The 922,746-nt window shown below is 49.5% G+C and carries 847 protein-coding genes, 20 tRNA genes, 6 pseudogenes and 1 CRISPR repeat array (2 of these 874 cut by a window edge); of the genes and pseudogenes, 327 read left to right on the top strand and 546 right to left on the bottom strand.

Annotated features, from left to right (window positions below):
• The 8 genes in view from tkt to F5I99_RS09395 are tightly spaced (at most 35 nt apart) and all read right to left on the bottom strand, a layout consistent with a single transcriptional unit that may run on beyond the window.
• Positions 1–837 carry the start of a transketolase gene (gene tkt / locus F5I99_RS09430; RefSeq protein ID WP_151055408.1) on the bottom strand. Its footprint begins 1,164 nt before the window's first position, so only the first 837 of its 2,001 coding nucleotides appear in the window; the start codon lies at positions 835–837; its stop codon lies beyond the left edge, outside the window.
• Positions 838–865: 28 nt separating this feature from the next.
• Positions 866–2,311 (bottom strand): NAD(P)(+) transhydrogenase (Re/Si-specific) subunit beta, encoded by a 1,446-nt coding sequence (locus F5I99_RS09425; RefSeq protein WP_151055405.1) that lies wholly within the window; start codon positions 2,309–2,311, stop codon positions 866–868.
• A gap of 13 nt (positions 2,312–2,324) precedes the next feature.
• On the bottom strand, positions 2,325–3,878 hold the full coding sequence (locus tag F5I99_RS09420; RefSeq protein WP_151055403.1) for a Re/Si-specific NAD(P)(+) transhydrogenase subunit alpha: 1,554 nt from the start codon (positions 3,876–3,878) through the stop codon (positions 2,325–2,327).
• 20 nt (positions 3,879–3,898) lie between these two features.
• The gene (gene gap / locus F5I99_RS09415; protein ID WP_151055401.1) at positions 3,899–4,900 is read right to left on the bottom strand and encodes a type I glyceraldehyde-3-phosphate dehydrogenase; all 1,002 of its coding nucleotides are present in this window, start codon (positions 4,898–4,900) and stop codon (positions 3,899–3,901) included.
• Positions 4,901–4,935: 35 nt separating this feature from the next.
• A complete protein-coding gene (locus tag F5I99_RS09410; protein ID WP_151055399.1) occupies positions 4,936–5,589 on the bottom strand; it encodes an HAD-IIIA family hydrolase in 654 nt (217 codons plus the stop codon).
• A 26-nt stretch (positions 5,590–5,615) separates the two neighbouring features.
• Entirely contained in the window at positions 5,616–6,491 is an 876-nt protein-coding gene (locus tag F5I99_RS09405; protein ID WP_151055396.1) for a phosphoribulokinase, read from the bottom strand.
• Between the two features lie 19 nt (positions 6,492–6,510).
• Complete coding sequence (locus F5I99_RS09400) at positions 6,511–7,602, bottom strand: class 1 fructose-bisphosphatase (RefSeq protein WP_151055394.1); 1,092 nt, start codon at positions 7,600–7,602, stop codon at positions 6,511–6,513.
• Positions 7,563–8,336 carry an HAD-IA family hydrolase gene (locus F5I99_RS09395; protein ID WP_191905996.1) on the bottom strand — a complete coding sequence of 258 codons (774 nt, stop codon included), beginning with the start codon at positions 8,334–8,336 and terminating at the stop codon, positions 7,563–7,565. The genes F5I99_RS09400 and F5I99_RS09395 overlap by 40 nt, the downstream gene beginning before the upstream one ends.
• A 148-nt stretch (positions 8,337–8,484) precedes the next feature.
• Here F5I99_RS09395 and F5I99_RS09390 point away from each other — a divergent pair, with 148 nt between their 5' ends.
• From F5I99_RS09390 to fba, 5 genes are all read left to right on the top strand, one after another.
• The gene (locus tag F5I99_RS09390; RefSeq protein WP_225307620.1) at positions 8,485–9,423 is read left to right on the top strand and encodes a LysR family transcriptional regulator; all 939 of its coding nucleotides are present in this window, start codon (positions 8,485–8,487) and stop codon (positions 9,421–9,423) included.
• Positions 9,424–9,519: 96 nt separating this feature from the next.
• Positions 9,520–10,899, top strand: a complete 1,380-nt coding sequence (locus tag F5I99_RS09385) for a ribulose-bisphosphate carboxylase (protein ID WP_151055388.1) — start codon at positions 9,520–9,522, stop codon at positions 10,897–10,899.
• A gap of 55 nt (positions 10,900–10,954) precedes the next feature.
• A complete protein-coding gene (locus F5I99_RS09380; RefSeq protein ID WP_151055386.1) occupies positions 10,955–11,758 on the top strand; it encodes a CbbQ/NirQ/NorQ/GpvN family protein in 804 nt (267 codons plus the stop codon).
• A gap of 2 nt (positions 11,759–11,760) precedes the next feature.
• Positions 11,761–14,031: a nitric oxide reductase activation protein NorD gene (locus F5I99_RS09375; RefSeq protein ID WP_151055384.1), complete on the top strand. Its 2,271-nt coding sequence runs from the start codon at positions 11,761–11,763 to the stop codon at positions 14,029–14,031.
• 19 nt (positions 14,032–14,050) lie between these two features.
• Positions 14,051–15,100 carry a class II fructose-bisphosphate aldolase gene (gene fba / locus F5I99_RS09370; RefSeq protein WP_151055382.1) on the top strand — a complete coding sequence of 350 codons (1,050 nt, stop codon included), beginning with the start codon at positions 14,051–14,053 and terminating at the stop codon, positions 15,098–15,100.
• A 19-nt stretch (positions 15,101–15,119) separates the two neighbouring features.
• Here fba and F5I99_RS09365 read toward each other — a convergent pair whose 3' ends face one another.
• The 3 genes from F5I99_RS09365 to F5I99_RS09355 are packed head-to-tail and all read right to left on the bottom strand — an operon-like array spanning position 15,120 to position 16,981.
• The gene (locus tag F5I99_RS09365; protein ID WP_225307619.1) at positions 15,120–15,773 is read right to left on the bottom strand and encodes a response regulator; all 654 of its coding nucleotides are present in this window, start codon (positions 15,771–15,773) and stop codon (positions 15,120–15,122) included.
• A gap of 2 nt (positions 15,774–15,775) precedes the next feature.
• Positions 15,776–16,219 carry a response regulator gene (locus F5I99_RS09360; protein ID WP_225307618.1) on the bottom strand — a complete coding sequence of 148 codons (444 nt, stop codon included), beginning with the start codon at positions 16,217–16,219 and terminating at the stop codon, positions 15,776–15,778.
• Between the two features lie 36 nt (positions 16,220–16,255).
• Positions 16,256–16,981 (bottom strand): DNA-binding protein, encoded by a 726-nt coding sequence (locus tag F5I99_RS09355; protein ID WP_151055378.1) that lies wholly within the window; start codon positions 16,979–16,981, stop codon positions 16,256–16,258.
• Between the two features lie 148 nt (positions 16,982–17,129).
• Between F5I99_RS09355 and rimO the strand changes: the two genes are divergently transcribed.
• Positions 17,130–18,446 carry a 30S ribosomal protein S12 methylthiotransferase RimO gene (rimO, locus tag F5I99_RS09350; protein WP_151055377.1) on the top strand — a complete coding sequence of 439 codons (1,317 nt, stop codon included), beginning with the start codon at positions 17,130–17,132 and terminating at the stop codon, positions 18,444–18,446.
• Here rimO and F5I99_RS09345 read toward each other — a convergent pair whose 3' ends face one another.
• The gene (locus F5I99_RS09345) at positions 18,447–19,082 is read right to left on the bottom strand and encodes a hypothetical protein (RefSeq protein WP_151055375.1); all 636 of its coding nucleotides are present in this window, start codon (positions 19,080–19,082) and stop codon (positions 18,447–18,449) included.
• Positions 19,083–19,148: 66 nt separating this feature from the next.
• Between F5I99_RS09345 and F5I99_RS09340 the strand changes: the two genes are divergently transcribed.
• Entirely contained in the window at positions 19,149–19,481 is a 333-nt protein-coding gene (locus F5I99_RS09340) for a DUF1904 family protein (protein WP_151055373.1), read from the top strand.
• Positions 19,453–20,331, top strand: a complete 879-nt coding sequence (locus F5I99_RS09335; protein ID WP_225307617.1) for an NAD-dependent protein deacetylase — start codon at positions 19,453–19,455, stop codon at positions 20,329–20,331. The genes F5I99_RS09340 and F5I99_RS09335 overlap by 29 nt, the downstream gene beginning before the upstream one ends.
• A 6-nt stretch (positions 20,332–20,337) precedes the next feature.
• Here F5I99_RS09335 and folM read toward each other — a convergent pair whose 3' ends face one another.
• The 4 genes from folM to F5I99_RS09315 all read right to left on the bottom strand — a co-directional run bounded on the left by folM (position 20,338) and on the right by F5I99_RS09315 (position 23,782).
• Positions 20,338–21,042, bottom strand: a complete 705-nt coding sequence (gene folM, locus F5I99_RS09330; protein ID WP_151055369.1) for a dihydromonapterin reductase — start codon at positions 21,040–21,042, stop codon at positions 20,338–20,340.
• 40 nt (positions 21,043–21,082) lie between these two features.
• The gene (gene folE / locus F5I99_RS09325) at positions 21,083–21,721 is read right to left on the bottom strand and encodes a GTP cyclohydrolase I FolE (RefSeq protein ID WP_151055367.1); all 639 of its coding nucleotides are present in this window, start codon (positions 21,719–21,721) and stop codon (positions 21,083–21,085) included.
• 31 nt (positions 21,722–21,752) lie between these two features.
• On the bottom strand, positions 21,753–22,118 hold the full coding sequence (gene folX, locus F5I99_RS09320) for a dihydroneopterin triphosphate 2'-epimerase (RefSeq protein ID WP_151055365.1): 366 nt from the start codon (positions 22,116–22,118) through the stop codon (positions 21,753–21,755).
• 122 nt (positions 22,119–22,240) lie between these two features.
• Positions 22,241–23,782 (bottom strand): bifunctional GNAT family N-acetyltransferase/carbon-nitrogen hydrolase family protein, encoded by a 1,542-nt coding sequence (locus F5I99_RS09315; protein ID WP_151055363.1) that lies wholly within the window; start codon positions 23,780–23,782, stop codon positions 22,241–22,243.
• 750 nt (positions 23,783–24,532) lie between these two features.
• Between F5I99_RS09315 and alaC the strand changes: the two genes are divergently transcribed.
• The 6 genes from alaC (at position 24,533) to efpL (ending at position 30,249) form a co-directional block, all read left to right on the top strand.
• Positions 24,533–25,750, top strand: a complete 1,218-nt coding sequence (gene alaC, locus F5I99_RS09310; RefSeq protein ID WP_151055361.1) for an alanine transaminase — start codon at positions 24,533–24,535, stop codon at positions 25,748–25,750.
• Positions 25,751–25,817: 67 nt separating this feature from the next.
• The gene (gene osmF, locus F5I99_RS09305; protein WP_151055358.1) at positions 25,818–26,732 is read left to right on the top strand and encodes a glycine betaine ABC transporter substrate-binding protein OsmF; all 915 of its coding nucleotides are present in this window, start codon (positions 25,818–25,820) and stop codon (positions 26,730–26,732) included.
• A 17-nt stretch (positions 26,733–26,749) separates the two neighbouring features.
• On the top strand, positions 26,750–27,913 hold the full coding sequence (locus F5I99_RS09300) for an ABC transporter permease (protein ID WP_225307616.1): 1,164 nt from the start codon (positions 26,750–26,752) through the stop codon (positions 27,911–27,913).
• Complete coding sequence (locus F5I99_RS09295) at positions 27,910–28,860, top strand: ABC transporter ATP-binding protein (RefSeq protein WP_151055355.1); 951 nt, start codon at positions 27,910–27,912, stop codon at positions 28,858–28,860. The genes F5I99_RS09300 and F5I99_RS09295 overlap by 4 nt, the downstream gene beginning before the upstream one ends.
• A complete protein-coding gene (locus F5I99_RS09290) occupies positions 28,853–29,611 on the top strand; it encodes an ABC transporter permease (protein WP_151055352.1) in 759 nt (252 codons plus the stop codon). The genes F5I99_RS09295 and F5I99_RS09290 overlap by 8 nt, the downstream gene beginning before the upstream one ends.
• 71 nt (positions 29,612–29,682) lie before the next feature.
• Positions 29,683–30,249 carry an elongation factor P-like protein EfpL gene (efpL, locus tag F5I99_RS09285; RefSeq protein WP_151055349.1) on the top strand — a complete coding sequence of 189 codons (567 nt, stop codon included), beginning with the start codon at positions 29,683–29,685 and terminating at the stop codon, positions 30,247–30,249.
• Positions 30,250–30,303: 54 nt separating this feature from the next.
• Here efpL and F5I99_RS09280 read toward each other — a convergent pair whose 3' ends face one another.
• Entirely contained in the window at positions 30,304–32,073 is a 1,770-nt protein-coding gene (locus tag F5I99_RS09280) for a SulP family inorganic anion transporter (RefSeq protein WP_151055346.1), read from the bottom strand.
• Positions 32,074–32,277: 204 nt separating this feature from the next.
• Between F5I99_RS09280 and F5I99_RS09275 the strand changes: the two genes are divergently transcribed.
• A complete protein-coding gene (locus F5I99_RS09275; protein ID WP_151055343.1) occupies positions 32,278–32,700 on the top strand; it encodes a SulA-like leucine-rich domain-containing protein in 423 nt (140 codons plus the stop codon).
• A gap of 34 nt (positions 32,701–32,734) precedes the next feature.
• Here the strand turns inward: F5I99_RS09275 and F5I99_RS09270 are convergent, their stop codons facing one another.
• Positions 32,735–34,903, bottom strand: a complete 2,169-nt coding sequence (locus F5I99_RS09270) for a methyl-accepting chemotaxis protein (protein WP_151055340.1) — start codon at positions 34,901–34,903, stop codon at positions 32,735–32,737.
• A gap of 163 nt (positions 34,904–35,066) precedes the next feature.
• Between F5I99_RS09270 and F5I99_RS09265 the strand changes: the two genes are divergently transcribed.
• Both F5I99_RS09265 and F5I99_RS09260 read left to right on the top strand, forming a co-directional pair.
• Entirely contained in the window at positions 35,067–36,119 is a 1,053-nt protein-coding gene (locus F5I99_RS09265) for a YcjF family protein (RefSeq protein ID WP_151055337.1), read from the top strand.
• Positions 36,100–37,677: a GTPase family protein gene (locus F5I99_RS09260; protein WP_191905995.1), complete on the top strand. Its 1,578-nt coding sequence runs from the start codon at positions 36,100–36,102 to the stop codon at positions 37,675–37,677. The genes F5I99_RS09265 and F5I99_RS09260 overlap by 20 nt, the downstream gene beginning before the upstream one ends.
• A gap of 5 nt (positions 37,678–37,682) precedes the next feature.
• On the opposite strand, the gene F5I99_RS09255 is transcribed toward F5I99_RS09260, so the two are convergent.
• Entirely contained in the window at positions 37,683–38,735 is a 1,053-nt protein-coding gene (locus tag F5I99_RS09255; protein ID WP_151055332.1) for a patatin-like phospholipase family protein, read from the bottom strand.
• A gap of 88 nt (positions 38,736–38,823) precedes the next feature.
• Between F5I99_RS09255 and F5I99_RS09250 the strand changes: the two genes are divergently transcribed.
• The 4 genes from F5I99_RS09250 (at position 38,824) to F5I99_RS09235 (ending at position 42,297) form a co-directional block, all read left to right on the top strand.
• Positions 38,824–39,702, top strand: a complete 879-nt coding sequence (locus F5I99_RS09250; protein ID WP_151055329.1) for a DMT family transporter — start codon at positions 38,824–38,826, stop codon at positions 39,700–39,702.
• Positions 39,703–39,823: 121 nt separating this feature from the next.
• The gene (locus F5I99_RS09245) at positions 39,824–40,834 is read left to right on the top strand and encodes a methionine ABC transporter ATP-binding protein (RefSeq protein WP_151055326.1); all 1,011 of its coding nucleotides are present in this window, start codon (positions 39,824–39,826) and stop codon (positions 40,832–40,834) included.
• Positions 40,831–41,496, top strand: coding sequence for a methionine ABC transporter permease (locus tag F5I99_RS09240; protein ID WP_151055323.1), 666 nt, complete (start codon positions 40,831–40,833; stop codon positions 41,494–41,496). Before F5I99_RS09245 ends, F5I99_RS09240 begins: the two co-directional genes overlap by 4 nt.
• A 30-nt stretch (positions 41,497–41,526) precedes the next feature.
• A complete protein-coding gene (locus tag F5I99_RS09235) occupies positions 41,527–42,297 on the top strand; it encodes a MetQ/NlpA family ABC transporter substrate-binding protein (RefSeq protein WP_151055320.1) in 771 nt (256 codons plus the stop codon).
• A gap of 106 nt (positions 42,298–42,403) precedes the next feature.
• Here the strand turns inward: F5I99_RS09235 and F5I99_RS09230 are convergent, their stop codons facing one another.
• The 26 genes from F5I99_RS09230 to F5I99_RS09100 form a co-directional block, all read right to left on the bottom strand.
• On the bottom strand, positions 42,404–43,381 hold the full coding sequence (locus F5I99_RS09230; RefSeq protein ID WP_151055317.1) for an NADPH:quinone reductase: 978 nt from the start codon (positions 43,379–43,381) through the stop codon (positions 42,404–42,406).
• Positions 43,382–43,411: 30 nt separating this feature from the next.
• Positions 43,412–44,536, bottom strand: a complete 1,125-nt coding sequence (gene msrB / locus F5I99_RS09225; protein ID WP_151055314.1) for a peptide-methionine (R)-S-oxide reductase MsrB — start codon at positions 44,534–44,536, stop codon at positions 43,412–43,414.
• A gap of 82 nt (positions 44,537–44,618) precedes the next feature.
• The gene (locus tag F5I99_RS09220) at positions 44,619–46,106 is read right to left on the bottom strand and encodes a sensor histidine kinase (protein ID WP_151055311.1); all 1,488 of its coding nucleotides are present in this window, start codon (positions 46,104–46,106) and stop codon (positions 44,619–44,621) included.
• A 3-nt stretch (positions 46,107–46,109) separates the two neighbouring features.
• Positions 46,110–46,811, bottom strand: a complete 702-nt coding sequence (locus tag F5I99_RS09215) for a response regulator transcription factor (RefSeq protein ID WP_151055308.1) — start codon at positions 46,809–46,811, stop codon at positions 46,110–46,112.
• 35 nt (positions 46,812–46,846) lie between these two features.
• Complete coding sequence (locus tag F5I99_RS09210; protein ID WP_151055305.1) at positions 46,847–47,113, bottom strand: hypothetical protein; 267 nt, start codon at positions 47,111–47,113, stop codon at positions 46,847–46,849.
• A gap of 233 nt (positions 47,114–47,346) precedes the next feature.
• Positions 47,347–48,186: a methylated-DNA--[protein]-cysteine S-methyltransferase gene (locus F5I99_RS09200; RefSeq protein WP_151055299.1), complete on the bottom strand. Its 840-nt coding sequence runs from the start codon at positions 48,184–48,186 to the stop codon at positions 47,347–47,349.
• Positions 48,187–48,203: 17 nt separating this feature from the next.
• Positions 48,204–49,136, bottom strand: coding sequence for a DMT family transporter (locus tag F5I99_RS09195; RefSeq protein WP_151055296.1), 933 nt, complete (start codon positions 49,134–49,136; stop codon positions 48,204–48,206).
• A 98-nt stretch (positions 49,137–49,234) separates the two neighbouring features.
• The gene (locus F5I99_RS09190; protein WP_225307615.1) at positions 49,235–49,837 is read right to left on the bottom strand and encodes a pentapeptide repeat-containing protein; all 603 of its coding nucleotides are present in this window, start codon (positions 49,835–49,837) and stop codon (positions 49,235–49,237) included.
• 297 nt (positions 49,838–50,134) lie between these two features.
• Entirely contained in the window at positions 50,135–52,846 is a 2,712-nt protein-coding gene (gene acnA / locus F5I99_RS09185; protein ID WP_151055293.1) for an aconitate hydratase AcnA, read from the bottom strand.
• Positions 52,847–52,972: 126 nt separating this feature from the next.
• The gene (locus F5I99_RS09180; RefSeq protein WP_151055290.1) at positions 52,973–53,581 is read right to left on the bottom strand and encodes an HD-GYP domain-containing protein; all 609 of its coding nucleotides are present in this window, start codon (positions 53,579–53,581) and stop codon (positions 52,973–52,975) included.
• Positions 53,582–53,694: 113 nt separating this feature from the next.
• The gene (locus tag F5I99_RS09175) at positions 53,695–54,858 is read right to left on the bottom strand and encodes a DUF3179 domain-containing (seleno)protein (protein WP_151055287.1); all 1,164 of its coding nucleotides are present in this window, start codon (positions 54,856–54,858) and stop codon (positions 53,695–53,697) included.
• Positions 54,859–54,909: 51 nt separating this feature from the next.
• Complete coding sequence (locus F5I99_RS09170; RefSeq protein WP_225307614.1) at positions 54,910–55,539, bottom strand: penicillin-insensitive murein endopeptidase; 630 nt, start codon at positions 55,537–55,539, stop codon at positions 54,910–54,912.
• 48 nt (positions 55,540–55,587) lie between these two features.
• Positions 55,588–55,953 carry an MmcQ/YjbR family DNA-binding protein gene (locus F5I99_RS09165; protein WP_151055281.1) on the bottom strand — a complete coding sequence of 122 codons (366 nt, stop codon included), beginning with the start codon at positions 55,951–55,953 and terminating at the stop codon, positions 55,588–55,590.
• 64 nt (positions 55,954–56,017) lie between these two features.
• Complete coding sequence (locus F5I99_RS09160) at positions 56,018–58,015, bottom strand: methyl-accepting chemotaxis protein (RefSeq protein WP_151055278.1); 1,998 nt, start codon at positions 58,013–58,015, stop codon at positions 56,018–56,020.
• A gap of 33 nt (positions 58,016–58,048) precedes the next feature.
• Positions 58,049–58,975, bottom strand: a complete 927-nt coding sequence (locus F5I99_RS09155) for a substrate-binding domain-containing protein (RefSeq protein ID WP_151055275.1) — start codon at positions 58,973–58,975, stop codon at positions 58,049–58,051.
• 204 nt (positions 58,976–59,179) lie between these two features.
• Positions 59,180–59,869 carry an aquaporin Z gene (aqpZ, locus tag F5I99_RS09150; protein ID WP_151055272.1) on the bottom strand — a complete coding sequence of 230 codons (690 nt, stop codon included), beginning with the start codon at positions 59,867–59,869 and terminating at the stop codon, positions 59,180–59,182.
• Positions 59,870–60,193: 324 nt separating this feature from the next.
• Entirely contained in the window at positions 60,194–60,628 is a 435-nt protein-coding gene (locus F5I99_RS09145; protein WP_151055270.1) for a DUF3465 domain-containing protein, read from the bottom strand.
• Positions 60,629–60,794: 166 nt separating this feature from the next.
• The gene (locus F5I99_RS09140; protein WP_151055267.1) at positions 60,795–61,301 is read right to left on the bottom strand and encodes a GNAT family N-acetyltransferase; all 507 of its coding nucleotides are present in this window, start codon (positions 61,299–61,301) and stop codon (positions 60,795–60,797) included.
• 67 nt (positions 61,302–61,368) lie between these two features.
• Positions 61,369–61,782: a GFA family protein gene (locus F5I99_RS09135; protein WP_151055264.1), complete on the bottom strand. Its 414-nt coding sequence runs from the start codon at positions 61,780–61,782 to the stop codon at positions 61,369–61,371.
• A gap of 66 nt (positions 61,783–61,848) precedes the next feature.
• Positions 61,849–62,622 (bottom strand): metallophosphoesterase, encoded by a 774-nt coding sequence (locus F5I99_RS09130; protein WP_151055261.1) that lies wholly within the window; start codon positions 62,620–62,622, stop codon positions 61,849–61,851.
• Positions 62,623–62,674: 52 nt separating this feature from the next.
• On the bottom strand, positions 62,675–63,184 hold the full coding sequence (locus tag F5I99_RS09125) for a DinB family protein (protein WP_151055259.1): 510 nt from the start codon (positions 63,182–63,184) through the stop codon (positions 62,675–62,677).
• A gap of 130 nt (positions 63,185–63,314) precedes the next feature.
• Complete coding sequence (locus tag F5I99_RS09120) at positions 63,315–64,007, bottom strand: HAD family hydrolase (RefSeq protein WP_151055256.1); 693 nt, start codon at positions 64,005–64,007, stop codon at positions 63,315–63,317.
• 76 nt (positions 64,008–64,083) lie between these two features.
• Positions 64,084–64,815, bottom strand: a complete 732-nt coding sequence (locus tag F5I99_RS09115) for an SDR family oxidoreductase (protein ID WP_151055253.1) — start codon at positions 64,813–64,815, stop codon at positions 64,084–64,086.
• 53 nt (positions 64,816–64,868) lie between these two features.
• Positions 64,869–65,483, bottom strand: coding sequence for a LysE family translocator (locus F5I99_RS09110; RefSeq protein ID WP_151055250.1), 615 nt, complete (start codon positions 65,481–65,483; stop codon positions 64,869–64,871).
• A gap of 23 nt (positions 65,484–65,506) precedes the next feature.
• Positions 65,507–66,349 (bottom strand): isocitrate lyase/PEP mutase family protein, encoded by an 843-nt coding sequence (locus F5I99_RS09105; protein WP_225307613.1) that lies wholly within the window; start codon positions 66,347–66,349, stop codon positions 65,507–65,509.
• Positions 66,350–66,489: 140 nt separating this feature from the next.
• Positions 66,490–67,227 carry a helix-turn-helix domain-containing protein gene (locus tag F5I99_RS09100; RefSeq protein WP_151055247.1) on the bottom strand — a complete coding sequence of 246 codons (738 nt, stop codon included), beginning with the start codon at positions 67,225–67,227 and terminating at the stop codon, positions 66,490–66,492.
• Positions 67,228–67,346: 119 nt separating this feature from the next.
• Between F5I99_RS09100 and F5I99_RS09095 the strand changes: the two genes are divergently transcribed.
• Positions 67,347–68,207: an SMP-30/gluconolactonase/LRE family protein gene (locus tag F5I99_RS09095; RefSeq protein ID WP_151055245.1), complete on the top strand. Its 861-nt coding sequence runs from the start codon at positions 67,347–67,349 to the stop codon at positions 68,205–68,207.
• Between the two features lie 42 nt (positions 68,208–68,249).
• Here the strand turns inward: F5I99_RS09095 and F5I99_RS09090 are convergent, their stop codons facing one another.
• The 5 genes from F5I99_RS09090 to F5I99_RS09065 form a co-directional block, all read right to left on the bottom strand.
• Positions 68,250–68,780: an RBBP9/YdeN family alpha/beta hydrolase gene (locus tag F5I99_RS09090; protein ID WP_191905994.1), complete on the bottom strand. Its 531-nt coding sequence runs from the start codon at positions 68,778–68,780 to the stop codon at positions 68,250–68,252.
• A 512-nt stretch (positions 68,781–69,292) separates the two neighbouring features.
• Complete coding sequence (trhA, locus tag F5I99_RS09080) at positions 69,293–69,949, bottom strand: PAQR family membrane homeostasis protein TrhA (RefSeq protein ID WP_151055242.1); 657 nt, start codon at positions 69,947–69,949, stop codon at positions 69,293–69,295.
• A 115-nt stretch (positions 69,950–70,064) separates the two neighbouring features.
• Positions 70,065–70,316, bottom strand: a complete 252-nt coding sequence (locus F5I99_RS09075) for a DUF1272 domain-containing protein (protein ID WP_151055239.1) — start codon at positions 70,314–70,316, stop codon at positions 70,065–70,067.
• 202 nt (positions 70,317–70,518) lie between these two features.
• The gene (locus F5I99_RS09070; protein WP_191905993.1) at positions 70,519–71,307 is read right to left on the bottom strand and encodes a DUF2628 domain-containing protein; all 789 of its coding nucleotides are present in this window, start codon (positions 71,305–71,307) and stop codon (positions 70,519–70,521) included.
• Between the two features lie 303 nt (positions 71,308–71,610).
• A protein-coding gene (locus tag F5I99_RS09065) for an IS3 family transposase (RefSeq protein WP_151053352.1) occupies positions 71,611–72,791 on the bottom strand; the annotation gives its coding sequence in 2 pieces (ribosomal slippage) (positions 71,611–72,524 and positions 72,524–72,791; 1,182 coding nt in all).
• A gap of 795 nt (positions 72,792–73,586) precedes the next feature.
• Here F5I99_RS09065 and F5I99_RS09055 point away from each other — a divergent pair.
• From F5I99_RS09055 to F5I99_RS09045, 3 genes are read left to right on the top strand one after another with little or no spacing between them, the layout of a single operon-like run.
• Positions 73,587–73,976, top strand: coding sequence for a PepSY domain-containing protein (locus F5I99_RS09055; protein ID WP_151055234.1), 390 nt, complete (start codon positions 73,587–73,589; stop codon positions 73,974–73,976).
• A gap of 41 nt (positions 73,977–74,017) precedes the next feature.
• Positions 74,018–74,488 carry a DUF2271 domain-containing protein gene (locus F5I99_RS09050; RefSeq protein WP_151055231.1) on the top strand — a complete coding sequence of 157 codons (471 nt, stop codon included), beginning with the start codon at positions 74,018–74,020 and terminating at the stop codon, positions 74,486–74,488.
• A 22-nt stretch (positions 74,489–74,510) separates the two neighbouring features.
• The gene (locus F5I99_RS09045; protein ID WP_151055228.1) at positions 74,511–76,733 is read left to right on the top strand and encodes a PepSY domain-containing protein; all 2,223 of its coding nucleotides are present in this window, start codon (positions 74,511–74,513) and stop codon (positions 76,731–76,733) included.
• A 119-nt stretch (positions 76,734–76,852) separates the two neighbouring features.
• On the opposite strand, the gene F5I99_RS09040 is transcribed toward F5I99_RS09045, so the two are convergent.
• From F5I99_RS09040 to F5I99_RS09030, 3 genes are all read right to left on the bottom strand, one after another.
• Positions 76,853–77,569 (bottom strand): ZIP family metal transporter, encoded by a 717-nt coding sequence (locus F5I99_RS09040; RefSeq protein ID WP_151055225.1) that lies wholly within the window; start codon positions 77,567–77,569, stop codon positions 76,853–76,855.
• A 129-nt stretch (positions 77,570–77,698) separates the two neighbouring features.
• Positions 77,699–78,346, bottom strand: a complete 648-nt coding sequence (locus F5I99_RS09035) for a DUF7379 domain-containing protein (RefSeq protein WP_151055222.1) — start codon at positions 78,344–78,346, stop codon at positions 77,699–77,701.
• A 50-nt stretch (positions 78,347–78,396) separates the two neighbouring features.
• On the bottom strand, positions 78,397–81,852 hold the full coding sequence (locus F5I99_RS09030) for an acyl-[ACP]--phospholipid O-acyltransferase (protein ID WP_151055219.1): 3,456 nt from the start codon (positions 81,850–81,852) through the stop codon (positions 78,397–78,399).
• 157 nt (positions 81,853–82,009) lie between these two features.
• Here F5I99_RS09030 and F5I99_RS09025 point away from each other — a divergent pair, with 157 nt between their 5' ends.
• Positions 82,010–82,750 (top strand): helix-turn-helix domain-containing protein, encoded by a 741-nt coding sequence (locus tag F5I99_RS09025; protein ID WP_151055216.1) that lies wholly within the window; start codon positions 82,010–82,012, stop codon positions 82,748–82,750.
• 136 nt (positions 82,751–82,886) lie between these two features.
• On the opposite strand, the gene F5I99_RS09020 is transcribed toward F5I99_RS09025, so the two are convergent.
• The 22 genes and pseudogenes from F5I99_RS09020 to F5I99_RS08925 form a co-directional block, all read right to left on the bottom strand.
• A complete protein-coding gene (locus tag F5I99_RS09020; RefSeq protein ID WP_225307612.1) occupies positions 82,887–83,468 on the bottom strand; it encodes a DUF6151 family protein in 582 nt (193 codons plus the stop codon).
• 120 nt (positions 83,469–83,588) lie between these two features.
• On the bottom strand, positions 83,589–84,362 hold the full coding sequence (gene map, locus F5I99_RS09015; RefSeq protein WP_151055211.1) for a type I methionyl aminopeptidase: 774 nt from the start codon (positions 84,360–84,362) through the stop codon (positions 83,589–83,591).
• Positions 84,355–84,561: a ParD-like family protein gene (locus tag F5I99_RS09010; protein WP_151059054.1), complete on the bottom strand. Its 207-nt coding sequence runs from the start codon at positions 84,559–84,561 to the stop codon at positions 84,355–84,357. The genes map and F5I99_RS09010 overlap by 8 nt, the downstream gene beginning before the upstream one ends.
• A 129-nt stretch (positions 84,562–84,690) precedes the next feature.
• Positions 84,691–85,224: a 2'-5' RNA ligase family protein gene (locus tag F5I99_RS09005; protein WP_151055208.1), complete on the bottom strand. Its 534-nt coding sequence runs from the start codon at positions 85,222–85,224 to the stop codon at positions 84,691–84,693.
• A gap of 117 nt (positions 85,225–85,341) precedes the next feature.
• Positions 85,342–85,761, bottom strand: coding sequence for a hypothetical protein (locus F5I99_RS09000; protein ID WP_225307611.1), 420 nt, complete (start codon positions 85,759–85,761; stop codon positions 85,342–85,344).
• Positions 85,762–85,946: 185 nt separating this feature from the next.
• Positions 85,947–86,531, bottom strand: a complete 585-nt coding sequence (locus F5I99_RS08995) for an Lcl C-terminal domain-containing protein (protein WP_151055202.1) — start codon at positions 86,529–86,531, stop codon at positions 85,947–85,949.
• A gap of 174 nt (positions 86,532–86,705) precedes the next feature.
• On the bottom strand, positions 86,706–87,260 hold the full coding sequence (locus tag F5I99_RS08990) for a hypothetical protein (RefSeq protein WP_151055199.1): 555 nt from the start codon (positions 87,258–87,260) through the stop codon (positions 86,706–86,708).
• A gap of 128 nt (positions 87,261–87,388) precedes the next feature.
• Positions 87,389–87,736, bottom strand: a complete 348-nt coding sequence (locus F5I99_RS19835; protein ID WP_267903009.1) for a LysE family transporter — start codon at positions 87,734–87,736, stop codon at positions 87,389–87,391.
• Positions 87,717–88,046 (bottom strand): LysE family translocator, encoded by a 330-nt coding sequence (locus tag F5I99_RS19830; protein ID WP_267903008.1) that lies wholly within the window; start codon positions 88,044–88,046, stop codon positions 87,717–87,719. The genes F5I99_RS19835 and F5I99_RS19830 overlap by 20 nt, the downstream gene beginning before the upstream one ends.
• A 279-nt stretch (positions 88,047–88,325) precedes the next feature.
• Positions 88,326–89,165, bottom strand: a complete 840-nt coding sequence (locus F5I99_RS08980; RefSeq protein WP_151055196.1) for an AraC family transcriptional regulator — start codon at positions 89,163–89,165, stop codon at positions 88,326–88,328.
• 86 nt (positions 89,166–89,251) lie between these two features.
• Positions 89,252–90,055 (bottom strand): glucose 1-dehydrogenase, encoded by an 804-nt coding sequence (locus F5I99_RS08975; protein WP_151055193.1) that lies wholly within the window; start codon positions 90,053–90,055, stop codon positions 89,252–89,254.
• A gap of 11 nt (positions 90,056–90,066) precedes the next feature.
• On the bottom strand, positions 90,067–90,900 hold the full coding sequence (locus F5I99_RS08970; RefSeq protein ID WP_151055190.1) for an alpha/beta fold hydrolase: 834 nt from the start codon (positions 90,898–90,900) through the stop codon (positions 90,067–90,069).
• Positions 90,897–91,319 (bottom strand): MarR family winged helix-turn-helix transcriptional regulator, encoded by a 423-nt coding sequence (locus F5I99_RS08965; RefSeq protein ID WP_225307610.1) that lies wholly within the window; start codon positions 91,317–91,319, stop codon positions 90,897–90,899. The genes F5I99_RS08970 and F5I99_RS08965 overlap by 4 nt, the downstream gene beginning before the upstream one ends.
• A gap of 168 nt (positions 91,320–91,487) precedes the next feature.
• Positions 91,488–92,126 carry a transglycosylase domain-containing protein gene (locus F5I99_RS08960; protein WP_151055186.1) on the bottom strand — a complete coding sequence of 213 codons (639 nt, stop codon included), beginning with the start codon at positions 92,124–92,126 and terminating at the stop codon, positions 91,488–91,490.
• Positions 92,127–92,391: 265 nt separating this feature from the next.
• Positions 92,392–92,643, bottom strand: a complete 252-nt coding sequence (locus tag F5I99_RS08955) for a hypothetical protein (protein WP_151055183.1) — start codon at positions 92,641–92,643, stop codon at positions 92,392–92,394.
• A complete protein-coding gene (locus tag F5I99_RS08950; protein WP_151055180.1) occupies positions 92,610–93,821 on the bottom strand; it encodes an NADH:flavin oxidoreductase/NADH oxidase family protein in 1,212 nt (403 codons plus the stop codon). The genes F5I99_RS08955 and F5I99_RS08950 overlap by 34 nt, the downstream gene beginning before the upstream one ends.
• A 307-nt stretch (positions 93,822–94,128) precedes the next feature.
• A pseudogene (locus F5I99_RS20010) lies at positions 94,129–94,480 on the bottom strand (transposase); the annotation flags it as partial.
• Between the two features lie 89 nt (positions 94,481–94,569).
• Positions 94,570–95,106: a DUF924 family protein gene (locus tag F5I99_RS08940; RefSeq protein ID WP_151055177.1), complete on the bottom strand. Its 537-nt coding sequence runs from the start codon at positions 95,104–95,106 to the stop codon at positions 94,570–94,572.
• Between the two features lie 103 nt (positions 95,107–95,209).
• Positions 95,210–95,530 carry a hypothetical protein gene (locus F5I99_RS08935; RefSeq protein WP_151055174.1) on the bottom strand — a complete coding sequence of 107 codons (321 nt, stop codon included), beginning with the start codon at positions 95,528–95,530 and terminating at the stop codon, positions 95,210–95,212.
• A 61-nt stretch (positions 95,531–95,591) separates the two neighbouring features.
• Positions 95,592–95,882 (bottom strand): helix-turn-helix transcriptional regulator, encoded by a 291-nt coding sequence (locus F5I99_RS08930; protein WP_225307648.1) that lies wholly within the window; start codon positions 95,880–95,882, stop codon positions 95,592–95,594.
• Between the two features lie 28 nt (positions 95,883–95,910).
• Positions 95,911–96,102, bottom strand: a complete 192-nt coding sequence (locus F5I99_RS19620) for a helix-turn-helix transcriptional regulator (protein ID WP_225307609.1) — start codon at positions 96,100–96,102, stop codon at positions 95,911–95,913.
• A gap of 112 nt (positions 96,103–96,214) precedes the next feature.
• Positions 96,215–97,105 carry a LysR family transcriptional regulator gene (locus tag F5I99_RS08925; RefSeq protein ID WP_151055171.1) on the bottom strand — a complete coding sequence of 297 codons (891 nt, stop codon included), beginning with the start codon at positions 97,103–97,105 and terminating at the stop codon, positions 96,215–96,217.
• A gap of 101 nt (positions 97,106–97,206) precedes the next feature.
• Between F5I99_RS08925 and F5I99_RS08920 the strand changes: the two genes are divergently transcribed.
• Positions 97,207–97,968 carry an SDR family NAD(P)-dependent oxidoreductase gene (locus tag F5I99_RS08920; RefSeq protein ID WP_151055168.1) on the top strand — a complete coding sequence of 254 codons (762 nt, stop codon included), beginning with the start codon at positions 97,207–97,209 and terminating at the stop codon, positions 97,966–97,968.
• Between the two features lie 515 nt (positions 97,969–98,483).
• Entirely contained in the window at positions 98,484–100,121 is a 1,638-nt protein-coding gene (locus tag F5I99_RS08910; RefSeq protein ID WP_151055165.1) for a methyl-accepting chemotaxis protein, read from the top strand.
• Between the two features lie 143 nt (positions 100,122–100,264).
• On the opposite strand, the gene F5I99_RS08905 is transcribed toward F5I99_RS08910, so the two are convergent.
• From F5I99_RS08905 to F5I99_RS08895, 3 genes are all read right to left on the bottom strand, one after another.
• Positions 100,265–101,068: a substrate-binding periplasmic protein gene (locus tag F5I99_RS08905; RefSeq protein WP_225307608.1), complete on the bottom strand. Its 804-nt coding sequence runs from the start codon at positions 101,066–101,068 to the stop codon at positions 100,265–100,267.
• Positions 101,055–102,335 carry a diguanylate cyclase gene (locus F5I99_RS08900; RefSeq protein ID WP_191905992.1) on the bottom strand — a complete coding sequence of 427 codons (1,281 nt, stop codon included), beginning with the start codon at positions 102,333–102,335 and terminating at the stop codon, positions 101,055–101,057. Before F5I99_RS08900 ends, F5I99_RS08905 begins: the two co-directional genes overlap by 14 nt.
• A 110-nt stretch (positions 102,336–102,445) precedes the next feature.
• On the bottom strand, positions 102,446–103,132 hold the full coding sequence (locus F5I99_RS08895; protein WP_151055161.1) for a glutathione S-transferase: 687 nt from the start codon (positions 103,130–103,132) through the stop codon (positions 102,446–102,448).
• A gap of 378 nt (positions 103,133–103,510) precedes the next feature.
• Between F5I99_RS08895 and F5I99_RS08890 the strand changes: the two genes are divergently transcribed.
• The gene (locus tag F5I99_RS08890; protein WP_151055159.1) at positions 103,511–104,707 is read left to right on the top strand and encodes an MFS transporter; all 1,197 of its coding nucleotides are present in this window, start codon (positions 103,511–103,513) and stop codon (positions 104,705–104,707) included.
• Positions 104,708–105,344: 637 nt separating this feature from the next.
• Here the strand turns inward: F5I99_RS08890 and F5I99_RS08885 are convergent.
• Positions 105,345–105,953, bottom strand: coding sequence for a TetR/AcrR family transcriptional regulator (locus tag F5I99_RS08885; RefSeq protein WP_151055157.1), 609 nt, complete (start codon positions 105,951–105,953; stop codon positions 105,345–105,347).
• 93 nt (positions 105,954–106,046) lie between these two features.
• Here F5I99_RS08885 and F5I99_RS08880 point away from each other — a divergent pair, with 93 nt between their 5' ends.
• A complete protein-coding gene (locus tag F5I99_RS08880) occupies positions 106,047–106,928 on the top strand; it encodes an SDR family oxidoreductase (RefSeq protein WP_151055155.1) in 882 nt (293 codons plus the stop codon).
• 95 nt (positions 106,929–107,023) lie between these two features.
• Here F5I99_RS08880 and F5I99_RS19615 read toward each other — a convergent pair whose 3' ends face one another.
• The 5 genes from F5I99_RS19615 to F5I99_RS08860 form a co-directional block, all read right to left on the bottom strand.
• Positions 107,024–107,221, bottom strand: coding sequence for a transposase (locus F5I99_RS19615; protein ID WP_225307607.1), 198 nt, complete (start codon positions 107,219–107,221; stop codon positions 107,024–107,026).
• Entirely contained in the window at positions 107,202–107,402 is a 201-nt protein-coding gene (locus tag F5I99_RS19610) for a hypothetical protein (RefSeq protein ID WP_225307606.1), read from the bottom strand. The genes F5I99_RS19615 and F5I99_RS19610 overlap by 20 nt, the downstream gene beginning before the upstream one ends.
• The gene (locus tag F5I99_RS19605) at positions 107,383–107,625 is read right to left on the bottom strand and encodes a transposase (protein WP_225307605.1); all 243 of its coding nucleotides are present in this window, start codon (positions 107,623–107,625) and stop codon (positions 107,383–107,385) included. The genes F5I99_RS19610 and F5I99_RS19605 overlap by 20 nt, the downstream gene beginning before the upstream one ends.
• 284 nt (positions 107,626–107,909) lie before the next feature.
• On the bottom strand, positions 107,910–108,584 hold the full coding sequence (locus tag F5I99_RS08865; RefSeq protein ID WP_151055151.1) for a GNAT family N-acetyltransferase: 675 nt from the start codon (positions 108,582–108,584) through the stop codon (positions 107,910–107,912).
• 133 nt (positions 108,585–108,717) lie between these two features.
• A complete protein-coding gene (locus tag F5I99_RS08860) occupies positions 108,718–109,536 on the bottom strand; it encodes an AraC family transcriptional regulator (RefSeq protein WP_151055149.1) in 819 nt (272 codons plus the stop codon).
• Between the two features lie 69 nt (positions 109,537–109,605).
• Between F5I99_RS08860 and F5I99_RS08855 the strand changes: the two genes are divergently transcribed.
• Positions 109,606–110,016 (top strand): cupin domain-containing protein, encoded by a 411-nt coding sequence (locus F5I99_RS08855; protein ID WP_151055148.1) that lies wholly within the window; start codon positions 109,606–109,608, stop codon positions 110,014–110,016.
• Between the two features lie 25 nt (positions 110,017–110,041).
• Here the strand turns inward: F5I99_RS08855 and F5I99_RS19965 are convergent, their stop codons facing one another.
• The 5 genes and pseudogenes from F5I99_RS19965 to F5I99_RS08835 all read right to left on the bottom strand — a co-directional run bounded on the left by F5I99_RS19965 (position 110,042) and on the right by F5I99_RS08835 (position 112,409).
• A complete protein-coding gene (locus F5I99_RS19965) occupies positions 110,042–110,293 on the bottom strand; it encodes a pPIWI-associating nuclease domain-containing protein (protein ID WP_225307604.1) in 252 nt (83 codons plus the stop codon).
• Positions 110,294–110,449: 156 nt separating this feature from the next.
• A complete protein-coding gene (locus tag F5I99_RS08850) occupies positions 110,450–110,851 on the bottom strand; it encodes a GFA family protein (protein WP_151055146.1) in 402 nt (133 codons plus the stop codon).
• Between the two features lie 322 nt (positions 110,852–111,173).
• Positions 111,174–111,542, bottom strand: a pseudogene (locus tag F5I99_RS08845) (transposase); the annotation flags it as partial.
• 165 nt (positions 111,543–111,707) lie between these two features.
• Entirely contained in the window at positions 111,708–111,938 is a 231-nt protein-coding gene (locus F5I99_RS08840; protein ID WP_151055144.1) for a DUF6429 family protein, read from the bottom strand.
• Positions 111,939–112,052: 114 nt separating this feature from the next.
• On the bottom strand, positions 112,053–112,409 hold the full coding sequence (locus F5I99_RS08835) for a hypothetical protein (protein WP_151055141.1): 357 nt from the start codon (positions 112,407–112,409) through the stop codon (positions 112,053–112,055).
• 107 nt (positions 112,410–112,516) lie between these two features.
• Here F5I99_RS08835 and F5I99_RS08830 point away from each other — a divergent pair.
• Positions 112,517–113,697, top strand: a protein-coding gene (locus F5I99_RS08830) for an IS3 family transposase (RefSeq protein WP_151053352.1) whose coding sequence is annotated in 2 segments (ribosomal slippage) — positions 112,517–112,784 and positions 112,784–113,697 — 1,182 coding nt in all. Because the reading frame shifts where the segments join, the coding sequence is not laid out codon by codon here.
• Between the two features lie 181 nt (positions 113,698–113,878).
• Here the strand turns inward: F5I99_RS08830 and F5I99_RS08825 are convergent.
• Positions 113,879–114,241 carry a hypothetical protein gene (locus F5I99_RS08825; protein WP_151055138.1) on the bottom strand — a complete coding sequence of 121 codons (363 nt, stop codon included), beginning with the start codon at positions 114,239–114,241 and terminating at the stop codon, positions 113,879–113,881.
• Positions 114,242–114,460: 219 nt separating this feature from the next.
• Positions 114,461–114,757 (bottom strand): hypothetical protein, encoded by a 297-nt coding sequence (locus F5I99_RS08820; protein ID WP_151055136.1) that lies wholly within the window; start codon positions 114,755–114,757, stop codon positions 114,461–114,463.
• A 365-nt stretch (positions 114,758–115,122) separates the two neighbouring features.
• On the opposite strand from F5I99_RS08820, the gene F5I99_RS08815 reads away from it, so the two are divergent.
• Positions 115,123–115,644, top strand: a complete 522-nt coding sequence (locus F5I99_RS08815) for a phage integrase N-terminal SAM-like domain-containing protein (protein ID WP_151055133.1) — start codon at positions 115,123–115,125, stop codon at positions 115,642–115,644.
• A 101-nt stretch (positions 115,645–115,745) separates the two neighbouring features.
• Here the strand turns inward: F5I99_RS08815 and F5I99_RS08810 are convergent.
• The 10 genes from F5I99_RS08810 to F5I99_RS08770 form a co-directional block, all read right to left on the bottom strand.
• A tRNA-Leu gene (locus F5I99_RS08810) sits at positions 115,746–115,832 on the bottom strand.
• Positions 115,833–115,890: 58 nt separating this feature from the next.
• Positions 115,891–115,964 (bottom strand) — tRNA-Cys (locus tag F5I99_RS08805).
• Positions 115,965–116,013: 49 nt separating this feature from the next.
• Positions 116,014–116,089 (bottom strand) — tRNA-Gly (locus tag F5I99_RS08800).
• Between the two features lie 86 nt (positions 116,090–116,175).
• Positions 116,176–116,724, bottom strand: a complete 549-nt coding sequence (gene pgsA / locus F5I99_RS08795; RefSeq protein WP_151059048.1) for a CDP-diacylglycerol--glycerol-3-phosphate 3-phosphatidyltransferase — start codon at positions 116,722–116,724, stop codon at positions 116,176–116,178.
• A 27-nt stretch (positions 116,725–116,751) separates the two neighbouring features.
• Entirely contained in the window at positions 116,752–118,602 is a 1,851-nt protein-coding gene (uvrC, locus tag F5I99_RS08790; RefSeq protein ID WP_151055131.1) for an excinuclease ABC subunit UvrC, read from the bottom strand.
• A 4-nt stretch (positions 118,603–118,606) separates the two neighbouring features.
• The gene (locus F5I99_RS08785; RefSeq protein WP_151055129.1) at positions 118,607–118,918 is read right to left on the bottom strand and encodes an excinuclease ABC subunit C; all 312 of its coding nucleotides are present in this window, start codon (positions 118,916–118,918) and stop codon (positions 118,607–118,609) included.
• A gap of 68 nt (positions 118,919–118,986) precedes the next feature.
• Positions 118,987–119,130, bottom strand: coding sequence for a hypothetical protein (locus tag F5I99_RS19440; RefSeq protein WP_191905991.1), 144 nt, complete (start codon positions 119,128–119,130; stop codon positions 118,987–118,989).
• Positions 119,131–119,200: 70 nt separating this feature from the next.
• Entirely contained in the window at positions 119,201–120,073 is an 873-nt protein-coding gene (locus F5I99_RS08780) for an NAD(P)-dependent oxidoreductase (RefSeq protein ID WP_151055126.1), read from the bottom strand.
• A gap of 27 nt (positions 120,074–120,100) precedes the next feature.
• Positions 120,101–120,883: a 5'-methylthioadenosine/S-adenosylhomocysteine nucleosidase gene (gene mtnN, locus F5I99_RS08775; protein ID WP_151055123.1), complete on the bottom strand. Its 783-nt coding sequence runs from the start codon at positions 120,881–120,883 to the stop codon at positions 120,101–120,103.
• 70 nt (positions 120,884–120,953) lie between these two features.
• Complete coding sequence (locus tag F5I99_RS08770) at positions 120,954–121,736, bottom strand: pseudouridine synthase (RefSeq protein WP_225307602.1); 783 nt, start codon at positions 121,734–121,736, stop codon at positions 120,954–120,956.
• A gap of 131 nt (positions 121,737–121,867) precedes the next feature.
• Here F5I99_RS08770 and F5I99_RS08765 point away from each other — a divergent pair, with 131 nt between their 5' ends.
• The 6 genes from F5I99_RS08765 (at position 121,868) to F5I99_RS08740 (ending at position 124,698) form a co-directional block, all read left to right on the top strand.
• Positions 121,868–122,548 (top strand): Bax inhibitor-1/YccA family protein, encoded by a 681-nt coding sequence (locus F5I99_RS08765; RefSeq protein WP_151055120.1) that lies wholly within the window; start codon positions 121,868–121,870, stop codon positions 122,546–122,548.
• An 86-nt stretch (positions 122,549–122,634) separates the two neighbouring features.
• Positions 122,635–123,033: a sulfurtransferase complex subunit TusD gene (gene tusD, locus F5I99_RS08760; protein ID WP_151055117.1), complete on the top strand. Its 399-nt coding sequence runs from the start codon at positions 122,635–122,637 to the stop codon at positions 123,031–123,033.
• Complete coding sequence (gene tusC / locus F5I99_RS08755; RefSeq protein ID WP_151055114.1) at positions 123,030–123,401, top strand: sulfurtransferase complex subunit TusC; 372 nt, start codon at positions 123,030–123,032, stop codon at positions 123,399–123,401. Before tusD ends, tusC begins: the two co-directional genes overlap by 4 nt.
• A gap of 8 nt (positions 123,402–123,409) precedes the next feature.
• On the top strand, positions 123,410–123,697 hold the full coding sequence (tusB, locus tag F5I99_RS08750) for a sulfurtransferase complex subunit TusB (protein ID WP_151055112.1): 288 nt from the start codon (positions 123,410–123,412) through the stop codon (positions 123,695–123,697).
• On the top strand, positions 123,697–124,020 hold the full coding sequence (locus tag F5I99_RS08745) for a TusE/DsrC/DsvC family sulfur relay protein (protein ID WP_151055109.1): 324 nt from the start codon (positions 123,697–123,699) through the stop codon (positions 124,018–124,020). Before tusB ends, F5I99_RS08745 begins: the two co-directional genes overlap by 1 nt.
• Before the next feature lie 114 nt (positions 124,021–124,134).
• Positions 124,135–124,698, top strand: coding sequence for a chemotaxis protein CheW (locus tag F5I99_RS08740; RefSeq protein WP_151055106.1), 564 nt, complete (start codon positions 124,135–124,137; stop codon positions 124,696–124,698).
• A 45-nt stretch (positions 124,699–124,743) separates the two neighbouring features.
• On the opposite strand, the gene F5I99_RS08735 is transcribed toward F5I99_RS08740, so the two are convergent.
• From F5I99_RS08735 to F5I99_RS08675, 13 genes are all read right to left on the bottom strand, one after another.
• Positions 124,744–125,523 carry a TatD family hydrolase gene (locus F5I99_RS08735; RefSeq protein ID WP_151055104.1) on the bottom strand — a complete coding sequence of 260 codons (780 nt, stop codon included), beginning with the start codon at positions 125,521–125,523 and terminating at the stop codon, positions 124,744–124,746.
• 26 nt (positions 125,524–125,549) lie between these two features.
• The gene (locus F5I99_RS08730) at positions 125,550–125,900 is read right to left on the bottom strand and encodes a PilZ domain-containing protein (protein ID WP_151055101.1); all 351 of its coding nucleotides are present in this window, start codon (positions 125,898–125,900) and stop codon (positions 125,550–125,552) included.
• A 17-nt stretch (positions 125,901–125,917) separates the two neighbouring features.
• Entirely contained in the window at positions 125,918–126,913 is a 996-nt protein-coding gene (locus F5I99_RS08725) for a DNA polymerase III subunit delta' (protein ID WP_151055099.1), read from the bottom strand.
• Entirely contained in the window at positions 126,910–127,542 is a 633-nt protein-coding gene (gene tmk / locus F5I99_RS08720) for a dTMP kinase (protein ID WP_151055096.1), read from the bottom strand. Before tmk ends, F5I99_RS08725 begins: the two co-directional genes overlap by 4 nt.
• Positions 127,539–128,588, bottom strand: a complete 1,050-nt coding sequence (gene mltG, locus F5I99_RS08715; protein WP_151055093.1) for an endolytic transglycosylase MltG — start codon at positions 128,586–128,588, stop codon at positions 127,539–127,541. The genes tmk and mltG overlap by 4 nt, the downstream gene beginning before the upstream one ends.
• Entirely contained in the window at positions 128,588–129,415 is an 828-nt protein-coding gene (gene pabC / locus F5I99_RS08710) for an aminodeoxychorismate lyase (RefSeq protein WP_225307601.1), read from the bottom strand. The genes mltG and pabC overlap by 1 nt, the downstream gene beginning before the upstream one ends.
• Positions 129,416–129,513: 98 nt before the next feature.
• Positions 129,514–130,752: a beta-ketoacyl-ACP synthase II gene (gene fabF / locus F5I99_RS08705; protein WP_151055090.1), complete on the bottom strand. Its 1,239-nt coding sequence runs from the start codon at positions 130,750–130,752 to the stop codon at positions 129,514–129,516.
• A 96-nt stretch (positions 130,753–130,848) separates the two neighbouring features.
• Complete coding sequence (acpP, locus tag F5I99_RS08700; RefSeq protein ID WP_010323864.1) at positions 130,849–131,082, bottom strand: acyl carrier protein; 234 nt, start codon at positions 131,080–131,082, stop codon at positions 130,849–130,851.
• Positions 131,083–131,249: 167 nt separating this feature from the next.
• A complete protein-coding gene (fabG, locus tag F5I99_RS08695) occupies positions 131,250–131,993 on the bottom strand; it encodes a 3-oxoacyl-ACP reductase FabG (RefSeq protein ID WP_151055089.1) in 744 nt (247 codons plus the stop codon).
• 21 nt (positions 131,994–132,014) lie between these two features.
• On the bottom strand, positions 132,015–132,950 hold the full coding sequence (fabD, locus tag F5I99_RS08690) for an ACP S-malonyltransferase (RefSeq protein WP_151055086.1): 936 nt from the start codon (positions 132,948–132,950) through the stop codon (positions 132,015–132,017).
• Positions 132,951–133,045: 95 nt separating this feature from the next.
• Positions 133,046–134,074, bottom strand: coding sequence for a phosphate acyltransferase PlsX (gene plsX / locus F5I99_RS08685; RefSeq protein WP_151055083.1), 1,029 nt, complete (start codon positions 134,072–134,074; stop codon positions 133,046–133,048).
• Between the two features lie 2 nt (positions 134,075–134,076).
• Positions 134,077–134,259: a 50S ribosomal protein L32 gene (gene rpmF, locus F5I99_RS08680; RefSeq protein WP_036521416.1), complete on the bottom strand. Its 183-nt coding sequence runs from the start codon at positions 134,257–134,259 to the stop codon at positions 134,077–134,079.
• Between the two features lie 16 nt (positions 134,260–134,275).
• Entirely contained in the window at positions 134,276–134,800 is a 525-nt protein-coding gene (locus F5I99_RS08675) for a YceD family protein (RefSeq protein ID WP_151055081.1), read from the bottom strand.
• A 117-nt stretch (positions 134,801–134,917) separates the two neighbouring features.
• On the opposite strand from F5I99_RS08675, the gene F5I99_RS08670 reads away from it, so the two are divergent.
• The gene (locus F5I99_RS08670) at positions 134,918–135,499 is read left to right on the top strand and encodes a Maf family protein (protein WP_151055078.1); all 582 of its coding nucleotides are present in this window, start codon (positions 134,918–134,920) and stop codon (positions 135,497–135,499) included.
• 10 nt (positions 135,500–135,509) lie between these two features.
• Here F5I99_RS08670 and F5I99_RS08665 read toward each other — a convergent pair whose 3' ends face one another.
• The 6 genes from F5I99_RS08665 to ydiJ all read right to left on the bottom strand — a co-directional run bounded on the left by F5I99_RS08665 (position 135,510) and on the right by ydiJ (position 142,223).
• Positions 135,510–136,577, bottom strand: coding sequence for a S49 family peptidase (locus F5I99_RS08665; RefSeq protein ID WP_151055076.1), 1,068 nt, complete (start codon positions 136,575–136,577; stop codon positions 135,510–135,512).
• Positions 136,578–136,599: 22 nt separating this feature from the next.
• Entirely contained in the window at positions 136,600–137,256 is a 657-nt protein-coding gene (locus F5I99_RS08660) for an HAD-IIIA family hydrolase (protein WP_151055073.1), read from the bottom strand.
• A gap of 10 nt (positions 137,257–137,266) precedes the next feature.
• The gene (gene rnk / locus F5I99_RS08655; RefSeq protein WP_191905990.1) at positions 137,267–137,665 is read right to left on the bottom strand and encodes a nucleoside diphosphate kinase regulator; all 399 of its coding nucleotides are present in this window, start codon (positions 137,663–137,665) and stop codon (positions 137,267–137,269) included.
• 339 nt (positions 137,666–138,004) lie between these two features.
• Complete coding sequence (locus F5I99_RS08650) at positions 138,005–138,595, bottom strand: DNA-J related domain-containing protein (RefSeq protein WP_151055067.1); 591 nt, start codon at positions 138,593–138,595, stop codon at positions 138,005–138,007.
• Entirely contained in the window at positions 138,595–139,086 is a 492-nt protein-coding gene (locus F5I99_RS08645) for a putative 4-hydroxy-4-methyl-2-oxoglutarate aldolase (protein WP_151055064.1), read from the bottom strand. Before F5I99_RS08645 ends, F5I99_RS08650 begins: the two co-directional genes overlap by 1 nt.
• A gap of 80 nt (positions 139,087–139,166) precedes the next feature.
• Positions 139,167–142,223 (bottom strand): D-2-hydroxyglutarate dehydrogenase YdiJ, encoded by a 3,057-nt coding sequence (gene ydiJ, locus F5I99_RS08640; RefSeq protein WP_151055061.1) that lies wholly within the window; start codon positions 142,221–142,223, stop codon positions 139,167–139,169.
• A 202-nt stretch (positions 142,224–142,425) separates the two neighbouring features.
• Here ydiJ and F5I99_RS08635 point away from each other — a divergent pair, with 202 nt between their 5' ends.
• Positions 142,426–143,553: an MltA domain-containing protein gene (locus F5I99_RS08635; RefSeq protein WP_151055058.1), complete on the top strand. Its 1,128-nt coding sequence runs from the start codon at positions 142,426–142,428 to the stop codon at positions 143,551–143,553.
• A gap of 22 nt (positions 143,554–143,575) precedes the next feature.
• On the opposite strand, the gene F5I99_RS08630 is transcribed toward F5I99_RS08635, so the two are convergent.
• From F5I99_RS08630 to F5I99_RS08545, 18 genes are all read right to left on the bottom strand, one after another.
• On the bottom strand, positions 143,576–145,201 hold the full coding sequence (locus F5I99_RS08630) for a methyl-accepting chemotaxis protein (protein WP_151055056.1): 1,626 nt from the start codon (positions 145,199–145,201) through the stop codon (positions 143,576–143,578).
• A 140-nt stretch (positions 145,202–145,341) separates the two neighbouring features.
• Positions 145,342–146,580 (bottom strand): saccharopine dehydrogenase family protein, encoded by a 1,239-nt coding sequence (locus F5I99_RS08625; RefSeq protein ID WP_151055052.1) that lies wholly within the window; start codon positions 146,578–146,580, stop codon positions 145,342–145,344.
• A 43-nt stretch (positions 146,581–146,623) separates the two neighbouring features.
• The gene (locus F5I99_RS08620) at positions 146,624–147,721 is read right to left on the bottom strand and encodes a carboxynorspermidine decarboxylase (protein ID WP_151055049.1); all 1,098 of its coding nucleotides are present in this window, start codon (positions 147,719–147,721) and stop codon (positions 146,624–146,626) included.
• Between the two features lie 107 nt (positions 147,722–147,828).
• Positions 147,829–148,401, bottom strand: a complete 573-nt coding sequence (locus tag F5I99_RS08615; protein WP_151055046.1) for a PH domain-containing protein — start codon at positions 148,399–148,401, stop codon at positions 147,829–147,831.
• A 56-nt stretch (positions 148,402–148,457) separates the two neighbouring features.
• Complete coding sequence (locus F5I99_RS08610) at positions 148,458–149,522, bottom strand: carotenoid 1,2-hydratase (protein ID WP_151055043.1); 1,065 nt, start codon at positions 149,520–149,522, stop codon at positions 148,458–148,460.
• 28 nt (positions 149,523–149,550) lie between these two features.
• Positions 149,551–150,780 (bottom strand): FAD-dependent oxidoreductase, encoded by a 1,230-nt coding sequence (locus F5I99_RS08605; protein WP_151055041.1) that lies wholly within the window; start codon positions 150,778–150,780, stop codon positions 149,551–149,553.
• A gap of 83 nt (positions 150,781–150,863) precedes the next feature.
• Positions 150,864–151,559: an aspartate/glutamate racemase family protein gene (locus tag F5I99_RS08600; protein WP_151055039.1), complete on the bottom strand. Its 696-nt coding sequence runs from the start codon at positions 151,557–151,559 to the stop codon at positions 150,864–150,866.
• On the bottom strand, positions 151,556–152,647 hold the full coding sequence (locus F5I99_RS08595) for a toxic anion resistance protein (protein WP_151055036.1): 1,092 nt from the start codon (positions 152,645–152,647) through the stop codon (positions 151,556–151,558). Before F5I99_RS08595 ends, F5I99_RS08600 begins: the two co-directional genes overlap by 4 nt.
• Entirely contained in the window at positions 152,644–153,567 is a 924-nt protein-coding gene (locus tag F5I99_RS08590; protein ID WP_151055033.1) for a cobyrinic acid a,c-diamide synthase, read from the bottom strand. The genes F5I99_RS08595 and F5I99_RS08590 overlap by 4 nt, the downstream gene beginning before the upstream one ends.
• Positions 153,568–153,646: 79 nt before the next feature.
• Entirely contained in the window at positions 153,647–154,486 is an 840-nt protein-coding gene (locus F5I99_RS08585) for a sulfurtransferase (protein ID WP_151055030.1), read from the bottom strand.
• A gap of 98 nt (positions 154,487–154,584) precedes the next feature.
• A complete protein-coding gene (gene ggt / locus F5I99_RS08580) occupies positions 154,585–156,411 on the bottom strand; it encodes a gamma-glutamyltransferase (RefSeq protein WP_325063017.1) in 1,827 nt (608 codons plus the stop codon).
• 119 nt (positions 156,412–156,530) lie between these two features.
• Positions 156,531–157,805, bottom strand: coding sequence for an ATP-dependent Clp protease ATP-binding subunit ClpX (clpX, locus tag F5I99_RS08575; RefSeq protein ID WP_151055028.1), 1,275 nt, complete (start codon positions 157,803–157,805; stop codon positions 156,531–156,533).
• Between the two features lie 71 nt (positions 157,806–157,876).
• Complete coding sequence (gene clpP / locus F5I99_RS08570; RefSeq protein ID WP_151055025.1) at positions 157,877–158,512, bottom strand: ATP-dependent Clp endopeptidase proteolytic subunit ClpP; 636 nt, start codon at positions 158,510–158,512, stop codon at positions 157,877–157,879.
• 114 nt (positions 158,513–158,626) lie between these two features.
• Complete coding sequence (tig, locus tag F5I99_RS08565) at positions 158,627–159,949, bottom strand: trigger factor (RefSeq protein ID WP_151055022.1); 1,323 nt, start codon at positions 159,947–159,949, stop codon at positions 158,627–158,629.
• Positions 159,950–160,192: 243 nt separating this feature from the next.
• A tRNA-His gene (locus F5I99_RS08560) sits at positions 160,193–160,268 on the bottom strand.
• A gap of 28 nt (positions 160,269–160,296) precedes the next feature.
• Positions 160,297–160,381 (bottom strand) — tRNA-Leu (locus tag F5I99_RS08555).
• Between the two features lie 16 nt (positions 160,382–160,397).
• A tRNA-His gene (locus F5I99_RS08550) sits at positions 160,398–160,473 on the bottom strand.
• 33 nt (positions 160,474–160,506) lie between these two features.
• Positions 160,507–160,583 (bottom strand) — tRNA-Arg (locus F5I99_RS08545).
• 227 nt (positions 160,584–160,810) lie between these two features.
• On the opposite strand from F5I99_RS08545, the gene folD reads away from it, so the two are divergent.
• From folD to F5I99_RS08520, 5 genes are all read left to right on the top strand, one after another.
• Entirely contained in the window at positions 160,811–161,665 is an 855-nt protein-coding gene (folD, locus tag F5I99_RS08540; RefSeq protein ID WP_151055019.1) for a bifunctional methylenetetrahydrofolate dehydrogenase/methenyltetrahydrofolate cyclohydrolase FolD, read from the top strand.
• 167 nt (positions 161,666–161,832) lie between these two features.
• The gene (locus tag F5I99_RS08535; RefSeq protein WP_225307600.1) at positions 161,833–162,705 is read left to right on the top strand and encodes a MotA/TolQ/ExbB proton channel family protein; all 873 of its coding nucleotides are present in this window, start codon (positions 161,833–161,835) and stop codon (positions 162,703–162,705) included.
• Positions 162,695–163,096: an ExbD/TolR family protein gene (locus F5I99_RS08530; protein ID WP_191905989.1), complete on the top strand. Its 402-nt coding sequence runs from the start codon at positions 162,695–162,697 to the stop codon at positions 163,094–163,096. Before F5I99_RS08535 ends, F5I99_RS08530 begins: the two co-directional genes overlap by 11 nt.
• A 2-nt stretch (positions 163,097–163,098) precedes the next feature.
• Positions 163,099–163,515, top strand: a complete 417-nt coding sequence (locus tag F5I99_RS08525) for an ExbD/TolR family protein (protein ID WP_151055014.1) — start codon at positions 163,099–163,101, stop codon at positions 163,513–163,515.
• The gene (locus tag F5I99_RS08520; RefSeq protein ID WP_151055012.1) at positions 163,512–164,450 is read left to right on the top strand and encodes an energy transducer TonB; all 939 of its coding nucleotides are present in this window, start codon (positions 163,512–163,514) and stop codon (positions 164,448–164,450) included. Before F5I99_RS08525 ends, F5I99_RS08520 begins: the two co-directional genes overlap by 4 nt.
• 68 nt (positions 164,451–164,518) lie before the next feature.
• On the opposite strand, the gene F5I99_RS08515 is transcribed toward F5I99_RS08520, so the two are convergent.
• The 23 genes from F5I99_RS08515 to hemP form a co-directional block, all read right to left on the bottom strand.
• On the bottom strand, positions 164,519–165,610 hold the full coding sequence (locus tag F5I99_RS08515) for a CobW family GTP-binding protein (RefSeq protein ID WP_151055009.1): 1,092 nt from the start codon (positions 165,608–165,610) through the stop codon (positions 164,519–164,521).
• A 483-nt stretch (positions 165,611–166,093) separates the two neighbouring features.
• Positions 166,094–167,965, bottom strand: coding sequence for a flavodoxin domain-containing protein (locus tag F5I99_RS08510; RefSeq protein WP_151055007.1), 1,872 nt, complete (start codon positions 167,963–167,965; stop codon positions 166,094–166,096).
• 2 nt (positions 167,966–167,967) lie between these two features.
• Complete coding sequence (locus F5I99_RS08505; protein ID WP_191905988.1) at positions 167,968–168,591, bottom strand: PepSY-associated TM helix domain-containing protein; 624 nt, start codon at positions 168,589–168,591, stop codon at positions 167,968–167,970.
• Between the two features lie 8 nt (positions 168,592–168,599).
• Positions 168,600–169,367, bottom strand: coding sequence for a hypothetical protein (locus tag F5I99_RS08500; protein WP_151055001.1), 768 nt, complete (start codon positions 169,365–169,367; stop codon positions 168,600–168,602).
• A complete protein-coding gene (locus tag F5I99_RS08495) occupies positions 169,364–170,242 on the bottom strand; it encodes a metal ABC transporter permease (RefSeq protein WP_151054998.1) in 879 nt (292 codons plus the stop codon). Before F5I99_RS08495 ends, F5I99_RS08500 begins: the two co-directional genes overlap by 4 nt.
• Positions 170,242–170,955, bottom strand: a complete 714-nt coding sequence (locus tag F5I99_RS08490) for a metal ABC transporter ATP-binding protein (RefSeq protein ID WP_151054995.1) — start codon at positions 170,953–170,955, stop codon at positions 170,242–170,244. The genes F5I99_RS08495 and F5I99_RS08490 overlap by 1 nt, the downstream gene beginning before the upstream one ends.
• The gene (locus tag F5I99_RS08485) at positions 170,952–171,833 is read right to left on the bottom strand and encodes a metal ABC transporter solute-binding protein, Zn/Mn family (protein ID WP_151054993.1); all 882 of its coding nucleotides are present in this window, start codon (positions 171,831–171,833) and stop codon (positions 170,952–170,954) included. The genes F5I99_RS08490 and F5I99_RS08485 overlap by 4 nt, the downstream gene beginning before the upstream one ends.
• Positions 171,834–171,837: 4 nt before the next feature.
• Positions 171,838–172,305 (bottom strand): hypothetical protein, encoded by a 468-nt coding sequence (locus tag F5I99_RS08480; protein ID WP_151054990.1) that lies wholly within the window; start codon positions 172,303–172,305, stop codon positions 171,838–171,840.
• Entirely contained in the window at positions 172,305–172,610 is a 306-nt protein-coding gene (locus F5I99_RS08475; protein WP_151054987.1) for a hypothetical protein, read from the bottom strand. The genes F5I99_RS08480 and F5I99_RS08475 overlap by 1 nt, the downstream gene beginning before the upstream one ends.
• Positions 172,611–172,624: 14 nt before the next feature.
• Positions 172,625–173,446, bottom strand: a complete 822-nt coding sequence (locus tag F5I99_RS08470; RefSeq protein ID WP_151054984.1) for a DUF4198 domain-containing protein — start codon at positions 173,444–173,446, stop codon at positions 172,625–172,627.
• Positions 173,443–173,946, bottom strand: a complete 504-nt coding sequence (locus F5I99_RS08465; RefSeq protein ID WP_151054982.1) for a DUF2271 domain-containing protein — start codon at positions 173,944–173,946, stop codon at positions 173,443–173,445. Before F5I99_RS08465 ends, F5I99_RS08470 begins: the two co-directional genes overlap by 4 nt.
• A gap of 136 nt (positions 173,947–174,082) precedes the next feature.
• Positions 174,083–176,029 (bottom strand): MacB family efflux pump subunit, encoded by a 1,947-nt coding sequence (locus tag F5I99_RS08460; RefSeq protein ID WP_151054979.1) that lies wholly within the window; start codon positions 176,027–176,029, stop codon positions 174,083–174,085.
• A complete protein-coding gene (locus F5I99_RS08455; protein WP_151054977.1) occupies positions 176,026–177,219 on the bottom strand; it encodes an efflux RND transporter periplasmic adaptor subunit in 1,194 nt (397 codons plus the stop codon). The genes F5I99_RS08460 and F5I99_RS08455 overlap by 4 nt, the downstream gene beginning before the upstream one ends.
• 297 nt (positions 177,220–177,516) lie before the next feature.
• Entirely contained in the window at positions 177,517–179,811 is a 2,295-nt protein-coding gene (locus tag F5I99_RS08450) for a TonB-dependent receptor domain-containing protein (RefSeq protein WP_151054975.1), read from the bottom strand.
• Positions 179,812–180,025: 214 nt separating this feature from the next.
• On the bottom strand, positions 180,026–181,111 hold the full coding sequence (locus F5I99_RS08445) for a cytochrome-c peroxidase (RefSeq protein ID WP_151054972.1): 1,086 nt from the start codon (positions 181,109–181,111) through the stop codon (positions 180,026–180,028).
• On the bottom strand, positions 181,111–183,678 hold the full coding sequence (locus tag F5I99_RS08440; RefSeq protein ID WP_151054970.1) for a TonB-dependent receptor plug domain-containing protein: 2,568 nt from the start codon (positions 183,676–183,678) through the stop codon (positions 181,111–181,113). The genes F5I99_RS08445 and F5I99_RS08440 overlap by 1 nt, the downstream gene beginning before the upstream one ends.
• 120 nt (positions 183,679–183,798) lie before the next feature.
• Positions 183,799–184,323: a heme utilization protein HutZ gene (gene hutZ, locus F5I99_RS08435; RefSeq protein WP_151054968.1), complete on the bottom strand. Its 525-nt coding sequence runs from the start codon at positions 184,321–184,323 to the stop codon at positions 183,799–183,801.
• A gap of 33 nt (positions 184,324–184,356) precedes the next feature.
• On the bottom strand, positions 184,357–185,145 hold the full coding sequence (locus F5I99_RS08430; protein WP_151054966.1) for a heme ABC transporter ATP-binding protein: 789 nt from the start codon (positions 185,143–185,145) through the stop codon (positions 184,357–184,359).
• Positions 185,146–186,180: a FecCD family ABC transporter permease gene (locus F5I99_RS08425; RefSeq protein ID WP_151054964.1), complete on the bottom strand. Its 1,035-nt coding sequence runs from the start codon at positions 186,178–186,180 to the stop codon at positions 185,146–185,148.
• Positions 186,180–187,076, bottom strand: coding sequence for a heme/hemin ABC transporter substrate-binding protein (locus F5I99_RS08420; protein WP_191905987.1), 897 nt, complete (start codon positions 187,074–187,076; stop codon positions 186,180–186,182). The genes F5I99_RS08425 and F5I99_RS08420 overlap by 1 nt, the downstream gene beginning before the upstream one ends.
• A complete protein-coding gene (gene hutX, locus F5I99_RS08415) occupies positions 187,066–187,608 on the bottom strand; it encodes a heme utilization cystosolic carrier protein HutX (RefSeq protein WP_225307599.1) in 543 nt (180 codons plus the stop codon). Before hutX ends, F5I99_RS08420 begins: the two co-directional genes overlap by 11 nt.
• 49 nt (positions 187,609–187,657) lie before the next feature.
• Positions 187,658–189,835: a TonB-dependent hemoglobin/transferrin/lactoferrin family receptor gene (locus F5I99_RS08410; protein ID WP_191905986.1), complete on the bottom strand. Its 2,178-nt coding sequence runs from the start codon at positions 189,833–189,835 to the stop codon at positions 187,658–187,660.
• A 260-nt stretch (positions 189,836–190,095) separates the two neighbouring features.
• Complete coding sequence (gene hemP / locus F5I99_RS08405) at positions 190,096–190,290, bottom strand: hemin uptake protein HemP (RefSeq protein ID WP_225307598.1); 195 nt, start codon at positions 190,288–190,290, stop codon at positions 190,096–190,098.
• Between the two features lie 116 nt (positions 190,291–190,406).
• On the opposite strand from hemP, the gene bfr (F5I99_RS08400) reads away from it, so the two are divergent.
• Positions 190,407–190,871 carry a bacterioferritin gene (gene bfr / locus F5I99_RS08400; protein ID WP_151054958.1) on the top strand — a complete coding sequence of 155 codons (465 nt, stop codon included), beginning with the start codon at positions 190,407–190,409 and terminating at the stop codon, positions 190,869–190,871.
• 25 nt (positions 190,872–190,896) lie between these two features.
• Entirely contained in the window at positions 190,897–191,364 is a 468-nt protein-coding gene (gene bfr / locus F5I99_RS08395) for a bacterioferritin (protein ID WP_151054956.1), read from the top strand.
• Positions 191,365–191,682: 318 nt separating this feature from the next.
• Here the strand turns inward: bfr (F5I99_RS08395) and F5I99_RS08390 are convergent, their stop codons facing one another.
• Positions 191,683–191,886 (bottom strand): (2Fe-2S)-binding protein, encoded by a 204-nt coding sequence (locus F5I99_RS08390; RefSeq protein ID WP_151054954.1) that lies wholly within the window; start codon positions 191,884–191,886, stop codon positions 191,683–191,685.
• A gap of 218 nt (positions 191,887–192,104) precedes the next feature.
• Here F5I99_RS08390 and F5I99_RS08385 point away from each other — a divergent pair, with 218 nt between their 5' ends.
• Positions 192,105–192,392, top strand: a complete 288-nt coding sequence (locus tag F5I99_RS08385) for a hypothetical protein (protein WP_151054952.1) — start codon at positions 192,105–192,107, stop codon at positions 192,390–192,392.
• An 18-nt stretch (positions 192,393–192,410) separates the two neighbouring features.
• Complete coding sequence (locus F5I99_RS19435) at positions 192,411–192,575, top strand: hypothetical protein (RefSeq protein ID WP_191905985.1); 165 nt, start codon at positions 192,411–192,413, stop codon at positions 192,573–192,575.
• A gap of 40 nt (positions 192,576–192,615) precedes the next feature.
• Here the strand turns inward: F5I99_RS19435 and mgtE are convergent, their stop codons facing one another.
• The 4 genes from mgtE to F5I99_RS08365 all read right to left on the bottom strand — a co-directional run bounded on the left by mgtE (position 192,616) and on the right by F5I99_RS08365 (position 198,207).
• Entirely contained in the window at positions 192,616–193,974 is a 1,359-nt protein-coding gene (gene mgtE / locus F5I99_RS08380) for a magnesium transporter (protein ID WP_151054950.1), read from the bottom strand.
• An 87-nt stretch (positions 193,975–194,061) separates the two neighbouring features.
• Positions 194,062–195,459 carry a cysteine--tRNA ligase gene (gene cysS / locus F5I99_RS08375; protein ID WP_151054948.1) on the bottom strand — a complete coding sequence of 466 codons (1,398 nt, stop codon included), beginning with the start codon at positions 195,457–195,459 and terminating at the stop codon, positions 194,062–194,064.
• 82 nt (positions 195,460–195,541) lie between these two features.
• Positions 195,542–196,528 (bottom strand): hypothetical protein, encoded by a 987-nt coding sequence (locus F5I99_RS08370; RefSeq protein WP_151054946.1) that lies wholly within the window; start codon positions 196,526–196,528, stop codon positions 195,542–195,544.
• Positions 196,528–198,207 (bottom strand): glutamine--tRNA ligase/YqeY domain fusion protein, encoded by a 1,680-nt coding sequence (locus F5I99_RS08365; RefSeq protein ID WP_151054944.1) that lies wholly within the window; start codon positions 198,205–198,207, stop codon positions 196,528–196,530. Before F5I99_RS08365 ends, F5I99_RS08370 begins: the two co-directional genes overlap by 1 nt.
• 209 nt (positions 198,208–198,416) lie before the next feature.
• Between F5I99_RS08365 and F5I99_RS08360 the strand changes: the two genes are divergently transcribed.
• Positions 198,417–198,926, top strand: a complete 510-nt coding sequence (locus F5I99_RS08360; protein ID WP_151054942.1) for a peptidylprolyl isomerase — start codon at positions 198,417–198,419, stop codon at positions 198,924–198,926.
• Between the two features lie 11 nt (positions 198,927–198,937).
• Positions 198,938–199,663: a UDP-2,3-diacylglucosamine diphosphatase gene (locus F5I99_RS08355; RefSeq protein WP_151054940.1), complete on the top strand. Its 726-nt coding sequence runs from the start codon at positions 198,938–198,940 to the stop codon at positions 199,661–199,663.
• A gap of 19 nt (positions 199,664–199,682) precedes the next feature.
• Here F5I99_RS08355 and miaE read toward each other — a convergent pair whose 3' ends face one another.
• Together miaE and rluC are read right to left on the bottom strand one after the other, a co-directional pair.
• Positions 199,683–200,291: a tRNA-(ms[2]io[6]A)-hydroxylase gene (miaE, locus tag F5I99_RS08350; protein WP_151054938.1), complete on the bottom strand. Its 609-nt coding sequence runs from the start codon at positions 200,289–200,291 to the stop codon at positions 199,683–199,685.
• 143 nt (positions 200,292–200,434) lie between these two features.
• Positions 200,435–201,403, bottom strand: coding sequence for a 23S rRNA pseudouridine(955/2504/2580) synthase RluC (gene rluC / locus F5I99_RS08345; RefSeq protein WP_151054936.1), 969 nt, complete (start codon positions 201,401–201,403; stop codon positions 200,435–200,437).
• Between the two features lie 468 nt (positions 201,404–201,871).
• On the opposite strand from rluC, the gene rne reads away from it, so the two are divergent.
• Positions 201,872–204,865 carry a ribonuclease E gene (gene rne, locus F5I99_RS08340; RefSeq protein ID WP_325063016.1) on the top strand — a complete coding sequence of 998 codons (2,994 nt, stop codon included), beginning with the start codon at positions 201,872–201,874 and terminating at the stop codon, positions 204,863–204,865.
• An 82-nt stretch (positions 204,866–204,947) separates the two neighbouring features.
• Here rne and murB read toward each other — a convergent pair whose 3' ends face one another.
• From murB to F5I99_RS08305, 7 genes are read right to left on the bottom strand one after another with little or no spacing between them, the layout of a single operon-like run.
• Positions 204,948–205,973, bottom strand: a complete 1,026-nt coding sequence (gene murB, locus F5I99_RS08335) for a UDP-N-acetylmuramate dehydrogenase (RefSeq protein ID WP_151054932.1) — start codon at positions 205,971–205,973, stop codon at positions 204,948–204,950.
• Positions 205,973–206,746 (bottom strand): 3-deoxy-manno-octulosonate cytidylyltransferase, encoded by a 774-nt coding sequence (kdsB, locus tag F5I99_RS08330; protein WP_151054930.1) that lies wholly within the window; start codon positions 206,744–206,746, stop codon positions 205,973–205,975. The genes murB and kdsB overlap by 1 nt, the downstream gene beginning before the upstream one ends.
• A gap of 4 nt (positions 206,747–206,750) precedes the next feature.
• Positions 206,751–206,939, bottom strand: coding sequence for a Trm112 family protein (locus F5I99_RS08325; RefSeq protein ID WP_036519173.1), 189 nt, complete (start codon positions 206,937–206,939; stop codon positions 206,751–206,753).
• Complete coding sequence (lpxK, locus tag F5I99_RS08320; RefSeq protein WP_151054928.1) at positions 206,932–207,954, bottom strand: tetraacyldisaccharide 4'-kinase; 1,023 nt, start codon at positions 207,952–207,954, stop codon at positions 206,932–206,934. Before lpxK ends, F5I99_RS08325 begins: the two co-directional genes overlap by 8 nt.
• The gene (locus F5I99_RS08315) at positions 207,951–208,403 is read right to left on the bottom strand and encodes an ExbD/TolR family protein (protein ID WP_151054926.1); all 453 of its coding nucleotides are present in this window, start codon (positions 208,401–208,403) and stop codon (positions 207,951–207,953) included. Before F5I99_RS08315 ends, lpxK begins: the two co-directional genes overlap by 4 nt.
• 12 nt (positions 208,404–208,415) lie before the next feature.
• Positions 208,416–209,036, bottom strand: coding sequence for a MotA/TolQ/ExbB proton channel family protein (locus F5I99_RS08310; RefSeq protein ID WP_151054924.1), 621 nt, complete (start codon positions 209,034–209,036; stop codon positions 208,416–208,418).
• A 57-nt stretch (positions 209,037–209,093) separates the two neighbouring features.
• Positions 209,094–211,343, bottom strand: a complete 2,250-nt coding sequence (locus F5I99_RS08305) for a DNA internalization-related competence protein ComEC/Rec2 (protein WP_151054922.1) — start codon at positions 211,341–211,343, stop codon at positions 209,094–209,096.
• Positions 211,344–211,418: 75 nt separating this feature from the next.
• Here F5I99_RS08305 and F5I99_RS08300 point away from each other — a divergent pair, with 75 nt between their 5' ends.
• Positions 211,419–211,970, top strand: coding sequence for a DUF2062 domain-containing protein (locus tag F5I99_RS08300; protein ID WP_151054920.1), 552 nt, complete (start codon positions 211,419–211,421; stop codon positions 211,968–211,970).
• On the opposite strand, the gene F5I99_RS08295 is transcribed toward F5I99_RS08300, so the two are convergent.
• Both F5I99_RS08295 and F5I99_RS08290 read right to left on the bottom strand, forming a co-directional pair.
• Complete coding sequence (locus tag F5I99_RS08295; protein WP_151054918.1) at positions 211,967–212,659, bottom strand: ABC transporter ATP-binding protein; 693 nt, start codon at positions 212,657–212,659, stop codon at positions 211,967–211,969. The genes F5I99_RS08300 and F5I99_RS08295 overlap by 4 nt on opposite strands.
• Positions 212,652–213,899 (bottom strand): lipoprotein-releasing ABC transporter permease subunit, encoded by a 1,248-nt coding sequence (locus F5I99_RS08290; protein WP_151054916.1) that lies wholly within the window; start codon positions 213,897–213,899, stop codon positions 212,652–212,654. Before F5I99_RS08290 ends, F5I99_RS08295 begins: the two co-directional genes overlap by 8 nt.
• A 104-nt stretch (positions 213,900–214,003) precedes the next feature.
• On the opposite strand from F5I99_RS08290, the gene F5I99_RS08285 reads away from it, so the two are divergent.
• Together F5I99_RS08285 and F5I99_RS08280 are read left to right on the top strand one after the other, a co-directional pair.
• A complete protein-coding gene (locus tag F5I99_RS08285; RefSeq protein WP_151054914.1) occupies positions 214,004–214,585 on the top strand; it encodes a PilZ domain-containing protein in 582 nt (193 codons plus the stop codon).
• Positions 214,578–214,859: a hypothetical protein gene (locus F5I99_RS08280; protein ID WP_151054912.1), complete on the top strand. Its 282-nt coding sequence runs from the start codon at positions 214,578–214,580 to the stop codon at positions 214,857–214,859. Before F5I99_RS08285 ends, F5I99_RS08280 begins: the two co-directional genes overlap by 8 nt.
• A gap of 12 nt (positions 214,860–214,871) precedes the next feature.
• On the opposite strand, the gene F5I99_RS19825 is transcribed toward F5I99_RS08280, so the two are convergent.
• From F5I99_RS19825 to F5I99_RS08235, 10 genes are all read right to left on the bottom strand, one after another.
• Positions 214,872–214,997 (bottom strand): hypothetical protein, encoded by a 126-nt coding sequence (locus F5I99_RS19825; protein WP_267903007.1) that lies wholly within the window; start codon positions 214,995–214,997, stop codon positions 214,872–214,874.
• Between the two features lie 369 nt (positions 214,998–215,366).
• Positions 215,367–216,767 carry a Si-specific NAD(P)(+) transhydrogenase gene (gene sthA, locus F5I99_RS08275; protein ID WP_151054910.1) on the bottom strand — a complete coding sequence of 467 codons (1,401 nt, stop codon included), beginning with the start codon at positions 216,765–216,767 and terminating at the stop codon, positions 215,367–215,369.
• Between the two features lie 101 nt (positions 216,768–216,868).
• Positions 216,869–217,120, bottom strand: coding sequence for a (Na+)-NQR maturation NqrM (gene nqrM / locus F5I99_RS08270; RefSeq protein ID WP_151054908.1), 252 nt, complete (start codon positions 217,118–217,120; stop codon positions 216,869–216,871).
• Positions 217,121–217,245: 125 nt separating this feature from the next.
• Positions 217,246–218,472, bottom strand: a complete 1,227-nt coding sequence (gene nqrF / locus F5I99_RS08265; protein WP_151054906.1) for an NADH:ubiquinone reductase (Na(+)-transporting) subunit F — start codon at positions 218,470–218,472, stop codon at positions 217,246–217,248.
• A gap of 36 nt (positions 218,473–218,508) precedes the next feature.
• Positions 218,509–219,117: an NADH:ubiquinone reductase (Na(+)-transporting) subunit E gene (nqrE, locus tag F5I99_RS08260; protein ID WP_036518690.1), complete on the bottom strand. Its 609-nt coding sequence runs from the start codon at positions 219,115–219,117 to the stop codon at positions 218,509–218,511.
• 3 nt (positions 219,118–219,120) lie between these two features.
• Complete coding sequence (locus F5I99_RS08255; protein ID WP_151054904.1) at positions 219,121–219,780, bottom strand: NADH:ubiquinone reductase (Na(+)-transporting) subunit D; 660 nt, start codon at positions 219,778–219,780, stop codon at positions 219,121–219,123.
• 2 nt (positions 219,781–219,782) lie between these two features.
• On the bottom strand, positions 219,783–220,631 hold the full coding sequence (locus F5I99_RS08250; RefSeq protein ID WP_151054902.1) for a Na(+)-translocating NADH-quinone reductase subunit C: 849 nt from the start codon (positions 220,629–220,631) through the stop codon (positions 219,783–219,785).
• A complete protein-coding gene (locus F5I99_RS08245) occupies positions 220,621–221,829 on the bottom strand; it encodes an NADH:ubiquinone reductase (Na(+)-transporting) subunit B (RefSeq protein ID WP_151054900.1) in 1,209 nt (402 codons plus the stop codon). Before F5I99_RS08245 ends, F5I99_RS08250 begins: the two co-directional genes overlap by 11 nt.
• 9 nt (positions 221,830–221,838) lie before the next feature.
• Positions 221,839–223,179: a Na(+)-translocating NADH-quinone reductase subunit A gene (locus F5I99_RS08240; RefSeq protein WP_151054898.1), complete on the bottom strand. Its 1,341-nt coding sequence runs from the start codon at positions 223,177–223,179 to the stop codon at positions 221,839–221,841.
• Positions 223,180–223,577: 398 nt separating this feature from the next.
• Positions 223,578–225,017, bottom strand: coding sequence for a glyceraldehyde-3-phosphate dehydrogenase (locus tag F5I99_RS08235; protein ID WP_191905984.1), 1,440 nt, complete (start codon positions 225,015–225,017; stop codon positions 223,578–223,580).
• Positions 225,018–225,234: 217 nt separating this feature from the next.
• On the opposite strand from F5I99_RS08235, the gene mfd reads away from it, so the two are divergent.
• Positions 225,235–228,678 carry a transcription-repair coupling factor gene (mfd, locus tag F5I99_RS08230; protein WP_407670350.1) on the top strand — a complete coding sequence of 1,148 codons (3,444 nt, stop codon included), beginning with the start codon at positions 225,235–225,237 and terminating at the stop codon, positions 228,676–228,678.
• 21 nt (positions 228,679–228,699) lie between these two features.
• On the opposite strand, the gene recD is transcribed toward mfd, so the two are convergent.
• From recD to F5I99_RS08210, 4 genes are read right to left on the bottom strand one after another with little or no spacing between them, the layout of a single operon-like run.
• On the bottom strand, positions 228,700–230,727 hold the full coding sequence (gene recD, locus F5I99_RS08225) for an exodeoxyribonuclease V subunit alpha (protein ID WP_151054894.1): 2,028 nt from the start codon (positions 230,725–230,727) through the stop codon (positions 228,700–228,702).
• On the bottom strand, positions 230,724–234,428 hold the full coding sequence (recB, locus tag F5I99_RS08220; RefSeq protein WP_151054892.1) for an exodeoxyribonuclease V subunit beta: 3,705 nt from the start codon (positions 234,426–234,428) through the stop codon (positions 230,724–230,726). The genes recD and recB overlap by 4 nt, the downstream gene beginning before the upstream one ends.
• The gene (gene recC / locus F5I99_RS08215) at positions 234,425–237,958 is read right to left on the bottom strand and encodes an exodeoxyribonuclease V subunit gamma (protein WP_225307596.1); all 3,534 of its coding nucleotides are present in this window, start codon (positions 237,956–237,958) and stop codon (positions 234,425–234,427) included. Before recC ends, recB begins: the two co-directional genes overlap by 4 nt.
• Complete coding sequence (locus tag F5I99_RS08210; RefSeq protein ID WP_151054888.1) at positions 237,930–238,640, bottom strand: transposase; 711 nt, start codon at positions 238,638–238,640, stop codon at positions 237,930–237,932. Before F5I99_RS08210 ends, recC begins: the two co-directional genes overlap by 29 nt.
• Before the next feature lie 143 nt (positions 238,641–238,783).
• Between F5I99_RS08210 and F5I99_RS08205 the strand changes: the two genes are divergently transcribed.
• Entirely contained in the window at positions 238,784–241,366 is a 2,583-nt protein-coding gene (locus F5I99_RS08205) for an EAL domain-containing protein (RefSeq protein ID WP_225307595.1), read from the top strand.
• An 82-nt stretch (positions 241,367–241,448) separates the two neighbouring features.
• Positions 241,449–242,063 carry an alternative oxidase gene (locus F5I99_RS08200; RefSeq protein WP_151054886.1) on the top strand — a complete coding sequence of 205 codons (615 nt, stop codon included), beginning with the start codon at positions 241,449–241,451 and terminating at the stop codon, positions 242,061–242,063.
• A gap of 29 nt (positions 242,064–242,092) precedes the next feature.
• On the opposite strand, the gene F5I99_RS08195 is transcribed toward F5I99_RS08200, so the two are convergent.
• From F5I99_RS08195 to F5I99_RS08165, 7 genes are all read right to left on the bottom strand, one after another.
• Positions 242,093–242,383 (bottom strand): acylphosphatase, encoded by a 291-nt coding sequence (locus F5I99_RS08195; RefSeq protein ID WP_151054885.1) that lies wholly within the window; start codon positions 242,381–242,383, stop codon positions 242,093–242,095.
• A 55-nt stretch (positions 242,384–242,438) separates the two neighbouring features.
• Positions 242,439–243,686 (bottom strand): glycosyltransferase, encoded by a 1,248-nt coding sequence (locus F5I99_RS08190; protein WP_225307594.1) that lies wholly within the window; start codon positions 243,684–243,686, stop codon positions 242,439–242,441.
• Complete coding sequence (locus F5I99_RS08185; RefSeq protein WP_151054883.1) at positions 243,683–244,996, bottom strand: NAD(P)/FAD-dependent oxidoreductase; 1,314 nt, start codon at positions 244,994–244,996, stop codon at positions 243,683–243,685. Before F5I99_RS08185 ends, F5I99_RS08190 begins: the two co-directional genes overlap by 4 nt.
• 29 nt (positions 244,997–245,025) lie before the next feature.
• Positions 245,026–246,390, bottom strand: a complete 1,365-nt coding sequence (locus tag F5I99_RS08180; RefSeq protein ID WP_151054881.1) for a glutamine synthetase family protein — start codon at positions 246,388–246,390, stop codon at positions 245,026–245,028.
• Between the two features lie 110 nt (positions 246,391–246,500).
• Positions 246,501–247,538, bottom strand: coding sequence for a proline racemase family protein (locus F5I99_RS08175; protein ID WP_151054879.1), 1,038 nt, complete (start codon positions 247,536–247,538; stop codon positions 246,501–246,503).
• Positions 247,535–248,689 carry a zinc-binding dehydrogenase gene (locus F5I99_RS08170; protein ID WP_191905983.1) on the bottom strand — a complete coding sequence of 385 codons (1,155 nt, stop codon included), beginning with the start codon at positions 248,687–248,689 and terminating at the stop codon, positions 247,535–247,537. The genes F5I99_RS08175 and F5I99_RS08170 overlap by 4 nt, the downstream gene beginning before the upstream one ends.
• A gap of 68 nt (positions 248,690–248,757) precedes the next feature.
• Positions 248,758–249,453 carry an SDR family NAD(P)-dependent oxidoreductase gene (locus F5I99_RS08165; RefSeq protein WP_151054876.1) on the bottom strand — a complete coding sequence of 232 codons (696 nt, stop codon included), beginning with the start codon at positions 249,451–249,453 and terminating at the stop codon, positions 248,758–248,760.
• A 147-nt stretch (positions 249,454–249,600) separates the two neighbouring features.
• Here F5I99_RS08165 and F5I99_RS08160 point away from each other — a divergent pair, with 147 nt between their 5' ends.
• Both F5I99_RS08160 and F5I99_RS08155 read left to right on the top strand, forming a co-directional pair.
• Complete coding sequence (locus F5I99_RS08160) at positions 249,601–250,014, top strand: DUF4399 domain-containing protein (RefSeq protein WP_151054874.1); 414 nt, start codon at positions 249,601–249,603, stop codon at positions 250,012–250,014.
• 118 nt (positions 250,015–250,132) lie between these two features.
• Positions 250,133–251,248 carry a tRNA-queuosine alpha-mannosyltransferase domain-containing protein gene (locus F5I99_RS08155; RefSeq protein WP_151054872.1) on the top strand — a complete coding sequence of 372 codons (1,116 nt, stop codon included), beginning with the start codon at positions 250,133–250,135 and terminating at the stop codon, positions 251,246–251,248.
• Here the strand turns inward: F5I99_RS08155 and cobB are convergent.
• Genes cobB through F5I99_RS08140 form a run of 3 tightly spaced genes read right to left on the bottom strand, consistent with a single transcriptional unit; the run spans position 251,236 to position 254,714 of the window.
• The gene (gene cobB, locus F5I99_RS08150) at positions 251,236–251,952 is read right to left on the bottom strand and encodes a Sir2 family NAD+-dependent deacetylase (RefSeq protein WP_151054870.1); all 717 of its coding nucleotides are present in this window, start codon (positions 251,950–251,952) and stop codon (positions 251,236–251,238) included. The two genes, F5I99_RS08155 and cobB, sit on opposite strands and share 13 nt — an antisense overlap.
• Positions 251,949–253,742, bottom strand: a complete 1,794-nt coding sequence (locus F5I99_RS08145) for an ABC transporter transmembrane domain-containing protein (protein WP_151054868.1) — start codon at positions 253,740–253,742, stop codon at positions 251,949–251,951. Before F5I99_RS08145 ends, cobB begins: the two co-directional genes overlap by 4 nt.
• Before the next feature lie 30 nt (positions 253,743–253,772).
• A complete protein-coding gene (locus F5I99_RS08140) occupies positions 253,773–254,714 on the bottom strand; it encodes a sodium-dependent bicarbonate transport family permease (protein WP_151054866.1) in 942 nt (313 codons plus the stop codon).
• A gap of 122 nt (positions 254,715–254,836) precedes the next feature.
• On the opposite strand from F5I99_RS08140, the gene F5I99_RS08135 reads away from it, so the two are divergent.
• The 4 genes from F5I99_RS08135 to eutC all read left to right on the top strand — a co-directional run bounded on the left by F5I99_RS08135 (position 254,837) and on the right by eutC (position 258,761).
• Positions 254,837–255,802, top strand: coding sequence for a LysR family transcriptional regulator (locus F5I99_RS08135; protein WP_151054864.1), 966 nt, complete (start codon positions 254,837–254,839; stop codon positions 255,800–255,802).
• 239 nt (positions 255,803–256,041) lie between these two features.
• On the top strand, positions 256,042–256,359 hold the full coding sequence (locus F5I99_RS08130) for a HigA family addiction module antitoxin (protein WP_151054862.1): 318 nt from the start codon (positions 256,042–256,044) through the stop codon (positions 256,357–256,359).
• A 171-nt stretch (positions 256,360–256,530) separates the two neighbouring features.
• The gene (locus F5I99_RS08125; RefSeq protein WP_151054860.1) at positions 256,531–257,925 is read left to right on the top strand and encodes an ethanolamine ammonia-lyase subunit EutB; all 1,395 of its coding nucleotides are present in this window, start codon (positions 256,531–256,533) and stop codon (positions 257,923–257,925) included.
• A complete protein-coding gene (eutC, locus tag F5I99_RS08120; protein WP_151054858.1) occupies positions 257,925–258,761 on the top strand; it encodes an ethanolamine ammonia-lyase subunit EutC in 837 nt (278 codons plus the stop codon). Before F5I99_RS08125 ends, eutC begins: the two co-directional genes overlap by 1 nt.
• Here the strand turns inward: eutC and F5I99_RS08115 are convergent, their stop codons facing one another.
• Positions 258,762–260,201, bottom strand: a complete 1,440-nt coding sequence (locus F5I99_RS08115) for an aminotransferase-like domain-containing protein (protein WP_151054856.1) — start codon at positions 260,199–260,201, stop codon at positions 258,762–258,764.
• 164 nt (positions 260,202–260,365) lie between these two features.
• Between F5I99_RS08115 and F5I99_RS08110 the strand changes: the two genes are divergently transcribed.
• On the top strand, positions 260,366–260,566 hold the full coding sequence (locus tag F5I99_RS08110; protein WP_151054855.1) for a DUF1127 domain-containing protein: 201 nt from the start codon (positions 260,366–260,368) through the stop codon (positions 260,564–260,566).
• A complete protein-coding gene (locus F5I99_RS08105) occupies positions 260,553–261,437 on the top strand; it encodes a PhzF family phenazine biosynthesis protein (protein ID WP_151054853.1) in 885 nt (294 codons plus the stop codon). The genes F5I99_RS08110 and F5I99_RS08105 overlap by 14 nt, the downstream gene beginning before the upstream one ends.
• On the opposite strand, the gene F5I99_RS08100 is transcribed toward F5I99_RS08105, so the two are convergent.
• Positions 261,422–262,798 carry a DUF3482 domain-containing protein gene (locus F5I99_RS08100; RefSeq protein ID WP_191905982.1) on the bottom strand — a complete coding sequence of 459 codons (1,377 nt, stop codon included), beginning with the start codon at positions 262,796–262,798 and terminating at the stop codon, positions 261,422–261,424. The two genes, F5I99_RS08105 and F5I99_RS08100, sit on opposite strands and share 16 nt — an antisense overlap.
• Positions 262,795–263,811 carry a DUF2868 domain-containing protein gene (locus F5I99_RS08095; RefSeq protein WP_151054849.1) on the bottom strand — a complete coding sequence of 339 codons (1,017 nt, stop codon included), beginning with the start codon at positions 263,809–263,811 and terminating at the stop codon, positions 262,795–262,797. Before F5I99_RS08095 ends, F5I99_RS08100 begins: the two co-directional genes overlap by 4 nt.
• A gap of 168 nt (positions 263,812–263,979) precedes the next feature.
• Between F5I99_RS08095 and F5I99_RS08090 the strand changes: the two genes are divergently transcribed.
• From F5I99_RS08090 to ppnP, 4 genes are all read left to right on the top strand, one after another.
• A complete protein-coding gene (locus F5I99_RS08090) occupies positions 263,980–265,719 on the top strand; it encodes a methyl-accepting chemotaxis protein (RefSeq protein WP_151054847.1) in 1,740 nt (579 codons plus the stop codon).
• Positions 265,720–265,910: 191 nt separating this feature from the next.
• Complete coding sequence (locus tag F5I99_RS08085) at positions 265,911–266,627, top strand: AzlC family ABC transporter permease (protein WP_151054845.1); 717 nt, start codon at positions 265,911–265,913, stop codon at positions 266,625–266,627.
• Positions 266,617–266,934 carry an AzlD family protein gene (locus tag F5I99_RS08080; protein WP_151054843.1) on the top strand — a complete coding sequence of 106 codons (318 nt, stop codon included), beginning with the start codon at positions 266,617–266,619 and terminating at the stop codon, positions 266,932–266,934. The genes F5I99_RS08085 and F5I99_RS08080 overlap by 11 nt, the downstream gene beginning before the upstream one ends.
• A gap of 79 nt (positions 266,935–267,013) precedes the next feature.
• A complete protein-coding gene (ppnP, locus tag F5I99_RS08075) occupies positions 267,014–267,295 on the top strand; it encodes a pyrimidine/purine nucleoside phosphorylase (protein WP_151054841.1) in 282 nt (93 codons plus the stop codon).
• 59 nt (positions 267,296–267,354) lie between these two features.
• Here the strand turns inward: ppnP and F5I99_RS08070 are convergent, their stop codons facing one another.
• Together F5I99_RS08070 and F5I99_RS08065 are read right to left on the bottom strand one after the other, a co-directional pair.
• Positions 267,355–267,534, bottom strand: coding sequence for a PLDc N-terminal domain-containing protein (locus F5I99_RS08070; protein ID WP_151054839.1), 180 nt, complete (start codon positions 267,532–267,534; stop codon positions 267,355–267,357).
• A 75-nt stretch (positions 267,535–267,609) separates the two neighbouring features.
• Positions 267,610–268,404: a DUF3750 domain-containing protein gene (locus tag F5I99_RS08065; protein ID WP_151054837.1), complete on the bottom strand. Its 795-nt coding sequence runs from the start codon at positions 268,402–268,404 to the stop codon at positions 267,610–267,612.
• Positions 268,405–268,561: 157 nt separating this feature from the next.
• Between F5I99_RS08065 and F5I99_RS08060 the strand changes: the two genes are divergently transcribed.
• From F5I99_RS08060 to F5I99_RS08045, 3 genes are all read left to right on the top strand, one after another.
• Positions 268,562–268,891 (top strand): hypothetical protein, encoded by a 330-nt coding sequence (locus F5I99_RS08060; RefSeq protein ID WP_151054835.1) that lies wholly within the window; start codon positions 268,562–268,564, stop codon positions 268,889–268,891.
• Positions 268,878–270,362 carry a dGTPase gene (gene dgt, locus F5I99_RS08055; RefSeq protein ID WP_151054833.1) on the top strand — a complete coding sequence of 495 codons (1,485 nt, stop codon included), beginning with the start codon at positions 268,878–268,880 and terminating at the stop codon, positions 270,360–270,362. The genes F5I99_RS08060 and dgt overlap by 14 nt, the downstream gene beginning before the upstream one ends.
• 787 nt (positions 270,363–271,149) lie before the next feature.
• Positions 271,150–271,929, top strand: coding sequence for an acetoin reductase (locus tag F5I99_RS08045; RefSeq protein ID WP_151054831.1), 780 nt, complete (start codon positions 271,150–271,152; stop codon positions 271,927–271,929).
• A gap of 148 nt (positions 271,930–272,077) precedes the next feature.
• Here the strand turns inward: F5I99_RS08045 and F5I99_RS08040 are convergent, their stop codons facing one another.
• Positions 272,078–272,917 carry a DeoR/GlpR family DNA-binding transcription regulator gene (locus F5I99_RS08040; RefSeq protein ID WP_325063015.1) on the bottom strand — a complete coding sequence of 280 codons (840 nt, stop codon included), beginning with the start codon at positions 272,915–272,917 and terminating at the stop codon, positions 272,078–272,080.
• Positions 272,918–272,978: 61 nt separating this feature from the next.
• Here F5I99_RS08040 and F5I99_RS08035 point away from each other — a divergent pair, with 61 nt between their 5' ends.
• The 6 genes from F5I99_RS08035 to F5I99_RS08010 are packed head-to-tail and all read left to right on the top strand — an operon-like array spanning position 272,979 to position 278,844.
• Entirely contained in the window at positions 272,979–273,959 is a 981-nt protein-coding gene (locus F5I99_RS08035; protein WP_151054830.1) for an ABC transporter substrate-binding protein, read from the top strand.
• Between the two features lie 6 nt (positions 273,960–273,965).
• Positions 273,966–275,669, top strand: a complete 1,704-nt coding sequence (locus tag F5I99_RS08030; protein WP_151054828.1) for an ABC transporter permease — start codon at positions 273,966–273,968, stop codon at positions 275,667–275,669.
• On the top strand, positions 275,657–276,733 hold the full coding sequence (locus F5I99_RS08025; protein ID WP_151054826.1) for an ABC transporter ATP-binding protein: 1,077 nt from the start codon (positions 275,657–275,659) through the stop codon (positions 276,731–276,733). The genes F5I99_RS08030 and F5I99_RS08025 overlap by 13 nt, the downstream gene beginning before the upstream one ends.
• On the top strand, positions 276,730–277,788 hold the full coding sequence (locus F5I99_RS08020; RefSeq protein WP_151054824.1) for an MBL fold metallo-hydrolase: 1,059 nt from the start codon (positions 276,730–276,732) through the stop codon (positions 277,786–277,788). The genes F5I99_RS08025 and F5I99_RS08020 overlap by 4 nt, the downstream gene beginning before the upstream one ends.
• A 38-nt stretch (positions 277,789–277,826) precedes the next feature.
• Positions 277,827–278,399 carry a histidine phosphatase family protein gene (locus F5I99_RS08015; RefSeq protein WP_151054822.1) on the top strand — a complete coding sequence of 191 codons (573 nt, stop codon included), beginning with the start codon at positions 277,827–277,829 and terminating at the stop codon, positions 278,397–278,399.
• Positions 278,392–278,844, top strand: a complete 453-nt coding sequence (locus F5I99_RS08010) for a phosphatase domain-containing protein (RefSeq protein ID WP_151054820.1) — start codon at positions 278,392–278,394, stop codon at positions 278,842–278,844. The genes F5I99_RS08015 and F5I99_RS08010 overlap by 8 nt, the downstream gene beginning before the upstream one ends.
• Before the next feature lie 37 nt (positions 278,845–278,881).
• Here F5I99_RS08010 and F5I99_RS08005 read toward each other — a convergent pair whose 3' ends face one another.
• The gene (locus tag F5I99_RS08005; protein ID WP_151054818.1) at positions 278,882–279,268 is read right to left on the bottom strand and encodes a thiol-disulfide oxidoreductase DCC family protein; all 387 of its coding nucleotides are present in this window, start codon (positions 279,266–279,268) and stop codon (positions 278,882–278,884) included.
• A gap of 386 nt (positions 279,269–279,654) precedes the next feature.
• Here F5I99_RS08005 and F5I99_RS08000 point away from each other — a divergent pair, with 386 nt between their 5' ends.
• The 10 genes from F5I99_RS08000 to F5I99_RS07955 all read left to right on the top strand — a co-directional run bounded on the left by F5I99_RS08000 (position 279,655) and on the right by F5I99_RS07955 (position 293,046).
• Positions 279,655–280,635, top strand: coding sequence for a DUF4123 domain-containing protein (locus F5I99_RS08000; RefSeq protein WP_151054816.1), 981 nt, complete (start codon positions 279,655–279,657; stop codon positions 280,633–280,635).
• Positions 280,636–280,658: 23 nt separating this feature from the next.
• Positions 280,659–282,698, top strand: coding sequence for a hypothetical protein (locus F5I99_RS07995; protein WP_151054814.1), 2,040 nt, complete (start codon positions 280,659–280,661; stop codon positions 282,696–282,698).
• Positions 282,688–283,734, top strand: coding sequence for a hypothetical protein (locus F5I99_RS07990; protein ID WP_151054812.1), 1,047 nt, complete (start codon positions 282,688–282,690; stop codon positions 283,732–283,734). Before F5I99_RS07995 ends, F5I99_RS07990 begins: the two co-directional genes overlap by 11 nt.
• 237 nt (positions 283,735–283,971) lie before the next feature.
• The gene (locus tag F5I99_RS07985; RefSeq protein ID WP_151054810.1) at positions 283,972–285,039 is read left to right on the top strand and encodes a hypothetical protein; all 1,068 of its coding nucleotides are present in this window, start codon (positions 283,972–283,974) and stop codon (positions 285,037–285,039) included.
• 261 nt (positions 285,040–285,300) lie between these two features.
• Positions 285,301–286,362 carry a hypothetical protein gene (locus F5I99_RS07980; RefSeq protein ID WP_151054808.1) on the top strand — a complete coding sequence of 354 codons (1,062 nt, stop codon included), beginning with the start codon at positions 285,301–285,303 and terminating at the stop codon, positions 286,360–286,362.
• Positions 286,363–286,628: 266 nt separating this feature from the next.
• The gene (locus F5I99_RS07975; RefSeq protein WP_151054806.1) at positions 286,629–287,819 is read left to right on the top strand and encodes a thiamine pyrophosphate-dependent dehydrogenase E1 component subunit alpha; all 1,191 of its coding nucleotides are present in this window, start codon (positions 286,629–286,631) and stop codon (positions 287,817–287,819) included.
• Positions 287,812–288,789, top strand: coding sequence for an alpha-ketoacid dehydrogenase subunit beta (locus F5I99_RS07970; RefSeq protein ID WP_151054804.1), 978 nt, complete (start codon positions 287,812–287,814; stop codon positions 288,787–288,789). Before F5I99_RS07975 ends, F5I99_RS07970 begins: the two co-directional genes overlap by 8 nt.
• Positions 288,790–288,815: 26 nt before the next feature.
• Positions 288,816–290,033 carry a 2-oxo acid dehydrogenase subunit E2 gene (locus F5I99_RS07965; protein WP_151054802.1) on the top strand — a complete coding sequence of 406 codons (1,218 nt, stop codon included), beginning with the start codon at positions 288,816–288,818 and terminating at the stop codon, positions 290,031–290,033.
• 1 nt (position 290,034) lies between these two features.
• Positions 290,035–291,846, top strand: coding sequence for a protein kinase domain-containing protein (locus tag F5I99_RS07960; RefSeq protein ID WP_151054800.1), 1,812 nt, complete (start codon positions 290,035–290,037; stop codon positions 291,844–291,846).
• A 417-nt stretch (positions 291,847–292,263) separates the two neighbouring features.
• A complete protein-coding gene (locus F5I99_RS07955; protein ID WP_151054798.1) occupies positions 292,264–293,046 on the top strand; it encodes a M48 family metalloprotease in 783 nt (260 codons plus the stop codon).
• Positions 293,047–293,166: 120 nt separating this feature from the next.
• On the opposite strand, the gene F5I99_RS07950 is transcribed toward F5I99_RS07955, so the two are convergent.
• From F5I99_RS07950 to F5I99_RS07910, 9 genes are all read right to left on the bottom strand, one after another.
• Positions 293,167–293,979 (bottom strand): alpha/beta fold hydrolase, encoded by an 813-nt coding sequence (locus F5I99_RS07950; protein ID WP_151054796.1) that lies wholly within the window; start codon positions 293,977–293,979, stop codon positions 293,167–293,169.
• A gap of 18 nt (positions 293,980–293,997) precedes the next feature.
• On the bottom strand, positions 293,998–294,597 hold the full coding sequence (paaY, locus tag F5I99_RS07945; protein WP_151054794.1) for a phenylacetic acid degradation protein PaaY: 600 nt from the start codon (positions 294,595–294,597) through the stop codon (positions 293,998–294,000).
• 47 nt (positions 294,598–294,644) lie between these two features.
• Positions 294,645–295,406 carry an SDR family oxidoreductase gene (locus F5I99_RS07940; RefSeq protein WP_151054792.1) on the bottom strand — a complete coding sequence of 254 codons (762 nt, stop codon included), beginning with the start codon at positions 295,404–295,406 and terminating at the stop codon, positions 294,645–294,647.
• A 38-nt stretch (positions 295,407–295,444) separates the two neighbouring features.
• Positions 295,445–297,358: an AMP-binding protein gene (locus F5I99_RS07935; protein ID WP_151054790.1), complete on the bottom strand. Its 1,914-nt coding sequence runs from the start codon at positions 297,356–297,358 to the stop codon at positions 295,445–295,447.
• A 77-nt stretch (positions 297,359–297,435) separates the two neighbouring features.
• Positions 297,436–298,320 (bottom strand): 3-hydroxyisobutyrate dehydrogenase, encoded by an 885-nt coding sequence (gene mmsB / locus F5I99_RS07930; protein WP_151054788.1) that lies wholly within the window; start codon positions 298,318–298,320, stop codon positions 297,436–297,438.
• Between the two features lie 52 nt (positions 298,321–298,372).
• A complete protein-coding gene (locus F5I99_RS07925; RefSeq protein WP_151054786.1) occupies positions 298,373–299,476 on the bottom strand; it encodes an enoyl-CoA hydratase/isomerase family protein in 1,104 nt (367 codons plus the stop codon).
• A gap of 24 nt (positions 299,477–299,500) precedes the next feature.
• Positions 299,501–300,277 carry an enoyl-CoA hydratase gene (locus F5I99_RS07920; RefSeq protein WP_151054784.1) on the bottom strand — a complete coding sequence of 259 codons (777 nt, stop codon included), beginning with the start codon at positions 300,275–300,277 and terminating at the stop codon, positions 299,501–299,503.
• 9 nt (positions 300,278–300,286) lie between these two features.
• A complete protein-coding gene (locus F5I99_RS07915; RefSeq protein WP_151054782.1) occupies positions 300,287–301,441 on the bottom strand; it encodes an acyl-CoA dehydrogenase family protein in 1,155 nt (384 codons plus the stop codon).
• Between the two features lie 43 nt (positions 301,442–301,484).
• Positions 301,485–302,978 (bottom strand): CoA-acylating methylmalonate-semialdehyde dehydrogenase, encoded by a 1,494-nt coding sequence (locus F5I99_RS07910; protein WP_151054780.1) that lies wholly within the window; start codon positions 302,976–302,978, stop codon positions 301,485–301,487.
• A 229-nt stretch (positions 302,979–303,207) separates the two neighbouring features.
• Here F5I99_RS07910 and F5I99_RS07905 point away from each other — a divergent pair, with 229 nt between their 5' ends.
• Complete coding sequence (locus F5I99_RS07905; protein ID WP_151054778.1) at positions 303,208–304,107, top strand: AraC family transcriptional regulator; 900 nt, start codon at positions 303,208–303,210, stop codon at positions 304,105–304,107.
• Between the two features lie 10 nt (positions 304,108–304,117).
• Here F5I99_RS07905 and F5I99_RS07900 read toward each other — a convergent pair whose 3' ends face one another.
• The 7 genes from F5I99_RS07900 to F5I99_RS07870 form a co-directional block, all read right to left on the bottom strand.
• A complete protein-coding gene (locus F5I99_RS07900; protein WP_151054776.1) occupies positions 304,118–305,299 on the bottom strand; it encodes an acetyl-CoA C-acyltransferase in 1,182 nt (393 codons plus the stop codon).
• A gap of 47 nt (positions 305,300–305,346) precedes the next feature.
• Entirely contained in the window at positions 305,347–306,342 is a 996-nt protein-coding gene (locus tag F5I99_RS07895; protein ID WP_151054774.1) for a branched-chain amino acid ABC transporter permease, read from the bottom strand.
• Between the two features lie 2 nt (positions 306,343–306,344).
• Positions 306,345–307,232: a branched-chain amino acid ABC transporter permease gene (locus F5I99_RS07890; RefSeq protein WP_151054772.1), complete on the bottom strand. Its 888-nt coding sequence runs from the start codon at positions 307,230–307,232 to the stop codon at positions 306,345–306,347.
• 84 nt (positions 307,233–307,316) lie between these two features.
• Entirely contained in the window at positions 307,317–308,528 is a 1,212-nt protein-coding gene (locus tag F5I99_RS07885) for an ABC transporter substrate-binding protein (protein WP_151054770.1), read from the bottom strand.
• Positions 308,529–308,638: 110 nt separating this feature from the next.
• The gene (locus F5I99_RS07880) at positions 308,639–309,361 is read right to left on the bottom strand and encodes an ABC transporter ATP-binding protein (RefSeq protein WP_151054769.1); all 723 of its coding nucleotides are present in this window, start codon (positions 309,359–309,361) and stop codon (positions 308,639–308,641) included.
• Entirely contained in the window at positions 309,361–310,134 is a 774-nt protein-coding gene (locus F5I99_RS07875) for an ABC transporter ATP-binding protein (RefSeq protein ID WP_151054767.1), read from the bottom strand. Before F5I99_RS07875 ends, F5I99_RS07880 begins: the two co-directional genes overlap by 1 nt.
• Before the next feature lie 66 nt (positions 310,135–310,200).
• Positions 310,201–311,841, bottom strand: coding sequence for an AMP-binding protein (locus F5I99_RS07870; RefSeq protein ID WP_151054765.1), 1,641 nt, complete (start codon positions 311,839–311,841; stop codon positions 310,201–310,203).
• Positions 311,842–312,122: 281 nt separating this feature from the next.
• Between F5I99_RS07870 and F5I99_RS07865 the strand changes: the two genes are divergently transcribed.
• From F5I99_RS07865 to F5I99_RS07830, 8 genes are read left to right on the top strand one after another with little or no spacing between them, the layout of a single operon-like run.
• A complete protein-coding gene (locus tag F5I99_RS07865; RefSeq protein ID WP_151054763.1) occupies positions 312,123–312,584 on the top strand; it encodes a MerR family transcriptional regulator in 462 nt (153 codons plus the stop codon).
• A gap of 22 nt (positions 312,585–312,606) precedes the next feature.
• Positions 312,607–313,773: an isovaleryl-CoA dehydrogenase gene (locus F5I99_RS07860; protein WP_151054761.1), complete on the top strand. Its 1,167-nt coding sequence runs from the start codon at positions 312,607–312,609 to the stop codon at positions 313,771–313,773.
• 24 nt (positions 313,774–313,797) lie between these two features.
• A complete protein-coding gene (locus F5I99_RS07855; RefSeq protein WP_151054759.1) occupies positions 313,798–315,405 on the top strand; it encodes a carboxyl transferase domain-containing protein in 1,608 nt (535 codons plus the stop codon).
• Positions 315,406–315,414: 9 nt separating this feature from the next.
• Complete coding sequence (locus tag F5I99_RS07850) at positions 315,415–316,275, top strand: enoyl-CoA hydratase-related protein (RefSeq protein WP_225307593.1); 861 nt, start codon at positions 315,415–315,417, stop codon at positions 316,273–316,275.
• Complete coding sequence (locus F5I99_RS07845) at positions 316,275–318,278, top strand: acetyl/propionyl/methylcrotonyl-CoA carboxylase subunit alpha (protein WP_151054757.1); 2,004 nt, start codon at positions 316,275–316,277, stop codon at positions 318,276–318,278. The genes F5I99_RS07850 and F5I99_RS07845 overlap by 1 nt, the downstream gene beginning before the upstream one ends.
• Entirely contained in the window at positions 318,275–319,189 is a 915-nt protein-coding gene (locus tag F5I99_RS07840) for a hydroxymethylglutaryl-CoA lyase (protein ID WP_151054755.1), read from the top strand. The genes F5I99_RS07845 and F5I99_RS07840 overlap by 4 nt, the downstream gene beginning before the upstream one ends.
• On the top strand, positions 319,176–319,751 hold the full coding sequence (locus tag F5I99_RS07835) for a peroxidase-related enzyme (RefSeq protein WP_151054753.1): 576 nt from the start codon (positions 319,176–319,178) through the stop codon (positions 319,749–319,751). The genes F5I99_RS07840 and F5I99_RS07835 overlap by 14 nt, the downstream gene beginning before the upstream one ends.
• A gap of 58 nt (positions 319,752–319,809) precedes the next feature.
• Positions 319,810–321,498: an AMP-binding protein gene (locus F5I99_RS07830; RefSeq protein ID WP_151054751.1), complete on the top strand. Its 1,689-nt coding sequence runs from the start codon at positions 319,810–319,812 to the stop codon at positions 321,496–321,498.
• Between the two features lie 83 nt (positions 321,499–321,581).
• Here F5I99_RS07830 and F5I99_RS07825 read toward each other — a convergent pair whose 3' ends face one another.
• On the bottom strand, positions 321,582–323,261 hold the full coding sequence (locus F5I99_RS07825; RefSeq protein WP_225307592.1) for a GGDEF domain-containing protein: 1,680 nt from the start codon (positions 323,259–323,261) through the stop codon (positions 321,582–321,584).
• 144 nt (positions 323,262–323,405) lie between these two features.
• Positions 323,406–323,927 (bottom strand): EAL domain-containing protein, encoded by a 522-nt coding sequence (locus F5I99_RS07820; protein ID WP_151054747.1) that lies wholly within the window; start codon positions 323,925–323,927, stop codon positions 323,406–323,408.
• A gap of 52 nt (positions 323,928–323,979) precedes the next feature.
• On the opposite strand from F5I99_RS07820, the gene F5I99_RS07815 reads away from it, so the two are divergent.
• From F5I99_RS07815 to F5I99_RS07785, 7 genes are all read left to right on the top strand, one after another.
• The gene (locus tag F5I99_RS07815) at positions 323,980–324,267 is read left to right on the top strand and encodes a sll1863 family stress response protein (RefSeq protein ID WP_151054745.1); all 288 of its coding nucleotides are present in this window, start codon (positions 323,980–323,982) and stop codon (positions 324,265–324,267) included.
• 54 nt (positions 324,268–324,321) lie between these two features.
• Entirely contained in the window at positions 324,322–324,795 is a 474-nt protein-coding gene (locus F5I99_RS07810; protein ID WP_151054743.1) for a sll1863 family stress response protein, read from the top strand.
• Between the two features lie 33 nt (positions 324,796–324,828).
• The gene (locus F5I99_RS07805; protein WP_151054741.1) at positions 324,829–326,244 is read left to right on the top strand and encodes a dihydrolipoyl dehydrogenase; all 1,416 of its coding nucleotides are present in this window, start codon (positions 324,829–324,831) and stop codon (positions 326,242–326,244) included.
• Positions 326,245–326,537: 293 nt separating this feature from the next.
• Positions 326,538–327,536, top strand: a complete 999-nt coding sequence (locus tag F5I99_RS07800; protein ID WP_151054739.1) for a TRAP transporter substrate-binding protein — start codon at positions 326,538–326,540, stop codon at positions 327,534–327,536.
• Positions 327,537–328,040, top strand: a complete 504-nt coding sequence (locus F5I99_RS07795) for a TRAP transporter small permease (protein WP_225307591.1) — start codon at positions 327,537–327,539, stop codon at positions 328,038–328,040.
• Positions 328,037–329,296 carry a TRAP transporter large permease gene (locus F5I99_RS07790; protein ID WP_151054737.1) on the top strand — a complete coding sequence of 420 codons (1,260 nt, stop codon included), beginning with the start codon at positions 328,037–328,039 and terminating at the stop codon, positions 329,294–329,296. Before F5I99_RS07795 ends, F5I99_RS07790 begins: the two co-directional genes overlap by 4 nt.
• Before the next feature lie 33 nt (positions 329,297–329,329).
• Positions 329,330–331,816 (top strand): cation:proton antiporter, encoded by a 2,487-nt coding sequence (locus F5I99_RS07785; protein ID WP_151054735.1) that lies wholly within the window; start codon positions 329,330–329,332, stop codon positions 331,814–331,816.
• A gap of 107 nt (positions 331,817–331,923) precedes the next feature.
• Here the strand turns inward: F5I99_RS07785 and F5I99_RS07780 are convergent, their stop codons facing one another.
• The 16 genes from F5I99_RS07780 to glnH all read right to left on the bottom strand — a co-directional run bounded on the left by F5I99_RS07780 (position 331,924) and on the right by glnH (position 345,764).
• Positions 331,924–333,072: a TerD family protein gene (locus F5I99_RS07780; RefSeq protein WP_151054733.1), complete on the bottom strand. Its 1,149-nt coding sequence runs from the start codon at positions 333,070–333,072 to the stop codon at positions 331,924–331,926.
• A 62-nt stretch (positions 333,073–333,134) separates the two neighbouring features.
• Positions 333,135–333,713 (bottom strand): TerD family protein, encoded by a 579-nt coding sequence (locus tag F5I99_RS07775; RefSeq protein WP_151054731.1) that lies wholly within the window; start codon positions 333,711–333,713, stop codon positions 333,135–333,137.
• A gap of 75 nt (positions 333,714–333,788) precedes the next feature.
• Positions 333,789–334,370, bottom strand: a complete 582-nt coding sequence (locus F5I99_RS07770; protein WP_151054729.1) for a TerD family protein — start codon at positions 334,368–334,370, stop codon at positions 333,789–333,791.
• A gap of 38 nt (positions 334,371–334,408) precedes the next feature.
• Positions 334,409–335,386: a calcium/sodium antiporter gene (locus tag F5I99_RS07765; protein WP_151054727.1), complete on the bottom strand. Its 978-nt coding sequence runs from the start codon at positions 335,384–335,386 to the stop codon at positions 334,409–334,411.
• Positions 335,387–335,451: 65 nt separating this feature from the next.
• Positions 335,452–335,904 (bottom strand): tellurite resistance TerB family protein, encoded by a 453-nt coding sequence (locus F5I99_RS07760; protein ID WP_151054725.1) that lies wholly within the window; start codon positions 335,902–335,904, stop codon positions 335,452–335,454.
• 47 nt (positions 335,905–335,951) lie between these two features.
• Positions 335,952–336,545: a TerD family protein gene (locus tag F5I99_RS07755; RefSeq protein ID WP_151054723.1), complete on the bottom strand. Its 594-nt coding sequence runs from the start codon at positions 336,543–336,545 to the stop codon at positions 335,952–335,954.
• A gap of 121 nt (positions 336,546–336,666) precedes the next feature.
• Positions 336,667–337,632, bottom strand: a complete 966-nt coding sequence (locus F5I99_RS07750; RefSeq protein ID WP_151054721.1) for an HpcH/HpaI aldolase/citrate lyase family protein — start codon at positions 337,630–337,632, stop codon at positions 336,667–336,669.
• Positions 337,633–338,736 carry a cysteine protease StiP domain-containing protein gene (locus F5I99_RS07745; protein ID WP_151054720.1) on the bottom strand — a complete coding sequence of 368 codons (1,104 nt, stop codon included), beginning with the start codon at positions 338,734–338,736 and terminating at the stop codon, positions 337,633–337,635.
• A 2-nt stretch (positions 338,737–338,738) separates the two neighbouring features.
• Positions 338,739–339,509 (bottom strand): HAD family hydrolase, encoded by a 771-nt coding sequence (locus tag F5I99_RS07740; RefSeq protein ID WP_151054718.1) that lies wholly within the window; start codon positions 339,507–339,509, stop codon positions 338,739–338,741.
• Complete coding sequence (locus F5I99_RS07735) at positions 339,506–340,717, bottom strand: phosphoribosyltransferase domain-containing protein (protein ID WP_151054716.1); 1,212 nt, start codon at positions 340,715–340,717, stop codon at positions 339,506–339,508. The genes F5I99_RS07740 and F5I99_RS07735 overlap by 4 nt, the downstream gene beginning before the upstream one ends.
• Before the next feature lie 73 nt (positions 340,718–340,790).
• On the bottom strand, positions 340,791–341,402 hold the full coding sequence (locus F5I99_RS07730) for a DUF1523 family protein (RefSeq protein ID WP_151054714.1): 612 nt from the start codon (positions 341,400–341,402) through the stop codon (positions 340,791–340,793).
• A 280-nt stretch (positions 341,403–341,682) separates the two neighbouring features.
• Positions 341,683–342,402 (bottom strand): MurR/RpiR family transcriptional regulator, encoded by a 720-nt coding sequence (locus F5I99_RS07725; protein ID WP_225307590.1) that lies wholly within the window; start codon positions 342,400–342,402, stop codon positions 341,683–341,685.
• A gap of 124 nt (positions 342,403–342,526) precedes the next feature.
• Positions 342,527–343,591: a C45 family autoproteolytic acyltransferase/hydolase gene (locus tag F5I99_RS07720; protein ID WP_191905979.1), complete on the bottom strand. Its 1,065-nt coding sequence runs from the start codon at positions 343,589–343,591 to the stop codon at positions 342,527–342,529.
• Positions 343,581–344,309 carry a glutamine ABC transporter ATP-binding protein GlnQ gene (glnQ, locus tag F5I99_RS07715; RefSeq protein WP_151054708.1) on the bottom strand — a complete coding sequence of 243 codons (729 nt, stop codon included), beginning with the start codon at positions 344,307–344,309 and terminating at the stop codon, positions 343,581–343,583. Before glnQ ends, F5I99_RS07720 begins: the two co-directional genes overlap by 11 nt.
• A complete protein-coding gene (gene glnP, locus F5I99_RS07710; RefSeq protein WP_151054706.1) occupies positions 344,306–344,962 on the bottom strand; it encodes a glutamine ABC transporter permease GlnP in 657 nt (218 codons plus the stop codon). Before glnP ends, glnQ begins: the two co-directional genes overlap by 4 nt.
• A 64-nt stretch (positions 344,963–345,026) precedes the next feature.
• The gene (glnH, locus tag F5I99_RS07705) at positions 345,027–345,764 is read right to left on the bottom strand and encodes a glutamine ABC transporter substrate-binding protein GlnH (RefSeq protein ID WP_151054704.1); all 738 of its coding nucleotides are present in this window, start codon (positions 345,762–345,764) and stop codon (positions 345,027–345,029) included.
• 347 nt (positions 345,765–346,111) lie between these two features.
• Here glnH and F5I99_RS07700 point away from each other — a divergent pair, with 347 nt between their 5' ends.
• The 4 genes from F5I99_RS07700 (at position 346,112) to F5I99_RS07685 (ending at position 349,500) form a co-directional block, all read left to right on the top strand.
• A complete protein-coding gene (locus F5I99_RS07700) occupies positions 346,112–346,813 on the top strand; it encodes a pseudouridine synthase (RefSeq protein ID WP_151054702.1) in 702 nt (233 codons plus the stop codon).
• 27 nt (positions 346,814–346,840) lie between these two features.
• The gene (locus tag F5I99_RS07695; protein ID WP_151054700.1) at positions 346,841–347,122 is read left to right on the top strand and encodes a peptidylprolyl isomerase; all 282 of its coding nucleotides are present in this window, start codon (positions 346,841–346,843) and stop codon (positions 347,120–347,122) included.
• A 62-nt stretch (positions 347,123–347,184) separates the two neighbouring features.
• The gene (locus F5I99_RS07690; RefSeq protein ID WP_151054698.1) at positions 347,185–348,906 is read left to right on the top strand and encodes a protein adenylyltransferase SelO; all 1,722 of its coding nucleotides are present in this window, start codon (positions 347,185–347,187) and stop codon (positions 348,904–348,906) included.
• A 15-nt stretch (positions 348,907–348,921) separates the two neighbouring features.
• Positions 348,922–349,500 (top strand): HAD family hydrolase, encoded by a 579-nt coding sequence (locus F5I99_RS07685; RefSeq protein ID WP_151054696.1) that lies wholly within the window; start codon positions 348,922–348,924, stop codon positions 349,498–349,500.
• A 44-nt stretch (positions 349,501–349,544) separates the two neighbouring features.
• Here the strand turns inward: F5I99_RS07685 and F5I99_RS07680 are convergent, their stop codons facing one another.
• The 7 genes from F5I99_RS07680 to F5I99_RS07650 all read right to left on the bottom strand — a co-directional run bounded on the left by F5I99_RS07680 (position 349,545) and on the right by F5I99_RS07650 (position 356,431).
• Complete coding sequence (locus tag F5I99_RS07680) at positions 349,545–350,330, bottom strand: DUF2189 domain-containing protein (RefSeq protein WP_151054694.1); 786 nt, start codon at positions 350,328–350,330, stop codon at positions 349,545–349,547.
• 241 nt (positions 350,331–350,571) lie between these two features.
• A complete protein-coding gene (locus tag F5I99_RS07675) occupies positions 350,572–351,594 on the bottom strand; it encodes a serine hydrolase domain-containing protein (protein WP_151054692.1) in 1,023 nt (340 codons plus the stop codon).
• Entirely contained in the window at positions 351,566–352,276 is a 711-nt protein-coding gene (locus F5I99_RS07670) for a hypothetical protein (RefSeq protein ID WP_151054690.1), read from the bottom strand. Before F5I99_RS07670 ends, F5I99_RS07675 begins: the two co-directional genes overlap by 29 nt.
• Before the next feature lie 330 nt (positions 352,277–352,606).
• Positions 352,607–352,682, bottom strand: a tRNA-Ala gene (locus tag F5I99_RS07665).
• 98 nt (positions 352,683–352,780) lie between these two features.
• Positions 352,781–354,286, bottom strand: a complete 1,506-nt coding sequence (gene gltX, locus F5I99_RS07660) for a glutamate--tRNA ligase (RefSeq protein WP_151054688.1) — start codon at positions 354,284–354,286, stop codon at positions 352,781–352,783.
• Positions 354,287–354,628: 342 nt separating this feature from the next.
• On the bottom strand, positions 354,629–355,591 hold the full coding sequence (locus F5I99_RS07655; RefSeq protein ID WP_151054686.1) for an SLAC1 anion channel family protein: 963 nt from the start codon (positions 355,589–355,591) through the stop codon (positions 354,629–354,631).
• 138 nt (positions 355,592–355,729) lie between these two features.
• Positions 355,730–356,431: a tellurite resistance TerB family protein gene (locus F5I99_RS07650; protein ID WP_151054684.1), complete on the bottom strand. Its 702-nt coding sequence runs from the start codon at positions 356,429–356,431 to the stop codon at positions 355,730–355,732.
• Between the two features lie 189 nt (positions 356,432–356,620).
• On the opposite strand from F5I99_RS07650, the gene F5I99_RS07645 reads away from it, so the two are divergent.
• Positions 356,621–357,658 (top strand): NADP(H)-dependent aldo-keto reductase, encoded by a 1,038-nt coding sequence (locus F5I99_RS07645; RefSeq protein WP_151054682.1) that lies wholly within the window; start codon positions 356,621–356,623, stop codon positions 357,656–357,658.
• 80 nt (positions 357,659–357,738) lie between these two features.
• Here the strand turns inward: F5I99_RS07645 and F5I99_RS07640 are convergent, their stop codons facing one another.
• The gene (locus F5I99_RS07640; RefSeq protein ID WP_151054680.1) at positions 357,739–358,614 is read right to left on the bottom strand and encodes a DMT family transporter; all 876 of its coding nucleotides are present in this window, start codon (positions 358,612–358,614) and stop codon (positions 357,739–357,741) included.
• A gap of 136 nt (positions 358,615–358,750) precedes the next feature.
• Between F5I99_RS07640 and F5I99_RS07635 the strand changes: the two genes are divergently transcribed.
• Together F5I99_RS07635 and F5I99_RS07630 are read left to right on the top strand one after the other, a co-directional pair.
• Positions 358,751–359,407 carry a potassium channel family protein gene (locus tag F5I99_RS07635; protein ID WP_151054678.1) on the top strand — a complete coding sequence of 219 codons (657 nt, stop codon included), beginning with the start codon at positions 358,751–358,753 and terminating at the stop codon, positions 359,405–359,407.
• On the top strand, positions 359,389–360,714 hold the full coding sequence (locus tag F5I99_RS07630) for a TrkH family potassium uptake protein (protein ID WP_151054676.1): 1,326 nt from the start codon (positions 359,389–359,391) through the stop codon (positions 360,712–360,714). Before F5I99_RS07635 ends, F5I99_RS07630 begins: the two co-directional genes overlap by 19 nt.
• On the opposite strand, the gene F5I99_RS07625 is transcribed toward F5I99_RS07630, so the two are convergent.
• The 4 genes from F5I99_RS07625 to F5I99_RS07610 all read right to left on the bottom strand — a co-directional run bounded on the left by F5I99_RS07625 (position 360,711) and on the right by F5I99_RS07610 (position 363,728).
• Entirely contained in the window at positions 360,711–361,385 is a 675-nt protein-coding gene (locus F5I99_RS07625) for a response regulator transcription factor (protein WP_151054674.1), read from the bottom strand. The genes F5I99_RS07630 and F5I99_RS07625 overlap by 4 nt on opposite strands.
• Positions 361,378–362,427: a sensor histidine kinase gene (locus F5I99_RS07620; RefSeq protein WP_151054671.1), complete on the bottom strand. Its 1,050-nt coding sequence runs from the start codon at positions 362,425–362,427 to the stop codon at positions 361,378–361,380. The genes F5I99_RS07625 and F5I99_RS07620 overlap by 8 nt, the downstream gene beginning before the upstream one ends.
• A 28-nt stretch (positions 362,428–362,455) precedes the next feature.
• A tRNA-Pro gene (locus F5I99_RS07615) sits at positions 362,456–362,532 on the bottom strand.
• A 56-nt stretch (positions 362,533–362,588) separates the two neighbouring features.
• Positions 362,589–363,728, bottom strand: a complete 1,140-nt coding sequence (locus F5I99_RS07610) for a PQQ-dependent sugar dehydrogenase (RefSeq protein ID WP_151054669.1) — start codon at positions 363,726–363,728, stop codon at positions 362,589–362,591.
• A 153-nt stretch (positions 363,729–363,881) separates the two neighbouring features.
• Here F5I99_RS07610 and F5I99_RS07605 point away from each other — a divergent pair, with 153 nt between their 5' ends.
• From F5I99_RS07605 to F5I99_RS07585, 5 genes are all read left to right on the top strand, one after another.
• On the top strand, positions 363,882–364,889 hold the full coding sequence (locus F5I99_RS07605; RefSeq protein WP_151054667.1) for a DctP family TRAP transporter solute-binding subunit: 1,008 nt from the start codon (positions 363,882–363,884) through the stop codon (positions 364,887–364,889).
• A gap of 90 nt (positions 364,890–364,979) precedes the next feature.
• On the top strand, positions 364,980–365,465 hold the full coding sequence (locus F5I99_RS07600; protein ID WP_151054665.1) for a TRAP transporter small permease: 486 nt from the start codon (positions 364,980–364,982) through the stop codon (positions 365,463–365,465).
• On the top strand, positions 365,462–366,766 hold the full coding sequence (locus F5I99_RS07595; protein WP_151054663.1) for a TRAP transporter large permease: 1,305 nt from the start codon (positions 365,462–365,464) through the stop codon (positions 366,764–366,766). The genes F5I99_RS07600 and F5I99_RS07595 overlap by 4 nt, the downstream gene beginning before the upstream one ends.
• A 3-nt stretch (positions 366,767–366,769) precedes the next feature.
• The gene (locus F5I99_RS07590; protein ID WP_151054661.1) at positions 366,770–367,717 is read left to right on the top strand and encodes a DMT family transporter; all 948 of its coding nucleotides are present in this window, start codon (positions 366,770–366,772) and stop codon (positions 367,715–367,717) included.
• Positions 367,718–367,866: 149 nt separating this feature from the next.
• The gene (locus F5I99_RS07585; protein ID WP_151054659.1) at positions 367,867–369,471 is read left to right on the top strand and encodes a sensor domain-containing diguanylate cyclase; all 1,605 of its coding nucleotides are present in this window, start codon (positions 367,867–367,869) and stop codon (positions 369,469–369,471) included.
• A gap of 36 nt (positions 369,472–369,507) precedes the next feature.
• On the opposite strand, the gene F5I99_RS07580 is transcribed toward F5I99_RS07585, so the two are convergent.
• The gene (locus tag F5I99_RS07580) at positions 369,508–371,631 is read right to left on the bottom strand and encodes a methyl-accepting chemotaxis protein (RefSeq protein ID WP_191905978.1); all 2,124 of its coding nucleotides are present in this window, start codon (positions 371,629–371,631) and stop codon (positions 369,508–369,510) included.
• Between the two features lie 187 nt (positions 371,632–371,818).
• Here F5I99_RS07580 and F5I99_RS07575 point away from each other — a divergent pair, with 187 nt between their 5' ends.
• A complete protein-coding gene (locus tag F5I99_RS07575) occupies positions 371,819–372,673 on the top strand; it encodes an urea carboxylase-associated family protein (RefSeq protein ID WP_151054655.1) in 855 nt (284 codons plus the stop codon).
• On the opposite strand, the gene F5I99_RS07570 is transcribed toward F5I99_RS07575, so the two are convergent.
• Genes F5I99_RS07570 through ybaK form a run of 3 tightly spaced genes read right to left on the bottom strand, consistent with a single transcriptional unit; the run spans position 372,661 to position 374,576 of the window.
• Positions 372,661–373,599, bottom strand: a complete 939-nt coding sequence (locus F5I99_RS07570; protein ID WP_151054653.1) for a ketopantoate reductase family protein — start codon at positions 373,597–373,599, stop codon at positions 372,661–372,663. The genes F5I99_RS07575 and F5I99_RS07570 overlap by 13 nt on opposite strands.
• Positions 373,600–373,610: 11 nt before the next feature.
• Positions 373,611–374,075, bottom strand: coding sequence for a YaiI/YqxD family protein (locus F5I99_RS07565; protein WP_151059020.1), 465 nt, complete (start codon positions 374,073–374,075; stop codon positions 373,611–373,613).
• 27 nt (positions 374,076–374,102) lie between these two features.
• The gene (gene ybaK, locus F5I99_RS07560) at positions 374,103–374,576 is read right to left on the bottom strand and encodes a Cys-tRNA(Pro) deacylase (RefSeq protein WP_151054651.1); all 474 of its coding nucleotides are present in this window, start codon (positions 374,574–374,576) and stop codon (positions 374,103–374,105) included.
• A gap of 174 nt (positions 374,577–374,750) precedes the next feature.
• Between ybaK and F5I99_RS07555 the strand changes: the two genes are divergently transcribed.
• Positions 374,751–374,827, top strand: a tRNA-Val gene (locus F5I99_RS07555).
• A gap of 774 nt (positions 374,828–375,601) precedes the next feature.
• Entirely contained in the window at positions 375,602–375,838 is a 237-nt protein-coding gene (locus F5I99_RS07550; RefSeq protein ID WP_151054649.1) for a hypothetical protein, read from the top strand.
• Between the two features lie 90 nt (positions 375,839–375,928).
• On the opposite strand, the gene F5I99_RS07545 is transcribed toward F5I99_RS07550, so the two are convergent.
• Together F5I99_RS07545 and F5I99_RS07540 are read right to left on the bottom strand one after the other, a co-directional pair.
• On the bottom strand, positions 375,929–376,948 hold the full coding sequence (locus F5I99_RS07545; RefSeq protein ID WP_151054647.1) for a phage portal protein: 1,020 nt from the start codon (positions 376,946–376,948) through the stop codon (positions 375,929–375,931).
• Positions 376,948–378,720 carry a terminase ATPase subunit family protein gene (locus F5I99_RS07540; RefSeq protein ID WP_151054645.1) on the bottom strand — a complete coding sequence of 591 codons (1,773 nt, stop codon included), beginning with the start codon at positions 378,718–378,720 and terminating at the stop codon, positions 376,948–376,950. The genes F5I99_RS07545 and F5I99_RS07540 overlap by 1 nt, the downstream gene beginning before the upstream one ends.
• Before the next feature lie 166 nt (positions 378,721–378,886).
• Here F5I99_RS07540 and F5I99_RS07535 point away from each other — a divergent pair, with 166 nt between their 5' ends.
• The 30 genes and pseudogenes from F5I99_RS07535 to F5I99_RS07395 all read left to right on the top strand — a co-directional run bounded on the left by F5I99_RS07535 (position 378,887) and on the right by F5I99_RS07395 (position 397,427).
• Positions 378,887–379,717, top strand: a complete 831-nt coding sequence (locus F5I99_RS07535) for a GPO family capsid scaffolding protein (protein WP_151054643.1) — start codon at positions 378,887–378,889, stop codon at positions 379,715–379,717.
• Between the two features lie 54 nt (positions 379,718–379,771).
• On the top strand, positions 379,772–380,788 hold the full coding sequence (locus F5I99_RS07530) for a phage major capsid protein, P2 family (protein ID WP_151054641.1): 1,017 nt from the start codon (positions 379,772–379,774) through the stop codon (positions 380,786–380,788).
• A 38-nt stretch (positions 380,789–380,826) separates the two neighbouring features.
• Entirely contained in the window at positions 380,827–381,498 is a 672-nt protein-coding gene (gpM, locus tag F5I99_RS07525) for a phage terminase small subunit (RefSeq protein ID WP_151054639.1), read from the top strand.
• Between the two features lie 94 nt (positions 381,499–381,592).
• The gene (locus tag F5I99_RS07520) at positions 381,593–382,057 is read left to right on the top strand and encodes a head completion/stabilization protein (protein ID WP_151054637.1); all 465 of its coding nucleotides are present in this window, start codon (positions 381,593–381,595) and stop codon (positions 382,055–382,057) included.
• Positions 382,057–382,269, top strand: coding sequence for a tail protein X (locus F5I99_RS07515; RefSeq protein ID WP_151054635.1), 213 nt, complete (start codon positions 382,057–382,059; stop codon positions 382,267–382,269). The genes F5I99_RS07520 and F5I99_RS07515 overlap by 1 nt, the downstream gene beginning before the upstream one ends.
• Before the next feature lie 10 nt (positions 382,270–382,279).
• Positions 382,280–382,630, top strand: coding sequence for a putative holin (locus F5I99_RS07510; RefSeq protein WP_151054633.1), 351 nt, complete (start codon positions 382,280–382,282; stop codon positions 382,628–382,630).
• A gap of 5 nt (positions 382,631–382,635) precedes the next feature.
• Positions 382,636–382,926, top strand: coding sequence for a phage holin family protein (locus F5I99_RS07505; RefSeq protein WP_191905977.1), 291 nt, complete (start codon positions 382,636–382,638; stop codon positions 382,924–382,926).
• Positions 382,917–383,735 carry an N-acetylmuramidase domain-containing protein gene (locus tag F5I99_RS07500; protein WP_191905976.1) on the top strand — a complete coding sequence of 273 codons (819 nt, stop codon included), beginning with the start codon at positions 382,917–382,919 and terminating at the stop codon, positions 383,733–383,735. The genes F5I99_RS07505 and F5I99_RS07500 overlap by 10 nt, the downstream gene beginning before the upstream one ends.
• Positions 383,732–384,112: pseudogene (gene lysB / locus F5I99_RS07495) on the top strand (Rz-like lysis system protein LysB); the annotation flags it as partial. The gene F5I99_RS07500 and the pseudogene lysB, both read left to right, overlap by 4 nt.
• Entirely contained in the window at positions 383,994–384,260 is a 267-nt protein-coding gene (gene lysC / locus F5I99_RS19960) for an Rz1-like lysis system protein LysC (protein ID WP_407670338.1), read from the top strand. The pseudogene lysB and the gene lysC, both read left to right, overlap by 119 nt.
• A complete protein-coding gene (locus F5I99_RS07490) occupies positions 384,244–384,681 on the top strand; it encodes a phage tail protein (protein WP_151054625.1) in 438 nt (145 codons plus the stop codon). The genes lysC and F5I99_RS07490 overlap by 17 nt, the downstream gene beginning before the upstream one ends.
• On the top strand, positions 384,674–385,117 hold the full coding sequence (locus F5I99_RS07485) for a phage virion morphogenesis protein (protein WP_151054623.1): 444 nt from the start codon (positions 384,674–384,676) through the stop codon (positions 385,115–385,117). Before F5I99_RS07490 ends, F5I99_RS07485 begins: the two co-directional genes overlap by 8 nt.
• 198 nt (positions 385,118–385,315) lie before the next feature.
• Entirely contained in the window at positions 385,316–385,498 is a 183-nt protein-coding gene (locus F5I99_RS07480; RefSeq protein ID WP_151054621.1) for a Com family DNA-binding transcriptional regulator, read from the top strand.
• Positions 385,458–386,216 carry a DNA adenine methylase gene (locus tag F5I99_RS07475; RefSeq protein ID WP_151054619.1) on the top strand — a complete coding sequence of 253 codons (759 nt, stop codon included), beginning with the start codon at positions 385,458–385,460 and terminating at the stop codon, positions 386,214–386,216. Before F5I99_RS07480 ends, F5I99_RS07475 begins: the two co-directional genes overlap by 41 nt.
• A 71-nt stretch (positions 386,217–386,287) precedes the next feature.
• A complete protein-coding gene (locus tag F5I99_RS07470) occupies positions 386,288–386,797 on the top strand; it encodes a phage baseplate assembly protein V (RefSeq protein WP_151054617.1) in 510 nt (169 codons plus the stop codon).
• The gene (locus tag F5I99_RS07465; protein ID WP_151054615.1) at positions 386,794–387,141 is read left to right on the top strand and encodes a GPW/gp25 family protein; all 348 of its coding nucleotides are present in this window, start codon (positions 386,794–386,796) and stop codon (positions 387,139–387,141) included. The genes F5I99_RS07470 and F5I99_RS07465 overlap by 4 nt, the downstream gene beginning before the upstream one ends.
• Positions 387,138–388,043 carry a baseplate assembly protein gene (locus F5I99_RS07460; protein WP_151054612.1) on the top strand — a complete coding sequence of 302 codons (906 nt, stop codon included), beginning with the start codon at positions 387,138–387,140 and terminating at the stop codon, positions 388,041–388,043. The genes F5I99_RS07465 and F5I99_RS07460 overlap by 4 nt, the downstream gene beginning before the upstream one ends.
• A complete protein-coding gene (locus tag F5I99_RS07455) occupies positions 388,036–388,647 on the top strand; it encodes a phage tail protein I (RefSeq protein WP_151054610.1) in 612 nt (203 codons plus the stop codon). Before F5I99_RS07460 ends, F5I99_RS07455 begins: the two co-directional genes overlap by 8 nt.
• Position 388,648: 1 nt before the next feature.
• Positions 388,649–389,581, top strand: a complete 933-nt coding sequence (locus F5I99_RS07450) for a gp53-like domain-containing protein (RefSeq protein WP_151054608.1) — start codon at positions 388,649–388,651, stop codon at positions 389,579–389,581.
• 10 nt (positions 389,582–389,591) lie between these two features.
• The gene (locus F5I99_RS07445; protein WP_151054606.1) at positions 389,592–390,056 is read left to right on the top strand and encodes a hypothetical protein; all 465 of its coding nucleotides are present in this window, start codon (positions 389,592–389,594) and stop codon (positions 390,054–390,056) included.
• Positions 390,044–390,286, top strand: a complete 243-nt coding sequence (locus F5I99_RS07440) for a hypothetical protein (RefSeq protein WP_151054604.1) — start codon at positions 390,044–390,046, stop codon at positions 390,284–390,286. The genes F5I99_RS07445 and F5I99_RS07440 overlap by 13 nt, the downstream gene beginning before the upstream one ends.
• 84 nt (positions 390,287–390,370) lie before the next feature.
• Positions 390,371–390,970: a hypothetical protein gene (locus F5I99_RS07435; RefSeq protein ID WP_151054602.1), complete on the top strand. Its 600-nt coding sequence runs from the start codon at positions 390,371–390,373 to the stop codon at positions 390,968–390,970.
• Positions 390,971–391,085: 115 nt separating this feature from the next.
• Complete coding sequence (locus tag F5I99_RS07430) at positions 391,086–392,258, top strand: phage tail sheath protein (protein WP_151054600.1); 1,173 nt, start codon at positions 391,086–391,088, stop codon at positions 392,256–392,258.
• Between the two features lie 14 nt (positions 392,259–392,272).
• Positions 392,273–392,782 carry a phage major tail tube protein gene (locus tag F5I99_RS07425; protein ID WP_151054599.1) on the top strand — a complete coding sequence of 170 codons (510 nt, stop codon included), beginning with the start codon at positions 392,273–392,275 and terminating at the stop codon, positions 392,780–392,782.
• 71 nt (positions 392,783–392,853) lie between these two features.
• Positions 392,854–393,219, top strand: coding sequence for a phage tail assembly protein (locus F5I99_RS07420; protein ID WP_151054597.1), 366 nt, complete (start codon positions 392,854–392,856; stop codon positions 393,217–393,219).
• 8 nt (positions 393,220–393,227) lie between these two features.
• Complete coding sequence (locus tag F5I99_RS19820) at positions 393,228–393,347, top strand: GpE family phage tail protein (protein ID WP_151059018.1); 120 nt, start codon at positions 393,228–393,230, stop codon at positions 393,345–393,347.
• Positions 393,344–396,013, top strand: a complete 2,670-nt coding sequence (locus tag F5I99_RS07410) for a phage tail tape measure protein (RefSeq protein ID WP_151054595.1) — start codon at positions 393,344–393,346, stop codon at positions 396,011–396,013. The genes F5I99_RS19820 and F5I99_RS07410 overlap by 4 nt, the downstream gene beginning before the upstream one ends.
• A gap of 2 nt (positions 396,014–396,015) precedes the next feature.
• Positions 396,016–396,444 carry a phage tail protein gene (locus tag F5I99_RS07405; RefSeq protein WP_151054593.1) on the top strand — a complete coding sequence of 143 codons (429 nt, stop codon included), beginning with the start codon at positions 396,016–396,018 and terminating at the stop codon, positions 396,442–396,444.
• Positions 396,437–396,628, top strand: coding sequence for a hypothetical protein (locus F5I99_RS07400; RefSeq protein ID WP_151054591.1), 192 nt, complete (start codon positions 396,437–396,439; stop codon positions 396,626–396,628). Before F5I99_RS07405 ends, F5I99_RS07400 begins: the two co-directional genes overlap by 8 nt.
• A gap of 85 nt (positions 396,629–396,713) precedes the next feature.
• Entirely contained in the window at positions 396,714–397,427 is a 714-nt protein-coding gene (locus tag F5I99_RS07395) for a contractile injection system protein, VgrG/Pvc8 family (protein ID WP_191905975.1), read from the top strand.
• A 36-nt stretch (positions 397,428–397,463) separates the two neighbouring features.
• Here the strand turns inward: F5I99_RS07395 and F5I99_RS07390 are convergent, their stop codons facing one another.
• The 4 genes from F5I99_RS07390 to F5I99_RS07375 form a co-directional block, all read right to left on the bottom strand.
• Positions 397,464–398,285 (bottom strand): hypothetical protein, encoded by an 822-nt coding sequence (locus F5I99_RS07390; protein ID WP_151054587.1) that lies wholly within the window; start codon positions 398,283–398,285, stop codon positions 397,464–397,466.
• A complete protein-coding gene (locus tag F5I99_RS07385; RefSeq protein ID WP_151054585.1) occupies positions 398,278–398,790 on the bottom strand; it encodes a BRCT domain-containing protein in 513 nt (170 codons plus the stop codon). The genes F5I99_RS07390 and F5I99_RS07385 overlap by 8 nt, the downstream gene beginning before the upstream one ends.
• Before the next feature lie 4 nt (positions 398,791–398,794).
• Positions 398,795–399,157, bottom strand: a complete 363-nt coding sequence (locus tag F5I99_RS07380; protein WP_151054583.1) for a hypothetical protein — start codon at positions 399,155–399,157, stop codon at positions 398,795–398,797.
• Between the two features lie 67 nt (positions 399,158–399,224).
• On the bottom strand, positions 399,225–399,617 hold the full coding sequence (locus tag F5I99_RS07375; protein ID WP_225307588.1) for a helix-turn-helix domain-containing protein: 393 nt from the start codon (positions 399,615–399,617) through the stop codon (positions 399,225–399,227).
• A 95-nt stretch (positions 399,618–399,712) separates the two neighbouring features.
• Between F5I99_RS07375 and F5I99_RS07370 the strand changes: the two genes are divergently transcribed.
• The 27 genes from F5I99_RS07370 to F5I99_RS07245 all read left to right on the top strand — a co-directional run bounded on the left by F5I99_RS07370 (position 399,713) and on the right by F5I99_RS07245 (position 416,246).
• Positions 399,713–399,895: a ribbon-helix-helix domain-containing protein gene (locus F5I99_RS07370; RefSeq protein WP_151054579.1), complete on the top strand. Its 183-nt coding sequence runs from the start codon at positions 399,713–399,715 to the stop codon at positions 399,893–399,895.
• A gap of 62 nt (positions 399,896–399,957) precedes the next feature.
• On the top strand, positions 399,958–400,461 hold the full coding sequence (locus F5I99_RS07365; RefSeq protein WP_151054577.1) for a phage regulatory CII family protein: 504 nt from the start codon (positions 399,958–399,960) through the stop codon (positions 400,459–400,461).
• Positions 400,458–400,769, top strand: coding sequence for an ogr/Delta-like zinc finger family protein (locus tag F5I99_RS07360; RefSeq protein WP_151054575.1), 312 nt, complete (start codon positions 400,458–400,460; stop codon positions 400,767–400,769). Before F5I99_RS07365 ends, F5I99_RS07360 begins: the two co-directional genes overlap by 4 nt.
• Complete coding sequence (locus tag F5I99_RS07355; protein ID WP_225307587.1) at positions 400,766–403,447, top strand: toprim domain-containing protein; 2,682 nt, start codon at positions 400,766–400,768, stop codon at positions 403,445–403,447. The genes F5I99_RS07360 and F5I99_RS07355 overlap by 4 nt, the downstream gene beginning before the upstream one ends.
• Positions 403,448–403,521: 74 nt before the next feature.
• Complete coding sequence (locus F5I99_RS19430) at positions 403,522–403,686, top strand: hypothetical protein (protein ID WP_191905974.1); 165 nt, start codon at positions 403,522–403,524, stop codon at positions 403,684–403,686.
• Positions 403,683–404,345: a hypothetical protein gene (locus tag F5I99_RS07350; protein ID WP_151054573.1), complete on the top strand. Its 663-nt coding sequence runs from the start codon at positions 403,683–403,685 to the stop codon at positions 404,343–404,345. The genes F5I99_RS19430 and F5I99_RS07350 overlap by 4 nt, the downstream gene beginning before the upstream one ends.
• Entirely contained in the window at positions 404,342–404,737 is a 396-nt protein-coding gene (locus F5I99_RS07345) for a hypothetical protein (protein WP_151054571.1), read from the top strand. The genes F5I99_RS07350 and F5I99_RS07345 overlap by 4 nt, the downstream gene beginning before the upstream one ends.
• Complete coding sequence (gene csrA / locus F5I99_RS07340; RefSeq protein WP_151054569.1) at positions 404,731–404,937, top strand: carbon storage regulator CsrA; 207 nt, start codon at positions 404,731–404,733, stop codon at positions 404,935–404,937. The genes F5I99_RS07345 and csrA overlap by 7 nt, the downstream gene beginning before the upstream one ends.
• The gene (locus F5I99_RS07335; protein WP_151054567.1) at positions 404,937–405,173 is read left to right on the top strand and encodes a hypothetical protein; all 237 of its coding nucleotides are present in this window, start codon (positions 404,937–404,939) and stop codon (positions 405,171–405,173) included. The genes csrA and F5I99_RS07335 overlap by 1 nt, the downstream gene beginning before the upstream one ends.
• A complete protein-coding gene (locus F5I99_RS07330) occupies positions 405,163–405,783 on the top strand; it encodes an HNH endonuclease signature motif containing protein (protein ID WP_151054565.1) in 621 nt (206 codons plus the stop codon). The genes F5I99_RS07335 and F5I99_RS07330 overlap by 11 nt, the downstream gene beginning before the upstream one ends.
• The gene (locus tag F5I99_RS07325) at positions 405,776–406,102 is read left to right on the top strand and encodes a hypothetical protein (protein ID WP_151054563.1); all 327 of its coding nucleotides are present in this window, start codon (positions 405,776–405,778) and stop codon (positions 406,100–406,102) included. Before F5I99_RS07330 ends, F5I99_RS07325 begins: the two co-directional genes overlap by 8 nt.
• The gene (locus tag F5I99_RS07320; RefSeq protein ID WP_151054561.1) at positions 406,095–406,475 is read left to right on the top strand and encodes a DUF7673 family protein; all 381 of its coding nucleotides are present in this window, start codon (positions 406,095–406,097) and stop codon (positions 406,473–406,475) included. Before F5I99_RS07325 ends, F5I99_RS07320 begins: the two co-directional genes overlap by 8 nt.
• On the top strand, positions 406,475–406,732 hold the full coding sequence (locus tag F5I99_RS07315) for a hypothetical protein (protein ID WP_151054559.1): 258 nt from the start codon (positions 406,475–406,477) through the stop codon (positions 406,730–406,732). The genes F5I99_RS07320 and F5I99_RS07315 overlap by 1 nt, the downstream gene beginning before the upstream one ends.
• Positions 406,725–407,096, top strand: coding sequence for a hypothetical protein (locus F5I99_RS07310; RefSeq protein ID WP_151054557.1), 372 nt, complete (start codon positions 406,725–406,727; stop codon positions 407,094–407,096). Before F5I99_RS07315 ends, F5I99_RS07310 begins: the two co-directional genes overlap by 8 nt.
• Entirely contained in the window at positions 407,093–407,437 is a 345-nt protein-coding gene (locus F5I99_RS07305) for a hypothetical protein (protein WP_151054555.1), read from the top strand. Before F5I99_RS07310 ends, F5I99_RS07305 begins: the two co-directional genes overlap by 4 nt.
• 2 nt (positions 407,438–407,439) lie before the next feature.
• A complete protein-coding gene (locus F5I99_RS07300) occupies positions 407,440–407,706 on the top strand; it encodes a hypothetical protein (RefSeq protein ID WP_151054553.1) in 267 nt (88 codons plus the stop codon).
• Positions 407,630–407,917 (top strand): excisionase, encoded by a 288-nt coding sequence (locus F5I99_RS07295; RefSeq protein WP_325063014.1) that lies wholly within the window; start codon positions 407,630–407,632, stop codon positions 407,915–407,917. The genes F5I99_RS07300 and F5I99_RS07295 overlap by 77 nt, the downstream gene beginning before the upstream one ends.
• Positions 407,829–408,992, top strand: a complete 1,164-nt coding sequence (locus F5I99_RS07290) for a tyrosine-type recombinase/integrase (RefSeq protein ID WP_225307586.1) — start codon at positions 407,829–407,831, stop codon at positions 408,990–408,992. The genes F5I99_RS07295 and F5I99_RS07290 overlap by 89 nt, the downstream gene beginning before the upstream one ends.
• 385 nt (positions 408,993–409,377) lie before the next feature.
• Positions 409,378–409,929, top strand: a complete 552-nt coding sequence (locus F5I99_RS07285; RefSeq protein WP_151054547.1) for a pyridoxamine 5'-phosphate oxidase family protein — start codon at positions 409,378–409,380, stop codon at positions 409,927–409,929.
• Positions 409,930–410,051: 122 nt separating this feature from the next.
• Entirely contained in the window at positions 410,052–410,318 is a 267-nt protein-coding gene (locus tag F5I99_RS07280; RefSeq protein ID WP_151054545.1) for a type II toxin-antitoxin system TacA family antitoxin, read from the top strand.
• Positions 410,309–410,845: a GNAT family N-acetyltransferase gene (locus tag F5I99_RS07275; RefSeq protein ID WP_151054543.1), complete on the top strand. Its 537-nt coding sequence runs from the start codon at positions 410,309–410,311 to the stop codon at positions 410,843–410,845. The genes F5I99_RS07280 and F5I99_RS07275 overlap by 10 nt, the downstream gene beginning before the upstream one ends.
• 35 nt (positions 410,846–410,880) lie before the next feature.
• Positions 410,881–412,428, top strand: coding sequence for a plasmid pRiA4b ORF-3 family protein (locus tag F5I99_RS07270; protein WP_151054541.1), 1,548 nt, complete (start codon positions 410,881–410,883; stop codon positions 412,426–412,428).
• A gap of 140 nt (positions 412,429–412,568) precedes the next feature.
• The gene (locus F5I99_RS07265; RefSeq protein ID WP_151054539.1) at positions 412,569–412,847 is read left to right on the top strand and encodes a type II toxin-antitoxin system TacA family antitoxin; all 279 of its coding nucleotides are present in this window, start codon (positions 412,569–412,571) and stop codon (positions 412,845–412,847) included.
• A complete protein-coding gene (locus tag F5I99_RS07260) occupies positions 412,844–413,371 on the top strand; it encodes a GNAT family N-acetyltransferase (protein WP_151054537.1) in 528 nt (175 codons plus the stop codon). The genes F5I99_RS07265 and F5I99_RS07260 overlap by 4 nt, the downstream gene beginning before the upstream one ends.
• Positions 413,372–413,605: 234 nt before the next feature.
• The gene (locus F5I99_RS07255) at positions 413,606–414,406 is read left to right on the top strand and encodes a transglutaminase domain-containing protein (protein ID WP_151054536.1); all 801 of its coding nucleotides are present in this window, start codon (positions 413,606–413,608) and stop codon (positions 414,404–414,406) included.
• Between the two features lie 206 nt (positions 414,407–414,612).
• The gene (locus F5I99_RS07250; protein ID WP_151054534.1) at positions 414,613–414,936 is read left to right on the top strand and encodes a helix-turn-helix transcriptional regulator; all 324 of its coding nucleotides are present in this window, start codon (positions 414,613–414,615) and stop codon (positions 414,934–414,936) included.
• Positions 414,930–416,246: a type II toxin-antitoxin system HipA family toxin gene (locus F5I99_RS07245; protein WP_151054532.1), complete on the top strand. Its 1,317-nt coding sequence runs from the start codon at positions 414,930–414,932 to the stop codon at positions 416,244–416,246. The genes F5I99_RS07250 and F5I99_RS07245 overlap by 7 nt, the downstream gene beginning before the upstream one ends.
• 79 nt (positions 416,247–416,325) lie before the next feature.
• Here the strand turns inward: F5I99_RS07245 and F5I99_RS07240 are convergent, their stop codons facing one another.
• On the bottom strand, positions 416,326–417,921 hold the full coding sequence (locus F5I99_RS07240) for a sensor domain-containing diguanylate cyclase (protein ID WP_151054530.1): 1,596 nt from the start codon (positions 417,919–417,921) through the stop codon (positions 416,326–416,328).
• A 195-nt stretch (positions 417,922–418,116) separates the two neighbouring features.
• Positions 418,117–418,287, bottom strand: a complete 171-nt coding sequence (locus F5I99_RS07235) for an RES family NAD+ phosphorylase (protein WP_151054528.1) — start codon at positions 418,285–418,287, stop codon at positions 418,117–418,119.
• 148 nt (positions 418,288–418,435) lie between these two features.
• Between F5I99_RS07235 and F5I99_RS07230 the strand changes: the two genes are divergently transcribed.
• On the top strand, positions 418,436–418,939 hold the full coding sequence (locus tag F5I99_RS07230; protein WP_151054526.1) for a helix-turn-helix domain-containing protein: 504 nt from the start codon (positions 418,436–418,438) through the stop codon (positions 418,937–418,939).
• Positions 418,936–420,180 (top strand): type II toxin-antitoxin system HipA family toxin, encoded by a 1,245-nt coding sequence (locus F5I99_RS07225; RefSeq protein ID WP_151054524.1) that lies wholly within the window; start codon positions 418,936–418,938, stop codon positions 420,178–420,180. Before F5I99_RS07230 ends, F5I99_RS07225 begins: the two co-directional genes overlap by 4 nt.
• A gap of 36 nt (positions 420,181–420,216) precedes the next feature.
• On the opposite strand, the gene F5I99_RS07220 is transcribed toward F5I99_RS07225, so the two are convergent.
• Together F5I99_RS07220 and F5I99_RS07215 are read right to left on the bottom strand one after the other, a co-directional pair.
• Positions 420,217–420,888, bottom strand: coding sequence for an RES family NAD+ phosphorylase (locus tag F5I99_RS07220; protein ID WP_151054522.1), 672 nt, complete (start codon positions 420,886–420,888; stop codon positions 420,217–420,219).
• A gap of 4 nt (positions 420,889–420,892) precedes the next feature.
• Positions 420,893–421,282 carry an MbcA/ParS/Xre antitoxin family protein gene (locus tag F5I99_RS07215; protein WP_151054520.1) on the bottom strand — a complete coding sequence of 130 codons (390 nt, stop codon included), beginning with the start codon at positions 421,280–421,282 and terminating at the stop codon, positions 420,893–420,895.
• A 259-nt stretch (positions 421,283–421,541) separates the two neighbouring features.
• Here F5I99_RS07215 and F5I99_RS07210 point away from each other — a divergent pair, with 259 nt between their 5' ends.
• Entirely contained in the window at positions 421,542–422,330 is a 789-nt protein-coding gene (locus tag F5I99_RS07210; protein WP_225307585.1) for an enoyl-CoA hydratase, read from the top strand.
• A gap of 252 nt (positions 422,331–422,582) precedes the next feature.
• Here the strand turns inward: F5I99_RS07210 and F5I99_RS07205 are convergent, their stop codons facing one another.
• The gene (locus F5I99_RS07205) at positions 422,583–423,764 is read right to left on the bottom strand and encodes an acetyl-CoA C-acyltransferase family protein (RefSeq protein ID WP_151054516.1); all 1,182 of its coding nucleotides are present in this window, start codon (positions 423,762–423,764) and stop codon (positions 422,583–422,585) included.
• Positions 423,765–423,924: 160 nt separating this feature from the next.
• A complete protein-coding gene (locus F5I99_RS07200; RefSeq protein WP_151054514.1) occupies positions 423,925–424,677 on the bottom strand; it encodes a YdcF family protein in 753 nt (250 codons plus the stop codon).
• 347 nt (positions 424,678–425,024) lie between these two features.
• On the opposite strand from F5I99_RS07200, the gene F5I99_RS07195 reads away from it, so the two are divergent.
• Positions 425,025–426,239 carry an MFS transporter gene (locus tag F5I99_RS07195; RefSeq protein ID WP_151054512.1) on the top strand — a complete coding sequence of 405 codons (1,215 nt, stop codon included), beginning with the start codon at positions 425,025–425,027 and terminating at the stop codon, positions 426,237–426,239.
• Positions 426,240–426,433: 194 nt separating this feature from the next.
• Here the strand turns inward: F5I99_RS07195 and F5I99_RS07190 are convergent, their stop codons facing one another.
• Positions 426,434–427,840: a DUF4236 domain-containing protein gene (locus F5I99_RS07190; RefSeq protein WP_191905973.1), complete on the bottom strand. Its 1,407-nt coding sequence runs from the start codon at positions 427,838–427,840 to the stop codon at positions 426,434–426,436.
• A gap of 203 nt (positions 427,841–428,043) precedes the next feature.
• Here F5I99_RS07190 and F5I99_RS07185 point away from each other — a divergent pair, with 203 nt between their 5' ends.
• Positions 428,044–428,943 (top strand): sulfurtransferase, encoded by a 900-nt coding sequence (locus F5I99_RS07185; RefSeq protein ID WP_151054508.1) that lies wholly within the window; start codon positions 428,044–428,046, stop codon positions 428,941–428,943.
• 38 nt (positions 428,944–428,981) lie between these two features.
• The gene (locus F5I99_RS07180) at positions 428,982–431,402 is read left to right on the top strand and encodes a putative bifunctional diguanylate cyclase/phosphodiesterase (RefSeq protein WP_151054506.1); all 2,421 of its coding nucleotides are present in this window, start codon (positions 428,982–428,984) and stop codon (positions 431,400–431,402) included.
• Here the strand turns inward: F5I99_RS07180 and F5I99_RS07175 are convergent.
• Complete coding sequence (locus F5I99_RS07175) at positions 431,399–431,782, bottom strand: diacylglycerol kinase (protein ID WP_151054505.1); 384 nt, start codon at positions 431,780–431,782, stop codon at positions 431,399–431,401. The genes F5I99_RS07180 and F5I99_RS07175 overlap by 4 nt on opposite strands.
• A gap of 9 nt (positions 431,783–431,791) precedes the next feature.
• The gene (uvrB, locus tag F5I99_RS07170) at positions 431,792–433,813 is read right to left on the bottom strand and encodes an excinuclease ABC subunit UvrB (RefSeq protein WP_151054503.1); all 2,022 of its coding nucleotides are present in this window, start codon (positions 433,811–433,813) and stop codon (positions 431,792–431,794) included.
• A 113-nt stretch (positions 433,814–433,926) separates the two neighbouring features.
• Between uvrB and F5I99_RS07165 the strand changes: the two genes are divergently transcribed.
• The 6 genes from F5I99_RS07165 to F5I99_RS07140 all read left to right on the top strand — a co-directional run bounded on the left by F5I99_RS07165 (position 433,927) and on the right by F5I99_RS07140 (position 442,698).
• Positions 433,927–435,111: a pyridoxal phosphate-dependent aminotransferase gene (locus tag F5I99_RS07165; protein WP_151054501.1), complete on the top strand. Its 1,185-nt coding sequence runs from the start codon at positions 433,927–433,929 to the stop codon at positions 435,109–435,111.
• Positions 435,112–435,340: 229 nt separating this feature from the next.
• On the top strand, positions 435,341–436,537 hold the full coding sequence (locus F5I99_RS07160; RefSeq protein ID WP_151054499.1) for a GGDEF domain-containing protein: 1,197 nt from the start codon (positions 435,341–435,343) through the stop codon (positions 436,535–436,537).
• A 111-nt stretch (positions 436,538–436,648) separates the two neighbouring features.
• Entirely contained in the window at positions 436,649–437,290 is a 642-nt protein-coding gene (locus F5I99_RS07155; protein ID WP_151054497.1) for a TetR/AcrR family transcriptional regulator, read from the top strand.
• Positions 437,287–438,345, top strand: coding sequence for an efflux RND transporter periplasmic adaptor subunit (locus F5I99_RS07150; RefSeq protein WP_151054495.1), 1,059 nt, complete (start codon positions 437,287–437,289; stop codon positions 438,343–438,345). The genes F5I99_RS07155 and F5I99_RS07150 overlap by 4 nt, the downstream gene beginning before the upstream one ends.
• Positions 438,342–441,395 (top strand): efflux RND transporter permease subunit, encoded by a 3,054-nt coding sequence (locus tag F5I99_RS07145; RefSeq protein WP_151054493.1) that lies wholly within the window; start codon positions 438,342–438,344, stop codon positions 441,393–441,395. The genes F5I99_RS07150 and F5I99_RS07145 overlap by 4 nt, the downstream gene beginning before the upstream one ends.
• Before the next feature lie 10 nt (positions 441,396–441,405).
• Positions 441,406–442,698: a TolC family outer membrane protein gene (locus F5I99_RS07140; protein WP_225307584.1), complete on the top strand. Its 1,293-nt coding sequence runs from the start codon at positions 441,406–441,408 to the stop codon at positions 442,696–442,698.
• 353 nt (positions 442,699–443,051) lie between these two features.
• Here the strand turns inward: F5I99_RS07140 and F5I99_RS07135 are convergent, their stop codons facing one another.
• From F5I99_RS07135 to F5I99_RS07115, 5 genes are all read right to left on the bottom strand, one after another.
• The gene (locus F5I99_RS07135) at positions 443,052–443,693 is read right to left on the bottom strand and encodes a hypothetical protein (RefSeq protein ID WP_151054489.1); all 642 of its coding nucleotides are present in this window, start codon (positions 443,691–443,693) and stop codon (positions 443,052–443,054) included.
• 30 nt (positions 443,694–443,723) lie between these two features.
• Positions 443,724–444,290, bottom strand: a complete 567-nt coding sequence (gene dcd / locus F5I99_RS07130) for a dCTP deaminase (protein WP_151054487.1) — start codon at positions 444,288–444,290, stop codon at positions 443,724–443,726.
• Between the two features lie 137 nt (positions 444,291–444,427).
• Entirely contained in the window at positions 444,428–445,276 is an 849-nt protein-coding gene (apbC, locus tag F5I99_RS07125; RefSeq protein ID WP_151054485.1) for an iron-sulfur cluster carrier protein ApbC, read from the bottom strand.
• 214 nt (positions 445,277–445,490) lie between these two features.
• Positions 445,491–446,585 (bottom strand): tRNA (uridine(54)-C5)-methyltransferase TrmA, encoded by a 1,095-nt coding sequence (gene trmA / locus F5I99_RS07120; protein ID WP_151054484.1) that lies wholly within the window; start codon positions 446,583–446,585, stop codon positions 445,491–445,493.
• A gap of 70 nt (positions 446,586–446,655) precedes the next feature.
• Positions 446,656–447,876, bottom strand: coding sequence for an HDOD domain-containing protein (locus F5I99_RS07115; RefSeq protein ID WP_151054482.1), 1,221 nt, complete (start codon positions 447,874–447,876; stop codon positions 446,656–446,658).
• Positions 447,877–448,036: 160 nt separating this feature from the next.
• Here F5I99_RS07115 and metG point away from each other — a divergent pair, with 160 nt between their 5' ends.
• Genes metG through F5I99_RS07100 form a run of 3 tightly spaced genes read left to right on the top strand, consistent with a single transcriptional unit; the run spans position 448,037 to position 451,541 of the window.
• The gene (metG, locus tag F5I99_RS07110) at positions 448,037–450,076 is read left to right on the top strand and encodes a methionine--tRNA ligase (protein ID WP_151054480.1); all 2,040 of its coding nucleotides are present in this window, start codon (positions 448,037–448,039) and stop codon (positions 450,074–450,076) included.
• A gap of 19 nt (positions 450,077–450,095) precedes the next feature.
• The gene (locus F5I99_RS07105) at positions 450,096–450,800 is read left to right on the top strand and encodes a VWA domain-containing protein (protein ID WP_151054478.1); all 705 of its coding nucleotides are present in this window, start codon (positions 450,096–450,098) and stop codon (positions 450,798–450,800) included.
• Positions 450,801–450,803: 3 nt separating this feature from the next.
• Positions 450,804–451,541, top strand: a complete 738-nt coding sequence (locus F5I99_RS07100; RefSeq protein WP_225307583.1) for a J domain-containing protein — start codon at positions 450,804–450,806, stop codon at positions 451,539–451,541.
• Between the two features lie 6 nt (positions 451,542–451,547).
• Here F5I99_RS07100 and F5I99_RS07095 read toward each other — a convergent pair whose 3' ends face one another.
• Genes F5I99_RS07095 through F5I99_RS07085 form a run of 3 tightly spaced genes read right to left on the bottom strand, consistent with a single transcriptional unit; the run spans position 451,548 to position 455,291 of the window.
• A complete protein-coding gene (locus tag F5I99_RS07095; protein WP_151054476.1) occupies positions 451,548–452,558 on the bottom strand; it encodes a hypothetical protein in 1,011 nt (336 codons plus the stop codon).
• Positions 452,548–454,662, bottom strand: coding sequence for a tRNA(Met) cytidine acetyltransferase TmcA (locus F5I99_RS07090; protein WP_151054474.1), 2,115 nt, complete (start codon positions 454,660–454,662; stop codon positions 452,548–452,550). The genes F5I99_RS07095 and F5I99_RS07090 overlap by 11 nt, the downstream gene beginning before the upstream one ends.
• A complete protein-coding gene (locus tag F5I99_RS07085) occupies positions 454,662–455,291 on the bottom strand; it encodes a nucleotidyl cyclase domain-containing protein (protein WP_151054472.1) in 630 nt (209 codons plus the stop codon). The genes F5I99_RS07090 and F5I99_RS07085 overlap by 1 nt, the downstream gene beginning before the upstream one ends.
• Positions 455,292–455,396: 105 nt before the next feature.
• Here F5I99_RS07085 and F5I99_RS07080 point away from each other — a divergent pair, with 105 nt between their 5' ends.
• From F5I99_RS07080 to F5I99_RS07070, 3 genes are read left to right on the top strand one after another with little or no spacing between them, the layout of a single operon-like run.
• Positions 455,397–456,011: a glutathione S-transferase N-terminal domain-containing protein gene (locus F5I99_RS07080; RefSeq protein WP_151054470.1), complete on the top strand. Its 615-nt coding sequence runs from the start codon at positions 455,397–455,399 to the stop codon at positions 456,009–456,011.
• Between the two features lie 20 nt (positions 456,012–456,031).
• Positions 456,032–457,123, top strand: a complete 1,092-nt coding sequence (locus F5I99_RS07075; protein WP_191905972.1) for an FAD-dependent oxidoreductase — start codon at positions 456,032–456,034, stop codon at positions 457,121–457,123.
• A gap of 1 nt (position 457,124) precedes the next feature.
• A complete protein-coding gene (locus F5I99_RS07070) occupies positions 457,125–457,670 on the top strand; it encodes a hydrolase (protein ID WP_151054466.1) in 546 nt (181 codons plus the stop codon).
• 342 nt (positions 457,671–458,012) lie between these two features.
• Here F5I99_RS07070 and F5I99_RS07065 read toward each other — a convergent pair whose 3' ends face one another.
• Together F5I99_RS07065 and dsbD are read right to left on the bottom strand one after the other, a co-directional pair.
• Positions 458,013–458,459 carry an REP-associated tyrosine transposase gene (locus F5I99_RS07065; RefSeq protein ID WP_151054464.1) on the bottom strand — a complete coding sequence of 149 codons (447 nt, stop codon included), beginning with the start codon at positions 458,457–458,459 and terminating at the stop codon, positions 458,013–458,015.
• Positions 458,460–458,645: 186 nt separating this feature from the next.
• Positions 458,646–460,658: a protein-disulfide reductase DsbD gene (gene dsbD, locus F5I99_RS07060; RefSeq protein WP_191905971.1), complete on the bottom strand. Its 2,013-nt coding sequence runs from the start codon at positions 460,656–460,658 to the stop codon at positions 458,646–458,648.
• Positions 460,659–460,819: 161 nt separating this feature from the next.
• Between dsbD and F5I99_RS07055 the strand changes: the two genes are divergently transcribed.
• A complete protein-coding gene (locus F5I99_RS07055; RefSeq protein WP_151054459.1) occupies positions 460,820–461,887 on the top strand; it encodes a 3-deoxy-7-phosphoheptulonate synthase in 1,068 nt (355 codons plus the stop codon).
• Positions 461,888–462,058: 171 nt separating this feature from the next.
• On the opposite strand, the gene F5I99_RS07050 is transcribed toward F5I99_RS07055, so the two are convergent.
• Positions 462,059–467,491 (bottom strand): retention module-containing protein, encoded by a 5,433-nt coding sequence (locus F5I99_RS07050; protein WP_151054457.1) that lies wholly within the window; start codon positions 467,489–467,491, stop codon positions 462,059–462,061.
• Positions 467,492–467,712: 221 nt separating this feature from the next.
• On the bottom strand, positions 467,713–469,314 hold the full coding sequence (pgm, locus tag F5I99_RS07045; protein ID WP_151054455.1) for a phosphoglucomutase (alpha-D-glucose-1,6-bisphosphate-dependent): 1,602 nt from the start codon (positions 469,312–469,314) through the stop codon (positions 467,713–467,715).
• A gap of 261 nt (positions 469,315–469,575) precedes the next feature.
• Between pgm and F5I99_RS07040 the strand changes: the two genes are divergently transcribed.
• Entirely contained in the window at positions 469,576–471,015 is a 1,440-nt protein-coding gene (locus F5I99_RS07040; RefSeq protein ID WP_151054453.1) for a diguanylate cyclase domain-containing protein, read from the top strand.
• A 96-nt stretch (positions 471,016–471,111) separates the two neighbouring features.
• On the opposite strand, the gene F5I99_RS07035 is transcribed toward F5I99_RS07040, so the two are convergent.
• The 5 genes from F5I99_RS07035 to xdp1 form a co-directional block, all read right to left on the bottom strand.
• The gene (locus F5I99_RS07035) at positions 471,112–471,639 is read right to left on the bottom strand and encodes a VPLPA-CTERM sorting domain-containing protein (protein WP_151054451.1); all 528 of its coding nucleotides are present in this window, start codon (positions 471,637–471,639) and stop codon (positions 471,112–471,114) included.
• A gap of 463 nt (positions 471,640–472,102) precedes the next feature.
• Positions 472,103–472,465 (bottom strand): transposase, encoded by a 363-nt coding sequence (locus F5I99_RS07030; RefSeq protein ID WP_151054449.1) that lies wholly within the window; start codon positions 472,463–472,465, stop codon positions 472,103–472,105.
• 169 nt (positions 472,466–472,634) lie between these two features.
• Complete coding sequence (locus F5I99_RS07025) at positions 472,635–474,206, bottom strand: IS1182 family transposase (protein ID WP_151054447.1); 1,572 nt, start codon at positions 474,204–474,206, stop codon at positions 472,635–472,637.
• A gap of 54 nt (positions 474,207–474,260) precedes the next feature.
• Positions 474,261–474,953 carry an IS110 family RNA-guided transposase gene (locus tag F5I99_RS07020; protein ID WP_151054445.1) on the bottom strand — a complete coding sequence of 231 codons (693 nt, stop codon included), beginning with the start codon at positions 474,951–474,953 and terminating at the stop codon, positions 474,261–474,263.
• A gap of 150 nt (positions 474,954–475,103) precedes the next feature.
• Positions 475,104–475,910 (bottom strand): exosortase-dependent surface protein XDP1, encoded by an 807-nt coding sequence (gene xdp1 / locus F5I99_RS07015; RefSeq protein ID WP_151054443.1) that lies wholly within the window; start codon positions 475,908–475,910, stop codon positions 475,104–475,106.
• Positions 475,911–476,387: 477 nt separating this feature from the next.
• On the opposite strand from xdp1, the gene F5I99_RS07010 reads away from it, so the two are divergent.
• Together F5I99_RS07010 and F5I99_RS07005 are read left to right on the top strand one after the other, a co-directional pair.
• Positions 476,388–476,978 carry a VPLPA-CTERM sorting domain-containing protein gene (locus F5I99_RS07010; protein WP_151054441.1) on the top strand — a complete coding sequence of 197 codons (591 nt, stop codon included), beginning with the start codon at positions 476,388–476,390 and terminating at the stop codon, positions 476,976–476,978.
• 145 nt (positions 476,979–477,123) lie between these two features.
• Positions 477,124–477,705 (top strand): isopropylmalate isomerase, encoded by a 582-nt coding sequence (locus F5I99_RS07005; RefSeq protein WP_151054439.1) that lies wholly within the window; start codon positions 477,124–477,126, stop codon positions 477,703–477,705.
• Positions 477,706–478,006: 301 nt separating this feature from the next.
• On the opposite strand, the gene F5I99_RS07000 is transcribed toward F5I99_RS07005, so the two are convergent.
• Positions 478,007–480,034, bottom strand: coding sequence for a hypothetical protein (locus F5I99_RS07000; protein ID WP_151054437.1), 2,028 nt, complete (start codon positions 480,032–480,034; stop codon positions 478,007–478,009).
• Between the two features lie 163 nt (positions 480,035–480,197).
• On the opposite strand from F5I99_RS07000, the gene F5I99_RS06995 reads away from it, so the two are divergent.
• The 7 genes from F5I99_RS06995 to F5I99_RS06965 all read left to right on the top strand — a co-directional run bounded on the left by F5I99_RS06995 (position 480,198) and on the right by F5I99_RS06965 (position 490,992).
• The gene (locus F5I99_RS06995) at positions 480,198–481,220 is read left to right on the top strand and encodes an IS110 family RNA-guided transposase (RefSeq protein ID WP_151054435.1); all 1,023 of its coding nucleotides are present in this window, start codon (positions 480,198–480,200) and stop codon (positions 481,218–481,220) included.
• Positions 481,221–481,684: 464 nt separating this feature from the next.
• Entirely contained in the window at positions 481,685–482,704 is a 1,020-nt protein-coding gene (gene galE / locus F5I99_RS06990; protein ID WP_151054433.1) for a UDP-glucose 4-epimerase GalE, read from the top strand.
• A gap of 111 nt (positions 482,705–482,815) precedes the next feature.
• A complete protein-coding gene (gene pgi / locus F5I99_RS06985; protein WP_151054431.1) occupies positions 482,816–484,453 on the top strand; it encodes a glucose-6-phosphate isomerase in 1,638 nt (545 codons plus the stop codon).
• Between the two features lie 28 nt (positions 484,454–484,481).
• Positions 484,482–485,762 carry a nucleotide sugar dehydrogenase gene (locus tag F5I99_RS06980; RefSeq protein ID WP_151054429.1) on the top strand — a complete coding sequence of 427 codons (1,281 nt, stop codon included), beginning with the start codon at positions 484,482–484,484 and terminating at the stop codon, positions 485,760–485,762.
• Entirely contained in the window at positions 485,759–486,826 is a 1,068-nt protein-coding gene (locus F5I99_RS06975) for an acyltransferase family protein (RefSeq protein ID WP_151054427.1), read from the top strand. Before F5I99_RS06980 ends, F5I99_RS06975 begins: the two co-directional genes overlap by 4 nt.
• 435 nt (positions 486,827–487,261) lie before the next feature.
• The gene (locus F5I99_RS06970) at positions 487,262–488,062 is read left to right on the top strand and encodes a glycosyltransferase family 4 protein (RefSeq protein ID WP_191905969.1); all 801 of its coding nucleotides are present in this window, start codon (positions 487,262–487,264) and stop codon (positions 488,060–488,062) included.
• 80 nt (positions 488,063–488,142) lie between these two features.
• Positions 488,143–490,992: a glycoside hydrolase family 5 protein gene (locus F5I99_RS06965; RefSeq protein WP_151054422.1), complete on the top strand. Its 2,850-nt coding sequence runs from the start codon at positions 488,143–488,145 to the stop codon at positions 490,990–490,992.
• A gap of 72 nt (positions 490,993–491,064) precedes the next feature.
• On the opposite strand, the gene F5I99_RS06960 is transcribed toward F5I99_RS06965, so the two are convergent.
• The 30 genes from F5I99_RS06960 to F5I99_RS06815 all read right to left on the bottom strand — a co-directional run bounded on the left by F5I99_RS06960 (position 491,065) and on the right by F5I99_RS06815 (position 526,042).
• A complete protein-coding gene (locus tag F5I99_RS06960) occupies positions 491,065–492,456 on the bottom strand; it encodes a hypothetical protein (protein WP_151054420.1) in 1,392 nt (463 codons plus the stop codon).
• Positions 492,457–492,477: 21 nt separating this feature from the next.
• On the bottom strand, positions 492,478–493,581 hold the full coding sequence (locus F5I99_RS06955) for a polysaccharide pyruvyl transferase family protein (protein WP_151054418.1): 1,104 nt from the start codon (positions 493,579–493,581) through the stop codon (positions 492,478–492,480).
• Between the two features lie 9 nt (positions 493,582–493,590).
• The gene (locus F5I99_RS06950) at positions 493,591–494,958 is read right to left on the bottom strand and encodes an oligosaccharide flippase family protein (protein WP_191905968.1); all 1,368 of its coding nucleotides are present in this window, start codon (positions 494,956–494,958) and stop codon (positions 493,591–493,593) included.
• A 14-nt stretch (positions 494,959–494,972) separates the two neighbouring features.
• On the bottom strand, positions 494,973–495,989 hold the full coding sequence (locus F5I99_RS06945; protein WP_191905967.1) for a glycosyltransferase family 4 protein: 1,017 nt from the start codon (positions 495,987–495,989) through the stop codon (positions 494,973–494,975).
• A gap of 30 nt (positions 495,990–496,019) precedes the next feature.
• A complete protein-coding gene (locus F5I99_RS06940; RefSeq protein WP_151054412.1) occupies positions 496,020–496,511 on the bottom strand; it encodes a serine acetyltransferase in 492 nt (163 codons plus the stop codon).
• Positions 496,489–497,910: a mannose-1-phosphate guanylyltransferase/mannose-6-phosphate isomerase gene (locus tag F5I99_RS06935; protein ID WP_151054410.1), complete on the bottom strand. Its 1,422-nt coding sequence runs from the start codon at positions 497,908–497,910 to the stop codon at positions 496,489–496,491. The genes F5I99_RS06940 and F5I99_RS06935 overlap by 23 nt, the downstream gene beginning before the upstream one ends.
• 13 nt (positions 497,911–497,923) lie before the next feature.
• Positions 497,924–499,021, bottom strand: a complete 1,098-nt coding sequence (gene rfbB / locus F5I99_RS06930; RefSeq protein ID WP_151054407.1) for a dTDP-glucose 4,6-dehydratase — start codon at positions 499,019–499,021, stop codon at positions 497,924–497,926.
• Positions 499,018–499,914 carry a dTDP-4-dehydrorhamnose reductase gene (gene rfbD, locus F5I99_RS06925; RefSeq protein ID WP_151054405.1) on the bottom strand — a complete coding sequence of 299 codons (897 nt, stop codon included), beginning with the start codon at positions 499,912–499,914 and terminating at the stop codon, positions 499,018–499,020. Before rfbD ends, rfbB begins: the two co-directional genes overlap by 4 nt.
• Complete coding sequence (gene rfbC, locus F5I99_RS06920) at positions 499,907–500,455, bottom strand: dTDP-4-dehydrorhamnose 3,5-epimerase (protein ID WP_151054403.1); 549 nt, start codon at positions 500,453–500,455, stop codon at positions 499,907–499,909. The genes rfbD and rfbC overlap by 8 nt, the downstream gene beginning before the upstream one ends.
• The gene (rfbA, locus tag F5I99_RS06915; protein WP_151054401.1) at positions 500,452–501,339 is read right to left on the bottom strand and encodes a glucose-1-phosphate thymidylyltransferase RfbA; all 888 of its coding nucleotides are present in this window, start codon (positions 501,337–501,339) and stop codon (positions 500,452–500,454) included. The genes rfbC and rfbA overlap by 4 nt, the downstream gene beginning before the upstream one ends.
• Complete coding sequence (locus F5I99_RS06910; RefSeq protein ID WP_151054399.1) at positions 501,336–503,753, bottom strand: tetratricopeptide repeat protein; 2,418 nt, start codon at positions 503,751–503,753, stop codon at positions 501,336–501,338. Before F5I99_RS06910 ends, rfbA begins: the two co-directional genes overlap by 4 nt.
• A complete protein-coding gene (xrtD, locus tag F5I99_RS06905; RefSeq protein ID WP_225307582.1) occupies positions 503,750–505,345 on the bottom strand; it encodes a VPLPA-CTERM-specific exosortase XrtD in 1,596 nt (531 codons plus the stop codon). The genes F5I99_RS06910 and xrtD overlap by 4 nt, the downstream gene beginning before the upstream one ends.
• 54 nt (positions 505,346–505,399) lie before the next feature.
• Complete coding sequence (locus F5I99_RS06900; protein WP_151054397.1) at positions 505,400–508,021, bottom strand: AMP-binding protein; 2,622 nt, start codon at positions 508,019–508,021, stop codon at positions 505,400–505,402.
• Positions 508,018–509,070 carry a WecB/TagA/CpsF family glycosyltransferase gene (locus F5I99_RS06895; RefSeq protein WP_225307581.1) on the bottom strand — a complete coding sequence of 351 codons (1,053 nt, stop codon included), beginning with the start codon at positions 509,068–509,070 and terminating at the stop codon, positions 508,018–508,020. Before F5I99_RS06895 ends, F5I99_RS06900 begins: the two co-directional genes overlap by 4 nt.
• Positions 509,063–509,974: a glycosyltransferase family 2 protein gene (locus F5I99_RS06890; protein WP_151054395.1), complete on the bottom strand. Its 912-nt coding sequence runs from the start codon at positions 509,972–509,974 to the stop codon at positions 509,063–509,065. The genes F5I99_RS06895 and F5I99_RS06890 overlap by 8 nt, the downstream gene beginning before the upstream one ends.
• A complete protein-coding gene (locus F5I99_RS06885; protein ID WP_151054393.1) occupies positions 509,974–511,206 on the bottom strand; it encodes a glycosyltransferase family 4 protein in 1,233 nt (410 codons plus the stop codon). Before F5I99_RS06885 ends, F5I99_RS06890 begins: the two co-directional genes overlap by 1 nt.
• A 6-nt stretch (positions 511,207–511,212) precedes the next feature.
• Entirely contained in the window at positions 511,213–512,193 is a 981-nt protein-coding gene (locus tag F5I99_RS06880; RefSeq protein WP_151054391.1) for a glycosyltransferase, read from the bottom strand.
• Positions 512,183–512,782, bottom strand: a complete 600-nt coding sequence (locus tag F5I99_RS06875; protein WP_151054389.1) for a serine O-acetyltransferase — start codon at positions 512,780–512,782, stop codon at positions 512,183–512,185. Before F5I99_RS06875 ends, F5I99_RS06880 begins: the two co-directional genes overlap by 11 nt.
• Positions 512,782–513,756 (bottom strand): glycosyltransferase family 2 protein, encoded by a 975-nt coding sequence (locus tag F5I99_RS06870; protein WP_151054387.1) that lies wholly within the window; start codon positions 513,754–513,756, stop codon positions 512,782–512,784. Before F5I99_RS06870 ends, F5I99_RS06875 begins: the two co-directional genes overlap by 1 nt.
• A 49-nt stretch (positions 513,757–513,805) precedes the next feature.
• Complete coding sequence (locus F5I99_RS06865; RefSeq protein ID WP_151054385.1) at positions 513,806–514,699, bottom strand: ExeA family protein; 894 nt, start codon at positions 514,697–514,699, stop codon at positions 513,806–513,808.
• Between the two features lie 8 nt (positions 514,700–514,707).
• On the bottom strand, positions 514,708–515,502 hold the full coding sequence (locus tag F5I99_RS06860) for a CpsD/CapB family tyrosine-protein kinase (protein WP_151054383.1): 795 nt from the start codon (positions 515,500–515,502) through the stop codon (positions 514,708–514,710).
• A gap of 28 nt (positions 515,503–515,530) precedes the next feature.
• Complete coding sequence (locus tag F5I99_RS06855) at positions 515,531–517,108, bottom strand: GumC family protein (RefSeq protein WP_191905966.1); 1,578 nt, start codon at positions 517,106–517,108, stop codon at positions 515,531–515,533.
• A 29-nt stretch (positions 517,109–517,137) separates the two neighbouring features.
• Positions 517,138–518,262, bottom strand: coding sequence for a porin family protein (locus F5I99_RS06850; RefSeq protein ID WP_151054379.1), 1,125 nt, complete (start codon positions 518,260–518,262; stop codon positions 517,138–517,140).
• 17 nt (positions 518,263–518,279) lie between these two features.
• Complete coding sequence (locus tag F5I99_RS06845) at positions 518,280–518,831, bottom strand: polysaccharide biosynthesis/export family protein (RefSeq protein ID WP_151054377.1); 552 nt, start codon at positions 518,829–518,831, stop codon at positions 518,280–518,282.
• Between the two features lie 126 nt (positions 518,832–518,957).
• Complete coding sequence (locus F5I99_RS06840) at positions 518,958–519,497, bottom strand: hypothetical protein (protein WP_151054375.1); 540 nt, start codon at positions 519,495–519,497, stop codon at positions 518,958–518,960.
• A 354-nt stretch (positions 519,498–519,851) separates the two neighbouring features.
• The gene (locus F5I99_RS19595) at positions 519,852–520,385 is read right to left on the bottom strand and encodes a hypothetical protein (RefSeq protein WP_225307580.1); all 534 of its coding nucleotides are present in this window, start codon (positions 520,383–520,385) and stop codon (positions 519,852–519,854) included.
• 354 nt (positions 520,386–520,739) lie between these two features.
• Positions 520,740–521,315: a hypothetical protein gene (locus F5I99_RS06830; protein ID WP_151054373.1), complete on the bottom strand. Its 576-nt coding sequence runs from the start codon at positions 521,313–521,315 to the stop codon at positions 520,740–520,742.
• 677 nt (positions 521,316–521,992) lie between these two features.
• Positions 521,993–523,393 carry an undecaprenyl-phosphate glucose phosphotransferase gene (locus F5I99_RS06825; protein WP_151054371.1) on the bottom strand — a complete coding sequence of 467 codons (1,401 nt, stop codon included), beginning with the start codon at positions 523,391–523,393 and terminating at the stop codon, positions 521,993–521,995.
• Positions 523,394–523,559: 166 nt separating this feature from the next.
• Positions 523,560–524,123 carry a VPLPA-CTERM sorting domain-containing protein gene (locus F5I99_RS06820; protein WP_151054369.1) on the bottom strand — a complete coding sequence of 188 codons (564 nt, stop codon included), beginning with the start codon at positions 524,121–524,123 and terminating at the stop codon, positions 523,560–523,562.
• A gap of 29 nt (positions 524,124–524,152) precedes the next feature.
• Positions 524,153–526,042 carry a retention module-containing protein gene (locus F5I99_RS06815; RefSeq protein ID WP_151054367.1) on the bottom strand — a complete coding sequence of 630 codons (1,890 nt, stop codon included), beginning with the start codon at positions 526,040–526,042 and terminating at the stop codon, positions 524,153–524,155.
• A gap of 436 nt (positions 526,043–526,478) precedes the next feature.
• Between F5I99_RS06815 and F5I99_RS06810 the strand changes: the two genes are divergently transcribed.
• The 6 genes from F5I99_RS06810 (at position 526,479) to F5I99_RS06785 (ending at position 536,142) form a co-directional block, all read left to right on the top strand.
• Positions 526,479–529,979 carry an AAA family ATPase gene (locus F5I99_RS06810; RefSeq protein WP_151054365.1) on the top strand — a complete coding sequence of 1,167 codons (3,501 nt, stop codon included), beginning with the start codon at positions 526,479–526,481 and terminating at the stop codon, positions 529,977–529,979.
• A 94-nt stretch (positions 529,980–530,073) separates the two neighbouring features.
• Positions 530,074–531,501, top strand: coding sequence for a TolC family outer membrane protein (locus tag F5I99_RS06805; RefSeq protein WP_151054363.1), 1,428 nt, complete (start codon positions 530,074–530,076; stop codon positions 531,499–531,501).
• Positions 531,502–531,584: 83 nt separating this feature from the next.
• On the top strand, positions 531,585–533,720 hold the full coding sequence (locus F5I99_RS06800; RefSeq protein WP_151054361.1) for a type I secretion system permease/ATPase: 2,136 nt from the start codon (positions 531,585–531,587) through the stop codon (positions 533,718–533,720).
• A complete protein-coding gene (locus F5I99_RS06795) occupies positions 533,720–535,144 on the top strand; it encodes an HlyD family type I secretion periplasmic adaptor subunit (RefSeq protein ID WP_151054359.1) in 1,425 nt (474 codons plus the stop codon). The genes F5I99_RS06800 and F5I99_RS06795 overlap by 1 nt, the downstream gene beginning before the upstream one ends.
• On the top strand, positions 535,141–535,740 hold the full coding sequence (locus F5I99_RS06790; protein WP_151054357.1) for a LuxR C-terminal-related transcriptional regulator: 600 nt from the start codon (positions 535,141–535,143) through the stop codon (positions 535,738–535,740). Before F5I99_RS06795 ends, F5I99_RS06790 begins: the two co-directional genes overlap by 4 nt.
• Positions 535,741–535,788: 48 nt before the next feature.
• Positions 535,789–536,142, top strand: a complete 354-nt coding sequence (locus F5I99_RS06785) for a tryptophan synthase subunit beta like protein (RefSeq protein ID WP_151054355.1) — start codon at positions 535,789–535,791, stop codon at positions 536,140–536,142.
• On the opposite strand, the gene F5I99_RS06780 is transcribed toward F5I99_RS06785, so the two are convergent.
• Positions 536,129–538,054: a bifunctional diguanylate cyclase/phosphodiesterase gene (locus F5I99_RS06780; RefSeq protein WP_151054353.1), complete on the bottom strand. Its 1,926-nt coding sequence runs from the start codon at positions 538,052–538,054 to the stop codon at positions 536,129–536,131. The two genes, F5I99_RS06785 and F5I99_RS06780, sit on opposite strands and share 14 nt — an antisense overlap.
• 37 nt (positions 538,055–538,091) lie before the next feature.
• Positions 538,092–538,793 (bottom strand): transglutaminase-like cysteine peptidase, encoded by a 702-nt coding sequence (locus F5I99_RS06775; protein WP_151054351.1) that lies wholly within the window; start codon positions 538,791–538,793, stop codon positions 538,092–538,094.
• Between the two features lie 215 nt (positions 538,794–539,008).
• Between F5I99_RS06775 and F5I99_RS06770 the strand changes: the two genes are divergently transcribed.
• Positions 539,009–539,317, top strand: coding sequence for an ArsR/SmtB family transcription factor (locus F5I99_RS06770; protein ID WP_151054349.1), 309 nt, complete (start codon positions 539,009–539,011; stop codon positions 539,315–539,317).
• Between the two features lie 12 nt (positions 539,318–539,329).
• Here F5I99_RS06770 and F5I99_RS06765 read toward each other — a convergent pair whose 3' ends face one another.
• Positions 539,330–542,071 carry a bifunctional acetate--CoA ligase family protein/GNAT family N-acetyltransferase gene (locus tag F5I99_RS06765; RefSeq protein WP_151054347.1) on the bottom strand — a complete coding sequence of 914 codons (2,742 nt, stop codon included), beginning with the start codon at positions 542,069–542,071 and terminating at the stop codon, positions 539,330–539,332.
• Between the two features lie 175 nt (positions 542,072–542,246).
• Here F5I99_RS06765 and F5I99_RS06760 point away from each other — a divergent pair, with 175 nt between their 5' ends.
• Both F5I99_RS06760 and F5I99_RS06755 read left to right on the top strand, forming a co-directional pair.
• Positions 542,247–543,992, top strand: coding sequence for a PHA/PHB synthase family protein (locus tag F5I99_RS06760; protein ID WP_225307579.1), 1,746 nt, complete (start codon positions 542,247–542,249; stop codon positions 543,990–543,992).
• A 164-nt stretch (positions 543,993–544,156) separates the two neighbouring features.
• Positions 544,157–544,351 (top strand): PA3496 family putative envelope integrity protein, encoded by a 195-nt coding sequence (locus tag F5I99_RS06755; protein WP_151054345.1) that lies wholly within the window; start codon positions 544,157–544,159, stop codon positions 544,349–544,351.
• Positions 544,352–544,497: 146 nt separating this feature from the next.
• On the opposite strand, the gene F5I99_RS06750 is transcribed toward F5I99_RS06755, so the two are convergent.
• From F5I99_RS06750 to ectA, 4 genes are read right to left on the bottom strand one after another with little or no spacing between them, the layout of a single operon-like run.
• Positions 544,498–545,925: an aspartate kinase gene (locus F5I99_RS06750; RefSeq protein WP_151054343.1), complete on the bottom strand. Its 1,428-nt coding sequence runs from the start codon at positions 545,923–545,925 to the stop codon at positions 544,498–544,500.
• Between the two features lie 23 nt (positions 545,926–545,948).
• The gene (locus F5I99_RS06745; protein ID WP_151054341.1) at positions 545,949–546,335 is read right to left on the bottom strand and encodes an ectoine synthase; all 387 of its coding nucleotides are present in this window, start codon (positions 546,333–546,335) and stop codon (positions 545,949–545,951) included.
• A 24-nt stretch (positions 546,336–546,359) separates the two neighbouring features.
• On the bottom strand, positions 546,360–547,634 hold the full coding sequence (ectB, locus tag F5I99_RS06740; RefSeq protein ID WP_151054339.1) for a diaminobutyrate--2-oxoglutarate transaminase: 1,275 nt from the start codon (positions 547,632–547,634) through the stop codon (positions 546,360–546,362).
• A 47-nt stretch (positions 547,635–547,681) separates the two neighbouring features.
• The gene (ectA, locus tag F5I99_RS06735) at positions 547,682–548,191 is read right to left on the bottom strand and encodes a diaminobutyrate acetyltransferase (RefSeq protein ID WP_151054337.1); all 510 of its coding nucleotides are present in this window, start codon (positions 548,189–548,191) and stop codon (positions 547,682–547,684) included.
• Between the two features lie 260 nt (positions 548,192–548,451).
• Between ectA and F5I99_RS06730 the strand changes: the two genes are divergently transcribed.
• On the top strand, positions 548,452–548,922 hold the full coding sequence (locus F5I99_RS06730) for a MarR family winged helix-turn-helix transcriptional regulator (protein WP_151054335.1): 471 nt from the start codon (positions 548,452–548,454) through the stop codon (positions 548,920–548,922).
• Between the two features lie 93 nt (positions 548,923–549,015).
• Entirely contained in the window at positions 549,016–550,059 is a 1,044-nt protein-coding gene (gene hisC / locus F5I99_RS06725; protein ID WP_151054333.1) for a histidinol-phosphate transaminase, read from the top strand.
• A gap of 335 nt (positions 550,060–550,394) precedes the next feature.
• Here the strand turns inward: hisC and F5I99_RS06720 are convergent, their stop codons facing one another.
• From F5I99_RS06720 to F5I99_RS06700, 5 genes are all read right to left on the bottom strand, one after another.
• Positions 550,395–551,294 carry a GGDEF domain-containing protein gene (locus tag F5I99_RS06720; protein ID WP_151054331.1) on the bottom strand — a complete coding sequence of 300 codons (900 nt, stop codon included), beginning with the start codon at positions 551,292–551,294 and terminating at the stop codon, positions 550,395–550,397.
• Between the two features lie 36 nt (positions 551,295–551,330).
• Positions 551,331–551,636, bottom strand: coding sequence for a c-type cytochrome (locus F5I99_RS06715; protein WP_151054329.1), 306 nt, complete (start codon positions 551,634–551,636; stop codon positions 551,331–551,333).
• A 319-nt stretch (positions 551,637–551,955) separates the two neighbouring features.
• Positions 551,956–553,872, bottom strand: coding sequence for a molecular chaperone HtpG (gene htpG, locus F5I99_RS06710; protein ID WP_151054327.1), 1,917 nt, complete (start codon positions 553,870–553,872; stop codon positions 551,956–551,958).
• Positions 553,873–553,963: 91 nt separating this feature from the next.
• Positions 553,964–554,716 carry a DUF599 domain-containing protein gene (locus tag F5I99_RS06705; protein WP_151054325.1) on the bottom strand — a complete coding sequence of 251 codons (753 nt, stop codon included), beginning with the start codon at positions 554,714–554,716 and terminating at the stop codon, positions 553,964–553,966.
• Positions 554,717–554,806: 90 nt separating this feature from the next.
• Positions 554,807–556,285, bottom strand: a complete 1,479-nt coding sequence (locus F5I99_RS06700; RefSeq protein ID WP_225307578.1) for a protein adenylyltransferase SelO — start codon at positions 556,283–556,285, stop codon at positions 554,807–554,809.
• 146 nt (positions 556,286–556,431) lie between these two features.
• Between F5I99_RS06700 and F5I99_RS06695 the strand changes: the two genes are divergently transcribed.
• Positions 556,432–556,755, top strand: a complete 324-nt coding sequence (locus tag F5I99_RS06695; RefSeq protein WP_151054323.1) for a DUF3301 domain-containing protein — start codon at positions 556,432–556,434, stop codon at positions 556,753–556,755.
• 3 nt (positions 556,756–556,758) lie between these two features.
• Here F5I99_RS06695 and F5I99_RS06690 read toward each other — a convergent pair whose 3' ends face one another.
• The 10 genes from F5I99_RS06690 to sdhC form a co-directional block, all read right to left on the bottom strand.
• Positions 556,759–557,979 (bottom strand): sensor domain-containing diguanylate cyclase, encoded by a 1,221-nt coding sequence (locus F5I99_RS06690; RefSeq protein WP_151054321.1) that lies wholly within the window; start codon positions 557,977–557,979, stop codon positions 556,759–556,761.
• Between the two features lie 156 nt (positions 557,980–558,135).
• A complete protein-coding gene (gene sucD / locus F5I99_RS06685) occupies positions 558,136–559,017 on the bottom strand; it encodes a succinate--CoA ligase subunit alpha (RefSeq protein ID WP_151054319.1) in 882 nt (293 codons plus the stop codon).
• A gap of 2 nt (positions 559,018–559,019) precedes the next feature.
• Positions 559,020–560,186, bottom strand: a complete 1,167-nt coding sequence (gene sucC / locus F5I99_RS06680) for an ADP-forming succinate--CoA ligase subunit beta (RefSeq protein WP_151054317.1) — start codon at positions 560,184–560,186, stop codon at positions 559,020–559,022.
• Positions 560,187–560,315: 129 nt separating this feature from the next.
• The gene (gene lpdA / locus F5I99_RS06675) at positions 560,316–561,752 is read right to left on the bottom strand and encodes a dihydrolipoyl dehydrogenase (protein ID WP_151054315.1); all 1,437 of its coding nucleotides are present in this window, start codon (positions 561,750–561,752) and stop codon (positions 560,316–560,318) included.
• Positions 561,753–561,789: 37 nt separating this feature from the next.
• The gene (odhB, locus tag F5I99_RS06670; RefSeq protein ID WP_151054313.1) at positions 561,790–563,001 is read right to left on the bottom strand and encodes a 2-oxoglutarate dehydrogenase complex dihydrolipoyllysine-residue succinyltransferase; all 1,212 of its coding nucleotides are present in this window, start codon (positions 562,999–563,001) and stop codon (positions 561,790–561,792) included.
• 47 nt (positions 563,002–563,048) lie between these two features.
• Positions 563,049–565,880: a 2-oxoglutarate dehydrogenase E1 component gene (locus F5I99_RS06665; protein WP_151054311.1), complete on the bottom strand. Its 2,832-nt coding sequence runs from the start codon at positions 565,878–565,880 to the stop codon at positions 563,049–563,051.
• 274 nt (positions 565,881–566,154) lie between these two features.
• Positions 566,155–566,859: a succinate dehydrogenase iron-sulfur subunit gene (locus F5I99_RS06660; RefSeq protein WP_151054309.1), complete on the bottom strand. Its 705-nt coding sequence runs from the start codon at positions 566,857–566,859 to the stop codon at positions 566,155–566,157.
• 12 nt (positions 566,860–566,871) lie between these two features.
• On the bottom strand, positions 566,872–568,644 hold the full coding sequence (gene sdhA, locus F5I99_RS06655; protein WP_151054307.1) for a succinate dehydrogenase flavoprotein subunit: 1,773 nt from the start codon (positions 568,642–568,644) through the stop codon (positions 566,872–566,874).
• A 3-nt stretch (positions 568,645–568,647) separates the two neighbouring features.
• Positions 568,648–568,995 (bottom strand): succinate dehydrogenase, hydrophobic membrane anchor protein, encoded by a 348-nt coding sequence (sdhD, locus tag F5I99_RS06650; RefSeq protein ID WP_151054305.1) that lies wholly within the window; start codon positions 568,993–568,995, stop codon positions 568,648–568,650.
• Positions 568,989–569,366, bottom strand: a complete 378-nt coding sequence (gene sdhC, locus F5I99_RS06645) for a succinate dehydrogenase, cytochrome b556 subunit (protein WP_151054303.1) — start codon at positions 569,364–569,366, stop codon at positions 568,989–568,991. The genes sdhD and sdhC overlap by 7 nt, the downstream gene beginning before the upstream one ends.
• Before the next feature lie 444 nt (positions 569,367–569,810).
• Between sdhC and gltA the strand changes: the two genes are divergently transcribed.
• Positions 569,811–571,085: a citrate synthase gene (gltA, locus tag F5I99_RS06640; protein ID WP_151054301.1), complete on the top strand. Its 1,275-nt coding sequence runs from the start codon at positions 569,811–569,813 to the stop codon at positions 571,083–571,085.
• Positions 571,086–571,419: 334 nt separating this feature from the next.
• On the opposite strand, the gene rlmKL is transcribed toward gltA, so the two are convergent.
• Positions 571,420–573,588 (bottom strand): bifunctional 23S rRNA (guanine(2069)-N(7))-methyltransferase RlmK/23S rRNA (guanine(2445)-N(2))-methyltransferase RlmL, encoded by a 2,169-nt coding sequence (gene rlmKL, locus F5I99_RS06635; RefSeq protein WP_151054299.1) that lies wholly within the window; start codon positions 573,586–573,588, stop codon positions 571,420–571,422.
• Positions 573,589–573,874: 286 nt separating this feature from the next.
• Here rlmKL and rmf point away from each other — a divergent pair, with 286 nt between their 5' ends.
• Positions 573,875–574,081, top strand: a complete 207-nt coding sequence (gene rmf / locus F5I99_RS06630; RefSeq protein WP_151054297.1) for a ribosome modulation factor — start codon at positions 573,875–573,877, stop codon at positions 574,079–574,081.
• A 64-nt stretch (positions 574,082–574,145) separates the two neighbouring features.
• Here rmf and F5I99_RS06625 read toward each other — a convergent pair whose 3' ends face one another.
• The 4 genes from F5I99_RS06625 to F5I99_RS06610 form a co-directional block, all read right to left on the bottom strand.
• Positions 574,146–575,174 carry a quinone-dependent dihydroorotate dehydrogenase gene (locus F5I99_RS06625; RefSeq protein WP_151054295.1) on the bottom strand — a complete coding sequence of 343 codons (1,029 nt, stop codon included), beginning with the start codon at positions 575,172–575,174 and terminating at the stop codon, positions 574,146–574,148.
• Between the two features lie 68 nt (positions 575,175–575,242).
• Positions 575,243–575,464: a DUF2835 family protein gene (locus F5I99_RS06620; protein WP_151054293.1), complete on the bottom strand. Its 222-nt coding sequence runs from the start codon at positions 575,462–575,464 to the stop codon at positions 575,243–575,245.
• A 49-nt stretch (positions 575,465–575,513) separates the two neighbouring features.
• Positions 575,514–580,343, bottom strand: coding sequence for an NAD-glutamate dehydrogenase (locus F5I99_RS06615; RefSeq protein WP_151054291.1), 4,830 nt, complete (start codon positions 580,341–580,343; stop codon positions 575,514–575,516).
• A 241-nt stretch (positions 580,344–580,584) separates the two neighbouring features.
• A complete protein-coding gene (locus F5I99_RS06610) occupies positions 580,585–581,451 on the bottom strand; it encodes a TIGR01777 family oxidoreductase (protein WP_151054289.1) in 867 nt (288 codons plus the stop codon).
• A 114-nt stretch (positions 581,452–581,565) separates the two neighbouring features.
• Between F5I99_RS06610 and F5I99_RS06605 the strand changes: the two genes are divergently transcribed.
• On the top strand, positions 581,566–582,687 hold the full coding sequence (locus tag F5I99_RS06605; RefSeq protein ID WP_151054287.1) for a sensor domain-containing diguanylate cyclase: 1,122 nt from the start codon (positions 581,566–581,568) through the stop codon (positions 582,685–582,687).
• On the opposite strand, the gene F5I99_RS06600 is transcribed toward F5I99_RS06605, so the two are convergent.
• The 13 genes from F5I99_RS06600 to F5I99_RS06540 form a co-directional block, all read right to left on the bottom strand.
• Positions 582,671–583,225 carry a hemerythrin domain-containing protein gene (locus F5I99_RS06600; RefSeq protein WP_151054285.1) on the bottom strand — a complete coding sequence of 185 codons (555 nt, stop codon included), beginning with the start codon at positions 583,223–583,225 and terminating at the stop codon, positions 582,671–582,673. The genes F5I99_RS06605 and F5I99_RS06600 overlap by 17 nt on opposite strands.
• Positions 583,226–583,348: 123 nt before the next feature.
• Entirely contained in the window at positions 583,349–583,735 is a 387-nt protein-coding gene (locus tag F5I99_RS06595) for a hypothetical protein (RefSeq protein WP_151054283.1), read from the bottom strand.
• 100 nt (positions 583,736–583,835) lie between these two features.
• Positions 583,836–586,460 (bottom strand): aminopeptidase N, encoded by a 2,625-nt coding sequence (pepN, locus tag F5I99_RS06590; RefSeq protein ID WP_151054281.1) that lies wholly within the window; start codon positions 586,458–586,460, stop codon positions 583,836–583,838.
• 14 nt (positions 586,461–586,474) lie between these two features.
• Positions 586,475–586,741: a DUF1315 family protein gene (locus F5I99_RS06585; protein ID WP_151054279.1), complete on the bottom strand. Its 267-nt coding sequence runs from the start codon at positions 586,739–586,741 to the stop codon at positions 586,475–586,477.
• Positions 586,742–586,784: 43 nt separating this feature from the next.
• Positions 586,785–587,402 carry a rhomboid family intramembrane serine protease gene (locus F5I99_RS06580; RefSeq protein ID WP_151054277.1) on the bottom strand — a complete coding sequence of 206 codons (618 nt, stop codon included), beginning with the start codon at positions 587,400–587,402 and terminating at the stop codon, positions 586,785–586,787.
• A gap of 12 nt (positions 587,403–587,414) precedes the next feature.
• Positions 587,415–588,392: a metallophosphoesterase gene (locus F5I99_RS06575; protein ID WP_151054275.1), complete on the bottom strand. Its 978-nt coding sequence runs from the start codon at positions 588,390–588,392 to the stop codon at positions 587,415–587,417.
• A gap of 446 nt (positions 588,393–588,838) precedes the next feature.
• On the bottom strand, positions 588,839–589,720 hold the full coding sequence (locus F5I99_RS06570; RefSeq protein WP_151054273.1) for an NAD(+) kinase: 882 nt from the start codon (positions 589,718–589,720) through the stop codon (positions 588,839–588,841).
• A 32-nt stretch (positions 589,721–589,752) separates the two neighbouring features.
• Positions 589,753–590,715 carry a 1-aminocyclopropane-1-carboxylate deaminase/D-cysteine desulfhydrase gene (locus tag F5I99_RS06565; RefSeq protein WP_151054271.1) on the bottom strand — a complete coding sequence of 321 codons (963 nt, stop codon included), beginning with the start codon at positions 590,713–590,715 and terminating at the stop codon, positions 589,753–589,755.
• Between the two features lie 39 nt (positions 590,716–590,754).
• Positions 590,755–590,831, bottom strand: a tRNA-Asp gene (locus F5I99_RS06560).
• Between the two features lie 4 nt (positions 590,832–590,835).
• Positions 590,836–590,911: transfer RNA gene (locus F5I99_RS06555), tRNA-Val, on the bottom strand.
• A 20-nt stretch (positions 590,912–590,931) separates the two neighbouring features.
• Positions 590,932–591,008 (bottom strand) — tRNA-Asp (locus tag F5I99_RS06550).
• A 4-nt stretch (positions 591,009–591,012) separates the two neighbouring features.
• Positions 591,013–591,088 (bottom strand) — tRNA-Val (locus tag F5I99_RS06545).
• 28 nt (positions 591,089–591,116) lie between these two features.
• A tRNA-Asp gene (locus F5I99_RS06540) sits at positions 591,117–591,193 on the bottom strand.
• Positions 591,194–591,454: 261 nt separating this feature from the next.
• On the opposite strand from F5I99_RS06540, the gene syd reads away from it, so the two are divergent.
• The 5 genes from syd (at position 591,455) to htpX (ending at position 595,404) form a co-directional block, all read left to right on the top strand.
• On the top strand, positions 591,455–592,021 hold the full coding sequence (gene syd, locus F5I99_RS06535; RefSeq protein WP_151054269.1) for a SecY-interacting protein: 567 nt from the start codon (positions 591,455–591,457) through the stop codon (positions 592,019–592,021).
• Between the two features lie 12 nt (positions 592,022–592,033).
• Positions 592,034–592,621, top strand: coding sequence for a YajG family lipoprotein (locus F5I99_RS06530; RefSeq protein WP_151054267.1), 588 nt, complete (start codon positions 592,034–592,036; stop codon positions 592,619–592,621).
• Positions 592,622–592,734: 113 nt separating this feature from the next.
• A complete protein-coding gene (locus tag F5I99_RS06525; protein ID WP_151054265.1) occupies positions 592,735–593,949 on the top strand; it encodes a pyridoxal phosphate-dependent aminotransferase in 1,215 nt (404 codons plus the stop codon).
• Between the two features lie 65 nt (positions 593,950–594,014).
• Positions 594,015–594,383, top strand: coding sequence for a hypothetical protein (locus F5I99_RS06520; RefSeq protein WP_151054263.1), 369 nt, complete (start codon positions 594,015–594,017; stop codon positions 594,381–594,383).
• A 142-nt stretch (positions 594,384–594,525) separates the two neighbouring features.
• Positions 594,526–595,404, top strand: coding sequence for a protease HtpX (gene htpX, locus F5I99_RS06515; RefSeq protein WP_151054261.1), 879 nt, complete (start codon positions 594,526–594,528; stop codon positions 595,402–595,404).
• Positions 595,405–595,413: 9 nt separating this feature from the next.
• On the opposite strand, the gene F5I99_RS06510 is transcribed toward htpX, so the two are convergent.
• On the bottom strand, positions 595,414–596,238 hold the full coding sequence (locus F5I99_RS06510; protein ID WP_151054259.1) for an ATP-grasp domain-containing protein: 825 nt from the start codon (positions 596,236–596,238) through the stop codon (positions 595,414–595,416).
• 203 nt (positions 596,239–596,441) lie between these two features.
• Here F5I99_RS06510 and F5I99_RS06505 point away from each other — a divergent pair, with 203 nt between their 5' ends.
• The gene (locus F5I99_RS06505) at positions 596,442–598,694 is read left to right on the top strand and encodes an arginine/lysine/ornithine decarboxylase (RefSeq protein ID WP_151054258.1); all 2,253 of its coding nucleotides are present in this window, start codon (positions 596,442–596,444) and stop codon (positions 598,692–598,694) included.
• Positions 598,695–598,725: 31 nt separating this feature from the next.
• On the opposite strand, the gene F5I99_RS06500 is transcribed toward F5I99_RS06505, so the two are convergent.
• Entirely contained in the window at positions 598,726–599,865 is a 1,140-nt protein-coding gene (locus F5I99_RS06500; protein WP_151054256.1) for a DUF5610 domain-containing protein, read from the bottom strand.
• A 52-nt stretch (positions 599,866–599,917) separates the two neighbouring features.
• Positions 599,918–600,472, bottom strand: a complete 555-nt coding sequence (locus tag F5I99_RS06495; protein WP_151054254.1) for a DUF1285 domain-containing protein — start codon at positions 600,470–600,472, stop codon at positions 599,918–599,920.
• Here F5I99_RS06495 and F5I99_RS06490 point away from each other — a divergent pair.
• Both F5I99_RS06490 and F5I99_RS06485 read left to right on the top strand, forming a co-directional pair.
• Positions 600,466–600,879 (top strand): hypothetical protein, encoded by a 414-nt coding sequence (locus F5I99_RS06490; RefSeq protein WP_191905965.1) that lies wholly within the window; start codon positions 600,466–600,468, stop codon positions 600,877–600,879. The two genes, F5I99_RS06495 and F5I99_RS06490, sit on opposite strands and share 7 nt — an antisense overlap.
• 368 nt (positions 600,880–601,247) lie before the next feature.
• Positions 601,248–602,204 carry a hypothetical protein gene (locus F5I99_RS06485; protein WP_151054250.1) on the top strand — a complete coding sequence of 319 codons (957 nt, stop codon included), beginning with the start codon at positions 601,248–601,250 and terminating at the stop codon, positions 602,202–602,204.
• On the opposite strand, the gene F5I99_RS06480 is transcribed toward F5I99_RS06485, so the two are convergent.
• Positions 602,164–602,925, bottom strand: coding sequence for a retropepsin-like aspartic protease family protein (locus tag F5I99_RS06480; protein WP_151054248.1), 762 nt, complete (start codon positions 602,923–602,925; stop codon positions 602,164–602,166). The two genes, F5I99_RS06485 and F5I99_RS06480, sit on opposite strands and share 41 nt — an antisense overlap.
• 74 nt (positions 602,926–602,999) lie before the next feature.
• Complete coding sequence (locus tag F5I99_RS06475; protein WP_151054246.1) at positions 603,000–603,617, bottom strand: LysE family translocator; 618 nt, start codon at positions 603,615–603,617, stop codon at positions 603,000–603,002.
• Between the two features lie 165 nt (positions 603,618–603,782).
• Between F5I99_RS06475 and F5I99_RS06470 the strand changes: the two genes are divergently transcribed.
• Both F5I99_RS06470 and F5I99_RS06465 read left to right on the top strand, forming a co-directional pair.
• Positions 603,783–605,204, top strand: a complete 1,422-nt coding sequence (locus F5I99_RS06470) for an aminotransferase-like domain-containing protein (RefSeq protein ID WP_151054244.1) — start codon at positions 603,783–603,785, stop codon at positions 605,202–605,204.
• Between the two features lie 70 nt (positions 605,205–605,274).
• Positions 605,275–606,372 carry a lipid A deacylase LpxR family protein gene (locus F5I99_RS06465; protein ID WP_151054242.1) on the top strand — a complete coding sequence of 366 codons (1,098 nt, stop codon included), beginning with the start codon at positions 605,275–605,277 and terminating at the stop codon, positions 606,370–606,372.
• Between the two features lie 82 nt (positions 606,373–606,454).
• Here the strand turns inward: F5I99_RS06465 and F5I99_RS06460 are convergent, their stop codons facing one another.
• Positions 606,455–607,345 (bottom strand): LysR family transcriptional regulator, encoded by an 891-nt coding sequence (locus F5I99_RS06460; protein ID WP_151054239.1) that lies wholly within the window; start codon positions 607,343–607,345, stop codon positions 606,455–606,457.
• Between the two features lie 117 nt (positions 607,346–607,462).
• Between F5I99_RS06460 and F5I99_RS19955 the strand changes: the two are divergent.
• The 8 genes and pseudogenes from F5I99_RS19955 to F5I99_RS06425 all read left to right on the top strand — a co-directional run.
• A pseudogene (locus F5I99_RS19955) lies at positions 607,463–607,885 on the top strand (TonB-dependent receptor plug domain-containing protein); the annotation flags it as partial.
• Between the two features lie 21 nt (positions 607,886–607,906).
• A complete protein-coding gene (locus F5I99_RS06455; RefSeq protein ID WP_225307642.1) occupies positions 607,907–609,484 on the top strand; it encodes a TonB-dependent receptor domain-containing protein in 1,578 nt (525 codons plus the stop codon).
• 22 nt (positions 609,485–609,506) lie between these two features.
• The gene (locus F5I99_RS06450) at positions 609,507–610,244 is read left to right on the top strand and encodes an SAM-dependent methyltransferase (RefSeq protein ID WP_151054235.1); all 738 of its coding nucleotides are present in this window, start codon (positions 609,507–609,509) and stop codon (positions 610,242–610,244) included.
• Entirely contained in the window at positions 610,234–611,790 is a 1,557-nt protein-coding gene (locus F5I99_RS06445; protein WP_191905963.1) for an ABC transporter substrate-binding protein, read from the top strand. The genes F5I99_RS06450 and F5I99_RS06445 overlap by 11 nt, the downstream gene beginning before the upstream one ends.
• A complete protein-coding gene (locus F5I99_RS06440; protein WP_151054231.1) occupies positions 611,787–612,782 on the top strand; it encodes an ABC transporter permease in 996 nt (331 codons plus the stop codon). Before F5I99_RS06445 ends, F5I99_RS06440 begins: the two co-directional genes overlap by 4 nt.
• A gap of 91 nt (positions 612,783–612,873) precedes the next feature.
• On the top strand, positions 612,874–613,551 hold the full coding sequence (locus F5I99_RS06435) for an ABC transporter permease (protein WP_191905962.1): 678 nt from the start codon (positions 612,874–612,876) through the stop codon (positions 613,549–613,551).
• Positions 613,551–614,954 carry an ABC transporter ATP-binding protein gene (locus tag F5I99_RS06430; RefSeq protein WP_151054227.1) on the top strand — a complete coding sequence of 468 codons (1,404 nt, stop codon included), beginning with the start codon at positions 613,551–613,553 and terminating at the stop codon, positions 614,952–614,954. Before F5I99_RS06435 ends, F5I99_RS06430 begins: the two co-directional genes overlap by 1 nt.
• A gap of 225 nt (positions 614,955–615,179) precedes the next feature.
• A complete protein-coding gene (locus tag F5I99_RS06425) occupies positions 615,180–617,474 on the top strand; it encodes a bifunctional diguanylate cyclase/phosphodiesterase (protein ID WP_151054225.1) in 2,295 nt (764 codons plus the stop codon).
• Here F5I99_RS06425 and F5I99_RS06420 read toward each other — a convergent pair.
• The 7 genes from F5I99_RS06420 to F5I99_RS06390 are packed head-to-tail and all read right to left on the bottom strand — an operon-like array spanning position 617,455 to position 622,795.
• Positions 617,455–617,829, bottom strand: coding sequence for a translation initiation factor Sui1 (locus F5I99_RS06420; RefSeq protein ID WP_151054223.1), 375 nt, complete (start codon positions 617,827–617,829; stop codon positions 617,455–617,457). The genes F5I99_RS06425 and F5I99_RS06420 overlap by 20 nt on opposite strands.
• A 27-nt stretch (positions 617,830–617,856) precedes the next feature.
• Entirely contained in the window at positions 617,857–619,185 is a 1,329-nt protein-coding gene (locus F5I99_RS06415) for a deoxyguanosinetriphosphate triphosphohydrolase (RefSeq protein WP_151054221.1), read from the bottom strand.
• A gap of 5 nt (positions 619,186–619,190) precedes the next feature.
• Positions 619,191–619,550 carry a HopJ type III effector protein gene (locus F5I99_RS06410; protein WP_407670331.1) on the bottom strand — a complete coding sequence of 120 codons (360 nt, stop codon included), beginning with the start codon at positions 619,548–619,550 and terminating at the stop codon, positions 619,191–619,193.
• A gap of 14 nt (positions 619,551–619,564) precedes the next feature.
• Positions 619,565–620,083 carry a retropepsin-like aspartic protease family protein gene (locus tag F5I99_RS06405; RefSeq protein WP_151054219.1) on the bottom strand — a complete coding sequence of 173 codons (519 nt, stop codon included), beginning with the start codon at positions 620,081–620,083 and terminating at the stop codon, positions 619,565–619,567.
• 44 nt (positions 620,084–620,127) lie between these two features.
• Entirely contained in the window at positions 620,128–621,531 is a 1,404-nt protein-coding gene (gene phrB / locus F5I99_RS06400; protein ID WP_151059002.1) for a deoxyribodipyrimidine photo-lyase, read from the bottom strand.
• Between the two features lie 8 nt (positions 621,532–621,539).
• Positions 621,540–622,193, bottom strand: a complete 654-nt coding sequence (locus tag F5I99_RS06395) for a ChrR family anti-sigma-E factor (protein WP_151054217.1) — start codon at positions 622,191–622,193, stop codon at positions 621,540–621,542.
• The gene (locus F5I99_RS06390; RefSeq protein ID WP_151054215.1) at positions 622,190–622,795 is read right to left on the bottom strand and encodes a sigma-70 family RNA polymerase sigma factor; all 606 of its coding nucleotides are present in this window, start codon (positions 622,793–622,795) and stop codon (positions 622,190–622,192) included. The genes F5I99_RS06395 and F5I99_RS06390 overlap by 4 nt, the downstream gene beginning before the upstream one ends.
• Positions 622,796–622,927: 132 nt before the next feature.
• On the opposite strand from F5I99_RS06390, the gene F5I99_RS06385 reads away from it, so the two are divergent.
• From F5I99_RS06385 to F5I99_RS06365, 5 genes are read left to right on the top strand one after another with little or no spacing between them, the layout of a single operon-like run.
• Positions 622,928–624,298, top strand: coding sequence for an NAD(P)/FAD-dependent oxidoreductase (locus F5I99_RS06385; protein WP_151054213.1), 1,371 nt, complete (start codon positions 622,928–622,930; stop codon positions 624,296–624,298).
• The gene (locus tag F5I99_RS06380; RefSeq protein ID WP_151054211.1) at positions 624,295–625,089 is read left to right on the top strand and encodes a DUF1365 domain-containing protein; all 795 of its coding nucleotides are present in this window, start codon (positions 624,295–624,297) and stop codon (positions 625,087–625,089) included. Before F5I99_RS06385 ends, F5I99_RS06380 begins: the two co-directional genes overlap by 4 nt.
• A complete protein-coding gene (locus F5I99_RS06375) occupies positions 625,086–626,324 on the top strand; it encodes an SAM-dependent methyltransferase (protein WP_151054209.1) in 1,239 nt (412 codons plus the stop codon). Before F5I99_RS06380 ends, F5I99_RS06375 begins: the two co-directional genes overlap by 4 nt.
• A complete protein-coding gene (locus tag F5I99_RS06370) occupies positions 626,321–627,682 on the top strand; it encodes an MFS transporter (RefSeq protein ID WP_151054207.1) in 1,362 nt (453 codons plus the stop codon). Before F5I99_RS06375 ends, F5I99_RS06370 begins: the two co-directional genes overlap by 4 nt.
• 4 nt (positions 627,683–627,686) lie before the next feature.
• On the top strand, positions 627,687–628,193 hold the full coding sequence (locus tag F5I99_RS06365) for a DUF3833 domain-containing protein (RefSeq protein ID WP_233282116.1): 507 nt from the start codon (positions 627,687–627,689) through the stop codon (positions 628,191–628,193).
• Here F5I99_RS06365 and F5I99_RS06360 read toward each other — a convergent pair whose 3' ends face one another.
• The 3 genes from F5I99_RS06360 to F5I99_RS06350 all read right to left on the bottom strand — a co-directional run bounded on the left by F5I99_RS06360 (position 628,194) and on the right by F5I99_RS06350 (position 631,197).
• Positions 628,194–628,631 carry a nuclear transport factor 2 family protein gene (locus tag F5I99_RS06360; RefSeq protein ID WP_151054203.1) on the bottom strand — a complete coding sequence of 146 codons (438 nt, stop codon included), beginning with the start codon at positions 628,629–628,631 and terminating at the stop codon, positions 628,194–628,196.
• Between the two features lie 9 nt (positions 628,632–628,640).
• Complete coding sequence (locus tag F5I99_RS06355; RefSeq protein WP_151054201.1) at positions 628,641–629,441, bottom strand: SDR family NAD(P)-dependent oxidoreductase; 801 nt, start codon at positions 629,439–629,441, stop codon at positions 628,641–628,643.
• A 76-nt stretch (positions 629,442–629,517) separates the two neighbouring features.
• The gene (locus tag F5I99_RS06350; RefSeq protein ID WP_151054199.1) at positions 629,518–631,197 is read right to left on the bottom strand and encodes a methyl-accepting chemotaxis protein; all 1,680 of its coding nucleotides are present in this window, start codon (positions 631,195–631,197) and stop codon (positions 629,518–629,520) included.
• Between the two features lie 124 nt (positions 631,198–631,321).
• Here F5I99_RS06350 and F5I99_RS06345 point away from each other — a divergent pair, with 124 nt between their 5' ends.
• Complete coding sequence (locus F5I99_RS06345) at positions 631,322–631,894, top strand: peptidylprolyl isomerase (RefSeq protein WP_151054197.1); 573 nt, start codon at positions 631,322–631,324, stop codon at positions 631,892–631,894.
• A gap of 24 nt (positions 631,895–631,918) precedes the next feature.
• Here F5I99_RS06345 and F5I99_RS06340 read toward each other — a convergent pair whose 3' ends face one another.
• The 6 genes from F5I99_RS06340 to F5I99_RS06315 form a co-directional block, all read right to left on the bottom strand.
• Positions 631,919–632,362 (bottom strand): YiiD C-terminal domain-containing protein, encoded by a 444-nt coding sequence (locus tag F5I99_RS06340; protein ID WP_151054195.1) that lies wholly within the window; start codon positions 632,360–632,362, stop codon positions 631,919–631,921.
• Positions 632,359–632,919, bottom strand: a complete 561-nt coding sequence (locus F5I99_RS06335; RefSeq protein ID WP_151054193.1) for a nitroreductase family protein — start codon at positions 632,917–632,919, stop codon at positions 632,359–632,361. Before F5I99_RS06335 ends, F5I99_RS06340 begins: the two co-directional genes overlap by 4 nt.
• Positions 632,920–632,934: 15 nt before the next feature.
• The gene (queF, locus tag F5I99_RS06330; protein ID WP_151054191.1) at positions 632,935–633,759 is read right to left on the bottom strand and encodes an NADPH-dependent 7-cyano-7-deazaguanine reductase QueF; all 825 of its coding nucleotides are present in this window, start codon (positions 633,757–633,759) and stop codon (positions 632,935–632,937) included.
• Positions 633,759–634,532: an ABC transporter permease gene (locus tag F5I99_RS06325; RefSeq protein WP_151054189.1), complete on the bottom strand. Its 774-nt coding sequence runs from the start codon at positions 634,530–634,532 to the stop codon at positions 633,759–633,761. The genes queF and F5I99_RS06325 overlap by 1 nt, the downstream gene beginning before the upstream one ends.
• Positions 634,529–635,464: an ABC transporter ATP-binding protein gene (locus F5I99_RS06320; RefSeq protein ID WP_151054187.1), complete on the bottom strand. Its 936-nt coding sequence runs from the start codon at positions 635,462–635,464 to the stop codon at positions 634,529–634,531. Before F5I99_RS06320 ends, F5I99_RS06325 begins: the two co-directional genes overlap by 4 nt.
• 70 nt (positions 635,465–635,534) lie before the next feature.
• The gene (locus F5I99_RS06315) at positions 635,535–636,590 is read right to left on the bottom strand and encodes an SO_0444 family Cu/Zn efflux transporter (RefSeq protein ID WP_151054185.1); all 1,056 of its coding nucleotides are present in this window, start codon (positions 636,588–636,590) and stop codon (positions 635,535–635,537) included.
• Positions 636,591–636,667: 77 nt separating this feature from the next.
• On the opposite strand from F5I99_RS06315, the gene F5I99_RS06310 reads away from it, so the two are divergent.
• A complete protein-coding gene (locus F5I99_RS06310; RefSeq protein ID WP_151054183.1) occupies positions 636,668–637,123 on the top strand; it encodes a MerR family transcriptional regulator in 456 nt (151 codons plus the stop codon).
• A 28-nt stretch (positions 637,124–637,151) separates the two neighbouring features.
• On the opposite strand, the gene F5I99_RS06305 is transcribed toward F5I99_RS06310, so the two are convergent.
• From F5I99_RS06305 to F5I99_RS06285, 5 genes are all read right to left on the bottom strand, one after another.
• A tRNA-Glu gene (locus F5I99_RS06305) sits at positions 637,152–637,227 on the bottom strand.
• Positions 637,228–637,251: 24 nt separating this feature from the next.
• Positions 637,252–637,327: transfer RNA gene (locus F5I99_RS06300), tRNA-Gly, on the bottom strand.
• 31 nt (positions 637,328–637,358) lie between these two features.
• A tRNA-Glu gene (locus F5I99_RS06295) sits at positions 637,359–637,434 on the bottom strand.
• Between the two features lie 24 nt (positions 637,435–637,458).
• A tRNA-Gly gene (locus F5I99_RS06290) sits at positions 637,459–637,534 on the bottom strand.
• Between the two features lie 31 nt (positions 637,535–637,565).
• A tRNA-Glu gene (locus tag F5I99_RS06285) sits at positions 637,566–637,641 on the bottom strand.
• A 217-nt stretch (positions 637,642–637,858) separates the two neighbouring features.
• On the opposite strand from F5I99_RS06285, the gene F5I99_RS06280 reads away from it, so the two are divergent.
• The gene (locus F5I99_RS06280) at positions 637,859–638,584 is read left to right on the top strand and encodes a kinetochore Spc7 family protein (RefSeq protein ID WP_225307577.1); all 726 of its coding nucleotides are present in this window, start codon (positions 637,859–637,861) and stop codon (positions 638,582–638,584) included.
• Between the two features lie 10 nt (positions 638,585–638,594).
• Here the strand turns inward: F5I99_RS06280 and F5I99_RS06275 are convergent, their stop codons facing one another.
• Positions 638,595–639,440, bottom strand: a complete 846-nt coding sequence (locus F5I99_RS06275; protein WP_151054179.1) for a pirin family protein — start codon at positions 639,438–639,440, stop codon at positions 638,595–638,597.
• A 15-nt stretch (positions 639,441–639,455) separates the two neighbouring features.
• Positions 639,456–640,055, bottom strand: coding sequence for an FMN-dependent NADH-azoreductase (locus F5I99_RS06270; protein ID WP_151054177.1), 600 nt, complete (start codon positions 640,053–640,055; stop codon positions 639,456–639,458).
• Positions 640,056–640,163: 108 nt separating this feature from the next.
• Here F5I99_RS06270 and F5I99_RS06265 point away from each other — a divergent pair, with 108 nt between their 5' ends.
• Entirely contained in the window at positions 640,164–641,060 is an 897-nt protein-coding gene (locus F5I99_RS06265; RefSeq protein WP_151054175.1) for a LysR family transcriptional regulator, read from the top strand.
• Positions 641,061–641,129: 69 nt separating this feature from the next.
• Here F5I99_RS06265 and F5I99_RS06260 read toward each other — a convergent pair whose 3' ends face one another.
• Positions 641,130–641,444 carry an HPF/RaiA family ribosome-associated protein gene (locus F5I99_RS06260; RefSeq protein ID WP_151054173.1) on the bottom strand — a complete coding sequence of 105 codons (315 nt, stop codon included), beginning with the start codon at positions 641,442–641,444 and terminating at the stop codon, positions 641,130–641,132.
• Between the two features lie 224 nt (positions 641,445–641,668).
• Between F5I99_RS06260 and F5I99_RS06255 the strand changes: the two genes are divergently transcribed.
• From F5I99_RS06255 to F5I99_RS06245, 3 genes are read left to right on the top strand one after another with little or no spacing between them, the layout of a single operon-like run.
• On the top strand, positions 641,669–642,418 hold the full coding sequence (locus tag F5I99_RS06255; RefSeq protein WP_151054171.1) for an ATP-dependent zinc protease family protein: 750 nt from the start codon (positions 641,669–641,671) through the stop codon (positions 642,416–642,418).
• Between the two features lie 32 nt (positions 642,419–642,450).
• On the top strand, positions 642,451–643,962 hold the full coding sequence (locus F5I99_RS06250) for an inactive transglutaminase family protein (protein WP_151054169.1): 1,512 nt from the start codon (positions 642,451–642,453) through the stop codon (positions 643,960–643,962).
• Positions 643,962–644,915 (top strand): alpha-L-glutamate ligase-like protein, encoded by a 954-nt coding sequence (locus F5I99_RS06245; RefSeq protein ID WP_151054167.1) that lies wholly within the window; start codon positions 643,962–643,964, stop codon positions 644,913–644,915. Before F5I99_RS06250 ends, F5I99_RS06245 begins: the two co-directional genes overlap by 1 nt.
• On the opposite strand, the gene F5I99_RS06240 is transcribed toward F5I99_RS06245, so the two are convergent.
• From F5I99_RS06240 to F5I99_RS06170, 15 genes are all read right to left on the bottom strand, one after another.
• Positions 644,898–645,359 (bottom strand): ATP-dependent zinc protease family protein, encoded by a 462-nt coding sequence (locus F5I99_RS06240; RefSeq protein ID WP_151054165.1) that lies wholly within the window; start codon positions 645,357–645,359, stop codon positions 644,898–644,900. The two genes, F5I99_RS06245 and F5I99_RS06240, sit on opposite strands and share 18 nt — an antisense overlap.
• Before the next feature lie 33 nt (positions 645,360–645,392).
• Positions 645,393–645,998 (bottom strand): chemoreceptor glutamine deamidase CheD, encoded by a 606-nt coding sequence (cheD, locus tag F5I99_RS06235; RefSeq protein WP_151054163.1) that lies wholly within the window; start codon positions 645,996–645,998, stop codon positions 645,393–645,395.
• Positions 645,999–646,017: 19 nt separating this feature from the next.
• Positions 646,018–647,739, bottom strand: a complete 1,722-nt coding sequence (locus F5I99_RS06230; protein ID WP_151054161.1) for a fused response regulator/phosphatase — start codon at positions 647,737–647,739, stop codon at positions 646,018–646,020.
• Positions 647,736–648,023, bottom strand: coding sequence for an STAS domain-containing protein (locus F5I99_RS06225; protein ID WP_151054159.1), 288 nt, complete (start codon positions 648,021–648,023; stop codon positions 647,736–647,738). The genes F5I99_RS06230 and F5I99_RS06225 overlap by 4 nt, the downstream gene beginning before the upstream one ends.
• A 12-nt stretch (positions 648,024–648,035) precedes the next feature.
• Positions 648,036–649,178 (bottom strand): methyl-accepting chemotaxis protein, encoded by a 1,143-nt coding sequence (locus F5I99_RS06220; RefSeq protein WP_151054157.1) that lies wholly within the window; start codon positions 649,176–649,178, stop codon positions 648,036–648,038.
• Positions 649,179–649,189: 11 nt separating this feature from the next.
• Positions 649,190–650,245 (bottom strand): protein-glutamate methylesterase/protein-glutamine glutaminase, encoded by a 1,056-nt coding sequence (locus F5I99_RS06215; protein ID WP_225307641.1) that lies wholly within the window; start codon positions 650,243–650,245, stop codon positions 649,190–649,192.
• Positions 650,245–650,859 carry a chemoreceptor glutamine deamidase CheD gene (gene cheD / locus F5I99_RS06210; RefSeq protein WP_151054155.1) on the bottom strand — a complete coding sequence of 205 codons (615 nt, stop codon included), beginning with the start codon at positions 650,857–650,859 and terminating at the stop codon, positions 650,245–650,247. Before cheD (F5I99_RS06210) ends, F5I99_RS06215 begins: the two co-directional genes overlap by 1 nt.
• Complete coding sequence (locus F5I99_RS06205) at positions 650,856–651,701, bottom strand: CheR family methyltransferase (RefSeq protein WP_151054154.1); 846 nt, start codon at positions 651,699–651,701, stop codon at positions 650,856–650,858. Before F5I99_RS06205 ends, cheD (F5I99_RS06210) begins: the two co-directional genes overlap by 4 nt.
• A 53-nt stretch (positions 651,702–651,754) precedes the next feature.
• Complete coding sequence (locus tag F5I99_RS19880; RefSeq protein WP_151054153.1) at positions 651,755–653,995, bottom strand: methyl-accepting chemotaxis protein; 2,241 nt, start codon at positions 653,993–653,995, stop codon at positions 651,755–651,757.
• 30 nt (positions 653,996–654,025) lie between these two features.
• Positions 654,026–656,407, bottom strand: coding sequence for a methyl-accepting chemotaxis protein (locus F5I99_RS19875; RefSeq protein WP_151054152.1), 2,382 nt, complete (start codon positions 656,405–656,407; stop codon positions 654,026–654,028).
• Between the two features lie 16 nt (positions 656,408–656,423).
• Positions 656,424–656,915: a chemotaxis protein CheW gene (locus F5I99_RS06190; protein ID WP_151054151.1), complete on the bottom strand. Its 492-nt coding sequence runs from the start codon at positions 656,913–656,915 to the stop codon at positions 656,424–656,426.
• A 9-nt stretch (positions 656,916–656,924) separates the two neighbouring features.
• Complete coding sequence (locus F5I99_RS06185) at positions 656,925–659,090, bottom strand: chemotaxis protein CheW (RefSeq protein ID WP_151054150.1); 2,166 nt, start codon at positions 659,088–659,090, stop codon at positions 656,925–656,927.
• 22 nt (positions 659,091–659,112) lie between these two features.
• A complete protein-coding gene (locus F5I99_RS06180) occupies positions 659,113–659,478 on the bottom strand; it encodes a response regulator (protein ID WP_151054149.1) in 366 nt (121 codons plus the stop codon).
• 129 nt (positions 659,479–659,607) lie between these two features.
• Positions 659,608–660,105, bottom strand: a complete 498-nt coding sequence (locus tag F5I99_RS06175; protein WP_151054148.1) for an FKBP-type peptidyl-prolyl cis-trans isomerase — start codon at positions 660,103–660,105, stop codon at positions 659,608–659,610.
• 22 nt (positions 660,106–660,127) lie between these two features.
• On the bottom strand, positions 660,128–661,168 hold the full coding sequence (locus F5I99_RS06170) for a GGDEF domain-containing protein (RefSeq protein WP_151054147.1): 1,041 nt from the start codon (positions 661,166–661,168) through the stop codon (positions 660,128–660,130).
• Positions 661,169–661,303: 135 nt separating this feature from the next.
• On the opposite strand from F5I99_RS06170, the gene F5I99_RS06165 reads away from it, so the two are divergent.
• The 6 genes from F5I99_RS06165 to F5I99_RS06140 all read left to right on the top strand — a co-directional run bounded on the left by F5I99_RS06165 (position 661,304) and on the right by F5I99_RS06140 (position 667,642).
• Positions 661,304–661,798 carry a 3'-5' exonuclease gene (locus F5I99_RS06165; RefSeq protein ID WP_151054146.1) on the top strand — a complete coding sequence of 165 codons (495 nt, stop codon included), beginning with the start codon at positions 661,304–661,306 and terminating at the stop codon, positions 661,796–661,798.
• 136 nt (positions 661,799–661,934) lie between these two features.
• On the top strand, positions 661,935–663,701 hold the full coding sequence (locus F5I99_RS06160; RefSeq protein ID WP_151054145.1) for a DEAD/DEAH box helicase: 1,767 nt from the start codon (positions 661,935–661,937) through the stop codon (positions 663,699–663,701).
• Positions 663,702–663,798: 97 nt separating this feature from the next.
• Positions 663,799–664,734 carry a M23 family metallopeptidase gene (locus F5I99_RS06155; protein ID WP_151054144.1) on the top strand — a complete coding sequence of 312 codons (936 nt, stop codon included), beginning with the start codon at positions 663,799–663,801 and terminating at the stop codon, positions 664,732–664,734.
• Positions 664,683–665,147 (top strand): bactofilin family protein, encoded by a 465-nt coding sequence (locus F5I99_RS06150; RefSeq protein ID WP_225307576.1) that lies wholly within the window; start codon positions 664,683–664,685, stop codon positions 665,145–665,147. Before F5I99_RS06155 ends, F5I99_RS06150 begins: the two co-directional genes overlap by 52 nt.
• Entirely contained in the window at positions 665,147–665,935 is a 789-nt protein-coding gene (locus tag F5I99_RS06145) for a class II glutamine amidotransferase (protein ID WP_151054143.1), read from the top strand. Before F5I99_RS06150 ends, F5I99_RS06145 begins: the two co-directional genes overlap by 1 nt.
• A gap of 33 nt (positions 665,936–665,968) precedes the next feature.
• Complete coding sequence (locus F5I99_RS06140) at positions 665,969–667,642, top strand: AMP-binding protein (protein ID WP_151054142.1); 1,674 nt, start codon at positions 665,969–665,971, stop codon at positions 667,640–667,642.
• Here the strand turns inward: F5I99_RS06140 and ppnN are convergent.
• Positions 667,630–669,006, bottom strand: coding sequence for a nucleotide 5'-monophosphate nucleosidase PpnN (ppnN, locus tag F5I99_RS06135; protein ID WP_151054141.1), 1,377 nt, complete (start codon positions 669,004–669,006; stop codon positions 667,630–667,632). The genes F5I99_RS06140 and ppnN overlap by 13 nt on opposite strands.
• 172 nt (positions 669,007–669,178) lie before the next feature.
• Here ppnN and F5I99_RS06130 point away from each other — a divergent pair, with 172 nt between their 5' ends.
• Positions 669,179–670,402, top strand: a complete 1,224-nt coding sequence (locus tag F5I99_RS06130; RefSeq protein WP_151054140.1) for a TraB/GumN family protein — start codon at positions 669,179–669,181, stop codon at positions 670,400–670,402.
• An 18-nt stretch (positions 670,403–670,420) separates the two neighbouring features.
• Here F5I99_RS06130 and F5I99_RS06125 read toward each other — a convergent pair whose 3' ends face one another.
• From F5I99_RS06125 to F5I99_RS06065, 13 genes and pseudogenes are all read right to left on the bottom strand, one after another.
• Positions 670,421–671,656, bottom strand: a complete 1,236-nt coding sequence (locus tag F5I99_RS06125; RefSeq protein WP_151054139.1) for an EAL and HDOD domain-containing protein — start codon at positions 671,654–671,656, stop codon at positions 670,421–670,423.
• Positions 671,657–671,759: 103 nt separating this feature from the next.
• A pseudogene (locus tag F5I99_RS19565) lies at positions 671,760–671,867 on the bottom strand (GTP 3',8-cyclase MoaA); the annotation flags it as partial.
• A 22-nt stretch (positions 671,868–671,889) separates the two neighbouring features.
• Positions 671,890–672,897 carry a hypothetical protein gene (locus F5I99_RS06115; RefSeq protein WP_151054138.1) on the bottom strand — a complete coding sequence of 336 codons (1,008 nt, stop codon included), beginning with the start codon at positions 672,895–672,897 and terminating at the stop codon, positions 671,890–671,892.
• Positions 672,894–673,358 (bottom strand): DUF5675 family protein, encoded by a 465-nt coding sequence (locus tag F5I99_RS06110; RefSeq protein ID WP_151054137.1) that lies wholly within the window; start codon positions 673,356–673,358, stop codon positions 672,894–672,896. Before F5I99_RS06110 ends, F5I99_RS06115 begins: the two co-directional genes overlap by 4 nt.
• 173 nt (positions 673,359–673,531) lie before the next feature.
• The gene (gene moaA, locus F5I99_RS06105) at positions 673,532–674,536 is read right to left on the bottom strand and encodes a GTP 3',8-cyclase MoaA (protein ID WP_151054136.1); all 1,005 of its coding nucleotides are present in this window, start codon (positions 674,534–674,536) and stop codon (positions 673,532–673,534) included.
• Positions 674,529–674,993, bottom strand: a complete 465-nt coding sequence (moaE, locus tag F5I99_RS06100; RefSeq protein ID WP_151054135.1) for a molybdopterin synthase catalytic subunit MoaE — start codon at positions 674,991–674,993, stop codon at positions 674,529–674,531. Before moaE ends, moaA begins: the two co-directional genes overlap by 8 nt.
• Before the next feature lies 1 nt (position 674,994).
• A complete protein-coding gene (moaC, locus tag F5I99_RS06095) occupies positions 674,995–675,807 on the bottom strand; it encodes a cyclic pyranopterin monophosphate synthase MoaC (RefSeq protein ID WP_151054134.1) in 813 nt (270 codons plus the stop codon).
• Between the two features lie 26 nt (positions 675,808–675,833).
• A complete protein-coding gene (moeA, locus tag F5I99_RS06090; protein WP_151054133.1) occupies positions 675,834–677,135 on the bottom strand; it encodes a molybdopterin molybdotransferase MoeA in 1,302 nt (433 codons plus the stop codon).
• Complete coding sequence (gene mobB / locus F5I99_RS06085; RefSeq protein WP_151054132.1) at positions 677,132–677,671, bottom strand: molybdopterin-guanine dinucleotide biosynthesis protein MobB; 540 nt, start codon at positions 677,669–677,671, stop codon at positions 677,132–677,134. The genes moeA and mobB overlap by 4 nt, the downstream gene beginning before the upstream one ends.
• A 94-nt stretch (positions 677,672–677,765) precedes the next feature.
• Positions 677,766–678,341 carry a molybdenum cofactor guanylyltransferase MobA gene (gene mobA / locus F5I99_RS06080; RefSeq protein ID WP_151054131.1) on the bottom strand — a complete coding sequence of 192 codons (576 nt, stop codon included), beginning with the start codon at positions 678,339–678,341 and terminating at the stop codon, positions 677,766–677,768.
• Entirely contained in the window at positions 678,338–678,982 is a 645-nt protein-coding gene (locus tag F5I99_RS06075) for an ABC transporter ATP-binding protein (RefSeq protein WP_151054130.1), read from the bottom strand. Before F5I99_RS06075 ends, mobA begins: the two co-directional genes overlap by 4 nt.
• Positions 678,979–679,686 (bottom strand): ABC transporter permease, encoded by a 708-nt coding sequence (locus F5I99_RS06070; protein ID WP_151054129.1) that lies wholly within the window; start codon positions 679,684–679,686, stop codon positions 678,979–678,981. The genes F5I99_RS06075 and F5I99_RS06070 overlap by 4 nt, the downstream gene beginning before the upstream one ends.
• A gap of 24 nt (positions 679,687–679,710) precedes the next feature.
• A complete protein-coding gene (locus F5I99_RS06065; RefSeq protein ID WP_151054128.1) occupies positions 679,711–680,511 on the bottom strand; it encodes a substrate-binding domain-containing protein in 801 nt (266 codons plus the stop codon).
• A gap of 243 nt (positions 680,512–680,754) precedes the next feature.
• On the opposite strand from F5I99_RS06065, the gene F5I99_RS06060 reads away from it, so the two are divergent.
• Both F5I99_RS06060 and F5I99_RS06055 read left to right on the top strand, forming a co-directional pair.
• Positions 680,755–682,137, top strand: a complete 1,383-nt coding sequence (locus F5I99_RS06060; protein WP_151054127.1) for a sigma-54-dependent transcriptional regulator — start codon at positions 680,755–680,757, stop codon at positions 682,135–682,137.
• Positions 682,137–684,224, top strand: a complete 2,088-nt coding sequence (locus F5I99_RS06055; protein ID WP_151054126.1) for a sensor histidine kinase — start codon at positions 682,137–682,139, stop codon at positions 684,222–684,224. The genes F5I99_RS06060 and F5I99_RS06055 overlap by 1 nt, the downstream gene beginning before the upstream one ends.
• Here the strand turns inward: F5I99_RS06055 and F5I99_RS06050 are convergent.
• The 11 genes from F5I99_RS06050 to F5I99_RS06000 all read right to left on the bottom strand — a co-directional run bounded on the left by F5I99_RS06050 (position 684,194) and on the right by F5I99_RS06000 (position 694,795).
• Positions 684,194–685,423, bottom strand: coding sequence for a molybdopterin molybdotransferase MoeA (locus F5I99_RS06050; RefSeq protein WP_225307575.1), 1,230 nt, complete (start codon positions 685,421–685,423; stop codon positions 684,194–684,196). The genes F5I99_RS06055 and F5I99_RS06050 overlap by 31 nt on opposite strands.
• Positions 685,424–685,447: 24 nt before the next feature.
• Positions 685,448–685,966: a molybdenum cofactor biosynthesis protein B gene (gene moaB / locus F5I99_RS06045; RefSeq protein ID WP_151054125.1), complete on the bottom strand. Its 519-nt coding sequence runs from the start codon at positions 685,964–685,966 to the stop codon at positions 685,448–685,450.
• Positions 685,966–686,283, bottom strand: a complete 318-nt coding sequence (locus tag F5I99_RS06040) for a DUF1244 domain-containing protein (protein ID WP_151054124.1) — start codon at positions 686,281–686,283, stop codon at positions 685,966–685,968. Before F5I99_RS06040 ends, moaB begins: the two co-directional genes overlap by 1 nt.
• Positions 686,284–686,413: 130 nt before the next feature.
• Positions 686,414–687,400: a formate dehydrogenase subunit gamma gene (locus tag F5I99_RS06035; protein ID WP_151054123.1), complete on the bottom strand. Its 987-nt coding sequence runs from the start codon at positions 687,398–687,400 to the stop codon at positions 686,414–686,416.
• Positions 687,401–687,402: 2 nt separating this feature from the next.
• Positions 687,403–688,047, bottom strand: coding sequence for a formate dehydrogenase FDH3 subunit beta (fdh3B, locus tag F5I99_RS06030; RefSeq protein ID WP_151054122.1), 645 nt, complete (start codon positions 688,045–688,047; stop codon positions 687,403–687,405).
• A 61-nt stretch (positions 688,048–688,108) separates the two neighbouring features.
• On the bottom strand, positions 688,109–690,970 hold the full coding sequence (locus F5I99_RS06025; RefSeq protein WP_151054121.1) for a molybdopterin-dependent oxidoreductase: 2,862 nt from the start codon (positions 690,968–690,970) through the stop codon (positions 688,109–688,111).
• 39 nt (positions 690,971–691,009) lie between these two features.
• On the bottom strand, positions 691,010–691,222 hold the full coding sequence (locus F5I99_RS06020; RefSeq protein WP_151054120.1) for a formate dehydrogenase: 213 nt from the start codon (positions 691,220–691,222) through the stop codon (positions 691,010–691,012).
• Between the two features lie 11 nt (positions 691,223–691,233).
• Complete coding sequence (locus F5I99_RS06015) at positions 691,234–691,881, bottom strand: TorD/DmsD family molecular chaperone (protein ID WP_151054119.1); 648 nt, start codon at positions 691,879–691,881, stop codon at positions 691,234–691,236.
• Positions 691,882–691,890: 9 nt separating this feature from the next.
• Complete coding sequence (locus tag F5I99_RS06010; RefSeq protein WP_151054118.1) at positions 691,891–693,618, bottom strand: 4Fe-4S dicluster domain-containing protein; 1,728 nt, start codon at positions 693,616–693,618, stop codon at positions 691,891–691,893.
• 161 nt (positions 693,619–693,779) lie between these two features.
• Positions 693,780–694,334, bottom strand: a complete 555-nt coding sequence (locus F5I99_RS06005) for a DUF3306 domain-containing protein (protein WP_151054117.1) — start codon at positions 694,332–694,334, stop codon at positions 693,780–693,782.
• Complete coding sequence (locus F5I99_RS06000; protein WP_191905961.1) at positions 694,331–694,795, bottom strand: DUF3305 domain-containing protein; 465 nt, start codon at positions 694,793–694,795, stop codon at positions 694,331–694,333. The genes F5I99_RS06005 and F5I99_RS06000 overlap by 4 nt, the downstream gene beginning before the upstream one ends.
• A 283-nt stretch (positions 694,796–695,078) precedes the next feature.
• Here F5I99_RS06000 and fdhD point away from each other — a divergent pair, with 283 nt between their 5' ends.
• From fdhD to F5I99_RS05985, 3 genes are all read left to right on the top strand, one after another.
• The gene (fdhD, locus tag F5I99_RS05995) at positions 695,079–695,945 is read left to right on the top strand and encodes a formate dehydrogenase accessory sulfurtransferase FdhD (protein WP_151054115.1); all 867 of its coding nucleotides are present in this window, start codon (positions 695,079–695,081) and stop codon (positions 695,943–695,945) included.
• A complete protein-coding gene (locus tag F5I99_RS05990) occupies positions 695,938–696,852 on the top strand; it encodes a helix-turn-helix transcriptional regulator (RefSeq protein WP_151054114.1) in 915 nt (304 codons plus the stop codon). Before fdhD ends, F5I99_RS05990 begins: the two co-directional genes overlap by 8 nt.
• A gap of 120 nt (positions 696,853–696,972) precedes the next feature.
• Positions 696,973–697,278, top strand: a complete 306-nt coding sequence (locus F5I99_RS05985) for a hypothetical protein (RefSeq protein ID WP_151054113.1) — start codon at positions 696,973–696,975, stop codon at positions 697,276–697,278.
• A 93-nt stretch (positions 697,279–697,371) separates the two neighbouring features.
• Here the strand turns inward: F5I99_RS05985 and F5I99_RS05980 are convergent, their stop codons facing one another.
• Together F5I99_RS05980 and pdxB are read right to left on the bottom strand one after the other, a co-directional pair.
• A complete protein-coding gene (locus F5I99_RS05980) occupies positions 697,372–698,112 on the bottom strand; it encodes a flagellar brake protein (protein WP_191905960.1) in 741 nt (246 codons plus the stop codon).
• A 4-nt stretch (positions 698,113–698,116) separates the two neighbouring features.
• A complete protein-coding gene (gene pdxB, locus F5I99_RS05975; protein ID WP_151054111.1) occupies positions 698,117–699,277 on the bottom strand; it encodes a 4-phosphoerythronate dehydrogenase PdxB in 1,161 nt (386 codons plus the stop codon).
• Between the two features lie 124 nt (positions 699,278–699,401).
• On the opposite strand from pdxB, the gene F5I99_RS05970 reads away from it, so the two are divergent.
• From F5I99_RS05970 to F5I99_RS05950, 5 genes are all read left to right on the top strand, one after another.
• Complete coding sequence (locus F5I99_RS05970; RefSeq protein ID WP_151054110.1) at positions 699,402–699,644, top strand: hypothetical protein; 243 nt, start codon at positions 699,402–699,404, stop codon at positions 699,642–699,644.
• Positions 699,641–700,843 carry a tryptophan synthase subunit beta gene (gene trpB, locus F5I99_RS05965; protein ID WP_151054109.1) on the top strand — a complete coding sequence of 401 codons (1,203 nt, stop codon included), beginning with the start codon at positions 699,641–699,643 and terminating at the stop codon, positions 700,841–700,843. The genes F5I99_RS05970 and trpB overlap by 4 nt, the downstream gene beginning before the upstream one ends.
• 86 nt (positions 700,844–700,929) lie before the next feature.
• The gene (locus F5I99_RS05960) at positions 700,930–701,421 is read left to right on the top strand and encodes a hypothetical protein (protein ID WP_151054108.1); all 492 of its coding nucleotides are present in this window, start codon (positions 700,930–700,932) and stop codon (positions 701,419–701,421) included.
• Between the two features lie 18 nt (positions 701,422–701,439).
• Positions 701,440–702,036 (top strand): SCO family protein, encoded by a 597-nt coding sequence (locus F5I99_RS05955; RefSeq protein ID WP_151054107.1) that lies wholly within the window; start codon positions 701,440–701,442, stop codon positions 702,034–702,036.
• A gap of 19 nt (positions 702,037–702,055) precedes the next feature.
• Complete coding sequence (locus F5I99_RS05950; RefSeq protein WP_151054106.1) at positions 702,056–702,496, top strand: copper chaperone PCu(A)C; 441 nt, start codon at positions 702,056–702,058, stop codon at positions 702,494–702,496.
• Positions 702,497–702,628: 132 nt separating this feature from the next.
• Here F5I99_RS05950 and F5I99_RS05945 read toward each other — a convergent pair whose 3' ends face one another.
• From F5I99_RS05945 to F5I99_RS05915, 7 genes are all read right to left on the bottom strand, one after another.
• Positions 702,629–707,710 (bottom strand): diguanylate cyclase domain-containing protein, encoded by a 5,082-nt coding sequence (locus F5I99_RS05945; RefSeq protein ID WP_151054105.1) that lies wholly within the window; start codon positions 707,708–707,710, stop codon positions 702,629–702,631.
• A gap of 21 nt (positions 707,711–707,731) precedes the next feature.
• Complete coding sequence (locus F5I99_RS05940; protein WP_151054104.1) at positions 707,732–708,448, bottom strand: hypothetical protein; 717 nt, start codon at positions 708,446–708,448, stop codon at positions 707,732–707,734.
• 11 nt (positions 708,449–708,459) lie between these two features.
• Positions 708,460–709,266 carry a gamma-glutamylcyclotransferase family protein gene (locus F5I99_RS05935; protein ID WP_151054103.1) on the bottom strand — a complete coding sequence of 269 codons (807 nt, stop codon included), beginning with the start codon at positions 709,264–709,266 and terminating at the stop codon, positions 708,460–708,462.
• Between the two features lie 38 nt (positions 709,267–709,304).
• The gene (locus F5I99_RS05930) at positions 709,305–709,856 is read right to left on the bottom strand and encodes a hypothetical protein (protein WP_151054102.1); all 552 of its coding nucleotides are present in this window, start codon (positions 709,854–709,856) and stop codon (positions 709,305–709,307) included.
• A gap of 24 nt (positions 709,857–709,880) precedes the next feature.
• The gene (locus F5I99_RS05925) at positions 709,881–710,420 is read right to left on the bottom strand and encodes an elongation factor P hydroxylase (RefSeq protein ID WP_151054101.1); all 540 of its coding nucleotides are present in this window, start codon (positions 710,418–710,420) and stop codon (positions 709,881–709,883) included.
• Positions 710,420–711,175 (bottom strand): hypothetical protein, encoded by a 756-nt coding sequence (locus F5I99_RS05920; protein WP_151054100.1) that lies wholly within the window; start codon positions 711,173–711,175, stop codon positions 710,420–710,422. The genes F5I99_RS05925 and F5I99_RS05920 overlap by 1 nt, the downstream gene beginning before the upstream one ends.
• A 157-nt stretch (positions 711,176–711,332) precedes the next feature.
• A complete protein-coding gene (locus F5I99_RS05915) occupies positions 711,333–712,673 on the bottom strand; it encodes a sigma-54 interaction domain-containing protein (RefSeq protein ID WP_225307573.1) in 1,341 nt (446 codons plus the stop codon).
• A gap of 223 nt (positions 712,674–712,896) precedes the next feature.
• Here F5I99_RS05915 and F5I99_RS05910 point away from each other — a divergent pair, with 223 nt between their 5' ends.
• From F5I99_RS05910 to F5I99_RS05895, 4 genes are all read left to right on the top strand, one after another.
• Positions 712,897–714,483, top strand: coding sequence for a cytochrome ubiquinol oxidase subunit I (locus F5I99_RS05910; protein WP_151054099.1), 1,587 nt, complete (start codon positions 712,897–712,899; stop codon positions 714,481–714,483).
• A 21-nt stretch (positions 714,484–714,504) separates the two neighbouring features.
• Positions 714,505–715,647, top strand: coding sequence for a cytochrome d ubiquinol oxidase subunit II (gene cydB / locus F5I99_RS05905; protein ID WP_151054098.1), 1,143 nt, complete (start codon positions 714,505–714,507; stop codon positions 715,645–715,647).
• A 12-nt stretch (positions 715,648–715,659) separates the two neighbouring features.
• Positions 715,660–715,761: a cytochrome bd-I oxidase subunit CydX gene (gene cydX / locus F5I99_RS05900; RefSeq protein ID WP_036521337.1), complete on the top strand. Its 102-nt coding sequence runs from the start codon at positions 715,660–715,662 to the stop codon at positions 715,759–715,761.
• 294 nt (positions 715,762–716,055) lie between these two features.
• Complete coding sequence (locus F5I99_RS05895; RefSeq protein WP_151054097.1) at positions 716,056–717,306, top strand: NAD(P)/FAD-dependent oxidoreductase; 1,251 nt, start codon at positions 716,056–716,058, stop codon at positions 717,304–717,306.
• Between the two features lie 24 nt (positions 717,307–717,330).
• Here F5I99_RS05895 and F5I99_RS05890 read toward each other — a convergent pair whose 3' ends face one another.
• The 4 genes from F5I99_RS05890 to F5I99_RS05875 form a co-directional block, all read right to left on the bottom strand.
• Positions 717,331–718,740 carry a hypothetical protein gene (locus tag F5I99_RS05890; protein ID WP_151054096.1) on the bottom strand — a complete coding sequence of 470 codons (1,410 nt, stop codon included), beginning with the start codon at positions 718,738–718,740 and terminating at the stop codon, positions 717,331–717,333.
• Positions 718,741–718,786: 46 nt separating this feature from the next.
• Positions 718,787–723,772, bottom strand: a complete 4,986-nt coding sequence (locus F5I99_RS05885) for a diguanylate cyclase (RefSeq protein ID WP_151054095.1) — start codon at positions 723,770–723,772, stop codon at positions 718,787–718,789.
• Between the two features lie 103 nt (positions 723,773–723,875).
• Entirely contained in the window at positions 723,876–724,196 is a 321-nt protein-coding gene (locus F5I99_RS05880) for an AzlD domain-containing protein (protein WP_151054094.1), read from the bottom strand.
• On the bottom strand, positions 724,196–724,921 hold the full coding sequence (locus F5I99_RS05875) for an AzlC family ABC transporter permease (protein ID WP_151054093.1): 726 nt from the start codon (positions 724,919–724,921) through the stop codon (positions 724,196–724,198). Before F5I99_RS05875 ends, F5I99_RS05880 begins: the two co-directional genes overlap by 1 nt.
• Before the next feature lie 135 nt (positions 724,922–725,056).
• On the opposite strand from F5I99_RS05875, the gene F5I99_RS05870 reads away from it, so the two are divergent.
• The 5 genes from F5I99_RS05870 (at position 725,057) to F5I99_RS05850 (ending at position 729,672) form a co-directional block, all read left to right on the top strand.
• Positions 725,057–725,260 (top strand): YgaP family membrane protein, encoded by a 204-nt coding sequence (locus F5I99_RS05870; RefSeq protein WP_151054092.1) that lies wholly within the window; start codon positions 725,057–725,059, stop codon positions 725,258–725,260.
• A gap of 131 nt (positions 725,261–725,391) precedes the next feature.
• Complete coding sequence (locus tag F5I99_RS05865) at positions 725,392–726,240, top strand: hypothetical protein (protein WP_225307572.1); 849 nt, start codon at positions 725,392–725,394, stop codon at positions 726,238–726,240.
• Positions 726,240–727,391, top strand: a complete 1,152-nt coding sequence (locus F5I99_RS05860; RefSeq protein ID WP_151054091.1) for a peptidoglycan -binding protein — start codon at positions 726,240–726,242, stop codon at positions 727,389–727,391. Before F5I99_RS05865 ends, F5I99_RS05860 begins: the two co-directional genes overlap by 1 nt.
• Positions 727,392–727,622: 231 nt before the next feature.
• Entirely contained in the window at positions 727,623–728,867 is a 1,245-nt protein-coding gene (locus F5I99_RS05855; protein WP_151054090.1) for an NAD(P)/FAD-dependent oxidoreductase, read from the top strand.
• A gap of 91 nt (positions 728,868–728,958) precedes the next feature.
• Positions 728,959–729,672: a YebC/PmpR family DNA-binding transcriptional regulator gene (locus tag F5I99_RS05850; protein WP_151054089.1), complete on the top strand. Its 714-nt coding sequence runs from the start codon at positions 728,959–728,961 to the stop codon at positions 729,670–729,672.
• A 4-nt stretch (positions 729,673–729,676) separates the two neighbouring features.
• On the opposite strand, the gene ttcA is transcribed toward F5I99_RS05850, so the two are convergent.
• From ttcA to F5I99_RS05835, 3 genes are all read right to left on the bottom strand, one after another.
• A complete protein-coding gene (ttcA, locus tag F5I99_RS05845; RefSeq protein ID WP_151054088.1) occupies positions 729,677–730,588 on the bottom strand; it encodes a tRNA 2-thiocytidine(32) synthetase TtcA in 912 nt (303 codons plus the stop codon).
• 95 nt (positions 730,589–730,683) lie between these two features.
• On the bottom strand, positions 730,684–732,324 hold the full coding sequence (locus F5I99_RS05840; protein WP_151054087.1) for a methyl-accepting chemotaxis protein: 1,641 nt from the start codon (positions 732,322–732,324) through the stop codon (positions 730,684–730,686).
• A gap of 38 nt (positions 732,325–732,362) precedes the next feature.
• Complete coding sequence (locus F5I99_RS05835; RefSeq protein ID WP_151054086.1) at positions 732,363–733,331, bottom strand: IS30 family transposase; 969 nt, start codon at positions 733,329–733,331, stop codon at positions 732,363–732,365.
• 396 nt (positions 733,332–733,727) lie between these two features.
• Between F5I99_RS05835 and F5I99_RS05830 the strand changes: the two genes are divergently transcribed.
• From F5I99_RS05830 to F5I99_RS05815, 4 genes are all read left to right on the top strand, one after another.
• Positions 733,728–738,047: an RHS repeat-associated core domain-containing protein gene (locus tag F5I99_RS05830; RefSeq protein ID WP_151054085.1), complete on the top strand. Its 4,320-nt coding sequence runs from the start codon at positions 733,728–733,730 to the stop codon at positions 738,045–738,047.
• On the top strand, positions 738,044–738,439 hold the full coding sequence (locus F5I99_RS05825) for a hypothetical protein (RefSeq protein WP_151054084.1): 396 nt from the start codon (positions 738,044–738,046) through the stop codon (positions 738,437–738,439). Before F5I99_RS05830 ends, F5I99_RS05825 begins: the two co-directional genes overlap by 4 nt.
• A gap of 158 nt (positions 738,440–738,597) precedes the next feature.
• Positions 738,598–738,909, top strand: coding sequence for a transposase (locus F5I99_RS05820; RefSeq protein ID WP_151053310.1), 312 nt, complete (start codon positions 738,598–738,600; stop codon positions 738,907–738,909).
• On the top strand, positions 738,906–739,766 hold the full coding sequence (locus F5I99_RS05815) for an IS3 family transposase (RefSeq protein WP_191905919.1): 861 nt from the start codon (positions 738,906–738,908) through the stop codon (positions 739,764–739,766). The genes F5I99_RS05820 and F5I99_RS05815 overlap by 4 nt, the downstream gene beginning before the upstream one ends.
• Before the next feature lie 339 nt (positions 739,767–740,105).
• Here the strand turns inward: F5I99_RS05815 and F5I99_RS05810 are convergent, their stop codons facing one another.
• From F5I99_RS05810 to F5I99_RS05780, 7 genes are all read right to left on the bottom strand, one after another.
• Positions 740,106–740,834 carry an ankyrin repeat domain-containing protein gene (locus tag F5I99_RS05810; protein ID WP_191905947.1) on the bottom strand — a complete coding sequence of 243 codons (729 nt, stop codon included), beginning with the start codon at positions 740,832–740,834 and terminating at the stop codon, positions 740,106–740,108.
• Positions 740,835–740,923: 89 nt separating this feature from the next.
• Positions 740,924–744,049 (bottom strand): type VI secretion system tip protein TssI/VgrG, encoded by a 3,126-nt coding sequence (gene tssI, locus F5I99_RS19775; RefSeq protein WP_151054082.1) that lies wholly within the window; start codon positions 744,047–744,049, stop codon positions 740,924–740,926.
• Positions 744,050–744,360: 311 nt separating this feature from the next.
• Positions 744,361–745,668, bottom strand: a complete 1,308-nt coding sequence (locus tag F5I99_RS05800; protein ID WP_151054081.1) for a short-chain fatty acid transporter — start codon at positions 745,666–745,668, stop codon at positions 744,361–744,363.
• A 104-nt stretch (positions 745,669–745,772) separates the two neighbouring features.
• Positions 745,773–746,567: a hypothetical protein gene (locus F5I99_RS05795; RefSeq protein WP_151054080.1), complete on the bottom strand. Its 795-nt coding sequence runs from the start codon at positions 746,565–746,567 to the stop codon at positions 745,773–745,775.
• A gap of 27 nt (positions 746,568–746,594) precedes the next feature.
• A complete protein-coding gene (locus F5I99_RS05790) occupies positions 746,595–747,011 on the bottom strand; it encodes a YqaA family protein (RefSeq protein WP_151054079.1) in 417 nt (138 codons plus the stop codon).
• Positions 747,012–747,026: 15 nt separating this feature from the next.
• On the bottom strand, positions 747,027–748,907 hold the full coding sequence (recQ, locus tag F5I99_RS05785) for a DNA helicase RecQ (RefSeq protein WP_151054078.1): 1,881 nt from the start codon (positions 748,905–748,907) through the stop codon (positions 747,027–747,029).
• Positions 748,908–748,965: 58 nt separating this feature from the next.
• On the bottom strand, positions 748,966–749,400 hold the full coding sequence (locus F5I99_RS05780) for a hypothetical protein (RefSeq protein WP_151054077.1): 435 nt from the start codon (positions 749,398–749,400) through the stop codon (positions 748,966–748,968).
• 203 nt (positions 749,401–749,603) lie between these two features.
• Between F5I99_RS05780 and F5I99_RS05775 the strand changes: the two genes are divergently transcribed.
• The 4 genes from F5I99_RS05775 to F5I99_RS05760 all read left to right on the top strand — a co-directional run bounded on the left by F5I99_RS05775 (position 749,604) and on the right by F5I99_RS05760 (position 752,042).
• Complete coding sequence (locus F5I99_RS05775; RefSeq protein WP_151054076.1) at positions 749,604–750,104, top strand: GNAT family N-acetyltransferase; 501 nt, start codon at positions 749,604–749,606, stop codon at positions 750,102–750,104.
• A 75-nt stretch (positions 750,105–750,179) separates the two neighbouring features.
• On the top strand, positions 750,180–750,503 hold the full coding sequence (locus F5I99_RS05770; RefSeq protein WP_151054075.1) for a putative quinol monooxygenase: 324 nt from the start codon (positions 750,180–750,182) through the stop codon (positions 750,501–750,503).
• Between the two features lie 370 nt (positions 750,504–750,873).
• Positions 750,874–751,185 (top strand): transposase, encoded by a 312-nt coding sequence (locus F5I99_RS05765; RefSeq protein WP_151053310.1) that lies wholly within the window; start codon positions 750,874–750,876, stop codon positions 751,183–751,185.
• Complete coding sequence (locus F5I99_RS05760; RefSeq protein ID WP_191905919.1) at positions 751,182–752,042, top strand: IS3 family transposase; 861 nt, start codon at positions 751,182–751,184, stop codon at positions 752,040–752,042. The genes F5I99_RS05765 and F5I99_RS05760 overlap by 4 nt, the downstream gene beginning before the upstream one ends.
• A gap of 248 nt (positions 752,043–752,290) precedes the next feature.
• Positions 752,291–757,058: a CRISPR direct-repeat array (repeat unit 28 nt; unit sequence TTTCTAAGCCGCCTGCGTGGCGGTGAGC).
• A 138-nt stretch (positions 757,059–757,196) separates the two neighbouring features.
• Here the strand turns inward: F5I99_RS05760 and cas6f are convergent.
• The 7 genes from cas6f to F5I99_RS05725 form a co-directional block, all read right to left on the bottom strand.
• Complete coding sequence (cas6f, locus tag F5I99_RS05755; RefSeq protein ID WP_151054074.1) at positions 757,197–757,826, bottom strand: type I-F CRISPR-associated endoribonuclease Cas6/Csy4; 630 nt, start codon at positions 757,824–757,826, stop codon at positions 757,197–757,199.
• A gap of 8 nt (positions 757,827–757,834) precedes the next feature.
• Entirely contained in the window at positions 757,835–758,860 is a 1,026-nt protein-coding gene (gene csy3 / locus F5I99_RS05750; protein ID WP_151054073.1) for a type I-F CRISPR-associated protein Csy3, read from the bottom strand.
• A gap of 30 nt (positions 758,861–758,890) precedes the next feature.
• Complete coding sequence (csy2, locus tag F5I99_RS05745) at positions 758,891–759,838, bottom strand: type I-F CRISPR-associated protein Csy2 (protein WP_151054072.1); 948 nt, start codon at positions 759,836–759,838, stop codon at positions 758,891–758,893.
• Positions 759,835–761,109, bottom strand: coding sequence for a type I-F CRISPR-associated protein Csy1 (locus tag F5I99_RS05740; protein WP_151054071.1), 1,275 nt, complete (start codon positions 761,107–761,109; stop codon positions 759,835–759,837). Before F5I99_RS05740 ends, csy2 begins: the two co-directional genes overlap by 4 nt.
• Before the next feature lie 223 nt (positions 761,110–761,332).
• The gene (cas3f, locus tag F5I99_RS05735; protein WP_151054070.1) at positions 761,333–764,728 is read right to left on the bottom strand and encodes a type I-F CRISPR-associated helicase Cas3f; all 3,396 of its coding nucleotides are present in this window, start codon (positions 764,726–764,728) and stop codon (positions 761,333–761,335) included.
• Positions 764,725–765,702: a type I-F CRISPR-associated endonuclease Cas1f gene (gene cas1f, locus F5I99_RS05730; protein WP_151054069.1), complete on the bottom strand. Its 978-nt coding sequence runs from the start codon at positions 765,700–765,702 to the stop codon at positions 764,725–764,727. Before cas1f ends, cas3f begins: the two co-directional genes overlap by 4 nt.
• Before the next feature lie 169 nt (positions 765,703–765,871).
• Entirely contained in the window at positions 765,872–766,696 is an 825-nt protein-coding gene (locus tag F5I99_RS05725; RefSeq protein WP_225307571.1) for a helix-turn-helix transcriptional regulator, read from the bottom strand.
• 147 nt (positions 766,697–766,843) lie between these two features.
• On the opposite strand from F5I99_RS05725, the gene F5I99_RS05720 reads away from it, so the two are divergent.
• Together F5I99_RS05720 and F5I99_RS05715 are read left to right on the top strand one after the other, a co-directional pair.
• Positions 766,844–767,542, top strand: a complete 699-nt coding sequence (locus tag F5I99_RS05720) for a class I SAM-dependent methyltransferase (protein WP_191905959.1) — start codon at positions 766,844–766,846, stop codon at positions 767,540–767,542.
• Between the two features lie 75 nt (positions 767,543–767,617).
• The gene (locus F5I99_RS05715; protein ID WP_151054066.1) at positions 767,618–768,205 is read left to right on the top strand and encodes a YecA/YgfB family protein; all 588 of its coding nucleotides are present in this window, start codon (positions 767,618–767,620) and stop codon (positions 768,203–768,205) included.
• A gap of 273 nt (positions 768,206–768,478) precedes the next feature.
• Here the strand turns inward: F5I99_RS05715 and F5I99_RS05710 are convergent, their stop codons facing one another.
• Both F5I99_RS05710 and F5I99_RS05705 read right to left on the bottom strand, forming a co-directional pair.
• Positions 768,479–768,952, bottom strand: coding sequence for an outer membrane lipoprotein (locus F5I99_RS05710; RefSeq protein ID WP_151054065.1), 474 nt, complete (start codon positions 768,950–768,952; stop codon positions 768,479–768,481).
• Positions 768,953–769,057: 105 nt separating this feature from the next.
• Positions 769,058–770,857: an ABC transporter ATP-binding protein gene (locus F5I99_RS05705; RefSeq protein WP_325063013.1), complete on the bottom strand. Its 1,800-nt coding sequence runs from the start codon at positions 770,855–770,857 to the stop codon at positions 769,058–769,060.
• 124 nt (positions 770,858–770,981) lie between these two features.
• Between F5I99_RS05705 and aroA the strand changes: the two genes are divergently transcribed.
• Positions 770,982–772,274, top strand: a complete 1,293-nt coding sequence (gene aroA / locus F5I99_RS05700; RefSeq protein ID WP_151054063.1) for a 3-phosphoshikimate 1-carboxyvinyltransferase — start codon at positions 770,982–770,984, stop codon at positions 772,272–772,274.
• Here the strand turns inward: aroA and F5I99_RS19950 are convergent.
• From F5I99_RS19950 to F5I99_RS05670, 6 genes are all read right to left on the bottom strand, one after another.
• Positions 772,255–772,449 carry a carbon storage regulator gene (locus F5I99_RS19950; RefSeq protein ID WP_151058994.1) on the bottom strand — a complete coding sequence of 65 codons (195 nt, stop codon included), beginning with the start codon at positions 772,447–772,449 and terminating at the stop codon, positions 772,255–772,257. The genes aroA and F5I99_RS19950 overlap by 20 nt on opposite strands.
• A 67-nt stretch (positions 772,450–772,516) precedes the next feature.
• On the bottom strand, positions 772,517–773,098 hold the full coding sequence (locus tag F5I99_RS05690) for a hypothetical protein (protein ID WP_151054062.1): 582 nt from the start codon (positions 773,096–773,098) through the stop codon (positions 772,517–772,519).
• Positions 773,095–773,961 (bottom strand): CHAP domain-containing protein, encoded by an 867-nt coding sequence (locus F5I99_RS05685; RefSeq protein ID WP_151054061.1) that lies wholly within the window; start codon positions 773,959–773,961, stop codon positions 773,095–773,097. Before F5I99_RS05685 ends, F5I99_RS05690 begins: the two co-directional genes overlap by 4 nt.
• Complete coding sequence (locus F5I99_RS05680; protein ID WP_151054060.1) at positions 773,958–775,241, bottom strand: DUF4123 domain-containing protein; 1,284 nt, start codon at positions 775,239–775,241, stop codon at positions 773,958–773,960. Before F5I99_RS05680 ends, F5I99_RS05685 begins: the two co-directional genes overlap by 4 nt.
• Positions 775,242–775,966: 725 nt before the next feature.
• Entirely contained in the window at positions 775,967–776,896 is a 930-nt protein-coding gene (locus tag F5I99_RS05675) for an electron transfer flavoprotein subunit alpha/FixB family protein (RefSeq protein WP_151054059.1), read from the bottom strand.
• A complete protein-coding gene (locus F5I99_RS05670; protein ID WP_151054058.1) occupies positions 776,896–777,645 on the bottom strand; it encodes an electron transfer flavoprotein subunit beta/FixA family protein in 750 nt (249 codons plus the stop codon). The genes F5I99_RS05675 and F5I99_RS05670 overlap by 1 nt, the downstream gene beginning before the upstream one ends.
• A gap of 356 nt (positions 777,646–778,001) precedes the next feature.
• On the opposite strand from F5I99_RS05670, the gene F5I99_RS05665 reads away from it, so the two are divergent.
• The gene (locus F5I99_RS05665) at positions 778,002–779,636 is read left to right on the top strand and encodes an electron transfer flavoprotein-ubiquinone oxidoreductase (protein ID WP_191906003.1); all 1,635 of its coding nucleotides are present in this window, start codon (positions 778,002–778,004) and stop codon (positions 779,634–779,636) included.
• 74 nt (positions 779,637–779,710) lie between these two features.
• Here the strand turns inward: F5I99_RS05665 and F5I99_RS05660 are convergent, their stop codons facing one another.
• Positions 779,711–781,180 (bottom strand): CYTH and CHAD domain-containing protein, encoded by a 1,470-nt coding sequence (locus F5I99_RS05660; protein WP_151054056.1) that lies wholly within the window; start codon positions 781,178–781,180, stop codon positions 779,711–779,713.
• 160 nt (positions 781,181–781,340) lie between these two features.
• Between F5I99_RS05660 and F5I99_RS05655 the strand changes: the two genes are divergently transcribed.
• Positions 781,341–781,811, top strand: a complete 471-nt coding sequence (locus tag F5I99_RS05655) for a Dps family protein (protein WP_151054055.1) — start codon at positions 781,341–781,343, stop codon at positions 781,809–781,811.
• 883 nt (positions 781,812–782,694) lie between these two features.
• On the opposite strand, the gene F5I99_RS05650 is transcribed toward F5I99_RS05655, so the two are convergent.
• The 7 genes from F5I99_RS05650 to F5I99_RS05620 form a co-directional block, all read right to left on the bottom strand.
• Positions 782,695–784,368, bottom strand: coding sequence for an ABC transporter permease (locus F5I99_RS05650; protein ID WP_151054054.1), 1,674 nt, complete (start codon positions 784,366–784,368; stop codon positions 782,695–782,697).
• Positions 784,369–784,376: 8 nt separating this feature from the next.
• Positions 784,377–785,345 carry an ABC transporter substrate-binding protein gene (locus tag F5I99_RS05645; RefSeq protein WP_151054053.1) on the bottom strand — a complete coding sequence of 323 codons (969 nt, stop codon included), beginning with the start codon at positions 785,343–785,345 and terminating at the stop codon, positions 784,377–784,379.
• Positions 785,346–785,385: 40 nt separating this feature from the next.
• Complete coding sequence (locus F5I99_RS05640; protein ID WP_151054052.1) at positions 785,386–786,504, bottom strand: ABC transporter ATP-binding protein; 1,119 nt, start codon at positions 786,502–786,504, stop codon at positions 785,386–785,388.
• A gap of 547 nt (positions 786,505–787,051) precedes the next feature.
• Entirely contained in the window at positions 787,052–788,050 is a 999-nt protein-coding gene (locus F5I99_RS05635; protein ID WP_151054051.1) for a porin, read from the bottom strand.
• 444 nt (positions 788,051–788,494) lie between these two features.
• The gene (gene hrpA / locus F5I99_RS05630; protein ID WP_225307570.1) at positions 788,495–792,241 is read right to left on the bottom strand and encodes an ATP-dependent RNA helicase HrpA; all 3,747 of its coding nucleotides are present in this window, start codon (positions 792,239–792,241) and stop codon (positions 788,495–788,497) included.
• A 142-nt stretch (positions 792,242–792,383) separates the two neighbouring features.
• Entirely contained in the window at positions 792,384–793,106 is a 723-nt protein-coding gene (locus tag F5I99_RS05625) for a transmembrane anchor protein (RefSeq protein WP_151054049.1), read from the bottom strand.
• A 27-nt stretch (positions 793,107–793,133) separates the two neighbouring features.
• Positions 793,134–793,838, bottom strand: coding sequence for a HupE/UreJ family protein (locus F5I99_RS05620; RefSeq protein ID WP_225307637.1), 705 nt, complete (start codon positions 793,836–793,838; stop codon positions 793,134–793,136).
• Positions 793,839–794,376: 538 nt separating this feature from the next.
• Between F5I99_RS05620 and F5I99_RS05615 the strand changes: the two genes are divergently transcribed.
• Positions 794,377–795,684, top strand: a complete 1,308-nt coding sequence (locus tag F5I99_RS05615) for an MFS transporter (RefSeq protein ID WP_151054047.1) — start codon at positions 794,377–794,379, stop codon at positions 795,682–795,684.
• Positions 795,685–795,709: 25 nt separating this feature from the next.
• Here F5I99_RS05615 and F5I99_RS05610 read toward each other — a convergent pair whose 3' ends face one another.
• Both F5I99_RS05610 and F5I99_RS05605 read right to left on the bottom strand, forming a co-directional pair.
• On the bottom strand, positions 795,710–796,213 hold the full coding sequence (locus F5I99_RS05610; RefSeq protein ID WP_151054046.1) for a cytochrome b: 504 nt from the start codon (positions 796,211–796,213) through the stop codon (positions 795,710–795,712).
• A 76-nt stretch (positions 796,214–796,289) separates the two neighbouring features.
• The gene (locus F5I99_RS05605) at positions 796,290–796,796 is read right to left on the bottom strand and encodes an EF-hand domain-containing protein (RefSeq protein ID WP_151054045.1); all 507 of its coding nucleotides are present in this window, start codon (positions 796,794–796,796) and stop codon (positions 796,290–796,292) included.
• A gap of 168 nt (positions 796,797–796,964) precedes the next feature.
• Here F5I99_RS05605 and F5I99_RS05600 point away from each other — a divergent pair, with 168 nt between their 5' ends.
• Together F5I99_RS05600 and F5I99_RS05595 are read left to right on the top strand one after the other, a co-directional pair.
• A complete protein-coding gene (locus F5I99_RS05600) occupies positions 796,965–797,699 on the top strand; it encodes a response regulator (RefSeq protein ID WP_151054044.1) in 735 nt (244 codons plus the stop codon).
• A complete protein-coding gene (locus F5I99_RS05595; RefSeq protein ID WP_151054043.1) occupies positions 797,699–799,045 on the top strand; it encodes an ATP-binding protein in 1,347 nt (448 codons plus the stop codon). Before F5I99_RS05600 ends, F5I99_RS05595 begins: the two co-directional genes overlap by 1 nt.
• A 56-nt stretch (positions 799,046–799,101) precedes the next feature.
• Here the strand turns inward: F5I99_RS05595 and F5I99_RS05590 are convergent.
• Positions 799,102–799,971: pseudogene (locus F5I99_RS05590) on the bottom strand (DEAD/DEAH box helicase); the annotation flags it as partial.
• Positions 799,972–800,078: 107 nt separating this feature from the next.
• Positions 800,079–802,040, bottom strand: a complete 1,962-nt coding sequence (locus tag F5I99_RS05585; protein ID WP_151054042.1) for a sensor domain-containing diguanylate cyclase — start codon at positions 802,038–802,040, stop codon at positions 800,079–800,081.
• Positions 802,041–802,299: 259 nt separating this feature from the next.
• Here F5I99_RS05585 and F5I99_RS05580 point away from each other — a divergent pair, with 259 nt between their 5' ends.
• Positions 802,300–803,079 carry an FkbM family methyltransferase gene (locus F5I99_RS05580; protein ID WP_151054041.1) on the top strand — a complete coding sequence of 260 codons (780 nt, stop codon included), beginning with the start codon at positions 802,300–802,302 and terminating at the stop codon, positions 803,077–803,079.
• 37 nt (positions 803,080–803,116) lie between these two features.
• Here the strand turns inward: F5I99_RS05580 and speA are convergent, their stop codons facing one another.
• The 4 genes from speA to yidD form a co-directional block, all read right to left on the bottom strand.
• Positions 803,117–805,021 carry a biosynthetic arginine decarboxylase gene (gene speA, locus F5I99_RS05575; RefSeq protein WP_151054040.1) on the bottom strand — a complete coding sequence of 635 codons (1,905 nt, stop codon included), beginning with the start codon at positions 805,019–805,021 and terminating at the stop codon, positions 803,117–803,119.
• A 46-nt stretch (positions 805,022–805,067) separates the two neighbouring features.
• Positions 805,068–807,293 (bottom strand): sodium:solute symporter family protein, encoded by a 2,226-nt coding sequence (locus tag F5I99_RS05570; protein WP_151054039.1) that lies wholly within the window; start codon positions 807,291–807,293, stop codon positions 805,068–805,070.
• Positions 807,294–807,372: 79 nt separating this feature from the next.
• A complete protein-coding gene (locus tag F5I99_RS05565) occupies positions 807,373–808,770 on the bottom strand; it encodes a PhoH family protein (protein WP_151054038.1) in 1,398 nt (465 codons plus the stop codon).
• Positions 808,771–808,841: 71 nt separating this feature from the next.
• Positions 808,842–809,135: a membrane protein insertion efficiency factor YidD gene (gene yidD / locus F5I99_RS05560; protein WP_151054037.1), complete on the bottom strand. Its 294-nt coding sequence runs from the start codon at positions 809,133–809,135 to the stop codon at positions 808,842–808,844.
• Between the two features lie 126 nt (positions 809,136–809,261).
• Between yidD and F5I99_RS05555 the strand changes: the two genes are divergently transcribed.
• Positions 809,262–809,834 carry a TIGR04211 family SH3 domain-containing protein gene (locus tag F5I99_RS05555; RefSeq protein WP_225307569.1) on the top strand — a complete coding sequence of 191 codons (573 nt, stop codon included), beginning with the start codon at positions 809,262–809,264 and terminating at the stop codon, positions 809,832–809,834.
• 13 nt (positions 809,835–809,847) lie between these two features.
• Here the strand turns inward: F5I99_RS05555 and F5I99_RS05550 are convergent, their stop codons facing one another.
• Positions 809,848–812,370 (bottom strand): EAL domain-containing protein, encoded by a 2,523-nt coding sequence (locus tag F5I99_RS05550; RefSeq protein WP_151054036.1) that lies wholly within the window; start codon positions 812,368–812,370, stop codon positions 809,848–809,850.
• Between the two features lie 244 nt (positions 812,371–812,614).
• Here F5I99_RS05550 and ptsP point away from each other — a divergent pair, with 244 nt between their 5' ends.
• Both ptsP and F5I99_RS05540 read left to right on the top strand, forming a co-directional pair.
• Complete coding sequence (gene ptsP / locus F5I99_RS05545) at positions 812,615–814,873, top strand: phosphoenolpyruvate--protein phosphotransferase (protein WP_151054035.1); 2,259 nt, start codon at positions 812,615–812,617, stop codon at positions 814,871–814,873.
• Between the two features lie 232 nt (positions 814,874–815,105).
• On the top strand, positions 815,106–815,909 hold the full coding sequence (locus F5I99_RS05540; RefSeq protein ID WP_151054034.1) for a response regulator: 804 nt from the start codon (positions 815,106–815,108) through the stop codon (positions 815,907–815,909).
• Between the two features lie 59 nt (positions 815,910–815,968).
• Here F5I99_RS05540 and F5I99_RS05535 read toward each other — a convergent pair whose 3' ends face one another.
• The 5 genes from F5I99_RS05535 to F5I99_RS05515 form a co-directional block, all read right to left on the bottom strand.
• The gene (locus tag F5I99_RS05535; RefSeq protein WP_151054033.1) at positions 815,969–817,765 is read right to left on the bottom strand and encodes a methyl-accepting chemotaxis protein; all 1,797 of its coding nucleotides are present in this window, start codon (positions 817,763–817,765) and stop codon (positions 815,969–815,971) included.
• A gap of 93 nt (positions 817,766–817,858) precedes the next feature.
• A complete protein-coding gene (locus F5I99_RS05530; protein WP_151054032.1) occupies positions 817,859–819,850 on the bottom strand; it encodes a transglutaminase TgpA family protein in 1,992 nt (663 codons plus the stop codon).
• Positions 819,847–820,764 (bottom strand): DUF58 domain-containing protein, encoded by a 918-nt coding sequence (locus tag F5I99_RS05525; RefSeq protein WP_151054031.1) that lies wholly within the window; start codon positions 820,762–820,764, stop codon positions 819,847–819,849. The genes F5I99_RS05530 and F5I99_RS05525 overlap by 4 nt, the downstream gene beginning before the upstream one ends.
• Positions 820,764–821,699: an AAA family ATPase gene (locus F5I99_RS05520; RefSeq protein WP_225307568.1), complete on the bottom strand. Its 936-nt coding sequence runs from the start codon at positions 821,697–821,699 to the stop codon at positions 820,764–820,766. The genes F5I99_RS05525 and F5I99_RS05520 overlap by 1 nt, the downstream gene beginning before the upstream one ends.
• 26 nt (positions 821,700–821,725) lie before the next feature.
• Positions 821,726–822,718, bottom strand: a complete 993-nt coding sequence (locus tag F5I99_RS05515) for an NAD(P)/FAD-dependent oxidoreductase (protein WP_151054030.1) — start codon at positions 822,716–822,718, stop codon at positions 821,726–821,728.
• 287 nt (positions 822,719–823,005) lie between these two features.
• On the opposite strand from F5I99_RS05515, the gene F5I99_RS05510 reads away from it, so the two are divergent.
• Positions 823,006–823,467 carry an FKBP-type peptidyl-prolyl cis-trans isomerase gene (locus F5I99_RS05510; RefSeq protein ID WP_151054029.1) on the top strand — a complete coding sequence of 154 codons (462 nt, stop codon included), beginning with the start codon at positions 823,006–823,008 and terminating at the stop codon, positions 823,465–823,467.
• A 263-nt stretch (positions 823,468–823,730) separates the two neighbouring features.
• On the opposite strand, the gene F5I99_RS05505 is transcribed toward F5I99_RS05510, so the two are convergent.
• From F5I99_RS05505 to F5I99_RS05485, 5 genes are all read right to left on the bottom strand, one after another.
• Complete coding sequence (locus F5I99_RS05505) at positions 823,731–823,916, bottom strand: hypothetical protein (protein ID WP_151054028.1); 186 nt, start codon at positions 823,914–823,916, stop codon at positions 823,731–823,733.
• Positions 823,917–823,947: 31 nt separating this feature from the next.
• Complete coding sequence (locus F5I99_RS05500; protein ID WP_151054027.1) at positions 823,948–825,048, bottom strand: enoyl-CoA hydratase/isomerase family protein; 1,101 nt, start codon at positions 825,046–825,048, stop codon at positions 823,948–823,950.
• Positions 825,049–825,070: 22 nt separating this feature from the next.
• Complete coding sequence (gene hemH, locus F5I99_RS05495; RefSeq protein ID WP_151054026.1) at positions 825,071–826,156, bottom strand: ferrochelatase; 1,086 nt, start codon at positions 826,154–826,156, stop codon at positions 825,071–825,073.
• Positions 826,157–826,186: 30 nt separating this feature from the next.
• On the bottom strand, positions 826,187–827,383 hold the full coding sequence (gene fabV, locus F5I99_RS05490) for an enoyl-ACP reductase FabV (RefSeq protein WP_151054025.1): 1,197 nt from the start codon (positions 827,381–827,383) through the stop codon (positions 826,187–826,189).
• A 152-nt stretch (positions 827,384–827,535) separates the two neighbouring features.
• On the bottom strand, positions 827,536–829,308 hold the full coding sequence (locus F5I99_RS05485; RefSeq protein WP_151054024.1) for an acyl-CoA dehydrogenase C-terminal domain-containing protein: 1,773 nt from the start codon (positions 829,306–829,308) through the stop codon (positions 827,536–827,538).
• Positions 829,309–829,492: 184 nt separating this feature from the next.
• Here F5I99_RS05485 and F5I99_RS05480 point away from each other — a divergent pair, with 184 nt between their 5' ends.
• The gene (locus tag F5I99_RS05480; protein WP_151054023.1) at positions 829,493–829,924 is read left to right on the top strand and encodes a MaoC family dehydratase; all 432 of its coding nucleotides are present in this window, start codon (positions 829,493–829,495) and stop codon (positions 829,922–829,924) included.
• A 68-nt stretch (positions 829,925–829,992) separates the two neighbouring features.
• Here F5I99_RS05480 and F5I99_RS05475 read toward each other — a convergent pair whose 3' ends face one another.
• The 5 genes from F5I99_RS05475 to F5I99_RS05455 all read right to left on the bottom strand — a co-directional run bounded on the left by F5I99_RS05475 (position 829,993) and on the right by F5I99_RS05455 (position 835,260).
• A complete protein-coding gene (locus F5I99_RS05475; RefSeq protein ID WP_151054022.1) occupies positions 829,993–830,982 on the bottom strand; it encodes a c-type cytochrome in 990 nt (329 codons plus the stop codon).
• 10 nt (positions 830,983–830,992) lie between these two features.
• On the bottom strand, positions 830,993–831,637 hold the full coding sequence (locus F5I99_RS05470) for a c-type cytochrome (RefSeq protein WP_151054021.1): 645 nt from the start codon (positions 831,635–831,637) through the stop codon (positions 830,993–830,995).
• Positions 831,638–831,786: 149 nt separating this feature from the next.
• The gene (locus tag F5I99_RS05465; protein WP_191905958.1) at positions 831,787–832,242 is read right to left on the bottom strand and encodes a HipA domain-containing protein; all 456 of its coding nucleotides are present in this window, start codon (positions 832,240–832,242) and stop codon (positions 831,787–831,789) included.
• 176 nt (positions 832,243–832,418) lie between these two features.
• On the bottom strand, positions 832,419–833,813 hold the full coding sequence (locus F5I99_RS05460) for a sigma-54-dependent transcriptional regulator (protein WP_151054019.1): 1,395 nt from the start codon (positions 833,811–833,813) through the stop codon (positions 832,419–832,421).
• Entirely contained in the window at positions 833,806–835,260 is a 1,455-nt protein-coding gene (locus F5I99_RS05455; RefSeq protein ID WP_225307567.1) for a sensor histidine kinase, read from the bottom strand. Before F5I99_RS05455 ends, F5I99_RS05460 begins: the two co-directional genes overlap by 8 nt.
• A 210-nt stretch (positions 835,261–835,470) precedes the next feature.
• On the opposite strand from F5I99_RS05455, the gene F5I99_RS05450 reads away from it, so the two are divergent.
• A complete protein-coding gene (locus F5I99_RS05450) occupies positions 835,471–835,851 on the top strand; it encodes a DUF4168 domain-containing protein (RefSeq protein WP_151054017.1) in 381 nt (126 codons plus the stop codon).
• A 136-nt stretch (positions 835,852–835,987) separates the two neighbouring features.
• On the opposite strand, the gene F5I99_RS05445 is transcribed toward F5I99_RS05450, so the two are convergent.
• From F5I99_RS05445 to F5I99_RS05430, 4 genes are read right to left on the bottom strand one after another with little or no spacing between them, the layout of a single operon-like run.
• Positions 835,988–836,839: an alpha/beta fold hydrolase gene (locus F5I99_RS05445; RefSeq protein ID WP_151054016.1), complete on the bottom strand. Its 852-nt coding sequence runs from the start codon at positions 836,837–836,839 to the stop codon at positions 835,988–835,990.
• 27 nt (positions 836,840–836,866) lie between these two features.
• On the bottom strand, positions 836,867–837,865 hold the full coding sequence (locus F5I99_RS05440) for an amidoligase family protein (protein WP_151054015.1): 999 nt from the start codon (positions 837,863–837,865) through the stop codon (positions 836,867–836,869).
• Positions 837,866–837,883: 18 nt separating this feature from the next.
• Positions 837,884–838,351 (bottom strand): gamma-glutamylcyclotransferase family protein, encoded by a 468-nt coding sequence (locus F5I99_RS05435; protein ID WP_151054014.1) that lies wholly within the window; start codon positions 838,349–838,351, stop codon positions 837,884–837,886.
• Positions 838,352–838,386: 35 nt separating this feature from the next.
• Positions 838,387–838,956 carry a cupin domain-containing protein gene (locus F5I99_RS05430; protein WP_151054013.1) on the bottom strand — a complete coding sequence of 190 codons (570 nt, stop codon included), beginning with the start codon at positions 838,954–838,956 and terminating at the stop codon, positions 838,387–838,389.
• A gap of 340 nt (positions 838,957–839,296) precedes the next feature.
• Here F5I99_RS05430 and F5I99_RS05425 point away from each other — a divergent pair, with 340 nt between their 5' ends.
• From F5I99_RS05425 to F5I99_RS05395, 7 genes are all read left to right on the top strand, one after another.
• Entirely contained in the window at positions 839,297–840,397 is a 1,101-nt protein-coding gene (locus tag F5I99_RS05425; RefSeq protein ID WP_151054012.1) for an ABC transporter ATP-binding protein, read from the top strand.
• A 53-nt stretch (positions 840,398–840,450) separates the two neighbouring features.
• Positions 840,451–841,500, top strand: a complete 1,050-nt coding sequence (locus F5I99_RS05420; protein WP_151054011.1) for an ABC transporter substrate-binding protein — start codon at positions 840,451–840,453, stop codon at positions 841,498–841,500.
• Between the two features lie 71 nt (positions 841,501–841,571).
• Positions 841,572–842,828 (top strand): ABC transporter permease, encoded by a 1,257-nt coding sequence (locus tag F5I99_RS05415; RefSeq protein WP_151054010.1) that lies wholly within the window; start codon positions 841,572–841,574, stop codon positions 842,826–842,828.
• Positions 842,829–842,832: 4 nt separating this feature from the next.
• Positions 842,833–843,657: an ABC transporter permease gene (locus F5I99_RS05410; RefSeq protein ID WP_151054009.1), complete on the top strand. Its 825-nt coding sequence runs from the start codon at positions 842,833–842,835 to the stop codon at positions 843,655–843,657.
• Between the two features lie 47 nt (positions 843,658–843,704).
• Positions 843,705–845,159 (top strand): NADP-dependent succinate-semialdehyde dehydrogenase, encoded by a 1,455-nt coding sequence (gene gabD, locus F5I99_RS05405; protein WP_151054008.1) that lies wholly within the window; start codon positions 843,705–843,707, stop codon positions 845,157–845,159.
• Positions 845,160–845,184: 25 nt separating this feature from the next.
• Positions 845,185–846,459: a 4-aminobutyrate--2-oxoglutarate transaminase gene (gene gabT, locus F5I99_RS05400; RefSeq protein ID WP_151054007.1), complete on the top strand. Its 1,275-nt coding sequence runs from the start codon at positions 845,185–845,187 to the stop codon at positions 846,457–846,459.
• A gap of 186 nt (positions 846,460–846,645) precedes the next feature.
• The gene (locus F5I99_RS05395; protein WP_151054006.1) at positions 846,646–847,035 is read left to right on the top strand and encodes a DUF3461 family protein; all 390 of its coding nucleotides are present in this window, start codon (positions 846,646–846,648) and stop codon (positions 847,033–847,035) included.
• Between the two features lie 210 nt (positions 847,036–847,245).
• Here the strand turns inward: F5I99_RS05395 and F5I99_RS05390 are convergent, their stop codons facing one another.
• Together F5I99_RS05390 and F5I99_RS05385 are read right to left on the bottom strand one after the other, a co-directional pair.
• Positions 847,246–848,457 (bottom strand): CaiB/BaiF CoA transferase family protein, encoded by a 1,212-nt coding sequence (locus F5I99_RS05390; protein ID WP_151054005.1) that lies wholly within the window; start codon positions 848,455–848,457, stop codon positions 847,246–847,248.
• Between the two features lie 25 nt (positions 848,458–848,482).
• Complete coding sequence (locus tag F5I99_RS05385; protein ID WP_151054004.1) at positions 848,483–849,661, bottom strand: acyl-CoA dehydrogenase; 1,179 nt, start codon at positions 849,659–849,661, stop codon at positions 848,483–848,485.
• A gap of 244 nt (positions 849,662–849,905) precedes the next feature.
• On the opposite strand from F5I99_RS05385, the gene F5I99_RS05380 reads away from it, so the two are divergent.
• The 14 genes from F5I99_RS05380 to F5I99_RS05315 all read left to right on the top strand — a co-directional run bounded on the left by F5I99_RS05380 (position 849,906) and on the right by F5I99_RS05315 (position 866,484).
• Positions 849,906–851,699, top strand: coding sequence for a sensor histidine kinase (locus F5I99_RS05380; protein WP_151054003.1), 1,794 nt, complete (start codon positions 849,906–849,908; stop codon positions 851,697–851,699).
• Entirely contained in the window at positions 851,696–853,054 is a 1,359-nt protein-coding gene (locus tag F5I99_RS05375; RefSeq protein ID WP_151054002.1) for a sigma-54-dependent transcriptional regulator, read from the top strand. The genes F5I99_RS05380 and F5I99_RS05375 overlap by 4 nt, the downstream gene beginning before the upstream one ends.
• 14 nt (positions 853,055–853,068) lie before the next feature.
• Entirely contained in the window at positions 853,069–853,566 is a 498-nt protein-coding gene (locus F5I99_RS05370; RefSeq protein WP_151054001.1) for a YqhA family protein, read from the top strand.
• Positions 853,567–853,710: 144 nt separating this feature from the next.
• Positions 853,711–854,031: a DUF7352 domain-containing protein gene (locus F5I99_RS05365; RefSeq protein WP_151054000.1), complete on the top strand. Its 321-nt coding sequence runs from the start codon at positions 853,711–853,713 to the stop codon at positions 854,029–854,031.
• A gap of 22 nt (positions 854,032–854,053) precedes the next feature.
• Positions 854,054–854,929, top strand: a complete 876-nt coding sequence (locus F5I99_RS05360) for a LysR substrate-binding domain-containing protein (RefSeq protein WP_151053999.1) — start codon at positions 854,054–854,056, stop codon at positions 854,927–854,929.
• Positions 854,930–855,236: 307 nt separating this feature from the next.
• A complete protein-coding gene (locus tag F5I99_RS05355) occupies positions 855,237–856,199 on the top strand; it encodes a TAXI family TRAP transporter solute-binding subunit (RefSeq protein WP_151053998.1) in 963 nt (320 codons plus the stop codon).
• 9 nt (positions 856,200–856,208) lie between these two features.
• Positions 856,209–856,694 (top strand): DUF1850 domain-containing protein, encoded by a 486-nt coding sequence (locus F5I99_RS05350; protein WP_151053997.1) that lies wholly within the window; start codon positions 856,209–856,211, stop codon positions 856,692–856,694.
• A 45-nt stretch (positions 856,695–856,739) separates the two neighbouring features.
• Positions 856,740–858,761 carry a TRAP transporter permease gene (locus F5I99_RS05345; RefSeq protein ID WP_151053996.1) on the top strand — a complete coding sequence of 674 codons (2,022 nt, stop codon included), beginning with the start codon at positions 856,740–856,742 and terminating at the stop codon, positions 858,759–858,761.
• On the top strand, positions 858,727–859,545 hold the full coding sequence (locus tag F5I99_RS05340) for a FadR/GntR family transcriptional regulator (protein ID WP_225307566.1): 819 nt from the start codon (positions 858,727–858,729) through the stop codon (positions 859,543–859,545). The genes F5I99_RS05345 and F5I99_RS05340 overlap by 35 nt, the downstream gene beginning before the upstream one ends.
• A 133-nt stretch (positions 859,546–859,678) precedes the next feature.
• A complete protein-coding gene (locus F5I99_RS05335; protein ID WP_151053995.1) occupies positions 859,679–860,596 on the top strand; it encodes a DMT family transporter in 918 nt (305 codons plus the stop codon).
• Between the two features lie 508 nt (positions 860,597–861,104).
• Positions 861,105–864,704 carry a pyruvate:ferredoxin (flavodoxin) oxidoreductase gene (gene nifJ, locus F5I99_RS05330; RefSeq protein WP_151053994.1) on the top strand — a complete coding sequence of 1,200 codons (3,600 nt, stop codon included), beginning with the start codon at positions 861,105–861,107 and terminating at the stop codon, positions 864,702–864,704.
• A gap of 3 nt (positions 864,705–864,707) precedes the next feature.
• The gene (locus F5I99_RS05325; protein WP_151053993.1) at positions 864,708–865,703 is read left to right on the top strand and encodes a dihydroorotate dehydrogenase-like protein; all 996 of its coding nucleotides are present in this window, start codon (positions 864,708–864,710) and stop codon (positions 865,701–865,703) included.
• A 119-nt stretch (positions 865,704–865,822) separates the two neighbouring features.
• The gene (locus F5I99_RS05320; protein ID WP_151053992.1) at positions 865,823–866,113 is read left to right on the top strand and encodes a nucleotidyltransferase family protein; all 291 of its coding nucleotides are present in this window, start codon (positions 865,823–865,825) and stop codon (positions 866,111–866,113) included.
• On the top strand, positions 866,110–866,484 hold the full coding sequence (locus tag F5I99_RS05315; RefSeq protein ID WP_151053991.1) for a HepT-like ribonuclease domain-containing protein: 375 nt from the start codon (positions 866,110–866,112) through the stop codon (positions 866,482–866,484). The genes F5I99_RS05320 and F5I99_RS05315 overlap by 4 nt, the downstream gene beginning before the upstream one ends.
• Before the next feature lie 82 nt (positions 866,485–866,566).
• Here F5I99_RS05315 and F5I99_RS05310 read toward each other — a convergent pair whose 3' ends face one another.
• Positions 866,567–867,349, bottom strand: a complete 783-nt coding sequence (locus F5I99_RS05310; RefSeq protein ID WP_191905957.1) for a DUF4197 domain-containing protein — start codon at positions 867,347–867,349, stop codon at positions 866,567–866,569.
• 242 nt (positions 867,350–867,591) lie between these two features.
• On the opposite strand from F5I99_RS05310, the gene F5I99_RS05305 reads away from it, so the two are divergent.
• Positions 867,592–867,852, top strand: coding sequence for a type II toxin-antitoxin system Phd/YefM family antitoxin (locus tag F5I99_RS05305; protein WP_151053989.1), 261 nt, complete (start codon positions 867,592–867,594; stop codon positions 867,850–867,852).
• Positions 867,852–868,160, top strand: coding sequence for a type II toxin-antitoxin system RelE/ParE family toxin (locus F5I99_RS05300; RefSeq protein WP_151053988.1), 309 nt, complete (start codon positions 867,852–867,854; stop codon positions 868,158–868,160). The genes F5I99_RS05305 and F5I99_RS05300 overlap by 1 nt, the downstream gene beginning before the upstream one ends.
• Before the next feature lie 52 nt (positions 868,161–868,212).
• Here F5I99_RS05300 and F5I99_RS05295 read toward each other — a convergent pair whose 3' ends face one another.
• From F5I99_RS05295 to F5I99_RS05225, 15 genes are all read right to left on the bottom strand, one after another.
• Positions 868,213–868,947 (bottom strand): spermidine synthase, encoded by a 735-nt coding sequence (locus F5I99_RS05295; protein WP_151053987.1) that lies wholly within the window; start codon positions 868,945–868,947, stop codon positions 868,213–868,215.
• A 184-nt stretch (positions 868,948–869,131) separates the two neighbouring features.
• Positions 869,132–870,223 carry a pyridoxal phosphate-dependent aminotransferase gene (locus F5I99_RS05290; protein ID WP_151053986.1) on the bottom strand — a complete coding sequence of 364 codons (1,092 nt, stop codon included), beginning with the start codon at positions 870,221–870,223 and terminating at the stop codon, positions 869,132–869,134.
• Between the two features lie 54 nt (positions 870,224–870,277).
• The gene (locus F5I99_RS05285; RefSeq protein ID WP_151053985.1) at positions 870,278–871,588 is read right to left on the bottom strand and encodes an NAD(P)/FAD-dependent oxidoreductase; all 1,311 of its coding nucleotides are present in this window, start codon (positions 871,586–871,588) and stop codon (positions 870,278–870,280) included.
• Positions 871,589–871,747: 159 nt separating this feature from the next.
• The gene (locus tag F5I99_RS05280) at positions 871,748–872,089 is read right to left on the bottom strand and encodes a hypothetical protein (RefSeq protein WP_151053984.1); all 342 of its coding nucleotides are present in this window, start codon (positions 872,087–872,089) and stop codon (positions 871,748–871,750) included.
• A 162-nt stretch (positions 872,090–872,251) separates the two neighbouring features.
• Positions 872,252–873,241: an Rpn family recombination-promoting nuclease/putative transposase gene (locus F5I99_RS05275; RefSeq protein ID WP_151053983.1), complete on the bottom strand. Its 990-nt coding sequence runs from the start codon at positions 873,239–873,241 to the stop codon at positions 872,252–872,254.
• Between the two features lie 170 nt (positions 873,242–873,411).
• Positions 873,412–874,578, bottom strand: a complete 1,167-nt coding sequence (locus tag F5I99_RS05270; protein WP_151053982.1) for a nucleotide sugar dehydrogenase — start codon at positions 874,576–874,578, stop codon at positions 873,412–873,414.
• Between the two features lie 64 nt (positions 874,579–874,642).
• Entirely contained in the window at positions 874,643–876,049 is a 1,407-nt protein-coding gene (locus F5I99_RS05265; protein WP_151053981.1) for a coiled-coil domain-containing protein, read from the bottom strand.
• Between the two features lie 25 nt (positions 876,050–876,074).
• Positions 876,075–876,566, bottom strand: a complete 492-nt coding sequence (gene rfaH, locus F5I99_RS05260) for a transcription/translation regulatory transformer protein RfaH (protein WP_151053980.1) — start codon at positions 876,564–876,566, stop codon at positions 876,075–876,077.
• A gap of 341 nt (positions 876,567–876,907) precedes the next feature.
• A complete protein-coding gene (locus F5I99_RS05255) occupies positions 876,908–877,768 on the bottom strand; it encodes an IS3 family transposase (RefSeq protein WP_191905919.1) in 861 nt (286 codons plus the stop codon).
• A complete protein-coding gene (locus tag F5I99_RS05250; RefSeq protein ID WP_151053310.1) occupies positions 877,765–878,076 on the bottom strand; it encodes a transposase in 312 nt (103 codons plus the stop codon). The genes F5I99_RS05255 and F5I99_RS05250 overlap by 4 nt, the downstream gene beginning before the upstream one ends.
• 95 nt (positions 878,077–878,171) lie before the next feature.
• Complete coding sequence (locus F5I99_RS05245) at positions 878,172–879,851, bottom strand: PglL family O-oligosaccharyltransferase (RefSeq protein ID WP_151053979.1); 1,680 nt, start codon at positions 879,849–879,851, stop codon at positions 878,172–878,174.
• Between the two features lie 87 nt (positions 879,852–879,938).
• Positions 879,939–880,430, bottom strand: a complete 492-nt coding sequence (locus tag F5I99_RS05240; RefSeq protein WP_151053978.1) for a pilin — start codon at positions 880,428–880,430, stop codon at positions 879,939–879,941.
• Positions 880,431–880,706: 276 nt separating this feature from the next.
• A complete protein-coding gene (locus tag F5I99_RS19770) occupies positions 880,707–882,785 on the bottom strand; it encodes a polysaccharide biosynthesis protein (protein ID WP_407670322.1) in 2,079 nt (692 codons plus the stop codon).
• Entirely contained in the window at positions 882,782–883,390 is a 609-nt protein-coding gene (locus F5I99_RS05230; protein WP_325063012.1) for a sugar transferase, read from the bottom strand. Before F5I99_RS05230 ends, F5I99_RS19770 begins: the two co-directional genes overlap by 4 nt.
• Complete coding sequence (locus F5I99_RS05225; protein WP_151053976.1) at positions 883,327–884,310, bottom strand: UDP-glucose 4-epimerase family protein; 984 nt, start codon at positions 884,308–884,310, stop codon at positions 883,327–883,329. The genes F5I99_RS05230 and F5I99_RS05225 overlap by 64 nt, the downstream gene beginning before the upstream one ends.
• Before the next feature lie 153 nt (positions 884,311–884,463).
• On the opposite strand from F5I99_RS05225, the gene F5I99_RS05220 reads away from it, so the two are divergent.
• Complete coding sequence (locus tag F5I99_RS05220) at positions 884,464–885,432, top strand: IS30 family transposase (protein WP_151053975.1); 969 nt, start codon at positions 884,464–884,466, stop codon at positions 885,430–885,432.
• A gap of 28 nt (positions 885,433–885,460) precedes the next feature.
• Here F5I99_RS05220 and F5I99_RS05215 read toward each other — a convergent pair whose 3' ends face one another.
• From F5I99_RS05215 to F5I99_RS05110, 22 genes are all read right to left on the bottom strand, one after another.
• Positions 885,461–886,621 carry a glycosyltransferase gene (locus F5I99_RS05215; RefSeq protein WP_151053974.1) on the bottom strand — a complete coding sequence of 387 codons (1,161 nt, stop codon included), beginning with the start codon at positions 886,619–886,621 and terminating at the stop codon, positions 885,461–885,463.
• Positions 886,621–887,763 carry a non-hydrolyzing UDP-N-acetylglucosamine 2-epimerase gene (gene wecB / locus F5I99_RS05210; protein ID WP_225307565.1) on the bottom strand — a complete coding sequence of 381 codons (1,143 nt, stop codon included), beginning with the start codon at positions 887,761–887,763 and terminating at the stop codon, positions 886,621–886,623. Before wecB ends, F5I99_RS05215 begins: the two co-directional genes overlap by 1 nt.
• Positions 887,764–887,795: 32 nt before the next feature.
• The gene (gene wbjC / locus F5I99_RS05205; RefSeq protein WP_151053973.1) at positions 887,796–888,917 is read right to left on the bottom strand and encodes a UDP-2-acetamido-2,6-beta-L-arabino-hexul-4-ose reductase; all 1,122 of its coding nucleotides are present in this window, start codon (positions 888,915–888,917) and stop codon (positions 887,796–887,798) included.
• Positions 888,918–888,920: 3 nt separating this feature from the next.
• On the bottom strand, positions 888,921–889,955 hold the full coding sequence (locus tag F5I99_RS05200; RefSeq protein WP_151053972.1) for a polysaccharide biosynthesis protein: 1,035 nt from the start codon (positions 889,953–889,955) through the stop codon (positions 888,921–888,923).
• Between the two features lie 17 nt (positions 889,956–889,972).
• Complete coding sequence (locus tag F5I99_RS05195; protein ID WP_151053971.1) at positions 889,973–890,758, bottom strand: AglZ/HisF2 family acetamidino modification protein; 786 nt, start codon at positions 890,756–890,758, stop codon at positions 889,973–889,975.
• A complete protein-coding gene (gene hisH, locus F5I99_RS05190; protein WP_151053970.1) occupies positions 890,759–891,379 on the bottom strand; it encodes an imidazole glycerol phosphate synthase subunit HisH in 621 nt (206 codons plus the stop codon).
• Complete coding sequence (locus tag F5I99_RS05185) at positions 891,376–892,509, bottom strand: N-acetyl sugar amidotransferase (RefSeq protein ID WP_225307564.1); 1,134 nt, start codon at positions 892,507–892,509, stop codon at positions 891,376–891,378. The genes hisH and F5I99_RS05185 overlap by 4 nt, the downstream gene beginning before the upstream one ends.
• The gene (locus F5I99_RS05180) at positions 892,499–893,677 is read right to left on the bottom strand and encodes an oligosaccharide repeat unit polymerase (RefSeq protein ID WP_151053968.1); all 1,179 of its coding nucleotides are present in this window, start codon (positions 893,675–893,677) and stop codon (positions 892,499–892,501) included. Before F5I99_RS05180 ends, F5I99_RS05185 begins: the two co-directional genes overlap by 11 nt.
• Before the next feature lie 98 nt (positions 893,678–893,775).
• Entirely contained in the window at positions 893,776–895,014 is a 1,239-nt protein-coding gene (locus F5I99_RS05175; protein WP_191905956.1) for an oligosaccharide flippase family protein, read from the bottom strand.
• 12 nt (positions 895,015–895,026) lie between these two features.
• Positions 895,027–896,367 carry a capsular polysaccharide export protein, LipB/KpsS family gene (locus F5I99_RS05170; RefSeq protein ID WP_151053966.1) on the bottom strand — a complete coding sequence of 447 codons (1,341 nt, stop codon included), beginning with the start codon at positions 896,365–896,367 and terminating at the stop codon, positions 895,027–895,029.
• Positions 896,368–896,394: 27 nt separating this feature from the next.
• Positions 896,395–897,579, bottom strand: coding sequence for an acyltransferase family protein (locus tag F5I99_RS05165; RefSeq protein ID WP_151053965.1), 1,185 nt, complete (start codon positions 897,577–897,579; stop codon positions 896,395–896,397).
• 47 nt (positions 897,580–897,626) lie between these two features.
• Positions 897,627–898,682, bottom strand: a complete 1,056-nt coding sequence (gene pseI, locus F5I99_RS05160; protein WP_151053964.1) for a pseudaminic acid synthase — start codon at positions 898,680–898,682, stop codon at positions 897,627–897,629.
• Entirely contained in the window at positions 898,679–899,194 is a 516-nt protein-coding gene (pseH, locus tag F5I99_RS05155; RefSeq protein ID WP_225307563.1) for a UDP-4-amino-4,6-dideoxy-N-acetyl-beta-L-altrosamine N-acetyltransferase, read from the bottom strand. Before pseH ends, pseI begins: the two co-directional genes overlap by 4 nt.
• Positions 899,191–900,279: a UDP-2,4-diacetamido-2,4,6-trideoxy-beta-L-altropyranose hydrolase gene (gene pseG / locus F5I99_RS05150; protein WP_151053963.1), complete on the bottom strand. Its 1,089-nt coding sequence runs from the start codon at positions 900,277–900,279 to the stop codon at positions 899,191–899,193. Before pseG ends, pseH begins: the two co-directional genes overlap by 4 nt.
• On the bottom strand, positions 900,276–900,995 hold the full coding sequence (locus F5I99_RS05145; protein ID WP_225307562.1) for an acylneuraminate cytidylyltransferase family protein: 720 nt from the start codon (positions 900,993–900,995) through the stop codon (positions 900,276–900,278). The genes pseG and F5I99_RS05145 overlap by 4 nt, the downstream gene beginning before the upstream one ends.
• Positions 900,989–901,744: an SDR family oxidoreductase gene (locus F5I99_RS05140; RefSeq protein WP_151053961.1), complete on the bottom strand. Its 756-nt coding sequence runs from the start codon at positions 901,742–901,744 to the stop codon at positions 900,989–900,991. The genes F5I99_RS05145 and F5I99_RS05140 overlap by 7 nt, the downstream gene beginning before the upstream one ends.
• Positions 901,741–902,649: a Gfo/Idh/MocA family protein gene (locus F5I99_RS05135; protein WP_151053960.1), complete on the bottom strand. Its 909-nt coding sequence runs from the start codon at positions 902,647–902,649 to the stop codon at positions 901,741–901,743. The genes F5I99_RS05140 and F5I99_RS05135 overlap by 4 nt, the downstream gene beginning before the upstream one ends.
• On the bottom strand, positions 902,646–903,509 hold the full coding sequence (locus F5I99_RS05130) for an aldo/keto reductase (protein WP_151053959.1): 864 nt from the start codon (positions 903,507–903,509) through the stop codon (positions 902,646–902,648). Before F5I99_RS05130 ends, F5I99_RS05135 begins: the two co-directional genes overlap by 4 nt.
• Entirely contained in the window at positions 903,506–904,666 is a 1,161-nt protein-coding gene (gene pseC / locus F5I99_RS05125; RefSeq protein ID WP_151053958.1) for a UDP-4-amino-4,6-dideoxy-N-acetyl-beta-L-altrosamine transaminase, read from the bottom strand. The genes F5I99_RS05130 and pseC overlap by 4 nt, the downstream gene beginning before the upstream one ends.
• A 380-nt stretch (positions 904,667–905,046) precedes the next feature.
• Positions 905,047–906,696, bottom strand: a complete 1,650-nt coding sequence (locus tag F5I99_RS05120) for an MBL fold metallo-hydrolase RNA specificity domain-containing protein (protein WP_225307561.1) — start codon at positions 906,694–906,696, stop codon at positions 905,047–905,049.
• A 501-nt stretch (positions 906,697–907,197) separates the two neighbouring features.
• Positions 907,198–911,286 (bottom strand): OmpA family protein, encoded by a 4,089-nt coding sequence (locus F5I99_RS05115; protein ID WP_151053957.1) that lies wholly within the window; start codon positions 911,284–911,286, stop codon positions 907,198–907,200.
• Complete coding sequence (locus F5I99_RS05110; RefSeq protein WP_151053956.1) at positions 911,283–918,983, bottom strand: DUF7933 domain-containing protein; 7,701 nt, start codon at positions 918,981–918,983, stop codon at positions 911,283–911,285. The genes F5I99_RS05115 and F5I99_RS05110 overlap by 4 nt, the downstream gene beginning before the upstream one ends.
• A 273-nt stretch (positions 918,984–919,256) precedes the next feature.
• Between F5I99_RS05110 and F5I99_RS05105 the strand changes: the two genes are divergently transcribed.
• On the top strand, positions 919,257–921,626 hold the full coding sequence (locus F5I99_RS05105; RefSeq protein ID WP_151053955.1) for an ABC transporter substrate-binding protein: 2,370 nt from the start codon (positions 919,257–919,259) through the stop codon (positions 921,624–921,626).
• Between the two features lies 1 nt (position 921,627).
• The gene (locus F5I99_RS05100) at positions 921,628–922,371 is read left to right on the top strand and encodes a response regulator transcription factor (RefSeq protein ID WP_191905954.1); all 744 of its coding nucleotides are present in this window, start codon (positions 921,628–921,630) and stop codon (positions 922,369–922,371) included.
• 250 nt (positions 922,372–922,621) lie between these two features.
• On the opposite strand, the gene F5I99_RS05095 is transcribed toward F5I99_RS05100, so the two are convergent.
• On the bottom strand, positions 922,622–922,746 hold the 3' end of the coding sequence (locus F5I99_RS05095; RefSeq protein ID WP_151053953.1) for a response regulator transcription factor. Its footprint extends 670 nt past the window's final position; the window shows 125 of its 795 coding nt (coding positions 671–795); its start codon lies beyond the right edge, outside the window — the gene reads right to left on this strand; its stop codon occupies positions 922,622–922,624.

Here is a 922,746-nt window from a genome sequence, read left to right as displayed (position 1 = left end):
CCAATCCAGGCTTTCGCGTGTTAATGCGACTTCTTCATCGCCTAGCGGTGCGCCGTGACATTCTTCTTTACCGGATTTATTTGGCGAGCCAAAGCCGATAATCGTTTTGCAGATAATCAGACTGGGCTGCTCGGTATGCAGGCGTGCGGCCTCAATTGACTGGTGGATCTGTTCCGGGTCATGGCCATCTATCGGCCCGATGACCTGCCAGTCATAGGCTTTGAAGCGCTGCGCGGTATCATCACGGAACCAGCCTTCTACCTCACCATCAATCGAGATGCCGTTGTCGTCATAAAATGCAATCAGTTTACCCAGCTTAAGCGTACCGGCCAGCGAGGCAACCTCATGTGAAACACCCTCCATCATGCAGCCATCACCGAGAAAGGTGTAGGTAAAATGATCGATAATGCTATGTTCAGGTTGATTGAAATGAGTGCCCAGTATTTTTTCAGCCAGCGCCATACCTACCGCATTGGCTAAGCCTTGCCCCAAGGGACCGGTGGTGGTTTCTACGCCGGGTGTATAACCGTATTCAGGGTGTCCTGGGGTTTTACTGTGTAATTGGCGGAAATTCATCAACTCATCGATTGGAAGATCGTAGCCACTCAGGTGCAGTAAGCCATAAACCAACATGGAGCCATGGCCATTGGACATCACAAAACGGTCGCGATCTGGCCAGTAGGGATTTTCAGGGTTGTGACGCAGGTAGTCATTCCATAATACTTCGGCGATATCGGCCATCCCCATGGGGGCACCCGGATGTCCTGATTTGGCTTTTTGAACAGCATCAACCGCCAGCATTCTCAAGGCATTGGCACGCAGCGTTCGGGTTGTCATTATTATTCTCCTTGTATCGCCGAGAGGTTTAGCCTTTCAGCAGCGGGATTAATTGCTCGATTGAGCTTTTCGCATCGCCATACAACATTCGGGTATTTTCTTTATAAAACAGTGGGTTTTCGATACCAGAATAGCCAGTACCCTGCCCTCGTTTAGACACAAACACCTGTTTGGCATGCCAGACTTCCAGCACCGGCATGCCGGCAATGGGGCTGTCCGGATCATCCTCGGCTGATGGATTGACAATGTCATTGGAGCCGATAACAATCACGACATCGGTGTTTGGAAAATAGGCATTGATTTCATCCATTTCCAGTACCAGATCATAGGGCACCTTGGCTTCGGCCAGCAGTACGTTCATATGACCAGGTAAACGTCCGGCGACCGGATGAATGGCAAAGCGCACCTGTTTACCCTGGGCACGCAGTTTACGGGTTAATTCTGATACGGATGTCTGGGCTTGAGCCACCGCCATACCATAGCCAGGTACCAGGATGACACTGTCGGCAGCATTCAGGGCCGCGGCCACGCCCGCCGCATCTATGGCAAGCTGTTCGCCCTCGATGTGTGTAACTGTTTGAGGTTTAGCACCAAAACCGCCCAGTATCACATTGATAAACTTACGGTTCATCGCCTTACACATCATGTAACTGAGGATGGCACCTGACGACCCCACCAGCGCACCCGTCACTATCAACAAGTCATTGGATAGAGTAAAACCTATGGCAGCGGCGGCCCAGCCGGAATAGCTGTTTAGCATCGACACCACCACGGGCATATCGGCACCGCCTATCCCCATGATCAGGTGATAGCCGATAAAGAACGCCAGCAGCGCAATCAATAGCAAGGTCCAGATTCCAGCACCCTGAAGATACATGATGGCGAATACCAGTGACGCCACCAGTGCGGCCGCATTCAGCCTATGCCCACCGGGAAGCTGCCTGGCTTTTCCGTCTACTTTGCCCGCAAGTTTGCCATAGGCAATGATGGATCCGGTAAAGGTGACAGCGCCAATAAAGACGCCCAGCACCACTTCGATCTGCAGAAATAACAGCTCGTCAGGTGTTTTGGTGGCCACCAGCGCGGCAAAGGCTGAAAACTGTGCCATTGATTCCTGTGCATGTCGGGCAGCCATCACGCTGGCCCGTTCCATTTCAGCATTAAGCCCAACAAAAACAGCCGCAAGACCCACAAAACTGTGTAACGCTGCTATGAGTTGAGGCATTTGAGTCATGACGACGCTGCGAGCCAGTTTGACACCGATAACGGCACCAATGACCATCATGGGCAGCATAATCCAGTAGTGACCGATTCCCGGTCCTGCGGCGGTGAAAAACACGGCAAACAGCATGCCGAAAATACCGTACCAGACCGCCCGCTTGGCCTTCTCCTGGTTACTTAAACCGCCGAGTGACAGAACGAACAACACACTGGCAGCCACCACGGCGGCTGAAACAAATCCCTGACCTAACATAGCACTCTCCCCTTCAGGACTTCTGGAACATTGCCAGCATGCGGCGGGTAACCATAAAGCCACCGACTATATTGATGGTGGCAATCAGTACGGATATTGCAGCAAGGGTTACAACCAGCCAGTTACCTGATCCAATCTGCAAAATAGCGCCGAGTACAATGATGCCGCTAATGGCATTGGTGACTGCCATGAGTGGGGTATGCAGAGCATGATTAACACTCCAGATCACCTGAAAACCAACAAAACAGGCCAGAGCAAACACGATTAAGTGCTGCATAAAACTCACGGGTGCGACCTGACCCAACAGCAGCATTAACGCGCCACCCACACCAAGTAGCTTTAACTGCAGCCGGTTTTTTGATGCCAGATCCATAGTAGGATTTTCAGGCTGTTTTTTGACACGCGCTTTTTTGGCCGGTGCGATGGCGGCCCTTTTCAACGGTGGTGGCGGGAAGGTGATTTCACCCTGATTCACAACGGTGGCGCTGCGAATCACATCATCGTCCATATTATGCACCAGCACACCATCTCTGGCGGGTGTCAGATCGGTCAATAGATGACGCAGGTTATTGCTGTACAACATGGAGCTTTGTGTCGCCATGCGACTGGGATAGTCCGTGTAGCCCAGTACAATCACTCCTTCTTCGGTAATGATTTTTTCATTCATGACCGTCAGGTCACAATTGCCACCACGTTCGGCTGCCAGATCGACTATGACCGAGCCTGGGCGCATTGCACGGACCATGTCCTCAAGCCACAATCGCGGAGCCTTGTGGCCAGGAATCAAGGCGGTACAAATGACTATATCGATCTCCGGTGCAATCTGGCGGAAACACGCCATCTGTTTTTCAATAAACTCAGGGCTTGAGGGCGCGGCATAACCACCGGTTTTAGAACTGTCCTGGGCTTCGTCGAAATCCAGCCGTAAAAACCCGGCACCCATGCTTTCAACCTGCTCAGCTGCTTCAGCACGCACATCAAAGGCACGAACTACAGCGCCGAGTGCTACTGAGGCGCCAATCGCTGCCAAGCCACCTACGCCAGCCCCGATCACCAACACCTGTGCCGGTGGTATTTTCCCTGCCGCTGTTATCTGGCCGGTAAAAAAACGGCCAAAATTATGACCCGCCTCAATCACCGCCCGGTAGCCTGCAATATTAGCCATAGAAGACAACGCATCCATTTTCTGGGCACGCGAGATGCGGGGAATCATATCCATGGCAATCAGCGCCGCGCCCTGCTGTCTGATGGCATTCAACAGCGCATCATTCTCATTCGGCCAGACAAAACTGATCAGGGTTTGCCCCGGGCGCAGGTGGGCACAATCCTCCAGGGTAACGGGCCTGACACTGATAATGATATCAGCCTGCTCAAATACCGCCTGACGCGTACGAAGTAAGCTGACACCAGACTCAATATATTGAGCGTCAGGAAGACCGGCCGGGTCTCCGGCACCCGCTTCCAGTAGACAGGCATGCCCCAGTTTTTGAATCGCTACAGCAGATTCGGGTGTCATGGCGACCCGGGTTTCACCTGGAAAGGTTTCTTTAATTGCAGCGACTTTCATGCTAGAGCTCCTTGATAGAGTTAGTGAGCCTGAATCACCCGGGCCATTTCCAGACATTTATTGGAATAACCCCACTCATTGTCATACCAGGCAATCAGCTTGACGAAGTTGTCATCCAGTGCGATACCGGCCAGGGCGTCGAACACGCTGGTGCAGGTCTCTCCCCGGAAGTCGGTAGATACGACCTTTTCATCGGTGTAACCGAGAACACCCTTGAGTTGGTTTTCACTGGCGTGCTTGATCGTGTCACACAGGGTTTCATAGCTAACCGCTTGCTCCAGCTCTACAGTCAGATCAACAACCGATACATTAGACGTAGGCACACGCATTGCCATGCCGGTGAGCTTGCCATTCAGCGCCGGAATCACTTTGCCGACGGCCTTCGCTGCTCCCGTGGATGATGGAATAATGTTTTCCAATATCCCGCGCCCTCCCCGCCAGTCTTTATGAGAGGGACCATCGACTGTTTTTTGAGTCGCAGTAGCAGCATGAATAGTAGTCATTAAACCGCGTTTTATGGTGAAATTTTCATGCAGAACCTTGGCCAAGGGTGCCAGGCAATTGGTGGTGCAGGAGGCGTTAGAAATGATGGACTGATCCGCATAATCCAGATGATTGACGCCATACACAAACATGGGTGTGTCATCCTGGCTGGGTGCCGAAAGAATGACTTTTTTAGCTCCAGCACGAAGGTGGGCAGAAGCGGCTTCGGTTGTCAGAAACAACCCAGTAGATTCGATAACCACATCGACATCTTTGGCACCCCAGTTGAGTGCTTCCGGATCGTGCTCTGCCGTCAGTCTGATGGTCCTGCCGTTCACAATTAGCTGGCCATTTTTAACAGCCACATCACCTTTAAACCGGCCCTGTACACTGTCAAATTTGAGCATATAAGCGAGATAATCCGGTTCAAGTAAGTCATTAATCGCAACGATTTCGACACTATCCCGGAACTCGGAAATAGCCGCCCGAAATACCATACGCCCAATGCGTCCAAATCCATTAATGCCAATTTTAATCATGGGGCTTTCCTCGGTTATTTTTATATTGAAAACGGTTAACTCAGACAGGATAAGTTCTGAATAATCCGGTCAGGTTTGGCCTCTCTGATATCATCACCGTGATTATAGCCATAAGGTACGACCCAAACATCGACACCAGCATTACGGGCTGTTTGTACATCGGTTGATGAATCACCGATATAGAGTATTTGCTCAGCAGAGAGGTTGTATTTATTCATTAAGAAATGGAGGCCAACCGGGTCAGGTTTTTTCTGCGGGAAGCTGTCACCGGCCAGTATGTCATCAAACAGATGATGTAGCTGATGGGCTTTCAGCACCAGTTGCGTGCCTACCATGAATTTGTTTGTCAGCAGGGCTACTTTAGAGCCGCTTTGATGCAGTTCGTTGAGCACTTCAGCCACATGCGGAAAAATCTGACTATTGGTGCCAGAGCGTTTCTCATAGTGGCGGTAAAATATCGTCAGGAGCTGATCAAATTCTTGTTGCGTTTGTAACTTCACGTCACAAAACTCCAGCGCCTTTTCCAGAAAATTAGGAGCGCCCTTGCCCACCCAGTTGCGCGTTTGCTCAAGGGTGATGGCCGCTAGCCCTACTTCATTGAATGTATCATTGATCGCATCTGTGACCTCACCGGCTGTATCAAGCAAGGTACCATCCAGATCGAATACTATCAGAGCGTATTTATTCATTAACGTCCCTTATAACTGGCTGCAGGTTAAAAAGTTTGTTTACGGGTTTCCATCATCCGCCACACAAAGGGAGTGAAAATTAATTGCATGGCCAGATCCAGTTTACCACCAGGTATAACCAGCGTATTTGGTCGTGACATGAATGAGTCGTTGATCATGCTTAATAAATAGGGGAAATCTATGCCTTTTGGCTTGGCAAAGCGGATGACCACCATACTTTCATCAGCGGTGGGGATCTCTCTGGCAATAAATGGATTACTGGTATCCACCATGGGAACGCGCTGAAAATTCACATGGGTGTAGGAAAACTGTGAGCAGATGTAGTGCACATAGTCCGGCATGCGTCTGAGAATGGTGTCGGTGACGGCTTCTGCAGAATAGCCACGCATATTTTTATCCCGATACAGCTTTTGGATCCATTCAAGGTTGATAACAGGTACAACCCCTATGAGAAGATCCGGGTATTGTGCAATATTAATTTCTTCGGTTTTAACCGCGCCATGCAGTCCTTCGTAAAATAACAATTCAGTGTCATCCGGCAGGCTTTCCCAGGGAGTAAACGTACCGGGAGTTTGTTGATACGGGGCGGCTTCCGATTCATTATGCAGGTATTTACGATACTGCCCTTGACCTGTTTCACTAAAACTACAGAACAGACCTTCTAGCTCATTAAGTAGATTCGTTTCTAAACCGAAGTGACTGAAATTACGATTACCTTGCACCTCGGCTTCTAACTGCATGGCTTTCATTTCCTGACGGTTATAACGATGAAAACTATCACCCTCGACTGTGGCGGCATTCACGGACTCACGTCTGAAAATAGCTTCAAAGGTTTTGGTGATCGAGCTGGTACCTGCACCGGATGACCCGGTAATAGCAATAATAGGATGTTTAGCCGACATAGTATGACCCCCTGACTTATTATTCCCTGAATAGTCCACGCTCACCAAACAGAGGGCTATGGAAGACTTCTGTTCTGGGTGCTTTATGATAAGACTCGATGCGCCGTACTTCATTGGCCGAGCCAAAAACCACACCGATACGTTGATGTAACGAAGTGGGCGTGACTTCCAGTAATGCCTCGTGTCCAGTGCTCACACGACCGCCCGCCTGTTCAATAATAAAGCCGATGGGATTGGCTTCATACAGCAAACGTAATCGTCCCGGCTTGGAAGGATCCTTGGTATCCCGCGGATACATAAACACCCCGCCCCGGATTAATATACGGTGTGCTTCAGCTACCATACTGGCGATCCAGCGCATATTAAACTCTTTTTCTCTTGGGCCGGTTTTACCCGCTAGGCACTCAGCAATATAACGCTTAATAGGCGGTTCCCAAAAGCGGCTATTCGAGGCATTAATAGCGAATTCCTGGGTGTCCGCTGGAATCTGTATATCTTCATGTGTCAGCATAAACTCACCCAAAACCGGGTCCAGCGTGAAGCCCACCACCCCTCTGCCCACAGTCAGAATCAACATGGTTGTGGGTCCATAGAGCGCATAGCCTGCGGCAACTTGTTTACTACCCGGCTGCAGAAAATCAGCCTCTTTAACATCCGCATTTTGCGTACCGGTGCATCTTAAAATAGAAAAAATACTGCCGACTGAGACGTTAACGTCGATATTGGAAGAGCCATCCAGTGGATCAAACACCAGCAGATACTTACCGCGTGGATACTGACTGGGTATCTGGTAGGGATGCTCCATTTCTTCGCTGGCCATGCCGGCAAGCGTGCCGCTCCACTCATTCGTGCGAATAAAGTAATCATTGGATAAGACATCGAGTTTTTTTTGCGTTTCACCCTGGATGTTAGTGCTACTGGTATCGGTTGTTGCTTCGACATAATCGCCATGCAGTCCCGCCAACTCGCCTTGCGCCACCGCATTGGAGATTGCTTTGCAGGCTAATGCCACATCCAGAACCAGCGAGTTAAATTCCCCGTCTGCTCCAGGATAGCGACGTCGTTCTTCAATCAGATACTGGGTGAGCGTACTGCGCTTGGTAATGGGCATGACATATTCCTTGTTATTATAGGGCTGTTGTTTGCCCTCCAGGTGTTGAGAAGTTCGCTGGCCGGGTGCAAGTTGTCATAGCGCATAAACGCACCATCAAACACTTGATGGTTTGTAAATGCGGTGGGGGTGATGACAACCCGCAGTCCTGCAGCCGCCGCGGCTTTTAAGCCATTTTCAGAATCCTCAATCGCAATACACTGTTCAGGGTGCTCACCCAAGCGCTCAAGTGCCTGACGATAAACTAATGGGTCAGGCTTTTTGCGTGATGCGGTGGATGCATCTTCTATGATCGGAAAGAATGTCTGCCATTCCGGACCAAGTGTTGTTTCAAGCAGTGCCTGCACATTCTGGGGTGTGGTAGTGGTTGCAATCGCCAGTTTAATTCCCTGCTGATGTGCCGTTTCGATCAGCTCACGAATGCCTGGTCTGAGCGGAATTCCTTCATTTCGAATCAGTCGGGTATAAAACTGCGTTTTTTTGGCATGAATCAGGTTCAAGCGGGTAGTGATAACGTCTGGATTATGCCGCTCGAAATCAGCGGTCTCATACACTTTCCAGTAATGATGCAGGCGCTCCCTGCCGCCGGTAATAGCCAACAACTCGATATACAGTGCTTCACTCCAGCGCCAAAGCAGGTTTAACGCTGAAAACGCCGAATTAAACGCCTGAAGATGCGCTTTTTCTGTGTCGGCGAGCGTGCCGTCAACATCAAAAATTATCGCTTTAAGCATCTGCATCTCCCTAGATTTGTTAAGGATGTTGTAGCAAGCCTAGCCATACAGATAGATAAGAACAATTAATTTATTCTTGTTATCGCATAAGATTTTACTTATGTTTAATGAAGAAATTGAGAGAACCTCTGACCTGAGAAGAGCAATCATGAATCCGCATTACACGCTTAAACAGCTGAAAACCTTTATTGAAGTGGCTCAGCACAGTTCGGTTTCGCTGGCCGCTGAGCATGTGCATGTTACTCAACCGGCGATTTCAATGCAGTTAAAGCAGTTGGAGGACAGCTTTGGGGTTTCCCTGTTCCAGCCTCAGGGTCGAAACATCGAGCTAACCCCTGCGGGTGAAGATTTTTATGCCTACTGCCTTAAAGTGATGGCGACCCTGAAAGACCTGGAATCGGTAATGTCGGAGCATGCTGGCGCCAAACGGGGACGGATTAATCTGGCGATTGTCAGCACGGCAAAATATTTCACTCCAAAGCTGTTGGCGGCTTTTAATCGTGAGTTCCCGGATATTCACATCAATCTGTTTATCGATAATAAAGAAACCGTTTTCCGTGAGCTGGAACGTTCAGCGGTAGATATGGTTATTTCGGGTCGTGTGCCAGAGCACCTGAACTGTACCTCTTTGGTGTTTGCTGACAATCCGCAAAGTTTTGTAGCCCACCCCGCTCACCCTTTGGCTCACCAGCGTGCCATTAGTTATAACCAACTGGCCAAATACCCATTTGTCATACGTGAGCAGGGCTCCGGCACCCGCTCAGCAGTCGAAAAACTCTTCGCAGCACATGGCGTGGACTTGCAAGTGACGATGGAGTTTCCCAGCAATGAAGTGATCAAGCAGGCAGTATTAGCGGATATGGGTATCTCATTCTTGTCACACCGTACGATGGTGAAAGAACTGAAACACGGGTATCTGAAAACGCTGGATATAGAAGGTGAGCCCTATATCAGTGAATGGCAGGTTGCGCATCTTAAAACCAAGAAACTGTCTCCGGCTCTAACTTGCTTTAAGCAGTTTCTCAGTCAGCAGGGGCAGCAACTACTGGACAGTGACGACCTTGAGCTATTAGTCGGTTTAAAATAACATAAGATAATATTTATATATTTTAAAATAAATATTAATTTACCTTATATGTCTGCTGTATCTACACTGCTCCTATAACGAATTAAGGAGCGCATCATGGATCAATCAAAACGCTATGCCCGCTTGGACCTGCTTGAAGACGAATTGATGAAGGGTGGCAAGCATGTACTTGCCGCCTACAAAATGAAGCCCAAAACTGGTTATGGCTATCTTGAATCTGCTGCTCACTTTGCGGCTGAGTCTTCCACAGGCACCAACGTAGAAATCAGTACCACCGATGATTTCACCCGAGGCGTGGATGCATTGGTTTATCACATAGATGAAGCCACAGAGGATATGCGTATTGCCTATCCCATCGATTTGTTTGACCGCAATATGCTGGATGGAAAAACCATGCTGGTGTCTTTCCTGACACTGGCCATAGGCAACAACCAGGGCATGGGTGACATAGAATATGCCAAGATGATCGATTTTTATGTACCCCCCGAGATGTTGGATCTGTATGACGGTCCGCAGGTCAATATAGAAGACTTGTGGCGCATCCTGGGACGGCCGGAAAAAGATGGCGGTTATATCGCCGGTACGATTATCAAGCCTAAATTGGGCTTACGACCCGAACCCTTTGCCAAAGCCGCCTATCAATTCTGGTTGGGTGGGGATTTCATCAAAAACGATGAGCCACAAGGCAATCAGGTTTTTGCGCCGATGAAGCAGGTGATTCCGCTGGTGGTGGATGCCATGCGCCGGGCGATGGATGAAACCGGTCAGGCCAAAATATTCTCGGCCAACATTACCGCTGACTGGCATGATGAAATGATCGCCCGAGGTGAGTTTATCCTGGACGCCTTTGGTACCGATGCCGATAAAGTCGCCTTTCTGGTAGATGGTTATGTCGGTGGTCCTGGTATGGTCACCACAGCTCGACGCTATTTTCCCAATCAGTTTCTGCACTACCATCGTGCCGGTCATGGTGCGGTAACTTCCCCGTCGGCTAAGCGCGGTTACAGTGCCTATGTGCTGGCGAAAATGTCCCGTTTACAAGGGGCCTCGGGTATCCATGTTGGTACCATGGGCTATGGCAAGATGGAAGGCGAAAAGGATGATCGTGCTATCGCCTATATCATCGAACGTGACAGCTTTCAGGGCCCGGTCTATTTCCAGGACTGGAATGGAATGAAGGCTACCACACCGATTATTTCCGGTGGTATGAATGCGCTGCGCTTACCCGGATTTTTTGAAAATCTCGGGCATGGCAATGTTATTAATACCGCAGGCGGTGGTGCTTACGGCCATATTGACAGCCCGGCGGCTGGAGCGCTGTCCTTGCGTCAAGCCTATGAATGTTGGAAAGCCGGTGCGGACCCCATCGAATGGGCCAAAGAACATCCTGAGTTTGCGCGGGCCTTTGAGTCCTTCCCGAACGATGCCGATGCGATATTCCCTGGCTGGCGCGACAAAATCAGCTCTCACCGTTAAACCAGTTCAGGCTGGTAAAATCCCCTTACCTGCCTGACTACTCAGCGAGGTATTTATGAGTCATCCACTGCAGGCCTTTATGCTCTCGTCCGAGCCCTTCTACCAATCCAAGGGTGATGAAGTTGAGCAATACCGTGCCGCCTATCAGCAAAAGCTGCCAGTATTGCTCAAAGGCCCCACCGGCTGTGGCAAAACACGCTTTGTGGAGCATATGGCCTATACACTGGGTAAACCCCTGATTTCCGTTGCCTGTAATGAAGATATGGCCGCCAGCGATCTGATGGGGCGATTTTTACTCAATGAACAAGGAACCCAATGGATAGATGGCCCACTGACACTGGCGGCTCGTCATGGTGGCATCTGTTATCTGGATGAAGTGGTTGAAGCGCGACAAGATACCACCGTGGTGATTCATGCGCTGACTGATTATCGTCGCCGTATCCTGCTGGAAAAAATTAACGAAGTGGTTGAAGCCCACCCAGATTTTCAACTGGTTGTATCCTATAACCCTGGTTATCAAAGCCTGGTAAAAGATCTGAAGCCCTCCACACGTCAGCGGTTCATCTCGTTTGAGTTTGATTTCCCGGACGCAGAAACAGAAGCCACTATCCTGATACGGGAAACCCAGCTCAACCTGGACAGCTGCCGCTTGTTGGTTGAGATAGCCCAGGTAGGACGGCGCCTGAAAGGCCATGGCTTAACCGAAGGCATTTCAACACGCCTGCTGGTCAATGCCGCCCATCTAATCAATCAAGGCATAGGTTTTAGCGACGCTTGTCAGTTGGCACTCATATCACCGGTCACAGATGATGCTGAGATTGCCGATACCCTTCGTCATGCAGTTCAGGCAATGAGTTGATTATGGCCAAGGATCCGATTCAGCCATCCAGCTTCACTGATCCGCTGATGCAACAGGCCTGGCAAAGCCTGGATTGTGCCTTGCCGGACGTAGCTGAGTGTTTTGAGTTTTGTTGGCCTGCTGTTGAAGCTCAGCTGGATGACAAAGCACGTGCTGAGTATCTTGAGCTGGCGGGTTTTATTGGCAAGATGGGCTATGGCAGCGAACCGGTGGTAGCGTTTTTATCACAATGGCCAGATGCCTACCCTTGCCTCGGTAACACGGGGCTTGAACAGCTTAATGGATTTTTGCAGCATTTCTGGTGCTCTGCAAACGCTAAAGCGATAACGCTGTTATTGCGAAAACTCAGCCTGACAGCCAAAGCCACGGGGTCTGCCGAGGCATTTAATCGCTGGCTGAAGTGCTGCTATACACTGGCAGAACAAACCACACCGCGGATCCATGGGCAGGAATCACTGGGACCGAGCCAGGCACTGCTGACACTGCTGGAGCATAGTGGCGAATTGCTGCAGTTGGCCGATTTGTCAGCACTGAATACCTGGGTGGATTTTGGTATTCGTTTAAATGACGGCAATCCTGAGCAGGAAAAAGCCTATTTTTCGCTGACAAGCCCCGAGAGCCAAGCGGTGTTGTTAACTGGCTGTGACGGCGATCAGTTCAGACTGCATGAAAAGGGTTTGCAAGCCTACCTGACAGGCCTATGGCAAACGGATCAAGTATTAATCCCCTACTCCACACTGACAAGCAGCGCCCTGGATTGGCTGCCTTATTATGATGAAGAGGGTATCCGCTTACCGGATATCATCGCACCCCGTTCAGGTGTTCGAGGGTTGGACCAATACCGTTTGATGATTGGGCATCTACTCATGCATCAGCAATACAGTCGCCCACGCTATGCGGACAATCTTAGTCCGTTGCAGCGACTCACGATTGAATGGTTTGAAGACATCCGCATGGATCGCTTATTTTTACAACGCTTCCCCGGATTGCTGGCGATGCTGCGGCAATTACACCCTAAACCGGATGCCCAGACCAGCTTACCGAATCAGTCGGCGGTGATTGTCAGACTGTGTCGTTTTTCACGCGTGCTGATTGATGCGGATTATGTTGATGAGGAGCCGATCATCCGGCAGTTTGCCGCCAGATTTGAACAGCAACTCCAGGCCGCGCCGCTGAATGATGATGCGTTTGTGGAACTGGCTCTGGAGTTTGTAACACGGACCCGCCAGGGAAAAGATCAGTTTGCCAAGGTAACCTTTACCGAGACACAGGTCCCCTGGCGCGATGATAACCGGCATCTGTGGGCCTATATTGAAGCCGGGGATGAAGAGGAGCTATTTGATCTGCCCAAAGCCGACGAACCAACAGAGCCTGAACATTTACCCGCCCGGGTCTATGCCGAATGGGACTATCAGCTGCAAAACTATCGCCCGGATTGGTGTCAGGTGTATGAGGCCTTAGCACCCACTGGTTCGGCCCAGTCCATAGAGCTGATGCTGAATCGCAATCAGGCATTGATTAAACAGATTCGGCAACTGGCCGAGCACCTTAAGCCGCAAAATCCGCAGCGGTTACGCTATCAGGAAAAAGGCAACGAGCTGGATACCGACGAGCTGATTCGTGCCTGGCTGGATATGAAAACAGCCAACACCCCAACCGATAAAATCTACTTCAGGCATTTTCATCAAGGCCGCAGTATCGCCTTGCTGTTACTGCTTGATCTGTCCCACTCCCTGAATGACCCACTCATTGATGGCAGCAGTAGCTTACTGGAGTTGAGCCAGGAGGCGGTAGCCGTACTGGCAACCGCCGTCGATACATTGGGTGATGATATGGCCGTAGCCGGGTTTAACTCCAATACCCGTGAAGCGGTACATTACCAGCACATCAAAGGCTTCAGTGAACCCTGGGATGACACAGTTAAAGGACGCCTTGCAGCCGTAGAGGCACGTTACTCTACCCGCATGGGGGCGGCCTTACGTCATGCCGGCCAGTATCTGACGAAACAAAAGGCCGATAAGAAACTGCTGTGGGTTCTGAGTGATGGAGAACCCTCAGATATTGATGTAAAGGATAAAGCCTATTTGATTCAGGATGCCGCCAAGGCTGTACAGGAGCTTCAAGCTGATGGCATTCACAGCTACTGCATCAACCTCGATCCCAGGGCTGATGAGTATGTTGCCACCATTTTCGGCCAGAGATACTGCGTCATAGATAAGGTAAAACGTCTGCCGCAAACCCTGCCTACATTATTTCTTTCGCTGACACATTGATAACAATAAGGAGTCACCCATGGCATTAGTTTCACTTAGACAATTACTCGATCATGCCGCTGAACAGGGGTACGGTTTACCGGCTTTTAATGTCAACAACATGGAGCAGGTGCATGCGATTATGCAGGCGGCAGATGCCACCAACAGCCCGGTTATTTTGCAGGGTTCAGCCGGGGCGCGCAGTTATGCCGGTGAAGTGTTTTTGCGTAAACTGATTGAAGCAGCGGTAGAGACCTACCCTCACCTGCCGGTGTGTATGCACCAGGATCACGGCGCCTCACCCGCTGTTTGCTTCCGTTCCATTCAATCAGGTTTTAGCTCTGTGATGATGGATGGCTCATTACTGGAAGATGGTAAAACCCCTTCAAGCTATGACTACAACATGAAAGTTACCCGGCAAGTTGTAGAGCTTGCGCATGCCTGCGGTGTATCCGTTGAAGGTGAACTGGGATGTCTTGGCAGCCTGGAGACCGGCGAAGCGGGAGAAGAAGATGGTCACGGTGCCGTTGGCACGCTGAGCCAGGATCAACTCCTGACTGATCCGGATGAAGCAGCGGACTTTGTGGCCAAAACAGGTGTTGATGCACTGGCTATTGCCATAGGTACCAGCCATGGTGCCTATAAATTCACCCAGCAACCCACGGGTAACGTGCTCAGAATTGACCGTATAGCCGAAATTCACCAGCGCATTCCCAATGTCCATCTGGTTATGCATGGTTCATCCAGCGTACCCCAGGAGTGGTTGGCCATTATTAACCAGCATGGCGGTGATATGGGGCAAACTTACGGCGTTCCCGTAGAGGAAATTGTCCAGGGTATTAAGCATGGTGTGCGTAAAGTTAACATAGATACAGATTTGCGCATGGCATCCACCGGAGCCATCAGACGTTTCCTAAGTGAAGAAAGGCAAAACTTTGACCCCAGAAAATTTCTTAAACAAGCTACTCAGGCGATGAGTGACATTTGTATGGCTCGCTATCAGGCCTTTGGCTGTGAAGGCATGGCAAGTCGCATGGGCAAGGTCTATCGGCTGGAGGAGATGCAGCAACGCTACATCAACACTGACTGAAATCTGGAATCACTCAAGCTCAACTGGCGGTAAAGCCGGAGCGCACTGCCAGCTTGACCAGATCGGCGTTATTTTTGAGCTTGAGTTTGCGCAGAATGTTGGCACGATGCGCATGCACCGTTTTCGGACTGAGAGACATAGCATCTGCGATCTTACCGGCTGAGTAGCTTTCAGCCAACATGCTAAACACTTCAAGTTCGCGTTTGCTCAAGCAAGATGCAGGTGATTGGGCATCCGCTCCATCCATCTCATTTTGTATGGCAGCAGAAAAATAAGGTATACCGTTCGCTACAGATTCAACTGCCCGAATCAGCTCATCTGGTGCACAGTGCTTGGTCAGATACCCCATCGCCCCAGCCGTAACAGCCTGGCTTGGATAGGGCTCACCACTCATGGCGGTCAGCACCAGAAGCTTGGCTTTTTTGTCCATGGCAATGATTTTGCGAATGGTTTCAAGCCCGCATGCTGAAGACACTTCCTCTGATTCTTTTTTGAAAGGAATGGATAAGTCCAAAACCACGACATCAGGCTTGTGATCTTTACAAGCCTTGATTGCGCAGTAGCCGGTTTCTGCCTCGGCTACAACCTCTATGTCAGGGTTTTTCTGTAATATCTGCTGGTAACCGGCACGGATGATGGAGTGATCATCGACCAGTAGTAAACGGATTGTCATATTCAAACGCCCTTTTTCAAACTATCTGCACCTCGGTATACGTCATGTATATCCAGGTCAAGCGCATAAGGCGATATTCCCTCCGCTGGGTCCAGATGAGCCGGTTGTGCCACCAGCTCATCACTAAATCCTATCAGTTGTACGCCCTCCTTGCGACAATGTTGTAAAACTTTTTCCAGTGCGCGAATAACCGCCAGCTGTCTGTCATTGAGTTGATCGCTTTTTTTCTGGTCTGCACGACGCTTGGATGATACCTGTCTGACAACATAATCACCCTCATCAATCAGTTGTACCGTAATGCCGGCAACCTTTTCGGCAACCAGCGCCACCTTGGCCGTCTCGAACAACTCCAAATTCCGGCAACAAAAAATCTCACCGGTAGTGGCGTTACGAATCATGTCGCGAATGCTTTGAACAGAACTACCTTCAGGTATAAATTTTTCCATAAATTCAGCTGATTAAACTCATGATTTTAAAAGATATCATACAGAATATCGCGCTTTAATCAGCTCCATCTGATGCCGCTGTTCCAATGTTTGTTTTTCTGCCTCATTTAACTGGCGACGTAACCCGGCATTATCCGACTGCAAATCGGTATTTTGCTTTTTCAGCCGAGCTATTTCCTCTTCCTGAATGCGGATTTTAACACGATATTCAATGACTTCATCATTTTGTGGTTTTCCCGGTGAAATTTGGCTGGTCTGCTGAAGTTCGCGCTCAGCGGCATCCAATTTAGCAGAGGCACGAAACAGCTTCTCTTCTAGTTCACGATAGTCCTGGCCATGTTGCCGGAACTCTTCAAGCAAGGATGCGTGACGTTGCAATAACGTCTGGTGTTCCTGCTGAAGGGCTGCAAGCGCTTGCCCCCCTCCCTGCTCAGCCTGCTTAAGGGCTTGTTCCAGGGCGTTGATCTTATCGGAATATTGTGCGGCTTGTTCATGAAAGCGCTTCTCGGCATAAGCTAGTGCCCGATCCCAGGTCTGACTGGCTAACTTTAGCACGGGCTCTGGTAGTTCCGGGTGCGCCTGACGTCGGTTCAGTCGTTCACTAAGCGACCCCCACCAATCGCCAAGCGCCCTATTGATGGTAGTAATGCTGCCGGTGCCGATAAGTTCACGCACATTTTGCTGCGTCGGGCGAATGCCCTGTTCTAACAGCGTATCAGCTGCCTTGAACACGGATTGATGGGTATTGCTGGATCTAGCCATATTATTAGTACACGATACGTATTGAATGGTATGTATTATTAGTCGATATTACCATGCCATACGCTGCACGCAAGCGAGTTTTCTCGCTAGTGACATCAGTTTTAGTTAAAATCGCGCTTTGATTTTTTCATTGAGGTTTTTGGATTACATGAATGCACCCAAGATAGGTTTCGTCAGTCTGGGCTGCCCCAAGGCACTGGTCGATTCTGAACGCATCCTTACACAGCTACGTACTGAAGGTTATGAGATCTCCCCTTCCTATGATAATGCCGACATAGTGGTGGTAAACACCTGCGGCTTTATCGACAGCGCTAAAGCTGAGTCTTTGGATGCCATTGGCGAAGCGATCAAAGAAAATGGTCGCGTTATCGTCACCGGCTGCCTGGGTGTTAATGAACAAGAGATCCGCAACCTGCATCCACAGGTTCTTACGGTAACGGGGCCGCAAGCTTATGAGTCGGTTGTTAGTGCAGTACATGAGCACGCACCACATCAAGCCGAGCATGATCCATTCATTAGTCTGGTACCACCTCAGGGTATCAAGCTGACGCCAAGGCATTATGCTTATGTCAAAATCAGTGAAGGCTGTAATCATCGTTGCACCTTCTGCATCATCCCCTCATTGCGTGGTGATCTGGTTTCTCGCAAAGCGGATGAAGTAATGCGTGAGGCCGAAGGGCTGGTCAAAGCTGGCGTAAAAGAGCTGTTGATAGTTTCACAGGATACAAGCGCTTACGGCGTAGATTTAAAGTATCCGTTAAGTATTTGGAATGGCCGACCCGTCAAGACCCGCCTGCTCGAACTCTGCCAGGCACTGGGTGATCTGGGGGTTTGGGTACGTTTGCACTATGTTTACCCTTACCCATCCGTGGACAAAGTGATCCCGTTGATGGCCGAAGGCAAGATCCTCCCCTATCTTGATATTCCGTTTCAGCATGCCAGCCCACGCGTGTTAAGCATGATGAAGCGCCCTGCGCATGCAGAGAATACCCTGGAGCGTATTCGCACCTGGCGTGCCATCTGCCCTGAACTGGTTATTCGCAGTACCTTTATAGTCGGATTTCCTGGTGAAACCGAAGAAGACTTTCAGCTGTTGTTGGAGTTTCTTGAAGAAGCACAGCTGGATCGTGTTGGCTGCTTCCAATACTCCCCTGTCGAAGGTGCTACAGCAAATGATCTGGCGGAAGCCGTTCCTGATGAGATCAAGCAGGATCGCTGGGAACGCTTTATGGCGGTTCAGGCACGCATCAGCTCCGCCAGACTGCAGCAGCGCATCGGCACGGAAATCGATGTCATCATTGATGAAGTGGTAGAAGAAGGTGCGGTAGGACGCAGTAAAGCCGATGCCCCTGAAATTGATGGTCAGGTATTCCTCGATAACGCCACCCACCTCAAACCCGGAACTATAGTCCGGGCACGGGTAGTGGATGCTGATGAGTACGATCTCTGGGCTGAGCCTGTCTGATTAGCGGATTATCAGGCGCCGCCCTGGCGGCGCTTGAGGCACAAGATCACAATAGAGCGATCCACGCAGGAAGCGTTCCTGTTCCAAGTGATGGCTGACACCACGCTGCAGTTGCTGGCGCGTCGCGGCCATCTCGACACACTCATTTGTCGCTGATCCGTGTAGTGCACGAGGCGAACGACACAAGCGCACCACCTGACCATCAAACCCTGCGTATACGTCTTGTTGATAGCGACTACGTGTATCGGACAGGGTAAGTTCAACCGGATATCCACTGACAAGATCCATCGCCAATGGGTGCACAGGTTGCCAGCGGCCTCGGATATAGCCTTCGGCTGATTCCAGTATGCATTGCACCCGCTCACCGTAACCCGCATCACGGCGACGCTGCTCCAGCTCAGCGGCCTGTTTGATTGCCTCAGCTTCGCGTGCTCGCGCTTCTGCCTCGCGGCGAGCCTGAGAGGCTTGATCCAGCGTCGCTTGCTGACTGCGCGCATCCAACTGTTGCTGCGGTGTGAGTAATACCCATTGCTCTTCGGGTATACCCAGTGGGTAGCGAGCCGCACAGCCACTTAAACCACCAAGCAACAGAACCAGGCAAACCAGTTTGAACGTAATAGAATTGATATTTAACATAGTGCTACTTTATTCAGTGTAAAATGACTAACAGCTTAACCATCCGGTATTTAAGGAAATATATTCATGCCACAGCTTCAATTTCACGGTATCGATACCCAGGCCATTCAACACTGTTCGCAGCAACTAGTCGATGAGCTTTGTCAGGCTATGGACACTACACCAGACAACTTTCTATTGGAGGTCATGCACTCCACCCAGATCCTATCGGGTGAAATTGTGACCCCCTTCCCGTTTGTGGATGTGCGCTGGTTCGAACGCGGCCAGGCGGCCAGAGATCGAAGTGCAGCTGTGATTGCACAACATCTCAATGCTCAGGGTTATAATCCGGTGGAAATTATTTTCACCGCATTAGAGGCGAATGCTTATTATGAGAACGCTAACCACTTCGGTGACTAAGGTGGCCTCTGCCCCACCACTGACAGCAGATGCTGATGAAAAATTGCTGCATTTTATCCAGCAGCATCCTCGATTAGTGGTGCTTACAGGTGCGGGGGTTAGCACCGACTCGGGCATTCCGGATTACCGTGACGCACGTGGCGAGTGGAAGCAAAAGCAACCGGTCCAGCACCAGGCCTTTATGACCCAGCCAGCTGTTCGGCAACGTTACTGGGCCCGCAGCCTTCCTGGTTGGCCAGTGATTCGTGATGCACAACCCAACGGCGCACATTTCAGTCTTGCAGAAATGGAGCGTAACGGTCATTTGCAACTGCTAGTGACACAGAATGTCGATCGATTGCATCAGAAAGCCGGCTCTGATCGAGTGACTGATCTGCATGGGCGCTCTGATCAGGTTGTTTGCATGGCCTGCCATTATCGTACTGAGCGGGATGCAGTGCACCAACGTGCGACTGAGATCAATCCTGAGTTTACTGCGATCAAGGCCATAGCGGCCCCTGATGGCGATGCACATGTGGAAATGGACTTCTCTCAATTTAGAGTGCCTGATTGTTCGAAGTGCGGCGGTATTTTGAAACCGGATGTGGTATTTTTCGGCGATAATGTGCCCAAACAACGGGTTGAAAGCAGCCTGAAGGCACTCAGAGCCAGTGATGGACTGCTAGTGATTGGCTCATCATTGATGGTTTTCTCGGGGTTCCGTTTCTGTCGCCGCGCGGCTGAATGGGGTATACCGATAGCTACTCTCAGTCTGGGATGCACACGGGCTGATGAACTGTCACAACTGCAGATCAATGCGCCGATTCGGGAAACCTTGGAGCAGGTCTGTAGTGTGCTGGGTACCAATTGACCTTGTTTATTTCAAATGACGTCCACCATCAACGGCCAGACTGCGACCGGTGACATAGCGACTCTGTAGCAGGTAATCCACGGCCTGTAATATTTCATCTGCACCAGCTTCTTTGTTCATCAATGACTTGGCGCGGACTTTTTGCTTGTATTCTTCACTGTCACCGTCATTGAACAGGATTAGCGCCGGAGCAATACTGTTGACCTTTACCTTAGGCGCCAGCAGTTGGGCAAAAGACAGGGTCATATTGGCCAGGGCGGCTTTGCTGGCCGCATAGGCAATATGTTTTCGACTGCCCTTTTCTGCCACATAGTCGGTCAGATGAATAATATCAGCCATCTCGGAGGCCATGAGTTGATCCTGCAGCGCCAGATTTAGCTGATAAGGCACGGCAACATGTACCTGCATCATGGCGTGCAGCGTGGCCACGGCTGACTCGGCACTGCTATCCGGTAACCAGTCGGAGGCATTATGGATAATGCCACGTAATGCTGGGGCCTGGCGCTGGACTTCTGCTATCAATTCAGCGACTTGAACAGGCTGATTGAAATCACACTTAATCAGTTGAACGCCCTGCTCGCTTAACCCTGTCAATGAGGGCCTGTCGGTTCGATAGGTCCCTATAACTTGATAGCCTTGTGCTTGCAAGTGCTCAGCAAGGTGCTGACCAATACGCTGACCAACACCGGTAATCAGTAGCGCTCCACTCAACACCCTTCTCCTTATGTAAACAGCATCTATCGCTAGTGACTTACTTTAGAAATTCTGCACGGGTATGAATGTTCGCTTTAAAAACCCCACCCAGCGCCGTGGTTGAAGTGCGCGAGTTAACGTCCATAACCCCTCTCGATTTGACACAATAATGTGTCGCCTCTATCGAAACAGCAACATTTTCAGTTTCAAGTAAGGTTTGTAGTGCTATCAAAATCTGCTGTGTCAGGCGTTCCTGAACCTGAGGTCTTTGTGCAAAAAACCTGACCAACCTATTGATTTTAGATAGACCAATGATCTTATCACCGGGTATATAGGCTACTTTGGCTGAACCATCGATGGTAATGAAATGGTGCTCGCAAGTGCTGGTAAGATCTATGTCAGATACCTTTACCATTTCATCTACTTGCATCTTGTTTTCGATCAACGACATGGTTGGAAAGTTGCTATAGTCGAGACCGGAGAAAATCTCATATACATACATCTTGGCAATGCGATGAGGGGTTTCGGCCAGGCTATCATCACCCATATCCAATCCTAGCGTTTGTACCACATCCGTCATAGATTGCTTAATCTTTTGGTACTTTTCGTCAGCTGTTAAACGCTGCTCTGTAAGCGGTGTTTCCAGTCCTCGATCAATAAGAACCTGACGAACGCGTGCGGCTTCCGTTGATATCATCCTAAGTGCTCCTGTGTGCTGTCGTTGTGCTTTAGCACTTATCGTAATGAAGGGTTAAGGAGACTGAGTCGGCAAATCTCAACGCATGAGGCTTGTCGATTCGTACCTGAGCATGGGTCACCACATCCGGTTCCGCACAGATATTGAGCACATCGGATACCAGTTTTTCCAGCAGAAGAAACTGGCCGTCTTCGACATGTGCTATGATCTGTTTGGTAATACCCTTATAGTCCAATGCCGCATCCACCTGGTCAGTCAAGCAACCGCGATTGACGGGATAATGTATCTCCGCATTAATCACGACATCTTGTTTTTTCTCACGCTCTTCCGGATTGAAACCGATAAAAGTTCGAAGTCGCAGGTTGGTAATTTTGATGATGGCATTACTAAAGGGCATTAAATTAGTCTCCGGCCTGTGTTGTCTCAATTTACGCACTAGGGTATGAAAATGGAGCACAACAGACCATAAAAAACCTAGTATTTTACTACAGTATCTATCTGTGTCACATCAAAGTAACACTATTCTGCATCGTCGAACCATTTCAGTCGGTAGAGATCATGACGACGATCGCGCAAATTGTTGACTGAACCTTCAAAATGTAATTGCTGTAGTTTATCGATATCCAGATCCGCAAACAGCAATTGCTCGGAATTAGCTACAGCTTCACTTTGTATGGCATCGTGCGGAAAGAACAGGTCTGACGGTGTGAACACAGCACTTTGAGCATATTGAATATCAACATTGTCGACACGGGGCAAATTGCCACAAGAGCCGCCGATCACCACATAGCACTCGTTTTCGATGGCCCGCGCCTGGGCACAATGTCGAACCCGTAAGTAGCCATTCTTGGTATCTGTCCAGAAAGGCACAAACAAGATATCGATTTTCTGTTCAGCAAGAATGCGGCCCAGTTCCGGAAACTCAACATCGTAACAGATCAGTATTCCTACCCTGCCAGCATCCGTTTCAAAGGTTTGGATACGGTCGCCACCGCTGATAATCCAGTCACGCCGCTCTGAGGGCGTAATATGAATTTTACGCTGCTCTTCCACACTGCCATCTCGACGACAAAGATAGGCTACGTTGTAGACCTGGTCGTTGTCGATCAGGGGTAAAGAGCCAGCGATGATATTGATGTTATAACTGACCGCCATCTGTGAGATGCGATAACAGATCTCTTTAGTAAAGCCAGCCAGAAAGCGCATGGCCTCTACAGCCGACAAATCTGGCGCCAGACCCATCAACGGCGCGCTGAAAAACTCAGGAAAGAGTGCAAAATCTGAGCGGTAATCAGACATGGCATCGACAAAAAACTCAACCTGATTCAACAGGTCATCCACTGAATGGGTATGTTGCATCTGCCATTGCACCACCCCGACCCGTACCTGAGATTTGATACTTTCATAAGCAATGCTGTTATCGTCACGCTCGTAAAAAATATTGTCCCATTCGAGCAGAGTGGCAAAACCGGCTGAATTGGTGTCTTCTGGCAGGTAGCCACGCATCAATCGCTTAACAGTGAAGTCATTTGATAGCTGAAAAGACAGTATGGGATCATGGATACTTTTACGCCCAACCGCCTCGATATAGTCTGTGACCTCCATTTGATCAGCTACCTTATGGTAACCAGGCAAACGTCCACCGGCCAAAATCGCGCGCAAGTTCAAATCACGACAGAGTTCTTTACGCGCTTCATACAAACGCCGCCCCAGCCTTGCACCTCGGTAGTTAGGATCGACAAATACATCTAACCCATAGAGCGCATCTCCCTTGGCGTTGTGGCCAGGGATGCGCTTTTCATTGATCACCTCATCATAGCGATGAGGTATGGAATACTTGTCATACTTAACACACAATGTTAACGCCACGGCAACAACATGATCATGGTCAACTATGGCGATCTGACCCGCAGGAAACAGTCTGATAAGCTTGGCCAGCGTTGCTTCCGACCAGGCACCACCAAGATCTGGATAGACTTTCGCCATAATATCAGCCAACTGAGGGTAGTCAGCCAGTGTAATGGGACGTATATTAAGGCGAGTACCTTGAGGTTCAGTCATCGACAGTTTCCTTGCGCTACATCATTATTAAGCGCGTTATTCTAACATAGAAAGCCGCTCACCCCTTCAATCTATCCACTCAGTGCTTTTTCCATGGTGGAATGTGGGGTGGTGCCATGCTGGGGTGGTGGTATCGCTTTGGTGTGACACGCTTTTCGTCATCCTGACCGCTCCACTGCCGCCATCCCTGGCGGCAGACGGTCACTCCAAAGCGACTCCACCACCCCGCCGAAATCCTGTGCCGATCCCATTAGCTCAGCGCCACGTTGAACGAATAGCAAGCCAGACGTCTGAGATGAACAGTTTGACAGTGCGCCGTCCATGGCATTCAGGGCGCACAGGGTCAGTCAGATCCGATCCCATCAGCCCTTCCCAAACTTGGGTGCCGCATCAGCATTTGCAAAAATTCTTGCCATGCTATCGAATCCTCAACTTAATTCGCAGATTGATGCCATGACCACACTATTTATCCTGAAAGCTGGCAGAGGACTTTGGGCGGGATGGTGGTATCACTTTGGTGAGACCGTCTGCCGCCCGGACGGCGGCAGTCGAGCGGTCAGGGATGACGAAAAGCGTGTCACACCAAAGTGATACCACCATCCAGCATGGCACTACCCAAAATTAAGCATGGCACTACCCAAAATTAAGCATGGCACTCTGGAAAAATTCTGCTAGGATGCGTTTTAATGGCTGCAGATGGCAGTCAGCGTCGCTCGGACGGTTCCGGGCGCTTACGTAATCGAGAAAACTATGACTGAGAAAGCACCGCTTCGTTTCGAGCGTATCGAACGCCTGCCCCCCTACGTATTCAACATCACCGCTGAACTAAAAATGGCTGCACGCCGTCGTGGCGAAGATATTATTGATCTGAGCATGGGCAACCCGGATGGAGCCACCCCGGCACATATCGTCGAAAAACTCTGCAGTGTAGCCCAACGGCCTGATACCCACGGCTATTCTACCTCACGCGGCATTCCTCGCCTGCGCCGGGCCATCAGCCATTGGTACCAATCGCGCTTTGATGTTGAGATTGATCCGGAAACCGAAGCCATCGTCACCATCGGCTCAAAAGAAGGCCTGGCCCACCTGATGCTGGCCACACTGGATCGTGGTGATGGCGTGCTGGTTCCAAATCCCAGCTATCCGATTCATATCTACGGCGCGGTTATAGCCGGGGCACAGGTGCGCTCTGTGCCGCTGATTCCTGGGGTCGATTTTTTTGCTGAGCTGGAACGTGCCATCAAAGAAAGCATTCCTAAGCCTAAAATGATGATTCTGGGTTTCCCCTCAAACCCCACAGCGCAATGTGTGGAAATGGATTTTTTTGAGCGGGTCATAGCGCTGGCCAAAGAACACAATATCTTGGTGGTGCATGATCTGGCCTACGCCGATATTGTCTTTGATGACTGGAAAGCCCCTTCAATTATGCAGGTTCCGGGGGCTAAAGAGGTCGCCGTGGAGTTCTTCACTCTTTCCAAAAGCTACAACATGGCGGGTTGGCGTATCGGCTTTATGGTGGGTAATCCTGAACTGGTTAACGCACTTTCGCGGATTAAGAGCTATCATGATTATGGGACCTTTACCCCCTTGCAAGTAGCCGCCATCGCCGCTCTGGAAGGTGACCAGCAGTGCGTGAAGGATATTGCAGCCACTTATCAGAAGCGACGCGATGTATTGGTTAAAGGCCTGCATGAGGTCGGCTGGATGGTTGAGAAGCCTAAAGCTTCGATGTACGTCTGGGCTAAAATCCCTGAGGCTTATGCCGACATGGGGTCGCTGGAATTTGCTAAAAAGATGCTGGCAGATGCCAAGGTTTCTGTCTCGCCCGGTATCGGCTTTGGCGATTATGGTGATGATCATGTACGTTTTGCTCTGATTGAGAATCAGGACCGTATACGTCAAGCGTTGCGGGGGATTAAATCAATGTTCCGTGCAGACGGGTTACTGCCAGGTAAATCGGCACAGTAACAATCACACGCCAGGCGCCCTCTGATAGGGGTGCCTGGCTGATAAACTCAGGAAAACAGGATTTTTTATGCATTTATCAGGCTTATTCCGGACACTGCTTCTAACCAGCGCTGTGGCGCTATCCACCTCAGCCCTGGCACAGCAGGCTGTCGTGGTTTCCTCCAAGATTGATACCGAAGGCTCTGTACTGGGTCATTTGATCTATCAGGTACTGGATGATGCCGGTATTCCAGTGACCAGCCGGATTCAACTGGGTGGCACCAGTATTGTGCGTAACGCATTGATCAGCGGTGAAATAGATATCTACCCGGAGTATACCGGCAATGGTGCCTTCTTCTTTGATCGTGCTGACAGCCCGGTCTGGAAAGATGCCCAAGCCGGCTATGAACTGGTTAAAGAACTGGATTATGAGCAAAACCAACTGGTGTGGTTAAAGCCGGCTGACGCCAACAATACCTGGGCGATGAGTGTCCGTGGCGATCTGTCACGTAACGAAAGTCTAACTACACTGGATGATCTGGCTGACTACCTGAATAACGGCGGTGCATTCAAATTTGCCGCCAGCGCTGAATTTGTTGACTCCCCTAGCGCACTCCCGGCATTTCAAGATGCTTATGGTTTTAGTCTGGATTCAGAGCAATTGCTGATCCTGTCTGGTGGCAACACCGCTGCAACCTTGAGGGCTGCAGCTTTGCAAACCAGTGGTGTGAACGCTGCCATGACCTATGGTACCGATGGTGGCTTGCAGGCACTGGATTTGATTGTATTGGAAGACACCCGTGGTGTTCAGCCAGTCTATCAACCGGCACCAATTATCCGTGAAAGTGTTCTGGAAGCCTATCCACAAATCGCTGAGTTGTTGGAGCCGGTATTTGCCGCTCTGGATCTGCAGACCCTGCAGAAACTCAACGGTGATGTGGCTGTGAATGGTGAAGATCCGGCACAGGTTGCACGAGCTTTTCTGGATTCACTTGCGCCCTGAGGATTACCCAAGCGCTTATGATGATTATGCAAACCGACAGAGTGATGCCAGTGTTGAGCTGCGCTTCACTCTTGGCGTTTTGGTTACTCGATTTTCTGACATTACAACCTAACCGGATTGTCCCTGGTACTGGCTACAGTCCTGATGCAGCCCTCGGTTGGCCTTGGGCGCTTGGGGTTTCAGCCTTGCTGCTGTTAAGTCTTGTCACTTCGTTTCCAAGACTGCGCGCCAAACACGCCTTACAACTCCTGTGTGTCATTCTATTATTGATACAGCTACCACTTAGTCTGGCTGACTTTAACACAGCGCATATCCCGGATACCCTGCCCCACGCACGCACGGGTATCGCTTCGGGCTTTTGGTTACTACTGTTTTTTGCAGCACTCATGCTGATTGAGCTACAGCAAAAAATGCACCTCAGTCGCTTAAGTATCACAGCTTTACTCATGCTGCCACTGAGTTGTCTAATCTGGGTCACCTACACAGGTCAGATTGAATCTCTCGCTTTGGTGCGCGAATACGCGTCGCGCTCGTCACAATTTCAAGATGCGCTGCAGGTCCATTTGCTATTGGTTTGTGGCGCTGTGGGTTTCAGTCTGTTATTAGGCTTTTTGCTGGTGTTGTTAATGCGTCATTGGCCCGTTGTGCAGAAATTCACCTTCGGGTTGTTAAATTTTATTCAGACCATTCCCAGCCTGGCGTTGTTTGGTTTACTGATTGCCCCGCTCGGCTACCTGGCTTCTCATAGCGATTTTCTGCAGTCCATCAATGTCAGTGGTATAGGCTGGGCGCCGGCATTAATTGCCTTGATTGCCTATAGCCTCCTACCCATAGTTCGTAATATTTTCATAGCATTGGAAGAGGTTTCTGATGCTGTACTTGAATCAGCAAAAGGCATGGGCATGAGCCGGATACAGGTATTTTTACAGGTACGACTTCCCTTGGCTATGCCGGTGATATTGGAAGGTATACGCATCACTAGCATTCAGGCAATAGGCTTGACCGCCGTCGCCGCATTGATTGGCGCAGGTGGTCTTGGCAGCTTTATTTTTCAGGGGCTGGGGCAAGCGGCCATGGATATGATTTTACTCGGTGCTTTACCGATTCTGGTGATGGCACTGCTGGCTGATCTACTCTTCTCAGGTCTGGCCGGGTTATTCCGTAATGGAGCCAAACAATGATTGAATTGCATCAGGTCACCAAACGCTTTGGTGATACGCTAGCAGTGGATGCGATAGACCTGTGCATTAACCAGGGTGAGCTGTGTGTCCTGGTCGGTACATCCGGTTGTGGCAAGTCCACCACATTACGCATGATCAACCGCTTAATCCCTCACACATCCGGTCGACTGACGATCGAAGGTGAAGAGATCAGTCAACTGGATGAGCAGCAATTGCGCCGCCGCATTGGTTATGCCATTCAGAGCACGGGTCTTTTTCCTCACTGGCCGGTTGCCCGCAACATTTCCCTGGTGCCGCAGTTACTGGGCTGGCCGGAAGCAAGAGTGGCTGAGCGGGTTAAGGAGTTGCTCGAACTACTGAACTTACCCTTTGCTGAGTTTGCGCATAAATACCCGTCTGAATTATCCGGTGGGCAGGCGCAGCGCGTAGGCGTAGCCCGGGCGCTGGCAGGTGATCCGGACATTCTGCTGATGGATGAGCCTTTCGGTGCGCTTGATCCGATCACCCGTGAGTCGTTACAAAATGAGCTCTTACGTATTCAACGTCAGATCCATAAAACCCTGGTATTTGTTACCCATGATATGGATGAAGCGCTGAAACTGGCTAGCCAGATCGTAGTGATGGATCAGGGTAAAATCATCCAGCAGGCCAGCCCTACAGAGCTGCTGCTCAATCCCGCCAATGATTTTGTTGCCCAGTTACTGGGGGGCGAAGATCGTGGCCTGAAACAAGCCGGACTTCTGCGTGTTGCTGAACGCATGTTACCCATTTCCAGTAATAACCCCTCGTTAGATCAAGCCCCTGTGATTCAGTTGCAGGACAGCCTGCGCCAGGCGTTATCCATGATGCTTTGGCACCAGTGCCTGCAATTGCGAGTGTATGAAGGCGAATCGCTGGTCGGTTACCTGCCATTGGATCGCATCATCCAGGCTAACCGCCATGCCTAGCCGGAAACGTCTATTCTTCTGGGGGTTACCGCTGTTTTGGGCGGCCTGTCTGTTATTAGCCATTCTGGGTCTACCCTGGCTTGAGGAGCTGTTTAAGCAGGTTGCACCCGGACACAGACAAGTGATCTATACTCGCGACAGCTTTGCCTTGTTGTTGGGAAATCATCTGCTGCTGGTGGGTCTGGCAGCGTTGATTTCTATCAGCCTGGGTCTGGCAGGTGCTATATTTGTTACCCGTCCTTATGGGCGTGATTTTCTGCCACTGGTCAGCCAGGTGGCGTCGATGGGGCAGACTTTCCCACCCGTAGCGGTGCTGGCCTTATCGGTCCCCTTACTGGGTTTTGGCGCCCTGCCAACGATTATGGCGCTGGCCCTCTATGGCTTGCTACCGGTTGTGCGCAACACCCTGGTCGGCCTGAACAGTGTTGACCCGGCTATACTCGAATCCGCACGCGGCATGGGCATGTCACCCTTTCAGGTGTTATGGCAGGTGGAACTCCCCCTCGCAGCCAATGTTATTCTGGGCGGCATCAGAACCTCCGTCACCATCAATATCGCCACCGCCGCCATCGGCTCGACCATAGGTGCCACCACGCTAGGTGACCCGGTTATATCAGGGCTGGTCAATGGCAATACCGCCTATGTGCTTCAGGGGGCCATATTGATCGGTTTTCTGGCGGTAACAGCCGACAGCTGTCTGGATCGGCTGCAGCAGTCAGTGAGTCCACGTATTGATAGCCGAGCCCTATAACGAAAGATATTTCTCGAATGCGCCACGCGGCTCAGTTAAAATCAGTCAACATTTATCTTTGAGAATTTTATATGCCAAAAGCTTCAGAAATTAAACGCGGCCATGTTGTTGAAATTAATGGCGCCTTGTATATCGCTAACCAGGTCGATGTCAAAAGCCCATCGGCTCGTGGGGCGGCCACCCTGTATAAAATTCGCTTTAATCAGGTGCCTGGCGGGCGCAAGCACGAAGAAACCTACGTGGGTGACGACTTCGTCCAAGATGTACAACTGGAGCGCCGCAAGGTGTCTTTTCTGTACAAGGAAGATGACCAGTACACCTTTATGGACCTGGAAGACTATAGCCAATACAGCATAAATGCAGACGCGATTGAAGCACAACTGCCCTACCTGATGGATGGCATGGAAGGCATCACAGCACTACTGGTCGACGGTTTGCTGATCACCGTAGAGCTACCAGGTACCGTAGTGATGGAGATTATCGAAACCGTACCCGGTATGAAAGCCGCCAGTGCCACCGGGCGTAACAAGCCGGCACGCTTTGCCACCGGTCTGGAAATCCCTGTGCCTGAGTACCTCGAAGCAGGCCAAAAAGTCAAAATTAATACCGAAACCGGTAAGTTTTTATCACGCGCCTGATTTTAATCTCGCGATAGCCAACTCTAAACTCCTGGCGTTTTGAGTTGGCTGTGATTATCTGGGCGCCTCTGGTTTTAATTCAGCTTCCGGCTTATCTTCGGCCTCTTCTGCTCGCTCATGCAGCACCTTCCAGGCATCATAGGTGCTCATGTAAACCACGCCACTCATCTCATCCAGAAAGTCAGTTTTACGTAGCCGGTCCATGACCGGTCCTTTGACTTCAGCCAGATGCATCTGCACGCCGGAATCCTTCAGGCGACTATTAATGGTGCGCAGACTATCAAGGGCAGAGGCATCGATTAGATTCACCGCCTGACAGGTCAGGACCAAATGATTCAACTTAGGCTGACTAATCACCAACCCCATGACAATGTCTTCAAGATAGCGTGAATTGGCAAAGTATAAGCTTTCATCAATGCGCAATAAGGCAATTTTATCGTCGGTTTCGACCTCATGACGCTCAGCATTACGAAAGTGCTCGCTATTGGGTAACCGCCCTATTACCGCATAATGCGGTCTACTGGTACGATACAGGTAAAGCAGTAGCGACAGTCCAACCCCAGCCATAATGCCAATTTCAATACCCTGGATCAGCGTTGCCAGGATCGTGGCCAGCATAGCTGCAAAATCGCTTTTGGAATATACGAAGGTGTGTTTTATAGCGGGTAAGTCAATCAACGACAGCACTGCCACGATAATAGTAGCCCCCAGCGTGGCAACCGGCAGAAAGGCAATTAATGGCGTTAAAAATAGTGCAGCCACCAGTATACCTATGGCCGTAAAAGTACCGGCGGCAGGCGTTGCCGCACCAACATCATAATTGACAATCGAACGTGCAAATCCACCACTAACCGGCATCCCCCCACTGAAGGCTGAACTGAGATTAGCGGTTCCCAGAGCAATCAACTCCTGATCAGGGTCGATGCGCTGGCGCTGCTTGGCAGCCAGAGTCTGGCCTAGAGAAACAGATTCTACAAATCCGACAATGCTGATCAGCAAGGCAGCCAGAAACAAATCACGCCACAACCCCGGAATAAACGCCGGTAAAGTAAAAGGTGGCAAACCTGCGGGGATATCCCCTACCACTTTGACACCCGCCTGATCTAGCTGCCAATGCCAAGTAACCAGTGTCGTAACAGCAACGGCAAGCACTGGTGCGGCCTTGCTGAATATATCAGCCGTATATGGGTTTAACCCGATGAGGCTTAAAAGTGAACGCCCCCAGCGTCGGTTGGCATAGAGGAAAACCAAAGTGCCAGAACCTATGCATAACGTTAGCAAATGCGCCTCAGGGATACGAGCTATCAGGCCATACAACACCATGATAACGTTTAGCCCTTCTGCTTCCAGTCCCAAAAGATGACGAGCCTGACTGGCGGCAATAATCAAACCCGATGCAGTAATAAATCCGGAAATAACCGGGTGACTGAGAAAATTAGCCAAAAACCCAAGCCGTACCAGGCCCATCAACGTCAGCATCAGACCGGACATCAACGTCAATATGAGTACCACTGTGATGTACTCGGGTGAGCCCTCCAACGCATGATTACCCGCTGCTGCCGCTGTCATCAGTGAAATAACTGCAACGGGGCCAATGGCCAAACTACGGCTGGTTCCAAAAATAGTGTACAGAAATAGAGGGGCAATACTGGCATAGAGCCCAACTTCTGGTGGCATGCCCGCCAACATAGCATAGGCCAGAGACTGAGGGATCAGCATAATGGTAACAATCAAGGCGGCCAGCAAGTCACTGATCAATGTTTCTTTGCCATAGAGAGGCAGCCATTGCAGTATGGGAAAATAGCGCTTGAGTTTTAAGGACACAACCTATTCCTTTGTAGCATCAACACGACGTAGATTTGTATAAAGGTTATAAGTATATACCAATACAGGATGACTTAGATTTGTCTCTTAGCGTATTTTTCTGTTGCAGTCATCAATAACGAGCCGCAAAAATATTTGACACAGATATCATTACTGTATATAAATACAGATACTGTATAAATAAACAGTTATAGAGGTGCTGTCATGTATCAAGCGCATACCGCTGTTGAGTCGATTGTTCGTGATCCTGAGCAAATTCTGCCATTACTGGCCGAGGCCAGCGGGCAATCACGCTGGATCACCCTGATTAATCCTCCAGCCCTACCAAACCGACAGGTATTGCTACAAGCTGGCATAGAGATGCACAAAATTCGCATCATTCATACACAAAATCGCCATCAATGGTTAAAGACCCTGAGCACCTGTGTCTGCAATGGACTGAATAGTCTGGTGGTCGCCTGGCCAGAGCCATCCGTCAGTGCAGCCACCGTCAAGGCTTTAGCCGATGCCTGTCGTCATGGTAAAAGCTTTTGCCTGCTGTTGGGTAATCGCCAGGTCAATCTGCCAATGCAGCAGGCCATCATGGCGGGTCCACGCCAGGAAGAACAGCTGCAATTGGCGCTTTAAACTAGCATACAGTCACTAACCACCCATCGGGTGGTTAGATAGAGAAGCGCTTGACCAGATCACCGAGAGTGCTGGCTGTACGGTTTAGGTTCTCACTAGCCCTGACATTATCCAGCACGGCTGCGCTGGCTTGTTCCGACTGACGACGTACGCTGTCAACACCCGCATCAATACTATCCAGTTGCTGCAATTGCTGACGGGTATGCTCCCCAATTTCCAGATTCAGACGACTGATGGTAGCCACTTGCTGAATGACTGACTCCAGCGACAGCGCAACAGACTCAGTCGCCTGGGTATTTCTGGCAACCTGCGCCAGCCCCTCTGCCATGGACTCGGCCCCCAGGTCTGAGCCAGCCTGAATTTGCTCAATTAAATCACGTATTTCAATGGTGGCATCACTGGTCCGCTGAGCTAACTGTCTGACTTCATCTGCGACAACGGCAAAGCCACGGCCATGTTCACCGGCCCGAGCGGCTTCTATGGCCGCATTCAAAGCCAACAAATTAGTCTGACCAGATACATTTTGAATGACATTGATTACCTGACCGATATTGTCACTCTGCTGCTTGAGTGACTGAATTACTTCATTTGAGCGGTTAACTGTTCCAGCCAGACTTGCCATCTCTCGCTTGGCATTTTCTATGTCCTGCTGACTCTGTTTGATCACTTCATCGGCAGCACGCGCTTGCTCTCCGGCTGCGGCACCACTGTTCGCCACCTGTCGCACCATATCAGCTAAAGCGCCGGTTGAATCAACAATCGCCTGTTCGCCTTGCTTCTGCTGCTCCAGTGCATCACGGGTTGTGGTTGATGTATTCGCCATCAACCGGGCGCTTTCACTGATATTTTGGCCAGATTGTTTCATATCCAGCACATTTTGACGTAGCCCATCTATCATCGCATTTACCGAGCCGATTACTGCTTTCAGCTCACCAATAGCGCCTTCATCAGTAACCTGCGTACGCAAATCATTGTCGGTTACACGGCGTACACCGCTGACAAAGTTAGCCAAGGGTTTCACAATCAGTCGCTGTAGATACACGGCAACCACCGCACTGATAGCGAAAGCGATGAGGATAAACACTAATAAGACAATCGGTATAGTTTGTGCGTTTTTCTGCGCTTGGAGCGCACGGTTGCCGGCTTCATCTATGCGCTCAACCTGATCAGAGGCAACAGCCCGCTGCACCGCATTGAGTGACGTTTCTATCTGGCGCTCAACTTCAGGGATACTTTGCAGAGACAGAGTTAGCTGCTCTACAGAGGATGTCAGATCACTGACGACAGAATGAGTGCTTTCATTGGACTGGTTAATGAGTCTCAGCGCGTTATCCAACACCTCAGCCGAGGTTTGGCTGGCGGCTATCTGCTCGGCCGTAGCTGCCTGGGTCTGCTGAGCAAGCGCATTGGCTTCTGCGGCAGTACGGTTAGCCAGTTCCAGACTGCCGCTTTGAATTTGAATTGAAAGTTCAATCATCTCCTCGATAGCCGTTACGATTTCCTGTCGAAGGGCTGTACGTTCCGGCGAGTATTCCATAGCGGCAAACTGACGTATTTGCCCACGGAAAGGGCGCAGATCGCGACGCAGATCTACTAGTAATGAACGGGTATTATCGCTCTGGTCCACATTAAACATGGCACTGGTCATTGCCGAGGTGCCTCGATAAACCTGTTGTAGATTCGCTTCCACCGACTCCAGTGCTCCGGGTTCACCCTGGCTAAGTTTGTAAAAGTCGATGAGTGCATGTAATGAATGCTGGTTGATTTGTTGAGCTGCCGTGATCATGGAGTGCAACGGGCCAGAAACCATCTCCAGATTGGTGGCAATTTGACGGGTCACCTCACTGATTTTATTCATGTTTTCATTCTGTTGCGCTGATACATCTCGCAACTGAGTCAACCCGGCATCGATTTCACCACTGGCCGCTTCAGTTTCATCCAGACGCAACTGCAATGCTTGGAGGGTAGACAGCGAATCCTGCGCTTTCGAGAGCTGCTTAACTTGCCCTTCCATCTGCGTCAGCGCATCCACTGATTGCACCAGACTGTCTGCAACACTGGCTGTTTCTGATTGCAAAAAGGTCAAATCATCACTAAGTTGATTAGCACTGAAAATGGCAAAACCGCCAATCAATAGTAAAATAGCCAACATCAAGCCAAACATGGCATTTATGATGAAACGTACTGTCAAAATCCCCGTCATATTCAAGCACCTTTAGACCAAAGTTTACGCAAATATAACAGATTGACTGCAAAAGGCTTACCCTTATGAACATTTTCGAGAAGAATAAACGACATGACATCATAACTTTCTGTTATCTATGATCTAATGAAATGAATACACCCAATAACGTCAGGTTAGCTAAATGAATTCTGAGTGTACTATTAACAGCACATTACCTACTCTCTGGCTACTGGGCAAAACTGGCGCTGGAAAGTCATCTCTGATTCGTTTTTTAACAGGGAACCCTGATGTGACTCTAGGGTCAGGCTTTCGCCCCTGCACACAATCGTCTGATGCATATGATTTTCCCACCGAAGCGCCTTTGTTGCGATTTCTGGATACGCGAGGGCTTGGAGAATTCAGCTATGACCCAACCGAAGATATTCATGCCTGCATGTCTCAGAGCCATGCCTTACTGGTATGCATGCGCGTGGATGATCCAGAGCAGAGTGAGCTGATCAAAGCACTCAAAACCATAAAAAAATCCAATCATATCAAATCAGTAATTCTGATACATAGCGCAATAGATCAGATAACTGATCGGCGTGATCGTCAAGCGGCTCAGGCATTTAATCAGCAACAGGCCGAAAAAGCCTGGGGTGATTCCTTGCCGACAGTGGTGATGGAGTTGGCTGACCCGCACAACCCAACAGGGGGGGAAGCCCTATTACACTGTCTACTTGAACATTTACCCGAAGTAGCCCGCTGCAGCCAACGCGCCTCGATGGCGGCAGCCGAGCATCAAGTGTTCAAACAACACAAACAAAAGCTGCGTCATTATGCCTCTGCAGCAGCGGCCACAGATACACTGCCGATCATCGGCCTGGTGTCTGTGCCTGCACTGCAGGCCGCCCTGTTACGCACTCTCGCACAAAAGTACGGTATAGACTGGGACCGACGCGCCATTTCCTCGTTCATCGCCACTCTGGGCACTGGTTTTGGTATTCAATACGCCTCGCATTTGGGGCTGCGTCAACTGGTTAAACTTATCCCGGTGTACGGACAGACAGTGGGCAGTCTAGGTGCCGCCGCCATCAGTTTTGCAACAACCTATGCGATTGGACGCATTGCCTGTAAATACCTGTATTATCAGAGTCAGGGTGAATCCCTGTCTGAAGCGGAGGTCCAACAACTTTATCGCCAAGCCTTTGAGTCTATCCGGGAGGTTGCCGGACGTGAAACGACTACTAAATAGTTATCGCATCAGCCACAAACTGTTTACCAACTTGATTCCACTGCTGTTGATATTGATCGCCTTCCCGCTGCTGCTGTTAGCCGGATTTGGTCTAATCGCCTTATACCAGTTTGGCTATCTACTGCATTTTGTCGTCCTCCTGTCACTGCTTAGCCTGGTCTTTGCACTGGTTGTCCGGGTGGGTCGAAAGTCTATAACTAAACAGAGCACTAACAATCTACCTCCCGATGAAGCACTGGTTGTCGCCAATACAGATTGGAGCGACTTTGACCTGCAGGTTTGGCAACAGCTGAATACGCAAATGGACAGCCTGATGGATAAAAATGATCAATGGGAGGTATTACGGGAACACGCTCTGGCATTGATCAGCGCCACGGCCAGCGCCTATCGAGCTGGCAAGACAGGAGGTGAGCTTGCCTTTACTTTACCAGAGCTTCTGAGCATGACCGAAGAGATCAGTCGGCGATACTATTTGATCGTGATGGAACACCTGCCCTTTGCCGAGCAACTGAAACTTTCAACCGTCAAGCGCCTTTACAGTCACAGAGACAAAGCTGACAAGGTACAAAAAATCTGGGCGGTATACCGTGCTTACCGATTATTTACGCCTACTGGATTGATTTCAGAAGCCCGCTCACAGCTAGCCGGGTATATGCTGGATGATGTACAAGCCGAGGTCAGCTACAAACTCAAAAAAGCATTTTTGCAGGAAGTGGTCAGCGTGGCCATTGACCTGTATTCAGGCCGTTTCCGGATCAAGGGAGCATTAAATTCAAGTGCAGCTCAGGCTAGCGATAGGCAGAACAGGGTCAGCCAACCGGATCCTTTAAGGATCTGTCTGATTGGTCAATTGAAATCAGGGAAGTCGAGTGTAATTAATGCATTAACACAAGAATCTAATGCTGAAGTTGATCATCTGCCTGCCACTGACAGCGTACAGGTTCATCAATTAAAAGCCGAAGGTGTGCCGCTGATTCACCTGGTTGATTTACCCGGACTGGATGGCAACCCCAAAACGGAAAAGCGGCTACTTGAGCAAGCCAGTCAGGCTGATCTACTGCTGTGGGTATTGAAGGCTAATCAACCGGCTCGCGCACTGGATGTTAACTTCAAAGCTAAATTGGACACTTTCTATCAACAACCGGACAAGCTATCGCGCAAGCGCCCGGCGATAATTGCCCTGGTGAATCAGGTTGATCGGCTGGCACCCCTGTCTGAATGGTCGCCCCCATATGATCTGGATGATAGCACCACAGCTAAGGCCGATAGTATTCGTGATGCCCTGGCTTATAATCAGTCACTGTTACAGCCAGATCATTTGCTACCCCTTAGTCTGGCTCCGGATAAACCCCACTATAACCTCACAAGCCTGTTGCAACTGCTTGATCAACACTATGATCAAGCTCTGCAAACACAGCTCAACCGGCGGCGGCTGGAAATGGGGATGGAGTTTTCCACCACAGAACAATTTCGTCGGGTATATCACTTAGGTAAGTCACTATTCAGGGCTGTTAAAGGTTCAGAAAAAACTGACCATAGACCCAGGAATAATCAGTAAAATCATTACTGCGTTCCTTTACCACAATCGGGATCGCGAATACTTTCTTTAAGCAGCCACTGTGGATCAAACGTGGAGCGCTCGCCTAAATCTTTCCAGTGCTCCTTCAGCCAAAGCTCCGTGCGTTGGCGTCCCATATCCCGTAAGAAACAAAGGTATTCCCACTCCGTATTCAGTTTACTGGAGGCTTTCAGACTCTGAAGATCCTCCTCTCCATGAATACGGTGCAGACGCATATCCCGATAACGCTCATGTTCCAAACCTTCAGATTCGATAAGCTCACGCAAGAGTGTCACACTACGCAACTCTTTGATTAGAATAGAGTTGAATGTAATTTCATTAATTCGATCAATGATTTCACGCGCTGTTTTGGGCACATCGGGTCGTTCAAACGGGTTGATTTGAACCAGCACCATATCTCTGGCATCGCACTCATCCACCAGCGGAAAAAGCGCCGGATTACCGCTGTAGCCTCCGTCCCAATAAAACTCGCCATCAACCTCAACGGCTTGAAACATGAAGGGTAAGGCCGCCGATGCCATCAGTGCGTCTGCAGAGAGGTTCGGCTGAGTGAAAATTTTGGGACGACCATTTCGAACCTGCGTGGCTGTGACAAAAATTTTGACCGCTTTGCATCGATTTACCGCCTTAAAGTCAATCAGCTCAACCACCAGATCACGTAAAGGATTCAGGTTGAGTGGATTGAATTCATAGGGAGAAAATACACGAGTCAAATGGTCAAACAGCAGGTAGTTGGGTGAGCTTTCCATACTCCAGTCACCCGTAATTTTTGCCCATAAATTACGCTGAATCGGACTGAATCTGCCCGCATCACTAACAGACTTCCAGAAGGTTTCCAGAGCGTCACGAGCCCCTTGTCGAGACCCCGACTCCAAGCCGTCAGCAAGCACTACCGCATTCATGGCACCGGCACTGGTGCCACTCACCCCTTCAATACACAGATTGCTTTCTTCCAGTAAACGGTCCAACACTCCCCAAGTCAGGGCGCCATGCGATCCCCCACCCTGAAGTGCCAGTTCAATGGTTTTAACAGTCATTAGTTAAACTCCCTATTAAATCACCGCACTGCAGCATTACAATAGACCAAACTAGAGCAGTATTCATCGGATTACAAGGCAGTACTTTATGCAACACAGTGCATTAAAATCAGATTTTCTGTTGGTCCTGGTCACATTATTGGCAGCAACCAGTTGGGTATTCTCACGTGAAGCCTTGACAGGTATGGCTCCACTGCAATTTATTGGCGGACGCTTTTTGTGTGCCGGATTGATTCTGGGTGCTTTTGGTTATAGTGCTCTGAAGCAACTAGCGGGTGAGTCTTGGCTTCGTGCACTGATGACCGGCGTGGTAATGGGGATGGCGATGTGCTTCTGGATCATGGGGCTCTACCATTCTGATAATATGGGCATTGGAGCGTTTATCACCAGCCTGAGCGTGGTATTTGTCCCTATTGTCGGGCGATTTTTATTCGCTACACGGACTCCGGTAAGTACCTGGATTGCAATGCTCATAGCTCTGATTGGGCTGGCTTGTCTTCGCCTTGAAGGTGGCTTTGCCCTGTCAGTATCTGATCTGTTTTTTCTAGCTGCTGCACTGATGTTGTCGCTGCATTTTAACTTAAACAGTCGTTATGCTGTACGGATAGCTCCGCTGCCATTGACAGCCATACAGTTAAGTATGACTGGCTTGGTGGCCCTGACCATGTCAGCGCTTTTAGAAGCGGAAGCGCTGAATCTCAACAGCTCGCTACTCGGCTGGCTGATTGCCAGTATTGTGATTGGCACCTGTATGCGTTTTTTCCTGCAGGTCAAAGCTCAGGGCATGGTCAGCGCCAGCCATGCGGCGGTTATCATGACGCTTGAGCCGGTATGGGCCAGCCTGATTGGTGTTCTGCTTTATGCAGAGCATATGACCCGGTTACAGTTGATTGGCTGTTGCCTTATATTCAGTGCGTTGTTGGTGAGTCGCTGGCGTTTTCTGTTACGACGCCCTGCACGTAGCTAGTGCTTGCCGCATGCTATTTTTTCCGCAGGGCTTGTTTCTAATAGCCATTAACGTGCTATAATTGCATATTAATTTAGTTTCTTATTACTTAAAAGCATACAGCCCACAAGGTTAACTCTCTGTGATCCAATTTGAAGGTGTGCACAAGACTTACAAGGTCAGTGGACGCGAGGTTACGGCGCTGGAGACTTGCAACCTGCATATCCCGCAGGGGCAGATCTTCGGCCTTATCGGTCATTCTGGTGCCGGTAAAAGTACTCTGTTGCGTCTGATAAACCGCCTGGAAGAGCCCAGCGGCGGTCGTATTCTCGTGGCTGACGAAGATGTGACCGCACTGAATGCAAAAGACCTCAGGCGCTTTCGCCAGGGGCTGGGGATGATCTTCCAGCACTTCAACCTGCTGGCATCAAAAACAGTGGCTGATAATGTCGCCATGCCATTAAAACTGGCTGGCGAACATTCTACGGCACAGATTCGTGAACGTGTTGCAATGCTGCTGGACCGAGTGGGTCTGAGTGATCATGCGCTGAAATACCCGGCGCAGTTATCCGGTGGACAAAAGCAACGCGTTGGCATCGCCAGAGCCCTGGCCACGGAACCCAAAATTCTGCTGTGTGATGAGGCTACCAGTGCGCTGGACCCTCAGACTACCGCTCAGGTTTTGCAACTGCTGAATGAACTTAATCGTGAGCTCAATCTGACCATTGTCCTGATCACCCATGAAATGGATGTCATCCGTCGTGTGTGTGATCAGGTTGCGGTTATGGATGCGGGTCTCATTGTGGAACAAGGCCAGGTAGCTGACGTATTCCTGCACCCTAAACACCCAACTACACGGCGCTTTGTCTATGAGGCCGAACAGCTGGATGAGCAGGAAATGGCTAATGATTTTTCCCGAGTTGAAGGGCGAATTGTGCGCCTGACCTTTCAGGGTGAAGCCACCTATGCCCCCCTGCTCGGGCAAATTGCGCGTCAGACTGGCGTTGATTACAGCATACTGTCAGGGCGTATTGACCATATACGCGACACACCTTACGGACAATTAACCCTGTCGCTGGTCGGCGGCGATGCCAGTGCGGCCATCAAACAACTGCAAGCCGCCCAGGTTACGGTTGAGGTACTGCGGACATGAATCAGTTTTTCAGCAATGTCGATTGGTATGATATCTGGATGGCAACCCTGGATACCCTGCTGATGCTGGGTGGTTCCATGCTGTTCACACTGCTGCTGGGCTTGCCGCTGGGTATTCTGCTGTTTATGACTGGCCCAAAACAGATGTTTGAACAGAAAGGGCTTTATGCGCTGTTATCTTTTTTCGTTAACATTTTACGCTCCCTGCCCTTCATCATTCTATTGATTGTGATGATTCCGTTAACACTGATGATTACCGGTACCTCACTGGGTGTTGCAGGTGCTATTCCACCCTTGGTGGTAGGCGCAACGCCCTTCTTCGCCCGACTGGTTGAAACGGCGCTGCGTGAAGTGGATCGCGGCATCATTGAAGCTACTCAAGCGATGGGTGCCAATACCCGTCAGATTATTATCAATGCACTTTTGCCCGAGGCTCGCCCCGGCATTATTGCGGCGACGACCGTAACCGCTATTACACTGGTTTCCTACACTGCCATGGCGGGCGTTGTCGGTGCAGGGGGTCTGGGTGATCTGGCGATACGCTATGGCTACCAGCGCTTTCAGACCGATGTCATGGTAGTCACGGTGGTACTGTTATTGATACTGGTACAGATCTTACAAATGCTTGGAGATCGACTGGTTGTTCATTATTCACGCAAGTGAATGCATTTTATTGCCCAATGGAGAGAAACAATGAAAAAACTAATAGTAGCCTTTGCTGCTCTGGCGGCTTTCTCAGTACAAGCCGAAACCTTGAGTGTTGCAGCTACCGCTGTGCCTCATGCTGAAATCCTGGAATTCGTTAAGCCGGGTCTCGCCGAACAGGGCGTAGATCTGCAGATTAGCGTTTTCACTGATTATGTGCAGCCCAACGTACAGGTCGCTGAAAAGCGCATTGATGCCAACTTTTTCCAGCATCAGCCCTATCTGGATGAGTTTAATGCCAGTCGCGGCACAGAGCTGGTCACTGTGGCCGGTATCCATGTTGAACCGTTTGGCGCCTACTCAGCCAAACACACCCAGCTTGATGAACTGCCACGTCGCGCAGAAGTTGCTATTCCTAATGATGCAACCAATGGTGGTCGCGCCCTATTGCTATTGCAGAGTGCGGGTCTGATCACGCTAAAACCAGAAGCCGGTATCACTGCAACACCACGTGATATTGCCGACAACCCGCTGCAGCTGCGTATTCGTGAAATTGAAGCGGCCACACTGCCACGCGTAATGAACCAAGTGGACCTGGCGTTGATCAATACCAACTATGCCCTGGAAGCAGGCCTATCACCACAAGATGATGCTCTGGTGATTGAAGGCAGTGAATCGCCCTACGTCAACATTCTGGTGACGCATGCAGACAGCACTGATAACGCTGCACTCCAGGCGCTGATTGAAGCCCTGAAAACAGATAGCGTGCGTGAGTTTATCCTTGAGAAGTATGAAGGTGCCGTCGTACCGGCTTTCTGAGTAGCCGCTAAAGACACGGAGGGCACCAAGTTAAGGTGCCCTTTCGTACATGCCGCGGGGGCGTATGGATGCGCAGGAGCGACACATAAGCTGTACTTTAAAACTACTAAGGTAATAAAATCGTTGACCCAGTGGTCTTCCGGCTTTGCAGGGCATCCTGAGCCTTGCCTGCATCAGCCAACGCATAGCGATTCGCGATATCTATGTGGATTTTGCCACTGCCAATCATGCCGAAAAACTCTTCACACATCATCTCCAGTCGCTCACGGGTATCAGCATAGCCGTTGAGGCTTGGCCGGGTGACAAACAACGCACCCTTCTGGTTCAGTATAGCCAGATTAACCCCATCCACCGGACCGGATGAGTTGCCAAAACTGACCATCAAGGAGCGGGGTTTGAGGCAATCCAGTGAAGTGATCCAGGTATCCTTGCCCACAGAGTCATAAACCACATCACACATAGCCCCCTGAGTCAGCTCACGAACCCGCTCAACCACTGACTCTTCAGAATAATTGATCGTGGCCCAGGCTCCGTTTTGGACCGCCAGTGCCGCCTTTTCCGCTGAACTGACCGTACCGATCAGTTTAACTCCCAGCGCACGGGCCCATTGACAGGCAATCGATCCAACCCCACCCGCTGCAGCATGAAACAGGATCGTTTCGCCACCTTGCAGGGCGCGTGTCTGACGTAATAAATACTGCACTGTCAGTCCCTTGAGCATACTGGCTGCCGCTGTTTCGAAGTCGATAAAGTCTGGCAAGCGGATCACCTTGTCAGCCGGTAAGGTGTGTTGCTGGGCATAAGCACCCAGAGGAGCTTGCGCATAGGCAACCCTGTCGCCCTCTTTCAGATAGCTCACGCCCTCACCTACGGCCTCTACATAGCCTGCTCCTTCAGTACCCAGTCCGGAAGGCATGGAAGGTGCAGGATATAGGCCAGTCCGAAAATAGATATCGATAAAGTTAAGACCAATCGCCTGGTTACGAACCCGGACTTCACCGGGTCCCGGATCTTGTGCGTCAATATCCACCAACTCCAGTACGCTGGAATCACCGGTTTTGGAAAACTGGATACGCTGACTCATGATTATTCTCCGTTAACAGGCTATAAATTCTTATTCTACTTCACTGATCAATGCACCATAGCCCTGTGCTTCCATCTCTTCCAGCGGAATGAACCTCATCGCCGCCGAGTTCATGCAATAGCGCAAGCCTGTGGGGGCCGGACCATCGTTGAACACATGCCCCAGATGCGAGTCAGCATAGCGACTACGAATTTCAGTACGAACAGTAAAGAAGCTTCTATCCTCTTTCTCTACCACCGAATCTGATTTGATAGGTTGAGTGAAGCTGGGCCAGCCCGTACCGGAGTCATACTTGTCACGCGATGAGAACAATGGCTCGCCCGATACAATATCTACATAGATACCGGGTCGCTTCTCATCATTGTATTCGTTATTGAAGGCGCGTTCAGTGCCGTCTTCCTGAGTGACATAATACTGCTTCTCAGTCAATTGGGTCTTGAGTAGACTGTCGCTCGGTTTCTCGAAAGTAACAGGATTGAATCCATCGTCATTTTGTGGACGATACTGGGAATAATCTACAGCCTGATCTTCTCCCCAGACGGACTCAATGAACTGATAACGCCCTGAGTTGAAGGTATAATATTTATAGCGCAGCGGGTTCTTGTCATAGTAATCCTGGTGATAATCCTCAGCATCGTAGAATGCTTTGAAGGGCACGATCTCGATCACTACAGGGTTATCATAGCGACCAGATTCTTCCAGTGCCATGACCGAGGCTTCAGCCGCTTGCTTCTCTGCGTCGTTGTGGTAAAACACCGCCGGACGATATTGTTCACCTCGATCGACATACTGACCTTCAGCATCTGTCGGGTTGGCAGTCCGCCATAGCGCCTGCAACAGCCCTTCATAGGTAATCACTTCTGAGTCATAATAAACCTGTACGGCCTCGGTGTGACCTGTAAGGCCAGCGGAAACCTGCTGATAGTTAGGATTGACCTCATCACCTCCGCTGTAACCGGATACGGCCTCTACCACACCGGGGACTTTTTCGAAGGATTCTTCTACACACCAGAAACACCCGCCAGCAAAGGTGGCAATGGCCAGATCCGGGTCATCTGGGGCGTATTTCGAATCCATATCACTGGAAGCATTCAGTTGAAATCCCGCCAATCCAATGATAGCTGCAGCAGTCATCGGCAACAGATAGCGTTTCATAATTTTAACCTCTTTGGCCTGTGAATATTGTAATCAGTTTGCATGAGATTCATCACAGGCAGTTCTCCTGTTTATTACTTTTTTATAACGATGGTTCATTTGGAGTGTACACAGGTAAACGTATGCAGAAAGAAGCCCCCCCAGTGGCACGGTTTTCAACCCGGATATCACCACCCTGAAGCGCCATAATACGGCGGGCGATCGCCAGTCCGAGCCCGGCATGGCCAGTTCCAGAAGAATCCCCTCGATAGAAAGGATCAAAAATATGTGGCAGATCCTTCTCAGGAATACCCGGACCAGTATCTCGCACGCATACCTCTGGTACGCCACTTTCCTGACCAAGGATCACTTCTATGTGTCCTCCTGCAGGGCTGTAAGCTATGGCATTACCGATCAAGTTATCCAGCACACGTTCAGTCATGGCTAGATCCGCGTAGGCGGTTGGCAGCTCCGGATCTCCGCTGAGGGTAAGCTCCAGTTGATTGTCTTGAGCGATCTGGCCGTGTTTCTGCACCACGTCATGTACCAGTTCTGCAAGCGGAAAAGGCTCCGGAACAGGCTGTTTCTCCCGGGCTTCAAGTGCAGCCAGCTCAAACAATTCATCAACCAGGCGGCTTAAGCGCTGACCTTCCTTAAGGGCTATATCGAGAAAGCGGTCCTGCTCTTCCTGACTAAGACGATCACGCCTTAATTTCAGGCTTTCGATATAGCCCTGCATGGAAGCCAGTGGGGTACGTAGGTCATGAGACACCTGGGCAACCAACTGACGGCGCTGAGCATCCTTTTCGGTTAGCTGCTCAATCTGGGAAGCAATCCGGCAAGCCATATCGTCAAAAGTAACACCCAGATAGTCGATCTCATCACATACCACGGGCCGCTTGTCGCGCCAGGTAATGAGTGGTTTATGACTCATGTTGCTATTTTCAAATGCCTCTACTAGCCTCGTCAAGGCTGTCAGACGGCGGGTCAGCAATCGAAAAATAGCCAGCCCCGCCACCATCACTACCGCCAGACTGATCAGCAAAGCCCAGACGCTCAATTCCAGCACCTGACCACCACGAGCCATGGTTTCGGCGGCATCGTATTCTTCACCCCGTAGCACCACGTAAAGATAGCCATCCGGATTCTCTACTGATGGCACAGGGGTTACGGAAAATATTTTCTGTCGATCATGGCTACGGGGGTCGTCGCCCAGCACGGGATAACGGCTCTTGTCTTCCATTAGCTGCCGAAGCGGTTCCAGAGAGACCTGTTTACGTTTGATTTTTGCTGGATCAGCCGAGTAGGAAAGAATGCTTCCATCCCGGTCCAACAGATAAATTTCGATGCTGGGGTTGATGGTCATGTAGAGTGCAAACAGCTCCTCCAGGGCACTTCTATCAAGCTGTCCTTCACTGACCAGATTCCTGTCTGATACCAGATTCTTTGCCAGGTCCCGGTGCAACTCCTGGTTTACTGACGCACTGTATTCACGCAACGAATAGAGGCTGATAAAGGTATACAACAGGCCAACGGCGAGTAACAACAAAAACAGCCCCAAGGCCAGCCGTGTGTAGAGTGTTTTCAGCATGTGTTATTCCCGAAAGCGATAGCCCACCCCCCAGACCGTCTGGATAAACTCCGGCTGAGCCGGATTGGTTTCGATCTTGCCACGCAAGCGATTGATGTGAGTATTCACGGTATGCTCGTAACCTTCGTGGTTGTAACCCCAGACTGTATCCAGCAATTGGACACGACTAAATACTCGGCCCGGATGGCTGGCAAAGTGCCACAGCAGATCAAACTCTCGTGCCGTGAGTTCCACCTCCTGGTCTGTTACAAACACGCGGCGGCTCACTGGATCAATACGTAGCCCATCGACTATTAACTCGTCACGGCTGGTTTCTACCGCTGGCGCAGAAGCCATGGCATCCACCCGCCGAAACAGGGCTTTCACCCTGGCAGCAAGTTCGGCTACGCTGAAGGGCTTGGTGAGGTAATCATCAGCCCCCATTTCCAAACCCAGAACCCGGTCTAACTCGGTGCTTTTAGCGGTAAGCATCAGTACTGGCACATAGCCTGAGCCAGAACGTATCTCACGACACACCGATAATCCATCCATTCCGGGCAACATCAGGTCAAGAATCACAAGATCAATATCACCTTCACGAAACCGTTCAAGACCCGTATCCCCTCGATCACAAAGCACGGGGGTCATACCTAGTTCGGCTACATGCATACGCACGAGCTCACCTATACCCGGGTTATCTTCAACTATCAGTACGTTTCGAGTCATAGTTTCCTGGCTCAGGGGTCCTTTAAGGCTTCTGGTTAATTCATGCTGTCGTCGTTCATTTCCATGTCATCCATCATCTCCATATCGTCTTCCATCTCCATGTTATCCATTGGCATTTCCACTGCATCCATGTTTTGTTCCATGGAATCCGACATATCATCCTTCGTCATGTCATTATGATCCATTGACTCCAGCACCTCATCTTTCATCATCCCGTCTTCGGGCATCATTTCATCCGCATGGCTGACACTAACCATCAAGGCGAACAGACACATTGCAGCGATTGTAGTGAGCTTATTCATAGTTATCTCTCCCTAAGAGTTCCAACCTGCCGATCTGGCAGGCTGCAAACACATCATCCTTCTAGAGCATCACAGGAGAGTCACGGAGTGTTAAACAGTGTATCGCGGAAAGATAACAAATGTATCACAGGCGATCAGAATTTCAGCATGCTCGTCATCACCAGACTTATGTTAATGGGCTGAATATGGCTGTGGCGGGGAGCATGTGAAGACAACAGAAAACAATAAAGGTGTCATCCCTTGTTGTCTTTCTCATGCCGAAGTAGCGCCCGTTTGCGCTCCACACCCCATCGATAGCCGCTTAAATTACCATCACTGCGAACCACGCGATGACAAGGTATGACGACCGCAAGTTTATTGGCCGCACAGGCTTGTGCTACGGCACGTACAGCTTTAGGGGAGCCAATCTGACAAGCTATATCAGTATAGCTTACGGTACTACCCGCTGGGACTGAGCGCAGCGCATTCCAGACACGTTCCTGGAATGCAGTGCCCTGAATGTCCAGGGGCAGTTCAATTGCACTGTCCGGCGCTTCTATAAAAGAGATAACTGATTCAATTACAGCCGTGAGCTCTGACCCGCCCTCTTGCAGAAACGCTTTGCTGAAACGCGCTTGTACCAGCGCAGGCAAACTTTTCGGGTCGTCGCCAAACTCGATGGCACAAATGCCGCGCTCAGTCACGGCCACAATGATCCAGCCCAGAAAGCACGCTGCCGTAGCGTAACGAATCGTCAAACCCTCGGCTGCTTTTCGATAGTCGGATGGGGTCATGGCAAGACGATCTCGTGATTTATCGTAAGCACGGCTGCTTGAACTAAAGCCAGCATTGTAGATTGCCTCAGTGACTGTCTGTTCACTGTTCAGGCTGTCCCGAAAGCGCTGCGTCTGTTGCCTGGTGGCATATTGTTTTGGAGTCACTCCAACGATCTCCTTGAACAGGCGGTGGAAGTACCAGGGACTCAAGTTAGCCTCTGCGGCAAGCTGCTCCAGCGTCGGAGCTGTCTCCGCCTGTTCTATATGACGACAGGCTTGAACAATAAGTGCCACCGACGCCTTAGTATTATTTGTCATCCCTAAAGCCTCCGATTTTATTCGCTACGAGCCAGTTTGCGTCGCAAGCAAGCCAAGGGTCGTCCATCAATCGCTGCCAGTCCAAGTCCGATAAGCCCCATCCCGATAAGGTGTTTCGGCTCGAACTGCTCACCGAGAATTGCAGTACCGAGCAGAATGGCGCTAATTGGGATAAGGAAGGTTACGAGTAATAAATTGGTCGCACCAGCTGTCGCCAAAATGCGGAAATAAAGGATATAGGCGAGTGCTGTGGAAAACAAGGCGAGTCCGATAACCGCCCCCCAAACTTCTACGCCGGGCAAAGGCTGCCCCCAAGGCTGCTCAACCACAAGTGCTAAAGGAAACAGCACGAGCGCTGAAGCTGTCACCTGGCCCGTGGCCGTCACCAAAGGAGAGCAACCCAGTGTGCGAAAGCGCCGACCGAAGATACCAGCGCAAGCGTAGGAGATCGCCGCACCGAGCACAGCAAGCTGAGCGAGAGTGTGAGTGTTGATGCCCGCAAGCGCATCGGCACCCACCATTGCTGCAACACCTGCGATACCGAGCATGACGCCTAAAAGACGCCCCCCAGTCAGCTTTTCATCACAGGTTAAATAGTGCGCGGCGATCACGGTAAAGAAAGGGGTTGAGGCGTTAAGAATTGATGCGTGGCCGCTGGTGATATGTACTTGACCCCAAACAATCAGGCTAAAGGGTACCATGTTATTGAGAAACCCCATGCCCAGAAAGGCTGTCCACACTTGCCGATTTATCGGCATCCTTAACCCCATTGCCACAACAATCAAGTTGAGCGCTACCGCCGCTAACCCGACCCGTAGCGCAACGATAGTCAGTGGTCCAAGGGCCTCAACGGCCACCTCGACGAAAAAGAATGATCCTCCCCAGAGCACTGACAAGGCGATCAGCAGAAACCACTCTAGCGGCCCCATGGAACGATTTACGGCTTTCATGTGCATTCTTCCTTCCGTTGCTTGAATGCACTTAATTTAGGCGGATTTGCAAGCGGCAACACTCCGATTCTTGCGGTGTGATTTAACCCGCCTGGAAGTTAATCGACTAGCTCTATTCCCAATAACTCCAACAAACTTGATGCCTCATAACGTGAAAACCTGGCACCTTTAACTTTGTTCTCTAACACATTGATTGCAAAGTCAGTTGATTCACTGAAATCAACGTTTTCCAAGTTCGTATTCATAAACAAGCTATGGGTAAAGTCGCAACCACTCAGGGTTGATTTTCTGAAATCCCCTTCCCGAAAATCCACCTCATGTAGTTTGCACGCATCTGCAATCAGTTCGTTTAACGTCAGTCCGAAAAATGATGAGTCATTCAAAATGCAACGTTGGAATTTCAACTCAAAATCAAGGTGGTACACAGGCCAGGTGGCTTTGGTCCAGTCAACACCTATCAGCTTGCTCTCTTGAAATGTAGCTCCGAAAAGCTTGCTGCCAGTTAAATCTATCAAGCTCAGATTACAACGGATAAAGTCGCAATTAATGAATTTGCACTGCTTAAATTTTGCCCGAGAAAAGTCACAGTCTTCAAACAAACACTCTTCAAACTCTATATCTGTGTAATGTGTATCTGGCAATTCAAGTTTTTTGAATTGAGCATCTAAATACTGCATACCATCGGTAAAACTTTTCATCATTTAATCAGTTCTCATTTGAAATAATATCAACCCTGTTCCACCAGAGTGAGCCGACTTTCTGAAAGTCTAAATCATTGGCTGTGTGCCAGCTAGCCTGAGGGTTTTGCGGGGCCGGTATTCTGATTTTTCCACTTGAATACTCTGAATTTTCAATATCATATGCAACTTTAAAAATCCCAACCTACATCTAAGTTTTACTTTTTTCAATAATGATAATCATCATCTATACAAGCATGCTCGAATGACAATACAGCTCAGAGCCACAGATCAAACGTATGGCTCTGAGCATTTTCTTAGCTACTGAGCCAGCTTACGCAGTACAAAGTGCAGTATGCCGCCATGCAAGTAGTACTGGAACTCATTGGGCGTATCTATGCGCACTTTGGCCTCGAAGCTCACCTCTTCACCGTTCTCTTTTCTGGCTGTTACCGTCACCCGCTTGCTGTCCTGGTCCACTGCAGGCACAGTGAAATACTCACTGCCATCAAGATCCAGAGAGTCGGCACTTTGTCCATCGACAAACTCCAGCGGCAGAATACCCATCCCCACCAGATTGGAGCGGTGTATACGCTCGTAGCTTTGGGCAATCACCAGTTTCACTCCTAGTAAAGCCGGCCCCTTGGCTGCCCAATCCCTTGAGGAGCCGGTACCGTATTCCTTACCTGCCAGTATCACCAGCGGCGTACCCTGCTCCTTATACTTCATTGCTGCCGCGTAGATCGACATTGGCTTGTCATCAGGAAAATAATGGGTGGCACTGCCTTCAGTGCCCGGTGCCAGCTGGTTCTTCAGTCTGACATTGGCGAAGGTACCACGCATCATCACTTCATGATTACCGCGTCTGGAACCATAGGAGTTAAAGTCTTTGGGCGCTATCCCCTGCTGTTGCAGATACTCACCTGCCGGGCTATCAGACTTGATCGCACCTGCCGGAGAAATATGGTCGGTGGTAATACTGTCAGCTACTTTGACAAGGCAACGGGCATCATGTATCACCGGCACCTCATCAGGCTCGGCCTTAATCCCGTCAAAGAAAGGCGGTTTACGTATATAGCTGGAATCTGGCCACTGATAGCGATCCGAGTCGTTGACCTCCAGATTGCGCCAGTTGGCATCGCCTTTAAAGACATCGGCATAACTCTCGGTAAAGTCCTTGGCATGAATATTGGCATGGATACATTGCTGAATTTCTTTGCTGTTGGGCCAGATGTCTTTAAGGTACACATCCTTGCCTTGGGTATCTTGCCCCAGGGGATCATTATAAAAATCGATATTCATGCTGCCAGCCAGGGCATAAGCCACCACCAACGGAGGCGAAGCCAGGTAGTTGGCATGTACATCCTGATGAATGCGCCCTTCGAAGTTACGGTTGCCGGAGAGTACTGCAGCAACCAACAGATTTTTCTGTTTAATGGCTTTACTGACAGGTTCGGGCAAAGGACCGGCATTACCGATACAGGTGGTACAGCCGTAACCCACCAGATAAAAGCCCAGCGCTTCGAGATCATCCATCAGGCCAGCTTGTTCCAGATAGCCGGTTACAACCTGTGAGCCAGGCGCCAGACTCGTCTTTACCCAAGGCTTGGTTTTCAGCCCCAGTTCCCTGGCCTTTCTTGCCAGCAGGCCGGCGGCCATCAGCACAGCCGGATTAGAGGTGTTGGTGCAACTGGTTATAGCCGCAATCACTACATCACCATGGCTCAGGGTGAAGGCTTCTCCCCCATGTTTGATGGTGTTGTTATCCGTCTCACTGGCATCTTCATTCCCTACCGCGGTGCTGCCACCTTCATTTTCAAACCGGCCAATCAGTTGCTTTTGCGCTTCCTGATGATTGCTGGCCAATGTGGCAAATTCGGTTTTGGTATCGGTCAAACTGATTCTGTCTTGTGGCCGTTTTGGCCCGGCGATGGATGGTACCAGTGCAGATAAATCCAGCACTAATAAATCTGAATATTCTGCTTCAGGCGAGCTGTCATCGTGCCACATACCCATGTGCTGCATATAGCGGCGCACCAGCTCTATGTGTTCATCATTACGGCCAGTCAGGCGCATATAATTCAATGTTTCTTCATCAACCGGGAAGATACCGCAGGTAGCGCCGTATTCCGGGGCCATATTGGCGATGGTGGCACGATCAGCCAGGCTGAGCTGCTTTAGGCCCGGGCCGAAGAACTCCACAAACTTACCCACCACGCCCAATTTGCGCAGCTGTTCAGTCACAGTCAGCACCAGATCGGTCGCGGTAACCCCTTCGGGCATAGAGCCACTGAGTTTCACACCGACCACCTGGGGGATCAGCATACTGATGGGCTGGCCTAACATGGCCGCTTCGGCTTCGATGCCGCCTACTCCCCAGCCGAGAATTCCGAGGCCATTGATCATCGTGGTATGGGAATCAGTGCCCACTAACGAATCAGGATAAAGCACACCGTCGCGCTCGAAGGTCACTCTGGCCAGATATTCCAGATTGACCTGATGAACGATGCCGGTACCTGGCGGCACTACCTTGAAATTATCAAAGGCCTGCTGGCCCCAACGCAGGAACTGATAGCGTTCCTTGTTACGCTGCATCTCTATGTCAGTATTTTTTCTGAAAGAATCAGCGGCACCGTATTCGTCCACCATCACCGAGTGATCGATCACCAGTTCGACGGGGGTAAGCGGGTTAATTCTATCCGCTGGCTTGCCAAGCTGCTGCATGGCATCGCGCATGACAGCAAGATCCACAATGGCGGGTACACCGGTAAAGTCCTGTAGCAACACGCGCGCAGGCACAAAGGCAATTTCCTTGTCCGGCTCGGCCTTTGGCTGCCAGTTAACCAGCGCTTCGATATCTTCATCGGTGACAAAGTCCTGATTAGCATGACGAAGCATGTTCTCCAGCAGGATTTTCAAACTGTAAGGTAGGCGCTGTGGGTTGAACTTGTCAGTCAGGGCATTAAAAGGATAGTACTGATATGAACGCCCTTGATGCTCTAGCGTTGCTGATTTTGCATAAGCTGATGACATGATGTTGCCTCCTTGGTCCCAAGTAAACTGATGAGATCAGTATAGCTGACCAGACGGATTGTACCTGTTTGATGGCACTCTGAAGGTAACATGTTTCTATAACCGAGGTCCGTGTTGATGAATGAATTAAGTTTTTGCCGCCCTGAACTGGCTGGATTCTATAATTTCAGCAAACACTCGCATAAGGTCCGGGTCATACTTTTCTCCGGTTTCTTGATGCAATATATCCATGATTTTCGAGTGCGTTCGTACGTGATGATAGGACCTTTTCACGGCTATGGCGTCATAGCTGTCGGCAATGCTGATAATGCGCGAACAAATCGGAATTTTTTCTCCAGATAGGTTATCTGGATAGCCCATACCGTTGTAATGCTCGTGGTGATGACGAATCAACAGCGCCGCCTGTTGCGAGCCCTCGAGTTCAGTGGCGCGCATTATCTCCTCTCCGATTTCGGAGTGCTGTTTCATCGTTTCCCACTCAGTTTTATCAAGTTTAGAAGGCTTGAGCAGGATGTGGTCGGGTATGCCTATTTTACCTATGTCGTGGAACGAAGCGGCAACAATAAGCGTATTAATCTCATTATGTGACAGACCACACGATTTCCCAAGACTCACAGAAAGACCTTGCACCCGCTCTGAATGGAGTTGGGTTGAAAGATCGCGGTAACCCAATGCAACAGACAAGGCTTTGGTGTACTTGAGCAGGGAGTTAAATGCCTGATCTTCCAGTTTCATGTGATCTCCTCGGGAACCTAAAGCGAGTCCATCTATTAAATACTGAACTCAGTATAGGTCAAACTCTCACGGTGAGATCGATGAAAGCAATTGCTACCCAGGCCGTTTGGAAATTACAGCCGAATGAGTGTGCTGCCGGAATGAAATAGCTTCCAGGAAAACCAATACTCATCAGAGATGGCTATCGGCATCAGATCTGCTGTTACCTCACCGGCCATATACTTACCCCGAATATCCCATACTGTTCCGCTGGAGATATCAGCAAGGGTGTTATCGGCATTCAGGGTAATATTTACAGGTGCTCCGGCTACTGAGCGTTTAAAGCCAAGTACGGTGTTGCTTACGGCAACAAGAACAACATCCAGCTCATCGTTTGTGATCACGCCTTGCGTTAGCAATTCTTCTTTAAGATACGCCACCTGAGGTTGAGCAATGTTATCGATAATGCCCACTACACGCGTTCTGGCGGGAAAGGTAGTATCTCGCTGTGTTGCAGACAGTCCCGGTGTAAATTCACTGGCTAAGATGTTTTTCCAGACTCCAGGAACAGGCAGCTGAAATTCCTTAAAGTCCTGTTTCGTTACCTTGACCAGTTGAGGGCAAGGACTCAGCTGTTTCACTTCAGCCCAGGGTAAAATCTGAAAAGGAATCATCGTCAATGTACGAGGATGTAGCCTGCCTATGATGGATTCGAAGGTAGCTTGCTGAAAAAATGTCTTAGTCTTTCTATCAGCCACAATCATATTGGCATTTTTGAACGATCCAACAAACAGTGGCCCTATGTCGCTCACATCAAAAGGGATAATACTGTGACACATGGCACAATAGGTTAATGCAACAAGACGATCGCCAAAGCGATCATTAATGATGTGGTGATGTATCACATAGTCCAACGGATATGCCTTTGTAACCCCGTTGTATTCAATCACCCCCAACTGCATATCGTCCTGAAGCGGCAGGTTTAATGGGTCATTGGCCATCACTGGGAAATCTACGGCTTTAAAGGCGCTTTCCTGATGCATTCGGTAGGCTAAAACCACGGCCAACCCCATCAGCATGAGAGGCAACAGTGTCCACAGAGGAAACTCACCGGTTTTCCAGGTTATCAGAACCGTAGCGACTCCACCGCCAACAAGAATGCTCCAGGTAATAGGTTTTCTGATGAAATAGTGATAATACAGCCACTGCACCGGAAATGACTGAATGAGGGTCATGTAAATGGCTGCAGTGCCCACCACCAATGACAGAATTGCAAACCCATAGAATATAAATATCATTTTTCAGTCCATGACTCTTACATGAGTTTTAATAAATGCCAGGGCCCACAGCTACAGTTGATCACAAGGTACATCAAAGTCGATGTGATAATGCTCATCATGGCGCACCCAGGATCGCCTGGTGGAAAACTCAATATTACTACGCAGGTACTCTGCATACTGAGTGCTGAACAGGTTGGGCTGCAACTCAGGATCAAATATCACCCGCCACAGATCATACCCTCGTGATTTAGATTGCTGATGCAACGCCACGATATGGGCAGCCATCGCCTCATAATCGATCTGCAATCCGTCGTAATGACTATTTTCGTCAAACTCTATGTTGTAACCAAACTTGTTGAGAGAATGAGTGGGCAGATGAACAGAGCGACCATCCGAATTGATGACTGGAACCATAAAGTCTACAGAAAGACCATTCATGTGGGTCTTATGCGGACTGAACGGTCCTCCCTCTCTAAAACCCGTCTCCGCATATTTGTAGACTTTATCCGGCTGCTCACTCTCAAGATCCTTGTAGGCAGACACCACAATATCTCTTACTGCAGAATGAACATAGGTTCTTCCTGCCAAGCGAGCAATTGAACTGTAACCTTCATAGTTAGTCCCGCTAGACGGCAATTGCGCAGCATTCTCTAACCTGCCATTGGAAGTCGTGCCGTAACAGGTACTGTCTTGTGCCATTGCCAACACAGGAAAGAATATAAATAAAGCCAGGATTAATCGCATAGGTTACCGAGGGTTTAACCCCAATTCTTTTTGTTTACGCTTACTTAAACCGAGTGACACAATGCGATAAGATTCTGATAAATAATATATTAGCTCTTCATCCAACTCACTGGATGTGCCTATTTGCTGTATCCATTTCATACCACGGTTTGCAAAGTAAGGTGCAGGAATATAGCCATCCAGATCGCTTAGAAAATCAAAGTTCAAATCTGAAACTTTAAATGTGAATGCCGGTTGTTTGTTCTTTCCCCAACCACCAATAGCAAATACCTTACCACCCACTTTCCATACATGAGAATCTCCCCATTGCACAACGTGGGTTGTCGCTGGAAAAGAACCACAAAAGTGATTGAACTCATCATAGTTCATGTTTGGAATCCCTTAACTTTGCTCGTCAGGCCGCATTGTAGCCCGAAAAATAGCTGTAAACAGCTTATAGCTTAAAGTGAGCTATGAGGGAGCGCTGACGCTCGGCCATACCTTTTAGCTCATCAGCAATCTGTGTACTAGATCTAGCATCTGATGCATTGCTCTCCGCCGCCTCATTGATCGAGACAATACTTTCACTGATTTCACGTGCGGTATAGCTCTGTTCCTCGGTAGCACTGGCGATCTGCACGTTCATTTCTACAATATCGGATATAGCGGTATTCATCTCGACCAAACCACTTTCGGCAGACGCAGCCGCTTCGAGACTAACCTGGCTCTGCGACTGACTTTTCTCCATAACATTAACAACGGCACTGATCAGTTTCTGCATCAACTCGACCATAGATTGGATTTCGCTGGTGGATTGCTGGGTGCGTGCGGCCAGGGTTCTAACTTCATCAGCGACCACCGAAAAACCACGACCATTATCGCCAGCACGAGCCGCCTCTATCGCAGCGTTGAGCGCCAGAAGATTAGTCTGATCAGCGATGTTATGGATGGTATCGACGATGCTGTCGATCTTCGTACCATACTCATTCAGTTCAGCCGTTTTCTCCGAGGCATCATTTATCTGCACCGCCTGACTGCGAATACTCTCTGAGGAGGTATTAATCCTTAATTTGACATTATCCATCAGACACTTGGAGCGCTCAGCAACCTCCAGAGTATGCTGACTTCTATTGGCAATTTCCTGAACAGCACTTTCCATTTCCGTCATTGCCGAGGCCGTTGTTTCTAGTAAGGCCTGCTGTTTATCCACGCCACTGGTTGTGGAAGCACTGTAGTCAGCATTGTTCTGTGATTTTTCCTCCAGCAGCTCGGAAATCTGCGCTATTTCCTTTAGAGTCTTGTGCAGTGTTGCACTCAGTTCATTCAGATAGCCGCCAAGCTCACCAAACTCATCCTTGCGGGCAGCATCAAAGCTGACCGTCATATCACCATCAGTCATTTTTACCAATTGTGATCTGAAAGCATGAAGACTGCTTTTAATCGAGCGGGCTATCAGAACCGCTATTACCAAGGTCAATAAAACAGCAACCCCAGCTGCAACCCAAAGCCATAATAAGCTACGTTCAAGTGTTTCATCTGACACCGACTGAGACCGGAGCAACAGCCTGTCACTGGTTGCAGACAAAACAGACAAATCTTCTAACGCATGATCAACCTCGTTGACGGCATCATTCCAACGCGCATCAATCGCGCTGTTAATTTCAACCTGAGCCCGATAACTCTGCAGCAATCCCTGCTCTGATTCCAGGTCATGTAGCAACTGCGGAATCATCAAACTAAAAAGTTTACCCAGGTCCTCATTGAATCCAACTAGTGCATCATAGTTTTCTCGAATGATCAGTTCCTGTCCTTCGACGGCAAGATTCAGGGCCTCCAGATCATGGTCTGCAAGATAGTTGGTCATTCCATTCAAAACACTGCGCGTTGAACGGCTCAGGGTTTCGAGTACCAGTTTCAAATCTGGATTGCGGCGACTAAGGGAGCTGTTGAGATATTTATCCAGGTATTTGCTCAGTTGACGGTCAAGTTTGCCGACACGATTAATACCGTTGAAGACCCTCTGATCGTTTTCCAGCTTATCAACTTGAAGACCCATCAGGGTGTTTGCAAATTCCGCATAAGCTGCCGCTGCCGCCTTAGCCTCCAATACTTTTTCAGCAATCTCGGGTTCTTTCGCCAGTACCGGCGCGGGAATGGAATCCAGCGCGGCAAGCACATTAGAAAAATTACCCTTGAACTGTTCAGACTGCTGGTTAACTTTTTCAGTATTTTGAGATCTCAGTGCGAGATTCAGGGTCTGGTCCGCACGCAACAAAGAGCTCTCTGTTTCTCCGGCTGCGCGGGAAAGAGGAACGGCTTCGCCATTCAGATTCCCTATCTCTGCATTGATTGCGAGCATGGAAAACAAACTCGAACCGGCAATAACAACGAGCAATAGCAGGAGCACAAAAAAACCCAGCGAAATTTTCCGAACCAGAGAAAAAGAGTTCATATTAAAACCTTCTCTAAAGCGATGATATTTATATTATTCCACGAACTGCTGTATATTCTCCGGCGTCACCAGACGAAATGGCACCCATATCTTCTCCGGTACCTCACGGCCATTTATCATTGCCAGTGCCGCATCGATTGCCCCTTTGCCCTGACTGGCTGCATCCTGAAGAACCGTTACATCAAGAAGGTCTTTCTGCATGGAAGCCAGCGCATCCCGGGTTGCATCGATACCGCCAACAAGATAGTGGTTTGGATCGATACCAGCCTGCTCAAACGCCATGATCGCCCCAAGTGCCATTTCATCGTTATTAGCTGCAATAATGGAAAATTGCTCTGGAGACTCATCAAGCCAGCGCTTAACGATTGTCAGCGCCTGATTCCTAGCCCAATTACCACGCTCTTGAAGCGTAACACTCATTCCAGGGTATTTGTCGACCACTTCACGCACATAATCGGTACGAACGGTGGATGCCGGATTACCTTCAGCGCCCTGAAGGATGGCAACTTGACCCTCGTAGGCAGCCAGGCGTGCCAGCTCTTCCATTTGCATGCTTCCTGATTCAGTTTCATCAGAACCCAGATACACTACCTTCTCAGGGTAAGTGTCAATTTCGGGAAGCCTTTGCAGGAACACCATCGGTATATCGCTGTTCCCTCGTGCCTCCAGCATTTGATTGATTGCGTCTGGAGTTGTGAGTACGGGCAACACAATAATTGCATCCGCTTCAGCCTCAACAAAGTGCCTGATCTGTTCCAATTGCTGCTCCAGCTGATCCTCTGCATTGCCCACATATACAATGAGATTAAGCTGATCCGCTCGTGCCTCGATATTCTCACGAAGGACTGTCTGGAAGTTATCATCGAATTTAGGCATCGACACAGCCACGAAATTGGCGCTGACCGTTTCTACAAAAAAAACCGACAACACCACAGATAATACCAGTAAGAATTTTTTCACCGGTGCACCATATTTTTAAATATTATTAAATTATCCCATTTATCTCAGATTAGCCTATATTAGAATAGCTTGCATATCCAGCTTCAGTATTTTCTTATACGATCAATAGGATCTGATTTTTCTGGGTGATGGGATTATCTGACTCTATGAGCCAGATAATCAAAGGGGAAGGAAAACAGAGACTTCTGCCGGGGATTTTTCCGACTAGTTTTTTTCGCTACCGATAAAGCGATAGATTACTGCACCCAGCATACCGCCAAGGATCGGAGCCACCCAGAAAAGCCAAAGCTGCGCAATCGCCCAATCGCCGACGAATAGAGCAACACCTGTACTACGTGCAGGATTCACCGATGTGTTGGTAACCGGAATGCTAATCAAGTGAATCAGCGTTAGGCATAAACCAATTGCAATCGGTGCGAAACCTTGTGGTGCACGCTTGTCAGTGGCGCCAAGAATCACCAGGAGAAACATCATGGTCATGACCATTTCGGTGATCAGTGCAGCAAACAAACTGTATTCACCCGGTGAATGCGCACCATACCCGTTTGAAGCAAACCCTGCTGAGACATCAAAGCCAGCTTTACCAGTGGCAATCAGGTACAGGACACCACCCGCAACTATGCCACCCAAAACTTGTGCAACAATGTAAGGTAAAAGCTCTTTTGCTGGAAAACGACCACCAGCCCAGAGCCCAATAGATACGGCCGGGTTGAGGTGGCAACCAGATATATGTCCGATAGCGTATGCCATTGTAAGGACAGTCAAACCAAATGCCAGAGATACGCCAAGCAGTCCGATACCAACGTCTGGAAAAGTTGCTGCTAAAACCGCACTGCCACAACCACCGAGCACCAGCCAGAACGTCCCAAAAAACTCTGCACCATACTTATTCATACAGCTTTCCTTTCCTATGATGATATCCATCGGGGGGTTAGAAAACCCCTATGTTTATAACTCAATATAATAACCAGCCGAAAGCGGCCTTAAAACTCGATGGTAAGTATAATATGGAAAGGATGAATGGTTGAATAACTAAAATGCTAAACGTAATGAATATTAATTTCAATTTATTACATTTAGTTTCAGTTATCAGTTTTGCGGAGGCATAATACTCTCGGCCTTTTGTTTTTGAAGTCTAATAATCAATGCGTAATAGCCAGCCACAGGAAAGCCAGTGCGACAGTTACTACATCCACTGGTGTAGAGCTAGTCATATTGCTACTGATATATTCTACCCTTGTGCTTTAACCAACCACCGATGTGGCGATTATTCGGATCATGATGTGTCCAGTGAATAACACCACCTTTGGCGTTCCACTCATACTCACCATAAAATTCAACGGTATCACCTGAGGCTAAGCCGCTTATCCTAGGTGCCAAATCGATATTGTGCGCTATCAACAGTGTCTGCCCAGTTTCCAGCTTTAATATGAATTTCTGGTGCTGTGAACCTTCACGGTCATCAGGTAAAACTGTTGTTACAATACCTTCACCCTGAACCTGAAGATCGCTTTGTCTGTTGTTGTAGGCTGTCTGAATACTACTGTCATTACCGCTACGCAATGATGAACTATTCGGTAAATCAACACCGTTTTCTTGGATGTATTCATATCCCAGAAACACGACAATAATTAAAATGATTATTTTTTTCATATCATTACTGGTCCGAACACTCTGTTAAACACAACCCCTACCAACGCTAGACTTCGAAAGTGCCACACCCTATCTGCTCATAAGTGTCCCTGGGCTCGCTCAATCCGCTTGAGGCCGGCGGCTTTGGCGGAATAAAGAGCCTTGAACTGCCGAGCGTCACACTAGGTCAGCCTTTAAATAACAACGCGTTAGCTGTCAAATTCTCTGGTGATAAGCGATAGATGCGCATCGTATCAACACAGTAAGCGCCTAATTTTTGGTAAAATTCGATAGCAGGGGTATTCCAATCCAAACAACCCCATTCAAGCATTTCACATCCACGATCAAGTGCATGTTTTGACAAAAACTGCATCATAATATTGCCCAATCTTTTTCCGCGCATAGACTCATCAATAAAGAATCCATCAATGTATAACCCTAAGCGCCCAGTAAAAGCCGAGCTTTTCTGATGGAAGTAGGCAAAGCCAACTGTTGTTCCATCGTAAACGCCAAATACAGCTTCGCCCTGCTTAGCTGCAAGCAGCCGCTCTATTCGCTCAGGTGTAGCGGTAATTTTATCGGACATTTTCTGAAACGCTCCCAGCTTTTTCATGAAGCTAACCACTAATGCCGCGTCTTCAGGGGTAGCCATTTGCAGAAAAAATTTCGGGTCTTGAGTCTGTATGTTTGGCATCAATAATTCTCTTGCTACGTCACTATCATCGACTCATCTAGTGAAACACAGAGTCAGTCGCTTTATATCACTTATGGGGTAATTCGTCATACTCAGGTAATACGCCTGGAGATATATACCATTCAGCCTTTGATGCACAGAATATGTTTTGGACTGGCTCTATACCAGGGTGTTCATCAAGAGTGCCTGCAGGTATAACGACCACTTTCCCGCTTTTAGCGCGCCAGGGCAATGATGAACCACACTGTTTACAAAATGCAGTGGCGAAGTGCTTGGTATTTTCGGGCGAATAATAACCCACCAGAGAATCGCCTTTAAGCCACGTAAACTGCTCAGGAGAGACCAACAGATTTGACGCATGAGTGCTGCCAGTGAACTTACGGCAACGTGAACAATGGCAGTATTGAAAAATCCCAATATTTCCGGTGATCTTGTAGGCAACCTCCCCACATAAGCAACTCCCCTTCGAACTGACATTCATACACGTTACTCCTAATATATAACCCTGCCATTACTGATGATTAGCTTAGAAAAAACATCTGGTAAATCAGCAAGTCGTCGCTATTTCCACAACCAGATCAGGTACAAAGCTAGGCGATTCAAACTCATATGGATAACCACCTGGATTAGCTATGATCCGTGTCCCCATGCACTCAAAATCAACAGCTTCATGAACATGACCATGCACCCATAGTTCCGCTTTCCCCATTAACCAGGCAAGATCCGATGCAAAGGCTGGCGAGAGGGCATCACCTCTATAATAAACAGGAATACAATTTGCTAACGGTGCATGGTGGCTGATGACAACTTTAGGGCCAGCATAAGGAGAAGCCAACTCTTTTTCCAACCACTTAATAGCTCGATTATGCAGCCGTTGGCTTTCTTCAGGTGTATAAATCATCCCATCAGGCTGTTCAATGATGCGAAAGTCTGGCATGACAGATACAGCTTTCTTATAGGTAAAAGCCGCATTGTTATCGGGACGGTTCGCATAGAGTTCAAAATCTGTCCAGAGTGTACTGCCTAAAAATTTTACACCACCAATATTTACACTGGCATTATCGAGTAAATGGATGCCGAACCTTTTGGCTTCAAAACTTAAGTCAGCACGCAGTGCAGACATGGAATGATTGTAATATTCATGATTTCCAGGCACATAGATAATCGGCACCCCAGAAAAACGACTGGCTGCCCAATGAAGTCCTTGCGTTCCTGTATGGATATCACCAGCCAATATAACCACATCGGCTGTTACATCTGGCAGGTAGAGCCCTTCATCGAAGTGCTCCAGATGCAGATCAGAAAAAATTCTCAGCCGCACGGTACAATCCCCTTATCGAGCTTATTTATCTCGGATCACATGTTCGTCCAGGCTAGGCGTTTCGCTCCACTACGTCAGGGAGCCATATGATGTCAGTAACACCTATATCCTGCCCACACTGACTTAGCAGTGTTGTGATTTGACCGCGATGATGGGTTTGATGATTGAAGAAATGGGCAACCACCAGCCACATCTCATATTTGCGGGTGGAGGGATTAACAAGGCTTGTATATTCCAGTTTGCTAGCCAACTCAGAATCCGTCAGCGCGGCGGCCCATGAAACGATGATTTCATCGGTTGCAACACGGTCCTCCCATAGCGCTTCAAAGTCACTATGCAACTCCTCACCAAGATCTGCTGCCTGAAATGGTTTGCCCAAGAAGCGCCCTAACCAGATTTTATCGCCAAGCAGAATATGATTGAGCGTGCCATGAATTGTTTTAAAAAAAGCCCCCATGTCTTTTTTACGTTCGCTATCAGAGAGCTCTGCACACACGGCATACATCCGCTGATTCATCCAGCGATTATAGGCCGCCATATCTCTAGCCTGAACTGCAAGCATGTAATAGTCTCCTTTTCTATGATGGCGTAGGGACGCCCGGACCAGCTCAGGTTGGGACAGAGGTTTACTGTCCTCACTTACCCGCTAAAACTCCCTAGGGTTAATATTAGGTTATGGAGTAGGCTTTAGACTATCCCAAGTGAGTAAACTGCTTAAGTTTCTCGACTTTAAGCAATTGTTGCACATGCTCCGTAACCTGTGGCATGCCTTCAAGTACGGCCTGGGCAACACCAAAATCGTGATGCATTGACATGGTCGTAGGTACGGCTAAACAACCAATACCGGCGGCATGCGATGCTTTCAAACCATGTTGTGTATCTTCAACAGCAAGGCATTCAGATGCTTGCAAGCCTAGCCGCCGTAGAGCCAGTAGATAGCAGTCCGGCGCTGGTTTACTTGCGCGAACATCATCCCCTGATACAACGGTAACAAAGCTATCACCGAGATTATTTGCCTTAAGGGTTGCATAGACGCTTTCTGAGCCCGCTCCTGTAACTATGGCGAGATCTAGACCACAAAGACGAAATTCCCTGATAGTTTCAAGTACACCATTCATGAGTGGAAAGGCGTTTCGACGTAGGTACTCGCTGGTAGCGGCATCTTTCGCTGCTACCAGCGTTTCGGGGAGCTCATCAAGCTCAAACCTATGCACTATATCAACGGCATTGGCCTTGGTGGGCACACCGGCATAGTCTTGTCTGTACAGTTGCTCGGACAACGAGACGCCATACTGAGCCAAGACAGTTTGCCATAACGCATAGTGAACTGGTTCGGAGTCAACTAAGGTTCCATCGTGGTCAAAAAGAATGGCTCTAAGTGGCATAACTTGGTATTTCCCTTGGATTTTAATATAAGGCCACTGAAGGCCAACGGCGTTGCATTTTTCTGGTTAACCCCAGCTATTTCCCGCCGGCCAGATCGATGAATGATCCAGTAACATAGGATGCTTCATCTGATAATAACCAAGCAATAGCATTTGCTACTTCATCAGGTGTACCACCACGTTGCAACGGGATCTGAGGCGCTAAGCGTTCAACTCGGTTAGGCTCACCGCCATCCGCATGCATATCCGTATAAATGAAACCGGGTCTTACCGAGTTCACACGAATACCCTTAGAAGCGACCTCCAGTGACAAGCCTTTTGTTAATGAATCCATCGCCCCTTTAGAGGCGGCATAATCGATATATTCAAACGGCGCGCCGCTTCGTGAAGCCGCTGATGACACATTCACGATAGCGCCTGTCGATTTACTTCGATTGATAAATTCACGTGAGCAAAGAAAACAGCTAGTTACATTAGATAACAGAACTTTGTTAAACCGCTCAACCTCTATGTCAGCAAGACACGACTGAGGATACAAAATGCCTGCGTTATTGACTAAATGTGTAACATGGCCATAGGTTTTTTCGGTTACATCGAATAAAGCTACAACGTCAGTATCTTTGGAAACATCAGCTTGGAACGAAAACGCTCTACCACCAAGCGCCGTAATTTCAGCAACGACAGCATCGGCACTTTTGGCATCTGAACGGTAATTGACACAGACAGCATACCCTCTTGATGCTAACAACTTCGACGTTGCCGCACCAATTCCTCGACCACCGCCAGTAACGATAACAACTTTATTCATCGTATTTCCCTGATAACACGTGATTCGATATCACCTACCACACCACATTGCAGTTATCTATCCGACATAGCGAGTTGCACACCAAGACCCGCAAAGGCTGCAGCGAAGCTTCTACGCAACCACTCCTGAACCTGAGGGGATTCTATAACAGCGGCTCGGAACCTATGAGCGAGCTGACCATAGAGAACGAAAACAGCGAAGGTCATAGCCATGAAGATAGCACTCAGACCGAGCAATTGACTCAAGGGTGACTGCGCATCAGTTGTAACGAATTGCGGTAAAAAGGCCAGGAAGAAGATGGTTAGCTTCGGGTTGAGAATATTTAGCAAGAAGGCCTTAATCACCAATGAACCAGCCCCTTCTTTGCGCGATAACTCTTGAATAGAGAAAGCAGTTCGATCACGCCATGTAACAACAGCAAGGTAAAGGAGATACGCAACACCCGCATACTTGAGTATCTGAAACGCTACCGCGCTTGTATGCATAATAGCAGCCAGGCCCAGAATAGTGGCCAATAGATGCGGAAGGATACCAAGCGTGCAACCCAGCGAAGCGTAAAGGCTTGCACGACGCCCGTGCATTAGCCCTGTGGAGATGGTAAATACAACACCTGTGCCAGGAATGAGCACAACAACCAACGAGGTAAGGAAGAACTCAGCAGTGAACATAAACAGAACTCCTCTGTCATTGTTTAGGTGTTACGATGACCGGCGAAAAACGCACTAAGTTCGGCATCCGGAACTTGATCATTCGAATAGTTAAACGTGCCATCTACAACCATTTCTTGTGCGGCCCTTCGCATGAGTCCGTATGTAGCACGAGCGAGACTCCCTCCGATACTAATACGCCGCACACCCAGATCTTCAAGCTGAGAAACCGTTAACGGCTGCCCCTTGAGGCCCATGACAACATTTAGTGGCGCGTCGATCTCTTTAACCAGCTCAGCAATCACTTTCGGATCCGACACACCAGGAACAAACAGGCAATCTGCACCCGCTTCCCTATAGCTATTTGCCCTGTGAACAGCTTCCGAAAAGGGGTTTTTCACGCCAGTAAGGTAGCAATCCGTGCGGGCAGTCAACGTGAACGGAATGTCGCTTTTATCGGCCACTTTGCGCGCCATATGAATTCGCTCTATGGCGAGTGGCAGGTCGAACAGGGGCGTGGTTAGATCGCCGGTGAAGTCTTCTATGTTTCCACCAATAGCTCCAGAGATAATTGCGAGTTCTATCGTCTCGGCTACCTGCTCAGGCTCAGCACCATAACCCGCTTCAAGATCGGCGCTCACTGGGACATTAACGGCTTCGGCTATTTCTCGTACTCTATTGAGCATGTCCGTTCGCGTAACGGCTCCCTCATAGTCCGGAAGTCCGAGCGAGTATGCAATACCTGCGCTCGTCGTCGCGATAGCGGAAAATCCAGCCGCTGCAAGCATTCGGGCGCTACCACCATCCCAAGCATTGGGCATCAGAAAGACCTTCGATTGTGCATGAAGATCACGGAATGTTTTGGCCTTGTTAAGATGCATGTGCATACAGGTTGCTACTCATACCGGATAAGTTTAGAAAGTTCATTTTCTGCCATCGATAACAGCTACGTTGTATAGGATGCCCAGACAAATTGCCATACAAGATAATAAGTAATCCCCTCCTCTATATTAATAGAGTATTCGTGTCAGCGCTTTTGTACCTGCAATAATCGGTCAAATGGAACCGGTCCAAAGACACCGATGAACTTGACCCCGTGAAGCTGATGCCGCGGCGCCAAGAGTGCGTCTCGGTGTGCCAGCCTGCGAAACCTGGCCCCGAGCTCTCGCAGTTCATCTCGCATAATAGCGATGCTTTCATCGGTCAAATGACGGGAGCTGGTTTCGAACAGATAACCAGGCTCATCCTTTCGCTGGAACACCCAGTCAAGAAAATCGAGGTTAAGCTGTTTAACCTGCTTGGCCAGTGCCGGATGACCAAGAAAGTCCACCGGTGGCGTTACTCGCAGTTGCACCTCCATGCCGGCTCCTAGCTTGAGCAACTCCAGTTCCTCAAGTTCACGCAGGTACAGATAAAGCTCTGAAGAACTTAGGTTGTAGATATCACTCAAGTGTTCGGGACTGTAGCCATTCAGCAATAAAATAAACACCGATAACAGTGAACGATCCACCGCCAGGGCTTCAGCTGCAGGAAGGGGCAGTAGCTTGGCCACCGCTATAGCTTCCGACTCTGCTTCCAGCAATCCATGTAAGTCCAGATCCAACGCGCGACAGATGGCCTTGAGGCGACTTAATTTGCAATCGCCTGAGGCAAAGGTGCGCTTGATACTGACTTCAGACAAATTCAGACGTAGAGCCAGATCAGCATAAGTCAGACCACGGCTTCTTAATATTTGCTTCAAACGGGAAAACACGGCTGCTGACATGTTACGACGCTCCTCTGGATCGTAAAGTATCTATAAATGATACCAAATAAATATCTAGTATCAATAAATATAGTGCTTTTGTAGTCTCAAGGCACACTCACTAAACAAGGAATCACCCCATGAAGGCATTATTCACGATCACACTACTGACCTGCTGCGTGGCCACTTATGTTGCCGCAAGTCAGCCTACACCCATCTGGGAGCAAACAGGATTTGAACAACCGGAATCGGCGCTGGTAGACCCTATGACCGGCCTGGTTTACATTAGCAACATAGCTGGCCAACCCATGGAAAAGAATGCTCAGGGCTATATCAGCCAATTAAATGCCGATGGTACTGTCCGAGAAAAGCACTGGGCAAGCGACATGAATGCCCCCAAAGGCATGGCAATTGTCGATAATCACTTGTTGGTTGCTGATATCGACCGGCTCCGGGTATTTAATCTCGATACAGGTATCCAAACGCAGGAGCTAATGGCTGATGCCGGTATGCTGAACGACATAGCCGCCGACTCGGCAGGCAATGCCTATATCTCCGATATGCTCGGCACCCAGCTGTTCCGCTACCACGATGGCGAACTCGAACTTTGGCTTAACTCCGAAGAGCTACAGCATCCCAACGGCGTTTTCGTCGATGGTGAAGATTTAATTGTTGCTACTTGGGGACACCCGATTGCGGATGACTTCACCACCCAAACTCCTGGAAGCCTGATGCGCATATCCCTGGCAGATAAAAACCTGCAACCCATCACTGGTGGGGAGCAACTGGGCAACCTGGACGGCGTAGTTAAGATTGGCGATGCCTTCTGGGTGAATGACTGGATAAACGGCGCCCTTTATAGAGTAACCGATGGACGCGCCGAAAAGATCGCTCAGTACCCTGCAGGATTGGCTGATATCAATATCGGCGGCGGCCTGTTGTTTCTGCCACTGATGTTGGACGGTGAGGTTAGTGCAGTAGATATCACATCGCTTCCGTAGTTACTTCATCAGCACCCAGCAAACCATCAAATGAGCCTTACCTCAAATAAGCCCCTCAAGTTGTCGCAGCAACGTTTGACCCTCAGGCCAATCACCCAAACCACTATCGCCATTGATATGACCCGCCTCGCCTATGTTGACCAGGTCGCTCCCCCAGTTTGACGCACATTCTTCAGAGTAGATGATTCCGCCATAGGGATCGTTGGTACTTGCGACAACAATAGATTTAAAAGGTAACCTATCCACTGGCAATGGCTCAAACCCAAAGGCTTGGGTAGGGAATGCAGGACTTTGGGGGTTTGGAACAGCGACGAGTAAAGCTGCATTTATTTTCAGATTCGTCTTGGCTGCCCAGTGAGCAACAAGTAAGCACCCTAAGCTATGCGCTACAAGCGTGGTCCTTGGACCGGAAGATTTAACAGCGTCTTCAAGTGAGGCAACCCAGTCTGAGCAGATAGGGCTTTCCCAACGCTCTTGGTTAACACGCATACAGTTTTTATTGAGTTGTTCCCAGCGACTTTGCCAGTGATCTGGCCCTGAATTTCCGAAACCGGGTAGAATGAGAATTTTCATGTTGGCGCAACTCCTACGGTAGTGTTCAGAATTCTGTGCCATTTCGATAAACTAAGCAAAAACGAGATGACACATGACCAAGCCAAACTTCGATATGGAAGCCGCCTTAGCCCAACTGCGTGAAGGCAAAGGCCGTCAAGAGCCCTGCTGGTCTGCTACAACGCCTGATTAGCAATTTTATATCACATATTGGGGAATTACTCATATCCAGGTAATTGGCTTGGTATCTATTTGCAGCCCTCATGGTTGATAATCACGCTGACACTCTTGCCTTGGTGCCCATGCTAGTGTCGGCAGGTTGGTATGTACTGCACTATGTAGAACGGATTATAGGCTATCGGTTTGACACCATAACGCGCATTCATTGCCCTGTTCTGCTGATGCATGTCGACAGCGATACAACCATCCCGACAGGGTTAATGTTGTTCTTATCAGTGTACGGACTGTATGGCGGCAACGTGGCAAATTCTGCCGTGGAGCACACGGACACACAGAATAATCAAAAATCGCTGTCAGCCTTTATACCCAAGCACGGCAAAATAATGGCAGGTAGTACCGCCAATAACGAACAAATGCCAGACAAAGTGGCCGTATTTCAATGCTGAGTCAGTGGCAAAGAAGATCACGCCGACTGTGTAGGACAGGCCTCCTGCCACTAACAAAAATAAGCCAGTCTGAGAGATATTGGCCATCAACGGCTCGATTGCAATCACGATTGTCCAACCCATCAGCAGGTAAAGACTGGTGAACAGAATGTGGTGATGTGACTTGAGAAGGATCTTTAAGGTGATCCCGATAAAGGCGAGCCCCCAAACAATTCCCAGCAACAACCAACCCCAAGGGCCGTACAAAACACCCAGTGTTAACGGCGTGTAAGTACCGGCAATCAACAGAAATATGCCCGAATGCTCAATCACCAGAAACACCGCCTTGTTACTACCAGGCGGCAAAGCATGGTAGAGGGAGGATGCCATATAGAGCATCACCATGGTGGCTGCGAAAACGCTGCAGCCCACGATAAATGCAGGGTCTCCAAGCATCACAGCATGTTTGATAAGAAAGAAAGCACCAATCAGCGCCGCAAACATCCCTATGCCATGACTGACCGAGTTAGCGACCTCCTCTCGCGGTGTCTGTTCACGTCCTGCTATTGAGTAATGCCTATTCATTCATATGAGCGGCGCGGCGCGTCGAAGTGCTGGGCCTCACCTAAGTAGTATCCGGTGTGGCCAATTGAAGAGCCCTTATACTGTAGTCAAGGCGGAGCCGCAACGAAAGGCCTAGTTATGAATTTACGGTGACACATCCTTCTTGTTTTAGGATGCGCTTAGTTGCAGCCGGATTTTTCGCTAACAGCGATTCCGGCCTTATAGGACGCTGAACCAGGTTCCCGCCGCAGTTTGGGCACTGATGCTTCAAGACATTTTCTGCGCAACTTGAACAGAAAGTGCATTCAAAAGTACAGATGACCGCTTCGCTTGAATTCGGCGGCAAGTCTTTGTCGCAGCACTCACAGTTTGGTCTAAGTTCTAGCATAAAGTCTCCTTTTCTGTACCTGCATAACGCCTTGCTTACAAGATTAGAACACTATTCTACGATTTCATTTGTCAGCAAGTTAAAGCCAACCACTCCAAAAAATACTGCAAACACAGCTTCAAATGCCACTTTGGATTTTAGATAATGTCGGCGAAGCCAAAATGAAGTAGCCACCAACGTGACTGGCATTGCCAAGCCACTTTCATAGGCCCAACACACTGACGTAAAATTCCTTCCCATTATCGGCCATTTCAACAGTATAGGTGATTGGAATTTCGTTCGCTTGCCCAGTATTACTAGTGATAATGCTCAATTCGGCGGCGCACTCGTAGGCCCCAGTTTGTTCATTTGTATTTGTTGTTCTTATTGCACCAATCGTATAGGAAAACATTTTTGTGGCTTCAGCGCCTAATTGGTTACCCATTTCACGGTCTGCAATTTGTTTGATCAGGTTTGTTGTTTCTGTATCGCTACATTTAGGAACTGGGACGGGACCCAACATTACTATGCCAAACAATAAAACCAATGCCAGCAGCGGAAAGCCTATTGCACCCACTGGCTTTGAAAGCATGCTGGGCCAGCCGCCCCACATGTTTTCACCATACATTACTTTTCGAAAGTAATCATAATTGGCTAGCTGAGCACAAAAAACAGATGATGGAATCCAATAGGCAACAGCAGGAAACTCAAACCCAATAATGAATTCCACAAGCGTTAACAAAGTAGCCAGCGCCCATGTTACACCTAGGATTGCGGCGCCTTTTGCCCACATTTTTTTGCTAAAGTAGTAAAGAGAACCAAACAGAAACGCTAAGATGTTGAAGGAAATCTTATTTCTCTCTCTGAAACTAAGCCCTTTGTATTCAGCAGAGCCCATGGCTTTGTACAAAAATTGCTCACCCGCCCCCATCTTTTGGAGGATATCGAACTTCACCTTCCAAGCTTCGCTCACACTTGGTGTGCTGCTTTCAGTAGATAGTGTTTCACTCATTTTGGCTCTCCATTCATTTCGTTGCTGCTCCCGTGGTATGTCTATAAGTGGCGCAGGTGAGATGCGCCTAATGCCGCTCAGCATGCGCGGCTTTTTATTTTCCGTGTTTGAAATATCCATTCCGGAACGAATACATCCGAGTAACTCTTTTCAATGAGATCGGATAATTCCTTCCAAAACTTATATGGCTTACTTCCAAGCCATAGCCTCGCAGACTCACCTCCCCTTTTTTGATCAGAACAATTACTTTCAGCTGAATTTCCCGAACCAGCATCTTGTGATGTGGCTAATCATCTGTAGTGGTCAAGTAAAACTGGCCACCGGTTTATAGTTAATCCAGTACTGTTCCTCTGCCTGATTCGGACTCATTCCATTGTTATGCCGGTGTGGTCGAAGCTGACTATAATACCCGATTAAATACTTCACTACGTGATGCTGCGCCTGAACGAGTGAGTGGTAGCCGTAGGTAGGCACCCATTCAACCTTCAAGCTTCTAAAAAAACGCTCCATTGGTGCATTATCCCAGCAGTTACCACGTCGGCTAAGGCTCTGCTTTATTTGACACTTCCAGAGCGTCTGACGGAATTTACGACTCGTATAATGGCTACCCTGGTCACTATGGAACATCACGCCTTTCGGTCGACCACGGCTCTCATACGCCATTTTTAGTGCATTGCTGGTAAGCTCACTGTCTGGCGATAGCGACATCGCCCAGCCCACTGGCTTACGTGCAAATAAATCAATGACAACCGCTAAATAAGCCCAGCGATTGCCAGTCCAGATGTACGTGACATCGCCACACCAGATGCAGTTTGGCGCATCAACGTTAAACTGGCGGTCTAAATGATTCGGTATCTGAACATGTTCATCACCTGTTTTCTTATATGTGTGACCAGGTACCTGGCAACTGATAAGTCCAAGCTTTTCCATCAAGCGTCCGGCTCGATAGCGGCTCAATGGCACGTTCTGATTGGTAGCCATTTCCGCAATGCTTCGTGCACCCGCAGAGCCCTCGCTCGCGCGAAAGAGCTCCCTAACGACTGCCTGTTCTACGGTCTTTTTCGCACATACAGGCTTTTTTGAACGTTGTTTCCAGTACCTGAAGCTGCTGCGGTGCACGCCAAACACCTCACACAGCTTCGTTACCGGGTAGCTCGTCTTGAGTTTCTCGATTATCGAGAATTGTTCAGAGAGTCCGACATCAAGAGAGCGGTAGCCTTTTTTAATATATCTTTTTCCATTTCAACTTCGCGGATACGTTTCTCAAGCTCGCGTATTCTAAGTTGATCTGGTGTCATTGGTGTTGCTTTTGGACTTTCACCACCACGCTCTTTTCGTAGCTGGCGAACCCATTTATCCATGGTCGAATGTCCGACATTCATGGCTTCAGCCGCATCTCGAATAGAGTAATTTTGGTCGACTACCAGCTGTGCTGCTTCGAGTCTGAATTCAGGGCTGAAATTTCGGTTTGGTCTTCTGGTCATATTGTCACCTAATTATCTCTTGGTGCATGATAGCACCTCTAATTAGATGGCCAAATTAACTATGCCACTACAAAGATGATATCCGAATGACGTGTAGAGCATGTATGGAATTACAGATGGGAGTAGCCAGATCCACTGCTGACTATACACAGCCCACGCCCAACACCCCCACGCCCATATAATTACAGCATATTTTATTAAACTAATCATTGAGTAACCCCAACTATGGAAGAATAATGTAGTGATCTGTTTCGTGGTAAGCAACTTCCCGAATGCCGTCTTCCTCAAACTGATACAGAGTGGCACCCGGATAGGCTAGTAGAATCGATGCTGAAATAACGCCAGGAACGACTCACCATGAGACTGATGATGAAGTGATTTGCCGCCATAAGCCAAGAAGTTGGAAACACTGTCGAGGTAAGAAGCAAAATTGTAGAAACTTTCCGCACGCATAAAAAAACCTTCCGTCATTTTAGGCATCCACGAGAGGCGCAGTGCCTGCGCTAACTCTGAACGATCTTCTCTCGCTTCCCGATAATGGTCTCGGTTCCCACCATCTGGATTAAAACCACAGATTTCGGCAAGCACTTCGAGAAGGGTAGATTTTCCGCTGCCACTCTATCCAACCAAGAATGTCGCTGGAGTTGTTAGATCAAGATCAATTCCATGACGAAATGCTGGGATGTTAAAGGGGAAATCGTCACCGATACATCTTTAATGTACACGCTCATCCCCTTCAGGCTGGTGTCAGAAATCCGGTATAGAGTGACGACATTACCAAGAAGGAGAACGAGCATGAACACTAAACCTATTGTACTGGGCCTATCGATTCTGCTGTTAAGCGGGGCATCGCTTGCCGATGATGACTGTGACGACCCTATTTCCCATTGGCAGCCTCAGGAAACCTTGCGACAACAGCTGGAAGCCGATGGGTGGACCGTTTTCCGAATCAAAGTTGACGATGGCTGTTACGAAGTCAAAGCAAACGACGCTAACGGTAACCGGGTAGAAGCCAGCTTTGCGCCAGCCTCGTTTGATCTGATGGAACTGGAACGTGAGGACGATGATGACGACGACGACCATGACGATGACGAATATCGCAGTAACAATCAAACACCTGCAGCTAATCCAGTGATGCCGAGCAATGGCATTGTGAAGGGTCGTCCTAGTGTCACCGTTGAGTAAACCCTATGACTGCAGTGGCCTGAATTATCGGAGATAACATCATGAAAAAGAAACTATTTATTGCAGGACTGACAGCTGCACTGGCATTCCCGGCCGTCGCACTGGCCAAGGAAGTGACCCTGACTACCGAGTTGACCAACTACCGGGGTGATGGTGCATATATAGCGATCTACCTGACAGATTCAGATGGAGCCTATCAGGGCACACTCTGGGTCGCTGGAGGTAAAAGCAAATATTACAAACACCTGCGAGACTGGGCCAGAGGCAGCGGCCTGAATAGTGCCGAATACGATGGTTTAACCGGCGCCAGCGTTTCCAGTGGCCGAACCCTGAATATCACCCTGGACCTGGACGAAGCGCTGATCGACAACGGCTATCAGATTCGCGTGGATACCGCCGTGGAAGATATGCGAGACAACCGTGCCGATATTATCGCACCGCTGACCACCGATGGCGTTGGTCAACCCGTTAGCGGACGAGGCTATGTGCAGTCGTTCACCTACAATTTTTGAATCATTAACGGGAGGTAACACTATGTGGCGCAAGCTTCACTCACTTCCAGGTCTTTTGACAGCTGTGTTTTTGATCGTGCTGGCCGTCACCGGAACAATTTTGTCGATTTCACCGGCACTAGAACGTTCGGGTGCCATTGTTCCGGCAGTGGGCGAAGTAACCGTAGCTCAGCTTGCTGAACGCGTGACGGCACATTACCCGGGCACGGAACAAATTAAACGTTTGCCTTCAGGTGGCGTTGTCGTCTACTACATGAATGACGGTAATCCAGGAGCCGATCGGGTGAATCCGATCACGGGTCAGGGCATCGCCCCATACCAACCGTCTGCTTTTTTTCGCTGGATTAAAGACTTGCACCGCGCCTTTCTTATGGATAATGGAGGGCGTTTAATAGCCGGTGTATCAGCGTTCCTGATGGTACTGATGTGTATTTCAGGTGCTTTCATGTTGTCTCGGCGTGCAGGTGGCTGGGGAGCATTGTTAAGGCCATTCAAAGGGGCCGGCGATCATCGCATTCACTCCGAGTTGGCGCGGTTTGCCGTCATTGGACTTTTGCTCTCAGCCCTGACCGGAAGTTACATGTCAGCGGTGCGCTTTGGTTTACTGCCACAAGTTGTTGGTAGCGAACCCGATTTCCCGGCAGAGGTTTCAGGGGGCACACCGGCCGTCATCGGTTCACTCAAAGCGCTCAAAAACACAGACCTTAGCAACCTGCATGACCTGGTGTTCCCCTACCCGAATGATCCGCAGGATGTGTTCTCGCTGAGCACCCGTCAGGGGGCTGGATTCATCGATCAATCCACTGGCGAAATGTTGCAATACGAAGCGACACCCGTTAATAGCCAGCTCTATGACTGGATGATGCGCCTGCATACGGGTGAAGGTTTATGGTGGCTGGGACTGATACTGGGAGCGACCGCATTGACGGTGCCAGTGCTCTCGATCAGCGGCACCCGAATCTGGTGGAAACGCCGTCGTGCAACAGGCCGTGTTCTGGATAATGCAGATATCGCAACAGCCGATACAATCATTCTGGTAGGTACGGAAAATAACACCACCTGGGGCTTTGCCAGGGATCTCCATGAACAAATGGCCGCTGCAGGACGCAGGGTACTCTCTGTTGACATGAACCAGCTTGCTGATACCTACCCACAGGCCACGACGCTGCTAGTACTGACCTCTACTTACGGTGATGGCGGAGCACCCACATCAGCTAACAAATTTATGGAAAAACTGCACCATTTCCACGCGCCAAACGGCCTACAGTTCGCGGTTCTGGGGTTTGGAGATAAACAGTTCGCAAGCTTCTGCAAATTTGCCATCCAGGTGGACAAGGGTCTGGCTTTCATAGGGCTCGAAAGGCTTGCAGCAGTTGGCTTCGTTGATCGAAAATCGACCGAGCAGTTTACTGAATGGGGCAATAGGATAGCCGTCGTAACCGGAGTACCGCTGGCACTTAGCCATAATCCAGTCCCCACCACCCGGTTTGAACTGGCACTGGTGGACAGAGCCGACTTTGGCGTGGCGGTTCAAGCACCCACCAGCATCCTGCGCTTCGGACCGGCTTCCGGCAAAAAAATATTGTGGGGACTATTCCGGAAAAAAGCCAACCAATTGCCTGGTTTCGATGCCGGTGATTTAATCGGCATTCTCCCGCCAGGTGGCAAAGCCCCCCGTTACTACTCGTTGGCTTCGTCGAACGAAGATGGATTGCTGGAAATCTGTGTACGTAAACAACCTGATGGCCTGTGCTCCGGGTTTCTCCACAACCTAACACCGGGTGATCGCATCCAAGGATTTATTCAACACAACCCGAATTTTCGACCCGCTGCAGGCCATCATCCCACTATTCTAATTGGGGCGGGAGCTGGTATCGGCCCACTGACCGGTTTTATCCGAAAAAACAACGCGAAGCACCCCATGTACCTTTACTGGGGTGGCCGGAATCCGCAATCGGACTTTCTTTATGAACCCGAGCTGAGCCGCTACCTTGAAGACAGTCGGCTGAGCGGTTTGAATACCGCTTTTTCCCGCGCTCCAGAAAGCGCCTATGTACAAGATAAAATTAGCGAAGATGCATCGAATGTGTGCCACATGATAGAAACCGGTGCGCAAATCCTTGTTTGTGGTGGGCGCGACATGGCCTCGAGCGTGAAACAGGTAATCAATGAGATCCTGTTGCCCCTGAACCTGGATGTCGACACACTCGAGCGTGACGGGCGATACCTTGAGGACGTCTATTAACACTGAAAGACGTAACGGAATGAACATTGGGCAAGCCAACCCTATTCCGGGTTGGTTATACCCTGTCGCTTATTCTTTGAGCAGGCACGTTAATATCTTTAATTTCTACCGCTATCTCTTTATGCGCCAACTGCAACTTTACCTATAACGCCGAGTAAAAAGCCTGCTACCGCTCCAAGTGGGGGAGCCCAGTGCTTTTTCAGCTTGGCCTGCGGCGCAATATCCTGAAAGATCAGGTACAGGATGCCACCAGCGGCAAATAGAGAGATAGCCGAAACCACTGCCGGAAATCCAGACAAGACAAAATATCCGGTTAGCCCCGCTATTGGACCTAGCAAGGCCATCAGAGTGAATGCGCCAACCACTTGTGAAATACGATAATGAGTTGATTTTGTAACTTCCCTGCAGGCATTAAAACCCTCTGGAAGATTCTGTAGCGCGATAATTCCTGCAAGCAACAATCCCGAAGCCTTTGAGACAGCGAAAGTTGCACCAAGTGCCAGTGCTTCGGGGACAAAATCAGATAACATCGCTACTAATTGGCTTGCTGGGGTAGCCTTGGCAGCCAGGAGAACATCAAGCAACATTAATGCCACGGCTCCACTCATAAAACAGATCACTATCAGCAGAAGATCCAGGTTTTTTATCCCTTCCGGAACAAGAACCAGCGCGACCGCTGCCAAAAGCGCCCCTCCACCAAAGGCGATTACGCTATGGCGAACTTCAGTTTCAAGCCAGCGTGGTCGGATATGCTCAAACCCGGCAAAGACTGCTCCGATCGGCATCGCGATTCCTGGTAACAGCGTCAATACAATAATGAGAATCCAGTCGTTCAATGTACTAATAGCTCCTTTTCTGAAGCATTTATGCAGAATCTACCACTTCCCGACCCATAGTTAAAAGCGTGAACGATTCCTGCGGCTACCCACCAACTTGCTAACGTTGAATAGACCTGAAAAATCATCTCAACTTGAACCTGAACTATCAGATGTAAAATTACTGTGTTTTATGAAACAAAGTGCTTTCTCGTACACTTCGGCAACCATAATAAGCTGAATATGGCTGTAGTGCAGAACTATGTGGTCAGTCTCACCCTGTATGTGAGTTTCGCTGACGGATACGGTGCCATCAGAGGGTTCTGCATTTCCTTTGATCAGCGGCAGGAAACCAATACCTCCGTCTCCGGCAATACTCCCAAGAGGAATGTCCAGATCCCAGTCTGATCTGTTTTTTATCAATCCTTTCTCCATGCTATGACCCAGGAGGCTCCCAAGTTTTTTTGACTTCATCCACCGGGCAATAGCCGCACCTTGATGCGGCGTACCAATAGTAACCACCTTGCGAATAGTATGATCTTCACCCACAGACGCCACATAGGCGCGCGCCAGTAATCCACCCAGTGAATGGCAGACAAGGAAAACCTCATTGGCATTGATACTACTAAGGTGCGTGGACAGGTTCTCTACATTGAGCTCCAGTGATTCGGAAGTCGTCTTATAGCCAAAAGAGCTAGTCGAATAGCCTTGCGCTTCAAACCAACGCGCCATGGGTCGCATCACCAAGGGGCGCATGTAAAGGCCATGTATCAAAACAATATGTGCTTGATCAGACACAGGTAAACCTCCAGAAATACTCTATGGTTATTCACATCTACCTTCGCAGATCAGGTCAGCAATAGCCGACTTGCCACCTGCTTCAGCCCTTTGTAATCCACCTTGCCACTACCGAGTTTGGGCAGCTCGTCCACGGCAACAACCTGTGCCGGAATCATTAGCGGATTCACCCCCGCCTTGACCATTTTCTGGCGGATATCCTCAGCGCCCTCGGTGATCAGCAGCACTACTTTTTCACCTTTTTTATCGTCCTTGATATTGGTAGCGCCAAATTCGGTGGTTTCACTGTCTACCACCCCGGCGACGGCCGCCTCCACCGCACCCAGACTGATCATCTCACCGCCAATCTTGGCAAAGCGGGAGTAACGGTCGACGATACTCAGGAAACCGTCGCTATCGATATGCCCTTTATCACCCGTGCAGTACCAGCGCCGACCGTCCAGTTCAACAATGGCATCGTCGGTTTTCTCAGGGTCATTCAAATAACCCTGCATGACCTGCCCACCGGAAACCAGAATCAAACCATCGTCGCCACCGGGCAGTGATTCCAGCGATTCTGGATCCACAATACGGAAGCAGCTGCCGGGCAGCGGCATACCTACCGTACCCGGCTTGTTACCCGTCTGAACCTTCCAACTGCTCGGGTCCATGGAATCAGGCACGTTAACACTGGCCACCGGCGCGGTCTCGGTGGCACCATAGCCTTCGAAAATCGTTTTTTTGAACTTCAGCTCGAAACTGTTACGCACCTCTGGCGATAGCTTTTCGGCACCGGCGACAATCACACGCAAAGAATCCAGCATGCTCGGCACGACATTGCGGTTGCGGCTATAAAGCCGCAGGAAGGTGGCTGTACCACACAGAATACTCACCTTGTGGCGATAAATCGCCTTGCCTATATTGAGCGCATCGGTAGGGTCCGGGTGGCATACCGCAGGAATCCCTTCCACCATCGGCAGCAAGCTGTTTACCGTCAGGCCGAATGAATGAAACAACGGCAGGCAAGCCATCATGGCATCGTCTTCATCGGTGTTGAGCACATCGCTGATCTGCTTGATATTGCCCATTAGGTTGCGGTGGGTCAGCACCACCCCCTTGGGTGTACCCTCACTGCCGCTAGAGAAAAGAATCTGCGCCGGGCTCTCCAATGTGGTGCTGCGCCCATACAGGTGACACAACCAAGAGGCAGGCAACAGATAGGCACTGATCAAATGCGTCAGTAAACGGATTTTGGTCATGCGTTTACGCACGTCCTCCAGATATACCACCCGGGTACCGGCCAACATCGCATCCAGATCAAGCCCACGACTCAAGAGCTTTTTGGCAAACCGCTCAGAGGTATACACGGTATCGATTCCGGCGCTACGAATCGCCGCTTTCACTGAATCCACGCCTGCGGTGAAATTTAGATTCACGGCGGTCTGACCGTTCAGCATCACGGCCAAATTCGCCATCACACCCGCGGCACTGGCAGGCAGCATAAGGCCCACGTTCTGCTCGCGGCAGATTTTCTTCATGCTGCGCGCCATCGCGGTTGTACCGGCGATTACCCGGGCATTGCTGTAACGCACATCACCGAGCGTATCGATCAGACTGACAGAATTCGGGCGACGCTTGGCCTGCTTCATCCAGGCCTGCGGCAGAGGCTCCAGCGTCGCTGTATAGTCTTCCCAACCATCTACCGACAGTTCGAACACCTTCTGTTTAAGCGCCTCGGCTTTGGTACTCAACGGCAAAGGTTTACCCAGCGCTACAATCACATTGCGCTTGAAGCCATCAGTGGTGTTCTCACGCAGCTTTTCGCTATGCGAGCGGGACAGACGGCTACCCCACAGGCCACGCAGGTAGAACGGCACGATCACCCCCTGCTCGATATCTTCCACCGCTTTCTCATAACCACGGCGGAACATGCCCAAATGCCCTGTGCGACTGATCGCCCCTTCCGGGAACAGGCACACGACTTCACCCTTTTTAAGACACTGGTTGACACTCTCCAACGCGTCCTTGCTGTTACCGGCACTAATTGGAATCGCACCAAAGAGCTTCAGAAAAGGCTTTAGATACCAGCTTTCGTAGATGCTGCGCAGCATGACGAAACGCACCGGGCGCGGGCAGGCGATCTGTACCATGGCCCAGTCGATCCAGCTGATATGATTACCCAGCAACAGTACTCCACCCTCTTTCGGCAGATGCTCCAGCCCCGATACACTCACCCGGTAACGACGTTTGAGAAGCACACCGGCGAAGATGCGTACCAGCGAATGAGGCAGACAGTACAGTGTGTAAGCGGCACCCGCGACGGCCACAACTGCCAACAGGTAGAACAGCCCGGCACTGCTGAAACCAAGCAGCGAAAACAGTACCGTCAGCCCGAGAAAGCCGATCATCGCCAGGTTCTGAATCCAGTTGTTGCCAGCCAGCACCGTGCCCAGCTTCTCTTCGCGGGCAGTGTACTGAATAAGAGCGTTCAGCGGCACGATAAACAGCCCACCGCAGACACCGATCAACAGCAGCAACGCCGCCAGAGAATACAATCCGTTGAACAACGGCATGACCCCCAGACAGAAGGCAATACCTATAGCACCCAGCGGCACCAGGCCAAGTTCAATATGTGCACGAGAGGCACGGCCAGCAACAATTGAACCGATCAGAATACCGATACCACTAACGCCCAGAAGCCCCTGAATCACCAGCGTATTGGTCTCGGCCAGCACCTCTTTGGCATAGGCTGGAAATGCCGCCAGTAGTACCTGGGAGATCGCCCAGAACATCGCCAAACCGACAATCGATAACCAGATAGCTCGGCTACCCCGAATCGCACGGATATTGCCGCGTAGATAACCGCCCTTCACATAGGTGCTAACACTGAACGTCTTGGTAGGTTCGCCCGCTTCACTACTGGGCAATTGTCCGGCAAGAGTCCACTCGACAACAGACAACACCACCAGCACCAGTCCCAGCGGCGCGATCGCGTACATCACCTCAGAGGTATCACTGAAGTCCGGCTGGTAGAAATGCTCGAACAGCCCGGAAAATACAAACGTACCCGCCAAAATCGACACAATAGTGGTCGCCTGCACCAGCGCGTTACCCTGGGCGAGACGCTCATCGCCGAGCAATTCGCGGATAAAGCCATACTTGGCCGGTGAGTAGATCGCACTCTGAATCGACAGCAGTAACGTCAACCCGAAGGATACCCAGAACCAGCCAGCCAGATAACTGAGGGCAATCAGCCCTGTGCCGGCAACAGCGGCCAGCGCACCGTAGCGAATCACGGTCGGCTTGGGGAAACGGTCGGAGATAAACCCGGCAGGAGAAAATAGCAGGATGAACGGCAGCAGAATCAGACCGTTGATCAGTGCTGTGAGAATCACCTGCAGGTCGCCATCCCAGGTCTTGAAGATGGTGTTCTGAATAACAATCTTGTGGCCAAGATCCACAAAGGCGTTAAGAAACACCACGAGAATATAGGCGAGAAATCCTTTAACTTTGAAAAGTTGGTTCATAATCGGCGTCCTATTGCGATGCATTTATTCCTCACCATCCTGATCAGAATTAAGGCGAGGTACAACTTCCCTGTTAATAGTTGCGTAAAAGCCACCATAAAGTATCATCTAGTGATACTTTATTCCCGATTGGCTCAAACGAAATAGCAGGAACCCCATGGCGAGACAGACTAAAGCACTGATCACCACGCTGAAACGAGCGCTGAAAGCCCACGGCAGGACCTATGCCGATGTAGCCACAGCGCTGGACTTATCCGAAGCTAGTGTAAAACGGCTGCTATCCACAAACCAGTTATCATTGGAGCGGCTGGAAGCCATTGGCCAGTTGATCGGCCTGGAGATCACCGATCTGGTCAAACAGATGGAAGAGGAAACAGGCCGTATCGAGCGCCTTACCGTCGAGCAGGAGCGCGAAATCGCAGGCGATCTGACTCTGCTGCTGATCACCGTGTGCGTACTCAACCGCTGGACTCTGGACGATATCCTGCAGGTCCATCAGCTCGACCCGCACACCTGCACCCGGAAACTGGCACGCCTGGACAAACTTCAGCTTATCGATCTGCTGCCCCGAAACCGGGTCAAGCTGAAGGTAGCTGCCAACTTCAACTGGATTGAAAATGGCCCTATCCAGCAGTTCTTCCAGCAGCGTATCGCCAGCGAATACTTCAACTCCCGTTTTCAGGCCGAGGATGAGAACCTGATCGTGCTGAACGGTATGCTGTCGAAATCATCCAATCAGGCGTTCCAGCGGCGCATGCAACGCCTGGCGCGGGAGTTTGAAGAGTTTAACCGGGAGGATGTATCGCTGGATTTTGATACGCGCCACGGAACGACCGTGATCATTGCCATCCGCGGCTGGCGCTATGGGCTGTTCAAAACCGATGTGGATAAGGCATAGCTTGTATATCCTGCCCACTATCATGTGCCCACTTCCGTGATTTACCCGAAAGAACAGACTTGCTTGGGCTTGAGCAGCACAGCATCAAGCTGCTCGATATAGGCACTGGAGCCAATGGAATCTACCCGCTATGTTGTTAGGCACTTTTCAAATCTTTGAGTTCCTCTGCAGTAAGTATCAATGGGGTCACGATTAGATCGCCAGTCTCATTAAATAGTTGAGATCCTCTATACTTACCACCAATACGCATTGATAAAACAATCCAGAAGAATCGTAAAATAGTGCCTAGAAGGCCTCTCTGTTTTGGCCTTGACTCTTCAGTAGCAGAACCAACATTAACTATTGCAATGTTTGTTCCGAAGTTTTCCTCCATCATAGAATGGTCAAGCGATGAGTGAATTAGACCTATAAAAGAAACTTTGGGATTAGCTAAAGTATTTCCAATCGGGGTTTTGCAACAAGCAGCATACCACCGAACCAGCCCGTTCTCGCTAAGCCGCACCGCAGCAAGGTGATCCTTACCATGCGAAAAGACTACGCGTGGTTGAGCCAACTGTACGATCTCGGTTCCACCCTGTGCGTCCAACACGTCATTGGAACAACCCAAGAATTTTGTAAAGGCCTTGCAATCGGAGCAGTAACACACAATTCGGCTGCAAGTTCCAACACCTCGAATATGACCGCGTAAAGATCCGCATTTACATTGAATTTTATGCATTATTTTTCCCTTACTAAAAAGTACCGCCAGTGCTCATATGCCTTATAACGCCAACAGCATCCGAGGCTTTATAGTGGAGACTAAGCGGCAACGAGAACCCCGCTGCTATGCCTGCGATTGTTAAGTAAGCTCTGAAGTTCTGAGTGTAAGCACCTCATAACCAGTCGATGTGACCGCAATAGTATGCTCCCACTGCGCGGATAATTTCTTGTCACTAGTGACAACGGTCCACCCGTCTTTCTTCAACTTAACCTTGGCCTTACCCTGATTAATCATCGGTTCTATTGTAAACACCATCCCTTCTTGCAGGACCAGACCTCTCCCTCGCTCACCATAATGCAGAACCTGCGGTTCTTCGTGCATTTCCCGGCCAATCCCATGACCACAATACTCGCGAACAACGGAATAGCCATGCTTTTCGGCATGCCTCTGAATAGCGTAACCAATATCACCAAGTGTCGCGCCAGGCCTTACGCTGCGTATCCCTTCCCACATCGCCTCATACGTTTTATCGACCAACTGTCTAGCAATTGGAGTTACCTCACCGACCATATACATCTTGCTGGAATCTGCGATAAATCCCCCCTGCTCCAACGTAATATCAATATTGACTATATCACCAGATTTCAATTTCTGGGTGGGTGAAGGAATTCCGTGGCATACAACATGATTTACAGAGCTGTTCAGAACGTATTGATAACCATATTGCCCCTTACTGGCAGGGCGGGCATTCAATTGGTCGGTGATGTATCTCTCTGCCAAATTGTTTATATCCATCGTGGATACACCGGCCTTGACGAAATCGTCAAGATAGTCGAAAACGGTTGCAAGTAGACGTCCAGATTCCCGCATCACATTTAATTCTTCGACACTTTTGTATTTTACGTTAGCCACCGACAGCCTTCCTTATGTCAACATTGGCTCGCTTCATTTGTTCGACCATAATTTCAGAAAACGACATGTTTGGATTAGCCTCAGCAAGCATGCCAATTTTTATCCAATACTCAGCCTGTGCATTTATAGAACGAACCATAACTGCGCTTGCTTTGCGAATCTCGCAATGCAGTTCCTCATCTATTTTTACAATCCCCATAACCCCGCCTTTAGCATACGATTCATATACAGTTAATATATGAATCATATATTCCAGATAGCAGCCATGCAAGGATAAGTGCAACACAAACAGAAAAACCGGCTGTTAGCTGACCGCTCGATGGAGGGGTTAGGCGGCAAGTTCAAATGTTTGCACATGACAGAACTTGCCGTCCTTTAAGAAACCTGTCGTGATGGAAGCAAGCTGGCCATGGACGTGAACTCCTCGGCTGTTCAACTCATCACACAGTCGCTTGGCCCGCTTGAAATCCTTCATGCCAGCGATACTGATGTGAGGGATGTACGGAAATTCAAGTCTGTGGAACGGCTCAAGTACACCCCGATACAGCCTGTCGTGGAGCAAGGAGAGATCGGAGTATCCTTCATCGGGCACCAGGAATACATACGCTGTGTCGTCAATGTTGTCGGCCCCGAGCATCGCGTACTTGCAGTGAAACGAAATTGGCCTCGTTTCACTCGCAATGGTTGCGATGTGGTCAAGATAGACGCCTTGCTCAACTCCGCGAACGGCGAATGCCAGGGTAAAATGCGGATCCACTACCGTGTAGTGCGGATCATGCTTACGCCGCAATTCCTGCATCCAGTTCATCTGCATCTCAGAAACTTCGAGGTACGCAACGGTGTAGAGGGAATGCAATGACATCGTTGTTGACTCCTAATGAGCTGTAGAAAAACCAATATATAGCGTATAAATATGCCGCCAGCCAAGGGCTACGAAAATGCTGCCTGTAGTGAAAAAGCCTTCAACGCCTTGTTAATTTTAACCACTACCAAGGGTGCCTATTACTGAAATTACTAAAAACACAAACAGAATCGCCATTACGTACATTGCGATAAACTGGAATGCTATTGCGCTAAGCCCTAGTGCAGCGGCACCGCCTGTAATTCGAGAAGGCTCTTTCTGTGTAAAAGAAACAACAGCAAGTATTACTGCCAAACCACCCAGCAATGGAATGATCACATCGATAACCTTGTCGATCGTCCACTGAGTTTTATACGTTTCTGAAACTACTTCCTTACCAGACAATGCATCCAATGCGGCTGATCTAATAGAGGCAGCTTTTTCAGCAACGAGAGTTTCAAGAGTAGGTTGCGGGGAGATCGGCCCAGCCCAAAAACTTACAAGTGCAAGCAGTAATGCAATTGAACCTAATGCAATCCCTATGTATCCAAACTTCAAGTTCTTACTCCCTATAGAAAATTAATCCCTAATTTTGGGGCCGAAGCTACGGCAGCAGAGGCCCCGGCCCGCTTGTGGGTACGGAATATCATAAACCCTTACATATCGCAATGATTTACGATAGATACTCTCAGTTCGTCGTGGCCTTCTTTCGTTTACGCTGTATACCTGCCTTAAACATTTTTTCACTCTTCAAGAAGTTCATCGTGATATGCCTGATGGCGGCCAGGTTCACCGCCACATCGTCTCGACGTATCCGACAAACATCCACTACGCACCAAACGCACTGCCAGTGGAAACCCTTTGGTGTGACCATCTACAGCTCCGTCGAGAAAATCAATGAAATAAATTAGTGATGGTATTTCCTCAACGTTGCTGTCACTCCAATAAGGCGCACCTTCTCCAAAATTTGTCACTGTTGGGAACACCCTGGAGTTAATCGTTGGATTGAAGCATTTCTGTTCGACAATACTATAAAGCTCTTCAATCGTTGGAATACGCCAACCGTCACCGAGATTCTGTGCGAATTGTTTTGCTTTATCTAGTCCCAATAGCTTTACTTCCCCAACGCAACCGGCGTCACTCGTCCAAGTGGTACCTACACTGCAACGGTTCCACGTCAAGTTCGTTTGTTGGTCATATGCCTCACTGTCGTTAAGAACAAAGCGTGACAAAGGTGTACTTTCGGCAATGTTCTCATCACAAACAGCCAAAACGACATTTGAGGTCAACCATGAAGCAAGTATCAAAAATGTGATAATTCTTTTCATAATATGGCACCTAACACCATCCGCACAGACTGAGCAAAGCGAGATCCAGTGCAGTGCAGTGCATAAAACGATAGGTTCTTGGCTTCGAATCTATTTTTTCTGACCTTAATATATAGGTCCGCTGTAAACATTTTTTTAGTCATATCTCGATTTTTTAGGCCGCATAACACTCCGCTAATCAGCCGTGCGGTTTTTTGTGTCCGCTGAATTAGCTTTTTTAGGCGATTGCCGCATTGCTGATTTTGTAGCAAATATTACTATTCCAACACCCAGAACAATCATAACAGCCAACACTAGGATCATAGCACTTGATGTAACTCCAGAGGTATTGACACTACCTTTTGACATAAATACATTGGCAAGGGATAGGAATGTTAGTGGTATCGATAGGATAAGCCCAACAACCTCAATCCAGAACAATGCACGTGGCATCCTATCTGGAGACACAGGGAATATCTTTCCTAAATCTAGGGCATACACTAGGAAATACGATATTCCACAAAGCGCTGCTGCGAGAAATGCAGGCTTGGCTCCTACAATTGAAAAATAGACTAACGTAAAACTACCAATTCCCAAAACAGTTAGGAATACATTGAACATCCCCAGTTTTAAGGGGGATATATGTGAAAAATTCCTATTTTCAATCGGTCCGCCTGGAATCAAGGCTCCAAGTAATGCCGCTGATAGTGCAAGTAAGCCCGCCACAGCATATCCGATGTAATATTCCATAAAATCCCCTCTCACCTAGCGCCCGCTTAGGGGCAATACACGTGGGCTAAAATCAGGAGCGAAGCGGATCTGCCCATGCGTTATTATATCAGTGAACTTGCACCCGACTAAAGCAGATCATTATATTTTTACTGCTTAGCCCAAACAGAATTAACAATGCTAAACCCAATAGCACCTAAAATAAAGCCAGTAATCTTGTCTATATAAAAAGCCATTTTAGTGAATTTCTTGCGTACGCTATTTTTAGACAAAAAATAGATAATGGTTACATCCCATAAAAACACGATGGCAGTCATCCAAGTGCCGAGTATCATTTTAAACTGTAGACTTATATCTGGTGTAAGTGCGACGGTAAAAAGACTGAGATAAAACAACAGGTTTTTAGGATTTAAAATACCAGATAAAAAACCAGTGACGAATTCTTTTGAAAAAGAGAGTAATGAAAACTCAGTCGAATTAGCTGATATTGCGGTCATATTCTGGTAAGAATTTTTGGGGGGTTTTTAATGCGTTAAACGCAATGTACATAAGAAACAACCCACCAATAAATTTAAGTGCAATCATCAACGACACTGAGGTTGAAAGAATTGCCCCTACACCAATAAGACATAAACCAATGTAGACTGCATTTGCAGTGGCAATACCAAGCGCGACCCCAACAGCATTTTTACGGTTTCCTTTAAATGCGCTTTTTACTACCAATACAAAGTCAGGACCTGGACTAAGAAGTGCTAGAAAATGAGCAACTGCTACGGTAATAAAGATGCTTATTAAATTAAGCTCCATGATTCCCCCTCTTTGTATATAAAATAAGTTATTTCGACAAAAATTTAAAGTCGAGCTAAAGGACTGGCGACGCATTAATACTAAATATAAACAAAATAGCTGTAACTATATCGGGGCCTTGGGACTGGAAATACCACGATTTGACTGTCACACTTAAGTAGCTCTTAAGCTTAAATTTCAACACCTTAGATTAGCCAAACCAGAGGTTAATCTGATTTAGAACGTGACATCAACAGTTACCTATAGCCAAAATTGTGTTCTAATTATAAGTGTTACAACTTAGGATTTATTGTCAAAAATTGACGTTACCTGCTGGTATTGCCGTGGTGTTGAAGCTGTATAGTTAACAAATGTACGATGAAATTGACTTTGATCAGAGAAACCCAATTCAGCCGCCACATCAACGATACTCATTCCGTGCTTCAAAAGAATCTTAGCCTTCTCAATGCGGCTATTATTTAAAAATGACTTTGGCGTAATACCATAGTGTTTTTTAAAAACACGAATTAAGGTCTCTTTTGGTCTTCCGAACTCTTTTGAAACAGTTTCAAGAGATGGTGCATAAGCTAAGTCTTGTAAAAATCGATTCTTTAATTTACAAACCAATTCACTTTCCTCTTCATGCTCACTTTGAGGAGAGCAGTAGCGGCTTACTAAATTTAATAAATAACGCTCTACCTCTATGACATCATTATGAAATCCATGATGTAGAAGTGAAAAAATTAAATCTGATAATTTTATATCATTTTCCGATACAGGAAGTAAATTTAAGTCACAACTGTATTTTTTGACCTCATATCCATAGAGCTTAGATAGCACATTACAACACCATTCATTGTCGATATATAGCATGTGATAACTGCGAGGCATACCTTCTACTGGATTACAGGCATGTACAATATTAGGTTCAATGAGAATAATGTCTTCTTTTTTGAGGATAACCGTTCCATCTGACATCGATAACTGTGTTATTCCCGACTCAATAAGTCCGACTGATAATTCAGGATGACAGTGAGCTTTATAGCTTTGTGTACTATTTTGGGTCGTACGGATCGTCAGATATGGAATAAACTTACTACTCCAAAAATGCTGATCAACGTCACGAACAGTATCTGTCATAGAACTAAACTCCAAGCTAATTACTAATCATCGTATTGCACAAAATAGTTTCACACAATAATTGAGACGCAGCTGATCGTTAGACATCATTTGCCTGGTGGTGAGGCGGTGCTACCCGCCAGGATTCCACCATCAACATTGAGCTCAATTCCCGTGACATATTTGGATTCGTCAGAAGCCAGGTATAGCGCGGCATATGCAACGTCCTTAGGTTCTCCCATAACCCCAAGAGGAATCTCAGAAGAAATTGCTTTTACCATGCTATCTCTTTGCTCTCCATCTCCAAGCATCACATCCCATAAGGGCGTATATATGGCACCGGGGTGAATAGAGTTACATCTAATGCGGTATTTCTTTTCAGCACAGTAAAGAGCTACAGATTTCGTATGGTTGCGAACAGCTGCTTTACTGGATGCATATGCAGCAGCAAAAGGAATACCAATAATACCTGATCTCGAAGAGATATTTACGATACTTCCTGATGTAGAGTTCTTCATGAGCCGAATACCATATTTGCATCCAAGCGCAACACCATCAAGATTCGTTTCATGAACTTTGTGCCAGCTTTTAATGTTCAGATTTTCTGGGTCATGGGGTCCTTGAGTTTCAAGAATGCCAGCTATTCCTGCATTATTAACCATAATGTCCAAGCCACCATATTTATTCTTTACAAACTCACTCGCTGCAATCCAATCATCTTCCTTCCCCACATCAAGGTGAAGATAACAGGAAGATTCGCCAATTCCAGCGGCTACATTATTACCCGATTCATCATCTATATCAGTAACAATAACATTCGCACCTTCCTCAGAAAATAGTTCAGCAATCGCTTTACCTATACCTCTGGAAGCTCCAGTTATCAATACATTTTTATTTTCAAGCCTTAGCATATAACCTCCAGCTAATTCAAAAAATCTACAACAGCTTCATTAAACGTATCCGTCTGATCCATTAGCGGAAGATGTCCCGCATCTTTTATTTTTAAAAACTTGGCGTTAGCTATCTCCGAAGTCGAACTAACGCCATATTCAACTGGAAATAACCGATCACTCTCCCCCCAAATTACTAATGTTTTATTTTGTATCTTGCGGAGCGAGGCTTTCGGAATTTCCGAAACTGCCGAACCTCGACCTTGCTTAAAGGCATTTTTACCACCTTTACGCTTTAAAACATCAATAGAATACCATCCGTGATTTGGATCCCTGTTTTCAGGGTCAAACAGTAGATAGCGAGAAAAAAATCGATTGGCCAGAGAAGACGGGAAACTGTTCAGCCAAATCATACCCAAAAAAGCAGCAAGCGTAGGCTGAGCACCAAGCCCTCCAGAATCAACCAAGACGAGTTTATCGACCATTTCTGGGTTGTCCAGAACGAACTGGAGAGCAACTGCTCCTCCCTGAGACAAGCCCACGATATGCACTTTGGGGATATTTAATGCCGACAGGAAGTCCTTTAGCCACTTCGAAAAGTAAGCCCTATCATAGGAAGCTTCAGGCTTATCGGATTCCCCATAGCCAACTATGTCGGGGGCAATTACGTGAAAGTGCTTTGATATAGCGCCAATGGACGGATACCAAGTTACCGCCCCTGCCCCGGCTCCATGTAGCAAAATCAGCGGTTGACCAGCGCCTGACGACAAGTAGGCTGTTTCAATCGAACCCGCCTTAATATGGCTTTGAGTAACAGACGTTTCAATTTTATCTATCAGAGCTTGGCGGTAATTTGTGGTAGTCATTTCGTTACAACCTTTAGCATATCTGAAAGCAAACTCAATCGTTTTTTGTCGAGTGACTCAAACAACGTACTTGAAGCGTACGCAAACGAAACTTTTGCCTCTTCAGTAATTTTCTTTCCAGCCTCTGAAAGAATAACCAAACTGACTCTCGCATCACGAGGGTTACCTTCCTTTTCAATAAGCCCTATTTTCTCCATTGGATTGAGAAGACGGGTGACGCCGGACGGGCTCAATCCCACTTTTTCTGCAAGGTCGCTGCGCCGCATTTTCTGATTTGTAGCGATATATAACTGATTTAGAACAAGATACTCTGATAGGCCAATACCATGCGCAGTAAGGGCTGCGCCAACACTTTTCTGAATTTTGCTTTGCATATTGATGATGCTTATCACCAATTCAGCTTCTAAATTTTTCGACACAAGCACCTCTTTGCGCAATAGTTGATCTCGCAACTATATACCCAAATAATTGCGAGATCAACTATTACGCAAGCACCTTGAGCTGAGCCGCGCTGCCTAATGCCACGCTCACAGGAAAAATTGCCAGTGCTAGCAAGTAATTTTGTCCTTGTGTTGTAGATTGCCTAGTCACCTCTCAGAACATTGCTCTAAGAATATTTGAGACACATGCTCGTAGATACACTCACCATTTAATACCTGCTTGATACGACGTACCCTTTCTCTCGACGCCACTGTATTTGGCTTGAACATATTCGGCCCCGGCAGCATAGCAAGTAATGATAAGTATTCGTCATCATCTAATTCCGATAGCGATTTATTAAACCAGGAACGCGCCCCTTGTTCAAAACCAAACAGTTGTATTCCATCTTTCTCGCCTAAATATACAGTAGACATAAAGGCTGTAAGTTGGATTTCTTTTGATATGTTTGGATTTACAACAAACCGGGCAATTAATGTTTGCTCTATTTTCTTAAAGCCTTTCGTAAATTTTTTGAAGAAAAGCTTCTTTACCAGACTCTGGGTGATTGTTGTGGTGGTTATCGGGCTCGGCCATTCAATTCCAGAATGCTCAAAAAAAGTAGGATCTTGAATTGTAACCAATATGTCCTGACGCTTTTTACTTAAACCAATATCCTTTGGTGATACTGAAGCATAGGGTGCGAATTGATGGGGAAGCTTTTGATATGCAATTACTACTGCATATACTTCATATATAGCCAATGCCCCGCATAAAAGTGCCACTAAATATATAAGTTTTCGTTTCATGATATTTTTATGCTGAACGAGCCTGTCGGATTAGACATTTTGAAATCCCCCCCAGCATCGACAGCCCACCACCTCATTCTGTTAATTGTTATCTGCTCAATGCCTTTGTTGTCCCTGTGTCGCAATTTTCTCAAGGTGCAGCACATCAACCACTTGGCATTGATCTTGGACTTGCCCTGCAGTGTAAACCAATTTAATCCTTTGTTGCTTTCCAGGTTGCCGAACAGCGATTCTACCCTGCCCAACTTGCCATCTATCTTGTTGATTAGCCCGGCGCAGCGTTGACATCATTGCGATAGTGGGATTCAAACACGCTGAGATCATTATCCACTACATGGTTCAGACTATATTCAAAGATGCCAAGTTGTATCTGATCCACTGTGCCACCAGCCAAGGGCTGAGCGGACTTATCCGACCGCTGCGTTGCACCGGATGAGCCGTTGCAACGCTTTGTTTCCGCATTATGTAAATCGATATTCAGTACTATGTGTATAGATGAGAAAAGATGTTTTGCCATTTGATACAACGTTGCGCATCACGCTCTTCATATTTTCGAATAGCAGTTGGAAGGTCCAGCTTGAACTCATTTTCCCGATCCTCCCCTAAAGCTGTTAACAGCATGGTGTACCAAGCAGTTATCCCACCCAGAGGTGCAGATTCAAATCTCGGAAATTCAGGATCTCCCCCTCCCTTGCTTAACCAGGCATTCGCAAGTTGGGGGTTAAGAGTCATGGCACGTGCCAAACCCACCATATCGGCAGCACCACTAGCTACCGCATCAATTGCTTGATCACGTCTCTTGATCCCCCCTGTTAACATCAAGGGCACATTGGTTACTTTTCTTGCAAGCCGGGAAAAGTCAATAAAGTATGGCCCTCGACTTGAACCTTCGGAACTCCCCTTTGCTCCGGGGAAATACGTTCCACCACTAATATCAATCAGATCGATTGAGGTTTGATCAAGAAGGCGTACTACCTCCAATGCATCGACCTCAGTCAATCCACCTTCTAATTGGTCCGTCGCATTGATCCTAATTCCGACAGGAAACGATGGACCAACAGCACGCCTTACTTCACTTATTACTTCCAGTACTATGCGATATCGTGCTTCGATTGAACCACCGTAACCATCGTTGCGATGGTTAAACAACGGGGACAGGAACTGGCTGAGTAAAAATCCGTGTCCTGCGTGAATATGAACACCACTAAAGCCCGCAGTCTTAGCATGTAATGCGGTTTTTGCATACATGTCGGGTAGTTCGTGAATATCATTAATAGACATTTCTGCACATTGAAGTCCCTCAACGTCAATAGCTGATGGTCCCTTTGGCTGACTGATCGGTAAGTGTGAAAGGGCTCCGGCATGACCAACTTGTGCCCATAAATGAGCGCCATCAATCACTGCCCGGCTGGTTAATGACTCTAGCAAGTTTTTTTTGGAGTTTGCTCCGAGCACCAAATTTCCTGGCTTCTCGGGAAAGCGCGGATCCCCTTGTACTTCTCCGACGAAAGAGACAGCGGCTCCACCTTCCGCCCACCTTTCATAAAGTCGATTCTGTGCCTTTGTGGGATTACCTTCACCGTCTGCAAGTGAATCGGACATTGGCGACTTTGCAAGTCTATTCTTAAAAATCGCACCGCAAGGAAGCTCCAGTGTGCGTTGAAGGATACACATAGAATCTGAATCTTTCATCATATATAGCCCTAATTAGCTAACGAGCCTGTAGAAAAACCATTTTATAGCGCATCAATCTTTCCTCGGTGCTCGATCTGTTCCATTAATATTACCACTTCCTTCTCTGCCCGTTTCGGCGTTCTCCGGACCGGCATTTGTCTTCTTTGCGATGGTCAGCTGACGTCGGATTTTTCATGCAACTCATTTTTTTGAGCAATGACGACACTGGAGCAACCGACCTTCAAAGTAGGCTGTAAGTTAGTCGTGTTCATTAGTTCTGATACCTCGATGACTTATCTGCTCACCCGCTGGCTACCGGGTGTGGTTGCTCCTGTTCTTCACCGAAGGCTTGAGCATCAATGACAATCTGATGCTTTTTATCGACGGCTGCCACACCGTTGTAACCTTGAATGGTGCCTTTTCCTGATGCTCACTGAGGTGATGCTGAATCAGACGTCTGAGCTTCTGACGTTTTTGTTCCAGTTCCTTAAACGTACCAGACCATTCCTTAGACGCATTAGAGCGCATCTTACAGCCATCGATGGCAAAGAGTTCATGACCCACAGCAACCCTTGTTGATCACAGATCAGCAGCACCTGTTCAAATAAGGCTTCAATCGCCAGGCCACGGCTACTGACAAAGTGAGCAATCGTGGTGAAGTGCGGCACGGTATCGCAGGATTTTCTACAGCCTGAACGCCTATTAGGGGCAGGAGCTGCGTAGCAGCGGAGGTTCCAGCCCGATTACAATTACTTGTTATGTTGCACTCTTAGAACCCTGAGTTTGGCTGTTTAAGGAACGCCTTTTCTTCCTCTGTCGAGTTACGCCCCAGAATTTTATTTCTATGGGGGTAACGGCCAAATCTATCGATGATTGCTTTGTGCTTGTACTCAAAATCCAAGCTATTTTGAATGCCTAACGCTTCATACAATTTTACTGCTTCCACGTGGATTAATTTTGACTCACTGTGCATAAATGGCATATACAAAAAAGAACACTGAATATCAGATAGCTGTTTTTCTAAATTTTTTGAGATTGCAAATTGCGCTAAAGCAAGAGCCATAGGATCACAAGCAAATGAATCTGGTGTATCACGGTAGATATTGCGTGAGAACTGATCAAGAACGATAACCTCGGCAAGGCTGCCAAGCGCTGTTTTACGCCATGTAAAAAGCTCTCCGGCCTTAGCTTGACTATGAAGATATCCAAAACGCTTTTGGATCATGGAATCAAGCCTGTCATCCTTTTGCCACCACTGCTTTGGCTCAAGTTCATTAAACCAAAAGTCTATGACTTCCTGAAACATTCTGACTCTCCTTTTCTAACCCAAACTCTAGAGCACATAATACACGGCTGCACAGTAAGCAAAAGCGAAGCTTTTGGCTTACTGTGAGCCTGGCATTAGGCTATTAGTTGATTCTCGTCCAGAACGTCATGTTCACAGACTCTTTTTCAAGAAGCTCGAGATACTCCAGTGCAACGGTATTATCTAACCATTGCTGGCAATATTCTTCAGCTTTTTCCTGCGAACTGGCAATAGCCACATCAGCATAGGTACCATCTGCGCCACGAACTAGAAAATGGAGAATTAGCTCCCCTTGCTCTCTAAGAAACTCTGTCTCTACGTTATTAGATAACTCTATTAATCTGGCTTCTGTCACGCCTTCTTTAAGTCTGAAGATCGCGAACTCCATGCCGCCAATGCTATCAATCTTGCCATTCTTTATCATGTTAGTGCCTCAGTTATTGGTTGAATGCCAACTGTAAGGCTTTGCTACTGACACCGTTGTGTCAGTAGACTTTCGTGTTCTTGAGTTCAATGTATGCTGGCAGAGAAACGTGCACAGGCAAAGAGCCAGCATGCTCACTAAGCTCCAATTTGGTTATGCAGTCTACTCTAAGGTCTCTGTAGTCGCCGCGAAGCTCGCACCAACAGCCTAGTGTCCATTTTCCTCCCCAATAGAATAGCCCCAAAGGAAATACGGTTCTGATCGTCACAACCTCTGAAAGCGAGTTATAATCTATATTCAGCCAACGCCTAGCCTCTATAGCTGAATGAATCCTTCCCCACAGCAGATACACCTTGGATTCACGGTGACTTGCCGGCACCCTAACCACTCGTCAAACGATATCCAACGCCAGGCTCTCCATAAACAGGGATTCCAGATATAGACAAATCATCAACATAACGATAGATGGTTCTTTCAGACACCATCAACTTTTCAGCCAACTGCTTTGCAGTAAGCGGTTGGTGTCTACGCAGAATATTGGTTAACTGAAAAAGCCGGTCTGATTTTTGCACGCTCTACCCTTGACAATTCTTCGGCCTAACGCCTTGCTCACCGGAAAATCGGGAGCGAAGCATGTGGTTTTCTACGTGTAGCAATTTGTTATGATTTTTGTGTTTCACCTAATTATCTTCTCTGTTCACAAAATTCATTTATCGCAAAATCTATAAAGCTTCTTACCTTTGGCGTCATATTTCTATGCCGATAATACAGCATAGATATCTGGCGCTCACCTAAATGCCATTCAGGTAAAATCCGAGCGAGTTTTCCAGCTTTAAGGTCATTTACCAGTAGTATTTCTGGCTGAACAATAATACCTAAACCGGATTTAGCCGCATTGAGCAAAGCATGGCCACTGTTAACAGTGATCATACTTTGAGGTTTGACTTCTATAGTCTGGTCATCGTTATAAAATTTTAATGGTATATCGAAAGTTCTCGTAAAAATGACAAGTTCGTGTGCTGCAAGCTCTGTTGGGTGAGCAGGCGTGCCATGCCTGGCTAAATACTCCGGCGAAGCGCAAACGATCATTTTATAGGGCATTAAAACTCGCTGGATCATGCGGCTATCAGGAATGTACCCAATGCGAAATGCGATATCAACACCTTCTTCAACTATGTCTAAGCTCTTATCTGTTAACATCAAATCCAGCCTAACTAAGGGTGATAGTTGTCGATACTGCTTTAATGCGGGTACCAGTAATGTTGCGCCGAATGTAACCGGCGCAGTAATTCGCAACACACCTTGCGCTTCACTCGACTGAGCTTCAGCTTCCATTTCAGCAATGGCGACTCGCTCAAGAATATCCTTGCATTGCTCCAGATAAGCCTTACCGAAGTCAGTTAAACTCTGGCGACGTGTTGTTCTATTCAATAACCGGGTTCCAAGCCTGAGCTCTAACGCAGCAATGTGCTGGCCGACCATTGCTGGTGTTAACTTCAGCTCTGCCGCGGCAGAGCTCATAGACCCTGCATTCACCGTTGCTACGAACGCTTTCATAGATTGAAAAAGATCCATTAGATAGTAACTCTTTAAAGTGATCATAGAAAATCGATAATTATAAGTATTTATGGATCAATTATCATGGAGACTCTATAACTTTCCTTATCGAGGTCATTATGATTAATTCACGGTTCAACAATAAAAACATCCTTATCACTGGCGCTGGTACAGGTATGGGCAAGGCGGCCGCCCTAAGGTTGGCAACAGAAGGTGCCCAACTAGCGCTAATAGGCCGCAGCGAAGAGCCGCTGCAACAAGTCGTATCAGAAGTGGAATCACTGGGCACACATGCCATTTCCCTGCCTTGTGACATTACTGATACGGCAGCGCTTTCCAATGCGATACAACTCATTCTTAAATCATTTGGTAGACTTGATGGCGTATTTGCGAACGCAGGTACTCTAGGGGAGTTTTGCCCAGTTTCAGATACGGCACTCAGCCAGCTTGATAGCCTAATTGATACTAACTTGAAAGGTACGTTAGCAACCATACAACAATCGTTACCACTAATGGACACTGGAGCAATTGTCATAAACGCTTCATGGACAGCCTCTGCAGTAATGCCGGGAGCCGGCGCTTATGCTGCAACTAAGGGCGCTCTATTAAGTTTGATGAAGACACTTGCTGTAGAAAAAGGGCAACAAAATATACGAGTCAATGCAGTTAGCCCCGGTATCATTTTAACGCCAATGGCTAGTGAAGTACTTGCCCCTGAGTTATCGCGAAAATTGGCTGATCACACAGCACTGAAGCGTAATGGCACACCAAGTGATGTTTCTGGAACAATTGCATGGTTATTGTCTGATGATGCTGCTTTTGTCACCGGTCAAGAAATAATAATTGATGGTGGTTATACGATTGGAGGTGTAAGACTATAGCTATTTTATCAATACCCTGCCTAAGGTGGATGCTACCAGCTGCTTTAGGCAGGGTATGCTCTCTATAAATCATAACGCGGAAGGCGGCGGAGCGCGTTATGACTCGTATGCCTCAAGTAACTCTTGCTCTTCTGGATCTAATTCGAATGAAACTCCGCGCTCGCTCATCAACTGCTGGTTCTTTTCAGCATTCCAGTTAACTTGTTTCATGAGTGAAGTCTAGCAGAGCGTGTGCCTATTGGCATCTGGCTAACGCAGACAACACGCGCGGCTTTTAGCCGCAACGAAAAGACCCTCGCCGTGACTGGCATGGTTATGAATACTTACATGCTGTACCAATGGCAGCACTCAACAGTTCTGGCCAGCTTACGAATTTCACCAGTAACTTCCAATAGAAGATTGAATTACCTCGCCTTTTCATCACTTCAATACTAAAAAATATTCTGTTTAAGAAAATTCATAAAATGCTACTATTAATATAAATATAAATATTACGTGGTTACGGGGAATATTAGATGAATATGAAGAATCAGCTTGGTTTTCGAGTCAAAGTCGCGCTGCCATTCGTTATTGCAGCGTTGGCAATGATTGTTATTGTTTTTTTCGCCGTCAATACCGTTCGGAATCTTGTGTCTGACACTGACCGGGTAGCTGAAGTTTATCTGCCGTCGATCAGTGAGGTTCTTAACGGTGATCGTGACCTTTACCAGGCGCTGGTGGCCCAGAACAACTTCGTCGAAGTTCTTGGCCAAGGTGATGAGGCCGACGAGTATTTAGCTAGCTATGAAGAAAACGCTCAGCAGGCCTACAACCGGTTCAATCAGGCCGTGGATCGCCTTCAGGATACCAATGTGGCTGAAATTGTCGAAGGCTTTAAGCCAGCCTTCGATAGCTGGAAGGCTTCTGCGGATCGGGTGCTCAACCTGGCTCGCAACGGCAATATTTCAGAAGCGCAGGAAATCGCAAAGTCACAAACCAGAGAGCTCTTCGAGCGTCTACGAAACTATTTCGATGACGTGGGCGCTTACGCTGACGAGCAAGCCCAAATCCGAGCTACGGAAGCTTCCGCAGAAGGTCAATCAAGCTCAATCACGATTATTGTGGTAACAGTGATTGCACTATTGATGAGCTCCGCATTGTTTATGTTTTTCCTCAAGCTGATCACCCATTCAATATCCGACATTCGCGGCCAACTGGATAACATTGCTCAAGGCGAAGGAGATCTCACACAACGCATTGTAGTTGAGCAAGACGATGATATCGGTAAGCTGGCGCACAGCTTTAACCTGGTACTTGATAATCTGCAGTCTATGATCGCATCCATACAGCAGCTGACGACCGAGCTTGGAGGTGAGGCAACCGGTCTATCACGTACGGCCGCCGAGAATATGGATGGAGTAACCCGCCAGACCGATTCCATTTCAATGGTGGCAACTGCCATTAACGAAATGCAAAGTGCCATCGAGGAAGTCGCTGGCAATGCCTCACGGGCATCCGAAATTACCCGCGAAGCCGAGGAAAAAGGACAAAACGGCGGGCGGATCATTCGCCAGACCTCCACGCAGGTGCAGCAGCTGTCGGCGCAAATCGCGAAAGCGGTAGAGGTAATCCGCCAGCTGTCCGAGGACTCCAACAATATCACGTCCGTTCTCGACGTCATTCGAGGCATTGCTGATCAGACTAACCTTCTTGCACTGAACGCGGCGATCGAAGCGGCCCGCGCCGGCGAGCAGGGTCGGGGCTTTGCCGTCGTTGCCGATGAGGTACGGACTCTTGCCCAGCGCACGCAGACATCAACTGAGGACATCCAGAAGATGATTTGCGCACTACAAACCGGTGTCTCGAACATTGTGTCTGTGATGGAAACTGGAAGCGATCAGGCCTCGCAAACCGAGGAGTTGGCATTAAGCGCTGAAACCGAGATCCAGGGCATTCTCGAAGCAATGGCGAATATTGCCGACATGAACGTCAGTGTGGCATCTGCAACAGAGGAACAAACCCAAGTGGTTGAGGAGATCAACCAGAACATAACCCGAATTAATGATCTAGCCGGAGAGAGTGCGGAGCACTCCAGAGCCATTGATGGTATCAGCAACTCATTGGAAGGATATGCCCGAAAACTTGAGGATCAAACCGGTAAGTTCAAGGTCTGACAATTACAGGCGTTTTTACCCAGCCAGTACGTTGGGTTGCGCCTGAGGTCCAAGGTGTAACAAGGTATAAGCTACCTACCCTCTGCCTTTCCGGTGGAGGGCCTTCAGACCCTGAACAGACGGAAGAAACACACAAGTAGATATCATTGAATAGTGACATTATATTTTTTTAGTAATAACGTCTCCTTTTCACCTCTCATTGCTACGCGACCTTCATTCCAGATTCGAATCAGTTCCAGTCGTTTTGCCTCCGGTATTGTTGTAGAGAATATCGGCATTTCAACCAGTTTCTTGTCTAAACCGGGACGAATAATTTGAAGGTCATTCTGTAGATTAAGTCTATTTAAGGTATGTTGAAGCACCAGATCATTATCGGCGTACAAGTCGACTCTGTTGGCTTTAATCATTTGAAAGATTCGTTCAACAACATCATCCGTACCGGCAATGACTTCAACCAAGCCTGAGTGCTCTTGTGCATCGATGTAGTGTTGGTAATCGACGCTGACCGAACTGTAATCCCAGCCTGCTCCTGTTGCGATACGCTTGCCTTCAATAGAATGAATCCCATTATATCGCCAGGGGTCATCACGCCTGATAACAAAAGCCGTTGAATAGGAAAAAGTTGGCTCAGAAGCATAAACAAAATCATTTTCAGAACTGGGAGAAAGTAAGTATTCCGGTAACATATCGCACAGGCCCTCTGCGACCATATCAAGGCCTCTCGCTAAAGGAACTTCATAGTATTCAATGTCATATCCTTTTTCAGTAAAAATATTTTCCAGCATATCGATGACAACACCTCGATTAGGCGAGGCTTCAGTTGGGAAAATGGTCATTGGCGCCCATTGGTCATAACATACTTTTAATGTCTCAGCCTGACTCATATTTGCTTTTATCAAGGGCAGTATCAGCAATACAAGTAGGGCAATATTTTTATATTTCAACACAATCGCGGCCCTTATCTTTTGCTTGATATAGTTTAACATCAGCACGTTTGTATAATTGAACAATGCTGTGATCCTCAGGCCCAATGGCCTCAATACCTTGGCTGACCGTGTAAGTCACTTTCTTGCCATCAATTTCCACCGTGGATGCTTTAATGGCCTGTCTTATTTTGTTGGCAATCTCATAGGCTTCATCTATACCGGCATTCGGTAGAAATAGTGCAAATTCTTCCCCACCGACACGTCCGATCAGGTCAGATTTTCGCAATAAACCTTGAATAGTCTGCATGAAGTGAATCAAAACGTGATCGCCAATGAAATGACCATACGTATCATTGATGCGTTTAAAGTGATCTAAATCCATCAAAATGAATGAAGCAGGAGACTGCTGTCGTTGGGAAAGCAAAAAAAGGTGCTGTGCAGTTTCAAAAAAATTACCGCGATTTAGAACCCCAGTCAACGAATCTTTTGCTGCAATATCTTTGAGTTTTTCATTCAACATTTGTAATTCAGCCGTACGTTCTGTTACCGCTTTCTCTAACCATTCGCGTTTGGTTTTTTCATCATTTAATAGACGTTGCCTATCTTTTTCCATGCGGGTGAGCATGGTATTCATGTGCTCTTGAAGTTGATTAAGTTCATTATTCTCAAAATTAGATAGTGTGATTCGTTTATTTAGCGTGTGACTGAGTTGCACTTCATCTACTTGCGACATAAGCTCCTTAAGTGGCAGAGCGAGATAGCGATTAAAAGCCCAGATAAATAGCCCAAATAAAACCGATAACTTTATAATTGCGGTGATCGCGATCAATACAAAGCCAAACCATACGCGATCTAAAACAACTTTTGATGATGAATATAGGGTCATTGTCCCAAGCGCAATATTTTTACCATTAAGTGTCCAGCTTAAGTCTGCTGTGGTATCAAACATCGAGAAGGGTTCAGAATCTAGTCTATAAAGACGTTTATAAACGATGGTGTTGCCTTGGGTATCCTTAATGTCGACACCTTCAATAATGGGCATAGTGACTAAGCCATCAATTAGCACATCCAATTGCTTGTCGTCGTACTGCCATAAACTTGTTGAAACAGGGCCTCTAACAGTCTCTTCCAGTTGTTTTAGTTCAGTTAATATCGAATCCTGAGTTTTTAAATATTCTGTCAGAAACTGTATACCTGTAATTAAGCACGCTACACAAAAGTAGATGACAAAAATAACACGTATCATTTTTTGGGAGAGATTTTTCGGTCGAAAAAAATTTGAAAACACTGAAAATCAACCTTTAAGAGAGCGAGTAACTAGGTTACTGATAATATTGTATTAACGCACTCAATGGAACAAAATGAAGCATCTAACCAAGACGCCTCCGAGCTTGCTCATCAATTACCGCCTGAATCAGATGCGCTATAAGCATCGCCTGGAAATATCACTATTTCATCGCCTTCCTGCCAAGGTTGAAACTTGAGCATAACCTGCTGGAACACAGGGTGTTCCAGCCAATCCCTGAGCCATTGCTGAAGGTTCGGATAGGGCAAGCTGTAAAATACCTCCCGATCTACGTGGGCGAACTGACGTACAAAAGGCATGATACCGATATCCGCCATGCTGATGTTGTTCCCCAGTAGATACCGATTCTTGCCGAGTAAATTCTCCAACTCCTGCAAAAACACCTCGCCCTGTTGCCGATACTCCAGCTGGCTTAGTTCAGGATGGCGATCGGCGTACTTATAGCGATCTAGCCAGTGTTTAAATTCGTTATCATTTCGATCGAGCAGGGCCTGAGCGCTTACCCGGTCGACGTTGAGCAAACCTTGAGGATCTTTTTGTTGCAGCGCCCAGTTCAGTATTTCCCTGCTTTCCTCGATAACACGCCTCTTAGCGCTATCACCCTCGGCCAGCTCCAGAACGGGAACCGTGCCTTTAGGACTGATAGCCAGCATCTGCGCTGGCTTGTTTTTTAGCACTATCTCACGCAGCTGCACTTGCTGCTCGGCAAACAAAATACCGAGCCGAGCACGCATAGCGTATGGACAACGCCGGAAGGAGTACAAACGAGGCAGATGCATTGCTCTTCCCTACTCTACTGGTGCGTCAGCGCGTAGTCGATCCCTGCACACAGCGCTACAGCCTGCGCGATATTGCATTGCTCGGGGATGACACGGGGAACGCCGGGGCGTACTGATTGGATAAGGTGCGGGAGCCGTGTTCATATCGCTTTTCTCCAGTGATAGCCAATGCTGGTGGGTATTCTAGCATCCGCGCCTAAAGCCGCAATGAAGAAGCCGCCACTGATCCTGCAATCACTGTGCATTTGGCTCTGACCAGACGCCTGAAAGGCCTGCGAATAGACACATGCCCCCGTTTGTTATCAGAATATTTCGATTCCGCCCAACGCATCTGATAACGTAAACTATCTTTTAATAACCGCTTATCGGAACTCACGCATGGCCTCCTCCAAGCAACACCCGTGGTATCCGTTACTCATTTTCCTGGGCGCGGCACTTACCTTCAGTGTCACGATGATCGGCACCACCATGCCGACCCCTCTCTACCCCATCTATCAGGACCGATTCGGGTTTTCTGATCTGATGATCACCATCATCTTTGCAGCCTATGCCGGTGGCGTGATTACCGCACTGGTGCTTACGGGACGCTGGTCTGACCAAGTGGGTCGCCGGCCATTACTGTTCGCGGGGCTGGCTTGCTCCATCATCAGTGACCTGGTGTTTTTGCAGGCCAACGGCCTGGCGATGATCCTGACCGGCCGGGTGTTGTCAGGGCTGTCCGCCGGGATCTTTACCGGCACGGCCACTGTGGCCGTCCTTGAACTGGCCCCGCCCCACTGGCGGGATAAAGCCACATTCTTTGCCACGGCGGCGAATATGGGCGGGCTGGGCCTTGGGCCCATGCTTGCCGGCGCCCTCTCCCAGTATCTGCCCTGGCCATTACATCTGACCTTTCTGGTGCACATCTCCCTGGCCGTGCTGGCAGTGTGTTGCATCTGGGTAGCTCCGGAGACTGTCTCAAAGCCTGCTCACCCGAAACTGTCTATCCAGCGTTTGAGTGTGCCACCGGAAGTCCGTGGCGTATTCATTCCCGCGGCCATTGCCGGGTTTGCCGGCTTCGCCATGTGCGGCTTCTTCACATCCATCGCCCCGGCGATGATGGGCAGGGTCCTGGGCTATGACAATCGGTTGCTGGTCGGCGTCGTGGCTGGCAGCATCTTTATCGCCTCAACCCTGGGCCAGCTTCTGCAGGGCACCCTGCCAATCAGACTGCGCCTTCCTCTGGGCTGCATGTCTCTGATGCTCGGGGTGATTCCGATAGCGCTGGGCATCTATACCCAGTCTCTAGCCCTATTCGTAGTCGGTGCCGTTATTGCCGGTATGGGCCAGGGTATTGTCTTCCGGGCTGGCATGGGCGCGATCACCTCAGCCAGCCCGACTGCAGAGAAGGCCGCCGTGACGTCCTCCTTTTTTGTGGTAGCCTATGTCGCTATCTCGGTGCCAGTGATCGGCCTGGGTTTGATGGCAAGCGTGACCAGCCTGACGACAACCGGAATCAGTTTCGCCGCTGTTATGGGCTCTCTGGCGGCGCTGGCATTGATACTGCTGATTCGGCGGGATCGGGCAGAGGCGTGATGAGGGTACCGGCCTTCCTTCCTCTGCCCGGTTACGGCAACGTGCTGCGGTTATTATCTGAATTCAGGGACTTCAATTCCGCGCTGCTGATTAATCTCTTGTATTCCTTCCAGTTACCACTTGTGCGTCTTCCTTATCATCAGAGCAACAGGTTCTCATGTTCCATACTAAAGCCTGTTCAGAATTCATGCCGCCTCTATGCCGGTTGCCACACAGCCCGTTTCCAGCTCACGTCCGTACTCGTCCTGGGAAGACGCTCATTTCCCAGTTTCGACAACATTTTTACATGTCGACACTTCATCGACGGTTCACTTTCGTTCATCTCTTCCGAACTTACCTGACAGTTAATCATACTGCCTTCCCTATTGCTCACGACATGCACTCTTAATGCATACCGCATAGGGCGGTTTGATTCCTGCATCTGGCTACCGGAATCGAGGGGCCTACCCTCATCTTTAATACAGCAAGAAAGGTGTTAACCTTTCGCCATTACACACGAGCGAAACGAGTAAAATTCCGTGTGCAGTGGATTGTTATGCATTGCTCTGTGCCCACCAAACAGATTTAAATAAGCTCTCTTTCACCCCAAATGAGCAAATGCCTGCTTCTTGCAGAAATACCGAACTGACAGGCATGCTCATCCCAGCATAGAAAAAGCGACTGACAGTATCTTCTTCACAATTTCCGGATCCTCACCACGAGTGAGCTGTGACGAAGCATAGCTTATCTGTGCGTCGATATAGGTGGCTGCAAACTCTGGTGACATGTCTGCAGAAAACTCACCTTTGGCCTTTGAACGCTCCACCCATTTCCTGAAAGCAGCTAATCCTTGCTCCTCAAGGAAATCAACTTGCGCTCGTGTTGCTTCACCCAAGTGCGCACGTGATTCACGCATTTTAATAAAAAGACATCCCATTGGAGTCTCATGATGACAACTAGCTGAGGTGGCAAATGATACGAGGCTATCAAGCGTCTCTCGAAACGAAGTTTTACTGTTCAACATCTGCTGTACAGGATTTAGTACTTGTTCCTGATACCTAATAAGTACTGCTTTCATCAAGCCATCTTCATTCGAAAATTCACGATAAAGCCCTGGCTTCGATACACCAGATCTCCTGCAGATTTCATTCAGGGATAAATTGCCGATGTCCTCTTTCCAATAGGCTTCCATTGCCACATCCAAAACACGGTCTCGATTTAGGGTCTTGGGTCGCCCCCTTGAAGGTTTTGTTGGATTTGAACTCATTTTTATACCACCCGGTACTTTAATTTGACATGCGATGCATCGGACATTATTGTACCAGTCGGTATTTAATTGACAACCTGGCAGGAAAGAAAAATGAGTGACGCAAAAACAAACATAGTTATCACCGGAAGCAGCAGTGGATTTGGCCAAAAATCAGTAAAGGACTTTGCAGATAAAGGCTATCAAGTGTTCGCCACCATGCGTGGCCCGGAAGGTAAGAATGCCGCAGTGAAGGCCGAGCTGGAAGCGTATAGCGATTCCATCCATGTTGTTGATATGGATGTCACCAATGACGAATCTGTCAAAACTGCCATTGCAAGTGTACTGGCTAAAGCGGGCAAAATTGATATTTTGCTTAACAATGCAGGCGTGATGTATCTTGGCATTACGGAGGCTTTTAGCATTGCCCAAGCCAGAGAGCAGATGGAAACCAATTACTATGGTGCTATTCGCACTATACAGGCTGTTTTACCCGCTATGCGTGAGGCCAAGTCCGGTCTGATCCTTAACACCTCATCCATGGTTGGACAGATTTCAGCACCGTACTTTTCTACCTACGCCGCTACCAAACATGCTTTGGAAGGCTACCTTCAAGGCTTACGCTACGAAGTGGCACCCTTCGGTATTGATATTGCCATAGTGCAGCCAGGCCCGTTCCCGACAGGTCTTAGTGCAGCAGGGCAACAACCTAAACGCACAGACATACTGGACAGCTATGGTGAATTGGCAAATATTCCTGCCGCCATATTCGAGGAATTCGGTAAATTTATGCAGAGTGATCAAGCACCTGATCCACAGATGGTCGTGGATACTTATTTGGCGCTTGCAGATATGCCTGCTGGTAAACGCCCTACACGCACGGCGGTCGGTTTGGTTTGGGGGGTTGATGAAATTAACGCTGCCAAACAACCCATCCAAGACCGTGTTTTGAAAGAAATGCAACTAGACAATGTACTAGGCGGCGCTGACGCGTAATTTTAGGTAACAGGGGCAAACTATTTTTTGTCCCTGTTACAGTCATATTACAATCGCATCCTTCGCTGAGAGGTGTCCAGTAGTAATTCGTTGCTTCAACTACTTATCGCCAGTTTTTCAACATTATGCACCAAGCAGTACAACTGCCACTGGCCCTGAACCTTGCTTTTGCCGCGCAAGCTAAAGCGGTTTAGCCTTTTGTTGGTCCCAATGTTGCCGAATACCGGTTCCACCACCGACATTCGGTGAATATAAATCTGCTTACCCTTCGGACTATCCACACGGTATTTCATCCAGTCGGTGTAGGTGGGTGCTCTTGCCCATCCTTGGCTGGCTGCGCTTTAAAAAATCACCGATCTTGTTGGCCGCCGCATCCAGTGTCTGGATGGTCTTGGCCTTGCGAATATCACGCTCCAGCGCTTCTTCGCTTTCATGGGTATCCTTTTCCTGATGCTCACTGAGGTGATTGTTCAAATAAGGTTTCAATCGCCAGGCCTTGGCTACTGACAAAGTGAGCTATCGTGGTGAAGTGCGGCACGGTATCGCAGGATAACACTTTGAAGATGATATTGGTTTCGCAGCACCACTGAATTTCACGGCTGGAGGTAATGCCCTTTGAGTAAGCAAATAAAATAATCTTGAGCAGTATAGCCGGATCATAGGTTGGGCGGACTTCAGCATCATTTGAAAATCTCATCAGACCATAGATGAAAAGGTTTTTCTACAGCCTGAACGTAAAAGTAAGGGGCTGCACACTTTTGCGCAGTCCCGACCCCAGTTCCCCTGCAGTAGGCGTGACTCCCATGCGGTAGTAGTACCTATTGTCGAGCTTTTAGAAGCGCCGGCAGATGCCGACCACCTATTGCCCGCCTGCCGCTGGCCGAATGAGTTTTGCAGGTCAAATGGCTCCGAGACCAACCGGGACTGTCCATTACGTCTGCCGACCAATGACAACACCGAGGGGTTGGCAACCTGACTATGTTATGACCGAGTGGCGGCGGTTCCCAGTTTGGAACGCTGCTGTCCGTTTGAATCGAAATTCTCCGGATCTAGCCAGGCCAGGTAGGCAGGCTTTACCAATTTCCAATCCTCTTCCGTCATTGCAAACCAGGCTGTGTCACGATTTTTGCCCTTCACCACCAGGTGATTGCGGAAAATCCCCTCGAAGACGAAGCCGAACCGCTCTGCAGCGCGTTTCGACGGTAGGTTTTGGTTGTCACATTTCCATTCGAAGCGGCGGTAACCGAGTTCGTCGAAGATATACTGCGCCATCAGAAAAATCGCCTCGGTCGGCACCCTTGAACGTGCGATTCCAGGACACCAGAGAATATGACCAACCTCGGCAACCCCGTTGTCCGCATCAATGCGCATCAGTGCCTGGCGCCCTTCGGCCCGGCCGGTCCGCATGTCGATAACCGCAAAAAACATCGGGTCGATCGATGCTTCCGATTTTTGCAGCCAGTCGGCGAAGGTCGGATAGTCTGGAGGGGTCGTGTTAGGCAGATAACGAAACCGGTCATCCGCGCCGGGCTCGACCGCAGCAGAAAACAGGTCCGCCCCGTGCGTTGCTTCGCTGAGCGGTTCCAGCCGTACATATTTTCCTTGTAGGGTCACCCGCTCAGGTCGGGGGGCACCACGCCAATTCGATAAATCCATAGGAGTCTCCTCTGCAATAGTTCTGGCTGAGATTAACGGATGGGGGTCACCGTAGTCTTCTGCCTAAAGACACTCTAATTGACGGGACGGATAGAAACCTGACAATTTCTATCGCCAATCGGACAATACCTGTTTATTTGTCGTGAGCACCGAAATAGTGGCCCCGCGCCTGACCCGGTGTGATTCCGAACAGCCCACGGAACGCAGCACCAAAAGCAGGGACAGAATCAAAGCCCGCGATAGCAGCGGCCCGAGTTGGAGTAGCGCCGGTGGACAGGGCACTGAGTGCCGCCGCCAGACGCGCCTGCTGACGCCATTGTCGAAAGCTCATTCCCGTTTCCGTCCGGAACAATCGGGCAAGCGTACGGCTCGACGTATTGGCAACATCCGCCCACTCTTCAAGATTGCGTCTGTCGTACGGACACTTTGACAGTTCCTCCAATACTTGTCGGAGGCGTGAGTCAGTTGACCGCCGCAGACCGAGAGGAAGCGGCTCCGCCTTGCCGATCTCATCCAACACCAACGCTGCCAGATGATCTCCCCTGCCTTCGCGCGCCCACTCCACCCCCTCGGCACAGACCGCAAGGATGAGTTCACGCAGCAGACCCGATATCGCAATGACCTTGGTCACCTTTGCCACGCGCTGAGCAACCTCCTCCAACATGAACAGCGCACGCATCGCAACCGGACCGTCCATTTTGACGGTGTGCTCCACAGAGGCGGGGAGAAACAGTGCGGTTGTCGGTGGCACAAGAAAGCTGGAGTCCTGTGTATCCACTCGCATGACGCCTGAGGTCGCGTAGAGCAACTGCGCTCTTGGGTGACTGTGCATGCCTGAAGACAGGCCCGTCGGGTAGTCACGGGCGAATCCGACGATCGGACGCGAAGCGGTCTCGAAAGGAAGAATTTCAGTTTGTCTGTTTGGCGACAAAAAATGTCCAGTTATCTTCATAAAACCATAATACTCTGAAATTCGAGGCTATCAAAGCAGCGAGCAACCCTACTAATGAGAGGAATAGACATGAGCAGAGGAATATTTGAACAGATCGGCGTCATCAAGGCGGAGCAGCTTACTCAAGGTCCGCAGACTCCAGGGCAGAATCGCAAGAAGGCTCTGGAGGCAGGCCCGCTTTGGGTTGGCGAGTGCCACGTCACGGCACTCGATGCGCCAAGCCAGTGGCATCATCATAAGGAGTTCGACAGCGTGATGTATATGCTCTCGGGCCGAATTCGTGTCGACTATGGTGAAAACGGCGAGCACTCCTTCGAGATCGGCAAAGGCGACTATGCCTATTTCCCGCGGCGGGTGATCCATCGGGCCCAGATAGTCGAAGGGGGCGATGATGTTCACTACGTCTTTGTGCGTCTCGGCGAAGGAGAAACCCTTGTCAATGTCGATGGTCCCGGAGGGGTGGCCCCGCTAGAGGAATGAAGTGCAACCCCGACTTTTCTATGGTTCATCGCGCTTTAGCGGGAAATGCTACTTTGATCTTCAGGGAGGAGTCGGCTAGATGATTATCAGGTCTTGAATTTTGCATAAGAGCTAAGCCCTGTTTCCTTACCTTGCAAAACGCAAGAAGTGACCCCAAAAACTCATGCCTCAGCAATTCTCGCATTGCAAATGCAAAGTTGTTGAACCTCAGTGGGTTCAGATATGAGCAAAAGTTCCTTAGTGCACCAACAAACAACTTATCTTCAAATTCTGTCACCAAGTGTGATCTGGATTCGATGACAAAATCATGTTGAAGTAATTTTTTAGCTTCATGCTTGTGCCATGTTGATAAATTTAACGCCTTGGCTTTGCGACGTGCCGGAGCGCCAGCGAAGGTGCATCCGCCAACAGCCGCTGGTTATGAGATCTTAGCTTACTCTGGCATGCCTTCGAACTCTGGCACGTCACCAATCGCCCTGTCCCAAACCGCTTTGCTTGATGTGAAGATGTGCGCAGTTGGCAACGCCGAGACTTCAGTATCCAAACACCCTGCGGGAACGACGAGCAGATCTGTAAATTGGGTGCTTGGTAATGCTGAACCACACGATCTACAAAAGCTTTTGTTGTGGCGAGTACTTGGAAGCGTAAAGGAAGTCACAGCATCTTCACCCGCCAGCCAGGTCAGTTTAGCTGACTGCGAAAATAAATTTGCCGCATGAGCAGATCCCGTATCTTTTTGGCAATACTCACAATGGCACAGGTAAAAGCTGTCGAAGCCCCCATGGACCTCAAATCTCACTGTGCCACACAGGCAAGAACCAACATGCTTAGTCATAGGATTCCCCTCTATAGCCTGCAGATGACGCACACATAACGAGCCTGTAGAAAAATCAATTTATAGCGCATCAACCTTTCCTCGGTGCTCGTTTTGTTCATTTATATTGCCACTCCCTTCAATGCCTGTTTCGACATTATCGGGAATGGCATTTGTTTTACTGCCACATCAGTCGACAGTGGCCTGATTGATAAGGCTTTCAGCTGGGCTTCCACCTTTGTTGCTTCAACTATGTAACTGGATGGTCTTGGCCTTGCGAATATCACGCTCCAGCGCTTCTTCGCTTTCATAGGTATCCTTTTCCTGATGCTCACTGAGGTGATTGTTCAAATAAGGCTTCACTCGCCAGGCCACGGCTACTGACAAAGTGAGCTATCGTGGTGAAGTGCGACACGGTATCGCAGGATAACGCTTTGAAGATGATATTGGTTTCGCAGCACCACTGGATTTCACGGCTGGAGGTAATGCCCTTTGAGTAAGCAAATAAAATAATCTTGAGCAGTATAGCCGGATCATAGGCTGGGCGGCCTTCAGCATCATTTTTATAGGGCTGATGAAAAGCAGACAGGTCGAGTTTTTCAGAGATCAGGTAGTGCAACGCAAATTCAAAGGTACCCGGTTGGATCTGTTCCAAGTAGTTGATGACCACCATCGACATCTGGTTGTAGTCGTAATGTTTGAATCGAACCATCCCAGAGCCTCCGTCTCCTGAATATCTAATCAGACCATAGATAAAGAGGTTTTTCTACAGCCTGAACGCTGATGGTAACCGGCGCCGGAGCGCCAGAGGAGGAAACCAAAAGCCCCCGCTTTTGGCGTCCGGTTGAGCGCTTGGTTAAAAGGTCGGCACCCATGTTCACGAGTCCTTGGAGAAAAGCTTCTGGAACAGCCGCTCTGACTCTTTGAGGCCTTCCTCAGTGAACAGGATAGACTTGGCTTTACCAACTGGATTCTCAATAAGCTCCTTTTCGTGAAGCCTATTCATGGCATCCCAATCAAAGGATTTCCACGCCCGACCACTATCATGCAAAGTCAGATACAGCAAAGCCAGTACAGCCTCGTCAATTTTCTCTTCATCAATCTCCATAGATCATCCTCTAGTGATGCGCCCTTTAAACGCCGTTGTTCAGTAGCGCAGTGAAAAGGGCATCCGGTGGAGGGCCTTCAGGCCCGGAACGAACTGGAACTATTTGTTAAATGGTTATTCGACATGGTTCCGCTCCAAGTTGGAGATTACACGGGCCACAAGTTCTGAATCGATAGAGTAGTTTATTTCAGGATTTGCTAACCAAAAAATCATCTCATCCAGAACTTCTTGGTGACCAAAAAGCATGCCGATATCTTCCCTCTGTTCGATAGCGTTCGCCCACTCTCTTAGGTGGCTCGCGTTCAGGCGGCCGGACTGAAATGCATGAAGAACATAGAGAATATGCCTTGGTCTCAAAGTAATCAACTCATCTTCAGAGTCCCAGCCATAGGTGCGGAGCTCGCCCAACAGAGAGCCAACGCTCTCTCTATGCTCAATTAGCGCTTCGACAAGCTCTGCTCTTCTACGCAACTGGTTCACCATTAACGCCCGGCTTTGGGGCGGAGTGTAGTGGCATAGTTAATTTGGCCATCTAATTAGAGGTGCTATCATGCACCAAGAGATAATTAGGTGACAATATGACCAGAAGACCAAACCGAAATTTCAGCCCTGAATTCAGACTCGAAGCAGCACAGCTGGTAGTCGACCAAAATTACTCTATTCGAGATGCGGCTGAAGCCATGAATGTCGGACATTCGACCATGGATAAATGGGTTCGCCAGCTACGAAAAGAGCGTGGTGGTGAAAGTCCAAAAGCAACACCAATGACACCAGATCAACTTAGAATACGCGAGCTTGAGAAACGTATCCGCGAAGTTGAAATGGAAAAAGATATATTAAAAAAGGCTACCGCTCTCTTGATGTCGGACTCTCTGAACAATTCTCGATAATCGAGAAACTCAAGACGAGCTACCCGGTAACGAAGCTGTGTGAGGTGTTTGGCGTGCACCGCAGCAGCTTCAGGTACTGGAAACAACGTTCAAAAAAGCCTGTATGTGCGAAAAAGACCGTAGAACAGGCAGTCGTTAGGGAGCTCTTTCGCGCGAGCGAGGGCTCTGCGGGTGCACGAAGCATTGCGGAAATGGCTACCAATCAGAACGTGCCATTGAGCCGCTATCGAGCCGGACGCTTGATGGAAAAGCTTGGACTTATCAGTTGCCAGGTACCTGGTCACACATATAAGAAAACAGGTGATGAACATGTTCAGATACCGAATCATTTAGACCGCCAGTTTAACGTTGATGCGCCAAACTGCATCTGGTGTGGCGATGTCACGTACATCTGGACTGGCAATCGCTGGGCTTATTTAGCGGTTGTCATTGATTTATTTGCACGTAAGCCAGTGGGCTGGGCGATGTCGCTATCGCCAGACAGTGAGCTTACCAGCAATGCACTAAAAATGGCGTATGAGAGCCGTGGTCGACCGAAAGGCGTGATGTTCCATAGTGACCAGGGTAGCCATTATACGAGTCGTAAATTCCGTCAGACGCTCTGGAAGTGTCAAATAAAGCAGAGCCTTAGCCGACGTGGTAACTGCTGGGATAATGCACCAATGGAGCGTTTTTTTAGAAGCTTGAAGGTTGAATGGGTGCCTACCTACGGCTACCACTCACTCGTTCAGGCGCAGCATCACGTAGTGAAGTATTTAATCGGGTATTATAGTCAGCTTCGACCACACCGGCATAACAATGGAATGAGTCCGAATCAGGCAGAGGAACAGTACTGGATTAACTATAAACCGGTGGCCAGTTTTACTTGACCACTACAGACAACACAAAGTTGAATAGATCTCTGAGAGAATTTTCTGCGCTTTTCAGAGATTCGGAAATATCCACCAATACTCTCCAGGTGCTAACGCAAAGCACACGGGCGATGAGCCGCGCAGCGGGTTGGCGTCCCAGCGACCGCAGGGAGCGAGTGATGCGCCTTGTTAGCGCCGATTAAACAGGGCATGACTGCCTCAAATCATTCAGCCGAGAGCGTAAATCCCGCATGGTAAACAATAGATCCTGAAGCTGGGGGATTGAATAGCGAGTCTCAGCTTGCTCTGGTGAAGTTGGCAACCCAACAACATTTGCTACCTGTTGCTGTTGCGGGATAAAGCCCCAACGACCATGAAAGAGTTCATTGCGAAGCGAACGGACTGCATGAGCATCGGATAACCAAGCTTGGTAAATATCTGCTGCTGGGGTGTCCATATATTTTTCATTTACCAGCTTTCCCAGTAGATGCAATCTCTTATTGAAATTTGAGTCGTTAAGCTTTTTAGTCAGCCTATCTAGGTTTTGACCATCATTGGACAAACCAAAAACAAACCAAGTTCCATGTCTAAGCGAGAGTACTCAAATAGCATGTAGCCAAGAGTGGTCGCAGCTTCTTTTTCAATTTCATCTTTCAGAACCATAGGCTCAAATTTCCCTCAGACTTGCATCCGCGCTAACGCCGCTCAGCACGCGCGGTTACGGAATGGAGGCGAAGCCGCAATGTAGTAGCCGTCGCTGTGACTGGCTTGGTTATGTGATCTAGCACTTGACCGCCCTAAGCTTTCGTGTTGCTTCCGTAAGCTCCGCCTTGGTTAAACCAATGATTGTTTGGAAGTCATTGTCATCCAGGCCGAAGCCCAGTTTGTGAGCATTGAGCGCACTGATAATGCCACTAAGCTCAGCAGCCGATAGCAAATTCGGAGAGACTGCTTGCACCGCATCAAACAGTTTATTCACTACCGCGTTTTCAATAGGGTTCACGACGACAAGGTCACCTGATTCCTCAAGCTCCTTTATCGTTCTCGCGATAGCCTCTTTGACAATGAATTCAGCCATGCATCATCTTCACATAACATTTATATCGTGGCCTCAAATATATCGTGGCTTCAAAGGCCACTTTGCCAAGACTACTATCCCAGCCGATTAGTTGAACCCAAGCTAATTCAAAACCCAGGACTGGTCAATCATCTCTGGCATTCATGGTATTCATCCCAGAAAGTCAAACCGATCATGCAGACTACTATCACGATTTCACTATATGACAGCAACAGTATGACTTTATTAAAATTAATACAAATAAAATACTATCATCCAGGATATGAGCCTCTAGAATCACTTTGCCAGTCACTCTGACTTGACAATATCATTACTACTGTATATAAAAACAGTACCATAAATTAATTCATGACAAGGAGCTGTTGATGGATGATATACCACCACCCTTGCCTGCTAATCCCACCCGCTTCATGGATCAGCTTCGTGCCTCTATGCGCTCACGCCATCTCGCCTATCGTACAGAGAAAACCTATTGCGGCTGGATCAAGGATTTCATTTATTTTCATCAGAAACGCCATCCACTAGACATGGGTGCCATCGAGGTGGATGCTTGGTTAAGCTATCTTGCTAACCAACGTCATGTTGCTATCAATACGCAAAAAACAGCGCTGAATGCGGTTGTGTTTCTTTATAAACACTTTCTGAACAAGGATCTTGGCCAGCTGGCATTTACTCGAACCAATAAAGGCAGGCGGCTACCGACTGTTTTCACCCATGAAGAAGCTATGCGTGTACTTGGCTTTATGGAGGGTGATCATAAACTGGTCGCCAGTTTGATGTATGGCTCTGGGCTTCGCGTAATGGAAGCGGTTCGATTGCGTGTACAGGATGTTTTTTCTAACCCTCAGGCAGGCTACCGCAGGGCCGGTGCTCCATCACAGCTGTAGAATTTGTCTAGATTGTCTATAGGAATTAAAACAAGCAAAGTGGAATATTGCAAGAGTTGCAGAGAGGTGTGGGATGTTTGAATTTTCACGGGTTGTGATGATGGTGCCCCGAACCGGACTCGAACCGGTACAGCCTTTCAGCCGAGGGATTTTAAGTCCCTTGTGTCTACCAATTTCACCATCGGGGCTGGATCATCGCTGGAACTGTGCCGGCGATTTTGTGTGACATGGCGCTTTAAAGAGAGATGGAGGCTGGAGTCGGAATCGAACCGGCGTACACGGAGTTGCAGTCCGCTGCATGACCACTCTGCCATCCAGCCTTTAAAACTCTCTTTGCTTTATTACTTTAAATCAGACAAGTGTCTGATTTGGAGCGGGAAACGAGACTCGAACTCGCGACCCCGACCTTGGCAAGGTCGTGCTCTACCAACTGAGCTATTCCCGCAACGCAATCAAGTGGGGCGTATTATAGAGATGTGAGCCTGGGTGTCAACTGATTTTAATAAATGATACTGCTTAAAGATTAACCACTTATATATCATCACTCAACAATGGCCAGGCGGCTCGCAAATACACATACATCGACCAGAGTGTTAACAACGCGGCGCCATAGAGGGTCAAAATGCCCACCCAGGCCAGAATTGAAAACGGTGGTACCGCGATCAATACCAGGATGGCAATCATCTGCAGGGTGGTTTTTACCTTGCCGATCATCGACACCGCAACGCGGGTGCGCTCACCGATTTCGGCCATCCACTCTCGCAGAGCTGAAATAACAATTTCGCGACCAATAATCACTACCGCCGGAATGGTGACCAGCGGTGTGGAGTAGGTTTCAACCAGCATGACCAGTGCCACGGCGACCATGAGTTTGTCTGCAACCGGGTCCAGGAACGCCCCAAAGGGTGAATGCTGGTCCAGTCGGCGGGCCAGATAGCCATCTAGCCAATCAGTCAGTGCCGCTAAGCCGAAGATAGCCGCGGCTATCCAGGGTGACCAGAAGCCTGGAATGTAATAAATCACTACAAACACCGGTATCAGACAAATTCTGAGCAGTGTCAGCAGATTAGGGATTTTCATGGAAAACAGCATAGATGCTGGTCCTGTTCAGCTGTCGGGATGCAGGCACAACCAGATTTCCTGTGCCAACTTAGCACTTATGGTAGAGACTTTTGCAATTTCTTCAATACTTGCATTCTCTATCTCCTTGATACTGCCGAAATATTTTAGCAATTCGCGGCGACGTTTCTGTCCAATACCGGGAATATCCTCTAAAAGGGAGCGTTTTCGGACTTTGGCGCGTCGCGCGCGATGGCCAGTGATGGCAAATCGGTGGGCTTCATCGCGGATATGCTGAAGCAAATGCAACGCGCCAGAATCCGATGGTATCACCGACTCTTCGCCGGTTTGGCCATTAACCAGAAATTCAAACCCCGCTTTGCGGGTAGTGCCCTTGGCGATGCCGATCACGGTCACTTCGGTGATCTGTAAGGATTCGAGTACTGTCATCGCCTGAGAGACCTGACCTTTGCCACCATCGATAATCAGAAGGTCCGGTAGTTTGCCCTCGCCTTTTTTCAGTCGGGTGTAGCGACGCTCCAGTGCCTGCTGCATGGCCGCATAGTCATCACCCGCGGTAATGCCTTCGATATTGAAATGGCGGTAATCGGACTTCAGTGGGCCGTTCTCATCAAACACCACGCAGGAAGCCACAGTAGCCTCGCCTGAGCTGTGGCTGATATCAAAACACTCCATACGGCGGATGGCTGTATCAAAATCAAGCAAGTCCTGCAGGGCCAGAAAACGGTTACTGATATTCTGTTTGCTTGCCAGGTGACTGACCAGTTGCTGGTTGGCATTGGTCTGGGCCAGACGCTGCCAGCCGGCACGATCACCACGCACATTATGGGTAATTTGAACCCGCTTGGTGGTTTTTTCGGTGATTGCCTGACCGATAACCTCAGCATCATCCAGGGCGAAAGGCAGAATGATGCTGGTGGGTACTTCCCGTGCACCGCTCAGATAGAACTGGGCAATAAAAGATGACAGCAGTTCACTTTCCGACCCTTCCAGTGACAGTTTGGGATGATAAGCTTTACTGCCAATAATGCGGCCCCCACGAACAAACAGGGCATGGATGGAGATGCTGCCGGAATTAATTGCACAACCGAATACATCCGCCTCGCCGCCGCTGCCGGATACATACTGCTGCTCCTGTACCTGTCGCAGTGCCGAGATCTGATCACGCAGTTCAGCGGCCAATTCAAAATTGAGATGACTGGATGCAGCATCCATACGTTCGGCCAACTCAGCAGTTACCGCCTGGTTCTTACCTTCCAGAAACATGCTGGCATGGCGCAGGTCTTCGGCATAACGCTCCTTATCAATCAGCCCCACGCAGGGTGCGGTGCAGCGTTTAATCTGATGTTGCAGACAGGGGCGCGAGCGGTTGCGGAAAAAGCTGTCTTCACACTGGCGGATTTTGAACAGTTTTTGCAACAGGTTCAGACTTTCACGTACCGCACCACCACTGGGGAACGGGCCAAAGTATTGGCCTTTAGCTTTTTTGGCGCCACGGTGAAACCGTACAGCGGGAAAGTCATCCGTGGCGGAAATGAAAATATAAGGGTAGGACTTATCATCGCGCAGCAGAATATTGTAGGGGGGACGCTGTGCCTTGATCAGGTTTTGCTCTAACAGCAGGGCTTCAGTTTCACTGTGGGTCAGGGTGACTTCGATGCGACGGATATGTGAAACCAGCGCGCGGGTTTTGGTGCCCTGCCAGGAACCGCGAAAATAACTGCTAACGCGATTTTTAAGGTTGCGTGCTTTGCCAACATAGAGGATTTTATCGTGTTTATCATACATCTGATAAACACCGGGTCGGCTGCTCAGGTTTGCCAGAAAGGCTTTACTATCAAAACTGTTCTGTTCCTGTTCCTGATCGGTAGCGCTCATCTGTTCAGGATTTTAACGCCAGACGCTTGTTGGCATTCATGTGCACGTGCGTGGCTTCCTTGTGGATTTCCTGCAACTGTTCACGGGTTTCATCGGTAATACCGGCTCCTCTGGACAACGACACTTCCAGATAAACCCCGATTTCGGCGTAATAGTAAATACGCGCATTAAATGAACGCGCCCGCTTCAATTTACTCAGTGACATCTGCGCCCCATTCACCAAAATGGTGTTGATATCATTATCCGACAGTAACGGATGACGTTGTGCATCAATGGGTGGGGTTTCGGTATGACTGAGGTTTTTAGATCGATGCATGGACGGAATCCTGGGGTTGTGTTTGTCACAGACAGCTAGCATAACACTGCCTGTGACCTTTTTAGCAGTTACTTTTCACCCGCTGCTGCCGCATCTTTGGCAATCGCCTTTTTCAGAAACAGGCTACCAAAAACAGTAATGGCCACCACGCCGACAATAACGGCGATGCTGGGTGCAAGCGAAATCATGCTGTATTTATCAATGAACGACATAGAACGTACCTTTGCTTTTTTAATGAAATGAGTCGGGTCTTGTTGCCCGTTGGCTCGCGATTATAGAGTATTATTGACCTGTCTCAAATCTTTTCAGCAAACTGGAGGTATCCCAGCGTCCGCCACCGCGCTGCTGTACATCGGCATAAAACTGATCTACCAATGCAGTTACTGGCAACTGCGCGCCATTGCGCCGCGCTTCATTCAGGGTAATGCTCAAATCTTTACGCATCCAATCGACGGCAAAACCAAAATCAAATTCACCTTGCAGCATGGTTTTATGACGATTGCTCATCTGCCAGGAGCCTGCGGCGCCGTGTTGAATAACATCGAATACTTTTTCGCCATCCAGTCCAGACTTTTCAATAAAATGTACAGCCTCAGCCAGACCCTGTACCAGACCGGCAATACAGATCTGATTGACCATTTTAGCCAACTGCCCAGCTCCCGGGCCACCAATCAGCTTTTGTGATTTGGCATAGCTGGCAATAACTGCTTCGGCCTGCTGATACACCGCTTCATCGCCACCGATCATCACGCTCAGCACGCCATTTTCTGCACCAGCCTGACCACCGGATACAGGCGCATCCAGAAAACCTATGCCTTGTTCAGTTGCCACCTGGTAGAGCTCTCGCGCCACTTCGGCCGAGGCAGTGGTATGATCTACCAATACAGCGCCGGATTTCATTCCTGCAAACACGCCAGTTTCAGTCAGCGTGACTGAGCGCAGATCATCATCATTACCGACACAGACAAACACCAACTCAGCACCTTCAGCTGCTGCTGCCGGGGTTGCTGCAAAGCGACCGCCGTGTTGCTTAACCCAGCTTTCCGCTTTGGCGCTACTGCGGTTATAGACACACACATCGTGCCCCTTGGCAGCCAGATGCCCTGCCATTGGAAAGCCCATGGTGCCCAGACCAATAAATGCTACGTTTGCCATGTTTCACCCCTATTCAATGTGTGGCGTCTAAGCTGACGGTGTTGTTGTATGGCCGGCAACGATACCGCGGATAATAGCGCTGACCATATTGGCCGAATTGGTAGCGGCCGTTTCCAGAAACTCCTTAAAGGAGATATTGGATTCTTTACCGGCGATATCAGACAGTGCCCTGATGACGATAAACGGGATATCAAAGCGATGACAAGTCTGAGCTATCGCTGCAGCTTCCATTTCTACTGCTTTGATTTCCGGGAAAGTTTTACGCGTAGCCTTGACACGTTCCGGTTCATCCATAAAGCTGTCGCCAGTGGCAATCAGACCATGCACGGTGGTCACACCGACAAATTCATTAATGCACTTTTCCGCAATAGCTGACAGGTCAGCATCCGGAATAAATGCTGGCGGCATACCAGGTAACTGACCGGGTTTGTAACCAAAGATTGTTAGGTCGGCATCATGATGCAGCACCCGATCAGAGATCACCACATCACCGACTTTTAGCAACGGATCAAAGCCGCCGGCAGATCCGGTATTAATGACGCAGTCAGGGTTGAATTCATGCAGCAAAATAGTCGTGCCGATAGCGGCGTTGACTTTACCTATGCCGGATTTTAATAGAATGACTTCCGCTCCATGGAGTTTTCCTTTGTGAAAATCATAACCGGCCTGATTAAAAGACTGCAGGTCCTGCATGGCACTTTTCAGCAATTCTATTTCCTGATCCATAGCACCTATAAGGGCGATGCGGAGGGGTTTGCCAGACTTGAGCCGGTTGGTCAACGTACGGGTGGTGCTTGGCTGATTTGTCATGTTGTATGCAAGATAAATTGTAGTTAATTATGCTCTCATGCTACCACGCACGGCAGAATTCGCAATGAATTCAGTACAGCAGCTGTGGGTTTTCGGCTAATTCAGATAAACGCCCCCACCCCAGCTTTTCAAACAGGCTCAAAACCTCCTCATCCAAGGGGGCTGAAATATGAACCTTACGCAACGCCTTAGGGTGGACGACCGTGAGTTCAGTGGCCATCAGCAACAGTCGGTGTATGGAAAAATGATCGCGAAATAGCCGGTTATGCCGTCCTTCACCATGATTGGTGTCACCCACCAGTGGATGCATAATGTGCTTCATGTGCCGACGTATCTGATGCTTACGTCCAGTTTCAGGCTTGACCTCCAGCAGTGAATAGCGTGCCACCGGGTAGCGTCCGACTGCAATTGGCAACTCTACCTGCGCCAGGGTTCGGTAGTGCGTCACGGCCTCGCGCGGGGCTTTGTCTTCATTGGCAAAAGGTTCCGAATAACGATCTTTTTCGTAGCGTAGCGCGTAATCAATGGTGCCCTCGACTTCAGTCCAGCCACGCACGACACAAAGGTAGGTTTTGCTGACCTGTCGATCGAGAAACTGCTGATGCATCACCTTGGCCGCTTCTTTATCATTGCGTACGAATAAAATCACGCCAGACGTGCCCCGATCGAGCCGATGAATCGTATGAAAGGTATCACCTGGAAACTGCTGTTTTAACAAACTGATCAAGTTAGGGGTGCTGGCCGGCGATATCCAGCTCGGGTGGACCAGCAGGCCAGCAGGCTTATGTAGTGCAATTAAGCTATCATCTTCATAGAGGATATCGGGAAAGCGAGTGAAGGTATCAATACACACATTAAAACTTCTTGGACAGGGTTTGCGACAAAATGGAATTATTGCACATCAATCAGGTCAAAAGCTTGAACTCGGGGTAATTTACCCTGATTATTAACCTTGTTCCAGATTCAACACTAATGAGGATTACTATGGATAAAGTACAAGAACTGGGTTACAGCTCACAAGAGTCGGTAATCCGGACCAATAAGATGATCCGCAACACCTATATGTTGCTGGGTATGACGCTCGGCTTCAGTGCCGTGACAGCCGTCATCTCCATGATGATCAATCCACCTTTCATTGTCTACATCGGAAGTGTGCTGGTCAGCTTCGGTTTGATCTTTGTCCTGAACCGTAAACAGAATTCTGCCGCTGCCCTGCCGCTGATCTTTGCCTTTACCGGCTTGATGGGCTTCGGTCTTGGACCGTTGCTGAACCACTACCTGGCCATGGCTGGCGGTGGTCAGATTGTCATGACCGCACTGGGCATGACCGCCCTGACCTTTGTTGGCTTGTCAGCTTATGTCATGACCAGCAAAAAAGACTTCAGCTTTATGGGCGGCTTCCTGGCTACAGGCGCTATCGTGATGCTGATTGCCATGGTTGCGCTGCTGGTACTACCGTTGTTTGGCGTATACATCCCGGCGCTGCACCTGGCCTTCTCGGCTCTGGTGGTACTGCTGATGGCCGGTTTCATCCTGTATGACACCAGCAACATCGTTAATGGGCACTACCAGAACTACATTATGGCAACGGTTGGTCTCTACCTGAGCATCTACAACCTGTTTGTACATTTGTTGCATCTGGTGGGTGTACTTAGCAGCGACTAGTTAGCAACAACTAGGCGCCATGCACTTCTGAAAACCCCGCCCTCTTTGCTAAGATGGCGGGGTTTTTATTTTAAGGCGAGGTCAACATGATATTTACGCTGATCGTTCATGCATCACCGGTGCAGCATCAGGCACCTGAAACAGCGTTACGTTTCGCCAAAGCCTTACTGGATGCCGGACATACGCTGCACCGGGTGTTTTTTTACCGAGATGGCGTTATGAATGCTAATGGCCTGTCCAGCAGCCCACCAGATGAACCCTGTATCCCCACAGCCTGGCAGGCACTGGCAGAACAGCACCAACTGGATCTGGTGGCGTGTATTGCGGCGGCCATTCGTCGTGGTCTGCTCGATGACAACGAAGCCAAACGCTATGACAAACCCCACGGCAATCTTGCCGAAGGTTTTGAACTCTCTGGTCTGGGCCAACTCACTGAAGCCGCTATACTGTCTGACAGAGTGATTACCTTTGGAGGTCGTGGATGAGCGATAAGCCCTGCAAACGCTTTCTGCTAATTAGCCGAGCAGCCCCTTATGGCTCGTCAGCGGCTCGAGACTTGCTGGATGTGGCACTGACCTGCTCTGTATTCGAACAGCCCGTCAGCCTGCTGCTGCTGGGTGATGCCCTGCTGCAACTGCTACCAGCACAAAACCCCACAGCTATCGGCCAGAAAAACCTCAATGCGCTGCAAGCCTCACTGGAGCTTTATGATATAGATGCCATCTACACTGATGCAGCCTCTCTGGCATTTCATGGACTGGACGCGCAGCAACTGATGCTGGTACCTGAGGTTCTGCAGCCAGCACAACTGGCTGAGCTGATACAAAATCATGATGTCGTGCTGAGCATCTAAGGAGCACCATGAGTAAAACACTACATACGCTGAATACCAGCCCTTCAGACAGCTCAACGCTGGCTCAGTGCCTTGCCACCCTGTCGGATGATGACGTATTGCTGCTGATCGAAGACGGTGTCTATCTGACACTGCCAGCACACCGGGATAAACTGCCCGACACAGTTAAACTACATGCACTGGCTGTGGACCTGGAAGCCCGGGGTATTCAAGAGACAGGCAAGATTATCGCCATCACCGATCCTGAATTTGTTAACCTGACACTGTCTTGTGATCGCGTGGTGAGCTGGTTTTGATGACAACAGAAATCCGTGCCTTGCTGGATGATGAAGGCTACCTGCTGCAACTAGAAGACTGGTCTGAAGCGCTGGCCTGTGCCCTGGCTGAAGATAAAGGTGTTCAGCTAACCGATGAGCACTGGGAGATCATTTGGGTTCTGCGTGATTTTTACCACCGATATCAGCACTCACCGGCCATGCGTCCATTATGTAAAGCCATCAGTCGTGAACTGGGACCGGACAAGGGCCGTAGTATTCACTTGATGAAGCTGTTTCCAGGTAGTCCAGCCAAACTCGCCGCATGCCTGGCTGGTTTACCAAAGCCGGACAACTGCCTATAAATCAAGGATGCCCTATGATTAGCATGGCTACATACTGCTATTGAAGCTATAATCCTTAATAATCAAATTCTGAATTGACAGCCAATTAACCGGTAGCTGAAAGGATCCTTAATCATGAGTTTAGATGGCGCCGCCGAGCAACTGAAAATGATCCAAGAAAGTTCTAATAACAAAAAGCAGCGGGATGAAAACGCACGTCGCGCCAAAGAGGAAGAAGTTGTCTATCATCAGTGGGCCACTTTTCGTGTTAATCAGGAACTCTATGGCATCGACGTGATGCAGGTTAAAGAAGTTCTGCGCTATGTTGAAATCACGCCAGTACCTGGAGCTGACTATTCGGTACTGGGCATCATTAACGTGCGTGGTAACGTGGTCACCGTGATAGACACCCGCCGTCTGTTCCACATGGCCGATGTGCCCTATGATGACGATACGCGTATCATCGTAGTAGAACTGAATGACAAGGAAGTAATCGGCCTGGTAGTTGATAGTGTTGACGAAGTGATCAACCTGCCTACCAATCGCGTGGATCGCGCACCGAACTTAAGCGGTGACGAATCGGCGAAACGCTTTGTACAGGGTGTGTGCTACCACAATAACATTTTGATCATTCTGTTGGATCTGACCAAAATGCTACTGAGTATTACCCCGATGACCGACGAAGACATGGGCTATTGAGGTTCCTTGCCCAAGGACCGGGCAAGCCCTCCCCCTTCCAGAGGCTTAACCCTGAGCCCGTGAAAATAACCGGTAAAAGTTATTGCGTGTCACTTCTGCCACCTCCTCTACAGACACACCTTTCAAATCTGCTACACACTGCGCTACTTCGACCACGTAGGCTGGCTGATTCTGCTTGCCGCGATAGGGTACTGGCGCAAGGTAAGGTGAATCGGTTTCGATCAGAAGCTTGTCCAGCGGTACCGCACGAACAACATCTCTGAGTTCTTCAGCATTTTTGAAAGTGATAATGCCGGAGAAGGAAATCATATAATTCATTTCCAGTGCTGCCTGAGCCATCTGCAGCGATTCGGTAAAGCAATGCAACACACCGGCAGACTCAGTGTTGCCATATTGATCAATCAGCTTCAGCGTGTCTTCGCGGGCATCGCGAGTATGCACAATAACCGGCAGTCCCAGCTCACCCGCCAGGCGCAGATGACCAGCAAAACTCTCATGCTGCGCATCGATGTGCTCTTTGGAATAATAATAATCCAGCCCGGTTTCGCCTATAGCCACCACTCTGTTACGACTGGCCGCCAAGCGTAAGCGCTGCTCATCATAGGGTTGCTCATCCACATGCAAGGGATGTACACCGGCTGAAAGATAAACCTGTGGAAATGGCGCTACCGAGGTTGCCATCTGCTCAAACTGCTCCAGATCGATAGAAACACAGAGTATTTTGTGCACACCCCGCTCCACCGCCGCATCAACCAGCCCAGTCAGTGAGGTATTGAGTTTTTCGATATTGATACGATCCAGATGGCAGTGCGAGTCCACATACATAACGGCGGTTTATAATCCTGTCAGGTTTAAATGGTGTAAGTTCGCCGTGAGCTGTTCAGCGCCCCGGCAAGATAGTTTTCAATTTTACGCACCAACGGCGCATCATCAGCTGTCAATTGTATGCCGATACCAGGCACCCGGCCTCCCTGGGCTGCCTTGGGTGTTACCCAGATGACCTTTCCGGTAACCGGAATTTTTTCCTGTTCTTCCATCACGGTCAGCAACATAAATACCTCTTCACCCAATTGATAGGAACGTGAAGTGGGAATAAACAAGCCACTGTGCGTTACGAACGGCATAAACGATTTATACAGATCTTCTTTGTTCTCTATGGCCAGAGAAAGAATACCGTGACTAATTCTGGGTACGATTGACATTTTCAGGTTCCTTTACATTATCGAACCAGCCCAACCCATCCAAGCAGCAGCGTTTCAAGCAACAACTGACGATTCGGGTTGTGACGTTCCATTAAACTGATCCGTTCAGCTTGTAACTGATCAATCAATGAATAAAGTTTAACGGCTGTGGTCTTTTTAGCAACGGCATTCAGCATTTTAAACATATCGGCGTTGCTGATTTTCAGTGTTTCACTATCGGCCTGTAACCGGGCGATGTCCACCAATAGACTGTACATCCACTCCAGAAGTTGCAATAAATCTTCCTTGTATAGCTTTTCTGCTAGTGTTACTGCCGTTGTACGCGCCTTGAGCAGATCCGCCAGACCGGTGACGAAACCCGCTCTAAAGCTGACCCGATCAGTCTGGTAAAGCAGGCGTGCCTTGAGTGGTGCCCCTCGAGTAATACGTAACAACTGCCCGGCCCGCTCAGCCTCTATACCCAGTTGCTGAGTCAACCAGGGTGCAGCCTGATCAGCACTCGGCATGGGAAAGCCAACCTGTTGGCAACGACTACGGATAGTCGGCATTAGCTGACCCGGTTGATGCGATACCAGCAACAACAAGGTGTTATTGCCTGGCTCTTCGAGTGACTTAAGCAAGGCGTTGGCTGCATTGATATTCATATTTTCAGCCGGCTCCATGACCACCACACGGTAGCCACCCTGTTGTGCAGTATTATGCAGAAACTGCAGCAACTCACGCACCTGATCAACCTTGATCGCCTTACCCGCTTCAGTCGGATGCAGATAGACCAGATCGGGATGGTTACCACTGCTCAGCAGTTCACAACTTCGGCAGTGGCCACAAGGTTGATGATTGTGTGGCTGATGACAAAGCAACAGATGCGCAAAGGCTTGAGCAAATTCAATCTTACCGATACCGGTATGGCCTGTAAGCAAAATAGCGTGCGGCAAGCGGGATTCGGCATGCTGCCTGGCCAGCTTATTCCATAGCGTTTCAGCCCAGGGGACGACAAGCGGCTTGTCGATCATACCGGGGTAACGCCTAAACGCTGCTGCAGTTGAACACGTATCTGTTGCTGCACTTGTTCAAGATCCAGTGATGCGTCTATAACGGCAAAGCGCTCAGGCTCTGCCATAGCCCGGTCCAAATAGACTTCTCTGACGGCTTCAAAAAAACGCTGTTTCTCGGCTTCAAACCTGTCCGGTGTACTGCGATTGCGGGCACGCTCCAACCCTTGCTCAACCGGTAGATCCAACAGCAAGGTCAGGTCTGGACGAAGTGATGCCTGCACCATGGACTCCAATGTACTGATCAGTGACAGCGGAACACCGCGGCCGCCGCCCTGGTAAGCATAAGTGGCATCGGTAAAGCGGTCACACAACACCCAATGCCCCTGCTCCAGCGACGGAGTGATCAATGCGTGCAAGTGCTGAGCACGTGCGGCAAACATCAACAACAACTCAGCCATTTCGGCTACGGATTCTGTGCGCTGTCGTAGCAGCAATTCACGAATCTCTTCAGCCATGGCAGTACCGCCCGGTTCCCGTGTGACCACAACAGTTATACCAGCGGCCTGCAGGCGCTGATGGATATACTCAAGATTAGTGGTTTTACCCACCCCCTCAACACCTTCCAGGGTAATAAAACAACCTCTCATTGTTCGCTCCCTGTAGCGGGTGATGAACGATAATCACTGCGACGATTACGTTGATAGCGGTTAACGGCATTATTATGTTCACGCAACGTCGCTGAAAAATGATGGGTACCATCACCCCGCGCAACAAAGTACAGCTCATTACCCTCCAGCGGATTCAATGCCGCGACAATGGCTTCACGTCCTACCATAGCAATGGGCGTAGGTGGTAATCCATCGATGGTATAGGTATTCCAGGGTGTGGGCTGTTGCAGATCTGAGCGACGGATACGGCCAGTATAATTTTCACCCATACCATAAATGACGGTTGGGTCTGTCTGTAAACGCATCCCCTGGTTCAGTCGACGCACAAAGACCCCGGCAATACGGCTGCGTTCATCCGGTACACCGGTTTCCTTTTCAATAATAGACGCCATAATCAGTGCTTCGTAAGCATTGTTATAAGGTAGTGATTCATCACGCGCCTGCCACTGCTGCTCAAGAAACGCCTTTAGATCATTATGCGCCCGGCGCAGTAAATCAATATCTTTTGCGCCACGCTGGAACTGATAGGTTTCAGCCAGAAACAGCCCCTCTGCTGACTGATCGGCATCTGCGCCAAGCATGGCCATAATATCTGCTTCACTGCTGTCAGACAGAGTAGATTCGATACGCTCATCGGCTTCCAGCCCCGCGCGAATCTGTTTGAACGTATAGCCTTCGATCAGGGTGAAATAATAACGCACTACATCGCCACGATTTATTTGATCAATAACGTCCAGCAGGCTACTACCAGGCTCTATGGCATACTCGCCCGCACGAATGGCGGTAATTTCCGGATGCAACCGGGTATAGAGACGCATCAGATCGGCATTTCTAATCCAACCGTCCGTCTCAAAACGACGCATCAACTGCTGAAAACTACTGCCAGATGGCACAGTGATCACCTGCTCTGCATCCAGGGATAATGGTTGCTGCAGGCTCTTTTCGAAATCATTATAAACGTACCACGCAGCGCCCAGAACCAGGGCTACCGATATAAATATAAGCAACAAAAGTTTTTTTAACATTAACAATAATTCTCTTTCAGCAAACCCTGGAGCCTTCGGGTCACCGGTCCGGGTATAAAAGTCTGATCATCAAGTTGTGCCAAAGGCCAGATGCCGATTAGGCTGTTGCAGAAAAACACCTCATCAGCAGCCAGAAGTTCAGCGCGGGTATACTGGCCTGTTTCGGTTTTGATTCCCACACTGGCGGCCAACTCAATCAGATAATTACGCATAATACCGGCAATACCATACAGAGAAAGATCCGGCGTCATCAAGCGGCCATCATACACCAAAAACAGATTACTCATGGTCCCCTCAGCCAGGTAGCCGTCGGCACCACATACAATACCCTCTTGCACCGATGGATCATTCCACTCGGCACGTGCGAGTACCTGCTCGAGACGATTTAGATGCTTAATACCGGCAAGTGCTGGAGCACAGGCCAGTTGCAAGTTGCACCAGCGTGCCTGAATGCCTCGCAAGCCCGGATTGTCGCTATAGTCTGGGAATGGTAGTTGTTGAAGGATTCGAGTGGACTGGATGTCGGTAGGCAGGGTGTAACCTCGCCCGCCACAGCCAGCAGTGACAAGGATTTTCAGAACGGCCTGATCTACGACAGGCAATTGTTCAAGATCCTCCTGCAGGGCGGTTTGCAGCCCCTCAGCAGGTATGTGCAAACGCTGACAGCCACGTAACAGTCGTTGCAGGTGTGCTTCCCACAACAAAGGTTTACCACCGGCAATGCGTAGGGTCTCGAAAAGCCCCTGGCCGTAGCTGAGCCCTCGATCCTGAAACGATAGCGTTACCGCGGGCTTGCCATTAACCAAAGCGATGTTATTTTCTGCCATAGGTATCTGCGTTGCTTAAGACCATGCCCGCTCGCGCATCCATGCGCCTGCGGCATATAGCGCCAAGGATGGAGCTCGCGCCCCCCTCAGATCAACTTTCAGAGTCGACTGAAAATCAGTGTACCGTTGGTACCACCAAAGCCAAACGAGTTGGACATAGCCGTATCAATTTTACAGGGTTGTGCCTGATGCGCGACATAGTTCAGATCGCATCCCTCAGACGGATTATCCAGATTGATCGTCGGCGGAGCCACCTGGTCACGTATCGCCAGCACACAAAATGCGGCTTCAACTGCACCTGCGGCGCCAAGTAAATGACCGATCATCGACTTGGTGGAGCTCATACGCACCTGCTTGGCTGTATCACCTAACACCAGTTTGGCAGCATTGGATTCAGCAATATCACCCGCCGGAGTCGATGTTCCATGCGCATTAATATAATGCAACTCCTCCGGATTCATGCTGGCATCACGCATGGCATTCGTCATCGATAAAGCGGCGCCGGCACCATTTTCAGGTGGCGCGGTCATATGAAATGCATCATCGCTCATGCCAAATCCGGACAGCTCACAATAAATATGCGCACCGCGCGCCTTGGCACTTTCGTAGGATTCCAGTACCAGAATACCAGCACCATCACCCAGTACAAAACCATCACGGTCTTTATCCCAGGGGCGACTGGCCGCCTGCGGATCATCATTATGCGTTGATAACGCACGTGCGGCCGAGAAACCGGCAATCCCCAACGGGGTCGTTGCCATTTCAGCACCACCGGCAATCATGATATCGGCATCACCATACTGAATCATACGCATGGCATGGCCAATATTGTGCGTGCCTGAAGTACAGGCCGTGGTAATCGCTATATTCGGACCGCGAAAGCCGTATTTGATCGCCAGGTTACCAGCAATCATATTAATGATGCTGCCAGGCACAAAAAAAGGCGACACTTTGCGTGGTCCTGATGTATTCAGAATATTGTGCGTATTTTCAATCATTGGCAGACCGCCAATGCCTGAACCTATAGCACAGCCGATACGAGGCGCGTTCTCTTCAGTAACTACCAGTCCGGCATCTTGCACCGCCTGGATAGCTGCCACCATGCCATACTGAATGAACAGGTCCATTTTGCGTGCTTCCTTGACGCTCATGTAGGGTTCCAGATCAAGCGCTTTAACAGGTGCAGAGAATCGAGTAGCAAACGCAGACGCATCAAAATGCTCGATATTCTGAGCTCCACTTTTACCGGCTAGAATACTGTCCCACGCCTCTTTTACGGTGTTACCAACCGGTGTTAACAGACCCAAGCCGGTTACAACCACTTTTTTGCGAGACATCTGTTCCTCCAGAAATTCAGGCCATTAATAGAAAAGCCGCACTATATAAGGATTATATAGGTGCGGCTTTTCAACTAAACCTCAGAGACTGACTGATTACTGGTGTGCGTTGATGTAATCGATCGCCAGCTGAACGGTAGTGATTTTTTCAGCTTCCTCGTCGGGGATTTCAGTTTCGAATTCTTCTTCCAGTGCCATCACCAGCTCAACGGTGTCGAGCGAGTCAGCACCCAGGTCTTCAACGAAGGAGGCACTGTTGACCACCTCTTCTTCTTTAACACCCAGTTGCTCAGCGATGATTTTCTTAACGCGCTCTTCAATATTACTCATATCTCTTCCTATTTACTTGTAGACACCATCACATCCCAGGATGCGAGACGCAATTTTATTAGAACCAATGACACACTAGCAAGTATGTCGACCGATTTAGTTATTGCTGACGGACAATTATCAACATATCAGCACAAAAAACAATTCTTTGTTGCCAATTTACTGATTCAGGCCATATACATGCCACCATTGACATGAATAGTTTCACCTGTTACATAGCTTCCACCCTCACTGGCGAGGAAGCCGACAACAGCGGCAACTTCTTCAGGCTCGCCCAAACGCGCCATTGGAATCTGCCCCTGTAAAACAGTTTTGTGCTCTTCGGCCAGGCCAGAGGTCATATCCGTATCGATAAAACCCGGAGCAACACAATTCACAGTAATATTGCGCGTAGCTATTTCACGCGCCAGTGCCCGGGAAAAACCTTCCAGGCCAGCTTTTGCCGCCGCATAGTTAGCCTGACCTGCATTACCCATTGAGGCGACCACTGAGCTAATGCTAATGATACGTCCCCAGCGCGCTTTAGTCATCCCGCGCAGGCAGCTTTTTGCCAAACGGAAGTTAGCGCTGAGATTAGTATTGATAACAGCATCCCACTCATCGTCTTTCATCCGCATCATAAGATTGTCTCGAGTGATGCCAGCATTGTTGACCAGGATTTCCACAGCACCGAAGCGAGTGGTGACCTCTTTTAATACAGCATCAATGGATTCGGGACTAGCGACATCCAGCACCAGACCACACCCAGGATTTTCGGCTGCGAGCAGATAGCTGCTGATTGCTGCAGCCCCGTTTTCACTGGTTGCCGTACCCACCACCACCACACCCTGTGCGGCCAGGTTTTCAGCAATGGCCTTGCCGATTCCACGTGTTGCGCCAGTCACCAGCGCCACTTTACCTTCAATACTCATAAGACTCCCTGAATCCATTGTTTAGATTAGGCTCAATGCTTTCTCAAAACTCACTACATCGGCCAAAGAGACGACTTCAAGTGATTTATTGATCTTTTTATTCAGTCCGGACAATACCTTACCAGGACCGCACTCGATGGTGACCTGCACCCCTTTATCAGCCATCGCCAACACCGAATCCGTCCACAAAACCGGGCTGTACAGCTGCTCAACGAGATTCTGACGCAGGCTTTCAACTGAACCGACGACTTCGGCCGTCACATTCTGCACTACCGGTACAGCTGGCATAACCAGCGCCACCGATGACAACGCCGCAGCCATGTCTTCTGCTACAGGCTTCATCAGGCTGCAGTGGGATGGAACACTGACTGGCAAAGCGATAGCGCGCTTGGCTCCTGCAGCCTTACAGGCCGCCATGGCACGCTCTACGGCGGCTTTTTCACCCGCGATAACCACTTGTCCAGGACAATTGTAGTTAACCGGTGCGACCACATCACCCTCAGCGGCCAGCTCGCAGGCCGCTTTGACCGATGCATCATCCAGTCCCAGTATTGCCGCCATAGCACCTGTGCCGAATGGAACCGCCTGCTGCATCAATTCACCGCGCCGCCTAACCAACTGCACGCCAGCTTCAAGAGACATGGCGCCGGCACAAACCAGTGCCGAATATTCGCCCAGACTATGTCCAGCCATCATTGCCGGAGTAGCACCGCCCTGCTGCACCCAGAGACGCCAGAGCGCAACACTGGCTGTTAGCAGCGCAGGCTGGGTTATCTCTGTAGAATTAAGTTGCTCTTCCGGTCCAGACTGAACCAACTCCCACAAATCATAGCCCAACGCCGTTGAAGCCTCTGCAAAAGTCTCTTCTATAACAGGGTGAGCAGCCGCCAGTTCAGACAACATACCCACCTGTTGAGAGCCTTGCCCGGGAAACACAAAAGCCAGTGCTTGCGACATAGAATCCTCATAACAACAGATCAGAGATGAACAGCCGATTATAGCTCCGGCTTTAAAAACACATAGTGTACAACATTGTGAGCCGAGTTAAACGCTCAGGTAGGCTGTTGCTGCAACTGTTGCTCCAGTTGCTCAACAATTCGCGAGGGTATATTCAACCGCGCATCTGTAACTGCCTGCGACAGAGCTGCTTCAAAATGACGCCGCCCGGCACCACCATGACTCTTAACAACCACACCCTGAAGCCCCAGCAAACTTGCACCATTGCGGCGACCCGGATCTATCTGCTGCTGCAATTCTTTAAGCACAGGCTGGGCCAGCACTCCCAGCAAACGTCTATATAAATTACGGGTAAAACTCTTGCGCAGCTTGCCCGCAATAAGACGCGCCAGGCCCTCACTACTCTTGAGTGCTATATTGCCGGTAAACCCATCACAAACGATCACATCAGCACGATCACTGAACACCTGATCACCCTCGATAAAGCCAATATAGTTCAGACTACCATGTTCCTGAATCAGGCGTGAAGCCAGCTTGACCTGCTCGTTACCCTTAATCTCTTCGCTACCGATATTCAGCAAGGCAATACGCGGAGATGGCTTACCCTCAACGGCGGACACCATGGCTGAGCCCATCAGAGCGAACTGTAACAAATGCTCCGCATTGCAATTCACATTCGCCCCCAGATCCAGCAGGTAACAATGATCCTGCTGTGTAGGAATGGCACTGATAATAGCCGGACGATCTATACCCGGAAGGGTACGCAATAAACTGCAACCCAAAACCATCAAAGCACCGGTATTGCCAGCACTGACACAAGCCGATGCCTTACCATCACGCACCAGACCCAGCGCCAGGTACATAGACGAATCCTGAAGATTGCGTAAGGCATAGGAAGGCTTGTCATTCATAGTAATGACCGAAGTGGTATGAACCAAAGTAATACGACTAGACAGATAAGCAGGACAGCGTGACAATAATGGCTCTATCTGAGCTTTATCACCCACCAGCAGAATGGTGAGCTGGCGCTGTTGTTTTAGCAGGTTGATACAGGCAGGAACAGTAACACGGGGACCGAAGTCCCCGCCCATCGCATCTACGGCAATGCTAAGGTGTTCAGACAAGCTTACTCTTCGTCTTGCTTGTTGATAACCTGACGACCACGGTAGAAACCATCTTCAGTCACATGGTGACGACGGTGTGTTTCACCGGTAGTTGCATCAACTGCCAGAGTTGGACCGCTCAGCGCATCATGCGAACGACGCATATCACGTCTTGAACGGGATTTTTTGTTCTGCTGTACTGCCATGGTATATAGCTCCTGATTAACGCTTGCTGGTCTTGTCTTTTAGCGAGGCCAGCACACTGAAAGGGTTAGGTTTTTCTTGCTGAAGACGAACTGTTCCACTATCGCCCCAGGATGTTTTGACTGAACAGTCCTCGTGCATAGGCACGGAGGGCAAGCTCAGAATCAATTCATCCTCTACGATCGGCAACAACTCCACATCGTCGTCTTCAACGAGTAGCGGGTCGTAGTACCGCGGCAGGTTTCTGGCCTGCTCATCATTGAGAACCACGGCCAGATTTACATCGGCCCTGACATCAATGCTCACTGGCTCGAGGCAACGCTGACAGGTCATCAATACCTGACCTCTGGCTTTGCCTGATACAGTGCGCAGATGTTGTTCATCTACTGCAAAACTCAACGTTACGTTTACTGTGCCCTGCTCGCTACATAAAAAAGAAGCAAGGCGAGGCATCGCTGAAACTTCAGCGATACCAGTAATCTGCGCTTCCCGCTCAGCAAGTTTGCGCGGATCAGCTTTTTTCGGTAATGGACCGTTCGACATAAGCGCGCAATTCTAGGCATTGCGATGGCGTCTGTCAAAGGGATTCAGGGGTTTCATTCAAGAAAAATGTCGATATTATAGCCTGAACCCTGAATACCCTCTGTAAAAGGCCAAAAAATGGACAAAGCCCTCGTTTTAGCATCCAGCTCTCCTTATCGTCGCGAAATCCTGGATAAGCTCGGTTTTGCTTATCGCAGCAAAAAACCCGATGTCGATGAAACACCCCTACCCACTGAATCGCCCGAAGCACTGGTTGCTCGACTGGCTGAAAGCAAGGCTCGCTCTCTGGCAAATTACTTCCACAATGCATTGATTATAGGTTCTGATCAGGTTGCCGTGCTTGACGGCCAGATTATCGGCAAACCCGGCACTAAAGCCAAAGCCATGGAACAGTTACAAAATGCCTCGGGCCGCTGTGTAACCTTCCTGACCGGATTGAGCTTATACAATACTGAAACCCGGCAAGCTCAGACTGAAGTCGTTCCCTATAAAGTATATTTTCGTCAACTCAACAGCGGAATGATAGATCGCTATCTTGAGCGTGAACAGCCCTTCAATTGCGCAGGCAGCTTCAAGTCAGAGGCGTTGGGTATTGTGTTGTTTGACAAACTCGAGGGAGAAGACCCCAATACCCTGATTGGCCTGCCACTGATACGCCTGGTGCGTATGCTGGAACAGGAGGGTATTGAGGTTTTGTAACATCAGCAGGTCACTGCAAGCGCGGTGACCAGTACTCTACCATTTGTGTAGACATATGCTTGGCGAAAGACACACCTAAACGATCGACCAGCCTGTCAAAGGAGGATGGCTGATAGGTATAATCCACCAGACGATCGATTTTAACCAGCTCGCGAGCAACATAACTGGAGCTGCCCAGACCATCAATCAAGCCCAGTTCCAGCGCTTGCTCGCCACTCCAGATCAGACCGGTAAACAGTCGATCCGTATCCGTCAGACGCTCGCCTCGCCCCTCCTTAACTTCGCGAATAAACTGCTGGTGCGTCGTTTCCAACACAGACTCCCAAAACTCGGTCTCATCGTCTCGCTGAGGACTGAAGGGATCCAGAAAAGCTTTATTTTCCCCGGACGTCATGATCCGGCGCTCAACGCCCACTTTTTCCATCAGATCAACAAATCCGAAACCGGAAGCCGTTACCCCAATAGAGCCGACTAAACTGGCTTTATCAGCATAAATTTCATCCGCGGCGACCGCCACGTAATAACCGCCGGAAGCACCTATATCGGTAATGACTGCATAGACTTTTTTATCTGGGTGCAGCGCCCTTAGACGTGCGATTTCATCATTGATGTAACCCGACTGCACAGGGCTGCCACCTGGACTATTGATGCGCAGAATAATTGCCCGACTCTGACTTGCTGCAAAGGCTTTGCGTAGCGCTGTAATAATATTATCTGCACTGGCATCAGCGCCGTCGGCGATGATGCCACGTAACTCAATAAGCGCAACATGTGGCTGTGGATCAACCGCCTCTTTAGCGCCACTAAGATCACGCCCCATAATAAAGATTGCCAGTAGCGCAAACAGGTAAATAAATGTCAGCGACTTGAAAAAAATTCCCCAGCGCCTTGAACGACGCTGCTCCACATTCAGACTGGAGACAATTTTTTCAATCAGTCGCCACTCTTTACTCTTCTCAGTCTGCTCAGACGCTTTGTCCAGCGCCTGCTTAACTTTGGCGTCGGCGCTGGGTTCTTCAGACAGCCACTCGGGTGGCGTGTCTTTTTTTTCCGGATCATCCCAATGATTATTACTCACGTATCGCTCCTTAAACGGTTAATCAACTGGCTTTATGACGCAGCAACCAGCTTCCAAGTTCCGTAAACTGATGCACTTCCAGTACCGGATTCCAGCGTGACAGGCGATCAATATGATGCGCCCCATAACTGACAGCAACCGTATCGACTCCGGCACGCTGTCCCATTTCAAGATCATACTCGGTATCGCCAATCATCAATGCACGCCGAGGATCAATATCGGTGACCAACAGTATTTCTTCAAGCATATAGGGGTCCGGCTTGGATGCCGTCTCATCGGCGCACTTAGTAATCTCGAACAGCGGTGCCAGACCAGTATCGGACAGCACACGGTCCAAACCTCTGCGGCTCTTGCCAGTGGCAACAGCCAGACGAAACCCCTGCCCATGTAGATTTTCAAGCGTATCTCTAACACCCGGAAACAAATTTGACCGGGTAGGATCAGCTGACAAAAAATGATGTACATAACGATCACGCATGGCCAGCACAAAAGCATCATCCTGGTCTGGAAACAGCATACGAATAGCTTCGGGCAACCCCAGTCCGATAATGTTTCTTACTGCCGCATGATCGGGCACGCCGATACTCAGATCCAGCGCAGCCGACTGCATACTGCCGATAATACTGGCTTCAGAATCAATAATTGTACCGTCCCAGTCAAAGATCAGTAAATCGTACACACCGGTTTCCTCAATTGCCTTGCTGCGGATTTTCTACCTTGATGATTTTAACATGACGGTGCTTAGTATCCGGTAGTTCCCAGTCAATACGCTGGCCAACAGACAAGCCCAGCAGTGCGCTGCCTATAGGTGCAAAGATTGACAGAGTTTCAGGTTGCCCTTTTATTTCATGCGGATAACAAAGTGTCAGATGAAACTGACGACCACTCTCCTCCACTTCAAAGGTGACCGTCGAATTCATCCGTACCACATCATCGGACATCTCTTCCGCTTTAACCACAACAGCCCGAGCCAACTCTTCACGCAAACTGTCATAGCGGGCATCACCCCGGTAGGGCATTTTATCAAGCATCCCCTCCAGCCTGTCGATATCCAGCTCGGTTACTTTGATCGGGGGAAGTTCTGACATTTTCATCTCCGTTAAAAAAACAAGGCCACCCACTTTGGATGGCCATGCTGATAAATATTTACATAAAAGAAACAGGCTTGAGTTGAATAAGATGGTCTAGTCTTGGACCCCAAGCAAAATAATACAACTACAATTACTGATGATTATGATCCATCTCAACAGGTTCAGCAACTACCACATGCAATGCCTAACGCAAGCCTGCTAACTCGCTGCGCCGTACAAACCTATCACCGCCCTGGGTACCCGGATGAGCCACTAGACTAGCGTGATAATCATCTTAACCCGTTTTGGCATGTATGTTCCTGCGGTGTAGGGTGGTTGCAGTGCGTGAGCAACTCATTACCGTCCCGGCAAAAGTAGCGATACTGCCTGATTCAGTTGTTTGATGGTTTCATCGTCCCCCCCACGATCAGGATGATGACGCATCGCCAAACGCCGCCAGGCCTGCTTGATTTCCCTGTCTGATGCATTGGCATCTAACTCCAACAACTGCAAGGCTTGCTGCTGAGCGCTTTCGTCTGCAGGGGGTTTCAGGGCTGACCAGAATCCGGCCAGCATGGATTCCAGCATCGACTCACTGGCGTCGTTTTCGAGATTCTGTAAATCCAGATAATAACGACGTAACGGATCGTCTGTCACCAACCCTTGCTGACTCGCCGCATAGGGCAGCAAACGAATTGACAGGGCCTGGACGCTCAATGATCCGCACCCTTGAGCATGCAGTTCATCGCGCAGCAGGTACAGACGATGAAACAGCAAAAAGTGCATACGAAACAGTTTCACCAGATCACGAAAGCTATCCGCCTCCAGCTTGATATGCCCATCTTGGTGCAACTGCTTTATCAAGGCATGTTCGCTGATTCCCTCTGGCCTTTCTTTGAGCTGGCTCAGCAAATACTCTGAACTGAGCCAGTGTTCAGCTTGACTCATCACACATCCGACAGTTCAAGTTTCTCCGGTGATATTAACACGCCATTGTTATCGGCGTAGACATACTGCCCTGGGGTAAAGGTCACGCCACCAAAGGTCAGGGGGACGTTCAGGTCACCCAGGCCGCGCTTATCGGTTTTCATCGGATGAGACCCCAGTGCCTGAACCCCCAGATCGAGCTGACTGATCGCATTCACATCACGAATACAGCCATAAATGATGATGCCTTCCCAACCGTTTTTTTCCGCTTTTTCGGCCAGCATGTCACCCAGCATGGCACGACGCATAGACGCCCCACCATCAACGACAAGCACTTTACCCTGCCCTGGCTGTGCTACCTGCTCACGCACCAGCGAGTTATCTTCGTAGGCTTTAATGGTGACAATCTCACCACCAAAGGTTTCACGTCCACCAAAGTTGGCGAACATCGGCTCTACAACCTGGACTAACTCTGGAAACTGATCACATAACTCTGGCAATAAATCTTCCACGGTTTATCTCCCTTGCAGTTTTGAATAAATAGTTGCATATAGGCTTGTTCAAAGTCTCGCTGATTTAGCCTACAGATGCATTACAACTTTTGCACAACGCTTAACAACGCCTGCACTGGATGCAGTAATTCCTGATTATCCAGCCGTTTTACCTGGGAGCGGCAAGAATAGCCCGTCGCCAGCAACTGTCCTTTATGTGCCGGACTGTTAACGATCTCACTCCAACTCAGGGCATAGATCTCTTTGGATAGTTTGTAATTTTGTGCTTCATGGCCGAAAGTTCCGGACATGCCACAGCAACCGGTTGAAAGCACTTCCAGCTCCTGACCCAGATAACCGAACAGGGTTTGCCATTGACGAATGGACGGCGCCGCTGAAGTTTTCTCGGTACAGTGCGCCAGCAGTTTAAAGCTGTGCTGCGGCACGCTGCCCGTCAGAGGGCGCTGCTGAATCGCTTCCACCAACCACTCCTGAATCAACATAACATTGGGCAGGTCGTCACTGACATCCTTGTATTCCGAACGATAAGTCAGGGTCATTGATGGATCGATACCCACCAGTGGCAGCCCCGTTGCATCCAATGTGCGCAGCAGAGTGAGATTTCTCTCAGCCGCTTTATTGAATGCCTGCATAAATCCATGCACATGCAAGGGTTTGCCATTGGGCATAAACGGAGCGACCAGCACGTTGAACCCCAGCAGGCTGAGCAGGTCAACCAGATCCAGAACCAACTGGGTTTCAAAATAGCTGGTAAAGGCATCCTGAACGATCACCACGCTACGGTCACGCTGTGCAGGCGTCAGCGCCAGGATAGAGGCTTCAGTGGCCCAGTCGATAGAGCGTTCACGTAAGCCTTGACGCAAACCATGGCGGCAAATCACCGGGCTATCGACCATACCGACCAGGCTCTTCATAACCGCGCGCATAAATGTGTTACGCATCGCCCAGTTATAGGGCGCCGGAAAGCGAGACAGGGTTGGAATCATAAACTCCAGACTCCCCACCAGGTAATCCTTCATCGGCCGTAGGTAACGACCGTAATAGACCTCTAAAAAACGCGCTCTGAAATCCGGTACATTCACTTTGATCGGGCATTGTGAGACGCAAGACTTGCACGCCAGACACCCCATCATCGCTTCATGTACTTCATTGGAGAAATCATATTCGCCACGATTACGCCGAAAGGTGTTGTTAATCCGTGTAGCTAAACCGGAAAAAACCGAGGCACTACGAATCCTGTCAGCTTCCTGATTGAGATCACTGCCCTGCTGACTCAGCAAACGCAACCATTCCCTGACCAGGGACGAGCGCCCTTTGGGTGAATGGATACGCTCACGGGTGCCCTTCCAGGACGGGCACATGGCATCATTGGGATCGTAGTTATAGCAGGCGCCATTGCCATTGCAGTTCATGGCGGATTCATAAGTATCACGGACTTCAACCGGAATTTGCCGGTCTTGCTGTCCACGCGTAGGAACACCATCAATCTTCAGCAACTCAGCGCCCGGCTGGGTGGCGGGTGTGGCGATTTTACCTGGATTCATCTGATTACGCGGATCGAACAGGGCTTTAATCCGCTGTAGCTCAGGGTAAAGCGCGCCGAAAAATTCCGGCGCATATTCAGACCTGATGCCTTTACCATGCTCACCCCAGAGCAAACCCTTATACTGCTGAGTCAGGCGCACCACTTCATCAGTAATACGACGAATCATGACTTCCTGCTCAGGGTCTTTCATATCCAGGGCCGGGCGTACATGCAACACGCCAGCATCAACATGACCGAACATGCCATATTCCAGCTCGTGCTCATCCAGCACGCGGCGAAAATCCATAATGAAGTCAGCCAGATTTTCAGGTGGCACGGCCGTGTCTTCAACAAAAGGCACCGGACGCTTCGGCCCTTCGGCGTTGCCCAGTAAACCAACGGCCTTTTTACGCATCGCCCAAACCTTGTTGATTTCGGCAGCACCGTAAACCACAGAGTAACCAAAGCTTTTGCCTGCTTCGCCACTGACGGAAGCCAGGTGCTGACACAACGCATCAACCTTCTGTTTCAGTTCAGCTTCATCATCCCCAGTATACTCAATCAAGTTAATACCACGGATAGCGGGTTCATCATCACGTTGCGGAAAGTAAGCCCGCACGGTATCCCAGACGATGTCGCCCATGGCCAGATTCAGGACTTTTGAGTCAATGGTTTCAATCGAGGTCGGCTGCCAGTCCATCAGCGACTTGGCATCGCGCAGCGAGGATTCAAAGCTGGTGTATTTTACATTTACCAGTGCGGCATATTTGGGGATAGGTAATACACTGAGCTTGGCTTCAGCGATAAAGGCGAGCGAGCCTTCAGCGCCACAGAGGATGGAGTTGAGATTAAAACGCCCCGACTCATCACGGATATGCGCCAGATCATAACCAGTCAAGCAACGGTTAAGCTTGGGAAAACTGGACTCTATCAACGCCAGGTTTTGTTGATAAAGATCATCCAGTTCACGGTGTATCTCACCAATTCGATCAGGCTGCTGCTTGATTTCAGCCAGTCGCTCTTCGCTCAAAGCCCCAGAAAGCCAACGTTCACCACCCAGCCAGATACTGTCCAGTTCCAGTACGTGATCACGGGTTTTGCCATATAACACCGATCCCTGGCCACTGGCATCGGTATTGATCATGCCTCCGATCGTGGCGCGGTTGCTGGTAGACAATTCCGGAGCAAAGAAGAGCCCATAGGGTTTTAGCGCGGCATTGAGTTGATCCTTGACCACTCCAGCCTGAACCCGCACCCAACGTTCATGTGGATTAATTTCCAGAATGCGGTTCATGTATTTTGAACAATCTACAATCAAACCATCAGTCAGAGACTGTCCATTGGTTCCAGTGCCACCGCCACGTGCACTCAGCACTATCGAGTGGAAGCGTGGCTGATCAACCAACCGGGAAATTTTTTCCAGATCAGTGACTTTCTTCGGATAAAGCACACCCTGAGGCAGAATCTGATAAATACTGTTATCCGTTGCCAGAACCACTCGGTTGGCATAATCCGGATTAAGATCGCCCTCAAAGCCCTGATGACGCAGTGTGTCGATAAAATCCATATACAGTGTCTGGACTGGATTGAGTTCAGCTAAGCGTGGAATCATGTAGCAGTGCCCCGTTAAAAACTATAGCTCATCATACTGGTACGCTATGATCCTGCATTGGAGCTTAAGGTTCAAATCAATTAAGGGTGTGTTTGAATAGATTTTGTATATGTTAGAACTCAGTCCCATCACTCCACTGAACCCTTGTTCCGGATTTTGCTACACTAGCTATTCAACTTAACTTCTGAGACATCACCCGCTCATGGCAACTTCCAAGCACCTGGCTCTAACCCTATCGTTACTGTTAAGCGGCAGTGTATTGGCCAGCCCGACATTTACGCCAACGACTCAACTTCCCGACGGTGAATGGATCGATTTAAGTGAAGACCTGTGTGACGTAGCCCAGCAAACACATAGCTATCTTGCTCAAGGTAACGCCTATGATCCTGCTGCGATTCATGGTGGCACTACAGTCTGGCTGAACACACCAACTGAGCGTATCCAGGAAACGCTGGCCTATATTTGTGAGGTCGTTCACGAAGACCAACAAATGGGGCGCACCTCACGCTTAACCGATCCAGACTTTATTGCCGAGCATTTCGAGTTATTGCGCTGGTCTCCGGATCAGCAACGGGCCAGTCAGCTCAGTGATGACAAACCCTTGCTGCAACGCCTGCCATCTGATCGTCTTTTATTAACTAAATACTATGTTCGTCTGACAAACGGACAACCACAACAAACCCCTGAAACACCCCACGCTCTGTATGGCTTACCCTTTGATGAAGCCCACTTAAGCCTGGACGAAGCCGATGCCAAGCGGGATCATATCACTCGCTACCGCTATGGCAAACAAACGATAGTAGCCAATGAAAGCTCAAAAGACCAAGCCGCTCACATGAGAAACCTTGCTCCGCCGCTTATCTGGTTGAGTAGAGACGATCTAGAAGGTGCATTACTGCAAGGAACGGCCGTGGTCAATGAGCCGAGTGGGGATCGTCGCTACTTCAATGTTCATCGAAACAATGGCATTGCCTATGATCGTACCCAGCGCCCTGAACAGCAGCAGCGCTACTGGTACTTCAAAGAGGTTCAGGGGGTGCTGGGCTATGGTAAAGATGCCAACTACAAGATCCCTATTCTTCCTAAAGTCACTGTAGCTGGCGATATATTCCAACTGGGCTTAGGCCGCTTGATTCTACTCAGAACAGAGGAGCAGGGTCAGCCGGTATTTCGCTTAACGGTACTGGCTGATACTGGTGGCGCCTTTCATGACAACCTGTATCAGCTGGATTGGTTAAGTGGCTACTACCGGGACTGGGATGATTACTACCAGGCCAACCGGCATATTAGTGACTATGCCGACGCCTGGTTGCTACTAAAAAAACAATAGGTTATTTTAAAATATCGTCCAATTAAGACTTTATACTGACCGCTATATTGTCTTCCAGTTGGTTAAGCAAATCGACGATACTGGCTGAGATTTCGGATACCTGATCATAACAGCGTTCGGCGGCGGCGAAGTCGCGGGCATCTTTGTAGCTGATTGCTTCACGCACCTGGGCGTGTAACTGCTCATGGGGTTTTTCGATGGCTTTTAGTTCTGCAAGATGGCCATATTTTTCCAGTCCGGCTGAGTAGTACCACTTACCAAAGGCACAGTCATGATGTGAGACCGCTTCTTTCAAGGACAGAGTGGCTTTCCCATCGAGAAAAGCACGCAGACGGGTTTTCCAGGATAAGTGTGCAGATTTGGCCGCGCTGAGATCAACCCCTTTAACCAGGGTTTTAAAATGCCCCAACTCATCATTGAGCTGCTGTACATGCTTGCTGATCTGACCCGTGGCTGAGACTGTCTGGTCGGCAAAGCTGTTGGTACGACGGGCCTGATCCGCCACCAGATTGATATTGTGATCCATATCTTGAGCAACCTGACTCTGCTCTTCGGCGGCCGTGGCAATCTGTGTGTTCATATCCGAAATCACACTGACCGAATCAACAATTTCAGCCAGTGCTTTACCGGCATGATCGGCATTACTGACACAATTGGCGACTTCATCATGACTGCGCTGAATCACCTTAACGGCAGATTCAGATTGTGTTTGCAGCTGATCGATAATCACAGCGATGCTTTGAGTGGATTCCTGGGTACGCAGCGCCAGCGTACGAACTTCGTCTGCCACGACGGCAAAACCGCGCCCCTGATCACCCGCGCGCGCCGCTTCGATGGCCGCATTCAAGGCGAGCAGATTAGTCTGTTCGGCAATCTCCTTGATGACATCCAGAATCTGGCTGACTTTCTGGCTGCCTGCAGCCAATTCTGCAATGACTTCACCTGATTCAGTGACCCGATCAGCAACTATGCGAATACTGTCAACGGTCTGATTTAACAGGGTATGTCCACGGCCTGCGGATTTATCTGCCTGATCAGCTGACTGGGCAGCCAGTGATGCACTCTGGGCAACCTCCTGAACGGTGGCCGCCATCTCAGTAATGGCAGCTGCCAGTTGCTCGATCTCCTGCAACTGAACACTTGTACCACGACTGGTGTCATACAACGTGGTTGATACCTGATCAGCCCCCACACTGACACGGCTGGAAGTTTGCGTCACCTTCTGCAGCAGATCGCCAATCCCCAGAATGATTTCGTTATAGGCTGTATAATTCTGGCCTATTTCATTGCGCATATTATCTACTTCAATTGGTACGGAAAAGTTACCTTCAGCAAGAACCCGAAGATGGTCACGCAGATTTTTAACCTGACGCATCATCACCGTCAGGCCGAACATGCGACCAAAGATCACCATAACCAATACTAGGGCAGAGGAAATCATGGAGGCCTTCAACCAGTGAACCTGGGTCGGATCCTGCAGGGCCATGTAGACACACAGGAGGCTAAAACCAGTGAGCGAAAACATAATGATATAAGAAAACAGGAACTGGGAATCCAGCGTACGCATGCCCAAAGCAGAGAGCATATTTTCAATCAGTTTACCTGTACGGTAGCGAAAGGAGTGCTTTTGTTCATTGTACTTAAACATAGAATATCAGTTGACCAAATAATTTTAGATTCAATCTGCAAATTCTACCCTAAGCAATTGAATTAATACAGACTATAGAAACTAATAACCCGGCAAACGCCGGGTTATTAAAAGAAAAACACTTCTATTTCAAACGCTATTTAAAACACCAAAGGTCTATCACCCTGCTCGTCCCGAATGCGACTGGGCAGCCCCATTTCGTTCAGCAGCCCAAGGAAAGGCTGAGGCGGGAGCTGCTCCACGTTGACCATGGATCCGACATCCCAATCACCCCTGGCAATCAACAAAGCTGCGGCGACTGGCGGCACACCAGCGGTGTAAGAGATGCCCTGGCTGCCCACTTCATTGTAAGCGTCTTTATGATCCGCCACATTGTAGATAAACACTTCTTTGTCCTTACTGTCTTTTTTCCCTTTGACCACATCACCTATACAGGTTTTACCTGCATAGCCCGGCGCCAGTGAGGACGGATCAGGCAATACGGCTTTGACCACCTTAAGTGGGACCACTTCCTGACCTTCAGCTGTTTTCACCGGCTGCTCCGACAACAGTCCGAGATTATTCAGCACCGTGAATACATTAATGTAATGTTCGCCAAAGCCCATCCAAAAACGCACATTCGGCACATTCAGATTTTGCGACAATGAGTGCACTTCATCATGACCCGTCATGTAGGTGGTTTGCTCACCCACTACCGGCAGATCATCGGTGCGCTTGATCTCGAACATTTTGTTACTGGTCCATTGACCGCTTTGCCAGGACCAGACCTGTCCGGTGAATTCACGAAAGTTGATTTCCGGATCAAAGTTGGTGGCAAAATAACGACCATGGCTACCCGCATTCACATCAAGAATATCGATCGAGTCGATGGAGTCAAAATACTCAGATGCAGCCAAGGCAGCATAGGCATTGACAACACCCGGATCAAAACCCACACCCAGAATAGCAGTAACCCCTTTCTCCTTACACAATTCACGACGTTTCCACTCGTAGTTGTTATACCAGGGTGGCGTTTCACAGATTTTGTCTGGCTCCTCATGAATCGCCGTATCCAGATAGGCTGCACCGGTATCGATACAAGCACTGAGCACAGACATATTGATGAAGGCAGAGCCTACATTGATGACGATCTGAGAGTCGGTTTCTCTGATCAAGGCCTTGGTGGCTTCTACATCCAGTGCATCCAGTGTAAAAGCGCTCAGTTTACCTGGGACTTTCAGACTGTTTTTTTGTTTGACACTGGCAAGGATCTGTTCGCACTTAGCAACATTTCGGGATGCAATTGCAATATCACCGAGTATGTCATTATGTTGCGCACATTTATGAGCCACTACCCGGGCCACACCTCCAGCACCGATTATCAGAACGTTTTTCTTCATTTTTTTCCTCAACTCCACTTTTCACATGGGCCGAACACAAACCTCAAGAGAGGCTATGGACAAAATCGTCGAAGCTAAATTCCTTCACCAGTTCGACACGGCCATCCTCATGGCGCACTGCAATGGCTGGCATTTGCACACCATTAAACCAATTTTTCTTTACCATGGTATAACCGGCAACATCCTGAATTGACAGGTGATCACCTGCTTTCAGTTCATGATCAAAATTAAATTCACCAAAGATATCTCCAGCAAGACATGACTTTCCACAAATCATGTATCTGTGTAGACCCTCATTCGGCAGCATCCGCGCACTTTGCTGATAGATTAGCAGATCCAGCATGTGTGCTTCGATGGAGCTGTCCACCACGGCCAAGTGTTTGCCGTTAAACAGGGTATCCAGCACGGTCACCTCCAGCGTTGCTGTATCAGTGATTGCAGCCTCACCCGGCTCCAGATAGACCTGAACAGCAAACCTTTCCGAGAAGCGCTTCAAGCGGGCACAGAAGGCATCGACCGGATAATCTTCACCAGTAAAGTGAATGCCGCCTCCCAAACTGACCCAATCCACCTGATTCAGCAGATGGCCGAAGTCGGTTTCAATACGGGTGAGCATCTGATCAAACAGGTCAAAATCACTGTTTTCGCAGTTGTTATGAAACATAAAGCCGGAAATTTTATCGATCACAGCTTCAATACGGACGGGATCCCACTCACCCAGGCGACTGTAAGGGCGTGCCGGATCAGCAATAATAAAGTCGGAACTGCTGACACGGGGGTTAACTCGCAGGCCTCTTACAGCATCAGCTGATGCTGTAGAAAAACGCTCTAACTGACTAATTGAATTGAATATTATCTTGTCTGAATGAGCCAGGACTTCAGCTATTTCATGATCGGCATAAGCAACACTGTAGGCGTGGGTTTCACCGGAAAATTTGAGCTTACCCAGCTTCACTTCATTTAATGAAGAGGACGTGGTGCCATCCATGTAGCGGCTCATCAGATCAAACACCGACCAGGTTGCAAAGCATTTCAGTGCCAGCAAGGCTTTCGCACCTGATTGCTCGCGCACATAGGCAATTTTTTCCATGTTACGCAACAGTTTACTTCTATCAATCAGGTAGTAGGGTGTTTGGATCATGTGTAGCTATCCCCGCCTTCGCAAAGCCGTGGCTTTGCTCGGTATAAATTAAAAGGCGCGATTATAATTTAATCAAAGCGGGGGTTCGAGGAAAAAACGTTAATATTTTATGAATCCGCACTGTTTTCAAGTGTAGGAATTTGACTCGATTGGGCTAGCAGACGCTTTTCAATCATCTCTTTCACCTCGATTACCCGGCTGACAGAGTGCATGATCAGCTCATGACTTCCCCGGCCGGCAATTTTCAATGTCCCGTAGCCCAACAGACGCCCCAGTAAGGACTGCTGTAACGAAACACCATCAGCGGAGCGCAACAACAACTCATGCGTTGATACCCCCAGCACACCGGATTTACTCATGATACGCACATTAGTCAGCGTGTAGCGTGTACTTAACTGTAAAATATAACGCCTGACACCATGAAACAGGAAATAGAGTCCAATCAACAATAATAAATAGCCGGTCCACTGGGCAGGTACCGCAAATACCTGATCAAACAGCTCATTCATCATCGAACGGTAGAGTTCTACCAACTGCCAATCATCCCAAAAAGGAATCGTTGATATAGCACTGCGGTACAGGGTATACAGCCATAACGCGATTAACAGATCCACACTCCCCCTAAGGAGATAAAGTGGATTACGGCCGATTCTCAATACCAGCTTTTCATTCGTCAACATTGGTTCTCTTATTTCCTGTCACATGGTCTATAACACTAGCTTGTGTATTAAGCGACTCAGTTCACTGGTGTCAGCGTTAACTGATAACCGCCCTGTGCAGTTTCGTCATAACTTTTAGCAATAACGCGGTACTCACCTGCCTCCATGTAGGATTGAATACGTGCATTCAGGTCACCACCACCATCGTCATCACTCAAGTAAAACCCATTGCCTTCCAGTTCAAGATAGGTATCGATATCATCTGAGACCATATCAATCTGGTAATCTCCGGCTTCTACAAGAGTCACTTGATAGACATCTTCTTTATCACTGGCCAACCGAGCATTTACAGTCTGCCCAAGCTCCAGTGTCCCTGCCTGATTTTGGTGTTCCATATCAGCTGCATCACGAGAAACAACCGTCAGAGTATAAAAACCGGCCTCTTCGCTATATGAGCTCACAGTCAGCTGGTACTCGCCTGCCTCAAGATACTCACGGATACGTGCATTAAGGTTGTCACCACCATCATCATCTTCAGTGCTATAGCCGTTCGGTCCCTGCAACACCAGGAAAGAATCCATTTCATCAGATTGCATATCTATCTGATAAAAACCACTTTCTTCAATGGTCAGCACATAATGACCGGTATCATCTTGTTGTAACCAATTGCGAATATCAGCAGGCACTGCAAGCTGGTCAGTATCGCTCAACTCTACTTCGCGTGAGTTCAGATTAAACGGACCATAACTGTCTGCATCCTGACCACTGACAACCAGCACATAGTCTCCTGGCTGGTCTACGCGATAGCGCAGCACAGGTGCACTGGTGAGTAACTCATCACTGCTGTTGTACAAAGACAACATACCATCAAGGCTACCTTTCAATTCCACTTCAACCAGTTTATCGGTATCAAGCGGGAGCAAAAATTCACTGAAACGGCTTCCATCCTTACGGTTAAGGGCACTCTGCGAAGTCAACTCACCGCGCTGAGATTCACCTAACAGCAAAGTCGGGATAACGGGTGTATCGGGCACGGACTCCTCAACCACAGGAGCTGACGAGTTGACTTGCCAGCCAATCAAAACACCTACGGCCAGACTGCCCAGGCTGGTTAAAACGAGGGGTGTACTTAACTTGCTCATAATTTATCCTTAAAGATCAGCAAACGCCTTAATGGCAGAGAGCAACAACAGCATGAGCTGAGCTGACAGCAGACTCCAGTAACGGTACGCCTTCATGCGCCCATGAACCACAGAAAAACACACGGCGGTCCGGTTGCTGATGCAATTGTTGCAGTTTTTTCTGAGCCAATTCGGTACCGGCATGTACCACAGCACGCTGCAGCGGAATTTGTGCCAATACAGTCTTGGGATCTGGATTATATAACGGATTCCATGTTTGGAACACCGGGGAAGCATCGACTAATGTTGGTTCTATAGCATTTACCCAGACGGTAAACATCGGTTTACGTAATTGGTAATCCATCTGAAAATTCAGTGCTGTCCAGTCACTGCGCCGCTCTGGCATAAATCGCTGGTCCTGATGTACCCAGAGCACACCAGAATCAAAACGTATCGCCTGAAGTATTTCCAATTCTGCGGCAAAAACCTCTGGATCGAGAAAGTGTGTCTGATTAGCTTGAGTAGCAACGATAACGCGATCATACACTCCGCCTTCGCCTCGCTTATTGACTACCTGCACCTTGTCATCCAAATAATTCACGGCGGTAACCGGGCTACCGGCAATTAACTCCACACCATCTGACAGCGCATTAACCAACGTGGTTGAACCACCTTTCAGACGGTAGAGACACTTATCGCGCAATATATGATCCAGCAACTGCAATAGCTGCACCGCAGGCCATTCAAGCAGATGTTTTTCATCACAGGTGCAAATGGTAGTCAGTATCGGTAACATCAGTCCACGCCAGAACTTCGGAGAAAAGGTCTGTTGCTCGAGCACCTGTCCGAGGGTCGAGGTGGACTTCTGCCGCTCCAGTCGACGTGTCAGCTGTGCGAGTTGTCGTAATCCTAGCCCTATCTGTAACGCACTTATATTCAGGTAGCGCCATGAGCCGACAAATGCTTGGTTTAACACAGGGAACTTACCACTTCGAAACCAAGTACTCTGATCGAGCCAGCTACAGGAAGTGAAGGTTTCTACCGGAAAGCAATCAACACCAACTGCTTTTGCCAACGCAATGGCGCTGGGCCAGGCTTCAGGACTCACCACACGCAAGGGAACATCTATGACGCCCTGCTCAAACTCCAGGGTATGAGCAGCCATACCAAAGCCTTTTTCCGCTTCAAAAACAGTGACACTATGGCCACTCTTCCTGCAACCGTACGCGGCTGCCAGCCCCGCCATGCCACTGCCAATAACTGCAATACGATAGGTCATTACATATCCTTGCTAAGCACACTAGTCGCAGCTGCATCAACCCAGACGCTAACGCTACACCTGGCTGTTTTTTTCAATGCACATCATGTTTGATTAAGCGCCCAGACCACTGCCTGCTGTGCATGTATCAGTGTTGTATCATACAAAGGCGTGGCTGTATCAGCTTGACGCACCAGCAGACCTATTTCAGTACACCCCAGAATAACGGCTTCAGCCCCTTCCCCGGCAAGGCGATTGATAATATCCAGATAAGCCTCACGGGACGATGACTTGATCACTCCACGGCAAAGCTCTGTATAAATCACGTCATGGACACGCTGCCGATCGGTCATGCCTGGCACAACTACGCTGATACCTCGTGCTTCCAGGCGCTCTCTATAAAATGACTCCTCCATAGTGAATCTAGTTCCCAACAGACCCACACGAGTCACACCATCAGCTTTTAATGTAGCTGCCGTCGCATCCGCAAGATGCAAAATCGGAATACCTACATCCTGCGCTACCCTAGGTGCAACCTTATGCATAGTGTTGGTACAAATCACCAGAAAATCAGCACCGCCCGCTTCCAGACAACGTGCCGCTTCTGTCAATATTTCAGCCAGCCTATCCCAGTCACCCTGCTGCTGCAGCGCTTCTATTTCGGCAAAATCAACACTATATAAAAGCACTCTAGCGGAATGTAAACCACCCAAAGCCTGCTTCATGCCCTCATTAACAGCCCGGTAATAAGTCTGGGTTGATTCCCAACTCATACCACCGAGCATGCCAATCATTTTCATATTGATCGCCCTTTAGTATTCAGCGCCTGCATCCGCTGGATTTGTTCCTGCATGACTGGCAGCGCTTGTTGACGGTAGTTAGACAGATCATCCAATGCGCCCTGCATCTCTACAAACGCCTGCTCTAATACTTGCATATCCAGTTGAGCAGAAGCTGCACGCTGTTGAATGGTGACACCCTGCTGCCGTAACGCCTGTGCCGTACCCGCAATCATTTCATTGGTGGTGTCATTAAGCGCATCGATATGATCAAGCACCAATTTCTGATTTGACAGCGCCAGTGCCACGGTAACGGCAACCCGTAATGCAGACAGCGTAACATTTAACCCACGATCAACTCCACGAATCAGCTCGCGGTTATTGCGAATAACCACTTCTACAGCCAATATCCCCTGCTGACAAACGGCCTGTTGCTGCTGCAAATCCAGGATGCGTTGGCGGAGTGGAAACAACAACTCTTCTTCAATAAACACCTTATCATTATCATTTAACTCATTGTTTTGTAGCTTATTATTAAGCTCATCATCTACCAGTTGGCCGAGCAATGCAAAGCGTGTCAGTGATTCCAGAGCAGTACGCATATCCTGCTGATCATGACCCAGAGTAACATTATCCCGATGCAATCTATCCCGACCTGCCTCCAAACCCTGAATCAGCGAATTCAAGGTATCCTGTGCGGTCTCAAAGCGCTTGAAGTAGCGCTTTACCGGTGACTGCAGCACCGAGATTCGGCTGAGAAATCGACTCATCGCCGTCGTTTCAAGCGCTTTAGGGTCAGGCTTCAATTCCTGCATTAACCTACGCAATTGGTCAAGTGACGCAACGACAACCTCACTCCCTGCTCCCTGTGCACCGAGCTGTTCCAGTGGGGTATTTAGCAGATGAGTCAGTCGAGAGGCTTCTATCTGAACCTCCAGACCCAGATGATCAATCTGTTCACGCTGCCTATCAATAGCCTCATCAAGCAGAGCACTAACAAAACCCTGTGCTTCAGTTTTGAGGTCATCTGTATTGCGCTGCACAGACGACTGATCCAATTCCTGAGCTAACTGTTCCGGTGAAGCAAGTGACAAGGGCTTTTCAGTCATGATGGTTTCCGTGAGTTAGGCGTATATTCATATCGAGACACACGCTGATTGAACAGTTCAAGTGCTTGCATGACTTTATCAGCGTCACTGACACCTGGATCCTGGGTTTGCAACTGCATTAACGCCATACTGGTTGTATCCAGAGCTGTTAGGGTCTTCTCATTTTCTGCGTGCAACTGTGATTGCTGCTGATAGATGTTATCCACCAACACCCAGCGTGCTTGCAGAGCATCACGTTCCGACGGGGCTGTTGCCGGATTATCAAGCTTACGACGAATGAATTCAGGATCCAGCGACAAGCATTGCTGCTGCAAATCAGCTTGATGTTGCAGCCGACGAATGACACTTTGATAGACATCCTGAATCAGGGATTGAGCCCGCTGTATCGCTAGCTCGCCTGGTTCAAAACGCTGTTCAAGCAAGCTCTGCAGTTTGATGTATCGGGTGTAGAAACGATCGGGCTGTGATGCATCCAACTGCACCTGCTTGAGTTTCCGCTTCATAGCCTGAAGCTTAGCCACAAGAGGATCGGCCTGGGCTGCAGCCGCATCCAAATCCAGACTGGTTGTTGCACGCTCCTGCTGCCAGACTTTCTGCTCAGCTTTTACCCGCTTTGCATGTTGTCGTTGCTTAAATCTTTCAATATAACCTCTTATACCACGCTCTACCGGCACCCAGACAAACAAAATACCCAACCCTGATAACCAGCCAGGGAGACTTGGACCAAAGCCCCCCCACAGGGAAGTAAGCCCAAGCAGAAAACACAAAAATGGCAACACGAAGGCATAACGCTTGATCACTCGAATACGTTCAGCACGCCCACCAGGCAACACCAGCCCGGGATTCAGCAAACCTGTCAACAGCCAAGGTCCGCACATAAGCGCCAAGCCAATTGAAAAACCCTGTAAAAATGACAGCATCGCGCTTCCTTTTTTGTTTAAGAACAGGGGCGGAATAGGCGATATATCAACGCCATTCTCATCAACCCCGAGTAGCTGCTCAGTCTATCGGAAGTTGGTGATTTGCACCCCACTCACTCCAGGAACCATCATACAGACCAAGAGATTGATACCCGACAACCGCTGCAGCCAAGAGTACGATACAAGCCGTAATACCTGATCCACAAGAGAAAATTAGTCGATCCTCCGAACTAACCCCGCAGGCGGCGAACCTCTCCGCAAGCATTGATCGAGGTAAAAACCTAAAGCCTTGCATCAAGTCAAGAAAGGGTAGATTGACCGATCCTGGTATATGACCGCCACGCAAACCGGGACGCGGCTCAGGAGCTTGACCATAAAAGCGTGCCTCTGAACGGGCATCGATAATCTCGGTATGGGGTGCTCCCAGTGAATTCAGTAACTGGGCACAGGAACAGACCCGCTGCGGCTGAAAAACACCTTGAATATCACCTGGCCTGGAAGCCTGAGCAAACTCCGACCCTGTCGCATGCCCCTGACGCTGCCACTCCGGCAAGCCACCATCAACAACATAGACCTGCTCATGCCCCATGATACGAAACATCCACCAGGCTCGCGGTGCAGCATAAATCCCCTGGTTATCATAAATCACGATGATACTGTCAGCATTAATACCCAACCTCTGTGCCTGTTGGGTAAATACGGTTTCTGACGGCAAGGTATGTGGCAGTGGACTGTCTTTGTCAATGAATCGATTTTCCAGGTCGCATTGGCGTGCCCCAGGAATACAACAGCACTGCTCGTACACCAGCGGCGCCGTGCCTACAACCTGGTCCATACTGGCATCCAGCAACAGTAGTTTTGGGTTATCCAGATTTTGGACTAGCCATTCAACAGATACCAGAGGTGAATCAGAATGCATACTTGTCTCCTATGGCGGCACAGCCAAACAGTGGACATCCATTCCGATCAATTCCTTTATACTCTAAAATTATAAAATCTGTTATCTATAGAATGCAATCAATCGCCGAGTACCACACCCTCTCGGCGAGGGTCGGCCCCACCACTGAACCCTGTAGGTATCACCTTAATCACCTGTAAACCACTGGTTAATTCACGTTCACTGACATCATGACCACGTGACCGCAAGGCTTCCAACAAGACGGCAGAAAAGCGTCCCTGCTCAAGATAAACAGGGCCACCCAGGGTAATAGCATGAGGCAAACTGATGGCGGCCTGCGCATCTAACCGCCAATCCAGCATCGCAACCAGGGTTTTCGCGGTATAGTGAATAATCGCCGCGCCCCCTGGCGACCCCAGACTGGCGACCAATTCACCGGACTCAGCATCAAATACCAGGGTCGGGCTCATACTGGAGCGTGGGCGCTTGCCAGGCTCTACCCGATTAGCAATCGGGCGGCCCTGTGCATCCTGGGATTGAAACGAAAAGTCGGTCAATTCATTGTTAAGCAGGTAACCACCATCCAGTCCCGTCCCCCCATCAGCCAAAATACGTGCGCCAAATGCTGACTCTATCGTTGTTGTCATAGCCAGCGCTCGCCCGTCTGCATCGACGATGCTGATATGACTGGTGCCATACTCTGGTTGCTCAGGTTGAGGCGCATAGGCTGTGGTGATCACGAAAGGCTCACCCGCCCGGGCTCCACCACTTCCCATACTGGCTGATCCGATCAGGGCAGCACGTGACTTCAGATAGCTTGGCTGTAACAAGTGCTGCCAGCTCCCGCCGGGCGCTTCAACAAAATCCGGATCAGCAATATACATCGCCCGGTCAGCAAAGCTCAGCCGCGACGCTTCCAGAAACTGATGCAACCAGGCCTCTGATGGCAATCCCGTGTCATCCAGACCTGGCTGCTGAGGCAAATGCTCGAGAATCCCCAGAATCTGCATAAGCGTCAGATGCCCGGAAGACGGTGGCGGAAAACCGCAGATACGGTAGCGCTGCCAGAGGGTGCAGATAGGCTCTCGACGCAAGGGTAGATAGGCGGCCAGGTCTTCTTCACTCAGCCTACCAGGGTGCCTCGAATGCTGGCGCACGCGCGCAACCAGGTCCGCAGCAACATCCCCCTGGTAAAAAGCTTCACTGCCCTCGCTCGCTATACGTTTCAGGATGTTGGCAAGTGCCGGGTTCCTTAGCAAATAGCCAACTGGGTGGGGCTCACCCTGGTCATCATAGTAAAAAGCAGCCGCCAGCGGATCCTGTTGCAAATGCTGTTCACTGCTAAGCAACTGATGCAGTCTCGGGCTAACAGCAAACCCTTGCTCCGCTAAACGAATAGCTGGCTGAAATAACACTTCCCAATCAAGCTGACCCTGCTCACGGTGAGCCTGCTCCAGCATTTTCAACACACCCGGCACACCGACGGACAACCCACTGGCTACGGCATCCATAAACTCCAGCGGGTTGCCCTGATCATCCAGAAACAGAGTTTCGTCAACAGCAGCAGGTGCTGTTTCACGGCCATCATAGGCGATTATCTGCTGGCCATCTGAATACATAAGGAACGCCCCACCCCCTATGCCACTGGACTGAGGCTCCACCAGTGTCAGCACAGCTTGTATTGCTACAGCCGCATCTATCGCCGAGCCTCCAGCCTGTATTATCTGATAGCCCGCTTCTGTTGCCAGCGGATTGGCGGCAGCGACAGCAAAGCGCTGGGTTTCAACCGGAGATTTAACGGTAAATCCACTCGCCCTTTCCGGTGCGATAGCCGCCGTATCCTGTACCGGCACAGCGGAAGCCGCAGAAACACTGAAACTCAACATGATCAAAGCCGTACCCAACCACTGCAAGGGACGCTCTTTACAAGAAATAGACAACCACATGGACATGCCCTCGTTAAAAAGCTTGCATCCAGTGTAACTGACCTATGGGTTGATGGGTAATCTACAGATAAAACAAACCCGGCAACTTGGCCGGGTTTGTCAGAGAACTAGCGTCAGCATCAATTATCCGGTGACACCTTGGCATGCTCCTGATTTTCGTAAATCAGGATTGGCTCTGAAGTGCCTTCAATCACGCCTTCATCAATAACTACCTTAGACACGTTTTTCATTGCAGGCAGTTGATACATGATATCCAGCAAGGTGGCTTCCAGAATGGAGCGCAAACCACGCGCACCGGTACGACGCTCCAGTGCCTTCTTAGCGACCGAACGCAGCGCTTCTTTGCGGAAGTCAATTTCAGCACCTTCCATCTCAAACAGAGCAGCATATTGCTTGGTTAAGCTGTTTTTAGGCTCAGTCAGAATCGAAATAAGTGCTTCCTCATCCAACTCAGATAGAGTGGCAATCATCGGCAGACGACCGACAAACTCGGGGATCAGGCCAAACTTGACCAGATCTTCCGATTCAACGTTGTGCAGCACTTCGGTGAGGTTTTTCTCATCTTTGCTCTTAACGATAGCATTGAAACCAATAGAGCTGCGTTCACTACGATCACGAATGATTTTTTCCAGCCCGGCAAATGCACCACCAACAATAAAGAGAATATTGGAGGTATCCACCTGCAGAAACTCTTGCTGCGGATGTTTGCGTCCACCCTGTGGCGGCACAGACGCGACGGTACCTTCGATCAGCTTGAGCAATGCCTGCTGAACCCCTTCACCAGATACATCACGGGTGATGGACGGATTGTCTGACTTGCGAGAAATCTTGTCAATTTCGTCAATATAGACAATACCTATCTGTGCCCGCTCAACATCATAATCACACTTCTGCAGTAGCTTTTGGATAATGTTTTCAACATCTTCACCGACATAACCGGCTTCAGTCAGCGTGGTCGCATCAGCAATGGTAAAGGGTACATTGAGCAAACGTGCCAGAGTCTGAGCCAGCAGCGTTTTACCACTACCGGTTGGACCGATGAGCAGAATATTACTTTTGTTAAGCTCGATTTCCGGTTTCTTCTCTTTCAGCTTCAGACGCTTGTAGTGGTTGTATACCGCCACAGCCAATACTTTCTTAGCGCGCTCCTGCCCAATCACATATTCGTCCAGAGCGTGTTTAAGCTCAGCTGGCAACGGCAGCTTTTCAGACACCTCACCTTCGACTGTATCCTGTATTTCTTCACGAATGATGTCGTTACACAGATCTACGCACTCGTCACAGATAAAGACAGAAGGTCCAGCTATCAGCTTGCGTACTTCGTCCTGACTTTTACCGCAGAAGGAACAAAACAGCTTGCTGCTTTCACCTTTTCCGCTTGTCTCATCCGACATTGTGATACCTCAAAACTATTCGATTACAGCACTGGCTTTAAACCAGTGCGCTTTACAACTCAGGCCGCTACTTAAGGAGTAACCACGCGTTTTTCCAGCACCTGATCTATTAAACCATAAGCCTTGGCGGTCTCTGGGTCCATAAAATTATCACGTTCCGTATCACGTGAGATGGTTTCTATGTCCTGTCCGGTATGTTGCGCCAGATGACGGTTCAGTTTTTCACGGATTTTAAGAATTTCACGGGTATGAATTTCTATATCCGTAGCCTGGCCTTGGTAACCACCCAGTGGCTGATGAATCATGACGCGGGCGTTGGGCAGTGCAAACCGCTTACCCTGGGTTCCACCGGCGAGCAGAAAAGCTCCCATACTGGCAGCCTGCCCGATACACATGGTACTGACATTCGGCTGAATAAAATTCATGGTATCGTAAATAGCCATACCGGCTGAAACCGAACCACCCGGGGAATTGATATAAAGGTGGATATCTTTTTCAGGGTTTTCAGCTTCCAGAAACAACAACTGCGCCACGATCAGGTTGGCCATATGGTCTTCAACCTGCCCCACCAGAAAAATAACACGCTCTTTCAGAAGACGGGAATAAATATCGTAGGCCCGCTCGCCTCGTGCACTCTGCTCAACAACCATTGGCACCAAGCCGCCGGCATTACTGATTTCACTGCGTCCGGTGAAAATCTCTGACATGTAATATTCTCCTGATAACCAGTGCAAAAATATAGTCTATATAAAGTGAAAAAACGACAGCCGGCAACCCGCTGTCGTTTTTCAGAGCAACTTCACACCCACTGAAAGTGGTGTTTACTCAGCTGCTTCACCACGCTGCGCTGGTTTGATAGCTTCTTCGTAACTAACCTGCTTTTCGATCACTTTAGCAGTTTCAAGCAGATGTTCAACAACCTGCTCTTCCAGAACCAGCCCTTTAATCTGGTTCAGGATTTCTTGATTACCATAATAGTAATCAATAACTTCCTGAGGATCCTGGTAGGTTTCTGCCATTTCTTCAACAGTTGCACGTACCTTCTCATCAGAAGGCTCTATCTTATTGACTTTGATGAGTTCTTGCATCAGAAGACCCACAGAAACGCGGCGCTTAGCCTGGTCTGTAAACATGTCTTTAGGCAGCATGTTCGGATCGATCTTAGCATCTGGACCGCCAAACTGCTGTACAGCCTGACGACGCAATACATCAATTTCACGATCAATCAACGCAGCAGGAATATCAATCTGATTCAGTTCAGTCAGTTGAGAAAAAACCTGATCTTTCAGCTTGGTCTTAAGGGCATGCTTCAGTTCGCGTGCCATATTTTTCTTCACTTCACTGCGGAAACCGTCAACGCTCGTTTCTTCAATACCGAAACGGGCAAAGAACTCTTCATTCAGCTCAGGCAACTTCTGTGCAGAAACACTATTTACCTTCACTTTGAAGACAGTGGCTTTACCTTTCAGGTTCTCAGCGTGGTAATCTTCCGGGAACGTGACGTTCAGCTCAGTTTCATCACCGCTGGAAACACCCACCAGGCCGGTTTCAAAACCTGGAATCATGCTGCCAGAGCCCAGCACAAGATCCATGGCTTCAGCTTTACCACCGTCGAATGCTTCACCATCGATAAAGCCTTCAAAATCGATATTCAGGCGATCACCTTCAACTGCAGCGCGCTCAACGGCTTCCCAGTCGCCCTGCTGCTTACGCAGCGTGTTGATCATCTCATCCAGATCGGCGTCAGTGATATCAGCTGACAGCTTCTCAATTTCAGCGCCAGAGAAATCAGCCAGTGCGATTTCTGGATACACCTCAAAGGTTGCAACATATTCCAGATCTTCACCTTCTACGTCTTTGTTGAACTGAATATTAGGCGTGCCAGCAGGCATTAGCTTTTCTTGATCAACGGCCTGATAGAAAGTTTCCTGAACAACCTGGCTGAGGACGTCGGAACGAATAGATTTACCAAACATACGCTTGATAACAGAGGTCGGTACTTTGCCCGGACGAAAGCCATCCAGACGACGGCTACGCGCCTGCTGCTGAACCTGCTTATTAACATCCTGATCAATACGTGCAGCCGGAACAGTGATAGTAACCTGACGCTCAAGGCCGGAAGTCGTTTCAACAGAAACTTGCATGGAATTCCTCACAAAAATACATTGCCGCAAAAAAGATGGTCTGCCTGTAAAATCCAATCGCCAACATACATAATTGCTGGCAAGAAGGCCGTACGTCAAACCCGAATTCTAAAGCGCGAAATTTTCCGCGAACTCCGACAGATAGTCAAGTAAATACGGCAATTTGGCAAATAAGAGTCGGTATTATAACAAAACAGACGACAGGGAAATAGAAGGAGAATAGTAGCGAAAACTAACAAGATATGGGGTGGACGATGGGGCTTGAACCCACGACCGCCGGAATCACAATCCGGAGCTCTGCCAACTGAGCTACGCCCACCATAACATTGCTTGTTTGACTTTTAAAATGGTGCGGACGGAGAGACTCGAACTCTCACACCTTACGGCACCAGAACCTAAATCTGGCGTGTCTACCAATTCCACCACGTCCGCTAACTGCAAGAGAGATTGGGGTGGACGATGGGGCTTGAACCCACGACCGCCGGAATCACAATCCGGAGCTCTGCCAACTGAGCTACGCCCACCATAATATCTCTTTTTTTGCTCGGTCAGGTTACTGGCGCGCCCGGCAGGACTCGAACCTGCAACCTACGGCTTAGAAGGCCGTTGCTCTATCCGATTGAGCTACGGGCGCATTTTAAGCCTGACCACTTCTGCCCAAGGCGAGTAACCCGTTTCAGAAGAGGTGCGTATCCTAAGTTAGAGATTAGAATGCGTCAAGACTAAATTTAAATTTAGCGTAAAAAGCGTTATTAGTCAGTGTGTCGTTTACACATAAGTAGAGTTCGTATTTATGCCGTGCTGCTTTTATGAGAAACTATCCGCTATTTTATGATTCAACTCTGGGGCCCTTTTCCGACAATGAGCGCGCAAATTATCGATGGTAAACAAATTGCACAACAAGTACGTCACCAGGTCAAAGCGGATATAGACAAACGCAATGCCGAAGGCAAACGTCCGCCCTGCCTTGCTGTGGTACTGGTAGGAGCAGACCCCGCCTCACACATCTACGTCAAGCATAAAAAACAGGCCTGTAAAGATGTAGGCATTGAGTCAACGGCCTACGAATTATCCTCAGACATCACCCAACAAGCACTGATAGAGCTGATTGACACGCTAAACGCAGACCCTGGTACCGATGGTATTCTGGTACAACTCCCCCTACCTGAACAGCTCGACACTACCGCCATCATTGAACGTATTCGCCCGGATAAAGACGTTGATGGCTTTCATGCTTTCAACCTGGGCCGGTTGGCACAGCGCATCCCGGCACTACGCCCCTGCACACCCAAGGGTATTATGACGTTACTGAAGTCTACTGGTGTTGACCTGTACGGACAGGAAGCCGTTATTGTAGGCGCGTCTAACATTGTCGGACGCCCTATGACGCTTGAACTACTGCTGGCAGGTTGTACCACAACTACTACACACCGCTTTACCCGCGATTTGGAAGCCCACGTAAGACGTGCCGATATAGTCGTCGTCGGTGTTGGTAAACCAGGCATAGTCAAGGGTGACTGGATTAAGCCGGGTGCAATCGTTATTGATGTGGGTATCAACAGACTGGAAGATGGCAGTGTTGTCGGCGATATTGAGTATACGCCAGCTGCTGAACGCGCCGCATGGATCACCCCCGTTCCCGGTGGCGTTGGCCCCATGACTGTGGCAAGTCTGATGGAAAATACACTGGAAGCTGCCGCTCAACTTAACCCTTAATTTCCTTTCATATTCTCATGGCCGATAGCCTCCTTTAGATCTATCGGCCCTAACTCATCCCCGTTCACATTTCCTATTATGCATAAATACCCTTACTCTGGGTTTGAAAATTGTAATGGTAACGTTTATCATTCGTATGACACTAATGACCAAGATTGCGAGTGACTATGGAAACCACAGAATTACCACTGGAAACATCTGAGACTCTGGCAACCCCGGACATGGATCCTTTGACAACGCAAATCCTCGATCCCCTGACAACGCCGGATCTATTGAGTGCTCCAGAGTTGCTGGATAGCACTCTGCTCCCCTCTGTGGCTGAACCCGCACCCAGTCAGTTGGATACACTCGTCAATCTTCTAGATGTAGGCGGACCCGTTGTCTGGATACTCTGTGTTTTCTCTGTATTCGCACTGACACTGATATTATTGAAATTCTGGCAACTGTCAGTCACTGGCGCAGGTGGCAAGCGAAAAACACTCAATGCACTAACGAGCTGGAACCAGGGGAAACAATCCTTAGCTATTGAGCAGTTGAATTCCAGCCGCCAGGCACTTCCTCGCCTGATCGGTACAGCCATGCGCGGGGTACATCAAAAAGGTGATACACCACAGCTACGCGAAGAACTTAGTCGATTAGCTTCTATAGAGATGGAAAACCTGCGTTCATTTCTGCGCCCGCTCGAAGTCATTGCCAACCTAAGCCCACTGCTAGGTCTTCTGGGAACAGTATTGGGTATGATCGTAGCGTTTCAGCAAATGGAACTAGCAGGCAACCAGGTCGATCCCAGCGTACTATCTGGCGGTATCTGGCAAGCACTGCTGACCACGGCTGCTGGCCTTATCGTAGCCATTCCCGTGTTTCTGGCTCACAGCACATTAGAGCGCAAAACAGAACGTATTGCACATGATATGGAAATTCTGATTACCAGTGTGTTCACTCGCAACTGCTTAGATCCGTACATTCCCGGCGCGACTCAACAGTCACAGAAATCCGGCGAAGACTGGAAAACTGCAGATGGAGCCATTAATGCAGCTTAATCTTCAATCGGGGAAACGGCGCAAACCCTTAAGCCTGACCCCCTTGATCGATGTGGTTTTCATTCTGCTGCTGTTTTTTATGCTGACATCCAGTTTTATTAAATGGCACAACATGGAACTGGCTGTTTCAGCCCCGTCCCAGTCCAGCAGCCGCAGCAATGATACGCCGCCCCTACTGATCAAATTGAATGCGGAAGGAGAGCTGAGTGCACTGCAACAGACATTTACTGCAGATGAAGATGCATCACTCAAACTGCTTCTGGCTGATCACACCGATGCCGCTGTCATTCTGTTCACTGCCGATGAGGCCGACGTGCAACAGATAGTTTCAACCCTTGACCGTCTCAAGCGCCTGGGTGCCGAGGGCGTCTCACTGAATACGGACCGTTAGTGATGAAACTGTTCCCTGCAAAGCCGTCTAGTAGCGGTAATGAAGATAATGTCATTCCGCTGATTAACATTGTGTTTCTGATGCTGATTTTTTTTATGCTTGCCGGTCAGATTACGGCAACGGATGCTCTTCAGGTCATGCCTCCCAGTTCAGAAGTGCAGGCCCCCACCGTAACGCTCGAATATGAATTGCTGATGGATGCGGATGGCGCCCTTGCGCTCAATAATCAGTTGATTACCCCCGAAGCGCTCAGAGAGGAACTTAGCTCTCTTGCTGAGGAAAGCGCTCAGGTTCAGTTAGCCCTGAAAATTGATGCACAGGCTACCGCCTCGCGTCTTAAACCCTTACTGCAATTGCTGACTGAAACCGGCATGAAACAGATTACCCTCTATACCCGCCAGACAAGCACAGCCTCATGACTTTGACAAAACGCCACGGCATTATCGCGTTTATAATTGCGCTACTCCTGCATTTGAGCCTGGTATTGGCCTGGATACTCAACCGCGAGCCTCCTGCTGACAACGCCATACAGCCTGGGTTGGCTGGTGTGAGTGTCAGCCTTGCCGCTGCCGGTGACCTTATGGATGCCGCCGAATCCGAAGCTGCATCAGCGGCCACCACTGATGAGTTTGAAGAGCCGTTGGAAACCCCAGATCCCCAAGCTGACACACCGGTTGAACCCGAGCCCGATCCTATTCCGGAACCTGAACCCATTCCTGAACCCGAGCCAGAACCTATACCGGAGCCAGAACCCATTCCAGAACCTGAGCCGGAACCCATTCCTGAACCAGAACCTGAGACTATTCCCGAGCCTGAGCCAGAACCAGTTCCTGAGCCAGAACCAGTTCCTGAGCCAAAGCCAGAACCTGTGCCACAGCCCAGACCTCAACCGGCACCACAACCCAACCCGGTACAGGCCGATAGAGTTGCAGAGGTTGCATCGGACCAGTCAGGTGATAGTGACAACGAGGCTGACGAAAACACCAGCCAGGCGAGCACAGCCGGTGCGCATACACAAGGTAGTGATGAAGTCATCGATACCGGTGGCGATCCGGCCGCAGAAGCAAATTATTTTATCCAACTAAGTCATTACCTTGGACAGCATAAACGCTACCCCATGATGGCACGGCGTCAACGTCGGGAAGGTGTTGCAGAAGTTGAATTTACGCTGAATCGCAGCGGAGAGATACTGAATGCGCGTATAGTTAATAGCAGCGGCCATAACTTACTGGATCGTGAAGTTCTGGAGATGTTGGAACGGGCAGCCCCTTTACCAGCCTTTCCATCCAGCATCAGTGCTAATCAACTGGTAATCACCTTACCCGTTAGCTTCAGTTTAAGTGATCGCCGATAATCGGGGGGGGGGGGGGGGCAGATGCATTCATCTGGCCCTTTCACCTTTCAGATATATAGTTAAAAACCTCAGCCCTCAATACCCGTCAAGGCCTTCAAAGCCCCTTCCACTGTCTCACGCCCTATATCCCGGGTAATAAACACCAACCGGGAACGACGATCCTCAGTTGGCCAGGCTGGAAGCGGCACGGGTGGATGAAAAATATGTTGTACGCCATGAATAACCAGCGGCCTGTCCTGATCCTTAATATTCAGTATGCCTTTAACCCGCAGGATGTTTTCACCCATAAAGCTCATCAGCACTTCTAACCAGGTGGTTAACTGCTGTTCGGTTAACGGCGTCTCAATAGCAAAGCAGAAAGCGCGAATATGATCATCATGGCGATTCACATCATGATGATGGTCATGGTCATGGCCGTGATGGTGTTCGTGGCCACAGTGGGAAGGTGTTTTATCAACGTGAGGTGTATCAGCAAACGCCTCTTCACGCAGCCAACGCTCGACATCAGCTGTTTTTCCAGAGGATGAGAAAAGTCCCAGATCCAGTAATTTTTCAGCACTCGCCTCCCCCTGACTCACCGACCACTGAGGTGCAGCGGGATTGATTTTACGCAGACGTTGTTGCAGTAACTGATAGTCCTGATCCGTAACCAGGTCCTGCTTTGACAGCAGCAACACATCAGCCACAGCCGCTTGCTTAATGGCTTCGGGGTGCTGATCGAGTGTATGTTGCCCGGCGCAGGCGTCCACTAAGGTCACCACACCATCCAAGCGGTACCGCGACGCAATTTGCGGGTGGGTCATCAAGGTATGCAGAATAGGTGCTGGATCTGCCAATCCGGTAGTTTCAATTAACACACGACTGAAATGACGCTCTCCCCCACGCGAAAAACGCCAGGTAATATCTCGAAGTGTCTTCACCAGATCACCACGAATGGTACAGCAGAGACAGCCGTTACCCATTTCCATGATTACATTCTCAGTGGAATGTGCTACCAGCATATGATCGAGCGACATCTCACCAAACTCGTTAATGATGATCAACGCATCGGAAAACTCAGGCTGCTGTACTAGTTGGTTCAGTAAGGTGGTTTTTCCACTGCCGAGAAAACCGGTCAGCAGGGTTACAGGTATAAGTGTTTTTTTGGGGCTGGCAGTCATAAGATGTCTCGGTTAAAAAGCGTGTCGGTTCATCAGAACATCAGGGAATATGGCGAATGTTACACTATAACAAACAACCTTTCACCTAACATGATGTGCCTAGGGTCGAGGGCTAATGGGCTAATGGGCTAATGGGCTAATGGGATCGGATCTGGCTGACACGCCGTGAACCCATCCCTGGGGGCTCCAGTGCGCCGTCCCTGGCGCACAGGGTCAGCCAGCTCCGATCCCATCAGCCCTCACCAACTTGGGTGCCAGCATAAAGTCGGCTTAAAACTGGCACAGGGTTTCAGCGGGGGTGGTGGTATCGCTTTGGTGGGACCGCCTGCCGCCAGGGAAGGCGGCAGCCGAGCGGTCAGGATGACGAAAAGCGTGTCCCACCAAAGCGATACCACCACCCCAGCAAGGTACAAGCCCAGCCCAACGCATCACACCAAAGCAATACCACTACCCTGTGTGGCACCAACATTTCTCAGTCTTGCATCAATACAAATCTGTATGCAACCGCCCCGCCAGCTCCTCATCCGGAAAAATCTCCTCTAACACCCGCAAAACCGACTCGCCAAAACCTGACTGACTGCCACAAACAAACACATGTGCGCCTTTCTGCACCACCCATTCATGCAATGCCAGATGATGCAGACGCAACCTGTCCTGTACATACTCCCCTGCTTCGCGTGACCAGGCGCAATCAAGGCGTGTCAGTATTCGTGCTTCCTGGAAGCGGGTCAGTTCATCGGCAAAATAGGCATCCTGCTGGGAGAACTGCTCGCCAAAAAACAGCCAATTGCCCGTTTTGGATTGCCATTGCTGCTTTTGAGCCAGAAAACCGATAAACGGAGCAATCCCGGTGCCGGCACCAATCAAAATCAAAGGTACATCGCCGGGTAAACGAAACCCGGGATGTGCCCGAACACTGGCTTCTACCTGGTCCCCTGTTGCCAAGCTACAGAGATAGCCAGATGCATTGCCAACACTGGCGTCAGCCCTGATATGCTGGCGCACCAGCAGGTCTACTTGTCCCTGCTCACAGGAGGCTATGGAATAGAGGCGTTCATGGATCGGCTTGAGTTGATCGATCAACTGCTGCGGGTCTTCAGCCACCTGGTCGGTCCAGTCGAGTCGTTGTAAAAGATCCAGCAATAACACTGGTTCTCCCTGATAGATCACCTGTGTATCTGCGGCCCAGCCTTGTTTCGATAGGCGTGATAGCAATGTCGCTTGTTGTATGCGTGGTTTTACTGCCAATACATCACCTGGCTGATACGCCAGACCCTGTTTAGCCAAGCGCAGATGGTGTACGTGACGGTATGACTGCGCCGGATTCAAGCAGTGATTCTGCAGCACATCAAACTGTTCATAATCTATCTCTATGGACTGGGACTCCTGACCCAGATAGACAGATATGCTTTCCCACCAGCTATTTACTGCCGTCAGGTCCATTTGATCCACTGCAACCAAGGGGGCAATGCAGCGCATCCCTTTTTCCGTCAGAAGTTGCTCTAGCCGGTAGCCGAATGCGCAAAAATCAGCATAGTGCCGATCCCCCAAAGCCAGCACACTGAAATCGGCTAGCCGAGTGTGAGGTGACAGCGACTGCATTGAATGCATAAAGGAAATCGCTGAATCCGGCGCTTCACCCTTGCCACAGGTGCTGACCACAAAGCCTATCGCATCATATTGACTCAGACACTGAGGCGTCAGTTTTGACAAGCAGCGCAGGTCGGCCTGACTGCATATAGATTGATGCAATTGAGTTGCCAGTTGCTTGGCACTGCCGGTCTGGCTGGCATAGGCAATCAGGAATGGCTTGCTGGCCGAATCATGTAACTGCAGATAAGGCCGAGCCCAAAGACTGAGCAACAGCACGAGTGATAATTTAGTGACATCCATCACCGGTGTTGTGGTACCTGAGCCCAGCAGAAAAAACAGCTGGGTGGTCTGCATGACGATCAGAAACACCACCATCAGCAGTATATGGCGCCAATAGCGGCGATAATCAGCCATACACAGCAACAGTAAGACCAGCGACAAAAACACCACGCCCAGGCGGAACAGTTGCTGCAGGATGTTCAATACCCGCATTTCCGTGACGGTGAACAGATGGGTAATGTGCCCCTCAAGTCCGACGATAGACAGGGTGTGCAAGTGCCCCAACCAATGCCTACCCAGGACACCGAAGGTTTCTATCTGTAGTGTGGGGTTTACCTCAAGATTCAGCCGCCCTTCCAATCTGAGTTGCAATAGCACACCCAGCAGCAGTACTGCGACTCCTAATACCAGCCAAAGTAGGCGTGCCAGATGGCTGGCTAGCCAGAAGGCTGTTTTTTGCATCAGCGCGGCAGTCATCGTCATCGTTAATGCATTAAATAAATGATAGTCATGAATACACCACTACCCAGCGTCACCCAGGTCACAGAGGCAACACGCTGAAGTTTGTTTACAAACAACAGCCAGAGCCCCGTCAGGCAGAAAATCAGCATAAGAATCGCAGAAATATCCGAAAACAAACGCCAGCTTTCGCTGACACTTTTTACTCGATGCAGATTGTTGAGCATATGCATCACAGGCAAGGACAGTGTGAAAACATCCACCAGGCCTTCTTCCGGAAATACCTCAATCGTTTGGCTGGCGTTTGGACCTTCCAAAACGATCATCAACAGATCATCTGACTCTTCCCATTCGATCTCTATTTTGACGCCTCGAATAGCGTGCGACTCATCCAACCAGCCAAGAATGCTGAGGCTATAGAGTGTTTTGTTAGCCTGCCAGTCCTGCGCGGCGATGGCGGCAGGTATTTCAAGTTCGAGCTGCTTGGTACGCGTTTCACCCAGCGGCAAGTCTGGATGATTCAGAAAAAAACCGGTAATGGCAAAAAACAGCATCGACAATAATACCGGTGCCGCACTGTATATATGCAGCCAGCGTACCCAGCGATTGACCTTGGGTAAGGTCGTTGAAACAGAAGTTGAAGCAGACATCCTCATCTCTAGTCAGCCTGAAGCCCTGTTTCCAGCGTGATCAGCCAATCCTTGATAGAATCAGCACCCACACGATGCAGTGGATCAATCAGCCATTCAGGATGCTGATCTTCGCCTGCAGCCATACTCAAACGCAGGTTATTGCCAGTCTCACTGATAGGCATACCCAGAGACTGGGCCAAGGGCATCAATCGTTCATCAGCCAGGCTGAGAGTCTCAAACTCACGCGCTAGCAGGTAGCCGTCAATGCGTATCTGGGTGCGCTGAATAGCGCGCTGAAGGTCAAAACGGTTACGCTCAATAGTACCTGACTCTTCCGGCCAGACACGCGCCAGATCCTTGGCTGCCACATTAATCATTTGGGTCAGGTTATTTAAATCCAACCAGAAATATTCACTCTCCCCCGCATCCGGATGCATCAACACGCGCGCACCCCCTGGAGCCAGCTCGGTTGCCAGATCAATGGGTACGACCTGAATAGAGACAGAGCGCATTAAGGGGTAAAGCTGCAACGACGGCCATACCGACTCAATCGTCAGTACCACATCGGCTGATTCCAGTTCGCTAGCATCGACCTGGCGAAGCCAGCCAGGAATGCGGTTAATCGGTAAACGCGCGGGAGCCAGAAACTCTGTATCTATGCCGGTTTCCTGCAACAGTTCAGCAGCAATCAAGTGTGCAACCGGTGCAACACTGACCACCCGACCTTCGGCTGCTTGCACAGAAAAAGGTATCAGCAAGGTTATCAGCGTGATCAGTGACCAGAAAGATTTCATTGTATACTTCTCCATCGACGTATTCCCAAAGCAATAATAAAACAGGCAGAGGCAATCATCACGATTGCGGCACCGGAAGGAATCGGCAAGGTGCCTGCCATGGGTAACAAAATACCCAGCAGGCAACTGAAGGTTGAAAACACGACTGAATACCAGAAAAACTCTCGGCCATTACGGCTGATCAGGCGTGCAGCCGTTGCCGGTATGAGTAACAGCGCTCCTACCAATATCGCGCCGACAACTTTGACCGAGGCGACGGTAACTAAGGCAATCAGTAATACAAAGGCATAATCATAGAGGCGGACAGGCACACCACGGGTACGCGCCAGATCAGGTGACAAACTGGCGAGCAACGCCCGGTTACCTGAATACAACAGCAAACCGATAGAAAACGCCGCGATGACCAACAGTACCAGTATATCCATATCCCGTACCGTCAGGATGGAGCCGAACAACACATTTTCGAGAATATGTACGTTCACACGCTTGGCTACATAAAGCAGTAAAGCGGCACCGAGTGCGATGGCAAACGACAGAAACACCCCCACCAAGGCATCATAAGGGATTTGTGTTCGGCTTTTAATCCAATGCAGCAGCAAGGCAAACAGGGTGCAAAAACAAAACAGTGCCACCAGTGGTTGAGTAACTGGCTCGCCCAGCAAAATGCCGATAGCGACACCTGTCAGCGCACCATGCCCTACCGCTTCAGAAAAAAACGCCAGGCGTTTAACCACCACCAGCGGTCCTAGAGCTCCCAGCAACGGGCCCATGATACAGGCCGCCACCAAGGCATTGGTCAGAAAGCTATACTGGAACATTTCCGGCAGATAGCCGGATTCATACAGGGTAAAAGTCAATTGACGAAGTGCTTCCATTAGGCAAACACCTCTTCAATGTCAGCCGACTCAACGGCCTGAAGTCGGCTGGGCTGACACAGCAACTCATGATGCTTAAGACCGTCTTCAATGACCCATAGCTCATCAGCATGACGTTTGATCCAGTCCATATCATGATGCACCACGAAAAGCGTTGCGCCCTGATCACGCAACCTGATCATTTCAGCAGTCATCAGCGATTGACCTGACTGGTCCAGGCCGGTCATAGGTTCATCGATACACCATAGATGACTGTCTCGCTCCAAGGCCTGCGCAAACAAAAGCCGCTGACGCTCACCACCCGAGAGCTGCCCGAGACGTAAATGCTGCTTGTTTTCCAGACCGACCCGCTGCAATAACCGACTAATACGTTGCTGTTCAGCGACTTTACGCTTGAAAAACATCGGCCAGCGCGTCACTGATGTCAACATAAACTCTTCAATTGTTACCGGTAATGAGGGTTCAAAGGCCGTTTGCTGGGGCACATAGGCAATGTTTCCGGGACGACCTGGCCAATGTCGCCGAATCTGCCCTGAATGTGGCATCAACCCCAACAGACACTTGATCAGTGACGACTTGCCAGCTCCATTGGGTCCGGTTATTGCATGCATCCGACCGGGTTTGAAATGTGCACTGAGTGGCTCAAGCAGTATCACCCGATTGAGTTGCAGCGACAGGTTGATCAGTTCAACAGCGGGTCCTTTGATTTTCATGGCGCGGACACAGCTATTTTCAGAGCCTTAGCCAGCGTGGACAGGTTATGCTCCATCTCTCTGGATACCATGTCCACATCATAGTCGCCATAGGTCATGTGCGAGAAATGGTAAATACCGATACCGGTCACCTCTTCAATCACGGTTACATAACGGTTTTCCATATCCAGCTCGGTGAAGAGCACGCGGATATTGGCCGTACGAATCCGGTCAATGGTATCCTGTAACTGGGTGGCATTGGGCTCGACACCATGCGCTGGCTCAATCACGGTATCAATACCGATACCAAATTCCTGCAACAGGTATCCATACGCATTGTGGGTGCTGGCGATACGCACCCCGGTCAGATCCAGTTCCAGAATTTCACTTAGATAGCGGTTTTTCATTGCCCTTAATTCGCGCGCATAGCTCAGCGCATTCGCCTGAAAGTAATCAGCATTGTCCGGATCCAGATTCCCAAGTTCACGGGCAATGGTGTAAATCTGGCGTATGGCGGCATCAATGGAAACAAAGGTGTGAGGGTTGTAACTGTTACTTCCCCCACCGGAAGACAGCAAGGGCAAATCCTTGTTGGCTTGAATCACTGTCAGCCTGGGTAACTCCAAACCTTCCAAGGCATGCATAACAAACTCATCATGCCCTATACCGTTAACCACCAACGCATCCATACGTAATAGCCTAGTCAGGTCAGCGGGTTGCAATTCATAACTGTGCGGATTAAAACCACCGGCGATAAGCGGCATCACCTCAGCTCGGTCACCCGCCACTTTACTGACATAACTGTAATAAGGATGCAGAGTGACTCCCACCACTAATTTTTCAGCAGACGCCAGCGTAGAAATAAACAGCAAAACACACAACAAAAGGGATTTTTTCATAAGATCAATTTTCCATTAACGTCCAATGCTCATCCGGAGTACAACTTGATAGCAGCCCTGCCTCTCCAGGATGATAGAAAATCACACCGTCCGAAATACGTAACAAAAAGTCACCATCATGCTGTCGGGAGATCCATTGGTAACAGTCATCGCCAGGCTGATGCCAGTCCTGGCTAGCAGATGATGCAAACAGGTCGAGACCAAGTTGCTCCAGACTTTCCGGAGCAGGCCAGGGTTTTTCAGCCAGAAACAGTATTTCCTCTCTGGCGATAGATAAGGCCATTAGCTGTTGAGACTGTACCGGGTTTAGAGACACATGAGTCCGCTCTGGTACGACTTCCTGGCGCAACCAAATCCCCAGCGCCCCAAGTAGTAACATCGCCGATATCAACAGCCAGACCCACAGGGACTCACGCTTTCCATCGTCCGGCAACACCGTTTCTATAACTGAAGCAACGGACACATCAGACATTACTGCAGTTCCACATAATCAAATTCGGCTGGGTCTTCATGCCCAGCATCAAACTGAATAAAAAACTCCCCTTCCGGCAAGTCAAAATAGACACTGGAGTGCTCATCGGACGTGACCCTGTCGAGCTCTTGTTCATCATAGTCATAGATAACAACATCGCTTCCTGTGGCAAAACTTCCATCGCTGTAACCAATATCACAGCGTATCCCTTCACCTTCACGGACGCAGTCCATATAAGGATAGTGCGCCCATGCCGACTGTGAACTCAGCAGAAGCAGTCCCAAACTCAAGGCTAACTTGTTCATTCGATCTCCCTGTATCATTCCGGAATCGCTTCAAATGAAAACAGGAAGTTCACCCCCACTTCATCGGCAAGGACACCATCACCGTCAAAACGCACATTGGCAGATAACAGGTGTGGACCCGCCATTTCGGGAGCAAAGCTAACTCGCCCTTCGGCATCGGTGACAAGATCAATTTGCTGACGTGAAGAACGATAAGCGGTACCGTGAGGCACGACTTCAACCGGTGCGTCGACTAAAGGTTCACCATTAAAGGTAAAACGGAAAGTGGCTGATTCTCCCACAACAATATCACTTGGGTGGGTGATCGCATCCATTTCAAACCCCTGGCCAGTAACGGCAAGCACTTCCTGGGTTGGGGCTTTCTGAGACACGTAGAACACACTAACGTTTTGCATTGCCATGGTGACTACATCACGCGCATCATCAGGTAACTGAGCAGCCGCTTGCTGTTTATTGGCCATAATGCGGCGTTGCGTATCACGACCCCCTACGACGTAACGAGTCATGTAACGTTCAGGTGTACGCAGCTCAACCTTGTAGGTCCCTAGATCGTTTAACTGCAGATCAAAAACGCTACGACGCTGTCCCTTGTAATAAGAACCCATGCGCTGGCGCTCGCCACTCGGAAGATAGATGGTCACATTATTCAAACTGACCGGCTTATCAAAGCTGAAAACACCATGTGACGCGGTAGCATCAACAGTGATCCAATGCCCTTCATCAGTTGAGAGGTTAAATTCGCTCGGTAGCATCCATAGCGGATGCGCTACAGCACCGGCACTTGCCAAAGCCAATGTAATTGCGGCCGCTCCGGCCATCTTTTTTACCGCTTTCATTGCGTAACTCCTGTGGTGATCTGAATAGTTCCTAACTCTTCACTGGCTTCAATAGTGTAATTTTTTTGCCCCTGACCCAGCTCTATCTCTGTATGCACCCAACTGCGACTACCATGTTCACGAGCCGCTTCCAAATGAACGCTGTAACGTCCTGCGGGAACGGCATTCCCTTCGGCATTCTTGCCATCCCAGGTCAGCTCGTAGGTACCAGGGCGTCTGGTTGCACCGGAAACCGCATCGATGTCACTACCGCCATAGCGACCGCTTTTACGCCACCAGCGGCGCATATCCTTTAACCAATCCGGTTCTTTACTCCAAAGCGCCAGGTTTTTAATCGCTTCACCCTGGTCATTTTCAATCCAAACAGCCACGTAAGGACGGTAGTACATCGGCCCTTCAACTGCCGGTAGCGTAACTTCAATTGTTACGTTTTCTTCGGCTATTACCGGAAGGCTGCAACTTAATAAAAAGCCAAGGCCAAACAACCAGCGTTTATTCATATGCGAAGCATCTCCTGAGAACTCAATTCAGCTGAATACATATCGATTAATAATCAACAATTTAATGTTAATGATAATTATTGTCAACAATGTTATTAATCAATTGCTGTAAAGTTTTGTAAAAATGACTTATAGATCACTCGGATGCGAGTGCAACCACCGGATCAAGATGCGCGGCCTTGCGCGCAGGAAGATAACCAAAGACCAACCCAGTCATAAATGCACAGCCAAATGCCAACATCACCGGCATGGCGCTAAATGCAACATCGGTGCCCAGCTTTTCCAGCATCAGCGTCACTGATAGCCCGATCAAGACACCCAACACACCACCCAGCGCAGACACCAATACCGCCTCAGTCAAAAACTGCTGCATAATATTGCCGGTTCTGGCCCCCGTAGCCATGCGCACACCGATTTCCCGCGTACGCTCGGTGACGGATACCAACATGATATTCATGACCCCTATCCCGCCGACCAACAACGAAATCGCGGCAATCGAACCTAACAACAGGGTCATGGTATTCTGAGTTTCTGTGACAGACTCGATAATCGATTCCATATTACGTATCTGAAAATCTTCCACGCCGTGACGCCTTAACAACAGGTCTTGCACCGCCTGCTGCGCGGCATAAATGTCAGCATCACTGGCAACGGCAACCGTCATGGTACGTAAATAACGACGGCCCAATAGCCTCACGCCACCGCTTTCAAACGGTACGATGATCACGTCATCTTCATCACGCCCCATGGGAGAAGCGCCTCGGGAACTTATCACACCGATCACCAGAAACAACACATTGTCGACCATGACATACTGCCCAAGCGGATCCTGGTCTGGAAAAACTGCCTTAGCCGCCGTTTGTCCCAGCACCGCCACACTGGCGAAATCCAGTTCATCTTCACGAGTAAAAAAACTGCCATACTCCACTGGCCAACTTCGCACAGCAGAAAAAGCCGACGAAGTTGCCATCACTTCGGAGCTATGATCCCGCCCCCCTGCTCGCAGCGTCACCGTACCGCTTTGCTCCGGAATAGCAGCGACAATACCGGGCAGCTCGCTCACAGCATAAGCATCTTCAGGAATCAGGGTAGTGGTGCCCCAGCCGCGCTGATTGGGCGCCCCCGGACGCACCAATAACAAGTTACTCCCCATCGAGCTGATCCGGTCGACAATGGACTGGCGCGCGCCATCACCAATCGCCAGCATTGTGATAACGGAGGCGACACCTATTACGATACCTAGCAGGGTCAACACTGTACGAAACAAATTCCCGGTCAATGCACTTAATGACATACGTAGCGCTTCACCCAGATTGGTGAAAAAATTACCAGGACGGGTGTTCAAAGATGTCGCCGTAATCGGTGTTCGTTGCTCATACTGGGAAAGTGATGGCCCCTGATCCGCCATAATTACCCCATCACTGATTTCGATTACCCGATCGGCATGTGCGGCCACCTTGGCATCATGGGTAATCAAAATTAGTGTATGCCCCTGTGCGGCCAGTTCCGCAAACAGCGCCATAACCTCTTCACCGGTATGGCTATCTAATGCACCGGTCGGTTCATCAGCCAGAATGACCTGTCCGCCATTCATCAAGGCGCGGGCAATTGACACCCGTTGCTGCTGGCCACCGGACAACTGCCCTGGTTGATGTCCCAAACGGTCTGCCAGCCCCAGGCGTGTCAACAGCGCCTCGGCTCGCCGGTGACGCTCGAGCCTGGAGACTCCGGCATAGACCGCCGGCACTTCAACATTTTCGCGCGCCGTTCCACCTGGCAGAAGGTTATAGCTCTGAAACACGAACCCAAATGCATCGCGTCGTAACGCGGCCAATTCATCCTTGCTAAGTGCCGACACATCCTGACCATTGAAAAGGTACTGCCCCCTGGTTGGCCTATCCAGACACCCCAACAAATTCATTAGCGTCGATTTACCGGAACCGGATGCACCCACAATAGCCACGAACTCACCCGGCAGAATAGTGAGGCTCACGCCTTTAAGGACATCCACATCCTCATCACCATTACGGAAGGTCCGATAAATGTCGCGCAGTTCAATAACAGGAGTAACTGGCGCTGTCATCTGGGCATCCTCATCGGACCCTCAGCAGGCCGTGGACGATTGGTAGCGGCCATAACAGCGCCTGGCATTTCAACCCGGTCCCCCAGCTCCAGCCCTTCAACAATTTCAATCTGTACACGATTGGATAGCCCGGTAGTTACCTCGCGACGTTGGCTTTCGCCTGTAGCCGTCACCAGCATAACTTCAGCACGGCGATCACCCTGTCGAGAACCTGGCGAAGGCATAGAAGAACGGTTATTCAGTGCGCCAACTGGCAGTACCCTGACCTCTTCAGCCCGATCAATAATGAAAAAAACCTGTGCTGTCATTTGCGGGAATAAGGCACCTTGATCATTTTCAACATCAAACAAGGCGTTATAGAGCACCACATTATTTTCAACCTGGGGCGTCGGTTCAATACGGCGCAGTTGCCCGGACCAACGGCGGTTTTGATCCCCGAGCGTTGTAAAGTAAGCATCCATTCCCTTTTTGAGACGGTTTACATCCGCTTCTGATACCTGAGCCTGCACAGTCATCACCGAAAGATCAGCAATCTGTAAAATAGTGGGTGTCTGTTGAGTCGCGTTGAGCGTTTGTCCTTTGCGTGCAACCACCTCAACAACTGTGCCAGACATAGGTGCATAGATCTGTGAGTAGTTTAACCGCGCTTCTTCAGCCCGTAATGAGGAGGCCGTCTGCTCAATTTGCGCCGTAAGTGCCTGCACCTGGGCAGCAGCTGAACGTTGGGTAGCCTCAGCAATCTGTAAAGACTCTTCCGAGGTCATGCGTGTCTCGACCAACCGTTTCTGACGACGGAACTGTATATCCGCCAATTCCAGCTGCGCCCGCTTATCGATCATCTGCGCTTGTAAATTACGCAACTGAGCGCGCGTTCCTTCAACATTGGCCAGGTAAACTGTGGAGTCAATTTCGGCCAGCAACTGACCTTCCTCAACCTGATCGCCGACATTGACATGAATTTCAACCAGTTGCCCTGAGACCTGAGCCCCAACATCGACATATTCTCTAGGTTGTAACCGTCCTGTAGCCGTCACGATATTTTCTATCGTACCGCTGGATACGGTTGCATAAGCCACCGGCGTATCAGCCGAGGTGTGATACAACAGGTAATAACCTGTAGTACCGCCTGCAATTACCGCAGCCAACAACAGCCAACGCCAGACAGATAAAGATGATTTAGCTTGAGACATAGTTTACTTCCCTTGAGACACCAGGCGCATTATCCGGAAAAACTCATCAATGCAGCAATGCGTAATGATAATATTTACAATAATTTACAGTTTTAACCCCATGCGCCCGCGGCATATAGCGCCAAGGATGGCGTGTATGCAGAAAACGCAGGAGCAGTTTTCTGCCCGTACGTCCTGTACATGCGCCGCTCCTGCGCATCCATGCGCCCGCGGCATACCGTACGTCCTGTACATAAAAAAGCCACTCCGGTTGGAGTGGCTAAAAGACTAGTAGGTTTACGCCGTTGACGTGGCGGATCAAAAACTCAGGTTAGCTGACAACCAGAAGTTTCTTGATTTTGCCTTTATGTTGTAATCATCCCTGTAAGTTGGCGTATAGGTTCCATCGCCATTATCGGCAAAGCTGGTTTGGTAAGTAGTGAAATCTTCATTTAGCAAGTTGTTTACACGCGCCTGGATCGTCAGGTTTTTGCCGACACGGTAGGAACCACCCAAATGAAAAATTTCATAGTCTTCGTAATGAAGTGCTGAATCCGTATCCTCATCCCAGCCGCGGTAACGCTTGGAACGGGCCTCCATCGACAAGTAAAGATTCAAGTCGGGGTTCACCTTCCAGTCCAACGTCGCATTCAGCATGTGCCTGGCCGTGCCTGTTAACGGCTGCCCAGCCTGATCGCCACTCTTCTGCTCTGAGTCTGTCAGGGTGTAATTGCCCCGAATCGACCAGGAAGGGGTTATCCAATAGCGTCCGGCAAGCTCCAGACCGGTAATATCCGCTCGGTCAATATTTTGCTTCTGAGAGAACTCAGTAAAGCCCAGGTCAGCCCAACCACCCCCTATATCGACACAGCCGGGAACGGCTGATACTTCACAGTTTGGAACGCTGTCACCACTGGATATTTTATCTTTGAACTTATTACTGAACACGGTGGCATTAAAATTATGCCCTTGCGGATGGGTATAATAGACAGCCAGTTCGGTATTCACGCTGGTTTCAGGCTGCAGATCCGGCGTGCCGACAAACGGCATAGTGCCCTGACGACCAAAACCGGTAATGCCGGGAAACAAGTCACTGGTTTTCGGTGTTTTGTAACCAGTGCTTACACCGCCTTTGATGGTCCAATCACGACTTGCTTGCCAGACACTGTAGAGGCGTGGGCTGACATTGCTGCCAAATACCTCGTGATTGTCATAGCGAACACCACCGGTCAGAACCAGGTCTTGCAAAGGCTCCCAGTTATCCTCAAGGAACAGCGCCCACTGCTTGTGAGGCTGCACTGTACCTGATTGGAAGCCATCGCCATCCATACCAAATACACCATCTTCCATTTCCGCATCGATATACTGACCACCAAACACCAGCAAATGCTCGCCCAGCAACGCATCAAACTTAGCGTCATAGGTTGTTTGCCGTGTTTCCATCACCCGCTTGGGACGCGGAAGAAATGTCGCTTCGACTAAGTCTTCAATGCCGGCCCAGCTGGACCCGTTATCATCATACATCTGCTGCAACTGGTCACGTTCTTGTACTGTAAAAGGCAGGGTACGACCATTATTGTTGGTTTCGACATAATGTACGCTGAGATCGCTGTTACCAAAGCGCCATTGTCCTTCATGACGGAGAGAAAACTGCTCACGAGTAAACTCCTGATCGGCTGCATAGCCTACACGCGGCTGCACCGCTCCACCAGAGACTCGCATAATAGAGCCCACTTCATCTTTAGTACCCAGCGGGTAAGAACCATCTTCTCGTGGTGTATTGTCATACACTTGGGTAGAGGTTTCATAATCGAAGGTAATATCCTGGCGCTCATCAATACGAAAATTCAACTTCATGCCGAGGTTCTCATTTTCATTATCAACTGTACGCCCCCCGCCACCAAAACCCAGGCTGCGATTATGAACAGTACCTGCCGGATCCGTCACCGAAGCATACTGAGGATTGGACTCATCACGGTTATACAGACTACCTCGCAGACCAATCCCCAGGCGCCCTTCGATCAACGGACCGGATACGCTGAAGTCTGTCGTCCGGTCATTACCAAAATCATCATTTTCTTCAAATGTTTGGCTTTGAGTAATCGAACCAGACCACTCATCAGAGATTTTTTTAGTAATTATGTTAATTACACCGCCCAGTGCATCCGCGCCATAGAGCGTTGACATAGGACCACGAATCACTTCAATTTGCTCAATCGTGTCCAGTGGCGGAATATGATTAAACTGGTTACCACCAAAGTTATTCGGGTAGAGGTCTCCAACATTGTTTTGTCGCCGACCATCAATCAACACCAGCGTATAGTCAGCACCCATACCGCGTATACTGATACCTCCCTGCCCTGTTTTGTCAGTGGTTTCACCAACATCAACCCCTTCGACATCACGCACAGCATCCAGTAAGGTCATATAGGGTTTTGTTGCCAACTCCTCTTGTGTGATCACAGTAATACTAGCCGGTGCATCAACAATTTTCTGTTCAAAGCCTGAGGCGCTGATAACCATGTTATCAAGCCGAACGGCCTCTTCAGCAACAGCCATACCGGTCACAGAAGCGATTGAAGCCGCCAATAGCTTTAATCGTAGTCGTTTCATTCACCACTCCAAATTTATTAGTTACCAAAGACAAAGCTGTACCCGGAGCATCTATTGCCAACGTGTACAATGCATGTTGTGACTGGCTAACTGATTTACAGAGTCAGGTGGCTGGCTAAACATGATAAAGCCTTAATATATATACGTAAGACTAATGAGAACAATTATCACTCTAGTTAATATTTATTGCAACATTGAATTTTCAAAAACAAACTTAGAGCTGGTCAAGGAAATGCTTTAGTGCCTGGATCTCTGTGTCAGACAATCCTAGCGGCTGCAATAAATGCGAGGTTTCTGGAAACAGCGGATCTTGCTGTTGAGTCTCACTGGGTTGAGATCTGGGCATACCAGCATTGTACATTCGCAATATGCCTTCCAGTGACGAAAACAAACCGTTATGCATCCACGGACCGGTCTGACTGACCCCCCTGAGGCTCGGTGTTCGGAAAGCACCAACATCTTTCACCTGCCCAGTTACAGCATAGCGACCAAGATCTTCATAAAGACGACCATAATATGTGAGTCCCAGATTATGGTACTGCTGATCTGACATCAACGCGCCATAATGGCAATTCATACAACGAGCTTTGGTTCTAAATAAATGCAGTCCTTGGAGGGCCACATCATCCAGTGCCTGCGAGTCGCCCTGCATAAAGCGGTCAAATGCTGTTGATCGCCAACGCAGGCTACGGATATAGGCACTGAGCGCCTGAGAGACCACTTCCAGAGAAATAGTGGTTTCGCCCGACACCTGGGCGAACACAGCAGGATAAGTAGCATGAGTTTGCAAACGTTGTTGCAAGGCTGGCAAGGTAAAAGCCATTTCAACCGGATCTTGAACAGGCATCAGCACCTGTGCTTCAAGGCTAGCAGCCCTTCCATCCCAGAACTGCGCCTGAAAATGGCCACTAAGTAATATAGAAGGAGCATTGCGTCGACCCGCCTGACGCTCATGCCCAAAGGACACCTTACGTGCGTCAGCAAAAGCAAGTTCGGGTTCATGACAGGATGCACAGGCAATCTGTCCAGATTCAGACAGCAAGGGATCAAAAAAAAGCTGCTCACCCAAGGCTATTAAGTGTTCATCACCAGGCGCTAGTGCAGGTATTTCAGCCAATGCTTGCCACTCTATCCCAGCATCCACCCAAGGTGCAGGCCAACTGTCAACTGCTCCAGAGTATGCCTGACGCAGCGACAGCTCCGCATCCTGGCTTGAGGTTTGATAACGGCTTTTGATCAACATAATCAAAAACACCACTGCAATTAGCAGTGGTGTTTTCCAATTTAACGGCTTAATCATCAGAAGCGGTACCCCACCTCCAGCCAGACCTGCCGACCTGTCTCATAGGTCGGTACATCACTGTTACTCATAGCCACCAAATTCACCTCGTCAAGCAGGTTGTACACGTCCAGGTTAGCAAACACAGCCGACGCTCCTGATAAGTGCTTTTCCCAACCCAGACGTATATCCCAGTTAACTGACGCTTTATGTTGATACTCTTCCCAGACATCAACCAGCCCACCCAGATATTCGACCTGATCACCAGTTGTCCCCATGGCACGATACCCGGCACGATAACGCAGGAAGTTGGTCAGGGTCAGACCACTTGCTGGATGGCTGGACACTGTCGTTAACCTGGCTGTCCAGGGGCGGTTAAAATTATCAGCAGGCCGTTCCGAGTAGCGCATAAAGCGGCCGTCATAACGAATGAAGGGATCATCATACTCAGTAGAACTCATAGTCGTACTGTAATCCTGATGAGAGCGAGTCACATCCGTCCAATCCAAAGCCAGTTGAAAATGGTGTTCAGTATCACGAAAATGGAATGACTCCATCGGCGAAAGCGTAAAGGTTAGCGTATCACTGGTACTGCTGCCCTGATTGCTGTAGGTATAGTAGTTTGCTAGCAGGTCACCAGAGCCTGGCTCAAGGCCAAGCGTTCCACTGCGTACGCGCACTATCTGATCCTTGCCATCCCGGTGAACATACTTCAGCGCCAACTGATAACCCGCAACCTGCTGATCCAATCCCAGCATCAACTCATCATCATAGGGCAACTTCAATTCATTCAAGCGAGTATTATTCAGGGTGCGTACTGGATCACCCCATTCCTGGGAGCCATTGGAACGGTTCAGAACGTACTTTAATGCTGACCGGCCTTCATTAAGACGATAGGCATGCATATTACGACCATAATAACGGTTGGCACCCACGCTCAAACGAGTACGCTTATCTCCCCAGAGATCCAATTCAGCAGCAAAGCGCGGCGACCAAGTCGCATCATCCATAAAACTGTCGGAATCAAAGCGAACACCGGGGCGTAACTGTAAACGTCCAAATGTCAGCGCATCCTCCAGATAAGCAGACCATTGCGTGGTTTCATATTCAATTTCTCCGGCCTCATAGACATTCAGGCGTCGGAATGCCTGCCCGCTGCCACTGTAGCGGGGGGTTGGACTCATGGAGCACCAGACTGTTTCTATGCAGCTTGAAGTAGCCGCCAGCAAAGATCCATAGGTCATATCCTCAGAACGCTGATAATTAGCCTGCTGCCAACCCAGCTCTACACCGGTTTTGATGCGATGTTCAACATCCCCTGTATACAGGGTATTCCAGTCCATATTCGCTTTATAACTGAAACTGCGCTGACTCTGTTCTATATCGCCCCAACTGCCTTCTGAACTGGTATGTGTTGCATCCGTTGCCAGTGGATTACTCCAGTTTTTTTCCGGTGACCAGCGCCAACCTCGATAATAATCCGTAAGTGTTTCACGCGAGTTTTCCAGGTCACTAAAACCAAGGGTCTGAGAAAGTAGACCCGGCTGCAGTGTCCAGTCCACTTTAATACTCCCGCTATAGCCGCCGGATATTATGCGCGTGTCGGTATCTTTTCCGTTTGCGATAAAGTACAAACTATCCTGCGGCGCATGCGTAAGCGAGGCATCTATAAGCAGGTTTTCTGTTGGTGTCCAGTGAGTTTTAACAAAAAAATTATCGATCTGACGTTCTTGGTCTTTCCGCCCCCCACCCATAGGGGTTGCATAAGTATCAGGATCATAGAGGTTCAGAGGTATGGTTGATTGCTTGCGCGAAAAGCTGAATAGTAATCCCAGTTCATCATTTACCGGGCCCTCCAGAGTTGCACGTGTTATCCACTTACTAAACTCAGGCTGAAGTGAAGCGGAAGTCGAGGACTCCATATCAGCCTGCTGACTTGTGTCGATATGGTATTGTGTCCAGGCATCACTGGTGTGTTGTATGGAAATTTTTCCGGAAAAGCGCTTTGCTGGTATTCGAGACGTCACATTGACGACCCCGCCATTGAAACCACCAAATTCAGCACTGACGTTACTGTCAAGCACTTCAATACTGTCTACTATATCCGTGTCCAGAGCTACCCCCTGACTACGGCCTGGCACATCGGTCATACTCAATGGATTATCACTGACTGGATCCAGATCATTATTGATGGAAATTCCATCCAACAAAAATAGATTCTGCCAATAGACAGCTCCATTGATACTGATATTAGCGGGATCTATCTCCCCAGGCGTCTTACTGCTGAGTTGTGTGTCATCAAACTGTACACTGGGGTTCAGCTTAAGTACGCTGGTTATATCACCATTACCATTGGGTAACGCCTGTATCAAAGATCGTTCATAGGTTTGCGTTCCTTGATTCAGAGAATTAAAGCTTCCAGCTTCAACCTGTATAGAGGGTAATTTGTGCGAATCTGTTGCAAGGGATGAATCAACTACTCGCGCCTCATCCACTGTTTCTTCTGTAGCCCCTACTGTGGAGCTAACTAATACCGTGCCTGCCGTAACGACAAGCAACAGATTGCGGCGTGTATAACCAGCACACATGCTTCAACTTCCTGAAAACGCCCTAACGGGTTGATGTAAATGAATCTGGCTGGCTCAAGAAAGTGACTCTTTGGCTGGCTGGTTATGCAAACCTGACAGATCATATAGCTTATTTGAAAGTCAGGATGCTTTTAGCTTTCTATGCCCTTCTGTCAGATGTACAAAATCAATCAAATCATCACCTGACACTGTGAATGCTTTACCAAATCCTTTGACGTATAAGCCTTTATCAGGAATAAGCCTAAATAGATGGAAATCTCCGAGCTGAGATAAATTGTCAATAATATCTCCCTGACGAGTTCGCAAAGCGTCAATGCCCCGCTGCCAATCCAGACTGTCTCTGGGTACTTCATTCGCCTGGGCATCAAATGTGAGGCGCTGACGCGCATATATTTGCCGGGATTCACCCTCATCTTCTATCAACATGATGGATATGCGTTTGCACTGTTGCAAATTCTGACCATGCCGGGCTATTTCACTTACCAGCACATAATATCCATCCTCCTGTAACGCAAAAGGGGCATAGCTGACATTAGGGTTTGCATCCTGATCCAGCGTGGCCATCACCAGGGTTTTGCGGCTATCTCTAAAGGCCCTGACCTCTGGCAAAAGACGCTCTTGCAAACGGTTCTGATCTTCATTCATTGTGTCTCTCCAATAACAGTTAAGGGTTCTGTATCACGCAACCTCGGCGGATGGTGCGGTAATCACCAAAGGCCAACCGCCGGGGTGTTCCATTACATCGATAGGATAACGGTACACCTCACTGAGCAGGTCTGACCGCAAAACCTCTCGTACGCTGCCTTGACAGGCAACTTTACCAGCGTTCATCAACAGGATCTTATCGGCATACTGAGCGGCCAGATTTAAATCGTGTAACACCACCAATACACCCATGCCCTGTTGACGAGCCCTTTGTTGCAGCACTGAAAACACCTGATGCTGATGGCTCAGATCCAGGCTCGCGGTGCATTCATCCAACAGCAGGTAGCGGGGCTCAGCTGCTGGCATCGCCTCAAGTTGAGACAGTACTCGCGCCAACTGTACTCGCTGTTGTTCTCCACCTGACAGCGTCAGATAGTTTCGTGTGATCAAATGCGCGGCGTCAAACAAGGACAACATCTGCATAATATGCGCCTGACGCTCAAGCCGGGGCATAGGATGACGTATCCCGGTTTCAATCACTTCTTCTACGGTGAAAGCGAAGTTCAGCTGCACGCTTTGTGGCATAACGGCTCGGTATTGCGCCAGCGCACCGGTCGTCCAGTGGCTTAAACGTCGTCCATGCAGCGCCACCTGATCCGTTAAACTGGCAATATCGCCACTCATCACCTTGAGCAATGTGGATTTACCCGCCCCATTGGGTCCCAGAACGGCCAGCATCTCGCCTGCAGGTATATTCAGCGATATACTGTCCAGCAGCTTTTTGCCGTCTAGCGTCAACGTTAGTTCATGTCCGGATAACATTCAAAAACCCACCCTTGCGCGCTGCTGTAGTAACAGCCATAGAAAAAACGGGCCACCAATGGATGCCATCATAAGCCCTATAGGCAATTCGGCTGGCGCTATGAGCAGCCGGGCAAAAATATCTGATGCCACCACCAATAAAGCCCCCATCACCGCACTCAGTGGTAACACCCAGCGATGATCCGGTCCGGTCAGTAAGCGCACAAGATGCGGCGCTACCAGTCCTACAAACCCTATCACTCCACTGACGGCAACAGCCGCACCCACGGCCAGTGCTGTCAGTGCAATCACTATAAGTTTCATACGCTTCACATCGAAGCCCATATGGGTACTAACACTTTCACCCATCAGAAACGCATTAAGCGTCCGTGAGTATAAGGGCAAGAGTACACACGCCAGTAAAATGGGAATGCCTGCCATGCCAACATCAACCCAGGAAGCACTGGCCAAAGAACCCATTGACCAGAAGGTTAGCGTGCGCAGTTCCTCATCAGTTGCATAGTAGGTCATGATACCAGTGGCCGCACCAGCGATTGCATTGATGGCAACACCGGCCAACAGCATGATGGCAACATCGGTTCGCCCATCGCGGGTAGCCACCCGATAGATCAGTGCGGTTACCAATATCCCACCAATAAAGGCGGCTATCGGCAGGGCAAAGTAGCCCCACAAGACTACCCATTGCTTCAGATAGGTCCCACCCAGCACTATCACCATAACGGCGGCCAACGCCGCGCCACTGGAAACACCCACCAGCCCCGGATCGGCAAGTGGGTTTCGGAAAAGCCCTTGCATAGCCGCGCCAGCAATGGCAAGCCCCGCTCCGACAATGCAACCCAATACCACCCGTGGCAGACGAATATCCATCACCACCAGCGCTGCCTGCGCATCATCCAACAGCCCACCAAGTACGCCATAGACTTGCCAGACGCTGAGTGTCATCGCTCCCTGCGTCAAGGCAACACTCAACGTCATCAACAACGCCAGTATCAACAGACCAGCCGCCAGTCGCGGTGATGATACAACTCGCTGCATCAATGACCTCCTTCAGAACCTGCCAGATCGACCGTACTTTCCGGCAAATTCAGGCTATTCACCAAGGCGTTAAGGCTATGGGGCAAGTCCGGACCAAAATTAAGCCAACGCGGCTCTATGGCTATGACCTTGCCAGCCTGGCCTGCAGACGTACGACTGATCGCCGGGTCGGCTAACACTCTGTCTCTACCGCCCCCCATCGCCTCTGCATTTTCAAGAGTCAGAATCAAATCGGGATTGGCCTGTATGAGAGCTTCGGCCGATACGGTCTGATAGTTATCAACACTGTCACTAAAAGGATTAGTCAAACCGGCCAATGCCAGAAATGCATCAGCCCGGCTACCTTTTCCAGCTACCATCATGCTGCTGTTACGGACGCCCATCACAAAGATTGCGCGGATGGCATCTGCATTACGAGCAGTCAACTGCGAAATCACCTGATCGGATTCCTCAGCAAAGGCTTGAATCAATACATCACCTTCTGGAGCCACCCCGAGCGCATCAGCTACTTCAGCGATCTTATTTTCCACACCCGCTAAGGTATAGACATTGGGAATCACTCTGATATTCACACCTGTCTGCTGCAATTGATCCAGTACCGACTGCGGCTTTGCATCTGCTGTCACAAGAATAAGATCCGGTCTCAAAGACAACAAACCTTCAGCGGATAGCTGTCGCATATAACCGACATCGGGCAAATCATTGACCTCTTCAGGCCAGGTGCTGGTGGTGTCTCGCCCCACCAATCTATGCTCCTGCTCCAGGGCATAGATAATTTCGGTAATGGAACCATCTATTGAAACCACACGCTGCGGCTCTGCAAATGCAGGAAGGGTTACGCCAGTGAGCAGAAACACAACAACTAAATACAAGACTCCTGATAATTTAACGGGCATAACCAAGCCCCTTGAGTCGGTTAAATGCCTGTAACTGGTGTGCATAAATTACGCCTTGCGGGTCGCGCCCCAGATAGATTTTAAATACACAGGCACCGGCCCTGTTGTAGAACACTATGGCATGAGCTTCTTTGCCTCGCAGCGGTTTACTAAGCAATGCAATATGGGTGATAGCATCCAACTTCAGATGCCCATGCAACTGCCCAGCCTCACCCATCAGGTTATAGTAGCCAAAGCCTGGTTTCCCTTCGGGTAAACTCCCCTTGAACTCAAATATTGAGCCGTCTCGTTCAACGATTGTTGTCACCGCACCCCAGTGCGCAACATCCTGAAGAATCGCCTCAGCGAGATTCCCTTCGATCAAGTGCACCAGCTCGCCCGGCAATGCCGATACCACCGCCCACTCAGTAACCTTTAGCTCATCAGCCATTTCGACGGGACGCAACTGGGGTTTTTCGCGCAACAGGGTTTCAACCTGCTGAATAAGATTTTCCTGCATAATCATTTCCAGATTGTGATTCATCATATTCATAGAGCTAACCTCATACCTCAAATGGCACAGTCAAGCGGTGCCATCCGATTCAGAATTGATAGTTAAAACTGACCCTAACGTTACGTCCTGGCTGCGTATAGGCATCTATTACCTGTGAATCTGCACTCAGATCTCGAACATCGGCCCAATGGGTGTAACGCTCATCTGTCAGATTAAACACACCTGCCTGAAGCGAAGCATTCCGGCTAATCTGCCAACCAGCCATCAGATCAGCCGTGGTAAAACTGCCAGGTGAATAACCGTCTGCGTCAGGATTACGCTTTTTTGCTTGCTCATGAGTCAACATCAAATCAGCATAGTATTCCCCCTGGTCATAATGAAGGCCGGCCAATAATCTGGCTGGATCAATGCTGGCCAAGGGTGTTTTACCCTCATCATCACGCCGGTCACCCCGGTGCCAGGAAAACCCGGCGGAAATTGCCCAGACAGGATCAAGTTGCCACCTAGCGTCGCCTTCTATACCCGTCACAGTAACTTTGTCACGGTTGATACTCTGGTAGGTCATCGGATCGGCTGGTGTACCCGCACCACTGACGGCAACATTTTCTATAAAGTTTTTATAGTCAGCACGGAACACACTAACGCTATAGCGCAGTTGATTGTCACGACCACGCAACCCCACTTCATACATACGACTGGTTTCAGCCTTCAAATCAGGATTGGCAATGGTCTGATAGGAAAAAAACGGACTGCTCAGGTTAGTAAAGCCACTGTTTACATCCTGCGGCGTAGGGGCACGGAAACCCTCGGCATATTGGGCAAACCAATTCAATAAGGGTGCCTGTTGCCATACCACACCCAACTTGGCTGACACAGCACTGTCAGACAAGGACTCTGGCGGTAGCCCACGATAAAATTGGTCACCTGTAGCGGGATCAAGTTTGTAGCTATCGTAACGAAGCCCTGGAATGATACGCCATTGACCCAGAGCGATCTCATCCTGAACAAACAAGCCGAGTAGTTGATAGTCGGTATCAGGAAAAGGTTTATCCGGGAAGCTGGTGCCTGCCGGTGTCCCCTCCCGCAACGCCTGAACATCGGTCTGAGAGTAATCGACACCATAATGAAAGGTCTGCGTGACTGTCTCTCCCAACTGACTTTCAAATACAGCATTCACGCCCTGAACCAGCTCACTGTATTCATTATCACGAGTACGATCACCTATAGTGCGTCGCTCATCGCTAAATTGCCGTTCACGGCTATCTTGCTGATACAGACTAATACGCGCCATACGCAGAAGCCCATTACTGGACGTAGGCTGATACAGATAATCCATCTTGTATAGATCACGACGTACACGATCATCAGCATTCAATGCCGTTACCGTACTACTTAATCCACTTAACACCTCAGTATCGGTATTACGATCAATCGATTCGACGGTAAATTTCAGGCGATGTTCGTCATTCACATCCCACACCAGCTTTCCAAGCCAGTAATCACTGTCAATCTGCTGCGGGTTTGACTGCGTTCGTGTATCACCCACACCAGCTACCCCACCCTGATTACGCAACTGCTCAGCATCACGCTGGGTATAGAGCAGCATGGCAGATACCTGTTCATTTCTGGCTGCCACGGCTGGCGTGGTAAACCAGCTCTTATTCTCTGAGGCATAGCCAGTTCTGATATTAAATTGTACATCCTTGCCGAGCGTCAGCAGATCTTCAGGATCCTTGGTGACAAAACTCACGGCACCCGCCAGGCCTTCACTGCCATATAAAGTTGAACTTGGCCCCCGAAGAATTTCGGCACGGCGATAGCCTTCTGGTTCAAGATAGTTACCGCGACCCGTCACAATCGGACCGAAGCTATAAAGCGCAGGAAGACGAACGCCATCGGTTTGGATTGTTACCTGATTTCCTTCCAGGCCACGTATGTTGACCCCCTCATTACCCCCCCGGCCAACACTACTGAACGTCGCACCGGCTCGCATTGGCTGAGCACGTACCGACACGCCGGTTTCATAACGCAGCATATCCTGTATATCTGCAGCCTGCTGCTTCTGAACATCATCTTCCGTAATTACACTGACTGTATTGGCCACATTCAGAACATCCTGCTCGGTATGCGAAGCCGTAACAGTTAACTCCTTAAGTATTGCTTTCGAGACTACTGGCGTGGATATATCAGCCAAAGAATAGCCTGAAATACTAAGGCCAACTGCCAATGCCAGCAGATGGCGTGGAAAATAAACTATGTAATTCATAACTCTGTCACCCATAATATTAGTCAGCCCAACTGAAAGAGAGATAAGAAAACATCAGATAGGAATCTGCACAGGCAATAAAAACATTGAAGCGCACAAGGCACTTACGCCGATGCAAACAAATTCAAACCAGTAATTATTCATCTATGACTCCGTGGACAGCATCACTATGATGTCATCCGCGCGAGCTGGCTGCCTGAGGGCACTGGGTGGCTGGCGTTACGCGTTTTAGTTGATTGGGAAAGTTAGTGTCAAAGCACTTACTTGGTCAGTATCAGCTTTCCATTTTTCGTCCGTGACAAACGATAGACTTCATTGTCATGAACTATCTCAAGACGTCCATTTCCTGCAAGTAATTCCTCACTGGATACTCTTTGTGAACGTCCCTGACTGCCAATGAGTGGAGCAGCCTGTTTCTGTTCAGCATTCATCTGTGCTGATGGTTGATTTTTCATATAAGCTCCTTAACACTAACGATAATTATTATCGTTACGGTTTGTGCATTTGTCAACACAGATTTGTCATTAAGTGCTATTATTTACCCGATTAAACAATTGACCGGACAGATATTATGAAAGGTGAAAAATCCGTAATACAACAGCTCAACAAGGTACTTACGTACGAGCTGACCTCAATTAACCAGTTCTTTCTGCACGCACGTATGTTTGGCAACTGGGGCTTTGCTGCACTGAATGAAAAAGCCTATAAAAAATCCATCAAAGACATGAAGCAAGCCGACAAACTCATCGAGCGCGTACTGCTTCTGGAAGGCCTCCCCAACCTGCAACACCTTGATCGGCTGCGCATTGGTGAGACACCTGCAGAGATGCTGAAAGCAGATCAGGGCTTTGTATCAGATCAGTTAATCCTGCTTAAAACAGCCATAGCGGTTTGTGAAACCGAACAGGACTACGTTAGCCGCGAACTGCTTGAAGATATTCTGGAATATGAAGAAGATTATCTGGACTGGCTGGAAACCCAGCTACAACTGATCAACAGTATCAGCATAGAAAACTACCTGCAGTCCATGACCTGAACAGCAAACCGAATGGAGAAATACTATGATAGGCAACCCTGACGTAATTGTAGCCCTGAACAAATTAATGGGTGGCGAACTCGCTGCTATGGACCAGTACTTTGTGCACTCGAAGATGTACGAAGACTGGGGACTGTCGAAACTTCACGAACGCATTGCACACGAGTTTGATGATGAAAAAGGTCATGCCAGCCTGCTGATCGACCGCATTCTTCTCCTGGGAGGCAAGCCTGACCTGTCAACTCGCGGCCCTGCCAACATAGGCTCTACCGTACCTGAAATGCTGCAATTTGATCTGGACCTGGAATATGAAGTGACCCGTCAGCTCAAATCGGCTATCGCACTGTGCGAAACCACTCAGGATTACCAAAGCCGTGACATGCTACTGACACTGCTTAAGGATACTGAAGAAGATCATGCACACTGGCTAGAGCAGCAGTTGGGGCTAATAGAAAAACTGGGGCTACAAAACTATTTGCAGTCACAAATCTGAATCTGAATCTGAAAAAATTCTGTTTTTTTCTTCAAAACAATTGCAAACGATAATGCTTTGCATTAACATGAAGATTCATTGACAGGTTGAACTCGTGCTTAACCGCACTACAGTTCATGTGCTCTCAGCACGTTAGGCCGTAACACAGGTAAACTGTGTTACGGTTTTTTTTGCCCAGCGCTAAACCAAACGAGGTCTAGCTTTGGTTTCAACAACGCCTATTTAATCAATAAAGAAGGTTTGGCAGAAAGGAAATTAAGCAGGAAGAAAAATAAGCGCTCATCCATGAGCATTCATGAGTATTATGAGGCAAGAAGACTAACAGGCGGTCGCATCTACATAGCTGCAGTTGGCATTGGATTTTGACTGCGTACGCAGCAAGTCGCGGGCCAGACAGACACACTTCCCACAACAACTACCCACCTGAAGCGAACGATTCAAATCACGAATATTTGACGCTCCACCATCAATTGCCTGGCGTACATCGCGTTCAGTTACACCATTACAGATACAAATATACATCAGCCAGCCCCCCTAATCTATTTCAATACAAATGATAACGCTTATCATAGATATTACAAGACATTTTTATCTTCCTTATTGCTCTTATTCAGGATGAACTAAACGAGCGCTATAGGTGCTTTGATATGACGTATAAAAAAATCTATAGATACTATTGATAATAGTTATCATTATGATTAATGTATTGGATATTGAACTGAAATGTCCGGGAGGATGAGATGATCGATGAACAAGCCACTGACCTGTCTGAGTACCTGTCTCAGCATCATGAGGAGTTGAATGCCTATCTTTCCGGGTTATTCGGATCAGCCAGCTTTGCTAATGAGATCACTCAGGATCTGTTGTTTTACCTCTGGAACTCACCGGTGAAGCTGTGTGTAGGCAATCCGATGGCTCAACTGCTATCCATGGCAAACCGGTTGGGGCAATACAGAAGAAGACAGCGCCTTAGCCGAAGCGTGCATATGCCAAGGCATGAGTCTGCCACTACCCCTTTGTATATTTAAGCAATAAGGATAGAGCTAATGAAAACACAACAACGCTGGTCTCAGGGCACCACAGATGATGACCTACTGACTCCGGAAACACGTTTGACTGAGTTACTCCAGCAAAGACAACATACACTGATAATTTGGGCGGGTTTATCCGGTATTGTACTGCTAGGTTCCACTATTTTGTGGCTGATTTGATCAATCAGGCTTCAGCCGATCAGGTCAACATCAGCTTAGCTCAATGCAAGATAATGAGTGTCGCCAACCCCAGGAAGGATAGGAAGCCAGCAACATCAGTGACCGTTGTTAAAATCACAGCGCCAGATAGAGCCGGATCGATTTTCAGTTTTTTCAACATCAAAGGAATAGCAATACCGGCCAGATTGGCAAGCGTCATATTGACTAGTATCGCAATTGAAATCACCAGTGAGATCTTTGGATCACCAAACCAGAGGTGAGAGATCAGACCAACGACCAAGGCCCAGATAACCCCATTGGTCAACCCTACCCATAACTCTTTATTGAATAGCCAGACCCTGTTATTACCGGCTATTTGCCCCAGCGCCATACCGCGTATGACCACCGTCAACGTCTGACTTCCGGCAATTCCGCCCATACTGGCTACAACAGGCATCAACACGGCCAAGGCGACTACCTGTTCCAGTACAGCCTCAAACTGACCAATAACGGCCGCAGCAAGAAACGCTGTAGCCAGGTTAATACCCAGCCAGATACCACGACTTTTTGCACTCTGAAGAATGGGAGAAAATAGCTCTTCTTCATCACTGACACCGGACATGTGCTTTAAAGTCATGTCGGAATCATCCTGGGTAATTTCGATAATATCGGCAATATTCAACTGCCCGACCAAAACGCCCTCAACATTGGTCACCGGTGCGAAATAAAGCTCTCTGGCTCTGAGTACTGAGGCAGCCTCACTGACTTTCATATTGTCATTCAGGGTAAAGGCCTTGTACATGAACTCATCAACCAACGCATCCTGATTCTGTTTTACCAGATCAATCAGGGTAATCGTACCCAACAGATGCTTATCCTTGTCAGTCACCATAATTTCCTGTGACTCATCATCCAGCAGCTTATGAATCCGCACAAAACGCTGCACAGCTTCCAGGCTGACCCCCTGCTTTACATTAACGGTTTCCGGGTCCATGTAGCGACCAACGGTATCTTCGTCATAGGCCTGGAGCACCTCAACCTGTGAACGGATAATCTCGTCCAGTGACTCATACACTTCCGTCTTGAGATGGTCTTCAACCACATCAAGGACTTCGGCGACTTCCTGCGCATCCAGTCCTTTAACTATCTCGGTGACATCCGCTACCGACATATCGGTCATATACTCAGTACGGATATCCTCGGCCACTTCGGCTAATACTTCACCGAGTTGACTATCTGGTACGGCCAGCCAGATCTGATGGCGCTGGTTGGCAGGAAAGGATTCCAGCCAACGAGCAAGATCGGCAGATTCCTTATCGGCCAAGGCATGATAAAGTCCTGAATGATCTTCAGCCTCAATCAATGCCTGCAAATAAACCAGCTGCTCTTCAGCTGATGAAAACTGCGCTTCTTCGTGCATGAAAACCCTCTAATTACTCAAAACCGGTTGACCTAAACCCTATCACTACTGGGATTCAGCCAGAAGCTCAGATGCCCTGCCTACACCTCAAGAGGTCGTGTCACGATACCAGCTGGTACCTTCACGACTGTCTTTCAATACCACACCCTGATCCAGAAGCTGCTGCCTGATCCGGTCAGCGCCAGCATAATCTTTGTTGTCCCTGGCCTGTTTACGTGCATCTATTAAGGTTTCGATCTCAGTTGCACTGATTTCACCGGCTTTATCTTCACCCTTGAGGAACTGGTCCGGACTCTGCTGTAATAACCCCAGCACACCCGCAAGGCGCTTAAGCTCCCCTGCCAGGTGTGGCAGTAATGGCGAGTTGTCACGCTTGGCACTATTCAGCTCATTGACCAGCTCGAATAACACCGCCAGCGCTTTGGGGGTATTAAAATCATCATCCATTGCCTCACAGAAGCGCTGCTGATACGCCGGATTAACGCCTTGGGGTTCAACAGCAAACTCAACGCCTTGCAATGCCTGGTAGAAGCGCTCCAAGGCCGAGCGCGCCTCAGTCAGACTGGATTCCGAGTAATCGATATAGCTGCGGTAGTGGGCGCTGGTAAGAAAATAGCGCACGACTTCAGGGTTATAGGCTTTCAAGACATCACGAATAGTAAAAAAATTATTCAACGACTTGGACATCTTTTCCTGATTAACTCTGACCGCACCCGCATGCATCCAGTAATTGGCATAGGTACAGTCATTGGCCGCTTCAGACTGAGCTATCTCATTTTCATGGTGTGGAAACGGCAAATCCGGACCGCCTCCATGAATATCCAGAGTGGTACCTATGCAGCAACGCGACATGGCTGAACATTCAATATGCCAGCCAGGACGACCGTCACCCCAGGCGGAGGGCCAACTGATCTCGCCAGCTTTGGCCGCTTTCCACAGCACAAAATCCAACGGGCTCTCTTTCAGCGCATCAACTTCAACACGCGCTCCGGAGCGCAACTCTTCGATCTGCTGGCCACTGAGCTTGCCATAGCCGTCAAATTTCTCGACACGGTAATACACATCACCGTTGTCAGCCCGGTAGGCAAAGCCCCTGTCGATCAGATCAGTGATAAACGCAATGATATTGTCCATATATGCAGTGACACGCGGCTCATGGTCCGGGCGCAACACCGACAGAGCCTGCTCATCTTCATGCATCGCCGCAATCATACGCTGAGTCAGATGTTCAACTGTTTCGCCATTTTCAGCGGCCCGGCGCATGATTTTATCATCTACATCGGTGATATTACGGACATAGTTGACCTCCCAGCCAGACCAGCGCAAATAACGAGTAATCACGTCAAACGATACCATTACCCGTGCATGACCTATATGACAATAATCGTAAACCGTAACACCACACACATACATGCCGATTTTTCCGGCCTGTAATGGCTCAAAGGGTATTTTGGATCGCGTCAGGGTATTGTATATCTGTAACATGCTATGCACTCTTGATCTTGAAATGTCCTCTGACTGCGGCACAGTCAGAGCAGAATTATATAGGATAAAAGTTAACCCGATGTTAATGCAGTCGGATAATGCCGAGCTGTGCCCGACCTAATTGACTGGTTTCACGCGTGACAACAAGATTGCCCTCATGCCAAAGGACGGCCTCCCACTGTCCCAGCGGATGAATCTGATGGTAGCTGGCCTGAGTCCGGTCTGGCAGATCGTTAGCAACCGGTATCAACCAGATAAACGCGGATAAATTCAAAAAACCCAACCGATAACCGATTAATGCCAGTTGCTGTGTTTGCGGATTATAATCTGCACCGGTAATCATGCCTCTAACTGGAAACTCGGTGTCACTGATAACCTGCTGAGCCTTCGCCTGCTTATCCAGTCGATACAAGCGGGTGTGCTTGTCCTGCCAGTTTTTGGTAAACAACCAGAGCTCATCACCTACCACCGTCAGCGCTTCACAGTCATTATCATGTGCGCGAAGATTACGTTCTGGCTGAGTATCGGCTAAACGGATATTAAGTCGCTGCGAAGCCACCACACCACGATCCCGGGCAACATCCAGTTCGTCCCAGGCCACTTTATAGATCTGGATCCAAATCCGGTCGCCAAAGTTATTGCCGCAATCAGCGATATAGAGGTAATCGTCATCCTGAGCCAAAGCTTCCCAGTCATGATTGTCTGATTCAAGCGGATGTACTCGGCGCTTAACTTGCTCACCCGATACGTTCAACTCAAACAACATGGCATCCTGGCCACTATCATTATGAGTCCAGAAATGTCCGTTACGGTAGGCCAGCCCCGATGTTTCATTAACATCATCCGGCAACCCGGCCAACGCCTCGACTGCTATTCGATCCGGCAACTCTGGATAGGCTTGCTTGACCACGGCATCGAACGGATCAGGCTCAGCACTTGCCTCAATCTGATCAGCAACAAGCGCATCATCTAAATCACCGGAATCAACCGGATCAGGCTTAACCGCCAGTTCTGCACAAGCCATCAAACCCAGCAGTACACCGGCAAGCAGAATCAGTCGCCAGATCATCAGCCTTTCTGAATCTTAGCCCAGGAATCACGCAAGGTAACAGTGCGATTGAACATCAGGCGCTCGGACGTTGAGGCCTTATCGACACAGAAATAGCCCAAACGCTCAAACTGTAAATTGGTTTCGGCTACTGCCTCGGCAAGTCCAGGCTCAACACGACAGTCAGTCAACACCACCAGGGACTCAGGGTTGATGCAATCCAGGAATGAGGCGTTTTTATCAGCTTCCGGGTTGGCTTCTGTAAACAGTCGATCATACAGACGCACCTCACAAGCCACCGAGTTATCGGCATTCACCCAATGAATCACACCATTAGCTTTGTAACCCTCAGGATTAGCACCTCGGGTCGCTGGATCGTAGCTGCACTTAAGCTCAATCACCTCCCCGGCGGCATCCTTAATCACTTCTTCACAACGAATCACGTAAGCACCGCGCAAGCGCACCGCTTCGCCGGCGGCCAAGCGCTTCCATTTACGCGGTGCCACCTCTTCAAAGTCTTCCTGCTCAATGAGCAAATTACGCCCAAAGCTGACTTTGCGGCTACCCATCGTGTCGTTTTTCGGGTGTGCCGGTAACTCAAACCACTCCTCGTCTCCTTCCGGAAAGTTGGTGATGGTGACTTTTAACGGCTGGGTCACACACATGGCACGCGGGGCATTGGCATCCAGATCATCACGAATGGCCGATTCCAGCATCGCCATATCCACCACGCCATTGGAACGGGTAACACCAATCATATCGCAGAAATTACGTATAGCTACCGGTGTATAACCGCGACGACGTAAACCGGAAATTGTTGGCATACGCGGATCATCCCAGCCACTGACATGCTGCTCATCAACCAGTTGCTTCAGCTTGCGCTTACTGGTGATGGTGTAATTAAGATTCAACCGGGCAAATTCATACTGGCGAGGCACCACCGGCACCGGCAGGTTGGCAATCAACCAGTCATATAATGGACGATGATCTTCAAACTCCAACGTACAGATGGAATGGGTTACACCTTCTAACGCATCAGACTGTCCATGGGCAAAATCATAGGAAGGATAAATTTTCCAGCTATCACCGCTCTGGTGATGATGCGCATGACGAATACGGTAGATCACCGGATCACGCAGATTGATATTGGCTGCCGCCATATCAATTTTAGCCCGTAAAACACAACTGCCTTCAGGCAACTCGCCGGATTTCATCTGTGCAAATAGTGCCAGGTTTTCTTCGACACTACGATCCCGATAGGGGCTATTACGCCCGGGTTCAGTCAATGTACCACGGTATTCACGCATCTGTTCTGCATTCAAGTGATCCACATAGGCTTTGCCTGCGTTGATCAGGTGTACCGCCCAGTCATGCAACTGCTGAAAATAATCCGAGGTGTAACGTATCTTGCCAGCCCACTCAAAACCCAGCCAGCGCACATCCTCAATAATTGAGTCGATATACTCCTGACTTTCCTTCTCCGGGTTAGTGTCATCAAAGCGCAGATTACACTCCCCGCCAAACTTTAATGCTGTACCAAAGTTCAGGCAGATGGATTTGGCGTGACCTATATGCAGATAACCGTTCGGTTCTGGCGGAAAACGGGTGATGACTTTGCCATCATTAAGGTTGTTCTGCAGATCCTGTTCAATAATCTGATGAATAAAATTAGTGGGCTTTACGCTGTCATGCTTGGTCATAGGGGCAACTTATACTGGCTGATGAAACGGATAGCAGTTCGGCTATCACTGACATTAACCGCCTATTATAAACTGACTGCGGCAGGTAAAGCACGGCCCAGTACGGGTGATTACTATATTAAAACTGACGAAAATTGCTTTAGTTAAGATGCAGCAAAGGCAGACTTGCGTATAATAACGGCCTTATTCAGCACAGCAGGATTTACATAATGATTATTTTGCACACTAACCACGGCGACATCACCCTTGAACTGAATTATGAAAAAGCGCCTAAAACAGCCGCTAATTTTGAAGCCTATGTAAAAGATGGTTTTTATGATGGCGTCATTTTTCATCGTGTCATCGATGGTTTTATGATCCAGGGCGGTGGTTTTGAACCAGACATGCTGCAAAAAGACACCAAAGACAGCATCGAAAATGAAGCTGATAACGGCCTGACTAATGATACCGGTACGATCGCCATGGCCCGCACCATGGATCCTCACTCAGCATCTGCACAGTTCTTTATCAACCTGTCAGACAACAGCTTCCTTAACCACACTGCCAAAACCTCTCAGGGTTGGGGTTATGCGGTGTTTGGCAAAGTTACCGAGGGCATGGAAGTAGTCAATAAAATCAAACAGGTAAAGACCACTTCTCGCGCGGGGCATCAAGATGTGCCAGTTGAAGATGTTATCATCGTCTCCGCTGAGATCGTGGACGTCTCCGACGCTGAATAACCAATCAATTTATGTCGCTGATACTGATCTCTGATATTCACTTGCAGCCTGGCCGACCGGATTTGTCGGCCGGGTTAAGTCGCTTCCTCGACAACCTCGATCGCGATTGTCAGCAACTGTATCTGCTGGGTGATCTGTTTGAGTACTGGATAGGTGATGATGCCCCTCTGCCTGGAGCTGAGCAGCTGGCAGAGCAACTGCATGGTTTAAGTGATCGTGGTATACAGCTGTTTTTCCAGGCCGGTAACCGGGATTTTCTGGTGGGCCAGCAATGGCTCAAACAGGCGGGCACGCAACTGCTACCGGAAGCCTTCAAGCTACGCTTTCCTGACGGCGTGATGACGCTACTGATGCATGGCGACCAGCTCTGCACCGATGACACGGCCTATCAGGCGTTTCGTCAACAGGTTAGAGACCCGGACTGGCAACAGGCCTTTTTACACAAATCCGTTGATGAACGTATTGCCATTGCCGAGCAACTACGGACGGAAAGTAAAAAACAGGGCGCTGCAAAAACTGATGCGATCATGGATGTCAGTCCCGCTACGGTACAACAGGTCATGGAAAAAGCTGCTGTCAGCCGCCTGATCCACGGCCACACCCACCGCCCGGCAGTTCATCAACTGGAGCTCACCAGTGGAATGGCCGAGCGCATGGTTCTCGGTGACTGGGGTAAGAAAGGCTGGTATATCAAGGCCGATACCACCGGCACCCGACTGCTCTCCTTCGCTATCTGATCCAGTTTATTGGGTGTATCTATACAGGGGTGCCGCTATGAAAGCGGAACTCCTCATCCTCTGCTTCGATCAATTCTCGCTCAACTTCACAGAAGAAATCGATGCGCCCGTCAATCGGTTCACCTGCATACTCACGCGCCAGGTGCAGATAGTCCTGATAATGTCGTGATTCGGACTTCAACAATGAACGATAGAATTTTGCCAATTGTTCATCCAGAAACGGTGCCAGCTTGGCAAAACGCTCACAGGAGCGCGCTTCTATCAAAGCACCGATGATCAACACATCAATCAGCCGCCCCGGCTCCGAGGTTCTGACGTGCTTTCTTAGACCTGCCGCATAGCGTGATGAGGATAAATGATCATATACCATCCCCCGCTCCTGCATGATCGCCAGCACCTGCTCAAAATGAATCAACTCCTCGCGAGCCAGTCTGGACATTTTATTCAGCAGATCAGGGCGATCTACGTAGCGGAACATCAGGGTCATGGCAGTTGACGCTGCTTTCTTTTCGCAGTGGGCATGATCGGTCAGTAGCAAGCAAAGATTTTCAGGCTTAACTGCTTCATCTATCCAACGATCAGGGGTTACACAGGGAAGGAACTGGTGAATTTCATCAAGTGCGGTCATTGTAATCCCGTGGTTGGCATTTCCGAAAGGCGGCTATTATAACCTTGCGGAAATACGCAATCCAACCAGGAGACCAAATTAACCTTGTTTTTTGCAAGACATATAGTCATAGCTACCCACACGACTTTGAGTGCCCCCAATACTTAAGCTGTTGCATTAACCAGTGTATCGATTGCCTGAGCCATTTCCGCATCATAATCCGCCTGAACCCTCAACAACTCACCATCGGGTAAAGTCAGCCTGAGTTCTGCGGCATGCAACATCAACCGTTTCAGCCCCATTGAGCGCATTTGGGCATTGGCTGTATCCACACCGTATTTCGCATCGCCAATAATAGGAAAACCGCTAAACTGGCTATGCACCCGAATCTGATGAGTACGACCGGTTAAAGGACAGGCCTCAACCAGGGTAGCCAGGTCACCAAAACGGCGCAAAACCTGGAAATCGGTAATTGACTCTTTACCTTCTGGCTGCACCCGCACAATCCGCTCACCGGACTTCAATTCATCCCGCAACAAGGGTGCATTAATGCGCTGGCGTCGGTTAGGCCACTTACCACTAACCAGCGCGTGATAGACTTTATGAATACGTTTTTCACGCAACCCCTCATGCAGGTAACGCAACATGCTGCGTTTTTTTGCCACCATAATGCAGCCAGAGGTATCTCTGTCCAGCCGATGCACCAGCTCAAGAAAGCGCGCCTGGGGACGTATCTGCCGCAACGCTTCGATCAAACCATTATTGATACCACTGCCCCCATGCACAGCCAACCCGGAGGGCTTGTTCATAACAATCAGTGCATCAGTTTCATAAAGCACCGCCGACTCAAGATGTTCGGCCAGGCTGCGACCCACAGGCACAGGCTCATTCTGCTCCGGAATTCGGATAGGTGGAATACGCAACTCATCACCAGCCTTGAGCTTATAATCTGGCTTGACGCGTTTCTTGTTTACCCGGATTTCACCCTTACGCAAGATTCTGTATAACAGCGTCTTGGGCACGCCTTTGAGTTCCGTGCGTAAAAAATTATCGATGCGCTGTCCGTCTCTGTCATCTGCAACTGTAATGAAGCGTACACTTGGGCGCGGGGCTTGATCTTTGCTATCTGGCATATCCTGATTCGATCTCACTGATTGATGCAATGTTGCTTTACTGATATATTCTACCGATGCTGCTGGCCGTTGGCTTTAGCTATTTTCGAATCAGGGCAACCGGTGACGTTTATATCTGAACTTTTTCAATCCATCGTTGCCTGTGTGCAAGTAGCATTAACTGATTTCATTTGAAATTAAAACAGAATTTGAAGTAACGCTTTCACCACCTTTGCAAGAGCGAGGGTCCGGTTGGAGGTGAAGATGCACGTTAACCCGGAAACTGCTTAAACGCAGACACAAGGCATACAGAATAACCACATTGGTTAACGTTTCCTTCACCGCCGACATGTTTGGCAGACACTGTCTGCCCTGCGGCTGCATTCGCCGATAGCGACAGCCGGTCACAAAGACTGGACTTTACTTTCACCTGCTCGGCTCAACGCGAACGGGGTGCAATGCGTTACGTTTTTGAGAACGCATAACAACATGAAAAGAATGCTGATTAACGCAACTCAGTCGGAAGAGGTGCGTGTTGCGCTTGTTGATGGCCAACGCCTATATGATCTGGACATGGAATCTGATAGCCGTGAACAGAAGAAAGCCAACATCTATAAAGGTCGCATCACCCGGGTTGAACCCAGCCTTGAAGCCGCTTTCGTCGATTATGGCGCCGACCGCCATGGTTTCCTGCCATTAAAAGAGATCTCCCGCGAATACTTCAGTAAATCTCCGGAACGCGGACAACGTCCGAATATCCGTGAAGTCGTCAAGGAAGGTACTGAAGTTTTTGTGCAGGTCGACAAAGAAGAGCGTGGCAATAAAGGTGCGGCATTAACCACCTTTATCAGCCTGGCGGGTCGTTACCTGGTACTGATGCCGAACAACCCACGGGCGGGTGGTATTTCCCGCCGTATCGAAGGTGATGATCGCGCTCAGCTCAAAGAGGCCCTGTCCGGTGTTAAAGTTCCTGACAATATGGGTGTCATCATCCGCACCGCCGGTATCGGTCGCAGCAGTGAAGAGCTGCAGTGGGACCTGGATTACCTCACCACCCTTTGGGATGCCATCCTCGAAGTTAACCAACGCAGAGCACCCTTCCTGGTATACCAGGAAAGTGGCGTAGTAATCCGCGCGATTCGTGACTACCTTCGCGCTGACATTGGCGAAGTCCTGATCGATAGCCCGGAAGTCTATGAACAGGCATTGCAGTTTGTGCGCCAGGTTATCCCGACCTTCGAAAGCCGCATTAAGCTGTATAAAGAAGAAACGCCGCTGTTTAACCGTTTCCAGATCGAAAGTCAGATCGAAACGGCGTTTGAGCGCGAAGTACAATTACCTTCCGGTGGCTCTATCGTTATAGACCCGACTGAAGCCCTGGTATCTATCGATATCAACTCAGCCCGTGCAACACGCGGCAGTGATATTGAAGAAACCGCGCTGAACACTAATCTGGAAGCGGCAGATGAAATTGCCCGCCAGCTACGCCTGCGCGATATCGGCGGCCTGATCGTTATCGACTTTATCGATATGACCCCGATCAAGAACCAGCGCGAAGTGGAAAACCGCTTACGTGATGCGTTGAAAGTGGATCGTGCCCGTGTCCAGATGGGTCGTATTTCACGTTTCGGCCTGCTGGAAATGTCGCGTCAGCGTCTACGCCCCTCTCTCAGCGAAACGCGCGGCAGTGTTTGCCCACGCTGTAACGGCACTGGAGTTATTCGCGATACCGGCTCACTGGCTCTGTCCATCATGCGACTGATCGAGGAAGAATCCTCTAAAGATCGCACCGCACAGATCCGCGCGATTCTGCCAGTCAGTGTGGCTACATTCCTGCTGAATGAAAAGCGTGCCGAAGTCCATGCGATAGAACGCCGCCACGACGTTCAGGTTGTTATCGTACCCAATCCAAACATGGAAACGCCTCACTATGAAGTCGTGAGACTTCGCGATGATCATACGATTGCGACAACTGAAAACACCAGCTTCAGCAAGCCTGAACCGCAACAGGATGCAGATGACAACAGCCGCAAACCGATAAAACGTGAGGAAGCGGCAGTTAAAACCATCGTGCCACCTGAGCGCAAGCAGTCTGTTACCACAGAAGCTCCGGCACAGGCGATAAGCACACCTAGTAGCACTCCGGCTACAAAAGCCCCGGTCAGCAGCGGCAGCTCTTTTGCCAGCCGCGTGATGTCGACGCTGAAAACCCTGTTCTTACCCTCCCCTGCAAAGGATACGGCACCCAAACAGGCGACCCCTCAGAAATCCGCAGAAGAGCGCAGCAAACGCTCTGAACCCGATAGTCGCCGACAGAGTTCCCGCCAGACTCAACAGGGTGACAAGCGTCGTCGTCGTCCTAAAGATAACGACAAACGCCGTGATCGCAGTCGTGATGAACGCCAGGAAGAAGTCATCACCATTGAACCGGAGCAGAATCTACCACCGATTGGTGAAAAACCGACTCAGGATGAAACCACGCCACGTCCGCGTCGTCGCCGTCGTAACAACGACAAGCGCCGCCAGGATAAACCTGAATCATCCGAGCAAACAGTTGTTGAGACGGAACTGACCACCGAGCAGCCACAGGATGCTACTGCCGACAAGCAGGAGAGCAGCGCAGATAAAGACCGTTCAGACGCAGATAATAGCCGCAGTCGTCAACGTGGGCGTCGTCGTCGTACTGGCGAGCGGACCGCTAAACGCACACTGGCTGTTACAGATACTGAAACTGAGGCAGTCACATCGAATCCACAGACTCCAGAGCAGGATACGACACTCAGCACAGCAAACATCTCTGCCGATACAGCTGAACAGGTAGAAAGCACGGATTTGCAGGAATCTACGACAGAACAGCCCATTACTCAGCAAGCAAGCGAAGAGCAGACGGACTCAACTCAGGTGAGTGAAGCAGAAAGCGATGTAACAGCCACTACTGAAAACATCGAACCCGCTGTTTCTGTAGAAACTACAGAAACACAACAGACCACTGAGACTGACGAATCTGTTAAGGAATCTGCTGCCCCCCCTGTTGGGACTGATGCTACCGAGGAACAAAGCACTCAGGAAGCTGACACAACAGAAACAACTGCAATTACTAAAACTGAAGAAGTTGCAGTAGCAGATAAAGCCACCGAAGCTGATACTCCAACAGCGGAGGTCGAGCCAACAGCGGAGGTCGAGCCAACAGCGGAGGTCGAGCCAACAGCGGATGTGGAGCCAACACCTGACGTAGAAATTGCCAAAGAGGTTGCAGAGCCCCCCGCTACAGAAACACCAGTCAGCCTGGACACAGAAGCCGCACCTCAGAGTGACGAGGTAAATACTGAGTCAGACTCCAAAGCACCGGAAACACAGGAAACGGAGCCAGTAACTGAAGCCGAAAAGCCTCAGACACGTCGCCCCAGCCGCCGAGCTCCCAATGATCCTCGCTTGAAGCGTCAAACTCAGCCTTCAGAAGAAGGCAGCGATAGTAGCTCTTGATGAGCTTAAAGGGCGGGTTTTATACCCGTCCTTCTTATATACAGAGAGAGCGGACAGATAACTCCGTCCGGTATAACCTGGATTAAGGATAGTAACGCGGTTCAGGTTCCAGCCAAACACCGAAAATGCTATAAACTGCATCCTGTATCTGTAGCGCCAGGGCTTCAATCTGCGAACGATCTCCCCCGCCATAATTTACCAGAACCAGAGACTGCCTGGCATACACACCGACTTGCCCAAACTGCTTACCCTTCCAGCCACAGGACTCAATGAGCCAACCGGCTGCCAGCTTATAACCTGCTCCCTCTGGATAGGCGACCAGGCTAGAGAAAGTCTGCTTAAGCGCCTGAAACTTAACTTCATTTACGTGTGGATTTTTAAAAAAACTGCCTGCATTACCTAATGTTGCCGGATCAGGCAATTTACTCCGGCGCAGCTGACACACAGCGTCAAATAGATGCCTTGGCGTTATGGCCAGAGAGCCCGCTAAGGTTGTGCAGGTTTCCTGCAGTGCCTGATAATTTAACACTAAATGATCAGGCGTAAGAAACAGCTCAAATTCAACCGAGGTAATGATATAGCGCCCAGGCTCAACTGATTTGAACAGGCTGTCACGATAACTGAACTGACACTCGGATGGCGACAGTTGTGTAAATTGCCTTTGTAGCGTGTCATATACGTTAACGGCGGTGACACGATCTTTGAGCTCAACCCCGTAGGCACCAATATTTTGTACCGGGGAAGCACCCACGGTACCGGGTATCAACGCCAGATTTTCTAGCCCATAGAACCCCTGGTCCAGCAGCCAGGACACAGTTTCATGCCAAGGCTCTCCAGCTGCAACGCGCACACGAACAGTTTGCTGACTCCTAGAAATGACTTCGATACCCTGAAGCCTGATCCGCGCAACCACGCCGGGTACGTGTGCAGATAGTACCAGATTACTGCCACCACCCAGGAGCAAACAAGGCAAGGCATGCTCCTGACAGTAATCGATAAGCGCCGGTATTTGTGCCTTTTGCGTAATTTCAGTGTAGCGTTCAGCCACACTATCGAAACCAAAACTGTTTAACGCCCGAAGTGATATCTGCTTTTGTAAACCAAGCATTAGTGAGCTGCCTGCTGCACCAACCATTCGCGAACCCTTTCAAGATCTTCCGGCGTGTCCACTCCGGTGGGAGGTGCCTCATCGGCTGGTGCTACATGAATACGGACACCGTTCCAGAGTGCGCGTAACTGCTCAAGACACTCAACCTCTTCCAGAGCAGCCGGTGGCCAGGTCACAAAATCATTCAGCAGGCGTACTCTATAAGCATATAGACCGATATGGCGTTGCCAGGAGAAGCCTTCAGGCATCACTGAGTGATCACCAGACTGGAACGCATTGCGTGGCCAGGGTAACGTGGCACGGCTGAAATAAAGTGCCATACCCTGACGATCACTGATCACCTTGACGACATTGGGATTCATCAACGCACCAATCGATTCGATAGGTTCAGACAGCGTAGCAATACCGGCTTCCGGCATCGCCATTAAATTATGCGCCACCTGATTAATAATGCGTGGTGGAATCAACGGCTCATCACCCTGAACATTTACTACAATGTCATCGGCATAAAACCCCAGTGACTGCACCACCTCTTGCAAGCGATCAGTACCGGATGGATGGTCAGAGGAGGTCATGCAGACCTCAGCACCAAAGGCTTTCGCTGCATCAGCAATGCGCTGATCATCGGTGGCTATGATGACCCTTAGCGCCTCACTTTCACAGGCACGTTCATAGACATGCTGAAGCATTGGCTTACCCAGCAGATCGGCGAGCGGCTTACCAGGAAAACGACTGGAGGCAAAGCGCGCCGGTATCACCACAGAAAATCCCATCGTATTACTTCTCTTTCAGTCGTTCTTCTGTTGTCAGCGTACGTGCTTCTGTTTCCAGCAATACCGGAATATCATCACGAATCGGATAAGCCAGTCCACTGGCACGACAGATCAGCTCATTAGAATCTTTATTGTACTCAAGCGGTGCTTTGGACACTGGGCAAACCAGTATATCCAGCAATTTCTTATCCATGCTGTTTACCTTTTTCACGTTGGACGACTGCAAGCTGTTGCTGCAGTGACTGTTTAAAGCTATCCGGTAAAATAGCGCTGACTTGCAGCACCCAGCAACCGGGACAATCAAACTGACGACATTTTACCGCATCTTTTTCTGTCATGACGACTGCAGTGCTGACTAATTGCGACAAATCTTCGGCAACGAAGGGATGATGATCCGGAAAAGGATGCTCCTCAACCAGCAACCCTAACTCACGCAAGGTTGTAAAAAAGCGTCCAGGATTACCGATGCCCGCTACGGCAGCAACAGGCGTCGTTCCATGAGTGGCAACCCATGCATCCACCGGTATGGATTCCCGGGAATTCAAATTCAGCATAGCCGTTGCCGACAGATGAAACACCTGCGCATCCGTATACTGCGGTACTTCAGCATTACCATTTTGAAGAATAAAATCCACGTCAGACAAGCGCTCCGGCGGCTCGCGTAACGCTCCCTCTGGTAAACAGCGTCGATTGCCCAATCCTCGAGCCCCATCAATAACGGCAATTTCAATATCGCGTGCCAGAGCATAATGCTGTAATCCATCATCACTGATCACCACATCACAATCAAAATGGGAGAGCAAATGACGCACAGCCGCAGGGCGATCTGGATCAATAACTACAGGGACCTGCCCGCGTATAGCAATTAGCAGTGGCTCATCGCCCGCCTGCTTTGCGCTCTGTTCAGGCTCGACCAACCAGGGAAACCGAGGCGGATTGGCGCCATAGCCACGACTGACAACCCCCGGTTTATAACCTTGGCTTTGCAATAGCTCAATGAGCGCTAAGACAATGGGTGTTTTGCCAGTTCCACCAACGCTGATGTTACCTACTACCACCACTGGTACAGGGGCAATCCAACTTTTTTTGGAATCTCTAAACGCTTTCCGGCGGCGCCGAGCCAGGTAAGTAAAGCCTGCAGATAGTGGCCGCAACACACTTAACCAAGCGGCTTGTTGATACCAGGCCTGCTCCAGCAATGACTTCATTCGCTGTTTTCATCGGTAACTGGCAGTGATTGCTCAGCACTCTCTTGCGTAGTAATACGCAATTGAGAGAAGCCCAACTGACCAGCTACATCCATAGCCGATACGACAGCTTGATGGGGAGTCTGCGCATCGGCGGTGATGACAAACGGAATAGCACGCTGCTCACCTACCAATTCCGTGATGGCACGGCGAAGCGTCAGGGCCTGCGCATTAACCAGCGCCTGCCCATTGACGGAATATAATCCCTCAGCATTAATCACGACATCGATACGTTCTTGCTCCTGCGCAACGGCTTGCGCTGATTCGGCCTCTGGCAGACTCACCTCTAATTGGGTTTCACGCGTGAACGTGGTGGTCACCATAAAGAAAATCAATAACAGAAACACAACATCAATCAAGGGCGTCAGATTAATACTGAGGTCCTCTTGTCGCTGACGAGAAAATTTCACCGGGCGCTCCTGCTATGAAAGACTGTCATCGCGCTCGCCATGTAACACTTCAACCAGCTTAACGGCTTCCTGCTCCATGGTGATGACCAGGGTGTCAATGCGGCGTTGAAAATACCGATGCATCACCAGCGCGGGTATGGCAACCGATAAACCCGCAGCCGTGGTAATCAGCGCTTCCGAGATTCCACCAGCCAGCACATTAGCATTACCTGTACCCTGAATCATGATAGCGGTAAACACCTTGATCATACCGATAACAGTTCCCAATAGCCCCAGCAAAGGCGTGACCGCTGCAATGGTACCGAGTGGATTTAGATACCGCTCCAGTTCATGAATGACATGACTGGCAGACTCTTCAATACTGTCTTTCATGATCTCACGACCATAACGCGCATTGCGTACACCGGAAACAATAACACTACCCAGCGGACTGCCTTCAGAAATTACTCTCAGGCGTTCCGGTGTCATTTCACCGCTACGAATCAATTCCCAGACCTCAGCCAGCAATCCCTGGGGAATCACTCGGCCAGTTTTTAAAAACCACAAGCGTTCAAAACAGATCGCCATGGCTGCAACAGAACAAGCGATGATCGGCAACATCAGCCAACCACCCGATTTAATCAGTTCAAACACTCTGCAAGCCTCCCTATATCAGCCTAACTCTACCATGAAACACATAAAAACAGCAGATCAACCACTTGTCCAATAACGTCTTTTTTGTTGCCTTTGCACAGATTCCCGACACTGCCCCGCTTTTGCATCCAGGGTAATTGCGCCCATTTCAGCCGTATTATAAGCCTCGATACCACGACGTCTAAATCGTTCTGTAACCTCAGCAACCGGGTGGTTATAACGATTATTAAAGCCAGCGGCATAAATGACTGCTTTTGGTAGTAAGCTGTCGATAAAAGCTATGCTAGAAGAACTGCTACTGCCATGGTGTGCTGCAACCAGCCATGTAACAGGCTCAAGACGCTTACTGCGAATCAAATCATACTCGGTTGTAACCCGGATATCTCCCGGTAAGAACAAAGCACAGTCCGCATTGCGCACCTCAAGCACACAAGAATGATCATTCTCATTAGTCGTGACTGGCGGCATATCGGTCAAATAACGAAAGCTGACGCCATCATATTCCCAACTCTGGTGTTGATGACAAGACAAAAAGTTCTGCTGCTGTATCGGACTACCCGACTCCAGTCGCCTAATTTCTAAGCGGGTTTTCAAAGCACTCAAGCCACCAGCGTGATCAAGATCGTTATGACTCACCACCAAGTGATCCAAATAATCTATATTTCGGGCTTTAAACCAGGGCTCAACAGCATAAGACCAAGCACTACCACCGCCATAATAACCTGGCCCAGTATCATACATGAGCAGATGCTCCTGTGTTTCTATGAGCACGGCAAGTCCCTGTCCGGCATCGAACACTATTGCGCGAAAATCGCCAGTTGATGGCTTATCTGATGGCGGCCAGATCAAGGGGATAAACAGTAGTAGCGCCGTCCATTTCCAGCGCCAAGGCAAAGGGGCCAGCAAGCTAATTAGTAGAGGAACAAGCAATAACACCACCACTACCGAAGGCTTAACAAGGGCATGATATCCGCCAGGTATTTGTGACAGATGTTGCAAGAGCAGCCAAAAACCATCTATAAACAACACCAGAACCTCTATCACCCAAGTCCATTCTAAAAACACGCCCAATAGAAAAGCTGGCAATAGCATTATAAATAATGAAAATATGGGAACGGTAAAAATATTAATCACCGGGGCGGCCAAACCCAACTGCTGAAACACCACCGCCATAACCGGTAGCATGCCAATAAAAATAAACCACTGCGCTCTGAACAACTGGCCCAACCACTCTTTATGCCTGGATCGATGACAATCTGACAAGAACAGTAACAATGCCACAGCCGCAAAGGACATCCAGGCTCCAGGTTGTATTACAGCCAAGGGCTGCAACGTTACTATTGCTATCAATGCGATACGCCAGCGCATCCAACCGGAAAACTGCAGCAGCCGCCACTCCCCAGCCAGAAATACGCAAACCATCAACCAGGCACGCTGAACTGGCAAATTAAATCCGGCTAGAGCTGCATAACCCGTAGCCATTATCAATGCCAGCAATAATGGCAATGTGCGCAGGTAGCTATGCCGTATCCCAGCCAGCAGCATCAAACTCGTAAACACGCGCCCGGACAACAACCCGACCCCCGTCATCACGGCTATATGCAAACCGCTCACTACCAGCAGATGCGCTGTACCGGTACGTTGCAGTATCAGCCAGTGTTCATCTGTCATGGCTGAACGATCACCCAATAAGATCGCAGGCAACAACCAGTGAGCATCAGAAGCTGCAAACTCGCGTTTCAAATAGGTTCGAAAATGCTCTCGTACTGACTGGAATTTATTATGGCCTGGTTGGTGTTCAATTACCTCCAGTAGCGTAGCGCTGGCATCCCAACCCGAACGCAGAAAGTGCAATTCCAGATCAAAAGCATCTGGATTTTGCATAAAATGTGGAGTATGCAGCTTCAGCAACAGGGTCAACTTATCGCCAGCGGCTATCGGCTTGGCTTGTTCATCTTGCAGATGATACTGATTAACCCGAATCCTGCGCAGCCGCTGTAATGCCGGATCCACACTCTCGCCAGCCTCAACAGACAAGATAAAACGCGTACGCTGCTCATTATTTTCAGGTAAGTCGGCGACAATGCCGGTAAACACAGAGTCAGTACGATCCAAGGCAGCTGGTAAACGATGCTGTAATTGCCAAGCACCATAAATACTGGCCACCAGCACACCCGCAAAAAAATACAATATTAACCGGCGTAGCCTGTGGTACCAGCTCAGAGGCAGTAGCAACACAAACAGCCAGACAAGGGAAAGTCGGGGTAAAAAAGTGACGACGAACAGGCCGGAGAGATAAGCGATCATCCTTGATCCTTGCTATTGGTTTGACAGGTCTAAAACGGCATAATACTCGGATCACCCATCCTTGATTAGTTGATCATGCCGCGTAAAACCCTGAAAAAATACATGCCAGACCCACACTGGGTCAAGAATCACCCACACCTTAGTTGGTTAGGTGAACATATCAAAAATCCGGGGCTCTGGCACCTCTCTCATCGTTCTGTCTCCCTGGCATTTCTGGTGGGGATTTTTTGTGCTTTTATTCCCATGCCTTTTCAAATGGTTGTCGCCGCTATACTGGCCGTGCTAATGAGTTCGAACCTACCGATTTCCATTACCTTGGTATGGATTTCAAATCCAATAACCATGCCGGCAATGCTCTATTTTTCTTACCGTATTGGACAGTTGATTCTGGGGGTTGACGATCATGCTGATGTCATGGTCTGGCACCTGGATACCCTTTACGATAATTTCAAACACATTTGGCGCCCTCTGGTGCTGGGTTCCCTGATTTCAGGACTGGTTGCCGGAATCATAGGATTTATAGGCATTCGAGTCCTCTGGACTATCCAGGTACGCCGCAGCTGGATAAAGCGGGGACGAGAACGCCTGAAACGCCAGCAGCTTGATCAGAATAACAACCCCAACTAATCCCCGGCTTGCTCTACCAAGCGCCCGTCTTGCAGTAAAAATACCTGATCCATACGCGCCGCTAAATTCAGATCGTGGGTGACCACGACAAAGGCAATCCCCAGCTCCTGATTCAGATGATCCAGATAACGCTGGACTTCATCAGCAGTGTGCCGGTCCAGATTGCCAGTTGGCTCATCCATCAGTACACAGGCTGGATGTGTCACCAGCGCACGGGCAATTGCAACACGCTGACGCTCACCGCCACTGAGTTGTCCTGGTTTATGACTGGCTCTGTGGCTTAAACCAACCTGCTGCAACAACAGTTCAGCTGCCTCGCTGGCAACTGTCGCAGACTCACCCCGAATCAATAAGGGCATAGCAATATTTTCCAGCGCGCTAAACTCATGCAACAAATGATGAAACTGATAAACGAACCCCAGCTTTTCATTGCGAATACGGCAACGTCGGTTTTCAGAAACACTGTAAAGTGAGTCGCCCTGCAAAATAACATCACCGGTATCCGGCTTCTCCAACCCTCCGAGGATGTTTAACAGCGTGCTCTTACCACTACCGGAACTACCGACTATAGCCAGGCGCTGCCCTTTATTAACACTGAAATCCAATTGATCCAGAATTTGCAATGTTTGCCCAGCTTCCTGATAACAACGACTGATCTGCGTTGCATTTAGTACCTTGGAGTTATTCATAACGCAATGCCTCGGCTGGCTGAGTTCTTGAGGCTTTCCAGGCTGGGTAGAGAGTAGCAAAGAAACTGATCGACAAGGCAGTCGTGACGATCGTAACCAGATCACTCACTTTAACCTGAGACGGCAGATAATTGATAAAATAGACCTCGGCCGACAGAAACTCTATTCCCATCAGGCGCTCAAAGCCAGATACCAAATCACTGACCGTCAGGGCCAGTATTACCCCCAAAATCAAACCCAGTGTAGTGCCGATAAAACCTATCACCGCCCCCTGTATCATAAAAATCCGCAGTATCATCGCTGGAGTGGCGCCCATAGTACGCAAAATGGCAATATCAGCCCGCTTGTCTGTCACCACCATGACCAGCGTGGAGACAATATTAAACGCTGCAACAAACACGATCAGAAACAGTAACAAGCCAATCATGCGTTTTTCCATCTGAATGGCCTGAAACAGATTGCCATGAGTACGTGTCCAATCAGAGACCTGCATGGGTCGAGCCAGTTCCGAAGCCAACTCTCTGACTAGAAGCGGCGCCTGGAACAGATCTGTAAACGCAATACGCAGCCCATCCACACTCCCCTCAGGCATGCGTTTAATGCGAGCGGCATCATCAATATGGATATAGGCCATGCTGGCATCCAGCTCAGCTCCTACCGAGAAAATACCCGCGACTGTAAAGCGTTTCATCCGCGGCACAATACCAGCAATGCTGACAGAGGCTTCAGGCAATACCAGGGTAATAAGATCTCCAGGACGTGCACCCAAGTGCCTGGCCAGGAGTTCACCGAGTATGATGTTAAAATCACCAGCGACTAACGAATCCAGTGAGCCGGACATAAAATGATCTTCAATGATAGAAACATCGGCTTCCAACTCAGGGCTAATACCATTGACCAACACACCCTGAACCTGACCGGCGTGAGTAAGCATGCCTTGAGCATGGATATAAGGTGCTGATGCAATCACCTGGGATGAGCGTTTAACGCGCTCGCTAACCGCCTGCCAGTCATACATTTCACTTTGATAATCGCTCAACGTGGCATGTGGCACCATACCCAGAATACGCTGACGAAGCTCACGGTCAAAACCATTCATAACCGACAGTACAACGATCAACGCCGCTACCCCCAAGGTTAATCCAAGCATCGAAACCAATGAAATAAATGAGATAAAATGGTTGCCACGTTTGGCGGCGGTGTAGCGGAGACCGACAAAAAGCGAAAAAGGTCTGAACATAGCTGGGTTAAACCAATATCAGCTGAAGCTGCCTATAACAGATTGATGGGATTATTCGTTATACTCGACCGATAAACCGGCAAACAACACAACGGAGAAACGTTTTGGAACAGGATCGCCGACAATTCTATCGCATTGACAAGTGGGTTGCACTGGAGTTTCAACTTCTGGAAACAGATACTCAGCCACAGGATTACCCCTTACCAGGAACCTTTAAAGTTTCGCCGCATTTTATGTTGCACGCGGAACTGCAACATCTGAATCTAGCTATCGAACAACACCTTTCCAGTGTTGATGATGCATCAGACAAGTTGCTGCAACTGTTTCAGCTTCTGAACCAGAAAACTGATGTCATTGCCAACTCCCTGACCGCCAGCGATGAACCCGGATTCAATATTCGTGCAGATCTGGTGAATTTGAGTGAAGGCGGCCTGTCTTTAAGCTATCCAATCTCTCTTGCTATCGGTGAGAAAGCCTCTATACGCCTGTTCATGCCAGAATCTGAAACAGGACTCAGGCTAATGACGGAAGTTAAGCGCTGCGAGTCTCAGGAAGGGGGTGGATATGATATAGGACTGGAATTCCTGCGCATGCCAGAAGCCTGTCGCATGGAGCTAGCCAGACTGATTTTGCGCTCACAGATTGATCAGCATAAAGCCCAGCCGATAGAGTCGACAGATGACTGATTCCCAAAAAAAACTGTTACATCATCTAGGTGTCGCTGGCGGCTTTGTTTTTTTAATTCTATGGTTTTACCTGGGACGGAAAACCGGCTTTCTGGATTGGGCCATCAGCCTGTCACCCACCAGTCATGGAGGAGCCGCGCTGACGCTGGCCATCATGATTATGATGACACCAGCTTTTTTCATCTGGAAATATCTGAACAGATTGATTGAAAAGAAGCTCGAAATCAGTGGCCGCTATTACGAAGATGATGTATACAAAAAACCGGGTGAGTAATTCTCTCTACCATTACGTGTAGTCTTGTGGCTGATCCAGGGCTGATGGGATCGGATCTGTCTGACTCGCCGTGAAATCATCCCTGATGGCTCCAGTGCGCCTTCCCTGGCGCACAGGGTCAGCCATATCCGATCCCATCAACCCTCCCAAACTTGGGTGCCAGCGGAAAGTCTGCTTAAAATCGGTATTTGCGGAAAATCCCTAGCATGCTGTCGAACTCGAAACTGAATACCGAGATCTAAGCAGTGATCATGCTTTTTATATGCAAGCTGGCACTGGGTTTCGGCAGGGTGGTGTATCGCTTTGGGGTGACCGTCTGGCGCCATGGATGGCGACAGCCGAGCGGTCATGGATGACGAAAAGCGTGTCACACCAAAGCGATATCACCACCCCAGCATGGCACCAACCCGCGCACCACACCAAAGCGACACCACCCCAGTGCGGCACCAACCCACAAGCCATACCAGAGCGACACCCCCCCAGCATGGCACTCACCCCTCAATCCAATCAAAGATTGTCGACGCGATTAATACCTGCAATTGCAGCCACCCGATAGGCTTCTGCCATGGTCGGATAGTTAAAGGTGGTATTAACGAAATACTTCAATGTATTCGCCTTACCTTCCTGGCTCATGATCGCCTGACCGATATGGATAATCTCTGAGGCCTGATCACCAAAGCAGTGAATACCCAGAATCTGAAAGGTTTCCCGATGGAAAAGAATTTTTAACATTCCCACAGGCTCACCGGAAATCTGCGCACGCGCGGTATCCTTGAAAAAGGCCTGTCCGACTTCATAGGGTACACAATCCTGAGTCAACTCTTCTTCAGTTTTACCCACTGAACTGATTTCAGGAATGGTATAAATACCTGTTGGTACATCATTGATATAACGGAAATCATCCGCTTGCAACAAGTCAGAGGAAGCGGCACGTCCCTGGTCCAGCGCAGCGGATGCCAGACTCGGCCAGCCAATTACATCACCGACGGCATACACACCTTCACAGGCCGTTTTATAATGCTCATCGACTTCAATCTGCCCACGGCTATTGGCTTTCAGGCCAATAGCATCCAGGCCGAGACCTTTGGTGTTTCCGGAGCGTCCCGCACACCAGAGAAATGCATCCGCACGCAGGCGCTTGCCTGATTTGAATTCGACAGTAACGCCTCGCTCATCGCCGACAATGCTTTGATATTCTTCATTATGGCGAATTTTGACGGCATTATTACGCAGATGATAGCTAAGCGAGTCGGATATCTCCGCATCCAGGAAGGAGAGTAAGCGATCGCGGTTATCAATCAGATCTACCTTGACACCCAAACCACTGAAAATTGATGCATACTCACAACCTATGACGCCCGCGCCATAGATCACCATGGTGCGTGGTGTATGGTTCAGCTTCAAAATAGAGTCAGAGTTGTATATGCGCGGATGGTTGAAGTCGACATCGGCAGGACACCAAGGACTGGAACCTGTAGCTATGATAAAGTTTTTCGCCCGCAGTATTTCTTCATCATGTCCGGTACTTTTAACCTTCAACTGCCCTTTATCTACAAAAGTTGCAAAGCCAAAAAAAACGTCAATACGATTACGTGCATAAAAATTGGTGCGCAGCATCACCTGATTGGAAATAACTTTTTCGGCACGTCGCAGCACCTTGGGAAAAGAGAACCAGCGAGGCTCACCGATATCACGAAACATCGGGTTGGTATTAAACTCAATAATCTGTTTAACCGAGTGACGCAAGGCTTTGGAGGGGATAGTGCCTTTATGGGTACAGTTACCACCAACGGTGTCCTGTTCTTCAATTACAGCAACACGCAGCCCTTTTTTAGCCGCGTTCATGGCAGCGCCTTCACCTGCCGGCCCAGAACCTATGACTACGACATCGTAGTTATACTCAGCCATTCACTATCCCCTTTTATGGTTATTGAATACTATACAAGTATTGAAAGCATTCAGATATAACGCGAACCATCAAGCCTAGCCTGCATGGCCCTTAATGCCAATTAACCTTTAGAATTAACCTCATAGGCAAGGTCGGTATCACCCTGCTTTTTTGCACTGATAATACGCTGCTTTTCATCTTCATCATCACAGATTTCTTTATCGCCACCACAAATATCACAGGCTGTTTCCATGCCCAGCGAGCTCATACCACCGCAGGAACCCGCAATCGGCTTGCGCCCCATGATTACTCCCACCGACATTCCCAAGGTGAGCAATAACAGAATCACTAGCGTAATAACAAATACTTCCATAACGGACTCCAAATAATGAGCAAGCAATTAATACACTGAATAAAGACAGGGCGGCCAGCCAAAAAAAATGGCCGGAACTTGCGTTACCGACCATTTTAACGAACTTAGGGGTGAGTTGGCTAGGATCAGCCGCCGAAATCATCCAGAAGGATATTTTCAGGCTCAACACCCATATCTTCCAGCAGCTTGATCACGGCCGAGTTCATCATGGGTGGCCCACACATGTAGTACTCACAATCTTCCGGGGCTTCATGCTCTTTTAGATAGTTTTCATACAGCACATTGTGAATAAAGCCCGTCGGGCCTTCCCAGTTATCTTCCGGTAGCGGATCAGACAACGCCAAATGCCAGGTGAAATTGGGATTTTCTGCAGCTAGCTTGTCAAACTCTTCGACATAGAAGGCTTCACGTAATGAACGCGCACCATACCAGAAGGTTATCTTGCGTTTGGACTTCAAGCGCAACAACTGATCAAAGATGTGTGAACGCATTGGCGCCATACCGGCACCACCACCAACAAACACCATTTCGTTTTCGGTTTCCTTGGCAAAAAACTCACCAAAGGGTCCGTACACATCAATGGTATCGCCTGGCTTTAACGAAAACACATAGGACGACATAATCCCTGGTGGTAAATCAGTGCCCGGTGGTGGAGACGCAATACGAATATTGAATTTCACCACGCCACGCTCTTCCGGATAGTTCGCCATAGAATAAGCACGTATTGTTGGCTCAGTCACTTTAGAGACATACCGCCACATATTGAACTTATCCCAATCACCTCGATACTCTTCTTCTATATCAAAGTCTTTATAGTTCACTACGTGTGGCGGACATTCCAACTGCACATAACCACCGGCGCGAAAATCAACGCTTTGATCGTCTGGCAAACGTAGCGTCAACTCCTTGATAAACGTGGCCAGGTTAGGGTTGGACTCAACCGTACAGGTCCACTTTTTGACACCGAAAACGTCATCCTCGACTTCAATTTTCATGTTCTGTTTAACTGGCACCTGACAAGAAAGCCTCCAGCCCTCTTTGGCTTCGCGCAGCGTAAAGTGTGACTCTTCAGTTGGCAGCATAGCGCCGCCACCTTCATGTACTTCACATTTACACTGTGCGCAGGTACCGCCACCACCACAGGCAGACGCCAGGAACACACCCTGATCAGACAAGGCATTCAACAGCTTTCCACCTGCTGGCACGGTAATTGTTTTTTCCGGATCACCATTGATTTCAATAGTGACATTACCGGTACTCACCAGTTTTGAGCGTGCGACCAGAATGATGGCAACCATTGCCAGCACCAACGCCGTAAACATAACCACGCCCAGAATAATTTCTGCATTCATCAGCTTATTCCACCCTTCTATTGTTGTCCCAGTGGATTAAAGCGATACGCCGGAGAACGACATAAAGCCAAGAGACATCAATCCCACAATAATGAAAGTGATACCTAAACCACGCAGACCTGCAGGTACATCGCTGTACTTAAGCTTCTCGCGTATACCCGCCAGCGCTGTAATCGCCAGAGCCCAACCGATACCCGCGCCCGCACCATAAACGATGCTTTCGCCAAAAGTGTAATCACGCTCCACCATAAACAATGCCGCACCCAGAATGGCACAGTTCACCGTAATCAACGGCAGGAAAACACCCAGCGCGTTGTACAGAACCGGTACATATTTATCCAGGAACATCTCCAGTATTTGCACCACCGCAGCGATGATGCCGATATAAGAGATAAAACCCAGGAAACTCAGGTCGACATCAGGGTAACCGGCCCAGCTCAAAGCGCCTTCACGCAAGAGATAGTTGTAGATCAGGTTATTAATCGGCGTGGTGATAACCAATACCACCACCACCGCAATACCTAAACCAAGCGCGGTCTGTACCTTTTTGGAAATAGCCAGAAAGGTACACATCCCCAGAAAGAAAGCCAATGCCATGTTTTCGACAAATATGGCCCGAATAGCAAGACTGATATATTGTTCCATGACTTACACAGCCTCCTTACTGGTGTTAGGGGCAATAACAAAATCAGGCTGTTCAACCTGCTCTGGTTTCCAGGTACGTATCACCCAGATCAGGATACCAATCAGGAAAAATGCACTGGGAGGTAACAGGAACAAGCCATTGCTGTTATACCAGCCGCCATTGGTAACCAATGGCAGAATTTCAAAGCCAAACAAGCTGCCAGCACCGAGCAGTTCACGGAAGAAAGCTACAAACAGCAAGACAAAGCCATAGCCCAAACCATTACCCAGACCATCAATGAAGCTTGGTAAAGGTGGGTTTTTCATTGCAAAGGCTTCAGCACGACCCAACACGATACAGTTCGTGATAATCAGACCCACAAACACCGACAACTGCTTTGAAACATCATAAGCAACTGCTTTTAGCACCTGATCCACAACGATTACCAGAGACGCGATAATCGTCATCTGCACGATGATACGGATATTGCTGGGTATCTGTGATCTGATCAGCGAAATGAACAAGTTAGAAAACGCTGTTACCATCATAACAGCCAGCGTCATAACCACTGCATTATTCATATTAGTGGTTACCGCCAATGCAGAACAAACCCCCAACACCTGAAGTGCAATAGGGTTATTCTTGAAAATTGGCGTTAAAATAATCTCTTTAGTATTTGACATGATTACACCTCATCCACTTCAAGCGCATCAGCATCGGCTTCAGGCTCAACCAACTCGGCTGTACCTGAAGCATGGGCTTCACGCAGATTGGCAATAAACGGACCGAAACCCGTTTCACCCATCCAGAAACGGATCATATTGGTGACACCGTTGGATGTCAGGGTTGCACCTGCCAAACCATCGATACGATGCTCAGATCCAGACTGTGAAGGATCCACAGACCCCTTGATCACTCGCAACGCAGGTTCAGCTGTTGATTCGCCCGCATAAATCTCTTTTCCGACCCAGGAAGCTTTCCAGTCCGGATTATCGACTTCGCCACCCAACCCAGGGGTTTCCGCATGCTCATAATAGCCCAGTCCGGCAACCGTATTCAGATCACCTTCCAGCGCCAGAAAGCCGTACAGAGTAGACCACAAACCATAACCATAAATCGGTAAGATTAAGGTATCGATAGAGCCATCATCAGCTTCTACTATATACACCGGCATGATATTGGGTTGACGTTTGATAGAAGCAATATCCTCACGACGATCAAGCGACTCGGACAAGGCAGGATCACCGGCAGCACGACGGAAATCTTCCGCCGCAGGAACAAATTCATCCGTAAACTCCCCGGTTTCCAGATCAACCGTGCGAGTTGTAATCTGTGAAAACAACTCATCAACAGTTTTACTCGGATCGGTAATGCCTGCAGCACGAAGTATATTGGATTTACGATCCTGATCCATATTGTACTGCTGCATGGGCTTAAGCATGACAGCCGCCGCCGATACAACAACAGAACAGACTACACACAGCACCAAGGCTACGGTAACTGTTTTTCCGATAGAATCTTTATTAGACGACATTACGTGACATCCTCCGTTTGATATTCGCCTGAACAACAAAGTTGTCAATTAACGGCGCAAACAGGTTGGCGAACAGAATCGCCAGCATGATACCTTCCGGGAAGGCAGGGTTAACGACACGGATCAGAATGGTCATCACACCGATCAACGCACCGAATATCCACTTACCCGTATTGGTCATCGAAGCCGATACCGGATCCGTTGCCATAAAGAACATACCAAATGCCAAACCACCAATGACGAAGTGCCACCAGAAAGGTACCGCAAACATCGGGTTGGTTTCAGAACCTATGATATTGAATAGCAAGGTTGTACCGATAACACCGACTGTCACACCCGCGACAATACGCCAGGCCGCGATCTTGGCATACATTATAATGGCACCGCCAATGATTATCGCCAGAGTCGACACCTCACCGACCGATCCTTGAATCGTGCCGATAAATGCACTGGTCCAGGTGACACCTGCACCAATAATTTCCTGCACACCGCCCATCGCTGCCAAACCCAGTGGCGTAGCACCGGAAAAGCCATCAACAGCAGTCCAGATCGCATCCCCGGATATCTGGGCCGGGTAGGCAAAGTAAAGGAAAGCACGACCAGTCAAGGCAGGATTCAGGAAGTTCTTACCGGTACCACCAAACACTTCTTTACCGATCACAACACCAAAGGTAATACCCAGTGCAACCTGCCACAACGGAATTGTAGCCGGTAAAATCAGTGAGAAGAGGATCGATGTGACAAAGAAGCCTTCGTTGACTTCATGGCCACGCTTCATGGCGAACAGGACTTCCCAGAAGCCACCGACAATAAAGGTCACAGCATAGATGGGTAACCAGTATACCGCACCGTGGATAATATTATCCCACAGGCTGCTGGCGTTATAACTGGTCAAAGCGCTCAGAATAGAGCCTCTCCAGCCCTCAGCTTCGGTTAGCCCCAGTTGCGCCATAGCCGTATTAGCTTGCAGGCCGACGCTGTACAAACCAAAGAAAACGGCAGGAAAGGTACACATCCACACCAGTATCATCATACGCTTCAGGTCAACACCATCACGCACATGTGCACCGGCACGGGTGACCTTACCCGGCGTATAGAAAATAGTATCCACAGCTTCAAACAGAGCATACCAGTTTTCATATTTGCCGCCTTTGTGGAAATGCGGCTCCATTTTATCTAAAACAGCTCTAATACTCATGCCTGTCTCCTACGCCTCTTTTTCAATGCGCGTCAGATTGTCACGGAGAATCGGGCCGTACTCATACTTACCTACACAGGCAAAAGAACAGAGTGCAACATCCTCTTCATCCAACTCAAGACAACCCAGCTGCATAGCCAGCACAATATCGCCAGTGACGAGTGCTCGCATCAGCTGCGTCGGCAGAATATCCAGAGGCATCAGCTCCTCGAATTGCCCTACCGGTACCATGGCTCGTTCAGAACCATTGGTAGTGGTGGTAAAGGCAAAACGCTTACCTGGTGCAAACTTGGAAATAAACATGTTCAGTACCGAGAACTTGTCTTTGCCCGGAGCAATCCAGCCCATGAACTCACGTTCATCACCTTCCAGTAACACAGAGAGCTGATTGGTATAACGAGTCAAATAACCCAGCGGGCCAGAGGCTGTCATACCATTCCAAACGGAACCGCTGATAATTCTGTTCTTACCACTACGCAGTTTACCGGCAGTCAGCTCAGTCAGACAGGCGCCGACACGGGTACGGATCAGCACCGGTTTTTCAACCTGTGGGCCTGCCAAAGCGACGACTCGATCCAGATGCAAACGTCCTGTGGTAAAGAGCTTAGCGAAGGCAATGACATCCTGATAACCGATCTGCCAGACAGTTTTCTGCTGAGATACCGGGTCCAGGAAGTGAATATGCGTACTGGGATTACCTGCAGGGTGCGGGCCGTCAAACTCTTCAGTGACCACACCATCAACCGATGGAATGGCTGCACCCGGTGCTTTACACAAATACACCTTGCCATCAGTTAGCTTGGTCAGTAACGCCAAGCCTTGTTTGAAAGCCTCTTCCTGCTCAGCAATAATTACCTGCGGATCAGCTGCAAGAGGATTGGTATCCATGGCAGTGACGAAGATGGAGTGAGGCACTGTTCCCGCTGCAGGTACTTTACTGAAAGGTCTGGTACGCAAAGCTGTCCAGAGACCTGACTGAACCAGGTTCTCCTGCACCTGTTCACGTGTCAATGTAGCCAACTGGTCGGCTGCATATTGGCTGAATTCGATAGCCTCTTCTTCAGCATCCAGTTCAATGACGACAGACTGTAATACACGGCGCTCACCCCGGTTGATCGTTTTGACCACACCTGCACCAGGAGCTGTATATTGAACGCCTTCGGTTTTTTTATCGGTAAAGATCACTTGCCCGAGCTTAACACGGTCACCTTCTTTAACGGCCATGGTTGGTTTCATGCCAACATAATCATAACCAATAAGTGCGACCGAACTTACTTTTGCAGCCTCTTCAATTGTCTGCGCCGGTTCGCCCGTTATCGGTAGATCCAGACCTTTCTTGATCCTGATCATTCGCCTCACCCAATCTAACTAAAAAATCCGAAACCTTGTTTTCTGCTCACTAAGTCAGCCAGCCTTCAGCACCACTGAAATACGACTGATTATTGTTATTGAACAGAGCAAAATTCCACCTAAAAACTTTGCCATTATAGCTGATATTCTTGTAATTTTTCTACCAGCTACTGCAGCTAACCGCTCATCCTAAAGTTGCAGAAATGTTTAAAGCATAGACATTATCGCTATAAACTTAGATCCAACAAGAACATACAGAATATCTATAGAGCCGCAGCACTCTAACAGCATGCGTGGCATATTTGCAGAAATTTCAGGGGCTGCTTTATGCTGGCACAAACAAAAAAGGGTGCCACATTTTCAATGTGGCACCCTTTTTTAACTAACACTAACTATTATTACTTATCTTCAAGCGGATAAGGCTTCAAGGTAGTATTACAAATCTGTTGCGCCATACGAATAACCTGACAGCTATAGCCATACTCATTATCGTACCAGACATACAGCACACAACGGTTGCCTTCAGCAATCGTTGCCAGCGCATCAACAACACCCGCCGCCCGGGAACCTACGAAATCAGAAGACACAGCTTCAGGTGAGTTACTGTAATCCACCTGTTTCTGCAAATCTGAATGCAACGCAATAAAGCGCAGGTAGTCATTCAACTCTTCTTTAGTGGTTCCGGTTTTCAGGTTCAGGTTCAAAATCGCCATAGATACGTTCGGTGTTGGCACACGAATCGCATTACCGGTCAATTTACCTTCCAGCTCAGGTAGCGCCTTGGCAACTGCCTTGGCCGCACCGGTTTCAGTAATAACCATATTCAGCGCCGCTGCACGGCCACGGCGACTACCCTTATGGTAGTTATCGATCAGGTTCTGGTCATTAGTATAAGAATGCACCGTTTCTACATGACCATTCTCTATACCAAACTTATCCTGCAACGCCTTCAGAACTGGCACAATTGCATTCGTGGTACAAGATGCGGCTGAAAGGATGGTGTCTTCAGCGGTAATATCCAGATGATTAACACCCATGACGATGTTTTTCATATTTTTACCCGGGGCTGTCAACATCACTCTTGCCGCACCCTTGGCTTTCAAGTGACGAGACATAGCCTCAGCATCACGGAACATACCGGTGTTATCGATAACCAAAGCGTTATTGATACCGTACTGGGTGTAGTCAACATCTTCAGGCTGACTGGCAAAGATCACTTGAATAGCCACACCATTGGCAATGATAGATTGATTTTCTTCATCTACCTGGATCGTACCTTTGAATGAGCCATGCACAGAATCACGGCGCAACAGGCTGGCGCGTTTTTCCAGATCGTTGTCTGCATTCCCCTTACGCACAACAACCGCACGTAAACGCATGCTATGCCCGATACCCGCACGATCTACCAACTGACGCGCCAGTATACGACCGATACGACCAAAACCATAAAGCACAACATCTACCGGTTTACGATCATCAATCGGGCCTACCGCATCCACCATTTCATCAGCGACGAACTGCTCCAGCGAGCGCCCTTTGGCTTCAGTACGGAATTTAACTGCCAGTTTGGCAATATCCACATGTGCATTATGAAGATCCAGGCCACTGATCACTTCGAGTACCGGAAAGGTATCGATCACTGACAACTCTTCATCCTCTACCTGTCTTACAAAGCGGTGTGCCTTGATGACGTCGATCACCGAACGTTTCACGATGACGCGACCATAGATAGAGATCTCGACGTTACGTTCACGGTAAAGTCGACCGACCAACGGAATCATTGCTTCAGCAATCGACTCACGCGCATTCCAGTCCGCTAAAATCAGTTCTTGGCTCACAGCTTGCTCCGAAATTGTAATGGCTCCATTTGCGTGCGCGCATTATCCCTGTTTACGCCATCCGGATCAAATTCGATTCAATAGACTTTGGTCCGAACCAACAATAAAGGTTAATTTAAACCTAAATTGACTGAATCACTGTGTTTTTTTACAGCTTTAGTTAAAATAACCCCCTTTGAGATTCTTTGTAATCGAATAATTATAGGAGCTTACCTTGCTGGCCCCATTTAGCTTTGCGCTGCCGCACTCAGCCGGCGACATCAAACGTGTTGGACATGTCACCGGGTGTAGCACGGGTTTAGTACTGCAACAACTACTAACCCGTCAGCAACAAGGGCTGGTGGTACTGGTATGCAAAGATAATGAAACTGCACTACGTATCCGTCAGGAAGCCCTTTTTTTCAGTCAGGATGACAATGAAATACTGCTGGTGCCTGATTGGGAAACCCTGCCATACGATACCTTTTCACCCCATCAGGATATTATTTCTCAGCGTATAGAAACCCTCTATCGCTTACCCGCCATGAAGCGTGGCATTTTAATTGTCTCGGCATCCACGCTGATGCAGCGCATAGCGCCCACCACCTTTATTACCGGCAACAGCCTGAGTCTGGATAAGGGACAGGAGTTCAATCCGGATGCCATACGCCAACAACTGGTTCATGCCGGTTACCAGGCGGTTAATACTGTGTATGAGCATGGTGAGTTTGCCGTGCGTGGCGCAATTATCGATATTTTCCCGATGGGTAGTGACCTGCCCTTTCGTATCGATCTGTTTGATGATGAAATCGAAACCCTGCGTACCTTTGATCCTGAAACACAACGCTCCATCGATCAACTGGAGCGGATTCGTCTTCTACCTGCACGTGAATTTCCGTTTAACCAGGATTCTATACGTCATTTCAAGCAGCGTTGGCGCGAAGTCTTTGAAGTCGATTTTAACCGCTGCCCGGTGTACCGCGACGTTTCCGAGGGCATCGCGCCCGCCGGTATCGAATACTACCTGCCGCTGTTTTTCGATCAGCTCGCTACGCTGTTTGACTATCTGCCCGAGCAAACGCTGTTTGTTGAACAAGCGGGTGTCAGTGAAGCCGCCAGACATTTTGCGGAAGAAGTCGAAAACCGCTATCAGGAACGCAACTTTGATATTCAGCGCCCCCTACTGAGCCCCCAGGCACTTTACCTTTCGGCTGATGAACTGCTTGGACAACTCAAGCACTACCCACGCATTCGCGTCACAACCGAAACAGAACAACGCAAACCCGGACGCGACAACCTGCCTTGCAGTGTGCCTGCCGACCTGACGGCGGAACCCGGCAGTGATGAGCCACTGCATAAACTCAAGCAGTTAATGGAGCGCGACACCGATGCACATTTCCTGATCTGTGCAGAATCGCCCGGTCGTCGCGAAGCCTTGCAAGAACTGTTGCGGCGCACCCATCTAAAAGCCACAGACATTGACAGCTGGCAAGCCTTCCAGGCGAACCCGGTAAGACTGGGTATCAGCGTATTTGCGCTGGACCAGGGCATTTCCATTCCGGGTGAGTTACACCTGGTCACGGAGACACAGCTGTTTGGTCGACAGATTTTTCAGCGCCGTCGTCGCCAACGCGAGAAGGAACAGTCTGACCAGGTTATCCGCCACCTGTCTGAACTGACCACGAATGCACCGGTGGTGCATATTGACCATGGTGTCGGCCGCTACCGTGGCCTGCAAAGCATCACGGTTGACGGGCAGATCAATGAATTTTTAATGTTGGAATACGCCAACGAAGCGAAACTCTATGTGCCGGTTTCTTCACTACACTTGATCAGTCGCTACTCAGGCGCTACCGATGAGCTCGCCCCGCTGCACCGCCTGGGTACCGAACAATGGAGTAAGGCGCGCCGCAAGGCGGCTGAAAAAGTCCGAGATACAGCCGCCGAGCTGTTGGATATTTATGCCCGCCGTAATGCCCGCGAAGGCTTTTCTTTTGACTTTCCTGAAACCGATTTCGAACGTTTTGCCGCGACTTTTCCGTTTGAAGAAACCCCGGATCAGGCCAGTGCCATAGACGCGGTCATCCGTGATATGCGCTCAGCCAAACCCATGGACCGACTGGTGTGTGGTGATGTGGGCTTTGGTAAAACCGAAGTAGCCATGCGAGCGGCATTTATTGCCGCGCAAGCGGGTAAACAAGTAGCGGTGTTGGTGCCTACCACTCTGCTGGCACAACAGCATTTCGATAATTTCCGCGACCGTTTTGCCGACTGGCCAATCAATGTAGAGCTCATCTCGCGTTTTCGCAGCGCCAAACAGCAGCAAGTCATTGCCCAACAACTGAGTGACGGTCAGGTGGATATTCTGATTGGTACACACAAGCTGCTGCAAGGTAGTCTGACTTACAAAAACCTGGGCCTGCTGATTATCGATGAAGAGCACCGTTTCGGTGTTCAGCAGAAGGAAAAGATCAAAGCATTGCGCGCAGAAGTCGATATTCTGACCATGACGGCCACACCGATTCCACGTACCCTGAATATGGCCATGTCCGGCATGCGCGACCTTTCCATCATCGCCACCCCGCCGGCTCGCCGTCTATCGGTGAAAACCTTTGTCCGCCAATCAGATCCTGCGCTGCTTAAAGAAGCCATACTGCGTGAGCTGTTACGCGGTGGACAGGTCTACTTCCTGCACAACGAAGTCAAAACCATCGACAAAGTGGTTACTGAAATTGACGCCCTGGTGCCAGAAGCCCGTGTCGCAGCGGGTCATGGACAGATGCGTGAGCGCGAACTGGAACAGGTGATGAGCGACTTTTACCACAAGCGCTTTAATGTTCTGGTGTGTACCACCATCATCGAAACCGGTATCGACATTCCCAACGCCAATACCATTATCATTGAGCGTGCAGATAAATTCGGCCTGGCGCAGTTGCATCAGTTGCGTGGCCGTGTCGGTCGCTCCCACCATCAGGCCTACGCTTATCTGTTAACGCCTGACAAGCGCAATATGACCGATGATGCGCAGAAGCGTCTCGAAGCCATTTCCGAAGCCTCTACACTGGGCGCAGGCTTTACCCTCGCCACGCATGATCTGGAAATCCGTGGTGCTGGTGAATTGCTGGGTGAAGATCAAAGCGGTCAGATGCAGACGATAGGCTTTGGCCTGTATATGGAAATGCTCGAGCAAGCCGTTGAAGCCATCCGTGACGGCAAAACACCGAATCTGGACAAACCGCTGAACCACGGCTGTGAAGTCAATCTGCACCTGTCTGCACTGATTCCGGATGATTACCTGCCGGACGTACATAATCGCTTGATGCTGTACAAACGCATCTCTAATGCACGCGATGCCAATGCCTTGCGCGAGATCCAGGTGGAAATGATCGACCGCTTCGGCCTGCTACCCGAAGCCACTAAAAACCTGCTACGTCTTACAGAGCTGAAACTGCAAGCCGAAGTGCTGGGAATACAGAAACTGGATGTCGGCAATAAAGGCGGGAAAATCGAATTTGACGCTGAACCCAAAGTTGAACCGATCAAACTCATCCAGATGATCCAGCGCCAACCGCGCATCTTCAAACTGGACGGCCCCTCCGGACTCCGCTTCACCCTGCCCATGGAAAGCATCGAAGAGCGCTTCAAACAAGTCGAAGCCCTCCTGACAGCCCTGGCCTCCTGAAAGGAGGCCGCGCCTTTCTTCTTAGAGGTGGAGGCCGCTGAGGCGGGTTACGCGTTTTTCCAGGGCGTGCCGGAGTACGCTATCGCGGCTGTGGATCAGGGTGAAGCGTTCGCGAGAGCGAGTGATGCCGGTGTAGATCAGCTCCTGGGTGAGTACGGGGTTGGGCTGGTCCGGTAACACCAGCGCGGTGTGGCTGAATTCGGAGCCCTGGGATTTGTGTACGGTCATGGCAAACACGCTTTCCAACGCCTGTAAACGACTTGGCATGACCCAGCGTACGCTCCCATCGACGGCGGGGAAAACCACCCGCAATGCGGAGGTGATCGAACCGTCGGAATTTTCTACAGGGCGCATTAAGGCAATGCCGATATCCCCGTTCATCAGACGCAAGCTGTAATCGTTGCGGGTAATCAGCACCGGTCGCCCTTCGTACCAGAGTGCATCACTGCCTTCCAGTAATCCGGCCCCGGCCAGCGTGCGAGTGATCCATTGATTCAACTGCTCAACACCCCAGGGGCCTTCGCGCACCGCGCACAACAACTGAAAGCCAGTATGAGTTTCAAGTACCTGAGCAGCCCAAAGGTCATGGGCTGCCAGCCCGGCCGCCAAAGCCGGTCGACTTTGTTGAAGCTGTTGCAGATAGGTTTGATAGCCCTTAATAATCAACTGAGCCAGGGATGCATCTGAGGCATGACTGACGCTGAGTCTATCTATCTGATCCTGCTGTTCGGTAAAGAGTTGATCCAACGCCTGCAGACGATCTTCAACTGGCTGGTCATAGAGCTGTCCATCATTGACCAGACGTGCCAGGGCGCCTATGCCGCCCTGTTCACTGAAGCGATGGCTCTGGCGCAACATGGTAATCACCTGATCCAGTGGTCGCCCGGTCTCACTAAGATAGCGCGCATCGAGTGAATACCCGGTGACGCCTGCCAACCATTGCGCGGTTTCATCCTGATAGCGGCCCAGTGATGCCTGCTGACACAAATCACCGAGGATGGCACCGGCTTCAACCGAGGCCAACTGGTCCTTGTCTCCCAGCAGAATCAAACGTGCGCCGGGTTTGAGGGCATCGACCAGCGCGGCCAGCATCTCCAGATCAACCATGGAGGCTTCATCAACCACCACCAGATCGACCGGCAACTGCTGGCTGCGGTGATGACGAAAGCGACGGCTGTCCGGTATCGGCCCTAACAGCCGGTGCAGTGTGGTCACTTCAGTCGGAATCGCGGCTTCCAGCTGCTCGGGTGTTTTACTCAAAGCAGCCAAGGGCAAATTAGCTACCTGAGCCGCTATCGACGCATTCAGGCGTGCCGCGGCCTTACCCGTCGGTGCAGCCAGGGCTATGCGCAATACGGGTTGCGCCTGCTGAAGCGCCAGGGCCTGCAACAGCGCCAGTAGCCTGACCACCGTAGTGGTTTTCCCGGTTCCGGGACCACCGGTAATCACGGCAAAGCCACGCCGTGCTGACAAGGCACAGGCAATTTTCTGCCAATCCGGCTGCGCTGTTTCAGCCGATGGTGGAAACAAGCTGTTCAACAAGGCCGCCATCGGCGCTTCCGGTAAGTCATAACAGTGATCGATGCGCTGCATCAGCGCAGTGCGAACCTGTTGTTCATAGTTCCAGTAACGGCGCAGGTAGAGTATCGGGCGCTCCGATGATCCGGATAACACCAGGGGCGCCGTGGCTTTTTCCGGCTGGTCACTCTGTCCATCCGATGCAAGCCGCTGAATTGCCGCAGACTGACTCAAACGCGCCCACCAACTCTCCGGACTCACCGACTGAAGCATCTGCAGGATACTGGCCAATGCCGGCGCATCGGGTCCAGCGGCTAACTCCAGATGGGTCAGGGCACCGATCAGATCCAGACATACATCACCATGACCGTTGCGCTCGCTGGTCAGGGCAATCGCCAGCAACACACAGGGATCTGACTCAGGCGCGGCCTCGGCTATATAACGACTCAATGCCAGATCCAGTGCACGGAGCTTTCCTTGCTGATGTAACAGATTCAGCCAGTTCAATGACGCTTCGCTATCCGCTTTCATGCCAGCACCTCATCCGTCAATGTCTGACCGGCAAACAACCGATCCAGCCCCTCAATCACCTGACGATCCGGCTTGTCAAAGAACACCCCCTGAGAGGCGGCACGATAGCCGCGCAAAAACACATAGGCAGCCCCCCCGATATGCCGGTCATAATCATAATCCGGCAAGCGCAAGCGCAACTGCCGATGCAGTGCTAGCAGGTACAGGAGGTATTGCAGATCATAGCGTTTTGCCAGTAGAGTCTGACGCATTACATCTTCAGAATAAGCTTGATCATTCACGCCTAACCAATTGGATTTCCAGTCTATTACATAGTAACGCCCCTGGTGTTCAACCACCAGATCAATAAAACCTTTGAGCATGCCATTTAAACGATTGGCGGCCAGTGGCGGTCGCGCCTGCCCTGCCAGCGTGCGCTGCTGCACCCATTGATCCAGTTTCAAGGTACTTACCTGATGGCTGGCAAACCAGAACTCCAGCTCGACACTGAACTGCTGGGGCGACAGAGCAGCCAGGTTGAATGGCGCCGCTCCCGGCTCCGACTGCTGTGGAAACTGCCAGTCCTGACGGATGAACTGCTGTAACCACTGCAGCAGCGGCTCGCTCCAGGATTGCAGTTGGCGCTGCTGACAGCGCTGGGTCAGATAGTCCAAACAGCTTGCCTGTAATGTCGGCTCCAACACGCCCGCAAACCCTTGCTGGCGTACGCCCTGACTGTCGACCCAAGTCAGCGCCGCAGCCCACTCCAGCAGACTGTGCAAGAACGTACCTATCTGACTGCCTTTAGGTAAGCCGTGCAGATCCAGTGCTGCCAAGGGATCGAGCCGGTCTGTCGCGTCGGTCTCTGCATCCTGGGTTTCCAGCAGCGTTTCCTGCCAGGCGGTTTCACTGACCTGCGTGGTGCCATGTTTCAATGCAGAATAACTGGCAATCCACCAGGGCTCATGGCTGAGTCGCGGTGCTGCTCTGGCGCTTAGTTCCACTTCAGGGCTGTCCGGTTGCCAGACCTCCGGCGGCTGTTCTGTCGACTCTTCTGACAGGACCTGCAGACTAAGATGTTTCAGTTGTTTTAACGGTTCAGCCAGATTGCCTGAGTTGGCGTCCAGCACATAGGCCAGCGCAGATGCGGCAAAGCTATCGGTTTCAGCCAGGCCTATCCAGTTGACAAAACGTGCCCGCGTCAAGCCTACATAGAGCTTGCGTAAATCCTCTGCCAGACGCTCAGTATCAGCCTGCGCCAGGTTTTCAGAATTAGCACGCAGATGCACTTCAACCTGCTGATCGGCGTTATGGGTGACCAGCAGGGTATCCTGTGCTTTGGCTTGTCGGCTATCGCTGATAAAGGGCAAAAACACCAAGGGATATTCCAGACCTTTGGATTTGTGGATGGTGACTACCCGCACCAGTTGCTCATCCGTTTCCAGACGCAACTGCTGCGCTTCACTCTGTTCATCCGGTTCCTGAATCGACTCTTCCAGATAACGTATCAATGCCTGCTCACCATCCAGCGTATCGGCCGCCTGGTGCAACAGTTCACCCAGGTGCAGCAGATCGGTTAACTCGCGCTCACCCTGCGGCCGCTGACCGGCACTCTGGGCAATATTGAAATCCTTTATCAGGCGATAGATCAACGGCAGAATACCCTGACGCTGCCAGATCTGGTGGTAGGTTATAAATTGACCTGAGTGACTTTCCCAGTACAACTCATCCTGATTCAGTCGCTCCAATGAGGCAATATCAGGGCGTAACAACGGACTGGCCAGCGCGGTACGAATGCGCTTCTCATTCAAGGGGTCAGACACCGCACGCAGCAGTTGTAACAGTTCGCTGGCAATCCAGGTCTGAAACACACTGGATCGGTCCGAAAGATAGACACTGGCGACCCCCAGTTGCTGCAACGCCTGCCGGATACGCGTGGCTTCACCGAGATTATTCACCAACACCGCGCAATCCGCTGGTTGCACCGCGCGCCAGCCACCCTGTTCTGCCAGGGGCAGCGTGGCGTTTCCCTGCTGCCCCTGTATCAGTAACTCGGTAATCTTGGCGGCAGTCAGTTGTGCCAGTCGCTCACGTGCATCACCCTTATTGAGCTTGTCATCTGTTTGCTCAACCAGCCAGCCTTGCAGTGCAGGGGCTTGCTCCCCGTCCAGCATCATTCCCGGCAAGTCGGCCTTTCCGGCCTTCACCGGCAAAAAGGGTACCGGATTACGCTCCCCGGTTTTGAACAGGAAAGCGCCTTGGGCACGTTGATCGGCCAGACTGAACACCTCATTGACCGAATCGATCAACGCAGACGAGGAGCGGTAGTTGGTATCGAGGGTGTAATGCTGCCCTTCACTGTCCTGACGTGCTTGCAGATAGGTATGAATATCTGCGCCTCGAAAGGCATAGATCGCCTGCTTGGGATCACCGATCATAAAGAAGCCGACCGGCATGTTATCAGGGCTTTGCTGATAAATTCGACGGAAAATACGGTACTGCACCGGGTCGGTATCCTGAAACTCATCGACCAGGGCCACTGGAAATTGTCTGCGAATCGCCGCGGCCAGCGCCTCTCCCTGGGTGGAAGCCAGTGCCTTGTCGAGACGCAATAGCAGATCGTTCTGGCTCAGACTGTTGGCCTGTTGCTTAACCTTCTCGATCCGTGCAGCAATCCAGTGCGCCGCATGACATAGCAGCTCAGGCTGAAGATCCGGCAAATCGGCCAGCACCTGCTTTAACTGGGACAAGGCCAGGCAGGCTGGGTGATCAACCGGGGCCTGTTGCGCATCTACCCAGATGTCACTGATCCCCTCGGATGACATAACGCGCCAGCTTTTACCCCCGAAAATACCCGGATCTTCCAGTGAGGCCTGCGCCAGCCAGTCGCTCAGTTTGTTCAACACGCCAGAACGGTGACCACTGTTGAGTTTTTTCGCCTGAAAGGCTTTCTGCTTAGCTGCCTGATCGAACAATTGCTGTAACTGGCCGATATAATCCTGCGCCCGCCACTCGGCCTTCAATGCATCCAGTTGCGCCGTGCGCTGTTGCCGATAACGCTGAATCAACTGCAAGGCTGACCCCGATGGATTGGCCAGATACGCCAGCTTATCCAGACAGGGCTTCACCTGTTTCAACAGGGCATCGGGTGATGCCCAACAATCGACCACCAGGGCCAACTGCTCCACTGGCAACTGACTGTAGGCACAACGCCAGTAATCTTCACTGGCCTGCTGTTGCCAGGCTTGCTCGCTGGTTTCCAGTTGCTGATCAAAGGCACTGCCGCTATCGAAGGCATGCTCTTTCAGCATGCGATAACACCATGCATGGATGGTGGAGATGGCTGACTCATCCATCCACTGCGCCGCCAGCGTTAATTGGCGTGCTGCCCGCGGGTGTTGATCATCTTGCAGTTGTTGCAGCAACGCCAGCAGCAGGGCATCGCTGGTGGTCGCTCCCTGAAATACCCCCGCCGCTTCCACCAGCCTTGCACGAATACGCTCACGCAGCTCCGCTGTCGCCGCATTGGTAAAGGTCACCACCAGTATTTCCGGTGGCAGCAGTGGTCGTATAAACGCCTGATCGCCGCCATGCTGAATTACCAGTCGCAGATACAGCAGTGCCAGGGTAAAGGTCTTGCCGGTCCCTGCGCTGGCTTCGATCAAAGCCTTGCCCTGCAATGGAAAGGTTAAGGGATCCAGACGATTAATGCTGTCACTCATGAGCGGGTTTCCTTCTGCGCTGTTACAGCCTGATGAAAGTCACCGTAGAGCGCCTGTGCATGCTGGACAAATGCACCTTCGGCCCAAAGCTGTTCAAGACCAGTACAGTGCTGATGAAAGAAACGGCTTTGCTGAAGGCTCTTATCCAGCGCCTCCAGCAGTTTGGTCTGGAGCTTACCCTCTGGAAACTCAGGTACAGCCGCGTCATCCCGGTTGGCCAGCCAGGCGATGGCAGTATCCAGGCTTAAAGGCGTGGGCGCCTGCAGTGTTGCATGTGCAGCTTGTAGCAGACGATCCAGACAGGCACGGGCCTGCTCCGCAGACGCCAGTGGTGCAAAGCGAATTTTGCCTTCAGGGGTCATAATCCAGGTGGTCAGTTTCAGGCCGCTCTGGTGAGCCAGCAGGTGCATCAGCCAGCCGCGCAAGTGATTGTGCCATTTGCGCGTCCGACCCTGTTTGATCAAGCCACTGCTTTGCAACAACAGCAACGCGACCTCCCCTGTTTCAGGGTTCTGATACAGGGGCTCAAGCATGGCTTCTACAGACAACACACCCCATTCGCTATGCGCTGAATACATCACTGGCTGGCTCTCCAGCGCGTCACTGAACTCAGTGCGTTCGGCCAACCAGTCGCTATAGACCGCATCCAGTCCCTGACACAACTGCTGCCCCTGCAACTGACCGAGACTGCCTTCAACCAGCAAGCCCTCCTGCTGAATACGCTGTACTTCATCACCGACGCGCTGCAAAAAGTCATCTTCATCCACGGCAGGCAGGATGGCGGATTGCAGCAGCCGGTCACGCAGTTGCCAAACTTCCAACCCATCCAGCGCAAAGCTTTCGGTATCGCGTAACACCTGAATAGATTCCGTTCGCGGCACTTGCAGACGCAGGGCGTAAAAGCTGTCGATCGGCTGCTTCATCAACTGCACCAACTGTGACAGAGACAAGGCGGTTTCCGGCTGCCAGGGCTCCAGCGATAGCGGTGATTGCGCCTGGCTGATCGGCTGATGTACCGCTAACCACTCGGAGGCATAACTGAACGGCGCGTGCGCAGCGGCGTCCTGATCAAAATAGCGGCGACTGAAAGGCTGTAACGGGTGCTCGATGGTCAGTTCATTGAGCAGATCGTCGGTCTGTCCTTGCCAACCCGACTGCAGGTGATCACGCAGTTGCCCGACCAGTACAGACGGTGGTCGCACGGAGTTATCGCGGGCACTGCGGCCCACCCAGCTGACCACCAGCTTCTCGCGCGCGGCCAGCAAGGCTTCCAGAAACAGATAGCGATCATCTTCTCGTCGGGAACGGTCACCGGGTCGATAGTCCTGTGCCATCAGATCAAAATCCACCGGTCTGACAGCGCGCGGATAAGCACCATCATTCATCCCCAGCAACCAGACTTGCCGAAACGGAATGGCACGCATCGGCATCAGCGTAGCAAAGTTTACCGACCCGGCCAGGAATGTCTGACTCAAACCCGGCTGATCCAGACCGGACAGCAGCTCTTCACGCACCACGTCGAGTGTTAAGGGTAGATCACTGGCTTCAGCCAACTCGATAGCCTCTAGCCACTGTGTTAACTGCTGCTCAAACTTGAGCAGCAACGCCTGATCCAGCTCTGACTGGGGCACAAAGAAATCCTGCAACAACTGCTGCAAACGGGCAGCCCATTCACCAGCATGGGTAGCTTGCTGCAGCGTGTGCCAGGCAGTTTCCAGTTGATCCAGCAACAGCACCAGCGGTCCTAACCTGGCAGCTTCGAGGCCAGCCACTTCAGCATAGGGTACGGTTCCCTGCCAGGCAGACGTTTCACCACTGGCATAGCCCAGCAGCATTCGCTTCAAGCCAAAACGCCAGGTATTAGCCGATACCCCTTCAGGCAGGTCCAGCGCTTCACGCTGCTCAGCATCCAGTCCCCAGCGAATATTGGCTCCCTGTATCCAGCGCTTCAGGCTGAGCAGATCGACCTCATCCAGTTCAAAACAGGCGCGCAAAGCGGGTACATCCAGCAGATCCAGCAGTTCGGTGACACTGAAGCGGGACTCAGGCAGATGCAGCAGACTTTCCAGTGCAATCAGCAAGGGCGCTTTGTGGCGTTGGCCCTGATCGGCAATATGAAATGGCAGATAACGCGGATCATCTCGATCCAGTTTACCGAACACAGCATCGATATGTGCGGCATACACCTGGATATCCGGCACCATCACCAGAATATCGCGGGGGTTCAAGGGTTCACCTGAGTGTTGCGCCGCCTCAAACTCGGCTAATAGTTGATCCTGAAGGATCTCCACCTCACGCTGCGGACTATGTGCTAGCATAAAGCTCAGGCTGCGATCTTGCACATCCACCTGGATCTGCATCGCCTGGCGCTCACTCAGGGTGCGCAGTTCCAGAATATCATCCTGCAGTTGTTGCAGCAGTGTTTCGTTCCCTGGCGATGAAAACAGATCTATGCGTTCAAAGTGCTGCTGATAGCTCTGCGGCTGATCACGCTCATCCAGCAGCCTCAGATAGTCACGTCCCTGACGCCCCCAGGCTGCCAGTAAGGGATGGCCGTGCAGATGCAGTTGATCTTCATCCAGATTATCCGGCACGCGGCGTTCAGAATTGCGCTGATAAGCCTTTTTGAACAGCTCCCGCCCTTCGATCAGATCGCCCCAATAGTGCTGACTGGGATTACACACAAACAGCATCACCTGGGAAAACTGCGACAGCACTTCGAGCACTTCCAGTGTTTGCCGGGGTAAGGAGGAGATACCGAACACGATGATTCGGCGTGGAAAGCCAGTCGGTGGTTGGTTAGCATCTGCCTCGCCAAGCTGCTGACAAAACACCTGATGCACGCTGGAACGGCTGGCATAACTGAGAAAATCAGCCTCCGAGTGAGCCTGACGAATATCCGCATTCAGCCACTGCCAGAGCAACGGCTGCCAGGCCTGCTCCGCCTTCAATGGCTGCCGTTCACCCGCTGCGGTGATCAACACCGATTCACCCTGCAGCCAGGCCTCCAGCCAATCGGCCCGGTAGACCTGATATTGATCATAAAGATCCGCCAGGCGCGCCGCCAACTGCCAAGTTCGTGACACGGAGGGGTCCTGATCGAGAAAATGTTGCAGCGGCTGTAGCACCTGAGGATCAGGCGCTCTGGCAGCCAGGGCTGGCAGATCACTGAGCAATCGCAGCAGCCGCCAGGTCAGGGGGGCTTTATCAAAGGGGGAAGCACTGGGTAGCTGGGGAAACTCCTGACGATAAGCCTGCCAGATAAACCGCCCCGGCAGCATCACCTGCAACCCCGCCGCAATACCCAGCCCGGATTCCGCTCCATCCCCCGAGTTCGCCGCCAGTGCCAGTTTCAGCCACTGCGCAATACCGTTGCTTTGCACCAGAATCACTTCATTTTCCAACGGCTTAAGCGGGTAATGCTGAGTCCAGCTCACCATCAAATGACGCAGCTCTTCAAGATGATTCCCCTGAATCACCATAAACCCTGGAATCAAGGGGTCAGCCAGCTTGGTTTTTATATTCGGCACTCTTTCTATCGCCCCCATGAGATGTTAGCTTTGCTGGCCTTCCAGTTTGTAGGCTTACCCAATTGTTGAAGTTTACATCACCCAGTGCTTCGCCACGAATAGTTGCCTCGGTTATGTTTTGATTCTCTTCACTTAGGTTCACATTACTCATCATCGACTGGTAATGAGCCGCTCTTTCATCTTTTGTAGTCGCTAAATCCAGATAGAGAGGATGCTCTGAAATCAGCGGGTCCACTACTCCAAGCGCATTGTGGTGATAGCTTGACCAAGGGTATTCTTTGGGATCAATGACCAAACCGGCTTTTACCGGGTTCATTTCGATATACTTGTATAAGGTGAAAAGGTAATGATCGCTGTCTACAAGACATGATTTAAACCGCCCTTCCCAAATGGTGCCTGTCCGTTCCCGACTGGAATTAAAATATCGGACATAGCGATTGGTCAGAGACTGCATAAACACGGCCAAATGGTGTTTGTCTTTTGGCGTAATCAGTAGATGCAAATGATTTGTCATGATGACGTAGGCATGCAACTGGCAATCTGCTTTTATGAGTGACTTCGCGATATCGGCAAGGATACGTGACATATCCTCTTTGTTTTCAAATACTTTTTGACGATTGTTACCTCGATGCATGATATGCAGAGGCTGATTGGGCAATACCAATCTAGGCAGTCTAGCCATGAGGTTACATCCTTGTAGTAATCAGACTGAATCCAGTTTACTCAATGAATCGATGATATCAACTTTTTAATCAAGCTGGCTGACCCCTTGAAGATTTCGTGTCTATACTGCGACTATAAACTTTTATAGGAATATATGGTTTTATGACACGGATATCGACAGGTATCAGGCTTTACTGCCTGCTGCTGGCTTTGATGCTCACTTTCAACGCTCAGGCTGACATGCAAAGCGTTCGTATTGGTGTGTATGAAAATCCACCTAAAATCATGCTGGGGCCTGATGGCAGGCCTTCTGGCATTTTAGGGGAACTGATTCAGGAAATCGCCCTGCGTGAAGACTGGCAACTCCAGGCAGTTCCGTGTAATTGGGATGTCTGTCTGCAACTGCTGCAAGAAGGTAAAATTGAATTAATGCCGGATGTGGCCTTCAGTGAGCAACGACAAACCCTGATGTCATTTCATCACCAGCCCGCCTTGCACAGTTGGTCACAGGTGTTTCGTCATGCTGATGTAGAAATCGACTCTGTACTGGATCTGGATCAAAAGCGTGTTGCCATTCTTGCCGGTTCAATTCAACAGGATTTTTTAAAGCAGATTAATCAAGAATTCGGCATACAGATGGAGCTAGTACGCGTTAGTGATCTGCAATCAGCTCTCAACCTGCTAGCCGAAGGCAAGGCCGATGCACTGGCTACCAACAATCTGTTTGGTGGTTATCATGGCAACGGCTATGACCTCAAACAAACCTCCATTTTATTTCAACCGGCACGACTGTTTTTTGCCACATCACTTAATCAACACCCCGAATTGTTGGAAAAAATTGATTATTGGCTGGAACAGTGGGGCGCTGAACAGGACTCCCCCTACAACCGTATTCTGCAAAACTGGCAATCATCTGTTGAAGTACAGGTTATTCCCAGGTTTGTATGGGTCGGTTTGATTACGCTGCTTGGCCTGCTACTACTGGCTTTGTTAACTATGCGATACCTCAGGCAAAAAGTGCAGCGCACCCAGCATGAATTAAAAATGAGTGATGATAAGCTCATAACGATTCTCAACAACCTGCAAGCCTATGTTTACATCAAGGATCCACAACACCGTTACTTATATGTTAGTCCCAAAGTCTGCGAATTATTCAATTGCACTGAAGAAGAAATTTTAAACAAAACCGATGAAGCTTTTTTTGATAGTGAATCTGTAGCTGAGATTTTCCGTCTGGATGACCGTGCACTTATGAGTGGCGACAGCATTGTCAAAGAAGAAGTAAACAAGCTTCCTGGTGAAAATGAGCCACGCACCTTTCTCTCAGTAAAGGTGCCTATGCGCGACTCAAAAGGACAGATCTACGCCCTGTGTGGGCTGGCAACGGATATATCAGAACAAAAACGTCATAAAAAAGAAGTCCATCAACTGATTTTTTATGATGTGCTTACCGGACTGCCTAACCGAAGATTACTCATGGACCGTTTGCAGCATAGCCTGGCAAGTCGCCATAACCAACAGGGTAATGGTGCCGTCATTCTTATCGATCTGGACAATTTTCGTACCCTGAATGACACCCTGGGACATCAGGCAGGCGATCAACTGCTCACAGGCATCGCCACGCGGCTGAGCGAACATATACGTGCCAGCGATACGTTAGCGCGCTTTGGCGGTGACGAATTTATGTTATTACTGGAAGACCTGTCCACTGATGATACTTTACTGCTGAACCAGGTCGAGCAGGTACTGGATAAGATTATTGCGGCTCTTGAGCACCCATTTCGAATACAGAATCAGGAATACACCACCTCGGCCAGCCTGGGTGTTGCGCTTTATTCAGATAGTAAACATAACCCGGAAGAGCTGATCAAACGGGCTGAACTGGCCATTTATGATGCCAAGAAAGTCGGACGAAATCAGATACGCTTTTTTGATACCAGCATGCAACAAAAAGCCGAACACCGGGCTGAACTGGAGTTTGGTCTGCGTCGAGCACTTAAAAATCAGGAATTTATTCTTTACTACCAGCCACAGTACCATGCTGAAGGCGAAATGACCGGCGTAGAAGCCCTGATACGCTGGCAACCACCGGAACAGCCGCTGGTATCACCGGGTGATTTTATCCCGGTTGCTGAGACAACTGGCCTGATACTTCCGTTGGGACAGTGGATTTTGCGTACCGCCTGTCAGCAACTGGTTAGCTGGTCGGAGCATCCCGATACCGCTCATTTGACCATTGCGGTCAATATCAGTGCCGCGCAGATGCACCACAATAGTTTTGTTGATGACGTATTGAGTATTCTGCAAGAAACCGGTGCACCAGCTAATCGGCTGGAACTGGAATTAACCGAAAGTCTGCTGATAGATAATATTGAACAAACTATTGAGAAAATGTTGTTACTAAAAGCAGAAGGTATCCGTTTCTCACTGGATGATTTTGGCACAGGCTTTTCATCGCTGAGTCTGCTGATCAGCCTGCCTCTGGATACCTTGAAAGTTGACCAGGCGTTTGTGCGCGATATGCACAGGGATGCGCGTGATCTTGCCGTAGTCAGAACCATTATCGATCTGGGGCGCAGCCTGGCATTAAATGTGATTGCGGAAGGCGTTGAAAACCTTGACCAGCGCGATGCACTACAGCGCTTCGGTTGCCGTTCTTTTCAGGGTTTTTTATATGCCCGGCCTATGCCCATAGATGCCTTTGCTTCACACAAAAATACCATCCCTCCATATCAAGGCCTGTAAGGATTAACTTGTTTGTCAGGAACCTATTCAATGCTGGATAGCCATACCTAGTGAGTTTTGCAAAAACAACATGGAGTAATAGATGTCCGAGCAACGTCTGCAGACACATTTCAAACCCAAGACAGGGTCTGACCGGGTGGCCTATTACATGACCCGCTTGCTGCGTTTTTTTGCCGATAAATTTTTTGCCCAGCGCTATGGTCATCGTGCTGTCGTGCTAGAAACCGTCGCTGCGGTACCTGGAATGGTGGGTGGAGCCCTACAGCATTTGAAATCAATACGACGAATTAAAAGTGACGAAGGCTGGATTCGAACGTTACTGGAAGAGGCTGAAAATGAGCGCATGCATTTAATGACCTTTATAGAAATCGCCCAGCCAAACCGTTTCGAACGTTTGCTTATTATGCTGGTACAAGGAATTTTCTATAACAGTTTTTTCCTGCTCTACCTGATCTCACCACGAACAGCACATCGCTTCGTGGGTTATCTCGAGGAGGAAGCAGTATACAGTTACACTGAATACCTGGAAGGTATAGACAGCGGACTCTATGAGAATGTACCTGCGCCCCGCATCGCCATAGACTACTGGCAGCTCCCGGAAGATGCACGCCTGCGTGAGGTAATATTGGCTGTACGGGCCGATGAAGCCAAGCATCGCGATGTTAATCACGACTTTGCCAATCAATTAAACCCTTAACCCTTGAGGATCGGCAGGACACTCTAGTGTTAGTTGTCTGCGTCATCCCTTATTTCGAAGCCGGTGTGGCTGTCATCCCAGTCGCCAGGCTCAGCAATCACTTCAGCTACCGTGGCTAACTCCGGACCTTGATTCAACCAGGCTTCGACATGATGAACATTGATCTCTTCACCACATAACATGGCTTCAACACTACCATCAGCCAGATTGCGCACCCAGCCTACCACACCGTGGGCCTCGGCCTGCTGCTGGGTAAAGCGCCGAAACCAGACCCCTTGTACCCGGCCAACCACGCGGACATGTAAACATATTTTTGCCATAGTCAGTGCTTCCGTAACAGTCAGTTATCAGGATTAATGTAACATACCACCAAGCTTAGCCATGCCTGTTTTTAGCTTCAATCCACTGCGCCATATACTGCGTGCTTTTCATGCTGTGATGCCTGAGCATCTGGCTGATAAAATGCTGCTGTCTAAGGGCTTCGCGCTGCTGATAGTGTTGCAGAATACGCGCAATAAAACCCGGCTCTAACTCAGCACGGTTATACAGCTGCTCAAGTATTTGATCACCCTGCTGCTGTGCCTGTTGCCAGCCGTCTTCGTTGGTATAGAGGTACACTGCCTGCTGGACAAACGCCGTCTCATCGGCACAAACTGCACCGCTCCAGGGCAACCCGGCATGCATGCCTTCAGCCCCTGTTGGTGTGGTAACACTCGGCGTACCAGTCTGCATCGCTTCCACCAGCTTACCTTTCAACCCGGCGCCGAAACGCAACGGCGCCAGTAACACCCGCGCCTGCCCTACCACCTGCCTGGCATTATCGGCCCAGCCTTTTACCAAAAAGCCTTGGGCTGGATTGTGCAGTTGTGTCGCCTTAGGTGGCGGATAAGCGCCGTAAATATGCACGCTGGCATCCGGTAACTGCTGACGAATAGCTGGCCAGAACATCTGCTTCAGATAGAGCACTGCATCCCAGTTGGGTGCATGGCGAAAGTTGCCGATGCTGACAAAGTCACTTCGCTGGGCAAAGCTTAAACGCTGCTGTTTCTGCGTCGCTGTAATCGGCTGCAGCATAAATGGCAGGGTATACAACTGGGTTGTGGGAACTTGAAACTGTTGTTGCAGCAAGCGGGTTTCGACGGCTGAGATCATCAAGGTCAGATCAGCACGAAAAATGGCGGCCACTTCGCGTATTGACAACTCACTGTGCAAGTCTTCCGGTTGATATTCACGCCCGGCCTTAAACGCCTGATGACGTGCATGACGAAGACTGTGCAGGTCTTCAGTGTTCAAGATACGCAAGGCCTGAGGTAGGTGCTTTTCAACCCGCCAGCCAAACTGCTCTTCCATCATAAACCGGTCGAACATAACAATATTCGGTGATTTATCCAGTAAAAACTGATCAAATGAACTGCAGTTCAAGCGTATAACATGGCTGTTGATACCCAGCTGAGCCAGATCGATCTGATGCTCGGTCGGTTGTGCCGGACTGGCAAAATCCACCTGCCAGCCCTGATTGATAAAGCTTTGCAGCAACTGCATCATACGACTGCCAGCTGCCGATGAATCAGGTTCCGGCCAGACATAGCCGATCACCAACACCTTGAAGTCTGAATCACTCAACGCAGTGCTTCCCGCAAACGGTAGTACCACATCCCTGCTGCCAGCATCGGATTACCCAGCCAATCACCCATGGGGACACGCACATGTGAACAGCGGGCAAAGACATCAAACTTATCCAGTTGACCGCTAATCGCCTCAGCCATAATTTCACCCATAATATGGCTACTGGCCACACCATGACCGGAATACCCCTGACAGTACCAGACATTGGGGGATAACTGACCCAATTGCGGAATACGGTTGACCACAATCCCCATGGCACAACTCCATTGATGTTCAATATGAACACCTTTCAACTGAGGAAAGGTCGCTTCAATTGCGGGTCGCAATTCAGCCGCTATATCGCGGGAGTCACGGCCGGAGTAATTACAGCCACCCCCAAAAAGCAGGCGTCCATCGGCGGTCATGCGGTAGTAATCCAACACAAAACGGCAGTCATATACGGCCAGGTTCTCCGGATTCAACTGCCTGGCTAATTCACCCAGAGGTTCAGTTGTGACTATGCCCCCCATCGCGGGAAAAATCATCCCGCCCAGTTGCTTTTGAGCCAAGCGATGATACACATCACCCGCCAGCAAAACATGACTGGCACGAATACGGCCTCGATCAGTGACTACAACCGGCTTACCTCCCTCTTCAATGGCCTGAACCTGCGTCTGCTCAAAAATCCGGGCACCCAAAGAAACCGCTGCACGCGCTTCACCCAGACAGAGGTTCAATGGGTGCAGGTGCATATTGCGGTTATTCCGAAGCGCTCCGCAATACAGCTCTGTTGCCAACACCGCCTGGACGCCATCTGCATCAAGTAAGCTGACCTGATCGGCCATACCGCGAGCCTGCGCCTCGGCATAACTCTGCTGGAGTTCATCCAGGTGTACCGGCTTCATCGCTGTATGCAGATGACCAAAGCGCAGATCACAGTCAATGGCATACTTCTCAACACGCTGACGAATAATGTCGTGTCCATGCCAACGCATAAACCAGATAAAATCATCGACATCCTTACCCAGCGTTTCACGCATCTGCTTCCGCATCGCCGCATCGCCGGACAAGCTGCCGGTCACCTGACCGCCATTACGACCCGAGGCGCCCCAGCCAACACGATTGGACTCCACGACCACCACACGGTACCCGCGCTCAGCCAGTTCCAGCGCTGACGCAATGCCGGTAAAGCCTGCACCTATAATCGCCACATCCGTTTCTATATCTTCCTGCAAAGGCGGGTAAGCGATTTGATCATTCACTGTGGCACTGTAGTAGGAAGGCAAGCGCTCCTGATGAGGTGCCCCAGCCAAATTTTTATGTTGCATCAGTCAATCCTTCATCATCCTGAAATCTATCAAGCCGTGTGGCGATACCAGCGCCAGTCCTGCTCACCCACTTCAGCCATAAACTGCTGGTACTCAGCCTGCTTAACTGCCTGATAAATTTTGAGAAATGCAGGGTCTATCAGCTCGGGTAGCCAAGTCGAGGTGGAACAGGCATTCAGGGTGGTTAGCCAATCACCCGGCAGGGTTTCAGTCACCTGGGCATAACCATTGCCAGTCACCGGTGCACCTGGATCTATTTGTTCATCAATACCACGCAGCACACCAGCCAGAATCGCAGCTGCTGCCAAATACGGATTGGCATCAGCACCACAGATACGGTGTTCAATATGACGACTGGCAGGCGGACCTCCGGGAATACGCATCGATACCGTGCGGTTATCGACACCCCAGGTGGGCGCCAGCGGTGCGTAACTTTCCGATTGGAAGCGCCGATAGGAGTTGGCGTTAGGGCAGAAAAACAGCAGTGTATCGACCAGACACGCCAGCATGCCACCAATCGACCAACGCAATAGTGGCGTTCCAGCCGGATCATCGCTGGCGAAGAGATTCTTACCTTGGCCATCGTTCAGACTGATATGCATGTGCATGCCTGAACCTGACAGCTGTGCAAAGGGTTTAGCCATAAAACAGGCTTGCATGCCATGCTGATGTGCCACCCCTTTCACCAACCGCTTGTAGCGCACTGCCTGGTCCATAGCGGTCAAGGCATCACCATGCTGTAGCGTGATTTCAACCTGACCGGGTGCATATTCAGATATCGCCGTGCGCGCCGGTATGCCTTGCAGTTTGCAGGCGGCGTAGAGATCCGCCAGAAACGGCTCTAATTGTTCCAGCTCACGCAGGCCATACACTTGCGTGGTGCCGGGTCTGGCACCACTTGGCTCAGGTGCCAACTGAGGTTGGCCAAGGCTGTTGGTTTGTTGATCCAACAAGTAGAACTCCAGCTCACAAGCCATCACAGGATAATAGCCTTTGGCTTCCAGGCGCCCGATAACCTGCTTTAACAGATGACGCGGATCAGCCACGGCCGCAGGCAGCCCCTGTTGTGGATGCATACTGACTTGTAGTGCTGCTGTCGGAATGCTTCGCCATGGCATGGGCACCAGGCTACCCGTCAGTGGGTAGGCACGGCAATCAACATCACCGACATCCCACACCAGGCCCGAATCTTCGACATCGTCGCCGTTAATAGACAGGCCCATAATAGTGCTTGGCAGGGGGCGACCGGATTCATACACCGGCAACAGCTCCTCGCGATGCAGCAGCTTGCCCCTCGGCACACCATTGGCATCCAGAATAAACAATTCGAACAGCTCTATATCAGGATAACGATCCAGAAAATCGAGTGCTTCCTGCACTTTTGCAAACGCCATGACTAGCTCCTCGTTGTTATAAAACAGCTATTTATTGCTATAGCTCCAGTGAAAATAGCAAAAATATCTATACGACACGAGCACTAGATGGCACTGTCTTGGCGATCAACTCAGTCAAGTGGATAGAGCAACGAACCTAACCCGTCACTTTTCACCATGGGATCATCTGCATTCACGATTATTTCAGCACGATTTAACACATAGGCTTTACCGGTAATGCTGTTTTCAACCAGCGTTTGCCCTTCTACCTGACTCAAACCGGTAAATCGGCCAACAAAGCGGGTTTCTCTCAAAGAGCAGGTTTCCAGCGTATCTCCTGGCACAATGCGCTTTTCATACTGCATCAAAGCCAGACGCGCAGAGGTACCGGTACCCGTGGTACTTCGACAGATCACACCCGGATGCACGTAGGTAGCCGAACGTGATTGATACTGCCCCTTTGCCGGATTTTCAACCGGCCCCATAAAATGCAGGAAAGGAATGGGGCCGACATCATCCAGTGAATAATGACGAAAATTTTGCTCTATTCTAATCGCCTCAATTATCGCGTGTGCACAGACACTTAAACGGGCTTCTTCATCGAGTGTCAGATTGAAACCCAGCTCGGCTGCATCCACCAGAGCGTAAAAACCACCACTGTAGGCAATGCTGTAGGTCACCTCCCCCAAGCCGGGTACCAGGATAGTTTGTTGATAGCTATCGATATAACTGGGAAGGCCTTCACAGGTAATTGATTCCACCACCCCGTCGCGTATCTCAGCGTCGATCTGTACCAGTCCAGCCGGTGATTCCAGCATAAATTGCTGTCGACCTTCCTGCTTGGGTACCACACCCAGTTCCAGCACAGCGGTTGCTGTGCACAGGGTGTTGGAGCCGGAATAGATCGGATAGCCCATCACCTCCATAATAATATAACCGGCGACCGCTTGCGGGTTAGTGGCTGGCACCAGCAGATCCACCGACATTTCCGGAATACCATAGGGTTCGGACAATAACAGTGTCCTCAGCCCATCAGCCTGGTGCTGCAGGTATTCCATCTGTTGTCGGACATTCTCTCCCGGTAGGGCTTTTACACCGGCATAGACGATCCGGCTAACGTCCCCTCCGGCATGCGTATCCATCAAATGCAGACTCAGTTGTCTACTCATACTTCAGCCTCCGGCAACGCAAAAGGAGCACCATGTTCAGCCCATTCACCATCCGGAACAATGACTATTTTTCCCAGATAGTTACTGCTTCGGTTAACAAAATAGGTTTCAGCCGCATGCAAGTCTGAAAGCCGAAAAGTACCATGCAAAACAGGTTTGAGTTTCCCCTGCTCTATCCAATGCATTAATTGTTGTGCCTCTTGCCGGGTTCCATGCGACACACCAAAAATCTGCACTTGATAAAGGTAAATTCGTGTCCACATCACCTGACTGATATTACCACCACTGGCACCGGCAATACTTAGGCGCGGATAGGTTGTTCGGGCATGCATATCCTGAATCATGGTATCGATAAAACGATCAGTCATCTCTCCGCCCACAAGATCCATCACGGCATCAATCGGGGCACCACCAGTCGCACTCAGCACACGCTCGACAAAATCATCCATACTTCCGCGATCTATTACAGCTTCAGCTCCCAGCTCTAACAAGCCCTCAGCTTTATCTGGCTGACTCACAGCATAAGGAATGGCATCCATAATACGACATAGTTGAATCAGGGCTGTACCCACGCCACCACTAGCACCAGATACCAGCACTCGCTCTCCAGCACAGACCTTGGCTGCCGTTAACATATGATACGCGGTTTGATAGGAACACATGCCCATTGAAGCCAATTCAGCATCGGCCAGGTCTTTATTCGGCAGGTGATAAAACTGATTTGCTTTTACTGCAACATAGTCAGCATAACCACCATCAGCTCCATGGCCATAGTAGTCAGGCATCAGATTCAGGTTTTCACGCTCATCCGGGTAGAGATTAAAGTCCAGTAAACCACGCTCGCCTATGCGAGACACGGGTACATCCCGACCTGCGGCAACAATTCTACCGACAACATCCGCACCCTGAATACGTGGAAAGGTTAGGGTTGGCGTCCCTCCCATCTGAAAGGACGTGACTTCGTTGCTGCTGCCAACCGGATACAAACCTTCACGCGCTTTTCTGTCCGTATTATTTTTTGCCGTTGCAGTGATTTTCACCAGGACTTCATCATCTTTAGGCTCTGGTACTGGCACATCCTGACGATAGACCAGTTGCTCCAGCCCGCCATGACCCATTAAACACATTGCACTCATGGAAACAGGAACCATGCAGCCTCCTAGTGATATTTATTATTTGATCCAGTATCGACTTTAGGTTAAGCGCTCTGTTATGTAAATCAAAATGCCAGTGTATTTCCATCCCAGTTCAATAATTGACCACTCGCCTCAGGCGCTAGAGAATTTATGACTTCCACTAAACAATGCGCCGCATCTTCAGGTGTTTTAAGCTGACCAGCTGGTACACGCTGCTGGAAAGGTTCAGACAAACCACTAGCTGTTGTACCCGGATGGTAGGTGGCCAAAGCCGATAACGGAAAGCGCCGTTGCCACTCTATTGCTGTGGTTTTAACCAGCATATTCAAAGCCGCTTTGGATGTACGATAGGCATACCACCCCCCTAATCGATTATCACTAATACTGCCAACCTTTGCTGAAATCGCCATAAATCTTAGGACGGTATCACGCTTCATTCGGCCACTTACGTGCTGTAAACAAGCCGCCGTCACTAAAACATTTGCGGAAAATGAAGCAAGTAATGCCTCCTGAGTCAGTGCCTCGGTGCGCTTCTCTGGCCTTTGTGTTTCTGACCAAAGCAGGCCATTGGTTACCAGAAATTGATCGGGTAAGGCTAAGTTGTGAAGTGTCTGCGTAATTTCATGCCAGTCCCAGGAGGCGATGTGTATCTGATTAATATTGTCAGGCAGATCGTTTGGATGTCTGGTAATGAGGGTAACCGATGCTCCGGTAGAGGCTTTGAGCCGAGCAACAGCTGAGCCTATAGCTCCGCCTCCCAGGATGTAGATAGTTGACATATTTTCACTCCGATTATTTGTACTTATTACGGCTGGAGGTGTTTATTGGAGCTATTATCGTTATTGCTCTATTTGACAAGCATCCTGGTTGATCTAGGCTGAAGACAGTCACTCACACCCAAAAATAAGCATAACAAGGAGTTCATCATGAAATGGCAATCCCCTCTTCTGGCTCTACTTCTGCTTTTATTTCTGCTGCCACTGTCATCGGTTGCTAACGAGGAGAAAAAACTCTATATCATCTCTCCAGCAGACGGTGAAACCCTTAGCAACCCGGTTACTGTTCACTTTGGAGTGAAAGGCATGGGAGTTGCACCTGCTGGCGTTGATTTCCCAAACACCGGGCATCACCATCTGTTAATCAATGTCGACACCTTGCCCGCTCTGGATATGCCGGTCCCAACGGATGAACGTCATTTGCACTTTGGTGGTGGGCAAACCGAAGTCACCCTGGAGCTGGAACCCGGTGAGCATACGCTGCAGCTGCTAATGGGTGATTTGATGCATATCCCCCATACTGAGCCAATGATCTCGGAGAAAATAACCATTACAGTCGAGTAAGCAAAGCCTTGCTGCAAATAAACGGGGATGTGGTTGGATTTTTGTGACCAGGCTTGCCGACAAGCGATAGATTTTGTGGAACAATACAGCGCATTTGGTAACGGCCTGAATTTCATTTATGAGTCCAACCCGCCCCCGTATCCTGATTCTCTCTGCCTATGACGCCGCCAGCCATCAGCGCTGGCGGCAACAGTTAGTAAACTCATTACCTGAGTTTGAGTGGCATTGTCTGTCACTGCCGCCCCGTTACTTCAGTTGGCGGATACGCGGTAATGCGCTGAGTTGGTTGAATGAGCCCTTGCTGCAACAGCCCTGGGATCTGCTCCTGGCCACTTCCATGACGGATCTTGCCAGCCTGCGCGGTTTTCATCCAAAACTGGCGCAAGTGCCTGCTCTGCTCTATTTGCACGAAAACCAGTTTGCTTTTCCGGACTCTGGCCGTCAGTTCAACAGCTATGAGCCACAAATGATTAACCTTTACAGTGCCGTTGCCGCAGACCGGTTGCTGTTCAACAGTGAGTGGAATCGCCAGAGTTTTGTTCAGGGTGTCGCCGGACTGTTAAAAAAGCTGCCCGATGCACTCCCCAAGGGCCTGCCACAGGCGTTGTTGGCTAAATCGTCCATCTTGCCAGTTCCCATAGAAGACAAGCTGTTTGTTAAACGCGCACGCCTGACAGATACCCGTTGCCCGCACCTGCTTTGGAACCATCGCTGGGAATACGACAAGGGACCAGATCGTTTACTGAAACTGCTGGATAATCTGGTAGCACGCGGACAGGATTTTCGTTTAAGTCTGGTAGGTGAGCAGTTTCGACAGCAACCCGAGGCCTTTGCACAGATTCAACAGGCACACCACAGCCGCCTGTTGCACTTTGGTTATCAAACCCAGGTCGATGAGTATCATCAACTATTGCAGCAAGCTGATATCGTGTTATCCACCGCTCTGCACGATTTTCAGGGCCTTTCCATGCTCGAAGCCATGGCCTCTGGCTGCCTCGCGCTAGCACCAAATCGCCTGGCTTACCCTGAGTACATCCCGACTGAGCAGTGTTATGCCAGCCATCCCCAAGACCCGGATACCGAAGCTGACGCCGCCGCCGAACAGCTGATTCACTGGCTACACAACCCACCAGAACAACCCGCACCCAATAACTGGCGTCTTTCCCAACTAACCCCCGCTTACCGACAAACCATCAAGGGGTCAGCCAGCTCATCAAGGGGTCAGCCAGCTTGATCCTCTAAACTATTTAAAAACTCAGCCACCACTTGCGACGCTGGCCCGTAATAGCCCTGATCAAAATCCTCACGAGTAGGTTCCATATTCAGCTCCACGGTCATGGCGCCAGCATCCTGAGCCACGCCCAAAAACCCAGCCGCGGGATAGACTTTTCCGGAGGTGCCAATTGAGATAAACAGATCCGCTGTCGCCAGGGCATTGAAGCAATTATCCAGTTGATAGGGTACTTCACCAAACCAGACAATATCAGGCCGTAACGGCTGTGGCGTGTCACAGCAACGGCAACGGTCGGATGCGCTTAAAGCGCCATGCCATGGGTGAGACAAACCACTGCGCGTACACAGTGCGCTTAGCAACTGCCCATGCATGGGGATCATATTCCGACTACCAGCTCGTCGATGCAGATCATCCACATTCTGGGTGATCAGGGTAAACTGCCCTCCCCGCGCGGTGTGGCTGGCTTCAAACTCAGCCAGCGCCAGATGTGCCAGATTAGGTTCAACGGCCGGGTCCTGTAACTGGGCACGGCGCAGGTTATAAAAGCTATAGACCAGATCAGGGTTACGTAGAAATCCTTCCGGCGTAGCGACATCTTCGATGCGGTGATCTTCCCACAAGCCATTCTGGTCACGAAAGGTTCGAATACCTGACTCAGCTGAAATACCCGCCCCGGTGAGTACAACAACATGCTTGAATTTCATAGGCACGCCTCCGTTTGTGTCGTATCAGCACGGCTAACCTCTTCACCAAATTGCAAAGCCGCCAGACGCTGATACAGCTCAGACTGTTGCAATAATTGTTGATGCGTACCCGAGGCCACTAATTGCCCCTGATCCATCACCAAAATTCTGTCAGCAGAAATCACCGTCGACAAGCGATGCGCAATCACCAAGGAGGTACGCCCCTGCATGAGTTGATCCAGAGCCGCTTGAACCAGTTGTTCACTCTGCGCATCCAGGGCACTGGTGGCTTCATCCAATAACAGTACCCGAGGATCACGCAGCAAGGCCCGCGCAATCGCCATGCGCTGGCGCTGACCACCGGATAACTGAATCCCGCCGGTCCCCAAGGGGGTTTTCAACCCCAGTGGCAAGCGTTGAATGAATTCCCAGGCCTGTGCCTGAGAAGCGGCTTCAACCAGCTCGGCTTCCGTGGCATCAGGGCGACCAAAACGCAAATTTTCTTCCACGGTACCGGTAAACAGAATGGTTTCCTGAGCCACCAGGGCCATACAACTGCGCAGCGCCTGAGGATCCAGCGTTTTGATATTAACGCCATCCAGGCAGATATCCCCCTGGGCAGGATCGTAGAAGCGCAGCAGCAATTTCAGCAGACTGGATTTGCCCGCGCCAGAGGGTCCCACCAAGGCAATACGCTCACCTGGCTGGATCGTTACCGAAAAATCACTGATTACTGCCGTTTCCGGGCGCGACGGATAAACAAAGCTCACCCCCTGAAAAATCACCTCGCCACGCAGAGGGACTGGCAAAGGTGTTACCGTTTGCGGTGAGAAGATGGCAGGCGTGGCATCCAGCAATTCCAGTAAACGTTCTGTGGCACCTGCCGCACGTTGCACTTCACCGGCCACCTCGGCCAGAGTAGCGACAGCACCGGCGGCTATCAGGGCATAGAACACAAACGCCGTCAGCTCACCGGGGCTCATCCGGCCAGCCAATACGTCGTGTCCACCCTGCCAGAGAATCAGCCCGACCGCCGAAAAAATCACCATCAATGCAAAACCGGTCAACAAGGCCCGCTGCACAATACGTGCCCGTGCACTCTGGAAAGCCTGCTCCACCCGGTACGAATAATGACGCTGATCTTCAGCTTCATGTACCGATGCCTGCACCGTTTCAATACCGTGAATTACTTCACCGGCATAACTCCCCAGCTCCGCCACCCTGTCCTGACTGGAGCGCGACAGACGACGGACACGCCGCCCAAACCAGACCACCGGTATCACCGTCACCGGAATGCCGACCAATACCAGCAAGGTCAACATCGGACTGGTAATAAACAGGAAAATCAGCGCACCAATAAAGGTCAATAGATTGCGCAGCGCCATGGAGATCGATGAGCCGAACAGGCTTTGCAGCACCGTAGTGTCGGCCGTCAGACGACTTTGAATCTCGCCACCACCATTACGGGCAAAGAATTCCGGCTCCAGGGTCAATAGATGCTTGAACACCTGAGTGCGCAGATCAGCCGCCAGCCGCTCGCCAATCCAGCTGACATAGTAAAAGCGTGCGGCTGACGCCATGGCCATCACCAGCACCACGACCAGGGTCACCAATAAACCGAAATTCAGCCACTGAACATCATTGTCGGCAAAGCCCCGGTCCACAACCAGTCGCAACCCCTGCCCCAATAGCAACACACACCCGGCGGCCACGACCAGCGCTATGGCGGCGATTGTCATCTGCAGCGTGTAAGGCCGCAAAAAGCCTGATAAACGCAACAGCAGTTTTGGATGTGCTTTTAATTGTGTCATGGGTTTCCTGTCAATACTGGCTGTGCTGGATTACAGTGATTGTAGCGCGATCAGCCAGTGATGATACAACGGAATACCGATAATCACATTGAGCGGAAATGTCAGCCCCAGCGCAGCCAGCATTGCCAAACCTATATTGGCATCGGGAATGGCATTACGGATAGCCGCCGGTGCCGCAATATAGGAAGCACTGGCGGTCATACTGGCCAGAATCACCACCGATCCAACCGGCAACTCCAACCAGATCCCCATAAGCAAGCCTGTCATAGCCAGTATCGGTGGTGCTACCAGAGCAAACACCAGCACCCGCCACTGTGCCCGCGGGAAAGGCCTGAGTGTTGTGGCGGCGGTCAGCCCCATATCCAGCAGAAATAGTGCCAACACCACATGGAATGCGCCCGTCAGTAAGCCGGTAACATTGGCACCCTGCTCCGGACCATACACAACACCAATGATCACGCCACCCACCAGCAAAATAACACCCCGATTCGTCAGCGCTTCATGCCAAAGCCCGGAGAGGCTTGACCCCGTGACAGGTACCGCTCGGCGGTAGAGTAACAACGCCACAATAATGGCCGGCAATTCCAGCATCACCAGATACAAGGTGACCTCTGAGCCCACAACCAGTTGCTGTGTTTGTGTATAGGCCAGGGCCACAGCGAAAGTACCCGCACTCACGGAACCATAGTGTGCCGCCAGACTGGCACTGTCAGCGAGTGACAGCTTAACCACACGGCGAAGCAGCGGCATCAGCAACAAAGGAATCAACGCACCGATCAGTGCAACCCCGAGTAATTCAGGAATCAATGACAGGCGCAGTTGCCCATAGAGGGCAAAACCACCTTTCAAGCCAATGGTCAGCATCAACATCAGGCTTAGCAGGTCATAGGCCGCCTTGGGAACACTGAGATCCGAACGCACCAGGCCCGCCACCAGCCCCAGCAGAAAAAACATCACCACGATATCTGGCATTGCGATCTTACTCCGTCAAATGAAAGTCGACGCATTTTGCCCTGATATAAACATTTAGACTAATTAACTTATTACACATACAGTATAGATAATTATCTATACTGTACTGAGATGAAACTATTATGAAACTACGCCACCTTACATTTCGCTTGTTGGAAGTGTTTAGCTGTGTAATCAAGACTGGCAGCCTCAGCGAGGCCGCTCGCCAGCTGCACTTAACGCAACCAACAGTTTCGCTGCAACTGAAGCGCTTGAGTGAAGCCGTGGGAGAACCCCTGCTAATCATGCACCGCCAGGGAATCCAACTGACCGACACAGGGCAGATAGTCTACGCCGCCGCACTGGATATGCTCGGTCGCTTTGACGACCTACAAGATCAGTTGCACAGTGTTCAAGCCGGGCAATACGGACGCTTCAGTATAGCCATGGTCAATACCGCCCAGTATGTTTTACCGCGCTTGTTAGGCCCTTACAGTAAAACCTTCCCGGAGGTTGATCTCACCCTGGAGATAGGTAACCGTGAGCAGGTACTGCAACGCTTTAATCAGCAACTGGATGATATTTATATCTTCAGTCACCCACCGGCACTGGACCATGCCGCAGCGGCACGTTTTCTGCGCAATCCACTGGTGATCATCGTGGCCGCTGATCATCCACTGGCGCAGCAGCCGAATCTAAGAATGACAGATCTGTTGAAGGAGCGATTCTTACTGCGAGAGCCAGGTTCAGCCACCCGCATGCTGTTTGATGGCTGGCTGCAAACTCAGGGGTTGCAACTAAACCGCAGCCTGCAGATGGCCAGCAACGAAGCCATACGCGTCGGTGTTGCCGCAGGCATGGGAATCGCGGTGATCTCGCGGCATGTAATTCCTCCAGGTGCTGCCGGACTGGTTGAACTGTCGGTCCCCGGTTTCTCGCTGGAAAGCCACTGGCACTTTATCGTGCGCCGCGACCGTCGCCTGCCCCATGCCGCACGGCGCTTTCTGCAATTTGCCGATATTCAGTTGGAAAACTGCCTGGACCCGGCCTATGTCTGCCATGAAACAGATCAGTTGTTAAAGGACTTATCTACCTTCGATGCGGAGTGAGTTGATTCACACCAAGACTTAAAAAGGATTGCATATCGACGTATGATGATAAAACACTAAAACGGACAAATGGCTATTAAAAGGAATTATTGATTCCCACCTTCGTTCTAAAATTATTTGTAACATGTATCGATACAGGATACTATTTACAATGATTAACAGCTTCCGTGACCAATGGCTGGATGACTATTACTTTCGTGGTAACAAGTCACCCAACGTACTAAGTAAGAGGTGGCATTATGGTTGAAGCACTAAAAATACCTGCTCATCAACCTACAAGCGTAGGCATAATGCTCAAAGAAGAGTTTCTTGAACCTCTGGGCATCACCCAGGGCGAACTGGCAAAAGCGATGGGCGTTGGCAGGAAGACCGTTAATGAGCTGTGCGGTGGTCGGCGTGGTGTAACGGCAGAAACGGCCTTTTTGCTGGCGAAGGTCTTGGGGACCACACCTGAGTTTTGGCTTAACCTGCAGCTCATTAATGATATGTGGCTGGCTCAACACAGTGAAGTTTTGGCAGACAAACTGAAACATGCACGGTCCTTGGTGGCCGCCTAGACATTACCTAAATCCATATCCCATTACGCGCCGATTCGGGTGAGCACGCCAGTATGAGTCAAATCATGATAGCCTGATTACTATTCACATCACTTGGCACATTTTCTGCTAGTGTTTTTAAGCAAAGAATAGAGTAATACACCACTTACTGGCTGCCAGGAGATAGAATGCATGGCTTATCAATGTGTATTGGGTGAACAGCGCTATCAGTTTCAGGATCTGAAAACCTTGATGGCACGTGCTACGCCGCTGCGCTCGGGGGATTGTCTGGCAGGCTTGGCGGCTCAGGACGCACAGGAGCGCATCGCTGCGCAAATGCTGTTGGCTGATGTGCCGCTAAAGACCTTTCTGAACGAGGCATTGATTCCCTATGAAACCGATGAGGTCACCCGGCTGATTCTGGACACCCACGACACACTGGCCTTTGCGCCCGTGGCACACCTGACGGTTGGGGACTTTCGTGACTGGCTACTGTCCGAGCAGGCCGATACCCTGACCTTACAGGCACTGGCACCGGGTTTGACCCCAGAGATGGTCGCCGCCGTCAGCAAGATCATGCGTATTCAGGATCTGATCAGTGTCGCGGCGAAGTGTGAAGTCATCACCCGCTTTCGTAATACGCTTGGCCTGCAGGGGCACTTAGCCACCCGGTTACAACCCAACCACCCGACGGATGATCCGGCTGGCATCGCTGCCAGTGTACTGGATGGCCTGCTTTACGGCAGTGGAGATGCAGTGATTGGCATCAACCCGGCCACCGATAACTATCAGGCCGTGACCACGCTGATGCAGATGCTGGATGAGGTCATTCAGCGTTATGAGATTCCCACCCAATTCTGCATTCTAAGTCACGTAACCACGCAAATAGAAGCAATACACCAGGGCGTGCCTGTCGATCTGATCTTTCAATCTATCGCCGGCACCGAAGCGGCCAACACAAGTTTTGGTATTAACCTGGCACTGCTGGGAGAAGCCCTGGAAGTGGGCCGATCGTTGCAACGCGGCACGCTGGGTAATAACCTGATGTATTTCGAGACAGGCCAGGGCAGCGCCTTATCGGCCAACGCCCATCATGGCGTGGATCAGCAGACCTGTGAAACCAGAGCCTATGCCGTGGCACGGCATTTTGATCCATTACTGGTCAATACAGTGGTTGGCTTTATTGGCCCTGAGTATCTCTATGATGGCAAACAGATCATCCGTGCCGGTCTTGAAGATCACTTCTGTGCCAAACTGCTAGGTGTGCCCATGGGCTGCGATATCTGTTACACCAACCATGCCGAAGCGGATCAGGATGATATGGACATGCTGCTGACCCAACTGGGTGTGGCCGGTATCAACTTCATCATGGGCATTCCAGGATCGGATGATATTATGCTGAACTACCAGACCACCTCTTTCCACGATGCGCTTTATATTCGCCAGGTACTGGGTAAAAGGCCTGCACCGGAGTTTGAAGCCTGGCTGCAACGTCAGGGCATTTTTGATGTGAAAGGGCGACTCAGCACCGGCAGTCAGTTACCCGGCGCGTTTGCTGATCTGCGCCTGACAGGAGGCAAGCACTGATGAATGATGATGCCAACACAGATGCAAAAGCAGACGTTATCGTCACCCACAACAGCTGGCGATCACTGCGTCAGCATACAGATGCACGCATCGGATTGGGACGCACAGGTGTCAGCCTTCCTACACGTGAACAACTGGCCTTTCAGTTGGACCATGCCAGAGCGCGGGATGCCGTCCACCTGCCCCTGGATGAAGAGGCCCTGCAACAACAGCTGGAAGCAGACGGCTTTCAGGTTTATCGCCTCAGCAGTCGGGTCAGTCATCGTCAGGAATACCTGCAACGCCCTGATTTTGGGCGCCGCCTCAGTCCTGCCTCAGTCAGCTACCTTCAGCAACAAGCGACTCAGATCACCCCACCCGATACTCTGATCGTGATCGCTGACGGTCTGTCCTCCACCGCTGTAGCCTCCCATGCGGTCCCCATGGTACGCCGCTTGGGAGCCGCCCTGAATGCAGAGGGCTTAAGACCGGGACCTGTCTGTCTGGTCAGCCAGGGACGTGTCGCTGTGGGGGATGAAGTGGGTGAACTGCTGAAAGCCCGCTCGGTGATTCTGCTGATCGGTGAACGACCAGGCCTCAGTTCACCCGACAGCCTGGGCATCTACTACACCTACGCCCCCAGAGTCGGTCTGACCGATGCAGCGCGCAACTGTATCTCCAATATTCGTCCACCAGGACTGAGCTATGATGACGCCACCGACAAGCTGATGTTCTTGCTGCTGGAATCCTACCGGCGTCAGTTATCGGGGGTGCAGCTCAAGGATACTTCTGTACGTTCGGAGCAAACCGGACTGGGCGAACAGAGGAATAACTTTCTGTTACCGGATAAGCGTTAATCAGGCAACCACCGCATGCTGCTGCGCTTCTTGCACCATTTCTGTGGCAAGCTCACCAACAGTGCGCACGGCGGCTTCTATAGTGGGCGTCAGGGTAAAGGCATAATTCAGGCGCAGGCATTGGCGATACTTACCTGAGGCTGAAAACAGCGATCCTGGTGCCACATGGATGGCGTGCTGTGCTAAACGTTCGTTAAGACGCACGCAATCCACCGCAGCGGGCAGTTCCACCCATAATAAAAAGCTGCCCTGAGGGTAGCTGATGCCCGCGCCCTTGGGGAAGTAGCGCTGCACCCAACTGATCATAATGTCACGCTGACGCTGATACTGGCGGGTAGCATAGCGCAGGTGGCGCTCATAGTGCCCCTTGGCTACAAACTCCGCTACTGCCAGTTGCGGCAGCGTGGCCGAAGCACCGGTGGAAACATACTTCATATGCTGTGCCTGATCTCGGTAGCGACCCGGTGCCAGCCACCCTACCCGCAGCCCGGGCCCCACTGTTTTGGAAAAGCCGCTACACAACATCACCCGACCATCGTCATCGAAGGATTTCACTGTGCGCGGCCGAGGAAGACTGAAGGCCAAATCACCATAGATATCGTCTTCGATTATGGCGACATCGAAGCGCTGGGCGAGCTGAAACAACGCCCGCTTACGCGCTTCAGGCATGGTATAGCCCAAGGGGTTGTTGTAAGTTGGCGTGACCTGTATCGCACGAATTGGCCACTGTTCCAGTGCCAGCTCCAACGCTTCCAGGCTGATGCCGGTTTGCGGGTCGGTGGGGATTTCCAGCGCTTTTAAGCCATTGGCCTTGAGAATCTGCATGGTGCCGTAAAAACTGGGCGAATCCACAGCGACAACATCACCTGGCTGGGTCAGCGTGCGCAACGAGATGGCCAGTGCCTCCTGACAACCGGTGGTCACCATAATGTCATCCGGGTGCAACAAACAGCCGGACGTAACCGCTAACCGCGCCACCTGCTGGCGAAGCTCAGGACTGCCGCTCAGTTTATCGTAATTAAAGCCGTAGAGATTATTGCTGCGGTGTAAGCCCGCCAGGATTTTTGACAAAGGCCGCAAGGTTTCATAGGTCAGATTGGGTACGCCACATCCTAATAGCAGCCGAGTGTCATCACGCTGGGTTGCGACAAGTTCCAGCACCTGATCCCATTGGGAAACATCCAAGGGACGCTGTGCTGGGCGTGAGACCGACGGTAACACCGAAGGCACTCGACTAGGTAGCACGAAGTAGCCAGATTTGGGGCGCGACTCAATTAACCCGGCATCCATCAACTGTCGATAGGCTTCCTGAGCCGTCGAAATGCTGACCTCCATCTCTTGGCATACTGCACGGATAGAGGGCAAACGATCACCTACATGGTAAATATCATGTTCAATACGCTGCCGTAACAGTGTGGCAACCTCTTCGTAGCGTGTCATAACACTTCCCCAAATCAAACCAACAAACAATACAGATACACAAATAAATAACCATACAGAAGCATAAAACTTCTCACCTGTATCTTAAAAATAATAAAACCTATATCTGTATTGAAATACTAGCACTGAGTACTCTGGTTAGACAAACTATGAGGAGATAAATCATGTCACACTTCAGCGTTACCCGACTGCGCCATCGACTGCACGACTACTGGCAATGCTACCGCGGCCGCCGCCAGTTACGAAAGCTTGATGACCGACTACTTAAGGATGTCGGCATTACTCGCTCACAGGCGCACCATGAAGGACAAAAACACTTTTGGAACCTGCCACCCTTTAAACGAGGACCATATGAAAACCGCTGAATATTACCTGCTGGATGTGTTTACCGACCACCCTTTTACCGGCAATCCACTGGCGGTATTTCCAAACGCCGATGGACTAGCAACCCGTACAATGCAAGCGTTTGCCAATGAGCTTAACCTGGCCGAAACCGTGTTTTTAGGTGCGGCCACTAACACAAACCACTACCCGATGCGGATTTTTACCCCTACCCGAGAGTTGCCGTTTGCAGGCCACCCGACAGTAGGTACCGCACACTTGTTGGCGGCATTGAAATTAGTCAACCCTGAGCAGACTCTAGTGCTACAACCGCCAATCGGTGCACTGGCGGTGAGCTATGCACAAACAAGAGCAACCTTTACCACCGCCCAGCCTGCCAAGGTAATGGACAGTAATCTGGATCAGGTCAGCGCGGCGGCGCTATTAGGTCTCGAAACACACCAGGTGATTGGCAAGCCCGTGATTGCTTCCTGCGGGCTGCCCTACCACCTGATCGAATTAGCGGACAGGGTGGCCCTGGAGGGCGCTCTCATCTCTGCAACCATTTGGGCAGAGTTTATCGCTAGCAGCAGTGCTGAACAAATATATCTTTACGTGATGGAACAACCAAACGACATCGGAACCGAAACCGGAACCGTGATTCGCAGCCGCATGTTCTGTATGCATGCCAGTATCTGCGAAGATCCTGCGACCGGCAGCGCAGCCGCTGCCTTGACCAGCTATCTGGCCGCTAACCAGCCCGACGCATTACGCTGTCAGATTCATCAGGGTATAGAAATGGGAAGACCTAGCGTGATCTACACCGCCGCTAATGGGGATGTTAAGCCAGGTTTGGTTCAGGTGGGTGGGCAGGCCATTATTGTCGGAGAAGGCAAGCTCTACTCGGCTGACTGATCCGTATTTTCACTTAACTGCGCCACGATCCAGGCTTCCAGTGCCTGTTGGGATTTATCGCTCCACTTGTCGGATTGCAGCTGTTTTGCCCAACGCAGCAAACGCACCTGTTCGGCCTGAGACCAGGTGGAAGCCTTCACCTCTAACTGCAGCGCATCGCGCTGGGCATGAGTGCGGGACCAAAGCAGATTAAGAAAACTGAGACTACGCGCCATCACCACAAACGGGAAATTCGGGTGCTTGACCGGGCCGATCTTATGCTGTTTTTTAATCCCGGGAATCGATAAGCGAGAACCAGGCTGTTGCTGAGAGACTAACCAGCCACCGGCGGTACCTAAGATTCCACCGGTAATGGCCCCTAACAACAAAGAACTGCCACCAGTACCCACATCAAACAGTGAACCGGCCGCCGCGCCTGTCGCGGCTGATACGACCATTAACTCTTTAGATTTCAGCCCCCAGAAGGACCATTGCTCAGTATCCATAAGCTGATTAAAGCCTTTCACCCAGTTCAGCTGGGTCTCAAGTTCCAGGCGGCTGTAGCCACATTGCTGCATCCATTGCTGAAACCTGGACTCTTCTGCCTTATTCAGTGACTGTTGCAACGCCTCCTCTGGCGATTGACCCGACTGAAGCCTGGCGGCATCCAGTGTCAGGGTGATCTGTCCACACCAATAGGCGGCCAGTTGCTGCGCGAACTGACTCAAACGCCCAGACTCACGAGTCTCCAGGTGCTGAATCAAGCGTTTTAAGGCGCGTTGCTGTGCCGGATCAGCCAGTTCATTCATGGCACGCAAAAGTTGCAGCCGCGAGTCCAACTGCGCACTCATAGGGTCAAACACCCTCACCCACTGAAAATACTGATTGAGTGTCTGACGCCACTCATCCTGATGCGTACTGCCTGCCATCGGGTTGATCACCGCCATACGCGGCTGACCTGTCCAACGTAAAATTTCCATTTCAGCCAGGTCACTGGCTGAAACCGGTCCGGATGCATCGGTTACATAAATAATCCCGGCGCCTTGCATCACCGGGGTCAGCAGCGCAACTTCATCAGGAAAGGCCTGTCGATGCTCGGCAACATCCAGGAAAGCACGCACTCGGGCGGCGCGCTCATGCGGTGCCACCGTCTGTTGTTGCAACCAGGCCAATACCTGACGTGCGCGCTGAAAACCGGGCGTATCCGTCAACGCCAGCAACAGTCGATTATCAGCGATAAAAGAAAAACTATCAGCCTGCCGGGTGGTGCCTGACTCTACCCCTATCTGGATACTGTCATTTTCAGTCAGTGTTGAGACAATGGATGACTTACCCTTGTTGGGGTGCCCGACAACACAAAAATGTGCGGCATCTGCAATCATTGCGCCTCCAACCATACGAGTTGATGTTGTCTGGCAAACAGCTGCCAGCTATCCCTGGCATGTGCCGGTGCCTCAAGACTGTTATCCCGGACCTGAATCGCCTGTTGAATCCCCAATGCCGATGCCTGCTTTATCCTATCTGCCATTTCTGCCAGGGGTGTACGGCGTAAATCGATACACCAGACCAGCCGGGACGGTTTGCGCTTGAGCAGAGCCTGCCAGCGCTGTTGATCTGACTCCCAACTGTCTACGCCCAGCGTCAGCCCTTCTGACGTGTTTATCTCCCAGAATAGCTGTTCAACGCCTTCCCAGTCTGCCAGGTCTTGTACCCGCAGATCAGCCAAGGCTGTTTCAGTTGATGCCGACACAGGCTGATTCGAGCTAATACTCAGGCGGTGTGAATAATGGCGCAACTGCAACTGACAAACCAGAATAAGCAAAATTCGCGGCAGCAGGTTATAGGTCACCAGACTTGCCAGCAAAAACGACCACCAGCCTCCCGCATTCACGGCATGTTCAGTGGCCGGGGCGATACGAATAAAACGGGTGCTTTCAATTAATGCCAAATCTGGCACAGCAGACGGCCAATAGGCTTGCCAGTGAACACTGATCATTTGGGTGATTTTGTGAATCAGGGTCGGATCATCGACCAGCGTTGAACTCCAGCCAAATGCCAGATCAGTGAATAACAGCAGCGTCAGAAAAGCGGCCAGCACACCTAGCGCGCTTAAGCACCAGAGTTGATGGAGTTTCAGCCAAAGTTGCAGTTGTGACTGGCTATCCAACTGCCAGCGCTGGGCACCACTAAACCTCAACAACCAGGGAGCTCGCTGCTTGCGAAACATCATTAGTCCGGAAATACACGCACCTACAAACGGTAGTCCTGCCCAAACCAACCAGACCAGCATCAGGTTGATACGCCCATCGGGGGTATAACGCAGCGCCGCAGCGCCGATCAGCAGGCCGAGAATAAACGCCAGTGGATAAAGCCAGAAAGGTAGTTGAAGCTTCAAGCCAGGTCCCTAATTCAATTCATCTATAAACCAACCATCATACCGACTGCCTGGACTAGAGGATAGCTCAGGCCCTTTCATCTATACACTGTGAGTATCAGGCATATTATTTTAATCGGCGCGAAATTTGCATTCCTATCAGAAATACAAATTTCCGGAGGGTAATGCATGCTGTTTTTTACAACGCCATCACGACTCGATAAATCCAGCGAAACCCATCCCGAATGGTTAACCGCTATTGAGTCAAAGCAGGACAATGCGCTGTTGGATGCCAGGGACCTGCCCGATTTTTTACGCCAGCAACTGGAAGACCCTAAGCTGACGCCACTTATACAGCCGATGCAGTCGGTATTCAAACGTCTTGATGCTCTGCAACGTCATACACAACATAGCCTTGGAGTTGCCAGCAATACGCTACTCGAAATAGCAGGCAAAACCACCGAACAGCAGGACTACCTAAAAAGTTCAAGGCAATCACTGCAATCCGGCTCACAAGAAGCTGATTCTCTGCGCACTGAAGTAGAGCAGGAACTTCAGGCTGTGCACCAATTTTTTTCAGAACACCTCTCTTCCCTACGCAAAGAAATGAACACCAAAGCCGAACATGCACGCTCAGTAATTGCAGGGATAGATAATATCGGTAAAACCGTTGATCTGCTGGCACTGAACGCGGCCATTGAGGCCGCTCGTGCAGGCGAAGCCGGAGCAGGCTTTGCCGTGGTAGCCGATGAGGTCCGCATGCTGGCCCGTCGTACCCGGGAAAGTGCGCGTAATGCTTATCAGCAGATAGATCTTTCACCACTGGAACAGAGCATTATTGATCTGCTTGATCGTGCTGAAACCCGTATTTCTGAGCTTTCAGGACAGGTTGAGCACTCACTGGAACGCTTACATCAACTACTTTCAGGTATGAGCAACCATCTGGATGAAATAGATAGCAACAACCGCATTATTAACGCCACACTGGAGATAGGTAATGGCGCCAGTGAGCGTGCCAATCACAAAATCTATCAGGGGCGTCAACTAATCTGTCAGTTAGCTCCCCAACATTCAGGCTTAAAAAATCTGAGTCGACAATGGCAACATACCTGTACAGATCACGGTCTTGTCACTGACCCTGCCTTTGACCGTCTGGCCGCAATACGTGATCGCGGTGTGGTACGTATCGCCATAGAACCTGATTTTAAGGGGCTATCCTTCAGAACAACTGACAATGCCCCCTTACAGGGATTTGATGCCGACATGGCACGACTGTTTGCGCAATCGCTGGGAGTGAAATGCCAGTTTGTTGAGCAACCCTGGGATCTCTGTACCCAACTGCTAGACTGCGGCGATCGACCAGGTGAAGCCGAGGTGGACTTGGTCTGGAGTGCCCTGCCCCCCGATCCGAACTACGAAGGCGTCGCCTTCTCCGAACCTTATGTGTACCTGCCCTATGTACTGGCTCGCCGCAAAGGGGACGACACCATCCAGAGCATCGAAAGTCTGCAAGGGAAAGTGCTGGGGTGTGTCAATGACCCTGCAGCCTTTACCACCCTGGAAGAAGCCGGATTGCGCTGGCGTAGCAACCTGCAAGTTCCTGGTGGACGTATTCAACTGTCCAACTTGCTGGCGTACACCAATCAAAGCTGGATTCATGATGCCTTGAGCAATGGCACCGTCGATGCCTTTGCCATCGACCTGCCGATCTATTATTGGGCCGCCACACATCAGGACAGCCCTTGGTCTGGACATATTGAACTATTGCCGGACAACCTGGCAAACGAACTCTGGCATTATAGTGCCGGAGTCAGTGATCACCCTTCCAGCCAGACGCTGTTGTCAGCAATTAACAGTTTCATCCTTGAGTTCCGTAAACGCCCGGAATACCGTGAACTGAATCAGCGCTGGATGGGGAAAGTCTGGTAGGAAAGCACCATGTTGGAATAATAATGTCACTGCTACAAAGCATTTTGGCCAGTTGATCTGAAGATCTGGTAGACTCAGGCGACCTCAATAACCTGTGCGTTAATTGAATAGCATTCACCAGACGTATTCGCTTTATTCAAATTAAACTCCAATACATAACAGGTTATAAGCTGTAATTTCTGGAGCCTGACGTGTCAGTCAACGAAGCGGAGCTACATCAACTCGATCGCCAACTTGTTTGGACCGGCTTTAAACAACTGGTCCCTTTGTCAGTATTTGTCGTGGTATTCGGGGTAGCATTTGGCCTGGCAGCTGCCCAGTCAGGCCTGAGTGCACCGGCTATTATTGCCATGAGTACCCTGGTCTTTGCCGGTGCCTCACAATTCGCCGCTCTGGAGTTATGGGGCCCTCAAGTATCCCTGCTCACATTGGTCATAACTGTATTTGCAATCAATGCACGCCACCTGCTTATGGGCGCAACACTTTATCCCTGGCTTCGTCACCTGCCAACGAGAAAACGCTATGGCGTTATGCTGGTTGCATCTGATGCCAACTGGGCCCTGTCTATGCAGGCATTCAGTCGTGGACAGCCAGGTCTGGGACTGCTGCTGGGCGGCGGGCTTGCACTCTGGTCATTCTGGATATTTGGTACCTGGCTGGGCGTCTACTTTGGCAGTGTTATTCAAGATCCGGAGCGTTTTGGGCTGGATATGGTCATGGGCTGTTTTCTACTCGCTATGGTTGTCGGTGGAGAAAAAAACCTGCGGATGCTGGTGATCTGGACACTGGCAGCCAGCTCATCAATCCTGGCCTATTGGTTTTTGCCAGAAAACAGTCACGTCATAGTGGGTGCAATAACCGGTGGTCTGGTTGGTCTTGTCTGGCTGGAGAAAAATCATGAACGTTGAAACGGCAGGACTGGGTGTTCTGGTCATTATTCTGGCCATGGCCTCAGTCACATTGGCGACTCGCTGGGGTGGCGTTTTTGTGATGTCTTTCGTGCCCATCAGTTACAGAGTAAAACAGTTTATCCATGCCATGTCCGGCTCCGTACTGGTCGCTATTCTGGCCCCCCTTGCAGTTACAGGTGACAACGCTGCCAGATTGGCCTTGTTGGCTACAGCTGTCACCATGTTGCTGTTAAAGAAGCCACTACCGGCCATAGCTGCCGGCATTTTGGTTGCCGCACTGTTCAGACAACTCTGGCCTGGTTAGGCTACTTCAACAGAAGCATGGCATCGTGTTAAAAAGCGCATTATGATAAGCGCCATTTTTGCATGGAGAATCGACTGCGATGTTAAGCGTAAATGAGTATTTTGAAGGTAAGGTGGTCTCTATCGGGTTTACGGCTGATCAAGGCCCGGTTACCTCTGGTGTCATGGCGCCGGGAGAATACACTTTTGGCACCCGTCAGAATGAGCGCATGTGTGTAACTCACGGAGAACTGCTGGTAAAGCTGCCGGAACAGCAGGATTGGCAAGCCTTTCCTGCCGGTACTGAATTTAACATAGCGGCCGGTGCTTCCTTTGATCTGAAAATAGCTACACCGACCGCCTATCTGTGCTATTACAGCTGAGCTGTTGCAATTGAACCCGTTCGGGATGGCTGTCTGACCATCCCGAACGGGTATGCCAGTTATTTTGGACCCAATAAAAACCAGAGAATAAAGCCCAGCACAGGCAACAACAAAATCAACACGACCCACAGTACTTTGGCTCCGGTACTAGCCGCACTCTGTACTATCTTAATAATGGCGTAAATATTCAGGACCAATAACAAAAGCCCCAAAATACCCGAAACTTCAACCGATAGCATAATAACGTCCCTCATCCTGTTTGTGGTGTAATCTCAGACTGATCATACGGCAAAGGCTATAAGCTAATCCACCTTTCACTCAATTGCTTTTAATGGCATGTGTGTTGGAAAACCCAACCGTCCCAGACCGGGCAAGTTAAGCGCCAAAGGCCAGGGATCAACACCGGCACTCAGTCCGAGAAAATTCATCTCGAACCCTTCTTCCAGAGCCAGAGTCACACCCAGCAACCCCGCCAGAGAAATCTGAAATCCCGAACCACTCGGCGCGCGAGCAAACACGCCACCCTCTGGCAAGTAATCTTTACCGATGGCCGTTGGTGGTAGATTAAGCTTGAGCTCAGGCACTTTACGGCCCAGATAAGCGATAAATGTATTACTGTTAGGACCCGGCCAGACCCGGTATTCATGGTTATAAGGATAAAGCCTGGCGGCCTCATGTAAACGACTGATCAGTGCATCCACCTCGCCACCACCACGAATCTCACGCAACAAGGCCGGCTGACTGCCATACCAGTAACCATCGGGAATACCCTGGGCAACCTGTACAGCATCACCGCCACGTCTGACACTAAAGCCTATCACCTCAAAACGGGTGTAATGATCAACACCTTGCGGTTTAGCAGCTATCCAGGTGTGCACCCCCAACGCGCCACGCCAGCGAAACGCCCGGGCCGCATACACCTGAATCAGCGCCCCTTGATGTGCCGCAGCATCCGGTGCAATACCGGCACTGTCCCTACGGGCTGTACGCCAGTCAGATGGACCTTCATCACCGCTAAAATGTGATGTCAGTGCACATCCGACTGGTATAAAAAATACCAGAACAATAAACACCAACAGCCGTACTAACCATTTAAATCTTGTTCTCATTGGCATAGATCATCCTGAATTTTATAATCATTCACACCCTACGTTGTTAATACAATTTTAGCCTAGTCAGTTGTTATCGCTTAATATTGCTATTCTGTAAATCTGATATATAGTGGATAAACCAATAATTAACCCTGTTATGAACCTAGGTATTCCAATGAAAATAAAGTTGATTCTGGCCTTTCTTCTGTCATTGTTTATCAGTAATTCTGCCTTGGCAGCCGACTATTATGTCGACATTACCAACAATACAGGTTACACCATCTACTACATCTATATCAGTCCTGAGAAGTCGACCAGTTGGGAAGAAGATGTATTAGGCGATGAGGTACTCCCCAACAACGAAACCCGGCGAGTGACCATCACAGGCTACAAAAGCCCGATGTTTGATATTCATCTGATTGATGAAGATGATGATACTTACACTTTTTGGGGCGTAGATGTCTCCAAACAAGATCTGGTTGTGACGCTGGATGACCTTGATTAATTTTGCCAAGCGTTTTTCATCACGTCGTCCTTACTCCAAAGCCAGTGCATCACCTCAGTTAGATGCACAGCTGGAAAGTGATCGTGGCCGCATCATCAATTCAGCGGCGGTGCGACGCTTGCAGCAGAAAACCCAGGTATTTCCGCTGGAACACAATGCGGCGGTGCGTTCACGCTTGACCCACTCTTTGGAAGTACAACAAACTGGCCGTTTTATCACCCGCACCCTGTTTGACAAATTAGGGGCCGAGGCGTCGCGCTATGGTTTGGCTGGCAGTGAACGCGCCACAGAGAGTCTGGTGGAAATGGCCTGCCTGATGCACGATATCGGCAACCCGCCCTTTGGCCATTTTGGTGAAGCAGCGATTTCCCGCTGGTTCACTGAACAGATAGATCAGTTCCCGGGATTTATTGCCCCTTCCAGCTCAGCCGAAGGTCAGGCCCTGACGCAGAAACTCAAACGTGAGCTGTGCTCCTTTGAAGGCAACGCCCAGGCAATACGCCTGATCAGCCAGTTGCAAAAGCTCAACCTGACCTACCTGCAGTCCGCCTGTATTTTAAAATATACCCGTTGTGCCACCGATCCCAGACCGGATGCACAACACCCCCTCAGCTATCTGATGAAAAAACCGGGCTATTACTTTTCTGAGCGTCAGTTTGTGGCCGAGATGCAGGAAACCCTGGAGATGCGCCCTGGTCACCGCTTTCCGTTGACATATCTGATGGAGGCCGCTGACGATATCTCTTATTGTCTGGCTGACCTGGAAGACGCCATCGACAAAGGCATACTCAGCATCCGTCAATTGGCTCAGTTGCTGATTGAGCAATTTGCCCGTCTACGGCCACTGGATGCCGATGAAAAACACTTCTATGCCCCAGGTCGCCGTAGTGCCAGCAGTTTTACCGACCTGGTTCACTACGCGCTGGAACGAGCCGATAAGGAATCGATCAACAAGGACCATGAATTTTTTGTCTGGCTCAGAGTCGGCTTAACCCATCCACTGGTTCAGCATGCCGCCCAGGCCTTTATCGATAATATCGAAGCGGTTTACCAGGGGCGTTTAAACCGCGCCCTGCTGGAAGATGATTCCCCCTGCCACGCCATTGTCAGTACGCTAAAAAAGGTGGCGATACGCCATGTTTTTTCAGTCGATGAAGTGAAAACCCTGGAATTACAGGGCTATCGTATTCTCACTGGGCTGCTCGACCATTACCGCCCGCTGCTGCGACTATCCCGCAGTCAGTTTGGCCAGTTACTGGAAGGAAAAAACCAGGGATTACTACTGGAAGGTTTGCTGGTGCGGCGCTTACCCAACAAGCATATCAAAGCCTATTATCAGCTATACCAGCAGTCGGTTGGTGATGTCGATGTGTGGGAAAGTTACTGCCGTTGTCGCTTATTGCAGGACATGATCAGCGGTATGACCGATCAGTATGCACTGGATGAGTTCAAAACCCTGTCGGTGATTTAAGACAGTACAGGTGCACGGAAACTCCACGGCTGTTGCATCTACGCTTCGTAGGAAGCAGAAAAACTGCAACTGTTTGCCACATCATTTATCAATCCAATATAACTGCCTCACCTCAGATTTGCAGCGAAACTGCCCAACGTCTTGAAGTAGAAGGGACTGTAGTCTTTTTGTCCTCAAATATGCTTACCTCAGACAGAGAGGCTACAATAACTAAGTAGAAACTGTTACGAGCTATTATTTTTATTTCATGGTGTTTTCGAGTTTACTCTCGAACAAGCAAGCGTTCTTTCTATACTGCTTTAGCGCCTTAATTTGGGAGCGTTACACCTGTAAAGCAAAGTTCAATACTGCGTTACAGATGCAACACCAACGGTGTTACAGGTGTCACGACATGGGCATACTAATTTATCTGCCAATACGCTTACCAGTATTTGCAGATAAATTTTTAATCTAAATAAATCAAATAGATATAATTAAATAAAGTGTCGTGCATACACTCTGGCACGCTTACTGCTCTATTTACCTTATCAACATTGCTCTGGAACACCTGATCTAAGTGCAAACGTTGGTATTAACGCAGTTACAAAAACAATAGTCTGCACAGGAGAAATCTATGACACATACACTATCATTGCAGATAAAAGCACGTATGGAAGGAGTTGACACGCCTGTTTATGGCATGGAACCTGTCTATCATCTGAATTAGAAGGTTGTTTGGATATACTTGATAGCAGTTTAAGAGGTCTTCCGATTGGATGATTTCAATTACATCAGTAAGGAATATGTTATGTCGATTCAAGGTAAAGTGGCGTTGGTTACAGGTGCAGGTCAAGGTATTGGACGTGCAATAGCCCTGCGTTTAGCAAAAGACGGTGCGGCCATTGCTATCGTTGATCTGAACGAAGATAAAATGCGTGAAGTTGCTCAGGAAGTAGAGGCCTTAGGGCGCAAAGCCTCTACTTTTAAAGCTGATGTCAGCGACCGCGAACAAGTTTATGCGGCTATCGAACATGCGGAGAAAACACTGGGTGGGTTCGATATTATCGTTAATAACGCTGGTATCGCTCAGGTTCAAGCTATTGCGGATGTCACCCAGGAAGAATTGGATAAGATTCAGAAAATCAATATTGATGGCACGCTCTGGGGTATTCAGGCTGCAGCGAAGAAGTTTATCGAACGCAAACAAAAGGGCAAAATTATCAATGCATCTTCAATCGCAGGCCATAATGGTTTTGCGCTATTGGGCGTGTACTCGTCAACTAAATTTGCCGTGCGGGCTTTAACTCAAGCCGCAGCATTAGAATATGCGAGCAATGGTATCACCGTCAACGCCTATTGTCCCGGTGTCGTTGGCACTGATATGTGGGTCGAGATTGATAAACGCTTCGCAGAGATCACTGGCGCAGCAGAGGGTGAAACCTATAAAAAATATGTCGACGGCATTGCTCTTGGCCGTGCACAAACGCCAGAAGATGTAGCGAATTTTGTGTCCTATCTTGCCGGTCCAGACTCCGATTATATGACAGGTCAGGCGCCATTAATTGATGGCGGTATTGTTTTCCGTTAAGAAAGGCTACTATGTCATCCAGATGACCAATGCCGCTAGCCGTTGCTGGCGGCACCAATCCCGAATTTCTGGCAGATTTACACTGCCACCGCAACATCTGGATTTGAATACCTACAGCGACTACTAGAACAATGAATACCCAACCCTTTCAATAAATCAGCCGAACACCCTCGGCAGATAAATGATTGCGTAACGCAGGAAGTGGCGGTTGGTCCATAACGACAACATCATAATCAGTCAGGTGCCCTGCGCTACAACTTGCTTCGGTATCGAATTTCGAACTGTCCAATAGCAAAATGCGTTGTCGAGCATTCTCCAGCAGTGCTTCGCGGGCCATGACTTCTTCTGTATTGTAATCAAAAAGCTGCCCCTGTCGACTCATTCCACCCACTGAAACGATGCCGACATCAACCCGAAAGCGTGAAAAAAAGCGTAACGCGTCGCCACCAACAACATCCTGATCACGCTTGCGCACCACGCCACCCGCGATAATCAACTCGCAATCCGGGTGGTGACACAGAGGTGTCACCGCATGCAGATTATTGGTCATCACTCTTAGACCCTGTCGCTCCCTGAGCAAAATGGCAAGTTGCTCTACCGTTGTGCCAGTCCCCAGAAACAGGCTCTGGTAATCACTAATCAGCGTCAGGCAGTGCTCAGCAATCAGCTGTTTGCCACTGCGATTAACAATCTGCCGCTGTTCATATTCAACATTTTCACGGCCGGGGAAAGGCGATGCACTGCCATGATGGCGCATCAACAACCCTCGATTCGCCAGAATCCGGACATCATTGCGAAGGGTTTGTACTGACACACCAAAGCGTTGCGCCAAAGACTCTAAAGGCTGCCGACCCAACTGATTAATCAGTGCAACGATCTGCTGTCGACGTTGTGTGGTATTCATCATGATACTGACCCACTGCAGAATTCGAAAATAAAAGCCATGAATGCGAAAACTCAATGCATGCAAACGAAAGCTTAATGTCACTTTATTGTCATTTGATGACACTAGGCTATGCACTTCAATTGATTCAATCGGAGATGCGGAAATGTCTTACCTGAAACTGCACAGATGGATACTCGCTACGGCCCTGGCCCTGCCAGGCGCGGCCTTCGCTCAGCAAACCCTGACACTCTATACCAGCCAACCCAACACCGATGCGCAAATGACTGTCGATGCTTTTACTCAAGCCAACCCTGACATCAAGGTTGACTGGGTACGTGATGGCACAACACAGCTAATGACCCGTCTGAGAGCGGAACTTAGTGCAGGTGTAACCAAACCAGATTTATTATTGATTGCCGACAGCGTGACGATGGAATCCCTCAAGCGCGAAGGCCTGCTGCAAGCCTATCTGAGCCCTGAGCGCGATCAATATGATGCGGAATTGTACGATCAAGAAGGCTATTACTATGGCACCAAAATGATCACCACCGGAATTGCCTACCATACCCGTGCAGCGCAGCAACCTGAGCGCTGGCAGGACCTGGTGAATGAGCAGTACCGCAACCAAGTGGCCATGCCCAGCCCTCTCTACTCGGGCGCCGCCTTAATTCATCTGGCCGCGCTGACTGACCACTCAGACCTGGGTTGGGATTACTACACCGCATTGAATCAGAATGGTGTATCAGCACAGGGAGGTAATGGTGCAGTGTTATCAGCGATCACGTCTGGCACCAAACCCTACGGTGTAATTGTTGATTTCATGGCTATCCGTGAAGCCGCGAAAGGATCGCCCATCCAGTTTATATTCCCTGAGGAAGGTGTTACAGCCGTAACTGAGCCAGTGGCTATTCTTAAAGATGCGGCGAACCCGGAAGCCGCTCAACGCTTTGTCGACTTCGTATTATCTGAAGCCGGTCAACAACTGGTGCAAGCACAAGGCTACCTGCCCGCCCGTGAGGATATCGACCCACCTGAAGGCTTCCCGGCACGTAACGAGATCAAGTTGATTCCCCTGAATGCTGGCAAGGCGCTGGATCAAGCGGAAAGCAACAAGCAACGTTTCAGCGAGCTGTTTGGCGGATAATTCCGAATGATTGCACACTTTCAATACCTACGCAGCCAGCAACGCTGGCTGCTTATTTTACTGCTGATCCTCACCAGTCTGCTGACGTTGATGCCGACCATGCGTCTATTGATTGAAGCCCTGCAAGGCTGGGAGTTGGGCAATGCATCACCAATGATGCAGGTGCTGCAACAGCCAGCGACCTGGCGAGCACTGGGGCACAGTCTGTATACCTCAGGTCTGGGTACCTTGATAGCGGTTGTGCTTGGCTGCCTGTTTGCCTTCACCCTGACTCTGACCAATATCCGCGGCAAAAGTCTGTTGGTATTTTGCTTTATGCTGCCGATGATGATTCCACCACAGGTCACAGCATTGAGCTGGCTACAGCTGACCGGACCCGGAAGCCCACTGTTGAATACCCTGGGTATTGCACCAGCACTCGGCTCTCCGCAGCCGCTCTATTCAGCAGAAGGCATTGCACTGTTGCTGGGCATCCAACATGCACCACTGGTGTTTCTGGCACTGCGTAGCAGTTTAATTCATCTGCCACGCGACCTGATTGAGGCGGCACGTATTAGTGGTGCCAGACAACATAAAATCTGGATCGATATGATCCTGCCCCTCAGCCGCAATGGACTGATTGCCGGTGCTTCCATCGCCTTTGTGTCCGCACTGGGTAATTTTGGCATTCCAGCCATGCTGGGTATTCCAGCGTCCTACTATGTACTGCCCACGCTGATCTACCAGAAAATGTCTGGCTTTGGCACCAGTGTACTGCCGGAAATAGCCTCACTATCCGTCTTGATCGGCGTCCTGGCACTTATGGGTGTCATGATGCAACAGCAGATGTTGAAACGCAGCCGTTTCAGTCTGCTGGGACACAGTGGTCGGAGCCAGGATTTTGTACTGGGTCGCTGGCGGTTGCCGTTAGAGATAGTATTGGCGTTAGTACTGGTGTTGATTCTGGTCGCACCGCTGGTGGCCTTGGTGACCAGTTCTTTAGTACCAGCCATGGGCGTACATCTGAACTTTACTAACCTGAGTTTTACCGCCTATCAGGAGATGGTTGGCCGTCAGGGCGTCACCCTACGGGCATTCAGCAACAGCCTGTTACTGGCAGGTGGAGCGGCGCTGCTGTTAATGCTGCTGGCAACACTGTTGGCCTATCTAATGCAAAGTCTGCCACAGCGGGCACGCTCCGCACTCACCAGTATGATTGAGATCCCCTATGCCCTGCCAGGTGTGGTATTGGCGATTGCCTGTATCCTGCTGTTCGCCAAACCCATCCCCATCCTCAACCTGACACTTTATGGCACGCTGGGCATTATTTTCATCGCCTATCTGGCGCGTTTTCTGTCGGTCAGTCTGAAACCCATAGTAGCCAGCTTCAGCGAACTGGATCCCAGCCTTGAGGAAGCGGCCCGCATTTCTGGGGCCAGCACCCTGCGCCGTCTAGTCGACATTCTTCTGCCGCTGATAGCGCCGGCCATTTTTGCGGGAGGATTACTGGTATTTCTGACCGCGGTGAATGAGCTGACGGTCTCGGCACTATTGTGGAGTGCCGGTAAGGAAACCCTCGGCGTATTGATCTTCAATCTCGATCAAAGTGGCGACAGCATTCTCGCGTCTGCCATTGCCGTGTTGGTGGTGCTGATGGTCGCAGCGATTATGTTACTGCTGAGCCTGCTGGCCAAACATTTACCCAAAGGAGTCATCCCATGGCAGAACTGATTCTAAATCAGGTATCCAAATATTACGGCCAGTCAGCGGCTGTCAAACAGCTCAGCCTCACCCTGCCCGAAGGTGAGTTCATTGCCCTGCTCGGCCCCAGCGGCTGCGGCAAGACCACCACCTTGCGCATGCTGGCCGGTTTCGAAACCCTGTCAGAAGGGCAAATACACCTGAACGGCAACTGCCTGGCACGTCCTGGATGGCAAGTACCGACCGAATCACGCAATATGGGGATGGTGTTTCAGTCCTACGCCCTCTGGCCGCATATGAGTGTGGCGGATAATGTCGGTTATCCGCTGCGTCATCGCGGCATTCGCGGTCAGGACTATCAACAACGGGTCAAAGACGCCTTGCAGATCGTACAACTGGAGGGATTAACTCAACGCATGCCCCAGGATCTTAGTGGTGGACAACGACAACGCGTGGCCTTGGCTCGCTGCCTGGTTACAGATCCCGACGTGGTACTGCTGGATGAACCCCTGGCGAACCTGGACCGCCATCTGCGCGCGTCCATGGAAGAGAGTTTTCGTGAGTTCCATCAACGCACCGGTGCAACCCTGGTGTATGTTACTCATGATCAATCCGAAGCCATGTCGTTGGCAGACCATATCGCCGTCATGCACCAGGGTGAACTGGTACAGTGGGCCACACCCGAAAGCCTCTATCAAACCCCCAGAACTGATTGGATTGCCAGCTTTATTGGGCAAGGCAGCATTGTACATCTACCGGGAGTAAAATCGGGAGTGAGCTTATCCCAGACTGAACTCACCCAGCTCAGCCAAGCGGCTCATCCGTCGCAGACAACCCCTGTACTGATCAGGCCCGAACATATCCGACTGCATCTACCAGACGCTGCCCAACATCACACTCAATATGAGACCCAATCCGAAAGCCGCTTGGATGCCAAAGTAGAGCGCTGCGTATTTCGGGGTGAGCGCCATGAAATTCAGTTGCGACTACCTACTGGCGAATCACTCACCGGCTATCACCCTCAGGGCGTCACTGAAGGTAGTGTGATTCAGTTAAGTCTGTTGCAGGGCTGGAGTCTGGAGTCCGCGGCATGAGTGTGCGAGTCCATATCCTCAGTGGGCTGGACGCCAAAGCCCCCGCCGCAATACGTATTGATGTGAAGGGTCGCACACTATTGCTGGATGCCGGCGGCCCACTGCAAGCCGATGAACCCTGTGATTGGTACCTGGATCAAAGCCCGGATGCCATCCTGATCACCCATGATCATGTCGACCACATAGGCGCCGTTCGCTGGCTACCAGAAACGATTCCGCTTTACTGTACACCGACCGTTGCCCAGAGATTGCCCGCAGGTCGACGCTGGCATCCACTACCCAGGCAAGGCACAATCACCATTGAGGGTATCAATATTACCTGTGGGCTGGCGGGTCACTCTCTCGATGGCATCTGGCTGCACCTGGATATTGCCGGGGGGATTTTCTACAGCGGTGATTTCAGTTTTGAATCGCTACTCTACCCTTTCGACCGCCCACCCCGGGCCGCGTTGGCACTGTTAGACGCCTCTTATGGTCTCTACTCAGTCGATCAATCACACTGCCGCGACGCACTGCAAGCCAAGTTGAACCGAGCCAGTTTATTGCCAGTACCACCTTCTGGGCGTGCACTGGAACTGGCCCTCTGGTGCCAGACACTTGAACTGCCCTGGACATTCGACCCCGCATGCCAGAAATTTCATGCTGCGTTGCAGGGTTTGCCTGCCAACCTGCTGAAACCCGGCATTCAGCAACAACTGGCTCAACTCACCCCACGGCCCTGGGACACACCAGAAAACCCAGACCTGGCCTTGATACGTCTGGCCGCTGATGCTGAAGGCGTTGCGGGTGAGGCCGGTCGACTGATCAGTGATCCTGACTACACCGGACAGGTGATTTATACCGGATACACGCCCCCCAAAGCACGTGCTGATATCACCTCAGGTCGAGCCGAATGGTGCCGCTGGAATGTTCACCCCAGATTGCCATGTATCCAATCTCTGGCCGATACCTTGCAAGCTGAACAGGTTATACCCTTATTCTGTCCGATTGATGCAGCAGGTTGGCAAGCAGCCTTAGGAAAACGCTTGCGCCTTGATCACGTCATTCATCTTTAATCTCCTTTATAAAACCTGGATAAGATCTGGATAAACTCATGAAACTGATTCAAAAACCTTTTGTTTTTCTACGTCATGGCGAAACAGCCATGAACCAGCAACAACGTATTGGTGGGCGAACCGATACGCCACTCAATAGCACAGGACAACAGGAAGCCGATGCTGCCGCCGTACTACTGGCCGATATCTGCTGGCGTTACATTGCTGCAAGCCCACTGTTACGGGCCTGGGAAACGGCTCAGCGTGCAACCCGGATGCAAAATATAACGGCTGTGGATGGCCTGCGTGAGCGTGACTGGGGACTACTGGAAGGTGCGCCCTGGTCGGAAGTGCCACCTTATACCGAAACGCCGCCTGAAGGCGAAAGCTGGGCCGACTTTACCCAACGGGTTGTACTGGCCCTCAACAATCAACTCAGCCAACATGACTGGCCACTGATCGTGGCGCACTCAGGCATTTTCAGAGTGATTCGTGCTCAGGTCACCGGCACTCCGGAAGGAGAGCGGATCGGCAATGCACAACCCATATTAGTACTGCCACCTGATGCAGAACAACCGAACTGGACCTTTACCCCTCTGACAACCGATACCAAGGAGTATTACTTTGATTAAAGACAGTGTTATCGTGGATGTCGACGGCACCCTGGCCGAGTTCAACCCAGAAGAAGTGCACCACTGGGTACTGGGTGATGAAAAGCATTGGGACCCTTTCTTCGCACATATGGCAACAGCCCAGCCCATTGAACCGGTCTGCCGTCTGGTCAAGCTACTCAAGCAACAAGGGCAGCAAATCGTCATCTGCAGTGGCCGCCCGGATAGCCATAGACAACATACTCTGGACTGGCTCTCCCAGTATGATATTCCGTTTGATGCGGTGTTCCTGCGCGCACAAGGGGATGATCAGGAAAAGGATGAAGTGGTCAAATCCAGATTACTGGAACAGATACGCGCGTCCGGCTACAACCCCTGGCTGGTACTGGATGATCGTGACAGTGTCGTCAATGAATGGCGCACACTGGGACTGACTTGCCTGCAATGTGCACCAGGAAATTTCTGATCAGTTTACAGGCTGTCTTAAAACTATTGGTATCAGGCTATATTCGACACTGGCGCTTACGCACACCGCGAAAGCGCCAGTTAGCCCAGAGGCTATACCCCAGCTTTGCACACGCATGGATTCCAGGTAGTGACAGAACACCCGGCAGTACTCGCCATCCAGCCGCTCGCCAGTAATACAAGCTGGCATCCAGACCCACCAGAAAGCCCTCACCTGTCCATACATGGATTTGGCGCATCATCTCGAGTTTATCGACACCCTGCCATTCGCTAAACGCCGGGTCATTAATATCTACCAATAGCATTTTTTCCGACAGCGGCTGACTAAGGTGTGCGATTTCACGTTGGCATAAACGACAGCCACCATCATAAAACAAGCGGGGTGTTGTCAGTTTGTCTGAGGTATTCACATTGATGTTATTCATACCTATCCTTACGTTGTGCAGCCGGCTTTGGAGCTATACAGAATTAAAATTTAGTAACCAGGGCTAGCGTATCGCAATTAACCATAAACCCTCCCCTGCATGCTCTTTCTATACCTGCGGTTATGCTGTTAGCAGCGAAGCCTAGTAAACTCTACGGTATGCAGGATGTACTCGATCGCAGATAGGTAGGTTGGCGGTGAGGCTGGACAAATTCCACATAATTTGATTCACTGCCAATGCTAAACATCTATACGTAAGTAGGTTCAAATGAAGGAGTACTCGAACCTCTTACCAGCCAATCAATAACGGCTCAGATGGCTTAAATAAAGTGCCAGCTTGAACAATAAGTTGCCAGTGCCATTAAAGGATTTAGGACGACTTTATATATGGATATCCTCCAAAAGGATTTGAACACCTCTCCCGGCATTTCTATTGCTGAAACACCCTGGCAAGTTATCAAATCCCACGAACCCTCCAACTTATGGGCACTGGTTGATGGTGCAAACTGGCCTGAAATACAGTCTATTCTGGCAGAACAGGTGCCACCTCATGCTTGTCTTTACAGTACGACAGATCCTGATTCTCAACGTATAGCGCCTTGGTTAATCCGCGTTGAGCCAGATTCAGCCATACAATCTCTGTTAGAAGCCCGGGATTCCAACACCCATGCCGTGGTGTTTTTCCATAGTCCAAAGGGTATTCGGCAACTGCGAGATCATTTTCGACGCTATACCATGCTCTGGACGCCAGCAAACCCGGATATGCCGGTGTATTTTCGTTTTTATGATCCCCGTGTGTTGCTGGACATGATCACAGCTCTGGATGAAGCAAAAACAGCGCAGTTTTTTAACGGAATAGAGGCATTTTACATCCCCATCAGTTACCACACCTGCCTGCCTAAATCGGTCAATATCCTGCCGGTAAGCCTTGGTGAAACAGTTTTGATAACAGAAAGGTGCCTGCGTCTTGCACAAGATCACCCGGTTGACGCCATCAGTCAAACGAGTCAAAGCTTTAAAGTCAGCCAGGCGGAATATCAACGCTTTGCAGACTTACTCAGGCAGCGTAAACCGTTAAATTTAGCCGCCAAGCTGTACCACACCTATCAAGCGCTTTTTCCGGTCAAACGTTATGAAGCGTCGGTCCAGATAGCCTATAGAAACGCGCCTTACTATCAATTTCAGTCAGAAAATGAGCTGATGCTACTGGCCGATTGTTACCTCTGGTTAGGCCAGGATTTTCCGGCACAAAGCCCTGCCGCTGAAGTGCTATTAACAGAAATGCATCCCCAGCGTCTGCATCACCTCATGGCATGGTTACAAGCAGAAAAACAAATCACATTTGAAAACGCATCAATGACTCAATAATGACTCAATACAGGACGTAGACAATGAGTGAACAAAAAACAACGCCGATTCCCAGTCCAAACTATCTGGTGCATGATGTACCTGTTGAAGGAGCCTGCGTACCCTGTAACGCCGCCAACCAGTGTTGTGAATTTTACGGTAGTATCGAAGACGCGAAAGACTTATCACGAATGATTAGCTGGCCTTATTGCGAATCACTCAATGAACCCAATGCAAGCACTCGTTTGTTTGTGATTGCGGATCAAGTCCGAGATGGCAATACCTTGTTTGCCAACATTAATATCAGGCGATCAGGTGATGAATGTAGAAAAAATATGCCAAACCGAATTACCTACCTGATTAGAGATCGGTATCGAAGTTGGAATGATTCCAGGCGAGTGATTAAAGATCTGCCTGTGACAATGACAGGAAGAGCAATCTGGACGCTACTGAATGGTACTAGCGCCTATGTAGACTGGGTACCCAAGCAAACGCTGTTGTCACTGATGATAATCGACATGATCGTAACGTTTGATCAACTTTTATCAGATTCGGGCAGGACGCGCGTCACCCCTCAACTCTGTGGCAACCACCCACCGTCAGTTACACCTTTTCAAGTGATACCCTTTCCAAAACTCGAACTTTCAGGATGGATTCGTTGGGGGCTTGTCTTCACCCTAAATACCATCCGTCCTTATGTCAGTTGGGAATTCGAAGAAACACCCAGTGAATTTAAAGTGGTTTATGCAAACCACACCCAAACACTCACAGAAGAAGATAAAACATCAGGTTCATCTGACACCTCTGAAACCTCTGGTCAAGCAAATACTGCTCCCTCAGGAATCTTTAGACTCATTGATGATTTAGTCAAGAAGGTTTCCGGTGTTCAAAATTCGGAGGAAGAAGCAAGCAATAGAAACACTAGAAACACTCGCCGCTCCAGAGTAAACCGGCTAAGGAGTGTGAGGCGAAATAACAAATCGGAATCCCAGCTTAACAACACCCATGGTAGTCGAGTCACCTTTAGCTTTTCCGCCGAGGTAGGTGTCAACGGTCTCGAATTGATAGCCAAAGAAAATACCCCGGACTTAGTCTTCAACCTTGCGAATTACGGTGCCACATTCAAACTCGGTGTCACGGGTACGCTGGACGTAGTTCAAGCCGCCGTCGGAATATTTGCACCGGGCGCGGCCAGGATATTTAATGAAGCTAGAGAAAGAATCGCCAATGGTGAAAAAGTGAATGGCGATATTCAAGCCAACTTGATCTTTGCCGGTCAAAGTGAGCTAGAACTGATCGTCCGTCCTGGAACATTAACACTTTATGCCATGCCTCCTGACACCAACAGGCGCACCGCCCTCAACCACCAACTTAAAGCGGAACTTAAAGGCACCTTGAAAGCAATGGCAAAAGCGGAACTCAGCTTCCATGTTGAAGGTGAAGTCTGGGGCGTCAGCGCCAAAGCTGGCGCTTATGGCTCCCTCCATACCGCCTGGACCTATCAATTCCGCACCAAAACCGACTCCCAAAGCCAATTTGAAACTCGCAATTATTTTGAAGGACTGAAAGCCGAGGTGCGGATGTATGCGAAGATTAGGGAAATAAAGACCGCCCCGGGAGATGAAAATAGCGGCCGCCAGCGTCAGCATACTAATTCAGAGTCATCAGAATCTGATTCCCATCAAACTTCAACAACTCTATTCCAGCGCGTTGAAGCCAATCAGGCCGAAGCCGCCAGTAAAGAAGAAATCTTCACCAATCAGCCTATCGAAACCATACGACACGATCATTTAACAGTGGATGAAGCTAAGGAAGTACTCAAAACATATGATTTGGGAGGAGGTCTTACGTTTCTATCTGAATTAGAACGGTTAGAAACTGCTTTGGACCTTTTTCCAAACGATATCGACAATCAAGTAGCCATGGATAATTTACTTATAGATATCAGTGAAGAATACCACCGCATTTTTTCTCGCGATAGCCTGGGGCTTCATGAGATATTAGCGCCTTCACATTATCCGATCACCAAGGAATATCCAGAGTATACCCCTTTTAAGATGTTTGGAGGAAACAATGAAACTTAAGCTAGGCATCACTCTTAGCCTAATATTAGTAGCAGTCGTACTCTTCATAGGGAATCAAAAGGGAACTCAAATGGCACGCGCATCGGATTATGTTATTGACCGGAATTATTATATTGTTATTCATTCAAACTCAGCATGGTTTAATGTCTTGGTCAATGGAATCAATACCCAGCTGTATAATAGTGCAGACCCGTTTAATATAACCTTGCCCATTAATCATTTAATGCAGTCTGGTGAAAACCAAGTCACTTTTAACTTTGTTTCAGTATTACCCGGTGATCATGCAATTGATGAGGGTTTTGGCCCAACCCAGGATTTTTCAATACATATTTCTATTGAATCCGTTCACCTGGAAACGCGTGAACGTGAACGCATCACGCTTATTGATGCCCGCTACGATATGGAAACCGGTCAGATCATCAGTAATGAAAAAACCATTTTCGATGCTGAGCCTGTCTACCAGCAAGCTCATATGCACACGACTGGAGACCTGCGTTTGAAAGAAGGATTTACCTTTGTAGATGGTGAGGGACCGGATATACCCAGCCAACACCTGATAGCAGCATTTAATACCGAGGATCGATTCCCCCGTTTTCATTGGTTGGATGAAGCCGTAGTGTTGGAAGACACCCCAGCATTGCGAGAAGGGTTACGCAATAGCTATCGTCATATCCATGGTTTGATTGAACAGGGGGATTTTCAGGGGTTAAGGCAGTTGATGGATCCCATATGGGAAAACACTGCTATAGCTATGAATATGGGCAATTCGGCGGATGACTTTATTAGTCCCACTACCAAACAAAACTTTAGCTCAGTAAACCCACAAGGACAAATATTGCGTCCGCTTCATTTTGATCAGGTTGAAGCACCCATAGAGCTGGATCATATCCAGTTTATGGCAGATGGTCGTCTTGTACGTATTTTGCCAGATCCAATTCGCTGGCGCCGTCCGGGTGCCAGAGAAATAAGCTCTTCCGGTTTTGTATTCTATGTCACTAATGACAATAAGTGGAAAGTTGCAGATATTGTAATGTAAGACTCGCGCAATTTCGTTGGATGTGCCTCAGTGCTTACACAACGGCCACTACCACCGCTAGCCTGTGACCATCTGCCGCCAAGGCCGAAAAATGCTCCTGTATTTTCGGCATTCCCGCCGTCCATGGCGGTCAGGTCAGCAGGCGAGCGAGTCAGGGATGACGTATAGCGAGTCGCAGGCTATTCGATCACCAATGCAGTTCCAGAATGGACACCTTTTAGATTTTTGAGGGAAACAATGAAACGCATGAGACCTAAGCTTGGCCTTGCTTTCGGCCTTGCACTGATCGCTATTACTCTGTTCCTCTGGAATCAAAAGGGAACTCAAATGGCACGCACATCAGATTATGTTATTGACCGGAATTATTACATTGTCGTGCACTCACGTGGTGCTGTATATGATATTTTTGTAAATGGTGTCAGCACACAAAAAGAAAATGCTGTGCGACAAAGTGATTTTACATTACCGATAAACCACTTAATGCAATCAGATGTGAATCGTATCACTTATAACTTTAGCCCGCTTAGAGGACGTGATGATGATGGGAATTTTATCATCGAACCCCACGAAAACTTTTCTATTCATATTTCTGTTGAATCTGTTCATCTAGAGACGCGCGAGCGTGAGCGCATTACTCTGGTTGATGCACGCTACGATATGGAAACCGGTCAAATCATCAGTAATGAAAAAACTATTTTCGATGCAGAGCCTGTCTACCAGCAAGCTCATATGTACACCACAGGCGAGCTCAAACTTAAAGGTAATCATGTTTGGGTGAATCATGGTATAGATCATCCCTTACCCAGCCAACACCTGATTGCTGAATTTAAGACCGAGGATCGTTTTCCCCGTTTTCATTGGCTGGATGAAGCGGTGGTGTTGGAAGACACCCCTGCGTTGCGAGAAGGGTTACGCAATAGCTATCGTCATATCCATGGTTTGATTGAGAGCGGGGATTTTCGGGGGTTAAGGCAGTTGTTGGACCCTATATGGGAGAACGGGGCTATTGCTTTGAATATGGGAAATTCAGCGGATGATTTTATTCGCAGGTCAGAAACTAATAAGAGCTTTGTTCAAAGACGTGATGATGGTCGAGTATTGAAACCACTTCACTTTGATCAGGTTGAAGCCCCCATAGAAATAGACCATTTACAATTTATGGCGGATGGCCGTCTCGTGCGTATTTTACCTGACCCGATTCAGTGGCGTCGACCAGGCACAAACACAACCACTTATTCACGCTTTGTATTCTATGTAACTAAAGACAATGAGTGGAAAGTCGCAGATATAGTTATTGATGGTTAACCTGCTGATTAAAAGCGTTTCCATTTGGTTGGCATGCTGGCATATGTCAAGAGGCACTACCACCACTACTCGGTGACCGACTGCTGCGCGGTAGGCGGTAGTCGGGCGAGTCATAGGTTAGCGGTGGTAGTGCCAAGTTCCCCCGTTGAATTCAAAGGCCCCGCCTGTTTTCTCGCGATGACTTAAAGCTTAGAACAGAAGGGCTATTCGATCACCGATGCAGTTCCAGAATGGACACCTTTTAGATTTTTGGAGGAAACAATGCAACAGCGTATGACACCTAAGCTTGGCCTTGCTTTTGGCCTTGCACTGATCGCTATTACTCTGTTCCTCTGGAATCAAAAGGGAACTCAAATGGCACGCGCATCGGATTATGTTATTGACCGGAATTATTACATTGTCGTGCACTCACGTGGTGCGGTATATGATGTTTTTGTAAATGGCATCAGCACACAAAAAGAAAACTCTGTGCGACAAAGTGATTTTACATTACCGATAAACCACTTAATGCAATCAGATGTGAATCGTATCACTTATAACTTTAGCCCGCTTAGAGGACGTGATGATGATGGGAATTTTATCATCGAACCCCACGAAAACTTTTCTATTCATATTTCTGTTGAATCCGTTCACCTGGAAACGCGTGAACGTGAACGCATCACGCTTATTGATGCCCGCTACGATATGGAAACCGGTCAAATCATCAGTAATGAAAAAACTATTTTCGATGCAGAGCCTGTCTACCAGCAAGCCCATATGTACACCACAGGAGAGCTCAAACTTAAAGGTAATCATGTTTGGGTGAATCATGGTATAGATCATCCCTTACCCAGCCAACACCTGATTGCTGAATTTAATACCGAGGATCGTTTTCCCCGTTTTCATTGGCTGGATGAAGCGGTGGTGTTGGAAGACACCCCAGCATTGCGAGAAGGGTTACGAAATAGCTATCGTCATATCCATGGTTTGATTGAACAGGGGGATTTTCAGGGGTTAAGGCAGTTGATGGATGACAGATGGAGACATGTTGCCATTGCCATGAATATGGGTAATTCAGCAGATGATTTCATTGATTCCGACACAAAACAAAACTTTAGTTCAGTAGATCCGCAAGGACAAATATTGCGTCCGCTTCATTTTGATCAGGTGGAAGCACCCATAGAGCTGGATCATATCCAGTTTATGGCAGATGGTCGTCTTGTACGTATTTTGCCAGATCCAATTCGGTGGCGCCGTCCGGGTGCCAGAGAAATAAGCTCTTCCGGTTTTGTATTCTATGTCACTAATGATAATGAGTGGAGAGTGGCTGCAATCGTAATGTAAACATCGCATATTTTCGTTGAAGGTAGCTCAGTGCTTACACAACGGCCACTACCACCGCAAGCCTGTCACAGTCTGCCGCCAGTTGAGCGAAGTGCAGCGAGTCACAGGTTAGCGGTGGTAGTGCCCAGGTGCCCCCCGAAACAATATTTCTTTACATAACAAGCCTACAGGGCTAGATTTTAACACTGTATAGATGGTGATCCCGTCATACAGCATAGCTATTGACACAATCAGTAGATATAACAATAAAAACAAGAAGGTTTATTATGAGTGATAAACGCGAAACCGATGCACTGATCGTGCATAAACCGGTGTTTTTTGACGCAGCCTCCCTGCATATCCCCACCCTGCGGATATTGCGTGAAGATGGCACCCTCTACCCCGATGCAGTCCCCCCCGATCTGAAGCAAGAGCTTGCTTTAAAAATCTACGATACGTTTTTGTTTATCCGGGCCCTCGATGAGCGCATGCTGGCCTCACAACGCCAGGGTCGAATCAGTTTCTACATGACCGAAACCGGTGAAGAAGCGGCTGATATAGGTAGCACCGCCGCCCTTGCAGATGACGATATGATCATGGCGCAGTACCGTGAACAGGGTGCACTGGCCTTTCGCGGCTTTACCCCGGATCAGTTTATGAATCAGATTTTTTCCAATGAAAAAGATCTGGGCAAAGGGCGACAGATGCCGATTCATTACGGCTCTCGTGAACTGCATTACATGACAATTTCCTCACCTTTGGGCACCCAATTACCTCAGGCAACCGGTTATGCGTTTGCGCTGAAAGCGCAGCAAAAAGCCAACTGCGTGATCTGTTATTTCGGCGAAGGCGCGGCATCCGAAGGTGATTTTCATGCGGCGCTGAATATGGCCGGGGTGTTTAAAGTACCGGTGATTTTTTTCTGTCGCAACAATGGTTATGCCATCTCCACACCGGCACATGAGCAGTATGCCGGTGATGGTATCGCACCACGAGGCATAGGCTATGGGCTGAAAACCATCCGTGTCGATGGCAATGATGTTCTGGCCGTATTAAAGGCCACCCAGGACGCTCGTAAACTGGCGGTTGAGCAGCACCAACCCGTACTGATTGAAGCCATGACCTATCGCCTGGGTGCGCACTCCAGTTCGGACGACCCCAGCGGTTATCGCAACAAATCCGAAGAAGATATCTGGCGGGCAAAATGCCCGGTGCTGCGCTTTAAAAACTGGTTGATGCAGCAGGCCTGGTGGGATGAAAACCAGGATAGCCAACGCAAACAGCTTCATCGGGATGCCATTATGGCCGCGATGAAAAAAGCCGAAAAAGTTCCAGCTCCGCCACTGAATGACCTGTTTACCGATGTGTATGACACCCTGCCCTGGCACCTGCAGGAGCAACAGGCTGAGCTGATCAGCCACATTCGTAAGTATCCGCAGGCCTATGTTAAAACAGCAGGGAGGCTAGGCGATGAGTAAAATGAACCTGTTACAAGCGATCAATAATGCTCTGGATATAGCTATGTCCAGTGATGAATCTGCCTTGTGCTTTGGTGAGGATGTCGGTCATTTTGGCGGGGTGTTCAGAGCCACCAGCCATCTGCAAGATAAATTCGGTAAACAACGCTGCTTTAACACACCGCTGACCGAACAAGGCATTCTCGGGTTTGCCAATGGTCTGGCCGCACAGGGGATGACGGCGATTGCTGAAATTCAGTTTGCCGATTACATTTTCCCGGCGTTTGATCAGATCGTTAATGAAACCGCCAAATTCCGCTACCGTTCAGGTAATGAATTCAATGTCGGCGGGCTCACCATTCGCACTCCCTATGGCGGTGGCATTAATGGCGCGCATTATCACTCACAATCGCCAGAAGCCTATTTCACCCACACCCCCGGGTTGAAAATTATCGTTCCTCGCAATCCTGAGCAGGCCAAGGGTTTACTCCTGGCCGCGATACGTGATGCCAATCCGGTGATCTTTTTTGAACCCAAAAAACTCTACCGCGCCTCTGTCGGTGAGGTGCCGGAGGAAGATTACCAACTGCCTATCGGACAGGCCGAGATAGTGCGCCAAGGAAAGGACATTACATTACTGGCTTGGGGTGCGCAGATGGAAGCCATCGAAAAAGCCGCCGATCTGGCTGAAAAGGATGGTATTTCCTGTGAGCTGATTGATTTGCGCACCCTGCTGCCCTGGGACAGAGAAACGCTAGCCAACTCGGTACGCAAAACGGGACGACTGATCATCAATCATGAGGCTCCTAAAACCTCGGGTTTTGGTGCGGAGATTGCGGCCAGCATTCAGGAAAGCTGCTTTTTGCACCTGGAATCACCGATCCTGCGCGTTACCGGTCTGGACACTCCCTTCCCCTTAGCACTGGAGAAGGAATACATGCCTGATCACCTGAAAACCTATGAAGCCATTAAAGCCAGCGTAAATTACTAATTCGCCGATTCGGTTTGGAGTAACCCATGAAAATAGATTTTATCCTGCCAGATATTGGTGAAGGCATCGTAGAGTGTGAGCTGGTTGAGTGGCGTATCAGTGAAGGTGAAACTGTCACAGAAGATCAGCCCGTAGCCGATGTTATGACAGACAAAGCCCTGGTTGAAATTACCTGCATGTATACCGGTGTTATCAGCAAGCTGTATTACCAGCAAGGTGATATTGCCCAGGTGCACCAGCCCCTGTTTGAGATCGACGTTGAGGCTGAACCAGGCCAGGAAAATGAAACAGCCACACAGGAAACCACTCAACAAGCTGACGAAAATGCATCCCCTGTTGAACAGATCCCTGCAGACAGCCTCGATCTGACCAACAGACCCATCGCCAGTCCTGCCGTCAGGCGACTGGCACGGGAAATGGAGCTGGATCTCGGTGCGATTGAGGGTAGCGGAAAAAACGGCCGTATTTACAAGGAAGACCTGCTTAAACAGGTACAGGATGAAGACGCCACTGATACCAGGTCAAGCTTAGCTGACCAGGCGCCAGCAACCGAAGCCATCAAAGGGATTAAAGCGCTGATGGCAAAACAGATGCAGGAGTCCGCCAGCAGCATCCCGCACTTTACCTATGTCGATGAGCTGGATGTCACCCAGTTGGAGGATGCCAGACAGACACTCAAACCCACTTTTGAAGCCGAGGGGTTACGCCTGAGCCTGATGCCGCTGTTTATCAAAGCATTATCGCTGGCTTTGTTACAGCACCCCCTGCTCAACAGTCGTGTGAATGATGACTGTACCGAGATTATCTACCAGACGGATCACAACATCGGTTTTGCTGTGGATACCCCAACGGGTTTATTGGTGCCTAACATCAAAGCGGTGCAGACCTTGAATCTGGTTGAAATCACTCAACAGTTAAATCAGCTGATCGATGCGGCCAGACTGGGTAAGCTGACATCCCCACAGATGAAAGGTAGCAGCATTACCCTGTCCAATATTGGTGTTATGGGCGGTACCGTTGCCACCCCCATTATCAATAAACCGGAGGTCGCCATCGTGGCGTTAGGTAAGATACAAAGACTCCCCCGTTTTGATGCAGAGGACCGTGTTACAGCCCGGAAAATTATGCAGATCAGTTGGTCAGGGGATCACCGTATCATTGAGGGTGCCAGCATGGCCCGCTTCTGCAACACCTGGAAAGCGTATCTGGAAAACCCGCTTAGTATGCTGACCGAGTTGCGCTAGAATGACGCGTCCGTTGCTGCAACAGTTTTATATCAACGAAGAGCAGTCGATCTATCTGATGAGCCATGAAGATGCTCAGAAGATTAAAGACTGGGTACAGCTTTGTATGGCCCAACTCAGCTTACTGGGTTTTTCTGATATAGAATTTATCGGTAAGGGCGCGTATGGCTTTGTGTTTGCTGGGCGCTCCAATGAACTGGCCGATTACGTATTCAAATTTTCGCGCATTAACCTGCCTCAGGCGGTTCAGGACCGGCTCGAAGATGAGGCCTGGATGCAAAGTCAGGTGTTACACCCGGGCATTCCTGCCGTGAGTGAATATACCCGTATTTCCAGACAATCTGTGTTGATGATGGAACGTGCCCCGGGCATGGATCTTGAAGCCTATTCGGTACAGCAAGGACGCCTTTCACCCCGGCTGATCATCAAAATCGCGGCTCAGCTAGTAGATGTGCTGAGCGCTTTGCGGACATTTAAACGCCATGATCAGTTAGCCCCTATCGTGCATGGCGATATCAAGCCCTCCAATATTGTCTTCAACCCTGCTGATGAAAGCATCAAGCTGATCGACTGGGGATCGAGTGTGTTTGCGCAACTCGATAGTGACGGTCAACCGGTTGCAGCGCCGGGATTGAGTTTTCTCAGTGAAAACTTACACAGCACCAATGCCCGACTGGGAGATGTGTATTTTATCGGAGAAGACCAGCTGAATGGAGGACTAAGTTCGCCACGCTTTGATGAACAGGGCCTGGCAGGCACCCTCTATGCATTAGCCTCCGGCCAGTCCTGTCGTTACGGTTATGATGCCATACCGGCCACGGCATTAGGGCTGCCGAAAGCCTTTGCAATCACCCTGCAGACCTTGTCAGCAGGCAATGACCAGAACAAACTTCAGGCCGGTGATTACCTGATCTCGCAGATGCCCTATATGAAAAAATGGGTCATTCCAGACATGGCGGTCATCCCGGATAAACCCCAGATTCCCATCTGGGTGTTTCAGGATCAGCAGCACATGGAAACCGTTGTCTATACCTCCCGCAAAAGCTTCCTTCGAGAAGCTAACCTGGACCCGGAGCTGCTGGTGGATGTTGATGATGTCGAGCTGGAAAAGTACTACAAGAACTTTATGCACGGCATGGGCCGCACTGAACGTGCATTTCTCTGTGCGATCAGCCGTCTGGGTAAGTACCCGGTCTTGGGTGGACTGGCGATCCGCTGGGAAGATGATGATATCTTTATCGACTCCAGTCTGAACCTCCATGCACCTGAGCTGAAGCAACCCTTTACCAGTGCGGTCAATACCATGGTCACGCTGGCACGTGCCATCCACCGTGAGGGGGTGTTCAAATGCTGCCTGTTTGATGCCAAGAACACCCTTCATCTTCAACGAGAAAATGAAACACAAGCGTTTATGCCACCGGCAGGTATGGCGATTCCGTTTGAGGTCACTCAGGCACCGCTGAATGAAGACAGCAGCCGCAACCACTCCTATTTTGAAGATGGTCAGGACCCGGACGAGCTGTTACAACTGCCACAAAGCATCATGCAGGAAATCGCCTTTCTGAATGAAATCCGCCACACCGGCCTGATTATTTTTGAAGCCCTGCCAACGCATTTGAAAATCCATAACTATTACGTGCTACTTGACCCGGATCGGGAAGCCGACTTTGCCGCCGCACTGGAGCGCATCGTCCAGTCACTCCCGGACATAGACGGCCTGGGTGTCTCCGGCTTTATGAAAATGCCCTACAAAAACACTCGCGAATTCAAGCGAATTCAAGGGGTCAGCCAACTTGATCTTGAATTAAAATGAAGAAAAATCCAGGCACCTTCAAGGCATCGGTTTTTTTGATCTAACCCCTAGCTTAGTATTTGGCAAACGTTGCAAATCACGTTATAGTTTGCTCGCTGCCATCAGGAAGTAGCCAGCCTCATGTAAATCATCAACATGAGTGTCATTTAACAAGGAGTGTTTTATGGGCAAGCCCTCTGCACATTTAGACAACAACCCCACACCTGTCCAGCTGTCACCAGTAAAATCCCTCATCTCGGCGGTGCCATTTCCAGTGGCTATAGCCATGTATTAACTCGAATTATACCCATGCGTGAAGATTGATGAAGATTGGTATCAATCCATGAATCATAAGCATGGATAAGGTGAGCAATCTTGCAACTGATGCAGTAACTGTAAATTGACATAAATGGATCAATGGAAAAAAGGAGAAACAACATGTACGTTAAAAAACGCTTTTCTAAAGTAGCTGGCCTCACCATGGCTCTGATAGTGGGGAGTGCGTCGTTAACCTTGGTGGGCTGCAAAACCTCAGGTGTTGATATGCAGGGTATGCTTTCATCAGGTATGGGGTTAGCTAAAGCCGCTTCTTTGAGTGATGAAGAGATGCAACAAATTGGAGATCAAACGATTGCACAGCTCGATAGCTCCAACCGAGTAGCATCCAGCCGAAGTAGCTACGCCAGACGACTGGAGCAACTGACTGCGCCATGGCAGCAGGTTGAGGGCGTTTCATTAGAGTATAAAGTGTATATGGACCCGGAGGTTAATGCCTTTGCTGTTCCCAATGGTTCTATTCGCTTCAACAGTGGCTTATTGGATGAAATGACTGATAATGAAGTGCGTTACGTAATTGCACATGAAATAGGCCATGTGGTATTGGGGCATTCGAAAAAAGCGTTCCAGACATCTTATGCCGCATCATCGGCTCGACAAGCCGTTGCAGCAAGTGGTAATTCTGCAGCCGCTGCGCTGACCTCTTCAGAATTGGGTGACCTGGGTGAAAAGCTGATTAATGCACAGTTTTCTCAGCACAATGAGAATGAAGCTGATGATTTTGCAATTACACTCATGAATGAATCTAGTTACAATCCTGTGGCGGCTGTCAGTGCTTTGCGTAAAATTGAGAGCAAGTACGGTAACCATCGTAGCCTTTTTTCCAGCCATCCAGCGGCGGGAGATCGTGCTGATCGTCTGGCTGCTCAGCTTGATATTCGTTAACGAAGGCCTTTAGTCTGATCGACCTGTCTTTCCATTAGCATTTTAGAAGTGGAAGACAGGTCGATTCCTTTTGTCCTTCAGGGTATATAGGAAGATTAGTGATCTGAAATAGAAAATTATTTAGTGGATAGGTGTCGAAGCCGGGGGCTGAATAAAATCCGCAATCACATCCAGTACCTTTTCAGGCTGCTCAGCATGGGGCAGATGACCGCACTGCTGAAGTATCGCCTGTTCGACCCGGCCATTTACCCCTGCAGCGATATGCCGGGGGAAAGCAATCGATCCATACTCGTCACTATCTCCATGAATAACCAAAACTGCTGAGTTAATGTGTGACAGCCAGGGATCGATACGCCAGTCACGAAATGCAGAGGAAAGCCAAGACCCGGTCCAGGCATCTAACACCCAACGCGCTTTTTCCCCATGCCATTTCTTCAATTTGTTAAAGTTGGCCGTTTCAGCAAACTGTTGCTGGGCCGCACGTATTCCTTCCAGGGTTCGTTCTTCAACAAATGCCTGAGCTGCCAGCGTAATAGTGGCTTCGCAGGCCTCGTTCTGAAATGCTGCAATTGTCAATGCCATCACTCCGCCCACACTATGACCTAATAAGCCGAAGCGGGTGATACCCATTGCCTGACACAGTGCAGGAAAAATTACCTCGGCCTCTTCCACAATAAAATTTTCAGACGGCAAAGCATGTCGCGCACTGGATAGACCAAATCCCAGCCGATCATAAGCGATGACTGGGCGTTTAATCTGTTCTGATAGTTGCAGTGGAAAGTTACGCCACTGCGCAACGCTGCCAAGAGAATCATGAAGCATAATGACTGGAGCGCAGGATTGGATCTGAGAAGGTTGCCATTGGCGCACAAAAATCTGTCCACCGGGTACCTCAATAAAACGATCTTCAATCAGCGTACCATTAATGCTCATAGACAGTGACCACAACCCTTATGATTGATGTTTTTGCTTAGGTTTCAGGTCACCGGCATCAATCCGCGGACGATTGGCTTCAACCTGATCCAGAGGTTCGCAAAGTTCCAGAGTTTCCAGGCAGCGTTCGGTCAGGCGCTGATAAGCCCCTGTTCCTTCCTGTTTCCAGGCGATTTCTTCCTCTGACAAGCGGCGCAAGACTTTTGCCGGCGCCCCGACGATCAGTGATGCCTCGTTACAGCTGAAATTTGCTTTCACAAAAGCGGTTGCCGCCACAATACAGCGTGCACTGATCACCGCACCATCCATCACCACGGCATTCATACCAATCAGCGCATCTTCACCGACGATACAGCCATGCAGCACGGCTCCATGGCCGACATGGCCATTGGCTTCAATCACTGTATCTGTGCCAGGAAAACCATGCATGACGCAGGTATCCTGCAGGTTTGAGCCTTGCTTGAGAATAATGCGGCCAAAATCACCACGCAAACAGGCGTTAGGTCCGACATAACAGCCCGGACCTACCTGGACATCACCGATCAGCACAGCCGTCGGATGAACATAGGCGGATGGATCCACAACTGGTGTAACACCATCAATTCGATAACAGGGCATAACGACCCTCCGCTGAGGTTGAAAACAGTTTAATCAATAGGCCGCACTTAAATACGCAAGCCACCATCCATTTCAATAATCCTGCCAGTGAAAAAATCATTTTCAATAATGTACTGCAGGGTATGCGCCATTTCACTGATCTTACCCAAACGCCGCAAGGGGACGGCTGTCAGCATGCGCTCAATGGCTTCGGGTTTCATTTGCGCAGTCATGTCCGTAGCAATCACACCCGGCGCTATTCCGCCCACACGAATACCGTAACGGGCCAGCTCTTTGGCCCAACTGACGACCAGGGTCGCAACACCCGACTTGGTCGCCGAATAGTTGGTTTGACCGGCATTACCTGCCCGGGACACAGAGGAGACATTAACAATCACCCCGCCTTCACCCTGTTCAGCCATAATAGCTGCGGCTTCACGGCCACATAAAAAACTGCCCGTGAGGTTCACATTGATCACATCATTCCATTGCTTCAATGACATTTTATCTACCAGCTTGCCGTCTTTAAGTTTTATCAGCATACCGTCACGCATCAGGCCTGCGTTATTGACTAAACCATGCAGTTTGCCAAAATCTGATCGAATACTGGCAAAGGTATTTTCAACTTGAGACTCATCGGTAATATCACACACATAGCCTTGCGACTTCACACCCAATCCAGCCAGCTGATCAGCGCTATGTTTAAGTGCATCAGCATCCAGATCTATCAAAGCCACATGGGCACCCAGTGTAGCCAGATGGCTAGCCATACCCGCACCCAGCCCTCTGGCCCCGCCGGTAATCACAAACACTTTCTGTTTAATCTGCATCGTTTATGTCCTCAGTGCAGTGGAACTGTCCACTGCAATCATTCGTCATTATTCACTGTAGTTTCAATAAAGCCTGCCGCCGCAAGTGCCTGTTCAACCTCGGGTAAAATGCTGGCATCATCAATAGTCGAAGGCATGGCATAGTGTTCATTGGCGGCAATTTTACGCAACACCGCCCGCAGGATTTTACCTGAACGGGTTTTGGGTAGCCGTGCGACTACGATAGCCCGGTGAAAACAGGCCACCGCACCCACCTGCTCCCTCACCTGATGGACCAACTGCGCTTCCAGCTCAGCATCACTGATATCGGCGTCAGCTTTGAGTACCACCAATGCGACAGGTAACTGACCTTTAAGCGCATCGGTTACTCCGATCACGGCACACTCCGCCACCTGAGGATGGGCAGACACCACCTCTTCCATTTCACCCGTTGACAGGCGGTGACCGGAGACATTAATCACATCGTCAGTGCGTCCGGTGATGTAGATATAATCGTCATCATCTTTATAGCCACCATCACCCGTGTGGTAATAACCCGGAAAGCTGGTTAAATAAGCCTGCTTAAAGCGCTCAGCGTTGTTCCAAATACTCCAGGCAAAGCCCGGTGGCAGGGGCAATTTAATGCATATATTTCCGGCTTCATTGGCAGGCATTTCATGGCCTTCACCATCCAGAACGCGGATATCATAGCCAGGTATCGCCTTATTAGTGGAACCTGAACGTGCGGGCGAGGGATCAGGCCAACCCATTATCGGAGCCGTCATCGGCCAGCCTGATTCGGTTTGCCACCAGTGATCCAGCACCGGCACTGATAACAGCTCACTGAGCCACTGGTAGGTGCTGCTATCCAGCTTTTCGCCGGCAACAAAAATCCAGCGCAGACTACTCAGGTCATACTGTTTAGCCAGGTCGCCCTGTGGATCTTCCTTGCGCACAGCGCGATAGGCCGTCGGGGCGCAGAACATCGAATTAACCCGATATTCACTGATCAAACGCCAGAAAGCCCCGGCATCCGGTGTACGTACAGGCTTGCCTTCATAAAATATTGAGCTACAACCACCCATCAACGGGCCATAAACAATAAATGAATGGCCAACCACCCAGCCAATATCAGAAGCCCCCCACCATACATCACCAGCTTGCATGCCATACACATGCTGCAGCGCATATTTCAAAGCGACAGCATACCCTCCCGTATCACGCACTATACCCTTGGGCTGACCGGTAGTGCCGGAGGTGTAGAGGATATAAAGCGGGTCCGAGCCTTTAACCGGCACGGCCGCAGCCGGTTGCGCACCTTCCTGAAATTCATACCAGTCCAGATCCCGTGACGGGTTCAGCTCAGCCTGCAATCTGGGACGTTGACAGACAATGGTGTAGGCAGGCTTATGTGCGGCCAGCTCGATAGCCTTATCGACCAAAGGTTTGTACGCCAGGGTTTTGTCAAACTCGATACCACAGGAAGCGGTTAAAATAAGCTTGGGTTCGGCATCATCAATACGGATGGCCAGCTCGTTGGCGGCAAAACCTCCAAAAACCACGGAGTGAACCGCACCAATCCGTGCACAGGCCAACATCGCCACTGCCGCTTCGGGGATCATCGGCATATAGATGACGACCCTGTCACCTTGGGTAACGCCCAACCGCTGCATCGCCCCGGCAAACAGCTCAACCTGCTGTAGCAAGGCGGTGTAGGTAATCGCTGCTTTGGTCTGAGTAACAGGGGAGTCGTAATACAGCGCAACCTGGTCACCACGACCCTCAGCAATCTGAACATCCAAGGCCAGGTAACTGATATTCAGCTCACCATCAGAAAACCAGTTATACGTGCCATGATCTGTCTTACCCAACAGCTGTTCAGGGGCTTTAAACCAGCTCAGCGCCCGGGCTTGCTCTGCCCAGTAAGACTCAGGATCACTCAAACTTGCCTGATAGGCCTGCTCATAAGACATAATTCACCTCTGTTATTGTTGTTTTGAATGAGATGAGGCCAACCTGGGACCGGGTCAGCCTGTAGATCATCCCTGAATCACTGGTACAAGCGGATCAGACTGGAGAAATCCAACCCGCCATTACCTTGGCTCTTATGCAGATTAAACAGTGCTCGAGCGGCTGAACCCATGGGCGTAGCTGAAGCGCTTTGTTGGCTTAAATCCATCGCCAGTCCCAGGTCCTTATACATCAGGTCCACCTGAAAACCACCCTGGTAATCACGTGACGCTGGCACATTGTCCATAACACCCGGGACCGGGTTGTACACCTGCAACGCCCAGTTATTACCGGAGCTTTGTTTCATGATATCTGACAGTACGGCTGGATCCAGGCCATTCTTGACCCCCATGCTCAGGGCTTCACAGGTTCCCGCCATAAGGATAGCCAGCATCATGTTATTGCATGCCTTGGCAATCTGACCGGCGCCATGCTCCCCGGCATGAAAAATATTTTTTCCCATCGCCTGTAATACGGGTAATGCTGTTGCATACTGTTCAGCAGAACCACCGACAATAAAGGTCAGAGTACCTGCTTGTGCACCACCGACCCCTCCCGATACCGGCGCATCGATAAAATCAATCTGCCGTTGCTGAGCTGCGGCGGCAATTTCACGCGCGGTATGTACGTCGATGGTGGAACAATCTATCACCAGCGCACCGTCTTCCAGATGCTCAAACAACGGTGCATCACCTTCAAGTAACAGGCTTTTAACATGTTTACCGGCGGGTAGCATGGTAATCACCATCGCCGCACCCTTAACCGCATCCTGTGCTGATTCAGCTTGTCGACATCCGGCGGCTGTCGCCGCTGATAGCGCCTCGGCTGACAGATCAAATGCCTGCACACTGTGACCGGCTTTTGCCAGGTTAGCGGCCATTGGGCCACCCATATTGCCTAAACCGATAAATCCTATTGTTGCCATAACATATAACCTCTTGTTGTTTTTATACGGCTGTTCTCTGATTTTTCACTAACTACAGATCTTGCAAGGGGTGCGCTCCTGACCAGGGGGATTCAAACAAGGCATCGATGAACCCTGGATCAACGGCTTCAACCGATGCATAGGTCCATTTGGGTTGATTGTCCTTATCCACCAGCAAGGCACGCACGCCTTCCGGAAACTCACGATGACGACAGCACTGTACAGAGAGATTCAATTCTTGCTGAAACACCTCTTTTAGCGACAGGTGTCGACAACGCTGCAGTTGACGAGCGATCATATGAACCGAAACGGGGCTACCCTGCTGCAGCGCTTTTTGTGCCCGCAACACCCATTTATCGTCTGTTTCAATCGCCAGTAGCGCAGCCTGAATTTCAGCCACAGAGTCCTGATCCATCAACTCACGTATTAAGCCTTGATGGGCTTTAATCGGTGCTGGCATATCGGCAAAAGTGGCAGCCGATTCAGCTTCCAGTTCACGCAGGATTGCATCGATAACCTGCGTCGCCGGTAGCTGCCAGCTGGATGCCTGCAGGCGCTGCATCAGGGTGTCACGCAGATCCTTGCGCACGGCACGGTCACCAAGCCCTAAAAACAGTGCATCAGCCGCATTGATGGGATTACCTGTGAGCCCTAAAAACAAACCGGTCTTACCGGGCATACGGTTCAGAAACCAGCTGCCACCCACATCCGGGTAGAGTCCGATGGTGATTTCCGGCATTGCCAGATAGGAGGTTTCGGTCACTACCCGGTGACTACAGCCACTGAGCAACCCCATACCGCCCCCCATCACGATACCACTGCCCCAGCAAATCACCGGCTTGGGGTAAGTATGCAGAACATAATCCAGTTGGTATTCGCGGGTAAAAAAGTCTTCCGGAAAACGGCTGTTGGTTTTTTCAGTAATGGCGCGGTAAAGTTTGACTACATCACCGCCAGCACAGAAGGCTTTTTCCCCGGCACTGTCGAGAAATACCGCACTAATGCGCGGATCATCCCGCCACTTTTGCAGCTGCGGTAACATCAGATCGATCATATCCAGTGTCAGCGCATTCAGGCTTTTTTCGGCATTCAGGCGAATTTCAGCAATACACTGATCACCCGCCGTAGGGTGTTCAAAAAACAGGACACAACTCATCTGCGGCTCCTTGTGTGCAGCATCTCAACGATTTTTCCACTGGGGCTTACGCTTTTCCAGGAAGGCATTGACCCCTTCGCGCTGGTCTTCGGTTTTGAACAGATCCACAAACCACTCGCGCTCAAGAATATAGCCCTGTGCAAAAGGCGCATGGCGATTATTTTGAATCAGTTTTTTACAGGCGGTGACAGACGATGGACTTTGTTGTCCGACCTGTTCAGCCAAGGCCAACGCCTGATTGAAGGCCTGACCCTGCGACACCACTTCTTCAACCAGACCTATCGACAGGGCTTTGGCGGCATCAACCTGTTCACCACAGAGAATCATCCGCTTCGCCCAACCTTCACCCACCAACAGGGTCAGGTTTTGGGTGCCACCCGCGCAGGGCAGCAAGCCTACTTTGGCTTCAGGCAAGGCCATTTTAGCTTGTTCTTCGGCAATACGCAGATCACAGGCCAGTGCCACCTCCAGGCCTCCACCCATGGCATAGCCGTTGATGGCGGCAATGGATACCCCTCTGAAGCGGCTTAGGGTTTCAAAAGCCCGACCGAACAACACAGCCATATCGTGAGCTACTTCGCGATTGCCATCAGCAAACAGCTTCAGATCCGCACCTGCAGAAAAAAACTTGTCGCTGGCACTGGTGATCACCAGACTCCAGATGGCTTTGTCTTCATTCAGGGCTTCCACTGTGTCGATTAATGCCTGCAAACTCTCTGCCGTCCAGGTGTTGGCAGGCAGGTTATTCAGCGTCAAAATGGCGATGTGGCCACGTTTTTCCAGTAACAATGCGTCAGTCATGCCCTACTCCTAAAATTCGCTATCAGTATCCGCCAATAAACGGCGGCCTATAATCACCCGCATAACCTCATTGGTCCCTTCCAGAATGCGGTGAACCCGGGTATCTCTAACAAAACGCTCCAGCGGGTACTCTTTGATATAGCCATAACCACCAAATAGCTGCAGCGCTTCATCGCAAACACGGAAACCCACATCGGTGGCAAAGCGCTTGGCCATGGCGCAATAGGTGGTGGCATCAGCATCCTGACGGTCCAGTTTACTGGCGGCCAGCCGCACGAGTTGGCGTGCCGCAACCAGTTCGGTGGCCATATCGGCCAAACGAAACTGCAGCCCCTGAAAGTCGCCAATCTGCTTGCCGAACTGCTTACGTTCCAGCAGATAGTTTCGTGCCAGATTCAATGCCTGCTGGGCCGTACCCACCGAACAGGACGCAATATTAATGCGCCCACCATCCAGGCCTTTCATTGCCAATACAAACCCTTCACCTTCTTCACTGAGAAGATGTGAAACCGGCACCTTAACGTCATCAAAGGTAATCATGCGGGTGGGCTGGCAATTCCAGCCCATCTTGTCTTCACTACGACCATAGCTGATACCCTCACTCTGGGCATCCACCACAAAGGCCGAAACCCCTCTGGCACCGGGACCGCCGGTACGTGCCATTACTACCAGTACATCGGTACTGCCAGCGCCGGATATAAACACCTTACTGCCATTCAACACGTAGTGGTCGCCATCACGTTGAGCGGTGGTTTTTAAGGACGCCGCATCAGAACCCGCATTGGGTTCTGTAAGGCAGTAGGAGCCCAGTTTCTCCGCGCTGACGAGCGCCGAGGCATAGGTGTCCAGCACCTCCGGCTTGCCAAAACTGGTGACCATCCAGGTGACCATGTTATGAATGGTCAGATAGGCTGTCGTTGAGGTACAGCCCATCGACAGGCGTTCAAAAATGATACTGGCATCCAGACGGCTTAAGCCAAGCCCACCTACCGCCTCGGGTGCATAGATGGATGCAAAGCCCATTTCACCGGCTTTGCGTATAACCTCCAGCGGAAAAAATGCGTTTTGATCCCACTCAGCCGCATGCGGCTCAAGTTCATTGCGTGCGAAAGCTGTCGCCATATCGGCAAAAGCAATCTGATCTTCATTCAGTTCAAAGTCCATTCCTACCTCCACAGGCACCCCGTGCCGTTTGTGCAATCCGGATTTATTTCAATTGAATGGTCATATTCGGACCCGTTGCCAGATCGTCTTCAAACCAACGTGCGGTGACGGTTTTGGTCTCGGTATAGAAACGCACCGCTTGCTTGCCATAGGCATGCTGATCGCCGTAGAAAGACTTGCGCCATCCGGTGAAGGAGAAAAATGGCAGCGGCACAGGTACCGGCACATTGATGCCCACCTGACCGACCTGGATTTCATGCTGATACTTGCGGGCAGCCGCACCGGAAGCGGTGAAGATCGAGGTGCCATTACCATAAGGATTGGCATTAATCAGCGCGATAGCCTCTTCGATGCTGTCAACTTCCATCGCCACCAGCACAGGGCCGAAAATCTCGTCCCGATAAATAGACATATCAGGTGTTACACCACTGAAAAAGGTCGGTCCAACCCAGTTACCCTCCGGGAAACCTTCGACAGTGCAATCGCTACCATCAAGCAGGCACTCTGCACCGGCGTCTTTGCCTTCCTGAATGTATTGCAGCACCCGTTGTTTCGCCTGAGGATTGATCAACGGCCCATAACCTGCCTCAGTGTCATCCCAGGCACCTGGGCGAACCTTCGCCAGCGCATCACGTAACTCCGGAATCCACTGGCGTGCTTCACCCACAAATACCGCCACCGAGATCGCCATGCAACGCTGACCCGCGGCCCCCACTGATGCACCTACCAGATTATTAATGACATGGGATTTCTGCGCATCCGGCATAATCACCATATGGTTTTTGGCACCGGCAAAGGCCTGTACACGTTTCATATGATCTGTGCCGGTTTTGTAAATATGTTCACCCACAGCCACCGAACCCACAAAAGAAATGGCCGGGGTATCGGGATGGACTAACAGCTGGTTTACAACATCTTTAGTACCGTGAACCACCTGCAACAAGCCTGCAGGCGCACCGGCTTCCTGAAACAGTTCGGCCAAACGCATCGGCGTCAGCGGATCCTGCTCTGAGGGTTTCAGCACAAAGGTATTGCCACAGGCGATGGCCATCGGGAACATCCACAAGGGAATCATGGCGGGGAAGTTAAACGGCGTGATCCCCACACACACGCCTAAAGGTTGGGTGTAGCTGTAGCAATCCACTTTACGGGCTACATTCTCAACCGTTTCCCCCATACTTAAGGAAGCAACATTGCAGGCATGCTCGACCACTTCAATACCGCGCCAGACATCACCCTTGGCATCCTCAAAGGTTTTACCGGTTTCACTACTTAAGATAGTGGCCAGTTCATCATGATGCTCTTTTAACAAGGCTTGATAGCGCAGCATTAACCTGGCGCGTTCTGATACAGGGACTTCCTTCCAGATTTCAAATGCTGTTTTAGCGGCAGCAATCGCATCATCCACTTCTTGCGAGGTCGCACAAGGCACCTGTGCTATCACCGCTTGTGTGGCAGGGTCGGTAACCGGAATCCACTCAGAGGTTAGGCTCTGAACCATTTCACCATTAATCAGCAGGGGTACTTGTTGTGTCATAGTCGTTCTCTCTGGTTTTATTGTTATTGTCTTAAATGACTTTACCTGAAGAATTATTTTTTTTACCTTTACGTTAACGTTAATCACTAATCAGGCGTTTTTCAATACCTATATGTTTTATCATGATAACTGCCCCTGAATGATTGAATAAATTGTTAAGGTGATGGACTATATTGCTATCACTAAGATAAAAACCACCTAAACGTAAATCAATTTGGATCCAGCCTCTATGAGCCAACCATCAACCTGGCCGATTCCACCAGGGAGCATACGTTTTGTGCTACCAAGGCGCGTCGTTAGTGAACTTTCTCAACACCCACTTAGTAAAGACCTCTACCCTTTGGCTATGGGTTTTTACAAACAGGCCAGTGGTCATGGTATGTCGCGCACACGCCATGACGATTTTCTATTCATATATTGCGTTAAAGGCCAGGGTGTATTACGTATAGGTGAATCTGAGCACAGAATCCAAGCAGGTGACCTGGTTGTTCTCCCCAAAGAGCAAATCCACAGCTACCAAGCCAAAGACAACAACCCCTGGAGCATCTACTGGGTTCATTGCGATGGCACACTGGCACCAGAATTCATTCGCCACCTGGACAACCCTATTCAATCCCCGGTAATCAAGCTTGGCCTGCATTCACGCCTGGCTGCAGATTTTGAGTCCCTGTTGGATCTGAGAAAAACCAGCCAGTTATTTCAATCTTACCTGCATGTTTGCAGCTTATTGCGGCAAATACTCACCCACATATCCTTACTGCAAACCCAGGCCCGACATCATTTTGATCAAAGCTTCAACATGGAGACCATCCAAACCCTGATGTTGACGCGCGTGCATGAAACACTGGATATCGATACCCTGGCCGCAGCTGCCAACCTATCCAAATATCACTTTATTAAGCGCTACAAACACCTGACTGGCAGCACACCCATTAATGATTTTATTCGCATGAAAATTGAGCGTGCTTGCCACTTACTGGATATCACTGACCAACGCATCAGCGAAGTAGCCTGGGCATTAGGCTACGAAGATGCCTATTACTTTTCCAGGGCCTTTAGCAAGGTCATGGGGATTTCGCCCAGCCAATACCGCGGCATACGGCTTGGCAAGGCAACCTATAAGGAATAAAGCTCACTGATCAAACCAACTCAACCGCCACAGCTGTCGCCTCTCCTCCACCAATACACAAGGATGCAATACCTCGCTTCAAACCACGCTGCTTCATAGCATACAAAAGCGTCACCAGAATACGCGAACCACTGGAGCCTATCGGGTGACCCAAAGCACAGGCTCCCCCTTTGACATTGACCTTAGCAGGATCTAACCCCAGGGCCTGCTTGGCTAGCAGCGTTACAACGGCAAACGCCTCATTGATTTCAAATAGATCAACGCTTTCCTTAGTCCAACCAGCTTTCTCCAGTACCTTTTCAATAGCCCCTATGGGAGCCAGAGTGAATTCGGCCGGAAGCTGCGCATGGGTTGCATGAGCAACAATCTTTGCCAGTGGCTGAACGCCCTCCTGTAGTTGTGCATCTGACGCTCTCATCAACACCAATGCTGACGCACCATCCGATATAGAACTGGAGTTGGCGGCAGTCACCGTACCGTCTTTGGCAAAAGCTGGTCGCAAACTACGAATTTTATCCAGTCGAGCCTTACCCGGCTGCTCATCTATATCAACCACCGAATCGCCCGTCCGGCCCGTAACTGTTACTGGTGCAATTTCATCTACAAAGGTTCCTGATTCAATGGCTGCCAGGGATTTTTCCAGTGACGCTATAGCGAAATCATCCATCGCTTCCCGAGTGATGGCACTCGCATCGGCAGAGCGCTGTGCAAAACTCCCCATCAGCCCGCCTTCGTAGGCATCCTCCAGACCATCGAGAAACATATGATCCAGCACGCTAGCATGACCCATGCGCAAGCCTTCACGTACTTTCGGCAACAAGTAGGGAGACTGGCTCATATTCTCCATACCACCGGCAATCATCACTCTGGCACTGCCTGCCATGATCTGGTCGTGCGCCAACATCACCGCCTTCATGCCGGAACCACACATCTTATTGATGGTTGTGCAGCCGGTGGAGATAGGTAGACCGGCTTTCAATGCCGCCTGCCGAGCCGGAGCCTGTCCCAGCCCTGCGGGCAACACACAACCCATCACCACCTCATCCACCTGCTCCGCCCTCAGGCCTGAGCGCTGTAGTGCGGCCTTTATGGCAACGCCACCCAAGTCCGGGGTACGCACATTAGCAAGCTTACCCTGCAAGCCACCCATTGGGGTTCTGGCTGCGGCCACGATTACTATAGAGTCACTCATATCAGTCCCGTTATTTCTGGTTATTTAATTGACTGCAAACACGCAACTTATTTGAAATTCTTTTTAAAGAATCGCTGCAACTCACCCACAATACCGGCGCGGAAGGCCAGCACACAGAGTATGAAAATAACGCCCAGTATCACGTTAACCCAGTCACCCAAAGCGCTCTGAGATAACTGATGCTCCAGACTGATCACAAAAGTAGCGCCTACCACTGGCCCCAACAACGTTCCAACACCCCCCAACAACGTCATCAGGATCACTTCACCGGACATGTGCCAATGCGCGTCATTCAACGAAGCCAACTGAAATACGATGGTTTTAACCGAGCCCGCAAGGCCTGCCAGACCTGCCGACACTACAAACGCCACCAATTTATATTGATCTACGTTGTAGCCCAGCGAAGTAGCCCGTGGCTCATTTTCTTTAATGGCTTTTAAAACATGTCCATAAGGGGAATGCACCATCCGATGCACTAATGCAAAACCAAAGATGAATACCGCCAAAACAAAATAATACATAGCAAAATTGTTTTGTAGATCAATAATTCCCAACAGTTTTCCGCGAGGTACACCATGCAAGCCATCTTCCCCGCCGGTAAAAGAGGATTGCACATAGAAGAAAAACACTAACTGAGCCAAAGCCAATGTAATCATCGCAAAGTAAATACCCTGACGACGAATAGCCAATAGCCCAAAGCCGAGCCCTAATAATGTAGAAGCAATAGTCCCTATCAGAATAGCCAACTCCGGAGTAAAACCAGAATAGGTGCTTAGCAAGTAGCCAGTTGTATAGCCCCCCGTAGCCAAAAAGGCTGCATGACCAAAAGACAATAACCCCACGTAACCCAGCAGCAGATTGAACGCTACCGCAAATAATGCGAAGCATAGAATTTTCATCAAAAACACGGGGTAAATAATTAAAGGCGCAATCAGGGCCAGTACAACCAGAAATGCATAGATCATCAGGTTACGACGCTCTTCACGCTGTTTGGTCGCAATATAATGCTTACGCGAACTGCTTTCAGATACTCTAGTCGACATGATTATGCCTCCTTACCGAATAAACCTGCCGGACGCACCAACAAGACTAAAACCATGACAAGGAAAATAACGGTACTGGAGGCTTCGGGATAAAATACTTTGGTTAAGCCTTCAATGATCCCCATCGCCAACCCCGTGATCACGGCGCCGATAATCGACCCCATACCGCCAATAACCACAACGGCAAAAACGATAATCAGAATATTGCCACCCATGACCGGAGTGACAGAGTAGATAGGTGCCGCCAACACACCGGCAAACGCAGCAAGCATGACCCCGAATCCGTAAGTCAGACTAACCAGTAAGGGTACGTTAATGCCAAAGGCCTGCATTAACTGAGAGTTTTCCGTTCCCGCGCGCAAATAGGAACCTAACTTGGTCTTCTCTATCATAAACCAGGTGCCAAAACAGATAACCAGCGCGGCCAGTATGACCCAGGCCCGGTAGTAAGGCAGGAACATAAACCCAAGGTTAACCCCCCCCTTAAATACATCGGGTATGGCATAACGTAAGCCAGATACACCGTAAATATTGGTGAAGACGCCCTGAATAACCAGTGCCAGCCCAAAGGTTAACAGCAAGCTATATATGTGGTCCGCATTGGCAATCTTCCGAAGTAAAAAATACTCGATAAAAATACCGAAAATACCCACCAATAAAGGTGCAAGAATCAGGGCCACCCAATAATTGACACCGAGGCTGTCAAACAAAACCACCGTACACAATGCACCCAGCATATAAAATGCACCGTGTGCAAAGTTAATAATCTTCAGTAGACCAAAGATTACCGCCAACCCTAAACTTAGCAAGGCATAGAATGCACCGTTGATAAGCCCAAGCAACAGCTGACCGGAGAGTACAGCCACCGGCACTCCGAATATCATGCTCATAATGTAAATCCCACTTGAATGTAACCCACTGGCGCTAATGCCAGGCAAGGATCACGCCCTCTGAAAGGGCGTGACTCATACAGTTTAGTTATTCACTAACTTGCATTGACTTTCAGAAAGTGGACGATAAGCCTCTTCAGCTGGAATTGTGCGGACAATATTATAAAGATCCCATTCGTTAGTAGATTCAGCTGGCGTTTTCACCTGAGCCAGGTACATATCATGAACCATGCGGCCGTCTTCACGAATAACGCCACCCTTAGCAAACATATCGTTAATTGGCGTATCCATCATCTGCTGACGAACTGTCTGAGTGTCATCTGTAGCACTTTCTTTAACCGCATTCAGATAGTGCATCGTGCTGGAGTAAATACCGGCATGCACCATGGTTGGACGAACGCCAGTTTTCTCGATAAAACGATCAGACCAGGCCCTTGCATCCTCATCCATATCCCAATACCAACCGGTAGTTAGCTGGATACCTTGTGCGGCATCAACACCCAGCGCATGTACATCAGTCAGGAACAGCAGCAACGCGGCCAAGGTCTGCCCAGACTGAGTCAGCCCAAACTCACCCGCTGTAGTAATGGCATTGGTGGTATCAGAGCCAGCATTAGCTAAAGCGACAACCTTGGCCCCTGAACTTTGAGCCTGCAGAATAAATGAAGAGAAATCTCCGGTCGGGAAAGGGTGGCGTACTTTCTGCATTACCGTACCGCCATTATCAGTCACTACTTTCTCAACATCGCCTTCGAGCGCATGACCAAACGCGTAATCAGCCGTCAGAATAAACCAGCTATCCCCGCCTTCCTGAACAACAGCCTGCGCGGTACCATTAGCCAACGGGTAGGTATCGTAAACATAGTGAATATGGTTAGGCGTGCAATGCTCATTAGTAATACTTGAAGCAGCAGAACCCGACACTATGCCCAACTTATCACTTTGCTCAAGAATTCGGGTGGCTGCAATCGAGACAGATGAAGCCACTAAACCGGCGACCATATCCACACCATCAGCCTCCACCCACTGGCGCACCGTGCTTGATGCCACATCAGGACTGTTACGATCATCCGCACTGACAATCTTGATTGCGGCTCCGTTGACCTGCCCACCAAAATCCTCAACGGCCATTTCCAACGCGGTAAGCCCATTAGGACCAGCCAAATCACGGTAGGTACCGGACATATCAGCTAGATAGCCTATACGCACCTCATTATCTGAAATAGCGGCCTGGGCAGAACCAGCTAGCATGGCAGAGGTAACTGCAGTCGTTAGAATTTTTTTTATTAGTTTCATTGTTTGTCTCCATTGCCCTATTGGCTTTTTATTTTTATGAACGTTAAAACTCGCGTGTTGCAAAGCATCTGTCAGTGCCGTGAATAACCCCAACACATTGACCATTCTCGTCATACACCAAGATAGGTATTCAGTAATTCCTGTTTTGAATTCAGCTCCGAGGCATGGATTTCTTCAACAATCTGGCCATGCTCCATCAGATAATGTCGATCAGCCAGTGGAGCCGCAAAACGAAAGTTTTGCTCAACCAGGATGATGGTGAGCCCCTTTTCCTTCAGTTTGATCAGCACTTCAGCCAACTTTTGCACAATAACAGGGGCCAGACCTTCGGTAATTTCGTCCAGCAACAACAGGTTTGCACCGGTTCGCAGAATCCGTGCCATGGCCAGCATCTGCTGTTCACCACCTGATAAACGCGTACCCTGACTGAAGCGTCGCTCGTAAAGGTTCGGGAACATGGCGTAGATTTCTTCCAGACTCACACCATCACTACGTACTGTAGGTGGCAGCAACAGATTTTCTTCCACATTCAGACTGGCAAAAATACCGCGTTCTTCCGGGCAGTAGCCCACCCCCAACCGTGCAATATGATGGGCCTGGGTATCAATCGTTTCACGGCCGTTAATCATGATGGAACCCGTACGGCTTCCTACCATATTCATGATGGACTTAAGCGTGGTACTTCGACCTGCCCCATTGCGCCCCAATAGCGTTACCAACTCCCCCCTGCGCACCAATAAATCGATGCCATGCAGAATATGAGATTCACCATAAAAGGCATGCAGATCGGTTACTTTTAATTGTTCGTAGTTGGGTTTTATTGAATCAGACATTAGTGAGCCCTCTCTACAGCGGCTGACTCACTGCCCATATAGGCTTCTTTTACATCAGGGTTTTCAGATACAGCTTTGTAATCACCTTCTGTAAGCACGGCTCCCCGGGTTAGCACCGTTATCTGGTCACATAATTTACTGACTACACTCAAATTATGCTCAACCATTAACACCGTACGTCCCTCAGCGGCCTTGCGAATCAGCTCGACAACACGATCAACATCTTCATGCCCCATACCCTGAGTAGGCTCATCCAGCAATACCAGTTCAGGCTCCATCGCCAGGGTAGTGGCTAATTCCAACGCACGCTTGCGCCCGTAAGAGAGCTCAACGGTGACGGTATCAGCAAAGGTCTCCAGACCGACTGATTCCAATAGTGCATAAGCTTTTTGATTTAATTTATTAAGGGTTTTCTCACTTTTCCAGAAATGAAAACTCCCCCCCTCGAAGCGCTGCAAAGCCACCCTGACATTTTCCAAAGCCGTCATATGCGGAAACACAGCTGATATCTGAAAAGAACGAATAATACCCATCCTCGCAATAGCGGCGGACTTCATCGAAGTAATATCTTGCTCATTAAATAGAATTTGTCCTCGTGTCGGGATCAGGAACTTGGTCAGCAGATTAAAAAACGTAGTTTTTCCAGCACCATTAGGACCAATCAGGGCGTGAATATGTCCTCGACGAACTTTTAGATTGACATCATCAACCGCCGTAAACCCCTTGAACTCTTTAACAAGATTTCGGGTTTCTAAAACGAATTCAGAACTCATATACTTGTGCAGCCTCTTGTTATTGTTGTAGACCCGCAGCCAACTTATATTTACGTAAGCGCAAATTTAACCTGGCGATAATCCTGACGCCAATTGACGAAGAACAAAGCGCTGAATCTTGCCACTGGGTGTTTTAGGCAATTCATCAACGAACTCTATCTCTCGTGGAAACGCATGTGCCGATAAACGCTTGCGTACCAGCGCCTGCAACTCATCTTTCAATGAATCAAGTGGATCGAAGCCTGATTTAATCACCACGAAAGCCTTGATGATTGAACCGCGTTCATCATCAGGCTTACCGACAACACCGGATTCAGCCACCGAAGGATGCTCCAGCAGCGTACTTTCAATATCAGCTGGACCCACCCGGTAGCCAGCCGTGGTAATAATGTCATCATCACGACCGGTAAAGGAGTAACCCCCATCACCATGACAGAAAACCATATCACCCGTCAGATAATACTGACCGGCAAAAGGATGCTTTTCGGCCCAGGTATAGCCATCAAAGAAAAACAGCGGTGACTGCTGTAAATCCACAGCTAACTGACCTGTTTCGCCCTCTGCAACTTCATTAAAAGCATCATCCAGCGCAACAACGCGATGACCCGGCATCGAATACCCCATAGAGCCGATGCGCTCTGGATGCTTCAGGGTGTGGAAATTACAACAAGTCATACCGGTTTCAGTCTGGCCATAATGATCCATCACCGGACAACCCAACCGCCTGGCCACCCAGTTAATTACCTCAGGGTTTAACGGCTCGCCCGCACTACTGGCAACCCGCAACCCCAATGACTCATCTTCTGGCAACACGCCATCATGCGCCATCAGCAAACGATAGGCTGTCGGCGCGGCAGCCAGATTGGTAATAGCAAACTGATGAATCATTTGATAGGTAGTTTCAGGGGTAAAACCCTGTTGATTGAAGTGCGTGGCATGGCCCAACAACAAAGGACCGATCACCGCATAATAAAGACCGTAGGCCCACCCAGGATCGGCCACATTCCAGTAGGTATCTTCAGGCTGCAAGTCGATGGCATATTTCATATAGATATAAAAGGACAGCAATGCCCTGGCAGGCACCGCCACGCCCTTCGACTTACCCACCGTACCAGAGGTAAACATCTGCAAAAAGGGATCATCACCACTGATCATGACCGCCTCGAAATCACTGGACTCAACTGCCAAAACCTTATCAAAATCAGCAGCAGCCTGCCCTTCCAAGGGTTGAACACAAAGCACAGCCGGACAAGCCTTCACCTCCTGCAACTTAGGAAAGTTAGTGGCATCAGTAACGATCAGGCGCGTAGCCGCCTGTTGCAAGCGGTACTCAATGGCTCCTGAACCAAACGCCGTGAACAGCGGCTGATACACCGCCCCGGCTTTAAGTGTACCCAGTATAACAACCAACAGCTCAGGGGTGCGCGGCAGCAAACCCGCCACACGATCCCCCTTACCAACACCCATAGACTTGAGATAATTAGCAAAACGCGAGGCCTGCTGACTCAACTGCAGAAAGGTCATTTGCGACGCCTGCCCTTCCAGGTCGCGATGATACAGTGCAACCTTATCCGGCTGAGCCGCCCAACGGTCACACACTTCAGCGCAAACATTCAGTCCTGAATGCCAGCTCCCTTGTAACACGGTCTCTTGCAGCGAATCGGGGCTAAAACCGGCATAAAAAGATGAATAATCCATTCGACTCATTTTGTTTTGCCTCTTTTGTTATATTTTTTCTAGGGCAATTGATATCACAGCCTTACCTTTACGTAAAGGTATAATTGTAAAATTTATGAACAGCAAAGCGACTCACAAATACTCAAATCTATCCATGAACGCCCGAAAACGGCGCCATAACTATTCATAACTACAACTGACTGCTAGGGTTATCTATATGAACAAAGCACAAAATAGCCTAAAAACAAAAATGCACTTTACGTTAACGTTAACTTTGAGTAGTCTTTAGCGATACCAAGAGGAAAACTGCCATGCGCCAAAAAAAAAGAACCTATTCCATCAGCGAACTTGCCAGCGAATTTGATGTAACTACACGCAGCATTCGTTTTTACGAAGATCAGGGGCTACTTAAACCGGACCGAAAAGGCCAGACACGCATTTACAGTTCCAAAGACAGAGTCAGACTCAAGCTTATCCTGCGTGGTAAGCGCCTGGGCTTTTCGCTAGCGGAATCCCGTGAGCTATTTGACCTTTGGGATGAGACTGAAAGCGGCAGCGAAAGACAGCTATTAAAAATGCTGGAAACCCTTGCGCAAAAACAGGCGCAGCTTGAACAACAAGTAAAAGATATTCAAATGGCGAAGATTGAATTAGATAGCGCGCAATCTCGCTGTCAGGCGGCACTGATAGAGCTACGCCAGAACAAAGGTGCTGAAGAGCATGACAGCCCAAAAACTGGCCAGGATTCTAATCCAAACGCATCGCTTCACTAATAATAACAAACAGGTAACCACTATGTTCTCTCAATATTCTGAATTAAATTTTGGCCTTGGCGAAACCCTCGATATGCTGCGCCAACAGATCAATAATTTTGCCGCTGCTGAAATTGCGCCTCGGGCCGCTGACATAGATCAGGCCAATCTGTTTCCTGAAGATCTTTGGAAAAAATTTGGTGACATGGGCCTGCTCGGTATCACCGTCGGTGAAGAGTATGGTGGTTCCGGCATGGGCTATCTGGCACATGTGATTGCCATGGAAGAGATCAGTCGCGCGTCAGCCTCCGTAGCCCTCTCCTACGGTGCGCACTCTAATCTGTGTGTTAATCAGATTCATCGCAATGGTACCCAGGCACAAAAAGAAAAGTATCTTCCCAAGCTGCTGTCTGGTGAGCATATTGGTGCATTGGCTATGTCTGAACCCAATGCCGGCTCGGATGTAGTATCAATGAAACTAACCGCACGTGATGCGGGTGATCACTATGTTCTCAACGGAAACAAGATGTGGATCACCAACGGCCCAGATGCACATGTCTTTGTGATCTACGCCAAAACCGATCTACAAGCTGGTGCAAAAGGCATTTCAGCCTTTATTGTTGAACGCGGTACCGAAGGTTTTACCCAGGCACAGAAACTCGACAAGCTTGGCATGCGCGGTTCCAATACCTGTGAACTGGTTTTTCAGGACTGTAAGGTCGCCAAAGAGAACCTGCTTGGTCAGCTCAACGGCGGTGTCAAAGTACTCATGTCGGGTCTGGATTATGAGCGTTTGGTATTGGCCGGCGGCCCCTTGGGCATTATGCAAGCGGCCATGGACATCGTGGTGCCCTATATCAGAGATCGCAAGCAGTTTGGCAAGGCTATCGGTGAATTCGAATTGGTTCAGGGCAAACTTGCTGACATGTATACCCGCATGAATGCGGCTAAATCCTATGTTTACATGGTTGCTCAATCAGCCGACCGCGGTGAAACCACCCGCAAAGATGCCGCTGGTGTCATTCTTTATTCCGCTGAAATGGCCACTCAAATCGCCCTCGATGCCATACAGCTACTTGGTGGAAACGGCTATATAAACGAATACCCTACCGGCCGTCTGTTACGTGATGCCAAACTCTATGAGATAGGTGCAGGCACCTCCGAAATTCGTCGTATGTTGATAGGTCGCGAATTGTTTCTGAACAACTAATGGCTTTTCACTGGGAGCTTAACCATGCCGATTCTGCAAACAAAAATAAATGCCCGTTCCGACGAGTTCAGGGCCAAAGCAGATGCCATGTCAGCTGCTGTCACCGATCTCAAAGCTAAAATTGCTACAATTCAGCAAGGGGGTGGCGCCGACTATCAAGCCAGACACCTGGCGCGCGGTAAACTCTTGCCCCGCGAGCGTATCAACCGGTTAATTGATGATGGCTCCCCCTTTCTGGAGTTATCGCAGCTTGCTGCCTATAAGGTTTATGATGAAGACGTACCTGCCGCAGGATTGATTGCCGGAGTCGGTCGTGTGTCGGGTATTGAGTGCATGATTATTGCCAATGATGCGACAGTTAAAGGGGGCACTTATTACCCTCTGACGGTAAAAAAACACCTGCGCGCTCAGGAAATTGCCGAACAAAACCACCTACCCTGCATTTACCTGGTTGATTCCGGTGGTGCCAACTTGCCACGCCAGGATGAAGTGTTTCCTGACCGGGACCACTTTGGCCGGATTTTCTATAATCAGGCACGCATGTCAGCCAAAGGTATCCCTCAGGTAGCGGTTGTTATGGGACTATGTACGGCTGGTGGGGCCTATGTTCCCGCTATGGCGGATGAATCCATTATAGTGCGTGATCAGGGTACGATCTTTCTGGCTGGACCACCGCTGGTCAAAGCGGCGACTGGTGAAGTGGTTAGCGCCGAAGATCTGGGTGGGGCGGATGTTCACTGTAAAATTTCCGGTGTTGCTGATCATTATGCAGAAAATGATCAACATGCGCTGCAAATAGCGCGACGCTGTATTGCCAATCTGAACCGTAAAAAGCAACTCGACATAGCGGTGTGCCAGCCGAAACCACCCATCTATGATGCCGATGAACTCTACGGCATTGTCGGCACCGACCTGCGCAAACCCTTCGATGTACGTGAAGTAATCGCCCGTCTGGTGGATGGCTCGGAATTTGACGAATTCAAACAGCTTTACGGCGCCACACTGGTCACTGGGTTTGCCCATATTCATGGCTACCCGGTCGGCATTATTGCCAATAACGGTATTCTGTTTACCGAATCAGCCCAGAAAGGTGCTCACTTTATTGAGCTGTGCTGTCAGCGCAATATCCCCCTGCTGTTCTTGCAAAATATTACCGGCTTTATGGTTGGTCGCAAATATGAAGCAGAAGGCATTGCCAAGCATGGCGCAAAAATGGTTATGGCCGTTGCCTGTGCCAATGTGCCCAAAATCACGGTGTTGATCGGTGGCAGCTTTGGAGCCGGTAACTACGGCATGTGTGGACGTGCCTATAATCCGGACTTTCTGTGGATGTGGCCCAACGCACGCATCTCGGTTATGGGTGGCGAACAGGCTGCTGGCGTGATGGCGACAGTGCGGCGCGAGAGTCTGGAGCGCAACGGTAAATCCTGGTCCAGCGAAGAGGAAGCCCAGTTTAAACAACCCATCGTGGATACCTATGAGCATCAGGGCCACCCCTATTATGCCAGCGGTCGACTCTGGGATGATGGTGTCATAGATCCTGCGCAGACCCGCGAAGTTATTGCACTGAGCCTGTCTGCTACCCTGAATCGTCCTAAAGAAGAAACACGCTTTGGCGTGTTCCGGATGTAGCGGAGGCTGATGATGTCTACAACTCATTCCAAAACTCATTCTGCAACGATAGAAAGCGTTAGCCTTCACTATCTGGGCGAAGGGGTTGCCGAACTGGTACTGAACCGTCCAGAGAAGCACAACGCTTTTGATGACTCCATGATTGCCGCCTTGATCGAGAAACTCGATGAAGCTGAGCAAAATGCCAGTCTGCATATGCTACTGCTGCGATCCGAAGGTAAGCATTTTTCAGCCGGTGCTGACTTGGGCTGGATGAAACGCATGGCTGGCAATAGTCACGCCGAAAACCTCACTGACGCGGGTGAGCTGGCCCGATTGATGGACAAGCTCAACCACTTCAGCAAACCGGTGATCGGTCTGATTCAGGGTGCGGCCTATGGCGGTGCGGTGGGCCTGGCGGCTTGTTGCGATCTGGTCATCGCCAGTCGCGATGCACGCTTTTGCCTGAGTGAGGTCAAAATCGGTCTGATTCCAGCCGTGATTAGCCCTTATGTGATCCGGGCTATCGGGGAGCGCCAGGCAAGGCGTTATTTTATCAGTGCCGAAGTCTTTGATGCCGACACGGCTCAGAGCTTTGGCCTGGTTCATCAGGTCGTAGAAAGCGCCGCCAATTTATCTGAAGCGGCGCAAGGCTTTATAGCGCAACTTAAGCAGAACAGCCCTCAGGCCATGCAAGCGGCTAAATCACTGATTTTTGCCGTCAGTCACCTGCCTATATCCAAACAGGTCATTGATGTAACCACGCAGCGGATTGCCGATATACGTGTCAGTGATGAAGGGCAGGAAGGACTCAGTGCTTTCCTGAACAAACGCCGTCCAAACTGGCCGTCCAAACTGGCCGTCGAAACTGGAACCGGAGAAGAAGAATAATGTTCAGTAAAATCCTCATAGCCAATCGTGGCGAGATCGCTTGCCGGGTAATCCAGACAGCCCATCGCCTGGGTATTCGTTGTGTTGCTGTTTACTCGGAAGCTGATCGTGATGCCCGCCATGTGGCGCTGGCAGATGAAGCCTTTCTACTCGGACCAGCGCCCAGTAATGAAAGCTATTTACGTGCCGACAAAATTATCCAGATAGCCTTACAAAGTGGTGCGCAGGCTATCCATCCCGGTTATGGCTTTCTCTCAGAAAACACCGACTTTGCCGAAGCCTGCAGCCAAAACGGACTGGTATTTATCGGCCCGCCCGCCTCAGCGATAGCCGCCATGGGTTCAAAATCCGCCGCCAAAGCGATTATGGAAAAAGCGGGGGTTCCTTTGGTTCCCGGCTACCATGGTGCCGCTCAGGATGTGGAAACCCTACGGGCTGAAGCGCTCAAGTGCGGCTTCCCGCTACTACTCAAAGCGGTTGCAGGCGGTGGTGGCAAGGGGATGCGTGTGGTGAATCAGATTGAAGAGTTTGATGAAGCCCTGTCAGCTGCCCGACGTGAAGCCAAGAACGCCTTTGGTAACCCCGACATGCTGCTGGAGCGTTATTTAACCCAGCCACGCCATGTTGAAATTCAGGTATTTTGTGACAGCCAGGGTCAAGGTGTCTACTTGGCAGAACGTGACTGCTCGGTGCAACGGCGTCATCAAAAAGTGCTTGAAGAAGCACCCGCACCAGGGCTTTCCTGCGAAACCCGTAAAGCCATGGGTGACGCGGCCGTCAAGGCAGCCCAGGCCATTCATTATGTCGGTGCCGGTACCGTTGAATTTTTATACGACGTTGATGGTTCATTTTTCTTTATGGAAATGAATACCCGGCTGCAGGTAGAACATCCGGTGACAGAAATGGTCACCGGACAAGACCTGGTGGAATGGCAGCTACGGGTTGCAGAAGGGGCTCCCCTGCCCTTGAAGCAAGATGAAATCCGCATTCGGGGGCATGCCCTGGAAGCACGTATTTATGCTGAAGACCCGGATAATGACTTTTTACCCGCTACAGGTCGACTGGATTATTTGCGCACCCCTGATGAAAGCGCTCATGTTCGGGTTGATACCGGCGTTGTCGAGGGTGATGAAGTCAGTATTCATTACGACCCCATGATCGCAAAACTGATCGTTTGGGATGAAAACCGTGATCAAGCCATTAACCGGATGGTACAAGCACTGGAGCAATACCGCATAAACGGGGTTAAAACCAATATCCGCTTTCTGCATGCTCTGGCCGATGCACAACCCTTTCGTGAAGCTGATCTGGATACCGGCTTTATCGAAAAGCACCGTGCCCTGTTGTTTCCGCCACCCAAATTGGGTCTTCACAGAGCGCTGGTTCTTGCAGCTGGCTACTTGCTGGAACAAACCCGCAGCAACAACCCCAACAATGAAGATCGCTGGTCGCCCTTTGCGCACCAGAATAGCTGGCGGCTGAACTCGGAATACGCCAAGCCACTCGCACTCAAGGTGGATGATCAAGTCTATGAATTAAAAGTGCTGGAAAAGGATCAGCACTATGAAGTACGTGTTGCTGACAGCCTCTACACCCTGCATGCCGAACTCAGTGGTGATCAGTTAAAAGCAGTCATCAACGGCCACCGTATCAGTGTGCATGTCACCCAAAAAGACAAGGAACTGGTTATCTTCCATGAAGGCGAGTCGTTTCACTGTGAAGCCCATGAAGAGACCTACGGCCAGGACGATATCGAGGCTGAAGGTAGCTTAACCGCACCGATGAATGGCTCTGTAGTCGCCGTTATGGTCCAACCCGGAGATGCAGTCAAAGCGGGCCAGACCCTGGTGATTATGGAAGCCATGAAAATGGAGCATGCCATTAAAGCACCGCTGGACGGTGTGGTTGATGAAATCTATTTCAAGGAAGGCGAGATGGTATCTGAAGGGGCTGAACTGCTTTCTGTGACCAGTGATGCCACTGAAGAGGATGCTGCACCATGAGCTTCCCCTCCCAGGTACGTGTCTTTGAGATGAGCCCCCGCGATGGGCTACAGAATGAGCCCGGCGAACTCATCACAACAGCGGTTAAAATTGAGCTGATCAACCGCTTGAGCGCCTGCGGTTTGAGCCATATTGAAGCCGCCAGTTTTGTCTCACCAAAATGGGTACCACAGATGGGTGATGCCAGTGAGGTTATGGCCGGTATCACCCGTAAGGCCGGCGTTACCTATGCCGCGCTTACCCCGAATCTTAAAGGGGTAGAGTCAGCGTTTGCCGCCGAAGTTGATGAGATCGCCGTATTCAGTGCTGCTTCTGAAGCCTTTACGCAAAAAAATATCAACTGTTCCATTGCAGAAAGCCTGGCACGTTTTGAGCCAGTCCTGGAAGCGGCACGCAATAAAGGCATCAAGGTCCGGGGGTATGTATCCACCGTGATGGGTTGTCCTTATCAGGGCGACGTCGATCCCAAACAGGTTGCCCAGGTTGCTAACGCTCTTTACGCCATGGGCTGCTATGAAATTTCGCTTGGCGACACCATCGGGGTGGGTACGCCCTTAAAAGCCAAACGCATGCTTGAAGCCGTTAATCGGGATATACCGATGAACAATCTGGCTGCACATTTTCATGACACCTATGGACAGGCTATTGGCAACCTATATGCGGTTCTTGAAGAGGGGCTGGCCGTTGTTGATGCCTCCGTCGCCGGTCTGGGTGGTTGCCCTTATGCCCGCGGTGCATCCGGTAATGTTGCCACTGAAGATGTGCTGTATTTACTTCAGGGGCTAGGCATAGAAACCGGCATCAACCTGCAGGATCTGATTAATACCGGTGACTGGATTACCCGTCAGCTCAAACGCGCTAACGGCTCCAAAGTTGCCCTTGCTCTGGGAGCACAGCATGAACAAAAATAAAATTACCGCACTGGATCTACCGATCCCGACCCGGGATCAACTGCCTGAACAGGTACAGACCTATTTTGACAAGTGTCGTGAAAAACTGGGACTGATCCCTAACGTCTTAACGGCATACAGTCAAAACCTTGAGCAACTGGATGTATTCACTCGCTTTTATAATGAGCTCATGTTTGGTGAAAGTGAACTCACCCCACTTGAGCGTGAAATGATTGCTGTGGTGGTCTCTTCTGAAAACAAGTGCTTTTACTGCCTTACCGCACATGGCGCCGCCGTGCGTAATTACAGTGGCGATCCGCAGCTAGGCGAACATCTGGTGATGAATTATCGTAGCGCTGACCTGTCTGCACGCCACCGGGCCATGCTCGACTACGCCTCCCGACTGACACGCCAGCCTGCTGAAGTAACCCCTGAGAATGCCCAACCCCTTCGAGATGTGGGTTTCAGTGATCGGGGCATCTGGGATATCTGTAACCTGGTTGGCTTCTACAATATGACTAATCGCATCGCCCTTGCCGTTGATATGGCACCCAATCAGGAGTATCACGCCCAGTTTCGTTGAATGCTTTCCCCTACATGAATCAGCCTCTTTGCATAAAAAAAATAATGGAGCCTGCACTATGCCAACACTACCGAGCTATACCAGCGGTACCAGCGAAAAGCCTCTTTTGGGTATGACCATTGGGGATATGTTTGATGCTACGGTAAACCGCTACCCTGATAATGATGCCTTAATCGTGCTACATCAGAATATTCGTTGGACTTATAAAGAGCTGCACAGCCAGGTTAACTTATGTGCCCGTGCATTTCTGGCCGCCGGTGTTCGCCGCGGCGACCGGGTAGCCATCTGGTCTCCCAATCGCTATGAATGGACCCTGACGCAGTTTGCAACGGCAAAAATCGGTGCCATTTTGGTGAATATTAACCCGGCTTACCGTACGCACGAGCTCGAGTATGCGCTGAATCAATCCGAATCCCGCTACCTGGTAACCGCCGACAGTTTCAAAGCATCAGATTATCGGGGCATGCTGTATGAACTGGCTCCGGAATTAAAAATGTGCGCCGAGGGCCAATTGGATTCACAGAAACTTCCGTTACTCAAAGGGGTCATCAACCTGGATGATCACAAGCATCCAGGTATGTGGCGCTGGCAGAACTTCATGGCATTAGCCGAGAGTATGCCGCAGGAAATTCTGGATGAGGCCCAGGCTGAATTGCAGTTTGATGATGCCATCAATATTCAATACACCTCAGGCACTACCGGCTTCCCCAAAGGCGCCACACTATCACACCATAATATTTTGAATAATGGCTACTTTGTTGCCGAAAGTATGGGCTTTACCGAACAAGACCGGCTGGTGATACCAGTGCCGCTTTATCATTGCTTTGGTATGGTTATGGGTAATCTGGGCTGTGTGACACATGGCTCTACCATGATCTATCCGGATGAAGGGTTTGAGCCTGGGTCGGTACTGAAAGCGGTACATCAGGAGCGTGCAACCGCACTCTATGGCGTGCCCACCATGTTTATTGCAGAACTCGGCCATCCGGATTTTGCCAGCATGGATTTATCCAGTTTGCGCACAGGTATTATGGCTGGATCGCTTTGTCCGACTGAAGTGATGAAGCAGGTCATCAACAAAATGCACATGAAAGAGGTGCAGATAGCCTACGGCATGACCGAAACCAGCCCGGTTTCCATGCAAACCGGCGCCATGGATTCACTGGAAAAGCGTGTCACCACCGTCGGTCGAACCCAGCCACACCTTGAGAGCAAAATCATTGATCCAGGCAACGGAAGCATTCTGCCCCGGGGTGAAGTCGGTGAATTATGTACCCGGGGCTACAGCGTTATGCTGAAGTACTGGAATAATGATCAAGGCACCGCCGACGCGATAGATGAAGCCGACTGGATGCATACCGGAGACCTGGCCAGCATGGACGATGAAGGTTATATTCAGATTGTCGGCCGCATCAAGGATATGGTGATTCGTGGCGGTGAGAATATTTACCCAAAAGAAGTAGAAGAGTTTCTCTACACTCACCCGTCAATCGCCGAAGTGCAGGTAACCGGCATACCCGACAAGAAATTCGGTGAAGAACTGATCGCCTGGATCAAGCTGCAACCCGGTGTCGAGGAAATCAGTGATGAAGCCTTGCGTGAATTTTGTAAGGGAAAAATCACCCATTTCAAAATTCCACGCTACTTTAAGTTTGTCGACAACTTCCCGATGACAGTCACTGGCAAAATCCAGAAGTTCAAAATGCGGGAAATCTCGGTGAAAGAACTCGGGCTTGAAGATATATAACCCTCTCAAGCAGTAATGTACTATCGGTGATGTAATATCTGTGTCTGCACCCTATACAGGCCCTGCAGACACAGGTTCCCCCCCTACCCCACTTGGTCACGTCCCGCTTCTTTTGCAGCATACATTGCTTTGTCCGCCAGCATGACCAGCCTATCTGGATCATCCGTCTGCTCAGGCCAACAGGCTAACCCTGCCGAGACCGACACACAACCGCAGGACTGACCTTCGTGGTATATTTCTTGTTGTCTTGCCTGGTTTAGCAATGCCTGAATTTTCTCCTTAGCTTCAAGGCGGCCCGTATTGGGCATTAAAATCACAAACTCTTCACCGCCCAATCGACAGACAAGATCAGTTTCTCTGAAATTCTTTCTTAATAGGTCAGCAAACAGTTTAAGGGCCGTATCACCCGCCGGATGGCCGTAGGTATCATTAAACTGTTTGAAGTAATCCAAGTCACACATCGCCAAGGTAAGAGGAAGACCTGTGCGTATGGCTGTAGACGCATGAAAACTGAAAAATTCATCAAAAAAACGACGGTTCTTTAGTCCTGTCAGACTGTCTTCATAGGACAGCTTTTCCAGCGCTTCTGTTCGCTCCTTGACCTTCATTTCCAATGATTCATTCAGCATTCGCAACTTAACTTGTAAATGACTGAAATATAATAGTGAAATTAATACCACGGTGGCAGAGAACAGTAGGATGCCATAACTCACCGGTACCTGTCTCCAATCCAGGAAGCCATGTGCAACGGCCATATCTTCGAGTAGTAACAGAGCCAATACCGCATAAGCTATAAAAATACACTTATCCACCGCCGGTATATGCCAGATATTTTTTACGATTAACACAAAAGTAATAAACAGAGTAATCGCAAAAAGCCCATCAAAAACCGGAAAGGTAATCGACAGATTGATCCACCCCAGTACTGAAATGCCCAGAGCAATCACCAGATAAAGCAAATGCAGCTGCCAAATGCGCCGCATCCATAGACGAGAGCGTCCCTGAAAAGCAGGAGCCAGCAGCATTCCCATCGCCACAGGCAAAAAATAATACGAACCTGCCGCCAGGTACACCCAGAACAAAGGAGCATCAAACAATAGCTGACGTGCGGGACTTTCACCCAACAGCATTCCCGCCGAAGCCAGGGAAAATAAACCCACCGTAAAAAACCGACGACGTTGGCCCTTCAATATAGCCAGAGTGAATGCCAGAAATGCGATCAAAAATGCAGTGATACTGCTGAGAAGACTCTCGAGGGAGTTATTCAGCACATCCAGCAATAAGTCAGCACGTTCGAAAATACTGACCTGGCCCCAGAGCCCAATATCGATATAGTCTGAATAGATACGAAAATAGAGTATTTTACCACCAGAGTCTTTCGGTAGCTTGATCATATGCCAGGGCCAACCAGCAAATTTTCCTCGTCCCTGATTATCAAACTCACCGAATTGATATAAACGCTGATCTTCAAGATAAACCTGAGCGATAAGATCAATACTGTCGATATACAACACCGGATCCAGATAGGTATCCAGTTCCGGTAACACTATGCGATACCAGATATGCTGCTGTCCTGATCGGTCAGGTGGATTAGAAGGAAAGTCAATGGAGTGCCAGTCAGACGCACTCTCTTGCCCAACGACCCAGGCGGGTACACCTTCAACAGATATAGGGGAGTCTCCCCACCGATACTCCCAACCTTGACTCAATGAACGCGGTTTTTCTGCCGCAATACTATTCGATCCAAAAAGCAGAAGTAACACAACAACCCAAAAACTGCAGAAACGAATACCCATCAGCATACAACTCGGAAAAGTCAGTATTTTTAATACTTATACTATAGCCTGTGAATATGCCTCTGTCTCAAATAAATTTCATGTTAGGCCAGATATGACAGCATTTTTCAATCAGTAGCTAGCTGGGCAAATTGTAAACAACTTCACCATTTTCTCAGCGCTCACCGGTTTTGAAAATAAAAAACCTTGTGCGACCAAACATCCATTCGACCGGAGATAGTCTTCTTGCTCCTGACCTTCAACACCTTCAGCTATTGTCTCGAATCCAAGCGCTACTGACATAGCCAAGATGGTTCGACAGATAGCCGCATCATCATTATTCAATGGTAAGCCCATAACAAATGAACGATCTATTTTAAGCACATGAAAAGGAAGCTTTTTCAGATACATTAGCGATGAATAACCCGTTCCAAAGTCATCAATCGCCAATCTGACTCCACGGTGGTGCAGCTTATTCATAATTGCGATCAATTTGTCAGTATCTTGCATTGCAAGCCGTTCGGTTAATTCTAATTCCAGGAAATGAGCGGCTACTCCTGCTTTATCCAGAGCTTTGAATACAGTATCGGCAAAATCGGTACGCCAAAACTGGCGTGACGACACATTCACCGCGATTCTTATAACAGGGAACACAAGATTGAGAACCTAGTCTAAGGTATCGAAGACTCAATAAAGGAGATCTAAAATGAGCACAAAAGAAGCTTATGAAAAAAAGCTGCAGTCTCAGCTAGATGAGTGGAGCGCGGAAATCGACAAACTAAAAGCCAAGGCCAACTCTGCCGAGGCCGATGCTCAGCTTGAATACCAAAAACAGATTAATGAACTACGCTTAATGCAGCAAAAAGCGGATCGTAAGCTTAATGAGTTACGCGAAGCCAGTGATAGTGCCTGGAAAGATCTCACTATCGGAATTGACAGTGCTTGGGACTCATTAAGCAACGCTGTTAAATCAGCCAGTTCACATTTTAAATAATTTATAAAACGGATAGAACACCTCCATTCACTCAATAAAAAGGAATAATGCCATATGAAAAAACATTCACTATTTGCAATACTCATCGTTACAGCCATATGCTTCACACCAGTCATCTATGCACAAACTGGAGCTAATGAAAGTAACCATGAAGTTACTACTCAGGATATACAAACAGAAACCAGGGAGTTAATCGAAACACTCCAACAATATTCAGTAGAACAGCGTGACGAAGCGGTTAACGCGACTGAGCAAATGCTTGAATCGCTTGACCAACGAATAGATGTGCTCCAAAGACGTATCGATAACAACTGGGACGAAATGAGTGACGAAGCACGTCAAACAACGCGTGACAACATGCGAGCACTGCGGGAACAACGAAACAAACTGTCAGAATGGTATGGCGGTTTAAAAAACAGTACCGATAGTGCCTGGGATCAAATGAAAGCAGGATTTTCAGATGCCTACAGCTCAATGAGTAATGCCTGGGAAAAAGCTAAAAATGAATATGAAGACAACGATAAATAAGCATTTATCCTCTTTAAAAAGGAATGAGTTTGTATGACCGCAAGGAAACAGGATGTCATTATCATCGGAGCCGGATCGGCTGGGTTAGCCGCCGTTCGACAGGTAAGCAAACAAACTGATCGTTTTATATTGATCAATGACGGGCCTTACGGTACTACCTGCGCGCGGGTTGGCTGTATGCCGTCAAAAGCACTGATCGAGGCAGCCAACGCTTTTCATGCTCGCAAAAAAGCCGAGGCGTTTGGCATTCGGGGTAGTGAGCATCTGGAAATCGATATTCCGGCGGTCATGCGCCGCGTGCGTGAACTGCGTGACCGTTTTGTTGGCGGAGTACTTAAATCAACCAAGGAACTAGGTGAACGCAGCCTTGCAGGACATGCTCACTTACTGGGACCCAACCAGGTGCAAGTAGGTGACGAAATTTTCCACGCCCAGCGTATCATTCTGGCCACCGGATCTAGCCCAGTAGTACCCGGACCCTGGCAAGCGCTGGGGAATCGCCTGCTCACCACTGATACGTTTTTTGAGCTGGAAACACTACCCAAACGCATGGCGGTGATCGGCCTGGGTGCTATTGGCGTCGAGATGGCTCAAGCGCTCGCTCGCTTAGGCGTTGAAGTTCATGCCTTTGGCATAAACGACCAAATTGCAGGTGTCTCAGACCCGGTTGTTGCAACAACGCTGCGCAAATCACTGGATGAAGAATTTGAGATTCACACCGGGCATGAAGTCGAATTATCCAACACAACTAAGGGTGTTCGCATTCAAGCCGGATCAGTTGATATAGAAGTTGATCAGGTGCTCGCCGCAATTGGGCGCAAACCGAACCTTGAAAACCTGGGACTTGACACGCTAGGCGTTTCACTGAATTCGCGTGGCATGCCCCCCTTCAATCGTACCACCATGCAGATTGCAAACCTGCCTGTTTTCATAGCCGGTGATATGAACGCCGACGTCAGCCTTCTTCACGAAGCGGCTGATGAGGGCTTTATAGCTGGCATGAATGCCATGGCCAAAGAGCCCACCTGCTTTCAACGACGGACTCCCTTATCCATTGTATTTTCAGATCCAGGTATTGCTGCAATCGGTCAGCGCTATGCCGAGCTCAATACCGATGATTGTCTTATCGGCCGCGTCGACTTCGCGTCACAAGGGCGCGCATTGACAGCTCAGCGGAATAAGGGGGTGTTGCGTATTTACGCCACTGCCGATGATGCTCGTCTACTGGGCGCTGAGATGTGTAGCCCAGCAGCTGAGCATATGGCACATTTGCTGGCACTGGCCATTAGCCGCAACCTGACTGCGCATGACCTACTTGCCATGCCATTTTATCATCCGGTATTGGAGGAAGGATTACGAACAGCACTAAGAGACATTGCAAAAAAATCTTTGGTCAAACGTCTGGATCTTAGCAACTGCAATAGTTATCAGACTGAGGCCTTCAATTAATCTTAGGCAAGTGAATGACCGGGGTTTTATTGCTTTTAAAAACGGATATGCTTTCGATATATCTTTGAATATACAACCTGCATATCCAGACTAACCTTTTCACCGTATATCCTTCCTCATGAGTCGAGGCTATATAAAATGGTGTCTCTATTCATACACCTGGTTTAATAAGTGCACAAGAGAGTATATAGCATTTAAAGCATTGCTTTTCTGTACTGAGCGTTCTACTCTTCGACGCTGACATTACACATACTAACTAGCATTAAGCCACTGTTAAACATAAGGATAAATCTATGAAAACAATAAATCGAGTGTTCCTTAGTGTTGCTTTAGCTGCAACAACGACAGTTTCAAGCGCGATAGCTGCAACTCTTGAGTCCATGAACCCCGTATCATTACGCCTTGCCCATGTTGTCAATGAGCAAGATGGCTTTCATATTGCTGCGGTTAAATTTCAGGAGCTGGTCAGCGAAAGAACTGACGGTAAAGTCACCATTGAAATTTTTCCTAATGCATCTTTAGGTGACGAACGTACCCTTCTTGAAGGTATGCAAATTGGCACAGTCGATATGGGTGTGATCACGAACGGTCCGGTGGCTAACTTTGTTGAAGAAATGGCTGTTTTTGAATTACCTTTTCTCTTCTCCAGCCCACAACAAGCTTATGATGTTTTGGATGGGCCCATTGGTCAGGATCTGTTAGACAAACTATCAGAGGTTAACTTAAAAGGTCTGGCGTATGCTGAACGAGGCTTCCGAAACCTGACCAATAGTGTGCGACCGGTTCAATCACCTTATGACATTGAAGGATTACGGATCCGCGTCATGGAGAACCCTGTGTACACCGATACGTTTCGTGAGCTAGGTGCCAATGCTGTGCCCATGGCATGGACCGAAGCGCTAACAGCCATGCAACAGGGCACAATTGACGGCCAAGAGAACCCTGTTAATGTCATCCATTCATTTAAGCTCAATGAAACCCAGTCACACATGACCTTATCACGCCATACCTATGCACCTGCTATTTTTGTGATGGGTATGGGTAGCTGGAACCGTTTACCTGAAGAGGCTCAAACAGTTCTTGTACAAGCCGCTAGAGAAGCTGCCGCTCACGAGCGTCAAGTTAACGCCGATATGGAAGCTAAACAACTCGAAGACCTAAGAGCAGCAGGTGTTGCGATTGTTGAAGAACCTGATATCGCTGCTTTTCAACAAGCTATTGTACCCGTGTATGAAAAATATGGTGACCAGTTTGGTGAATACCTGGAACGCATTCAGCAGGCTCTAAAGTAAGTGATCGCATTACTTCAAAAGATCGAGCAGCGTATTGACGCCCTTCTTCAACCCATAGTTGTGTTGGGCATGCTTGCCTTGATTGGCGTCATTACTCTGCAGATCATTTCACGCGTTTTTTTCAATGCGGTACCCTGGACAGAAGAAATTGCACGGTTCTTACTGATCTGGATTACGTTTTTAGGCGCCACATTAGCCTTTCAACGGGGGCGGCACATTGCGGTCAACCTTGTTGTCGACGCATTACCACAGACGTTAGCCAGGTTCACTAAAATCGTTGCATGTATCATTATCCTGGCGTTTATGGTTTCGCTGATATTGATTGGCTACCAGTATATGCAGGTTCAGAGTTTTCAAAAATCACCCTCACTGCGCTGGTCAATGCTGTATATCTATGCGGTTATGCCCATTAGCGCTTCATTAATGCTGCTTTACGCTGTCATTGATCTTCTAGAATTGATAACCAACCCTAAATCAGCCAAACCAAATGAGTCTTCACTATGACAGCGATACTCTTTGTGTTGTTTTTCGTATTCATGATCATAGGGATACCGATTGCACTTGCTATCGGAGCGAGCACTCTGGTTGCGTTACATTTACAAGGTGTCCCGTTAATGGTGGTGACACAGCAAATGTTTCAGGGTATCAACTCATTTGCATTAGTCGCTATTCCTATGTTCATTTTGACAGGCGACCTGATGGCCCAGGGAAAGATCAGTGAGAAGCTTGTCAATTTTGCCGACTCGCTATTAGGCTTTTTGAAAGGCGGCTTAGCCATAGTATCGGTGCTGGCCGGCATGTTTTTTGCTGCCATTTCAGGTTCTGGCGCTGCAACAACCGCTGCTGTCAGCTCTACGCTAGTCCCAGAACTTAAACGTAAAGGCTATGACCCCGCTGCAGCAGCAAGCCTGATTGCTGCCAGCGGTACAATAGGTGTCGTGATCCCCCCCTCTGTTCCAATGATCATCTATGCTGTGATCGCGCAGGAATCAGTCGCTAAACTCTTTATGAGTGGCTTTATACCCGGATTAGTCATGGGTTTAGGTTTGATGGCGATCGCCCTCATTCAGGCTTATCAGCGTAACTACCCTAAAGGCACACCCTTGTCCTTAACAACTATTATGCGGACGCTGAAAAGCGCCAGCTGGGGATTAATGACTCCAGTTATAATATTAGGAGGAATTTTTTCAGGTATTTTCACACCTAGTGAAGCGGCTGTTGTTGCTGTGAATTATGCCTTAATCGTTTCATTTTTTATCTATCGAGACCTGAATTTACGGCAGATGTACCATATTCTAATGCGATCCGCGATGACGACATCGGTTATAATGCTTGTAATTGCGATGTCAGCCGTTCTGAGCTGGACACTTTCAAGTTGGCAAGTGCCCAGCGCTCTGGCAAATACTGTTTTATCCTATTCAACTAACACTTACATGATTATGTTTTTGGTAGTTTTAGTCATTCTTTTAACCGGTGTATTTATTGAAACAGCCAGTGCATTAATCATTCTAACACCCGTTTTGCTACCGCTGGTCACGCAAATTGGTATTGATCCGATCCATTTCGGTTTAATTATCGTCGTCGGACTGGCAATAGGGATGATCACCCCCCCGGTAGCCATCAACTTGTATGTAGCATCATCAGTGACGCAACTACCACTTGAACAGATAACTAAGGCTATAGTGCCCTATCTACTCGTATTAACGGCTGTACTTATGTTAGTTGTGTATGTACCTATGATAATCGGCAGCCTGTTTTGACTTTGCCTAAAGCTATATTCGAGGGTACATGTATTGGACTCGCTATCTCCCGTTGTTGAACTGGTCGGCATCATATTCACCCTGCTCTTAATTGCACTGAGCGTCTACCAAATTTCACGCCGAACTCGCCTGCCATTTACGGTACTTTTGGTCTTGATCGGTATCGTGATCAGTTCATTGAGTAACAGCGTTCCTTTGTTAGCGAAGGCGGAAGCTGCCTTTAGTATCTCACCAGACCTGATTCTGTTTGTATTTCTGCCTGCGCTGATTTTCGAATCCAGCTACGGCCTGAATGTTAACCAGTTGCGGCATAACTCAGTGCTAATAATGACTCTGGCAATACCCGGCTTGCTTTTATCGACGGGACTAATCGGTGTTATCGTTTGGCTGGCCCTTGATATTGATCTGATTGCGGCCTTACTGCTCGGTGCCATACTGAGCGCCACTGATCCCGTCGCTGTTATAGCACTATTCCGGCGAATCGGCGCACCAGGACGGCTCTCAATATTGATCGAAGGTGAAAGCCTGTTCAATGATGCGACCGCACTTGTACTGTCAAAAATTCTAATCGGTGTGTTGGCTGCTGGTGTACTTTCCGGCCAGGCAGTCAGTAATGGCATCATGTATTTTTTCATCCTGTGTGCAGGCGGTCTTTTATTCGGCATCATAGCTGGATACCTGACCAGCCAGCTTATTGGCTGGTTCGACTCCGATCCAATCCTCGATATTGGTCTAACCAGTGTACTGGCATACCTCTCTTTTTTGATCGCCGAAGAACTGCTGCATGTGAGTGGCATCATGGCTACACTTGGAGCGGGCCTTACTATAGGGACATGGGGGCGCCTGCGAATTGCCAGCTCGGTGCGCGCTTACCTTGAGCAATTTTGGGGAACACTGGCATTCGGTGCCAATTCATTGCTGTTTTTGCTGCTAGGTTTGCAAGTCAATTTATTGGAACTGGCCTCAGTCTGGGACTTAGTGCTTTGGGTTATTCTGGCCATGTTGGTCTCTCGTGCGCTGGTAGTCTTCGCACTCTTACCCCTGGTAAGCCGTCTATTCAAAGTGGAACCGATTGGAGCCGGATACCGTTTCATTATGTTCTGGGGTGGACTGCGTGGGGCAATTGCATTAGCCATCGTGCTCAGCTTGCCCGAATATCCATTCAAGGATTTGTTCATTGCGCTGGTAACCGGGGCCGTCCTGTTTACCCTGCTGGTACAGGGTCTAACGATTAAACCGGCCATGCGCATGATGAAGTTGGATCTACCGCCAATGGTTGATCAACTCGCATTGATTGAGCGCAACATGCTAACGCACCAACGCGCCCTGCAGCGCATGCCTGAACTGCAGAAAGGCGGCCTCTTTTCAAGTCGGGTGGCCCATCGTCTCAGCCTGAACAGCCACCAGGCTATCACTCTCGCTAAAGAGCAAATTGACCAATTGCGTTTGCAGCAGCTCACACAGGATGAGGAACTCAATCTTTTTTTCCTGCGAGCCCTTGCCGAGGAGAAAGCGTATTACATTGACATGTACGACCGGGGCCACCTCAGTGAATCGACCGCTCGACGTTTGCTGGCAATCCTTGAGCTACAAACAGACACTCTCCGCTACGAAAACGGCTTTCATAGGGTGAACAACCATCATCGCTATGAATACATAGAGCACTGGTTATTCCGACTGCTGGATAATAAGACTCTGCTCCGTGGTATTGTGGAGCGACTGCGCGTCTCTCATATTGGCCATTACTACGAAACAGCCTGGGGGCATTTCCAAGGCAGCAACCATATCATCCATTCCTTAGAGCGTATCATGGGTCTTGAATCCACCCCGCCTGAGATCGTTCACCAAGTACTGCAGCAGTATCGTGACTGGAACACGCTGGCCGTAAACAAGCTGTATCGCCTTAACAATGACTTTCCAGAGATTGCTTTACTAACCCAGGAGCGGTTAGGAAAACGCATAGTGCTGCTGGCGGAGCTAGAAACGACACGCGAACAGGCTCGACTGGGGACTATTCCCAAAGGCCAGGCAGAGGATATCGAGGCCGATGTGGACCGTCGTCTCAACTCTCTGCGTGGACAGCCGATCCAGAAACTCAAAGATGATCCTGAGCTGCTTTTAGCCCGTGTGCCTCTTTTTGCAAACCTGCCTCCAAGGTTGATCCAACTGATTGCACAAAAGTGTGAGGTGATCACACTTGAAAAACACGAATACCTGATTCGCCAGGGTACTCACAACAACAGGCTATTTATTGTCAGTCGCGGCAACGTGCGTCTTGAGCACCGCAGTAGCGGCGAGGAGCATCGCCTCAGTACGCTGATCGCTGGCGACTCCTTCGGCGAATCTGCACTCTTAGGCGATGGTAATCCAGACCTGTCAGTGGTGGCACAAACTCCCTCTCGCCTCTATACACTGAGTCGTTCCGAGCTTCGAAAGCTTATGAGTCTGGACGCGGAGCTCAGGGAATTGATAATGCACAGCGATGCCCAGCAAAAGAACTTACATTTCAGACATTTATAGGAAACTCTGTAATGGCATAGTCATGCTAATCTCTATTGGCTCAGATTATCTCACCTCAGAAACTTAACCGCAGCTTCCTAACTACACTGCGGTTGGCTCCGATTGATCTATTTTCGTCCAGCACTCCAACGAAATCCCCAACCGTAAGCTTCATCCATTTTTTTCTGTCCCGCGAAAAATTCTACTTTTCGTTCAACACGCACTGCACCGCCTTCATTGATCAATTCAACAACGGCACAGGTACCTTGCTTAGAGCCGTATTCATTCATACGAATTTCGATTTCCGGTTGATCCGGTACAAGGACACGCACGACGCCATCAGTTTCCTGCCAGTTCGCGACACCTTCATAAATGAACGCATAGATCAACACACGCTGAATTTCATGCCAATGATCGCCATTGATCTCAAGCCATTCACCATCCGACACCGAGCCGGTACGATCGTCACCCATCAGTTTCACAAAAGGTTCTCGATCAAAGTTCCCGAATGTGTTACCCAGAGCCTGAATCACACCACGGGTCCCATCACGAATTTCAACGAAAGCACCCAGGTCAAGATCGATTCCACCTTTGGATATCCCGAAAAAGCTCTTCTTAGGCGTTCCCTGATTCCAGTTCAGGTTGATTCGGATCTTACCGAATTTGCCGCTCTCCTTCTTCAGGGAAATAGCTTTATCCTGTTTGGTCAAAGAGACTTTCGACAGGTTGACGCTTGAAGACTTAGCGGGCTGAGGGACTGGCTGCGGAGGGCTAGACGTAGAGGGTGATTCCTCAGCAATTTCCACACCAAAATGAGTGGCGAGTTGAGCAAGACCACCGTTGAACCCTTGGCCAACATTACGGATCTTCCACTGACCGTTTCGTTTATAAACTTCTGCAAGAATAAGGGCGGCCTCACTGCGACCCTGGCCTGCAACAACAAGTCGGTGACCGCCACCTTCGAGAGTGATATCCCCGAGTTGTCCAAAGGTTTTTCCAGTTTCGGCCGTTGCAGTCAAAACGATCTTCTCGACATCTGAGGGTACACGATTCAGAAAAAAGTCGAAGCGGGGTGTCACCCCCTGCGTGAGTCGCACCGCACCTCCAGGGCTTTCCAATTGGCCGTAGAAAACCATATCACCGTCACCGCGTACTTTACCCTCGGGATAAATTAACAATGCAGTTACATCGATATCTGCCCCAGATGGTAGCGTGATCATCACCCCAAAATCAGTCTCCGGAAGAGGCGCATTGGCGCCCGTTGTAAGTTCCGTCATATCAGACTTCTGCCTCCACGCAGATTAAAAAAGGGCCCGCATTGCGGACCCCTGATGTTCGTTCAACCGACATTCACACCGAAGGAACTGGCAAGCGGACCGAGTCCACCCCCGAAGCCTTGACCCACAGCCTTGAACTTCCATTCGTCACCATGACGGTAGACCTCGCCAAAGATCATCGCGGTCTCGGTGGAGTAGTCCTCGCTGAGATCATAGCGTGCAAGCTCCTTACCATCCGCAGAATTCACGACACGCATGAAAGCATTGGAGACCATGCCAAAATTTTGCTGACGGCTATCGGCCTCATGGATCGTGACGGCGAAAGCCAACTTTTTAACGTCAGCCTGAACCTTGGAAAGGTCGATTTTGATCTGCTCATCATCGCCCTCGCCTTCACCTGTCTTATTGTCACCCTGATGTTCAACCGCACCATCGGCACCAACTTTATTGTTATAGAAGATAAAGTCTACGTCGCTACGGACCTTGCCATCTTCGCCGCAAATAAATACTGATGCATCAAGGTCAAACTCCTTACCATCAGTTGCACGAGGATCCCAACCGAGACCTACTATGACATTACTGAGACCTGGGGCCTCTTTGCTGAGAGAGACGTTACCGCCCTTGGAAAGTGAAACAGCCATGAAAGGCTCCTTTTTCAAATTTGAATTGTCTATTGAATTGAAGTCCGACTCGGACTAGCAGCACCGGCCTGTTAATTATGCTGAAGCATTAATGCCGTAGCGCTGGCACATAGCCATCAACCCACCAGAATAGCCTTGCCCAACCGCCCGGAATTTCCATTCCCCATTGTGGCGATAAACTTCACCGAACTCCATTGCCGTCTCCGTGGAGTAATCCTCGGTTAGATCATAGCGGACGATTTCGTTGCCAACTTCATTATTAGCAACACGGATGAAGGCATTCTGAACCATACCGAAGTTTTGCTGGCGGCTGTCGGCCTCATGAATTGTCACAGTAACGACAAGCTTCTGAATATCAGCCGGCACTTTTTCAAGATCGACCTCGATTGCTTCATCATCACCGTCGCCCTCACCTGTCCGGTTATCACCCGTGTGAACCACAGAACCATCGGCGGATTTGAGCTGCCCGTAAAAAATGAAGTCCGCTTCACCACGTACCTTATTATCAGCAGTTACCATGAACACGGATGCGTCGAGATCAAAATCCTTACCAGATGTAGCCCGCTCATCCCAGCCGAGCCCAATCAGAATTTTTTTGAGACCTGGATCGGTCTTGGAAAGGGAAATATTTCCACCTTTGGAAAGAGATAGTGCCATTTACGTGTCTCCTTTCAGTCAATTATTTTAGAAATGCTTCAGGGAATAACGGCAACGAAGCTGTCCGCAACCGTATATTGGGCGATGATGAAAGCAACATAACATGCAGCCATAATCCCGCCCGCAATGCGCCCGATCTTTCCTACAAAGAACAGGAATACCGCAAAAACCAGGGTGACGCCAACAACTGCATACATATCGAAAGAGGCAAAACGTTGTTCAATCAACAGCGGTTTCGCAATTGCAGAAATCGCCATAACCGAGAAGATATTGAAGATATTACTACCTACAATACCACCGATAATCACGTCGCTTTGACCCTTCCTGGCGGCGGCAACACAAGCGGTAAGCTCAGGCAAAGAAGTACCAAAGGCAATAACAGTCATGCCGATCACAGCCTCTGGAACGCCAAGTGCGAGCCCACCCGCAACAGCGCCTTGAACCAGGATTTCCGAGCCAATGATCAAGGTCGCGATACCCACAACAAGCATCAATCCGGGAAAGCGCCCTCCCGCATCGTGCTCCTCGACTTCCTCGACATCAAGCTTGCTGGCCTTGTATTGATAAAATACATAAGCAACGAGCGCGATCACCATGACAATGCCACCCCAGGTTGGCAGAATACCAGCGAGAATCGCCGCTACCATACCAGCCGTAGCGACAAGCATGACGATTGTATCTATCCGAACCTCAGACCGGCTGAAAACTACCGGGGCAATCATTGCACTGATCGCAACAACCATAACGATGTTAGCGATATTGGATCCGACCACATTGCCGACGGAAATTCCGGCAAAGCCTGACAGGTTGGCGTTGATCGAAGTGAATAGCTCGGGAGCCGAGGTACCAAAAGCGATAACCGTGGCGGCAATGAAAAGTTTTGACAGTCCCGATTTACTGGCGACCGTTACTGCGTTGTCAACTGTCCAGTCACCGCCTTTGATAAGCAACCAAATGCCAAAAGCAATAGCGCCAAGGGCAATAATAGTCAGTTGATAGGTCGCAAGTTCATGCATGGTGTTTTCCATAAATTCAAATCAAACGGCTAGGGTCATTGTCTTTAAGTGTTACTAAAAAGTTATCAGAGATCGAATTCCGCGGGGTTAAGCCCGAGTTCCTGTGCAATTTCACGCACAACAGCTTTTTCGTCCTCGTCAAAATCTCCGTCAGCGGCTCCGATAGCACAGACGACGCGAACCAGGACGCGCGCCTGATCATCTTTGCCACGTACCTTGCCGATCGCTTTTAGGGCATTTGCCTTGCCAATCGCTTGATCAAATTCGAAATCTCCAACCGATTTGTTGAACACTTCGATAACCTGACGAATGTCGAAATGCTTCAACTCATCAGATCGCTCCAGGAACCCAGCCATTTTTTGTTTTTCGGATGCATCGACGCTACCATCAGCCGCGGCGACAAGAGCACAACCACTGACCACAGCTTCCATAAAGTCCTTGTTTTTGAACTTTGACACCTCTGCAGTAAGGTTCGCCCGCGCCTTAGCGATATTTTCCTTTAACCAATTCATCGACATATTGTTTCTCCCAAGTATTGAAAGGCCTTCTTTAAAGCCCCTTTCAGTTAAATGACCGAAATGGCATCTTGTGCCAAATCCTTAACAGTGCGCCCCGTGCAAGGCTTACCATGCGCCGTCATTGTCCAGCCGTCAGCAGTCTTTGTCATAGACGCCATGATGACGCCAGTATGCGTACCCTGATCTGTCAGAGTGTAACGGCATAGTTCTTCATTCTTTGTTTCGTCTACCAGACGACTAAAAGCATTTTCCACTTCGTTAAAAGTCTGTCCGCGAAAGCTGTTGACGGTGAATACTAAGTGGGAGACGGCTGCGGGAAGCTGGGTCAGATCCACATAGATCACCTCGTCATCACCTTCGCCCTCACCCGTTAGATTGTCGCCACCGTGGCGAATAGCGCCATCCTTCGACTTGAGCTGAGCAAAGCTGACAGTGTCGATAGCCGACTTGTTGGCATCCAGCATGATCACACTGGCATCGAGATCAATATCTCCTCCACCTCCACCGAAGAGACTCGCCAGTAAGCCACCTTTTTTCTTCTGGATCGGGTCCCATCCCAGACCCATGAATACCTTGCTCAAACCAGAACTACCATTTTTGGCCAGCGAAATTGTCTGACCCTTATTTAGTGAAATTGCCATTGTGGTATCTCTCCTTGAGTGTGTGTGTTTGATTTTCGATTATAGCTACAATTCGAACGTACAAATATAGCCCCTTGAACGCAATAAAACTCTTAATCCTGGTTGAGTAAAACCCCGTCCCTCAACCTACTCCCTTGGTATTTTTTGACAGTCTGTGCTGATGATTGTTGCAAGGCATCTGAGATAATTTAGAAGAGACTCCGGAAATACCGAAGATTTCTCCCCGAGCAACTATTCTATTTGCCCAGGCACGATGCGTAGCCGGTTCACACATGACGCCACCTAGCTGAAAAACGGCACGCGCCTGGCAATCGAGCACAGCCCGTGCTTGCTCCATATCCCCACGCGTCACACGAAAAGCTTCATTCACTACAGAGGCCTGGGCAGGATGAATAATGGTTTTGGAAATAAAGCCAGCGGCAACATCTCGCTCGACCTCTCGCTGTAATGTGTCCAGATCATCAATGACATCATATACCGGTGCGGCCACGGGATAGCCTGAGGAAATCAGAATACTGGATGCCATTGAAAGGATCCATCCAAGCGGTCCTTCCCAGGAAGTAATTCCCCGTTCTCGCCGCAAAGCCAGCGTCGAGAGAAGGTCGTTTCCACCCAACCGAATTGCTGCAATTCGAGTCGCATCATCGGAGTGATCATCGAGAATATCTCGGATGGCACAGATTCGGCTTGGATCAAAGAAAGAGGCACTTTCCAACGTTGGCATAACGGAAAGGCCTGCATCCCGTGTCATATCTAGCCAGTCATAGAGCGTTTCTGGTGTGACTTTAGGCGCAACAATACCCTCTATTCCAGTGTCTGCAGCGCGAAAGCAAAGGTCTCGCGCCATATCAAGATTACGAGGACGCAGAAAAGTCCGCACCGGTAAGTGCTCAGGAAGGTTACTGATTAAATCATCGAGACGATTAAGACCATCGGGAACATCTCCTTCTGCAAGCGCGTCTTCGAGGCAAAGAACGATCGAAGAAACTGGAGTGGGCACCCGACCATGCAGGATATCAGCAACATTCGGATGCAAAACAGGCATGTAGAGAGTTGCCCCAAGTGAATAGGCGTCAAAATGATGCATTCAGGAGACCTTCTCGATAAGCGTGATGGCACGGTAAGGGCCGGTCACCTGCGCACTGACTTCCATTTCAATCCCGTCTTGTCTACATAGGTGAACAAGGGCTTCAAGATCCGGATCTTTCGCATCACGCAGAAAGACAATACGGGGCCGTCTTCGCAGAACCGCACGTGTCGCTTCAGCAATACCAGGTTTGATTCTGTTGAGATTTTCGACCGCATAACGATTGGCAATCATGTCAACACATGAAGCCGCTCGTTCGCGTAGATGCTGGGCACCTTCGATGGATTGTTCCGCGGGTAGCGCCGTCTCTAGCACTGTATCAAACATACCTGTCACTCTATCGATAAAATCCTGTGAACGGTCCATATCAGCTAAATGATCGACCGTCATTGCGCCATGAAACTCACCGGGTTGCAAAAGACCTGATTTCAGAATAGAGCGACTGATTAGCCCGGAAATATTGGCCCCAAGAATGCCACTCGGTATCAACCAGTCCTCATGCGAACCCGACAGCCAAGCATGTCCGGAGGGATCTGCCAGCACCACAAGACGAGGATCTTGACCTGAAATTTCCCGCCAGGCTTTTTTTAACTCGCCGGAAATTGCTCCCTTCCCTGTCCAGCCATCCACGAAAAGAATATCAGCCTCTGGCCGATCTTTCCGAACATAATCCATCGCGACTGGATCAAGTCCGCGGTCCCGAATAATTGAGACCCCGTAATGTACAACGTTGACATTCAGCTTGACCAATACGCGGCGCAAAAGTACTCCATATGGTACACCCGCTCGTACTAAAGAGCAAAGCGAGAGCCTTGGGGCAAGAGCCCCTTGGTCAATTTCTGACTTGATTTTCAACCCGATCCGGACAATGTCCAAGGCAATACGTGAAAGATGGCGATCCAGTGAATTTTCGTATATCTGCATGTAGCGCGCGTCGGGACGTCGCTCTTCCGAAATCATCTCTGAATAGTGCACACGCCCAGATTGCAGCAAATACTCTTTTTCCTTGACATCCGTAGGCGTGATCTCGACAGGTGTCAACAAGAAGGTGACATCTTCGGGGTCATAGCTGTGACGGATGGTCTTAGGTGCATCGCACTTCATGATCAGTCCTTTCTGATGGCTGTGTCTATCTGCGAACCCGGCGGAATCATCATCATTTGAGTCAAGCCCATAAAGGCTAAGTCCGTCAGACTATCACCCATTCCAAGGACTATTCTGTCCTGAATATCCGGATTTTTTTCAATAATAAACGCAACAGCCGCCATCTTCGAAATACACCGAGGCGTGAAACTCATATTGTTGCCATTGCGGTGGTGCAGAAAGTCCTTCCCCGCCAACGATTCAAGCGGTTCAATCAGATCGTCGAGCCAGGCTTCATCGCCGTTCGACTTGACGCAAAAATAGACTGGACGATTTTCTTCACGAACAATCCAGTGACGAAACCGACCCTCTGCATTGTGTGAAAGGGTTGCTGCGTCAAGGGCTTCCAGCGTGTGACGGAATGAGTTAGAAAGTTGTCCGATATGCGTCGACCAGTCAGAATCAACCCGACCCTCCGAGTCAAGAATAACGGCGCCATTGGCTGCCACTTTCCAACTTGTGAAAGGTATCCGGCATCGCGAGAGGGCTTCCGTTGAACGGGCCGTGACAGGAATCATCTGGGTGGACGCCAGAAGCCATTGCGTCATCGCAGCCTGTGACTCGGTCATATAGGAATGATGGCCGTTAGTGGCCACAGCGGCGAGACGCGATTCACACACCGGTTCTGCTATCTTGCGCGCTGTCTGAAACAAGGTATCGTCAAGATCTGTAAAAAGAACGGGACGATGCTCAACATTGCCCAAGTTGAGTTCGCGACTTCCTGAATTGATCATATAAGCGTCTCCTTATTCAGGGAAGTCACTTTCAGAGAACCGTCGACGATCCAGCATCGGCCCAACGCAGACCTCAACGCCTCTGGAATACCGCCTAGATCCGTTTCTGTAAACAGTATTATTTCATCCCACCTATCCGGATCGACATTATTGAGATACATCGTAATTCCAAGTCCGTAATGGTCAGGGAAACTTATCTGCTTTTGAATCACAGTTCCAGGCAGAACCGGTGACCGAGTTGTCGAAATAAAACGAGTCTCATGGCCCTGTTCAGAAATAATCTCTGCGGCAAGAAAAGGATACCAGACATGCTCACCGGTTCCGATAACCAAAACTCTGGCCGCCGGCGCGAGTAGAGGCAGAATTTCAACATCGACATATTCAGACCATGCCTGAATGTCTCGCGCAAAGTCTTCGGAGTTTAGACCGGATCTTGGCACCCCAAAAGGTACGTCAAGATTGGGACTCCAGAAAGGGCATACAGGAGGACAGCCAGGAGGAAGCGGATGGGGTGTCGTGCCTGATGAAGGTGTCCAGGTGTAACGCCCAGAAAGAAGCGAGACGGCACTTACCGAGGCATTAGGAAGAGCCGCACCGACAGCCGCAATACTCTGGTTATCCGACCAGTCTGTCAACGTCACCAGAACGACCCGATTGAAAGCGACACCCGATAGGTAAAGCTCCTGGGCCAGGCCCTTAAAGGTGTTTCCTGTTGTGGTTTCGTCATCCACAAGCACCAGAGTGGCCTCATCGGTCTCCGGCAGAACGCCTTTCCGTGGTGGCAGGATCATGTGCTCAACCGCATGGGAGTGATCCTCGCGAGCATTTATCCAAGGGACAACCCCATCCGGAGAAAAGCGCGTCGTTGGAAGAAACCCTATCGACAGCTCCGGACAATTCCGGCACAAAGCGTCAAAGACACCAAGACCCAGACCCACTGCAGTTTCAGCATAACTCATTACTAAAACAGACCCTGACCCCAGGTGTGGAATCGCCCTGTCGGCAAGCGCGTTCAAAGCCGTTCTATGTAACGATGGTGAAGCCGGAATATGACGACCCAGCAGCGTGGAGACGAAAAGAAAAGCCCTTTTAGGATTTTCCCGCTCAGCAATCTGGAAGAGCTCATCCGGAAATAAGGAATCATCGTCTTCAATTTCGAGGGTTAAGATTCCGGTACTTAATGCATGATCATATTTAGAAGTTTGCAAAGATACTTCCTTCTCAGAAGGTCCGTTTTGGGAAGGCTAAAAGTCGATGAGGATACGGCCATTAAGGCCATCCTCAATTGTCTCGATCAGACAGGAATTCATCACGCGCGCGCTGTCTTTCGTCATCCTGCTGTTGTTCTCTATTTTCTTCTGCCCGCTCAGCCTCACGGGCGTCGTGACGATCAGAAAGCTGTTGTCTAAAACTGCGTATCTTCCAAACAGCATAACCAATCCCTCCAGCCAGAAGGGTCAAGAAAAGGATATTGAAGATCGGCAGGTGACGATAACCTGGCTCGACTTCCCAGACTTTCACCGCATTAGCAAACATCGAAAAGAGTGGCAAACGCCAGCCGTAATGGCGAACAGCAACGAGATTATCCTCATTTTGGGCAATTGATCGAGCACGGGTATGCAAATTGGAACTGTCGAATTTTCCGTAAATAAAAGCATCCTCGTTGCGGTAGTTCCGGGGCTTTCCATCCGATGTTTCAGTAAGGATGAAATAAACATCAGTCGTACGAACGGCTACATCAGAGCCTTCAACTGTTGCAGCTTCTTTGGTATCTACACGTTTTACATCGGTTCCGACAATACGCACCACATCGACCTGCGGCAAAGCATAATGCAAAGCTGCCGCGATGGTGATTACCGCTATACCGATCAATATATATCCGATTTTTCTCATTGCTTGCTTCCTTTTCAAAGCATTGCCGTACCACTTCTTCTGGTAGTCTTGGCATGCTGACCCAGATTGTACTCGTTTTCGCCAGATGCATTTTAAATGCTACACGGCAAACAACTCCAGCGAAAGAGCCCTATTCAGAGCCAACACCCCGATATTCGCATGCAGATAGAACCACTACCGCACTGAAAAGTCTTTTACCATTGACCGGTTCCGCATTGATTAGTTCAGACGAACCGCAACGATCCCAACCCTCAGAAATATTAAACCAGCGCACTTAGCATTAGAGCTCTATCTTTAGTGCACGAATAAAAGCATCGCGCTGTTGCAAAGCCTGGTGGGCTAAATCACCTAGCTGTGATGCACAACTATTGATTAAACATTCAGCAAGACTAAAAAAACCGACCATGCTATTAGAGATAAAACAGGTTTCATGCGGCACAAAAAGCGCCAGAGATGAACTGGCAACCAACGGAGAGCTTGGTCGGTCGGTCACGGCAAGCACGTTAATCCCTGCCTCATGCGCCGCTTGTGCAACACGAACAACACTTTTGGTATAAGGCTCACAACTCGCCACAATCAGCAAGTCGTCTTTTTCCATGGATGCCAGACCTTCTGCCACACCCTGCAGCGATGGTTCTAACAACGATACATCGGCACGTAGCATGCCTAACCCATAGGCCAAAAAGCCAGAAAAAGCATAAAACTGACGTGCGCCATGTACACGAATACGCCCAGCAGTGGCCAGCCGCGACACAGCTGCCTCAAATACAGGTTGATCAAATGACTCAATCATACGTTCTATATTGGCTTGCTGCTCACGGCACAAACGCGTGGTTTGCTGTGATAACTCAGACACATCAGCCGATAGTGCGGCTTGAGCGTGCTGGGTATAAAAAGACCCCGCTGGCACAAAACTTTCACTGAGTAACACATTTTGTAACTCTCCAAAACTGCGGTAACCCAAAGCCCGTGCAAGACGCGAGACAGTGGATGGATTCACCTCTAACCGCTGCGATAAGCTGGATATGGACAAAAGAGCTTTATCCCCTCTCAGCTCCAACATACGAGCCAGAACTTGTTTTGCCTTACGGCCAAGATGAATTGAGGAAGATCCCTTACCAATATCAACTGAAAGTTGACGCAACGCCTCTATTGATTGAGGCGGTGTCGTATTGTGTTTGTGAACTGAAGGCTGGGGCACCTTGGCGATCACTGTATATACTCCAAGTTATGGCTTGTTTTGAAAAACTGAATACGACGGTTGCTAAGGTATTTTCGTTATCAGGATCGTCTTTATCTTCACGGTAGACAGGCAGACCATCCTGACACTGATCGCGAAGTATCTGCAATGGGTCATCTATACCTAATGCTAATAAAGCCTGGCCTCGTAACTGTCGATCATGCGACGAGTTGGTAATATGTTGCACAGTCAGGCTGGGATGAAAGAGTGCATGATTCGCATGTACTTGAGGCCTAGACACTTGACGTTTACGTGTTACACCGGCACCAGTTTCAACACTCACTAACCTACCCGTTTTTGCATCCACAATACTAAAATGAAATCCTCCACAAGGTGGATACTTTTCAAGCATATCAAGCATATCGGGGAAGGTCGCACAACTCAACAGTGAACGAGATAGCACCATACGCGGAATATCTGAGCCTTGGCCCTGAAGCCTCAAATTATTGACAGTTAACGTACGTCCATCTTGTAAATGCGAGAAGGTATGACCCGGTATAGAGCCTGGATAGCAGAAGGCAAAAAAAGGAATACCGTCCTGTGGATGAACCTCTGCTACAAAACAGTAGCCTTTCAAACACGGCAAACCGTCTTCATTATGTGCCAGAGTTATGTTCGGACCAGGTAGCATGACTGATGTACAACCATCAGCAGTATCCATCAGCAGATCTCCCCGGCTATTCCATGCAAACACCTGCTCAAACGGAAGGTCCAGCCCTTCGGCCAAACCTTCTAACTCGGACCATTGCTGTGGAAAGAATTGACGTGTTGCCTCCATGAGTTGTGTGACCCGAACATAATGCCGCTTGTCAGTGATGTCCTTCCATAACTGCGTATCTTGCAAAGGACCATGAACGGCATCACGTCCATAACAACCTAAGGCATAACCAATTTCTTCAGGTGTGCCGGAAGTGTGCATCCAGGAGATAGTCGAATCACTATTCAACATGTTTGAGAAAATCCTGTAATCGGGGGTTCGAGGGGTTAATGAGCATTTCTTGCGGTTTTCCATCAACGGCTATTTTGCCGTTTTCCATAAAAATAAGACGTGAACCGACTTGTCGCGCAAATGACATTTCATGGGTAACCACCACCATCGTCATACCTTCTTCAGCTAAACGCTGCATAACGCTAAGCACTTCCTGGCGAAGCTCTGGATCGAGTGCTGAGGTAGGTTCATCAAAAAGCATCACCTTGGGTTTAATTGCCAGCGCACGAGCAATAGCTACTCGCTGTTGCTGTCCGCCTGAGAGCTCTGCAGGCAGGTGTTTTTTCTTATCGGCCAAGCCGACTTTTTCTAGTAGTTCATGGGAAATCTTTAGTGATTCGGAACGACTCAAGCCACGTACATGGCGTGGCCCAAAGGCCACATTGTCTTCAGCTGTCAATTGAGGGAAAAGGTTAAACTGCTGAAATACCATACCGGCTTCTTGTCGAATTTCCCGCAAGTTAACATTGCCTGACAACACACTGATACCATCAACGACCAAATCACCACCGGTTATCATTTCAAGGCCATTGATACAACGTAACAAAGTGGACTTGCCAGAGCCAGAAGGACCAATCAGTACAACTACTTCACCTTGATTGATATTGAGATCAACTTTATCCAACACTTTTAAGTCACCAAAATGCTTGGACACCTGTCTGAATTCAATGATGCTCATAGGATTCTCATCCTCTTTTCAATCACCCGCAGCATGAGAGTTAATACACCTGTCAGTATCAGATAAATCACGGCAACAGCCGTCCATATTTCCACTGCTCTAAAGTTAGATGCCATGATCTCCTGGCCAGTACGCGTTAGCTCACCCACACCAATGACGATAAACAGTGAGGTATCTTTGAGGCTCACAATAAACTGATTGCCCAACGGTGGAATCATTCGACGAAATGCTAAAGGACCAACGATCAGTGCAAGCACTTTCCAACGAGGCAATCCCATTGCTAAGCCAGCCTCACGAAGTCCTGGACTTATAGATTGCAACGAACCACGCACAATTTCCGCAATATAAGCACCAGCATTAATGATGATGGCAATTATGGCAGCACTCAGTGGATCAATACGCACACTCGCCAACACTGGAAGTGCAAAATACAAAAACATGACCTGAACAACGATAGGAGTACCTCGGATCACCTCGATATACACCAACGCGATAAAGTTAACTAAACGACTACCATAGGCTCTCATCAAGCCAGCGAGAATACCTATGATCATGCCACCTACTAAACCCACCAGGGTGATGTAGATAGTCATCTTGGCGCCATTGAATAATTGCGGTAAAAACTGTGGGATGATGGACCAGTCAACAGACATAACTCATCTCCAAATAACAACTTGTAAGAGATGGGAGGTGCTTTAAGCATCCTCCCACGAGGCATTATTGTGTCGAGCTGGTACCAAACCATTTTTCATAAATAGCGTCGTAACGACCATCTTCTCTCATTGCTGCAAGCGATGCATTGACAGCCCCCACTAACTCAGTGCCTTTTGGAAAGCCAATGCCATATTCATGTGCCATCATCCGTTCACCAGTGCTTTTTACTGCCCCGTCACCCGCCGTGGCGATATAGTAAAGCACATTAGGCGTATCATGCATTGCCGCATCAACACGACCGGTACGTAACTCTAAATAGGCATTATCGATATTGGGGAATTTTCGGAGCGCTGTCTCAGTAAAGTGCTCTTCGGCATAATCGGAAGCCGATGTGCCCATTTTGACAGCAAGGGTTTTATCAACAAGATCAGCCGTGGTTTCAATATCACTCCCTGTAGGGACCATGAGTGTAAAGCCACTCTGGTAATAACCATCTGAAAAGTCGATTACCTCTTTACGATCATCACGAATGGTAATGCCTGCCAAAGCCACATCGACCTGACGAGTTTGTAGTGCGGGGATGATGCCACCAAAGTCCATTGGACGTAATTCATATTCCCAGCTGTTATCGGCAGCAATTTCGGCCCAAAGATCGATATCAAATCCAACATATTTGCCATCTTGCATAAACTCAAAAGGTACAAAGGCGGTATCTGTCGCCACAATAAGCTTGTTCGCAAGAGCTTGTGCTGATGCAAGGGTTAGGGTACAGGCAGTCATCAAAGTAAGTAGCCGTTTCATATTGAACTCCGTTTATTTATTGAGTAGTTGAAAACGCATCTAACTAGAAATATATTTGCTCATAAATTACAAATGCACAAGTAATTTGCATTAAAATTTATACTCCATCTGGGCTAAAACTCAAGATAGACAACTTATATATTTGTTTTTAAAACAAAAAATAGCTTCAACTCAACACAAACGAATGCAGATTGCATCAGCCTAATAAATGGGATTTTCTTATGTGATCTGCCGTAAACAGATTTTGGCTACTGCTTTGCTGATGCATTTTCCGCCCCGCGCCTTATACTAGATGTTCTAGCCTTCCCTGGTAGCAAACGGCCCGCTCGAATTGTGAGTGATTGTTAATGGCAGCAGCATCTAATCGTCTCGATCGTTTTTTAGCACGCAGGTTGCAGCGTTCGCTGAAACAAATACGGCTTGATCTCGTTAAAGGACGGGTAAAAGTCGACAGTGAGCTGTGTGATGAGCCCGCTCAGCTGGTGAATCAATTTACCAGGATAGATTACGATGGCCAGGTGCTGCAGCACAACCAGCCGATCTATATTCTTTTATACAAACCGGTTGGGGTGGTGTGCGCCACGAAAGATGCACAGCATAAAACCGTCATCGACCTGATCGACCACCCTCAAAAACACCAACTCCATATCGTCGGCCGCCTGGACTTAAACAGCTCCGGGCTGGTGTTACTTACCAACGACGGTCGCTGGTCGAGTGCGCTGACAGATCCAAAGCAGAAGGTGCCTAAAGTCTATGAAGTTGAAGTGGAGCAACCGCTCACTGCCAGCTACGTAACCGCCTTTGCTGAGGGCATGTATTTTGACTATGAAAACCTAACCACAGCACCTGCTTTGTTAACGATTCTGTCAACCCGCACAGCACGGGTGGTTCTGACTGAAGGCAAATACCATCAGATCAAGCGTATGTTTGGCCGTTTTCGTAACCCTGTGCTTAAGCTGCATCGGATTTCCATTGGTCACTACCACTTGCCTTCGGATTTACATGTTGGCGAGTGGCGAAAACATTATGTTAAAGTTGCGGTTTACTAAAATTCGATAAAAAGTGAGAGTTATAACATGGCAAAAGCTGCAGCACGTCATATCCTGGTTGAAGACGAAGCAACCTGTAACGAACTTAAAGCAAAAATTGCCGCCGGTGAAGACTTCGCCGCTCTGGCACAACAGCATTCCACATGCCCATCAGGTCGCAATGGGGGTGACTTAGGTACCTTCGGTCCAGGTCAGATGGTCCCTGAGTTTGATAAGGTTGTATTCAGCGCGCCGGTCAACGAAGTACAAGGCCCGGTCAAAACCCAGTTCGGCTACCACTTGCTGGAAGTGACTCAGCGTACTGAGTAAGCCAAGCCCCGGGCTGAAAGCGCATTGAGATTATGTAATGATGCATACCAATAGGGACTCCTATGACACAAGCAAAAGACCAGGAAATCTCTGCCAGCATTACAACCCTCAATGCGCTTGCAGCCTGTGCAAGCTACTCATTCCTGGACGTCCTCAATTGCGATCCTGACGCGACTGAAGAGGGTGTTGATCACGCACCACGGCAAGTTTTCACCGGCCACTTCGTTCCAGTCAAGCCAACACCCATCCAGAATCCGGAATATATCGCTCACAGCCCCAGCTTTTTTGCTGAACTGGGCCTGGCCGACAGCCTGGCGCAATCAGACGATTTTATGCGGGTGTTCTCCGGTAACCTTAGCCAGGCACCAGAACCGATGCAAAAAGTTGGTTGGGCCTGTGGCTATGCACTGTCAATCTTCGGCACCGAATACACCCAGCAATGCCCGTTTCGAACCGGTAACGGCTACGGTGATGGTCGTGCCATCTCCGTATTTGAAGCCGTCATTAATGGCCAACGCTGGGAGATGCAACTCAAAGGGGGCGGTCGAACCCCCTACTGCCGAGGGGCCGACGGCCGAGCCGTGCTACGCTCAAGTGTTCGCGAATTCCTCGCACAAGAGCATATGCACGCGCTGGGAGTGCCAACATCACGGTCACTGTGTTTGTATGTATCCAAAACTGAAAAAGTGCAACGGCCCTGGTATTCAGCTGGTTCCTACGCTAAAGATCCAGACCGTTATTTTTTAGAACCCGTGGCTATCTCAACGCGCGTGGCACCCTCCTTTATCCGGGTGGGTCAACTGGAACTCTTTGGTCGTCGCGCCCGAAACCAGGCACATCCGCGCGCGATGGAAGAACTGGAAAAGCTCGTCTTACACTTAATGGATCGAGAATATGGCGAGGTTATCGACACGACACGATCACTTGAGGAAAAAGTACTTGTGCTGGCAGGTGAATTCTGTGGCCGACTGACCTCTTTAGTTGCTAACTGGATTCGCGTCGGATACTGCCAAGGCAACTTCAACAGTGACAACTGTGCCGCGGGTGGCTTCACCCTCGACTACGGCCCGTTTGGTTTCTGTGAAGCATTCAATCCCTATTTCCAGCCATGGACAGGGGGTGGACAGCATTTCGCATTCCTCAATCAGCCGATTGCAGCAGAGCGCAACTTCCAGATGTTCTGTGCCGCGTTACGCCCGCTACTTTCAGCACAGCCTGCCTTTATACAGCAGCTTGACAAAATTCAAGCTAATTTCCCCAGGGTGATGCAGGCTGCAATGGAAACGATGTGGGCGGCCAAATTAGGGTTAGTCGTATTCAACGCCGAGTTATTCAACGAACTGATCACGTTAATGATGCAAACACCGGTGGATTACACCCTTTTCTTCCGCGAGCTATCGACAGTACCTAATGATATCGAGCCACTCACGAAAAGCTTTTACACTGAACTGACCGCTGAAACAGACAACGAAGGATTGCATACGCGCTGGGCAGAGTGGTTCATCAAATGGAAATCGCTGATTACCTCAGGACCCCGCTCTACTGAGGAGATTTCTATACAGATGCAACGCGCAAACCCAAAATACATTATGCGAGAAGGGAATGTAGTGCCCGCGTATCAGCATGCAGCTAGGGGTCAGTATGCGCTAATCAAAGAACTACAAGGCGTGTTAACACAGCCCTATGCCGAACAATCACAAGAGATAGAAGAACAATATTACAGGCTTAAGCCAGCAGAATTGTTTGGGCTTGGAGGATTTTCACATTACAGCTGCTCGTCGTAATCTACAGGCTATAGAATGAAACACATTCGAGGGGTAATTTTCGACCTGGACGGCACCCTGGTGACCTCATCGCTAGATTTTATGGCGATCAAGCAGGAAATTTGTTGTCCTGCTGATGAGGATGTTTTGTCTTTTTTGAAATCCTTACCAGAGAAGCAACAGAGTGCAGCTTTAGACGTGATACATCGTCACGAATTACTCGATGCTCAGGGTAGTGACTGGATGCCGGGTGCTCGAGCCTTCGTGGATAAATGTGTAGAAAATGACATACCCATGGCGATCGTGACTCGAAATTCATTCCAGTCTTCAAGAGTTAAAATTGAACGAAATGCCATTCCCATTGACCGACTCATTACCCGAGAAAACTCCAAGCCGAAACCCGATCCAACCGCCCTGCTACAGATCGCAGGCGACTTTGGATTACCTCCACACGCCATATTAATGGTGGGTGATTACAGGTACGACCTGGAAGCCGGTCGAAATGCAAAGATGCCATCCTGTCTGATTCACTACACAACCTTACCCGATTATGCTCATCTGGCTGATTACAGCTTCCAGCACTTTGGCTTGCTGCATCAAGCCATGTTCGAGTGAGCGTCATGCCCTGTAACAGGGCACCGCAATGATCGCTCAAGATCTCATTTCTTTAATGCATTACTAGGCCACTGCTCTGCATCGATTGTTTCTCTGTAGGCATGCCAGGAGGCATGGCCTAAAACCGGCATAATCACTACTAGCGCAACCCATGCTGTTAGCGCAGCAATCATAATTAAGCAGGATATCATGACAGCCCAAAGCATAAGTGGGTATTTATTTCGCATGACCGCATTCACACTTGTGACAACGGCAGTCACCGCATCGGCCTTACGGTCAATCAACATTGGCAATGAAAAAGCACTGACGGCGAACACGACCAAACAAAAAAGAGCGCCAACTGAAATACCTGCAATCAAAAAGACGGCCAATTGACTATAACTTGGGTTGGCAACTTCCGGGAAAAAGATATACATGGTGTTTGCAGCACGCGCCCATACCAGTAAGACAATCACTAATATCACTGCAAAGATCATAGCTGATCCCATTACGCTTCCCGCATCTCTTATCGATAGCCTTAAGGATACTTTCTCACCTCTTTCTAACCGCAAGCTGATCGCGTAAAGCGTTAAAGCCAGCCAGGGTCCAGCAAAAACGAAGCCACTCACAAGCCCAAGATAAAGGCCAATACTACCAAATTGCATAGTAGCGACAGTCATTGCCCAACTGAGTAAAACCGTTAAAAAGCCATACACCAAACTTTGTCGAGATGCTGCCCGTAAATCATCAACGCCCTTTTGAAGCCAACGAAGTGGAGCATCATCGCTGAGTTTTCTGCAGGGTGCAGCAAATGGCAGTTCGGATGGGTCTTTATGTTTATTATTATTCACGTTCAATCCCTCTTATACAGACTGAATCACACCAGGTTTGTGGAGACAGTTCGCTTTACCTAAGGCCGCTATGGCCTGACCGGTTTGTTACTCCAGTAGTGTGCCTCAGCTAGTCCTGAAGTTATACGGTGATTTTCAACCCAATAGATCCCGGCACCCGCTGATGGCTTTACCCATGTATCCATTTCAGTGCCGCTACTTCAACGGCTTCAGGGTCTTTCAGGATTGACGCCAGAACACCTCAGCCTTGTACAAAGACATCTAATTGAATCGCTGGAATAATATCTCGACTCAACATCTGATGAAGCTGGTCACGATAGCCGCTTCGGCCAGATGGTAAGTTTTCTTCTGAGGTAATGGCGACAGTTAGCTCTAGTTCTGGCAATACATAAATCATCTGCCCACCATAACCCCAGCCGTAATAACCCTCAACGCCAGCAAAGGGCTGAATAAACCAGCCATAACCATAGCCGCTGCGATGAAAACGCGATTGCGTGCGCTGCATCCAGCTTTCATCAATCCATTTTTTAGTAATGAGGCGCTTGCCGTCTTCGGTAACACCGCCACGACGATATAATTCACCTAGCGCTAGCAGTGAAGCAGGCGTCATGCCTACTTGATTGCCCCCCATGGGGATGCCTTGCGGATCGGTTACCCAGCTTTCTACGCGCACACCGGAGCCCGCTAACCATCTGTTTGCCAGCCGGTATGTATGTTCGCCAGATTCTCGCTTAATGATGGCAGAAAGCATATGTGTACTGCCGGTTGAATATTGCATGTTGCCGCCGGGCTCTTCGTCAAACGGCCAGGAAAGTGCGGTTTTTACCCAGTTATCGCTCATCACCCAACGTCCATAGTTACGGCCAGAGGTGCGCTCTAATCCGGCTTGCATTGACAGTAAATTACCAATGGTGATTTGGCTTAACCGCGGGTCCGGGTTGGCAGGTAGTTGATCAGATAATAATGGCGCAATGGGCTGGTCTACACCTTCAAGAATACCACGTTCAATAGCGATTCCGACGATAGTGGACATGAGTGTTTTTGACGCCGATTTGATATTGGTTACCGAATTAAGATTAGCGCCGTTGTAAGCTTTTGCCCAAATAACTTCGCCCTTGTAGGCGATCTGCACCGTTTTTATATTACTAAAGCTTTGCGCGGTTTCATCCATGGCGGAAAAATCAGTCGCATAAGCGGGCAGTATGAATGCCAGTCCAACCCAGGTTGTCAGTAGATTAAGCTTGCCCCTCACCTTCTTGCTCATCAACGTGAACCTCTCCTTCAAATTGATCTAGCTCTTTTATGTCTTCCAGCCAAAAGCTGGAACTGGTCAACAGATAAGTTCGGGAGTCATCTGTTTTCGATAACGTTTCTAATAACCAGATAATGCCTTCAGCTTCCGGGAATGCAGCACCGCAAATCTGATCAGAATAGAGTCGATTGAGCGTGACATTCTCATCCATACCCTGTGCTAATAACCTGACGATAGATGGTTTTGGAGCCTCATCAAAGATGGTTAAATCATCGCGTTCTTTTGCAGTAACTTTGAGTGTGAGTTGCACGCCAGTGGGTTGCGGAAAAATGCCGTTATAGGCTGATCGTAATAAATCATAGGCATTAAAAAGACGATGGTGAAAGCGTACATCCGAAAACCGCTCCCACATTTTTTCCTCTGCTAAATCATGAGACAACTGCTCAACTTTTCCTTCAGTGAGTTCCTCCTCTGAGAATAGAAAACTCAGCACTACATTCGCGGCCTCAGCAAGTTCAAGCTCATTAAATGACATATAACACATGTCCTTTATGTCTTTTTCGCTTAAATCCTCTAAGCCCTCATCCAAGCCCATTTCAGCTAACAGTGCCTTATAATCAGCTGTTGACCAAGCACCGGGTATTTCATTGATCGATTTATAATCAACAATTTGAGCTGTAAAATTCTTCTTCATGTGACACCTGTACTCAGTTAAGTTGTGTGAACCTTAGGCATATCAAACCAAAAAGAGGCAACAAGCTTTCTTGAGTTTGTCTCTTGAGCATAGCATTAATGCACACGAATCGGGCTTAACTGAGAATAGACGCCTGTCATGAGTGGGGTAAAAACGACGTGGTAAGGCAAATCAGGCGTAGTCAGGTCAGTGAGTTTGCGACAGGTATGAGGGATGTTGATGTGCAGGGCTCCAGCCTGGCCGGAGTGGTGTCACCCTTTGGTGTCACCTGCACTTCTTCTCGCTTTTTAAAATCTATAACTAAATGATTTTAAAAAATAAACAAAGGATTGGTGGAGTCTAGGGGGATCGAACCCCTGACCTCGACGCTGCCAGCGTCGCGCTCTCCCAGCTGAGCTAAGACCCCATGTCGGTAGGACGGGGCGTATCATAAGATTGCCGCCGTCCTATGTCAACAGGCTTTTGCAGAATTTTCATCTGCTTAGAGTATTTGTCCCGCTTAGGTCACTCAGCCGCGCCGGTAGTATCCTTTTCCAGGGCTGCAAACTCCTTTTCCCAGCGCTTGGCTTCTTTCTTGGATGGGCTACCCAACTGATCCAATGCAAAGCGAACGCGGGCACGGCTCATATCGGGTCCAAGAATCTGCATGGAATCAATCACTGAGACACTCTGCGCTGTGCCGGAAATAGCAACAAAGAGTGGAAACAGGAAGTCACGAATTTTGTAACCCATATTTTCAGACAGGTTTTTCATCCCGGCAAACAGCACGTCTTTGTGCCAATCATTCTGCTTATCCAGATACCAGGAGGCAAACTGCAGAATGCGGCGGCAGTCTTCTTGTGTCAGGGATTTGTGCTCGAAGCTGTCGGCATCCACCGGCAACATCCCGGATAAGAAAAAGCCTGCTAAAGGTGCAACATCCGAGAATTTTTCCACCCGCTGCTGAATCAGTGGCACGATCTGCATCAGATACTCAGGGTTTAGCGCCCATTTCTGGAATTCAGCGGCAAAGGCATCCACTGACAACTCTTCACGAATCCAGACGCCATTCAACCAGCTAAGTTTTTCCTGATCAAACACCGGTCCACCCAGTGAGACACGTGTCAGATCAAAGTGACTGAACATCTCTTCACGATTGAACTTTTCACGTTCATCCGGCATGGACCAACCCATGCGGCCAAGATAGTTCAATAAAGCTTCTGGCAGATAGCCCATGCGCTGATAGTACAGAATACTGGTTGGATTCTTGCGCTTGGACAGTTTGGATTTATCAGGGTTACGCAGCAGCGGCATATGACAAAGCTGAGGCATGTCCCAACCGAAGTACTGATACAGCAGCTTGTGCTTAGGTGCTGAGTTGATCCATTCCTCACCACGAATGACATGGGTAATCTCCATCAGATGATCATCAACGATGTTGGCCAAATGGTAGGTTGGCATACCATCTGATTTCAGCAGTATCTGGGCATCCACCTGCCCCCAGTCCAGTTCCATCGGACCACGCAGCATATCATCGATAACACAAATGCCTGTCTCTGGTACCCGCATTCTGACCACGAACGGCATACCGGCCGCACGGCGTCTTTCCGCTTCTTCAGCGGGTAGCTCCAGATCACCCTGTTTTAAGGCGGTATGCTGGCCACTGGCCCGGCGCGACTCACGCAACTCATTCAACTCTTCCGGTGTACGGAAACACAGAAACGCATGCCCCTCTTCCACCAGGCGCATAGCATAGTCTTTATAGATGTGTTTGCGCTCGCTTTGACGATAAGGACCATGTGGACCACCAACATCCGGACCCTCATCCCATTCCAAGCCCAGCCAGCGCAGTGAGTCGAGAATAGCCTGTTCCGATTCAGCGGTACTGCGGGTCTGATCCGTATCTTCAATACGCAGGATAAACTGTCCGCCATGCTGACGTGCAAAAGCTAAGTTAAACAAAGCGATATAAGCGGTTCCGACGTGGGGATCACCCGTAGGTGATGGCGCGACCCGGGTACGAACTGTCATAGAATGCGGTCTCTGTAGCTGGTTAAATAAAAACGCCATTATAGCCCGACAGCAAAGCCCGGGGCTATGCCGCAACCTTGAACCATAACAAAGCATATTCACTGATTTTTGCACCATCAATGCGCATAAAACTCACTGAAGTTATTTCACAACATAGCATAAGTCTTAATATATCTTTGTTTTTAAAGGAATTAAAAAAACTGGCACGCCCTGTGCTTTAGTATAAGTAAGATTTGCCGAACCAACAGGTTAAGCAAATCGCCTTTTTTCGCACTCGAGGGGCACTGCGAGACCGCCGCATCTTAGGATGCGGCGTTTTTTTTGCCTTTTTTTAACCCATCTTCAGACTTCAGGTTGAAACAGCTTGCCACTAATGACGCCTTGCAGAGTTCTGAGCAGTAACAGTCCAATCAGCAAGGTAACAAATCCCAGCGACACATAAGACAACACCAGAAAGAACCAACCTCCCTGTTTTTCCAGCATAATCTGTGTAGCAATGGAAAACGCGGCCAACGGGAAAGAGTAAGCCCACCAGGACAGGAAAAACGGAATTTTAGTGAAATAACGCACCTGCACTAACAGCAATAACACCAGAAACAATGCACTGAAGTAGAGAACTCGCGCAAAACCATCCAACACCCCTCCCTGCAACTGCATGTAGGCGATAAATCCTACGGCAGGCGGCGCAATCAGTATGAACAAGGTGGGTAACAGTTTTTGCGGGATCGGATCATGAAAAATGATGCGGTTAAATATCAACACCTTGAGTACAATCCAATAGACCAGTCCGATTGAGAAGAAAAACCAACTCGCTTCGACATAACCGTGCTGCACCCCGGCAATCGGTACCAGAATATTCCCCACCACCGGAATAAACCACGCCGGGGTACTGTGCTGAATGGTAAAATTTGTCTGATGCATCCACTGGGTAATTACATATAGGCTAAACAGCAAGTGCAAACTCGCCCCCAGCAACCAAACCACTTTTGATAAACCCATTGAAACAGGTAACAATGCCGTCGAGAGTAGAATCAAACTGATGGAAAAAGTCGGGAAGAAGCTGATTTTAATTGGATGACTGATTTCAGCCTTAACCGCTTCGGGGAAGCGAAGCAGTTTGGTCAGATAAAAAGCACTGATGACCAAAAACAGACTCACTGAAATTAGCAGTAATAATTGACTGATCCAATCAGGCATCTGCAGCACCAGATGGGAACGGTGCCAACTCAGTGTTAAGCCACCCAACCCCATGATCATCGCGAATAACGTAACCGGAAAATGCTGAAGAAAACTGTGCTTCTCCATCTGAACACCTCTATTAATTAGAAACAACTAATATTATTACAATGTTCAGTTGGCAAGTACAGAGTTTGCAGCTAATTCATAACTACACTTAACAACCTGGAGGTCATTTGCCAGATAGAGATCGCTAGACTACTGGTTTTACCCTTCAGACTCCCCCGTAACCTGGTGATCAAGATGTGCTACCAGATCAGCAGGCAGATTCAATCGATGAGCCAGGGCTTGCAGGTAGACTCTTTCAGCAGGGTGATCGCCATCAGCAACCAAACGTGACACTAAGTAGACCTCTGATGCCTGCTCAACCCCTTGCACACTCGAGGTCAAATCTTCAAGGCCGGGAGGGTTCCTCAAAGTATCGAATACAAATGCCTTACTTTCTGCATCCAATGATAGCTTTTCAACATGATCAAAAATAACGCTCTGCTCGCCAGCATCAATATGACCGTCCGCGTGTGCGGCTGCAATCATGGCCGTAATTAACGTTAATGCAAAGTTGTTGGTAGTGTTCTGATCCACAGGCGGTAGAAAGCGCGGATCAACCTGCTTCAAATCATGTTGAGTAGCAACCGGTGCGGTAGCTACCTGCTTACCTTCCTGCCAGTTTTGATAGGCCTTGAACGCCAGTGCACCCGCTGCCGCTGCGCCACCATAGCCCACTAGTCCACCTGCCATTTTCCGGGCTTTTTTATTGCCAACCAGCAGCCCAATCAACCCACCGGCTACAGCTCCACCAGTAAAATTGCCACCGGGTATACTCATACCATCAGATGCTTGCCCTTGCTGACTGCTATCAGAGGCTGAATTTCCCATAAACTGCTCAAGAAACTTGGTTGCATTGAACATAACGTCTGACTCCTGGTCATAATTTATCTGTATATTTACGTATTTGCATAGCTTCGAGATCAGTTGATCTGCCGTGTTAATGACAACAAAAATGTACAGTGGTTTCTTTATTAATCTATTCCAAAGCTGTAAACGAGTAAAATATACTATTCTTTAATGCAATAATTTAACCTGATAGAAGAAGGTGTTATGCAATATAGACCACTTGGAAAAACTGACCTGACTCTTTCTGCACTGACACTGGGAACCATGACCTGGGGTGAGCAAAACACGGAGAAGGAAGCACATGCCCAGATAGATAGGGCGTTGGATGCCGGGATCAACTGCCTGGATGCCGCCGAAATGTATCCAGTGCCTCCCAAGGCAGAGACGCAGGGTCGCACTGAAGCCTACATCGGTTCCTGGCTGGCAAGCAAACAGCAACGGGATCGTGTGATCATTGCCACCAAAATCACTGGCCCAGGTGAAGGCTTTCATTACCTGCGCAACGGCACCCGACTCAACCGCGAGCAGGTCATCGCCGCAGCCGATGCCAGCCTGAAGCGTCTACAAACAGACTATATCGATCTGTATCAAATCCACTGGCCAGAGCGACAAACCAATTTTTTTGGCAAACTGGGCTATCGTCATCAACAGGATGAGCTGGTCGTTCCAATTGAAGAAACCCTACGGGCTTGCGAAGAACTGGTTAGCAGCGGCAAGGTACGCCATATCGGTATTTCCAATGAAACACCTTGGGGATTACATGAATACTTGCGACTCAGCGAGGCACATGGCCTGCCTAGAGTGGTGTCGGTCCAGAACCCTTACAACCTGCTGAATAGAACCTATGAAGTGGGTCTGGCGGAAATGTCAATCCGTGAACAGGTAGGCTTGTTAGCTTACTCACCATTGGCCTTTGGTGTTCTGAGCGGCAAATACCTCGATGGACAACGTCCTACTGGCGCACGCCTGACACTCTACGAACGCTTCCAGCGTTACACCTCTCCCCTGGCCGATAAAGTCACCGCAGCGTATGTTGAGCTGGCACAACAACACAACCTCAGCCCAACCCAGATGGCGCTGGCCTTTGTCACTCAGCAACCCTTTGTAACCAGTAATATCATCGGTGCCACGTCACTTGAACAATTACAGGAAAACATCGACTCCAGTGAAGTCCATCTTAGCGATGAACTCCTCAACGCCATAGAGCAAATCCATACCCAACACCCCAACCCTTGCCCCTAACCCTAAAAGGGGTCAGTACCCTTTTAGGGTTAAGCTTTGTAGCGCCCTGTCATCATCGCCTAAAAGGGTACTGACCCCTTTTAGGCGATGATGACGCAGAGGGCGCCGATTACAATTAGTAACAGACCGATCAGATCCCGACGGCTCAGGGATTCCCGGAACCAGCGGGCAGATATGATCAGGGTAAACAGCACTTCGATCTGCCCCAGCGTTTTTACCAGAGCAACGGTTTCCAGGCTCATGGCCGTGAACCAGCCTAATGAACCCAAGAAGCTGCATAGACTGATCGCACCGGTCAACCGAGGGCGCTGCCACAAAGCTGACAGGGTTGCGGGCTCTCGCATAGTAATCCAACACAACAATATGGCCGTCTGCGCCAGAATCACACACAAAAGCACCCAGGCCGCGCTGTGCAGAAAAGGTAGCCCTAACATCAGACTAGCCTCCCGCACCAGGAGCGTCGTCAACGCAAAACACAAGCCACTGCCCAATCCGGTTACCAGCGTTGGTAACGAAACCGATTTAAGACTGGCCGGGTTTGCCATCAACCAGATGGCCAATCCACCGATCAACACCCCTAACCAGGCCAAAGGCGTCAGCAATGCACCGAAAAACAGCGCGCCCAGTACGGCCGCAATCACCGCCTCGCTTTTTGCCAGCCCGACCCCAATGGCATAATTACGCAACCGAAACAGCATGACCATCAACACAGTAGCTGCGATCTGTGCCAGCGATGCTAACAAAATCAATAGCCAGTAGTGCTGATTAAAGACCGGCAGCTCGGCCTCACCCAACTGATAGAGCAGCAGTAAATAGACGGCAGCTAAAGGTCCTGCATAAATAAAACGCGCCAGCGTCACTCCGACACTGCTCACTTCCTGGCTTAAATGTTTCTGAAACGCATTGCGCCAAGCCTGCATAAAGGCCGCAAAGAGTGTAAAGGGTATCCAAAGCATGGTAATAAACGATTCCGGTCGGTGTTGTTAAAGTAATATTTTACGCGTTTGTTACACCTTCATGTTGTTTTGAAACAGACTTTTAGCAAGGTTATTGCATAGACTGTTTCAAGTCTATCTATAAAGGTCTAAGGGCATGAAACGCAATCGCATAGCGGTTATAGGACTCGGTCGTTTTGGTCATTCACTAGCGATCGAAGCCCAGAAAAACGGCATTGAGGTCTTGGCTATTGATCGCCATGAGTCTTTGGTAAACGATATCGCTGACCAGGTCAGTGAAGCCATGATAGCGGACTGCACCAATCCTAAAGCCATTACGGCCGTCGACTGGCAACAATTTTCAACGGTCGTGGTAGCCATCGGCAGTGATATCAAAAATAGCATGATGGCTGTCATTCATTTACAGGAAGCAGGTGTTCAGAATCTTTGGTGTAAGGTACAAGATCGTTATCACGCGGCCCTGGTATCCCGGATGGGGGTTCAGAGGGTCATCAGCCCTGAGGAAGAAATGGGGCGCCGGGCAGGCAGAACACTGAAATATCCGGACATACTGCAACAGATGCAACTCACCGAGAATCAATATGTTGCCGAAATCAAAATCATCAATATCGTTGAGCAACGTTCTTTTCTGTCTACGTTGAGATTGCAAGACCTGACGCTACTTGCCATTAAACAAAAAAAACACTCTCAATTTGAGTCGTCACGTGAACTGCCAGACCGCTTTCATCCGGGCGACAAAGTACTGGTCATGAGTCGCACTCGCGAGGGATTTGCATGGCCATCTCTACTGTAGTCAGCCGGCATAGTTTCTGGGGATCTGCTGGTGGAACCCTGATTGTGTTTTTTGCTGGCGCGTCATTGATCGGCACCTTCTTACTATGGCTGCCATGGAGTCGGACACATAATGCGGACCTTATCGATCTGCTTTTCACTGCGGCTTCTGCAATCACCGTAACTGGATTAGTCACACTGGATACAGGATCAGATTTTACCCCACTGGGGCAGTTGGTGATTGCATTGCTCATACAGGCGGGCGGAATCGGATATATGCTCACTGGAACACTATTATTACTGGGCAGAAGCCGTTTTGTCTCGTTACGGCAACAATCTACGATGGGTGTATCATCACAGATCAGTGAAGGTGTTTCACTGTTTGCCTTGATTCGTTTTGTCATACTGTTCAGTCTTATTACCGTGATGTTTACCAGCTTGTTACTGACTCTCTTTTGGATTCCTGAGTTTGGGTGGGTAAAGGGCATAGGCTATTCTTTATTTCATGCCATATCTGCATTCAATAACGCTGGATTTGCGCTTTTTCCCAGTTCGCTCGTGGGTGTTGCCGGAGGCAACTGGGTCATCTGGATTCACGCTATGGCCTTTATCATAGGCGGCTTGGGTTTTATTGTTGTCTATGAAGTCTGTACCCCACAAAAGCGTCTGAGCATTCATAGCCGTCTAATGATTTATGGATCTCTAATTTTGTTAACTTTAGGCTCTGCTGCCTTATTGGTGTTTGAGCAGAACACCGCGAGTCTGGGTTCAGGCATTGATCGGCTGACGGCCGCTTTTTTTCAAGCCGCCACGACACGAACCGCAGGATTTAACTCCATAGACTTGAATGAAATGAGCCATGCCAGTCATGTGTTCATGATGATTAACATGGTCATAGGCGCGGGACCAGGCTCTACAGCCGGAGGCATTCGGTTGACCACCTTCATCCTTCTGCTTACCGGATTGTTTGCTGTACTTCAGGGCCGTGAATCCACGCGACTAATGGGACGCACTCTGGATGTTGAGCACCTGCTTCGCGCATCAGGAATTCTCATTTTAACCCTGACGTTACTAACGGCAATCTGCCTTCTGCTGTTGGTATTGGAACCTGAGCAGGAGCCCTTGATGGTTATTTTTGAGGCTGTATCCGCCTTGGGCACCGTTGGCCTGTCATTAGGACTGACGGGGGAAATGCACCCCTACTCGAAGCTATTGATCATCGTTGTTATGTTGATCGGAAAAATATCTCCGGTGATGCTTTTCACGGCCCTGGCCAACCGACCTGAGAAACCTGTTCGCTATGCTGGAGGACGAGTGGCCTTGGGTTAATCCTCAACAATCAAGCGATACCCTACTCCCGGCAGGGTTTCAATCAAACTGGACTGGTTGGTACCTTCGCCCAGCCTTGCCCGGAGACGTGCAATCAGTATTCTCAGGTAATGCGTATCTTGCAGATGACTTTGCCCCCAAATACGCTGCATTAGCTGCGTTTGCGTGATGACCTTGCCTGCATTTTCAGTCAACTGGCATAGCAGGGCATACTCCTTCTTGGATAAGCGTATTTCACGACCCTGATACTTCACGCACCTGGACACGTAATCAACACTCAGTCCGAGATGATTGTAGTCAGTCAAAACTTCAGGTCGCAAACGCAACTGAATCCTGATTCTGGCTAATAGTTCTTGCACACCGAATGGTTTGACTACGTAATCATTAGCGCCGTTATCCAGTGCTCTAACTTTATCAGTTTCATGGTTTCTGACTGATAGTATAATGACGGGTACCTGACTGAACTCTCGGATGGCAAGCAGTACATTCTGGCCATCCAAATCCGGCAAACCCAGGTCAAGAATCACCAGATCAGGAGCGCCCAAAGCTACCTGGGCAACAGCCTCTTTGCCTGTTTTGGCAAGGATCAAATCATACCCTTGCGACCTCAGGCTGATACTCAGAAATTTTATAATCTGTGCTTCGTCATCCACGATTAAAATCTTAGACATGTTCGCTTGACTCACTCAATGGCAGCATCACCCGCATGCAAGTGCCTGGTTCCATGTTTAATGGATCTAATATCAATAATTTTCCACCCTGCGCTGCAATCATACCCTTGGCTATTGCCAAGCCTAGCCCCTCACCCGCTTGATGCTGATCGCCTCGCCCCAAGGTATCAAAAAAATCAAACGCGTTGTCTCGCAACTCTTCAGCGATACCTGGACCCTTATCGATTATATCGATCACCAACCATTGATCATCAGCATGACAGCTGATTAATACCGCCTCTCCTGATGGTGAAAACTTAACCGCATTTTCAGTTAGGTTGTAGAGTGCTTGCTCTATCAATGCGGGATGTACTTCAATGTCAGGTAGTTTCAATGGACAACGCAGTATCAATTGCGCGTCAGAATAGGTTTTAAGAATACGTGTTCGAAGCACTTGCAACACGTCTTCAATTGAAATTTTCTGGCGGTCTATAGATAGATCGCCATAACCCAGCCGGGTCATGTCAAGCAGGTTTTGTATATAACGCTCCAGCCGCTGTGCTTCTGACATTACGGATTCCAGTAATGCCTGCTTGTCGGCCTCCGTTAAGCTCTGTTTCAATTCAATCAAAGAGGACGTTGCGCCAATCATCGTGACTAAAGGCGTTTTCAAATCATGAGACAATGAACTCATTAATGATGTACGTAAAACTTCCCGCTCTTTTTCAATCTGGGAAAGTTGCAGTGCTTTCTGCACCTCAGCTTCATCTTCAGTGCGTTTTCGAAGTTGTTGAGTCTGATGTCCAATCATAATAGCGACCAGAAAAAAAACCGCTGCTGCCAGAATATCCTCACCATGATCCATTAACAGCGTAAATTGTGGTGCTGTAAAAAAGTAATTGAAGCAGACAAGACTCACCGTTGCAGTCAAAATACCAGGTAATTGTCCAAGTTTTACGGCCACCAATAAAACACACAGTAACAACAGCAGTAGCGTGATGTGATAATGAAATCCTGCGAACAACAACAGTGCAGACAGGCCTAAGGGCAACAGAGCCGCCATTAGCCATTGATAAATGCTTTGGTATGAATGGTCGGCGTGAGAGGATTCGAACCTCCGACCCCTTCGTCCCGAACGAAGTGCGCTACCAGGCTGCGCTACACGCCGTAATGCGGAGCGTAATTTAGACAAACCGACTCGGGGTTGCAAGTATTTCATCAGGTTTAATCGCTGGCAGGCCGTAAGCGCACCACCTGGCCACGAGTTTCGTCCGTAAGTATCCACAAGACGCCATCCGGTGACTGACGGATATCACGTATACGCTGGCCAAAGCCCTGCAAAAAACGCTCTTCTTCCTGCAACTGGTATTCGCCCTGCTCATAGGTGACGGACACACGTGAAATCAGCCGGTCTTTCAGGGCACCATTGAATAGCTGCCCTTGCCAGGCTGGAAAGTCATCACCGGTGTAAAAAGTGATGCCGCTGGGAGCGATTGAAGGTGTCCAGTGTAATAACGGAGAGACCATCCCCGGTAGTTCAGTGTGTTCAGTGATTGTTGTACCGATATAGTTTACACCATACGTCACTTCCGGCCAGCCATAATTCATCCCGGCCATGATGCGGTTGATTTCATCCCCCCCGCGGGGTCCATGCTCACTGGACCAGACCTCGCCCGTTTGTGGATGCACAGTGATGCCCTGTGGATTACGATTACCGAGCGTATATAACTCATCTCGCACAGCGGGATTTTCAACAAAAGGGTTATCCGCTGGCACAGAGCCATCATCATGCAAACGTACAATACTGCCAGCATGATCGTCCCCCTGCTGGGCACGCGCCCTTTCACCACGATCGCCAACAGATAGATACAAAAAACCGGCCTGATCAAACACCATCCGACCGCCGAAGTGATGGCCCGCCGAGGAGCGCGGCAAGGCTTCGAAAATCACTTCGGCATCATGCAGTGCGTGATTTTGCAACCGCGCGCGCATAACCCGCGTAGTCAGGCCTTCTGCTGTGGCATCGGCGTAAGACAGATAGATCAGTTGGTTGTTTTCATAGTCCGGGTGCAGCACTACATCCAGCAAACCACCCTGCCCGGTAGCCGCGACGTCAGGTACACCCGCAATAGGGTCAGGGTGAAGTTGGTCCTGCTGTATCAAACGCAGACGACCATCACGCTCGGTGACTAACTGACCACCTGAAGGTAAAAAAGCAATTGACCAGGGATGGCTCAGCCCCTCAGCTACGACCTCTAGTTTCAACCTGTATTCTTGAGTCTGGAACTGCATATCGGCCTGAACTGGCACTGATATCAGCCAGCCTATCAGTACACTAAGGGGTCCGAAATTAGAAAAACGCATACTTACCTCATTTTTAACGCAGTTAAAAGGCCGCTTGTCTTTTAAAAACTGCCGCTGTCTTCTAATATTAGGGGTCATTTAAATCCATGCAGAGACTTAATCCGAACACGGCTACCACAACAATAACTGAATGTAATTATTTAAGGATAGGGAATGAAACTGAAAAAACAACTGACAGCCCTCGCTGCGGCTGCCTGCTTTTCAATGAGTGCCGCCTCGTTTGCTCAGGAAACACGTGAATTCTCAGTATCAACCGTTCTCGGCGATGCCTTCCCTTGGGGACAGGCAGCCAGTAAATGGGCCGAACTGGTCGAAGAGCGCTCTGAAGGGCGAATGAAGTTAACCGTTTACCCCAATGCCCAACTGGTCTCCGGTGACCAGACACGTGAATTTTCAGCCATGCGCAGTGGACTGATTGATATGGCGGTTGCATCAACCATCAACTGGTCCCCTCAGGTACCTGAGCTCAACCTGTTTTCGCTGCCGTTCCTGATGCCAGATGAAGCCGCTATTGATGCCATCACGCAAGGTGAAACTGGTGAGGCTATTTTTGCAGCCATTGAACGCCGCGGCGTCATTCCACTTGGCTGGGGTGAAAATGGTTTTCGTGAGCTGTCCAATTCACGTTCAGCAATCTCTGGACCGGCTGATATGCAGGGTTTGAAAGTGCGGGTAGTCGGCTCACCTTTGTTCCTCGACACCTTTAACACCCTGGGTGCCAATCCAACCCAGATGAGCTGGGCGGATGCCAAACCTGCCCTGACAACCGGCGCGGTTGATGGCCAGGAAAACCCCTTGTCAGTATTTGATGTAGCGCGTATAGATCAGGTAGGTCAGGAACATTTGACCTTGTGGCGCTATATGGCTGATCCATTGGTGTTTGGTGTAAACCAGCGTGTTTGGAACTCCTTGTCTGCCGAAGATCAGCAGATTCTGCGTGAAACAGCACAGGAAGCCGGTGCCTGGGAAATCGAGAAATCCCGTGCCGAGCTGGCCGAAACCCTGGAGCGTATTAAAGAACGTGGGGTGACTGTTACTGAACTGACACCGGAACAGCATCAAGCCTTTGCTGAGGCCACCCAGGCTGTGTATGAGAAATGGGTGCCACGCATCGGTGAAGACCTGGTAGAACAGGCTCAGGCCGCGATCAACGCACGTTGATCCTTCAGTAGGGTGTCAAACCTGTAAAGACCGTGTCCGGTTGCAGTAGCGGACACGGTTTATTTAGTTTACTGCCGACTCAGCCTTACCATGTCTAAACCTAAATCTCGTCCTGAAGCCTGGCTCGCCGCCTTGGCATTGACCATTATTTGCCTGATCAGTCTGGGAAATGTAGTGGTTCGTTATACCACAAATGCCTCCTTTGCCTTTACTGAAGAGTTTTCGGTATTTCTGCTGGTGGTACTGACCTTTTCAGGTGCCGCAGTCGCTGCCAGACAACATGATCACATTCGCATCATTGCGCTTGAAGAATATTTACCACACAAACTGAAGCGTCCACTTTATCTGTTGCAGTGGCTGCTTAGTGTGCTATTGCTCGGATTGATTGTCTGGTACGGCGGTTTACTAACCTATGAAGAATACACTTGGGAGTCCCTGTCTCCCGGACTAGGCTATCCCACCTGGATCTATCTCATCTGGCTGCCACTACTAAGCCTGGCCATTATTATACGCCTGACTCAAAGTTTGATTGAACGTTGGAAACAGAGCCTGACCGCTGAACGGAGTGACGTATGAGTCCTGATATATGGATGCTGCTGGTTTTCGCTATTACGATGATTTTGGGTGTACCGGTCGCGTTTGCCCTCGGTCTTGGGGGCGCGGCCGGTATTATCGCAGGCCTGTCGCCCGACATGCTGGCCACCCTGGGCACCAACACTTATAACAGTATCGCCAAATACCCCTTGATTGCGATTCCTCTGTTTATACTCACCGGTCTGATTTTTGAACGTGCCGGTGTTGCGGCAAGCCTGGTACGCTTCGCCCAATCGCTCATCGGGCCCCGCCATGGCGGACTGGCACTGGTCGCTGTACTGGTCTGTCTGATCATGGGCGGCATGAGTGGCTCAGGTCCTGCCGATGCGGCGGCTGTGGCTATGGTTATGCTCCCCAGCATGACCAAAGCCGGCTACCCGAAACCTTTTTCCGCCTCCCTGATTGCGGCTTCAGCCTCCACAGCCATTCTCATTCCACCATCGATTGCCTTGATTCTTTACTCAGTGGTCATGCCAGGTGTAGATCTCAGAGCGCTTTTTGCTGCAGGTCTTTTTCCAGGCATACTGGCTGGCCTGTCGTTGCTGCTTCCAGCCTGGTGGTTGTCACGTCGTTACGGTTGGGAAGGCCCCGACAACAGCGAACGTCCCAGTATTAAAGAGAGTTTCATTAAAGCTCTCCCTGCACTCTTTGCCCCGGTATTGATTTTGGGAGGCCTGCGCTCCGGATTATTTACGCCCACAGAAGCAGCTGTTGTTGCCGTAACCTATGGCCTGGTAATCGGTGTATTTGTCTATAAGCAGCTCAACCCAAGCAGTTTACTGGATATGATGGCAGAAGCCGGAAAAATTTCCGGGGTGGTAATGATCATCATCTCGCTGGCCGGTATTTTTGCCTGGGCTGGAACCACGCTGGGAACCTTCAGTTCTCTGGCCAATGCGATGTTATCAATCTCGGATAACTCCTGGATATTGCTGTTATTGATCATGCTGCTGGTGTTGCTGGCGGGAATGCTGCTGGATGCTGTTTCAATCTACCTGATCATTACGCCGATCTTGATTCCGTTGATACATCACTTTGAGTGGAATCCGGTCTGGTTCGGTATATTGCTGGCAATGAATATTGCCATAGGTCAGTTTACGCCCCCCGTTGCGGTAAATCTGATGGTGACCACGAAAGTTGCCAATATCCGCCTGGAAAAAACCTTTGTCTGGTCACTGCTGTTTATGGTCACTATGTTTTCTGCCTTGCTACTGGTGATGCTAATACCGGGCATTGCCCTCTGGTTACCAGACAAGCTGGGCTTTGTTGTCGGCCCTTGGTGACTTATGGATAAAATAGCAGTACACCAACAGGCACAAGCAGCGACAGTGGAAGTCAATCCATCCACGGAATTAAAGCTCGGCATAGTACTGGTCACGGCTGCCGCTGTGGCCTGGAGTTTCGGCGGTGTACTGGGGCGCATTGTCACGCTGGAGGATAGCTGGGCAATTATTTTCTGGCGTTCAATATGGGCCTGTCTGTTTTTGCTTGGATTCATGCTGTTTCGCAATAAACTGCGCGGTACCTATATGATGTTCCGCTACATGGGATGGCCAGGGTTGGCTGTCGCGCTATGCTTTGCTACTGCGTCCACTTCATTCATCGTGGCGCTCAAATATACCAGTGTAGCCAATATCCTGCTGATTCAGGCTGGTGTACCCTTGATTGCGGCCTTGATTGCCTGGATTATATTTCGTGAAAAAGTCAGTGGCCCTACCTGGCTGGCAATTGCAGTGGTGATAGCGGGTGTCGGGGTGATGGTATCGGAGTCCTTTACTGGTGAAGTATCACCGATTGGTGACTCACTCGCCCTGCTGATTGCGTTCTGTTTTGCCACAGCAACTGTCATCACCCGTCGTTATGCGCATGTACGCATGGCTCCTGCCGTGTGCACCGGCACAATCATTGCGGCTATTTTCTCAGGAGCTATGGCTTCAAGCCTGGCAACCAGCAGTTATGATACCGGCCTGCTGTTCGTATTCGGTGCATTGAATCTGGGTCTGGGACTGGCCCTGTTCGTTACCGGGGCACGACTCCTCCCCTCTCCAATTGCCGCACTTATCGGTACGGCAGAACCCATGTTGGGGCCGCTATGGGTATGGATATTCCTGAATGAAGTGCCGACACGACTCACACTGATCGGTGGCGGTATCATCCTGATTGCACTAATTGCTCATCTGCTCTGGCAGATGGCACATCACCGCCGCGTTATGGTTGCTGCAACGCCCAACTAAAAATAGATGCCTGTTTGAATAAGCTGATAATAAATAAGTGGCATGCACCTTCTCAGTAAATTCAGCTAAAATAACATGTATAAATACCAAAATTGCACTGCAATAAAAGGGACCACTCATTGCTAAAGCAAAAACGCAAAATTTGTGCTATGTGGTTATCATGTCTGCTATTGCCGCTACTTCTGCTGCATACTTCCAATCTTGTTGCTGTTGAACCCGGTACCGCGCTATTGGAGGATGAATTACAATACCGGTTTCATTTGCTCACCCTGGCTCTGTTGGTGGTTATGATCATCAGCAGTATTACCGTCTATATCTACAGAGTTAACCGGAAACTTCGCCATCTCCTGGTGGAGCAGCAGCGTAATGACATCCTGCAACAGAACCATAATAAAATACTGGCAATGATTGCCGATGATCAGCCTTTGACAAGTGTATTAAGTGCCATTGCACTGAGTGTTGAACACTTCAAACCAGGCTGTTTATGTAGCATTTTATTGCTAGATCGCAATAGCAATACGCTGAATCTGGGAGCTGCACCCAGCCTGCCGGATAGTTACAACACAGCCATTGCCAATACACCCGCAAAGCTCGGAGCCGGGTCCTGTGGTACAGCCGCAGCCACTCGAAAGCGCATGATCGTATCTGATATCCAAAACCATCCCTACTGGGCATCAGTTAAAGATGCTGCGGCAACAGCCGGGTTAGCGGCTTGCTGGTCAGAACCCATTCTGGATACGAATGGCGAAGTGCTCGGTACCTTTGCCATTTACCATCGGCACCCTTGTAAGCCACAAGTCGAAGACATTAAACTGATCGAAGATATCGCCCGACTTGCGGAAATCGCTATTGAGCGTAACCATGCCTTTGATGCACTGAAAAACAGTGAAGAACGTCATCGTTTACTGGCAGATCACGCCAGTGATGTCATCTGGACTATGGATCTTGACGGTTTCTTTACCTATGTCAGTCCCTCAGTTGAAAAGCTGCGCGGCTATAGTGTCGAAGAAGTGATGCAGCAACGACCCGAACAACTCCTGACCGGATCTTCAGCAAAGGTGATGCGAGATCAACTACGGCTTGCCATGCAAGAGGTCAAGCAGGGAAGAGTTTTCCCATCATTTACCGGCGAGCTAGAAGAGTTCCATAAAAATGGTTCAACTGTGTGGACGGAAGTGAAGACTTCCGGCATTTATGATGCACAAGGTCAGTTTGTCGGGGTTTTGGGGGTCACACGGGACCTGACTGAACGCAAAAAAACTGAAGATATGATGCGCTACCTGGCGCAGCATGATCCGCTTACCGGACTGGCAAACCGGTCCCTGTTTGCCGATCGTATTGATCAGGCAATCAAACTGGCAATCAGGGAACAGGGTAACTTTGCCCTAATGCTGATTGATCTGAACGACTTCAAACCCGTAAATGATCAGTATGGCCATGCTGTAGGTGATGAACTGCTCTGTGCGATTGCGCAACGCCTGATGGACAGTGTACGCGCATCTGATACCGTCAGCCGCCTGGGTGGTGATGAATTCACCATTCTGCTACAAGGCATTCAGCAGCGTAGTGAAGCAGACGCGGTGAAAACAAAAATATTAGAACAAATGAAGCAGCCCTTTCTCTTAGGTGATCTGGAAATTACCTCAAGCTGCTGCATCGGCATTGCTTTTTATCCCGACGATGGGGAAACGGAAATCGAACTGTCGCAGGTAGCTGACCAGCACATGTATGCACAAAAACGCCGGTTGAAGTAAGTAACCGGCGTTTTTTGCAACCTCAGAGGTGCCAGCTCAGACTTTGAACTTGCCCAACTGCGCTTCCAGCGCATCGGTTATCTGGCTCATGGTTTCACTCACTTCACGCACATCTCCCGCCAGTCCAGCCAGACGCACACTGGCATCTTCCACTACGGTAATATTGCGATTAATCTCTTCACTCACTTTATCCTGCTCTTCAGCAGCCGTTGCAACCTGGGTAACATTATTGGTTATCAATGCAATATTCTTTGCGGCCGATTCCATCTGATCATAGGCCTGGCTGGCTTCAGTTACGGTTTTAGATACTCGCAGAGTGCTGGACTCCATATCCCGCACCGACGCAGCCACTTCTTTCTGCAGTGTTTCAATCAGTGTATGTATCTGTTCTGTGGAATCCTGAGTGCGTTTAGCCAGATTTCGTACCTCATCGGCGACTACTGCAAAGCCGCGCCCTTGGTCACCGGCCCGCGCAGCTTCTATCGCCGCATTCAACGCCAACAAATTGGTTTGTTCAGCAATCCCCTGAATTACGTCGATCATGCCGTAAATATTCTGACTGCTTGCGGCAACACTGGCAACACGCTCACTGGCCGCATTGATCTCGCTGGCTACACTACGCACTTCATCCACGGTATGGCGAAACGCCTCTTTGGCCTCAGACAGGGCATCATTGGAGTCTTCTGCCTGCTGTGCCGTACGGTTGGCAAGATCTGCGACTTCATTAGCTGTAGCTGACATCTCAGTCATGGCAGATGCCACACTCTGCATCTCTTCCTGCTGCGAACGTGTTGCTTCGGCAGTCTGTTGTGAAGCCTGAACCAGCGATTCACTCTGTTGACGCAATGCTCGGGCCGAACCGTTCAGATCAAGAATCATCAACCCCAATTTAGCGGTAAAGGCATTAAAACCATTGGCTATACCGATCAGTTCTGCATGGCTATTCACATCCAGCTTACGGGTTAAGTCTCCTTCTGCACCGGATAGATCTTCAACCAGCGCACGCATAGTCACCATAGGCTGAGTGGTGAAACGTAACCACAAGCTTAGCAGTATCACCGCCAGCAGCAGCAGAATACCGCCCAACGTCAGCATAGTCAGCGCCGTATGCTGATAGCCTCCAACCAAATTGGCTTCTAGTTCACGTGTTGCCGCATACGCAACGGCCGTCGGAATGCTCACAACCACTGACCATTCCTGATCAAAGGCTTCAAATTTCACCGGCGCCCTTACCAAGGTAGTATCTCCTGCCTCACTCAGGGCCCCTTGCATCGATGACAAAGTACTCTGCAACTCTGCATTGGCCTCACTCAAGCGCTTCCCGGCCTGATCCGGAAAGGCACTACTGGCAATGACCAAACCTTTGCTGCTAATCAAATGAATATCGGACTGCCCATTAAATAGACTTTGCTGATAGTCATTAACCTGTTGTTGGATCACTGGCAAATTAATGTCTACGCCAACAACCCCTCTGAACTCCTGATCCACAACCACCGGGTAGACCAATGAGGTCAGGAGTTCAACATGTCCTTCTTCTATTTCATAGAGATAAGGCTCCATTATGCAGGGCCTCTTTTGATCGCGCGCGCACAAATACCATTCCGATTCACGGATGCCAAAGTCATTCAGACTCTCATCGTATTTAAAGCTGCTGTCAGGTGTCGGATAAAAAACCAATTCGTCAGCGTCGCGAATCCAGTAAAGCTCCAGTACACCGGTATCAGAAGAATGTTCCAGATGCGGACCGATATTAAACGCATCCTGCCAATCATACCCATCGGGTTCAAAATGAGCATAAGCGGAACTGATTGATGGGTTCGCTACCAAGGTATCCCGAACCATCTGTTTAATTGTGGAGCGCTTAAAGGGAGGTGCATCAGCATCGCTGCCGCTGGCCGTTGAACTGATCATGCTGCCAAGCGTATTGGGGGCATCATAGCTGCGGTTGATAAACACCGATACTTCAGTTGCCACAGATAAGGCCGCATCATGTAGATTACTAACCACCAATGACTCAAAAGAAGTTGATGCCTGCTTTACAGCCTCTTGACCGTTTTTTTGCATGGCCAGCCAGCCCGTCAGAATCACAGCAGCCAATGTCAGGGTAAGTCCCAGCACGGCCCCCAGAATCAATTTCAACCTAAGCGACCAACTCTTCATTATACTACCCTTCACGTTTTTTATTGATGTGGTAAAAATACCACATTTAGTGCTTAACGAAAGGATATTAGACGATTTTACATTAAACTTATCTAACTTTATCCATTGCATTCTCTCCTCTTATCAGCCAGTACGAAAATATGGCATATTGAATAAGGATGTATTCAAAAACCATCAGGAGTATGTAATGAAGCCTGCGGCACAAAATCCAGCACCCGCTGATGCGGCAGAACGCCGAGCAGTCAAACCAGTCATCTGCTATCCGACGGAAACTCTGCCATCACCAGACATGCCCTGTTACCTGAATGCCAGAAGCCAACTCAGCGGCACAGAAACACTGAGAATCCCGGCCAGAGAGGCCCGGGTTTTCCAGGTACCTGCCGGTAGCTTCTTTCGTATTCTTAGTGTTGAGGGCCCGCAGGTAGGCGATCTGAATCTATTTAACCGCCATAACCCGGAAGAGCATTTTTACTCCGGCAAAACACGCGCCCTGCATGGCACGCATCTGTCTACTGGCGATCGTCTTTGGAGTAACTTTCCTTATTTAAGGCCCCTGGCAACCATCACCCACGACACGCTGGACTGGTATGGGTTTGATCAGGACGGTGGCAGTGTTCACGATGTTATTGGCACCCGTTGCGACCCTTATACTCATCAACTGCTAAGTGGAGACGCCTACCACAACTGCTGCCATTCCAACCTATACCGTGCCTTCAGCGCAGCAACCGGGATTGAGGCTTCACGTGTGGAGCGACTGGTACATGATGTGCTGAATGTATTTATGTGCACGGGCTTCACTCAGGACACCCATCAGTATTTCATGAAGGCCAGCCCGGTCAGGCCGGGTGATTATCTGGAGTTTTTTGCTGAAGTCGATCTAACCGGCGTGCTCTCCGCTTGCCCAGGGGGTGATTGCGGCAACGAACATTCCAGCGACAAAGCCGACTGCTATCCGCTGGAAGTACAGATTCTCACGCCAGCGCCTGGGACTTTAGAAGGTTGGCAATCACCCACACCATCCAACTATCATCATCCAGATTGATTCAATAAGGCATAGACCAGTCGGTTAACGGGCGTGTCTATACCCGCCTGGTCTGCTCGTCGAATGACGGCTCCGCAAATAGCATCCAGTTCCAGCGGTTTACCCTTTTCATGATCCACCAGCATTGAGGTTTTAATCGCGTCAAAACTGTTTAACAGGGCAATCATTTCATCAATATCATCATTATTTAGACTGACGCCATCGACCTGTGCCACCGCCGCGGTCTCCAGCATCATCTGGCGGACACTTTGACCAAAATAGGGATCCTGAACCAGTTCACGTGTGGTCAACCCAGTTAGGGCCGATAGCGGATTAACGCCATTGTTAATCAATAGCTTGCGCCAGAGTTCGAGAGCAATATCTGGTGTTACTCGTGCCGGTATGCCGGCATCTATAAACACACGATTCAACTGCTGCAGCCAGCGATAACCATCACTGTCGATACTGTCGGCCTGAGGCCAAGGCCCCATAATGATTTGTGCGGGTCCATCAGCCGCCACACAGCCGGGTGCAGTAATATGCCCACCGATGCGTACAGCCAGGCCGCCTAAAGTTCGCGCCGCACCAATTTGCGCCGCAATCAATGGCTCATTATCAACACCGTTTTGTAACGACAGTACGGGCGTTGTAGCGGCTTCCAGCCAGTCAGTCATCCGCACCAACCAGTCCAGCGTGTCGAATGCCTTAAAGCACAGCAGAATCAGATCAAACTCATCAGCCCTGTAACGCGCCAGCACCTCAGACTCAGACACTGCCACAACCGGCCGGGCAAAGTGTAATTCAGCGTGTTCAACCTGAAGCCCTTGTTGCTGCATTACTCGAAGGTGTTCGCCGCGTGCTACAAACACTACCTCATGACCCGCCGCCTGCAAGCGCGCACCGTAATAGCAGCCAATACCACCTGCCCCCACAACCAGAAAACGCATAGCTGTCTCCTTCAACTGGTTTTTTTCTGTCGAAGATAACGACTGATCAGTTTGTCGAACTGAGCCGCAAACGCCTGCCTGTCGCGCTGATGCAAAGGCGGCGGGCCACCGGTATGCTCACCGCTGCTGCGCAGGGTTTCCAGAAAATCACGCATATTCAGACGGGCACCAATGGAGTCCTTGGTAAACAACTCTCCCCGTGGGCTTAGCGCCTGCACCCCCTTGGCAATCAGCTCAGCGGCCAGAGGTATATCACTGGTGATTACCAGATCACCCGCATTCGACTGGCGCACGATTTCGTTATCCGCCACATCAAACCCCGCTGACACCTGCAGGGTACTGATCCAATCTGATGCAGGTACACGCATGGCTTGATTGGCCACCAGTATCAAGGGTAACTCAGCACGCACGGCGGCTTTATAGAGAATGTCTTTAATCACCACCGGACAGGCATCCGCATCGATCCATATTTTCATAGTCATTTCACTTTCAGTCATAACGAGTCAGGCCTGACTCTGTATCGATGCAAACACCGCCCCTGTCAAAGCACTCAGATCATCAGGGCTAATAGCTATTTCAAGACCCCGGCGCCCGGCACTGACATACACAGCCGCATAGCTACAAGCCGAGATATCGATGACCGTTTTCAGCTGTTTTTTCTGCCCCAATGGACTGACGCCACCAAGCACATAACCGGTTACCTTCTCCACTTGCGCCTTATCAGCCATATCCGCTTTCTTGGCGCCCAGCGTCTTAGCCATCGACTTCAGACTTAGCTTACCGGAGACAGGTAGCACCGCAACCGCTAACTGCTTGCTATCCAGGTTAACCACCAGGGTTTTAAAAACCTGCTCGGCTGGCAGGTTCAGCTTCTCCACCGCCTCATTGCCATAAGAAGTGGCTTGAGGATCGTGTGTATAGCTAAGCACCTGATGTGCAACACCAGATTTACGGGCAAGATCTATGGCAGGAGTCATAAATAGTGTTTGTCCAATAAGCCTTAAAAAAATCAAGCGCTAAGCTTAAACCCAAAACCGCCTGTTTTCACCCCTATCAAGCCAGCCCAGCGCTGTGAGGTCACATTGATGCAAAAAAGTCTTGAAAAACAGTTGCAGGAACAGGTAAAGCCTATATAATACGCGCCACAATATAGGACTATAGCTCAGTTGGTTAGAGCACCACCTTGACATGGTGGGGGTCGGCGGTTCGAGTCCGCCTAGTCCTACCAGAATTGCAAACAAAAACAGCTGCTTACGTTGATAACGAAGCGGCTGTTTTTGTTTGTGGAGAAATTTTGGAGAAATTCTGGAGATATACAGTACTTTCTAACCGGTAAAGTGAAAGCGGCTAAGCGTCCAAAGATTAAAACTCAAATCTCTACCTACGCGCCTTGCACATGCACGTGAGCTGAATTTTTTCAGAAACTCATCGGAAAAAGGTGACAAAGGTGACGGAATCCAAAAACAAGCCCTAGCCTGCTGAAATATAAAGATTAATTGACACAGCCTAAAGGTCACAAAAAGGTGATTTAAAGGTGATGTGTTACCTTCTATATATGTGATATTAATATAAAATAAAATATATATATCTCAATCACTTAGGAATCCGTTACCTTTTGTGTCACCTTTCGTCACCTTTTAATGGTGACAAATAAAGCAATATAGAACAGAAACTTACAGACGATTTAAGCCAAGATCACCTTTGTTACCTTTTCCCGACATCAAAGAGAGAATAGAGGTTCACGCAACACCCATCAGAAAGCGCTCCAACCCCCTCTGTAGCTGCATAAAAATGCATGATCACAACAGCTTACAATAGCCATGAACAGCCCACAGCGGGCCTGTCCTGCAGCCCTATCATGCACTGCATAATTACACGTTCAAGAAGCACCGCAGGCGTGGAGGGGGACGAGCGCTTTCCTCAGCAGGGAAACGCAGCTGGGCACGCCAATGTGTCGTGACGCTAGAATCAAGGAGGATTTATTTTATTTAGGAGAAATTACATGACATATCAGAGCGTAATAGATGCACTGTCATCAACAAAGCAGCGACTGCTGACAATGCAAAAACCTTCAGCACCAATTGACGAGATAGTGAGCATGGGGTGTCGAGGATGCTTAGATGCAACAGCACCAGAGGCTCAGCGTATTGAAATGGCCAATCTGGTTCTAGAAATACTGAACCTGGTCCAACCACCACCCAGGTCATTTCCAGGCGGTACCGCTTCACGCTGCGAGTGATCAAAAGCCATAAAAAAAGCCAGCTAAACACTGGCTTTTTCATCTATATCAGCAGGTTATATGCTATAATTCTTGCGAAGCTTCTTGTGTTTAACGGGCCGAAACTCCTCCTTTCTCAATGACTTCCTCGATCACATAGGGGTCGAATTTCACCACCTCTTGTCCAAGCCATTCATTCACTTCCAGGAAGCGGCTCTGCAGCGGTACCAGTTCGTTTCTGGCAAATACCCTGGATGCTTTTTCGACGTCACCGAAGCCACCTACGTTACTGGGCATGATCCCCATCAGCACCGGCGGCACTCGATGCGCTGCGAGCATGTCATCCCGGGTCACATTTTTGATATTGAAGATGTCATCCTTGGCGGCTACCTCACTGATCGGGATCACTTGCAGGCCGTCTTTCTTGCCGTTCGGGCTGTACATGAACAGGTTGCGGAAGTTGCCTGGGCCTTTGCTGTCTTTCAGGGCTTGGCGAAGGTTATCAACATCATCTTCATTTTGAGCCGTGTCGGTCATGTAAAGGATGAAACCAGCATGGCTGCCGTTGAGGTAGTACTTGCGCCGGAACAGCGTGGCGCTTTCGTTCAGCCAGGCGCTGTTCAGGGCAGCCAGGTATTCGGGCAAGCCGTATATTTCTTGATTGATATCGGGTTCCATCAAATGAAATACACTGCCCTTTCTGAATTCGTGTTCCTCTCCCCAGCCACGCACGAACCAGTAGGTATCCATATCAATACCACGGCGGGTGTACTTGGCCAGAGAGGGTTCCAACTTCATTGAACGATTACCCATGCTGGTCTGATTCTCCAGGTAACTGTTGCCGAAGATGATGTATTCCAAGGCCCAGCGCCGGAATGCTTGGCGACTGAGCAGACGGTGTGGCTGGAAGCAACTGGTCAGGATGTTGGCCTTGAAATAGATAGGGCTGCTCTGGTGTGTGGCAGCATGAAATGACTTTGCCAGCCCCTCAAACGATAGCGGTGGCTCATACCACTTGAGCATTCTGTAACACTCTATGTAATCCAGAATCTCCCGTTTATCTAGGACCGGTGTCGGGTCACCAAAGCTGAACGCCTCGATGCCTGGCTGTTTCTGTGCTGTCTCGCTCATCAGTAAATCTCCATTATGCTGTTGCCGGATCCGGTTGTCGGACCGTCGATATCCAGGGGTGCTTTATCCAGCGCGTGCATCACAGCCCATGCAAGATCTGCATGGCCGGTAGTACCATTGCGTCCGGCTATGTATGTGATATGGCGACCACTGGCTGTGGTTGTCTTGCGGATCGCCATGAATGATTGGGCTATGTCTATCCAGCCAGCATCAAACTCCAGACGGCCTTTAGTAATCAGCTGATAAGCTTTCATAACCAACTGACCTTTCACTTCTGGGTTGTATTGATACTGGACTGCAGCAGGGAAGAAATTCCGGACTAACTGATACACCGCTGAGCCAATACCGGTTGTATCGATACCTATGTGGGTTACGTTGTACTTCAATGTCATTTTGCGGATCTGCTCTGCCTGATCCTGATAGTCCAGTCCACGTAGCTGCATGCGCTCGATGACTCTGTATTTACCACCTGGTGACTTCGGTGGAAGGATCACCGCCAGCCCTGCGTTGTCACCGGTTTCGGTTTCACCATTGGGATCGTATCCGATCCATACCGGCTGACTGCCTACGGGTTTAGGTGCAAATGGCTTGAAGTCGTCCCACACTTCCCATGAGTCAACCATACAACGCTGCATCATCATCAGGCCGAACAGGCTCTTGTCATCATCGACAAATTGACACATGAGCAGGTTTTCGTAATCAGGCTCGCTGTACTCCAGTCGCAACTGATCCAGGTCGAAAAGATCACAGCCCTGAGCAACCGCATCTTCCACCGTGACGATGTTTCGCCACTGACCATCATCACAGTATTTGCCGTCTTTCAGTGCCGCATGGCTGGTGTCGATATTTACTCGGTCGGCCTTCTTGCGCCGCTTATTGAACAGTTCACCGGACCAGTAGGGATAGGCATCGTGGCTCAGGCTGGATGGGACGCTGAAATATGTCTGCCGCCACTTTTTGTGAATCGCCATGCCCGAGGCGACCTTCCGCAGCTCCTGGAAATTGTAGGTCCAGAAGTACTCATCAAAATACAGATTGCCGTGGTATGACTGGGCGGTGCGTGCATTGGTACCGAGGAAGTAAAGTGTGGCGCCATTGGACAGCATAATCGGATCACCGGTCAGTTCCCACTCGGCTATGTCGCGGGCATAGGCCTGTATATACTCTTTGAAAACATGGGCCTGTGCTTTGGATGCTGACAGGAATATCTGGTTTCGTCCGGTCTCGACCGCATCGAGGAGAGCTTCACGGGCAAAGTAATAGGTTGCCCCGATCTGGCGGCTCTTGAGAATGTTTCGGATCCGGTACTTCTCACCCGCCCGATACCAGTGTTTCTGGTAACCAAAGAGCTCATCAAAGAATGCTGCTCGCAGCTTCTCAGTGATCTCATCCGTTACCTCATTTTTGACCGGTTTGCGTCGCTCGCCTTTGTTGCGGTTTCCCACATTCGGATTCAGATCACCCTCATGGCCACCTGGCTCCTGATACCGGCGTACCCTGGCCATACGCTCGATCTGCCGACCAAGCAAGTCTATTTCTTTGAAGTCGCGCCCTTCCTTGGGGTCTTTCATTACGAGCTGGATCAGTCTAGCCTCTATGGCGAACTCACAACGCTCAATAGGCTTGGTTTCCTCCCAGGCATCGCGTTTCTTCCAGCTGTGGATAGTGGGGGCTTTCTCGCCCAGTTGCTCTGCGATTCGGGCAACGCGAAACCCCTGCCAGTACAGCAATTTGGCAAGTCGGCGCGGATCCATCTCTGAGAAGTCAGTCATTGCATTCATGTCGCAAGAGTATCGGTCAACGCCCCCCTCTCCCCGTCCTGCTCCGTGTAGAGCCTGGCTATACATACAGCACGAATTGAAGCCCCACGCGCATACGCCCACTCTGTGCTCATCAGCAAACAAACAGCAGCAGCTAAAACCAGATGAGGACAGACTGATGGCCAAGAAGGCTCTGAAAAGCAAATGGTTCCGAATTGGCGTCGAAGGCGACACATCGGACGGTCGAGAGATCGATGCAAAGTGGCTCGAAGAGGCCGCTAAGACCTACAATCCAGCCAAGTACGGTGCCCGCGTTAACTGTGAACACATCGTTGGTCTCTCTCCGGATAGTCCCTTCGGTGCGCTGGGCGATGTACTTGAGCTAAAAACCGAGAGCATTGAAGTTGATGGTGAACAGAAATTGGCCCTTTATGCCCGTGTTGCACCAAACGAGGACGGCCTGGCTCTGAGCAATAAAAGCAAGAAGCTGTATCCATCCATGGAACTGGATTTGGACTTTGCCAAGTCTGGTCAGGCCTATCTTGTTGGCCTTGGTATGACAGATAAACCATCCTCACTAAGCACCGAGATGATGAAATTTGCCGCCGGTGCCAATGTAAATCCGTTTAAGGACAAAAAGCAGCGTCCAGAAAACCTATTCTCTGCTGCAGTACATGGCGTTGAACTGGAATTTGAAGACAGCAATTCCATCTTTGATAAGGTGAAAGCGATGTTCAGTAAGTCTGAAGAGGCACAGTCTGAACAGCATAGTGATGTCACCGCTGCCATCGAAGAGATTGCTAAAGTCGTTGCTAACCTCCAGGAGCAGTTCTCCACCCTGAAACCTGATGGTGGGGATTACACTGAGCAGCTGGAAAAACTCAGCACCGATCTAAAGCAAGCCCAGGAAAAGATTGACAACCTGGAAACCACCCTCGACAAAACCCCAAATTTCACACAACGCCCGCCTGCTTCAGGTGGCAAAGGAGAGCTGGTAACCGACTGCTAAACAGCCGGTTACCGCTGAACGGACACAATGCCCGGAATTACTTGGAGACAGACCATGCGTAACGAAACCCGTGAAAAATTCAATGCCTACATTGGCCGCCAGGCACAGTTGAACGGCATCCCTGATGCCACTGTTAAATTCAATGCCACACCGAGTATCCAGCAGACGCTGGAAACCAAAATGCAGGAATCATCTGCCTTTCTGACCAGCATCAACATGGTGCCTGTACAAGATCAGCAGGGTGAAAAAGTAGGTGTTGGTGTGAGCACCACCATTGCCAGCAACACTGATACCACTAGCCAGGATCGTCAGACTCAGGATCCACACGAGACTGATGCAACGGGCTATCACTGCCGCCAGAACAACTTCGATACACATATCCGTTATGCCACCCTGGATATGTGGGCCAAGTTCCAGGACTTCCAGATCCGTATCCGCGATGCGATCCTGAAACGCCAGGCACTGGACCGTATGATGATCGGTTTCAATGGTACCAGCTATGCCGCCACTTCAAACCGCGCCACCAATCCATTACTACAGGACGTGAACATCGGTTGGTTGCAGAAGTACCGGGCCCATGCTGCCGCCCGTGTGATGACTGAAGGTGCCGCTGCAGGTGTAATTGCCGCCTATGCCGGTGGTGACTATGAGCATCTGGACGCACTGGTTTACGATGCACGCAGCAGCCTGCTGGAACCCTGGTATCAGGAAGATCCAGAGCTGGTAGCAATTCTTGGCCGTGATCTGTTGCACGACAAATACTTCCCGATCGTCAACCAGAACCATGCGCCAACCGAAACGCTGGCTGCAGACATGGTGATCAGTCAGAAGCGTGTAGGCGGTCTGCCTGCAGTGTCTGTACCGTTTTTCCCAGCCGACAAGATCATGATCACCCCCCTGAGCAATCTGTCTTTGTACTTCCAGGAAGGCGCACGCCGTCGTCACATCATGGACAACCCGAAACGCGACCGCATCGAAAATTACGAGTCATCCAACGACGACTACGTGGTCGAAGATTACGGCCGTGGCTGCCTGATTGAAAACATTGTCACTGTAAATCCTGCCCCTTAAGAGGGGCTGGGTTACATCACTGATCAGGAGAAACTGACATGATTTCACCCGCCAAACGTCACATGATGCGAGTCAAGGCTGCTGAAGAAGCAGCCAAAGCGGCTGAGTCAAAGGTGCGGCCAGATGCCAGCCAGTACGAATTGATGCTGGCCAAGCTTTACGAAGACAAGCGCCGTCTGAAGGGTATCGAGTCGATGAAGACCCGTGCCGCCATGAAGCGCGAGATGCTGCCCGATTACGATCCTTATATCACCGGCGTTCTGGAATCTGATGCGGGTGTCCAGGATGACGTACTTACAACCATCATGCTTTGGTGTATCGATGCAGGCGAGTATTCACAGGCACTGGCTCTGGCTGACTACGCCATGCACCACAACCTAACCATGGCCGATTCATTCAGCCGTTCGCTGCACTGTCTGCTGGCCGAGCAGTTCGCTGAGGCCGTACTGATCAGCAATGAAGCGGTACCAGAAGCCGTACTACGCCAAGTCGGTGATATGACCTTCGGGCGTGACATGCCAGACCAGGTAAAAGCCAAACTGCATAAAGCTATCGGCACCGTACTGAGTGAATCAGATCCAGCCGAAGCCATTGAGCAGCTAAAGGCCGCACTGAGCCTGGATGACAAAAGCGGCGTTAAAACCAAAATCACCCAGCTTGAAAAACAGCTCAAAAAGAACAAGTCCGACTCCGAAGGGGAGCAGGCTTAACCGAGCGTCCCAACGCGACGGGCGGCAGGAGTACTGATGCAGAGTTGACTCCAGCAGATGTACTCCTCCACCGCCCACCTAACAGGACAACATCATGACCGGATTCGTCGCCAACACACCCAGCCTCGAAGAGCCCGACATCTTAAACAGCGCCTTCTGGCCAGAAATCTCCCTGACCGACTGCCGTGCAGTAATGCGGATCGGTTCTGAGATCACCCCCGAGCGCCTGCGCGAAGCCCTGATCAACGGAATCATCGATGCCAATTCAGATCTGGCAGCCTGGCGATTCCAACAGGAACAGGCAGGCCACCCCGAGTTATCAGCGGTACCAGCCGAGCAGGTCGACAACATCAGCATCAAAGTCACCCTATACCGCCGTGCTGTTTACAACTTTGCCAAAGCTGAGTTGACCGAACGCTACCGCGATTATGACAGCACCCTGCAGGGTGGTGATCGTGCTGACAATCTGGACCCGACAATTGACCAATACCGCCGTCAGGCCATTCTGGCTATTCGCCAGATCAGTGGCCGACAGCGTACCACCGTGGAGCTTATCTGATGGGCACCCTGGTGCGAGCACAGCAAGGCGACACAGTGGATCTGATCTGCTGGCGTCACTACGGCCGCACCGGTCGTGTCACCGAGCAGGTATATGAAGCCAATCCGGGACTGTGTGAGCTCGGACCCGTCATTCCCCACGGCCACCCAATCACATTACCTGCGCTGGCAGACAGCAAACCCGTCGCCAAAACGCTGCAACTCTGGGATTAAGGAGAGCTCAATGGCAGAGCCCAGCACTACAACCGCAATCACCGTTGCCACCGGAAGCGTCGGACTCGCTGCGATCATACCTGGCATCGACGGCAACGCTCTGATCGGCGCCTTCGCCGGTGCCACCCTATTCGTTATGTCAGCAAAAGAACTGCACCACTGGATGCGTGCTATCTATCTGCTGATCAGCCTAACGATGGGCTACATTGCCGCACCTGAAATTATCAACCTGACCTTCATCAAGGAAAGCGGTGTGGCAGGTTTCGTCGGTGGGGTGTTCTGCATATCTGTCACCCTTCCCCTTGTCCGGCAAGTGGAAGACATGAACCTGATCAACCTGATTCGGGGGCTACGCAAATGAACCTAATGAATCTACTCGACCTGATCGTATTCGTCTGCAGCGCCGCAACCTGCATGCGCTTGCTCTTTTATCGCCGTGGTGCAGCCCGATTCAAACGGCACATATCACTGCTCGCCTGGTTAGTTATTGTAGTGACCGGTTCAGTGGCACTGTGCATTGTCACCGGCAAGATCAGCAGCGATCAAATTCACCCGATCGGGATCCTGATGCTGGGTGCTCTGACATTTGCAACATGGTACGCACACGGCAACATCGCTCAACTGTTACGAATGGCCAGGGGGCACCAATGGAACTGAATGACGCACAACACTGGAAGATTGGTGATGAAGGACCGGTGATTCGGATTATCCAAACCCACCTTCGCACCCAAGATTATATGATAGCGGTAGATGGTGACTTTGGCCCTGAAACCGACCGAGCTGTAAGGGAGTTTCAACAGGCACACCGATTGATAGTGGACGGCATCGTGGGCGAAAAAACCTACGAGGCATTGCTGGGTAGAGCAACTGACCACTTTCTTGGGGATGATGACATTACCCATGCAGCAGAGCTATTGGGTGTTGATCCGGCAGCAGTATATGCTGTGAAAGAGATAGAGAGCCGTGGTAATGGTTTTTTACCCGGTGGCCGTGTCGCCATACTCTATGAACGCCACATTATGCGCCGACGTCTGTTAGCTAACGGCTTTAATCGAAAAGAAGTCATCAACCTTTCTACTCGCTATCCAGTCCTGGTGAATCAGAAGACAGGCGGCTACCGAGGATTGAATGCCGAGCATTTCCGCCTCAAAAATGCACAGCAGATCCATTCACCAAGTGCCTTGGAGTCCTGCAGCTGGGGACTATTCCAGATAATGGGCTTCCACTGGCAGAACCTGGGCTTTGATAGCGTTGAAGACTTTGTCGCCCTGCAGCGCACCAGCGAAGCCAATCAGCTTGGAACCTTCGTTCGATTCATCCAGGCAGATCCGCCACTCTGGGAAGCATTGAAAGCCCAGGACTGGGCAGCGTTCGCCCGCCGCTACAATGGCCCAGGCTACAAGAAAAACCACTACGACACCCGCCTTGCTGAAGCCTATGCCCGACATCAGGAGCGTGCCGTGTGACTCGGCTGCTAATCACCGGTGCCACCATCCTTGCTCTGTTGGCAGCCAACATCTGGCAATACAACCAGGTGCAGAAACAGGCCGCGATTGCTGCCACAGCCCAGCAGTCCGCTGCCGACCGACTGGCTACCATTAAGCAGCTGCGTGCCGATGTATCCGAACGCGAGCAGGCCCGTCAGCGACTGGAATCCACCCAACAGGCCATGGCTGCCGAACTAAACACCCAGCAAATCCAGATCAGGGAGCTAAAACGTGATAATGAACAGTATCGCCAGTGGGCTGATAATCCTCTGCCTGATATCACTCGCAGGCTGCAGCAGCGGCCAACGTTTACCGGAGCCGGTGATTATTACCAGTGGCTCCTGTCCCGAGGTGAAAGTCTGCACACTGAGGGCAGCCAAGCCAGCACAGAACAATGACCTGGAAGCCGACCTGGAACGAGCCATAGAAGACTGGGCACTGTGTGCAGCTCAGATCGATGAACTGTTGATATGCCAGGAGAACGACCGTGCGAAAACCCGCTGAACTGCGTGAATGGCTACTGGCCAGCGTGCGTGACCTGAAAAACAACCCTGAGAAGCTGCAGATCTTCATCGATGCTGGCAACCTGCAGGCCCGACTGCAAGACAGCCTGCACTTTGAATACCAATACACCCTGAATCTGATCGTCACAGACTTCGCAGCCGATACCGACTATCTCATGGTGCCACTGTTAGCCTGGGTTAAAGTTGAGCAGCCTGAGATGGAACCAGATGCAATCCAGTTTGAAGCCGATATCATCGACCACAAGAAAATCGATCTCAGCATCACCCTACCCCTAACCGAGCGAGTACTGGTAACTCAGAATGAGGGTGGCAACTACACCACCACCCACGCCCCTGAGCCGGTACCGGAATGGAACCTGCCAGATCCGGAAGCACTGCAAGAGCTAAACCCAAATGACTGATCTGAATCATGTCGAACGCTGGGCCGGTGTACTCATCGAAAAGCTGGCCCCGGCAGAACGTAAGAAGCTCGCCCGATCACTGGCAACTGACCTGCGCCGTTCTACCCGAGAACGTATCACCGCACAACGTAATCCAGATGGCAGCGCCTATGCACCCAGACGAGGGCAGGCCAAGACTGGGCGTGTACGCCGCAAAGCCATGTTCCAAAAACTACGCACCACCAAATACCTCAAATCAAAATACAACGCCAAAGGCGTCAGCGTGGGCTTTTTTGATCGAATAGCTAAATTGGCCCGCGTTCATCAGTTTGGTCTACGCGATCGGATTGCCCGGCGGGGCCCACAAGTAAAATACGAACGCCGTGAACTACTCGGATTCAGTACGCAGGATGTAAACTTGATTAATGACGGTCTGATCGAACACCTAACGAGGTAACATAAAGTGATACACCAGCAACCGCTGGCATGATAAATCGAATTGATTAGGATCGAACAAGAGAGAGGAAGCGGCTCGGGATTGCGCCAACAATCACCGAACCCCGATCCACAGTGAATTGGCACTGTGAGCCAGCCAAGGCTTCCCCACCGCGTCGACACGGTACCGGAAGCCTATCAGAAACGTCTGAAGGTTCACATGCAAAAGTTAATAAGATGTAATAATTGCAACAAGCTGTTAGCAAAAGGTATTTTCCAAAAAATTGAAATTAAGTGTCCCCGCTGCAAACGGTTGATACAGTACGAGAGGGCCACGAGCTCCATTCCACAAGGAGCTAAAAATGAGCAAACCCATCGTGCCCTGGATAGGCGGCAAACGTAAACTTGCCAAGCATCTGATCCCCCTGTTTCCCGAACACCGTAGCTACTGCGAACCCTTCGCAGGGGCTGCGGCTCTGTTCTTTCTGAAGGATCCATCCAAGGCTGAAGTACTCAATGACTTGAATGGCGATATCGTCAATCTATACCGCATTGTGAAGCACCATCTGGAAGAACTTTACCGACAGTTTAAATGGACACTCTGCAGCCGCCAAAACTGGGAGCAGTTATCCAACACCCCGGTTGAAACCCTGACAGATGTACAACGTGCCGCTCGGTTTTTGTACCTGCAAAAGCTCGCATTTGGCGGCAAAGTGACAGGGCAGACATTTGGTGTCGATGCCAGCCGCGCCGCACGATTCAACATACTCAACATCGAACAAACACTGGCCGATGCCCACTACCGCTTGATGAACACCACCATTGAGCACCTCGATTGGCATAGCTGTATGCAACGATACGATCGGGAAGATGCATTATTCTATTGTGACCCACCCTATTGGCAAACAGAGGGCTACGGTATCGACTTCCCATTCAATGAATATGAAAAGCTAGCGGACCAGGCTAGAACCTGCAAAGGCAAGGTAATCATCAGCCTGAACGACCACCCTGATATCAGGGTGGTCATGGATGGTTTAAACATAACAGCGGTCGACTATGGCTACTCTCTGGCACAAAAAAGCACCCGCAAAGCCACCGAACTGATCATCTGTAATTTCTAAGGCACTTGTATAACCCCGGTCTACACACAGCCCCGCTCTACTCCCGCGCGCGGGCTGTGCATTATCGGGGTATGAATATTGCTGACCTGAACCGCCGACTCGAATCACTGATCCGCCTGGGCTCCATTGCCGAGGTGGATCACGCTGGCCGTAAGCTGCGGGTAAAAACTGGAGGACTGCTGACCGGCTGGCTGCCATGGCCTGCTGAGGTTGGCCGCAATTATCGCCGCTGGCGACCACTGCGCACCGGCACCCAGGTGGTGTTGGCCTGCCCGTCTGGAGATCCGGCGCAGGCTGTCATCATCCAGATCCTCTACACCACAGCACTCAATGCGCCCAGTGCAGATCCGGACATTGATCTGATTCAGTTCGATAATGGCAGCTATATCGAGCACAACGCAGTGAACAACACTCTGAACATCCACTGTTCTGGCGAAATAACGCTCTCTTATGAACATCTATTTATGAAAGGGCCTGTCACTCAGACAGGTGGTGATATGACCTCAGATGGCATATCGGCCCAAAACCACACCCACGGCGGTATCACACCAGGCCCAGCCAATACAGGAGAACCGGAATGACCGCCATCGGCCTGAATAAAACCACCGGCACCGGCATCGAGGCGCTTGAAGATCACATCCGCCAGAGCATCGGTGACATTCTGACAACTCCGGTAGGCTCCCGGGTGATGCGTCGCGAGTATGGCAGCGTTATCCCGGATCTGATCGACCAGCCATTGAACCAATCCACCCTGCTGCGGTTATACGCGGCCACCGCTGCAGCAGTAATGCGCTGGGAGCCCCGCTTTCAAATCAGCCGTATCAGCCTCCAGTTCAACGCACCTGCAGGCGCTACCGTGGAAGTGGTTGGCCGAGTGGGTAACACCGACATGACGACAACTGCCCGTGTAGGAGGTGGCCTGTGAGTGGCGGCTTTACTGCAATCGACCTCGCCCAGCTACCCGTTCCGGATGTAATCGAGATCATCGATTACGAGACCATCCTGGCTGATATGAAAACTGATTTGATCGCACGCGATGCGGCGCTCGTTGACACTCTGCAGCTGGAGTCTGAACCGATCGTCAAGCTGCTGCAGGTCTGTGCCTTCCGTGAGACAGTACTGCGGCAGCGTGTGAATGAAGCAGCCAAGGCCTGCATGCTGGCCTATGCGCTGGATGCTGACCTGGATAATCTAGGATCTCTGTTCGGTGTGCCTCGCCTATTGATTGATGCTGGCGATCCCAATGCAGTACCACCCGTGCCTGCCGTATACGAGGATAATGAAGATTATCGCCGACGTATCACCCTAGCACTGGAGGGATACAGCACCGCAGGACCGGAAGGCGCCTATATTTTCCACGCTCTGAGTGCTGATGGTGATGTGCTGGATGCCAGTGCGATAAGCCCTATCCCAGGGGACGTTGTTGTGACTGTGCTATCCCGCACCGGTGACGGCTCAGCCAGCCAATCCCTCCTGGATGCCGTCGACGCAACACTGTCAGCCGAATCTGTTCGCCCGCTGACCGATCACGTCATCGTGCAAAGCGCTGCCATTACCAACTACACCATTGAAGCGACCCTGTATTTCTATGCTGGCCCCGGCAGTGCGGAGGTAATGGCATCCGCTCAGGCGGCAGCCGAAGCCTACACGACCAAGCAACACGCGCTCGGCCGTGATGTCACCCTATCCGGCATTTATGCGGCATTGCATCAGCCAGGGGTCCAGCGTGTTGAACTGGCATCTCCGTTAGCCGACATCGAGGTTGACCGTCAACAGGCCACCTACTGCACCGGAATCAGCCTGACCAATGGTGGCATCGATGAGTAGCCTACTGCCCCCTAACGCCACAGACACAGAACGCGCAATCGAAGCCACCACCCAGCGCACCACCAACCTGCCGGTGCCACTGCGTACCCTGTGGAACCATGACACCTGCCCGGCGGATCTGCTGCCCTGGTTAGCCTGGTCTCTGTCTATCGACAGTTGGAAAGACTATTGGCCAGAGGCAGTAAAACGGCAGCGTATTCGTGATGCTATTGAGATCCAGCGGCGTAAGGGTACCGCCAAATCAGTGCGTGACGTGGTCAAGTCATTCGGGGGTGGGCTGGCTATGCGCGAGTGGTGGCAGAAAACCCCTGCCGGTACACCGCACACCTTTGAACTGATTCTAACCCTCGGCGGCAGCGTACCGGCCACCGCCGAGTACCAGGAAGACATCATTAACGAAGTGCGCCGGACCAAACCGGTGCGCAGTCACTTTACGTTTACAGCAGGAATATCAGCTGCAGGCGGCTTAGGCTTGGGCGGGATCCTCCGCACCGCCGTATTCGCCCGCCTAAGTCTGACCGAGAAACCATTCCAGGGCGGCATCGGATTCCAGGGTGTGATCCGTCCCGTCACCTACACCCGACTGAGCACACAAGAGGCATAACATGGTACTACAAATAACCATCACGGACGCTGGCCGTGCCGAGGTAATCAACGCCGACAACACCGGCACCGGCCCGGTCACAATCACCGAAGTCGGCCTCGGCACCGGCCAGTACAACCCAGACCCAGAGCAGCTGACACTAACCGCCGAAACCAAGCGCCTAAACACTATCGCAGGTCAAGTGGTGTCAGCGGATATCATTCACGTCACAATCAAAGATGAAACCGGCGATGCCTACACAGTCAACGAGTTCGGCCTTTACACCGACAGCGGCACCCTGTTCGCCGTTTACTCTGATCCCGAAAACCCTATCGCCCAGAAAGCAAGCGCTTCAGCACTGTTACTGGCCGTAGACATCACCCTCGGCACCCTGAATGCCAACAGCTTGACGTTTGGGGATACCAGCTTTGCCATGCCACCAGCAAGTGAGACGGTACCGGGTATTGCACAGGCTGCCACGCAGGTGGAAACCGATGAAGGAACCAATGACACCAAATTCATCACTGCTAAAAAACTCAAAAACTGGGTGAAGCAAGCTACTGAATCTGTACTGGGTATGATGAAAGTAGCGACTCAGGCTCAGACTGATGAGGGGACAGATGATACCGTCGCGGTAACTCCCAAGAAGCTGAGGTGGGGGTTTTCGATTCTGTTAGGTGGTAATGGATATATTGTTTTCCCGAGCTGGATGGGTGGGCTGATTTTTCAGTGGGGGGCAGTGGTCATTCAAAGTGGGAATTTTGTAGACGTTATTTTGCCAATAACGTTCCCCACAGGAATTTTTCGATCTACTCAAGGAACCCAAGCTATAAGTAATTTATCTTCTGCAAGATCCGTTGGACTTCAACAGATAAACACATCAACTTTGAGAGTCTATGCATACTCTACTGGTGGTGAAAACACTACAGTTGAATGGATTGCGATAGGCAAATAAGGATTAAATTATGTATTACTCAAAAACAACTAACGGGTTTTACTCCCGAACTATTCATGGCGATAAAATTCCGGAAGATGCAGTAGAAATCACAAAAGAAATACACATGTTTCTGATTGAAGGTCAGAGCCAGGGCAAAATCATCAAAGCTGACGAAAACTTTTACCCTATACTTGTAGACCCACCACCACCAACCCCAACCAAAATCCAAGCAGGGTTTGAATCTGACATTCAGCAGCGCCTCGATGACTTCGCAAGAACACGAAACTACTCCGGCATAATGTCCGCATGCACCTACGCCACCAGCACAGTGCCGAAGTTCGCTACCGAGGGCCAGCACTGTGTAAACCTGCGCGATGCAACCTGGGCAGCGGCCTATCAGCTACTTGATGAAGTCCTTGCGGGCACCCGTCCCATGCCCAGCAGCATCGCTGACATTGAATCTGATCTGCCGGTACTGGAATGGCCAGAGTAATCACCCAACTCCTACGGATCGCCGCCTGGTTCAGCCAGACGGTGAATCTGTGGCTGCTGCTCGGGCACCATGACCAAACTGTCAGCGCACGGTGCTGGGTCAACCGGCACCGGCCTGGCTGGCGTACCGCTTATCGCGTGATCAATGCTGTTTTCTTCTGGCAGGACGATCATTGTTATACCAGTCATTTGCAGGATGTTGAGTTTGCTATGCAGATTCAGCAGCATTGATATACTTGGTAGTTAGAGCACACCAAATGCTTTTTATGTCGCTGTGTTATCATTCATAAATGAATCAAAGGCAAAGGAACTAACATGTCGACTTTACGCAAATGCTTACGCTCTTGGTATCTTAGAAACAGTCCGTTCTTAGCATTTTGCTTGGTGTTAGTGTCGCTTTTTTTCGTAATAAAAACCTTTTGCACTGAAACTGAACCATCCCTTTTAATCGCTGGTTTAACTCTGCAACTGTTGGGTATTTTGATTACATTTATAGGTATTCTCGATATTAGAAAAGAGTTCAATCGACCTGGCTTCTGGGAACTTATCAAAGGACTTTTTAGATTTAAAAGTAGAACCGTGTACGGTATCGGATCCGGTAATCTAAATATGCTCGCTGCAACGGTTACTGCCTCAAAAGCTGAACCAACTACCGGAAGCTCCAAAGAAGATGTGAATGCTGAAAACATTTATCGTCTATTTAACATGGTTCATGAGGATAGGCATCAAGCCCAGATGTTACTTGAGCAACTACGCAATATAGAAAAACGCATTGACGCCGAAGTCCTCCCAAAAGTGGGCCAAATCAGTCAGCAAACCGAACGCATTCACATATCAGGTTCTGGTTTAACTCTCATGGGTTTGGGTTGGGTGGCCATTGGTGTGATTTGCTCTGCAATACCTTCTTTTCTATAGCCTCTCACCTGTAAAACCCCCTCCTACACGCCCCGCCGCTCCCCTCTCCACGCGCGAGACTGCACACTGATGGCAGTGCAACACACAGCGCAATGCAAACCGCAGGAGAGAGCCAATGGCAACCGAATACCATCACGGCGTCCGCGTCATAGAGATCAACGAGGGCACCCGCCCGATCCGGACCGTATCGACGGCCGTGATCGGTCTGGTGGCTACCGCTGAAGACGCAGACGTTGACTACTTCCCGGCTAACAAGCCGAAACTGATCACCAACGTCCTGGAGGCAATCGGCCAGGCCGGTGTCTCCGGTACACTATCCAAGGCACTGGACGCGATTGCTGACCAGACCAAACCCATCATCGTCGCAGTGCGGGTGCCGGAAGGCATCGATGCAGCGGCCACCACCAGCAACCTGATCGGCTCTGTCACTGCCAACGGTGAATACACCGGCATGAAGGCACTGATGGCGGCTGAGAGTCAGTTCGGCGTCAAGCCTCGCATTCTGGGTGTACCAGGGCTGGATGATCAGGCCGTTGCAGCGGAGCTGGTCGGCATTGCCGAGCAGATGCGGGCCTTTGCTTACATCAGCGCATTTGGTGCAGCCACCAAAGAAGAGGCCGTCACCTACCGTGACAACTTCGGCAGCCGCGAAGCGATGGTGATCTGGCCAGACTTCCTGGGCTGGGATACGGTCGCCAGTGAGGAAACCACCCTGTATGCCACCGCCCGAGCCCTGGGCCTACGCGCCAAGATCGACCAGGAGGTTGGCTGGCACAAAACCCTGTCCAACGTCTCAGTGAATGGTGTCACCGGCATCAACAAGGACATCTACTGGGATCTGCAGAACCCGGCTACCGATGCCGGTTATCTGAACGAAAACGAAGTCACCACCCTGATCAACCGTGATGGCTTCCGCTTCTGGGGATCTCGCACCTGCTCAGCGGATCCGCTGTTTGCATTCGAGAACTATACCCGTAGCGCCCACGTCATTGCCGACACCATGGCCGAAGCGCACATGTGGTCCGTAGACAAGCCGATGCATGCCAGCCTGATCCGCGACATTATCGAGGGCATCAACGCCAAGTTCCGTGAATGGAAGGCGCTGGGCTACCTCATCGATGGCTCTGCCTGGTACGACGACACAGTGAACAGCGAGGAAACCCTCAAAGCTGGCAAGCTGTACATCGACTACGACTACACCCCGGTGCCACCGTTGGAGAACCTGATGTTCCGCCAGCGCATCACCGATCGCTACCTGGCCGACTTCGCCAGCCAGATCAACGCATAACGGAGGGATGACCGATGGCACTGCCCCGTAAACTGAAGAACATGAACCTGTTTGAGAATGGTATCTCCTACGCTGGACAGATTGAGGAGGTTGTCCCTCCTGTACTCACCCGAATCATGGAGGACTTCCGTGGGGGCGGCATGAACGCACCCATCAAGACGGACCACGGCATGGAAGCCCTGTCCATGGAATGGACTTGCGGCGGCCTCATGCGAGAGCCGCTGCTCCAATTCGGCATCACCCGTCACGATGGCGTGCTGCTGCGCTTTGCCGGTGCCTACCAGCGCGATGATACCGGTGCTGTAGATGCAGTCGAAATCACCTGCCGTGGCCGCCACAGCTCCATTGATATGGGCACAGGCAAGCCAGGTGACCAAAGCCCGTTCAAAGTCACCAGCGAGCTGAGCTACTACAAGCTCACAATCAACGGCATCGAGGTGATCGAAATCGACATCATCAACATGATCGAACGGGTCGCAGGCGTCGACCGGCTGGCTGACCAACGTAAAGCGATCGGCTTATAAACGTTCAACACCCTTTGGCCGGTATGCACCTTTACCGGCCTTTTTTTCACTAACGCAATGGGATGCTTACCATGACAACCAAAGACACTGAAAAAACCCAGACACCAGCCCAAACCGAAGTTACCCAGGCAGAACCCAAAGAACTGCCGCCGTATTCTGTACAGCTGGACGAACCCATCAAACGTGGCGATCAGGTCATCAACGTAATCACGCTGCGCAAACCCCGCTCAGGTGAACTGCGTGGACTCAGCCTCCAGGAAGTACTCCAGCTGGATTACAACAGCCTGCAGAAGCTGCTGCCCCGTATCAGCACCCCAACGCTAACAGAACAGGACGTAGCCAACATGGATACCGCCGATCTGACCGCGGTGGGCACTGAGCTTGTGGGTTTTTTCGTACAGAAGCAGCGCAAGGAAGAGGCCTACCTGCAAGCGTAGATGAAGCCATAGCGGATATCGCCATGGTTTTCCACTGGCGACCCTGCGACATGGCCGACATGGAACTGGTTGAACTGATGGACTGGCGAGAAAAGGCGCGCAGGCGCTGGGAAGGAGATGATAAGTGAGCAATAGACGCCTGACCGCCGAGCTAATTCTCAGCACCATCGACAAGGCTTCTGCCCCGCTGAAGAAGGTAATGCAGGGCAGTAAGCAGACCGCTGCAGCATTGCGTGCATCAAAGGAACAACTATCTAGATTGCAGCGGCAGCAGAAAGACATCAGCTCATTTCAGCAGCTGCAGCGAGCCACAAAGAAGAATCGAACCGAACTCCAACAGGCTTCAGAAACTGCCCGGCGGTTGCGGCAACAACTGACAGCCACTGAAAACCCCAGCAAACGACTTAGCCAGCAATATCAGCGAGCCGCACAGCAGGTAAACAACCTGCGGCAAAAACAAATCCGCCACCTCGCCACACTCAGGACCGCAAAACAGCGCCTGGGCGAAGTGGGTATCGATGTAAGACAGCTTTCACAGCACAACCTGAAACTATCGCAGGATATCGATACAGCGACAAGGTCCATGCGACGGCAGCAGAATGAGCTGGATCGCTTAACACGCAGACAAGAACGGATGAGGGCTGCTTCGGCAAGCTTTGCAGCTACACAGGAAACCGCCAATCATATTGCAGGGGCTGGCTTTAGAGCTGCTGCAATGGGCAGTACCATCAGTTACAGCGCCATGCGGGTCATTAGACCAGGCATGGAGTTTGATGCCGCCATGAGCCAGGTACAGGCTCTTACGAGACTGAACAAAGAGTCTGAGCAGTACATTGCACTACGCAAACAAGCCCGTGATCTGGGTGCATCCACTTCTTTCTCTGCTTCTGATGCCGCCGCTGGACAAGGTTATCTGGCGATGGCCGGTTTCACCCCCGAAGCAATCATCGACGCAATGCCAGGCATGCTGTCGCTGGCAAAGGCCGCTGGCATTGAACTCGGCCAGGCAGCAGACATCGGCTCGAACATTCTAACCGGATTTAATATGTCCGCCGGTGACATGGGCCGTGCTGGTGATGTACTGGTTGCTACCTTTACACGGGCAAACGTTGACCTGGCTATGCTGGGCGACACCATGAAGTACGTCGCGCCGGTAGCCTCGGGTCTCGGTGGAACCCTGGAAGAAGCCGCCGCTATGGCGGGTAAGCTCGGTGATGCAGGTATTCAAGGCAGTATGGCTGGTACTGCTCTCCGGTCTATATACAGCCGTATGACCGCACCGCCAAAAGCGGCCGCCGATGCCCTCGCAGAACTCGGCATTCAAGCTCAAGATGCGCAGGGTAACCTGCGGCCAATGACTGACCTGCTAAGTGAACTACACGACAAAACCAAAGACCTTGGCGCAGCACAGCGAGCGGCCAGTTTTAAGGCAATTGCGGGTCAAGAAGCCTTCTCCGCACTTGCTGTGCTGACCAATCAAGCCGGTACCGGAGATCTGCAAAAGCTGATCAGTGAGCTTCAAAACGCCACGGGCGAAGCAATGCGTACTGCAGCGACACAGGCAGACAATGCCGCTGGTGATTTGCTGTCACTCAAAAGCGCTGCCCAGGATGTTGCTATAGAGCTGACAGAGCTGAACGATGGCCCACTCCGTGGAGCCATTCAAATGATTACCAGCATAGTGCGAGGTACTGGCAACTGGATCAAAGAAAACCCAGTACTGGCTGGCACGATCGCTAAGGTAGCCGTTGTCGCCGGGGTGCTACTTGTAGCCTTCGGCACCTTGGCACTGGCAGTTTCAGCGCTGATGGGACCACTGGCAATCATGCGCTGGGTATTTGTTGCTGCTGGCATCAGAGGTGGTGCTCTAGGTACTGTTTTGACCACCTTAGGTAGAACAGTGCTGCCCATGCTCGGTCACGCAATCATGTGGGTCGGCAAAGCCTTTCTCACCAACCCGATCGGCCTTGCCGTTGCAGCAATTGCCGCAGCGGCCTACCTGATCTACCGCAACTGGGAGCCCATCAAAGCCTTCTTTACCGGCCTGTGGCAACAGGTGAAAGAAGCCTTCAGCGGCGGTATCGCCGGAGTGGGTGCCCTACTGCTCAACTGGTCCCCACTGGGAATACTCTACTCAGTCATTCAGAGTGGGCTGGCCACCCTGGGTATTGAACTACCAACGCAGTTTAGTGACTTCGGCAGCATGCTCATGCAAGGCCTGATCAACGGCATTACTGGACGCATTGACCAGGTTAGGGAAAAGATCACCTCTGTGGGTTCATCCATATCCGGCTGGTTCAAAAACATATTGGGCATCAACTCACCCAGCGTGGTGTTTACAGATCACGGCGCTGACGTCATGGCCGGCCTGCAGCAAGGCCTGGGTAACGGCGAAAGCGCTGTAATGGAGTCAATCGTGAGCATTGCTGGCCGTCTGATGGAAAAAGGCCGCGAACTGGCTGGCAGGCTGCGCAGTACGCTCGGTGATTTGAAAAACAGCGCCCTGGACAGACTCAACACAGCCGGTGGCTGGCTACGTGAACGGCTTGGATTTGACCAGCCTGAGCTGCAACCTGCTGGAGCAGGTGGTGGCTTTCAGTTCGACAACCGCCCTGCACTACAACCACGGGCAGCCAGTACAAGAGGCAACAGCCTCAGCATTGGCGAGATACACGTCCATGCCGCACCGGGTATGGATGCCGAAGCCGTAGCCAGAATGGTGGCCATGGAGATCCAGAGGCTGCAACTGCAACAAGCTGCCAGCACCCGATCACAGCTAAGAGATGAGGACTAACCATGCTGATGTCACTGGGCCAATTTGTATGGGGTATCAATACCCTGGCTTACCAGCAGCTGCAGCGACAGACCAACTGGCGTTGGGCAGCACAGAACCGGGTCGGCCAACGTCCGGCACGGCAATTCGTAGGCGAAGGCGACGACACCATCACCCTGTCCGGCTGGCTGTCACCCGAACTGGTTGGCGATCGTAACTCAATCGATACCCTGCGCTACATGGGCGATCAGGGCTTGCCTTATGTACTGGTGGATGCCACTGGCCGTGTGTACGGCCTCTGGGTAATCGAAGGGATCAGCGAAACCGGCACACTGTTCAGAGTAGACAGCCTCCCCCGCCGTATCGAATTCAGCCTGACACTAAACCGCGTCGACGACAACCGCATCGACCAGGTGGGCCTGATCACCGACCCAACCGAGGTCATTGCATGAACTCTGGCAGCCGCACACCCAGTTATCGTCTGGTAGTCAACGGCCAGAACATCACACCCACCGTCAACGGCGTCTGGTTAAACTGACCCTGACCGATGAACGCGGCGATAAAGCCGACCAGCTCGATATAACCCTGGACGACAGCGACGGCCTGCTGGATATCCGCCGGATAAGCCAGTATTGAATGCTGGATCGGTTGGCAAGACGCCCTGTTTTACAAGGGCCGATTCACGCTGGACGAAGTCAGCCACTCAGGCCCACCTGATCAGTTGACCCTGCGAGCCCGATCGGCAGACTTCAAAGGCAGCATCAAGCGTAAACGGGAGCAGAGCTATCACGGAGTTAAACTTGGCGATATCCTCAGCAGCATTGCCGCCCGCAACGGCCTGCAGCTGGCAATGGATGCAAGCCTGGCAAGCACACCAATCGATCACCTGGACCAGACCAGCGAGAGCGACATCAACCTGCTAACCCGCCTCGGTGAGCAATACGGCGCGGTGGCCACCGTGAAAGATAATCGCCTGGTGTTTAAACCAGCCGGTACCGGAACCACAGCCAGCGGTACCGAGATCCCCGCGATCACCATCAACCGCCGTGATGGCGACCAGCACCAATACCAGCGTGCTGAACGCAACAGCGATTACACAGGGGTTCAGACTCATTGGCAGGATACCGGTACCGGTGAGCAGCAAACAGTGACCGTAGGCAGCGACGAAAATGCCAAGGTATTGCGGCACCCTCACCCGAATCAGGCAGAAGCGGAGAGTGCTGCCAAAGCCGAATGGCGCAAGCTAAACCGCGCCGGTGGCAAGCTGACGCTGACCCTGGCTGAAGGGCTGGCAGAACTCTACCCAGAAACGCCGGTGAATGTCGTAGGGTTTAAGGCAGAGATTGATGGAACGGACTGGGTGACAGAGCGCGTTGTGCACACAGTGAGTGAGGGTGGGTTTACTACGCAGGGGGAGTTGGAGGTTAAGGGGTAGGTTTTTCTTTGAAATAATGGGATAGGTCTAGTTGAATCACATGTAATTTTCGTTAACCGGAGTGTAATTAACTGAAATACCGCACTTTTGTATTTTCGTTAATTTATTCATATTAAAAAAACCTATAAAACCACTATCAAATTTCATAATAGCATTGAGTTCATTAATTAGCCTACAGAAGTCAGAATGTATGTAATTTAGCCCACCGACTCTTTTTTCTATTGCTATAGAGCTACCTATAGATCCTTTATGCACATTCGTAGTTGCAACATCAACATCAAACAGTTCATTCAAGTCATTTAAAATTAATAAAATATTTTTTATTTTAGCGACACTATTTTCTTTATTAATTCTTATTTCTTCATTATTTAACATTTGCAAAAGATGATAAACATCATCAATTGCACTTGTTATTCTTATTATTATTGAACCTTCAATATGATACTTACCTTTCTTCGCTAATGGGAATAAAACGCTGTGCAATCGGTTGTGGCTCTTAAACTTTACGTCTTTAGTAGTATGCTCCTTGAAATACTTTAAAAACTCTTCAAGATGCTTATAGTAATTAACAAAGTTATTTTGCTCAGATGATATTTTAATCTGCTCTCTAGTCTGTTCAGAACGATGATTAGCAGCAAAAACAGCAACAATAGGTATTAGCATTGCAAGAATTGAAATTGGGACTCTAAAATATTCTAAAACATTATTAAACCCAACATAATTGATCTTGAAATACAAATTGGAATATTTATATATAAAAAAAGAAACAACCACAGCAACTATTATAGTAATAATAATAGTCAAATAAACCACAGGCAATTTAAAAAAGCTTTTATTAGGATCAAACCAATTACTCAATATCAAGCTCTCCAGTCTCTAACAACATCAAAAATGCTTCATAGGAAATTATCTGAACACCTTGCTCTTTTGCTTTAGCAACTTTACTCGGACCTGCTGTTGGCCCGGTTACTAGAAAACCAAGCCGGGCACTGACGCTCTTTTGAACCACCCTCAGATCATGTTCCTCAGCAAGCGAAATAGCATAGGGCTTCAGGGCGTTACCCAGCCCGGTGAACAGCACACTCACCCGACCATCAGTTTCTACTGGTCGTTTACGGGTGGGTTCTCGGTAGGGAATATCGTTACCGCTGACAGTTTTGATCCAGGTGTCGCGGTCGATCGGTTGGCCGGTGTCACTTTTGACGGCTGAGACTCGGTCAAAGCGGAAGGTACGCGGGGCGTGGCTTACGTGGCAGATAGCACTGAAGCGTTCATCATCAGCAGAACGGATCTCAATGCTGCGCTCAGTGGTGTTTCCACCCAGATCGGTATAGGTGATGCTGACCACCTTCTGGCTGGCCATCTTACTACTCCAGTAGTTCCAGGTATTGTGGATACTGCATCAGCATAAAATCCAGGATCCGAACCTCCATCTCAGGATCATGGTGAGCTGTAGCAAATGCCCCGGCACCCACTTCCATGCCAGGCAGGTAGAAGGCAACAAAGGTACGATCATGCTTACCAGAGGTGGCCACCAGGTGTTCTGAAACTGCACCCAGTTCATCAGCGGTTGGCAAACGCCCATCCACCAGCGGTACCTGCACATCAAGGCTCAGTTTGATGCTGCCAAGTTGATCCTGTTTGATCACCTCGAAAGGGATAGCTGGCTCAACAGCTAATACTTGAGTAGACGCCATAAGCAAACCCAACAGAATACCCTTCATTCGCATGTACAACTCCCTGTCAGCTTATTAATTTCTAATAAACATTATTATAGCGTGCATACCACTTTAAACGCTAACCGTAGCTTTTCTTCTCTTCTGCTGCCATTGCAAGCACTGTTTCAACTTCAATGCTTTCGTAGCTAGGGTTCAGTGACTGGAAGGCTTTACCAGCAGCCACCAGGTGCCGCTGCCCGACATCGGAACAGCCTCGGTATATCCCCAGCAGCTCCACCTCATCTGGCGTCAACCCATTGATTGATGTATCCATTTGAGTGCCTGTGAGGATGTACAGCACATCAACGCCCTTTCGGGCAATCGCGCACAAATAGTCGCTATCAGGCGCTCTTTTACCCTTTTCATAGTTGGATTGGGCATTCCTAGCCACTCCACCAACCAAGCCGAACTCCTCCTGACTCAGGCCAATGCGCTCTCTTTCTTCTTTTAACCTGTCCCCAATTTCACTCATTCGAATACACTTTTGTTGACATGCACTCATTTGAGTGCAATCATTGTTGTTAATAACGGTTATTAACGGCTAATAACGTAAAGGAATTCTAGGCTATGCCCCAAACAAACACCACAACGCAACACAGCGAAACTCACAGACCACGTCGCACCCTCCAGGTGGTCCTGCCCGTCGACCTGATCGACGCCGTAACCAAGATGGCTAACGACGAGGATCGTTCACGCTCAAGTATGGGTGCCCGATTGATTCAGGAGGCAATCGAGTCACGCAAGAGCTAGCTATCAACCATTTAAGCTCAGTAACCCTCAGTGAACCACGGCTAAATAGAAGAGATACGGACATGAGCAGACGGACACGACAATGCCATGGCGGCATTCATACACCCCAAATGGCGTTTTACCACGCAGTTCATAGTTACAAAGGTGGTTTGCCTGTGATCGCAGCGATGATGGGCATCACACCCAGCCTCGATACCCTTCGTAAAAAACTGGACCCCGATCAGAACAGTCATCATTTGAGACTGGATCAAGCAATGGATATCCTGCGCATCACCAAAGACCCGCGCATTCTCGACGCCATCTGTGCTGAAGTCGAAGCTGTGTGGTTCATGCCTGACACTGTGCCGCCTGCACCTGCAGATATGGATGTGCTGTACAGCAGTACTTCATTGATGAAGCGCTCAGTACAGCTAATTTCAGAGCTGGAGTGTGCATTGCGTGATGGTGATATCAACGAGGATGAACGTGCCCGGCTCGACAAACACATCATGCGCCTGTTCCAGGCCACTCACTATGTTTCTGAAACTGCCAGCCGGTTCGAACGAGGTAGTGAGGAGCAGTCATGAGCGGAAGCGTTTATAAACTTCGGTGTCCGCACTGCCATCACGGCCTGCGTGTACGCAATTCAGTTGCCCAGCATCCACTGCTGCGATCCATTTACATGCAATGCACTAACGTGGCCTGTGGAGCAACCTTTCGTGGACAGATGGAAATCACCCATGCCATGAGCCCATCCGGATGCCCGACACCCGATATCCAGCTGCCGATCGCTGATGCAGAGATCCGCCGCCAGGCAATTGAGCGTGAAAACAGCAAGCAGGTGGATATAGACGATATTTTTGACAGTCAGGAAGCTCAGGGTGGCCAGGCATGAATCCAGGCATGAACCCACAACTCCGAGACGACATCATCGGCCGTCTGAAAGACCACCACAAAGGCGTGGTGTCCAAACGGTATCTGAACAAGATCGAATGCCCGAGCTGTCATCAGCGCGAAGCCTTCACCAGCACTGAAACCCCCTGGGTGGTGAAGTGCGGCCGCATGAATAATTGCGGTGAAAGCCATCATGTCAAAGACCTGTTTCCGGAGCTGTTCGAGACCTGGACAGAACGCTACGCCCCAAAGGATGACGCCGAACGCCAGAAGAACCCCACAGCGGTAGCTGATGGATACCTGCGTGACGGCCGTGGCTTCGATCTGATGCGCATTCGCGGCTGGTACACCCAAGAGTACTACCACGATCATCATATCAACCAGGGCACCACCACCGTGCGTTTCCCGCTGCCAAACGGCCACTGGGAACGCCTGCTCGACAAGCCTCAGCGCTTTGGTAAGCAGAAGGCCCGCATCATCGGCAACTACAAAGGGCTGGCATGGGTACCCACCATCTACAGCATCAAGGATCTGGCCGAGGCGAAAGAAATCTGGGTCTGCGAGGGCATATTCGACGCCATTGCCCTGATGCATGTCGGCATCATGGCCGTGTCGAACCTGAGTTCAGGCAACTACATCGACCAGCTGCTGGAACAGATCCGCAAAGAAGTCCCAGCCGGTGTCAAGTTGCCGATGCTGGTATGGGCCCAGGACGGTGACCGGGCCGGTCGCAAAGCCACGCTGAAACACCGCGACCGTGCAGAAGCCAGCGGCTGGACATGTGAAGCGGCACAGATCCCGCTGATCAATGGCCGCCGCCATGACTGGAACGATCTGCTGCAGCTGGAACGGCTGACTGACAAAGACATCAAGAAGTACCGCTACTACGGTGACTTACTGCTTGCCAAAACCCCTGCCGAGAAAGCCCTGCTGATGTACAACCACCGCGAAAAACGTGAATTCTGGTTTGAGTTCAGCGGCAAGCTCTGGTGGTGGAAGCTGGATATGGATGCCTACGACCGTGAACTGAAGTCCCTGGATGCCAGTGGAGTTGACCAGTTGGATGCCGATCAGCGCGAGCTTGTGCTGAAAAATGCAGGGCTACTGTCATGTGTCTGCAGCGCTGTTCCCACCCCACTCTACTTTCAACGCAATGAGGTTACGGACGAGAGTACCTATTACTTCCGCATCGAGATGCCAGACGAGTCTATACAAAAACACGCCTTCTTACCCAAACAGCTAACCAGTGCCAGTGAATTCAAGAACCGCCTGCTGGGAATAAAAAACGCCTGGTGGATCGGCAGCGGCAAGCAGCTGGATCGCATCATGCAGGATCAGATGATGGGGCTGCGCACCGTCGAGACGATCGATTATATCGGCTACACAAAAGAGCACGGCGTTTACGTGTTCACCGATGTAGCGATTAAAGACGGCAAGGTGATCCCGATCAATGAAGAGGACTTCTACCAGTTCGGCAAGCTGTCACTCAAAACGCTGGCCGGCTCGCCCGAGATCCAGATCAATACGCACGCGAACGAGTACAACCCCCACTGGGCCAGCCAGGTGGCACAGGCCTTTGGCAGTGCTGGCGTGGTCACAACGGCATGGTGGCTGGGCTCACTGTTCGCTGAGCAGATCCGCCAGAAGCACAAGAGCTTCCCATTTTTCGAGCTGGTGGGTGAAGCAAACGCCGGTAAATCCACGCTGATTGAATTCCTGTGGAAAGCCTGCGGCCGCTTCGAATACGAAGGTTTTGACCCGAGCAAGGCCACCAAGGTCGGTCGCTACCGTGCCTTTGAGCAAGTGAGCAACCTGCCGGTGGTGCTGATCGAGGCTGACCGCGACAGCGGCGACAAGAACAAGGCCGGCCAGTTTGACTGGGACGAGCTGAAAACCGCCTTCAACGGCCGTGCGATTCGATCCATGGGGATGAAGACCACCAGCAACGAAACCCGCGAGCCGCTATTCCGTGGCGCGATCATGATCAGCCAGAACGCTCAGGTTGAGGCCAGTGAGCCGATTCTGAGCCGTATCACCCACATCACCGTGACCCGGGAAACCCAAACTGCTCAGACCAAGGTTGCGGCAGAGTGGCTTGAAACCATCCCGATGGAGAGCGTCAGCTTTTTCCTGCTGCAGGCCACCCGCGCCGAGCAGCAGCTGATGGAGGTGTTCGACTCGGCTTCACGTCACTACGAGAAGTACCTGTTCCAGATGGACGAGATCCGCATGTACCGTATCGCCAAGAACCACGGCATGCTGATGGCTCTGGTGGATTGCCTGGGCGAAAAGGGCCTCGGACTGCTGCCGGAACCCATCATCGCTGAAGCCCGAAAATTCGTGGTGTTAATGGCCATGGAACGACAGTCCGCACTAAATGCTGATCACCCGATGGTTACCGAGTTCTGGGAAGCCTACGACTACATAGAAGGCACCGGGGATATCAGCAAACCTAAGCTGAACCACTATGGCCCCGAAGCCAAACAAATATCCGTCAACCTGAAAGAGTTCGAACGCTGGTGTGGTGAATTCAAGCTGCGCACACCCGACATGCGCACGCTGAAACACCTGCTACGCACCAGTAAGAACCGCAAGTTTATTGATTCCAACCGCTCGGTGCGCAGCAAGATCACGGAGCATGAAAAAACCGTGAAGTGCTGGGTATTCGATAAAGATTGAAGTGGGCCGAACGGCCTGAAATGAAACGGCTCCCGACACCGCCAAGTATCCGGGAGCCTTGAAGGAGTATACCGATGAAAGCAAACACCAACGCGTTTGATTCTAACGCCCTGGGACGTGCCATTGCAATGCAGATCCTGCTGGAGCTGCCCCCTGCCGCACTTGAAAAAGTCAAACAACGCATCCGCGCACGCCGTGCACTGGCACAGGATCTGTCAACAAAAGGAGCCCATTCATGAACGCCAAACTGTCATTACACAACCGCGAACCCTCACTTCATGAGCAATTTTTGCGACTGGAAGCGTTTCAGATTGCGCTTAAAGAACGAGAGGAGAAAATTGCTGCACTTGAAGCAGATCGTACCTATTTGGAGAACGAACTGAAAATAAGCCATGAGCAAGAACATGAAAGTTATAAGCATGAAAAAAGCATGGAGCAGAGATTGACCAACGCTCAGCAGCAGCTGAAAGATGCCGAAACCGAGATCAAACGCCTGCGTGCACTAGATCCTGAACGCCTGAAAATCCAGGTGAAGCGACTGCAAAAAGAGAAGGCGAAAGCCGCCGCCGGTGCCCAGGAGCTGCGCACCAAAAACCAACACCTGACCAAACAGAACCGACAGCTAAATATTGCCCTGGATAAAGCAATTGCCGATGCAAATGCAGGCATGGAACTTAAGCCGGCACAGATATTCGAGCAAGCCCGAATCGGGCGCTGGGAGCTGTTCACCTGTGCCAAAGATGGCTGGTACCAGATCCTCGATACAGAGAATGAAGTCAGCCAGACCGTCCGTGTCGAAGCGGGCAACCTGGTAACACCCAAGATCCGACCGGTACCTAAAGCGATCGCAGCAGAGGTTCTGAAATTTCACCAGGAATACTTTGGGGGTGCAGTATGAGCAACCTATTAGCACAGGTCGCCTTTGAGCATAGCCTGCGCACCGAGCAGATCATCCACCTGGGCACCATGGCCTGCTCTATTCCGATGGTCGATGCTGCTCAGGAAGCATTTGAGGATGACTGGTATCAGGTCTGGGCAGCGCTCGGCCTGACGCCTCCAAGACTCGATGCAGAGTACGAGGGAATCAGCGACGCAATTATTGATAATCAACGCACCGGATTCCTTGTGCAGATCGGCACACCAGTAACCGGCTCCTGGAGCCATTACCGGCTGCAGTGGTTCTACGGCGAGAGTATGGAAGAGATCTATACCAAAGCCGCCAAGTGGCAAACAGAGTACATCGATAAAAAACGTGAACAGGCTTTAAGCAAGGAGAAAACATCATGCTGATTCTAACCCGCCGCATCAACGAAACCCTGGTCATCGACAACGATATCAGAGTGACAATCTTAGGCGTTAAAGGCAACCAGATCCGCATCGGTATCGATGCGCCGACTGATGTGGAAGTACACCGGGAAGAAATCTGGTACCGGATCCAGCGAGAGTTAAAAGCTGGCCAGCAGTTTCAGCAACAACAGGAGCAGCTGTGATGAAAAACAAACTAAGTGATTTGAACAACCACCTTTTTGCTCAGCTTGAGCGCCTGTCTGATGAAGACCTTAAGGGTGAAGATCTGACCAAAGAGATAGAACGGAGCCGGGCTGTGACCACTGTCAGCCGCGAGATTATCGCCAACGCCGACTTGGTTTTTAAAGCCGAAAAAGCCCGTGCAGAAGGGCTGATTAAACCTGCTGCCATAAAGGGGATGTTGAGCCATGACCAGTAAAAAGAGAAGCAAAATTGAGCTTTCTGAAGCACAGCTTACATTCCTTAAATGGGAACGGGAAACACCTCGAAAAGAGCTGACTGAAGCATTCAACAAACGGTTCGATACCGACCTGTCTGCAGATAATATCAAGGCGATATGTCTACGGCATGGATGGAAAACCGGCCGAACAGGCCGGTTTGAGCAAGGACATAAGCCTGCTGCTAATGCTCGCCCGGGTGGTCCGAACAGCACGAGTTTTAAGAAAGGCCACCGCCCAAAAAACTGGCAACCTATTGGCACAGAGCGCATCACCGGTGATGGGTATCTGCAACGCAAGATCACAGATACCGGAAACACCGTGGATGACTACGTGGAAGTACATCGCCTGGTATGGGAAGAAAACCACGGTCCAATACCCAGTGGCCATATCGTCACCTTCAAAGATGGCGATCGCCTGAACTGTAAAGATATTGAAAACCTGATGCTGATAACCAGATCAGAACACGCCGTCATCAACAGAATGGGCCTCAGTAAAGTTTCACCTGAGCTTAAAGAACCTGTATTGCAGCTTGCTCAGGTAAAACTGAAGCGTACTGAACGTAGTGGGAAGGAGGTGCCACATGGCTGATATATCAAAGTGCGACTGCCTAAATTACTGCGGTGACGATCCTAAAATTGGTAAAGGGCTAATTGATCCCTGCCAACAGTTTAAAGATCGCCAATATCAACAGAGTCGGCCCACTCGGATCCGTAAATGGGCGCATACCAGTGCTGATGATCTTAAAAGCACGCTCAAGTGCCTACTGGAAAACAAACCTGCTGAAACCGCTAAAGATTGTCTGTATGCCCTACTCCACGCAGATGTGAAAGGCAAAACACACCGCAAACACCTTGCGGCCGCATTGCGTGCAGCAAGTAAGCATCTTGAGGAGGTGCCACATGACTAATGCATACACTCAAGAGCAGCTGGAGCAACGTTATCGCGAGGCCATTGAAGTACTGCTGCCAATAGCGATGAAAGACACCAGCGGTGGCCGCGCCGCCGCTCAGGTGTTGCTTTCAACCTACAACGCTTATCAATTCCATCTGAACCCACTGGATCTCGGTCTATTGGATCCACAATCTCTATTCAATGCGGCATTTGATGTTCTGCAACTGCGCATCATGCTCAGCATTGAACCACATGAAATGATCGAAAACGGCGACGATCGTTTTCTGCAAGTGTGGCAGCGGTGGGAGCAACTGCGCATACAGAATCGCTACAAAGAGGCTGTTACCAATGCAGGAATATCTGGAACCCTTAGGGCGGAGAGGTCTTGATGCTTATTTTGAATCAACCGGATACAGGCGACCTTGAGGTGATCACACAGGTTCACTGTGTTTGCTGTAACTGCACCAATGAGGTGTTCTTTGAAGGCAACAGCAAAGAGATTGCCGCCATTAAATTAGAGCAGCTTGGATGGCGAACTTACGAGAGGACAGACGAAATTGGAGGCAATACCTGCCCTACTTGTATTGAGGATCTTAAAGAAATTTCGCTAGAAGAAGATTCGGAACAGGAGACCCCTTATGACTGAGCTCTATGCACTCATCCGCCCAGCAAGCAGCTACGCAGATCAAGACACTGGTGTGCCGTTCAGAGTAAAACTTAACCCTTGCCCTTTTGATGGTTACTACTGGATCGGGGGCCCCGGCGGCCAGTATCGCCACTCAGATCTGATACTGTTCGTGAAAGATGGCGACGAGTTTATCAAATGCCGTGCATACGCGGCCAACGGCGAACGAGAGCAGATCATCAGAATGATGCTAACTGAAATACAGACCGAATCCGAGCTCGGCTATTTTTACCCTGATGAAATCGAGTCTTGGGTCAATCAGCAACGGAAACAGCTGAGTAAGATATTAAAAATCGCCAAAGCAAACCGGCAGGAGGATATATGAGATTCTTAAAAAACCATCATTTAGATGGGTGGCCAATCTTAGACACTCAAACTCAAAAGCCGCTAAGTAAAGATGAAACTATAGAAATGTTGAATCTCATGAATACTAAGTTAGAGCGCATCACCCAGCTTGAATGCAGTCTCTATTTAGCGCTAAGTGCGTTGGATTTTGAGGCCGGTGAATGGAATGAAGAAGCCATTATTCGCCATCAACGTGAGCAGATTGATATCGGGCGTGATTACTTACGCAAGGCCTTCGATCAAGAAATGACGGATCGCTTATCTCAGCTGTTTCAAAAAGTGGTTGAATCTAGACCTTTCGACCTACCTCCAAGGAGATAGCTATGGCAAACCTTGCTCGTCGAGCAGCAATGCTCTGCCAGGATAACCACTTCAGGCTCTACTTGGATCGACGTCGCAGGGCAAAGTTTAATATGGATGTTCCAGACGGGACGCACACGGAACAGTGCGCCCGTGACTTTATCCTGCAAGTATGCGGTATCAAGAGTCGCGCTGAACTGGATCATAACCCCAATGCTGCAGCGCTATTTCATAAAATTTTGCAAGCCTATGGCAGATACCAACATAGGAGGAAACGGGATGCCACATGAGCAGTTGATGCCTCTGCATGAGTGGAGAAAACAACGATTTACTACACCTCCGTCCAGATCCACTGTTAAACGGTGGTGCATTGATGGTCACATTCCTGCCAAACTAATAGGCGGAAAGTGGTTTGTTCGAGTTGAAGAGGAGCGACGATCAACCGGTAATCCGCTGGTTGATCAAGTATTGGCAGACAATGGCAGCACGCATAAGAAGTAATAAAAACAGAGACCTGGAGCCAAACCTTTACGAGAGTGGCGGTTACTACAAGTACCGCCACCCTCAAACAGGGAAGTATCATGGCATGGGATCTGACCGGAAAAAAGCGAATGTGGCAGCGCGAAAGTTAAACGCGATGCTAATACCCACTAACGACCTCGTTTCCCGGGTGATCACCGAACAGAGTGTTCTGTTCGGTGAGATTATCACTCGGTACCGAAAAGAATATCTACCTACCAAGAAACTTAAGCCTCGCACCCTGGAAGAAGTAACCTATCGATTGAACCGGCTGGAGCGAGATCTGAAAGACAAACGTGTAGATTCGATGAGCATCAAGGTGATTGCTGATTACCTGGATGAGAACTTCCAGAACAATGCCTACATCAAATTCCGAGGCCTGCTGTCAGAGCTATTCCGATTCGGTGCAACAAAGGGGCTTTGTGACACTAATCCGGCAGAGAATACGCTGGCAAAGGTAGCGGATGATAAGAAACGCCGACCGCTCACTCGGGAGTGGTACAACGCAATCTATGCACACGCCGATGACTGGCTAAAGGTTGCCATGGACTTTGCCCTGATCACTCTACAACGTCGCAGCGACCTTTGCGCTGCAAAGTTTGACGATATCAGAGATGGCCATCTACATCTGATCCAGCAAAAAACCGAAAAACACGGCCTCAGAGCCCATCTTAGAATCAGGGTGGTGTCGTCTCTGGATAATGTAATTAAGCGGAGTAGACAGTCAGGTATTGCAAGCCCTTACATAATACACCGCCGCCCCGTTCGCATCCGACGCAGTAAATCCTTAGTTCACTGGTCACAAATACGACCAGAGACCTTATCAAAAGAGTTTGCCAAAGCTAGAGACAAGGTGCCTGAAATCGCTCAGCTTCCGATATCACAGCGCCCGACAATTCATGAAGTCCGTGCATTAGGCGGTCATCTTTACTTCGAAGCGGGCTTCCCTGATGAATACGTGCAGACACTGATGGGACACAGCACACTGAAGATGACGCACCACTACACCGACCGCCACATTAAGTGGACTGTCTGTGAAGCAGCCCTGCCTATCTAAAACGTTTCGCAGGGCCTGCATTTCACTGGAGATATACAGTGCTTCAGTTTGGCCTAACCATTTGATTCATAATAGGCCATTTCTAACACTATGCAGAGCGCTCCATAGACGATTAAGTTATCTAAATCATTAAGTTACTGGCGTTAAACCAGCTTTTTGACATGGTGGGGGTCGGCGGTTCGAGTCCGCCTAGTCCTACCAAGCCTATCTAAAAGTCAGCAAAGTCACTTTCAAGCCCTCCTTCCGTAAGTAATTTTGCCAGTAATTGCCCCCCGCTAAACATCCATTTCACCTCTTAGCCAGCCTGAATCTTTACTGCTTTGCATTGCGCGGTGATCTATATTAAGTTCTTTATATTCCCTGATATGACTGGATTTTCCTCAAGATGACAACGCGCGAAAATGATCACTCTTCTATTCAACGCAGCATCTGGAATGAGCTGGAAAAAGCCATATCCAATCGTCATCACGGTTGGCGAACCCCCGTGTTGGCAACAATAGATCAAAACGGACTGCCTGATGCTCGTACCGTTGTTTTAAGAGAAGTTGACACTAAAAACCACAAGCTAACGATCTACACTGACAAACGCAGCCCCAAAGTCTCTCAAATCGTGCAACAGTCTGACGTCGCACTGGTTTTCTGGTGTGCACAACTTAACTGGCAATTACGTATTCAAGCCTCAGCTAAGCTTTGCGACAATCAAGACCGCATCAACCAGGTGTGGCAACAGGTGCGCTCAACGGCGGGGGCGTCAGATTATCTGAGTATCCAGGCACCGAGTAGCCCTTTATATCACCAAGGTGCACTTGCTGAGGACCAACATGCCTTGTGTATTGTAGAACTCCATATTCAAGTTATTGATTGGCTGAGCCTTAGTCACCAAGACCATAAACGTGCCTGTCTAGAAAACAACCAACTGACCTGGTTGACACCCTAGCCCCCTGGCTCTCGTAGAGTCAGTGTTTAACCCTCTTTCCTCAGACATGAATTACGTGTATCTATTGACTACACGAAAAAACCACTTAAACTGTATATTAAACAGATATACAGGATGGTGTTATGGCCACAAAAACAGCTCCAATCAACATGCGGGTACTGCCATCGGTGAGAGATATTATTGATGCTGCAGCAAGCCTGAAAAAAGTGGATAGAACCGTTTTCATTCAACAAGCGGCGATCAATGAAGCGCATAATGTGCTGGCCGAACAGCGGGATTTTGTCCTTGAAGCAAAAGCCTTTGAGGCATTCGATCTCGAACTTCGTGCAGAACCTCAGACTCTTGAAGGCATGAAAGATCTCTTTAATAGGAAAGCACCTTGGGAATAAGTGCACCGACGCTACTGACCGATCAGCACCAACTCAATCCGTTTCAATGTGGCATTGAAGAGCTAGATATCTGGTTAAGCAAACAAGCCTTGAAGAGTCAAAAGCGGGGAACCGCGAGAGTATACGTGGTCAATGACACGAAGACTCGCCAAGTCGTTGGTTACTATGCGATTGCCATGGGCTCGGTATCAAGAGAGCATGCATTCAGTTCGCTAAGAAGAAATAGCCCAGAACCCATCCCCATGGTGATATTGGCTAGGCTTGGGGTTGATAGTGCATATCAAGGTCGAGGCATTGCCGCAGGTCTTTTAAAAGATTGTATATTGCGCTCGATACAAGCAATGAACGCTGTGGGCGGTGCAGGTATATTGGTTCATGCTATCGATCCTAGTGCGCAGTCGTTCTACAAAAAATTTGGCTTCAAAGAATCGGCGCTTGATCCTCTGGTATTGATGGCGCGGATCTGCGATATCGAGAAAACATTGACTCACCACTCTCTTTTTCTGCGTTTTGGTCTGATAGGATAGCGACCATCAGCCACCGCTTGAGCACCCAAGGTCCCATGAAAAAATCCCCAATCTCTCGTCAGTTATATCAACTTCATATTGAACTGGAAGGCATATCTCCTTCGATCTGGCGCAGGCTGTTAGTACCCAGCAACATCACTCTGGAGCAGCTGCACTTAATCATTCAGGTGACCATGGGCTGGCAGAACTGCCATTACCATGTTTTTCAAACCAAGGATAAATGTTGCTTTACCGAGCCAGGAGCGCTCGAAGAAGGGTTTGATAACTGGTTTGATGAAACCGATGTTGCCTTAAGCGATGTACTCCACAGTAAGGCAAAACAGCTGTCTTATGAATATGACTTTGGAGATTCATGGGACCATCGTATTACGCTTGAAAAAACCTTGCCTCTGATTGGCGATCAGCATGTCGATATGCTCTGCTTAGCCGGAGAAAATGCCTGCCCTCCCGAAGATTGCGGCGGCATTCCAGGCTATGAAAATTTACTTGAGGTACTGCAAGACCCTGCCCACCCGGACTATCAGGAGTTGCTGGCGTGGCTGGATGATTTGGATTTTGATCCGACAGTCTTTATTATCGAAACCAGAAATGTGCGCCTGCAAATGATGCTTGATTACAGCCCCTTGCTGATTCATGACGAAATCTATGCAAACTTTCTGAGCAGCAAAAATGAGTTAGACAACCTGCTTTCCTCAGTTTCAAAACAAGACGACTGGCAACGTCAGGCGATGATTGATCAGTTTTTGATGGATTCATTGGAAGAAGAGATCGCCTCCAGTGGCGAGCTACCCATGACACCGGATCAACTTCACCAGTTGCTCTACAACCCGTTTGAAGCTGCGAATGTCATCAGCTTTAATCCCAGTGTGGCAACAGTTAAAAACGCCCCCATCCTGGCCATCTTCAAGATACTGGCAGAAGCAGCCCAACACAAAGGCATTAAGCTGACTCAACGGGAAAATCTGCCCTTAAAAGTCACGCGGCAAATGGTTGATGCTATTCCCTCGCGCCTAAGCCATGGCAGCTTTGGCTGGAGCAGTTCTATTCGATCCGAGGAAGATGTTTACCCTGTTCACATCACTCGAATACTCGCAATCCTGTCAGGACTGTGCCGGATACAGAAAGGTACACTATTGCTGACAGCCAAAGGTCGTAAAATACTGGAAAAGGGCCAGTGGGATGTCTGTTTTCACGAACTGATGAAAGCCGCCTTTACTCAGTTTAACTGGGCTTATCTGGATGGGTATCCTGAACTCAGCATGATTCGATCCACTAGCTGGATGATGCTTTACTTACTCGACCAACCTGATTTAGAAATGCCAAGCGATGTCGCGGCTGAGGCGGTATTAACCGTTTTCCCGATGTTGGTAGATGAGATACCCGCCCATGAACTGCACTATGCGACCGCAGAAGAAACAGTCATTAATGCCATGTCACATCGCTGGCTGACACTGCTAGGCCTGATAGGCTTGATTGAGTACAGTGAGCGACATAATCAGCAATCGATCAGAGATGGGTACAACATTAAGCTCAGTGAACTGGGAAGAGACTATCTTGTTTGGATGATAGCGCCTGAATCCTAGTTTATGCTCTGGAAAACAAGGGATGCGGCGGCGTCATGCGAGTGGCGCCGACACCCCACTGGACAACTTCAATGCGTACAAATTGAAATCCATCTTGCTCCGGTGTACTATTTGAATACACACAAAGTGAGGGTTATGTTATGCCTCAAATCCCAGTAGGAACCAATGAACGCGTATCCTTACGGATAGCATCAGAGGAAAAATTATTGTTAATGCGTGCTGCCGCATTACAACATACCAATCTAACCGAATTCGTGATCAGCAACGTTGTGTCTGTGGCACAGAAAATCATCGACGAGCACGAACGGCTATCATTGACAGAAAGAGATAGCCTACGGATGTTGGCATTGCTGGATAACCCGCCAGCACCCAATGACAAGTTAATGGCGGCAGCATTGTCTTTGCCGAAGCGAGCATGATGCTACCCGCCTGGTATGAAGAGCCAATTGGCAAGTCTCATGACCGTTCGATGTTCGATTGTGGTGACGCGGCATTAAACCAATTTCTACGTCTCCACGCCAGACAGAGCCACGAGAAAGGTGCAGCAAAAACTTATCTGGCCATTGCAGATGAAGTTGGTAAAACGGTTATGGGTTATTACACCTTAAGTCCCGCTTCAATTGCCTATGAACGTACTCCCGAAGTCATCAAACGAGGCTTGGCTCGCCATGAAGTTCCGGTATTCCGACTAGGTCGACTCGCCGTTGATGTTTCAAGGCAAGGTCAGGGACTGGGCGGCCAGTTATTACTGTCTGCAGGACGGCGCTGCCTTTTGGTTGCCATGCAGGCTGGTGGTGTTGCGCTATTGATTGATGCGAAAAATGAACGAGTGGCAAACTGGTATGAAAGCTATGGCGCAATCCCACTACTGGATGCACCTTTATCTCTGATCTTATCCTTCAGAACGATCCATACCGCCTTGACTGCTGCAGGAAAACTGTAAGTGCCAAGTGATATTGAAGTTGAGATTAATAGCAGAAAAAAGTCCCCCTTAGCTGTACTAGCTCAGACCTGATCTGACAGTTACCCAGTTTTTAAGGTGCCGTGTCAGCCGGGTATTTGTGGCAAAGAACGCTGGACGTCAGCGATGAGATTGCCATCTATTATTAAGCTGTTATAGTCAGTTCTAATGCTATTTAGTAATCGACTACATGTCATTTTTTGTTAAGGAAATCCTGTGTGGCTTCGTACTAGTTGTTATATTTCCTTTGATGTTAGCGTAGAAACACCATTCATTCTCATGCTAAGGCCCCGCAGTGGTCTTCAGCAGTGGATAGCGCGCGAATCCTATACGCTCAAACCTGACAATATTATCGCGGTTGAGTATACGGATCACTATGGCAATCTTTGCCAGCGTTTGACCGCACCCGCTGGTGAGTTTTCAATACGCACGTCAGCCGATGTTTTAACATCTGACGTTATTGATGTATCACCTGGCGCGCCATTTGATGAGGTTCAGCACCTGCCAACCCATGTTCTCACTTACTTGCTGCCCACACGCTACTGCGAATCTGACTACTTTATTGATTTAGGCAAAGAGATAGTTGCGGGCATGCGACCTGGCTATGACCAAGTCGCTGCTATTGAGCGGTGGATCAGAGAAAATATTCGCTTTAATCCAGATGCTCCTCACTTTCAGCTTTCAGCCGTAGAGGTCAATCGGCAAGGGGAAGGTGTCTGTCGTGACCTGGCTCATCTGGGCATTTCACTTTGCCGTGGCCTGTGCATCCCTGCACGCATGGTGGTAGGTTATTTATACGATTTAAAGCCGATGGATTTTCATGCATGGTTTGAGGCTTATGTGGGTGGGCGCTGGTACACGTTTGACCCCACACAACAATCGCCAAAAGGCGGGCGGATTACAGTAGCCTATGGCCGTGATGCCGCCGATGTAGCAATATTTAATCAATTTGGCCCTACATTATATCCACGAGAAATGTCCGTACGGGTTGAAAAGCTAGCCACCGCACCTGAGTAATGATCACGCGTAGAATGCGGTTTTATTTCAATTCAGCACCCTATGTTTTTATATCCCAAATTGGTTACCTTACCTCCACTAAATCGCACTAATGTAACCATATAGGGACTCTAAATTAATAATTGACAACTTCTTTATAAAGTCCTAAATTCTATACATTGAGCACAAAATAGCTTTTCAATGTAACTGAATCAGGGCTTTGAGAGATGAGTGAAAAAACAGCATCAGCGCTTGCCGAAGAAATCGGTGAGCGCTTGAAACAAGCTCGACTCAATCAAGATCTCACTCAGTCTGAGGTAGCCAGCCTTGCCGGTGTCGCACGTAAAACCGTGTTAAATGCTGAGAAAGGAAAGGTTCAACTCGAGATATTGATCGCGATTATGATGGCTTTAGATTTGACTGACCATCTGGACTTGTTCCTTCCAATACAACAAATATCGCCTTTACAGTTGGCAAAGTTACAAGGAAAGAAACGCCAGAGAGCCTCCGGACAACGCCGCGACCCAGAAAAGGATATGTCTGAATGGTAATGGAAGTCATCAACATCACCTATCAAGCGCACGAGGTTGGAGCCGTTAGCTTTGATACCGACAGAGGGGTCGGTGCTTTCGAATACGACCCCAACTTTATAAAAACAGGGATCGAACTATCACCAATCAAGATGCCATTATCAAGACGCATCTATAGCTTTCCTGAACTTGACTTCCACACCTTTAAAGGACTACCTGGACTCATAGCAGATTCTTTACCTGATGATTTTGGTAATGCAGTGCTTAATGCATGGATCGCGGGCCAGGGCCGTTCCCCGAATGACATCACACCGCTACAACGGCTTCAATTTACCGGAAAACGCGGGATGGGTGCGTTAGAGTACACCCCGGCAACCCAGCTGCGCAGTCTAAATGCATCACAACCAGTCGACATTCAATCTCTGATATCAATCGCACAAGACATATTGGATGCTCGTGATCATTTCGAGATCGAACTCAAGCAAAATGGCCTGGAAGACCGTGAGGCGATGATGTCTTTACTTTCAGTAGGCATGAGTGCCGGCGGAGCCAGGCCAAAAGCCGTCTTAGCGTTCAATAAAGACTTTACCCAGGTTCGCTCAGGCCAAACAGCCGTGCCAGAAGGCTTTACCCATTATTTGATGAAGTTCGATGGTGTTAGTGAGCACAATAAAAACCGGGAAACCTTCGGCGACCCCCTTGGCTATGGCGCAATGGAGTATATCTATCACTTAATGGCGGAAAAATGCGGTATCGATATGATGCCGTGCCAATTACTTCCTGAAGGGAGCCGAAGACATTTTATTACCCAACGTTTTGATCGCATAAAAAACAAAAAAATACATATACAAACGCTCAACGGCCTGGCTCACGTGGACTATAAAAAGCCCGGTTCATTTTCTTACGCCGAATTGTTTGGCATTGCTCGCCAGCTAAGACTCTCTGCAACCGAAGCGGAGCAGCTACTAAAACGCATGACATTTAATATCATTGCGCGTAATCATGACGATCACTCCAAGAATTTTGCTTTTATGTTCAAAAATGAACGCTGGTCACTCGCACCTGCCTATGACCTGGCTTACAGCTATAAACCCGGTAGTAAATGGATTAACAGTCACTGGATGAGCCTCAACGGCAAACGAGACAATTTCACACGAGCTGACTTTTACAGCCTGGAAAAACTAAGCCCATTGTTCAGCAAACACAAAATTGACCAGGTTATTGATACAACCATTGAACATCTATCCAGCTGGCCTCAACTCGCCACTGAATGGGATGTGCCAAAATCACTGATCGAAGAAATAACCTCAAATTTACGCCTTGATATTTAGCGCCTCACCGAATTAACACTAATTTAATGACCTTGTGGTTGTCGTCGGTCGCAACACACCAGTTCTTTCCAAAATATTGTTATATTTCAATGCGGTTTCGGCCATTCTGTTTTGCACGATACATTTTTTGGTCTATCTCAGCGAGTATTGTTTCTAAAGTGTGGCCTGATCTAAATTCTGAAAGCCCAAGACTGACAGTGATGCTAAGATTGGCTGGAAAAGCGTGGTGTCTTATTGCGGAGCAGACCTTTTCAGCAACATTATGTGCTGTGTTTAATTCAGTTTCTGGACAAATAAGGATAAATTCTTCTCCACCCCATCGTCCCAGGGTATCGGTGCGGCGTATGGAGGATCTGACCACGCGAGCAATATCTATCAGCACTTGATCACCCAGATCATGACCAAAAGTATCATTTACTCGTTTGAAATGGTCAACATCAAACATGAAAATACTAAAGGGAGTTTTATGTCGGTCAAAGCGATTAATTTCTGCTTGAATAATTTCCAGCATCTTTCTTCGGTTAGCTATTTCGGTTAATTGATCGGTATTCGAAAGTGCATCAAGTTGTAAATTTTTTATTTTTAGTTCGACATTTTTATGAATTAATGCATTCTCGGTTAGCTGCTCAATAGCTTCTGAAATCATGCCTATTTCATTATTTGGGAAAGAGTACTCACTTATTTTATCACCCCTACCCTCGGTGATTTCTTGAACTCTATTTTGAAGTTTTTTCAGTGGTGCAATAATATGTCTACTTAGAACGAAGCTCATTAACCAAGTAGCGAGCAATGACCCTGTCACAATCATCAGCAATGTAAATATGATGGTCTTCATAATGGGTTGACGAATATCAGCCAAATTGACTTCGGTGACAACGATCCAGCCCAACGTCTCTATGCGATCAAAATGTGCAAGAAACTGCCTACCCTCGTCTCTGTAGTTCAAACTTCCACGAGTGACATCGGCAGATGGCAGGTGGGCGTATATGCCTTGATGAAATGTGTCACGCATCCCTTCATCTGGATGAATTAACACCATGCCTTGAGTGTTCAGTACATAATTATACACAGTTGGGTAGTGTTGATCTTTGACAGAAAGCGCTTCAATAATGGTGTCCATACCGGCATCAATCGACAAGACACCGATAATCTCTTCATTTGCATTTAGGAGTGTTTTGCCAAATGAGACCAGCCACTCTTTCGAAATAATGTCCTGATAGGGCATGCCATCGGAAATTAGCGGATGCATATCCAATGCGGCTTGATACCATGGGCGATCTACTGCGTTAAAATCAGCAGGTGGAGTGTAATTGTTAATCAGTAGTGATCCGTCTTCGTAGCCCGAAAAAATATAATTAACATTAGGTATGGTTTTTTGCAGCACTTCGAACAAATTTAATATTGCTTGTCGTGTATCATGTTCTTCAAAGCGGCTATGATCTATGCCAGAATCAGGACTGGTAGAGTATTCTATAGCCTGTCGCAATGGCGCAAAATAGCCCAATATTAACGTTGTAACAGATCGATTTTTGTTCCGGAGTGCTGTTTCAGCGCCATCAATGCCCTGAGTATATAAAATGGAGGAGATACTGATACCAAGAAGCAAAATGATGAAGAGCGCCAACGCTGTGGTTATCGTGAAAATTTGCCGCTGTAGTTTTGAAACTTTCTTCATGAAAAGTACCGAAATAGATCCAGATATACGCCGCTTTCATGAAGCGTAAACTTAACCAATGTTATACTGGATCAAGATTTATACAAACATAATAGCATGTCGCAAGACTAAAAATCAGTCTGTATATTCCCCTCGCTTTGACTCTAGCCACGGTAATCAAGAATCAAAACTGATAGACCGAATCGATTAAACTGTTCACTCAATTTTACTAATCAACAAGACCGACACAATCTGTTGTGCGGCGCCACTCCATACATAGCGGTAATGGCCACCCTGCACAGGAATTGACGTTGCGCGTGGTGTAAACAGTGCGACACACTCCCCGCCCTGATGTCGAACGCTGTTGAACACCATGCCTTTGAGCATAATCGATAAGCTTGAATTTGATGTAAATCGTATGGCGCTTCAGGCTTGAAACGCCATTTTTCAGGATCGACTATTTTTCCACACCTTGCATATCGCATTAAATGAAACTATATTTTCACTAATATTAAATTTATGAAGGTATAGTTAAATGAATACCAAGCAAAGACGTCAAGCTGTCGTCTTCCCTAAAGAGCAGAAAATTCTGCAGCAGCTTGGTGAGAATATTTATCTCGCGATGAAGCGCCGTAAAATTACTCAGACCATGATTGCAGAGCGCACTGGCTTATCCAAGCCTACGCTAAGAAATATTGAGCGAGGTGTAGCGACTGTATCTATCGGACACTACCTGCGCGTGTTGGCGGTACTTGGACTAGCCGAGGATCTGGCTCAGGTCGCCCTCGATGATGCAATGGGACGCAAGTTACAAGATATCGAATTGTTGCAGGCATCCGCCTCTGGAAGCAGACACACGTCAGATAAGTCCTTACAGGTAAAAACCAATCAACCTGCACACTCCCCTCTCTCAAACTCTTCTCAACATATACAGTCGCTGATGGAGTTGGCAAAGTCTCGATCAAAAGATCAAAAACTACGGAAACAGAGCAAACACGACAAAGATCCTGAGCCTATGCAAAACAGGGATAAAAAATGAGCCGCGATATCTATGTGTATGCCGATTGGGTGGATGAAGAGCCCACCTTAGTCGGCACCCTGACTGCCGAACAGGTGCGTGGCAAGGAGCATTTCAGCTTTGCCTATGCCCTGGATTGGCTCCAGAGAGGCGATGCTCCCTATCTGCAGGTTGATCCTGAGCTGCATTTATTTGAGGGCATCCAACATAAAGGAGATGACTACAACTTCAGGGTTTTTCTGGACTCTTGTCCAGATCGTTGGGGCCGTGTACTAATGCAACGGCGTGAAGCGGTATTGGCCCGTCAGGATGGCCGCAGACCGAAAACTCTATATGAAAGTGATTATCTGCTGGGCGTTTTTGACCAGTATCGCATGGGTGCTCTACGCTTTAAAACAGATAGACACGGTGCTTTTCTGGACGATGACGAGCGACTCTCGGCGCCACCAATAACATCACTTCGCGAACTTGAACATGCTGTTTGCCAGATTGAGCAGAATGTAGATTTGGATGACCCGGAGTATATGAAGTGGCTATTCATGCTGATTTCGCCAGGGTCCTCTTTGGGTGGTGCTCGTCCTAAAGCCTCAGTTATAGATGAAGAAGGTAATCTATGGATTGCCAAGTTTCCCAGCCAGCAGGACGATCACGATATCGGTGCCTGGGAGTTCCTGGCTTATCGGTTGGCAGTCGAAGCCGGTATAGTTATGGCCGACAGTCGTATTGAGCGTTTCAACTCACCCCATCACACGTTTTTAACCAAACGTTTTGATCGAGAGCGTGAGCGGCGCATGCATTTCTCATCGGCCATGACACAACTCGGATATTATGATGGCGAGGATGGGGCAAGCTATCTGGAACTCGCCGAGTTTCTAACCAATCACGGCAGCAATACCCAGCATGACCTGGCCGAGTTGTGGCGACGTATTGTGTTCAATATTGCGGTATCAAATGTCGATGATCATCTGCGTAACCACGGCTTTTTGTTTGAGGGTAAAGGCTGGAAACTTTCACCAGCCTACGATATCAACCCTACAGCCATTGCTAATGGTCTACACCTCAATATCGATGATAAGGACAACAGCCTGAGTTATGAGTTAGCCTTTGAAGTGATTGAGTTCTTTCAGCTTTCACAGCAACAAGCCGAGGAAATATTTGTCAAAGTTCTGGCCTCTGTTGGCCAATGGCGTGAGATAGCTAACCAGATTGGTATATCACGCGCCGAGCAGGACGTTATGAAATTTGCATTTAATATTGAGTAATAGAAAGCCAATGTTTCTGCCTATCTCACTCACTAATCACTTAATTTTACTAACCAACAAGACCGAAATAATCCGTTGTGCGGCGCCACTCCATACATAGCGGTAATGGCCACCCTGCACAGGAATTGACGTTGCGCGTGGTGTAAACAGTGCCACACACTCCCCGCCCTGAATTCGAACGCTGTTGAACACCAGTCCATAGCGACCCGATTGACGTTGTTCAAGTGCAAATTTCTGCGAGGCTGTATAGTCAGTCGGATCATGGAGCGCTTGATACTGACTGCCACGAATATCACCCAAGGGTAGCTGAATGCGGCTGATGTATTCACGCATCGTGATTTCAGTATCAGGTTCGCGGGTTGCTGCTAAAAATCGCTCACGATGGTAGCAAGTTTCGGCAATGGCGACATCCAAAGAATTTCCCGCGTAATAGACACCATAGCGCCCATCAGTGAAGCGGCTAGGTTGCCCTATATGTGTGAATGCCGCCATCACCGGCGTTGATCCTGGACCCGAGACTCTCTCTGAGGCAGGTACCAACTTTACATCCCCGGCTTCTTGCCTTAATCGGTCATTAGTCAGACCCTCAATCTCGAAAATGATCTCCAAATCATCTGGATCTGCGACAGTCTCAAACAGGTTGACAGGCGGGAAATGACTGGGGACCAAACGATGTGCGCTGTCCCAGTCCGGGACTCGTTGCTGCATCGGCTTAACCCCTCATGTAATCGAGGTAGCGCCAAACATCAGCGAGATTGATCATGTTGCCTTTGAGCATAATCGACAGAGCTGACTCCCCATCGAAATCCCGATTGGCTTTACCTGGCCAGGCGTTGGCTTGCTCCTCGGTTGGAAACAGAATCCTCAACGCTTTATAGATCCCCAATACATAGGAAATTCGCTCCAAGGTATCGCGACTGATGGGTGGGCCTTCACCATTTTTCCACTTGTACATAGTGCTGCGTGGCGGGTCACCCAGCAGTACCTTTTGTTCTTGCGTATTGAGGCCCCACTGATCGGTAATGCGAAAAAAAGTCTTCAGCGCAACATCAGACTTACGACGTTCATCTGTGTGTATGCTCGGCTGGGATGTGGTCACCATAGTGAGTACCTCAGATCATTTATTACACTCCCAGAATAGTCCACACAGAAACATAAATCAATTTATATCTCCATACAGACTATATTATTGATTGTTGTTTGCTCAATCCATACTGCGTTGATGGCATCCAAACACCACACTATCCAGTTTTTATTGATGAAATGAATGGCTATTCTGCTAGCTTTAACTGCAATTTTCTGTAGCATCAATGCCACGTTGGATTTAAGGTTGTATTAAAACAAGACGGAGAACCATGCCAATGAGCAATCTGCTACTAAGTGAATTGAATGATGCCGGTGTTTTGCGACTGACGTTAAATGATGCCAAACGTCGCAATGCGCTGTCTGAGGCCATGCTTGAGCAATTAGGCGAAAGATTTGCTGAAGCCTCCGACGACCCCAACGTACGAGTTATTGTACTGGCCGCAAATGGCCCCGCATTTTGTGCTGGACACAACCTTAAAGAGATGACGGCGGGTCGTGCTGACGCTGATGCGGGTAAAGCCTATTTCAGCAAAATTATGACACTGTGTTCCGGGGTAATGCAGTCGATGGTGCATTGCTCCAAACCTGTCATTGCTGAAGTGACCGGTATCGCTACCGCTGCAGGTTGTCAGTTGGTGGCTAGTTGTGACCTTGCCATTGCCGCTGATACCGCTCAGTTCAGTACTCCAGGAGTACATATTGGCCTGTTTTGCTCCACCCCCATGGTGGCACTGTCGCGCAATGTAGCCAATAAGCATGCAATGGAAATGCTGCTAACAGGCGATATGACGTCGGCCCATCGTGCAGCTGAAATTGGCTTGATCAACCATGCCGTTAGCCCCGAGTCCTTAAGCGAAACCACCATGGCAATGGCGCACAAAATCGCGTCTAAATCCAGCATGACACTCGCCACTGGTAAACGTGCTTTTTATGCACAACGCGAGATGACACTCGCAGAAGCTTACGAATATGCCTCGCAGGTGATGGTGGAGAATATGCTGGCTCAGGATGCAGTAGAAGGGATAAGTGCCTTTATCGAAAAACGCCCACCGAACTGGTCTTAAACACACACCCGGTTACGGCCCTGTTTTTGCGCGGTACAAAGACTCGTCAGCATTGCGGATAAGATCGTGTACAGTCAGGTCTTCACTAGGGATAAGACTAGCATGAGAGAGATGTCGCCGCAGGACCTTCGCAACGGAGCCAAATCGATAAGTAAGCCATCATCAGCACAAAGGGTAAAAAAATCAGCCTCGAAAAACCCTCTCTCCGTTTAATATATTTTGTTGAGAGAAGGTTTTTCAGCGGTCTACCATTTACAGACGTTCAAAAATTGTTGCGATCCCCTGGCCTCCGCCAATGCACATAGTGACAAGCGCATAACGCCCACCGGTACGCTCAAGCTCATACAGCGCTTTAGTGGCAATAAACGCCCCGGAGCAACCCACTGGATGCCCCAGTGCAATAGCACCGCCATTAGGATTGGTTTTCTGCATATCTAATCCCAAGCCTTTGGCAACAGCCAATGCCTGAGCGGCAAAGGCTTCATTGGACTCAATAACATCCATATCGTCCAACGACAAACCAGCTTTTTTCAACGCCAGGCGTGAGGCCGGAATCGGACCTTCACCCATGATATCGTTGGGTACACCTGCTACAGCATAAGAGACTATACGTGCAATAGGCTTATGTCCGGCACTGGCAGCCGCTTCGGCAGAAGCCAACACCATAAAAGCGGCGCCATCATTAATGCCTGAAGCATTGCCCGCTGTCACCGTTCCATCTTTTTTAAAGGCTGGACGCATTTTCCCCAAACTTTCAAGCGTAGTGCCTGGTTTTACATGCTCATCCGTATCGATCACAACGGTCCCTTTTCGGGTTTCAAAAGTGATCGGTACGATTTGTGACTTAAAGCGCCCTTCTTCAATGGCGCGTGCCGCACGGGCGTGTGATTCTACTGCAAAGGCATCCTGCTCTTCACGATTGATGCCCCATTTCTCAGCCAGATTCTCGGCGGTAATACCCATATGCCCGACACCAAAAGGATCATTCAGTGTTGCGACCATCATATCGATCATACTGGTGTCACCCATACGCGCTCCCGAACGCATCGATGGAGACAAATATCCAGAACGAGACATCACCTCAACGCCACCCCCAACACCATAATCACAATCGCCCAGCATAATATTCTGTGCAGTGGTCACAATCGCTTGCAGCCCTGAGCTACACAGCCGATTAACTGCCATCGCGACTGAATCCATCGGCAGGCCAGCCTGAATAGACGCTACACGGGCCACATAAGCAAAGCGCGAGTCCGTGGGTATACAATTGCCCACTGTGACATAGTTAATTAAATCAGCATTAACCTGTGAACGGCTGACAGCCTCCTTCATTACTTTACCCGCAAGCTCATGCGGCTCGATAGAACTCAAACCGCCCCCAAAGGCACCAATCGCTGAACGTACGGCACTTAAAACAACGACGTCTTTACCCATTATAATGTTCCTTTTGTTGTTATTTGACATCTGACAATGAAAGCCTGGTTATCATTCACCACCCCTCGTTTGAGAATAGCACAGAGTGCTTTTCTTAGTCGTCACCGCCTTTAGCCTCATACAAGTTGCACGGCACAGCGGGCTCCAGAGTGTGATCTGGCTAAATACGTTTCATCAATTGATATACCAATAACCCTAACTTTTCATGTAAGGCTTGTGCACTCTGGCGAAAATAGTAGGCCGTTGGCAGCCACCTGACTAACCCCTCAGGGGGCGGTGTAGCATACTGGATAGGTGCGGGCAGCACTTGCAAACCCTGTGCTTCAAATACCGGGACAGCCCGGTTCAAATGCCAGGCCTGACTGACCAGGACAACCTGTGATAACCCAGCTTCCCGAAGCATTTCAGCCGAGAATGCGGCATTTTCATAAGTATTGCGGCTGCGGTCCTCAATCCACTCGGCACTCAGATCAAAGCCTGATTTAAGCAAGCGTTGCATGAGTTCGGCTTCGCTATAGTCTTCACCATAAACCCGCCCACCTGTAAGCAGCATAGGCAATCCGCTCTCACGTTGCAGAAATGCCGAGTAAGCCAGCCGACTGATAGTCTGTTCACTGGGTGCATCCGGCCAGCCATATTCAGAACCGTCATAAGCACGCCCACCACCCAGAACAACAATCACATCAGCAGAACTCAGTGCCTCTATACTAACCGGTGGAAAATGTTCCAGAGATTGTTGCAGTGAATAACTGACGACCGGCAACCCCAGCAACCACAGCGATGCACCCGCAAAAAGCACTAACATACCACCCAGAAAACGCCGACCTAGCCAGATCAACAACAAGCCAAACAGCACAGCTATTGCCTGTATTGCTGGAGGTAACAACAAGTACTTCAGCAAATTTATCATCATTACGAGTCTCAGATTAATTTAACAATGAGTAACCAATGCCTAGAGACTACCGAAGCCTCCAGCCTATAATTCCAGTTGTTCACTAAAAGGTTTTGAATCAAGCCAATGAAAAACTCTGTCCGAAATTACCTGACAATACCACCAAAAAAGCCAGTGCCAAGAATCCTGTTTGCTCATGCGTCAATCTGATATAACGGCTTTGAGCGACTTGCATCAACTTTATTTATCCTCTATACAATGGCTTGCTAACCCTGAAATCGGTTATGTTACGCCTTTTTATTCAGCTTTCCAGTAAACGGATCGACTGGCTGGCAGAGTCTCTATTTCCACTTTTCAGGATTTAAATCATGTCGTTAAGCCAACGTCCGAGCACCTGGGTGATAATATTTCTTCCTTTTGCTCTCGGCTACTACCTATCCTATCTGCTGCGTACAGTGAATGCTGTCATTTCGCCGGACCTGACTCGGGATCTAAATCTGTCTGCCGCAGACCTTGGCTTATTGACCAGCGCCTATTTCTTAACATTTGGTGCGGCGCAAATCCCGCTCGGCATTGCACTGGACCGTTACGGCCCCAAACGTGTATTGGCCTGTCTGCTGCTCTTGGCGGCCTTGGGCTCAGCCGCCTTTGCCATGGGCGACTCACTCGGGCAATTAACGCTGGCACGTGGATTAATTGGCTTGGGTGTTTCGGCTTGCTTGATGGCAGGACTGAAGGGTTTTGCCATGTGGTATCCGGCAGAGCGTCAAAGTTCAATGACCGGATTTATCATGGCCGCTGGTGCCTTGGGTGCATTAACCGCTAGCACCCCCATGGAAGCCATGCTGCCCTTTCTCGGCTGGCGGGGTGTTTTCTGGCTGATCGCCGGACTGGCGGCGGCGTTGTCAGTCTTTGTATTTCTAGCCTTACCTGGAGACGTACAGCAAACGTCCCGCGAATCTCTGGGCCCAACACTAAAATCTGTAGCCAGGATTTTTATCGCCCCGGACTTTCTTCGCTTTGCCGGTTCTGCCACTTTTTTTACCGGCGGCTTCATGGCCATGCAAAGTCTCTGGGCCGTCCCCTGGCTGATGAATGTAAATGGCTTGCCACTGCACCAGGCAGCCAGTTATCTGATGATACTGAACCTGGGTATGCTGGCAGGCCAACTCTCCGTTGGCCTGTTTGGCACCAGACTTAGCCAGCGCGGTATCACGCCACTGAACTTTATGCAGGTTGCCTATGCTCTGATGTTGATTGTTCAGGGGCTGATACTGTCCGGCTGGGGGCCTATTCTGGTGTTTTGGTTCCTTCTGGGCGCTTTATCCGCAGCCAATGCACAGACATACATTGCAACAGCGGCCAATTTCCCTAAAGCGGCCTTTGGTCGTGTCAGTACTGCGATCAACCTGATGGCCTTTGCCGGTGCATTTATTGTTCAGTGGGGATTAGGTATTGCGTTGGATTTACTGCAGCAAAACGGTACCTCTGTGCCAGATTCCCTGCGCATGGCTTTTGCTGGACTTATTGCGTTGCAAATTATGAGTTTTATCCCACTAATATATAAGAAAAAGCTAAATTAAATGTTATTAAACCTGAATTCAGAAAATACGCACTAAAATAATGCAAATATTTCTATTATCAACTTATAAGTAAAAATGATGCACTAAATTAGAATATTATTCTAAACCTGAAAGTCATACCCTTATATATTAGGATAATCTAACCCTAGAGAAAAACAGTAAGATGATAAGCTGAATCCTGAGTATAACAGCAGTTAATCCTGTCCTGGTTCGAAAGGCTTAATAGCACTAAAATGACAACCAGAATCCATCTCTCGGCGCATGATAAACTGAGCAAGAATCACAAGTGGATCGAGCTGCTCCAGTGCTGCGAAATTCAGTTCCGAAAAGCCTTGTCGTGGAACCCGTACTGACAGCAGATAATCATCCTGTTCAAAACCAGTTTCCAGATTAACGCGTTGAGTATAGCCGGACACGATGATTTCATCTATGGCCGGTAAACCCGCCAGCAATACCCCCACTAACCTGAATACGGCCCCATGAGTATAGCGGGCGTACTCTCGATCTCGCTGAACCTCTGACTTGGCTTTCAACTGCAAGCTCTGCCCTCCACTGGCAAGCTGAGCGCTTTGCAAAGGGATTAAGTCGAGTGAAGGCAGTTTCAGGTCTATCCATATCTGCTTGCTATCTAAGTCAAGCTGAAAATCAACAAGTGTTTCACATGGCCAGTCAAGTTGCTCAAGTTCAGCAATCAGCACCTCAGTCATCAGGCCTTCATCCGTCATCAGCAAGGTGACAAATTGCTCCGCATAAACCGACTGTTCTGTATCATGTGCGGCTTTACGAGCTTTCCATACAGAGGTGTAGGCTTTGTAGCGCTGCCTTGCGCGATCTGCCGCTGACTTCGCCTGATGTGTTTCAGCTTTCCAGCGCAGCTTGGCTGTCTGCCACTCGTGAACAGCCTGCTGATGCGCCCGTACTAATTGTTGCTGCCGTCCTGGAATCAGCCGGTGCCAGAAATGCACAGCGGGAGGTTGCGGGTAAATCGGTTCAGCCGGTAGTTTAAGCAAGTCAGGACGTACAGGCTCAGGGTCAGGAAAAGCAGCTGGCAAGTAGCAAGGCCCATTGGTATCAATACCAGGGACTTCCAGGTAAATATCGATGTATTCAGCGATCTCTCCATTAAACAATGCCGCCTGCTCATCCAGCCAGGCCCTGAGTAACTGCGGGTGGGACTCCCATAAGGATGCCAGCTCTTCATCAGTTAATTCACGGCCATCAGCAAATGTCAGACGCAAGCAGCCCTGATCACTTAAAGACACATTGAGCTGTTTCGGATCAACAGTTGTTTTTTTGGCGTGTCCAGCTTCAACCGCATAAAGCTGCTCGCGCTGCTTCTGCAGCTGTTTTTGCTGAAATGCTCGGTGCTGATGTGCTCTGGAATTATCAAACCGTGTACGATAGGTCAGACCTGCACTAGGCATATTGATATTGCCATACATCGCCTGATCATGATCATAAAGAGCCTGAGCCCTTACCGTATCAGACAGGTTAATGCCCCGTTTACCACTTTTCAGGCGAACGCCCGGTACAATCCGTATAGAATGACGAAATCGAAATGCCAACGCTTTATCCTTAAGACCCGTGTTCAGATCATCCACTTTGCCAGCCCCAGGAGTGCGGAGCAAGCGCTATATCACAAAAAACTCTCTTGACTTTACCTGCCAAAGGACCCAACGCTTGTTCTGGATCAATACCTGCAAACGCTATACACCCTAGTATCCTTGAGTTGATGTCGTAAAGGTTACGACCTTGGTATTGCACTGGCTAACGACCGTGCCAAACCTGAAAATTCGGAGATACTATGAATGCCGTAACCCTTTTACGTTGCAGGTTACCAATCAGTGCTCTGGTCATTCTATTATGCCTGCTATCGGCTACGGCTGTGCTGGCAGAGTCCCCTCCGATTGTTTCAGCAGAATGGCTTGAGCAAAACCTTTATGAAGACGATCTGCGTATCATTGACCTACGTGAAGCTGAACAGTTTCAACATGGACATATCGAATCAGCCGTCAACATTCACTACATGATGTTATTTGACGAAAATTTCAATATGCCGCGCCTGGATTATCTACGTGAGCTTTTCAGTCAGGCCGGCATAGATCACCAGACTCGTGTAATAGCTATGGATGACGGCAGCTTCATCTGGTCAGCACGACTCTACTGGTTGCTTGAAACGCTCGGGCATGAAAAAGTCAGTCTGTTGAATGTCGGCTATGGCAACTGGTCCGACGGTCTGTTACCCACGACAACACAGGCCATTATACCCGAAGTCAGAGAATTTATTCCGATGGTGGATAACACCCGTTTGCAAACCAAACTGGGAACGTTACTGTCCATCGACAAAAAACCGATTCTTGATGGCCGAAGCCAGTCACATTATCAAGGCCTGAAGTCTACAGCAAAACGCTTTGGTCATATTCCAACAGCCCTGAACTTTCCCTGTTCTCAGAATTTTGAAGCCACAGATAGTGGCAATCAAATTCGTGAACTATCTGCACTGGCCCCTATCTATGAGGAGCTTCCTCAGGATCAGGAAATCATTCTCTACTGTGATGGTGGTGCAGAAGCTGCATTGAACTATGTCATTATGCAGGCCTTAGGTTACAAGGTAGCCGTCTACGATGGCTCATGGCTGGAATGGGGTAATGATCCAGCCTTACCCATTACTAACCCGTCGAGTGACATTGACACCACCCATTAAATTTTCATTATTTAATAAGCTGTATTAAGAAGTCGAGCATGAAAGACTCCCGCTTCAAAGGCTCTATCCGTAAACGCCTAATTGTCATGATTATGATGTTGGTGTCGCTAACCGGATTAAGTGGTTATTGCTCATTTCTCTACTGGTTCATGTCAACTCAGCAGCAACATGCTGTCAGTCAGGCAGAAACGGTTGCTCTGGTGCTGAGTCAGGATTTTGCCCGCCTGCTATTATTGAATGATGTCGCTGTCGCCGCTGATATTTCAGCCAAACTAGCCTCTTTCCCCACCTTAAAGTCGATGGTGCTCTATAACAACGATGAGAAACCGGTACACCAATATCAGACCACCGCTGAGCGCCAGAGCCCTCCTGACCTGACTGACCTGACTGACCAGACAACAGCATTGATAAAAGGAGAGCTCCGGGACAATCGATTGCATTTTATTCTACCCGCCAGCTACCAGGGTAGTGTTTTTGGGCAGGTCTATATTCAGTTGCAGGCCACCAGCTTGCTCCAGATCATCCGACGTGATGCTCCGGCACTGGTAGTGATTGGGATACTGATGATGCTGGCCTCATACCTGCTGGCAGCAACAGTGGAAAAACGCTTCAGTGGACCTATTCTGCGCCTGGTAGGTTTTCTTGAACGTATTAGTGATTCAAACCAGTTACAACAACGCATTTCCACCGGAGAGGACAATGAATTTGGCAAGCTTTATCTGGAAGTGAACACCATGCTTGAACGCCTGGATCAATCGCATAAAGCTCTGCAACTGGCTGCCATCGCCTTCGATACACCCAGCGGCATGCTAATTACCGATGCTGACAACCGGATTTTACAAGTTAACCGCGCCTTCACCGAAATCACCGGCTACACAGCTAAAGAATGCATTGGCAATACCCCCGCCATGCTCAAATCTGGCCGTCAGGATTCGACATTTTATGAGGCTATGTGGCACCAGTTGAAAACACATCACTATTGGGCGGGCGAAATCTGGAATAAACGCAAGAACGGCAAAATATACCCTGAATACCTGACCATACAGCCAGTGCTCAATGATAAACAGGAAACCCTCAACTATGTCGCTGCCTTTATTGATCTGAGTCGACAAAAATCCGCTGAAGATAAACTGGAATATTTCACGCTACATGATCCATTGACTGGTTTGGCAAACCGAAAACTACTGACAGAAACCCTGGAACAGCAGCTAAAGGAAAAGATTGCTGGTGCATTATTGTGTTTCGACCTGAATAACTTCAAGTTGGTAAATGATTCCTTTGGCCAGGAAACCGGCGATCATTTGCTGCTACAGATCGCTCACAGAATGCGCAACAAGCTCAAAGATGCTGATCTACTGGTGCGTCTGAGTGCGGATGAGTTCGCGCTCTGGTTTAATCAGCTCAGTGATCAACCTCAATCTGCCGCACTGGAAGCAGAGGGTCTGGCTGAACGGGTCATGGGGCTTATGACCACGCCTTTCATTATCAACAACCAACCGCTATCTTGTAGCGCCAGTGTTGGTATAGCCATTACCACCCCATCAGATCCGATTTCGGCAACTCAGTTAGTGCAACAAGCGGACTCAGCCTTGCACCAGGCCAAGCAGGGTGATGGCAATCAGACAGCCTTCTACGATGCCAGGGCCGCAACGATTGCCAGAGAATATATTCAACTGCACACGGCCCTGCTTCAGGCATTAAATAAAAATGAATTCAGCCTGTTTTACCAGCCGCAAACCAATGCTCAAGGCCAGGTAATTGGTGCGGAAGCATTAATTCGCTGGATAAACCCAGAAAAGGGGCTGATCTCACCACTGCATTTTATACCTGCCGCTGAACGCTCTGGATTAATTCTGGCGATTGGTGAGTGGGTACTGCAAACCGCATGCATGACACTACGAAGCTGGCAGGAAACAACTGCTACCCGCGGACTATCACTGTCAGTCAATGTCAGCACACGCCAGTTTTACCAGGAAGACTTTATTGATCGGGTCACAAAGGCACTGCAGCTCAGTGGTGCTAACCCTCGCTTGTTAAAACTGGAACTGACTGAATCCTTGCTAGCAGATGACCTCAACCGGGTGGTTGATACCATGAAAGCGCTGACCAATCTTAACGTGCGGCTTTCGCTGGATGACTTCGGCACGGGTTACTCTTCTCTGCAGTATCTGCAACGCCTGCCACTGCATCAAATAAAAGTTGACCAATCCTTCATCAAAGATATGCTCAACAGTCACAGCAAGAATGAAGCAATCGTACGCACCGTGCTTTCACTGGGTGAAGCCTTCGGTTTTGAGGTCATGGCTGAAGGGGTAGAAACCCTGGATCAATTGAAATTTTTACAGCAATTAGGCTACCGGCAGTTTCAGGGATACTATTTCTGCCGTCCAATCCCTAAAGACCAGTTTCTGGATTACTGCAAGCAATACAATTACAACTCGCCGGGGATCAGGCACTAAATCGCAACAAACAGATTATCCCAGACAATTCCGCCCCAGAGCAGCAGTGTTATTATCAAGGCAAAAAGTACTGCGGCAGAACCCAAATCCTTGGCAAGCCCTGCCAGGGCATGAAACTCTGTACCAGCCCGATCGACAACCGCCTCTATCGCTGTGTTCAACAGTTCGAAAATCAGCACCAGCAACAGCGAACTGATCAGCAACCCCAACTGCAATCCCGACTCAGCCAACCAGAAAGCAGCTGGCAGCAACACTACGGCGGCCCAGATTTCATAGCGAAAGGCGGGTTCACTGGCATATGCGGCTCTAATCCCCTTGATAGAATAACGCGTAGCATAATAAAAGCGCTTGGGTCCGGTGGCTTTTGTGACTTGTTTCATGCTTTACCCTCAAAGTACGTTGGCACTGTGCTTCAGACGCTCCAACTCATCACGGAAATTAGCCGCTTTTTCAAACTCAAGATTGCGTGCCGCTTCATACATTTGGTCTTCCAGGCGGGTCAGCGCTTTAGCCAGCTCTTTAGGTGACAAAGCGGCTTCATTAACCAGATAATCGCCCTGAGTTTCGGCCGCCTTGCGCGCACCACGAGATGATTTGCGAGAGCCCGGTGCCTGAGCACCTTCCATAATATCGGCCACAGACTTGAAGATGCCCTTGGGGGTAATACCATGTTCGAGGTTATAGGCAATCTGTTTGTTGCGGCGTCGATCGGTTTCATCCATCGCACGCTGCATCGAACCCGTGATCCGGTCAGCATAGAGAATCGCACGACCGTTAACGTTACGTGCGGCCCGGCCAATGGTCTGGATCATGGAGGTTTCCGAACGCAGGAAACCCTCTTTGTCCGCATCCAGAATAGTCACCAGCGAGACCTCAGGCATATCGATCCCTTCCCGCAGCAGGTTAATCCCCACCAGCACATCAAACTCACCAATGCGCAGATCACGGATAATCTCAACCCGCTCTACCGTATCTATATCTGAATGAAGGTAACGCACCCTGACACCGTGCTCAGCCAGATACTCAGTGAGATCTTCTGCCATGCGCTTGGTCAGCACTGTTACCACCACGCGTTCTTTCAGTGCCGTCACCTTATGGATTTCACCCAGCAGGTCATCCACCTGAGAAACCGCAGGGCGCACCTCGACCATCGGATCGATCAAGCCGGTAGGTCGTACCACCTGCTCGACGATCTGCTGCGCATTCGCCGCTTCATACTTGCTCGGCGTGGCTGAAACGAAAATCATCTGTGGCGCCAGTTCTTCCCACTCTTCAAATTTGAGTGGCCGGTTATCCAGCGCTGAAGGCAGACGGAAGCCATATTCCACCAGAGTTTCCTTACGCGAACGGTCACCCCGGTACATCGCCCCGATTTGTGGCACGGTTACATGCGACTCATCTATCACCAGCAAGGCATCGTTCGGTAGATAATCGAATAACGTAGGTGGTGCCATACCCAGATCACGCCCGGACAAGTAGCGTGAGTAGTTCTCGATGCCGGAGCAATAACCCAATTCCAGGATCATCTCTATGTCATATAAGGTGCGCTGCTCCAGACGCTGCGCTTCCACCAGTTTGTTGTTTTCCTTAAGCAGTGCCAGGCGCTCAATCAGCTCAGCCTTAATATACTGCGTCGCCTCGACCAGGGTGTCGCGTGGAGTGACATAGTGGGTCTTAGGATAAATCGTGGCACGCGGCACGCGACGCAACACTTCACCAGTGAGCGGATCAAAATAACTGATCTGCTCCACCTCTTCATCGAAGAGTTCTATGCGAATCGCCTCCATTTCCGATTCAGCCGGAAACACATCAATCACATCGCCACGCACCCGGTAATTACCGCGATGCAGTTCGACATCGTTGCGGGTGTATTGCAGCTCAGCCAGGCGACGTAACAGGGTGCGTTGATCAACCTGATCACCACGATCCAGATGTAACATCATCGACAGATAGGATTTCGGATCACCCAGACCATAGATCGCCGACACCGTTGCCACAATGATCGCGTCCTTGCGCTCCAACAGTGCCTTGGTTGCCGACAGGCGCATCTGCTCTATATGGTCATTGATCGAGGCATCCTTCTCGATAAAGGTATCAGATGACGGCACATAGGCTTCCGGCTGGTAATAGTCGTAGTAGGAAACGAAATACTCTACGGCATTATCCGGAAAGAACTCCTTGAACTCACCATAGAGCTGCGCCGCCAGGGTTTTGTTATGCGCCATGATGATGGTGGGGCGCTGTACAGCCGCAATAACGTTGGCAATGGTGAAGGTTTTTCCCGACCCGGTTACCCCCAGCAAGGTCTGTGAAGCCAGGCCCGACTCTATCCCATCGACCAGCGCACTGATCGCTTCGGGCTGATCCCCGGCAGGCTGGAAACCGGAATGCACTTTAAAACGCTGCTTCACATTAAACTCCTGGAATTTTTAATCATTTTCAACCTTTCGGGGATTTAGAGAATCACGTCTATACTGTATGCTTAAGTAAGTTATTTACACCAGTCAATCATGAGGGTTTTAGCTTGGACGTGCAGCTTTCCAACCGTGTAAACAGCATCAAACCATCCCCCACTCTTGCCGTAACCAACCGTGCCGCTGAACTGCGTGCAGCAGGTAAAAATATTATTGGTTTGGGTGCCGGTGAGCCAGACTTTGATACCCCCGATCATATCAAAGCCGCCGCCATTGAAGCCATTAACAATGGCTTTACCAAATACACTGCGGTTGACGGCACCCCCGGCCTGAAAAAAGCCATTATAGCGAAATTCAAGCGCGATAATGGACTCGATTACGAGGCAAACCAGATTCTGGTTTCCAGCGGCGGCAAACAGAGCTTTTTCAACATGGCGCTGGCACTGCTGAACGAAGGCGATGAAGTGATTATACCGGCGCCTTACTGGGTGTCTTATCCCGATATGGTGCTGGTCGCTGAAGGACAACCGGTGATCCTCGAAACCACCCAGGAAAACCGTTTCAAGATCACCCCGGAACAGCTGGAAGCGGCGATTAACGACCGCACCCGCGTTGTGGTGCTGAACAGCCCATCCAACCCATCGGGCGTGGCGTATACGCTGGAAGAACTGAAAGCGCTGGGTGAAGTCATCAAACCTTACCCGGACATCATCATTGCTACGGATGATATGTACGAGCACATTCTGTTTGGCGACCAGCCGTTCTGCAACATTTTGAACGCCTGCCCGGAACTCTACGATCAAACCATCGTGCTTAATGGCGTATCCAAAGCCTATTCCATGACCGGCTGGCGTATCGGTTATGCCGCTGGTCCAGCCAAGCTGATTGGGGCGATGAAAAAAATTCAGTCGCAGAGCACCTCGAACCCCAACTCCATCGCCCAGGTAGCTGCCGAAGCGGCACTGAACGGTGATCAAGGTTGCGTGGCTGAGATGGTTAAAGCCTTCAAGGCACGCCATGACTTTGTCGTCAAAGCGCTAAACGAAATTGATGGCGTTGACTGTATTGCGGCAGACGGCACCTTCTATGCCTTCCCAAGCTTTCAGCAAGTGATCGATAGCCGTCCTGAGATTGAAGACGATATCGCCCTGGCCGAATTCCTGTTACTGGAAGCCGGTGTCGCACTGGTTCCGGGCTCCGCCTTCGGCACCCCCGGCAATCTGCGCCTGTCTTTCGCCACCAGCATGGAAAAACTTGAAGACGCCATCGCGCGTATCAAGAAAGCCTTGCAGTAAAGCTCGGTGGGTACTCGGCACTGAAGGGGTAGTGGTGTAGCTTCTGTGTGACCGTCTGCCGCCAGGACGGCGGCAGTCGAGCAGCCAAGGACGGCGAACAGCGTGTCACACAGCAGCAACACCACTGCCCGGCCTGTCAGTAGTAGAATCCAGGCTTTCGTAGCCACAAACATACCTGTATATTACAAAGTAATGAACCATCTCGCCGACAAGTTGTGCAGGTAATCCAATGAAAACCAAGATCATTCCCGCCCTGCTGGATACAGCAGATGCTCCCATGCTACTGATCAATGATCAGGTGCACGAGTGGTCTAATGCACGCTTTCGTGACTTGCCGGAAGCCCTGCGTACACCGATACTCACCTGGGCTCAAAATCAGGACACAGAATGGCTAGAACTGGAAGGCTATCGCTTTCAGCGCCTTAGCGCCAAACAGCATACCGCGATTATTGGTTACATCGTTGACCGTAACCGCCTGCAACGCACCCTGCTGCTCAAATTACTGCCAGGACTCCAGGCCGGTGGCGACCCCTACCAAAACACGGCAAAAGTACTTGGACCGCTGCTGGGATGGAAAAACTGCCTGGTTGCAAAGCGTAAAACTGACAGATCACTGGAAGTGCTTGGCCACTGGCAGGATGGCAAACTGCTACCACCGGCTTCGCAGAAGCTCATCGGCAATGCCGCTCAAGGCTTGTATGAAGGTGAATCAACCCACATTTCCATTAAAGCCCTGTGCCGGGAGTTCCCTCTGGATGAGCTGCTCAGCGAAACACCATCGGCTTTATGGATAGGACACCGCATCGACCTGCCCGAGCAAAATGGTGTTGGGCACCTGTGCGTCTGGGGTCAACCGGAACACGTTGATACCGAAGCCACCGAATGGTTAATGGGTCTGGCCGTTGATACCCTCAGCGCCTGGCTGTTAAGTCAGCATCATGCTGAAAACAAGGATTATGAACCCTCCAGCGAACCACGAGATCAACTAACGGGTCTACCTGGCCCCAAAACTTTTGATCTTGCATTGACACATGCTGCTAGCACCTACCAGCAAACCCAACAAGATTTTCTGGTTGCTCTGGTCGATATTGATGGCCTTACCCATATCAATGACCAATACGGCAAGTTGGCCGGAGACAAATTAATCCAGCGTTTCGCCGACGAACTACTGAACATGTGCCGTCGCCGGGATCAGGTATTTCGCCTGGGTGGAGATGAATTTCTGCTACTGATGCCTATGACTCACACGCCTCCCCCCGTTGCCAAACGCCTGGATCGTATCAGTAAGCAACTGCAAGCTGATATTCCCGAATTCAACCTGAACCTGTCCATGTCTACTCTGTCAGAAGTCAAAGGCAGCAGCGAAGAGCTGATGCTGACCATCGATCAACGCCTCAAAGCGAACAAAGATAATCATAAAAAATAACTGCCAGTGATCTGCTTGCACTACTTTACGTATTTTTTCACAAAAATATTATTGAACTGACCGGTCAGTAAATATATTATTAGCACCTTTCTAGAACAGTCGGTTTAAAATATGACCAAAGGCAGACCCCCTACTCACAGTCGTGAGAAACTCCTTGAAAAAGGGATAGAACTGTTTCATCAAAATGGTTATCACGGCACCGGGCTCAGCACCATCCTGCAGGCCTGCAAAGTATCCAAGGGTTCTTTTTACAATTTTTTCAACAGCAAGGAAGAGTATGCCGTTGAAGTGATTGAATTTTACCAGGCTCTGGAGATTGATCGATGGAATCAGGAGTTTGCCCAGCTCAGTGGGACACATTTTGTAAAGTTACGCAAAGCTTTGGCGTTACTGATTGAAGATCTGGACTGCTGCCGCGAAAATGTAGGCTGTCTGATTGCCAACCTGTCCGGTGAAATCGGCAACGAATCGCCAGCTTTTCGCCAGGCGATGAGTCGCGCAACGTCCCGGGTCATCAAGCTAATGGCCGAAGACATGCAGATCTGTCAGCAGGAAGGTTGTGTTCGCACCGACTTACCGCCCGAGGTGCTGGCGTCATTAATTTGGGATTGTTGGCAGGGTGCACTACTACGTATGAAAGTCGATGACTCCCGTGCTCCACTACGCCAGACACTGGCATTATTATGGGACTATATTTTACCACCGGCTACATTTAAGACTGATCGAGATTTCAACAAGGGACCGCATGCATGAAATATCTACGCTCACCACTCACGTCCACCCTGCTTTGTTTCAGCCTGGCATTGTCAGCACTTCCACTGATGGCCCAGGAGTCACAGGGCCTGCCAGCTGAAGTTTACCAGGTTGAAACCTCTACACTAAACCATGTGCTGAACGCAGTCGGCACCCTGCGTGCCAATGAATCCGTTATTCTTCGTCCGGAAATCACTGGACGCATCTCAGATATTCTATTTGGAGAAGGTGAAGCCGTTGAAGCAGGACAAGCGCTGATACAACTGGATGGTGCTTCCTATGAAGCCGAGTTGGCACAAGCTCAGGCCCAGGCCAACCTCAGCCGAGTTGAATACCAGCGGGCGGCCGACCTGCTGGAGCGTCGCGTAGGCTCACAAACTGACCGTGACACACGGCTGGCACAATTACGAGTAGATGAAGCGCAAGTGGAACTCGCTCGCACACAGTTGGAAAAAACCACTATTAATGCTCCGTTTGACGGTGTGGTGGGGCTTCGACAAGTCAGTCCGGGCGACTTTGTCTCTGCCGGACAGGATCTGGTAGAAGTAACCGACTTTTCAGAAATGAAAATGGACTTCACATTACCTGAGCGCAATCTCAGCCAGATTAAAGTCGGGCAGCAAATTGAAATACAAGTCGAAGCACTCCCCGGAGAAGTCTTTCAAGGGGAAGTTTATGCCATCTCCCCTTCATCACGCAGTGGCAGTCACAATCTCAGTATTCGTGCCCGCATACCTAATGACAGCGACAAACTACGCCCAGGACTTTTCGCCCGCATTACCATCATCACCGGACAGGATGATCAGGCACTGATGGTTCCGGAAAGCGCAATCATCCCGCAGAACAATGAATTTTTTATTATGCGACTGAATGAAGATAACCAGGTCGGCTTAGTGCCAGTCACCTTAGGCAGCCGTCGTTATGGTGTTGTACAGATACTCAGTGGAATTGAAGCCGGTGATGTCATAGTAACCGCAGGCCAGATCAAACTCCGTCCCGGTATGCCGGTCACTCCACTGTTCCCACAGACTAACAGCCAGGGATCGGATGCATGATTCTTTCCGAAATCAGTATAAAACGACCTGTACTCGCAATTGTTATCAGTTTGTTGGTGCTACTTGTAGGTTTTATCTCCTATGACCGCCTGACACTGCGTGAGTACCCGCATATCGATGTACCCGTAGTCACGGTGGATACCAGCTATACCGGGGCCAGTGCGACTATTATCGAATCCCAGGTCACAAAAATTATTGAGGACTCACTATCGGGAATTGAAGGCATCGACTTTATGAGTTCGATCAGCCGTTCCGAGCGCAGTCAGATTACCATCAACTTCCGTATTGACCGCGACCCGGATGCTGCCGCCAATGATGTGCGTGACCGCGTCAGTCGTGTCAGAGGACAGCTTCCTGACGACATCGACGAGCCGATTGTGGCCAAATCAGAAGCCGATGCTCAACCGATTATCTGGATAGCCTTATCCTCCGATGTACATGACCCGATGGAAGTAACTGACTTCGCTCAACGTCGTGTGCGTGATCCGTTGCAAACCGTTTCCGGTGTAGCCAGTGTGCGTATGGGCGGGGAACGCCGGTATGCCATGCGTCTGTGGCTGGATCCGGACAAAATGGCTGCTTATGAAGTTATCCCCCAGGATATTGAAGCCGCTCTGAGTGCTCAGAATATTGAATTGCCAGCCGGGCGTATCGAAAGCAAAGACCGTGAATTCACCATTCTGGCACAAACTGACCTGAACGACACTGAAGAGTTCGAGCAGATCATTATTCGTCAGGATGGTGATTATCTGGTAAGGGTTGCTGACGTTGCACGCGTAGACATCGCCCCTGAAGCCTCACGTAATCACGCCCGTTTCAATGGGGTCAGAGCACAGGGCCTGGGGATAGTACGCCAATCAACCGCTAATCCACTGGATGTGTCCGCTGGCGTGCGTGAAATGCTGTCGACCATTGAGCCTACCCTGCCAGAGGGCATGAAGATTCAGGTCGCCTATGACTCCTCAGTATTTATTGAACGCTCTATTGAGTCAGTGTACGAAACGCTGATCATGGCCGGATTACTCGTAGTCGTGGTCATCTTTTTCTTCCTGCGTAATTTGCGCGCCACGCTGATTCCAGTAGTCACCATCCCGCTGTCCCTGATCGGGGCATTTGCAATGATGTACCTGCTGAACTTTTCTATCAACACCCTGACACTGCTGGCACTGGTACTTGCCATAGGTCTGGTGGTGGATGATGCCATCGTCATGCTGGAGAACATTTTCAGGCATGTCGAAGAAGGGCTGCACCCGATTCAAGCGGCATTCAAAGGCAGCAAAGAAATAGGGTTTGCCATCGTGGCCACCACAGCCACACTGGTGGCCGTATTCGTGCCTGTCAGCTTCTCCAGCGGCCAAACTGGACGCTTGTTTACCGAGTTCGCCCTGACTCTGGCCGGTGCAGTCGTTGTATCTACCTTTATTGCACTAACCCTGGCACCCATGCTCTGCTCACGGTTACTGCACCATGAGAAAAAACACAGCGCCATCTTCAACCTGATTGAAGGCTGGCTGGTAGGGCTGAGTAACGGCTACCACTGGTTGCTGGAAAAAACCCTGAATGGACGTATTTTCGCCCTGGCATTAATGCTTGTCAGCCTGGCTGGCGCGGGCTACTTCTACACCCTGCTACCGCAGGAACTGGCACCAGTTGAAGACCGTGGCACCATCATGACCTTCTCCGTTAACCCTGATGGTTCGTCTGTAGAATATGTAAACCGCTACGCCAAGCAGGTTGAAGCCATCATTTCAGGCATTCCTGAGCGTACACACCACTTCGCTATCACCGGTTTTCCCAGCGAAACCAACTCACTGACTTTCGTGCGCCTGGAAGACTGGGAAAATCGTACCCGCTCACAGCAGGAAGTTGCCGCCGAACTCACCGGCAAACTCTATAGTGGCGTACCGGGCAATATGTCCTTCGCCATCAACCTGCCCTCACTGGGACAGAGTTTCATCTCCAGACCCGTCGAGTTTGTCATCAAAACCACGGGTGACTATGATGACCTGAAAGTGATCACCGATAAGATGCTGGCAAAAATTGCAGAAAATGAGAACTTTCAGCAGGTTGACACAGATCTTAAGCTCAACAAACCGGAACTGAGACTGACACTCAACCGCGAAAAAGTGGCTGAAGCCGGTTTAAGTGTTGCAGAAGTGGGTCGCAGCCTGGAAACCTATATGTCAGGCCGTACCCTCACCCGTTTCAAGCGTGGTGGTGAGCAATATGACGTCATTCTGCAGATCGAAGACAGTTTCCGCGAAACACATGATGACCTTTCCAAAGTCTATGTGCGTTCTGCGGCGGGTGAAATGATTCAATTAGGCAACCTGATCACGGTTGAAGAAACCGTTGCACCACGTGAGCTGAACCACTTTGATAAACTCAAAGCGGTCAAAATTGAATCCATGCTGGCCCCTGATTACAGTCTCGGTGATGCATTAGACTATCTTGAAGCATCACTGGCTGAAATAGCACCGGATGCCCTGTTTGACTATGCCGGTCAATCGCGTGAATTCCGTGAATCAGCCAATACCATGCAGGTCACATTTATCCTGTCGCTGATCTTTATCTTCCTGGTACTGGCCGCACAGTTTGAAAGCTTCAAAAATCCGCTGATCATCATGCTGGCTGTTCCGCCCGCACTGGCAGGTGGCTTGATCGCCCTGTTCTACTCGGGAGGCAGCCTGAATATCTACAGCCAGATTGGCCTGATAACCCTTGTCGGCCTGGTGACCAAACATGGTATTCTAATTGTCGAATTCGCCAATCAGTTGCAAGATAAGGGCATGGAGCTTAAAGAGGCCATCATCGAAGCCGCCTCATTACGCCTGCGCCCAATTCTGATGACCACCGGTGCAACCGTACTCGGTACCCTGCCGCTGGCTCTGGCCGTTGGTGCCGGTGCCGAATCACGCCACCAAATAGGCTGGGTTATTGTTGGCGGTATGATGTTAGGTACGGTGTTGACATTGTTTGTAATACCTACCATCTATAGTATTTTTGGTAAACGTAACTTTAAAGTGATTGAGCCCGATTATGAAATCTAAGGACTGTTCTGTGAAAACGCTGAAAAGACTTTTACTCCCGACTCTGATCAGTTCAGCTCTGACAGTTTCTGGCTTCGCCTCTGCAGGCCCCCTGGCTGACCTTTACCGTATGGCATTGGACAACGACCCACAATTGAAGCAGGCTGAAGCCGAACTCATGGCAGGTCTGGAAGCGCCCATTCAAGGGCGCGCGGGTCTTTTGCCAAGCGCCAGCCTAACGGCAAATACCAGCGACACGTCTGGGGGTGATCACACTACCGGCTACACCGTGAGTCTGGAGCAGCCGGTTTTTGATGCCGCCAGCTACTATAATTTCAAACGTACCGAAGTGCTGGCCGAACGTTCCAATATTGAGTTTGATCAGGCACAACAAACCCTGATTTTACGTAGTATTGAAGCCTACCTGGAAGTACTCAGAGCGCTCAGCACACTGGAAAACTCCCAGGCACAAGAACGCGCACTGCAGCGCCGTCTGGACCAGGTCAATGCCCAGTTTGAAGTGGGCCTGATCGCCGTTACTGATGTGCAGGAAGCCCAAGCCGCCTACGACCTGGCGGTAGTTGTACGCATTGATGCTGAAGGTGAGCTGCAAAACAGCTATGAAGCACTGGAACGTCTGGCAGGCCAGCCGTATAGCCAAGTGGCTAAACTCGATGCCGAATTTCCAATAGTCTCAGTTGAACCCGCTGACCCGCAGGTTTGGCTGGAAAAAGCACGCCAGGACAATCTCAATCTGAAAGTTGCAGAAGCCCAGCTTGAAATCACTCGACGCAATGCACAAGCCAAACGCAGCGATCATCTGCCTACGGTCACTCTCGGTCTGACGCATAATAACAACCGCATTCATGGCAACAGCGCGCGTGATGGCTGGAACGACACCAATACAGTTGCCCTGCGTATGAACATGCCACTCTATGCCGGTGGCAGCCTGAACTCAGCACAGCGTCAAGCTGAGCATGAGCAGATTGCCAGCACGCATTTTCGAGAAGACACACTTCGTTCAGTAACCGAAGGCACACGCTCATTACTTCGTACATTGCAAACCAGTGTCCAAGGCGTACAAGCACGTCAGCAAAGCATTTTGTCTCGCGAAACGGCTTTACGGGCAACGGAAGAAGGGTTCAATGTCGGGACACGTAACGTGGTGGACGTACTTCAGGCAGAGCAAAACCTGTTTGAAGCCCGTCTGGCATACGAAAACGCCCGAATAGACCACATAAACGCGCTATTTCAATTCAAACAAACCATCGGTACCCTAAACCCCGATGATCTGTATGCATTAGATGGGTGGTTGATCCCGTAAATAATCGCCCGGGGACCGGGCTCCTACAACAACAACCCGTGTAGATGCTTCTGTAGGAGCCCAGTCTCTGGGCGATTGGATTATTCGCCCGCGGAGCGGGCTCCTACAACAACCCATGTAGATGCTTCTGTAGGAGCCCAGTCTCTGGGCGATTGGGTTATTCGCTCGCAGAGCGGGCTCCCACAACAACCCGTGTAGATGCACCTGTAGGAGCCCAGTTTCTGGGCGATTGGGTTATTCGCTCGCGGAGCGAGCTCCTACAATAACCCGTGTAGATGCACCTGTAGGAGCCCAGTCTCTGGGCGATTGGCCTATTCGCCCGCAGAGCGGGCTCCTACAGCCCTCCCTTCACCTCAATGGAGGGTAATCCCCAAGGGCTTGACCTGCTCTTTAATCACATCAAACTTGTCACGCAAATCTTCCAACGGAAACAGGCCGAAATCCAACGGATCAACCGGCAGCTCGTACCAGTCCAGCGTCCACACGCGAGTCATCAACTCAAACTCGCCAATCAGTGCGTCCATAAAGATCATCACCGCTTCCACGCGCGGGTCCATTTCCAGAATATCAGGCATATCTTCAAGATAGACAGCCAACTGCAACTTACCCTCTATTAAACGTAACGAGCACCAGAAATCTTCGATCTGACAGATTTCATCGCCCAGATTCACTCGTGCAGGTACAGGGTTGCAGCGCTCATTAAACGCTTTAAATTCAATGCCCCGCAGTGCCGGAGCCATGCTGACCAGGCTCAGCACCGAATGAATGGACTCGGGATAGCCATCACAGCCAAATACCATTTCAACCGGGCCTTCTTCGTCATCGCGTTCAAAGTGGAAGGTCAGGTTACGATCGATTTTCTGCAAACGCTCACGGTACTCTTCCAGTAACCGGTCAGCATCAAAGTGACTTTCATGCTGACTTTCAAGCAGCTGATCCAGCGTTTTTTCCAACTGGCTCCAGAAGGCCTCAATCTGTTCAAAGTCGTTTACCATAGTACCTCAATAATGCTTCAATGATTGCGCTCAGGTTCTCGGAACAACAACGCCAGTCTGGCCCTGATACTTGCCCGCACGATCCTTGTATGAGGTTTCGCAGACTTCATCAGCACCCAGGAACAACATCTGTGCAACCCCTTCATGTGCATAAATACGCGCTGGCAGAGGTGTAGTATTGGAAAACTCCAGCGTCACGTGACCTTCCCATTCAGGTTCCAGCGGCGTGACGTTTACGATGATTCCGCAACGGGCATAAGTGCTTTTACCCAGACAAATTGTCAACACTTCGCGGGGAATACGAAAGTACTCAACCGTGCGCGCCAGTGCAAACGAATTGGGTGGAATAATACAAACATCCGACTTCACATCGACAAAGCTGCGGTCATCAAAATGCTTTGGGTCGACAATACTGGAATTGATGTTAGTGAATATTTTGAATTCATCGGCACAACGAACATCATAGCCATAACTGGATGTGCCATAAGACACGATCGGCTGGTTATTGGCACGTCGCACCTGATTTGGCTCAAACGGCTCAATCATGTGCCGCTCCTGCGCCATCTTCCGGATCCACCGGTCTGATTTAATACCCATACACGCTCGCATTGTAATTTGTGACTGAACAACCCGCTATTTTAACCTGTTACGCAAAAAAAAACCGCCCCTTTTTACAGAGGCGGTAACAACCTGATACTAATATGCGGGGAACAAACTTCTTACTTAACTATGTATCAGTCATTTAAGACAGCAATCGATGGACCTTGGTTCCCGGCTTCCGCAATTTTTTTGGTTAATTCGACAGCTTTTCGTGCAATACCGCGATATATCTGCGCAACTCGACCCTCAGGATCAGCTACCACGCTGGGTATACCACTATCGGTCTGCTCACGAATCTCAATAACCAACGGCAACTGTCCTAACAGTTCGGTTTCATAATCCCGGGCAATACGTTCGCCACCACCCGCACCAAAAATAGCTTCTTCATGGCCGCAGTTACTGCAGATATGCAGGCTCATATTTTCAATCACACCCAACACTGGAATATCCACTTTACGGAACATTTCAATGCCTTTTTTACAATCTAGCAAGGCAATATCCTGCGGCGTTGTCACTATCACCGCACCCGTTACCGGCACTTTTTGTGACAAGGTCAACTGAATATCACCTGTACCTGGGGGCATATCAACAATCAGATAATCCAGATTATCCCAACGCGTTTGCATTAGCAGCTGCTGTAAAGCACCCGCCGCCATGGGACCACGCCAAACCATCGGCGTAGAGTCAGTTACCAGAAAACTCATCGACATAACCTGAATGCCGTGAGCTTTTAACGGCAGGAAATGCTTATCTTCATCGGCCTGAGGACGTGTGCCTGAAGGTATTCCCAACATCATGCCCTGACTAGGACCATAAATGTCAGCATCCAGAATACCGGTACGATACCCTTCAGCAGCCAGCGCCAGCGCCAAATTCACGGCAGTAGTCGATTTACCAACCCCGCCTTTGCCCGAAGCGACTGCAATAATCTGCTTAACACCATCTAGACCTGGGCGACCACCCATCTGTTGTACTGCTGACATATTCTTCTCCTGTGCACGTGCATTGACTTGTGCGTTAATTCCTACCAAGTTACCTGTAGAAGCTCGGTCTGTGGGGGCTCGGTCTGTGGGAGCTCGGTCTGTGGGAGCTCGGTCTGTGGGAGCTCGGTCTCCGAGCGATTGTTCGCTCGCGGAGCGAGCTCCTACAGCAAGATCCTACAGCAATTGTTCGCTCGCGGAGCGAGCTCCTACAATACTACCGTTTTACCAACCATACTCCACATTCTAGATGATCGGTATAGGGGAACTGATCAAACATGGCGAAGCGCTCGATTGTGTGGGTTTTGCAAATTTCGCGCAAATTCTGTTGTAAGGTATCAGGGTTGCAGGAAATGTATAAAATCCGCTCATAGGCGACCACCTGCTGTACTGTCTCATCATCCAGGCCGGAGCGTGGCGGATCGACCAAGACAGTACTGAAGTTGCAGGTATCCAACGCCAGACCTGCTACCTTGCGGGTTTCCTTCTCACCGCGCAATACCTTAACCAGATCTTCCGAGGGCATGCGCAATACATCGATATTATCAATACCGTTATCAATGATATTATCTCGCGCCGCTTTCACGGATGTTTTGGAAATCTCAGTTGCCACAACCCGACGAAAATTCTGCGCCAGTGGCAGGGTGAAATTGCCATTTCCACAGTAAAACTCAACCAGATCAGTCTCACCGGCACTGTCACGGGTGACATCCAGCGCCCAGTGGATCATATGCCGACACACTTCGGCGTTGGGCTGAGTAAAGCTGTTTTCTGTCTGAATATAGCGGTAATCTCGACCGTTGATAGGCAGCGTTTCCACCACATAATCCCGGTCCAGCATAATCTTGGATTTGCGTGCACGCCCCACTATGTCGATATTGAAGGCTTCCCGCAGAGGCGTTACCGCCGCCACCCAATCATCCCCAATTTGACGATGATAGAGCAAGGACACCAACAACTCACCCGATAAAGTACTTAAGAAGTCCACCTGAAACAAACGGTAGCGCAGCTCCTTAACCGGGCGTATTGCATCCAGAAGTGCAAACATCACCTCATGTATACGCTCAGACACCATCGGGCAGTGGGTTACCTTGACTGGCGCACGTTTGTTGCCCGGCTCAAACATCACATAATACAGATCATCACCTTCATGCCAGGTACGAAACTCGGCACGCATGCGGTAGTGTTCACGTGGTGATTCAAAAACTTCAACCGCAGGCAGTTCAAATTCAGCGAATTGCTGCAATAATCGCTGCTGCTTGGCGGCCAGCAACTGCGAATAGCGTTCAGGATCGACCTGAGGAAGTGACATAAAAAGCCTCTGTATGCATCGGACAACAAAGGCGGGATTTTATCAGGCTAGCGCTTTGAAAACGACACAATCAGCTACGCATGGCACTGGCTACTTCATGCGCCGCCATTTCCCATTTTGGCAATTGATCGATTACACCAATAGAGGTCAAATATTCACGTGATAGCCGCCCACCCAGATTGCAGCCCATCGCATTAAACAAGGGTGGCAGCAGTGAATCAGCCAGATGAACTGCGGTAAGCGCCGAAAACGCACTATCCCCCGATGCACCAGGCACATGGTGAAACAACACGGCATGCACCATTTCCGGTGCCAAATTCCAGCGATCAAGCAAGAAGGCACCCGCCTGAGCATGGGTTGCACCCAGTTTCATTTTTTCTACTACATAAATCGGTTGATTCAACTCTCGCGCCCGAATCATCACTTGGTGATATTCTTCGCCATCACCCATCGCCAACAAAATCATCCCCACATCCAGCAACAACCCGGCAAGACGTGCCTGCGCCTGCATATTACGGTCATAACCCGAGTCCCGACAAATATCAGCCGCCAGTTGACTCACCACGACTGAACGCTCTTGCAACTGTTCGAAAGAGAAGCCACGCCACTGGGCGGTTTGAGGCATGGACTCAAACAGATGCGCCGTCAGAACCAGATCACGTATGGTTCTCAACCCTAATAAGTTGATGGCTTCCTTGACGGTAAAAAAGTTATGGGATGACAGGCCAAAATATGCAGAATTCACCAGTTGAAGTATTTTGGTAACAATGCCCGGATCACGTTGAACGATATCCGATACTTCTTTAATACCAGCGGTTTCAGAGCGCAGCGCTTCGTCCAGATCAACCAGAATGGCAGGAAAAGATGGCAAATGCCCCAACGAAGAGATGTAATCACGCAGTTCCGGCTGTGTCAGCAGTTGCTCTGCCTTGATCGCACGATCCACAGCTTCATGCAATGCACGCTCGGTATAATCCAGAGATAAACAGCGATGGGCCACTTCAGCGGCATGTCCCGCTTCGAAGGGTTTCATTGGGTGAGTAATAAGAATGCGGCCAATACCAGGACGCATTTTACGTACTTTTCGCAACAGCTCGATGGATTCTTTTACATGTGAATGTGTTTTAATCACAATCACATGATAGTCGCGATCAGCGGTAGCTAAAGCCTGAAAGGCTTCTTCAATACTGAACACTATGCTCTGATCGGCCTGTAAAGGAAGCGATGCATCGCCCTTTTCATCACGCAAATCGCAAAACAGCACCTGTGTATCAATATTAGATGATGGCATTAAAAGACCCTTTTACAACGCATTGCAGATTTTAATTTTTGTTTGAAAATAGCGATTGAACTTAAAAGCTCTGTCAGTGAGGTTCATTAGGCAAAAAAAACAGCGTAGAATCAATATGCAAATCCAATATCCTTATTGTAAATATAGTTTTGAGCCAAAAATGAACGCTAATTCACGCAACATACTCGTTACCAGTGCCCTGCCCTACGCAAATGGTCCCATCCACCTGGGCCATATGGTCGAATACATTCAGACCGATATCTGGGTAAGATTCCAGAAACAGCGTGGAAATACCTGTATTTATGTCTGTGCAGACGACGCACATGGTACACCCATCATGCTCAAGGCCAGTCAGATGGGTCTGACACCTGAAGAACTGGTCAGCAAAGTGAGTATAGAACATCAGCGTGATTTTGCTGGTTTTATGGTCAATTTTGATAATTATCATTCGACTCATACAGAAGAAAACCGCTACTACGCCTCGTTAATCTACGAACGTCTGCGCGATGCCGGCCATATAGCTCGGCGCACCATCACACAGGCCTTCGATCCGGAAAAAAACATGTTTCTACCGGATCGCTTCATTAAAGGCGAATGCCCGAAATGCGGTGCCGCTGATCAATATGGCGATTCCTGTGAAGCCTGCGGCGCTACCTACAGCCCAATAGAATTAAAAAATGCTTATTCAGCTATTTCCGGTGCCAAACCCATCGAAAAAGATTCAGAACACTTCTTCTTCAAGCTGGCCGATTTTGAAGACTTCCTGCGCACCTGGGTAGATGGTCACGTACAGGAACAGATGTCACATAAGCTCAATGAATGGTTTGAATCCGGCTTGCAGCAGTGGGATATTTCCCGCGATGCGCCCTACTGGGGCTTTGAAATACCGGGTGAAAATGGCAAATACTTTTACGTCTGGCTGGATGCCCCCATCGGCTACATGGCCAGCTTCCGTAACTGGTGTGAACAGAACCAGGTAGATTTTAACAGCTACTGGGGCCCGGACTCTCAGGCTGAGTTGTACCATTTCATCGGCAAGGACATTGCTTACTTCCACACCCTGTTTTGGCCTGCCATGCTCAAAGGGGCTGGTTTCAGAACCCCAACCGGTGTTTTCTGTCACGGCTTCCTGACGGTGAACGGACAGAAAATGTCCAAATCCCGCGGCACTTTCATTATGGCGGAAACCTATCTCAAGCACCTGCGCCCTGAATACCTGCGCTACTACTTTGCCGCCAAGCTAAGCTCCGGCATTGATGATATCGACCTGAGCCTGGATGACTTTCGCATGCGCGTGAATGCGGATCTGGTGAATAAAGTAGTCAACATAGCCAGCCGCTGCGCCGGTTTCATCAGCAAAAAATTTGACGGTCAACTGGACAGTCAGCTTGCCGACCCGGCGCTGTATCAACAGGCCGTCGCCCTGGGTGAAACTATCGCCAAGGCCTACGAAACGCGCGAATACAGCCGTGCTATGCGTGAAATCATGCACCTGGCTGACAAAGCCAATCAGTATATCGACACCGCCGAACCCTGGGTTCTGGCCAAGCAGGAAGGCAAAGAAGCCGACGTACTGGCGTGTTGTACACAGGGCATCAACCTGTTCCGCGTCATCATCAGTTATCTGGCGCCGGTATTACCCTCTGTGGCAGAAGAAGCGGCAGAGTTTCTCAATATTGATGGATTTAGCTGGGATGCCATTGAACAACCTCTGCTGAATCACCGTATCAATAAGTTCAAACCCCTGATGCAGCGTGTTGATACCGATATGATTGATAAAATAATCGAAGATTCCAAACAGGATCTGCTGGAAGCCAAGGCGATCACCGACAAACCCGTCATGCAGACCGAACTGGAAAAAGAGCCGCTGGCAGATACCGTCGAATTTCCGGACTTTGCCAAAGTAGATCTGCGTGTTGTGCGTATTGCCAAAGCGGAAGCCGTTGAAGGTGCCGACAAATTGCTGCGGCTGACACTGGACCTGGGTGGAGAGACGCGCAATGTCTTTGCCGGGATCAAGTCAGCGTACAATCCGGAAGAGCTGGAAGGCAAACTCACGGTGATGGTGGCCAACCTGGCACCCAGAAAAATGAAATTTGGGGTTTCTGAAGGCATGGTACTGGCCGCGGGTCCTGGTGGAAAAGACATCTGGATACTGGAGCCGCAAGCTGGTGCACAGCCCGGCATGCGTATCCGCTGAGTTTTTTTCTGGAGACCGAATGGCCAATAAAGACCTACAAAAAACGTCTGACAGACAGGCCATAGATCTATTCATAGATCAAGTGAACAAGATGCCGGCCATTCACACGCGTGAAGGTCGGCTCATCTTCGCACTGGATGCGACTGCCAGCCGTCAGGCCAGTTGGGATCAAGCCTGTGAATTACAAAGTGAACTGTTTCTGGCCACACGCGACCTCGGTGGCCTGAGCGTTCAACTCTGCTATTACCGGGGTTTTGGTGAGTTCCGTGTCACCCCCTGGATTAATGACACAAGTGAGCTTTTACACCGTATGAACGGTGTCAGCTGCCTGGGTGGTCACACCCAAATCCGCAAAGTACTTAGCCAGGCGGTCAAAGAAACCCGCATCAAACAGGTCAGAGCCATCATACTGGTGGTCGATTGCTGTGAAGAAAATCCGGACACCCTGTGCCAGACAGCCGGTGAGCTGGGAATGCTCAACACACCTGTGTTTATCTTCCACGAAGGTCAGGACAGCCAAGCTGGCCAGATTTTTCAACAAATTTGTAAACTCTCCGGGGGTGCCTATACCCCGTTTGACAGTCATAGCGCCGATGTACTTCGCGATTTACTCGCCGCTGTTGCTGTCTACGCCAGTGGTGGTCGCAAAGCGCTGGAACAATTATCCACTTCTCAGAGTCAGCATATTAAACGCCTGACACAACAACTGGGTAAACAGGAGTAACACGTGCACCCTTTCGGATTAATTGTTCTGACAGCTATCGGCCTGATCGGGCTATTGTGGTTTCGTTCCCAGCCCAGTGGTCAAAAGCGCATGGCACTAGCCAAACTGATTCTGGTCATGCTGATTCTGGGTCTGGTCTATCTCAGCATCAGTGGTCGACTGCATATCCTGGGGGCCTTGCTGGCTCTGGCTCTGCCGTTCGTTCAGAGGCTCCTGCCTTTCATACTGCGCTTGCTACCGGTAGCCAGGCTGTTCAAACAGCGCAAATCAGCGACAGGCCAGAACAGCAGTAACAGTGGTAACCGCTCCCGCGTAAGCACCGCATTCCTGGAAATGACTCTGGATCATGATACTGGCGTTATGGATGGCACCGTACTTCAGGGTGAATTTCAGGGACGCTCGCTCAGTGATCTAAGTGAATCTGAATATATTCAACTATTAAAGACCTGCCGTAGCCAGGACGGCGACTCAGCCCGATTACTGGAAACCTACCTGGACAAGCGTTTTGGTGAAAGCTGGCGGGCAGACGACACTGGACCCGCTACAGATCAGAGTACGGAAGGCTCTGGTGAACTGACGCGACAAGAAGCCTATGCCATTCTCGGCCTGGAACCGGGCGCCAGCCATGATGAGATTATTCAGGCACATCGTCGGCTGATGCAGAAAATGCACCCTGATCGTGGCGGCAGCACCTGGCTGGCAGCGCGTATTAATGAAGCGAAAAAGTGCCTGACTAGTTAAATCGCACTAAGGTACTTGACGGCGGCCACCGGATTCCCATGGCATGGGGGTTCCCGCTGGCTGTAAGCGTAGTCCATTGTGGCCATAACGTGGGTGAAAACCTCGCATATACAAACTCCCATCGGCCGCCATATCAAACAACAAAGCTTCCTGACGCAGTTGAGGATCGGGATCATCCAGCGTAACCAATAAACGTCCGCCGGAAAGCAACTGCCAGTGCCCTTTACTCGTCAAGGCAGGCTGATTATTCAGATAATCTTCGGTTAACCCAGCACCGCCGTCAGGATCAAGGTTCAGGCGCACATCTCGTGTTGCGACATTGTCAGTTAACTGATAACCACTAAACAGCGCCAACCGGGCCAAGTTGCCTCGCTTGGCACAACCTGTGTAAATACGACCATCCAACTCCATCTCAACCGCCAAGCCAAACCAGTTTCGGGTATCCTGACAGGCTGTAGGTTGCACTCGCAGTGATAAGTGATGTTTGCGCTGACGCACCTCTATGTCACTTCCCCAGACCCAATCGGCTCCTTCACGAACAATTAGGTTGATTGGAAATACCAGTGTGCGTCGCTGCTGTGGCAAAAATACAGAGACTTTATCTTCAGTGATATTCGCCTGCCAACCCGGAGCATAACCCTGAGCATGCAGCAAAACCCCCGCCAGTGTTTGCTGACAAGAGGAGGGATCTACCGACACATAACGCAACTCGTCAATACGAATCTCACCGGCAGTATTGGCAAAGGCGCCCAACCATTCAACATAGAGCGGCGCAGAAACACCTCGTTGATTAAACAGGCGCCGCAGTTCACTCGGCACCGCAACAACCGGCACCCGCGCCACTCGCTGACAGGAGCGCAAATAGAACTGCTCATCATCGACACTCACCCAACCGCGCTGGTAGTGTTTTTCGGTCGAACCGGTCAACGATAAGCCAACACAACCTGATAAAGCCATCAGGCTTAACAATATCAAACTGCGGATTACACGCACACGCCACGCTCCTTTATCCAGCATCACAACACTCCAGCAACTGAGCAACCAACTGGCGCAAACGCTGCAGTTGTAGCCGCTTTCCCTGTAAACTGCAGCGACAAGCCGCTTGCTGCGGGGACTCCAAACGTAGCACCCTCGCTACCAACAATTCCTGATCGACATCAGGCAATGCCGCGATAGTTTGTATTATATTAGCAGACTCAGTCCGACAGCCCAGCAGTTGCCTGATCTCCGGCAAACTGTCTTCAAATCCACGTTGCTGATACGCAAAACCTTGTAAACGCAGCAAGGTATCTTTACTGCAGGATTGAGGCACCCGTAGTCCTGTCAGACAAGCCAGTATCAATCTGTGGTCATACGCCTGAGGTGTTGCAGCAAGTCGTAGCAAAAAACGTGATTCAAAACGCTGTTGAGCCTGCTGCGATATAATGTCGGCCCTATCTGACAGGGCCTGAAATACCAGAACCGGCCAACCTGCCGTCACCGAATCGCAACGCTCGCCCATACGCAGGGGAACATAAGTACTCTGCTGCCAAAAATGCAGCAGCGTCGGGGTCGCAGCAAAGGCTGCAGCACAAAAATCCAGCGATTTCTGCTGCGCCTCTGTCCGTACCTGAGACAAGAGCGCTGATCCCAGCCCCTGTGACTGAAGTGCGGGATGCACTGCAATGCGCATCACCCGCCAACCTTGCAACTCAGCGGCGTCAAGCCAACCCTCTCGCGCCACCAATGTCTGTGGGATCAAATCCCCACCCGGACGGCGCTGCCCTGCCCACACACCCTGCGCCAACTCAGCATCCAGCGGGCCTTCTTCAACCAGCAAGGCAACCGCGACCGGACAACAGCCACGCTGTAATACACGCAACGACAGGTCAGGACTGTCCAGTAACTGTCGCAGATCATTCGGCGTAGTACGATAATGAGCGGCAATCAGCAAACCAAACAGCTGACGTAACAGGGCTTCATCAGCCAGCAGGTCGGTCGCACTGACCGAGCGGTAAACCAGCCCAGCCGTTTCAGAATCATCAGGCTCGACTGGCTCAGCATCCAACAACAGTAACCGGTAACTCAGGGCTTCCAGAGGATCCTGCTCAGCCCAGCGCACAGGGGTGTGAAGCTGATAACCCTGCCACGCTCGACCACTATCCGTCAGGTACTGCAAAAATCGCAGCTCAAAGCCGCGTCCATTGCCTTCGTAGCCATGCAAGGTGGTAGCAAACCAATGACGTGACCAATGCTGGCAGATCGCCTTAAGCAACGACACAGAGATAGCCGCCGCCTCATCGACAATAATCAGATCGGCTTCCGGACGTTTCTGCAACAACACCGCGGGCGGATAAAAGCGTACCTGCAATGCCGCATGACTGAAACCACTGCCCTGCAACACGCCTTCAGGTAACTGACGTTGCAAGGCTGCAAACAGAGCATCCACAGCGCTGCGCTGGGGGGCACAGACACAGACATTGAGAACCTGCTGCTGACACAACGATGCCAGTGCCAACCCCAATGATGCACTTTTACCCCGGCCACGGTCTGCAGTAATAACTGCAGTTTGCTGTGCCGGACCCGTCAAAAATTGAGTCGACAGGGATGCCACCAACGTTTCCTGCTCCTGGCTTAAATAAGCCGCGCTGCTTGGCAATCTTGCAGGGACCTCAGTAAGTGGCAGAAACCAGGCCCCTGTTCCAGGCTGCATAGCCTGTCGCAGTTCACGGGTTAAGCGCTGCAAAAAATAACCGGCAAGTGTCGTCTGACGGTAACGACTACCGCACAGCGCGGCATATTCAGGATCAGCATAGCCTGGCCACTGATCTGGCGGTGGTGTGAGTAAAATTAACTCTCCGCCCCCCCGCAAGGTACCGCATACCTGGGCAAACGCATTGGGATTAAAACCGCAAAAGGCATCAAAAATAACCCGATCTGTTTCGCTTCCCAGCCACTGCACAGCCTCACGCGCTGAAACAGCGGACAGCCCAGCCAGTGAATGTTCAGAGATCAACAGCGTATGTGCCACAACAGGGTGTTGCGACAAAAAATGTTGCAGACTGGCGTCAGCCGTTTCTTCTGTAGCCTGCAACCAATAGCAGGCACGAAACTGACTGTCGGATGAAATTTCGCTACCCACTAGGCGTAAGTCGGATTAAAGTCGTGACTGTATTCAGCATGGAACACCACCGTACCGGGAGCTGTTTCCAGGGCATTAACCAGGGTTTCTGTCACCAGTTGCTGAGCCATTTCAGCACACAACGCCGCCGTGGGTTGAAAGGTGCAAGCTCCCAGAGTCAGTTGTATCTGGCCGGGTGCAAAAGCCTCTAAAACAGCTTGATAACAGCGCTCGGCGAAACTACCAGCATGTTCATTGGTTGCCGGAAGCAACAACGCCAGTTGCTGTTCAGCGCAACGCCCCAGCTGATCCCCTGGGCGGGATAACTGATGACCCAAAATTTCTGCAGCTTGTCTGAGTACCGCTGAAAACTCCAGATCGCTGTCCAACAGCTGAATATCCAGCTGCATCAAGGTCAAGGGGGTGAACTCCCTGACAGCGCGTCGGCACTCGTTATCCAGTTGTTCTATAAAAGGCAGGGCCTTTAAAGCACCGGTTTCAGGGTCAGCCCGACTTACCCGTTCAATCTCATTGTCGGCCCACTGCCGATAGTCCGATAATTCGCGCTTCAGGCGATTAATCTGTAAGGTCAAACCGACAGACAGGAGAGCCAGCACTAAAGCCAGAATGATGAATAAAGTCAGAGCCACACTTTCTCCGCGACACAAGTTGGATTATCCTGCTGATCTGACTCAAGCTTATAACGTAGACAGGGTAATGAAAAGCCCGATTATAAAAACCTTACGGAGAGTGGGATGATAGATCTATATACTTGGGGCACACCGAACGGTCAGAAAGTCTCCATCATGCTGGAGGCCTGTCGGTTGCACTATTCCGTCCATCCCATCGACATTCTCAATGACGAGCAATTCGGTGACGATTTTCTGCGCATCAGCCCCAACAACAAAATTCCGGCGATTGTTGATCCTGAAGGCCCCTCTGGTGAACCGATCAGTCTGTTTGAAAGCGGTGCTATTCTGATTTACCTGGCCGACAAGACCGGTGAGTTTTTACCACCGGAAGGCGCTGAACGCTATGACGTACTGCAGTGGTTGATGTGGCAGATGGGCGGTTTTGGCCCCTTTCTCGGTCAAGCGCATCATTTTAACCGCTTCGCGCCGGAGCAGGTCCCCTACGCCATCAAACGCTACAGCGATGAAGCCAAACGGCTCTGGGGCGTGCTGAACACCCAGTTAACCAAGCGCCAGTTTGTCTGTGATGAACTCACCATTGCGGATTTTGCCATCTACCCCTGGGCCGCTCGCTTTGAATGGCAGGGCATTGATAAAACAGACTTCCCGGCTGTGAATACCTGGATGGAACAGATGGCAGAACTTGCCTTTGTTGAACGGGGTATGCAAGTTCCTTGAAATCGACTAAGGATAACACTGTGCACAAAGTCGCTATTATCGGTAGCGGTCCGGCGGGCTGCTTTCTGGCCGAAATACTGGCTCTTAAACTGGCCGCTGTGCAAATCGACATTTTCGAGCGCCTGCCCCATCCCTTTGGACTGGCAGTGAATGGGGTTGCTCCAGACCACTTGCATACCCGCAAGGTGACTGAACAATTTGAGCGTACCCTGGCGCGCGACAATGTAAATCTGATCGTCAACACCGATGTGGGCCGCTCAATCAGCTACAGCGAACTGAAACAGCGCTATGATCGGGTTGTATTTGCCACCGGCGCCAGTGAAGATCGCAAGCTCGGTATTCCCGGAGAACAGCTGCAGGGAATCTATGGCTCCGGCTGTTTCACCCGCTGGTACAACAGCCACCCGGACTATAAAGACTTAAAGCCGCTGATCGGTCAACGTGTGGGCATTATCGGCAATGGCAATGTGGCACTGGATATCGCCCGTGTACTAGCCAAAACGACTGAAGAACACCAGACCAGTGCTCTATCGAAGTCTGTCAGAGCACACTTGTCGCAGTGTAATATTGGTGAAATACACATCTTAGGACGCCGCGGCCCCGCCGATGCCAGTTTCTCATTACCCGAACTGGCTGAACTGGGTAGCCTGTCACAGGCCGGAGTCCAGGTGGCTGCTAATGCCCTGGCCGGGGTGGAAACACAAAATCTGCCACCCTCGCAGCAAAAAATGCTACAACAACTGCAGCACTATGCCGAAGCACCCGAAGACTCGTCCGTGGCCCCACAAATACAATTCCACTTTTACGCCACCCCCATGGCAGCAATTGGCACTACGCAACTGGAAGCCTTGGAAATCCGCGACACCCGTCGGGGCACCCTGTACACTCTGCCGCTGGACACCCTAATCACCGCCATCGGCTACCGCACCCCCGCCATTGCATATGTTCCCTATGATGCTGAGTTGGGGCGTTTTGCTCATCAACAAGGGAACATTGAATCCGGTGTATATTGCCTGGGATGGTGTCAGCGAGGCCCCCAGGGAGTCATTCCAACAAATCGCAGCGAGGCCATGAAGCTGGCACGCCAACTGATCCGGGAGCTGGAGAGCTAAGATGTTAATTGATCGCCGCCAGTCACGCCTGCTGGTCGTGGACCTACAGGAAAAACTCATGCCCGCCATCCACGATGGTGAAAACCTGCTCAATAACTGTCGCTGGATGGTTCAAGTCGCCAACACAATGGATGTACCTGTTCTGGCCTCGGAGCAATACCCCAAAGGCCTGGGACCCACAGTGGAGCCCATCAGGTCGCTGCTCAGAGACGAAGCCTTCATGGAAAAACACTATTTTTCCTGTCTATCCGATGACGGCTGCCGCAGCACGCTACTAGATAAACACTACCCACAGACAGTGATTATCGGTACAGAAGCTCACGTCTGCGTAATGCAAACCGCACTGGAAATGAAAGAATCAGGCCAGCAGGTATTTGTTGTAGAAGACTGTATCGGCTCTCGCGACCCCAACAACAAACACTTGGCCATCGAACGCATGCGTCAGGCAGGCATCACCCTGGTCAGCCGGGAAATGGTCGCCTTCGAATGGCTACGCCGAGCCAAAACCCACGTATTCCGCTACGTAAACCGCACCTTCATCGCCTAACCCACGCCCCCTGCGAACAACTCCTCCCTTCGAACCATTCCTCCCTTCGAACAACTCTTCTCCCTTCGAACTATTCCTCCCTTGTAGGAGCTCACTCTGTGAGCGATCCCTTCGCCCGCGGAGCGGGCTCCCACAACACCCTCACCCCTCCCTGTAGGAGCTCACTCTGTGAGCGACCCTTTCGCCCGCGGAGCGGGCTCCCACAACACCCTCACACCTCCCTGTAGGAGCTCACTCTGTGAGCGACCCTTTCGCCCGCGGAGCGGGCTCCCACTACACTCCCTCACCCCTCCCTGTAGGAGCTCACTCTGTGAGCGATCCTTTCGCCCGCGGAGCGGGTTCCTACAACCATACCGCATCCCAAAAACTATATTCTCTAACAGACCGCACAAGACCCGCCCGGATAGGATTGGCTACCACATAACGCGCCATGGCCACCAAATCTTCTTCTTTTCGTAACTGTCGGTCATGAAACCCTTTCTGCCAGACAGGGCCCGTCTCACTCCCGTAACGATGAATGTCCCGGCTTGTTTGTGCTTTAAAAAAACGAACAGACGCTGACAAATCAGCTCCCTCCTTGAGCTGCAATAACCAATGAACATGATCAGGCATGATCACATAGCTAAGCGTATCAATAGAAACCGTCGTCTGACGTAACGCCTGCTGAGCAATTCTGGCATGTTTGAAATCTAGAAAAATGGCACGTCGATCACAACACACCGTGGTGATGAGGTAAATCTGACCTGAAGTAGAAAAGCGTCCATGACGAAGTCGATGAGAATGATACATAGCGATCCCTGCTATACAATTAAAAAATAATCGCCCGGAGACCGGGCTCCTACCACAATAATATAGTACACATTTTGTAGGAGCTCACTGTAGGAGCTTGCTCCGCGAGCGAAAAGCTATCGCGATAATCGCCCGGAGACCGGGCTCCTACATTGGGTGTTACGCGTTCGCCCGCGGAGCGGGCTCCTACCGCAGTGGGGTGATGTGCTGCAGGAGCGGCTGGGGTTTGATGACGCCGTGCACAGCGAGTTCGCGGCGTTCCTTGCCTTGCTGATCAAAAAACACCAGCGCAGGTGGACCGTATACCTGAAAGCGCTGATTCAGTGCTCGTGAATCGCCATCATTACGAGTCACATCGATTTTGATTTTGACAAACTCAGACAAGCCCGTTTGCACCCCGGCATCCGCAAAGGTGATAAATTCCATTTCAGAGCAAGTCACACACCAATCAGCATAAAAATCCAGCATCACCGGTTGCTGTGCTGCTTTAGCCTCTGCCAATAACGGCTCAAGTGCTGCTAAAGAGGTCACGGTTTGGTTAAATTGCATTGTTGTTGAACCTTGTGCCGAAACTGCCGCGCCAGCAGGGCCTGCAGCCAGGCTCATGCCCTGTAAGGGATACACCAGGCTACGTCCACCTGCAAACAAGCCCAGTAACAAGGCTACGCCATATACCAGTAACACCAGACCGATACCTTTCCACAAACGCAACCAACCACTGGCGGTATCTGCTAACTTATCCAGCGCACTCAAATACACCGCTGTGATAATCAGAATAATCGCCGTCAGGGCCATAGTGACCTGTAGAGGTACAATCCGGTCTAGCATCCATACGGCCAACAGCAACAGCAGCACACCAAAACCGGCCTTGATCGCCTTCATCCAGCTTCCGGCTCTAGGCATGAACCTCCCTGCTGACGTACCTATCAGCAACAAAGGTACCCCCATACCCATCGACATGGCGAAAAGTGCAGTCCCGCCCAGTAACGGGTCACCTGTCTGACCGATATAGATCAATGCACCTGCCAATGGTGCTGCCATGCAAGGACCAACGATCAGCGCTGAAAGAAAGCCCATCACGGCAACACCGGTTACCTGTCCTCCCTTCTGGCTGCGACTCGCCTGATTCAATCGGTTCTGCAAACTGCTGGGGAGTTGTAACTCATAAAAGCCAAACATGGATAACGCCAACAGCACAAACATGCCGGCAAATACGGAAATGATCCAGGGATTTTGAAAACTGGCCTGAATATTGGCCCCAAACAACCCGGCCAGAACGCCGGCCAGTGTATAGGTCACCGCCATCGCCAGCACATACACACTGGACAGCCCTAACGCCCGACGCGTTGTAACCCGCTCCTGTTGCCCGGCAATAATACTGGAAAGAATCGGAATCATCGGGAAAACGCAGGGAGTCAGCGACAGCGCCAGCCCGGCCACGAAAAATGCCGCCAGGATCAATGGCAAACTACGCCCGCTTAACAACTGCGTAAACCGATCATGTTCGGATACCGAAACAGCTGAGGATTCAACAGAAACACCCTGTACTGGCGGCATACCTTCAGGCCAACTCAGGCCAGCAGCCAGCGGCAAACCGGATAAAGGCACAGTTTCAGTTACTGGCGGGTAACAGATCCCACCATCCCAACATCCCTGGTAAGTCACCTCCAGCGTGGAATTCTCAATCACCTCATCAGCCGAGCCGATCAACACAGCGGCAACGGCCTGGTCATGCCAGACATCGACCTGACCATAGAGTGAATCATCCTTAGCTAAGCCGGCCTGGCGCCAGCTGTCCACTAACTGCACCCCCTCTGGTACAGAAAATTTCAGATGGTCACGGTAAAGGTAATAATCTTCATGCACGGTCCAATTCAGCTCAATCACACCCGGAGCCATCACCCGAGCATCAAGCTGAAACACCTCTTCAACCGGCAAAGGGCCATCGGAGGTGTTTGAACGATTAAAAAGTGAGAAAAACCCACCCCCTGTAGGAGCTCGCTCGGTTGTAGGAGCTCGCTCCGCGAGCGATCCGCCCGAGGTAGCTTCGCCCGCAGAGCGGGCTCCTACAATATACTTAACCTCTTCGTCACCTGTAGGAGCTCGCTCCGCGAGCGAATCATCCAGGGACTGGGCTCCTACAGAGCCTGATAGGCTTAACAAAATAATCGTGAGGGGTATCAATATCGGTTTAAACACAATCTATCCTTCAACCTGGAAGCACTTCAGTCTGCAAAATCAGACCATTTAATGGCCCTATCGTTCCAATAGCGGATATTATACCTCTTTCCCCTTATATGCCGTGCAGGGATATGTAAAAATACCCTTACGAATCTATCTGCTTTCAGGAAATAACAGAGATGACCGATACCCGCTTAGAAGACCTCAGTATTGAATCCATCACACCGATCATGACTCCGCGCGAACTTAAAGCCAAGCTTCCATTGAGTGAAAATGCCGTTGCTACGGTGATTCGTGAGCGTCAGGTGGTTAAAGACATTCTGGATCGTAAAGACAAGCGCCTGATGGTCGTGATCGGCCCCTGCTCTATCCATGATCCGGAAGCCGCACTGGAGTATGGTCGTCGTCTGAAAGTCTTGGCGGAAGAAGTTAAGGATTCGCTGTATCTGGTCATGCGTGTGTATTTTGAAAAGCCACGTACTACAGTGGGCTGGAAAGGTCTGATCAATGATCCGAAAATGAACGATTCATTCGAGATCGAAGAAGGTCTACGTATCGGACGTCAACTGTTGATCGATCTATCGGATATGGGCTTGCCACTAGCCACCGAAGCGCTTGATCCTATTTCGCCCCAATATATGCAGGATCTGATCAGTTGGTCTGCTATCGGCGCACGCACCACTGAATCACAAACTCACCGTGAAATGTCCTCCGGTTTGTCCTGCGCTGTGGGCTTTAAAAACGGCACCGATGGCGGCCTTACCGTTGCTATTAATGCCATGGAATCTGTGTACCACCCGCACAATTTCCTGGGCATCGATGAAGAAGGCAAGGTCTCAATCGTCAAAACACGCGGCAATGCCTACGGCCATGTGGTCCTGCGTGGCGGGAACGGAAAACCCAACTACGATTCAGTCAGCGTAACTTTGTGCGAACAAGCGCTGGAAAAAGCCAAGCTCAGCAACAACATCATGATTGACTGCAGCCATGCCAACTCCAACAAAGATCCAGCACTACAGCCACTGGTCGCTGACAACGCCGCCAACCAGATTCTGGAAGGTAACCAGTCCATTATTGGTCTGATGGTTGAATCCAATCTCGAATGGGGCAACCAGTCGATCCCGTCTAATCTCTGCGACCTGAAATACGGCGTATCGGTGACCGATGCGTGTATTGACTGGAAAACCACTGAAGAATGTTTACGCGGGATTCATGAGAAGCTGAAAGATGTATTGCCAAAGCGATAAAAGAGTTAGCTTGTAGGAGCCCGGTCTCCGGGCGAATGTTGTGATGCTATATCGCTCGCGGAGCGAGCTCCTACAAAGAGCTTCGCCCGCGGAGCGAGCTCCCACAAAGAGCTTCGCCCGCGGAGCGGGCTCCCACAGCGAGCTCCCACAGCGGGCTCCTACAGCGGGCTCCTACTGGTCGATGTTGATGTGTCCGCTGTCGACCAGGTGGTTGATGATGGCTTCATCGGTTGTCATGGTGCTGGTATCGATTCCCAGGTCAGCGAAGGATACGCCATCCAGCATGATTGACTGGGTTGCGCTGGATCCGTCGCCCATGGGGGTCAGTTCAATCAGCGTACCTTCAGGTGACTCAGTCACACTGATGTATTCAGTGAGGCTTCCGGTTTCTTCACCCTGCAGGAGATCGGCAATATCCACCACATCGCCTTCGCTGGGGTTAAAGTCCATAACCGTATCATCACCGCCCTGTGTCGCCAGAGTCCATTTGAAGGTATCTGAACCAGCCCCGCCGATCAGGACATCGTCAACATCTGTTGCGAAGAGATAATCATCTCCGCTGCTGCCGACGATTTCGCCGTCTACATTGGTATAACTGTATCCCATTGGTTTGATGGCGAAGGATGAATCTTGTGATCCGTCAACAGCCAGATAGCTGAAGGGTTCTGATGATTCAAACACCATGGTGCCATCGTCCAACAACTCAATTTCAGTTGGCGCACCGATGCGATTTCCAGCCTCATCAAACAGCGAGAAGGTGGCAGAATCGCCCAAGTCACCCTGCACCTCAAAGCGAATGCTGTTCAGTGGCTCTTTGAACTGCAGCAATAACGCTTCAGGTTGCTCGATCATGGCCGGGTCGTCGTTACCCTTGTGATCCACGGCCAGGAAGCCTGTAGCACTTAGGGTCACGGTATGCGGTCCTTTAGACATCGCATCATTATCCAAGCGACCATCCTGGCCCTGGTTTGCATAAGTGCCGCTATTACCCTGTCCCTGTCCATTGCCACCGTTATGAGCAGACACGTCCAGAATGATGTCCAAAGGCGGGTTGCTATCAGTCCAGTCAGACGGAACACTATCAGGTACCGGAGTATCTGTCTGCATGCCGATCTGAACTACGACTGGATCACTGGCATTGCCTGCCTCATCAGTCACCTGGTACTGAAACTCAGCGGCAGGCACTTCTTTAAAGCTAACGCTCTGCAGAAAATAATCGCTGCTGTCAGCCGTATTGGTTTTACCACCGTCACCGTACTCAGTTGCACTAAACCTTAATTGGTCAAATACCACACCGCTCAGTGTAAAGGCTCCGCTACCACTGCCAGACCCTTTGGAGGTATCAAAACCAGATGACGGGGTAAAGTCGATGGTATCGCCATTGAGCAAGGAGGTGGCACTGCTGCCGGTGAATGTCCAGCTGCCAACAGAGGTACCATTCAAAAAGGCTTCAACACGACCCACTTCTTTCTCACTGAAGATCAGCCGGCTGACAGCAATCTCAGCCTCACCTACCGGATTGCTAAAGTCGAGGATAAGAGTTTCAGAATTACCATCACGGTACCCCAGTTGATTGGGCACCTCGGACTGTCCGAAGCTGCTGCCATCAATGCCCACCCCTTCAGAGGTAAACCTCAAAGTAGACGCATCACTCTGGCCATCCATGGTATAGCCATGAATAGACACGCCATGAGCCTGCCAATCAGAAAGTGAATTTCCACTCAGCGTCAGGGACGGCAGATCGGCCACAGCCGACTGCACTTCACCGGCGGTGGCGACCCAATAAAGTCCGCCCTCAACCGAGAAGGTATTTGTAGCCAGATTACTGGCATCAAAGGGCACATAACCACTGTCGGTATTCAGGTACAAAGTCCCGTAGCTCGGAAGATCGGTAACCTGAAAGATCAGATCGGCTTCCTGGGTTTCCTGGTCCTGGCCACCCAGTGACGCTTCCAGCTCGGGTATAGACGGTAAAGACTGACCTGCTTCAGGCGAATCAACCCCTCCACCCACGCTGAATTGTTTAAAGAACACCGCATCATCCGGCAACCCGGCAGGGAGCGTAGCGAACGCAACATTAGCCTGGGTTAATACCGGATCAGCAACGGGTGGCGTATTTTCAACCAGATTGATGGCTACAGAGCGTTCGACCGAATCACCATCACCATCAGTCACCTTGTAGGTAAAGGTTTCCTGCTGACTTTGCTGCAAGGAGTCTGGTGGCGTATACAGCAGCTCACCCGCGGCACCAATTGCAAGACTGCCGCCCAGACTACCAGTGTTAAACTGAACAGCATCCTGCAGACTGCCATTCAGATAACCATCAGGTCCTGCCACGATGCCCAGAGAGGCGATGGCGTCAGCCGACAATACATAATCACTGACACCAACAGCAACCGGAGACTCATAGGTAAAGTTTTCAGCCAACGGGCCGGCATCCTGGAAATACATCACCGGACCGATATCAATGCTGGCATCGTCTGAGTCACTATCCGAGTCATACACAGTTTTGCTCAGACCCACAGCCCCCGCTGCAATGTTGACCACATCAGAATCACCCACCACATTCGCCAGCGGATGCTCAACGGCACGCATCTGATCCAGCGTAACGACACCTGTTGCACTGTCTACGGTGATGATAAAGACCGGCTCATCACTGCCACCAAGGGTGACATAGCCATGCACTGCATCGCCTACCATTTTCAGCAACACCTCCTCGCCGGAGGCTGTGTCGACCAACTCGCTGGGGCCACCGGTCACACTCAGGGTGTATACAGAGGGATCGCCCTGCTCATCAGCACCATAAACATCGGTAAATGCAGCCGAAAAGTCAAAACTGGCATCCGCATCCAGTGCACTTTCGCTAACAGTCAGATTGGCATCGCTCCAGGCCACATTGATATTGACATCGTTGTAGTCATAGTCACTGCTGTTACCGTAAATATCTTCCCAGTTCAGATCGCCTTCCGTCAGGTTATTCTCGACATGCGAAGTACCATTTGGATGCAGATCACCGTCACTGAACAGCGCGGGCATATTCGTATTCTGACCTACCAGGGGGGTAACCGGATTTCCGTCGCTGTCAGCAACCCAGGCCTGCCAGACTGTATCACCGTTGCTGTTTTCAAAAGACTGGAACACAACCGGGGTATCATTGCTCAGCTCAGGATTATGATTGGAGCCGTTAGCAATAACGAAATAACCTATCTCGCCCGGCGCATAACCACTGACCACGCGCACATCATTAACGTCATTTTTCACATTGCTCCAGAACAGCACACCGGTTGTTGGTTCACCGTTCTCACCAATCACATAGTAGCCAAAGCTGTTATTGTAGCCCGTACCTGAATCGCTACCGAGATTGGTAATCGTCACCTCATGTCCGGATGGATCTATAGCAGTGACTTCAGGCAAGTCATCATGAACAGTTACATTCACCTGGGCTGAAGCCGATTCAGTGCCATCAAGGTCAACTGCAATCACCTGAATGCCCTGAATTTCCAGCTCATCGACACCCTGGTTATGTGGCAGATTATCCAGTTGCTTAACCTTGACAGTAACGTTACCACTTTCACCGGCAAGAATTTCACTACCCGACAGGCTTAACTGGATCACCGGATTGCCGTCCAGAGACCCCACCAGATCGCCATCGACATTCATAGCCCAAGTAAGTGTTCCATCCAAACCCACCAGCGTAATCGCATGGGTCTCACCAAATTCGAAGCCAGTGATATTGTCGCTACCAGCGGTAAAAGTCAGGGTGTTGCTGTCGTCACTGACCACATTGGCACGCAGGTCTATATCGCTGGTCACCAGGTCAACGCTACTACCAACCCCCTCGTCACCGCCCGATGTCGGGCCATCACCATCAACGATAGTGATGCTATGCGTGGCATCAGCTTCGTCCAGATCACCATCAATCTTAATCAACTGGAAGCTCAACTGTGGGTCGCCTTCACTGTGATCCAGATTGGTGGCAGCGACAAAACTCCAGGTTCCGTCTGCATTAAAGGTCAGCAGGCCCAATCCGGTATCAATGGCCTCACCCGTAACTAACGGCACAGGATTAGCACCATTGATGGAGACCTGGCGCTCTGCCCCCTGTTCATCAGCACCGGGGTCGGTACTCCAGGTACCCGTTACTTCAGAGCCACCTTCAACGGCTTCAACAGCACCGTCCACCTCAGCGTCAGGCAGATCGTCATTAAAGGTAATAAATTCACCGAGATTAAACGGCTCGGTGGACTGGCTAACGCTGTCGCCATCGCGGTCAGTCACGGTGACACTGGCGGAAAGAGTCACCAATCCATTCAGTGTCAGCTGATCAACCAGTACTTCACCCTGATCACCGCCAAACTGCAAATGATCAATCGGCAGCACCTGTGTCAGAACCAGCTCACCGTCCTGGATTGCAAGGGTAAACACGGTTTCAGGACCCTGCTGACCATACAGACTACCGGTAATGGATTGAAGGTCATCAGACAGTTCCAGGAATATCGGCTGACCACCACTGAGCAGGCCTGAGAAAACGCCAACCGGTGGTAACTGATCACCCTCACCAAGCAGCAGCCCCAGGGCATAGCTCCACTCTGCTGTCCCCGGACCATCGGCACCAAAATCGATACTGGCACTGAACAGGTCAGACAGATTAGTTTTATCTCCGCTGCCGCCCTCATCCAGGGTTTCAGCATCGTACACCATCAGGTTCAGGCCTTCGGCGTTTATATTCAACTCAGCAATTGAGGGACCGTCATCAAAAATAGTGATATCAAAGGTAGAGGATGTGCTTAGACCATTTTCACTAGTGGCGGTAAGCGTAACTTCCACGCCAACCGGATCATTGGGATTTGCATCATCAGGATGCTCAACCGCACTCAGCTGTTCAAATGTATAAGAGCCATCAGGATTAACCTGTATCTGCCAGGAACCGCCGTACTCATCCGGGCCATAGGTTAGCGTGCTGCTTAACGGATCCCACACAGCCCCCTGAGCCGACAGCTCTATGCTGCCAGTCAAGCCACCAAAATCGACTCCCAACGGAGCACTGAAAGTATCAAAACCACCGCTCTCGTTAACCTCGCCACCGACAGGATCAACAACTGGAGCTATCGCATCCTCAGCCGCCGCAACAAAATCGGCTTCACCAAGTGGAGCCTCAAAGTTACTGACCAGTTGCTGCTCAAACTGGAAGGCAAGTGGATCAACACTTTCTGAAATACGCATCAGGCGAACAAACGAACCACCGCCTCCATCTGGGGCTCCATCAGCACCCGCAGCCGGTGCTTCCAGCTCATCCAACAGGTCACCGTCGCCCTCCAAAGCAGCCAGAATAGCATCCACACTCGGATCAGTGACCTCGCTTTCAACGGGTTCAGGAGCAGATGCCGTGATCTGTGTTTCAGTCAGTTGCAGGCTTTGTGAGCCCTCAACACTGACAAGCTCACCATTGCCATAATCTAAAACGACTTGAGATCCATCTGCAGAAATCAGGACTTCGCCTGCGTAGAGTGCATCTCCGGGTGATAACACACGAAGAGTGCCATCTTCTGCACGTGCAGAAACGTCACCAGAAATGCTAATGATGGTTGCGACTTGGGGGCTCATGACGGTTACCTCTGATTATAATTACTGCTGAAGCTCTATGGCTTCAATTCATTCTGAGGAATCCTTTCTATGCCCTAAGTATAGAATCGAGTTTAAAAAGTAGTATTGTACCGAAGTACATATCCAGTAAACATGGGCCCTACAGCTAACGTAAGGCCATGCTAATGTGTTTTAATTTTTACCTTATGATTTTTAAGTGATTTTTTTAGAACGAACGAAACCTACGCCAAATTAGACAGCATATCATCCACAATGACCTTGGCTTCGCTCACCAACTGATCCAGATGAACCTGATCGACAAAGCTTTCAGCATAAATTTTATAGATTGATTCCGTTCCACTAGGTCGGGCAGCAAACCAGCCATTGGCGGTGATCACCTTGACCCCACCGATTGACTCAACATTACCGCTAGCCTTGACCATAATATCGGTGATGGGCTCGCCCACCAGATGCGACGAACGGATATGCGAAGCCTGTAACCAGCCCAACACCTTTTTCTCAGCCGGTGTGGCCGGTGCATCAATACGTTTGTAATGTGGCAAGCCCAGCGTCTGGGTCAACTCATGATAATACTGACTCGGTGACTTGCCGGTCACAGCAAACAACTCAGCGGCTAACAAACACAATAAAATACCGTCTTTGTCCGTTGACCAGGGCTCACCCGCCATTGTCAGGAAACTGGCTCCGGCACTTTCTTCACCGGCAAAAGCCAGGCGCTTCTGATGCAGCCCTTCCACAAACCATTTAAAGCCCACCGGCACCTCATACAAAGTCCGACCGTGCTTAGCCACCACCCGATCCAGAATAGACGAGCTGACAAGCGTTTTACCGATGGCAAGATCAGGGCTCCATTGCGGCCGATGCGTTAACAGGTAATCAACCGCCACCGCAAGAAAATGGTTCGGATTCATCAATCCAGCCGCATCCACAATACCGTGCCGGTCAGCATCCGGATCATTAGCCAGCGCCAGATCATAACGGTCTTTAAGTTGAAGCAGATTTGCCATGGCATGAGGGCTGGAACAATCCATGCGGATTTGACCATCATGATCCAACGGCATAAATGCAAAGGTAGGGTCCTGCGAGGTATTCACAATACTCAGATGCAAATGGAAACGACTGGCAATCGCCTGCCAGACTTCGAGCGAAGTCCCGCCCATAGGATCAACACCAATCCGCAACCCGAAGCGCTCAATAGCACCAATGTCCACCACGTCCGTCAGATGCGAGACATAAAGATCAACAAAATCGAATGGCCGAACAGCCGCTTTTGCCTTATCCTGAGAAACACGTTTAATGCCATTTAAGCCTTTCTCCAGCAAAGCATTAGCGCGGTCCTGAATTTCCCGAGTCACACTTGAAGCCGCTGGCCCCCCGTCAGGAGTGTTGTACTTAATGCCACCATCACCCGGCGGATTATGTGAAGGCGTAATAACAATCCCATCAGCCAGCGTCTCCGGCTGATGTTGATTATGCTGCAAAATAGCATGCGAAATAAGCGGAGTGGGCGTGAAGCCCTCGTCCGGATGCACGCACACATCCACACCCTGCGCTATCAAAACTTCAATAACACTACCATACGCTGGCACAGACAGTGCATGGGTATCGATACCCAGATACAAAGGTCCAAAAATTCCTGCTGCAGTGCGGTATTCAACAATAGCTTGTGTAATCGCCCAAATATGTGCCTGATTGAATGACGCATTGACCGATGTACCACGGTGCCCGGATGTACCAAACGTCACCCGCTGCGATGCCACACTCGGGTCAGGTACTTGCTGAAAATAGGCTGAAATCAGCGTCGATATTGATAGTGCTTGCATAGAACATTCCTTTTTCAATAGTCACTACACGCGCTTTCATGACTCTGCGGTCTGTAAAACGCGAAGCATATAGTTTCAGTAAACTGATTCTAGACTACAAAAATGAACGTCCCATGTCTCTAACGAGCGTTAGAAAAATTACTTTATTTTGCACTGCACACAGCAGGTGTTTGAGATTTAAGCATTATCAGGAAAACCGGGGCTTCTGTATGGCAGATATACATCATATACTGTTATCTGTGTTAAAAATGAGTTTGCTCTATGACCCGTATCACGCTTCGTTCGGATCGCCATGCCCAAATTCAGGCGCTGTTTGACGAGTACATTAAACTCTATGCCTCACGCGATGATCGGCTGACAACACTCTTCAGCGAAGATTTCAGCGGCTATACAGGTGGTGGAAGCGTTCTGATCACGGACCGCGATGAGTGGATCAGAATCACCCGACAGGATTTTTCCGAAGTGCCCGGTCGTATCGGCATTGAAATGCACGATATCGCCCTGCAGGACTTAAGCGAGCAGGTCGTCGTCGTAACTGCTTTTTTCAAAATTCACCTGCCGATCCCAGAGCATATTCTTTCACAAGAAGTGGCGCGACTGGTCTTGATCTTCCGCCTTGAAGACGAAGCCTGGAAAATTGTCCACAGCGGCATCTCCATTCCCTACCACCTGGTGCAAGATGGCGAAGTTTATCCACTCAATAACCTGCAAGAGCGCAACCGGGCACTCGAAGCTCTGGTTGAGGAACGCACCCGGGCACTGAATCAAAAAGAGGCGTTTTATCGCCTCTTGACCGAAGATACCCTGGATGTGATCTGGCGAGCAGACAGCGAACTTCACCTCACCTACATCAGCCCATCGGACGAGCGTCTGCGTGGCTACAAAGCAGAAGAAATGCTAGGCCATCATGTTTTTGAATTATTCAATGAAGAAGGCATCGCCATCGTCTCCGAAGCATGGCACAAGCGGCAGGAAGCTGAACGTGCAGGCAATCAGCTTGGTTTTGTAAACTTTGAAGCCCCTCACCGCTGCAAAGACGGTAGCGTGATCTGGGGAGAAGTGTTCTCAAAGGCCGTGCGTGACGAGCAGGGAAACGTTATCGGATATCACGGCATCACCCGGGAAATTACCAAACGCAAGCAGATGCAAGACCAGGTTCGGCAACTGGCGTTCTATGACACGCTGACCCAACTTCCCAACCGCCGATTACTCAGCGACCGCTTAAACCAAGCGCTGGCTGTCAGCGCACGCTCTGGGCGTCACGGGGCGTTAATGTTCGTCGACCTGGACAACTTCAAACCACTGAATGACCGATACGGACACTTCGTCGGCGACCTATTACTAATAGAAGCCGCCAATCGCTTAAAAAACTGTATACGCGAGATGGACTCGGTAGCACGCTTTGGCGGTGATGAATTTGTGGTGATGCTTAGCGAGCTGGACGCGGATCATGCAGAATCCATCGCTCAGACCAAAGCCATTGCAGAAAAGATCCGCATCAGCCTATCCGCCACTTACCAATTGAATGTCACACGTGAAGGTGAAGCCGAAAGCAGCGTTGAACACCACTGCTCAGCAAGTATTGGCGTATATGTGTTTCAAAACCACAAAGCCAGCCCAGACGATATTCTCAAATGGGCCGACAAAGCTATGTATCAAGCCAAATCAGCCGGCCGAAACACCATCCGGTTTCATGAGTAGGAGCTCACTCCGTGAGCGAACAACCTCACCTGTAGGAGCTCACCTGTAGGAGCTCACTCTGTGAGCGAACAACTCCGAGAGCAAACACCCCCCAAATTATCGCTTATTACGCTTCCGCAACCAGCCCATACCAGCCAACCCCGTCAGGAATAACCAGACAGCAGCAGGCAGAGGTGTTTCAGTGATATTGCTACTATAGAAAGTAACATTGGAAATAGCATTCTGATTAAATTCATAGCTACCCAGTGCTGTATCAATCAGGAACACCGCCCAGGTAGACCCTTGCTTGATACCAATCGCGACCTGAGAAAACATAGAACTGATCGACTCAGTCAGGGTAATAGTAGTCACACCCCTCTGACTCGCCCAGATAGAATCACTACCTTCAAACTTGGTCACATAGGTGTAACCTTCACCGACCGGGTTTATTAGAAAGCCATTATTGTCAGGATTACTGGTCAGATTAGTGCCTGAAGCGCCACGACTGGAACCGGACAACAAACACTCCCCTCCAGACAAACTAAAGCCCGAACAACCACTGGTATTACTAGGTACCGGTGCGGCCGACAACTTACCCGCCAACAAACACACACCGACCAGAATCAAAACAACTATTTTTTTCATAACATCACCCAACTAGAACCTCATTCGCTTTGTAGGAGCCTTAACCTTGACCTTGTAGGAGCTCACTCTGTGAGCGAATTATGGCAATCTTTTCGCTCACAGAGTGAGCTCCCACAGACCGAGCTCCTACAGACGAATTATGACAATCTTTTCGCTCGGAGACCGAGCTCCCACAAACCGAGCTCCTACAGACCGAGCTTATATGGACCCGCCCGTGTTGCAAGCTATTTTTGACTCGAGCAGATGTGTTGCACGCTTATATCCGACCTATTTGTGTGAGCATATCTGCTCGGCCATTAAAAGATGTGCACTCACTTTCGCTAATCTCCTACTCGGCTTCTATGAGCCAGCCCAATCCCAAGGATAAGTGAGTCGATTTTATCTGTCTTGTCTTAATAGTCTGCGCAACGCTTTGGGTATTTAACCTTTAATCTATCTTTTATTTCAATCTGTTACATTGTTGCTAAGCGATATAACCACGCTCTTTCATCATCATGCTCCACACGATCCGAGCCAGCTTGTTCGCCAACGCCACTATAATTTTATTGGCATGCTTGCCACTGGCTTGCATGCGTTTTGCCCACTCGCTCAAACGCCCCGTTGCGTCTTCTTTGAGCAGGACCCGATAGGCCGAACGCGCCCCATGCACCAGTTGCTTTCGGACATGGCCATTGCCCTGTTTGCTGATGCCTAATAATCGCTCTCGGTTACCACTGGAGGCCTGCTTCGGCACTAGCCCTAGCGAGGCGGCAAAGTGTCTGGCACTGGCAAAGCGCTTTGCATCACCTAAGTAACTCAACAATAACGAGCCTGTAGAAAAACCAATTTATAGTGCATCAATCTTTCCTCGGTGCTCGATTTGTTCATTTATAATGCCACTCCCTTCAATGTCTGTTTCGGCGCTCTCGGGACTGGCATTTCTTTGTCTTACTGCCACATCAGTCAACAGTGGCCTGATTGATAAGGCTTTCAGCCGGGCTTACGCCTTCGTTGCTTCAACTACTTAACTGTCCGTATTTTGCCAGTTTTTCAACATTATGCACCAAGCAGTACAACTGCCACTGGCCCTGAACCTTGCTTTTGCCGCGCAAGCTAAAGCGGTTTAGCCTTTTGTTGGTCCCAATGTTGCCGAATACCGGTTCCACCACAGACATTCGGTGACTATAAATCTGCTTACCCTTCGGACTATCCACTCGGTGTTTCATCCAGTCGGTGTAGGTGGGTGCTCTTTGATCATTAAGCGCAAAGCTCACTTGCCTTCCGGCTCCTTTGCGATGGTCAGCTGATGTCGGATTTTTCATGCAACTCGCTTTTTTAGAACAATGACGGCACTGGAGCAACCGACCTTCAAAGTAGGCTGTAAGTTGGCCGTGTTCATTAGTTCTGATACCTCGATGACTTATTTGCTCACCCGCTGGACATCTGCACGTCATCGTCACGGGATCAAACTGGAACTCACTGGCTGGAATAAGGTGTTTAGCTTTAGGGTTACCGGGTGTCTGGTGGCGCTTGCCGTATTTGTCTTTCTGGTGTGCGAATTTGGGATCACGGCTTCTAAACTGATTGTCAGGAATGTAACCGTTGATCTGGTTCTGGTGAAGATATTCCATATTGGCTTCATTCGCAAAACCCGTATCGGCCGTCGCTATGATGCCACTTGCATATACGTTGTCATTAATGCCCAGTCGTTGATAACGAGCCTTGATACTTTCCAATACTGGTTGCAGGGTGTGGTGCTCTTGTCCTTCACCGAAGGCTTGAGCATCAATGACAATCTGATGCTTTTTATCGACGGCGGCCACACCGTTGTAACCTTGAATGGTGCCTTTACTGGTGGTCATTTTTGCTGATTCAGGATCAGTGATATTACTCTTCACTTCCTTGCTGCGTTTGCCCTTGCCCATCCTTGGCTGGCTGCGCTTTAAAAAATCACCGATCTTGTTGGCCGCCGCATCCAGTGTCTGGATGGTCTTGGCCTTGCGAATATCATGCTCCAGCGCTTCTTCGCTTTCATGGGTATCCTTTTCCTGATGCTCACTGAGGTGATGCTGGATCAGGCGTTTGAGCTTCTGGCGCTTTTGTTCCAACTCCTTAAACGTACCAGACCATTCCTTCGACGCATTGGAGCGCATCTTACAGCCATCGATGGCAAAGAGTTCATGACCCAGCAACCCTTGTTGATCACAGATCAGCAGCACCTGTTCAAATAAGGCTTCAATCGCCTGGCCTCGGCTACTGATAAAGTGAGCAATCGTGGTGAAGTGCGGCACGGTATCGCAGGATAACGCTTTGAAGATGATATTGGTTTCGCAGCACCACTGGATTTCACGGCTGGAGGTAATGCCCTTTGAGTAAGCAAATAAAATAATCTTGAGCAGTATAGCCGGATCATAGGCTGGGCGGCCTTCAGCATCATTTTTATAGGGCTGATGAAAAGCAGACAGGTCGAGTTTTTCAGAGATCAGGTAGTGTAGCGCAAATTCAAAAGTACCCGGTTGAATCTGTTCCAAGTAGTTGATGACCACCATCGACATCTGGTTGTAGTCGTAATGTTTGAATCGAGCCATCCCAGAGCCTCCGTCTCCTGAAAATCTCATCAGACCATAGATGAAGAGGTTTTTCTACAGCCTGAACGACGCATTAATCGGCCCAACACCCGGTATTTCCAGTAGCTTCTGACACTCAACGTTCTCTTTGACGTAGTCTTGAAGCATACAGTCATAACGCGCGATGTGGGCCTCTTTCTCTAACCACTGCTCCCGTAAATCGGCTATCAACTGTCGACCCTTAAAGGTCAGTGGCTGATCGGCATCTTCAAGCAGTTCTGGAATCAAGACACGCAGGCTGCCATGCCCGGTGGGGATAACGACACCCATGTCAGCTAACAAGCCCCGTAACTCGTTACCTATGGCGGTCTTCTCGCGAACCAGACGTTCTCTGACACGATGAATCGCTTGCAGATCGAGCTGCTCTTCACTCTTAATCGATACCGACGGCGTTGACGGCAACGAGGCCGCTAACGCAATCGCTTCAGCATCGCGTATATCATTCTTGTTAACCCGAACAAAGGGCTTTACATACTGAGGTGCTATTAGCTTGACCTCATGCCCCAGGGCTTTGAACTGACGTGCCCAGGCATGTGCACCAATACAGGCCTCCATCGCAATCAAACAGCACGGTAAGTTGGCTATAAACGCTTTCAGGTCTGCTCGATACAGTCGTTTTCTGAACACCGCCTTGCCTTGTCGATTGAGACCATGCAGTTGAAAGACATTTTTGGCCAAATCGATACTTAGGATGCTAATATTCTTCATAGGACTCGCCTCTCTTTACTCAGATGCCGGTTTGCTTTTGTTTGCACATTAAGCATGGCACATTGTTAAGGGGGGCGGGTCCATCTTATTTCCTACAGAGTGAGCCTGCAAAATACCACCTGTAGGAGCTCACTCTGTGAGCGAAGAAAATTACGCAGCAACTACCAGAGCAGCCTGCTGTTCACGCTTAGCTTTGCGCTTTTTCACCCAACCCATGCCAGCCAGGCCAGTGATGAACAACCAGGCCGCAGCAGGAAGTGGTGTTTCAGCTATATCAACGGTAGAGAAACTGATACCGGTCAGCTTGAAGCCTTCGTCATAGGTTCCCATAGGGTTATCACTGAAGACGGCATTATAAACACCCACCAACCAATACTGAGATGTCAGGCCACCTTCAACCAGTTTCGGAGTTCCTTGAGTCACGCCGGTATAGGCATTCGCATCACCAGCCGTTGAAAAGCCACTTTCCAGTAAGTCAGACCATTTCTGACCATTTAATGTGGTTAGCGGAGCGGTATCTGTGTACGCCAGAACGCTGGCCCAGTTATTGTCCGAGTAAACCGCATCGCCTACTGTGAAACTATCCAGAGAAACTTCACGACCAAAATCAAACATAACCATCTGGTATTGACGCCCAGTTACGCGACGACGCCCATCCCGATAACTAACCTCATTATTTGAAACTCGATGTGCTCCATTGCTGTTGACTGCATTGCTGGTCGGCATACCCAATCCCCAGCCAGCCCAGGTTTGCACGGAAGATCCAGAGACAGATCCACTATTTAACCCGGAGAAACCGCTTACGGTTAACTGATCATCACCATAGGCGTATGTCAGTGAGTTGCGGGCACCTGAATTACCACTGGTAAAATTCAGATCAACAGAAGCTGCCGATACAGGAGCTGCTACAGAAAAAACCAGAGCAGCCGCTGCCGCCAACTGAATGACTTTGTTCATGTAATTTATCCTTAATTGTAATTCACATAATAATCAGCAGGTTTTGACTAGTGCCACCTAAAAGGTCGCTACACTGGCCAACAATTTCCCTGCTATAGTTTTCAATCGCATGTTTGAATATTTCAAACAAATATCCGAAATACTGCATATCGGCTTACTGACCTAAGCCAACTATATACAATAACATAACCTCAAACATCGGTCCGTAGTACAATACTTTTCAAACACCAATATGAAATAAATAGTAATTTTCTTACCAAATATTTCACTTACACAAAAAGTCTAATGAAAACCTCATGATAACCTTTTAAAACAAACACTTATAAATATAACGACGCCAAAAAACATTTGTTTAAACAAGATGCTTCTGTAATAATTAATTTTGCTTAGCAGTCATAACAGCCTCAATCCACGGAATATGTGCAGCAAACGCCAAGGATTGATCAAATCAAACACATCATGAAAAAGGAACCAAACATGAGAACGTTACTTTTGGCAGCATTGCTACTCTGTGCCAGCCAACTCACACAAGCCGCTACGATTTATTTCGATGCGGATGGAAGCCCTCAACTGACCCTAACCCCAAGCTATTATATGGATAACGTTCAAGCCAATGGCCTGACCAACAGTGGCTATGCGAGTGTGTCCGCGGCTACTGGCGGCCCCTATATAGCCTATAATGGAAATGAAGCGCCTCTGGTTACCTTCGGCTGGAACGGTGCAGATACCTTTGACCTGAACAGTTTTGTGATTGCTGGCGCGTGGGGCTCTCAGACCCTGACGATCAGTGGTTACACAGACGCTGTTCTGACCTATACGGCTCAATTGTTTGTCGACACGGCTGCCCGTGTCTTTCAAGCCGACTGGTTCGGCCTGACCAGCTTCAGTATCGCCACTGGTAACGATTTTGAGCAATCCAGTGATGTTACCGGATCAGGCCAGCACTGGGCCCTGAATGCCATCACATTAAACGAAGTACCGCTACCTGCGGCCGCCTGGATGTTCATAGCTGGTATTGCCGGCGTTCTAGGCATCCGTCGCAAAGCTGCACGTAAAGCAATCAGCTAAGTCTGAGTCAAACACCTTTTATCGTCCACTTTACACGGGCGATAAAAGGTCAGTATCCTACCCCCCATTGCGTAAACACCTTACTCAATCACATCCAGAAAAGATCCAGTTAAACTGCCACTAAGGCACCCATAGGAAAACCGCGTTGAACAACCACCTCCAGTCCCTATTCACCTGCACACAAGAGCGCTGGCAGCCCACTATTGGCGATCCACATTTCATGGGCTGGGTAACAGTTGCTGGCTACGGGGTTGCGGCACTGGCTGCACTGACAGCACTGCGGCATGCCCGGACACAGCGCTTACCCCGTGCTGAAATACTCTTCTGGTATCTACTCTGTCCCGCCCTGCTGATGTTAATGATCAACAAGCAACTGGATATTCAAACACTGTTCACAACAGTCGCACGCTGCGAAGCCCAACTCTCCGGCTGGTATGCCAACCGCAGGCCGATTCAAATCGCCTTTATTCTGGGACTGATGTTGCTGAGTATCGCTCTACTGGGGCTTTTTTCCTACAGACTACGCCACTCACTGAACCGACTCTGGCCAGTGCTAATCGGCACCATCACCCTACTCACCTTTGTATTGGTCAGGGCAGTAGGCTTTCATCATGTTGATATACTAATCGGCACACAACTGGCTGGCTGGCGGCTGAACTGGATAATCGAACTAGGCGGCATCACCCTGGTAATCATGGGATGCATATACTACAACCGCAAAAACTAACCCCGTACAAACGAAAACCTTCGCCCGGAGACCGGGCTCCTACAAAACCACCAAGACCTATCCCCAATCTGTAGGAGCTCACTCTGTGAGCGATTCTTCCGCCCGGAGACCGGGCTCCTACAAAACCACCAAGACCTATCCCCAATCTGTAGGAGCTCACTCTGTGAGCGATTCTTTCGCCCGCGGAGCGGGCTCCTACAAGAGCAAACCTTCGCCCGGAGAGCGGGCTCCTACAAACGAAAACCCTTCGCCCGCGGAGCGGGCTCCTACAAGAGCGAACCTTCGCCCGGAGGCCGGGCTCCTACAAGCGAGTAACAGAAATCCTGACAACCTCAGCCTCACTCAACCCAACGCCATCAAAAAGCCGATACACAATCGTTTCCGTGCCAGCAAAACCGGGGTTGGATACATACACTGGGTGGCCAGCCTGCCAATGGATCACCCCGTTCTCTGGATGCTGAAGTATCACCACACTCATACCCGAGGCCTCTGCACCCGGTATATCCAGGGGTAAAGGAACCTCGGAATTAGCAAGATGCTCGGCAACCGGCAACGCAACCGGCGAAGAATAGTTATTTATGCCCTCTTCCAACCAGACATAAGCGGCTCGGGAAGCGAGTTCATAAACACCACTGCGGGTTTCATTACGGTGGACCGCTCGAATCTGGTAATACACATCTCCAACGTCAGGCGCGGTCTGATCCTGATATTGCAGTACTTCTGCCGCAAGCATTGATTCAGTGAGACGCTGGTATCCAGAGGCCAGCCTATTGGAACGATAGACATGATAGCCTTCCGGAGCACTGCCGGAAGGTGCCTGCCAGGTTAATGTTACCGAATCAGTATGACGGGATGCAGCAGGGTTTAAGGGAGGCTGTGCCACATGCATCCGCAAGGTAGGATCGCCCATCAGATTGATATGCACCTGACTTTCCAGATGAGTGTAGTTACCACCAGGTACAAATTCACCACCATTGTGAGCATTATTAACAGTCCGCTGGTGTGAACGACCCACCGTCCAACCCGCAGCCATTTGATGCATATGCCATGCAGGCCTTGCTCCCCATCCGGCCGCCAATCCCCAGTCAGGTTGCGCCAACAACATACGTATCGGGTTGTTTACGTTATGCCACTTCTGCTTACCACTGCCAAAATTCAGGAAAAACAGGGCACGGTTATTCACGTCACCATAATGCTCCATGCTGGAACCGCTATAGTGACCAAAATCCATTGCCCATAGATAAGCCTCGCTATTGAGCTCCGGCTGGAAGCTTGCCGCGTTGACGTTATCAGCACCAAACAGAGTTCTAGCCCAGCTATGTTCCTGAAAAAGATGACCACTATTCAGCAAGGCCCGATAAGGAACCTGTCGATCACCATTGCGCCACGCATGGGTTTTATGAGTGTAATCACGAAGCAACTCAACTTCACTTTTTTGAACTGCGGTTAATCGAGACATATCCACCCGACCCACCATAAGATCTACCGCATGAGGAAGAGTGGTGTGATCGAATTTACCATCGCCCTTTATATTGGAGCTAGCCTCACCCCCCTCCGCCGAATAGGACAGAATATCCAGCCAGTTTCCTTGTAAATCAGCATAGTACAGATCGGTTTCATGGGCAGTGTCATTGTGTCCATCCGGTGCAGAAAAGCCGGAGCGAGCAACAGGGATTTTACCAAACAGATACAACCCCTTAATGTCAGGATCAGCAGCACAGGCCTCCTGAATAGCGGCATGCAAAACACGATGATCACCCAGGCCCTGCGGCGGTGTTAACAGACGGGTAACTCCCCATCCATCACCGGCAAGGTCCAACTCCAATAGGCGAAGCTCCATCTCCATTTCATCGACAAGCGTCTCATCAATCACCAACAAAATATTGCCGGGCTGATCCTCCAAGGGAGCATCAATACTCACAGCCGCATAGGTAGCGGCCTGAGTGTAATTTTTACTGGCAAGGGCCGGGCGGTAAACGCGATACTCATAGTGTTTACCCGTTTCCACACTGCTGTCGGTAAAGTGAGTTACCGAAGGCGGTAACACAGCAATGGGTTCAAACAGGGTCATTTCAGAAAAATCTTTAACTTGGGTGCCATCCCAAATATTTTGGTACCAAAGTCCGCTTTTCACCCCCAGTTCCCGACGATATACAGTAACCTGCATCTCCGTTGCCGACCCCGGCTGCTGATCCCAGGAGAGCTGAACACTCGGATCAGGTTCGGTCACGACCTCTATATCAACGGTTATCTGCTTTCTATCCGCAAACGCACAGGGAGTCATCAAGCCAAAAACAACGGCCATGATTAGGATTTTATATTCCAGCATGCAATTAATTCCCATCAAATACCGCCCCACTCTGTGTTCAAAATAAACACTATATAACATCCTCCCTGTAGGAAATAAGATGGACCCGCCCCCCTTAACAATGTGCCATGCTTAATGTGCAAACAAAAGCAAACCGGCATCTGAGTAAAGAGAGGCGAGTCCTATGAAGAATATTAGCATCCTAAGTATCGATTTGGCCAAAAATGTCTTTCAACTGCATGGTCTCAATCGACAAGGCAAGGCGGTGTTCAGAAAACGACTGTATCGAGCAGACCTGAAAGCGTTTATAGCCAACTTACCGTGCTGTTTGATTGCGATGGAGGCCTGTATTGGTGCACATGCCTGGGCACGTCAGTTCAAAGCCCTGGGGCATGAGGTCAAGCTAATAGCACCTCAGTATGTAAAGCCCTTTGTTCGGGTTAACAAGAATGATATACGCGATGCTGAAGCGATTGCGTTAGCGGCCTCGTTGCCGTCAACGCCTTCGGTATCGATTAAGAGTGAAGAGCAGCTCGATCTGCAAGCGATTCATCGTGTCAGAGAACGTCTGGTTCGCGAGAAGACCGCCATAGGTAACGAGTTACGGGGCTTGTTAGCTGACATGGGTGTCGTTATCCCCACCGGGCATGGCAGCCTGCGTGTCTTGATTCCAGAACTGCTTGAAGATGCCGATCAGCCACTGACCTTTAAGGGTCGACAGTTGATAGCCGATTTACGGGAGCAGTGGTTAGAGAAAGAGGCCCACATCGCGCGTTATGACTGTATGCTTCAAGACTACGTCAAAGAGAACGTTGAGTGTCAGAAGCTACTGGAAATACCGGGTGTTGGGCCGATTAATGCGTCGTTATTGTTGAGTTACTTAGGTGATGCAAAGCGCTTTGCCAGTGCCAGACACTTTGCCGCCTCGCTAGGGCTAGTGCCGAAGCAGGCCTCCAGTGGTAACCGAGAGCGATTATTAGGCATCAGCAAACAGGGCAATGGCCATGTCCGAAAGCAACTGGTGCATGGGGCGCGTTCGGCCTATCGGGTCCTGCTCAAAGAAGACGCAACGGGGCGTTTGAGCGAGTGGGCAAAACGCATGCAAGCCAGTGGCAAGCATGCCAATAAAATTATAGTGGCGTTGGCGAACAAGCTGGCTCGGATCGTGTGGAGCATGATGATGAAAGAGCGTGGTTATATCGCTTAGCAACAATGTAACAGATTGAAATAAAAGATAGATTAAAGGTTAAATACCCAAAGCGTTGCGCAGACTATTAAGACAAGACAGATAAAATCGACTCACTTATCCTTGGGATTGGGCTGGCTCATAGAAGCCGAGTAGGAGATTAGCGAAAGTGAGTGCACATCTTTTAATGGCCGAGCAGATATGCTCACACAAATAGGTCGGATATAAGCGTGCAACACATCTGCTCGAGTCAAAAATAGCTTGCAACACGGGCGGGTCCATATAAGCTCACTCCGTGAGCGAATAACCACCAAAGCCCCTTCGCCCGGTGACCGGGCTCCTACATTTATCACCACCCAACCATTTCGCCCGCGGAGCGGTCTCCAACCCCTGTCCTATAGTACAATAGACCTAGAAGGCTAATACGAAAATAATCATGGGCTTAGGTGATCACTAATATGGAAAGCGGGTTCAAAGGATTCGGAATGACTGACGCTGTACTGGTAACCGGCGGCGCCGGGTATATCGGCTCACATACAACAGTGGAACTGCTTAAGGCAGGCCATGACGTAGTTGTGCTTGACAACCTCTGCAACTCCAGTGCCGTGGCACTGGAGCGTATTGAACAGATCAGTGGCAAGGCACCCCATTTCATTCAGGGGGATGTGCGCGATGCTGTTCTGCTGGATCAGGTTTTCAAGCAATACAATATCAGTGCCGTACTGCACTTTGCCGGGCTTAAGGCAGTAGGTGAAAGTGTACAACAGCCGCTGCGCTATTATGAAAACAACGTCTACGGTTCACTGGTGTTGTGTCAGGCGATGGCCAAAGCCGGTGTGCGCAAGCTGATCTTCAGCTCATCCGCTACGGTCTACGGTGAAGAAGCCAGTATTCCTTATGTTGAAACCCAACCCAGAGGCAAAACGGCCAATCCGTATGGCACCTCCAAGGCGATGGTGGAGCAACTGCTCACCGATCTGCAAATCGCTGATCCAGAATGGTCCATCGTACTGCTGCGCTATTTCAACCCCATCGGCGCGCATGAATCCGGCTTGCTAGGCGAAGACCCGCAGGGAATCCCCAACAACTTACTACCCTATATTGCTCAAGTGGCCATAGGTCGCCTGGAGCAACTGGCTATCTATGGTGGCGACTACCCCACCACAGACGGCAGTTGTGAGCGTGACTATCTACATGTAGTTGATCTGGCCCTGGGGCATCTGCAATCCATGCAGAAGCTAGGTACACCTGGGGTACATATATATAACCTGGGCACCGGTCAGCCAGTATCTGTACTGGCGATGGTCAAGGCCTTTGAAAAAGTGGCACAAAAACCACTGCCTTACCGCATTGCAGCACGCCGCGCTGGCGACCTGCCCGCTTTTTGGGCCAACGCTGACAAAGCACAACAAGAATTAGGCTGGAAGGCCACTCGCCCCCTCAACGCCATGTTGGAAGACACCTGGCGTTGGCAAACCCGAAATCCGAAAGGTTTCTCCAAATAAAACATGCGTTTATAAATTACTGGTCCTAAGCATACGATCACAGTAGAATAATCAAATTGCTGCATTGCAAAAAAGTTACGGGCCAGACAAATCCAGGGAGTAGTTACAAGCATGAATGTATTTGCGACAGAAGCGGGCACCGATCTTTACGAACATGCCACCGTCATGGGCAAGGCCCATATCGCTTCATTGTTTCAGCAGAATGCCGAGCGCTTTGAAGATTTCAGTTTCAGCGTCCCTGGCCTGATGCTGGATCTATCCAAGCAACGTATCTCTTCCGAAACCCTGAACCTGTTGTGTGAACTGGCCCGGGAAAAACACCTTAAACAGTGGATCGAAGACCTCTACAACGGCGAAAAAATTAACACCTCCGAAGATCGCCCAGCCCTGCACACCGCCTTGCGCGCACCGGCAGATCAACGCCTGAATGTAGATGGTGAAGACGTCATCGCCCCGATCCACGAAAACCTCAGCCGTATGGAAACCCTGGTTAACTGCATCCATGCCGGTCAATGGCTCGGCTGTACCGGCCACCCTATCGACACCATTGTTAACATCGGTGTTGGCGGCTCGGATCTTGGCCCCTTCATGGCCTGCAAGGCCCTGAGCGAGTTCACCACAGACAGCAGTCGCAAGGTGGATATTCACTTCGTATCTTCCATGGATGGCAGTCATATCTCCAGCCTGTTGGACAGACTCAATCCAACCCGTACCCTGTTTGTGATCTCGTCGAAATCTTTCACCACCATCGACACCCTGGCCAATGCCGAAACGGCCAAAGAGTGGCTGAAACGCGCAGATCAACATGATCAGATGAACGAAGCACTAATCCTTAAACGTCATTTTATCGGCGTCTCAGCCACTCCCAAGCGCATGGTCGACTGGGGCATCCCGGAATCCAACCATCTGTATTTCTGGGAATGGACTGGCGGACGTTATTCCATGTGGTCCACTATCGGTCTGCCCATCGCCCTGCGTATTGGCATGCAGGGATTTCGTGACATGCTGGCAGGTGCTCACGCAATGGACACGCATTTCCGCAACACCGAGTTTGAATCTAATTTACCCGTATTGCTGGCCCTAACGGGTATCTGGAACATCAATTTCCTCGGCATTACTGCACACGCCATCCTGCCTTATGATGGCCGTTTGAGCCATCTGCCCAGCTACCTTGAGCAGCTGGAGATGGAAAGTAACGGCAAAAACACCACCCGCACTAACGAGATGGTTGGCTACAACACCTGCCCGGTACTCTGGGGGGAAATCGGCACCAACGCTCAGCATGCCTTCTACCAGCTACTGCATCAGGGTACTATTCCGGTAATGTGTGACTTCATTACCTGCTCCACGCGCTATGAAGGTCCCAACAACACCGAACTGAAACATCAACACCAGCTCAACCTGTCCAACTGTCTGGCGCAGTCACAGATTCTGGCACTGGGTGATACGGTTATTGAAGGGGCCGAAAACTCCCCACCACATAAACGCTATCGGGGCAATCAGCCCTGCTCCACCCTGCTGCTGGACAAACTGACACCAGAAACCTTCGGCATGCTGATCGCGATGTATGAGCACAAGGTCTTTGTCCAGTCAGTGATCTGGAACATCAATCCCTTTGACCAATGGGGCGTTGAACTGGGAAAAACCATTGCCACCGGCTTACTGCCAGCATTGAACGGATCAAGCGACGGTGTATCACTCGACAGTTCCACACGTGGCCTGATCAACCACATCAACACCAAGCGCTGAGCCAAATGAAAACCGCCTGGAGGGCAGAATGAATATTGCAGTATGGGGAAGTGAGTTAATTGGCTGGACTGCCGCCACCGCCTTTGCCGAGTTTGGTAATCAGGTACATATCAACCAGACACCAGAGAGCAAACAAAGCCTGGGAGAACAATCCGACCCCAACAGTATTCTATTTAACGAGCCGGGTCTGTTATCGCATGTAAAGGCCCAATACGACCAGGATAACCTGACATTTGGTGACCCCGATGCTGCACTGGAATGCCCAATACAAATACTGGCACTGCATCCAGATCAGCTCCCCCTTGCCAAAACTATTATTCAACGGGTAAACCAACAGACTCAGTCACAGCAACTGGTTGTGATCAATTACTCCACCTTCGGCCTCGGAGCCACCGACGAACTAGCGTCCCTGTTGGATACTGGCAAACAACAGGCCATTGCCTACATTCCCGATCAGCTCTCTGAAGGTAGCGCCTACGATAACTTCATCAAAGCCAAAACACTGGTGATCGGCTGTCAAAGCAACGAAGCCAACAAAATCATCAAAGCACTGTACAAACCCTTCAGCCGCTCGCTGGAACAAATGATGATCGTCAAGCGTCGCGAAGCTGAGTTTATGAAATTCGCCGTCAACGGCATGCTGGCACTGCGGCTGGGCTATATTAACGAACTGGCCAACCTCGCCGACCTGCTGAATATCGATATCGACACCATCACGGCAGGCATGGGCAACGATCCACGTATCGGCAAGCATTACCTGTCACCGGGTTGTGGCTTCGGTGGGGCTCACTTCAGTAAATCTATCCAAACCATGGCCCAGTTACTAAAAACTAACCGCAACTCCATTATTCTAAATACCCTGCTGGAAGAAAATGAGAAACAGAAGGTTCTTCCCTTCCGCAAACTCTGGCGGCACTACAAAGCAGATGTAAACAACCTAAAAGTCGCCGTTTGGGGCCTATCATTCAAACCCAACACCGCCAGCATTCAAAATGCACCCAGCCTGCAAGTGGTAGAAACCCTACTGGCTCAAGGCTGTAAAGTCCACGCACATGATCCACAAGCGATGATGAACTTCGCCAAACGATTTCCCTCCGATGGTAAGATCGCCTATTACAGCAGCGCGATAGAAACACTGAAAGACGTCGATGCGCTGATTATCCTCACCGAGTGGAATGAATACTGGTCACCCGACTACTACCAGATGCTGGAGATGATGAATAACCCGGTCATTATCGATGGACGTAATATTATGGATAAGGAGCTGATGGAAAGCTTTGGGTTTGTATATTATGGAGTTGGGAGATGAATACATCTACAGCATCTGAGCCTGTAAAGCTCAAAGTATACTACCCATATTATGACTATGTGCGCTTTATAGCAGCAAGTGTTGTTATGTTTGGGCATGCCAACTTTATAACTTGGCGCCCAGCAGGGGCTATTGCTGTAGATGTATTTTTTGCACTTAGTGGCTGGCTTATTGGAAACATATTATTAAATACCAAAAAAGAACAATTACCTCAATTCTATTTCAACAGAGTTATAAGGATATGGATTCCATATTTCATATCATTTTCTATACTACTCCTTGTGGCACTTTTAAAAGATAACATTACATTAAAATGGCTAGAAATCGTTATGTACAAAGCTACATTTGTATATAATATATTTGGACCAGATCAGTTAGCCGAATACAAAAACCTTATGCCCCTAGATGGAACAGGAAACCACTTTTGGAGTGTAAATGCAGAAGAACAATTCTATCTTTTTGCACCTATATTACTAGTTTTAATACCACTACTAGGTAGAAGAATTTTAGTTTGGTTTCTTCTAGCTACAGCAGCACTGATCTACGACATTTACGCACCAATATTTATTGGTGTACTTTTGGCCTTAATACTTAAAAAGCATGATGGAGTTGAAAAAAATATTTTTTTCAAAATAACATGTGGATTATTATTTATTGCAGGCGTTTCACTATTTATACTCAATATGTATATGGACACTGCATCCGCTCTCTTTTCCGCTTCAATTGTTATGCTCCTTAAGATACCAGGAAATCCTCACCAAATAGGATTATTCCTAGGGGGAATATCTTATTCACTCTACTTAAATCATTGGCTAGGTGAATTTATTGCAAACTTTGTGGTAAAACATACTTTTATAACGAACATTTCGATTAGAAATTTAATTTCATTTTCATCTGCTTATATAATCGCTAGCATTATTTACATTATTATTGAGAAATACTGTATTAAAATGAGACCGTTATGGTATACACCAATATATGGAAAATATTCGATTATTGCAGCTTACGGAACTGTGACTTTAGGCTTGTTTATAGGCATATACCTCACAAAAACAATTGGCTAGATAAAATTATCAGACACTTAACTAAACGAATGAATTTATATATTAAAAAGATGATAGTATACTCCTAAAATTAATGGATTAGATTATGAAAAAATTTTATATGCGGCAGGTCCTGGTAACATTATTCAGACCTACGGATGCTGGACTCAGGGCATTAATGATCCATCGCAGGTCGCACTTACATACTCAAAACAGTTCTATGAATTTTGTGAAGAATCAGGCATTTCCGCGGTAGCTGTATCATCCAACTCAAGAACAGAAACTCTGCAAGATAAAGGCTTCACCCTGTATAACCAACCTAAACCAGAATGGCTAAACAAAGGAATAATGTATCATTTTGGCCAATTATACACCAGTTTCCGCTTACTGAGATTAGCTCGAAAGCATCAGTATAATCTAGCTATCGTATCTAATTACAATGACTGGTTCACACTAGTGCATTTAAGGTTATTTGGTATACATATTATCCCTACTCTTCACTGTACCTTCTGGACTACTAGGCTTAAGCCAAAAAACTTTAAAAACAAGATAATCCGCAAGTTAAACGGCTGGTTTTGGCAACACTGTGTCTCAGCAACACTATGCATCTCACCAGAATCCGAAAAGCAACTCAGAGAGATTTGCCCCAATTTAAATTCACCAGTATTTCAGGCTCGTCCAACTTATTTAAAAGCAGCATTTTCTGAAATTCAACCACCCTCGCAAAGTTCAAAACAATTTCACTTACTCTTTGCTGGAAGGCTTGAAGAAAATAAAGGTGTATTGGAACTTTATGAAACTGCAAAATTATTGGAAAAATCACACCCCGGTGTTTTCAAGTGGCATATATGTGGTACTGGCAGCCTGACAAAGATATTAGAACAACAAATTAGTGCCAATCAAAGCAGCGAATACTTTATGCTAAAAGGACACCTGAATCGAGATCAGATGCTAACTTATTTTTCTCTCAGTCATATATTTTTAATACCGACTCGCCAAGACTTCGCTGAAGGATTGAATAAAGTAGCGATTGAGGGAGTATTAGCTGGTCGTCCAGTCATTGTATCCAAGTACATTCCTGCAACAGATATTCTAGGAGATGCTGTCATAGTAGCTGATAAAATTGATGCCAGCTGTCTTTCAGAATTAATTGTCTTACTCTATGAAAAACCAGAGAAATATTTTCAGGCCATATCATCAACTCAAACAGTTCAAGACATTTTTTTGATCCTGAATATAGCTGGAAAATGGCACTAAAAAAAGCTGTTAATTCAAGCAACACCTGATATAACTGCTACACTCTACGCAAGTACACAATACAGTGGATAGGTATTCATATGCGACAACTAAGGCTTACAACACTTTTCTTTCTGATAATATCCGCATTAGCTCATTCAGGCACTTCTTCCCCGCTGGCAGTTGCTGCAAACCCTGGCAATGGCATGATCACCGTACTCACAGAAAAGAGCCGATTGCTCTATTTCGATTATTACGACTGGGGACCAGACTGGAGTGGTGTTCATAGAAATAACAGTACCTCCGAAGCTGATGATCAAATCAACTTCACTTACGAAAACAGGCTTGCACGTACTGATGCTGAGTTCACCGTTGAGGGTTTTTGGAAGGCTATCGACTCAAATCAGCTTCAATTTGAAGCAACATTAACACCCAAGCAAAGCTCAGAGCTTATTCAAGCACAGTTTTCCCTCCAATCAGGTGAAGCTCTTGATGGTGGAAAGGCGCTTATTCACAACTCTGACGGACAATTTCGAGAAGTCTCTCTCCCCTTCTCGCGCGGTCTTCTTGGTGATGATGTTGTAAGTATTGAGTTTTTTCTAAATAACGAATCAGTAGCTACTCTAAGCTTTAACCAACCCACCTATATTAGTGCCGATCGAAATGAAGCCCGAATTGCTATAGCACGGGATCAAATTTATGAAGGTCAATCTGAATCACTTGATATGACATTGACACTGTCTCAGCCATTCCAGTTTTATCCAGGACCAGAGTCGGCACCTGATTCACAGGCTGGCTGGTATCCTTTCGAACAAAATGTGGTTATTTCGTCAGATAGTCCTTTATCAATGGCTAATTGGTTAGATAGCCCGGCTGGGAAGTATGGTCGAATTGTGGCAGATGGTGATAGGTTATTACGAAACAATAACGAAATTAAACTTTGGGGAACTAATCTATCATTTAATGCCTGTGCTCCTAATAAAGATCTAGCAGACAAACGTGCAGCTTTTTATGCGGCTATGGGTATAAATTCTGTTCGTTGTCATAAATATGCCCAAGGACCAGGCTGGCGGGGTATTACATCAGACAGAAGTGCAGTCATATTTGATCCAGAAGAACTTGATAAATTCGACTATTTCATATCAGCATTAAAAAACCATGGGATTTATACAAAACTTTCTCCTGTGTTCATTATTAATCCTGGACCAGATGATATTGCTACTATTCCCTACTTGAATGAATTTGCGAAAAACAGTAATGGTTGGTACGACCCAAAACATGGAAGCATTTATTTTAGCCCAGAACTACAATCGCTACTTATTGAACAGTTTACTAATTTACTTACACACAGAAATCCCTATACAGGGTTGACCTATGCTGAAGATCCAGCCATTGTTTATGTAGAACTATACAATGAAGATAGTATTTTCTTTCACGGTACAGCAAGAGCATTGGCTCGCTCAAGTACTCTTAGAGCAAATGCCGGTAATCTTTTTTCTCAATGGTTAAAAAATAAATATCAGACTGAATCAGCTTGGATTGAGGCTTGGGGAGATAAAGCAATTAACTCTAGTATTCTAAGAAATCAAAAAATTCCAACCGATGAAAACTGGTCTGCTGATCGTATCTACCCAATTGGTAATCCATGGTTCTTTGATCCAGAAAACATCTCCACATCACAAAGCCCCTTTAAGCAACGGTTATACGATACGATGGAATTCCTACATAAACAACAAAATGATGTCTATGATCGGCTTGAATTATCTGTACGTGAAACTGGCTACACTGGAGAAATAATTAGTTCCAACTGGGTTGCTGGCCGTCAAATGAGCCATTTTTACAATCTGTACTCTGATTCTAGAATAGGAACAATTGACCGTCATAATTATTTTGGTGGTGCAAGTGGACCCTATCATTCGAATTCATCTATGCTTTCAAAGCCAGGCAGTGGCATTCTAAGTTCAGGACTACATCAGGTTGCAGATAAGCCTTTCATGTTATCCGAATGGATACATACAAGCCCGAATGAATGGGCAGTTGAAGGCGTTTCAATTATTGGAGCATACGGCATGGGCTTACAGGGCTGGGATGCTTCCTATGCTTTTCAAAATCGAGACACGGGCAGCTTTAGTCCTGCATTGCGGGATAGTTGGGATGTAACAGCACCCAATTTTATTGGATTATTTCCTGCAGTCTCTCGGCAGGTATTACGTGGTGATATCCACCAATCAGGTATTAGTCATACAATGAATGTTCACCTACCTTCATTTCAAGAAGGTAAAGTAGGTTTCGAACTTAGAGAAATAACTAGTGGTGATATTAAATCAACGACAATAGATGCTTTTCCCTCTGAAGGCCTAGGGATAGTGCGTAGTCAAATAAAATTTACGGATGTATTTGAAGAAACAACTCTATTCAATCCAGAAAACCATAGGGTTAGTAATGGATATAGTTCATCAACCGATGAACTTATCTGGATCCCTGGTGACTCAGAGCAATCAGGATTTATTACAATAGATACGGCTGCAACGCAAGCTGTTATAGGATTTGCAGAAAATAAATTACAAACTTTATCTACAAGTCAGATTGAACTTAAAAGCAACTTTGGAGCAGTATATTTAACAGCAGAATCACAGTCTGGAACACTTGATAGTGACAATATTTTAATTACTGCAATAAGTAGAGCACGCAATGCTGGAGCTTCAATAATAAAAGATCGATTTATTCTAAGCGCTGGTACACGCAGTAGACACCAGCCTACAGGGCCAGTACTGCTGGAACCAGTAATTGCAGAAATTAATTTCAGTCATAGTAACATTGAGGTCTACGCTCTAGATCATAGTGGGGTAGTTACAGAAACCATGATACCAGTTGGTGAGGACGGTAGTTTTACTATAAATACTGGGCTATATAAAACACCCTATTATTGGATAAAGAAATTAAACCATTAATTTAAAATGCATTTAATTTGCCAATGAGAGATACCAATTTCACTAGTCATTGGCTACGCCAACTAAATAAAACTACTGCCTAACAATCGATACTTTTTCTTTAAAATTACTTGAAATAATATCAAACGAACGACCAAATAGAGTTCCAGCTACAAACCAGTAAAAATAATTCATTGATGAATTAGGAATCTGATCAATTAGTACTAAAGAAACTATAAGTGCATGTGAAGCCAACATAAAACGTTGTGACTTTATAGATTCATAATTATAATTACGTATTGATAATTTTTTACCCGCAACATAAGACATATAAACACAAAGAAATATGAAATATAGTTCCGACAAAAAACCTAACCAACCTTTTGTACCTAGCATAATAATCCATCTCCCATCTGTGACACTAACATCCTCAAAGGTTTCAGGATCGTAAACTCTATTTCTACCCCAACTTCCCCAACCAAACATGGCTTTTTTATTAGCATGTTCAAGTAGTTTTCCTTCATGATAAAACCTAAAACCCAATGATTGTGCTCGTGCAGGATCAACTGTTACAGCCAACTCAACCATTTCATCATGTGGAAAAAGTTTTGTTGCACTCAATATTGGGTAAGAAAAATATAAAAATAGAAGTGAGAATGTTGCTATATATATATACTTAACATTAAAAAATCTCACCATAAAAAAGCCAAAAACACCGAAAAGCAAAGCTGCATAACTTTTAGATAGAACAAGTACAACAAACAAAAAAGCACAGACAAAAAAATTCAAACTAATGCTATTTATAATTTTAATTTTAATTTTAAATAAAATTAATGATACAATAAATGCTACAGAAACAAAAAGAGCAACTAACAATCCATGCCCCATGAACACAACGGCTCTAAATCCTCCAGCTCTATATTGCTGTGCAAATGAATGAGGGAAGTATCCATAAAGCATAGTGTGTAATTGTGGACTCATTCGAATCTCATATAGAATAAATACAGAATATAGCAACGCAAATAAAACAAATGCACGCAAAAATAACACTTGTGACTTAGAGTCTCTGAAATATTTAAAACCTAACAAAAATGGGATAAAAACTAGCACACCACCAACAGATTGTGACAAACCGTCATAAAATGTTATAGCAGGAAGGTATAAATATCTCTCTGTATTTGTCATTGCAGTCAAAAATGGAGAAATCAAAAACAGAAACAATATAAGTTTTGAAAATTTACTTAGCTCAGCAACACCAAAAGATTTACCTTTTAATACTAGAAATAGCAGTATAGAAATTACAGTAATCGTACCTTTATTAAATGCAGGAATCCCAGGCAAATTAATTTCAAAACTAGCTGGCAAAAACATATAGCTTAAAAAAATTGAAAATAAAATTCCCTTTTGTATACCTTGCTTATTTAGAAGAGTAAAAACAACAATAGGCCATAGCACTATTGAAAGATAAGCAATACTATTAGCCATAAATATCCCAATTAATCATTACTAAATTTCAAACGATGATATCATTTTTTTCAAAGCTGTGAGCGATTTATTTTTATAGACTTCTAGAGATTTGAAGTCGAAGTCAGAAATAGACTTAAGCGCTAGATCTACTAGATCACCACTTTTAACATTCAAATTTTCAAAACTATAACCATAATAACCATCTGTCTGACTATCTGGAATTGATCTTGGTAGGACAAAATCCCTGCAGCCGATAGTGTGAGAAAAGCCAACTAGCTTGGGATGATAGGATATTCCTACAAATGGTACTTTCTGGCTATATGCAAGAACACAGCTATGGAGCCTTGAAGCAATAACCAGCGAAGCCATAGAATATATTTTAACTAATTCTGTAGGGTGAAGATGATGCTCTATACAGTGTATGTACTCATTATCTTTAATGAGGTCTGCAACTATTTTATGTGTCACTCGATCATCATCAAATTTCGATGACATAGGAACAAAAACAATATCTAATCCCGTTTCAGAATGAATTTTTTTAACTTCCATCGAGATCCACTTATACCATGATTCATTATCTTTCCATGTATTACACAATGATATTGCAATATATGAGTCAGGTAAAATTAGATCATTAGGAAGCATAGTAGATGGATAAGACCATAGAGCAATATCACCTACTGTTTCAACATTAATCCTTTTTATATTCCTACGAAGAACAGCTTCCGAGAAGTAGTCACGAGTGTAAACACAACCAGTTGTAGACTTATTCATCATCCTTTTGAGTAAAAATTTGTTTCTAAGATTGTATTGGATACCAGGCTCAACCGATATACCTAAAAAACCGATTTTTGATTTATGAACCTTATTAATATAATCATATAATCTTAACATCACACATGATTTTTTATTCTCAACCATCCCACCACCTATCATAATGATAGGATTATGTGAAATATGTTGCAGCTTATCATGATCTAATAAACCTATAACCCCCTCTAAATCCGGGGAGTCAAATCGAGACAATATATTTAAATCAACAGCGCAATTAATTTCATCAAACATATTTTTTAATGCAAAAGAAATAATTTCATCACCAATGTTATGAAAACCAAATGATCCACAAGCCGTAATACTTCTCATAAAGACACCTTATATAAAATTAGAAGTAGTTATAGTGATAAAATATGCTAAAAGAGCACCTACAGGATAAAAAACAAGCCCCCTAGCTTCCTTATATACATCAAAAAAGAATAATTTTTTCATATAATAACTCGATACCAAAAATCTAATAAATGGGTTTAATGCAACAGCCCAAACTGCTCCATAGAAGCCAAATAAATAATAAGCCAAGGGCATAAATAAATAAAGGCTTAATGCTTGAAAGAAGGCTATTGATGATAATTTTTTAGACTTCCCATCGGCTAACAACAACTGTCCAGCAAGTTGAAAACCAATCCAAATACATCCAAATGATAATATTTTTAATATAGCCGACACATCCTGATATCGCTCATCATATAAAACGGATATCAATAAGTCTGAAATACCATATATAAACCCTGCAGAGAAACAACAAAAAGTGTCAACTTTAAACCTAATCGAATAGTACAAAGGTTTAATATCGTTTTTATCATCTAACTTTCTAAGTGCAGAGCTCAGCATTGGAAAAAACAGTGTAGATATAAATTTCTCCACTAGCTGTTTAATGAATGAAGCTAATATAACCGCTATAGAATAGAATCCTAACGCAGACGAAGTGATCCATATTCCTAAAATCAATTTATCACCTGAATTAATAAGAAACCCCATTACTGAACTAACAACAATCCATTTGCCAAAGGTATAAATTTCTTTAAAAAGCTCTTTATTAAAAGCAAACCCGATTGAAACACCAGATAAATATAAATGTGATAAAGCCATCTTAACTAAAGCTGACACTATAGATCCATATATTAACACTAAAATATCGGTACTATATTGCGCATATACTAGCATAACTGCAATACCTGATATTGCAGCTAATAACTCTATTAAAACTAGTTTTCCTAGCTGAACTTTACGTGAACACTGCGCAATTTTTATTGAGTTAAAACCAGTAATCACAGGGACAATAGCCATTATAATTAAAGCAATTGGTAAATCAGGGTGAGCATAAGCATTTTTATATACAACCATTGCTGGCTGTATATATATTAGCATTATCATACCAAATACTAATAAAAATATTGATACCACAACACCATGAATAACTTGCATCGTCCATGCAGCCTTTAGAAACAGATCATTATCCCCTTTCTTATTTTGTACAACCGCTTGTTTTATTCCAAGATCCGTCATCATATTAAGTGCAGTAATGATCGTAAATACAAGCGCCATCACCCCAAACATTTCGGGTGCAAGAATCCTAGTCAATACTAAATTACTAAGTAAACGAATCCCTTGAGAGCTGAAATGACCAAGAGTGATCCAAATAGATGCTCGATTTACCTGCTTTTTACTTATATCAGATGATGGCATGTGTGGTTTCACCATTACAATGCAAGCAATTCAATAAATTCTTTTAACTGCTTTTTTGTTGCTTCTTTATTATATTTCTTAGAAATTTCTAAACCCGATGATCTCAAATGTTCTTTTAACTTTTTATCTTTAACAACCATTTCTACGTATTCAATTACTTTTTTAACATCTCCATCATTTGCTACTAATGCAGTCTTCTCATGAATCATAAACTCAGAAGCACCGCCTCCTGTAAACCCTATTACAACTGCACCACATGCCATTGCCTCTAAAGGTGGAAGCCCAAAACCTTCTGGATATCCTGTCGCAATAAAAACATCTGATTTTTGATATTCAACTATCAACTGATCTTGACTCAATCTATCTGCATAAACAATATCGACAGGTAAATTTGATATTCCTTCAACGATACTTTTTAAATTTTTAGGATTTTTACGTGGCATCATTAGAACTCTATTTTCCACTCTCAATTCTGATTTTTCTTTGAAAAAATCATGATCAATATAATTGCTTACAAGATGAACCTTTTCCGTAGGCTCAACACTCAACTGTTTTTGCAAATACTTACTGCAGCACATAACATGCTCATAACAACAATCAGTATATAGTCCTTTAAACTTTTGACTTTCTAATGGATGATCTTCATATAGACAAAACCAGGCTTGAACAAAAATAACTCTTCGCTGATTAATAAAGCATTTATAATAGTTCTGGAGAACTTCAGGTATTACCACCACATCATCTTCAGTCATTAATTGCTGAACTTCATTTAAGCTTTTAACTTTTACATCAAATCCGTAAAAGTTCCCTTCATACACACCAAGTCTTACAGGTATTACTTCAAAGCCAAACTCTTTCAATAACATACAATGTTGGTAGATAACCTTTACGCCACCCAGTGGGTTTGATCTACCTAAAATCTTATTAGAAAAATGACTTTTGAATTTTTTTCTTTTTATAGACCGCAATAATTCCAATAATGAATAATCCCTTTTTGCAACATCAGGTATTAAATAATATATATTTGCCAATTTCACTCTCCACATGCATTGAAGACAGAATTAAAAGCCTTTAACAACTGCGCCTGCCAATACATCTTTAGTCACAACAGCATTAGCACCTATTCTTGCATGTTCTTCAATAAAAATAGGGCCCAGAACTTTAGCACCCGCTCCAATATCTATGTGCCCACCAACAACAGGCACTCCTTTCCCATTAGTACCGATTGTTACCTGTTGAAAAACAAGGCAATTGACGCCAATTACTGCATCAGGATGAATAACTATCCCATTAGGATGCGGCATTAACAGCCCTCCACCAATTTCACAATTCAGCGGTATATCAGCACCAGAAACAGCCGACCAAAATCGATATCGCACTACGCCAAAGTACTTCAGCCACCTCAAAAATGGTTTGTTACTATATTTTTGATAAAAACGAATGGAACGTATCAATCGTACACCCGGATTCCAGTAGCGTTTAGACGTTTCTCGACTCCAGTCCGGTACTGTGGATGACACTGTCGCTGGTTCAGCTTTTTTCACTACGTCCATACACATCTTCCAAACGCACAATATCGTCTTCACCCAGATAAGAACCTGACTGCACTTCTATCAACTCCAGATCAATACAACCGGGATTATCCAGGCGATGTACTTCTCCACAAGGAATATAGGTGGATTCATTTTCGGTCACCATATAGGTTTCCTCACCACGAACCACCTGCGCTGTTCCGGATACCACGATCCAGTGTTCGGCACGATGGTAATGCTTCTGCAATGACAGGCGTCCTCTTGGACGAACAGTGATGCGTTTAACCTGAAAACGTTCGCCTTCACCCAATGACACATACTTGCCCCAGGGTCTGAATACTTCTTTGTGGCTATTGGCTTCCGAGCGGCCAGCATCACTGAGGCGATTCACCAGGGTTTTGATCGCTTCACAGTGGGCTTGATCCGCTACCAGAATGGCATCTTCGGTTTCGACAATAATCAGATCCTTCACCCCCACAGCGGCCACCATGCGCTGATTGGCATAAACGCTGTTATTTTCGCAGTCTTGTAACCAGACATCGCCATGACAGTCATTGCCCTGAGCATCTTTAGACTTAAGCTCACGCAGTGCCGCCCAGTTGCCTACATCGCTCCAGCCAGCATCCAGGGGCACCATACTGGCATGCCGGGTTTTCTCCATCACGGCATAGTCAATTGATTCAGACGGACAGTCGGAAAAGGCCTGTGCGTCTATGCGGATAAAGTCCAGATCGGAACCAGCCGTTGCAATGGCATTAACACAAGCCTGGTGTATATCAGGCCGATAGGTTTCCAGTTCCTGTAAAAACACACTGGCCTGAAACGCGAACATTCCGCTGTTCCAGAAATACTCTCCGGTTTGCATAAAGGCCTGAGCCGTCGGTAGATCCGGTTTTTCTACAAAACCTTCAACAGCACGGGCAGCAGAAGCTGAATTGATGCTCTCTGCTTTGATATAGCCATATCCGGTGGCGGCATAGGTTGGCAGGATACCGAAGGTAACCAGTTTCTGCTGTTCAGCTTCGGTTGCGGCCAGCATAATCGCTTCCTGAAAAGCGGCGACATTCTGAATAGCATGATCGGCCGCCAAAACAAGCAGGGTTACTGGCTCCTTAAGACTCTGGGTTGCATACAGGGCGGCCAGAGCAATTGCCGGTGCCGTGTTTCGTCCTACCGGTTCCAGCAGAATATGAGCCTGCAGATCGATTTCACGTAACTGTTCAGCCACCATAAAACGGTGCTCATCATTACAGATCACGATAGGTTGCAGCATCGCCAGGCCATTCAGACGCGACAGGGTTTCCTGCAACATACTCTGGCCTGACACCAGAGGTAAGAACTGCTTCGGTCGGCTTTTGCGTGACAGGGGCCATAGGCGCGAGCCTGAGCCACCGGCTAAAACAACAGGTAAAACTTTCATCCTTGCATCTCCATTAGTCGTATTGAGTGGCTATCCACTGACGGTAAGAACCATCCATAACCGCACGCCACCATTGTGGGTTTTCCAGGTACCAGTGCAGTGTTTTACGAATGCCTGTTTCAAAACTTTCACGGGGCAGATAACCCAGTTCACGTCCGGATTTATGGGCATCGATGGCATAACGCCGATCATGCCCGGGCCGGTCTTTCACATAGGTAATCAGGGTGGCACTCTGGCCAGCAATCGCTGAGAGCGCTTCGGGGTATTGTTGTTTTAGGGATGCATTGGCGGCAAACGCCTTGTCCATTTCGGTACAGATGTACTGCACGATATCGATATTGTGCCACTCGTTGTGACCACCGATATTATAGTTTTCGCCCACCTTACCCTGCAACAGTACCTTCTCGATACCGCGGGCATGGTCTTCCACATACAACCAATCCCTTATCTGGCGGCCATCGCCATAGATAGGCAAAGGACGGTTTGCCAGAATATTGGTGATGATCAATGGAATCAGTTTTTCAGGAAAATGGTACGGCCCGTAATTGTTGGAGCAGTTACTGGTGCTAACCTGCAGGCCATAAGTATGGTGGTAGGCACGCACCAGGTGGTCAGAAGCGGCTTTGCTGGCGGCATAGGGTGAATTGGGAGCGTAGGCAGTGTCTTCGGTAAAGGCCGGATCACTTGGCTCCAAGGTGCCGTATACCTCATCGGTGGAGACATGATGGAAACGATGCTCTGCACACTGGCCTTCGGTTAACCAAACCTTGCGGGCCGCTTTCAGCAGGCTATGGGTACCGATAATATTGGTTTCAATAAAGGCATCCGGACCCAGAATCGAACGATCCACGTGTGACTCGGCGGCCAGATGCACCAGCGTATCAAGTTGATGCTCACGCAGTAACTGCTCCATTTTAGGCGTATCGCAGATATCGGCCTGCACAAACTGAAAGTTGGGACTTTGCTGCACAGCTTCCAGGTTGGCAAGGTTACCCGCATAAGTCAGGGCATCGACTACCAGAACGAAGTCGTCAGGATGTGCCTGCATCCAGTAGTGTACAAAGTTAGCACCGATAAAACCGGCTCCGCCAGTGACCATTAAACGCTTCATGCGTTGGCTCCATTGTTTTCATAATCAAGTTCAGCAATCATTAATTGCAGTTGCTCACGCCAGTGTCTGGCATGCCCTAAGTCCTCCCGACTACGGCTGCAATCCATTACCGAATAACACGGCCGGGTGGCGGGGGTTGGGTAGTCTTGGGTACTGATGGGTTTAAGCTGACAAGCGCTGGTAATCAACCCGACTTTGGAACCGGCTTCATAAATAGCCTGGGCAAAGTCGTACCAGGAGGCCACACCGGCATCTGTCCAATGATATATTCCCGAGAGCGTCGGCTGATCTACGGCTGATAGTACAATCTCGGCCAGACGTCCGGCATGTGTCGGTGTCCCGACCTGATCAGCGATAATGCCCAGACTATCGCGCTCGTTCATCAGCCGGATCATGGTTTTTACAAAATTTTGACCATGACGTGAATATACCCAGGCGGTACGAATGATCAACGCATCCGGTAAGGCCTTGAGTACCGACTGTTCACCAGCCAACTTACTCTCGCCATAGACATTGATCGGGCCAACCGGATCATCCGGCTGCCAAGGCTTGCAGTTATCACCGTTGAACACATAATCGGTGGAGATATGTATCAAGCGGATACCTGCCTGACTGGCGGCCAGCGCCAGATTTTCAGGTCCTTTGGCATTTACGGCAAAGGCGATGTCACGCTCGGATTCGGCTTTGTCTACGGCGGTATAGGCGGCGGCATTCACGATCACATCCGGCTTGAATGCCGCAACGGCTGCTTCAACCTGTGCCAGGTCACAGATATCCAGCGTGGCCTGATCGGTCGGTTCCAGGTTATAGGCTGCGGTCATCTGTGCCACACGTTGGCGGATTTCCGAACCCAATTGCCCATTGGCGCCCGTTAACAGAATACGTTTAGTCATAGCCAGGTGCCTCTGCCAATGTCAGGCCTTGTTGATCTTTAGCCGAGAGTTCAGGCGCACGAGCCTGTACCAATGGCCAATCGATGCCTAGCTGAGGATCATTCCACTGCAAGCTGTATTCATCACCCGGGTTGTAGTAATCGGTGCACTTGTAGACAAATTCGGCTGAATCACTGGTGACATAAAAACCATGTGCAAAACCCGGTGGCACCCAGAGCAGTTGTTTGTTTTCGGCAGACAAATACACGCCGACCCACTGACCAAAGGTGGCTGAATGGCGACGCAGATCCACGGCCACATCAAATACCTCACCGCTGACCACCCGCACCAGTTTGCCCTGAGGCTTTTGCAGCTGATAATGTAAACCTCGCAGTATGCCCTGACGTGACAGTGAATGGTTATCCTGAACAAACTGCAAAGGCGCACAGTGCTGCTCGAACTCATGCTGGCGAAAAGTTTCCATAAAAAAACCACGTTCATCACCAAACACATCCGGCGTCATTAACACCACATCGGCAATCGCCAAAGGTTCATACTTCATGGTTTCATCCTTCCCCGCTCCAGCAGGCGCATCAAGTAGGCGCCGTAGCCACTTTTCAGCAAGGGTTCAGCCTGACGCTGCAGGGCCTCAGCATCAATAAAGCCTTTACGATAGGCAATCTCTTCCGGACAACAGACTTTAAGACCCTGACGATCTTCCAGGGTTTGCACAAAGGTGGAAGCCTGCAACAGATTGGCATGGGTACCTGTATCCAGCCAGGCATAGCCCCGGTCCATGATTTCCATATTTAATTGATTCTGCTTCAGGTACACCATATTCAGATCGGTGATTTCCAGCTCACCCCGAGCTGAAGGCTGGAGCTCGGCGGCAATATCAGGGGCCTGGCTGTCATAAAAATACAGACCGGTCACTGCATAAGGTGACTTCGGCACCTTGGGTTTTTCTTCCAGTGAGATCACCTTGCCCTGGGCATCAAACTCAGCCACACCGTAAGCGGTTGGATTGTCTACGTGATAGCCAAATACTGTCGCTCCCGTCTCGCGGGCATTGGCTTCATTCAGCAGTGTTTGCAGGTCATGGCCATAAAAAATGTTGTCGCCCAGCACCAGGGCCGAAGGCGCTCCATCCAGAAAGGCTTTGCCCAGGATAAAAGCCTGTGCCAGACCATCCGGAGACGGCTGTATGGCATAGGTGAAATTCACCCCCCAGTCACTACCATCACCCAGTAAGCGCTGAAAGGAGGCCTGATCTTCCGGCGTGGTAATAATCAGAATATCCTGAATATCCGCCAGCATCAGTATGCTGATCGGGTAGTAGATCATCGGCTTATCATAGATCGGCATTAACTGCTTGCTGACCCCTTTGGTCAGGGGGTAGAGCCGGGTTCCCGAACCACCCGCCAGTACTATTCCTTTGCGTTTCATTGTGCCTCCTGATCGTTTGTTGCGTTTTCAAGACGCTCCAGCGCTTCAGCAATCTGCTGTCGCAGGCTTTCATTTTCGCCTGTCAGTTCTGCAGCCTTGTTCAGATAGCCCTGAGCGTCACTGTTACGGTTCTGCTCTAACAGTATGCGGCCATAGTGATAATTGACCTCGGCCAGGTCAGGCAGCCCCTCTACAGCCCGACGAGTTACCCGCTCGGCTTCCTGTACCTGACCGGATTTAAATAGCACCCAGCCGTGGGTATCGAGGAAGTAGGGTTCGTCGCTATTACGAAAACTGTTCGTCAGCTCAAGGGCGCGCTGCACATTGGTTTCGGTTGGGGAATGGCTGATCAGTAAAGACGCCAGGTTGTTCGCAACCACCTGGTTACTGGGTGCCAGTTCCAGCGCCGCTTCATAGTCAGCTATGGCATCTTCTATGCGGTTGTTCTGCTCCAGCAAGGAGGCTCGCAGGGCATACAGACTTAGATCATTAACCTCATCCAGGCCACGGTTGTAGGCTTGCAGTGCATCATCCACCTGCTCCTGCAGTAGATAGAATCCTGCCAGTTGAGTGTAACCCTGTACCCACCCAGGGGTTACTGCCAGGGCCTGATCCATCACCTCGATGGCACCGTCCAGATCCTCTTCCTGTCTTAGCACCGCGGCTTTAACACTGTAGTTACCGATATATTCAGGGTCAGCGGCGATACGGGCATCCAGCCACGCCAGCAGACTGTCAAGCTGGCCCAGCTCTAACTGACTAAGTGCATAACCTTCCACCGCACGTAAAAAGCGTGGTTGCGCCTGCAGCGCCGCCTGGTAACGTGTCATCGCCAGCTCATACTGCTCTTGCCCCTGGAAAATACGGCCGCTCAGGTATTCACTCACGGCCCGGTCACCTTCCAGTTTCTCCATATCGGAGACCACTGCAGCGGTACCCGCCCAGTCATTACGCATCAGGCGCACCTGCGCCAGCAGAGACAACAGGGATTCATTATTGGGTGAACGGCGTAAGGCATTCTGTACGATCTGCTCAGAACGCCCCAGGTCTCCATCGGCAAGCAAACGGTTGATCACCGGCACCGCCGCACCCACATTGCCCGGATTGAGGCGCAGCACCTGACGGAAATTACCATCAGCCAGTTCTGCTGAGCCACTGCTCATGTAGGCTGTACCCAGCAACATCAGACCAATTTCAGAATCCGGATTGTTGCGCAATACCACCCTTAAATCACGCACCGCGTCATCAATCATCTGTTGCTGCAGATGGTAGCGTGAACGTACCAGCAAGGCCGGTTCACTCTGGCTGTCTTCCTGCAGAATCTGATTAATTAATTCCAGCGCCGCTTCGTCATTGCCCTCGGCAAAGTAAAGTTCGGCACGGCGTGCCTGTGCTCGCTGACGTGTCACCGCCTGCTCCGAGGTCATGAGCTTTTCCAGTAGCTCCAGAGCCGCACCCGGTTGATCGTGTGCTCTCAGTCGTTCGACCAATACGAATTCCAACTCATCCACATCAGCACCGCTGGCACGGTCTATAAAGGTCTGTAACAACGCATCAGCCCGCTCACCTTCTCCCTGAGCATCGACAACCTCCACCAAACCACGCACTGCCCGACTGCTGCCAGCATGTTCTGTGGCGAAGGTATGCAGAAGTGTTTCGGCTTCCTCCAGACGTCCCGTTTCACGCAGCAATCCGGCCATGGCAATAGCAAACTCTTCAGCGTCCGGCTGATTTTCCATCAGATAACGCAGATCAGCTTCGACCTTGTCCATTTCACCTTTCTGCCGATACATTTCCATGCGGATCATGCGTGCAGCCAGGGCAGAAGGATCTTTTGCCAACGCTTCATCGAGTAACAGGAAAGCCTGAGGTTCATCGCCCATCATGCGCTGCGCACCAGCTAGTACGGTCAGAGTGTCAGTATTATCCGGGTCGATCAGGATGCTTTTCATGCCTTCGGTCAGAGCCCCCTGAGGATCACCCTTCTGCAGTGCCAGCGTGGCTTTTACCAACCAGGCATCCGCTCGCTCTTGATCCACAGCCAACACTTCATCGACTTTCTCGCCGGCATTCGCTCCCTCGCCTACCATCAGCAACAGGCGTGCCATACGGATTTTGTTGTCCAGATCCTCCGGTGCCAGACGTTCGATGCGTTGCAGATGTGAATACAGGCGCTCCCAGTTCTGCTGCTGCTCAGCGATATCAGCCAGATAACGGTAGGCCTGCACGTTTTCAGGATCTATCTGCAACACATTGCGGAACTGCACGTTAGAACGGCCCAAGTCTCCCTGTTCGAGAAACTCGCGACCACTTTCCAGGTAGTTCTGCACACTTTTTTCTTTATCGGCACAACCGGCCAATACAGCCGCAACCAATAACGACAGGGTTCCCCGACGGAGCATTTTTACGTTCATAATTCACCTTTCCCAGGTAATACACGGACCAGTTCCGGATAGGCGGCCCGTACAAATTCATTCAAACGCTGCTCTGCTACCTCGACCGGTTCCGATGAATGGAAGGGGGTCACTACCCTGATCAAGGATCCATCGGTACGGTTATAGGCCAGGGCATCTTCAAGCAGCTTCCACTTCTTTAAATATTCGTTGGCAATTGGTTCGCCGCGTTCCTGGAACCAGTAATACACCAGTTGCGATTCCAGACCCCGGCGGATAATCACGCGATTAATCGGTATACCCTCAACTTGTGATCGACGGATATCAGCAATTTCCCAACCGCCACCGGGAATGCACACCCGCGGTGAATGGGGCGACACACCTTTACGCTGCGAAGCATAATACGCCACGTAGAGGTTAATCATCGGTTCGGCTTCGCGCTCAAAATTCATCATCAGGTAATCGGTAAGCTGTAACACCTGCATCACCCGGGTTTCCAGACTGCCGTAAGTGCCGTTCCAATCCTTGATTTGATCAGGAAAAGCAGCCAGGTAGACGTCTTCCGGCACGGCTTCCATACGTTTATCAAAGGCCTGCACACCCAAAGCCGCGGCAAAGGTTAAACTCACCACCAGCAGCATGGCGACAGGTAGGGTTCGACGAGGCTCACGTTGTGCGGCAACCGCCAGCAGCTCATCAGCTGGGATCTGTATATTCAAACCAAATACATCCAGCAGACCACGACGTCGGGTCAGGCGTTCGAGTATTTCAATCTCCAGCGCCAGAATAGCGGCACAGGCAATAAAAATAATCCAGCCTTCAAAATCATGCAGAAACCCTTCGGCCATGCTGATTCCCCAACGATCAACCAGCCAGCCAGTAACACCGATACGAAAACTGTTCATCAAAATAGTGATGGGAATAGTCGACACAAATAACACCGCACGCTTCCACACTGGTGCCTGGTAAAAATACGCGGCAATAAAGCCCAGGCAAGCCAAGGGAAACAGGTAGCTCAAACCACTGCAGGCTTCGACAACCTGCAGTTTATAGGCACCCAGATCAATCACATTACCGCTGAGATACACGGGAATGCCCATCCATTGAATAAACATCACCCCAATCTCAGACGACAACAGCTGCAATCGTGCTGTCAGTACTGCTTCCAGGAAGTAAGGTAGCGGAATAGCAAATGCCAGCAGAATAATGGGTATAAAGGTATGTCTAGCTGCTTTGCCCAGGGCCGTTATGGCAAACCCGGCAAGTAGCAATAAAAAGGCATACTGCACCAGAATATACAGCGCGGATATCTCGCCGATAAAGGCTATCAGCAACGCAGCGATTATTACTGGCACCCCCCACCAGCTCCCCGATCGGTATTCAACGGCGATTGTCAGGCGTTTTTCCCAGAGGATATACAAGGACACCAGCGGGATCAGAAAGCCATGACTGTACTCTTCCTGAGCGATCCAGCGTTCAACCACTTCAGAAAGCCCACCAAAGGATAGAAAAAAAGCCGCGGCCAAACCACAGCCAATCAGTGCCAGTGCAGGCCAGGAAACAACCTTGTTCAGACGGGAAAACTCCTGCTGTATTTCCTTAACTAAAGACACATTCACCTCATTATTCAATCATGATGCCATTACAAAGCATCAACCCAGTCAGCATTACTTAAAACTACTGACATATAAAGAGCGGTATAAATACACACAAATACCACCAATTAACACGATTGGTACAGCAATCGAAAACAGATCAATACTGCCATAGGATGCGAGTATGGTTTTCAGGGGTATAACCAGCTCATGGAGTACAAAAATCGGGAAGGCCAGCATGCCAGTCACGGCAAGTAGCTGAAAGCCTAATCGGTAAACCGGTTTTAGCTTGTCATAGTACCCAAGGCTCCATTCGGTCAGCGCAATCAGAATCATGATAAAACCAGCATAGCTCACCCAACGCCAGATAAAATTGGTAGAAACCGGCCAAACAAACCAGTTGTCTACACCTGTCTGATGAATCGACAGTACAATACCCAATAAAAGCAACACGGCACCCACTGGAAATAAGTAGCTCAGATCACTGAATGTCTGCTTGCAGCGGAACATTGTCAGCCCCACAGCCATTCCCAACAAACTCCCAGACAGCATTTGAAAGTAAGCATATTTGGCAGAAAACAGCAGCTTGACGAATTCAGCAATCCCTTCAGTCTGGAGCAACCCCATAGGCTTAAATACAATCAGGTCTAACAGGTAGGCTAATAGCGCCATCATCAGCGCACCGATAACTTCAAATCGGAAACGTGACAGCAGATAAAAAACCGGATAAATGCTGGCTGTAACTAACAGATAGTAAGTCAGTACAGAATAAAATGAATTGGCAAAATCCGTCAGGGTGATATCAATACCTTGCCTGAGCTTTTCCCAAAAAAACACAAACCCCATTATTAAAATACCCGACAACAGCAGTGAAAAAGTCTTTTTCAAAATGCCTTTTAGCCGGTCAGGATCAGTATGAAACAGTGGATACAAGGCATAGCCTGCTCCAACTCCATAAATAATGGCGAAGCCAGGTGTTCCCATCGCCAGCAAGGGGCCGAAAAAATTGGTGACTGCCTGCGGATCATTAATCGGCAAACGCTCAAGCACTCCCTGGTGCCAGTGCGCAATGACGACCAATAGCACCATAAATCCACGTACTATATTAATCGACAGGCTGTTTTTCACAGACTGTCCGCGAATCTGGTGCCGAGATCCATCTGCTCCATCCACCTGTGTCATGCGTTGCGCGATCTCTCTGATCGTCAACCCTTGAAGCAAGCCTCTGGATATATCAGATGGCACGCCCTGCCGTTCCATTTCAATCAGGGCTGATAGAGCAGATAGGGAGTCACCGCCAATATCATAGAAATTATCGTCAGGATCGATATGATCCGTCTTCAGTATTTGCTTCCAGATAGACAATATCTCCAGCTCTACAGCAGAGAGACCTATAGTAGAGGCCGTTTGCTGAAGAGTACCCAGCGGTGCCGGGTCGGATGAACTTTTCTGTTGCTCAGTTTGCAAATACTGTTCAGCCAATATTTTTCGCTGGACTTTGTTAGTACTTGTTAACGGGAACTGATCAACCCATTGAATTTTTAATGCACGGCGGTTGTTAACGCCATAGCCCAGTAAAACCTGGTGCATAGCTTCCTGTAGCTGGCGGGTCTCCAGATTCAGTGAATTCAATACAGACAGAAGCACTGCATTTCCCATCAACTCATCGGCTACAGATGCAATGGCAATGCCTTCTTTGATACCAAGCTTTTCTCTGAAATCACGCTCCAGCGCATCAGGCGATAACTTAATGCCACCACAATTAATCAGATCGTCGGCTCTGCCTTTATAAAACAGATAGCCATCCTTGATTTCCCCCAAATCACTGGTAATGAACCAGCCCTGTGCATCCAGATTGTCGACGTACTCTCCTTGTATCAGCAGGGTCTTGGCCACATGAGGCCCCTTGATGGCAATCCGTCCGCTATCAGTCAGTTTAAACTCGGTCTTTCCATAAGCACATCCGACAGATTCCAATACAGGACCTGATAGTTTATCAATACGCAAAAACGTACTGCGAGAGGCTTCAGTTAAGCCATAATGCTGCGCAATGATGGCATTTGGGAACAGGGTACGAAGTTCTTGTTTTTCTGCCTGGCTCATATACTGACTGCCAATTTCAATCCAGCGCAGACGTTCAGCTTCTGTGGAAAAAATATGTTTATGATTCAGCAGCACACGCCAAAGACTGGGAACAGCTGAAACCGCATTGATCTCATCGTTGCTCAGCATTTCCCGAATTTCGAGAGGATTAAAACCATTCTGAGGTAGAAAACATGCGCCGCCGGCCAGGCTAACCGCACGGAAGCGTCCAAGGCCAAACGAGAAATTAGCAGGAACACCAACATACTCACGTATCTGATTATTTACTTCCATCACCAGATTCAGACGTTCCGTAACATCAGAAAGTGCCTGGTGCGTTAACAACACCCCTTTAGGCTCCCCCTCTGTACCTGAAGTAAAGGCAATCTGCGCCAAACGATCATCTACAGAGAAATCATAATGCTCGCTAAACCAACCTTTGGTAGCATCAGGTGAAATAACCTCCGTTACTCCGAGCAGGTCAATACGGGCGTCATCTTCACTGCGAAGCAAAACCACGACTTTATTGCTCTGATAACAATCAAAAAGGGTTTTCACATATGAAATCGAGTTGACGGAAACTACACCGACAACCTGCTGATCGCTCATCATCCTGACTCTCCCAGCACTTTCAATTTAATGCCTCCAGCACTGCATACAGTGCTCAATACCTTAATCAAGGCAGCAATTTCAGCATCATCTACACAGGCTTGCTGCACATCCAACTCTACGCAGGATGAAACCTGTAGGAACTCGTTGACAAAATTATACAGGCGTTCCATCTCGGGATGACTTGGCCTTCCGGACAATACCAAATGCATGCCCATATCAGTATCATACTCAGTGGTCACGCTACCATGTGCCGGAGGACAGCGCTTAAAACGCAGGGGTAACAGGCGTGCGAAGAGCCTGACGGCCATGATCCCATCGTTCCAGTAGCGCTTCCACAGGTGTGGTTCCTCCGTAATACGCCATAACCATTCCAGCCCCACTTTTTGCCATATAAGCGGTGCGCGGCGTACTGTACCCGCGACAAAATTGACAACGGCACCCAGATGACTGACAACAGGCACTTGCAGTGCATCAAGGTTATGCATGATCCACGCCTGCCCTTTTTTAGCACCAAGCGATACAACTAAAAAATCAGCCTCTGCTGCATTGATTTGAGCAAGAATCTCAGGCGTGCTCATTGATGTAACATCGCCTCGTCCAGGATCAAGAAAGCCACAACAAACGGCATGATCAGACCGACCATTCAATACAGCAGATGCTTTTTCTGCAACCCCCGGATCACCACCAAAGAAAAATACCCGCAACGGCCTATTTACACTGCTGCGAATAACCAGCTCATCAAATAATGAAGAACCGGCTACTCGTTCAGAGATCGGCAGCTTCAACCAACGCGCAGCCCAAATAAGTGGCATACCATCAGCCAGATTTAAATTACTGAGCATAACCGATTGGGAAAAAACCTCATCATCACTGGCACTGATGACAAAATTCAGGTTTGGCGTCGAGATAAAACAGCGCTGTCGTTCACGAATGGCAGCAAAAACCCGGTCACAGGCCTGATCCAGCGTAACGGCATCAAAAGGCAGTCCCAGCAGCAACCATTGTTGGCGAAAGCGGTAATGCTTTAAAAATCCGGCAGCTTCAGACATGAATTCCTTTTTCCTTATGGGTCATTTCAACTGCTTTCTGCTTTCCATGCAGCAAAGCCCGCATCTGATATTTTCGCAGAAATTGACGAAATTCTTTGTTTTGATAACGGGGTTTGGCTGTTAGCGCCGCACGTAACCAACCCCAAAGAATGGCGGCACTGCCAGTGATATAGGGCTTTTCATTCAGACGATACACAGCGCTAGCCAGCATAAACAGAAAACTGGTACCCATATAATACTGTCCATAGCCATGGCGCATACGCCCTGTGTGGATGCCCACCTGACTACTACCCATGGGTCGCAAGTGCACAAAGCGTAAGTCAGGTTCATCCCAACTGCAGGCTATCCAACCATGCATACGACAGGTATGACAATCGATACCATCCCACATCACTTCGCGAACAAATCCACCAATTTTTTTAAAGCAGCTGTGCCGATATAACTTGGTCATTCCCAGTGATGTTTCATCGCCATGACGTTCATTTTCCAGCCCATGTGGCGTTTCAATATAAGCCTTGCCACTGCAGGTGCCAATATTCGGATTGTCTTGCATTCGTTGCAATAAGATTTCGAAGTAGCGTTCGGGTAACCGCAGATCAAGATCCAGCTTACAGACAAACGCATATTTATCAGCATCAACCGCATTATATCCGGCATAAAACGCATCAATAACACCGGGCCCCACGGCCCTTTTACCACGGTTTTCACGGGTGATGATCTGTATCCAGTCATGCTGCGCCGCATAGGCTTTCAAAATTTCCGGCGTTTCATCGGTCGATCCATCATCAACAATCAGCCATAGATCGGGCTTTCGGGTTTGCGAGACCATCGTATCCAATGTCTGTCGCATGTATTGCGACTCATCGCGGCATGGAGAAATTACCAAGAGTCCATCTTCTGTCATCACTTCACCCCTTGAACCTGAGACCGATTAAATTCTACGACCAGACGGTCGACATTACTTTCCAGTGAAAACTCATCCGCAACATGTTGCAAAGCACGTGCCGTTATTTCTTCAAGCCGCTCTCTGTTAGCCAACAATCGACCAACCGCATCTTGTAGAGACTGAGCATCACCCTGTTCTGCCAGATAACCTGTAACATCAGGAATAACCAATTCAGGGATACCAGACAAGTTGGTAGTTACAACAGGCACTGACTGAGACATAGCCTCCATCAACACCACAGGAATACCATCCATATCACCATTTGCATCAATTTTGCATGCCAGAACAAACATATCCAGCTGATCCAGCCACTCACCGACTTGAGAATGCTGCAACGCACCATCAAAGTGCACCTTATCATCGACAGCAAGCGCTTTTGCTTGCTGTTGAAGCACTGACTTCAACGGGCCATCACCGGCAATACGTAAAGTAATATCCCACTCCGGATACTCAGTTATTAAGCTGGCGAGGGCTTGCAGAAGAACATCCATACCCTTCTTTTCAACTAAACGACCCAACGAGCCGATGACCAGGGATTTTTTGTCAGACTGAAGGTTGGGTGTTTTACGTTTGTAGCTCAATGCAACGCCACACCTGACAATCCCTAAGCGGGATTCCGGTACGCCCTGATCTTTCAGAAACTTCAGGTTATAGTCAGAAATAGTAAAGAACCGTGTTGAACGTTCGGCCTTCAAGGCCAAAAGTAAACCGCGCTCAAAAATATCATTAGCATGTGACGTTACAGTGAAAGGTACGCCTGTCATTACTGACGCGTACATAGCCACCTGAGTGGGAACATGGGCAAAGTGCACATGTACATGACTGATCCGGTTTTTAACTAACGCATCGGCAAGATTAACGGCAGCCAGGAACTGAAAACACAGTTTTGCCCGCGTACGTAAACCGGATAGCTGGCGCAGATCTGAAACCAAGGCACGCAAGCCCTGGCCAACGCGAATACCAGACCGAAACATATTGCGGATTGCCTTTAAGGCAACTGCAAGATAACCCTCGGCATACAAGTAATGTGTTCGATCACGCAACGCTTGTTGGTCTGGTGCCGGATCATGGGGGGTATGTAAGGAAAAACTACACACGCTGATGCCACGCTTCTGCAATTCATGTATTTCCTGATACACAAAGGTTGCAGAGCGGGCCGGTATTTCTGGTGCCAGATATGCAATCGTCATAAAGTGTCACTTATATTCCATTAATCTTATTTGCTTATGGGTAATCAGCTCCCATACAGCTCTGGACATGCCCTGAAACTCCGCAAACTTGATCAGGAGCATATACAAAGCAAATTTTGGTCGTAATTGCTTTTCCAGTTGAGGATTACGTAAATACACTTTAAGAAAAAGTATTGGGTAAAGTAATAGCAGTAACAACAGCCAGTTTTGGGATGTAAATATACCCAACAAAATCAGCATCGGTAGTAAACCAGCCCAGACCAGCGTACGAAGGACATTTTTTTTCCAGATCTGCACTGAACTGTTTCGATGCAACCAGAAAACACGGAAATAAGCATAACCACCACGTGCACCACGCTTCCACCACTGACTGAATCGAGTGATGGCGGCATCATGCAGTGTCATTTCTTCATCCAGACGGAATATTTTCCAGCCCTGCATACGCAAACGGTGGCACATTTCCGGCTCTTCGCCAGCAATCAAGTTAACATTGTAGGCATTTACCTCGTGTAGGGCTTTAATGCGCATCAACGCATCACCACCACAGGCTGTTGCTTCACCTACTGGGGTATTCCATTCAATATCACACAAGCGGTTATACACTGAAGCATCAGGGAAACGCTCACGCCTACGCCCACATACCACGGCAACACCTGGATTGGCATCTAGATAGGCTGCAGCCGCGTTTGGCCAACTAGCGACCAATTCACAGTCGCCATCAATAAACTGTACATATTCGAGATCTGGCTGGGTCTGATATAACAGTGTTAGTCCAGCATTGCGTGCACGTGCGGCAGTAAAAGGCTGGTCCATATCCAGATTAACTACCTGAGCCCCTGAGGCTTCAGCTTTTTGCACACTCTGGTCTGTAGAGCCTGAATCAACATAGACCACCTGAGCAAAGGCTTTACATACTGACTCCAGGCAACGCTCAAGCCGCTCACCTTCATTGCGCCCAATGATGACGCAGCCCGCATTACTCAACACTATTGGCTCCTTCCATTACAACCAGATCCTGTCTAGGAAACACTTCAGCACGGGGTAATTTAACGATTGAACCTGATGGCACATCAAAGCTGACTACGCTGTTGGCACCAATAACCACATCGTCGCCTATAATGATATTGCCAACTATTACTGCTCCAGCACCGATATCTACCCGGTTACCTATGATGGGTCTGCCGTTGGGATCCCTTACTGTTTTGATACCGATTGTCGTATTTTGCCGAATTATTACATCATCACCTATCTGCCTGGCATTGATTATAATTCCACCAAAATGTTCTATTTTTACCCTTCGACCCACCTTGACAATATAATCCAATTGAATACCACAAAATATCTGACACCATTGTCGCAAAAATAAATACATAAGCGTTAAAGGTGCTCTTACTAGCTTATTTTTAAATGACATACGCCAGTTACCAAACCTATGGCAAAGTAGCGCAAAAAAACCTTGATTGAATATATGTCCACCATGAGTAGCATAATCTTCTTTCAACAAGTTGATGAAACTAAGTTCTGATGGGTTTTCATTATTTCTTCCATCAGACACTGGTGGTGATATTTCTGGCATTACTTATTCCCCAGAATAGCATAGGTCCAGAATCTGGCTATAGAATGCCCATCCTTGGGCTTGCGTTTTTTAATGAAAAAAGAAAGCATATTATTGAAAATACGCCCTGCTATCCATGCGATGCCACACATAAAGGCTTTTGATTTTGAATGGTTCTTAAAGTAAAAACGATGCCAAGATTGATACCAGTATATGGGTATAGAAGATTTTTCAACTTTACTACCGACTATTCCTGTTGAAACACCGGCTATATGTACAACCCTTGACTGCGTTGATACTAATACCGGAATGGCCTTTTCACTTGCTCTCTTCATATAATCAACTTCTTCATAATAAAGAAAGTACTGCTCATCCATACTGCCTAATTTTTCATAAGTTTTCATAGGGATTAAAAACCCAGCACCGCACACCCAGTCACATACAACTGTTGATTCATTTGTTGGCAGTACCAATGAAGCCGAAGGAAACAGGCGAGTTACCAGACCGATATTGGCACCCCGGTTAAACTCGGAAACAACGGAGGGAAAACGAAAAGCAGACGCCGCTTTATTACCTGCCTCATCCAGCATTTGTGAACCAACGATGCAGTATTCAAACTTGTTTTTTGCTAGCTTAATGGTCTCGTCGATCGCACTATTTTCAGGCACGGCGTCAGGGTTGAGCAAATAAAAATAGTCTGGTTTAAATGCCGATGCCAAAGCTGCTTTAATACCCAGGTTATTACCATAAGCGAAGCCGCCATTGCGCTCAGCTTCAATCAAGGTGACATGGTTTGAAAGCCCAGTTTCCTGAAGCTTTGCTGACAATATCTGACGTGACACATCGGTCGACAGGTTATCGACAATAAAAATATGTACGGCCAGTTGGCCAGAAACTGACTCCAGTATCTGCTGCAGGTTGCCTGCCAATAGTTCACCGGCATTGTAATTAACAATGATGATGGCTACGTTATTGTGTTGAGTGCTCTGTTCCATTAGCCTCTTTCCTGCCTTTTCTGACTACCAAGACGGCAACCAGCGCCTGCTAAGCGCTTAACTCCAGGTTATATTCGTTCGCAAGCCACTGTTTAACACGACCTACTTCTTCAGTTATGGATTTACTCCGGCGTATCACTGCGGTGGTACTACGGTCTTCGATCATATCCATAACCAGAGCGGCATCAACTACAGGGTGCTCATCGGCAAAGGCATATACCAGCGACATATCACAGAGGGTGTTAATGCGCCTTGGAACCCCTTCGGCGTAACAGAAGATCACGCCCATGGCGCTTTCGGTAAACAGTGCTTTATCGCCACCGGCACACTGAATCCGGTGCTGGATATAAGCCTTGGTATCGTCAAAGTCCATCGGACGCAGATTGAATTCCACACCAATACGCTGAGCAAACTGGGTTAATTCCGGCTGATTAAGTTTTTCAATCAATTCCGGCTGACCGATCAACATCATTTGCAGATAGATTTCACCAGCCACATTGATATTGGAGATTAAACGCAACTCTTCCAATATTTCTGTCGACAAGTTTTGTGCCTCATCAATAATCAGGATGATATGCTTACCATCACTATACTGATCTATTACAAAATCGGTAAAAGCCCGCAGGCGCTGGGCGTTGTCCTGGAAGTCACCTTTAATTTCAAACGCATCCAGCACCCAGGACATCAGATCGCCAAAGGCGGAATGGGTGTTACTGATCACACCGACAACGGTATCATCATCCATCTTGCCGATCAGATGATGTACCAGGGTTGTTTTACCGGCACCAATATCACCGGTAATGACGGTAAACCCCGCATGGCTCATCAAACCATACTCCAGCATGGTTTGAGCGCGTGTGTGGTTCTTGCTGAGATACAAATAGGCCGGGTCTGGCGTCAGACTGAATGGCTTCTCTTTTAATCCGAAAAACTCTCTATACATGCCTGAGCCTATTCCTGTCCTTTGCTGGCGAATTTCTCGGACGATTTATTCAATACCGTTCCGATCACATTGGTAATGGAGATTAACTCACGTGAGCGTTCTATCTGGTCACGGGTATTTTCTCCATCGCCGACAATCATTAACACCGCGTCCAGGTCTCCGAGGACGTTTAACGCGTCATCAGTAGGCAGAACAGCGGGCAGATCATAAATCACGATTCGGGACTTATAGCGCTTTTTGGTTTCGCGAATAAAGGCCTTCATGCGTGGCGTTGACAAGAGCTCTGAGGTATTCCCTTCGGCTATACCTCCCGGCACCACCACCAGGCGTTCAATACCAGGATTGACCATCAACTCCGAGAGTTCGGCCTTGCCTTTAAGGTAGTCATACATAGTCTTTTCCGGCTGCAAACCAAAGTTGGCAGCGATGCTGGGATTGCGCAGATTCAGATCCACCAGCAGTACGGTCTGGTTCACTTCCATAGACAGGGCAACCGCCAGATTACAGGCAACCAGACTTTTGCCGCCTTCTTCGGTGGGCGATGTGATTGCCAGAGTATTCCAGCCATTGGTGCGCATTTTGTGAATAATCTTGGTGCGTAGCGTTCTGAAAATCTGCGCGCGCGGGTCATTGGCAAAACCGGCAATAATGCGGTTTTTTTCCAGCGTTTCCCGCGGCAGTTCCACCACACGGGTTTGCGAATAGTTGATCATTTCCAGTGGTGATACGTGCGCTGATACATTGCCTCGCAACTCGGCGCGCTTCTCTTTGGCTTTTTCTAATGCTTTCTGAAGTCGAAACATCCTGATTCTCTCATTAGATTTGCGTGGTTTACATCAGATTGATGCGGCCCATGACTTTGAGCCAGAGAATATCCAGGCTCATCACAAAAAAGTGCACGGCCGCCACGCCAGCAATAACTAACAATACCGCTAGAACGACATAACTTATGTGCCTTGCCCGCTTCAGCAGGTAATCTTTGGGGGTCATGATCATCGGTATGGTCATCAACGGATCTGCACCGAGAATACCTGCCAGTCGACGTGATCCACGAATACCCCCGTCCAGCATTTCTACCAGCAGCATCAGCCCCACACCAAAACCACCCGCCAGCATAATCCCCATAGCGGCAATTTTCTTACGATTAGGTTTAACTGGATCTGTTGGCGCTATAGGTGGTTCCAGTAATGTAAAGCTTTCTGCCTTACTTTCTGTTTCCAAATTCTGGGCAACTTCTGCTTCCAGCTCTTTGGAGCGTAGTTCATTGTATTTTTGCAACTCACTTTCATAATCACGTGTCAGGTCTTCATAACCGCGCTGTACCTGTGGAGTTTGCGCCACACGATCACGGTATTCATCCACTTCCTGCTGCACCCGCTCGCGTTGCGTTTGCATACGCACCAGGTCACGCTGCAGAGACTCTATCTGCAAGCTGATCTGACGGTACTGTGGATTCTCTACCTGCCCTGCCGGGCTGCTGCTGCCTACAGTTTCACGCAACGCTTCAATTTGTCCCTTTAGACGAATTACATCCGGATGTGCATCGGAATAACGGTTAGACAGTTGTGCTAGTTCGCTTTGCAACGCGGCCAGCCGTTGCGGGCCGGTCATTACCCCCCCCTCTATCGGCGCTGGCAGGTAACGGTTCATGCCCGACAGTTCGATACCCAGCAGGTGCAACTGATCTTTGATCTGGGCTTCCTGGTTCTGAATGCCGAGTAAACGCTCTTCGCCGCGCTCGATCATCGACAAATTGAAGTTAAGCATTTCCGGCAGACTGTTACTGAACTCGGATTTAAATTGCGCGATACGGTCTTCCAGCACCTGTACACGGGTACGCATACGGTTGGCTTCTTCACGTATAAAGGTCGTAGTTTCGGTCGCCCTATCGGTACGCACCCTGACGTTTTCGCTTAGAAAGGTGGTCACCAGATCATTGGCGACAGCCTGTGCTTTGGCCGGCACAGGATCATAGAAAGCCACCGTAAAGGCTATATTTGCAGTTCTTGCACGACCGCTCGAATCCAGCACACGGGCACTAACCATATCCACAGAAACATTGCTGCGAAATTCCTGTGCGATCTGTGTCGGTGAAGCCTTTTGGCGCAGCTCAGGATAAAGGTTGTGCTTCTGTACTGCCTCTTGAATCAGTGCGGTAGTCAATACACGTTGCTCTATCACCTTGATCTGCTCTTCAGCAAAACTGGTTACGGTACTGCGCACCAGATCACTGGGGATGTCCTGGCTTTCGATCAGGATAACCCCTTGTGAGCGATAGATAGGTGGCAAAGTCAGCGCAATGGCTATAGCCACTAACGCCAGTATTGGAAAGGTCAGGATGAAATAATATTTACGACGCCGGAGTATATCCAGATAATCCGACAGGCCTTTTTCATTTTCATCGAACACTGAGGTCATCCTATTGACTGAAAGGAAAATTAAAACTTGTAAACAAGGTTCATTTGAATTTGGTTAGAGTCGGCGCTGGGCTCGTCCTCGCGCTTCTGATACTTAAAATCATAGCGTGCTCCCAGTGTCATATTCCGGCTAAGCTGCCGGCTATATGCGGGTGAAAAGGACATGAATTCACGGGTTTGTGTATCATCAGTGGATTGCAACCAGCTACCGTTAACACTGACGTTGCTCAGTTCACTCAACTCATAGCGCCAACCCAGGCTAAGCTTATCCTGCTCGCGCACGGCGCCATCACTGGAGGGAGACAGGTCGCGGCTATAAGATGCGGTGTAGGTGCTTTGCAACGTCTGATGATTCCATTGCACACTGGCAAGACTGCCACTATTGGTACTTTGTGTGGATTGATTTAAAAGCACAGTGCGCTCTTCAAGATCCTGCCAGTTAGCCCCCAGCAACGCGGTCAGGGTGGTACGTTCAGACCAGTTATAAGTCGCCCCCACCGAAGCTCGCCAGATATCCGACTTGGTTTCAGTTAGTGCACCCTGTGCTTCATAATTTGTGTATGACAGATTAGCGCGCAGAATGGTACGTTCACTCAGATCATGCGCCCAGTTACCTCCCAGGGTATAGCTTTGGTTGTCACTGGACGTGGCTTCACTGTACTGACGCTCGGTGTAACCGAAAGATAGCCCCAGATTATCGCGTTGCGTCAGCTGGTAGTTATACGCAGGTGCAAAGGTGTAGGTTTTAACCGTGTTTTGCGTGGAGAAATCACCCAGATCTTCTTCAGCATCTTCACGCTGCTCAGTCTCGGTATAGCCTATGTTCAGGTTGAACAAGGCTCTTTCTCTGATCCAGGCCTGTTGCCAGTTGAGTCTGGGGTCCTGGCTGTTATAGCGACTGAAATCAGAATAGCGGTTAACTGCCAGCGAACCGGTCAGGTTACTGGTATAGGTTTCGGTACGATAGTAACCCGTTACTCTGGGTGTGATCGTATAATACCAGGTGCTTTGGGCATCATCTTCAAGCAGGAAGTTGTCATTATAACCCAGTGTTTGGGTTACAGAGCCTTCAATACCTGTATCTGCCGCAAGCACCAGAGTAGAAAATGGCAAGCAGACCAGCAAACCGCATAAACTCCATTTCATCTCAACTACGCCTTTGTTCAGGGAACGATAATCACATCACCGGCACGCAGGGTATGATTATATTCAAGATCACCGCTACGCTCGATGGCTGTATAGTCTACCGGCAACAGTGTTTTTTCTGTGCCCTGTTCGCGAATTATCTTGATCCGTCCGGTTGATGCAAACGGCGTGAAGCCACCGGCTAATGCCAGTGCCTGAACAACAGACAGATCACGAGACATCAGAATCGGACCGGGATTGTTCACCTGACCAAACACAAAGGCCACGTTGCCGCTGACAGCCGTGACGCTGACACTTACCTGAGGTTCAGTGATGTATTCTTCCAGGTGCTCGGCCAGTAAGTTTTCCAATACTTCGGCACTCTGCCCCGCTGCCATGACATGGCCTACCAGCGGATAGGAGATACGCCCATCGGGGAGTACAACCAACTGACGATTCAACTCTTCTTCTTTCCACACCGAGATCAACAACTCATCACCCGGTTGCAGTCGATATTCATCAGATGCAGATGCCCAGCCAGCAGGCAGAGCCAACATCAGAACCAATCCGGTTATAAAGCGCTTTAGCATACAATAACTCCCTCTATATTTGAGTCGTACTACACCTGCCTGAGTTTAACACCAGGCCTGTCAGCCAGGTACGTATTTTCAAATAAAAAGGGGCCCGACAAGCCCCTTTTTGAATCAGGAACGTGCTTAGGCTGCAACAGCCTGCATGTTTTCCTTTCTTGAACGACGACGCAGCGCCAATCCGCCCAGCAGTACAGAACCGAACAGCCATACAGCCGCTGGTAGTGGTACTTCAGAAACAGCTGGTGGGTAAGAGAAACCAACAGTGAAGCTGCTGATTGCGGCTGTACCCGTCATGACGATGTTATACACAGTACCACTTGCCATGGTGAACAGTGAAGAAACCAGTGTGTTAGCAGCATTGTTGCTAGTCAGCACAGTTTCGTTCAGGCCGTCAAAGATAGACAGAGACCAATCAACCAACGTGGAGGAGACAGAGAAGTTAGCCTGAGCCAGCGCGGCTCCTGTTAACTCAGTATCCCAAGACAAAGAAACAGCTTCACCTGCATCAAAGGCACTACCGAAGGTGTATTGAATATCAGGAGCAGTAAAGCTTGCTACGTTACCGCTTCCCGTCGTTACAGTTGGATTAGTGATGGACACACTTGCAGCCGAAACCGCAAATGACGCCAACATCAGCACAGCACCCAGTAAAAGTTTTTTCATCGTTGAATCCTCAACTTCTTGCATTTAAATGAACTCATGAATTCCGAAGGCTCAAGCTAGGACTGCTACACCTGATACCTTCATAGACACATCCGTGTCACTAGGGATTATAAAGAAGCGTGATCCAGAAACAACCCTGTACCATGGTACAATGTTGCCATGCAACATAATGATTCAGCCCCATGACAATCAGCACCATTCCTGTGCATTCCCTTACAACTCAGCCGGATAAAATCCAAGTAAATTGAACAACAACGCAAGGCTACCACAAAATAAAACGGATGTTTAGTATAATATTGCAGCGCAAAAAAAGAGACTCAAAGAGTCTCTTTTATAACTCGGCAATTGTGTTTATCAGGCCGCTACAGCCACCTGCTGCGCTTTACGGCGACGCAGCGCCAAACCACCCAGCAATACAGAACCAAACAACCAAACTGCGGCAGGTAGCGGAACTTCAGACACTTCTGGCGGGTATGAAAAACCTACAGTAAAGCTATTGATTGCCGCTGTACCCGTCATGATGATGTTGTACACAGTTCCGCTCGCCATAGTGAACAGCGAAGAAACCAATGTATTAGCATCGTTATTACTAGTCAGTTCGGTTGTGGTAATACCGTCAAAAATAGACAGTGACCAATTTACCAACGTAGAGGAAACGTTGAAATCAACCAAACCCAAAGCAGCACCCGTCAGCTCAGTATCCCATGACAGAGATACCGATTCACCCACTACAAAGTCAGTGCCGAAGGTATATTGAACTGTTGGAATGGCGAGTTGCGTAAGATCACCGCTTCCCGTCGTTACAACTGGATTGCTAATGGATACACTTGCCGCCGAAGCTGCAAATGACACCAATAACAACATTGCGCCGAATAAAAACTTCTTCATAGTTGAAACCTCAACTTATATACCTATAATGAACTCATGAATTCAAGAGGTTAGGCTAGGACTACTACACCATTTAACCTCTATAGACAGATCCGTGTCGTTTCGAATTATATAGAAATATCGCCCTCAAAAGACCTGTACCTTAGTACAATGCTGCTATGCACTATGATCTGAACACGCCCTTTCACTCAACAACAAATCTATAATTTATTCTTAATATTCAAAAAGATAAAATTAAATCTTATTAAGAATCACTATACAATCATCAAGAAAACAAACAGCCGTTTTAGATAATGATGCAGCGCAAAAAAAAGGCTCAAAGAGCCTCTTTTCTAACCTGGAACGTATCTGGCATCAAGCCACTACAGCAGCAACCTGCTGAGCTTTACGGCGACGCATTGCCAAACCACCTAGCAGAACAGAACCAAACAACCAAATAGCGGCTGGCAATGGAGTTTCTGCGATCTGAATGCTGCTAAGCGCCAGAGAAGCAGAGAAAGATTTGCTGGCAAAGATATTGCTGCTGATAGTGCCCGCAATAACCGCCGTCAGAGTATCCCCTGCCGAAATCATCAGACTTTCAAATACAGATCCGAGTGAACCAGAGGTCAGCAGATCACCGCCACTGTTCAGGATAGAAACTGTCCAGGAAGCCATTCCTGATGTACCAGTACCACTAACCCCCAAAGAGAAACTGGCATCAACATCCGAACTTAACGCCCAGGAAGTGCTTAACTGCCCTCCCAAAATAGCATAGCCAGACTGAATGGTGTCAGTACGCAGGGTATCGGTCAGCGTGGTATTAGTATAACCAGGGCTTCCTATATAGAAATTGCCTGGAGACACTGTTGGATTACCAATAGAGATGCTGGCAGCCGATACCGCAAAAGACGCGAGCATTAAAACCAGGGCAAGTAACATTTTTTTCATAACGTAATTTCCATATTAATGAGTTCATGAGCAAATAGTGATCAGAGCTAGGACTACTACACCCCAACCACCGCATGACAACTGATGTCAGAACATATTATAACCCTGTTTTTTAAACAATAGCACCCTGTACTGAAGTACACGAAGTATGATTTTATTGATTGCAATCAACTGTTTTTAAAGTATTTTTTTGCTGGCCTAAAAAAACATCATATACCTTAAATTCAAACGCTTGAATTATTATCTTTGAAATCATTAATTTATAATTGATTATTAATACAACACTAGAGTAGGAGCTCGGTCTCCGAGCGATTGGGGTTGTTTTAGGGTATGGGGGGGGTATTCGCCCGCAGAGCGGGCTCCAACAGTGGGCTCCCTCAGGGGCTCCAATAGGGGCTCCAATAGGTGGCACCTTTGTAGGAGCTCGGTCTCCGAGCGATTGGGGGTGTTTTAGGGTATGGGGGCTATTATTCGCCCACAGAGTGGGCTCCCACGGCGGGCTCCCACGGCGGGCTCCAATAGGGGCTCCAACAGGGGCTCCAACAGCGGGCTCCAATAGGGGCTCCAACAGGGGCTCCCTTGTAGGAGCTCGGTCTCCGAGCGATTGGGGGTGTTTTAGGGTATGGGGGCTATTCGCCCACAGAGTGGGCTCCCACAGGGGCTCCAACCGTTACAGATCAATAGGCGTTTTTGTCTACGAAGCCTTTGAATACGGTGAGGAAGATGATTTTGATGTCTAGCCAGATCGACCAGGTGCGGATGTATTCGAGGTCGTAGCGGATGCGGCCTTCCATTTTATCCAGGGTGTCGGTTTCGCCGCGGAAGCCGTTGATCTGGGCGAGGCCGGTGATGCCGGGTTTAACTTTGTGGCGCAGCATGTAGCCGTGGATCTGGCCGCGGTAGAATTCGTTGTGAGATACGGCATGTGGGCGTGGCCCAACAACGGACATGGAACCACCGATCACATTCAGGAACTGGGGTAGTTCATCCAGCGAGGTACGGCGGATAAATGCTCCAAAGGGGGTGATACGGCTGTCATTTTTGGTTGCTTGCTTCACTTCGCCATCACCCGCATCCATAACCCGCATGGAACGAAACTTTAGCACGCCGATTTCCTGTCCGTTTACGCCGTAACGTTTCTGCTTGAATAATACCGGCCCCGGAGAGCTGAATTTCACGCCGATGGCGATAATAATCATGGGAATAGAGATCAGCAGTAGAATCAGGCAACCAAACACCAGATCCAGTGCCCGCTTGCTCATGCTATTGATACCAACATGAGGGGATTCAAAAATACTGATAGCCGGCATACCATTGAGATCAATCCAACGGGCACTGAGCAGATCAAAACTGAACACATCCAGCATCATGTGTACCGAAACAGTGGTATCAGCAAGCTCATCAAGAAGTGTTTTGATACGTTTTTCTGCACGCAGTGGCAAAGCGATAAAAATCACTTCAATCTCCCCCGCCCTGGCACGGGCCACCAGCTCAGCATGACCGCCTTCAACCTGGTCTGACTGACGACGCCCTTTTTCAAAATTACGGTCGTCAAAAAACCCCACGAAGTTATAGCCAGCCCAAGGCATATCAGTGATCTTTTCTTTTACTTCCTGGCCCAGTTCGGTTGCACCATACACTGCAACGGCGCGGGTATTGTGACCCGTTTCCCTTACCGTACTCAGAACGGCACGAATAATCGCATGCCAGCAGATCAGCTCAATCGGTGTTATCAGGAACCAGGTCAACAGCAGTTCGCGGTTATACAGATCGGTAGGCTTAAAGAAGAAATCCACCAGAATGAACAGCATGATCACAGCAAGCCAGTTACTGGCTACGGAGACAACTTCTGCGCCCAGGCCAACGCCACGCCAGGAACGATAGGTAAGATTGATTTCAGAGATGAAGTTAAACACCAGGATGGCGATCAGTGCCATGGCGTAATAGGACGATATCCATTCGACACCGAACAACTCAATAAGGCACCAAAGGGTAATAATAATGATGGCGGCATCTGCCAACCTGGCAAGTGCGCTTAATTTTGATTCGTGGGGCTTAATACTCAGCTTTGATGCCATACCTGCGTTAACTTCCTACTACGTCCATGACAATTAAGTGTATTCGAAAAAAGTACGAACACTTGTTTCAAGCACCTATTATTACACGATTTTGCCCATAAAACGCAATAAACCTGATGCCGGAATGCCGACATCAGGTCTGAAATAGCTGAATCAATCCAACAAATTAGGCTACTGCAGCAAGACGTTTCTTACGACGCATTGCCAGCCCACCCAAAAGTACGGAACCGAACAACCAAACAGCAGCAGGCAGTGGTACTTCAGAGAGTTCGATATTGCTCAGTGATACAGTGATATCGCGCCCTGCATTGCCATCCCATGACTCGTCACCGAAAACAAGCAACTTATACACGGTACCGGCTTCAACTTCGGATGTCAGTCCGGTAAAACCACCAAACAAGCCACCACTCCACCAGCTACCCAAAACTGTAGCCACATTGGTTGAGGTATTCAGAATGCTTACGGTCCACTCATCTACAGTGGTAGAAATATCGAAGCTCAAAGTCCCAGTAGCAGACGTCAGCACATCCATTTCAACCGCGAATGATTGCAGGGTATCCAGCCCAATAAACGTAGCTACAGCCGACGTATCAGTGGTAGCGAACGATGTCAGCGATACCGGAAAATTACTTGCACCCGTCACAGCTGTTGGATTGGAAATTGTAACACTTGCCGCTGATGTAAACGCGGAAACCAGCAATAGAACCATACCTGTAATTATGCGTTTCATTTCAAAAACTCCTTGATTTACTTATATAGTTATTCAACGATCAGGTTACCGCTGCTGATCAGGGAATCTATGATTTCAGCCTCATTGCTACCCAGTGTAGACAGATCGACATCTTTTAGTACGATGTTCTGCGTTATTGTACCATCACCGTCATTACTAATGGAGATGACGGAGTCACTACCGCTGACACTGACAGAAAGGAAATCGGTTATTTCGTCTGATCCACCACTAAAAGACAGCAGATCAGCCAGATCAATGCGATCCGCATTGGCATCTACACCAAAATCACCCAGTGTGAAATCACCGACAATATCCAGCGCAGGTGCTGCCTCTGTCCCTTGATCACCCAAATCCCAGGCAAAGGTATCAGCCCCCAGGCCGCCGAACATAATATCATTTCCGGCACCGGCATTAATCTGATCATCGCCTGCATAACCATGAATCAGATCATTTCCGGAGGTGCCTGTCAGAACATCATCATTAATTGAACCTTCAGACACTGTGTTAGTGGTCACATCAACGACTATGGCCAGATCTCCAGATACACTTTCGGATACGCCGTCCAGCGTTGCCGTGGCTGTAACATTCAGTAGCAGATCGCCACTAAATCCTACTGGTGGCAGAAACTGCAAGCCTTCCAATTCTGCTGGTGTGAAGCTCCAGATACCACCGCCCTGATCACTCCCGGCACTGAAAGAAGCTCCGGCCGGAACGCCTGAGATCTCAACAGACAAGCTTTCGCCTGGCAGCGCACTGCTCAAGGATGCATCAATTGACAGATCCACTGGCTGACCGTAATAGTCAGAACCATTGAGGGTAAAAGCAGGCTGAGAAATCGCCAGCGCTGAATCGAAGTTGGTGTCACGACCATTCAGGACTAACCAGTCAAAACGGTAGGTACCTTCCTGATCAGCTTGATAGTTGAACTGTCCATTACCTGTTATGGCGGCTTGCAGCTCTTCAGAAGAGCTGACTTGCAATACTTCCTTGGTGCCATCAGGTTTGGTGACAACTACCACTACCAGATCATTCTTACCTTCTTCAATGTAGCTGACCGTTCCTTCACCATTATAAAAAACCCAGCCAAACTGAATTCCTGTGCCTTCCTTGACGGAAACCTGAGATGAAGTCAACTTGCCATCCCATGCATCCACCGTATCTGTGTGATTTACAACGCCGTTGCTATCCGGATTAAACTGATCAAGTGTACCGGGTTCCAGCCCTAACTCGGACTCGATAAATTCTTTTGGCAACCCCTGCAAACTTGCTGGACGCGTGCTGTTAGGGCGTGGTGCCGGATTGTAGAGTTGATGCTGTTCAAAATCACCCAGATCAATCATGCCATTTGCTGTAGTGATTGCTGTTGCGCCAGCCAACACCATCTGAACAGAAGACAAGGCCAATTCAGGTGGTAATACAGTGCCATCATCCTCATCAGCAAGTAGCTCATCCTGATCACCAATAGGTGCTTCGAAGGGCTCTACAGCTAGCGGGTCAAAAGAAAAGGCCAGCGGATCAACTGATTCAAAGATACGCACCAGCTGAACAATACTGCTGCCGCCGCCTTCAGGCGCACCATCGGCACCAGCCGCAGGTGCTTCCAGCTCATCCAGTAGATCTCCATCACCTTCCAGTGCGGCCAGAACGGCATCGACACTTGGATCGGTTAACTGATTATCCTGGGGGGCAGGTTCTGAACTACCCAGAAGCTGTTCATTCATCTGAATGGCTTGATTTGGTCCAAGCGCGGCTATTTCTCCGTTACCGAAATCCAGTACCACACGACCGCCTTCAGCGGTTACCAGGGTTTCTCCGGCAAAAAGCTCATCGCCCGGCTGCAGAGATCTGAGTGAACCATCCGCTGTCCGTGCAAATACTTCTCCACTAGTCTCTAATACCACTGCAATAGCTGTTTCCATTTCAGTATCCTTATTTTTCGGACTGTACTGCTTAACCAGTTAGGTTAGATTTACAGACTTACTTGTGTATTCTTTCGCTGATGTACAAATGTACATTTGTGCGGTTATGCATGGCATTATAAATGACTTGAGCCCTGTGCATATTGGACCGTAGTACAGATAGGGTTATTGTTTGTGGGGTATTTAGATTGGGGTTGTTCGCTCACAATTGAGGTTGTTCGCTCACAGAGTGAGCTCCTACATGTAGATGCCCGGTTTGTAGGTGCCCGGTCTGTGGGAGCCCGGTCTCCGGGCGAATATAGAATAGGGTTTTGATTGAGGTTGTTCGCTCACAATTGGGGTTGTTCGCTCACAGAGTGAGCTCCTACATGTAGATGCCCGGTCTGTGGGAGCCCGGTCTCCGGGCGAATGGGTTTGGTTTAATTTGGAGTGGTGTTTGAATACGCAGATTAGTCGTCTTTGTTTGCTGGATACGCCGATGTTGAAGGGTGCTGGGGGTGAGGTGCCTTTGCAGTTGCGCTATCGTAAGGCTTTGGGGTTATTGGGTTTTCTGGCGGCGGAGAGGAATCGTAATCACTCGCGGGCTGTTATTGCCAGTTTGTTCTGGCCGGATCTGGATGAACCGGCGGCGCGGGTGAATTTGCGTCAGGTGTTATCGATTCTGTCGAAATTGTTTAACACCACTCCATTTCATACGGCGCTGATTGTGGATCGGCATTTTATTGCACTGCAGAATCATGCACTGCTGCATTTGGATATTACCGATCTGGAAACCTTACAGCGCCTTCCTAACTCCAAGGTGAATAACCTCGAGCATTTCAAGGAAGACAGCCTGCTGACTGGCGAGTTTATGGCGGGTTATTCGCTGCCGGGCTGCGAGGAGTATGAATACTGGCTGGCCGATAAGCGTGCGTATTTCCGCAGTTGTCAGATACGCTTGCTGAATACACTAATCACGCAGGCGCAGGACGATCGTCAGTCAGGTCTGGTGATCAGTTATGCACAGAAGATACAGCAACTAGACCCTGACAATGAATCCTTACTGCGTGAAGTTATGCGGCTGTGTTCTGAAAATGGTCAAACACGTCTGGCTTTGCGTCTTTATGAGAACTTTACCCAACGCATGCAGCGTGAACTGGGCGTTTTACCGGACAGTAAGTCACAATCACTTTACAGCCAGCTGACTCAGCAACTTAATGAACAGCCTGCGCGTACATCGCAACTGGATCAGTTTCCGGCTATTGAGAAAATTTCACCCGTTGTAGTCGTGCATCTGCAGTGGCGCTGCAGCTTGTCAGATCCGGAAGCAGCAGCACAGCAACTGTTCGATGCTGATCACTACTCGCGCAAGCTGATCTGTGATGAAATTGGTGCCTTTCATCTAAACAGTGCCGGTCACGGTGCATTCTTCTACTTCGGCTGGCCTCTGGCGCTTGAGGATAATGCCTGGCTGGCTGTTCGCAGCACGATACGCTTAATGCATTATGCCCGGACTCATCCAGAAATAGACCTGCGTGCCGGAGTGCATACCGGCACGCTGTTTTCATCACTGAGTGCCGCCCTGCCCGATCTGCTGGGTAATGTGACCGAAGAAACCAGCTTGCTGTGTCAGAGTGCTTCAGATGGGCAGATTTTACTTAGTGAACCCTGCTACCGCTTGTTAGAGCGCAAGGTACAGGCGCGTAAAGTCACCGAGCGCCGTCGCCGCAATGATGGCAGTTTATCCGGGGCTTTTTTGCTGGTGGATGAACCCGGTTGGTTTACAGAGTCAGACTCTCTGCCACTGCCGGAACAGCAACCCCTGTACGAGACACTCAGTCAGCAGCGTGACCGGATTGACCCTCACCAACACCCCTTACTGGTGAATATGACCGGTCCAGCAGGCAGTGGTAAGACTCTAATGCTGTCACAGTGGCTGAAACATCAACGCCAGTCCGGTGATAGAGTATTCAAACTGCGCTGTTATCCTGACCGCCAACAGCAACCCTTGTTTCCACTGATCAGCTGTTTGCGTCAACTACTGGGGTTTCAGGCCGATGAAACCGTCAAACCTGATATTCTCAAAGAGCGTTTACGCCGACATGGCTGGGACCAGTTGCTACAGCAACCGGTTCTGATCGATCTGATGGCCTATAACGCACACCCCACCGAAGAAAACATTCAACAGGCCTTTGATGCCATCAGCCAACTACTGCACGGGCTCAATGGCTCTTGCCTGCTGGTGTGGATTGAAGATGGCCACTGGATAGATGCAACAACACTGGCGCTGATTGAGCACCTGGCTGATCTCACATCCTGCCCGCTTATGGTACTGCTCAGTGCCCGCAAGCTCCCCGATACAGCAACACATCCAGCATGGTTTAGCCTGACACTCCCCAGACTCAGCCACACTTCGGCAAACCGTTTACTCAAGTTTTTTTCCCGTAGCAGTCAAAACTGGCGCTCCCCGGATGAGTCCGCACAGCTGCTGGAACTGACTGATCACAACCCGTTTTTACTCAAGGTAATGGCCAACTCTTCTGAAGACAACCAGTTGCCCGGTGAAGTCTTGCAGTACTTTAGTTATCGCATTGACCAACTGGATGAGTGGCGTGACAGCGCCTTGCAACTGGCTTTATATTGGCCGGATATTCACTCGGATCAGGCTTTGCAGATAGGTCAGATACAAAATCTGGCAACGCCGAACGAAACGATAGAACAACTGATTACGACCAAGCTGCTGCAGTGGCAGGATAAAACACAGCTTGCCTTCACGCCGCCCTTGCTGCAACAGGTGCTGGCTTCATTAAATCCACCGAGCCGCCAGCGCTACGTACACAGAATGTTGGCCTTGCAATTGGAACAGAAACAACGCGGTAAAACCCCATTTGAAATCAAGGCGCGTCTGGCTTACCACTGGTGCGCAGCAGGTGAGCAGGATAAAGCAGCGGATCTTTACTTACGTTGCGGTCAATCTGCCTTACAGCAGCGCCGCTATACTGATGCCGCTCACTGCCTGGGTGCAGCTCTGAAACTTGATACTTCGGTGGATTTTTCCCTGGAACTGCGCGTAACGCTGCTAAATGATCTGGCACAGAGTCGTATCATGGCCTTTGGTTACGGTGACCTGTATGCCTTCAAAGCGGCTTCTGAAGCCTTACAACTGGCGAAGCAGGTTGCCGATGAAACCGCCAGTTTCCGCTCCCTGTATCTGCTGTTTTTAGGGATAGGCTCGGTAGATACTGAACGATCACGTTTGCAGGCCGCGAATCTGTTATATGATCATGCCGACACGCCAGCCCAATTGACTCTGGCTCATTGGGCGTTGGCCAACAGCCATTTCTGGATGGGGCACTTCCAGCAGAGTCGCAGCCATGCTGAGCAGTCGCTATTGCTCACACAACAGGTTAATGTTGAGGAGCTGAATAATTACAGCCACGAGAATCCCGCCGTTCTGGCTATGGGCTTTCTGGCCTGGGCCTGGTGTTTTGATGGCCAACCTGAACAAGCCAACAGATGTTGCGAGCAACTGCTGGCCTTGCCTGCTGAGACCCTGACGCCAAGCAGCCATTGCTATCAATTGTTTTTTGCCGCTTCGACCCTGACTCACTGCAATGAGCACGCATATGCACTGGAATACGCTCGGGCCTGTCATGAAATTGCAACCAGATTGCAGCATCATTTATGGCTGTGTGCTTCAGAGCTGCTGATTTTAAGCTTGAGTGCAACCGCCGATGAACCCGTTCGCAGTGAGCAGATCGACTGGCTGATTAATGGTATCCACAGTGCCTATGCCGACGGTTTGCCAATGGCAGTATTGATGGGAGCCGAAGCCCTGATCCGCTCAGATCTCAAAAATATGGCGCGTATTTTGCTTAAACGAACTTTGGATAGCACAATCAATCAGGAACATGATTTATTGTCAGAAACTTTACAGCGTTTGTTACACAGCCTATAAGTTATTGCAGTGACTGATTACTTTTTGCTTACGCTTAAGTGCTAACCTACACTGAATACAATCATGTTTAATGCTTTAATCATGGGTGAAAGGAATGAAAATAATTAAAGCTCCACGCACGCTACTGGCTTGTCTGATCTCTGGCAGCTGCCTTTTATCTGTCTCTGCTTACGCTCAAATGGACAGTACCACCATTGCTGACATTGCTCGCAAGGCAATTGAAACCAATCCTGAAGTGCAGGCCAGTTGGCACGCTTTCATGGCATCTGACTATGACACCGAGTTTGCCCGCGGCGGTTATCGGCCCATTGTCGATTTTACCGCAGGCTACGGCCACGAGTACCGGGACTGGGAAAACTATACTGGAGAAGATGAATTCTCCGGTGCCGCCGCTGAGATCAGCCTGACACAGATGCTTTATGACGGTTTCAGAACCCGTAACGAAGTCAGACGCTTTGAAAGCGCCCAACTGGTACGCTACTTCGAATTACTGGATAACGTTGAAAATACAGCGTTAGAGGCGGTGAATGCTTACGAAGACGTGATGCGTTACCGTGAACTCGTAGCGCTGGCTGAAGATAACTTTGACGAACACATCACCGTGTTTGACCGAATTGAAGAAAGTGCCAGAGCCGGTGTTGCACGCCGTGCCGATCTGGAACAGATTTCTGGTCGTTTATCTTTAGCCGAGGCCAACCTGCTGACCGAACTCTCTAACCTGCACGATGTCAGTGCACGTTATTTACGCATAGTGGGCGAATTACCTGCTGACAACATGCTGCCTGCCACACTCAATGACACCCGCATTCCTGACGACGTACGTGAAGCCTTACAGCTTGCCTACCAGGGCAATCCAGCCTTCCATGCAGCGATTCGTAACATTCAATCCCAGGAAGCCGCGGTTGATCGCAGACGCTCTGATTTCAGACCACGCCTTAATCTGACCGCCCGCTACGGCACCCAGGATTATGATGACCAGGGTTTTGATAACCGCCGTAGTGATGGCCGGGTTGCGCTGGAATTCCAGTACAATCTGTATAATGGTGGTCGCGACCGGGCATCTTTGCAGCGTGCTTACGAAGAAGTGAATGTTGCCAAATTTGAGCGCGACAAGGCCTGTGTCGATATGCGTCAGACGCTGCAGATTGCCATTAATGATGTGCGCAAGCTGGATGAGCAACTGCCGATCCTGAACCAGCACCGTATTTCTTCTGACCGCGTTCGTACTGCCTACAAAGACCAATTTGATATCGGCGATCGTACCCTGTTAGACGTACTGGATTCAGAAAACGAATACTTCCAGGCTAGCCGCGCTTACACCAATGCTGTCTATGATCGCAGCATTGCTGCTGCGCGCACCCTGACAAGTATGGGCGAGCTTCTGCCAGCACTGGATGTTGTACGCGAAGGGCTGCCGAGTCTGTCTGATCTGGGCGCAGAGAGCTTTACGGTTGACGCTGAAAGCGCCTGCCCTGATCTGGATGTCAACAGCAGTATTGCGCAAAGCCGTCTGCAACGTTGATTAAAAACCATTTATTGGTTAAGTTCTGATCTATACGGGCCTGATTTTCAGGTCCGTCTTTTTTATCTGACTTGAGACACTGTATGTCTGTGTTTACTGAAACCCCTGGCGGTGCATTACTGGGCTGTTTGCTTATTCTGTCACGGTTTCATGACGCGCCGGTTTCTGCAGAAACAGCCATAGCGGGACTGCCGTTGGTCAATGGCATTCTTACCCCTTCTGTTTTTGGACGTGCGGCCAAGCGTGCGGGTCTTGCCAGCCGCATCAGTCATAGTCGCCTGGATCAACTCAATAGTAATCTGTTACCCGCTATCCTGTTATTGAAAAATGACAAGGCCTGCGTGGTTAACCGCATTGATACTGAACAACAAACGGCCGAAATCGTTTACCCTGAACTGAGTGAAACCGTAGTGGCTGTGCCACTAAAGGAAATTCAGTCACAGTTTTCCGGTCAGGTAATCTACGCCCGGCCCGAATTTCGCTTTGACAGCCGCGCACCGGAAATTAAAAAAGTACGTGACCGCCATTGGTTCTGGGGCGTTATTGCTGAGAATCGCCGACTCTACCGGGATGTCTTGCTGTCGGCAGTGATGATTAACTGCTTTGCCGTGGCCATGCCGCTGTTTGTGATGAATGTGTATGATCGCGTAGTCCCCAACCATGCGACAGACACCCTGTGGGTACTGGCGGCCGGGGTGTTTATTGTACTGTCGGCTGACCTGGTATTGCGGCTGATGCGCAGTTGGTTTGTCGATCTGGGCGCCAGCCGCGCCGACGTCAAACTGTCTTCAGCGATTATGGAGCGGGTATTGGGTATGAAAATGGCCAACCGCCCGGCGTCTGCTGGCTCTTTTGCTGCCAATGTGCAGTCCTTTGAATCAGTGCGCAGTTTTATTGGTTCACTGACCGTAGTTGCACTGGTTGATCTGCCCTTTGTGCTGTTGTTTGCCACGATTATCGCAATCATCGGCTGGCCACTGGTGCTGCCTATTATAGCCGGGGCATTATTGGTATTGATCTACGCATTAAGTGCACAGGCCAAGATGCATAGCCTGTCGGAAACGTCTATGCGAGCAGGTGCGATGCGTAACTCCACGCTGATCGAGAGCCTGTCCAACCTGGAAACACTGAAAAGCTTTGGGGCTGAAAGTAAAATTCAGTCTGTCTGGGAAAAAACCACCATTTTCCTGACACGTACAGCGGCACAGATGCGGCTGATTTCAGCGTCTATCACCAACGGCGCGCAGTGGACACAGCATAGTGTGGCGGTTGCCATTATTATTATCGGTGTGTATATGATTATTGAGGGCAATCTGACTCAGGGTGGCTTAATCGCCGCTTATCTGTTGTCTTCTCGTGCCATGGCACCTATCAGCCAGGCGGCTGGACTGCTGGCCCAATACCACCATTCCGCTACAGCCATGCAGTCTCTGAACGAGATCATGGAACGCCCCATTGAGCGTCCGGAAAACAAAAACTGGATTAGTCGTCCTTCGCTGCAGGGTGAAATCGAATTCAGACGCGTATGCTTTCGCTACCCGAATGATGAGCGTCAGGCACTGACCGATGTCAGCTTTAAAATAAAAGCCGGTGAACATGTTGCCGTACTCGGACGTAACGGCTCGGGTAAGAGTACGCTGGAAAAATTAATTCTGGGTCTGTACGAACCTGAATCCGGCGCCATTCTGATTGACGGTGTGGATATTCGCCAGATTGACCCTTCAGAACTGCGACGCCAGATCGGCTATGTGCCTCAGGATGTGTCGATGTTTTTCGGCACCTTAAAGGACAATATTATTACCGCCGCCCCTCAGGCAGAAGATCACCAGATTCTGCGTGCGGCGACGCTCAGTGGCCTGGCACCCTTTATCAATTCACATCCTGCTGGTTTTGATATGCAGGTGGGTGAACGTGGTCAACTGCTTTCGGGCGGTCAACGCCAGTCGGTTGCCATCGCCCGCGCACTGATCAATGATCCTCCCCTGCTGCTGCTGGATGAACCAACGGGATCACTGGATCACTCCAGTGAAGAAACCATCAAGCAGAATCTGGCACGCTATTCACGAGGCAAAACCCTGCTGGTAATTACTCATCGCAGCTCTTTGCTGGCTCTGGCCGACCGGTTACTGGTCATCGATGCTGGCAAGGTTGTGGCAGATGGCCCGAAAGCCGAAGTTATGGAAGCGCTCAAACAGGGTCGTGTGGGGAGTGCAAACTGATGACTGCGCAGAAAACAACACTGGAACAGCAAGGCTTCGACAGGGTCGGACAAATCAGCCAGACTGTTGGTCAGCGTGGTTCGCCCATGTTGGACCGTATTTTTGGGCGCTGGCTGGGCAACCCGGCTGACAAAGACTGGGTTGTCGATGCTGAATGGGGTCGTATTCAGCAGGAACCGGTTCATGCCCGCCGCTTACTGTATATCATGGCTCTGGCACTGATCGCACTGCTGGTCTGGGCGGCTTACGCGCCGCTGGATGAGGTTGCTCGTGGCGACGGACGCGTTATCCCTTCGCGCCAGTTACAGGTGGTGCAGTCGATGGACGGGGGGATTATTGAAGAGATACGGGTGCATGAAGGCCAGATCGTTAATCCTGGTGATCTGTTACTGAAAATTGATCCTACCCGTGCCGTGTCCAACCTGAGAGAAAGTCGTGCACAGTTCCTCGCCCTGCGAGCCGAAGTTGCACGGTTACAAGCGCTGGTCGGCAATCTCGATGAGCCTGACTTTCCGGTCGATCTGGTATTGGAAGCACCGGATATTGTGGCGCATGAGCGCAGCACCTTCTTCAGTAACCGTGAAGAGTTGAATGAACAGATTTCCATCTATCAAAGCCAGTTGGAGCAACGTGAGCAGGATCTGCGTGAAGCCAGTGCCGCTCGCTCTCAACATGCCAGAAGCCTGTCATTAAGTTCCCGGGAACTGCAGGTTACCCGGCCGCTGCTGCAATCTGGAGCGGTATCGGATGTCGACATTATTCGTCTGGAGCGTGAAGTATCCAATGCCCGCGGAGAACTGAACCGGGCGGAAGCGATCATCAGCCGGAATGAAGCGGCGATTGAAGAAGCACAAAACAAAATTCGTGAAGTGGAGTTGACCGTCCGTAACCGCTGGAATTCGCAGTTATCGGAATCACGGGCACGCCTGAATGCTTTATCCCAGGCTGAATCGGGTCTGGAAGACATCGTCAAGCAGACCGAGATCCGCGCGCCGGTTCGCGGTACCGTGCAACGTCTGTTTACCAATACCGTAGGCGGGGTAGTGGCGCCCGGACATGAAGTGCTGGAAATTATTCCCCTGGATGATCAACTGATCATCGAGGCACGCATTCCGCCCAAGGATATCGCCTTTATCCGCCCGGGACAGGAAGCCATGATCAAATTCACCGCGTATGACTTCGCTGTGTTTGGTGGCCTGGATGCCGAAGTGGAACATATCAGTGCGGATACCATTACCGATGAGCAGGATAACACCTACTACCTGGTCAGACTGCGCACCTATGAATCAGGTTTTAATAACGACCTGACCATTATTCCGGGGATGATCACCCAGGTGGATATACTCACCGGTAAGAAAACCGTATTGGAATACCTGTTAAAACCTGTTCTTAGAGCAACATCTCAGGCAATGAGTGAAAGATGAACCATAAAAATTTGTTTCTGACGGACGAAGCCTTTATCAGCCCACGCTGGCAAGCGGCCTTTCCAGACGCTGATATTCATACCAGCATTTCACTCCCTCCTGCGGCAGATGCGGATACGCTGGTGTGGATTCTGTCTGCCAGCCGTAACTGGCTGGATCTGGTGTCCTTCTATTCTCAAAGCGGTTGCAAGGTTATTGTTCTGACCCGGCTGGAAAACACCGATGAACTGCGTAACGCGCTGGAAGCCGGTGCACGGGGTTATACCGAAGCCCTGGCCAATATAGCCACGCTGCAACAGGTTGCCCTGAGTGTACATCAGGGCGCCATGTGGCTGCCATCTGCGCTGGTTACGCGGATGATTGGCATCCTTTCAGACGTTCTGAAGCAACAGCAACGTGATGAGGTTGATCTGAGCATTCTGACTGAGCGTGAGAAAGAAGTGACCCAGGCAGTGATTACCGGCGCCAGCAACAAGGAAATTGCCCGGCAATTGGATATCACTGAGCGTACCGTTAAAGCCCACCTGAGTGCTATTTTCCAGAAACTGGATGTACGTGATCGTATGCACCTGATGCTGGTTGTACGTGGCCACTGATTAGCATTGTGCTATGATTCAGGCTATAAACGTCAGGGAGTCAGAGGCATGTATATCAAGCGAAACAGCAGCGGTAAAATTATCGGAGTGAGCGAAACCCAATCCGATGCCTTTCCTGAAGTGGCTAATGAGCGTTCAGAAGAATTTCTGAATTACGTCAAATGCGAAGCCTGCAAAGCCACTGTAACTGCTTCAGCGCTGCAAACCACCGATACCGAGCTGGTCAGGGTGCTGGAAGACGTGATCGATCTGCTGACTCAGAAGGGCCTGATACAGTTCACTGATCTACCCAAAGCGGCACAACAAAAGTTGCTGACACGCCAGACTCTGCGTGAAAACCATCGTAGTCTTAATCTGATCGGCGATGATGACGACGAAGAAAACACGCTCAGATTTCTTTGATACCTGGCCCCGTATAACCATCCATACCCAGCATTTTCAGCAAGGGGGTTTGTGAGCCCGCTTTCACACCGTCTGCAATCACCAACAAGCCGATGGAGTGCCCCAATGTTGCTAATCCGCGCAGGAAGTTCTGGTTAGTGTTATTGCCTTCCAGGTCGCTGATAAAGGCATTATCCACCTTAATATAATCCAGCCCCAGTTCTTGCAGATTGCTGATCCGGGCGAAATCGGCACCCGCCCTTTCCAGACCGATGCGACAGCCCAGCGGTTTGATCTGCCGACAGAACTCTTTGAACACCTGCGGATGCTGAACAACACAACGTTCGCTGACTTCAAACCAGAGTAACCGGGCTTCCCGCGGCCGGTCTTTCAGCTGATCACAAAGGCGATTTACGGCAACCAGATCACCCAGGGTTTCGGCTGATAAGTTAATCGCGGTTGACGGTGCATCCTCTAAACGACGTAACTGCTCCAGTACAAAATTCACCATGGCGACATCCAGTTCCGGTAACATACCCAGTCGTCGCGCCCAGGGAATAAAGTAACCCGCTGAGTGCACCTCACCCTGCAACTCCAGACGCATCATCGCTTCCTGATGTAGCAAACCGCTATCGCTGGCCAGTACCGGATAGTATTGCGCTGTTACACGATCACGTATCAGCGCCTCCGTCAGCACCATACGCCACTCATCAGCGCTATGAAAACGCGGGGAATTCTGATGTGCCAGCGATATTTCTCGGCAGGTTATCTCGCGTTGCTCAGCATGAGCCAGCAAGGTATCCAGTTTCATCATCAGGTCTGCACGGCTATCGCCGGGTGCAAAATAGGCGGCAGCCATGGGCAGTTGTGGAACCGGATTGTAGTCAGCCGACAAGGTTAGCAATTTATGCAGCAGCGCCTCACTGATCGAATCCAGATCCAGGGCATCGGTCAGCAGTAGCACAAAGTCACTGCCATTCAGACGCCCGACATCGGCCTGGGTGAAGTCATCAGCGGTATCTTCAGTGACTTTCTGGATGACATTTGCCAGATGTTTCAGTAAAGCATCAGTCTGTTTATGGCCAAGTTGCTGATTGAGCAGCGCCAGATGGCGCACCCGAATCAATAACAGCGCATGCTGACTGTCGGAATCAATACTGTTGAGCTTGGTATCCAGCTGACTGAGGAAGTATTCCCGGTTTGCCAACCCGGTGAGCTCATCATGCTGATTTTTGTGGCGCATCTCTTCCAGGCGCTTACGTTCACTGTCCAGCATCTGGCGGATACGTTCAGACAGAATATTCATCGCTTTTACCACCCGCCCAAACTCAAGCGTACGTGGCTCTTTGGACTTGATGAAACGTCGCCCACCGATTGCTTCAGCCTGCTTGACGACATCATCCAGTGGACGTGTGATCAATTTCAGAATCAAGGTACCCAGACCACCTGCCACCAGGGCCACCAGCAAAAACCATACTAATAAGTCGCGGGTGGTAGTCCAGAGGGCCTGATAGGCAAAACGTTTATGGCTTTCAATATAGAGAGTCCCGTACTGAAACCAGCCATCCTGCACCTGGGCAACGCCCGGTTCTATGTTCAACGAGGTGATCGCCTTAAACCACTCGGGCACACCGGTTGCATCATCACCTTCATAGACTTTGCTTTGCAGAGGTTCACCTTCCGGACTGAGCAGTTCAATGCGCTGGTAGTGGCCGGTATCAAATTGTGCGGCAATCAGTAGCTCCAGTGTGACCGGGTCTTTTTCAATCTGAGACAGTGTCAGTGCAAGCGAGCCGGCATTATCAATATTTTTCAGCAATAACTGTTCTTCAAAGTAAGCCTTTGCTTTATAAGTACTGATACTGAAACTGCTGATAAAGGCAATGGACATCATCACGACAACGGCTATCCACAATTGACGTATCAGTGACATAAGCAACACTCCTGTTCCACTCTTTGACTTGCCGATCTCATTGAAAACTCACCCCTTCCTGCTGTATTTTTTCTAGTAGGTTACGCCAGCGTGACAAACGTGCTGTTGCACTGGCAGCTGGCGAGGTTGCTCCCCCTGCCCACAAGCCTTCACTGTTAAAACTGAACACCGGTGCCAGGTCACCGCGTTCTGATGCCGGACGAATGTTGGCGATCAGGCTGTCCAGTATCAATGGCTCAGATGTAGGGGTAACGTAATAGCCCAGCACCATATGTGCCTGGGTAATGCTACTGCGCGCCCCCCCCGTTCTGGCATTAACATAGATCAGCCGCAAACGATCATCACTGATACCAGCCTGGCGTAAACTGACATATTGAAGGATAGCGTAATCTTCACAATCCCCCAGACCATTCCCTAAGGTCTCCAATGGCGAGGCCCAGTAATCTTCAACTCCGTATAGCCTGCGGTCGAGTCGGTAGCGCACATACTGATGCACAAATTGGTTAACAATTTCCAGCTTCTGCTGCTCGGTATCAGTTTGTGCCGCCTCTCTGAGCATGGCCTCCCAGCGCTGCGACACCTGCAGGCGCGATGAGCCAAAGCGGCTATCCATTAAACCGTGAAACCGGCTGAATTCAATACTGGCCCGGCTGAAAAGCCCACTGCTGACCGCCAGGCTGATAAACAGCACCGGAATAATCAGCAAGGTGTTTACTGGCCGGGCCAGTTTTTTCAGCATGAGGCAATGTCCATTATTCAAACAGAATATTTTCTGAACGCATTCTGCTACAGTACTATATTAATGGTATGACAGTATAATACAGGCTTTTATCCAGACCTTGGATTTCTGTAAAATAGTTGTGCGATAGAAACAAAATTACGACAAAAACTATGACTCTTGGGGTGACTGACTTGAATGCTGTAATGACCTCTGAGGATTCTCAGGAATCCCTGATGGCGCCAGACGGCCTGGCTCTAATGAAACAAAATGCCGCTGAAGCAGCCCGCTTGATGAAAGCGCTGGGCAATGACAGTCGATTGCTAATATTGTGTTACCTGGGAAACCGCGAATTATCGGTAACCGAGTTGAACAGCTTTCTGGATCTGAGCCAATCAGCTCTGTCTCAGCATCTTGCGCTGTTGCGCCGTGACGGGCTGGTTAAAACCCGCCGTGAATCGCAGACTATCTATTACTCGCTGCAGGGCGACAAGGCCAAACGGCTGATTGGCACCCTGCATGATATTTTCTGCCCGACGCTCTGATTGCACGGATGCTCACTGCTGTAAACGTAACATTTGCCAGTCTTCAGTAGGCTCATGCAGCATCAGTTTCATATCAATCACGTCTTCTTCGGCATTGTAGCTGTTACGGAAGCCCAGCTTCCGTGCCAGCGCCTGCATACCCTTGTTGGACGGCAAGGTTGAGCCCATGATCATCAGTGTGCCGCGATCACGGCAATACTGAATGATCTTCTGCATCAGCACCACGCCCAACCCTTCTCCCTGAAGATCATCGCGCACGACCACAGAGAACTCTGCACGAATATTATCGGCATCGGTCACCGCTCTGGCGACACCGAGCGTTTCATAGCCTCGCTCATTTGCTTTGGGAGCAATCACGATTAAGGCCATTTCCCGGTCATAATCAATTTGCGTCCAGTTAGCCAGCTCTTGATGGGTTGGTACCCCTCGGCTGTAAAAATAGCGCAGTCGGATCGATTCTGGAGACAGCTTGTTGTAGAACTCCAGATGTGCAGGCTCATCCTCACCACGAATCGCTCGGAGTGTTGCCGGACGCCCTGATTTTTTCAGGCGAATATGCTCCGTCAGATGCTCCGGATAAGGCGACACTGACAAACTGGCCGGCTCTCCCAGTGATACGCAGACATCCACAGCCAGCAGACCACGTTTATTCAGTAATAAGGGGTTAATCTCCAGCGCTTTGAGCTGCTTCAATTCAACAGCCATCTGCCCCAGCTTGATCAGCAGATCACAGATGTTTTGCAGATCACGTTCAGGCCAGTCGCTGTTTTCAGCCACGATCCCATACACGCGTGACTGTTTCACCAGTTGTTCAGCCAATGCGGAGTTCATTGGCGGCAGCATCAATGAGCGGTCGGCCAGGGTATCTGCGGTATAGCCACCGATACCAAAGATGACCAACGGGCCGAACACCGGATCACGTGTTATGCCCAGATTAATCTGCAAGGATTGAAAGCCGCGCTTCATCTGCTGCACCGCAAAACCCATTTGCTGCTCCGGCGCATAACGCTCGCTAACACGATAGGCCAGTTTGGTGGTTGAGTGACGCACCTCAGTCATGGAGTACAGATCCAGGGCAAGATCACGCCAGCGCAGATTACGATTACCATCGCGCTCATAGCTGAATGGATAGACATTGCCCTGATGCAAGGCCTTGATGGCAACCGATCCGCCCAGTTGACTGGCAATATCGACTACCTGAGCAATATCTTCAGCATAGTGAGTGTTGGATGTTGGAATTTCGTACAGATCCAGCAGTTCACAGGCTTCTGGATGGGTGAGGTAATCGCGCCCTTCGTCGATGACTTGTTGAATAAGCTGCTGGGCTTTATTACGGTTGGGTTCATTATCGATACGATAAGGGGCCGGGGTCTGCCGCATCACTTTCTGGTTACGGTGATACTCCACCATGAACATAAAGGCATCTATCGCCTCTTCCGGATTCAGGAAGGTGGTTATACCAGAGGCATTGCAGCGATTACGTGCCGCAATAGCGGACTCACGCCCCATCCAGCAAGTCAGCACGTTACGCGGGGTTTTTTTGGCGATTTTAATTACCGCATCGGCTGTTTCCACACTCGGTGCCATACGCGTGGGGGCGTGAATAGACAGTACCGCATCTACATTCGGGTCTTTGGTTAGCCGGGCCACAACCTCAGCATAGCGTTCCGGCGTGGCATCAGCGTTAATGTCTACTGGATTGCGACCATTCCAGTGAGGCGGTAAAAATTCGGCCAGCCCCACCACGGTTTCCTCGGTAAGCTCAGCCAACTGCCCTTTTCGTGATTTCAGGCGGTCATGTGCCAGGGCGTTCGGCCCCATACCATTACAGACAATCGCCAGACGCTCACCACGCATGGGTTTCATCCGCGTAAGTGTTTCCAGGGCGTTAAAGAGCATATCCGAGGTATCGACCCTTACTACACCGGCCCGGCGCAGCGCAGCGTCGTAGACATCATCCTGATCGGCGATGCCTTCACATACCTCTTCCTGCATGCGCCCATCGGGAATAATGCCGGACTTCAGTACCAGTACCAGCTTGTTACGTGAGGCGGCCCGAAGCGCCGAGATGAAATTACGAGACGGACCGATCACCCGGTCCATCTGCAATAAAATCGCATGGGTGGTGGGTTCACCGGCCAGATAATCAATAATGGAGGGTAGATCAACATCGACGCCGTCACCCAGGGTTAAAAAATGCGAGAAACCTATCTCTTGACCGTTGGCCCAGTCAATCATTGCGGTGCCGATCAACCCTGACTGGCCGACATAAGCGACCCGCCCTTTGCGGATGTTAACGTGGGAAAAACTGGCATTCATGGCCGAACCGGGAATCAACATACCCATGCAATCCGGCCCGAGGATACGAATACCGTAAGAACGTGCCGCTTCGCGAATCTCATCCTTGATACTGCCCTGCCCGGTGATGCTTTCCAGCGTTAGTCCCCCGGTCAGAATCAATGCAGCACGCACCATATTGGCACCCAGTTTTCGTACCAGGTCAGCCACGGTGTCAGGCGGAGTACAGATGATGGCCAGATCCGGCATTTCCGGCAGGCTGCTAACACCCTCATAGCAGGTCACGCCATTCACCTGCTGATAACCTTCCTTGTTGACCGCCATAATCGGACCTTTGAAACCACTGTCCAACAGGTTGCGCAGCACGATACCTCCAAGACTGTCATGCCGTTCTGATGCACCAAATACGGCGATGGAACGTGGCTTAAAAAAACGCTTGAGGTACTTTGTAGACATAACTGACTTCCTTCGCTTTGGGACAGAGCGATTCAAACTTTAGTGTAAACCATTCTATCCATTTCGCACATGCAGCAAAAGGTGTATAAGGATATTTACTGATACAACTGGATGAAGTTTGATTATTTTTGACTAAACTGAACACATGGCTAGGTAATTAAAAAGGATACCATTCATGACTGGCATTCAAGGGGCCAATATGCCCGAAATTAAAACAACGCTGGATCGTCTGATCCACGCAATGGAAGGACGTTACACTAAAGGTATGTCTCCGGCATCGCTGCTGCTTGCCTATATGGATTGGCTCATTCATATGGGCCATTCGCCGGGTAAAATGGCCGAAATGACCGAGAATATTCTGCGTAAAAATTCGGCCTTTATGCTCTGGGCATCGCGCGCGGTGTTTGATCCGGAAATCAAACCTTTCATCAAACCCCTGTCGGACGATCGGCGCTTCAAAGATCCGGCCTGGAATAAATTCCCTTACAACGTCATTTCACAGAATTTCATGCTCAACGAACAATGGTGGCACTACGCAACCACCAATATCCCCGGCGTCGCCAAGCATCATGAAAACATGGTGACCTTTTCTGCACGCCAGTGGCTGGATATGCTTTCACCGACCAACTTTGCGGCCACCAATCCGGTTGTAGCCAATAAAACCCTGGCATCAGGGGGCATGAATTTGATGCAAGGGATGCAAAAGCTGATTGAAGATATGCAGCACACACTGCTGGAAGAACAACCGGCAGAGTCAGACCTTAAAGTCGGCCGGGATCTCGCTGTCACGCCTGGTAAAGTGGTGTACCGTAACCGTCTGATTGAGTTAATCCAGTACACGCCCACTACCGAGAAAGTCAAAGCTGAGCCAGTATTGATTGTGCCCGCCTGGATAATGAAATACTACATTCTCGATCTTTCACCTGGCAAATCCATGGTGCAATATCTGGTGGATCAAGGTTATACCGTGTTCATGGTGTCCTGGCATAACCCCACGGTGGAAGACCGTGACCTGTCGATGAAAGACTATACCCAAAAAGGCATCATGGCGGCACTGGATGTGATCAACAAGATCGTTCCAGATCAGAAAATTCATGCTGCCGGTTATTGTCTCGGTGGCACCCTGTTGTCAATTGCTGCCGCAGCCATGGCGCGTGATGAAGATGATCGACTGCAATCCATGACTCTGTTCACCGCACAGACTGACTTCACTGAAGCCGGTGAGCTGATGCTGTTTATTGATGAAAGCCAGCTGAGTTATATGGAAGACATGATGTGGGATAAAGGCTATCTGGACACCAAACAGATGGCAGGCGCCTTCATGCTATTGCGCTCCTATGACTTGCTCTGGTCAAGGATGGTCAATGAGTACCTGTTAGGGGATAAACCCGGTACCAGTGAACTTATGGCCTGGAACAGTGACGCCACGCGCATGCCTTATCGCATGCATTCACAGTACCTGCGTCTGCTGTTCCTCAATAACGATCTGGCCAGTGGCCGCTACATAGTCAACGACCGCCCGATCTCTTTACGGGATGTTCGCGTACCCGTGTTTGCCGTTGCCACCGTGACAGACCACGTTGCCCCCTGGAAATCGGTGTATAAGATTAACGATCTGTTCAATACAGAGATCACGTTTGTGCTGACCAGTGGCGGCCACAATGCTGGTATTGTCAGTGAACCCGGCCACCCACGCCGCAACTTCCAGATTGGACTGCAGCGGGCTGAAGACAAGCATATACCACCAGATCAATGGCTGCAGCAGCATGAAAAACACCAGGGTTCCTGGTGGGAGCCTTGGGTGGGTTGGCTGGAATCCAAATCGTCTCCGGGCCATGTGCTACCACCCACACTAGGCAACCCGGATGACGGAGTTTTCCCATTATGTGATGCCCCGGGCAATTATGTGATGGAGAAATAGTTATCTATAGGATTTTTTTTGATTTGCTATAGATTTTTTTAATTTTGAGCCCTGGAGGTTCGGCACTATATTCGCGGTTATGTAGCCGGGCTGTTAAGCACGGCTACAGTAAACATGAGGCCTTGTCAGGCCAACGTATTAACCTTTGGGTGAGAGCAGAACAGATGGGCACAAAAGTACGTGTCGATCAGGTCGCTATCGATGAGATAGATGACTGGAGCGAACAGTTTTCTGAAGACGACGAGGTCGGCCGCAGCCGCCTCAAATACAACGGCAAGCGTCGCCGTCAGATCGAAGATATGATGGAAGAACGCCGTTTAATGAAGCAAATCAGCGACGTGTTCGACGAACACGTGTGATTTGGTTTGTAGGAGCCCGGTCTCCGGGCGAAGGTTTTGATCTGTGGGAGCCCGGCTGTGGGAGCCCGGTCTCCGGGCGAAGATTTTGATCGCTCGCAGAGCGAGCTCCTACAGGCGAGCTCCTACAGGCGAGCTCCTACAGGCGATTAAGCCGCGCAAATTACGTCGCCGTGGTCTTCTTGCTCTATGAGGGCGTGGTGAAGGGCTTTTACGGCATTTTCGTAATCGCTTTCCTTCACTACACACTGCATTTCAACCTGACGCATCGACTGGTGCAACGCCTGGATACTGATATTGGCTGATGCCAATGCGGAAACCGTTCTTGCCAGTATGCCGGATACTTTCAGATCCGAACCTATCGCCGAAACGATCGCCACTTTGGTCAAATCGACTACGGCACCCTTGTAGGCTTCACCGATCAGGCGTACGGCACGATTAACCATCTTGCGCGTACCTGAAACATAATAGGTGATGCTGTTGGCATCAGAGTCGCGGTTGACGATGTACAGCTTCAACTGATGCAGCAACCTGGCCAGCTCAATATCGTAATTACTGTCACCAAGCATATCCTGATCAAATATTTCAATCGCAAAGACATTACGACGGCCAGCGATGATCTCGACACAGGGTTTGGCACTGCAGTAATCATTACTGATGACCGTACCCGAATGGTCCGGTTCAAAAGCATTTTTGATTCGCAACTGGATGCCTTGCTGACGCAGCCCTTTGGCCGCTTTGGGGTGGATCGCTTCCATCCCCAGGTTGGAGAGCTGATCGGCTACATCGTAGTTGGTACGCCCGATGGTGACGATATTATCCAGCCCAACGACGGCAGGATCTGCACTACTCAGGTGATACTCTTTATGAATAACCGCTTCATGTGCCCCAGTCAGGGTAGCTATTTTACTGAAGGTCATTTCACTGTAACCGCGGTCAAAGGTACGCATCACGCCTTCGCTACAATGCGCATAACCTGTGGCAATCGGCAGTTGCGAGCTTAAATCTATATCTTTGAAATGATGCTGGATCATCTCGTCAAAACTGAGAGGGTGCTCCTGGTGCCAGCCAGACAGGTCGACAAAGCACGCATTGACACCGGCATTATTCAGCGCCAGCACCGAGTTAAACGCGCTGTGCGTTTCACCCAGTGATGCCAGCATTTCACGGACCCTTAACAGATGATCTTCTAACTGAAAGTGACCCAGACTGCAAAGCTGTTGCAGATTTTCCATGCAACTGGCGGCATCCTCGATCCGTTCAAGAATGAAGGTGTCGGCCTTGATCAGGTCATCTCCGGAAAACAGCTCAGCATTCTTGGTCAACATGGCGGTGCGGACCTGATCCAGCGTTGCCTGCCAGGCGGTTTCATGTTCAGCATCGGCAAACCGAGCGTAAACGCCCGGTTCACCCGTCTTCTTGTGTTCCAGCAACAGGTTGGTGATACCACCATAGGCTGAAACCACAAAGATTCTATTATAAAGTGCCGCGCCCTGACGTTTCCCAATCAAAATGGTATCCATCAGTTCGCTGAAGCGGCTCATTGACGTGCCGCCGATTTTTTCAACTGTGTGCATTGTGACTCCTGTCCGGATCGTTTTTACTCGCTCAGCGGGTAAACGCCGTTCTCATCATGGACCTCTTTACCGCTGAGGGGCGGATTAAACACGCAGGCCATGACCATGTCTTCTGATGTAGCACGCAACAGGTGCTCATCATGCTTATCCAGGATATAGAGCGTACCTGGTTCAATCGGATACACCTTGCCATCAGCCAGGGTTTCCACTTCGCCATAACCACTCATGCAGTAGACGGATTCCAGGTGGTTCTGATACCAGATATGTGTTTCTGTGCCTTTAAAGATGGTCGTAATATGGAAAGAGAATCCCATCTTGTCATCTTTCAGCAGCATTCTGACGCTTTTCCAGGTTTCTGCTGTAACGCAACGTTCTGATGCTTCGCATTCTTTCAATGTACGTACTATCACGATGTATTCCTTACTCTCTGATTATTAAGATGCTTTGCTATTTTTTTCAGCCAGGGCCTGAGCAAATGATTCATCCAGTACTCGCAGACCAAACTCAATCTGCTTATCTGTGATGACCAATGGCACCAGACATTTCACTACCTGTGAATGAGCACCGCTGGTCTCAATAATCAGACCCTTTTCAAAGGCGATACTGGTAACACGATCAGCCAGGTCTCCATTTGGACACTCAATACCACTCATCAGGCCACGGCCTTTCAGAATCATACTACCTTTGCCATGCTTATTAATCAGAGATCCAAGACCTGCACGCAATTTTTCAGCTTTGCGACGCACTTCCGCAGCGAAAGTGTCATCTTTCCAGAAGGTTTTAAAGGCTGTGGCGGCCGTTACGAAGGCATGGTTGTTACCACGGAAGGTACCGTTATGCTCACCCGGTGCCCACTGGTCCAGCTCTTCGCGGAAAATAGTCAGCGCAAACGGCAGACCATAACCACTAAGCGACTTCGACAGGGTAATAATATCCGGCTTAATGCCGACTTTTTCAAAACTGAAGAAATATCCTGAACGGCCGCAGCCTGATTGTATATCATCAACAATCAACAGCATGTCATGCTTGCGACAGACTTTTTCCAGGTTACGCAACCATTCGAAAGAGGCTGCATTCAAGCCGCCCTCACCCTGAATGGTTTCAACAATCACAGCGGCAGGGTGATCAACACCACTACTCGGATCAGACAGGACTTTGTCCAGGTATTCGGTAGTATCGACGCCCTCACCCAGATAGCCGTCAAACGGCATGCGAGTAACGTCAGACAGGCTTGAACCCATACCACCACGGTGGTGTTCGTTACCAGTACAGGCCAGCGCCCCACCGGAAACCCCATGGAAACCATTGGTGAAGGATACAATTTCACTACGCCCAGTAACTTTACGTGCCAGTTTCAGAGCGGCTTCGACAGCGTTGGTACCGGTAGGACCGGTAAACTGGACACGGAATTTATCCATGCCACGCGGCTTCAGAATGATTTCGTGAAAAGTGTCCAGAAACTCGCGCTTGGCGGTTGAGTACATATCCAGACCATGCGTAATACCGTCAGCCAATACATAGTCCACCAGTGCTTTTTGCAGCGCTGGATGGTTGTGCCCATAGTTTAGTGTGCCGGCACCGGCCAGAAAATCGATATATTCCTTGCCATCTTCGGTGAACAGTGACGCACCTTTGGCTTTGTTAAATACGACTGGGAATGAACGTGAATAGGTACGTACATCTGATTCAACCTGTTCAAAAATATTCATTATTTCTCCTCGTTATTAATTAGATTCTACGTTTGGGCAATCGGCACTCAGGCCTGAGGTTTACCCATCGGTCCGCCACGCCATAACACTTCATCATCGTGTTGGCCGGCAAAATGTTCTTTACGACTGAAGAGCACCGTTTTTTCCAGTGGTGCCTCAAGATCGCTGTATACCCGGCTGAACAAGGCTTCTGATGCCACATTGCCCGGGGTAATTGTGGTTTCAATGTAACGAACTGACTGCTCTGCCCTGCAACGCTCAATTAACGCCGTTAACATCCGCTGGGCCAATTTTTGGCCACGGCAGGTCGGGTCGACAGCTACTTGCCAGACGAACAGTGCATCTGGCCGTGAAGGCGGAATATAGCCGGAAATAAATCCAACCAGGGCGCCATCAGCATCCTCGACAGCAATAGAGGTATCTGCAAAATGTGTACATTGCAGCAAGTTGCAGTAAGTAGAGTTAGTGTCCAGCGGCGGGCAACGACTGATTAAGGTATTCAGCGGCTGACCATCCGTTGCTACAGGTTTTCTAAAGTACTTCGTGTCGCTTTCCATAGTGTCCTTTATATTTAGCTTTACTATGGATCTATTATAAAACACATCCGCAGATTGTTTCAACCCCAGCATAAAAACAGCATAACTAAGCTATTATTAGGCGCAAATAGCGCCTCTTTGCATCTAAACCCTAAATATTATATCGTATTGCATTACAATATAATTAACGGGAGGTGATTCCTATCAATTTGCATTACCTTTATGAAAGCGATACAAAGAGCGGCTTTTATGACAGTAACCCTAAAGAGCTGGAAACCCTTATGCAGAAAAGTCAGGATGTATTGGTGCTGTTACGCCAGATTATCCGTGCTGCTGAACTTCACGATAAACAGTTAAGTCGTGCCACCGGCCTGACCATGCCGCAACTCATGTCAATGCAGACATTGCATATGCAGGGTCCAATGACGGTTGGCGCCCTGGCAAAAGAGATGAACCTGACTCAAGCGACGGTTACCAGCATTCTTGACCGTCTGGAAAAGAAACAATTGGTCACCCGGGTTCGCAGCCAGGAAGATAAGCGTAAAGTGCTGGTTTATCCGACCGACGAAGCGCTGATACTGCTTGAATCCGCACCTGCAACACTGCAGGACAGGCTGGTGGAGGAGTTTGAGCTCATGCGAGGGTGGGAACAGTCGATGGTGATATCATCATTAGAGCGCATTGCCACCATGCTCGGTGCGCACACCATTGACGCGGCTCCTATGCTGGATGTTGGTGCTTTGGATCGCTGATTACTATCAGGTTATTACCCTGAACAGATTTGATCTGTTAAACTGAGCAACTCGTCACCTTCCAAGCTTAGTTTATCTGGGGCAATATTTGTCATGAGTAAATTCTGGAGCCCGGCCATTCGCTCCCTGGTACCTTATACGCCGGGTGAGCAGCCTAAAGTGCTCGATCTGATCAAGCTGAATACCAATGAAAATCCTTATCCGCCAGCACCTGGCGTAACGCAAGTGCTGCGCGATTTTCCAACAGACAGGTTACGCCTGTATCCTGACCCTGATTCCAGCAAGCTGAAAACGGCACTGGCTGAATATCATGGCCTGGATAATTCACAGATTTTTCTCGGCAATGGCTCTGATGAAGTATTGGCGTTAGCCTTTATGGCCTTTTTTCGCCACAACAAGCCTCTGCTGATGCCTGAGACCACCTATAGCTTCTATGAAGTCTATTGTGATCTTTTGCAGATTGAAGCCAAAAAAATCCCGCTGGACAGTGAGTTTCGGATTAATCTGGCTGATTATGATCAAGAAAATGGCGGGATTATTTTTGCTAATCCCAATGCCCCGACAGGGATCGCCCTGCCTATCAACCGTATTGAACAGTTATTACAACGCCACCCGGATAGCCTGGTACTGGTCGATGAAGCCTATGTAGACTTTGGCGCAGAAACCGCCATCGGCCTGATTGCACGCTACCCTAACCTGCTGGTAACACACACCTTTTCCAAGGCGCGTTCGCTGGCTGGCATGCGCATCGGTGCCGCGTTTGGACATCCGGATCTAATCGCCGGACTGGAACGGGTTAAGAACAGCTTTAACTCTTACCCGCTGGACATGCTGGCCGTTGAAACGGCAACGGCATCTATTGCTGATGATGCCTACTTCAAAGATATCTGCCAAAGGATTATGCATACCCGCGAGCACACTACGGCCGCATTGACTGGCAAGGGGTTTAAAGTACTGCCATCGGCAACCAACTTTATTTTTGTAACACATCCGCAGCGGGATGCATTAGAGATGATGCAAGCCTTGAGAGCGGAGAAAATTTTGGTGCGTCATTTTACCCGACCGGGCATTAATCAGTTTTTGCGCATCAGCATAGGGACAGATGCTGAAATGGCTCAGTTGATAGATAAATTGTAAATTCTGGGGTTATTCGCCCGTTATTCGCCCGGAGACCGGGCTCCCACAGTGGGCTCCTACACAACATCACACATGCCCCCCCTTGTAGGAGCTCGCTCTGCGAGCGATCTTTCGCCCGGAGACCGGGCTCCCACAGCGGGCTCCTACACAACATCACACATACCCCCTTGTAGGAGCTCGCTCTGCGAGCGATGGGGTTATTCGCCCGGAGACCGGGCTCCCACAGTGGGCTCCTACACAACATCACACATGCCCCCTTGTAGGAGCTCGCTCTGCGAGCGATGGGTTTATTCGCCCGGGGACCGGGCTCCTACAGCGGGCTCCTACAGGGGATATTAAAAGGATTCACCTTCTACACGGTTTCCGCCGCTTTGGCGGGCTACGGCGAGGTTTTCCATCACTCTGCGAATCATATCTTCAGATGAATCTTCAATACCTGCCAACGTTGCCACACCGACACTGACTGTGCAGTTGATATTGCCGGAGGCGAAGGGTAACTCCAGATCGCTTGTCAGTCTGCGCACGCGTTCACCGGCCAGTAATGCCTGGTCATGATTGGTTTCAGGTAGAAAAAGCACTAGCTGGTCATCACTGAAGCGAGCCAGAAAGTCTGCGGTTCGTTTCATTCTGTGCAGCTCGGTAACCATATGCCGTAGCAGTTGATCGCCGCCATCCCAGCTATGTTCATCATTGATGCCACTGAAATCATCAACATCGATTAATAACATACTACAGATGCCATCATAGCGCTGCGCCTGGGCAATATTTTGTTCCAGTACGGGCATTAATGCTCGACGATTGTAGGCGCCAGTCAGTGGGTCACGCTGCGCCTGGCTGGTGATGCGCCGTTCAAGTTTCTTGCGATCATTGATATTGCGCAGAGACCAGATCAATCGGTCGTCGTCGGTAACTATAATCCGGCTATGGAACCAGATCACCTCTTTCAGTCCCAACGCTTTGAAAGCGTGCTGGTGATCCGGGCGGAACACCAGTTCATTTTTAACTACCTGACGTTGTTCGCGGGCCGTTCTGATATAACCACGCAATAATGTTAGAAAGTCTTGAGGGAACAGGTCTTCCAGTGTTTTACCGGGCAACTCACTGACCAATAACCAATCTTCATCACCCGGGCTCACAATACGAACTGTTTCATCTTCAATGACAAACACCAGATCAGACGTCAATGCTAACAGGGCATTAAATGAATCAGTCAGTTGTTTCTGTTCCTCAGACATAACTCTCTTCCTCAGGTAATTTTATTCAGCATACGCTTACTGCAGACGACCTACCAGCTCTTCAACGGCAGCATGTATCTGCTCTTCTGTGCAACTAAAACAGGTCCCTTTAGGTGGCATAGCACCCTTACCGGATATTACCGTTTTGGCCATTGCATCAATACCAGTTTCCAGGCGCGGAGCCCAACTGGCTGCATCACTAAGTTTTGGTGCACCGGCTAATCCAGCATCATGGCAAGCCTGACAATGACGATCAACAATACCTTCAATTTCGGCATCAGCAAATACAACATTACTACCAAGTAGCAGTGCTAAAGAGAGTGGAGCAAGTATTGTTTTCATTGGAATATCCTGACAGGTTGGAATGATTTTATTTCAAGAATAAACCAGAGTGACAAACAAATCGAGAGGGTTGGAGACAATATCGCCCGGGGACCGAGCCTTCGCCCGCAGAGCGGGCTCCCACAGCGGGAAAATCGCCCGGGGACCGGGCTCCTACATTAAATTCTGTAGGAGCTCGCTCCGCGAGCGAAAACAGGGTGCCAAATGGGGGTATTTTCGCCCGGGGACCGAACCTTCGCCCGCAGAGCGGGCTCCCACAGCGGGAAAATCGCCCGGAGACCGGGCTCCTACAGACCGCTTGCCCGGAGGGCGATATTGGTTAGGCGCTTAATTCAAGCAGCAGCTTGTTTAAGCGTGAGGTGTAGGCAGCAGGGTCGTCCAGTTGACCACCGGCGGCCAGGTCGGCTTGATCGAACAATACCAGAGCCAGGTCGGCAAAGCGGGCTTCGTCAGGTTCCTGATCCAGTTTTTTAATTAACGGGTGATCAGGATTGAGTTCGAAGATCGGTTTGTTTTCTGGTACTGGCTGGCCAGCGGCTTCCATAATGCGACGCATCTGCGCACCCATGTCGTAGTCTCCCAGTACCAGACAGGCTGGTGAGTCGGTGAGACGATGGGTAACGCGAACATCTGACACGCGGGCATCCAGCACGGGCTTCAGGCGCTCCAGCAAGCCTTCCAGCACCTTGGCGCTTTCTTCCTGCTGCTGCTTCTCTTCTTCGGTCTCGACTTCACCCAAGTTCAGTTCGCCCTTGGTGACATCCTGGAAGGACTTGCCGTCAAAGTCGAACAACTGGCTCATCATCCACTCGTCAATACGGTCTGTCAGCAACAGCACTTCGATACCTTTCTTGCGGAAGATTTCCAAATGCGGGCTGTTTTTAGCGGTGTTGTAGTTGTCAGCCACGACGTAGAAGATCTTCTCCTGACCTTCTTTCATCCGCGACACATAGTCTTCTAGTCCTACGCTCTGCTCGGCATTACCGGTATGGGTAGAGGCAAAGCGCAACAGCTTGAGAATTTTGTCACGATTGGCGTAATCTTCAGCAGGCCCTTCTTTGATGACCTGGCCGAACTCTTTCCAGAAGCTGGCATACTTTTCAGCATCGTTTTTGGCCAGTTTGCTGAGCATATCCAGTACACGCTTGGTCAGGGCACTGCGCAGCTTGTCAACATTGGGGTCTTTCTGCAGGATTTCACGAGAAACGTTCAGCGACAGATTATTGCTGTCGACCACACCCTTGATGAAACGCAGGTAGAGTGGCAGGAACTGGTCAGCCTGATCCATGATAAACACACGCTGCACGTACAACTTCAAGCCACGAGGCGCTTCACGGTTCCACAGATCAAACGGTGCATGACCGGGCAGATACAACAAGCTGGTATATTCCAGGTTGCCTTCAACCTTGTTATGCGACCAGCTCAGCGGCTCGGCAAAATCATGGGAAATATGCTTGTAGAATTCCTGATACTCTTCGTCGTTCAGGTCACTTTTACTGCGTGTCCACAGGGCTGTTGCACTGTTAACTGATTCGAATTCAGGTGCTTTGGCCTCAGGCGCTTCTTCACCTTCTTCAGCCTCTGGTGCTTCTTTTTCCATTAACACCGGAAAGGCGATATGGTCAGAATATTTACGTACCAGGCTACGCAGACGCCAGCCATCCGCAAACTCAGATTCAGCGTCTTTCAGATGCAGCACGATACGTGTACCACGTCCGGCTTTTTCAGTCGGCTCGATGGTGAAGTCACCCTCACCGCGTGAAGACCAGTGCACCGCGTCAGTCACAGCTGTACCGGCACGACGGGAAAACACATCGACCTGATCGGCAACAATAAAAGAGGAATAAAAGCCGACACCAAACTGACCTATCAGTTGACTGTCTTTGGACTGATCACCGGTAAGATGCGACATGAAGCTGGCAGTCCCGGACTTGGCAATCGTCCCCAGATGCTCAATCACTTCATCGCGGTTCATACCGATGCCGTTATCTTCGATGGTGACCGTTTTGGCGTCTTTGTCAAAGCTAACGCGAATTTTTAAATCTGAATCTCCTTCATAAAGCTCGGCATTTTCCAGGGCTTCAAAACGCAGTTTTTCGGCTGCATCAGAGGCATTGGAAATCAGCTCACGCAAGAAGATTTCTTTGTTGGAGTAGAGCGAGTGCACCATCAGGTGCAGGAGTTGCTTAACCTCGGTCTGAAAACCAAGTGTTTCTTTCTGGGTTTCTGTACTCATTTGTACCTCAGACTCATGTTTGACGAAAAATCATCAAGGCTGAATGCCTTCACACTGGCTGAGATATAGGGGCAAATTTCAGAGTTTCAAGTTATTGTGTGCCATTATCGATGTTAGAAATCACTGGCCGGTTCAGTTCAGAGCTCATCATCAGGGTTGTCAGGGTTGAAGAACGAAACTCACGACGGTATAGCACAAAGACAATTACGGCACTCAACACCATGAATAACCAAGGGTTGATAATCCAACTGAGTATAGCAATACTGAAATAATAGGAACGTAAACCCAGGTTAAAGCTATTGGCGGCCATGGATGTCATCTTGGCGACACGTGCGGCATGCGCTTCCATCTCACGTTCGCTCAACCCCTCTCCCGGTGCCGGTGCTCCACCGACCATCACCGAAGCAAAGCCATACTGGCGCAGGCTCCAGGTAAACTTAAAGAAGGCATAGACAAACAGCAGCAACATCACCAGCAGTTTCAGTTCCCACTCTTTGCGAGTAGCCGACATAGCAAAAGGCAAATCTTCAATTAGGCTGATCACCTGCTCGGTCGAACTCATGACGGTGAGAATACCGGCCATCACCAGAATAGTAGTACTGGCAAAAAATGACACACTACGCTCCAGATTAGAGATGGCGGTAGTATCGGCGATACGATTATCACGTGTCAGCATGCGCCGCATCCACTCGGTGCGATAGATATGCATCACGCTCGCCAGACAGGGCGTAGTAAAGCTTTTCACTCTGGCATAAGCCATATAGCCATTAAAGCAGATTAGAAACCAGGTCAGAGCCAAAAGATTGAGCCAGTTATCCAGAATAAATGCGTGCTGAAAATACATTCCCATGTCCCGCGCAGAAGTTAACCCTTAGTCTAATAGATCACTCAGGGCAACTCTAGCGCAACACGCTGTATTTATCGAAATTGCTGATCAGGATGAGCAGGTCAGGCAGATTGCGGCGGCCCAGTCCGGTGGTGAGGCCAGAAAACGTTGTGCTTTGGCATCGTGGCGTTCACAAGGGTGACGTAGAATCGGCAGTAACTGATTCACCAGCCGGTAATCACCCTGCGTCGCTTCACGTATAGCCTCCTCCGCCATGTAGTTGCGCAGCAGATAATAAGGATTCACAGAACGCATCTGCTGATGCCTGATGGGCTCACTGGCATGCTCCTGCATGACACGTTGCTGATAGTCCTTAAACCACTGAGCCCAGGCCGCTGTATCTGGTTGGGTAAACGCCTGCAGCTGTTCAGCCTTGAGCTCATCAGGCGACAGCTCTGTCAGCTCACTGAAAAAATGGGTAATGTCGGTTTTCTGCTGTTCAAACAACTGCCACAGCTGACTTATCAGCTCGGCGTCCCCTGCTTGCTCGGTTTGCAGGCCAAGACGGGCTTTTTGACGACTCAATTGATACTCAGCCACCTTGGCGGGAAAACTCTCCAGCCTGGCTTCCAGCGCCTCCCTGGAGATCAGGGGTAACAGCGCCTGTGCCAGGCACGCCAGATTCCACTGCACTATGGCTGGTTGCCGGAAGAAGGCATAGCGCCCACCGTCATCATTTTTGTTGGCAACATGATCCGGGTCATAGTTGTCCAGAAAGGTGTAAGGCCCGTAATCAAAAGTCTCACCCAGGATCGACATATTGTCGGTATTCAGAACACCATGGACAAAACCGTAGGTTTGCCACTGTGCCACCAACCGTGCCGTGCGCTCCATGATTTCATCAAACATGGCCAGATAGGGTTGATCAGCCTCGCTGCACTCTGGATAGAAACGCGTCAAACAGTAATCGGCCAGTTGTTTCAGTTCATCATGGCGACTGCTGTAATACAGCCATTCAAAGTGACCAAAGCGAATATGACAGGGGGTGACGCGCAGCAACATGGCACAGGGCTCCATCCCCAGGCGGGAGGTATACTCCTCACTTCCCACCAGACACAGTGCCTCGGTTGAGGGGATACCCAGTCCATACATGGCTTCACTGACCAGATACTCGCGAATACTGGAACGTAACACCGCCCGACCATCACCAAAACGTGAATAGGCCGTCTGCCCTGCCCCCTTCAGATGCAGGTCCCAGCGTTGCCCTTTGCTGTTAACCACTTCACCTAGCAGCAAACCTCGACCATCGCCCAAGTCTGGGTTGTAATGGCCAAACTGATGTCCGGTATACTTCATTGCTATGGGCTTAGCGCCTGGTAATACCATCTGACCACCAAAATAACTGGCCAGATCCTGCGGATGTGTCTGACAGGGATCCAGATCAAGATAAGCCGCCACACGCGGATTAAAGCTGATTAAATGTGCATGTTTCAGTGCTTTAGGCTCAGTACGCTGAAACCAGTGCGAGGGCAGTTCTGCATAAGTATTATCGAAATTGAGCGTATCAAGTGTGCGCATTCCAACCATGCCAGTCTCCCTTATATTACCGGTGGATCTGGCTATACCATACCATTTATGTCAACTATTTTCATCTATTCTTAGCGGCTCTCATACAACTATAATTTGCGGAATACTCAGTGTATATTCCAGCGATAGGGTTTAAGGATGTATTTATGTGGATTGATTTGACGGCGCTGATATGGATGAGTCTGATCGCATTGATTGCGCTGTTGTGGTGGCAAAATCTGAAGGTTCGGGAGTTGGCCCTGAAACAGGTTAAGCGCTATTGTGACCGAGAGGCTTTACAGCTGCTGGATCAGAGTGTCGCCTTGCGACACTTATCCATGGCACGCAACCCGCATAACGGCCAGTTGCACCTTAAACGGCGTTACAACTTTGAGTTCACCAGCACTGGAGATGAACGCTATCAGGGTCATATAGAGTTACTCGGGTCCCGCTTGCTGCATATTGAAGTTGATGCCCACAGGGTGCCATAACATCTAGACAACACAGTTTCGTCCGGTTGCTTTGGCTTTGTACAAGCGGCTATCTGCTGCATGGATCACATCATTAATGGCATGCTTATCGATATAGCGGTACTGCTCAGGTGCAATTTCTACAACCCCAAAGCTGGCCGTTAATATCTGCGGCTCGCCTTCAAAACAAAATGGCGCGCTTTGCAATGAAGCGCGAAGACTTTCAGCCCGATTATAGGCTTGCTGGTAGCTGGTTGAAGGCAATACGATTAAGAACTCTTCCCCACCAAAACGGAAGATCAGATCCGAACGCCGTAACTGCTCAATCATACGCTGTGCAAAAAACTTCAGGGCGGCATCACCAACAAGGTGCCCCTTATCATCGTTCAACAGCTTGAAGTTATCCAGGTCACACATGACTACGCAAAACGAGGTTTCGGTGGCTTTGGATATCTCCATTTGATTGATCAGCACTTTATCCATTGAGCGACGTGACAACAAACCGGTTAGCGGGTCCTTATTATACGTACTGACCAATATCATATTATTGATCAGAGATATTTCACTGCCCAGATCCAGGGACAAAAATTCAGTTCGTTTGATTAACGCGTGCATACGCAAATTATTACGCGCATGGTGTAATTCTTTAGCTATAGCCGCCGAAGTGCCGTGTAATTTTTGATGCAACTCTTCTATATGTTTACGATGGCTGCTATCCCGGATAATTTCCTGACCTTCACCATACAACCATTGACCAAACTCGCAACACAACGGATTGGACTCAGGCAGCAGCTCAGGATTATTACTTAATACCGCTTTTACCAAGTCCTGCATCCAGAGCAAGTGCGCTTCGAAATGTACCAGCAGATTTTTTTCACTCAGTGCATTGATATGCTGAATGCGCAAGTGATTACGCTTTTCCAGATCCTTAAGGTAATGCTGTATATACAGACTGGCAAAACTATCTTCGAGTTGATTAAACTCATTCTGAGTGCGTTCCACAGCGACCATATCTGCATTGACAACTGCAACATTGATCGCCTTGGTTCTAAGTGATGCTAGCTCATGTGTGATCAACGTAAACGGGATCTTTTGCTCCGATACAGCTAATGCAAGCTGCTTAATGTTCGAGCTTTGAAAATCCTGCCCCAGCAGCACCTCTATTTTGCGTGCCAACTGTTGAATAGATTCCTGATGAGAGTTGTCAGCAATTACTGACTGGTTTTGACGGTAGGGTACATCCACTGCTTTTTGATCTCAAAATGCGAAAAACGGGTGATTATAAAGCTAATGTGCTAATAACGATTGATACAAATCAACAACTGTACAAAAAACACTCAGGTGCAGCAAAAAAAATAGGGCAACCAAAAGGCTGCCCTATTACTAGCGTGTGGCTATAAATTACTTGGTTGGCCAACCGGTCAGTTCAGACAGTGCCTTACCTATATCAGCCAGCGAGCGAACTGTTTTAACACCGGCATCTTCCAGTGCTTCAAACTTCTCTGCCGCGGTACCTTTACCACCGGAAATGATCGCACCGGCATGGCCCATGCGCTTACCAGCAGGTGCTGTAACACCGGCAATGTAAGACACAACAGGCTTGGTCACATTGGCTTTGATGTACGCAGCGGCTTCTTCTTCAGCAGAACCACCGATCTCACCGATCATAACGATCGCTTCAGTCTGTGGATCATTCTGGAACAACTCCAGAATATCGATGAAGTTAGAACCCGGGATTGGATCACCACCGATACCGACACAAGTAGACTGACCGAAGCCAGCATCTGTAGTCTGCTTAACCGCTTCATAAGTCAGTGTACCGGAACGCGATACGATACCGACTTTACCTGGCAGGTGAATATGGCCAGGCATGATACCGATTTTGCATTCGCCCGGGGTGATAACACCTGGGCAGTTAGGGCCGATCAGGCGCACACCCAGTTCATCACACTTAACTTTACACTGCAGCATATCCAGTGTCGGGATGCCTTCAGTAATACAAACGATCAGTTTGATACCGCTGTTAGCCGCTTCCAGGATAGAATCCTTACAGAAAGGCGCAGGTACATAGATGACAGACGCTTCAGCACCGGTAGCTGCGACAGCTTCAGCCACAGTATTGAATACTGGCAGACCCAGATGTTCAGTACCGCCTTTACCCGGTGTAACACCACCGACCATTTTAGTACCGTAAGCAATCGCCTGCTCAGAATGGAAGGTACCCTGGCCACCCGTGAATCCCTGACAGATTACTTTGGTGTCTTTATTGATAAGAATTGCCATGATTATTTACCCTCCGCTGCTTTAACGACCTGCACTGCTGCATCAGTCAAACTGGTGGCTGCAATGATATCCAGACCGGACTCAGCCAAACGCTGGGCGCCCAGCTCAGCATTGTTACCTTCCAGACGTACAACAACTGGAACTTCAACGCCGACTTCTTTCACAGCACCGATGATACCGTCAGCAATCAGGTCACAACGTACGATACCGCCGAAGATGTTAACCAGAACCGCATTCACACTACTATCAGACAAAATGATCTTGAAAGCTTCGGTAACACGCTCTTTGGTTGCACCACCGCCAACATCCAGGAAGTTGGCAGGCTGGCCGCCGTGCAGTTTAACGATATCCATGGTACCCATGGCCAAACCGGCACCGTTGACCATGCAACCGATGTTACCTTCCAGGGCAACGTAGTTCAGTTCCCACTGAGCCGCATGCGCTTCGCGCTCGTCGTCCTGTGAAGGATCATGCATCGCCTGAATATCTTTGTGGCGGTAAATCGCATTGCTGTCGATAACGATTTTCGCGTCCAGACAGTGCAGATTGCCAGCGTCAGTGATAACCAGAGGGTTGATTTCCAGCAGTGCCAGATCTTTTTCTTCGAACATTTTTGCCAGACCCAGGAAGATCTGTACAAACTGTTTGATCTGATCGCCCTGTAAACCCAGTTTGAAAGCCAGTTCACGGCCCTGGTATGGCTGTGCACCAGTCATAGGATCAACAGTAGCCTTGAGAATTTTCTCAGGCGTTTCGTGCGCAACTTTTTCGATTTCAACACCACCTTCAGTAGAGGCCATGAAAACGATGCGACGGGTAGAACGGTCAACAACTGCACCCAGGTAGAGTTCGTTGGCGATATCGGTGCAGGTTTCTACCAGAATTTTGGTAACTGGCTGACCATTGGCATCTGTCTGGTAAGTTACCAGACGCTGGCCCAGCCATTTTTCAGCAAAGGCTGCTGCATCGGCAGGAGAGTCCACCAGCTTAACACCGCCAGCTTTACCACGTCCGCCTGCGTGAACCTGGGCTTTTACAACCCATTTGTCACCACCGATTTTTTCTGCTGCTGCGGCTGCGTCTTCCGGTGTATCTACCGCGAAGCCTTTGGAAACCGGCAGACCATATTGAGCAAACAACTGTTTGCCTTGGTATTCATGAAGGTTCATGTTCTGATCCGTTGAATTATCGATTAAACATGTACAGCACAGGGCTGTTAACCGCTGACTGCACCTTGTGTGAACTGCACGCGCAGTGAAGCAGGCTTATGGCCTGTCACTGCACAACAATCCTTCAGGTTAGCGCTTTTTACGGTTGGCTACATGGATAGCATGGTTATCCACAGCCAGTGCGGCTTCATGAACCGCTTCACTCACAGTTGGGTGAGCAAATACTGTCATCTGCAGATCTTCTGCAGTTGAACAGAATTCCATCGCAATCACCGCTTGCGCGATAAGTTCTGAGGCGATACCACCAACGATATGTACACCCAGAATACGATCGGTTTTTTCGTCAGCAATCATTTTGACGAAACCTTCTGTGGCATTGGCTGCCATTGCACGGCCTGATGCCGCGAACGGGAACTTACCAATCTTGATCGCTACACCTTCATTTTTCAGCTCTTGCTCGGTTTTACCGACCCAAGCCAGTTCAGGGAAAGTGTAAATGATGTTCGGAACACAGTCGTAGTTTAACTGTGCTTTATGACCGGCGATGATATCCACGACCATAATGCCTTCTTCAGACGCTTTATGCGCCAGCATCGGACCACGAACAATATCACCTATGGCATATACGCCAGGGGCATTGGTACGGCATTGCTCATCAACGAAGATGAAGCCACGCTCGTCCAGTTTGACGCCAGTGTCGTCAGTGACCAGGCCCTGAGTCAGTGGGCGTCGACCTACAGCTACGATCAGCTTGTCGACTACCAGTTCCTGTTCACCTTTGGCATCAGTGTACTTAACAGTCACTTCCTTGCCTTTGACTTCAGTTCCGGTACAGCGGGCACCCAGTTTAATATCCAGGCCCTGCTTGGTCATCTGTTTGTGAGCTTCTTTGGCAACGTCCTGATCGGCCAGGGCCAGGAAAGAGTCCATCGCTTCCAGTACGGTGACTTCTGAACCACAACGTGCCCAGATAGAACCCATTTCCAGACCGATAACGCCAGCACCGATAATACCCAGGCGCTTGGGCACTTCATCGATATCCAACGCACCGGCATTATCCAGAATCAAGCCTTCTGTCAGAGGCGCTGGCGGAATTTCAACCGGTACAGAACCGGAAGCCAGGATGACATTTTCGGCTTCGTGCAGGCTGACAGAACCATCATTGGCAGTCACTTCAACCTGTTTGTTGGCCAGCAACTTGCCTTTACCCTGCAGTAAGGTAACGCCATTGGCTTTGAACAAACCAGCGATACCACCGGTCAGATTTTTTACGATCTGGTTCTTACGGCTCACCATCTGTTTGGTGTCCATATGCACGTTGTCAGCCAGGATACCCTGTGCAGCAAAGCCATGTTGTGCTTCATGCAACTTGTGGGTCGTTTCCAGCAGTGCTTTAGACGGAATACAACCTACGTTCAGACAGGTGCCGCCTAATACCGGCGCGCCCTTATTATCAACCCATTTTTCAACACAAGCCGTTTTCAGGCCTAACTGTGCGGCACGTATAGCAGCTACATAACCGCCAGGACCGGAACCAATTATAATTACATCAAACTTATCAGACATTAATCTATCCTGTTTTCAGTTGAGTGACTATCCGTACTTAGACTTCAAGCAGCAGACGTGCAGGATCTTCCAGTAGATCTTTTACCGTAACCAGGAATTGTACCGCTTCCTTCCCATCAATCATACGGTGGTCGTATGACAGTGCCAGGTACATCATTGGCAGGATAACCACCTGACCATTGACAGCCATTGGACGCTCCTGAATTTTATGCATACCCAGAATAGCAGTCTGCGGTGGATTCAGAATCGGCGTAGACATCAGTGAACCAAATATACCACCATTAGTGATGGTAAAGGTTCCACCCTGCATATCATCCATACCCAGCTTGCCGTCACGTCCACGCTTACCAAAATCGGCAATCGTAGCTTCTACATCAGCGAGGCTCATACTGTCAGTATCGCGCAGGACCGGCACCATTAAGCCACGATCTGTGGATACAGCCACACCGATATCCTGATAACCATGATAAACCATATCCGTGCCATCGAGTGACGCGTTGACACCCGGGAAACGTTTCAACGCTTCTGTGGTGGCCTTGACAAAGAAGGACATAAAGCCCAAACGGGTGCCATTATGGGTTTTTTCAAACAGGTCTTTGTACTGTTTACGCAACTCCATGACCGGCTTCATGTTAACTTCATTATACGTAGTCAACATGGCGGCATTTTGCTGTGCTTCCACCAGGCGCTTGGCGATGGTGGCACGCAGACGGGTCATGGGAACACGTTTTTCAACACGCTCACCAGTGGGGATATTTAAAGCTGGAGTGGGTGCAGCGGCAGCTTTAGGTGCTGCGGCAGCTGGTGCGGCGCTACGGTTGCTCAGATAAGCCTGAACATCTTCTTTAGTGATACCACCATTCTTGCCGGTACCCTTAATCTGCGAGGCGTCCAGATTATTTTCATCAATCAGCTTGCGTGCCGCCGGGCCGACTTTTTCAGCGTCGGTGGTTGAAGTATCGGCACTTGCCTGAGAAGCTGCGCTTGCTGCAGGAGCTTCTGACGCTACAGCACCCGCTTCAAAAATCGCCAGGACTTCTTCGCTTAATACCGTGTCGCCTTCACCCTTGACGATCTCTTTGAGCACACCGTCTGCCGGTGCAACAACTTCCAGTACAACTTTGTCAGTTTCAATATCAACAATCAGTTCATCAGTTACACAGGCTTCACCTGGCTGTTTGTGCCAGGTAGCGACTGTACCGTCGGCGACCGATTCAGGAAATGTAGGTGCTTTAATTTCGATACTCATGTTCTTTCCTTTTTGTATGCTGCTCAGTGGTTCATTCGAACGTGTTATTAACCATTAATCGCTTCATTAACCAGTTTTTCTTGCTGTTCTATATGTACAGAAATATAGCCTACAGCTGGTGCTGCTGCATGAGGACGTCCGACACCTTCAAGGAAGAGTTTCGGATTATGCTTCTGTAACACATGACGCATGTGGTGCTGACTGCAATACCAGGCACCCTGGTTCATCGGCTCTTCCTGACACCACACTACTGACTCAAGGTTAGTATAGTCGGCTATGGCGTTGGCAAGAGGCATTTCCGGGAAAGGATAGAGCTGCTCGATACGTACGATGGCAACGTCTTCTTTTTCCAGCTCGGCACGGCGGTTGTACAGATCGTAGTAGACCTTGCCACTGCACATGACCAGACGCTTGACTTTCTTGGCGTCCAATTTGTTCACTTCCGGAATAACCGGCTGGAAGGAGCCTTCAGCCAGATCTTCAAGCGAGCTGGTCGCCTGTTTGTGGCGCAATAAGGATTTGGGTGACATGACCACCAACGGCTTACGCAGTGGGCGTGTCATCTGACGCCGCAGCAGATGGAATATCTGTGCCGGCGTTGTCGGTACGGCAACCTGGATGTTGTGCTCAGCACACATCTGCAGGAAACGCTCCAATCTGGCTGACGAGTGCTCCGGACCCTGCCCTTCAAAGCCATGCGGTAGCAACATCGTCAGGCCACACAGGCGACCCCACTTATGCTCACCGCTGGTGATGAACTGGTCGATAACAACCTGAGCACCATTGGCAAAATCACCAAACTGCGCTTCCCAGATTACCATGGTATTTGGCATGGTGGTGGAGTAACCATACTCAAAAGCCAGCACCGCTTCTTCCGACAGGTAGGAGTCGTAAATATCAAATTTTGGCTGATCTTCTGCCAGGTATTTCAGCGGGGTGTAAGCAGTAGCATCTTTCTGACAGTGCACGACAGCATGACGATGAGAGAAAGTACCTCGACCAACATCCTGCCCGGTAAGACGCACCGGATTACCTTCAGCCAGCAAGGTGGCATAAGCCAGTGTTTCGGCGAAACCCCAGTTGATTTCCATGGCGCCTGCAGCCATACGCACGCGGTCGTCATAGATTTTCTGCACCTGACGCTGAATCGAAAAGCCTTCAGGGAAGCGGCACATTTTTTGTCCCAGCTCCTGTAGCAGCTTTATGTCGACGCGGGTGTCGGCTTCGAAGCTCCACTGGTGACCGAGGTATGGCTTCCAGTCAACGAACAGCTCAGTGTTCGGTTCCAGTACCAACGACTTGGCAACATGCTCGCCGTTTTCAAGTGCTTTACGATAGGACTGTTCCATCTCTTTGGCTTCATCAGCCGAGAGCACACCCTCGTCCTGCAAGCGCTGCGCATAAAGTTCACGCGTGGTTTTCTGCACTTTGATCTGTTTGTACATCAACGGCTGTGTACCGGAGGGCTCATCCGCTTCGTTATGCCCACGACGACGGTAGCAAACCAGGTCGATGACGACATCTTTATTGAATTCGTTGCGGTAGTCCAGTGCCAGTTGCGTGACGAAACGCACGGCTTCCGGGTCATCACCATTGACATGAAAGATAGGCGCCTGAACCATTTTTGCGACATCGGTACAGTATTCAGTAGAACGCGCATCTTCTTTCTTCGAGGTGGTGAAACCCACCTGGTTGTTGATCACCAAATGTATGGTACCGCCAGTCTTGTAGGCGCGGGTTTGTGACATCTGGAAGGTTTCCATGACCACACCCTGACCCGCAAAGGCAGCATCGCCATGGATAGAAACTGGAATAACGGTGTTACCGACAGTGTCTTCACGACGATCCTGGCGTGCACGTACAGAGCCTTCAACTACGGGAGAAACAATTTCCAGGTGTGACGGGTTAAACGCCATAGCCAGGTGAACTTCGCCACCGGGGGTCATCACGTTGGATGAGAAGCCCTGGTGGTATTTAACATCACCGGAAGTTTCCAGGGTTTTCTTACCTTCGAACTCACCAAACAGGTCTGACGGATTTTTACCAAACAGGTTCACCAGCACGTTCAGACGGCCACGGTGAGCCATGCCGATGACGATTTCTTTAGCGCCATCTTTACCAGCACGCTGAACCAATTCATCCAGACAAGGGATCAGTGACTCCCCTCCTTCAACACCAAAGCGTTTGGCACCGGCGTAGCGTGAACCCAGATATTTTTCCAGACCTTCGGCCGCCGTCAGCCGTTCCAGAATATGTTTGCGGGTAGAGGGCTCCAGCACGGGGTCACAGCGAACTGGTTCCATGCGCGACTGAATCCAGCGTTTTTCCTGAGTATCAACGATGTGCATGTACTCAGCGCCTACAGATGAGCAGTAGGTTTTTTTCAGATCGGCAACGATGTCTTTAAGTGGCGCTTCTTCCTGACCGAAGAACAACGAACCTAACTGGAAAGTGCTATCGTAATCAGCTTCGGACAGCTCATGAAAACGCAAATCGAGATCAGGTACCGGTTGACGCTGCAGCAGATTCAGTGGATCTATTCGAGCAATCTGATGACCACGCACACGATAGGCGTTAATCATGCGCAATACACGAACCTGTTTCTTTTCGTGCTCGGAACTGACGCTACCCTCAGCGGCCGGCCCGGCTCTACGCTGGGTTTTAGCGAGCAGTTGGAAGTGTTCACGGACGGGAGAGTGTGGAATATCCTGAGTAAGGTTACTACCTGTTCCAGGGAGTCTGTCAAATTCTTCGCGCCATTCTTGTGGAACGGCATTGGGATCTAGCAGGTAGGTTTCGTATAGTTGTTCGACATATGAAAGGTTGCCACCGTATAGGTGAGCGTTCTTCCACATCAGCTCCATCATGCTGTCTTGCATTATTATATCACCCTGAGTCTGAGGTAAGCTGTCCGGCAAGGCTGCACCACTCCTCACCACACTTGGCTGGCTTCCTCTTAGCTGATTACCGTTTTTTTTATGCGGCCTGATTCGTGAAACAGACGCATACTCGTTATTTTACGACTTTTCTGCTGCGCTTAACACAGTTCATCCACCGGAAATTCTACAGAAAATAATGGCTGACGTAACATAGACCTTTTGGGTAGATGCAAAAACGGCGCCCGAGGGCGCCGTTTTGTGAGTAGAACCGTGATCAGGTTGCTCTTTGCAGCAACAGATTACGGATTTTACCAATGGCCTTGGTCGGGTTCAGACCTTTCGGACAAACGCTCACACAGTTCATGATACCGTGGCAACGGAACACGCTGAATGGATCATCCAACTCTGCCAAACGCTCTTCACGGGCGGTATCACGCGTATCTGCCAGAAAGCGATACGCCTGCAACAAGCCAGACGGTCCAATAAACTTGTCCGGATTCCACCAGAAAGATGGGCAGGCTGTCGAGCAGCAGGCACACAGGATGCACTCATAGAGCCCATCCAGTTCCGCACGATCCTCTGGTGACTGCAAACGCTCGATAGCCGGTGCAGGCGTGTCGTTAATCAGGAAAGGCTTGACCTTTTCATACTGCTTGTAGAATTGAGTCATATCAACGACCAGGTCACGAATGACCGGTAACCCTGGCAATGGACGCAATACCAGCTTGTCCTTCACGACAACCTGAGACAAGGCTGTAATACACGCCAAACCATTTTTACCGTTCATGTTCATGCCATCAGAACCACACACACCTTCACGGCATGAGCGTCTGAACGCCATGGTAGGGTCTTTCTCTTTCAGCAACTGGAGCAGGTCCAGCACCATGATGTCCTTACCGCCAGGGATATCGATATGGATATCCTGCATATAGGGCGCATCATCTGTTTCAGGGTTGTATCTGTATACACTTACCAGCATATCATCAGCCTCTTAGTAAGTTCTGATCTTGGGCGGGAAGGCGTCCATGGTTTTAGGTGCAAAGTTAACTGCACGCTTACCTATACGCTTATCAGCCGGATAATAGACCGAGTGACACAGCCAGTTTTCATCATCACGCTCGGTGAAGTCGTTACGGGCATGTGCACCGCGAGACTCTTTACGCTCGACAGCAGCAACGGCAGTGGCTTCTGCTACTTCCAACAGGTTTTCAAGTTCCAGCGCTTCAATCCGTGAGGTATTGAACGCCTGAGACTTGTCATCCAGATGCAGATTGGCAACTTTGTTACGGATTTCACCCAACAACTGCAGGCCTTTATCCATACTTGGACCGTCACGGAATACGCCGAAGTACAGCTGCATAGTGCTCTGTAATTCTTTACGCACATCCGCGATTTTTTCACCACCAACCGAATTATTCAGGCGATTCAGACGCACCATGGCTGCTTCGATATCAGCTTCGGTTGCATCTTTCACTTCATAGCCTTCACGCATCTGCTGTTCAATCTGAATACCCGCTGCACGACCAAATACCACCAGATCCAGCAAAGAGTTGCCACCCAGACGGTTAGCACCGTGAACAGATACACACGCGACTTCACCACAGGCAAACAAACCATCAATAATCTGGTCATTGCCTTCGGCATCCGGCGAAATAACCTGACCACCAATGTTGGTTGGCAAGCCACCCATCATGTAGTGACAGGTAGGTACTACTGGAATCGGCTCTTTAACCGGATCTACCGCTGCGAAGGTTTTTGACAGCTCGCAAATACCAGGTAAGCGTGAGTGCAATACTTCTTCACCCAGGTGATCCAGCTTCAGCAGTACGTGATCGCCATCAGGACCACAACCGCGCCCTTCCAGGATTTCCAGGATCATTGAGCGCGCAACTACATCACGCCCTGCAAGATCTTTAGCGTTAGGTGCATAGCGCTCCATGAAACGCTCGCCATCTTTATTGATCAGATAACCGCCTTCACCACGGCAACCCTCTGTGACCAGCGTACCCGCACCGGCAATACCGGTCGGATGGAACTGCCACATCTCCATATCTTGCGCCGCAAAACCTGCACGCAACGCCATTCCCATACCATCGCCCGTGTTAATAAGCGCATTGGTGGTTGATGAATAGATACGTCCAGCACCACCTGTAGCAAGCACAGTCGCCTTGGCTTTGATATAAACGGTTTCGCCGGTTTCAATGCAAATAGCAATACAACCCACCACAGCGCCATCAGCATTTTTAACCAGATCGACGGCATACCATTCATTAAGGAATGTCGTGCCAGCCTTCATATTGGCCTGATACAGAGTATGCAGCAAGGCGTGACCGGTACGGTCAGCCGCGGCACAGGTACGTGCAGCCTGAGTCGGATTATCCGGGCCTTTTGACTGACCACCGAACGGACGCTGATAGATGCGGCCAATTTCAGTACGTGAGAAAGGCAGCCCCATGTGATCCAGCTCAAATACAGCCTGAGGACCGACAGAACACATGTATTCAATCGCGTCCTGGTCACCGATATAGTCCGACCCTTTTACGGTGTCGTACATATGCCAGCGCCAATCATCGTTGGGATCCGCACTGGCAATCGCACAGGTGATACCACCCTGAGCCGATACGGTGTGCGAACGGGTCGGAAATACTTTAGTGACACAAGCGGTTTTCAGGCCTGACTGAGCCAACTGAAGCGCAGCACGCATGCCTGCACCACCACCACCGACAACGATGGCATCAAAGGTTAAAGTACGCAGCTTAGTCATCGTTTAGACACTCCACAGAATCTGAATGCCCCACACAACGTATATAAACGCCAGCAGGCCACAAACGGCTTGAAACACGAAACGGACACCGGTCTGTTTGATATAGTCAGTGGAAACCGACCAGAGACCGATCCAGGCATGCGCTACCATAGACAAAATTGCCAATAGAGTGAAAATGCGCATGGCCGTGTTTTCAAATAATGCAGACCACTGTGCATAGCTCAGATCAGAACTGAACAGCAGGTAGCCCAACATGAAAATTGTATAGGCCATCAGCACGACGGCTGTGACGCGCTGCATCATCCAGTCGTAAAGGCCGCTACGGCCAAAATTCGTAATTGTTGTTACCATATCCATACTCCTGCCAGAAGAATCAATACACCGCCGACAATCAGGGTGACTTTAGCAGCCAACTGGCCTGACTCCAGCTCTTCGCCGTAGCCAAGATCCATAATCAGATGCTTGATACCGGCAACGAGGTGGTACAGTAGTGCGGAGACGAATCCCCAAGCGATGAGTTTTGCCAGGAAACTATCCTGGAGAAGATCAGCCGCGGCATCAAAGCCTGACTGAGAATCCAGCGACAGTCCCAATAAATACACCGCAAAGATGGCACCAAAAAATAGTGCGACACCGGTTGCGCGATGCAGTATCGAGGTGACCGCCGGAAGTGGCAGTTTAATAGTTTGCAGATCTAAATTTACAGGTCGTTTTTTGTTCACGGCTCTAGTTCACACTTTTGAGTCCCTTTGCAGGACGGGTTGCTGGGAAGTGCTCAGAAGCAGTAGTTCGTTCGCCGAACTGGCATTGCACATTTGTGTCATTGCACAAGTGTACAATGGCAACTCAGGCCCGGAGTATAGACATTTACCAGTTTGAATACAACGCGACTTGACGCCTGTACAACAATGGTCTAACACCCACTACGCCGCTACCACACCACTTTCTGCTACATTCTCAGTAGATATGCACGGCCAAGGGATTCAGATCACTCATACTGTTATATTATGCTATGCTGCAATGCAGTATTCGCCTTTAGGTTGAATTGACAAACCCTTCCCAAGCTCTATAGTTGTCGGGTTCTCATTCAGGTAGTACCTGACAATGTAATCAAGTGACTAAACAACTAAGTCATTGTAATTATAACCGAATGATAGGAGCCAACTATGGCTGACAAGAAAGCTCGTTTGACGGTCGATGGCCTGGACGAAACGATTGAACTTCCTGTGTATTCCGGCACTGAAGGCCCGGATGTCATAGATGTTCGTCCACTGACTGGCAAAGGTCTTTTCACCTATGACCCCGGCTTCGTGTCTACGGCTGCCTGTGAATCACAGATAACCTACATAGACGGCGACCAGGGAATACTGCTACACCGTGGCTATCCAATTGACCAACTGGCTGAGAAATCAGACTATCTGGAAGTCTGCTATCTGCTGCTGAACGGCGAACTGCCGGATGCCGAGCAAAAGAAAACCTTTGTTACCACCATCAGCAACCATACTATGGTGCATGAACAACTGATTTCCTTCTTTAAGGGCTTCCGTCGTGATGCACACCCTATGGCGATCATGTGTGGTGTTGTGGGTGCGCTTTCGGCGTTTTACCACGACTCATTGGATATCAACAATGCCCATCACCGTGAAGTCTGTGCTTATCGTTTGATTGCCAAGATGCCAACGCTGGCGGCCATGTGTCACAAGTACTCTATCGGCCAACCGTTCATCTTCCCACGCAATGATAAGGGTTATGCTGAAAACTTTCTGCGCATGATGTTCGCTACACCCTGCTCAGATTATGAAGCCAATCCGATACTGGTCCGCGCCATGGATCGCATCTTTACCCTGCATGCCGATCATGAGCAGAATGCCTCTACATCAACTGTGCGCCTGGCAGGCTCATCGGGTGCCAATCCATTCGCCTGTATCGCTGCCGGCATTGCTGCACTATGGGGACCCGCTCACGGTGGTGCAAACGAAGCCGTTCTGACCATGCTCGAAGAAATAGGTGATGAAGCCAATATCCCTGAGTTCATCCAACGCGCCAAGGATCCTGATGATCCGTTCCGCCTGATGGGCTTTGGTCACCGCGTTTATCGCAACTTCGATCCGCGCTCACGGGTAATGAAAAGAACCTGCGATGAAGTGCTAAACGAACTCGGCATCAATGACCCACTGCTGAAAATCGCCACTCGTCTGGAAGAGATTGCACTGGAAGACTCCTACTTTGTAGAGCGTAAGCTATACCCGAACGTAGATTTCTATTCTGGTATCATCCTCAAGGCAATGGGCATTCCAACCAGCATGTTCACGGTGATCTTCGCCCTGTCTCGCACGATTGGCTGGATCTCTCACTGGAACGAATTCCATTCCAGCCCGAACCGAATTGGCCGTCCACGCCAGCTCTATACCGGTGCCAAAAAGCGCGATTACCCGGGTTAAGGGAAATGTTGGAGCCCGGTCTGTGGGAGCCCGGCCTGTGGGAGCCCGGTCTCCGGGCGATTCTATTAGATTCGCTCGCGGAGCGAGCTCCCACAGCGAGTTCCTACAGCGAGTTCCTACAACGAGGATATAAAACCCCTGTAGGAGCCCAGTCTCTGGGCGATTCGATTAGATTCGCTCGCGGAGCGAGCTCCTACAGCGAGCTCCTACAGCGAGCTCCTACAGCGAGCTCCTACAACGAGGATATAAAACCCCTGTAGGAGCCCAGTCCCTGGGCGATTCGATTCGCTCGCAGAGCGAGCTCCCACAGCGAGCTCCTACAGGCGATTTCTTTTTAGGGTTTACGAATTTCAAAGCAGCTATGGATGCGTGGGTTGCGTTTGAAGTCTGGGTCTAGCGTCAGCGCGGATATATCCTGTATCTGGTATTGACTCAAAGCATCATAATCCATCTTGAAGCGGCGGTAGTTGTTGGAGAAGATCAACAGCCCCTGCGGTCGTAACAAGCGCATAGCACCCTCAATCAACTCCACATGATCACGCTGAACATCCAGCACGCCATCCATACGCTTGGAGTTTGAAAAGGTCGGCGGGTCCATAAATATCAGGTCGTAGGCCGGTCCTGGCTGACGCTTTAACCATTTCATGCAGTCTTCACGCACCAATTGATGCTGTACATGCGACTGAGAATTCAGGTCGAGGTTTGCTCTCGCCCACTCCAGATAGGTCGTCGACATATCTACACTGGTGGTCGTTAGTGCGCCACCCACGGCCGCGTGTACGGTGGCCGTGGCGGTATAGCAGAACAGGTTGAGGAAATCTTTACCGGCAGCCAGAGACTGAATCCGGCGGCGTACCGGGCGATGATCCAAAAACAGACCGGTATCCAGGTAATCATGCAGATTCACCCGCAAGTGGCAGCCGTGTTCCATCACTTCAAAAAAATGGCCAGTTTCATTATGGCGCTGATACTGCTCAGTACCCTGCTGACGCTTGCGCTGCTTAAGAATAACCTGTTGTGGCTTTTTCTCCAGCACCAGGGCGACCACTGCTATAGCCTCTGACAAACGATTAAACGCTTTCACCTGATCGATACTGGCGGGGGCCTGATATTCCTGGATCAGCACCTGATCAGCGTAGATATCCACGGCAACTGCGTATTCAGGAATGTCGGCATCATAAAGACGATAGCATTCAATGCCTTCCTGCTTGAGCCAGCGGCGCATATTTTTCAGGTTCTTCTGCAAGCGGTTTGCCAGCATCTGCGCTGTTTCGGATAAGGCCGGCTGCTGCACTTGAGCTAAATCAGTTGCTTCACTCTCAGGCCGTGCCGCATACACCTCAAACAAAAACAACCGACTTTCCAGCGCGCCGTTAAACAACTGATAGTCTTTATGCGACTTCAGTCCCATCACTTTACACAGCATGGGGTCAGCCGTCAGTACAGCAGCACGCCAACCGGCAAATTGTGCCCGAAGCACCTGTCCCAACTGCTGATACAGAAACATCAACTGATCAGCTTCACCCAAGCGCTCGCCATAAGGCGGGTTAGTCACCAACAACCCTTTCTCCACACCCTGCGGACACTTAACCTGACTGAGTTCACACACCTGCAACTCAATCACACCATCCAGCTTGGCCCGTCTGACATTTTCCCTGGCGGCAGCGATTACCTGGGCATCCTGATCCGAGCCATACAACCTGACTTGAGTTGCAGCACGTCCTTGATCGGCTCGATGCTGTGCCTCATCCTGCAGTGTTTGCCACAATTGACGATCAAAATCTGGCCAGCGCATGAAACCAAAGCGCTGACGGTATAGCCCTGGAGCAATATCCAGACTCATCAGTGCCGCTTCCGTTAACAAGGTGGCTGAACCACACATGGGATCAAACAACTCAGTCATGTCACTCTGTGGCCAGCCTGCGCGAACTAAAACGGCCGCAGCCAGGTTTTCTTTCATCGGTGCTTCACCGGTTTTCGCCCGGTAACCGCGACGGTGCAGACTCTCTCCGGACAGATCCAGTGAAACCGATACACTGCCACGGGAAAGGTGCACATTAACGCGCAGTTCCGGCTGCTGCTTGTCAATTTCCGGTCGCTGCCCGGTTGCGGCTCTGATCTGGTCTACGATGGCATCCTTGACTTTCAACGCACCAAAGTGGGTATTGCGGATTTCATCGCTGCGGCCATTAAAATCCACACTGAACGTACCCGATGGACGCAGACGTTCCAGCCAGTCAATCGATTGCACTGCGTCATACATTGAATCCGCCGTTGTTACCGGCGTTTCTACAAGGCGCAGCAACACCCGACTAGCAAGTCTTGACCAAAGACAGATGCGATACCCCAACGCCTTATCACCCTGACAACTCACCCCGGCAACCGTCATTTTAACCTGCTCACTTCCCAGGCTGGTCAGCTCGTCTGTAAGCAGCTGTTCCATCCCTTTGGGGCAAGTCACAAAATACGTGTGTAGGGAACTATTCTGAATTTCTGTTGCCATGTTGACCTCGGGGCATCTCACTGGAATGAAAAAATTTCACGACAAAAATCGCTTAAAGTAATAGGAAAGTAACTAACTGATTCCTATGGTGATTGTGCAGCTGCGCTATCCGTAACACTATGAACGTTATGTTACATTATAGTTAATATTAATAGCCAAACCTGCTTATTTCAGATATGTATAGAGGTGTAGGTTGATTGCCTTATAGCCTACACGCGAAAGGAACAGTTTGTTATTTTCTAGCAACTGTTCCGCGATGAAAAATAGAAATTGAGAGGCGTATTTTATGAGAACACAGAAACGAGACCGTAGCTCTACTCTGCACAACCGTGGTTTTGTGGCCGGATTGACCGGACGATCACGTGAAGAGTGCCCAGTTCAAGTCGCAGATCTGCGATCACACTGGATGAACGGTTGGCGTGAAGGACGCGAAGCACACTGGAATGGTATGTCCGGCGTTTCTGCAATTCAGGTAAACCCCACCTTAGCATAAGTATTGATTCATCAATTCTGATTATGGAGCGGGATTGCGGCAGAGTTCCACACTGTCGCAATCCTTAACGACGAACTAAAGATTCCACCGCCTTAACCGACTCGTGTATCAATCTTGGACCACGATAAATCAACCCAGTATAGATCTGTACCAGACTGGCTCCCGCTTCAATTTTTTCGGCTGCATCAAATGGCTCAGTAATACCACCAACACCAATAATGGGTAGCGCACCATTCAAATGGCGTGACAAAGCCGCTATCGCAGCGGTCGAGCAGTTCCTGACCGGTGCACCACTCAGCCCACCAGACTCCAGCGCCAGAGGTGAATCTTCTACACCTTCGCGGCTCAAGGTAGTATTGGTGGCAATCACGGCGTCTATTTCATAGCTTTTCAGCGAACCAGCCACCAGTTCAAACTCTTCTTCTTCCATATCCGGCGCAATTTTCAACGCGATAGGCACATACTTGCCATGCAAGCGGGCCAGGCGCGCCTGCTCATTCTTCAATGCGTCCAACAGACTATTCAGCGAGTCTCCAAACTGAAGCGATCGTAGCCCTGGTGTGTTGGGTGAGGAAATATTTACGGTGACATAACTGGCACGATCATAGACACGACGCAGACAGTAGAGGTAATCGTCATGCGCTTGCTTATTCGGAGTATCCTTATTCTTACCGATATTAATACCCAGAATGCCGCTATAACGACTTTTTTCCAGGTTTTTCAGTAACTGATCAACACCAGCATTATTAAAACCCATGCGGTTGATAATGGCATTATGTTCCGGTAAGCGAAAGATTCTGGGTTTCGGATTACCCTCTTGTGGGCGCGGCGTCACTGTGCCCACTTCAATAAAGCCAAAGCCCATCGCCGCCAGGCCATCCACGGCAGTGCCATTTTTATCCAGACCTGCAGCCAACCCTACCGGATTGGGGAAACGCAGCCCCATGACTTCGACAGGCGCCTGGCGCATTCTGGCTCCGGTCAAATGCTGCAACCCGGTTTCAGATAATAGATTCATGCTGATCAAGGACAGATTATGTGCTGTCTCAGCATCCAGTCTAAACATCAATGATCGGGCAAGTGTATATAACATAGCAATCTCAGCCAGGGTTTTAAAAACGGGAATAATTATACCCTTGGCAGGGGGGGAAAAGACAGTCTTCAGCTCAGTCTGTCTATTTGTTGCAGTCGTCCATGATCATCATAGTAAACGGCAAAACTGCCGCGCAATCCGGAGAACGAGATAAACTGGCGCATAATAGAGGCGGGTAGACGGACAATGCGACCATCTCGTGCACGAACAGAGATCTGCATGGCCTGACCACGGTAGTACTTCATATACTCATCCCGGCTGATTGCCAGGTCAATGATTACATATTTCATCAGCAGTGCTGCCAGCCTCGTGACTGACAGCACTGTGTTTTATGGCTGATCAGTCTGCAGTAAAAATACAGGTTCGGGCGAGATCATACAACTCCCGCACCGCCACTGTATACATGGCGTAGTCCTGAGTTTTGGCAGCTTTGAGATCAGCCAGCACTCTATCCCAGCGATCCAGCAGGGACTGATTGAGCTCAACCCATTGTTCCAGCTTCGCGGAAGTTTCAGGTTTGGCAGACTTGTCCATTTTTAACAGTGACGCCATCAAAGCCCGCTGCTGCCAATCAAGATCATCCCTGAAGGCATCACGAGCCAGGGCTTGCCAATAATTTTCAACGCCAAGCTCATTCAACTGATTGGCAAACCAATGCAACTGTAAGCGCTCACCCAGTCCAAAGAATGCCTGAGCCGCCGTTTGCATATCGACTGCCTGCTCTCGCGCAACTTCGATGACACTCAAGGCCGAGAAGAGTACGCTAGATCCAGCCACCACCTTGGCCAACTCGGCCGGTACGCCCGCATCCGTGTAACGCTGATAGGCAGCTTCCCATTGTGCTCTGGGTTCACCACATAACAGATCACCCAGGTGCACAGCTAATTGCTTCAATGGCTCAGCAAAAATGCTTATCTCCTGCTGGCAATTCAGATCCCCTCGGCGGTTGCGCAAAATCCAGCGAGTGGCATGCCGAACCAGATATTGCAAACGCTCCATCATTTCCAGCTGGATATTTGCATCAACCTGATAATCCAGCAGTTCTATCTGCTTCCACAGATCTTTGAGCATAAATATGTCACGTATCAGGACATAGGCCCGGGTAATACGCTGGATATCGGCCCCAGTGGAAACGCCCAGACGATCAGCAAAGTTGATCCCCATGAAATTGACTATTTCATTGGCAACCTGGGTGGCGACGATTTCACGACAGAGTCTGTGCCCTTTCAGTTCAGCGCCAAATTTTTCCAACATCTGACGCGGAAAAGCGGTAACCAGTTCCTTGGCCACATAACTGTCATCCGGCAGATCAGTTTCCAGCAAGCGCTCTTTCAGATCGGCTTTACTGTAGGACACCAGCACCGACAATTCAGGCCGACTCAAACCCTTACCGGCCAGGCGCTGCTCGTCAAGCACACTGTCTGCGGGCAGATATTCAAGCTTACGGTTGAGTTTGCCCTGCTCTTCCAGCTTATTGATAAAGCGCTGATACTCAGACATGGATACTAACGAACGTCGCTCAGCCAGTGTAATCGCCTGCACCTGACGATAATTGTTTTTCAGTACCAGTGAGGATACTTCATCGGTCATTTCCACCAGCAGTTTATTGCGCTGCTTGAGGGTCAAATCACCAGCGGCCACCATGCCATTCATCAGGATTTTGATGTTAACTTCATGGTCAGAACAGTCTACTCCGCCAGCATTATCGATAAAGTCAGTGTTCATGCGGCCACCCTGGCGGGCAAATTCCATTCGGCTCAACTGGGTCATACCCAGGTTACCACCTTCACCGATTACCCGGCAGCGTAAATCACAGGCGTCCACACGCAGTCCATCGTTGGCCTTGTCACCCACATCAGCCTGGCTTTCATAGCTGGCCTTGACGTAGGTACCGATGCCGCCATTCCAAAGCAGATCAAAGCGAGACTTGAGTATTGCTGAAATCAGATCATTAGGCGTCATCTGCGCCTGATTCACACCCGTCAGTTTTTTCAACTCCGGAGTCAGACGGATCGACTTGGCGGAACGGTCAAAGATACCGCCACCTTTTGAAATCAGCTTCTTATCATAATCATTCCAACCGGAACGTGGCAGATCAAACAGGCGCTGGCGCTCGGCAAAACTGCTCGCCGGATCAGGATCCGGATCGATGAAGATATGCAGGTGGTTAAAGGCGGCTATGAGTTTAATTTGTTCAGACAACAACATGCCGTTACCGAAAACATCGCCGGACATATCACCAATACCGACAACGGTAAATGGCTCTGTGCGGGTATTATGTCCCATCTCTCGGAAGTGACGCTCTACAGAAACCCAGGCCCCTTTAGCGGTAATGCCCATTTTCTTGTGGTCATAACCCTGACTACCACCCGAGGCAAAGGCATCGCCTAACCAGAAGTTATATTCCGCCGCAATCCCATTGGCTATGTCAGAGAAGGTTGCCGTACCCTTATCAGCCGCAACAACCAGATAGGTGTCATCCTCGTCGTGCCGCACAACTTCCTGCGGCGGTATCACCTCACCCTCAACCAGGTTATCGGTGATATCCAGCAATGCGCTGATAAACATGCGGTAGCAGGCTATGCCTTCTTCCAGCCATTCATCACGACTCATTCCAGAATGCAGATATTTGGCAACGAAACCACCTTTGGCACCCACGGGAACAATGACAGCATTCTTCACCTGCTGAGCTTTCACTAATCCCAGCACTTCAGTGCGGTAATCTTCATTTCGGTCAGACCAGCGCAGGCCACCCCGCGCGACCTTACCACCACGCAGATGCACACCCTCCACCCTTGGCGAGAATACAAAAATCTCAAACAATGGTCGTGGCTGAGGTATATTGGGAATTTCAGCCGGTGACAATTTAAACGATATGTAAGGCTTATGCACACCGCCGGTATTCTGGAAGAAGTTGGTGCGCAGCGTGGCCTTAATCAATATCAGGTACTGACGAATGACCTGATCTTCATTCAGGCTGGAAACCGTCTCCAATGCTTCCAGTATGCGTGTTTCCGCTGCATCAGCCGCTTCAGGATCAGCCTTACCCGGTTCAAGCCGCGCATTGAACAAATCAATCAGCTCGCGAGCAATTCCGACATGATTATTTAGGGCAGCACTGATGGCTTCGTTACTAATCGGAAAGCGTATCTGCTTCATGTAAGCGGCATAAGCGCGCAATACTTTGACCTGGCGCCACCCCAGCCCAGCCCCCAGCACCAGCTTATTAAAGTCATCGCTGCTGCAGGCGCCCTGCCAGATATTCAGGAAAGCGTCTTCAAAGGTTGTCTGCAACATCTCCATAGAAGCGTGCTGCTTACCGCCATAACGCAAATTGAAATCATGTATCCAGATACAACTGTCTTTGGTTTGTATCTCGTAGGGGTGTTCATCAATCACCCGCAATCCAAGGTTTTCCAGAATAGGCAACACGTCTGACAGAGGCAGTGAGTTTCCATAATGGAACAGCTTGAAATTGATTTCATCCTCTTCTCGATCCAGCGCCCGGTAAAAGCTCAGTGAGATAGGTTTACTTTCAGACATCTCGCGCATGTGCTGAATATCAATAACAGCCGTACGTGCTGAGAAATGTGCACGATAACTGGCTGGGAAACCACCGCCGAAATGGTTATAGCCATGGATCCCCTGTTCTTCACCCGAGGCTTCCGTCAGGGCTTCATAAAGATCTTCATCCCAACTACGAGCGGCCACACGGATTTTGTGTTCAATATCGGCCACATCAAACCTGTCAGTGACAGCTTCTCCATCGGCCCGACGCAGATTGAATTGCGTCCGCGCCAAAATGGACTCAGAAAAATAGGTAGTAAATTCGGCCAGCTCACAACCCAATGACTGCTTGAGAATTTTTTCTGAACGCACACGAAACTCTGTGCTGTAAATTTCACGCGGCACGTAAACCAAGGCGGAAAAATAATGCCCCTGCTGGTCCCGACGCAGAAATACCCGAATCTGTCGACGCTCGCGGATTTCCAGGATACCCAGTGTCATACTGGCCAATTCATCCACCTGCATCTGAAACAGTTCATCCCGCGGGAAACTTTCCAGAATCTGGTTCAGCTCTTTCCAGTCGTGACCCTGCTCATGCAGACCAGACAGCTGCAATACCGTGGATATTTTGTTGCGAATGACCGGAATACTGCGCGGAGAGTGCATGTAAACTGCTGAGGTATACAACCCCAGGAAGCGCACTTCACCTACCAACTTGCCTTTATTATCAAAACGTTTGAAACCGATATAATCAGGATAGGCTGGGCGATGAATACGTGATTTCGCTGCCGCTTTGGAAAAACTGATCAGATCCGGAAGCAGCGTATGCTGGTCTGCATTAAGTGTATCTTCATCCAGCAGTTTCTCACGACAGGCTTGATTACAGTCACGCAACAATCCTAATCCGGAGCTTTTAACAGGCTCTAGTGACGCTTTGCCACCCGTTGTATTAAGCTCAAAAACTTCGTATCCAAGAAAAGTGAAGTTGGTATGCATCCACTCTAAAAATTCGCTGGCCTCTTGCAAGCCTTGCTTTTCAAGCACTGAGCCCAGCTTTTTAAGATGATCGGCCTGCTCTTTAACTGCGGCGAGCATCGGTTCAAAGTCATCGACAGCCGCACGGACTTCGTCCAGAACAGCGAGCAATTCTGTGCGTATTTCTTCAAGACGTTGCAAATCCGTATGCCGATCTATTTCAATGGCTACAACTGATTCAGCCAGCCCTTTGGGATCATTCAGTCCGGTCAATGCCCCTTTCTGGTTACGACGCGTGTGCAATACCACATTATTGATAGCGTGGATGGCAACGTCCTGGCGATTCAACTCCATTCGCAACGAGTCAATAATAAACGGACGATCTTCAGACACCACGGCGATTACCGTATGAGTGGATTGCCAGCCATGCTGTTCATAATCGGGATTGAACACTTTAACGCGTGGTGACTCATCAGGAATAGCCTGGATGAATTCCCACATATCCAGGGTGGCGCCGAGTAGATCATCAGGTCGCCATTTCTGCAGGTCCATTTCAGGGGTATTGCGGTAATAACTGTCTACAAATTCACACAACAATGCTGCTTTCTTGTCCGGTAGACGTTTACATATTTCAGCTTTAAGACGTTCCAGTAGCGTTTCCTTTGGTTCCGCAACGTGCAAGGGCATAGCTCTCTCTCTTTTTTTGATTATATGGCAACAGGCACGCTTGGATAGTAGCGTGCACTACCGCCTTTCCGGATGATGTGGATAAATTCCGAATACTACTTAAGACTATATGAACAACGTTGTTAAGCAAGGGCTCTTTACTGTTATTCAAAGTTTTTTTGCAGTTTTTGGTAGATAACATCGATCCAGACCGGAATTAGCCACATGGTTATTATGCCTATTCTATGACAATGCAAAATATTCAGTTAAGCAGCTGCTTCAGGGCAGATTGCAAAACCGGATAACGAAACTCAAAACCGGATGCCTGTAACTGTACAGGGACAACCCGCTGCCCTTGCAGTAACAGCTCGCTGGCTTCACCCAACATCAACTTCAGTACCAATCCAGGCAGCGGAAAAAATGCCGGGCGGTGTAGTACCTTGCCTAACGTAGCTGAAAACTCAGCATTGGTGACAGGTTCGGGGGCGGTCAAATTAAACGCCCCCTGAAGTATCGGGTTATCCAGCAACCAAACAATGGCTCTAACCTCATCGTCAAGATGTATCCACGACATCCATTGCTGTCCCGAGGCAATGGGACCGCCCAGACCGAGACGAAAAGGTGGTAACATTTTATGTAACGCACCGCCCGCTCCCAGCACCACGCCGGTCCGAATCAGACACACCCGCACTCCCAGCTCAGTCGCCTTGGACGCTGCAGCTTCCCAGTCAGCACAGAGCTGATGAGTAAATCCATCCACCGGCTTCGCTTCTTCATCCAACGTCTGTGACGCCTGACTACCGTAGTAACCTATCGCTGACCCACTGATTAACACGGCTGGACGCTTTGACTGCTGCTCTATCCACTGTAAAAGGCTGGCGGTGGTAGCAATGCGACTGTCGCGCAACAATTGTTTTCGTGCCTCAGTCCAGCGCTTATCGACAATACCGGCACCCGCCAGATTCACCACAGCATCCACCGGCTGCTGAATCTGCTCCAATGCAGTTATTATTTCAGGATTTTCAGCAGGATTTCTGGATAAAATTACGACCTCATCACCACGATCCTTTAACGCTTTTACCAATGCCTGACCGATAAATCCTGTTCCACCTGTGATCAAAACACGCATTGCATTCTCTCCTGAGCATTTTTTATATACACTAGTACGCATTCGGGCATTTACCAGTTTTTAGTTTGATCAATCAGTTACGACTTTTTCTGAATCTATCAGGGATTTCAGTCAATGCAGCCAGATTTAACCCTTGCTGAAGAAAACAGGGAGCTCAGGCAACGTGTGAGCATTCTGCATCACAAAGCTGAGCGTAATGAGCAGCTGCTAAGAGCCTTTTTTTCTGCTGAGCTGGACCTTTTGTCCTGTATCACTCTGGCAGAACTGCTTGATTATTTGCTCAATCATTTTCGCCAGGATTTCAATCTATCCGCCGTCACGCTGATGCTACTGGACCCGGAAGACATGGTACAGGAGCTGCTGGACGGTTCGGCACGCTTCAATCACTTTCCAGGGTTGCAGCTTATTCGGCAGCAGCAACCGTTGCGAGACCTTTACCCAGATAGTAGTTTGTTTTGTGGTGAAGCGACACCGCATATCATCACAACGTGCTTTCGCGGTGCTGAGGATGTGCAGTCCTGTGCATTATTACCACTAATCAGAGAAGATTGCCTGATTGGTAGCCTGTGTCTCGGGAGTTCTGACCCCGGGCGCTATAGTCACTTGTTACGCTATGATTATGTTTCTCACTTGGCTTCAGTGGTAGCCGTGTGCATGGAGAATGCTATCAGCCGCGAAACCCTGCAACGCCTTAGCAGCATTGACCCTCTGACACGCGCGCTCAACCGACGTGCGCTCAGTCAGCAACTGTTACGTGAAATCAAACGCTGCAACCGAACCGGTGAGCCTTTAGGCTGCATACTACTGGATATTGATCACTTCAAACCGGTCAATGATACTCATGGGCATTTAAGCGGTGACAAAGTACTGCGGGATATATCACAGCTGCTAAAAGAACAACTGCGCGAAACGGACAGTATTGCCCGTTATGGTGGAGAGGAATTTGCAATCTTGTTACCCGGTTGCCCCGAGCCAGAAGCAACCCGGGTCGCTGAAAATTTGCGTAAATGCATCAGCCAGACTCTGTTTTCCGGGCATCAGAACCAGGCTCTGCGAATCACAGCCTCGCTGGGTATTACCATTTGTGAACAACAGCACACAGTTGACGCCGATGTATCCGAGCTGACTGAAAGCCTGATTCAGACAGCTGATCAGGCCCTTTATTTCTGTAAGCATAATGGTCGCAACAGAGTCAGTTTTATGCCATGTTTGCTGAAGGTCAGCGCGCAGCAATAACGTCTTGCAGCAAGGCCTTGTAGAGTTCGCGGTAGTTTTCCCCCTGTTTTTCACCAAACAAAGGGTCTTCCGGTTCAGGCAGCTTCTGCTCAAGTGCTTCCCAGTCATCCGTTTTGGCAAGTTGCTCAATACCTGGGAAGATCACTGTCTCTTCATAATCCAGATGATCACGCTCTCGCTGCACAAAAGCTTCCAGTTGGCCGATAAAATCAGACATGGGAATCACGGCATCGTGCATTACCGCATCGACTGTTTCATTAATAGCTTTGGATGCCTGCTTCAGATCAGCATGCTCGGCTTCGCACTGCTGTAAATGCTCATCCAGTGCCCCACTTTGTCCAGCAAAATAATGATACATGTGATCTTCACGAGGATGATGATACTGATCAGCATAGTTACCGATATAATCCACCAACTCGGATAACAACATAAAATTGGGTGTATCACCCGCTTTCAGCTTTTGGATTTTAAGTTCCATTAACTCCAATAACCGGCTCAGGTTAATGTGATCCTGATGCAACTGCATTATTAACGTCATCTCACTGTCTCCTGAAAGTAGGTTGTCTCCACTATATACCGCAGCCGCACAAATGACTGTTGACCAGTATCAATAAAAAAGCACACTCAATAGCAGCCTTTAGTAGCAGTATCTAGCAGTGAATCAGCGATACAGCTCATCATCAAAGGGGTCCAGCGGCTGCTCCAGCAGGCTGTCCTCACGGAAATACAATACGCGCCCTTCCAGCTTCAAGCCTTTGGAACTAAACCAGCGCTCATTCTCTTCAAGTGATTCTTCAGCACGACTGACGGCATACCAGGCTCGGATAATACGATAGAAATAATGTGCAAATAGTGCCGCGGAAGCCCCCAGGAAGAAATCAGACCCTATAGCAAAGATCAGCACAATCAGAGCCACGATCCATACCCGGCTGCTGCGCGCCTCTTTAACAGCGTCTTTAGCGGTACTGAGTTGTTCCTGACACTTCAGTGCCCGACGGAAATTTTGCTGAAGGTCGAACTTTTGCTCTGCAACAAGATATTTATCCATTCTTTTTTCCTGACAGTTTTATTTTTTAGCTTTACCAGAGTATATCTAAGCCATCCTCAAGGAGCGAGCCCGTAGGCTACAACCTTGGGATAACAAAAGATTATTTAAGGCTTTTACTGACCACCTCATACACATCACCTGACAGATTACCTGTGTCGATGATACGTTGTAGCTGCGCCTGCATTTGCGCCTGACGCGCGGGCGCATAGCGCCGCCAACGAGTCAAGGGGGTCAGCAACCTCGCGGCAATTTGTGGGTTTTGTTTATCCAACAGCAGAATATGGTCGGCCAAAAAGCGATATCCACTCGCATCTTCGGCATGAAAATTAACCGCATTTTGCTGGCAGAATGCCGCAATCACTGCACGAATTTTGTTAGGATTGCGGGAATCGTACACCGGGTGCTCCAGCAACTGCTTCACCCTGCTCAGAGCACCTGGGCGTGGATCAGTGGACTGCACCATCAACCATTGATTCATTACTAATGATTCATGTTGCCATTGGTTCAGAAATTCAGTCAGTATGTCATCGGCCGAATCCCTGAAACCAGAGTGAGCCACACTGACCAATGCTGCAAACTGATCGGTCATATTATCTGAGGTTTCAAACTGCTGCTGAGCCAGTGCCAGATGCGCAGGGCTATCCAGCGCCATCAAATAACCCAGACAGGTATTACGCAAACTCCGCCGGGCTATTTCAGCCGCTTCGGGCGAATAAGCCTGCTCGCCATCATGCTGCTGATACACACGCAACCAGCTGGATTCCAGCGCTTCAGCAAGAGTTTTGCGCATAAACTGACGGACATGATGAATAGCAACCGGATCGATAACCGCGGCATTTTCGCTGATATAAGCTTCACTGGGCAGGGTCAGCAACAGGGCTGACATGGCAGGATCTTCACTGGCGTTTTGCAGTAGCGCTTTCCAAGTGTCGATATAGTCTTTTGGCAAAGCCAGCGCTTCGCCACGCTGGAAAGACTCAATCAACTGCTGTACCAATCTCATCGACAGTTGCTGACCGGCATCCCAACGGTTAAACCCATCTTCATCATGTTGCAGCAGGAAGCGTAACTGCTGTTGTGTATAAGCGTAGGAAAGTTTGACCGGTGCTGAGAAATCACGCAACAGTGAGGGTAATGGCTGCTCATCTATGCCATCAAAGCAGAAGGTCTGTTCTGCCTGGGTCACTTCCAGCAGTTGCGTTGTCTGACCAGTCGCCAGGATAAAAGGCTGACCATCAGCGCGTAGCAGGCCCACACTGAGGGGGAGGTGAAAAGGCACCTTCTCCGATTGCTCTGGTGTTGGCGGACAGGACTGACGCACTGTCAGTAAGTAACGTTGTGCGACAGCATCATACTCATCAGTCACCTCTAATCTCGGGGTACCGGCTTGGCTGTACCAGCGCTTGAACTGGGTCAGATCACGGCCAGATACATCTTCCATAGCTTTAACAAAGTCGTCAGTGGTAACCGCCTGCCCATCATGTCGATCAAAATACAGATCTGTACCCTTTCTGAAGGTCTCCGCGCCCAATAGCGTATGAAGCATACGCACTACGGCAGCGCCTTTTTCGTACACAGTCAGCGTATAGAAGTTGGAAATTTCGATAAAGGATGCCGGTCGAACCGGATGTGCCATGGGACCGGCATCTTCAGCAAACTGGGCTGTACGCAGGATGGCGACTTCATCTACCCGCTGCACAGGTGCTGAATGCATATCAGCGGAAAAACTCTGGTCACGGAATACAGTAAAGCCCTCTTTCAGGCTCAACTGAAACCAGTCACGACAGGTGACCCGATTACCCGACCAGTTGTGAAAGTATTCATGTGCCACCACCGACTCAACGCGCTGAAAACCGGCATCGGTCGTAGTTCTGGGATGCGCCAGCACACAGGCGGTATTGAAAATATTCAACCCCTTGTTTTCCATCGCACCCATATTGAAAAAGTCCACGGCAACGATCATGTAAATGTCCAGATCATACTCGCGACCATAGACCTGCTCATCCCAGCGCATGGCGTTTTTCAAGGCGGTCATGGCATGTTCAAGCTTCTCAAGATCTTTGCGTTCCGCGTAGATCTGTAAAGCCACCCGCCGACCAGATGCGGTGATAAAATGATCTTCCAGACAACTCAAATCCCCTGCCACCAGCGCAAACAGATAGGCTGGCTTGGGGAAAGGATCCTGCCAGGTGACCCAGTGTCGGCCACCGTCCAGATCACCCTGTTCAACCGGATTACCATTACTCAGCAGTATCGGAAAACGTGCTTTATCGGCAACCAGCGTGGTGCTGAATACTGACATGACATCCGGGCGATCCGGGTAAAAAGTGATCCGGCGAAAACCTTCGGCTTCACACTGTGTGCAATACATATCATCGGAAAGATACAACCCTTCCAGCGCGGTATTTTCAGCCGGATAGAGCCGCGTTTCAATTTCCAGATCAAACACCTCCGGAACCGGGTCCAGAAGCAATTGTTCACCCTGACGTCTAACCAGGCTGGAATCAGGTACCTGCCCATTTAGACGTAGACCGACTAATTCCAGTGACTCGTGCCCATCCAATTGTAACTGTGTAGCCTCGGGGAAATCAGGATGGCGTCTGACTTTTAGCAGGCTGGTCACGCGGGTCGATTCTGCTTCAAGATCAAAGCGCAGTGCAATACTGTCAATCTGAAACTTGGGTGCGGTGTAGTCTTTCAGGTAAATAACCGGTTTAACTGACATGAAATCTGCTTTCCTTACGAATTGAGAATTTTCAGCACATCCGGCTCAAGCGGGTCGGAACCATGCTGCTTGCCATCAGCGCGGGTGCGGTCGATAAAGCCGACACGATCAGATTCTGGCAGGTTACGCTTATGCTCATAGGCAATCACGGCGCGCATACTCTGGTCGCGTTGCGCTTGCGTGAGTTTTTCACCATTGGGCCACTTACCCAGTTCGACAGAACGCTTCATCGACTGGTAGATATCGACTGTCATCGCATCTATCATTTCATCAAACGTCATCCAAGCTCTCCTGTATAGTTATCCAGTTTATCACAGTCATTCTTCAGGAACGGCGTTGCAACAGTTGCACCGGTAATACAAACATCAACCCAACCAGCAGGCCAACCAGATGCGCCGTGTTGGCTACCGAGCCCATGCCAAACATCTGCAGCATGCCGGTATACCCCAGCACAAGCCAGAACAACATAAACCCCATCAGTCCCGGCGGCAGACCGAAAACAGGCCGTAGCCCGCGTTTATCCCACAACCAAGTGTAGGCTAACACAGCGTAAACCACCCCTGACATACCGCCAAACATTGGACCGCTGATCAAAAACTGAGCCAGATTGGATAGCATCGCGGAAACCAGTACCAGGATCAATAGCACCCAGCGCCCCTGAAACAGCTCAATACGTTGACCCACCACCCAGATCCACATCAGGTTAAACAGCAGATGCAGTTCACTGAAATGCATGAACGCAGGCGTCACCAGACGCCACCATTGACCAGTTGATAGCATACCACCCAGGGTATGGTGCAAGAGTTGCTCTCCACGTACAGAGAAATCAGTAAATGTCAGCAGGCGCATCATTCCATGATTGCTACCAAAACCAATTGCCAATGAAACCAATACACTGATTAGAATCAGACTGAGCGTTAACCAACTCTTTTGCCATGGCATAAAAGACTTCCCTTAATCGTTAAAAACCACTTCCCTGGCAACATCCACCCAGACAAATTTATCATTTTGAATCCGAGCTTCATCATCCAGTCGATACGCAACCAGCTTGCCATATTTCACCGCACTGTAATCCAGACACGCTACACTGGGAGACAGAGCCTCAGGCTCTCCCTCACACCAATAGTGACCTATAAACAAAGGTTTATTGTCTTCACGATAGCATGTTAGCTCGCTGCGTTGCTCCCGAGTCAGTGGCAACCTGGCAAGGTGTGCTGGCAAGGGATCTGGCTGAAACACCACATCATTCAGATAATAGGGATCACGGAGCCAGAATTTAGTTCGAAAAAAACTGCGTTCAAAGCCGTCCCGGCTCACCATCACTTCGTCATTAGGCAGCTCCAGATGGGTTCCTCTGAGCAGAATATCCATAATTTCGTGCTCTTGCGAACCATGGACTGCCGAGCGAAACAAGAAGCCCCGACGCATGCGGTTGCTGCCATTCATGGCAACAAAACGATCCACCAGCGTTTGCTGCCAGCAGGCATGCACCACACGGAAATGATCAAAATCCAGAAATACCGGCATCTGCTCAAACCAGGTTAAAAAGTCCCGCTGGTCATCCGGGTGGTTGGCAAGCTGCTCAAGGGTTTCCTGCAGGATGCGCCTATTGCGCGGTGTATGCTTACGCAAGAAGGGCTGGGCGAATCCGCTGGGAGCTGGCGTGGCATAACAGAGGTAATTGTATTCGTGATTGCCCATGGTGATCTGAGCATGACCTGCGGCAACCATATCGTGTACCAAATGCAACGCTTCACGAATATGCGGGCCGCGATCAATGATATCACCTACGAAAATTGCCTGACGGCTGGGATGCTGATACACCCCCTGCTGCTGGGTATAGCCCATCCGACTGAGCAGAATACGCAGGCTCAGCGCACATCCATGCACATCACCAATAATATCGTATCCGCTAAATGTTCTGTCGTTCAAAGCTTTCTCCTATGTTCTGTTGTAGGAGCCCGGTTTCCCTATTGTGGGGGCCCGCCCCCGTATTGTGGGAGTCTGGTCCTCGTATTGTGGGAGCCAGGCCCTCGTATTGTGGGAGCCAGGCCCTCGTATTGTGGGAGCCAGGTCCTCGTATTGTGGGAGCCCGGTCTCCGGGCGAATCTCACAGTCTCCGAACCATTATTCGCTCGCGGAGCGAGCTCCTACATTGAGTGCGAGCTCCTACATTGAGTGCGAGCTCCTACACAGGGTGCCGTCTCTATCTATCGTGAGCCCCCCCTATTGTGGGAGCCCGCCCCTCGTATTGTGGGAGCCCACCCCCCTATTGTGGGAGCCCGGTCTCCGGGCGAATATCGCAGCCTCCGGACCATTATTCGCTCGCGGAGCGAGCTCCTACATTAAGTGCGAGCTCCTACACAGGGTGCAGGCTCCTATGCGCCGGGTTTTGAGCTCCAGCCCAGTTTTTCCCGGCACGTCTGATAAAAATTATAATCTCTTGGGTGTAATAGCCGCAGCTTGTGTGATTTTTTCCTGATCGAAATCACATCACCCGGTACCAGACTGAAGTCGGCCTGCCCATCACAGGAAATAGTCGGGTAGGTTGAGTTCTCTTCACTGATCACCAGCTTTAATTCACTGTTTCCACTCACGACTATCGGGCGACTGGATAGAGTGTGCGGAAACATCGGCACCAGCACCAATGCATCCAGTTTGGGATGCATAATTGGCCCGCCTGCAGATAACGCATAGGCCGTCGATCCCGTCGGCGTCGATACAATCAGGCCATCAGAACGCTGCGTATAAACAAATTGCCCTTCGATATACAGTTCAAATTGAATCATACGGGTCGCTTTACCTGGATGGAGCACACAATCATTCAATGCCACCATCTCACCGACCGACTCGCCCTTCCGGCGGATGGACACATCCAACAAAAAACGGCTATCAACACTGTAGCCGCCTTCAAGCACTTCGGCTACGCGCTCTTCGATGTCCTGCGGAGAAATATCTGTCAGGAACCCCAGATTGCCACGATTTACGCCGAGTACCGGAATATCACTGCGCGCCAGCGAACGCGCAGCCCCCAGCAGGCTGCCATCGCCGCCCACAACGATAGCCAGATCACAGATTTCACCCATCATTTTGCGCTTGCAGGTCTGTCGACCATGTCCAGGTATCACCTCAGCAATTTTCTCATCAAGAATCACATTCAGGCCGCGTTCTTCCAGAAATCGCATAAGCTGTTTCAGGGTATCGATAACCGCCTTGCTACCCAGACGCCCGATCAAGCCGATGTTGCGAAAGTTATCCATAGATCTCTCTCTCAGTTGTATGCTGTTCATTATTATAGAGGTAATGGGCCATAAAAAGCAGGCGCCATACGTCGCAACCGATCTGCATGGCCCCTGAGCCCTTGCATGCCTCCTGTGTGCAACAGCGCCACATGGGTGCCCGGCTTGAATCGACGCTGTAAAATCAAGCGGCTCAGTTGATGGAACACCCTCAGTGTATATACCGGATCAAGATCAACACCATAGCATGCAGATAGCTGCCACCATAGAGCAGCAAGCTCTGGTGAGAGTCGGGCATAAGGCAGACACCCTGGCAGTACCTGATAACCATCAGGCTGTAAGAATCCCGCGGCAGCCCAATGCGCCTGCAACATCGACTCCACCTCGGCCACGCTAATCTTTAGTGCAGGTACAACGAATACTTTGACAGAGGCAGGCCGGGCAGCAATCAACCCCGCAGCCGTAGCGCCGGTGCCCGCCGCACAGAAGAGATAATCAAGCGGGACATCAGAAGCCGACAGAGCCGACCAGATATCTCCACAAGATTGAATAGCGGCTGCTGAGCTACCCCCTTCCGGCACCCATTGAAAATCACCTAATGTCTGATGTAGTGTGTCAATAAAGATAGGATCGTAACGCCGAGCATAATCTTTGCGTGACACAAATACCAAGCGCATGCCCCAACGCTGTGCATCCTGCAAGGTAGGATTGGAAGCTGAGGTCGCTTCTCCCCGAATCACTCCAATCGTAGCAATGCCTGATTCCTGCCCGGCATAGGCAAGTGCATGAATATGATTGGAAAAGGCACCACCAAAACTCAGTATCGGACGACCAGGGTGACGACGGGCTTCAGCCAGAGCGGGCTGCAATTTATACCATTTATTACCACTGATGTGCGGATGGGTTTCGTCCAGGCGCAAAATGGAAAGCTGAATACCAAAATTGTGACACAAAGGCAGGGAAACGGCTTGGTAGCGTATCGGGGGACTAACTATTGGTGGATTAACTAAAGACATGTGACATTATATTCTTCGACTGAAGAACGAGCCATGAAATGGCGGAACGGACGGGACTCGAACCCGCGACCCCCTGCGTGACAGGCAGGTATTCTAACCAACTGAACTACCGCTCCGTTATGGTGGGCGAAGAGGGGTTCGAACCCCCGACCCCCTGCTTGTAAGGCAGGTGCTCTCCCAACTGAGCTATTCGCCCATAACGTAAATCTGCAAAAGTGGCGGAATGGACGGGACTCGAACCCGCGACCCCCTGCGTGACAGGCAGGTATTCTAACCAACTGAACTACCACTCCGTTTTGGTGGGCGAAGAGGGGTTCGAACCCCCGACCCCCTGCTTGTAAGGCAGGTGCTCTCCCAACTGAGCTATTCGCCCAAAACGTTGTCTGGCCTTGTGATGTAAGTGGCGGAACGGACGGGACTCGAACCCGCGACCCCCTGCGTGACAGGCAGGTATTCTAACCAACTGAACTACCGCTCCACATACATCACAGCTTTTGCATTTCGTTGCGTTTTGCCAAGCTGGCGTCCCGTAACGAGGTGCGAATTCTAATGGAATTCTGATCTTTGTCAAATAGTTCAGCGAAAAAAAATAACTATTTTTTTATTCGTACCACAAACTTATCGACCCAGGCCCTGTCGTACGTGGCATACAGCTATTTTAGCAACGAATTGTTCTTGATCACAACAAACACCAACCGCTAGAGTTAGCTTACTAGAATTTCACTTATAGAGTTAACCCATGAGATCAATTTCGACCCCGGTGACGACGGCACTGGATCAATTTATCGAGAAACTGCAGCAAAACTGCCAGACGCACGGCTGGCCGCAACAAGCTTATGATCCGGAATGGCCCAGTTCTTGTTGGCAAAATACAGCCGAAGAGGGTGTATTGACGCTTTGGAAGCCGGTACGACAGCAGGACGCCACAGACATGTTTCAGCGTCTAAGCGAGGCACTGGAAACACCAGTGCATCCGGATATTATTGATTTCTACAGCCGCTACTGGTCCGACCCACTTCCAGCTCAGGCTGAACAAGGGGAGCTTTCCTTACTGCAAGTCTGGAACAAAGATGATTTTGAGCGCCTGCGAGCTAATCTGATCGGACATGCCTTGGAGAAAAAACGACGCAAATTGCCCTTGACGCTTTTCTTTGCAGTCACCCTGCCGGATGCTAATCTAATGCTGAGCCTCGATAATGCGGATGGCAGCATCTGGCTCGAAGCACCGGGAAAGCCTCCCCACCAGCGTCTGGCCGATTCACTGGCTGCTTTTTTAACAACTCTTGAACCCTTAGCCTTTGATTGAGAGGTACCTGTCGTGCGCCTAACACAGCTTCTGTCCCTGTTACTGACATGCATCACCCTGTTTCTGCTTGCAGGCTGTTCCGGCCCGATACCCCAACGGGTCAACCTGCAACCGGAGGTAGTTTCAGTCCCTCGCCTACCACAATCTATGCCCTTACGTGTTGAGGTCGTCTACCCATCGCAACAGTTACAAATTGGCAGTATTGCTGACCGCCTTGGCAATGAGGTTCCAGTATCAGTTACGGATAATATCCGCTCAGAGCTGACCCAAGCCGCATTGAACACCTTGGGCCGTATGGGGGTAGCGACCTCTAGCCAGGCCAATGCCCGCTTGACCCTGACACTGGAGCATATCAGCTATCATCTACGCAGTGACGGCGTCAGACGGGAGTTAATCGGTGTCATGCGCATTAACCTGGAAGCTGTTGATGGACTGCGAGGTTATCAAGGTCAATTTGAATCTGAATCCCGAGAAGAGATTCTACGCACCCCAACGGCGCAGAAAACCCGTGAGTTTGTTAATGACCTGGCTAGCGAAGTCCTGTTTCAGGCCTTTAATGATCCCGAATTCACCCGCTATCTGATCGCCGGGGCCAAGTGAACTCAACGCAGCATTGAATTTAGCTTGCCAGAGCGTATTATAGTCGGCCTTGAATATTCAGGCCAACAAGCTCTAAGCCACAGCGCCACTGAGCGCGCGCAGGATCATCGACCATGTCCGTAATTCGCAAGTCCAACAAACTAATTAATGTCTGCTACGACATCCGTGGCCCAGTAATGCAGGAAGCCAAGCGCCTGGAAGATGAGGGGCACCGAGTCCTCAAGCTGAATATCGGCAATCCGGCCCCCTGGGGCTTCAATGCACCGGAAGAGATCGTACAGGATGTGATCCACAATCTGTCCGAAGCCCAGGGCTATTGTGACTCCAAAGGGGTCTTTTCAGCACGCAAAGCGGTGATGCATGAGTGCCAACGCAAATCCATCCGTAATATTACCCTTGACGATATTTATATCGGTAACGGGGTGTCGGAACTGATTGTCATGGCCATGCAGGGCCTGCTAAACGATAACGATGAGATGTTGATCCCGGCACCTGACTACCCACTCTGGACCGCGGCTGTCAGCCTGTCCGGTGGAACGCCTGTTCACTACCGCTGTGATGAGCATAATGAGTGGTTTCCGGACATAGACGACATCCGCGAGAAAATCACCGAACACACCCGTGGCATTGTAGTAATCAATCCGAATAACCCGACCGGCGCGCTTTATCCGGAATCCTTGCTATTGCAGATTCTGGAACTGGCTCGTGAGCACTCATTGATTGTGTTTGCTGATGAAATTTACGACAAAATTCTTTTCAATGGCGCTGAACATACATCACTGGCCGCACTCGCCGATGATGTGCTTTGCCTGACCTTCAATGGCCTGTCAAAAACCTATCGTGCTGCTGGATTCCGCTCTGGCTGGATGATTGTCAGCGGTCCTAAACACCGGGCTCGGGATTATATTGAAGGGCTCGACATGCTTGCCAGCATGCGCCTCTGCGCCAATGTACCAGCTCAATACGCTATTCAAACGGCACTGGGTGGCTATCAGAGTATCAACGAACTGATTATCCCCGGCGGCCGTCTATATGAGCAGATGGAACTGGCCCACCGACTCCTTAATGCTATTCCAGGTGTGTCCTGCGTCAAACCCAAAGGGGCCTTGTACCTCTTTGTAAAACTGGACCCTGAGTTTTATCCAATCCACAATGATGAAAAATTCGCACTGGATCTGTTGCAACAACAAAAAGTTTTGATAGTTCAGGGCAGCGGCTTCAACTTGCAGGATACTCAGCACTTTCGTCTGGTGTTTCTGCCCTCGGTTGATCTGCTCAGTGAAGCGATAGAACGCATCGCAATTTTCCTGAAAACCTATGAACAATAAAGTATTTGCAACAAAGCCGGTCTATACTGAAAGCATCCAAGATCAAATCAGGAATGACAGCTAACATGTTTATCAAGATCAAAAAGAACTCTGGTATTTCAATGCAACATAACGGCATCGACAAGCGTCATATTGTCCCGGTGACCTCGAATTTTCTGCTTAACCTTGATCAGGTTGCAGAAGCGTCTTTCTACACGCTGAAAGAAACCAAGATCAGCTATGACCTCGAAGGTCATCCGATTGAGTTTCCGATGCACACCGCCGTTGTTCATCTGCAGATGAGTTACTTGTATGCACTTTACACGGAAGACCACAATAAACGTAAAGGGCGTATGGCTGAGCGCCAGTATTACAAACTTTTCTTCCGTCCGGAAAACCTGGATTCCTATCAGGAACTGCGCCAAGCTATAGAAACACAGGTTGCCAATCTGTAACGGCGCGACTGCTGAAGCCTCGCAAACGGGGCTTCAGACCAACTCCCGACCCTCGGGGGTTAATGCATGCCCGCCCTTGAAACTTTCTCTTTCCACCCCTATCTAAACATCAGATTATTAAACCTGATGGAAACTGACTGCAATGAGAATTCTACTCTTTCTAGCCACTAACCTGGCCGTACTGCTGGTCGCCAGTATTACACTCAACCTGCTGGGGGTTGGGCACTATCTGGAAGGCTCCGGGCTCAACATGACCTCACTGCTGATTTTCTGTGCGGTATTTGGTTTTGCCGGTTCGTTTGTGTCGCTGTTTCTGTCCAAGTTCATGGCGAAACGTGCCACCAATACACAGATCATCGAGCAGCCACGCACGGCTGAAGAGCGCTGGCTGATGGAAACTGTGGCGGAGTTATCCAAAAAAGCTGGCATCAAGATGCCGGAAGTGGGAATTTTTCCAGCACAGCAATCCAATGCCTTTGCCACCGGATGGAACAAAAATGACGCACTGGTTGCCGTCAGCGCAGGTCTGTTGCAACGCTTTCGGCCTGAAGAGACTCGAGCTGTACTGGCACATGAAATAGGCCACGTTGCCAATGGTGACATGGTCACCCTGTCACTGATTCAGGGCGTAGTGAATACCTTTGTGATGTTCTTTGCTCGCATAGCGGCCCATGCTGTGAATAGTTTCGTCAACCGGGGAGAGGGTGGCCGAGGTATCGGCTACTTCATCACCGTGTTCGTATTTGAAATTATTTTCGGTATTCTGGCATCCGTCATCGTGTCCTGGTTCTCACGCAAGCGCGAATTCCGGGCAGATGAAGCCGGTGCCAGTCTGGCCAGCCCGGCTGCTATGATCGGTGCGTTACAACGCCTCAAAGCGGAACAGGGCATTCCTGACCAGATGCCGGATCAGTTAATGGCCTTCGGCATCAACAGCCATCTGAAACAGGGGCTGATGCAGTTACTGTCCACTCACCCGCCACTGGATGAGCGTATCGCGGCGCTACAGCAATACCGCTAATCCTACCAATCAGACCGCAATCGGCAAAGGGGGTTGCGGTCTGTGAGGGTCTTGCGGGTCATCATCCCGATCGGTTTGTTCGCGAATATACGTCAGTATGGCATCAGCCACGAGTATATGCAGATCAGGCAACCCCGTATTGCCAAACAAGCGATTAAACTCAAGCACATAGGGATGATCCCCGACCATGGCTATATCAAATCCGGCATGATCCAGATTGAGGGCCTCAGCCAAATATAGCGCCAGCTTCACTGCGGCCGGATGCAACGGACTGATATCAACCTGGCCACCCCGGGAAACATTATTATGAAAGCCATCCTGACCTTGTAAGCGCCAATAACCAGCAACCACCTGCCCACCCACAACGATAATACGCATATCGCGATCAATTGGCAGAAACTCCTGAGCATAGATGATATCGGTGCGCGCCAGGTAAGCTGCCCAGTCAGCCCGATTTTCAATCAGAAACACCCCCTCCCCCATACTGCTTTTGGGGATTTTTGCAACAAAGGGTAGATCCATTTTGTCCCAGACCTCCGCGGCTCGTGATTCGGTATTGGCCTGTATCTCTGTGTCAGGTGTATTCAGAGGTATCAGCATCCGGAAAGCGCGGGTCATCTCGATTTTATTATGTCCAAGCAGATAAGTTGACAGACTTGGAAATATTTTTTTCTTTAACCCGAACACCAGCGCATTGACTTGCCAGTACTCGGGAAACAACACCCAGTCGGCAGCCAGTATTTCGTCTTTCTGGCGAAACATGTTTTCGGGTTTCATAAACGTCACGCCAGGCAGGCGCAGGGTACGGAACGCATCAAAGGATACGATGTTCATGTTGGGTCATTCGGTAGTTGAATTGCTACCGATTTTACTGCTGGGCTCTCTTGGCGTCGACTAGTATTTACACTAGCTGTAAGGCAACTGATCTCTTACAATAGTCCACTTGCAGGAATCAGCCAGCCTAGCGCCTCCCGCAACAGGTTTGTCACACCCGGGTGCGACGATACTCACTAACTCTGAACCACAGGCTGCCACTCATGAAGTTCCGTTTTCCCGTCATCATCATCGATGAAGATTTTCGTTCCGAAAACATTTCCGGCTCAGGTATTCGCGATCTGGCTCAGGCCATCAGCAATGAGGGCATGGAAGTGGTCGGCTTTACCAGCTATGGTGATCTGACCTCGTTTGCACAGCAGGCCAGTCGTGCTTCCTGTTTTATTTTATCCATTGATGATGAAGACTTCGCTGAAGCTGGTGAAGACCAGTCCGGCTGCGCCTTGAATGCAATACGGGACTTTATTATTGAAGTGCGTAAGCGTAACGACGACATCCCGGTATTTCTGTACGGTGAGACCCGCACGTCGCGACATATTCCCAACGATATACTGCGCGAGCTGCACGGCTTCATTCACATGTTTGAGGATACACCGGAGTTTGTCGCACGCCACATTATCCGCGAAGCACGCAAGTACCTTGAGAATCTGGCACCGCCCTTCTTCCAGGCACTGATGGAATACGCCAGTGACAGTTCCTACTCCTGGCACTGCCCCGGGCATTCCGGTGGTGTCGCCTTTCTAAAAAGCCCGGTTGGACAGATGTTCCATCAGTTCTTTGGTGAAAACCTGTTACGTGCCGATGTCTGCAATGCGGTCGAGGAACTCGGTCAGTTGCTTGATCACACAGGCCCGGTATCTGCCAGCGAAGCCAATGCAGCGCGTATTTTCAATGCCGACCATCTGTTTTTCGTCACCAATGGTACCTCCACATCGAACAAGGTTGTGTGGCATTCAACGGTGGCTCCAGGTGATATCGTGCTTGTTGATCGCAACTGTCACAAATCGATTTTACATTCCATCATCATGACCGGTGCCGTACCGGTATTTCTGATGCCAACCCGTAATCACTACGGCATCATTGGCCCGATTCCTAAATCTGAATTTGAACCGGAAACCATCCAGCGCAAAATAGAGCAGAATCCGTTTGCGCGTGACGCTGTAAACAAAAAGCCACGCATTCTGACTATCACTCAGAGCACTTATGACGGAGTGCTTTATAACGTCGAAACCATCAAATCCATGCTCGGTGACACTATCGACACGTTGCATTTTGATGAAGCCTGGCTGCCGCATGCATCGTTTCACGAATTTTATAAAAACATGCACGCCATAGGTCCGGACCGTCCACGCTCAGAAAACTCACTGGTATTTGCCACCCAGTCTACTCACAAGCTGTTGGCGGGTCTGTCCCAGGCCTCTCAGATTCTGGTGCAGGATGCCAGTGCCCGTAAGCTGGATAAACACCGTTTTAATGAATCCTACCTGATGCACTCATCTACCAGCCCGCAGTATGCGATCATCGCCTCCTGTGACGTAGCGGCAGCGATGATGGAGCCTCCCGGTGGGCACTCGCTGGTTGAGGAGTCCATTCTGGAAGCACTGGATTTTCGTCGTGCCATGCGTAAAGTCGATGAAGAGTTTGGCAGTGACTGGTGGTTCAAGGTTTGGGGCCCAGACTATCTTGTTGAAGAAGGTATTGGTGATCGCGAAGACTGGGTTATTCATGCCGGTGATACCTGGCACGGTTTTGGTGATATTGATTCCGGGTTTAATATGCTTGATCCGATCAAGGCCACCATCATCACACCGGGGCTTAATCTGGCCGGTGAGTTTGATGAACAGGGAATTCCGGCAGCGATTGTCAGCCGCTATCTTGCAGAGCACGGTATCATTATTGAAAAAACCGGTCTGTATTCCTTCTTTATCATGTTCACTATAGGGATCACCAAAGGGCGCTGGAACTCCATGGTTACAGAGTTACAGCAATTCAAAGATGATTATGACCGCAACCGTCCACTCTGGCGGGTCATGCCGGAGTTTGCCAAAAAGTATCCGGCCTATGAACGCAGAGGCCTGCGTGATCTGTGTAACCAGATACATAACGTCTATAAGGAATATGATGTTGCCAGGGTGACTACGGAGATGTACCTCTCTGAAATCGAACCGGCCATGACACCAGCAGATGCCTGGGCACGTATGGCCCACCGCGACGTGGAACGGGTGTCGATTGATAACCTCGAAGGTCGTGTCACGGCGATGCTGGTTACGCCCTACCCACCAGGCATTCCCTTACTGGTGCCAGGTGAGCGCTTCAACGCAACGATCATTCGCTATCTGAAGTTTGCTCGCGACTTCAATGCCCTGTTCCCTGGGTTTGAAACCGACGTGCATGGACTGGTGCGAGAGAAGGTCGAAGGTGGTGATGCTTACTTTATCGATGTTGTTAAAGATTAAGCTCACCACCTGACAGGTAAAACCCAGAGGGTCAGTTAGCGCGAGGGTCCTGGCTGTTCAATGTTTGTAACAGACTGCCCAGATTGTCGCGGTAACGGCCCTGCTGCTCAGTATCAGCCTGTTTGAAGCGAGTATCCTGCTCCACCAAAGACTGCATCAGCGACTTGGCAAAGTCTTGTTGCTGCTGCACAAAATCCAACATGGGGCTGTTGATCTGTTCAGTCAATTGCTGCATCAGTTGCCCCAGACGGCGTCCCGGACGACTCTGATCCCCAGTCTCAGATAACTGCTGGGTTTGCTGATACTGACTAGCGACACTACGCACTTCGGTACGCGTCATACTGAGATCAAATGCACTAAGCTGGCTGACATCCAATGACACTCCGCCTACCTGTTCAAAAGCTTTCTGGACATCACCGTGATAAAACTCATCAGCCACCTGGCTAACATCACGGATCAAATTCTGAATAGAATCAATTTCATCAACATTGAGATCCCCCTCAATGCTAAATGAGAAGCCGGAACTTTGCGTACGACTCATATCGAATACCATCGCACTATTGCCTTCTCCATCAACAGTGGCCGCCATCCCTGACTGAAAAGCATCGCTACGATCAAAGCGAATGTTAACCTGATCACCTTCACGCGTTGTGATATTCAGCTCAAAACTCTCGGCCCGCTCAAAGCGCTGGGCTGCCGACATCGAGACAATATCCATAGCGGTGTTCTGCTCGGGTGATAAAGCGCGAAGTTTTTCAAAGGTAAGCTCTTCCGTACGCGTTACATCATCAGCAATTTTACCCTGCAGCACGTCCAGTCCGGCGAGTATCTCCTTGGCTTCTTTAAAGCCTTTCTCAACCCCTTTCATCGCACTGTCATACATTGACTGAATTTTTTCTTCTGACGCACCACGCGACCGTGCCATTTCTAAACCCTGAGCAACAAAACCACTAATGCGGTCAGATACTTTTTCAGGAGTAAAATTATTGGCATCCAGTTTTTTCAGACCATCCAGATTCATGCCTGGAACATGCTGAAGCAAATTGTTGAGTATCTTGCTTTGCAATTGACTCAGCTCAGGACCGGAGCCTGATTTAGTAGCCGTCGTCGGCGACTGGTGTGATTCACCAGAACGTACAAATCCAGGCTGTAAAGAAGAGATATTAGTCATGACTCTACCCTCAAGTTATCTGTAAAGGTTATCGGCGCGCGTCACGACAACTTTAATTTTCACCCAGCACGAAGCACTGCCCATGACTGTCAATGGTCCAATACTCCACCCCAGTTGTATTATCCACTTCGACCCACTCGGCCAGCTGATAGTAAACATTGCGCTGTATGCGTCCTTCCATGCCCCATCTAATCATCAGATAGGGTGAAGGCTCTCCTGTAGCCGGGTTGATTTCCACTCGCAGTGGATGTTCAGCGTCAGCTTCTACGCGTTCACCAGTGGCGGTCTCAAATACCAACACCGGCGGGTCTTGCTCCAGGCGCTGAACACTTATCACCTGAAAGGGTACATCCTCCACTTCAATACCGACTTTTTCCACGGGTGTTTTAAGAAAATACTGCCCTCCTTCCATCCAGAGGATACGCGAAAACATTTTCACCATGGCGGCTCGTTTGATCTCGCCTCCCTGATAAAACCAGCGCCCATCGCGGCTAATGCGCATGGGAATATCACCGCAAAACTCCGGACTCCACTGTTCCAGTGGTGGTAATGGCTGATCTGAGCGAACCTGTTTCAGCAGGTTTTCTGGGTGTGTCGGTATTGTCATCTGTGCCTCCGGTTTATAGGTTAGAGCATAAGCCAGTGGGTGTGGGTTGTCATGTTTGTGCTTTGCTTAGTAGTGGTATCTATTGGGTGTGCTGGGATTGTGCCTTGCAGGGGTGGTGCCTTGCTGAGATTGAGCCTTGTTGGGGGGGGTGTCGCTTTGGTGTGACACGCTTTCGCCGTTCTGGCCGCTCGACTGCCGCCCTGACCGCCATGGACGGCGGGAATGCCGAAAATGCAGGAGCATTTTTCGGCCTTGACGCCAGACGGTCACTCCAAAGCGATACCACCACCCCGCCGAAACACTGTGCCAAATTTAAGGTTACTTCCAGCCCTCCGAAACTCTGTGCCAAATTAAATGACTTCACCACGCTGCTGAAAATTGATTGGGAAACGGATTGGGATTTATAGCAGGATCACGGGGTACACATAACCCACAAACTCCTGCTCTTTCGGGTTTCATGTCGGCACCCAAGTTAGTGAGGGCTGATGGGATCGGGTATGGCTGACCCTGTGCGCCAGGGATGGCGCACCGGAGCCATCAGGGATGATTTCACGGCGAGTCAGACATATCCGATCCCATTAGCCCTGATTTCAACAAACCCGACCCCTTGATCGACCCCTTGATCACGCTCCTTGATCACTTGATCAGAGCATCTATGAATACCACTCATCCACACCTACAAATATTTCACAATGAAATAGTGTTTATTGAATAGAATTCATTGTTAAACTATTCACGACTGCTACTTAACTGACAACGACATTCCGGGTAATTCATGAGCCGTACACTTTCAGACAAATTTCGCGACCCGCAGCAAGGGGTTTATTTTATTGGCACCACGCCACCTCGTGCTGGAACCGATGATGAAGCGATGGCAGGTATAGCTGAAAAACTACTCGGGCGTCTGGACAGTATCGATTACGATGGCGTGGTGGTTTATGACATACAAGATGAGAGCAGCCGTACAGATCAGCCTCGTCCTTTTCCTTATATGCAAACCCGCGATCCTCGCGATTACGCCTGGTTACTGGCTAAGTTGTCAGGCCGTGACACGATTGCTTACAAAAGTGTAGCCCAGCGTGACCGCGCCAGCTTTGCAGCCTGGTTGCAGGAAACCAGTGATAAATACAGCCAGCAGCACCTGGTACTGGTTGGCAGTCCGTCATCACACGGTCAGATACGTCTGAGCTTGCCGGATGCTTATGCGACACTGCGCGATAGCCAGCTTCCCTTTAATCTTGGTGGAGTTACCATCGCTGAACGTCATGCGGTCAAGGGGAATGAGCACCTGCGTTTGCTGCAAAAAAGTGCAGAAGGTTGTGAGTTTTTCATCTCACAGGCTGTTTACAACCCGCAAGCCACTATCGACCTACTCACAGGCTATGCGCGTGAATGCCGCCAGCGAGGCGAAACACCCAAACGTATTATCCTCACGTTCACCCCCTGTGGCAGTGAAAAAACGCTGGGGTTTATGCAGTGGCTGGGTATCTCTGTACCCGAAGCAACCCGCTGGCGGATTCTGGATGCCGAAAACCCCTTATCGGAATCCATCCGTATCTGTCAGAACAGTCTGGAGCAGATACTGGAAGCCTGTCTGCCACTGGGACTGCCATTAGGTTTGAATATTGAAAGTCTGACCAACCGCAAGGAAGAGATTGACGCCGCAATTCAGCTGTTCAGACTACTCAAAGCTACTTTGGATCTTCAGCTGGCTCAGCGAGCGCTGCAATAGCGGCTTCCAGATCCGCCCGCTGCTGCTTGAGTTCAGCAATGCGGGCCGGGTCCCAGATGATCTGTGATGCTTCAAAATCAATGCGGTATTCAACCTGACGCAAAAAATCCATACCCAACAAGCCATCGTGTGCTTCGGCTCCCCCCTGAAAATCGATGATATCAGCACGAGGGCTGTCAATCTGATAGGGGCCGATTTCGATACGGTCAAAGCGTGCCGAGAAGGTTTCGATCACATCACCACTTGCGACCTGAGCATACCCGGAGGGGCGTGCGTCAAGCGGTAACTGGGCCAATTTATCGCGATGAAATACAGTTGAAGAGGCCCCCGTATCCAGAACCATCAGGGTATTGGCGGTACGTCCCCGTAAGGTCACTTTAACAGGCAGCATCACCGAGTTACCCCGCATTGTCAGGGGCGTTTGCAGTGCGGCTATGGCTTGATCCAACTGCCGCATATATTGCTGTTGTTGCTGCGCACTTAAGCGCTCTTGTCGTTCCAGCTCCAGTTCGTCACGACGCTCCTGCGTTAATCGAGAACCGCGTACTTCCAACTGATCGCGATAGGCATGCGGGACTTTGCTGATATTATCAACATAAATACGTCGACCACTCTCATCGATGTAGTGGAGGATCTGCGCTTGCAGTGCTGTCGAAGGTAAAAAACAGAGTAACGCGAGCGCTAAGTAATGGGCACAAAGGGTAATAGGCTTCCTATGCATCAAGCTAACTCCTGTATAAAATTGACCTGTATCCGAGTTTTATAGCTCAGATACAGGCCAATTTCCACTACCACTCACATCAATATCATCACCACACAAGACGCTGTCAATCCACCCATAAATCGATTGAACAGACGCCAGTGATGCGGAGTTTTCAATAACCGGCCCAGTAACACACCAAAACTGGCCCAGAGTGCGATGGATGGCAGGTTCACCGCGGCCATGACGAGAATAATCAGTACCACAGAGGCAATAAACGCTTCGCCACTGAGGGTGAAAGAAGCGAGCGCTGAAATCGCCATCATCCAGGCTTTAGGATTAACAAACTGAAACAACGCCGCCTGGAAAAAAGTCAGCGGACTACCGATCATGTCTGTGCGAATTTCGGGTGGAGGCGAGTGAAAAATCTTCCACCCCAACCAAAGTAAATAACCACTACCTAACACTTTTAGCAGTGTCATTAATTCCGGCCAACGCTCAAACAGAATACCCAAACCCAAAGCTACCGAGGTCATCAACAACATCACACCCACGGTAATGCCCAGCATATGCGGAATGCTGCGCACAAAACCGTAATTGGCTCCGGATGCTGTCAGCATGACATTATTCGGTCCAGGCGTGACCGACATGCTGAATGAAAACAGCAAAACCGGAATTATTAATGTCAATGACTCATATCCAGGTAGTTCCATAACCTCCTCCAAAAACACATTGTATTGATACAATTTAGCTAAAATGGTTAATATTCGGGTTGCAAATGCATACAATTAACCATAGTGTGGTTTAATCAATGCAGCAATTAGTTATTTGTCCTGCAAACAATCCTTTGTATTCAGTACAATCCACCTGGAGGCTCTGTGAGTATTCAACAAAAAGCCCGCTCCCGCTGCCACTGGCTACCCACACTGGACAAAACCCAGGATACCCTTTACCTGACACTGGCCGACCAGTTAGCCGCCGATATTGCCGCCGGTAGAATGAGTCCCGGTGACAAGCTGCCACCTCAGCGTCTGCTCGCTGATGCACTGGGCATCACTCTGGGCACAGTAACCCGGGCTTATCGGGAAGCGGAACGCCGTGGACTCACTGAAGCCCGCGTGGGCAGTGGCACACGTGTGCGGGGTACGCAAGCGGATGAGCCGGATTTTCACCATCTATCCCGCGCCAGTGCGGGCAGTATCGATTTGTCTCTCAGCATTCCAATTCCCAATCCGGTTCGGGCAGAACAACTGGCCTTTAGCTTACAGCAGATCGCCAACCAACCTGACATCACTCGCCAGGCACTGGCATATCAGCCGGAACAGGGCAATCTGGGCCAGCGTGAAATACTGGCTGAATGGATGACACGGCACCAGCTACCTGTAGAGGCCAGTGAGCTATTGATTACCGAAGGGGGCCAGCACGCGGATTATCTGGCCATGCAGGCACTGATCCGGCCGGGTGAAGCCGTGGCCTCTGCCGCGTTAACCTATCCCGGCATGATCGCTATTGCCCGGCAGCTGGGTCTTAAACATATACCGGTTCCCACCGATCATCAGGGCATTCGTCCGGACGCCTTAGAACGGCTATGTCAGCAACAAAAAATTCGCTTGCTCTATGTCATGCCTGAATACAACAATCCGACCGGGGAACATATGAGCCAGGCCCGCCGCGAAGCGATTGTAGACATTGCCAGGCGCCATGATCTGCTCTTGCTCGAAGATGGCGTCCAGTATGTCATTCCATCACAACGTGGCACTCCTTTTTATCGTCTGGCACCGGAGCGTTCACTGTATATTTTCAGTGTGTCTAAAATCATTGAAGGCGGATTACGTTTCGGCGCTTTGCGCGCACCCACTAATTTGATTCCCCGCCTCAGTGCCGCACTGCGTGCACAATGCTGGTCGGTCCCCGGCTTGATGGGAGCCATTGCCTGCCGGTGGCTCAGTTCGGGTAATGCCGATACACTGATCGATTGGCAGTGGGCCGAAGTCAGTCGTCGTCAGGTATTACTCAAGCAAACCTTGTTACACTATGAAACTGAAGCTCATGCCTATGGTTTCCATGCCTGGTTAAAATTGCCTGAACCTTGGCGGGCAGTGGATTTTGTCGCCGAAGCGGCACACCGTGGGGTCACCTTAATCGCATCAGACCCCTTTTGTGTCGGCAGCCACCCTGCGCCACAAGCCGTAAGAATTTGCGTGACCCCACCAGCAGAAATAGGCATTTTTGAAACCGGTATACAGCGACTTTCAACTCTATTACGGGAAGGGCCTTCGCATGCGGCACCTCTGGTATAAGTCCTTGCATAGGCGTAAAATGGCAGGTTGGCCGATTCGACCTCAGCATGACTTTTTTCAGGTATTCACCATGGCAATATCACGCCACTTATCACCGTTTGCTACTCTTAACGCAGTGTTTTTCAGCTTAGTATGTTCTTTCGTTCAGGCAGAAGAAACACAAGAGGTTTTTAATGAACAGCAGGCTATTACTGAAGTCCGTGAGCGCTGGATACTGAATCTTTTTTTTGAGAATGACCTGTTCAGTCGCACAGATCAACAATACACCAATGGCGTACGCGCCTCCTGGGTATCACCAGACATTGACAGCTTTATCGATGATGAGAGTCTTCCCCTGTGGATGCGCCAGGCCAACCGCTTACTGACGCCCCTGGACCCGGTCGCACGGGGGTCCAATGAAGAAGTCAGCCGCCGGGTAGTCTTTTCTCTAGGCCAGAAAATGTATACCCCGGATGACCGGGAACGCACCAGCATTGACCCTGATGATCGACCCTATGCTGGCTGGCTGTACGCCGGTCTGGGTTATCACACTCGTACACTGAACCGCCTGAATTCATTTGAAGTCAATCTGGGTATGGTGGGTCCTGCGTCTCTGGCGCAGGAGTTCCAGGATCAGATTCATGATATTCGTGGTATTGATCGCTTCAATGGCTGGGATAATCAATTACACAACGAACCAGGGATCCAACTGGTTTACGAACATAAGAACCGCGTTTTTCAGAGTCGGTTAAGTAACACGATACAGCAGGACCTGATCCTGCACGGCGGCGGTAGCCTGGGTAATGTGGCCACCTTTCTGAATACCGGGGCACAATACCGGATTGGCCGCAATTTGCCCGCCGATTTCGGCACCTCAGCACTGCGCCCAGGCGGGGATAATAGCGTACCCGCCCATAGCAAAGGCAAACATACCGATAACTGGGGAGTGCATGGCTTTATTTCATTGGATGGTCGCTGGGTGCTAAGGGATATTTTTCTGGACGGAAATACCTTTCGCAGTAGTCATTCTGTAGATAGGCGCTCCTTAGTGGGTAATGTATCTATTGGTATTGCAGCGACTTTCGATCGTTGGAAACTATCCTATGCCAATATCTGGCGTAGCAAGCAGTTCGAGTCGCAGAAAAGCACACACAGCTATGGATCACTGGCGGTTTCTTACTCTCTTTAAACTATGCAATATTGCAAGCTAACCGCTGATGCCTGAAAAATTAACAAACCCTTTCTTGGACCTGCTGTTTAGCCGTTTACCTTTATTGGCTGGTCCATTTTGGCGGCACCTGCTGCTGAATCCATTTTTTTAGCGACAACACCGTTGGATTGGTGCACTCAGCCCTCTGGTACATACGTAGATAAACCTCTTTTCCCCTTAGAAGAGGCATTACTCGTCTTAGATTTTTGAGTCCATAACGCTTGCACTCAGCAACCCAACTGGGCAACAAGCCCACCCCAAAACCCTGAGAGATGGCATCAGCTCTCATATGCATAGAGCTAATCCTCACCACACTTGTTGGCATATAAGTAAAATGACAATGGCCTTCACTATTGTAGAGTTTTACCTCACCTGTTTCATTAGGGCTTCGAACCCAAGAAGCTGTTTCAGGTATATCAAACTGATTTTCTATGTTAGTAGTGGCTGATCGATAAAGCCCCTGCTCCCAACGAGCTAGCAGAACCGAATTTGTACTATCACTAATTTCTCTATCGCAGCAGCTAATCCATAGATCAATAAATGAAGCTTCATGGGCATCGACATGATCGAGTTGGTGTATATGCAGCGAGACTCCCGGGTTGGCTTGCCGAAAACGGTTAAGCACTTCAGTTGACCAGCCTCTTGACAACTCTTGGCAGAGACCAATATGAAGCACACCCTCCAGTGAGTCATACTCTTCATGTAACGCTTTTTGGCCTTTCACCATTAATTCAATAATACCCTCAGCATAGTCGACAAACTTTAGCCCCGCACTTGTCAACAACAACTTCCGGCCATTCTGACGAGTCAACCGATGACCTAACTGTTGCTCCAAAACGGCTATACGCCGACTTAAAGTTGATTTGGGCATCTGCAAATAATCAGCAGCACTAGAGAGGCTACCGTGTTGTTTTAATGCCACTAGGCATTTCATAGCACCCAGTTCACTCATGTCGTTTCAACATTCCTGCACAAATAGTTTAACGCTTCGCTCTTTTTGAGCACTTCATAAAGCGCTAATATAATGCTATCGATAATCATTATCAAATATATACGGTATTAATTCCTTATGCGCATAATTTCTAGTTGCAAAAAAAGCGTGTTATACCTAGCTGTTCTAGCCGCTAGTTCTTCAGTCCATGCCGCATCAACTCAATCTACTTCATCTGCCATTGTGCTCGAAAGCATACTAATTAAAGCAGATAGCACTGACGAAACACCTATCAATAATGAGCTATTACAAGAGCGTGTCATTTTTGACATGAAAAACGTGTTTCGCCTGAAACCTGAAATTACTCTTGGCGGAGGAAGCCGCAATGCTCAGCGCGTATACCTTAACGGAGTAGAGGGAAGCAATCTCAATATAACGATTGACGGTGCCCGCAATGGCCGCAATCTACACCAACATCGCGGAGGTTTCGGCGGATTAAATCCTGATTTACTCAAACAAGTCGATATCCATTCAACTTCCGGAGTGACCTCTGGTCCTGGTGCACTTGGCGGGAGTATTCATATGACAAGTGTAGATGCTCAAGATCTGTTACAGCGAAGCGGTAAGGTTGATGGCATCGGTGCTCGTATCAAAACTGGATACAGCTCAGTTGATAATGGCAAACATGGCAACATCAGCCTTTATGGCATGGCATCTGATCAACTGGGTCTCCTTGCTCACATCTCGGCCGACAATCGTGGTGATTATGAAACAGGTTCGGGTCGAAGCGTCATTGGATCTGCGGGACAAGATCGTGATTATCTATTTAAGCTAAGTTTACTTGATGCAGGCAACCACAGCGTCAGAGCCGCGGTCAGCCGAAACCACAATGAAGGGCTTTATGCCCGTGGTAGCCATGGTAGTGACATGGGATACCTACCCGAATTACAAACGGGTCCATCAAGCCGAGTCAGACAGGAAACTGAACAGGATAGAATGACTTTGGAATACCATTGGAACCCTGCCAATAATGCAGCAGACTTCAGAGCCAACCTATATCGCACAGAAAATACGCTACGCTATCCCGGTTCAGCTATTGAAGATATTAGAACTGAAGAAATTGGCCTGAGTATCAACAATACCAGCCACTTTAATTTCACCAGCCTAGACACAGCGCTTACCCTTGGTATGGACTGGTTTGAAGAAACAGCCTACACCAACGCACTAAACATGGGTAATACCCTTGTCTGGCCGGATCTGACAGGGCAAGCCGTGGAATACAAAAGTGAGAATCTGGGTATATACATGGAAAGCATCACTGATTTTGGTCCACTGACCACCACAGTGGGACTACGCCTGGATCATTACGACAGTGACTACGGCCCTATTCAGTTAAAAGGCAGTAAGGTGTCACCAGCACTCCGATTTGACTATGCCCTGACCAATGAATTCAATCTTTTCGCTGGTTACAGTGAGGCAGCCAGAGGCAGTGGCATTATTCCTGTCGGCTTTTTGGGGCGTCTGAATCAAACCACCACGGCAGCAAACAACCAACTCAAAGCAGAAACATCAAAACAACACGAAATAGGCATTCGTTATGTTTCAGAAAACTGGCCACTAACGCTCCACCTAAAAGCATTTGATACCCGCCTGGATAACAACATCCAGACAATTGGTCAAGGAAGTGCGCCATTAGGCACCGCGGGCATATTCAATAGTGATAGGCTTGATATAGAAGGCTGGCAATTTAATGCCGAATGGACTGCAGGCTTTTATAGCACAAACTTCGCACTCAATATTATTGATGTGAACTATAACCAATTCCCGTCTGGTGGAATAAGACGCATGACAGCCCCCACCGGCGACTCACTCGTTTGGGACAATCGTTGGCAACTGTCAGAACAATGGCTAGTTGGTTATACCCTCGAACTGGTTGCTGATCTTGAAGATGTTCCAGCAGGCGAACCTGAACGTGACGGTTATCATATCCATAGCCTCAGAACTCAGTGGAAACCGAATCCAGATCTGGAATTTGGCTTAGCCATCGATAATCTGTTCAACAAACGCTATGCCAACCATACCAGCTTGTATAGCGCAGTAACCGGGATTGTTGATGAACCTGGACGTGATATTCGTCTGAGCCTGACTTACACCTTTTAATCTGTTGATACCGGAGTATTTTATGTCCCCATCACCTGAATCCACACACGGAAAGTTAGTCTTGGTAAGTGCCGGTATTGGCGATGCGGACAACATTACCTTAAAAGGATTGAAAGCCATACAGAACGCTGACCTGATTTTGGCGATGCCCTTTGTCGAGCGTCAGCTTCAGAAGTACCTTCCCAGAGGAGTTCCAATTCTTGATGCCGGGCACGGTTTATTCAGCTCCCTGGGACGACGAGGGGACAATCAACTCAAGACACAATACCAAGAGGACCAGATTCGCCACCGCATTCGTGAAGCCATTGACAAGGGTTTGTCCGTCGTTGTCGTTGAGTTTGGTGACCCGACCTTATTTGGGCCGCAGTCGGGTTACTTAACTGAATTTCGTGATTTAAAACCAACAGTTATTCCCGGCATTTCCAGTTTCAATGCCGCAAATGCCTTACTGGGACAGTCGTTGCTGCATGACACCCAACAGCGATTATTGATGACAACGGTGCACGGACTGGCGGATTACAAAGGCACATTGCCCGATATTCTGGTTTTATTCACCATGCAGCTGGAAATTCCACAACTCAGCCAACGACTGCTGTCACTCTATCCGAGTGACACATCTGTGGTACTTATTTTCCACGCGGGCTTCAGTGCCAATCAGCAACGCATCCACTTGCAGCTGGATGCGCTGGTCAATACCTCCAAACAACTTGATATTCCCTGGGAGTGCATGATTTATGTGGGAGCCATCCATGATGTGTAAATTGCCACTACGCCAGGCAAGCAAAGCAATGGTCGTTTGTATAGGGTTGGTTGCAACGATGACCTGGGCTACAGAAAGCCAAGAGCGATTGGTTATCGCTGATGCACAAGGGGATTGGGGATTGCTAGCACCCTACTTGCATCAGGCGCGAGGTCCTGGGTATGTGTACACCAGCTTTGTGTTTGACTCGTTACTTTGGAAAGACGATCAGGGAAAAATCCAGCCTTTACTTGCAACAGATTGGTCCAGTGATGATGAGCAACGTTGCTACACCTTCACGCTAAATGCTCAAGCTAAATGGCATGATGGAAACCAGTTAGATGCAGAAGATGTCGCTTTCACCTTCAGCTACATTCAGCAACATCCCTATCGATTTGTGGATACCCATCAGGTGTCGTCAATCAACACCACACCTGACCAGGTAGAAATATGCCTGGATAGTCCGGACCCACTGTTTATCGAGCGGGTAGCAAGTACATTGCCGATCATGCCACAACATATTTATGCTGAAGTTGATAATCCAGATCATTTCGCTCAGCCTGCGGCCCTGATCGGATCTGGCCCTTATATATTGGACCAATATCAGCGTGCACAGGGCTTTTACCAATTACGCCGCAATGAGCACTGGCATCTGGGTCTACCGCGCTATGCCGAAGTCGTGATCACACGTCTATCGCCGCAAGCAGCCGCTGTCGCAATGCAGCAGGGGGAAGTCGACCTGATGAGCATTACCTACGAGTTTATTGACCTGTTTCAATCCGCAGGTGCCAATCTACTGGAAACAGCCTCCAACCACCCCTACCGGTTACTGTTCAACCATCAACAGAGTTTCCAATCGGTTAGACTGCGACAGGGTTTGGCGCAAGCGATTAACCGCCAGCAGTTAATCGATCTGGCGTTTCACGGTAAAGCACAAACAGCACGGCCCGCTTACCGCCAACAAGGCCGTATGGCAGGACTTAATCCTTATCTATTTGATCTGAATTCTGCCAGAAGCACACTGCAACAGGCCGGTTGGCAGCAAGACACCCAGGGACGCTGGTTAGATGAGCAACAACAACCGGTACAACTCAAGCTGGTGGCATCTGCCAATGCAGCACAGCTTGTAAAGGTGCTGGCACAGCAATTCAATGCACTCGGCCTGGAGCTGACAATCAGACTGTTGCAGGACGTACCCTTAACCAAAGCCGTGCAGGATCTTGACTTCGATTTGGCACTATTGAGCCAAAGCCATCAGGGCGATCCTGACCGTTTCAGAACCCTCTTGACTGGACGACATAGCCGTGGAGATAACTATACCGCCAATCACGAACTCATTGATCTGCTCGAACAGATGCAAGCCAGCCAGAGCAGGATTGACCGAGAAGACTTATTCTTAAAAGCTGAACAACTCTATAACGCCGACCTGCCTTCACTACCACTGGTCAACCCCACTAACTTTACCGCTGAACGTGTTACAACTGGGGCGGCTTATACCCCAGAGGGTATTGCGATGGGCATTCCACTGGCGTTTAACAAGTTCTCGTTGTTTCTGCCCCAACCATGATCAAGGTTCAACGTTCACCTGCCAGCATATTATCCTGGCTGCTGCAGCAAATTTTTGACAACATGCTGGCAGCCGCTTTGCTACTGCTGTTCAGTTTTATGTTGCTGCAGTATTTACCTGGGAACCAGGTCGATGCATTACTGACCAGCGATATCGGCAGAGCGATCAGTAGCGAAGACTACGCCAATACCACCGAACGCCTGGGACTTGACAGGCCAGTACTGCATCAATTCGGTGACTGGTTAACCGGAGTATTACAGGGTAATTTAGGATACTCTATGTTACACAGAGCGCCCGTCAGTGAAGTCCTGTCTGATGCCCTACCCTGGACACTGACATTGGTGCTGCTGTCCTTGCCGATTTCACTTTTATTGGGTGCATTTATCGGTCTTTTAACCGGAATGCATCCGCAACGTAAGCCATCTCAATTGGCTTTCACCTTAATGACACTGCTCAGCAGTTTGCCCAGTTTTGTCGTTGCTTTATTACTGTTGAACCTGTTTGCCTTTACCCTGGGTTGGTTTCCAACGGGTGGTGGAGCGGGCCTCAGTGCTCGCCTATCGGGGAAAAATGAGCTTGCAGATCTTATCTGGCATGGCATTTTACCTCTAACGGCCCTGTGCATGCATAGTTGTGTGCGCTACTTCTACCTGGCTTATGGGCTGGCACAACAAATTGGACAACGTGCTTTTATCCGCTATGCACGACAGCGAGGGATCTCTGGATGGCAGCTGTTACGACACTGGTATCTGCCTAACGCCATGCCTGAACTACTCTCACGTCTCAGCAGCAGCTTACCCGGAATGGTCGGTGTAACCGTATTTGTTGAAGTAGTATTTTCTTATCCAGGTGTTGGTTCACTGATGCTAGATGCAATCCATAATAGAGATTATCTACTGTTACAAGGTGCTTTGCTGGTAACCGGACTGATGGTACTGACCGGCAATACTCTTCTGGATGTAATCACTGCTGGACTCACGGCACGAGGCTAACATGCAAGCACGGAACCTACTCCTCTTACTATGCTTAATTGCTGTGACTCTTCACTTTAGTGACTGGCCTCAGATCCAGATGAGTAACCAGGTGCTTACTCCACCCTCAATAGTGCATTGGCTAGGCACCGACAGTCTTGGGCAAGATGTCTGGCTGCGCCTATTAGAAGCCTTGCCTAACACGTTACTGATCGCATTGGCCTGTGGACTTTTGCCCTTACTGATTGGCTTGTTGTTAGCTACATTAAGTAGGTTTGGAGGCTCTCTCATTGATCGTATACTGTTAAAAATAACAGATATATTACTGTTAATACCGAATGTACTCCCACTGATGATCCTGGCTGCTTTGCTTGAGCCGAGTCTTAGTACAGTCATTGTGTTAATCAGTTTATTAAGCTGGCAAGACGACTTCCGTGTCCTAAGGGCCGCAATAAAGAGACAATTGCTCAGTGATGCTGTGCTTTACGCGCAAAGTTTCAGTGCAGGGGCTATGTACCTTCTGCGCCGCCATATTTGGCCTCCTTTGTCACCCTTGATGGTGGTTCTATTTCTCCAAAATGCCAGGCGTGCTGTGATGCTTAGTGCAGCGCTGGCTTTTCTTGGCCTGACTGACCCTCGCCTACCCAGTTGGGGAGGACTGCTACTTGACGCCCAAGAGCAAATTCACAACCCTGCATTCTGGTGGTTACTGCCAGGCCCCTTACTGGCCATGACTGGGCTGATTCTACTGCTGAATAGCAGCAACTCGACACAGGACCCGGTTTTTTAATGAATATGGCTAATACCACACAAACGGCTTTGATACAGATGCAAGATCTTTTACTAGAGATTGATGAAAAACCGCTTTTACGACAGATAGATCTTAGTGTTTTTCCCAATGAAACCTTGGTCATAGTAGGGCCATCGGGTGCGGGTAAAACGACTTTATTAGAACTGATGGCAGGTTTTTGTCCCGGTCAATGGAGTGGTCAGTTCAGGCGTTTCGGTCAAGTATTTACAGGAGTAACTGATACGCGGATTGGACTTTTGCCTCAAGGATTAGCTGACAATCTCAATCCTCATATGACTATTAAGCAACATTTTGATGAGGGTTTGGCTTTACAACAGAAACATAATCCACACCAGCGTCAGTTACCTATGCAGGTGTTAATGCAGCAGGCTTGTTTACCCGAAAATCTATTGATGCGCTATCCTCGTCATCTTAGTGGTGGCGAAATACAGCGTGTACTGCTGGTACTGGCCACACTCAGTAAACCAGAATTGCTGCTACTCGATGAACCTACGGCGGCATTAGACAAGAGCATGCGTGAGCATATCACGCAGCAACTCAGAAAAGAAAAAACCAAAAGAGCTATGGTACTAGTGACCCATGATCTAAATCTTGCCCACCAATTGGGTGACCGCATCATCGAAATGAGGCAAGGTCAAATCAGCACCAACAATCTAGCTAGCGTATTAACTATGCAAAGCATATCACCACCAACTAAGCCAAAGGCAACAAAAAATCATAACAAACCTAGCGTTCTTTCAGTGCAAAACCTATTTTTGAACCATCAAGGTCGTATCATTTTCAGAAACTTTAACATGCAGTTAACACAGGGAAGCCTGACACTTGTTTATGGGGCTAGCGGAGCTGGAAAAACTACCCTGGCTCGTATGCTAGCCGGTTGGGATCCACACACTTCAGCTACTAACATTAATATTACTGGCCGATGTGTACTGCTATCCCAACACCCTAAAACAGCTTGTGCTTCACACTTTACACTATTGGAAATACTAACGGAGCCTTTACGCCTTTCATCCACACCTGTCGACATGACGAAAGTTCGCCAATGGTTATGTCAACTGCACCTACCTAATAACGATGCTTTTTTGCAACGTAAACCAACGGGACTGAGTGGTGGTGAACTACAACGTTTACTTCTGGCCAGAGCGATGTTGACTGAACCTGATATTCTCATTGCCGATGAACCTACGTCAGCACTGGATCCCGCCTTACGTAGCCACATCATTCACCTACTGATGGAAATACAACGTAATAGATGCTTTACTCTACTCATATTTACACATGATCAGGATTTAGATCACATGACCGGTTCATCGGCTTACATGATGACGCCTGAGGGTATTACACCTAAACACCTATCTCAATCCCATTACCGGCAAATTTGACACGTAAAGCCTTCCGCTGCCAGATGGAGTTAACGTGTCAGCATCCAATCGGATAAATGCTACGTAATCAGTTACTACATGCAGAATGACTGATGAAACCTGGACGAATGGCTGATTTCTTACAACAATGAATGAGTTGATTAGGAATAATGATTGGGGACAGAACACCAATGACTACTTTGGCAGGTCTGGGGTTCAGGATAAATTTCATAAAAGGGCAGTGTTATGGCACTTCTGAAAAAAAACTTATGGTCAATTTTCTACATTTTGACCCTGCTCTTTACCCTTTACTTTGCTTTTGTCTCTTACGCCCAGTGGCAACAGCTTTTCGCCGACGCCAAAAACTCCCAAGAAAACACTCTCAAACTGATTGCTGGCTCCACTCAAGCCCTTTATAGAACCAATGAGATCATGCTGGATATCCTCGGACATCGGTTTTTAGAGGATACCTCCTATCAAGACAATCAAAACGCCATGAATATGCTTAATGCAGCCCTTGAAGAAAGCCCTGCAATCATCGCCATTGCCCTGGTTGACCCTGAAGGAAACATGCTTTTTGCTACCAATAATCTGGATGTTTCTAATTTCCCTAACCTCCTGGAGCAACCTCAATCTCGTGCTTCATTTATGCAAGTGATGGATTCAGAAACGATGGTTTTTGGACGAACCTATTTCTTTGAACCCTTCCAAGACTGGATTGTTCCTATCCGCAAAGCCATACGCAATCCTGATGGCAGCGTCTATCGTGTTATCACGGCAGCTTTACGCCTGGAAGATTCTTTTGGACACATAGTCAAAACTATTGACCATGAAAACCGTTATATTTCATTGATTGTGCGTGAAGACATGCACGTACAATACGCCAGTAACGGCAAAGAACTCGATTACCGTCCCTACCAGGAGCTGCTTGCAAACAGCAAACAAGAGGCGATGAAACAAGCGATAGCGAAAGCCCATAGCAACGAGTTAGATGGCTTTTGGCATGACTATCAACCCATCTCGTATGTGGATAGCTCGGAAGACACCTCTCAATTAGTCTCCATCCAATATAACACCGACTATAACCTCTGGTTCATGCTCATGACTAAAATGGAGGTGCTTTGGAAGGAGTTTGCCAAGGTACTCGGTGCCTATTTTTTGATTTTTATGTCTGTGGAAGGAATGCTATATGTGCTCTTTCGCATCATCGCCACCGCTGAGGCCAAGCGCAATGCCGATTTGCTGCACCAGGCTACCCACGATCAACTCACGGGGCTTTTAAACCGAAGTTACCTCAAAAACAATGTGCATCACTGGATTTACCCAGAAGCACGCCCGTTTGGTCTACTTTATGTCGATCTGGACAATTTCAAAAACGTGAATGACAGTTTTGGTCATCACCACGGTGATCTGCTTTTACAAGAGCTTGCCCAGCGGTTACAGGCCGCTTCACCCAAAGAGGCCGCTTTATTGCGGCACGGAGGTGATGAGTTCATCTTGCTAACACAAGTCGATGAAGACAACGCACTGATGGACTTGGCAAAGCAGCTCATTGAGACAGCGTCAAAACCTTATCAGATCAACTCAATGCGTTTACATGTCAGTGCGAGTGTTGGTGTTGCCAAATATCCCCTGCACGGTGATAGTATCGATGATTTGCTGCGTGCAGCCGATATCGCCATGTACGAGTCCAAGCGTCTTAAAAATAGTGTGCATATTTTTAAAGACACAATGCAAGAGACCTATCTCCGGAACGTCAACATTGAGCAGGCGCTTCGCGGTGGTCTGGAAAATCATGAACTATTCATGGTTTACCAACCTCAAATTAGCGCCGATGGCAGCTTTTATGGTGTGGAGGCATTGGTTCGCTGGGACAGTTCAATCCTTGGCAGCGTCCCGCCTGATGCCTTTATTCCTGTAGCGGAAGCTTCGGGACAAATGCCCATTCTGGGTCGATACATCATTGAAACCACTTTTGCAGACATTAAGCAGATACGCCATACCCTTGGCCGTAGTTTTTCTACCTCCATTAATCTTTCTGCGCGACAACTGCTCGAACCTGATTTTGCCAGCTACTTTATTGGAAAAATGCAGCAAGAAAACATCGAAGGTCGTTGGCTGACGCTAGAGATTACCGAAAGTTTGCTTATTGAAGATATTCCAAGCGTTTTGCCGCTTTTGCATACTCTTAAAAGCTACGGTGTACAGCTGTCTATGGATGATTTTGGCACAGGCTATTCTTCTTTGAGCATGCTACGCATGCTGCCAATTGATGAACTTAAAATAGATAAAAGCTTTATTGATGCAGCTCTAACAGACAAAAGTGCTCAACAAATGGCTCAAAGCATCGTCACTATCGGTAAAAATCTAGAAATGGATGTAATTGCCGAGGGCATTGAAACCCAAGAACAGCTGGAGATGCTTACCCGTTTTGGTTGCGACAGGTTTCAAGGCTACTATTTTGCTCGACCGCTGGATAAAGAAGACTTGGCTCACTTCGTCAAGGAAAAGCTTTCGCTGATCAGCCACCGGCCAGTTTGACCTTAAATCCGTCCGCTTCAAGCAAACTCTTAATCAACTCACGCTGATCACCCTGTATCTCAACAATACCGTCTTTCACCGATCCCCCGGTGCCACAACGTTGCTTGATCTTCTTGGCCAGTTGTTTCAGTTCAGCATCGGCCAATGGGATACCGCTGACGGTCGTCACCCCTTTGCCCTTGCGCCCAGCCACTTCACGGCGGATACGTACGATGCCATCCAGTGTTGCCAGGCGTGACTGCTCGGTTAACTCATCACATATACACTCGGCTAATGGCTGAGCGCACTCAGGACAGTGTTTTCCGCTTTCAGTGGAATAGACCAGTCCACTGAGTTGATCTTTTAATGATGCCATTCATTACCTCCTATCAGTCGGTATAGCTTAACCTACTCCGCCGCCTATCTGGCGAGCCAAATAATTGGCGTAAGTGTCTGTCATCCCGCCAATAAAATCCACAGCTCGCATATAACTATCATACAGCGGCCAACTTGCCGGAGGGGCATGAATACCCAACAGCGTAATAATTTTTTCAGTCCGATACCCCAAGTCTTCACCCTGTTGCTGATGGGACTCATACACGGCATCGCAAAAGGCATCCAATAAGACCCCCAGAGTGGTGTAGGCACCCACTTCCTGTTCAGCTTTACGATTATTAGGAAACACACGGGTCCGGGCGATGCTTTTTGCCGTGCTTAATCCTTCAGCTACCATGGGATCACCATCACTTAGCAGTTCACCCTGAAAGGAGCCATCCATAATGACTTCATAATGTTGACAATAGGTCTGCACCGCAGCGTTAACCATGTTCTCCATGGCCTTACCACGAAGAGCTGAGATCTTGCGCCGTGCGGAGGCCTGAGAGTTGAAAATAGCATCATCAAAACTCAGATCGCCGCAAAGTTGCAGCAAGATCGGCTTGACCTCATCAAAGGTGAGGATCTGCAATTCAATGGCATCTTCAAGATCGAGGATGGCATAGCAGATATCATCCGCCGCTTCCATCAACCAGGCCAAGGGGTGACGCGACCAATGATTCTCACCCAGTGAAATAAGACCCAACTCATGACCCAAGGCATTGAGGATATCCACTTCAGTCTGGAACACACTGAACTTACCCTGTTTACCACCCCGCTCCACCGTCCAGGGATACTTCAACAGCGTGCCCAGGGTGGGATAGGTCAAGCGCAAGCCACCATCAAACAGGTTGTTCTCAATACGGGTGACCACGCGAAATCCCTGGGCATTACCTTCAAAGGTTTGCAGGTCAGCCAGTTCCAGCTCGCTCAACTGCTCAAAACGCGGGTCTTTGGCATGCCGCCTGAACCAATCACGTATGGCATATTCTCCCGCATGACCAAACGGCGGATTGCCGATATCATGGGCCAGACAGGCTGACTGGACAATGGTACCCAGATCATGCGGTGTCACCCAGGAAGGCAGTTGATCGGCAAGCAGCTCGCCTACCCGGATCCCCAGGCTGCGTCCCAGACTGCCGACTTCGATCGAGTGGGTCAGACGGGTATGGATATGATCATTCAATGCCAGCGGATGCACCTGAGTCTTGCGTCCCAGACGTCGAAATGCACTGGAAAAGACAATGCGATCTGTATCCTTATGAAAGTGACTTCGACCTGTCTCTTCCGTTGTCAGTAACTCATGACCATAACGTTTGGTGGTTAACAAACGTGACCATTGCATGCTTTTACCCATGTTATTCAACCCTGCCAGGGTGTTAGTGCCTGACCTTCAAAGGCTATACCCGACCAGCCATGACGCATAAAATTGCGAATATTCTGATGATCATCAGCATCCGGATGCTGCAACACATCCTTAGTGTAATAGTCACCGAAAGCATTCAGGGTGACGGCTTCACTCAAGCCCTGGAGCTGAGCAAATGCCAGTATTTTACAAGAGCCGTTGTTACTGCCTGCCGGGTTTAACAGCTCACCGTTACGAAAAGCTGTCGGCGTAAAATCATAGCAGCGATCTAAGCACTCAATAACCTGAGTAAAGTTTACAGAAGCCTGCTGCAAGGCTTGAATCAGCATTTCGGGAGTCATTGCCTGTTGTGTCATGGAATAGAATTTCCTCAGGGTATACGCAAGGTCAGGGTGCCATCGCGCTGGGTCATTTCAAGATTTTTCATAAAGCTCATCCCTAACAGTACCAGGTCAGACGGCATGTGCGGATTGATATGCGCCTGAACATTTTCCAGACGGATATTGCCTAACTGTACTGTTTTCAGCTCTGTTTGGTAAACATCAATCACACCACTGGCGGTGGTAACGCGGTTAGACCGGCCAGGCTGCAATTGCACCTGACGCGCAACAGTTTCTGGCACACTGATCGTAGTCGCACCCGTGTCGAGCAGAAATACCACCGGATGACCATTGATCAGGCCCGGTGCGATGTAATGGCCACTGCGATTACGCTGCAACACAACTTCTGCGGGCCCGTCTGCTTGTACCAGTGCCAGATGCTGATTAGGATGATCACGCCGTTCAAGATAGCCGCTAAAATAAAGGGCGAAGGCAAGCAGCAGCAACAGCCAGAACGCCACCTGGAACAAGCGTGCAATAGTGTGGCGAGTCTGATCCGGATGCCTCATATAGCCGATACCCTGTATTTCAATGCAAAAATATCAGAGTATACCTAGGAGCGCTGTTGATAGTCATCCAATGCGGACTGCCGGGCCGATTTATACTCAATGATCGGTGCCGGACGCCCCATCGCCTGACCAGCTCCGGGGAGATGACGTTGTCGGCGTGGTACATCGGTTAATTCAGGTAACCAGTGCAGCAAGAAATCTCCATCTGGATCAAATTTTTCACTCTGAATCTGGGGATTGAATATACGAAAATAGGGAGCGGCATCAGCACCTACCGATGCCGCCCATTGCCAACCACCCAGATTAGAGGCGAAGTCAGCATCGATCAGGTGTGCCATAAAAAAATCAGCACCCAAACGCCAGTCGACACGTAACAATTTGGTCAGGAATGAGGCCACCACCATACGCAAACGATTGTGCATCCAGCCGGTGGTGAGTAGCTGTTTCATCGCCGCATCGACAATGGGATAACCGGTTTCACCACGACACCAGGCGTCAAATAAGGCGGGTTGGTGCTGCCAACTAATACGTTGCTCCACTTCGGGCCTGAAGGGTTCCAAGCGACTCATGTTTGGCCAGGCGACCAACAAATGTCGGTAAAACTCCCGCCAAATCAACTCGTTCATCCAGATACTATCCAGCCAGGCATCACTACCAGACTCAACCTTAAGGCACTGCAGGCATTGTAAGGGAGACAGCGCACCAATGGATAAATAGGGGGACAAACGTGATGTGCCATCCACAGCGGGAAAATCCCGCTGACTGGCATAGTCAGTAACAGCACACTCAATAAAATCATTCAGCCTGGCATGCACAGCCGTTTCACCGACTGGCCAACGCTGAGAGTCATAGGGCATCAATGCTGCCGCAAGGGCTTTAAAGCCTAAGTCATCCGGAAGGCGATCCGAAGGAGTCAATTCTGGCTGACACGCAGGCATGCCCAAGGGCTCAGGCAGCTGTTGCAGGTATTGCTGCCGCCAGGCGCGACTGAAAGGCGTGAAGACTTTGAACATCCCGCCCTGCCCGGTCACGACCTGTCCAGGGGGAATAATCAGTTCGCCATGATAACCCAGGCAGCGTACACCAGCCGCTTCCAGTTCAGCACATACCTGTCGATCACGCTGACGTTCATTGAGCGGGTATTCATAGTTAAAATAGACAGTATCCGCCTTTAATTCAGTGGCCAGCTGTTGCAACGCGACGGGTACTTGGTCAAAGCGGTTGAGTTGTAATACCCGCAAACCAATGTTCAGCTCAGCAAGGTCAGCTTTTAAAGCTATAAGCTGGTCCCGCCAAAGTGCCAGCCTTGCAGGTGCCTCACTGTGTAACTGCCACTGTTGCGGCGTTAGCGTTACCACAGCCGTCACACCCGCTTGTGTGTCACAGGCATAAAAAAGCGCCGGATTATCCAGCCGGCGCAGATCGTTACGTAACCAAACCAGTTTCATCGACACGCTTACATACCAATAAAGGGTTGCACCAAACGACCCATCAGCCCGGTAAACTTCAAAGGCGCATCTGTAGCAATCAGACAAATACAATCCTGGTCTGTATCTACCAACGGTTGATGATGCACTTCGCCATCCAGGTCAGCCACATCGCCAACACTGAAGCGACCAATTTCATCCGTATAAGACCCACTCAGGATCAGGGTTAACTCATTACCACCGTGTGTGTGGTGTGGCACGGAGACACCGGGTGCAATTTTCAGCAAGCGTGTGGTGCCCTTCCCCCCCAGATTCAAGTCGATATGATGAACACCATACCCCAGGCGTTTCCATGGAAGCTGCTCTAATGAACTATTGATGTAATGATGCAAGGGAGCAGGGACACCCGCTGGTATTTCTGCTGGTTTGACCAGTGATGAAACTTCCATCGCCATGTCATCATCCAGGCGGGCCATTAATTGATCCAGAGCGCTGTCATGTAAGGGTAAAGGGGCGATTTTATCCAATAAAACACCGCCAATAGCTTCTGCCTGACGAACTCGCTCGCAGCATTCCGGGCACCAATGCAAATGACATGCGACCAACAGCGCCATGCCCTGAGATAAACTACCAGCCGCATAAGCCATCAGCGTGGCGTCATCGAAGTGGTGACGAATATTCATTCTGCCTCCCCCCAATGTGCCTTGAGCTTGCTAAAAGCCAGACGCAATCTGGACTTTACACTACCTAAAGGGATGCCAAGTTGATCGGCTATCTCGGAATGAGACTTGCCCTCGTAATACGACAGGTACAATACCTGGGCCTGATTTTCAGGCAATTCAGCTATAGCGTTTTGCATACGTTCTTCAATGATGGCATGTTCTGACATATCACGTTGATCGGGATCTGGCTCTTCTTCAGGTAACTCATATTCAACGGCCTTTTCACGACGCATACGGTCGATACACAGGTTTCGTGACAGGGTGAAAATCCAGGTACTGGCACTGGCTTTAGCCGAGTTGAACATATGGCTTTTGCGCCATACTGACAACATCGCTTCCTGAGTAACCTCTTCAGCCGTAGCCAGTGGCATACCCAAGCGAACAATATAAGCCTTCACACGAGGTGCAAAATAACCAAAAATAGCGGCAAACGTTGCTTTGTCTTGCGTTTCAGACAGAGAAGTCAGGCGTGCTGACCACTCATCACGTTCCTTTTTTTTCTTCTCTTCCACGATTTTGATGACTGCGTTCACATCGCCTCCTATGGGCTCATCTTCCTGCATTGCAAACTCCTACGCTGCCATTAAACGGGTAGATCACTTAAAAGAAATCTAGTAAACACAGATGATCTACAAGCTTATACCGAATCGTAAGCTATGCATATCTAAAGACACGTCGGCATGAGGCCAGATTTTATGAATGTAAAAGTTATACGTCCCCTGAAAATAGCGGTTATCGGCTCAGGCATCTCAGGCTTATCCTGTGCCTGGTTGTTGAACCAAAACCACAATGTCACTCTGTTTGAAAAAGATGACCGTCCTGGGGGGCACTCTAATACTGTCGACGTGAATCTTGCCGATACTGGCAGCCTGGCTGTCGACACAGGCTTTATTGTATTCAATCCGGTCAACTACCCTAACCTGGTGAAATTTTTTGACCAATTACAGGTCGAGAGCATAGCAACAGAAATGTCATTTGCCGTGAGTATGGATCAAGGTTTACTCGAATACAGTGGCACCAGCCTGAATGGTTTGTTTGCTCAGCGTCGTAACCTAATGAGCCCTACCTTCTGGAAGCTGATAAAGGATCTGCTACATTTTTACAAACACTCAGACAGCTTCGCCCAAAATCCTGCCAATGCTGATCTGTCGCTGGGCGAATTATTACATCAGCAAGGATACAGCAACACATTTATTTATAAGCATCTCATTCCTATGGGTGCCGCCATCTGGTCAACACCCGCTAATAAAATGCTGGATTACCCGGCGTTGACCTTTTTGCGCTTTTGCCAGAATCATGGTTTGGTACAACTTACAGATCGGCCACAGTGGCGCACAGTCGTGGGCGGAAGTCGGGAATACGTTAACAAGATTATCCATGAACTGAAAAATCCAGTCAGGCTCAACAGCCACATTCATCGGATTCATCGCCACAACAGCCAGGTGATTCTGGAAGATCTACATGGCAAGCGAGAGACCTTTGATCATGTTGTTATGGCCTGTCATGCCGATCAGGCACTAGAGATGCTGGCCGAACCCACTGCTGATGAACAGCAGCTACTGCAACTCTTTCCCTATCAGCGTAACCGCGCCATTTTACACAGCGACCCTGCGCTGATGCCCAAACGTCGTGCCGCCTGGGCCAGTTGGAACTACCTGGCCAGCTCTGTAGCTGACCAAACCGCTGATGTCAGCGTGACTTATTGGATGAATAGCCTGCAACACCTGCCTGAAGACACCCCCTTATTTGTCACACTCAACCCGATTGAAGAGCCAGAAGAAGGTAGTATCCATCGTAGCTTCCTGTATGACCACCCTGCTTTTAACCTGGACTCAGTCGCGGCACAAAGAAAACTCTGGAATCTACAGGGCGTACAGAATACCTGGTATTGCGGTGCCTGGTTTGGCTATGGATTTCATGAAGACGGGCTTCAATCCGGCCTCGCCGTAGCGGAGGCCCTCGGAGGTAAAAAACGCCCCTGGCATTTGGATAACCCCAATAGCCGTATTCATGTCAGGCCCAGAACCCGTCCGGAATCACGCTTATGCCGGGAGGCGGTGGCATGAGCCATGCCTTACACTCTAGCATTTACCTTGGCGAAGTGATGCACCAGCGTCTGCGCCCGGTCAATCACCGCTTTGTTTATCGGGTCAGTGCCTGGCTGATCGATTTAGAGGAGCTTGAGGCACTGGATCGATTCAAATGTCTATCCATTGATCGCTTCAATCTGTTTGCATTTTACCAGCGTGATCATGGTGATGGTTCAAGTACCCCCTTGAGAACTCAGATCAAAAGCCTTCTGAAGCAGCATAAAATCGAGACAGGTTCTGGTGCTGTACGTTTGCTTTGCTACCCACGCCTGTTCGGTTATGTGTTTAACCCGCTAAGCGTATTCTATTGCTATAACGAATCTGGCGACCTCAGCGCCATTTTATATGAAGTCAGCAATACCTTTGGTCAACGCCACAGCTACCTGATACCTGTCGAGGCAGACAAGGCTGAGGTTATACGTCAGCAGGCCGACAAAGCGTTTTATGTATCACCGTTTATGCCGATGCAAACCGCCTATCAGTTCCGTCTGCAGCCACCTAATGGAAACCTGGCCGTGATGATTCGCCAAATTGACGACCAAGGACCGTTGTTTGATGCCACCTTCTCCGGGCGGCGGGTTGAAATCACCCAACAATCGATACTAAAAACTTTCCTCCGCCACCCGCTCATGACCCTAAAGGTAATCGGAGGCATTCACTGGGAAGCATTGAGACTCTGGCGCAAAGGCATGAAAGTTCAGCCTCGGCCAATTCAGCCCACCTACTGTGTTTCGCTGGTCAATACACAAGGAGTCAAGCTGTCATGAAGCCTTCTAACTATCAACTAGCGCATACCGGTGAACTGCTTGCTGAGCATAGCTGGTTTAATCGCATGTTATTGAAAAGTGTATTGCGCCAGCTACCCGAGCTTGATTACGGCACCCTGGACCTGCAACTGCCTAATGGCCAGCAACTCCAACTGGGTAAAGTGCAGGAGGGTGCTCCCCGAGCCGAAATCCGCCTGAACAGCTTCCGTCCACTGCGCCGCCTGCTGCAAGGTGGACAACTCGGCATGGCCGAAAGCTATATGGCCGGTGAATGGGACTCTCCTGACCTGGTAGCATTGATGCGCTGGGCGTTGGGTAATGAGCGACAGATGCCGGACCTGAGTAACGGCAAACTTTGGCTGCGCCTGCTTAATCGACTTGTACATTTGTGCCGCGCTAACACCAAACGCGGCAGTCGACGCAATATTGCCTACCATTACGACCTGGGTAACGATTTTTACCGGCTCTGGCTGGATCCCAGCATGACCTATTCCTCTGCCCTGTTTAGCTCAGCTGAACAGTCGTTGTTTGAAGCGCAGCAGCAGAAATATCGACGTATTGCACAAATGCTTGATCTGCAGCCTGGCCAGCAAGTACTGGAAGTCGGCTGTGGCTGGGGCGGTTTTGCCGAGCTGGCCGCCACTGAATTTGGTGCCCGTGTGCATGGCATTACTCTGTCACAGGAACAGTTGCAATTTGCCCAACAGCGCATAGCCGAGGCAGGCCTGTCTGAGCAGTGTAGCTTCAGCCTGACCGACTACCGCGATCTCGACGGACAGTTTGATCATATTGTCTCGATTGAAATGTTTGAAGCTGTGGGAGAGGAGCACTGGGCCACCTACTTCCAGACACTGCAACGCGTACTTAAACCCGGCGGTCGTGCGGTACTGCAAGTCATCAGCATTGCTGAGGACCGGTTTGAGGAATACCGCCGCAATCCGGATTTTATTCAACGCTATATTTTCCCGGGAGGGATGTTACCCAGTCCATCACGCCTGCAAGCCGCACTGGAGCAGCAGCAACTGAAACTCACCGACAGCCAGTTTTTTGGCCTGGACTATGCAAAGACCCTGACCATCTGGCGGCACAATTTTATCGAGCAATGGCCAAGAGTACAGGCACAGGGGTTTGATGAGCGCTTTCGCCGTATGTGGCTTTATTACCTGGCCTATTGCGAGGGCGGCTTTCGGCATAAAACTGTCAATGTAGGCTTTTACCAGATGGAGCACTCGTGAGCCAACCGCTTTCGCGTCAGGCACTATTTAGCTATGCACTGCCTGCCTTACCACTGGCCGTGCCTACCGTTGCTATCTATATTCTGCTTCCGACCTACTATGTAGAAGAGATAGGTTTACCGTTATTACTCACTGGGTTATTGTTGATGCTGGCCCGCTTGAGTGATGTCATCACCGATCCGCTAATCGGTCGCTGGCTGGATTTTGCCTCAGCGCGGCAGTTCAAAGCCACGTTAGTTACAGGGGGGGTAATCTGCATACCCTCGCTGGTATTATTGATTCACCCGCTGGCATCTGCACCAGCCCTGTCGCTGCTGTTCGGGGCACTATTTTTATACCTGGGATGGACGCTAGTTCAAGTCCCTTATATAACCTGGCTCAGTCATCTGAGCGACAGTAGTGAAGAACGTACCCGGGCGGTGTCATTACGTGAAGGTTTGACACTGATCGGTTTATTAATTTCAGCCAGTGTACCCTTACTGGTGCTAGCCGGACTCAGCACCCCACAGATGTTACAAGTCATGGCGTTGATCACCCTGCTGCCAGGTGGCTGGTTTATTTACCGACTCTTGACCCATCTGCCCGGCCCCCAGCCAAGTGAAAAATTGTTACAAGGCCACTGGCGCGATTTGATCAAAAACCGCCCTGCCATGCGTTTAGTGACAGCCTGGTTTACCAATGGGGTGGCGAACGGTATTCCTGCTGTCCTGTTTCCCTTGTACATCACCTCGGTACTCGGACTTGAAGCGACCATCCGGCCCATTTTTATTCTGATCTATTTTGTCGCGGCTGGCTGTGCCCTGCCGATCTGGCTAAAGCTGAGCAGGCACCTGGACAAGGTGCTGCTCTGGCAAGTGGCCATGCTGATGGCAATTACGGCGTTTCTGCCAGCCGCCTGGCTGGGACCGGGTGATACTTATTGGTTTGTGCTTATTTGCATGATTACCGGTACGGCACTAGGGGCAGATCTAGCGCTGCCCCATGCTATTCAGGCCGAAGTGACCGACTGGGATAAATTCCGCTACCGCCGCCGACAAACTGGCTTGCTGTTCGCTCTCTGGAATGCTGCCACCAAACTGGCGCTGGCGTTGGCAGCACTGGTGGCACTGGGGTTACTGGAACTGGCCGGATTTACACCAGAATTAGCTGCTCCGGTACTGGCACTGGGGCTGATCTATGCCCTGCTTCCCAGCGTATTAAAGTGTGTCGCCATCATCATGCTATGGCAGTTTCCAATTAAAAGTCGTCACCACAAGGCCATTATGCATCGACTAACCCAACGATCTGACCGGAGCCCTAACGATGATCTACCGACTAAGCCTGTTGCTCCTGATCAGTCTGCTGCTTGCAGGGTGTAGCCAGATGAATATAGAAAAGTTTGACCAGCGCGAACCCAAACTGGTGCTTGAAGACTATTTTCAAGGGCGCGTCTATGCCTGGGGCATCTTTGAAGACCGCTTCGGTAACCTACGACGTGAATTCAAGGTAGAAATTGATGCGCGTATGGAAGGTGATACGCTGATACTGGATGAATACTTTCTTTATTCCGATGGTGAAACTGACCGGCGTGTCTGGCGAATCACGCCCACGGCTGAAGGCGAATATCAAGGACAAGCGGATGATATTATCGGCGTAGCACGTGGAAAGATCAGTGGTAATGCGCTGAACTGGCGCTATCAGATGGATCTGAAAGTCGGTGATAACAGTTGGCGCGTCAGCTTTGATGATTGGATGTATTTACAACCCGGTGGGGTGTTGATTAACCGTGCCAGCGTGAAAAAATGGGGACTAGAACTTGGTCAGGTCACCCTGTCATTTATTCGGGCTGATCAACTCAAGGAAGCCCCCTTCAACCTGATTCCAGAATAATCAGCTTGCCGACATACGCCGCTTTATCAGACGTAATAACCCGCCAATTAATGGCAGGCGCAGATACACCGGTGCACTGTCCCAATAATCGATATGTTCAGTGACCAGGCCATTATAGTGATCAAATTCGAGACGGGTGGCACCCTCGACAGATAACAGCCCGATAATCGGTACCTTGGCGGTAAACTGCCAGCGCAACCAGGCATGATCGGTATAGACACTTTGCTCCAGCACATTAAACGCCGGGTTTTCGGTATTTTCGAACATATCCTCCAAGACCCGACGCATCTTACTGAAGCCCCGGACATCGTTGAAAGGATCACGAAAATGCACCTGTTCAGTCACCAAGTCTTTAAATTGATCGAGTGTCTCTGGACTCAGATTACTGAATACCTCGCAATACCGCTCGCAAAGCTGTTTGGAAGGCGTAAGTGGCATCGAGTCTCCTCAGGGTAACAATTTCCGCGTCAGCCTGAAGTAGAGTGAATAGGGCAGCAGACGCAGCACTTTTAACAGCATGACAAAAACCCGTGGAAATGCAATTTCAAAACGTTTAAGTTGCAATCCACGAATAATGACTGTTGCCGCCCGATCCGCATCGACCAGGAAGGGCATGGCAAAGGTATTCTTATCCGTCAGTGGGGTTTTTACAAAACCCGGATTAATCAACGACAGCTGTATACCTTGCTCAAGTAGTTCCGGATAGAGCGCCTCGCAGGTATTAATTAAGGCAGCCTTGCTACCCCCATAGGCGGCAGCTGTAGGTAACCCTGAATATCCGGCTACGGATGCCACGACACCAATCTGTCCACGCTGGCGGCTTACTAAATCAGGCAACAAAACTGACAGACAGTTCACTACACCAAAATAATTAACCGCCATCAGTTGTTGAAAGGGTTCAGGGGAAAAGTTTTCCAGAGTCACTGGCTGATGATTTCCGGCATTGAGCAGCACCAGATCCGGTATACCATAATTCTGGATCAGCATTTGCCAAGCAGCCTGCACAGATTCCAGCGACGTCACATCACAAACCAACGGATGTAACGAACCTGACAGGGTTGGCTGATTAAGTTGATCACAGCATTCCAGCAAGGCCTGCTCATGACGACCACTGATGATGACCTTAGTACCCTTGCGGACTAACTGCTTTGCCACTGCCAAACCAATACCGCTGCCACCACCGGTAATCCACACAAGCTTCCAGCTAGTGTCTACACCAATCTTTGATATAACAAATGATCTGAACATATTGAGCTCCTTTCACTAAGTTACGTAAAAAGAGTCCAGCCAGTTCAGCCATTACTGATAGCAGTGCAGAGCAGCATTACACGCGAAAACGTGACACCAACTGATTCAGGCGCTGCTCCAGTGACGCCATGCGCTCAGAGGTGTTAGCCACTTCATCGGCATTGCGTTTACCATGTTCAGCGGTGTCTGCAATTTTCTGAATACTCTGACTGACTTCATTGGCAACCGCCGTCTGCTCTTCTGCCGCACTGGCAATTTGTGTGTTCATTTCAGTGATGGTACCGACAGAGCGAGCAATGGTTTCCAGGGATTCATTCGCCCCGGCAGCCCGTTTCACGGTATCCACTGAAGCCTCACGACTGCGCTGCATAACACTAACGGCATCGCGGGTACCTGACTGCAGATTGTCTATCATCTGCTGAATTTCATTGGTACTTTCCTGAGTTCGGTTCGCCAGGGTTCTGACTTCATCAGCCACCACGGCAAAACCACGTCCATGTTCACCGGCACGTGCCGCTTCGATGGCCGCGTTCAATGCCAACAAATTGGTCTGATCCGCGATATTTTTGATGACGCTGACCACCGTTCCAATCTGCTCGGCGTTATCACCGAGTTTCTCAATAACATCGGCAGCCCGGTTAACATCATCGGCCAGGTTATTGATGGCCTGAATTGTCTGACTGACAATCTGCTGACCATCAGTGGCTTCGCGATCGGCCTCCAGAGCGGCGGCGGCAGCTCTGGAGGCACTCCCGGCAACCTCTTCGACGGCGGCAGACATTTCATGAATAGCTGCAGCGACCTGAGTCGTTTCTGTTTGCTGTAGTGACGCATCTTCATGACTGCGGGTTACCACAATTTTCATCGCTTCACTGGATTCGGTCAGCTCTTCCACTGAGGTTTTAACCTCACGAACCAACTGATGAATCTTGTCGGTAAACAGATTGAACTCTTTGGCCACATCGCCAATTTCATCCTGACTGATCACCGTAAGTCGTTTAGTCAGGTCACCCTCACCTTCAGCAATATCTTTCAATGCCGCAGACGTTTCTTGCGCGGGTCTGACAATTCGACCACCAATAACCCATACCGCCAGGAACACCAGTACCAGTATCACCACTGCACTGGAAATGATACGCAGCAATACCGACGTGACTTCTTTTTCAAACAGTGCCTGCTGAACAGCAACAGCCTCATCTACATCATCTATGTAAAATCCGGTACCCAGTATCCATTGATTATTCAGTAAAGGTTCGGCGTAGCTAAGTTTTGGCGTCAGACCATTACGGGTGGGTTCGTCCCATATATAACCCACATACCCACCGCCATTCAGTCCAGCTTTAACCAGTTCTCTTACAAGATAAACCCCCTCGGGGTCTGTCAGATCATTCAAATTACGCCCTTCCAATTGCGGCGACATACCATGTACCAGAGTATTACCGAGCTTATCAAAAATAAAAATATATCCATCCGACCCAAAGCGCATACTGCGTAGCATGGTTTTTGCTGCTTCCAACTGCTCTGCCGAAGGATTAGGACTGGTCATATAAGGCTTGACGGCGGTAATGGCAATTTCAACATAATGCTGCAACGCTTCACGCTTGGCATCCATCATGGATTCACGGATACGCTCCACTTCAGCTGTACCGGCTGTTCGCATCTGGAAATTAACCAGTAATAACAATGCCAGCGTAATCATCAGCATCGGCACCAGCGCCATCAGCAGCAGCTTGGACTTGAGTTTCAGTGTGTTCATCCCGGACTTCCTCAGATATTACTTTTCTTGTAAACGGCTGGTATTCTGATGGAATTAGTCAGTAAAATCATGCTCTATTTTCCAACTAGACTCTTAATACTATAACCTACACAGGCATTCTACTATGAAAAATGTGAGTATTTTTGTCATACTTTTGTCAATACTCTTACCAACGCAGCTAGTCGCACAGGAAACTTCAGTTCAGATTCGCATGATTACCAACCAGGGTGACATCGAGCTGACGCTGGATCAGGCTAATGCACCCGTCACAGTAGAAAATTTTCTGGCTTATGTGGACAGTGGCTTTTATGAAGGACTCACCTTCCATCGGGTCATCCCCAACTTTATGATTCAGGGCGGGGGCTTTGACGCCGAACTCAAGCGACAGGATACACGCCCGGCGATCATCAACGAATCAACCAATGGCTTAAGCAATCGTCGCGGCACCATTGCCATGGCCCGTACCAATGACCCCGACAGTGCCACATCTCAGTTTTTCATCAATGTCGCCAACAACCAGAACCTGGATGGCCACCCGTTACGTGCTGGCTATGCTGTGTTCGGTGAAGTGACTGACGGACTGGAGGTGGTTTTTGGTATTTCCCGCGTGCCAACCCGCTCACGCGGAGGACATCAGAATGTCCCCGTCACACCCATTATTATCGAAAAGATTGAACGCATCACCCCCACCGAGTAAGCCTGGGGTTTGATGGGTTAACCGCTAACGTCTGATCGCCACGTAGACACTCTCAAGCTGCAGTGCCAGCTCTGTGCCCTGAAAAATCTGAATGGATAACGGCAGACTGGCTTTACCGCGACTTTGCAGGCGCTCACAAAAGCGCTCACACAGTGAGGTGTCTGGCAAGCTGACCGCTGCAGTAAAATCATCGGTAACCGGTCGCAGGTAACGCACATGGCTTTCAGCGGCGACTACATTCACATTTTCACCCTGATCGCGCGCATACAGCGTGGTCAGGCTCCAGCCAGCCAGAGTTGCCAGAGCGGTCAGCGAGCCAGCAAATCCGGTGCCCTTGTCATTTACATTTGCGGCTAAAGGAGCGCTGAGTTGCAACTGTTGGCCATCATAGTCACAGGCAGAAATCGCCATCGCACGCGTCAGGGGAATGGACTGCTGCAGTTCACGCAAAAAAGCGGTCTGGTTCATCTACGTCCCCATTTCTGTACAAACTCACCCGGTTGCGGACAGGGTACTACACGGTGCTTACGCGCCTTGCCAAGATAAATAAAACCGATAATCTGCTCATTGGCTTCCAGTCCCAGGCGGGTCATCACCTGTGAATTAAAGGCCATAGCTCCACTGCGCCAGATAGCATCCACCCCTTGGGCAAAGGCCGCTAGCAGTATGCCATGTGCCGCACAACCCGCCGCCAGTTGCTGTTCTACAGCCGGTACTTTAGGATGCGGCTGCAAGGAGGCAATTGCCACAATAATCAACGGTGCGCGCAAGGGCGCGTTGAGTAATTTCTGAACCTCCTGCTCACTGATATCCGCTTGCTCTGCACGCGCCGCATCGACAAAGACCTGCCCCAGCTTTTCCCGCCCGTCCCCTTCAATCTGAAGAAAACGGTAGGGCCGCAAACCCCCATGGTCCGGAGCACGCAATGCAGCCCGATAGATAAGATCTAACTGTTCTGCCGTGGGAGCAGGCTCGTCTAGAACCGGTGATGAAACGCGCTTTAACAACAGATCTAGAGCATTCATGGATTATCCTGTGGTTTATTGGCGTGATAGACGTGGATTCCCCGGCTCTCCTGCCAGACTGGAACGATAAGGATTGATATCCAGGCCACCGCGGCGCAGATAACGGGCATAGACAGTCAGCTTCTGGGGTTTGCACCCTTGCCAGATATCCATAAAGATATTTTCAACGCACTGCTCGTGAAAATCACCCTTTTCACGGTAGGAAATCAGATAAGCCAGCAGTCCAGCATGATCGATTGCCGGTCCTTTATAGCGTATCTGAATACTCGCCCAGTCAGGTTGCCCTGTTACCGGGCAATTGGATTTAAGCAGATGGCTAACCAGACACTCTTCCACCACTCGAGCTGTCGTTTTCAAGTATTCCGGTGCCGGGCTGTATTGAGTGACCATCAGCGGTAACTCATCCAGGCACTCCCCCTGCAAACGCTCAATCGGGGCGGTATCATTGACCTTGATCAACCGCACCTGCACCTTACCACCTGCTGCCGTGCTCAGGTCCTGCTGCATACGTGCCAGCACTTCTGACTCTGACTGAAAACGGGTCAGATTAAAGGAGTTAAGGTAAAGCTTGAATGACTTGGATTCAATGATGTGGCTGGAGTTAGCCGGTATACGGAATTCACCGATACGCACCAGCGGCTTGCCATTCTGATCCAACCAGGAGATCTCATAGGCATTCCACAGATCAACCCCTTTAAATGGCAAGCTATCGCGCTCAATACCGCGCGCCTGCCAATTCAGGTCTCGGGCGATGGGATAGAGCAATGACGGCTCATACTGATTGGTATAACCGGTTTCCTGTCCCAGAGGTGAATGAGTTACCACATCGTTTTCGGTCATTAACTGCGAATTCCTTTACCGGTATTAAGCAGATGCATAGAGTAGGCACTCAACACAACAATGAAGCCTATAATCATAGCAAACGCAAACACGATATTGATATCACTGACCCCCAGAATACCGTAGCGGAAGCTGTTGACCATATACAGAATCGGATTCAACTGCGACACGCCCTGCCAGAAATCCGGTAACAGAGAGATCGAATAAAACACACCACCCAGATAGGTCAGCGGCGTCAGAATAAAGGTCGGTACGATGGATATATCATCAAAACTATTGGCATACACCGCATTGATAAAGCCACCCAACGAGAACACGATCGCCGTCAGTATCACTGTACTCAGGGTGATCCAGAAGTGGCTGATATGCAACTGGGTAAAGAACAGCGACAAGATCGTCACAATAACCCCCACTCCCAAACCACGTGCAGCCCCTCCGGTGACATACCCCGCCAGTATCACCCAGTTGGGTACCGGGGCCACCAGCAACTCTTCAATATTGCGTTGAAACTTGGTGCCGAAAAAAGATGACACTACATTGCTGTAAGAGTTGGTGATCACGGACATCATGATCAACCCGGGCGCGATGTACTCCATGTAACCAAAGCCGCCCATTTCACCAATACGTGATCCGATCAGATTACCGAATATAATGAAATACAGCGTCATGGTAATCGCTGGAGGCAGCAGCGTTTGTATCCAAATACGGCTAAAGCGACGTATTTCTTTTACCAATAAGGTCCAGAAAGCAGTGAAGAGTAGCTGCGCATTCATACAGGCACTCCCTTACCCAGAGTTTTTTCTACCAATGACACAAACAACTCCTCTAATCGATTAGATTTATTCCGCATGCTCAGTACCGTGACGCCTTGCTCAGACAATTGCGTAAATAGCGGATTCATTCCCATATTCTTTTGTATATCAACTTCCAGGGTATGTGCATCGATCTGGCGTAGGGTGTAACCGGATAGTATTGGCATTTCCTCTAGATCGGCTGCCAGGTCCAGAATAAAAGTTTCTGTATTCAGCGTCTGCAACAACCTTTTCATACTGGTATTTTCGACAATACGGCCCTGATCGATGATGGCAATATTGCGGCACAGAGATTCCGCCTCTTCCAGATAATGAGTGGTCAGAATAATTGTCGTTCCACGTGCATTAATCTCTTGCAGAAAGCTCCACATGGAGCGTCGCAATTCAATATCAACCCCCGCTGTAGGCTCATCAAGAATCAGTAATTTCGGCTCATGCACCAGCGCTCTGGCAATCATTAAACGACGCTTCATGCCACCCGATAACATACGTGCGGCTTCGTTGCGCTTATCCCACAACCCCAGTTTCTTTAAGTAAAACTCTGAACGCTCCAGTGCCTGTTTTCGGCTAATACCGTAATAGCCTGCCTGAGTGATCAGAATATCCAGCACCCGTTCAAAGGTGTTGAAATTGAACTCCTGTGGAACTACACCCAGTTGCATCTTAGCCATCGTTTTTTCGCTATCCAGGTCATAACCGAAAACTTTGACCTCTCCCGCTGTTTTATTCACCAGCGATGAAACGATACCCAGCGTAGTTGATTTACCCGCACCGTTCGGGCCCAGCAACGCAAAGAAGTCACCCTCTTTTACCTCAAGCGAAATACCCTTGAGGGCTTCAAAGCCGTTGTTGTAGGTTTTTTGCAGTGAATGAATTGCCAGTGCGATTGCCATAAATAGTCCTTGTAAGTGACCGAATCCTCTATATGCGGTTCAAAGTAATAATTTCAACCGGTGGCCCTTATCAGAACCCCAGTAAACGCTGACGCAATGGTCGCATGATCAGTATCAACAACACCCCCAGAGCGGATACTTCCAGCCATCCGGGCAGCAATTCCTGCACTTGGCTAGCCTGTATCACCGGATCGAACATCAGCCATTGCAACGACTGATCCAGCAACCAGCCCAACAGCGTCGTCACCACGAGGATACTGCTTAAATACACTATCAGTGCCAGGTTACCGAACTCTCGTCTGAGCACCCCCAGCGTGGCCAGACTGGTGATAGGGCCAGCCAGCAGAAATACCAATGCCATCCCAGGCGTGATACCGGAGAGCAATAATCCCGCTGCAACAGGGGTAGCCGCTGTAGCGCAGATATACAGAGGGATGCCTATCATCGCCATCAGCAATAGCGACCCGATACCACCAGACAAGCCAGTCAAAGTCTCGGGAGGCACCAGCGTTATCAGCACGCCAGCCAACAATAGTCCTGCAATTAACCAGGCACTGATATCGTCCAGCAGGTCACCAAACGCATAGATCAAACCGCTGGCCAGACGCCCTCTCACCCGATCATTTGATGCAGACGCAGGGTCGTGGCTTTTTCCGGTTGTAGCGCCACAATTGCTGGCGCAACAAGCCTGCGTGGTTTTTACCACTGGCAGCTTAGTTGTCTGGTTCAATGCGGTTAGAGAAACCATCAGTCCGGTTGAAATTGCCGTAACCACTGCACCCAACACTCGCATAAACGCCATTAACGGCCCCAGCAAGACACTGGTGAGTAATATAGAGTCTACGCCAACTCCAGGGGTTCCGATCAAAAAAGCCGTAGTCGGCCCACGACCGGCACCACCGCGATGCAAAGCCAAGGCCGTTGGAATCGCACCGCAGGAACACAAGGGCAAGGGCACACCGATCACGGCAGCACGCGCGATGCTACTAAAACCTCGCCCACCCATCCACCGCTGCAACAGATGCTCCGGCATATACGCCTTGATCAGCCCGGCAATCAGCAACCCCATTAGCAACCAGGGCGCAGCACTCAGAGCCACACTTAAGAACTCAGGTATCCTAGTCATTATCTTCACCCGCGACACTTGTGTAATTAGACAGTATTTACTAGCCTAAACCCTGTAATCGTTACAGGGTCAAGAAAATGTCAGAGAAATATCGCATCGGGCGAGTCGCAACCCTCACAGGCTGCTCAGCAGAAACAATTCGTCATTATGAAAAACTGGGGTTGCTGCAAGCGCCCGCGCGTAGCGCTCAGGGCTATCGCTATTATGATCACCAGGCACTACAACGAATCGGTTTTATTCGCCATGGCCGATCACTGGGCCTGGACCTGCATAGCATTCAGGAGTTGTTGAATCTGGCAGACAATCCGGATGCAGACTGCAGTGCCGCTGATACCATTGCTACTCATCATCTGCTGCAGTTGGAAAAGCGAATCCTATCCCTACAAGCGCTTGCCGATGAACTACGCCAGGTAGTCAGACAATGCCGTGGAGGAACTACATCAGAATGCCGAATTATCCAAACCTTGTTTGAGCAACAAAGCACAGAAACAAATCCAGGGAAACTTGGTTTTGGTTCAGAAAGAGCCAGATAAAAAAATAAATAAAAGGAGGGTAGGTAAATGGCGTCCCATAGGGGGTTCGAACCCCTGTTACCGCCGTGAAAGGGCGATGTCCTAGGCCACTAGACGAATGGGACGTAATACACTTACAAATATCAACATGGAGCGGGAAACGAGACTCGAACTCGCGACCCCAACCTTGGCAAGGTTGTGCTCTACCAACTGAGCTATTCCCGCTTTATTTCTGCTCAGGCCTACCGAGTAGAAATGGCGTCCCATAGGGGGTTCGAACCCCTGTTACCGCCGTGAAAGGGCGATGTCCTAGGCCACTAGACGAATGGGACGTTGTACATTTTCAAACACTAACTTGGAGCGGGAAACGAGACTCGAACTCGCGACCCCAACCTTGGCAAGGTTGTGCTCTACCAACTGAGCTATTCCCGCTTTATTTCTGCTCAGGCCTACTGAGTAGAAATGGCGTCCCATAGGGGGTTCGAACCCCTGTTACCGCCGTGAAAGGGCGATGTCCTAGGCCACTAGACGAATGGGACGTAATACGCATTTGCATGCACTCTTCCAAACAAGTGATGCTCTGGAAGAGGCGCAAATAATACGTAGACAGATAATGCTCGTCAACACCTGACATTAAAAAAATTCAAAATCCATGCAATCTTTTGCTTTCCAGCTCATTGGTTGAGCCAATTCAATGCGGGAAGCGTCAGACTAGGTTAGTATTGATGTGTCTACCTCGAGTAACCGATATACATTATGACGCCAACAGAAACTGCTGCAATTATCCTGACTGGAGTCTTCTTCATGGCCATGGTGGCTATTGCTATTCAAACAGCCGAAAACCAACGCCGTGAAAGACAGATGCAGTTGCTTGCTGTACGCAACCAGATTCGGGGTACAGAGCACCTGCTCGATAGTTTGCCAGCTGAATTCCAGACAGTGGAACTGAAAAGATTACTAATCAGCTATCTGCGCAGTCTCTGGCACAGTGCCAGCAAACTGGATCGTTCTACCGGACACCAGCAAGCACTGCAAAAGCTGGACGAGCGAGATAAAGAGCCTTTCAGCCCACCGGCGTTTCCAAAAGACCAAATCACACTGTTTCATGACCGTAACACAGCACAACGCAACCGTGCCCTTATACGTGAAACAGCTCAACTGATTAATAGTCTGAAACAGCAGAGCGCCATTAACACCCAAACTTGCCAAGTGCAGTTGCAGCAGCTGAAAAATGCCTATGTGCGCTGCAACTGCGATTTACTACTACAAGATGCCCAACAGGCGTTGAGTGATCGGGGGGCTCAAGTGGCTGTGCATAAGTTCCGCAGTGCACAGAAGCAACTGCAGCGACTGAACACCAAGCATGAATTAGATACGCAGGTGTTCAATCTGAATCAACTGTTAGAACAACTCAATGAGCAAGTCAATCAACAACGCAACGAAAAGTCGCTTCACGAAAAACCTGAAGCGACTTCTTGGTAAAGCGTAATCATCAACCCGTGAATACGCCATCACGATAGTCATTCAATGCCTGCTCTATCTGCTCCATGCTATTCATCACAAAGGGTCCGTACTGCACAACAGGTTCATTCAGCGACTTGGCAGCGATCAACAACAACCTGGCTGGCTGGTCCTTGCTACTCAGACTAAGCTCATCGCCATCACCCAGCTCTATGGCCGCTTCCGGTAATAGCGCCTCATCGTTCAACTCCGCTTCACCTTCAAACAGATAGACAAAACCACTGAGCATGGATGCCAAAGGCAGCGTTAAACGGCTATGGGGCTCCAGACTGATGTCGATAAACACCGGCTGGGTAACTATGCCTTGCACCGGACCTTTGTACCCCTGCCCATCTATCTCTAACTCACCCGCTACCAGGCGTATTGTTGCCCGATCAGCCTGAATAACCGGGACCTGCTCAGGCTCAATATTTTGATAGGCGGGCGGCTTCATTTTTTCAGCGGCGGGCAGATTTATCCAAAGCTGAAACCCTCGCATCAGCCCTGACTCCTGTTGCGGGCGCTCCTCATGGATAACGCCCCGCCCTGCCGTCATCCACTGCACTCCCCCCGTACCCAGCAAACCTTCATTACCCATGTGATCACGGTGCAACATACTCCCGTTCAACATGTAGGTGACAGTTTCAAAGCCACGGTGCGGATGGGGTGGAAATCCGGCAATATAGTCATCAGGATTATCCGATGAGAACATATCCAGCATCAAAAATGGATCTATGCGCAGATTCTGCCGATTCCCGATACTGCGCTTAAGCTTAACGCCCGCGCCATCCTGACTATCAACGGCTTTAATAATACGTTTAACTTTTCGAGCTTGCATAGCTCACCTCCCGCTTTAACTTAGTGTTAAAGCATCCAGTTCGACGCGTGCCTGCTCAATAGCAACATCGGCACCCGCCATATTCAGACCTTCAGCATACACCACCTCGACCTGCTTCAATCCGACAAAGCCGAGAATCAGCTTTATCCAGGGTACCTGAAAATCCAGGCCCGCTTCACGGTACTGACCACCACGTGTTGCCAATACATATACCGGGCGATCCTGCAGCAAGCCTACGGGTCCCTGCTCTGTATAACGGAAGGTCACCCCATTTTTGGCAATCTGGTCAAACCAGGCTTTCAATTGTGAAGGGACAGCGAAGTTGTACATAGGCGCTGCCAGCACCAGCACATCAGCTTCCTGGAGTTCAGTAATTAGCTGGTCTGACAGTGCAACTATAGCCTGCTGCTCCGGACTACGCTGCTCCGCTTCAGCAGACAGGGCTGCAATCGTCTGCATATCAAAATGGGCGATGGGCTCAGCAGCCAGGTCACGCACCACCACCTGCCCTTCCGGGTTTTGCTGCAGCCAACGCTTGATCAGGCGATCAGCCAACTGCACTGACTGGCCGTCATCACCAAATATACTGCTTTTAACATGAAGTAAGGTTTTCATTACATCGCTCCTGTGATTCGATTTGATGAGGATATTATGAGGTTTGATTTATAGATAATAAACAGCAATAATTAGCTTAATTTAATCCAAAATTTAGATGTATTATTTATGCAAGTAACGCTTGAACAATGGCAGACCTTTATCACCGTAGTTGATTCACAAGGCTACGCTCAGGCAGCCGAAACACTGCGTAAAAGCCAGTCTTCAGTCAGCTATGCCATCAACCGGCTGGAACAAAGCCTGGGTGTTGCTGTTTTCCGTATTGAGGGGCGACGCGCTCAGTTGACTGAAGCAGGAGAAGCCTTGCTGCGACACGCGCGGGATCTTACCGAACATGCTCACAGAGTGGAGACCCTGGCCAAACACTTTGCCCAGGGCTGGGAGGCAGAAATCCACCTGACCATCGATACCATCTTTCCTGAAGATCTTATTCTGCAAGCACTGAACCGTTTTGCTGATGAACAACCCCAGACACGCATTCTGCTGGCCGAAAGTACCCTGAGTGGCACAGATGAAGCGCTGTTACGCCGGGAGGCTGACCTGGTTATTGGTGGCCGGGTACCCCCTGGTTTTATCGGGCAGGCATTGATGAATATTGAATTTATTGCCGTTGCACACCCACAACACCCACTGCACCAGCTTCCCACACCACTGACGCTAGAGAATCTTCGCCACCACAGACAACTGGTGGTACGGGACTCAGGCAGTCGAAAACTGGATGCCGGCTGGTTAGGTGCCGAACAGCGATGGACCTTCAGCAACGGCAGCACCTCAATCAAAAGCGTCTGTGCCGGCATGGGGTTTGCGTGGTATCCACGGGTAAAAATTCAACAATATTTGGACAAGGGGGAATTAAAACCTCTACCTCTGCAAACGGGTGCCAGCCGCTTCGTTCCCCTCTACCTGGTGATGAGTGAAGGCGAATTTGCCGGACCTGGAACGCGCCGTCTGGCTGAGTTAATACAAGAGCTAGTCAACAAGCAGTCCGGATTTAAAGCGGATTGAGCAGGCTATAAAAGCCCTGCTCAATATTAAGCGGCAGGTATAAAACGCCTGATTAGCGTCATTGACAAATCAATGTTTGTTTAAACGCCCCAGCAGGCTGTCCAGCAGACTTTTCATTTTGTCACAAGCACCCGCTAACGCTTTATGGGTCGTATCAGCATGCTCGGTCACCGCCTGAGGCTGCAAACCAGCCAAACGAACTTCCAACACACAACGCTTGTCATGGTCGCCGGGCTTGTGAGCGTTTTCATCATGCAGATGCACTTCAACACGGGTAATTTTTTCACCGAAACGGCCCAACGCCTTTTCAACAACTGATTCAACATGCGTGATCAACGCATCATCATTTTCAATGCTGCTGTCAGTATTAACCTGAATAATCATTCAATTCTCCATCGGATACGGGTAATGGCCGCTGATTTCACGATTCACAAAGATATGCAGCATCTGGAACCACCACAGAAGATCAGCGTCGGGCAGAATTTTAACCTTTAGCTCGCTTCAGCGCCATAAACCCGTAATGTCCTTAGCGAATCAATTTTATCCCGACTCAAAATCGCGTAATATTAGCGCCTTTCCAGAGAACCTTATGTCAATCGGAGCTTTATATGTTTAGATGGTCAATCGCGCTTATCGGCTCTGCCCTGCTACTGGGTGGCTGCGCTCCCGGTCACCTGTATATCGAGGAAGGTGTTGTCGAGTCCATCGACCAGCGACTGGAAGCACAGGATGACCAGATTAACCGGTTGAACGGCACGCAGATGCAAGTCATTGAACAGCTGACAGTGGCTCAGGAAGCAGTGATCAGTCGGTTACAGACAACGATTGCTGAACAGGTTAAACCACCCGAATGTAAACCGGCACCCCGGTTAGTCTGCCCTCAAGCAGAGAATAACGGCAGTCTGATGCTGGGTGGAATGGAAAAGCAACTGGTGGGTGAAGCTGAAAGAGTACATATATCCCCTCTGGATCTGGTTTTCAATGCCCGAATCGATACCGGAGCGACTACCTCGTCACTGGATGCTCGCAATATTCAGCATTTCGAACGTGACGGTCGTCGCTGGGTCCGTTTTGATACACGGCACCCTGAAACCGGAGAAGAGGTCTCTTATGAACGTCCCGTTGTCAGGCGTGTCAGAATCAGCCAGTCTATCAGTGATGAATTTGAACGCCGCCCTGTTGTCGAACTGCACTTTACCCTGGGCAGCATCAGTCATACGGCAGAATTTACCCTGAGTGACCGCAGTCATCTGGATTTTCCGCTGCTGATTGGCCGCAATATTTTGCGTGACCAGATGGTGGTTGATGTCAGCAGGCAGTATATTGCACCTATCGATTTTCTGTTTCAGCCGGATTAACCGACTGAAACTCTGTTTGAGGACGCATCTGAATGGTATCCAGAGTACCGTTTTACACGACTATAGCCATCCTGATACTGGCCGGACTCAGTATAGCCGTTATGCGGCATATACAGCTGGGCATTCCCTTTTGGCCTGGCGAACAGAAACAGGCCTGGCTGATTGAAGCCCGTATTGACTTTCAAAGCTACAATGAGCCAGTACTTGCCAGCATGATGCTACCGGACAACCCTCCAGGCTTTACCTTGATCAATGAAGTGGCCGCCTCGTCGGGTTATGGCTTTGCGATTATAGAACATGATGGTCTACGTCGGGGAGAATGGTCCAAAAGCAACGCTAGTGGGCTGCAAACGCTTTATTACAAGGCGCAGCTGATTCCCGATCCCGACAAGGTTGATACAGCCGAGCTACCCCGGCCATTGGCAAGACAGGTACTCTGGAGCGAGTCTGAAGCGACGGCGGCCAGCGACATTATCGACCAGGCACGCAGCAAGTCGAGTACAGCCGAAAGCCTGACACGTGAATTGTTACGTCTGCTACGCAATCCTGAACCCGGACAGAATACCGCGCTCTTACTGACTAACCACTCAACAGCCGAAGCGCTGGACAAACTGTTGAATCAGGCGGGTGTGCCAACGCGTCTTTCCGTGGGCTTGTATCTTGAAGATGCACGTCGTCATCAAGGTTTGACGCCAATGATTGAGATTTTTACCGACGGACGCTGGTTGGTGTTTGATCCACAAACCGGATATCAGGGGCTGCCGGAAAACCTGCTGCTGTGGCAGCGAGGTGGAGCATCCCTGCTGGACGTCGTCGGTGGGCAAGGCTCACGAGTCAGTTTCTCAATGATAGAGCAGACCCTGCCGTCACTGAAATTGGCCAAATCGCAGTTTGCCGGTCAAGGACTGGCCTGGTTAGGCGTACACAGCTTGCCGATTGAAGAACAAAGCATGTTCAAGCTACTGTTTTTATTGCCATTAGGTGCTATGGTTGTGGTATTCATGCGCATTATTATCGGCTTGAAAACCTCCGGCACCTTTATGCCGATTCTGATCGCCCTGGCGTTTTTGCAAACCTCACTGGTCCTTGGTTTGATCAGCTTTATCAGTATTGTCGCCATGGGGCTCGTCATCCGTACCTGGTTGTCTCGTCTGAACCTGCTGCTGGTCTCACGTATCGCTACCCTGGTCGTACTGGTGGTGTTTTTGGTTTCCCTGCTGAGTCTGGTGGGCTATCAACTCGGCTTCAGCACGGGCATGACTATTACCTTCTTCCCAATGATCATCATCGCCTGGACGATTGAACGTATGTCCATTCTGTGGGAAGAGGAAGGTCCGAAACAGGTTATCGTTCAGGGGGGTGGCAGCCTTCTGGTCGCCGTGTTTGCCTACCTGGTGATGCAGCTGCCTTTATTCGGCCACCTGACGTTCAATTTTCCAGAACTGAACCTGATCATACTGGCCGTCATCATGCTGATGGGACAATACACAGGGTATAAACTGTCTGAGCTACGCCGTTTTCGCGCCATGCTGGAGCAATCATAATGCGCTGGGCCAGTCCTTTTCGTCTGCAAAAAGCTGGCATTCTGGGGATGAACTGCCGCAATGTCGACTTTATCGGGCGTTATAACCTGCGGCGTTTTTATCCACTGGTCGATGATAAGCTCAAAACCAAACTCTTAGCTGAAGAGTATGGTGTGGCAACACCGGCACTGATATCAGTTGTCAGAACCCAGCATGAGATCAGTCATGTTGAGGAGCGGCTGATGCAGCTACAAAGTTTTGCCATCAAACCCTCCAGGGGTTCCGGCGGTAAAGGAATACTGGTTATAACCGGGCGACACGGGGATCTGTTCGTTAAATCATCCGGTGCCGAGATCACGCTGGAAGCGATCAAACGCCATTTGACCAACACCCTGGCGGGCCTCTACTCATTGCGGGGTAATCCAGATGTTGCCATTATTGAAGACCTGATTGAGTTCGATGATACCTTTGAAGGCTACTCTTATGAAGGTGTGCCGGATATCCGCATTATTGTATTTCGTGGCTATCCGGTCATGGCGATGTTGCGTCTGGCAACTCACGCATCAGATGGCAAAGCCAACCTGCATCAGGGCGCCGTTGGCGTAGGCTTGGATATCGCGACCGGACGAAGCCTGAAGGCGGTGCAATTTACGATTCCAATTGAACGCCACCCAGATACCGGCAAGCACTTAATCAACATGATCATCCCTGACTGGGAAGCCATGCTGCTGCTGGCATCACGCTGTTATGAAATGAGCAATCTTGGCTATATCGGTACAGATATTGTTCTGGATAAATCGCGTGGAGCGCAATTACTGGAACTGAATGCCCGGCCAGGGCTGTCCATTCAGGTTGCCAATGGGCGGGGATTACTCCCCCGATTACGGCATATTGAGAAAATCCGCAAGCCCCATAAAACCGCTGAAGGGCGAGTGAGCTATGTGATGGAAACCTTTTCAGCCCAAGGGCTCTGATGGCTTACCTTGTTGATAGGACACACCGGAATTGACCAAAAAGCGCCCTTTCATGGCTTCTCGCCCCAATAGCATACGAAACAACATATTGTCCCGATTGGTTAATGAAAGGGTGATGGGAAAACGCTGGCCACCTAGCTGGATTTCCGTGGTAATGAAATAACGCTCAGTGGTGTGACCACCTGAATCAGTCACACGGCGTACATCAGCGACCGGTGCTTCGCACCAGACTTCTGTAACCTCATTATGCTGCAAGGGGTGTAAGCCAAACTTCACCCAGCGCTGATTTTCCTTGTAAAACTCTTCGACAGCAAACGCATGCAATGCTGAACTCCTGGCCCCGGTATCAACTTTGCACTTGAGTTCTGAAATACCCAATTGTGGTAAAGCGACCCACTCTCGCCAGCCAAGCACTGTCATATCAGTTGTGGTTGTCCTAGTCATGTTATTCAGTTCTCTGACTGTAGTTTAAAAAAATTAAAAAAGATCGACTTCGCCTGTCATAGGCTGTGTTTCAATTTCATGCATATAGGCTTTCTCACGATCGATAATCGTACTGTTATGCAGAGAATGAATTTTCTTCAGCATGACTTTGCCGGTTTGCGGAAAGAAATACACTTTTCGGGGATAAATATCCAGCACATCCTTACCTAGCACAGGGATCGACTCGTTACGCAGATGCTTCATCACAAATTTAACATTACGCTGGCCAACATTCATAAAGCTCATGTTTTTGAGTACCTGACCTCCACCAAACACTTTGGCTTCGAGTCGACTGCGACTGGCTCCCAGCTTAAGCAGATGATTCACCAACAGTTCCATGGCATAGACGCCATAACGTCCGGACGCAGCAATCAGACTATCAGAATCAGCACCTGAATCATGTGGCAGCATAAAATGGTTCATCCCACCGATGCCACTCAGACGATCACGCAAACACACAGATACACAAGAGCCCAGCACGGTTACAATCATGGTGTCGTCATGCGTGGCAAAATACTGACCAGGCAGAACTTTGACAGCTTGGGTATCAAAATAGCGATCGTAATAGCAGTTTGTAGCTAGATGTTCGTCACTGATCATGGCGCTTTATCCTGTATTACTAACGCAATTCAGCGCGCACGAAGGTACCACGCTCACGTATTTCTACGGCAGTGGCAAGCTGCTTGATCAAGGTAATGCCGCGCCCAAAGGTGTACTCCATAGCGTCATTAACAGCCATATTGTCCGGAAGATAGCCCTTACCACTGTCTTTTACATCAATATGCAGATAAGGGCCTAGCGCATCGCTTCCCCATGTCAGAACCAACCGCAGTACATCTTGCTGCGTGAGGCTGGCGATGCGTTTTTCACGTTCCAGATAATAGGCCATAAACCCCTCAGGTCCGAGTTTCAATAAAGAGGTCAACTCCAGCAAACCATGGTCTATGGCGTTATTTACCAGCTCGCTGATGATCGTAAAGCTACGCTGACAAACAGACTGAGCAAAGCCCATAGTGGATAGGAACTGATTACACATGGAAGGAAGCTCCTGCTTGGCAATCTGCGTACCAACCAACTCCAGAGACCACTCAAAAGGCGACAAGTCGTTCATATCCTGAGCAAGGGCCTGTGACCCGCGTGTCATAGTACCGGGATCATCACGTAACTGGTCAAAGTGTAGTTCATACATGGACGCATCATCATCAAGACTGCTTGAGCCCACATGCCTGTCCATCGTGCTGGCAATAGTGTTTAGCATATCAGCTGGTTTACGTTTAACGATCTGCAACACACCTTCAATGCCAAAAGCACGCCCGAAAGAATCCTCTTGCTCGACGACTCCATCACTGAAACCAAACAGCAGCCCTTTTTCCGGCAGCTTCCAATGTATGGCACGCACTTCAAACTGTGCATCCTCCAATATTCCCAGGGCCATATGCGAGGAGTGAAAACGGTGCGTAACCTGATGAGTATCATCCAGTAATAGTATCTCCGGCATTCCCCCATTCCAGACTTTCAGGTCACCATGATTGATATCGATTTCAATCAGCGAAGCCGCCACAAAACGATCCGCCGGGAGCTGTTCAATCAAACGGGAATTCATTTCCCGAACAATCGGCTCCAACCGATACCCTTTATGCACCATGGTTTTAAAGATGGAAACCATTGGCATCAGTGTAATCGTAGAGGATAAACCATGCCCGGTTGCATCGGCATGCAGGATAAAAATGCTACCGCAAGGTGCATAGCGAGCCAGGATAATATCCCCACTGAATCCGCTGGTGGATTGCAGAAAGTGGGTAAAACCCGCAACCGTTTGGGTCTTTTGACTCAGCAGATTATTGTAGAAAATATGCGATGCCAACTGCTCTTCTATCTCGGCATTATTAATTAGCCGTTGTAGCTTTTCGTTTTGCTCGGCGATGATATTGGTTAACCGCATATTATAGACTAACGAGTCGATCTTCAGGCTCAACAGCGTTGGATTGACTGGTTTAAGCAGATAGTCATCCACGCCCAATTTAAAACAGGCCTGAAGCACTGCCTGATCTTGACTGGTGCCGAGCATAATAACGGGTATGTTTTTTTTGCTCTCGTTTTTGGGGAAGTAGCTGATCAGCTCTATACCCTTGTAGTCACCTAAGTCATAATTTATCAGTGCAATATCGATCGTTGTTTCAGAGGCCAGAATCAACCGAGCCGCATCAAAGCTCAACGCGCTGACAACATGGAACTTTTGTCGACTTAAATACGATTGAAATAACGAATTCAGGGCTGAGTTATCTTCAACAACCAGTATGGTAATACCTGAACGATCATCATCTACGCCCAACTGTCTCATCGAATCTCAACAATTTTTTCCATATTGGCTATTTTCAGAATATCGGCTGCAAGTCCTGATGCGTTGACGACCACGACTTGTTTACCCACTTCAGCACATTTTTTCTGTAACATCACCAACATCCCCAATGCCGAACTGTCCAGATACTCAACTCGACTAAAATCCATTTCGACTTCTCGATGTTTATGATCAGCCAGCACCTCTGCCGTTTTATTGTAAAACTCCTTGTGGTAACTGAAGTCAAATCGTTCCGGTAATTTAATGGTAATAACGGCTTCACTCACTGATAAAACTCCTCAAAAAAGGTCTATATCGCCACTGCTCATGGAGCTCGCTGATACAGGATTGGACTTACGTGATTGTCTATCTTCACGAAACTGTTTGATACTGTCCCGTAATGACTGTTCATCCAGATTTTTAACTTCGTTTTTCAATACACTTGCCAATACCAACAGATGGCGCTGTTCATCGGTAGTATGCTGGATCGTCTGACTGCTCATATCCTGGAACTGCATGGCACGCATCGCGTCAAATAAGGCGGTCATTAATTCCTGAGAAATGGACTCCATACCCTGAGTAATCTGCTGATCTTTTTCGGTTTTTGACATTAAATGCTCAATCGCTCTTTGCACCTCTTTTTTAGCCTCCAGAATGAATGACATATCCTGAGAAGCAATGCGACTAACATCATCCACCAGCGTGGCAATCTGAGCATTCATCTCATTCAGGTTATTCTGAATCGTTTTACTGAAACTGGCTGAACGACTGGAAAGTGCTCTGACCTCATCCGCGACCACAGAAAAGCCACGACCACTATCACCCGCTCGCGCAGCCTCAATCGCGGCATTCAACGCCAGCAAGTTGGTCTGTTTGGAAATATTGTCAATATCATCCAGGGTTTTCATCAAGGTCGGCATCTGGTCAGAAAGATGTGATACCCGCTCAAGCATTTCCATTGAGTCTGCACTCATTCTGACAGTAGTTTCGACAAAGTGGTTCATCGTTTCCAATGTATCATGCGCAAAACCTCCGAGATGACCGGACACAGACTTGCCATGATCTTCTCCAGAATCACCATATAACAACACGGCCACATCAGCCTGTTGCCGCTCTATCTGCTCTTTAAGTTGCGAAAATGACAAGGATAAAGTGTTCATGGCGTCAGTCTGCATACTTTGCAGTGCATCCATATCACTCACAATTTCAGAAACAACCTGCTCAATGCAAATGCCGATCTCCTGCATCTCATCAACAACATCATTGCGGTTGACTGGCACTAACTGATTTGCCGAGTTCAGTTTGCTATGCATCTCTTTCAGGGAAACGCTCAAACCTATGCCCAGTGCCACAACCACACCCAGAGTCGGATAGACCCAATGCGCTAACAGACTACCCACGGCCAGTGCTACTAACCAAATAAATATGTTGAACTTCGTCATAATGCTTTTCCTTAAACTCGGTTAATTCGCTGGCCTACTACCTCTATCACACGACCAGGCAGTGCTGTAACAGGCAAAATCTCATCTACCCCCCCCAGAGCAATAGCTTCTTTCGGCATCCCAAACACGATGCAACTTTGCTCATCCTGCGCCAGGGTTGCAGCTCCAGCCTCTTTCATTGCTCTTAACCCTATTGCACCATCCTTACCCATACCGGTCAGTATCACCCCGATAGCATTCGCACCCGCTACGCGCGCGGCCGACAAAAATAACACATCCACCGACGGGCGGTGACGGTTAACTGGTGCAGCGTCGCTCAGTGATGTCATGTAATTAGCGCCGCTGCGAAGGATCTCAAGGTGAGCATTGCCCGGTGCAATGTACACATGTCCGGGTAATAAGCGTTGATTATGGGCCGCTTCCTGCACATGCAGAGTACAAAGCTTGTCGAGCCGTTCGGCAAAAGTTTTAGTAAAATGTTCCGGCATGTGCTGAGTAATCATGATGGCGGGCATATCAGCAGGCAGTGGCTCAAGAAACTGACGTATCGCTTCTGTACCACCCGTTGAAGCACCGACAAAAATAACTTTTTCGGTTGAGGAGTAGCCGCGGCGTATGGGTGTGACTCGACCCGGCTTTACGGGCAAGGCTGATTTCACATTAGCCGAAGCACAGATACGCAGTTTTTCTGCAATCAACTCAGCATAACGCTGTAAACCACTGGCGATATCCACTTTGGGCTTGGCAATATAATCGATTGCGCCCAACTCCAGAGCTCTCAGCGTCACATCTGAACCGGTTTCTGTCAACGACGAAACCATCAACACCGGCATGGGCCGCAAACGCATCAGACGTTCAAGGAACTCCAGACCATCCATACGCGGCATCTCAACATCGAGTGTCAGTACATCGGGATTGTGCAATTTGATTAACTCACGCGCGACAATCGGATCTGGGGCACAGGCAACCACTACCAAATCGGCATGACCATTGATGATTTCGGTGAGTAACTGGCGGATAAGTGCGGAATCATCTATCACCAGGACTTTAATTTTTTCTTTTTGTATCAACGAAATAACTCCACATCACCGGACATATCAGCATCCGTCAGACGGCTATAATAATCTGCTTCCCGATCCATAATGGTTGTGTTGTTCAGCTTTTTCAGCTTTTTTACTCTAACCAGCCCCGTGCGGGTAAAGAAGTATACTTTGCGCGGATAAACATCCAGCAGGTCACGAGCCAGTACCGGTATGCTCTCTTTTTCAAGATAAGCCACTACAAACCGACTATTGTGCTCGCCCATTTTATGCCCGCCGGGTGACGCTAAGGCATTGCAAGCACCAAATACTTTGGCTTGTAAATGCTCACGCTGAGCACCATTTTTAATCAACTGATTGATCAGGGTTTCCATCGCATGACTACCATAGCGCATAGAGCTGGCGATTAGCGAATCATCCAGGTACTGCTCAGGCAGCATAAAATGACACATTCCACCGATACCTGTTTGTGGATCCCGAATACAGGCACAGACACAGCTTCCCAGCACCGTGACCAGGATCATGTCGCGTGCCGTCACATAGTATTCACCGGGAAGAATTTTGACTGCATCCTGTTCAAAGTAAGGATCAAAATAAATATCCGGTACCAACGTATGATAATTGTCAGTTGAACCTTTCATGCGTTAGACCTCTGTAAATGAGCAGAACGCACCGGATAAAAAATAGTCTGTCCCTGCGAACGAAATAGATCAGCAGCATGCTGAAAACTTTCTGAGTGGCCCGCGTAAAGTAACCCCTGCTCAGACAAGAGCGGATGAAAGCGGGACAAAATACTGTACTGTGTCGGTTTATCAAAATAAATCATCACATTACGGCAAAAAATTGCATCAAACCGGCCTTTAAGTGGCCATTTCGGCATCAACAAATTAAAGGGGCGAAAGCGGATAAGTTGCTGCACCTCCGGGCGGATACGCGCACTTCCGCTCCGAGCCCCACGCCCCTTGTAAAAAAACTGGCGAATACGCCTATCGGATAGCTTTGCCAGTCGTTCCATACCATAGATACCGGCCTGAGCCTGCTCCAATACATGGGTGTCCACATCGGTCGCCAGGATCCTGACCGGAGGAGTCCAACTTTCAAACGTTTCAATCGCTGTCATCGCCAGGGAATAGGCCTCCTCTCCGGTTGAGCAGGCGCTCGACCAAATAGTAAAGGGGCGCTTAGTTCCTGCCTGTCCGGCCAACATCACTTGCGAGAGATAATCAAAATGATGCGATTCCCGAAAAAAAGCGGTCAGATTGGTGGTGAGTGCATTAATGAAATCTTGCGTTTCATCTTCATGCTGTTCCAAAAAATCCAGATAGTCTGAAAATTCAGTCAATTGCAAAACCCGCAAACGACGAGCAATGCGACTGTAAACCAAATCACGTTTTTTTTCCGTGAGCGATATTCCTGCGCGCTCACGGATCAACTTACGGATGCGTTCAAAGTCCTCATTCCTGAATACAAATTCGCGCTCCACAGGCCACCTGTTCCCTAAATAAGTTGATTCTGACTCATAAGCCTCTTTCAGGTTTAGAACTCCTCCCACTCATCTTCTGACGTTCCAGCATGTGGCAGGTGTTTAATGGTAGCCGGTCGTTTGTTTACAGGATTTGCCTGCAGTTTGGGTGGCCGCACGGCTTGCCTGTCAGACAGATTCATCTTGAATACGGAAACCGCCTGCGATAAGGAAGCGGCTTGATCCTCCAGAGACTCAGCAGCGGCAGCAGCCTCTTCTACCAGCGCCGCATTTTGCTGGGTAACATCGTCCATCTGTGTAATAGCCTGATTGATCTGTTCAATACCCTGGCTTTGCTCTTCAGATGCTGCCGATATTTCAGCCATGATGTCGGTTACACGCTTCACTGATTGCACAATTTCATCCATTGATACGCCAGCTTCGCGGACCAAGCGACTGCCATTTTCTACAATTCCGGCGTCTTCTTTAATCAGCGACTGAATTTCTTTAGCAGCGGCAGCTGAACGCTGAGCCAGAGTTCTGACTTCTCCGGCAACTACAGCAAAACCACGCCCTTGCTCACCCGCCCGGGCCGCTTCAACAGCCGCATTCAAGGCGAGTATGTTGGTTTGGAAAGCAATCCCGTCAATCACGCTGATGATATTGGTGATTTTTTCAGAACTGGCTGTCAGCTCATGCATGGTCGCCACAGCCTCCTGAACCTTGCTTCCACCCGCTTCGGCAACTCGGTTAGCTTGTCCTGCCAACTGATTAGCCTGACGGGCATTATCGGCATTTTGTTTTACCGTACTCGTCAGCTCTTCCATACTGGAAGCCGTTTCCTCAAGGCTGGATGCCTGTTCTTCGGTACGCTGAGATAAATCGGTATTGCCCGCTGAAATTTCGGTAGCTGCCGTATTCACATTTCCTACAGACTGGTGAATTTGTTGGATGACATCCGACAACTGTACCACCGTGGTATTGGCCGCATCGGCCAGTGTCCCCAAGTCTCCTGGATATTGACCTTGAACCTGCTCAGTCAAATCCCCTTTAGCCAACGCCTGCATTACCCGTTGAATTTCCATGAATGCTGTTTCCAGCGCAGACACTGACTGATTAATCATATTTTTCAATTTCAGCATTTCACCGGAAGCATCCGCATCAACACGAGCTCCAAACTGTCCCTCAGCTACCTGAGTCATAACCTGCACGACAGAATCGACACTGCGTTTAAGCGACTGCATGCCATGAGCGGCATTTTCGAGCATGAGTCGATAGTCACCGCGAACCAGTGCCGGATTAATCGACACACCAAACTCGCCCTGACGGATAGCCTGCATCACCTTGGATAATTCATCCATAGTCAGACGAATCGTCTCTGCACTACTGTTGATACCGGTCTTCAACGCATCAAGATCGCCGGCATACTCCCCCTGAATGCGGGCGTTAAAATCACCTGAAGCCAGGGCTTCGATGGTAGTGTTAGCCTCTTCAAGGGCATGCTTTTGCGAACTCAGCAAGGTGTTGAATGCACGAATAACCTGACCAATCTCATCCTTCTGGGTATAGTTGACTTGCTCATTGAAATTGCCACTATCGCGAACACGCTCAACTGCATTGACCATAAGAGTCAAAGGACGTGTAATACCACGCGTGATGATAAAGCCCAGTCCGGCAGACAGAATAACCCCTATCAACATTGCCAGCAGGCTGATGGTTTTTAATAATGCCGCCTGATTGATACCGAATTCAACCTGGCTAGCGGCTGCATTCATGTTCAACCGCACCACCTGATCCAATGCAGTAAATGCTGCTTCCTGGTAGCGCAGGGTCTCACCCATGGTTGCTTCGGCAATGCGGTCTTGAAGATCACCGACAAAGGCCTGAGGGTTAGCAATACGCAGTTCATCCAGCTCCTGATGTAACACGGCTATCTCGTTATTTGCTGCCAGCCAGTCTGGCAGGGTAGTTTGAAATACCTGCCAGGCGCGCTCCTCTTCGGCAGACTTTGGCAAAGCATCGTAACGATTTACCAGGGCCCGATAGACTTCACGACTATCCGCAATGACCTGATACTGGCGATTACGTGCCGCCGTATCAGCACTTTGATCCATTAGCGTTCTGAAACCAGTCACTACATTGTTCAGAGCCACCTGCATTTCCAACACAGTCTGCACTGCTGGCAGGCGTCGTTCACCCAGTTCGGCAATGCTCGCTTCACTGCGAACAGCCCCCCAGTAGCCCAGACTGCCAAGCAGCAGAGAGATCAGTGCTACTGCAGCAAAACCTGCGGATATTTTAGCTTTAATTGTCATTGCCGATCCCCTTGTTTGTAACTCGTATACTTAGAACTCTTCCCACTCATCCCCATTGGGTCTGTTGGGAGGAGACGCTAAGCGTTTGGCTGGTTTAGCTAGACCAGGTTTTACTCTTGCTGTTTTTGCCGGTGCACGAGCAGCTTGTAACCTTGGAGTCTGGCGCATCAATACAGGCTGCTCATCCAGTTTAAACACGGCCACTGAGGTCGCCAAAGAGCCAGCTTGCTCTTCCAGAGACTCCGCAGCCGCAGCCGCCTCTTCTACCAATGCAGCATTCTGCTGAGTGACATCATCCATTTGGGTAACCGCCTGATTCACCTGTTCAATTCCTTGACTCTGCTCTTCCGAAGCCGCTGAAATCTCACCCATCAAATCTGTTACTCGTTTAACCGAAATAACAATCTCTTCGATGGTTTTGCCGGTTTCAGTCACCAGGTCGCTGCCCTCATGAACTATATCCACTGAACGACTAATCAACTCTTTGATTTCTTTAGCTGCAGCCGCTGATCGCTGTGCCAGTGACCGTACTTCGCCGGCAACCACAGCGAAACCACGCCCCTGCTCTCCGGCGCGAGCTGCTTCAACAGCTGCATTCAATGCCAAAATATTGGTCTGGAAAGCGATGCCATCGATCAGCGTGGTGATATCAGCAATTTTGCTCGAGCTTTCACTGATTGCATCCATGGTTTTAACCACTCGACGGGCTTTTTCACCACCACTTTCAGCTACCCGGGCAGCGCTTTGAACCAGCTGATTCGCCTGACGTGCGTTATCCGCATTTTGCCGAACAGTCGAGGTTAATTCTTCCAGACTGGATGCAGTTTCCTCCAGACTGGAAGCCTGTTCTTCGGTACGCTGTGACAAATCGGTGTTTCCGGCGGCTATTTCCTGTGCAGCGGTGTTAATTGCATCCACGGACTGTTTGATCTCGCTCACCAATGATTTCAGATGTTCAACTGTCGAATTGGTACTCGCTTGCAGTTCGCCAAAGGCACCGCGATAATCACCGGTGACCTGCTCAGTCAACTCACCTTTTGAGAGGTGATTCATGACGCGCATCACTTCCCGCAAACCCGTGTCAGTCACTGTCATCAACCTGTTGACGCCTTCACCCAGACGCTTAAAAAATCCCTGTAGGCCTTCTGACTCAATACGCGCGCTAAAATCACCCTGTGTTGCCTTTTCAACCAGATCGGTCACACTTCTTTCGACAACAACCTCCTCGGTACGATCTTTCCATTCTACAACGGATCCCAAGCGGTCTCCTTCGTCATTAAAGATCGGATTGGCTACCAGGTCGAAAGTACGGCCGCCAAGATGCACGGTTGTTTCATGCTTATCCTGCAAGACTGACAACATCTGACGCTGGTGGGCAGGATTTTTGTGGAAGAGATCGATACTGTTACCGACCAGATTTTCTACATCAAAACGTGGTAAATCCTGACGGATATCATCTGCCGCCGTACGGAACATATCCAGCACCGCCGGGTTCATATAGATGATTTCAAAACCGGCATCTGCAACCATCACATTGGCAGATACGCTGTCGAGTGCATTTTTAATCCGCAAATTAATATCAGCTACACGCCTGGCTTCAGTAATATCTATGTTTAGCTTGGCTTGCATGCTGTCTAATGACAGCAGCACTTTCCCTATCTCGTCATGGTTATCCACTCTAATAACATTATCCAGCTTACCTTCGGCGATATGTCCAAAATAGCCAACAGTGCGATTAAGTGGATTAACAATCGCACGAATCAGTAACCAACCGATGAGCGCGGACAACAACACACCCACCACAATCATCGCTATGATGGTATTCCGAGTACGGTCATACTCAGACAATGCGGTATGATACTCCTGTTCGGCAACTATCGCCTGCAGGTCCAGCAACGCTGTTGCCAGATCATAAGCCTTATTGAATGCAGGGTTAACGACACGGATCATATGCATATTACCCTGACGAAAGCGGCTGTCTTCAAATAGATCTACGGCCACCAACAGACCGTTTTGTACAAAATCACGTCGGGCTTCGGCAAACCCCTCAGCCAGAGTGCGCTCCTCGGGTGTCAGGTAAGTCTGCATGTAGGCGTCCCAGGTTTGGGTAATCGCCTCAATATTCTCGCGTACCCGGTCAGTATGCTGCTGGATTTCATGATTATGCAGGGTATGTTCTTCGAGACGCGGATCATGCATTCCCGCCAGTTGCAACTCGATGATATTGCGTTGCATCATGTATTCGATATCAGCCAGTTGGTGTGAAGGAATCAGACGATCGTCAAATACTGTTTCCAAGCGCAACGCAGCGCTTTGCATGCCATTGAGCCCCATGGCACCGATTGTAATCAGCAAGACTGACAATAGACCGATGACAAAAATCAACCGGGCTTTGACACTGATATTTCTCATTCTTTTCTCCTGAAATCTACACGCCGGCTAGCTGATCGATCAAACCCATTTCCTGGCTGGTCATCAGTTTCTCTATATCCACGACTATAGCCATGCGCTCACCCACGGTGGCTAGACCTAATAGATACTGGGTGTCAAAACTGGCACCGAAATCGGGAGCGGGACGTATTTCATCCAGCTTCAATGCCACCACGTCAGATACTGAGTCGACCACCATACCGACAATTCGCTGGCCCAGGTTGAGAATAATCATCACAGTGAATTGATCATAAGTAGCATTACCCAAATGAAACTTCAGGCGCATATCGACAACCGGCACGATGACCCCGCGCATGTTGATCACACCTTTTATGTAGTCTGGTGTGTTGGCAATACGGGTGACAGCATCATAGCCGCGAATTTCCTGTACTTTGAGGATATCGATAGCATACTCTTCGTCGCCCAGAGTAAATGTCAGGTACTCCCCGGCTTGATTTAGTAATGGGTTATCCTGTGTTTCTTCTGTCATAATTTCACCTCAACCCTTCTGCAACTGGTTATCTGTGCTGTGCATACGCGCCAGTTTGTCGATATCAAGAATAAGTGCCACACGCCCGTCACCCATGATGGTTGCACCGGAGATTCCATCCACCTTGCGATAGTGTGTTTCCAGACTTTTAATCACCACTTGCTGCTGTGCTATCAACTCATCTACAAATAGCGCCACCTTGTCGCTGTTGGTCTCGACCACCACCAGAATACCTTTTTCAGGTTCAGTGACCTCGGGTTCCAGATTCAACGTTTTATATAGCTCCAGTAACGGCAGGTACTCACCGCGCATCTGCACAACCCGGCCTTTACCTGAAACCGTTTTCAACTGCTCTGGTTCAGGCTGAAAGGATTCAAGAATACGCGTCAGTGGCAAGATGAAAATTTCCTTACCAACCCGTAGCGTCATACCGTCCAGAATGGCCAGAGTTAAAGGCAGGCGCAAACCAATAGTCGTGCCGACACCAGGTATAGATTCAATCTCAACCTGCCCTTTCATCTCTGCAATATTACGCTGCACTACATCCATCCCCACACCCCGCCCAGAGACATCGGTCACCTCTTTGGCGGTTGAAAACCCGGGTGCAAAAATTAACTGCCAGACTTCTTTATCTGTAGGATTTTCCGATATGGCTAGATTTTTCTCGCGGGCCTTTTCCAGCAGTTTTTCGCGGTTCAACCCAGCCCCATCATCCACAATTTCTACCAGAATACTGCCACCCTGATGGCTGGCACTGAGTGTAATCGTCCCCTCTTCAGGCTTCCCAGCAGCTCGCCGTATTTCTGGCGTTTCAATACCATGATCAATACTGTTGCGCAGTAGATGGGTCAGTGGATCAGCAAGTTTTTCAATCAGCCCCTTATCCAGTTCAGTTTCCTCACCTACCAACTTTAAGCGCACTTTTTTATGCATTTTCTGAGTTAAATCACGCACAACACGTGGAAAGCGCCCAAACACAAAGTTAATCGGTAACATGCGAATAGACATCACCGCTTCCTGCAAATCGCGGGAGTTACGCTCTAAATTAACCAGACCGTTATGTATCGATTCATACTCCACCGAATCCAACTGTGACGCTGACTGAGCCAACATTGAGCGTGTTATCACCAGTTCGCCGACCAGATTAATCAACTGATCAACTTTTTCAACGCCGACTCTGATCGATGTTTCAGCTTGATGTTTGGGAGTCTCTGAACGGTTTTTTTGAGCCAGGGAGACCTGGGACTTCTGCATCGGCTGATTTGAGATGGCATCCGCTGACGAAGAGGCTACCGGCAAACTGGCCTCATCCACAAAAAAACCATAACCTTGCTGTTGCTCCTGAGCTGCAGCCTGGTTGGCGGGCAATTCATCTAGCTCTACAAAAAAACCAAAACCCTGCTCAGCCTCATTCTGAGCCTGTTGCGCTGGTAGCTCGGCCTCATCAACAAAAAAGCCAAAACCCTCATCTTCTTCAACGGCATCGTCCCTGAGCTCGGGCTGAATAGTGACCTCTGATGGCTGGCATATAAAAGCGAAAATTTCACTGATAACATCAGGATCTTCCGGGCCCTGCAGCCGCCAGGATATGTGACTATTGGGTTGTTGATTGATGACACTAAGCTGACCCAGCGCTGCCAGGTCTTCACTGACTGCATCAATGGAAGCAGCTCCGGAAAAGATATCACTTTGAGGATGCAAATCTATCAGCCAGATCGGCGCAGTCACTGATTCAATTTCTGCATAGGTTGTTTCTGAAGCAGCAGGTGGCTCAGCGAGGACGACACTTTCATCACCCAGCCTGAGTAGTTCGGCCCGAACCACTTCAATCTGTGCCTCATCGACCGGCGAGCCATCCTGATGCGCTTCCAGCATGGCACTGAGCAGATCACAGCAGCTCAGGAAGGCGGAGATCATCTCATCAGTGACCGCCAAAGTTTGCTTACGCAGCTTATCTAGCAGAGTTTCCAGGGCATGGGTCAGAGAGGCAATATCACTAAAGCCAAAAGTACCACTGCCACCTTTGATTGAATGGGCCGCCCGAAAAATAGCATTAAGATCTTCCAGGCTGGGGTCTTCAACATCAAGTGCCAGCAGCAGTTGCTCCATGGTGCCAAGATGTTCGTAGGCCTCATCAATAAATACCTGATGAAACTGACTTAGATCTATATTCATGCTGCCACTTCCTATCGCAGATTCAACCGATCACCTTGCGTACAACCTCGATCAGTTTCTGAGGATCAAAGGGCTTAACCAGCCAACCGGTCGCACCGGCAGCTCGACCCTGTGACTTCATGGTATCGCCTGCTTCAGTCGTTAGTACCAGAATGGGAACAGAACGATAAGCTGGCAACGCTCGTAGGCTTTTAATCAGAGTCAGCCCATCCATATTAGGCATGTTCTGATCGGTCAGAATCAGATCAAAGCGTCCTGCCTGAGCTTTTTCCAGCCCCTGCTTGCCATCTACCGCTTCTGTGATGGTGTAGCCGGCACCTTTAAGTGTAAAGCTGACCATCTGTCGAATAGATGCCGAATCATCAACAGTCAGTATGGATTTCCCCATGGAATGCTCCAGGATTAGTTCTAAATTAAACGCACTATAACCTTAAATGCTATATGGTTTCACTAGATACTGCATATTTTCATACGCGAATAATCAAAAATTCTAGAGACAGCAAACCCAGGGTTCAAATCAATGATGATGTCCGTCCGGACCGTGTGCGTGCCCATGAGCAAGCTCATCAGCTTCCGCCTGACGCAAGGAGTCAATCCGTATAGCATAGCTAAGAGTCTGACCCGCAAGCGGATGATTGGTATCCACCTGAACCATAAAGCGTCCAGGTTTCAATATGGTGACATGCCGTGGTCCCTGATCAGTCTCTACCAGCGCTACCATACCGGCTTTCCAGCTTCGCACTCCCTTAGGCAAACCCTGTAAATGTTTAACCGGCACTTTGATCTGCTGGTCATCTTGCCGTTCACCATAAGCTTCTTCAGGTCGCAGCGTCACATCGAAACTATCGCCAGCCTGTTTACCCAACATAGCCGCTTCAAGCCCCGGAATCATATTATTGTGCCCGTGCAGATAGACCATAGGCCGATCAATTTCATTTGTCTCAAGCACTTCACCTTCAGCATTACGTAGCGTGTAAAAAAAACTGACGACTGTGTCATCTTGTATCTGTGTCATTGCACCTTTCCTGTTATGTATATCAAAACAACTCGGCTTCATTATTTACAAAACTTCGTGCAGGTTGGATTTGTCCCTGCGCTAACAATTCATCATAGAAGCAAACACGGTTTTTACCATGATGTTTAGCAAAATAGAGTGCTTTATCCGCCCGATCCAGCAATGCATGTACTACATCGCCGGGATGTACTTCCACTGCCCCAAAACTCACAGTAACCCGCCCAACCTGCGGAAATTCAAAAGCGGCAACCGCTTGACGAAAACGCTCAAATGCTGTTCTGGCACCTTCCATATCAACATTTTCAGTAATGACGACAAATTCCTCTCCACCGAAACGAAACAGCAAGTCACTTTCACGAAAAATATCGCGCATGATCTGTGAGAGAAGCAACAACACCTCGTCCCCGTAGATATGCCCCAGGTTGTCATTAACCAGTTTAAAATTATCAATATCGATCAGACCTAACCAATAACTGATATCAGTATCGGCTTGCTGACGACGCTCATCATCCACAAACGGATACGCCGCTGTGGCTGACATGCCGATTACGCGCTGGATACTTTCATCAAAGGTTTTGCGGTTTAACAACCCGGTCAACTGATCACGCTGGGCATCTTCAATTAACTCACAGAAATTACGATAGATCTGCAAAAGCCCTTGAATTAAGCGAACATCATTAGGTGTCGCAGGACGCCGGGCCTCTATCACCAGACATACACTCAACACCTGAAAATCCAGGGCCGGGTAGGCTGACAAGCTATTGCCATTCACTAACCGGGAATGATACGGAGCACTGATACGACGTGCCATACGCAGTGCACTGAACACCTCGGGTTGCTCCGGTTCTTTACTACGGACTGTACGATTACTTTCATGGCAACCATCGTGTCCATATCGCATAGTGAAGCGGACATCTCCGTCTGAGTCATACTTGAGCATCATTACCTGCTCAGGTCGAAACAGTTCATAAACAGTTTTCAACAAACTGAATTCCAGCAGTTCCAGATCACGTATCGATGTCAGGGTAGCGAGGCGATCAAGCAGATGGGGGTTTGCGTTCACAACAAGCCTCTTCTTTGTCTGATTACATCAATTTTTCTAATTACGTCAATTCATTGTAATAATGGTATGCTTTGATTCTATCCCTAGCTGTCATCTCACACAATTTAAAACACAGGTACAGGTTACATTATTTTCATGCTGATAATTGATATAGAAGCTTCAGGTCTGGACCCTGACCACTCCTATCCTATTGAGGTTGGTGTATACAATACTGAAAAGCCAAGCAACTCCCTGAGCTTTCTGGTAAGACCTCATCCAGACTGGTCGCACTGGGATGACGTAGCTGAAGAGATTCATGGTATCGAACGTGCTGAGTTGTTCCGTGACGGCATTGCACCGGACATCGCGTGCGATCAACTCAATCATTACATCAGCCAGCATGCTGATTCATTTAACCGCGTCATCTCTGATGCACCTGACTTTGACTTTATGTGGCTACGCCGTTTATTCAGAACAGCTCAACGCCGTATGCAGTTCAAACTGGCCGGGATCGATGCCGTGCTACACCCCAGCCGTCAGGCCATGCTGTTTGCCGAACTGGAAAAACAGCAGATGCCGCACCGCGCTTTGGCCGATGCCAAAATCATTGGCGATATTCTAATGGGTCATTCCACACCCTCTCGCCACTAGACAAAGGTCCACCAAGTCTATACAATTTGCGCTTCTTTATGAGGCATTGCTGCTTAAATGTGTGCGGCCCGCCTCTTTGCTAACTGAGCGGCACGTTTCACAAAACACCTCTCTTCTATCAGGTATAAATCACAGCATGTCCAATACTGAAACTCTCCCCACCAATTTTGGTGACCTGGGTCTATCTGCACCTATTCTTGCAGCACTGAACGACGTAGGTTACGAAACACCCTCCCCAATTCAAGCTGGCACGATTCCTCCCTTACTGGAAGGACGTGACTTATTGGGTCAGGCACAAACAGGCACAGGGAAAACTGCTGCGTTTGCCTTACCCTTATTGCAGCGTCTTGATCCATCAAAAACGTTTCCACAGCTATTAATCCTGGCGCCAACTCGCGAGCTGGCACTCCAGGTAGCAACGGCTTGCGAGCGCTATTCCAAGCATCTGACCGGTATACGCACCCTGTCTATCTATGGTGGTCAGGGTTACGATGAGCAGCTGCGTGGTTTACGCCGCGGCGCGCATGTCGTCATCGGTACACCAGGTCGTGTAATGGATCATATTCGTCGCGGTACCCTGGCACTGGATCAACTTCAGACACTGGTACTGGACGAAGCTGACGAGATGCTGCGCATGGGCTTCATCGACGACGTCGAATGGATTCTGCAACACACCCCGGCTCAGCGTCAGATCGCACTGTTTTCCGCAACCATGCCGCCAGCTATCCGCCGCATCGCTGACAACTATCTGTCAGATCCGGCCATCGTGAAAATTGTTAACAAAACAGCCACGGCCAGCACCATTCGCCAGCGCGTCTGGACCGTACGTGGTATGACCAAAGCCATGGCGCTCACACGCCTGCTTGAACTGCGTGAACACGAAGGCGTTCTGGTATTCGTGCGCACCAAAAATGCGACTGAAGAAGTTGCTGAGCAACTTACCCGCGCAGGCTTCCCGGCCGCCGCACTGCATGGTGATATCGCCCAGAATCAACGTGAAAAAGTTGTCGATAAACTCAAAAGTGGCGCCCTGGATATAGTCGTCGCAACCGATGTTGTGGCTCGCGGCCTGGATGTTGAGCGCATTACCCATGTGGTCAACTTCGACATTCCTTACGATGCAGAATCGTACATCCACCGCATCGGACGTACTGGTCGTGCGGGTCGCTCAGGTGATGCCATCCTGTTTGTTGCACCTAGAGAACAGCGCTTGCTGCAGCAGATTGAACGCACCACTCGCTCTCCGATCGAAACATTGGAATTACCAACCGCTAAAGATATCAATGCACTGCGCATCACTCGCCTGCAGATTGAGCTGGAAGCTGCAGCATCTGACTGTGATCTATACCTACCATTGATCAAGCAGTTTGCGGAAAGCACCGATCTAACCCCAGAGCAAATGGCGGCGGCAGCACTGAAGCTGCTGTACAAAAAGACCCCGCTATTTATGGATGAACGCGAACCTGCACCTGTGCGTGAAAAACGCACTCGTGACGCCCGTGACGAGCGCGGTGGTGACCGTAAGCCAGCGGCCCGTCGAGCCCGTGGTAATGATGCCATCTCTGAAGGCATGCAGCGTTACTGGATAGGCGTGGGTTATCAGCATGGTGTGAAGCCAGGCAATATTGTTGGTGCTATTGCCAATGAAGCCGGTGTCGAAAGCCAGTATATCGGTCGCATAGATATCAGCGAGAACTTCAGCACTGTCGATCTGCCTAACAGCATACCGGCACCGATGCTACAAATCCTGAAACGCGCACGCATCTGTGGCCAGCCACTGAATATCCGTCCCTGGTCAGACGACCTGCCTTCGGACCGCGATAGCCAGCCAGCCAAGCCCAAACGCAAAGCTGCACCGCGCAAAAGCAACGGCAGCAATAGTCGTGAGCGCTCACGCGCTTAAATTGATGAGTGGGCAGCTAAGCCAAGCCTAGCTGCCCACTCGACACCAGCCAACTGCTAACGTTATATTACAACGATTTTGCAGACTGGACTCTCATTTGCGACAGAAACTGATCATCACCCTGACCACCGTTCGCGGTTCTCGTCAATACACGCTCAGTCAGCTTGCTGGCTACCTGGTAGGCTTGTTTCTACTGCTTTCTGCTCTAAGTTTTTTTATATCCAACCTGCTTCTGGTTAAAACCCGGGATGATCTACAGGGATTGGAACAAGAAAAAATCACTCTTGAAGAACAATTCACCGAAGCCCTGGGTACGCAACAACTGTATCTGGAAAATTTGGCTGAGTTAGGTTCTCGCTACTCTGAGGTTTTCTACCAACGCGCCCAACTGGAAGAAGAAAAAATACGTCTGGATGCTGACCTGACAGAGATCGAATCCATACTGGGTGTACTGACGGATATTCCGGAGGATACTACTCAGGTTGATCGTTCTGCTCTTTTGCAAGCGGCTACCGTACAACGTCTGTTTTTGCTGTACAGCATCCCCAACGGTCTTCCAATCAAAGGCACACGTATAGGTTCCGGCTTCGGCACCCGGGTACACCCGATTACCGGACGACGGACCCCTCATAACGGCCTGGACTTTCCATCTGCCAGAGGTACTCCCGTATATGCTACAGCCGATGGCATCGTGGAAAAATCCGGTTATGATCAAGGGTCTGGTTTTGGTAATCTGATTGTACTACAACATAATTTGGGTTTTAAAACCTACTATGCACACCTGCAAAAGACTGAAGTAGAATCATCGCAATATGTGCATAAAGGTCAACTGATCGGCTATAGTGGTAACACCGGGCGCTCGACAGGACCGCACTTGCATTACGAAGTCCGGCATTTATACACACCGCTTGACCCTAAACATTTTGTCGATTGGGGCTTGGACAATTTCGAATCACTTTTCAGTAATATAGAGGTTGTAGCGTGGGAATCCTTAAACGCCATGTACCCCCTAAACCAGGGCGGGCCACAGTAAGCATAATTGCTCGCGGTAACCGCTTTTCCGGTGACACTCGCATCAGTGGTAAAATGCATGTAGATGGTACCTTTGAAGGGCATATCGTCGCCGAAGATGACGTTTCGATTGGTATCTATGGTCTGATAACCGGTAGAGTCCGTGGCACTAAAATTTTTGTCAGCGGTAAACTGGAAGGGGATGTTATCTGCGACCACCTGTTTATTGAATCAGGCGGTCAGGTTAATGCCAGAGTCTGTTGTGCCGATATGAAAGTTGATCAAGGCGGGGTTTTTGTCGGGGAGCGCAGCCTTCCTGAACCGACACTCGGCATCCATTCCATTGACATATCTGAAGCCGAACAATACGCCGAACATAACGATATTTTTGCGTCATTGCCGGAACGTATTACACTCAGTAAAAAGGTTAAATAATGTGTGAACTGCTTGGCATGAGTGCCAATGTACCCACAGACATCTGCTTCAGTTTTACCGGTTTGATGCAACGTGGTGGCGGCACGGGCCCACATAAAGACGGCTGGGGGATAGCCTTTTATGAAGGCTGCGGTCTGCGTATTTTCCACGACCCTGCACCAAGCGCGCAATCACGTATTGCCCAACTGATTGCTGAATACCCGATTAAAAGCCGCATAGTCATCAGCCATATACGCCAAGCCAATGTCGGCAAAGTCTGCCTGGAAAACACCCACCCATTTGATCGTGAACTTTGGGGACGCAAATGGTGTTATGCACATAATGGCCAACTGGATCCTGAAATCTTTAACTGGCCATTACAGCACTACTTCCCAGTGGGCTCCACAGACAGTGAATATGCGTTTTGCTGGTTACTGGATCAGATACGTAACACCTTTCCAACACCCCCACAGGACTATGCGACTTTGACAGGTTTTATTCACCGGTGTTGTGAAACTTTACGATCATTGGGTGTTTTTAACCTGCTATTGAGTGAGTCTACACATCTGTTCACCTACTGCACCACCAGGCTTTGCTGGATCACCCGGCAATCGCCCTTTGGAGAAGCACAGCTAAGTGACTGTGATGTCGCGGTTAACTTTGAAGCCGTCACCACTCCCAATGATATTGTCACGGTTATTGCCACCGACCCACTGACCAACAATGAAACCTGGTCAAAACTGGAAACAGGAGAAATGGTGGTTTTTGTTGACGGAAAAGTCGCAAGACGTTTGCATACTACGCCCTGACATACGACAATAGTCGTATAACGAGGGAATGAAATGACAAAAACCTCTGTACCTCTCTACCACAATGCCCTATGCCTGAACGAATTGTTCGACTCTGTATTCAGGCAATTTGGTGACAGCACCGCCTTTTCACATTCAGGTGGCAGCATCTCTTTTGCTGAGCTTGATCAGAAAAGCCGCATCCTGGCTGGCTGGTTTCAACAACAACTTGAACTGAAGCCAGGTGATCGTGTCGCGGTTCAATTACCCAATATAATGCAATACCCACTGGTGATGGTTGCCATCCAACGCGCCGGACTGGTCTTAGTTAACAGCAATCCACTGTACACACCCGCAGAACTACATTTTCAGCTCAAGGACAGTGGCGCTCGTGCGCTCATTACCTTTGCCCCTCTGGCTCGCCGTGCGGCTATAGCGCTGGAGGATACTGCAGTTACCAGTATCCTGATAACCGAGCTGGGGGACCTTCACCCACCCATGAAGGGTTGGCTGTTAAATCAATACGTTCGTCATATAGCCATGCCTTTTTCCGACAGCAGCCTCCCACAAGTAACCTGGCTGCAGGATGTACTGAGCCAACACTCGACGGAAGCCTGGCAGCCGGTTAAACAAACATCGAATGATCTGGCACTGCTGCAATATACCGGTGGTACAACCGGTATTCCTAAAGGAGCCATGCTTACACAAGGCAATTTGATGGCCAATCTTAAACAGCTTAAGGACCTGCTGGAAAGATACACCCACACTGGACAGGAGCGCCTGCTACAACCCTTACCGCTTTATCATATCTATGCCTTCATGCTGAATCTTGCTTTTTTCAGTCAGGGCGCCAATACGGAGCTGGTACCCAACCCCAAAAACATCAAGTCGTTAATCCGTTGCTTTCAGACACATAAACCCACTGTCTTCGCTGGAATAAATCCGCTATTTAATACGCTGTTAAACCACAAACACTTCAAACGCCTTAGCTTTAAACACCTGGGACTAACCATTTCTGGCGGCATGGCATTATCACCCCTGCTGGGAACTGCCTGGTCTGAAGTGACCGGATCAGCCATCGCTGAAGGTTATGGTTTAACTGAGTGTTCGCCGGTTGTCAGTGTCAACCGCCCAGATCACATCATTATAGGCAGTGTTGGACCCGCACTTAGCAATACCCAGGTACGTATTATCGATGAGCAAGGTAATCTTCTGCCAATAGGTGAAACCGGCGAGATACAAGTCAAAGGGCCACAAGTCATGGCAGGCTACTGGAATCAACCTGAAGAAACCCAACAGGCGCTCTCCAGAGACGGCTGGCTGAATACCGGTGACATAGGTCTGCTGACGCAGGAAGGTGCACTTAAAATCATTGACCGAAAAAAAGAACTGATTTGTGTCTCTGGCTTTAAAGTATTTCCCAGCGAACTGGAAACCCTGGTATGCAGTATGCCTGAGGTAGAAGACTGCGCAGCGATCGGCATACCGGATGAAGCAACCGGAGAGAAGATCAAACTCTATGTCATGACCCGAAGCACCAACCTTACCCCCCAAACCGTACGTACTTACTGCAAGGAACGGCTGACGGCCTATAAAGTGCCAAAATGTGTGGAGTTCTGCAGCACACTACCTCGCACACCTGTTGGCAAAGTACTCAGACGCAAATTGAAAGAGCAGGCGTTGCGTCAGTTGGAAAACAACTCACGCAACTCCAATCAGGCTCGATGAGCCAAGCGAAAGCAAGGCACATAGTCCTCATGATTGATTTTCATGCGCCGCTGTTGCACAAAGCTCTCCAGCAGCTCTGCCAGCGCATCGATTACCTGCGGATCACCCGTTAGCTGAAATGGTCCACGCTCTTCAATTGCTCGAATCCCTGGCTCCTTGACATTGCCGGCAACGATGCCAGACAGCGCACAGCGTAATTGAGCCGCCAATGCATAGTCTGGCTGTTGTAAAGACAAATTCAGCCCCTCCATCAACTCATGTGTTGGCTCAAAGGGTTGCTGTAACGCCAACGGAATCATCAGGTCCCAGTTAAAGTGGTAAGACTCACCGTTGGATTTACGATAGCGGGTCACTTCATCCAGGCGTTCTTTCATCCGCTGTGCGACAGCATGCGCATCCCCGGTAATAATCTCATAAAAACGTCTTGCTGGCTCACCCAGTGTTGCGGCGATAAACTTGTCCAACGTTTCAAAATAGGTTTTACTCTCTTCTGGCCCGGTAAAAATTAACGGGAAAGGCATGTGAGCATTCTCTTCGCGCAGCAGGATGCCCAAAATATAAAGTATCTCTTCTGCTGTTCCAGCACCACCAGGGAACACAATAATGCCATGGCCTAAGCGGACAAAGGCTTCCAGACGTTTTTCAATATCCGGCAGGATCAGCAGTTCGTTCACTATCGGGTTGGGTGATTCAGCGGCAATAATTCCAGGCTCGGTAATACCGAGATAACGTCCCTGGGTAATGCGCTGTTTAGAATGCGCAATAGTCGCACCTTTCATCGGACCTTTCATCGCACCGGGTCCACAGCCAGTACAGATATTCATCTTACGCAGGCCCAATTCATAACCGACTTTTTTGGTATAGTCATACTCAATACGGTTAATCGAATGACCACCCCAGCAAACCACCGTATCAGGTTTAACATGGGGACGCATCGCACCAGCATGACGCAAAATATGAAATACCAGATTGGTGATCCGCTCAGATTCAGTTAACTCATCATCACCACTATCCAGCTCATCCTGAACATACAGCAGATCACGCAATACCGAAAACAGATGTTCGCGTATCCCTTGAATCATTTCACCATCAACAAAAGCCGAGGCGGGTGCATTGATCAGATCCAGTTGGACATCACGAAACTTTTGACTGATCTGAACATCGAAACGACGAAAGCGGTGTAGCACCTTACGCGTGCTATCCATTTCACTGCCAGTATTAAGCACAGCCAATGCACACTGACGAAACAGGGTGTGCAAACCACTGTTACTTCTGTCCTGTAATCTTGCTACCTCATGGGGCGACAGGGTGTCAAGATTACCTAAAGGGGTGATGCTGGCATCGACAAACTGCTCGGTGATCATACGGCTCTCCTGCTAATCAACTATCCAATTTTGTGTTTATATTACTATGGTTTTATATCAAAACTGTGTTTCTTGCCAAAACGCTGGGTAAAACGGGCAACAAAGATGCACTCTGCTGCGCTGAAGGGTAAAATCAGCGCTCTTTTGCGAATCAACACAGACAGCGACTTCTATGACAACTTCAGTAATCAGCTCTGATCAAACCGGCGGCCCACGTGAAGAGCTGCACAAACATGACACACACTACACACTACTGGGCACAGCGCATGTTTCCAAGGCCAGTGCCAGCGAAGTGAGTGAACTGATTCGTTCAGGAGAGTTTGATGCTGTCGCGATAGAGCTTTGTCCCGGACGTCTGCGGTCTATGCAAGATCCTGAAGCGCTGGCAAAAATGGATCTGTTCCAGGTTATCCGTGAAGGCAAAGCAGGGATGGTTGCCGCCAGCCTGGCACTGGGAGCCTTTCAGCAACGCGTTGCCGAAGAAAGTGGCATAGCGCCAGGCGCTGAAATGAAAGCCGCACTAGATGAAGCAGAAGCCGCTGGACTGCCGGTAATGGTCATCGACCGGGATATCGGCATTACTCTGAAACGGGTCTACCGGAGTGTACCCTGGTGGCAACGAATGAATTTGATCAGTGGTTTAATGGCCAGCCTGGTATCTAAAGAGAAAGTATCGGCTGAAGATATAGAAAAGCTCAAACAGGGCGATGTTCTGGAATCCACCTTCACCGAGTTTGCCGAAGAGTCTGAGCACCTCTACCAGGCGCTGATCACCGAGCGCGATCATTATATGGCTCTGCGCCTGGCACAGGAGAATGGTGACAGTCGCTATAAACGTGTACTGGTGATTATCGGTGCGGGTCACCTCAAAGGCATGTCGGACAATCTGCGCGGGCACTTGCCGGAAGATCCCGCAGAACAACTCAGTTTGCTGGAGCAAATACCTAAGGGTAGCCGCTGGCCTAAGCTGATTCCCTGGGTCATCATGCTGCTGGTTTTAACCGGTTTCGCCATAGGCTTCAGCCGCAACACCGATCTGGGATTACAACTGATTATTGAGTGGGTCATGATCAATGGCACTTTAGCCGCGTTGGGAGCGCTGATTGCCAAAGCGCATCCCTTAACGATCATCGGTACATTTTTTGCCGCACCGTTTACCTCACTGAACCCCACTATAGGGGCAGGCATGGTCGCTGCAGCCATCGAAATAGCCATGCGCAAACCAACCGTAGGAGATTTTTCCCGACTCCGTCAGGATGTCACCCGACTGAGGGGGTGGTGGCGTAACCGGGTATCCCGAACACTACTCGTGTTCATACTCGCCACATTTGGCTCAGCACTGGGTACCTACCTTGGCGGCTTCAGAATATTTGGCCAACTTGCGGCAGCCGGCTAACCCTGAAACTGTATGATTTTATTTATCGGTATCAGCGACTTCAATGAGCAGATTATTAGCCCAACTCACACTGTTCATATAACAGCGGTTAAGTCGCTGAACCACCACTTGTGATGCTGATCCCAGGCGTGCATCTTCATAGGCAATAGTCAGGCGTAGAATTTCACCCAAACGCCCCTGTTGTTTCAGCAATGCCTCACGCACAGCCTCACTCAGCGGCAGTTGCAGGCAGAGCTTATCCAGTGGCTCATCCAGCAGGGTATCCATCATTGACAAGATACCCACAAGAAAGGCACTGTCTGGATGATCGTGTTGTGATTCTTCAGCAAGACGCTCACACATAGCGGCACGAGTGAGCGCCTTGGGTAGCAACAATAAATTACAGGGATTGTTGTCCGCCAGCAAAATCACAATAATCAACTTGCGCAAACCACTAAAGCCAACCAGAATCATTGCCTGACGTAAACTGCTGATTTCACATTGGCGTCGGTATAGGGGTGAGTTACACAGCCGCAACAGGCGTATACAAAGCGGTGAATCCTGCGCCATCAACGATTCCAGCTTGTCATACTCCGGCTCCCGCTCATTCAAAACAGCCAGCAGACGCAACTGGGCAGCCTTATTACTGCTACGCTTAATAAACTGGCTTTGCCTGACTTCCGGGCGGGCATAAAAATAGCCCTGAAACAGAGTAAAGCCCAAGTCACGACAACGCTTAAAGGTGTCGAAATCTTCTACTTTTTCAGCCAGGAGTTGAATGCCGTATGATTTATACAGCTCAAGTTCCTGCTCATTAATACCGTTATTAAGTAGATCTATCTTAACAATATCGGCTAACGCCAATAACGGGGAAGTGGCTTTATTGAGGACAAAATCATCCAGTGCGATGCGATAACCCAGGGCTTTGATATTGCGAAGGGCGGCCATGACTTCAGCATCACCTTCAACACTTTCAAGCACTTCCAATACGATACGATCAGCAACCGGTGGTAAAAGATCCGGGTTTACCAACCACTCACGGGGGGTGTTAAAAAACAGCTCACGGGGACCACTAAGCGCTTCCCGTCCCATTTCGTAAAAAGCAATATTACAGACACGTGCGGTAGCCACCAGAGGGTTATCAATCACAGCTGCTCTGGCATTCACACTGGCACGATAAAGCAACTCGTCACCCACATGCCGTAAATGCTGATCACATATAGGTTGTAGTGCAAGACAATAATCAGTTACTTTTTTCTGTTCCTGTTCCGGCATCAAAGGCTCCCTGCAGCAAGTCCGGAATGCATAAGCACTCCATCACCAAGCATGATTTTAAGCCATTCAGCCGCAAAACCCTATACCCTACTGTCAGAATCAGTTAACCACCGGTCATATTCATAAAGCGCACCACCTGAACTTCACCATCCGTAGTGAAGTGATGGGATTCAGGTTTCAGCTCCATGGCAGCAATAATGGCCTGGCGTAACGGGCCGCTGTCAAAGCAGTGATCAATTAACTATCCACAAATCATTCACTGGAACATAGCCTTTTATATCGGGATCAGAATACAGGCGGACTAAAAACCAGTCAGTGCTGTAAGTAGAAATTTTTTCCACCGTGGGCCCTGAATCAGAAACCTGAATATTGGGTGGTAAAACCACCTTCGATTCTTTATCAGGCTGTGTATACACTGAAGCCGATGAGTCAAGCCGAAAGAATTGCTGCCAAGGTAGCGATAAAAAATTATGGCGTTGAAGATCATAAATATCAGAGTCGAAAGCCGCTCCTTCAGGCCAAGACTGAACATCGGTAAGCTTTCCGTTGAGAAACGTAGAGTTCAATTCATGATAGGTCAACACTTCAGTCAAGGTAACCTTGGCAGGCATGGCTATATAGCCTTCCTGGTCCCTCTTAAAGGAATCGGCCAGCGCTCCAAAAGGCTCAAGCACGGCTTCAATTTCATCCTGATCCCAAGCTTCAACTCCACTATGAACACGCAAAGGACCTTGCTCATTAAAGCTATCATAAATAAAAAACCGAACAGCTCGACGACTGTCTTCCGCCAACAGGATTAAGTCTTCAAGCATCGCTTCGGTTTGAGGATCTTGCGGTCCTTGAGGATAAAAACGTACAAGCAAGGTCTTTGCAGGCTGAGCATCAATCAATTTAGTCTCCCAAGAGAGATCAGAGTAATCAATATCCCAGTAAGCCAATAAATGACCTTTAATTACAAAAGGTTGTTCAACTATATTGACTGGAGTATGAATTAAGTCATCCACCCAGGTTCGATAACTTAATTGTCCCAAAACTCTTGGCGCATTCCACCCCACATGCATATTCAATACACTGGCTGTCGCCCAATCATCAAATGAGCGCAGGTCACGTTCATCATCGATTTTGTGTACAGTCTCGTCAGAGAACTTATCTGTACAGCCAGCCACCAGTATTAATAAAAGCCCAAGCAAGACAAGACGAGGGATAACAGAAACCACAGCTCTTCTTGCGTCTGTGTTCATACTGCTTGATACTCCGATTTAATAATCAGACGCACATTTTCAATTCCGACACGATTTAAATACTTTTTAAGTGCATTCAAGGTACTTCTACTATCACTAACTTCATCGACTTTTCGTGAACGTCCAATTAATAAGCAACCATCTGAATTAATTGGATAATTTCCAACATGTATATAAATACCCCGACTATCTGGAACATCTGAATTATATAGATGTGGTAAAGGCAGATCACGCCTAATATTGCGATTATTTGTTGAGATTGCCCATTTTAAATTAAAAATTCCTTCCACAATACGCTTTCGCTGACGTTGCTCTATCGTATCGGGACCTTCAAGTTCTAGAAAAAAACCATGATGAATCTCCCCATCATGAGGCAATGCATCAGATATAAAAAATTCGCTTATTGTTGAGTGTTCTGTTTCCCATTTGCGGGTAACCGATATGAGGTGAGTCCTTGGCATATCCTATCCTTATAGCCAATCCATATTTACAGTGCACAAACGCATCTGGCGTTCGCACTGCCGCATAATAACTCCTAATGCTAATACGATAGTATTTGACAGAATGTCAGATTACAACAACTTTATCAGCTAGGGTTATCCAATTATGCGAGTCCTTTAAGATTCATTCCTACTCAACCACCAGTCATATTCATAAAGCGCACCACCTGAACTTCACCATCTGTAGTGAAATGATGAGACTCAGGTTTCAGCTCCATGGCGTCAATAATCGCCTGGCGTAACGGGCCGTTATCCTGTGGGTGTGCACGCAATATAGGTTTCAGATCAACCGAGTGCTCATTGCCAAGACAGAGTAACAACTGCCCTTCTACCGTGACCCTGACACGGTTGCAATCACCACAGAAATTATGACTGTGAGGTGATATAAACCCTATGCGGCTGCGGCTATCAGGCATACTGAAATATTTTGAGGGTCCACCGGTGTTATGCGTCAGTGGTGTCAGCGGATAACGCTGTTCAATCATTGCTTTGACTTCATCGCTGGAGCAGAAAGTCTCATCACGTCCATGATCAGAAACATCCCCCAGCGGCATTTCTTCAATAAAGCTGATATCGATGCCACGTTGACGCACCATGTCGACCAGAGCTAGCACTTCGTCATCATTGCGTCCACGCATTACCACGGCATTGATCTTGATTGCACTGAAACCGGCGGCCTGCGCAGCGTCTATCCCGGCCAGAACCTTGTGCAACTCACCATTACGGGTAATCCGACGGAATTTCTCCGGGTTCAGCGAATCCAGACTAATATTCAGTCGATGCAAGCCTGCGGCTTTCAGATCAGCGGCAAAGCGCGGTAACTGACTGCCGTTGGTGGTCATGGTGAAATCTTTTAGCCCCAAGGTACCGATATAATCCACCAATTCCATCAGATCACGCCTGACCAATGGTTCACCACCAGTCAGACGGATTTTTTCAACCCCAAGGCTGGTAAAGACTGACGCAATCCGTCCGATCTCCTCCAATGTCAGTACCTGTTCTCTGGGCAAAAAGGTCATCTTTTCGCTCATACAATACACACAGCGAAAATCACAGCGATCGGTTACCGACAAGCGCACATAACGCACCCGTCGACCAAAACGATCCACCAATGCAGCCGTATTCAGGAGCTCAGTCATTATTATTATCCCAGCGTTGTGCCGCCTGGCTATCTGAAGGACGTGAACTGACCCAGTAGTCACCACTCAAGGTATGCTCTTTTTTCCAGAAAGGCGCCCGGGTTTTCAGATAGTCCATAATGAAGTTACAGGCATCAAATGCAGCCTGACGGTGCGCTGAGGCTACAGCCACCAGCACTATCGGATCACCCGGCTCCATCCGGCCAATCCGGTGAATAATCGTACCACCCAGCAGCGGCCAACGTTCAGCGGCTGTTTCAGTAATGGCTTGCAGTTGCTGCTCAGTCATGCCGGGATAATGTTCCAACGTCAGCGCTGTCACATCCGGACGCTCATTGAAATCTCGCACATAGCCGACAAAGCTGGCTAATGCACCAATATCTGTACGCTGCTGACTCAAAGCGTCCAGCTCTTTGCCGGTATCAAAACGTTCAGCACAGACCTGTATTTTGAACATATCAGCCCCCGGTTACCGGTGGGAAAAAGGCCACTTCATCACCGGCTTTAACCGCTACCTGGTTATCGGCCATTTTGTGATTTACCGCGACCATCAAGCCCGCTCTATCCAGCACGGCATCCAGTTCTGGCTGAGTTTGACGCAACCAGTCGGACAAACCACCCACTGTCACTGTAAAACCGGCCGCTTTAAGCTCAGCCGGGTCAACGGCCAATTCATCCTGCTTCAGTTGCTCCCGTAATTCAGCAAAAAAACGTACCTGAAGTCTTTCGTGGGGCCGCGTGCTGATCTGATCAACACTGGATTCTACGACCACTTGGGCAGATACAGCTTCAGCGGCATCAAACACCCAGTCACCCGACTTACCGCCCTGCTTGGTTAATACGCGGATATCACCAATCAGCATGGTTTTATCTACCGCTTTGCACATATCGTAAAGGGTCAAAGCCGCCACTGACGCCCCGGTCAACGCCTCCATTTCTACCCCGGTCTGGCCTGCCAACTTGCAGGTCACCAGAACGCGGATACCCGGTAAGGCAGTGTCCGGTTCAAATTCGACAGATACTTTGGATAACATCAGCGGATGGCATAAAGGAATCAGATCCGGCGTGCGTTTGGCGGCTTGAATACCTGCAATTCGTGCGGTAGCAAGCACATCTCCTTTAGCGTGACGGCCTTCAACTATCATTTTCAGCGTTGCCGCCTGCATGGTGATGCTGGCCGAAGCCGAAGCCGTTCTGGCTGTAACTGACTTGGCGGATACATCCACCATATGTGCCTGTCCTTTAGCATCCAGATGAGTTAATTCTGACATAATTGCGCTTTTCTCCGGTCGTTTGTTCACACCAGCGGATAGCCGGGTAACCAACGACTGAATGGATAAATTCTGACCCGGTCACCCGCTTCGATCCGGTCCCGGTCCTCTTCAATACGTATCAGGCAGTTGGCTTCATGCATGGAGGTCAGGATCCCTGACCCCTGGTGTCCGGTGGTACGCACTTCCAGTTCGCCACCTTCGGTGATAGTAAAAATCCCCCGGTGGAAATCACTGCGTCCGGTACGGCTTTTCATCGGTTCGGTGGCTCTCGCCTGCCATGTCAGCCCCACCCACTCAGTTTCCCCTTGGAGCTTACGGATCAACGGCTGCAGCAACAGGCAAAACGTCACCATCACGGCTACTGGGTTGCCTGGCAGACCAGCAAATAAGCATAGCTCGCCATCCTGGTTTAATCCCAGATCCCCAAACGCAATCGGGCGTCCCGGACGGATTGCCAGTTGCCAGAAGCTGGTATTGCCAAGACTGCTCAATGCTTGCTTAACAAAATCAGCTTCGCCAACAGATACTCCGCCACTGGTCAGTACCAGACGATTACGCTGGGCCGCCTGCTGTAGTGCCTGTTCAATACTGGCTTTATCATCCGGCAGAATACCCAGATCCTCCACCTCACACTCCAGCCCTTTCAGTACCGAGAACAGCGTATAACGATTGGTATCATAGATACCGCTGGGATGCAGTTCTTCACCGGGCGCACAGACTTCATCACCGGTTGAAAACACCGCTACCTTTAGTGGTTTATAAACACTTGCTTGGTGTAGCCCCAATGATGCGAGCATCCCTATCTCAATCGGACCCAAACGTTGCCCACGCTGCAACACCAGACTGTCAACGGCGATATCTTCACCAGCCTGGCGCACATTGCTGCCGGGCCTGACAGCCACAGAGTCAGCAATCACCACTCGTGTACCACGCAGTTCACACATCTCTTGCATCACCACCGTATCGGCACCCAATGGCATCGGCGCGCCTGTGGTGATCTTTACCGCACAACCTGGCTGCAATAGGCCATCAAATGCACGACCGGCCAGACTCTGGCCCTGCACGTCCCATTCGGACTGGGCACCTAATTCGTCACCCTTGAGCGCAAAACCATCCATGGCAGCATTAACATTCTGGGGAACGTTAAACGGTGCCGTTATATCCTTTGATAGCACTCGGCCCAGGGCTTCAGATAAAGGACAATCGCAAGATGGCAGATGGCCCAGCGCCATCGACATAATCAGACGTGCGCCCTCTTCCAGTTTTAAATGACGATTCCCCTGAGGGGTAACAGAATCAAAGCAAGAAATATCCTTGTTACTCATCCCTGACCTCCGCCAGTTAAACAAAATTGATACACGAAGGCGTCAATTTCATCAAGGTTGTTAATATCCAATAAGGGAAGTGTAAAGCCTTCAGGCAAAGCGGTCGGATCATCGGTTGCCACCGCAATAATGCTGTGGTCCTGCTCACAATGCAGCGACTTGCCCAACACTGGCCGGAAAAGTTCAATTTTAGGGTAGTTTTCAGCTTTAAAACCTTCCACCAGCACCATATCCAACTGATCGGTATCCAGCTTTGCTAGCAAATCTGCCAGCTTAGGGGCCTCATTCTGCAGATCTTCAGTCATCAAAGCCCAGCGCTTGGCCGACGCAATCAACATCTGACGGGCACCAGCATGGCGCAGTTCGTAACTATCTTTACCGGGCAGATCAACATCAAAGTCATGGTGTGCATGCTTGATACAACCAATACGCAGGCCGCGCAACTGCAGTCGCGGCAATAGTTGTTTCAACAGTGTTGTTTTCCCGGTGCCACTCCAGGCTGCAAAGCCAAGTACGGGAATATTGTAGGGTTTCATGCTGTCCGATAATCCTGTTGTTATTATCTGTTATCCAAGCAAGGTTTGTTCCTGTCTTAACAGGAACAAACTAACTAATAACGGAGAATTATCGTTAACTCTTTGGTGTTATTTGTTCGTGTGTATTGAAATTATACAAACTATCCGCCGTAAAACTGACTTGAGCCATACCCATCGCTGCATACCAGCGATCCGGTTTACGCTCACCGGCATGCAACGCCGACTGCAACTCTGGCAACAACTGCTTCTGAAGCATAACAACCATCGGCTGCAATCTTTCTCCGTCATCTGCCACAATAACAGGCTTTCCGGAATTAGAAAATTCTTCACTGAAGCGATTAACCAACTCACGACTTATAAACGGGCCATCACAGGGTACGAATACCACTTGGTCATGCGACGCATAAGTTAGACCAGTTGCTATCCCGACCAAGGGCCCCTGAAAGCCAGATATCAAATCCTCAACAACTCTGACACCCAGATCAGCATAGCGAGTCTGATTACGATTAGCCACGATAATGACTTCATCCACCTGGTCTGACAAACGCTCCAATATATGCTGAATCATCGGCCGACCCTGGAAATCAACCCAGCCTTTGTCTTCCCCACCCATACGACGCCCCTGTCCACCGGCCAGGATAACGCCTGTTACTGCTGTGTTTTGCATCATCCACCCTCAGTTGTTAACTTGCCCTGGTGTAACTGCCACTGACTGTCACAAAGTGCCGTCAAGGCACCCTGCTGGTGGCTGGTCATCAAAATAGCGGCACCACTTTGGCGCAGTTGTGAGACCAATTGCACGCAACGCTCAACCCCCTTTTCATCCAGGCTGGCAATGGGTTCATCCAATAGCCAGAACTGTGGCTGGCACAACCAGGCCCGGGCCATGGCTAATGCCTGGCGCTCACCACCCGACAGGGTTCGCGCCGCTTGACTGGCATGATGACTTAACCCCGACCAGTGTAACGCTTGCTCAACACGCTCACATTTTTCGTGTTTGGCTCCAGGCCGAGATGCCAACACCTGGGCCAGGTTAGCCCGTACTGTTTTGTCGAACATATAGGGTTGCTGATGCAGATAACAACAGCGCCCATCCCCAAGACGCACAGGTTGCTGGTTGATTAGCACCTGACCCGCACTCGGGCGCTGCAAACCTGCCAGCACTTTCAACAATGTGGTTTTACCACTGCCATTTTCACCCCGCAGGTGTACACACTCACCGGCCTGGAGTTGCAGGTAGTCTATTTGCCACAGCGTTTCACGCTTAAAGCCATGCTGCAACCCGATAGCCTTCAGCTCAGCGTACTTCATTGTGCAGCCCCCTGAACACTGCGCCCACGACTGATACCGACCAGCAGGTTTAACCCCAACGCCAGCAACAGTAATACGATGCCCAGGGCAATCCCCTGCACATACTCACCCTTAGTAGTTTCCAAAGCAATGGAAGTAGTGATGGTTCGGGTATACCCGGCTATATTGCCACCCACCATCATCGCACAACCTACCTCAGCAATAATTCGCCCAAACGCTGTCACAGCGGCAGCCAATACGGCAAAGCGCACTTCCAGGGTAATTAACCACAGGGTTTTTATCCGCGAACACCCAAGCGTACGCGCTGTTTCCCAGGCATGACGTGACACGCCCTGATAAGCCATATGCAGCATCGCCACCAACAGCGGAAAACAGATTAAGATCTGTCCGATAATCATTGCTGGCTGGGTGAACAATAAACGCAGATCACCAAGTGGACCACTGCGGGAAAACAGCAGCACCAGGGTCAAACCAATGACTACCGTAGGAACCGCTAGCAGGGTGTTGTTCAGGGTGACAATAAACCAGTGTCCCGGAAAACGCCAAAAGCTCAGCACGAAGCCAAGCATCATCGCAAAGGGAAAGGCAATCAATAAGGCGGATAGCGAAACTCTGAAGGACACCAGAATAATGCCCCAGAGTTCCGCATCACCAGAAATCAAAAGATACAATGCAGCCGTAGTGGCTTCGGAAATAGAATTCATTACTGCATTGTCTTTCGCATGAAATTATTGTTTGGCAGAGGCAAAAAACAACTGCTCTCCTTCAACCTGAAAACTATCAATCAAACGCTGTCCTTCTTCTGACACCAACCAATCTGCAAAGGTTCTGGCCAGATCAACCTCTACATGAGGGTGACGCTCCGGGTTCACCAGAATCACCTGATAGGGGTTAAACAGGCTGGCATCGCCCTCATAAGCCAACGCCAGGTCCAGGCGATTTTTCATCGCCAGCCAGGTACCGCGGTCTGTAAGAGCATAGCCTTCCATCTCATCCGCCAGGGACAACACCCGCCCCATACCCTGACCGACACTACGGTAACCGTCAAAGGACAACTCCTGTCCGGCACTTTCCCAGAAAGCTAACTCTTTCATGTGAGTTCCAGAATCATCGCCCCGCGACACAAACACCGATCCACTTTCCGCGATGCGCTTAAAGGCATCCAGTGCACTTTCAGCCGACTGCAGATCAGCCGGATCGGCAACCGGCCCTACTAAAACAAAGTCATTATACATCAACCCTCTGGGTTCTATACCATGACCGGCTTCAACAAATGTGGCTTCAGCCGCCGGAGCATGTGTCATCACCAGATCCACATCACCATCCTGCCCCAGACGTAAAGCCGCGCCGGTGCCTACTGAGATCACCTGAACACTGATATCGGTCTCTTCCTCAAAGTGCGGTAATAAAAAGTCCAGCAAGCCTGAGTTATAGGTACTGGTCGTTGTCGCTAATCTGAGCATTTTTTCAGCCAATGCTGACTGCATTGTCAGTAGCATCAAACATACTACTAGTAAAAATCGTTTCATAAAGCCCCGCTCCCATTGTGTTTATAGTTTCAATCAGTTGCAGAGCAAGCCACAGGCCAGGTTTGTTACTCACTTTATCCAAGCCCGCATAATATATGAAAATAAAACCACAGCTTCTGAGATTTTGACGAATTACATCCCGCAACATATCTGCTAATATGAGTCAAAATTACACAGGTCAGAGTACACATGGGACATTAGATCCCAATACTGACCGCTTTCGACCTGTCAATCGGATAAACCATGATAACAACAGACTCAGATCTTTGCCGCTCAGCCTCGGTATTGGTGGTAGATGATGAATCCGGCATGCGCAGCTTTCTGCATAAAGCCCTGCAGAAACATTTCGGACTAGTTGAAGTCGCTGGCAGCATCGAAATAGCCGAAGAGATACGTAAGCGTTGCCATTTTGATCTACTCATTGTTGATGTAAAACTCCCGGGGCGTTCGGGTATCGAGTGGCATGAAGCCTTACAGGACCCTAACCGCCACAGCGATGTAATCTTCATGACCGCCTATGCTGAGCTGGACACGGCTATCCAGGCACTGCGTGCCGGTGCCGCCGACTTTATTCTGAAGCCTTTCAGGCTGGAACAGATGATGAATGCAGTCAGGCGTGTACTGCAGCGGCGCTTGCTAGCCCGAGAAAATTTTTTGTTACGACGTGAAGTCACCCGACACATCGCCGCCGATACACCCATGTTGGGTGACAGCGCCGTTGTTAAACGCCTCGAAGCCGTAATCCAGCGCGTGGCACCCACACCTTCACCTGTTCTGATCGAGGGTGAGTCTGGTACCGGCAAAGAGTTGGTCGCGCGTGCACTACACCATCAATCGGGCCGAGAAGGCGCGTTTGTAGCAATTAACTGTGGTGCCATAGCCCCTGACTTGCTGGAAGCCGAGCTGTTTGGGCATACCAAAGGTGCTTTTACCGGTGCTGACCGTGCCCGCGAAGGGTTATTTACCTATGCGGCCGGTGGTACCCTGTTTCTGGATGAAATAGGTGAAATGCCGTTAGCCATGCAAGCCAAACTATTACGAGCACTGGAGCAAAAAAGCATTCGCCCGGTAGGCAGTGAACGCGAGGTCCCCACGCATGTACGTATTCTGGCCGCGACCAACCGCACGCTGAGTGATGAGGTCAAGCAACAGCAGTTTCGTGAAGATCTGTATTTCCGCCTCAATGTTCTGACCCTGACCCTGCCACCTCTGCGGGATCGCAGTGAAGATATTCCACAACTGGCACACTTCTTTTCCCGGCGTCTGTCAGATGACTTGGGGCTTCCCGCTGTACCCTTCAGTCATGAAGACCTGCGCGCTATGCAGGCACACCACTGGCCCGGCAACATTCGTGAGCTGAAAAACTTTATTGAGCGCTGTATTTTGCTTGGACACCTGCCACTGGAAGAACTCCAGCCTCGGGATAGCGCAGCCTTCAGCAGTTCAGGCTATCCCAGTTGCTGGCCGCTGGAAGAAGTCGAGAAGCGGCATATTTTACGGGTTCTGGAAGCCAGTGACGGCAACAAATCAGCTGCAGCACGCCAGTTGGGTATCGCCCGAAAAACACTTGATCGTAAGCTAAGTGGCTGGCTGCAGGACAATGACAGCCTGACAGGAACCGATTAATGCCTGGCCAGTGGAAGCACTCGGTACGCGGTAAGCTACTGGCGCTGATTCTACTGCCGATTCTGCTGACCTTTGCAGCACTGATCGGTTTAACCGCTTACTGGACCACCACCTATTCGGATCGCCAGCTCTACATGAAGGTGGCATCTGATTTAGCCGTAGCTCGCAGTACCCTGCAAATGATGCAGGATCGACAACTGGAGCGCCTGGAACAACTCAGCCATACCTTGCAGCTGCACCCCTACCTGATCAACAACGATCGCCTGGCACTTAACCAGATCATCGATGACCTGCGCCAGAAGCAGCAGTTTGATTTTTTACGCCTGCTGACTCCGGAGCAATTGCAGCAAGACCTGGACTCGCAACCCAGCATTGCGCAGTTGAAAGAGAAGATTCTGGCGGGTAACAGTCTCAAGGGCCTGTCGCTGATTGATGCAGATGAATTACTGACCTTGAGCCCGACGCTGGCTGAAAAGGTTAAAGTACCGGTGCTGGACACCCCCCACGCCAAGCCCTCTGATAAAACCCTGGAAACCCGCGGCATGTTTGTACGTACCCTACAGCCCATTTTTGATAACACGGGTCAGTTACGTTATGTTCTGGATGGCGGGGTGTTGTTGAATCACAACCTGCAGTTTGTCGATACTATCCGCGACCTGGTTTATGGTCAGGACGCACTACCAGAAGGCGGACTGGGAACAGTCACCCTGTTTCTGGATGATGTCAGAGTTACCACCAATGTCCCGGCGCAACATCAGCAGCAACCGGGCCAACAAGAATTCGACCGCGCCATCGGCACACGCATCTCGGCTGAAGTGTATAAGAGAGTTGTGGATGAAGAGCGGGTATGGCTCGATCGAGCTTTTGTGGTTAATGACTGGTTTATTAGTGCTTATGAACCTATTTATAGTTTGAATGATAATCTGATCGGAGTTCTGTACGCCGGTTTCTCGGAAAGCCCGTTCATTTATATGTATCGGCGTAATTTAGCCGAGCTAGGCATCACGCTGGGCCTGATTATGCTGTTGTCAGGCTATTTCGTCTGGCACAGTGCCTACCGGTTACTCAGCCCGATAAAACGGATTCACCGCTCGGTGATGGCGGTACGCCGTGGAAATACCCATGCGCGGATCGGTACGCTCAAGGCTGAGAATGAATTTGCTGATCTGGCCCAACAATTCGACAGTATGCTGGATGAACTGGATGCTCGCCAGGATACCATCCGTCAGTCAGCTGAACGCCTGGAACAGAAAGTAGAACAACGTACTCTCAGTCTGCAACAAAAAACCCAGGAACTGGAACAACACATAGAGCTGCTGAAGGCCACCCGTGCTGAGCTCTTTACCAAAGAGAAGCTGGCGGTACTGGGTGAATTAACCGCCGGAATTGCCCATGAAATCAACAATCCGGCGGCAGTCATTCTGGGACATATGGACCTGCTGCAAGCCGAACTGGGTGAAGGCTGTTTGGTACAAAGTGAAATTGATACCGTGATCGAGCAGGTCTACCGTATTCGTGCCATCATCAATAACCTGCTGCAATACAGCCGCCCCGGTCAAGTCATTGACCAGATGCAAACGCTTGATGTTAACGCGGTTGTACAGGATACCCTGGCACTGGTGCACTACGCGTTGAACAAGAAAGGCATTAGAGTACGCAAGGATTACACTAGTGTCTGCTCAGTGGAAGGTAATCGACAACAGGTACAGCAGGTCCTGGTAAATCTGTTATTGAATGCCGCCAATGCCATGCCCTGCCAAGGCAATATCTGGCTATCAACCCATCCCTGGCAAGCTGAAGATGGTGCCAGGGGCGTGGAGATCAGCGTGCGAGATGAAGGCAGCGGGATGACTGATGAGGTACAGGCTCGCATTTTCGAGCCTTTTTTCACCACCCGGGAGAATGGCAATGGGCTGGGCCTGTCCATCAGCCGTTCGCTGGCCCGGCGTTATGGCGGTGATATCCGCGTCAGTTCTGCGCCAGGTAAAGGCAGCCAGTTCAGTGTCTATCTGCGAGAGAAGGCCCAGTTGAATCAGGAAGATGAAGAGACTATGCGTCAGTTGCTATCCGGTTTTGGTGTGGCCTGATCAGCATAAAGAAAGAAACGCACCATATCGCCCGGAGCAACCTTACTTTCTGGGGGCAACACCGCCAGGGCATTAGCCCAGATCGCCGAGGTGAGTACGCCGGAGTTCTGATTCGGGTAAGCACTCAACTGCCATTGATCATCTTGCCAGATCGCCTGCACCCGCAGGTATTCCTGGCGGATTTTAGTTGCAGCAGAAAAACTGGCTAAACCTGTGAGCCAGGTGGGCTTACGCTCTGCTTCACCCGCCAGACGCGCCAGTACCGGTTTAACAAACACCTGCGCTCCCACAAAGGTTGACACAGGGTTGCCCGGCAGGCCGATAAAAACACTCTGACCTAACCGAGCAAACGCCACAGGCTTACCCGGTTTCATCGCCAGACGCCAGATAGCCAACTCACCCAAAGCCTCTACAGCTGGCTTGATATGATCCTCTTCACCTACGGATACACCACCGGTCGACAGCACCAGATCAGCCTGATCGGCAGCACGGCGCAGTGCTGACAGCGTTGCCGCAAAGGTATCTCCGACCTGCTCAAAACTAACCACCTCGGCGCCCTGCGATTCAAGAAAACCCTGCAGTAAAAAACGATTCGAGTTATAAATCTGGCCAGGCTGTAATGCCACACCCGGTTGCACCAGCTCATCACCGGTAGACAAAATCGCCACACGGACTTTTCGAAACACCGGTAACTCAGCAATCCCCACACTGGCAAGCAGACCTAAGTGGCGGTAATCCAGACGCATCCCGGCCCTAAGGATCGTCGCACCGCGGCAAATATCCTGGCCTGCCCGGCGGATATTTTCGCCAGGTTTCAAGTCCTCAGGCACCAACAGGTCATCAAATGCAGTAAAGCTGACCGCTTCCTGCATCACCACCACATCGGCACCCGGGGGGATTTCCGCACCGGTAAAAATGCGTGCACAGGTACCCTGAGTCAACAGGCCGGGGGCTTGTCCCGCCGCAACACGCTGACTGACAGGCAAAGGTGCTCCGGCATCAGCCAGGCGCAGCGCATAGCCATCCATCGAACTATTATCAGCCGGGGGAACATCACAGCTAGACTGTATATCCTCGGCTAACACACGCCCGGCCGCGTCGGATAAAGCCACAAGCTCAACCGCCTCTGCCAAAGGGGTTAATTGCAACATGGCACTCAGTGCCTGGTCTACGGGCATCAAATTATCGGTTGGTTTCAACGTCTATCCCTCAGTGCCAGACATTCAGCTATGTAGCTGCTTACCATTTAACAGAATACCGACAAAATTGCACGGACGGTGACGACTGTCTAATTGCTCCAACAAAATAGCATTCCAGGCGGTTTTGCACGCACCAGTGGAACCAGGTAAACAAAAAATAGCGGTTCGATTAGCCAGCCCAGCCAGACAGCGAGACTGCACGGTAGAGGAACCTATCTCTTGCCAGGATACTTGTCGAAACAGTTCACCAAAGCCTTCAATTTCAGTATCGAACAGTGGACGCAAGGCTTCAGGTGTGGAGTCCCGCCCTGAAAAACCGGTACCACCGGTGGTGAGAATAACCTGAATGCCCACATCAGCGATCCACTCACTGACCACAGCGCGCATCTTGTAAACATCATCAGGAATAAGCTCCCGACTAACCAGTTTATGCCCAGCGGCCTCCAACAGTGCTACCAGCGTATCACCAGAGCGGTCTTCCGCCAGAGTACGACTATCTGACAGAGTCAGCACCGCTATATTCAAAGATACCGCCTCAGTCATTATTGAGCTCCCTGTTTTGCTGCTTCACGGGCAGCAAAGGCGGCCAACTGTTCGGGCGTGGCTGGCTGCTGATACAGATCTTTCCACTGCTCGTAAGGCATGCCATAAACATGCTCACGGGCGTCATCATAACTCAGGGTTTCACCACGTGTTTCAGCAGCGGCCATCAACCATTTTGCCAGACAGTTGCGGCAAAAATCGGCAAGAATCATCAGCTCAATATTTTGTACGTCTTTGTTGTCATCCAGGTGTTTGAGCAACTGCCGAAAAGCAGCGGCTTCGATTTCAGTTGTTGTCTGGGTGTCAAGGTGTTTCATGGCTCACACTCCCTTAGGCAGAGTAGTTTTTAACCCGATTATATAGATAGCGACAGGACTGTACATAAGAAACAGCCATGTCGGGTGAGGAACATGGCTGTTGAGGATTACCGCTAACCTGTGGTGCAGATCAGTTCCCGGTTTTCTTTTTTACCGCGTCATACCAGAGATCATGATGTTGTTTTGCCCAGGATTCATCGACATAACCGGTCTTCATCCCTTCAAAGGCCCCTTCGGTTCCAAGGGTACCTATGTAGATATGTCCGAACGCTGCAGCCATAAATACCAGTGAGGCTACGGCATGGATAATCAGAAACAGTTGCATGGTCTCACGTGGCTGGCCAAAGTTAGGAAAATCCAGTACCAAACCAGAAACAACCACTGTCAAACCCACAAATACCACCAACCAGAACCATACTTTTTCACCACCGTTCAGGTAGCCCGCAGACGGGTGAGCTTTACCGACTAAACCACCGCCTTTAGCGAACCATTTCAGATCGGTCATATTGAAAAGGTTATGCTTCAGCCATTTCAGGATCATCGCCAACACACCTAGTGCAAACAAGGGCCCCAGATAGTTATGGATATTTTTAGCGGCAATCATCCAGCTTGCCCAGAGGCTAGTCGGTAGCACCGGCATCAAAAACCACTTGGCATACAGAATCGACAAACCGGTAAGCCCAAGAATAATGAATAACACAGCGACATACCAATGAATGGCCCTGTCCCAGCGCGACCAACGCTCAATAGTCTTGCCGGTACGTGGATTTTCCAGCTTCACCTGCCCTACCAGCAGGTAGAAAAAAGTGATCGCCAGCAGACTGCCTCCCAGTGCTATCGCGCCTCCTGGCGATACCCACTGATTGCGAATTTCGCGCCAGCCCTCACCCTCCACCATAATCAAGGTGTCTGCACCCGGACTGTTTGACTGCGTACGGCCACTGACACCTTCTTCAGCATCACGCCAGAAATCCGGGGTGGTCCCGGGCATCGACTGAAAGGCTTCACGGCGGGCATCCGCATTCTGTGCCAAAACTGTGGCTGGCAGTGCCATAAGCACTACCAGCAACAGAATCAGCCAGCCTCTAGCATCACGTACTGACCGGTATCTTTCCATAGTTATACACTCTGTGTTGCATCGTAGGCCAGCTCAGCAGCATTTTTAGCCAGTTGCTCAGCATCAGTCGCTTCATGCTCGACTGAACTCCAGGCACTGTTGCGATGGCCACGATACACCACACGCTCACGGAAGATATCCGCCACATCCTGTGCATCACCGGCCAGCAGTGCCTTGGTTGAGCACATTTCGGCACAGAGCGGCAACTTGCCTTCACGCAGGCGGTTGGCACCGTACTTCTGTTCTTCCAGCTGCGGATCCTCTTCTGGTCCACCGGCACAGAAAGTACACTTATCCATTTTGCCACGCGCACCAAAGGCGCCCTGCTGCGGGAACTGTGGTGCACCAAATGGACAGGCATACAAGCAGTAGCCACAACCGATACAGGCATCTTTATTATGCAGGATCAGACCATCTTCAGTCGGATAGAAACAATCGGTCGGACAGACTGCCATACAAGGCGCATCCGTACAGTGCATACAGGCCACCGAAATGGAGGTTTCCTTACCAACTTCGCCATCGTCCAGGGTGACCACACGACGACGCTGAATTCCCCATTCGGTTTCATTGGCATTTTTACAGGCCGTTACACAGCCGTTACACTCGATACAGCGCTCTGAGTCACATAAAAACTTCATACGAGCCATGGATTTTCTCCTCATAGGCCCTCCGCTCTCAGCAGGGGCCCAGCTTTATTTTTCTATGGGTTCAGGCCGCTTTCTCGATACGGCATACAGTACACTTGGTTTCCTGCATCAAGGTCACCGGATCATAGCCGTAGGTGGTCACTGTATTGACAGCCTCACCCAGTACGTAGGGATCACTGCCTTCCGGATACCGGCCACGCAGGTCTTCACCCTGGAACTCACCACCGAAGTGGAACGGCATAAAGGCAACATTACGGTCAACACGGTTAGTTACCAATGCTTTGACACGCACCTTGCCACCCTCTGGTCCATAAACCCAAACGGTATCACCATCAGCGATTCGCAGGGTGTTAGCGTTGAACGGATTGATCTCGACAAACATATCCTGCTGCAACTCGGCCAACCAGGGGTTGGAACGGGTTTCATCACCACCGCCTTCATACTCAACCAGACGACCCGAGGTCAGAATGATCGGGAACTCAGCCGAGGTGTCGCGATCCTGAATGGATTTATACAGCGTTGGCAAGCGGAACAGGTCATCAAAATCATCCCAGGTTGGGTATTTATCAACCAGGTCACGACGGGTCGTATAGAGTGGCTCACGGTGCTTGGGAATAGCATCCGGGAAGGTCCATACTACGGTACGGGCCTTACCGTTACCAAAGGGGGCACAACCATGCTGAATAGCAACGCGCTGGATACCACCCGACAAGTCAGTCTTCCAGTTTTTACCTTCAGCTTCGGCCTGCTCTTCAGCAGTAAGATCACCCCACCAGCCCAGTTGCTTGAGCATATCAGCGGTAAACTCCGGATGACCATCACCGATTTCATTGCCAACAGGTGCGGAGCCTTCAGCCAACAGTGTTTCGCCATTACGCTCGACCCCAAAGTTAGCCCGGAAGCCCAGTCCACCGTCTTTGACCGGCAAACTGGTGTTATACAGAATATGCGTGCCAGGGTGCTTCATTTCAGGTGTGCCCCAGCAAGGCCATGGCAATCCATAGAAGTCATTGTGTGCATCCGTTCCCACCGCACGCAGGCTGGTGAAATCAAACGCATGCCAGTTTTGCTGATGGTATTTCAGTCGCTCAGGACTTTGCCCTGTGTAACCGATGGTCCACATACCGCGGTTGTATTCACGCACGATATCTTCAATCAACGGCTCATCACCGTTAACCTGAATATTCTTAACCAACTCGTCAGCCAGGCCCAGTTTTTTCGCCAGCAGGTAGATAATTTCATGGTCTGACTTGGACTCGAAATGTGGCTCGATGACCTTATCACGCCACTGAATCGAACGGTTTGAAGCGGTAACTGAACCGTAGGTTTCGAACTGGGTACAGGCCGGCAGCAAATAGACACCATCGGTGCGATCGTTCATGACCGCGGCAACAGTTGGATAAGGGTCAACAATGACCATCATATCCAGTTGCTTCATGGCTTCGCGCATTTCCGGCCCACGGGTCTGGGAGTTAACCGCGTGGCCCCAGTAGAACATCGCACGAATGCGGTCTTTCTGCGACATGTTATCCGGATCTTCCAACACCCCATCCACCCAGCGGGAAACCGGGATACCGGTAGCATTCATCGGTACACTACCGCGGTGTTCATCCTGGTCAAAGCGTGCTTTCAACCAGTCAAAATCCACGTCCCATACACGCGCCCAGTGCTTCCACGAACCCTCGGCCAGTCCATAGTAGCCTGGCAAGGAATTGGATAGCACACCAAAGTCGGTCGCACCCTGCACGTTATCATGGCCACGGTAGATATTGGCACCGCCACCTTCTTTACCCACATTACCCAGCGCCAGCTCCAAAATGCAGTAAGCACGGGTGTTGTTGTTACCGGTGGTATGCTGCGTTCCGCCCATACACCAGACCACACAACCTGGACGATGGTCAGACAATAGCTTAGCGGTATCGTACATGGTTTGTTCGTCAACGCCGGTGATATCTTCAACCACTTCCGGCGGGAACTGCTTCACCTCTTCACGAATTTCATCCATGCCATAGACACGTTGTGCCAGATACTCGGTATCTTCCCAGCTATTGGCAAAGATATGCCACAACAATCCCCAGACATAGGCCACATCGGAGCCAGGACGAATACGGACATACTGGTGTGCGTGTGCAGCGGTGCGGGTAAAGCGGGGATCAGCCACCACGATCTTACAGTTGTTACGCTCTTTGGCGATCAACGTATGCTGCATGGATACCGGGTGCGCTTCAGCGGCGTTGGAACCGATAAACAGAATCGATTTACTGTTCTGCATATCGTTGTAGCTGTTGGTCATCGCACCATAGCCCCAGGTATTGGCTACGCCAGCTACCGTGGTGGAGTGACAGATACGCGCCTGGTGATCGACGTTATTAGTGCCCCAGAGGGATGCGAATTTACGGAACAGATAGGCCTGTTCATTATTAAACTTGGCAGAACCCAACCAGTAAACAGAGTCAGGACCGGATTCGGCACGAATAGACTCAACCTTGTCACCGATTTCATTGATGGCCTGTTCCCAGCTGAGGCGTTTCCACTGCCCGCCTTCAAGCTTCATCGGGTATTTTACCCGACGGCTGCTATGACCATGGTGCCGCAACGCCGCCCCTTTAGCACAGTGAGAACCCTTATTGATCGGATGATCAAACGCCGCTTCCTGGTAGGTCCAGACGCCGTTCTGGACATGCGCATACACACCGCAACCCACTGAACAGTGAGAACAGATGGTACGCTTGATCTCAACGGGTGCTGATGACCTGGGCGTTGCCGCTTCAGCCGGGCGAATCATACCCTTACCCAGCAGTCCGCTGGCAGCAATACCACCCGCGGCCAGCGTTGTTCCTTTCAGGAAACCACGACGACTGACACCTAAGCGATTATGTGGATTATCCAGTGACTGATCACTGATTTTTTTATTCAGACGCATCTTCATCCCCTCAATTATTCGAGTGTGTGACAGTCCGCATCAGCGACAACTGGCGTAATAAGAACGGATGTGATCCGTTTCATGGTAACCCTGCTGATTCGCGTCAGACGTCTGAATTTCAGGGGCTTCTGTATCCGCTATCGCACTGCCTGCTGAAGCGGCTATACCCGCAGCTGATGCAACAGCCACACCACGCAGGAACTGTCGGCGTCCATTACTGACTGGTTGATTAACAGGTTTATTGTTATGCATGTTTGCTCTCCTCATCCTCGCAGATGCACACTTTGAACGGCATCCGGAATTTTGTGTAAATGCACGCTTTCTGTTTTTATAAAGGCTTGCCCCAGCATCGCTACGGCATGATAAAACACGGCACTGGGTGCCTCGGCCATATCAGCAAACAACTGACCTGCCCAGGCATTCAAGTGGCGTTGAAAAAACACCGCCTGGCGCTCCTGGCTGTCGCCCTGTTGAATCAACAGGCTCATCATCTCCAGTTGCACCGCAATATGGTCTTCAGGTTCTTTTACATCCTCATCACGCTCATAACCGAGCAGTTGCAGGTCATTACGCAATTCGATCAAGGGCGCTTCCATCAAAGAACCGGTTAAATACCAGGATGCAAACGGCGTCAATTCGCCTTGTGAGATACCGATAAACAGGTTCAGGTACTCATCTTCCAGCGATTGATGCTTTGACCGGGCGGCAGCCATACGCAGAAACTCCCAAGCCTGCGACATGGAGTTGGCTGCGCTGCGATCCAGTTCCAGTGATGCCAGAAACTCCAACAACTCTTCAGAGGGATGACGGCGGCATAAAGAAGCCAACAAGGCATAAATATCAGCACGCAAGGCATCTTCTTCACTCAGCTGTTTTTGCAGCACGTCCTCCTGTGGATTGATCGTTTCCATCCTCACTCCTTACAGTCTCAGTTGCGCAGCAGGATCGGCGGCCAGCTCGCGGTAGCTGTCCCTGACACGACAGTCATCGCACATCTGCAGACGCTTGGCGGCTTCACCCTGAAAATAGGGATACGCTTCAAGCTTTTTAGTGATTTTTTCGATGGTACTTTTAGTCGCAAAAGGCTTGGCGCAGCGGATACAGTGAAAAGGTTCTTCCTGCTTGAGGGTACGCATTTCACCGCGGGTACCCGCCGCCGGTGCGAAGCGGGCTTCCAGACTGATCGCCCGCTCGGGACAACTGGCTTCACACAAACCACACTGCACACAATCACCTTCCAGAAACGCCAGCACCGGTGCTACGTCACTGGCACTTTTGAGTGCAGAGGTCGGGCATACCGACACACAGCTCATGCACAGGGTACAGGCTGAGTCGTCCACCAAGACCTGGCCATAAGGGCTGCCATTGGGTAGAGAGACTGGCGTCTCGTTTGTGTCGCCCTGCTCCATCAAACGATCTAGCGCGACATTAATCGTCTGACGCTTGCCCTCATAGGGAAACACCATTCCCTTGGGCAAGCCTTCCCAGGCTTGCAGACTTGTATTCAAGGTGCTGAGTGCATCCGGCATGGCATTCGCTGACACGATGGATATACGCGATTGTGGATGACCGATCGCCTGTAACAAATGACCGGTTAAGCTGATTTCATCCTGCAGTAGTTTTTTCAGTGTTGCCGGGGTTTCATCATCTACCAGAATAGCGTTATAGGTCACACCATAGGCCAGCAATGCCAGCCAGGTGTCAGCCCCCAATGCGCCCACCTCTTCCAATGCCACAGGAATAACCTGGGCTGGTAATTGATCCATGTCAGGACTGAAGTGCTCAGCATGGATCAACAAAGCCGGCCTTTCGCCACCGGCTTGAAAATAGCTGTCCAGACAGTTACGCAAACGATCCAGTTGCGTAGCGGGCTTAGGTGCAGCAAAACTCAAAGCACCAGTTGGACACACGGTAGTACAGCTGCCGGCACCGTGACATAAATAGGTATCGACACTGATTTGAAAGTCATGACTCAGGGTGTTGTTATGGCTGCTGATGGCATCAGCCGGACAGACATCCAGACAACGGGTGCAGCCCATATTGCCACGATCTGCATGGGCACAAATATCATGGTTCACCTGCACATACTGCGGCTTTTCAAACTCACCGACCATACCAGCAATTTCTTCTAATGCATCAGCCAGACGGCTCGCATCTGGCCCAATCGCAAAGTAGCCTGGTGGGGATAGTTCAGATGTGATCACTGGGTCAGCATTCAGATCCAGAACCAGATCATAATGGGGTTGACCAGCGGTGGCTTCTGCCGGGTTGATCTCCTGTCCATCCGGTGCGCCAAGACGCAGTTGAAAAGCCCCCAGCCAGCCATTCAGTGAAACAAAAGGCAAGTACAAGGGAGTCAGCTCAGGGACCGCCTGCATAGCCCGTTCCAGATGCGCATCATCCTGGTTTGAGACCTGCCCCATCGCCAGCAGGGTTTTGCTGCTGACACCCTGTACCTGAGCCGCCACAAGGCGAATCAGGTCTTCAGGACCCAGTATCAGCAAATGCCCTCGGCTGGTATAACTGATCACGCCATCCTGCATCGCCATCAGCGGAGGCATGGCATTCAGTGCCTGCTGTCGGGCACGCGCATTTAACTCAGGTGTGGCCGTAAAGGCCTGATGCGTAATTAAACTATTGGGTTTCATTGACTCTCTCTCAGGCTCACCTGCAAGTTTGCAATCATTCAGGTGGTCGAGTTTTAGTTATTTATAAGTTATTGCAATTTAGAAGCCAGTTTTATCAACCTGATTTACACAAATGAATCACCTATACACCAACAAAAAGGCACATATGGCAGGAAAGTGGGTCATTTTGTCTCTTCCTGGGTAGTTTTTTCGGGGCGATCTGCGCCAACCGCCTCAAGCAACTCATCTGTAGTTGATGCCTGTGTATCGGCATTCGCGTCCACCAGGCTATCACGTGCTTGCTGCATTGCATCTTCGAGTTGCTGCTCTGCCCAACCGCGTACCTTTTCACCGACGACAGCAACCAGTTTTTTCGGTTGAGAGTAATCCAGATTGTATTCATCCAAAGGATCTCGGAAGTTAAACTCAGGCTGGTGGAAGTACTTGCGCAACGCCTGACGTTTCAACTCAGTTGAGACACCTGTTGAGAAGAAAGCCGACATATCACTGCGGGAATCAATCGTGTCAATATCCGGCATATCCTCATCTGTGAGGGACTCGGTTTCAGCCACCGCTTGATCAGTAACATTTTCCTGCTCCGTCAGCTCAGTATTCTGAACAAGGCTGACGTCTGACTCAGCACTGTTCGCTTCACCAGCATGCGGCTCAACATCAGGCAAAGCCACCTCACCAGACTGTTTGATTCTCGACCAGCGATTAAAAAACCCTTCGCTCATGCCGTACCTCCACTCATCTCACCGGATGCCTGGGCACGCAAACGTCGCTTGCCCGCCTTGGGATCTTCCAGCTCACCGTGCTGTGCCATAAACTGCTCCAACCAGACATAAACAGGCTGCGGCATGGGAATGCTCAGCACCGGTTGCCCGGCATCCAGATGGTCCGCTGCCAGATCCTGTGCCACTGACAGCTTACGTGGTACCAGTTTACCCGCGTCCATCTCTTCGCAGATCACAAACAACGTGGGTGCCTGGGCACTCAAGTTAAAGCGATAGGCGATGCGTTCATCACGATGCAGCTGTAAGCACAAGGGCACGGCCTCAGGGTCTTCAGGTTTCACGGCACTGATCTGAGAAATTTTCCAGGATACCGATGGCCAGCCGCGCGACTGGGTTTCCTGTCGGTCGAGCAATACCCATAAGGGCCACTTATCTGATGTCGGACCATGATCAGGCTGCATTTCACCCATCTCCTGTTATGAATTTCTGTTAAACCTAAGTGTAGGCCAAAGGCAAGTAATGTGCCGTATTTGATAACGGCTTGTGTCGCCAGCCCTGCTATACTCTTCGCTGACATAGAGTAGGGTCAAATAATCACATACCCAGCCCCATACGGGACAAAATGACCCACCTGAAACCCTGCTGTTTAGGCAACACCACCCTGATACCGCCTATCCAGCGCACTCGAAAGACTGGTACAGATGTTGCTGAATACAATGGTGATTAACCGGCTAAGGATCGACTATGACTAACCATTCCGGTTTAGTAATGACACAGGCACGTGCCCCGCTGACGCGCCTCTCACAGGTCATGGATGAACAGGGTAACTGGCGGGAACAGGCGCTGGCCTGCGAAAGACCCCTCACGCTGTATCTGAACAAGCGTGAGATAGTCACGCTCATGACACTAGGCGAAGACCCTGAAGCCTTGGTGCTAGGCTATTTACGCAATCAGGGTCTGGTCGAACGACTTGATGATGTGCTTGCTGTTCAAGTGGACTGGGAGGTTGAAGCCGCCGCTGTCGTTACCTCCCATACCCCTGATGATATAGAAGCCACGTTAGCTAAACGAACCGTTACCACCGGCTGTGGACAGGGTACGGTGTTCGGCAACCAGATGGAGCGCTTAAAAGGCTTACAGTTGCGCCAATGGACACTGAAACAATCGCAGATTTACCACTTACTCGACAGTCTGAATCAACATAACGCTACCTACAAAAATGCCGGTGCAGTACATGGCTGCGCTATTTGCTCTGCAGAGGGCGAGGTACTGAGCTTCTGTGAAGACATAGGACGGCATAATGCGGTGGATACCCTGGCAGGTCGCCTGTGGCTGGAGGGTATTAATAGTGACGATAAAATTTTCTATACCACCGGTCGCCTGACCTCTGAAATGGTGATGAAAACCGCGCAAATGGGCATCAGTGCACTCTTATCTCGCTCGGGTGCCACCGAAATGGGACTGCAGATTGCCAATGAACTGGGCATACTTATGCTGGCTCGCGCCAAAGGCCGACACTTCCTGGTATTCAGCGGTCAGACACGCCTGGAACTGGATAATAAGCCTGCTCCCCTGGCTCGATCAAATAAACGGAGGTCTCAGGATGAGTGATCCATCTCCATCCCCCTATATGACTGTCAAGGATGCGGCTGCCTACCTGCACCTGAACGAAAAAAAAGTTTACCAACTCGCCAGTGATGGCCATCTGCCTGCCACCAAGGTCACCGGAAAATGGCTGTTTCCACGAAAGCTCATCGACCAATGGCTACTGGAATCCAGTCATCATGGCGTACTCAGTGACCGACTGCTGTTTGCCGGCAGTGATGATCCACTGCTGAAAGCCGCACTACTGAGAATCATGCAGCAACAACAGTATCAGGCACTCTACAGCTATATGCCCACTGGCACCCAGGCGGGCTTGTCATTATTGGCTCAAGGTTTAGTTGATTGCTGTGCCGTGCACTGGGGGCGGGCCGAAGAGAGCCAAATAAGACACCCGGCCTTGATTCGTCAGTATACTGGTTCCCGGCATTGGGTGTTGGTACATCTGTTCAAGCGTCGTCAGGGACTGATGCTGCGCAAGGATGATTCCGACACCCTACTCAGCGAGCCCACTGAAATGTTACGCAAGCGCTGGGTAATCCGCCAGGAAGGCGCCGGCTCCCAGCGCTTTCTGAAAGATTGGCTGCAACAGCAGAACCTGTCTTTTGAAAAAATACACGCCAGCATAAGAGCGCTCACCGAAACTGAAGTTGCCTCAGCGATTGCCCGGAATCTGGCGGATATAGGCCCTGGCACAGAAGCGGCCGCCATCGAATGCGGCCTGACCTTTGTGCCAGTGTATCAGGAAGCCTTTGAACTGGTCATACCCAGACAGGTGTTCTTCAGGACGTTATTACAGCAAGTGTTTGACTGGCTGCAAAGCCCTGAGGGTCGTCAGACTGCGACAAAGCTGGAAGGCTACGATCTTAGCCAATGCGGAAAACTAATTTGGAACGGTGAGGTCAGAGACTCGTAAAAACATTTGTGCAATGCACAAAAAAGTACTTGACACAGGCTCTCATACCCCTATAATCGGACGTATTGTGCAGTGCAACAAAAACACTGCATAGATCATTAAACATTAGGAGAGACTCTCATGACAAACACTGTTGATTTCCAGAAGCCTGTTGAAGCCGCTAAAAGCCTGATCGCCCTGCAGACTGAAACTCTCAGCAAAACTGTAGAGCTGCAGAAAAAATCTGGCGAAGAACTGGTTAACTTCTTCAAGTCTGAAGCTGAAAAAGCTAAAAGCCTGAAAACTCCTGAAGAAGTAATCAAGTTCAACACTGAAGCCAGCTCTTCACTGTACAACCTGCTCAAAGCACAGGGTGAAGCTTTCACCTCTTTGGCCACAGAATCCAGCAAAACTGTGATGGCTGAAATGCAGAGCTTCGGTAAGTAATCTTACCTGTACGCCGCTCCTGCGCATCCATGCGCCCGCGGCGTACCGTACATCCTGTACATAAAAACACCCCGCCAGTCGGGGTGTTTTCATTTATGGCAGAGTAAACGACTCTGTGTCATGCAACTCACCGCATTCATACAACCACTGCTGATACACATAACCAGCCAAAACCAGACGCGTCTCCTCCTCCATCTCATCAAATAACATGCCATGACGATAAACCTTGAGTGAACCGCTCTCCGTCTGCATAACACTTCGTACCCTGGCAGGTGCCAGAATCACATGATCTATACCCGCAACCGATACCCTCGCCGTCAGAAACACACTGTCACCGACTGCGGCCAACGCCATGGGAGATTCCACCGAGGCACCGGATAAACTGATATCAACGCACAGGGCGGTTTGAGCAGCATGTGGATCAGCATCCCCCTTGTCCAACAATAGATTTAAATGCACAGGTACGCGGGTATGCTGACGAAACGGCACGGTATCCAGTGCAGTCGGATAAGCCAGAATCCAGTGAGGGAAAGGTTCTGAACGCGCTTTGAGCAAACGCGTACTGAAACTGATTAGCGTATTGCCACACAGTAGTTTCACATTCAGAGAGACCCCTTCCGTCAGCAAAGGTTTACGGCTTTTCGGCGCGGTCACAATGACCGCACTCTGGTCGTGAATGCCCACTAAACGCACTGAATAGCGACCTTTGGGAAGACGTGTTTCAAGCCGCACCGGCTCCCCTGGACGTGGGCGCAACTGCGCCAATGAAACTACCGGCAACGCACGCCGAGTGGCTAACTCACCCGATTGAGATTTCAGACTGACTTGAGACATGAATTCACTTTTTAGCATCCGCGACCGGAAAGCCCAGCGCGTTGAAAATTGGCTGCTGATCAGTAGGTAATCGCAGGGTTAAGGCACTGAACTCTCGCCGGACCGGATACTGCTTGCGCAGCTGGTCAAAAGCAGCTTTTTGCTGTTGTTGGGGCGCCGCCAAACTGGCACGCAGTGCACGATCATCACGAAAAGGATCGTACAGCATTCGTACCGGTGACAATAGGCCTGCCTTTTCAGTCAGCTGCATTTCAGTCACCTCGGCAAGTGGTAGCAGTTGCGCAAAAGACTGTTGTACAGGAGTGCCACAAAATGCACACCAGGCTTGGTAGAGCATCCAGGTTCCGCGTAACTTACCTTCCAGCGAATAACCGGCAATATGTGGCGTAGCAATCCTGACGCGCGCCGCCAACGCCGGATCAACGGCGGGCTCATCTTCCCAGACATCCAGCACCAGCGTCAGATCATCGCGCTGCAGCGCCAGTTCAAGCAACGCCCGATTATCAATAACTGGGCCGCGTCCGGCATTGATCAGGATAGTGTCAGGCTGCAGCATTGCCAGCGTCTTACCCTGCAGCAGGTGCCAGGTGGCATCCTCACCCGAACGGGTCAAAGGCGTGTGCAAGCTGACGATATCCGCCTCATTCAACAACTGTTCCAGCGAACAAAAGTGTGCCGCTTGTGCGGCTGGCATGACGCGCTGCCGAGGTGGATCGCATAACAAGGTACGAATACCCAGCGCCTGAAGTCTGGCAGCCAGTCGTGAGCCGACATTACCGACACCCACTATACCAACCGATCGACCCCATAAATCAAAGGCCTGCTCCTCAGCCAGATGCAGCAGTACACTGAGCACATATTCCACAACCGCATCGGCATTACAGCCCGGCGCACTACTGAAGCCGATACCCAGCTCGGCCAGTGCCGTAAGATCGATATGATCAGTACCAATGGTTGCTGTCCCCACAAAACGCACCGAAGTGCCTTCCAACAGAGCCCGATTAACCGGCGTGATCGAACGAACCAGTAGAATATCGGCATCCAGCAGATCGTCACGGCAGATTGCCCGACCAGGGCGAGTATGCAGTTCGCCTAGAGGCGCGAACAGTGTTTCTAGTGCCGGAATGTTCTCATCCGCAACAATTTTTAACGGGGCTGGCTTCAACAGACCTCTCCAAGGTTTTACAACAAGTCTTTACAAAAAAGGCATTTTCAGGCTCAATTTCGCGCCATTATAAAACGTAACCCCGGTCTGGGTCATTGTTCCTTACCTATTCAGAAGAAAATCTGTGTTATTACGCTGGCAAAAACAGGCTGACTATTTTACTGTCAGCGTCTATCAGGATCTGGTTGGTGACTGGATTCTTACGCAAAGCTGGGGCAATAGCCTCAATGATGACAGCGAGTTCAGTCATACCGTACTGTCCTCACTGCATGAAGCAGAAAAATACGTAACCAAATTGCGCCTGAGCCTGATTAAAAGTGGCTTCAGCGAGCGCAGTGATAATGCCCCCCTTATGGAGTATCTATGAGCAAAATCGAATACGCAGCCATGCCTGATGCCGAGGGCTACTTTGGTGAATATGGTGGCCAGATCATCCCTCCTGAACTGCAGCGCGTAATGAACGACATTGACAAGGCGTATGAAGAGATTCGCCGGATGCCTGAGTTCCAAAACGAATTGAAAGTGCTGTTTGCCGACTATATTGGTCGCCCAAGCCCGGTATTTCATGCGCGCCGTTTGAGCGAAAAGCTGGGAGGTGCGCAAATCTTCCTGAAGCGCGAAGACCTGAACCATACCGGTGCCCACAAAATCAACCACTGCCTGGGAGAGGCCCTGCTGGCTAAATACATGGGCAAAACCAAGGTGATTGCTGAAACTGGCGCGGGCCAGCATGGCGTCGCACTGGCCACGGCCTGTGCCCTGGTAGGTATTCCCTGTGAAATTCACATGGGCCAGGTGGATATCGAAAAAGAACACCCCAATGTGGTCAAAATGAAAATTCTCGGCTGCACATTGATTCCGGTAACCCGCGGCACGGCAACCTTGAAAGATGCAGTCGACAGTGCATTTGAAGAATACCTGAAAGATCCAGATAACTTCATTTACGCCATCGGCTCTGTCGTCGGCCCGCACCCTTTTCCGAAAATGGTCCGGGATTTCCAGTCCATCATCGGTGAAGAAGCCCGCGAACAGTTTATGACCCGTTTTGGTAAATTACCTGACTATCTGACCGCTTGCGTCGGTGGTGGCTGTAATTCGATTGGCTTGTTTACCGCCTTCCTGGATGATGAGTCGGTAAAAATGGTTGGCGTTGAGCCAGCGGGGGAAGGTCTGGATACCGACAAACACTCAGCGACTCTCACCTTGGGTAAACCCGGACAGATTCATGGCATGAAATGCTATGTACTGGAAACTGAAGATGGCCAACCTATGCCGGTTCACTCCATTGCATCGGGTCTGGATTATCCCGGTGTTGGACCTCAGCACTCTTATCTGAAGGATCTGGGTCGGGTTCAGTATGAAACCGCAACTGATCAGGAATGCCTGGATGCGTTTCTGACACTGTCACGGGTCGAGGGCATCATCCCGGCGCTGGAAAGCTCTCATGCAGTCGCCTGGGCTATCCGCACAGCGCCGACACTCAAACCCGAACAAACGATCCTGGTAAACATTTCCGGTCGGGGTGATAAGGATGCTGACTACGTTGCCGACCTACTGGGTTTGTGACATCTGACTCGACTCTGCCTGCAAACGATGCGACATTATGTCGCATCGTTTTCTCTATCACCCTCCGATAAACTGGCTGGCAATATATGACCGACGATCCTACGCCCAAGAAAGGTACACCTAACCGGCAATGGACCCTGCTGGTATTAATCGCGCTGGTGCTACTGGCACTGCTAGTATTACCAAAGTGGGTAAATGAACAACAGACTGAAGACAGTGTCTTTATTCCCCCACTGCCCTGCAATTTGCATCAGGGTGTCTGTATTGCATCAAGCGGCAAACAGGTGTTGCAACTCAGCTTGTCGCCCGGACCACTGGCCTCAACGCAACCATTGAATATTGAAGTCAGGTTGCAGCACTTTGATGCCAGTCAGGTGATGCTGGATCTTCAGGGCGTAGAGATGTACATGGGGCTGAATCAGACACAATTACAGCAAGATCCAGAGCGTCCAGATGTCTGGCGTGGCACTACCGAGCTGGCTGTTTGTACTACGGGTGAAATGACATGGCGTGCCAGCGTCTATATAGATACGATAGACTCGCTCTACTCAACACACTTTGATTTTGACGCACGCTAGTTTAGGCAAGGAGACCTGATGAAAGCTATACGTTATCTGCTACTCCTCAGCATTGCACTGGTAGCAGCTGTGCTGTTTTACTTTCAGCAGCAACCTGATGCTCCACAGCAACGTATGCTCGGTGGCAATATTGGTGGTGACTTTACCCTGATGTCAGTAGACGGACCGGTTTCCCTGTCTGACTTTCGAGGTAAAGGTGTGGTGGTTTATTTTGGCTACACCTATTGCCCGGATGTCTGCCCCACGGCACTGGCCACGCTGGGACAAGCGCTGCGCAGCATGCCAGATGAACAAAGAGAGCAGATACAGGGCCTTTTCATCAGTGTCGACCCAGAACGCGACACGCTGGAGCACCTTGCCAACTATGCCAGCTTTTTCTCACCTCAGATTATTGGCCTGACCAGTGAAAAATCGGAAATAGATCAGGTCGTAAAGCAATATGGTGCCTTTTATCGCCGTGTCGAAATGAGTGACTCCGCTATGGAATATGCGGTGGACCACACCTCACGTCTGTATTTAGTCGATCCGGAAGGCAATTTGGCCGCATTGGTTTCCCATAATACCCCTCCCGATCAGTTGATGAGCAACCTCAAACAACTGATTGGGGAAAGCTAAAAACCCAGGAGTGTTGAACATGCGTAAACTTTGTCTTGCAAGTGCCCTGCTGTTTTCCTCTTTCAGCTTTGCGGCTGAAAGCGTCAATATTCACGACCCTTACGCCAGAGCGGTACCACCAGGGCAGCCCAACAGCGCCGCCTTTATGCAACTGGAAAATGCAACTCAAACGGATCTGGCTGTAATTACCGCCCAATCCAGCGCTTCTGAGGTGGCCGAACTACATACGCATACCAATGTAGATGGGGTGATGCAAATGCGTCAGGTAGACAGCATTGCACTGCCAGCCGGTGAAACCACTGAGCTCAAGCCAGGTGGATTGCATATTATGTTGATCGGCCTGAAACAGCCTCTGGCGGACGGTGATCAGATAGACCTGACGCTAACTTTTTCAGACGGATCGGCAACAGAAGTAACAGTGCCAGTCCGCCATATCATGCCAATGGCCAAGGCTCAATAAAGCATCAACTGAAGTTAGCACATCTTGCAGCCACGTCGATATGTGTCGAAGTGGCTGTATCGCATAACGTATCGAAAACCTTGGCCTTCAATTCACTAGTTTAACTAACCAACCATCACCCTAGACACTTATTCATGGGCAGAAATTCGGCTGCTGCTGTACCTGATTACGCCCCAGTCGTTTGGCACGATAGAGGGCTATATCGGCTTCACGCACCAGTATGTCTGAACTATCCAGTCTCCGAGGCACCCTGGTCGCCACGCCAGCACTGACAGTAACGACTGAGCCTGCGGAGGAATGTTCATGCACAATCGCCATCGCCTCCACGGCTCGCCTAACGGTTTCGCCCACAATGGCGGCGCCTTCATTATCTGTATCCGGCAGGATAAGCATAAACTCTTCACCGCCATAACGAACAACCAGGTCGGATGGCCTGAGCAGGTTTTCCCGTACCTTTTGCGCTACCGCAATCAGACAATCGTCACCCGCCTGATGCCCATAGTTGTCGTTGAACGCTTTAAAGTGATCAACATCAAGCATGATCACGGACAACGGCTTCTTCTCGCGTTGCAAACGTTTCCATACCTCACTCAGGTAGAGATCACCCTTGCGACGGTTAGCCACGCCGGTCAGACCATCACACTCAGCCAGTGCCTGCAGCTCCAGATTAAGTTGTTCCAGACTGGCTGTGCGTTCGACAACCTTATCTTCAAGCGTGCGGATGTAATACTGTACTTGCTCATAGAGACGTGCGTTTTCAATCGCAACCGATGCCTGCGCCGCGAGAAGACGAATAACCTGAACACGTTCTGAGGTGAAAACACCACTGGCATGGTTATTCTCAATATAGAGAACACCCACAAAACGTTCCCGAAGAATTGGTATACAGAGTACCGACACAGGCTGAACTTCAAGGACATAAGGATCCTTCGCAAAGGCACTGTCAGCAGACAGATCATGGAGTACTACAGCCTCACCACTGTGCAATACCTGACTAATCAGTGTTACCGGCAGGAAAACTGGTGTTCCTTGACTATCTGGCACCAGAGATCTAACCGGCCTGCTGGCTGTCGATGCTCCTCTTTCCGGGAGTGTGCTGACCTCTACGACTAACCCCTCATCACCTTTTACAATCAGACAACCCCACTGTCCACCGGCGTTTTCCAGTAAAATCGCCATGGTCTTTTTTAACAACAGGTCGAGGATCATCTCTCCAGAGATCTCCCGGGACGCTTTCATAACAGAAGCAAGATCCAGATCACCCACCTCACCTCTGATATAAGCCGTATTGGCTACAGGAGACAGCTCCCGTAACACTGGAAATTCCTGCTCCAGTAACTCAACTTTGCGATGAGCTCCCCATCGATCAAATATCCGGTGCGCCGCACGTATGTACCCCTCAGCAGAACGCCTGCGACCCGTCGATAAAAGATGACGCGCCGCACGCTCGCAAGCGACCGCCTCATCCCGCAGAAAGCCACTGTGTCGTGCCGCATCAATGGCTAGATCGTAACGCTCAAGCGCAACCTCATAATGGCCGTCAAGTCGTTCCAGTTCGGCTTCCATCAAATACTGAAGATGGCGGAAATTTATCTCGCAACTCTCAGCCCAGCGTTTCATTCGCGTATGATCACACACTAATCTGGCCCGGGTTTCCCCCTGTTGTTCTACCCCCATCTCGGAGAACAGGGTTGCCCGAGTGAGAAACGCAATAATATAGAAACGCACCAGTTGAGGCAGCGACATAACCGACTTTACCAGCCCATCCTGAGCCAGGACGTGTTCCAGCGCCCGCTCATATTGGCCGTAAAGGAAACAGATCTCCGCACTGTAAATGTGATAGTTAGCGATCCCGGTCATAAACTGGCGCTGACGCATACCCTCAAGGCAGGCCGTTTCGTCAAATTGATGATCGCTTAACGAACAAGGGGCATCCGTAAGACCCAACAAGTTACGCTGTAACTGCAGGAAAAGAGAGCCGGAATCCCAGGAGTCCTGGTAGGCACATTCGCCTACTATTTCCATATTATCTGCATGTAACCGGTGAGCAGTTTCCAGATCCATAGAGGGATCCCAAATCACACAATCCTGAGCACTGTAGGCAAGATAAAGAAGATCACCGGACTGATAGCCTGCTTCAATCCCTTTGCGAAACCAGGAGGTCAGGCTGGACCAGGAGCGGCTCCAGTGGTGTACAAACATCGCATACACATAGATTACCCGTGCCCGCAAACCAAGATCATCCAGCTTTTCGTTGATCGCTAATCCGGCACTGGCATACTGAAACCCCTCTTCAGGCTCATCGTACTCACCGCACAGCAACATCCCGTAGGCGGCGTAGGCAAATGCAGTTTCGGGGCAATTGCCATAACGCAAAGAGAGATTCACCGCTTTGGTTACGAGATAGGGAAACAGATTGCCACTGCCTGACAAGAAAGCAGCGGCAAAGATCTCCATCAGTAACCGCATCGCTATATGTGCTGCAGGATCATCAACCTGCTTATCATTTACCAGTTCAGCAATCATCCGACCGCCTAAGTTCTCAGCGACCTTGCGCCTTTCCTCGGTGATATCCTCTGCTGCAGGATTTTGCAAAAACTCCACACCCAGAATAATCAGTCCCTGAATCGCTGAGGCGATGGAATCCTCCATGCGACCCAGTGTTGCATACTGGCGGGTCCGGATAGCCAGGATATCCCCCCGTTCAAGATTAGACTGAGCATTACTCAGCATCACCTCAATCCATTCATCCGCCTCGTCTATCCGACCGGTCAGATAGGCACACTGCTGGGTTTCCTGCGCCAGGCTTCGCATCACCTCAGGCAAGGTTTGCCAGGGATCATCGGGTAGCAGCTCGGCACTAATCCTCAGATAGTTAAGCGCAGCCTCATAGGCTGAGGCGTATTTGGCCCGTATACCGGCACGCAGATTAAGCTGCGACAGAAACAGACGTTCATCCGGCGAGGTTATCAAGCCACGCCCTTCATTCAGGTGGCCCACAATATCAATCAGCCTCTCATCGGGTACCTGCTGACCAGCATGACGCAACATTAAGCACCCTACCGAAAGATGAACATCCGGCAACTGCGCCAGATCGATCAATGCGTAAGCAGCCTGCTGCACCCGGTCATGCTGAAATCGATAGACGGGATTAAACGCCAGGGTCTCTCCACAGCCCGCTGTCGGACTTTTCCCTACCAGCCGATAGTCACTGTTAAGAGGCTGTACGGTGTGCTGTTTGAGCGCTGGTAACAGTGCGGTGGCGGTTGCTTCGGGTGAGGATTCATAGATAGCGGAGAGCATATGCAGATCAAACGTGCCACCAATACAGGCTGCCAGCTGCAGTACTCGCTGAGTGTCAGGCGCAAATCGCTTTAGGTTATCCACCATAAACTCAACCACATCACCGCTGACTCCCGACCAACGGGCGGCATCTGAATCCCAGCGCCATTCGCCACTCACCGGGTCAGCATGGATTACACCCTCTTTATGAAGTTGACGCAGCAGCTCATTAGTAAAAAAAGGATTCCCCTGGGCCTTTTCATAGATCATGTCACTCAGAGGCTGGACCTGATCGATATCACGAGACAAGGTTTCAGACACCATGCACGCCACCGAGCCCCGATCCAGCAACCCGAGGGGAAGATGATGAATATTATCCCGATCAGACAGCTCATCCAGCAGTAAACGTACAGGATGACCCGCACCCACTTCATGATCACGATACGCCGCGATCAGCAGCAGGTGACTCATCTCCCTGGCTGTCACCAGGCGGCGTAAAAAATCGAGTGTAGGGACATCACTCCACTGCAGGTCATCAAGGAACAGCACCACCGGATGACCCTCACTGGCGAACACGCGAAGAAACGCAGCCAAAACCATCTGCAGCCGGTTTCTGGCCTCCGCAGGCGGCAGTGTGACCACAACAGGCTGCGGCCCGATAATCAGCTCCAGCTCAGGCACTAAATCAATAACCAGTCCGGCATTCGGCGATAATGCCTCCAGCAGGCGTTTGCGCCATTCCAGCAGCTGCTTCTCAGGTTCAGCGAGGATCTGTTGCACCAGTCCCCGGAAGCTGGCGGATAAAACGCGATAGGCATCGCTCTGTTGAAACTGCTCAAACTTACTTTGTACAAAGAAGCCCCGTTCTCTGACGATGGGCTGGTCAATCTCATTTACCAGTGATGATTTTCCAACCCCGGAGTAGCCATGAACCAGGCAGAAGATATTACTGCCCGCCGTCACGGCTTCAAACAGTTCAAACAGTTGCTCAATCTCCTGTTCGCGGCCATAGAGTTTTTGCGGAATCAGGAACGTCTGAACGCTATCTTTTTTGCCCAGCTCGAAGGGCTCGAGCCTGACCCCCGCCATCAGCCGGTCAGCACAATAGCTCAGATCGTGAATCAGCCCCCCGGCACTCTGATAACGAACCTCCGGGCTTTTTGATAACAGTTTCAGTATTATGGCGGATACAGCCTCAGGAATATCTGCATCAATCTCGTGGGGAGCCTTCGGGGCACGGCTTATATGGCTGTGCACCCATTCAAGCAGGTTATCAGCATAAAAGGGCCACTCTCCGGTGAGCAGTTCAAAAAGCAATACACCCAGTGAGTAATAATCGGAACGGTAATCCAGGTCACGATTAGTTCGCCCTGTCTGTTCCGGCGAGATATAGGGTAACGGACCCTCGACGTAACGGGAAATCTGCATAGCCTGCCGCTCCCGGTCCAGCTCAGAAGCGATAGTAAAGCCCGCCAATCCAATCGCACCATCTTTTGGATTAAACAGCACATTGGCGGAAGTCAGTGCTTTATGCACAATACCCTGACTATGAATCCCATCCAGTGTTTGCGTAAGACTCAGCGCAATATCGAAAAACTCAGCCAAAGACACGCCGCCTCCCCCATTGCGGGCAAGGCAGCTTTTCAGGGAGCTTTCAAACCGTTCACAAACCAGGGCCAGGTTGCCGCTACCATGGGCAATTACGGCATGCACCTTACGCACGCCGGCAATCTCCGTCAGTCGTTGCGCAATCTCACCTTCACGCCGAATTTCAGCCACTTGCTGACGATCCGGGAATTCGACATCAAGTGTTTCAACTGCTACTTCAGCCCCATCCTCAAGGCGGCGGGCACGATAAACCACCCGTCCAACGGAACGAGAGATGATCGATCCGGTTTCATAACCCGGAAGCTGTAGCGCAGGCTGATTCACGCAAAATCTCCCTGCGGCAGCTTATATAGCGAATATACGGCTGAATGTCGCGTGATAATCCTCATAAGCGGTATTCCGCAGAGGTTCCCCATGGCCGCACAGAGCATGCTTAAAAGACAGCTCCTTCAACCGCTCAAAGTCCTCTGCCGCTGGCGTCGCTGCCTGCAACCATACCGGGCCCAGATTTGCCGGCGTAAAGAACTGCATCTGCTGCATCAGCTCCCGGGAAGCATCTGAGAAGAACTCGTCGGGTGCCAGCCAGTTTTGTAATGCATCGCAGGCGATCAGAATACCTCCTGCACGGTCGATACGAAGAATAACTTCTGGCATCTGAGTGGTCTGGAAGCTAAACAGAGAGGCGTCGGAAATGGGTAATGGGCCATCTTCAGTCAGTAGTTTAACCTCTCTTGAGTCAGCGTCCGACTCAACCCCTGGTAACGTCCAGTAGGTCGCGTCATAGCGATCGACATAAAACATATCATCCCGCCCATGCAAACAGCCCAACCGGACCACATCGGTGACTTTTCCCAACTGATCCAGTGCAGCAAGCCCCTCATCGCTCAGGCGTACACTGTTAATAATCACCAGGCGATCACCCTCACGGACCACCGTCATATTGCGGCTGAACTGCCAATCCATCTGCTGCAGAACCGTTTCCATAGCGCCGCTGACAAAAAAAACATCAGGAAAAACTTCTTCGATGGAGCCGTGCGGTAGTGCTTCTGGAAACTGATCCATGACTTTATTCCTTACCCTGTGTTGGAGACAACGTTGTAATCGAAATGACCCACGTAACGATACTCTCTTGCATATTCATTCAGATAGCAATTAAGGTAGTACTGATGGGCTTCATTGAGGCGGCCATAACGAATATCCTCAATGGTTTCATTACCCTGGCTGCTATCAAGCCGTTTAAGGTGAAACAGGGTCATATCCCGGCCGCCAAAAAAAACTTTCAGATAAGCATGTAACGGCCGTGCTGCCGACATATCAAAAACAGCCCCATACAGGGCTGTATACAGCGGATAATGGCGCAACGAAACCTCATTAAAAACAGGGTAATCGCCAGCCGGAGGGGTAAACAGAGGATAAGTTTCCGGCTGATGAACAGGATGCGTACTGAGGTGAGCGATAAAATCTGACGCTAAACCCATCGATCTTGCCCCCTCGATCAGCAGATTGAGATAGCGCTGTGTAGGCAGGCAGTCGTTCTTGATAAATTCTGCCATCCCCACATAAGTATATGCACTCAGCTGTTCATCACCGATCTCTACATCCAGGGTAATACGATCATAACCATGGCCACAGGCCTCCATCGCATCCAGCGAGCCCAGTGACTCATCAGGACAGTAATGGAGAACCCCAAGCACTTTATCATCCGGGTTACCGGTAGGTTCTATATTGCCGACCCCACCCTCATGACGAAAGAAATGCTGCACATTAAAACGCAATCGCCAACCATGCAAAACCGCACGCCGGGAGGCCAAAGGTTCAACGCCTTTCGCCCGCAAGGAGGTCAGATTCATGTTTGATCCAAAACCAAAATAGCGAAACATCTCTAATACCATCCACTGTGCAACAGATCAGTCTGAGCCTAACACATCTTACAGCCACGCAGACGCGCGTCGAAGTGGCTGTAGATCATCAGACAGGCTTCTTTTTCGGCAGCTTCGCCCAGATATTCAGTATGGTAGCGATCAACATACGCAAGCGTAAACAAGCCAGACTCTTCATCTATCTGCACACGATAGGATTTAAGCCCCACCTTATAAACACCCTGATACCTGGCTCTGAGCAACTGCCCGTCAGCATTCAATTCAAGCAGTGGCCACTGCAGCTCGTCGGTAAGTAATGCGGGAACTTTGAGGGGATTTTCGCTATGCAGCGCCAGGAAAAATTCTGCCTGGTCACGGGTATCAAAGACACCCAGCACATAGGTTTTGCTTTGCGCCTGATCCAGCGCATACAGACACCAGGTGAATTCATTGGCTGATTCTGACAGCTGCACCAATCTATAGCGCCAGGCAGGTTCAGTGGACTCAACCAGGCTCTCACGGTGGTCACAGCGAAACCCTGTCAGCAATGCCGGGTGATCTAAGGGCATCCAGTCGTCCCAGGGTGTGGTGTTAGCCTGCAGGTTGCGCATGCCTACTCCGTGGTTTTAAGCGGTTTAAAGGGTTGTCAGGTCAAATCGACTGTAACACAGGTTGATGGGAGTCTTGTAAAAATGACATAGAGCGTCACGCAAGCATGCCGTGCGCTCAGGCAACCCTTGCTGGATATACGCACCCACTTGCTCATACACGGCCTGTTTAAAGGCACTGTTATCCGTGACTTCGCCATTAAGATTATCGCTACTGACACGAAAGCGGAAACCGGCTGCATCAGCCAGTATCCACTCGGTTGCCTGAGGTTTCACCTCCACCCGTTCAAATTCGGCTTGCTGGGCTGCACTACGACCATCCGGTTCATACCAATAGCCAAAGTCTTCTAAGAAGCGCCGCTGAGGACCGGCTATCAGCCAGTGGGCGATTTCGTGCAAGCCACTGCTATAAAAACCATGGGCAAAATAGATAGCATGGTAAGTTCGTTCAGCATCAGCCGGAAGGTAAATCGGCTCATCATCACCACGCACCAGGCGGGTGTTATAGTCGGCCTCAAAGCATTGATTAAAAATGCGGATCAAGTCCTGGTAGTCATGCTCTGACATCAATTCAACACCTGCCAGGTGTCATCATTAAGCCACCAGCTGCGTCCGTCTCGTTTATCAATACGCACAGCGACATAGCCCTTGGTATCTGTATCTGCCCGCTCAATCTGCACCTCATAACTTGATGGGTTCAGACTGGCTGTGTCACGTAACGCCTGCCAGTTATTGTTATCTGCCAGCCAGGTTTCACCTGTCTGGGCATGAAAACGTACCAATATCCAGCCATTTCGAGTGAAGGCCGTGGCAATCCGGTAGGGGCCCGATGCTTCCCCCATCTGAGGTGACTGCATACTCATGGCGGAGAGCAACTGAGCCACCGCCTGATCAATTTCATTCACAGTACTTTCCAGGTAGTCAGCGTCCGCTTCCTCCTGACCTGCTACCGAGGGTCCCTGCTGCAGCTGAGGATCAGTCAGGCTTTGCAAACGGGTCATGTTCATCTGGCTTTGTTCCAGAGTTTGCTGCGTCAGAGAGCGGATCTGTATTACTTGCTCTTGCAACAGGGTTAAGCGCCCGGTCAGTTGATCCAGCTGATTCTGTAAACTGCCGGACATATCGCCCTGAGTAACCTGAATCGGTTCAACGGACCCTCCCCCTAACTGGGCTGCCAGTTCAGCACGCCCTTCTGAGCTATGAGGATCAACTAACTCGGTATCAACCACCTCAGGATCACCAGCTGTCGGCTGTACATTGGCGGCATTACAGCCACTTAACAGCGTCAGCGCAATGCCTGTCGTTAGGATTTTTTTGAACATAATACCCTCTGAACCTCATCACTTATTATTCGCCAGTGTATTAGCCGCATCTATTAACAATACCCACAGAATTGTATGGTCACTGAATCACAACATTTTACTCTACAAACGCTAGCTAGATAAGTTGCTGCTACAACCTGTTTGCAGGAAGCTTTATTTATTTCAACCGACTTAACTTACGATACAATGTACGTTCACTCACTCCCAGACGCTCAGCCAATGAACGGTTATCGCCACTGAAGCGGGATGTGATGCGCTGCAGATAATAACGCTCGAGTTGATCGAGCGGAATGACCTCTTCATCCGGGAAACCGGAATAGGGTATCGCTTCACCCGCTTCTATCACTTGCAGACACTCAGGTGGCAGATGCTGCACGCCAATACGGCCGTCATCTGTCAGCAACATCCCCCGCTCTAAAATATTTCGCAGTTCGCGAATATTGCCAGGGAAACTGTACTGACGTAACAGCTTGACTGCCTGCTCTGTGACACTCACCTGCTCGGCACCGGGTATGCGCGCCAGCAGCGAGTTAATCAACAATCCAAGATCTTCAGGTCGATCCGACAACGCCGGTAGAATAACGGGAAAAGCTGAAATACGGTAATAAAGATCCTGACGGAAAAGCCCCTGGGCAACCAACTGCTTGAGATTACGGTGAGTAGCACATACCAGACGAAAATCGGCATGTAATGGCTCAATCCCCCCCACAGTACGGTAGGTACCTGTTTCAATCAAACGTAACAACTTAACCTGCTGTGGCAAGGGAATTTCACCAATTTCATCCAGAAACAGCGTCCCACCGCGAGCCGCTTCGATCAAGCCCTTCTTACGCCCGACCGCACCGGTAAACGCCCCCCGCTCATGACCAAACAATTCACTTTCGAACAACGACTCTGTCAGCCCGGAACATTCCACCGTGATAAAGGGTCCACGCGCACGGCGACTGCCATCATGTACGGCTCGGGCTGCCAACTCCTTACCCGTACCAGACTCCCCCAAGAGCAGCACAGCAATGTCTGAAGGCGCTGCTCGACGCAGCAGTTCCAGCATCCTGTTAAACGCCGGTGAGCGCCCCACCATACCATCACCTTCACCCGGCGTTGCCCTGGCTTCTTTGACCAGGTGCATAATCTCCAGATAGCAGACCAGTTCGCCCGTGGCATTGCGCACCGGGTTCATCTCCACATCCACATGCTCCTCACCATCCGGCGTGTTGTGAAGATGTAGCACCCGTTGCCGTTGTCCGGTCTCGTGACAACGCTTTAATGGACAGGATTCCCCCGCCTGATCACAGGGTACGCTATAGCCGTGGGATACTTCATAGCAGGTACGTTCCAGTACCTGCCCTCCCTCGGCATAGATTGCCTGATAAGCCTGATTGCAAGCCAGTATCCGATAATCCAGCGCAATAATTGCCGCGGGCTCGTCAATCACATCCAGTAATGAGCTCAACTCCACAATCGAAAGTCCGCTATCTGTTGCAATCATCTCTGCCATTTCAAACTGCCACCAATGTCATATTTGTCAGATCATTATCGACTTTATGTGACAATTTGTCACGTATTAACCCCACATATATTCAGGTATTCTTGCCTAAAGTGCCTAAAGTGGCATGTATTTCACAAAAGCATAATCTAATAACCTTAATATATCGAACTGGCACGCTTAATGCTGTATTTGTTTGATCTTATAAATTTCAGCCGTATCAGAGGAACTTCGTATGATTACTGAAGCGCTCGCAGATATTTCCCGCCTGCAATTCGCGCTCACCGCGATGTATCACTTTCTGTTTGTACCACTCACCATTGGCATGGCTTTTATGCTGGCTATTATGGAATCAGTCTATGTGATGACTGGCAAACAGGTCTACAAAGACATGACCAAATTCTGGGGCAAGCTCTTTGGTATCAACTTTGCTTTGGGCGTTACTACCGGACTGACAATGGAATTCCAGTTTGGTACTAACTGGTCTTACTATTCCCATTATGTCGGTGATGTTTTTGGTGCGCCACTGGCCATTGAAGGTCTCATGGCATTCTTTCTGGAATCCACCTTTGTCGGTTTATTTTTCTTCGGCTGGGACAGGCTCACTAAGGTCAAGCATTTAATGGTGACCTGGCTGGTAGCCATAGGATCAAATTTCTCTGCACTGTGGATTTTAGTCGCCAATGGCTGGATGCAACACCCGGTTGGTGCCGAATTCAACTATGAAACCATGCGCATGGAAATGACCAGTTTTTACGAGCTGGTCATGAGTCCGGTAGCCCAGGTCAAGTTTGTACACACCGTCTCAGCAGGCTATGTGACCGCATCAGTATTTGTACTAGCCATCAGCGCTTACTACCTGTTAAGGGGTCGCGACATAGCCTTTGCACGCCGTTCATTTGCTATCGCCAGCGCCTTTGGTTTGGCGGCATCCTTGTCGGTTATTTTGCTGGGTGACGAATCCGGTTATGAGCTGGGTGATGTGCAGAAAACCAAACTGGCGGCAATAGAAGCCGAGTGGGAAACCCACCCAGCACCAGCGGCGTTCACTCTCATCGGCATTCCCAACCATGAGGAAATGAACACTGATTATGCGGTAAAAATCCCCTACGCACTGGGTTTGATCGCAACCCGCTCCACCACCGAGGAGGTGAAAGGGATTAAGGATCTCATAGAAGAGCATGAAGTCCGTATTCGTAACGGTATGATTGCTTATGGTCTGCTGCAGCAATTACGCAATGGCGAGGCTACTGATGACGTCCGTGCGGCCTTTAACGAGACCAAAAAAGACTTGGGCTATGGTCTGTTGTTGCAGCGTTATACAGCCGAAATAGTTGATGCAACCGATGCACAGATCCGCATGGCTGCCGAAGATACCATTCCGGCCGTAGGTCCTATGTTCTGGGCGTTCCGCATCATGGTAGCCGCTGGCTTCTGGATGCTGTTAGTGTTTGCCTTAAGCTTTTATTACACTGCCCGGCGCACCGCATGGAAAAAAACCTGGTTGCTTAAAGCCGCTTTATTCACCCTTCCTATCCCCTGGATTGCCTCTGAATCCGGCTGGTTTGTTGCTGAGTTTGGCCGCCAACCCTGGGCCGTAGGTGAAATTCTACCGACCTTCAATGCAGTATCCATACTGACGGTGAATGAAATCATCCTGAGCCTGAGTCTGTTTATTCTCTTCTACACCATCCTGGCAACGATTGAGATTTTCCTGATGCAGCACTTTATCCGCAAAGGCCCAAGCAGTTTGAAGACCGGCAGATACCACTATGAGCAGCCTGAGCGCATCAATAACACCACTCAGACGGTTAAAGCCTGATTCGGGTAAGGAGATATTCTGATGATCTTTGATTATGAAACCTTAAAGCTGGCCTGGTGGATACTTATTGGTGTATTACTGATCGGCTTTGCCGTCACCGATGGCTTTGATATGGGCGGCTGTGCCATCCTGCCACTGGTCGCTAAAACTGATGAAGAGCGCCGCGTAGTCATTAACACCATGGCTCCCCATTGGGATGGCAATCAGGTCTGGTTTATCACCGCAGGGGGTGCACTCTTTGCCGCCTGGCCACTGGTCTATGCAGCTGCCTTCTCGGGGCTTTACTGGGCCATGCTACTGGTATTGTTTGCGCTGTTCCTGCGCCCGGTCGGTTTTGATTATCGCTCCAAAATGGAAGATCCGCGCTGGCGTAATGCCTGGGACTGGGCGCTGGTTGTAGGTGGAGCCGTACCGGCGTTGGTATTTGGTGTAGCCTTTGGCAACTTGCTTCAAGGCGTACCTTTTCAGTATGACGAACTGATTCGCCCTTCCTACCATGGCAGCTTCTTTGCCCTGCTCAACCCTTATGCCCTGCTCTGTGGTGTCGTCAGCTTATCGATGCTCAGTTTACATGGTGCTGTCTGGGTACAGATGCGCACCAAAGAACAGGTTGAACAGCGCGCAAGATTTTATGCCCGCATCTTCGCCCTTGTCTGTGCCGCCAGCTTTGCACTGGCTGGTCTCTGGCTCGCCATGGGGATTGAAGGCTATCAAATCCTGTCCATGCCAGCTAAAGATGCCGCATCTAATCCATTGCTTAAAGAGGTGATTAGAGTGGAAGGTGCCTGGTTGAGTAACTACGCTGACTACCCCCTCACCTTATTGGCACCCTTGCTGGGCTTTGCCGGTGTACTCGGCGCTTTCCTACTAACCTCTATACGTCTTCCCGCACTGGCTTTTGTCTGCAGTGCACTGGGCATTACCGGCATTATCCTGACAGCAGGGGTCTCCATGTTCCCGTTTGTCATGCCGTCAAGCCTGATGCCCTCTGCCAGCCTCACCCTCTGGGATGCCGCCTCTAGCGCAGGCACTCTGATGGTCATGACCTGGGCCGTGGTTATTTTTGTACCGATGATCTTAGCCTACACCTTCTGGTGCTACCGCGCCATGTGGCAGAAAATCGGTGTCAGCTTTATTAAAGACAACAGCCATTCACTCTACTGAGGAGACAGAATTATGTGGTACTTCGCCTGGATACTCGGTGTATTACTGGCCTGCGCTTTCGGCATCATCAACGTGATGTGGCTGGAAGCTGAAGAAGAGTTTGATCAGGAGTAATGCTCACTCCCTCAAAGGCACCGCAAGGTGCCTTTTTTTATATGGGCAGAAAACTGCTCCTGCGTTTTCTGCATAGGCGCCTTCCATGGCGCTATATGCCGCGGGCGCAAGGATGCGCAGGAGCGGCGCATGTACAGGACGTACGGGCAGAAAACCGCTCCTGCGTTTTCTGCATAGGCGCCGTCCGTGGCGCTATATGCCGCGGGCGCATGTACAGAATATCAGTAGAGTAGGATACTATGCTTGAATACTTGTAAGTCGTAACTATACATTTTTAATCCAGAGGGCTGGCAGATGGCAAAACAGGATGCAGATATCATTGTGCTAGGTGCAGGCGTCATTGGACTGAGTTGTGCTCTGGCGCTACAACGTGCCGGTCTTAAGGTACTGGTTCTTGACCGCAAAGGTGTTGCAGCGGAGGCCAGTCAGGGGAATGCGGGGGCATTTGCCTTTACCGAAGTGGAGCCCCTGGCTACCCCTGGTATTATGCGCAAAGCCCCTCGCTGGCTGCTCGACCCACTGGGGCCACTTTCCCTGCCTCTTGGCTATGCACTGACATTTGCGCCCTGGATGCTACGCTTCTGGCGTGCCAGCTGGCGTGATCGTTATGAACAATCGACTCGTGCACAAACGGCACTCATGCAACTGTCCAAGCAGTGTCTGGAAGAGCTTATCACGTCGATGCAGGCTGAAGAGATGATTCGACGCGAGGGGCAGCTGCAGCTATACGAGGGAGAAGCCGAGTTTAATGCCAGTCAGGAAAGCCTGAAACTAAAACAGGCACAGGGTATCGAGGTAGAAGTGCTTACCGGGCCAGCCGCTATTGCCGCTATTCAGCCCGGTCTATCTGAGCAATTCACCCATGCAGTCTACACACCGGCCTGGATGAATGTATGCAATCCTGCCACCTGGGTTGAGCGACTGTCCCAGCATTTCCACGAGGCGGGTGGCGAGATCGCCATTACTCATGTCAGTGCCATTCAACCTGATTCAGATAGCGTCACGCTGCTCACTGACCAAGGTAACAAAACAGCCGATAAAATCATTCTGGCCTGTGGTGCCTGGTCGAAATCACTGGCGCAGGGCATCGGTGATCGTTTACCACTGGATACAGAACGCGGTTACAACACCACACTTCCTGCTGGAGCCTTTGAGCTTAAAACCCACCTGACATTTCCCGCACACGGATTCGTGGTCTCACGTATTGACGAGGGTGTTCGTGTCGGCGGTGCGGTCGAATTTGGCGGTTTGCAACGACCACCGAATTATAAACGGTCACAAACACTGCTCAACAAAGCCAAGCACTTTTTGCCCGGATTAAACACAGCCGATGGTGTCCAGTGGATGGGTTTCAGACCATCCATGCCCGACAGCCTACCGGTCATCAGCCATGCTAGCCAGTCTGATCGGGTGATCTATTGCTTTGGCCATGGTCACCTGGGCCTGACCCAGTCGGCCGGATCAGCCCAACTGGTAAAGGATCTGGTGCTGGGTGAAGCTTCGTCGATTGACCGGACACCCTTTAGTGCGACGCGGTTTCACTAAAGGGTCCAGGCCGGTCGACTAATTTCAGTGTCTGAACGCCTGAATATGCAGCCGCCAGGTTTTCCAGAACTGCTCATAGGCTTCGTCACTAAGCTGGTTTTGTTGTTGCGACTGCTGTGAGGCATAGTTCATCAATACCATTTCCATAAAGGTACTGTAATCCAGCGCAATAGCACCTGTTTCACTGGTTTGGGTCTGGTCTCCCCAGCGATTTGTAAACCAGGCATTCCAGTCGTCTGAGCCTGGTGTGTACATATTCAGCGGCGTACTAATCGGCGGTTTGGCCGGATAAAAATAGGTCAGCATTTTATCGCTGTTGGGCAGATAGGCCACAGTGCCATGGCAGCTCATGCAAGACGAGCTTCGCAGCGATTTCACTAATTTGCCATCAACATACACATCATTTTTGACCGCGATATCAAACGGGCCCGATAACCGCCCACCATAACCAAGCGTTACAGTGGCATAAGCGGGGGCCTCTGGATTGACATAGGTTTGCTGTAACGGCTGCTCTGGATGCAAGGCTGAATTGACATCCGGGTCCAGCCCCCACATGGCACCCAAGGGCACCATCCGGTCCCAGGCATCATCACCCAAGGCATCCCGATCGTATACCAGTGTGGAGAAAACCCATCCGGTATCGGGTGCAGCCACACTGTCTTTGACAATAATATCGAAAATCGCCACACGCACATCGGTCACCACCGGTGGCTGATCATGAATGGTACCCTGCTGATTGAAGGGCCGCCGGTAGATCTGCCAGGCAGCTGCACCCTCCAATACCGGCCACTCTTCTGGTGTAGCCGTAGCCGCCGCCGCTTTGATAATCACTGAACCTTCCGGGAACTGCGCCTCACCAGCCAGCAGACTGGGCGAGCAACTGCCCGTCACCGCATCACAGTCTTGCCATACCTGTCCTAACGCATAAGCGGCCGTCTGGTTGTAATAGATGGCGGCATGGTTGCGCACGTCCACGGTCAAGCCAGAGTCGGCATAAACTGAGGCCGCCTGAATCTGGCCGGTATAGGTACCATAAATGGCATCTCGACCTTCCCAGCCAGTCACAGGAATGTCCTCACCAGCCCAGAGCATGCTGTACCAGCCTGTTTGCGGATGCTGATTCCACACCTCGGGTTGAGTCACAAAGATACGCATGGGGTCTTCGACAAACTGCTTCAATGCCAGCACATAGTCATGCGCCTTGGCTTTATTCAGCGGCATGCCATTTAACACCTCGCGCCAAGGCATCTCCAGGGGTTCCTGAATGTTGTCAGGATATTGGTAGTCAAACCGAAACAGTGGGCCATCATATTCCGAGGCATCAGGGATGTTGCCATCATTCACGGCAAAAGGGTTCACTTCAGCCGCCAACGGCAGACTTAGCGTAGCGATCAAAACAGCAGGAAGTATCTGTTTACGGCAGACTAGCGACATGGTTTATCTCCTAATACCTTGGCAAGCGTTTATATCCAAAAGGGACTCAGTCATCAGCAGTAAAAACACAGGTACGATTTTTACCTGCACTTTTAGCCCGATACAGGGCCTTGTCTGCCCGAAGAATCAACTGATCCGTATTCGCCTCCAGACCCACATTCAGTCCAATACTCATGGAGACCCGAGAGGCTACAGAAGATACCTCATGCACCAGATCACGTTGCTTAATGGCCTGGTGAATCTGTTCGGCGATGTGCAGAGCGCCTTCACGATCAGTGGCAGACAAAATCACTGCAAACTCTTCACCACCATAACGAGCGACCAGATCACCAGGCCGCTTGACCACTGAGGTGAAGCACTCAGCCACTGCAATCAAACATTCGTCTCCAGCCTGATGTCCATAATGGTCGTTGTAGGCTTTGAATTCATCCAGATCACAGATCAGCAATGCAAAAGGTAATTCATGCCGCTTGCAGTAGAGGTATTGCTGCTGCAGAACCTGGTTGAAATGACGACGGTTACTCACTCCGGTCAGCCCATCAGTGGTCGCCAGTATCTGCAGCTGTTGATTGGCGTTCTGCAGTTTTTGTTCAGCCAGTTTACGTTCATCATTTTCTTCGGTCAGTCGCTGGTTCAGGTGACGAATGGTATCGTACTGATGCTGCAACTCCTGCTTCTGACGTTCGATATCCTGGGTGCGCTCCCCCACCTTCTGCTCCAGCTTTTGGTAAACCAACGCGTTTTCAATCGAAATAGCAATTTGCCCGCCAAGGTAACGCAACAAGGCAAACCGGTCCTGGGTAAACACCCCTGCTGCCGTGTCATTTTCCAGGTAAACAATCCCTTTTACCTGCCCTTGAATCATCAAAGGCACACAAAGAACAGACAGCACCTGATAACGGGTAAAGTAGGGGTCATTAGCAAATACCGCGTAGTGGCAGGCATCATCTAATAAAATCGGTTCATGCGAAGCCATCACATAATTGATTACTCGCAGTGGCAAATCGGCTGTCTGATCATAGGCTTGATTCTGCATCACCTGGATTTCAGCACGTTCCACCGAGGATTCGGCCTGAATCAGATACTGCTGGTCCTCCTGCAGCATGAGCACACAACGCCGCGCCAAGGTGTTTTCTTGCAAAATAGTCATCAGGGTTTCCAGTAACCGAGGCAAGCGGCGTTCCTGACTAATCACTTCAACAGCCTGGGCGAGACTGTCTAGATCGAATTGACCGGCCTGCCTGACAGCACCGGGGCTTCTTGCCTGAAGGTATCGGCTCTCCACTCCCCATTTCTCAGCCAACTGCCGCTTTTCCAGTTGATGACACTGGGCGGCCAAGAGTTGAGCCTGACTGGTGTACAGCTGTTCAGTCAGCTGATGTCCAATCACTTGCAGGTTAAGATGGCCGTAAAATTCAGCTGTTTTACAGGCTTCCTGATAACATCCCAGCGCTTTGCCAAAACGCCCGGCGATGCGATACAGCTCACCCTGAAGCAATTGCGCTCTATCCAGAAAATTGTCTGGGCACTGCTTGGCCCAGCGCTGCAATTGCCGCGCATAACGTTTAATCCGAAAGTGATTCCGGTGCATTTTCAGCCCGTCATGGGATCGGAGCGTTTGTGCCAGAATCAACGCATGCACAAAACAATGCTCAGCCGCATGCAACATGCCCTGGCTGTCTTTCATGTACCCCTGACTGGTGACGGCAACTGCCGCGGCGTCATCATAATACCCATGAAAGTACAGCACCCACATTTTATTGATGTAGTACAGATGGGCAAAATGACGCGAACCAAACTGACTTAATGTATTCAGATAAGCGTTTTCATCAAAACCCTCATGGCTAAACACGGGCAAGGAGGGTGAAGGATAGCGCAGGTTGAGTAACACCTGGCGAATCCCCACCAACACTTGATCATGTTCAAGTGCGCCGATGCGCTGCAAGGTTGCTTGGAAATAATCACACTGTTGCAACACTTGCTCCAGCGGCTGCCCCCGCATCAACTGACTCTGCAAGGTTCCCGCCACCGCACAACCTGCATGAAACCAGTCCCCTACTTTAAGTCCTTGTTCAAAAGCACGCTGCCAGTAACGTTCAGTATCACTGGCCGGATGCAACCAGGAATGTGCAAAGTAACCATACACAAACGGCACTTCAGCACTCTGCATCTGGTTGTTGTAACGTTCCAGCATAGCCAGCGACAAACGACCATACTTACACCCCAACACAGCAAGACCACGGACGCCACCCAGAAAAATCACGCCGAACACCATATAGCCCACCACAGCTTCTCGGGTATTACCGTAGCGTAAACACAAACGCACTTGCTTGGCAGCCAGGGCCACACAGAGCTCAGGGCGTATCTGATAGGCGGCTTTTTGCATGGCCGACAACAACAAAATCTGATCACGAATACGCGCATCGCTGGCCTCAGGCAAGGCCAGTAATGTCTCTATCGTGGAGCCACGCAGTTTACGTTTCAGGTGCAGATAATCGGCTGCAAAATTCACTGGATTAAAGCCAGCTGGCACCATGAAATCGAGATAACACAGGGCTTTCCTGCCAGTCTCAAAGGCTTGCTGAAACTCCCCATAGTCGGTATGAAATTTAATCAGTAGCTCATAGATTCTGGTACGCTGTCGCTCATCTGTACTGGCTTGTAGCGCCTGCTGATAATAGCTTGATGCTGTCGACTGTTGACCACAAAGGTGCTCACATTCAGCGCGCTCTTTAAAGACTTCAGCACGGAGCTGTGGATCAGTTTGTTGCGGCAACAAGAGTTTCATCGCCAGAATGATGTACCCCAGAGCCAGATGAAAATCACCGTTGTTCTTGGCAACCCCGGTGGCAAGCAGATTCAGCCGGCCAATCTGGTCCAGCAGCTGGATATCGGTAATCTGCTCCAGAGCCACATTGAAGTGATACACACACTCCAACAACCGGGCTTCCACTGCATCGCTGTCTGCGAGACACTGAGCAATGGATAGATGCACCTGTTGAAGGGACGGCTTATCCATCAGGCCATAGGCGGCCTGTTGTATGCGATCATGAGGAAAAACATACTCTCCCTCGGGGGCCTGACGCATCAACCAGCCACCGGCTTGCGCATTGACCAGCGCCCGCTCGACGGCCAGATCAGGTAGCAATCGCTTCAATAGGTCGCTATCGAAGCGGTTACCGATACAGGCGGCTGTTTTCAACACCTGCTGCGTCTCATTGGGCAAAAATACCAGACGCTTTGCCAATAGCTGCACAACATTTTCACTAGCTGGTATATTAGCCTGCTGCTGCAAGTCCAGCTTCCAGATCAACGCTGTAGGATCGAACCAAAGCACCCGATGCAGTTGGCACTGACGCAGATACTCCGCCATATACAATGGATTGCCATGAGTTTTTTCAACGATGGCCATAGCCAGCGCCTCAGCAGCGTCGTTTGACAGCTTGAGGCGCTGCTGCAATAAATCACCAATCATCTGAGCACTGAGTGGCTCCAGGCTGATATCCTGTTGTAGCGTTTGTCGCCCTTGAAGACGCTCCAGAAAACCGCCTAGCAGAGTAGTCATATTATCAGCATCATCTCTGAATGCCATGATAACCACGACTGAAGGCTGCTCATGCTGGGTATTTTCCAGCCATTCCAATGTAGCCGTATCAGCCCACTGGCAATCATCCAGAAATATACATAAGGGGTGGTCAATACTTGCCAGGGTTTGCACAAAACGACTCAACAAACGATAAAGGCGAACTTTAGCATCAGCCGCAGGCAGCGCCACCACTTCCGGAGGCTGCCCAATGAATAAGGCCAATTCAGGCAGGGCTTCTACCAGAATGCCAGCATCTTGTTCCAGGGCCAGACGAAAAATATCACCCCAGCGTTGCACCTGCTCAGATGACTCGGACAGCAACTGACGTAACAGTTGCTGTAGCCCAGCAAACAACCCTTCAAACGGACTGTTGGAGGCGTACTGGTCATATTTAACCTGGACAAAATGGTATTGATCGGCGACAGATTGCTGTGCAGCATAAACCAGACTGGATTTACCAATACCCGATGCTCCCCGTACCAGAACTGTCGCCATAGGCTGGCCTACGGCTTGACGCAGCGTAGTGACTAATGACCCTAGTAGCGCTTCCCGACCGTATTGCTCCCCCTGACTGAACAGCCGACTGACATCGCTCAGATGATCGATTTCAAAATCCGTTAGCGGTGCTCCACGCTCCGACATTTCAACACAGATTCGCAAATCTACGGCTACGGCCTCCAGGGTCTGATAACGCTGACGCCGATCAGTCGCCAGCATTTTTTCCAGTATACGCACCAGAACCGGCGCAACCTCTGGACACTGCTTTTGCAGGCTGGTCTGTATCTGCTGCCCTGACGTTGACAACACCTCAGCTTGTCTATCGACAGGAGCTTGCCCGGTCAACATCAGATAGAACAAAGCACCTAAGGCGTATATATCACTGCGATCATCCACCAGAACACCTGAACGAGGATGCTGTTCTGGTGCCTGATAAGGGCTATTGAGCAAGGCCATATCACTCTGAAATTGCCCCTCTGATTCACGCCGCCAAACCTGCCCAAGCCCAAGAATCCGAAAATCCACCAAATCGTTACTCAGCAGAATATGTTCAGGAGATAATCGGGTATGTATAAATCCGGCATCATGAATAGACTGTACCGCCTCAACCAGCGCCACCGCCAAACGTATAAATTGATGTTCAGATAAAGAATTGTCTGCCAGAAGCAGATCCAGCGGCTGGCCTTCAAAATACTCCCGCAGCAGCACAGGGGTATCATTCCAGGTTGTTATCCCTTTTACAGCGATTAGCTTTTCATGCTGGAACTGCTGCAGCCGATCGCACTCATTGCGAAGCATATCAGCATGAGATACCCCCGGCACCATGAGTTTACTGCGTTTCATCACAACAGGTTCAGAGGATAGCATCGCTAACCAGAGCTCTGACCTGGGCGTTTCCTGCAGCAAGGTTATATCACTGAGATCATTCGCAGATAAGTACAGTTCCATTTACTCAATGCTTAAGGTAAGAGAATCAATTAGAGGCTCAACGGGATCAGGAAACCTCGCCACTTTGACTGATAATCATCGATGCGCCGTCTTGTGTCCAGTATTAAAGCCCTAGTACAAAGCGTAGCAGCATAAACGCCAGCATGCCTGCTACAATCGTAGTCATCAGATCCTTACGTATCAGTGCCACAATAAATGCAAACAGGGCAGCTAATAACCAAGGGTTCTGCCAACTCAACCAGATATCACCTTCAGGCATCAATACTGCCGGAACAATAATGGCGGTCAGCACCGCTGGCGGTACAAAACCCAGCGCTTGACTGAGCCACAAGGGGAAATGCACCCTGCCAGCGACGGCAAAAAGCAGGAAACGCACACTGAAAGTCACCAGGAACATACCCAGTATCAAATAGACTTCCTGCATTATTCAACCTCCTGTTGCTGAGTCTGCCGACGCTGCTGCAGCAGATGCAAGGACATACCGGTAGTAATGCCGCACACAGCCGCGACAATTAAACCGAGCTTGTGTGGCATAAAGGCCGTTGCCACAGCCATAGCGCCAGCCACTATCACAGCTCCCCACATAGGGCGGTTGGTCAGATACGGCACCACCATACCGATAAAGGTAACCGACATGGCAAAATCCAGCCCCCAGTCGGTCATATCCGGAAACATTTCACCCAGCACAATGCCGACGAAGGTACACAGAATCCAATTACCGTACATCGCCACAAACGAGCCCAGATAGAACCAATGTGCCGTCTCAATGGATGCCTGGCGCAAAAAACGGTTACTGACAGCGGCAAAGGTTTCATCGGTCAGGCCAAATGCCATCATCATGCGCCAGCGTAGCGGCAGGTGGCCCACTTTCGGCACAAGATTCGCGGCATACAATAAATGCCGTAGGTTAACCACAAAGGTGGTCAGTATAATGACCGGAATAGCTGCACCGGCAGCCAGTAATCCCAGCGCAATAAACTGGCTGGAACCGGCATAGACAATGACCGACATAGCCATAGCGCCCCAGGCGGACAAACCACTGGTTTCGGCCAGTGTGCCAAAAATAATACCAAAGGGTATGGCACCCACGATCAGCGGCAAGGTGGCCTTGACCCCTGCGGAGAACTCATCTGTTTTACTCACCGTCATTCACTCTCACACCTTTCATTCCATGACCCCAGAACAGGGATAGACAAAACATTAGCATTAACTTATATTAGATGTTACGCATACTATAAACCCTTTACCGAAGCCGCTTCGCACGGCCTCGCCCTGGAGATCGACATGACACTGGATCGCGCCGTTTTTGCCTTTGCTGGCAGCTTTATTCTGATCAGTCTGGCACTGGCTCATTGGGTCAATCCCTTGTGGCTGCTATTTACCGCCTTTGTCGGTGTAAATATGCTTCAAACCGCTTTTACCGGCTTCTGCCCGCTGGTTATTATATTGAAAAAACTGGGTGTAAAACCCGGTCAGGCCTTTGATTAAGGATTTAAATGGGATCTGATTTGTCATAAGGACACTTCAACCCCCTTTTTAACCCCAGCCCCTTTACACCCGCCACCGAGTCATGGATGATCAAATAATTACTGAATCAGATGATCGGGCGGGTGGTAAAGATGAGTAACCCCAAACACACGCTGTTCTGGATGACACTGTTTCTGGGTGTGGTCGGTGCAATCTGTGTCTTAATATATGTTCCACTGCAGACAGCCTTTATGGCTAACTGGGTGTTCAACGCACTGATATTTTGCGTACTGCTGATCGGGATAGGCATCACCTATCGGCAAGTGTTTGTGTTGTTCCCGGAAATTCGCTGGGTCGCCCAGTTCCGTACCGGACGTATGGGGTTATCAGTCACTCAGGAACCCCGCTTGCTCAAGCCTCTTGCCCGCCAACTGGGTGAAGACTACAAACGTGACAAATTCTCTCTGTCTGCATTATCTCTCAGAACCGTCTTGGATGGCATCCGCACTCGACTGGATGAACAACGCGAAATTACCCGCTACTTTATCAGCCTACTGATTTTCCTGGGGCTGCTAGGGACTTTCTGGGGGCTGTTAGGCACCATCAATGCCGTCGGCCAGGTGATTATTAACCTGGATATGGAACAAAGTAATTTCGCTGATGTTTTTTCCAGTTTGCAATCCGGCCTGCTGACGCCGCTGGAGGGCATGGGCACGGCATTCAGCTCGTCCCTGCTGGGACTGGGTGGATCACTGCTGCTCGGTTTCCTCGACATTCAGGCGGGCCACGCGCAAAACCGTTTCTATGATGGCCTTGAAGAATGGCTCACAGGTGTCACCCATCTGGTTGAGAAAGCCCATCAAACCGGGCAGGCCCCAACCGTACTGACGGATGACTGGGATTATGATATTTCCGGCATAGAGACACTCAGGGAAGTGGAACGCTTGCGTGAAGAAAATGCCGAACTGGCGGCCAAGCTGGCTGAACAGGACGATCGCTGATGCTGGGTTCCGGTCGTCGACAACGGAGTCAGATAAACGCCTGGCCGGGGTATGTAGATGCCCTCTCCGCCCTGCTGATGCTGGTTATTTTTATGCTGATGATCTACATGGTCAGCCAGCTTTACTTGTCGCAGGCCCTGTCTGATCGAGACTCCGAACTGGCCCAATTGAGCAACCGCCTGAACGAAATTTCCCGCCTGCTGATGCTGGAAGAAGAACGTACCGAACAGCTCACCGCCGAACTGACCAGTCTGCGCAGTTCATACCAACAAAGCCTGTCCCGCGAAGAAGCGATGCAACAGGCTCTCGATAGCTTGTTAGGTGATCTGAATGCTTCCGAACAGGCACAACAGCAAATTGCTACACGTGCCGCAGAACTGGAAACACAGCTGGAACAAGAGCGCACGGCATTTATGCAACTGCGCACCCTCGCCGATGAACAGGAAAGCCAGATTGCCGGGCTGTCCAGCAGTATAGAATCCACTGATACAGCCTTAAAAGAAGAGCAGGAGCTGACTGCATCTCAGCAGGACTTTATTCTTCAACTGACGCAACGAATTGATGCCCTTCAGGAGCAACTGAAACAGATCAGCGCTGCACTGCAACTCCAGGAAACCATCAGCGCTGAACGTGAGGCTGAGATTGCCGGTCTGGGACAACGTCTGAACCGCCTTCTGGCTGAACGTGTTAATCAACTGGAGCGTTATCAATCCGAATTTTTTGGTCGACTCAGAGATATTCTCGAAGATAATGAAAACATCCGCATAGTCGGTGATCGCTTCCTGCTGCCGTCTGAACTTTTCTTTGCCTCAGGCTCAGCCGAACTCGGCACGTCAGGGCGTTCTGAACTCAACAAGTTCGCCACACTCTTGCTGGAAATAGCCGATAAAATCCCCGATGACGTCGACTGGATACTCAGGGTCGATGGCCACACTGATCGCTTGCCTATCAACACCGAGACCTTCCCATCTAACTGGGAGTTATCCACTGCACGTGCAGTAGCCGTTGTGCGTTACCTCGCCTCACAGGGAGTACCACAAAAACACATGGCAGCAGCGGGCTTTGGTGAGTTTTATCCGGTCGATCCAGGCAACTCTACTGACGCCTTGCAGCGCAATCGCCGTATTGAGATCAAGCTCACGGATCGTTAAGGGCGAGAGGTGTATGTCATCCGGGGAGCCGACGGGGAGAAACACCTCAAACCGCGTTTTAAAAATAAGCAGTAAATCCTGTTTTTTAGCCACAAAGCAGTGTTTAATTCTGCAAAAATAGCACATAACAAAATATTATTTTTAAATATCAAACACATACAGGAAAATTAAAAACCTTCTGCTAGAATGAATTCTTAGTCATAAATTAACCTTCTTCAGCAGGAGAAAGTAATGTCTCGGGAAACCATCGTATTAGGTGCCGGTATAGTAGGCGTCAGCATTGCCTGGCATCTGGTGCAGCGAGGCCGCAAGGTGTTGCTGATTGACCGTCGTCCACCAGGACTGGAAACCTCTTTCGGCAATGCCGGTATTATTCAACGCGAGGCCGTCAGACCCTATGCGTTTCCTCATGACCTGAAAACCCTGTTGCGGGTACTGCCAAATCGCAGTATTGATATCCGCTATAAACCCAGCGGCATGTTTGCAGCGGCCAGCCCGTTGCTTAGCTACTACCTGAACTCTTTTCCAGGACGCTATAAAAAAATCATTCCTGAATATGCTTCAATTATCGCCCTGTCTACCCAGGAACATGACCCGATGATTAAAGCGTCCGGAGCCGACGCACTGATACAGAAAAAAGGCTGGCTGGAGCTCTACCGCACCGAAGCCGAGCTGGATGCCCGTCACCAGGAAGCCCAGGAAGCCGCCAAACAAGGCGTCGTTTCACGTCGCATTGACCGGGCGACGCTGGATGAAATGCAACCCGGCCTTTCAGCCGATATTTGTGGAGCAATCCACTGGCAGAACTCCTGGATGGTGGAATCACCTGGCGATTTAGTGCAAGCCTATGCCAAAGACTTTGAAGCCAAGGGTGGCGAGTTTCTTGAAGCCGAGCTGAACACCATCGTACAAAACTCAGCTAACAACTGGACAGTCACCACCTCCAAAGGCAGTCATGATGCTGCTGAGGTTGTGGTTGCCCTGGGCCCCTGGTCACAAGACTACCTGGCACCACTGAACTACAGTTTCCCGCTGTTTGTTAAACGTGGTTATCATATGCATTACCAACAGCCCAGCATAAAATCCACTCTGAATTACTGGCTGATGGATGCAGAAAAAGGCTATCTGCTTGAGCCGATGAAAGCGGGCATTCGTCTGACTACCGGTGCGGAACTGGCCAACCTGGATGCACCACCAGCTTATGGCCAATTGGAGGCCGCTGAAAAAGTCGCCCGCAAGCTCTTCCCGATAGGTGAGCGCGCCGACAAAGAACCCTGGAAAGGCGCTCGCCCCTGCTTGCCGGACATGAAACCAGTGATAGGCCCTGCGCCCAGACACCCCGGCCTGTGGTTAGCATTTGGCCACGGTCATCAGGGCTTTACCCTGGGTCCAGCCACGGGCCGACTACTGGGTGAAATGATGGATAACGAAAAAACTGCTATCGACATGCAGCCTTTCCGCGCCGACCGTTTCTAAGTCGTTAAAAAATTAAATGGCCCAATTTCACGTTTATGCGTAAAATTGGGCTAATTTTTTAACCCGATAGTAACCATACAGGACTCTCCGCATGGGTCGCGCTTATCAGAACCGCAAAGAATCCATGGCCAAAACGGCCGATCAAAAAACCAAGGTCTACAGTAAATACGCTCGTGAGATCTATGTCTGCGCCAAATCAGGCGGTACAGATCCCGCCGGTAACCTTGCCCTGCGTGGCATGATAGAACGTGCCAAAAAGGATCAGGTGCCCGCTCATGTTATCGATAAAGCACTCGACAAAGCTAAAGGTGCTGGCGGTGAAGATTTCTCAGTAGCCCGCTACGAAGGCTTTGGTCCAGGCAACTGCATGGTGATCGTAGAATGTCTGACCGACAACCCTAACCGCACCTTCGGTGATGTACGTCACTGTTTTACCAAGACCAAGTGTAAAATCGGTACACAAGGCAGCGTCAGCCACATGTTCGATCACTGTGCCATTCTGGCATTTAAAGGTGATGATGAAGAAGCTGTACTCGAAGCGCTAATGATGGCCGATGTCGATGTTACCGACATCGAGAATGAAGACGGCATGATCACCATCTTTGCACCGCACACCGAATACTCGAATGCCAAACAGGCACTCGCGGCCGCCTTCGGCGAAATCGATTACGAAGTGGATGCCATCCAGTTCCTGGCACAGACCACCACCGAGATCAGCGAAGAAGACCAGCCGATGTTCGAGCGCTTTATCGATCTACTGAATGACCTGGACGATGTGCAGAACATCTACCATAACGTCGACTAATCCATCATAAAGACAGAATATCGATCCGCTCCATCACCTGTACAGCCGCCTTCGGGTGGCTGGGCAGCTCTGATGAGTCCTCTGCGTCATCCATGATGCCGTGAGCATACCCCAATTGCAGATTTTTGAAATCAAAGAGCTCCGCATCGGCCAGGTGTGATGGCACCACGTTGCACAAAGAACGAAACATGGTTTCAATGCGACCAGGGTGGCTTTTATCCCAACCCTGCAACATCTCCTTGATCACCTGACGCTGCAGATTTTCCTGTGAGCCACACAGATTACACGGAATAATTGGAAAGCCACGCAGTTCGGCGTAGGCAGCAATATCTTTCTCACGCGCATAAGCCAGCGGACGAATGACCATATTTTTGCCATCATCGGATACCAGTTTAGGTGGCATGGACTTGAGTTTGCCGCCGTAAAACATATTCAGAAAGAAGGTTTCCAGAATATCATCGCGATGATGCCCCAAGGCAATCTTGTTAGCCCCGATCTGCTCAGCAAAACCGTACAAGGTGCCCCGACGCAAGCGGGAGCAAAGTGCACAGGTAGTTTTACCTTCCGGTACCACCGACTTCACCACCGAATAGGTATCGCGCTCGACAATATGGAAAGGCACACCCAACTCGGTCAGGTAATGTGGCAAGACATGTTCCGGAAAGCCCGGTTGTTTCTGGTCCAGGTTAACAGCCACCAGCTCAAAGGCAATCGGCGCACTCTTCTGCAGATTCATCAGGATATCGAGCATCACGAATGAATCCTTCCCGCCGGATAAACACACCATGACCTTGTCACCGTCTTCAATCATATTGAAGGCTTCAATGGCCTGTCCCATTTCCCGTCGCAAACGTTTTTGCAACTTGTTCTGACGGGTTTTGAGTTTTTTGTCCTGGGTTTCTGAGCAGCTGGTCATGGAGATTCCGCAAACGGGTTAATTCGACTTCGACAAAGGGGCAATAGTATAGCCTGCTGTCGAATTAACCGCATCTATTTACATAACCTCAACCATCAACACTTGAAGCGGCTCACCATCGTATTCAATTCTGAAGCGATATGATTCAACTCTTTGGCACTTTCTGCGGTAGAGTGCATGGCACCGCTGGTGATCTCCATCATCTGGGCAATCTGATCAACTTTTTCAGCAATACTGCTACTTGCAAGTGTCTGTTCCTGGGTCGAATTCGCCACACCCGTGACACTCACCAATGTCGATTCAGCACCCTGCCTGATCTGCGCTAATAGCGCCGTTGCAGACTCTGTCGCCACGACACCGGCCTCTACCTGGGGCAAAGCGGTCTCCATAGTTTCAACCACCTGTGCGGTACCCGTCAACACACCTTCAATCATTTTCTCAATATCGCTGGTTGCCGTAGCCGTACGTGCTGCCAGCGTTCTCACTTCATCAGCAACGACAGCAAAACCACGCCCCTGATCACCGGCACGCGCGGCCTCAATAGCCGCATTCAACGCCAACAGATTAGTTTGTTCGGCAATTTCGCGAATCACGCTGGCAATGGATGATATTTGGCTGGCATTGGCATTCAATTCTCCCACTTTGCTGGAAGCCACCTTGACCATGTCAGCAATTTTATTGATCTCATTGCTGGCCGAGCTAACCTGCGTCACCCCTTGCTGCGCCATTTTGGCAGCAAAACGTGAGTTCTCTTCAGTCTCTTTTGCGCTCTCAGAAATATGACTGATGCTCACCGTCATCTCTTCAATAGCCGCAGCCATGGAGGTGATCGCTTCCGACTCATCATTAGCCGCCTGTGCGACATCGGCTGAGGCCTGATTGATGGTATTGGCATTATTGTGAACATTTTTTGATTCATTACGAATTTCGATCACGGTGGCACGGATAGATGAAACCATCGATTCAAGCCCGGCCAGTAAACTACCCTGAGGCGCGTTATCTATATGTATAGTCAGATCACCCTTAGCCGCTCTGGACATCAGATCAATAGCCAGCGCAGGTTCACCACCCACTTGTCGCAAAATACTCAGGGCAATCAGGTAGCCGGAAACGCCAATGACCAGCAAAATAAACAGTGCTACCAAACCATCTTTAAGTAGTTGCTGTCGCAGGTCGGCGGCCAGATCATCCATATAAATGCCGGTGCCAATAAACCATCCCCAAGGCTGAAATGTTTTTGAATAAAGTAACTTATCCACCAGAACAGTACCACCGGGACGAACGAACCCAGAGTCCAAAAATGCCCCGGAAGGCTGCGTTCTCAGGCCAGCTACTATCTCTTTAAGGATATAACGGCCTTCTCCATCACGAATTTCATTGAGCATATTTTTGCCGATGAAAGCGGGATTAACATGCGCAACACCCACACCCTCTAGTGTCCAGGCATAGACATATTCAGCCTTACCATCCTCGCCGCCATAACGTCCAGCAACGAGCATTTCGCCAGCCGCATTCTGTGCTTCCTGGCGCGTCATCACGCCGTTTTTTTCAAGTGTATAATAGTGCTCCACAATACTATAAGCCGATTCCACAATCGACTCTATCACTTGTATACGGCCTTGAGTGAGATCACGTTTGGTGGAGAGTAATGAGGTCACCGTAAGTACGGCAATTCCAATGACTGCCAGCAGCACGATCAGGAAGATACGAGCGCGAAGAGATAACGATATATTCATAAGCTAACCTTGTATAAATTTCCTCCTGAATTCAACTATTAACTGCAACACCCGCTCATATTCTGTCGCAATTGCTCTTTAAAAATTACGTCTGGTTGAATGAATCCCAGTATTTTCCTGGGACGCAGATTTAGCCTTACTTGAACCTTTGCAATCAGGGCTTGGGTTACAGTCCGCAAATCCGTGCCCTTGGGTATGTATTGACGCAATAGTCCATTTGCATTTTCGTTTGCGCCACGCTGATAAGACGCATAGGGATCTGCAAAGTAAACATCAGTATCCAGTTCACGAGCAATGCGTTTATGATCAGCGAATTCTAAGCCGTTGTCGGCGGTAATGCTGTGAACCAAAGCTTTAAAAGGCTGTAGCATATCTATCGTTGCTGCAGCCACCGCATCAGCACGTTTACTAGTCACTTTCCTAACTAAATAAAAGCGGCTTTTTCGCTCTAAAATAGTCACGATAGCCCCCGTTCCTTGTTTGCCAATGACCGTGTCTATTTCCCAGTCACCATAGCGGCCTCGATCATCAATAATCCGAGGTCTATCGTGTATTGAGCGCCTACCCAGGATACGGCCCCGCTGCTTGTGAAGCCGCTTTTTATAACGTTTTAACCGATGTCTCAGATGGGTAAACAAAGCGCCACCCTCATTGAAATCAGCCAGTACATAGCTATAGATCCACTCGTGACTGACGGTGTAGCCAATCCTAATGCAAATAGCCGATATCTGTTCAGGACTCCAGTCAAGTTCGAGCATGAAATCAACGGCATTCTTTGTGTTCTCACATATTCGCTTAGCTTTTGGCTTTAAACGGCGAAATAATGAGTACTGTTGAGCTCTATCGGGGTCATATTGACCTGCTTCATCTCTGTTACGTCGCAACTCTCGATTAACGGTCGAAGGTGCAATGTTTAGTTTTCTTGCAATCTCTCGCTGTGAAAAATCTTGTGAGAGAAACGACGAAATCTGGTATCGTTGTCCCTCGGTCAGCTGCCGATAACTCATGTGTAGATCTCATTTTTTTTGGTCGAAAAATAAGGCTACCACATTTCGGTAGCTGGCCTCTCTCCGACCTGGCCCATTACATGAGTGTTGCGGTTATTATCTGAATTCAGGCCTTATAAAACCCTTAAGGCCTCCCTTAAATAGTAAACCTGAATTCAAAAAAACAATAGAAATATCTCCAAACAACGGTTCAAGGGGTCTTCAAGGGGTCGGTCTTCAAGGGGTCAGCCAACTTGATCTAAACCCTGTCTTCAAGGGGTCAGCCAACTTGATCTAAACCCTGGGTTAGCATTTGGCAAACTTCCCAAATCGCGTTATAGTTCGTTCGCAGTCATCAGGGAGTAGGCTGTCTCATGTAAATCATCAGCATGGGTGTCATTCAACAAGGAGTGTTTTATGGGCAAGCCCTCTGCACGTTTAGGCGACAACCACAGCTGTCCTGCCGTTACCGGTAAAACCCCGCATGTTGGCGGCCCCATTTCCAGTGGTTCTAGCGATGTTTTTATAGGCAATCAACCGGCTGGGCGTGTGGGTGATAGCCTGGTGTGCAATGGCCCTCCGGATACCCTTGTCAGTGGTTCTGCCACGGTGTTTATCAATGGCCGCCCTGCAGCACGTATGACCGATTCCACCGCCCATGGCGGGGTGATTATCGGTGGACTGGGGTCTGTGCTGATCGGTGATGGCGCAGCCGCTAGTTCAGGTGAAGGCGAAGCTGACCAAATTGCGCCCTGCTCCCCCAATTGTGGCAATCCGGTTAACCCGATTCTCGGCTCCAAGTTACTGCCCGCCACCACTGACTTTGCGTTGCCAGCACCGGCTCCGTTTGTTTTTAGCCGTGGTTATGTTTCCAGCAATGCCAACATCGGTATACTAGGGCAAGGCTGGTCAGTCACGGGCAACAACTTGCGTTTAACCCTCGAGCCTATAGAAACACCGGAGTCTAATGGAACAGACGCCACGGATGCGTTAGCCGAGTTTGACGACTTCGCATTAGAGCACAGCACCGAAGTCACGAATCAGCCAGTTAATCAATTGATCTTGCATGATGCCCATGGTCGGCGGATTCGCTTTTCAGAATTAGCCCCCGGTGCTGTGGTCTATTCAGATTCTGAACAATTTTGGTTGGCCCGTGGCGGTGTTCAAGACCTATCCGATCAACAACCCACACAGTCCACAAACCCACATCCAAGCCAGCACCCCGCGTTTAACGGTCTACCTGAATCTGAAACTCTTGATGAAAATCTCTACTTCGTATCCACCGGCCAGCGTGTCTATCTGCTTAAACCCTGTGCACTGGATTGGCAGCTAGCCGCTGAATATACCCAACAGGGTTACGGCACCACCTATGAACGTGATGCCGCCGGTCTGATTCAGCAGGTGATTGACAGTGCTGGCCGACGCTACCAGTTTCATTATCAAGTGGCTGCCAACCCCGAACCTGACGACCCCAAGGTGCGCTTAAATGCGGTCGATGTCGATGGCGAAGCTGCCTGCCAACTGGTTCAATTTGACTACAACGCCACGGGTGATTTAATCGCTGCCCGCGATCGTACCCATCGAATCGTAATTGAGTATCAATGGACTCAGCATATACTAACCGGTTACACCCAGCCGGGCCGTCGCACCATGCACTACGAATGGACCGAGCACACCCCGCAAGGCAAGGTACTCAAACAGATTGAAGAAGACGGCCTAACACGCACATATGATTATCAAGACACCTTCACCCGTGTCACCGATAATCTCGGACGTGAGGAGCGTTATGCCTTTACCGGCAGCGGCCCTAATCTACGCTGGAGTGCACATCACCGCGCGGACGGTAGTGAAATTCACTACAGCTACAATAAACAGGGCCAGCGGTTATCTGAGATCGACCCATTGGGTGGCGTCACCAGTTATCAACGTGATGGCTACGGTCAGCTGATTTATGTTTCTCTACCGGATAAACAGCACTACCGCTACCAACGGGATGCCAATGGACGTCTGACACAGACCCAAGCTCCTGATGGTGCAACCCATCAGTTTCAATATGATGATCAGGGCAATATCTCTGCCATCACTGATGCTCTTCAGCACACCTCGCAGATTGAGTATGATTATCCGAGCTTACCGGACAGACCCACACGACGCATTGATCCAGAAGGCGCAACGCACCACTATACCTGGACAGACTTGGGCCAGCTGGCCAGTGTCACCGACTGCTCTGATCAGACCACCCGTTACGAATACGATGCCTTCGGGCAACTGATTCGAGTCACTGATCCGCTGGAGCAGGTCACCCGGTTCGAATACAACGCTGTTGGCCAACGCACCGCCGTCATCTTGCCGGATCGCAGTCAGTTGCACTACACCTACAATGACGAGGGCTTATTGAGTGAAGCCCGCGATGCCAACGGGGTGTTCCAGTCACTGCGCTACGATGTTAAAGGCCAGGTCATCGCCGAGACCGATGCCAATGGACATACCCGCCGTTATCGTTATGACCTGGCCGGTCGTCCGATTGAGATCACCAACGCCAATGGCGCGACCTATGCGTTTGAGTATGACACCCTGGACCGGGTGGTGCGCGAGGTCGGCTTTGATGGCCGTGAACGGATGTATACCTATAACCTGCGCGGAGATCTGATCCAGCAGCAGGAAGTGGTCAATGGCGAAACGCAATCCACGACCTTGCATTATGATGCCCTCGGCCGTTTGCTGACCCGTGAACTGCCTGCTACTGAAATGACACCCGAACAGGTGGAGCACTTCCGTTACGATGCTGTCGGTCGCCTGGTCCAGGCGGATAATATTTATGCGCGGGTTGAATGGACTTACGATCCCTCCGGGGCGCTCCTGATTGAACAGCAATGGCATAAAAACGCGCACCTCGCACTGCAACGTGCTGAAGCCGAGCCACCGGCATGCGACCCATTCCTGCCCCCTATACCGGTTAAAGAGGTTGTCTGGGAGTGGCATAATCAAACCGAATACAACTCGCAGGGCCTACCCACGCTAACCCAACAGGGTGAGCATCCCATGGGCTGGCTCACGTATGGCAGTGGGCATCTACTCGCATTACGCCTGGGTACCCTGGAATTCTCTATTGAACCCGATGCCCTGCATCGTGAACAGAAACGCCAGATCCAGGTCAGAGATCAGGCGGCCCCCCTGCTCACCCGGGAACGGCGTTACAGCCCAGTAGGTTTACTGGAAGCACAACGCGATATCTACCTGGGGGGTACACACCCCCTGTCTGACCACAGCGATCCGATTCAGATCAATCAATACCACTACGATGCCCGTTACCGCTTAACCGGCATCACCCAGTCAACACCTGCGTCAGCACCCGGGCATCCCCTGCTCACTCAGCTTGCTCAGACCTTTGAATACGATCCGGCAGGGCGTTTAACCGCCAGCCAGCTCAATCAACGCGGTGCGGTTACATCACACCACTACGCCCTGGACACCGAAGGCAATCGCATCGGCTATGGCACGTCAGCGCAACAAGCCCAGTGGCACAACAACCGGGTCACCCAACACAAAGACGCCGAATTAAGTTACGATGCGGCCGGCAACCTGATTAAAAAACGCACACACCACGACGAACAGCGCTACCACTATGACGCACTGAACAGGCTCTCTTATGTAGAACGCCAACAACCGGGCTTTCCGAACTTGCGCATCTATTATGTTTACGATGCTCTCTCACGTCGTATTTGCAAGCAAGTCATCCCCGACCGTAGCCCCGTACACATGACCCGCTTCGGTTGGAACGGAGATCAACTCGTTCACGAAGACGACGGCGAGCAACGCACCACGGTGTTCTACGAACCCGGCACCTTTGTGCCGTTGTTTCGGGTGGATGAATTGGGTGTGAATGCACTGGAAGCCCAAGGCATCACACTCGAGCAACTGATACAGGAAAACATCGACACCTCCCGATACAGCGCCTTCATCACCGACCACCTCGGCACCCCGACCAAACTGATCGACGAAGACGGCCACCTCCTCTGGAGCGCAGAACCCGATGACTGGGCAGCCATCAAAGACGAACGCACGGTGCCGAACCTACAACAACCGATACGTTTTCAGGGGCAATGGCAGGATGAAGAAACCGGGCTGTACTACAACCGCTATCGCTACTATGATTCCAAACAAGGGCGGTATATCACCCAAGATCCGATTGGATTGGCGGGGGGATTAAATAGTTATGCGTATGTAGCCAACCCGACGGGGTGGGTGGATCCGTTGGGGTTGGATCCCGAGTTAGGGAATTATTCTTCTGTACAAAAGAGAGATACAGGGTGGTGGGCTCAGACAAAAGCCTTTGTAAAGGGCGCCATTAGTTATCCTAAGGATGTTGTTCGAACAGCGGTTACTGGTGGGAGTGTCGTATGTGAAGGTTTCTCTACGGCTTGTGCTCAAAATGTCGAAAATTCAAGGCGCATAGGTAGGGCTCTCCATGATTGCAACAACGATCCTGAAGTCGCGAAGCAAGTTGATATGGCAAACAAGTTGGCGACTCAGGTGGTTATGAATGATCCTGTTATTCAATCGCAAATTGCAGGAAGAGCTACGGTCGCCACGATAGTGGGTACTGGAGGAGCGATTGGAATGGGGTTAAATGTAATGGCGATTACAGGAGGAGCGTTGAGGGCTTCGGAGGCTGGAGGTGATTTTCTTGATACCTCTGAGTTGGTGCAAGGGGCATTAGGGGTGGATTTAGAATGATAAGAAAAAAATGTCCAGGCTGTGGAGCAAAAACAGCTTTTTTCAAATCTGTTTTTGCCAGTAGGAGTTTTCCATTTACTTGTCGATATTGTGGTGAAAAGCAGTTTCGACGACATGATTTTACAAAACTCCTTGCCTATTTTGGTGCTTCTATTGGCTTGTTTGCTTTGCTATTCCTTTTCATGACAAAGGGGTTGCAAATAGCAATTATCTTACTTTTTGGTTTTTTATGTTTGTTGTTTTTGGCGTATGTATCTGAGCTATTTATATTCGATTTGTCAGGGTATGGAGATCAAGAAAAAAATCGAGTAGCGATTCAATCCAAAAGGAATATATGGATTACGATAGTGGTCATATTTTTGGGTGTGATTTTCTATTTTTTTGACCTCTGAGCTTTAGGACATGTGGCTGCGTATCCAGAGACTTGGGCACATCTTTTGGGCGCACGAAATTGCCAAACGTGTTCAAGTGTTCAAGGGGTCTTCTTGAACCTCCCCTAGTTTAACGGACACTTTAAATCAGCGACAATGCTGGCTAAGGAGTGTTCAACATGATTATGAAACGTAAGCCGTATAAAACCTATACCAAGGAATTCAAGCAAGAGGCCATCCGGATGATGGAAGAGTCTGGAAGGCCAGCTGCCGAGATTGCCATGGAGCTTGGGATTCGCCGAAACCAGCTCTACAAGTGGAAGGAGCAGCTTCAAAGCCAGGCTGAACAGGCTTTCTCAGGAAACAGAGGCCGCCCCAAGAAAGAGAATCAGAGTGAGTTAACCACTCTGCGGCGGGAGAATGAGCGGCTGAAGGAGGAGCTGGAAATCATAAAAAAGGCCGCGGCGTACTTTGCGAAGGAATTCAAGTGAAGTACGCATTCATTGGTGAGCACAGCAAAGATCACAGCGTTATTCGCCTCTGTCAGGCCCTGGAGGTATCACCCAGTGGTTACTATGACTGGCGCAACCGGCCAGAGAGCGACCGTGCCAAGCAGAACCGGAAGTTGGTGACGAAGATATCACTGTTCCACAAGGCCAGCCGTGGGATCTACGGTTCACCCCGTATTCACCGAGACCTTTTGGAATCGGGTGAAGCGGTGAGTGAAAAGCGTGTAGCCAGACTGATGCGAGAGAATAACATCCAGTCGAAAATGGCACGCCGATTTGTAATCACTACCGACTCAAAGAATACTATGCAGCCAGCGCCAGACAGGCTCAAGCGTGAGTTCGATGTCGATTTACCCGATAAAGCCTGGGTGACGGACACGACGTTCATTCCTACGCGTCAAGGCTGGCTGTATTTGGCCGTGGTGATTGAGTTGTATTCACGCCAGGTGCTGGGGTGGGCAATGGGAGACAAGAATAACGCTCAGCTTGTCCAGGATGCCCTGACGATGGCTGTCTGGCGTCGAGGTAAGGTAGACTCAGTTATCGTCCATTCGGACCAGGGAAGCACCTATGCCTCGGGCAGCTACCAGCGGCTACTAAAGGAAAACAAACTACTTTGCAGCATGAGCCGGAAAGGGGAATGTCTCGATAACGCTGTGGCAGAGAGCTTCTTCGGAACGCTGAAAACGGAACTGGTCTACGACGAGGACTATCGGTCGAGAGATGAAGCAAAGAAAAGCCTGTTTGAATACATTGAAGTCTTCTATAACAGGCGCAGACGGCATTCTTATCTGGGCTATATCAGTCCAGTGGAATACGAGGCTAAGTACGCCTCTTAATTAAACCGTCCGTTTTATTGGGGGAAGCTCAGCCTTCTTGATATAACCAGACTGTTATGAATAAACTTTCAGCATGAAAGCCATTCAACAAGGAACGTTTCCTGAATTCAGATAATAACCGCAACACTCATGTGACCGAACCAGGTCGGAGGGAGGTCAGCTTGTGCTGCATTAACCCTCCTTGATCAATACAAGCCGCCATAAAGATAAGCACAAAGAGCAAGCCTATCAGATTAAACAGGCCATACGCATCAATCGATCTCTAATGCTCTGCTCTTTGGTGTCAGTTATGTCCATTTGCGTTGGTTTCATCAACTATAACTATCCATTGTATGCTTTTTATTGCGTCTGCAGCCTTGCTCGGATTTCACGCTGCTCGGCTGGGGTTGGCGGTGGATAAGGGATGCCTTTTTCGATTAGAAGGGCTTTAATCTGTTCTAGCAGTGGTCCAAACTGCATACGCGAATCAGATTCTACCTTATATAAATTAGTGGCTATAGAGCCTCCTGTACTCGAGATTAAGTTTGGTGCAGATCCTCGTTGTATTAATTCCAAAGCAAATGCGTATCTACTAACGTAAACAGCATGTAAAGCAGCATTAGCACCTGAATTATCCACTGCATCCATATCAGCACCGGCCGCTAGCAGAATTTCAAAATGCTCCCAGTTATCCTGGCTTATAGCTTTGAATAAAGGACGCTGATTTGTTGCATTTGTAGAATTAGGATCTGCACCATACTGCAACAACAATTTCAGTAAAGCGGTATTATTACCACCAGCAATTATGGCCAGTGGTTGACTATAAGTGACACCAACCAGCCTATTTGAATACTTAACTGGAAAATTTGGATCCGCACCCAACTGCAACATCAACTCCGTCGCTTGAAGATCCCATTGCATAATGATCCACATCAGTGGTGTGATGCCTTCACGACCATTGATATTCAAATCAAGCCCTTGATCACGTACCGACTGTGCTTGCTGACGATCGTTTCGTTTAACTGCATTTAGAAATGCTACCATCGGTTCATCAAAATATTGATCCGCTGGAAATTGTTTGTTGTTCATAGCTGTTCCTACCTGTAAGCATCCGGTTAAAAGTATAGTGAGACCTAAGGACATTAGGGTCCAAAGTGTGCGCTGTTGTATATCACCGGTCATAACATTCCTTTGGCATGGTTGGAAATGGTTTGAATATCTTCTTGCTTTTGTGCTTCTATCCCTTGTACAACTTGATCCATTCCATGTCGAGCCAACGGATTTCCCCCTTTTACGCTAGGTAAAGTCGACAAGCTACCGGATGCTTTAGGCAACCAGTTTAGTCCGGCAAAGCCCATTCCCGTTATAAAAGCTCCTACAGGGCCTGCCACCTTGGCGGCAAGACCTGTGACTAAGGCTTTTACACCTGTACTTTGTGCTAAAGTCAATACTTCACCCCTAACGGCCTGGGATTGTATTAAAGCTCTCGTTTCTTCAAAAGATAAAGCACCGTTTTCCAACTCCCGTGAAAGCGTTTTAGGGTGCAGACCTGCTGAGTTAAAGGTATAGCCTTGAGCTCCCGTCACCCCTACTGCTGCACTCGCTAATCCACCTCCTAAAGAATGACCAACATTCACAAAATCCCCATCTAAAGCTTCATCAACATGCCTACTCAACCTTATCGCCTGCGTATATTGCTCAGATTCAATCCCTAGGCCCTGCTGAGCGTTATTTTTCCAGTCTACACCTGAGGTTGTCCCCCTAAAGGTCAACATGGTTTCGCCAGTGATATCAGACTCAAATAGAGCGGCACCAAAGCCGGTTTCATCATTTAAAAAATCGCTTGGTTCCAAGCCTTTTTCTATTAGCTCATCAGCACCAAGAGCCCTAAGGCCTTCAGGGGGTTCAGGTAATACATCTGATTCACCACGATAATAGGCATCGTGAGCGTAGACATACTGAGCGGCTTCAGCCCGTATGATGTTATCATTATTAAAATCTAGACGCTCACGGGCATTGGTCAGTTCGGGAATATCAGCTGTGGTGCTAATCAGCTCCTTGCGCATCTCATAGCGTTCTTTGCGTGTAATACCTTCTTCGGATTCCAACTGGGCAGCAGATGCCTCGGGCACACTACCGCCGACTTCTTTTCCACTGAACATCGCCAACCCGGCGGCCATGACGGGGGTAACGTTGGATAGTAGTGACGCAGTATCTGGTTCATCCGGCCCTTCAGGGCTAGCCCCTGACGCCGCTCCGCAGTTGATATTCACTGAGCTACCATCGATATTCACCGCACTGTCACCCAGAATATGAATGGTGGGGCTGTCGAGGTGGATGGCACTGGGCGTTAGCACGATTTTGGAGGCACCGCAGACCAGCTCGATGGTTTCACCCGCTTCGATGCTCAGGGTCTTACCGACTTTTAAGCTGTCTTTGATGCCCACGCGTTGGATTCGAGATATGCCGACAAGGCTTTGCTGCATGCCGCCCACGGTGAGGGTTTCATTCAGGCCCACCGCTTGAATGCGGGCTAAACCGACACTTTTGATCTCGGTTTTGCCGATGCTATGAGTGTGGTTTTTGGCAATCGAGACCTTTTCGTTACCACCCACGGTTTCTTTACGGTTGTTGACGATGCTGATGGTTTCGTTATTGCCGACGTCTTCGGTACGGTCATGTCTAACGACGACCGTTTCATCCCGATCGATGGTTTTTTCCCGGTCGCGACCGACCCAATGGGTTTCATCGTTCTCGACTTCGATATCCTGGTTCTTTTCGGCGTGGATAAAGAGTTGTTCTTCGCCTTTCAGGTCTTCAAAGCGAATACAGTTGGCATTATCCGCCGTACCCCCTTTACTGGATCGAGTGAGGACACCACTTTGGGTTTTGTTGGCGGGCAGGTTCCAGGGCGGCATCTGTTCGGCGTTGTAGACCCGACCGGTGATAATGGGGCGATCGGGGTTGCCATCGTAGAAGTCGACAATGACTTCTTGACCGATACGGGGTATGTAAATCGAGCCCCAGTTTTTACCGGCCCATTGATGACTGACACGGACCCAGCAGGAGCTATTCTCGTTATATTCGCCGTAACGATCCCAGGGGAACTGAACTTTGACCCGACCGAACGCATCGGTGTAGATCTCTTCACCTGGAGGGCCTACCACCCTGGCGTGCTGTGGGCCGAGCATTTTGGGCCAACCGGTTTTTAGTGGCGGTCGGTAGACGCGTGAGGCGGGCATGCACACAAAACAGTTTTCGTAATGGCGTGTTTCTTCATCGCGACTGGTGTAGCTGTAATCTGCGGCGTCGTGCTGGATACTCACCAACAGATAGGTATCGAGTTCACCGGGGTTGTCATCGTGTCGGGATAGATCAAAGGTGTGGCCTGTGCGGAAAGTGCGGCAGGTACTTTTGCCCAACACCTGATCATGCAGCGCTTCGTCGTGTTCGATACGCAGGCGTGTGAGGTTCTCAGCCAAGCCTTTGTTGTAATAACGGCCCGGGTAAAGATATTGCTCATAGCGTCCGATACCCGGTACGTCCATATCACCCTTGATACCGGTTTGCATCACATCGGATGGTTTTTTGAAGTCGTAATCGCGTTTGGCGTAGCGTCCGGTACGAAAGCTGTGCTGGTGTGACCAGCTATGTATAGAGTGCGCACTTAAGGAGCCGGTGCGGTAGGTGACGGAGCTTTCTTCACAGGTTTCCGGGGCACTGCTATGGTCTGCCAGCACGAGGATATGCTGGCCTTGGCTGTGCTTGAAGAAGTAGTAGATGCCCTCTTCTTCAAACAGACGGGATAAAAAGGTGAAATCACTTTCCTGATACTGCACACAGTAATCACGGACAGGGTGCTGACCGATCAAGCGAAATTCAAAATCACTGAAACCGTTATCGGCAAACACCTCGCTGGCAATCTGGCGGATATTTTTGTGCTGAAAGACTTTGGAGTCACTGGTTTGGGTTAAAAACCATAACCAGGGCACGACTTCTGCCGAGTAACAGCGTAAGTCTTGCAGCTGACTGCCTTCACCCCGAAACTGGCGTACAAAACCGTTAATCACCGTATGTGAGTCAGTTTTGAGGCCCTGATCATCCGCTTGCATCAGTTTGAGGGTGACGTTCTTTCCGACAATCTCAGCAGGCAAAATCGATTGGCGAGTCGAGTACATCTCGATCTCAAAGGAAAACAGACTGGAGAGCGCCTCTTCACCTTCAATGCGCGTCAGCAGCAAGGTATCTTGGCCTAAGGGGCTGTCGATTGACAACAGGCGAGGTTGTTGCGAAAAATGAGCCATGGTATTTCCTTTACAAGCACATTTTGGAGTGACATGGTTGAGCGTCCAAGCGGATAAAACTATCACCCTTGTTTTGGTACGTCAATATTACTTGCCCCCCTCCCCACCACTGTGATTATTTTCTGGGGAAATCAACTCGCCTTCTGTTTAGTGTGAGGAGTCAAAGAATCGACATGTATCAAATACCGACGCAGATAATTACTTGCCACTACTGTGCAAGTGACGTTTCAACATTCTGTAGGAGCTCACCCTGTGAGCGAACCCGCTTTCGCCCGCGGAGCGGGCTCCCACAGGCGGGCTCTTACATTAGTTTAGAAATACACCAGACCTACACTGATGATCACCCCAGTAATGAATAACTGAACCAGGCAAAATCCCATGATATCCTTTGCCTTGAGTCCCGCAATAGCCAACATGGGCAATGCCCAGAAAGGCTGTAACAGGTTAGTCCAGGCATCTCCCCAGGCCACAGCCATCGCAACTCTGGCTACATCAGCTCCCAGCGCTTCTGCAGCGGGTAACATCACCGGTGCCTGAACTGCCCACTGACCACCACCGGATGGCACAAAGATATTCAGCAACCCAGCGCTGATAAACGTCCAGAAGGGCAAGCTGGTCTCTGTGGCAATGGCGACAAAACCCGATGAAATGGTCTGCGCCAATCCAGATTGCACCATAATCGCCATAATACCGGCATAGAAAGGGAACTGAATGACTATACCGGCCCCCCCTTTGATCGCTTCCTGTAGACAGTTCAGTAAACGTCGAGGTGTCTGATGCAGAATGATGGCTAGAAACAGAAAGGCAAAGTTGACCACATTCAGGTTCAAGGTGCCGCTGTTGACAAAATACTGTACTAACCAGGCAATACCCCCGAATCCAACCAGCCAGGCTAAGGTGCGGCTATTTTCTAAATGCTCAGCTGGTCGCGTAATTTCGGTATTCAGTTCGACCTCATCTTCCAGCTTGGCAGGGTCTATATATACGCTGTCTTTTTCATCCGGCATCATCAAGCGATTCACCAACGGCACAACCACGAATAAGGTAATCACTATAGCCAAATTAAAAAAGGCAAAAATAGTGTCTCCCGTGCCAATCACACCGATCTGATTTTCAGTAAAATGACCCGGTGTAGCGATCGTCAGTGGTACCGACCCCGCAAGCCCACCATGCCAGACAATGAACCCCGAGTATGCGCTAGCCACTAACAGGCGGTAGTCCATTCGGATAACACGTGCAAGCTGACGGGCAAACAGTGCACCAATGACCAGGCCGAACCCCCAGTTGATCCAACTCGCTGCCAAGGACACCAGTGTCACCAGAATAATTGCCTGACTGGGCGAATGCGCGTACCTGGCAATTCTGACTAAGCCCGCCTTGATTAACGGCGTACTGGCCAGCATGAAGCCTGTCAGCAACACCAACAGCATCTGCATGGAAAAAGCCAGCAGCCCCCAGAAACCATTACCCCAGAATTGCACCACTTCCAACGGTGTTTTACTTTCAACCAACATGGCTGCAACAAAGGCAACCAGTGTCAGCAGCAACACAAAGATGTATGGATCAGGAAGATAGCGCTCTACTAAGCGCACGAAGGGTTTAGCAACACGACTTAACATGGTTTTACCCCTATAACTATTATTTTTATTCCGTTATTTACATAGTAAACGCCTTGCCTATACGACTAAAGCACAGGATATTATAAAGTACAAGAAAATGATTCTTATTCATCATGCACGGCTAGCCAGTTAATCTCAATTGCTGTAGCCGGACCGATCACGGCATGATCCAGGCTCGGTGGTAGCATCAGCCAGCCGGGTGAGACTTGCAGGCGACCGCTCATGATTTCGGCACGGGTCTGGGGGTAGAGCGGATACTGAGTCGGGTCTGCATAACCATCGGGCCATAGCGGTTCCAGGGTATCCATATCATATTTGTCGGTGGCCCCCAGTGTATGCAGCAGCTCATGAGCGGCCACCAGGTTATTACGCCCGGCATGTGCTGCTCCGGCGTAGCCGTTAACCAGACCAATCAAGCCTTTCTGCAGACCCAGTGAATGCTGCATGGGTCCGGGATTATCCTGAGCATAAAAACGAATGAAGATCCGAATGGCATGGGGTTCCCGAACCGAATCATCATGACGCCACACCCAGAAGCGCATTTTTAACGCCCAAATCACTGCATCAACAATACTGGGATCCTGAGGAATATCTGGAGGTAAGGCATCCAGTTGCGTGGCCAGATTCACCTGTATCGGCTGCTCCAACCCCAGACGATAACGGCGCGATTCACGCTGAAAAAATGCTTCCATATCATCAAAGCTTGCATCAGACAGCGTGTCTATCCAAGCCTGCGTAGTCGTTGCCCCATCAGCATTGATGGGGTAGATCCACACAGAGGCGGGCGTTTGCCAGTTTTCCTGACGCGTTTGCGAGAACCACACATTCAGCAGCAACACCATCACCAACAAAGTCAGCAACAGTGTTCGCAATAAACTGAAGAACGTACGCCGGGTCATGGGTAACTATCCACCTTGGCAAAAAACTCACATAAAAATGCCTGCAACAACAAGATAGCGCAACAGCTTTCCCAGTGCGATAGTCACTACACTTAAACTGAAGCGAACGCCCAGCCAACCGGCGACAAAACATAGCGGATCACCAATAATCGGCAACCAGGCCATCAGCAATGCCAGTGCACCATAACGTTCAATCCAGCGCCGTGCATACTGATGCTGCGACTTCTCCAGGGTTTTCAGCGGATAGCGGGTTCGCAGCAACGTACCCATGGCAAAGGTCACCAGGCTGCCCAGCAGATTTCCGACCGTTGCACTCAGAATCAAAGGCGTGAGTGAATACTCCCCCTGATGCACCATCCAGGCCAGCAGTGCTTCAGAGCCGCCCGGCAGCAAGGTCGCCGAAATAAAGGCACTAACAAACAGCGCCAGTAAACTAACGTCCATTTACAGCCCGTGACATCATACTGGCCTGACCCAGGTACCCGGCGCCGTTTGATGCTCCTCAATCAACGATAGAAAAGCCTCACCATACAGATCGAATTTACGCTCACCTATGCCACTCAGACTACGCATCTGCTGTTCCGTCCGGGGACGATAGATCACCATTTCCATTAGTGTTGCATCATGAAAAATAACATAAGGCGGGACATCCTGCGTCTGAGCTAAACGTTTTCGCAGGGCTCGCAAATCTTCCCAGAGATTCTCTTCAGCCGGTTCCAGGCGGCGCATGGCCGGATTTGCGCGATCACGGCGTGCCGCCGTACGGAAATCGGTCTTGCCTTTGCCGGAGGGAATACGGGGATCTTTACGCAGTTCAATAGTTTCTTCACCCCGTAGCAATCCACGGCAGCGATCATTCAGCAACAGCACGCCATGCCCTTCGGCATCCACATTCAGTAAGCCTCGTGCTACCAGTTGGCGAAACACCGAGCGCCACTGATTACGATCCAGCTCTTTACCTATCCCCCAGGTGCTTATGCGCTGATGCTGATTCTGACGAACTTTATCCGTCTCCTGCCCTAGTAATATATCCACCACATGATTAACACCAAAGCGCTGACCACTACGATAAACCGCTGACAGCGCCTTGCGAGCGGCGTCGGTCGCATCCCAGACAGGTACCGGTTCAAGGCAGGTGTCGCAGTTACCACAAGGCGGATGATCCGGCTCGCCAAAATAACCGAGTAACACCTGACGTCGACAAGTGGTGATCTCGCACAACCCCAGCATCGCCTCCAGCTTCTGACGTTCAACCTGTTTATAGCGGTCTTCAGCCTGAGAATTTTCCAGCATCTGCCGCAGAAACAGCACATCCTGCAACCCATACACCATCCAGGCATCGGCCGGGAGTCCATCACGACCGGCACGCCCGGTTTCCTGATAATAGGCTTCAATCGAACGCGGCAGATCCAGATGTGCCACAAAGCGCACATTGGGTTTATCGATGCCCATACCAAAAGCAATAGTCGCCACCATAATGATCGATTCTTCAGTCAGAAAACGATGCTGATGATGCTGACGCAGATCCGCCGACAATCCCGCATGATATGGCAAGGCATTAAAGCCCTTATCACACAAAAAAGCGGCAGTTTCTTCAACCCGTTTGCGTGACAGACAGTAAACGACACCAACATCCTGCTCATGCTCAGTACGGATAAAACGCAGCAATTGCTCGCGGGCTTTTTCCTTCTGGCCAATACGGTAACGAATATTAGGTCGGTCAAACCCCTGAACAAAAAGACGAGCGTTGATCAACGCCAGACGTTTGACAATTTCGTCACGTGTACGAGCGTCAGCGGTGGCCGTTAACGCAACACGAGGCACACCGGGAAACAGCTCCGCCAATTGGCCGAGCTGCATGTATTCAGGGCGAAAATCATGCCCCCACTGAGACACACAATGGGCTTCATCTATGGCAAACAGTGCAATTTCAGTACGCTGCAACAGCGACAGGGTCCGCGGCTGCAACAGGCGCTCAGGAGCGACATACAACAGATCCAGCTGCCCGGTCAGCAACTGTTGCTCTGTCTGCTGCAGTTGTTCAAAGGCAATAGATGAGTTGAGACAACCTGCCCGAATCCCCAACTGAGACAAAGCGCTCACCTGATCCTGCATCAGCGCGATCAGCGGTGAAATCACCACCCCGGTACCACTGCGAACCAGGGAGGGCAACTGATAACACAGAGATTTCCCCCCGCCTGTCGGCATAACAACCAGTGCATCCTGGCCAGACAGCAGGGTACTGACCACTTCTTCCTGAGGGGTACGGAACTGGCTGAAGCCAAACACCTCAATCAGATTTTTTCGGGCAGATTCAAAAAGTGCGGAGTGATTTGTCATGGGCGGGTATTATCCGCGAACCCCCGCAGCTTGTCATCCGTGAATCCGTATAACCCGGTCAGCCAGTGGTATTTTCATCCTCACTATCAGCCACACCACCCAGTTTATTTTCCAGCTCATCCTGTATCTCTTGTTCAATTTTCTCACGCTCCTCAGGCGACATATTAGCCAGATCTTCCTCGGTTAACCCCTTCGATTGTAAATAGGCAAAACGTATACGCTCAGCCGGCGTCATATCCAGCATTGCCAGCAACTGATTGCGAACAGCTTCACGCTGTTGCTCTGCGGTTACCTCAGTCTCTGTTGAAGTCTTCGACTCGGTTTCTTCTTCTGACAAACCAACCGACGCCTGCGTATTAGATGATGAGGGCTGGTGCAACAGCCGCTCAAGCAGATCACCAAAACCACCTGATGGTGTTGTTTTATTCACCCGCATGCTAGTGTCCGGATGTAATACCCTGTAGGCTTTCACCTGATCCAGATCGATTTTCATCTTTCACTCCTCCTCTTCGGACTGTTCTATCCTCTACAGCAGAGTTAAAAGCAAAACCCAGACCAATAAAAAAACGCTTACACAAAAACAATAAGTTGTCTTATGATAACCCGCACCAAGATGTCAGCAATTGCCCATTTTGCAGGAAAACGGCAGGCATTTGCCGCCCCATCTACCCACTAAGCAACCCGTGATCAACCGCCATGCACTTAATCGACTGCGAGAACCAGCAACAGGGTGACGCCATTCTAGACATCTTCAACGATGCCATACTCCACACCACCGCCCTCTACGAATACCAACCCCGAGACCGACAAACCATCGATCGCTGGTTTGCCGATAAACAACAACTCAACCTGCCGGTGATCGGAGCACTTGATGAACACGGACAGCTAATGGGGTTTGCCAGCTATGGTCGCTTCCGCCCCTTCCCCGCTTTTAATACCACCGTAGAACACTCCATTTATCTGCACCCTGACTATCGTGGTCGGGGTATCGGCAAAGTACTGCTGCTCGCACTGATAGAACGTGCCCAATCGCAGCAATACCACTGCATGATCGGTGCTATCGATGCCGACAATGCCGCCAGCATCGCATTACACCAGGCACTAGGATTCCAAGAAACCGGCAGACTGCCCCAGGTTGGCTACAAGTTTGATCGCTGGCTGGATTTGGTGTTTTATCAGAAACAGCTAGAGGCTTGAATGCTCCAAACTCTTGGAATATATCTAGTTCAACGATAAGATCGGAGCCTGTTTTATTCGAGCTGAGGCCCACACATGTCATCCAAAGTCTATTGCACCGCTCAATTCCTGCCTAAACCTGGAAAAGAAACCGAGCTTTTCCAGGTACTGCAATCCCTTGAACCCAACACCCTAAGGGAAGATGGCTGTATTCAATACATCGTCACACGCCAGATCCACAGCGCATTTGCTGAAGGTACCAGCTTCCCCATCGTATTTCATGAAATCTGGAAAGACATGCCAAGCTTCGAAACCCACTGCCAACGCGATGAAATCAGCAACTTTTTCGAACGCTACTGCCTGGCTGAAGATGGCCTGGCAGCCGATTGGAATGTGTGTGTTTATTCAGACGAAGGCTAAAGCGCAACACAGATTCTGTTGCTGCTCTCCCATCAAGGGGTCAGCCAACTTGATTTGGCCCGCCACCTCTCGACTTATTGCTCAAGCTTAATACGCACATTACTACGAGAGATAGATAGCTGTTTGCTGATGGTCCGGACCGAAAGCCTCTGGCCGTTATCGTATAGTGCTTTGATTTTATGAATTATACCCCTCTCCTTCAAAACCCTTTCCCCTTGTTCATAATGATCAGGAAAAAGTACTGGTTTTGGTGGCCAAAGCTACCCTGAGGCTGGGTCAAAATTAATGGCCAGAGGTGGGTCAGTTTGAACCTCCCCTAGTTTAACGGACACTTTAAATCAGCGACAATGCTGGCTAAGGAGTGTTCAACATGATTATGAAACGTAAGCCGTATAAAACCTATACCAAGGAATTCAAGCAAGAGGCCATCCGGATGATGGAAGAGTCTGGAAGGCCAGCTGCCGAGATTGCCATGGAGCTTGGGATTCGCCGAAACCAGCTCTACAAGTGGAAGGAGCAGCTTCAAAGCCAGGCTGAACAGGCTTTCTCAGGAAACAGAGGCCGCCCCAAGAAAGAGAATCAGAGTGAGTTAACCACTCTGCGGCGGGAGAATGAGCGGCTGAAGGAGGAGCTGGAAATCATAAAAAAGGCCGCGGCGTACTTTGCGAAGGAATTCAAGTGAAGTACGCATTCATTGGTGAGCACAGCAAAGATCACAGCGTTATTCGCCTCTGTCAGGCCCTGGAGGTATCACCCAGTGGTTACTATGACTGGCGCAACCGGCCAGAGAGCGACCGTGCCAAGCAGAACCGGAAGTTGGTGACGAAGATATCACTGTTCCACAAGGCCAGCCGTGGGATCTACGGTTCACCCCGTATTCACCGAGACCTTTTGGAATCGGGTGAAGCGGTGAGTGAAAAGCGTGTAGCCAGACTGATGCGAGAGAATAACATCCAGTCGAAAATGGCACGCCGATTTGTAATCACTACCGACTCAAAGAATACTATGCAGCCAGCGCCAGACAGGCTCAAGCGTGAGTTCGATGTCGATTTACCCGATAAAGCCTGGGTGACGGACACGACGTTCATTCCTACGCGTCAAGGCTGGCTGTATTTGGCCGTGGTGATTGAGTTGTATTCACGCCAGGTGCTGGGGTGGGCAATGGGAGACAAGAATAACGCTCAGCTTGTCCAGGATGCCCTGACGATGGCTGTCTGGCGTCGAGGTAAGGTAGACTCAGTTATCGTCCATTCGGACCAGGGAAGCACCTATGCCTCGGGCAGCTACCAGCGGCTACTAAAGGAAAACAAACTACTTTGCAGCATGAGCCGGAAAGGGGAATGTCTCGATAACGCTGTGGCAGAGAGCTTCTTCGGAACGCTGAAAACGGAACTGGTCTACGACGAGGACTATCGGTCGAGAGATGAAGCAAAGAAAAGCCTGTTTGAATACATTGAAGTCTTCTATAACAGGCGCAGACGGCATTCTTATCTGGGCTATATCAGTCCAGTGGAATACGAGGCTAAGTACGCCTCTTAATTAAACCGTCCGTTTTATTGGGGGAAGCTCAGTTTAGTTGGCCATTAACAGATTAGAAGATTCTACTTTATCTGAGCTGCCTATGCGGCAGTGAACTATATGGCACAGGGCCGATGGTACCGGATGCATTTCTTAGCTGCCTATACGGCAGTGAACTTGAATTCTGTTGTCGTAGCTCGTCCCTTGTATTTCTGAGCTGCCTATACGGCAGTGAACGGAAGCTCATTTTCTGACCGGCACCCTGTTCATTTCTGAGCCGCCTGCGTGGCGGTGAGCGGATAACAAAACCAACGCCCTTGCCACTGCCATTTCTAAGCCGCCTGCGTGGCGGTGAGCATGGACCCTCGGCGGTTCAGTGTTAACAGCTTTTTCTAAGCCGCCTGCGTGGCGGTGAGCCTTTTGTTTTGTGCGCTGGCTGGCGCCAGTGATTTCTAAGCCGCCTGCGTGGCGGTGAGCACATGGAGCCTGGTGCAGATGTAATTAATTACTTTCTAAGCCGCCTGCGTGGCGGTGAGCCTGATGAACCTGAGTTCGGACCTGCTGTTGAATTTCTAAGCCGCCTGCGTGGCGGTGAGCATGGACCCTCGGCGGTTCAGTGTTAACAGCTTTTTCTAAGCCGCCTGCGTGGCGGTGAGCAGAAACAAACACACCTGTAGCCGGTTCTGATTTTTCTAAGCCGCCTGCGTGGCGGTGAGCGAATTGGAACAAGCTTTACAGGATTGGTATCATTTCTAAGCCGCCTGCGTGGCGGTGAGCTTACTAATAGGCACCAGCGTGATCATGGTTTTTTTCTAAGCCGCCTGCGTGGCGGTGAGCAGTGGTCGCTGGAGCGAGAGGCTTGCCGCATTTTTCTAAGCCGCCTGCGTGGCGGTGAGCGGCTTTCAAAAGCGGTTGAACAGGCGCGGGGTTTTCTAAGCCGCCTGCGTGGCGGTGAGCACAACAGAAGCACCATCCCAATTAAAGGTAATTTTCTAAGCCGCCTGCGTGGCGGTGAGCTAGCGTGTTTGGAGTTACATCACGCCCGGATCTTTCTAAGCCGCCTGCGTGGCGGTGAGCTTCAGGTAGGCGAGTTCGTGATTTAGCGTGTTTTTCTAAGCCGCCTGCGTGGCGGTGAGCTTGATCAGCTCATTGAATACGGCTTTCAGGTATTTCTAAGCCGCCTGCGTGGCGGTGAGCACGTTAATCATCAAAGCTACGTAACCCTGATATTTCTAAGCCGCCTGCGTGGCGGTGAGCCTGAGCCTTCGGCGCTGCTATCAGCGCTTGAGTTTCTATGCCGCCTGCGTGGCGGTGAGCGATCGCCTGGCGCTGGTAACCGTCTGGATACATTTCTAAGCCGCCTGCGTGGCGGTGAGCACCTTCTTTTAGTGCCTGCAGCTCCCGTGTCATTTCTAAGCCGCCTGCGTGGCGGTGAGCATGGTGTCAGGTAGCGATCACCGCCCGGTATTTTTCTAAGCCGCCTGCGTGGCGGTGAGCTGAGAATGCGCACACTTGAGAAAGATCTGATTTTTCTAAGCCGCCTGCGTGGCGGTGAGCGGTATCGAGAAACTAAAAGCACAGGGCATGATTTTCTAAGCCGCCTGCGTGGCGGTGAGCTGCTTTTGCTGATCAGGTATATCCCGCAATTATTTCTAAGCCGCCTGCGTGGCGGTGAGCATGTTCTTTTGATCACTGCATCAATCATTGCTTTTCTAAGCCGCCTGCGTGGCGGTGAGCAGAATGGGCCTACAAGACCGGGACTACATGCATTTCTAAGCCGCCTGCGTGGCGGTGAGCCCGCGGTGTGAATGTTTATGGGGTAAGTGATTTTTCTAAGCCGCCTGCGTGGCGGTGAGCATCCTAGCCAAGCGGCGGGGTTACAACACTAATTTCTAAGCCGCCTGCGTGGCGGTGAGCTAGAGGTCCGGGATCTGGACAGCACTGAGCGATTTCTAAGCCGCCTGCGTGGCGGTGAGCTTGATAGTAGGTGCTGTTACTGCTGCCGTTGATTTCTAAGCCGCCTGCGTGGCGGTGAGCACCGGAATCGAAATCCTCTTGAATATCTGCCATTTCTAAGCCGCCTGCGTGGCGGTGAGCTGATAAGCTTAATGCTACTAAGCATTTCAATTTTTCTAAGCCGCCTGCGTGGCGGTGAGCTTTCAACTTCATTTTCCACTTTTCCCCCTGGTTTTCTAAGCCGCCTGCGTGGCGGTGAGCTAGCCAATCCAGCTTTTGAATCATTATTTTCATTTCTAAGCCGCCTGCGTGGCGGTGAGCACCTTCTTTTAGTGCCTGCAGCTCCCGTGTCATTTCTAAGCCGCCTGCGTGGCGGTGAGCAAACAGTACCCGGGGGCCAAGATGGCGCGCATTTTCTAAGCCGCCTGCGTGGCGGTGAGCTCAATACTTATGCTGCGGTATCTCATTACCTCTTTCTAAGCCGCCTGCGTGGCGGTGAGCGGGATACGTACTAGCCAACAGGATTATGACCATTTCTAAGCCGCCTGCGTGGCGGTGAGCCGATGTTGATGCAAACGCGAAACTAACTAATGTTTCTAAGCCGCCTGCGTGGCGGTGAGCTCAACAAAAGCACATGGAGGGCACTCTGTGATTTTCTAAGCCGCCTGCGTGGCGGTGAGCTGTCTGTTCAGATTCCAGCGCCCAGCTACTCCTTTCTAAGCCGCCTGCGTGGCGGTGAGCCTTTATCATGCCCCGAAAATGGCACTGTTGCCTTTCTAAGCCGCCTGCGTGGCGGTGAGCTAGTCGATTTATCAATTACATGCGTTGTAATCTTTCTAAGCCGCCTGCGTGGCGGTGAGCAAAACAAGGCTGTTCTCGGTCCATTATTTAAATTTCTAAGCCGCCTGCGTGGCGGTGAGCATGATAAAAAAAGGAAGTGCAAACTTCAGTGATTTCTAAGCCGCCTGCGTGGCGGTGAGCGGACCAGAACTTATAACTGGAGACATTGAGTATTTCTAAGCCGCCTGCGTGGCGGTGAGCGAGACTTTAAATCATAGCTAGTGGGGTGATCATTTCTAAGCCGCCTGCGTGGCGGTGAGCTTTATATTCAACATCATCAGGCGTTAAGTCAGTTTCTAAGCCGCCTGCGTGGCGGTGAGCTTGTAACTATTGGCCGCCCTGCTTTAAGGCACTTTCTAAGCCGCCTGCGTGGCGGTGAGCAACGCACCCGCCATCGTCGTCTTGCGCCTGCATTTCTAAGCCGCCTGCGTGGCGGTGAGCAAGCGCTGCAAAACCACAGGCCGCGTGATCAATTTCTAAGCCGCCTGCGTGGCGGTGAGCAGCAGGGCGGCTGTTGAACTCACCCATCAGCATTTCTAAGCCGCCTGCGTGGCGGTGAGCTTGAAAACAATGCTCAGGTACTGGACGATGTATTTCTAAGCCGCCTGCGTGGCGGTGAGCTTTTGATAAATCGGCTTTTGCAAATAACAACTTTTCTAAGCCGCCTGCGTGGCGGTGAGCTAACTGTTTTGACAGCAGCACAACATTCACCATTTCTAAGCCGCCTGCGTGGCGGTGAGCCCTTATGTCAAACGTCCTGACTTGCACAAATTTTTCTAAGCCGCCTGCGTGGCGGTGAGCAAACAAGGCTGTTCTCGGTCCATTTTTCAAAGTTTCTAAGCCGCCTGCGTGGCGGTGAGCTAATGGTCAGGTCTGTATGTTTGGTACGGTGTTTTCTAAGCCGCCTGCGTGGCGGTGAGCGTAAAGACGGGAATTGATCTGCCAAAAGGGCATTTCTAAGCCGCCTGCGTGGCGGTGAGCAGCTCTGTTATTAGCTCTATTTATTATATTGATTTCTAAGCCGCCTGCGTGGCGGTGAGCCATCAGTAATGGTTTTGATGGTTTCTTCAGCATTTCTAAGCCGCCTGCGTGGCGGTGAGCATCATGTTAACTGGATAGGCATACAGCGTGCATTTCTAAGCCGCCTGCGTGGCGGTGAGCATGTCAGCCTGCATTGTCTGGATGCCGATGTTTTTCTAAGCCGCCTGCGTGGCGGTGAGCTTGATGATGCTGATCCGCTTAACTACGATCCTTTTCTAAGCCGCCTGCGTGGCGGTGAGCCAAAACCTAACTAATATGATTTCTGATATTCATTTCTAAGCCGCCTGCGTGGCGGTGAGCCACCAGCGATGTAAACGACAGAGCCCTGTAAGTTTCTAAGCCGCCTGCGTGGCGGTGAGCCGTGACCTGCATTACCTGCAAGGCCAGAGCAATTTCTAAGCCGCCTGCGTGGCGGTGAGCCCATCTGGCAGGACAACCTGGTAGAACCATCTTTTCTAAGCCGCCTGCGTGGCGGTGAGCCATTCTATTTGAACAGGATGTTGTTCGATGTATTTCTAAGCCGCCTGCGTGGCGGTGAGCCAGTCTGCATATAGGCAACACGTCGCCAATCATTTCTAAGCCGCCTGCGTGGCGGTGAGCGCTTCAGGCATGTCGTCTGCCCTGCCAGGTGCTTTCTAAGCCGCCTGCGTGGCGGTGAGCCTTTTCGCGCGCGCGTGCGCGTTTTTTAATAGTTTCTAAGCCGCCTGCGTGGCGGTGAGCTGGGTACTCAATCCTTAGCTCGTCAGTGTTTATTTCTAAGCCGCCTGCGTGGCGGTGAGCGCCGCGAAGCTAGTTGGGTTTCTGCGCACCGATTTCTAAGCCGCCTGCGTGGCGGTGAGCCCGATTGAACTGATTCCAATCAATCCCAAGAATTTCTAAGCCGCCTGCGTGGCGGTGAGCGATACAAAGGCTACCCTATTGTGACTGTTAGCTTTCTAAGCCGCCTGCGTGGCGGTGAGCTAAGAGGGGGCTTCGGCCCCTTTTTATTTATATTTCTAAGCCGCCTGCGTGGCGGTGAGCCAGCAAGCAATAATCCAGGAACAACAGAGACATTTCTAAGCCGCCTGCGTGGCGGTGAGCGGCACTGACGGCATGCCGTATTACCACCTGGTTTTCTAAGCCGCCTGCGTGGCGGTGAGCATATAATCAATTTTCTCAGCTCGACACATATCTTTCTAAGCCGCCTGCGTGGCGGTGAGCAATAGAATAACAGCAAAAAAAGAAGTTACAACATGAGGTTATGAGAAAAAGACTGTTTTACCCTTTCTCAAAACACCAGGCTGCAACTTATTGATTTTTATTCCTATTTTTTAAAGAGCAATTTTTTGGTTATTTTTCTCAAAACTGGGGTAGCGCTACAGGGTACTGTGGATAGCTAAGGCCGTAACAGTTCAACTTTCCCGTGCGGTCCACTTTATACTCTATCATACTGATAAATAATGGAAATTTTCCATCTAAAGCTGCATCACGCTTTTTGGTTTCCTGGCTTTCCATCCAGATAAAGGGCAGCTTGTTGTCAGCTTGCGGTCTGGTTTTAGCCAAGGTTTCAAGGCACTCCTCCAGTGATTTTCCAGACTTCCTGGCCCACAACTCTGCTTTTTCCCGTTCATCTTTTTCAATCCGTGCATGGCCTTTAGCATGATGGCGTACAAAACTGGCATAACCAGTTGTTGACGAAGGTACGGGTTGGATAGATTTCAGATGAACATAGTCCAACAGCCGCGACAGGTAGCCTGCTATGTTGAGCTTTTCCAACTGTGCTTGCTCGGGAGCAAATAACCGCAGCTTGCTTCCCAGAGGAAAGCCTTTCTGGCCATACTCAGGAAAGCTAATGGCTATCGTACTCTGGTTATCACCCACCTTGTGCTCAACCAAGGCGATATGGACCTGTTGGTACAGCTTTTGCCAGAGAAATCCTGCTGCAATATCGGCATCTGGTAGCAGTGTAATGTCCTGGTAGACGTTCATAACAGCTCCTATTTATCACTTCCGCCGAAAACACCACCACGTACCAAAACTGCCATCAGGTAATGTTCATCTTCAATTTTTTCCAACTTTGAACCGCGCGCCCAAGCATCAAAATGGGTATAAAAATCCTGACTTTCTTTCGGGGTGCGGTAGGCTTTACCGAGATTGGTAACAGCTCCGTACGGCTCAATTGCAATCGCACCAGCACTTTTTGTCGTATCAGAATAGTCTGGATACCAAGTATCAATTGAGCGCAGGGCATTACCAATTTTTTGTGAGTGCATGGCAGCATGGCCTTTCACTTGATACAACACCTTGCTCTTTTTGCTCTTACCTTTATCCAGCACTAACTCTTCACTGGGATAGACTTCTTGTGCTTTGCCCAGTTGTGCGTAGGTGGTCACTTGTAACATCAATGCGCTATCACCGCTGGCTAATGCACTGGCAATCTTGCTACCCAGGGCATTGACCTTCTCATTTTGCTGTTCAAAATTACGGGTGCTGAAATCTTTAGCGTTAAAAGACCACTGATCATTCTGACCTTGGTTCATTACTTTCACCTGCACCTCGATCTGCTCTGCACCTACACGGTTACGCCATAGAAAGCGTGCATTGGCAATATTGTGAGCATAACGACGCCCTAGCTCGGTGAAGCCTTCCCGCTGAATGTAGTCGGTGGCTGCCTTGTGATAACTTTGTTTGAAGTTGGCATTGTTACAGGCTGATGGATTTTCCACACCACCCAAAACCTTGAGAGTGAATTGGTGCTTCAGAGTATCCTGTTCTGCACCTAGTGCGCAGGCATCAATGGTTTGCAGGTTCGGCTTTTCAACTTCGGCATTCAGCTTGGCCGGGTCACTTTTTACCGTGGCTTTGAGGCGATTAGAAATAGTACCCCGAACCGATTTTTCTATTAACTCCAAAGGACTGGCTGTCTCTTTTTGGTCCCAGGTAGTGCCATAAAAATAAGCATCTGACGGAACCAGTTTTTTTTCAAAAGCCAGTACAGAAACAATATCGACATTCTTAGCCATGAGTTTTCTCCATTTCCTTTTTGATCTGGCTTAGTAAAAGCCATCGTTAGCAGTTTCTTTGCTTTCAGTTTGTGCCTGCTGGCACAGGTAAAGGTTTTTGTTGAGGTCGGTGTGGTAACGCCAAAGCACTTCATCCAACTGTTTGATTCTGTGTGCCATTCGGAACTCACCCAAGGTCACGATACTCTCGGCAAAACGATGCGGAATATTGGGGTCACGCTGGTTTTTGGCTTCACCCAGCTCACTAATCCCCTGAAAACCCGTCGCTATAGGCACAATCCACCCTGGTTTATCACCGTCACCGTCAACTTTCCTCTGGCTTTTCCAGATGACATTGCCATCGTTATCTTCTGTACAGTGATGGTGAATAGTCAGGTATTCCAGCAGCGCATCCAGAGCATCAGCTCCCTGCTCCATCGCCTGCTGCATCAGCTCCCGTCGCTCAATCAGAGCAAAACCAGGCATAAGAGAGCGCATTACTTTGCCTTGTGCAACTTCATCACTGTCATCCAGCACCTGTAGTAGCGGAAGCTCAAAAGCTTGCAAGTCACCACCGGCGACTTTCATCCGCATGAGCTGATGACTGATAACTTCAATAAAGTCCGGCTGGCGCATCAATTGTTGTGTTTCCTCATCAGCCTGATATTCGATCAAAAGGGAAACATCTAGATGGCAGCGGGCTTCTTCGATAAAAGCAGAGCGATTGCCCTCTTTATCCAGAGGGTTGCCAGTGCCAATAATGGAGTGCACAAAATCACCCGGCCCCTGAAAGGTTTGCAAATTGCATTGGTGGCTTATCACCCCAGTAGCAACCAAATCCAGTGATGGGTAACCTGCTGCATTCAGTTTGCGCTGCAAGGCATGAACAAATCCGAGCCAGGCAGTCATGGCGGGAAAGCCAATGGTAAATGGGCTGGATAATGCATTGGCGTTGTGAATTTTCAGGTGCGGCAGTACCAAAAGACGACGAACACTCATAACAGAGCCTCCTTGTTCTGTTCGATAACCTCAGCAAAGGCAAAATGCTCTGTGTCACCCAGAACAAAAGCAGTGCTGCCAAGAACACGCTTATAGCTGACATTAAAGTAACGGGTCGCGTCTTGGATCAGTTCAGCAAGCCATGCTTGATTATCCGCACGCTCCTGCTCATGCTCTGGGAACAACCAGATTTTCTGATAAGCGGGAAGGCCTTCTGGGCGGCTGTATTCTTGTTCAACAAAGGCTTTGCGTACCTGCCACATTTTAAGAATCAGCTGGTCGAGGTATTCCTGAATACGGTAATCGCGGCCTTTGCGGATATTTACATTGTTGTGACCAGTACTTAATAGTCGATGGAAAGCCTGAAAGGTCACCTGCAGCTGTTTGGGGTAAAGAGCTTCACCAAAGAAATTACGGGTAGGCAATTGGACGTTTCGAGGAGAAAGCTCTGGTGGCATCGAAAGCAATAGATGTGCTTTGCCAGCATTCTGGTTATTCAGAACACTGATATTGGCTGGCTTCGTTCCGCCATAGCCAATCGTTGTCAGATGATAAATTTCTTGGTAGTTCTCACCTAATTGATTGTTGCGACGTTTTTCCCTGGCTTCTTTTGCCTGCTCAGAGAAGCGAATAGCGTCAATACGTCTGCGTTGTTCGAATAGATAAGCAGAATGAGTGAGGATAGAAAGTTGATGATATTCACCTTCACCGACCAAAAAATACACCTGTTTGATTTTCGAGTTGGTAACAATATTTTTTGGTGGACTTTTGACCACTAAAAAACTTGTTCTTAACTGCTCAAAATCATAACCATCTAAACGAAGTAGCGCTTGCGCAGAGGCTGTTTTTTGCTCGATATGGTCAAGGAGCGTAATACCATCACTGAGTTTCAGACGTAAAAAATCTTCAACATCAAGTTCTGCGGCATTGCCAACTGAATCCACCTCTGCACAAGTGACATTCCCTGTTCGCAAGAAACCGTCTGGGCTACGATGGCCTAAAAATAAAATGGGGGTAACATAAGTACCATTGGCTTTATTTTTCTTTCCAACCCCGGTGCTTGGATGGCTGAATTTACTTGGATGACTGGCTAAAGCTCTACTTTCAATGCGTTGTGCGGCATCTGGCAACCAGTTTTTTAGCTCAAAAAACTGGTCACACTCCAACTGTTTAGCTCGAACCTCCATCTCACTCATAGTTGCTTTCAGGTTTTTCTTGAGCCATGCCTCTTTTCGCTCGTGGAAGAACTGCTCTATTGCTGGATCTGACATTATTTTCTCCTGTTTCCTTGTCCTGCTCAGTAGATTAGACGACCCGCAAAATATTTTAAACCATTATACTTTTTTTGTTAATTATTTATTGGGCTGACATGACTGACTTGTGAGTTTCACACTGCTAGAATTGCCAACCCGCCACATAGGCGGCTTAGAAAATTATGCTTTTGTTGTTCACTTCACTGCCACGCAGGCAGCAGGTGACTGTCCATCCGGACAGTCACCTTTTATCTTTTACCAGCCCAAGTTGATCGTTGTAGGTAAAGCAATCACTTTCACGGTAGTGGCTTAAGCTGAGCTCTCCCAGAATTTTAGAGGTGCGCTCTAGGTCTTCATTTCTCAGATCACTCTGCTCCATTACCAGCGCTCTATAATCCCGTGCTAACCATAAACGAGCACTGCGCTCAGGGCTGAGTGATTGATGCTTGATAGCATGACCCACCTCAACCGGCACCCAGCCACTTCGTGAGTCATAAGTTTTAAATACTGGAGCTTTCCGATCACTGATGACCAGATAAAGGTTCAGGCCCGGATCACTGTTACGAAAGCGGTTAAACTGCTGCGGTAGGGCGGTCATCCACCAATAATCATCGGTGTAGCCCCAGATACTTTTCGGGCTGCAAGCTGGATACTCACCTTCCGCTTCACCTGTCAAAAAATGGCAGCCCAACGTGCGGCTAATAGCAAAATGCTCCAGTGCCGCCAGCCGTTTTGAAGGTGCGGAGCCATCTTTCAGAATACGTGGCACTGCATCAACGCCTCTTTGCAGGGCATTGTTATCCAGAACATCATTCAAACTTTTAGAGGGACTCAACTGCCAAGTATTTTGCTCATACCCTGGGCGGCTGAACACATCCTTTTTTTCGCCTCGATAGCCCTTCAGGTTGTATTGCAGCAATGCCATATTGTGGGATTTATTATCTGGCGCATTTCGGTGGCGTCGTACTCGACCCGCAAGCTGAATGATGGAGCGATAAGAAGAGGGCTCAACCACTGCCCAGTCAAAATCATGGTCACGCCCTACTTCCTCAACGGGAGTGGCAACAAGGATAAAGATTAAATTCTGACGATGAGTGCTATCCAGATGCTGGCGTATTAACGGGTTATAAAAAGCACCAACTTTGGGGTCATTAACTGAAACTTTGCGCTTTAATACCTGATCCAGGTGCCGCTCCTGTGCATGACGCAAGAGCAATACTTGCTGGCTGTGATAAGCCATCACGCGGATCTCAATATCATCTGGCCACGCAGCATCAAGTAGGTATTTTGTTAGCTCGATACAGGGGGTGATATTGGCGCAACGGACGACACCGAATGAGACCTTGCAACCAGTTTTCTCATCCTGGACATGGTGCTGAACGTGCTGCTCCAGAACGCCCCGTTGAATCGTTGAGAAAAAACCACTTTCACAGGATTCAACACCGTTTCTATCTGGCAAAGCGAGAATGCTGGCTCTGCGCTTGACCGGTTCACTCCGTAATTTTACTACTCGTTTTTCAACAAAACCCTGATGAGCAGCCTGATAGCTGGCTGTTGCATTATCACCAGGAGAGATAGTGACCAACTGGGTTTTGAACTCATCTATCCAACCACAACCAACTTGCTGGCCCTGATTACGGCTTGTAGCGAAGATGGCCCAACCCTTTTGATAGGCGGAAAAATAACCCAGTGCTAAATCCGGTGGGATAGTCGCAGAAGAAATCATCACTTTTCTTCCCAGCATTCCAGCTAAATAGATCAGACGACCAATGGCAACCAGATCTTCACCGGTAAAGTCATCAATTTCATCAATAACAAGATCGGATGACATTAAACGCAGGCTGGGCAAAATATAACGCCCGCCTCGCGTAGTTTCCGTAGCCCCCATAACATGGTCGATAGTACAAGCCAGCACAGGTGCATAAAGCAGTGCTCGCTCTTTCTGGCCTGTTAATACTGTCACCAGTTCCTGTTCTGGAAGCAGATTTTGCCAGTGCAGATCATCACCGCACCAATCCAGTTGCTCCTGCTCATCCAGTAATGCCTGGCTGGATTCAGAACCCATATCCTCATCTTCTGATCGCTGTTCTTCTTTCTCATGTGCAGCAGCTGACCCCTGATGCAGCTCCAGAATTGCTTTTGAGCCAATCAAGACTGCCAACTCATCATCTCTTAGACCGATGCGCTCACGGTATTCATCACCTGTTTGCAGGGTAAGGGTTCGCAAACCCAATGCAAGGATATAACGAAGACTCTGCTGATCTTCTGACAAAGCCTGCATGATTTTGGCATTCACCAGGGTCTTACCGCGCCCGGTACTGGCCATATTGACAATAAAGTAGGCAGCGACTGCATCATCATTTTGCAGGCGATATTTTTTGATGCTACTGACTGCTTCATCCTGCCAGCCAAACTGCTTTTTAAGCTCTGAAGCCAGTGCTTTTTTGGGATGTAGCTCAGCCACATTCTCCGCTACAGGCGGCTTGCTTTCAAAATCAGGCAAGTAGCTGCTAGCTTTGACTGCTGCCTCCGCCACCCTGACGAGATGCTCGTCCAGTTTTTGTTTCCGTTTTAACTTTTGATCCTGATCCCGACCAGTATTAGCATATAACTCAAGCGGTGACTTCCAGTTTCCATCTTCATTTTGAGATGAGTAATAGTGATCACCCAGCATCAGACAGAGACGAGCATGGTGAGCAATGGTGCGCCAACTGCCATCTTTTACGGCAGAAGCAAAGAGTGGTAGCTGTGCATTTAATTGCCGCGCACGGTTACTTAACTCCTTCATCCAGACTGATGATCTACTCAGTAATCCTTGCGGAAAAATAAAGCAATCTGGTAGACGTTGGTGAAACTCAGCGTCATCAAAATAATTTTCATAACCCCAATCACGGCTGATTCGCGCCAGTAGTTGCTGCGGGGTGTTATTGGTTTTGTCACCATAGTCGGCTTTATCTTTTGGTTTGGGTAAACGATGGTGAGATAAAATCAGCCAGAGTATCAAGCTGGCAGCATCAGGCAGTTCACTGAAGGGAAAAAATTGGTTTGCTTGTTCAGATAAGTTTTTCTTAAGCTGACCTTCATCCAATACCTGTTCAGACAGAATGCCAAGCCAGCTCTGATCCTGATCAGGATGCTGACAAGTGCGAATCAATGCCATAAACAGCAAGCTGGAAATCCACTCGTGACGTAGTGGATCGCCTTTGTATTTATTTTCTGATTTTGGATTTAGCTTATCCTGAAAGAGCTTGGTGGCCTTACCCCAGTCATGCAACAAGGCCGCTAAGCCAGTGAAAGCTTGAATTAAGGGAAGATATCGCCAATTGTTCGAAATGTCACTACTGGGTAAATCTTGCTCCGTTCTGTTCACCGGCACATGGCCTTCTGCATTAAATTGCTTTTTATTGCCCACGATCCATAGCAACTGGCTCCGTGATCGTGAGCGTATCCAATGACAGCTGACGGCTGTGCTTTTACTGGCTGTTTGCCGCAGCATTTTTTTGACGGTTAACAAGCCATCTTCTGTGATAAGAGTTTGCCAAGTGTTATCACCGATACGGTTCGCAAAGGCATCCAGTACGCGGCGGGTTTTCTTGATGGCGTTTTTCTCGCACTGAGAAATAAAGGTGACCATCATAGCCCTTGTTCCTCAATTTGCTGCGGGGAAAGCTCTTGTAAAGCAACGGCTTTTACACTGTTAAACATAAAATCCAGTGCCTTATGATCAATAAAGGCTTGCAGTACCTGCTGTCGGAACTCTTGCTCAGTGGCTTTTTCTTTGGCACAAATAAATGCCCAAGGCAGCACGATGGCATCTTTGATCAGATCAGCCACATCAAACACCAGCGCACCACGCCGTGTTTTACCATGCATCACGGCAAAACCATGTGGAATACCCAGCACCCATAGACAGCTAGCCGCCAGACCGTAGGCAAGATAGTTGCCATGGTTTAGAAAAGCATTAGCACGGTCGGTGGCTTGGTGCTGGCGCGAAAAGTCAGGATGCTTTGTTGTATTAGAAATTGTTTTGTACAAAACCTTGGTCAATTGGGCCTCAATCATCAGTAAATCACCGCTGCTGGTTGCTTTGGCCGTGCGTGCTTCGAAGGTAGCAAAGGCACTTTGCAAGCTGGTGTGATTAAGATCGATTCCTTCAGCTTTAAATTCCCGATCTTTACTCCAGACTTTTTGCAGGTATGTGAGTCGAGCTGCTTGCAAGGTTTTGGCAGCAGCAAGACGCTGCGTATCATCGAACCAGAATTTTAACCAGCCTTGCAAGTACTCTGTTGGGCGGTATTCACTTTGCGGTGTGAACCATTCCACTTCGGTCGCCATATGCAACGGTGTGCCGCCGCCACCACAAAAACCAACTAGCACACCTGCCTGTGACAACATACGCATGGCTGCTTGAGTAATGGAGGTGCCATTGCCCAGTAAAAGCACCGTGGTATTGGCTATAGGGATGTTGTAATAAAGGTTTTCTTTCTGTGCTTCCGTAAGATAGAGCACACGACCATTTTTTTGCATCACACGGCAATATTCTAGGTAATACATATTGGCACGCTTTGAGTGCAGTATGACTTTGAGGTCTGAAGGGGATAAATCATCCATTCGTGCTATTCCATCTTTATATTGATTTACCAACAATCTTTACACTGATACATCGTATTAACAGACTGAATCTAGTCAGCTGCCTCCCCACCCGCAACCTCTGTCCAAATAACCAGTTAACTCCCTTTACACACCCACAACCAAAACTCGCCAAACAGCAACTCAACCACTAAAAAAGCCACTCAGATATGTCATCTTTGTTGACTAGCACCAACTGCTGCGCTTTGGGGTCCGGGTCCAGCATTTTGGTATTCACTTGCATTTCCTGGATCAGATACTGAATCAGGCAGGCTCGGGTGGTGATGCGCAGTTCGCCGTTGTGCATCTGGTAATCGGTTTCGATTACCTCTTTCTGGGCGGGTGTCAGGCGTTGATCGGGGGCGAAGATCACCTCCGCCAGAGTATGCCAGGCGTGGTCATCTTCGCCGGTTTTATCCGATACTTGCTCCAGATCGGGTATACCTCGGAAGCGACTGAGTACAAAATCACGGTATTCCTGGCTTTTTTCACACCAGGCTCTCAGGTGCCAGCGCAGGCCGGTTTTTACAAAACTGTGAGGGACAAGGATTCGACCTTCCCGGTCGGGGTTGCTGAGGGAGACATAATCGACTTCCAGGGCTCGATGTTCGCGTATTGCCTGGACCAGTTGGCGCATCATTTCGGGCTGTATGTGACGCGGCGGTAGTGGGACGTCGTCGTAAGGGAGGGGTACATTCAGGCCCAGGGTGCTGCTATGGCGGGTTGCCCATTCCAGGTATTCCGCCACATCATTGTTCAGGTAGTTAGGCTTGAAGGTTGCGGTTGGCTGATAGACTTTTTGGTGGGTATTGTAGGTCAGGCTATCGGGTTGAAGGGTCAGGTAGAGGTTAATGCTCTTGCTGGCTGACTGACGGGAAATATTGAACTCTCGCACCAGGTCGGAGGTGTTCACCCGACCTTCCCACCAGGCCAGTAGCTCAATCAACCAAAGTCGCTGTTGTTCCAGAGTGCTCACTCTGACCGTCCTTATATCCATATGCTGATGCATCGAGTCTAATGTAACTTTCCCACAATTGCGACAGGGTTTAAGACTGGAAACACCTACCCTCAAGCGTTAAGCTTAGCGTTTATTTCAGCTCTTGCGATGACAGGATCACAACGCATGTCCACTCTCGAAACCACTCAGGCTTATCTTGAACGTCATCATGGTGGCGATGGAGCTCTGGCCGCCAAGCGTACCCTGGAAAGCCATCAGCGCAATCATGATGCGCATTTTCAGGCATTCTGGAATCAGCATGTCAATCTGAGCTCCGAAGCCACGTGTCATCTGGTCGATTTGGGCTGTGGGCCGGGGCTGTTTCTGAAGGATCTGCAGCAGCGCTACCCCAATGCCAGGCTGACCGGTATTGAGTGCGCACCCTATATGCTCAATCAGGTGGATAAGTTGCCGGATGCCATTCAGATTAAGGTCGCTGATCTGAATACGGATCTGCCTGAACTGTTTGCAGTCAACAGTCTGGATGTGGCGCTTGCCAATCGGTTGATTCACGAGTTGCATCAGCCTGTCAGCCTGTTTCGCAATCTGTTCCATTGGCTAAAACCTGGTGGCGTGTTTATTCTGGTGGATATGGTGCGCCAGCCACTGAAAAGCTACCTGACACATGAACTCAAGGGTGCTTCATTAACTGACTCGACACTGACCGATGTGCAGTTGCTGGCAACGTTTCAGCATTATCTGGAGCATAATCGCTATCATAGTCAGGACCTGTGCGATCTGCTGACGATGTGTGGTTTTGAGTTACTCGCCTCTGAATCTATCCGCAGTGGCCGTGCAGTACAGATTGCTGTGCGTAAACCCTGATTGGCGAGATGAAATCGTATCAACTGAGCCGCTTTACAGGTTAGAATAGCGCAACACGATAACGGGGATATACACATGACTGCAGCCAGCACCGGTTTGATCACAGAAGCTGAACTTGACCAGCTAGAAGCCTTTCTTTTTTCATCCGCTGTATCTGAGGATGCCTTGGATTTAATTGGAACGCACGGTCTGTTGTGTGCGGTGAATATCAGCCCGGAAAAGGTACCTGAGCAGGAGTGGCTGGATCTGTTGTTCGATTCGGAACCCAACTGGGAATCTGAAGCGCAGAAAACAGATATTATTGGCCTGTTGCGCAAGCTAAATCACACCATTGGTCATGATCTGTATAACGATCAGGAAACACTGCTGCCCTGTGAGCTAACCCTGGATACCGATGAAGACGACGAAGAAGACACCACGGAACTGACCATCTGGGCACAGTCCTTTATGGAAGGTGTGTTCATGCGTGAAGAAAGCTGGTTTGGCGAAGATGAGGAAACTGTAGCCGGTATGCTGTTGCCGATTATGGTGGCGTCTGAATTGTTTGATGACCCTGAAATTCTGGAGATTCGCCAGGATCGTGCGTTAAGCGAAGAGATGGCGGAGCAGATTCCGGAGTTGTTGGTGGATCTGTATTTGTATTATCACGCGCCGGATAAGTAATTTATCACCTAGAGAGATTTATCGCCCGCTATTCGCTACAAGAGCATCTTCGCCCACAGAGTGGGCTCCAACAAGGGCTCCTACAAGGGTAATTTTGTAGGAGCTCGGTCTCCGAGCGAATGATTAATTCCTTGTAGGCCCCTGGTCTCCGAGCGAATTAATTAATCCCTTGTAGGCCCCTGGTCTCCGGGCGAATGAATTAATCCCTTGTAGGAGCCCGGTCTCCGGGCGATGATTCGCTCGCAGAGCGAGCTCCTACAAGGAGAGGATAACTTAATAGGTTACCCGCATGGTGCTGCCTTGTCCCAGAACGCGGACACGATCACCGGGGCTGAATACCTGGTTCTGATCCACTTCCTGCACTACAGAAACGGCTGAGCCATTATCCAGACGAACGGTGATTTCCACACCCTGACGACGGCTGGTCGCTTCTTCAACACGCTGTCCGGCAATACCACCAGCCACAGCGCCCAGTACCGTAGCCAATTGCTGGCCAGTACCACCACCTATCTGATGACCCAAAACGCCACCGACTACAGCACCGGTACCTGCACCCACTACACCATCGGTGCGACCTTCAATAATAATAGGCACAACGGACTCAACACGGCCTGTTTGTACTGACTGTGCCTGACGGGCTTCTCCACGGCTATAGCTGGTGCCGGTTAGCGTAGATTGCGCACAACCACTCAGCAGTACCGTGCCACTGAGCAGGATGGTCAGATAGGCCACTGATTTTTTATTCATAACACGTCTCCTTTAAGAACATATTCTGTCCTATTAGCCTAACAATAGACTATTTTACAACAGCAAAGCTGAATGGAGCATGAGCGAACGGGTGAATGCTTGCAATCAAGCCAGTTGATTAGAGCCATACAGTTTTTTGTAAAGACCCTGCTGCTGCAATAACTCATCATGACTGCCCTGCTCGGCTATTTGACCATCTTCAAACACATACACTTCATCGGCCTGCTTTACCGCACTTAACCTATGCGCCACAATAATGGTGGTGCGATTTTGCAAAAAGCGTTTCATCGCCTCATGCAAGCGGGCCTCAGTACCTGTATCCAGTGCAGAGGTAGCTTCATCCAGAATCACCACCGCCGGATCACTGAGCACCATGCGTGCAATCGCCAGGCGCTGTCGCTGCCCACCGGATAACCGCACCCCCTGGCGCCCCACCAGGGTATCTAATTGATCGGGCAGTTCCTGTTCTACAAAGTGATCAAGCTGCGCAACCTTGAGCGCCTGCCAGCATTGTTCATCGGTAAGTTCATGACCCATCATTAAGTTATCACGCACAGTGCCATTGAACAGCGCGGGCTGTTGCAATACCGTTGCAACCTTTTCCCTGACTCTGGAATAACCAATTTCACGTACAGAGACGCCATTAAAGCGCACATCACCCCGGGTAGCAGGGTAGAGCCCCAGCAACACCTGAACCAGGGTTGATTTACCGCCCCCGCTTGCCCCTACCAACGCCACTTTTTTACCGGCTGGAATGTGCAGTGAAATCCCGCGCAACACCTCCTGTCCGGGACTGTAACTAAAATGAATGTCTTCCAGATCGATACTGACACTGGTTTTCGTTTTGAAAGGATCAGTCAGAGCCGGGTAACGGGGCTCTTCTTTAAGCTCCATCAAGCGATTCACCCGAGCCAGGGCCGCTTTGGCACCGAACCAGGCATATTGAATACCGAGTATTTCCTGTACCGGTCCCATCATAAACCAGAGATAGCCAAACACGGCCATCATTTGTCCGACCGACAGATCAGAAAACAGCACCATCAACATGGCAACAGAGCGGAACAGATCGAAACCGATCAAAAATACCAGAAAGCTAAAACGGCTCGCCGCATCCGACTGCCATTCGAAGCGGCTGGAATGATCCCTGACATCACGCGCTGTGTTCACCAGTCTGCTAAGGTAATGTTGCTCACGGTTACTCGCACGTATCTGCTGAATCGCATCCAGCGTTTCGGTCAGTGCCCCCTGAAATACCTCATAAGACAGATTCTCCTGCTTCTTAAGATCCTTAACCCGTTTGCCAATCAACATTGTCAGCCAGATGACAAATGGATTCAGAAACAAAATAAACAGCGCCAGTTGCCAATGCATCCATAACAGAATAATCGCCGTCCCCAGTATTGATAAAAACGCTACCAACAAACGGCTGATTGAACTGCCGACAAAGCGATCGACGGTATCCAGATCGGTGACAAAATGAGACGCGACCCGGCCACTACCCAGCGTCTCATACTCGGCCATGGAGATACGCTGCAAATGCCCCAGCAACGAAGCACGTATTTGAAAAATCAGGTCTTTGGAAATAATAGTAAACTGACGCGCCTGCCAGACATTCAACAATATGGCGCTAATACGTAACAACACCGTGAACGCAAATACCGAAAAAATATACAAGGCCGGCCCCTGCCACTCCACCGGAAACACCTGGTTAACCCCAGCTACAATGCTGGCAGGTTGATCCAGTAACACTTCATCTACCAACAGCGGCATCAGAAGTGGGACAGGCACCGCTGCGACAGCCGCAAGCACAGCAATCACATTGGCCATAATCAATTCACGACGATGGCTTAAGGCCACACGCCAGATCGACTGCCAGGTATAGAGAGAGGAAGATCCTTCAGACACACGCTGCTCCTTAGGTAACAAACCAGGGAATAAGATCAGCGAGTTAAGATCTCGTCCCATCGGGTAATTTATAGCAATTTATGGTAGTTTATGCGCTTTCCTGAAACCAATCAGACTGATAATCATGGATAGCCTGACACTAAATCCGCTTTGCCGCGCCGAAGGCGAGGTACAACTTCCAGGCTCAAAAAGCCTGTCGAACCGCTTGCTGCTGCTGGCAGCCCTGGCTGAGGGCGAAACCCGCATTACCAACCTGCTGGACAGCGATGACGTCAAACATATGCTCAACGCATTGACGCAGCTAGGTGTTCACTATCAACTTTCTGATGATCGCCGCACTTGTACCCTGACAGGTACGGGAAAGCCCTTCAGCACAGATCAGGCTTTGGAATTATTCCTCGGCAATGCCGGTACCGCCATGCGTCCACTCTGCGCGGCACTTTGCCTGGGTCGTGGTGATTTCACCCTGACCGGTGAACCGCGCATGTCTGAGCGTCCGATTCGTGATCTGGTAGATGCCTTACGCCCACTGGGTGCCGAGGTGACCTATTTAGACAATGACGGCTATCCACCGCTGACACTGCATGCTAATGGCCTCAAAGGCGGACACGTCAGCATTCGTGGCAATATTTCCAGCCAGTTTCTGACCGCTTTGTTGATGGCCGCACCCTTGGCTGAAAATGATCTGATCATCGATGTTGAAGGCGAACTGGTTTCTAAACCCTACATAGATATTACGCTGCACAGTATGCAACTTTTCGGCATTAAAGTCGAGAATGAGAATTATAAGCGTTTTACTATCAAAGCCGGTCAGACCTACGTTTCACCCGGTGACGTGATGGTTGAAGGCGATGCCTCTTCCGCCTCCTACTTTTTAGCTGCCGCCGCTATCGCTGGCGGAACTGTCCGGGTGTATGGCGTTGGTTCAGAAAGTGTTCAGGGCGACAAAGCCTTCGCCGACGTGCTGGCTCAGATGGGCGCAAAGGTCAACTATGGCCCAACCTGGATAGAAGTTAGCCGCGGTGACACACTCAACGGCATAGATGTGGATCTGAACGCCATACCGGATGCCGCCATGACTATCGCCACCACCGCATTGTTTGCTCAAGGCCCAACAGCGATTCGCAATGTGTACAACTGGCGAGTCAAAGAAACCGACCGCCTCAGTGCCATGGCGACTGAACTGCGTAAAGTCGGTGCAGACGTAGTCGAAGGTGAGGACTTTATTGAAATCACTCCCCCTGCCCGCTTAACCTCAGCGGCCATCGACACCTACGACGATCACCGCATGGCCATGTGCTTTTCACTGGCCGCCTTTGGCGATGTCCCCATCACCATTAACGATCCAGGCTGTACCCGCAAAACTTTTCCGGAGTATTTTGATTTGTTTAGGGCTATTACCAAAACGCGGTCGTAAAACAGGCTTTGTCGGAATTCACCTCTGAGACGGCATTGAGGTTTGGAGGGGGCTGCTCTTTATCGATGAGTTCTGATCTGACGATATTTATCTCTTTAGGTGCAGTTATGCCGAACCTGAGTTGTCCACCATTTATACAAGTGACGGTAAGGCATATGTCATCGCCTAGTTTGATAGGATTAGCTGCTAAAGTCGTGCGTTAAACTATAGCGAACCTATTCAGGCCAGGCTCGCTCCTTTTATCACCGCCCTCGGAAGAGATCCGTTAAAGGGTTATCGCCTTCACGGGTCGTTTGCGGGAAGGCGGGATGTTCCCACATGTGTTGCAATACACGCCGCACCGCTGGGCGATGTGAATGATCAAAAATACTGCCGTCTGGGAGCATTCCTGGGCGAATGCCCAGCGCACCTCGAAAACTGTTAAATGCAATGGAATCAGCGATGCTCATTAGATTTGGATCCGAATATGTCAATGCCAGCAGAAACTCCAGAAACTCAGCCAGTTGATCAGGTGGCAAGTCGAGCATGGCAGCAGAAGCTCCAGCTTTTATCCCAATTCCAACCGATGGGTCAGCGACAAGCTGTCGAACCAGAAAGCTCCACCCTGCGGGGTTCTGCCTGATCTCCTGAAAAAATTCGGTATTTGCAGAGTTGAACGTGACATCTGGAAAGCGCGTTGAAAAATGTTGCTCCGCCAAGGCCTTAAACTCTTCGTATTCCATCTCCACCTTCCTGATACTGTGATCTTGTGTTATGTTCCATAGTATGCCAGACAGGACAATCAACAATCCCATCAGAAGCACGACAAGAGTTCTTTTATTCACTTTTCTTCCTCATTCTTTACTTCGACTCCTGCCGATGGGTAATTTATGCTTCTTTCGCCATCGTCCTCACTAGTTCGAAAGCCCCAATCATTATTTACTATCTGACGAGCATTAGCCGAAATCGTCTTGCCCTGCATAATTACAACAGTGTGATGACAGGCGTTGGTCACCTGTGCAAGACCCTGGCCGTCCTCTGGATATGTGATAATGCCAACATGACCGGATGCCAGCGCACTTTGCGATTCAATCGCCAAAATTGATCCCGGCGATACAGGATTGCGCCCGTTCTGAAATTGGATGTTTTGCCATTCAGGTGTTGGATCGGATTCAGAGTTATCCTCTTCAGCCCAATGTCGCGCCAGTGCCGGAACCGTGTTATCACCCCTGAGCCAGCTCCACCGACGAGCATAAGTATACGCAGGGGAGCTGCCATATACTTGCTCAATCATATCGTAAATGAAAAAATTGCACTTGTTGGTTCCATGCCTCATCGACATTTTACCGTCAAACGATTTCACCTTCTCGACGAAAGCCCACCGCGTACTACCGACCTCTAGCAAAGCTCTCTCCACCAGCGCGTCCGTTCCCGTAAACATAGCTTCGATCACGTATTGTCCACAAGGGATATTGGAAAACGTAACCTCTCCGGTGGTTGTCGACTCTTCTCGCCGAATCGGTCCAGAAATTTTCACAGTGACTTCGCCACCGACCAGCACTTGGCTGTCGCGCATATAAGGCAGCACGGTATCCGCATCGTTGCCATAATGCAGGGAAACCGTTAGCTCGCCTGAGCAGGGCGCGACCACCGCATCAAAGTCCTGTCGAGAAGCATCGTTGGGAGGAAGTATCTCTGTAGTCGTCATATGTTTGACCTTATTTGTGTCTGGACCATCCGTAAAAAGTCCTCTGCGCGTTTAGCATCATCGCGGTCGATCTGCTCAAGTGTTTTCCGCATTTGCTCATCAAACGGTTCGTATCGAGCCCCAAGTAAAACAAAACCGGTCAGAGCGTAACGCATAGCATAGGCAGACCGTATGGCAAGGCTCTCAAGGTATGGCAGCTCGCGCCTAAACGACGCCATGATTTCGTCATCTGCAGGAAGATCAGCGTAGTGGGATTTCATCCAGGTGAGGGTTTCACACAAGAAGGCCTCTCCACGCGCTTGACGCAGGTCTTGTAGCAAAACTCCAGACAACACAAAAGGTCGGGCCTCCGCCAAAGACTTCAGACATAATATGTAAGAATTCCGGCGAAGTGTGGCCAGGATTCTTATTGGGCTGCCATTTATCGACAACATATTGCTGGCCATTTGATGATCCAGATTTTCGCAAAAACCACGCAGGTATGCCCCCTCCCAAAACCTGAAATAAAACCATTTCCCGTCTTCACCCTGCACCTTGGTGAATTTGCGCAGATGCTTGCGCAGCGCCTCAAATCCGGTTCGGGAGCGCAGGAATATGCCGAGTTCTCTCTCCCACAGCCCGCACAGTCCTTCAGGGCCAGTGAACAGGCGACGGGTGAAGTCACTGTCCTCGGTTAGTTCCACCAGATAGGGTGCGTGCTCGGCCAGTTCGTATTGTGCCTCGCCCTGAAACAGCGACCGATACTGCAGGTCAGAGCTCTCCAGCAGGCTGGTCAGTAAATACGGCATCTTGGCCGCGTCCAGCACGGCATAGGTGGCCAGCGGCGGGGTGTCGTCGCCAAATTCGGTACGTTCAGCCTCGGTTGGGTCGAGCTGGCCGAACAGCGCTTCGTACAGCGCATCGGGTACATTCTTCTTCGGGTACACACCAAATTGTGCATCCAGCGGTGTGATGAGGCCAATCTCTTCGATCTGAAGCCAGCTCTGGTCTTGTGCTGTCGCATCGTCTGAGCCAGCTTGCACGGTCATCGGTCCAAGTGCGACGCGCTGCTCTTCATTCACCGAGCGTGCTAATACTGCGCCCCCCGCTGCTGGATATCGCGCTACCCAAGAAAGAGCAGGCAGGACATCATCAGTCCAGTAAAACTGATACCCCTGCGCACGCAGCGCCTCCGCGACCATTGTTTCATAGTCATTTCGATCCGCGCAAAATACCGCCGCAACCAGATGAACCTGTTCATCCGCGCGCGAGGCGTAGCAATGACCAAGGAATGAATTCATGGAGTCACCTTGTCGGTCGAAGAGTTCTTACATTTGGGGCATTCTTCGACCAGAGGGGTATCGATAGCCAGGAGCCTGTCCTGTTGGGTAAAGAGAGCCATAGTAATCCCTTATCAAGCATTCCATTCACGTTGTGCTATTTACTATGCGAGTCAGTAAAAACAGATTTTTGAGCTGTTTATGTTGATGCTTTGGGTACGAACAAAAAACATCCAGTCGTGTGACAGGTTGCTGGTTGTGGTAGTCGTAATAATTGAAAAGGAGCAAGGGGCCCTCTGAGTCGAGGGGATACAGGTTTGGCCTTGAAATAAAAACTGTTTGGGGCCAGTGTGATTCAGTCTGGGAAACGGCATGACTATCTCCTTGTCGTATTTTGATTATTACCTGCAGAAATGGTCCTTACTTCTGGGACCAGAGCTTAATTTTTTTAGTGTACAGCGTCAATAGATCAAACGGCAGCTTGTTGAGCTGACTCATAGAAACCGGTGATTAAGCATTACCTAAGCTTACCCAGTTGTAGTTTATCGGGCTTTGATATTAATTCCACATAAGCTGAATATGATTAATGTAGAAAGGGTAATATTAGGACTGGCACAGAGGTTCGGCGGGATGGTGGTATCGCTTTGATGTGACCGTCTGCCGCCAGGGAAGGCGGCAGCCGAGCGAATCAGGGATGATGAAAGCGTGTCACAGTAAAGTGAAACCACCATCCCATAAGACCACAGTCAGAGCGATTTTTCCAACTCAGGTACAGCCTCAAACAGATCAGCGACCAAACCATAGTCCGCGACCTGGAAGATAGGTGCATCTTCATCTTTATTGATGGCAACAATCACCTTGGAGTCTTTCATACCGGCCAAATGCTGGATGGCTCCGGATAAGCCCACACCAATATACAGCTCAGGTGCGACCACCTTACCGGTTTGACCTATCTGATAGTCATTGGCAACAAAACCAGCATCTACCGCTGCACGAGTTGCACCTACGGCGGCACCGAGTTTATCCGCCAGCGTTTCCAACATTTCAAAATGGGCTTTATCGCCCATACCACGACCACCGGAAACGATGATCTTAGCGGTCGTCAGTTCAGGGCGATCAGACTGCGCCAGTTCTTCAGAAACCAAACGGCTCAAACCGGTATCGGTCACCTGAGACAGGCTTTCAACACTCGCCGATCCACCTTCGATTGCGGCTGGATCAAATGAAGTACCGCGCACGGTGATCACTTTGACAGCATCCAGAGACTGAACCGTTGCAATCGCATTACCGGCATAAATCGGACGTTTGAAAGTATCGGCAGACTCTACCGACATGATTTCAGAAATCTGTCCTACATCCAGCAGTGCTGCAACACGCGGCATGAAGTTTTTACCGTTAGTAGTCGCTGGTGCCAGAATGTGGCTGTAGTCAGCGGCGATCTCTTTAATCAGCGCCGCTACGTTTTCTGCAATCTCATGATCATAAACGGCATTATCAGCCAACAGTACCTTACGTACACCTGGCACCTTCGCCGCCGCATCAGCCGCAGCAGCACAGCCATTACCCACGACCAGCAGGTCAATATCGCCACCAATTTGGGTGGCCGCTGTGACGGTAGACAGGGTCGCTGATTTCAACAGCGCATTATCATGTTCAGCAATCAGTAAAATAGCCATCAGATCACCTTCGCTTCGTTTTTCAGTTTGTCGACCAGCTCAGCGACGCTGGCTACCTTAATACCTGCCTGACGTTCAGCCGGTGGCTCGACTTTTAGCAGTTTGGTGTTCGCTTTCACTTCAACGCCATAGTCTTCCGGTGATTTGGTATCCAGCGGTTTTTTCTTGGCTTTCATGATATTGGGAAGTGAGGCATAACGGGGTTCGTTCAAGCGCAGATCCACGGTGAGTATTGCTGGCAGTTTGACCGCCAGGGTCTGCAGACCTCCGTCAATTTCACGCACAACCTGTGCTTCAGTGTCACTCAATTCAAGACCTGAAATAAACGTGCCCTGCGACATACCCGTCAAAGCCGCCAGCATCTGACCGGTCTGATTATTGTCGGTATCGATGGACTGTTTACCCATGATCACCAGGCCCGGCTGCTCTTCTTCAATGATTTTTGCCAAAATCTTCGCCACTGTCAGAGATTCCAGAGCCTCTTCAGACTTGACCAGAATCGCCCGATCCGCACCCATAGCAAGGGCCGTACGCAGCTGTTCCTGTGCATTCTGAGGTCCCATGGACACGACAATCACTTCAGAAGCCTTACCCGCTTCTTTCAACCGCACAGCTTGCTCAACGGCGATTTCGCAAAACGGGTTGACTGCCATTTTGACATTTTTCAGGTCGACATCCGTGTTGTCCGCTTTGACGCGCACTTTCACGTTATAGTCGATCACACGTTTGACCGTAACTAGTACCTTCATTTATTTATTTCCTTCAGTTTTACCGATCTGAATCCACATCGGACTATAGCAGAAATCACTGTGAGCACCATAACCGCGTGGCTATAAGAAAATTTTATCAAATAAGGGTTTTCACTTATACTACTAAACATTAATTCCGTTACAACTCAGGTAAACTGAGGGGAATGAACCGGCAGTTGATGCTTTTTTGCTGCACTGCAACTGTTTATTGCCCTGGATGTAACCAAAAACTAACAAAAAAGGGCATACTGAGGGCATCATTTGTTGAAAGTGTTCTAAAGTTTGAACACCCTGTAAGGCTATAATTAACCTGTCTGAAAATAATATAAGGAGCCAGAACTGTGGAACGTGAATCGATGGAGTTTGATGTCGTCATCGTCGGTGCAGGTGTCACCGGTTTATCGGCGGCCTGCCGCCTGATGCAGAAAGCCCAGGAACAAGAGCAGGAACTGACGGTCTGTGTCGTAGAAAAAGGTTCCGAAGTCGGTGCACACATTCTCTCCGGCGCGGTTATGGAAACACGTGCGCTGGATGAACTGTTTCCCGACTGGCAGGAACGCGAAGCACCTATTTCCTGTAAAGTTACCAGTGAAGATACCTTTTTACTGCTGAACGAAACCAAAGGCATTAAACTGCCCGGATTTGCAGTTCCCAAGCCGATGCACAACAAGGGCAACTATATTGTCAGCCTGGCCAATGTCACCCGCTGGATGGGCGAGCAAGCTGAAGCACTGGGTGTGGAAGTCTTCCCAGGCTTCCCAGCATCTGAAATCCTTTATCATGAAGATGGCAGCGTTAAAGGTATCGCCACCGGTGATATGGGTATCGGTGCTGATGGCGAACCCAAGGATAGCTATACACAGGGAATGGAGTTGCATGCCAAATATACGCTGTTTACTGAAGGTGTCCGCGGTCACTTAGGTAAACAGCTGCTGGAACGATTTGAGCTGGATAAAGGCAAAGATCCCCAGCACTATGCCATCGGCATCAAGGAACTCTGGGATATCGATCCTGCTAAAAGTAAGCCTGGCTTGGTAGTGCATGGCTCTGGCTGGCCACTGACAGACGGTGCCGGCGGTGGCTTCTTCCTTTACCACGATGAAGGCAACCAGGTGGAAGTCGGTCTGATTGTTGACCTTAACTATTCCAACCCCTGGCTCAGCCCTTTCGATGAGTTCCAACGCTTCAAGCACCATCCAGAAGTGAAGCAATATCTGGAAGGTGGTACCCGCGTTGCTTACGGAGCTCGTGCCATAACCAAAGGCGGTCTGAACTGCCTGCCAAAAATGACTATGCCTGGCGCGTTTATACTCGGCTGTAATGCCGGCACACTGAACTTTGCCAAGATCAAAGGTATTCATACCGGCATGAAATCCGGCATGCTGGCAGCAGAAGTAATTGCCGATGCGCTGAAAGAAGGTGATGAAGGTGGTAAGGATCTGACCCAGTTCGAGCAGAGCTATCAGAACTCCTGGCTATATGATGAACTGTATCGTGGCCGTAATTTTGGCCCAGCCATGCATAAATACGGTACGTTCCTGGGTGGTACGTTTAACTTTATCGACCAGAATATCTTTGTCGGCAAGATTCCACTGACCTTGCATGATCTGCATAAAGATCATGAAATGCTGAAGCCTGCGGCCGAGTCCAAGAAGCTGGAATACCCTAAACCTGACGGTAAGTTGTCATTTGACAAGCTCTCATCGGTGTATTTATCCAATGCCAGTCATGAAGAGGATCAGCCTTGCCATTTACGCCTGACCGATCCAGACCTGCCGATTCGTGACAACCTGCCAAAATATGGTGAACCGGCACAGCGTTATTGCCCAGCCGGCGTTTATGAAGTCATTGAAGAAAGCAGCGGCCCGAGGTTCCAGATCAACTTTTCTAACTGCGTTCACTGTAAGACTTGTGATATTAAAGACCCGGCACAAAACATCACCTGGGTAACCCCCGAAGGCGGCGGTGGTCCAAACTATCCAAACATGTAAGGGGTGTAACTCCTGACATTGGGCTCCTGCATTCTCCGGTGTTTGCAGAAGCAGGAGCCCGTTTTACTTCAGTTTCACTTCAATGCCCGCAATGCGATCTTGCGCTGGTCTTCCAGCCGGGCACTCTGTAATCCCGCCATATACGCCTGTGCGGTTTGCAAGCTGGTATCTGCCGACGTCAGTCCGGTCAGTATCCGACTTGCCATCGCCATATCATTCACCTGACCCAGCGCCCGTACTGCCGTCACTACAGAATCGTATTCGGGCAGGGTTTTACCAGCAGGCAGTATCGTCATAAAAAACTCCAGAGCATAGCGCAGAGGTTTCAAGGCGATACGGAGTTGATGCAAATCGGCCAGATCACCTTTGAGTGCTTTTCGATAGCGTTTATGAACCCGCTGCCGCAAGGATTTCAGTTGCTGTTTCACAAACGACTTTAGGGTTTCATCTTCATGATCAGGTGATTCCAGCGCATGTAGCTCGGTCACCAGCATCAAAATCAAGCGTCCCTGGCGCTGTAAATCGGGATGTTCCATCAAGGCATGTCTTGCCAGATCACGCTGCTTGATCACCAGTTGATGCAACTCAGGAAAATGCCAATGATCTGTTTCAGGCAAAAGACGCAATGCGGGCAATAGCTCATCACTCATGACATCCAGATCCCGCACTTCAGAAAAAAGCCGGGCATTATCAGCCAGAGTCTTGTTCCAGTATACAAACCAGTCTTGCGGAAGAATCGGTTTAAACAGGCGCAACAAGGCTCTGAGCCGACGCTGGCTGATACGTAACTGATGCACAAACTCCGGATCATCGCTATTTGCCGCACCACCAGCGTTACCCTGCCACTGAGCAATGCAGGCAAACGCCAGGGCTTTAAACGCGGCCAAGGGAGTCTGATGCTTATGCAACAACACCGCAGGCATTTTCATTGGGCCATCGGTTTCGCCGTTGAACAACTTATAACCACGCTCAGCTTTAGATATATCGCTGGGCATCAAGGGCAACGTCTCTGCCAAGTCAACAGCCAGATGCAGCAATTCCCCCGGTTGACCTGATACCAACTCAAGCTCCAGTTCGCAAATCGGCAGCCTCCCTCCCTGAGCAAGAATATCGCCCTGATCCAGCATCAGCAGTACTTCGGCACCAGAATCCATTTTCAGAAACAACGTTTCGCGATTAAACAGCGTAGTGAACACCGGTTGCAACTGCGGCTGAAGCTTTTGCAGCATCTTCCGTACCGGCTTCAGTTCTATATCCGTAAAGTCGAATTCACCGGTATAAGGTTTTTCCCATTCCGGGCGCTGACTCAACCCACCCACTGACACTGAAGCACATTTGATCGTTTGTAGCCAGATATCACCCTGCTGCCGTGTTCGCAAAGCCACTCGCTGCTGATGCAGCAACAGATCAGAAGTATCAAAGTAGGTATTATCCAGCGTTTTGACAGGTCCAACAGGCTCAGCAATCTGCAGCAACGGGTGAGCCCGGAGAGCCGACACAGATGACACAGGCAATGACAGCTTCAGTTCCGTTTCTTTTCCCATACAGCCTCCGAGACGCGTCTGTAGATATAAATTTACTATCAAGAGTATAAACTTAAATTATTGCCATAGATCGGCATTCACTCAAAATTCACGCTAAACTGTTAATATAGATACAACAGCCACATGGCTGGAAACAAGACAACCTGTTAAGGAGTTAACTATGACCAACATGGATATCGGTATAAACAAAGCAGACCGTGAAACCATTGCTGAAAGCCTGAAGCACCTGCTGGCTGACACCTACACACTGTATTTGCAAACACATAATTTTCACTGGAATGTGACTGGTCCGCAATTTCGCGAACTGCACCTGATGTTTGAAGAGCATTATACCGAACTGGCAGTAGCTGTAGATGATATTGCTGAACGTATACGTACGCTGGATGTTGCCGCACCAGGCACCTACAAAGAGTTTGTGCGCTTGAGCAACATTAAAGAAGTTGAAGGCGTGCCAGCAGCTAAAGAGATGGTGGATATCCTCACCCAGAGCCACGAAACTGTCGTCAGAACCTGCCGTGATGTACTGAAACACGCCCAAGGCGCTGATGATGAGTCCACCGCAGCACTGGCTTCTGACCGCATGCGTGTGCACGAAAAAACCGCCTGGATGTTGCGGGTTATAAACAAGTAGGAGCCCGGTCTCCGAGCGATATGGGTTTTTGGTCTCCGGGCGATATGGATTTTTTGTAGGAGCCCGGTCTCCGGGCGATATGGATTTTTTGTAGGAGCCCGGTCTCCGGGCGATTTGTTCGCTCACAGAGTGAGCTCCTACGAGTGAGCTCCTACGAGCGTGCTCCTACGCATTGAAAAAGAAGATGAGAGGTTCACATGGCATCCTTGCCAGCTCCCCTCTCGTCACTGAACGATCCTTGTTCAGCGGCCACTGAAGGACCAGAAAAGTGGACTTTTTATCAGATAACTTCATTCCCTGAAGTTTGCTGCCAGTCCTTGGCTTATCTGATAGCTTCAGGTTATTCACTTATTATCAACATGGATATAGGAGTTTTTCCTAAAAATAGCATTTTTTAAGAAAAACATTCCAGAATTGATCTGAATCAATACATTTGTGCAATTTTATCCACCTAAATATCTAATTATTCGCTCGCGGGCTCCTACAGGGTAGAGGTATTCTTGTAGGAACCCGGTTTCTGGGCGATTGGGTTCGCTCGCGGAGCGAGCTCCTACAGGGGGCGGGGTATTCTTGTAGGAACCCGGTCTCTGGACGATTGGGTTCGCTCGCGGAGCGAGCTCCTACAGGGTAGGGTATTTTTGTAGGAGCTCGGTCTCCGGGCGATTGGGTTCGCTCGCGGAGCGAGCTCCTACAGGGTGGGGGTATTCTTGTAGGAGCCCGGTCTCCGGGCGATTGGGTTCGCTCGCGGAGCGAGCTCCTACAGGGGGCGGGGTATTCTTGTAGGAACCCGGTCTCCGGGCGATTGGGTTCGCTCGCGGAGCGAGCTCCTACAGGGGGCGGGGTATTCTTGTAGGAGCCCGGTCTCCGGGCGATTTCTAGTTTTTTAATTGGCTAAATGCTTTCGGCTGAATAGGGTTAAGACTAACAACAGCAGCGTTGTCGAAAAAATCGCTACGATGCTCATGGCCATACCAATGCCTGGCGATCCCTGTTCAAACTGACCGAATACGAAGGTGGATACTGTAGTCACACCGGCTGGTGCGACCATCAGCGATGCAACTAATTCTCTGGATGCAATGGCAAATACCAACAGCATCGACACAATCAGGCTGGGTGCCATAGCTGGCAGCAAAATGCGGATAAACGCGACTGAAAAGCTGGCACCGAATACACGAGCGGCAGCTTCCAGATTTTCACTCATCTGCCTGAACGCGGCGCTGACATAGCGCACTGGATAGGGAAGTAATAAACAGGCATAAGCCAACACCAGCATGGCACTGGTGTTATAAATAGTGATCGGCCAGTGGCTTTGGTTCCAGGCCAGTATCAAGCCCACTGCCACCACTATGCCGGGCATGGCATTGGGTAGAAGTGAAAGAAAATCCAAAAAGCTCTTACCCTTAACCTTGGAGCGCACAACCAGATAGCCCACCAAGGCACCTAAAGCGCCCGTCAATAATGCCGCACTGGTTGCCAAAGACAGACTAGTGAGTAACGCATCCATTGCACCACCGCTATTATCCAGCAATGCCTGAAAATGGCGCAAAGACACATTATCCAGACTAAGCCCACCAGAGAGCGTTGACATAAACGATGTGACCAGCACGGCCAGAATGGGTATGGCAACCGAAACACTACCGACTAAAGCAAAAAAACAGCTGACCCATAGTTTATGACGCCCCAGGGGTATCGGCGTTGTAACAACGGGTTTTCCTGTCATAGACACATAGGAGCGCCGGGTTACCAACCAGTGTTGCAGGTAGAAACCGCACACGGCGATCATCACCAGGATCATCGACAGAATCGACGCTCCAGGAATATCAATTGGCCAATCTGAGAAACGTTCATGTATGCCCGTAACCAGAACATGAAAGCCCGCTTGCGCACCCAAGGTTGCTGGCGTACCAAATTCTTCGATAGTCAGTACAAATACCAACAACAGACTGGCGGCAATACCCGGTATCGATAAGGGTAGAGTCAAACGAAAAAAAGCGGACCAAGGCCCTGCGCCACAGATGCGACCAACATCGGCAAAACGCCCACCCACAACCATCAAGGTTCTGGATACAGCAAAATACACTACCGGGAACACATTCAGAATCATGACAAATACTATGCCCCAGAAAGAGAATAGAAAGCCATCGGCTGAAAAGCCCAGCAGTTGCTGTAAATAGCCACGATTTTGCAGCGTCATCATCCAGGCCAATGACGCAATATAGGGGGGAATCAAGAATGGGATCAAAAACACAACATCCCAAAGAGCAGCCCCTGGCACCTTGGTCAAGGCACGCAGAGCCCCCAAAGGAACTGCAATCAATGCCGTGCCGACTACGACAGCAATCGCCAGCTTAAGGGTATTCCAGATCAGTTTTAACAACTCAGGATCATGTAGAGTGGGTATGAACAATGAGAAGGGCTGGCTGAAACTCCCCAAAGCGATATCGGGAAATATTGCCTGCAGGAATACGTAAGCAAGCGGCATACCGACAAGCAATAACAGGATGCTGGTCGTAACCAGCATCCCTGACTGCGCGGCATTAATTCGCGGTACAAACATAAAGTAGCTTATTGTCCGGATGCAAAAATATCACTGAAGTTTTTCAGAATATCTGCACGGCGTGCTTTGTAAGCGTCTTCATCATACTGAATCAGGTTCAATTCCGAAATTGTCGGTCTTAAAGCTGAAATATCGCCACGTGCAGGCATCAAATAGACCTCTGCCACACGTTGCTGGCCGGCTTCAGAGAGCACATAATCTACAAACGCTTTAGCCAGATCTGGCTGTTGAGTTGATGCCATGATCATCATGGGCCGTGGTGCAATAACCGTACCTGAGCTCGGGAAAACCACCTCGATGGATTCACCCTTTGCTTGCTGTCCTAATGCTATGTAATCAACGGCTCCAAATACAACCGACTTGGCACCCTGAAGAACCGGGTTCAATGCGCGTGCGTTTGGACCGGGTACAATCATGCCGTTTTCTTGCAAGCCATTCATCAACTCCCAGGTCGACTCTTCACCCGTAGATGCCAGCAACCCGGTCAGCAATTGAAAGGCGGCTCCAGATTGAGCCGGATCAGGCATAGTGACTTCATTTTCATAAGCTGAATCCATCAGATCTGACCAATCACTTGGCATAGGTGTTGAGCTGTTGCGATTCCAGACCATTGCCAACGCCGACACACCCTGAGCGATGTAATGCGTATCCTGTAAAAAATCAGGTACTTTATCTGCATTTGCTGGAACATACTCCAACAAATCACCACGCGCTTTCAGCGCTACTGCTGAACTCCAGGATGCCGAAATCACGACATCAGCCAAAGGATTTGCACGCTCAGATTCCAAACGAGCCATCACCTGCCCTGTTGTGCTCTGAAACACGTTCACCTGTGTGCCAGTTTGCTCAGTAAAGTCCTTCGCTAGCTGATCGATCAGATTGCCAGGACCGGCTGAGTAAACAGTTAAAGGGGACGCCTGCAGGCTACCCACAGCAACAGAGAAAACGGTGGCTGTAACCAGTGTTATAAATCGCATGAGAATATTCCTAGGTTGTATTGTGATTGAGTTGTCATCTTTATTCGGCGTGGCGCATGAGCGTAATCGGCTTTTCATCTGCGTCCCAGGCATGTAACCAAGCACCTTCATAGTTCAGGTAGATTGATTGACTGACCTCGGGGCGTTGCGATGATTGCAAACGAATCGGTATTTGACCTCCCATCAATCCTGATAACTGATAGTGCTCACCGGTAAAAATAATAGCAGCCTGGTGAAGTTCTACGCCTGAGTGCGGATTCACAGATAAACTTGCGCGAGGCATTAGTAAAGTCACCTCTCCCAGATAACCACCCGATGCATGGAAAGGCAGATTCATAAACAAATCTTTTTCAACATCCAGCCCCTGTTCAGTCAGAGTGCCCTTCAACAACACCCCGGCATCCAGAAATTCAGCCACAGAGGGAGTTGCCGGTGTCCGATATAACACTTCGGCTGAATCAAACTGCTGCAGCCGCCCCTGTTGCAAGATGGCCACTTGATCAGCCATTGCAAATGCCTCATGCTGATCATGGGTAACGAACACAGCAGTTAGGTTTAACTGTTTGATCAATGAACGAATTTCAATCGCCAGACTGTCACGCAACCCCTGGTCCAGGTTGGACAGCGGTTCATCCATCAACAGTAAACGAGGTTTCGCAACAATGGCACGGGCCAAGGCGATCCGCTGCTGCTGACCACCGGACAAGGTATCGGGTGATCGATCTGCTAAGTGTTCTAACCCAACTACCTGCAACGCCCAAGCCACTTTTTCCCGGCGCTCGCTCTTAGCCATGCCTCGCATGCTTAATGGAAAGGCGATATTTTCGGCAACCGTCATATGTGGCCAGAGTGCATAATCCTGAAACACCATGCCCAAACGGCGCTTTTCTGGTACCGCGCTGAAGCGTTCATCTACGACGACATCGCCATCAATTAGAATACGTCCGGCACTGGGCTCCAGAAGCCCGGCGATACAGCGCAGCAACGTAGTTTTGCCACACCCTGAAGGTCCCAGCAAGGCAAGGATTTCACCCTTTTGTAATGAAAAATCGATACTGGATAACGCCGTCATGTCATTAAACACCTTGCTCAGATGTTCTACATGCAGTGCGGGCGTTATCGATGCGGTAATCGATGGGGTCTGGGCACAAGCGTTCATTAGTTTCATCGCAAGGATAATAATGAACGAGTGTTAATAATTTATGACAGTATCATTAAAAAGGGTCAGCACCCTTTAGTGCTTTAGTGATGAGCGGTCTGAGTTGAGAGGTTAACATGGCATCCTTGCCAGCTCCCCCCTCTCACCGAACAATCCGTGTTCAGTCGCCACTTAAGGACCAGAAAAGTGGACTTGTTACCAGACAACCTCTTTACCTGAAGTTTGCAGCCAGTCCTTGGCTTATCTGATGCTTTCAGCTTAATCACTCGTATTATCTATGGATATAGGAATTTTTCCTAAAAATTTAATTTTTTAAGAAAAACATTCTGAAATTGATCTATATCAATACATTGCTGGGGTTTTATTGGGTTTGTCGTAATTATTTGTATTTATTCGCTCGCGGAGCGAGCTCCTACACGGGGGTGGTTTTCTGTGGGCGTCCGGTCTTTGGACGATGGTGTTCGCTCGCGGAGCGAGCTCCTACGGGGTTTTTTTAGGCACAAAAAACCTCCCGAAGGAGGTTTTTTTATTGTAACGGGATGGGCTATTAGAAGCTCAGGCCGTAACCAATAGTCAGAACGCTATCACCAGCTACTGTACCAGCGTCTACATCAGCATCAGAGTATGCAGCGTAAACTTTAGCACGGTTGCTCAGGTTGTGAGTTGCCAGAAGAGCCCACTCATCACCAGAAGCATTGGTTTTAACACCGTTCAGTTCTGCTTCGAAGTCAACATAAGTCAGACCCAGAACAGTTTTACCCATGGTGTATTCAGTACCCAGGCCCCACAGCTGAGTTTCAGCTTTGTTAACTGAATCGTCAACTTCGCTTTCAGCCCAGTTACCAGTAACTGACCAGTTGGAGTTGATTGCGTAATCTAAAGACACACCGATGTAGTCTGCATCAGCTACACCAAGAGAAAGACCCACAGTGCCTTCTTTATCGAAATCCCAGTAACCTACATCAGCAGTGAAACCACCGATTGCATAGTTAAAGCCCAACAGGTAACCGTCTACGTTTTCATCATCACCAGAAGGTGTAGCAACAGTACCATCTTCAATACCACCATCCATTACGATACCGGCATAACCAGTGAATCCGCCCATGTTAGGAGAAACGTAGGCCAATGCGCTCTGCAGGTCATCTGGGTTTAAAAACCAGTTGTCGGTTGAGTAGCTGTCGTAAGCACGGTCAAGAGATTCAACAGCGTCAACTGGGTTGCCCATGGCACCACCCTGTACAACACCGAATCCACCTTTGATACCAACCAGAGCACGGTCAGTAGTCAGTGATGAACCACCGCTACCGATAGCGCCTTCAGCGGCCAGTTCAGTACGGATGTTAAAGAAACCAGTAACACCGTCCATACCCAGATCAACATCACCTTTCAGACCGATGATAGCGTCATCAACCTGGATGTCAGCAGAGGTATCGTTTTTGAAAACGCCGTCAACAGCGACAGCACCGTACAGCGTTGCATCAGCAGATGCGATAGCAGGAACAGTCAGAGCGCTAGCTACAGCCAGAGCGATAAGTGACTTTTTCATTTAGTTTTCCCCTTCAACGTTCAACATACTAGTAGTTGCTTTATTTTTTCAAAGAGCATCGTCAATGATGCAGCCTCAAAAATACTATAAAAGCAGATTATTGCAAACCTGTGAAGCCGAAAAAATAACTTTTTTGCTACGGTCAGCATCTGCCAGATGAAAATTCAGTCTGTTTTTTTGAGCTGTCGCATCTAGTTACTAACCAAATCAACAACTTAAAAGCACTTTCTAAATCCAACACCTTAACTTGTACAATTACAGCATACGGAAACAGTTTTTTGCAAGCTTTTTTAACTAAAAAACAGCAAATTGCCGTAGCCGTATAAATTGTCGCTAGGATAACACAGCGAGATGATTTGACAAGCTTTTCTCTAACTTTCCCCCTGTATACACAGGGGTATCACAATTCTATTGATCTGTGTCAGTATGCATTTGACCCTTGCATCACTGTAACTCGGCAAACCGCTGTTTCAGGCGTTTTTCCGACACAGTCTGCTGCGTTCCCAACTGCTGGGCGAACAGCGATACCCGGTATTCCTCCAGTAACCAGCGATACTCCAGCAGCGCGGGTTGCACAGCATCACGATTTTGCTGCTCTGCCAGTTTATGGCTCCAGGCTTGCCATAGCGCCTGTAACTGCTCTGACAAGAGGCACTGCTGGCGCAGCTCACGCGGATATTTTTCCAGTCGGATCTCTATCGCCTGCAGATAACGGGGATAGTGTTCCAGCCAATTACCTGGAACCTGTGTGAGATAATTCGACATAAACAACTGATTGAGCTGCTGCTTGATATCATTTAATACCGGTACAGCCTGCAGATTAATCTTACCCTGCAAGCGCTTGTTGATAGCATGCAGCGTTGAATGCAGTTTGAACACCCAGTCATCTAGCGCCACGGCCTGATCATATAGACCGGCCTTCACCTGGGGTAACAGCGCCTCAAACTCAGCGCGACAGCGTGGTAGCTGTTCCGAGGCCAGCTCCTGAGCCAATCCAGCGGTACGCATAATGGCGCAGAGCAGCAGTTCATCTTCAAACTGCCTGGCATCAAAGCGTTTGTTAGCCAGCAATACTGACTTGGGCAGATTACGTAACTGTTTACGCGCGTAGCGAACCGGTTCGGAGGACATCAGCATCAGTAGTCGCGCCACCCCACGTGGATTTTGTGCCTCGGCTTCGAAGCGACGACTGACCACCTGCAGATCAACACTGGTGCGCTGATCAATCAGCACAGGATAAGCCTCGACCTGAATACCACCGGCCTGACGCAGCTTGACGCACTCTGGCAGCTCCTGGAAATCCCACTGGGTTAATCCTTTTCGTCCCCAGCTCTGACTAGGTGACGCCTGCTGCAGCGCTTGTTCAGCTTGCTTGGAGAAACGCCGGTTCAGGCTATCCCAGTCGCGCCCGCTGGCCAGCACCTGCCCTTTATCACCCAGTAAACGCAGATTCATGCGATAGTGATCTTCCAGTGACACACTGCGAAACAGATCGGCTTCGACCCGCATGCCGGTCATACGCAGTAAACGTTGCGCCAGTGCTTCGTAGAGATCACCCTCGGCAAAGCTCACGGCTTCACAAAAGGCTTCGACATAGTTAGGCACAGGCACATAGTTTTTACGTATCGCCTTGGGCAGCCCACGCAGTATGGCGGTGCATTTATCCGCCAGCATACCCGGCACCAGCCATTCCAGGCGCGCCAGCGGCAAGGACTTGAGCAGCGGCAAGGGCAATTCCAAAGTGACGCCATCATCCTCGGCACCCGGCTCAAAATGGTAGCTTAAGGGTAATTTCAGCCCCTCATGCAGCAACTGATCCGGATAATCGGCTTGGGTGACATGCGCGGCGGAGCGTTGCAGGATATCGTCTTGCTGCATAAACAACGCCTGGGCATTATCTTTCTCAACCTGTTTACGCCAGTGCTCAAAGCCTTTGCCATTGACGATGCCAGCACCGTTGAGTTCTGCAAAGCGCTGCAGGTAAAAATCAGCCAGGGTATCTTCATCCACCAACAGATCGCGCCGTCTGGATTTAGCTTCCAGGGTTTCGACACTGGCGAGCAAGGCGCGGTTATGCTGAAAGAAAGGCGCCTGAGTTTCATACTCACCCTCAACCAGGGCACTGCGGATAAACAGCTCGTGACTAAGTTTGGGATCTATGGCGCCATAATGCACCTTGCGCTTGGGTACGATAATCAAGCCATACAGGCTAACCTGCTCAGTCGCCACCACCTGAGCGCGTTTTTTCTCCCAATGCGGTTCCATCCAGGTTTTTTTGATCAGGTGTGCGGCCGGGGCTTCGATCCATTCCGGTTCGATTTTAGCCACCTGATGGGCAAAGAGTTTGCTGGTTTCCAGCATCTCAGCAGCCATAATCCATTTGGGATTTTTTTTGAACAGCCCGGACCCGGGAAAGATAAAGAAGCGGCGATTACGCGCGCCTAAATACTCGCCCTTCTCCTGCTTCAAGCCAATCTGACTCAACAGCCCGGCCAGCAGTGATTTATGGATGGCGGCATAATCGGCGGCTTCACGGTTTTCGACCATCTTCAGCTCACGACAGCTCAGATGTAACTGGCGATGCAGATCACGCCATTCGCGCATTCGCACCCAGGAGATAAAATGCTTCTGACACCATTTGCGCAACTGACCCTGACTTAACGCCTGACGCTGTTCTTCATAAAGATTCCAGAGGTTCAGCAGGCTAACGAAATCCGAGTCATCATCAGCATAGGCTTTATGCTTCTCATCCGCCGCCTGCCGTTTTTCCATCGGTCGCTCACGCGGGTCCTGCACACTCAGGGCGCTGGCCATCACCAACACCTCGGTTAGTGCTCCTAATCGATTAGCCTCCACCAGCATGCGTCCGATACGCGGATCGACCGGCAACCGGGCCAGGTCTCGCCCAACCGCGGTGAGCTGACGCTGTTTGGTAACGGCGCCCAGCTCTTCCAGCAACTTAAATCCATCATTAATAAAACGGCTATCCGGTGGATCGACAAACGGAAACCGGCCTATATCGCCCAGTTTAAGTTGCAGCATACTTAGAATGACGGCGGCCAGATTGGTACGGCGAATTTCAGCATCAGTAAAGGCCGGACGGTTAGTAAAATCTTCCTCAGCATAGAGGCGAATACAGGTACCGGCGGCCACCCGTCCACAACGTCCGGCACGTTGATTGGCACTGGCCTGAGACACGGGTTCAATCGGCAGGCGCTGTACTTTGGAGCGGTAGCTGTAGCGGGAAATACGCGCCAGCCCCGGATCGATAACATAACGAATGCCAGGTACTGTCAGCGAGGTTTCTGCCACGTTCGAACTCAGGATTATTTTCTGACCGGTTCCATTTTGACCAGAAAATACTCTGTTTTGCTCTGCTAAAGACAGCCTTCCATAGAGTGGAAGTATCTCAATATTTCGCAAATCAGCCTTACGCAATGTGTCCGCAGTCTCTCGAATCTCGCGCTCACCCGGTAAAAAAATGAGAATGTCGGAAGGACCGCCATCTATTCGCTGCCTGCCATGCTCTAGCAGTTGCTCAGTCGCTTGCAGGATGCCCTGCTGAAGATCCATTTCCTTGTCGTCTTCTTGTTCAAGGTCATGAAGTGGCTGATACAAGATTTCAACCGGAAAGGTTCTGCCTGACACTTCAATGATGGGCGCATTATCGAAATGCTTGGAGAAACGATCTACGTCAATCGTTGCTGAGGTGATGATCAACTTAAGGTCTGGGCGCTTGGGAAGCAGGTTCTTTATATAGCCTAATAGAAAGTCGATATTGAGGCTGCGTTCATGTGCTTCATCAATGATGATAACTTCATACTTTGACATAAAACGGTCATTCTGAGTTTCAGCTAGAAGGATACCGTCTGTCATTACCTTGATCTGTGTATTTTCACTCACTTGATCGTGAAAACGAACCTGAAAACCTACTCTATCGCCTAAACTTGTATCTAACTCTTCAGCAATACGCGAGGCGACAGCTCTGGCAGCTAAGCGTCGTGGCTGTGTGTGACCAATCAATCCAGCACACCCTAAACCCAGCTCTAAACACATTTTGGGGATTTGGGTGGTTTTACCTGAGCCTGTCTCTCCTGCAATCACGACCACCTGATTATCACGAATCGCTGCAAGAATTTCTTCACGCCTTGCGGATACGGGAAGATCTGGGTATGTAATCAGGGATGTCAAAGTGGGGGCACTCCAGTTACGCATCAAAACAGGCACTCAATTCTACCCCAAAGGTGACTTGGCTTGCGATATAGACACTAGCATTTCAGAAAATGCTTTCGTCATTAGCTGGTAAGCCACTTTGGCCTACCAGCGTTGAGACTTATAGAACTCTCTTTACTTCCTCGTAATCACCTGCTGTTCTCAGAATCAGTGTAACATTTTCCGATGTGCGATTACGGAAGAACCAGCCGTGATTTCCAGTAAATGCCGCAGTCAATTCACCTTCATCCTGTTGAACACCTCGACCTTTTTCGTAGCTGATGGAACGACCACCGCCATCACCATGAGTGTCATAGTTAAGCGGCCCTTCAACGCCTTCCCATGAGAAACGAGCTGTACTTCCTTCAGCCATCACTAATTTGATCTCGGTGCCTTGTCCCGGTGTCAGGATAATTTCAACCGTATCACGCCAGACCAATGCTTCTTCTTCAAAGATCACTTCTGACTGAACGTTTTCTGCGGAATATTCCATTACTGAGGGCGTTACTATAGGTTCAGCAACTATCTCTTCAACTGCTACCTCTTCAACTACATTTAACTCGGCATGAGCATCAGCAACGTCAAAACTCGTGGTTTTGCCAGTGTTTTCTTGTGCAAGATAAAGAGCATCGGCTTCAGCTTCGGCAGCTAGTTGCTGTTTAATTTCCCCCATTTCTGTCAAACCAAGCCAGCGACCTACGCCTGTTGGATCAACCGCATATTCAGAGGGCAATATCACCGTAACTAGAATAACTAATGCGGTAATCAGAGCAATGAAGGTAGAACGGATTAGCTGCTGAGTGGTTGGCAGCTCTGCACGTGATGGAATATCGGTGTTATACATAACTTAATACCTTAAAATTAATCGAGTTTAGGCAACAAAAAAGCCCGTGAGCTGATAGCCAATCAGAACAAAGCCTGCACACATCATGACAACGTTAGCAGTGTAGGCATGACGCAGAAAACTGCCCGTCCGTCGCCAAAAACCCATCACGATCAGAATAGCGCTTAATGCTAAAAGTTGGCCTATCTCAACACCGACATTGAATGCCAGTAGATTCGGTAATAGTCCATCTGGAGAGATATCGTATTCAATGATCTTGCTCGACAAGCCAAAGCCATGACAAAAACCAAAAATCAGTGTCGCCATGAGGGTATTTGGCTGCCAACCAAACCAGCGTTGATAGGCTCCTAAATTATCCAGAGCCTTATAGACTACCGAAAGTCCGATGATGGCATCGATAATGTAACTATTGATGCCAATATTGAAATAAACGCCAAGTAGCATGGTTGTCGAATGACCAAATGCAAACACACTGACATAGATGGCAATATGCTGCATGCGATACAGGAAAAATATGACCCCTAGAAGGAACAATATATGGTCATATCCCGTGACCATATGTTTGGCGCCAAGATAGATAAACGATACCAAGTGAACACCGCTTATCTCTTGAATATATCCCTTATCACCTTGCGCGACTGCATGCGCAAAGACCTCTTGGCTTATCCCCATTAATAACAAGCCAATAACAGACACGAACAAAAACAGGCGTCTTTTCACCCTGTTCGACATGCTGGCTGAGCCAGCAGTAGATATGAACATGAAATACCCCAATAAACTCTGGTTAAATTGCATTAAAAATAACTAAACAGAGTTTTTTGGAGGTCGTTCCAGCAGCCAAGGGGTTCGTATCGGTTGAATTTTACCCAAGTCTTTAGTGTTTGGTGACTGAATTTGCGACGGACGCAATGAGACGACATCTTGCCTGTCCGGTGTTTCATGTGAATGACTCGTGGGATCATGTTGAGCATCAGAGTCACTATGATGATGGTCGTGATGGCCTGAGTGATCCTGCAAATCAAGCGTAAAGGAGTGATCTGCAAATCCCATTGAGTTCGCAACTCCCGGAAATGAAATAACTAGCCCCGGCAAGATCAGCAGGATGATCAGCAAGTATGATAATGTTCGCCTAGAGCTATTCATTGTAAATTCAAAAATCCAGTGTTTCTCGTGATTCTGCTAATGTAATAACCCTAGCACTAGCTTAATAGTGTTACACTATATCATTCCCATTGAGGATACACAAAGGTCATCGTGAATATGTGTTGCTATGTTTACTGTTTTAGCTAATCACTCTTATCGACAATTATTTTTAGCCCAAATTGTCGCCTTACTAGGCACGGGCTTGGCAACGGTTGCGCTAAGTTTGCTTGCCTATGATTTGGCTGATAGCCATGCGGGAATGGTCATTGGAACAGCACTGACGATCAAAATGCTCGCCTATGTTTTTATTGCTCCCTTGGCTTCAGCTCTGTTTCGTGCGCTATCCAGAAAAAAGCTACTCGTTACACTGGATCTCATTAGGGCAAGTGTGGCCGTTTTCCTGCCATTTGTCTCAGAGGCTTGGCATGTTTACGTCCTAATATTTATTTTACAGTCAGCGTCTGCCTGCTTCACTCCAATGTTTCAAGCCACCATTCCTGATATTTTGAAAAATGAAGAGCAATATACTCAAGCCCTTTCCCTTTCAAGACTTGCCTATGATCTGGAGAATCTGATCAGTCCAGCTTTAGCCGCACTTATGCTGACCTTAATGGCGTGGCAGGGGCTTTTTACTGGCACGGTGATAGGATTTTTCGCCTCAGCATTGCTAATACTGAGTGTCACCTTTCCCACCATGAAGGCGGCAAATAAAAATCGTTCAGGAATTTATCAAAAAACAACCCGAGGAATACGCTTTTATTTAGCCACTCCACGATTACGAGGCTTGTTAGCCATGAATGTTGCCGTGACCTGTGCTGGTGCCATGGTGATCGTCAACAGCGTGGTGATTGTACAATCAACGTTCGGGCTTTCCGCTCAAGATACCGCGCTCGCGTTTACCTTTTTTGGAGGAGGGTCGATGTGTGCAGCATTGACCATGCCTCGTTTGCTAAAGCGTATGCAGGATCGCACTCTGATGCTGGGGGCAACGCTATTGTTAATACTCTGTCTGTTTAGCGCATCACGTATCAGCCATATCATTGAACTCTGGACGATTTGGTTTTTACTTGGTGCAGGCTATGCATGGATACAGACCCCTTCGGGGCGCTTGTTGACACGTTCGTCCCATGAAGAGGATCGGCCTGATCTATTTGCAGCACAATTTTCGTTGTCTCATGCCTGCTGGCTGTTTGCTTATCCACTCGCAGGCTGGTTAGGGGTTAAACTGGGCATTAGTCTTACCTTTATTGTATTTGGCATGGTGGCATTATTGGCCTACTTATTAGCGCTCAAACTCTGGCCCGCTGAAGATCCAGAGGTTGTTGAGCATTACCACGCTAACCTTCCAGAACATCATCCCCATATTGCTCATTCCAAGCGCTTACATTCTCATCCGTTCGTGATTGACGATTTGCATGAAAAATGGCCTCGGTAAAGCAACTGAGGATATTATTTTTTGCTTAATGATGTGACTTGACCATTCGTTTCATAATTGGATTTTTCAACACAACATGATGAAAAGGAACCGCCAGAACATGCATTGCAATCAATGCTAATAGAACAACCTTGAGAATATTGTGAACCTGCGCCGCAAACACTACATCACCAAACCAAGCTGCTAAGCCTGAAAACGACATCATGATAAGCATGACATAGAAAGCCCAGTGAACAATATGACTGATGGCTTTTAATATGGCAGGTTCATTCTCAGGTGTAGCAGGTACGCCACGTTTCACCCGCACAATCACTCTCCAGATAACCAGAAGCAGAATTAAGCTCCCTCCGGCGACATGAGCCATCACAAGGGGATCAAAGGCAAAGTTATTACCTGCACGAATGGTATCCCATGCAGTCGCAATGGAATTTTTGAACAGGTATTGTCCAGCAATCAGTAATGCAATAATCCAATGAAGTGTTATTTGCACTCTAGAGTAACCCTCTGGACGCTGCTTTATGGAAGTCATCGATAAAACTCCTATTATTTAGAATGACTCGTTAGCCCTATCGAAACGGGTCATTCACATCAATCTTGTCATTAATTTATTTATCAGACTCATGCCATCTTTGCATACGAGTTTTCATTTGTGCCGGAAAGGTCATTTCGTCCATACTAATCAGACCATCACCGTCAGCATCTAACATTGCAAAAGGTCGTTCAGAGATATGTGCTGTCATCTCTGAAAACAACGCACTAAATTCATCTGCGGATAAGCTATTGCTATTATCGGCGTCAAATTTATCATGCAGTGAAACCAAGCCTGCTTCCAGCTCAGCTGCTGACACCTCACCATTTTCGTCGGCATCAAAGGATTGATAGATAGGGTTATCCGATAGCTGATTCATGGCTCTCATACCCATCGGGCCATGATTGCCACGATTCATACGCATAAAATGACCTTGATTATCCTGCAAACAACTATCATCAGACCCATGCATCATCTTTGCCATATGTTGGGGACCCCAGCCAGAAGCAATGACTGGTAACGTTAATGCACTCATCACAAGGATTGTCGCTGCACTAATACTCAATACTGTTGAACGTTTCATTGTGTCACCTCTTTTGTTCGTGTTTTGATGAGCACATAATGGATGCGTATTGTCACAACAGTTTGTCAAATACACTGAGTTTTGTATCAGTTTGTATCAACACCATGAATAGATCTAAAACTGTCTAAAATCATTTCATTACGTGTTAAATTAATGTATTCATAACTTATGAATGAACAGACCCAACCCATAGCACATATTCTTATCGTTGATGACCATCGAGAAATAAGGGATGCCATCTCACGGTACCTTGAGAAAAACGGCTTAGATGTAACAGCCGTCAAGGACACCGTGGAAATGGATCTATTTTTACAGCACCATCAATGTGATCTGATCATATTGGATGTCATGATGCCCGGTGAAGATGGGCTTTCTGCCGCTCGCCGATTATCATCGTCAAATAGCCCTCCAATTTTGATGCTCAGTGCGCTTGATGAGGATACTGATAAAATTGTGGGGTTAGAGGTCGGGGCTGACGATTATCTCATCAAACCCTTTAATCCACGTGAGTTATTGGCAAGGATTAAAGCCATTCTGAGACGAGCTGAGCGACAGGATGCACAAACAAATACTAGCATTGGCTCAACACTGTTCTTTTCAGGCTGGACCTTGAACAAGGATACCCGTGAATTGAGTCATGAAGACGGTCGAGAAAACACATTGACTACCGCCGAATTCAACCTGTTGTCTGCCTTTTTAGAAAGACCACGTTTTGTTCTGTCCCGTGATCAACTACTGACTATTACCAGTGGACGCGCTGCAGAAGTCTTTGATCGCACCATCGATAATCAGGTAAGTAGGCTACGTCGCAAAATTGAGATAGACCCTTCTCACCCTCAAATCATCGTTACAGTCAGAGCCGGCGGTTATAGTTTTGTTTCACACGTTAGAGAGATCCATTAATGCGCCTGCTTCCGAGTAATCTCCTTGGGCAGCTGGCCGTGCTTATCATTGTCACCTTTATTATCGGGCAAGTGATCAATATTGCTTTGTTTGCCGATGAACGCGGCGCTTCCATTCGTGCCGCTCAACAGACGGAGGTAATCAAACGCGCAAAGGCTGTTGCTAATGCCTTAGACATCTCACCCGTGGAAAGTCATGACAATATTCTTGCTGCGGTTAACTCTGACGGAATTGTATTTAGTTTAGACGCATCGCCGTTAGTGATGCATCATCCGTCACCTTTAAATCTATCTGAAAATATTCGTATCGACGAAATCACCATTTCGCCACATGACGGTCAATTAGTTGTCCCTCCCCCAACACTCGCATGGATTCACGACAGGATGCGTGTGGCTGGCATAGCTCCTGTAGAATTTAGAATCTCCATCGCTGTCAAGGAGAGCCAATGGCTGAATGGTGCAGCCCGTTTTCAAACCCCAAAATTACAAACCCCACCCGTTATTATTGGGGCAACATTGCTATCCTTGACTCTACTCATGTTGGCACTTTGGCTAGGCATAAGACGCATTACCAAACCTTTAACAGAATTAGCTAACGCAGCTGATCAGTTTAACCTTGACGGTGTCATTCCTGATATGCCAACTCATGGCCCCAATGAGGTTAAACGCTTAACTGAAACACTATCTAACATGCACCAGCGGTTGAATAAAATGATGAGCGATAGAATGCGTATGTTAGCCGCGTTAGGTCATGACTTAAGATCTCCCATCACGGCTTTAAGACTTCGAGCAGAGTTAGTTGATGATGACGAAAACCGAGAAAGGATCATTTCAACACTAGATGAAATGCAAGAGATGGTTGAATCTACAATCGCATACGCGCGAGGAATTGCTACCGACCAACCTATGGAGGAAACAAACCTAGTTCAACTTCTTAAAGAACTGGCCGATGAAGTCTCGGAAGCAGGCCCGAAAATTGAAGTGCTAACGGATACCACCATAATTTTTCCCTTAAGACGAAATCCACTGCGGCGTGCGTTTAGGAATTTATTCGAAAATGCGCAGCGTTACGGACAAGGTGCATCAGTAACCGTCAGACACAATGATCAGAGCGTAGAAATTGCAATTGAGGATTCAGGACCCGGTATTCCAGAGGAAGATCTTCTTAGAGTTTTTGACCCTTTTACACGGTTGGAGGCATCGCGTTCACGTGAGACGGGTGGTATTGGATTAGGGTTGCCAATAGCACTCGGTATTATTCGCGCTCATCATGGCGATATAATGTTAGAAAACAAAGAAGACGGTGGGCTTTTAGTAAACGTATACCTTCGGACTAAAACTCACTAAGCAATTGATATTTAAAAAAGTAACCTAGGGACAATTTTTGGTCTTTTTGATCCCCCAACATTGGTCGCCAGCACAATACGCCGCCCCGCCCCACGTTGCTCATGAAACACCCGATTCTGCTCCGCCAGTGACAGGCGTGCATACAGCGGAATGATCTCTGTATCTCTAAGCTCGGCTTTGCGCAGGGTATCCGCCGTTTCACGAATTTCACGCTCACCCGGCAGAAACACCAGAATATCGCCCGGCCCCTGGCTGCGCTTGCTGCGATCTATAGCGATCAGCTCATCCACAGCCTGGAGTATCCCCTGCTGCAGATCCTGGGCTTTTTCATCCTCGACTTCCATTTCATGCAGGGGGCGGTAGAGAATATCCACCGGGAAGGTGCGTCCGGAGACTTCGATGATCGGTGCCTGATCAAAATGCTCTGAAAAACGCGCCAGATCGATAGTCGCCGAGGTAATGATCAGTTTCAGATCCGGGCGCTTGGGCAGGATATTTTTCAGGTAGCCGAGCAGAAAATCGATATTGAGACTGCGCTCGTGGGCTTCATCGATGATGATGACGTCATACTTTGCCATAAACCGGTCTTTCTGCGTCTCGGCCAGAAGGATACCGTCGGTCATTACTTTGATTTGTGTCTTGTCACTGACCTGATCGTGAAAACGAACCTGAAAGCCCACCCTTTCACCCAAGGGAGTATTTAGCTCCTCTGCCAGACGAGATGCCACCGCGCGGGCAGCCAAACGTCGTGGCTGGGTGTGGCCGATCAAACCGGTACAACCCAGCCCAAGTTCCAGGCACATTTTTGGAATCTGGGTGGTTTTACCTGAACCTGTCTCCCCTGCAATCACCACCACCTGATTATCACGAATGGCGGCCAGAATTTCATCTCGTCGTGCTGATACGGGAAGATCAGGATATGTAATCGGGGATGTCAAAGCGGGTGTACTCCATAACGCATCAAAACGGAGGTGCAATTCTACCGCAAGGGGGGTGTGGCTTGCGATATAAGGGGAAAAACAGTCACCCGTTTCTATTTATCATTTTTGAGCATACGAATTTGGCCAGCAGAATTCAAAGCGATGCGGTTACGCCCGGCATTTTTAGCTGCATAAAGCGCCTTATCAGCTGAGATCATAAGATCCTCGCCATGACGCATGGTGTCTTCTCGCATCGCCATGCCAATACTCATGGTTATGCAGATGGTCTCACCACCAGCATCGATCTTGGCGTTTTCCAATTGTTTACGCAGTCGCTCTGCTGCGACCAGCGCATCTCGTGTAGGCAGATGAGGGCTGATTAATAAAAACTCTTCACCACCGATACGAGCGATAGTGTCTTCGCGACGAATATTTGTTTTCAGGATGATGGCCACCGCACGCAGCACTTCATCACCCACGTCATGCCCGTAATTATCATTGATATTTTTGAAGTGATCGATATCCAGGATCAGCAGTGAACAAGGTGTCTGTGATCTAATACTTCCACTCCAGGCCTGATCTAGCGCTTCCATTGCGGCGCGACGGTTGGGTAGCTCTGTCAACTGATCGGTCAAAGCCAGTAACTGCTGCTGCCGATGAGACAGGGAAAGCTCTTTGGCAATACGGCGCAGCTCTGTTCGGTCATTGCGCCAGCGTTCATAGCGTTTAAGCATCCGCATGGCCGGCTTTAATCGGGCTTTAAGGTGCGTTACCCGGATGTCATTGGTAATCACATCGTCAGCACCAGCAAGGTAGGCTTTGGCTTCGAGTTCAGCGTCAGTTTTAGCTAGCATAAAAAAGACATAGCTGGCGTCAAACTCCTTGGCACCTCGCAGCATATCTATAAACTGAGTATTCTTCTGGGATACGAAAAAAACGTTTGCTTGCCTATTCATTGCTAGCTGCATCGCTGCTGTAGCCTTCTCGCAATGCAGGGCTGGAAAACCTAACTGGGTCAGCTTTCCCGACAATAAATCAAATATTTCAGCATCTGCGACAATGGCAGCGGACAGTGTTTCAACACTGGAGGTTACTGGTTCATTCGGTGACAGGAATGAGTCGGCTACGTCAAAGTCCAGATCTGTATAATTTTGCGCCTCATCTGTCGACAAGTTAAATATCTCAGACCATTCACGCCAATCATCCAGTGCTTGATTAAAAATGATATCAATCCGGCCTTCCTGCAGCTTCAATTGAGCGCATATCACCTTGATTGTAGAGGCCTTTACAGTAAGGTTTCCATCATCACGAATAGCCACTTCGGAAAGATGATAAGCCAAATGAAGTAGCGTCATTATTTTATGAGGCCGTGACTCCTGTTCAAACCCTGATTGGGTTGGATTTTCGTGGTATCGGGCGGGTTCAGCCAGTGCACGCGGTACACAGAAATCTACCATCATTGCCTCGGACAGCTCGTTGTGGTCGATTCCAAAGGTCTCTTTTTCCTGGACGATAAGATCGGGCCTGGGGGTAGATAGAATATTGGAGTAAGCTTCAGGGTAGACTGATGCCAATCCCAGTACACCAATTCGAGCAAGCAGTCCGCAGGCAAATATATCATCCGGTGGAGCTACCTGAGTCGCTTTGGCAAGGCCTCGTGAGAGTACGGCCATAAGCAGGCATCGAGTCCAGTATTTCTGGTGATTGAACGCAGGACAGTTAATTACGCTTTCATTGCCGATTAATGAAAATGCTACCGCAAGCTGGCCTACCGTCTGTATACCAACGCGAACGATCGCTTCCGGCACTGACGCCACTGGACGACGGCCAGTGGCCGCGGAGTTTGCTAGCTTAAGTATACGGCCAGTTAGCGAAGGGTCCATTTGGACCAACCTGGCTATTTGTTGCACTGTCGTGTTTTCGTTTTCCCATGCTTCCATAATGGCCAGCGCGACACCGTCGGGCGTTGGCAGCAATTCGGCGGATGACTCCAGCAGCATCTGAGCACAGGAGGCTTCCGGCCCGCTCGATTGAGTCTGAGAGGTTACATTTTTAATAGATTTCTTACTTATCATACATATAACTTCCAGAATCGCACCGGATTTTATGAAGGCAATTCGGTTTAAATGAGGCCATCATGGTATAACCAGTTTGTTGCAACTAGTAGTTTGCCTCAGCTTTCGCAGCAGGTATATAGCCAAACTTACCTACGACTTTGGAGTACCCAGGAGCAAACCAGCCTATTACTGAGGTCTGGGGAGTGATACAAAACACCCTGTCAAATATTTGTAACAAAAAAGCGCTAGGTTAAGTCAAATTTCTAGAGGAATCGCGATGTCTGACTCACTATACCTGGATACCCCCGCTCAACAACGGCAGATCCGCAGTTCCCAATTTCATAAAAAAACTGTCGCACCACCTGCAGGCTATATACGCTCAGACTATGGTATTTTGTTGCGCCAGAATCGGCTTGATGCCACGTTCCACTTCTGCACAAAAGGTTCCTATGACCGCCTTCTGGCAGACTATTTACAGCACCAATACCAATCTTTTGTATTTGTTGATATTGGCGCCAATCAAGGGCTTTATTCTATTCTTGCAGGGCTCAATGCAAACTGCCAGAAGGCGATTGCTTTTGAGCCTGTGGCGCGCACATTTGCGTTATTAAAGTCCAACATCGCCATTAATGGTATTGGGGATTTTGTCCAGCCCATCCAGGCCGCAGTCTCCCTGACTAGCGGAGAGGCGAAGATCACCAAAAAACTGGGGCATAGTGGTGCCGCATCCTTGCGCCAGCTACCTGGATGGTTTCAGCCAGCGCGCTGGTTTGGCATAACCGAAACCATCTCAATGCTCGGACCTGAAGCACTGCAAGCGTTGGTCCCCACAGAAGCCGACCTGATCATCAAAGTGGATGTGGAAGGTCATGAAAGAACGGTTTTTGATGCCTTAATTACCAGTAACATCCTCGACAAAGCAAAAGCGGTATTTTATGAGGTGAACCCTCGATGGAGCGAGGGAAAAGCCCTTGAAGCTTTACTGCGGCAGCAGGGCTTCAGTGATTTTACCCGTACATCCAGCAAACCCAGTCATGATGTACTGGCAACGCGCTGAAGCGTTACCGGTACAGCAAAAGGCGGAGTTAGCCAGGCTACAGATTGGGTTGTTCAAGATAGGTGGTATCATCCATACCCATGCGCAGCTCACGGATAGTTTGCTTTTTGTCCGCTGCACTCAGGTCTGAAGCCGCCACCTGACGGTTTAACGATTCCAGCAACTTTTCCGGATTGAAGTTCACATACTGCAGCACCTTGGCAACGGTATCGCCGCGCTGCATGTGGCTCACCTCAACGCTACCGGTTTGATTAAACTCAACATTGGCAGCATCTGTATCGCCAAACAGATTATGCAGGTCTCCGAGAATTTCCTGATAGGCGCCGACCAAAAAGAACCCCAGCAGCGAGTTGGCCACTTCCATGGGTGGGTAAGGCAGTGTGGTTTCCAGCCCTTCACCATCGACATACTGATCAATACGGCCATCGGAATCACAGGTAATGTCACGAATCACACCGCGCCGCGAGGGGTATTTATCCAGGTCACGCAGTGGCAGTATGGGGAAAATCTGGTTGATTCCCCAGACATCCGGCAGCGACTGAAACAAAGAGAAATTGGCAAAGAGTTTATCCGCCATCTGCTCGTTGAGCTCATCCAGAATCGCACTGTGGTGGCGCTTGGCCGGATTCAGGCGCTGCATCAGATAAAGTGCCGTAGCACGCATCATCTGTTCACCCGACGCCCGATCAACCAGACTCAGATCACCGTGAGTAAAGGCATGGTTCAAATCCTGATTATGAGTCACCAGGTCATGATAGACCTCGCTGAGGCTGCGTTCACGCCCCAAGGCGTCCTGATAGTTTTGCCAGATGCGCTGCAGCAGCAGATGATCCAACGCTTCAGGCTCTGCCAGACTGTGCACTTCCTGACGCTCTATACCTATCACGTTGGTTACCAGCACGGCATGATGGGCTGTCACCGCCCTTCCCGACTCACTGATCAGGTGCGGCTGTGGCAGATCATGCTCCAGCGCGACCTCTTTAAACGCCTGCACCACGCGCTTGGCATACTCGTCCAGGGTGTAGTTCATCGAACAGATACTGCGCGACGCCGTACCTTCATAGTCGATTCCCAGTCCACCACCCACATCAGCCACTTCGACCGGCATACCCATTAGGCGTAACTGGGCATAGAAACAAGCGGCCTCCCGCAACCCCACCTGAATATCCTGAATATTGGCTATCTGACTACCCAGATGAAAATGCAGCAACTGGAAGGCCTGAACCTGGTCATGACTGCGGAGTATCTCGATGGTTTTCAGAATTTCACTGGCGGAAAGCCCGAACTTGGATTTCAACCCACCACTGTCCTGCCAGTTGCCCTTACCGACGGTGGACAAACGTGCTCGGACACCGATGCGCGGCTGCACCTTCAACTCGGCCGCAACCCGCAACACGTCATTCAGCTCACTGGATTTCTCCAGCACGATATACACCTTGTGCCCCAGACGCTCACCGGTCAGGGCCAGGCGAATATAGTCTTCATCTTTATAGCCGTTACAGATAACCGTAGATTTACCCGGTTCGGACATCGCCAGTACAGCCAGAAGCTCGGGTTTACTGCCAGCTTCCAGTCCGGTATTTCCCGCCAGCACCTGACGCTGCCCAGCGACGATGGCCTCGACCACCTCACGCTGCTGATTGACCTTGATCGGATAAACACTGATGAAACGTCCCTGATACTCCTCGTTTTCAATGGCGCGGGCAAAACTATCCACGAGGCTCGCGACCCTGTGATGCAGTATATGCGGAAACCGGATCAGTACCGGCAATTCCAACCCGCGCGCCTGAATCATCTGCAGAATATCGGCAAAGCTTACTTCTGCCCCGGAAAGGGTGTCACGAACCGTCACATCACCCTGCTCGGAAATGCCAAAATAGCCGGCTCCCCAGCGGGAAACATTATATAAAGCCAGGCTATCTGAGGCGTTCCAATCGGCCATCTATGTTCTCACTTGGTTACAAAATTGGTTAGTCTAGCCAGTTTCATCAGTGGCTGTTTTGCTCATCATCTGGGGGGGCTGCTTTATCGGGCAGATCAGTGACATTAACCAGACGGCGGCGCAAGCTGTCATTTTCAACTTTGAGTTTCTGTGCTTCCATTCGATGCTTAAAGATCTCTTCGTAGCGCACTTCCAGCCTGACTTCCAGTTCAGCGATACGCTTTTTCTGATCACTGATGGTGGTTTCCAACTCATCCAGCTGACTCTGCATCTGATCAAGGAACATATAACCACCACCCGCTTCATCGGTTGACTGGTCGACGCGCATCTGTCCTTGCAGTTCATTAACAATATGACTGTAAAGCGATTTCAAATCAGCCGCTTCACGTTCGTTGTAGTTGATGCGCTCTTCCATCGCCGTGTGCGCACTGGCCGAGCCAATAGAGCCGGCCAGCACATGCTCGAGCATGCGGTGAAACTCCATCAGCTCAATAATGGTCAGATAGGGTTTGCCACTGACCTGCAGGTCATCGGTAATACGCTGAATGGCGCCATCAGTTTTATCTGAGCCCAGATAGCGCACCAATAGATCATGTGCTTCCGTTAACTTGGGTTCCAGCGCTATATAGGCATCCAGTCCGGTGGGCCTGGCTTTGCCGGTTACTTTGCCTCTGGACAGCATCGCTGCCATAAACTCACGCGTCAGAGCACGTTCGTGTTTCTGCGGATGATAGAACCAGGACCCCAACAGATAGAGGAGTATATTAAACAGCATGGACCAGAAGACACTATGGATCAGTGGCGGCAGAAATCCCACGCCAAGAAAGGCTTCCGGACGTAGCCAACTGATCCCGAAAGGTCCCTGCGTCATAATGGCTGAAGGCAACCAGCCTTCAGCAATCATTGATGGAATGATCAGCGTCCAGCCCCACAAGATGTAACCGGCAAACAACCCGAGCATCGCGCCCATACTGTTACCATGACGCCAGAACATGCCAATAATAATTGAAGGAGCCAACTGCAGTACAGCGACAAAGGAGATCAACCCCATAGCAGAGAGGATGTAGGAGTTACTCAGCACCATAGCCAGCACATAACTGGACACCAGAATCAGAGCGGCTATAACCCAGCGAATCTGCAACAAATAGCCCTGTAAGGGTTCAAGAAAGCGCACTTTCCCGCACACCGGCAGTACCAGGTGGTTCGATGTCATCGTTGCCAGTGTCATGGTCGATATAATAATCATGCCGGTTGCTGCCGCAAAACCACCGATAAAGGCCAGCAAGGTTATCAGATCGTTACCCAGGTATTGCGGCACTTTGAGCACGAAGAAGTCGGCCGAGCCGATTGGCAACCCTATCTTGAGCCCTGCGGCAGCAATCGGAATCACGAACAGGTTTATCAGAATCAGGTAGAAGGGAAACATCCACATGGCTGTTTTGATGTGGCGCTGATCACTGCTTTCCACCACACTGACATGAAACTGACGCGGCAAAAACTGTACGGCAGAAAAACCCAGTATAATCAACGTAGTCCACATCAGCACGGAATGAGAGGGCTGTTGGAATTCAGTCAGGTAACTTAATTGCTCATCCTGAGCCAGCGCAAAGGCCAGTTCATTCAGATCACCGAATACTGCGCCGATGATAAAGACACCCACCACGCCCAGCGCGACCAGCTTGACTACACACTCTGCTACCAGCACCGCAATCATGCCACTGTGGCGTTCAGTTGGATCAAGGCGCCGGATACCAAACATAATGGTAAACGCCAGCATCATCAGCATCACCAGCAACCCTGTCACATCCCAGGCATCGCGTTCATGGCTACCGGTAATAATACTGAAACTGCTCACCACAGCGGTCAGTTGCAACGAGATGTATGGCGCAACCCCGCTGAGCGCCAGAATAGTCACCAAGGCGGCAATACGCTGTGAACGCCGATAACGAGTGGAGATAAAATCTGCAATACTGGTGATGCGAAAAACTTCCTTGACCGCCACCATGCGCCTGAGGGTTACCCACCAGAAGATGACACTCAACAAAGCACCCACATAGATACCCAGAAACAGCATTCCAGACTGGACGGCAAAGCCGACACTGCCGTAAAAAGTCCAGGAAGTGAAAAAAACCGCCAATGACAGTGCATAGACCCAACCGGGCATCAGGCTGCTGCTGCGAAAACGGGTACGCCGCTCAACCCAGACGGCAAGGCCAAACAGACACATCACATACAACAATATGATCAGGATAACAGTGTGGGCCGCAAACATCCCGCTTTCCTCAGGGAGCTGGCGGTGCTAACGATAGGATCGCCGCCCGCTCAACTCAGATAGGTAGTTACAAAAATAGTTACAAATGCTCTTCAGCATATTCCGCCAGGCGTGAACGAAACACTCCTTCGAAATGCACACTGGCAGAGCCTTCAAAATCACGAAAACGTTCAACAATATAGGTCAGACCCGATGTCAGTGGCGTCAGGTAATTGGAATCAATTTGTGCCAGATTACCCAGACACACAATCTTGGTGCCCTTGCCGCAACGCGTGATTATAGTTTTAAGTTGTTGAGGTGTCAGGTTTTGCGCTTCATCAATTAACACCACGGCTTTTTGAATACTGCGACCACGGATAAAGTTAAGTGATTTGAACTGCAGGTTGGCTTTCTCCAGTGCATATTTCACACTACTTTGCGGACGCTCATCCTGTTCGTGCATCGCTTCCAGGTTATCGCTGATGGCACTCATCCAGGGGGTCATTTTCTCTTCTTCGGTGCCGGGCAAAAAACCGATATCTTCGGCCACAGGCGGTGTAGAACGTGTCACGATAATTTTGTTGAACTGCCCCTGCTCGATGACCATTTCCAGCGCGCAAGCCAGTGCAATCAAGGTTTTACCTGAACCGGCAGAACCCAGGAACATGCTCAAGTCCAGGTCCGGATCCAGCATTGATTGCATCGCAAACGCCTGCTGAATGTTGATGGGTGAAATACCCCAGCAACACTGATCCATCAGATGCTGATAGCCCAGATCCAGCAGCGTCACGGTGGTTTCATCAATCGCCACTGTACGTGCAGCAAACTCCTGTGTGCTGTCATACAGATATTCATTCATCCAGGTATCAGGCAACAGGCTTTTGTCCAGCTTATGATAGGTTTTACCATCACGTTGAAAACTCTCAACCTTTTCGACTTGCTCCCAGAAAGGCTGCTCCAGGAAGGTGTAACCCTCTGGCAACAGCTCTACGTCTGATACCAACTGATCGGTACGGTAATCCTCAACACGCTTTAATCCAGCCCCCATCGCTTTGAGGCGCATATTGATGTCTTTTGTGACCAATACAACCTGACGATGCGGAAAAGTTGCCTGCAGGTGCAAGGCACAGTTAATGATCTTGTTGTCTTTGTTGCGTTCATCGGGCAAAAATCCCGCCCGGGTTGTCAGCTCATGATCGGGGAAAATGCTCAGGCGTCCGAGCTTTTCCTGGCGGTCTTTGCCCGGCAACAGTATGCGCACCCCTTTGGTAATCTGTTCCGGGGTGGTTGCCGTGCTGAGAATAGCATCAATCGAGCGAATGGCATGTCGGGCTTCCTGAGACACATGCTGTTTACGATCCTTGATATCGTCCAGCTCTTCCAACACGGTCATGGGGATAGCGACATCCTGTTCCTTGAACTCATATAAGCACTTGGGATCATGCAACAGTACGTTGGTATCAAGGATATAAAGACGGGAGGCTTTGGATGCATTCATCTGCTTTTTTCCTTTGCGGAGAATTTTATTTTAAACTAGCTGATCCAGCGCCGTTTAACAACAGGCAGGGGTTACGCAGGCGGATCATTTTTCAGCTTTTTTTCTTTATCCGGGGGTGGGTGAGCACAACAGGCGGGCGGAACAGGGTCGTAGCCACCTTCGCGTAAGGGGTGGCAACGCAACACCCGGCGAATCCCCAGATACGCGCCTTTAACAGGCCCATGCACCTGAATAGCTTCAATCATATAAGCTGAGCAGGTCGGTTCATAGCGACAACTGGGTGGCAGCATCGGGCTGATGAAATACTGATAAAATTTAACCAGCAGAATCAGTAACCGACCCAGCATTCGACGAAGCCACTGCATACCCTCTCTCCTGAACAAGCAAACTCTTATTTTACCCGGTTTCGGCATGATTTTCTGCCTCGGACTGGTCATCGTCGCTTCAATCCGTACAATGGGTCTATTTCGAGATAAGCAAACAAGAGTTTTATGATGAAAAAACAACTCAGTCTGTCTCTGCTACTGGCATTTTCAGCGCCAGTATTTGCGCAGGAAGCAGCACATATTGCTGATGATGTGTATGTTTTCACTCACGGCGGCCCCAGCAATCAATACCGCATTAATGGCCGGGTCAACAGTGGCGAACCGGTCACCATATTAGATAGACAGAACCAATATATAGAAATCCGTACCGAATCCGGTCGTACCAGTTGGGTACCAGCTGAATTTGTCGCCACAGGTGAAAGCAAGCTCAGCCAACTGCCGGCACTGGAGACAGCACTGACGGAAAGCCGCGAGCGTATTACTCAGCAGGATCAGGAAATTGCTGACCTCAACAGTCAGTTATCCAACGTATCCAGTAGTAATACAGAGTTTGTAAATCAGGTGGAAGGACTGCAACAGGAAATTCAACGCCTGGAGTCCGAAATTTCCAATATGGATCAGAGCAACCTGATTCGCTGGCTGACGCATGGTGGACTGGTTGCACTGGGTGGTGTGATACTGGGTTTACTGGTGCCTTATCTACCCAAACGTCGTAAGCGCCGGGATGACTGGTTTTAACCTGTCATCGCAGTTACTTAAGACTCAACGTATTGGCCTTTAACCAGGGAGTTAATGACTCTTCTGGTTGGGGCCGACTGAGGAAAAATCCCTGCGCCTGATCGCAGCCCATGCGCTTAAGCAGTACCAGCTGTTCACGTGTTTCCACACCTTCAGCAATCACTTCAAAATCCATTGCATGGGCCATGGCTATCATCGCCTCAACCAAGCGCCGATCCTTCTCAGAATTTTCGATATTCTGGATAAAGCTCAGGTCTATTTTCAACTGACTGAGGGCCATGGTTCGCACATAGTTCAGGCTGGAATACCCTGTTCCAAAATCATCAATGGCCACGCCGACCCCCAGCTTTAGCAACTCACTGATCGCGGAGCGGGTTTTATCGGCCGAATGCATAAAGCTGGTTTCAGTCAACTCAATACTGAAATGATCAGGTGACAAGTTGTAGCGGTTCAGCAGACTGATGACCCGCCCGGCAACATTACCTCGTTGAAACTGACGCGCTGACACATTCACGCCGACATTCACGGCTAATCCCTGTTGTTGCCAGGCAGCGCCTTGCTTGACCGCCATCAACATGACCCAGTCACCAATCTGATCAATCAGCCCCATATCTTCTGCCAGCGGAATAAAATCGCTGGGAGATACCTCGCCCAGCTCCGCACTGAACCAACGTAGCAGAGCTTCCACACCCTTGACCCTGCCGGTTTTCAGACACACCTTCGGCTGGTAAAACAGTCGAAATTCATCTTTTTCCAGCGCACCCTGCAGCATGGTGGTGAGCTGAAAACGAGAGCGCGACTGTTGATCCAGAGCCGGAGAGAAAAAATGGTAACTGTTGCGTCCCAGATTTTTAGCTTCATGCATCGCCGCATCAGCACAACGCAGCAGATCCTCTGTATCAGCGGCGTCACCAGGGTACATGGCAATACCGATACTGGCCGTCAGCCGTATCTCTGTATCATTGATCAGTACCGGCGCGGAAATAACCTTGGTCAAACGGTCCAGAAACAAGGGTAACTCGTCAGGACTGTCCAGCCCGGTCATGATGATACTGAACTCATCACCACCCGGACGTGCCGCTGTATCAGCATCGCCCAGCGTATCTTCGATACGCCGCGCCACTTCTTTAAGCACCAGGTCACCTTCACTCTGGCCAAAGCGATCATTGATGGATTTGAACCAGTCCAGATCCATATTGACCAAGGCGACAATATTGTCATGATCACCGGCATAGGTCAGGGCATTATGCAAACGGTCAATGAACAAGCGTCTATTCGCCAGATGGGTGACTTCATCAAAATAGGACATTTTGTTGATGCGCGCTTCAGAGCGTTTGATTTCTGTCAGATCGTGAAAAATAGCCGCATACTGAATCACTTCACCCTGCTCACTTTCAATAGCAGTAATACTCAGCCATTCCGGATAGACGCGTCCATCCTTGTTGCGATTCCAGATTTCACCCTGCCAGCGCCCTTTACGCTGTAACTGATCCCACATGCGGCTGTAGAAGGCTTTATCATGGCGACCAGAACTTAAGATACTCGGATTAGAGCCGATCACTTCCCAATCCTGGTAGCCGGTGATCTGGGTAAACGCCGGGTTCACACTCTGAATATTGCCTTCGGCGTTACAAATCACGATACCTTCCATGGATGAATCAATCACTTTTTCAATAATACGCAAGTGATTTCGGGTTTCATTCAAGCGGTAACTACGATCATTAAGCAGCTCACGCAGTCGGAAAATATAATCCAGTTCGACGTTACGCAGAATATCCGAATAGGATGCCAGCCCAATCACTTCGCTCTGGTCATTCAGCACCCCAAGGTGGCGAAAGCCATGTTTGCGGAAATGCCGCCGGGCATTGAACAAACTGACCGAGCCGGGAACACTGATGAGTTTTTTGAAGGTGAACTCGTACAGGGGCTTATCCAGCTCATTCGATGAAGCTGCGATCAAACGAATAATGTCAGTTTCAGTAATGATTTTAAGCTCACCATTGAGCCCATCAATCAATGCGGCGGTGTGTCCGGCCGAGCGGATACGCTCAACCGTCAGACGTAACGAGCAGTTATCTGGAAAACGCATAGGATTATGATTACACACGTCATAAACTGAGCGCATGAACAGATCATGCTCCAGTCCGTGACTGTTGACGATATCACTTTCGCTGACAACACCAATCAACTCACCCTGATCATCCACCACCACCGCATGGCGTATATGACCAGACATCAGTTCAATACCCAGCTCATCAATACCCGCGTCTGCGGTAATAGTAATCAGGGGCGTTGACATGACCTGCTCAGCCGTCACGCCAGCCTCACTGTTGTCAGGGGTTAGCCGCATGGCGTCACGCCGGGTCAATATGCCAACAGGGGTTTGCCCATTACAAACGACCACAGAACCTATATTATATTCAGCCATAAGGCGAATGGCGGACAATACGTCTTCGCGCTGCTGACAGGTGACGACATCCTGACGGCAGATATCCATTACTTTGAGAGCGTGTGAACGCTTGAGTTTACTATTCATGGATACTTGATTGACCAACCATACGCTGTGAGAGTGGGATGTTGAGATGAATTATCATATACAATCTCATTTTAGCAGGTAAGATTAAAACACACCAACTCGCCGTAACGCTGCAGAGGATATTTCTCTAGAATATGTCGTTTCGGTACTATATTAAAAAAATTTAATGCGCACACATTGTCGAGTTCAAACAAGTATGCAAATATCAGCCCAACAGCAAACAATTGTTTAACGGATATTCAAGATGCCTTCATCACTGACTGATCTAACCTCTCTGGTCGACACCATTGCCCGCACCCAAGACCCGGAAGCGATGATGGATACCATTGTTGGCCGCCTCAGTGAGCTGATGCAATCCAGTGTCTGCAGCTTGTATTTATGCAATCCTCAGCAGGACACACTGATTCTGGCTGCTACGCGCGGTTTGGCGCCGAATGCAGTCGGCCAGGTACGACTGAGTCTGAATGAAGGGCTGGTCGGGCATATTGCCGCCAGTCTGAGCACATTGAATATCGCCGATGCACCGGCGGATGACCGTTTTGTGTATATTCCCGAAACTCATGAGCAGTCGTACCGCAGCTTTATGGGTGTTCCCCTGATTCACCTGCGTCGTTTGATTGGGGTGCTGGTAGTCCAGGATCAGGATGAAGGCCGCTACAGTGACGAGGAAGAGGCCTTTCTGATTACCGTCGCTTCACAGCTTGCCGGGACCTTGCATCTGCTGCAGCGCAGTGGCAGTTGGCTACAACAGGAAGCCGCTCTGTCTTACAAGCGCTTCAGCGGTATTCGCAGTGCGGCTGGAATAGGCATCGGCCGACTCTGGATAATAGATCCGCACATGACTCTGGATCAGGTCAAAGCGGGAATCAACAGTGACCCGGTAGAGGAAAAAAGTGAATTTCACCAAGCGATTGAGTGGCTTGAAGAGGATCTGGAGAATCGCTCCGGTAAGATAGGTCATCACCTGCCAGGCGATCTGAACGCCCTGTTCAGCGTTTACCAGATGATGCTAAAAAGTCCGGAACTGGTCAAAGGTGTGGAAACCCTTATTGATCGGGGCGACAGTGCAGCCTGGGCGTTACGTCAGGTCATCGAGCAGATGGCCGCCACCTTCGATCAGTCAAACGACCCCTACCTGAAAGCCCGCAGTGAAGACATCACCAACATAGGTCAACGCTTACTCAACGAGTTGCTGCAGCACGAGCGCCAGGTAACCGAAACACCTGATGAGCCGCTGATACTGACCGGGGAGCTGGTCAACATCACCGATCTGGCCGAGTTTCCACTGCAACGCATCCATGGCATTGTCTGTACGTCGGGTTCGGCGCTGTCGCACACATCTATTCTGGCCAATGCTCTGGGCATCCCGGCCGTCATGGGTGTCGAAGGCCTGAAACCGGAACAGTACCGGGGTCAACGGATTATTGTAGACGGTAACCGCGGTGAATGTACCATCAATCCACCCGATGTGCTCTGTCGCGAATACCGACGCATGATTGCGGATGAAAAACGCTTTATTCAAGGCCTGGAGCGCTTGCGTTACGAACCAGCTCAGACTCTGGACGGCTTTCGCGTCAATCTGCTCACCAATACCGGCCTGCTGGCGGATGCCACCCCGGGACTTGAGCGCGGTGCAGAAGGCGTTGGGCTTTACCGTTCTGAAATTCCATTTATGGTGCATCAAAGCTTTCCCACCGAGGAAGAGCAGTTCCGTATCTATCAGAAAGTACTTGCCGCCTATGCCCCTCTGCCGGTATCCATGCGCACGCTGGATATAGGAGGCGACAAACAACTCCCCTACTTCGAAATGAGTGAGCAGAATCCTTACCTGGGCTGGCGGGGCATACGTTTTACTCTGGACAACACCCAACTGCTGATCACTCAGATTCGCGCCATGCTCCGAGCCGATGTCGGCAACGACAACCTGCAATTGCTGGTACCCATGGTCAGCCGTGTCGATGAAATGTCCAGCTTCCGCAGTCATGTCGAAAAGGCCGTTGCGGATCTGAGTAAAGAAGGCATCAAAGTACGCTTACCGCGTATCGGCATGATGATTGAAGTGCCTTCGGCCATGCTGTTACTGCCTAAGCTGGCCCCCTGGGTCGATTTTGTCTCTATCGGCTCTAATGATCTGACCCAATACTTGTTGGCCGTTGACCGCAACAACCCCCGCGTATCCGCCCTGTTTGACCACCTGCATCCAGCGGTGCTGAATGCACTGGCACAGATATATACGCAGTGTAGTCGTCTGAATTTACCGGTTTCCGTATGCGGTGAAATGGCCTCTGACCCGGTTGCTGTATTAGTCTTGCTGGCACTGGGCTACAACAGCATCAGTCTAAGCGCTTATAATATACCCAGAATTAAGTTGCTGATCCGCTCTGTTAATCGTGAAGATCTAGAGCCGCTATTGATCCAGGCAATGGATTGTATACATGAAGAAGAGATACGCGCCTTGTTTCGTCCATTAGTAGAGAAGGCTCTTAGCAGTCCGACAGGATAAGCATTGAAAGGTAATAGAAAAAGGCCGCCTCATTTGAGGCGGCCTTGAAAGCAAACTTTGTTGAAATGATGAAGAGACCCGAACTAATCCTGCTCGGGATACTAGTTAAACGCTACGCGACTTAACCTTAGCTGAACAAAACTGAATGCGTGTCAATCCAACCTATTCAGTGTTGCATTCTGCGCTCGGTCGGGTATAACTGACACCATCTAACTGTTTTGAGTGTAACACAATGGAATTGCAAGAACTTCTGATATTAGTGATCGAGCCCTCGCGGATGCAGCGCAATATTATTACCAACCATTTGCGCTCACTGGGTGTTCAGGCTATAGAAGAATTCAGTGATGCCAGCGAAGCACTGGAGCGTATGCGCAGTATCACCCCGGATATTGTCATGTCAGCCATGCACCTACCGGACATGACCGGTTCAGAGCTGGTGGGTGAAATGCGTAAGGTCGCCGGGCTGGATGAAGTGGTATTTTTTCTGATTTCTTCCGAAACCCTGTACCGTTACCTGGAACCGATTCGTCAGTCTGGTGCGGCAACCATACTGCCTAAACCCTTTGATCCGGAAGAGTTACGCAAGGCATTGTTAAGCGCCGTGGAGTATGTCGATGATCGACAGAATGCCGATGAAGATCACGATGATGCCTTTGAAGATCTTTGGGTACTGGTGGTGGATGACAGTAAAATGTCACGCCGTTACCTGAGCCGCATCCTCACTTCACTGGGTGTGGTTAACCAGCGTGAAGCCAAAGATGGTGCTGAAGCGTTACAGGTTCTTAAAAACCAGCGCTTTGATCTGGTTATTACTGACTATAACATGCCCAATATCGATGGTTTGGAGCTGGTTCAGCATATTCGCCAATATACCGATCAGCCTGCCGTGCCGGTCTTGGTAGTCACCTCAGAGCAGGATGAAGAACCCCTCATATCCTTCAAACAAGTTGGCGTTACTGCCATCTGCCGTAAACCCCTGTCCTACCACTCGCTCAAGCAGTTACTGAAACATCTGATCGTAGATCAAACGATCTGACTGCAATGCAAGCAGTCCAGGACACACACTCAATCTTGTCCTGGACTGCTTACTTACCATCACTTTTCATCAAGCAGACAGCGCGGCTCGAAGCCCATAATCAAAGCCCCCCAATGCTTTCCGTTGATATACAGCGGAATGGAAAGATCATTGAGTATTTCACCGGTATCACGAATATAGGTTTGCAGCAAAAATGCTTTCTGGTGAGAACAGCGACGCTTCTCCTGACGGTTGGCCTTGAAGAAACGGCGATGGCGACTCTGCAGCAGGTCTTTTTGCACATCTCCGGTTAACGCTTTGCTCACCTTGGTATGATGTGCAGGCGCATAGCCATTTTTATCTACGGCGATGGCATAAATAAATTCCGGACGCTCACTGATAAAGCCATCGAAAAGCGGTTGTAACATGTGCTCAAACTTATCAGTATAACTGAGGTTGAACTTTTCCGGTTCCTGTCCGGGGTTAGTGCGCTGATAACTCTGATCAAACAGGTTAACCCCTTGTTCATTCAGAGTTTCCATACACTCCATGATTTTTCTGGACCACTCGAACCCGGTCTGGGTCATGTTTTCAAACCCGCCCCGACCGATCAGGAAGTGCGATAACAGCTCCTGTGTGGTTTCGGTTGCCTTTTCCAGATCACCGGAATAGGTTTTCGAACGCTCCATATCCTGTTTCATTTCCACCGACAGATCGGTGATCTGACAGACATGGTCATGCGACTCTTTATTAGTGTAAGACAGTTCTTCAATCGCCGCAGAGATACCGGTCAGTTGGTGATTAATATCTTCAAAATCAGATACCAGCTTAACAAACTGGTCACTGGTGGCATCGATAAAGGTCTCGGTATTTTCAATGTATTCCAGAATAGTCACGGCACTGGATTGGGTATTACTCACCAGCGAGCTCATTTCGTTGATATTGGTATCGATTTGAGCCGTAGCCACACTGACCTTCTGTGACAGATTGCGGACCTCATCAGCCACTACTGCAAACCCACGACCCGCCTCTCCGGCACGTGCAGCCTCAATAGACGCATTCAACGCTAACAGGTTGGTCTGGTCAGAAAAATCCTTGACCATCGTCAGAATACCCATGACGTTGCCAGAATTTTCACTAAGCTTCTGTACGGTATCCTGAAAGCGTGTAGCCAGCTCGCGCACCGCTTTAACCTGCACAAGGACCTTGTGCAGTTCCTGGCTGGAATTACGAATTTCCTGCATATTGCTGCCAGTCTGACTACTGATCAACTGTGTGTTTCCAGCAATCTCGTCAATCGCCTGAGAGGCCTGCGAACTGGACTGAAACACCATCTGTGCCCGCTCTTCCTGGCGACTGGATGATTGACTGGCTTCATTAACAGTTTTCTGCAACCGGGTTGAACTCAGCGCCACACTCACCGAGTGACGCCGGGTTTCCTCAATCATGGCGCGCAGCTGATCAGTAAAATCATTATAGCTTCGTGCCATATCAGAAATTTCATCATGAGTATAAGCTGGCAATGTAGCGGAGATATCGCCTTCTTTTTCCCGAATGGCACGCAATACGTCGGTAATCTCCCGAATCGGCTTCAAAAACAAATGACGCATGAAGAAGATCGTGAACACCCCGGCCAGTAATGCCAGTGTAATGGTTGCACTGGCAGCAAACAGCAGCGAATCCAGACCAGAAAGCAATTGCTGCTCCAGTGCCGCGGATAGCTGCAATGACTTGATCATATCGATGAACTGCCCGGCGTAGTAACCGCCAACGGCAATCAGCAAAAGATGCGGAGCCAATAAAAAGAGCACATTACCAGTGATTTTTTTGGTCAATGAGTTAAAAAATGTTTTTTCGACAGTTTTATACAGGCTCATTCTAATCTCTTGTAATTATTGTTTAACCTCCCCTACTATAAAACAGAAAGGCAGATACAACCACTCTGTTGCTTACGACCTTAGACGAAATAGCTATTTATAAGCACGTTTGTATCTGTTTACGTACTTTTGCGCCATGTCCAGGCAGATCATGACTTGCCGCCTGGCCTTAACCTCATTCACCGACTGATACCTTAACGCCGCATAGGCCTCAGCTACCGGCCTTAGCTGCTCAGCCAATAATGGATCAGCTTGAGCAATCCGTGTCACCAACCCGGACAAAGTCTCTTCCGGCTGGCGTTGGAAGCCTCTGTTTGCCAGCGTTTTCAGCAGTATCTGCAAGCGCTTCTGCAGAGGGTCCATGCGTGTCTTACTGCGTAACAAGCGCCAGGCCAGCCAGCTTATGATCAACGCACCGGGAAGCAACAACGCCAGCGCCATCTTCAGTGGCGTCAATTCTCCCAACCAGTCCTGTAACACATTCTGTTGCTGATCATGGTAATTAAGCACCCAGCGCTGCCAGGCAAAGTTCAAAGAGTCATAGTACATCCGTGCCTGTAGCAACCAACCCTGGCGTGCCAAACGCAAGGCTGACAAGGGTGAATCCGCCAGAAAACCCGCCTGTCCGCTGAACAGCTGATCAGCACTCTGCTCAATACGCTCAGGCGCCACGGCGGCGGTTGGATCCAAACGCACCCAGCCCTGGTTGTCTAACCAAACCTCGACCCAGGCATGGGCATCATACTGACGCAGCGTCAGGTAGTTCTGGTTCGCATTCCACTCGCCGCCTTGATAACCGGTAACCACGCGTGCCGGCATCCCGGCAGCTCTGAGCATAAACGCCGCCGCACTGGCAAAGTGCTCACAAAACCCCTGCTGTGTCTCAAACAGAAAATCATCCACGCTATGCCGCCCTAACGCAGCAGGCTCCAGCGTATAGATAAAAGAGGCGTTAAAATAGCCAAACAGTTGATCGATAAACGCCGCCGTATCAGCGTTACTGGCTTGCCACCATTGCTCAGCCAGATCACGACTACGCGGATTCGCCTGACGTGGAAGACGAGTATAATAGTCATGCGCCTCACTGCTCAGTTGCGGAGACAATTGATAGGCAGGCACGGAGCTAAGCGGGTACTGTACCCGTTGCATCACTTCACTGGATGCCAGCAGCGTACGTTGAGCAGTCATTTCAGCTTGAGGTGGAGGAGATGTCGGCATATCCAGGGCAAACTGCCAACGTCGTCCACTCGGTTCCTGCACAATTTCATAACTAATCGGTTCAGCTAAAGCAATCAAAGGTTCACGCTCGACCGCTCTGAACCTGCCGGGTGTCCATTCACGGCCGTCAAACGCGCTGAGTACCAACACCCGCCAGTAGCGCAAAGATGCTGGCGGCGGTTGATCGGCAAATACCGCCCGAAATGCCAATTCACCGGAACGGGTTAGCTGACTGATATCACCAGGCGACATGGATTCAGACAGACCGGTCCGTGCTGCCGATCTATCCAACTCAACCGACCAAAGTGGTCCGATGCGCGGAAACAGGAAAAACAATACCAGCATCAATGGCAAGGCCGGGCCCAGCATTTTTACCGACAGCTTTAATGGCCGCCGCATATCTTCACGTAGAGGGTCCTGCCAGATACTATTCAAGGCCGCCACAACCACCACGACGGTCAGCAGGATCACCAGCGCCATTGCCATCCCCTGCTCAAACAGAAAGGTCGTAGCGGCAACAAACAAAGCCACATACAACAGCACTAACGCATCACGTCGCCGGTAGATTTCCAGTAGTTTTAGTGCCAGGCCGATAATTAGCAAAGCCGCCATGGCGTTGAGACTGGCATCACGGTTAAAACTCAGCAGCAACCCGGCTGCTGCACCAATCACCAGTACCAGGCGCAGGCTCCAGTGCGGAAACGACCAACGGCCACTGTGAATCATCAGGCGCGCGGCAACACAAACAGCACAGATCACCATGACCCAGACAGGTAGCCAACCCACATGCGGGATCACCACGGCAGCAAATGCCAGTAATTGCCAGATAACTGCTGAACGGCTGATTTTTTCGATGCCCGCTTTCATGCTTGTTCCACCCCGAATAACGCCAGCGACTTTAGCACCTGCTGGCGATGGGCTTCACCCCGCGAAGGCTCCAGGACTGTTCCCGGCAAGCGCAAACCAAAGGGCCGCTCATCCCGACTCAGCTTCAATGCCCAGTAACACAGTCGCGACAGGCGTATTTCCGGATCGGCCTCGGGCCAGCTATCATAATCCAGCCAGATATTCAGATCTTGACGGGAGGCATAGCGCTTTGCATGCAGGCCCTGTCCCCGTGCAAATACCTTCCAGGCGATATGGTTGGGCGACATCCCCGCTTGAAAACGTTGCAAGCCGCTGAAATCATCACTGCCAGCTTGCTCTGCTATCACACCTTGACCATCAGCCCCCGCCGTTGCTGGCAGGACACCACCCATTTCGGGCATCGGATAAACCAATGCCTTGCCATTTACTGACTGGTAACACCAGCATCTAAACAAACCTAAAGGAAAAACTGTCTGCAAACGAATTTTCGGCGCTACACACCACCCTCGACGCTGTGTCGGCAAAGCCAGTTCAACCCGCACTTGCCTGGTATTAAGCAGATCAGCCGCCACAGGTATGGCTTCCGGCCAACGCAACTCTATTTGTTGATGCTCACGGTCACCTGCAGTGCTTAACTGCAAGGTAAACCCGGCTGACTCACCGGCAAAGCAGGGGTGAGCTCCAACACAAGCCACCTGCACACCCGCGAGGTTACTATAGGTATAAAGGATGGCAATAATCATCAAAGCGCTGAGGAGAAACGTCAGGGCAAAGGTCAGGTTGTTCTCAAAATTAATCGATAGTAACAACAGCAACACCAGCAACAGTATAAAGCCCCCGCCCGCCCGCGTAGGCAGAATATAAAGCTTACCCGTTCGCTGCAGAGACAACCACTCAGGCCTACGCATAGTCATTAGCGCGCCATAACATCGACCTGAGCGAGCAACTCTGTTACCAGTCTGACCGAGGTATGACCGGCCATATCTTCGGCAGGTCGTACCCGGTGACCAATGACCGGTTCGAGAACGCTCTGAACATCTTCAGGTACCACATGCTCACGGTCATGCAGCCAGGCCCAGCAACGCGCGCAACGCAACAAAGCCAGCGCCCCGCGTGGCGATACCCCATAGCTGAAACCTGAACCTTCGCGGGTATATTGAACCAGACGCTGTACATAACTGATCAAGTCAGCAGAAGCGTGCACCGCCTGGCAGGCACGCTGTGCTTCAACCAGCTGTGCCGGTGACAGGATCGCCTTGACCGAACCACGACGATCCAGGGTTCCACCACGCATCAGCAGCTCACGCTCAGCCTCTGGACTCGGATAGCCGAGGTTTATCCGCATCAAAAAACGGTCCAGTTGCGACTCTGGTAAAGGAAAGGTGCCGAACTGAGTCAGTGGATTCTGTGTTGCAATGACAAAAAAAGGTTCGGGCAGCGCACGGGTTTCACCATCCTGAGTCACCTGACGCTCTTCCATGGCTTCCAGCAATGCACTCTGGGTTTTAGGCGTGGTACGGTTAATCTCATCAGCGAGTAACAACTGCGTAAATATAGGCCCCGGATGAAACACAAACGCCCCACTGGCCGCATCAAAAACCGACACGCCCAGAATATCGGCTGGCAACATATCACTGGTGAACTGTATACGGGTATCCGCCAGGTCAAACACACTGGCCAGCGCATGTGCCAAGGTTGTTTTCCCCATACCGGGGAGGTCTTCTATCAATAAATGTCCGCCTGATAGCAGACAGGTTACGGCTAGGCGGATCTGCTGAGGTTTACCCAGAATCACCTGTTCCAATTGACTGCAGGCCTGCTGTACCTGTTTAACCAGTGTGTCAGCCACTCGTTGCTCCTTATTGCAGATAGGCTTCAGGGATTAGATGACAATATCATTCGCGCCAACTCAGTACCACTTTGCCAGGCCGCCTCCACCCCGCCGCCAGCAACCCAGTCGCCACAAACGCCGATAGCCGCATCGGCATCCCAGAGCGCAACACTTGATTCAGTCGAAACGGCGTTGCAGTATAACCAGCGATGTACACGATGAGCTTTGACAACCAGCGGATCGCCCGTCAGTGCAACCAGCGCGGCAACCTGCTCATTCATGACTGTGTCGGCACTCAGGTTCAAATAGGCTTCACTCCACTGGCGACTGGCCTGCAGTGTCCAGACTTCGCCAGAGCGTCCAGGTTTACTGCTGTCTCGCAATACCCGCTGCAGTTCAGGGTGTTCACCTTCAATCAGGTCAGTTTGTGCCAAGGCTTCTGGGCGAGTTTCCAACAACAGCGAAACAATCCAGGCCGGTTGCATCTGTACCGTTTCAGCACGGGCCTGGAAGCGATGAACCGCATCTAGCAGCGGCGCGGCCTGAGGTGCAGGAGCCGCCACCACAACCTGGTCAAAATGGCCCAGCATATCGGCTGACTCATCCCGCAACAACACTCCATTTTTATCCGGCCAGACCACACTGACCCGGGTTTCTGTACGCAACTGAATTTTTGTAGCCAAGGCGCGCGTGATCGCACTGGAGCGTGGCGTCCCAACCCAGAGTTCGCGTGCCGGGTTCACCTGCGCCGCTGACAAGGAAAAATCACTTTCGCGCGGTTGCCAGCGCTGCACCTGAGTTTTATGGGTTTCCAACCACTGACAGAAATCTGGTTGCCGGGTTTCAATATAGGGAATACCCAGGTCAGTCGTCAGTCCATCCAGCCGCGACGAGGCCAGTCGACCACCCGTTCCCCGGCTTTTTTCAAATACTGTCACAGCATAGCCAGCCTCGGCCAGCAACGCCGCACAACGCAACCCGGATAACCCGGCTCCTATAACAGCCAATCGCGGCTGTTCACTCACATTATTACGCATCAATACTCTCCATCAGATAGGTCTGTCTTCCATAAAATAGTAATTTGGTTACGCACTTATGAAGAATTCCGATTAACCTGGCCTTGCAGATAAAAAAATCTGATCAGTTCCAGCATCGACTGTTTAAATATAATAGGATCTATTTAACATCAACTAGTTAAGCTTTAAAAGCCTGCAAGATTTGCCACTAAAAAATAGCCTCCACTTAACTTTGTCTTGACACAGGCGGTTGCAAGGCAAAGTCGGGATAGTTAGCATGACCGGCTAAATCAAACAGGAGAGCACAGATGCAGATCGATCAAAACACCGTAGTTTCCATTCATTACACCCTGACTAACAGCGAAGGCAATGTAATGGACAGCTCTGTAGGGCAGGAGCCTCTGGCCTATCTGCATGGTGCCAGCAACATCATCCCAGGCCTGGAAAATGCCCTGACAGGTAAAGCGGCCGGTGACACCCTGGCGGTAACTGTTGATCCAGAGCAGGGTTATGGTGAAGTACGTGAAGAGATGATCCAGGCTGTTGAGCGCAGCAACTTTGCCGGTGTCGACGAAATTGAAGTCGGCATGCAGTTTATGGCCCAGACCCCTTGGGGCGAGCAGCCTGTTACCGTTGTCGGTATCGAAGGTGACAGCGTGACCCTGGATGGCAACCACCCGCTGGCGGGCCAGACACTGAAGTTTGATGTCGAAGTTGTCGAAGTACGCAGTGCCACAGAGGAAGAAGTTACCGCCGGTTCACCGCAGTAATTGTTTTATTCGCCCGGAGACCGGGCTCCTACGACTTGTAGGAGCTCACTGTAGGAGCTCGCTGTGGGAGCTCACTCTGTGAGCGAATAGGTTTAATCGCCCGGAGACCGGGCTCCCACAGACCGGGCTCCTACAGAGAGGATAACCTTATGTGGGAGCTCGCTCTGCGAGCGAATGGGCATATCGAGAACTCCAATCGCCCGGAGACCGGGCTCCCACAGACCGGGCTCCCACAGACCGGGTTCCCACAGACCGGGCTCCTACTAATGATAGGTTTGTTCGTATTTTTTGCGGATTGCGACTAATGCTGGTTGAATATCCAGCGGTGCATACTGCATGGCCTGTTCAAAAAGTTCAGCATTGTCCTCTGACAGACGCTCTTCTTCGCTCATCTGCTTTAGTTTACGCATGGCTTCCATGAATTTTGGATGAGGGGATGACTGACTCATGACGGACCTCCTTGGGTCTTTAGGCAACAGGCTAGAGAGTTGCCAGTGGATTCACCGTCCAGGGCGGCTGAAAATGTGATTCTAACACGTCTTTTGTTACGGATTCGACCGAAGCAAAGCGCCATTTTGGTGACTTATCCTTTTCAACCAGCAAAGCACGCACCCCTTCGACAAACTCGCCCTGACGACAACACTGCGCCGCTAACAACATTTCAAACTGAAATACCGCTTTCAATGACAAGGATTGTGCACGCTGCAACTGCTCAGCAATCAGACACAGTGATAACGGACTGCCCTGACTCACTGTTTGCTGGGCTCTGGCTAGCCAGGGATCATCTGCCGGTAAGGCCAGCAGTCTATCCACAAAATCTTTTACTGAATCATCAGCCAACAACGCATTGATCAATGACTGATGCTGCTGAACTGGTGTCACTATCTCTTGAAATACAGGCTGCGCAGCAACAGCCAGTTCACTCAGCACTCGCGTGATCACAGCCTGATTATCGCCCTGATTCCAGTCCTGTACCAGAAGTTGCTCCAGCATGGGCTGACGCTGATCCATTCGCAGCGCATAATCGGCTAACCCTAACCAGAGAGCATCCATTGCCTGCACATGACTTCCCGTGAGGCCGAGAAATAATCCGATCTTTCCTGGTAACCGGTTTAGAAAATAGCTGGCCCCGACATCCGGAAACAGACCAATAGTCACTTCCGGCATCGCCAGACGTGATGTGGGCGTCACCACCCGGTGACTACAGCCGTTCATCAACCCCAAACCCCCGCCCATAACATATCCCCCACCCCAACAGATGATTGGCTTGGGATAAGTTTGCAGGCGGTAGTCAAGGCGGTATTCTGCAGCAAAATACTCGTCAATCTCGGCATAGGACTCTTGCTCAATCAAACGCCAGGCCCCTACCACATCACCTCCGGCGCAGAAGGATTTGTCACCGGCACTATCGAGCAACAGGGCCACCACACGCGGATTTTCCTGCCATACATCCAATTGTGGCTGTATCAGTCCAATCATCTCCTGAGAGAGTGCATTGAGTGTTCGTTCTGAATTTAGGCAAATTTCGCCAATAACATAGCCATCCTGGGTGGTATGTTCACGAAAAATCACACAGGTCATAACAGGTCCTTAATCAACTAGACTAACGCGAAGCACCCAGGGCTTTTGCCAACGCCTGAGTCTGTTCACCATCGCGCTCATCATCTACCAACCAGTTGTGTAAATGTGGCTCCAACAACTGCACCATCATATCGATATGGCTGGGATCGGCATTCAGCGCCGGAATGTAAGCGTAGGATTCCCCGCCGCTTTCAAGGAAATACTCACGATTCTCCTGACCTATCTCTTCAATCGTTTCCAGACAATCAGAAGAAAAGCCCGGGCAGAACACTTGCACCGATTTAACTCCCTTGGCGGGCAAAGATTTCAGAGTTTCATCGGTATAGGGCTTCAGCCACTCTTCACGACCAAAGCGCGACTGGAAAGTGGTCAGATACTGATCCGGCTGCAAACCCAACTGTTCTGCCAACAAACGTGACGTTTTATGACATTCACAATGATAGGGATCACCTTGCAGCAAATAACGCTTGGGCACACCATGATAAGAGAAAATCAGCTTATCCGGCACCCCATGCTCAGCCTGAAACTGGCGCACTTTGTCGGCTAGCGCCGCAATATAAGGCTCGAAATCAGGATAATGGCTGATGAAATTCAGATCCGGCAACCAGCGACGCTGTGTAAAGTCGGCGGCAATCGCATCAAATGTGGAGGCCGATGTAGCACCGGAGTACTGTGGGTAGAGTGGTAATACCACCAGTTTACGCACCCCGGATGCTTGCAGTTTTTCCAGTACCGAAGCAATAGAAGGATTGCCATAGCGCATGGCAAACTCCACCTGTACCCGGTCGCCGTAGCGATCACCAAAGTATTTTTTCAGTGCCGCACACTGATCCTGGGTGTGGGTCAGCAAGGGGGAACCTGCGTCCGTCCAGACTTCCCGGTAGGCGGCGGCCGATTTTGCCGGGCGGATATTCAAAATAATGCCATTGAGAATAAACCACCAGATCGGCCTGGGCACTTCTACCACACGCGGATCAGACAGAAACTCCTTTAAATAGCGACGCAAAGCCGGTGTTGTCGGCTCATCTGGTGTTCCCAGATTGGTAATCAGCACACCAATTTTATCACTCTGAGAGTGATTGAAATCCTTCACGCCGTTAAAACGCATAATTATCAGTTCCTGTGAGTCATCAGCTAATCAGCTTTCCAGCTCGATAACATTAAATTCTACCAACGGACTGACATCCTGCTCGTAGTCGATGCTGTCTAAGCCGAATCCAAACAGCTTGAGAAACTCATCCTTGTACGCGGCATAGTCTGTCAGTTCAAATAAATTTTCCGTGGTCACCTGTGGCCAAAGTTCGCGGCAAGCGCTCTGCACATCATCGCGCAGTTCCCAGTCATCCAGACGATAACGCCGGGCATCATCCATCTGCGCATCACTGCCATACAAACCTGTACGGAATAAACGCCAAACCTGATCCATGCAACCTTCGTGAAGCCCCTGTTCTTTCATGACTTTAAATACCATCGACAGGTACAAAGGCATTACCGGAATCGCTGAACTGGCCTGGGTCACCACCGATTTGAGCACCGCCACATTAGCCTGGCCACCAATATCGGCCAATCGGGCATTTAACACTTCGGCCGTTTCATCCAGATGTTGCTTGGCTTTACCCAGCGCACCGTGCCAGTAGATCGGCCAGGTGATATCGGTACCGATATAGCTGTAGGCTACAGTTTTACAGCCATCGGCCAACACACCTGCGTCGGCCAGCGCATCAATCCACAACTGCCAGTCTTCACCGCCCATCACTTGAACGGTGGCAGCCACTTCGTCTTCCGTTGCCGGTTCAATTTCGGTTTCGATAATGCAGTCTTTATTAGTATCTATAGCGGTAGAGCGATAAGTTTCGCCAATCGGTTTCAACACGGAACGTATCACTTCACCGCTATCCGGCATTTTGCGCACTGGAGATGCCAGGGAGTAGATCACCAGATCGATCTGGCCCAGATCGGCTTTGATCAGATCAATGACCTGTTGTTTAGCCTGATGAGAAAAGGCGTCGCCGTTAATGCTTTTGGCATAAAGTCCCGCTTCATGCGCCAGGCGCTCAAAAGCGGCGGCGTTGTACCAGCCAGCCGTACCGGTTTTCTTTTCCGTACCTGGCTTTTCAAAGAACACACCGATAGTGGATGCATCACTACCAAAGGCAGCAGCAATCCGCGATGACATGCCATAACCACTGGAAGCGCCAACGACCAGCACCCGTTTGGGACCATCAACTTTAGGCTGTGCACGGGTAAACTCGATCTGTTCACGAATATTGGCTTCACAACCGAGCGGATGTGTAGTGGTACAGATAAAGCCGCGAATTTTGGGTTTGATAATCATAGTAATGGGTATCTTTCATCTGATGCTAGAGAGTCAGACAAAGATACCATAAAAGCCACAAGGGGTTAATCCAGGGGGAAGGAAGCGGCAGGCAATAAAAAAGGCCAGTGCGGACACAGGGTAGTGCCCGCACTGGCCTGATTACATCAGACTCACCAAGCCGTGGCGAATTGCTCGTCGCTCATTTCGGTGATAGTCGCACTACCGGCTTTAACCATACGGGCATAGCCCAGGTAGCGTGGCAGGATCTGCTCGAAATAGAAGCGTGTAGTCACCTGTTTAGCTTCCAGGAAGGCATCATCTTCACCTTCAGACTGCAGAGTTTTAGCCGCTTCAGCTTGGCGTAGCAACTCCCAGGCACCGGCTACGGTGCCCAACAGCATCATGAAGTTATAGGCCACGGCACCGGCTAACTGCGGATCATCAGCGGCACCGGCCAGCAGTTCATCACGGGCGGTTTCAATAGCCACTACAGCCTGCTCCAGATCAGCGGCCAGATCCGCAAACGCACCACCAAGCACAATAGTTTCGCGCATTTCAGACAACAGTAACGTCAGGGCTTCACCCTTATCCAGCAGCACTTTCCGGCCGACCAGGTCCAGTGCCTGTATGCCGTTGGTGCCTTCGTAAATCGGCAGGATACGCGCGTCACGGTAGTGCTGGGCGGCACCGGTTTCTTCGACAAAGCCCATACCACCATGCACCTGCACACCCAGTGAAGTCACTTCCTGAGCAAACTCGGTACACCAACCTTTGACCACTGGTGTCAGCAGCGCTGCACGGGCTTTTTCACGGCTGCGACGCGTTTCATCTTCAGCATGATGAGAAAAGTCGATGCTGCCACAGGCATCATAAGTCAGCGCCCTACCCGCTTCAGTCAAGGCTTTCATGGTCAGCAACATACGCCGTACATCACCATGACGAATAATCGGACCCGGTACTTTATAACCGACGGCAGGGCTCTGGATGCGCTCATTCGCAAACACCAGTGCCTGCTGGTAGGCGCGCTCTGAAATCGCCACACCCTGCAAACCTACGCCCAAACGGGCATTATTCATCATGGTGAACATGCAAGCGAGGCCGCGATTCTCTTCACCCACCAGGTAACCGACAGAATTTTCAAATCCCATCACCGCCGTGGGGCTGGCGTGGATACCCATTTTGTGTTCCAGCGACAAGGGCTTGGTGTTGTTGTACTCACCCAGCGAGCCATCCGCATTGACCAAGTATTTCGGCACCAGGAACAAGGAGATACCACGAACGCCGGCAGGCGCATCCGGCAGGCGTGCCAAAACCAGATGGGCGATATTTTCAGTCAGACTGTGGTCACCCCAGGTGATAAAGATTTTTTCACCCGTGACACGATAAGCATCACCGTCTTTCTCGGCTTTACAGCGTACCTGCGACAGATCTGAACCAGCACTGCCCTCAGTCAGGTTCATGGTACCGGCCCACTCGCCACTGATGAGTTTCGGCAAGTAAATAGCTTTTAAGGCATCATCCGCATTAATGGACAGGCACTCTACCGCACCCTGTGACAACAGAGGACATAGGCCCCAGGCCATATTTGCCGCTTGCCACATTTCCATAACCGCTACAGAAAGCAAATAGGGCATACCCTGTCCACCGTGTTCAGGATCAAACTGCAGTGAACCCCAGCCGCCTTCGGCGTACTGGTTATAGGCATCGCGGAAGCTCTCAGGGCAAACAACGCCACCATCCTTAAGACTGACGCCTTTCTGATCGCCATCCCAGTTGGTGGGCGCTACCACATCACGTGCTACACGTGCCGCCTCATCCAGAATTGCATCTACCATATCAGCCGATGCATCTTCAAAGACAGGCAGGGTTGATAATTCTGTCATGCGCGCTATCTGATTCAGCGCAAGTTTCATATCTTTTACCGGAGCGTTATAGTCAGCCATAAACTACCTTCTGTTGATCATTCGAACACATTCAAATGGAATGCCATTGCTAAGCTAGCGCATTGCCATCCATAAGGGTTTATACTTATTCTAACACGCAAAGCGTATCTGATAAGCACAAAATCGGTTACTCTGTTACTTATACTGAACGATTTTTACAACACATGACAGGCAGGATAAAAAAATGCAGGATATTCACGGCTATTACCTGGAAGATCTGACAGTGGGCATGAGCGATTCATACGCGAAAACCATATCTGAATCAGATGTTTATATGTTTGCTGGCATCTCAGGTGACAATAACCCAGTGCATATCAACGAAGAATATGCAAAAACAACTATTTTCAAACAACGTATCGTCCACGGCATGTTCAGTGCAGCGCTGATCTCCACAGTAGCAGGCACGCGCCTGCCGGGACCTGGTGCTATTTACATAGATCAGCAGATCAAGTTTAAAGCCCCTGTGCATATTGGTGATACAGCCAAGGCAACGCTGACCGTCATCGACATAGATGAAAAACGTCGCCGGGTAAAAATGCGTACTGATGTAACAGTAGGCGAAGCACTTGTTGCCACCGGTGAAGCCACCTTTATGGTCGACAAACGCGAAGCTTGAAACAGCACCATGCGCCGGTTCCGGTTTTGAACTGGCGCATCCATTCAGCCTATTTTATATTCAAGCAGTTACTCAAAGAAACGCGGCCTTAATGCACCTGGTTTCAGAAAGTCCTTTTCTCCCAGATTGTCATGATCTCCCAGTAAGCGCCCTTGCTTTTCGAGCCCGTAATAGGTCGATTTGTGGAAGGTATCCAAATACAGAGCGCGTGTTTCAGCTACATCACCAGTATAACGTGGATCCTGTGGCCGTTCCTGACTATTGATATAATCGGCCAGATCCCAAGAGTCCTGTACACTCATACTACGCGGCTGTCCCAGCGGCATGTTGTTATGAATAAAGCCAGCCAGAGTGGAAATCCGGGTGATGCCCGCTCCCCAATTGTATGACGCATCACCCCATACAGCGGGATATTGCACGTCATCACCTACCCTCAAACCACCGCCATTCTCGGCATGGCAAATACTGCAGTTAGCTTCATACAATACCTGTCCGCGTTCGTATGATGGCTCTGCATCCGGCTGACCAATGGGATAACCTCGCCCATACAGGCTATCACCCGGCTGATAAATAGGCACACCTTTTGCCAGCCATTGATGATAGGCGGCCAAGGCTAATAGATTGTCACTGCCATATTCAGGTGGCTTTCCATTCATGGAAAAACTAAAACATCCGGCAATACGTTCCTCCAGACTATTTACTTGCTGATTCTTGGACCGAAAATTTGGTAACACTACTGCGGCGGGCCATACCGGCGCTGAAAAAGGCTGCGCCCCCTCTCCCAGGTGACAACTGGAGCAATTCATATCGTTGAAAACGTTCTCGCCACGCAATTGCTGAGTATTTACAAATAGATCATGACCACGACGGATCACCCGTTTAAGCTCCGGGTGAATAGTTGCTTCTTCCAGATCAGCCAGCGTAGGGGGAACATGGACATATTGCCCGGCTTCAGGTTGTGGAAAATTGACTGGAATACGAGGGGGCTCAGCCGCAAGGCTAACACCTGCCCAACCTGCCAACACACTGATACTTAAGGCACTTGTTAACTTAACCATAATTAGACCCTCACTTGGCCGGCTGCATAGATAGCCAGGCCGCTACCGCCTTGATATCGTCAGCATTCATTCGCTCAGCAATCGCCAGCATCAACTGCTGTGGATCATTGCGACGCTTACCCTGCTGCCAGTTGTATAGCTGAGCTTCCAGATAGCCTGCATGCTGCCCGGCAATACCGGGGAAAGACGCACCGGCACCCTGGCTATTCGGTCCATGACAAGACTGACAGGAAGGGATATAGCGAGACCAGTCACCCCGTGTTACCAGCATTTCACCCTGCTTCAGCAAGGCTTCATCAACAGCCTCTCCACCTTGAGCGAGGCGGGGCACCAACTGGCTGAAATACACAGCGACATCCTGCATCTGTTGATCACTAAGCATGGCAGCAAAAGGAGCCATGGCAGCATTAGTACGCTGACCGCTGTTAAAGTCCTGCAACTGCTTGTATATATAAGCCGCGTTCAGGCCAGCCAGCCTCGGCCAGGATTCAGCGCCCGGAACCGACAGGCCACTGCCATCGGCCTGATGGCAGGCTGTACATACCGCGGCCGCTGCCTTGCCACGCTCAGCATCACCTTCCAGAGCCGAAACAGTTGTTGAAAATCCAAATATCAGTAAAACGAGCGACAGGGGTTTTAAGGGGTATGTTTTCATTATTGGTTGCTCCTTACCTCTAACATCGCACCGCGCGGTGCAATCTTAAACAACCCTACTCTTGAAACCACTATTTAGCTATTTGTAAAACACTTGTTTAGCAAAGCCCGCGCAAATCCTCGACCGGGCCTGCGAGGTCTGTGCCCCAGTCAGATCGCCAATCGTGCAGCCATATCTGCAATCACACCATAGTGAATCTGTTGGAGCAAACGCAATTCGCCTTCCTTGCTTATCCCTGCCGGATACAGGGTTGCCTGGATCTCCTCATAGATCACGGGGAGCTGCTGCTCAATTGTCTTGATCATACGACTGACAGTTTGCTTCTGTAAGCGCGGCGGAACTTTGAGAACACTGCCCAGCTCCACCAGATAGACAGGATTCACCTCCCCTAACGTCCTCACCGAGCCAATCTTCCATTCCAGCCTTGCATTCAACCAACCATTGTCAGGTTCATACACCGCCGTACAGAGCAGATCATAATGCGGGGTAATGACCACCCCTTCCGGCGACATATAAAACGACAGGTTCTTGAGGTGGTTATCCGTGTTACCAATCAACAGGCAGAACACAAACCAGTCGAACAAGCATTCCGATGTCTTCCACACTCTCAATCTGAAGCTTCATATTGCACCCATAATAATAACCGCACGGTTATATTTAATGCTGATGACGGGGGTCTGGAGACTTTTACACTACGGGCAGGTGCTCTTATATTAGTTGCACATTCAGCTTGAACCTAAATGGGTTTTCAGGGAGGCCTCTCCCTGGCTGAACTAATAGCTTACTCCAGCCAGCGATACAGAGTACGCCGACCAATTCCCAACAATGCTGCGGCGCGACGTTTATTTCCATTCACTTCATCCAGCACCATGTGGACATAACGTTGTTGCAATTCATCCAACGTAGGTAGCAGGTTACCAGCCAGCAGACGCTGTTCTTTATCGCTGTTATCCGTTGTCTGAGTGGTTCCATCACTAACTGGCGACAAGGCGTCCAGAAGTCGGCTGGGTAGATGCTGCGGCTCAATCCAGTCGCTATCGCAAAAAGCCACGGCGCGTTCAACCACATTTTGCAACTCTCGCACATTACCCGGAAAACTATAGCCACGAATCAGACTTAACGCCGCTACAGAAAACCCTTTGACTGGCTTACCTTGAGTCATCGCGATCTGACGTACAAACTGCTGTGCCATCATCTCCAGGTCATCGTCGCGTTCTCGCAGAGCGGGAATCTGGATAGCAAAGGTTTCCAAACGGTAATAAAGATCCTCACGAAAACTACCCTGCTCCACCTTCTGCTTCAAGTCCCGGTGTGTGGCAGCAAAAATACGAACATCCACCTGTACCTCGGTATCCTGCCCGACCGGGCGAATCGAACCATCCTGTAGTGCTCGCAGCAGCTTAGCCTGCAGAGCCAGAGGCATTTCACCTATTTCATCGAGCAACAGTGAACCCTTCTGAGCTTCTTGCAACAAGCCTTTTCGAGCCTTGTTTGCTCCGGTAAAAGCCCCTGCCGCATGACCAAAAAACTCACTTTCCAACAATTCCTGTGGAATGCCAGCGCAGTTCACCGCCAGGAACGGCCCCTCAGCCCGATCACTTTCCGCATGCAAGGCCCTGGCAACCAATTCCTTGCCGGTGCCGCTTTCACCATTAATCAATACCGGCCCTTGCGCCCTGGCAACCACCCGAATCTGATCGAACAGGGTCCGGATTGTCCGGCTTTTGCCCAGCATGCCATGAAAAGAGGCACGCTGTTGTGTGATTTTTCGGAACTGACGCAATTCATTACGTACTTTGTGGTTCTCCAGTACTTTTTGCACACTCAACATAAAGTGATCCAGATCCAGGGGCTTGGTCAAAAAGTCATCTGCGCCCGCCTGCAAGGCTTCAACCGCCTGTCGCACACTGCCAAATGCGGTAATAACAATAATCCCCGGACGTTGCGATTCATCCTGCTGCATCACGGCTTTGACCAATGCCATACCATGGCCATCCGGCAGGCGCAGGTCTGTAATGATCAGTGCCGGTTGCTGTTGCTCCAGCCAGGCATGTGCATCCGCCAGCGTTTCGGCCACCGCCAGTTGAAACCCTTCCGCCTCCAGCTCTTCGCTGATCAGATTAGCCAACGCCTGATCATCCTCAACCAGTAATAAAGACGCTTGAGTTTTAGACATGATTATTTTCCTGTGTTTTGGCAAGCGGAAAGGTTAATTCAAAACAGGCACCGCCCAATTCACTGTCACCTATACGAATTCGCCCCCCATGCTCTTCCACAATCCGTTTTACGATCGCCAACCCGAGACCACTGCCTTCACCGGGTGTTTTAGTAGTGACGAAAGGGTCAAACACCTGGTTACGAATTGCGACATCAATACCAGGGCCTGCATCCTCAATGGTCAAATGGATAGCCTCATCCACACTCCATGCCATTCTGACCGGCCCTTGTGGGCACGCCTGACACGCATTACGCAGTAGATTGATCAAAGCCTGTTCGAGACTGAGAGAGTCACCGCTGAGCATCGCTGACGGGCCAGATTGAAGCTCAATTTTATAACCTTCTCCGGCAATCAATGCCTGTGCTCTAAGCAGCAAGGCCTCAAGATCCAACTGGCGTGGCCGTGCTCTGGATGAGCGCCCATACGACAACAGCTGCTGAATAATAGAGGTCATACGTGCCGCTTGCTGACGAATCATCTCCAACTCACGAAGATCCTGTGGACTTTCCAGGCGTCGTTGCAAACGACTGGCTCGTCCATCAACAACACTGAGCGGCGCTCCCAACTCATGCGCTACACCCGCTGACAACTGACCCAGAGCGGCCAGGGTTTCTGTCTGACGTAAACGTTCAGCAATGACCTCACGGGCCAGTCGCTGCTCTTCTTCACGCGCTTCAGCCTGTTGAATTGCATCCAGCATGCCGTTCAGACCCAAAGCCAACTGGCGGATTTCAGTAGGCCCATATACATCGGCCCGATGTTCATGTTCACCCGCTTCAACCCGGCGGATACTCGCCAAAATACGATTTAGGGGTCCACCAATGGCACGCTGATGGGTCCACACCAGAATAAACAATATCATCAGAGAGACCAGCGCGAAGCCACCCCAGGAACCATAGGCGAGGCGCAGCAATTGCTGATCAATATCGCGATGCCGCCGAGTCACCTGCAACAAACCATTCGGTTGCCCCACCTCATCAAACATCGGCATAAAGAAAGAGTACACATCACGCCCCCGAATCTGCTCATACTGCTCAAACTCACCCGCCAGAGTTTTTTGCAAAGCATCTTCGGCTTGCCTCTGTGTAGGATTAACTACCCCGAAACTGATCAGCGGCTGACCTTCTGCATCAAACAGATAAGCGCCATATACCTCGGTCATACCAAACAACGCGGCCATGCTACTTTGCATCTGTTCCAGATCATTGCGCTCCAATGCCTGGCTCACGGGTAAGTACACCGCCCGGGCAACTAACTGCAGATCACGCTGCATACGTTGTTCGATAAAGTTACTCACCAACGCCTGTCCAGCCGACAGAATCACTGCCAGAATCAGCAGCACAGGCAATGCCACCCTGACCAGCAAAACGCGTCGTAAGCTCGCAGATGAAAATATCCTTTTCAAAACAGACCTCATGCTTGTATTTAATGACACATGCGCCATTATGACACACTTGATAGCACATTTCAGCCGACTGAAGAAGTCGCCAATCTTATTAAAACAGTACAAATTAATTATAAATAAAGATTTATATCAACAGGTTACAAATAAAATAAAAAACCTGGCACGAATATGGCAGTTAATACATTGAATTTAATCAAAGGAGTTAATCAGATGAAGAAGACATTACTTGCCGCCGCACTGACTAGCCTGATCACCCTGGGCTTTGCTGCCACTGCAACTGCCAATGAAAGCGAAGCTGCCACACAGGCACAGCCAGCAACACAGCAGGCACAGATGGAATTTGCTGAAAACGACCTACAAACCTTCGCATCTGTTCAGGGAGATCTGGACACTATTCGTGCAGACTATTCAGCACGCCTCGAAGCCACCAGCGACCAGGAAAAGGCTGCTGAGCTACAACAGGAAGCCAGCCAACTGATGGTCGAAGCTGTACAAGATGCAGGCATGGACATTGAAACCTACAACAATATCGCCCTTGCACTGCAGAGCGACCCGGAACTGCGTGACGAAGTGTCTGCCATGCTTAACTAAGATATCTTTCTATCGCCCGCGGAGCGGGCTCCTACATTGGCAGATTGCTTCCCTTTGTAGGAGCTCACTCTTGTAGGAGCTCACTCTGTGAGCGATGGTTCTATCGCCCGCGGAGCGGGCTCCTACAGGGGTGGTTTTATCGCTCGCGGAGCGAGCTCCTACAGATCCAATCCACTACTATTGTTTGCTGCTGCGGGTTTACCAATGTTGGGGCATGACCGACGTCGGTGAAGGTTACGCTTTGTGCTGTGGGTTGTGCTTTCTGCATTGCTTCTAGCAAGCTGACTGAGAGCAGATCGGATTCAGCGCCACGCACTATCATCAGCGGACAGCGAATGGCCTGCCATTGCGGCCAAAGCGTTTGCCCGTCATCTTCAACCTGGAAGGCCTTTACCAGCGCCGGGTCATAATGCAGGGTATAGCGACCATCTGTGAGGCGACGACTTGAGGTGATTGCCATGCGCCGCCAGAACTCAGCTGTATTCTTACCAAAGGTTACATACACCGTTTGCAACCACTGCTCCAGCGCAGTCAACGAATCAAACACCGGCTGTATACCTATATAATCACGAATGCGCTGCAGCGCCTCGGCAGGCAACTCCGGACCTACGTCATTAACCAACAGTGCACTAACTGGTGTGTGCTCTTCGGCAGCCAGCAGCATACCGATCAGCCCACCCATAGACGTTCCGATCCAGATACACTGCTCTATATGAAACGCCTCAAGCAGTTGGCGTGCCACCTCGACATAACGCGGCAGCACATAATCCACCTCGGGTGAAGGGCTCCATTGGGAGTATCCACGACCCGGTGTATCCGGACAGAGCACAAAATAGTCTTTGGCCAGCGTTTGTGCCAATTCATCAAAATCCCGACCTGTGCGGGTCAAACCATGCCAGAGCACAACCGCAGGAGCACTTTGATCGCCCCAACAGGTCAAATGCACTTCTAAGTGATTGCATTGAACAAAATGATGTCGTGCTTGCATATCGACTCCCGTTTCTCTGTCGGTAGCTCAGCTAGGCTGAACCCAATTTTTATCCAAGTGCCCCGCCCAGTCACCGAACCAACGATCCAGAGGACGAGCCAGAAACTTTTGATAATCACGGCAACAGTTATTTAAACGCTCCCTGTCAGATGCAAGCTGCTCCACTTCAACCCAGTCATTCCATGACCGGTACAACCCCCAACCTGGCTGATCTATTTCACAATTAGGCAGACGGTAGTGCCAGGTAGGTCGCGCTTTAATCAACACATCCTGCGTTTTGCGTGCAACACGAGGTGCATCCAGATATTTGAACAAGGGTAACAGATCCAGAGCCCGATTACGGGTTGGATTAAATTCCAGGTAATCATCCATCAATTGCGCCAAATCAGGCCAGTATTCGGGATCTATCACTTTCAGCAGGTAGTCTTTGGGAAACGGCTCAGCAAACAGAGTTACACGCCTTGCCAGATCTATCTGTGCACGTTTAAACAACCATTCATAAAGACATAAAAATGATTTCAGCACAGCAGTCAGCAGCTCAGCATCTTTCGAGGGTATTTCCGGATTAAACTGCATACCAAACGCATTGGTCAGGGTATCAGACGTGCCCCGAGCTCCCGCCTTACGCAACTCAACAATGAGATGTTCTACCTCGTCAAGACGATCCAAAGGTAAAGGGGGACTCACTACCTCCAAGGGAACCAATGGCAAAGAAACGGTTTTCAGTAAAGCTTCAGCCGACTCACTCACCTCCCCCGACAGGGTATCGACCGCATGCTCTTGACGGCCCATTTTTTTAAGCAGATCGAAATCCAGTTCAACGATCCAATCGCCAGCCGGATCGCCGGTCAAGCGGCGCTCATAGCGACCATCCTGTTTGACAGCAAGCGACATCAACTGACTGATCAACTCGCTGACCTGATCCAGTGACATGCCATTCATCTCAATTTCGACGCCGCAACGACGGACATCACCCTCGGCATTTTGCCGCCACGGGGGGGATCGTAATTTTGCAAGTTCAGCCATAAGCCGTCCCTTTTAATGTCAGTAGGATGCAGATTCCGCTGTTTCCAGTCTACGATAAACCCACGCCCGACTACCATCATTCAGAACCATTTTCACTCGTTCATAACGCACACCCAAGCGCTCGTAGCGATCCAGTCTTGCCAATTCACTGGCATTTACTTCAAACACCAGGCCTTGGGTCTGCGCAGCGGGGTCCGCAATAATATTCAAACCCTCTCGCCGTTTACCCGGCAGTGATGCCTCTTCTGTTACGCCCGCACGTCCCATGACCAAAAAGCGTACCCAGGGGCTCTTCAATGTACCAAAGGCAAACACTCTGTGAGTGCCCTCTTGCAACGCAGGCAAATCATCCGGAGGTGTATAAAAAAAAGGACTTAACAATATCAACCAAAGATAAACCGGCAACAACAATACAAGCCCCGAAGTCACCCAAACCAGTCGTGTACGACACTTTCCTGAGCAATATTTACGGCGTTCAGAATGCATACCACCTCAGCAATTAATTCACCTCGTGCTTCATATTATAGATAAGGTGGCGTACAAGCGCTGACAATTACACACTCTACATCGCCGACATTTCGAAAGCGGTGTGGCTGACGACTATCAAACAGGTAGGCATCACCCGCTTTGAGAATCTGTTTACGGTCCCCCACTGTCAGCTCAATACTGCCGGAAATGACTACACCGCCCTCTTCAGACTCATGCTGCAACATACTGCGACCAGTATCAGCACCTGGCTCATAGTGCTCATACAAAATTTGCAGTTGATGGTGACGCATATCACCCACTTGACGATAATCCACCGGACCCGCTGTCAGCGGCATTAATTCGTTGGCTTTGAAAAACACCCGGCTTTCCTCAGGGGGTTCCAGGGCAAAAAAATCGGTCAGGGATAATGGAATAACTTCCAGAATCTTTTTCAAAGAAGAGACAGAGGGGCTGCTCTGATTATTTTCGATTAAGGAGATGGCCGCATTAGTGACACCGGCACGCTTGGCCAACTCCCGCTGCGAAAGACCCGCATTCTGACGCACAAAGCGTAACCTTGCCCCCAATTCAAATTCTTCCTGTGTACTCGGCTGCTCACTCATACCACTCACTCCGAAACTGCACCAAAACCCACCCCGAAAACTAACTTAAGCACCAAAACGGGGCATAAAATTACACTTGCGTTAAATGGTCCAAATATGCGATAAATAAACTTAACACACGGGCCGCGCGATGTCCGATAAGGTTAACCCTGAACTGGCACAATTTGTGCAGACTTATCAACTTAAAGTCTACATACGTGTCAGGCATTGCCAGCAAGGGCGTTAGCCTTAGGGAATAATAACTATAATACCCACCTACTTGAAAGTGGAGTGTTATTTTTCGCCCTTGCTGTCAATTTTAATTAACAAGTCAGTTCATCTGACGCAGGAGGAGAAAGATATGCTAGAAGGCACGGCCAATGAGCCTTTGGTGCGCTTTACCGGTGTGCAGAAAACCTACGATGGTGAGACTCTCGTCGTCAAGGACCTCAATCTCAATATCCAGAAAGGTGAATTTGTCACGCTGCTGGGTCCATCTGGCTCCGGTAAAACCACTTGCCTGATGATGCTGGCCGGCTTTGAAACCCCGACCAGCGGCGATATTTTTCTTGGTGAGCAACGCCTGAACACCCAGCCACCGCATAAACGCAATATTGGCATGGTGTTTCAGAACTACGCACTGTTTCCGCACATGACCGTAGAAGAAAACCTCTACTATCCGCTTAAGACCCGTAAAATCCCCAAAGCCGATGCCAAGGCCAAAGTAGACAAAATCCTGCAAACTATTCAGCTTGAAACCTTTGCCAAACGTCGCCCGGCACAATTATCCGGTGGGCAGCAACAGCGTGTAGCGCTGGCTCGCGCATTGGTATTTGAACCGCAACTGGTGTTAATGGACGAACCACTGGGCGCGCTGGATAAACAACTGCGTGAACACATGCAGCTGGAAATCAAACATCTGCACGAAAACCTGGGCCTGACCGTAGTCTTTGTTACCCACGACCAGAGTGAAGCCCTGACCATGTCAGATCGAGTTGCCGTATTCAACGATGGCGTCATCCAGCAGATCGATACCCCGCAGGCGCTGTATGAATATCCCGCCAACTCTTTTGTTGCGCAGTTTATTGGAGAAAACAACACCCTGATGGGCAAAGTGCAATCAGTTGAAGGGGATTTCTGCCAAGTTAGTTTTGGGGACGGCCTGGGTACGCGGGCATCGAAAAGCCAGGTGCTTGCAGCTGGAGATCCGACACTACTTTCTATTCGTCCTGAACGTATTCACCTGAACAGCGGCAGTGTTGAACTGCCCAACCGCTACAAAGTCAAGCTACATGAATTCATCTACTTAGGCGACCACCTACGCCTGCGTTGTGGACTCGCTGGCAATGACAACTTTTATGTCAAGGTGCCGGTCAGTGAACTCTGCCCGTCTCTGTCTGTCGGCGATTTCATCGATATCGGCTGGCGTGATGAAGATGTCAGAGCACTGGATGCTTCTTGATTTTTTGCTGCAACACACACCTGAAAACCCATCCGAAAATAGCGGAGATCAAAATGAAACTAAAAAATAAAACAGCTAAACATCTATTGACTGGCAGTCTGCTCGCGGCGAGTCTGGCCATGGCGGGCAGTGCGCAAGCCTTTACCGTTATCTCCTTTGGTGGTGCCAATGGCGATGCATTGCAGGAAGCCTATTATACACCTTTCGCCAGCAGCACCGGTACAGACCTGACCCCAGGTGACTACAATGGCGAGTTCGCACGCATTCGCGCCATGGTTGAAACCGGTAACGTCAGCTGGGATCTGGTAGAAGTTGAATCACCAGAACTTATCCGGGGTTGCTTTGAAGGGTTGTTCGAGCCGATTGACTGGGAAAAACTGGGCATCAAAGATCAGTTAATTTCACCGGCTGTGACTGAGTGTGGCGTTGGTATGTTTGTATGGTCTACCGTGCTTGCTTATGATGCTGACCGCCTGGAAAAGGCACCACAAAGCTGGGCCGATTTCTGGAATGTTGAAGAGTTTCCAGGTAAGCGCGGCCTGCGTCGCGGTGCCAAATTCACACTTGAATTTGCACTGATGGCTGATGGCGTTCCTGCTAATGAAGTTTACGATGTTCTGGCTACACCAGCCGGTGTTGATCGCGCCTTCGCTAAACTGGAAGAAATTCAGGATCACATTCAGTGGTGGGAAGCCGGTGCTCAACCACCTCAGTGGCTGGTTGCCGGTGATGTGGTCATGTCCTCAGCTTACAACGGCCGTATTGCTGTTGCTCAGGAAGAAGGTCGCAACCTGGCCATCAACTGGTCAGGCAGCGTATATGACCTGGACTACTGGGCTATCGTACAGGGCAGCAACAACGCTGATACTGCCTATGATTTCATCCGCTTTGCCAGCCAGCCAGAAAACCAGGCTGAATACTCTAAACGCATTCCTTATGGTCCAGTAACGCCAGAAGCCCTGGCTCAGCTACCAGAGGATCAGGCTATGCGCATGCCTACCAACGAAACTAACCTTGAAGGTGCTTTGGCTGTCAACACCGAATTCTGGGTTGATTACGGCGAAGAACTGGAACAGCGCTTCAACTCCTGGGCATCTCAATAAGTTACCCGTACCGGTCAGGGACGACCGGTTTATTGTTTAATTAACGGGTCTGCGAAAGACCGGAGGAGATAATGACCAGCATTACGGCCACTCAGACACTCGACGGAGCCGAACCGGTTTCCGGCCTGAAGGCGCAATTGCGCCGTGCTGAACGCTTAAAAAAAATAAAGGCCATGTTGCTCGTCGCACCACTGGCCCTATTTCTGATAGTTGCCTTTGTGCTGCCAATCAGCAGCATGTTATGGCGCAGCATCGACAACTCTGAAATCAACCAGGTTATGCCACAAACTGCCGCCCAGATTCTCAAATGGGATGGTACCGGGATTCCAGATGAAGCCGTGTTTGCTGCACTGGCTGAAGAACTACGTGAATCCAGAGAGGATGGTGGACTCGGCCGTATCGGCCGGCGACTGAACTATGAAGATCCCAGTTTTCGTTCACTGTTAACTCGCACGATACGCAAACTGCCAGCCACTACCGAAGTCAGTTGGACAGATGAACTGACCGGTATAGATGCGCGCTGGAATGACACTGAAACCTGGCATGTGCTGCTACGCGCTGCACCCACTACAACCGACCGCTATTTATTAGCCTCGCTGGATATGGAACGCGGTGATGATGGCAAAATCACCCGGGTTGAACCCAATCAGCAGTTGTATGTCCAGGTATTCAAACGCACGTTGGTAATTGCTGGCGGCGTCACACTTATCTGTTTATTCCTGGGCTTTCCACTGGCTTATTTGCTGGCAACACTGCCACCGGCGAAAAGTAATATCCTGCTAATTTTTGTGCTGCTGCCTTTTTGGACCTCGTTACTGGTCCGTACAGCGGCCTGGATCGTGCTGCTGCAATCCGGCGGTCTGGTCAATGCAGGTTTAATGTGGACAGGAATTATTGACTCGCCGATGCAGTTGGTATTCAACCGTATCGGGGTATTTTTTGCCATGGTACATGTATTGCTGCCGTTTATGATTCTGCCACTCTACAGTGTTATGAAAGGTGTATCACCCACTTACCAACGTGCTGCCGTCTCTTTAGGTGCACATCCTTTTGCCGCTTTTTGGCAAGTTTATGTACCTCAGACTATTTCCGGTATCGCGGCTGGAACCATTCTGGTGTTCATTATGGCGCTGGGCTATTACATCACCCCTGCACTGGTGGGCGGCCCTTCTGATCAGATGGTGAGCTATTACGTCGCTTACTACACCAACACCACCAATAACTGGGGTATGGCTGCCGCACTCGGTGCCCTGTTGCTGTTTGTGACCCTGTTGCTGTATCTGGTGTACCACAAACTGGTCAACAAACGACAACTGATCCGGAGCTGATATCATGAGCTTACAACCCTATGCTTCCCCGGTCGAACACATCTGGTTCTGGACCTTCAGAATTTTCTGCGGACTGATTCTGGTGTTCCTGATGCTGCCGGTGCTGGTCATTATTCCGCTGTCGTTTAATGCAGACAGTTTTCTGACCTATCCCATTAACGACTTTTCACTACGTTGGTATCGGGAAATATTCAGTGATGGTCCTTGGGTGGACTCCCTCAAAAACAGCTTGATCGTAGCGCCAATGGCGACAGTGCTGGCCATGTTCTTCGGTACACTCGCCGCGGTGGGTTTAAACCGTGCTGATTTCCCTGGAAAAGGCATGATTCTGGCCCTGCTGATTTCGCCTATGGTTGTACCCTTGGTGATTGTGGCCGTGGGTATGTATTTCTTTTTTGCTGATCTCGGACTGTTAAACAGTTACACCGGACTGGTGATTGCACATGCCGTGCTGGGTGTCCCTTTTGTGGTCATTACCGTGAACGCCACGCTACAGGGCTTTGACTACAACCAAATGCGAGCTGGCGCCAGTCTGGGAGCCAGTCCAGTGCGGGTATTTTTCACCGTGGTACTGCCTCAGATTGTTCCCGGTGTTGCTTCGGGTGGCTTATTTGCCTTCGCCACCTCCTTCGATGAGGTGGTGGTAGCCCTGTTTATTGCCAGCCCGACTGAACGCACTCTGCCGATTCAGATGTTCTCCGGTATACGTGAAAATATCAGCCCGGCAATCGCTGCCATGGCAACTATTCTGATTTTAATGTCCGTAGTGCTCCTGCTGGTTATGGAGCTACTCAGACGCCGCAGTGAAAAACTGCGTGGTCACGCCTGATAACCAACCGCGGGATAAGCAACCCGCGGATTTGATTGGAGAAACCTATGTTACAAGCGATGCAGCTGTTTAGACAGCAGGCTTACATCAATGGCCAATGGGTCAATGCCGACTCAGGTAAAACCTATGCCATTCACAACCCGGCCACGGGAGACAAGCTGGGTGAAGTACCCAGCATGGGCGCGGCTGAAACACAGGCTGCCATTGACGCCGCTGAGGCAGCCCTACCGGCCTGGCGCGCTAAAACAGCTAAAGAACGAGCTGTAATCCTGCGCCGCTGGTTTGATTTGATGATGCAGCACCAGGATGATCTGGGTCGTCTGATGACCCTGGAACAGGGCAAACCTCTGGCTGAAGCCAAGGGTGAGATTGCCTATGCCGCATCCTTTGTTGAGTGGTTCGCTGAAGAAGCCAAGCGTGTCTATGGCGAGACCATTCCTGGTCATCAGGCTGACAAACGCATTGTGGTTATTCGTCAGCCCATCGGTGTCGCGGCTGCGATCACGCCCTGGAACTTCCCATCAGCGATGATTACCCGTAAAGCCGCACCAGCATTGGCTGCCGGTTGCACCATGGTGCTCAAGCCAGCACCACAAACCCCCTTTTCCGCACTTGCACTGGTTCAACTGGCAGAAGAAGCGGGTATTCCACCGGGCGTACTCAGCGTTGTAACGGCCACTGCAGAAGACTCCATTGCTGTCGGCAATGTGTTCTGCAGCAGTGATGTGGTGCGTAAGCTCTCCTTCACCGGCTCTACCGGTGTGGGGATCAAGCTGATGCAACAGTGTGCACCGACACTGAAAAAACTGTCATTGGAACTGGGTGGTAATGCCCCGTTTGTAGTATTTGATGATGCTGATCTGGATGCTGCCGTAGAAGGGGCAATCATTTCCAAATACCGTAACGCCGGTCAGACCTGTGTATGCGCTAACCGCATCTATGTGCAGAAAGGTGTCTACGATGCCTTCGCCGAGAAATTCGCCGTCGCGGTGGCAAAACTCAAAGTCGGTAACGGTCTGGAAGACGGCGTCACTACCGGTCCATTGATCGATGCCAATGCGGTCAAAAAAGTACAAAGCCACCTGGAAGATGCACTCAGCAAGGGTGCCAAGCTGACCACCGGCGGTAGCCCTCATTCACTGGGCGGAACCTTCTTTGAACCGACCATCATCACCGGCGCAACGCCCGATATGTTGATTGCCCGTGAAGAGACCTTCGGCCCACTGGCACCACTGTTCGCCTTTGAAGATGAAGCTGACGTGATTCATATGGCCAATGACACCGAATATGGCCTGGCAGCTTACTTCTATGCCCGAGACCTCGGTCGTGTCTGGCGTGTCGCTGAAGCACTTGAGTACGGCATGGTCGGCATTAACACCGGCGTAATTTCCACAGAAGTGGCACCCTTCGGTGGCGTTAAATCTTCAGGTCTGGGACGTGAAGGTTCACGTCATGGCATTGAAGAATACCTGGAAATGAAATACCTCTGCATCAATATCTGAATATATAATCTGGAGAAAAACGATCATGAGTAAAACCAATGCTGGCATGATAGAGCGGAAAAATCAGGCTGTTGCCAGAGGCGTTGGCCTCGCCCACCCGCTGTTTATCGATTCGGCAAAAAACGCTACCTTGACTGATGTAGAGGGACGCAAGTTTATCGATTTTGCTGGCGGTATTGCCGTTTTGAATACCGGCCATCTGCATGACACGGTCAAGCAGGCGGTTGCCGAACAGCTGGAAAAACTGTCACACACCTGTTTCATGGTGATGGGTTATGAGCCCTACGTAGCGGTATGTGAAAAAATCAATGCGCTGGCCACCGGTCCATCTGCCAAGAAAAGCGCGCTATTCACCACCGGTGCAGAAGCCGTTGAAAACGCCCTCAAAGTAGCGCGGGCACACACCGGGCGCACCGGTGTTATCGCCTTTGGCGCTGGTTATCATGGCCGCACCCTGGCAACACTGGCTCTGACCGGTAAAATCGCTCCTTACTCCAGTGGCATGGGTCTGATGCCCGGTGATGTTTACCGTGCCCTCTACCCCTGTGAAATGCATGGTATCAGCACTGAAGAGGCTATTGCCTCTATCGAGCGTATCTTCAAATTTGATGCAGAAGCCTGCAACATTGCCGCCATCATTCTCGAACCCGTTCAGGGCGAAGGCGGTTTCTATGTCGCACCGAAAGCCTTCATGGCAGCCCTGCGTGAGATTTGTGACAAGCACGGTATTCTGCTGATTGCTGATGAAGTCCAGACAGGTGCAGGCCGCACCGGTACTTTCTTTGCCATGGAGCAGATGGGAGTCGAGCCGGATATCACCACCTTTGCCAAATCCATTGCCGGTGGTTTCCCGCTGTCAGGTATTGTCGGCAAAGCTGACATTATGGACAGTATTGCACCCGGTGGCCTGGGTGGTACCTATGGCGGCAGCCCAACAGCCTGCGCAGCCGCATTAGGCGTGTTACAGGTATTCGAGGAAGAGCAGCTACTGGATCGTGCCAAGGTTGTTGGCACAACTCTTCGCGATTACCTGACCAATCTGTCGCAGCAGCACAAAGTCATTGCGGATGTGCGTGGTCTGGGTGCCATGATCGCGATAGAACTGATCGATGAGCAAGGTCAGCCACAACCTGAACTTACCGCAAAAGTAGTCGCTAAAGCACGTGATAAGGGTCTGATCCTGATTTCCTGCGGTCTTTACGGCAACGTTGTGCGTATTCTGGTACCTCTGACAGTACCCGACGCTCAACTGCAGCAGGGACTGGACATCATCAGCGAGTGTTTTGCTGAACTTGCCTGATTGCGGCTAGTTTCAGACAAATGACAGCCAGGATGTCCACAACAGACATCCTGGCTTTTTTTATTGCGCCGCTCCTGCATCAGTCAATATTTTTTGATTCATCCCTAAACCATTTCAATCCCTTGCGCTATACTAATGTCGTACAGTTACCCGCACCAAAGCCCGCAGCCAAAAGAGAGTGGCATTATGACCGTTGAGAAATTTAAGACACTAGCCGAAATGGGAGTTGAAGACGTCTCCGAAATCGAGAAGTTTTCTACGCGCCAGGAAGGTGATATGGATATACTGAAAATTTACTTTCACCGCGATCCAGGCGAATGGTTTGCCAAAAGCAAAAAATTCAAATTCAAGCGCCAGGTTAAAACAGTTCGAGTGAACGAAGGCAAGGTGTCCTATCGCGAAACTTCCGAGTCATCCCCCTACTTCCTGCGTGCACTGACTGAGCTGGAAAAACTGGCCGACGAAATGCACACCGCCAAGGGCCGTAAAGAAATACTGCTAGATGAAATCGATCACCTTGAAAAAGTGATGGAGCGTAAAATCGCCGATATCCGCCGACAGATAGAAGAGCTCTGATAAAAATCCTTGTGGGAGCTCACTTGTAGGAGCTCGCTCCGCGAGCGAATTCGCCCGGAGACCGGGCTCCTACAAAAGCATGACCCTGAATTCGCCCGGGGACCGGGCTCCTACAAATACATGACCCTGTAGAGTTCGCCCGGAGACCGGGCTCCTACAAAAGAACCCCACCAAATCGCCCGCAGAGCGGGCTCCTACACTGTCGCGAAATCAAATAACACCCTTGGCTTTGAGATCTGCCAACGCCTGGGCATCAAGCCCCAGGTGACGACTCAAAATAGCCTCTGTGTGTTCTCCAAGCATTGGCGGTGCGGTGGGGGCATTGAGTGCTTCGCCGTTAAAACGAATGGGGTTGCTGACCAGACTGACTTCGCCATCTTCAGGATGTGAACGGGTGATCTTCAAACCACGGTGTTTCACCTGAGGATCGTCAAACACACGGTCGAGGGTATTTATCGGCCCACAAGGCACACCCACCTGCTCCAGTGACACCAGCCACTCATCAGTGGTTTTGCCACGCATAGGTTCAAGCAACAACGGGATTAATTCATTCCGATGCTGCACGCGCAAGGCATTGCTGGCAAAGCGTGGATCATCGGCTAAGGCTGCACAGCCTGCCGTTTCACAAAAGCGCCGAAACTGTCCATCATTCCCCACCGCCAGAATAATATGCCCATCAGCGGTCGCAAAGGACTGATACGGCACGATGTTCGGATGCGCATTACCTAACCGCTGCGGCACATCGCCTGAGGTCAGGTAATTAAGTGCCTGATTCGCCAGTACACCTACCTGCACATCCAGCAGTGCCAGATCAATATAGGTGCCCTCACCGGTACGCTGACGCTGCAGCAAGGCTGCCATAATGGCGTTGGCAGCATACATACCGGTAAAGATATCAGCAAACGCCACACCGACCTTAACCGGGCCACCACCCACTTCAGAATCAGGCTGACCGGTGAGGCTCATCAAGCCACCCATCCCCTGAATCATAAAGTCATAACCGGCACGCTGTGCGTAAGGCCCGTCCTGGCCAAAGCCGGTAATGGAACAATAGATCAGATCAGGCTTGATGACTTTTAGCGAAGCATAATCCAGGTGGTACTTTTTCAGACCTCCCACCTTGAAGTTCTCCAGTACCACATCACAGGATTGCACCAGTTGATGCAGCAAGGCCTGACCGTCGGTACTGGCCATATCGATGGTCACCGACTGCTTACCACGGTTTGCACCCAGATAATAAGCGGCTTCATGCGACTTATCCAACCAGGGCGGCCCCCAGCGACGTGTATCATCACCCTCGCCAGGACGCTCGATTTTGATCACTTCAGCCCCGAGATCAGCCAACTGCTGGCTGCACCAGGGGCCGGCCAGAATACGGGACAGATCCAGTACTCTGACACCCTGTAAGGGTTGTGCCGGCATATTTGTCACCTCAATAGGTTGGTGATCAGAAAAACGCCTGGATACCGGTTTGTGCGCGTCCCAAAATCAGACCGTGCACATCGTGAGTACCTTCATAGGTATTCACCGACTCCAGGTTCACCATATGGCGCATCACGCCGTACTCATCAGACACCCCGTTACCGCCATGCATGTCACGGGCAACGCGGGCGATATCCAGCGCTTTACCGCAGTTGTTACGCTTGACCATAGAGATCATTTCCGGCGCCCAGTTACCCTCATCCATCAGACGACCGACCTGCAATACCGCCTGCAGACCTAAGGTGATTTCAGTTTGCATATTGGTCAGCTTCATCTGAATCAGCTGCGTAGCCGCCAACGGGCGACCAAACTGCTTACGATCCAGGGTGTATTGGCGTGCTGCGTGCCAGCAGAACTCCGCCGCACCTAATACGCCCCAGGCGATACCAAAGCGGGCTTTATTCAAACAGCCGAACGGACCCGACAGACCCGTAGCGCCGGGCAGCAGATTTTCTTCAGGGACAAAAGCGTTATCCAGGACGATTTCGCCGGTGATAGAGGCTCGCAGAGACAACTTACCGCTGATTTTCGGCGTGCTGAACCCTTCAGTGCCGCGCTCAACGATAAAGCCTTTAATCTTGCCATCATGGGCATCCGATTTGGCCCAAACCACGGCGATATCGGCAATCGGACTGTTGGTGATCCACATTTTCTGGCCGCTGAGCAGATAACCGCCATCGACTTTACGCGCACGAGTAATCATCGAACCCGGATCGGAACCATGATCCGGCTCAGTCAGACCAAAACAGCCAATCAGTTCAGCGGTTGCCAGTTTCGGCAGGTATTTCTGCTTCTGCTCTTCACTGCCGTAGGCTTCGATTGGATGCATCACTAGTGAAGACTGCACACTCATTGCTGAACGATAGCCTGAATCCACCCGCTCAACCTCACGCGCAATCAGACCATAAGACACGCTGTTCACACCCGCGCCACCATAAACTTCAGCAACGGTTGGGCCTAACAGTCCCATCTCGCCCATTTCATTCATTATTTCTTTATCAAAACGCTCTTCACGCGCCGCACTCAGCACACGCGGCTGTAGCTTCTCCTGACAATAGGCGCGCGCGGCGTCCTGAATCTGGCGCTCATCATCGGTTAACTGCTGCTCGAAAAAAAACGGGTCATCCCACTGGAACGAAATCATTGTTTGCGCCTCCGCGATAATTGTAATGTGGCCAAGCCATTTCTTATATTTATTATAATAAATAGGAGAAATCAAGTAATTCTATTTTACGTCCCTGTCACAGCGCCCTCTAATTCTGACTAAAAACCACCCAAAGCCAGTAAAATCGGGGGTGTGCGCTCGGGTTTACGGCTGTGATAAGATTCACTTATCTTTGTATCAACGACCTGTATTATGGCAGGTTGTAAACATTTCAGGGCGGGATATGCAAAAATCAGACAGATCCGTTTGGGAGATGCGCCGCATTTGGCTGGTGGGTTTTCTGCTGCTGCCATTTTTACTGGTGCTGACCGCCTGGCTGGGGTTCAGTCATGCCAGGGAGCAGGCACTGCAACAAGCGGATGAACGCCTCAACCTCTATGCCAGCAGCTTCGAAGGCGCGATCAACAAGTATGACTACCTGCCCTGGATGATTACACAAACTCCTGATGTAAAGCGGCTTTTAGACAAGCCTGATTCGCCGCTGGCCGATAATATCAACGCGTTCCTGGCACGTACCCGCAGCACCTCACTCGCCGATGAAATCTACCTGATGGATGCACAGGGGCAGACACTGGCATCGAGTAACTACCAGGAAGCCGAAAGTTTTATTGGCAATAATTACCGTTTCCGCCCTTACTTCACTGATGCCATTCGCTCAGGTCATGGCGAATTTTTTGCCATCGGCACCACCACTGGGCTACCTGGTTATTTTCTATCTGAGCGTGCCAGTAGTCAAAGTGGAGAGCATCAGGGTGTTGCCGTAGTCAAGGTGGATCTGGAACCGTTGCAGGCAGACTGGCAGTTGGCGGCCGAGAAAGTCTTTGTCTCTGATACCAACAACATTATCGTCCTTTCCAGCCAACCACAGTGGAAATACCGCTATATTGATGCGCTTTCAGACAACCAGTTGGATGATATCCGCCGTAATCGTCAATTTGATTCTATCGAACTCAAGCCGCTGGGGATAAAACGCAGTAACTATTTTCAGGTCATGCCGGAGGCCGACGGAAAAACGGCTGGCTATTTAAATAAAACCCTGGAACTCTCCCGCCCCGGCTGGACAATTCATTACCTGGTGCCCGTATCCCCTCTTTATCAGTTCGCCTTTCTGACCGCGGGCCTGGTACTGATTCTGTATATTCTTTGCATCACTGGCGTGCTGTGGATGCGCGAACGAAGTCGAAGAGCACAGGCTGCACTCAAAGCCGAACAGCGGCTGCGTGCCCTGAATGACAGCCTGGAAGATCAGGTTATTGATCGCACTGCCGAACTGGAGAAACGCACCTCTGAACTGCAGCGCATCCAACGGGAATTAGTACAATCAGAAAAACTCGCCGCATTGGGCATCATGGCCGCAGGGCTATCTCATGAGCTGAATCAACCACTCACCGCCGTACGTACCTATGCGGCATCAGGTCGCAAACTACTGACGCGAGCCCTCTATGAACAGGTGGATACTGCCCTGGATAAAATCATGACACTGACCAGCCGCATGAGCGATATCACTTCACAACTGAAAGTGTTTGTGCGCCAGGCGCCAGCACAACCCCAACCGGTTGACTGGTCTGCACGCATCGATTTTGTGCTGGAAATGCTGGAACATCGCATCAACCAACAACAAGTCTCTATTCAAGCCGACTACCCGCCTCAGGCTCTGATTCGTGGCGATGATGCCCGTATCGAACAGGTACTGGTTAATCTGCTCAGTAACGCTCTGGATGCAGTATCCTCAACCCCCGATCCGCACGTCAGCATTCACCTGAGTGAAACCAATGGTGGCTGGCAGTTGCAGGTAGAGGATAATGGTCCCGGTTTTGCGCCTGAACAGATCAAGCACCTGTTCGAGCCCTTTTACTCTACCAAAAATGTCGGCCAGGGCATGGGGCTTGGGCTGTTTATCTGCTACGGGCTAGTGCAAGACCTGGGCGGCAGCATCCGGGCTGAATGTCATGCTAAAGGCGGTGCACGCTTTGAAGTCTGGCTCCCACTCTATGAACACAAGGCAACCGCTGCATGACGCATATTGAATGTAACCAAGTACTCCTGGTAGATGATGATCCCGCCGTACTCGAAGCGACTCGGCAATGGCTGGAATTGTCTGATATTCAGGTGACCACCCTCGACAACCCTCTAGCGGCGCAAGACGTCATCCATGCCGATTTTCCGGGCGTTTTGGTGTCTGATATCCGTATGCCAGGTATCAGCGGCACCGATCTCATGGCCCAGGTACACGCTAAAGTACCTGGACTCCCGACTATTCTGATCACCGGCCATGGCGATATTCCCATGGCAGTTGAAGCGATGCGTAACGGTGTCTGGGATTTTCTGGAAAAGCCCTTTGATCCCGAACGGCTTGAAGACATTATCCGCAAAGCCCTGATTACCCGTTCCCTGCAGCTTGAAAACAACCGCCTGCGTGCGGCCATGCATGACCCGGTCAATAAGCGTTTACTGGGTAACAGTCAGGCGATGATCACCCTGCGCCAACAGGTTCAACGCCTCAGCAAGGTACAAGCCAATATTCTGATTCATGGTGAAACCGGGGCCGGTAAGGAAGCGGTGGCGCTTTCCCTGCATGAATGCAGCCCGCGTGCACACAAACCCTTTGTCGCGATTAACTGCGGCGCGCTGACGCATGAACTGGTGGAGTCAGAGCTATTCGGCCACCGCAAAGGCGCGTTTACCGGCGCACTGGAATCACGCGAAGGCAAACTGGAATTAGCCAGTGGTGGCACCCTGTTCCTGGATGAAATCGAATCCATGCCGCTACCGGTGCAAATCAAATTATTGCGAGCCATTCAGGAACAGCAGATTGAACGCATCGGTAGCAACCAACTCATCGACCTGGATCTGATTATCATCTCAGCCACTAAAATCGACCTGCTACAACTGTCTGAACAGGGTCAATTCCGCGAAGATCTCTACTACCGGCTGGCCGTAGCCGAACTGCATATTCCTCCTCTGCGAGAACGTCAGGAAGATATCCTCATGCTGTTCAAACACTTTACCCATCAAGCCGCTGAAGTGCATGATCTTGAAATAGAAGCCCCCGATGCAGCTTACACCCAGACACTGCTGCACAACCCCTGGCGAGGCAATGTCCGCGAACTACGTAACAAGGCCACACGCTATGCGCTGGGACTGGAAAACCAGGCCACAGAACAACAGTCTTCAGATACGCCTATGAGCCTTGCTGCTCACCTCGAAGACTATGAACGCAAGCTGATTCGTGAGTCACTTATTCGTCAGCAGGGTAATATTCAAAAGGTTATGGATGAGCTGCAACTCCCCCGCCGTACCCTGAATCAAAAAATGCTACGCTTGGGTCTTCAGCGTGATACGCTGATGAATATCAAAAATGAAAATCCCTGACGAGGAAGCCTTGCATGGAAAAGCTGCTAAATAAAAGTCGATTTCTGGTTTTGGTTATCGTGTTAGTTTGCGCCTTATCGTCTATTTTGCTCTACATAACCAGTATCCATGTGATCTACAGCATTGTGATGGAATGGATAGTAAAAATACCCTCAAGTGCTGATAACGGCAAACGTTTAGCGGTCAATCTGCTCAAAGTTCTGGACACACTGTTAATTGCAGTTACCTTTCAAATAATGGCCTTAGGTCTATATAGGTTGTTTATCTCTACAACAGCCAGCATTGGTTCAGGATTATTTACTGCTTTAAAAATCAATGACTTTCATGATCTTAAGGTCACCATGATTCAAGTCTCGATGGTGATTCTGGTTATTTTGTTCCTTGAGCAAGCGGTAGAAATCGGAGGCACGCTGGAAACACTGTATTTTGGTCTTGCTATTGCCCTGGTCATTTTCAGCTCTGTATTCGCGGTTAAAAGCATGCTGGAATCAAAGCATCCAGGTGACAAGTGAAAACTCCACCCGCAATTACGGAACAAGGACACATTCAATCCAAATAACATCGAATAAACCGATCAATATTTATCAATAAATCTGTTTTATCGATTCAACTCCAGTGCTATAAATTTAACTGTCAATACGTACTGGAGGTGTGTCATGAAAACAATCAGACAAGTGACTTTAGATGCCAGCAAACCCGTCAATGAGCTGTTATTACACGAGGGCTTTAGAGTGGTAAAAACTGAGTTCAGTCTAATCAGTCAGTCGATAGAAGTGTGGATTGAAGAACCTCTTAGGGCAGACCTTCCGGTAGAAGCCTGCTTTCTGAAGGTAGTGGGCAATGGCCAGCCCGTGCCCTTGGTCTACGAATACATCAGCTCAGCTTACAACCCCTTCGAGCACAAAGCTATGCATGTATTCAAAGTGCCGGAGAGCGTAGTGAGAACAGAACCTACACATCTACAGGCAGTGGCTTAGGAGTAGTGGCTTAATTGTAGCAATGAACATAAAACTCAATTACAAACATTTGCATTATTTCAGAACCATCGCCAGGGACGGCTCAATCGTTGCGGCCAGCGAAACCTTGCAGCTCACGCCGCAAACCCTCAGCGGCCAACTTTCGCAGCTTGAATCTGAATTAGGCCATCTGCTCTTTAAGCGAGAAGGCCGCAAACTGCACCTGACCCCTTTTGGGCAACAAATATTTGATTATACCGACGCAATGTTTTCCATTGCTGATGAACTGTCACTTTTTGTAAATACAGATCAATTCCAGGAACGCCACTTGTTACGGGTAGGCATCTCCTCCTCTATTCATAAGTTGATCGCCTACAACCTCATCTCTCCGTTACTGGAAAAATCACCGACGGTACACCTCATTTGTAAAACCGGAGAAACCGAACAGCAACTTAGCGAACTGAAAGCACATCGTTTCGATCTGCTGATTACAGATCGACCCAGAGTAATAGACGATATATCCGCGTTCAAAATAAAGGAAGTTCTGAGTTCGGGTTTAAGTTTATTTGCGTCAGCACAGCTCGCAAGTCACCTTAGAGAAGCTGGCTTACCTGACAGCTTGCAAAGCACAACCCTGCTCGCCAATGCACGTAATGCCGTCTATTTTGAACGCCTGATTGCCTGGTTGGCAAAACGCAATGTGCATATGCGCATTAGCGCAGAAATTGATGACAGTGCATTAATCAAAATTTTTGGCTCTCACGGATTGGGAGTGTTTGCCGCACCCACCAAAATTGCCGATGAGGTTTGCCGTCAATACCAGGTTGAACGATTATTCGATATCGACTCGGTACAAGACAAAATTTATGCCGTGTTCAATGACTCTGTGCTGAATTCGCCTTGGGAAGACTGCATTTGATAACAGGGTATACACACTACACTTAGGCATAATCAAGCCGAAGCACACGCATTCATAGGCAATATTTGGCTCATAAACAGTCTTTTAATCGCAGATATTGTAGTTACTATCCTCTCAAGCCCTGATCTAGAAGATACAGGCTTACCTGGCACGCTTCCTGCATTTCACAGAGCTGTAAACCTAAACAAACATAATAAAGATTAGGCAATTTCCAAAAACGCACTCTACACTCTATCTACCTGTGAACATCAAAATCACATTGTGATGATGTGGGTGAGTTTTATAAAAATAATCAAGGAGAAGCACTATGCGCCGCATTGGCCTAGCATTACTACTGTCTGCAACCCTGACAGTTCCTGCTGTACAAGCCCAACAAAACCTCTCTATTGCTACCGGTGGTACCGGTGGTGTGTATTACCCTATTGGCGGTGGTCTGGCTGAGATGATCGGTCAACACATCGAAGGTCACTCAGCCGTCGCTGAAGTCACCGGTGCCTCGGTCGAAAACATGGGTCTGATCCACCGTGAAGACTCTGATCTGGCTATTGCGCTGGCTGACACAGTTTATCAAGCCTATCACGGTACTGGTGCCTTTGAAGGCCGTCAGGTTGAGGATGTCCGCGCCATCGCATCGTTATATCCTAACGCCGTTCAGATAGTAACGCTGCAGGGTTCAGGCATCAACTCGCTGGCAGACCTGAAAGGCAAGCGCGTTTCTGTTGGTGCGCCAGGTAGTGGTACCGAAGTAAACGCTCGTGCTGTACTGGAATCCAATGGCGTCAGCTATGATGACTTTACCGTACAACGTCTGAACTTCAACGAAACTGCCGATGCGCTGCGCGATAACGACATTGATGCCGGTTTCTGGAGTGTTGGCCCACCGACCAGCTCTATCCTCAGTCTGGCTAATAGCCGTGATATTCAGCTACTTTCTCTGACTGAAGAAGAAGTTAAGAATGCCATGGGCGCGGAAGCCGTGTTCGCACCTTATCAGTTGGCTGCTAACCTGTACGAAGGTATGGATGCACCAGCCAACACAGTTGGTATTCCTAACGTACTGACGGTCAATGCCGCCATGCCGGAAGAGCTCGCCTACCAGATCACCAAGGTGTTATTTGAAAAAGTAGACGAACTGCGTGCGATTCACCCAGCGGCTAACGACACGACTGTCGAGTTCAGCATGGGCTCTACGCCGATTCCTATGCACCCAGGTGCACTGCGCTACTATGAAGAAATTGGTGCTGAAATCCCTGATCGTCTGCGCGAGTAAGGGTAAGTCATGTCTCAGGGTCAGTTAATCCTGCTTTCCCTGGCGCTGCTGCTGGTTATTCCGGCAGCAGCAGAACAACCCACTGACTATGCACTGGAGATCAGCAATAGTGAGCAACAGCTACTGGCTCGCTTCCCAATACAGCAAGGCAACTGGTGTATGCACTGGAAGCATTCAGTAACAGGAATCGCCGTTCAGGACTGCTATCGCACTGAAAACCAACAAATGTTGTTAGACCACTCCTGGCAGCCAGACTTTGCGGCAGGGTTGGGACACTTTGAAGGTCGCGGCACGATGACCAGTCACCCAGAAGGTGGCTACCTGATTAAAGACATAAATGAACCGGTTGCTGAGAATCGTTTCTGGTTGCGTGCCGGAGCGAAAACTGTAGGCCATACACTGGTCAGTGCCGATCAGCGCTTAAATCTGAGCCAGATGGCCGCAGGACAACGCCTGCAGATCCGCCTGATCACAGATACACAACCCGACAATTAACAATTTATAACAATAACAGCCAGACATCCGGCCGGAGTGACATGCATGACGGATAGCAAAAGCGCGGTACCTTCACTGGATACCATCAGTTTCCCCAAAGATTCCGGGCCGCGTCCGGTACTTTGGCTGATCACTTTCATTGCGATTGGCCTTTCCTTGTTTCAGCTGTATAGCTCGGGCATACAGCCACTCGGGCTTTTCTACCAGCGCGGTATTCACCTTGCGCTGGTACTGATGCTGACCTTTTTGATTTTTCCTCCTCTGAGTAAAAGCCATCGCGGCCCTTTCCTCTGGCTGATCGATATCGCCTTCTTTGCTGCTGCGGCTTACTCAGGTTTTTATCTGGTCTTTTATCTGGATGAAATTATCAACCGAGCTGGTTTCTGGACCCAAACGGATATAGTCGTCGCCTGTATAACCACCGTAGTTGTGCTGGAAGCTAGCCGCCGTGCAGTAGGCTTTGGCCTGACAATAATAGGTATTGTCGCCATTCTCTATGCCCTGTCTGGCGCACGTGGCGATCTGCCCTGGTTAGGTGAGTGGCTGCCCGGCATCCTTAACCACCGCGGTTACACATTGGACCGTATTGCTGGTCAGCTGTATCTGGGACAGGAAGGCATCTTCGGCCTCCCACTTGGGGTTGCCGCCACATTTGTATTTATTTTTGTGCTATTTGGTGCGTTTCTGGAAGTCACCGGTGCCGGTAAGTTCTTTATTGATCTGGCCTTTGCCGGTACAGGCCGTCAGCGCGGCGGACCGGCGAAAGCTGCGGTACTGGCATCAGCCAGCATGGGCTCCATCTCCGGCAGCTCAATTGCCAACGTAGTCACTACCGGGGCCTTCACTATCCCACTGATGAAGCGACTGGGCTACAAGCCTGCGCAGGCCGGGGGCATCGAGGCCGCTGCCAGTACCGGTGGTCAGATTATGCCACCACTGATGGGGGCCGGAGCCTTCCTGATCGCGGAATACACCCGCGTCCCTTACGTTGATATCGTCAAAGTCAGCGTATTCCCAGCGCTACTCTACTTTTCCACTGTCTATCTGTTTGTGCATATTATTGCCATCAAACAGGGTATGCACGGTATGGCAAAAAGTGAATTGCCGGTGCTGCGCGAAGTGATGAATCGCGGCTGGTTCTTTCTGCTTCCCCTGATCATGCTGGTGTACCTGCTGGTGACCGGCATTTCACCCATGCGCGTAGGCTTCTATGCGGTGATGGGTATCATTGTGATTGCGGGTATTAATGGCTTATACCTCGCCTTTAAACGCGGCCAGCAGAACAACAACCTGTCTCAGGAACTGTTGCAAACGGCCAAATCCGGTGGCCACAAAATGCTGCTGGGCCTTGAACTGGGGGCTCGCAACGCCGTTGCCGTCAGTGTCGCCTGTGCCGTGGCCGGGATCGTTGTTGCAGTCGTGGGACTGACCGGTTTGGGGCTCAAGTTCTCCTCCATGATGATCGCGTTCTCGGGCGGCAATATTCTGCTGGCACTGTTGTTAGTCATCATCGCCAGTTTGATTCTGGGTCTGGGTCTTCCGGTCACAGCCAGCTACATTGTCCTGATTGTATTGGTAGGCCCGGCGCTGACCAATGAGTTTGGTATTCCATTACTGGTCGCACATCTGCTGGTGTTCTGGTACTCCCAAGACTCCAATGTTACCCCGCCGGTGGCACTGGCGGCATTTGCCGCCGCCGCTATAGCTGGAAGCAAGACCATGGAAACCAGTGTACAGTCGTGGAAATTTGCCAAAGGCCTGTATCTGATACCACTGTACATGGTATTTAATCCGGAAATCATCATGGGAGGTACCTGGCCGATGCTGATCTGGAAAGGTGCTGTGATCATCATCGCCTTGGTTGCCTTTGCCGCGGCTATCGAAGGCTTCCTGTTCACCTGGATAAAACACTGGATGCGCCTGATCCTGATAAGTTGTACCATTGCGCTTTTCTTCCCGATTATAATGGTCCAGGCAATCAGCGCCGTACTTGTCATCCTGCTGCTGTTGTTCAACTACACACAGGAACATCGTGCCACTGCTGCCAGCCTCACCAAATCAGGATAAGCTATCACTGACAGAAGAGATGTTGATGAGCAAGGCACTGACAGCCGCTGAGTTTCCAAAGCGCATGAAGCGCGCTGATCAAATCGTCGAGGCGGTCAAACGCTGGGTGGTCACCCAAGACATCCAGCCGGGCGACCGCCTGCCGAATGAAAAGGCCCTCACTGAACTGTTCGAGTGCTCCAAGGGAACCGTGCGGGAAGCGTTGAAATCACTCGAAGTTCAGGGGCTGATCACCGTACGTACCGGCCCTAACGGTGGTGCCATACTGGCCGAAGTCCCCTATGGGCATGCCTCGCAAATGCTGCGTAACTTCCTGCACTTCCAGCACACTAGTGGTCCGGATATCTACGGTCTGCGCAAACTGATAGAACCAGAAATTGCCGTCCTGGCAACCGATAAACTCTCCGATACCGACCTGGAAGAACTGCAACGCCTCACCGACCTTTGTGCCACAGCACCCACAGATATCCAGCAACGCCTGGACCAACGTATGTCCGAACTGGACTTCCACATCCTGCTGGCCGATCGTTGCGGTAATCCGATTTTAGGCTTTATGGGTCGTTTTCTGAATGATCTGCTCAAGGATCTTGTGATATACAAGAAAGTACAACTGCCGGAGCAGATCGAGTTTTCAAAATCCAACCTCCAGTACCACCATGCACTGGTGAAGGCATTCCACCAGCGTGATACCCAGCAGGTCCGCCAACTGATGCTGGAACACATGCAGGCGGCTGAAGCCTTCAACATAGAACTCGAAGCCCGACTTTCAACACAATTTTTGTAGGAGCTCACTTGTAGGAGCCCGCTCTGCGGGCGATGTTTTTTTCGCTCGGGGACCGAGCTCCCACAGACCGAGCTCCTACAACCGAGCTCCCACAGACCGGGCTCCTACAAAAATAACAATGGGATTTAACACCATGTTCAACCGCTTACCACTGCGGCTTAAAGGTTATCTGATCACCGGAGCCGGGGTTGTCATGCTCTCTCCGGATGCCTTGATTGTTAAAGACACTCAGGTAGACATACCCGTGTTCGTGTTCTGGCGTGCGTTGCTAATGATCTGTGTACTGACCCTGCTGGCCTTCTGGCGCTATAAAACCCAGCTACCCGCCGCAATTACACGCTGTGGCAGTGCGCTGTGGATCTGCCCCCTTGCCATAGCCACCAGTTCCTGGGTGTTTGTCGGCGCCAACCGGCTCACTGCCGCCGGGAACGTGCTGGTCATCCAGAACATGGCGCCACTGATTGCCGGACTGCTGGGATTATTCTTCTTCCACCAGAAACTGCGGCTGCAAACCTGGATCGTTATCCTCTTGTGCATTGCCGGTGCCATCATGATGCTATCGGGCGAAATGGAAGCCGGTAACCCCATGGGCCTGTTGATCGCCGCCATCCTGCCCATCTCCATGGCGATCAACACCACCGTTGCCAGCGCACAAAAAGGTATAGATACCACCGTACTCCTGCCTTTTGCCGGTATTGCCATGTTAATTCCCGCCATCCTCATGGGCGGCGTGGCCATGCCCCCCTGGGACGACATGAAACGCATTCTGCTGCTCGGGCTGATCTTTCTACCCGCCGCCTACTACCTGATTCAAAGCGGTCCGCGCTACATTACCGGGGCCGAAGTCAGCCTGATGCTGATTCTGGAAACCCTGCTCGGCACTCTGTTGGTGTGGTGGTGGGTCGGTGAACTGCCAACGACCATGGCCTTCCTCGGTGGTGGCCTGATTCTGCTGGTACTCACCTCCAGCGCCCTGCTGGATCTCTACCGCATGAATCTGAAATCCCGCCGAGGTGTTCCAGATCCAAGAGATCTGGAAAAAACCTCATAAAGCATCGGCGTCACCCACCAGCTTTTGCAGTAACGCATTGGTTCTGGAAAACAAAACACTAGTTACCTCATTAAGGGTGCCACACTGGGGTACTAGTATCACTTTAGAGTGACACGCTTTTCGTCGTCCATGACCGCTCCACTGCCGCCGTCCTGGCGGCAGACGGTCACTCCAAAGCGATACCACCACCCCGCTCAAAGCCCTGTGCCAGCTTAAAAAAACAACTGCTTGGTAATGGTATATACCGCCCGAAAATGTTGTTTTTTAAACTTTATGCTGGCACCCAATATATAGAGGGCTGATGGGACCGGGTTTGGCTGACCCTGTGCGCCAAGGATGGCGCACTGGAGCCCCCAGGGATGGGTTTACGGCGCGTCAGACAGGCCCGGTCCCATTAGCCCAAGCCACATTGTTATAGATCAAGTATAGTGTGATTAACCCCTGGATAATCACCCCATTTAAGACTAGCTTTAAAGGTACAAAAAGGCTTTATTGACAGGAGCTTACAATGAGCCCGAAACAACTGACCCTGGATGGTAATGAAGCAGCAGCGCGGATTGCACATGCCACCAATGAAGTGATTGCCATCTACCCCATTACGCCCGCCTCGGTGATGGGTGAAGTCGCCGATGCCCTGTCGGCGGAAGGTCAGACCAACCTCTGGGGCAGTATTCCCAAAATTGTCGAGATGCAAAGCGAAGCAGGCGCAGCCGGTGCGATTCATGGTGCCCTGCAAGCCGGTTCACTCTGTACTACGTTTACCGCATCGCAAGGCTTGCTGCTGATGCTGCCGAATATGTACAAAATTGCCGGGGAACTCACCCCCACGGTGTTTCATATTGCCGCACGTTCCCTCGCGGCGCAGGCCCTGTCTATCTTTTGTGATCATAGCGATGTGATGGCCACTCGTGGCACCGGCTTTGCACTGCTAGCATCGAATTCTGTGCAGGAAGTGCAGGATATGGCACTGATATCTCAGGCGGTATCACTCAAAAGTCGCCTGCCGGTGCTGCATTTTTTTGATGGTTTTCGGACCTCACACGAAATCGTCAAAATCGATACCCTCAGCGATGAACAGATTCGCGCCCTGTTGGATGAACGCTGTATTCACAACCACCGGGCCCGTGCCATGAGTCCGGATCATCCGGTGATACGCGGTACCTCACAAAACCCGGATGTGTATTTTCAGGCGCGCGAATCGGTTAACCCTTACTATCAGCAGTTCAGTCAGCATTTAACCGAAGTGATGCAAGCGTTTGGAAAGCTTACCGGGCGTCATTACCAACCCTATGAATACTATGGTGCGGCCGATGCCAAGCAGTTGATTGTGCTGATGGGATCAGCGGTACAAACGCTGCAGGAAACGGTGGATCATCTGAATGCCACCGGTGAAAAAACAGCGGTGCTGGCTGTACGCCTCTACCGCCCAATGGATCCACAAAAATTACTAGCGTGTCTCCCCGCCTCCATCCAATCCATCGCCGTACTGGATCGCTGCAAGGAGCCAGGCAGCGACGGTGAGCCGCTGTATAAAGATCTGGTCACACTGATCGCGCAAGCGGTAAGCCAAGGTACCGCTCCCTTCACGCATTTGCCAAAAATCTGTGGCGGTCGCTATGGCTTATCGTCCAAAGAGTTTACCCCCGGGATGGTCAAAGCCATCTTTGAGATGCTGAAAGCACCCCAGCTTAAGCAGGGCTTTACCATCGGTATAGACGATGACCTGAGCCATACCTCACTCGAATGGGACAGTCAGTTCCGCACCCAGGCAAGCCAGGCGGCTACCAGTGCGTTGTTTTATGGACTGGGTGCCGACGGCACCGTGAGCGCCAACAAAAATGCGATCAAAATTATAGGTGAACAGACCGACCTGCAGGTGCAGGGCTATTTTGTCTATGACTCGAAAAAATCCGGTGCCATGACTATCTCCCACCTGCGCTTCAGCCCAGAGCCTATCCGTTCAGCCTATCTGATTCAGGATAATGAAGCCGCATTCGTCGCCTGTCACCAGAGCATTTTCCTGCAACGCCCAGATCTGTTGAATGCAGCAGCGCCCAACGGTGTGTTTCTGCTGAATACCTCAACACCACCGGATCAGGTCTGGGACAGTTTGCCTCTGGCTATTCAGCAGGATCTGATCGACAAGCAGCTGAGTTTCTATATGATTGATGCCTACGCCCTGGCAGAACAACTGCAGATGGGGCGACGCATCAACACCATTATGCAAAGCTGTTTCTTCACCATCACCGAGTTACTGCCACGTGAAACCGCCTTGCAGGCAATGAAAACCGCAGTGGAAGAAACCTATGGCAGTAAAGGCGGGAAGATTACCGAAATCAATTGCCAGGCCATCGATCTGGCGCCCGCTCACCTGCACCGCGTCCCGGTTCCGGATAAAGTCAGTCAAACAGCCGAAGCCCTCCAAAAAATACCCGATAGCGCACCGGATTTTGTCCGACGGATCACCGCGCGACTGATTGCCGGTGAAGGTGATCGTATTCCCGTCAGTCAGCTACCCGACGATGGTACCTGGCCGACCGCGACAGCCCAGTGGGAGAAACGCAATATCGCCCTGGAGATCCCGGTTTGGGATACCGAGCTATGCATTCATTGCGGCAAGTGCCCCCTGGTGTGTCCGCACAGTGCTATTCGCAGCAAAATTTTTGATCCAAAAGAGGTTGAGCAGACGGCTCCAGAGAGTTTTCTGCATACTCCGGTTAAGGGTAAAGAGTTTCCACCGGACTATCACATCAGTTATCAGGTCGCGCCGGAAGACTGTACTGGCTGCGGACTGTGTGTCGATATCTGTCCTATCAAAGACAAAAGCCAACCCGGTCGTCGCGCCCTGAACCTGCAACCGCTGACCAGGCCATTGCTGCAACAGGAGCAGCGCAACTGGGCCTACTTTCTAGAATTACCTGAGTACGACCGCACTAAACTGCGTACCGGGGTGATTAAAGAAGCCATGTTAACCCAGCCTTTGTTCGAGTTTTCCGGTGCCTGTGCTGGCTGTGGTGAAACGCCTTACCTGCGTCTGGCCAGCCAGTTGTTCGGGGATCGTATGCTGATTGCCAACGCCACCGGCTGCTCGTCCATCTATGGTGGCAATCTGCCCACCACCCCCTGGTGTAAAAACGCCGAAGGTCGCGGTCCTACCTGGAATAACTCGCTGTTTGAAGATAATGCAGAATTTGGTCTGGGGATGCGCCTGGCGGTGGATCATCAAACCCGCTATGCCCAACAGCTATTGCAGCAACTATTGCAACAACCCAGGGCGGAGCTGGATAGCTCGCTGGTGGATGCACTGCTACAGGCCGATCAAAGTGATGAAGCTGGCATCTACGAACAGCGCCAGCGCGTGTTGCAGCTCAGGCAACAGCTTAGCAAATCCACCTCCCCGCTTGCGCGTGAACTTGAAACCCTGGCCGACCAGCTGGTTAAAAAGAGCGTGTGGATTATCGGTGGCGATGGCTGGGCCTACGATATCGGCTTTGGCGGTCTGGACCATGTGCTAGCATCCGGCGAGAACGTCAATATTCTGGTGCTGGATACCGAAGTCTATTCCAACACCGGTGGTCAGACCTCCAAAGCAACACCGCGCGGTGCTGTGGCCAAGTTCTCCGCTGGTGGCAAAGCCACAGCGAAAAAAGACCTTGCCATGATCGCCATGAGCTATGAAAACGTCTATGTCGCTCAGGTCGCCTACGGTGCCAAGGATCTGCAAACCCTGAAAGCCTTTCTGGAGGCGGAGTCTTTCGATGGGCCCTCGCTGATTATCGCCTACTCCCCCTGTATCGCCTGGGGCAATGATCTGAAGCACAACCATCAGATGCAGGACCTGGCCATTCGTAGCGGTCACTGGCCGCTGTTGCGCTATGATCCACGACGCCTGGATGCCGGTAATAATCCGCTGCAACTCGATAGCAAACCACCCTCCGTGGCCTATCGCGAGTTCACCGGTAGCGAAACCCGCTTCAGCATGCTCTGGCGCAGCCATGAAGCCGATGCCGAACGCTATCTGCAGGCTTCACAGCAGGAATCCCAGCGCCACTATCAACACTACGCCCAACTGGCTGCGCTCAAGCCCGACAGTGATGAAAAGGAGTAAGCCATGGATCTGCAAACGAATTACCTGGGCATGACCTTAGCCAACCCACTGGTGCCCTCGGCCTCTCCACTAAGCCGAGACGTCGCTATGTGCTGCCGTCTCGAAGATGCTGGTGCCAGTGCCCTGGTGATGTACTCACTGTTTGAAGAAGAGCTGGACAGTCACCATGCGCGACAGATACAGCTGCTGGAATCCAGAGAGATAGGCCACAGTGAAGCCACGCATTTTCTGCCCTTACACGCGGAACCTTCCCACGCGCTGGAGCAATACCTGCAGCAGATTCAGGCCCTTAAACAGCGCCTGTCTATTCCGGTTATCGCCAGTCTTAACGGCACATCACAAGATGGCTGGATTAACATCGCCAAACAACTCACGGAAGCCGGAGCCGATGCTCTGGAGTTGAATATCTATAACGTGGCCGCCGACCCTCTGCACAGCGCCAGCGATATGGAAAAGGGTTACATTGAGTTGATTTCGGCTTTACGAGACGTTGTGACTTGTCCCATTATGGTCAAGCTTTCACCCTACTTCAGCGCCCTGGGACATTTTGTTCGACAATTGGAAGACACCGGCATTAACGGTGTATCACTATTCAATCGTTTCTACCAACCGGATATCGACCCGGACACCTTGCGCGTTCAGTCCAGTATTCACCTGTCCCGCTCAGAAGATGCTCTGCTAAGCATGCGCTGGCTGGGCATCCTGTTTGGCAAAACCCGCCTCACGCTGGCCGCAACCGGGGGTATTCACAGCGCCGATGATGCTGTGAAAATGCTACTCGCCGGTGCCGATGTCACCCACCTGTGCAGCGTGTTACTGCAGCAAGGTCCTACAGCCCTGAGCCAGATATTAACCGGCATTAGCGACTGGCTGGACGAAAGCCCCTACGAGTCGCTGGAACAAGCCAGGGGGGTACTCTCCCACCTGCATAGCAACGATCCGACGCTGTATGAGCGTGCCAGTTATGTGCAATTGCTGAAAATGGGGCGTTATTCATGATCAATGATTTAACTGCTTCAGTCGACTTAATATTGGAACAAACATGCAATTCGTAATTGACGCCAGGGAGCTCATGGTTCAATGTCTATCTATCTAAGCAGCCCCTGAAGGTTCACTGTATGAAGCCATCTATTGCATATCAGCAACACCGTGAAGCCATACGACAGATTGTAGAACAGCATCATGCCAAAAATCCCCGTATTTTCGGGTCTGTCCTCCATGGCCAGGATACGGATATAAGTGATTTGGACATCCTTGTAGACACCACCGAGGAAACAACGCTTTTTGATATCGGTGCTATCCACTCAGAACTGACAGAACTCTTAGGGATAGAGGTTGATGTTCTGACCCCAAAAGCATTGCCTGATCGGTGGAAAACGAAAGTGCTCAATGAGGCCACGGCTGTATGAGTCCTCGGGATGAGTTAGCCCTTAATGACTATCTGGAGCATATTCAGCAAGCTATTGAACGTATTCAGCGCTATATACTAGATCTTGACAATGTGGAGTTTCTTGCAAACGAAGAGAAGCAAGATGCAGTCATACGCAACCTCGAAATCATCGGAGAGGCTGCGGGAAGCATCCAGCGGCACTTCCCTGACTTTGCGACAGAGCATCCCGACTTCCCTCTGAAGGCTGCTTACGGCATGCGAAATGCCTTGGCGCATGGGTACTTCAAAGTAGATCTGGACATGGTATGGAAGACTATAGAGAGAGATCTGCCCATGTTGGAAGCTCAGGTTATTGAAACGATTCAATCTCTTAGCCCTAAGGGTGTATAGCCTTCCTTATATGCACTGAAAACACACTCACAAGCATTGAAAATCTCAAGCTCTAAAGCCCTAAGATCAACTGGATAAAACCCTACCCCCCAAACACCCGCTTCAACAGATCGGTGCTGCGGGCCAGCGGATTTTCACGTATCTGTCGCTCCTCTTCAGCCAACAACAGAAACAACCCTTCCAGCGCGGAGGTGGTCACATGATCTGCCAGATCAGGCGTATAGTTGGCCAGCATGGGTACCGCGGAGGTGGCTGAATCGGTTAAGGCCTGCCAGGCGGCCGTTGTACCAGTTTGACTCATCGACTGTTCGATTTGTGGCCGCAGCAGCACTTTCAACTCGTCAAAGGTTTTGCCCTTAAAGTAATCCGTTGCGGATGTATCGCCGCCCTGGTAAATGCGTTGCGCATCTTCAATGGTCATAGACTCTACAGCGCCAACAACGACGGGGGTCGCCTGACTGATCGCTTGCTCAGCCGCACGGTTCATGCTCAACTCAAAGGCTTCAACCTGCGACTCAAAACCAAACTGCTTCAGGGTACTCACCGCACTTCCCAACATCCCCGGTGGTTCAATTTTGACCCGGCTATCGCCAAGATAACCGTTGGTCTGCGACAAGGTATCGATCGCCCTTTCGGCGCCCACAGCCAGTGCTTCTTTCAACCCGGATGCTAGCTGACCTGAGCTGACACCCTCGGGTACCGGGTTTGCCTGGGCTTCAGTGGCCGACGGCTCATCAGCCGGTGCCGTTTGCTGCTCCAGAATCTCCTGGCCGCGATCCAGCAACTTACCCCAATCAGCCTGTGCCTGAGGTACCAGCAATAAACTGGTTAAAATAATTCCGGTCGTCATACGTAATTTGTGCATGGGTGAACCTCTGATATCTATAGTTAGTGACAACTCTACTACCAGCAGCATTTTGGTGCCAGACTGGGGTGGTGGTATCGTTTTGGTGTGACATGCTTTACATCATCCCTTCAAAACCCTGTGCCAACTAAAAGGTGATAATTACGCCAGGGATCGCAAATAGCGCTTATTGCCATAATTTTTGACGGATATAGTTCGATTAGCCTATTATGATTGAATCGAACGATACTTAAGGTGATGCAATGAATGCTCTTTCAGCTAATGAAGCTAAGACCCACTTTGGTGACATGCTATTAAAAGCACAGCGTGCTCCAGTTCAGATCAACAAGAACGGCAAACCGGTTGCGGTTGTCATATCCGCTGAAGATTATCAGAGTATTGATGAGCTGAAATTACAGCTATTACAGGCAAGAATGGCACAAGCAAAAGCTGATATAGCAGCGGGCAATCTTATCGATGGCGAGTCCTTTTTTGACGAGCTGGAATCGGGCAAATACGACTGATGCCAGCTTATCGCCTCACTCCGGATGCCCAGTCCGATATTATCGGTATTCGCCAGTACACGGTGCAACAGTGGGGAGAAACCCAGTCTCAAGCATACCTTTCAGAATTACGTCAGACGATACGCTTAATTGCTGCAACCCCTTCCTTAGGGAAAGGCAGACCTGATGTCGGAAAAGAGGTATTGAGCTTTCCTTATTCAAGCCATGTTATCTACTATATAGTCCATGACAAGCAACTGGTAGTATTTGGCGTTCTGCATAAACGAATGCTTCCCGAGCGGCATTTAAGCGAGCGTGAAACAACTTAAAGAATGAGTGATATATATCGTTGATTAACCTGATTGATCAGTCAGCTAGGCACTAACCCAACCGATTTAAATAACTGCTTACAGAAAATCCCAATTGCTGGCTTAGCTGCTTGGCGGACTGCTTCAGCTGATTGTTGATCAGTTCATTTTTGGTTTTGCAGGCATAGATAATCCAGTTGCCATCCTGGGTGGTGCAGGTACGAATATCGGCAAACAACAGGGCCAGCTCTTTCAGAATAGAATCACCCCGGTGTTCTTTCCAGCAGTTCATCACCAGCCAGCCGTCCGGCTTTAAACGTTCGTAGCACTCATGCAGATAGCCTGGTTCATGCTGCTGGGCATCGACGCCATTTTCGTCATAAATATCGCTGAAAATAATATCGGCCGGGCGCGTAGGCTCTGTATCGAGAAAGGTTTTAGCTTCCATATTATGCAGGGTTATATGCTTGCTGCGCGGTAGCTGAAAGTACTTATAAGCCGTTTGTATCACCTGGTGGCGTAGCTCTACCACGTCCTGCTTCAGCCCCGAAAACTGGTGGTGCAAGCAGGTGTTTAGCGACCCCCCCCCCAATCCCATGCTGATAATCCGGCTGGGTGTGACAAACAACAACACCAGCAACATGGCACGGATATAATCGGCTTGCGGCTGCGCAGGTTGGCTTTTCAGATAACAACTTTGCTCATCGTCGGTACCAAACGACAAGTAACGTTTGTTGCCATCATCCAGTACCAAAATCACCCCATACTCATCATAACACCGATGGATCTCGGTACCTTGCAGTGACATGCTTGCTGTTCTCTTGTGTGAAGTTAGATTGATTATGCAGGGTGTCATCAGGGTAATAATACTTGCGGGCACTGGTAAGCTGCTCGCCCACTATAGAAATACGCTGACTCATGAGACTATTATTCTAGGCTTTTAGGCTATTCTCAATGTAAAAGACTAAAATATTAGCCTATTGGTGTGCACATTAGTTTTCCAGCAACGCCAAACGCCCCTCAACCAACGCATCTTCAACAGCGGTAATGCGCAGCAAATGCCCAAGCGCTGGATGAGCGGGTCTGGCAACCAGAATACCGGCTTGCAGCAGTGCCTGGTTGTGCTGCAATGCGATATCGGCGCTGGGGAAACGCAGGGCAACAAAATTGGTATGACTGGGCAGCACATCCCCACCGATTTGGCGCAAATAAGTGGTTAACTGCTGCCTGCGCTGTTTGACTGCGGCAATATGAGTCTTGACCTCTTCGGGGTGCGCCATCAGCAGCTCAGCGGCGGCAAGGCTGAGAGAAGACACCGCATAGTGAATACGCACCTTGAGTAATACATCCAGCACCTCAGGTTCGGCAATGGCATAGCCTAGGCGTAATCCAGCCAGGCCGTGCGCTTTGGAAAAGGTGCGCAGACGCACCACACCCGCCATGGCTTCCGAGCCACCAGGCTGGCCGGCATCATCACGAAAATCATAATAGGCCTCATCCAGCAATAACCAGCAGTCCTCCGGCAATTGCGCCCTGAGCTCAGCAATAGCCGCATCAGTATGCAGATGACCACTGGGGTTATCCGGATTGGCCAGGTACACCAAACGCGCTTGATGCTGATTCGCCGCATCCAGCAAGGCCTCCAAATCTGGCACCAGACGCTCTGGCTCATCCCGATAGGCAGTTTCAATCAAACGGCAACCATGCCCTTGGGCAAAGTAGGCAAAGGTAGGGTAAGTTCCTCCAGCGCATACCACAGTATCACCTGGTTCAACCAAGCCACGTAACGCTAAAGCAATCAGGCTATCTGCACCAGCATCAACTAGTAAGACATCCATCGACACAGATAAGTCGGCACTCAGCGCCTGGCGCAGAGCAAAGGCCTCAGCATCTCCATAGGCACGCACATGCGAAACCATCGCCTCACCAAAATGTGCACGCAACACACTATGCGGCATATCCAGGCCTTCATTGGAACCAAGACGATGAGGAATAGCCTGGCCAAGGCGTCGCTGCAGCGCACTGAGGCCAGGAAAGGGATTTACCGGTCCAGCGCCGGTCAGGTGTTTGGGAAAGCGGGGCATAGCGTATCGTGTTCCTTCAGCTAACAAATAATAAAGGCTAGCATCTTACCCCTGTTAATGCAGCTTCAGGCGAGGATGCATGGCACGACTGATTTTATCCATCAACCAGATGACGCCAGTACGCAAGAAACCATGTAAAGCCACCTGATGCATCCGGTATAAAGACACATAGAAAAGCCGAGCCACCTTCCCTTCAATATACATGCTACGACCGGACAAATTGCCCATCAGGTTGCCAACCGTGGTATAGCGGCTAAAGTTGATCAGTGATCCATGGTCGTTATACACAAACGGAACCGGTTCTTTCCCTTGCAAACGGTTGCGCAGGGTTTTGAACAAAGCATCCGCCTGCTGATGTGCCGCCTGAGCACGAGGCGGAACCGAATGATCGGAATTTGGTTGAGGGCATGCCGCACAATCACCAAAGGCAAAAATATTGGCATCCAGAGTGGTTTGCAGGGTCTGTTGTACCACGAGTTGATTAGTACGATTAGCTTCCAACCCGTCCAGCTTTGCCAGGAACGGGGGGGCTTTGATGCCAGCGGCCCAGATGGTCATTTCCGAAGGCAGTTCTGTGCCATCCTTCATCAACAGGCTATCTTTACGTATCTCACTGACTGGCTGCCCAGTGAGCACTACCACATTTTGCCGTTCCAGCTCCCGCGTTGCCGCGATGGACAGTCGCTCCGGCAAGGCGGGCAAAATACGCTCAGCGGCTTCAATCACCGTGATGGAGACATCCGATGCTTGCAGGTGGTTCATGCCATAAACGGGGAGTTCGCGCGAGGCCAGCCGTAATTCAGCCGCCAGCTCCACCCCCGTGGCACCAGCACCGATAATACTGATATTCAGTTGATGCGAATGGCCCTGAAGGGATTCGTGATTAGTCCTCAAAAAAGCATTCAGCATCAGATTATGAAAGCGCCGCGCCTGCTTCAGACTGTCCAGAAACAAACAGTGCTCCTGAGCCCCTGGCGTGCCGAAATCATTGGCCGTGCTGCCAATCGCGATCACCAGGGTGTCGTATTGAATGCGGCGTTCCGGCACCACTTCCCGCCCCTCTTCATCCAGAAAAGGCGCAATCACGATGGCTTTATTACGGCGGTCAAGGTCACTCAAACGACCCAACTGAAACTCGAAATGATGCTTGCGAGCATGAGCACGATAGTTGATTTCATTAGTACTGGCATCAAGAGAGCCAGCGGCAACTTCATGCAGTAAGGGCTTCCAGATATGCGTCAACCCGGCATCGACCAGTGAAATCCTGGCCTTGTGCTTCTTGCCGAGCTTGTTGCCCAAACGGGTAACCAGTTCCAGTCCACCGGCACCGCCGCCGACGACAACTATATGATGCAGATTTTCCATAACAGTCTCACCCTCGGGACCGGCGCTTAGCAGCAGTCAAAAATGTTAATTCACGTAGATATCTTTTTCGCCCGGGGACCGGGCTCCTACAACGTGCGAAGGATCAAGGAATCAAGGGGTCAGCTACCTTGATGACCAACGACAGGATCAAGGGGTCAGCTACCTTGATGACCAACGATACTTGACCCGCCCATCAGCATCACGTGCTTCGATCAATTCTACACTATCCCCAACCGCCAACTGCTGACGTTGCACCAACACGCGGGTTTCATCACCATTGGGCAGGCGAACCCGCGCTGTGGTCATCCTCACCGTTTGACCGCTGCGTAACGCTTCACCCTCCCCCGTGTTCACTTCAATCACCTGCCCCGTCACAGATCGGGTTTCCAGGGAATCAGGATCTGGTGAAGGTGACCAAAACACCAGCACGGCGATCACCAGAATCAACAAGGGAACCATAGCGCGTATTAAGCGGTAGTTATTTGCATAGGAAGATGACATAGCTGCAGCCCTCTTGTTGCTTCCCTTGATCGGGCTTCTACAAATCGCCCCCGCTCCTGTAGGAAATAAGCTGGACCCGTCCCTCCCAACAATGTTCCATGCTTAATGTGTACTAAAGCAAACCGGCATCTGAGTAAAGAGAGGCGAGCTCTATGAAGAATATTAGGAGCTCAAGGTACCTGACTCTTTGATTCCCTGGATTCCTGATTCTTTGAGGCCCTGCAACTCTTTATCAGATAGCTCAGTAGCATCAATGATTATGTTATCGCTCAGACCTTGAGAAAGCATTTTTTTAGCAATCTGTATTCGAGTTAAGGCGACTCCTTGCTCTAAACCTTGCTCTAAACCTTGCTCTAAACCTTGCTCTAAACCCTGTTCCAAACCCTGCGCTTTCCACTCTTCAGTCCAATTTTTGACGCGTTCAGCTAGCATATCTTTCACCTCATACAAATCATTGATCTCATCTAATTTTACACCTGGAAAACGGTTCGGCAGCAACACACGTTTAAGCCAGCCAAGAAAGACTTTTTTTAACCTTGGATGGTGTTCCGACCACTGTGCCAGGTGAGCCACTAATGTTGCTAATGATTCAGGACTTTGACTGTATTCCATCTGAAAAAGTGCATTAACAAGATTAGCCTGTACGGCTGATTCAGGGTGCTCAGCTACCCACTGCCCTTCATCTAAAATCATATAGCGCATACTTGGAGTATAGCGACTCAAACTACCGCTGATCTCTTGAATTAAACCCTTAATATCCAACTCGGCATTCCAACGACGCTCTCCATTGTAGAGAACTACCGGAAACACCGGTGGTAACTTGCCACTGGAAGTGAATTGTTTTTGACGAATCAGTTCTTGGTAAAGCAGTGAAACATAATTCATCATACGCACCGCCATGTAACGATCTATGCGGCTCTGAAATTCAATGAGCAGATACACATAAACCCAACCTTCCCTGCTACGAATGCGCCAGATAATATCATCTTCACGCTGACGTAAATCATCTGTTACAAACTGATTTTTAACCGTTTCCAGAGTGCTGAAGTCTAGATCTTCGATCCAGTCTTCATGGATAAAACCAGTCAACAAATCCCGCACCATTACCGGGTCCGAGAAAAAACGTTTATAGCTTTTGTCATGGTAAGTCATGCAATCTCGCTCCTTGAGTCACAACGCCAATCCTTGGCTGCGTAAATATTAAACAGTATAGCAAACTCTGCATGCAGGAGAAGATCAGAGTATCAAGGTACCTGACCCCTTGATTATTTTTCGCCCGCTGAGCGGGCTCCCACAAACTGTGGCGAATAAAAATCTATAACTTAATCACTACCAAACAAATCCCGGGTATACACCTTTTCGGCAACATCCTGCAGATTTTCTGACAAGCGGTTGGCCAGGATCACATCGCTGATCTGCTTAAACTCTTCCAGGTCGCGCATTACGCGGGAGTTGAAGAAGCTGCTTTCTTCCATCACCGGTTCATAGATCACCACTTCAATGCCCTTGGCTTTGATGCGCTTCATCACTCCCTGAATAGCCGAAGCACGGAAGTTATCGGAACCGGATTTCATCACCAGCCGATAGATACCGACCACTTTGGGATTACGTTTAATAATGGAGCTGGCAATAAAGTCTTTGCGTGTGGTGTTCGCGTCAACAATCGCACGGATCAGGTTACTCGGCACTTCATCATAGTTAGCCAGCAGTTGCTTGGTGTCTTTCGGCAGGCAGTAGCCGCCATAGCCAAAGCTTGGATTGTTGTAGTGATTACCGATACGAGGGTCTAAACCCACCCCTTCGATGATCTGTTTGGTACTCAAGCCATGGGATTCAGCATAGGTATCCAGCTCATTAAAATAAGCCACGCGCATTGCCAGGTAGGTATTGGCAAACAGCTTGATTGCTTCTGCCTCGGTCGGATCAGTAAACAATACCTGCACATCCTGCTTGATCGCGCCCTGCTTGAGCAGTCCGGCAAAAATCTCTGCCCGCTCAGAGCGTTCACCGACAATAATACGTGATGGGTATAAATTATCGTAAAGAGCGCGCCCTTCTCGCAGAAACTCAGGTGAAAATATCAGGTTATCGGTACCCAGTTCCGCTTTAACGCTAGCCGTGTAACCCACCGGGACCGTTGACTTGATCACCATCACCGCCTGCGGGTTCACAGCCATCACATCCCTGATTACCGATTCCACACTTCGGGTATTAAAGTAGTTGGTCTGTGGATCGTAATCGGTAGGCGTCGCGATGATGACAAAATCAGCACCGGTGTAGGCTTCGGCTTTGTCCAGTGTGGCTTTGAAATTCAGCGGTTTATTTTTCAGAAAATCTTCAATTTCGGCATCTACAATCGGAGATTGGCGATTATTTAACTGTTCAACTTTCTCTTCTATGATATCGACTGCAACCACTTCATTGTGCTGCGCCAGCAACATGGCATTGGATAAGCCGACGTAACCTGTTCCTGCAATTGCAATTTTCATCTTTACTGTCCTTTGTAATCAGTCAAAGTCTGGATTAGCTGTATGTCTGAATCAAACACTGAGATTAGTCATCATGCATACTCTGTCGAAGCCGGGCAATAAATTCTGCCAAAAATGCTGCCATAACCCCCAGCATCAACCCCATTAAGCCACTCATAATCAGAACCAGCACCGGACCCTGACCGCGAATTTCCTGGCCCACACCGGGTTCTATCACCGTACGGCTGTTGCTGATCTGTTGTAACTGATTATCCACCGAGGCTATCTGATATTGATAACGCTGCAAACCGGATGCATGGTTATGCTCCAGCAGATTAATTTCTGTTTCCAACCGATCCGCTTCAGCTTGTACTTGCCGTATTGACAATTCCCTCGAGATTTCATACTCTCGCAGCGCTTTCTGGGCTTCATCTACAATACTTTCCTGTATTCCGATATCACTCAACAGGTTTACCATATTACGTCGATATTCGGCATTTTCTTCCGGAATTCCCAGATATAGAGCATTCTCAAGGTTACGCACACTGTTGAGTGCCGTATTAATCTGGCTATCAATCATCAACAAACTTTGTGACAACTGTGTTGAACCGATCAAACCTGTGTCGAGCACACTCTGGCGAGAGCGTCGGAATGCCTCCAGATCCGCTTCAGCGCGGGTGAGTTGCTTAAGCAACAAGCTTTGTTTTTCTGACTGGCGCTCTATACGTTCGCGTAAATTAGCCTCCTGCTCCTGGATCGACTGTAATTCACGCTGCGCCCGGCTCAAATTGCGTTGAAGGTGTTGCACCTCCATCTGCCGTAGCTCGTCATTGCTCAGACGCTCCAACTCGGTCAACACCTTACTTTTCGCAACGTTAAGATCAGCCAGTTCGGTTTCCAACAGGGAGCGGCTTTGCATTTCGGCTAAATCAAGATCCAGACTGCGTTTAAGAATTTCCAGTTCCTGCAGTCGGGTTTCAATCAACTGTTGATGTGACGCAGTCAAGCTGTCTATAACGGCTTGATGCAAAGCACTTGCCTGAGACTGAGCCTCCGGATCGCTGCTGACGTTGCTCGTCAACACCAGCATTCTGGAGTTTTCTGCAATATTCGCTTTTATTTCCGGCAAACTTTGTACTGCGGTCGGAGTCTCCTGACTGACCGTTCGGGCTGCGGCAGGAATGCTGGTAGACGTCACTCGTGACAAAACACTACTAAACGATTCAATAGGCTCAACTTCACCTTCGCTGTCCGGATATACTCCGACCTCAATAACAGAGCGAAACTCATACAGGCTAGGCTTGAGCATGGCATAAAGTAACCCCAGCAAAAGACAGGCTACCAACGTCACCAATAACACACGCCGCTGCTGGTAGAGCACTTTACCAAGATCAAGCAGGCTGATCTCATCTTCACCACTCCGATATGGATAAGGTGGATAATGCGGAGGTGGAAAATTGGCATCCTGCGTTACATTGCCGGTGTTGTTCATGCTTGTTTTCTGTCCTGTTAAAAACTTAAATTTTACAAATACTGCTGGTAGGAAGGGTTAGGCGCTGCTGCTGATGTAATAGGTTCATGAGCAGAATCACACGTTCGTTACCATCAAATGCCTCAAAAATAGCTTCCAGATCACAAAAAGGACCTTCAGTAATCCTGACTTTCTCACCTTTTTCCAAAGATGCCTTTGGCAGCATTTTATTACAACGCATCTTTAACGCAGAAACCAAACTGTCATCTACGGGTAATGGCAAACCACCAAAGCCAACGAGTCGGGTAACCCCACGTGTAGAACGTATGGGTTGCCAATTATCATCCAGTTGATCGAGGTGAATAAAGAGATAACCCGGGAAGAGTGGTTCCTGACACAGGTGACGTTTGCGCTGACGGATTTTTTCCAGGGTGACCAGAGGAAGATAACATTCATACTGCTGGTTTTCTAAATGCTCCAGCGCTCGCAGCGTCTCACCGGGTTTACACTGCACCAAATACCAATCCCGCCCGTCCATTGAGACCACTCCTGTAGAACAACTCTATTACCGAGCTGCAATTGTAGCCTCTGGTGCTGGGTGTGTGAAGGCAATATGTCTTGATTGCCTGACCACCACCCATCAGTGTTTACAGATTAACTATGTCGTTGTGGGCCTGGAACTATGCAGGCATTGCTATACTGCCACTGTGACACGCCATGAACCGGTAGTTTTCATCCCTGAGAGCTCCACTGCTGCCATCCCTGGCAGCAGACGGTCACAGAGCCAGAATGACAACACCTTCTGAAATTTCCGTGCTGGGTTTGAGATTCGTATAGTTCAAGTAGCCTGAGCTTCCCCCAATAAAACGGACGGTTTAATTAAGAGGCGTACTTAGCCTCGTATTCCACTGGACTGATATAGCCCAGATAAGAATGCCGTCTGCGCCTGTTATAGAAGACTTCAATGTATTCAAACAGGCTTTTCTTTGCTTCATCTCTCGACCGATAGTCCTCGTCGTAGACCAGTTCCGTTTTCAGCGTTCCGAAGAAGCTCTCTGCCACAGCGTTATCGAGACATTCCCCTTTCCGGCTCATGCTGCAAAGTAGTTTGTTTTCCTTTAGTAGCCGCTGGTAGCTGCCCGAGGCATAGGTGCTTCCCTGGTCCGAATGGACGATAACTGAGTCTACCTTACCTCGACGCCAGACAGCCATCGTCAGGGCATCCTGGACAAGCTGAGCGTTATTCTTGTCTCCCATTGCCCACCCCAGCACCTGGCGTGAATACAACTCAATCACCACGGCCAAATACAGCCAGCCTTGACGCGTAGGAATGAACGTCGTGTCCGTCACCCAGGCTTTATCGGGTAAATCGACATCGAACTCACGCTTGAGCCTGTCTGGCGCTGGCTGCATAGTATTCTTTGAGTCGGTAGTGATTACAAATCGGCGTGCCATTTTCGACTGGATGTTATTCTCTCGCATCAGTCTGGCTACACGCTTTTCACTCACCGCTTCACCCGATTCCAAAAGGTCTCGGTGAATACGGGGTGAACCGTAGATCCCACGGCTGGCCTTGTGGAACAGTGATATCTTCGTCACCAACTTCCGGTTCTGCTTGGCACGGTCGCTCTCTGGCCGGTTGCGCCAGTCATAGTAACCACTGGGTGATACCTCCAGGGCCTGACAGAGGCGAATAACGCTGTGATCTTTGCTGTGCTCACCAATGAATGCGTACTTCACTTGAATTCCTTCGCAAAGTACGCCGCGGCCTTTTTTATGATTTCCAGCTCCTCCTTCAGCCGCTCATTCTCCCGCCGCAGAGTGGTTAACTCACTCTGATTCTCTTTCTTGGGGCGGCCTCTGTTTCCTGAGAAAGCCTGTTCAGCCTGGCTTTGAAGCTGCTCCTTCCACTTGTAGAGCTGGTTTCGGCGAATCCCAAGCTCCATGGCAATCTCGGCAGCTGGCCTTCCAGACTCTTCCATCATCCGGATGGCCTCTTGCTTGAATTCCTTGGTATAGGTTTTATACGGCTTACGTTTCATAATCATGTTGAACACTCCTTAGCCAGCATTGTCGCTGATTTAAAGTGTCCGTTAAACTAGGGGAGGTTCAGCCTGACCCCTTGATTCCCTTGATTCTTTTTTCAATTTACTAAAATTTCATCAGGAAACGTCTCACTCATAATATGAATAGCTTCTAAATATTTATCATCTCCATGCAAATCCTTCAATATTTTTAAATAAAACTCTGACTTATCTCTTTCATCATTTAATTTTAAAGCGAGTGCATATCTATACAAGATCGAAGGATATGGATACCTATAGACGACCCTTCGCATAAAATCAATATCTCTATGAGACATTCCAGACACTGGATCCATTCTTGCAAATTCATGAAAGGCTTTTAATTGAGTTAAAATAAACACATCAGGAACATAATCCTTAGTTCTATCCCTACCTATTTTTGCTATTTCGAATCTTAATACTCTATTATTTTCTTCAACAACACGGTACTCCGACCAAACCACAGAAAACAAAAAAAACAGAAAGAATACAAATATAAAACCATGCACCTTCGATACACTAGAAACTACTGCAGGGTTAGTTTCACTATGTAAGCCCCCCAATAGAATGCCAACTGGAAAAATGAAAAATGCATATGCATGAGGATACTCAAGCATAGCATGCGTCAAAACAAAGCAAATAGAAATTAAAGCAAAAAATGATTCTTTATTATAAACATTACATGCCAAATAAAAAAACCACACACCTAAGAAAACAATCAAAATAGATCCTATAAAAGGGCCATTCCACACAAGCAAATCTAATAAAAAATTATGTGTATACTGGGTCGGTATTGGAACAGGATAAGCTGAGGTTATATTAACTTGAGCAACAGTAATCTGATTCCACCCATACCCCCAAAAAGGACCATTTACAATCGCTGTGAAAAATTGCAAATACATTTCCAACCGTTCCATAGATTTAGCCCGATCAAGCAGATCAATATTTGAAATCATCAAAAAATCAGAAACAAAAGGAAGAGAAACCACAAGCAAAAAATATATTAAAACCCAACATACAACCCACTTAAAAGATAAACGAAAGTTATCAGGTAACTGACTAAACCTTAGATTGAAATAACCGAACACTCCAAAAACCCAGAAAGCAGAAATCCATGGTGTTCTCGACTGAGTCAAAACAATTCCTATAATTATAAAAAAAGTCAAAAAAGAGCAAGAAATAGCATTCAAATATTTTCTATCATATAAATAATAAACACCCCCAAGCCCCAAGCATAATAATGTTGCCAAATTATTTGGCTGCCCCATATTTGCAAAAGGCCTACCGCCAATAGGCATATCTGCAATCCATATACTTCCAGGTAACATCAACCATTGCCATAGCGAGATCCATGTGGAAATAATAGCCACAAATATAAATAAAACAGAAACAATAACAATTATTTTTTTAGACTCAATATCTGAGTGAAATAAATTAAAACCAACCAAAACCGAAATAGCGAAGAATAACAAGTAGGCTGTCACTATCCAAGCATCACCAATAAAAAAAATAATACCAAATAAATGTTGTATCAACGGTAAGGCCGACAAAACAATAAAAAATACTATCACTGATGTTATTTTTAATTTCTTTAAAAATAACACAGAGAACAAAAGCAATAAGATCAAATAGAAGAATGATGAGAACTCCTGATATGCAGCTAACCAGGGTAAGTAGTGATTAGGCAACAAAATGGATATAACAAAAAAAATAGCTGCCATCACTATAATAAGTACTGATATCAAATTTAAACGCACCATTTTTCTGCTATTCCATCTAAAACTTTAGCATTACCAGAAATAAAAAAGACCCCAAAAGGGGCCTTTATGAAGCAAAACTATAATATATTAGTCTCTACAGGTAGCAGGTAGGTACTTAGATTCAAGTGTTGAAGCAGCAGGTCCACACAACCATGAACGAATAGGCTTAGCTGTACCTCGAACAAAATCAGCTGCAACAGCTGCTGTACTTGCGTTTGCATCAGTAAACGGACGGAGTTGAACCACTTCGCCATCCACATCACTAGAAATATTTCTTGCTGTAACCTGAATTACACCAGCCGCAGTAGTACCCACAGACTGAACGTACTGAGAGATTGGAGATGCTGATGTTCCACCTTCTCCACAGCCAAAACCATCTGCAGTGGGGTTAGATGCCAAGCCAGTTTGTGATACTTCTGAAATTGTAGTACGACACGCACTTGCAGCTAGAACAACCTCAGACATTTTAGCGCGAATGGTGTAATCCTGATAAGCAGGCAGCGCAATCGCAGCCAGAATACCGATGATTGCTACCACAATCATTAACTCAATAAGGGTAAAACCCTGTTGCTTTTTCATAGTTGTTCTCCAGCGAGTTAGGAAGTTAACATCAAGCTCCTGATCCATAAGGAGTCATGCAGCTTTACTTAAATAGTATGCATTGCGTGTGCCAACCCGGCAATACCGCCAAAAAAAATCTTCAAACGCTTGATTGATCTAGAATAAATCGGGTTTAGCTAATTTAATGTGCGCCTAAGACAGAAACCCTACACTTCGCCTGACTTTCTACGACACCCAGTATGACAATTTTGGTCACAGTCAGGTCAATAACTGGCTGCATTAAGGCACGAAATGTCACTTGGCTGAGTCAACCGCCAGCCAGTCAACTAACTCCGACATGGGCTTAAAACCGGATACCGCTTGCTCCAGCAAAGAGCGAGCCTCTGCGCAATCCAATCTTTTCAAGGCATTGTTCATTTGCACAAGGATCTCTGCAAGCTGTTGAGGCGATAGCTTTTCTTCCTGGGCCCGCATAATCTTAGGGTGCTCGGTGCCGACTACATCCTCACCTATCAGCAATTCTTCAAACAGCTTTTCACCAGGTCGCAAACCACTATAGATGATCTCAATTTCACCATCGGGGTGTTTTTCATCCAGCACTTCGTAGCCCATCAGCCGGATCATGCGCCGCGCCAAATCAACAATGCGGACGGACTCACCCATATCCAATACAAATACGTCGCCCCCCTTAGCCATGGAACCCGCCTGGATTACCAAAGAAGCAGCTTCAGGAATGGTCATAAAGTAACGGGTGATATCCGGGTGGGTGACAGTCACAGGACCGCCGGATTCGATTTGTTTACGGAATAAGGGGACGACTGAACCGGAAGAACCTAATACATTGCCGAAGCGGACCATTGAGAAGATGGTTTGGGTAGGTGTGGGTTCGCTCGCAGAGCGAGCTCCTACAGGTGTTCCTACGGGGGTTCCTACGGAGGTTCCTACAGGAACACCTACAGGATCATCATCCACCAATGTAGGAGCTCGCTCCGCGAGCGAATAATTTACCGTCAACTGCCCTGCAGCCAAGTCCTGCAATATTAATTCTGCCAGTCGTTTTGTGGCGCCCATTACATTGGTAGGACGAACTGCTTTATCTGTTGAGATAAGCACAAAGCGTTCAACACCACTACGTTTTGCGGCTTCTGCTATTACCTGCGTACCTAAGGCATTATTACGTATGCCTTCAAGTATATTATGCTCCACTAGTGGGACATGCTTGTAGGCAGCCGCATGGTAAATAGTTTGTACTGGGAAACGCTGGAGCACTTCCTGCACACGAGACCGATCACACACCGAACCCAGCAGCGCAATGCAGTCAACTTGAAATGGCTCCTGGTGCAGTTGTTGCTGCAACTTTTGCTCTATTGAATAGAGCGCGAATTCACTTTGCTCATATAGAATCAGAGTGCGCGGGCGGTTCAGCAGAACCTGTCGGCAAACCTCCGAACCAATTGATCCTCCTGCTCCAGTGACCAACACCACTTTGTCACGGATACTGGCATCGATCAACGGCTGCATAGGCGGTACAGGTTCGCGTCCGAGCAGATCCTCAATTTCTATCTCACGCAAACTGGCAACAGATTCACCTGATACGATGTCATGCATGGCCGGTACGGTTCGAACGTGAACAGGATAATCAGCCAAACGATCCAGAATCCGCTTACGGGCTTTGGGTGTGGCAGAGGGCATAGCAAGCAACACTGAGGTAATTTTCCGTTCAGCAATTAATTCAGGAATACTGGCCGGATCATAGACACTAAACCCCGCTACAGAACTACCCCAGAGCGATGCATCATCATCCAAAAAGCCGACACAACTTAACTCCTCACTGCCATCCAGTGCTTTTGCCAATTGAACGCCACTGCCACCCGCACCATAGATCAATACGGAATCTTTATTAAGATAGTGATTCAGCAGCCAGTGATAGTAGCTACGCATCAACAAACGGCTTCCACCGACATAGATCATCGCTACCAAGGCAAAATTAATCGGAATGGAACGAGGGAAGGGTTTGATATGAAATACAAAAGCGGCGGCCCAGAGTAGTAACGACAGGATCAAAACACCAAACGCAACTGTCCAGATAGCCTGAGCACCCATGTAGCGAACAACAGCACGATATAAACCCAACCTGATAAAAACCAGAATACCAACAAGAGGCAACAAAACAAATAACCAGGCCGCAGGATAGAGATAGATCTCAGGCCAGAGATCAGCAAAGCGTAGCGTGTAAGCTGACCACAAAGCCAAAGGTAGAGCCACCGTATCAGCTGCCACCATTAACAGACGCTTGTGAGCACGCTGCAGTGACATGAATTTAACATGCAAACTGGCGCGTTTCATTGCACGCTTCATAGACAAATTCATCATCTGATTCTATCTCCACGCCCTTTACCTAACACTGTTTGCAAGATGTAGCTGAAATACGCAGACAGGGTTAAAGACTCGATCATGCGCTGGTCTGTTTCAGCCAGCAATGCGGGTGTCGACATATCAATTTCATTAACCTGTGCCAGACCGGTAATACCAGGGCGTGCTTCAAACACTTTTCGCTCCTGGCGCTCATGGATCAATTCTGACTGATTAAATAAACAAGGCCGAGGCCCAACCAAGCTCATTTCACCTTTCAATACATTCCAAAGCTGGGGCAACTCATCTAATTTAGTCTTGCGCAGAAATTGCCCAAATTGGGTAATATCATCACTATTGGCAAGATGAGATGCAACTGAAGCCGTTTCCGGACGCATGGTTCGAAATTTCACCAGCGTAAACGGCTTCTGATGGCGACCAACCCGCTCTTGGCGAAAAATCGGAGACCCAGTATCAAATAAGCCGATAATAGTTAACAGTAAGAGCACGGGAAAACCGAACACGAGCCCCAACAAAGCAAAAGAAAAATCAAAAAGCCGAATCAAAACCCTTTCCCACCTGTTGGAACCCGGTTTCCGGGCGATAAATTTTCCTGTACAAAACACCTTTTCAACCCTTCATCCACAGACACGGGCGGCTCCCACCCCAACACATTACGAGCTTTGGAAATATCCACCTGTAACGATCCCAGGAGTCTCTGCGCCATAGCCTTTTTGCCTAATACAGTTGCACCCAGCATTAACAGTTTAGCTGGCACCGGAATCAAACGGGACGGCTCGCCCATTGCTATAGCAACGCCATGCAACAACTCAGTAGTTGAAAGATCCTGGCCGTCACCTGCAAGGAACACTTGATTAGCAGCAGCAGGATGATCAAGACAAGTAATGATCAAGTCAACCAAATTATCCAGCGCAACAAGTGAGCGCTGATTATGGATGGCACCTAAGGGAAGCGGCAAGCCTTTATCCACAAGTTTAATCATGCTGGCGAAATTACCTTTAACACCATGCCCGTATACCAGCGGTGGGCGAATAACCACCACTTCCATTCCCGTTTCTGTAGCCAACTTCTGCAGCCCCTGTTCAGCCTCCAATTTGGAAATGCCATAAGGGTCTTCGGGCGCGGGGATATCTTCTGCAGTGAATGGCTGATTCAATGGCGTTTGCTCGCCGTTCACCTTGATAGAGCTGATAAAAATAAAGCGCTTTACCCCAGCAGCAGCTGCTTGACGGGCCAAGTTCAGCGTTCCATCTACATTGACTTTACGGTATTCGGCTAGCGGATCAGTCACCTCATCTTTCATAATGTGAGCACGAGCGGCGGCGTGGATGACTACTTGCTGATCAACTAAAGCCTCTGACCAATCTGTATTCGCATCCAGGCTTTTAAAATTTATCAGTTTTGTGACTGGTAAACCGGTATTGTTACGAACTACCGATGTGATTTGAAACTTTTCTATTGCTGCAAGGGTTTTAGCTAGCTGGCTGCCAACGAAACCGGTTGCACCTGTCAGTAATACATTCATTCTAATTAAATCGCCTCACTTGAAGCCACTATATCCATAAAGCCTGAATTCAGATAATAACCGCAACACTCATGTGATGGGCCAGGTCGGAGAGAGGCCAGCTACCGAAATGTGGTAGCCTTATTTTTCGACCAAAAAAAATGAGATCTACACATGAGTTATCGGCAGCTGACCGAGGGACAACGATACCAGATTTCGTCGTTTCTCTCACAAGATTTTTCACAGCGAGAGATTGCAAGAAAACTAAACATTGCACCTTCGACCGTTAATCGAGAGTTGCGACGTAACAGAGATGAAGCAGGTCAATATGACCCCGATAGAGCTCAACAGTACTCATTATTTCGCCGTTTAAAGCCAAAAGCTAAGCGAATATGTGAGAACACAAAGAATGCCGTTGATTTCATGCTCGAACTTGACTGGAGTCCTGAACAGATATCAGCTATTTGCATTAGGATTGGCTACACCGTCAGTCACGAGTGGATCTATAGCTATGTACTGGCTGATTTCAATGAGGGTGGCACTTTGTTTACCCATCTGAGACATCGGTTAAAACGTTATAAAAAGCGGCTTCACAAGCAGCGGGGCCGTATCCTGGGTAGGCGCTCAATACACGATAGACCTCGGATTATTGATGATCGAGGCCGCTATGGTGACTGGGAAATAGACACGGTCATTGGCAAACAAGGAACGGGGGCTATCGTGACTATTTTAGAGCGAAAAAGCCGCTTTTATTTAGTTAGGAAAGTGACTAGTAAACGTGCTGATGCGGTGGCTGCAGCAACGATAGATATGCTACAGCCTTTTAAAGCTTTGGTTCACAGCATTACCGCCGACAACGGCTTAGAATTCGCTGATCATAAACGCATTGCTCGTGAACTGGATACTGATGTTTACTTTGCAGATCCCTATGCGTCTTATCAGCGTGGCGCAAACGAAAATGCAAATGGACTATTGCGTCAATACATACCCAAGGGCACGGATTTGCGGACTGTAACCCAAGCCCTGATTGCAAAGGTTCAAGTAAGGCTAAATCTGCGTCCCAGGAAAATACTGGGATTCATTCAACCAGACGTAATTTTTAAAGAGCAATTGCGACAGAATATGAGCGGGTGTTGCAGTTAATAGTTGAATTCAGGAAGTATAAAAATATTCAGCGTACTATTCCGAATAAGTTTTCCACAAACACTTCAAATTTAAGCTTTTCTTTCAATATTTCTCTTGATTGATCATTACTATTTGCTTCAATCGCATCCCTTTCAATATCAAAAAAAATCTTCACGAGTGCTTCAACATTAGGCTCGGCGACAACGCCAACTCCATGTTTTTTAATCCACTGGGCTACACCTGTCTGTTCGCCACACACAGCTAAAATGTGTGCTCCTGAAAAAACATAGGAAGAAGATTTGCTAGGAAACGCATAACGAGTGACTTCGTCCTCTATAGGTAACAAAGCCCAAGAATAGTCCGCATTAATCTGCGCTGCATCAACTGGAGTCACCAAACCCGCATAGTGGAATTGTTCAAACCTATCTGAAAATGATTTAAGTCTATCTGAATAAATGCCGCCTCCAGCAAAGACGAATATCAGTTGGCCGCCTTGATCGAAATAGGCCTCTATCGCATCAAGAATCAATGGAATACGTTGCAATCGACCCGCATTGCCACAAAAGGAGAAACCCGCAATTTTTGGCTTGCTAAGATCAATATTATCAAACGAAACAGCCGGGTTATCCAATATATGCACAGGAACAGTCGTTCCTGATCTGGATCGGATTTCGTCAGCCATCTGTCCTGTAATCGTAATCAAGCACTTTGCTTTGCGCATTGTTAAAGCATCCATCTTTAGCAATATTCTATAAAGCCACTGATTTACAGGGATTACAACATTCGCAGCTTCTGGGTGTATATCCTGTAGATGATAGATATACTCTGCCCGAAACAATCGGCAATACAGCATGACTATAAATGGCACAACAACGGGTGGGTCTGTTGACACATAAACTTTACCGGGACGCACCCAAATCAAAACGGCCAGCACCCACGCCATGAAAAATATAGCATCGAAGGCCCGTAAGAGCACACTGCTGGCAGAGTTAGTCCAGGCTTTAGCAGGGTAAAAACGTACCCCTTTGCCCCGCTCTGCTTCTGCCAACTTTTTCCTGATATCAGCGTGATCTTGCATAATTACAGTGACTGAATTACCACTCGATACAGTTTGCTCTGCAAAACGCAACAGTGCTTCACCTATAACTGGATATACAGGCCAGAAACTGCGATTAATAATAGCCAGTTTGACAGGTTTAGCAGTCATCAATACCGTTTCCAGACAGTTCGCATAACATAGTCACGGTAGCTGTGAATAATACGCACAACTTTATCTGCCACATTCGGCATGCTGTAATCAGCCACTAAACGTAAGCTTCGCTCATTACCACGCACCTGAGACTCAAGAATAGCCAGACCTTGTAGCACTCGATCCACTTCAAGACCCACCATCATAGCGGCCGCCTCTTCCATCCCTTCAGGGCGTTCATGCGCCTCACGGATATTTAGCGCAGGAAAGTTCAGAATAGAGGACTCTTCGTTGATGGTGCCACTGTCTGACAATACCGCCTTAGAACACAACTGCAGCTTATTATAATCCTTGAAACCTAGCGGTTTAAGCAACTGGACATTGGGGTGAAAGGTTACCCCCATGGTATCTACACGTTTCTGGGTACGTGGATGAGTAGATACAATCACAGGCATATCATAGTGTTGTGCAACAGTATTCAGCACATCGACAAGCTTTAAAAAATTCTTGTCGGAATCAACATTTTCTTCACGATGTGCGCTAACTACAAAAAACTCACCTTGGGTTAGGCTTAAGCGCTGTAACACATCGGAAGCATCAATACCCTCGCGGTAGTAGTTAAGCACTTCAAACATCGGACTACCGGTTTTAATAATACGATCCGGTGGTAAGCCTTCAGCAACCAGATAGTCACGCGCAATCGTACTGTAGCTCATATTAATATCAGCCGTATGATCGACAATCCGACGGTTGATCTCTTCAGGCACACGCATATCAAAACAGCGATTACCGGCTTCCATATGAAAGGTTGGTATCTTGCGGCGCTTGCCTGGGATGACTGCCATACAGCTATTGGTATCACCCAGAACAAGAATAGCTTCCGGCATCACTTCAGCCAACACCTGATCTACCTTGATAATTACGTTACCGATGGTCTCCGCACCACTAGCGCCAGCGGCACTTAAAAAGTGGTCTGGCTTACGGATACCCAAATCCTGAAAAAAAATTTCATACAGTTCATAATCATAGTTCTGACCTGTATGCACCAGAACATGCTCACAATGTTCATCCAGCTTAGCTATTACCCGAGACAATCGAATAATTTCAGGGCGGGTTCCCACTACCGTCATCACTTTTAATTTTTTCACTGATGTATTCATAAAAACACTCTAAATCTATAAAAGCTAAATTATTACTTCACAGCAGGCGTTAGTGGGCAAGCGTAAGTATCGGGTTTTTCTCGATCAAAGATTTCATTTGCCCATAGCATCACGATCATTTCATCATCACCAATATTGGTTATGTCATGTGTCCAGCCGGGAACTGTTTCAACAATTTGTGGTTTATCACCATTAGTCACCAGCTCATAAAAGTCACCTGTATGCATATGACGGAACTTAAAACTGGCTTTACCTTTAATGACTAAAAATTTTTCGGTTTTGGTATGGTGATAATGACCACCTCGGGTTATCCCAGGATGAGCAGTAAAGAACGAAAACTGACCTGCATCCGGAGTTTTTAACATTTCGACAAATACGCCACGCGAGTCACTATGCTTAGGGACCTCGTAGGTAAAATTCTCTTTTGGCACATAACTTAGATAGGTTGAGTACAATGCACGTACCAGACCAGTACCTACTGGCTCGGTGATCAATGTCTGGCGGCTATCGTGAAAACGATAGAGTTGCTCAGCCAAATCGCCCACTGTAATTTGGTACACTGGGCTAACTTCTGCAAAGGTTGAAGCTTCAAGCCTGCCATCTAGTAAGGCTAGAAAGTGCTTAATAACATCATCGACATAAACCAAGTTAATCATCGCAGCCGGATCATTAACCTGAATAGGCAGATCATTGACTATGTTATGACAAAAGGTAGCAACCGCCGAGTTATAGTTAGGCTTAGCCCACTTACCAAACACATTTGGCAAACGGAATACAGTCACCGGTATACCCTGCTGTTCCTGTAGTGCTAACAATGCATTCTCAGCTTCACGTTTCGACACACCATAGGGGTTATCCAACCCAGCCTGAATTGAAGAGGTATACACAAGCGGTGCTTTACAACCAGAACTCTCTATAGCATTGGCCAACTGCTGGCTCAAACCAACATTACCTGTAGAAAATTCCGCAGGATCTTTCGGACGATTAATACCTGCAAGATGAAAGATAAAATCAACATCCACAAGCAATACGGGAAGATCTGATACCCGGTGCTCACGAGTGAAACAGACAACCTCAATGTCTTTACGCTCAGACAGGTGCAACAGCAGATTCTTACCAATAAACCCATCAGCCCCCGTCACCAAAACTCGCATAAGTTATTCCTCTGGGGTAACGTAACGGCCTTCGCGAAGTCCACGGATAAACTCCAATTTCAGCAACAGTTGCTGCATTGCGACAACATCCAAACGTTGGGTGTTGTGTGAGTTGTAGTCTTCAGCATTTGAAATTTGTTCTTCACCCTGTTCAACAAACTTACCGTAATTCAGATCACGTAAATCTGGTGGAACACGGTAATAACCTCCCAGGTCTTCAGCACACACCATTTCTTCACGGCTTAACAATGCTTCATACAATTTTTCGCCATGACGGGTACCAATAACATTGATTGGGTAACCCTGCTTACCCAAAAGTTCGGACAGAGCCTGCGCTAAAACTTTAACTGTTGCAGCCGGAGCCTTTTGAACGAACATATCGCCATTATCGCCGTGCTCAAAAGCATACAATACTAGATCAACAGCATCAGCTAATGTCATCATAAAGCGGGTCATGTTCGGATCAGTAATAGTTAATGGCTTACCAGAACGTATCTGATCTGCAAACAAAGGAATCACTGAGCCACGAGAGGCCATGACATTGCCATAGCGCGTACCACAGATAACCGTTTTATCTGGATCAACGTTGCGAGACTTAGCAACCATCACTTTTTCCATCATTGCCTTGGAAATGCCCATAGCATTAATGGGATAGACTGCCTTATCTGTACTTAGGCATACCACACGTTTGACTTCATTTTGAATGGCCGCTTCCAGAACATTTTCAGTACCCAACACATTGGTTTTTACTGCCTCCATGGGATGAAACTCGCAAGAAGGCACTTGCTTTAGTGCTGCAGCATGGAAAATATAGTCCACACCACGAGTTGCATTCAACACACTCTGATAATCCCTGACGTCTCCAATATAGAACTTCAGCTTAGGATGTGCATAACGCTTGCGCATATCATCCTGTTTCTTTTCATCACGGCTGAATATACGTATTTCTGCAATATCAGTATCTAAAAACCCTTTTAGTACTGCATTTCCAAAAGAACCAGTACCACCAGTAATCAATAAAATTTTATTGGTAAACAAAACATATCCCTCATTAATTAAGCTTTTAATGCATCATGGCACAGCTTTATTTTCTGCTCGGGTGTTGGGTAGTTAATGAGCACAGCCCGATATTTACCCTTGAATACAAACAAGCTACCCGCAGCAGCACCTACCACGCCAATACTAGTGATTAATTGACTAATATGATCAAGAGAGCCTGCACCACCAAGAAATGTGACTGGAACATTTAGAGCGTTCTTTATCTGAGAGGCATACTCAATATCGTAACCTTGCATCTGACCATCCTGGTCAACAAAATTGATCACAACTTCACCAGCTCCTGCATCCTGTAAGTTCTTTACCATAGCCAGTGGGTCTTGCTTAATCACTTGAGTCGCATTATGTGTACATATCTCATACCCTTTGGAAAACAGACCCTTTTTCTTACGTACATCAAGCACAGCTACTACAGATTGGCGACCTACTGCAGCGGACATTTCAGTCAACAGATATGGAGTCTTTATAGCAGCAGAACTCACCGCAACCTTCTCAACACCCATATCCACAATACGCGATGCCTGGTCTGCAGTAGTAACTCCACCACCGTAACACAGCGGCATACGACACTCTGCTGCCAACTTTGCAATCAGTCCAAAATCAGGGGCCACACCCTTAATGGAGGCATCAATATCAAGCACCATCAATTCGTCAGCTTCTTTTTCATTAAAAATCTTAACGGCATTAATAGGATCGCCAACGTATTTAGGGTTTTTGAAGCTCTGGGTTTTGACCAAGCCACCCTGATGAACAAGCAAGCAAGGAATGATTCTAGGCCTCAGCATTCAATCTAGCTCCGCAAAATTTTTCAATAATTGGGCACCCCAGTGGTGGCTTTTTTCAGGATGGCATTGCACACCGTGAATATGGCCTCGTGAAACTACAGCATCAAAGTCCATTCCATAATGGGCTGTAGCAGCGACATCATCTTTATCTCTTGCATCAAAGTAGAAAGAGTGCAAAAAGTAAAACTGAGGTGCCGAATCAAAACCCTGTAAAAATAGCTTTGAGCCTGGCCTAGGATTTAGCTCGTTCCAGCCCATATGAGGCATAGGAAGACTGCTCATTAATGGATTATCAGAAAATGCTTTTACTCGCCCAGGAATCCATCCCAACCCTGATAAGGAGCCCTCATCAGAACCTTCAGCCAGCATTTGCATACCGACACATACACCGACAACGGGCACGTTCTGTTCAAGGACCATACGATCTAAAGCTGAACGCATCCCAGAATCATTGAGTCTTTGCATAGCATGATCAAAGTGCCCAACACCGGGCAACACCAAACGTGTAGCATCATGAAGCTGCTCCTGTGTCGTTGCACGTTCAGCCTTAATGCCAAGCCGTTTGAACAAAGTCATAAATGCCTGAATATTGCCAACCCCATAATCTACAATTCGAATCAACGGAAATACCTCTTCTCCAAACCGACCCAACGTAAGACATTAGCACCTAAGCCAATTAGCATGCGTTTATTTTTATAATCACGATAGCTTTTTTTTGGCATATCGAACAATTCCTGCAACTCAGAAACCGTTAGATCCAGCTTATGAGCAACATACTCAAACTCCTGCTCAAGAAAATGTTCATCCATTTCAGGGCGAGAAATTCTGTCAAGCGCATCTTCACGGGTCATCTGACCTGTCATAATTAAACTGGAGAAATGAGCACGACGTTTTTCAAAGCCAAATCGACGCGGTAACCAATAGTCTTCATAAAAGCGGGTAAAGCGTGATTCATGGTGCTTGTGTTTGAAGCGCTGCCAACCAAAAAGGTGCCCAAGCTCCTCCTCTGCATCTTGTTTAACATAAGGTACCAAGTTAAGTGGATGATGGACCTTCATACCCAGTATTTTCTGATACCAAAGCTTGTATACAAGAATGTCGGTTAAGGGAAAGGATTTAAGCTCACCATCACCAAACTGATGCCAGATATCACCGAACAGGGTTTTATCAATACCCAGATACCCTCCCCATTCCTCAGGCTCTCGGCAGCACTCTGTTGAAAAATTTGAACCAGTAATGATGTGTTTGATCCTATGTTTACGCGCAAATTTATACAGACCTGAGAAAAAGGCAGCATCCTGTACGAGGTCCTGGTCAGGGATACCAGATCGCAGGAAAGCAACCTGTAACCTCTTCATTTCATCCCAGTTAATAACTTCTGTGTACAAATCCAAGCCTAGACCATCAACCAGTTTTTCAATATTGCCAACCGCTTGGTCAGTGTTCCACCCCGCATCAACATGAAATAAAAGGGGACGTAATCCCATCTTCTCTTTAGCAATATAAGCGGCGTATGAGCTGTCTAAACCGCCCGACAAACCAATAATGCAGTCAAAATCATGACCCTTGCTACTACTCTGAATGCGTTCAGCTAACAACTGAAGCTCTGCAGTTCCTTTTGCTGCTGTATCCCAAGATGGTTTAATATTTAATTCATAATTATTGCAATAATTACAAACACCTTGGACATCAAAAACAATATTTGGATCAGTGGAATCCATTATACATTTAGAGCAAATATTATGGTGCACTTTCAAAATCCCGTTTTAGTTTTAGCGAGCATAGAAAAATAATAATTAAAAAGAATAAAAATGAAAATCCATTAGCAACATTTGCAATATTAAAAAATGGTGCAAAAAGAAAAGTTACGCACAAATAAGTCAATAAAAACTTATTAAACAAAATTAAATGTTTATAATTACATACCAAAGAACCAAAGACAAAACCTAGAAAAGCGGCAACAAAAACCGACCCAATAACACCAAAATCCACATAGATTGACCCAGGTAGAGACAAATAAACGCCTCTAAGTAGAAGATCATCAAAACTCGATTCAAATATATTTGAACTGAACAAGAAATCAAACAATCTAGCAATCAAAGGAAAATTATAAACACCCTTTAGAAATGGAGAATAATCAATATAGAAATATTGATCTAAGTAATTCAAAGCGTGAGTAATATAAAAAACAAGGTATGACCAAACAGAGTATACAACTAGAGGAAAACCGTCATAATCAGGAATTGCAATATCAACATTATAGTCATTTACCAAATGAAGAATCATATAATCAAGAGGCATACCTTGAGCAAGAAATCGATCCACAAACATTTTCAAAGAATAAAAAAAACCAATCAATAACATTAACAATATTAAAAAAATCAGCCTAGGTGATACAGATCTAAAAATTATTTTTTTATCAAAATATAAAGCAGAAAAAACTAAAACAAAGGCAACACTTATAAAAAACGCATTTCTGCCTCCAGATAAAAACATACTAAAAAAACCTAAGATAACAAAAAGCCAGAAAAATGCATTTAGAACAAACTTCTTAAAAGGATTAAGAATGAACAAAACTAGAGCAATAGGCGTACTTGCAGACAAAAGAGATACCAAGGCACCAATCAATGAGTTACGCGGTCCGGTTAAATGCTCTTTTTCTCTTTGCATAACAATTTCAGAAATTGCAGCACCTTTTATTAGAAAATAATCATAAAAGCTAAATATCACATACATTACAGCAGAAAAAAATAAAACTTTTCTTATCAGAATGAAAACCTCACTTACATACGCAACATTATTTTTTAATTGTGTTTGAAAATGAAAACTTCGGAAATAATGCCCCCCTATAAAGTATGAGAAGGAATAACTTAGCACCAAAACAAACAAGAAAATAAAAATAAAAAGTTTGGTGTCCATGGTTAACGATTCGAAACTTAATGGCCCGAATGATCTTAAAAAAAATACAAAAATCCATGGAAATAATAAAATAGACAAAAATAAATAATATCTTAGCTTTATGTACAACATACATCACACTTACTGTCATTAAACTTCAACATATATATCATCTGAAACATAAAAACAATAAACTTTCCAGCAAAAAAAACAAATGCAAACCAAGCCACTCCCAAACCAATATTTCCAATTAACAAAAAACCAACTATCAGAAACACTAAAGACAGCAATGAGTATAATGCCAACATTCTTTCTTTAGATATAGAAATAAAAAACCAGTCCAAAAGAGAACTAGCAAAAGAAAAAACTGCTGCAAAATAAATTAATGGGAATATCATGAATGTTACCGGATCATTATACTGTTCGAAATACACACCAACCAACCAATGATAAATATCATAAATCACAGGATAACTGAAGAACAAAACAATAAACAAACAAATAACAGCAATAGTTAAGTTTCTTTTTAATTTTGATTTCTTTTCGTCCTCACTGGCAAATCTTAAAATATTCGGGCCAACAACTGACATAATAACACTACTAGACAACAAAGATGCCTGATAGATAATAAACACAAACCCATAAAAACCCAAATGCAAACTTCCCAAATATAAAGATATGAATATTTTATCTAAAACAACAGCCCCATTTCTTAGCATAGTAGAAATACAGAATGAATATCCTTGAAAAACTATGGTTTTAATTTTTTCAATAGATATTATTCCTTTCATCGACTGCCCACTAAATATAAAACATACGAAAACTATAAAGAATATTGCTAAAGACCCTATCAACTCAGCATTTACAGCTTGCTGAAAACTAGACAACGAACTACTAAAACTTATAATAGCTACAACAATAGCTGCTTTAGCGGCCATCATTCCAGAAAATTTCAATAAAGCAGATTCAGTTCTGAAATATGTTTCAAAAATACTAAAAGGCAATGTAACTAGAGCTAGCAAGGCAGCGGAGTTAAACACAAGCCTATACTCTAAACTCAAAGCTAATGAAATAGGAAATAACAAAGCCACCCCCAAAGACACACCAAGCAAACCATTTAAAAGGGCTTCATTTCTTATCACCTGTCTTGCATAGCTATTTTTTACTAAACTTCCTATTTTCAAAACATATTCATTAGCACCAAAAGAGAATACATATATAAAATATACATATATTGACATAGTTAAAACATATAATCCAAACTCACTTTTATCAATTATCGCTGCCAATAGGAAAAACTTATAAAATGATAAAGCAGCCCCACAAATAAAAAAAGAAAGATATGCTAACTTATGCATTATCGAACTCATTTATATTTTCTCAATATATGCTTTAAGAGATGTAGACAATTTTTTTACTTCTACTACATGCTCATCATTTTCTTCACACCAAGATCCATCGAATCTAACTCGGCCTTCCAAACAGCCTTCAAGCAAATATCGAACAAGTTCTTTTTGGTTAATCGAAGCATGATCATTATAATAGTCTTCAATGAATTTTTGTATTTCAACAGTACTGGTACTCATTGAAAATATCAAACAATTAAAACTTTTTGGAAAATAATAGGGCCTACTAGCACATAAAACGGGCTTATCTCTAATTGCTGATTCGAAACCAACGCTGCCAGTCCATACCAATACAGCATCATAATAGTTCAAAAGAGAGTTTGATTGCACATAGGTTGGACAGAAAATAACATTTTCGCATGACTTCAACCTTTTATAAAATCTACGGCTTCGATAGCCTACAACATTAGGATGCTCTTTAATTAAGAAGTTAATGTTTTTATGTTTTTTTATAAAATCTACTAATATACATTCATAATCAATAATATCACGCGACGAACACCAGTAATCAATTGTTGCTTCTGGAAACATCTGCAGAGGGACATATATTACAGTTGACTGTGTACCTTTAAGTTTTTCCAGATACTTATACTCGCCAGGATCTATCACTGGTATAAAAGATGCTAATTGCGCTGAAGTTATATGCGCTTGCCAATAATGATAGTTATACTTTTCTTCGGAGAATATTCTTTTAAGAAAAAAGTAAGGTATTTTTATTAAATTTCTTGTCCAGTTTTTTATTGCATTATAACGAATAGTTTGTTTGGAGTTAACTACAAAGCTAGGCAAGTATTCTTTGCTCAATAAATCATTCAGTACAACATCTACTTCTTCAGCAGTTACATTTCTAGATTTAACATATTCACCACGAATACTAACTCTATAGCATCCATTTACAAATGCTGTAACAAGCCCTATACAAGGAATATTACGTTTTTTAGACTCAATATTTAACAAGTCCATAATATATGAATCTATAGTTTCTGTTAACACAATATCGGGGCGGAGAATACTTAAGGTTTCACAAATAGCTTTTCTCATACAGTTTACATGAAGCAATGCTTCATTGATTTTCAAAGCCCTTAGCAGACGACATCTAGCTATAATATCTAGATCTTCTTCTGTTATTTCATATGTATTGTTTTTATTTTTAACTACCTCTTCGTAATAAATATCACAAAGACCAGATTTATCAACTTTCTTATGCCCACTCAATATATCGCACTTTGCACTCGGATACATTTCCTTAACAAGATAGGAAAAATATGCATCACTCCATGGACCTGCATGACAGAGAAACTTCACCACTTAACCTCTTTTAAAATACATCAATTATCGCACTTTACTTACAAGATGCTTTATTAATTTTTTATCTTCTAAATAGCATGCTATTATGTAAGAAATTGAAAAACAGAATAGTAGTGCGAAAACCATCACTAATAACCTTTCAAGCCAATCATCAACAATTAAATTTGTTAAAACAAAGAAAATCATAAAAACCGGAAAATGTAAAAGATAAATAGTATATGAACAACCAGATATTTTACTCACAATTTTATACAAATTTAAAAATTTACAGATTTTTCCACATCGATTCAACATAACAGGCAACAAAAATGAAAATATAATCCCAAGTGGATAATAACTCCGATACTCATACCAAGTATCAACTCGATTATTATAAAAATAAAGCCATATAAATAAAAACAGTACAGATCCAGAAAATCCAATTGTAGTTGAGACATGCTTGCTATAGTTAGTTTCAATGTGGGTCATTGCAAAAGCCACAAACCATACACTCCAGCCGTAACACCACCATTCTACATATTCCCAACTAGAATAAAAAATAATTACTAAAAAAGCATATGCGAAAAAATAACTTTTAAAAATAACCCATGTAAAAACTAAGGCAGCCATGTAAAACCAGAACTCATAAGCAATTGACCATAACGGTCCATTTAAGACTGGCGAATAAAATCCAGAAAACATATCATTAATGAGCAGACTTGAGCCTAGTATGTTTTTCCAGCTTAACGTCAAATTTTCACGAGCTACATATATCTCATCTCCTTTCGTGAAATCATCACTAGACGAAATATCAATAGAATACAATAAATAATGGATAACCATTAATATAAAGATACTAAAAATTAATGGTGGGTATATTCTAAAAAACCTTAATAAAAAATACTCCTTACAATCAAAAACTTTATTTTTATTGATATTGTTAATTATGGAATAATAAATTAAAAATCCGCTTAAAGAAAAAAATATCATTACACCAAATTGCCCACTATACCTAAGTATATACAATAAAAACTGCCATTCTTCAAGTGACTCAGTGGGATTCCAATATGGATAAATAAATATTTGTAATAAATGGGCATTAACAACTAACATCAGAGCAACAACACGCAAAAAATCAAGAACAAAAGATTGCTGGCATGTAATAAATGGTGCTGAAAAACCAAACTGCTCAATGCGCGATTTTATATTTTTTTTAAAAAATTTATGCATGTATTTTTACTTAGTAACCAAGTCGCTTGGTATTAAATTTTAATCGCTTATAAAGCAATACATTCTATTTTAACAGCACTGAATTTTTGTATATCCTTACTTACTCTCTTACCTATTAATTTAATTAATTCTTTTGGTGGTAATCCATAGCCAGGTCTTACGCTACGAATACAATCCTCACCGATCACGTCACCAGCCTTCATGTCTTTAACAAAGTAAAGCGAACGACGGAATTGAGCATTGCTCTGTTCACTACTTTTACGACCATAATCTACTTTTCCAAGGGCTTGCCAGGCGGTTTTACTATCTCTACAGAGCGCAAATAGTTCTGCAGGCTCCAACGAGAAACTATCATCAGGACCACCACCGTTACGATCAAGAGTAAAGTGCTTTTCAATTATGCTGGCGCCCAGTGCGATACTGGTAATCGCAGTAGTATTATCAAGAGTGTGATCTGAAAGTCCTGTCACCAAACCAAAACGCTCTATCATGTCAGGGATAGTGTGTAAGTTATAATCCCCAGCTGGAGCCGGATAGCCACTTACACAATGTAGAATTGCCAACTCTTTACAACCTGCACCCTTGGCAGCATCTATAGCTTCCTGTATTTCTTCGGCATCGGCCATACCGGTTGAAATAATCATCGGTTTACCAGTACGAGCCACATATTCTATCAAAGGTATATCAATAGCTTCAAAACTAGCAATTTTGTATGCAGGTGCATTTAGACTCTCTAACAAATCCACTGCAGTAGCATCAAAGGGAGAACTGAAAATGGTTATACCTATTTTTTGTGCATATTCAAACAAAGGTTTATGCCATGACCATGGCATATGTGCTTCCTGATACAAGTCATAGAGTGTTCTACCATCCCACAATCCACCCTTTATGCAAAAGTCTTCACTATCACTATTCAAGGTAATGGTATCAGCAGTATATGTTTGCACCTTAACGGCATCAGCTCCTGCTTTTTTCGCCTCCTCTATAATTTTCAGGGCTGTTTCCAGCTTCCCATTATGGTTAGCTGATAACTCAGCTATGATGTATGGAGATTGCTTGGATGAAATAATCCGTTCGTCAATATTTATAGCTTTTACTGTCATAGTTTTTCTCGCTTGCTATGCCACTCAGTTTTCAGTAAACCAAAACAATATATATCATAATATTTTCCATCTATTTCAGCATGATCTCGTAAACAGCCTTCGTCAACAAAGCCTAGCTTTCTATGAAATTTAACTGAAGGCAGGTTAAAATCTAAAGCTTCACCAGAAACTTTATGCAATTGCATCTCATCAAAAGCATAGTTCAGAGCTGTTTTACCTAAACGTGTTCCCGCCCCCGTAGTCGCTTCTGGAGACAAATAAAATCCCCACTCTGCCCGGTGCTTGTTAATCGTAAATTGACAAAAACCGACTGGATTATAATAGTCATAATACAATAAAAGCTGGCGTGTAGGATCCCTACTTACTTTATCAAACCAATTTTGGTGTTCTGAAAGCGTTATCTCATGCTGAGTATACATAAACTTACGAATATCAGGATGATTTCTCCAAGTCAGTAGCAACGGTAAATCTTTATTAGTAATTGGCCTGAAATTTTTATTACTAATACTCATCGCTCCGCCTTGATATACTTAATAAGATGATCAACACCCTGACCATCTGTAATTTCAGAAGCCTTGTTTGCAAATTTAGCAAGCTTTCCTGTTATTAAGTCATTTAATACATTACTTAGGTTCCTGTGTAGATTATCAATGCTCAATCCCACACAAGCACCAGCATCCTGCAATTTTTTTGCGATCATTTGTTGATTTTCTGCTAAAACCATCATGACTGCTGGTAGCCCAAGGCAACATCGTTCCCACGAGGTTGCCCCTGCTGCACCGATTGCTAGATCACTATTTGACATCAACTCAGCCATATTACTGACGTCCACCCTCACCTCAGTTTTCCAATGTAATTTCCTAGCCTCTTTTCTAACAAACTCTATCCAAGGTGCCGTAGCACCCATTACTACGGTGATTTTACAATCAGTAGGCAGTAGGCACTGCCGCAGTGCTACCAGAACCTGACTGGTAATATTATCTTTATCAACTCCACCTAAATTGATGAGTATATGTTCAAGTTTGCCATGTTGACGACGCTTAAGGCTGTATTCCCGCCATTGAGAAAACTCTGGACGAAGTAACGCATATCGAGACCCACAAAATATTTTGCAATTTTTAGGGACTAAAGGTTGATAATCCAGCGGGTCTCGATCAAAAGTCTGATCTAGCAATAAATTACAATCGTGATGCCTGTCAGCTAAATCATCGATAACCATGATATTTTTACAGTATCGGCGTAGTTTTGATTGCCAACGATGATCCAGTGCATAGTGGTCTACAATCAGCCAGTCGGGATCTAAGCTTTGCAATAATGGAATACACTCTGCCTGATCGTCTTCCTGCGTTACACCTAACCAGTCAGAGTGAGCTAACAAATTTAGCTCACAGGTATCTAATTGTTTATCTGACGCAGGTAATAAGAAAACTCCATGACCTCGATCTTCAATCAATGAATATAAATGGCCGGTATGCTCTCGGCAAATGAAATGACATATACATCCCTTTTTGGATAACGCATCTGCCAATGTCAGGCAACGCATTACATGGCCGGTACCGATTTGAATGGAGGCATCAGTACGAATAACAATTTTCATTGATCAACTGTTATAGAATAGTTTTGAACATTTAGAAGGACTGATTTTGCAAATGCAAGATCATTAAAATCATCAATATCGACTGCACTTTCCCATGATATAGGTTCAAACGTATGATCCGGCCCATAAAAAGTATTGTGTTTCAGTAAGTCTTGTGCAGCAGCTATCCAAATAGCGCCAGTGGGACAGTAGAGCTCAGGTAAGTCCTGAGATCTTTTATCGAGGGCATCGGGAAAAAGTTTTTCTGGGCAGTTATTTTCATTCAGCTTTACGGCCCACCATGGATTCATCCAACCGTATTTGAAGCAACTGATCTGAAAACGCCTATGTTGCCGGTCGAATTGATGAGTTGCCTGTTGAATATCATTACTTGTACGCAAAGGACAATTTGCCATTAACTGTACAACAGTAGTGTAATCTTCATGCCAGAAATTCATTGCTTGTGTCAGAGCGCTAGTCGTTGCCTCACTCACAGTTGAATAGTCATCGGCACACTCCTTTCTCAAAAATGGAACCTCTGCTCCCCATTGCTTCGCAATATCAGCGATTTTAATATCATCAGTTGAAACTATAACCCTATCAAATAAATTCGATTTAAGAGCAGCCTCAATTGACCAAGCGATCATCGGCTTACCAGCGAAGTCAATGATATTTTTTTCCGGTATACGCTTTGATCCACCCCTGGCTGGAATAATGGCTATCCTTCGATTTACCATAAGGTCCATCCTCCATCGGCTACGAGCGTCTGACCTGTAACGGCACTGCTATTTTCGCGAACCAGAAAATCAAGAGGGCTAATGACTTCTGTATCTTTCAACATCCGTCTTGTAGGACTTAGATTTGCATAACGTGCCTTGAAAGCGTCATCAACACGCCCTTCAACTCCTCCATATGCAATACAGTTAACTCTTACCTGCTTGTCTGCCATACGTACAGCTAATTCTTTCGTCAAATGATTCAGAGCAGCCTTAGCAACTCCATATTGAATGGGTGACTGCTTGGGATAGTCGGTGTACAGATGTGGGTTGGCTGCCACCAAACCATATTGTGAACCAATATTGGTTATGGTTAGAAGCTCATCTGCCTGAGTATTGTAGAAAGCAAACGCAAGCTCATAAGGAATGACAACATCCATCAAGTATTCATTTAAGAAATCATCTCGGTCTGTTTGACCTAAGTCATTTGTTCTAAGTGAAGTCAGGCTTCGTGCATTGTTGACTAAATGATTAATGCGATAGCCTTCCGAATGAATTTCTGCAGCCAGCCTAGGTATAGTATCAATAGGTATTAAATCCGCCACAAAATAAATAAGATTTTCAGGTTGATTTAGCTCTTTAATCAACTCTTGAGCACGTTTTTCACAAGTCGATGTAAACAAAACCATCCAATCACATTTAACGAAGTGCTGCACAAACGCACGACCAAATTTTCCAGTACCACCTGTAATTAGGATCGTCTGTCTCATACTCTTCCTCTTTCTAGTAACTCTACAACTTGCCTGTTAAACATTTGTGGTGAGGCAATTTCTGAAGTTTTAATACCCCTGACAAAGGCTTCCAGAGCGGCTTTGAAAGCCGAAAAAGAATCAGAAAAAAATAAGTCTTTCCAGCCTGCTGTGCCCATAACCCTAATTGAAATTGGCGTCATAGCATCACCTGATGCCATGAAGTGAGTTTTTATACCACTCTTCCAAAGGACACTTAAGCTGCCAGAATTATCATCGGGTTCTATTTTCAGCGAATTTCCTTTAACAAAGCAAACAGGAGTATCCTCTGCAGGTAACATATTAAGAACGGGTTCGATAATATGAACGGCATACTTATCCCAAGACTTCGGTGTGAATGCCGAAACTATCTTAATTTCACCCAGCTGCTCTTTATCAGCTTGAGAAAGATAGAGTTCCTTAGAGTATCTTAAAGCAGAACAGGTAAAAATCTGGCCTGGATATTTTTCTAGCGCATATAGTTCCTCTAAGGCATCGCTAGACAAAGCCAGGGGCTTATCAATATATATTGGCAACCTGGCTTCCAAAAATGGCCTTGCATAATCCAAATGATTTTCAGCATCATCTCTAGCAAGAAGAACAGCATCGACCATTCCTAGCATATCCTCAGGATGAGTAACTGCCTTATCTATATTGCAGGCAGAAGCTATATGTTTTGATAGCTTTATATCTTGAGTCCACACAGCAACAACTTCAGCATCAGGAATACTACTTTCCGGCCAAGATTGCTGTTCTAGATAGCGCGGAATAACGGGATAACCACACTCTTCCATGATTTCAGGGTTATAACCATTAAAAATGGCACTCCATGAATACGGATGACCATTTCCTTCAGAAACCCCAATAACACCGAGTTTTAGCTTCATAATTTCCAACAACCTGGGTTAATTAATGCGAGATCACCAGATTTAAGTGAATCAGGAATTTCAGGAATTTTTACACTGACAGCATCCATAATTTCTGACAATTGCTTTACAGAATCAATACCCACGATAACTTTATCGATTTCTGGGTGGCTATTTAAAAATCCAAGACATGCTTCTAATGGCGATATATTCTCAGATATAAGCCACTCGTCAAAATGCGCAAAAATTCTATTCCACGTATTAAAATATGCAGGTCGGTCTATTGATTTCATCAAAAGCAAACCTTGCAGAAATGCTGATCTAATATGTACCTCAGCTCCACTTTCCTTCAGCCTCTGCAACCAACCTGTTTCAATTATTCTATGATCAATCAAGTTCATTGGGGTTTGAACAAGGTCAAAACTATAATACTGATATAACTGATCAAGCTGTTCCGGCTCATATATTGAAACTCCAATTTTTTTTATTATTCCTTTGCTTTTTAAGACCGAAAGGGTTTCAAAAATTTTTTCTCCCTCACTGCTCAGAAGTTCATGCGGTCGATGTAAAAGAAAACCATACAGGGAATCTACCTTCAGATTTTCGAGAGAATTTTTAACGGATTTTTCAATCCATCCAATTGTATCAAGGCATTTTGAATCACGGGGAGGTAGTTTGGAAACAATATTGAAATCATTCACTCCTGCAAGTCCAAGTGCATTTTCACTACTACCATATGCGGCCGCTGTATCTATAGTCGATATGCCATATTTTCTTGCTAATGACAGTATGCTTTTCACATCAGACAGACTCACATGCCCTTTTTTATTGGCGACCCCATAATCCATACCAAACTGAGCTGTTCCGAGGGCAAGTTTCATGATTGCAACAGCTCTTTCAACGCTTCGATCACATAGTCTTGTTCTGATTCTTTCAATGCCGGAAATAACGGTATACTTATAGCTTCAGAATAAAATTTTTCTGCCTCTGGATAATCTCCCACATGAAATCCCATATTCTGATAGTATGGCTGTGTATGAACCGGAATATAATGTACATTAACACCTATTTCTTTTGCTCGGAGAGCTTCGAATACTTCGACATGAGAAAGTGATATTTCATCAAGCTTCAACCGTATTACATACAGGTGAAACGCTGAGTAACCATCTTTATGCTGACATGGTGTAATCACTGGTAAGTTAGCCAATAGCTTATCATAACGTTTAGCAAGTGCATGCCTGCGTGCTACATAATGAACCAGACGGTTCATTTGACTTGCTCCGAGGGCTCCTTGCAAGTCTGTCATTCTGTAGTTGAAACCAAGGTCAACTTGTTGGTAATACCATGAACCTTCCATTGGTTTTGTCATAAGGCTTGGAGTACGTGTTATTCCGTGGCTACGTAATAGCGTTAATTTTTCTGCCAAATTAACATCATTGGTAACAGCCATGCCACCTTCTGCTGAGGTTATAATCTTAACCGGGTGGAAGCTAAATACAGTTATATTACTATATCTACAGTTCCCGATAGGTTCGTTTAGATACTTGCCACCAATAGCATGGGAAGCGTCCTCAATGATTTTAAATCCATATTTTTGTGATAGCGCATATATAGCTTTCATATCACAGGGCTGACCACTAAAGTGAACTGGTACTACTATCTTAGGTAACAAACCTTTTTTTTCTGAAGATATCAGTTTTTTTTCTAGTGCTTTCGGGCAAAGATTGTAGGTTTGAGGATCAATATCAACAAAGTCTACCTTCGCACCACAATATAAAGCGCAATTAGCAGAAGCGACAAAAGTATTTGGGCTTGTCCAAAGCCAATCACCATTTCCTAGCCCCAAAGAGAGGCATGCGACATGAAGTGCAGATGTAGCGCTGTTTGTGGCTATTGCAAACTTTGCATTGCAATGTCTAAGAACAGCCTCCTCAAACTTCGGAACAGCTGGTCCTTGTGTAAGATAAACGGATTTTAATACCTCATCTACTGCTTTGATGTCATCTTCGGTGACATCCTGCCTACCATATGGAATCATATGCTTTCCCAATTTAGAGTAAAATATTTTACCTGTATTTTTTTATATCTAAAGCCACTGATAACAAGTGATGTCGTCAAATTTTTCACGGATGAGCTTAGACTTTAAGTTTTTATGGAGTGCTTGCCCTGACTTATGCTGCCCTGCCAGCAGCATTTCACCCATTTCATGATGACCAAAACCAAACTGTTTTTTCAGGTAAGGTTCAACACCCTGTCCTCAGACAACAAATGCACCCAATCTATCAATGTATGAGTGGCAGTAGTCCCAAAAAGCTGAGGCGTTGTCTGGATTTGTTTACCTGGACTAGACATCTTGCGGTTGATACCTATGTTTATTTTCACTAACGGTATGAGCGCCTACGGACGACAGTGCTATTTCTAGGTTGCGCTATAGATACTAACAGGGCTGTTTATCTGGTGATAAAAGGCCTTGATTTTGTCCTTAAGTGCTTGCTTAGCACCCTCATCACCATGCACCAGTCGGATTTCTCTGGGCTTGTGCTTCATCCCTTTCACAAAGTTGACCAGCCCCTGTTGATCCGCATGTGCTGAGTAACCGCCGATGGTTTCAACCTGGGCGAGAATATCGTAGCGTTCGCCATCGAGTTCCACATAGCCGTTTTGTGGGCCATATTGTTGAATAATTTGCCCAGGCGTGCCTTCTGCCTGGTAGCCGACGAATAGCACGTCATGACGTTCATCACCGAGCATTGCCTTGAGATAGTTAACAATGCGACCGGCGTTACACATGCCACTGCCTGCAATAACGATGGCCGGACGGCCTGAGTTTGCAAGGTGATGTACCATTTTCAGGTGCGCATCATGGCTATCAACGGTTAGTAAGCTATCGAAAGCCAGCGGTTTGCGGCCTTGTTGCAGCCGGGTGTGTGCTTCTTCATCCCAAAAGGGTTTAAGCTCACGGTAGGCGTCGGTGAATTTTGTCGCTAATGGTGAGTCGAGAAGCACTGGCAATTCGCCATCGAGCATATCTTCGAATTCGTATAGCAGTTCCTGAGTACGGCCGATGCTGAACGCTGGAATCAGTATAGTGCCGTTATTTATTAGTGCTCGGTCGATGGCTGATTTGAGACGCTGCTTTCGCGTGGCGCGGTTGTCGTGATTCCGGTCACCGTAGGTGCTTTCCAGAACCAGTATGTCAGCCCGGTGAGGGGGTTTGGGTGCGGGTAGCAAGGGGGTGTGGCTTGCACCCAGGTCACCGGAGAAAACAATACGGGTTGATTTATGCGCCGTATTCGCCCGCGGAGCGGGCTCCCACAAGGGGGGTATATTCTGTAGAAGCTCACTCTGTGAGCGATGGATTGTGTTCGCCGCTTTCGCCCGCGGAGCGGGCTCCCACAAGGGGGATATATTCTGTAGAAGCTCACTCTGTGAGCGATGGATTGTGTTCGCCGCTTTCGCCCGCGGAGCGGGCTCCCACAAGGGGGATATATTCTGTAGAAGCTCACTCTGTGAGCGATGGATTGTGTTCGCCGCTTTCGCCCGCGGAGCGGGCTCCCACAGAGTTGAGGGCTCCAACAGGTCTATTTCTATGTAGGCGGAGCCCAGGATGTGACCGGCACGCTGGAGTCTGATCTGTACTTGGTGTTCGGACGTATCTATGAGTGTAAACCACTGTTTATAGGGTAATGCCACAATGCGTTGTTCGATGGTATTCAGATAGCGCTCAATTTGTGTTCGGTCGCGGCTAACGCCCAGTTTGAAGGCATCTTCCAATACCAACGGCAGCAGTTTCGCTGAGGGTTGAGAGCAGATAATCGGCCCTTCAAAACCTGCAGCCAGCAGCCAGGGTATGCGGCCTACATGGTCAATGTGTACATGGGTGGCGATCAGTGCCCTAACGCTGCTTATATCAAATTCTATTTTGTGGTGGTCAATGCTATCGCGGTTACTGGCTTCAGCGCCCTGGAACAAACCACAGTCAACTAGCAGGCTGTTATGTTCATTGATGTGTAACTGGTGGCATGATCCGGTCACGCCGTTTTTGGCGCCGTGGTGTTCAATGTACATGGGCAGATCCTTTTGCCGGGTTATTGTTCGCTCGCGGAGCGGGTTCCTGCAGGAGTGATGGGGTATATCTTTCGCCCGCAGAGCGGGCTCCTACATACCTGTTTACTCCCTGTGGGAGCTCACTTCTTGAGCGATGTTTTTAATCGCCCGGGGAGCGGGTTCCTACAGGAGTGATGGGGTATATCTTTTGCTCACGGAGCGGGCTCCTGCGAGGTTATCTTCAGGCAGGCTACCGCAGGGCATGTGCATTTTGCACTACCTTAGAGAGCGAGGTGTTTTCCTGTTGCTTACACTATTACAGCAGCCTCCAACGCATTTTTCTGCGTCTGCCATAGCTCTATTGTAGCGCAGCTGTTGTGAATAAGGCGACCCGATGAAGGTGTTCTTTAGATTATTTAGGGGGAGGGTTCGCCCGCGGAGCGGGCTCCTACATTGGGGGGGGTCGCCCGCGGAGCGGGCTCCTACAAAGTATCTATACTTATGGGATTCAACAGGGTTGGGTCAATATTTTCCGATAATATTGATGAACCAGCCTTGGCTGCGGAAGTCCATGTCGGTTAGGTCGTCACTGAAGTCGGAGAAGTTGTAGCCTACACCGGCTTTCATGTTATTACCGAAGTGGCGATACGCGGCCAGGACAGCGCCTGTTCGGGAGTCTTCGGCGGTGAATTCGTCTCGGCGACGCAGCTCGACCATCAGATCCCATTTGTGCACGACGTGCCAGTCGGCGCGTACTGCTATCAACTGTCCTTTACTGCTGAACCAGTCGGCTGAGTCATCTCGACTCATGCGCAATTCACCCAGACGATAGGCATAGCGTCCACCCAGGCTCCAGCGTTCGGTCAGGTCATAGATGCTGTCGATTGCAAACACATGACTGCGCTGGGAGTAATCGACCAGGTTACCGGTTGATGAACGTTGTTCAGCCGGAGCCAGATCAGACAGATAGGTGTACTTGACCAGAGTGTTCCAACGGTCATTCAGCACGGGACGATAAGCATAGCCCAAAGATGCTTCGACAAAGTTGCCGTCAAAGAATGAGCCTTGGCTGGAGTCACCAATCGCCATATCCAGATGGCCGATCATGCGCCAGTCAGGGTCGATCTGGTAACTGAGGTTATTTCGCAGCAGCCAGACCGTTCTTTCTTCAGCGTTGTAGCGGTCCTTGCGGTATTCCAGCGCGCCGGCGTAACGAATATCTTCATTACGATAACCGACACTACCTGATACGGCCCGACGCCTGATTTCGTTATCGGTTTCACTGTTCAGATGGCCTATGTCAGTGCTCAGGCCGTAGGTCCAGTGATCATCCGGGGCAAAATCCACCCCGTAGCCTTGTACTAGCCCGGTTTGCTGCGAGCCGTGTTGGTAACGTTGCTCGGCATAGACACTGGTCGTATCTGACCAGCGTGAACGCGCACCAGTCACTACCTGACCCATACGTGAGCCTATACCCTGATCGGTACGATCATTATCCAGCTCATAATTGAGGTAGAGGTTAGTACGATCCGATGAAGCATAATCCACACCGGCCTTGGCACCCAGACCTAAATCACCATCAGAGATTTCCCCCATCAGGTTAATACGGTCATTGACGCGGTAACTGCCACCCACCCCGAGGCGATTGTTATCCTCACGGTTGCCATCTGCTTTCACTGTTCCCTGCACAAAGCCATGTGCAGTCCAGGGTTCATCCTCGGGTGCATATTCGAGTTGCACGGCCAGATCATCACGGCGGCCTTCGTTAGCTGTTGAGGTCGCCGCGCTGGTGCGCTCTTCTGAGCGATAGCCACCGACGACTGTCCATTCTTCGTCGAGTTGGTGCGATATTCCCACCTCGGCACTTTGGTTTTCCAGATCAGAAGATTGTACCGTTTCATCGGCACGCAGAATCAGATCTGTTTGTTCGGAAAGCGGCGTCACCAAGGCAACACCAGACTGACGGGTATCATTACTGGTCAGTCGTCCAGGTGCGTTGAAGCCCGCGTCGCGTTCTTCGTGGTAGAAGGTCAGTTGTCCATCGCCATCAATGCCAACGTCACTCAGGTCCAGGGAGCCATCAATCCGCTCGGCATACGCCTGACCACCCACAACAGAACGACTATTGAAGCCAAAGCCTCCATCGACAGAGATTTGCTCCTCAATGCCCTCGCCTTCAGTACGTGCTGTTTCCAGTTTCAACCAGGTGCGATCACTGTGGCGCAGTGTAAGGTCGATGCCTTCCTGATCCTGCTTCTGTCCGAAATGCTCCTGACTTGAAGCGGTGACACCAATACGCACTGAATCATTTGCCCAGACAGAGGCGCGTCCACCCACGGCCAGGTCATCCATGCTTTCAAAGCCTGGTGAGTATTCATAGGTAACGACCAGATAGGCGGGATTTCCTGAAAGGCTGCCACCACTTCTGACCACTGAATTGTCATCAGACATGGCGGAGAGCGGTCGATTCAGCAAAATACGCCCTTGTATGGGGTCGATTTCATAATCAATACCATAGCTAAGGTACTCAGACATCAGCACCAAACCGGAGTGTTTATCACGTATTTCAACACGCAGCGCTTCACTGCCGGATGCGATATCCTGATTGCGCAGGAAGTAGAGTGATCCACCGGTTCCGAGAAACTCTTCACGTGCGCTGGCTGTTCCCGGCTCAGCAGCAAACCCTTCCACGACGACCTTGCGCTCACCAAAGGCGGTAAAGCCATCACCCTGATAACGTGCCTGAGCACCATAGAGACGGCGGTCGATCTGGCTTAGCTCGGTATCACGGTTGTGTTGTTCGAAATTACCCCACATCGCATGTGACTTACCATCTTCAACACGGACATAGCCCTTGCCTTGGGTCGGCGCATCTTCCACCAGTGTGGAATCATCGCCGAAGGTGGCCCAGTGACGGTTGGCATCCATACGCCGCAGGAACTCACGCGGGTTCTTGTCATTGAAGTTACTGAACAGGCTGTCTATCGGTTCTTCACCGGTATCAATACTGGCGGTTACCGTGTATTTGCCATCAATTTTGCCTTTGGTATAGAACGCCAGACGGCCATCCACATAGACTTTATCGTCGTAATAGCGGTCTTCTCCAGTCACCAACTGTGCCGGACCTGACGTATCCTGCTGCCCGATGGTAATGTCGGCAATCGCTACGGTGAACCAGTCGCGTTCCGGTAAGCGCAAATCGCGTCGATAGATCCGGCCTTGTCCTTCCGGATCAAGCAGCGCGACTTCAACACTGTGTTCACCACGTGGAATGATCTGTGCTGTGGCAAAGTTACCCTGAGGATCAACCGGTACAGGGTCTCCCATTACAAACACAGCGTAACCCGGTTGTACACCCTGGCCATTGACGGTAACCGTGCCACCCGCCACCGGAATCCGGTGACGCTGCAAACGGTTACCTCCGGTGACCGCCAGCAGATCAGCGCGAACTTCGCCGGGTTCAACTTCATATTCACCACGGGTGAGCTGCAGTGGCTGCATATCTGTGTCATCAAAACGCCCTTCGGCGTCATACACCCTCAGTCGGTAATAGAGCTCATCCGGCAGCTCATCTGAGGGTAGCCACTCACCATTCAACAAGGGGTCCAGTTCAACGGTTTCCAGTAGCTCTGGCTGTCCCCAGCGTGATGGCTTGCCAAAAATCTGTACCTCACCGCGTTCCACCCAATTCATGTAGTTGCTGTAACCACGGAAATAGTGGGTCTGACCAGGAACGGCCATACGCGGTGCGGCGGCCACATTCAAACGTGGCTGAGCGGATAAATTGTCGTAGCGCACCTTGAGGCTGTTTTCAGCTAACGCCACATCGACACAGCGTTGCTGATCCGCCACACCGGCACTATGATCACCTACAGGTTGACCATCGACGCTGATCCGAAACGGCGCCAGGTCTTCGGTAGTCGGAATACCACCGCTACAGGCATTTTGTTGGGCGGGTTCGTCATACCAGATTTCTACTTCGACGCGGCGATTGATCGCCATCCCTTCGGCGGTGGCATTGCTGGCAATCGGTGCATTGGGACCACGAGAGTCCAGGTCAACCTGTGTCGATGACAAATTCAATGCAGCCTTGAATTGCAGCGCTACTTGTCTGGCACGGTCCAGACCCAGTCCATAGTTGTCGGTATAGATGCTGGCGGCACGCGCCGACAGACGTTGGGGATCGGTATGTCCGATGATGCGTAAGCGCACATTATTTTTGTCCTTCAGTCGCTCCATGACCTGCCATAGCTGCTCAGTATAGTCGTCAGGCAAAACGGAACGCCCGGACTCAAACTGCACATTTTGCAGTGCAGTTTGCAGTATCTGCGGCTCATCCGGATTTAATGTCAGTACACCAGCCGCCTGCTGGTTTTGATCAGGCAAATGCCAGAGCACCAGGCGTTCACGTGGCAGTTCACGTTCGCCCTGCTGGGGTAAAGCGGGTAAATCCCCTAGCCCGCCAGCACGACGCTGTAGCAATGATTCATCTTCCATTGCACCGCGTGCACCAGAGAGCCCACAACCTTGACCCACTTCACATGAATCGGCATAGATCAACGGTGAAGCCGCAGCTATCGCCAGACAGAGTAATGATTTATGCAGTTTCATTGGGATACCTCTATACGCTCAACACCTGGAACAATTTCTTCTTCGATGATCAGATCATAACAACAGCCCTGTTCTTCCCAGTGCTCTTCAAGCCAGGCTCTTACCGCCCCTATCCGTTCGTGGGCATTATCAATATCTCCATCCATTTCAAGCTGATAAGCAATGCGCAGGATAGAGGGCTGTTCATGCAGAAGCGGCAGGACCTGTTGCATGTGTTTCGCGTAGTTAGGGCGTAACTCATTGGCTTCAGTAAAGACAGTTGAAGTCACATCCAGACGTACAATGCGATGAATCGCGGCACCGAAATTCAATTTCACCATGCGCCCCTGAGTCACGCGGACAACACGTGGATTCTCAGTGGTTACGCGATAGCCGCTTGGCAGGCTGCGCTCATCCAGCTTGAGGATAAAGTTGCCACCGCGCAGTTCACTGGGAACATCCGCACAGGCGACATGGAAGCGCCCATAATCATCGGCCGTGATCAACCAGCCGCGTGGTGACGCCAGACGTGCACCTGGGATGCCCGGTTCGCCTTCGTTCTGATAACCATCCCGATTTTCGTCATCAAAGACCTGACCAATGATATCGGTACAGTCAAAAATCGGATCCGGAACCACGCGAACCGTTGCGGTACCAATATTGGACACCCGAATACTGGCCAGGCTGTTCATTGCCCAGGCACGGTTCACATACTCATTGAACTCAACACCAGAACCCACAACCAGCATCAACTGAATAATGACTTCTTCTCCGGCTGTCAGTGTGCGTTCCGGCCATTGCAACTGACGGCCATTGATTTCAGGTTCTGATTCAAAGCCATTCAAACGTGCTGAACCACGCACGTATTGGAAACCGGCCGGGATCTGATCCTGAAGCACAATATTGGTCAGCACAGCGGATAGCGTGTTGGTTGCGGTGATCTGGTAAGGCACCAGCTCACCACGACTGACATCACTTTTCGGTGTGGTTTTTACCACACGGACAGCGCCTTCAAGCAGCGGGTCCAAGGGAATGTGGTTGTTCAACACATCCGCTGATGCGGCTGACAGGTTGAAGGCAAAATAATACTGAGTTGTATTTGAACCACCTGGCACAATGCCCTCACAGGCAGCTGGATCATGCAAGGTGACTGCGTTACCTGGCGCCAGTGGCGAGTTCTGGATCAATGCGGGTGCCGGTGCAGCTCCAACCGTCAGGGTATTGCTACAGGCTGGTATCATTGTCGAAGGCGTCTGCAGGTAACCCGATGGATAGTTAGTGATCGAGAGGCCGTACTCACCGTCAGGCGCACCTGGCAGCAGCAGGAATTGATAAAAACCATCCGAGCCGGTCACTACATTGGCTGATCCACTCAGCAGGTGCGTAACTGGATTGAAACCCGGTGGGCCCTGTAAGGTTACCTGTGCTCCTTCGACCGGTGCACGGGTCACGGCATCATAAACAACACCGGCAGGATCGAGTGGCAAGCTTTGCTCGACATAGTTCTGGCCTGATGACAGTGCCATGTTTTGCAGATAGCCATCGCTTACCGCTGCATTTGTCGGGTTATTAGCATTACCCTGCTCGTTGGTTACGGGGTTGCCATAGAGCAGGCGGGTTTCCGGATGTCGGAAACGAATATCATAGCCACTGCCTGGTGGCAGATTGGTAAAGTGATATTCACCCTGGGCATTGGTTTGTTGCGTGGCAACCAGTACACCATCTTTCAATAATTCAACAGTCCAGTCAGACAGCACCGATTCACCGGGCTGACGTGCACCATCACTATTGCCATCCAGCCATACAGTACCCTGTACACTGGCTGACTCGGCAACCCCGATGATTTCGATCGGGATCTGCGCCAGATTGTTGCCCTGTAACCCGTCAGGCTCACTGCCTCCAGAAATACGGCTATGGTTGGTCAAAATGCTGCCAGAACCGCCTGGTTGCACATCGACCTGCACCACGATATTCGGTGCGTTACTGGTCGCAGGGATCACCTCCTCTGTGGTACAGGTAACGGTCTGGCCAACTACAGAGCAGCTCCAGTCTGGATCAGTTCCTTCGAAACTGCGGTAGGTGACACCGGGTGGTAATTCGCTAACCACAGTGACGGTTCCGTTGCTGTCTGCAGAGCCTATATTTCCGGGGATAAGGGTGTAGTAACCGGTACCGCCACCATCGGAAAAGACATCATTAGACACGGTGATATCCAACGTCAAATCAGGATGTGGTCCAGGGGCTTCAGGGAACAGGTTACCCGCAGACAACGTCGTACTGGTCAGATCTATAGCACTAATCTGACTGCTTGGTGCACCTGGGTTAGTTGGCGTACCACCCGCTGAACCAGCTACCGGTACTAGATTGAGGGTACCGGCAGGTTGATCTGGTTGCTCCAGAATGTAAGTGCCCGCTGGCAGCCCGGTAAAGGTGAAATTGCCTTGTGCATCTGTTGTGGTTTCCTCAGTAATGGCATTGCCATTGACATCCGCACCGGTCAAACGAATGGTTTGATCCGCAATACCATGATCCGATCCGTTCAGCGACTGGCTACTATCGTAGTCCAGAAAGACTTGCCCTCTGACCGTTCCGGACAGCGGTAACTCAGCAAAGTTGTTATTGCTGCTGACCGTGTTAGAGGGCAACTCAATACTACTGATCCCACTGGGAAGAGTCGTCGCTGCGGTAGGTGTTCCGATGGTTCCATTTGGCACGGCACCCGGAATTGTCTGGCCATTGACGGTATTGTCAGGCTGATTTGGCTGTTCAATTGTATAGATGCCAGGTGGTAGCTCAGTGAAGCTGTAACGGCCATCAGCATCGGTTGTGGTGGTAGCAGTAATCGTATTACCGTCAACATCCTGTCCGGTTAAATTGATTGTTTGGCTTGGTATACCGGCATCGCTGCCATTCTGAACGCCGTTATTGTTATGGTCCTCAAATACCACGCCACTCAGAGTAGAAGGTGCCCACTCAGCAAAATCGTTATTAGTTGAACCACTGACATCGCCACCACCCAGATCAGCCAGAACAACGCCTGTAATCTGACTGGAATTACTATCAGGATTACTGGCGGTGCCGGAGCTTCCGCCGCCAACGGCATTTCCCGCCGTTGTTTCGCCATTCAATAAACCTGCCGGTTGTGCCTCGCAGACAGAATAGCTACCTGCCGCAAGACCGGTAAACAGGTAGTTACCTGCCAGATTGGTTGTGGTGGTTCCGACAACAGCACCAGCGCAATCCGTGCCGTTGCGCAACACAATTTCAACACCGGACAACGGCTGGTCTGTAGTCGATTCAAAGCTGCCATTCGGTGCCGGGCTGGTGTTATCCTGGAACACACGGCCGGATATGTAGCCTGCCGTGCTGACCAGCAGCGGTACGTTAACGGGATCTTCATTACTGCCCAGGTCGGTGCGTAAAGCGCCACTGGGTATATTGTTGATATGTTCCCCTGCGGCTGTGGCCGTTACGTCTACCTCGATGGTACAGCCCCCGGCAGGCACAGTGACGCCTGAAGCCAGGGTAATAGAATCACTATTCGCTGCTGCCGTAACACTGTTGCAGGTTCCCCCCAGGTTAGGCGTGGCTGCAATCCGCATAGGCCCGGGTGCATTGGGCAAATTATCCACCAGCGCTTGCGTCAGCGTCATCGACTGGCTGTTAGGATTGTAAATAGTAATCGTCAGACGTGAAGTGCCACCCGACGGGATCACAGCCGGATTGAATTCTTTACTCACTGAGGGAGGTGTCGCCACAATCAACTCGGCACGTGTAGGCTCTTCGTTACTGACCCCTTCGGTGGTGGTTATAGCGCCAGCTGGGATTTCGTTGATATAGTTTCCAGCTGAGTTACTCAACACCGGCAAGGTGATGTCACACGTTGCTCCACCCGCCAGGGTGCCGCCTGAGAGGCGCACCGCAGTTGCTGACTCAAATGCACTCACGCTGCCATTACAGCTATTGGTAATAACAGGATTTGGCTGTGCGATAACCAAACCTTCCGGCAAGGTATCAGTCAACTGCATACCCGATACAGCCGTTGTACCCGGGTTAGCAATGCGAATAGTCAAGGTGCGGGCGACACCCGCTGCCGTGGTCGCAGAGCCCGTAGTAAATCCAGCTATGGCAGGAGTATCCAGGGTGTTGTTGGCAATCGCTTTGAACACTTGCAAAGGAGGCCGAACATACAGGGTATCTTCAGTCGGCGGATGAGTAATCGGCGTTCCACCCACTTCCAGTGTATTGGCTGGAATTGTATTCTGGAACTCGCCAGCGGCGTTGGCGACAACGTCCAACTCCAGATAACAGCTATTCACATTGCCTGCAGAAGCACCAGGTAATACTCCGCCCTGCAGACGTACACGATCACTGCCTGGCCAGGACACTACTGCTGATTGGCCACAGGTGGTGACAGAGTTCGGGCCTGCCGCAACAGTCAAACCGCTGGGAAAAACATCTTCAATATTGAAGTTGGTCAGGTTAACCGGGCTGGCATTATTAAAGGTGATACGCAAGCGCGCCCGCTCATCAACATCCACCACATTAGGCACAAATTCCTTAATAACGGCAACCGCAGTGGACGTCGTCATGGACGACTCAGCACGGGTAGTGGTGTTTGTTACACCCTGAGCGGTAGTAATCGAATTTTCCGGGATGATATTGGTGATAGTGCCCGGCTGAACCGAGGTGACACGCACACTGACTTCGCAGACCGCATTGGCATCCAGCGCCGCGCCCGACAGACTGACGAAGGTGCCATTAGGCTGAGCCTGCACACTTCCAGCCGGGCAAGTAGTGCTGGCCAGTGCGGGTGAAGCAACGCGCATGCCATTAGGGTCACCATTTTCAAGACCATCCAGGGTGAAAAAGTCAGTCACCGACAAGTTGCTGACGGCACTGACACCATTGGTAATCGTGATCGTTAGGGTTGCAGCCTCTCCAGGAGCAACATTGGCAGGTGCAATACCCTTAGAAATCGTAGGTTCGGTGGGTGCCTGATGGTTAAGGGTGGCACTGACTGGCGTCTGGTTACTGATGCCGTTATCCGCGGTGATACTGCCAGCAGGAAGGGTGTTGATCCAGTCACTGTTGCCGGAGGTCACTACATCAAACAACAGATCACAACTGCTATTACCGGCAATGCTGGCACCACTCATGCTCAGTGAATTACTGCCATCAGCAGCGATAATTTGTGGATTTCCGGCACAAGTGCTGTAGGCGTTGGCAGGACTGGCAAGCAACATACCAGCAGGCAGGGGGTCGTTTACCGCTACGTTAGTCAGCGGCTGGTCATCATTATTATTCAGACGGATGGTCACGGTGGAACGACCACCGGCGCTGACGCCAGTGGGATTAAAGGCTTTAGAAGCTGTCAGTGCTGAAGTATAGGTAACACGTGCGGTATCAGAGTTAACTCCGATAATGTTGCGGGTAGTACCGTTCACTAGCTGTTGGGTTCCACCGACGCTGGCAGTGTTATCGTAGATGCCCGCCGAACCAACTACATCAACATACAGGTCACAGACGCCTGGATTGCCGCCACTGGCTCCAGGTACGGTAGCGCCATTGAGACTCACAGAGGTGGAATTATCAGCCGCCGTAATACTCCCACCACAACTGGTACTTGCATTTGCTGGTGTCGCAACTCGCAATTGCTGTAAGCCACCACCCGGAAGGGTATCGCTGACGGTCAAATCGGTCAGAGGTTCAGAAGAAAAGTTGCGTACACGAATCAGCATCTGCACGACCGTGCCTTCAGAGCGGGTCAGTGTCGTTGAACCGGCAAAGCGCTTCTGCACATCTACAACTGACTGGTAGCTATAGGAAACAGGGTCAGATGCCACCTGGTTACAGAACTCAGCACCATCATTGAAGCACACCTGACCAGCTTGAATCTGGTTACTGGTTGAACCACTCGCACGCGTTGGGTCAATCATCGCCCAGAAGGTGATGGTACAAGTACCTGGACTGGTAGCTGAACTTCTTCCCGGCAGAGTTGGAATAGTGAATGCCAAATCAGTTGCATTGAGCGCATTAGCGTCCCCAAGTACGCCACAGGCCGCTGATAGACTGGGCGTATAATCCACCCCATTGATTGTACCTGTCAGAAAGCTTGAGCCCTGTGTCAGGGTATCTTCCACACTGACATTGCTGATTGGCACAGCAGAGAAGTTCTGTACTGTGACGCGATACTCAACCGCATTACCTGGTGTCGCACTAGAGCCCGAGTGACGAGACTTGAGTACCCGCAGGCGGTCGGCAATCATCACTGTAGCTGAAGCTGACTGGCTGATGATGCCAGGTTCACCCGTCACCGTAACGCCGCCTTGTGGAATGGTATTGGTATAGGTGGTCGGTTGATCGTTTGCTCCGGTCACACCGCTGTATGTGGCCGTGACAGTACAAGTATTTCCGGCAGGGATAGTAATGCCTGAACCACTTAAGGTCTTGGTACCCTCATTAACATTCACACTGCCAGGACTACATGAGGTCACTGCACCGGTTACGCTTAAATTGGCCGGGTAGTTGTCGGTAAAGCTGACCCCGGTCAGATCCGTGCTGCCCGTATTACCCAATGTAATGGTGAACGTGCTAGCTTCGCCACTGGAAAGTGGTGAAGCAGCAAAACTCTTCGCAACAGTCAGCGGTGAACGAACAGTAATAGCGCGTGTCGCATCGGATGCCGGACGCAGGCCTTCATCGCTGCTGAATGAAGACGTTTGCAGCGTATTGGTTACACCGAGACTATAATTGCCGTTGGTTTGGCGCGCCTGAATAGGCACATCAATGCTGCAGCTTTGACCTGCTGCCAATGTACCCCCAGTAACTTCAACCTGTGCAGCAGCGCCCTGCGTCAAATTAACAACAGCCCCGATGCCGCCACCCACACAACTTCCTGTTGCAGCAACACCCGTGGGCTCGATGACCGCCCCGCCCCCACCGCTGGTGGGAAAAACGTCAGTAAAACTGAAATTATTCAACGCAATACTGGCGGGGTTATCGACGGTGATTCTCAGGGTGCCCGTAGAACCACCGAGGATAATGGTGCCATTACCACTAGGAAAACCTTTCGACCAGGTGGGGCGCGCTACGGCATTAACAGTATAAGACTGAGCCCCCCCGGTTCCATTAGTGATGCCCACTGCATTACGCGTTGCACTGACACTTCCGGTACCCAGAGAAAAACTATGAGATGCTGAGGAGCCAGTATCACTATAAGCCACAATTGGGACGCTTATAGTACAACTGGAATCACCGGGTATTGAAACACCGGAAAGGTCGATCTGCTGCGTATCAGTTACGGCTGTAAGCGAACCACCACAGCTATTGGTTGCCACACCACTAATACGTAAACCAGCATTGCTATTACCGGGAAGAGACTGACTGAATGAGACTGCAGAGAGCGGCGTTAGCGTTGTATTATTGAGTTCAATCTGCAGTGTTGTTGGCACACCCGGTAGAATAGTGGTCGCGCCACCACCCGCGGTGACTGAAACACTGAAATTACTACTGGCAAAAGCAGCCGGGCTCAGCAGCAACACCCCAAGCAAACCGTAATGAAGGTATTTTTTACCCAGGGTAACAGGTGAGGCTATACCAAGCTCCTTTAGCTGAAGCTGAGGACTGTCATCCGCGTTGGGAATAACGTTTTTCGATATCAGCCGCCGCAACCGACGTGCTGCCCCATAGACATTCCAGGCGTAGCCTTGTGACATGATTCCCTGTTCCCCGTTTTTTATGCTTATTCCACTAGTAAGCTGGCTTAAACCAGCTTACTGATGTTATAAATTGATCGAACGGATCCAGGCAAAGTCTATTAATTACCCTGCCAACATCCGCTCTTTTTATAGTTTGTTTATTTAATCACGCAGAAGTCAGCAGGCTCACCACACAATGAATTACAATTACTTTCATTTTCTGTCTATAAGTTTTATATATAGTGAATTTAATTTAGGCCTAGATAATTTAACTCACTAATAGCCATATAAATGTCATCATTAAACTTAATAAATGCGCCTGCTGTTTCCGGTAATTTTTCGCCCGGAGACCGGGCTCCTACAGCTATTTGCTTTTTTGTAGGAGCTCGGTCTCCGAGCGATGTTGTTTATTCTTCGCCCGCGGAGCGGGCTCCTACAGGCTATGTGCTTTTGTGTTGGAGCTCGGTCTCCGAGCGATGTTGTTCGTTTTTCGCCCGCGGAGCGGGCTCCTACAGACGGGCTACTAGAGCCTTAATATTGCTGCTTATACTGATATGTCCTGCATCTGTTTTGGCGGCACAAGACACGGTGCGGTTACAGTTAAAATGGAATCATCAGTTCCAGTTTGCTGGCTATTATGCTGCTATTGCGAAAGGCTATTATGAGGAGGAAGGGCTTTCTGTAGAATTGCTGCTAGCACGTCCTGGCCTGGATCCTATTAGTGAGGTTATACAGGGTAGAGCAGAATTTGGTATCGGTACATCAGACCTGCTATTGCACTTTCATCAGGGAGATCCGGTTGTAGCACTTGCGGTAACTTTTCAGCATTCACCGCTCGCTCTTATTTCCAGAACCAATAACCAACTTCAGACTTTACGCGACCTGGACGGTCAAGCTGTCGCGTTAGAGCCAGGCTCGGCAGAGTTATTCGCATATTTAAAACGTGAGGGAATCCGCACTGAACAATTTGATGCGGTACTGCACGAATATAATCTGATGCCACTGATTGTCGGCAAAGTAGCGGCACAATCTGTCTATAGCACCACCGAAACACTCGAACTCGATAAACTGGGTATCGACTATCAGATTTATTCACCTCGTTCTGTTGGCATAGATTTTTACGGTGACGCACTTTTTACAACCCAGGCGTTTCTTGCTGATAACACCGAGAAAGTAGAGGCTTTTCGCCGGGCAAGTTTACGCGGATGGCTATATGCCATGAATCATTCAGAAGAAATTATTGATGTCATTCTGGAACAATACCCCACTCCACGATCCCGAGAAGCACTTCAGCATGAAGCAGAAAAAATGCATAGCTTGATGCGAACAGATTTAATTGAGCCGGGCCATATGATTACCGGACGCTGGCAACATATGGCCGATGTGTACGCTGAAATAGGCATGCTGCCGGAAAAAATATCACTAGAAGGTTTTTTGTATAACCCCAAGCCAGAAACCATTGATCTGACCCGAATTTATTATGGCCTGGTCGTGGCCTGTGTACTAGCCGCTATTTTTGCCAGTTTGACCAGCATCATGATGTATTACAACAAGCAGATTCGCAAAAGTGAACAAAAATTTCGGACCCTATATGATGATGCTCCACTGGCGTTTATTGTGCTTGATCATCAGGGTAATATCAAAGACTGGAATAGCGCAGCTAGCCGTATATTTGGCTGGCCACATCAGGATGCTATAGGTCGGAATATCGTTGATACCATCATTAGACCTGATGATTACGACATGTTTGAAAGTATTATTAGCACAACGCTCAAGGAAAAAGATTCCGTGAGCTGCATTAACAAAAATATTACCCGGGATGGCAAGGAAATAACCTGCGAGTGGGTTAACTCCCCCTACCCTTACACTCACAAAGATGAAGGCGGCATGATTCTGTCCATAGGCATGGACGTCACTGAACGGGTTGCCATGGACAAGGCTTTACGCAAAGCCAGAGACGATGCCAAGGATGCACTGCATGAACACAAACAGCTTATCACTATGCTGTCTCATGAAATTCGCTCTCCTCTTGCGACCATTGCTACAGCAAACGCTGTACTTAAAGCAGCGCTGACGCAGGGCACTTTCAGCGATACCTCAATGATGATTAACCGAATTAATTCCGCCATTCATCGTCTTCGCGGCTTTCTCGATAACCTGACTTCTGATGACAGGCTTAGTACGACAAATATCACCAACCAGCGCGCCATGGTGGATCTTCCTGCGATAGTACAGCAAAGTATTAATGCTATTCAAAATAACTACCCGCTAAGAAATATCAACGTAACACTCAGTGGACCTAATCAGGTTTTAAGCCCCGATCCGGTCCTGCTGGATATAGTCATGACCAACCTGCTCGATAATGCCCTGAAATATTCGCCCAAAGACACAAATGTCTCATTAGAAGCCATCACTCAGGATGACAATGCTATTTCATTGAAAGTACATAATCTTGGTCACGGCATCGGCGACTCACTTCGCGCTAAGGTATTCCGTAAGTATTTTCGCGGTGAGCAAGTTGAAAATACCAGCGGTACCGGTATTGGTCTCTATTTAGTTAAACGGATAGTTGACAGCAACAACGGCACTATTGATATTATCTCTTCCGATCATCACGGAACTACGTTCCATGTTACATTCCCACCTTATAAACAGGATTAGCATGTCATTGCCCGCCGACAGTAATAAACCCAGACTCGCACTGATTGAGGATGATCCCGAACAGCGCGAAGCATTGCATGCATGGTTACAGATAAACAATTATCCCTGCTGGTGTACCCCAAGTGCAGAGGCCTATTACAAGATCGCCGCTGTTGATCCTGTGAATATTGTAATTATTGATCTCGGATTACCTGGCGAAGATGGGACCACCGTTGTTCAGCATCTTCGGAATCATTCATCGATTGGCATCATTATTGTCAGTGCGAGAAGCAGCTCAAGCGATAGAGTGTATGGCCTTCAGTGTGGTGCGGATATGTATCTGGTCAAGCCTGTAGTGCCTGAAGAATTACTATCCTGTATTGATAACTTATGGCGACGATTACAGCCAGACTCAACGCTATCCATTGACAAAATTTATGCGGCAAATGCCGATAAAATCGCTGAAAATACCTGGCAATTAGATTCTACACAGCGTCATTTAATCGATCCAAACGGGACGAGTGTTAAACTGACACCCAGCGAGCTCGCTATCATGAAAGCCTTTGCGCAAACGCCAGGCCCTATATCACGAAATGATATTATTACAGCTCTTGGGGCTGATCCGAAAAGCTTTCTGATGAACCGTATTGATGTACACCTGAGCCGCTTGCGCAGCAAGATATCCGATACCAGCAATATCAAACTGCCTATCACTCCTCTACCCGGCGCACGCCTTGAGTTTGTGGGTAAAATCCAGCTATTTTGATTACAAGCCTATTCGCCCGAAGAGCGGGCTCCCACAACACTAGGGTCCCATAATATCTACCCCTCCCTTGTGGGAGCTCACTCTGTGAGCGATTTGTATTTCAATCTACTCACCCCTGTGGGAGCTCACTCTGTGAGCGATTTGTGTTTCAATCTACTCACCCCTGTGGGGGGCTCACTCTGTGAGCGATTTGTGTTTCAATCTACCTACCTTTGTGGGAGCTCACTCTGTGAGCGATTTGTGTTTCAATCTACTCACCCCTGTGGGAGCTCACTCTGTGAGTGATTTGTGTTTCGCCCATGGAGACCGTGTAGGTTAAGTTTTGCGAAATTTCTATGGCTTCTTTGAAGGCATAGCCCTTTCCCCGTATAGCCT

The sequence above is a fragment of the Nitrincola iocasae genome (genome assembly GCF_008727795.1).
Lineage (GTDB): Bacteria > Pseudomonadota > Gammaproteobacteria > Pseudomonadales > Balneatricaceae > Nitrincola > Nitrincola iocasae.
Note: the sequence above shows the minus strand (reverse complement) of the source record. Positions and strands in the feature narration are given on the sequence as shown.

Excerpts from the sequence above, each read along its gene's own strand:
- F5I99_RS06190 (WP_151054151.1), bottom strand. The coding sequence starts at position 656,915 with ATGACAGAAGAAACACAGGATAACCCATTACTAAATCAAGCCGGGGAG.
- F5I99_RS07435 (WP_151054602.1), top strand. The coding sequence starts at position 390,371 with ATGTCGACTTTACGCAAATGCTTACGCTCTTGGTATCTTAGAAACAGT.
- F5I99_RS07370 (WP_151054579.1), top strand. The coding sequence starts at position 399,713 with ATGCCCCAAACAAACACCACAACGCAACACAGCGAAACTCACAGACCA.
- F5I99_RS09255 (WP_151055332.1), bottom strand. The coding sequence starts at position 38,735 with ATGACTGTTAAAACCATTGAACTGGCACTTCAGGGTGGGGGATCGCAT.
- F5I99_RS09070 (WP_191905993.1), bottom strand. The coding sequence starts at position 71,307 with ATGAGTGAAACACTATCTACTGAAAGCAGCACACCAAGTGTGAGCGAA.
- F5I99_RS09405 (WP_151055396.1), bottom strand. The coding sequence starts at position 6,491 with ATGTCGGCTAAACATCCTATTATTGCTATTACCGGGTCATCCGGTGCA.
- F5I99_RS08455 (WP_151054977.1), bottom strand. The coding sequence starts at position 177,219 with ATGTCTCAAGCTAAATCATCTTTATCTGTCTGGCGTTGGCTGTTGTTG.
- F5I99_RS06885 (WP_151054393.1), bottom strand. The coding sequence starts at position 511,206 with ATGACGATTGCATATCTGGCACCAGAAATACCGGCCCGCTCTGCAACC.
- F5I99_RS06830 (WP_151054373.1), bottom strand. The coding sequence starts at position 521,315 with ATGAAAAAAATGTTACTTGCCCTGGTTTTAATGCTCGCGTCTTTTGCG.
- F5I99_RS06940 (WP_151054412.1), bottom strand. The coding sequence starts at position 496,511 with ATGGACGTAGTGAAAAAAGCTGAACCAGCGACAGTGTCATCCACAGTA.
- recD (WP_151054894.1), bottom strand. The coding sequence starts at position 230,727 with ATGAAAGCGGATAGCGAAGCGTCATTGAACTGGCTGAATCTGTTACAT.
- F5I99_RS07155 (WP_151054497.1), top strand. The coding sequence starts at position 436,649 with ATGACCAAAGGCAGACCCCCTACTCACAGTCGTGAGAAACTCCTTGAA.
- tig (WP_151055022.1), bottom strand. The coding sequence starts at position 159,949 with ATGCAAGTTTCTGTTGAAACGACTTCCGGCCTTGAGCGTCAGGTTACT.
- F5I99_RS06410 (WP_407670331.1), bottom strand. The coding sequence starts at position 619,550 with ATGACACAACAGGCAATGACTCCCGAAATGCTGATTCAAGCCTTGCAG.
- F5I99_RS07540 (WP_151054645.1), bottom strand. The coding sequence starts at position 378,720 with ATGACTGACTTCTCAGAGATGGATCCGCGCCGACTTGCCAAATTGCTG.
- F5I99_RS06665 (WP_151054311.1), bottom strand. The coding sequence starts at position 565,880 with ATGCAAGACAGCATGATGGAGCTGATGTGGAAGAACGCTCACCTATAC.
- F5I99_RS05295 (WP_151053987.1), bottom strand. The coding sequence starts at position 868,947 with ATGTCACTGCAAGGTACCGAGATCCATCGGTGTTATGATGAGTATGGG.
- F5I99_RS08080 (WP_151054843.1), top strand. The coding sequence starts at position 266,617 with ATGAACGTTGAAACGGCAGGACTGGGTGTTCTGGTCATTATTCTGGCC.
- F5I99_RS08980 (WP_151055196.1), bottom strand. The coding sequence starts at position 89,165 with ATGACAGATACTGTTCGTGACGTTGATCAGCATTTTTGGAGTAGTAAG.
- rfbB (WP_151054407.1), bottom strand. The coding sequence starts at position 499,021 with ATGAAGCGTTTAATGGTCACTGGCGGAGCCGGTTTTATCGGTGCTAAC.
- F5I99_RS05135 (WP_151053960.1), bottom strand. The coding sequence starts at position 902,649 with ATGAAGCTAAAACTCGGTGTTATTGGGGTTTCTGAAGGAAATGGTCAT.
- speA (WP_151054040.1), bottom strand. The coding sequence starts at position 805,021 with ATGGCCGATTGGAACGCCTCAGATAGCCTGGCTTTATATAATGTTTCC.
- F5I99_RS08675 (WP_151055081.1), bottom strand. The coding sequence starts at position 134,800 with ATGTCGAACGGTCCATTACCGAAAAAAGCTGATCCGCGCAAACTTGCT.
- F5I99_RS07670 (WP_151054690.1), bottom strand. The coding sequence starts at position 352,276 with ATGAAGAAGAATTTTACAGCTCAAATTGTTGATTATAAATCGATCAAT.
- F5I99_RS08410 (WP_191905986.1), bottom strand. The coding sequence starts at position 189,835 with ATGAATTACATAGTTTATTTTCCACGCCATCTGCTGGCATTGGCAGTT.
- F5I99_RS07530 (WP_151054641.1), top strand. The coding sequence starts at position 379,772 with ATGCGTAACGAAACCCGTGAAAAATTCAATGCCTACATTGGCCGCCAG.
- F5I99_RS07315 (WP_151054559.1), top strand. The coding sequence starts at position 406,475 with ATGCTTATTTTGAATCAACCGGATACAGGCGACCTTGAGGTGATCACA.
- F5I99_RS09075 (WP_151055239.1), bottom strand. The coding sequence starts at position 70,316 with ATGCTAGAACTTAGACCAAACTGTGAGTGCTGCGACAAAGACTTGCCG.
- F5I99_RS07855 (WP_151054759.1), top strand. The coding sequence starts at position 313,798 with ATGCCGATTCTGCAAACAAAAATAAATGCCCGTTCCGACGAGTTCAGG.
- miaE (WP_151054938.1), bottom strand. The coding sequence starts at position 200,291 with ATGACCGCACTTGATGAAATTCACCAGTTCCTTCCCTGTGTAACCCCT.
- F5I99_RS07740 (WP_151054718.1), bottom strand. The coding sequence starts at position 339,509 with ATGATCAATTCAGGAAGTCGCGAACTCAACTTGGGCAATGTTGAGCAT.
- F5I99_RS05180 (WP_151053968.1), bottom strand. The coding sequence starts at position 893,677 with ATGGACACCAAACTTTTTATTTTTATTTTCTTGTTTGTTTTGGTGCTA.
- F5I99_RS05350 (WP_151053997.1), top strand. The coding sequence starts at position 856,209 with ATGTCTCAGGGTCAGTTAATCCTGCTTTCCCTGGCGCTGCTGCTGGTT.
- F5I99_RS06715 (WP_151054329.1), bottom strand. The coding sequence starts at position 551,636 with ATGAAAACAATACTTGCTCCACTCTCTTTAGCACTGCTACTTGGTAGT.
- F5I99_RS07805 (WP_151054741.1), top strand. The coding sequence starts at position 324,829 with ATGACCGCAAGGAAACAGGATGTCATTATCATCGGAGCCGGATCGGCT.
- F5I99_RS08865 (WP_151055151.1), bottom strand. The coding sequence starts at position 108,584 with ATGGATTTATCGAATTGGCGTGGTGCCCCCCGACCTGAGCGGGTGACC.
- F5I99_RS06955 (WP_151054418.1), bottom strand. The coding sequence starts at position 493,581 with ATGAGAAGTATTACGGCTTGTGGATCATTTGGTTTTCATAACATTGGT.
- F5I99_RS09230 (WP_151055317.1), bottom strand. The coding sequence starts at position 43,381 with ATGAGTCAGCGTATCCAGTTTTCCAAAACCGGTGATTCCAGCGTACTG.
- rfaH (WP_151053980.1), bottom strand. The coding sequence starts at position 876,566 with ATGGACGGGCGGGATTGGTATTTGGTGCAGTGTAAACCCGGTGAGACG.
- F5I99_RS07535 (WP_151054643.1), top strand. The coding sequence starts at position 378,887 with ATGGCCAAGAAGGCTCTGAAAAGCAAATGGTTCCGAATTGGCGTCGAA.
- queF (WP_151054191.1), bottom strand. The coding sequence starts at position 633,759 with ATGACCGAAAACGATGTGGTAACTCATTCACCTCTGGGACAGGAAACC.
- F5I99_RS05585 (WP_151054042.1), bottom strand. The coding sequence starts at position 802,040 with ATGATAAGTAAGAAATCTATTAAAAATGTAACCTCTCAGACTCAATCG.
- F5I99_RS07605 (WP_151054667.1), top strand. The coding sequence starts at position 363,882 with ATGAAACTGAAAAAACAACTGACAGCCCTCGCTGCGGCTGCCTGCTTT.
- F5I99_RS07655 (WP_151054686.1), bottom strand. The coding sequence starts at position 355,591 with ATGGAGAAGCACAGTTTTCTTCAGCATTTTCCGGTTACGTTATTCGCG.
- F5I99_RS06350 (WP_151054199.1), bottom strand. The coding sequence starts at position 631,197 with ATGAACACACTGAAACTCAAGTCCAAGCTGCTGCTGATGGCGCTGGTG.
- F5I99_RS08205 (WP_225307595.1), top strand. The coding sequence starts at position 238,784 with ATGACACGGATATCGACAGGTATCAGGCTTTACTGCCTGCTGCTGGCT.
- F5I99_RS06600 (WP_151054285.1), bottom strand. The coding sequence starts at position 583,225 with ATGACGTTAATAATGCAGTTGCATCAGGATCACATTAACCTGAGCCGG.
- clpX (WP_151055028.1), bottom strand. The coding sequence starts at position 157,805 with ATGTCGGATGAGACAAGCGGAAAAGGTGAAAGCAGCAAGCTGTTTTGT.
- F5I99_RS07765 (WP_151054727.1), bottom strand. The coding sequence starts at position 335,386 with ATGCATGAACTTGCGACCTATCAACTGACTATTATTGCCCTTGGCGCT.
- F5I99_RS07470 (WP_151054617.1), top strand. The coding sequence starts at position 386,288 with ATGAATATTGCTGACCTGAACCGCCGACTCGAATCACTGATCCGCCTG.
- F5I99_RS06260 (WP_151054173.1), bottom strand. The coding sequence starts at position 641,444 with ATGATTATTCAGGTTAATACTGACAGCAGCATTGAAAATGATGATGCG.
- F5I99_RS07645 (WP_151054682.1), top strand. The coding sequence starts at position 356,621 with ATGCAATATAGACCACTTGGAAAAACTGACCTGACTCTTTCTGCACTG.
- F5I99_RS07750 (WP_151054721.1), bottom strand. The coding sequence starts at position 337,632 with ATGCATCATTTTGACGCCTATTCACTTGGGGCAACTCTCTACATGCCT.
- F5I99_RS05500 (WP_151054027.1), bottom strand. The coding sequence starts at position 825,048 with ATGACCTGTGTGATTTTTCGTGAACATACCACCCAGGATGGCTATGTT.
- F5I99_RS05570 (WP_151054039.1), bottom strand. The coding sequence starts at position 807,293 with ATGTTTGCGGCCCACACTGTTATCCTGATCATATTGTTGTATGTGATG.
- F5I99_RS06870 (WP_151054387.1), bottom strand. The coding sequence starts at position 513,756 with ATGGAACAGAGCACTCAACACAATAACGTAGCCATCATCATTGTTAAT.
- pseG (WP_151053963.1), bottom strand. The coding sequence starts at position 900,279 with ATGAAAATTGTTATTCGTACTGATGCCTCCATTCAAATCGGTACCGGC.
- F5I99_RS08195 (WP_151054885.1), bottom strand. The coding sequence starts at position 242,383 with ATGGCAAAAATATGTTTACATGTCCGCGTGGTTGGCCGGGTACAAGGG.
- F5I99_RS06440 (WP_151054231.1), top strand. The coding sequence starts at position 611,787 with ATGATCAAGGTTCAACGTTCACCTGCCAGCATATTATCCTGGCTGCTG.
- F5I99_RS05515 (WP_151054030.1), bottom strand. The coding sequence starts at position 822,718 with ATGCGTAATAATGTGAGTGAACAGCCGCGATTGGCTGTTATAGGAGCC.
- F5I99_RS09125 (WP_151055259.1), bottom strand. The coding sequence starts at position 63,184 with ATGCTTGCAGTTCAGGCTAGAGATATGGCGGCCTATAATCGCTGGATG.
- F5I99_RS06730 (WP_151054335.1), top strand. The coding sequence starts at position 548,452 with ATGCAGAAAAGTCAGGATGTATTGGTGCTGTTACGCCAGATTATCCGT.
- F5I99_RS06510 (WP_151054259.1), bottom strand. The coding sequence starts at position 596,238 with ATGAACATCGTATCCTTTGATGCGTTCCGTACCCTGCGCCTGCCTGGC.
- F5I99_RS09025 (WP_151055216.1), top strand. The coding sequence starts at position 82,010 with ATGGCGAGACAGACTAAAGCACTGATCACCACGCTGAAACGAGCGCTG.
- F5I99_RS06365 (WP_233282116.1), top strand. The coding sequence starts at position 627,687 with ATGAATATAGAAAAGTTTGACCAGCGCGAACCCAAACTGGTGCTTGAA.
- F5I99_RS07575 (WP_151054655.1), top strand. The coding sequence starts at position 371,819 with ATGAAGCCTGCGGCACAAAATCCAGCACCCGCTGATGCGGCAGAACGC.
- F5I99_RS07180 (WP_151054506.1), top strand. The coding sequence starts at position 428,982 with ATGAAAGACTCCCGCTTCAAAGGCTCTATCCGTAAACGCCTAATTGTC.
- F5I99_RS08005 (WP_151054818.1), bottom strand. The coding sequence starts at position 279,268 with ATGAATAACATCAATGTGAATACCTCAGACAAACTGACAACACCCCGC.
- F5I99_RS06315 (WP_151054185.1), bottom strand. The coding sequence starts at position 636,590 with ATGACTAGGATACCTGAGTTCTTAAGTGTGGCTCTGAGTGCTGCGCCC.
- F5I99_RS07905 (WP_151054778.1), top strand. The coding sequence starts at position 303,208 with ATGAGCCAACCATCAACCTGGCCGATTCCACCAGGGAGCATACGTTTT.
- F5I99_RS06765 (WP_151054347.1), bottom strand. The coding sequence starts at position 542,071 with ATGTCTACAAAGTACCTCAAGCGTTTTTTTAAGCCACGTTCCATCGCC.
- F5I99_RS08015 (WP_151054822.1), top strand. The coding sequence starts at position 277,827 with ATGAAACTGATTCAAAAACCTTTTGTTTTTCTACGTCATGGCGAAACA.
- F5I99_RS09340 (WP_151055373.1), top strand. The coding sequence starts at position 19,149 with ATGCCACAGCTTCAATTTCACGGTATCGATACCCAGGCCATTCAACAC.
- F5I99_RS09270 (WP_151055340.1), bottom strand. The coding sequence starts at position 34,903 with ATGACGGGGATTTTGACAGTACGTTTCATCATAAATGCCATGTTTGGC.
- F5I99_RS07440 (WP_151054604.1), top strand. The coding sequence starts at position 390,044 with ATGGCCAGAGTAATCACCCAACTCCTACGGATCGCCGCCTGGTTCAGC.
- F5I99_RS07600 (WP_151054665.1), top strand. The coding sequence starts at position 364,980 with ATGTCTAAACCTAAATCTCGTCCTGAAGCCTGGCTCGCCGCCTTGGCA.
- F5I99_RS08920 (WP_151055168.1), top strand. The coding sequence starts at position 97,207 with ATGATTAATTCACGGTTCAACAATAAAAACATCCTTATCACTGGCGCT.
- F5I99_RS05175 (WP_191905956.1), bottom strand. The coding sequence starts at position 895,014 with ATGCATAAGTTAGCATATCTTTCTTTTTTTATTTGTGGGGCTGCTTTA.
- kdsB (WP_151054930.1), bottom strand. The coding sequence starts at position 206,746 with ATGGGATTTTCTGTGGTGATACCGGCGCGCTTTGCCTCCAGTCGTTTT.
- F5I99_RS05925 (WP_151054101.1), bottom strand. The coding sequence starts at position 710,420 with ATGTCAGAGCATGACTACCAGGACTTGATCCGCATTTTTAATCAATGC.
- F5I99_RS08935 (WP_151055174.1), bottom strand. The coding sequence starts at position 95,530 with ATGATAAAGAATGGCAAGATTGATAGCATTGGCGGCATGGAGTTCGCG.
- F5I99_RS07365 (WP_151054577.1), top strand. The coding sequence starts at position 399,958 with ATGAGCAGACGGACACGACAATGCCATGGCGGCATTCATACACCCCAA.
- F5I99_RS05145 (WP_225307562.1), bottom strand. The coding sequence starts at position 900,995 with ATGGTAAATCGAAGGATAGCCATTATTCCAGCCAGGGGTGGATCAAAG.
- F5I99_RS07485 (WP_151054623.1), top strand. The coding sequence starts at position 384,674 with ATGACTGATCTGAATCATGTCGAACGCTGGGCCGGTGTACTCATCGAA.
- F5I99_RS06325 (WP_151054189.1), bottom strand. The coding sequence starts at position 634,532 with ATGAATGCGCAGCTACTCTTCACTGCTTTCTGGACCTTATTGGTAAAA.
- F5I99_RS08940 (WP_151055177.1), bottom strand. The coding sequence starts at position 95,106 with ATGTTTCAGGAAGTCATAGACTTTTGGTTTAATGAACTTGAGCCAAAG.
- F5I99_RS09200 (WP_151055299.1), bottom strand. The coding sequence starts at position 48,186 with ATGACAAATAATACTAAGGCGTCGGTGGCACTTATTGTTCAAGCCTGT.
- bfr (WP_151054958.1), top strand. The coding sequence starts at position 190,407 with ATGAAAGGTGAAAAATCCGTAATACAACAGCTCAACAAGGTACTTACG.
- moaC (WP_151054134.1), bottom strand. The coding sequence starts at position 675,807 with ATGTCAGAATTAACTCATCTGGATGCTAAAGGACAGGCACATATGGTG.
- F5I99_RS09180 (WP_151055290.1), bottom strand. The coding sequence starts at position 53,581 with ATGAAACTGGAAGATCAGGCATTTAACTCCCTGCTCAAGTACACCAAA.
- rne (WP_325063016.1), top strand. The coding sequence starts at position 201,872 with ATGAAAAGAATGCTGATTAACGCAACTCAGTCGGAAGAGGTGCGTGTT.
- F5I99_RS08610 (WP_151055043.1), bottom strand. The coding sequence starts at position 149,522 with ATGAGCAAGTTAAGTACACCCCTCGTTTTAACCAGCCTGGGCAGTCTG.
- F5I99_RS05605 (WP_151054045.1), bottom strand. The coding sequence starts at position 796,796 with ATGAAACGTTCAACAGTATTGAGTATTAGTGCAGCGACAATCCTTGTG.
- nqrM (WP_151054908.1), bottom strand. The coding sequence starts at position 217,120 with ATGGAAGTATTTGTTATTACGCTAGTGATTCTGTTATTGCTCACCTTG.
- F5I99_RS05895 (WP_151054097.1), top strand. The coding sequence starts at position 716,056 with ATGGCAAAACAGGATGCAGATATCATTGTGCTAGGTGCAGGCGTCATT.
- tssI (WP_151054082.1), bottom strand. The coding sequence starts at position 744,049 with ATGGCTCATTTTTCGCAACAACCTCGCCTGTTGTCAATCGACAGCCCC.
- mmsB (WP_151054788.1), bottom strand. The coding sequence starts at position 298,320 with ATGGCAACAATAGGATTTATCGGTTTAGGCAATATGGGTGGCCCAATG.
- aqpZ (WP_151055272.1), bottom strand. The coding sequence starts at position 59,869 with ATGAATAAGTATGGTGCAGAGTTTTTTGGGACGTTCTGGCTGGTGCTC.
- F5I99_RS07010 (WP_151054441.1), top strand. The coding sequence starts at position 476,388 with ATGAGAACGTTACTTTTGGCAGCATTGCTACTCTGTGCCAGCCAACTC.
- F5I99_RS07810 (WP_151054743.1), top strand. The coding sequence starts at position 324,322 with ATGAAAAAACATTCACTATTTGCAATACTCATCGTTACAGCCATATGC.
- F5I99_RS07580 (WP_191905978.1), bottom strand. The coding sequence starts at position 371,631 with ATGAAGAGTTGGTCGCTTAGGTTGAAATTGATTCTGGGGGCCGTGCTG.
- F5I99_RS08635 (WP_151055058.1), top strand. The coding sequence starts at position 142,426 with ATGGCAACTTCCAAGCACCTGGCTCTAACCCTATCGTTACTGTTAAGC.
- F5I99_RS09420 (WP_151055403.1), bottom strand. The coding sequence starts at position 3,878 with ATGAAAGTCGCTGCAATTAAAGAAACCTTTCCAGGTGAAACCCGGGTC.
- F5I99_RS05620 (WP_225307637.1), bottom strand. The coding sequence starts at position 793,838 with ATGTCGAACAGGGTGAAAAGACGCCTGTTTTTGTTCGTGTCTGTTATT.
- F5I99_RS05425 (WP_151054012.1), top strand. The coding sequence starts at position 839,297 with ATGCTAGAAGGCACGGCCAATGAGCCTTTGGTGCGCTTTACCGGTGTG.
- F5I99_RS05595 (WP_151054043.1), top strand. The coding sequence starts at position 797,699 with ATGCGCCTGCTTCCGAGTAATCTCCTTGGGCAGCTGGCCGTGCTTATC.
- F5I99_RS08450 (WP_151054975.1), bottom strand. The coding sequence starts at position 179,811 with ATGAAACGACTACGATTAAAGCTATTGGCGGCTTCAATCGCTTCTGTG.
- pgm (WP_151054455.1), bottom strand. The coding sequence starts at position 469,314 with ATGCAAGCACTATCAATATCGACGCTGATTTCAGCCTATTTTCAGCAA.
- F5I99_RS05360 (WP_151053999.1), top strand. The coding sequence starts at position 854,054 with ATGAACATAAAACTCAATTACAAACATTTGCATTATTTCAGAACCATC.
- fabG (WP_151055089.1), bottom strand. The coding sequence starts at position 131,993 with ATGAGTATTGAAGGTAAAGTGGCGCTGGTGACTGGCGCAACACGTGGA.
- mltG (WP_151055093.1), bottom strand. The coding sequence starts at position 128,588 with ATGTTAAAAAAACTTTTGTTGCTTATATTTATATCGGTAGCCCTGGTT.
- F5I99_RS06780 (WP_151054353.1), bottom strand. The coding sequence starts at position 538,054 with ATGTCACTGATACGTCAATTGTGGATAGCCGTTGTCGTGATGATGTCC.
- F5I99_RS06415 (WP_151054221.1), bottom strand. The coding sequence starts at position 619,185 with ATGGGTAAAAGCATGCAATGGTCACGTTTGTTAACCACCAAACGTTAT.
- F5I99_RS08130 (WP_151054862.1), top strand. The coding sequence starts at position 256,042 with ATGGTTGAAGCACTAAAAATACCTGCTCATCAACCTACAAGCGTAGGC.
- F5I99_RS08970 (WP_151055190.1), bottom strand. The coding sequence starts at position 90,900 with ATGACTACCACAAATTACCGCCAAGCTCTGATAGATAAAATTGAAACG.
- F5I99_RS08160 (WP_151054874.1), top strand. The coding sequence starts at position 249,601 with ATGAAATGGCAATCCCCTCTTCTGGCTCTACTTCTGCTTTTATTTCTG.
- F5I99_RS09295 (WP_151055355.1), top strand. The coding sequence starts at position 27,910 with ATGATTGAATTGCATCAGGTCACCAAACGCTTTGGTGATACGCTAGCA.
- F5I99_RS07990 (WP_151054812.1), top strand. The coding sequence starts at position 282,688 with ATGAAACTTAAGCTAGGCATCACTCTTAGCCTAATATTAGTAGCAGTC.
- F5I99_RS08420 (WP_191905987.1), bottom strand. The coding sequence starts at position 187,076 with ATGCCCGTTAAATTATCAGGAGTCTTGTATTTAGTTGTTGTGTTTCTG.
- hisC (WP_151054333.1), top strand. The coding sequence starts at position 549,016 with ATGAGTAAATTCTGGAGCCCGGCCATTCGCTCCCTGGTACCTTATACG.
- F5I99_RS06270 (WP_151054177.1), bottom strand. The coding sequence starts at position 640,055 with ATGAAAACCTTACTTCATGTTAAAAGCAGTATATTTGGTGATGACGGC.
- F5I99_RS09090 (WP_191905994.1), bottom strand. The coding sequence starts at position 68,780 with ATGAAAATTCTCATTCTACCCGGTTTCGGAAATTCAGGGCCAGATCAC.
- ectA (WP_151054337.1), bottom strand. The coding sequence starts at position 548,191 with ATGGAAAGCGACACGAAGTACTTTAGAAAACCTGTAGCAACGGATGGT.
- F5I99_RS06495 (WP_151054254.1), bottom strand. The coding sequence starts at position 600,472 with ATGACAATACCGACACACCCAGAAAACCTGCTGAAACAGGTTCGCTCA.
- fdhD (WP_151054115.1), top strand. The coding sequence starts at position 695,079 with ATGACTAACCATTCCGGTTTAGTAATGACACAGGCACGTGCCCCGCTG.
- pseH (WP_225307563.1), bottom strand. The coding sequence starts at position 899,194 with ATGAGTATTAGTAATAAAAATTTCAGGCCAATTACTAATAAAGATTTA.
- csrA (WP_151054569.1), top strand. The coding sequence starts at position 404,731 with ATGCTGATTCTAACCCGCCGCATCAACGAAACCCTGGTCATCGACAAC.
- F5I99_RS05355 (WP_151053998.1), top strand. The coding sequence starts at position 855,237 with ATGCGCCGCATTGGCCTAGCATTACTACTGTCTGCAACCCTGACAGTT.
- F5I99_RS06380 (WP_151054211.1), top strand. The coding sequence starts at position 624,295 with ATGAGCCATGCCTTACACTCTAGCATTTACCTTGGCGAAGTGATGCAC.
- F5I99_RS07240 (WP_151054530.1), bottom strand. The coding sequence starts at position 417,921 with ATGAAGAAAGTTTCAAAACTACAGCGGCAAATTTTCACGATAACCACA.
- F5I99_RS07815 (WP_151054745.1), top strand. The coding sequence starts at position 323,980 with ATGAGCACAAAAGAAGCTTATGAAAAAAAGCTGCAGTCTCAGCTAGAT.
- F5I99_RS08035 (WP_151054830.1), top strand. The coding sequence starts at position 272,979 with ATGTCTTACCTGAAACTGCACAGATGGATACTCGCTACGGCCCTGGCC.
- lpdA (WP_151054315.1), bottom strand. The coding sequence starts at position 561,752 with ATGTCTGATAAGTTTGATGTAATTATAATTGGTTCCGGTCCTGGCGGT.
- F5I99_RS08990 (WP_151055199.1), bottom strand. The coding sequence starts at position 87,260 with ATGGAATATTACATCGGATATGCTGTGGCGGGCTTACTTGCACTATCA.
- F5I99_RS07270 (WP_151054541.1), top strand. The coding sequence starts at position 410,881 with ATGAAAAAATCCCCAATCTCTCGTCAGTTATATCAACTTCATATTGAA.
- F5I99_RS07175 (WP_151054505.1), bottom strand. The coding sequence starts at position 431,782 with ATGAAACAAGTCACAAAAGCCACCGGACCCAAGCGCTTTTATTATGCT.
- F5I99_RS09365 (WP_225307619.1), bottom strand. The coding sequence starts at position 15,773 with ATGACAATCCGTTTACTACTGGTCGATGATCACTCCATCATCCGTGCC.
- moeA (WP_151054133.1), bottom strand. The coding sequence starts at position 677,135 with ATGAGTAACAAGGATATTTCTTGCTTTGATTCTGTTACCCCTCAGGGG.
- F5I99_RS07695 (WP_151054700.1), top strand. The coding sequence starts at position 346,841 with ATGGCAAAAGCTGCAGCACGTCATATCCTGGTTGAAGACGAAGCAACC.
- F5I99_RS07335 (WP_151054567.1), top strand. The coding sequence starts at position 404,937 with ATGAAAAACAAACTAAGTGATTTGAACAACCACCTTTTTGCTCAGCTT.
- phrB (WP_151059002.1), bottom strand. The coding sequence starts at position 621,531 with ATGAAACTGGTTTGGTTACGTAACGATCTGCGCCGGCTGGATAATCCG.
- F5I99_RS08425 (WP_151054964.1), bottom strand. The coding sequence starts at position 186,180 with ATGCAGCGAGTTGTATCATCACCGCGACTGGCGGCTGGTCTGTTGATA.
- F5I99_RS06125 (WP_151054139.1), bottom strand. The coding sequence starts at position 671,656 with ATGCCGGAACAGGAACAGAAAAAAGTAACTGATTATTGTCTTGCACTA.
- F5I99_RS09425 (WP_151055405.1), bottom strand. The coding sequence starts at position 2,311 with ATGTTAGGTCAGGGATTTGTTTCAGCCGCCGTGGTGGCTGCCAGTGTG.
- dgt (WP_151054833.1), top strand. The coding sequence starts at position 268,878 with ATGACCTTGATTAATTTTGCCAAGCGTTTTTCATCACGTCGTCCTTAC.
- F5I99_RS05320 (WP_151053992.1), top strand. The coding sequence starts at position 865,823 with ATGAAGCCATCTATTGCATATCAGCAACACCGTGAAGCCATACGACAG.
- F5I99_RS05505 (WP_151054028.1), bottom strand. The coding sequence starts at position 823,916 with ATGAGTCAGTCATCCCCTCATCCAAAATTCATGGAAGCCATGCGTAAA.
- paaY (WP_151054794.1), bottom strand. The coding sequence starts at position 294,597 with ATGCCCTGTTATCGAATTGATGGTGTTACACCAGTTGTGGATCCATCC.
- F5I99_RS05650 (WP_151054054.1), bottom strand. The coding sequence starts at position 784,368 with ATGTTTGTACCGCGAATTAATGCCGCGCAGTCAGGGATGCTGGTTACG.
- F5I99_RS08765 (WP_151055120.1), top strand. The coding sequence starts at position 121,868 with ATGGATAAAGTACAAGAACTGGGTTACAGCTCACAAGAGTCGGTAATC.
- F5I99_RS08000 (WP_151054816.1), top strand. The coding sequence starts at position 279,655 with ATGGATATCCTCCAAAAGGATTTGAACACCTCTCCCGGCATTTCTATT.
- F5I99_RS09360 (WP_225307618.1), bottom strand. The coding sequence starts at position 16,219 with ATGGAAAAATTTATACCTGAAGGTAGTTCTGTTCAAAGCATTCGCGAC.
- F5I99_RS06825 (WP_151054371.1), bottom strand. The coding sequence starts at position 523,393 with ATGGCATCAAAGCTGAGTATTAAGCCCCACGAATCAAAATTAAGCGCA.
- F5I99_RS08585 (WP_151055030.1), bottom strand. The coding sequence starts at position 154,486 with ATGCATTCTGATTCACCTCTGGTATCTGTTGAATGGCTAGTCCAAAAT.
- F5I99_RS06785 (WP_151054355.1), top strand. The coding sequence starts at position 535,789 with ATGTATATCAAGCGAAACAGCAGCGGTAAAATTATCGGAGTGAGCGAA.
- F5I99_RS05960 (WP_151054108.1), top strand. The coding sequence starts at position 700,930 with ATGACCGACGATCCTACGCCCAAGAAAGGTACACCTAACCGGCAATGG.
- F5I99_RS06485 (WP_151054250.1), top strand. The coding sequence starts at position 601,248 with ATGAGCCGTACACTTTCAGACAAATTTCGCGACCCGCAGCAAGGGGTT.
- F5I99_RS07505 (WP_191905977.1), top strand. The coding sequence starts at position 382,636 with ATGAATCTACTCGACCTGATCGTATTCGTCTGCAGCGCCGCAACCTGC.
- F5I99_RS07800 (WP_151054739.1), top strand. The coding sequence starts at position 326,538 with ATGAAAACAATAAATCGAGTGTTCCTTAGTGTTGCTTTAGCTGCAACA.
- F5I99_RS05770 (WP_151054075.1), top strand. The coding sequence starts at position 750,180 with ATGTCATCCAAAGTCTATTGCACCGCTCAATTCCTGCCTAAACCTGGA.
- sdhD (WP_151054305.1), bottom strand. The coding sequence starts at position 568,995 with ATGGTAACAACAATTACGAATTTTGGCCGTAGCGGCCTTTACGACTGG.
- F5I99_RS06795 (WP_151054359.1), top strand. The coding sequence starts at position 533,720 with ATGACTGCGCAGAAAACAACACTGGAACAGCAAGGCTTCGACAGGGTC.
- tusB (WP_151055112.1), top strand. The coding sequence starts at position 123,410 with ATGAGTAAAACACTACATACGCTGAATACCAGCCCTTCAGACAGCTCA.
- F5I99_RS05715 (WP_151054066.1), top strand. The coding sequence starts at position 767,618 with ATGACTGCAGCCAGCACCGGTTTGATCACAGAAGCTGAACTTGACCAG.
- F5I99_RS08630 (WP_151055056.1), bottom strand. The coding sequence starts at position 145,201 with ATGTTTAAGTACAATGAACAAAAGCACTCCTTTCGCTACCGTACAGGT.
- F5I99_RS07915 (WP_151054782.1), bottom strand. The coding sequence starts at position 301,441 with ATGGACTTTGAACTGAATGAAGATCAGATTGCTTTTGCCGATATGGCG.
- ybaK (WP_151054651.1), bottom strand. The coding sequence starts at position 374,576 with ATGACTCCTGCCATAGATCTTGCCCGTAAATCTGGTGTTGCACATCAG.
- F5I99_RS05950 (WP_151054106.1), top strand. The coding sequence starts at position 702,056 with ATGCGTAAACTTTGTCTTGCAAGTGCCCTGCTGTTTTCCTCTTTCAGC.
- F5I99_RS07360 (WP_151054575.1), top strand. The coding sequence starts at position 400,458 with ATGAGCGGAAGCGTTTATAAACTTCGGTGTCCGCACTGCCATCACGGC.
- clpP (WP_151055025.1), bottom strand. The coding sequence starts at position 158,512 with ATGTCAGAGATTTTCACCGGACGCAGTGAAATCAGTAATGCCGGCGGC.
- F5I99_RS08165 (WP_151054876.1), bottom strand. The coding sequence starts at position 249,453 with ATGTCAACTATCTACATCCTGGGAGGCGGAGCTATAGGCTCAGCTGTT.
- F5I99_RS08955 (WP_151055183.1), bottom strand. The coding sequence starts at position 92,643 with ATGGCAAAACATCTTTTCTCATCTATACACATAGTACTGAATATCGAT.
- F5I99_RS08100 (WP_191905982.1), bottom strand. The coding sequence starts at position 262,798 with ATGATTGCAGATGCCGCACATTTTTGTGTTGTCGGGCACCCCAACAAG.
- F5I99_RS08370 (WP_151054946.1), bottom strand. The coding sequence starts at position 196,528 with ATGATCTGGCGACTGATTCTGCTTGCCGGTGTACTGCTGGGTTTGATG.
- F5I99_RS08470 (WP_151054984.1), bottom strand. The coding sequence starts at position 173,446 with ATGAAAGCGGTAAAAAAGATGGCCGGAGCGGCCGCAATTACATTGGCT.
- htpX (WP_151054261.1), top strand. The coding sequence starts at position 594,526 with ATGAGAATTCTACTCTTTCTAGCCACTAACCTGGCCGTACTGCTGGTC.
- F5I99_RS05935 (WP_151054103.1), bottom strand. The coding sequence starts at position 709,266 with ATGTTTCGCTATTTTGGTTTTGGATCAAACATGAATCTGACCTCCTTG.
- F5I99_RS09135 (WP_151055264.1), bottom strand. The coding sequence starts at position 61,782 with ATGAATGTCAGTTCGAAGGGGAGTTGCTTATGTGGGGAGGTTGCCTAC.
- xdp1 (WP_151054443.1), bottom strand. The coding sequence starts at position 475,910 with ATGAACAAAGTCATTCAGTTGGCGGCAGCGGCTGCTCTGGTTTTTTCT.
- sthA (WP_151054910.1), bottom strand. The coding sequence starts at position 216,767 with ATGGCTGAGTATAACTACGATGTCGTAGTCATAGGTTCTGGGCCGGCA.
- F5I99_RS08850 (WP_151055146.1), bottom strand. The coding sequence starts at position 110,851 with ATGACTAAGCATGTTGGTTCTTGCCTGTGTGGCACAGTGAGATTTGAG.
- F5I99_RS07895 (WP_151054774.1), bottom strand. The coding sequence starts at position 306,342 with ATGTCGACTAGAGTATCTGAAAGCAGTTCGCGTAAGCATTATATTGCG.
- F5I99_RS05385 (WP_151054004.1), bottom strand. The coding sequence starts at position 849,661 with ATGATTTCGTTCCAGTGGGATGACCCGTTTTTTTTCGAGCAGCAGTTA.
- F5I99_RS05435 (WP_151054014.1), bottom strand. The coding sequence starts at position 838,351 with ATGCATTCTGAACGCCGTAAATATTGCTCAGGAAAGTGTCGTACACGA.
- F5I99_RS09410 (WP_151055399.1), bottom strand. The coding sequence starts at position 5,589 with ATGAATAAATACGCTCTGATAGTATTCGATCTGGATGGTACCTTGCTT.
- F5I99_RS19830 (WP_267903008.1), bottom strand. The coding sequence starts at position 88,046 with ATGGAGCTTAATTTAATAAGCATCTTTATTACCGTAGCAGTTGCTCAT.
- F5I99_RS05860 (WP_151054091.1), top strand. The coding sequence starts at position 726,240 with ATGCTGGGTTCCGGTCGTCGACAACGGAGTCAGATAAACGCCTGGCCG.
- F5I99_RS08170 (WP_191905983.1), bottom strand. The coding sequence starts at position 248,689 with ATGGTTCCTGTTTCCATGAGTGCAATGTGTTTAATGGGTCATGGCGGG.
- F5I99_RS07770 (WP_151054729.1), bottom strand. The coding sequence starts at position 334,370 with ATGGCACTATCTCTTTCCAAAGGTGGAAATATTTCCCTTTCCAAGACC.
- F5I99_RS06185 (WP_151054150.1), bottom strand. The coding sequence starts at position 659,090 with ATGAATATAGATCTAAGTCAGTTTCATCAGGTATTTATTGATGAGGCC.
- aroA (WP_151054063.1), top strand. The coding sequence starts at position 770,982 with ATGGATAGCCTGACACTAAATCCGCTTTGCCGCGCCGAAGGCGAGGTA.
- F5I99_RS09160 (WP_151055278.1), bottom strand. The coding sequence starts at position 58,015 with ATGAACTCTTTTTCTCTGGTTCGGAAAATTTCGCTGGGTTTTTTTGTG.
- F5I99_RS19435 (WP_191905985.1), top strand. The coding sequence starts at position 192,411 with ATGAAAACACAACAACGCTGGTCTCAGGGCACCACAGATGATGACCTA.
- F5I99_RS07280 (WP_151054545.1), top strand. The coding sequence starts at position 410,052 with ATGGCCACAAAAACAGCTCCAATCAACATGCGGGTACTGCCATCGGTG.
- F5I99_RS06060 (WP_151054127.1), top strand. The coding sequence starts at position 680,755 with ATGATAACAACAGACTCAGATCTTTGCCGCTCAGCCTCGGTATTGGTG.
- F5I99_RS08070 (WP_151054839.1), bottom strand. The coding sequence starts at position 267,534 with ATGCTATCGGTTGAAGTTTCGGGTATTTTGGGGCTTTTGTTATTGGTC.
- F5I99_RS06425 (WP_151054225.1), top strand. The coding sequence starts at position 615,180 with ATGGCACTTCTGAAAAAAAACTTATGGTCAATTTTCTACATTTTGACC.
- F5I99_RS08515 (WP_151055009.1), bottom strand. The coding sequence starts at position 165,610 with ATGACTGCCAGCCCCAAAAAAACACTTATACCTGTAACCCTGCTGACC.
- F5I99_RS07235 (WP_151054528.1), bottom strand. The coding sequence starts at position 418,287 with ATGCTCAAAGGCATGGTGTTCAACAGCGTTCGACATCAGGGCGGGGAG.
- F5I99_RS07860 (WP_151054761.1), top strand. The coding sequence starts at position 312,607 with ATGTTCTCTCAATATTCTGAATTAAATTTTGGCCTTGGCGAAACCCTC.
- F5I99_RS07635 (WP_151054678.1), top strand. The coding sequence starts at position 358,751 with ATGAAACGCAATCGCATAGCGGTTATAGGACTCGGTCGTTTTGGTCAT.
- F5I99_RS06695 (WP_151054323.1), top strand. The coding sequence starts at position 556,432 with ATGTGGATTGATTTGACGGCGCTGATATGGATGAGTCTGATCGCATTG.
- F5I99_RS05370 (WP_151054001.1), top strand. The coding sequence starts at position 853,069 with ATGGAAAAGCTGCTAAATAAAAGTCGATTTCTGGTTTTGGTTATCGTG.
- F5I99_RS07515 (WP_151054635.1), top strand. The coding sequence starts at position 382,057 with ATGGGCACCCTGGTGCGAGCACAGCAAGGCGACACAGTGGATCTGATC.
- F5I99_RS08020 (WP_151054824.1), top strand. The coding sequence starts at position 276,730 with ATGAGTGTGCGAGTCCATATCCTCAGTGGGCTGGACGCCAAAGCCCCC.
- F5I99_RS05810 (WP_191905947.1), bottom strand. The coding sequence starts at position 740,834 with ATGAACAACAAACAATTTCCAGCGGATCAATATTTTGATGAACCGATG.
- nqrE (WP_036518690.1), bottom strand. The coding sequence starts at position 219,117 with ATGGAACAATATATCAGTCTTGCTATTCGGGCCATATTTGTCGAAAAC.
- F5I99_RS05680 (WP_151054060.1), bottom strand. The coding sequence starts at position 775,241 with ATGAATTCATTCCTTGGTCATTGCTACGCCTCGCGCGCGGATGAACAG.
- F5I99_RS07790 (WP_151054737.1), top strand. The coding sequence starts at position 328,037 with ATGACAGCGATACTCTTTGTGTTGTTTTTCGTATTCATGATCATAGGG.
- F5I99_RS06460 (WP_151054239.1), bottom strand. The coding sequence starts at position 607,345 with ATGAGTGAACTGGGTGCTATGAAATGCCTAGTGGCATTAAAACAACAC.
- F5I99_RS06015 (WP_151054119.1), bottom strand. The coding sequence starts at position 691,881 with ATGGAAACGATCAATCCACAGGAGGACGTGCTGCAAAAACAGCTGAGT.
- F5I99_RS07965 (WP_151054802.1), top strand. The coding sequence starts at position 288,816 with ATGAAAATAGATTTTATCCTGCCAGATATTGGTGAAGGCATCGTAGAG.
- rfbD (WP_151054405.1), bottom strand. The coding sequence starts at position 499,914 with ATGACTAAACGTATTCTGTTAACGGGCGCCAATGGGCAATTGGGTTCG.
- F5I99_RS07320 (WP_151054561.1), top strand. The coding sequence starts at position 406,095 with ATGACTAATGCATACACTCAAGAGCAGCTGGAGCAACGTTATCGCGAG.
- ggt (WP_325063017.1), bottom strand. The coding sequence starts at position 156,411 with ATGTGGTTGTCTATTTCTTGTAAAGAGCGTCCCTTGCAGTGGTTGGGT.
- wbjC (WP_151053973.1), bottom strand. The coding sequence starts at position 888,917 with ATGCGAGTTTTGGTGACGGGGGCTGATGGGTTTATTGGTAAGAATCTG.
- F5I99_RS08140 (WP_151054866.1), bottom strand. The coding sequence starts at position 254,714 with ATGCCAGATATCGTGGTGATGTTTTTTCTGCTGGGGCTGGTGGCGGGC.
- F5I99_RS08995 (WP_151055202.1), bottom strand. The coding sequence starts at position 86,531 with ATGAAAAGAATTATCACATTTTTGATACTTGCTTCATGGTTGACCTCA.
- F5I99_RS08390 (WP_151054954.1), bottom strand. The coding sequence starts at position 191,886 with ATGTATATTTGTATCTGTAATGGTGTAACTGAACGCGATGTACGCCAG.
- F5I99_RS05315 (WP_151053991.1), top strand. The coding sequence starts at position 866,110 with ATGAGTCCTCGGGATGAGTTAGCCCTTAATGACTATCTGGAGCATATT.
- ydiJ (WP_151055061.1), bottom strand. The coding sequence starts at position 142,223 with ATGATTCCACGCTTAGCTGAACTCAATCCAGTCCAGACACTGTATATG.
- F5I99_RS08105 (WP_151054853.1), top strand. The coding sequence starts at position 260,553 with ATGAAAACCGCTGAATATTACCTGCTGGATGTGTTTACCGACCACCCT.
- F5I99_RS06840 (WP_151054375.1), bottom strand. The coding sequence starts at position 519,497 with ATGAAAAAACTTTTACTGGGTGCTGTGCTGATGTTGGCGTCATTTGCG.
- syd (WP_151054269.1), top strand. The coding sequence starts at position 591,455 with ATGAGATCAATTTCGACCCCGGTGACGACGGCACTGGATCAATTTATC.
- F5I99_RS07430 (WP_151054600.1), top strand. The coding sequence starts at position 391,086 with ATGGCAACCGAATACCATCACGGCGTCCGCGTCATAGAGATCAACGAG.
- F5I99_RS06310 (WP_151054183.1), top strand. The coding sequence starts at position 636,668 with ATGTCAGAGAAATATCGCATCGGGCGAGTCGCAACCCTCACAGGCTGC.
- F5I99_RS05820 (WP_151053310.1), top strand. The coding sequence starts at position 738,598 with ATGATTATGAAACGTAAGCCGTATAAAACCTATACCAAGGAATTCAAG.
- trhA (WP_151055242.1), bottom strand. The coding sequence starts at position 69,949 with ATGAATAGGCATTACTCAATAGCAGGACGTGAACAGACACCGCGAGAG.
- F5I99_RS06700 (WP_225307578.1), bottom strand. The coding sequence starts at position 556,285 with ATGGTTGGAATGCGCACACTTGATACGCTCAATTTCGATAATACTTAT.
- F5I99_RS07940 (WP_151054792.1), bottom strand. The coding sequence starts at position 295,406 with ATGCAGATTAAACAGAAAGTGTTTGTGATTACCGGCGGGGCCAGAGGG.
- F5I99_RS08200 (WP_151054886.1), top strand. The coding sequence starts at position 241,449 with ATGTCCGAGCAACGTCTGCAGACACATTTCAAACCCAAGACAGGGTCT.
- F5I99_RS05670 (WP_151054058.1), bottom strand. The coding sequence starts at position 777,645 with ATGAAGGTACTAGTTACGGTCAAACGTGTGATCGACTATAACGTGAAA.
- uvrC (WP_151055131.1), bottom strand. The coding sequence starts at position 118,602 with ATGAGCGCTACCGATCAGGAACAGGAACAGAACAGTTTTGATAGTAAA.
- F5I99_RS05555 (WP_225307569.1), top strand. The coding sequence starts at position 809,262 with ATGATGAAAAAACAACTCAGTCTGTCTCTGCTACTGGCATTTTCAGCG.
- F5I99_RS05395 (WP_151054006.1), top strand. The coding sequence starts at position 846,646 with ATGACCGTTGAGAAATTTAAGACACTAGCCGAAATGGGAGTTGAAGAC.
- F5I99_RS06110 (WP_151054137.1), bottom strand. The coding sequence starts at position 673,358 with ATGCCAAGGACTCACCTCATATCGGTTACCCGCAAATGGGAAACAGAA.
- F5I99_RS08620 (WP_151055049.1), bottom strand. The coding sequence starts at position 147,721 with ATGATCCAAACACCCTACTACCTGATTGATAGAAGTAAACTGTTGCGT.
- F5I99_RS06320 (WP_151054187.1), bottom strand. The coding sequence starts at position 635,464 with ATGGCAATCGCACTGGCAATTCATTCACTGCAAAAAACCTACAACAAC.
- msrB (WP_151055314.1), bottom strand. The coding sequence starts at position 44,536 with ATGAAACGCTATCTGTTGCCGATGACTGCTGCAGCTATCATTGGATTG.
- pseC (WP_151053958.1), bottom strand. The coding sequence starts at position 904,666 with ATGATTCCATATGGTAGGCAGGATGTCACCGAAGATGACATCAAAGCA.
- F5I99_RS07985 (WP_151054810.1), top strand. The coding sequence starts at position 283,972 with ATGAAACGCATGAGACCTAAGCTTGGCCTTGCTTTCGGCCTTGCACTG.
- F5I99_RS05980 (WP_191905960.1), bottom strand. The coding sequence starts at position 698,112 with ATGTCTCAAGTCAGTCTGAAATCTCAATCGGGTGAGTTAGCCACTCGG.
- F5I99_RS07875 (WP_151054767.1), bottom strand. The coding sequence starts at position 310,134 with ATGAGTTCTGAATTCGTTTTAGAAACCCGAAATCTTGTTAAAGAGTTC.
- F5I99_RS08745 (WP_151055109.1), top strand. The coding sequence starts at position 123,697 with ATGACAACAGAAATCCGTGCCTTGCTGGATGATGAAGGCTACCTGCTG.
- F5I99_RS07325 (WP_151054563.1), top strand. The coding sequence starts at position 405,776 with ATGGCTGATATATCAAAGTGCGACTGCCTAAATTACTGCGGTGACGAT.
- cas1f (WP_151054069.1), bottom strand. The coding sequence starts at position 765,702 with ATGGATGATTTATCCCCTTCAGACCTCAAAGTCATACTGCACTCAAAG.
- F5I99_RS05140 (WP_151053961.1), bottom strand. The coding sequence starts at position 901,744 with ATGAGACAGACGATCCTAATTACAGGTGGTACTGGAAAATTTGGTCGT.
- F5I99_RS06580 (WP_151054277.1), bottom strand. The coding sequence starts at position 587,402 with ATGCCATGGCAAAAGAGTTGGTTAACGCTCAGTCTGATTCTAATCAGT.
- F5I99_RS05445 (WP_151054016.1), bottom strand. The coding sequence starts at position 836,839 with ATGCAAGCACGACATCATTTTGTTCAATGCAATCACTTAGAAGTGCAT.
- F5I99_RS06960 (WP_151054420.1), bottom strand. The coding sequence starts at position 492,456 with ATGGCTAATAGTATTGCTTATCTTTCAATAGTGCTATGGCCTATTGTT.
- F5I99_RS05275 (WP_151053983.1), bottom strand. The coding sequence starts at position 873,241 with ATGACTTACCATGACAAAAGCTATAAACGTTTTTTCTCGGACCCGGTA.
- F5I99_RS07865 (WP_151054763.1), top strand. The coding sequence starts at position 312,123 with ATGCGCCAAAAAAAAAGAACCTATTCCATCAGCGAACTTGCCAGCGAA.
- fabD (WP_151055086.1), bottom strand. The coding sequence starts at position 132,950 with ATGTCGCAAGCACTGGCTTTTGTGTTTCCCGGGCAAGGCTCTCAACAG.
- F5I99_RS08490 (WP_151054995.1), bottom strand. The coding sequence starts at position 170,955 with ATGAAAATCAAAGGACCCGCTGTTGAACTGATCAACCTGTCGCTGCAA.
- F5I99_RS06910 (WP_151054399.1), bottom strand. The coding sequence starts at position 503,753 with ATGAACGTAAAAATGCTCCGTCGGGGAACCCTGTCGTTATTGGTTGCG.
- F5I99_RS05825 (WP_151054084.1), top strand. The coding sequence starts at position 738,044 with ATGATAAGAAAAAAATGTCCAGGCTGTGGAGCAAAAACAGCTTTTTTC.
- F5I99_RS09400 (WP_151055394.1), bottom strand. The coding sequence starts at position 7,602 with ATGCCCATTACCAAGCGCAGTACGCTCACCCAGTATCTGATTGAAGAA.
- F5I99_RS06445 (WP_191905963.1), top strand. The coding sequence starts at position 610,234 with ATGATGTGTAAATTGCCACTACGCCAGGCAAGCAAAGCAATGGTCGTT.
- F5I99_RS09055 (WP_151055234.1), top strand. The coding sequence starts at position 73,587 with ATGAACACTAAACCTATTGTACTGGGCCTATCGATTCTGCTGTTAAGC.
- F5I99_RS06475 (WP_151054246.1), bottom strand. The coding sequence starts at position 603,617 with ATGGAACTACCTGGATATGAGTCATTGACATTAATAATTCCGGTTTTG.
- F5I99_RS07845 (WP_151054757.1), top strand. The coding sequence starts at position 316,275 with ATGTTCAGTAAAATCCTCATAGCCAATCGTGGCGAGATCGCTTGCCGG.
- F5I99_RS08030 (WP_151054828.1), top strand. The coding sequence starts at position 273,966 with ATGATTGCACACTTTCAATACCTACGCAGCCAGCAACGCTGGCTGCTT.
- F5I99_RS08885 (WP_151055157.1), bottom strand. The coding sequence starts at position 105,953 with ATGAGTTCAAATCCAACAAAACCTTCAAGGGGGCGACCCAAGACCCTA.
- F5I99_RS08925 (WP_151055171.1), bottom strand. The coding sequence starts at position 97,105 with ATGGATCTTTTTCAATCTATGAAAGCGTTCGTAGCAACGGTGAATGCA.
- F5I99_RS08535 (WP_225307600.1), top strand. The coding sequence starts at position 161,833 with ATGGAAACCACAGAATTACCACTGGAAACATCTGAGACTCTGGCAACC.
- F5I99_RS06480 (WP_151054248.1), bottom strand. The coding sequence starts at position 602,925 with ATGCATAGGAAGCCTATTACCCTTTGTGCCCATTACTTAGCGCTCGCG.
- F5I99_RS07385 (WP_151054585.1), bottom strand. The coding sequence starts at position 398,790 with ATGGCCAGCCAGAAGGTGGTCAGCATCACCTATACCGATCTGGGTGGA.
- folX (WP_151055365.1), bottom strand. The coding sequence starts at position 22,118 with ATGCCCTTTAGTAATGCCATCATCAAAATTACCAACCTGCGACTTCGA.
- F5I99_RS06005 (WP_151054117.1), bottom strand. The coding sequence starts at position 694,334 with ATGAGCGAAGGGTTTTTTAATCGCTGGTCGAGAATCAAACAGTCTGGT.
- mgtE (WP_151054950.1), bottom strand. The coding sequence starts at position 193,974 with ATGCACGAAGAAGCGCAGTTTTCATCAGCTGAAGAGCAGCTGGTTTAT.
- F5I99_RS05365 (WP_151054000.1), top strand. The coding sequence starts at position 853,711 with ATGAAAACAATCAGACAAGTGACTTTAGATGCCAGCAAACCCGTCAAT.
- F5I99_RS07305 (WP_151054555.1), top strand. The coding sequence starts at position 407,093 with ATGAGATTCTTAAAAAACCATCATTTAGATGGGTGGCCAATCTTAGAC.
- F5I99_RS07590 (WP_151054661.1), top strand. The coding sequence starts at position 366,770 with ATGGATAAAATAGCAGTACACCAACAGGCACAAGCAGCGACAGTGGAA.
- F5I99_RS06160 (WP_151054145.1), top strand. The coding sequence starts at position 661,935 with ATGTCCAATACTGAAACTCTCCCCACCAATTTTGGTGACCTGGGTCTA.
- F5I99_RS05325 (WP_151053993.1), top strand. The coding sequence starts at position 864,708 with ATGGATCTGCAAACGAATTACCTGGGCATGACCTTAGCCAACCCACTG.
- F5I99_RS05285 (WP_151053985.1), bottom strand. The coding sequence starts at position 871,588 with ATGGAAAATCTGCATCATATAGTTGTCGTCGGCGGCGGTGCCGGTGGA.
- glnQ (WP_151054708.1), bottom strand. The coding sequence starts at position 344,309 with ATGAGCATCATTGAATTCAGACAGGTGTCCAAGCATTTTGGTGACTTA.
- F5I99_RS08890 (WP_151055159.1), top strand. The coding sequence starts at position 103,511 with ATGGCCTCCTCCAAGCAACACCCGTGGTATCCGTTACTCATTTTCCTG.
- nqrF (WP_151054906.1), bottom strand. The coding sequence starts at position 218,472 with ATGAATGCAGAAATTATTCTGGGCGTGGTTATGTTTACGGCGTTGGTG.
- F5I99_RS07380 (WP_151054583.1), bottom strand. The coding sequence starts at position 399,157 with ATGCGAATGAAGGGTATTCTGTTGGGTTTGCTTATGGCGTCTACTCAA.
- F5I99_RS06865 (WP_151054385.1), bottom strand. The coding sequence starts at position 514,699 with ATGTATAGAGAGTTTTTCGGATTAAAAGAGAAGCCATTCAGTCTGACG.
- F5I99_RS05345 (WP_151053996.1), top strand. The coding sequence starts at position 856,740 with ATGACGGATAGCAAAAGCGCGGTACCTTCACTGGATACCATCAGTTTC.
- F5I99_RS06500 (WP_151054256.1), bottom strand. The coding sequence starts at position 599,865 with ATGACTAATATCTCTTCTTTACAGCCTGGATTTGTACGTTCTGGTGAA.
- F5I99_RS07835 (WP_151054753.1), top strand. The coding sequence starts at position 319,176 with ATGAACAAAAATAAAATTACCGCACTGGATCTACCGATCCCGACCCGG.
- F5I99_RS08520 (WP_151055012.1), top strand. The coding sequence starts at position 163,512 with ATGACTTTGACAAAACGCCACGGCATTATCGCGTTTATAATTGCGCTA.
- F5I99_RS06075 (WP_151054130.1), bottom strand. The coding sequence starts at position 678,982 with ATGAAGTACGCTGAGCTGAAGGCTATCGGGTTGCAGCATGGCTTTAAG.
- F5I99_RS09140 (WP_151055267.1), bottom strand. The coding sequence starts at position 61,301 with ATGCCAAACATACAGACTCAAGACCCGAAATTTTTTCTGCAAATGGCT.
- F5I99_RS08255 (WP_151054904.1), bottom strand. The coding sequence starts at position 219,780 with ATGTCAAATACTAAAGAGATTATTTTAACGCCAATTTTCAAGAATAAC.
- F5I99_RS07690 (WP_151054698.1), top strand. The coding sequence starts at position 347,185 with ATGACACAAGCAAAAGACCAGGAAATCTCTGCCAGCATTACAACCCTC.
- tusD (WP_151055117.1), top strand. The coding sequence starts at position 122,635 with ATGATATTTACGCTGATCGTTCATGCATCACCGGTGCAGCATCAGGCA.
- F5I99_RS07650 (WP_151054684.1), bottom strand. The coding sequence starts at position 356,431 with ATGTTCAATGCAACCAAGTTTCTTGAGCAGTTTATGGGAAATTCAGCC.
- F5I99_RS07880 (WP_151054769.1), bottom strand. The coding sequence starts at position 309,361 with ATGTCTGATTCAATAAAACCCAACTACGAACAATTAAAAGTAACCGAT.
- F5I99_RS06245 (WP_151054167.1), top strand. The coding sequence starts at position 643,962 with ATGCGCTGGGCCAGTCCTTTTCGTCTGCAAAAAGCTGGCATTCTGGGG.
- F5I99_RS07830 (WP_151054751.1), top strand. The coding sequence starts at position 319,810 with ATGCCAACACTACCGAGCTATACCAGCGGTACCAGCGAAAAGCCTCTT.
- F5I99_RS07685 (WP_151054696.1), top strand. The coding sequence starts at position 348,922 with ATGAAACACATTCGAGGGGTAATTTTCGACCTGGACGGCACCCTGGTG.
- F5I99_RS09165 (WP_151055281.1), bottom strand. The coding sequence starts at position 55,953 with ATGAACTATGATGAGTTCAATCACTTTTGTGGTTCTTTTCCAGCGACA.
- F5I99_RS07105 (WP_151054478.1), top strand. The coding sequence starts at position 450,096 with ATGGCCAATAAAGACCTACAAAAAACGTCTGACAGACAGGCCATAGAT.
- pseI (WP_151053964.1), bottom strand. The coding sequence starts at position 898,682 with ATGACAGTAAAAGCTATAAATATTGACGAACGGATTATTTCATCCAAG.
- F5I99_RS09050 (WP_151055231.1), top strand. The coding sequence starts at position 74,018 with ATGAAAAAGAAACTATTTATTGCAGGACTGACAGCTGCACTGGCATTC.
- F5I99_RS07230 (WP_151054526.1), top strand. The coding sequence starts at position 418,436 with ATGAATACCAAGCAAAGACGTCAAGCTGTCGTCTTCCCTAAAGAGCAG.
- F5I99_RS05475 (WP_151054022.1), bottom strand. The coding sequence starts at position 830,982 with ATGGTTAAGTTAACAAGTGCCTTAAGTATCAGTGTGTTGGCAGGTTGG.
- F5I99_RS06390 (WP_151054215.1), bottom strand. The coding sequence starts at position 622,795 with ATGCAGGAAGATGAGCCCATAGGAGGCGATGTGAACGCAGTCATCAAA.
- F5I99_RS07565 (WP_151059020.1), bottom strand. The coding sequence starts at position 374,075 with ATGAAAATATGGATCGATGCGGATGCCTGTCCGGTGGTGATTAAAGAC.
- F5I99_RS08895 (WP_151055161.1), bottom strand. The coding sequence starts at position 103,132 with ATGCATCTGCCTCGTTTGTACTCCTTCCGGCGTTGTCCATACGCTATG.
- cas6f (WP_151054074.1), bottom strand. The coding sequence starts at position 757,826 with ATGAACGTCTACCAGGACATTACACTGCTACCAGATGCCGATATTGCA.
- F5I99_RS06035 (WP_151054123.1), bottom strand. The coding sequence starts at position 687,400 with ATGGAAAGATACCGGTCAGTACGTGATGCTAGAGGCTGGCTGATTCTG.
- F5I99_RS08295 (WP_151054918.1), bottom strand. The coding sequence starts at position 212,659 with ATGAATAACTCCAAGGTACTAAATGCAACGCAGATCAGTCGTTGTTAT.
- F5I99_RS09250 (WP_151055329.1), top strand. The coding sequence starts at position 38,824 with ATGCAACACAGTGCATTAAAATCAGATTTTCTGTTGGTCCTGGTCACA.
- F5I99_RS06605 (WP_151054287.1), top strand. The coding sequence starts at position 581,566 with ATGCAGCCAGATTTAACCCTTGCTGAAGAAAACAGGGAGCTCAGGCAA.
- htpG (WP_151054327.1), bottom strand. The coding sequence starts at position 553,872 with ATGAGTACAGAAACCCAGAAAGAAACACTTGGTTTTCAGACCGAGGTT.
- pgi (WP_151054431.1), top strand. The coding sequence starts at position 482,816 with ATGAATGTATTTGCGACAGAAGCGGGCACCGATCTTTACGAACATGCC.
- F5I99_RS06660 (WP_151054309.1), bottom strand. The coding sequence starts at position 566,859 with ATGCTGGTAAGTGTATACAGATACAACCCTGAAACAGATGATGCGCCC.
- F5I99_RS05765 (WP_151053310.1), top strand. The coding sequence starts at position 750,874 with ATGATTATGAAACGTAAGCCGTATAAAACCTATACCAAGGAATTCAAG.
- rimO (WP_151055377.1), top strand. The coding sequence starts at position 17,130 with ATGAATGCACCCAAGATAGGTTTCGTCAGTCTGGGCTGCCCCAAGGCA.
- F5I99_RS08325 (WP_036519173.1), bottom strand. The coding sequence starts at position 206,939 with ATGGATAAGAAATTGCTGGATATACTGGTTTGCCCAGTGTCCAAAGCA.
- F5I99_RS07160 (WP_151054499.1), top strand. The coding sequence starts at position 435,341 with ATGAAAACCAAGATCATTCCCGCCCTGCTGGATACAGCAGATGCTCCC.
- F5I99_RS09355 (WP_151055378.1), bottom strand. The coding sequence starts at position 16,981 with ATGGCTAGATCCAGCAATACCCATCAATCCGTGTTCAAGGCAGCTGAT.
- lpxK (WP_151054928.1), bottom strand. The coding sequence starts at position 207,954 with ATGAAGTCATTGCTGGAGCAGGCCTGGTATCAACAAGCCGCTTGGTTA.
- F5I99_RS05795 (WP_151054080.1), bottom strand. The coding sequence starts at position 746,567 with ATGACCCGGCGTACGTTCTTCAGTTTATTGCGAACACTGTTGCTGACT.
- F5I99_RS07780 (WP_151054733.1), bottom strand. The coding sequence starts at position 333,072 with ATGACGGAACTTACAACGGGCGCCAATGCGCCTCTTCCGGAGACTGAT.
- F5I99_RS06335 (WP_151054193.1), bottom strand. The coding sequence starts at position 632,919 with ATGAATGCTCTAGATCTGTTGTTAAAGCGCGTTTCATCACCGGTTCTA.
- F5I99_RS08600 (WP_151055039.1), bottom strand. The coding sequence starts at position 151,559 with ATGAAAATGATTGGCATGCTCGGTGGTATGAGTTGGGAATCAACCCAG.
- F5I99_RS09375 (WP_151055384.1), top strand. The coding sequence starts at position 11,761 with ATGGCCAAGGATCCGATTCAGCCATCCAGCTTCACTGATCCGCTGATG.
- F5I99_RS07595 (WP_151054663.1), top strand. The coding sequence starts at position 365,462 with ATGAGTCCTGATATATGGATGCTGCTGGTTTTCGCTATTACGATGATT.
- F5I99_RS05955 (WP_151054107.1), top strand. The coding sequence starts at position 701,440 with ATGAAAGCTATACGTTATCTGCTACTCCTCAGCATTGCACTGGTAGCA.
- F5I99_RS08115 (WP_151054856.1), bottom strand. The coding sequence starts at position 260,201 with ATGACACGCTACGAAGAGGTTGCCACACTGTTACGGCAGCGTATTGAA.
- F5I99_RS05830 (WP_151054085.1), top strand. The coding sequence starts at position 733,728 with ATGGGCAAGCCCTCTGCACGTTTAGGCGACAACCACAGCTGTCCTGCC.
- F5I99_RS06805 (WP_151054363.1), top strand. The coding sequence starts at position 530,074 with ATGAAAATAATTAAAGCTCCACGCACGCTACTGGCTTGTCTGATCTCT.
- F5I99_RS08110 (WP_151054855.1), top strand. The coding sequence starts at position 260,366 with ATGTCACACTTCAGCGTTACCCGACTGCGCCATCGACTGCACGACTAC.
- F5I99_RS06145 (WP_151054143.1), top strand. The coding sequence starts at position 665,147 with ATGTGTGAACTGCTTGGCATGAGTGCCAATGTACCCACAGACATCTGC.
- galE (WP_151054433.1), top strand. The coding sequence starts at position 481,685 with ATGACTGACGCTGTACTGGTAACCGGCGGCGCCGGGTATATCGGCTCA.
- moaB (WP_151054125.1), bottom strand. The coding sequence starts at position 685,966 with ATGACTGAGGCGGTATCTTTGAATATAGCGGTGCTGACTCTGTCAGAT.
- F5I99_RS19605 (WP_225307605.1), bottom strand. The coding sequence starts at position 107,625 with ATGAGATTTTCAAATGATGCTGAAGTCCGCCCAACCTATGATCCGGCT.
- F5I99_RS05280 (WP_151053984.1), bottom strand. The coding sequence starts at position 872,089 with ATGTCATCTTCCTATGCAAATAACTACCGCTTAATACGCGCTATGGTT.
- F5I99_RS06965 (WP_151054422.1), top strand. The coding sequence starts at position 488,143 with ATGCGACAACTAAGGCTTACAACACTTTTCTTTCTGATAATATCCGCA.
- F5I99_RS05870 (WP_151054092.1), top strand. The coding sequence starts at position 725,057 with ATGACACTGGATCGCGCCGTTTTTGCCTTTGCTGGCAGCTTTATTCTG.
- gltA (WP_151054301.1), top strand. The coding sequence starts at position 569,811 with ATGGCTGACAAGAAAGCTCGTTTGACGGTCGATGGCCTGGACGAAACG.
- F5I99_RS08385 (WP_151054952.1), top strand. The coding sequence starts at position 192,105 with ATGATCGATGAACAAGCCACTGACCTGTCTGAGTACCTGTCTCAGCAT.
- hemH (WP_151054026.1), bottom strand. The coding sequence starts at position 826,156 with ATGCGTTTTAACGGCGTGAAGGATTTCAATCACTCTCAGAGTGATAAA.
- F5I99_RS07095 (WP_151054476.1), bottom strand. The coding sequence starts at position 452,558 with ATGCTGGATAAAGGAGCGTGGCGTGTGCGTGTAATCCGCAGTTTGATA.
- F5I99_RS05855 (WP_151054090.1), top strand. The coding sequence starts at position 727,623 with ATGTCTCGGGAAACCATCGTATTAGGTGCCGGTATAGTAGGCGTCAGC.
- F5I99_RS07480 (WP_151054621.1), top strand. The coding sequence starts at position 385,316 with ATGCAAAAGTTAATAAGATGTAATAATTGCAACAAGCTGTTAGCAAAA.
- F5I99_RS07330 (WP_151054565.1), top strand. The coding sequence starts at position 405,163 with ATGACCAGTAAAAAGAGAAGCAAAATTGAGCTTTCTGAAGCACAGCTT.
- F5I99_RS07145 (WP_151054493.1), top strand. The coding sequence starts at position 438,342 with ATGATTCTTTCCGAAATCAGTATAAAACGACCTGTACTCGCAATTGTT.
- csy2 (WP_151054072.1), bottom strand. The coding sequence starts at position 759,838 with ATGAGTGTTCGTCGTCTTTTGGTACTGCCGCACCTGAAAATTCACAAC.
- F5I99_RS09100 (WP_151055247.1), bottom strand. The coding sequence starts at position 67,227 with ATGTCAGCAGCCGTGTTTTCCCGTTTGAAGCAAATATTAAGAAGCCGT.
- F5I99_RS05485 (WP_151054024.1), bottom strand. The coding sequence starts at position 829,308 with ATGGCTGACTATAACGCTCCGGTAAAAGATATGAAACTTGCGCTGAAT.
- F5I99_RS06705 (WP_151054325.1), bottom strand. The coding sequence starts at position 554,716 with ATGTATTTTCAGCACGCATTTATTCTGGATAACTGGCTCAATCTTTTG.
- F5I99_RS08860 (WP_151055149.1), bottom strand. The coding sequence starts at position 109,536 with ATGAAGATAACTGGACATTTTTTGTCGCCAAACAGACAAACTGAAATT.
- F5I99_RS07150 (WP_151054495.1), top strand. The coding sequence starts at position 437,287 with ATGAAATATCTACGCTCACCACTCACGTCCACCCTGCTTTGTTTCAGC.
- F5I99_RS05220 (WP_151053975.1), top strand. The coding sequence starts at position 884,464 with ATGAGTTATCGGCAGCTGACCGAGGGACAACGATACCAGATTTCGTCG.
- F5I99_RS05710 (WP_151054065.1), bottom strand. The coding sequence starts at position 768,952 with ATGAATAAAAAATCAGTGGCCTATCTGACCATCCTGCTCAGTGGCACG.
- F5I99_RS07265 (WP_151054539.1), top strand. The coding sequence starts at position 412,569 with ATGCCTCAAATCCCAGTAGGAACCAATGAACGCGTATCCTTACGGATA.
- F5I99_RS06025 (WP_151054121.1), bottom strand. The coding sequence starts at position 690,970 with ATGCGTCTGAATAAAAAAATCAGTGATCAGTCACTGGATAATCCACAT.
- dcd (WP_151054487.1), bottom strand. The coding sequence starts at position 444,290 with ATGGGTATTAAATCAGACCGGTGGATCCGGAAGATGGCGCAGGAGCGG.
- hutX (WP_225307599.1), bottom strand. The coding sequence starts at position 187,608 with ATGAATATGATGAATCACAATCTGGAAATGATTATGCAGGAAAATCTT.
- F5I99_RS09265 (WP_151055337.1), top strand. The coding sequence starts at position 35,067 with ATGAATTCTGAGTGTACTATTAACAGCACATTACCTACTCTCTGGCTA.
- F5I99_RS05415 (WP_151054010.1), top strand. The coding sequence starts at position 841,572 with ATGACCAGCATTACGGCCACTCAGACACTCGACGGAGCCGAACCGGTT.
- F5I99_RS06000 (WP_191905961.1), bottom strand. The coding sequence starts at position 694,795 with ATGCAGCCTGATCATGGTCCGACATCAGATAAGTGGCCCTTATGGGTA.
- fabV (WP_151054025.1), bottom strand. The coding sequence starts at position 827,383 with ATGATTATCAAACCCAAAATTCGCGGCTTTATCTGTACCACTACACAT.
- F5I99_RS07025 (WP_151054447.1), bottom strand. The coding sequence starts at position 474,206 with ATGGCTCGATTCAAACATTACGACTACAACCAGATGTCGATGGTGGTC.
- F5I99_RS07545 (WP_151054647.1), bottom strand. The coding sequence starts at position 376,948 with ATGAGCGAGACAGCACAGAAACAGCCAGGCATCGAGGCGTTCAGCTTT.
- F5I99_RS07730 (WP_151054714.1), bottom strand. The coding sequence starts at position 341,402 with ATGAGAAAAATCGGATATATATTGATCGGTATAGCGGTAATCACCATC.
- F5I99_RS08245 (WP_151054900.1), bottom strand. The coding sequence starts at position 221,829 with ATGAGTATTAGAGCTGTTTTAGATAAAATGGAGCCGCATTTCCACAAA.
- F5I99_RS07890 (WP_151054772.1), bottom strand. The coding sequence starts at position 307,232 with ATGAGCATGATATTCGGAGTGCCGGTGGCTGTACTCTCCGGTCAGCTG.
- F5I99_RS07475 (WP_151054619.1), top strand. The coding sequence starts at position 385,458 with ATGAGCAAACCCATCGTGCCCTGGATAGGCGGCAAACGTAAACTTGCC.
- cobB (WP_151054870.1), bottom strand. The coding sequence starts at position 251,952 with ATGAAATTCAAGCATGTTGTTGTACTCACCGGGGCGGGTATTTCAGCT.
- F5I99_RS05240 (WP_151053978.1), bottom strand. The coding sequence starts at position 880,430 with ATGAAAAAGCAACAGGGTTTTACCCTTATTGAGTTAATGATTGTGGTA.
- F5I99_RS07135 (WP_151054489.1), bottom strand. The coding sequence starts at position 443,693 with ATGGTAAACGACTTTGAACAGATTGAGGCCTTCTGGAGCCAGTTGGAA.
- F5I99_RS06935 (WP_151054410.1), bottom strand. The coding sequence starts at position 497,910 with ATGAAAGTTTTACCTGTTGTTTTAGCCGGTGGCTCAGGCTCGCGCCTA.
- F5I99_RS05985 (WP_151054113.1), top strand. The coding sequence starts at position 696,973 with ATGACAAACACTGTTGATTTCCAGAAGCCTGTTGAAGCCGCTAAAAGC.
- F5I99_RS06165 (WP_151054146.1), top strand. The coding sequence starts at position 661,304 with ATGCTGATAATTGATATAGAAGCTTCAGGTCTGGACCCTGACCACTCC.
- F5I99_RS07065 (WP_151054464.1), bottom strand. The coding sequence starts at position 458,459 with ATGTATCATTCTCATCGACTTCGTCATGGACGCTTTTCTACTTCAGGT.
- F5I99_RS09235 (WP_151055320.1), top strand. The coding sequence starts at position 41,527 with ATGAAAAAACTAATAGTAGCCTTTGCTGCTCTGGCGGCTTTCTCAGTA.
- F5I99_RS08365 (WP_151054944.1), bottom strand. The coding sequence starts at position 198,207 with ATGACCAAGCATGACAGCGTAAAGCCCACTAATTTTATTCATCAGATT.
- F5I99_RS08950 (WP_151055180.1), bottom strand. The coding sequence starts at position 93,821 with ATGATGAAAGATTCAGATTCTATGTGTATCCTTCAACGCACACTGGAG.
- F5I99_RS06755 (WP_151054345.1), top strand. The coding sequence starts at position 544,157 with ATGGGCACAAAAGTACGTGTCGATCAGGTCGCTATCGATGAGATAGAT.
- F5I99_RS08495 (WP_151054998.1), bottom strand. The coding sequence starts at position 170,242 with ATGGAAGCACTTCGTCAATTGACTTTTACCCTGTATGAATCCGGCTAT.
- F5I99_RS08290 (WP_151054916.1), bottom strand. The coding sequence starts at position 213,899 with ATGTTCAGACCTTTTTCGCTTTTTGTCGGTCTCCGCTACACCGCCGCC.
- F5I99_RS05800 (WP_151054081.1), bottom strand. The coding sequence starts at position 745,668 with ATGTTAAGTCGTGTTGCTAAACCCTTCGTGCGCTTAGTAGAGCGCTAT.
- F5I99_RS09115 (WP_151055253.1), bottom strand. The coding sequence starts at position 64,815 with ATGAATAAAGTTGTTATCGTTACTGGCGGTGGTCGAGGAATTGGTGCG.
- glnH (WP_151054704.1), bottom strand. The coding sequence starts at position 345,764 with ATGAAACGGCTACTTACTTTGATGACTGCCTGTACCCTAACCCTTGCA.
- F5I99_RS05525 (WP_151054031.1), bottom strand. The coding sequence starts at position 820,764 with ATGACTATGCGTAGGCCTGAGTGGTTGTCTCTGCAGCGAACGGGTAAG.
- F5I99_RS05565 (WP_151054038.1), bottom strand. The coding sequence starts at position 808,770 with ATGAATGCATCCAAAGCCTCCCGTCTTTATATCCTTGATACCAACGTA.
- F5I99_RS07420 (WP_151054597.1), top strand. The coding sequence starts at position 392,854 with ATGACAACCAAAGACACTGAAAAAACCCAGACACCAGCCCAAACCGAA.
- F5I99_RS07925 (WP_151054786.1), bottom strand. The coding sequence starts at position 299,476 with ATGAGTTGTGTCCTGTTTTTTGAACACCCTACGGCGGGTGATCAGTGT.
- F5I99_RS06175 (WP_151054148.1), bottom strand. The coding sequence starts at position 660,105 with ATGACACAGATACAAGATGACACAGTCGTCAGTTTTTTTTACACGCTA.
- F5I99_RS08480 (WP_151054990.1), bottom strand. The coding sequence starts at position 172,305 with ATGTCTGATGTGTCCGTTGCTTCAGTTATAGAAACGGTGTTGCCGGAC.
- F5I99_RS08785 (WP_151055129.1), bottom strand. The coding sequence starts at position 118,918 with ATGCATCGATCTAAAAACCTCAGTCATACCGAAACCCCACCCATTGAT.
- F5I99_RS07445 (WP_151054606.1), top strand. The coding sequence starts at position 389,592 with ATGTATTACTCAAAAACAACTAACGGGTTTTACTCCCGAACTATTCAT.
- F5I99_RS05790 (WP_151054079.1), bottom strand. The coding sequence starts at position 747,011 with ATGGACGTTAGTTTACTGGCGCTGTTTGTTAGTGCCTTTATTTCGGCG.
- F5I99_RS05510 (WP_151054029.1), top strand. The coding sequence starts at position 823,006 with ATGCAGATCGATCAAAACACCGTAGTTTCCATTCATTACACCCTGACT.
- F5I99_RS06565 (WP_151054271.1), bottom strand. The coding sequence starts at position 590,715 with ATGTCTTTAGTTAATCCACCAATAGTTAGTCCCCCGATACGCTACCAA.
- F5I99_RS06890 (WP_151054395.1), bottom strand. The coding sequence starts at position 509,974 with ATGACAGAAGATGGACTCTTGGTAATTTCTCCATGCCGCGATGAGTCG.
- F5I99_RS06055 (WP_151054126.1), top strand. The coding sequence starts at position 682,137 with ATGCCTGGCCAGTGGAAGCACTCGGTACGCGGTAAGCTACTGGCGCTG.
- F5I99_RS07625 (WP_151054674.1), bottom strand. The coding sequence starts at position 361,385 with ATGTCTAAGATTTTAATCGTGGATGACGAAGCACAGATTATAAAATTT.
- F5I99_RS08725 (WP_151055099.1), bottom strand. The coding sequence starts at position 126,913 with ATGATCGACAAGCCGCTTGTCGTCCCCTGGGCTGAAACGCTATGGAAT.
- F5I99_RS07870 (WP_151054765.1), bottom strand. The coding sequence starts at position 311,841 with ATGAGTCGAATGGATTATTCATCTTTTTATGCCGGTTTTAGCCCCGAT.
- F5I99_RS06455 (WP_225307642.1), top strand. The coding sequence starts at position 607,907 with ATGACAAGTGTAGATGCTCAAGATCTGTTACAGCGAAGCGGTAAGGTT.
- F5I99_RS19595 (WP_225307580.1), bottom strand. The coding sequence starts at position 520,385 with ATGAAGAAGTTTTTATTCGGCGCAATGTTGTTATTGGTGTCATTTGCA.
- F5I99_RS08670 (WP_151055078.1), top strand. The coding sequence starts at position 134,918 with ATGGACAAAGCCCTCGTTTTAGCATCCAGCTCTCCTTATCGTCGCGAA.
- F5I99_RS08240 (WP_151054898.1), bottom strand. The coding sequence starts at position 223,179 with ATGATCAGGATCAAGAAAGGTCTGGATCTACCGATAACGGGCGAACCG.
- mobB (WP_151054132.1), bottom strand. The coding sequence starts at position 677,671 with ATGAAACCCTACAATATTCCCGTACTTGGCTTTGCAGCCTGGAGTGGC.
- F5I99_RS05835 (WP_151054086.1), bottom strand. The coding sequence starts at position 733,331 with ATGAGTTATCGGCAGCTGACCGAGGGACAACGATACCAGATTTCGTCG.
- F5I99_RS05460 (WP_151054019.1), bottom strand. The coding sequence starts at position 833,813 with ATGTCTAAAACTCAAGCGTCTTTATTACTGGTTGAGGATGATCAGGCG.
- F5I99_RS05195 (WP_151053971.1), bottom strand. The coding sequence starts at position 890,758 with ATGCTGAGGCCTAGAATCATTCCTTGCTTGCTTGTTCATCAGGGTGGC.
- F5I99_RS08530 (WP_191905989.1), top strand. The coding sequence starts at position 162,695 with ATGCAGCTTAATCTTCAATCGGGGAAACGGCGCAAACCCTTAAGCCTG.
- F5I99_RS07300 (WP_151054553.1), top strand. The coding sequence starts at position 407,440 with ATGGCAAACCTTGCTCGTCGAGCAGCAATGCTCTGCCAGGATAACCAC.
- F5I99_RS07920 (WP_151054784.1), bottom strand. The coding sequence starts at position 300,277 with ATGACTGACGCATTGTTACTGGAAAAACGTGGCCACATCGCCATTTTG.
- F5I99_RS05550 (WP_151054036.1), bottom strand. The coding sequence starts at position 812,370 with ATGAATAGTAAACTCAAGCGTTCACACGCTCTCAAAGTAATGGATATC.
- F5I99_RS08910 (WP_151055165.1), top strand. The coding sequence starts at position 98,484 with ATGAATATGAAGAATCAGCTTGGTTTTCGAGTCAAAGTCGCGCTGCCA.
- F5I99_RS05540 (WP_151054034.1), top strand. The coding sequence starts at position 815,106 with ATGGAATTGCAAGAACTTCTGATATTAGTGATCGAGCCCTCGCGGATG.
- trmA (WP_151054484.1), bottom strand. The coding sequence starts at position 446,585 with ATGTCACTTCCTCAGGTCGATCCTGAACGCTATTCGCAGTTGCTGGCC.
- F5I99_RS08305 (WP_151054922.1), bottom strand. The coding sequence starts at position 211,343 with ATGATCGCTTATCTCTCCGGCCTGTTCGTCGTCACTTTTTTACCCCGA.
- F5I99_RS08740 (WP_151055106.1), top strand. The coding sequence starts at position 124,135 with ATGAGTTTAGATGGCGCCGCCGAGCAACTGAAAATGATCCAAGAAAGT.
- F5I99_RS09010 (WP_151059054.1), bottom strand. The coding sequence starts at position 84,561 with ATGGGGATTGTAAAAATAGATGAGGAACTGCATTGCGAGATTCGCAAA.
- hemP (WP_225307598.1), bottom strand. The coding sequence starts at position 190,290 with ATGAAAAATCAACCATCAGCACAGATGAATGCTGAACAGAAACAGGCT.
- F5I99_RS07200 (WP_151054514.1), bottom strand. The coding sequence starts at position 424,677 with ATGATGATAAATTTGCTGAAGTACTTGTTGTTACCTCCAGCAATACAG.
- F5I99_RS05645 (WP_151054053.1), bottom strand. The coding sequence starts at position 785,345 with ATGCGATTTATAACACTGGTTACAGCCACCGTTTTCTCTGTTGCTGTG.
- rfbA (WP_151054401.1), bottom strand. The coding sequence starts at position 501,339 with ATGAAACGCAAAGGAATAGTACTGGCGGGTGGTTCGGGAACCCGGCTC.
- F5I99_RS05115 (WP_151053957.1), bottom strand. The coding sequence starts at position 911,286 with ATGAAACTGCATAAATCATTACTCTGTCTGGCGATAGCTGCGGCTTCA.
- F5I99_RS09145 (WP_151055270.1), bottom strand. The coding sequence starts at position 60,628 with ATGAAAAAAATAATCATTTTAATTATTGTCGTGTTTCTGGGATATGAA.
- F5I99_RS06140 (WP_151054142.1), top strand. The coding sequence starts at position 665,969 with ATGACAAAAACCTCTGTACCTCTCTACCACAATGCCCTATGCCTGAAC.
- F5I99_RS07070 (WP_151054466.1), top strand. The coding sequence starts at position 457,125 with ATGTTAATTGATCGCCGCCAGTCACGCCTGCTGGTCGTGGACCTACAG.
- F5I99_RS07620 (WP_151054671.1), bottom strand. The coding sequence starts at position 362,427 with ATGGCGGCTCTGTTGCCCTTAGGCCTGTCTGCACTGTTGTTGTTCGCA.
- F5I99_RS08505 (WP_191905988.1), bottom strand. The coding sequence starts at position 168,591 with ATGTCTGCTTCAACTTCTGTTTCAACGACCTTACCCAAGGTCAATCGC.
- F5I99_RS07245 (WP_151054532.1), top strand. The coding sequence starts at position 414,930 with ATGGTAATGGAAGTCATCAACATCACCTATCAAGCGCACGAGGTTGGA.
- F5I99_RS05675 (WP_151054059.1), bottom strand. The coding sequence starts at position 776,896 with ATGGCTATTTTACTGATTGCTGAACATGATAATGCGCTGTTGAAATCA.
- F5I99_RS06790 (WP_151054357.1), top strand. The coding sequence starts at position 535,141 with ATGAACCATAAAAATTTGTTTCTGACGGACGAAGCCTTTATCAGCCCA.
- F5I99_RS09210 (WP_151055305.1), bottom strand. The coding sequence starts at position 47,113 with ATGAATAAGCTCACTACAATCGCTGCAATGTGTCTGTTCGCCTTGATG.
- F5I99_RS06815 (WP_151054367.1), bottom strand. The coding sequence starts at position 526,042 with ATGGAAACAGCTATTGCAGTGGTATTAGAGACTAGTGGAGAAGTATTT.
- F5I99_RS07755 (WP_151054723.1), bottom strand. The coding sequence starts at position 336,545 with ATGGCAATTTCACTAAATAAGGGTCAGACAATTTCGCTGGCCAAAAAT.
- F5I99_RS08730 (WP_151055101.1), bottom strand. The coding sequence starts at position 125,900 with ATGTCAATCGTACCCAGAATTAGTCACGGTATTCTTTCTCTGGCCATA.
- F5I99_RS05655 (WP_151054055.1), top strand. The coding sequence starts at position 781,341 with ATGACCAACATGGATATCGGTATAAACAAAGCAGACCGTGAAACCATT.
- F5I99_RS06995 (WP_151054435.1), top strand. The coding sequence starts at position 480,198 with ATGAAGAATATTAGCATCCTAAGTATCGATTTGGCCAAAAATGTCTTT.
- F5I99_RS08440 (WP_151054970.1), bottom strand. The coding sequence starts at position 183,678 with ATGTGTGCTGGTTATACACGCCGCAATCTGTTGCTTGTCGTTACGGCA.
- F5I99_RS07960 (WP_151054800.1), top strand. The coding sequence starts at position 290,035 with ATGACGCGTCCGTTGCTGCAACAGTTTTATATCAACGAAGAGCAGTCG.
- rluC (WP_151054936.1), bottom strand. The coding sequence starts at position 201,403 with ATGCCAGATAGCAAAGATCAAGCCCCGCGCCCAAGTGTACGCTTCATT.
- F5I99_RS07640 (WP_151054680.1), bottom strand. The coding sequence starts at position 358,614 with ATGCTTTGGATACCCTTTACACTCTTTGCGGCCTTTATGCAGGCTTGG.
- F5I99_RS05640 (WP_151054052.1), bottom strand. The coding sequence starts at position 786,504 with ATGAACGCTTGTGCCCAGACCCCATCGATTACCGCATCGATAACGCCC.
- F5I99_RS05335 (WP_151053995.1), top strand. The coding sequence starts at position 859,679 with ATGTTCAACCGCTTACCACTGCGGCTTAAAGGTTATCTGATCACCGGA.
- F5I99_RS05300 (WP_151053988.1), top strand. The coding sequence starts at position 867,852 with ATGCCAGCTTATCGCCTCACTCCGGATGCCCAGTCCGATATTATCGGT.
- F5I99_RS07355 (WP_225307587.1), top strand. The coding sequence starts at position 400,766 with ATGAATCCAGGCATGAACCCACAACTCCGAGACGACATCATCGGCCGT.
- F5I99_RS05530 (WP_151054032.1), bottom strand. The coding sequence starts at position 819,850 with ATGAAAGCGGGCATCGAAAAAATCAGCCGTTCAGCAGTTATCTGGCAA.
- sucC (WP_151054317.1), bottom strand. The coding sequence starts at position 560,186 with ATGAACCTTCATGAATACCAAGGCAAACAGTTGTTTGCTCAATATGGT.
- folE (WP_151055367.1), bottom strand. The coding sequence starts at position 21,721 with ATGATATCAACGGAAGCCGCACGCGTTCGTCAGGTTCTTATTGATCGA.
- F5I99_RS07955 (WP_151054798.1), top strand. The coding sequence starts at position 292,264 with ATGTACGTTAAAAAACGCTTTTCTAAAGTAGCTGGCCTCACCATGGCT.
- F5I99_RS09020 (WP_225307612.1), bottom strand. The coding sequence starts at position 83,468 with ATGCATAAAATTCAATGTAAATGCGGATCTTTACGCGGTCATATTCGA.
- F5I99_RS09380 (WP_151055386.1), top strand. The coding sequence starts at position 10,955 with ATGAGTCATCCACTGCAGGCCTTTATGCTCTCGTCCGAGCCCTTCTAC.
- ectB (WP_151054339.1), bottom strand. The coding sequence starts at position 547,634 with ATGAATATTTTTGAACAGGTTGAATCAGATGTACGTACCTATTCACGT.
- F5I99_RS06625 (WP_151054295.1), bottom strand. The coding sequence starts at position 575,174 with ATGTTATATACACTTGCCCGATCATTGATGTTTAGACTGGATGCTGAG.
- F5I99_RS09195 (WP_151055296.1), bottom strand. The coding sequence starts at position 49,136 with ATGAAAGCCGTAAATCGTTCCATGGGGCCGCTAGAGTGGTTTCTGCTG.
- F5I99_RS06010 (WP_151054118.1), bottom strand. The coding sequence starts at position 693,618 with ATGAAACCCAATAGTTTAATTACGCATCAGGCCTTTACGGCCACACCT.
- F5I99_RS09395 (WP_191905996.1), bottom strand. The coding sequence starts at position 8,336 with ATGCTTAAAGCGATAATTTTTGATGTTGACGGCACGCTCGCCGACACA.
- F5I99_RS08180 (WP_151054881.1), bottom strand. The coding sequence starts at position 246,390 with ATGGCGTTTGCAAAAGTGCAGGAAGCACTCGATTTTCTGGATCGTTAT.
- F5I99_RS07050 (WP_151054457.1), bottom strand. The coding sequence starts at position 467,491 with ATGAGCCCCCAAGTCGCAACCATCATTAGCATTTCTGGTGACGTTTCT.
- F5I99_RS06570 (WP_151054273.1), bottom strand. The coding sequence starts at position 589,720 with ATGGATAACTTTCGCAACATCGGCTTGATCGGGCGTCTGGGTAGCAAG.
- F5I99_RS05130 (WP_151053959.1), bottom strand. The coding sequence starts at position 903,509 with ATGAAACTTGCCCTCGGAACAGCTCAGTTTGGTATGGATTATGGGGTC.
- F5I99_RS05665 (WP_191906003.1), top strand. The coding sequence starts at position 778,002 with ATGGAGTTTGATGTCGTCATCGTCGGTGCAGGTGTCACCGGTTTATCG.
- F5I99_RS07205 (WP_151054516.1), bottom strand. The coding sequence starts at position 423,764 with ATGGGTAAAGACGTCGTTGTTTTAAGTGCCGTACGTTCAGCGATTGGT.
- F5I99_RS05660 (WP_151054056.1), bottom strand. The coding sequence starts at position 781,180 with ATGGGAAAAGAAACGGAACTGAAGCTGTCATTGCCTGTGTCATCTGTG.
- ptsP (WP_151054035.1), top strand. The coding sequence starts at position 812,615 with ATGCCTTCATCACTGACTGATCTAACCTCTCTGGTCGACACCATTGCC.
- F5I99_RS06265 (WP_151054175.1), top strand. The coding sequence starts at position 640,164 with ATGCAAGTAACGCTTGAACAATGGCAGACCTTTATCACCGTAGTTGAT.
- F5I99_RS05375 (WP_151054002.1), top strand. The coding sequence starts at position 851,696 with ATGACGCATATTGAATGTAACCAAGTACTCCTGGTAGATGATGATCCC.
- F5I99_RS08175 (WP_151054879.1), bottom strand. The coding sequence starts at position 247,538 with ATGAGTAGACAACTGAGTCTGCATTTGATGGATACGCATGCCGGAGGG.
- F5I99_RS06115 (WP_151054138.1), bottom strand. The coding sequence starts at position 672,897 with ATGAACACAGACGCAAGAAGAGCTGTGGTTTCTGTTATCCCTCGTCTT.
- F5I99_RS08145 (WP_151054868.1), bottom strand. The coding sequence starts at position 253,742 with ATGACACAATTAAAAGCACATCCAAAACTGCTGTTGCGTTTATCAGGC.
- F5I99_RS08735 (WP_151055104.1), bottom strand. The coding sequence starts at position 125,523 with ATGTATGTGGACTCGCACTGCCATCTGGATCGTATCAATATCGAAAAA.
- hutZ (WP_151054968.1), bottom strand. The coding sequence starts at position 184,323 with ATGAATGAAGATCAGAACCGTTTGCAAGAGCGTCTTTTGCCAGAGGTC.
- fba (WP_151055382.1), top strand. The coding sequence starts at position 14,051 with ATGGCATTAGTTTCACTTAGACAATTACTCGATCATGCCGCTGAACAG.
- moaE (WP_151054135.1), bottom strand. The coding sequence starts at position 674,993 with ATGTTCAAAATACAGGTCTGTGCTGAACGTTTTGATACCGGCAAAGAG.
- F5I99_RS06345 (WP_151054197.1), top strand. The coding sequence starts at position 631,322 with ATGAAAAATGTGAGTATTTTTGTCATACTTTTGTCAATACTCTTACCA.
- F5I99_RS07630 (WP_151054676.1), top strand. The coding sequence starts at position 359,389 with ATGGCCATCTCTACTGTAGTCAGCCGGCATAGTTTCTGGGGATCTGCT.
- F5I99_RS09095 (WP_151055245.1), top strand. The coding sequence starts at position 67,347 with ATGAAGGCATTATTCACGATCACACTACTGACCTGCTGCGTGGCCACT.
- F5I99_RS06775 (WP_151054351.1), bottom strand. The coding sequence starts at position 538,793 with ATGCTGAAAAAACTGGCCCGGCCAGTAAACACCTTGCTGATTATTCCG.
- F5I99_RS05430 (WP_151054013.1), bottom strand. The coding sequence starts at position 838,956 with ATGAGTGAGCAGCCGAGTACACAGGAAGAATTTGAATTGGGGGCAAGG.
- F5I99_RS07850 (WP_225307593.1), top strand. The coding sequence starts at position 315,415 with ATGATGTCTACAACTCATTCCAAAACTCATTCTGCAACGATAGAAAGC.
- F5I99_RS09175 (WP_151055287.1), bottom strand. The coding sequence starts at position 54,858 with ATGATATTTATATTCTATGGGTTTGCAATTCTGTCATTGGTGGTGGGC.
- F5I99_RS05290 (WP_151053986.1), bottom strand. The coding sequence starts at position 870,223 with ATGCCCCGCTTTCCCAAACACCTGACCGGCGCTGGACCGGTAAATCCC.
- F5I99_RS08300 (WP_151054920.1), top strand. The coding sequence starts at position 211,419 with ATGCCGCGTAAAACCCTGAAAAAATACATGCCAGACCCACACTGGGTC.
- F5I99_RS06895 (WP_225307581.1), bottom strand. The coding sequence starts at position 509,070 with ATGTCTGAAGCTGCCGGATTTTTAAAGCATTACCGCTTTCGCCAACAA.
- F5I99_RS05940 (WP_151054104.1), bottom strand. The coding sequence starts at position 708,448 with ATGGATCAGTTTCCAGAAGCACTACCGCACGGCTCCATCGAAGAAGTT.
- F5I99_RS05100 (WP_191905954.1), top strand. The coding sequence starts at position 921,628 with ATGTCATTGCCCGCCGACAGTAATAAACCCAGACTCGCACTGATTGAG.
- F5I99_RS06750 (WP_151054343.1), bottom strand. The coding sequence starts at position 545,925 with ATGCACACAGTTGAAAAAATCGGCGGCACGTCAATGAGCCGCTTCAGC.
- F5I99_RS05310 (WP_191905957.1), bottom strand. The coding sequence starts at position 867,349 with ATGCACAAATTACGTATGACGACCGGAATTATTTTAACCAGTTTATTG.
- F5I99_RS05880 (WP_151054094.1), bottom strand. The coding sequence starts at position 724,196 with ATGCAGGAAGTCTATTTGATACTGGGTATGTTCCTGGTGACTTTCAGT.
- F5I99_RS05740 (WP_151054071.1), bottom strand. The coding sequence starts at position 761,109 with ATGTCAGATCCAGCAATAGAGCAGTTCTTCCACGAGCGAAAAGAGGCA.
- F5I99_RS06385 (WP_151054213.1), top strand. The coding sequence starts at position 622,928 with ATGAATGTAAAAGTTATACGTCCCCTGAAAATAGCGGTTATCGGCTCA.
- F5I99_RS05390 (WP_151054005.1), bottom strand. The coding sequence starts at position 848,457 with ATGCCGGCACAACCCTTACAGGGTGTCAGAGTACTGGATCTGTCCCGT.
- F5I99_RS06845 (WP_151054377.1), bottom strand. The coding sequence starts at position 518,831 with ATGCTAAAGCGCTTTATAACCGGATTGGTTCTGATGTTGGCTCTGCCT.
- F5I99_RS09190 (WP_225307615.1), bottom strand. The coding sequence starts at position 49,837 with ATGATGAAAAGTTTTACCGATGGTATGCAGTATTTAGATGCTCAATTC.
- F5I99_RS09005 (WP_151055208.1), bottom strand. The coding sequence starts at position 85,224 with ATGTCATTGCATTCCCTCTACACCGTTGCGTACCTCGAAGTTTCTGAG.
- F5I99_RS09215 (WP_151055308.1), bottom strand. The coding sequence starts at position 46,811 with ATGACTCGAAACGTACTGATAGTTGAAGATAACCCGGGTATAGGTGAG.
- sucD (WP_151054319.1), bottom strand. The coding sequence starts at position 559,017 with ATGGCAATTCTTATCAATAAAGACACCAAAGTAATCTGTCAGGGATTC.
- F5I99_RS06525 (WP_151054265.1), top strand. The coding sequence starts at position 592,735 with ATGTCCGTAATTCGCAAGTCCAACAAACTAATTAATGTCTGCTACGAC.
- F5I99_RS07980 (WP_151054808.1), top strand. The coding sequence starts at position 285,301 with ATGCAACAGCGTATGACACCTAAGCTTGGCCTTGCTTTTGGCCTTGCA.
- F5I99_RS06340 (WP_151054195.1), bottom strand. The coding sequence starts at position 632,362 with ATGAACCAGACCGCTTTTTTGCGTGAACTGCAGCAGTCCATTCCCCTG.
- F5I99_RS06355 (WP_151054201.1), bottom strand. The coding sequence starts at position 629,441 with ATGTTCAGATCATTTGTTATATCAAAGATTGGTGTAGACACTAGCTGG.
- F5I99_RS06610 (WP_151054289.1), bottom strand. The coding sequence starts at position 581,451 with ATGCGTGTTTTGATCACAGGTGGAACAGGATTTATCGGTCAGGCATTG.
- F5I99_RS05625 (WP_151054049.1), bottom strand. The coding sequence starts at position 793,106 with ATGTATAACACCGATATTCCATCACGTGCAGAGCTGCCAACCACTCAG.
- gap (WP_151055401.1), bottom strand. The coding sequence starts at position 4,900 with ATGATTAAAATTGGCATTAATGGATTTGGACGCATTGGGCGTATGGTA.
- F5I99_RS07210 (WP_225307585.1), top strand. The coding sequence starts at position 421,542 with ATGAGCAATCTGCTACTAAGTGAATTGAATGATGCCGGTGTTTTGCGA.
- F5I99_RS05865 (WP_225307572.1), top strand. The coding sequence starts at position 725,392 with ATGAGTAACCCCAAACACACGCTGTTCTGGATGACACTGTTTCTGGGT.
- F5I99_RS06280 (WP_225307577.1), top strand. The coding sequence starts at position 637,859 with ATGACGCCAACAGAAACTGCTGCAATTATCCTGACTGGAGTCTTCTTC.
- F5I99_RS05610 (WP_151054046.1), bottom strand. The coding sequence starts at position 796,213 with ATGACTTCCATAAAGCAGCGTCCAGAGGGTTACTCTAGAGTGCAAATA.
- F5I99_RS06850 (WP_151054379.1), bottom strand. The coding sequence starts at position 518,262 with ATGAAATGGAGTTTATGCGGTTTGCTGGTCTGCTTGCCATTTTCTACT.
- F5I99_RS05250 (WP_151053310.1), bottom strand. The coding sequence starts at position 878,076 with ATGATTATGAAACGTAAGCCGTATAAAACCTATACCAAGGAATTCAAG.
- F5I99_RS06375 (WP_151054209.1), top strand. The coding sequence starts at position 625,086 with ATGAAGCCTTCTAACTATCAACTAGCGCATACCGGTGAACTGCTTGCT.
- F5I99_RS08475 (WP_151054987.1), bottom strand. The coding sequence starts at position 172,610 with ATGAACAAGTTAGCCTTGAGTTTGGGACTGCTTCTGCTGAGTTCACAG.
- F5I99_RS05780 (WP_151054077.1), bottom strand. The coding sequence starts at position 749,400 with ATGAAAATCGATCTGGATCAGGTGAAAGCCTACAGGGTATTACATCCG.
- folD (WP_151055019.1), top strand. The coding sequence starts at position 160,811 with ATGAGCGCGCAAATTATCGATGGTAAACAAATTGCACAACAAGTACGT.
- F5I99_RS08125 (WP_151054860.1), top strand. The coding sequence starts at position 256,531 with ATGGCTTATCAATGTGTATTGGGTGAACAGCGCTATCAGTTTCAGGAT.
- F5I99_RS05720 (WP_191905959.1), top strand. The coding sequence starts at position 766,844 with ATGTCCACTCTCGAAACCACTCAGGCTTATCTTGAACGTCATCATGGT.
- F5I99_RS08815 (WP_151055133.1), top strand. The coding sequence starts at position 115,123 with ATGGATGATATACCACCACCCTTGCCTGCTAATCCCACCCGCTTCATG.
- F5I99_RS05110 (WP_151053956.1), bottom strand. The coding sequence starts at position 918,983 with ATGTCACAAGGCTACGCCTGGAATGTCTATGGGGCAGCACGTCGGTTG.
- F5I99_RS06020 (WP_151054120.1), bottom strand. The coding sequence starts at position 691,222 with ATGCATAACAATAAACCTGTTAATCAACCAGTCAGTAATGGACGCCGA.
- F5I99_RS08445 (WP_151054972.1), bottom strand. The coding sequence starts at position 181,111 with ATGATTAAGCCGTTAAATTGGAAAACACCACTGCTAATTGCAGTGGTG.
- F5I99_RS06620 (WP_151054293.1), bottom strand. The coding sequence starts at position 575,464 with ATGAAATATGTAATCATTGACCTGGCAATCAGCCGGGATGAGTATATG.
- glnP (WP_151054706.1), bottom strand. The coding sequence starts at position 344,962 with ATGTCTGTTGACTGGTCCATCATCCCACAGTTTTTACCGCAATTATTC.
- F5I99_RS05215 (WP_151053974.1), bottom strand. The coding sequence starts at position 886,621 with ATGACTGCTAAACCTGTCAAACTGGCTATTATTAATCGCAGTTTCTGG.
- F5I99_RS05685 (WP_151054061.1), bottom strand. The coding sequence starts at position 773,961 with ATGACGACTACAGAGATACTTCCTCCCAACGATGCTTCTCGACAGGAC.
- F5I99_RS08820 (WP_151055136.1), bottom strand. The coding sequence starts at position 114,757 with ATGGCTGAATTCATTGTCAAAGAGGCTATCGCGAGAACGATAAAGGAG.
- F5I99_RS06860 (WP_151054383.1), bottom strand. The coding sequence starts at position 515,502 with ATGTTTCGACTTCAGAAAGCATTAGAAAAAGCCAAAGAGAAGCGCGCC.
- F5I99_RS08430 (WP_151054966.1), bottom strand. The coding sequence starts at position 185,145 with ATGTTATCCGGACATGAACTAACGTTGACGCTAGACGGCAAAAAGCTG.
- F5I99_RS06405 (WP_151054219.1), bottom strand. The coding sequence starts at position 620,083 with ATGAGGCATCCGGATCAGACTCGCCACACTATTGCACGCTTGTTCCAG.
- F5I99_RS07040 (WP_151054453.1), top strand. The coding sequence starts at position 469,576 with ATGACCCGTATCACGCTTCGTTCGGATCGCCATGCCCAAATTCAGGCG.
- F5I99_RS08625 (WP_151055052.1), bottom strand. The coding sequence starts at position 146,580 with ATGAAGAAAAACGTTCTGATAATCGGTGCTGGAGGTGTGGCCCGGGTA.
- F5I99_RS06950 (WP_191905968.1), bottom strand. The coding sequence starts at position 494,958 with ATGCCATCATCTGATATAAGTAAAAAGCAGGTAAATCGAGCATCTATT.
- F5I99_RS06240 (WP_151054165.1), bottom strand. The coding sequence starts at position 645,359 with ATGACTAGGACAACCACAACTGATATGACAGTGCTTGGCTGGCGAGAG.
- ttcA (WP_151054088.1), bottom strand. The coding sequence starts at position 730,588 with ATGACCAGCTGCTCAGAAACCCAGGACAAAAAACTCAAAACCCGTCAG.
- F5I99_RS08185 (WP_151054883.1), bottom strand. The coding sequence starts at position 244,996 with ATGCAACATAAAAATTTGGCTGGGGCACCTCATCAGGAGCGCTTGCCT.
- F5I99_RS19880 (WP_151054153.1), bottom strand. The coding sequence starts at position 653,995 with ATGACAATTAAAGCTAAAATATCCGCAGGTTTTGCTGCAGTAGCACTG.
- F5I99_RS06250 (WP_151054169.1), top strand. The coding sequence starts at position 642,451 with ATGGTATCCAGAGTACCGTTTTACACGACTATAGCCATCCTGATACTG.
- F5I99_RS09220 (WP_151055311.1), bottom strand. The coding sequence starts at position 46,106 with ATGCTGAAAACACTCTACACACGGCTGGCCTTGGGGCTGTTTTTGTTG.
- F5I99_RS05915 (WP_225307573.1), bottom strand. The coding sequence starts at position 712,673 with ATGGCAGAGATGATTGCAACAGATAGCGGACTTTCGATTGTGGAGTTG.
- F5I99_RS08500 (WP_151055001.1), bottom strand. The coding sequence starts at position 169,367 with ATGAAATCTTTCTGGTCACTGATCACGCTGATAACCTTGCTGATACCT.
- gabT (WP_151054007.1), top strand. The coding sequence starts at position 845,185 with ATGAGTAAAACCAATGCTGGCATGATAGAGCGGAAAAATCAGGCTGTT.
- rlmKL (WP_151054299.1), bottom strand. The coding sequence starts at position 573,588 with ATGGCAACAGAAATTCAGAATAGTTCCCTACACACGTATTTTGTGACT.
- F5I99_RS07215 (WP_151054520.1), bottom strand. The coding sequence starts at position 421,282 with ATGGTGACCACATCCCAGCCGAGCATACACACAGATGAACGTCGTAAG.
- gltX (WP_151054688.1), bottom strand. The coding sequence starts at position 354,286 with ATGACAGTTCGTACCCGGGTCGCGCCATCACCTACGGGTGATCCCCAC.
- F5I99_RS07745 (WP_151054720.1), bottom strand. The coding sequence starts at position 338,736 with ATGAAGTGCGATGCACCTAAGACCATCCGTCACAGCTATGACCCCGAA.
- F5I99_RS06360 (WP_151054203.1), bottom strand. The coding sequence starts at position 628,631 with ATGCCACTTACGCCTTCCAAACAGCTTTGCGAGCGGTATTGCGAGGTA.
- F5I99_RS08510 (WP_151055007.1), bottom strand. The coding sequence starts at position 167,965 with ATGACGATGACTGCCGCGCTGATGCAAAAAACAGCCTTCTGGCTAGCC.
- F5I99_RS07950 (WP_151054796.1), bottom strand. The coding sequence starts at position 293,979 with ATGAGCATTAATGGTACGCTGATTGAAGATCGTTTTATTGAGGTACCC.
- F5I99_RS07970 (WP_151054804.1), top strand. The coding sequence starts at position 287,812 with ATGAGTAAAATGAACCTGTTACAAGCGATCAATAATGCTCTGGATATA.
- nifJ (WP_151053994.1), top strand. The coding sequence starts at position 861,105 with ATGAGCCCGAAACAACTGACCCTGGATGGTAATGAAGCAGCAGCGCGG.
- F5I99_RS06760 (WP_225307579.1), top strand. The coding sequence starts at position 542,247 with ATGACTGGCATTCAAGGGGCCAATATGCCCGAAATTAAAACAACGCTG.
- F5I99_RS08840 (WP_151055144.1), bottom strand. The coding sequence starts at position 111,938 with ATGGAGATTGATGAAGAGAAAATTGACGAGGCTGTACTGGCTTTGCTG.
- rmf (WP_151054297.1), top strand. The coding sequence starts at position 573,875 with ATGAGAACACAGAAACGAGACCGTAGCTCTACTCTGCACAACCGTGGT.
- F5I99_RS09030 (WP_151055219.1), bottom strand. The coding sequence starts at position 81,852 with ATGAACCAACTTTTCAAAGTTAAAGGATTTCTCGCCTATATTCTCGTG.
- F5I99_RS19875 (WP_151054152.1), bottom strand. The coding sequence starts at position 656,407 with ATGAGAAATATCAGTGTCAAAGCCCGGTTGATTTTTGTCATCGGTCTA.
- recB (WP_151054892.1), bottom strand. The coding sequence starts at position 234,428 with ATGAGTGACAGCATTAATCGTCTGGATCCCTTAACCTTTCCATTGCAG.
- F5I99_RS07550 (WP_151054649.1), top strand. The coding sequence starts at position 375,602 with ATGACATATCAGAGCGTAATAGATGCACTGTCATCAACAAAGCAGCGA.
- F5I99_RS06450 (WP_151054235.1), top strand. The coding sequence starts at position 609,507 with ATGTCCCCATCACCTGAATCCACACACGGAAAGTTAGTCTTGGTAAGT.
- F5I99_RS08780 (WP_151055126.1), bottom strand. The coding sequence starts at position 120,073 with ATGGCAAACGTAGCATTTATTGGTCTGGGCACCATGGGCTTTCCAATG.
- F5I99_RS06040 (WP_151054124.1), bottom strand. The coding sequence starts at position 686,283 with ATGAAACACCTTGACACCCAGACAACAACTGAAATCGAAGCCGCTGCT.
- F5I99_RS05535 (WP_151054033.1), bottom strand. The coding sequence starts at position 817,765 with ATGAGCCTGTATAAAACTGTCGAAAAAACATTTTTTAACTCATTGACC.
- osmF (WP_151055358.1), top strand. The coding sequence starts at position 25,818 with ATGCATTTATCAGGCTTATTCCGGACACTGCTTCTAACCAGCGCTGTG.
- rnk (WP_191905990.1), bottom strand. The coding sequence starts at position 137,665 with ATGTCAGAACTTCCCCCGATCAAAGTAACCGAGCTGGATATCGACAGG.
- F5I99_RS08090 (WP_151054847.1), top strand. The coding sequence starts at position 263,980 with ATGCTGTTTTTTACAACGCCATCACGACTCGATAAATCCAGCGAAACC.
- F5I99_RS07675 (WP_151054692.1), bottom strand. The coding sequence starts at position 351,594 with ATGAGCAAGAAGGTGAGGGGCAAGCTTAATCTACTGACAACCTGGGTT.
- F5I99_RS07350 (WP_151054573.1), top strand. The coding sequence starts at position 403,683 with ATGAACGCCAAACTGTCATTACACAACCGCGAACCCTCACTTCATGAG.
- F5I99_RS06595 (WP_151054283.1), bottom strand. The coding sequence starts at position 583,735 with ATGGATAAATATCTTGTTGCAGAGCAAAAGTTCGACCTTCAGCAAAAT.
- cysS (WP_151054948.1), bottom strand. The coding sequence starts at position 195,459 with ATGTTACAGATATACAATACCCTGACGCGATCCAAAATACCCTTTGAG.
- mtnN (WP_151055123.1), bottom strand. The coding sequence starts at position 120,883 with ATGACAAATCAGCCAAGCACCACCCGTACGTTGACCAACCGGCTCAAG.
- F5I99_RS08960 (WP_151055186.1), bottom strand. The coding sequence starts at position 92,126 with ATGAAACGAAAACTTATATATTTAGTGGCACTTTTATGCGGGGCATTG.
- F5I99_RS08855 (WP_151055148.1), top strand. The coding sequence starts at position 109,606 with ATGAGCAGAGGAATATTTGAACAGATCGGCGTCATCAAGGCGGAGCAG.
- F5I99_RS08060 (WP_151054835.1), top strand. The coding sequence starts at position 268,562 with ATGAAAATAAAGTTGATTCTGGCCTTTCTTCTGTCATTGTTTATCAGT.
- ppnN (WP_151054141.1), bottom strand. The coding sequence starts at position 669,006 with ATGATCACCGAGCAGTTTGTCGATGCCAGCATCACCCCTTTAGGTAAT.
- F5I99_RS09110 (WP_151055250.1), bottom strand. The coding sequence starts at position 65,483 with ATGTTCACTGCTGAGTTCTTCCTTACCTCGTTGGTTGTTGTGCTCATT.
- F5I99_RS06975 (WP_151054427.1), top strand. The coding sequence starts at position 485,759 with ATGAATACATCTACAGCATCTGAGCCTGTAAAGCTCAAAGTATACTAC.
- F5I99_RS07035 (WP_151054451.1), bottom strand. The coding sequence starts at position 471,639 with ATGAAAAAAATAGTTGTTTTGATTCTGGTCGGTGTGTGTTTGTTGGCG.
- gabD (WP_151054008.1), top strand. The coding sequence starts at position 843,705 with ATGTTACAAGCGATGCAGCTGTTTAGACAGCAGGCTTACATCAATGGC.
- F5I99_RS07225 (WP_151054524.1), top strand. The coding sequence starts at position 418,936 with ATGAGCCGCGATATCTATGTGTATGCCGATTGGGTGGATGAAGAGCCC.
- F5I99_RS06465 (WP_151054242.1), top strand. The coding sequence starts at position 605,275 with ATGGCAATATCACGCCACTTATCACCGTTTGCTACTCTTAACGCAGTG.
- F5I99_RS07465 (WP_151054615.1), top strand. The coding sequence starts at position 386,794 with ATGACCGCCATCGGCCTGAATAAAACCACCGGCACCGGCATCGAGGCG.
- F5I99_RS08465 (WP_151054982.1), bottom strand. The coding sequence starts at position 173,946 with ATGAATAAACGCTGGTTGTTTGGCCTTGGCTTTTTATTAAGTTGCAGC.
- F5I99_RS06275 (WP_151054179.1), bottom strand. The coding sequence starts at position 639,440 with ATGCAAGCTCGAAAAGTTAAACGTATTATTAAAGCCGTTGATAGTCAG.
- F5I99_RS05265 (WP_151053981.1), bottom strand. The coding sequence starts at position 876,049 with ATGAACAACACCGGCAATGTAACGCAGGATGCCAATTTTCCACCTCCG.
- F5I99_RS07570 (WP_151054653.1), bottom strand. The coding sequence starts at position 373,599 with ATGCGTTTTCTGGTTGTGGGGGCAGGTGGTATTGGCTGCTATTACGGT.
- F5I99_RS05225 (WP_151053976.1), bottom strand. The coding sequence starts at position 884,310 with ATGAATGTATTACTGACAGGTGCAACCGGTTTCGTTGGCAGCCAGCTA.
- murB (WP_151054932.1), bottom strand. The coding sequence starts at position 205,973 with ATGCTTGGTTTACAAAAGCAGATATCACTTCGGGCGTTAAACAGTTTT.
- F5I99_RS07585 (WP_151054659.1), top strand. The coding sequence starts at position 367,867 with ATGTGGTTATCATGTCTGCTATTGCCGCTACTTCTGCTGCATACTTCC.
- F5I99_RS05380 (WP_151054003.1), top strand. The coding sequence starts at position 849,906 with ATGCAAAAATCAGACAGATCCGTTTGGGAGATGCGCCGCATTTGGCTG.
- tusC (WP_151055114.1), top strand. The coding sequence starts at position 123,030 with ATGAGCGATAAGCCCTGCAAACGCTTTCTGCTAATTAGCCGAGCAGCC.
- yidD (WP_151054037.1), bottom strand. The coding sequence starts at position 809,135 with ATGCAGTGGCTTCGTCGAATGCTGGGTCGGTTACTGATTCTGCTGGTT.
- metG (WP_151054480.1), top strand. The coding sequence starts at position 448,037 with ATGAACGCTAATTCACGCAACATACTCGTTACCAGTGCCCTGCCCTAC.
- F5I99_RS07975 (WP_151054806.1), top strand. The coding sequence starts at position 286,629 with ATGAGTGATAAACGCGAAACCGATGCACTGATCGTGCATAAACCGGTG.
- F5I99_RS05580 (WP_151054041.1), top strand. The coding sequence starts at position 802,300 with ATGTCTGACTCACTATACCTGGATACCCCCGCTCAACAACGGCAGATC.
- F5I99_RS05850 (WP_151054089.1), top strand. The coding sequence starts at position 728,959 with ATGGGTCGCGCTTATCAGAACCGCAAAGAATCCATGGCCAAAACGGCC.
- F5I99_RS09105 (WP_225307613.1), bottom strand. The coding sequence starts at position 66,349 with ATGCACATGCATCTTAACAAGGCCAAAACATTCCGTGATCTTCATGCA.
- F5I99_RS05410 (WP_151054009.1), top strand. The coding sequence starts at position 842,833 with ATGAGCTTACAACCCTATGCTTCCCCGGTCGAACACATCTGGTTCTGG.
- F5I99_RS05890 (WP_151054096.1), bottom strand. The coding sequence starts at position 718,740 with ATGTCGCTAGTCTGCCGTAAACAGATACTTCCTGCTGTTTTGATCGCT.
- F5I99_RS07000 (WP_151054437.1), bottom strand. The coding sequence starts at position 480,034 with ATGCTGGAATATAAAATCCTAATCATGGCCGTTGTTTTTGGCTTGATG.
- F5I99_RS05105 (WP_151053955.1), top strand. The coding sequence starts at position 919,257 with ATGTCATCATTAAACTTAATAAATGCGCCTGCTGTTTCCGGTAATTTT.
- F5I99_RS08250 (WP_151054902.1), bottom strand. The coding sequence starts at position 220,631 with ATGTCGTCTAATAAAGATTCTATCGGAAAAACAGTTACCGTAGCCTTG.
- lysC (WP_407670338.1), top strand. The coding sequence starts at position 383,994 with ATGAACAGTATCGCCAGTGGGCTGATAATCCTCTGCCTGATATCACTC.
- F5I99_RS06875 (WP_151054389.1), bottom strand. The coding sequence starts at position 512,782 with ATGCCAGAAATATCACCACCAGTGTCTGATGGAAGAAATAATGAAAAC.
- gpM (WP_151054639.1), top strand. The coding sequence starts at position 380,827 with ATGATTTCACCCGCCAAACGTCACATGATGCGAGTCAAGGCTGCTGAA.
- F5I99_RS07760 (WP_151054725.1), bottom strand. The coding sequence starts at position 335,904 with ATGTCGATGAATTGGTTAAAGGAAAATATCGCTAAGGCGCGGGCGAAC.
- F5I99_RS08525 (WP_151055014.1), top strand. The coding sequence starts at position 163,099 with ATGAAACTGTTCCCTGCAAAGCCGTCTAGTAGCGGTAATGAAGATAAT.
- F5I99_RS06065 (WP_151054128.1), bottom strand. The coding sequence starts at position 680,511 with ATGAAACGATTTTTACTAGTAGTATGTTTGATGCTACTGACAATGCAG.
- F5I99_RS07510 (WP_151054633.1), top strand. The coding sequence starts at position 382,280 with ATGGCAGAGCCCAGCACTACAACCGCAATCACCGTTGCCACCGGAAGC.
- F5I99_RS07425 (WP_151054599.1), top strand. The coding sequence starts at position 392,273 with ATGGCACTGCCCCGTAAACTGAAGAACATGAACCTGTTTGAGAATGGT.
- F5I99_RS08650 (WP_151055067.1), bottom strand. The coding sequence starts at position 138,595 with ATGAGTCAAGCTGAACACTGGCTCAGTTCAGAGTATTTGCTGAGCCAG.
- F5I99_RS05615 (WP_151054047.1), top strand. The coding sequence starts at position 794,377 with ATGTTTACTGTTTTAGCTAATCACTCTTATCGACAATTATTTTTAGCC.
- F5I99_RS08590 (WP_151055033.1), bottom strand. The coding sequence starts at position 153,567 with ATGCTGTCATTTTTACAGGGTTTTTCAATTGGCTTGGCGCTTATGTGC.
- F5I99_RS05420 (WP_151054011.1), top strand. The coding sequence starts at position 840,451 with ATGAAACTAAAAAATAAAACAGCTAAACATCTATTGACTGGCAGTCTG.
- F5I99_RS07840 (WP_151054755.1), top strand. The coding sequence starts at position 318,275 with ATGAGCTTCCCCTCCCAGGTACGTGTCTTTGAGATGAGCCCCCGCGAT.
- F5I99_RS08355 (WP_151054940.1), top strand. The coding sequence starts at position 198,938 with ATGTCGCTGATACTGATCTCTGATATTCACTTGCAGCCTGGCCGACCG.
- F5I99_RS09390 (WP_225307620.1), top strand. The coding sequence starts at position 8,485 with ATGAATCCGCATTACACGCTTAAACAGCTGAAAACCTTTATTGAAGTG.
- F5I99_RS07285 (WP_151054547.1), top strand. The coding sequence starts at position 409,378 with ATGACAACGCGCGAAAATGATCACTCTTCTATTCAACGCAGCATCTGG.
- F5I99_RS07185 (WP_151054508.1), top strand. The coding sequence starts at position 428,044 with ATGAATGCCGTAACCCTTTTACGTTGCAGGTTACCAATCAGTGCTCTG.
- F5I99_RS06395 (WP_151054217.1), bottom strand. The coding sequence starts at position 622,193 with ATGAATATTCGTCACCACTTCGATGACGCCACGCTGATGGCTTATGCG.
- F5I99_RS08880 (WP_151055155.1), top strand. The coding sequence starts at position 106,047 with ATGAGTGACGCAAAAACAAACATAGTTATCACCGGAAGCAGCAGTGGA.
- F5I99_RS07115 (WP_151054482.1), bottom strand. The coding sequence starts at position 447,876 with ATGCCATCATCTAATATTGATACACAGGTGCTGTTTTGCGATTTGCGT.
- F5I99_RS05635 (WP_151054051.1), bottom strand. The coding sequence starts at position 788,050 with ATGAAAAAGTCACTTATCGCTCTGGCTGTAGCTAGCGCTCTGACTGTT.
- pepN (WP_151054281.1), bottom strand. The coding sequence starts at position 586,460 with ATGTCAGTTAAACCGGTTATTTACCTGAAAGACTACACCGCACCCAAG.
- F5I99_RS06980 (WP_151054429.1), top strand. The coding sequence starts at position 484,482 with ATGAATATTGCAGTATGGGGAAGTGAGTTAATTGGCTGGACTGCCGCC.
- cas3f (WP_151054070.1), bottom strand. The coding sequence starts at position 764,728 with ATGATGGTCACCTTTATTTCTCAGTGCGAGAAAAACGCCATCAAGAAA.
- F5I99_RS06820 (WP_151054369.1), bottom strand. The coding sequence starts at position 524,123 with ATGAAACGCATAATTACAGGTATGGTTCTATTGCTGGTTTCCGCGTTT.
- apbC (WP_151054485.1), bottom strand. The coding sequence starts at position 445,276 with ATGTCAGCAGTACAACAGATGGGTGGTCGCCCAGGTCTAGATGGTGTT.
- F5I99_RS05470 (WP_151054021.1), bottom strand. The coding sequence starts at position 831,637 with ATGAAAACATACCCCTTAAAACCCCTGTCGCTCGTTTTACTGATATTT.
- F5I99_RS05910 (WP_151054099.1), top strand. The coding sequence starts at position 712,897 with ATGATTACTGAAGCGCTCGCAGATATTTCCCGCCTGCAATTCGCGCTC.
- pabC (WP_225307601.1), bottom strand. The coding sequence starts at position 129,415 with ATGGCAGAAAATAACATCGCTTTGGTTAATGGCAAGCCCGCGGTAACG.
- F5I99_RS05120 (WP_225307561.1), bottom strand. The coding sequence starts at position 906,696 with ATGTACATTGAACACCACGGCGCCAAAAACGGCGTGACCGGATCATGC.
- F5I99_RS05450 (WP_151054017.1), top strand. The coding sequence starts at position 835,471 with ATGAAGAAGACATTACTTGCCGCCGCACTGACTAGCCTGATCACCCTG.
- F5I99_RS08045 (WP_151054831.1), top strand. The coding sequence starts at position 271,150 with ATGTCGATTCAAGGTAAAGTGGCGTTGGTTACAGGTGCAGGTCAAGGT.
- F5I99_RS09345 (WP_151055375.1), bottom strand. The coding sequence starts at position 19,082 with ATGTTAAATATCAATTCTATTACGTTCAAACTGGTTTGCCTGGTTCTG.
- acnA (WP_151055293.1), bottom strand. The coding sequence starts at position 52,846 with ATGTCATCAGCTTATGCAAAATCAGCAACGCTAGAGCATCAAGGGCGT.
- F5I99_RS07610 (WP_151054669.1), bottom strand. The coding sequence starts at position 363,728 with ATGCGTTTTTCTAATTTCGGACCCCTTAGTGTACTGATAGGCTGGCTG.
- F5I99_RS08460 (WP_151054979.1), bottom strand. The coding sequence starts at position 176,029 with ATGACAGCGCCAGTTACTCCTGTTATTGAACTGCGCGACATTTATCGG.
- F5I99_RS19430 (WP_191905974.1), top strand. The coding sequence starts at position 403,522 with ATGAAAGCAAACACCAACGCGTTTGATTCTAACGCCCTGGGACGTGCC.
- F5I99_RS19440 (WP_191905991.1), bottom strand. The coding sequence starts at position 119,130 with ATGTCGTTCATTGATAAATACAGCATGATTTCGCTTGCACCCAGCATC.
- F5I99_RS06230 (WP_151054161.1), bottom strand. The coding sequence starts at position 647,739 with ATGAGACAGTTGGGCGTAGATGATGATCGTTCAGGTATTACCATACTG.
- F5I99_RS07935 (WP_151054790.1), bottom strand. The coding sequence starts at position 297,358 with ATGTCTTATGAGCAGGCCTATCAGGCAAGTTTGAGTGATCCTGAGTCT.
- F5I99_RS09290 (WP_151055352.1), top strand. The coding sequence starts at position 28,853 with ATGCCTAGCCGGAAACGTCTATTCTTCTGGGGGTTACCGCTGTTTTGG.
- fabF (WP_151055090.1), bottom strand. The coding sequence starts at position 130,752 with ATGTCTCGCAAAAAAGTGGTTGTAACCGGCTTGGGTCTGTTAACACCG.
- F5I99_RS05480 (WP_151054023.1), top strand. The coding sequence starts at position 829,493 with ATGCAGGATATTCACGGCTATTACCTGGAAGATCTGACAGTGGGCATG.
- F5I99_RS07220 (WP_151054522.1), bottom strand. The coding sequence starts at position 420,888 with ATGCAGCAACGAGTCCCGGACTGGGACAGCGCACATCGTTTGGTCCCC.
- F5I99_RS06800 (WP_151054361.1), top strand. The coding sequence starts at position 531,585 with ATGTCTGTGTTTACTGAAACCCCTGGCGGTGCATTACTGGGCTGTTTG.
- F5I99_RS08065 (WP_151054837.1), bottom strand. The coding sequence starts at position 268,404 with ATGAGAACAAGATTTAAATGGTTAGTACGGCTGTTGGTGTTTATTGTT.
- F5I99_RS07700 (WP_151054702.1), top strand. The coding sequence starts at position 346,112 with ATGGCAGCAGCATCTAATCGTCTCGATCGTTTTTTAGCACGCAGGTTG.
- F5I99_RS06430 (WP_151054227.1), top strand. The coding sequence starts at position 613,551 with ATGAATATGGCTAATACCACACAAACGGCTTTGATACAGATGCAAGAT.
- F5I99_RS09385 (WP_151055388.1), top strand. The coding sequence starts at position 9,520 with ATGGATCAATCAAAACGCTATGCCCGCTTGGACCTGCTTGAAGACGAA.
- F5I99_RS07455 (WP_151054610.1), top strand. The coding sequence starts at position 388,036 with ATGAGTAGCCTACTGCCCCCTAACGCCACAGACACAGAACGCGCAATC.
- rpmF (WP_036521416.1), bottom strand. The coding sequence starts at position 134,259 with ATGGCAGTACAGCAGAACAAAAAATCCCGTTCAAGACGTGATATGCGT.
- F5I99_RS08605 (WP_151055041.1), bottom strand. The coding sequence starts at position 150,780 with ATGACCTATCGTATTGCAGTTATTGGCAGTGGCATGGCGGGGCTGGCA.
- F5I99_RS08485 (WP_151054993.1), bottom strand. The coding sequence starts at position 171,833 with ATGAAAAAATCCCTTTTGTTGTGTGTTTTGCTGTTTATTTCTACGCTG.
- F5I99_RS07260 (WP_151054537.1), top strand. The coding sequence starts at position 412,844 with ATGATGCTACCCGCCTGGTATGAAGAGCCAATTGGCAAGTCTCATGAC.
- csy3 (WP_151054073.1), bottom strand. The coding sequence starts at position 758,860 with ATGGCTAAGAATGTCGATATTGTTTCTGTACTGGCTTTTGAAAAAAAA.
- F5I99_RS07080 (WP_151054470.1), top strand. The coding sequence starts at position 455,397 with ATGATAGATCTATATACTTGGGGCACACCGAACGGTCAGAAAGTCTCC.
- F5I99_RS07295 (WP_325063014.1), top strand. The coding sequence starts at position 407,630 with ATGCTGCAGCGCTATTTCATAAAATTTTGCAAGCCTATGGCAGATACC.
- F5I99_RS07310 (WP_151054557.1), top strand. The coding sequence starts at position 406,725 with ATGACTGAGCTCTATGCACTCATCCGCCCAGCAAGCAGCTACGCAGAT.
- odhB (WP_151054313.1), bottom strand. The coding sequence starts at position 563,001 with ATGAGTATCGAAATTAAAGCACCTACATTTCCTGAATCGGTCGCCGAC.
- efpL (WP_151055349.1), top strand. The coding sequence starts at position 29,683 with ATGCCAAAAGCTTCAGAAATTAAACGCGGCCATGTTGTTGAAATTAAT.
- rfbC (WP_151054403.1), bottom strand. The coding sequence starts at position 500,455 with ATGAAGTATGAACCTTTGGCGATTGCCGATGTGGTGTTAATGACGCCG.
- F5I99_RS07250 (WP_151054534.1), top strand. The coding sequence starts at position 414,613 with ATGAGTGAAAAAACAGCATCAGCGCTTGCCGAAGAAATCGGTGAGCGC.
- F5I99_RS19615 (WP_225307607.1), bottom strand. The coding sequence starts at position 107,221 with ATGAAATACCGTGTGGATAGTCCGAAGGGTAAGCAGATTTATATTCAC.
- F5I99_RS07775 (WP_151054731.1), bottom strand. The coding sequence starts at position 333,713 with ATGGCTGTTTCACTTTCCAAGGGCGGTAACGTCTCTCTCAGCAAAGAG.
- F5I99_RS07020 (WP_151054445.1), bottom strand. The coding sequence starts at position 474,953 with ATGAAGAATATTAGCATCCTAAGTATCGATTTGGCCAAAAATGTCTTT.
- F5I99_RS07345 (WP_151054571.1), top strand. The coding sequence starts at position 404,342 with ATGAGCAACCTATTAGCACAGGTCGCCTTTGAGCATAGCCTGCGCACC.
- F5I99_RS05875 (WP_151054093.1), bottom strand. The coding sequence starts at position 724,921 with ATGACGGTGAGTAAAACAGATGAGTTCTCCGCAGGGGTCAAGGCCACC.
- F5I99_RS07885 (WP_151054770.1), bottom strand. The coding sequence starts at position 308,528 with ATGAAACTAATAAAAAAAATTCTAACGACTGCAGTTACCTCTGCCATG.
- F5I99_RS05885 (WP_151054095.1), bottom strand. The coding sequence starts at position 723,772 with ATGGAACTGTACTTATCTGCGAATGATCTCAGTGATATAACCTTGCTG.
- F5I99_RS08155 (WP_151054872.1), top strand. The coding sequence starts at position 250,133 with ATGAGTCCAACCCGCCCCCGTATCCTGATTCTCTCTGCCTATGACGCC.
- F5I99_RS05440 (WP_151054015.1), bottom strand. The coding sequence starts at position 837,865 with ATGGCTGAACTTGCAAAATTACGATCCCCCCCGTGGCGGCAAAATGCC.
- alaC (WP_151055361.1), top strand. The coding sequence starts at position 24,533 with ATGACTGAGAAAGCACCGCTTCGTTTCGAGCGTATCGAACGCCTGCCC.
- F5I99_RS07520 (WP_151054637.1), top strand. The coding sequence starts at position 381,593 with ATGACCGGATTCGTCGCCAACACACCCAGCCTCGAAGAGCCCGACATC.
- acpP (WP_010323864.1), bottom strand. The coding sequence starts at position 131,082 with ATGAGTAATATTGAAGAGCGCGTTAAGAAAATCATCGCTGAGCAACTG.
- F5I99_RS07900 (WP_151054776.1), bottom strand. The coding sequence starts at position 305,299 with ATGAGTGACTCTATAGTAATCGTGGCCGCAGCCAGAACCCCAATGGGT.
- F5I99_RS06720 (WP_151054331.1), bottom strand. The coding sequence starts at position 551,294 with ATGTCTGAGGAACAGAAACAACTGACTGATTCATTTAATGCCCTGTTA.
- F5I99_RS09275 (WP_151055343.1), top strand. The coding sequence starts at position 32,278 with ATGTATCAAGCGCATACCGCTGTTGAGTCGATTGTTCGTGATCCTGAG.
- F5I99_RS09045 (WP_151055228.1), top strand. The coding sequence starts at position 74,511 with ATGTGGCGCAAGCTTCACTCACTTCCAGGTCTTTTGACAGCTGTGTTT.
- pgsA (WP_151059048.1), bottom strand. The coding sequence starts at position 116,724 with ATGAAAATCCCTAATCTGCTGACACTGCTCAGAATTTGTCTGATACCG.
- F5I99_RS05165 (WP_151053965.1), bottom strand. The coding sequence starts at position 897,579 with ATGCATAAATTTTTTAAAAAAAATATAAAATCGCGCATTGAGCAGTTT.
- F5I99_RS05930 (WP_151054102.1), bottom strand. The coding sequence starts at position 709,856 with ATGCGCAACCTGCAGGCTAACACCACACCCTGGGACGACTGGATGCCC.
- F5I99_RS06220 (WP_151054157.1), bottom strand. The coding sequence starts at position 649,178 with ATGACGAAGTTCAACATATTTATTTGGTTAGTAGCACTGGCCGTGGGT.
- F5I99_RS07720 (WP_191905979.1), bottom strand. The coding sequence starts at position 343,591 with ATGTTGAATAGTGATTCGACTATCTCCTGGATGCACACTTCCGGCACA.
- F5I99_RS07405 (WP_151054593.1), top strand. The coding sequence starts at position 396,016 with ATGCTGATGTCACTGGGCCAATTTGTATGGGGTATCAATACCCTGGCT.
- F5I99_RS05840 (WP_151054087.1), bottom strand. The coding sequence starts at position 732,324 with ATGAATATATCGTTATCTCTTCGCGCTCGTATCTTCCTGATCGTGCTG.
- moaA (WP_151054136.1), bottom strand. The coding sequence starts at position 674,536 with ATGACTGAGCTCCTGAATACGGCTGCATTGGTGGATCGTTTTGGTCGA.
- ppnP (WP_151054841.1), top strand. The coding sequence starts at position 267,014 with ATGTTAAGCGTAAATGAGTATTTTGAAGGTAAGGTGGTCTCTATCGGG.
- F5I99_RS09120 (WP_151055256.1), bottom strand. The coding sequence starts at position 64,007 with ATGCCACTTAGAGCCATTCTTTTTGACCACGATGGAACCTTAGTTGAC.
- F5I99_RS09300 (WP_225307616.1), top strand. The coding sequence starts at position 26,750 with ATGATGATTATGCAAACCGACAGAGTGATGCCAGTGTTGAGCTGCGCT.
- F5I99_RS06615 (WP_151054291.1), bottom strand. The coding sequence starts at position 580,343 with ATGCCCTTGCACGTTGCGGAACCAAAGGAAACGCTACTGGAACGTCTT.
- F5I99_RS07055 (WP_151054459.1), top strand. The coding sequence starts at position 460,820 with ATGACCGATACCCGCTTAGAAGACCTCAGTATTGAATCCATCACACCG.
- F5I99_RS08615 (WP_151055046.1), bottom strand. The coding sequence starts at position 148,401 with ATGTTGACGAATGAAAAGCTGGTATTGAGAATCGGCCGTAATCCACTT.
- F5I99_RS05775 (WP_151054076.1), top strand. The coding sequence starts at position 749,604 with ATGCACTTAATCGACTGCGAGAACCAGCAACAGGGTGACGCCATTCTA.
- F5I99_RS09315 (WP_151055363.1), bottom strand. The coding sequence starts at position 23,782 with ATGACTGAACCTCAAGGTACTCGCCTTAATATACGTCCCATTACACTG.
- F5I99_RS19770 (WP_407670322.1), bottom strand. The coding sequence starts at position 882,785 with ATGATGAATTTGTCTATGAAGCGTGCAATGAAACGCGCCAGTTTGCAT.
- F5I99_RS08595 (WP_151055036.1), bottom strand. The coding sequence starts at position 152,647 with ATGACTGAAAAGCCCTTGTCACTTGCTTCACCGGAACAGTTAGCTCAG.
- F5I99_RS07995 (WP_151054814.1), top strand. The coding sequence starts at position 280,659 with ATGAGTGAACAAAAAACAACGCCGATTCCCAGTCCAAACTATCTGGTG.
- F5I99_RS06900 (WP_151054397.1), bottom strand. The coding sequence starts at position 508,021 with ATGATGAGCGATCAGCAGGTTGTCGGTGTAGTTTCCGTCAACTCGATT.
- F5I99_RS05245 (WP_151053979.1), bottom strand. The coding sequence starts at position 879,851 with ATGGTGCGTTTAAATTTGATATCAGTACTTATTATAGTGATGGCAGCT.
- F5I99_RS05990 (WP_151054114.1), top strand. The coding sequence starts at position 695,938 with ATGAGTGATCCATCTCCATCCCCCTATATGACTGTCAAGGATGCGGCT.
- F5I99_RS09335 (WP_225307617.1), top strand. The coding sequence starts at position 19,453 with ATGAGAACGCTAACCACTTCGGTGACTAAGGTGGCCTCTGCCCCACCA.
- cydB (WP_151054098.1), top strand. The coding sequence starts at position 714,505 with ATGATCTTTGATTATGAAACCTTAAAGCTGGCCTGGTGGATACTTATT.
- F5I99_RS08975 (WP_151055193.1), bottom strand. The coding sequence starts at position 90,055 with ATGCTAAGGCTTGAAAATAAAAATGTATTGATAACTGGAGCTTCCAGA.
- F5I99_RS05270 (WP_151053982.1), bottom strand. The coding sequence starts at position 874,578 with ATGAAAATTGCAATTGCAGGAACAGGTTACGTCGGCTTATCCAATGCC.
- F5I99_RS06505 (WP_151054258.1), top strand. The coding sequence starts at position 596,442 with ATGAAGTTCCGTTTTCCCGTCATCATCATCGATGAAGATTTTCGTTCC.
- F5I99_RS06585 (WP_151054279.1), bottom strand. The coding sequence starts at position 586,741 with ATGACGTTTGATGAAATGATAGATGCGATGACAGTCGATATCTACCAG.
- F5I99_RS09240 (WP_151055323.1), top strand. The coding sequence starts at position 40,831 with ATGAATCAGTTTTTCAGCAATGTCGATTGGTATGATATCTGGATGGCA.
- F5I99_RS07500 (WP_191905976.1), top strand. The coding sequence starts at position 382,917 with ATGGAACTGAATGACGCACAACACTGGAAGATTGGTGATGAAGGACCG.
- F5I99_RS07450 (WP_151054608.1), top strand. The coding sequence starts at position 388,649 with ATGGTACTACAAATAACCATCACGGACGCTGGCCGTGCCGAGGTAATC.
- F5I99_RS05305 (WP_151053989.1), top strand. The coding sequence starts at position 867,592 with ATGAATGCTCTTTCAGCTAATGAAGCTAAGACCCACTTTGGTGACATG.
- cheD (WP_151054155.1), bottom strand. The coding sequence starts at position 650,859 with ATGAAAGGTTCAACTGACAATTATCATACGTTGGTACCGGATATTTAT.
- F5I99_RS07375 (WP_225307588.1), bottom strand. The coding sequence starts at position 399,617 with ATGAGTGAAATTGGGGACAGGTTAAAAGAAGAAAGAGAGCGCATTGGC.
- F5I99_RS06770 (WP_151054349.1), top strand. The coding sequence starts at position 539,009 with ATGGCGCCAGACGGCCTGGCTCTAATGAAACAAAATGCCGCTGAAGCA.
- eutC (WP_151054858.1), top strand. The coding sequence starts at position 257,925 with ATGAATGATGATGCCAACACAGATGCAAAAGCAGACGTTATCGTCACC.
- cydX (WP_036521337.1), top strand. The coding sequence starts at position 715,660 with ATGTGGTACTTCGCCTGGATACTCGGTGTATTACTGGCCTGCGCTTTC.
- F5I99_RS08360 (WP_151054942.1), top strand. The coding sequence starts at position 198,417 with ATGATTATTTTGCACACTAACCACGGCGACATCACCCTTGAACTGAAT.
- F5I99_RS06070 (WP_151054129.1), bottom strand. The coding sequence starts at position 679,686 with ATGAATTCTATTTCCGAAGCCACTACGGCTGCATTGTATCTTTTGATT.
- F5I99_RS07195 (WP_151054512.1), top strand. The coding sequence starts at position 425,025 with ATGTCGTTAAGCCAACGTCCGAGCACCTGGGTGATAATATTTCTTCCT.
- F5I99_RS07910 (WP_151054780.1), bottom strand. The coding sequence starts at position 302,978 with ATGACACAACAAGTACCCCTGCTGATTAATGGTGAAATGGTTCAGAGC.
- F5I99_RS09170 (WP_225307614.1), bottom strand. The coding sequence starts at position 55,539 with ATGGCACAAGACAGTACCTGTTACGGCACGACTTCCAATGGCAGGTTA.
- F5I99_RS05600 (WP_151054044.1), top strand. The coding sequence starts at position 796,965 with ATGAATGAACAGACCCAACCCATAGCACATATTCTTATCGTTGATGAC.
- F5I99_RS06420 (WP_151054223.1), bottom strand. The coding sequence starts at position 617,829 with ATGGCATCATTAAAAGATCAACTCAGTGGACTGGTCTATTCCACTGAA.
- cheD (WP_151054163.1), bottom strand. The coding sequence starts at position 645,998 with ATGATCAGTGACGAACATCTAGCTACAAACTGCTATTACGATCGCTAT.
- F5I99_RS19825 (WP_267903007.1), bottom strand. The coding sequence starts at position 214,997 with ATGGGATCGGATATGGCTGACCCTGTGCGCCAGGGAAGGCGCACTGGA.
- F5I99_RS06180 (WP_151054149.1), bottom strand. The coding sequence starts at position 659,478 with ATGGGGAAATCCATACTGACTGTTGATGATTCGGCATCTATTCGACAG.
- recQ (WP_151054078.1), bottom strand. The coding sequence starts at position 748,907 with ATGACAAATCACTCCGCACTTTTTGAATCTGCCCGAAAAAATCTGATT.
- F5I99_RS08135 (WP_151054864.1), top strand. The coding sequence starts at position 254,837 with ATGAAACTACGCCACCTTACATTTCGCTTGTTGGAAGTGTTTAGCTGT.
- F5I99_RS08025 (WP_151054826.1), top strand. The coding sequence starts at position 275,657 with ATGGCAGAACTGATTCTAAATCAGGTATCCAAATATTACGGCCAGTCA.
- sdhA (WP_151054307.1), bottom strand. The coding sequence starts at position 568,644 with ATGACTAAGCTGCGTACTTTAACCTTTGATGCCATCGTTGTCGGTGGT.
- bfr (WP_151054956.1), top strand. The coding sequence starts at position 190,897 with ATGATAGGCAACCCTGACGTAATTGTAGCCCTGAACAAATTAATGGGT.
- F5I99_RS08280 (WP_151054912.1), top strand. The coding sequence starts at position 214,578 with ATGACTGATTCCCAAAAAAAACTGTTACATCATCTAGGTGTCGCTGGC.
- trpB (WP_151054109.1), top strand. The coding sequence starts at position 699,641 with ATGAGCAAAATCGAATACGCAGCCATGCCTGATGCCGAGGGCTACTTT.
- wecB (WP_225307565.1), bottom strand. The coding sequence starts at position 887,763 with ATGAATACATCAGTGAAAAAATTAAAAGTGATGACGGTAGTGGGAACC.
- fdh3B (WP_151054122.1), bottom strand. The coding sequence starts at position 688,047 with ATGGCTCGTATGAAGTTTTTATGTGACTCAGAGCGCTGTATCGAGTGT.
- F5I99_RS06130 (WP_151054140.1), top strand. The coding sequence starts at position 669,179 with ATGACAACTTCAGTAATCAGCTCTGATCAAACCGGCGGCCCACGTGAA.
- tmk (WP_151055096.1), bottom strand. The coding sequence starts at position 127,542 with ATGAGAGGTTGTTTTATTACCCTGGAAGGTGTTGAGGGGGTGGGTAAA.
- F5I99_RS06520 (WP_151054263.1), top strand. The coding sequence starts at position 594,015 with ATGTTTATCAAGATCAAAAAGAACTCTGGTATTTCAATGCAACATAAC.
- F5I99_RS06255 (WP_151054171.1), top strand. The coding sequence starts at position 641,669 with ATGTTTAGATGGTCAATCGCGCTTATCGGCTCTGCCCTGCTACTGGGT.
- mobA (WP_151054131.1), bottom strand. The coding sequence starts at position 678,341 with ATGATGCAAAACACAGCAGTAACAGGCGTTATCCTGGCCGGTGGACAG.
- F5I99_RS08210 (WP_151054888.1), bottom strand. The coding sequence starts at position 238,640 with ATGGCTAGACTGCCTAGATTGGTATTGCCCAATCAGCCTCTGCATATC.
- F5I99_RS05920 (WP_151054100.1), bottom strand. The coding sequence starts at position 711,175 with ATGTTCAAAAAAATCCTAACGACAGGCATTGCGCTGACGCTGTTAAGT.
- F5I99_RS19835 (WP_267903009.1), bottom strand. The coding sequence starts at position 87,736 with ATGACCGCAATATCAGCTAATTCGACTGAGTTTTCATTACTCTCTTTT.